This is a genomic window from Nocardia sp. FBN12, assembly GCF_050320175.1.
GTDB lineage: Bacteria > Actinomycetota > Actinomycetes > Mycobacteriales > Mycobacteriaceae > Nocardia.
The window spans coordinates 1,129,918-2,044,239 of record NZ_CP190048.1 but is presented as its reverse complement, the minus strand read 5'-3'; the positions used below and the strand labels follow the sequence as shown (position 1 = coordinate 2,044,239).

Genomic DNA, 914,322 nt, shown 5'->3' with positions numbered 1-914,322 from the left:
AGCTGTACGCGATCCTGTTCGCGCTGTTGAAGATCGGCGCGGTTCCGGTCGTCATCGATCCGGGCATGGGCGTGCGCCGCATGGTGCACTGCCTGCGCGCCGTCGAGGCGCAGGCATTCATCGGAATCCCGCAGGCGCATGCCCTGCGGGTCCTGTTCCCGCGCAGTTTCCGGCGGGTGCGCACCACTCTCACCGTGGGGCGGCGCTGGTTCTGGGGTGGACCGACGCTGGATTCCTGGGGCCGCGCCCCGGTCGACGCACTGCCCGAGCGTGCGCCCGCGGATTCGGACGAGTTGCTGATCATCGGCTTCACCACCGGCAGTACCGGTCCCGCCAAAGCCGTCGAACTGACCCACGGCAATCTCGCCGCCATGGTGGAGCAGGTGCACGCTGCCCGCGGGCACACGCCACCGGACACTTCTCTGGTGACACTGCCGCTGGTCGGCGTGCTCGACCTGCTCCTCGGGTCACGGTGTGTGCTGCCGCCGCTGATTCCGAGCGAGGTCGGCTCGACCGACCCGGCACACGTGGTCGACGCGATCCAGCGATTCGGCGTACGCACGATGTTCGCCTCGCCCGCGGTCCTCATTCCCCTGCTGAACCGATTGCGCGCACATCCGGTCGACCTGAACTCGCTGGCCAGCATCTTCTCCGGTGGCGCACCTGTTCCGCACTGGTGCGTGGCCGGGTTGCGCGACGTCTTGCGACCCGATGTCGAGATCTACGCCGGATACGGTTCGACCGAGGCGCTGCCCATGTCGACGATCGAATCGCGGGAATTGCTCGCCGGTCTGGTCGAGCGCGCCGAGAACGGCGAGGGCACCTGCATCGGTCGGCCCACCGATCGGGTGCTCGTCCGGCTGCTCGCCGTCACCGATGACCCGGTCACCACCTGGGACGACACCGAAGAGCTCGGCGCGCGCGAGGTCGGCGAGATCGTGGTCGCGGGCCCGAACGTGAGTACGCGTTATTACTGGCCCGCGCAGGCCAACACCGCGGGCAAGATCACCGACGGCGCGCGGATCTGGCATCGCACCGGCGATCTGGGATGGCTCGACGAGCAGGGTCGAATCTGGTTCTGCGGGCGCAAGAGCCAGCGGATCACGACCGCGCGTGGCCCGATGTTCACCGTGCAGATCGAGCAGGTCTTCACTGCGGTGACCGGTGTCTCGCGCACGGCGCTGGTCGGCGTCGGCGCCCCCGGTGCCCAGCGACCGGTCCTGTGCGTGGAGCTCGAGCCCGGCGCGGACGCGGTGGCCGCACTCACCCGATTGCGCACGCGCGCCGCCGAATTCGGCACACTGGTGCCGATCACCGAATTCCTCGTGCACCCGCGCTTCCCTGTCGATATCCGGCACAACGCCAAGATCGGCCGTGAACAACTCGCCCGCTGGGCCACGAAGAGACTGGACTCGCGACGATGAAGATCCTGGTCACCGGCGCGTCCGGATTCCTCGGCGGCGCCATCGTGCGGGCGCTGATCGCCGACGGCGGCCACGATGTCTCGATCCTGGTGCGGCGCACCAGCGTGCTCGACGATCTCGGTCCCGCCGTGGAACACGTCACGATCGTGTACGGCGATCTCGCCGACGCGGCATCACTGAGCCGGGCCACCAGCGGGATGGACGCGGTGATCCACAGCGCCGCACGGGTCGACGAACGCGGTACCAGGGACCGCTTCTGGACCGAGAACGTGCGCGCCACGGAGCTGCTGCTGGATGCGGCGCGACGCGGTGGCGCGAGCCGGTTCGTCTTCATCTCGAGTCCGAGTGCCCTGATGGAGCGAGACGGTGGCGATCAGGTCGACGTGAACGAGGCGCTGCCGTATCCGAGCCGCTACCTCAATCACTACTCCGAAACCAAAGCCGCGGCCGAGCGCGCCGTACTCGCCGCCGACACACCGGAATTCACGACGGTGGCGCTGCGTCCGCGGGCGATCTGGGGCGCGGGGGATCGATCGGGGCCGATCGTTCGGCTGCTCGACCGCACGGCCGCGGGCACACTGCCCGACCTGTCCTACGGCCGGACCGTCGAGGCCTCGCTGTGTCACGTGGACAATATCGTGCACGCCTGTCTGCTGGCGGTGCGCTCGAACACGGTCGGCGGCAAGGCCTACTTCATCGCCGATGCCGAGAAGACCGACGTCTGGGGCTTTCTCGGTGAGGTCGCGACGCGCCTGGGGTATCACCCGCCTACGCGCCGACCGAACCCACGGGTACTCGCCGCCGTGGTCGCGACGATCGAAACCGTATGGCGGATACCCGCGGTGGCGAATCGCTGGTCGCCTCCGCTGTCGCGCTATGCCGTCGCATTGATGACACGCACCGCCACCTACGACACCGGCGCGGCCCGCCGCGATCTCGGTTACACGCCCGTCGTGGACCGCGACACCGGCCTTGCCGGGTTCCTGGCGTGGCTCGACCAGCAGGGCGGCATCGAAGTGCTCGCCGAAACTCTTCGATAGGTCGCCCAGGAGGCAATCATGAACGGCAGCAAGGTCTTTCGTCGCCCGGTTACGACCACCGAGCGGATGTACTTCCCGATGCGCGATCTCGCCCCACCCTTCCTGATGCAACTCGTGGTTCCCGGTGAGGGCAACATCGACCCGGAGGCATTGCGCACAGCGGTAATCACCGCGGCGGCGGCCACCCCCGGTGCGCGTCTGCGACGGCACGGCGCCGAGTGGGTCGACAGCGAAATCCCCCCGGTCGTGCGCGTGGTGGACCACCGGCTGCGCTACCCCGCCCTCGAGGCCGATCCGGTCCTCACCAGCCCGATCGGGCCGACGCCCGACACCACCGTCGAGGTGCTACTGCTCACCGGCACGCAGGCAACGCTGATCTTCCGCGTCTTCCACGGCGTGATGGACGGCATCGGCATGGTGGCGTGGGCGACGAATGTGCTGCGGGCATTGCGTGGCGAGGATCCCGTTCCTCAACCGGACCCGATCGCCGACCAGGAACTCGTCGCGAAACTCGGCGCTCCCGGCAGGCCGACCCCGCTGATTCCGCGCTACCGCACCGCGATCGGCCGGGGCCGCGGGCGCCGCGATCTCGCGCCTCATCTGCTCCGTCACCGCCGCGTCGAGGCCGTCGTTCCCGGCGCGCTGGCCAGGGTCTGCGCCCTGCTGGCCGACGAAACCCCGGGCACCTCGCGCATCATGATGCCCGTCGACCTGCGCCGCCACGACCCCACGTTGCGTTCCACCGCCAACCTCGCGCTCCCTCTGTTCCTCGATATCGAACCCGGCCGCGACTGGACCGCGATCAAGGACCAGATCAAGGCGGGCCTGCGCGAACGTCGCGAACTGAATCAGCTGGCGAACACCCGGGTCGCACTGGTGCCCGACCCGGTCAATCGCGGTGTACTGCGCACTACGAACTGGCTCGGCGCCCGTTTCGGCCGCAACCTGGCCTCCGCCACGGTGTCGCACATGGGCCGCTTCACCGCCGAGGAGCTCGCCGTCCCCGGCTTCCGGCCGACCGGACTGTTCGTGCTCCCCCAGCACAGCGTCGCCATGCCGCTGCTGTTCGGCCTGACCGAATTCGACGGCCACACCGAGCTGACCGTCTCGGCCCGCAACGGTGTCGGCATCGAACCCCGGCTCGAAGCACTCCTGGACCGCATCGTCGCCATACTCGAGCTTCCCGAGTAGGCCCGAGCTGGGCACAAGCGACTCGGCGACACCCGCGACTATGGTGGAGCTGTGGGCATTATGGGTGAACTGTTTCCCGGTAAGAAGCTGCAGAACGAGGGCAGCGGCGACTCCAACGGCCAACCGCACCTCGATCTGGACCTCGACGCGGGCGTTGTCCGCCTGACCGGTACCACGACACCGCGCCCGGCCGACGACCGAGCGACCGATCCAGAGTAGCCCTTTCGCTCATACCTGGTGCGCGATCTCGCGTCCGCGCATGGTCGCGGTGGGCCCCCGGCCCGCCGCCGCTCAGCTGCTGAGTGGCAGCGGCGGCCGGGAAGCAGGTAGGTCGTCGAAGATGTGGCGTTCCACGATCGGGTCGGGGACGCGTAGCAGATCGGCGGCGCTCACCTCGTCCCAGTCGTATCGCTCGTTCTCACACTGCAATTCGACCAGTGACACCGCCGACACCGTGTCGTCGATGCTGAAATCGGTGAACCCGTCCTGTTCGAGCGCGTCGCTGATCTCGCGCACCGGCATCGGCGCAGTGGCATGCGCCAGCGCGAGATACGGCTGCAACGGCTCACCGAACTCCGGAATCCGCTCGCGAATCCACACCTCGCTCAGCGCGCTGGTCAAATCCTCGCGCACCCGCAGCAATTCCTCCGGCAACGCGATCGGCAGCCGCACCGAATCGTGGGCGACCACCGGGGGCCCGAATGTGATCTGGAACGGTGCGTGCCCGGCCAGCAGCCTGCGCGCCCCGGCGACCAACGCCGCCAGATGCACGCCCTTCACCCCGTCGACGAACCCGATGCCCTGCACCCCGATCCGCAGTCGCGCGGCGTCCACCTGCTCGAATCCCGGCAGGCTCGACAGCGTCGGCGCGAAGATCTCGACCAGCTTGTCGGCCACCGGCTGCGTCGGCACCACCTGCCAGTCGTAGAACGAACGACCCGGCGTCCACCCAGGGCGCCACCACCAACGGCTGGTAACGGTCATTTCGCTCGCGATCATGGTGCGCCACCTCCCGATCTCGGCCGACCCATCGGGTGAAACCCGGCAGGCCGGCCGTCCACCCGACACGATCGGCATCGATGCTTGCGATGCCAGCTACCTCACAGCGACGGTATTCCCGGTGAGATCGGCGGGCAACCTGGCGAGACCGTTCCGTTGTGTGTTCGACGCACTACACTGACGCCATGCCTGTTCGACGGCTGATCACGCTTTCCGCGTTCGCCCTCCTGCTTCCCCTTGCCGTTTCCGCGTGCACCATGACCGGACCCGGCACCACCTCCGAATGCAGCGTCAGCGGCTGCACCGTCACCTTCGACCGCGGGGTGAGCGCCAAGGCCTCGGTCCTCGGGATCGAGGCGGAACTTGTCGCCGTGAACGGTGACATGGTCACCCTGAGCATCGGCGGCCAGCAGATCACGGTGCCGGTCGGTCAGTCTCAGGCGAGCAACGGGATGGACGTGCGGGTCAGCGAAGTGACCGATGACAAGGTCGTCGTCGTTCTCGCGTCCGGCCTGAACCCGAACTGATCATCGGGGCACGGTCGACCCGGCTGCCGGTTCGCTGACCACCCAGGGCGCGTTCGGTTGATCGAGGATCCAACGCCAGGTTCCGTCGGGCTGCCTGCGCGCCACCTCGACGGATGCACCGGTGCCCCCTGGCAGGCGCGACGAGGTGAGCGCCAGATCGCCCGCACGCAGGACAGGCGCCTGATGCCCGGGCTGGAACAACGGTCGATCCGCGACCAGACGCGCATACGCCGCCCGTATCTCGTCGATCCCCGTCGCGACGACACCGTCCGGCAGCGCCAGCACCGCGTCGGACTCGTACAACTCGACGAGCCCGTCCACGTCTCCGGCGTTCAGCCGCTCGACCACCAACCGGCTCAGATCCTCCGGGCGCTGCGCACGTTCTCGCACATTCTCGGTCATCGCCACCCTCCTCGACTCGGGTTGTGCAGCAACGGTAACGCCGGGGTACGACACAAATCGGGTACGCGCACGAGTGCACTACTCGTGCGGCGTCACCCCGAGACCCATTGAACGGCGAAACCCCCGAAAGCCAACGGCCTTCAGGGGTTTCACGGATACAACGTGATGTCAGCCGATCACAGCGGCGGGAATCCCGACGATCCGGTCGCCATCCAGTTCCAGAACTCGGTGACGCGGTTGAGGACCAACGCCATGATGTCGAGGGCAGTGCTTCCCATTGTCTTCCTTCACATCCGAACGAACACTTCGCGCGTTCACCATAGCAACCGGCATCGAGTGCGCAACGTTGTGATAACGGACAGATGACGGGGCTCGTCCTGGTCCTCGGCGACGAATGCCCCGGACTCACCGGTCGCCATATTGCGAATGGCTTATATGAATTGCGCCAGATGAACACGAGGGAAACGCACTCGGACGGCCGCCCACCGGCGATGTGATGGTGCATACAAATATCGTTCCAGCCGGAATGAACAAAATATCGGCGGACAATCACGTACCCGATTGCGCCCCGGCGAACGCCGATGCAGGACAAGCGAACCCGATCCAATTTCGAGCAAATCCGCAGGCGGCAGAGTTTTGTTCAACGAAACCGTGATGCCCGTCACCACCGTGCTCTCAGCAGAATCACATATACGATCAATCTCGCCGAGGCTTCCCGGAAATGCATTGCCGCCGAAGTTCAACGCATCAGGTGACACAGTGCGGTGTTCTCCTTCCACCCCCTTCCACCGCTTCGGCATGCATTCGTCACGAGGTGAACCGGTCATGGAATACACCCACCTTTCCGAATTCGAAATCCGCCACGGCGCTTTGTCGATGTGGACGCCCGAGCTCGCCGCCGACGCATGGCAGCCCGACGATCGCCCGCTGACCAGCGTCCACGCCGGCTATTGCGCGAGCGTCGATCCCGCCGATCCGCTGCCCGGTCGCGGCCGCTGGATCGGCACCGTCTTCGAGATGGATGCCCCGCTCGACGGCGCCACCTGGCGGGAGACGCTGCGGCGCTGGCATGCCAGGCACGAGGGCCTGCGCACCACGGTGACCACCGACCCGGCGGGCGAACCACGCAGGCTCGTCGCCGCGCCGGCCGCCGTCGATGTCGCCGAACAGCCCATCGCCGGCCTCACCGAGGGCACCCGGATCAACGAATTCCTCAGCGGCACACTCGAAGAGCGGTTGTCGCCGCTGGTGTGGCCGCACTGCCTCGCGGCCACGGTCGAGCATGCGGACACCGGTGATTTCACGGTGCTCGTCGCCGCCGATCACTCCGTGCTCGACGCCTATTCCCAGGCCATTCTGATCCTCGAACTGCGCACCCTCTACCGCGAGGTCATGGTGGGTGAGAAGGCCCGCGAATCAGTCACTTTCGGCAGCGCGGCCGACTTCGCCGTGCTGGAACGAGCGAGCGCGGCCGAGCTGGATTCGGATTCCCCCGCGGTCGCGACGTGGCGCGCGTTCCTCGCCGACGGTGCGATGCCCCGGTTCGCACCGCATGCACAGCGGCCCGCTCGTGCGGACCTGCCGCAGCCGAGTGTGTCGCGGCGGCTGCTCGATCTCGCCGAACTCGAGGGCGTCGAGGCAGCCCTCGACCAGGTGCGGCACCGGATGTCGGTGGCCGTGTTCGCCGCGCTGGCCGTGGCCAATCAGCAGCGGTTCGGCGCGGACCGGATGCGCACCGCGATGCCGATCGCGACCCGTCCCGACCTGCGCTGGATGGAGTCGATGGGCTGGTTCGTCAATGTGGTTCCGGTCGATATCGCCCTGCCTCCCGGTGTCGGCATCGCCGGCGCCATGGATCAGGCGCGGGCCGCGCTGCGCCGGTCGCGGGCCGCCAACGACGCTTCGTGGTCGCGTGTCCTCTACCTGCTCGCCGTCACCGAGACACCGCGCTTCGGCATCTCCTTCCTCGATATCCGGGTGCTGCCCGGCTATGAATTGGTCGCCGACCTGCGCGGACGGACCTTGCGCGCGGAGTCGTACTCGCCCGACGAGGTATTCCTGTGGGTCGTGCGGGCGGCCGACGGGCTCTATGTGTCGACCCGGTACCCGGCGGGATTCCCCGCCGAAGTGATGGACGAGTTCCTGACCGCTTTCGGCCAGGCGCTGTCGTCGATCACCGCCGCGGTGCACGCGGGTCCGGCTGCCGACGGGCGAGGCGAGCCGCGCCCGTCCGTCGCGGCGGAAACGGCGATGCCCGCCGACGCACGGACACTGCGAACGAACACGCTGCGTGTCGCCGCGCAGGCGGGGTGAGCGGATGCGCCCACTGTTGGCCTTCACCGGCAGCCGGGGAGACGCCCAGCCCGGCATCCTGCTGGCTCGTGCGCTGCGCGAGCGCGGTCACGACGTGACAGTGGCGCTCGCGCCGAACCTCGTCGCCTTCGCCCATGACCACGGGATTCGCGCGGTGCCGTTCGGCCGCGACACCGCAGGCCTGCTCGCGGCGCAGCGCACCGACCACCGATTCGCCGGCCGTGATCCGCGCGCCCGGCTGCGTGCGCTGTTCGAGCTGCAACGCCGTGGAGTGCCCGAGCAGCTCGAGGACCTGCGCGCGCTCGCACCCGGACACGATGTGGTGGTCGCGGGGATGGCGGGCGAGGAAGCCGCCGAGTCGGTGGCGCGGGCGCTCGGACTGCCGTTCGCGGCGGTGCACTTCTTCCCGATCCAGCCGAACAGCGCGGTCCCGGTCGTGCCGGCACGGTGGGCGTCCCGACTGCCCGGGTTCGTGCACCGAGGGGGTTGGTCGGCGCTGGCCCGAGCACGTGCGGCCGCGTTGGCCCCCGTTCTGCCGACCAGGCCGCAGTCCGGTCGCGCGGCGACCGCGTCGTCGGTTGCGCCCGCCGGTACCGGGCCGGATCCGGCGACTACCCGAATCCAGGCCTATGACCCGGCACTGTTCCCCGGTGTGCGGCGGCAGTTGCCCGGGCCGTTCACGGGATTCCTGATCGATGTGGACGGATTCCTCACCGCTGCACAGAGTTCCGCGGACCCGACCCTCCCGTCGGCCGGTGATCAAACGACGGCTCTCGAGTCGTGGCTCGATTCGGGCACCGCACCGATCTATGTCGGATTCGGTTCCATGGATGTCGGGGATCCGGCCGCCTTCGTCGCGATGTTGCGCCAGGTGTGCGCCCGGCGAGGTCGTCGGCTGCTGCTCGCGTCGGGCTGGTCGACGGTCGCCGCGGGATTCGAGGACGCCGTCGCGATTGTCGGCCAGGTCGACCATGCCCGGGTGCTGCCTCGCTGTGTCGCGGCTGTGCACCACGGCGGTGCGGGCACGACGGCCGCCGCGTTGAGAGCCGGTGTCGCGCAGGTGATCTGCTCGGTCCAGGCCGACCAGCCCTACTGGGGCCAGGCGCTGCAGCGACTCGGCCTCGCGGTCACGATTCCCGCGAAGCAGCTCACCGGCGAACGCCTCGACGCACTACTCGATCGGGTCTCACGTCCCGAGGTTGTCCTGCGCGCGGCGAGCTACGCCACCACTGTCGCCACCGACGGTGTCGAGCGGGCCGCCGATGCCATCGAAGCACTGGCCGGCACACCGGCCACCGCAGATCTCCATTCCGCCGGGAGGCAGTCGTGAATACCGATATCGCTATCCGCACAACAGGTCTCGGCAAGTCCTACGGCGATTTCACCGCTGTCGGCGGCGTCGATCTCACCATCGCGGCGGGCACCGTCTTCGCGCTGCTCGGTCCCAACGGCGCAGGCAAAACCACCACCGTCCGCATGCTCGCGACCCTGGTCCGTCCCGATCGCGGCACCGCCGAGATCTTCGGCTACGACATCGCGCGCGACGCGACCGCCGTGCGCTCGATGATCGGCCTCACCGGTCAGTACGCCTCCGTCGACGAAACCCTCACCGCCGGTGAGAATTTGCGCCTGTTCGGTCGGCTCCTCGGCCTCTCCCGCCGTGCCGCCGCGCACCGCAGCGCCAAACTCCTGGAAGACTTCGAACTGTCGAAGGTCACCGATCGTCCGGTGAACCAGTTCTCGGGTGGCATGCGACGGCGGCTCGACCTGGCGGCAACGCTGATCACCGATCCGCCACTGATCTTCCTCGATGAGCCGACCACGGGGCTCGACCCGCACACCCGCGACAAGATGTGGGGCATCATCCGCAGGCTCGTCGCTCGTGGTGCGACCGTACTGCTCACCACGCAGTACCTCGAGGAAGCCGACGCTCTCGCAGATCGGATCGCCGTGATCGACCGCGGGACCATCGTCGCCGAGGGTACCGCCGCCGAACTGAAGGCCTCCATCGGCGACCAGGTGTTGCGCCTGGACCTGGTCGATGCCGCCCAGTCCGCCCGCGCCGAGTCCATCGTCGCCGAACTCACCGGCGAGGTCCCCGAGGGGTCGTCGGCGGGCACGCTGACCGTCGCGCTGACCGATACAGGCACCGCCGCCGACATCGTCGCCGCATGCCGCGCCGCGGGCATCGGGCTGCGCGGTTTCGCCGTCGACCGTCCCGATCTCAACGCCGTATTCCTCGCTCTGACCGGCACCGACCGCGTCGCCGCCTGATCCGAAAGACCGAGGCCATCATGACCGTCACCCATGCCGAGATCGCCGTCGAGCACCCCGCTCCCGCGACGATCGACCGCCACCCTCGCCTCACCCACGTGAGCCTGCGCGCCTCGCTGTTCCAGTCGCTGATGATGGCGTGGCGGGGTCTGCTCACCTTCCGGCACAGCCCACAACTGCTCTACGACGCGCTCCTGTTGCCCATCGTCGGGCCGCTGCTGTTCGGCAGTATCTTCGGCACGGCCATCGCGGGCAGCACAGCGGCGTATCTGCCGATTCTCATCCCGGGCGTGCTGGTGCAGATCGTGCTCACCTCCTCGGTCGCGACCGGTGTCCAGCTGTCGGAGGACATCCGGTCCGGGGTGTTCGATCGGTTCGTCGCTATGCCGATCGCCCGGTCGGCGCCGGTCGCGGGAGCGCTGCTGGCCGGGGCCACGCGATACGTGATCGCTGCGACCACGGTGGTGATCGTGGGGTTCGCGATGGGGTATCGGCCGGATCATCCGGTCGGGTTCGTCGCCGGAGCGGTACTGGTCGTGCTTGCGACCACCGCGATCAGCTGGCTGTTCGCCTTCATCGGCGTCACCGTGTCGAGACCCGCTGCGGTGCAAGGTATGTCGATGCTGGTTCTCACCTTCCTGAGTTTCGCGTCGAACGCGCTGGTACCCGAGTCGGCGATGCCGACCTGGCTCCGCTACGTCTCCGACTACAACCCGGTGTCCTACCTCGTGTCCGCGGTGCGCGGGCTCGCCGAGGACGGCGTCGTCGGCGCCGACGCTCTCTGGTCGGTGGTGGCTTCACTCGTGATCGCCGCCGTCTTCGCGCCCCTGACCGTCCGCACCCTGCGTGCTCGCTGAGGAGTTCTGATGACGCTCACCGCTCCGGCCATCGTCGCCGCACCCGCCGTCAACCGGCTCACCGCCGACGACGATCTGTTCCTGAAGCTGCACAATCTCTATGGCAACGCGCTGGTCAATCAACTCGCCTGGCGATTCGACGAGTCCCTCGACCCCGAGGTGCTCGTCCGCCTCCACGCGCAGCTGGCCCAGGGCTTCCTGGCCCGGCGGGTGCAACCCACCCGGGTACCGTTCGCCCGCCCCTACTGGCTACCCGCGACGGAATCGCTTCCGCTGGAATGGCATTCACGGCCGGTCGCCGACGACGAGATTCTCGACTGGTACTTCGCGCAGAGCCGCGCCGACTTCGATCCCGAGACCGGTCAGGTGTGGCGGCTGTCCGCGGCGCCGACCGCGGCGGGCGGGACGCTGGTATCGCTGGTGACCTCGCATGTGGCTTCCGATGGCGGCGCGGTGCTGTTCGCCGTCGGCGACGCGCTCGCCCGGCTCGACGAGAGTCCGGACATCGCCACGGGTTCGGGCCTGCTGGTCGGAACGCATCCACGGAACCCGTCGGTCGCGAACATCATCGATGCGGGTCGACAGCTACGCGCGGTAGCGAAAGGGATCCGGGCCGCACTCGCCACCCGCGGCGTCACCGAGCCGGACCGCAACCCGCGTCCCGTGGATCCCGAGCTTGCCTTCGTGGCGCAGTGGTCACCGGCTGACCTGGTGGTCCAGCTCGATCTCGCCGAGTGGAACACCGCCGCCGCCCGGCATTCCGGCACCACGAACGGCCTGCTGATCGCCGTGGGTGCGGGCCTGCTCGGCCGCAGCGGACGCGTCGGCGACACCGCCGACATCCGCGTCGACATCCCCCACTCGATGCGCACCGCCGACGACCCCCGCGCCAACGCCACCACCGGCCTACCGATCTCGGTCACCTACCGCACCGGCGAACGCGTAGACCTCGCCGCCATCCGCTCCGCCGTGAAGCGCGCCGCCACCGCCTACCGCGACCCTGCCACCACACCCGCCCTGCAACACCTGCAACCGTTGCAGATGATCCTGCCCCGCTTCGTCCTGCGCCATTTCGCCCGCACCGCCAAAGCCCCGGAGTGCCTGTGCACCAATCTCGGCGAAACCGCCAGTGGCGTAGCCGATTTCGGAGGTCACCGGGCCTCCGCGGTGCTCATGCGCCCGGTGGTCTGCGCCAACGACACCACCATGTTCCGCCGAGTGGAGGTCGGCGTGAATCTGTCCTTCTCCACCGACGGCCACACGGTCACCTTGGCCGTCACCGGCGCCGACCCCGACCGTTTCCCCACCCGCACCGAACTGCGTGAATTGTTGTCGGCGGAGTTCGAGTCGTGGGGCCTGACACCCAGCTTCTGGTAACCCCGTCGTGGTCGATCAACCGTGCGCGACCGCGCGTACGGCCGCCCGTGCAGCGACGAGGACGGGGTCCCACACCGGCGAAAACGGCGGTGCGTAGCCGAGATCGAGGGCCGTGACCTGTTCCACCGTCATCCGCGCGGTGAGTGCCACGGCGGCGATGTCGATCCGTTTAGCCGCACCTTGATGTCCGACGATCTGCACACCGAGCAGCCGCCCGGTGCGACGTTCGGCGAGCATCTTCACCGTCATGGGTTCCGCGCCGGGGAAATACCCGGCGCGACCGGTGGATTCGATCGTGACGGTATGGAACTGCAGTCCGGCACGCTGAGCGTCTTTCTCCCCCAGCCCGGTTCGCGCCACCTCGAGATCACAGACCTTGCTCATCGCTGTGCCGACCACGCCGGGAAAAGTGGCGTAGCCACCGCCGATGCCCGATCCGATCACTTGCCCGTGCTTGTTGGCGTGGGTGCCGAGCGGAATGTGGCGACGCGCGCCCGACACCAGATCCAGCACTTCCACGCAGTCACCACCGGCCCAGATGTCTTCATACCCGTGCACGCGCTGAGCCAGATCGGTGAGCAGACCACCGCTTTCCCCCAGCGGAAGGCCGGCGCGGCGGGCCAACTCGGTAGCCGGCTGCACGCCGATCCCCAGCACCACCACATCGGCCGGGTACTCCGTGTCGGCGGTCGTCACCGCACGGACTCTGCCCTGCGCCGACGTCCGCATGCCGGTCACCTCGGTACCACGAACGACCCGTATTCCCATCCCCACCATGGCTTTTCGCACCAGCGCACCCATATCGGGATCCAGTGTCGACATGGGTTCGGCGCCCCGAGTGATCATCGTGACCTCGAACCCCCGACGCACCAACGCCTCAGCCATCTCGACACCGATATACCCCGCACCCACCACGACAGCGTCCCGCCCGGTCACCGCCGCCAACCCGTCGATGAGCGCCTGCCCGTCGTCGAGTGTCTGCACCCCATAGATCCCCTCGGCGTCGATACCGGGCAGCGGCGGGCGCACCGGCGTCGCCCCGGTGGCCAACACGAGCTGGTCGTAGCCCGTCCACCCCTGCGTACCGGTATCGAGATCGCGCGAAAGCACGCGCCGTCCCACCGGATCGATCTCGGTCACTTCAGTCCGCATCCGCAGATCGATGTCACGCGCACGATGCTCGGTAACCGACCGCGCGATCAGATCATCGGCACAGGCCACATCCCCCGCGACCCAGTACGGAATCCCACACGCCGAATACGAGGAATGCGCCCCCTTCTCGAACACCACGATTTCGAGCTCACCAATCCCCCGCAACCGCCGCGCCTGCGACGCCGCAGCCATCCCGGTCGCATCCGCCCCGACAACGACCATCCGTTCGCCCATACCCACCACCGTACGAGACAGACCTCGCCCACGAGCGCCGCCGCCCGCACGCCGTCACCAGTCGTTACGATTCGCCGCACTGTAGGCAGCGCCATATTGGCGCCGACGCGCTCACACCCGGCGCGACGACATCCGGCCGTGCTGTCGCCCGGCCGGATGTCGTGTGGCACAGGTCAACTCAGCGCGGTGCCATCCGGATGGCGCCATCGAGGCGGATGGTCTCGCCGTTGAGCATCGGGTTCTCCACGATGTGGCGGGCCAACGCGGCGAATTCGCTGGGCTGCCCCAGCCGCGAGGGGTGCGGGACCTGCGCGCCGAGGGACTGCAGCGCCTCCTCGGGCAGCGTCTCGAACAGCGGGGTCCGGAACAGGCCGGGCGCGATCGTGACGACCCGGATCTTGAAGCTCGCCAGGTCGCGGGCGATCGGCAGGGTCAGGCCGACGATGCCACCCTTGGACGCGGCGTAGGCGGCCTGGCCGATCTGACCGTCGTAGGCGGCGACGGAGGCGGTGTTGATGATGACGCCGCGCTCCTCACCGACCGGGTCCGTGCCCGACATGCGTTCGGCTGCCAGCCGGATCACGTTGAACGTGCCGACGAGGTTGACGTTGATCACCTTGGTGAAATCGGCGAGCGGGAACGCGCCCTTCTTGCCGACCGTCTTGATCGCGTTGCCGATGCCGGCGCAGTTCACGGCGATCCGCAGCGGCGCCAGCGATTCGGCGACGTCGAGTGCCGCGATCACCGCCGATTCATCGGTCACGTCCGCGGCCGCGAAAGCCGCGCCATCGCCGAGTTCCTTGGCGATGGCCGCACCGTTGGACGAGGGGAGGTCGACGATGACGACTTTGGCGCCCTTGGCGTGCAGTTCCTGCACGGTCGCCAAGCCGAGACCCGACGCGCCGCCGGTGACGATCGCGGACGAGTTGACGAAATCCATACTGTTTCTCCTGTTTCGGTGAGGTCTCACCGATATTGACACACTTCGCCAAAACTGTTTGGCTTTCGCCGTGACCCAACCCCGCCGCCCCGGCCGCCCCTCCGTGCTGGACACCGGGGCCGTGTCCGTCGGCGCGCTGCGGCTGTGGACCGACCGCGGGTTCGCCACCACCGGCTGGAACGACCTCGCCGAGGCCACGGGAGTCAGCACGCGAACCCTGTTGCGGCACTTCTCGTCCCGATCCGACATCGCGTGGATCGGCGTCGCGCCCGCGACGGAACGGCTACGAGAGACGCTCGCGGGAGCCGCCGGCGAGGAATTGCCCGCGGTGGTGGTCAGGACCGCGATCGTCGAATCGGTGTCCCGCGACCCGCGGATCCAGGAGCTCGCACCGGCCTGGCTTCGGCTGATCTCCTCGGAGCCCGAGCTGGCCGCGACCGCTCCCCGGATCTATCAGCCGTGGATCGACACACTGTCGGGCTACCTCGTCGGCCGGCTCCCCGGTTCCCCCGTGGCCATCTGCCGCGCCATCGCGACCGCGTACCAGTCCGCTACCTTCGCCGCGCTGATCGAGTGGGCCGAGTCCGGCGCCCAGGGTGACTGCGCGGATTCGGTCGATCGGATGCTGCGCTGGATGGACCCGCACCTGCCGGAATCCGCGCCGGAGTGACGCGAATTCAGGATTCGCGGGCGGCGATCGCGGCCTGGATGCGGCGTAGTGTGCGCAGACCCTTCTTCGCGGCGACACTCACCATGCCGTCGAAGACTGTCGAGCCACGGTCGGTGGCCATCAGTCGTTCCAGGGTGGGCACTACGCGATCGTCGCCGGTCGAACCGAGTGCGACGGCTGCCCAGTAGCGCTTGTCGGGGTCCTCGCTCGAGGCCGCCTCGACCAGCCTCGGAATGATGTCCGGTGCGAATTCGGACAGTGCGCTGGCGATGTAGCCGATCCGGTAGTAGCGGCGGTTCTCGAATTCGTCCCAGAGGGCGGCCAGTGCCGCGTCGCCGCCGATCATGCCGAGAGCTTCAGCGGCCCGTTCGCGCATTCCGCTGATCGAGTCCCGCAGTAGGGGCGCGAGGTCCGGGACGACCGACTCGTCGCCGAGGGCGCCCAGCGCGATGACCGCCTGGTCGCGGGCGATGTCCTGTGAGTGGCCCAGCATCGCGACCAAGCCGGGGACGGCTTCGCGGAAGCCGAGAGCCGCGCAGCCCATCGCGGCCCATGCCTGGCAGTTGTAGCGGGTGTCGGCGAGGGACGCGAGCAGGGGTTCGCGCAGAGTGTCGTCGCCGAAGACCTCCGCCCGGTTCAGCGCCCGGCTGTAGAGCGACCGGTGGTAGTCGGGGTAGTCGCGCACGAGTGTGCGCAGTGTTTGCTTGGCCGACGTGTCGCCGTCCTCGGCCTGCAGGAGCAGTTGCCGCAGGTTTTCCTCGCGGGTCTCGAGGTCACCGTCTTTGAGGAGTCGCACGTCGGCTGGGTTCACCGCCCAACGGTACCTGGTGACGATCACCTCCCAAGACCGCCGTGATCGCCCGATCGGAGCTACTGGGCACGGCCGCACGTGAGCGGCGACCGCAAGCAGTCGGCACTACGCCGACGTGGATAGCGACAACATGATGTGGATCATCTGCGTTGCCGCCTTCCTCGCGTGCACGCTGGATATGCTGATGCTGCGCACCATCGACATCACCGCTGCTCGAGGCGGTCACGGTTCGCAGCCACACCAAACCGTTGACCCGGTCGCGGCCGAGATCATCCTGGCGCTGCAGACATTGGCGACCCGTCAGTTCGACGCGTTCGACCCCGTGATCATCTCCGTCACCCGGGTCGAAACGTCGACCGAGGCCACCAATGCCATCCCGCTCACCGTGCCCACCCCGATGATGGGCTCGCAAGACTTCGCTTTCGTCCTGGACCGAGTCCCCGGCACCTTCCTCGGGCTGCACACCACCCCGACCACATCGACCCGGCAACCGCCGAGTTCAACCACTCCCCCGGGTCGTGTTCGACGACGCGGTCCTACCGGATCAGGCGGCAGCTCTCGCGGTGCTCGCCCATTCCCGCCTACAACAGGCCACTCGCGATGAAACGCGGCGAGCTTTCCCCCACCGATCTCGTTCTTGCGCAATAGGCTCCGGCTGATCGTGTCGGCCGTGTTTCAGCTTGCGAGTCAGTCGTGCAGGATGGGCGTGCTGAACCGATACCAGTTCGGGGCGAAGGGCTCGTATACGTGACGGTAGGGCTGCGGTGGTCCGCCCGGCGCCGTTGTGCCAGGAGCGAAGTAGGCCACGCCGCCGTCGGTGGCGTAGATCGCGAACACGCATCCGCCGTCGGACCGATAGACATTGTCGACGTGCATGACACCGAACCAGGCACCACCGCCGTTCGGGCAATCCTGCGCGACCTGTGTGAACGATCCTTCGGAGAGCCACCAGGCAAGCCGGTCCGGCACTCCGGAATACACCGACCCGAGGCCGAGACCCACCACGATCGGAGCGGCAGCGACCGCCGGATACTCCCGATACTTGGCGCAGCCGGCCGCGGCGAGCACCATCCACGCCACCCCGGCAACGATCAGCACAGCGGCTGCCACCAGCAGAGCGAGCAAACTGTAATCAGTGACCACCTCGAACAAAAGCACCGCGATCCCGAGGCAAGCCGTCGCCGTTGTCGACCGCATCGCCTGTCGCCACCCTCGCGGCGTCGCGACCGCCCCCGACGTCCCCACCTTCGACATGATCAGCACCCTAGAACGACAAAGCCCGGAAGACCAGGACGACGCCGTCGTTCGCCGCGCGGTCGACGTCAATGGCGAAGTCATCGTTTCGCGAGGACACTGTGGGGGTAACGCCCGACTCGTCCCCAGGAGCACATGCGATGGCAGCGAACGGACCATTCGGCATCGATCCAGAAGATTTCGAACGTGCACTGCGCGGGGCAGAAACCGAACTCCGCGACCTGCTCGGAAAAGCCGGCGTGTACCTGGACCGCGTAGATCATGCCGGCGTCGGTTCACTGACATCGTTGGTCGGTCAGTTCTTCCAGCCGCAACGGCCGCGTCCACCGAAGCCCGAGGGCGAGACCGCCGGTGACACCGGCAGCGGGGTGTGGGCGATCTTCAGCGTCGACGACCTCGGCCAGGCTCATGTCGACCAGGTATTTCCGACCGAACTCGAGGCCCTACGCGCACATCGCGACAACACCGACGATCGCCGACGGGTGCGGTTTCTGCCCTACGGGGTCCCGGCAAGTGTGTTGGACGCGCCCTGAGGGAGCCGACACGCTTCACGGCGTTGCGCGACGCCGAGCAGCCCGAATTCGCAAGACGCCAATTCGGAGCCTGCGCGCAGGATCGCAGTACTGACGTGCGGAAGGCGCAGTGCCCGGTGGGTTCTCGTGGCCGACGGTCCACCCAGTATGGTGAGTCCTTCACCTGCGGGGACGGGTACGGACGAGGGGACTGACGACACATGAGCGACGCGCGGCAAATCCTCTCTCCCGGAGAAACCTGCTGGCAGATCGCCCGGGCAGATCGCCTGGCCTGCATCGTCGACGCGGCGGACTATTTCCGCTTTGCCAAAGCCGCGATGCTGCGGGCCCGCAAACGCATTGTGCTGATCGGCTGGGACTTCGACACCCGGATCAAGTTCGAACCGCAGGGCCAGACCCTCCAGGGGCCGGATCGGCTCGGCAAGTTCCTGTCCTGGCTGCCGAAACAACGTCCGGATCTCGAGATCTACCTGCTGAAATGGAATGTCGGTGCGTTCGCCGCGATCGGCCGGCGGATGACACCGATCTTCGTCGTCAATTGGATGACCGACCGACGCCTGCACTTCGAAATGGACGGCGCGCACCCCATCGGGTCAGCGCATCATCAGAAGATCATCGTGATCGATGACCAACTCGCGTTCTGCGGCGGCATCGATATGACCGTCGACCGCTGGGACACCAGCGACCACCGCGACGACAACACCTACCGAACCGCGCCGAACGGCAACCGTTACGGCCCTTGGCACGATGCGACCACCGCCGTGGACGGCGCCGCCGCGAAGGCGATCGGCGAACTGGCCCGCGCCAGATGGAAATCGGCCACGGGGCAAGAACTGCGCCCGGTCGACGAGATCGCCGGGGACGGGCCGTGGCCGCAAGACCTGGAGCCGACGATGCGGTCCGTCGACGTGGGGATCGCCCGTACCCTTCCCGAGCTCGCCGACCGCACCGAGGTCCGCGAGATCGAGGCGCTGTATCGCGCGGCGATCGCGGGCGCCGCCCGCTCGCTGTACATCGAGAGCCAATACCTGGCGTCGCGCACCCTCGCCGAGGCGATCGCCGCGCGCCTGCGCGAACCGAACGGCCCGGAGATCGTGCTGATACTCCCCCGCCACGCCGACGGCTGGCTCGAGCAAGCGGCGATGGACGGCGCCCGCCGACGGCTCCTGCACCTGCTGTGGAAAGCCGATGTCGGCAACCGGCTCGGCGTCTACTATCCGGTCACCGCCGCCGGTGCGCCCATCTATGTCCACGCCAAGGTGCTGGTGATGGACGACCGGCTCCTGCGGGTCGGATCATCGAACCTCAACAATCGATCAATGGGCTTCGACACCGAATGCGACCTCGCCGTCGAGGTCACCCCGGCGACCGCCGACGGCGAACTCCTGCGCGAAACCATTCTCGGCATCCGCCGCCGCCTGCTCTGCGAACACCTCGACGCCGACCCCGCGAAGTTCGACGCCACCCTCGCCGAAACATCCTCGCTCGTGCGCACCGTCGAAGCACTACGCGGCGACGGCCGATCCCTGATCCGATTCGACCCCGAAACCGTCGCGAACGAGGACAGCCTCTTGGCCGAAAACGACCTCATGGATCCCGAACGCACCCCGACAAGACTGTGGAACATCCTCTTTCCGAGTTGAGCCGTTCGGCCCCGTGGGGTCGACTCGATGAGCACTGCCGCCTCCTCCGCGGGGCAAGGTCAGCGCCACCGGGTCACCTGCCGCATCCGCGAGAACGAATCCCGTTCTGGCACAGTCGACGTCGTTGACACCGTCGGGATCGCCGCGTTGACTGGTGCCATCCGCAGTGGCCGCCGGCCGACTGTCGCCGCCCGGTGCCGGTGGGCGTTCGGCGGCGACGGATCGAGGAAGTAGTGCACCACCATGAGTATGAGCAAGAAGTTCGCGCACTCGGCCGAGGCCACCAAGGGCAGAGTGAAGAAGGTGATCGGTCGGGCGACCGGTAACCAGCGCCTCGTGGCCGAAGGCCGTGCCGACCAGGCCAGGGGCAACCTGAAATTGGCCGCTGCCAAGGTCAGAGACGCCTTCAAACGATAGCTCCGAACCGACCCCGCCCCCGCCGCTGGATCAGCGATCACCCGTGCGGTTGTCGACGAAATCTGAGCCCCGCAGTCGGTGCCGCGGCTGTGGTCGGCACCGACGGGGTGGCTGTCAGGGGACTTCTCAGTTCAGCCCACTGACTTCTCGGGCGATCACCGAGACCCGGGTTTGCGCGGCCGAAACGACACCCTGGCGCGTTTTGTGCGCTTCCTCGTAGGCGAGGATCATCCGGACTGCGGCGGGATCGGTGAGTTCCTTGATCGCGGCCACCGCCTGGGCGACATTCAAGTCTTCGTAGCCACTGATGGGCAGCTCGATGGGGTCGAGAAGGCCGGTGGTGGTGCGCAGTGAGTGCATTGTCTCGGCGGTGGAGTCCGCGCCTTCACGCCGCGAGACCTGCTCGGTGGATTCGAGAACAGCATCGCGCGAGGCCGCGAGGGATTTCACGGCGACATCGCCCACATGCGCGCTCCTGGCGAGCAACTCGCTCAGTGCCGGCGGTGCGGCGCGGAAGGTGTCCAACGCGCGGTCGATGCTGCGCGTAGACCACGTAACCGGGATGTTGATCAGCTTCACCGCGGTCCCCGCGACCGCCTGCATCGGTGTACGACGCAATGCCGCAGGCCCGCCGAGTGCGTCCTCGGCGAGGACGGTCGTCAACCATTCCACGGTGGCCGTATGGGCGGTGATCAACCGCTGCGCCACTGCCACTACATCGGTGTTCTCCACGGTGGTGGCGAGCGCTTTGACATAGCGGGCACGGTCGAGCAGCTGATGTTCGAGGACGAGGTCTCCGAGCAGGGCTTCGTCGAACGGTTGGGCTTGTTCGCCGATCGCCTTGACCGCAGCGGCAGCCCGTCCGATGAACGGACCCACCCGCTCCGGCGCGCCACCCAGCTCACGGATCGCGGCCTCGATGGCTTCTGCGCGGGCACGGGCGTTGTCGGCGTTCTCAGCCAGCTCACGACGTACAGCCTCAGTGCGAGCCTGTGCGATTCGAGTCTCGGCGATTCGGATTTCGGTATCCGTCAAATCGCGGATAACGCGCAGTTGCGCGAGCAAGGTCGTAGCGGTGTTGCGTGTGCTCATGAAATCGTTCCTTCGAGGTCGGCATCAGGGAGGCGCAACGCTGCACCACTATGTCGACTACCCCGCACTTGCGTTTCAAACATTGTGCCGCAATAGTTTCCGACCGTTCGCGGCGACAAACCACTGCCCTGTCCCGGTGCCGGGCGCGGGGCGAGGCTCACGCCGGGGCGGGTGGCGAGCCCGGTTTCGATGGTGCGGGGTATTCACTGTCGGGCCGACAGGATTTGAAACTGCGACCGCTCGGCTCGGGTTCCAGTTTCCCCGACCGTACCTATCAGTGCCCAATAGTGCTCAGCACCAAATAGTTTTGCGAAACTACACTTTTCATCTGTGACACTCGGTGGGCCGATCGTCCTACGTCGCGACCAAAGCCGCCATCAAAGGCTTCGCGATCGCCGCACGATACGAGCTGAAGCCCGACGGCGGCTCGCTGCTCAACCGGATGCGCCTGCTGCGTGAGCTGCTCGAGTACACCCTCGAGGAGTGCGCGGGCCGGGCAGCCGTCGCGTGCCGGATCACCGTGGAGGAGGAGATCGCCGGCGGCATCACGCGCGAGGATATCGAGGGCGTCCTGCGCGAGCTCGGCGAGCTGCCCGACCTGTGGGACTTCGCGATGGGCAGCTGGGAAGGTGACTCGGTGACGTCCCGGTTCGCTCCGGAGGGCAACCAGGAGGAGTTCGTCGCCGGTCTCAAGAAGCTGACCACCAAGCCGGTTGTCGGCGTAGGGCGCTTCACGTCACCGGACGCGATGGTCCGCCAGATCAAGGCCGGCATCCTCGACTTGATCGGCGCGGCCCGACCGTCGATCGCCGATCCCTTCCTGCCGAACAAGATACGCGACGGCCGGTTGAACTTGATCCGCGAGTGCATCGGCTGCAATATCTGTGTCTCCGGAGACCTCACCATGTCACCGATTCGCTGCACCCAGAACCCCAGCATGGGTGAGGAGTGGCGGCGTGGCTGGCATCCGGAGCGGATCCGGGCGAAGGGCAGCGACTCCCAGGTCCTCGTGGTCGGTGCCGGACCGTCGGGTCTGGAAGCGGCCCGTGCGCTCGGGATGCGCGGGTACGACGTCGCGCTCATCGAGGCGCGTCGAGATCTCGGCGGCCGGGTGCGCCAGGAGTCGCGACTGCCGGGCCTGTCGGCGTGGGGACGCGTCCAGGAGTACCGCGAGGCCGCGATCGCCGAACTGCCGAACGTCGAGGTCTTCCGAGAGAGCTCGATGACGGCCGCCGACATCATCGAGTTCGGTTTCCAGCACGTGCTGGTGGCCACCGGTGCGACGTGGCGCACGGACGGTGTCGCCCGCTTCCACACCACACCGCTTCCGATCGCCGAGGGTGCGCAGGTGCTCGGACCGGACGACCTGTTCGCGGGTCGACTCCCGGAGGGCAAGACGGTGGTCGTGTACGACGACGACCACTACTACCTCGGTGGAGTCGTCTCGGAACTTCTCGCCCTGCAGGGCTACGACGTCTCGATCGTCACCACACAGTCGCAGGTGTCCGCCTGGACGAACAACACCTTCGAGGTCAACCGCATCCAGCGCCGTCTCATCGAGAACGGCGTCACCCGGATCACCGACCACGCCGTGACTCGCGTCGGTGTCGGAGGGGTCGAGGTGACGGACGTGTACGCCGGCGCCGTCCGAGAGGTCGAGTGCGACGCCGTGGTCATGGTGACCGCCCGCCTGCCACGCGAAGAGCTCTACCTCGAACTCGAGGGGCTCCGTGCGCAGGGCGAGCTGCAGTCGGTACGCGGCATCGGCGACTCCTGGGCGCCCGCCACGATCGCCGCGGCCGTCTGGTCGGGCCGCCGCGCCGCCGAGGAGTTCGACGCCGAACTGCCGTCCAACGACGAGGTGCCCTTCCGCCGCGAGGTGACCCAAACTGGCCTGAGGCGTCGGCCGGTGATCTCCGGTGACGGCAGAGGCCCCGCCTCGGATTTCTCCGACGCGGGGCCTCAATCGAAAAGTGCTGCTACGAGCTACTTTTCAAGGAATCGACACCACTACTTCTGCGCGGCCTTGAACTCGCGGCGACGCCGGTGCAGGATCGGCTCGGTGTAGCCGTTGGGCTGCGTGGTGCCTTCCAGGACCAGTTCCTTGGCGGCCTGGAACGCGATGTTGTCATCGAAGTTCGGGGCCAGCGGGCGGTAGGTCTTGTCGTTCGCGTTCTGGCGGTCGACGACCGGGGCCATCCGCTCGAGGCTGGCGATCACGTCGGCCTCGGTGACGATGCCGTGGCGCAGCCAGTTGGCGACCAGCTGGCTCGAGATGCGCAGGGTGGCACGGTCTTCCATCAGGCCGATGTCGTTGATGTCGGGCACCTTGGAGCAGCCGACACCGTGATCGATCCAGCGGACCACGTAGCCCAGGATGCCCTGGGAGTTGTTGTCCAGTTCCTGACGCTTCTCCTCGTCGGTCCAGTCGGTGGACTGGGCCAGGGGGATCTCGAGGATCTGGTCGACGGTGGCGCGGGGGCCACCCTTGGCGATCTGCGACTGCTGCTTGAACACGTCCACCAGGTGGTAGTGGGTGGCGTGCAGGGTGGCGGCGGTCGGCGAGGGCACCCAGGCAGTGTTGGCGCCGGCCTTGGGGTGGCCGATCTTCTGCTCGAGCATGCCCGCCATCAGGTCGGGCATGGCCCACATGCCCTTGCCGATCTGCGCCTTGCCGGGCAGGCCCTTGGCCAGGCCGGTGTCGACGTTCCAGTCCTCGTAGGAGGTGATCCAGGTCTGGGCCTTCATCTCGGCCTTGCGGACCATCGGCCCGGCCACCATGGAGGTGTGGATCTCGTCGCCGGTGCGGTCGAGGAAGCCGGTGTTGATGAAGACAACGCGGTCCTTGGCGGCCTCGATCGATGCGGCGAGGTTGACCGTGGTGCGGCGCTCCTCGTCCATGATGCCGACCTTGAGGGTGTTGCGGGTCAGGCCGAGGACGTCCTCGATCCGGCCGAACAGCTCGTTGGTGAACGCGGCCTCGTCGGGGCCGTGCATCTTCGGCTTCACGATGTAGACCGAGCCGGTGCGCGAGTTGAGGCGAGTGTTGTCACCGTTGAGCGAGTGCACGGCGACCAGCGAGGTGATCAGGCCGTCCATGATGCCCTCGGGCACCTCGTAGCCCTCGGCGTCGATGATCGCGTCGGAGGTCATCAGGTGGCCCACGTTGCGCACGAACAGCAGCGAACGACCGTGCAGGACCAGCTCGGAACCGTCGAGCGCGGTGAACACGCGGTCGGGGTTCATGGTGCGGGTGAAGGTCTTGCCGCCCTTGGCGACTTCCTCGGCCAGGTCGCCCTTCATCAGGCCGAGCCAGTTGCGGTAACAGACGACCTTGTCGTCGGCGTCGACCGCGGCGACCGAGTCCTCGAAGTCCATGATCGTGGTGAGCGCGGACTCGAGCACGATGTCCTTGACACCGGCGGTGTCGGTGGAGCCGATCGGCGAGGTGGCGTCGACCTGGATCTCGATGTGCAGCCCGTTGTGCTTGAGCAGGATCGAGGTCGGAGCCTCGGGGTCGCCGAGGTAGCCGACGAGCTGCGACGGGTCGGCCAGGCCGATGTCGGTGCCGTCTTCCAGGCCGATCTCGAGCTCGCCGTCGACGATCTTGTAGTACGACGAACCGATGTGCGAACCGGTGATCAGGGTGACGGCGTCATCGAGGAAGTTGCGGCCCCACTCGATGACCTTGTCGCCGCGCACGCGGTTGTAGCCGCTGCCCTTCTCCGCGCCGTTGGCCTCGGGGATGGCGTCGGTGCCGTAGAGCGCGTCGTAGAGCGAACCCCAGCGCGCGTTTGCGGCGTTGATCGCGAAGCGCGCGTTCATCACCGGCACCACGAGCTGCGGGCCCGCGGTGGTGGCGATCTCGGTGTCGACGTTGCCGGTGCCGATCTGGAACGGCGCGGGCTCGGGCTTCAGGTAACCGATCTCGGTCAGGAACTGCTTGTAGGCGGCCTTGTCGTAGCCGGCGCCGGGGTTCTCGCCGTGCCAAGCGTCGAGCTTGCCCTGGAACTCGTCGCGCTCAGCGAGCAGAGCGCGGTTACGCGGGGCGAGGTCGTTGATGATCTGCTCGGCACCGGCCCAGAACGCGGCGGAATCTACGCCGGTACCGGGGAGCGCCTCGTTCTCGATGAAATCGTGAAGAACGCTCGCCACCTGGAGCCCGCCGACCTGAATCCGCTCTGTCATCTACTGCCTCACTTTGGTGAAAACCGGGTGGGATAAGTCGATGTCATGTTACCCGTGGGTAGAGGTGACACCTCGTGTGGGTGGAACGCCCTGCGGGCTCCACCCATTCCGCCACGCCGAGCCACCGAGGTCGGCAGCACGGGCGTGGCGGGTCACCCCTTGATTGTAGGGGCGCGGGCAATTAATGTACTGATCGGAACATTAAGTCGCGGACCGGACCGAACGGAGGCGCCGTGACACCCGAACCAGTAGCTCCCGTGCGCCGACGCGGACGTCCCCGCGCCACCGAGCGCGCGGATACGCGGGAGCGGATCAACAACGCGGCACTCGAGCTGTTCTCCGAACGCGGGTTCCACGCCACCGGCGTCGCCGAGATCGGCGCGAAAGCCGACGTCCAGCGGGGTGCGCTGTACTACCACATCGGCTCGAAGGAAGACCTGCTGTGGGCGATCCTGCGCGACTACACCCGGCTACTGCTCGCCGATGCCGAACGGATCGTCGAGGCCGAATCCGACCCCGTCGAAACCCTGCGCCAACTGGTTCGCAGCCACGTCGAACTGATCGTCGCGCATCGGCGCGCGGTGGCCGTGCACCTGCGTGACGCCGACGCGCTCACCCGCGAACACGCGGTCGTCCTGCAACAGCTCCGCGACCGGATCCAGCGTCTCTGGCAAGACGTCATCGACGCGGGCCACGCGGCCGGGCACCTGCGCACCGCCGACCACATCGTCACCAACGGCCTGCTCGGCATGCTCAATTCCCTCGGCTACTGGTACCGCGAGCGCGGCACCCACTCCCCCGCCGAGATCGCCGACATCCTCACCGACACCGTCCTGTCCGGGCTCCGCGCCACGGACGACAACACGAAAGGCTGACCATGGCTTGGGATTTCGAGACCGATCCGGAGTACCAGCGCAAACTCGACTGGGTGGCGGAGTTCGTTCGCACCGAGGTCGAGCCCCTGGATCTGCTCTACCCCAATCCCTACGACCGGACCGACCCCGAGATCCGGGCGCTGATGCGGCCGCTGCAACAGCAGGTCAAGGATCACGGTCTGTGGGCCTGCCATCTCGGCCCCGAGCTCGGCGGTCCCGGCTTCGGCCAGCTCAAGTTGGCGCTGCTCAACGAAGTGCTCGGCACCTCGATGTGGGCGCCGCTCGTCTTCGGTTGCCAGGCACCGGATTCCGGTAACGCCGAGATCCTGGCGCACTTCGGCACCGAGGAGCAGAAGGCGAAGTACCTGCAACCGTTGCTCGACGGCGAGATCGGCTCCTGCTACGCGATGACCGAACCCACCGGCGGCTCGGACCCCACCGCGTTCCGGACCACCGCGGTGCGCGACGGTGACGAGTGGGTCATCAACGGCGAGAAGTGGTTCAACTCCGCCGCCGAATTCGCCACCTTCCACATCGTGATGGTGGTGACCGACCCCGAAGCCGAACCGCACCAGCGGTTGTCGATGTTCATCGTGCCCGCCGACGCGCCGGGCCTCGAGCTGGTGCGCAACTTCACCGTGCCCGGGTTCAGCGAACACGAAGCGCATCTGCGATTCACCGATGTGCGAGTGCCCGCCGATCATCTGCTCGGCGCGGAAGGTGCGGGGTTCGTCGTCGCGCAGACCCGGCTCGGCGGCGGCCGCGTGCACCACGCGATGCGCACGGTCGCGTTGGTGCGCAAAGCCTTCGACATGATGTGCGAGCGCGCGGTGTCGCGCCCGGCCCGCAAGGGTGTGGTCGGCGGCTTCCAGATGACCCAGGAACGCATCGCCGACAGCTGGATCCAGATGGAACAGTTCCGCCTGCTCGTCCTGCGCACCGCCTGGCGCATCGACCAGGCCCAGGACTATCGCGCCGTCCGCAAGGACATCGCCGCCATCAAGATCGCGATGCCGACTGTCATGAACGACATCGCCCGCCGCGCACTGCATCTGCACGGCGCGATGGGCGTGAGCACCGATCTGCCTTTCCTCGACATGACCACCTACGCCGAAGTCATGGCAATCGCCGACGGTCCGACCGAGGTCCACAAGATCACCCTCGCCAAGGAAGTGCTCAAGAATTACGCGCCGGGCGATCCCGTGTATCCGAGCGGCTACCGGCCAGCGCTGCGCGAACAAGCCCGCGACCTGGTGGCGCGCCGACTCGAACACGAGGTCGGCAACCACTGATATCCCCGATCAGCGGGTAGGCACGAACTAGCCTGCCTCGCATGGGTGGTGTCAGCAATCCCGGGGACAACGGCACGCAACGATCACCGACCGGGACCGCGCACGGCGCGGTCCCGGCACATCCCGTAGCCGACCGGCGTTCGGTCAACAAGCCCGTGTTCCTCATCTCGGCGGGCGCGGTGCTCGCCTTCGGGATCTGGGCGCTGGCCTCGCCGTCGAGCGCCGAAACCATTGTCGGCGAGGTCAAGACCTTCATCTCCACCTGGTTCGGCTGGTGGTACTTCGTGCTCGCCACGCTGATCCTCGGCCTCGTCGTGTTCCTGGGCGCCAGCCGGTACGGCCGCTACCGGCTCGGGCCGGAGGAATCACGGCCGGAATACAGCCTCTTCTCCTGGACATCGATGCTGTTCGCGGCGGGTATCGGCATCGACCTGATGTTCTTCTCGGTCGCCGAACCCGTCTACAACTACCTGCACCCGCCGCTCGGCCCGCCCGAAACCAACGAGACCGCCCGCGACGCCGTCGCCTGGACGATCTTCCACTACGGCATCACCGGCTGGGCGATGTACGCGCTCATGGGCGGCGCGCTCGCCTACTTCGCGTTCCGGCACAACCTGCCGCTCACGATCCGCGCCGCGCTCTATCCGATCTTCGGCAAACGCGTGCACGGCCGGTGGGGCGACGCGATCGACGTGGCCGCGGTGCTGGGCACCATCTTCGGCATCGCCACCTCGCTCGGCATCGGCATCGTCCAGCTCAACTACGGACTGAACCAGCTGTTCGGGATCTCCCAGGGCAAGGCCGCCCAGATCGGGCTCATCGCGTTGTCGGTCGCCATCACCACGATCTCGGCCACCACCGGTGTCGACAAGGGCATCCGGCGATTGTCGGAACTCAACGTCATCATGGCGATCGCGCTGCTGATCTACGTCCTGGTCACCGGCAACACCGCTTTCCTGCTCAACGGCCTGGCTCAGAACGCGGGCGACTACCTCTCGACCTTCCCCGACCGGACCCTCGACACCTTCGCCTGGGAGCGCAATCCGGAGACGGCGAACGCGCCGTCGACCTGGCTCGACAGCTGGACGCTGTTCTTCTGGGCATGGTGGGTGGCCTGGGCGCCGTTCGTCGGCCTGTTCCTCGCGCGCATCTCGCGCGGACGCACGCTGCGCCAGTTCATCTTCGGCGTGCTCGTCGTACCGTTCAGCTTCACGCTGCTCTGGATCTCGGTCTTCGGCAACAGCGCGCTCGAGGTCGCCAGAGACGACAAGGACTTCGCCGAGCAGACCGCGGCCAGAGCCGAACTCGGCTTCTACTCGCTGCTCGAGCAATATCCCGGCGCCACCCTGTTGCTCGGCATCGCGACCGTCACCGGGTTGCTCTTCTACGTGACGAGCGCCGACTCGGGATCGCTGGTCATGGGCAATTTCACCTCGAAACTGCCTGACCCGATGGCTGATTGCGCGCGCAGCACCCGCATCTTCTGGTCCGCCGCGATCGGGCTGCTGACGCTGTCGATGTTGTTCGCCGGTTCGGGCGGCTCCATCACGACCCTGCAGAACGCCACCATCATCATGGGCCTGCCCTTCTCGTTCGTCCTCGCGCTGATCGGCATCGCGATGCTGCGCGCGGTGCGCAACGAGTCCTTCAAACTCGACAGCTACCGCGCCTCGCTGCCCAAGGCTTTCGCCGCGGGCCGTGGCCCGGCCGAACTCAGCAGCTGGCGGCGGCGGTTGCTCTCGACGATCAACTACCCGGGCGCCGCGGCGACGCGCAGGTTCATCACCGGCACCGTCGATCCGGCGATGCACGATGTGGCAGCGGAATTCGAGCACATGGGCGTGACGGCGACCATCGACGATTCCCAGTCCAACGAGGGTCTGCCGTCACCGCGCCTGCTGGTCGATCAAGCCAGTGAGCCCCGGTTCGAATACGGCATCTGGCCCGTCTCGGCACCGGCCCCGACCTACGCCGTGCTGGCCCAGCGGTCCGGCGATCGCTACTTCCGCTGCGAGGTCTACCTGGCCGAGGGCTCGCAGGGCTACTCCCTCAACGGCTACAGCCGCGAACAGATCATCGGCGACATTCTCGACCAGTACGAACGCCACCTCGGCTATCTGCACCTGCGCCGGGCGGCGACCGATCACCACGAACCCGAATCCAGCGACGTCGACAGCACCGACAGCGAACTGTGAAGGGATCCACCATGAGCGACACCCTCTATATCGACGGCTCCTGGCGCCCGTCAGCGTCCGGTAAGACTCGCGACATCCGTTGTCCGGCAGATGATTCCCTCGTCGGAGTCGTTGCCGAGGCCGACCGAGACGACACCGTCGCCGCGATCACCGCGGCCCGCCGGGCCTTCGACGACGGCCCGTGGCGACAGACCCGCGCCGCCGACCGCGGTGATCTGCTGCTGCGGATCGCCGACGCGATCGACGCCCGCCGCGACGAGTTCACGCGCGCCGAGACCCTCGACACCGGCAAGCGCCCGTACGAGTCCGACATCGACATGTCCGACATCGCGAACTGCTTCCGCTACTTCGGCAAGCTCGCCGCAGAGGACGCCGGCCGAGTCGTCGACGCGGGTTCGGCCGACGTGGACTCGCGGATCGTGTACGAACCGGTCGGCGTCTGCGGCCTGATCACGCCGTGGAACTACCCGCTGCTGCAGGCAGCGTGGAAGATCGCGCCCGCGCTGGCGGCGGGCAACACCTTCGTCCTCAAGCCGGCCGAGCTGACCCCGCACACGGCGATCCTGCTGATGACGGTCATTCACGACCTCGGGGTGCCGCCCGGCGTGGCCAACCTGGTGCTCGGCGCCGGTGCCACCGCGGGGGCGCCGCTGTCGTCGCATCCCGCCGTCGACCTGGTCTCCTTCACCGGCGGACTGGCCACCGGCAAGGTGATCGCGCGCGAGGCCGCGGCCACGGTGAAGAAGGTGGCCCTCGAACTGGGCGGCAAGAACCCGAACGTGATCTTCGCCGACGCCTGTGACACCGACGAGCGACTCGCCGCGGCAGTGGACAACGCGCTCAATGCCGCGTTCCTGCACTCCGGGCAGGTGTGTTCGGCCGGTGCGCGACTGGTGATCGAGGAATCAGCGCACGACCGTTTCGTCGACGAACTGGTGCGCCGCGCCGAACAGATCCGGCTCGGGCTGCCCTTCGCCGAGGGCACCGAGACCGGCCCGCTGATCTCGGCGGCCCACCGCGACAAGGTGCACGCCTATGTCGAGGCGGCCCGCGCCGACGGTGCTGTCATCCGCACCGGTGGCGAGTTCGCGACCGGTGATCAGGGCTCGGGATCACTCGACGGCGGCTGGTTCTATCCGCCGACCGTCATCGACGGCGCGACCCGCGCCATGGCGTGCGTGCACGATGAGGCCTTCGGGCCCACCGTCACCATCGAGACCTTCACCACCGAGGACGAGGCGGTCGCCATCGCCAACGACACCGAATACGGCCTGGCCGGCGGGGTGTGGTCCGGCGACGCGGCCCGCGCGCGCCGGATCGCGGCCCGGCTGCGGCACGGCACGGTGTGGGTCAACGACTTCGGGCCCTATCTGCCGCAGGCCGAGTGGGGCGGATTCGGGCATTCCGGGGTCGGCCGTGAGCTCGGACCATCCGGGCTGAACGAGTATCGCGAGCCCAAACACGTCTACGAGAACCTCCGGCCGGGCGTCACCGGCTGGTTCGCCGATCAGGAGGAACAGCGGTGAGCACATACGATTACGTGATTGTCGGCGGCGGTTCCGCGGGGGCGGCTGTCGCGTCACGGTTGTCCGAAGACCCGTCGGTGACGGTCTGTCTGCTCGAGGCGGGACCGTCCGATGTCGACGACCCGGCCATCCTGCACCTCGACCGCTGGATGGAACTCCTCGAATCCGGCTACGACTGGGACTACCCGATCGAACCGCAGGAGAACGGCAATTCGTTCATGCGCCACGCCCGCGCCAAAGTGCTCGGCGGCTGCTCCTCGCACAACAGCTGCATCGCGTTCTGGGCGCCGCGGGAGGACCTCGACTCGTGGGAGCGCGATCACGGTGCCGTGGGGTGGGGCGCCGATTCGGTGTATCGGCTGTATCCGCAGATCGAGACCAACGACGCTCCCGGCGAGCACCACGGCCGCGGCGGGCCGGTGCACATCATGACGGTGCCGCCGAACGATCCGTGCGGGGTGGCCCTGCTCGACGCCTGCGAGGCGGTCGGGATTCCGCGCGCGGAGTTCAATGCGGGTCGCACAGTTGTCAACGGCGCCAACTTCTTTCAGATCAACCGGCGTTCCGATGGCACGCGGTCGTCGTCGTCGGTCAGCTATCTGCACCCGAATCTCGACCGGCCGAACCTCACCGTGCGGACGGGGGCTTGGGCCAAGAAGATCGTGATCGAGAACGGCCGGGCCGTCGGGGTCGACATCACCGACAACGCGTTCGGGCGCACGACCCGGATCACCGCGCACCGGGAGGTGATCGTCTCCGCGGGCGCCATCGACTCGCCGAAGCTGCTCATGCTTTCGGGCATCGGACCTACGGTTCACCTGCGCGAGAACGGAATCGAGGTGCTCGTCGACTCGCCCGGCGTCGGCGCGAACCTGCAGGACCACCCGGAGGGCGTGATCGGATTCGAGACGACGCGACCGATGGTGGACAGTTCCACCCAGTGGTGGGAGGCCGGCATCTTCACCCCGACCGAGGACGGTCTCGACCGGCCGGATCTGATGATGCACTACGGCAGCGTCCCGTTCGACATGCACACGCTGCGACAGGGCTACCCGACCGCCGAGAACACCTTCTGTCTCACGCCGAACGTCACCCATGCCCGCTCACGCGGCACCGTGCGTTTGCGCTCACGCGACTTCCGGGACAAGCCGAAGGTCGACCCGCGCTACTTCACCGACCCCGAGGGCCACGATATGCGGGTGATGATCGCCGGCCTGCGCAAGGCTCGCGAGATCGCCGCGACCGCGCCGCTGGCGGACTGGGTGAAGCGCGAGTTGTATCCGGGGCCCGACGCGCAGACCGATGCCGAACTGGCCGACTATGTCCGCCGCACGCACAACACCGTCTACCACCCGGTCGGCACGGTCCGGATGGGTCCGCTCGACGACCAGATGAGCCCGCTCGACCCGGAACTGCGGGTCAAGGGCGTCGACGGTCTGCGCGTCGCCGATGCCTCGGTGTTCCCCGCGCACACCACGGTCAACCCGAACATCACCGTCATGCTGGTCGGCGAACGCTGCGCCGAACTCGTCGCCGCCGACCGAAGATGAACAGCGGCCCCGCTCGCCGCGCACGGTAGGCGACCGTCACCGCTCGAGGTCGCTCAGTCCACTCGTCGCACGTCGGTGGTCTCGGCAGTGACCCGCTCGCCGGACCGACTGCTCGGGTGTAGCGCGGCGAGGGGTCGGCCGTCACGGTCCACGAGCGCCGAGCGGGGCTCGTCGTCGGCGAAGGCGTGAGCCTCCCCCCACTGCCGCAGGGCCACGATGGTGGTGAACAGGTCCTGCCCGGCGGCGGTCAGCTCGTAGACGTGCCGTTTTCCGCTCGGGGTAGCGCTGGTGGCGAGGATGCCGCCCTCGACGAGTCGACGGAGACGGTCGGCGAGGATGTTGCGCGCGATCCCGAGCCGCTGCCGGAACTCAGTGAACGACGCGGGCCCGTCCATGGCGTCACGCACGATGAGCAGACTCCACCGGTCACCCACCAGGTCGACGGTTCTGGCGACCGGGCAGGTGGCATCCGTCCATTCGCGGTCGGCACTGGCCGCTGGGTTCATCAGCCACCTCCATGTTGGTTGCAATTCGAAACCATTATGCCTTACCGTCAATTGGTTTCAATTTGCTACTCTTTTGGAGGTCTGGTGGTGACAGGAATTACGCGAGCACAGCGGTTGATGCTGGCGACGGTGTGCGCCGTGGCAGTGTCGACGATCTATGCGATCCAGCCGGTCTTGGCAGTGGCGGGTACCGAGCTGGGATTGTCGCCGCAGTCGCTGGGTGTCCTGATCGCCGCGGGGCAGATCGGTTACTTCGCCGGGCTGATCCTGCTGGTCCCGCTCGGCGATCTGATGAACCGACGTCGGCTGATCGGCGCAATGCTCGCACTCACCGCGGCCGGGGCCGCGGTCACAGCCGCCGCGCCCAACGGTGTCGTCGCGGTGGTCGGACTCGCTTTCGCCGGGGTGTTCGCGGTCGTGGTGCAGGTGACAGTCGCCTATGTCGCCGCGGTGTCCGCGCCCGGTGAACGCGGCCGCAACATCGGCGCCGTCACCTCCGGTGTCGTGATCGGCATCCTCGGCGTCCGGGTCGTCGCCGGACTGCTGGGCGATACGTTCGGCTGGCGCGCGGTCTTTGCCCTGCTGGCCGTGCTGTGCGCGGGGCTCGCCGTCGTTACCCGAGGCGGCCTGACCCAGGATGTCAGAACCTCCGGTGATCGATACACGCGGATTCTGCGGTCGATGGGACGCCTCGTGACCACGGATCGACTGTTCCTGAGCCGGGGCCTGATCACGTTGTTCGTTTTCGCCTCTTTCGGATCACTCTGGAGTTGCCTCGCGCTCCCGCTCGGTGCGCAGCCCTGGTCTTTGGGCACCACCGAGATCGGATTGTTCGGGCTGGTGGGACTCGCGGGCGCCCTCGGCGCGGGCCGGGCAGGCAGGTGGGCCGATGCCGGCCACGCCCAGCTGATCACCGGTTGGTCGCTGCTGCTGCTCGCCGCGTCGTGGTTGCTGATCGCACGGACCGGGCCGACACTGGTGCTGCTCGTCGTCGGCATCGTGCTGCTCGACTTCGCCGTCCAAGCCGTGCACGTGAGCAGTCAGCATCTGCTGACCACCGCACACCCGGATCGCGCCGGCAGCGTCATCGGCGCCTACATGGCCTTCTACTCGCTGGGCTCCGCGCTCGGCGCGGTCTCGACGACGTGGGCGTACACCTCGTGGGGATGGTGGGCTTCTTGCCTGTTCGGTGCCCTCTACGCCATGGCCGGGTTCGCCGTGTGGTGGTCGGCCCAGCGCTGGCTGCGCGACCGTCGACCGAAAATAAATCAGCCGACATTTCGGACGCGATATGCCACCATGATTCCACGCAGGTGATTCGCATCGGGCGAGGAACCGACGAGCAGCATCGAGAGGAGGAGACGGCCGTGAAACAGCAAGCGCCACAGCGAGAATCGGATAAGACCTATCGCCGCGCACATTTGGCCCATGGCGCGATGAGCCTGGGTATCGATGGCTCCGGCCGTCTCCTGTTCGTGGCCTGACCGGGCCTTCTCCCTCCGCCGTTCGCTTCTCTCGAAACATGGTGATTCCCATGATGATTCGTCATGCCGTCAACTCGGCGGTGCCCGCGTCCGACACCTGGATACACCAGCGGGTGCTCGTGCTGAACGCCAGCTACGAGGCCCTCGACGAGATCACCGCCGATCGGGCCGTGACACTGCTGATCAGCGGTGCCGCGGAGACCGTCATCGAGCGGGTACCGCACTTCCCGATCCGGTCGCAGCGGCTGGTCATCGGGCTGCCCGAGACCATCCGATTGGTGCGATACGTGTTCCTGGCGCACGTCACGCCGATCGGTGACGACAGCCGCGCCACGCTGGCCGGGGTGTTGCGTCGTGACAAGCACCGGTGCGGCTACTGCGCCGACTGGGCACACACCGTCGACCACATCCGCCCGCGCTCCCGGGGCGGACCCAATACCTGGAGCAATCTCGTGGCCTGTTGCGTCCCGTGCAATTCGGGCAAGGCCGACCGCACCCCGGAAGAGGCGGGGATGCGGCTGTTGTGGGAGCCGAAGGCTCCCGACCCGCTCGCTCGCAAGCAGCGCCGGATCTGGAAGGAGTACGCGCCGTGACCACCACCGACCTCGCACTGACCGAACTGCTGACCCTGTCCGATTCGGGGCAATGGCACCGTGCCGCCTGCCGCGGTGACCCCAACCACGAGGCATGGTTTCCGTACCCGTCGCAGGACTTCGACTACGCCCGCGAGATCTGCGCCGGGTGCCCGTTGCTCGCGGGGTGCACCGAGTACGCGGCGCAGACGGGTCAGTCGGGGGTGTGGGGTGGTCGTGAATACGACCGCGGTCGCGTGATCCGTGCTTGACCGGCCGAGCCGGGTGTCCACTGGGGCACCCGGCTCGGCTGTTCGGCACACACTGCAGGATTGCGCCTACTGCCGACCGCGCGTACGGCGCGCTGTGACCTGCGGCAATGCGCACCGGTATGCGCTGTGCTGCGGTTGCGCGCGGTGTCCTTAAACTTGCCGCGTGGGTACGCATCGCAACGGGACCAGTTCTCGAAGTATCAGCAAGGGTCCGGTTATCGCGGCATCGGCACTCGTCCTGGTGATCGTCGCCGTCTTCGCGTGGTTCCAGCTCAGCGATCGCGCCGCGACCACCGATGTCGCGGCCGCCGCCGAGTGCGTCGAGGGGGCCGCGCAGCTCGATGTCACCGTCGATCCGGCGATCGCGGGACCGGTGCAGGCCGCAGCCGATCGTTTCAACGCGACCAAACCTCGGGTGCGCGACCACTGCGCGCAGGTGACGGTGTCGGCACGCCCGTCGAGCGCGCTCGCGGCCGGCCTCGCCGATACGGCGAAGTGGGATCCGGCCCTCGGCCCGCAACCGGGGCTGTGGATCGCCGATTCGAGCCGGTCGATCGAGCTGGTTCGGGTGCCCGGTCTGATCGAGGGCACGCCCGCCTCGATCGCCACCAGCCCGATCGTGCTGGCCGTGCCCGATGCCCTGCGCCAAGCGCTCGAACAGCACCAGATCGCCTGGGCCGACCTGCCGCGCCTGCAGCAGGGCTCGCTCGACGAGGTCGGCCTGTCCGGCTGGGGCGGGCTACGGATGGCGCTGCCCACCGGTGACGCCACGACCGCCGCCGCCGCGTCGATCGGTGCCGCGATCTCGGGGACCGAACCGTTGACCGAGCAGGCCGCGAGCTCCGGGCAGGTCGTCGCCGGGATCTCCGGACTCGCCGCGGGCGCCGAGACACCGGCCGACCTGATGACCGCGATGTCGAAGATCAGCGCGAATCCCACCGCCGACGACGTGCACGCGGTCGCCGCAACCCAGCAACAGCTCGGCACCGGTGGGCTCACCGCCTACCGGCCCGTCGGCACCGCGCCGCTGGCCGACTATCCCGCCGCGCTGCTGTCGGGTCCATGGGTCGACAAGACCCAGAATCTGATCGCCTCGCGGTTCATCGACTTCCTGCGCGCACCCGAGCAGGCGGGCGCGCTCGCCACCGAGGGCTTCGGTCCTGCCATCGGCTCGGCACCGGCGAATCCGGCGCGCGCGGCACTGGAGAAGGTCCAATCGACGCTCGCGAACCCGGTTCTCGGGGTGAACGGCACGGTCTTGCTCGATGTGTCGTCGTCGATGGGCACCGCGGAGGGATCGACCACCCGCCTGTCGAACGCGATCGCCGCCGTGGCCTCGACGCTGCAGGTGATGCCGCCCGACTTCGGGCTCGGCCTGTGGACGTTCGGCAAGAACCTCGACGGCACCACCCCGTACAAGGTGCAGGTCGACACCGAGCTGCTCACCGATACCCAGCGCAACGCGGTCGGCTCGGCGGTCACCGCGGTGAAACCGAGCCAGCTCACCGCGGATCAGGCCTACCCGAGTCTGCTCGCCGCCTACCGCGCCGCGGTGGCGGGCTACTCCCCCGGCCGAACGAATTCGATCCTGCTGATCACCGACGGCCCCGACGACGACTCGACGCTGACCGGTCCCGCGCTCGTCAGCGAGATCACCGCGGCGACCAAGTCGGACAAGCCGATCCGCATCGACATCGTCGTAGTCGGCGGCCAGGGCACCCAAACCCTGCAGACCCTCGCCGAGCAGACCGGCGGCACCTATACCCGCATGCCGACGAGCAACGACCTCGGCTTCGGTACCGCGGTGGTCAAGGCGCTCACTACGCCCTAGGCTCGGACAGCTACGCGCACAGCGGGATTCGTCGCGGTATCCGCGCCGTTACGGCCTGGATTCAGGATCGACCAGCCGGGACCGAGCAGCACAGAGCCAGGGTGGATGGTCACGACGGCGATACCTGCACCAGCGCACCGGATTCCATCGCCACCCAGATGAACCCGGCGGGGTCGACGGTGAGACCGTGTGGTTCGGCACCCGGTAGGTCGAGGTGGGTGATCTCACCGTCGAGGGTGATCCGGCCCAGCCGGCCGCCGGCCCACTCGGTGAACCACAGGGCGCCATCGGGACCGGCAACGATCGCGTGCGGGCGGGCACCGGTGTCCGGGAGCGCGAATTCGGTGACGGCGCCATCGAGGTCGATCCGCCCGATCGCACCCGCGCCGATCTCGGCGAACCACAACGCGTCGTCGGGACCCGCGGTGATTCCCACGGGACCAGCCGCAGGCGTGAGGAGCGGGTGGACCCGGAGCGCGAGGTCGGTGTCGACGCGGGCGATCGCGTTGCCCTGATTCACGGTAAGCCACAGTGCGCCATCGGGTCCCGGCGTGATCATCGACGGCATTCCGTCGACCTCGACGCGGGTGATGGTGCCGTCCACGGCGAGTCGGGCGACCCGACCCGCCTGCAACTCGGTAAGCCACAGGGCCCCATCCGATCCCACGCACGCACCGTAGGGACCGTCCATTCCCCTGCTGGTCACGGCCCCCTCGGTGGTGATCCGCCCGAGCCTGCCGCCGTTGAACTCGGTGAACCACAACGCGTCATCGGTACCGGCGACGATCACCGTCGGTTGCCCGTCGGCCTGTTCGAGCGGAAAGGTCCGGATATCCCCCGCCACGTATCGACCGACCGCACCCTGGGTGACCAGGGTGAACCACAGCGCCCCATCGGGCCCGACAGTGACCCCGTACGGTGCGCCGGGTACATCGACTACCTGCACGATTTCAGCCAAAGTTCTCAATTCCCTTCTGTACTCCACGGAAACGACGGCGCAACGCCCAATCGTGTGACACCACGACCACCGCACCGCGATACTCGTGCAGCGCCCGTTCCACCTCGTCGACCCGAGTGAGCGCGAGGTGGTTGGTCGGCTCGCAGCCTGCGCAACCGCTCGGCGGTAGTGCGCACTCGCGAGGCGACCGAGCTCTGCACCCGCCCGGCATTACGGTCGTAGGCCATCTTGTTGTTGTCGGTCATCGCCCGCCCCGGCGCGACCTGCTGGGCAGTGCTCGTAGCGAACTCCTCCAGACGCCCGATCTCGCCGCGCCACTGGGTGTATGCCTGTTCCCAGCGGATCCGCGCGGCCGCCTTCTCGGTCAGGAACCCGGTGTAGCCGCCGCCGAATCGGGTCAGCCCGCCGTCGGCGACGTCGATGATCACGGTGACCACCCGATCGAGGAAGATCCGGTCGTGCGAGACCAACACGGCGGTGCCCGCGTGCAAAGTCAGTTGAGTGGCCAAACAGTGCTCCAATCGCAACTCGTGTAGCTTTAACCTACAGAACCGTCCCCACTAACGCAACTGGAGTTGTTTTTTGGAACCACAACGACGCCCCGGCGGACGGAGTGCCCGGGTCAGAGAAGCTGTTCTCGACGCGACGACGACCGAACTCGCCGAGCACGGCTATCAGGGCCTGAACGTGGATGCCGTCGCCCAACGGGCCGGGGTCCACAAGACCACTGTCTACCGGCGGTGGCGCGGCCCTGAAGGGCTGGTCGCCGACGCGCTCGCGCGCGCCGCGGAACAACCGTGGCCGATCCCGGACACGGGCACCCTCACCGGTGATCTCCGGGCGCTCACCGAGCTGGTCCGCCAGGGCTTCGCCGATCCCGAAGCAGGCTCGGTGGCAACAGCTTTCGTCGCCGCGGGCATGCAGCACCCCGATGCCGCCGACGCGCTACGCGGCTTCTACGCCGCCCGCCACGACGAGGCGGCGGCGATCGTGGCCCGGGCCGTCGCGCGCGGCGAGCTCGCACCGGATGTCGACGCGGACGAGATCATCCGGCTCGCCATCGCACCGCTGTTCCACCGGCTCTTCATCACCCACGAACGGCTCACGGCCGAGCAGGCACGCCGAGCCGCCGATGTGGCGGCGACACTCGCCACAACAGTCCTCAGCACCTGAATTACCCGCTACGCCAACAGATCCCGCCCTATTCCGCCGGATCACGCCCGCACGGCGTACACCTCGTGCAGTTCGGTGCCTGCCAGTGCGGAGTCCTGGCGGGTGCGTGGAGTGAGGCCGTGAACAGTGAGGACCTCGCAGAATTCGGCGAGGCGCCCGTCGCGATCGTGCACTTCGGCGACGACGGCGCGTATTCGGGACCAGTCGGATTCGGTGATGCCGAGCAGCACATCGAATTCGGCCCGTTCGACGTCGATCTTCAGCACACCGATCTCGGCGGCCGGATCCTGCTCGGCCAGGATCGCCGACACCGTCGTGACCTCGACATCGATCTGCTCGCCGTCGTGCAGGCCGCGGGTGATGAGAGTGATCGCGTCCTCAGGCAGGCCGCTGTTGCGCAGGAAGGTTTTCGTCGCGTCGTCGTCGGCGTCGCGATCGGCGTACAGGCTCGAATTCGCGGTGGCGCGGGGATACCAGGTGAACGGCAGCACTCCGGGCGCCGCGCCCACCGCCACTTCGAGTGCGACGCCGCTCGGCACGTGGGCCGCCATATTGCGGTGCAGACAGTCGTAGATGGCAGGCGCAGGCTCGGCCGCGATCACCCGCACACCCGGGTGCGTTTCGGCGAACACCATCGCACTGAGTCCGATATTGGCGCCGATGTCGACGGCGAGGTCGCCGGGCCGCAGCGTAGCGGCCGCTTGGCGGTAGTACCCGTCGGCGATCATCTCGTTCCAGAGCATGCGCGCCTCGGCGGGGCTGGTGCAGGCGACGGTGCGGCCGTCGTCGAGGCGCAGTTGCTGCTGTGTCGTCGTCATCAGTTCATGAATCCTTCGAGGATCGGGCCGATAACGGCCAGCGCGGACGGGTGGGTCAGTTCGAGGTGGCAAACGTCGAGAACAGTGTTGTGGATACGGCCGGTGACATGCGGTTGCCACGTCTGCGCGATGGCATCGGTGTCGTCACGGTCCCTACCAGCGGTGAAGAAGATCAGGTCACCGTCGAAAGTCCGCGGCTGGTAATCCTCGGCGAGTTTGCCCGCGGTGGAGAAGCTCCCCATCACCCGGTCGACCTGGTCGGCGCTGAACAAGCCGGTGCCGGTGATCTGCTCGCGGATCACCTGCCAAGCCTGCTCGGTGGTGCTCGCGGTGACGGCATCGCCGAGATCGAACAGTTCCCGCCAGCCACCGAGCAGATCGGCCATCAGTTCGCCCGGCGCGGATCCGGTCTCGGGCGTGACCGGTGGCGCATCGACCGCGCTGTCCATCATCGCCAGCAACGCGACCTGATCGCCGCGCTCTTGCAGCTGTATCGCCACCGCATGGGCGATCTCGCCGCCCAGCGACCAGCCGAGCAGGTGGTACGGCCCGCTGGGCTGGGTCCGGCGGATCTCCTCGACGTAGCGCTGGGCGAGCTCGTCGATCGAGGTGGTGTCGGGCTCGTCGGCGACGACGTGCGGGTCCTGCAGGCCGAACACCGGTCGGTCGCCGCGCAGATGGCCGACGAGTCCGCCGTAGAACCAGGCCAGCCCGCCCGCCGGGTGGATCGCGAACAGTGGTGCGGCGTCGCCGGTGGGCCGCAGCGGCAGCAGCACCTGCATGCCCGATTCGGCCTCGGCCTCGTCGACCCTGCGGGCCAGCGCCCGCGGAGTCGCGTCGTCGAACATCCACGGCAGTTCGAGCGGGATGCCGCGGCCGTGGAGTTCGGCGACGGCCATGGTCGCCAGCAGCGAGTTGCCGCCGAGGTCGAAGAATCCGTCGCCGGCGCCGACTCCGGCCACGTTCAGGGTGTGCGCGAAGACCTCGGCGATCGCGATCTCGGCAGGTGTTCGCGGCGCGTCGTATTCGTCTGCTGTGCGTTCGAAGTCGGGTGCGGGCAAGCCTTTTCGGTCGAGTTTGCCGTTGACCGTCACCGGCAGCGCAGGCAGCACCACGATGGCGGAGGGCACCATGTAGCCGGTGAGCAGTTCGGCAGCAGTATCGCGAACCCGCGCCGGGTCGAGTGCGCGCCCGTCGACAGCAACGACGTAACCGATCAACTGATCGACATCCTTGGCGTGGCGATGCACCGTGGCAGCCGCCTGGGCGACGCCGGGATGGCCGAGCAGCGCCGATTCCACCTCGCCCAATTCGATACGGAACCCACGCAATTGGATCTGTGCGTCGGCGCGGCCGAGGTAGTCCAGTTCCAGCCCGTGCAAGCCGCGACGCCACCGGCCGACATCGCCGGTCCGGTACAGGCGGCTCCCTGGCGCACCGAACGGATCGGCGACGAATCGGCCGGCGGTGAGCGCGCCCGCACCGTGATAGCCGCGCGCGAGCTGTCCACCACCGACATAGAGATCACCGGCAACGCCGACCGGCACCGGCCGCAACCGCCTGTCGAGCACAGCGACTGCCATGCCGGGCAGGGCACGACCGATCCCGCCGTCGCCGACCTGATCGACCTCGGCGTAGCTGACGTGCACCGTCGTCTCGGTGATGCCGTACATGTTCACCAGTCGCGGCGAGCCCGCCGGATGCGCGAGGAACCATCCCGTCAGCCGAGACGGATCGAGTGCTTCGCCGCCGAACACGAGGTAACGCAAGGCGAGATCGTCGCCGCCCGCGCCACGGTAGCGGCGCTCGGCATCGACGAATCCGTAGAACGCCGAGGGCGTTTGACTGAGCACGGTGACCCGTTCGCGCGCCACGAGTTCGACGAAGGCGTCGGGCGTGCGCGTGGTGTCGTAGTCGACGACCACCAGCCGCCCGCCCGAGAGCAGCGCGCCCCACATCTCCCAGACCGCGAAATCGAAAGCATAGGAATGGAACAGCGTCCACACGTCGTCGGGACCCACGTCGAATTTCTCGGCGGTATTCGAGAGCAGCGTGACCACGTCACGGTGGGTGACCGCGACGCCCTTGGGCCTGCCGGTGGAACCCGAGGTGTAGATCATGTAGGCGATGTTGTCCGGCAGCGCCGCGGTATTCCGCGCACTCTCGACAGCGGGACCGTCCACCTGAATTGTCGGCCCGTCGAATTCGGGTACCGCCGATGCCATGGCCGAGGTGGTCAGCATGACCACGGGTCGTGCGTCGTCGAGTACGAAGCGCAGGCGTTCGGCCGGGTAGGCCACGTCCAGTGGCAGGTAGCCCGCACCCGACAGCACCACTGCCAGCAATCCGACCACCAGATCGGCCGAACGCGGCAACGCCACAGCCACCAGGGTTTCCGGGCCTGCACCGGACGCGATCAGCTGGGTGGCCACACTCTTGGCGCGCCGATCCAGTTCCGCGTAGGTCAGGACCGTCGCCCCATCGGTCACCGCCACCGCGTTCGGCGCGGCCTCGACCCGGCGTGCGAACAAACCACCGATCGTTTCCTCGGGAACCTGAACTCCCGCTACACCAGCGGCATCGAGAACCTCCTGGCGCTGCCCCGGTTCCAGGAACTCGATGTCGCCGACGACGGCGTGCGGGTCGGTCGTGACGGCCTCGAGAATGCGCAGATACCAGCGCGCGAACCGCTCCATCGACTCTTCTACGAAAAGGTCTGTGGCGTAGGTCAATCGGCCCATAGTGCCCAGCGGGTTACCGTCCACGTCGAATCGCTCGACCAGCTTCACATTGAGATCCGACTGCGCCTGCTCGACGAAGTCCTCGACCGGTTCCACCGTGATCCCGGGCAGATCGAGGACCACCTGGTCCAGATTCTGGTAGTCGATCGTCACCTGGTAGAGCGGTAGGTGCGCGGTCGAACGCGGCGGGTTCAGTGCCTCGACGACCTGTTCGAAGGAGACCTCGGCGTGCGCGAGTGCCGCGAGGTCGGCGGCCATGACGTCGGCGAGGAGCGCGTCGAAGGGCTTGTCCGAGGGGACGGCCGTGCGGAGGACGACGGTGTTGACGAACATGCCGATCAGGTCGTCCAGTTCGCGTTCGCCGCGCCCGGAAACCGGTGTGCCGACCGCAATGTCACCGGTGTCGGCAAGCCGCGCGAGCAAGACGGTCAGCGCGGCGTGTGCCACCATGAACGGCGTCGCGCCCGCTGCCCGCGCGACCGCGGCGATCCGCTCCTGCAACCCCGGCTCGATCGTGAAATCGACCATCCTCCCCCGCATCGACGCGACCGGCGGGCGTGGCATATCCGTGGGCAGTTCGAGAAGTTCCGGCAGCCCGGCGAGGGCGCCGCGCCAGTAGTCCAGCTGACGTGACAGCAGCGACTCCGGATCGTGCTCGTCGCCGAGCAGATCATGCTGCCACAGTGCGTAATCGGGGTACTGGACAGTGAGCGGCGGCCAGGCGGGCGCGCTCGCGGTGGTGACGGCGTGATAGGCAGCCGCGACGTCGCGGGCGAGTGGGATCATCGACAGCCCGTCCGCGCAGATGTGGTGCACGGCGATCACCAGCACGTGGGCGTCGGAGCCGAGAGCGAACAGTTCGGCCCGCACCGGCGGCGCCTCGGTGACCTGGAAGCTGGCCGAGAGAACCGCCGCGGCCGCCGTCGGCAGCACCGACTCCTCGATGACGACCGGGATCAGGTCCGGGACGACCTCGTCGGCATCGACGACGACCTGGTGCGGAATACCGTCCACCACCGGGAATTTCGTGCGCAGCGATTCGTGACGGTCGATCACCATCGCGCAGGCGGTGCGCAGCGCGGCGACGTCGAGCGCTCCGGTCAGCCGGATCACCAACGGCACGTTGTAGGCGCCGACCGAGGTGTCGAGCTGGTTGAGGAACCACATCCGGTGCTGGGCGGGTGAGAGAGGCACCGCGCCCCCGCCGGGCCGCTGGGTCAGGGCCGGGCGTTCGACCCGGTCACGGCCGGTGAGCCGAAGGGCGAGGTCGGCCATTCGCGGGTACTCGAACAGGTCGCGCACCGCCACTCGAATGCCGAGTGCGGAGCTCAGTCGAGCGGTCAGTCTCGTGGCGGTGAGGGAATTGCCGCCGAGGTCGAAGAAGTTGTCGCGCATGCCCACTCGGGGCAGGTCGAGCACTTCGGCGCAGATATCGGCGACCAGCTGCTCGGTCGAGCCGGTCGGGGCCAGGTACCCGACGGCGGCGAACGTCGGTGTCGGGAGGGCGGTCCGGTCGAGTTTCCCGGTGGTGGCCAGTGGAAGCTGGTGCAGCACAACGCAGATGTCGGGAACCATGTGGGCCGGTAGCCGGCGGCGGGCCGCGGCTCGCACCCGCTCTGGGTCGACGGCGTCGCCGACGAGATAGCCGACGAGATGGTCGGTGCCGTTGTCATCGGTGCGCAGCAGCGCCACCGCGTGGGCGACGGTGGGCTGGTCGACGAGGACGGCCTCGATCTCACCGAGTTCGATCCGCTGGCCGCGGATCTTGACCTGATGATCGGCGCGGCCCAGGTAGTCGAGTGTGTGCTCGGCGGTCCAGCGGACCCGGTCGCCCGTGCGGTACATGCGCGTGCCCGGATCGTAGGGGTTGGCGAGGAAGTTCGCGGCGGTGGCGGCAGATCGGCCGAGGTATCCGCGCGCCAGCTGGACGCCGCCGACGTACAGTTCGCCGGTCACACCGATCGGTACGGGCCGCAGGCGCGAGTCGAGCACCATCGCGGAGGTTCCGCGAATCGGGCCACCCAGGGTGATGGATTCCCCCGGTGTCAGCGGGTCGCTGATAGCGACCATGATCGTCGTCTCGGTGGGGCCGTAGCCGTTGAACAGACGGCGCCCGGGCGCCCAGACGGCCGCGAGTTCGGCCTGTACCGCCTCGCCACCGGCGACAAGTACCGCGAGGCTGTCGAGCCCGTCGGGTGACATGGTCGCGAGCACGGTCGGGGTGAGGAACGCGTGGGTGACCGCGTTGTCTCCGATGACAGCGGCCAGCTCGGTACCCGCGTAGGTATCGGGCGGCGAGATGACCAGCGTGGCGCCGTGCGGGTGGGCCATCAGGATCTCGAGCATGACGGCGTCGAATCCCGGTGCGGCACACTGCAGTACCCGTGAGTCGGGGGTGACGGAGTACCGCTCCCGTTGTTCGGCGGCGAAATTCGCCAGACCGGTCTGGGTGACCGCGACACCCTTCGGGGTACCGGTGGTGCCGGAGGTGAAGATGACGTAGGCCAGGTCGGTATCGAGGACATTCCGCCGCACCGGCACTCGGCCGGGATCGGCGGCGCGTATCGGCGCGGAGGCCGGATCGTCGACGACCAGCCGCACCCACTCCCCTTCCGGGACACCGCTACTCGTGTCCACGACGGTCAGCACGACGCGGGCCGCGCTGTCGGAGAGCATGAGCGCCAGCCGCTCCGCAGGGTTGCGTGGATCGAGCAGCGCGCAGGCGGCACCCACCTCGGCGAGCGCCCAGATCGTGGTGATCAGCTCGATCGAGCGCGGCATGACGACGCCGACGGTGTCGCCCACTTCGACGCCGTGGTCGAACAGCCAGTGCGCCAACCGATGTGCGCTGGCATCCAGCTCCGCGAAGCTCACCGTCTCGGAGCCGTAGATCACCGCCGGACCGTCAGGCCGCTCGGTCACGCCGTGCCGCAACAGGTCCGTCAATGCCTCGGGCGCCGCCTGCGCCGCACCTCTGGCCGGGACCAGTGTCGCGCGCTCTGCCGCAGACAACAGGTCGATGTCGCCGACCCGTCGTCCAGCGTCGGCCGCGACGGCGCGCAGGACCCGCTCGAGGCGATCGGCGAGCCCCTCGGCGGTCACGCTGTCGACGCGGGCAGCCTGGTAGCGCACGCGGATGTGCAGGGTGTCGGTGTGGTGGGCCTGCACGGTGATCGGGTAGTGCGCGGCATCGGTGCCGACCACCTCGGTGACCCGCACACCGTCGATATCGGCATCGCCGACTCCGCTGCTGTCGACCGGGTAGGACTCGAACGCCACCAGGGTGTCGAACAGTTGCCCGCCGCCGACGGCCGCCATGATGCCGGACAGTTCGATGTGGTGGTGATCGAGCAGCCGGGTCTTGTTCGCCTGCAACTGTCGCAGCGTGGCCACGATGGTCCGGTCGCCGCGCACGTGGACGGGGGCCGGCAGTGTGTTGATGAACAGCCCGATCATCGACTCGACGCCCGGCACCTCGGCGGGCCTGCCGGAGACGGTCTCGCCGAACACGATCCGGTCGCGGCCGAGCTGATCGGCCAGCACCGTCGCCCAGGCGAACTGCACGATCGTCGACATCGTGGCACCGCAGGTACGGGCGAGTTCGGTCAGGGCGGTGGTGATGTCGTCGTCGAGATCGATACTCAGGTCGGTCGGTACCTCGACAGTCGCCGCACCGCCTGTCTCGCCGATCAACGTAGGTTCGGTGAAGCCCGCCATGGTGTCGCGCCAGATCTCGACACCGGCGGCGTTGTCGCGCCGTGCCAACCAGCTCAGGTAGTCGCCGTAGGACGGCGCGGGCGGCAGGAGGCCCGAATCGGCGCCCGCCGCATACAGCCCGACCAGGTCGCGCAGCAGCAGTGGCAGTGACCATCCGTCGAGCAGCAGGTGGTGCGCGGTCAGGATCAACCGGCTTTCGGTGGGTGCGACGGCGACGAGGACGAAGCGCACCAGCGGCGGATCGGCGGGGTCGAAGGCCGTTTCGCGTTCGGCGGCGAGGATCTGTGGCAGTGCCGCCGCCGATGCTTCGACACTGCGCCAGTGCAGCGCGGATGCCCGCGGAACGACCTGCGCCACACCACCATCGGTCGTCCGGGTGAACGCGGCCCGCAGGTTCGGGTGCCGCGCCAGCAGATCCGCCGCGGCCTGCCGCAGACGGGCCGTGTCGAGCGGGCCGGTCAGCGTCATCTCCGATTGCGCCGTGTACACGTCGAGTTCGCCCGCGGCGAGCTCGGCATGGAACAGCAGTCCTGCCTGCAACGGCGCCATCGACCAGACGGTGTCGACCGGCCCATACCGTTCGGTGAAAATGTCGAGGTCTTGCTGGGTCAGGGCGACCAGCGGGGTGTCGGACGGGGAAAGCCCCCAGTCTTCTTCTCGGACTGCGGCTTCCGCGAGCTCGGCCAGCGTTGTCGCCCACTCGTCGAGGAGTTCGCGGACGTCGTCGCGATCGAGGATCCGGGCGGCGTAACCGACCTGCGCGACGAGGGTCGGACCGTCCGGTGTGTCGATGATGCTGGTGTCGATGGTCAGTGTGCCAGCCGCGGGCATCTTCGGATCGAAGGAGCCCTGGTGGTCGAATTCCTCGCCGGCGGGAATCCAGGCGAGCCCGGACAGTGCCGACAGATCGACACCTGCCCGGCCGAGGTTGTTGAAACTGATCTGGGGTTCGGGCAGCGCAGCGAGCAGGTCTGCGGTCTCCGGGTTCAGGTATCGCAGCATGCCGTAGCCGATGCCCTTGTCGGGCACGGCCCGCAACTGTTCCTTGACCGCCTTCACCGCGGCGCGCGGATCGGTGCCGTCGAGGTCGAGGTCGACCGGGTAGGCGCTGGTGAACCAGCCGACGGTGCGCGACAGGTCCGCGCCCGGTGCGAGTTGTTCTTCGCGGCCGTGGCTTTCGAGAAGGATTCGGGCACCGGAGTAGGTGACACCACGCCTCGCCCGCCAACGACCCAGCGCCAGCGCGAGGCTCGCGAGCAAGGCGTCGTCGGTGGTCGCGTGCGCTGCCCGTGGCACAGCGCCGAGCAGCGCGGTGGTCAGGTCGACGGACAGCGTCGAGGTCAGACGCTCGACGGTGGCGTGCACGTCGACGGCCGGGTCGAGGGCACCGCGTCCGAGCAACGGTTCGGAGCGCGAACCCATGCGCCGCCACAGCGGCACTTCGTCGATCCGGTTGCCTGCCGCGGTCGACACGGCCGCCGCCCATCTGCGCATCGAGGTGCCGACCTCGGGTAGTTCGACCGGGACGCCTTGCTCGATCCGCTGCCACGTGGCGACGAAGTCCGGGATCAGAATGCGCCAGGAGACGCCGTCGACGACCAGATGGTGGATCACGATCAGCGCGCGCCCTCGAGAGACCACGCCGGGCTCCGGTAGCAGGCACACGACCTGCACCATCACGGCATTCGCCGGGTCGAGCCTGGCCGAGGCACCCGCGAGGGCGTCCTCGACCAGGGTCGCGAACTCCGCACTGCCGGGGGCACTCTCGGCTCCGAACGTGCGGATCGACACCGAACGCTCGGCGTCCATGGTGCCGCGAGGCAGCACCTCGAGTGCGCTGGGGCCCAGTGGAACACCCAGGTCGCCGTGGCCCTCCCGCGACACATCGGGGTGTGTCACGCGTGCGCGCAGCATGTCGTGTCGATCCGCTACCGCTCGGACCGTGGCGATCACGTCTGCCGGACGTGCGTCGCCGGGCAACTCGACCAGCAGTGACTGTGCGAATCGGTCACCGGCGGGACGGTCCAGGTACCAGGACACGATCGGTGTCCGGGCTATGGCGCCGATACCGCCGCCGGGGAGTTCGTCGAGGGTCAGCCGGCCGGCGTCCTCGGCGACGGCGGCCAGCCCACGAACGGTCTTGTGCTCGAAGATGTCTCGTGCGGTGACGACCACGCCTGCGGTCTTCAATCGCGATGCCAGCTGGATCGACATGATCGAGTCACCACCGAGCGCGAAGAATGATTCGTCGATTCCCACCGAACCGACCCCGAGCACCTCGGCGAAGATGCCCCCGATGGTCATTTCCAGCTCGGTCGACGCGGTGCGCACCGCTGAATCCGTCAGCTCGGCAACGGGTTCGGGCAGCGCGTGCCGGTTCACCTTTCCGGTCGCCGACACCGGCATCTCGTCCAGAACCATGAGCACCCCGGGGACCATGTGCTCCGGCAGGGCGCCCGCGATCCGGTCGCGGATCGCGGCCGTGTCTATCGCGGCACCGTCGTCGGCCACGAGGTAGGCGGCAAGCACCGGTTGTCCGGCATGGCCGCGCCTGCTCACCGTGACCGCCGAGGCGACGTTCGGGCAGACGACCAGCGCCGCGTCGATCTCGCCGAGTTCCACCCGCTGACCACGGATCTTGACCTGGAAGTCGGCGCGACCCACGTATTCGATGGCCTGCTCGGCAGTCCAGCGCACCAGGTCGCCGGTGCGATACATCCGGGTCCCCGGCTCGCCGTACGGATCGGCGGCGAATGCGCTCGCGCTCGCCCCCGGCCGATTCAGATAACCGCGGGCCAGCGCGCTGCCTGCCACGTACAGCTCACCGACGACGCCGACCGGTACCGGCCGCAATCGACCGTCGAGCACGACGGCGCGCACCCCGCGGATCGGGGCACCGATGGTGATCGGGTCGCCCGGCCGCAACTCGGCGCTGACGCTCACCGCGACCGTGGCCTCGGTCGGCCCGTACACATTGTGGAAGCGGCGGCCCGGCGCCCAGGCGGCGACGAGTTCGGCGGAGAGCGCTTCACCACCAACGGTCAGCATCTGCAGCGTCTCCAGGCCGTCGGGTCGCAGCGTCGCGAGCACGCTCGGCGTGAGGAACGCATGCGAAACCTGGTGCCTACGAATCAGTTCGGTCAGTTCCGAACCGGCGAAAACCTCGGCAGGCGACACGACCAGCGTGGCACCTGCCGCGTAGGCCATCAGCGATTCCATGATCACCGCATCGAAAGCGGGCGCGGCGACCTGCAGGACCCGCGACATCCGATCCACCTGATAGTGCTGGTGCTTCTCCGCCGCGAAGGCCGACAGGCCGGCGTGTGTGACGACGACGCCCTTCGGCGTGCCGGTCGAGCCGGAGGTGTACACCAGATACGCGGCGTCATCCAGGCGCGCGGCGGGGAAGGCCGGATCGATTGTCGTGCTGGACAGTTCGGCGATCACATCACCGTTGCCGAGGTACACCCAATCGACCGTGTCCGGCAACGCCGAACGCGCAGCGCTCACTGTCACACCGAGCGTGACGCGGGAGTCCTCGACCATGTGCGCGAGCCGATCGGCCGGGTAGCGCAGATCCATCGGCATGAACGCCGCACCGGTTTTCGTGATCGCCCACAGCGCGACGTGAAACGCTACCGACCGCGGAACAGCCAGGGCAACAAACGTTCCCGGTGCCGCACCGGCTCGCGACAACAGTGCCGCCAGCTGGTCGGATCGCCGGTCGAGTTCGCCATAGGTCAGGGTTTCGTCGTCGCCGATCAGGGCAGTGGCCATCGGGTCGGCGGCAGCGACGGCGAGCAAGGCGGGCAATGTCTTCGGCACCACGGCTGTCTCGCGCCCGGCGGGGAGCAGCTGTGCGGTCTCCTCTGCGCTCAGCAGGTCGATGGCATCGATCGTTGTCTCCGGCTGCCTGGTGACCGTGTCGAGGACGCGCAGCAGGCGGTCGGCGAATCGGGTCGCGGTGGCGGCGGTGAACAGGTCGGTGGCGTAGACGATCTCGCCGTCGATTCCGCCGTCGGCCCGCTCGTTCAACAGCACCGTGAGATCGGTCTTGGCCTGTGACACACCGGGATCGAGCACTTCGACGCCGATGTCGTCGAGTTCGAATCGTGCGGGGTCGGCAGTGCGGAAGCCGAGCATCACCTGGTAGAGCGGCGAATAGGCGGTCGACCCCGCCCGGTCGAGGATCTCGACCAGCCGCTCGAACGGCACGTCGGCGTGGGCGAGGGCCGCCAGGTCCGTGCCGCGCACCTCGGCCAGGAACGCACGGAACGTCAGGTGCCCGGCGACGCGGGTTCGCAACACCACTGTGTTGACGAACATGCCGACCAGATCGTCGAGTTCGGGGCGTCCGCGGCCACTGACGGGCGTGCCGATCGTGATGTCGTCGCTGTGCGCGGTTCGCGAGAGCAGGATCGACAGGGCCGCGTGCAGAACCATGAACACCGTGACGCCCTCGCGGCGGGCGAGTTCGACGACAGCGTCGTGCAGCTCCGGCGCGACGGTGAAGCCGACGCTGCCACCGTCCATCGTCAGTACCGCGGGACGCGGGCGGTCGGTCGGGAGTGCGAGCAGCTCCGGCGCGTCGGCGAGAATCCGCTGCCAGTAGGCGATCTGCCGTCCGGACAGCGACGTGGGGTCGTCGTCGGCGCCGAGCAGCGTTCGCTGCCAGACCGCGTAGTCGGCGTAGTCGACCGGCAACGACGGCCACAGCGGTGTCGTGCCGGTGCGGCGAGAGCGGTAGGCGGCGAACACATCTCGGGCCAGCGGCGCCATCGACGCACCGTCCGCGGCGATGTGGTGCACCACCACGATCAAGATGTGTTCCTCGGTGCCTGTGCGATAGAGCCGGACGCGGACCGGCGTGTTCGTCGCGATGTCGAAGCCCGACTCCACGGCCTCGCGCATCCGGTCGGTCAGGAGCGTGTGATCGTCGAGCGTGGCGAGTTCGATATCCGCGACGCCGACCGTACTGTCCTGGACGAGCTGACGCGGTTGCCCGCCCACCGAGGGGTAGATCGTGCGCAGGGTTTCGTGGCGGGTGACCACATCGCCCATCGCCGCGCGCAGTGCCGCCACATCGAGCGGTCCGGTCAGCCGCGCCGCGAATCCGATGTTGTACGCCCCGGAACCGGGGTCGAGCTGGTTGAGGATCCAGATACGCCGCTGCGCCGCTGCCAGAGGGATCTCGGCGAGATCGTCGCGACGTTCCAGCGGTGCGCCGGCCTGCTCGTCCCGCGCGGCGATTCGTTCGGCCAACTCGGCGACGCTCGGCGCCTCGAAGACGTCACGCACTCTGACCCGCACACCTAGCGCGTCTTCTGCGCGGGCCGCGACCTGAGCGGCCGACAGCGAGTTGATGCCGATATCGAACATGTCGGCATGGACGCTGACCTGTTCGGTGCCGACGATCTCCGCGACAATCTTCGCCAGCACGGCCTCGCGATCGGTGCGGGCAGCGAATTCAGCCGCCATCTCGGCTCGATCCGCCGCGTTGTCGGCCGGGGACCCGACGGCGCCTTCGGCATCGCCGAACTCGACATGCGACAGAGCCGACCGGTCCAACTTTCCATTGGAGTTGTACGGCAGGGTGTCGAGCACCTGCACCATCGTCGGCACCAGATAGGACGGCAACAGCCTGGTGAGCTGCTTACGGACCTTCGACCCGTCGAGGGTCGTGCCGGGAAGCGGGCAAACATAGGCTGTGATCCGGTCGGCGGTCACTACCGCTGCCGCAGCCGAGACCATGTCGATCGAACGCAACGCCGCTTCGATATCCGCGGGCTCGACCCGCTGTCCGTGGAACTTGACCTGGAAGTCGCCGCGGCCGACGTATTCCAAGGTGCCCGCGGGTGTCCAGCGGGCCAGATCGCCGGTGCGGTAGAGGCGTTGCCCCGGCGCGCCGAACGGGTCGGCGAGGAAAGCACCGCACGTCAGATCTGAGCGGTTGTGGTAGCCGCGGGCCAGCTGAACGCCCGACACGTACAGCTCACCGACAACCCCGGCCGCAACCGGCCGTAGTCGCGCGTTCAGCACATACGCCGACATGCCCGAGACCGGGTATCCGATCGGAACACTGCGCGGCGCAACGGGATCCATCGTGCATCGATAGGCCGTCACGACTTCCGCTTCGGCGGGGCCATACCAGTTGACCACCTCGGCGGCGTCGAAAACCTGAAGGGCACGTTCGGCGGTGCGCTGGGCCAGCGCCTCGCCGGACGGGAAGACATAGCGGACCGACGGCAGTCGCGTCCTGCCCGGGCGCTCGAGCAGCACGTCCAGCATCGAGGGGACGAAATGCACGGTGGTCACCCGCTCGTCCGCGATGACCTCGGCCAGATAGGTGGGGTCGCGGTGACCACCAGGCTCGGCCACGACGATCCGCGCGCCGGTCTGCAACGGCCAGAACAACTCCCACACCGCGATGTCGAAGGTGATCGGGGTCTTGTGCAGCACCACATCCGACGACTCGTGCGGGAATTCGGCTTGGGCCCAGGCCAACTGGTGAACCGTGGCCGCGTGGGTGAGCGCCACACCCTTGGGTGCGCCGGTCGAACCGGAGGTGAACAGGATGTAGGCGGTGTTGTCGGCACGCAGCGGTGCGCGGCGCTCGAGGTTGCCGACAGGTCCGGCGGGCCGGGTGCTCAGATCCAGTTCGTCGAGCCGGATGCGCTCGATGTCGCCGGGGAGGGCGCTCTCGTCGCCGGAGGTGGTGACGACCAGCAGCGGCCCGGCCACCGTGAGGACATGCGCCAGCCGGGCAGTGGGGTGATCCGGGTCGAGCGGAACGAACGCGGCACCGGACTTCACGACCGCGTAGACGGCGGTGACGAGGTCGAGCGAGCGATGAATCGCCACGGCCACTGTGGTTTCCGGGCTCGCGCCGAGATCGATGAGGTGGCGGGCCAGTCGGTTGACATCTTCGTCGAATTCGCGGTAGGTGCGGGTGGGGCCGCCCGGGACTCGGATGGCGACGGCGTCCGGGGTGCGTGTGACCTGCTCGTCGAAGGCATCGACGAGCGTACGGTCACGGCTCACCGATGGCGCGTCCTGCGGGCGCAGCAGACGGCCGAGGGTCGCCTCGTCGACGAGATCGATCTCCCCGACGACAGTGCGCGCGTCGGTGCTGGCAGCGTCGAGTACGCGCACGAACTGTTCGGTGAACCGGCGCGCGGTGCCGTCGTCGAACAGGTCGGTGGCATAGGTCAGGCGCAGATTCAGGCCCGCGATCTCGTTGTGCGGGCCGCGGTCCTCGGTGACCATCAGCAGCAGGTCACAGATCGCGGCGTCGGCGCCGACATCGATACTGCCGACTTCGAGCCCCGGCAGCTCGAGCCGGGCGGGCGGCATGTTCTGATAGGCGAGCATCACCTGGAAGAGCGGCGAATGTGCGGTCGAGCGAGCCGGATTCAGCACTTCCACCAACTGTTCGAACGGCGCCGAGGCATGGTCGAACGCTTCGATGTCGGTGCGCCGGGTCAGCTCGATCAGGTCGTCGAATCGCTGTCCCGGGCGGACGCGGGTACGCAGGACGAGTGTGTTGACGAACATCCCGACGAGGCGGTCGAGGGATCGGTCACCGCGCCCCGCGTACGGGATGCCGATGGCGATGTCGTCGCTGCCCGACAACTGCGCGAGCAGGACGGCAAGCGCGGTGTGCGCCACCATGAACGGGGTCACGCCGTGGAGCCGGGCCAGCTCTGCCATCGCTTGCGCGATCGGCGCGGGAACTCGCGCGTGCACGGTCGCGCCGCGATGGGACTGTTCGAGCGGACGCGGCCGGTCGGTGGGCAGTGCGAGCACATCCGGGATCCCCGCGAGTCGGCTGCGCCAGTACAGCAGGTCGCGACCGAGCGCGGAGCCGGGGGTGGCGAGCAGTTCACGCTGCCACAGCGCGTAGTCGGCGAATTGCACTGGGAGCGGAGCCCATTCGGGTGCAGCACCGACCCGGCGGGCGCGATAGGCCTCGATGATGTCGGCAGCCAGGGGTGCCACCGAGTAGCCGTCGCAATTGATGTGGTGTACCGACAGTGCCAGTGCGTGCGTGGTTTCGGCGAGACGGAACAACGCCAGCCGCAGCGGAGCGCCCACCGAGACGTCGAAGCCGACGCCGAAGAACTGCGTCAACCGCGGGATCAGCTCATCCGCGGTTACCGGATACACGGCGAGATCGCAGGACGCGAGGACTTCCTCGGCGGTCAGCACAACCTGTGCGGGGGTGCCGTCGTGAGCCGGATAGGTGGTGCGCAGGATCTCGTGTCGTCTGATGACATCGTGCAGCGCGGCGGTCACGGCCTCGACGTCGAGTTCGCCGTCGAGGCTGATCGACAGTGGTACAACATAACTCGCCGCCTCGGGGTCGAGCTGGTTGAGCACCCACATCCGGCTCTGCGCGGGCGAGAGCGGAATACGCTCGGGCCGCGGACCCGCCACCGGACGCGCGACATCGCCCACCGCGCGCAGACGCTCGACCCATCCTGCCAATTCCCCCACGGTCGGGGCTTCGAAGATGGCGCGCACCGGAATCGTCACGCCGAGGATTTCGCCGATGCGGCTGAGCGCACGGGTCGCCAGCAGCGAGTTGCCACCGAGGGTGAAGAAGTTCTCGTCGGCGCCGACCCAGGGTGTCTGCACCAGTTCGCCGATCACACCGGCGATCGTCTCCTCGACGATCCCGCGTGGCGGGCGGTGCCGGGTCGCGACGGCGCGGGCGTCCGGCGTGAGGAGGGCGCGGTAGTCGATCTTGCCGTTGGGCGTGAGCGGGATCGAATCAATCCGGATCACCTGCGCGGGAACCATATACGCCGGTAGGCGGCCCAGCAGGAACGTCCGCAGGGAGTCGGCATCGATCGCCTCGTCGCTGACGGCGTAGGCCACGATGACCTGCTCGTCGGCCAGGGTGTGCACCCTGGCGACCGCGGCGCCGATCCGGTCGTGCGCGAGCAGTGCGGCTTCGACATCGCCGAGTTCGACACGCAGGCCGCGAATCTTCACCTGGGAATCACGGCGGCCGAGGTACCGCAGGATGCCGGCCGAGTCCCAGCGGACCAGGTCACCCGTGCGGTAGAGACGCGCACCCGGTGCCGCACCGAGCGGGTCGGCTACGAACGCGGCAGCGGTCAGGTCAGGGCGGGCGTGGTAGCCGCGGGCGAGTTGCACACCGCCGAGGTACAGCTCACCCGTGACACCCGAGGGCACCGGTCGCAGGCGCGCATCGAGAACGTGCGCAACGACATTCGCCTCGGGAACACCGATGGGCACGGTGGGTCCGTCGAGCTCACCGATCTCCCAGGCGGTGGCACTGACAGCCGCTTCCGTCGGGCCGTACAGATTATCGATCTGCGCCGCGCTCACCTCACGGAACCGGTGGACGGTCGCGGCGTCCAAAGCTTCACCGATGCACAACACTTGGCGCACCGTGGCCAGGTCGCCCGGCGTGACGATCTCGAGGAACGCCGACAGGAGCGAGGGCACGAAATCGGCCACCGTCACGCCGTGCCGGGCGATCAATCCGGCGATGGCGGCAGGGTCGGTGTGATCGTCCGATCCCGCGACCACGAGCGCCGCGCCCGAGGTGAGGGCGGTGAACAATTCCCACACCGACAGGTCGAAGGTAAACGGGGTGCGCAGGAGCAGCACATCCGGCGAACCGATCCCGTAATGACCGGTGAGCCAACGCAGTTGGTTCACGACGGCATCGTGGGTGACGGCAACGCCTTTGGGCACCCCGGTCGACCCAGAGGTGAAGATCACGTACGCCAGGTCGTCCGGTCGCAACGGGCGGAGGCGATCAGCATCGGTGACCAGCGAGGCATCGGTCGTGGGGGCAGTGAGGTCGGTCAGGCGCCACACCGACACCCCGGTCGGGACGTCGATGTCGTCGCGGATCAGCACGGCGTCCGGTCGCGCGGCGGTGAGCACGGCACGCAACCGATCGATGGGGTGATCGGGGTCGAGCGGGAGGTAGGCGCCACCGGCGGCGTGGACGGCGTAGATCGTGGTGAGCAGCTCGACCGAGCGGGGCATCGCCACCGCCACCACGCTTCCCGGCCCGATACCTCGACCGATCAGCGCTCGTGCCAGCACGGTCACCTCGGCGCCGAACGCGTCGTAGGTGAGTTCGGCCCCGCTGTCGGCGTCGACCACCGCGGTGCGCGTCGGCGTTGCCGCGACCTGCGCCGCGAACAGGTCGGCGATCGTCGCGTCACCGATCGGGGCGTCGGGGCCGGTTTCGCGCTGCGCCAGCTCGGCTAGTTCCCGCGGGCTGAGCAACGGCAGGTCACCCACCGCCATCCCGGGATCGGCGACGACTCCTCGCAGGACGGCGACGAACCGGTCGAAGATCGACGTGATGGTGGATTCGTCGAAAAGGTCTGTCGCGTAGCCGAATTCCACCCGCATGTCGCCGGGAGCACCGTTCGTGTCGACCAGCGTGAGGTGCAGGTCGTACTTCGCGACGCCCGGTTCGGCCAGGTCGGCTTCTACTGTCGAGCCACTGAGGGCCAGGGTCGGGATCTCGATGTTCTGGAACGAGAAACCGACCTGGGTCAGCGGCTCGTGTGCGGTGCTGCGCGGTGGATTGATGACCTCCACCAGCTGTTCGAACGGGATGGCGGCGTTGTCGAACGCGCCGAGATCGCATTCGCGGACGCGGTCGAGGATTTCGGTGAACGGGGCGGCGGGATCGACCCGCACCCGCAGCACCAGCGTGTTGACGAACATGCCGATCAGCGGGTCGAGCGCGGGTTCGCCGCGGCCCGCGACCGGGGTACCCACCGCGATGTCGCCGGTGCCCGACAGCCGCGCCAGCAGGACCGCGAACGCCGCATGGGTCACCATGAACAACGTCGTATCGTGCCTGCGCCCGAGGGCGATGATGTCGCGGTGCAGGTCGGCGGGAATCGTGGCGGACAGGGTCGCGCCGCGGAAGGACTGTCGCGCGGGTCGCGGACGGTCGGTGGGCAGATCGAGCATTTGCGGCAGATCGGCCAGGGCAGCGAGCCAGTACCGGATCTGACCGGCGGCCACGCTGCTCGGATCATCGTGCGCGCCGAGGAGCTTCCGTTGCCACAGTGTGTAATCGGCGTACTGGACAGACAGCGGTGCCCACCCGGGCTCCTCCCCAGCCACACGGGCCCGGTAGGCCACGGCCAGATCCGCCGCCAGCGGCGCGAGCGATGATCCGTCGATGGCGATGTGATGCACGGTGAGCACCACCGTCCACGCGTCGGACGCGGTGCGCAGCACCATGATCCGCAACGGAACTTCGACGCTCACGTCGAACCCGACGGCGGTCTCACTCGCGATCCGGTCCTGGAGCTCGGCTTCGGTGAGCGCGACCGAGGTGAGCGCCGGGACGGCGGTCTCGGTGGGCAGGATCTGCTGCCACGGCCCGCTGTCGCTGTCCGGGTATCGGGTGCGCAGTGATTCGTGCCGGTCGATCACGTCGGTGAGCGCCGACCGCAGTGCCTCGATGTCGAGTGCTCCGGTGATCCGCACGACGACGGGCACGTTGTAGACCGCCGCCGTGGTGTCGAACTGGTTGAGGAACCACATCCGAGCCTGCGCGGGCGAGAGCGGAACCCGATCCGGGCGCTCCTGTGGCACCAGCCGACTGTGCACGGTCCTCGGAACATCCTGCTGCCCAGCGGAATCCAGGCCCCGAGCAAGCGCGTCGACGGTCGGCGTCTCGAACAGTGCGCGCACCGGGAGATCGGTGCCGGACACGTCGGACAGCCGGGCCGCGACCTTGGTAGCGGTGAGCGAGTTGCCACCCAGGTCGAAGAAGTTGTCGAGTGCGCCGACGTGCGAGGCGCCGAGCACATCTCGGTAGACGTCGGCGACGAGTTGTTCGGTGGGCGTGCGTGGCGCGATATCGGTGACGGCGCGCGGGAACACCGGCTCGGGCAGGACAGCCCGATCGAGCTTGCCACTGGCGGTCAGCGGGAAGCGGTCGAGCACCATGCACACATCGGGCACCATGTGCGCCGGGAGCCGGTCGCGGGCGGCCGCCCGGACCTGCTCGGGGTCGACGCCCGCACCGACCAGATAGCCGACGAGCCGGTCGGCGCCCTCGCTGCCGCGGATCACGACCACGGCGTGGGTCACGGCGGGATGCTGCGCGAGTACCGCCTCGATCTCCCCGAGTTCGGTGCGCTGCCCGCGGATCTTCACCTGGTGGTCGGCGCGGCCCAGATACCGCAGGGTGTGTGCCGAGGTCCAGGTGACCAGGTCACCGGTGCGGTACATGCGGGTGCCGTCGCCGCAGGGGTCGGCCACGAAACTCGCCGCGGTCACAGTCGGCCTGCCGAGGTAGCCGCGGGCCAATTGCACACCGCCGATGTAGAGTTCGCCCGCCGTGCCGACCGGCACCGGCTGCATCCGGGCGTCGAGGACCTGCGCCGACATACCGCGAATGGGACCGCCGATGGTGATCGGGCCGTGTGCGGGAACCGGGTCGCTGATCGCGACCATGATCGTGGTCTCGGTGGGGCCGTAGCCGTTGAACAACCGACGTCCCGGTGCCCAGATGGCGCTGAGTTCCGGTGTCAGGGCCTCCCCACCGGAGACCAGCACCTGCAGGCACTCGAGGTCCTGCGGCGACATCGAGGCCAGGACGGTGGGCGTGAGGAAAGCATGGGTAACCTCTTGTACCCGAATGAGTTCCGCCAGTTCCGTGCCGGCGTAGACGTCGGGCGGGGACACGATCAGCGCCGCGCCACCAGGGTGGGCGAGCAGGATTTCCAGCATCACCGCGTCGAATCCGGGACCGGCGGCCTGCAGCACCCGCACAGTGGGCTTCACGTCGTAGCGGTCCTGCTGTTCGGTGGCGAAATTCGCCAACCCCTGGTTGGTGACCTCGACACCCTTCGGCACGCCGGTCGTTCCGGAGGTGTAGATCACGTACGCCACGTCGCCGGGGTGCACGGGCCTGCCGCGGTCGGTGTCGGTCAACGGCGCGGGCGAGTAGCCGGCGGTGACGCTACGCGAGACGGGGTCGGCGACCACGAGCAGCGACCACGGCCCGTCGGGGGCGACGCCCTCGACCTCGGCGCTGGTCAACACCACCCTGGGCGCGCTGTCGGCCAGCATCGAACCGACCCGGTCCAGCGGGTTGCGCGGGTCGATCAGCACCAGGGCCGCACCCGTTTTCGCGACCGCCCACACCGCCACCACGAAGTCGACCGAGCGCGGCAGGACCATCGCCACCACGTCGCCGGGCCGGGCTCCTTCGTCGAGCAGTCGCCGGGCGAACCGGTTCGACAACGCGTCCAGCTCCGCGAAATCCATGCGCTCCGCGCCGGAGACAACAGCCGGACCCTGCGGTGAGATCGCGACACCGCGGGCCAGCAATTCCGCCAGCGCTACGCCGGCTACCGCGTTCGCGCCTCGAACAGGGTGCAGCGCAGCACGTTCGGCGGCCGACAGCAGCTCCACATCGCCGACCGGCACGGAAGGAGTCGCCACCGCCGCGTCCAGGATCCGGCGCAGTCGTACGGCAAGGTGCTCGACGGTGGCGGGGTCGAACAGGTCGGTCGCGTAGTTGATGCGCAACGCCACGTCACCGGCGTGCGCGGCATTCGCGCCGACCGTGACGACGAGGTCCACCTTCGCGGGTTCGGCGCCCGGATCGAGGACGTCCACCGTGAGCCCGGGCAGGCTCAGCCGGGGCAGTTCGGTGTTGTCGAAGGCCAGATACACCTGGCACACGGGTGCGTAGGCTGCCGATCGTCGTGGATCGAGCTCTTCCACGATCCGGTCGAACGGCAGGTCGCCGTGTGCGAAAGCGTCGATGTCGATGTCCTTGACGCGTTCGAGGAGGGCGGTGAACGACTCGTCGCCGCGTATCGATGTGCGCAGTGCCACGGTGTTGACGAACATTCCCACCAGTGGCGCGAGGTCCGGTTCGCCGCGTCCGGCCAGTGGGGCGCCGATCACGATGTCGTCGGTCCCCGACAACCTCGCGAGCAGGAAGGCGAGCGCCGCGTGGATGACCATGAACGGGGTGACGTCCGCGGCGCGGGCAAGCCGCTCGATATCGGCGTAGGTCTCGGCCGGGATCCGCGAGGTGACGACCGCACCGCGCATCGAACGCCGCGCCGGTCGCGGTCGGTCGGCGGGCAGCTCGAGCACTGTCGGTACATCAGCCAATTGGGCTGTCCAGTAACGCAATTGGTCGGCGGCGACCGATTCCGGATCCGTTTCGTCGCCGAGCAGGCGGCGGTGCCAGTCGGCATAGTCGGCATACTGCACCCGCGGCGGCTGCTGATCCGGAGTGATCTCCTGTGTCCGGGCCGAGTAGGCGGCGGCGAAGTCGACGGCCAGGGGCGCCAGCGACACGCCGTCACAGCCGATGTGATGCAGGACGAGCACCAGTACGTGACTGTCGGGGCCGGTCGTCAGCAAGACCGCGCGCAGCGGCGGTCGAGCGCAGACATCGAAGCCGTCGGCGGTCACCTCGCGGATCCGGTCAGCGAGCTCGGCATCCTCGACTCGCTCGGGAACGCCGGCGAATTCGGGCAGCGCGGCCTCGGTCGACAGGATCTCCTGCGTGCCGTGGCCGTCGCGGGCGGGGTAGCGGGTGCGCAGCGATTCATGGCGATCGAGGACGTCGCCCAGCGCCGTGCGCAACGCGGCGGGGTCGAGCCGGCCGGTCAGGCGCAGCACCAGGGGAATGTTGTAGGCGGCGGATTCCGGATCGGTGCGGTTGATCAACCACATCCGGTGTTGCGCGGGAGCCAGCGGCAACAGTCCGTCCCGCGCGATCGGCGCAAGGGTGGGTCGCACCCGGCGCCGTGCCCGGCCGACACACTCGGCGAACCCGGCCACCGTCGGGTTGCCGAACAGATCACGCACCGACAGTTCGCATTCGGTGGCATCGGCGACCTGCGCGACGGCGCCCGCCGCCGTGAGCGAGTTGCCACCCACCTCGAAGAAGCTGTCGAACACGCCGATCCGATCCACACCGAGCACCTCGGCGAAGACGTGGGCGACAGTCTGTTCGGCCTCGGTCCGCGGCGCGACATAGCTCGCCGCGACCCCCGCCGCCGGTTCGGGCAGGGCGCGCAGATCGAGCTTGCCGTTGACAGTCAGTGGCAGTTCGTCGACGACCATCACGACATTAGGGACCATGTAATCCGGCAGCAGCGAACCCGCGTGTACGACAACGGCATCCACATCACAGCCGGCGCCTACCGGTACGACGTATCCCACCAGACGCGCCGCCTCGGTGTCGGCGCGCTGCACCACCACCGCGGCCGAGGCCACCGTCGGGTGCGCCAGCAGCGCCGCCCTGACCTCGTCGAGTTCGATGCGGAAACCGCGCAGTTGCACCTGCTGATCCGCACGCCCGCGGTATTCGAGGTCCCCGTCGTGATCGCGGCGGGCCACGTCCCCGCTTCGGTACATCCGCTTCCCCGGCGCACCCCACGGGTCGGCGACGAACCGGCCCGCGCTCAACGCGGGCTGACCGAGATAACCCCGAGCCAATTGCGTTCCCGCTACGTAGATTTCCCCCCACGCGCCCACCGGCACCGGCCGCAGGCGCCGATCCAGCACGTAGGTACGCAATCCGGGCAGTGCCGTTCCGATCACACTCGGCGCGCCGGGTACTGCCACGTCAGCACTCAGGCCGGTACGAGTGACGAACACGGTGGTCTCGGTGATCCCGAAGCTGTTGACGACGAGCGGCTCCCCGGGATTGTCCGCATACCAGGGCGCCAACGCCGCCGGATCCAGACCTTCGCCGGACAACACCACCACCCGCAGCCCCAGGTGCCCATCGGGTACGCCCGCCGCGAGGTAGCGCCGCTGCGCCGCGGCGAATTGATAGAACGCCGAGGGGGTTTGGCTGAACACGGTGACGCGTTCACGGGCGGCCAGGCGCACCAGTTCATCAGGTGCACGCGCGGTCAGCGCGTCGACGACTACGACGCGACCGCCGGTGACGAGCGGTCCGAAGACCTCCCAGATCGAGTAGTCGAAGGCCACCGAGTGCAGCCACGACCACACGTCGCCGGCCTGAACATCCAGGGCCGCGGTCGCGTTCGCCAGGTAGGTGACGACCGAACGGTGGCTGATCACCACACCTTTCGGCCGGCCGGTGGAGCCGGAGGTGAAGATGACGTACGCGGCGTCGTCGGGACGCAGCGGTGCGGTGCGCTCGTCATCCGTGATCGGATCCGTGGCACCGTCGAGGTCGTCACCCGGCTCGAGAACCAGCACCTCGCCGCCCAGCGGCCAACCGGCATCCTCGACGATGACGACCGCCGGATCGGCCTGGCCGACAACGTATTCCAGCCGCTCCGGCGGATGGGTGATATCCAACGGCAGATACCCGGCCCCGGACTTCAGGACCGCGAGCATCGCGACGATCAAGGGGATGCCACGCGGGAGGGCGATGGCGACCAGCGCTCCCGGACCGGCACCGCGGGCGATCAAGCGCCGAGCGAGTCGCGTGGAGCGTTCGTCGAGCTCCCGGTAGGTGATCGTCGCACCGGCGGCCGTGACAGCGTCGGCGAGCGGAGTCGAATCAGCCTGTCGGGCCAGCGAATCCACCAGGGTCCCGGCCGGTGCGACCCCCGCGATACCGGCCGCCTCGTCGATGATTCCGCGCTCTTGGGCGGACGAGACGAGCGGTAGTTCCACCACCCGCGCGCCGTCGTCGGCCTCGAGGAAGCGGTGCAGGAAGTCGATGAATCGGTCGGCGTGCGCCTCGATATCGCGTCGGCTGTAGAGATTGTCGTTGCCGTGCAGCTCGATGAGCAGCGGCGTATCCGGGCCGGTCCGGTAGAGGTTGATCTGCAGATCTTCGAGCGCGCCCGAGGTGAGCGCGTGATAGCGACCGATGGCCTCGCCCAGCCGGATCTCGGAGTCGAAGAACAAGATATTGAGGACGGGCCCGAAAGTGTTGGCGGAGTTGTCGATCGCGGCCGATTCGCGGCGCAGATCCTCGAAGCGGTAGCGCTGATGACGCAGCGCGGAGACCAGCTCGCTGACCGAGGCCCGCACCAGTTGCGCCACGGTGGTGCTGTCATCGACCGCGAAGCGGATCGGCACCATATTGGCCAGCATCGCCGCGGCGTTGCGCAGCTTGAGCGTGACCCTGGCACTCATCGGGACCGACAGCACCACCTCGTCGGCATCGGTCATCCGTGTGAAGAAGGCCGCGAACGCCGCGACGACGACCTGCGCGGCCGACGCGTCGAGCTCGGCCGAGCGTCGATCGAGCAATGCGCACAGCGCGCCCGGAAGTTCGCGCGCCGCAACCTCGTCCACGGTTCCTGCCCGCGCCGACCGACCGGACAGGCCGGCCGGTGCGGGCAGATCGGCGACCTTGTCCAGCCAGTACCGGCGATCGGTCTCGAACCGCGAGCTCGCCCGGTAGGTCTGCTCTTCCACGGCGATATCGCGTAGGTGAGCGGCCACCAGCCGAGCGGGCGGCCTGTCTTCCGACAGCGCGTTGTAGTACTCGGCGACCCTGCTCACCACGTTGAAGGCGCCGTACCCGTCGATGACGAGATGGTGCGCCCGCGCGTACCACAGGTGCAGGTTGTCGTTGATCCTGATCAGCCGGGTGACCGCGAGTTGATGCTGAGTGATGTCGACCGGTCGCGTGTAGTCGCGGCGCATCCAATCCATGGCCGCTGCGATCGGATCGCGGTGCGCGCCGAAGTCGAGCACGAGTTCGTTGAAGGTGATGCTGCGGTCGACGACCTGGTAGGGACGCCCTTCCACCTCGACCACTCGCACCATCATCGATTCGGTCTCTTCGGCCGCTTCGTGCACCGCTGTGTTGAACAGGGCGACGTCGAGCGGACCGTCGATCTCGACGTATTGCGCGATATTTGTCGCCGGTCCGCTGTGCGCACTATCCGCGAACCACATGCCGTATTGCGCGGAGGAAAGCGGAATCAGATCCCGATTACCGGCACAGCTTTCGACAGACTCCATGATTACCCGACCCCTCGCATGGCTATCGACCTAGCACGGACTTCTGGTACGGAGATCCGTGCGCTTTCCAACCCGCTTCCCCGCCTATCCACGTGTACCACATTCGCCGAATGCGGGTCCATTACTGCCGAGCAGCCATGCGTAATCCCCTTGCCGTTTTCAGGACCGATATCGGTCTCGGCGAACACCGATCCAAGATCCCGCGAGGTGCGGTACCCCGTTGATTCGTGCTCGAAACCTTTCGCTGACATTAGCCTGACAGCAAACACCTGGCACTCGATTTTCGGGGAGCGTCCTAGTAACAATTCAACTCAGGTCTACCGCGAATTCAGGCATTCCGCGCGAGACCAATACTTCGAAGACCGCCCAGGTTGCTGGATCAAGCACGCAATTTCGCACTGTCACCAGCGCAATCATATCTCCGCATGCCGCTTCCACACGTCGCCGACATAAGGCAGATTCCATGCATGAGCGGCTGATTCGGCAACCGTTCGGCATCAACTGATCAAGCGACCGAATCTCTGAAATTTAGGATACGCCGACCATCGACACTCGACGGATTACCAAGATCAGGCCGGGCATCGGGATTCGTGCTGAACATCCTGATGTCGCGCGTGTCGCGTAGGCGGATATCCGCATTAATTCCCACCAATTATGGGGGCTTGACTATTTCGCCGGAATGACCTTTCGGTCAGAAAATACCCGGCATGCACCGACCACTCCATGAACGAGACGTCCAGTATGTGACACGCCAACAATACGGGCGTCAAGAATTCGCTGTCGGCAACCCTGTCGCGATCGCAGCGTCACCTGGCGTCACAGGCCGGTACCGATAACGACGGGCCCCGCCGATCAGTTCGGCGGGGCCCGTCGTCAGGCTGCGGTGATCAGTCTTCGTACGCGTCCAACGGCGGGCACGAGCACACCAGGTTCCGGTCACCGAACGCACCGTCGATGCGCCGCACCGACGGCCACACCTTCGGGCGGGCGTGGCCGATGCCGCGCGGATACACCGCGGTCTCCCGGCTGTACGGGTGGTCCCATTCGGCGACCAGGCTGGCCGCGGTGTGCGGCGCTCCGCGCAGCGGATTGTCGGTCACCGGCCACACGCCCGCGCCGACCTGATCGATCTCGCCACGGATGGCGATCATGGCGGCGATGAACTCGTCGATCTCCTCGAGGTTCTCGCTCTCGGTGGGCTCCACCATCAGGGTCCCCGCCACCGGGAAGCTCATGGTCGGCGCGTGGAAGCCGTAGTCGGCCAAGCGCTTTGCCACATCGTCGACGGTGACGCCGGTCTGCTTGGTGATCTCGCGCAGATCCAGGATGCACTCGTGGGCGACCATGCCGTTCTCGCCGGTGTAGAGCACCGGGAAGTAGGCGTCGAGGCGGCGGGCGATGTAGTTGGCCGACGCGATCGCGGTCAGGGTCGCCGCGCGCAGGCCCTCGGCGCCCATCATGCGGATGTAGGCCCAGGTGATCGGCAGGATCGAGGCGGAACCGTAATTGGCCGCCGAGACCGCGTGCGAGCCGGCTTCGAGGGGGTCACCGGGCAGGTACTCGGCCAGGTGCGCGCCCACCGCGACCGGGCCGACGCCGGGACCGCCGCCGCCGTGCGGGATACAGAAGGTCTTGTGCAGGTTCAGGTGGCTCACGTCGCCGCCGAACCGGCCCGGACGGGCAAGGCCGACAAGGGCATTGAGGTTCGCGCCGTCGACGTACACCTGACCACCCGCGTCGTGCACGAGTGCGCACAGCTCGGCGACCTCGTGCTCGTAGACGCCGTGGGTGGACGGGTAGGTGATCATGATGCAGGCCAGGCGGTCGGCATGGTCGGCGATCTTGGCGCGCAGGTCGTCGAGGTCGACGTCACCGTTCGCGCGGCACTTCACCACCTCCACGCGCATGCCGACCATGGCCGCCGAGGCCGCGTTGGTGCCGTGCGCGCTGGAGGGGATCAGGCAGGTGTCGCGGTGGTCGTCGCCACGATCGAGGTGGTAGCGGCGAATGGCGAGCAGACCCGCGTACTCGCCCTGGCTACCGGCGTTGGGCTGCAGGCTCACCGCGTCGTAGCCGGTGATGTCGGCCAGCCAGCCCTCGAGGTCGGTGATCAGCTTGCGGATGCCCGGGGTGTCCTCGGTGGGCGCGAAAGGGTGCAGGCGGGCGAAGCCGGGCCAGGTGATGGGCTCCATCTCGGCGGTCGCGTTGAGCTTCATCGTGCACGAACCCAGCGGAATCATGCTGCGGTCCAGCGCGATGTCCTTGTCCGAGAGCGCGCGCAGGTAGCGCAGCATGGCGGTCTCGGTGTGGTGGCGGGTGAACGCCGGGTGGGTCAGGTAGTCGGAGGTGCGGGTCTCGATCGAGGTGGGCTCGGCGCCCGCGCCCGCGTCGGGAGTCAGTGCGGTGCCGAAGGATTCGACGACGGCGGCGACGTGGGCGTCGGTGGTGGCCTCGTCACAGGCGATGGCGACGTGGTCGGCGTCGACCAGGCGCAGGTTGATGCCCTGCGACTTCGCCTTGGCGACAACGGCTTCCGCACCACTGGGCACGTGCGCGAGCACGGTGTCGAAGAAGGTGCCGTGCACGACGGCCCCACCGAGACCGGACGCGACAGCGGCGGCGTGGGCGTGCACCCGGCGCGCGATGGCACGAAGCCCGTTGGCACCGTGGTAGCTCGCGTACATGGCGGCGACGATGGCCAGCAGGACCTGGGCGGTACAGATGTTGGAGGTGGCCTTCTCGCGGCGGATGTGCTGCTCACGGGTCTGCAGCGCGAGGCGGTAGGCGGGGGCACCGTCGGCGTCGACGGACACGCCGACCAGGCGGCCGGGCAGCTGGCGAGCGAAGGCGGTGCGCACGGCCAGGTACCCGGCGTGCGGGCCGCCGAAGCCCATCGGCACACCGAAGCGCTGGGTGGTGCCGAAGCAGACATCCGCGCCCTGTTCACCGGGCGGGGTGCTCAGCGTCATCGCGAGCAGATCGGCGCCGGCGGCGACCAGCGCGCCACGCTCATGGGCGGCCGCGAACAGCGAGGTCCAGTCGACGATGCGCCCCGACGCGCCCGGGGTCTGCACGATCACACCGAAGAACTCACCCTCGGGCAGCGCACCGGTGGACAGGTCGGTCTCGACGATCTCGATGCCGAGCGGCTCGGCCCTGGTGCCGATGATGGTCTTGGTCTGCGGGAACAGATCGGTGTCGATGAGCAGCCGGTTCGACTTGGACTTGCCCGCGCGGCGCAGCAGCGTCATCGCCTCGGCCGCGGCGGTGGCCTCGTCGAGCATGGAGGCGTTCGCGACGTCCATGCCGGTCAGGTCCGACACCATGGTCTGGAAGTTGAGCAGCGCCTCGAGCCTGCCCTGGCTGATCTCGGGCTGGTACGGGGTGTAGGCGGTGTACCAGGCGGGATTCTCGAGCAAGTTGCGCACCAGCACCGGCGGGGTGAGGGTGTCGTAGTAGCCGAGCCCGATCATCGAGGTGGCGACGGTGTTCGCCTGCGCCAGCGCGGCCAGTTCCTCCAGCACCTCGTGCTCGGAGGCGGGCGCGGGCAGGGCGCCGAGGCCGGACTCGTCGAGGATCGTGGCGGGCAGCGCCGTGGTCGCGAGTGCGTCGATGGACTCGACGCCGATGGTCGCGAGGATCCGGGCGAGTTCGCCGGAATCGGGTCCGATGTGGCGGTCGGCGAACGAACGGGTCACGGCAGCTCCAGGTCGGGCGGGTCGACCTCGTGGTCGACGGGTACCAGCCCTCCCCCTCTGTCTGTGCGCCTGAGAGATTCGGAAACCCGGTCGGTGGACCGTGCCCCTTTCCCCGTGGGCGGGCAGCCGGATGCCACCGCTTTCCAGAGGCGTCGAATCACCGTGCGGTCCCTGTTGCCTGAGAGATTGACGGGGAGGTGCTGCTCCTTCGGCGCCCCGATTCTCACGAACCGAGGACTCTCCCGCACGGCGGCGACGCGGTATCAAGTCTAGATCAGTCCCGCCTCCCCGCGAATTCAGGCCAGACTCTGGTGCGAGGCCGGTCCGCGACGCGGCCGCCGGTCATCCGCCAGTCGCGCTAGCTCGTCCCCGGCGAGTTACCCATGTCCGAACGAGATCACCTCACACCTATCCGGTCTTGCGGTTCTCCCTCACCTTTCGGCGGAAGGAGAGTTCGTCCTCCGGGCGGTCGGTGATCGCGGTGGCCCGCTCCGCCGGGAAATCGGCGATCGCGCCGGTGAGCTCACGCATGGCACCGCCGACGGCGATGCCGAAGACGCCCTGCCCGCCCTGCAGTAAATCGACTACCTCCTCGGGCGAGGTGCACTCGTACACCGAGGTTCCATCCGAGAACAGCGTGATCCCGGCCAGATCGCCCACGCCACGACTGCGCAGGTGATCGACGGCGATCCGGATGTTCTGTAAAGAGATGCCCGCGTCCAGCAGTCGCTTCACGATCTTGAGGACAAGGATGTCCTTGAACGAGTACAGCCGCTGACTGCCCGAACCCGCCGCACCACGGATCGACGGCACGACCAGCCCGGTGCGGGCCCAGTAGTCGAGCTGACGGTAGGTGATACCGGCGACCTGACACGCGCTCGGCACCCGGTAGCCGACCAGATCATCCGGAACCGAGTCGTCCGGGAACAAGCCAGGCTGTACGACATCCTGCGTTTGTTCTTCCACTGATCGCTCCTTCTGCCGACGTTCTCGGGTCGGAGTCACGACGGTTGTTGCCCGACTTTCGAGGTTACTCCTGCCATTGTCGGACCTGCGGTGTTGTCACACCAAGCACCTGGACCAGCGATTCCCTCGACCTCTACTTCAGGTTAAAACCTTGGCTCAGCTGTCGGTCGCCTTGAAGTCGTCAGGAGACACCGACTCGAGGAACTCCTTGAACTTCTCCACCTCGTCTTCGCGCTCGTCGGGCATCACCAGACCCGCCTCGGCGAGCACCGGTTCCTCCGCGTAGATCGGGCACCCGACGCGCAGGGCGATCGCCACCGAATCCGAGGGTCGGGCCGAGACCCGCAGGTCGCCGTCGAAGACCAGATCGGCATAGAAGGTGCCCTCCTGCAGATCCACGATCCGCACTTCCTTGAGAGTGTGTCCCAGATCGGTGATCAGAATCTTGATCAGATCGTGAGTGAGCGGACGGATCGGCGTGACCCCCTCCTGCTCGAGCACGATCGCGGTGGCCTCGGCCTGCCCGATCCAGATCGGCAGATACCGCTCCCCCGACGCCTCCCGCAGCAGCAGCACGGGCTGGTTCTGTGGCTGCTCGACACGGATGCCGATGACACGCATCTCGCTCATGAGTAAGTCCTGCCTCCCATACTCGGCCGCCGGCCGGCACGACAGCTGCACAGCTCGCCGTATCAACGAGTCTAGGCGAATTCTGGGGCGCGCAAGAGAGACGTTCGAGCCGAAATCGGTGTGTAGCCGGGGTGATACCTGATCATCGGGCCGGGTGTGTCAGCCGCCGAGGGCCGTGCGCACCGCGGCTTTCACCAGCGCGGCGTGCAGGTTCAGCGATAACGCCGCGAGTTCGCGGACGGTCTCCTCGGCGCGGGCGCGCGCATCGGCATCGCGGCTCTTCGCGATGGGCGCGGCGATCTGCGCGATCAGGGCCGCCTCGCGGTCGGCGGCGAGTTTGAAGGCACGTAGATGACGTGCCTCCAGGCCGAATTCGGCCATCGCCTTCGCGGCGTGGGCGAGCGTCACCGCGTCGGACTCGAAGAATCCGCCCGCACCGGCGACGATGAGTCCCGCACGCAGCAGATCATCGAGGAAACGGTCGTCGATATCAGCCTTGGCCAGCAGGTCTGCCCTGGTGAGCCGAACGCCGACGTCGACGCGCAGTTCCTCGGGCGTGATCGCACCGGGAACGACTCCGAGGCGGCGCGGTGGAGCCTGGCCCGCCTCGATGTCGGCGTCCCCGGAGCCGGACACAGTGTGCCCGGCCTCCGTGGACCCGTGGTGGGAGTGCGCGCGGGCGCGCGCTTCACGCACGCCCAGCGTCGCCGCACCACTGTCGATCGCTTCCAACTGCTCCTTGATCACCTTCAACGGCAGATACTGATCGCGTTGCGCGGTCAGCACGAAACGCAGCCGTTCGTAGTCGGCCACGGAGAACCGCCGGTATCCCGACGGTGTCCGTTCCGGCCGGATCAGGCCCTCGGATTCGAGGAACCGGATCTTGGAGATGGTGATGTCAGGAAAATCTGGTCGCAGCAGGTCGAGCACGGAGCCGATCGACATTCCTCCGCGCGCCCACTGCGCCGCCCCTGTCACAGCACTGCGTCCTTCGCGAGCATCAAGCCCTTCACGGACACCAGTACCGTTGGGGTCATCGCGACCCCGCGCCCGACGCCGACTCGTTCGCCTGCGTGCGCGGACCGGTCAGGAAGACCAGCCGGAACTTGCCGATCTGGACCTCGTCGCCGTTCTGCAGCTCCGAGGAGTCCACCGGCTCCCGGTTGACGTAGGTGCCGTTGAGGCTGCCCACATCGACGACCTGAAACGAGTCGTCGTCCTGACGGAACTCGGCATGCCGACGGCTGACGGTGACGTCGTCGAGAAAGATGTCACTGTCGGGGTGGCGGCCTGCCGACGTGGTCGGCTGATCCAGCAGGAAACGCGAGCCCGCGTTCGGGCCACGCTTGACCACCAGGAGGGCCGCGCCGGCAGGCAGGCCTTCAACGCCCTGAACCGGCTGTTCGCCGGTCGGCTCTGCGGAGCGCGACGCGTCGACCTCGTTGAGGAAGTCCGCGCGGAAGACCGACGTCGTCTCGGCCGCGGTTTCCCCGTAACCCGGGTCCCTGTTCTCGCTCACCGTTTCTCTCCTCCTCGAACCTGATTATCCATGCAAGCAGGTGCTGTATTCGGCGACACGACCGGCGCGATCACATCGCCAGGAAAAGATCCCGGCGTCGATTCCCCGACGTATCCGCTTGGCTTTGACCGTACCCTGCCGGGGCGTGCCCGTGCAGGGAGAACTGTGAAGGCTGAGTCAGCCCCCGATAACTCCTTGGTAACCCGCTGCATCCAGCAGTTCACCGAGGGCGGAATCCAGGGTTGCCTCGTCGTCGAACGCGAGCTCGAACAACCAGCCCGCGTCATACGGATCGGTGTTGAGGGTTTCCGGCGTTTGCACCAGATCCTCGTTCACCGCAACGACTTTGCCGCTGAGCGGAGCGTAGATGTCGGACACGCTCTTGGTCGACTCGACCTCGGCGATGCTGTCGCCGACGGTCACATCCTTGTCGACATCGGGCAGTTGGACGAACACGACGTCACCCAGCTGTGACTGGGCGTAATCGGTGATGCCGACACGGACCGCCGTGGGGCTGGTCCGCCGCACCCATTCGTGCTCTTCGGTGTAGCGCAGTTCCTCAGGGGTCCGGGTCACAGGACGTCCTTTCATCGTCGACGTTGCACGCAACAGTATCGACTAGCTCCCACGGTGCGGCACAGGCGGTATCGATCGCGCGACCGCGACCGCCAGCCCCGCGTAGAGCACCCCGGTCCAGACGTAGAGTGCAGTACCCCAGATCAGCAGTGCCCAGCCGAAGGCCCACCCGAAACTCGCCCCCGCCCAGTCCATCTCCCCGGTCAGCATCCACGGCAGCGCCGACATCAGCGCGAAGGTCGCGGCTTTGCCCAGGTAGATCACTTCCGGCGCGGGGAGATCGCGCCGCTTGTACACCGAGAGCGTCGCGGTGAGCACCAGATCGCGTGCGATCAAGATCACCGCGATCCACCACGGCAGCAGGCCGCGTGCGACGAACGCCACCAAGGTGGTGACGAGGTACAGCCGGTCGACGAGCGGGTCGAGCAGAGCGCCAAGACGCGAGGACTGGTCGAGCAACCTGGCGAGTTTGCCGTCGAGGAAATCAGTGAACCCGCTGGCGATCATCAGCGCGAACGCCCAGCCGTCGGCATGGCGGACCAGCAACAACCACAGGAACAGTGGGATACCGATCAGCCGGAGCAGACTCAAGACATTGGGCACGGTCAGGATGCGGTCGCTGAACACGCCACCGGTTTCGGTGTCGTGCGTGCCCGGCGTTCCCGATTCGGTTGCCACGCCCCTGCTTACCGCACCGACCCCGTCCGGCGCCATCCGGCCACGCCGAAACGCCGTCGATGCCGCTTCGTGTCGAGCGTGGCGTGCCCGACGCGCGGCGACCGGCTAACCTGGGCAGTTGTGTCCGACAGTGGTATTGATCTGCGCTCCTACATCTCCGCCGAGGATGCCCGCGAACGTGGCCGCGCCGCCAGGCAGCGGGTGCCTGTCACCGAGCGCGACCGTGCGGCGCAGAACCATGACCGGCCGACGGTGCGCGAGTTCATCGATGCCAGCAATCGTGGTCGGCTCGAGCACCTGATTCCGCTGCGGATCGGGCGGATGACCGCCTCGCCGTTCACCTTCTTCCGCGGCGCCGCGGGATTGATGGCGGCCGATCTCGCCGCCGGACCGGACAGCGGTCTGGCCGCGCAGATCTGCGGTGACGCGCACGCCGCCAACTTCGGCCTCTACGGCACACAACGTGGCGAAATCGTGATGGATATCAATGACTTCGACGAAACCGTCATGGGTCCCTGGGAGTGGGATCTGGAGCGGCTGGCGGCGAGTCTCGTGCTGGCCGGACGCGAAGGCGGCGTCGACTCCGACGATTGCCTGCGCGCCGCATGCGATGCCGCGCGTTCCTACCGCCGCACCGCCGCCGAACTGGCCGAGATGCCGTTCATGCAGTCCTGGACGGCATTGCCCGACGAGTCGATCCTGACCAGCGCGAAGGCCGAAGACCTCCTCGACGACTTCAAGAAGGCCGCGAAGAAGGCCCGCAAGAACACCAGCGCCAAGGTGGTGGCGAAGTGGACCGAGCACCTCGACGACCACGAGACCGATATCCGCAAGCACCGTTTCGTCAGCGACCCGCCCGTACTCACCTCGGTCGACGCGCCGATATCGGAAGCCGTGATCGACGGCCTGCAGCAGTACGCGAGCACCATCCGGGAGTCGCGGCGCAATCTCCTTTCCCGGTTCACGGTCTCCGATGTCGCGTTCCGCATCGTCGGCACCGGCAGCGTCGGCCTGCACAGTTACGTGGCGCTGCTGCACGGCAACGACGGCGAGGCGGTGGTGTTGCAGGTCAAGCAGGCACGCCCGTCCGCGCTCGCCCCGTTCCTGCCCCCGACCACGCCCCGCCACGAGGGCGAGCGGATCGTGGTCGGCGCCCGGACGGTGCAGTCCGAGACCGATATCCTGCTGGGCTGGACGACGATCGAACTCGACGAGTCGCTGCCGTTCATCGTGCGCCAGTTCCGCAATCTCAAGGGCAGTATCGACCCGGCGACCCTGTCCGCCGACGATCTCGACGACTACGGGCGGCTGGCCGGCGCGCTGCTGGCCCGGGCACACGCCCGCTCGCTCGACCCGCGCGCGCTGGCGGGCTATCTGGAAACCGACGACGACGACGACCGATTCGAGGAATCGGTGGCCGCCTTCGCCGTGCGCTACGCCGACCGCACCGAGGCCGATCACGCCGAACTGGTCGCCGCGGTGGACGCGGGCACGATCGCCGCTGAACGAGATTGATCGAGCTACGATGTACGCCAACGGTTCTCGGCACAGCTTGCGTTTGCCGGGCACCGCGCCAACGACCAACGAAGGGCGGTCTTCATGCTCGTGCGCGTGCAGAATGCGGCAGGCAGCGATGCCGAGGCGGCACTGATCGACTGGTTGCGCACCTGGAAGGACCCGGCGAGCCCGCACGGCGTCGCCACGATCAACTGCAGCCTGTTCCATCAGGATCGGCTGCACCAGTTCGACGCGGTGGTCTGGACCCCCACCAGTTGCGTGATCATCGAGGCCGAGACGTTCACCGCACCGCAGGACGGCGTGCTGGAGATCCCGCTCAACGGCCCGTGGATGGTCTCCGGTGAACTCGCCCAGTTCGCGGGTGCGGAGAAGTCGACGCCGCTCGAGCGCTCGCGCGACCACACCTTCGCCCTGCAGGACTATCTCGCCGCCCGTGGTCTCGGCCAGCGCGCGGTGCACGGTCTGGGCCTGATCGTGCCGATGCCCGGCGCCCAGATCGACGTGCACCAGGGCTGGAGCGACCCGAGTTTCGATGTGATCGTTACCGACGACCCGCACCGGCTCGAGATGTACTTCGAGTTGCTGGCCGAGAAGGAACACAATCTCTGGACGGCCAACGACATCGCCATCGCGTTCCGCGGTCTCGGTATCCTGCCGTATCTGCCCGCACCGCAGGACCTGCTCAACGAGGGTTTTCTCGGCCCGATCGACGTGACGCTGTGGCACGGCGGACCGACCCAGGCGGCCGCGGAGGCCTACGCCGAGGAACAGGCCAAGCTCGAGCGCGAAGCGAGCTCCCGTGGCATGGTCGCGCCGTGGTACAGCCCGTGGAAGCTGTATCCGCGGGTCGGTGGCGATCTCGATTTCGGCCGGGCGTTCCTGCGGATCACCCTGGCCCTCGGCATGATCGTGGCGATCGTGTGGGTGCTGTGGTTCCTGGTCACCGCGGTGCTCACCTACGGTCCGGCCTGAGCGAGGCCGGGCGGCTGCCGTGATCGAGCGTGTTCGCGGCACCACCGTCGCCCGGGTGACGGCGATCGGGGCCGGTGCCGCGCTGACCGCGGCGATTCCGTCGACGTTCGGCACCGACGGCGGCGCGAGCGAACTGGACGCCGTGGTCTCGGAGGACACCGTCTCCCCCGGTCTCGCGCACGTGCTGGTGGCGCCGAGCAACGCACCGGTGGTCGTGGCACTTCTGCTGGCCGCGTGCGCGTGGTTCGCCCTGCGTCACCAGTGGTGGCAGGCCGTGACCATGCTCGTGGTTCCCGAGATCGCGTTGTCGGTCAACACCTGGTTGCTGAAACCGCTGTGGGATCGGCAGCTGGACGACCATCTTGCCTACCCCAGCGGCCACACCGTCCATATGGTCGCTGTCGCAACAACTTTCGCGTGTTTGGTGGCCCAGCTCCGGACACGGATCGTGGTCGCGACGCTCACCGTGCTCGCCCTGATCGCGATCACTCCCGGCATGGCCGAATTGGGCTACCACCACCCCACCGATGTGCTCGGTGGGGCAGCGGCGGCCGCATCGATGTCGATCGCCCTGTGCTGGCTCTCCGATGCCCTACGTGCCCGTAGCGGCGCGTAATGCGGAGCTACGCCTGGCGACGGTCGAAAACGCTGGCGTCGTGCAGCATTTCGGCGCGCAGCATCGTCTCGGGCACACCCATCGCCTCCACCAGGGTCAGCGCGTCGGGACGCAACCGGTCGACGAGTTCGTTCACCCCGCGCCGCACCGCCTTGGCCCGCTCCACCGACATGAACCGGTGCATGATGAACCAGGCCAGGTTCTCCTCCAGCGCGGCGTAAACATAGAGGTCGCAGACGGTTTCAGCGAGCGCCTTCGCGTCCGGGTCCTCGATGGTGGCGATACCGTCGACGAATTCCTCGAGGACGAGCCGGTCGATGTGCGCGGCGCCGGCGGCCAGGATGTGGTCCTGGGCGTTGTTGAACGCCTCGAACGGGCCGGTGTCGGCGGCGCGGGCGCGCAGCCGGTGCGCGGCGGTGCGCAGCAGGTAGTCCTCGCGGTCGGCGAACAGCTGTAGCTGCACGTCGCGTTTGGACAGGTCGCCCTCGTCGACGGTCTCGTCGTTGCGGTCGCGCAGGGTCTGGATCAGCTGCCGCACACCGGAGCGTTTGCGCACCACGTCACCGGCCATGGTGGCGGCGAATCGCACCCAGCCGAGCGCGTCGAGGTCGCGAACCTCGTCGGAGTAGGCGGTGAGCAGTTCCTTGGCCACGAGCTGGGTCAGGACGACATTGTCGCCTTCGAAGGTGGTGAACACGTCGGTGTCGGCCTTCAGCGTCACCAGGCGGTTCTCGGTGAGATAGCCCGCGCCGCCACAGGCTTCGCGGCATTCCTGGATCGCCCGCGTGGCATGGCGGGTCTGGGCGACCTTCAGACCGGCGGCCCGCTTCTCCAGCGCCCGCTGTGAACTCGGTTCGGTGTCGCGCCCGCTCTGGATCAGATCCATCCGGCGCACGAGGTCGTTCTGGGCGAAGGCCAGCGCGAACGACTTCGCCACCAGGGGCAGCAGCCTGCGCTGATGGCTGCGGTAGTCCAGCAGCAGGGTCTCTTCGCCGGTGTCGGGGTCGGCGAACTGGCGGCGCGCCAGCGCGTACCGCACGGCGATACTCAGCGCCACGCGGGCGCCCGCGGCGGCCGCTCCGCCGACACTGACCCGGCCACGCACCAGCGTCCCGAGGGTCGTGAAGAAGCGGCGGCTCGGGTTCTCGATCTCCGAGCTGTACGTGCCGTCCGGGGAGACGTCGGCGTAGCGATTGAGCAGGTTCTCGCGGGGGATCCGCACGTGGTCGAAGACGATCCGGCCGTTGTCGACACCGGGCAGCCCGCCTTTGAGGCCGTCGTCGTAGGTGGTCACGCCGGGCAGGTCCGCGCCGAGTTCGTCGCGGATCGGCACCAACAGACAGTGCACGCCCTGGCTCTCACCGCCGACGATCAACTGGGCGAACACGGCGGCGATCCGCGCGTGGATCGCGGCGCCACCGATGTAATCCTTGCGCGCCGACGGGGTCGGGGTGTTGATGACGAATTCCTGGGTGGCCGGCTCGTAGGTCGCCGTGGTCTCCAGATCGGCGACATCGCTGCCGTGCCCCGACTCGGTCATCGCGAAACAGCCGAGCAGATCCAGCGAGATCAGGCGCTTGATGAAGTCGCGGTGGCGTTCGGTGCCCAGGTTCTCGACCGCGCCGCCGAAGAGTCCCCACTGCACACCGGACTTCACCCATAGCGACAGGTCGGTATAGGCCAGCATCTCCAGCCCGACGACCGCGCCGCCGGGGTCGCCGGTGCCGCCGTTCTCGGGCCGGAAGCCACGCTCGGGGTATCCCATCGTCGCGATCACGCGCATCTGGTCGAGCACGCGAGCCCTGGCCGCGTGGATGTCGAGTTCGGGATCGTCGGTGAATTCCTCGCCGGCGAGCTGTGTTCGCGCCTGTTCCCTGACCGTGCGCCACGGTCCGTCCAGCGCTGCGCGGAGATGTTCTGCCGTCGTCGATGTGCCGGTAGCCATGGCATCGACACTAGCCCGCGCACGAAGTCTCACCCCGGCTCGAAACTCGGTTCGGGCGAAAGTCTTGCCAACGTATTGAACGCGCGTTTAACATATTGAACATGCGTTCAGCCGACCTCAACACCGCCGCCAGGATTCGCGATGCCGCCATCGAATTGTTCGGTGAGCAGGGCTTCGGCGTCGGCGTCCGGGCGATCGCCGCCGCGGCCGGGGTATCGCCCGGGCTGGTGAACCATCACTTCGGCTCCAAGGACGGCCTGCGCGCGGTCTGCGACGAGCGTGTGCTCGAGATCATCCGCGACGAGAAGCTGCGCGCGCTCCAGGCGCCGGGTCCGGCGGGGATCTTGAACGCGATGGCCGAGATCGAGATGTACGCACCCCTGGTGGCCTACATGCTGCGCAGCTTCCAGGCCGGCGGCCCGCTGTCGGAGTCGTTGCTCGAGCACATGATCACCGACGCGGTGCAGTACATGCAGACCGGCGTCGACGAGGGCAAGGTCAAGCCGAGTCGCGACCACGCCGCACGCGCCCGCTACATCGTGCTCTGCCACGTCGGCGCGATGAACCTCTACCTCCAGATGCGCATGCAACGCGAAGGAAAACTCGACTACCGCAAGGCGATTCGTGAGCTGTCCGACGAGATCACCTTTCCGGCGCTCGAGCTCTACACCCAAGGATTACTCACCGATTCCACCATGCTCGACACCCTTTTCGAGGAGTAGACGATGCCCACCCCCACCGCTGATCGGGTCATCGATGTCGCGGGCCTGCGCAAAACGTTCGGCCGCTTCACCGCACTCGACGGACTCGACCTACACGTCAGTGCCGGCGAGATCCACGGCTTTCTCGGTCCCAACGGCGCAGGCAAGTCCACCACCATCCGAGTCCTGCTCGGCGTGCTGCGCGCGACCGGTGGCGACGCCGCGGTCTTCGGCCGCGATCCGTGGACCGATGCGGTCGACCTGCATCGCCGGATCGCTTATGTCCCCGGCGATGTCACGCTGTGGCCGTCGCTGTCGGGTGGCGAGACGATCGATCTGCTCGCCCGCATGCGCGGTGGATTGGATGCCACGCGGCGCGACGCGTTGATCGAACGATTCGAACTCGACCCCACCAAGAAGGCACGCACCTATTCCAAGGGCAACCGGCAGAAAGTCGCGCTGGTGTCGGCCTTTTCGGCGAACGCGGACCTGCTGATCCTCGACGAGCCGACCTCGGGTCTCGACCCGCTGATGGAGCAGGTCTTCCAGGACTGCGTGCACGACGCCGCCGCCCGCGGTGCGACGGTACTGCTGTCGAGCCACATTCTGTCCGAGGTCGAGCACCTGTGCGACCGCGTGACGATCATTCGCGCCGGCCGCACCGTCGAGTCCGGTTCACTGAACGATCTGCGCCACCTGAGCCGCACCGCCATCACTGCCGATCTGATCGGTGACCCGGGCGATCTGAGCACGATGCCCGGCGTCGGCGATGTCGAACGCGACGGTTCGACCCTGCGCTGCCAGGTCGACGCCGAGAACCTCGGCGCCCTGATCCGGGTACTCGGCGACGCGGGCGTCCGTAGCCTGACCAGCGCCCCACCGACGCTGGAGGATCTGTTCCTTCGCCACTACCACGTAGACACCGAGGCCGCGGAGAAGGTGCGGGCATGACCACGACAGTCGCTCTCCCCCATTTCACCGGAACATCGCGCACCGCGGGCGAATTCGCCGGCACCGGCCAGATGCTGCGCCTGTACCTGCGTCGCGACCGGGTGGTCGCCCCACTGTGGTCGTTGCTGATCGGGCTGATGCCCGCACTGCAGATCGTCTCGATCAAAGACATCTACGCCACCCAGGAACAGCTCGACCACTTCGCGACGACCACGGCGGCGAGCCCGGCGCTGATCGCCATGTACGGGCCGGTTTTCAGCTCGGCGCTGGGATCCATCGGCACCTGGAAGGCCGGAGCGATGTACGCGATGATCGCGATCGCGGCCGTCCTCACGGTGATCCGGCACACCAGGGTCGAGGAGGAGACCGGCCGCGCGGAACTGGTCAGCGCCACCAGCATCGGCCGGTTCGCCGGTCTCACCGGAGCGCTCCTGCTCACCTACGGCGCGTCGGTGCTGGCCGGAATCGCCTGCGCCGCTTCGCTGATGGCCACAGATCTGCCCGTCGGAGGTTCAGTTGCCTTCGGTGCGGCGCTCGCCGGATCCGGCATCGTGTGGGGTGCGGTCGCCGCGGTCGCCGCGCAGGTGAGCACCGGCGCCCGGCTCGCCCGCGGCATCGCCCTCGGCGCGCTGGGCGCGGCATTCGCGGTGCGCGCGGTCGGCGACGCGGGAAACGGTGTGCTGTCCTGGTTCTCGCCGCTCGGGTGGTGCCTGCAGATCCGCCCGTTCGCCGACGAGCGCTGGTGGGTCCTCGTTCCCCTGGCCGCCCTCGGCGCAGGCGCGACTCTGCTCGCGTATCGATTGCTGCGGACCCGAGATGTCGGTGCGGGCCTGCTGGCCGACCGTCCCGGACCGGCCGTCGCGGGCGCCGCGCTGTCGGACCCGGTGGGTCTGGCCTGGCGATTGCAGCGGGGCTCGCTGCTCGCCTGGACAACGGGCTTTGCCCTGTACGGGTTGCTCATCGGCGGTGCGGTGAACAGCATCGGCGGCATGCTCGACGACGGCGGCACCCTGCAGGACGTGGTCACCTCGCTGGGCGGGTCGGCGGATCTGGAGAAGTCGTTCATCGCCTACGCCGTCACGATGCTGGCCGCCGCGGCCGCCGCCTACTCCGTCTCGGCGGTGTTGCGGCTGCACGAGGAGGAGAACTCGGGCCGCGCCGAGACGGTCCTGGCGGCCGCGGTGGGGCGGGTGCGGTTCGCGTCGAGCCACCTGCTGTTCGCGATCGGTGGGCCCGCTGTGGCGCTGCTGGCGTCCGGGCTCGCGATCGGAATCGTCTGGGGCGCAACCGATGGCGATGTCCCCGGCAAGATCGGGGAGTCGTTGGGCGCGGTGGCGGTACAGCTTCCCGCGGTCTGGGTGGTCACCGCGATCGCGATGCTGCTGTTCGGTGCGCTCCCCAAATACGCGTCGCTGGCGTGGGCGGCGCTGAGCGCGATGATCGTGATCTTCCTGCTCGGCTCGCTCGGCAGCTTCCCGCAGTGGGTCCTCGATCTGGTCCCGTTCATCCACCCGCCGAAGCTGCCGGGTGCGGCGTTCGAGATCGCGCCGGTCGCCTACCTGCTCGCCGTCGCGGGCGTGGGAATCCTGCTGGGGCTCATCGCTTTCCGTCGCCGCGACCTGCGCTGACCGGCACCCGGTCCGGGGTGGTGAGCTCTCCTCGCCACCCCGGTTTCAGTATGCGCCGTCGCCGCGGGTGACCGCGCCGATGGTGCGCGCGATCAACGCCAGATCCAGCACCATCGACCAGTTCTCGACATAGGACAGGTCCAGCCGTACCGAGTCCTCCGGCGACAGATCCGAGCGCCCGCTCACCTGCCACAACCCGGTGACGCCCGGCTTCACCAGCAGCCGCCTGCGCATTTCCCCGTCGTAGCTGTCCACTTCACGCTGAACCTGTGGCCGCGGCCCGACGACGCTCATGTCGCCACGCAGCACGTTGAAGAACTGGGGCAGCTCGTCGAGGCTGTACTTGCGCAGGAACCGGCCGACGGCGGTCACTCGCGGATCGTCTTTGACCTTGAAGAACAACGGATTTCCACCGTGCCGCTCGATCAGCGCCTCCACCGCGCTGTCGGCATCGACGAGCATGCTGCGGAACTTGATCATCCGGAACGGAATGCCGTCGCGCCCGATCCGCTCCGACGAATAGAACACCGGCCCCGCGCTCGTCAGCTTCACAGCGACCGCGATCGCGGCCAGCATCGGCGCGATGAGCACCAACACGGTCGCGGCAAAACACAAGTCGAACAACGCTTTACCGCTCGACTTCGCTCGTCCGTACTGCGGTGGATCGATGTGCAACATCGGCATCCCGGCGACGATCCGGTTGGTCAACCGCGCCCCCGCGATGTCGACCACGCCGGGCGCCACGATCAAATCGACACCGAGTGGATCCAAGGCCCATGCCATCCGCCGCAATTCGGCGGGCCCGAGATGATCGGTCGCCGCCACGGCCACCGCATCGGCCCCGCTGCGGCGCACCGCCTCCAGCACCGAACGATCGTCACCGAGCACCGAAGGTCCGTCGGTCGTATCGAACTGCGCGCCCACCGATCCCGCGGGCACGCACACCCCGACAACCCGATAGCCGGACCCGGGATCGCCGGTGAACGCCGACGCCATCGCCTGCGCGGCCTCCGGTGACCCGACGACCAGCATCGCGGTATGGCACCGCCCCTGCGCGCGCCACCGGCGCAACCGCCACCGCCACGCCAGCCGCCCCGCGAGCAACGCGAACAGCCCGGCGGGCAAGGCGATGGCGAGATAGCCACGCGCGACCTCCACCCGGAACAGCAGCGCGAGGATCGCGAGCACCCCGAACAGGCGCAAGGTCGCCGACACCAGCCTGCGGAACTCCTCGCTGCCGGTCCCGACCACCTGCGGCGTCCGGCTACCGTACCCGTGCAGTAACGCCAGCCAGCCCGCGGCCAAGGCCAGCGACACCACGGAGTAACCGACCTCGTAGGGCAGCGGCCAGGCCAGCGGCGGCGCGGCGGGGCCGCCGAAACGGATGGCCTGGGCCGCCACGACCGCGCCGAACACCGCGATCACATCGGTCACGACCAGCCGCTGGACCAGCGCGCTCTGCCAGCTCTCGCGCTGCGTCCGGCGTAACGCCTGAACACCGTTGACAACATCGACGTCGCCACTACCGGTGAGCTCGTAGCTCATGAACCCACACCCTCCCCTTCGGGAGACGAATCGTTTCCCGATCCCCATCGACCGGAACGCGGCCGATGCGGCCGTCCTACTGCCCGTCGATTCGATACCCGCCCGCTGATTGTTACAGACCCCCAGGCGGACTCCCCGCCGAAGATTCAGCGCCACAACGGATTCCAGAAGTTAGCCACATCACAGGGCAATCGAACAGCTATCACCGAGCTGTTATCGCCTTTCCGGTATGTACGCAGGACAGTCACTTTCACCAGTGAATGGCGTCACAAGAGCGCGAGGAACGGTCGCCCTCGCCAGCGGTTTGCCGGTGCCGGATCGACCTGGTCGAACTCCGAAACATACCATGAAACTGTTTCTGCCCCCGGCCTTTCGGGGCGCCGGCGTCCCGCCCACCGCTGTAACGTCTGCGCTCCCCGATCCGACTTCCGGCATGACCGGCAGCAGCCGTGACAGCTTTGGTGAACGTGCAAGAAGGTGGGGGTTCCCCGTGCAATGTCGACTCTGCGATTCCGGACGGCTCACGAGCGTGCTCGACCTCGGCGCCACCCCTCCGTGCGAGAGCTTCCTGTCCGCGACCGAACTCGACCTGCCCGAATCGACATATCCACTGCACCTGCGGCTGTGTGAGGACTGTCTGCTGTTGCAGATCCCGGCGCTGATCACGCCCGAGGACACCTTCACCGAATACGCCTACTTCTCCTCGTTCTCCGACAGCTGGGTCCGCCACGCCGAAGAGTTCGTGAGCGCGGCCGCCGAGCGGCTCGACCTCGGTTCCGATTCGTTCGTCGTGGAGGTGGCCAGCAACGACGGCTACCTGCTGCGGCACGCGGTCGCCCGCGGTATCCGCTGCCTCGGCATCGAGCCGTCGGTCAATGTCGGTCGCGCGGCGCGCGAGATCGGTGTGCCGACGGAAACAGCGTTCCTCGAACCGGATTCGGCCGCACGTGTCCGCGCCGAGCACGGGCCGGCCGACCTCGTCGTCGCCAACAACGTCTACGCCCACATTCCGGACCTGCGCGGGTTCACCCACGCGCTGCGCACCCTGCTCAGCGACGACGGCTGGCTCAGCATCGAGGTGCACCACGCGCTGAACCTGGTCGAGCTCGGCCAGTTCGACACGATCTATCACGAGCATTTCCAGTACTACACCGTCCATTCCGCGCGGCGCGCGCTGGCGATCGCCGGCCTGACCGTCGTCGATGTGGAACTGCTCGATACCCACGGCGGCTCGATCCGGTTGTGGGCACGCCCCGACGCCGTCGCCGAGCCGACCGCGCGCGTCGCCGAGGTCCTCGACCTCGAACGCGCGGCGGGCCTGCACGAACCGGCCGGTTACACCGCACTCGGTGCCCGCGCCGAATCGGTTCGCCAGGAGCTGCTGCGCTTCCTGCTCGACTGCCGCGCGGCGGGCAAGCGGGTGGTGGGCTACGGCGCGCCGGGTAAGGGCAACACCCTGCTCAACTACTGCGGAATCCGGCCCGACCTGCTCGAGTACACCGTGGACCGCAACCCGTACAAGCACGGCCGCTACACGCCCGGCACCCGGATCCCGATCCATCCGCCGGAACGCATCGACGCCGACAAGCCCGATGTGGTGCTGGTCCTGCCGTGGAATCTCGAAACCGAGATCACCGCCCAACTCCGCCATGTCGGCGAGTGGGGTGGCGAACTGATCTATCCGCTGCCGGTGCTGCATCGCGGTACCCCGGCAGGCGAACCGGTCGCGGCCGGCGCACACTCCGAATGAAGGTGAACGAACCGATGAAGGTCGTGCTGTTCTGCGGCGGATACGGCATGCGCATGCGCGGCGGATCCGGCGACGTCGTCCCCAAGCCGATGCAGTTGGTCGGCCCGCGCCCGCTGCTGTGGCACGTGATGCGCTATTACGCGCACTACGGCCACAAGGAGTTCGTACTGTGTCTCGGTTACGGTGCCGAGCACATCAAGAACTTCTTCCTCACCTACCAGGAATCGGCGTCCAACGACTTCGTGATCCGCAACGGTCAGATGGAGCTGCTTGGCAGCGACATCAGCGACTGGTCGATCACCTTCGTCGACACCGGTGTCGAATCCGCGATCGGGGAGCGGCTGCGCCGCGTGCGCTCCCACCTCGACGGCGACGAGTACTTCCTGGCCAACTACGCCGACGTGCTCACCGACGCGCCGCTGGACACCATGATCGAACGCTTCCACGCCTCGGGTGCGGCCGCGTCGATGATGGTGGTGCCGCCGCAGTCCTCGTTCCACTGCGTGGACATCTCACCGACGGGCGAGGTGAAGGACATCGTGCCGGTGGCGCAGATGCCGCTGTGGGAGAACGGTGGCTACTTCGTGCTCAGCCAGGAGATCTTCGATCTGCTGCCGCCCGGTGGCGATCTGGTGGCCGACGCGTGCGGCACGCTCGCCGGGCAGGGCAGGCTCTTCGGCTACCAGCACCTGGGTTTCTGGAAGCCGGCCGACACCTTCAAGGAGCGCGCCGAACTCGACGACGCCTACCGCAACGGCACCCGGCCGTGGATGGTGTGGGACCAACCGTGATCGGGTTGTTCACCCAGCCGCCGCGCCGCATCGCGGTGCTCGGGGCGCATTGCGACGATATCGCGATCGGCATGGGCGCGACACTTCTCGCACTCACCGGTGCCGACCCCGATGTCGAGGTTCGGGCGCTCGTGCTGTCCGGCGGCGGCACCGCACGCGAGGACGAGGAACGCGCGGCGCTGACCGCCTTCTGCTCGGGCACCGAACCCGACCTGCGGGTCCTCGATGTGCCCGACGGCCGCGCACCCGCGCACTGGGATCGGATCAAAGACGCGCTCGCGGAGTTTCGTCGCGGCGGTGAACCCGAGGTGGTGTTCGCGCCGCATCGAGGCGACGCCCACCAGGACCACCGGCTGCTCGCCGAATTGGTACCGACCGAGTTCCGCGACCACCTGACCCTGGGTTACGAGATCCTCAAATGGGAGACCGACACCCCGGCTCCGACGCTCTACCACCCGCTGAGTCATACACTCGCGCAACAGAAATCGCAGCTACTCCACAAGCACTATCCATCGCAGACGGGCCGCGACTGGTTCGACGAACAGGCCTTCCTCGGGCTCGCCAGGATGCGTGGTGTGCAGTGCCACGCGCCGTACGCCGAGGCGTTCGTGCTCGACAAAGCGATCATCAGATGGGAACAGACGTGAACATGCGGGTACTGGTCACCGGGCACCAGGGCTATCTCGGCACCGTGATGGTGCCGGTGCTGCGGGCGGCCGGCCATCAGGTCACCGGGCTCGACATCGGCTACTTCGCCGACTGCGTGCTGGGCGAATTCGCCGGCGATCCCGCGGGTTTGACGGTGGACCTGCGTGCGGTCACCGTCGAGCAGCTGCGCGGTTTCGACGCGGTGATCCATCTGGCCGCGTTGTCGAACGACCCCCTCGGCGCGCTGGCGCCGGAGATCACCTACGACATCAACCATCACGCGTCGGTGCGCCTGGCCCGGCTCGCCAAGGAGGCCGGGGTCTCCCGGTTCCTCTACGCGTCGACCTGCTCGGTCTACGGTGCCGCGGGCGCCGACCTCGTCACCGAGGACGCTCCGCTGCGCCCGATCACCCCGTACGCCGAGAGCAAGGTACGGGTCGAAGACGACGTGGCCGCCCTCGCCGACGATGATTTCGTCCCGGTATTCCTGCGCAATGCCACAGCTTTCGGGTTCTCGCCGCGTCTGCGAGCCGATATCGTGCTCAACAATCTGGTCGGTTACGCGGTACTCACCGGCGAGGTGAAGGTGCTCTCCGACGGCACCCCGTGGCGGCCACTGGTGCACGCGCAGGACATCGCGACCGCGTTCGCCACCTGTCTCACCGCGCCCGCCGCCGACGTCTCGTGCCGGGCGTTCAATATCGGCACCGAGATCAACAACCTGACCGTCGCCGAGATCGCCGCCTCCGTGGTCGAGGCCGTGCCGGGTTCGACGCTGCTGATCACCGGCGAGAGCGGCGCCGACCCACGATCGTACCGGGTCGACTTCTCTTCCGCGCGTGAAGTTCTCGGCTTCGAGGCACAGTGGACGGTGCCCGCTGGTGCGGCCGAGCTGTGCACCGAGTACACCGCGCGCGGACTCACCTCGGACGCGTTCTTCCGTCGCTTCACCCGGTTGCCACACCTGCAGGGGCTGTGCGATTCCGGGGCGCTCGACGCGCAACTGCGCCGGATCAGTGCGTCGGCGTCAGCCTAGCCAGCAACGCGGCCCAGCTCCCGGCTCCCGCGTCCCGCGCGGAGACCGGGCCGACGGGCAGCGGCCAGTCGATGGCGAGCTCGGGGTCGTCATAGGCGACCCCGAGGTCTTCGGCCGGATCGTGTGGGCGGTCGATGCGGTAGCAGACGTCGGCGATCTCGGTCAGCGCCTGGAATCCGTGCAGGAAACCGGGCGGCACGTACAGGTGGTGGAACTGCTCGTCGTCGAGCCGAAACGCCTGGCGCGCACCGAACGTCGGCGACTCCGGGCGGATGTCGACCAGCACGTCGTGCACCGCACCGTGTGCGCACCGCACCAGCTTGGCCTCACCACGCCCACCGCGGCCGTGCATGCCACGGATCACCCCGCGCACCGACCGCGACTGCGAGTCCTGCACGAAGGCGGCCGCCGCGCCCGGCACCCCGAGGTGGGCGTCGAACTCGCCCGCGTCGAAGGTGCGGGTGAACAATCCACGCTCGTCCCGGAACGGTTCGGGAACGAGTACCACCACGTCGGCCAGTTCGGTCCGCTCGATACGCACGAGGACATCCTCCCATGACCCGCCGATGCCGCGGCTGCGCGAAGTCCGCACTCGTTCCCGTACTCGACCTGGGGTCGGTCCCGGCGGCGGACCACTTTCCGCCACGTGACGCTCCGGTCACCGACACCGAATCCGGCCATCCGCTGCGCATGGACCAGTGCACGACGTGCGGGCTCGCCCAGCTCGCCGACGACGACACCGTCACGGCCGAACCCCACGGCATCGAACCGCGGGCCCTGCGCGACCAGGCCGCCGAGGCGGTGGGTCTGGTGCGTTCCGCCGGACTGCTGCGCGGATCCACGGTCACCGAGTTCGGGAGCCCCCACGGCGGCACCTGGCTTCCCCTGCTCGCCGAGCACGGTTTCGCCGAAAGTGCCAGCGGACCAGCCGATGTAGTACTCGACTGCTTCGGCATCATGCATGAACCCGATCAGCGGGTGGCGTTCGCGGTCCGCGCCGCCGCGACGGCTCCTGATGGGGTGCTGCTGGTGCAGTACCACTCGCTGGCCACCATCGTCGCGCAGGGACAGTGGAATGCCCTGCGGCACGGGCACTTCGCGTATTACTCGCTGCGGGCCCTGCGCACACTGCTGCGGGGCGCGGGGATGAGCGTGGTCACCGCGTGGGAGTTCGAGCTCTACGGCGGCACCGTGCTCCTCGCTGTTCGCCACGGCGACCACGCTTCCGACATCTCAGTGGAAAGGCTGTTCGCCCGCGAGGCCCCTTCGCTGAGCGCCGTCGACGCGCTCCAGGAGACAGTCGACCACCACATCCGCACGCTGCACGCCTGGATGGAAACTGGTGCGGCACAAGGGCATCGGGTCTACGCCTACGGTGCCGCATCCCGAGCGGTAGCGCTGCTGAGCATGGCGGGCGCACACCGCGGCCTGCTCGCCGGTGTCGCCGACGCCTCACCCGGAAAGCAGGGCTGCCGGATGCCGGGCACCGACGTGCCCATCATCTCCCCCGCCGATCTGGTCGCCGCCGACCCCGATGTCGTACTGCTGACGCTGCCCGATCTGCTCGCCGAGGTCAGCGCCGGACTGCCCGAACTCGACGGCCGCTGGATGATCGACGACCCAGCGGGCCCACGCAAGCCATAGTCGCGTGCGCGGATTGTGGCATAGAAGACTTTATGTCGATCAGCGCATGATCAGCCGGCGTGGAATACTCGGAATGCCCAGCGCCGCACCATGATCGAGCCGCTGACCGCGGTCGAAAGCGGTCGCCGCCGGCCCACCGCAGTGTCGCGATGGCCGGTGCCCGGATCCTAGGGGGACAGCGGCGCCGAACGCATCGTTCGACGGGCGAGTTCGCAGGGGAAGAAATCATATGAGGGGAATCACCGTGCTCGCATCGCGCGCGCTGCGTTTCGCAGCGATGGTCTCGGCCGTCGCCGTCGGTCTCACCATGGGGGCAGGCGCCGCAGGCGCCGGAATCGACGCCAGCAGTACCGTTCTCGACGGCAAGGACCGCACCGTCGAAGCCATCCAGTCCGACACCAGGATCGACTTCGTCGCCCCGCTGGACGGCAATCCGCTCACCCGCGAGTGGTTCCACAGCGGCGCCGCCTCCTACCGGATCTCCGGTCCGGACGCCGAGGCCTGGTCGGGCCACATCATCATCGGCTACCAGGTCGGCTACCCCGCGACCCTCGACGGCAAGCTCAGGTTCGAGTGGTCGACGCCGAGCCTCGGTATCGAGATCGGCAGCGATCCCAGCGCGACGTTCGACGGGCTGATCCCGACGGCGGGCATCGAACTGACAGTCGGCTTCGGGCCGGGCATCCAGGAGGTCGAGGTCGCCGGTGGTGACATCGCCGGAACCGAAGGCGTCCTGCGCCTTTCGGGCTTCCATGGCACCGTCACCGGTGTTCTCGGCCAGACCAATGTCCGCCCGTTCGTGAAGATCGTCAGCTCGTCCGGCGACACCGTCGTCACCTACGGCAAGACCTTCTCGATCTGAGCCGAGTCGCCCCGGCGGGCGTGGTGTCGCCGGGGCGTTCGCCGACGTCAACCGCCGGGTCGCACCGCGCCGACCGCGCCCAGTGTCCGCACCCGCACCCGCTCCATGATCTGCCCGACCAGGCGCAGGTCACCGGTGAGGACATCGGCACGCGTAACCAATTCGGGGTGGTCGGCGACGAGTCTGTGATGGAAGCGATACATGTCGGTGAGCTTGGACCTGGTGGTGGTGCGGCTGCACAGGTTGAACGAGGAATTACGCCAGGCGGCGACGATGCGGTCCATGCCGACGAAGTGACCGCCGGTGGCGACGCGGGCGAAGAGGTCGACGTCCATCGGGAACACCAGGTCGGGGCGCAGGCCGCCGACGCGCTGGTAGTCGGCCAGGCGGAACATCGCCGCGGCTGTCGGCCCGAATTCGGCCGGTCCGCGTCGCACGATGACCTTGGCCAGTTCCCGTGGCGTGCGGCGGCCGAGCAGACCGGGCAGACCGAGGTCGGTCTCGAGCAGACCGCCCTGCTCGTCGATCACGTCGAAACGTCCCGCGCAGATCGCGACCGAGGGGTCGGCCATCAGCGCCCACTGTTCGGTCAGCGCGCCGGGGCGCAGAATGTCGTCGGCACACACCACTTTCACCAGGTCACCGGACGCGGCCCGGATCACCCGGTCCCAGTTGGCCCCGATCGGCAACACCGATTCGTTGCGCAGCACGCGCACCCGGGGGTCGCCGGTGGACCGGGCGATCTCGCCCGTGCGGTCGGCGCTGGCATTGTCGAGAACGAGCAGTTCGAACTCGGCGTCCTCGGCGAGCACCGATTCCAGCGTCACCGCGAGCGTCCGCTCGGCGTCGTAGGCAGGTACACACACCGTCAACGCGGAAACCATCGTCGCACTCCCTGTCACCGGGGAATGCCCTGTTGCACCCCCGCCTCCCCTTGTCCCGAATCTACCTCAGCCCGTTACTGCCTGCCGTCCGGTAAGCCCGAATCCGGTTGCTCCCCTAGACTGTGGGTTGATAGCGAATTCGCCGGTCGGGACGCACTTCGCGGGACACATGATGAAGGGTGCGGAGGTTGACGACTGCGACCGCAATGGCTCGTGTGCACATGACCGGATCGGAATGGTTCGGTGCCACACCGGGCGGACTCAACCGGTATTTCACCGATCTGTATCGAGCACTGGCGCGGCAACCCGACGTCGCGGTGACCGCGGCCGCGTTCGGTTCCGCCGACGACGCGGGCGCGCAATCATGGGGGCCGACAGGCGGTTCGACACTGCACCGCACCCGCACAGCGCTGCTCGCGCGCGCGGAACTCGCCCCCGGTACCGTTGTGGACCGGCACTTCTGCCTGTACGGACCCCTCGCCCGGACCGCGACGACGAAGCTGCCGCTGGTCGTCCACTTCCATGGTCCGTGGGCGCAGGAGAGCGCGATGGCGGGCGAATCCGCCCGTGCGGTGCGCGCGAAGTACCTGTTCGAGCGACTGCGCTACCGCGGCGCCGACCGATTCATCGTGCTGTCGGGCCACTTCCGTGATGTGCTCGAACGCGATTACCACGTGCCCGCCGACCGGATCTCGATCATTCCGCCCGGCGTCGACCTGGACCGATTCCGCGCCGCGCCGCTCGACACCACCACCGCGACCCGGACCGTGCTGTGTGTGCGCAGGCTCGAGCGGCGCATGGGCATCGACGTGCTGTTGCGGGCGTGGCCGCGGGTGCTGGCCGCGCATCCCGACGCGCGACTTGTCGTCGTCGGCACCGGCACCGCCGCAGCGGATCTGCGCGCCGAGGCGGCCGGGCTCGCCGACACTGTCGAGTTCACCGGCCGGGTCAGCGACGACCAGCTCACCCGGCTCTACGCCGAGGCCACCGTGTCGGTGGTGCCGACGGTCGCGCTGGAAGGTTTCGGCCTGATCGCCCTGGAGTCCCTGGCGGCGGGCCGGGCACCGATCGTCACCGACTGCGGCGGGTTGCCGGATGCGGTGCGCGGTCTCGATCCCACCCTCGTCGTCCCCGCGGGCGAACCCGACGCGCTCGCCGCTCGGCTCGTCACCGCCCTCGACGGCACCGTTCCCGACCCGGCCGCCTGCCGCGCGCACGCGCAGACCTTCACCTGGGAGGTCGCGGCGGCCCGGCACGCAGCCCTGTACCGGGACCTGCGATGACCCGAGCAGTCTTTCTCGCGCATACCGCGGCACCGTCCGGCGCCGAACTCGCCACCCTCCGAATGCTGGACGCGTTGCGCGCCACCGGCCGCTACCAGGTCACCATGCTCTACACCGAGGACGGCCCGATGGTGGCCCGAATGCGGGCACGCGACATCGAAACACGGGTTGTCACAGGACGATTCGACTCACGGGCCATGCGTATCGGCACCGGACTGCTCGGACTGATCACCGGTTTCATCGCCCTGCTGCGGTTGGGCTGGGCCGTCGGCGCGGTCGTGAACCAGACCCGCGCCGATGTTGTCGTCGCCGAGAGCACCAAGGCGCTGGTCCTCGGCGCCGTGGCCGCCCGCCGCGCGCGGGTTCCGCTGGTGTGGCAGGTCCACGACCGCGTCTCCCCCGACTACTTCGGCAAGATTCCCGCCCTGGCGATCCGCACACTGGCCCGGCTCCTGTGCCGCGGCCAGCTGGCCAACAGCCGCGCGACCGCCGCCACCCTGCCGACCGGCCTCCCGACCGCGATCGCCTACCCTGGCGTCGAACTGCCTGCGGCACAAGCCGATCCGCGCACCCGCCCGGCCGCCGACGCCGTGGTCGTCGTAGTCGGCAGGCTCAGCCCGTGGAAAGGCCAGGACGTCTTCCTGCGCGCGATCGCCGCGCTGCGGGTGCGGCCTGCCCGCGTCGTTCTGGTCGGCGGCACCTTCTTCGGCGAGGAGCCCTATCGCGCGCAGCTCGAGAAGCTCGCGGCCGAATTGGGTGTGGCCGCCGAATTCACCGGCCATGTCGACGATCCCGCCGAGTATCTCACCGCCGCGGACATTCTCGTGCACTGCTCGGTGCTGCCCGAACCGTTCGGGCAGGTTGTCGTCGAAGGCATGGCCGCCGGTTGCGCGGTGATCGCCGCGACACCGGGTGGTCCCGCCGAGATCATCCACAGCGGGGTCGACGGCTTACTCGTACCCGGCGGCGATGTCGCCGCGCTGGCCGCCGCGCTGGACACCCTCCTGCACGATCCCGCCCACCGCGCCCGCCTCGCCGAAGCGGGCCGGGATCGCGCGCGTGACTTCGACATCCATGCCAGTGCGCGCACCGTCGCCGACTTCCTCGACACTGTGGTGCCCCGCGGTGACTGAGCACGATCGCTACCTGGCCACCGTCACGACCGACGTTTTCCCGCACGTGCAGGCCGTCCCCCGCGACACCGGCGCGCATCGACAGCCCGACGACGACCGCGGATCCGGCGGTGGCGGCAAAGACAGCAAGTCCAGCCCGCTGGCCGTCCTGCGTGACATCGGGTTCGTCAGCTTCGGTAAGTACGGGCAGTACCTCGTCACCTTCATCACGGTGCCGCTGATCGCCCGGGTACTCGGCGCGCACGGTCTCGGGCTGCTCGCGATGGCGATGTCGGCCTATTTCATCGGCTCGCTGATCGTCGACCTCGGGATCACCTCGTTCATGGCCGCGCGAGTGCCCGACGCCGAGGAAGACCGCGGTGCCGGTGCGCGATTCGCGGCGATCAACCAGCTGCGCGGCGACTACCTCGCCGTGCGCCTGACCTTGTTGTTGCTCCTCGGACTCGCGCTCGGTGTCGGCCTGGTGTTCCGGATGCCCGAGCCGGTGCAGATGATCCTGCTCGGCCTGTTCGCTGGCGGGTTCTGGTCGATGTCGGAGGACTGGCTGCTGATCGGGCAGGGCCGTTTCGGCGCGTCGACGGTCTATCAGGGCATCGGGCGGCTCGGCTACCTCGCTCTGCTGGTCGGCGTGCTGCCACGCGTGCCGAGCGCCCAGGTGGCGGTGCTGTGCCTGCTGGTGTCGTCGGCGCCGACCGTCGTGGCCACCTGGATCGACACCTCCCGTCGATACGGCCTGCCGTCGCGGCCCCGCGATGTCGGTGAGCTGCTGCGCACGGGTGCGCCGGTGTTCGCCTCCCGCTTGTTGATCACCACCTACGGCCAGGGCGCCGCGGCGATCTACTCGGTGGTGCTGAACGCGGCCGCCCTCGGTCTGTACTCCGCGGGCGATCGCCTCGTGCGAGCCCTGCAATCGCTGCTCGACCCCATCGGTTTCGCCCTGCTGCCGCGGATGGCGCGGCGTAGCTCCGACGGCAACTTCTGGCGCGACAGTGTGCGAGTACTGGCGGCCTGCGTCGCACTGGCCGCGCTGGTGAGCGCGATGGTCTGGGTCACGGCACCGTTGTTGATCGAAGTGATCTTCGGCACCGAATTCCTCGGCGCGACATCACTGCTGCGGATCGAAATCCTGATCCTGCCCGCCACCACGGTCACCTCGTTCGTCACCACCGCGATCCTGCCCGTTCGCCAGGACACGTTCGGTGTGCTCACCGGCGCCGTGATCGGCACGGTGATCGCGGCCTGCGCGCTCGGGCTCACGTTCCACACCCGCTCGGTACACACCCTCGTCTACGGCAGCGTGCTGGTCGAATATGCCGTCGCTGCTTGGTATCTCGCGCGAGTCAGGATGCTGGTCCTGCGCGACCGGCGTAACAAGGACCACCACGCATGAAAATCCTCTTCATCGGCGACGACTGGATCGGCAGCAATGCCCGCTCATTGGCCGACGGCTTCCGGCAGGCCGGCCATGATGTGCTCGTCGTCGACTCGACCACGATCACGCTGCCGACCCGTTTGTCACCGCCCTGGATCTACGCCAAAGTGCGCGAGGAGCGGGCGCCGTGGCAGGTGCGCGCATTACACGAGCGAATCGAACGTAGCGCCGGGGCCTTCGATCCCGATATGGTCTTCGTGTTCAAGGGAATCCATCTCGACCAGCGCAGATTGCTCGATCTGCCTGCCGCGCTGCATGTGCACTACAGCGCCGACGATGTGGCGAACCCGGAAAATCTCACCTCCTCCTACCTCGCGCACGAAGCCGAATGGGACCTCGTGGTCACCACCAAGCGGCACAATGTGCCCGAATTGCGGGCGCGCGGCGCTCGGGCCGTCGGTTTCGTGCGCAGCGCCTACGATCCGGCCTGGCACCACCGCACCGCCCGGCGTGACGGCCGCGACTACCTCGTCGGCTTCATCGGCGTGTGCCGTCCCGACCGCCGCACGGCGATGGTCGAACTGGCCCGGCGCTACGGCGACCGCATGCTCGTCCGCGGTCCCGGCTGGCGGCGGGTACCCGAGCTGCGCGCCACCGGCGCCCACGTGGGCGGGGCCGTCTACGGCGCTCAGTATTCGGCGGCGGTCGCCCAGGTCGGCGCGAACCTGGTGCTGCTGAACTCCGGCAACCGCGACACCCATACCTGCCGCACCTTCGAAGTGCCTGCTGCCGGTGGGCTTTTCGTCGGCGAACGCACCGACGAGCACGCCGAACTCCTCGCTGATACCACCGAGTGCTTCCTGTTCTCCGACACCGACGAACTCCACGACATCCTCGATCGCTGTGCGGCCGAACCGGACAGGGTCGCGGCCGTGGCCGCAGCCGGGCACCGCCGGGTCGTGGCCGACGGGCACCGGTATGTGGATCGGGCACGCGAGATCGTCGCGCTGGCGCAGGAGGTCAGGTCCTGACCGGCTCCGCCACCGTCGCCGCCGTCGCCGCCGCGCTGCTCGTCATCGCGGTCGCTGCCCTCTGGGTGCCCGGCGTCGCCAGGGTGTTCCTCATCGCGCAGGCCGTGTTCTGGTCGCTGTCGTATGTGGCCCGCCCGCTGGTACTGCTCGCGGTGCGGCCCGAACCGCACTTCGGTGACAATGTGCCCGATCCGCGGCTGGCCGATCTCGGCTACGACCGCGGGATCGCGCTGGCCCTGCAGCATGTGGTGTTCGGGCTGTGGGTGTACGCGGCACTCGTTGTCGCCTACGCGATCTGGGCCCACCGCAGACCGCTGCGCCGCGCCGCCGCCCTCGACGATCCGGATTTCGTCCCCGCCCTGCTCGCGCTGTACACGCTCGGCATGCTCGGGCGGCTCGCGGGCAAGGCGTCCGGATCCGCGGGCACCGCCGGTGAAGTCGACAGCGCCAACCCGCTGCTGGCGTTTCTCGCCGTCCCGGCCTCGATCGCCGCGATCGGTCTGATCATCTTCCTGCGCCCGCCCGACCCGCGCCGCACCGCGATCATCCTCGCCGGGCTGCTGGCCGGTGAACTCTGGTGGTCGTCGGTGGTGCAGTCCAAGACTCCGATCCTGGGCGCCGCGCTGGCACTGGCCATCCGGTTCTCGATGATCGGCTGGAACCGGCGCACCGCCCTCGGTGTCGCGGGCATCGGCATAGTGGGGGTGATCGGCTTCGGATGGCTCCAGTCGTTCAAGTCCACTGGTACCGCGGCCCGCGACGCGGCCTCGGTCGACTCGATCTACCCGGCGAACGTGCAGCCGTTCCTGAGCATCCTGCGCCGGTTCGATCTCCTGGAAGCCGCGACCGACGCACTGTTCTACGGTCCCGGCGGCTGGCTGACACCGAGCGAAGTGGCCCAGCACGCGAGCCTGAGCCTCATCCCGGCGCCGCTGCTCGGGCTGGAGAAATTCCAGTCCGGGACCGCATGGGCGAACGAGGTGCGCGGCGCCTCGGTGGACATGAGCACCGTCACGGTCTCGCTCGCCGAGGGAAATTTCAACGAGGGCTACGTACTCGGCGGCTACACCGGGGTCGTCGTGTGCGCGGTGTTCACCTTCGCGCTCCTGCTGGCCTGGTCGTATTCGCTGTATTCGCGGTGGTTTCCGGTGATCGTGCTCGGTCTGGCGATCACCGGCGCCTCGACACTGTTCGAGCGCGGGATTCTCGGCAGCATGGAGAATCTCGGCAAATTCGCGCAGACCGCCGTGCTGGCGTGGCTGGTGTATCTGGTCGTCGAGGAATTCCGGCGCACCGAATCATGTGTGGTATCAGGGGAAATGGAGTCCCAGCGATGGGTTTGATCGATATCTGGCGCATCGTACGACAGCGATGGCTGTTGATCGTGGGGGTCGTGCTGGTGTGCACGGCGGCCGCGTGGGCTTACGCGCAAACGCTGCCGAACACCTATTCGGCGTCGAGTTCGATGTATGTGTCGATGGCGACCGGCACCTCGGTCAACGACTCGTATCAGGGTGGTCTGGCCGCGCAGCAACGTGTGCGGTCCTACCTCGATCTGGCGGCCTCGACGACGGTGGCGGCGCGGGTGGTCGACGAGAAGGGCCTGAAGGTCACGCCGGAGCAGATGCGCGCGCGGATCACGGCCAGTTCGCCGCCCGCGACCTCGGTGATCGTGATCTCGGTGGAGGATTCGACACCGACCGGTGCCCGCGATCTCACGGACGCGGCGGTGGCACAATTCCGCAAGCTCATCGACGAACTCGAGTCCATCCAGCGCGACGCGGCACCGGCCGCGCGGGTGGCCGTGGTCGACCGGGCGCAGGTGCCGAGCACGCCACTCGGCCCACCGCCGAGCCGGATCGTGCTGCTGGGTCTGATCGCCGGTCTCGCCCTCGGTGGCGGCGCGGCACTGCTGCGTGAGCGCACCGACCGTTCGCTGCGTACCCCGGATGCCGTGGGTGCCGCATTGCCCGTTCCGGTGCTGGGTGTGATCGATGCGGGCAGGCCCGGTGCCGCGGGTGAGACGCGGCGGTTGCGCAGCCGGTTGCTTCAGCGCGACCCGGCGAAGTCCGTGCAGTTGACGAGTCTGTCGCCGCGTTCGGAGCCGGATGTGGCGATGGCACTTGCCCGTTCGCTGTCCGACAGCGGACAGCACGTGGTGCTCGTCGACGCCGATACCAGTGGTGGCGGCAGTTCGGCGTTCATCACCAGCGACAGCCCGGGCCTGGCGGCGGTGCTGCGCGCCACCCTGCCCGCCACCAAGGCGCTGACGCCGTGGTCGGAGACCGGGATCGCCTTCCTCCCCCTCGGTGCGGCCGATCAGCAGACGCCGGACCTGCTCGTGTCCGCGCGGTTCGCCGACCTGCTCACCGACCTGACGTCGCGTTTCGACCATGTCATCGTGGAGACCGCGCCGGTCAGCGTCGCCGCGGACGCGATCGGCGTGGCACCGCTGTGCGATGCGACCGTCGGCATCGTCGAGCTCGGTGCGCTGTCCGGACCCGGATTGCGCGGCGCGCTGGCGACTCTGGGCGCCGCGAAACTCACCGGAGCGGTGGTGTACAGCAGACCGTCGGCTCCGCTGGCCCGTTTCCTGGAACGGCTGCCACTGTGACCGATGAGTCTGTCGGGCGGCGGCGTCTGCTCGCCGCCACCTTCGGCGCCGCAGCGGTGCTGCCGCTGGCCGCGGCGTGTGCCGCCGATCCGGAACCGAGTGCGGAGTTCCGGTCGCCGCACGTCAGCGATACGCCCGCGGCCCGCAATGTGCGCGACTTCGGGGCCGTCGGTGACGGTAAGGCCGACGATACGGCGGCGGTCGCGGCGGCCGCGGCGGCCAGGGACCGACCGGTGGTGCTGTATTTCCCCGCGGGCACCTATCGCGTTCGGTCGTGGCCCGACATGCCGGACTACGCAACGGTTCTCGGCGACGGTGGCGACTCCAGCGTGGTGTTCTGCGAGGACGACGTCACGCTGATCCGCTTGGAGAAGCGCAGCCGGGTTCGGTTCTCCCGCATCGGTTTCTATCTCACCGGACCGCGCGCCACCGCGTTCGTCCTGTCGGAATGCTTCCGCTGTTCCTTCGACGGTGTCGTGATCCGCGGAAATCACCTCAGCGACAACCACCCTCGCTTTCTCGCCCAGCGCGGCGTCGTGCTGGATCGCAATACCGGCGGCACCGCGTTCATCAACTGCGATATCAACAATTTCGGGGTCGGCCTCGAAACGCAGTGCATCCAGAACTACGTCACCTCGTCGAAATTCACCAGCAACTACGTCGGGGTGCTCGGCACCGGCAACGACCACAATGCCGGTTTGGCGCTGACCAATGTCGAGTTCGTCTCCGATCGCGATCCGCGCACCACTGACCGGCACCTGATGGTCGTCGGCGCGGCCAATGATTGGTGGCTCACCAATATCTGGTTCGAGGGCGCCGATATCGCGGTCTCGGTCGGGACGAAAGGCGAAGGCGGGCCCGCCCAGTTCGGCATGGTCAACTGCAAGGTGGCCGCCCGTTCGGTCGGGGTCGACCTCGTCTATTGCCGGCAGCCGTACCTGGCGAATGTGGTCTTCGATCAGGAGTCCGACCGGCCCGCCGTCGAATTGCGTATCGACCCCACCGACTGCGCCGAGGGCACGGCGATCAATCTGATCTCCGGTTCCGCCGACGATCTGCGGGCCGGCGTGTTTCCCGATGGGTGGCAAGTGATCGGGCGCAGCGGGATGCGCACGTCGCGGTTCACCGGCACGGTGATCACCAGGGCCGGGCACAGCGACGCCGATCTGTTCCAGGCGCAGGGCAACGACGGCGCGGTCCGCTCGGCCGTTTTGTCCAGTGGCGCTTGGTTATCCGATCACGCAGACGCCGGAGTCGTACTGAAGGATCCTTCGGGCAGCTACTGGCGGCTGGCCGTCGGCACCGACGGCGCGTTGCGCACCGTACCTATGGGCAAACAACGGCCACGACAATGAGCGCGTCGTACGCCTCGGTGGTGCTGGGTCCGGCGCACCTGCACGGCGTCACGGTGCTGCTGCGACCACCGGCTTTCGGCGATTTCGCCGAGTGGCGGCGGATTCGGCTGCGTGATCGCGACTGCCTCGAGCCGTACTGGTTCCATTCCCCGCTGACCTGGGAACAGCGGCACACGGCGACCCGCTGGGTGCGTGAATGTCTCACTGCCCGAGCCGAAGCCAGGGCAGGACGACGGGTGAGCACGGTGCTCGAGATCGACGGCCGCTTCGCCGGGCAGATCGAGCTGGTCAGCATCGACTCCGGCGCCGCCGAGCTCAGTGTGTGGGTCGACACCGAGGTCGCCCGGCGCGGTGCGGGCGGGCTGGCCGGGTCGCTGCTGCTCGACTTCGGTTTCACCACAGTCGGTCTGGAGCGGATCACCGCGCCGATCGCGGTCACCAATGCCGGTGCCCGGCGCGCGGTCGCGCAGCGATGGACGCGGGAAGCGGTGATGGCCGGGTATTTCGATGTCGGCAGCGGCCGCATCGACCACGAGTTGTGGGCGGTGACCAGCGATCGCGTACCCGCAGGTGGGTTCGCCGCCGATTGGCTGGACGGCTACCTCGCCGCGCACCCCACCTCGGACAGTCCGCGGACAGCCCAGACCACGGTGCCCGCGACCACGATATCGAGGTACACGATACTGCGGGCGCGGGCGCGCTACTGCCTCGGCACACTGCGACGTGCGGCCGCCTCACTGCGCGCAGCCCGCCCGGCCGCGGTGTCCGACGAGCACGGACCGGTGACGTTACGCCCCTGGCGCAGCGACGATTTCACGCCGCGCCGCGCCGCCCGGATTGCCGCGCGGCCACTGCTCGCACCCGTCAGTTCGCCCGATGATTGGGCGGGTCGCCATACCCGGCGCGAATGGTGGCGAGCCAGAGCTTCGGCTCGGAAGGGGCCGCGCGGGCGGCACGGCGCGGTCTTCGTCGTCGAGGAGGCCGGCCGTTACGTCGGTGAATGCCGCCTGTTCGATCAGGACATGTTCGATCGCAATGTCCGTGCGGCTCTGTGGGTTTCACCGCAGGCGAGCCCGGACACCGCGGCCGGCGCGTTACGCTTGCTGACCGCCCACGCCACCGAACGGCTCGGAATCTGGCGGCTGACGCTGGCCGTGCCGACCACCGACCGCGTCGGCGCGGCCGTCGCGCGCGCGGCCGGTCTGCGGCACGAGGGAACCATGCATCGCTACCGGGGTGTCGACGGCGAACTCACCGACCACGAACTATGGGCGTTCAGCACTGCTCACACGGTCCACCTGTCCGAGGCCGGAGGGGACATCACATGACAGAGCACCCGATCGCACAGGCCCCAAGCACCGAGCATCGCGGTTTCGATCGCAGCAACGAGCTGCAGGCACGCCTGCACGACCTGATCCCCGGCGGCGCGCACACCTACGCCCGCGGCGCCGACCAGTATCCGGAGCTCATGGCACCGATCCTGGTGCGCGGTAACGGCGCGCACGTCTGGGATGCCGATGGCAATCGCTATGTCGAGTACGGGATGGGCCTGCGCGCGGTCACTCTCGGCCACGCCTACACACCCGTGCTCGACGCGGTCTCGGGCACCATCGCCGACGGCGTCAGTTTCAGCAGGCCGACCGAACTGGAACTGCGTGCCGCACAGGATTTCCTGTCCCTCGTGCCCGGCGCCGACATGGTGAAGTTCGCCAAGAACGGCTCCGACGCCACCACCGCGGCGGTCCGCCTGGCCAGGGCCGTCACCGGTCGCAGCACGATCGCCGTCTGCGCTCAGCCGTTCTTCTCCGTCGACGACTGGTTCATCGGCACCACCGAGATGGCGGGCGGCATCCCCACCGTCGACACCGTGCAGTTCCCGTACAACGATCTCGACGCCCTCGAGACGACGCTGGCGGACGGCTCCGTGGCCGCGGTCTTCCTCGAGGCCGCGACCGCCATGGCCGAACCACTGCCCGGATATCTGGAAGGTGTTCGCGCGCTGTGTGATCGGTACGAAACCCTACTCGTCTTCGACGAGATGATCACCGGCTTCCGGTGGTCGACGGGTGGCGCCCAGGCCGTCTACGGCGTGACGCCGGACCTGTCGTGCTGGGGCAAGGCGATGGGCAACGGGTTCCCGATCTCCGCGCTGGCGGGCAAGCGCGAGTACATGGAGCGGGGCGGGCTACGCACCGATCAGGACCGGGTATTCCTGCTCTCGACGACGCACGGCCCGGAAACATCCGCACTGGCCGCGTTCCGTGCGGTGGTGCACGCCTACCGCACCGAGGATCCCGTCGCGCGCATGGAACAGGCAGGCCGCGCACTCGCCGAGGGGGTCAATGCGATCGCCGCCGACCTCGGCATCGCCGATTTCCTCCAGGTGCGCGGCAGATCGTCCTGCCTGATCTACCGCACCCTGGACGCGGAAGGCGCACCCTCGCAAGCCTTTCGAACCCTGTTCCTGCAGGAACTGCTGGTCCGCGGCGTACTCGGCCAGTCGTTCGTCACCTCCGCCGCCCACGACGCGGCCGCCATCACCACCACGATCGCCGCGTGCGCCGAGGCCGCCGAGGTCTATCGCCGGGCGATCGAGCGCGGCACCGTCGACGGGCTGCTGCGCGGCCGCCCTGTCGCTCCCGCACTGCGTCGCACCGCGGCGCCCCGACAGATCGAAGCGAGCACCCTCCGATGACCCGTGTCGCCATCGTCCACGAACGTTTCACCGAGTTCGGCGGCTCCGAGGCCGTCGTCGGCGAATTCGTCGAAACCTGGCCCGATGCCGAGGTTTTCGCGCCGATCGTCGCGCCGGGCGGCCTGCGCGAACCCGTGCGCGACGTGCACGACACCTGGCTCAGCACGGCGCACACCTACACCGGCCGCAGACACGCTCCCCTGCTGCCGCTGGTCCCGCGCGCGTTGCGTCGAATGCCGTTGCGCGACTTCGACGTTGTCGTGATCAGCCATCACGCGTTCGCCACCCAGGCCGCCCTGGCCACCGCCGCCCCCGTCGTCGCCTATATCCACTCCCCCGCCCGCTGGGCCTGGGATCGCGAGTTCCGCGCGCAGGAGGCCGGAGGGCGCGCCGGCCAGCTCGCGCTCGGCGCGCTGGGCACCCTGGCTCGACGCGGCGAGCTGCGCGCGGCACCGCGGCTGACGCACGTCATCGCCAATTCGCACGCGGTCGCCGAGCGCGTCACCGACTGGTGGGGCCTGCCCGCCTCGGTCGTCAACCCGCCCGTCCAGGTCAGCCGGTTCACCCCCGATCCGAGGGTGGCGCGCGAGGACTTCTTCCTCTGCGCGGGCAGGCTCGTGCCCTACAAGCGCACCGACCTCGCCATCCGCGCCGCACAGCGGGCCGGTGTCCGCCTCGTCGTCCTCGGCGAGGGCCGGTTCCGCGCCCAACTCGACGAGATCGCCGGATCGGAGACGACCTTCCTCGGCGCCACCTCCGGCGCGTTGCTGCAGGACATGTACCGACGCTGCCAGGCCCTGCTCATGCCCGGCATCGAGGACTTCGGGATCGTCCCGGTCGAGGCGATGGCCTGCGGTACGCCGGTGCTCGCGGTCGGCGCGGGCGGCGCCCTCGACACCGTACGGCCCGGCGTCACCGGCGAGTACGTCCCCGCCGGCTCCGATGCGGACGTCGTCGCGGCACTGGTCGAGCGCATGCGGGAATTCAGTTCGGCGACCTACGATCCCGCGAAAATCCGCGATCACGCCAGCACCTTCGCCCCCGAGGTCTTTCGCACGCGGATGGCGAGTACCGTCAGCGACGTACTGGCAGCGCGATAGCGACAAGTTGTCCGAAACTTCGAGTTACGGAAATCTCCTGTCACACATACCCTTTGACCTGCGACGACGGGTGACAATTCCCACACGGTCACAGACACCCGAAGACTTGCCCGGCAAGGTTACTGGCGAGTACGGTTAGTCCCAGCCGGGACGACGATGTGCCCGGTTTCTCTCCAGCCACTTTTACTGCTGGACCTCAACCGTTGATTTCGCATCCACCGCCGCATGCCGATCACTGTTGCGCGACACCGTGTTTCGAGATTCTCAGGAGGGGCGATGGTTTCCTACATCGTGACAGGCGGTACCGGATTTCTGGGTCGGCGAGTGGTGCGAGGGCTGCTCGCGGCCGACCCCACCGCGATCGTGCACGTGCTGGTGCGTGCCGAATCGCTGGCCAAGTTCACCGCGCACAATGCGCAACATCCCGACAGTGATCGCGTATTCGCGCTGGTCGGGGACCTGACCGCCGAAGGCCTCGGCCTCGGCGACGGTGCGCCGCGCGCCGATCACGTGCTGCACCTCGGCGCGGTCTACGACATGACGGCCGACGAGCAGACCGCGCACGCGGCCAATGTCTCGGGCACCCGCTCGGTGATCGAGCTGGCCCGCAGCCTCGACGCCACCCTGCACCACGTGTCGTCGGTGGCAGTCGCCGGCGATCATCGCGGCAAGTTCTTCGAGGAGGATTTCGACCTCGGCCAGAACCTGACCTCGCCGTATCACCGCACCAAGTTCGCCGCGGAGAAGCTCGTGCGCGAAGCTGACGACGTGCGCTGGCGGGTGTATCGCCCGGCGATCGTCGTCGGTGATTCACGCACCGGCGAGATGGACAAGATCGACGGCCCCTACTACTTTTTCTCGGCCATCTCGACGCTGGCCGGCCTGCCGTCCGAACTGCCGTTGCCGCTGCCCGATCTGGGCGCGACCAATGTGGTGCCGGTCGATTACGTCGCCGAGGCGATGGTTCGCCTCGTGCGGCGCGAGGGTCTCGACGGGCGCACGTTCCACCTGGTCAACCCGCGTCCGCAGCCGTTCGGGGAGATCTACCGTGCGCTGGCCACCGCCGCGGGCGGGCCTGTCGGTATCGGCACCGTGCCGGGCAGCGCGCGTGCGCTGAGCGGTCTCGGTCAGGTCCCGGGCGCGAACGCGGTGCGCGACTTCCTGTTCGAGCAGGCGGGTATTCCCGCCGAAGTCGCACCGCACGTCGCTTTCACCGCCGAGTTCGTCGGCGATTCCACGCAGGCGCAGCTCCCCGGACTCACCGCGCCCGCGTTCGATACCTACGCGGACCGGCTGTGGGACTTCTGGCGCGACAACCTCGACCCGACTCGGGGGCGTCAAGCCGCGAACGCGCCCCAGCTCTCCGGTCGCACCGTGCTGATCACCGGAGCGTCCTCGGGTATCGGCCTGGCCACCGCCCACGCCGTCGCCCGCCGTGGCGCGATCGTGCTGATGGTCGCTCGTGGTGCCGAAGACCTCACGGCCGCAGCGGAATCCGTGCGTGCCGAGGGTGGCACCGCCTTCGCCTACCCGTGCGATATCACCGATGCGGAAGGCGTCGAACTGCTGGTCAAGACGGTGCTCACCGAGCACGACCACGTCGACTACCTGATCAACAACGCGGGCCGCTCCATCCGCCGCTCGGTCGCCAACTCCGTGGACCGTATGCACGACTTCGAACGGACCATGGCGGTCAACTACTTCGGTGCTGTTCGCCTGATCCTCGCGTTGCTCCCGTCGATGCGCGAACGCCACTTCGGTCACATCGTCAATATCTCCTCCATCGCCGTGCAGACCAAGGCACCCCGCTTCGCCGCCTACGCGGCGAGCAAGTCCGCTCTGGACAACTTCAGCGAGATCGCCGCCGTCGAAAACCGTGGCGCCGGTGTCACTTTCACCTCTATCCGGATGCCCCTTGTCCGGACCCCGATGATCGCGCCGACCGAGGTCTACCGCTACCTCCCCCTGCCCGATCCGGAGCGAGCCGCCGACATCGTGATTCGTGCGCTGCTGGAACGACCCGACCGCATCGACACCCCCGTTGGCACGTTCTCCGAGGCGGTCGAGATGTTCTTGCCGTCGCTCAAGCGCACGATCATGCACACTGGATTCCGCCTGTTCGGGGAATCCACCGCGGCGCAACGGAAGCCGGGCGACGCTCCGGTCGTGGCCGAGCCTGTCGAAGCGGTCGAGCCGGCCGAGCCTGCGCGCAATGCCCTCACCGTGCTGGGCCCGGTGTTCGCTCCGCTCATGGTGATGCCCGGATCCGCTGCCCGGATGGGCCGGATGCTCCCCGGCGTGCATTGGTGAGCAACCGCTGAAACCCGGCCGGTCACGATGTTCGTTGTCGTGACCGGCCGGTTCTGTTCACTGCAGGTTGGTGCTCGCCCAGGCCGCGAGGGTCGTCGGCGTGGTGGTGAGCTGTGTGCGCGGGTCTTCGGCGACGTACCCGGAACTCAATCCCGCTGACATACCGGCGATTCCATCGACTTGCCCCTGCCCGAGACCTGCTGATCGCAGCATCTCCCGGAACTCGTCGTCGCCGAGGTGGATCGGGGTGACCTCGTGCCCCAGCTGCCGGCCGAGGGTCTCGGCGACCTCGGTGAACGTCAGATCCCGCGGCCCGTGCACCGCCTGCACAACACGCCCCGACCAGGCATCCGACAGCAGCCGGACCGCGGCCACCTCACCGATGTCGCGCGGGTCGACCCAGGCCATCGAGTGGTCCAACGGCCACGGCGTGGACAACGTGCCCGCCCTGATCTCGTCGAGCTGGGTCAGCAGGTTGGTGAAGAAGTAGCCACACCGCAGGTGCACCACGTTGGTCCCGGTCGCGTCGAGCAACTCCTCGGTGCGCGCCAACCCGTCGATCTCTCCTGCCCCACCCCGCTTCTCCGCACCCCCACTGCTGAGAAACACCGTCGCGTCGATCCCGTTCTCCGCCACCGCCCGCGCCGCCGAAGCCCCCATCCGCGCATACCCCGCCACCGGATCACCGTCCACCAGCGCAGGCGGATCGACCCAGAACAGCCGATCAGCCCCCACGGTGGCCCGCACCACCGCGTCCGAATCCCCCTGATCGACCTGCACGACATCGACGAACTCACGCACCGCGCCATCGAGCCGCCCCGGATCGCGCATCAGTACCGTCGGCCGAACCCCCGCCTGCACCAGCAACTGCACGACCCGGGCCCCCACATGCCCGACCGGCGTAGTGACAACTACCTTCTTTGCACCCTCTCGAAGTCCCATAACTCCACGCTAGGGGCCATCGCGGCCAATTTCTGGCCGCGACAGCCGAGAGATGTCGATGGCTTCTTCCCGGCCTACCATCAATCAGCGTGATCGAACGGGGTCGAGGGAAGCACTCGGTGACCACGGGTCTCCCGCGGCGATGAGGGTGCGGGTGGCACGGAGTTCTCTCGGTCTCGACATGGCGACGGCGCCGACCGGTCGGTCGTTGCGCAGGGCGATCGCGAGGAAGTCTCTGGAGTTGAGGGCGCCGTCGATGACCAGGTCGTCGTGGGGGTGGATCCAGCCGGCGAACTGCATCGACAGACCGTGTTGGTCGGTCCAGCCCCAGGGGATTTCGGCCGGGGTGGTGGGGTGGCCGAGGATGGCTTTCGCGGCCGCGGCGCCGTCGGACAGCGCGGTGTTCCAGTGTTGGCCGCGTTCGAATTCGCCACGGCGGGGGTTGAATACGGTGGTGGCGTCGCCTGCGGCGAACACGGCGGGTGCCGAGGTGCGGTAGTGCTGGTCGATGATGATGCCGTCGTTCACCGCGATGCCCGCGGATTCGGCCAGGGCGGTGTCGGGGACCGACCCGATGGCGACAAGAGCGGCTGCCGCGGTGACGGTGCGGCCGTCCGCGGTGACGGCGGTGACGCCGTCGGCGGTGTCGACGAGTTGCGTTGTGGTGACACTGTTCTCGACTACCACGCCGTGCTCGGTGTGAATTTCGCACACCAGCTCCGACACGGCCTGCGGCACGATCCGATCGAGCAACATCGGACCGGCGTTCAGTACGGTCACCTCGGCGCCGAGACCGCGGGCGGTGGCGGCGACTTCACAGCCGATCAGCCCGCCGCCGATGATCAGCAGCGAGCCGCCCGCATCGATCGCACCTCGCAGCGCTGCGATGTCGGACTGTGTCCGCAGGGTGTGCACGCGGTTCGACGCGGTATCGATGGTGCGCGCTCGCGCTCCGGTGGCGAGCAGCAGGCTGTCGTAGCCGAGTACCTCACCGGTGCTCAATCGCACTGTCGCGCTGTCGGTGTCGATCGCACGGACCCGCGTGGCCGGACGCAGATCGACCGCGTTGTCGGCCCAGAAATTCACCGGCTTCAGCACGGCCCGCTGGAACGGGGTGGTGCCCGCGAGCAGTTCCTTGGAGACCGCCGGTCGGCGATAGGGCAGGTCGGGTTCCGCGCCGACGAGCACGATCTCGCCGGCGTAGCCCTCCCGTCGCAAGGTCTGGGCGGCGGTGGCGCCGGCGACACCGGTGCCGACGATGACGATTCGTCCACTCATCCGCGGCTCACCTCCCGCATGTCGAAATCAGCTTTGGCGGCACCGCAGTCGGGGCAGGACCAGTCGTCGGGGATGTCGTCCCAGCGGGTGCCGGGTTCGATGCCGTCCTCGGGCCAGCCGAGCGCCTCGTCGTACTCGAAACCGCATTGGACGCACTGGAACAGTTTGTAGTCGCTCATCGTGACGCGCCTTCCTTCCGTTCGAAATCGACCTTCTCGCGGACACCGCAGTCGGGGCAGCACCAGTCGTCGGGGATCTCGGCCCACGCCGTACCGGGGGCGAAACCCTCACGCGGAGCGCCGAATCGCTCGTCGTAGACGTAGTCGCAGACAGGGCAGAGGTAAGCCATCAGTTCGCTCCGTACTTGGCCAGGACCTTCGTCCGCTTGCTCGGCTGGATGTTGACCCGGGTGATGTCGCCGCCGTAGTGCGCGAGGACGCGATGGTCCATCACCTTGCGCCACAACGGTGTCAGGTAAGCCAGGCCGATCAGGCTCGCGTAGCCGCTGGGCAGCTCCGGTGCACCGTCCATGTGCCGCAGAATCTGGTAGCGGCGGGTGGGATTGGCGTGATGGTCGCTGTGGCGCTGGAGGTGATAGAGGAAGATGTTGGTGACGATGTGGTCGGAGTTCCAGCTGTGCTCGGGGGTGCAGCGCTCGTAGCGGCCCGAAGCGGTCTTCTGCCGGAGCAGACCGTAGTGCTCGAGATAGTTCACCGTCTCCAGCAGGGAGAAACCGTAGATCGCCTGGATCACCAGGAACGGCAGGATCGACGGCCCGAACACCGCGACCAGCCCCGCCCACAGCACGACCGACATGAGCCAGGCGTTGAGCACGTCGTTGCGCAGCGAGAACGTGCTCTTGCCCAGCCGCTGCATGCGGGTGCGCTCCAGCTCCCACGAGGACATCAAACTGCCCCACACGCTGCGCGGCAGGAAGCTCCAGAACGATTCGGCGAAGCGCGCACTGGCCGGATCCTCCGGCGTCGCGACGCGCACGTGGTGGCCACGATTGTGCTCGATGTAGAAGTGGCCGTAGAAGGTCTGGGCGAGGGTGATCTTCGACAGCCAGCGCTCGAGTTCGTCCTTCTTGTGGCCGAGTTCGTGCGCGGTGTTGATCCCGACGCCGCCCATCGCGCCGATCGTGAAGGCCAGGCCGATCTTGGAGATCAGGCCGAGTCCGCCGTCGATCCCGAGCCAGGACAGGTTGTCCGCGGTCCACAGGTAGCAGGCGAACACCAGGCTGACCAGCTGTAGCGGAATATAGGCGTAGGTGCAGTAGCGGTAGTACTTGTCGTTCTCCAGCTGCTCCATCACCTCCTCGGGGGGATTCTTGCCATCGGGGCCGAAGAACCGGTCGAGGGTCGGCAGCAGCACGTACACCAGGATCGGCCCGAGCCACCACCACACAGGCGCCACAGCCTGCCAGCCGAATTGGTTGAAGGCCCACACGAAACCGGCCGCCAGCAGGGTCGCGCTGGGCGCGACGAGGCCGAACAGCCACAGGTATCGCTTGGGATCTCGCCAGCGCGGCGGTGCGGTCGATCCCGCGTGGTCACCGATTCGAGATGTCGTCATTGCCATTCTCCTGATCACCGAGACTTCGGACACCTACTCGCTCGAAGTCGCCTTCGTTTACACAATAGCCTGTGTTGTTCCGATTGGATACACAGTTGATCAGATTGTCAACGAACGAGCACATCGACTGGCACATGTAGGATGATCACGTGGCCGAACCACCGAACTTTCAGGCAGAAATGCGCCAGCTGCTGCGCGACCGGATGATCGACGCCGCGCGCACGATGGTCGTCAGCGAGGGCTGGGGCGCGGTCAACATGTCACGGGTGGCCAAGGAGGTCGGCATCAGCAGGCCGGTCCTCTACAAGGAGATCGGCACCAAGCAGGCGCTCGCGGACGCCCTGATCGAGCGTGAGACCGGCATCTACCTGACCGGCGTCGCCGAGACGCTGGCCCGGCATCCGGCCGACCCGCTCGCGGGCATGACCGCCGCCGCCGAGTACACGCTGCGCACCGCGGGCGACAACACCCTGATCAAGGCGGTGCTCTCAGCTCGCCATGACGGCGATACCGCGCTGCTGCCCGCCCTCGTGAGCGACCCGGAACCGGTACTCGGGCGGGCCGTCGCCGCGCTCAGCGGCACCGTCCGCGAGCAGTACGAATTCGCGTCCCTCACCGATGACGAGCTGACCGCGGTGGTCGAGATCATGGTCCGGCTGACGCTGAGTCATCTGTTCCAGCCGACAGGCAGCGTCGACCGCGCGGTGGCGCAGATCGGCGCTGTCCTCTCGGGGGTCATGCCCGACCTCTGAGCGGGCTCACAACCGCGCGCTCACCTGTCCGGCCGCGGCCGCGAACGCCCACTCGTAGCTGCCGTGCGCGGCCGGGAACACCCCGCCCGCGCACACCGGATCGCCTGCGGCGCAGTAGTTCGCGGTGCGGTCGGCGTACACCGGTGCGACAGTGCCGCCGACGAGCCGCAGTGGGTCACCGAACAGCAGCACCGACACGATCCGCGAGGACAGTTCGGGAGGTAGCACCCACGCGCCGGGGATGGCCGCGGAGCCAAGGACAGCATGGGTGACGACCGCGCCCTGGGAATAGCCGACGAGCACGAAGCGCTGGTCCGGGCAGGCGGCGGCCTGGTCGATCAGATGGCTCGTCATCGCCCTTGTGCCGTCGCTCATCGAGGTCGGCACCAGCAGATCGGCCGGGTACTCGACGCGGTGGGCGGTGGTGTCCACCGGCAGTTGCGCGCTCAGCACCGCGTACAGCGGGTCGCCGATGGCGGCTCCCAGATAGCCGGGTTCCACTGTGCCGCGGGCTATTACGACGTCGAGTGTGGCGCAATTCTGCGCCCACGCTGCCAGTCCATGGGACGTCGCTGTCCCGATTCCCGCGGCCAGTAGCAACACCGACAGCGCTCGCGCTGTATGCCTTGCGACAATACGAATTGCCTTCCGATAGGTCATCGTGCCCACCTGCTCACGCCGTTGTGAGGAATAGAGAAAGAGCTTGCGCTCAGTGGTGGAATACCCGTTGACCTGCATCGACATGGCGCGAACTCGGCATCGGCTGCGCCACGGTTACATCTCGGATCGCCTGCGGCACAACGCCGCTCGAGACGAACTCAGTGCTTCTTGGGCTTCTTCTTGTACTTCGGCTTGTCGTGGTCGGGCTCCCACTCATAGCCCGCGACACCCCGTTCGCAGTAGGAGTCGGCGACGTGGACATCGCCCTGATCGCGCTCGCACCAGCGCGTTTTCGAGCAGGAAGTGGCACCGAGGCCGGCCACCACGGCGAGCGTCAGGACGGCAGCGCCGGTACGGGTTCGGACGTTCATGAGCGTGTCGAGCCTTTCATCGAATGAAATGTCGCTGGTCAGGGCGTTTACAGGACTTGCCCCCGCCTGCCGACGAACCAATGCTACGTTCCAGGCATGTCGAGCACAGCGCCTGAGCCAACCCAAGATTTCACCCCCGACGCGATTGTCGTCGGTGCCGGACTGGCGGGCCTGGTCGCCGCGCACGAACTGGTCCTCGCCGGGCGCAAGGTGCTGGTGCTCGACCAGGAGAATCGCGCCAATCTCGGCGGGCAGGCGTTCTGGTCGCTGGGCGGGCTGTTCGTCGTCGACAGCCCGGAGCAGCGCCGGATGGGTATCAAGGATTCTTACGAACTCGCGCTGCAGGATTGGCTGGGTTCGGCCGGATTCGATCGCGACGACGAGGACCGGATGGGCCGCGAATGGGCGAAGGCCTACGTGCGGTTCGCGACCGACGAGAAGCGAGATTACCTACACGCCTTGGGTTTGCGCTTCACCCCGCTGGTCGGCTGGGCCGAGCGCGGTGGCGGTCTCGCGGACGGGCACGGCAACTCGGTGCCGCGCTTCCACCTCACCTGGGGCACCGGGCCCGAAGTGCTGCGGGTCTTCCTCGAACCGGTCCTGGCCGGTGAGGCGAAAGGGTTGGTTCGCTTCGCGTTCCGGCACCGCGTCGACGAGCTGATCGTCGAAGACGGCGCCGTGACCGGCGTCAGCGGCAGCGTGCTCGCGCCGTCGGACACCGATCGCGGCCAGGCGTCGAACCGGGATGTGGTGGGCGAGTTCACCTTCGGCGCCCCCGCGGTTCTGGTGAGTTCGGGCGGCATCGGTCACGCCCACGACCTCATCCGGCGCAACTGGCCCACCGAACGTCTCGGACCGTGCCCGCAGACCATGATCTCCGGTGTCCCCGCCTATGTCGACGGCCGGATGCTCGGCATCTCCGAAGCGGCCGGGGCGGCGCTGGTCAACCGCGACCGAATGTGGCACTACACCGAGGGCATCAACAACTGGGACCCGATCTGGCCCGATCACGCCATTCGCATCATCCCCGGCCCGTCGTCGCTGTGGTTCGACGCCAACGGAAAACGGATGCCCGCACCGTGTTTCCCCGGATTCGACACCAACGAGACCATGCGTCAGATCCTGTCGACCGGCTACGACTACTCCTGGTTCGTGCTGAACCAGTCGATCATCGAGAAGGAATTCGCGCTGTCGGGTTCGGAACAGAATCCCGACATCACCGGCAAGGACTTGAAGCTCACGGCACGGAGCAGGCTCGCCAAGGGCGCACCAGGGCCGGTGGAGGCGTTCAAGAAGCACGGCGTGGACTTCGTGGTCGCCGAATCGCTGACCGAGCTCGTCGACGGCATGAACGAGCTCGCCCGTGGGCCGAAGCTGGACGCGGCCGCCCTCGAACACCAGATCGTGGCCAGGGACCGCGAGGTCACCAACTCGTTCTCCAAGGACGCGCAGGTGACCGCGATCCACAGTGCGCGCAAGTTCCTCGGTGACAAGGTCCGCGTCGTCAAGCCGCACCGCATCCTCGATCCGGCGCACGGCCCGCTCATCGCGGTGCGCCTCAACGTGCTCACCCGCAAGACCCTCGGCGGACTGCAGACCGATCTCGATTCGCAGGTGCTGCGCCCGGACGGCACCGTGTTCCCCGGTCTGTATTCCGCCGGTGAGGTCGCCGGATTCGGCGGTGGCGGCGTGCACGGTTACAACGCGCTGGAGGGCACGTTCCTCGGCGGGTGCATCTTCTCGGGTCGAGCGGCCGGTCGGGCGATCGCGCGGCGCAAACCCTAGTGCGGGTGCCGGGGGGCCAGGGTGCGCGACGCTTCCTTGGCCACCTCGGCGAGCGCGCGCGCCAGCCGCGCGGTGTCGAGCGCGGTCCGCTCGCCCTTGACTGTGCCCGACAACGAGATCGCGGCCACCGCCACGCCGCGGCCACGGATCGGCACCGCCACGCAACCGACGCCCGGCATCGATTCCTCGGTGTCGACGGCCACGCCCTGACGGTTGCGGATGCGGGCGAGTTCGCGGAGCAGCTCGCCCCGATCGACGATCGTGCGCGCGGTCCGTGCCACCGTGTTGCCCCGCAGGGAGGCCTCCGCGATGCCGGGTTCGAGCGTGGCGAGCAACGCCTTGCCGACCGCGGTGGAGTGCGCGGGCAGCCTGCCCCCGACGCGAGTCGGGATGACCACCCGGCCGCGACCGCCCGAACGATCGAGGAACAACACCTCGCGCCCGTCCAGCACCGCGAGGTGGCCGACCAGTCCGGTGCGCTGGCTGAGTTCGTAGAGCAGCGGCCCCACCACCTCGCGCAGCTCGTTCTGCTCGGCCGCGAGCCCGCCGAGTTCGAGCACGCGCAGCCCAAGCCGGTAGCCGCCGGGGGTGTGCGCGAGCCAGCGCAGCCGGATCATCTGGTCGAGGATGCGATGCACGGTCGAGCGCGGCAGCCCGGTGCGTTCGGCGAGTCCGAGCAGCGTCAGCGTGGGGGTGGCGGCGTCGAACGCGTCGAGAATGAGCGTCATCCGCTCGATCATCGACGTCGGCGGTACCCCGGTCGCCCGGCCCGATCCGGTCCACAGGTTCTCCGGCGCCGGTTCGGTCACGATCTCGACCGTCATTGATCCAACCTCCACAGTGCGTAGCGGTAACAGACTAGAGCCGTTAGCTCCGCTTACGCACTATTTCGCGGTGATCTCAGGCCATCACAGGACTGATCGGCGTCACCGGCAGCCTGCGGCGCACGATCGGCGTGATGACCGCCGCGATCTCGCCGATGGCCACGGCGGGCGCGCAACCCGGGTCGGTGTGGACGAACGGAGCGCCCTCATCGCCTGCCGCGCAGACCGCCGGGTCGAACGGGATCCGGCCGATGACGGGGCAATAGGTGTCGAGCAGACCGCTCAAAGCACGGCTCACCGCGGTGGCGCCGCCGGCTCCGAACGGGGTCTGCCGGGTGCCGTCGAGGCTGTCGTACCAGGACATGTTCTCGATGATGCCCGCTACCCGCTGACCGGTCTGCGCGGCGACGGCGCCCGCGCGTTCGGCGATGCGAGCAGCGGTGCGTTGCGGCGTGGTGATGACGAGTAGTTGCGCGGTGGGTAGCAGCTGGGCGAGGGAGATGGCGATGTCGCCGGTGCCGGGCGGCATATCGATCAGCAGGATGTCCAGTTCGCCCCAGTAGACGTCGTTGACGAACTGCTGCAGCGCGCGGTGCAGCATCGGCCCCCGCCAGACCACGGGGGCGTTGTCGTCGACGAACATGCCGATCGATATGACGCGCACACCGAACGCTGTGGGCGGCATCATCATTCGCTCGACCAGGGTGGGCGTAGCGGTGATCCCGAGCATGGCGGGCACCGAATGACCGTGGACGTCGGCGTCCATGATGCCGACGCGCAAACCGCGCCGGGCCAGCGCGACCGCCAAGTTGACGGTGACGCTGGACTTTCCGACGCCACCTTTTCCCGAGACCACGCAGTACACCTGAGTCGGCGAATCCGGTTGTGCGAGCGGAGAACTGTTCTCGGTCCCACGCAGCTGAACGCGTAGGTCGCGACGCTGCTCCTCGCTCATAACGCCGAAGTCGACATCGATACCGGCCACGCCGGGCACTCCGATAACGGCAGCGTGGATGTCGCCACTGATCTTCGCCCGGAGTGGGCAGCCCGCGACAGTGAGCAGGATTCGCACGGTGACGCGGCCGTGTGCGCCGATGTCGATGGTGTCGACCATGTTCAATTCGGTGATGGGGCGGCCGATTTCGGGATCGTCGACACCCGCGAGCGCGGCCATGATCAGTTGTTCGGTCGGTGTTTGCATGAGCTGCTCCTCATTGGGACATGCTGGCGTGCAGCATGTCCGCGCGTTCGACGACCTTGATCCGCGCACGGCCTTCGGGTTCGCCCAGCGCGCGTTCGTGGGCGTCGAGTCGATACCAGCCCTCCCACGTGGTGAAGGGAATGCCCGCGGCGGTGAGATGTTCGGTCACGGCATCGGGGTGGGGTCGCGGTGCCGGTGCCAGCAGGGTGCGGTCGGCGAGCAAGCAGGCGACGGTTTCGTTGGCGTCACCTTTGGTGTGACCGATCAGGCCGACCGGGCCGCGTTTGATCCAACCGGTCACGTACACGCCGGTGAGGTACCGCGCACCCCCGCGTGCGCCCGGGTCGATCAGTACGCGCCCCGATTCGTTGGGGATGGTGGCGGAGCGGTCGTCGAACGGGAGGTCGGCGATATCGTCGGAGCGATAGCCGACAGCCCGATAGACCGCCTGCACATCCCACACCCGAAATTCGCCGGTGCCCTGCACATTTCCCGTTCCGTCGAGCTGGGTGCGTTCGGTCTGCAAACCGACGACCTTGCCGTCTTCGCCGAGGATCTCCGAGGGCGATTCGAAGAAGTGCAGGAACAGTTTGTGCGGGCGGTCGCCGTGGTCGCGGATGGCCCACTGCTCCAAGGTGTTGGCGACCATGTCGACCTGCTTGGAGTTGCGGCGCGCGGCTTCGGAGCCTTCGTCGTAGTCGATGTCTTCGGGGTTGACGATGACCTCGATGGTCGGCGAGTGGTCGAGTTCGCGCAGTTCCAAAGGCGTGAACTTGGCCTGGGCGGGGCCGCGACGTCCGAAGACGTGGACCTCGAGGGCCTTGTTGTTCTTCAGTCCTTCGTAGACGTTCGGCGGGATCTCGGTCGCCAGCAGCTCGTCGCCGGTCTTGGCGAGCACGCGCGCGACGTCGAGGGCGACGTTGCCGACGCCGAGGACGGCGACTTTCTCGGCGTCGAGGGGCCAGGAACGCGGGACGTCGGGGTGGCCGTCGTACCAGGACACGAAGTCGGCGGCACCGTAGGAGCCGTCGAGGTCGATGCCGGGGATCGCGAGGGCGCGGTCGGCGTTGGCGCCGGTGGAGAAGATGACGGCGTCGTAGAACTGGCGCAGGTCGTCGAGGGTGATGTCGGTGCCGTAGTCGATGTTGCCGAGCAGGCGGACCTGGTCTTTGTCGAGGACCTTGTGCAGGGCGGTGATGATGCCCTTGATGCGCGGGTGGTCGGGGGCGACGCCGTAGCGGATCAGGCCGAAGGGCGCGGGCATGCGCTCGTAGAGGTCGATGCTCACTCCCCCGTCCGAGCAGGCATCGGACTTCATCAACGCGTCGGCGGCGTAGATACCGGCGGGCCCGGCGCCGATGATCGCCACCCGCAGTGGGGTTCTCACTTCTCGTACCCCGCGACGAACGGCGTGTCCACGCCGAGGTCGCCCACCGCGCCCGCGCCGCCCGGCGAGCCCAGCGCCGTGTCGCGGCCGGGCAGCGCCATGGCGAAGAATTCCGCGTTCGTGGCGACGAAGCCTTCCTGGCCGGCCGGGATATCGTCGTCGAGATAGATCGCCTCGACGGGGCAGACCGGCTCGCAGGCACCGCAATCCACGCACTCGGTCGGGTGGATGTAGGCCATCCGGTCGCCGGTGTAGATGCAGTCGACGGGGCATTCCTCTACGCACGCGCGGTCCATCACGTCCACGCAGGCGGCTCCGATGACGAAGGTCATGGCTGTAGTTCCTTCTCGTTCGGCTCGCCGAGAGCGGCGAGGATTTCGTAACGCAGACGCGCGAATTCGGGTTCGAAGCGGGCGCCGGGTGCGCGCGGTGCGGCGATCTCGATGACCCGCTGGATGCGAGCGGGACGCGGACTGAGCAGCACGATCCGATCGGCCAGCAGGAGCGCCTCGTCGACGTCGTGGGTCACGAACAGCACCGTGGTCCGGCGCTGCTGCCACACCGAGATGAGCAGGCGCTGCATATCGGCGCGGGTCTGCGCGTCGAGGGCACCGAACGGTTCGTCCATCAGCAGCACTCGAGGTTGCGCGGCCAGTGTCCGCGCCAATTGCACGCGCTGGCGCATACCGCCCGACAGCGCACCGGGCAGGTGATCACCGAAGTCGGTGAGCCCCACCAGGTTCAGTAGTTCCTGGGCTTCGATGCGCCGGTCGCGCCGGGAGACCCCACGCAGTTTCAGCGCGAATTCGACGTTGCGCCGGGCGGTGCGCCACGGCAGCAGGGCATCCTCCTGGAACACCATCGAGCAGTGCTGGGCGCTGGGCCCACCGTCGACGGTGACCGTGCCGCCGATCGGCGGCAGCAAGCCGGCCATCGCCCGCAGCACCGTGGATTTGCCGCAGCCCGAGGGGCCGAGCAGCACCACGATCTGACCCGCGTCGACATCGAGATCCACTTCGGCGGCCAGACTTTCACCGTAGGCGATGCGCAAGCCGTCGAGCCGCACCGCGGCACCGGCGCTCATCGCTGTGCCCTCGGCAGCCACCGGTTCACCCGGCGCCCCGCCAGTTCGACCAGCCAGGCGGTGAACCAGCCGAGCAGCCCGATGGTGAGCATCCCGACGATCACCCCCGGATAGTCGAGGAGCCCGTAGGACTGCCAGGTGAAGTACCCGATGCCGAACTGGCCCGAGATCATCTCGGCGCTGATCACACAGATCCAGGCCACGCCCATCGCCACCGACAGCCCGGAGAAGATGCCGGGCAGCGCACCGGGCAGCGCGATCTGGAACAGGATGTCGCGTCGACGCGCACCGAGGGTGTGCGCCGCCTCCTCCCACACCTTGGGCAGCGCGTGCATGGCGTGGATGGTGCTCACCGCGACCGGGAAGAACGCGGCGAAGAAGGTGATGAAAACAATGCCCTGTTCCCCGGTCGGGAACAGCAGGATGGCCAGGGGCACCAGCGCGATCGCGGGGATCGGCCGGAACACCTCCAGTACCGGCCGCACAAGTGCGCTGACCACGGCCGAGCGACCGACCGCCATGCCGATCAGCACGCCCGACACGGTGGCCAGACCGAAGCCGATCAGGATGCGGCGGGTGCTGGAGAAGATGTCGCGGTAGTAGGTCGACGCACCGAGCTGGGTGCGGAAGGAATCGAATACTTGTGCGGGCGTGGGGATCTTGTCGAATCGCAACCAGAACACGACCTGGTTGGTGGTGAGCCAGTACCAGGCCAGTAGCAACGCGACCAGCGGCACGGCCGTCAGTACGGCCTTGCGTGCCTTCCGGGGAACGGTGAATCGGGTGATCGAACTCGGTGGCGTGGTGGTGATTTCGGGCTTCGCGACGGGCGCGGTGCGGGGTTGGGCGGAAACGGTCATGGTGAGCCTCCTGGTCTCACGTGACGGATCTAGCGAGCCTTCAGTGCTGCCTGGTAGTCGATCACCGTGACGCCCGGATGGGCGGCGGCGTAGTGCTGTGCGGCGGTACGGGTGGCGAAGGGAACCAGCCGATCGTCGGGTCCCGCGGCGGGATCGTCGACCCAGGTCGCGGTGGCGGCGAACAGCCGGGTACCGGTGCTGTGGTCGGGCACGTAGGCGGCACGGACGGTGGTGCCGGTGGCCGCGATCTGTCGCAGGAGACAGGTCGGGGTCTTGGCGACCGTGGTGGTCGGGGCGTCGGCGTACCACACCTCCGAGGCGGTGGCGAGACCGTCCACCACTCCCCCGCAGGTGGCATCGGCGCCGGTCAGTGGTGCGGGGGTGGCCACCGACGCACGGGCCGTGTCGTAGTCGGCGCCGTAGACGGTGCGCAGATAGCGGTCGTCGACGAACTCGCTGAGATCCAGATCCGACAGTGCGCCGAGGCTTTTCAGGAACGGCAACAGCGTGCCGAGCGCATCCACCTGTTGGGGCTTGATCGTCGGATCGAAGCTGACGAGTCCGTTCGGGCCGTTGTAGAGGTACACGACCTCGGCGGGCAGCCCGGTGATCTCGGCGACTCGTCGCGCGGCTTCGAGAGGGTTCTGGTTGAGATAGTCGGTGGTTTTGCGTACCGCGGTGAGGAACGCGGCGACGATGTCGGGATTGCCGGTGCCGAAGCGTTCGCTCGCGACGACAGCGTGGAAGGTCGGGATGCCCGCGCTACCACCGTCGTAGAGCAGTTTCGCCTTGCCGTCGTAGACGAGTTTCTGTGGCCACGGCACGAATTGGGCCAGCGCGGCCACCTGATCGCCCTGCAGGGCGGAGGCGCCGACGGCGGGATCCTGGCCGAGCAGCTTCACGTCGTCGAGGGTCATCCCGGCCGCCGACAGCCCGGTGGCGAGCATGCCGTGCGCGGCCGACCCGACACTGGTCGACACGATCTCACCGCGCAGGTCGGCGATCGTGGCGGCCGCCGAATCCGTCGGCACCACAATCTGATTCAGCGAACCGCGCAGGTTGTAGCCGGTGACAGCGATCAATTCGGACTTCACGTCGGCGTGATCGCGGGTCTTGGAGCCGTTGACCAGGATCGGCGCGTCACCCATCGACCCGATGTCGACCTGGCCCGCCAGCATCTGCGCGGTGAGCGGCGGGCCCGCGGCGAAGTCCTTCCACTCCACCTTGTAGGTGAGGCCCTTGGTCTTGCCGAGTTCGGCGAGTTCGGCCTCGAAGGTGCCGCGATCGCGCAGCAGCGTGCCCGCAGTGACGGTGTTGATCGTCTTGGACTGGTAGCCGATGTTCACGGTGACGGTCTTGCCGTCGTCGGCCGCCCCGCAGCCGGTGGCCAGGGAGGCCACCGCGGCGAAACCGAGCAGCAGCGCGGGAATTCGGGTGCTCATGGTCGGCTCTCTCAACGCAACAGGAACGGGATGTGCACGGTGACGGCGCCGACCGGGCACCGCGCGGCACACGGCCCGCAGTACCAGCATTCGTCGACGTGCATGTAGGCCTTGCCCGAATCCGGGTGGATGGCAAGGGAATCGAGCGGGCACATGTCCACGCAGAGGGTGCAGCCGTCGATACATTTCGCCTCGTCGACCGAGACCGGGACGTCGAGGCGGGCATTGACCTGGGCCATCAGAGTTCCTTTCCAGAGTTGGCGATGCCGATGCGGGCGAAGGCACGGACGTCGGCGTCCGGGTCGTCGAGGGCCGCTCGCAGCGCCGTGGTGATGTCGCGTCGCTCGGCGATCCGTTCGGCCAGTGCGCGCACTGCTGCCTTGCGGACGTCGAGGTTGGGATCGGAGACCGCCGACAGCAGTGGTGCCGCGGCGAGTTCGGGGTCGGCGGCGGCCAGGGCGATCGCTGCCGCCTGCCGGACCTGCCAGGCCGGGTCGGTCATCGCCGCGGCGGCCGTTGTGGCAGCTTGTTCGTCGCAGCCGGTGCCTGCCAGACTCGACAGAGCGGCGGCGCGGACAAGGGGCCGGGGGTCGGCAGCGAGGGCGAGCAGCGTCACCGCACCGCGCGGATCACCGATCGCCGCAATACCTTTCGCCACCCCGATCCGCACGTCCTCGTCTGCATCGCCGGCAGCGAGACCTAGTTCGTCGAGAGCGTCGACCGAGGTGAGCCCGCCCACGACGGTACGACGAACCGCCGCGTTCGAATCGCCCAGCCACCCGGCCAGCTCCGCCGCATCGGTCCTACGGTGCCGCCACAGCGCCTCGATCGCGGCCGAGCGCACCGCCGGTTCCGGCGCGGTGACGCAATTGCGCAGTGCCGCATCGAATTCCGAGCCGGGCACGAGTACCTCGAGGAGTTCTGTGAGCAAGCCGATGGCGGCGTGGCGCACGTCGACATCGGCATCGGCGAGTGCGGCGGCGAAAATCGGGGCAGCCTCGGCCCAGGCGTCAGTGGTCTCGCTGAGCACCGACAATGCCGTGCGGCGCACTTCCGGGTCGGGGTCGGTGATGAACGCGGTGAGTTCGCCGAGTTCAGGGCACTCATCGGCCAGATCCAGCAGGGCCAGCAGACGTGTGCTCATCGCGCACCCCACGCGCCGACGAGTTCGGGTGCGGAGACGTCGGCGACGCCGTCGGGCCGGACGAAGCCCGGCACCGGCACGATATAGGGGGCGACCGGCCTGGTGCGGAACTCCATCGCCCCGGTGACACCGCGATACAGGTTCAGATGACAGAACCATTCGGCATCGTTGCGTCCGGGCCAGTCGGCCCGCTGATGGTAGAGCCCCCACCGGCTTTCGGTGCGTCGCAGTGAGGCGCGGGCCGCCATCTCAGCACAGTCGCGAATGAAGGTGACCTCGGCGCAGCGCATCAATTCGTGCGGTGTGTGTCCACCCATGGCGGCGATCTCGGTGTTCATTCGTTCGAAGGCCTCGACGCCGAGGGCCAGATACGACTGCGCCTTCGGCGGCTGCAGATAGTCGTTGACGAAACGGCGCAGTTTGTATTCGACCTGCGGCTGGGGCGGGCCGTCGGGGTTGCGCAGGGGGCGGTAGATCAGCTCGTGCGCGGCCTCGATCTGATCGGCGGGTAGGTCGGGATGGGCTGCGCCGCGCGCGAATTCGCTCGCATGCGCACCGGCGATGTCGCCGTAGACGAACGCGCCGATCATGTAGTTGTGCGGCACCAGTGCCATGTCGCCCGCGGCGTAGAGGCCGGGCACGGTGGTGGCCGCGTGTTCGTCCACCCACACGCCCGAGGCGGAATGTCCACTGCACAAACCGATTTCGGAGATGTGCATCTCGATGTCGCCGGTGCGATAGTCGGTGCCACGGCCTTCGTGGAAGGTCCCACGGGTGGGGCGTTCGGTGGTGTGCAGGATCCCTTCGATCTCGCGGATCGTGGCGTCGGGCAGGTGGCTCAGTTTCAGATAGATCGGGCCACGCGCGCTGTCGAGTTCGGACTTGACCTCGGCCATCATCTGACCCGACCAGTAGTCGCAGTCGACGAAGCGATTGCCTTCGGAGTTGACCGTGTAGCCGCCGAACGGGTTGGCCACATACGCGCAGGCGGGCCCGTTGTAGTCCTTGATGAGCGGGTTGATCTGGAAGCATTCGATGCCGGAGAGTTCCGCGCCCGCGTGGTAGGCCATCGCGTAGCCGTCACCGGCGTTGGTGGGGTTCTCGTAGGTTCCGTACAGATAGCCCGAGGCGGGTAGGCCGAGTCGACCACACGCGCCGGCCGCCAGGATCACCGCGCCCGCCGAGATGGTGACGAATTCGCCGGTGCGCGTGTCGAATCCGACCGCGCCGACCGCGCGTCCGTCGACGGTGAGTACCCGTACCGGCATCACCCGGTTGCTGATGGTCACCTTGGATCGGACGTCGCGGGCGCGCAGGGTGCGGTAGAGCACCTTCTTCACGTCGCGCCCCTCCGGCATCGGCAGGACGTAGGAGCCGGAGCGGTGCACTTTGCGGACTGCGTATTCGCCGTGCTCGTCCTTCTCGAACTTGACGCCGTAGCCTTCGAGGCGCTGGACCATCTCGAAACCCCGTGTGGCGGTTTCGTAGACGGTGCGCTGGTTGACGATCCCGTCGTTGGCGACGGTGATGTCGGCGACGTAGTCCTCGGGGCTGGCTTTGCCGGGAACGACGGCGTTGTTGACACCGTCCATGCCCATGGCGAGCGCGCCGGAGTGCCGGACGTGGGCCTTCTCGAGCAGTAGCACGCTGGCGCCGTGCCGGGCGGCGGTGAGCGCGGCCATGGTGCCCGCGGTGCCGCCACCGACGATCAGGACGTCGCAGGTCAGTTCTCGCCGGTCGGTCAGCGGTGGAATCTGCATGGGGATCAACCCCTTTCGTGGTTGTCGCGGATGCGCCGCGGGGTCACCGGGACACGGTCGAGCCGCCCGGACAGGGAAAACCGGTCGCCGCGATAGCGGATGTATTCGAGATCGACGGGTCGGCCGGAGTCGGTGTAGGTGAGCCGTTCGAGGAACAGCAGCGGTGATCCCGCGCGGACCTGCAGCAGTCCGGCGACGGTGGGATCGGCGGCGACCGCCTCGATCGCGACCGCGGCCGAGCCAAGTGGCAGGCCGAGTTCGGCTTCGAGGAGGCCGAACACGTCGCAGCCGGTGAGGTCCTTGTCCAGCAGCGGAATGCCGACATCAGCGGTGAGGTAGCTGGCGTCGAGCGAGAGTGGGGCGCCGTCAAGGTAGCGCACCCGTTCCAGCGCGACGACCGGATCACCGGGCTGGAGCTCGAGCCGTTCGGCGACCAGCGGTGTGGCGGGCACGACCTCGGCGAGCAGGACCTGGTTCACCACCCGGTCGCTGCTGGTCTCGAAGGTTTCGGCGAGGCCGCGCAGGCGGTCGAGACCCTGTACGGCCTTGTCGGCGACGACGAAGGTGCCCGCACCGGGGACCCGGTCGATCAGGCCCTCGTCGCGCAGCAGGGTGAGCGCGTCGCGGACGATATTGCGGCTGGTGGCGAAGTCGGCGGCGAGCTGGGCTTCGGCGGGCAGTGCGCGTGTGCCGTAGACGCCGCTGCGAATGCGGGCACGCAGGATGTCGCGGATACGCCGGGCCGGTGCGCTGCGTCTGCCCGAACCCGGATCGGGAGGCCGTGGCCTCGCCGAGGAGGCTGGAGTGGCTGTCATGTGGCAAATGCTGCGAACGCCGCGTTACGAGGGACGTTTCGGGCAATTACCGGCTGGTTACGCCAGTTCCAGATCCCTGGCAAGAGCCGTGACCTGCGGTTATGTCAACGCTCGTATCAATCCCACCACTACCGGACGGGGAACCCGGTGCCCGGCGGACTCCTGCGCGATCAGTCAGCGCCGAGGTGGAGGCGGATCGTGTCACGAACCCAGCGCCTGTACCGGTCGAGCGACCAGCCTCGTTGGTTGACGAGATTCCCGTAGGTACCGGTGTTCACCAGACCCCACAGCATGTCGGCTACCGACTCGACGTCGATGTTCGGCGGTAGTGCGCCATCGCGCTCCAGTCGCCGCCCGAGCTCGAGCAGTTCTCCGTAGCGATCCGCCTCGCGCACCCGCAAGGTCTCCTCGACTTCCGGATGCTGGCGCCGAGCCACGACGAGCGCCTCGTGAATCCGCCACACCCTGGCCGCGACCTCGACATCGGCGGCGATTGTCGCGTCGAGCGCCTCCCACGCGGTCATCGTGTCCGTGATCGGGTGCCGTTCGAGTGCCGGAACGACATCGGTGTCGTAGATGTGCAGGTGCAGGGCGGTCAACAACTCGATCTTCGACGGGAAGTGGAGGTAGATCGCCTGACGCGATACCCCGGCTTCCTTCGCGACAGCTCCGAGGCCTGCGCCGTGATAGCCGTGCTCCTCGAACATCGCGCGCGCCGACTCGAGGATCTGGGTCCGGGTTTGGGGACGTCCGCCACTTGACACGCTGTAAACCATACCGTACTTTACAAGCTGTCAAGCAAATCCTCGAGGAGGAACGTCATGGCTCGCTACCTGATCACCACCTGGGACGGCGCGGGGAACCTCGTCCCGACTCTCGGCATCGCGCGTGCCCTGGTCGATCGCGGCCACGACGTGCGAATACTCGGCCACGAGACGATCGCGCGACGATGCGCCGATGTCGGCGCCCGCTTCGTCACCCTGACGCAGGGCGAGGGCTGGGACGCGATGGATACCCCGGACGACTCCGAAGCCGAGATCGCGCTCATGATCGAGCAGCTGTGCTTCAGTTCGTCCATCGCGAGCGACCTCGCGCGAGAGCTCGACCGCGAGCCCGCCGACGCGGTGATCGTCGATTGCCTGCTCTTCACCGCGATCGACGTCGCGCTGGCATCGGGCACGCCGACCGCGACGCTGTTCCACACGGCGTACACCATCTTCCGGGGCGGGCCGCTGGTCGAGATGTTCGCCCCGGGTATCGCGATCGCGAACGCGAGGCGCGCGGAACTCGGCCTGCCCACGATCGAGAGTCTCGCCGAGATCCACGACGCGTGTGCGCGGGCCCTCGTCGCGGTGCCGAAGGAGTTCGAGCCCGACGTGCCGGACGCGGCCAACGTGGTCCGCATCGGACCGGTGCTCGACGCGCCCGCCCTGTCGCGCGAGATCGACGAGGTCGATGTCGGCGACGGGTCGAAGCCGCTGGTCCTGGTCGCACTGAGCACCAGCGAGCAAGGTCAGGCAGATCTGCTGCAGCGGTGTGTCGACGCGGTCGCGCGGATGCCGGTGCGCGCCATCGTCACAACCGGAGCGGCGATCGACCCGGCGACTGTGCGAGCGGGCGCCGATACCCAAGTCGTGCGGTATGTGCCGCACGCCGACATCCTCCCGTCGGCCTCACTGGTGATCACCCATGCCGGACTCGGCACGACGATGGCCGCGCTCGGTCGCGGTGTGCCGTTGCTGTGCACCCCGATGGGCCGCGATCAGTTCTTCAACGCCGAACAGGTCCACACCCTCGGCGCGGGCCTGACACTGATGCCCGATGCGAGCAGTGAGGTGATCGCGCAGGCCGCCGCACAGATCCTCGGCGACAGCGGCTTCGCCTCGGCCGCGAAACAGCTGGCCGTCACGATCAGCGACTACGGCGGCGCGGCGCAGGCCGTTACCGTCATCGAGGCGCTCGGATAGGGCACCGCTCAACCGCGCACCTTCTCGAGCAGCGCGGCCCGCTCCACGAGCAGTTCGCCCGGCCCGGTCGGCGGCGTGTTGCGGCGCCAGATGGCCCGGAATTTGCGGGTCAGGCGGGCGGAATCAGCCGAGGGGACCTCCACCAGGGTGCCGGTGACGAGGTCAGGGGCGGCGATCAATCGGCTCAGGACCGCGGGGGCCATGCCGGTTCTGGCGGCTGCCACGATCGCGCCGGTCGAGCCGAGTTCGGCGGCCGGACCGGTGGGTGGGGCGGCGGTGGCCAGCAGGTCCCAGACAGTGTCGCGGGTGCCGGAGCCGGGTTCGCGCCACAGCAGGGCGGTACCTGCCAGTTCCTGGAGCGTGACCGGGGACTTGCGTTGCGCCCATGGATGATTCGGGGCCACGACCACGACGAGGTCGTCGGCGCCGAGTACCCGGCTGCCGAGTCCGGCCGGGGGGTGCGGGCCTTCCACGAAGCCGAGATCGGCGGTGCCGTCCCGGACGAGACCCGCGACCTGCGTGGAGTTCTCGACCTCGAGGGAGATCACGACTTCGGGGTGATCGGTACGCAGGGCGGCGAGCCAATGCGGAATACGGTGGTCGGCAATGGTTTTGGAGGCGGCGATGCGCAGGCGGGGGGCCTGGGCGGCCCGGAGCCGGGCGACGTCGTCCACGAGGTCGTGTACCGCGGCCAGGACGGTCCGGGCGTGGGCGACGACGGCGCGGCCCGCATCGGTGAGTTCGGAGCCGGTCGGACCGCGGTCGAGCAACTTCACGTGCATACGGCGTTCCAGCGCGGTGATCCGCATGCTCGCGGCGGGCTGGCTGACGCCGTGTCTGCGGGCGGCGGCGCCCAGGCTGCCCTCTTCGGCCACCGCCACGAGGAGAGCGAGAACCTCCAGGTCGGGTGTTCCGGGTGGCAGGGTCATCCGTTGATTATGGGTGATCACGAATCGTCGGCGCGGGTGTGGTGGAGCCTTTTGGCGACGCCGTACAGGGCGAAGACCGGTTTCAGCGGTAGCCACTCGCCGAAGCGATACTCGTTTCCGGGCGCCAGCCGGGCGGCCAGCTCCGGGCTCTGTTCGGCGAGATACTCCCGAGCGGACGCGGCGTGGGTGGGCAGCGAGACGATCTTGATCCGGTCGACGTCCTTCAGGAACGGAATCGCGAAAGCGATGTTCTCCCACGTGGATCGGCTCGACTCCTCCAACACGAGTTCACCCTGGTAACCGCGGGTTTGTGTCGCGTACTCAGCCATCAGCGCGGCCTCGGTCCGCGGGCCCGCACACGCTCCGCCGCACAGAACGAGGCGAGATTCGGGCGCCGTAGGATCGACTGATCGCAGGCCCGCGCGCACCCGCCACCGGTTCATCGCATTGGCATGGGTGCCGGCATTGCGATATCCGAGGACGACCACCGCTTCCGAGCCCCCGGTCGCCGCGCCCAGGCATCGGTGCGATGCACGCCAGTTGGCCCACTCGCCCCACAGCAGCACCCCGAGACCAGCAGCGACAGCGAACTGAGTTCGTTTCCGCACACATCCAGCAAACCATGAACCGTGGCAGGTTTCCCACCGGCTACTGATCATCAGCCCTCCGGGTCGGGCCGATCGGCCATAAACCAGACTTATGTCCCCCTCCTGATTCGGCCTCTACCTGGGAACCTGCCGCGAGGCGAAGGTGAAGAAGTGAACCGCGTACGCACCCTCGCCCCTGGTCTGGTCCTCGCCGCACTCCTGGCCACAGTGGCCACGCCGTTGGGCAAGGCGCTGCCGATGATCGGCGCACCGGTGCTCGCGCTGGGTGCGGGCGCCGCCGCCGGCGTCGTGCTGCGTCGACGTGACGTGACAGGCGAGACGTTCGGACCCGGGCTCGACGTCGCGCGGCAACGTTTGCTCGGACTGGCCATCGTGCTGCTCGGCCTCGGTTTGCCGCTCGGGTCGGTGATGGTTGTGGGGCGCGAGACAGCGGTCGTGCTGCTCGGGACGCTGCTCGCCGGCGGGGTGGCGGCGTTCTTCGTCGGACGGATGCTGGCGGTCGACAAGGAGTCGGCCACCCTGATCGCCGTCGGCACGACGATCTGCGGCGCCTCCGCCATCGCCGCCGCCACCGCGGTCCTGCGACCCGACAAACAACGGGTCGCCTACGCCCTCGGCACCATCTTCATCTTCAATGTGACCGCTGTGCTGGTGTATCCGCCGCTGGGGCGCGCGCTCGGCCTGTCGCAGGAAGCGTTCGGGCTGTGGGCGGGCACCGCGATCAACGACACCTCCTCGGTTCTGGCCGCAGGCGTCATCTTCGGTGCGGGCGCGGCCCAGTTCGCGGTGATCGTGAAAATGGTTCGCAGCCTCGCCATCATCCCGCTCTGTATCGGCCTGCACGTCGGTCGGCGTCACATCATCGACGAAACCGGTACGCCCCAGACTTCGCTCCTCAGAGCGGTCCCTCTCTTCGTTATCCTGTTCCTGGCCGCCTCCGTCCTCGCGGGCCTTGACATCCTCCCCACCGACCTGACCGCCCCGCTCGCCACTACCAGCAGCTGGCTGATCGCCGCCGTCCTCGCCGCCATCGGCACCTCGCTGAGCCTGGCCCGCCTCCGCAGCGCAGGCGTGCGCCCCTTGATCCTCGGCGGCACCCTCGGCCTGATCCTCGGCACCACCAGCCTCGGCCTGATGTATCTGACCGGATGGTGCTGAATCGCGGAGCCCGCTCTCGACAACGAGCACTAGAATCGCTGGACATCAGAAGCTCGCGCGGACAGGAGGATGTCATGAACAACGTTTTCCGGATCATCGCCACCGCAGGTGCCGCCGCGGCATTGACCCTGGCTACCGCTGGAATCGCGGCAGCCGAGGAAGTAGCGCCGCGCTCGTCACCACTGGTCGAGTACATCGAGTCGTGGCCGCCCGCCCCCGCGGGGTGCAACGAGGCCTGGGACCCGATCGAGGATGCGATCGAGGACTCGGTCCCGCCACAGTACGAGCCGGAGTTCGATGCGTTCGACGACTGGTGCGAGGGCGACGCGGACTGACTCGCCCCGGCGATGCGGGGCGGCCGCGAGTCCGACCGCCCCGCCTCGACCTATCCCGTCGCGTTGACGGCGTTCATCACCGCTTCCAGCGAGGCCGCCACGACCGAGGTGTCGCGGCCGAATGCCCAGCCGGTGCGCGCTGCCGCTCGGTATTCGACATAGCTCACGGCAGTGCTGCCCGCGCCCTTGTCCACGGAGTGCTGGGTCAGCCCGAGGATCTTGATGGGATAGCCCGCCCGGTCGAGTGCGGCGGTCAGGGCGGCGACGGGGCCGACCCCGTGGTGCACCGAGTGCCGTTCGCTGCCGCGTGCGTCGAGGATGATCTCGGTGGCGCCGTCGGCGATTCGCCACTGCACCAGCGTGATTCGCTGATCAGGGGAGGTGTACGCCTGCTCGAACAGCGTGAAGAGCTCCTTGCCGGCGATCTCCGCGCCGGTGCCGTCGGTGTGCACTTGTACGCGCTTCGCGAGATCGATCTGCAGCCGGCGCGGCAGGTCCAGACCGTATTCGGCGTGCAGCAGGTAGGCGATGCCGCCCTTTCCCGACTGTGAGTTGACCCGGATCACGGCGTCGTAGGAGCGGCCGAGGTCGGCGGGGTCGATCGGCAGATACGGCACCCGCCACTGCGATTCACGCTCGGCGATGCCCTGCGCCGCTGCCCGCTCGCGGTGCTCGGCCATGCCCTTGCGGATCGCGTCCTGGTGAGTGCCGGAGAAGGCGGTGTGGACGAGATCGCCGACGTAGGGATGTCTTTCGGGTACGGGCAGGCGGGTGCAGTGCTCGACGGTGCGGCGGATCTCGTCGATGTCGGAGAAGTCGATCATCGGGTCGACGCCTTGCGCGTGCAGGTTCAGTGCCAGGGTGGCGATGTCGACGTTGCCGGTGCGTTCACCGTTGCCGAAGACGCAGCCTTCCACGCGTTGGGCACCCGCCAGCACCGCCAGTTCGGCGCAGGCGATACCGGTCCCCCGGTCGTTGTGCGGGTGCACCGACAGGATCACGCCGTCGCGGCGAGCCAGATTGCGGTGCATGTACTCGATCTGGTCGGCGTAGATGTTCGGGGTCGCGACCTCCACTGTCGCAGGCAGATTCAGCGTCACCGGGCGTTGCGAGGTGGCCTGCCACAGCTCGGTGACGGCGTCGCAGATCTCGAGGGCGAAATTCGGTTCGGTCAGATTGAACACCTCGGGCGAGAACTGGAAGCGTACGTTCGGCCGGTCGCCCGCCAGTTCCAGGACATCGCGCGCACCGGCGACGATCAACTCGCGCAGTTGCGCACGGTCCTTGCCGAGGACCACGTCACGCCAGACCGGCGCGGTGGCTGTGTACAGGTGGATCACCACGTCGTTGGTGATGCCGCGCACCGACTCGACGGTCCGTTCGATCAGGTCGCGGCGTGCGGGGGTGAACACGACGATGGCCACGTCCGGCGGTGCGATCGGTGTTTCGGCCAGCAGGCGCACGAAATCGAAGTCGGTTTGCGAGGCGGACGGGTAGCCGACCTCGATCTCCTTGTAACCCATGGCGATCAGGAGTTCGAAGAACCGGCGTTTGCGGGCGGGGTCCATCGGTTCGGCCAGCGCCTGATTACCGTCACGCAGGTCGACGGGCACCCACAGCGGCGCGGTGGTCATCCGCGCGTTCGGCCAGTCGCGGTGTCCGACGGGAACATCCACGCGTCGATGGATATCGCGGTATCGATACGACGGCATCGCCGAGTGGCGCTGCCGATTCCACGCGGGCGCGCCGTCGGCGACGGCGCCCGAGGGGGTGGTCAGGGTGGGGAATTCGGTCATGACTTGTTCTGCTTCCCGGCCGCTACGGGCCACGAGACGACGGTGACCGGCCATGACGGAGCCCCACGGCGGGGCGGCCGGTCGGTCAGGCCCCGCCGTGGCGGCCGAGAAGAAGCGCGGTGTAGGTCATGATGGGTACACTTCTACCACAACTCCTCAGACAAGTAGAGAGGTCTGCCGGTGGTATCGCAGGTACGACGTCAGCCGCTGGCCGCGCAAGCGGCTGAGCTCCTGCTCGCGCGGGTTCGTGCGGGCGAGTGGCCGCTGGGTCATCGTTTGCCGGGTGAGACGCTGCTCGCCGCTCAGCTCGGTGTCGGCCGATCGACGCTGCGGGAGGCGATCCGGGAGCTCGCGGGCAAAGGTGTGCTCGACAGCAGGCAGGGCTCCGGGGTATTCGTCACCGCGCTCGACGTGGCCGAGGATTGGGATGTCGTGCTCCGTGGCGCCACCATCGCCGCGGTGATCGAGGCGCGCATCGCGATCGAGGCGGAGGCCGCCGCCCTCGCCGCGCAACGGCGCACCCCTGCCGATCTGCGGGCCATCCGGCGCGCGCTCGCGGGTCGCCGTGCCGAAGGCCAGACCGTCGCCGATCACGTCGACGCCGACATGGCATTCCATCGCGCGGTCATCGTGGCCGCGCACAACGACGTGCTCACCCAGCTGTTCGACAGCTTCCTCCCGCGCCTGCGCCTGGCCATGATCGACATGCTCGAGTTGCGCCCGGTCCGCTCCGAGGAGGCCGATCACCGCGCGCACGAGCAGCTCGCCCAGGCGATCGCCGACCGAACCCCCACTGCCGCAGCGGAATTCAGCCGCACCCACCTGTCAACTCTGAAGGAGGCCTTCTCGTGACCGGCGCCCCCGTGATCGAACTCGACGACGTGACCTTCCGCCGAGACGGCAAGAAGATCATCAATGGCATCTCACTGACGGTCCGCGCCGGTGAGCACTGGGCCCTGCTCGGTCCCAACGGCGCGGGCAAGAGCACCCTGCTCGGCTTCTGCGGCGCGGTCACCTTCCCCACCACCGGGGCCGTGCGCGTGCTCGGCGAACAGTTCGGCCGGGTGGAGTTGGCCCGGCTGCGGCGCTCGATCGGCCACGTGAACCCGCGCCATCCGCTGCGCTACGCCCTCACTGTGCGCGAGGTCGTCCTCACCGGGGTCACCGGCACGATCGATACGCCCATGCGCTGGTCGCCGACCCCCGACGACCTCGTCCGTGCCGACGCGATCATCGACACCCTCGGCCTGTCCGGCAAGACCGACGACATCTGGCCCACCCTGTCCCAGGGCGAACGCGGCCGCACCCTGATCGCCCGCGCCCTGATCAGCGACCCCGAAGTCCTGCTCCTTGACGAACCGTCCACCGGCCTCGACCTGGCCGCCCGCGAACAACTCCTCACCACCATCGACACCCTCGATCGCACCCACCCCGAGGTCGCCTCGATCCTGGTCACCCACCACCTCGAGGAACTCCCGAGCACCACCACCCACGCACTGCTGATCGCCGACGGCCACACCGTCGCCGCGGGCCCCGCCACCGATGTCATCACCACCGACCACGTCTCCACCGCCTTCGCCCACCCGATCGAGGTTCGCTACGACGGCCGCTGGAGTGCCCGAGCCCGCTGAACCCGACGTGCGCGTGCGCGTCCGTCGGTCGAGCCCATGACGACACCCACCGCTACCGCTCGTTTCCCGCCGATCGCTCGAATGCCCAGGCGGGCAGAGATTCGCACGCATCGAGCCACTCTCGCGGAACTCCGTGGACCGAGCCGCAGTCTCCGGCACCGGTGTGGGCTGCGACGATGCCGCCGACGATCGCGGCCGTGGTGTCGACGTCGCCACCGGCTTCGACACAAGCGGTGACGGCGCGTGGATAGTCCTCGAGATAGGTGGCGGCTACCCACAGCGTGAAGGGCGGTGAGCCCATCGACCAGGTACGGCTCGACAGCCTGCAGCAATTCGTCTGGCGTACAGCCCTTTTCACGGGTCTCCGTGGCATACGCGGCGGCAACCGCCGCAACACGAACTCCCGTCGGCTATACCAGCTCGACCTCGTCGAATCCAACGGTCAGCTTGTGCCGGCGCTCGCGCAGGACATTTCCCTCGCAGTGCACAGTCCCCTCCCCGAATTCGATCCGTAGCTCCGACCGCCGAGCGTCGACCTCTCGGACAACCCCGCAGACGCCGCTGAAAGGACCGGCCGGAAAGTACACGACGTCGCCCGGCCCGTATTCGGTAATCCCCACGGCGCCACTGTAATCCATGTCAGTGGGTGTCGGTGGCGCGCAGCGAAGGACGTACGGGTACATACAGATTTTCGGCCTGCCGCATGTCGAGATTCTCGAGGTCGAGAAAGTAGGCGGATTGCCATTTCTGGGACCTGTGCGCCTGCTTGTTCTCGGTCACCGACCACGGTGGATACAGACGAAATCCGCGTTTGCCGCCGCGGCCCGCGACCGACACGATCCCGTGTTCGACGAGTGCGTTTCGGGAGAACACGAATTGGCCGACACGTGGTTCTTCGCGGACTGTGATCACCAGTAGATCAACGCCGTCCTCGTCGGCGAAGGGCTGCGTCGAGCCGTCGTCGGCACGCTGCCACACGGAAACGAACAGGCCCACTTTCGCCGGAGTCCGCTTACCCACCCGGAACCGGACCGTGCCATGGCCGACCCTGGACACGAAGGCTCCGTACTCTGCATTCTCCACCTCGGGAACAGCAGCCGACATGTCCAGTCCCAGCAGGGTGATGAGGCTGCGCGCCGCGAGAACGTCAGGGTGCGGGGTCATCCGAGCCTTCGAAGTCGAGGTCGAAGTCGTTGAGGAGTTCGTCGGCTCGGGACAGGGCTTGGTCGAGTTCGTCGGTGACGGAGTCCATCAGGGATATGCCGTCGAGCATGTCGGACAGTTCGGTGTGGAGGGCATGGAGCTCGGCGATCGAAGGGTCGACAGTGGTCCAGACGACGGTGTCGGACCACCAGGTGTCGCGTTGGATCCACGACCACATGATGTCGCGGACCAGGAGTGCGTCGCTGGTGAACAGCTGGCGATGTTCGGAGCCGGTGGTGTGCTCGAGTTCGTAGGTGCCGTCGTCGAGGTAGCGCGCCTGGATGTGGTCCGTCGGGGTCCGCGTGAGGAGGAGGAAGGGATGCTCGGGGGCCGGATCGGTGGCCGCGGCGCCGGGGCGGGCGGGGTCGACGGGGTGCGGGGCATCGGAGCCGTCACCGACGTGGACTACGACTTCGGGCTGGTCGTCGCGCTGGTCACCCATCGGGCCAGTGTGCCGGATCGGCGATGACCTCGGACAACCGGACCGATGAATCGGTGACGTGTACAGCGAGCATGACGTCCTGGCCGGAACCGAGCCACTGAAATTCCGGCTGCGCCACATCATGACGGCGGGTAGCCTCGCCCCGATGACGTGGAAAGCGCCCGAGATCGAGCCGACCAGAACCCTGGTAGGTGCGGATGAACGACCGATGTTGCAGTCCTGGTTGGACTTTCACCGTCAGACCCTGCTCGGCAAATGCGGCGGCCTCGACGGCGAGCAGCTCGCCGCGCGCTCGGTGGAGCCGTCCTCGCTCTCGCTGCTCGGCCTCGTCCGGCACCTCACCGAGGTGGAGCGGGGCTGGTTCCGGTTGTCGGCCGCCGGCGAGGATGTCGAACCGGTCTACAGCACCGATGACGAGCCCGACGCCGACTTCGACGACCTCACGTCAGTGCCCGCCGAGGCGGTCTTCGCCACGTTCCACGCCGAGGTCGCCGCCTGTGACGCCGCCGTCGCCTCGCTCTCGCTCGACCACGTGTTCCACGTCCCGTGGCGTAGCGACGACTACACCCTGCGCTGGGTGTATCTGCACATGATCGAGGAATACGCCCGCCACAACGGCCATGCCGACCTGTTGCGCGAGCGGACCGACGGGGTCACCGGCAGCTTCTGAGTCAGCCGGTGATCACTTCGGGGGTGAGCTCGTGGAGATCGCCGATGACCGCGTCGGCCAGGGCGAGGGCGTCGGGGTGTGGCGGGAACTCCGGACGCGGCGCCGCGATCAGGCGCATTCCGGCGTTGTGCGCGGAGGTCAGCCCGTTGGTCGAATCCTCCACGGCCGTACAGTCTTTCGGTTCCACGCCGAGCCGCTGCGCGACGGTCAGATAAACATCGGGTGCCGGCTTGCCGCGACCGACCTCCTCGGTGGACAGCACCACACCGAAATAGTCGAGCAGCCCGGCCTTCGCGAGCACCAGATCGATCAGGGTGGCCGGTGAGGAGCTGGCCAGGCCGAGTTTCCAGGAACCCGCGCACCTTTGCACCGCCTCGACGGCGCCGGGCAGCAGCGGGACGTGGTGCGCGTATTTGTCGGCCATCAGATCGATGACGTCGGCGGCCACCTTTTCGGGGGGCTCAGCCACGCCCAGGTCGTCGGCCAGGTACGACGACCACTCGACGGTGTTCATCCCCATCATCTTCTTCTGCGAATCCGGTTGCCACCGGCCACCTTTGAGGATGACGTATTCGTTCCTGACCTGTTCCCAGATGGGCTCGGAATCGATCAGCACGCCGTCCATGTCGAACACAACCGCCGCGTTACCCATGTGCTCAGCCTTTCGCCACTCACCCGGAAACGGCACCACCGGCGGTGCGCCGACTCTCCGGAAACCTTGGAGACCTACTCGGTGATCGGCATCCACCCTAGTTGACCCGACACCGATCCCCGACGCGAACAACCAGCTCGGCAGCGATAACGTGTTACATATGGACGATACACAGGTCGGCAGCTCGCTCCCGGACGAGAAGCATCACGAAGGCGGATTCCGGCCGGTTGCCGAGCTGATCCAGGCGCGCAAAGACCGCGACGCCGACAACACGGTGGGCGGACCGCACTACGGCGAACTGATCGAACAGGTCCGCGAGCTGATGGATCGGGCGCGACTGGTCAACCCGTCCGACGAGCTCGCCAAGGAGGCCATCGCCACCCTCGAGCAGCTCAATGCCCGCCTCGACGAGGCGGTGGTGGACGAGTGGTCCTCGCCCAGCTGGACCCGCACCGACCTGCCCGCGCGCGGCAACATCACGTTGCCGCCGTACACGGTGGTCAGCGGCGACCGCGACGGCGTCACCGCGAAAGTCACCTTCCGCACCTTCCACCTGGGCGGCAACAACGCCGCACACGGCGGGCACATCGCGCTCGCCTTCGACGACATCATCGGTATGACCGCCGCGCTGTCCACGAAGTCCGTGACCCGCACGGCCTCGCTCACCCTGGACTACCGATCGATCACCCCGCTCAACCGCGAGCTCACCGTGCGCGCGTGGACCGAGCGCGTCGAGGGCCGCAAGGTGTATCTACGGGCGACTCTGCACGACGGCGACCGGTTATGCGCCGAGGCGAAGGGGTTGTTCATCGTGCTCAAGGCCGGCCAGCCCTGACCCACCGCCGACATTGCGATCGACGTGATCGCAATGTCGGCCGCACGGCCCGAGGTGGCGCAATAGCAGTTTCCGGTCGGATACGCGCAGGTCGCGCGAACCGCCACCCGGCGTAGAAACATCCCCTGAATTCGCACCCGAATCGCGGCGGGACGGGTGCCCCACAATCGCCGCTATCGTCGCTGTTCATGCAGGTCAGCGAGAAAACAGGGGCTCCGGAGCCCACCCCGATCCGGGGCCAGCGCGCCGATCGGGCGCGTCGGGTGGCCGATATCCTGCGCCACCAGATCCTGGCGGGCGCCGTGCGTGGCACCGTGCCCGGCGAGCAGGAGCTCGCCGCCGAGCACGGCACCTCCCGCAATACCGTGCGCGAAGCGCTGGCGCTGCTGCGCGACGAGGGACTCATCGATCGCGCCCCGAAACTCGGCACCCGGGTCGCCGCCCGCAAGTTCGACCACGGCCTGGACGCCCTACTCGGCCTACAGGAGACGCTCACCGGGCACGGCACCGTCCGCAACGAGGTCCGGGCCGCCACCACGATCACCGCTCCCCCGGCCGTCGCGCGCCGGCTCGCGCTGACGCCGGGCGACAAGGTCGTCTACATCGAACGGCTGCGGTTTCTCGCCGAGCTGCCGCTGAGCCTCGACCTCACCTATCTCGCGCCCGATGTCGGCGCCGAAGTGCTCGCCCACGATCTCGAGACCACCGACGTGTTCGTGCTGCTCGAACAGGTCACCGGCCGGTCGCTGGGCGCCGCCGACCTCGCGCTGGAAGCTGTCGCGGCCGACCCGCACACCGCGACCACCCTGGATACCCCGGCCGGTGCGCCGCTGCTGATGCTCGAACGCCTCACCCACCTCGACGACGGCCGTCCCGTCGACCTCGAATACATCCGCATGCGCGGTGACCGCATCACCATGCGCGGCCACCTCACCCGCAGCTCCCCCGAATGGAAGGTCCTGTAATGGCACTGGTCCCCCAGCGCGCCGACGTCCCGGTGACGATCGACGAATCACTGTGCATCACCGGCTGCACGCTCTGCGTCGACATGTGTCCACTCGATTCCCTTGCCATTCACGACGATTCGGGCAAGGCCTACATGCACGTCGACGAGTGCTGGTACTGCGGGCCGTGCGCGGCCCGCTGCCCCACCGGCGCCGTCACCGTCAACATGCCCTATCTGCTCCGCTGACACACGGGAACCCACGCATGAAGATCACTCGATTCGCCCCTGTCGCACTGGCTCTCGCGCTCACCGCGACGGGCTGCTCGCTCGAGAATTCCGACGCCGCGCCGTCGGGCACGGTCAAGCTCGTCATCGGCTATCAGTCCAAGACCATCAATACCGTCACCGCGGGCACGCTGCTGAAAGCGCAGGGATACCTGGAACAGCGGTTGCAGAAGATCACCGACGGTGGTGGCGCGAAATATCAGGTGGAATGGCAGGACTACGACACCGGCGCGCCGATCACCGCCCAGATGGTGGCCGAGAAGATCGATATCGGCTCGATGGGCGACTATCCGTTGCTGATCAACGGTTCTCGCACGCAGGCCAGCGAACGCGCACGCACCGAGCTGGTGTCGATCACCGGCTACAACCCCAAGGGCGCGCTGAACATGGTTGTGGTGCCCAATGATTCACCGGCCCGCTCGCTCACCGACCTCGCCGGGCAGAAGATCTCGGCCAGCGTGGGCTCAGCGGGGCACGGCACACTGGTACAGGCGCTGTCGCGGGCCGGCATCGATCCGGCCAAGGGTGTAGAGGTGCTCAACCAGCAGCCGCAGATCGGGGCGACGGCGCTGGAATCACATCAGGTGAGCGCGCTTTCGCAGTTCGTGGCGTGGCCCGGGCTGCTGGTGCAGCAGAACAAGGCCAAGCTGCTCTACGACGGCGCGGAGCTCGGTGTGCCGACTTTCCACGGGGTGGTCGCTCGCCGTGCCTACGCGGCTGATCATCCCGAGGTGTTGCAGGCGTTCCTGGCGGCGCAGTTGGATGCGACCACGTTCCTCAACGAGCGGCCCTTCGAGGCAGCGGATCTCGTCGCGAAGGGGTCCGGCCTGCCGCAGGAGGTCGTGTATCTCTACAACGGTCCGGGCGGCACCAGTTTCGACACCACGCTCAAGGCGAACCTGATCGCGGCGTTCCGCGATGATGTGAATTATCTGAAGTCGATCGGAGACTTCGCCGATCTCGACATCGACGCGTTCGTCCAGGACGGGCCGTTGCGCACCGCCTTCGCGGAGACCGGTCGTGGAGATTACGACGCCGCGCTGGCATCTGGGGTCAACCCGAGCAAGGTGACCGGTACCGATCCGATCTGCGCTGTGCCCGTCAGTGATTCGGCACTGGCCGGTGAAATCTGGGTCGAGGGCGCCGACAAGCCCCAGCCGGCCGCGAACCCCGGGTGCTTGTTGCGGGCGGTGCAGGCGGCGAAGGCGCAGGGCAAGACGATTCGCGCGGTGTATGTCCCCGATGCCGAGCTGGGGACTCGCTGGTTCGCCGACAAGGCCCTCTGGTTGCGCGAGGGCGCGCGGTATCTACCGTTCACCACCCAGGCCGCGGCCGATCGCTACCGCGCCACCCATCCCGGCGCCGCACCGATCTCCTACGAGCAGGCCGTCACGGAAGTCCGCGGATGAGCACAGTTTCCGGACCGGCCGCTCCGGCGGACACCGATCCCCATGCGCCCGAATTACACACTGCCACTTCCGATTCGACAAACAGTGTGAACAGCACAGTCCACCTCAGTTCGCATCCCGATACTTCCGCGCTCCACGTAGGCGACAGTGACTCCCGATCGGTCTGGGTGTCGCGAACGATCCGCGTCGCCTCGGTCGCGGCGGCGATCGGCCTGTGGCAGTTGCTCACCGCGGGCGATGTCCGCGCGGGCCTCCGGTTCGACACCCTGCCGACCGTGACCGAGATCGTCGCCGAGTTCGGTGAACATCTCGGGACCGGGCAGTACTACCTCGACGTGGCGCAATCGCTCATCCGGATCGTCACCGGATTCGGACTGGCCGCGGTCGTCGGTGTGCTGGCAGGCATCGGCCTCGGCCGGTCGCGGCTGCTGGCCGAGGTGTTCGGGTCGCTGGCCGAGCTGATCCGGCCGATTCCGGCGATCGCGCTGGTCCCGGTCGCGATCCTGCTGTTCCCCAGCGACGAATCCGGGATCGTGTTCATCACCTTCACCGCGTCGCTGTTCCCGGTGCTGGTGAGCACCCGGCATGCGACGCGGGCGCTGCCGACCATCTGGGAGGACGCGATCCGCACGCTGGGCGCGTCGCGGCGGGAAGTTCTGACGAGGGTTGTCGTGCCCGGCATCCTGCCCGGTGTGTTCAGTGGGCTGTCGGTCGGGATGGGTGTGGCCTGGATCTGCCTGATCTCGGCGGAGATGATCTCCGGGCGACTCGGCATCGGCTACCGCACCTGGCAGTCCTACACCATCGTCGACTACCCGGCCGTGTTCGTCGGGATGATCACCATCGGTGTGCTCGGTTTCCTCACCTCCGGAATCGTCGAACTGGCAGGCCGCCGGGTGACCCGCTGGCTGCCGCGAGAGGTTGCCTCATGACCACGACCACCGCCGCGCCCGCCGTCTCGGTCGGCATGCGCTTGGACCTCGAGTCCGTGCGGATCAGCTTCGGCCGCAAAACCGTGGTGCACGACCTGGATCTGACGGTCGCGGCCGGGGAGATCCTGGTCCTGGTCGGAAAATCCGGCTGCGGGAAGTCGACCCTGTTGCGCGCGATCGCCGGCCTGTGCAAGCCCGCCGCCGGGGTGATCCGCGCCGATGAGGACACCGTCACCGGTCCGTCGGCCGATCGCGCGCTGGTGTTCCAGGACGACGCGCTGCTGCCGTGGCGCACCGCTCGCGCCAATATCGATCTGGCGCTGCGCCTTCGGGGAGTCGCGCGCAGCGACCGTGCGGCGCGTTCGCAACGCTGGCTCGACGAGGTCGGGCTCAGCGGCTACGCCGACTATCTGCCGCGCGATCTGTCGGGCGGGATGCGTCAACGAGTTCAGCTCGCGCGCAGCCTGGCGGGTTCGCCGCGCGCGGTGCTCATGGACGAGCCGTTCGGCGCGCTCGACAGCCAGACCCGTGCCGAGATGCAGCGCTTGCTCGTCGACACCTGGCGGGGGCACCCGACCACGATCGTTTTCGTCACCCACGACCTCGACGAAGCCCTGCTGCTCGGCGACCGGATCGCCGTACTCGGCGCGGGTTCGCTGCGCGCGGTCGTCGAGGTGCCCGACCCGCGCGAACCGGTGGACCGGAGCGCCCTGCGGGCCCGAATCCTGGAGACTCTGTGAACATTCCCGAACTGTCCGACCGCGTTCGCCTCGACTGCGATGTGCTCGTCATCGGTGGCGGCACCGCGGGCACCATGGCCGCGCTCACCGCCGCCGAAGCCGGCGCGAACGTGCTACTGCTCGAGAAGGCGCACGTGCGCCATTCCGGTGCGCTCGCCATGGGGATGGACGGTGTGAACAACGCCGTCATCCCGGGCAAGGCCGAGCCGGAGGACTACGTCGCCGAGATCACCCGCGCCAACGACGGCATCGTCGACCAGCGCACCGTGTATCAAACGGCGACACGGGGTTTCGCGATGGTGCAGCGCCTCGAGCGGTACGGGGTGAAGTTCGAGAAGGACGAATACGGCGAGTACGCGGTGCGCCGGGTGCACCGGTCCGGTTCGTATGTGCTGCCGATGCCCGAGGGCAAGGACGTGAAGAAGGCGCTGTATCGCGTACTGCGGCAACGGAAGATGCGCGAGCGGATCCGCATCGAGAACCGGCTGATGCCGGTGCGGGTGCTCACCGCCGGCGGCCGCGCGGTGGGGGCGGCCGCGTTGAATACACGCACCGGTGAATTCGTCGAGGTGGCCGCGAAAGCGGTGATCCTGGCGACGGGACCCTGTGGTCGGCTCGGTCTGCCCGCGTCGGGGTATCTGTACGGCACCTACGAGAACCCCACCAACGCCGGTGACGGCTACTCGATGGCCTACCACGCCGGCGCGGAACTCTCCGGGATCGAGTGCTTCCAGATCAACCCGCTCATCAAGGACTACAACGGCCCCGCCTGCGCGTATGTGGCCAACCCGTTCGGTGGCTATCAGGTCAACGCCGAGGGTGAGCGTTTCGTCGATTCCGACTATTGGTCGGGCCAGATGATGGCCGAGGTGAAGCAGGAGATCGAATCCGCGCGTGGGCCCATCTATCTCAAGGTCTCACACCTGCCGGATGAGACGCTGTCGACGCTCGAATCGATTCTGCACACCACCGAGAGGCCGACGCGCGGAACCTTCCACGCCAATCGAGGCCACGACTACCGCACCCACGATATCGAGATGCACATCTCCGAGATCGGTTTGTGCGGTGGACATTCCGCCTCGGGAGTATGGGTGGACGAGCACGCGCGAACCACCCTGCCCGGCCTGTACGCGGCGGGCGACCTGGCGTGCGTGCCACACAACTACATGATCGGTGCCTTCGTGTACGGCGACCTGGCCGGTGCGCACGCGGCCTCGACCCTGACCGAGCTCGATCCGCCCGCCGAACTTCCCGAGGATCAGCTCGCCGAAGCACACGAGCTGATCTATCGGCCCTTGCGTCAGCCAGCGGGCCCGCCCCAACCGCAGGTCGAATACAAGCTGCGCCGGTTCGTGAACGATTATGTGGCGCCGCCGAAAACGGCCGCCAAGCTGTCGATCGCTGTCGAGACCTTCGAGCGGATGCGCGCCGAAGTCGACGGAATCGGCGCGCGGACACCCCACGAACTCATGCGTGCCGTGGAAGTGCAGTTCATTCGGGACTGCGCCGAAATGGCCTCGCGCAGTTCGCTGACCCGCACCGAGTCGCGGTGGGGGCTCTATCACGACCGTGCCGATCTGCCCGAGCGTGATGACGAGTCGTGGAATTTCCACCTGAACCTGCGCAAGACCGTCGACGGGGCGATGGAATTCGTCAAGCGTTCGGTAGCGCCCTACCTGGTTCCGGTTCCCGGTCTCGACGATGTGCCCTCGGCCGAGCCGATCGTCGAGGTGATCGCGCAGCCCGATCTGGTGGGGACACGAGCACCGCAGCGAGAGGCGCCCACGCGCGTCGAAGTCGCGCCGGTGTCACCGTCCTCACCTCGCCTGGTCACCCTGCTCGCCCTGGATTCACCTGCGGTCGAGGATCTTTCGAGCTATTTCTCCGATTTCGACCCGGTGGTGCGGGTCGCGGCGCTGTCGGTGCTCACCGAGCACACCCCCGACGGGTTCGCCGATGAGCTGGTGCGGGCGCTGGGTGATGAGGCTGCCTCGGTGCGCCGAGCAGCCACCGAGAGTCTGCGGGAACTCGTGGAAGTACTGGCGGGGCCAGGCGCTCTGGCCGAGCATCTCGGCTCCCCCGATCCCCTGGTTCGCGCGACCGTCATCGACCTGCTGCGCGCGCTGCGGGCGGGGTCGGCACTCGATTACCGTGCGGCACTGGGTGATACCGATCATCGAGTCAGGATCGAGGCGGTGCGCGCTCTGGTCTCGCTCGACGACGCCGATGCGGTGTCCTCGATCGCGAGCGATGTCAACCGCGAGGTGCGCATCGCGGTCGCGCACGGACTCGCCTCGATCGGGCACGGCGGCGTCGAGGTGATCCGTGTGCTCACGAACGACCCCGATCCGCTGGTCCGCGCTGCCGCACTCACCGCGTACGCGGCACTCGGCACGGCCGATGAGGATGTCGCCGAACTCGGTGCGGCACTGCGGCATTCCGCCTGGCAGGTCCGTGTCGGAGCTGCGCGCGGACTGGCAGGTTCGACCCCGGAGGCCGGCGTGGCGCCGTTGGGCGAGGCACTCGCCGACCGTCACCTCGACGTTCGCAAGGCCGCGGTACTGGCCCTGTCCACCTGGCCGAACAGCGCGGCCGCCCTCGACGCGCTGGAGTCGGCGGTCACCGATCCCGACGCCGACGTCCGCGCCTACGCGCGCCGCGCGGTGACTGCCGCGGGTCGCGCGCCGTCCGACGCTGCGCGCACCGATGCCACCCTGACGGAGGCCGGCGCGTGACCGGCGACTCGTCCGGGCGTCACCACCCGCCGGGGTCCGGTTCGCTCAGGATTATCACAGCTCACCGTCGGTAGGCTGGCCCGATGAGCGCACTTCCTGCCCCGCTGGTGACGGTCACCGACGACCTGGACGCGGTGACGACGATCGGCCACGAGGACGATCCGGCCGACGTCGGGTCCTCGCGTGCCGATGTCGAGGCGATCTGGGGCTCGGTGCGCGCGTGGTACGCGATGGGCACGACGCCCGCCATCCAGGTGTGTCTGCGGCGCAACGGCGGGATCGTCCTGAACCGGACGATCGGGCATGGATGGGGCAACGCACCGAGCGACGGACCGGACGCCGAGAAGATCCTGGCGACCCCGCAGACGCCGTTCTGCGGGTTCTCCACCGCGAAGGGCGTCGCCGCCACCGTGATGTTCATGCTCATCGAGCAGGGCGCCTTCGGACTGGACGACCGAGTGTCGGACCATATTCCCGAGTTCGCGGCCAACCGCAAGGGCGGCATCACCGTCGGCGACGTGCTGTCACATTCGGCGGGCATCCCGTTCATCACCGCACCGCACAGCGGAACCGCGGCCGTCCTCGACGAGGACCTGGCCGTGGCCGCTCTCACAGATCTGGTGCCGAGCTGGGCGCCCGGCCGCTTTCGCGTCTACCACGCGTTGACCAGCGGATTGATCCAGCGCCTGCTCGTGCAACGCGCGACCGGCAAGCGGATGCGTGAGCACCTGGCCGAGCAGGTGCTCACACCACTGGGCTTCCGCTGGAACAACTTCGGCGTCGATCCCGCCGACGTGGACCAGGTCGTGCCGAGCGTGAAGACCGGACCACCGCAGCCGCGCCTGGCCCGCTTCCTGGCGAACAAGGCCCTCGGCGGCCACCTGGACAAGGCGTCGAAGTCGACCAACGACGCGTTCCTCGCCGCCGAACTCCCCTCCGGCAACCTGGTCACCACCGCCTTCGAACTCTCCCGCTTCTACGAAATCCTCGCGCGCGGTGGCGAATTGGACGGCACGAGAATCATCGAGCCCGACACCCTGCGCACCGCGATCGCGCCCGCCGATCGCATGCCCGGCCTGGCCGGTCGGGTCAGCCGCGCCGGATTCGAACTGGGCGCCCGCCGATCCAAATTCGGCCGCGACACCGGATCGCACTTCGGCCGCAGCGGCCTCACCACCCAGTACGGCTGGGCCGACCCCGACCGAGGCCTGTCGGGCGCCATCCTGACCAACGGCAAGGCGACCACCGACCTCGATCGACCGTGGCGGTTGGTCGCCCAGATTTCCGGCAGTGTGCGCCCGCTGGCCCCGGTCGATCGGCTCTTCCGTCCCTGACGGTGCCTTCGCTCAGAAGAAGGTCCCGCTGAAAGGCAGCTCGGGGGTGACGAACAGGTTGTCGGCGGCATCGACGCCACCCGCACGATGCTCGACGACGCGTCCGGCCAGGGCGAGCTGGCGCCAGGTCGACCCGCCGAGGTAGACCGCACCGAGGGTGGCGACGTCAACGGTGACATCGGCGGGGTCGTCGACCCGGGTCACCTGATCCGCGCAGATCCGGTAGCGGCCGCTGTTGGCGGTGCGAATCGGATCGGCTACCTCGACGATCACCGGCGGCGCGTCCCGATAGGTGCGGCGGGCCAGTGCGGTGGGGACATCGACGAGCCGCAGCCAGGTTTCGTCGTGCACCGACGCGACGGCGACCGCGCGTTCGTCGGTGAACAGGTGCCGCAACGGCGCGTCCACCGGCGCGAACGCGAAGGTCACCTTGTCGACGAGATCGACCGAGAGCAGATGCCGGATCAGCCCGAGGTAGGCCTGCGGGGTGGTGGCGACGAGGTCGTCGACGACGATCGTGCGGTCGCGGCTGCTGAACCAGTTCGCGGTGTCGACCGGGTGATAGCGCGCGAAGCCGTCCTCGGCGCCGGTGGGGCCGTGCGTCACCGTGTACACCGGTTCGGCCGCGGTGCGTTCCTTGCCCTTCCACCAGTATTCGGGACGGTCGATCGCACCGGTCCAGGAGATCTCGGCGGTCGCGTAGATCTGGGAGAACAGCTTCCACGCGTCGGCCGGTTCGACGAACCGCACCGGGCCGGACGGCGGCACCGTGTCACGCAGGCGCGCTCGACCGCGCAGAAGATCCAGGCGCGCGAAAGCGCTCGCCACGCCGTAGCCGAAACGCTCGTAGATCGAGCCCTCGGACGCGCGCAGAGTTGCCATCACTTCACCCCGCTCGGCGATGTCGTCGAGCTGTCGGCGCAGCAGGGCGGTGAGCACTCCGCGCCGGGTATGGGTCGGCAGCACGCCGACATGTGTGACAGCGGCGTGTGGCAGGCGCGCACCACCGGGGACGACCAGCCAGCTGGTGTAGGAATCGGCGGTACCGACCAGGCGCCCGTCGATCCGCGCACCGAGCGTGCGGCCCGGTTCGGACAGGTGATCGCTCTGTGGCGGCAACGGCGGCAATCCCACCATCGCCGCCCGGAACAGCGCGCTCGCCGCGGACAGGTCGTCGTCGCCGCGCAGGGTTTCTACGTCAACAGCCATCCCCTCACTGTTCCCTATCCGGTGCGCGGCCACTACTCGATATCGGTGACCGCCACGACGCCGGTCGGCGCTTCGAGCAGGTCGATCGTCCGCGCGGCGGCGGTGTCGACGTGGATGCGGGGATGCGCCGGTGGGGTCGACTCGTAGTACGTTCCCGGACCGTAGAACTGGCCGTAACGCAGGACGACGCCGCCCGCGTCGAGGACGGCGGATTCGTGTGTCGCGATCGCGTCGCCGCGGCCCGCGGGCGGGGACCACGCGATGCTCTGGGCGAGAAAGCGTTTCGCCCCGGCGGCCGCGGCGGCGGCGAGCAGGTTGGCGGTGCCCTCGGTGCGGATACGGGAGTTCGCCGCGCCGGAGGTGGCCAGTCGCGCCATGTCGTCGGGGAGGTCGGTGAGCTGGTGCATGACCAGGTCAGGCGCGAAGTCGCGCACCGCGGTGGTGAGCCCGTCGGCGTCGTAGACGTCGTGGATCATCGCGATGGCTCCGGTCGCACGGACCGCCGCGACTTTGCCCGGGGAACGGGTCAGGCCGACCACCTCGTGACCGGCGCCGACCAGCAGTGGCAGCAACCGTGATCCGATGACGCCCGTGGCGCCCGCGAGAAAGATACGCACGCCCCCGACAGTAGCCGGGGGCGATGTTCAGGCCCCGATGACCGCGTTCATGATCGTGCCCGCGCTGGTGGCGACCGCGCCGCCCGCCATCGCGCTGGCGATCATCTTCGGCGATTGCAGGCCGCCGCCGTTCCACTTCTCCCAGGCGAAGCGGCCGCCGCCGTAGGTGATGGCGGTGACGCCGGACAGCAGGATCATCCAGGTGAAATACCGGCCCAGCTGCATCACCTTGTCGGCCATCGGCGGTGCCTCCGGCGTGGGGTTGCCCACCTGGGCGACAACGATGCCGTACGTGTCGTGCACTGCGGCCAGGATCATGCTCACGATCGGTGCTCCTTCGTCGGTTGTTCATGGTGAAGCCGATGTCGAGAACTCGTGACGCGGTAGAACCCAGATATGTTGAACATTCAACCTCATGGGCGGTTCGGTGACGTGGGTGACACTCCGCGTAAACCATGACTGCCGTCACAGCCGCAGGTCCGTGCCCGCGTCGCGCCGTGCCCCTAGTATCGAACGTGCGGGGCTCGTTCAGATTCGGCGCGACGAGGCGCTGACCACCACCTTCATCGCACGACTACCGTACCGCGAGGAGGGCACCATGGCTTTCCTGATTCCCTTGTTCGTCGCGTTTCTTCTGGTAACCGCGGCAGTAGTAGTAGCTTCCTACGCCACGGTCTCGCTGACCTATTGGTTTGAATCACGCCGGATTCGTCCGGAACAGTCCGACCCGCAACCTGCACGCTGAGCCCTGTTCCGACCCGATGTCCCGATACCTCCACGAGGTACCGGGACATCGTCGGTTTCGCCCCCGACCGCGGTCAGGGCAGATCGAGACCGGACTGCGACGCGATGACGGCGGCCTGGACGCGCGACTGCACCCCGAGTTTGCTCAGCACCCGGGAGACGTGCGTTTTCACCGTGGCCTCGCCGATGTGCAGGCGCGTGCCGATCTGGACGTTGGACAGCCCGGCGCCGAGACCGGCCAGGACCTGCCGTTCGCGGTCGGTGAGCGCGGACAGATCGGGCGGGGGCGGGGTGTCTGCCACGGGGGGCAACGCGGCGATCACCGCGCGCGTCACCTTCGGGTCGAGGACCGCGTCCCCTTCGGCGACCGCCAGGACGGCGCTGACCAGGTCGTCACCGCCGACGGACTTGAGCAGGAATCCGCTCGCACCGGCAGAGAGGGCGCCGAGGACGTATTCGTCGATGGCGAAAGTGGTGAGTACCAGCACTTTCGCGGTGGTCTCCGCGACGACGGCGGCGGTGGCTTCCAGACCGTCGACGCGTGGCATCCGCACGTCCATCAACACCACATCGGGGTTCAGCGCCCTGGCCTGCCGGACCGCGGCGGCGCCGTCGGCGGCTTCCCCGATCACCCGCACCTCGCCGGTCGCTTCGAGCAGCATCTTCAGGCCTGCGCGGATGGTGGCATGGTCGTCGGCCACCAGCACGGTCACTGTCACTTGTCCCCCAGTGGAATTCGCGCGCACACCCGCCAGGTGCCGTCGTGCGGGCCCGCGGTGATCGTGCCGTCCACCGATTCCGCGCGAAACATCATGTTGCGCAACCCATTTCCCTGTCCTTCGGCGATGCCAGGTGGAATCGGATTCGTCGCGGTCACCACCAATCGTGTCGCATCGCGGCGCAACTCGATGTCGAGGGGTGCGCCGGGCGCGTGTTTGGTCGCGTTCGTCAGGGTCTCGCTCAGGATCCGGGTGACGACGGCCTCGACCGCGGTGGGCATTTCGAGGTCGGCGGGCCGGCGAAGTGTCACCGCACCGCCCGCTACCTCTGCGGCGTCTATCAGGCCGTCCAAGGAGGCCAGTCGCGTCGTCACGACGGTGTCGTCAGGTGCGGTCAGCAGGTCGATGGTCGTGCGCATCTCCTCGAGTGCGGCCAGGCTGCTCGAACGGATCGTCTGCAGGACCGCGATGTCGCCGGGCTTGCGCTGCGCCACTTCGGCGAGGATCGCGACGGCGGAGACATGGCCCGCCACCGCGTCGTGCAGGTCGCGGGCCAACCGCCTGCGCTCCTCGCCGAGTGCGGCGGATCGTTCGGCGTCGCGTGCGGACAGTTCGGCGCGAGCCGCGGCACGTTCGGCGTCGACGGTGCGGCGCGAGGCGCGCACCGCCCGGGCGTAGCCGAGCGGCGACCAGGTGAGCGCGACACCGATCAGCCCGGCGTAGAAGGCCGCTCTGACACCGAGCACGGTCAGCGCCAGCAGCGCACCGCCCAGGGTCACCGCCAGCGAGAACCAGCCGACCACCGCGCCCAGTCGGTCCGAGCCGGTGCTGACGGCCAGGAAGATCACATCGGTCAGCGCGATCCACAGCGGCAGCGACGGACCGAACACGAAGTCACCGGCGAGGAGCGCGACCATCAGGCCGAAGGCGAGCGCGGGTCGGCGCTGCGCGGTCAGCTGGATCGCGAACGCCGCGCACAACAGCGCGGCCTTCGCCGGTGGTGGATACAGGTCGCGGTCGACCACGACCGCCCAGCCGCCCGCTGCCCACAGCAACAATCCCACCAGGAACACCCCGACGGCGGCCGAGGTCGAACTGTCGAAGATGTCCGCGAGCCGGCTCAGGAGCGTGCGGGACGTGGGCATGCCCCATTTCAGCACATCACTCACCCTCGTCGGGTCCCCCGAACGGTGGACGAGCGACAAGCCCTCAGCGGGACGACGGTGAAGCGATGTACCCGGCACAGTGAGGGAATGAACGAACTGAGCAACCCTGTACTACTGACCATCGCCGCGTGCGAGGTCGGTTTCTGGGTGCTGGTGGTCGGCGGATTGCTGCTGCGCTATGTGATCCGGCTGCCGCGCGCGAGCACCGTGACGCTGGCGCTGGTGCCCGTACTGGACGTAGTGCTGGTGGCCGCGGTGGCGATCGACCTCCATCGCGGCGGCGAGGTGACTTTCGCCCATCGCGTCGCCGGGATCTATCTCGGCTGCACGGTGATGTTCGGTGGGCGGATGATCCGATGGGCCGACGAGCGCTTCGCCCACCGCTTCGCCGGTGGGCCGGTCCCGGTGAAGGTCCCGAAGTACGGGCCCGAACGCACCCGCAAGGAGTGGGCCGACTTCTCCCGCTGGCTCGGCGCGGCCGCCATCGCGGGCGGGCTGACCTTGGTGTTGAGCTATACGGTCGCTGACGCTACGCAACGTGAGCAGTTGATGGGGGTGTTCGGCAGTCTCGGAGTGATCACCGTGATCTGGCTGCTGACCGGACCTGTGTGGGTCACCGGTTCACGGCAAGGTTGAGCGACCACTGCTGGGCGCGACCTGCATCATCGCGGTGCTTCGAGTTCTTCGCCGACACCCGACGGCCGCCACGCCGAGATCGCCGGGCGCGGCGGTGACGGCCGGCGGTCGTCGCGGTGACGCCGCGCACCGCGCCCGGGCCGCACAGATTTCCAGCGATGCTCCGGGCGACCGATCCGATTGCCCGGAGCATCATTGGTCGAGGTCTCAGACCGTAGCAGCGGACTGTGCGCCGATCACCGCGCCGATCCAGGGCAACACGGCCGACCGCACGTCGATCGTGCGCGAGAGCAGCCCGTTCGCAGCGAGCAGATCAGCGGCGCGCTGCTGCTCGTCGAGGAACTCCTCGCTCACCGGGTGTATGCCGAAGGGACGCCCGCGCAGCGCCGCCTCCCAGGCATCCAGATCGGCGGGGATGCCGCGCGCCCGCGCGTCGTCGACGAAGTACTGTGCGGCCGCGCGCGGGTTCGCGGCGATCCAGGCGTCGGACTCCTGCAGCGCGGCCAGCACCGCTTCTACCGCGGCGCGATTGTCTTCGGCCAGGTCGCGGCTGGTGAACCACAGTGAGGGGTGGCTGAACACCGAGGCGGTGTCGACCAGCGTGGTGAGCTCGATGGCCGCCTCGACTTCCTGAAGACCGGGGTAGGTGCCGACCCAGGCGTCGAGTTCACCGGCCAGCAGCGCACTACCGCCCCCGCGCACGTCGACATCGACCGGCTCGACATCCGCCCAGGTGAGGCCCACTCGGTCGAGTGCGAACAGCAGCAACGTCGTCTGCCACGAGCCGTGCGCGATGCCGACCCGCTTGCCCTTCAGGTCCGCGGCGGAGGTGATGCCGCTCGCCGCGGTCGCGACCAGCCTGCCGTTCTCCACGCGCGGGCCCGAGATGCCCAGGTAGACGATGTCGCGCTGGTTGGCGAGTGCGGTGAGCGGCGGGGTGAAGCCGGTGCCGATGATGTCGTAGCCACCCTCGGTGAACAACCAGTCCGAATGTTCGCCCGGCAGACCGGTTTTGGGGTCCACGCGGTCGGGTTGCGGTAGGGCGCGCAGGTCGATCCACTCGACCTCGGGCAGCAGTCGCTCCAAGATCCCACGATGACGCAGGACGAACAGCGAGTTGTTGTGCGGGAAGTAGCCCACCCGGATGCTCATCGCGCGTCTCCGATCAGGCCGAGACGACGGGCCTCGTCGGCCAGGCCGCTGCGCTGCCACTGCACCGCGAGGTTCGACGGATCGAATTCGACGGAGCCGCCGAGGGTTTCGGCGATCGCCTGGTACTGCGCGCCCTCCTCGAGCAGCACGACGAACTTCGCCAGCTCCAGCAGGCCGGCGCGGCCGATCACATTGGCGCCACCGTTGGCCTCGAAGATCGCGACCAGGTGCGGGTCGACCTCGAGGCGACCGAGGATGAAATCGCCCGCGCCGATCGTACGGTCGATGTGCGGCGGGATCTCCCGGGACAGGGTGAGTCGCTGCGAGGCGGCGTACCGGATCGGCAGGGTGCGGTGGGTCTGAGCCCAGCCGCCCAGCCACGGGGTGTGGATGTGGACGACGGAGGTGATCTCCGGATGCGCGCGGAACACCTTCGCGTAGCCGGTGACGAATCCGGCGGATCCTTTGCCGGACAGCACTTCTCCGTCGAAGGTGGCGACGACGGGTTCGACGGTACGGTCGGTGGCCCACGGGCCCGGCTCGTTCAGGGCGACGGCGATCTCCGCTCCTGGCACCCGTTCGACGAAGTTGACGGTCCCGTTCCCGGTGACGGTTCCGGTCTCCCGGAACACCCGGAACGCGGTGTCGGCGTCGCGGGTGGCCGCGTCGACGAAAGCTGTGACAGCCTCGGGCAGACGGGTTTCGGTGGTGGTCATCGAATGACTCCTGCGTTATCGGACCGTCGCGAGGACGGTGTCGGTGGACGGGGTGGTGAGCCGGGAACGGCCCAGCAGTGGGAGTACTTCCTCGCCGACCCGGTAGGCCTCCTCCAGGTGCGGGTTGCCCGCGAGGATGAAGGCGTCGACGCCGAGGTCGATCAGTTCGTCGAGCCGCTGCGCGACCTGCTCGTAGCTGCCGACCAGGCCGAAGGCCGGGCCGCCGCGGATCAGGCTGAATCCGCACCAGACGTTGGGCTGGACTTCCAGATCGCGGTAGCCGGTGATGGTTTCGGGCACCCAGCCCGTGATGCGGGCGGCCCCGACCGAGTCGCCTTGGGCGGCGCGGTTGGCGGCGTCGCGGTCGACGAAGGCCCAGCCCTTCTCGATCTCGGCCCACGCGGCTTCCTCGGTGTGACGGGCGACGATGTCGATGCGAACCGCGAACTTCGGTGCGCGGCCGGTGGTTTCGGCGTTGCGGCGGACGCCGTCGAACTTGGCGCGCAGGTCAGCAAAAGGCTCGAGCCAGGACAGGTAGTAGTCGGCGTGGCGGCCCGCCGCGGCGACGGCGGCGCCCGAGGAGCCGGAGAAGTACACCTCGGGGAAGGGCTGTCCGGCCAGACCGGGTGGCAGGGCGGCGCCCCCGGTCCGGAAGAAGCGGCCGTCGTGGTCGAAGGGCTCGCCGTCCCACACACCGCGCAGCACGTCGAGGAACTCGCTCGTTCGCGCGTAGCGGTCGTCATGGGAAACCTTGTCACCCCACCACAATTGGGCCGATCCGCCACCACCGCTGATGATGTTGTACACCAGCCGCCCGCCGGTGGCGCGCTGCAGGCTCGCCGACATCCTGGCCGCCTGCACCGGGTGCAGGAAGCCGGGCTGGAAGGCGACCATGAAGCGGTAAGTGGTCGTCTCGGCAGCCAGTGCGGCGGCCACGGCCCACGGGTCGTCGGTCACCGGAAACGAGGGCAGCAACCCGCCGAGGAAGCCCGCCGACTCCGAGGCTTTGGCGACCGCCGCGACGTGGTCGAGATAGCTGTACTGGTCGAGTGCGCCGTCGCGGACGGCCGGTGCGATATTGCCCGGCCCGTAGCCGCCCGCGTTGCCCCGGTTGTAGCGGCGCGGGGTACGCAGGGAGGCGTGGTCGCCTTCCATGCCGATGCGCCAGTAGACGTCGATGGTCATGCGGTGAGCTCCTGCACGGTGCGGCCGACCGGGTCGGCGAGGAACAGCAGGTGTTCGCCTGCCCGGTGGATTTCCTCGATATTCGGATGTCCGGCCAGCACGAAGGTCCGCACACCGGCGGCCTCGTACGCCGAAAGCTGGTGCGCCACCTGCTCGTAACTGCCGACCAAGCCGACGCGCTGGTCGTGGCCGAACGCGTCGAAGCCCGCCCAGCGCCCGTCACCGAGCGCGTGTTCGGCGGCGGTATCGGGGCGGTCGAGCTCGTCCCACTGGCGGTGGACCCTGGCCCATGCTTCGTCCTCGGTCTCTCTGGCGATGATCGGCAGCTCGAGACCGACCCGCACCAGACGACCTGCTTCGGTCGCCCGCTCCCCCAATTCGCTGACGGCCCTGCCGATTCCGTCCGGTTCCTCGGCGAACAGGTGGACGTCACCGTGCGCGGCCGACAGCGCCAGCGCGGCCGGCGAAGTACCGCTCAGGTGGACGTCCGGGAACGGCAGCCCGGACAGGATGCCGCGGAATCCCCCGTCGATGACGTCGTAGTACCGGCCCGCGTAGTCGAAGCCGGTGCCCGCGAATCCCGCTGCGCCGATCTCGTTCTCGTTCCAGACACCGCGCGCGACGGTGAGGAATTCCGCGGCACGGTCGTAGCGCTCGTCGCCGGTGACGCGGTCGCCGCGCGAGCGGGCCTCGGTGTCGTCGGTATCGACGGCCAGCCGCCAGTTCAGTCGGCCCGCCGAGTGCCGCTGCAGTGTCGCCGACACCTTGGCCGCGTATACCGGGGTGCCGAAAGCGGGCTGGAATTCGACCGTGACCCGCGTGTAGCGGGTGGCGCGCAGGGCCGCGGCCGCCACGATCCAGGATTCCTCGCCGAGCGCGTCGTAGGGCGCGAGCACTCCGTCGAAACCGGTCAATTCGGCGGCGTCGACGATCTGAGCGAGATCGTCGAACGGACCGAATCGGCCGGGACGCACGTCGGTGGTCTCCAGTGGCGGTGTCTGCGGGCCGAAACCACCGCGACCGCGCAGGCCCGGGTCGGCGCGCCTGCCGTCTCCGCGGCTTGGCAGCCGCCACAGGAACTCGGTCATGCGGGCACCCCGTCGGCAGCGACGATCTCCTGCGCGCGAGCCAACGGCTCAGGGGCGACCCAGGATTCGAGATCGAAGTCGGCGGCCAGGAAGCCATGGGTGTAGAGGAACTGCTTCTGCACGCCGAGCAGTTCGACGCGGTCGGCGGTGAGCGAAGGATGCAGCCCGCAATGGAACTCGGCACCGTAGGCGGCGACGACACCGTCCGGCCCGGACAGTGTTTCGCGCTGGAGCACCGCGCGGACGCCGTCGAGATCACCGGCGGCCCAGTCGGCGGCGCGCAGGCTCTGCGCGAGGAAGCCGACGACGACGTCGGGCCGGGATTCCAGAAGATCGGCGTGCACCGTGATCGGTCGCGGGGTGCCGTTGTTGACCCGCAGGTGCCTGGTGGCCGAGGCATCGAGGTCGACCGCGACCCGCAGGCCGTTCTCCGCGGCTACCTCTTTGGCCCGCGCGCCCTTGACATAGATCGCGTCGACCGTGCCGTCGAGGAGTTCCTCGACGCCCCAGGTCGTCGAGCGGCGTGCGCTCTGGATCTCGGTGCGTACCTGCGGGTCCCGCTCGACGGCGAGTTCGACGACGCGCACGTCGGACAGGGTCGACCCGGCCGGGCGCAGGGCGTTGGCGAAGCCGTGCAGTGCCATCGCGCGCGGGAAGCTGCGGGCCTGGTCCTGCGCCCAGGCGGGGACGCCGATGCGCAGCCCGGCCAGCCCCGCCGCGTCGGTGACCGGCGAATCAGGGCCGACCAGGATCGCCTGGGACTCGTCGATCCAGGTGAGACCGATCAGACGAGTCGGCGAACCCTGCGCGCGAGCGGCCAGCGCGGGCACATTGCCGCCCTCCCGGATCAGGCCGGGCAGGTCGTGCGAGAAGTGGTGGCCGGCGAGTTCCGGGCCCGCGTCCTGCAAGACGCCGAACTCGAGGCCCGCATCAGCCGCGGTCTCGCCGAGCCAGCCGAGGCTGTGCGCGAGACCGCTGGCGGTCGGCACGGGGCAGCGGGTGTACCACAGGGTTTCGGTCATGGCAGGCTCCTTGGGTGTGGTCCGACGCCGAGCTGGGCGAGGAATCGCGTTCGGTAACCGAGGGTTTCGGGCGCCGCGTGCTCACGCGGGTGGGGTAGGTCGATGACCTCGTCGACGGCGAAACGGCCGCGGTCGAGGATGATCACCCGGTCGGCGAGCCGAATCGCCTCGTCGACGTCGTGGGTGACCATGAGAACGGCGGGCCGGTGCCGGGCGACGAGATCGCCGACCAGGTCCTGCATCCGGAGCCTGGTCAGGGCGTCCAGTGCCGCGAACGGTTCGTCGAGCAGCAGCAGTTCCGGTTCCCGCACCAGCGCCCTGGCGAGTGCGGCGCGCTGGGCTTCGCCACCGGACAGCGTGGCGGGCCACTGGCCCGCTTTGCCGTCGAGGTGGACTTCGTTCAGTGCGCGCAGACCGGCTTCGCGCTGCGCCTTGCCGCGCCGCAGGCCCGCGATCACGTTGGCCAGCACCCGCTTCGACGGGATCAGCCGGGGTTCCTGATAGACGGTCGTGCGCCGGGCGGGCACCAGTACCTCGCCGGCATCGGGTGTTTCGAGCCCGGTGAGCAGGCGCAACAGGGTGGTCTTGCCGGTGCCGCTCGGGCCGAGCAGCACCACGAATTCGCCGCGGTGGATGGTGAGATCGACTCCGTCGAGCACCGTCTTCTCGCCGAATGCCTTGCGCAGTCCGGTGATCGACACCGCGACCGGCTCTTTCGCTACCTCGACCGGCGCGACTGCTGTTGTCGTCATCGGATCGCCACCTGCTTGCGCCAAGGCATCGCGTAGCGTTCCGCGAGCCGTACGAGTGCGTCGAACACCAGACCGAGCAGCGCGTAGAGGACAACGCACAGCACCATGTAGTCGGTGCGGTTGTATTCCTGGGCGAGGGTCACCAGATAACCGACGCCCTCCTGGGTGCCGACTTGTTCGGCCGCGATGAGCGCGGTGATGCTGATCGACAGGCACACCCGCAACGCCATCAGGATGCCGGGCAGCGCGGCGGGCACGATCACCTCGACGACGAGCCTGGTCCCGGTGAGCCCGAAACTGCGTGCCGCCTCGACCATCTTGCGGTCGACATTGCGTACACCGAGGTAGGTGTAGGCATACATCGGCGCGGTCGTCGCCACCGCGATGAGCAGCACCTTGTACAGCTCATCGATCCCGAACCAGGCGATGAACAGCGGCACCAGCGCCAGGAACGGCACCGCGCGCACGATCTGCATGGTCGAGTCGACCAGTTCCTCACCCAGGCTGGACAGGCCCGACAGCAGGCCGAGCACCAGCCCGACGCCGACACCTATCGCCACTCCGGCGGCCGCGCGCCAGAACGAGGCAAGCGCGAAGTCGATCAGCTGGCCGCTGTCGAGCAGTTCGATGAAGGCCGACCAGACCGCGCCTGGCCCCGCGATGACCCGCGGGGAGATGGCGCCGCTCGCCGAGCCTGCCCACCAGGCCAGCACGATCCCCGCGGGCAGGACGGCACGCAGGCTCAGCGACAGCCACCGTGGCCGCTGCCGGTCGACGCGCGCCCTTGGCGCGGCCAATGCGAGAGTGGCCATGTCACTTGCCCTTCAGCGCGGCGAGCTGGTCCGGGGTGAGCTTGGACTTCAGGTCGTAGAAGATGTCGGCGGCGGTGATCCGGCGGGAGATGACGCCGTTGTCGGCGAAGGTGTTCACCACATCGGCCAGGTCGGTGGCATCGGATTCGACCGGGAGCCGGGGCACCGTCGCCTCGCCGCCGACGCGCACCGCGTCGGCGAGCCGGTCACCGGTCAGCGCGCGCGGGCCGGACTTCTCGAAAACGTTCTCGAAGTCGGCGGGTGTGGCCTGCTGTTTCGCGGTAAGTCCTTGCAGCACTTCGAGATACTTCGCCGCGATATCGGGGCGTTGATCGAGGATCTCGGTGCGGAAGACGACAACGGAGTTGTCCTTCGAGCCGATCTGCTTCTCGGTGGCGATCTCGACCGCCCCTGCCGCCTTGGCTTCCTGGTAGGGCACCAGGAACGACGCCCACGCGTCGACCTTGCCGGTGGCGAACGCCGAGGCCGCGTCCTTCTGCTGCAGGGGAACCCGGGTCACCTTGTCGGCCGGAATGCCCGCCTGCGCAAGAGCTTTGAGCGTGATGTACTCGCCCTTGGCGGCGGGGTTCACCGCGATGCGCTCGCCGACGAGACCGGCCACGTTCGTCACCCCCGACTCCTTGCTGACGACGATGCCGCTCTGGTCCTGACCGGCTGGGTCGGCCACGGCCACGATCTTCACGCCGACGTCTTTGGACAGCGCGCCGACGACGGGACTGAAGGCGGCGCCGGAGACATCGAGCTCGCCGGTGTTGAACAGCTTCAACGTGGAGCTGAAACCCGGTGTGGTGCTGACCCATTGGATCTTCGCGCCCAGCGGAGCGAGGGCCGCGTCGAAGCTGCCGTCACGTTTGCCGACCGCGAGCGGACCACTGTTGCCGGGATCGGTGACTTTGAGAACGAACGGCGTGTTGCCCCCTTGTTCGGGCGTCGAGCCGGAGCCACACGCCGCGACGAGGGCAACGACGGGGACGATCGCGAGGGCGATTCGCGTGAAGGCCGGCAGCCTGCGAGACATCGGGGCTCCTGTTCGGGTCTGGGGGTTGATGCCTTCGCAGCGTAGGAGCGAGGACGGCGCCCGACGAGGTATGCCTTTCCATAGATCGGAAAGCTTGACACGGAACGACTTGCCGTAATATGGCTTTCGCGTGCCCATTACGAAGCCACCCTTCCACATAGCGGAACTCATGACCGGTTTCCGATCGATCGCCTGTGTTACCGTCGGTTCCGTGGAGACCTCCGGCGTGCAGACCGTGACCAGGGCCCTGTCGGTACTCGACTGCTTCCGCGGCGGCGAGGAGCGCGGGGTCTCGGAGGTCGCCCGCGCGCAAGGGCTGGCCGTGAGCACCACTCACCGCCTGCTGGGCGCGCTCGTGCAGGCCGGGTTCCTGGAGAAGGACGCCGAGTCCAGCCGCTACCGCATGGGCGGTGCGCTCGCCGAATACGGCCAGATCGCCTACCGCCAGCACCGGATCTACCTCGCCGAGCCCTATCTCGAACAGCTGGCCGCCACCACCGGTGCGACCGGATCGGTCGCGACCCGCCACGGCATCCACGCCGTGTTGCTCGGCACCAGCCGATGGCGCGAGAGCGACGGTCACAAGCTGCAGGGCGTCCGACTTCCCTTGCACGCCAGCGCACTCGGCAAAGCGCTGCTGGCCTGGACCGACGCGGGTGACGACGAACTGCGGTCGCTGCCGTACGAGGAGGGCACCGAACGTTCGGTGTCAGGACCGGCAGAGCTTCGCGCGGAACTGATCACCACGCGGGAGCGCGGCTACGCGTTCAACGACCGCGAACTGGATCCCGGATTTCGCACCATCGGTCTGCCGATCCTCGATCCGCACGGCCGCTGCCGGTTCGCGCTCGGCCTGCGCGGACCGGCGGCGTTGATGATCGACGAGCGCGTGCCGTTCTTCGTCGAACTGGCGAAGGTCACCGCGGCCGAGATCGCCGCGCGCTTCGCCCAGGGCTGAGACCACGGCGGCACCGATCGCGTCACACCCTGGGAAAATGGCGCGCGGGAACCACCCTGCGGCCGATACCGTCAACCGAGTGGTTAGTCGGAGCAACGAAAGGACCTCGGTGGCGACCGATACTGTGAGCCCGGCAGTCGGCCTGCGTTCCGAACGAGGTGCGATTCTCGCCTCGCTGATGCTTTCCACCGGGCTCGTCGCACTCGATTCGACCATCATCGCCACCGCGGTCCTCACCATCACCGACACCCTCGGCGGGTTCGCGATGTTCCCGTGGTTGTTCTCCATCTACCTTCTCGCGCAGGCCGTTACGGTGCCGATCTACGGCAAGATCGCCGATATGGTCGGGCGCAAGCCGGTGATCCTGTTCGGGATCGCGGCGTTCGCGGTGGGGTCACTGTTGTGCGGACTGGCCACGAGCATGGTGGCGCTCATCGCCTTTCGGGCGATCCAGGGTATCGGGGCGGGGGCGATCCAGCCGATGACGATGGTGATCGCCGGCGATCTGTACACCCTGGCCGAACGCGCCAAGGTGCAGGGCTATCTGGCCGGGGTGTGGGCGAGTTCGGCCGTGCTCGGTCCGCTGCTCGGTGGCCTGTTCGCCGATCATCTGAGCTGGCGGTGGATCTTCCTGATCAATCTGCCGCTGTGCGCGGTGGCGGGCTGGATGCTGGTGCGCCACTTCACCGAGTCGGCGGAGCGCAGCACGCAACGGATCGACTATCTCGGCGCGATTCTGCTCACCGTCGGGGCGGGGGCTTTGATTCTGGCCTTGCTCGAAGGTGGTCAGGACTGGGAGTGGACCTCGCCGGTCTCCCTCGCCCTGTTCGCGGGGAGCGTGGCGGTCTTGGCGCTGTTCGCGGTGGTCGAGTTGCGGACGGCGAATCCGATTCTGCCGCTGTGGATCTTCACCCGGCGCGTGGTGATCGCGAGCAGCACCGTCTCCCTGCTGGTCGGCGCCGTCGTACTCGGATTGACCTCGTATGTGCCGACTTTCGCTCAGGGCGTGCTCGGGACCACCGCGCTGGTGGCAGGACTCACCGTCGGCGGGCTCACGCTCGGCTGGCCGCTCGCCGCGACCCTGTCGGGAAGACTGTACCTGCGCTGGGGATTCCGGATCAGTGGCTTGATCGGCAGCACCATCACCGCGCTCGGCTGCGCGACCACCCTGCTCGTCGGCCCCCAGGCGAGCCCATGGCAGATCGCGGCCTCCTGCTTCCTGATCGGCGTCGGCATGGGCCTGGTCGCCTCCCCCACTCTCATCGCCGCCCAGGCCAGTGCCGAATGGCACGAACGCGGCGTCGTCACCTCCGCCAATATGTTCGCGCGCTCGCTGGGCAGCGCGCTGGGTGTCGCGGTTTTCGGCGCGATCGTCAACGCGGGCATCGACAACCCCGACCACCCCGCGCCCAGCGAACTCGCCCACGGCATCCACCTGGTGTTCATCGCCATGCTGGCCATGGCCGTCGTCATGCTCGTCGCCGCCGCGACCATGCCCGGTCGCACCCCTGCCACCTCGACGGTCAGCGCGCCGTGATCCACTGCGCGATATCGGCCACGACCTCGCCGTCGACATGCTGGGGCCGCGCGTAATCCGCGGGCACCGCTGGTGTGTCGCCGGGAAAGAACAGGTGGTCGCAGGCGGGGTACGTGCGGATGTCGACGTTCGCGCGGTCGCCGAGGCCTGCGATCCACACTGAAAAGCGCGCCGCCGCCACCATGCCCGGGCCGGCTCGCGACCACATGCCGGGCAGCGAACCTCAACCGAGGAGGTCGGGTCGCCGGTCGGGCACGTCGGAGGTATCCCGCCCGACGAACTCATGGCGGGTGGCCCTGAGCTCGACCAGGCGGCCGTCCAGATCAGCGTCGACGTCGGGTTCGATCCCGAGATCCTCCCGAATCGCCCGACGCAGGAGCCGGACAGCGAACCCCAGCGAGTCGTCCACGAAGTGATAAAGCGCCGCGACCGCCACGGCATCGCTCGCGTCGAGCTCGAGCGCCGCGCGATGACCGATATCGAGGCAACGATTCACCTCGGACGCGAAATCCAGCGCCCGGTCCGACACCACCATCTGCGCACGGGAGTAGCTGTCGCGCAGCGCCTCCCGAGCAACCTCGAACTTGGCGAGATCGGGCGTGCGCCCGCCACACTTCTCGTCGAGATAATGTCGAGTGGCCGCGCGGCAGGAATGCGCCGCGGTGTTGAGGCCCGCGTACACCGTCCGCCTCTCATCGGTGGCCTCTTTGCGGGTGAGCTCCCGCAATTCCTCCGCGCGATTGTCGCGCTGCACGTTCGCGTCGATTCGCTTACTCCGAATCGCGAAAGCCTGGGTCACGATGCCACCACCGAGCGTTCCGGCAACCGTGATCGAGGCAACCGCCACATTGGTCCAATCCATGGACACTGATCTTCCTGCACTCCAACACAATTCACTAGCCGCCCTGGCGACGTGGCGCCGGACCTTCCAGCGTCCGGGCCGCGCGGCCAGGATTCCCGGGGCCGAGGCGATGTCGCTAAGGGAGGCCCTCGCCCGACCTGCGCACCACGTCTACGACCTCGTCGGCGGCGAATTCGACGACGCGACGGACGCGGGAGTTGGCGACCGGTGCCAGGTCGACGACGATCGGTGCGCCTGCGGCGGATTGGGTGATCGCGGTGATGCGGTCCTGGAGGAAGCCGCCGTCCGGGACCGGGACGCGGATGATGTCGCCGACGGTGAGTGCTTCGGCGCGGATTCGGCCGCCGGTGGTGGTGGGATCGTGGGTGCCGCAGCGGGTGTGGCCGACGGTTGCGCCGAGCCCGCGTTCGGCGATGGTCCACCAGACCGAGGTGTCGGGCTCCGCTGGGCCGATTCGGTTGTGCCAGGACAGGATTCGGTCACGTTCGGCTTCGGCGTCGGCACGGGTCTCGTGCAGTGACAGCTGACGGCGGACCGGGGCGTTGCGGGGGCGGGTGGTGCCCGCGGCGCCGTCGACGACCAGGATCCAGCGGGCTCCGACAGCTTCGTCGCGGCGGGCGGTGACTCGTTTGGCCAAGGCGAGGCCCGGGGTGGCGCCGAGGCGGTCGGCGGCTTCCTCGATGCTCTCGACCAATCCCAGTGCGCGCAGCAACTCGGCGACCGACAGCTCGGAGGTGGCCAGTTCCTGGGCGAGCGCGGGCATAGGTGTCCGCCTGCGCCAGCCGATGCGGGCACAGTGCTCGTGCCGGGTGAACCACAAACCGCTGCGGGAGCGGCGGTGATGGTCGATCACCACCGCCCACCAGTCCCATTCCGGTTCGGCGACAAGGCGGGTGCGGACCCAGCGTTCCCGTTCGGCGGTCGGTACCCGCTCCTCCACCGGCACGAAATTGCGCAGTGCGGTGCGCACCGCGGATTCGGTGCGCCCGACTGTGAGCGCCGTGTGGGCCAGATCGGCGCCCGCGCGCAGATCGTCGGCCAGTATTCGGTATTCGGATTCACGCCAGGTGGTTCCGTGCTGGCGCGGCGGCCGCAGATCGCCGCTGTTCTCGTCACTCATCTCGTGTGCCCCCGTTCTCGCACCGCCCGAACCGCACTCGCGTCCGGACTGGTTGTGTGACACCTTCTACGATACGGCGGGGGTGTGACAGAAAACCGCTCTCTGCCAGCGGCTTTCCAGCAAACGGGCTACCCGGTGCGCACCGCGGGGCGGCGGACGAAGGCGTAGTAACCCGCGCAGACCAGCGCGGCCCAGACCGCGCCGACGACCAACGCGGTGCGTCCACCATCGGTCCACAGCAACAGCACCACGACCAGGCCGAGGAAACTCAGTGCGGCCCACGTGGTCACGGGAGCGCCGGGCAGTCGGTAGTCGCTGGCGGGCAACTCACCCGCACGCACCTTGGCCCGGTACTTGGTGTGGCACACCAGGATCACGCTCCACACGACGATGATGCCGACGGTGCTCACCGAGGTGATGTAGGCGAAGGCCTTGTCCGGCGAGATCGCGTTCACCAGCACGCCGATCACCATCGCACCCGCCGAAGCGCAGATACCGGTGAACGGCACCGACTGCTTGCTCAGGGTCGCGAACTGCGCGGGCGCTTCGTCGCGCAGCGCCAGGCTGCGCAGCATCCGGCCGGTGGAGTAGATCCCCGAGTTACATGAGGACAACGCCGCGGTGAGCAGCACGAAATTGATGATCCCGGCCGCGGCCGGAATACCGATCTGTTCGAAGACCTCGACGAACGGGCTACGGCCGGCGTGGAAGCTGCGCCAGCTCGCCACCGACATGATCACCACGAGCGCACCCACATAGAACAGGCCGATGCGGAACGGCAGGGTGTTGATCGCCTTGCGCAAGGTGGTCTTCGGGTCACGGGCCTCACCTGCCGTCACACCGACCAGTTCGACACCCACGTAGGCGAACACGACGATCTGCAGCACCAGCAGGGTCTGGCCGAAGCCGTGCGGGAACATGCCACCGTCGGCCCACAGGTTGGTCACCGTGGGGTCGGCGGCGTGGCCGAATCCGAAGACGAGCACGCCGATGCCGATCAGAATCATCGCCAGGATCGCGGTGACCTTGATCGCGGAGAACCAGAACTCGCCCTCACCGAAGAACCGCACCGAGATCAGATTCGCGGTGAACAGCACCGCGAGCACGACCAGCGCGGTCACCCACTGCGGGATGTCGAACCAGTATTGGACGTAATGGCCCGCGACGGTGATCTCGGCCATGCAGGTCGAGACCCACACCGCCCAATATGACCAGCCGGTCGCGAACCCGGCGAAACGGCCGAGGAATTCGTGGGCGTATTCGGCGAAGCTGCCGGAGACCGGACGGTAGGTGAGCAGTTCACCGAGTGCCCGCATGATGACGAAGATCGCCATACCCGCGGCGAGGTAAGCCAGGATCAGCGACGGACCTGCCTGCTCGATCGCCGCACCGGAGCCGTAGAACAGGCCGGTGCCGATCGCGCCGCCGATGGCGATCATCTGGATGGTGCGCGGGTTGAGGCCGCGCTCGTAACCCTCCGATCCAGCCGTCGAATCGGGCGCCTGGGCGGCATCGGTGGTGAGGCCGGGGCCATCAGCTGACATGGAACAGTCCTTCCGTCACGTCGATCAGTCGTGCACGCTACCGCCCGGCTACCGTGGCCGGTGTCACCCCCACCGGCACGCGGAAATACCGGCGGCCCGGCGCGGGTTGGCCTCCGTAGGGGCAATACACACTCGAGGAGGCTCATGAGCGCCGTCACGCTGTCGGTTCTGGATCTGGCACCGGTGCAATCCGATGCGACGGCGAGCGCGGGGTTGCACGCGACGACGCGCTTCGCCCAGCACGCCGAGGAGCAGGGCTTTCACCGATTCTGGGTGGCCGAGCACCACAACATGCCTGGCATCGCGAGCGCGGCGCCCGCGGTGGTGCTCGCGCATCTGGCGGCGTCCACCTCGCGGATCAGGGTCGGTTCCGGCGGGGTGATGCTGCCCAACCATCCGCCGCTGGTGGTGGCCGAACAGTTCGGCACGCTCGAGTCGCTGCATCCCGGACGGATCGATCTCGGGATCGGACGCGCACCCGGCACCGATCCAGTGACCGCGCGCGCACTGCGTCGCAGCGCCGAAGGACTCGGTGGGGACGCGTTTCCCCAGGAGCTCACCGCGCTGATCGGCTTCTTCCGCGGCGCCGACCCGAACGGGATCGTGGCCAGCCCCGGCCTCGGCGCCGAACCGGAGGTGTGGTTGCTCGGGTCGAGTGGTTACAGCGCGCAGGTGGCCGCGGTGCTCGGCTTGCCGTTCGCGTTCGCCCATCACATCGCGCCGAACAACACCGTCGCCGCGCTGAACCTCTATCGCGACAATTTCCGGCCGTCGCCGACGCTGAGCGAGCCGTACACGATCGTGGCCGCCTCGGTGATCTGCGCCGACACCGATGCCGAGGCCGATCGCCTCGCCGCACCGCGTGACCTCGCCTTCGCCAACTTGCGCTCGGGCCGTCCGCAGGCGCTGGCCACGCCCGAACAGGCCGCGGGATTTCCCGGTAACGAGGCCGAACGCCATTTCGCGGCGCAGCGCAAGGCCGGGCAGTTGCAGGGTTCGCCGGAGACCGTGCGCGCTCAGGCCGCGCAACTGCTCGACGCCACCTCCCCCGACGAACTCATGCTCAACACCCTGGTCTACGACCTCGACGCCCGCATCCGCTCGCTCGACTTGACGAAGAAGGCGATCAACGGCTGAGAAAACTCAGTGCAGCCGGAATGCCCTGGCGGCCAGGGACTCCCGCAGACGGTGGGCGCCGTCGCCGTCTGCGGTAAATCTCACCGTGAACCGAACCGCGATCCGGGTCGTCCGGTCGATACAGTGAATGCGGGGAGCCCGCCGAATGGCGGGACCGGAGAGAGTGCGTCATGGGCAAGGTGTTCGAGCGGATCGACGACAAGTTGCGGGCATTCATCACCGAACAGCCGATGTTCTTCATCGGCACCGCACCGTCGGAGGGGGGCCATGTCAATGTCTCCCCCAAGGGTTATCGCGATACCTTCGCCGTGATCGACGACCACACCGTCGCCTACCTCGATCTGTTCGGCAGCGGCTCGGAAACGATCGCGCACCTGCGTGACAACGGCCGGATCACCGTGATGTTCTGCTCGTTCACCCGCACCACCCGCATCCTGCGACTCTTCGGTGCCGGCCGCGTCGTTCGCCCCGACTCCGACGAATTCGACACACTGCGTGAGCATTTCGGCATCGGCCACACCGGCATCCGCTCGGTGGTGACGATCTCGGTGGACCGGATCGCCGACTCGTGTGGCTGGTCGGTGCCCAAATTCGAGCTCGTCGAGGAGCGCTCCATCCTCGACGAGGCGCACAGCCGCCGCACCGACGCCGACTTCGCCCGCCGCATCGCCGGCGACAACTCCACCAGCATCGACGGGCTGCCCGCCCTCGAACCGGACCATCCGGTGCCGTCCGCCGCTCGGCGCGGTCAGGTGGTCGGGACCGAGGTCACCGCGAGCGCGGGTTCGGACAGACTGCCGAGGTAGAGGGCGCCGTCGTGTTCGGCGACCGCGGTGACCAACGCGTAGTCGGTGCCGTCGCGCTGGAGGTCGTGCACGATGGTCCCGTCGAAGTCGAGCGCGAGCACCCAGACCGAGCGGACGGGCGCGGGTGTCAGGGCCTCTGGCAGCGCGTCGACAATGCGTCGCACGATGCCGGGGAGCGGGAAGAGCTTGTCCAGCAATGGGTTACGTGGCGAGACGATGCCGACCCAGACCAGGCCGTCGCTGCCGAGCAACATGTTGTCGGGTGAGCCGGGCAGGTTCTCGGCGAGGTAGTCCGTGGTGCCCGCGCGCGGACCGGTCAGCCAGTATCGGGTGATCCGGTAGGAACCGGTCTCGGCGACCAGCACGCAGGATCGGTCCGGGGCGAGCACCACGCCGTTGGCGAATTGGAGGCCGTCGACGAGTACTTCGAGGTGTCCGTCCGGATGGCGGCGGACCAGCTGGCCGCTGCCGGAATGTTCGAGGATGTCGGTCATCCACTCCTCGAACGGCCACCGCCGCGAGCTGATCGAGAAGTAGATGGTGCCGTCGTCGTCGCGAACTACATTGCTGGGGAACATGATTGGTTCCCCATCGATCTCACTGACGACGACCTCCAGTTCGGCGCCCGGCTCGGCCAGCCGCAGAATTCCTCGACCCGCCACGCAGATCAGCAGGGAACCGTCGGCATCGGCGTGCATGCCCAGCGCTCGGCCACCGGTGTCGGCGATCCGCTCGACGGTGCCGCTCGCCGGATCGACGCGCCAGATCGCGCCGTCGTCGGTGCCGGTGGCGATCCGTCCGTCGGGCAGCACCACGACGTCCTCCGGGCCCTTGCTCGGCAGCGGCAACAGTCGGATCGGCGGCATCGGCGGGTCGCTGTGGGTCTGGCGCGCACGAGCGGTGGGGCGCGGCGGAGTCCAGCGGTGAGGGCGCATCGGCATGCCCAATTGCTACCACGACCGGGACCGCAACGGGGACAGTGCGTGAATGCGCGGTGCGGTATCGAACACCTCACTCGCACAATGGAGATGCACGTGGACGATTCTGACCGGCCGCCACCGAGCGTCTCGCGGGTACGACCCGGCGCCCACCCGGCACAGGTTTCAACGCGGACCTCCGCGCTCGCCCGCGCACGGCTAAAGTGCGACGGTGAACACCGGATCCGCCAGCACGCTGCTCGACCGTCTCCTCGCTCCCCAGCCCGCACCCGCCTGGTGGTTGGTGCTCGCCACCGCGGCGGTGGCGTTGATCTTGGTCGGCTACCGGCCGTTATGGCGGCTGACCAGGGCAGCGGTCACGGTGGCACACGAGGGCGGGCATGCGCTGATCGCGCTGCTCACCGGGCGCAGGCTGCACGCGATCACCCTGCACACCGACACGTCGGGGCTGACCGTGTCGAGCGGCAAACCGACTGGTCCAGGCATGATCCTCACCGCGGCCGCCGGGTATCCGGCGCCCGCGCTGCTCGGGCTCGGCTACGCGGCACTGCTCGGGACGGGCCGGGTCACCGTGATGCTGTGGGCGACGCTGGTGATGCTGGCCGCGGTGCTGATCAAGGTGCGCAATATGTATGGCCTACTCACCGTGGTGGTGCTCGGTGCGCTGGTGTTCGGGGTGTCGTGGTTCGGCACGGATCTGCTGCAGGCCGCGTTCGCGTATCTGGCGGCTTGGTTTCTGCTGGCCGCCGCGGTGCGGCCGGTCTTCGAACTGCAGCGCGGCCGACGCAGGCAGCCGGGGCGCACGGATTCCGACGCCGATCAGCTCGCCCGGTTGACGCACCTGCCCGCGGTGCTCTGGGTGTTGTTCTTCACCGCCGTCTGCCTGGCGGCCCTTGTCGTGGGCGCGATGCTGATGCTGGCGCCGGTCGAAGAGCTGCATCCGCTGCTTCAGCGGTGATCGGCGATCCAGTAGTCGACGGCCTCGGTGACGAGCACACTCGGCGGCTGCAGCGCGTTGAGGGTGACGCCCGCTTCGTCGTCTTGTAGCGGTTCCAGGGTGTCGAGCTGGGAGTCCAGCAGGATCGTCGGCATGAAATGACCGAGTCGGCCGGTCATCCGGCGCAGTAGTTCCTCGCGGGTGGCGGCCAGGTGCACGAAGTAGGTATTCGGGGCCTTCGCTCGCAGTCGGTCCCGGTAGCCGCGCCGCAGCGCGGAACAGGTGGCTACCCCGCCGGTCTGATGCTCGGCGAGCCACTGCGCGACGGTGTCGAGCCAGGGCAGCCGGTCCTCGTCGGTGAGCGGAATACCCGCGGCCATCTTCTCGATATTGGCCAGCGGATGGAAGTCGTCACCTTCGGCGTACGGGACTTCGAGCCGGTCGGCGGTCAGGGCGCCGACGGTCGTCTTCCCGCAGCCCGACACCCCCATCACCACGATGACAGGTTCGACCACAGCGCCCTCCTCGTCCGAATCACAGCGTGCCTGCTCGATCGAGGGTAGCGGCGGCGGCAACGCACCCGACGACGATCACGGAATCGGGCGGTCGGTGGGCAGGTTGACGAAGCTCGGCGCCGCGGGATCGAGACGCACGTGCTGGGGCTCGAGGCCGCTGGCGTTCAGCATCGGCCGGAACGGCAACGCCTTGGGCGCGTTGCCCGCGAACACGTCGATGCGCAGGCGATGTCCCGGCACCAGCACCGCTTGGGTCGGGATCACCGCGACGTCGATGTCGATGGGCGCGCCGGGTTCCACCGGGAGCAGCCGGTCGACGGTGAGCGGGTTGAAGGGGGCGGTGAAGTCGCCGTTGATCGAGCGCGCGCTGCGGCGTTCGTCGACGGCTCGCATCGACGAGGTGAGCTGGCCGGTGGTGAGTACCGTCGAGGTCCCGTCGGGTGCGACATCGTTGACCGTGACGTTCCAGAACCCGTCGGTGGCGTCATGGATCGTGTTGAGCCGCACATTGATCGGGCCCGAGATCACGGTCTGCTCGGTCAGCGGTGCGCTGGTGAAGGTGAGGCCGTTGCGTTCGGCGATGCGGGAGTCCTTCGCGCAGGTATCGAGGGCGGCCGTCATGCCCGCCGAACCCTGTGCCGCGTCACGCGAGCAGACCTGGTTCAACCCCGGCGCGACGGTGAGTGTTTCGGTAGCGGTCGGCCCGGTGGCACTGAGCGATCCGTCGTGCAGGCTGTCCTCGGTGCTGCCGCTGGGCGCGGCGGACAGGTAGACGCGGCGATGCGTGACGCCCGGCTGCGGGAACTCACGCAGCGTCACCCAGCTGCCGCCTTGCTGTTTCACCGTGACCGGCCCGAATTCCTCGACGCCGCTGTCGATGTCCTTGAGCCACTTGTCGAACCACGCTCGCTGCAGCACGTCCAAACGCGGTGGCGCGCCCGGAACACCGGTTCCCGCACCGGGATTGGCGTGATAGGTGTCGCCGACGATGAGCTGTTTGCGCCCGGCGGGCAACGGGATCTGCTCGTAGAGCTTGGTGGCGCTGTTGGCGAAGATGTCGTGCCAGCCGCCGTAGACGAAGGTCGGCACCGTGACGTTCTCGGGATGGCCCATGATCGCCTCGCGGAACGCCGAAGTGTCGTCGAGCGCGCCGTCGAGCGCGGGCGGCATGTTCGACAGTGACGGCGTGAGCAGCGACTGGGCGAGGAGGTCGAAGTTGGTGGTCGGGTCGGCGAGCCGGTCGTTGAACCAGGTCCAGTCGAAGCTGCCGTCGACCATGGAGGCCACGTCGGGGACGAGTTTGAGCTGGTTGACCGAATTCAGCCAGAGCGGCAGGAAGGTGGTGCCGACGCCGCCGCCGGGGGCGACCACGTCACGCATGAGATCGCTGCCGGGCTCCACCGGAAAGATCGCCTGCAGCGCGGGCGGGGCGTTCTCGGCGGCGCGCAACTGGTTGATACCGGAGTAGGAGCCGCCGCTCATGCCGATCCGCCCGTTCGACCACGGTTGACGCGCCGCCCAGTCGATCACTTCGCGGGTGTCGAGTTGTTCACGCGCACCGAGGGTGTCCCATTTGCCTTGCGACAGTCCGGTTCCGCGCACGTCGGCCACGACGACGGTGTAGCCGGCGCTGACGAGTTTGCGGTCGACACCGAGCATCGTCTGGATCATGCCGCCGTCGAGTGCCTGCATGAGATCACCGAAACCGCTGATCGGGGTGGTGGACAGGTTCAGCCTGCGCACGATGTCGACGGCGGTGGACTGCAGGCCCGGAATCGCGGCGGCCGATTCGATCAGTCCGGTCATGAGTTTCGAATAGGGCGTCAGGCTCACGATCACCGGAAGCGGCTTCTGCTCGATCACGCCCGCGGCGTCGGCGGGGCGGTACACGTCGGCCTTGAGCACCACGCCGTCGCTCATCGTGAGCTCGACGCCGCGCTCCACCCGCACCTCGGGGTAGGCGCCCGGCCCGTCGTGCAGGGCGGTCCACTGCGCGGACGGTGCGTCCGGGGGCTCACCGCCTGCCGGACCACCGCCGCAGCCGAGCACGACGACCACCGCGAGGATCGTCACCAGGATCCGGACGAACCCGCGTTCCGAACTTCTTCCCACCATGAATCGCTCCCGACCGGTTCGTTCGTCTCCACAGTTGACCGAGCCACCGCACGATCGGCGCGGAAACCATAACAGGGGTAACGAGTTAGCCAGGCGAGCGTCGGCCAGCTCGGACTGTCGCTGTGAACACACGTTGTTCCAGTTCAGCGGGGTTCCGGTTGCTCGTTCTTGTCGGTGGCTGATGGTTGACTGGCTCCCACCGGCGCCGTTGGGGCCGGTCTTCATCCATCGCCGAGGAGGACGTTCGACAATGCCGACACGCGAGGAAGCTTGGCCGCAGGGAACTCCCTGCTGGATCGACTGTCAGGTGGACGACACCACCGCCGCCCGCGACTTCTACAGCGCGCTGTTCGGCTGGGAAGTCCAGGACGGTCCCGCCGAAGCCGGCGGGTATCTCATGGCCACGCTCGACGGCCGCCCGGCGGCGGGCATCGGCCCGAAACCCGAAGGCATGGGCGGGATGCCGTCGGTGTGGACCACCTACTTCGCCGCGGCGCGCGCCGACGAGATCGCCGAACGGGTGAGCAAGTCGGGCGGACAGGTGTTCATGCCACCGTTCGATGTGCTCGACGTGGGGCGGATGTTCATCGCCGCCGATCCGACGGGCGGCGTGTTCGGGGTGTGGGAAGCCAAGGCACACAACGGCTCCGGGATCTTCAACCAGCACGGCGCCTACTGCTGGAACGAACTGCACACCCCTGCCTACGACCGAGCGCACGAGTTCTACAACAAGGTGTTCGGCTGGCAGTACACCGAGATCGGCGACGGGGTGAACCTCATCTACTCCACCTTCGCGTCGGCCGATGACAGCAGCCACGAGGTCGGCGGCATGATGGACGCCTCGGCCCTGAACACCCCGCCCTATTGGCTCACCTGGATCCAGGTCGACGACGCCGACGCAGCCCTGACCACGGCAACCGAACTGGGCGCCTCGGTGATCATGGGCCCAGACGACAGCCCGTTCGGCCGGATGGGGATTCTGCAGGCGCCCCAGGGCGAGGTGTTCGGCGTGATCGACCCGGCCAAGGCCGTCGGCGAGGTACCGACCGGGACCTGACCGTCGTTACGGCGTGACGATGGCGAAGTTCGGGTCCGGCTTGTCGATCACGCCGGGCAGCTTCGTCAGTGCGGTGGCATCGCCGTCGATGGCGATGTCACCGTCGGTCACGCCCTTCTTCAGGTCGGCGCCGCCGACGAGGGTGCGGATCAGGACCTGGCGGGTCAGCGCGACGGTGGCGTCAGGAGCGGGCAGGTTGTCACCGGGGAATCGGTCGTAGTGCACGAGCACGCCGTTGCGGAGCTCGGTGCGATGAATGCGGTTGTTCTCGTTGCTGATCCGCCAGTCGACGGTCATCCGGACCTCCCACGCCTTGGGTCCGTCGATCCGCAGCGACACCGCGTCGAACACCTGGTCCACGCTCAGCGCGGCGGCCATCGCGGCGGAGTTCGCCGTCGTCGGCGTGCCGAAGGAACCGTTGCGCAGTTCATGGGCGCCGCTGAGGTAGAAATTGCGCCAGGTGGCGGTCTCCGCGCCGTAACCGAGTTGCTCGAAGGCACTGGCCTGCAAGTCTTTTGCGGTCTTGTTGGTCGGGTCGGCGAAGATCACGTAGTTCACCAGTTGCACAACCCAGCGGTAGTCGGCGGCGTCGTAGGCCTTTTGCGCCGTCTGCAGGGCCGCGTCGGCACCGCCCATCGCCTCGACGTGGCGGCGCGCGTTCTCCACCGGCGGGTGTTCCCACAGGTGCGCCGGGTTGCCGTCGAACCAGCCCATGTACCGCTGATAGACCGCCTTGACGTTGTGACTCACCGAGCCGTAGTACCCGTGCGTCGACCACGACGCCGTCAGCGCGGGCGGCATCTGCACCATCTCGGCGATCTCGGCGCCGACATACCCCTGATTCAGCAGACGTAGCGTCTGATCATTGAGGTAGCCGTACATGTCGCGCTGCAGCGACAGGAACTCCACGATCCGATCGGTGCCCCAGATCGGCCAGTGGTGCGACGAGAACACCAGATCGGACTTGCGGCCGTAGCGGTTGATCGAATCGGTGAGATATTTCGACCAGACATGCGGGTCGCGCACCAGCGCGCCGCGCAGGGTGACGATGTTGTGCATGGTGTGGGTCGCGTTCTCGGCCATGCACAGGATGCGGCGGTCGGGGAAGTAGAAGTTCATCTCCGCGGGCGCCTCGGTGCCCGGGGTCAGCTGGAAGACCATCCGCACGCCGTCGACGATCTCCTCCTGATCGGTGCGGGTGATGTCGAGGGTCGGCGGGATCAGGCTCACGGTACCGACCGAGGTGGTCGGGCCGAGACCCGCGCTCACCTGGCCTTTCGCCCCGCGAGGCAGTGCGGCCCCGTACATGTAGGCGGCGCGGCGTGCCATCGCGGTGCCGGTGTAGATGTTCTCCGCGACCGCGTGCTCGAGGAAACCCGACGGCGCGATCACCGGGCAGCGGCCTGCCGCCACATCCTGCGGGGTGATCACACCGGCGCTGCCACCGAAATGGTCGACGTGGGCGTGGGAGTAGATCAGGCCGGTGACCGGTCGATCGCCGCGATGCTTGCGGTACAGCGCGAGGCCGGCCGCCGCGGTTTCGGCCGAGATGAGTGGATCGATGACGATCACCCCGGTATCGCCCTCGATCAAGGTCATGTTCGACAGGTCGATACCGCGGACCTGATAGAAGCCGGGCGCGATCTCGTAGAGGCCCTGCTTGACGACGAGCTGGGCCTGCCGCCACAGGCTGGGGTTCACCGACTGCGGACAGGAGCCGGCGACGAAGTCGTAGGAGTCGCTGTCCCACACCACTTTCCCCGAGGGATCGGTCACCTTGCCCGGTTCGAGCGAGGCGATCCAGCCGCGGTCGGCATCGGCGAAGTCGGCGGTGTCGCCGAACGGCAAGGTGTCGGCCAGGGCGCGGTTGGCATCCAGGATGGCTTTCGTCGGCTCGGTCTGGGTGCCCGAGGGGTTGACTCCGCTCGGTTGGTCACCACAACCGGTGACGGTCGCACCGACCGCGACCGCCGCGGCCGCACCCACGCCGACACCCAGCATCCCGCGCCGCGACAGCCCGCCGCGACCTCCGCCTGAACTCTTCACCTTTGCTCCTTCACTCCACCACCGTCCACCTCGGACAGCTATTGCAGAGTAACTGCAATAGCTGTGTCAGTTCTGCGCAATCGAAATATTCGGCAGCGCGGCCAGCTGGATGTCGAGCAACAGCCGATCCTCGGGATCGCTCAGATCGATGCCGAGGACGGCCTCCACCCGCCGCAGCCGATAGCGCAGCGTGTTCGGATGCACGCGCAACGTGGCCGCGGCGACGCGCACCTCCCCGTGCGCGCGCAGATACGCCTGCACTGATATTCGCAGGTCAGCGGCGTGGGTTCGGTCGTAGGCAGCGAGCGCGGCCAGGCGTGGATCGTGCAGGCGCGGGCGCTCGCGGATCAGCTCGGTGATCTCGGCCAACAGCACCGCGGTCCTGGCATCGGCCAGCGTGGCGACCCGGCTGCCCGCAGGATCGGCGACCGGACTGTCCAGTACCCGGTCGACTTCCGCGCGCGCACCCGCGACCGCCGTGAGACCGGCCACCGGTGCGGCGATGGCAGCCCGCACCACCAGGGCGCGCGTCTGCTCGAGCTGGGCGACCAGCTTGCGCACCCACGAACCGACGCTGCGCTCGGAGTGGTAGCCGGGCAGCAGGACATAGACCCGCTCGCCGAGCGACTCGGTGACCGAATCCTCGCGGAAAGCACTGGCGTGCAAGCGGATCAAGCCGCTGGAGGCGGCCAGCTCGGCGGCGGGACCGACCGGCGCGAAACCGATCACCGCGGCGGGACCGGCCGTCGACAGGTTCAGCGCGGCGGCGACCGAGGGCACGTCGACGCCGTCACCGTGGGCGCCGAACAACCGGCGCACGAGCAACGCCTCGGTCGACGGCGCGTCCAGCCGTCGCGCGATGATCCGAGCCGCCACCGCCGACGCACCACGCAACACCTGCGCCGCGTCGGGTCGCAACGGCCCGGTGCCCTGCTGCAACCAGATGGTGCCGAGCATTCTGGACTGCGCGCCGTCGGCACCACGCCGGATGCCGACGACGAGCCGACGACGGATATCGAGCTCGGGGTGTTCCGGCACGTCGACGACCTCGTCGCTACACCGCACCCGATCGAACACACCCCATTCCCGCAGGATCCGCAGGTAGTCGCCCGGGCCCTCCCGGCCGAGAATGGACTGGATGCGCAATTGGTCGGCCGACGTGTCGGAGGCCGAGTAGGCCAGCACGCGTGACTGCGGGTCCTCGATGGAGACCATGCCGCCGGTTTCCTTGGCCAGCACCTGAGCCAGCCCGAACAGGTCGGTGTCGGGGGCGAGCAGGTCGTGCTCGTCGGACGCGGCGCGCTGGCCGGGCGAGCGGGCCAGCATCCGGCGGATCAGCGAGAACACCTGATCCCAGCGCGCCTGCCGGTGCACGTGCACCAGCGCGATGCCGACGGCGTGCGCGGCGGCTCGCACCGCGGGCGAGTCGTTGGCGCTCTTGGTCATCAGCACTCGCGGTCGCTGGGCCTGGTCGCGGTCGCCGATCCTGCGCAACCAGCGCGCGGTGGCCGCGGCATCGACTCCGACGAGCAGGTACACCTCGGGCAGCGTGCCTTCACTGTCGAGGTGTTCGGGCAGGTCAGCGGGCTCGGCCAGTGCCACCGTCCGCACCTCGACCTCGTGACCCGCAGGCGCGTCGACGAGCGTCGCGACGGTGTGGTCGAGGGCGGCGAGCAACTCGCGCAGCGTTGTGGCCCCGTCGGACATCGAACACCTCCGTTGTTGGTCGATCGGACAAAGCACTGCCCAGATCTTCATCCGATCAGATGATTATCGCTCGTGCGGATCGGAGTTGACTACGTCACATCCCGCTATCCGCCACGACGCAGGAGCCGCACTCATGGACGCCATCGCGACCACCCCGCCGCCGGTCAACGAACCGGTCGGCACCTTCGCTCCGGGCAGCCCGGAACGCAGTCGCCTGCAGACCGCGCTCGCCGAGCTGTCCGCCTCCCCCACCGAGATCAGCCACGTGATCGGCGGCCGCCATCTTCCCGGCGATGGCCCCGCCTTCGACGTGGTCCAACCGCACCGCCACGCCGCCGTCCTCGGCACCCTGCGCGACGCCGGTGCCGCCGAAACGGCCGCCGCGGTCGACGCCGCCAACGCCGCCGCACCTGCCTGGCGGGCCATGCCGTTCGACGATCGGGCCGCGATCTTCTTGCGCGCCGCCGACCTCCTCGCCGGTCCGTGGCGCGAGAAGATCGCCGCGGCGACGATGCTCGGGCAGTCGAAGTCGGCCTATCAGGCCGAGATCGACGCACCGTGCGAACTGATCGACTTCTGGCGGTTCAATGTCTCGTTCGCCCGCGAGATCCTCGCCGGGCAGCCGATCTCCTCGCCGGGTGTGTGGAATCGGATGCAGTACCGCTCGCTGGAGGGGTTCGTCTACGCGGTGACCCCGTTCAACTTCAGCGCGATCGCGGGCAACCTGCCCACCGCGCCCGCGCTGATGGGCAACACCGTGGTGTGGAAGCCGGCCAGGAGCCAGGCCGTGGCCGCCTATCTGACGATGCGGCTGCTCGAGACCGCCGGACTGCCGCCCGGGGTGATCAACCTGGTCAACGGAGCCGGCCCGGCGATCTCCGATGTCGTGCTCGCCGATTCGCGGCTGGCCGGCGTGCACTTCACCGGATCGACCGCCACGTTCCAGCACCTGTGGCGGGAGGTGGCGCAGCGACTGGACGGGTACCGCACCTATCCCCGGTTGGTCGGTGAGACCGGTGGCAAGGACTTCGTACTCGCGCACCCGTCCGCCGATCCGGCGGTGCTCACCACCGCGCTGGTGCGCGGCGCGTTCGACTATCAGGGCCAGAAGTGTTCGGCCGCCTCGCGTGCGTTCATTCCGCGCTCGGTGTGGGCGACCATGTCGGACGACCTGATCGAACGGACATCGAACCTGCGCTACGGCGATGTCACCGACTTCACGAATTTCGGTGGGGCAGTGATCGATCGACATGCCTTCGACCGCAATACCGCCGCACTCGAGCGCGCCAAGGCGACACCGAGCCTGACCGTGGTGGCAGGTGGACACAGCGACGACAGTGTCGGCTGGTTCGTCGACCCGACGATCGTGGTCGGTGACGATCCCCTCGATGAGGTTTTTCGCACCGAGTACTTCGGTCCGATCCTGGCGGTGCACGTCTACGACGACAGCACCCCGACCGCCTTCGCCGACGCCATGGACCTCGTCGACGGCGGCAGCCCGTACGGCCTCACCGGCTCGATCATCGCCCAGGATCGCACCGCGATCACCGAGGCGACCGATCGGCTCGCCTTCGCCGCGGGCAACTTCTACATCAACGACAAGCCGTCGGGGGCGGTCGTCGGCCAGCAGCCGTTCGGCGGCGCCCGCGCCTCCGGCACGAACGACAAGGCCGGTTCCCCACAGAACCTGCTGCGCTGGACCTCCGCGCGCACGATCAAGGAGACCTTCGTTCCGCCGACCGAACACAGCTACCCCCACCAGGCACCGGAGGCGAACTGATGCCCGCGCTGCTTCGCTCGGCCATGCTCGCCGCCGCGCGCTCGCCCCGGCTGGAACGCACCATCACCCGACTGCCCGTCAGCCGGGCGGTGGTGGCCCGCTTCGTCGCGGGCACGACCACCGAGCAGGCGGTGCGGGCCACCGAATCACTGTTGCGCTCAGGGCGTTTCGTCAGTATCGACTATCTGGGCGAGGACACCACCGACCTGGCAAGCGCCGCGGCGACCGTCGCGCAGTATCGGACCTTGATCACCGCGCTCGGCGCACTCCCCCAGTCCGACGTGGCGCCGGGCGCTGTTCGGCCACTGGAGGTTTCGGTAAAACTGTCCGCACTCGGACAGGCACTGCCGAGTGACGGTCACGCGATCGCCCGCGAGCACGCCCGCCAGATCTGCGCCGCCGCCGAAGCCGCAGGCGTGTGGGTCACCGTCGATGCCGAGGACCACACCACCACCGACTCGACGCTGTCGATCGTGCGCGAGCTGCGCGCCGACTACCCGTGGCTGGGCACCGTGTTGCAGGCCTACCTGCGCCGCACCGAGGACGACTGCCGCACCATGGCAGGCCCCGGGTCGCGAATCAGACTGTGCAAGGGCGCCTATGACGAACCCGAGTCGGTCGCCTTCCGCGACAGGGCCGAGGTCGATGCCTCGTATATGCGGTGTTTGGGCGTGCTCACCGCGGGCGCGGGGTATCCGATGATCGCCTCGCACGACCCGGCGGTGATCACCGCGGCCGGGGTGGGCGTGCAGGCGGCCCAACGCAAGACCGAGGAGTACGAGTATCAGATGCTGTTCGGCATTCGGGCCGATGAACAGCAGCGACTCGCCGCCGCGGGCAACCATGTTCGCGTCTACGTCCCTTACGGTGACCAGTGGTACGGCTATTTCATGCGTCGACTGGCCGAAAGACCGGCCAATGTCGGCTTCTTCCTGCGGGCGCTGCTCGGTGGACGCGGATGACGACCGGCTATCCGTTCGAGTAATACCGCAGAACAATATTCACTCTCGGCCTCCACACCACCGGCATGGCGGTGTACTCAGCAGAGCATGGCCTATACGGCTGGTGTGCGCATCGCTGTGCGGCGGTGTGCGCCGACGGAAGGAACGCGAATGTCTTTCGCAGAGTTGCGCACCCAGATGTTGCGCCGCAAACCGATGACCGAGGTCGACGACGAGATACCCAGTGACGAGCGATTGGCGAAATCGCTCGGTCTCTGGCAGCTCACCGCCATCGGCGTCGGCGGCATCATCGGCGCGGGCATCTTCACCCTGGCCGGCTCGGTCGCGCATTCGGTCACCGGTCCGGCGGTGCTGATCTCGTTTCTGATCGCCGGTGTGGCCAGCGCCGCGGCGGCGCTGTGTTATGCCGAATTCGCGGGCATGGTCCCGAAAGCGGGCTCGGCCTACACCTACGGCTACGTATCGCTTGGCGAACTCGCGGGCTGGTTCATCGGCTGGGATCTGCTGCTCGAATACATCGCGGTGGCGGCGGTGGTCGCGATCGGTGTCTCGGGGTACTTCGGGTTCCTCCTCGACCAGGTCGGGCTGACCCTGCCGGAGTGGATGCTCGGGGCGCCCGATACCGGCGACGGCCGCGTGGTCGATCTGTTCGCGGTGCTGTTCTGTCTTGGCACCGCGTGGGTGCTCTCGCGCGGTATCGGCAGTGTCGGCCGGTTCGAGACGGTCGCGGTCGGCATCAAGGTCGCCCTCGTCGTGCTCATCGTGGTGCTAGGCAGTGTCTCGAAGTCGTGAGGGCGGCCCGCAGGCCCGCTCTCACGAGTGCCTGAGCCACTGGTTGATCACCGCGATATGGATCGTGGCCTGGTAGCGGACAGCGAGTTTGTCGAACCTGGTAGCCACCGCACGATGCTGTTTGAGCTGATTGATACCCCGCTCGACAGCGTTGCGGTCACGGTAGAGCACCGCATCGAACGCCGGGGGCCGACCACCGGCTCTGCCACGACGGCGACGGTGCGCAACCTGATCGGCAGGGACCGGGATCGTTGCCCTGATCCCGTGACGGCGCAACCATTCCCGGTTACCTCGACTGGAATAGGCCTTGTCGGCCAACACCCGCTCAGGGCGGACTCGTGCCCGCCCGCCACCGAGTTTCGGCACCTCGATGCCATCGAGCACTGCGGTGAACTGCGGACTGTCACCGGCTTGACCTGCGGTGACCAGTACCGACAGCACACGGCAGCCCTGGTCACACGCCAGATGCAGTTTGCTGGTCCACCCGCCCCGCGAACGCCCCAGCCCGTGATCGGCCGGCTCGGATTCCCCTGGACCGGCCGGTGGTTCGGATTGCCCGCCGCTGTCGCGGCGGGCGCCAGCAGCATGCGGGTGAGCCCGCGCGATCGTGGAATCCACACTGATCTGCCAGTCGATCACTCCAGCTGCGTCGGCCTGGACCTGCAGCGATCGCATGATCGCGGCCCATGACCCGGCCCGCTGCCACCGGCGGAACAGTCCATACACCGCTTGCCAGGACCCGTATTCGGCCGGAACGTCTCGCCACGGCGACCCGACACGACACCGCCACCGGATCCCGTCGATGAGCTGGCGTTTCGTCCATTTCGGCGGGCGTCCCGCCTTCTTACCGCGGGGCAGCAACGGCTCCAGCCTCGCCCACTGGGCATCGGTCAGGTCCGCTCGCCCCGCCACCGCTAGGCTGGCCACGAGGTCTCCGGTGCTATTCAGATTTGCTTGGTCGCTAATCCGAATACCGGAGGCCTCACCTATATGCCAACGCGGGCAACAGCTTCGGTCGAACATGCTGATGGGGTGGCGCCGCTGCGCGGTGCCACCCCATCACTCATTTCGAGACAGAACCTAGGCGTGTTCCACATCGACAGCGCCAACTACGACCCCTATTTCCCGTACGGCACCGGTGCGGTGTGGACGGGCGCGGCGACAGTGTTCTTCGCGGTGTTCGGTTACGACGCGATGAGCACCGCGGCCGAGGAATCCATCGACGGGCGCAAGCATCTGCCCAAGGCGATCATCTACTCCCTCGCCATCGCCATGGTGCTCTATGTCCTGTGCACACTCGTGCTCACCGGCATGCAGAAGTACACCGAGATCAGCCCAACCAGTGGTTTCTCCACCGCGTTCGAGTCGGTCGGGATGCCGGGCGTCGCCAACATCATCGCGGTCGGCGCGATCGTCGGCATCATCACCGTGGTACTCACCTTCATGCTCGGCGTCACCCGGGTGTGGTTCGCGATGAGCCGCGACGGGCTGCTGCCCATCTGGTTCGCCAAGACCCACCCCACCCGCAAGGTGCCCACCAGGGTCACCTGGATCGTCGGGTTCGGCGCGGCGATCCTGGCCGGCGTGCTGCCGATCAACACCGTCGCCGAACTCACCAATATCGGCATCCTGATGGCCTTCATCGTCGTGTGTATCTCGGTGATCGTGTTGCGACGCACCAGGCCCGACGCCCCGCGCTCGTTCAAACTGCCGCTCATGCCGGTGATCCCGCTGATCGGAATCGGCTTCTCGGCCTACCTGATCTGGTCGCTGCCGTGGGAGACCTGGGCGCGGTTCGCCGGTTGGCTCGCCGTCGGCCTGATCGTGTATTTCGCCTATTCGCGCAAGCATTCGGTGATGAACCGGACCGCACCGGACCTGAGCAAGTAGGTCATCGGCGACCGGACTGTGCTGTGATGGTCCGATGAGATCGGGGCACGAGGCCGCAGCGGCGAGCGCGAGAGAGTCGCGCTCGCCGCGTCGGCGGGATCCGGCAAAAACCCGCGAAGCCATCATCGACGGACTGCTCGCGGCCATCACCGCGGGCGATTTCGCACCGACCGCGCGCACGATCGCCGCACGGGCAGGCAGTTCCGAACGCAGCGTTTTCGTGCATTTCCCCGACCGCGAGGCCTTGCTGGTGGCGGCGGCCGAACGCCAATCCGAGCTGGTCGAAGCGTGCCTTGTCACCCCGGATCCGTCGGTTGACCTGGCCGAACGGATCACGATCGCGGTCCGGCAGAGCGCCGCGATCTTCGCGTTGCAGCGCGTGCCACGGCTGCCCGGTCTGCAGGAATCCCGATCGATCACCGCGATCGACGCGCGGATGCGCCGCACCGACGAACGCATCCGCGCCGTGCTGGCCGCGCTGTTCGCACCCGAACTGTCCCGATCCGACGGTGTGCTCGACGACGAACTCCTCGATCTGGTCGACGGCGCCCTCGCCTGGCCTGCGCGCCACCATCTGCAGGATCGGCGGGGGCTGTCGGGCGAGCAGGCGTCGGCCAGGATCGCGCGCGCGGTGGGATTGCTACTCGCTCAGCGGTGACCCCGGCACGAGCACCCGTTTGAGGATCTTGCCGGTCTCCCCTCGTGGCAGCGCCGACAGGAATGTCACGTCGCGTGGAACGGAGAATCGGCTGAGGCGGTTGCGGATATAGGTCCGCACCATGTCCGAATCCAGGCCCGCCCCTTCGCGTTTCACCACGAACGCGGCCAGCCGCTGACCGAACTCCCGGTCGGGAACGCCGACGACGGCCACCTCGCTGATCTGCGGCAGATGCGCGAGGGCCTCCTCGACCGGGCGCGGGAAGACATTCTCACCACCGGAGATGATCATCTCGTCGTCGCGACCCGCCACGAACAGCCGGCCACCGGCGTCGAGGTATCCGAGGTCGCCGGTGTCGAGCATGCCGTCGGCCTCCTCCGGCGGCGCGGAGTTGACGTAGCCGTCGAAGAGCATGTGGTTGGCGACGAAGATGTGCCCGACGGAGCCGACCGGCACCGGACGTAGATCGGGGCCGAGCACCGCCACCCGGGTGCCAAGCGGGGGCCTGCCCGCGGTCGTGGGTGAGACCCGCAGGTCGTCGGGGGTGGCGACGCTGGCCCACGACACCTCGGTCGAGCCGTACACGTTGTAGAGCAGGTCGCCGTAGCTGTCCAGGAATCGCAGCACGGTGGCTCCGGCCAGCGGTGCCCCACAGCTGATCACGTAGCGCAGGCTCGTCAGATCCAAGCCCGCGCGGACCTCCGCCGGCACCTCGAGCAGGCGTTCCACCATCGTCGGAACCACGATCAACGTGGTGATCCGATGTTCGGCGACCGCGCGAAGGCAGTCCATCGCATCGAAACCGTCCGACAACACCACGGTGGCACGCAAGGCCGTACTGAGCTGCAACCCGGCCAGACCCCAGGTGTGGAACAGCGGCGCGGGGATGAGCATGACCTCCTCGACCCGCAGCGGGATTCGCGAGAGCAGCGCGGCGATGGTGCCGAAGCCCTTGGCGTGCGGGCGGCGCGCACCCTTGGGTGAACCGCTCGTGCCCGAGGTGAGCACGATCAGCCTGCCCGGATGGGCGGGGATCGGAAAGTCGTTGTGCGCCTGGGCGATCAGGTCGTCGATCGTCGTGCGATCCGGATCGGGCGGGCAGTCGTCGGTGGTGTAGCGCGGCACCTCGCTGTGCAGGTAGCGGATCAGCTTTTCCAGCGCACCGTCGACGAAGACCGCGCTCAGCCGGTGCCGCTGCACGATCTCTTCGATCCGGCGCCCCGACAGTCCGGCATTGAGCAGTGCCACGTCGACGCCGAGTTTGCCCGCGGCGACCATGGTTTCGACCATGCCCGCGTGATTGCGCGCCAGCAGGCCGATGGCGTCGCCTTTGCGTAGGCCGATCGAGTACATCGCGGCGGCCAGCGCCGTGGATCGAGCGTCGACCTCGGCGAAGGTGCGCCGCCCGAGCGCATCGATCAGCGCGGGCCGATCAGGTTCGTAGGCCGCACCCGCCGCGTAACCACCGGCCAGGTTGAAACCCCATTTCGACAGGGAACGAAGCTGTTTCACCATCGACACCGGTTCGGGCCGCATCAGCCCGGTGGCCGCGATGCTGCGCGCCACCCCGGCATTGCGGCGTACCACCGACCGTTCGGCATTGACCACCACCGAGGAACGAGTCCCCGCGATCGCGTCCGAGGTGCGGCGCAGCCCCGCCTTCACCCAGTCGGTGACCAGCGAGTTGCCGCCCTGCTCGACGAGCGGATGGACCCGCGCGACAGCGAAGAGGGTGATTTCGAGGCGGGTTCGCTCCTGGTCACCGCGCAACCGGATCGCGGCGAAGCTGCCGAGCACCGGGCTGCGCAGTTCGAAACTCTCGTACCAGCGGCCGATGACGAGAATGAACTCGTGCGTTCGCATTCCGCCGCTCGCCGAGCCGACCCGCACCTGCCAGTGGACCGCGCCGTCGGGGCGTTCCACCGGTTCGCAACTGCCGATCCCGGTGAACATTCTCGGGTAACTCTGGGGATCGAGCAGCACATCCCACAACGCTTGACGCGCGATGGTGAAATCCGCGCTGACATCGATGACGTCGGTGACCAAACTCCGTGCTCTACTTCCCGTCGGCCTGTTCGACCTGGTGGTCGGCGGGCAAAAATGGGCGCTGCGGTCGATACCACCTCGCGGGTCGCCACGCTACCCGGCTGCGGCGCCCCGTTATCAAGAATCCGACAAAACCGGTGGTTCGGGGCGGTTTCGCCCGGACTTTGTCTGGTGCGCCACACCGTCGGACGTCGGGGATGTGAAACTGTCCAATTGCTTGCACACCGTCCGAGGATGCCGAAGTATTGCTGGCAGTACCGACCCGATCTGCATGAGTCGCCGTGGGACACGGCGCGACGAGCGAAAAGGTGTGGACATGACAGCGAGCTGGGCGAGTTCCCGCGATCCCTTCGACGACATCTTCCAGCGGTTTTTCGGTTCCGGGATGTCATCGAAGCCGCCGGTACAACGGATCGATCTGGGCAAGCTGATGACCGACAACGCGAAGTTGCTGGTCGGTACCGCCCGCGAGGCGGCCCAGGAGTGGGGCAATCCCGACATCACTCCCGAACACCTGCTCTACGCCGCCACCGAAGCAGAGCCGGGGCGCAGCATCGTCGCCGAGCTCAGCCTCGATCCCGACCAGGTCGCCGAGCAGATGGAGGACTACCTCGACACCGGCGAACCCAGTGAGGGCGACCTCGCCGACATCACGCTCAGCCCGGCCACCAAGGTCGCATTGCGCGCGGCCCAACGGCAGGCCGCTCAGTCGGGCAGCAGCTACATCGGCCCCGAGCACATTCTGCTGGGCATCGCCTCGCTACCGGACAGCGTCGCGGCGCAGGCGCTGGTCGCGGGAATCGCGGCCACCCAGAGCGGGGGCGTGCCCGCGCCGGGAACCCCGATGGCGACCGCGCCCTCGAAGCGTCAGCAGCCGGAATCGGACACACCGACGCTCGACGAATACGGACGCGACCTCACCGCCGAAGCCCGCGAGGGCCTGATAGACCCGGTAGTCGGCCGGGCGGAGGAGATCGAGCAGACCATCGAGATCCTGTCACGGCGGCGCAAGAACAACCCGGTGCTGATCGGTGACCCCGGCGTCGGCAAGACCGCGATCGTGGAGGGGCTTGCGCAGCGGATCGTCAACGGGGACGTGCCCGTCACCCTCGCCGACCGCCGCGTCATCGCGCTCGATGTCGGCTCGCTGGTCGCGGGCAGCAAGTACCGGGGCGAATTCGAGGAGCGGCTCACCAAGATCCTCGACGAGGTCCGCGCCCACAAAGACGAGCTGATCGTCTTCATCGACGAGCTGCACACCATCGTCGGCGCCGGTGGCGGTGGCGAGGGCTCGATGGACGCGGGCAACCTGCTCAAGCCCGCGCTGGCTCGCGGCGATCTGCACGTGGTCGGCGCGACCACCATCGACGAGTACCGCAGGTATATCGAGAAGGACGCCGCGCTGGAGCGCCGGTTCCAGCCGGTGATGGTCTCGGAGCCCTCGGTGGAGGACACCATCGAGATCCTGCGCGGCCTTGCCGATGTGTACGAAGAACACCACCAGGTGCGCTACTCCGACGAGTCGCTGATCGCGGCCGCGCAGCTCTCGGATCGCTACCTCACCGACCGGTTCATGCCCGACAAGGCGATCGACCTGATCGATCAGGCGGGCGCGCGGATCCGATTGCGTTCGGGCACACCCGATCCGGAGGTGCGGGCCAGGGACGAGGCGATCGCCCGGCTGTACCGGGAGAAGGACGCCGCCGTCGACAACGAGGACTACGAGAAAGCCAAGGCGCTCAAGGCCGATATCGACGCCGCCGAGCAGGATTTGGCGGAGTCCGGTGCGACGTCCTCGGAGCCGATCGTCGATGTCGTCGATATCGCCGAGGTGATCTCGAAGCGCACCGGCATTCCGGTGGCCGATCTGACCGCCGAGGAGAAGCAGCGCCTGCTCCAGCTCGAAGATGTCCTGCACAAGCGGGTGATCGGGCAGAACGAGGCAATCGTGGCGATCGCCGAGGCGGTGCGCAGGGCACGGGCCGGACTCAAGGATCCGAACCGGCCGATCGGGTCGTTCCTGTTCCTCGGCCCCACCGGTGTCGGCAAGACCGAGCTGGCCAAGGCGCTCGCCGAAGCGGTGTTCGGCGACGAGGACCGGCTGATCCGGTTCGACATGAGCGAGTTCCAGGAAAAGCACACGGTCTCGCGGCTGGTCGGTGCACCGCCCGGATATGTCGGCTACGACGATGCCGCGCAGCTCACCGACAAGGTGCGGCGGCAGCCGTATTCGGTGATCCTGTTCGACGAGGTCGAGAAGGCGCACCCCGATGTGTTCAATGTGCTGCTGCAGCTGCTCGACGACGGGCGCGTCACCGATTCCAAGGGCCGCACCGTCGATTTCAAGAACACGATCGTGATCATGACGTCCAATATCGGTTCGCACGTGATCCTCGAGGCACCGCCCGGTGAGCTCGACTCGATCGTGCCGCAGCTCGAGGAGCTTCTGCGCCAGCACTTCCGGCCCGAGTTCCTCAACCGGATCGACGAACAGATCGTGTTCCACCGCCTCGACAAGGCGGAGCTCGAGCAGATCGTGGAACTGATCCTGGACCGCACGCGGCGCATGCTCGCCGCGCAGGACATCGAGCTCGAGATCAGCCAGTCCGCGGTGGACTGGCTGGGCGAGCGAGGTTTTCAACCGGAATTCGGTGCGCGGCCGTTGCGCCGGACGGTGCAGAAGGAGCTCGACAACCGGGTCTCGCGACTGCTGCTCGACGGTGGTCTCGAACCCGGCGACACGGTGAAGGTCGACACCACCGACGACGATCTGGTCGTCACCGCGGTGCGTCCCGGAGGTAAGGCCGACACCAATGGTTCGGCGCCGACGCCCGCACCGAAGAAGTCGGCGAAGAAGCCCGCCAAGAAGGCCGCGGGCAAGAAGGGCGACGGCAAGAAGCTCGCCTCGAAGTAGCGGATCGACGACTGTGGCCCGGTTCGCGCGAACCGGGCCACAGTGTTGTCGACGGGTCAGCCGCCGGTGACCACGCAGGATTCGCCGAAGAGGAATCCTCGTCCCACCGAAACGTTCGCGCTGCCGGCGATACCGTCCTGGACGGCTGTCAACGTGTGGGCGCCGGTGTACGACGGCACCCAGTCGTACATGGCGACGCCGTCGGTCGGGGCGACCACGGCCAGCAGTGCGCCGTTGTCGTAGAACGCGACAGGAACGATGCCGACGCTGAGCCTGGCCAGCAACTGGTGGGTGCATCCGGTGCCGAAGTTGGTTGCCGAACCGACGCTGAGGTTGGGCTTGACCGTCAACTGGGAGACACCGGCCGAGGCGGTCGGCGCGCCGAGAGTCGTTGCCAGCAATACTGTCCCGATGGCAGCGACGGTCAAGGCTGATTTCCTGTCACTCATATCTCACGTCCCTTGTGCTGCGGGGCCGACCGAACGCGAGGCCGGCGAGTCGGTCCCCATCCTCACCCCATCGTGGGATGGATGGTGGGAGAACACACGAAACGTTTCCGCTCGCCCGCCCGCAACGCTCGAGTTATATCCGCGACCAGAGTGCGGGCGTGTTCGGCGGCGTCCAGTTCGGATCGTGGACGGTGTGCGCCTGCCTGCAGCTGTAGGTGGCGCCCTGATAAGTCACCTTGTCGCCGATCGCATAGGTGGCGCCCTGACGCCACGCTGATCCGGCAGGAGCGGTGGTGGTCGGGTGTTCGTGGCCCGGGGTGGTCGTGACGGGCGGCTTCGTCGTCGCGGCCGGGGGTTTGGTGGTTGTCGACGGCGGTGTGGTGGGAGCCGGGGTGGTGGTGGCCGGCTGGGACGTGGTCGGTTTCGGGGTGGTCGTAGTCGGCGGTGTACCACCACCGATCTCGAGATCGACACAACTGTAGAAAGCGGCCGCGGTGTCACCGATATTCCAGACCGCACGCAATTTCTGCCGCCCGGAATAGTTCGACAAATCGACGGTATGCGTTACCTCCATGGCCGGCTGCGCATTCTGGCCGTCGAACACGGCAACCCGCGTATTGCCGATAAAATACTCCCAATTCAAGGTGCGATGGTTCGCGGTGTTCTTCCATGTGAATCTCGTACTACCGGAAACCTTCTGCGGGACCCAGCCGAGGCTGTCGTCATCGAGTTCGAGGTATTTGTTCGCACTGCAGTTGGTGAGCCCCTTCGGACCCTCTACGCTCTGCGGTTCATATTTCACCGCTCCGCAGGGCACGAGCCCACGGGCACATTGTTCCTGCCTGCTCGCCGGCCCGGTCACCCAGCCGTGGGCATTGACACTACCGACCGGCACCAGCGCAGTGACAAGAGGCGCCAACGCCATTGCGCCGGCGAAGAACAGAATTCGACTTCTCACTATCAATACTCCTTGGAAACGCATACGGAGGACGGCAGGGGCCGGCTTGCCGTCCGGGAAACATTTCGAGCGATGACACTGAACACTTCGATATCGAACTGTGATTCAGGACAGTAGAGCGGAGAAGATCAACCGTCAACCACTCCGGTAGCGAAAAATACCGCTACCGGCCGGTATTCACGCAAAGTTTCACAGGCGTGCGAACTCAGCGAATAGCAGCGATTCGAACCAACCGGTTTCTCTTCGCGGCAACCAAGGAGTTAATCCCCCAGCTGACACGGGTGTACAGATTTGCCAGCGGTCGGCAATAGGTAGCCATGTCGACAACAAGCCGCCTTACTGATCCAACGACGAGGCGGTCTGAAGTGGGCGTGGCGAACTTTGCGCGACTCCTCCAAAATCCACTGGAGGCCGTCTCGGTCAACCGAGGAACGCGAGGATTCCGGCCGTGATGAGCTCGGCGTAGCGGGCCCGCCCCGCCGGGGTCTCGATGAGCGCGGCGTCGGTCGCCGACCGCATATTGCCGCATTCGACCAGCGCGCTCGGCCGCTCGGCCAGGTTGAGCCCGGCCAGATCCGCCCGCGGGTCCAGCCCCGCCGAGCCCACATAGGTAGAGGGCACCGCGCCACCGGCGACCATGGCATCGCGCAGCGCGATCGCCAGTCGGGTCCCCGACTCGGCCTGGACCGGGTTCAGCGGAGGTTCGGCATAGGCGATGTGGAATCCGTGTGCGCCCGCGCCGGTATTGCCGTCGGCATGGATCGAGACGACCGCGTCGGCGCCGGACTGATTCGCGATCGCGGCACGCTGATCGACGCACGGACCGACGCCGGAGTCGTCGGCGCGAGTGAGGATCACCCGCACACCGCGCGCGGAAAGAGCGTCACGCACCCGCTGGGTGACATCCCAGGTGAATTCGTGCTCGGCGTACCCACTCGCGGCCGAGGTGCCGGTGGTGTTGCAGGGCTTGGTCCCGCCGCGCCCGTCGGGCACCGGCGCGTTGATCTGCGCGAGGTGCGTGGCGTTGCCCCCGTTGTGACCGGGATCGAGGACGACAGTGCGGTTGGCGGCGGGGAAAGTCGACGGCACGGGGCTCTCCGAGGATATGGCCGTCGCGGTCGACGTCGTCGGGTTCGCATCCGTGGTGGCGGACGCGCATCCGGCGAACAACGCTGTCGTCGCGAGCAGGCAGGCGGACAGGAACTGACGGGGACGCACCCCGACACCGTGCCACACCCCGCCCACAAGACAACGCCGTCCGTGCAAGGTGACGCTCGCGCCGCCTGCTGTCCACCGAGCCCGATCAGTTCAGCGCTGCTCGCCTCCCGGCGAAGGCGCCATTGCCCGCGAGACTACGAGTCCGGCCGTCGTGGACCGAACTCAGCGCCGAGCAATGCGCAGCGGAAGCGTCGCGTGGCGGCGGGCGAAAAGACTGGGCACCCAGCGTGGCGGCTCCGCATCGATCAGCGCGAACTGTTCAGTCCGTTCGAGGAGCAGTGTGATCGCGGCGGTCGCTTCGAGGCGGGCCAGGGCGGAACCGATGCAGAAATGGGCGCCCATACCGAACGCCGCGTTGGCACGTCCGCGGGGCCGGTCCAGGTCGACGACGTCCGGGTCCGGGTAAGCGGCGGGATCGCGATTGGCGGCTCCCCAGAGCAACAGCAGGTGGCTGCCCGCGGGTAGGTCGACGCCGGCGAGCTGCGTGTCGGCCACGACGTGGCGGTGGTGTCCGCGGAAGGGCGACTCCAGTCGCAGCACCTCGTCGAGCAAGGCGGGAACGAGCTCGAGACGTTCGCGCAGACGGGTCTGCAGTGCGAGATCGGTGGCGAGCAACCGGGCCGCCGACGCGATCAGGCCCGCGGTCGATTCCCCGCCCGCGCCGATCAGCTGCACCACGATCAGCACCGCCTGCTGCTCGTCGATCTTGCCCGCCGCCATCGCCTCGACGAGCACCTCGAGCAGTGTTCGCGGCGAATCCCGTTCGGCTACTGGTTCTTTCGCACCGCTGATCGCCAGGTACGCGTAGTGGGCGAGCTCGGCCGCCGAGGTGATCAGCGCGGTCATTCGCCCGTCGGCCACGACACCACCCAGCATCTCGGTGGAGTCGTAGGCCAGCGAGAGCAGTGTCGGCACGTCGGCCGCGGGCAGGCCGACGAGTTCGGCGATCAGCGCCAGGGGCAAGCGATCGGCGACCCCGGTGGCCCAGTCGATCCGATCACCGTCGAGTTCCTCCACCCAGAGCTGTTCGGTGAGTGCGGTGACGACCGGGCCCACAGTGCGGATCCTTTTGGCCAGCGCGGGTCCGACGATGCCGCGATGGGTGGCGTGGATGTCGTCGTCGGCCGTGGCGAGCACGTGCAGACCCTGCCCGGTCGCGTCGAGGTCGAAGGTCGTCGGCGCCGCACCCGGCTGGGCGACGAGCACTGCGGTCAGATGGGAGGAGAACGCCGCCGGGCGCCGGGTCGCCTCGGTGACCGCGGCCCACGAGGCGACGAGGAAGAAGTCGGTGCCGGGCACCCGGTAGACGGGCGCTTCCTCGCGCAGGGCGCGATACATCGGGTAGGGGTCGTCGAGCACCGCCGGGTCGAACAGGTCGATCGCTGCGAGGTCTGTGGTCATGGCCGCCGCCTTTCCTGGTCAGGCTGTCGGCGCTCACCGTGCATCGCCGAGAGGCACGCGGTCAACGACTGTCTCACACTGAGACAGCGGGGCGATGTCGTTGTCGTGCAACCCGCTGCGAACTTCTTCGAAAACAGTCCCTGCCTGGCTGGATTCGGATAGACAGATTTCATCGAACGTCTCGAGATGAGACAGTCAGCGTTGGAGGCTCGCCGATGACCGACCATGTGGACTGGCTGACCGGCGGCGACCGACGCACCATCGCGGTCGACCGCATCGAACGCGCGGCCCTCACACTGTTCCTCGAACACGGCATAGACAACGTCACCGCCGACGACATCGCCGCGGCCGCCGGTTGCTCACGCGCGACGCTGTATCGCCACGTCGGCGGCAAGGCACAACTGGTGCGGGCCGTGATGGTCCGGGCCGCGGGCTCCGTCGTCGCCCGCGTCGAGGCGGCCGTCGACTCCGTTCCGCCCGGCCGACGACCCGTCGAGGCCATCCTGGCCGCCGTCGCCGCCATCCGCGCCGACCCGGTGCTGCGCCAATGGCTGATCCGGCACCGCTCCCCCGATACCGACGAATTCCTTGCCGGCGCACCGGAACTCGGCCATATCGCGACGGCGCTCACCAGGATCGCACCCGACGACGAGGCCGCGGGCTGGGTCGTGCGCGTCGTCTTGTCGCTGCTCACCTGGCCGCTGCCCGACGCCACTGCGGAACGTCACCTGGTCGAACGATTCATCGGGCCCACCCTCCGTGCGGGCTGACTCCCCGTTCGATCACGGCGGGAACGCGGCTCAGCCGCGGTGGTGGCGACTCTCGTAGGCGACGCGCTCGGACTCGGCCCGGCGGCGTTCGGCCTCGTTCGCCAACTCGGGATCGAAGCCGTGACTGACCAGGCGGTGCCGCCGGTACACATAGACCAATGCCACGGTGAAGTAGACCAGCGGCAGGTAGAGCAGCGCCATCATCGACAGGCCGATCCACAGCGGGCCTGGGACCAGCAAGAACAGGCACAGCACCGGAAGCACAGGCAGCAGGAAGCGCATCAGGTATCGGCGGGTCGCGCCGGGACCGGTGAGGTCGGCGAGCACCCAGTCCGCCATCGCGGGCGGCAGGGTGCCGCCGGTGAGGTAGCGAAGGCGCTGCCAGAGATTCGGGGTCGAGTTGCTCATTACTGGTCCCTCACATCGGATGCGCGTCGCGCGGCCGCGTTCACCCGGCCGAGGACATCGCGCAATTCTTCCAGGTCCGCGAGGCTCACGCCGAGGCGTGCCACCACGGCGGGCGGGATCCGCTCGGCCTGTTCGCGCAGGTCACGGCCCGCCTCGGTGAGGTCGATGTGCAGCGTGCGCTCGTCGTGCGGATCGCGGCGGCGGGTGATGAGACCGGCGGATTCGAGCCGCTTGAGCAGCGGTGACAACGTCGCGGAGTCGAGCTGGATCGCCTCGGCGACAGCCTTCACCGACATCGGTGCCTCACCCCACAGTGCGAGCATCACCAGATACTGCGGATGCGTCAGGCCGAGCGGTTCGAGCAGCGGCCGGTAGACCGCCAGTACCGATCGATTGGCCACCGCCAGGGCGAAGCACACCTGCCGGTCGAGCCGCAACGGGTCGTCGAGCTCCTGCATCGTCCACCACCTTCCTTAGCCCACACACTATTACGCCACTAACAGTTAGTGCAATAACTATTAGTGGCGTCACAGCGGCGCGATGCGCGTCAGTCCTCGTCGACGAGCGGCTCACCGGCCGCGGCGCGGCGCACCTTCTCGCGGCCGTTGTCCTCCTCGGTCCGGCCCTGCCGCCAGTAGCCGGTGAAGGTGATGGCGCGCTTGTCGACGCCGCGGTCGCGGACCAGATTGCGCCGGGTGAGCTTGACCAACTCGGCCTCACCGGAGATCCACGCGTAGGGCGCGCCCACGGGAAAATCGGCGGCGCGGACCGCGTCGACCACCGCCTCGCCGTGCGGGCGATCGCCGCGATGCACCCACTCGATCCGCACATCGCCACGGGTCTCGAACCGCTGCTCGTCGGCCGGGCCGTCGACCTCGATGAATGCCCGCACCGGCGCACCCGCGTCGAGGCGTTCGATGATCGCGCCGATCGCGGGAATCGCGGTCTCGTCACCGACGACCAGCTGCCAATCAGGATCGGCGGGCGGCGTGTAGAGCGCGTGCGGCGGGCAGAGCAGGCCGATCTCGTCGCCCGGCGCCGCGGTCGAAGCCCAGTCCGAGGCGGGGCCCGCGTGCTCGGCGTGCAGGGCGAAGTCGATGTCGAGCTCGCCGAGCTCGGGCCGCTGCGCGCGGATCGTGTAGGTGCGCATCGGCGGGCGGATCTCGTCCGGCATCGCGAGATACTGCTGGTACCAACTCATTACGCTGCCGGGGTCCGCCAGCGGCGGCGGCACGACGGGCCGCGGCCTGCCCGGAAGCGGGAAGAAGAGCTTCGTGTACTGGTCAGGCCCGGTGTCGGCAAGGGCTGCCGGGTCCTGGCAACCGAGGGTGATCCGCACCATGCGCGGCGTCAGCCGCACCGCACGACGAACCATCACCGGCGCGTAGACCATAGTCGGTCGGTTCACAGTCCCAGTAGTCATTAGGCAAGGCTAACCTATTGACAGGCCATCCGACATGCGTCAGTCGACGGCCAGACCGGAAATGATCTGCTCGATCACCCCGCGGACGGCGACGATGTCCCCCGCCTCCGCGGAATTCGCCAGATATTGCGCCGCCTCGTCCAGCGCGCCCACCACCACCAGCGCCAGTGGCCGCACCGGCTGCTTCCTGATCCGTCCGGCGGCCATGGCCCCCGCCATCGCGTTCTCCACCAGGCCGATCGTGTGCCGCACTTCGATCTCGCGCCACCGACTCCACCCGAGTACCGCGGGCGCGTCGAGCAGCGCGATCCGCCGCACCTCGGTCGCGGTCGAGGCCTGCAACCACGCCAGGCAGCCCACGATCAGGCTCGCGATCGGATCCTCGGCCCTCGCCTCGGCAACGGCGGTGGCGATCACCTCGACCAGGCTGCGCTCGAGATCCTCGAACACCGCCTCGAACAGATCCCGCTTCTCACTGAACTGGTGATAGAGCGCGCCGCGACTGACCCCGGCTGCCTCGGCCACCGCGATCGTGCTCACCGCGCCATAGCCGAACTGCCCGAACAGTTCTCGCCCGGCGCGGATCACCGCGGCACGCGTCGAGGCCGAGCGTTCGGCTTGGGTCCGGCGATCAGGATTCATGGCGACGTCGAAGTCTAGGGCAGGACGACGGCCACGGCGGATCCGAGGCCCTTCGCCCCTTGACCGGCCGCACCCGATCCGGGAACATACAGTCACCCTGTTTGTATATTGGAAGGGCTTGGCTATGTCCGATGCCACCAAAGATCTGTTCGAGCGCTATCACGCCTGCTGGGCCGAGCGTGACCCCGACCGGATCGCCGCGCTGCACACGCCCGATTCGGTCTTCCACCTGCATTCCGGGAGCGCACCCGCGCACGGACGGGCGGAGATCCGCACGGCCGCGGCGCAGACCTTCGTCCTCGTCCCCGACCTGGTCTTCACCCAGCTCGACCTACGCGTCGGCGACGACTTCTGGGTGGTGCGATGGAAGCTGTCCGGCACCTCCGTCACCGGCGGCGCCGTCGACGTGGATATCGCGGACATGGTGACCGTCGAGGACGGCGCGGTCAAGGCGAAGCACACCTACGTCGACGGTGTGGCCATGCAGGCTGCGCTGACCGCTCCTTCCGCCTGACGCCACCACTGCCGGTGCCGCCCCGCGTGCGATTCAGGGCATCGGCAGTGGCGGTGTCTTCGGGAATCGCACGGGCAGCGCCGCGAGCGACCGATGGAACGGCCCTGGACGCCACACCAGGTCCTCGACGGGCACGGCGAGGGTCAATTCCGGGAGCGCGTCGAGCAATTGGTCGATCGCGTCCTGCACGATCAGGTACGCCACCGGCTTGGCCGGGCAACCGTGCGGGCCCGCGCTCCAGGCCAGGTGCGCCCGGCTGTCGACGACATCGCGCCCGGCGATGGCCGGATCGTTGTTGCAGGCCGACATGCTGATGACGACCGGTTCGTGCGCGGGCAGCCAGGTGTCCTCGATCAAGATCGGCTGACGCGGGTAGGTCATGCAGAAGTTGGCCAGTGGCGGATCGGTGAACAGCACTTCGTCGAGTGCGTCGCGGGTGGACAGACTGCCGCCGAGCACACTTCCCGCGAACCGGTCGTCGGTGAGCATCAGCCGCAAGGTGTTGACCACCAGGTTCAGCATCGGCTCGATGCCCGCGCCGTAGAGCACCAGCAGTTGGTGCACCATCTCCTCGTCGGTCAGGGCAGCGTGGTGCTGGAGCAGGCGGGTGGCGACGTCGTCACCGGGCTCGCGCTGGCGCAGCCCGACCAGGTCGGCCAGAGCCGCGGCGAGCAGGTTGTTGCCCGCCTCGGCGTCGTCACCTTCGAAGATCTGCGCCATCCCGGTGGCGACCTGCTGCCCGATCTCGGGCGTGCACCCGAGCATCGAGTTCAGCGCCTGGAACACCAACGGAAAAGCGTACTGGCTCAGCAGGTCCGCCGATCCGGTCGCGCAGAAGCTGTTGATCAGCGGAATGGCGAACTGTTCGACGGTGCTGTGCATCGCGTACAGATCCACCCCGGCGATCCCGGCGACATTGGCCTGCCGGTACCGGGCGTGCTCGGCGCCGGTGGTGCGCAGCGCGGCCGGCCGGAACTGCAGCATCGGCAGCACCGGACAGTCCTGCGGGATGTCGCGTTCCCACATGCGCGGGTCGGCCGGGAAGTGCTCCGGATCGTTGAGTATGCGCACCGCGGTGTGATAGCCGATCACCAGCGTGGCCCGGATTCCGGGCGAGAGTTCCACCGGCACCACCGCGCCGAATTCGGCCCGCATCCGCTGGTAGGCGGCTTGCGGATCGGCGGCGAATTCGGGTGCCCACATCGCCACCCGTTCGTCGGCGGCGATATCGACCGTCATGACGCTGTTGCTTCCTGCCTACGAAACAGATACTCCGCCAAGGTGATCAGCGCGCGCAGACCCTGATCACGGCGACGGGCGTCGAGCGCGATCACCGGCGTACCGGGGGCGAGGTCGAGTGCCTCACGCACTTCCTCGAGCGGATAACGCCGGAATCCCTCGAATTCGTTCACCGCGACCGCGTAGGGCACGCCACGTTGTTCCAGCGCCGAGAGCACGTCGTCGGCCTTCTCGATGCGCCGGGTGTCGACGAGCACCAGCGCGCCGAGGGCACCGCGAGCCAGTTCCTCCCACAGCGGGGCGAACCGTTCCTGACCGGGTGTGCCGAAAAGATACAGCGCCAGTTGGGGATTCAGGGTGATGCGGCCGAAATCCAGTGCGACCGTGGTCGATACCTTGCTACCCAACCCAGCCATGTCGTCGACACCGATGCTGGCCTCGGTGATCGTCTCCTCGGTGCGCAGCGGCCTGATCTCGGACACGCCGCACACGAAGGTGGTCTTGCCGACGCCGAAATTTCCTGCGACCAGGATCTTCACCGACCGTGTCACGGTTTCCGCGACGTAGTCGACCTCATCCCGCGATGGCGCGGAGGCCATGCAGCACCTCCTTGATCAGTGCGAGTTCCGGTTTCACCTGTGCCGGGGTCGGGCAGTGCAGGTGACCGCTGTCGAGCAGATCCGAGACGATGATCTTCACGACGGAGGCGGGTAGGTCCAGATAGGCCGACAGTTCGGCGATCGAGAGCGCGCCGCGGCGGCTGGTGAGTGCCAGCAGGCGACGCTCGTCGGGGCGGTGATCGGGACGTGCGTCGTCGACGGCACGGACCAGGGTCACCAGGTCGAGATCATGGGCGGCACGCACCCGCCCGCCGGTGCGCACATAGGACCGCACCAGGTCGGGATCGCGCCTGCCGCGGCTCAATTCCTCCCGCCTAGGCGGGGCGCGCTGCCGATCTCGTGGCCTACGCGCGAGGCCAGTTCGTTCATCCGATGCGCCACGAGCGCGACGTCGACATCGGCGGTGGTGGCGACGCCGAGCAGGGCGCCCGCACCGGCGGCGGTGATCATGATCATGCCCTCGTCGTACTCGGTCATGTTCTGACGCACCGCGTTCGACGAGCCGCCGCAGAATTCGCCGAGCGCCTTGCCGAGCGAGCGCAGGCCGGAGGCGGCCGCGGCGAACCGTTCGGCGTCGTCTTTGACCACGCCGCGGGAGTGGGCGATGCGCAGCCCGTCATCGGACAGCAACACCGCGAAGCGGACGCCGGGGATCTCCAGATCCTCGAGCAGCCATGCCAATCGGTTGGTGCTATCGGCTACCGGTGTGCTCATCGGCTGTTCCTTCCGTGGTTCGCTCGGCCGCAGCGGCACGACCGCTGCGGGATCCGCTGCGCCAGGCAGCGGCGAGGTCGGGGCGCGCCTGCCCCGACTCGGTCGTTACCCCCGCCGAATCCGGGGCAACAGGTCGGCGGCGGCGCTTGGGCAGCCCACCGCTGGTGATCTCGTGAACGTCGGCGCCGGGCGATTCGACCTCGGCCACCGGTACCGGAATATGGGCCGGCGCAGCGAGTTCGGGCTCGGGCAGCCGCGGCGCATCCCCGCTCACCAGCAGCGCCGACGGCACGTACACCATCGCGCGCATGCCACCGAAGATGTTGGGCCCGTCGACGTGCACGGAGAATCCGTAGCGCCGCGCGAGCGCCGCGATGCCGGGGAAGCCGACCTTCGGCGCGGGACCGAGGTCGTGGATGTCGACCGCGCGTTCGCCGGTGAGCACCAAGCGCGCGTCCTCGAGTTGCTCCGGGCTCATGCGCATGCCCGCGTCGTCGATGATCACGGTGACACCGTGATGGCCCTCCTGGAAACCGATCTCGACGAACGACGACGGCGGCGAATAGCGCAGTGCGTTGTCGAGCAGGGTCGCCATGGTGTGCACGAGTGGTTCGACCGCGCGGCTGATCACGATCCGGTCGGACTGCGACGCACGCACCCGCAGGAATTCCCTGACCCGGCCGGTCGCGCCGCCCGCCACATCGGTGAGCGACTGCTGTGGCCACCGGCGCCCGGGCAGACCGCCGGAGACGATCACATAGGACTGTGCCTGGCGGATCATCTGCTGCACGGTGTGGTCGATCCGGGTGAGTGTCTCGTAGATCGCGTCGTCGCGATGTTCGCGCAGCGCGGCGCTGACCACCTGGCCCAGGTCGGTGCCGAGGCTCACCACCGAGGTACCGAACGAACGCACCGCGGCGCTGGTGGCCGCTCGCGAGGACGCCGCGAGCTCATCGCGGGCCTGCTCCTGTGCGGCCGTGACCTCGTTGACGCGGCGCTGCTCGCCGTAGCGTTCGACCATCGCCCTGGTTTCCTCGACGACCACGCGCAGATCTTCGGCGTGACCGGTCGCGATCCACTGCAGGGCCTGGCCGAATTGCGAATCACCCAGTTCCACCGGCACATCCACCGCGATCGAGGGGATCTCGTGCCTGCGCACGGCCGCGGTGATCGCGGGCAGTGTGGTCTGCGCCAGCTGCATCAGGGCGTTCTCACAGGCGAGGCGTTCGCGGATGGCGGCGTCGGCCCGCTGCCGCTGTCGGCGCTCGTTACGCATGGCCAATACACTGACCGCGATCGCGAGCAGTAACAGCGGCGCACCGATGACAAGCAACAGCACCGCGATTCCTGAGTTCATCAGATCTTTCGTCGTCCTCGACCACACGACACCCTTGCCGGTGGCCCTCGCCGGCCGGCCCGCCGAGGCAGTCGCCTTCCACCCCGGGATGGAATCGGATATCCGATTCACACGCTCCGGATTCAGCGACCCGCACACATTAGCAGCACAGTGACAGATCGCGATGTGGATCATGCTGTCCGACACCATGATTCCCCGTGAAACGGGCCAGACTACTGGACGGTTGATCTATTATGGTTCACGATGCCCTGATCCGATCGTCGCGGAACCGCGGGTACCGGATACTATCCCGACGTGGCGAAACTGAAGCTCTCCGTCGATGTCCCCGTCCCGCCGGACCAGGCCTGGGCGCACGCGTCCGACCTCCCGCACCTCGGTGATTGGCTGACCATTCACGAGGCGTGGCGTGGCACGCTGCCCGAGGAGCTCACGCCGGGCACCGTCCTCGTCGGCATCGCCCGCGTGAAGGGTTTCCGCAACAAGGTCACCTGGACGGTGCGCACCGCCGAGCCGCCCCGCAAGCTCGCCCTCACCGGCACGGGCATCGGTGGCACCAAGTTCGGGCTCGGCCTGCTCGTCGAGCCGAGCGGCACCGGATCGAAGGTGAGTGTCGACATCGACCTGGGCGGCGCGCCGCTGTTCGGCCCGATCGGTTCCGCCGTCGCGAAGGCCTTGCGCGGCGATATCGAGCGCTCGCTGGAGATGTTCGTCAAGCTCTACGGCTGACCCCGCAACGCGAAAGCCCGGACGGAACACGATGTTGCGCCCGGGCTTTGCCGTCCGTGAGAGATCAGGCCAACGCCACCACTTCGGCGTCGATCGGAGCCTTCGGTTTGATCCGCGGCAGGAACAACGCCGGGATCAACGTCAGCGCCGCGAGCACCACCGTGACCCAGTAGGTATTACTGAACGCCGTCGCCGCCAGGTCGAGTCCCTGTTCGAGCACCGACGGTGGGATCTGCGCGGCGAGGTCGGGCCTGGCATTGGCGCCGATCGCGACCTTCGCCTCCGGATGATCGTTGAGCTGGGCGGCCAGCACGACCGACATCGTCGCCGTGCCGATCGACGCCGCGGTCTGGTTGATGATGTTCATCAAGGTCGACCCGCGCGCGACCTGGGCGTGCGAGAGCGTCTGGATCGCGGCGGTCATCACCGGCATCATGGTGCAGCCCATGCCGAGACCCATCACGAACAGCGCGCCGCCGATCCACAGGTAAGAGGTGTCGGCGCCCAGCTGGGTGAACCCGGCCAGGCCGATGGTGATGAAGGTGATGCCGAACATGACGATTTTGCCGGGGCCGATCTTGTCGACCAGGAAGCCCGCGATCGGCATCGTCAGCATGGCACCGATCCCCTGCGGCGCCATCAGCAGGCCGGTGTCGAAGGCCGTTTCACCGCGAACCTGCTGCAGGTAGTTGGGCAGCAGGAAACCGGCCCCGAAGAACGCGATCGCGAACAGTGACATCGTCAACACCGAGGAGCGCAGCGACGTGTTGGCGAACAAGCGCAGGTCGATGAGTGGGTGCTCGGTGCGCAGCGCGTGGAATACGAACGCCACCAACAGCACCACGCCGATGATCGCGGGAATCAGCACACGCGCGGCGAGCACGGTGCCCTTCTCCGGGATCGAGGACACGCCGAACAGGAACAGCGCCAGACCAGGGGAAGCCAGCAGCATGCCGAGGAAGTCGAACGATTCCGACGGCTTCGACTTGTCAGCGGCGAGCACGATGTAGGCCAGTACCAGCGCGACCAGGCCGAGCGGCAGGTTGATGCGGAAGATCCACTCCCACTCCCCGTCGGTGACGTCGATCAGCCAACCACCGAGGATCGGGCCACAGATCGGGCCGAGCAGCATCGGGATGCCGAGCACCGCCATCACTCGGCCGATCCGCTGCGGACCGGCGGCATGGGTCATGATCGTCATGCCGAGTGGCATCAACATGCCGCCGCCGACGCCTTGGACCACCCGGAACGCGATGAGCGATTCGATACTCCAGGCGATCGAACACAGCAGCGACCCGATGACGAAGAAGGTCAGCGCGGCCATATAGAGACGTTTGGTGCCGAACCGGTCGGCTGCCCAACCGGTCATCGGGATGACAGACGCCAGTGCCAGGGTGTAGGCGGTCATCGTCCACGCGACGACCTCGATCGAGGCGTTGAACGTCTCCATGAATGTCGGGATCGCCACGGTGACCACAGTGATGTCGAGAATCGACATCACCGCACCGAGGACGACGACGCCCGCCACCTTCAGAACGGCGGCATCCAGCTTGTCGGGAGTGCGATCGGGCGCGGCGGCACCGATATCCGGAGGTTTCGTCACCGGTTAACCCAAGCACTTTTCGGTGCCGTTGACCAGTGAAATCTATTGTTCGTGATCCATGCGGTGTCAGACCCGCGTGATCGTCGCCGCCTCGCTCGCCATGAGCGCCGCCCTGGTCGCGACGCTGGAGGCGGGCAGCATCGGCAGGCGAACGGCCGGGCTGGGGATCTGGCCGCGCTCGGCGAGCACCGCCTTGATGACGGTGGGGTTGGGCTCGGCGAACAGGGCCGCGCCGAGTGCGTCGAGACTGTTGCCGATGCTGCGCGCCCTGGTGACATCGCCGGTGCGCCAGGCGTCGATGAGGTCCGCGTACTCGCGAGGCGCGATATTGCCCGCGGCCAGAATGGCACCGTGCGCGCCGAGCGCGAGCAGCGCCGAGGCGAATCGGTCGTCGCCACTGAGCACGGTCGCCGGGGTACGCGCGGCCAGCAATTCGACACTGGCCGCGTCGATTCCGCCGACGGCGTGTTTGAAGCCGGCGATATTCGGTGTGTTCGCGAGCCGGATCAGCGTGGTGCCGCACAGCGGGCGGCCGGTGCGGTGCGGGACGTCGTAGACCAGCAGCGGCGCCGGACTGAGCGCCGCCAGCTGCGTGAAGTGCGCGATCACGCCCTCCTCGCTCGGGCGCACGTAGTACGGCACCACCGCCAGCACGGCCGCGACGGGATGCGCGAGTTCGGTGACAGCCCTGACCGATTCCGCGGTGGCATTGCCGCCCGCGCACGCGATCAGTGGCACGCCGCGTTCGGCGCACACGCCCGCGCAGATATCGAGAACCCGAGCCCGCTCGGCGGCGGTGAGAGTGGAGGGTTCGGCGGTGGTCCCGAGTGCGACGAGTCCGGTAGCGCCCGCGTCGAGGACGGCGTGCGCGTGGCGTTCCAGCGCCACGGGCTCGAGTGCCCCCTCGGCAGTGAACGGGGTGATCAGGGGGACGAAGAGGCCGTGTAGCGATGTCATATGTCTATCGTCGAGCCGGACCCACCATCAGGTCCAGTTCACATTCATGATGTCGACCGTAAGCTGAAATGATGCTCGATGTCCGCAAACTTCGCCTGCTCCGCGAACTCGCCCATCGCGGCACCATCGCCGCGGTGGCCGAGGCGCTCAGTTATACGCCCTCGGCGGTGTCCCAACAGCTCACCGCGCTCGAACGCGAAGCGGGTGTACCGCTGCTCGAACGTTCGGGCCGCCGCGTCACGCTCACGCCCGCCGCCCAGCTCCTGGTCGGTCACACCGAAACGATCCTGGCGGCACTCGAACACGCGGACGCCGAATTGGCCTGCACCCGTGACGAACTGGCGGGCACCCTGCGTATCGGCACCTTCCCCACCGCCGCCCGCACCCTGCTCTCCCCCGCTTTGGTCACCTTGAGCACCGACCATCCGCGCTTGGAACTCACGGTCACCGAAATCGACCCGGCCGACATCCCGAACGCCTTACGCGCGGGCACCTTGGACATCGCCCTCACCCACGACTACGACCTGGTCCCCGCCGACGCGGACCCTTCCCTGCAGACCGAACCCCTGCACACCGAAACCGTCTTCCTCGCCACCCGAACCCCCGTGTGCACCGAGGATTCCCTGGCAGCGCACCGTCGATCCCCCTGGATCGCGGGCACTCCCGGCACCCTGTGCCACACCCTCACGATCCGAGCCTGCCAGGCAACAGGATTCACCCCGCACATCCGCCATCACGCCGACGACTTCGACACCGTCCTCACCCTCGTCGCCGCAGGCGCGGGCACCGCCATCGTCCCAGCCCTGGCCCTCTACGCACCGCCGGAACAGATCACACTCACCGCGTTGCCGATCCGCCGCCACACCCACCTCGTCTACCGGAACGGCACCGGCCTACACCCCGCCATCCACGCCGCCCGCGTCGCCCTGCACGCCAGCGGATAGCAACACCAAGTACTTCAGGCGCTCTTGCCCCGCTGGCGGGTTCGGGTAGCCGACACGGGGTCGATGGGGGGCATGGACCACTTCGCGGAAAGGGCAAGGCTGGGTTCCCGGCCGGAAGCTACGTGGCGGTAAGCGATTTCGGCGGCAGCGTCGGGGTCGTTGGCCGCGATGGCGGCGTAGAGGGCTTCGTGTTCGTCGCATTGGGTGCCGGGGTCGCGTTCCTTGGTCAGGTGGAACAGCCAGCGGACTCGGGATTCCAACGGGCGCAACAACGATTGCAGCAGCGGGTTGCCGGAGACTTCGACGATGACGGCGTGGAAGCCGGCGTTGGCGGCGGCGATCGCGGGTTGGTCGCCGCGGGCGGTTGCCTGGCGAGCCGCGGTGAGCTGTGCGCGCAAGGCGGCGAGGTCGACCGCTTCGGCACGCTCGGCGGCCAGGCGGGCCGCGAGGACCTCGAGGCTCTCGCGAACATCGAAGAGGTCGCGCACGTCGGTCACCGTGAACGGGGCGACGATCGCGCCCTGCCGTGGCACGATCACGACCAGTCCTTCGCGTTCGAGCATCTGCAGCGCCTCGCGCAGCGGGATCCGCGAGATGGCCAGTTCGGTGGCGAGGTCGCGTTCCACCAGCCGCTGACCGGGACTCAAACGCAGATCGATGATCCGGTCCCGCAACTCCTCGTAGGCCTGATCCCGCAGCGACTTCTTCGCCGGTTCGTCTGCCACCGCACCATCCTCCTGCTCCCGCACGCCCACCACGGTAGCCCGCTCGTGGCCTGCGACCGTTTCTTACTTTTCCGTAATCTGCCCGTCATCTGCGAGCCCCAGGCTGACACTTAACGGTATACCGCTAAGTGAGCGGTTCGTTCGATCAAGGAGTACCCCGTGCACAAGTCCACTCGGCGCGCGATCGCCTTCGGCTCGGCCGCCCTCGCCGCCGCTGCCCTCCTGTCGGCCTGCGGTTCCGCCGACACCACAGCGTCGGGCGGCAAACTGAAGGTCGGCGTGTTCTTTCCCGGCTCGCTCTCCGATACCGGCTTCATGCAGTCGGGGTACCTCGGCTACCAGCGCATCGCCGACAAGCTCGGCGACACAGTGGAACTCAGCAAGGTCGAACAGGTCGCGGCGAGCGACTATCAGCAGGCACTGGTCCGTTTCGCCTCGACCAACGACCTGGTGATCTCCCTCGGCGGCCAGACCGACGCCGACGTGCGCAAAGTGGCGCCGCAGTTCCCGAACGTGAAGTTCGTCGAGATCGGCGGCCCGGCCGACGCGAAGCCTCTCGCCAACCTCGCCTACTACGACCCGCAGCAGGCCGAGGCCGAGTTCCTCAGCGGGGCGGTGTCGGCGGCGGGATCGAAGTCCGGCGTGGTGGCCTTCGTCGGCGGTGTCGAGCTGCCCGCGATCGTCAACGCCGCCAACGCTTTCAGCAACGGCGCCCGTTTCGCGAAGCCGGACGCGAAGGTACTGACCCCGCAGTACGTCGGCGATTTCAACGACCCGGCCAAGGCCAAGCAGGCCGCGCTGGCCGATTACGGCGCAGGCGCGGGCACGCTCGGGCAGATCGTGAACCTCGGTAAGGCGGGCATGGAGCAGGCCGCGACGCAGTCCGGCGCCACGATGGTCGGCGGTCCGATCCCGGGTGACTGCACCAACCCGGTGTACCTGGGCTACGTGCACACCGATATCGGCGCCGAGGTCGAGTTCGCCGTGAACGCCGCGCTCGACAACTCGTGGAAGGCCGAGAACGTGCGCTTCGGGCTGACCTCGCCCAACGACGGCACCGATTTCGTACTGTGCAGCAAGGACGCCGGGGTCGCCGACGCACTCGCGAAAGCGAAGACGGCCCTGTCCACCGGCGCGGTCAAGCCGTACTGACCCGCGATGAGCACTCCCGCATTGACCCTGCACGGGGTCGGTAAGCGCTTCGGCGACGTCCAGGCACTGCACGATGTGGACGTCACTGTCGAATCCGGCACTGTCCATTGCATTCTCGGCGAGAACGGCGCGGGCAAGTCCACGCTGTGCAATCTCGTCTTCGGCGGCTACCAACCCGACGCGGGGCGAATACAGCTGGGCGGCAAGGCTTTCCGGCCCGACTCCCCCGCCGCTGCGATGACAGCCGGCGTCGCCATGGTGCACCAGCACTTCAGTCTGGTGACCACCATGACCGTCGCGGAGAACCTGCTGCTCACCCAGCACGGACTCCGGCTACGCCGCAAGGACCTGACCGACCGGCTCGACGAGATCGCCCAGCGGTACCGCCTGCGCATCGATCTCGATCAGCACGTCGCGACGATGCCGGTGGGCGCAAGGCAGAAGGTCGAGATCGTCAAGGCATTGCTGCGCGATCCGGCGCTGATCCTGCTCGACGAACCGACGGGAGTGCTCGATCCGGCCGAGATCGACGCGCTGATCGACACCTGCCGCGCCATCGCCGCCGACGGCAAAGCCGTGGTGCTGGTGACGCACAAACTCGGGGAAGTGGCCAGAGTCGCCGACGCCGCGACCGTGCTGCGCCGCGGCACGGTCGCCGGCGGCGGACGGATGTCGACCACCACCATCGCGCAGCTGCTCACCGCGATGGTGGGGCGCACCGCCGCCGACCTCGACCCGACGGTCGCCGCGACCATCGGTCTGGATCCCACCGACGCGGCAGAGGTAGTCGACGTTCCCGCCACGATCGCCGAAATGGGCGCACCCTCACCGAGCCCGACACCCGCCATCGAGCCGGGCCCACCGAGCACCGGCCTCGAGTCAGCCGTCGAATCCGACTCCCCCACCCCGGTTCTCACCATCGACCGGGTGACCGTGCATCGCGCCGACGGCAGTACCGCACTCGACGATGCGCGTCTGGTCGTGCGGCCCGGCGAGATCGTCGGGATCGCCGGCGTCGAGGGCAACGGCCAGAGCGAGCTCGTCGCGGTTCTCGCAGGCGGTACACCGGTGAGCGGCGGCACTGTCACGCTCGCCGATACCGATATCACTACCGCGAACCCCGCCACCCGAACCCGGCTCGGTCTCGGCGTAGTGCCCGAGGACCGCCACCGCGACGCGATGGTCGCCGAGATGACCTTGGCGGAGAACCTCTTCCTCGGCCGACTCGGCCGCTTCCGGCGCTTCGGACTGCTCGACAAGCAGGCGATGGGCCGCGCCGCCCAGGCCGAACTCGACCGCTTCGACGTGCGCGCGGCCGGACCATGGGTGCCGATGGGCTCGCTCTCCGGTGGCAATCAGCAGAAGGTGGTGCTGGCCCGCGAACTCTCCGCCGCGAACCTGCGCTGTCTCGTCGCCGCCCAGCCGACGCGCGGATTGGACATCGGCGCAGTCGATTTCGTGCTCACCCGACTACGCCGCGCGGCCGCTGACGGCTGCGGAGTGCTGGTGGTATCGAGCGAAGTACCCGAGTTGCTGGCGTTGTGCGACCGGGTGTTCGTCGCCTATCGCGGTGCCCTCGCCGGACCGGTGGAGACCTCCGATCCCGCAGCGGCGCACCAGATCAGCGAATTGATGATGGGAGTCGCGGCATGAACAGTCTGCGTCAGTGGGCACACCACCCGATCGTCGTCGCCATCGCGGCGATGCTCGCGGCAGGGGTGATCGGGCTGATCCTGGCCGCCGTCGCGGGCGCGGCCCCCGGCGCCACGATGGCGGCGCTGTGGGAGGGCATGTTCGGCACCGACTACGCGATCGGCGCCTCGCTCAATGTCGCGGCCACGCTGATGCTGGTGGCCGTCGGCTTCACCATCGCCCACCGCGCCGGGCTGGTCAATGTCGGTGGCGAGGGCCAGATCTGCGCCGGTGGCATCGCCGCCACCGCGATCGGCACCACGCTCACCGGCACGCCCGCCGCGATCACACTGCCCGCGGTGCTGATCGGGGCGGCGGCCGCGGGCTGGCTGTGGGCCGCCGTCGCGGCGTATCTGCGGGTCGCCCGCGGCACCAGCGAGATCATCACCACGCTGCTGCTGAACTTCGTCGGCCTGGCACTGGTGCTGCTCGTCGTGCACGAGCCCGCGCTGCTGCGTCAGCCGGTGACCTCCTCGGAGACGCTGCCGCAATCCGAGCAGCTCACCGCGGCCGCGCATCTGCCGCTGCTCGGCATCGAACGCTCCCCCGCGACCATCGCCCTGTGGATCGCCGTGGTGGCCGCGTTCGGCACCGCGATCCTGGTGCGCCACACCGCGCTCGGTACCCGGCTGCGCGCGGTCGGGCTCAATCCCGACGCGGCGGCCCGGCTCGGCCTGCCGGTGCCGCGACTGCGTTTCCTGAGCCTCTCGGCGGCGGGCGCGTTCTCCGGCGTCGCGGGCGGATTGCTCGTGGCGACGGCGCCGTTCGTCCTCGCCGAAGGGTTCTCCTCCGGGTACGGGTTCTCCGGCCTGGTCGTCGGCCTGCTGGCGCGTGGCTCACTGTCAGCGGTCGTCGCGGTGTCGCTACTGCTCGGCTTTCTCGTCTCCGGCGGCATCAACTTGCAGCTGGCCGCGAATGTGCCCGCCTCCACCATCTCCGTCGTGGAATCTCTGATGATCGTGTTCATCGCGGGCGCCGCCGTCTGGACATACCGCCGGCGCAAAACCGAACCCGCTACCCCACCACCGGTTTCGGCAGTAGAGACCGCCGATCTGGCAGGAGCGTCCCGATGAGCCTCGACACGGTCACCGATATCGCCACCAGCGGAATCGGTTTCACCCTGCCCATCCTCGTCGCGGCGAGTGGCGAGCTGGTCAGCGAACGCGCGGGCGTGCTCAATCTGAGCCTGGAGGCGATGATGCTGACGGGCGCGTTCGCCGGTGTGCTCGGCGCCGTCACCACCGGTTCACCGGTGCTCGGCGCGGCGACCGCGGTACTCGCCGCCCTGATCTTCGGTGCGCTGCAGGCGATCTGGAGTATCGGCTTGCGTGCCGACCAGATCGTCGTCGGCATCGCGAGCAACGCCCTCGCGCTCGGCGCCACCACCTACGGTGCCCGTCTGCTGCTCGCCGACGGCAAAGGCCACAGCGTGCCCGGATTCGACGCACTGAAAATACCGGTACTGCACCATATCCCGATCATCGGCCCGGCCCTGTTCGGGCAGACCGCGCTCGGCTATCTGTGCATCGCGGTCGTCGCCGCCTTGGCGTTCGTGTTCTCTCGCCGCACCAAACTGGGCCTGGTGATCGACGCGATCGGCGAAGACGCCGTCGCCGCCGACCGCACCGGCCTGCCCGTGACGGCCGTCCGCTACGGCTGTGTGCTCCTCGCCTCGGTCGCCGCGGGCCTCGGCGGTGCGCAGTTGGCACTGTCAGAGGTCCATTCGTTCAGCGACAACATGACCGGCGGCATCGGCTACCTCGCTGTCGTCGCGGTGATCGCGGGCCGCTGGCGCGCGCTCGGCGTGATCTGGGCGTCGGTGTTCTTCGGCATCGCCCAGGCACTGCAGTTCGCGCTGCCCGCACTCGGTGTCGATGTGCCGTTCGCGCTGCTGGTGATGCTGCCGTATCTGATCGCGATCGTCGCCGTCAGCGGCTTGGTCGGCAACAGCCGCTCGCCGCGCGACCTCACCGTCGCCTTCGCCCGAACTTCCTGACCTGCCACTACTTTCGTAGGAGCCACCGTTGACTCTGATCCTGTCGCATTCCGATGTGACCGCTGTCCTCGACCGCGGTGAGGTGCTCGCCGCCGTCGAGAGCGCACACGCCGACCTGGCACTCGGCACCGCGTTCGTGCCCGCACCACCGGCGATGGCGCTGGGCGGCGCCGCCTTCGTGCCCATGGTCGCCGCGGCCGAGTCCGCCGGTGCCGCGGCCGTCAAACTGCTCGCCGACCTACCCGCCAACCGCGACCGCGGCCTGCCCGTACAGCGGTCGGTGATCATCGTGACCTCGGCGGCCGACGGTTCGTGCGAGGCGCTGATCGACGGCCGCCTCGTCACCGCCGTCCGCACGGCAGCCGCCAGCGCGGTCGCCACGAAATACCTTTCCCGACAAGACAGTTCAACTCTCGGATTGATCGGCGCGGGCAATCTGGCGATCGAGCACACCCGCGCGATCGCGGCGGTCCGCCGACCGGAGACCGTGGTGGTCTGGTCGCGCACGGCCGCCACGATCGACCGATTCCGTACCGCGATCAGCGATCTCGGTCTCGAAGTCCGTGGCCTCGAATCCCCGCAAGCCGTCACCCGCGCCGCCGACGTGCTGTGCACCCTCACCCCCTCGCGCGAACCGATCGTCCACGGCTCCTGGTTCGGCGACGGCCTGCACGTCAATGCCGTCGGCGCCCCGCCCCGTGCCGATCATCGCGAGGTCGACGGCGAAGCCATGCGCCGGTCCATCGTCGTCGTAGACTCGGTCGGCACCACGCTCACCAAATCCGGGGACACCCTCCTGGCTATCGCCGAGGGGGCGATCACCCAGGAAGCGGTGGGCACCGAACTGGGCGAGGTGATCACCGGCCGGGCACCCGGCCGTCGCGATGACCGCGACATCACCCTGTTCAATTCGGTGGGCATCGGCCTACAGGATCTGGCCGTCGCCCGCCTGCTCATCGACAAGGCCCGCACAGGCGGCATCGGAACGGAAGTGGATCTCACCTCATGAGCGAGCTGACCGATATCGACATCACCCACCTGCGTCGTGCCATCGGCCTGGCCGGGCACGCTCTCGCGCTCGGCGACCGGCCCTTCGGCGCGGTCGCGGTGGCAGGCGACGGCACGGTCCTCGCGGAGGGTGTGAACGCGGTGAACACCACCGGCGACGTCACCACCCACGCCGAACTGGTCGCGATCACCCTCGCGACCGCGGCGGGCCGCGCGACGGACCTGCGCGGCGCCACTGTCTACGCCAGCGGTGAACCGTGCCCGATGTGCGCCGCGGCGATGGTGTGGGCCGGGGTCGGCCGCATCGTCTTCGCCGCGGGCGCGGCCGAATTCGGACCGATCCTGCCCGCCGGCCCGAGCTTCCGGCTTACCTGCGCCGAGGTCGTGGCGAGCTCGAGCGTGCCGGTCGAGGTCAGCGGACCGCACCTCGGCGAGGAGGCCCTCGCCGTCTTCCGCGCCGCGGCGAAGAACTAGTCCGGACACACCGAGGGCGCGGCGCCCTCTCGACGCCGCGCCCTCGGTGTGCGGTTCACTTCACCGCGACGAACTCCTCGGGCTCGCCCAGCTCACGCTGTTCCTCGATCGCCTCGGGAGTGCCCGGCACCTGCGTGCCGCGCAGCGAGACACCCTTGGTCTCGATGAGGAAGAAGGACGCGATCAGGCCGACCGCGCACGCACCGAGCATGTAGTACGCCGGAACCATGTTGTCGCCGGTCGCGCTGATGATCGCCTCGTTGATCACCGGGGCCGTGCCGCCGAAGATCGAGGTGGCGACGTTGTAGCCGATCGCCACGCCGGCGAAACGCACGATCGTGGGGAACATCGCGGGGAACGTGGCCGAGATCGTCGCCAGCTGGGGTGCGTAGAGCAGGCCGAGGATCGCGAAGCCGACAATCGCGCCGGTGAGCGAGGAACCGATCAGATGGTAAACCGGGACCACCGCGATCATCATCGCCGCACACGAGAACATCCACATGGGCTTGCGCCCGATCCGGTCGGAGAGGGCACCGAGGAACGGCAAGGTGCACAGCATCGCGATCTGCCCGAGCAGCGGTACGAGCAGCGCATCGGACTTGTCCATACCAAGTGCGGAACCGAGGTAGGTCGGGGTGTAGCTGATCAACGAGTAGTTGACGACGTTCAGCGCGATCACCAGGCCGAACAGGGTCAGCACCGGGCGCAGGTACTTCGTCACCAGATCGCGGTAGACACCCGAGACTTCCTCGGTCTCGTCCTTGCTCTCGACCTCGCGGAACACGGGGGTGTCCTCCACCCGGCTACGCAGGTACATGCCGATCAGGCCGAGCGGACCGGCGATCATGAACGGGATCCGCCAGCCCCACGAGTTCATCGACGCGTCGTCGAGCACATTCACCAGCAACAGTGCGACCAGGTTGCCGAGCGTAAAGCCCGCGAGCGTGCCGACCTCGAGGAAACTGCCATAGAATCCGCGCTTGCGATCCGGCGCGTATTCGGCCATGAATGTCGCGGCGCCGCCGTATTCACCACCGGCGGACAGGCCCTGGATCATGCGCAGCACATACAACAGAATCGGGGCCGCGATGCCGATCATCTCGAAGCTCGGGATCAGGCCAACGGCGAGCGTCGATCCGGCCATCAGAATAATCGTGGCGGCGAGCACTCGCTTACGCCCGATACGGTCGCCGAGTGGGCCCCAGATCATGCCACCGACCGGCCGGATCAGGAACGATACGGCGAAACCGAGCAGCGTGTAGACCATCCCGGACTCACCGTCGCCGGGGAACAACGATTTCGCGATATAGGTCGCCAAATAGGCGTAGACACCGTAGTCGAACCATTCGACCGCATTGCCGATCGCCGATGCACCGATAGCCCGGTGCAGCACCGATTTCGATTCCTGTGACATCCACAAACCTCTCGTCGTCGCCATTTAGGGCTACCCGACCGGTTCGCGAACAAACGTTACGACCGTACGAACACGGCCCGCGCACACCCCTACACTGCGGATATGCGGACGCTCAGGCCAGCGCGGCGAGCTTCTTCGCGAGGACGTTCTTCTCGCGTTCGTTGCCGCATCGGCGGAGGGCTTCGGTCAGCTCCGCGCGTGCTTCGGTGGTGCGGCCGAGTCGGGTGAGCAGTTCGCCGCGCACGCTGGGTAGCAGGTGCGACGTGGACAGGGCGCCGGAGGCGGCGAGCTCGTCGACGATCGGCAGGGCCACGGCGGGGCCGTCGGCCATCGACACCGCCACCGCCCGGTTCAGGTCGACCACCGGTGAGGGCGCGAGCCTGCCCAGCGCCTCGTACAGCACCACCACCCGTTCCCACTCGGTCCGCTCGACCGACGGCGCGACGGCATGACATTCGGCGATCGCGGCCTGCAGTCCGTAGGCGCCGAGTCCGCGCCCGACCTCGCCGGCCTTGACCAGCGCGGCGCGGCCCCGCCGAATCGCCGAGCGATCCCATCGGCGGCGGTCCTGCTGCTCGAGCAGCACCGGCTCACCGTCGGGACCCGTTCGAGCGGGAAATCGCGCCGCGGTCAGTTCGAGCAGCGCGAGCAGGCCGTAGACCTCGGGTTCGGCGGGCATCAGTCGCGACAGCACACGGGCCAGCCGCTGCGCCTCCCCCGCGAGATCGAAACGGATGAGATTGTCGCCGGTGCTGGCCGAGGACCCCTCGGTGAAGATCAGGTAGATGACGCCGAGCACCGACCCGAGCCGCGCCCCTCGCTCGGCGGCGGGCGGCACCTCGAACGCGACCTCGGCAGCGCCGAGCGTCTTCTTCGCCCTGGTGATCCTCGCCTGCACGGTCGCGGTCGGCACCAGGCACGCCTTGGCGATCTCGTCGCTGGTCAGACCGCCGACAACGCGCAACGTCAAGGCCAATCGCGCCTCCCGCGACAGCACCGGGTGACACGAGATGAACATCAGCGCGAGCACGTCGTCGTCGATCTGATCGGGATCCCACAGCACATCCGGTGCCGCACGCACGGGATCGCCGCCGGTGAGCGCATCGCCCTCGCCGAGGTCGGCGGCGAGGGCGGAGTAACGGTCGTCGAGGGCGGCGCGCCGGCGGAACGCGTCGATCGCCCGGCGTCTGCCGACGGTGAGCAACCACCCGGCCGGCTGCCGCGGCACGCCTTCCCGCGGCCACGTCACCAACGCCTCCGCGAGTGCCTCCTGGGCGAGATCCTCGGCCATCGCGAAGTCGCGGGTGTAGCGGGCGAGCGCGCCGACGATGCGGGCCGATTCGATCCGCCAGACTGCGGCCACGGCCTCGCGGCCGGAGTGGTTGTCGCTCATCCTGATTCAGAGCTGGCCGGTGGCTTCACGCCAGGCGCGCTCCTTCATGATCCACTTGTTCTCCTGCGGGAATTCGTCGATGCTGGGGACCCGGCGGATCTCGGTCTTGGTACCGGGGGCGACGTAGGGCATGCGCTTGGCCCACTCGATCGCTTCCTCTTTGGAGGCCACATTGAGGATGTAGAACCCGCCGAAGAGTTCCTTCGTCTCGCCATAGGGGCCGTCGGTGACCACCGGTGTCTCCGACGAGTAGTCGACGACCACACCATCGGCCGCGTCGTCGAGCCCCTCGGCGGCGACGAGCACCCCGGCGCTGATCAACTCGTCGTTGAACTTGCCCATGGTCTCGAGCATGTCGTTGAAGTCGACATCGGCCATCGCGGCCCAGGCTTCGTCGGTGGCGCGCATGATCAGCATGTACTTCATGGTTTCGTCTCCTCGGATCGGTGTGGACCCGCCTGCCGGGCCCTGTGTTCATCCCTAGGTCGAACGGGCACCGCTGCGGATCGACACCCGGCCGGAAGATTCTTTTCGCAAGTGTTCGGCAGCCTACGACGAGTGCGGTATTCGCGCGACGACGACGGGCACGAATCCCCGATTCAGCTGCTCGAGATCGTCCGGCGTGCTACAGATCGAAAAGGTTTGTCATCCTGACAGCCACTAGCGAAGGAGTCACTCGTGAGCGCAGTCCTCGTCGAGCAACGCGAGCATGTGCTCGTCATCGTGCTGAATCGGCCCGAGGCCATGAACTCGGTCAACGCCGAAGTGAGCACGGGGGTCGGCGAGGCGCTCGAGCGAGCCGAGGCCGACCCGCAGATCCGCGCGGTGGTTCTCACCGGCGCGGGCGAGCGGGCATTCTGTGCGGGCGCGGACCTGAAGGCGCTGAGCCGCGGTGAGTCGATTCTCGCCCCCGGACATGAGGATTGGAACCTGGCCGGGTACGTCCGGCACCCGATCAGCAAGCCGACCATCGCCGCTGTGAACGGTTTCGCGCTCGGCGGCGGCACCGAGCTGGTCCTGGCCAGCGACCTCGCGGTCGCCGCCGAGACCGCCACCTTCGGCCTACCCGAGGTCGCCCGCGGCCTGTTCGCCGCGGCAGGCGGCGCGTTCCGCCTGCCCGAGCAGCTCCCCCGCAAGGTCGCGATGGAGATGATCCTCACCGGCGAGCCGATCACCGCGGCTCGCGCGCTGGAGCTGGGCCTGATCAACCGTGTCGTGCCCGCCGCGGAGGTACTCGACGCGGCGCTGGCGCTGGCCGACCGGGTCGCCGAGAACGCGCCGCTGGCGGTGCAGGCGAGCAAGCGGGTGGCACTCGGCATCCTCGACGGCAAGCTCGCCGACGACGCAGCCTGGGACCAGACCAACCGCGAGATCATGGCTGTCGCCGCGACCGAGGACATGCGCGAGGGCGCTATGGCGTTCGCGCAGAAGCGCAAGCCGAACTGGCAGGCACGCTGACCCGATGCGGATCCTGATCCTCGGCGCCTCCGGTTTCGTCGGCAGCGCGCTGCACGCGCGGTTCGCCGAGAACCACGAGGTCGTCGGGACCAGCCGGGGCGGGCATGGGCTCGTCCCGGTGGATCTCGCCGACACCGGCGCCGTCCGCGAACTTGTGGCGCAGCGGTTCGACCTGGTGGTCCACACCGCCGGTGTGGTGGATCTCGGTGCCGCACAACGCGATCCCGCCGCAGCCTATGCGGCCAATGTCGCGCCGATGGTGCCACTGCTCGATGCCATCGGCGAAACGGGCGCCAAACTCGTCTACTTGTCGACCGACAATGTCTTCGACGGAACGGCCGACCACTACGACGAAAACGCCACGCGCGCACCGATCAACGTCTACGGCGAGACCAAGGTCGCCGCCGAGGATCTGGTCCTCGCGCACGACCACCACCTGGTCGTCCGTCTGCCCCTCGTCTACGGGCGCAGCCCACTGTCGAACAAGTTCCTCGCCCGCTTCGCCTCCCGCGAGATCCCGGCGCGCACCGATATCGTCTGCAATCCGCTGCATCTGCCGAGCTTGGCGCCCATCCTCGAAGAGCTCACCGACGAGTCGGGCGTCGTGCACATCGCGGGCGCGGAAACCCTCAGCCGCTACGAACTCATGACCCGGGTCCGCGATCACCTCGCCGCACCGGCCCGCATCGTGCCGACCGATCGCCTGACCGCCGCGCAGGACTGCCCGCGGCCACTGCGCCTGGTCATGCGCAGTATCCGGCACACGCTGACCGGCCCGGATGTGGATACCGCCCTCGCCGATCTGCGCTGACCCCGGGTCAGGTGTTGACGCTTCTCCGAGAGTGAGTGTACAGTCACTCACATGACCAAGCGCGGTGCCACCCTCTCCACCTCGGACGTCCGGCGTGACGCTGTTGTCGACGCCGCGATCATCGAGTTCGCCAAGACCGGCTACCACGGCACTCCCATCAACACGGTCGCGGCCCGCGCCGAAATCTCCCCCGCCTACGTCTTCAAACTCTTCCCCGGCAAGGTCGCCCTGTTCGTCGCCGCGCTCGACCACTGCTTCGAACTCGTCGAGCGCGCGATGTCAACGGGCGCAGCCGATTCCACCGCCGAGGACCCCGCCGGGATCCTGTACGACATGGGCGGCGCGTACGCCCAACTCATCGCCGACAAGAGCCTGCTGATGCTCCAGGTGCACGCCCAATCCGCCACCGACATCCCCGAAATAGCCGACGCGCTGCGCCGCGGCCTGGCCAGGATCACCACGTTCGCGCAGCGCCGTTCCGGCGCCGCACCCGAGCAGATCCAGTACTTCATCGCCTACGGCCAGCTCTGCCACCTCGTCACCACCCTCGGCCTCGACGACAACGACAGCGACTGGGCCACCGCCCTGACCACCGGAATGCGCCACCCGAACGCCTACTGACCTTCGCGCTCCAGCCTTTTCAGGTTGGAGTTTTCTTTTCCACCAAGAGTGATTGACCAGTCACACACCATGGAAGGCACGCCCTGATGAACACCACCACCGCCACCGAAATCGTCCTGCCCGGCCGGGTAGACCCCCGCGGCCTGCTCGTCACTCATCGCGAACTCCCCGCCCCCGGCCCCGGCCGCGCACTGGTCCGGGTCGACGCGTCCGGAGTGTCCTTCGCCGAGCAGCAGATGCGCCGCGGCAAGTACTTCGATCAGCCACCGTTCCCGTTCGTCCCCGGCTACGACCTGGTCGGCACCGTTGTCGCGGCCGACGACGAGACCCTGGTCGGGCAGCGGGTCGCCGCGCTGACCAAGATCGGCGGCTGGAGCAGCCACGTCGACCTCGACGCCGCCGACCTGATCCCCGTGCCGGACACCCTTGACCCCGCCGAGGCGGAGACCTTTGTCGTGAACGGTATTACGGCGTGGCAGATGCTGCACCGGGTCGCCGACGTCGCACCGGGCGCGACGATCCTCGTCCTCGGCGCCAACGGTGGCGTCGGCTCGACGCTGGTCCAATTGGCCAGAGCCGCGGGCATTCACGTGATCGGCACCGCGTCCGCCCGCCATGCCGACGCCGTCACCGCGCTGGGCGCCACCTGGATCGACTACCGCGGTGATGTGCCGCACCAGGTTCGAGCCCTCGCACCCCACGGTGTCGACGCCGTGTTCGATCACGTCGGCGGGCCAGGCATCACCGATTCCTTCCACCTGCTCGCCGACGGCGGCACCCTGGTGTCCTACGGAACCGCCGCCACCAAGAACGACGAGGGCGACTCGCGGCTGCCCGTCCTGAAGCTGTTCGGCCGCCTGCTGTGGTGGAACATGCTGCCCAACAAGCGAAGTGCGCACTTCTTCAACCTGTGGGCGGGCAAGCGCAACATCACCCGGTTCCGCGCCCGCATCGCCGAAGACCTGGGCCGGGTGCTCGCGCTCGCCGCCGCGGGCACCGTGACCGCTCAGGTCGCGGCCCGCATCCCGCTCACCGAGGCCGCCCGAGCGCTGGAGCTCGCCGAATCCGGCACCGTCACCGGCAAAGTCGTCCTCGTCAGCGCCTGACCCCGCTCACACACTGGAGACAGACCATGCACATTTCCCAGCCCGTTCGCACCGTCCTCGACAATCGCCCGATCTATCTGAGCTTCGGCCTCGCCTGGCTCATCGGGCACGGCTCCTTCGCCCTGACCCACGGCCCGAATCCCCTGCTCGACCTGCCCGGTGTCGTACCGATCGCACTGCTCGGACTCGGCTTGCTGGCGGCCATGGTCATCACCACCGTCGTTTCCCTGCGAGCCCAACGAGGCGCGACGGGTCGTGAAGCGGTGGTGGGCAATCTACTCGGCGCATCGTGGCTGATCGGGTTCGCGGCCCTGTTCTTCCTGATCACCGCGCTGGGTTCGACGCTGAGTCCCGACACCGCCGCGACCCTCTGGCCGACCGGATCCGGACTGATCGTCGGGCTGCTCTACCTCGCGGGCGGCGCCGCCTACCGTGATGTTCTGCAATACACCCTCGGCGCATGGCTTGCCGTAAGCTCCACGGCCGCACTGTTTCTCGACGGCGCGTACCTGTACTGGGCGCTAGCACTGGCCGGCGGCGGCAGCTATCTGCTCGCCGCGGCGCTCGAACCGCGCAGGCTCGCCGCGGCGAGCTGAGCTGTCAGCCACCGTGCCCGTCCGGACTTCCGGGCGGGCACGCTCGGCGTTCAGTTGTTCTGCTGCGCGCCGATCGCCGATCCCATCCATCGGTGGAGATAGCGGCGCAGTTCGTCGTCGGAACGAGCCGGGTTGCCCGGCGACAGGAAGAACGACTGCATCGTACGCAGGACGTATTCGACGAGTTCGCGCAGCGCCGGCTCGTCGTAGCCGTAGGCGGCCCAGTCGACATCGAAACGACGGATCATGGTCATGCCGAAGGCCTGGGCCGCATCGGAGGTCATGCCCTCCGGGTGGGCATTGGAGTACGAGCTCGAGAGCAGAATGCCCAGGTGGGGAGTGCGGCGGACGTCGGTGAGGGTGAAGACCACCGCCTCCGTCATCGCTTCGACAGGGTCGCCGAGGCCGCCGACCTGGCGGGTGAGCCGATCGAGGAAATCGTCGACCGAGGCGATAGCCGAGGCGGTCATGAGCGCGTCGGCGCTGGGGAAGTACCGGTAGACCGTCTGACGGATGACGCCGAGCGATTCCGCCACATCGGCGATGCTGATCTCCGCGCCGGTCCGGCCGATCAGTTCGACCGCGGCAGCGATGATCCGGCGCGTCGCCTCCGCATCGTCACCCGGCGGACTACCGCCCCACCCACGTCTACGCGCCACCCGGTGGACGCTAGCACAACCCCAGGTCAGGGCGAATTCCGTAAAAGTGATCATACACTTGAAGACCTACTCGTATGATTGCTTTATTCAACAGTGGCCGAACAACGAGGTAACCCACCGTGACCGACCTTCATGTCCGCAAAATGGATTTCGCGTTCTCCGACTACGACGTGCCGTTTCTGTGGAATCCACAGAACCCGGCGTTCTCGTCGATGGCCAATGCCGTCTCGTTCCTGGCGATCGGCTTCGAGAAGATGATCGTGCAACTGATCACGCAGGCGAAACCGCAGATCACCGACCCCGAGGTGGCCGCAGAGGCCGACGCGTTCATGCGCCAGGAGGGCCAGCATTCGACGGCGCATCGTCAGCATGTGAAGGCCCTGATCCGGCGCTACCCCGGCCTGCAGCAGACCCTGGACGCGGTGATCGGCGAGTTCGACAAGCTCACCGCCGAAACCTCGGTGAAGTATCGCCTCGCCTACACCGCCGATCTCGAGGCGACGTTCACGCCGGTGTTCAAGTTGATGCTCGACAACGACAAGAACCTCTTCGCCCCCGGTGACGACCGCGTCGCCTCGCTGTTCATCTGGCATTTCGTCGAGGAAGTCGAGCATCGCAGTTCGGCGCTCATCATCTTCAACTCGGTGGTCGACAGCGAGCTGTACCGGATGCGGGTGGCGGCGTCGATCTTCCGGCACGTGCTGCAGGTGATCCGGGTGGCGTGCGAGGGCTTCAATGAGCATGTGCCGCTGGCGGATCGCCACGTCGACGCGCTGTCGATGTTCGCCAACTACCGCCGCGGGCAGACGCTGCGCAAGTGGCTGCCGTTCCTGCAGCCGGCCGACAACGGAACCATGCCGCGCGCGTTCGACGATCTCGGGCTGCGCGAACAGCTCGTCGCACTGGGCGGCATCATCCGCAGTCAGACGCCGGGACACAATCCGGCACACGAGAAGCTGCCCGCGCTCGCCGACGAATGGTTCCGCCGCTACGACGACGGCTACGACGTAACCCGCTGGTACACCGCCGATTCCGTCAGCTCGTAGAAGGAATTCCGATGGCCGAACACTGTTCCCCCACCTTCGCCGAGCTCACTCACGAACTCGGCTTCTCCTGCGAGGAGGCGGGCGGACTCGTCGAGTTCCGTAGCCCGTTCGCCCTCGAGAACTGGACCCTGCCGGTCCTCGAACTCACCATCGTCGTCGGCGCGATCCTTGCCCTCTGGTACGCGATCGTGCGCCTGCGCCGCCATGGCGACCCCACCAATCTCGTGCTGTGGTTCGGCGCCACCGCCTATCTTTTCGTCATCGAACCGCCGCTGTACTTCCCGGCCGCGTTCGGCATCGAAGACCATGTCGACACGATGTTCGCGCACAACGTGTTCACCGTCGACTTCCTCTGGGGCCGACTACCCATCTACATCATCGCGATCTATCCGCTGATGGCGACGATGGCGTTCGGCATCGTCCGGATGCTCGGCATCTTCCGTCGCTACGGCGTGTTGATCGGGGCCACCTGCGTGGGTTTCGTCCACCACGCCTTCTACGAGATCTTCGACCACCTCGGCCCCCAATTGCGTTGGTGGGAATGGTCGATCGACAACCCGATCAACCAGCCGATGTTCGATTCGGTCCCGATGGGCAGCGTCGTCGTCTTCGCGGCCCTGTGGCCGATGTCGCTGGCGTTCTGCGTCCAGTACTTCGTCGGCCGCCACGTCGACGACGGCAAGAACTTCTCCGGCATCGAATTGACGTGGCGCACCATCGTCATCGGCCTGCTGGCCTCGGTGGGTACCTTCCTGCTCCCGCTCCCCGCCACTGTCATCGGCATGATCGGCGACACCGTCCGCGGCACCGTCTACGCCTTGGAACTGGCAGCACTCGCGATAGTTGCCACTGTCGTGATGGTCCGCCAGTGGACCGAACTACGCCGCGGCACCGCGACACCCCCGCCGTACACAGACCCCTTCGTCCAACGCTTCAGCATCCTGTACCTGGTCGTCTTCGCCTTCCTCTGGATCGCCGCTCTCCCTGACTTCTTCGCCGCCGTCAACGGCGAGACCAGCAACGGCGACCCCATCGGAAACCTGTGGTACACCGCAGCCTGCTTCGCCGTCGCTATCTGCTCGGTCGCTGCCACCTTCACCGTGCCACGCGCACGGACAGGCTCAGCAGCCCCCGAGCCGGCGACTTCGAACGCCGGCTGATCCAGTCCCGTGGTGCCGCTGCCGGTCCGCTCGTCGACAACACGGGCGGACCGGTACGACATCATCACCTGCTACCGCCGATCAGCCGTCGTGCGATAGTTGCGCTCCGCCGGGGTCCTTGTCATTCGACATGTGCCCCAGCGCGGGCAGCGACCGGGGTGAACAGGTTGATCAGGTTGCCGTCGGGGTCGCGAAGCAGCAGCGACCGATTGCCCCACGGCATCGTTGTCGGCTCGTTGACGAAATCATCGACAGTGTCGCGCAGCCTCCGGTAGTCGGCGTCGACATCGGCGACCATGAACTCGATGATCGCCGTGTGGTTGTCGGCTGGGCGCGCGCTGCCGGCTCCGAACAGCGCTACCGTCCGGGTGCTGCCGATCGCGAGCGTGCCGACCGGAGTAACGATCTCGGCGAAATCCGGTGTAGCCCAATCGGCTTCGACATCGGTCACTTGCTGATAGAAGCCGACCAGTTGTTCGATGTCGTCGGTGATCAAGCGAATCGAGACCAGATTCATTGCGTGCTCCTGCTATCGCATCGGGCGGAGTTTCCGCCATCGATTCCCACGGTAGAAGCGATACCGGACAGTTTCCGCCCGGTATGGATGCGAGAATTTCCCGATGACGCGCCCCACTGCCCGCGTGCTGGCTTTGCTCGAACTGTTGCAGGCCGGAGGTACCCACACCGTCGGCGAACTCGCCGGACGGCTCGGCGTGGACGAACGCACGGTCCGGCGCTACGTCACCCATCTCATCGACCTGGACATCCCGGTCCGCTCGCTCCGCGGCCGCTACGGCGGATACCGGCTCGCCCCGGGGTACCGGATGCCACCACTGATGCTCACCGACGACGAAGCGGTGGCCGTGGCGCTCGGACTCCGCACCAGCCAATCGACTACGCACGCCGCCGACACCGCCACGGCCAAACTCCGCCGCGTCCTGCCCGCTCGCCTCCGTACCCGGCTGGACGCACTGCTGGAGACCGCCGAATTCACCGCGGACGCCGGCCCCGAAGTCCCCGTCGAGACCGCCGTACTCCTACCGATAGCCGAGGCCACGCGCGAATACCGACCAGTCGCGATCGAGTACACCGACCGCGACGGGCACCACAGTGAGCGAACCGTCCACCCCTATGGTCTCGTAGCCCACTCCGGCCGCTGGTACCTGACGGGCATGGACAGCAACAGCGACGATCTTCGGCGATTCCGGCTGGACCGCATCAGCAGGGTGACCACCCTCCCCGGAACCTTCGCTCCCCCTGCCGGTTTCGAGCCGACCACCCATCTGCTCTCGGCACTCGCCACGGCGCCCTATCAACACGAGGTCTCGATCCGAGTCCAGGGCACGCTCCCCCAGATCCGCGCACTACTCCCCGCCACGATCGCCACCGTGCACGACATCGATACCCCGCCGCCGCACGCCGACCCATGGACACGAGTCCTGATCCGGGCCGAACAACTCGACTGGATTCCGCTCGTACTCGCCGGCCTGAACCGCCCGTTCGTCATCGAACACCCCGCCGCGCTCAACGACGCCGTACGAGCCCTCGGCCGGCGACTGACCGCGGCCGCGGGCCTCGGCCCGAACCAAGGAGCCTAGGCGTGACTGCTCGCTGTCACCTGATCGTGCGGAAGCCCCTCGGCCGAGCGCTCGCGTCGATCTAATCAGGGTGCCGTCAGGCTACTGCTGAGGCTGGACGAGCCCATGCTCAGCAGTTGCAGGATGTTCTGGAAGAAGTCGCACCCGCCCGACTGCACCTGCCACGCATCCGCGGGCAGCGGGTGCAGGAACGACTCCGCCTCGATCGCCCGGGACGCGAGCACCGTGCCGTTGGCCGGCTCCGCGAGGTCGGCAGGCTCGGCGTAGAACGAATCCTGTTCCGGCAGTGGCGCTGCCGTAGCCCACCCTGCGCACGCCGCTACCAGCGCGAAAACCGCACCGACCACCGTCGCCCGCGATATCGCGATCTCGTTTGCCCGCATCGAACACTCCCGCCCCAAGAACCTGTTCTAGTTCGCCGCAAGCGTAGTGCGGTCGATGGTGCGATGGCAGCCGAATAGCGACCGATTCAGGCCATTAAGCGAACCGGGTCGTGAGCTCGGCCGCGATCTCGTAGTGGCGCACGAGGAACGAGCGTTCGTCGAGCTTCTTGCGCCGCAGCCAGCCAGTCACCTCGGCGTTGCACTTACTGGCGTTGCACGAACCGCACGCGGGCACGACGTTGCCGAGCGTGTAGCGGCCGCCGCGCGAGATGGCTTGCACGCAGTCCTTCTGCAGCGAGGCGATGGTGGAACCGCAGTAGGCACACCCGCCCCATGACGCTGCGAGCGCATCCCACTGCGCGTCGGTGAGGTCGTGGGTGACGTTCGCCATCCGCTTCTTGCGCTTGCGCGCGGCGCGAACCTGTTTGCTACCGCCAGTCGGCACGAAGGTGAGAATACCCCTGGTGCACGACTTCGCACTCGTCCCGATCTGCGGCGCGGCCTTCGGCTAGTCCTCAGGTGAGGCGCGGCGGTTGCGTTTGGTGACGCCGCGCCGCTTCTTCGCGGAAATACGACGTTCCTTCGCTCCGCGCGAGGGCTTGGTGGCCCGGCGAACAGGTGGTGGGGCGGCAGCGGCGGCACGCAGAATTGAGGCCAGGCGTTCGCGGGCGGCCGCGCGGTTCTGTAGCTGTGCGCGTTGCTCCGATGCGGCGATTGTGAGCACGCCGTTGACCAGTCGGGTGGCCAGGCGGTCGAGCATGCGAGTGCGCAGCCACTCCGGCACCGAGGGCGAGTTGGCGAGGTCGAACGACAGCTCTACCCGGCTTTCGGTGGTGTTGACGTGCTGTCCCCCTGGACCGGACGACCGTGAGAACCGCTCGCGCAACTCGGATGCCGGTATCACCAGCGCCCGAGTCACAGTCAGGTCCTCCGCCATGATCCGTCGCCGTTCTTTCCGATTCGCGAGTCTGGTCAACCTTGCCAACGCCGGAAAGGCATCCCGGCCGCGCACGCCGCCGACTGTGTTCCCCCAGAAGACTAACGCCTTCGAGGCAACGTCCCACTGTTCGGTGATGGGCCTGGCCTGCGTGCTGCACGTCGCCGCGGGACGACCGAGGCTACGTTACTAACCGTTGTTCGAGGTCGGGTCGATGTCGTCGATCGCGCGCGTCAGGCGTAGTGCTACCTCACCGTCGTCGTGAACAGACAGGGCCTGGTTGACGATCAGCCAATCCGGGATGTCGTCGCCGCGGACGTACTTGCGAAAACAGTTGTAGATCGCGTAATAGGCGAACTCGACCGGGTCGGGGAAGGCGAGATCGTCGTCTTGCAGCGCGGTGATGGGCTCGAGATAGCGGCTGCCGACCTCCGCAAGATCCACACCGGCCCGAGCGGCGCGAAGGGCATGGGCCGGAAGCTCGACATCTACGTGGTGCCACATCCCGACAACCGAGTCGCGGTAGCGGAGCCGGGCAGGCTCTTCCTGGACGAAACCGATCCAGGCTCGCAGGGCATCCGCGCACAGCGCGAGGTGGACCTGTCGTCGACGTTCAGCTCCCAGCTGGAAGAAGAGGTGCCTCGGCGTCATGAGCGATTCTAACCAAACACGGCCTTGCCCCACGCCAGGTCACATTCTCGGCAAAGAGGTCGTAGGCACGGTGATCGAGGCCGGGGCCGAGCACGTCGAGTACGGCTTTCGTTTCGCGAGCCATCAGTCCACCTTGCCGGAACAGCAAGATTGCGTGCCAGATCGTGCTGAGGCCGGAAACACTGGGGATACCTCGGCCAAATGACGAAGGAGATCGTCGTGCCCACCACCAAACGACGCCGCGACGCCACACCACCCCGGACAGGGAGCGGCGAAACCGCGACTCTGCGCGCATTCCTCGACTACCTCCGAGCCTCGATCGCCGCGAAGGTCGACGGCGCTCCGGAACCGCAGGTGCGAACAGCGGCGGTGCCGTCGGGCACGAACCTGCTCGGACTGCTGAATCACCTGACCTTCGTCGAACGCTCGATGTTCCTCGGGGCCGACGTGACCGACTGGCAGGCGACCTTCCGCGCGGCACCGGCCGACAGCGTGGCCGATGTCGTCACCCGCTACCGCGAGACGGTCGAGCGCGCGAACGAAGTTCTCGATCGGTACACCGATCTCGGCGAACCCGTGCCGCAGGCGAAACGCCCCGCCCCCAGCGTCCGCTGGGCACTGGTCCACATGATCGAGGAGACCGGCAGGCACGCTGGCCACGCCGACATTCTCCGCGAATTGATCGACGGCGCCACCGGGCGCTAACTCCCCCGGGCAAGAACACCGCTGTCGGCAACCGCGCACGGCGGCCGGATGCGACAGCCCGAACGTCAACGGCCCGAGGCGATCTCGGGCCGTCGACGTCGCGGTCGGCGGCGCACTACGCCTGGATGACTTCGATACCCACCATGGCGTTGAGTGAGTCACAGCTGGCCCAGGACTGGTTCTGCCCGTACTGCGCGGGACCGTACTTCCAGTAGACGAACGGCACGGGCCACGCAACGCAAGTGAGCTTCACTTGATGCCAGGTCGGTAGCTCACAGTTGGCCATCCCGCCGGTGTTGAAGATGTTGTAGACATGACAGTTGGCCTGCCACACCGGTACGTCGGCCTGGGCTACGCCGCCGATACCGACGAACGTAGCGGCAGCGGTGGCGGTGACAACAACGGCACTTGCGGCGAATCGCTTCGCAGAGAGCATGTCGAACCTCCTGAATCGATGTTGTCTGGAAGATCGCTGGGTGAGAGAGAATGTTACTCAGACCACACGTGACGCTTGCGCCGATACGGACATTCAGCGACGCCGGCCGGCGGGCGGACGGAGTCGGGTGATGGTCCGGGTTGCGATACCCGCGCCACGCATCAGCCATTTGAAGGCCGTGGTCGAGGGGCCCGGGACCATTCCGGCCAGCTGGACGCCGTCGAGCAGGTCGTAGAGCGTTTCGCCTTCGTACATCAGATGGTCGGCGTTGAAGTGATAGCGGTCGACGGCGGTGCATTGAATGAACGCGCCATTGCCCGGGATCGCGGGCGCGTCCGCACGATAGGGATGCAATTTCAGCGGCCCGACGAGGTGACCACTTCCGTAATAGCGCACGACCATCCTGACCTCACCATCCGGCGTCAGGTCGAGATAGCCCTGCCCGGGTATCGGGTCGTAGCGCCAGTCGGGGATGGCGTCGAAGAACGCGAAGTTGTAGGCCACGAATTCGTCGAGGCCGACCATGGTCGCGCCGAGAGTCGTCACATCCTTGTAGCGCAGGTCGTCGGTGTAGAGCTCGTGGTTGTGGCTCATGTCCCGGGTCTGCCAGCTCCACCAATACTTCTTCGCCCAGTCGAGGGTCCAGGCGATATCGAAGCCGTGGCCTGCGTAGAACTCGATCTTCTTCTCGTATTCGTCGAACCACGTCTGCGTCATGGCGGTCAGCGCGGCTTCATCGAGGACTGAGACCGGCACGGCGCGGTTCGTCAGCACTGTCGGGATCGGTTGCGCCAGGCGCGGCTGTCGCAGTGACAGCTGGAACTGCTCGTCGGTGAACATCACCCTCCTCCATCCGGAAGCAACTGCTTCCCGATAAATGATGGTTCTTGTAATGTGGTGCCGTGTCAAGGAGCTACGGCGGGCAGACCGCTGAGGATCGCGCTGCCGATCGGCGGGTGCGCCTGATCGATGTCGGTGTCGAAATGGTCGGCACACAAGGTGTTTCCGCTCTGGGCATGCGCTCTGTCTGCCGCGCGGCCGGCCTCAGTCAGAGGTTCTTCTACGAGAGCTTCGCCGATACGGACGCGCTGCTGCACTCGGTGTACAGAACGGCACTGTCTCGCCTGGAAGAAGCCGTCGCCCCCGCGGTGGCGGCCGGTGATCTGCACGCGGTGTTCGAGGCCGCCGCCCGCCTGATGGAGGCCGATCCTCGTATCTGCCGCATCCTGTTGGTCGAGCCGGTAGCGGACGCGCGACTACGACGCTATGTGCGAGAAACCATTCCGGCGTTCGCGATAGCCGCACTCGGCGATCGCATCGCCGGTTCGCCCGACGATCCCCGTGTTCGCATGCATTTTTCGGCGCTCTTCGGCGCGATGATCTCGCTGTTCGTCGAGTGGACAGAAGGCAACCTCGGCACCGACCGCCACGCCTTCGCCAGCCACGCGACCGCGGTCGCGACACAACTCATGAGTGATATCAGCGCCGCCGAACGAGATTGAGCCGCAGGACTACTACGCCGCCCGCCCCGCGACATGAGCACTCCCCGACTGCGCCGCTCCCGCGCGGTTGACCTGAACACTGGTTCAGGTAGCAGAGTTGGGCTCATGATCCTGATTACCGGTGCAACAGGCAAGGTCGGCCGCGCGGCCGTCGATCAACTACACGAGGCGGGTGTCGAGGTTCGCGCGCTGGTCCGTAGTCCGGAGACGGCGGATCTGCCGCCCGGCGTCGAGGTGGTACGCGGTGACCTGGCGGATCCGGGCAGCCTGGACGCCGCGCTCGACGGTGTGCACGCGGTGTTCCTGGTGTGGCCGACGCTGGCTGCTGACGCTGCCGCGCCGGTGGTGGTGCGGCGACTGGCCGAGCAGGCGCAGCACATCGTCTACCTTTCCGCTATCGGCGCCGACGAACGGGCCGGCGCGGTGCTCGGTTCGCACGGCTACCTCGAACGGCTCATCGACGAAACGGGAGTCGACCGGACCTTCGTGCGCGCGGGCGGATTCGCCGGTAACGACCTCGGCTGGGCGGAGTCCATTCGTACGGAAGGTGTTGTGCGCGAATACTATGACGCTTGGCGCAGGTCGGTCATCCACGAGCGCGACATCGCCGCAGTGGGCGTCCGCGCCTTGCTCGAGGGCCGGACCGGCACCACGTACGAGGTGACCGGCCCCGAGTCGCTGACCGCACCGCAGCGGGCGCGGATCATCGCCGAGGTGCTCGGAGCGCCAGTGCGGTTCGAGCAGATGTCGCGGGAGCAGATGCTCGCGGAAATGGCGACCTGGATGCCGATCGGCGAGGTGAACGACGCGCTGGCGGGGATGGACGAGATGACCGCACAGCCCGAGCCGGTCTTGCCCACCGTCGTCGAGGTCACCGGCGGGCCGGCGCGCACCTATCGAGAGTGGGTCGCCGACCACCTGGCCGATTTCCGTTGAGCATCGCCGATTTCGCCAATCCCGCCAGCTGCGACGCGCTGGCTGATCGAATCGCGGCGATGAGTTCGGCCGCGACGCTCCGTCTACTCCTGTGAACCAGAAATCGAACGAAAGGACGGAGTGCGCTCGAGGAGACCACAGGTCGCGACATCCTGGTCCTCAACAGCGCCAGCATCATTCAAGGTCTGCCAGGAGCAGGTCTCGTCGACGACCTCTACCTGACCATCGTCCCGAAAACGCTGGGCGGCGGTCTGCGACCGCTTCCCGACAACTACGCGTCGAGCTGGCCACGGCCACCGCATTTCCCGGCTCCAACACCATTTCCCTGCACTACTACCGGACCTGAGCCGAGCCTGCGAGGCAAGAGCTCTACGGGTTCGACTATGTACACCGCGTCGCAGGATCGGCGAATGTGGAAGGATTTGTGCCGTCGAGCCCTGTCTCGCGCCCCCACGACCCGGGCACGCACCAGCGACAGCGTGAGCCGGAATATATCGCTTGCGGCAGGCCCGAGGCTGCCGCACAATAGGCGGCCGAGGCCAGGACCTGCGGAAATCCGTAATCTGGGAGATGCGTTCGGGTCTGACGACCCGTATCGCGGCGATCTGGTCGGCGAGAATTCAGGCGAATGGGTGGTTCATGTTCGATGTGATCATTGCCGGGTGCGGGCCGACCGGTGCGATGCTGGCGGCTGAGCTGCGGTTGCACCGTGTGCGGGTGCTCGTTCTGGAGAAGGAATCCGAGCCCGTGTCGTCGTTGGTTCGGATAGTCAGTCTGCATGTGCGCAGTCTCGAGCTGATGGCGATGCGCGGACTGCTGGACCGCATTCTCGAACACGGACGACGGCGTCCGGTCGGTGGTGTCTTCGCCGCGATCCCCAAACCCGCGCCCGACGGCCTGGACTCCGCGTATGCCTATCAGCTGGGTATACCGCAGCCGGTCATCAATCGGCTGCTCGAAGACCATGCGATCGAACTGGGCGCGCAGGTCCGAAGTGGTTGTGCGGTAGAGGGTTTCGAGCAGGACGAGGAGGGCGTGACCGTCCGGTTGGTCGGCGGGGAGCGGCTGCGGGCGCGGTATCTGGTCGGCTGTGACGGTGCGCGCAGCACGGTGCGCAAGGTGCTGGGTGTCGGGTTCCCCGGTGAGCCCGCGCGGACCGAGACACTGATGGGCGAGATGGAAGTGGGTGTGCCGCAGGAAGAGGTCGTCGCCAAAGTCACCGAAATTCGTGAGACCAACGCGGTATTCAGTCTCAGGCCCTTCGGCGAAAGCGTGTACAGCGTTATTGTCCCCGCAGCGGATGTCCGCGAGGACCGGTCGGAACCGCCCACGCTCGAGGATTTCCAGCAGCAGTTGCGCGCGGTCGCCGGAACCGACTTCGGCGTGCACTCCCCGCGCTGGCTGTCCCGCTTCGGCGACGCCACCCGGTTGGTCGAGCGCTACCGGGTCGGTCGCGTGCTGTTGGCAGGCGATGCGGCGCACATCCACCCACCCGCCGGCGGTCAGGGTTTGAACCTGGGCGTTCAAGACGCGGTCAACCTCGGCTGGAAGCTGGCCGCACAGATCCGCGGCTGGGCCCCGGAAACACTGCTGGACACCTATCAGGCCGAACGCCATCCGGTCGCCGCGGACGTCCTGCACAACACCCGCGCCCAGGTAGCACTGACATCCACCGAACCGGGCCCACAGGCCGTGCGCAAGCTGCTCACCGAATTGATGGACTTCGACGAAGTGAACCGCTACCTGATCGAGAAGATCACCGCGACCGACATCCGCTACGACTTCGGCCATGGCCCCGACCTACTCGGCCGCCGCCTGCCCGACGTCGACCTGAAACAGGGCAAGCTCTACGACCAGCTCCGGCAAGGCCGCGCGCTGCTACTCGATCGCACCGAATCCCTGACCGTCGACGGCTGGTCCGACAGAGTAGATCTGATCACGGATCCCACTGCGGCACTGAACATTCCAGCCCTACTACTACGCCCCGACGGGCACGTCGCCTGGGCCGGAGAGCACCAACAAGACCTGAACGCCCACCTCCCCCGCTGGTTCGGCAAGCCCACCACCTGATTTCACCTAGAACTTGTCGTCGCGGCGGGCTGCAGACCCTCCACGTATTCCGCACCCCATCGGTTCAGCTCGGACACGAAGCCGCGCAGCGCTTTCCCTGTCGGCGTGAGCGAATACTCCACGCGGGGTGGGACTTCGGCGAAGGCGTGGCGACGGACGATGCCGTCTTGTTCCAGTTCGCGGAGTTGGCGGGTGAGTACCCGTGGGGTTACCTCGCCGACCTTGCGGCGTAGTTCGCCGTAGCGGAGGGGTTCGTCGAGGAGGTATTTGACGATGGTCATCTTCCAGGCGCCGCCGAGGACGGCGATGCTCACTTCGACGGGGCAGCTTCGCATCGCTCGGACGATCGGCGCTCGGACTTCATCCTCGGTGGCCATACGCTCGATGGTATCCATTTCGTCCATATGGACAAGATTGTGCATACTGTCGATTCTGATCGTTGGTTGATAGAAACGAGAGTAAGGACGTCGAGCAACGCGAAGGATTCCGGTGAGTATTTGCGAAGTCGAGCAGCGCACGATCCGGCGGGGACCCCGCTTTCACCCGGCGTGGACAATGGTGGCGGTGGCCGCTCTCGCGCTCGTCGCGGCGGGAAGTTTCGCCACCATCGCGGGTCTGATCACCGAACCACTGGTCGAGACGAAAGGGTGGAGCCGGACCGGGATCGGAGCCGCGGTGGCGGTGAACATGGTGCTCTACGGGATGGTCGGGCCGTTCGCCTCGGCCATGATGGACCGGTACGGGATCCGGCGGATCACGTCGTACGCATTGCTCGCGCTGATCGCGAGTTCCGTGTTGACCGCGATCTTCACCCCGTCGGTGTTCTGGTTCGTGCTGTGGTTCGGCTTCGCGATCGGGGTGGGGACCGGTTCGATCACCACGGTGTTCGCCGCGACGGTCGCGAACCGGTGGTTCGACCGCAGAATCGGTCTCGCCACCGGATTACTCACCGCGGCAGGCGTATTCGGTCAGTTCGCGATGCTGCCACTGCTGTCGGTGTTGCTCGAGCGGGCCGACTGGCGCGCGCCGGTGCTCGCCTGCGGGGCACTGGCGACGGTGGCGCTGCTCGGCGTGCTGCTGTTCCTCCGGGAAAGCCCCGCCGCGGTCGGCACGGTCCGCTACGGCGCGGATCCCGACTCCGCACCGACGCAGACGGATCGACACGTCAATCCGTTCGCCCGCACGATCACCGCCCTGCGCCGAGCCGTGCGCGACACCCGATTCTGGGTACTGGCCTCGATGTTCGCGCTGTGCGGGGCGACCACGAACGGCCTGATGTGGAGCCACTTCACGCCCGCCGCCCACGATCACGGAATGCCGGCCACCGCCGCGTCGGGTCTACTGGCCATCATCGGCGTCGCCAACATACTCGGCACCGTTTCCGCGGGCTGGCTCACCGACCGGATCGAGCCACGGCTGCTCCTGGCCGTGTTCTTCCTCGGCCGGGGTGTATCCCTGGCCCTCCTCCCGGTCCTGTTCACCAGCGGCTGGTCCCCCGACCTCGTCGTCTTCGCCATGGTGTTCGGCATTCTCGACGTCGCGACAGTCCCACCGACACTCACGTTGTGCCGCCACTACTTCGGCGCCGACAGCGCCCTCACCTTCGGCTGGATCAGCGTCTTCCACCAACTCGGCGCCGGCGCGATGGCGCTCACCGGCGGCCTGATCCGTGACATCAACGGCTCCTACACTCCCCTCTGGATCACCGCCGCCCTCGCCTGCCTCACCGCCGCCGCCCTCGGAACCACCGGCTCCCGAATCAGATGAGCGCCACGTTCAGCGGGAGTTCCGCGACCAGCCCGAGGAAGACCCGAGATGAAATACCCGCCTAGATGAGGGCCTTCTGTTTCCGGATGCGGCGGCGCACGTCGCGGATCATCGCGTGGGTGCCCGCGAATCGGATGAACCTGGGAATGAACCGGTTGACGAAGCCGACGAACAGGAACAGATGCTCGAAGCGGCGCTGGTCGGCATCGCTCCATTCGACGGCCATCTGGTCGCGGAAATGCGGCGGCAGGAAGCCCGCGGTGAGGAACTGCAGTAGTCCACCGCCCACTGTTCGCATGGGCCAGTTGATCATTCGCAGGTGGAGTAGATCGTCGATGTAGGCGCGGAATTCGTCGTCGCATACGACATGCCGGCAGGCATCGAGCCAGTACTCGTCGAACCCCGCGCGCGTTTTCGGCCACATGTCCGGGTGGACCTGAAGGGTGGTGCCGAAGGTGTCGGCGCCCTGGTAGAACGTCTCGAGTTCGCCGGTGGTCATCTTGCCGTGGAGCAGTTGGTGGGTGTCCTCGAAGCCGATGTAGATGGCAGCCGCCACATACATCTGGAGATCGCGGTCGAAGGCGTTGTACTTCACCTTCGACTCCGGTCGCGACCGGACCTGACGGTGCGCGACGTCGACGGCCGCACGCATCGCCTTCTTGTCCTCGTCGGTGCCGAGCACGGCGACGGCGAGGTAGGCCGAGGTGGTACGCAGGCGCTTCCACGGATGCACCATCAGCGCCCCGGATTCCACCTGGCTTTCCATCACGCCCGCCGCGACACCCTGGTGCGCGAATTGCATCGCGACGTTCGCCGCCGCGCCCGCGAACATCCAGAAGTCCAGGGCGTCGGCGAGTTGGGCGGGACGTTTGCGCGGGGATCGGTAGGTGTCGGGGATGTGGAGACGAACTTGGTCGAGAGTCAGGGTGTTCGTGGTCATCGTGATCACATCCGTTCGATGATGGTCGCGTTGGCCAATCCGCCCGCCTCGCACATGGTCTGGAGGCCGTAGCGACCGCCGGTCTGCTCGAGGTGGTTGACCATGGTGGCGAGCAGTCGCGTGCCGGAGGCGCCGAGCGGGTGACCGAGGGCGATCGCGCCGCCGCGCGGATTGACCCTGGCGGGATCGGCGTGGAGTTCGTGTTGCCAGACCAGCGGGACCGGCGCGAAAGCCTCGTTCACCTCGAAGGTATCGATGTCGTCCACCGTGAGCGACACCCGCTCGAGCGCCTTGCGGGTCGCCGGGACGACAGCGGTGAGCATGAGCGTGGGATCGTCGCCGACCACAGCGAAGGAGTGGAAGCGAGCGCGCGGGGTGAGGCCCAGCTTCGCCGCCATCTTCTCGCTCATGATCAGCGCCGCCGAGGCCCCATCGGTGAGCGGCGAGGAATTGCCCGCGGTCACCGACCAGTCGATCTCCGGAAACCTCTCCAGCACAGCGGGATCGGTGAAGGCGGGCCGCAGCCCGGCCAAGCCCTCGACAGTGCTGGCGGCGCGGATGGTCTCGTCGGCGGTGAGCTCCCCTGCCGCGGTCAACTCGGCGGCGAAACCGCCCGCTGCCGCGGTAGCCGCCGCGAGCCGGTGCGACCGGGCGGCGAACTCGTCCAGTGTCGCGCGATCCAACTTCCAGCGGGCAGCGAGGATTTCCGCGGCGATCCCCTGGCCGATCAGCCCGGCGGGGTAACGGGCAGCGAGCGGACCGCGCAGCGAATCCTTGCCCTGGGTGTTGGAGAACATCGGCGCGCGACTCATCGACTCGACACCACAGGCGATCGCCACGTCATAGGCGCCCGCGAGTACGCCCTGTGCGGCGAAGTGCACGGCCTGCTGGCTCGATCCACACTGCCGGTCGACCGTGGTAGCCGGCACCGATTCCGGGAATCCGGCGGCCAGCACGGCGGTCCGGCTGATGTTGTTGGCCTGCTCCCCGCTCTGGGTGACGCAGCCGCCGATCACATCGTCGACCAGGCCCGGGTCGATGCCGGTGCGTTCGACCAGCTCCGACAGCACCCCCGCCAGCAGCGTGGCCGGATGCACCGACGACAGACCGCCACCCGGCTTGCCCCGACCCGACGGCGTACGAACCACATCAACAATGACCGCGGACATCGGCGAACCTCCTGCACCGTCGCCGACCGTCGGCGACCTCTAGGCTAAGTTAATCACCATTCTCGCAACATCGACGAGAATTACTAGTAACTTATCACTGGCAAGCGGGGCGGCAGAGCGTCGATCACGGCGACGCGGTCCGGCATCTACGAAGAATAATCGGCAACATCATCGGATCGAAGAAGAATTGTCGGCAACATCGCTGGACCGTGGACGACATCGGCTACCAGCTTGCGTCACCGACCGGTTCATGAAGGAAGGAACAGCGGTATCGCCATGTTGCGACGGCTGGACAGGTTTCTCAGTTACGAGATGAAGGTGTCGGAATTCCTCGGCACCCTCATCATCATCGGCATCCCCTACGGTCTCGTCGGGATCATCTGGAGTCTCACCCATACGGGCCACCTCCGCGGTCTCCACGGCGTCGACCTGGTCATCTCCTTCCTCGGATCCATCGTGTGCTGGCCGGTGCTCACCTTCGCGAATGTGACGATGACCTGATGATGGCGGTGGTCTGGTTCATCGACATCGTGGTGATCGTCGTCAAGATCCTCGGCGGGCGCACGCGGGTCAATCCCGTTCTCCGCGTGGGCATGTGGGTCGTGGTGCTCTGCGCTGCCGTGCTCGGCGTCGCCGCGATCGGCGCGCTCCTCGTCCTACTCGAACATTGGCTGAGCGTATGACGCGACCCGCTGTCCAACCGTCGGAACTCGACAAGATCGTCGACAGCGCCACCGGGCTCTGGCGACGGCACCCACAACAGTCGATCGAAACGCTCGGCAGACAGGTTCTGCTCGCCAGGGCCACGATCGCGCAGCTGTTCCTCTCGCTCGTGCAGCGGCGATTCCCGTTCCAGGAGTTCATCAAGCAGTGCGCGTTCATGGCGAATGTGTCCGCACTCCCGACGGTCTTCGTCGCGATCCCGGTGGCGGTGGTGGTGTCGATCCAGGTCGGCGCGCTGGTGAATCAGGTCGGTGCGACCACCTTCATCGGGGCCGTCGCCGGGCTTGGCATCATCCGCCAGGGCGCCCCGCTGGTGACCTCGCTGATGATCGCGGGCGCGGTCGGTTCGGCCATCTGCGCCGACCTCGGTTCGCGCACCATCCGTGAGGAGATCGACGCGATGCGGGTGATGGGGGTGGATCCGGTGCGCAGGCTCGTCGCGCCGCGTCTGGCCGCCGCGGTGCTGGTGAGCATGCTGCTGTGTGGGTTCATCGTGTTCGTCGGCTTCGCGACGGCGTACCTGTTCAATGTCTACGCCCAGCACGGCACGCCGGGGTCGTTCATCGGCTCGTTCGCCTCGTTCGCGGTGGCCAACGATCTGATCGTCGCACTGGTCAAGGCCGCCATCTTCGGCGTGCTCACGGCGATCATCGCCTGCGACATCGGCTTGCACACCAAAGGCGGGCCGGGCGGGGTCGCGAACTCGGTGAACTCGGCGGTGGTGTCCTCGGCGCTGATGCTGTTCGCCACCAATATCATCGTGACCCAGCTGTACAACACCTTCTTCCCGTCGAAGGTGGTCTGAGATGGCAGCCGAGTACATCCCGCCCGTCATGCGGCCGGTACGCGTGGTCGGTGCGGCGGCGAAGGTGCCCGTGCGGGCCAACCAGCGCGTCGGGCATCAGGCCATCGTGTTCTTCCAGGCATTGTTCGCGATTCCGTTCGCGCTGCGGCACTACCGCAAGGAAGTCGCGAGGCTGGTCGCCGATGTCGGGTGGGGCAACGGCTCGCTGATCGTCGGCGGCGGCACGGTGGGGGTGGTCGTGGTGCTGTGCGCGTTCGGCGGCATCACCGTCGGCGTGGAGTCCTACACCGCGCTCAACCTGCTCACCATGGGCCCACTCACCGGGGCCATCTCCGGTTTCGCCACCACGCGCGAAATCGCGCCGATTCTCGGCACGCTCGCCTTCGCGATCCAGTCCGGCTGCCGGTTCACCGCCCAGCTCGGCTCGATGCGGATCTCGGAGGAGATCGACGCGCTCGAATCCATCGCGATCCGTCCGTTGCCCTACCTGGTGACCACCCGGATGATCGCGGCGACGCTGACCATTGTCCCGCTCTACACCCTCGGCCTCGCCGTCGCCTACGTGGCGACCAAGCTGTCGGTGCTGTTTCTCGGCGGCACCACCGCGGGCACCTACGACCACTACTTCTTCCAGTTCCTGCTGGGCGGCGACGTGTTCTTCTCGGTGCTCAAGGTCGTGATCTTCGTCCTGATCGCCACCTTCATCCAGTGCTACTACGGATACACTGCCAGCGGCGGTCCCGAAGGTGTCGGCGTCGCGGCCGGACGGGCGATCAAGATGGTCATCGTCGTCATGGTCTTCACCAATCTCTTTCTCACCCTTGCTATCTGGGGCATCGACCCCGGATTCCGGATCTCGGGATAGGTCGCCTCGATGATGCTCGATCCCAGTGGCCGCGGGCCCAAACCGCTCCAGCTCACCTTCGCCGGTCTAGCGGTCGCCCTCAGCTTCGCGCTCGCGCTGTATCTGCTCGGCATGCGCTACAACGGCGAATTCGAAGACAAAGTGGTGGTCGGCGCCGAGCTGACCAGCACCGGCGACGGCTTACCCCAGCGCGCCGACGTGAAGTACCGCGGAATGATCGTCGGCGCGGTCTCGGCCGTCGACATGGTCGCCAAAGGCAAGCTGCAGCACGCCACCCTGGAGCTGAAACCCGGTATCGCCGAGACGATTCCGGACACCGTCACCGCGCGGGTGATCCCGGACAACATCTTCGGTGTCACCTCGATCCAGTTGGTCGACAACGGCGCGGCCGCCACCACTCTGCGCGCAGGCGCCACCATCCGCGAGGACACCAGCTCGGCGACCGTCCAGCTGCAGACCACCCTGAACACCCTGCGCGATGTGCTCACCACCATCCAGCCGGAGAAACTCGGCCGGGTGCTGGCGACCCTGGCGGCCGCGCTCGACGGCGGTGCCCGGGTGCCCGGCTCCACCATCGAGCGCCTCGACACCTGGCTCACCGAGGTGCACCGGATTCCCGAGATCGGTGGCCTGCTGGGCAATCTCGGCCGTGCGTCGATGGCGCTGAGCGAGTCCGCGCCAGAACTGGTCGGCATGCTCGGCGATTCGCTGACCGCCGCGAACACGCTCAACGAGCACCGGACCCAACTGGTCGCGCTGCTCACCGAGGGCAACTCCACCGTCGAAGCGGTGAACACCCTGTTCGCCGCCAACCCGAATTCGGGCAAGGAACTGGTGTCGGGCCTGGACACGGTATTCGGCGCGCTGGCCAAGGATCCCGGCGCGCTGCAGTCGACCGCGGCCAACCTCAATGCCTCGCTGAACAAGCTGCAGCAGGTGTTCCACTTCGGACCGCGCAAGCAGATGGTGTGGAAGATGGACGTGTCGTTCACCCCGTTCCAGCAGTACACGGCGGCGGACTGCCCGCGCTACGGCGACATGGCCGGGCCGCGCTGTGGCGGGCCGACGGTGCCGGAAGTCGCTCCGCCACAGGAGTATCCGGTTCAGCAGCTCCCCCAGCGCCTCGACGCCGCCGGTCCGGCACCGACTGTGCCGGTCGTTCCAGCAGCGCCCACGCTCCCGGGCCTGCCCGCGATTCCGGGCCTGCCGTCGATTCCGGGCCTGCCCGCCATCCCCGGCATCACCGCGCCAGCCGCCGCCCCGCTGCCCGATGCCGGTGCGGCGAAACCGATCTCGCTGCGTGGCAGCGCCGCGGTGGCAGCACTGGTCGGCGGGCGCCCGACGGTAACCCAGCTCCTGCTGCTCGGTTCGATTCTCGGCAACGTGCCCATCGTCCCCGACACCGAAAGTGCCGCGTCATGAAATCGACGAAAGCGCTGATCGGGTTCAGCCTTTTCGTGACCCTCACGGTCGTGCTCACCTACACCGTCTGGTCGACGTTGCAGCGCAGCGTGCCCGGCGACACGAACAGCTACTCGGCGCTGTTCACCGATGTGCTCGGGCTACGCGAGGGCGATGACGTCCGGATGGCCGGTGTCCGCGTCGGCCGGATCGACAAGATCGATTTCACCGACGACTACACCGCCCGGGTCGACTTCCGGATCGAGGCGCGCCAGCACCTCACCGACACGACGAAAGCCCTTGTCCGCTACCAGAATCTGATCGGCCAGCGCTATATCGCCTTGGCCGCGGGCAAGGACGCCGGCATCCCGGTGCCGCCGGGCGCGCAGATTCCGCTCACCCGCACCGAGCCGTCCTTCGACGTGTCCTCGCTGCTGTCGGGCTTCGAGCCGCTGTTCGGCGTGCTGCAACCCGACCAGATCAATTCGCTGTCGGAGACTCTCATCCAGGCTCTGCAGGGCAACGAGATCTCGTTGTCGGCGTTGATCACCCAGGCCGCCGAGCTGGCGAACACCTTCGGCCAGCGCGATGAGATCCTCGGCGACGTCCTGGGCAACCTCAGCGCCGTGATGTCGGGTCTGGCCAATCGCAGCGGCGAACTGGAAACCCTGATCACCCAGACCCGCAGCCTGATGGACGGGCTCTACGCGGAAGGACAGACGTTGAAGAGCTCGGTCGACCGGGTGGCAGGTGCCACCGACTCGCTGGTCACGCTCATCGGCCAGGTGAAACCGGGCATGGGCGAGGCACAGCGCACCGCCACCCAGGGCGTGATGATGCTGCTCTACAACGGCGCCGCGCTCGACCGCGCCGCCGTGGAACTGCCCGACTTCCTCAATGGCGTCGCCCGATTCACCAGCTACGGCGCCTACGGCAACGCCTACATCTGCCGGCTCGATGTCTCGCTGTGGAACGTGGTGTTGCCGCCGGGGTTGTTCTCCCAGGTCGGCGGCGAATCGCAATCGGGGGTGTGCCGATGATGGCCAAGTTCGCCTTCCTGCGTCACAACCGCAACCTGCGCCTCGGCCTGATCGCGGTGCTCGCCGTGGCAGTGCTGCTCGGCGGCTCCAGCCTGCTCGCGCAGCTCCGCTTGGGCGACAAGACGATTCACGCCGAGTTCGCCCAGGCGGCCGGGTTGCGGGCGGGGGCCACCGTCGACATCTCCGGGATCGAGGTCGGGGCGGTACGTTCGGTCGACCTCGTCGACGATCGGGTCGACGTGACCTTGGCCGTGCGTCGCGACCTGCGCCTCGGCGCCGACGCCAAGGCGGCGATCAAGATGTCGACCATCCTCGGCAGGCTGCACATCGACCTGCAGCCGGGCAGGGGCGCTCCGCTCGCAGGCAATCGGATCACCGTCGAGAACACCTCGGTGCCCTACAACCTGAGCAAGGTCATCCAGGACCCGAAGTACACGTCGTCGTTCGAACGGATCGAGCGCCTCGACCCGAGTAAGTTGCGGACCGCGCTCGATCTGCTCGACAAACAGATGGGCGATTCCCCCGCAATGGCCGTGCAGGCCCTCGACAGCATCGGCGCGCTGGCCCAGGTGATCAACGCCCGCCGTGACGAAGTCGACCTGCTCCTGAAAAGCATGGATCAGGTTTCCCAGCTCGTGTCCGACAACCGCAACAGTGTGCTGGTGCTGCTCACCCGTGGTGAGGCGATCGGTGCCGCGGTGCAGACCAGGCAGACGCTGCTCACCCAGCTGCTCGACAATGTCGCCGCGCTCTCGAAACTATTGCAGGACATGGGTATCGAGAACAATGGTGAACTCGGACCGCTGATCGCGAACCTCGACACCATGGCCGACGGGCTCACCAAGAACAAAGAGAACCTGGACCGGCTCTACGAGATCGCTCCGGTCACGCTGCGCCAGTTCAACAACGTGGTCGGCAACGGACCCTACGGCGATGTCTGGGCCCCGTGGATCTTTCCCGACAACTGGCTGTGCTTCGCGCAGGCCGTACAGGGGTGCAACTGATGAGACGCAGAGCGAAACTGGCGGCGATGTGCCTGGCCGCGGTGGTGGCGTCGGGCTGTTCGCTGCTACCCGGCAGCGTGTCGAGCCTGGGCGACCGGTATTTCGGCGAGAACAAGCGCTTCAGTGCCGATTTCGAGAGCGTGGCCGGGCTCTATGTGGGCAACGAGGTCTCGGTGCTCGGCGTTCCGGTCGGGGTGGTCGAATCGGTGACGCCGCGCGGCAGTTACGTCGAGGTGGTGATGTCGGTCGAGGCCGATGTGCGAATCCCGGCCGACGCGATGGCCGCGCTGATCTCCCCGCAGCTGATCACCAACCGCCACGTCGAACTGGCACCCGCATACACCGGGTCCGGTCCCGAATTGGCCGACGGCGCGCATCTTCCCCTGTCCCGCACCAGAACTCCGGTCGAACTCGACCGCATTCTGGAGAACTTCGACCAGCTGGGCGCCGCGCTCAAAGGTGACAGCGAGGCGGGTCCGATGGCCAGCCGGGTGCTGTTCCCGCTGCTCGACGGCAACGGCGATCGACTGCGCGAAACCCTCGACTCGCTGTCGTCGGCCTTCGAGCTGACCTTGGCCAACAAGGATCAGATCGCGAACACGGTCGTGCGGCTCAACGAGATCACCCAGATCATCGCCGAGAACGACCAGACCGTCCGCGATTTCAGCGGCCGGATCACCGAACTGATCGCCCTGCTCAGTGCGCAGGCGCCCGGTTTGCAAGCCGTGCTTGCCCAGCTCGACGACTTCGTCACCAACACCTCGACGGTGGTCGGACAGAACCAGGATCAGCTGGCAGGCGCGCTCACCAAGTTCGTCGCCATCGCCACCCAGATGCGGGCCAACGCACGCGGACTCACCGAGATCATCGACGTCGGGCCGCTGTTCTTCGACAACATCGACAACGCCGTCAGCCGGGAACGCCAGGCATTGCGCCTGCACGGCCTGCTCGACAAGGCGGTACTCGACGGCGAAGCGCTGTCGCTGTTCTGCGAACGCGTCCAGCTGCGCTACGACGGCTGCCGCACCGGCAAGATCGCCGACTTCGGGCCCGACTTCGGGCTCACCGCCGCGCTGTTGGGAATCACCGAATGAACTTGCGCTCGAGTATCTGCGCCGCGGCGTGCGCCGCGGTCGTCGCGTCGGCGAGCACCGCGTGCTCGCTCACGGTGCGGGAGTTGCCGATGCCCGAACCCGGCATCGGCGGCCCCGGCTACACCCTGCACGCCACCTTCCGCGACGCGCTCAACCTGCCCGACCGCGCCCAGGTGAAGATCGGCGGCACCGATATCGGTGTGGTGACCGACATTTCGACCACGTCGTTCCTGGCCGATATCGAAATGCTGATCCGCGAGGACATCCAGCTGCCCCGCGGAACCACCGCGGAACTGCGTCAGGCGACCCCGCTCGGCGACATCTTCGTCGCGATGACCCTGCCCACCGAAGCGGAGGCGGGCGCACCGCTGCGCGCGGGCGAGACGATCGGCATCGACCACACCGGCACTGCCGCCTCGGTCGAACAACTGATGATGTCGATCTCGATGCTGATCAACGGTGGCGGGATAAACCAGGCCGCGCGGATCACCTCCGAACTGGATTCGATCTTCGCCGGGCACGCACCGCAACTGCGCCACCTGGTCACCGAGATGACCGACGTCATCGGCGCGCTCAACCAGCGCACCGGCGACCTCGACGCCACCCTGCACGGCCTGCAGGTACTCACCGCCGAACTCGCGGGCCGCAAGGCCGAACTCGGCGCCGTCGCCGACAGTTTCCCGCAGCTGATCGGTCTGGTCGCGGAGAACAACCAGTCGATCGTCGATCTGATCAGCAAAGTGGCGGTCACCATGGACGCGCTCGGCGATTTCAGCACGAGCAACGGGCCGCAGTTCGTGAGCCTGTTCCAGAGCGTGCAGAACCTGATGTCGGGATTCACCCGGATGGGCGACGACCTCACCGGCACCCTCGAGGGACTGCACACCCTCTACCCCTCGCTGATGGCCAGCTTGCAGGGCCCGACCCTGGCGGTTGCGGCGACGGTGTCCTACCTCGACATCGGCGCACTCACCGACCCGTCGGGCAGCCGCTGGCCCGAAGGGGGCGATGTGCCCGCGTTCATCGGCAGTCTGGCCGAGGTTCTCGCGAAGGTGTTCGGTCGCGTGACCAGCATCCCGCAACCCGCACCGCAGGAGGGTCCGCGATGAATTCACCGCTGTGGCAATGGCTGGTGCGCAAACGGGTCGCGGTCGCCAACGCCGGGCTCGTCGTCGTGCTCGTGCTCGGCTGCCTCTATCTGGGCGGTGCGGTGCTGCGGATCGATCCGAGCCGCTCGCAGTATGTAGTGACCGTGGAGTTGGCGACCTCCGGCGGGTTGTCGGTCGGTAGCGATGTCACTTTCCGTGGCTGGCGGGTCGGCCGGGTGAGTTCGGTCGGCGTGTCGGGTGACGGCGTCGCAGCCCGCGCCGAAATCGATGGGAGTACCAGGATTCCCGTCGGCGGCACCGTCGCCGTCAACCGGTTGTCCGCGGCCGGCGAGCAGTACCTGGACTTTCGTCCCGTCTCCGAGAGCGGGCCCTATCTGCGCGACGGCTCGGTCGTCGAGCGCGCGCAGACCTCCGTACCGGTACCGATGCAATCGGTACTGGCGAATATGAGCGGCCTGGTCGGCGGAATGAATCCCGAACGGCTCACGGTGATCGTCGACGAACTCGACAAAGCCCTCGCCGGGGGCCCGGACGGGTTGCGCAACATGATCTCCGGGATCAGCCAGGCGATGGCGGGACTCACCGATCTGCTGCCGCAGACGCTGCAGTTGATCCGCAATCTCGAGGTGATCGCCGAGACGACCTCGCACGCGCAACCAGACCTCACCACGCTCACCACCTCGGGCACCGCCCTGTTCCGGCAGTTCACCGCCGCCGACACCGAGCTGCGGCACCTGCTGGAACAGGGACCGGGGCACCTGGCGACGCTGGGCGGATTCGTCTCACGCACCCACGATCCGATCACCGATCTGGTGACGAACTTCGTCGCCATCACCAAGGCCGCCAAACTCCGGCAACCAGCGCTCGAGGCGTTGTTCCCGTCGCTGAGCCGCTTCGCCGACGCGGTCGGCGTCCCGGCACACGACGGCGGCTTCTTCACCCTCATCGACCCGTGGCCACGGCCGTCGTGCGAGTACGACACCGTCCCCGTGGTGCCGACCACCGAGACCACCGACACCAGGGTGCGCCTCTACAACTACTGCGTCACCACCAATCCGGCTCTGCAGGTACGTGGTTCGGCCAACGCGCCGCGGCCGCCCGGCCCCGACAACGGCGCGGGGCCACCGCCCGGCGTCACCGGCAACGAATTGTCCCAACCCGCCGTCCCCGCACCACGTTGAGGAGTTCCCGCATGAGCAAAGACGCCAAAGAACCGAGCAACGATTCCGACCCGGCTACGGCCGACGCGACGCCGACCGCCGAACCCAGGACGGAAACGGCCGCGGCCGACGATCGCGCGGATTCGTGGTTGCGCGGACGAACGGCCGCTGTCGCCGCGCGTGTCGGCGTGGCCGCGGTCCTGTGCGCGTCGCTGGCCACCTCGATGGTCTTGTTCGTCCAGAACCAGCACAACAAGGACCTGATGCGAGCCCAGGAACAGGCACGCGAGGCAGCCTGCCAGTACGGGCCGGTGCTGGCCGACTACGACAGCAAAAACCTCGACACGTACTTCAAGGGGGTGCTCGACGGCGCGACCGGCGACTGGAAGAAGCAGTTCGAGTCGACCAGCACCGAGTTGCGTGAGGTGCTGACCCAGGGCGAGGTCACCTCGGCGGTCACCGACACCCAGTGCGCGATCCGCACCGCCGACGAGGACTCGGCCGAGGCGATCGTGGTGATCCGCCAGACCATCACCAGCCTGGGCACCCAGCACAAGCCCAAGCCCGGCCAGCTCTCGATGGTGCTGAGCCTGCGCAACGACGACGGCCGCTGGCTGGTCGAGAAAGTGAACTCCCCGACCCCACCAGCGCAGGCGCAGTGAGCGAATCCGGTGAGCCGGCCCGCGGCGACCGGGCGATAGCATGAAAGACGAGATGGGCAGGACGACGAACGAGCACGCGGCACAATCGACAGCGGACGCGCCACCGCGGGTGGTCAAGCGCAGGCCGAAGAACCGGCGTGCGCAGATCGCGGCGGAATCGGCGGCGGCGTTCGGCGCGCACGGCTACCACGGTGTGAGCATGGACGACATCGCGCGCAGGCTCGAGATCAGTTCCACCGCCCTCTATCGCCATTTCCCGAGCAAATACGCGCTGTTCCGCGAGGAACTGCTGCGATTGTCCGGGCTGGCACTGACCGCGGTCGAACTCCCCGACGACGCTGCCGATTGGTCACCGCGCGAGCGCCTCGATCATGTCCTGGACGCCATCGTCGTGCTCACCATCAGCAACCGCCCGACCGTCGCACTGGCCCGGTGGGAGCGGCGCTACCTCGAGCCCGCCGACTTCACCGAGTTCACCGCACAGTTCACCACCGCGATCGCCACGGTGCGTGGCCTGATTCACGACGTGCGTCCCGAACTCGACGGCTACGACCGGGTGGTCCGCGCGGTGTCTCTGTTCGCGGTGATCAGCAGCATCGGTGACCACCACGCGACCGTCTCGGCGAAAGCGCTTGCCCCGCTGCTCAAAGCGACCAGCTGGGCATTGATCGATGCTGACCTGTCGGGTGAGCGCGGCGCCGCACTGATCCGGCGGGCCGCCGAACGGCCACAGCCGTTCAAACACGACCTCTTGCTGCGCAAGGCGGTGGAGCTGTTCCACGAGCGTGGCTATCCGAATGTCAGCATGGAGGACATCGCCGTCGCGGCGGATCTGTCGGCCGCCTCGGCGGTCTATCGCTACTACCGCAGCAAGAGTGATCTGCTGGCCGCGGCCTTCCGGCGCGCGGCCGACCGGGTGTCCGGGGCGATCACCCCCGCGGTGAGCGCCGCAGGCACCCCCGCCGAAGCGCTGGGCACGCTGATCGACCTCTACGTCACCGGGTCCTTCGACGAACGGGCGCTGACCTTCGTCTACTACGCCGAGTTCACCCACGTCGACCCGGCCGATCAGGTGACCCTGCGCCACCTGCAGCAGTTGATCATCACCGAATGGGCCAAACTCGTGGCGCAGGCCAGACCGGAACTGTCGATCGGCGAGGCCAGAATCCTCGTGCACGCGGCGTTCAGCCTCGTGGTCGACCTCGGCCGCACCTTCGGTGACGACGGAATCTGCCCGCAGGAAACCGTGATCCGGCTGCTGCAGACCATCGTCCTCGGCCGGCCGCTCCCCCGCTGAATTCGCGTTTGTTTCCCGATGTCGTGGCACCGCAATGTAACCGGACTACGCTGACCGCCATTGCCGCCCATCGAAGAATTGAGGGGATCAAGCGTGACCAGCAGCGAATTCGCGTACACCGGGTGCGACAACCTGGAGGCGATGACCGAAGCGGTCAATTACAACAAATTCCTGATCGACTGCGTTGACAAACATGTCACGTCGCCGGACCTGCGCATACTCGATTTCGGAGCGGGTAGAGGCACCTACGCCGACATGCTCGCCGAACGGCAGATCATCCCGGATTGTCTCGAGCCCGACGCCGATTTGCAGAAATTGCTGCTGTCGAAGGGCTACAAGGTCGTCGACTGCGAGGCCGAGCCGTCCGAATCCGAAATGTACGGTCTCATCTATTCTTTCAACGTTTTCGAGCACATCAAGAACGACCAGGAAGCCGCTGAACACCTCGCCTCGCTACTGCGGCCCGGCGGAACACTGGTGCTGTATGTGCCCGCGCTCGAGACGCTGTTCAGCTCGATGGACACCAAGGTCGGGCACTACCGGCGCTACCGCCGCACCCAGCTCAACCGCATCCTGCGCAACGCGGGTCTCGAGATCGTCGAGTCGCGTTACTGCGACCCGATCGGCTTCTTCGCCACCCTGGCCTACAAATTCGCCGGGAGCGACGACGGCACGATCAACACACGGGCGCTCAAGCTCTACGACCGCGTGGTGTTCCCGCTCAGCAAGCTTCTCCAGGTCGTCACCGGCAAGCTCTTCGGTAAGAACGTTCTCGTCGTCGCCACCAAGGCCTGAGCCCATGCGGACCTGACCTCCTCGTCCACGGCATCGTGGCCGAGGAGGTCAACTCGCGACGCGAACAGACGACGCCGACGCGCGTCAGTTGGTCCGGCTGCCGACCGACCGCGCCAGGAAAGGCCACGACGACCGCAGGTCATCCTCCCAGTAGCCCCAGGAATGTGTGCCGACGGGGCGTTCGTTCAGCGTGACGGGAATATTCAACTCGCGCAGCCGGTTCGCGAGGTTCATGGTGCAGAAATGCACTGCCGCTTCGATGGGCCCGCCGAAGGCGATCTGGACCGGGAGCGGGATCCTGCCGTCCTGGACACGCGCGTCAGCCGGGGTGTCGTGGGGTGCGCCGGGGATTCCGGTACCGGTGCTCAGATAGACCTCGGTGCCGCGCAGCCCTTCCGCGTTGACGAGCGGATCATTGGCTCGCCACAGGGGACCGTTGCGTGGTCCCCACATGTTCTCGATACTCTGTCCGCCACCCCAGTTCTCTACCGTGATCCGGACGAATTCCTGGCCGATAGGATCCGAGGTCTGCGCGCACCCGCTGTAGGACGCCACGCTGTTCCAGAAGCCGGGCTTGGCGATCGCCAGGTTCAGCACCGATGTACCGCTCATCGACACACCGACCACCGCGCGGTTGCCATCAGCCCGGAGGAATCCCTCGATCACCGACGGCAACTCCTCGTTGAGGAAGGTCTGCCATTTGTTGCGGCCGAGCACCGCGTCGTCGCGCACCCAGTCGGTGTAGTAGGAGCTGGCGCCGCCGACCGGGGTCACCACGTTGATGTCCTTGTCACGCAGGAAACTCACGGCATCGGTCTGCGCGTCCCAGCCGCTCTGATTCGGGCCGCCTTGGGAGCCGTTGAGCAGATACATCGTCGGCCGCGGGTTCTCGGTGTCCGCGGCACGGATCACCTGGATCGGGATCGGCTTGTCCATCGCGGGCGAGAAGACGGTCACCACCTGGCGCCTGCTGTCGATATCGACTGTCGAGACCACCCGGGCCGTCTCGGGTTGGGCGACAGCGACACTCGCGGGCAGCGCGAGCCCTGCCGAGGCCAGCGCGCTCACCAGCGCAGCGCGCGCTGCCGCCGTACGGATCGATCGCCGTGTTCTTCTCACTAGCGGGAACCTCTCGTCTACCGGATGCACTGATCGAGGCAGTGCGGGTCACCCCACGACAGACGTGAGGCATGCAGAGAGGTTCGGACTGCTCTTGCCCGCGGTTTGGTGAGCCGGCGGAAAAACTACGGGCACGCACGGCTCCTGCGTTCGCCCGGTGCGCGAACTCGCACACCGGGCGACCGTTCGTGCCCACGGGTCGTCAGAGTCCGAGGGTCCGGCCGATGATGTCGCGCTGGATTTCGCTGGTGCCGCCGAAGATGGTGGAGACCAGTGCGCCGCGGACGTGCTTTTCCATGTCGAATTCGCGGGCGTAGCCGTAGCCGCCCATCATCTGCATGCCTTCCAGCGCCACCTGCTTGCTGACTTCGGTGGCCTTGAGCTTGGCCATCGACGCCTCCCTGGCCAGCATCTTGTTCGGGTTGGCATCGGCCTCGCGCGCCACGCTGTAGATCAGCAGCTTGGTGCATTCGATCTCGGTGGCGAGGTCGGCCAGGCGGTGGCGCAGGGACTGGAAGGTGCCGACCGGGCGGCCGAATTGCTTACGCTGCGTGACGAATCCGATGGTGTCCTCGAAGGCGCGTTCGGCGGCACCCAAGCTCATCGCGGCGAGGATGAGTCGTTCGAAGTTGAGGCCGGTCATCAGTTGACGCCAGCCGTTTCCTTCCTCACCCACGACCGCGTCCTCGGGGAGCAAGCAGTCGGTGAAATAGAGGTCGTTGGTTTCCTTCTGGTTGCCCATCAGCTCGATCGGCGAGATCTGCAGACCGGGCGTGCCCGCGGGCACGTGGAACATGGTGAGCCCCTCGTGTTTTCCGCCGTCTTTCGAGGTGCGGGCAACGAGCAGGATGTTCTCGGAGATATGGGCGTTGGAGCACCAGGTCTTCTGGCCGTTGATCAGCCAGCCGTCAGCGGTCTTCACAGCCTTGGTCGACAGATTGCCCACATCCGAACCCGCCTCGGGCTCCGACATCGAAATCGATTGGGACGCACCACGAACGATGCCGCGCAGCACGGTGTCCTTCTGTGCTTCGGTGCCGAATTTGGCGTAGGCGCCGCCGGTGATGAGAGTCGGACCGATCGCCCCGATCGGCAGCATGCCGCGCAGTGATTCTTCCAGGAGAATGCACATGTCGACCATCGTGGCATCGGACCCGCCGTATTCCTCCGGCACCGTCAGACCGAGCCAGCCGAGCTCGGCCATTTTCGCGTAGACACCCGGATTGTGCTGTTCGGTGTCGTTGGCGGTCAGCGCGTCACGCTGTTCGCGGGTGCCCGCCTCGCGCTTGGCGAATGCGGCGACAGCCGCGGCGAAATCCTTGTGTTCGGAGCTGAATTCGACGCCCATACTGTTGTGTTCCTCGTCTTTCGTAGTGATGGATTGAGCTACTTTGCGCGCCCGAAGCGGCGGGCGGTGAGCTTTCGAACCGTCGACATGGTCGATTCCGTGCGCGCGAAGGACTGCAGGGCCATGCCTGGAATCGCGAAGCGCTGGCGTGCGATCGAATGTGGGCGGGTGAAACCGAGCAGTCCCGCGGCGCCGTGGATCCGGCCGACGCCGGACTCCCCCACCCCGCCGAACGGCAGTGCCGGAATCGCCGCATAGGAGGCGGGGCTGTTCACCGAGGTGGCGCCCGCCCGCAGCGCGCGGGCGATCTCCATGCCGCGCTTGCGGGAGAACACCGACGACGCCAGCCCATAGCGCGAGGCGTTGGTCAGCCGGATCGCTTCCTCGATATCGCGGACGCCACGCACGGTCAGCGTCGGCCCGAAAGTCTCCTCACGGACCGCGAGCGAGTCCTCGGGGGCGTCGAGCAACACGATCGGGCTCACGAACGGCGCCCTGATCGAGTCGGCCCCGCCGAAGACGGCCGTGGCACCATGTGCGATCGCGTCGTCGACATGTTCGGCGACCACGTCGACCTGGCTGGGCAGTGTCATGGGACCGTAGGACCGCCCCGGCGTGAGTTCGCGAACGCGCGCGGTGACCTCGGCCAGGAACTGCTCGAGGACGGAGTCGACGACATAGCAGCGCTCCGTGCCGACGCAGGTCTGACCGGAGTTCGCCATGGCCGACCACACGATCGCGTCCGCGGCGGCCGCGAGGTCGGCATCCTCGGCGACGATCGCCGCGTCCTTGCCGCCGCATTCCAGGACCACCGGCGTGAGCCGTTGCGCCGCGGCCGCCATGATCCGCTTGCCGGTGGCGGTCGATCCGGTGAACGCGATCATGTCGACACCGGACTCGACCAGCGCGCGGCCGGTATCGCCGGGACCGGTGACGACGCTCAGAACTCCCTGGGGCAGTCCCGGATTGGCCTTCGCGAACGCGTCGACGAACCAGTGCCCGATCCCGGTGGTGAGCTCGCTCGGCTTGAACACCACGGTGTTGCCCGCGGCCAGCGCGTAGGCGATCGACCCGTTGGGTGTGTACACCGGGTAGTTCCACGGGCCGATCACCCCGACCACCCCGTGCGGGCGCTGCTCGATCACCGCCTCGACATTGGCCATCATCAATCCCGGCCACACCGTCTTCGGCTTCAAGACTTTCTTCGCGTTCCCGGCCGCCCAGTTCAGGTGTTCGACAGCGGTGATCACCTCGAGGTAGGCGTCGTCGGCGGGTTTGCCGTTCTCGGCGCTGATCAGCGCACAGAACTCGTCGACATTGTTGATGATCTGCGCGGCCCACCGCCGTAATGCCCGTTTCCGCTCGGTGAACCCGAGTTCACCCCAGGTCCGCGCGGCCGTGCGAGCGCGCTCGACGGCCGCGGCGACAGCGGCGGCATCGTCGATCTGCCAGCTGCCGACCGGTTCGCCGGACACGGCGTCGACGGTGGTCAGCATTGTCGCAGAAACGGGTGCGGTGGTGGGCGTTTCGGTCATCTTCGACCATCCTTCGAGTAGCACGACGCGGACTTGCGCACACTGTTGACAGTCCACCTCAGCGGCCGTTAAGTTAATCCCAATTCTCACTAAGTTAATCATGATTCTCGCCGGATGCAAAGAGCCGTAGCCAGGTTCCGCGGCAGTCGTCGAGAACGTCGAAACCGGACGGAGGGCGCGATGCTGCGCACCCGATTCACCGAAGCCTTCGGTGTCGAGCACCCGATCGTGCAGGGCGGAATGATGTGGGTAGGCCGGGCCGAACTCGCGGCCGCGGTCTCGGAGGCAGGCGGCCTCGGCATCATCACCGGCCTCACCCAGCCCACTCCGCAGGCGTTGCGCGAGGAGATCGCCCGCGCCAGAGATCTCACCGACAAGCCGTTCGGCGTGAACCTGACGATCCTGCCGTCGATCACTCCGCCGCCGTACGCCGAATACCGCCAGGCGATCATCGACGGCGGCGTGCCGATCGTGGAGATCGCGGGCGGCAACCCGGCCACCCACCTGCCGTTTCTCAAGGACGCCGGGATCAAGGTGCTGCACAAGTGCACCAGCGTCAAACACGCGCTCAAGGCCCAGCAGGTCGGCGTCGACGCGGTGAGCATCGACGGGTTCGAGTGCGCCGGTCACCCGGGCGAGAACGACACACCGGGGCTGGTGCTGATTCCCGCCGCGGCCCGCGAGCTCGAGATCCCGATGCTCGCCTCCGGTGGCATCGCCGACGCGCGTGGCCTGGTCGCGGCGATGGCACTGGGTGCCGACGGGGTGAACATGGGCACCCGATTCCTGTGCACGGTCGAATCACCGATCGCGCACGTGGTGAAGGAACAGATCGTCGCCAATACCGAGCTCGACACCAAGCTGATCTTCCGGACGCTGAACAACACCGCGCGCGTCGCCGACAACGCCGTGAGCCGGCAAGTGGTCGAGATCGAGCGTGGCGGCGGCACGTTCGAGGATGTGCGCGAACTCGTGGCCGGGGCTCGTGGCCGCAAGGTCTACGAGGAAGGCGATCTGGACGCCGGCATCTGGAGTGTCGGCCAGTGTCAGGGCTTGATCCACGACATCCCCACCTGCGCCGAGCTGATCGAGTCGATGGTGCGCGAAGCCGAGGCCCTGATCGCCGGTCGGCTGGCCGGCTCGATCGTCGAGGCGGTGGCCCGATGAGCGAGAGCCTGCTGGTCCACGAAGAGCACGGAATCCTGCGGATCACGATCGACCGCCAAGCGCGGATGAACGCGATCGACCTCGAGACGATGAGCGAACTGGGCCAGCTCATCATCGCGGCCGAGAAGCGGCCCGAGGTTCGGGTGATCGTGCTGACCGGGGCGGGTAAGGCGTTCTGCACCGGCGCCGACCTGGCCGCGGCCGCCGCGGCGGGCGGCAACGAGGCGTCGCCGGAGCTGGTGATGGATCGTGCCAACGAGCTGGTGCGGGCGATCGTCGACTCTCCCCTGCCCGTGATCGCGCAGATCAACGGCCCGGCCGCCGGGGTCGGCGCCTCGATCGCGCTCGCCGCCGATCTCATCTATGCCGCCGATAGCGCGTACCTGCTGCTGCCGTTCACCTCCATCGGCCTCATGCCCGACGGGGGCGCGTCGGCGATCGTCGCCGCCGCGATGGGGCGCGCGCGGGCCGCCGAACTGGCGCTGCTCGGTGCCCGACTGCCCGCTACCGAGGCCGCCGCCGCGGGGCTGATCACCCGGGCGCTGCCCGCTGAACAACTGCCCGACCAGATCGACGCCGTCGCCGCTCAGCTCGCGGCGGGACCGCGGCGCGCGCTGCAACTGACAAAGGCGGCCATCAACGCCGCGACCCTCGCCCACCTCGATGGCGCGCTGGCTCAGGAGAAGGCCGGCCAAGTCGAACTGCTGACCTCGGCCGACTTCCTCGAAGGAATGACCGCGATGCTGACCCGTCGCGCACCGAACTTCGACGGCGCCGTCCATCCGATCACCGACCCGGCCTAGCCCTGTACCAGGAGACACCATGTCCACAGAACCTCTGCGCTCGCGCCGCAATCACTGGATGAACCAGATCGCGCTGCACGCCACCACCAGCCCGGACGGGCCCGCCCTCCGCTACCTCGGCAAGACCACCAGCTGGGGCGAGTTGCACTGGCGGGTCGAGCGCCTCGCCGACGCCCTCGCCCGGCGCGGGGTCGGCGACGGCGACCGCGTGATGATCTTGATGCTCAACAACACCGAGTACATCGAATCCGTCTTCGCGATCAACACGCTCGGCGCGATCGCCGTTCCGGTCAACTTCCGGCTGACGCCACCCGAGATCGCCTACCAGGTCGGCGACAGCGGGGCGACGGTGATCATCACCGATGCCGTGCTCGCGCCGCTGGTCGGTGCCGTGTCGACACTGACCGACGCGCTGGCCACCCGCATCGTGGTCGGCGCCCCGACCGGCGACGGCACGCTCGGCTACGAGGACCTGCTCGCCGAGGACGGCGCGCCGCACGAGCAGCGCGATATCGCCGAGGACAGCGCCGCGCTGATCATGTACACCTCCGGCACCACGGGTAATCCCAAGGGCGCGGTGCTCACCCACCTCAACATGAACTCCCAGGCTCTCACCTGTATCCGGGCGATGCACTACCGCACCGACGACGTCGCCTTCTGCGCGTCGCCGCTGTTCCATATCGCCGGATTGGGCAGTGTCGCAGCCTGTTTCCAGCTCGGCACCCTGACAGTGATCCACCCACTCAAGGCTTTCGATGTCACCGAGGTGCTCGATGCCTGGGAGCGCGAAGGCGCCACCTCGGTGTTCCTCGTACCCGCCCAGTGGCAGCTCGTCTGCGCCGATCCCACAGTGGCACAGCGTGATCTGCGACTGCGGGTGATCAGCTGGGGTGCCGCGCCCGCCTCGGACACGGTGTTGCACGCGATGGCCGAGACCTTCCCGAACGCACTCAATGTGGCCGTCTTCGGGCAGACCGAGATGTCACCGATCACCTGCGTGCTCGACGGCGAGGACGCGATTCGCAAGCTAGGCTCCGTCGGCAAGCCGATCCCCACCATCGCCACCCGCATCGTCGACGACGAGATGAACGATGTCGCGCCGGGCGAAATCGGCGAAATCGTCTATCGCGGACCGACGATGATGCGCGAGTACTGGAACAACCCGCGCGCGACCGCCGACGCGTTCGCCGGGGGCTGGTTCCACTCCGGCGATCTGGTGCGCCGTGACGAGGAAGGCTTCGTCTACGTGGTGGACCGCAAGAAGGACATGATCATCTCCGGCGGCGAGAACATCTACTGCGCCGAGGTCGAGAACGTGTTGTTCGCCCATCCCCGGATCCGTGAGGCGGCGGTGATCGGCCGGGCCGACGACCGCTGGGGCGAGGTGCCGGTCGCGGTGGTCGCCGTCGAGGACGGGGGCGAGATCGGCCTGGGCGATCTCGCGTCCCATCTCGACGCGCACCTCGCCCGCTACAAGCACCCCAAGGCACTCGTCGTCGTCGAAGCCCTGCCGCGCAATGCGGGTGGCAAGGTCGTCAAGCACGAATTGCGCGCCCAGCACGGGTCGACGGCCGTGGTCAGCGGCTGAGGAACTCCTCGATCGCGGGCCAGGTCGTGTCGGCGGCGGACACCATGCTCAGGTGGCCGCCGCTGACCTCGACGAACTTCACCTCGGCGTTCGGCAGGACGTCGAGGCCGCGGCGCACCGAGGCGGCGGGCACCACCACGTCGCTGCGACTGCCCGCGAGCAGTACCCGGCAGGTGACCTTCGACAGTTCGATCACCAGGTCCGACCGCAATCGGATCGAGCCGCTCGCGAGTTCGTTGCGCAGCACCAGACTGCGGTAGATCTGCCAGTAGGTCCGGCCGGGGTAGCCGGGCATGGTGGCCATGAACCGGTCGGTGGCCTCCATCCTGCCCAGCGCCTCGGTGTCGAAGGCGTTGCGGGCCAAGAACATCGGCTTGGCGAGCTCGCGGTCGAAGGCCTGGATCCGGAAGCCCAGCCGCACGAATTCCTGCGGGATGCCGCCCATCACCTTGGTGGCCAGGGCCATCTCGCGGCCACCGGTGACCTTGGCGACCAGGCGCAGCGGGATCAGGAACGCGGTGCGTGCCTGATCGATCGGTGCGGCCAGGCAGGTGATCGAGGCGATCGGCAGGTCGGCGTGCGAGGCCGCGGTGAGCAGCGCGAGCACACCGCCCAGCGACCAGCCGACGATATCGACGCCACGGCCCTCGTGTTCCTCCGACACCCGCGAGATGACCTCGGGCAGGATGTCGTCGGTCCAGTCCTCGAGGCCCAGATCGCGGTCGGCATAACCGAATTCGCCGTAGTCGACGACGTAGGGCTGCCTGCCCTGGTCGAGCAGATGGCGCACCAGGCTCTGATCAGGGCGCAGGTCGAAGCACGCCGTGGTCACCGCCAAGGGCGGCACCAGCAGCACCGGATTGCCCTGCGCGGGCGTGCTCCGGTCGTAGCGCTTCAGGTGCCGGTGCGCGCCCTCGTACACCGTCGTGGCCGGAGCGGGACGGTAGGACTCGAGTCCATCACCGAACGACACCGACCACACATTGCGCACCGCGCGTGGCAGCTCGGCAACGATCCCCATCGGTAAACCCCTTACCTCACCAGTTACTGCCGTCAGCAGACCCAATTCCCATATCTTACCAGTGAGTAAGTTATGCCTCCTACGCCGCTCGGCGAGCCTTCCCTGCCCCGCCGCGCCTGCGGTGACCGGTTGCCGAAGCGGTGATCGGACGCCCGAACAGCGCCTGGAACGCGGCGTGCGCGAGGGCGCCGAGCCCGCGACGGCCCGCGGGCAGCGCGAGCACACTGCGCACCGTGCGGGTTTCCGACGGTGTCACCACTACCCCGGCGAATCGGTCGTCGAGCCAGTTCAGGCTCAGCGGTGTCGACAGCGGCAGCAGGGAGAGGTGCTCGCTCGCGCGGTCACGCAGGTAGGTCACGTGCGCGCCGTGCTCGCGATAACGCCGCACGAGCGCGTCGATATCGTCGACCGCGATGATCTGGTCGTGTACCGCCTGGACGACCAGCAGCGGCACCGTGGGCGCCCGGTCACCCAGGGTGAGATCGGCGAAGACGGCCAGCATCGCCTCCATGGCGAGCAGCTCGGCGATCGGGGTGCCGCTGTGCCGGTCGACGTTGTAGCGCGCCAGCCGCATGACCGCGGCGGCGGTCGTCGACTGGGCGGCCTTGTCGAGCACCGCGCGACCTTCGTCGCTGAAATGGGTGGCGACGAGTTCCTCGAACGCCGGGTACACCCGGCGCAGCGCGGCGACGACGAGCGTCGGCAGTCCCGCGTGCAGGCCGCCGTTGAGTCGATGGAAGGTCGACACCAGGTCGCCCACCGGGGAGCCGAGCACGGCGCCGACGATGTCGAGCTCGGGCGCGTAGGTCGACGCCATCTCCGCGGCCCATGCCGTGGCAAGGCCGCCGCCCGAGTATCCCCAGAGGCCGACCTGCGCCGCCGGGTCGAGGCCGCCCGGCTCGAACGCCAGGGCCGCGCGGATGCCGTCGAGCGCGCGGTAGCCCGGTTCGCGCGGTGCGCCCCACGCACCGAGCATGCCTTCGTGGTCCGGGATCGAGATCGCCCAACCCCTGGTCAGCGCGTCGGCGAAACACAGGAGTTCGATGTGGGCGAAGGTGCCGATGGCACGGGAACCACGCTGCAGCGCATACGACGGAAACGACCGGGGCGAGATGGCGTCGATCGCGCACTGGAACGACAGCAGTGGCGCACCGGGCGCGACACCGCCGATCGGCGCCACCACGGTGGTGACCGATGCCTCGGGCACACCGTTGAGATCGGTCGTGCGATAGAGCAACTGCCAGGCCCGCACCTTCAACCCGATCATGCCGAACGCGGCGAGTTCGACCGGCCGCGAGCGCAGGATCGCGCCCTCCGGGAGGCCCTCGAATCCTGGCCGCGGCGCGTAGAAGGGGTCTTTGTCCGGTACTACGGCTCGCGTGGGCGCGGACCAGGTTTCGGCCCTCATGCGGCCCTGCGCGCGGGCTCGCTGCGGTAGCGCGACACCGGTCCGTCGATACCGAGAAAGCGCCACACCCGCTTGGCGAGCGGGTTCATCAGGCCGATGTCGGTGGCCAGGGCGCGCACATCGGTGAACACGTCACGCTTGATGTGCTGGGATCCGGGGCTGCGCCAGTACGCCTCGCGCATCACCTCGGCGGGAATGGCGAACTTGTCGACGAACTGCTTCGGCGGCGTCGCGATCATCGCCAGCATCACCCGCATCGTGATCGGAAACGCCACCGACAGCACGGTTTTCGAAACCGGGTTCATCGAGGGGACTTTACGGTGCAGGTACTCGTGCGCGAAGGAGATGTGCCTGGCCTCCTCGGCCACGTGGATCTCCATGATCCGGTGCACCATCGGGTGCAGATCGGTCCCACTGCGCAGCAACGCCTTCTGCAGATGATCGATCGGCTCCTCACCACCGAGGACCATCGTGAAGAAGAACCCGGGGAAATACTTCACCGCGGGCCAGATGATCATCGTGAGCTTGCGGTCGATGCTGCCCATGCCGACCACATCGCGGTAGCCGATGCGGTTGATCATCTCCTGGAACATCAGATTGTGGTTGCACTCTTCGGCGGCCTCGTGCGTGATGTAGCGGAACTCGGGGTCGCCGTTGGGCACCGAGGTCAGGTACTGCATGAGTCCGCGGATGAGCAGCTGCTCGAAGTCGATGCCGACCTTCGCGATGCCGGCTTGGCGCCACAGTCCCATCGCGATCTGCCGTTCGACCGGCTGCGCTTTGTACCAGGGGTGGCGGCCGAGCGGGTCCTCGTCGGGCATGATCCAGCGCGGGTCGTCGGAGTGCACGGCGAACTCGGGCGAGTCCCAGTCGATGTCGAGATAGGGATCGAAGTGTTTGGTCACCGAGCCTTCGGACAGGCCCTGCAGGGTTTCGTGGTAATTGGACAGCGTCATCGGTGTCTCCTCGGTACGGTTCCACTACCCAGTTTAGTGGTACCGGCGGTACCATACAAGGGTTAACGCTACCGAGTGTTACATCTAGTTCGCCGCGGTGAATTCCGCGATCGACGTCAGCGGGTCGAGCGTGACGCCGACTTCGCGCAGACTGGCGTCGATGATCGCCCAGATGGCGATCTGCAGGTAGGACGACAGCTCCTCGGCATCCATGGGCTGCATCGAGCGGCTCAGCCAGCGGTTCACACTGCCGTCGACGAAGCTGACCAGGCCGAAGGCCATCGGTTCGGCTACCGCCACCGGGGCGGATTGTGCGCGCAGCGCGCTTTCGAACACCTCGCGGACGGTGCCGGCGATGGCGATCTTGGTGCCGGAGACGATGGGTGAGTTGCGGTCTTTGCTGCCGCCGGATCCGGCGCCGAGGAAGTAGTGCAGGCGCGGGTTGGTGGCGATCCAGCCGACATAGGCGTCGACGGAGCGGGCGATGGCCTCGGTGACGGTGCCCTCGGGGTTCAGGGTGGGGGCCAGTGCGGCCATCAGGTCGTCGATGATGCGGGTGCGCAGTTGTTCGTCGAGGTCCTGCCGGTCTTTGAAGAGGCGGTAGAGGACCGATCGGGGGACGCCGGCGAGGTCGGCGATTTCTTGGACGCCGACCGAGGTGCCTTGTGATTGGACGGCCTCCAGCGCGGCGGCGAGGATCAGTTCGCGGCGGTCGGCTCGGTGGCGGTCCCAGCGGCTGGCTCTGCCGTCGGTACGTTGCGCGGTCACGTTTTCTCCTTTCACCGAGCCTGTCTTCGAACGCCGGCGCCCCTTCGGACCCCGCCCCTGGCAGAGACATTCCGACGACACGGTCCGGATCGGCGGCGTTTCGCGTTACTACGCACTGTAGTCCAGCGATTCCGCCGATCCGGATTCCGTGCGAGTGTCAGTTCACCGCAGCGTCTCGTGGTAGGCCGAGCATTCGTTCACCGATGACGTTGAGCTGGACTTCGGTGGTGCCGCCGTAGATGGTGGTGGCACGGCCCGCGATCAGCTGTTCCATCGCGTGGTCGCTGCGCTCGCCGGGTACCGACACCACACCGGCGATGCCGAGCTCGGCGACGACGTATTCCGAAATCGCCTGTCCGAGTGCCATTCCCAGCAGCTTTCCGACGCTGGACGTGGTGGACACGTCGATGCCGGACAGTTGCTTGAGCACCACCCGGGAACTGATCACATCGACCGCTCGGCTCTCGGCCATGAGTTCGCCGAGCCGGTAGCGCGCCACCGGCGAGAGGGTGCGGTCGGTGGCGAAACGGAGCAGGTCGGCGTCGGTGGCGTAGGCCTCCATCTTCTGGCTCAGGGCCACCCGTTCACCGGCCAGGGTGGTGCGGGCCACGTGCCAGCCTTCGTCCACCGCGCCGACCACGTTCTCGTCCGGAATGAACACGTCGTCGAGGAACACCTCGTTGAACAGTGCCGATCCGGTCATCTCCCGCAGGGGACGCACGGTGATGCCGGGCGAGGACATGTCGAGCACGAAGTAGGTGATGCCTTCGTGCTTGGGCTTGTCGGGGCTGGTGCGCGCGATCAGCATCGCCCAGTCCGAGAACTGCGCGACCGAGGTCCAGATCTTCTGACCACTGACCTGCCAGCCACCGTCGACCTTGGTGGCCTTGGTGGTCAGGCTCGCCAGGTCCGAGCCCGCGCCCGGTTCGCTGAACAGCTGACACCACACCAGTTCGCCGCGCAGCGTCGGCACGACCAGTTCTTGTTTCTGCCGGTCGTCACCGTGCGGCACGATCGCGCCGACCGCCCAGGTCCCCATCAGCAGCTGGGGCATCTGGATGCCGGAGGCCTTGATCTCCTGGGCGATCACGACCTGCTCGAGCGGCGAGGCCGAGCGACCGTAGGGGCGGGGCAGGTGTGGGAGGTTCCAGCCGCCGTCACCGAGGGCGACGAGCTGGTCGTCCTCGTCGTCGATCGCCGCGATCTCGGCGAGCTCGGCCCGGACCGCGGCGCGGATCTGTTCCGCCTCCGCGGGCAGCTCCAGTTCGCTGGACAGTGTCAGCCCGGACAAGACGTAACCGGCCACCGCTTCGGCCCGTTCGTCGCGCGCACCGAGCTGTCCGCGGACCGCCAGCGCGCGCCGGTAGTACAGGTGCGCGTCGTGCTCCCACGTGAAGCCGATGCCACCGTGCACCTGGATGCACTCCTGGGCGACCTGCACCGCGGCGTCCGGAATGATCAGCGCGGCGACGGCGGCCGCGTAATCGGCGGTATCGTCGTCGCGATCGAGGGCGAACGCGGCATCCCACAGCACGGCCCGCGCCTTCTCCAGCGCGATGCCCATCTGGGCGCACTTGTGTTTCACGCCCTGGAACTGGCCGATCGGCCGACCGAACTGCACGCGGGTCTTGGCGTATTCCGACGCGGTCGACACACACCACGACATCACACCGACCGCCTCGGCGCCGAGCACGACCGCGGCCAGCGAACGCACGCGCGCCGAACTCACCTCGAGCACCCGGTCGACCGGGACCTCGACCGAATCCGCCCGCAGCCGTGCGGAACCACGCAACACGTCGATGCCGTCCTGCGCGCTGATCGTCAGATCGATGTTCTCGAAGACGACCCATCGCTGCTCGCCCGCCACGGTGACCGGCGCGATGACGACATCGGCCGGCAACGCCCCGAGCACACCGTCGGCCGTTCCACTCACGGTCAACGCGGCCTCGGTCAGCGTGCCGGTCAGGTTCGACGCCAAAGCCACCGCGCCGGTGCGCGACCCGTCCGCCAATCCGGCGAGCCGAGCCGACTTGTCCTCGGCGCGTGTGCCGTACGCGGCGGCCAGCACCGCACCGGCGAGCACGGTCGGCACGAACGGACCGGTGTGCAAACCGCGGCCGAGCGGTTCGAGGGCGACGGCCAGCGTGAGCAGACCGGCGCCCTGACCGCCCAGTTCCTCGGCGATGTGCAAACTCAACAGGTCCTGGGCGACGAGGGCGTCCCAGTGCGGCAAGGCTTTGCCCGCGTCGGTGGACTCGACCGCGGCCCGGACGACCTCGGCGGTGATGGTCCGCTCGACGAAACCGGCGACCGCGTCCGCGAGGGCCAGGTGATCCTCGCTGACGCCGACGCCGAGCTCATAACTGTTGCGCGCCATGGCTAGTTGGTCTCTTTCAGCTGGGCGGCCACCTCATCGATGGTCCACGGACCATCGGTTTCGACCGTGCGCACGTCGTGCCAGCCCGCCAGTTCGACGATCGCACCGCCCTGCACCGCGAACACCTTGCCCGTGAGCGCGCAATCGGCCTCGGCGAGGTGGGCGACCAGCGGGGAGATGTTGGCCGGGGAGAACGCGTCGAACTCGCCCTCGGGCACCTCGGCCGCGAACAGCGCGCCCATGCCGGGGGTGGCCAGGGTCAGGCGGGTGCGCGCGATCGGGGCGATCGCGTTCACACGCACGCCGTAGCGTTCGAGTTCATCGGCGGCGACCAGTGTCAACGCGGCGATGCCCGCCTTCGCCGCACCGTAGTTGCCCTGACCGGCATTGGGCATGAACGTGCCAGAGGCCGAGGCGGTGTTGATCACCGACGCCGATACCGGAGTACCGGCCTTGGACTGCGCCTTCCAGTACGCCGCGGCGTGATGCAGGGTCGCGGCGTGGCCCTTGAGGTGCACCGCGATGACCGAATCCCACTGCGACTCGTCCATGCCCGCGATGAACGCGTCGCGCAGGATGCCCGCGTTGTTCACCACGATGTCCAGGGTGCCGTATGCGCTGATCGCCTGGTCGACCAGCGCTTTCGCGCCGTCCCAGGTGGCGATGTTGTCGGTGTTGGCGACCGCCGCCCCGCCTGCGGCGACGATCTCGTCGACCACCTGCTGGGCCGGGCCCGCGTCGGTGCCGGTGCCGTCGTTGGCGCCGCCTAGGTCATTGACCACGACCTTGGCACCTTCGCGGGCGAACAGCAGCGCGTGTTCGCGGCCGATGCCGCGACCGGCACCGGTGATGACCGCGACGCGACCCTCGAGTTTTCCCATGAGTGATGTCTCCTAGTTGATTTCGACGCGGCCGTCGGTGATCGCGATCTGGCCCGCGGCTTCGGTCTCGAAGGCGTAGGCCCGCACACCCGGATCAGCGGATTCGGTGGCCCAGAAGCTGGTGGTGATGTCCTGACCGGGCAGTACCGGCTTGGCGAAACGCACGGCCAACCTGCGCAGACGCGCGGTGTCGCCGCCGGCGAGTTCGGTCAGCGCGGCCCACGAGGTGAACGCCATGGTGCACAGGCCGTGGTTGATGATGCCGGGCAGCCCTGCCATGCGGGCGATCTCGTCGTCGAGGTGGATCGGCATCGGGTCGCCCGAGGCCGGTGAGTAGCGGAAGGTCTGGTCGTCGTCGATGTGCGCGGTGACCTTCGCGACCGGGTCGGACGCCCGATCCTCGTCGGTGATCCGGTGGGTGGGCGCGAGCTCGCCTTCACCCGGGCCCGCGTCGACCTTGCGGAAGAACGCGGTCATCCACTGCTCGTTGACGAGCTCGCCTGCCGCGTCGCGGGTTTCGGCGTAGATCACCACGGTCGAACCGTTCGGGCGGCCCACGTAGCCGATCGGCTTGGCCCGCACCACGAGTTCGTCACCGGCCCGGATCGGCCGGTGGAACAGGAAGTCCTGCTCACCGTGGACCAGCTTCATCAGCAGCTCCACCGGGGCGACCGACAGCGCGGCGGGCGCCATCGAGGTGAACACCGGCACCACCGCGAACACCGGCGGCGCGATCTCGCCCGACCGGTGCGCGGGCACCGGATCGTTGGTCGCCGCGGCGTATTCGGCGATCCGCTCCTTGGTGACCGAGAACCGTTCTTCGTCGGTCCACTCCCCCAGCGCGGAGCCGTCGAAAACGACCCCGGCCGATTCCGAGGTGGTCATGCGGCCGAACCGACCAGTTCGGTGAACTTCTCCATCGACTCCTTCAGATCGGCTTCGGCGTGCTTGGCCACGGCCTTGCCGATCGGGCCGACGATCATCGCGCCCTTGAAGCTCGCGTCGAACGCGGCCGAGGAGCCGGTATCGGTGGCCTCGACCTTCAGGGCGAATTCGATGGTGACACCGGCCATTCCGGCGCCGGTGATGCGCAGGAACGAGTTCGGGACGACCTCGGCGACGGTCCACTCGATCTTGTTGGCCATGTTCATCACCGACACGACCTCGGTGAAACGCGAGCCCGCGGTGAGCTCGGCGGGCAGATCGCCGCGCCAGCCCTGGTGGATGGTCAGCCATTCCTCCCAGTTGGCGAGATCGCTGAGACGGGCCCACGCCAGCTCGGGGGCGACGGGCAGGGCGGTGGAAACGGACACTGATGCCATGGGATTACTCCTGGTGTGATTCGGATTGGGGAAGGTCAGCGGTTCGCGGGACGGTAGGCGGTCACCACGACCGCGCCACCGAGACCGATGTTGTGCTGCAGGGCGATCTGCGCATCGGTGACCTGGCGGGCGTCGGCGTCGCCGCGCAGCTGCCAGGTGAGTTCGCTGCACTGGGCCAGACCGGTGGCGCCGAGGGGGTGGCCCTTGGAGATCAGGCCGCCCGACGGGTTGACGACCCACTGGCCTCCGAAGGTCGTGGCGTTGTCGTCGACGAGCCGACCGCCCTCACCCGGCGCGCACAGGCCGAGCGCCTCGTAGGTCAGCAGTTCGTTGGTGGAGAAGCAGTCGTGCAGTTCGATCACGTCGATGTCGTCGGGGCCGATCCCGGCCTGCTCGTAGACCTTCAGCGCGGCGGTGCGCGACATGGAGGAGCCGACCAGGTTGATCGCGGTCGGGTCGGTGAAGGTCGACGCGAGGTCGGTGACCATCGACTGTCCGACGATCTCCACGGCGCGATCGGCCAGATTGTGCCGATCGACGAAATCCTCGCTCGCGAGAATCACCGCGCCGGAGCCGTCGGAAGTCGGCGAGCACTGCAGCTTGGTGAGCGGGCCGTAGATCTGCTTGGCCTCGAGCACTTCCTCGAGGCTGTATTCCTTCTGGAACTGCGCGTACGGGTTGTTCACCGAGTGCTTGTGGTTCTTCACGCCGATCTTGGCGAACTGCTCGGCGGTGGTGCCGTAGAGCTCCATGTGCTCCTTGCCTGCGGCGCCGAACATGTACGGCGCGGGCGGCATGGCGAACTCCTGCAGTTCGGCCAGCGCCAGCAGGTGCTTCATCATCGGCTGCTCGCGGTCGTCGTAGGTCGAACCGAGCGAGCCCTTCTGCATCTTCTCGAAGCCCAGGGCCAGGGTGCACTCGGCCAGGCCGCCGCGAATCGCCTGTGCGGCGAGGTAGAGCGCGGTGGAGCCGGTGGAACAGTTGTTGTTGACGTTGACCACCGGAATGCCGGTGAGTCCCAGCTCGTAGACCGCGCGCTGGCCCGAGGTGGACTCGCCGTACACGTAGCCGACGTAGGCCTGCTCGACCTGGTCGTAGTCGATTCCCGCATCGGCGAGCGCCTTGGTGCCCGCCTCGCGGGCCATGTCCGGATAGTCCCACTCCAGCGCGCCCGGCTTCTCGAACTTCGTCATGCCGACGCCGACGACGAACACCTTCTGTGTCATGTACGCACTCCCGTGTGCCGTGTGTCCCAGGTATGTGAGACACGGTGTCCTTGTAATTTAGGTTGGACACGGCGTCCAGGTCAATACCCTGAGGAATACGGCTCGAAAACGAGAAAAGGGCCGCACCGAGAACGGTGCGGCCCTGACGGGTCGTGCTTACCGATTCAGCCCTGTTGGCCGAACCGGCGCGGCTTCTTCGTGCCCATGATGTCGGTCCACCACGACTGCAGTGGGCTCGGCTCGGGCCAGTGAACGGTCGGATCCTCTTCCTCGGGGTCGGCGGGAGTCATGTCGAAAGGGTCGTCGTCGAGATCGCTCGTCATGCAGGTTCTTCCTCGGATCGATCGACGGCGCCGCAGCGGGGAGACGAGAGAAGGAATAGCCGGTGACTCGGGGCCGAGTGCGGCGACGACGCGCTGGTCACCGCTGGTCCACGGCCGACCTGTATGGACTCAACCGTACACCGCGTGGATAAACCGACGGTATCAATTCACCGCCCGATACCACAATGCGAGTCACGTTCTGCAGCAACTCGTTTCGTGCACTCGGCGGTTCGCGCTGCTAACGTGTCCCCCGTCGCCGAAACGCCGGGCAACGAGCCCGGAATCGACCGAAATCACGCGCGCCGTGCCGAATTATGGTGCGGCGCAGCGCTTGTGAGTATCGGACGGCGGCGAGAAGTCTCGTCGGAGAGACCGGCGAGGACCCGGCCACCACGGCTCTTCGGTCGGCACACACGACAAAGGAACCGATGACTCCGACGCTCGCGGTCTTCTTGTTCTCGACAGCAACAGTGGTCCTGATCGGCGCGGTCGCCGTGGCAGTCCAGGCACTGCGCAACGAACGCCGGATCCGCGGTCACCTGGCGGTGGCCGAGCGCGAACTCCACGCCAAAGACCTGGCGATGGAGCAGATGTCGCTGGCCAACGCCGAGGATTTGCGGGCGCGCGAACACGAGGCGCTCGTGGCCGTGCAGGCCGCCGAGGAGCGCACAGCGGCGCAGCTAGAGGCGGCACAGGAGACGACGCGCGCCCAGGTCTCGGCCGACGCGCGCGCGGCCACCAGCAACGCGGTCCGCGCGTTCGGCACCACCGTGGTCAGCCTCGGCGCCGACGTCGGCCAGGTCGTGAGCAACGCGCTGCGGGAGAACCGCAACGACGAGGTGTACGCGACGCTCACCCGGATCGACCACACCGTCCAGCAGATGATCCGCCAGGCGCAGGCCTACGTGATCGTCTCGGGTGGGCTGCCCGGCAGGCGCTGGCCCCAGCAGACGGTCGGCGACGTGGTCGGCGGCGCCACCGGCCGGGTGCGCGACTATCTGCGCGTGCGGACGGGCCACTGCGAGCAGGTGGTGATCAGCCGGGCGGTCGAACCGCTGGTGCACACGGTCGCGACCCTGCTCGACAACGCGCTGCGCTACTCGCCGCCGTCGTCGTTCGTCGACATCTCCTACCAGCAGGGCCACCACGGCGTCACGGTGATCATCGACGACGCGGGCGTGCGGATGAGCCGGGAGCAGATGGAGGAGGCGCGCCAGGTGCTCTCGGGTGAGCGGGTCATCGACATCAACGCGCTCGGCCCGTCGCCGCGGGTCGGGTTCCCCGGTGTCGCCGCGCTGGCGCGCCGCTACGGCTTCGCCGCCTACGTCGACGGACCCAATATCTACGGCGGCACCAGGGCGATGGTGTTCGTTCCCGCGGCGCTGCTCGTCACGGCCACCGAGGTGCACCACCCCAAACATGCCGAGGTACCGGAACCGGTAGCACCACAACCTGTTCCCGAGGCCGCCGCGCCGGAGCCCGAGGCGGTCGAGCACGAGCGAACCACCGGCGGTCTGCCCAAGCGCACGCGCCGCGCCATCACCCCGGCCGACGCGCCCGCCGACACCGGCGGGCTGGCCCGCCCCGAGCTCGCCGCGGCCTGGCACAGCGGCTCCCGACACGGTCGCGCCGCGGCCGCGCGTTCCACGAAAGGGCACGACAGCTGATGAGTACTCCGATCGCGACCAGCACCAACCGCCTCGCGTGGCTGCTCGACGACCTGGCACTCGACGGCGTCCGGTTCGCGGTGTTGTTATCCGAGGACGGTCTACGGGTGGCGCACTCCGGCGACATCAGCACCGATGACGCGGAGCGTTTCGCGGCCGCCGCGTGCGGCCTGCGGTCGCTGGGCAAGGTCCTCGGCGAGTTCTGCGGTGGACTCGCGAACACGGTGCGCCAGAACATGACCGAATACGACGAGGGCATGGTCCTGATCACGGCCGCGGGCGCGGGCACGCTACTCGGCGTCGCGACAACCCCCGAGGTGGATCTCGCGCTGGTCGCCCATCGCATGAACGAGCTGGCCGCCAGGGTCGGCCACGAACTCGGCGCGTCGCCGAGACACCGATCGTCGACTCAGGAGTACATGCTGTGACACTGGATGTTTCGCCCGATTCGCGCAGTGGTCAGGATCGGGTGCCGCTGTACTCGGCCGAATTCGCGGCCGACCCGCAGAGCACCTACCGTGAGATGCGGCACCGCTTCGGTTCGCTGGTCCCGGTGGATTTGGTGCCCGGCGTTCCCGCCACCCTGGTGATCGGCTACCGCACCGCGGTGCAGATTCTCAACGATCCCGACCATTTCCCCGCCGACCCGCGGATGTGGGAGCGCGACATCCCCGGCGACTGCCCGATCCTGCCGATGATGCGCTATCGCCCCAACGCGATTCGCACCGCGGGCATGGAGCACACGCGCCACCGGCAGGTCACCGTCGCCGGCTTGGCGGGGGTGGACCTGTACCAGCTGCATCGCACCGTCGAGCAGATCGCGATGCCCGTGATCAACTCCTTCTGCGCCGACGGCAGCGCGGACCTGCTGAGCCAGTACGCCTTTCCCGTCATCTTCGCCACCATCAACGCGATGCTCGGTGTCCCCGATGGCATCGGTGGACGGGTCGCCACCGGGATGGGGCAGATGTTCGAGGGCGGCGAAACCGCGGCCGCAGGCACGCAGATGATGGAGGACGCACTGTACGACCTGGTGCGCCTCAAGCGCAGCGAACCCGGCGACGATGTGACGACCCGCTTGGTGCACCACTCGCAGCAGCTCACCGACGAGGAGCTGATGAACCAGGTGCTCACGATGTACGGCGCCGGCATCGAGCCGATGCTCAATCTGATCCTCAACACGGTCCGGCTGATGCTCACCGATCAGCGTTTCGCGGGCAGCCTGCTCGGTGGCAGCCTGTCCACCCGCGACGCACTCGACGAGGTGCTCTACACCGACCCGCCGATGGCCAACTTCTGCACCACCTACCCGCGTCAGCCGATCCTGGTCGACGATGTGTGGTTGCCCGCGCACCAGCCGGTCGTCATCAGCATGGCCGCGTGCAACAACGATCCCGCGATCGGGACCGGCGACTTCCTCGACAACCGCGCGCACTTGGCGTGGAGCACCGGCCCGCACGGCTGCCCGGCGAAATCGCCTGCCTACCTGATCGCCCAGGAGGCCATCGACCAGCTCCTGGACGCGCTGCCGGAACTCGAGCTCGCGGTACCCGCGGACGAACTGGTCTGGCGGCCAGGTCCTTTCCACCGGGCGCTGGCCGGGCTACCGGTGGTGTTCCCCAGCACTCCCCCGCTGGTGGTACCCGGCAATTGAGCCCGTGCCCGGCCGACCCGGTGGTCGGCCGGGCGAGCTCGCCGCTCAGGCCTCGCGCACGTAGGCGGGCAGGTGGTGGTGACCGTTGGAGATGAAACTGGGCACCGTACCGAGTTCGGTCGACGGAACGGCCAGCTTCAGATCGGGGAACCGTTCGAACAGGGCAGGCAGCGAAACCAGCGCCTCGAGCCGGGCCAGCGGCGCACCGAGGCAGTGGTGCGCCCCGTAACCGAAGGCCATGTGCGACTGATTCTTTCGGGTGGGATCGAACTCATCGGCGGTCTCGCCGTGCAGCTTGGGATCGCGGGCGGCCGCGGCGTAGCTGGCCAGAATCGGGTCACCCTTGCCGATGGACACACCGTCGATGTCGATGTCGTCCACCGCGAAACGCAGCGGCAGATGCGCGACCGGCGACTCGAACCGCAGTGTCTCCTCGATCAGGTCGGGCCAGGTGATCGCGCCGGCGCGCACCTGCTCGAGCACGTCGGGGCGGGTGAGCAGGGCGGTGATGGCCTGGTCGAGCAGATTCACGGTGGTCTCGTGCCCCGCCGAGATCACCAGCAGCAGGGTGCCGACCAGTTCTTCCTCGGTGAGCGCGCCCTCCTCGTCGTCGTGCTGGACGATCAGCAGGCTGGTGATGTCGTCGCCGGGCTGTTCGCGCCGCAGTGCCACGAGTTCACCGAGGATCCGGTACATCTCCATGTAGTTGGCCTGCGACTGCTCCGGGGTGAGCGTGGTGTCGAAGATGCCGTCCACGCACGTGCGCAGGCCCGGGTTCAGCGATTCCGGTACCCCCATCAGCTCCGAGATCACCTGAATCGGCAGCGGGTACGCGAACTGCTCCCGCAGATCTACCGGCTGACCCGCCGGGGTCTGCGCCAGCGCGTCGAGCAGTTCGGTGGTGATGCGCTCGACCCGTGCGCGCATGGCCTCGGTGCGGCGCGCGGTGAACGCGGGCGCGACCAACTTGCGCAGCCTGCGGTGATCGGTGCCGTACGCGGTGAACATGTTCGGCGCCGCGACCCACAGGTACAGCGGCCAATCCGCGGGAATCTCACCGGCGACGAAGGCGGGCCAGTGCTGGCTCGCGTCCTTGGAGACCCGGGGATCGACGAGTAGTTTCTCGAGCAGCGCGGCATCGGTGATCGACCACGCCTGCACTCCGCCCGGCAGTTCGACCCTGGTGGCGGGACCGTGTGCCCTGATCTCGACGTTCTCACCCTGAATGTCTTGCCCAGTCGGGTCCATTACCACCCGATTCGTCACCGTTTCCACTGTGAAACCTCTCGATCACCCGGTGCCCCGCGGACCTTTGACTCTCCGCGATCGCAACGAAATATCTTGCTGGACTAGACCTTACGGTCCGTTAGCGATGCTACCGGCCGAACGTGTCTGTCGCAGTGAACACTTGAAATGGGCGATACACAGTGAGATCGAACCAACGCGACGATCGAAGTGGATATCCACGGCCGCGCGACTTCACCCCCGTTCGGGCCGATGAGCGCAGCCTGGGCGTTCACAGATAGGCCCGCCCGACACGCCGTGAATCTTGTACTGTCGCAAACAGATCAGATGCTATGCCGCTGGTGGTTCTCCCCTGGGCGGGGCGCGCCACCGTCACAGTTGCAGAGGAGCAAGGCTCATGGCCGACGTGCAGACCCCCGTGATCAGGACCGACATCCCCCACTCCGCCCGAATCTGGAACTACTGGATGGGCGGTAAGGACCACTACGAGATCGACAAGATCGCCGGCGACGCCGGACTGGCGGTCGACCCGGATATTTCGACCATGGCCGTACAGTCCCGGCAGTTCCTCATCAGGGCGGTCCGCTTCCTGGCCAAGGAACGCGGCATCAAGCAGTTCCTCGACATCGGCACCGGGCTCCCCACGATGCAGAACACCCACGAGGTGGCCCAGGGCGTCACGCCCGAGGCCCGAGTGGTGTACGTGGACAACGACCCGCTGGTGCTCACGCACGCGCGCGCACTACTGACCAGCACCACCGACGAGGGTGTCACCACCTACATCGACTCCGACTTCCACGATCCGGAACAGATCGTCGCCGATGCCCGCAACGTACTGAACTTCAACGAGCCGATCGCCGTGATGTTCATGGGCGTGCTCGGTCACGCCAAGACCTACGACGACCTGCTGCGCATCGTGCGCACGGTCGTCGGCGCGGTGCCCTCGGGCAGCTACCTCATCATGTGGGACGGCACCGACGACAGCCAGGCCTACGTCACCCTGTGCGAGAACTACACCGGCACCGGCGGCACACCGTATGTACCGCGTCCACAGGCTCAGATCCGCGGTGTCTTCGACGGCCTCGAACTGGTCGAACCGGGCTTCACCTCGATCACCCAGTGGCGCGCGGAGACCACCGAGGTGGGCCAGGTCCTGCCGATCTCGGCCTACGGCGCGGTCGCCCGCAAGCCATGACCCGCGATGCCGCGCCCCTGCCTGTTGGGGCGCGGCGGTGCGCAACCGGTGGTCGACCTGCGGATTCGGTGTAATCTCAGTGAACAGATAAGGTGATACAGGGAGTTACAGTTAGTTTTCTCCCGTCGTCTCGACGTATCCGGAGAATTACATGGGCTCCCTCTCGGTTGCACTGCGCAACGTGGTCGCGCTCTTCAATGACGGCGTCGAGCCGTACGCACCCACGCCGTCGGACATCGTCTACGACCAACCGCACCGCACCTTGCTGCGCTACCGGCGCTCGAGCCCGGCGACCGGCGCTCCCGTCCTGCTGGTGCCACCTCTGGCAGTAACGATTTCCTGCTACGACATGCGGCCGAGCCAGAGCCTGGTGCGATTCCTCCTCGACCTCGGGCGCGAGGTCTATGTGCTCGACTACGGCGAGATCACCTACGCGGACCGCGATCTCGGGTTCGAGGAATGGGTCGACGACATCGTGCCGACCGCGATCGGCGCCGTCAGCGCGGACAGCGGGGACTCCCCTGTCGACCTGATCGGCTGGTCCTTCGGTGGGACCATCAGCGTGCTCACCGCGGCGGCGCACGCGGACCTGCCGATCGGTTCGGTCACCGCGGTCGGGACACCGTTCGACCAGCGGCGCAATGGGCAGATCTCCTTGGCTCGCAAATTCGGGCAGCTCACCGGCGGGCGGGTGGTCACGGCGGCGATACGGGTCGCCGGTGGGGTGCCGAAATATGGTGTGCGAGCCGGTTTTCGCATCCAGTCCATCGACCGCGAGCTCACCAAACCCTGGTTCATCGCGCGCAATATCGCCGATACCGAGGCGCTGGCCCGCATGCAGTCGGTGGATCGGTTCATGGACACCATGCCCGGCTACCCAGGGCGGTTCTATCGTCAGGCCTACCGGCAATTGATCATCCGCAACGAAATGCTCAGGGGCACAGTACATCTGGGACCCGATCGCGCGATCCAGCTGACCGGGCTCACCGCGCCGACCCAGCTGATCGGCGGCACCAAGGACGCGCTGGCATCGTCGGCGTCCGTCGCGGCGGGCATCGGGGTCCTCACCAGCGCGTCAGAGGTTCGCTTCACCGAGGTCCCGGGAAGTCATCTCGGCATCATCGCGGGGCCTGCCGCCCGCGATACCACCTGGGCGACGATCGCGGACTTCCTCGACAGCGTGCGGTTGTCCACCCGCACACCCGCACCCACGCGCTGACCGAACGGCCGGTACGGGCCCCGTTCACCGGGACGTACGACCTACGCCGCGGGCATCACGCGCTGCGCATGGCGCGATAGACGGCCGAGCCCATGAAGGCACCGAGGTCGTCGGGATTCCACTCGCTCTGGTGCGCGAACAGGGTTCGGACCGCGCTTTCCGCGGCCGAGACCCATAACTCCACCAGTGCGGGCAATTTGCGCTCGGCATCGTCGATCCCCCAGGCCTGCAAGGTCGGACGCAGCAACGCCGTGCAGCGCTCGACCGCCAGCCGTCGACCCCGGCCGAAGGAACCGGCGACCGCGGGGTCGGGGTTGCCGTAGATCAGTCGCCAGGCGTCGGGTCGCTCGGCCGCCTTGTGGAGCAAGGTGCGGAAACCCTCGACGAACACTGTCTCGTCGGCGTCGGTCGCGCGCGGCGGCAGTACGTCGAGGACACCGGAGATCAGAAAACTCTCCTCGCGCTGGATCAGCGCGTCGATCAGTTCGACCCGATCGGGGAAGCAGGCGTAGATCACCGGGCGGGTGACCTTCATATAGTCGGCGACCGCGCCCATCGTGACCGCGGCGACGCCGTCGTCGGCGGCGATCGCGAGCGCCGCGTCGAGCACCTGCGGCCTGCGCCGCTCGGGGCCGAGGTGCGCGGCCCGCCCTCGCCGCTGCACTGCCGTCTCGCTACCCATGAGCCCACAATAGCAACCCACCAGCTGTTCCTACATCATTGTACGAAAATGCTACAGTGGCGAATGAACCGTCCGACCGCGCTGGACGCCCGCAGGAGGAGCGAGATGCCCCAGGATTTCTTCAACCCGAACACCGCCGACTTCGCGCAGTTCGATCCGGCGACGCGCAGGCTGTTGCGCGCGACGGTCGACTGGTTCGAGACCCGCGGCAAGACCCAGCTGCTCGATGACGACCGGTCCCGCGTCTGGCCATCGGACTTCCTCGACTTCGTCAAGAAGGAACGCCTGTTCGCCACCTTCCTCACTCCGGCGGCCGAGGCGGGCGGTGACCCGGACAAGCGCTGGGACACCTCGCGCAACGCCATGCTGAGCCAGATCTTCGGCTTCTACGGCATGACCTACTGGTACATCTGGCAGGTCACCATCCTCGGCCTCGGCCCGATCTGGCAGAGCGACAACGCCGTGGCAAAGAAGAGGGCCGCCGCACAGCTCGAGGCAGGCGAGATCTTCGCGTTCGGCCTGTCGGAGAAGGAACACGGCGCCGACGTGTACTCCACCGACATGATCGTCGACCCGCAGCCCGACGGCGGTTACACCGCGACCGGCGGCAAGTACTACATCGGCAACGGCAACCTCGCCTCGATGGTCTCGGTGTTCGGGCGTCGTTCGGACAAGCCGATCATCGACAGCGCCGCGGCCTTGCGCCGCAAGCCGACGCAGGAGGACTACGAGGGGTATCTCTTCTTCGTCGCCGACTCCCAGCACGACGCGTACAAGCTCAAGAAGAACGTCGTGAACAACCAGATCTATGTCGCGGCTTTCGATCTCGAGAACTACCCGGTCGCCGAGGAGGACATCCTCCACCGCGGCGAGGACGCCTTCCATGCCGCGATGAACACCGTCAACGTGGGCAAGTTCAACCTCGGCTTCGGTGCGGTCGGCGCCTGTGAGCACTCCTTCTACGAGGCGATCGACCACGCCGAGAACCGGATCCTGTTCGGGCACAGGGTGACCGAGTTCCCGCAGGTCCGGGCGCTGATCACCGATACCTACGCGCGTATCGCCGCGATGAAGCTCTACAGCGCACGCGCGGTGGACTACATGCGCTCGGCCTCGCCGGACGACCGCCGCTACCTGCTGTTCAACGCCATCGAGAAGATGTCGGTGACCCGCCAGGGGCAGCGCGTGATCGAGGATCTGGCCGACGTGATCGCCGCGCGTGGGTTCGAGAACGACATGTACTTCCCGGTCGCGATGACGGCCATGTTCGGCCTGCCGCGGCTGGAAGGCACCGTCCACGTCAACATGGCGCTGTCGCTGAAGTTCATGGCCAACTACATGTTCCACCCCGCCGACGCCGGCTTGGCCGCGATGCAGTCGCTGCCTGGCGCCTCGGTGGCATCCACGGGAACCACCCGCGCGGTCGCCGGTGCGCTCACGTGGTCCAGTCGTAAGATCACTCCGCGTCTCGGCGCGGTCGTGAAGCCGCTGCGTGCCGAATTCACCAGTGCCGCTTACGCTCCGGTGCCCTCGCGCCACGACACCGCCGACGACGAGTTCCTGTTCCGGCAGGGCCCGAGCAGCGGCTTGGGCCGGATTCGCTTCGCCGACTGGCGCCCGGTCTTCGAGAGCTTCGGCAATGTGGCGAACGTGGCGGTGTTCCTCGAACAGGTGCTCGCGCTACAAGCGCTGCTCGCGGTCGCCGCGCCCACCTCGTCGCAGCAGCAGGATGTGGACTTCCTGTTCGCGTTCGGTGAGCTGTTCACCGCGGTGCCCTACGCGCAGCTGGTACTGGAACAGGCGCGCATCGACGGCACCGATCCGGCGGTGCTCGATCAGATCTTCGACGGGTTCGTGCGCACCTTCTCCGCGAACGCGCTCACCCTGCACAACAAGCCGACCGCCACCCCCACCCAGCAGCGCCGGGCTCTCGACCTGGTTCGTCGCCCGGTCTTCGACGGCTCCCGTTTCGAACAGGTTCTCGGTAGGGCCCGCGCACTGGCCGGTTCCTACGAGATGAAGGCCTGAGCCGGCAACACCGGGTGGGTGTCAGTCGAACGGCGGCGCGTTTTCGGTGATGGTGGCCAACGTCGCCGCCACCGACATGTCCGGCTTGATGACGACGCCCTTCTCGCGAAGAAAGCCGTCGAACAATTGGACGACGGCATTGGTCGTCCGATCGACGAACAGTGCCGTCGGTTCCGGCAGCGGAACCGGATCGGTGTCGAGCCACAGGTCGGTGACGGCCATGACGAAACCGACGATGCCACGCAGCAGATGATCGATACCGTCGGTATCGAGCGCGACCGAGGACAGCACGCTGCGGCTGCGCTCGGCCAGATCGTGCGAGAGCCGCCGACCGATGTCCAATGGCCGAGCAGACGGGTCGGTGCTGGACACGCTCTGGGTGAGGACGAGAAACCGGAAGACATCGGGATGCTCGGCGATGACCCCGGCATAGGCAGTGAGGAACCGATGAATCGTGGCCCGTGGCGGCTGCATGATCAACGAAAGATCCGGCGCGACGGCGGCGTAGACCCGCCCGACGAGCCAATCCGAGACCTCGCCGTCGAGTTCGGATTTGTCGGCGAACATGCGGTACAGGCGCGGTTTGGCGACGCCCATCTCCCGGGCGAGCGTTTCCATGCTCACTTGAGGTCCATCGCGGTCGATGCACCGCACCGCACCCGCGATGACTTGTTCGCGGGTGAGCAGCCGTACGGGCGACCGGCGAACCGGTCTGGACGATGTAGTCACTGTTCTCCCTGATCCACCTTTCGGGTACGGCCAGGATAACGGCGCCCGGCGGTGGATCGGCCACGGTGTCGCGGGCCGACTCGTCCGGGCTGTTGACAGCCGCGCCGTAGATCTTCAAGATATTTCCGGTACCACGCGTACCACCAATCGGTACCGACGGTACTATTGAATGCGCACGGAGCAACGTCGCCCCGTGCCGGAAGGAGTCTCGTATGACGCGCGAAACCGGCAGCCCCCGCCCCGGGGCAGCGTCATCCAGAACGCATCTGGTGCGCAACGGCGACATCTCGCTCGCTGTTTACGAATTCGGCCTGGAAGACGGTATTCCGGTGGTTCTCGTCCACGGTTGGCCTGATACCCATCACCTGTGGGACGGCGTCGTGCCCCTGCTGTCGGACAGATATCGCGTGATCTCCTACGACACTCGCGGGTACGGACAGTCCAGCGCCCCGACCCAGGTATCGGCCTACGAGCTGAACCGGCTCGCGACCGACTTCTTCGCCGTGGTGGAGGCCGTGAGCCCCACCGAACCGGTGCATGTCGTGGCCCACGACTGGGGCTCGGTCCAGGTCTGGGAGGCGGTGTGCGAGCCGGGTGCGGACCAGTACGTGGCGTCGTTCACCTCGATCTCGGGCCCCAACCTCGACCACCTGGCCACCTGGATGCGTCGCGGCGTGCGGTCGGGCACCCCGCGTGGGATCTGGGGCACGCTCAGCCAGTGCGTGTCCTCGGCCTACACCACCTTCTTCATGTTGCCGATCCTGCCGGGCCTGTTCTTCCGGCTCGTGGGCACCGAGAAGAGCTGGAAGTTGTTCCTTCGCGCGGTCGAGGGCACGCCCGCCGAGCAGATCTCGCTGGCGCCGACCCTGAAACAGGACATGATCTCGGGGCTGCGCTTCTACAAGGCCAACATCATCGCCCGCATGTTCGGGCCGCGGGAACGCCGCACCACCGTTCCGGTGCAGTTGCTCGTGAACACCCGTGACATCGCCGTGCGCCCCGCGGGCTACGACGACACCGCGAAGTGGGCTGATCAGGTCGTCCGCCACGACCTACCGCGCGGGCATTGGCTGCCCTATTCCGACCCCGCCGCGATCGCCGAATACGCCGACGCGTTCATCCAGGCTCAGCCCAAGTAACGACGAATGAGAGAAAAGCCCATGCTCGACTTCGACATCGTCATTACCGACGGTCTGTGGTTCGACGGCACCGGAGCCGCGTCCGCGCAGCGCACGATCGGCATCCGTGACGGCATCGTCGAGGCCGTGTCCGCGACCCCGCTGCCGATCGGCCCCGACACCGAAGTGATCGACGCCGCGGGCAAGTGGGTGCTGCCTGGCTTCGTCGACGTGCACACCCACTACGACGCCGAACTGCTGATCAAGCCCGAACTGTCGGAGTCGCTGCGCCACGGTGTCACCACCGTCGTCGTCGGCAACTGCTCGCTGTCGACGGTCCTGGCGTCCAACGCCGACTGCGCGGATCTGTTCAGTCGCGTCGAGGCCGTGCCCCGCGACGCGGTGCACGGAGCCCTCGACACACACCGCACCTGGTCGGACCCGGGCGAGTACGCCAAGGCACTCGACGCACTGCCGTTGGGCCCCAACGTCGCCGCGTTCCTCGGCCACTCCGACCTGCGCACGCATGTGCTCGGACTCGGCCGCGCCGTCACCCGCGACACCAAACCCACCGCCGCCGAAATCGAGCAGATGACCACCCTGCTCGACGCGGCGGTCGACGCCGGCTTCCTCGGTCTGTCGTCGATGACGAACAAGCTCGACAAGATCGATGGCGACGAATACCGCTCGCGGTCGCTGCCCTCGACCTATACCCGGGGCAGAGAGGTACGCGCGCTCAACAAAGTGCTGCGCAAGCGTGGCCGTGTCCTGCAGAGTGCCCCGACGGTCAGCCTGAACCCCAACATCGCCAAGTTCTTCCTCGCCAGCGCGGGCATCGGCCGCGCCAAGCTGCGCACCTCGCTGCTGTCGGCTGCCGACTCCAAGGCCTACCCGCCGCTGGTGTGGTTCATGCTCTACGCCGCGCCGCTGCTGAATCGCTTCGCCCGCACCGACTTCCGGTGGCAGCATCTGCCCGTGCCGTTCACCGTCTACGCCGACGGCATCGACCTGGTGGTGTTCGAGGAGTTCGGCGCCGGTGCCGCTGCCCTGCACCTCAAGGACCAGGTCGAACGCAACGAACTACTCCAGAGCGAGCCGTACCGCCGCTGGTTCCGCAAGCAGTACGACAACAAGTTCACTCCGCGCATCTGGCACCGCAATTTCTTCGACGCCGAGATCATCGCCTGCCCTGACGAATCGGTGGTCGGCAAGTCGATCGGGCAGGTCGGCAAGGACCGTGGCCTGCACCCCGTCGACGCCTACCTCGACATGGTTGTCGAATACGGCCCGGCCCTGCGGTGGCGCACGACCATCGCCAACGATCGCCCGGAGTACCTGAACAAGCTCGCCGCGAGCCCCGGCGTGCAGATGGGCTTCGGCGACGCGGGCGCGCACCTGCGCAACATGTCGTTCTACAACTACCCGCTGCGCCTGCTCGAAAGGGTGCTGCGCGCACAGGAATCCGGCAAGCCGTTCCTGAGCGTGGAGCACGCGATCCATCGCCTCACCGGTGAGCTCGCCGACTGGTACCGGATCGATGCGGGTCACCTGCGCGAAGGCAGCCGGGCCGATCTGGTCGTGATCGACCCCACCGGACTCGACGACGAGGTCCACCAGCTCCACGAGGCGCCGCTGCCCGAATTCGGACTCGATCGCATGGTCAATCGCAACGACCGCGCTGTCGTCGCCACCGTCGTCAACGGCCGCAAGGTCTTCGGCGCGGGCACCGTGGCGCCCGGTATCGGCGCGGACTGGGGAACCGGGCAGTTCCTGCGCGCAGGCCACGACAACTCCGCTCCCTTCGCACAGGAGACCCGATGAAGCGCCCCTTCCGTCGCGCCGCTCGTACCGCGCATGCCCCTGATGTCGCCCTGCAGGCCCGCAATGTGAAGTTCGACTGGACTTCGGCACCACTGCACTGGATGCCGAACGAGCCGATCGCCTCGCATGTGGTGAACTCGCTGAACTTGCTGCTGCCCGAGGGCGAGCGGATGTTCTGTGCCACCTACCGCGACGCGCTGCCCTACGTGCGCGATGCCAAGGTGCGCGAGGCCATGCTCGGATTCATCGGCCAGGAGTCGATGCACGCCGAAACCCATGCCAAGGTCCTGGATCAGGTTTTCGCCGCCCACCACATCGACACCGCGCCCTACACCCGCCAGATGGAGTACGTCTTCCGCAACTCGCTCGGCGCGCGCGAGGGCAGCCCGCAAGCGGCACAGACCCGACTGGTCGAACGGTTGACGTTCATCGCCAGCCTCGAGCACTTCTTCGCCTGGCTCGGCGACTGGATTCTCAACGCCGACTTGGAATCCCACGGTGCCGAACCACGCGTGCTCGACCTGTTCCGCTGGCACGGCGCCGAGGAAGTCGAACACCGCAGTGTCGCCCACGATGTCGCGATCTACTTCGGGGCCGGGTATGTGCGGCGTGCGGCAATCATGCTGCTCGCCATCCCGATCCTGCTCAGCCTGGTCGTACGCGGCACGAAGTTCCTCGTCAATCAGGATCCCGAACTGCCGAAGATGGGGTACCCCACGCTGATCTGGAAGATCCTCGGGGCGATGTGGCGGGGCGCGCTGCCGGGTATTCCGGCGCTGCTCATCAGCGCCGGGTCCACGTTCAACCCGCGCTACGACCCGGCGAATGTCGGCTCGACCGAACAGGCGATCGCCTATCTGGCCAAGTCTCCGGCAGCGAGGGCGGCGGACCGGTGACCGTATACCCCGCACCCAAGGTGATCCCGCCGGACCTGTACGGCAAACATGAGCACGACCCGACGACCAGAGTGCTCGACAAGGTCGCCGACCTGCGCGTGCGGTGGTCGACATTGATCAACCGCCGCCCGATCCGCACCAGGGCCGACGACGCCCGCTTCCCGGTGGTCGTCACCGACCGGGTACTGGTAGCCGAGGACCAAGCCGTCATCAATCTGGGGCTGCGCGCACCCGACGGTTCCGAACTGCCCCGGTGGGCGCCGGGCGCGCACATCGACATCGAACTCCTGTCCGGGCGGCTACGGCAGTACTCGCTGTGCGGCGACCCGGTCGACACCGGCGAGTACCGCATCGCAGTGCGGCGCATTCCCCACGGCGGCGGCGGGTCGATCGAGGTCCACGACGAACTGCCCGTCGGGACCGAGGTCGTGATCCGAGGACCACGCAACGCGTTCCCCTTCGCCCCGCCAGGGCGCGGCTCATCGGCCAAACGCCTGCACTTCGTCGCGGGCGGCATCGGCATCACCCCGATCCTGACGATGGCGCGTGCCGCCGACCGGCTGGGTATCGCCTGGACCCTGGTCTACTGCGGGCGAAGCCGCGACACCCTGCCGTTCCTCGACCAGCTCGCCGAACTGTCCGGACACGTGGTGGTGCGGACCGACGACGAGCACGGAACACCCGGTGCCACCGATCTTCTCGACGGTGTCGATCACGACACGGCGATCTACTGCTGCGGCCCCACCCCGATGACAGCCGCCCTCGTCGCCGCCGTGCGCACGATGCCGGGCATCGAGTTCCACTCCGAAAGGTTCTCTCCCGCACCGGTTGTCGACGGCACCGCGTTTGAGGTGGAGCTGGCGAGCACCGGCGAGATCGTGCCCGTCGCCGCCGACCAGACCATGCTCGATGCCCTGCTGAAGGTGCGCCCCGACCAGCCCTACTCGTGCCGCCAGGGCTTCTGTCGCACCTGCGTCGTCCACGTCACGAACGGCACCCCCGACCACCGCGACGGCGCACTGACCCCCGAGGAACACGCCGCCGGGGTCACGCTGGCCTGCGTCTCGCGCTGCGCGGGTAAGCGCCTGGTCCTCGACCTCTGAGCGCGAAAGCGGCCAGGGCATGTGGTTCGCCCTACCCGGCCGACGGCCGCGCGGCGCACCGAGACGCTCAGCCGGCCAACCCCTCCGGGTCGACCAGCAAGCGCTTGAGTACCTTGCCGGTCTCGCCGCGTGGCAGCGCGTTGAGGAACGTGACGTCACGCGGCACCGAGAAGCGGCTGAGCCGATTGCGGACGTAGGTGCGCACCATCTCCGGGTCGAGTCCGGAACCTTCGTGCTTGACGAGGAACGCGGCCAGTCGCTGACCGAATTCGCGATCCGGCACGCCGACCACCGCGACATCGGTGACCTGCGGCAGGTGTGCCAGCGCCTCTTCCACCGGGCGCGGGAAGACGTTCTCCCCGCCCGAGATGATCATCTCGTCGTCGCGGCCCGCCACGAACAGCCTGCCCTCGGCGTCGAGGTAGCCGAGATCGCCGGTGTCCATCATGCCGTCGGACTCCTCGGGCGGTGCGTCGCTGACGTAGCCGTCGAACAGCATGTGGTTGCCGACGAAGATCCGCCCCACCACCCCGATCGGCACCGCCCTGTGTTCGGCGTCGAGGATCGCGATCTTGGTTCCGAGGGGCGGGCGCCCGGCCGTCGTCGGCGCGGCGCGCAGGTCCGCTGGCCCGGCCACGCTGGCCCAGGAAACCTCCGTGGAACCGTAGAGGTTGTAGAGGACGTCGCCGTAGTCGTCGAGGAACCGGTCGACAGTGGCTGCCGCGAGCGGTGCGCCGCAGCTGATCACATGCCGAAGGCTGCTCAGGTCGTACCGGTTTCGCACCTGCTCGGGCAGGTCGACCAGGCGTTGCACCATCGTGGGCACCGCGATGAGCGTGTGCACCCCGTGTTCGGCGACGCGGCGCAGGCATTCCTCGGCGGCGAAGCCCTGGGCGAGCACCACGGTGGCCCGCACCGCGGTGCTCAATTGCAGTGCCGACAGCCCCCAGGTGTGGAACAGCGGCGCCGGGATCATCATGGTGCTACCCGCGTGGATCGGGATCAGCGACAGCAGCGCGACCAACGTGTCGAAGCCCTTCGGGTGCGGGCGACGCGCCCCCTTCGGGGTGCCGCTGGTGCCGGAGGTGAGCACGATCTGGCGTCCTGGCACCGTCGGGACGGGGAACTTCGTGTGCCGGATCGCGATGAGGTCCTCGATCGTGATCCGCGTCGGGTCGGCGGGCGCGTCGTCGGTGAAGAAGCGCGGCAGGTCGGTGTGCAGGTACTGCACGAGATGCGCCAGTTCGGTGTCGACGAACAACGCCGAGAGCCGATGCCGCTGCACGATGTCCTCGATCCGCCGCCCGGACAGTCCCGAGTTCAACAGCGCGACATCGACGCCGAGCTTGCCCGCCGCGACCATGGATTCGACCATCCCGCAATGATTTCCGGCCAGCAACCCCACCGCGTCCCCCGCGCGCAGCCCGACCTCGTACATCGCGCCCGCCAACGCCGTGGTGCGCTTGTCGGTTTCGGCGAAGGTGGCGGTGCTGCCGTCGTCGATCAACGCGACCTGGTCCGGGCTGTGCGCGGCGCCCGCGGCGTATCCGCCCGCGAGATTGAATCCCCACCGGTACAGCGACCGCAGCTGCCTCGCCGAGGTCAGCGGCGGCGAGACCTGACCCGAGTGCACCCACCAGCGCACGAGCTCGGATTTGCGCCGGATCGGTGCCCGGTTGCCGTTGGCCACGACCGAGGTACGCGCGCCGCTCACGACGTCGGCCGCGCGCCGCAGCCCGTCCTTGACCCAGCCGATGATCGCCGCGTTCGTCACCCCCGCCAGCGTCGGGTGCAGCCGCGGCGCCGCGAACACGGTCACGCTGACTCGGGTGCGCTGCTCGTCCCCGGTCAGCCGGACCAGGGCGAAACTGCCCGATTCGGGATTGTGCAGTTCGAAACTCTCGTACCAGCGCCCGATGGTCAGCGCCAGCCCTGTACGCCGTACGCCTACGCCCCGATCACCGATTCTGACCTCCCACACGGTGCTGCCGTCGGGGTTCAGCAGCCGGTCACAACCCCCGATCCCGGCCCACAACCGCGGATAACTCTGCGGTTCGAGCAGAACATCCCACAGGGCCCGGCGCGAGATCGAGAACTCCACGGACACATCGACGACATCACTCGGCATTGCTGCGCGCTTTCCTCAGCCCGGCCACGTTGCCGGGTAGTGCCCGCTCGCCTCGGCCCCCGTGCCGTGACGGTGCCCGTCGTCAGGCACTGCACCAGAAGTCATCCTCGGCCGGTCGGCCCGTGGGCAAACGAAATATCTACGGATTCTGTCGGCCGAACGAACACAACAGCCGGGAGCTGTGAGAGTTGCCAACGTGATGCCGCACGCACTGACGAGGTGTTCGCCCGAACAACGGCACAATGGAATCGATGAAACAGTGGCAGCGCGACCCCAGCACCGATGACGGCCCGCTCGGCGACGGCGACGGCGTGGGCATCGACGACCTGCGGGTGCTGCGGGAGCAGTTCGTCGACTTCATGCTCGGCTACAAGTTCGCGATCGACGAAGTGACGACCAAGATCAATATCTTGCGTGAGGACTTCAACAACACCCACGAGTACAACCCGATCGAGCACGTGGGTTCGCGGCTCAAGTCGCCCGAGAGCGTCCTCGAGAAGGTCCGCCGCAAGAACTACGCGATGAACCTGGCGGCCATCCGCGAGAACGTGCTCGATATCGCCGGGGTCAGGGTGGTGTGCAGCTTCATCTCCGATATCGGCACGATCAGGGACATGCTGGCCGGTCAGGAAGACATCACGGTCCTCGAGGAGCGCGATTACATCACCCACCGCAAGCCGAACGGCTACCAGAGCATGCACCTGATCGTGTCGATCCCGGTGTTCCGCTCCGACCGCACCGAACGGATTCCGGTGGAGATCCAGATCCGCACGATCGCGATGGACTTCTGGGCCAGCCTCGAACACAAGATCTACTACAAGTACCGCGGCGAGGTCCCGCCGAACCTGCGCAGCGATCTCGCCCAGGCGGCCGAGGTCGCCACCCAACTCGACGAGAAGATGGAAGCCCTCCACCGCCAGGTCGATCGCAGCGCGCAACCGAAGAAAGAGCCTGCCACCGACGCTCTGGACTTCAGCACCTTGTACAACAACCTCACCGGCGGCCACCCCGTCTACCTGCGCCCCACCGATCCACCGGCCTGACCCGAACGCCACCCGTCATCGTCGCAGGCCACGCGTAAGAACACGCGCACCACCGGCCGGAACCCGGACACGTCACCCGATCTGCGGCAGACTGACCCTGTGTCCGAGCAAAGAAGCCCGGTGTCGCTCTCACGTCGACGGTTCCTCGCCGCGGCCACCGTCGGCGGCACGCTCGCCGCGTTCGGCGTTCCCGCTGCCCGCGCCGACGAGCGCACTCTCGGTGTGGGCGAAGCGCAGTACCAGGCCCTCGCCGAGCGCGGCTACAACCGCCGGTTCCAAGCCCGACCAGCGAAGATCTATGTGCCGACGACGACCGAGGAAGTTCGCGGTGCTGTCGCGCGAGCGGTCGCCGAGGACGCGCGGATCGCGGTGCGCTCGGGCGGGCATTGCTTCGATGATTTCGTCGACAACGCCCAGACCCGTTCGATCATCGACCTCGGTCGACTCGGTGCGGTGTTCTGGGACGAGCACCACCGCGCCTTCTCCGTCGACGCGGGCGCCGACATCGGCACCGTCTACACCGCACTGCATCGGTGGGGCGTCACCGTGCCGGGTGGGATCTGTCTCGGCGTCGGGATGGGTGGTCATGTCAGCGGTGGTGGTTACGGTCCGCTGTCGCGGCGATTCGGGCTCGTCGCCGATCACCTGGCCGGGGTGGAAGTCGTCACCGTCGATGCCGATCGCACCGCGAAAGTCGTGGTTGCGACGAAAGACGGCCCCGATCGCGATCTGTGGTGGGCGCATACCGGTGGCGGTGGCGGCAATTTCGGTGTGGTGACCCGGTTCCTGCTCCGATCGCCCGGGTCCGACGGCTCGGATCCGGCGCTCGCGCTACCGAAACCGCCGCACAGCATGCTCAGCGCGCGATTGATCCTGCCCATCACGACAGAGGATTCGTTCGTCCGGTTGCTCGGCAACTACCTCGGATTCTTCGAACGCCACAGCGCGCCCGGCAATGAGTTCGCCGGTCTCTACGCACCACTGATGATCCGGACGACGGGCACCGGCGCGGCCGAGATGCTGATCCTGTTCGATGCCGAAACCCCTGACGCGCGCGCCCGTTTCGACGAATTCGTCGACACGGTGAGCGACGGCGTGTTCCCGCCGCCCATTCTCACCCCGGTCACCGGGCTGTCCTACCCGGACACGGTGAACCAGGTGTATTACGCGAAGGGCGCGAACACCACGCGCGTCAAGGTGAAAGCCGCCTATCTGCGCACGGCGTACTCCCCCGAGCAACTCCGAATCTTCTACCGCTATATCACCGATCTCCGTTTTCTCGGTGAGTCCCAGCTCGAATTCCTGCCGTTCGGCGGCGCGATCAATGCCGTCGCCGCCGATGCGACGGCGATGCCCGCACGGGATTCGTTCATGAAGATGCTGATCCACGCATCGTGGCGACTGCCGTTCGACGACGACCGGTATGTGCGCTGGGCGCGCGAGATGTACCGCGACGTCCATGCCGGGACCGGCGGCGTTCCGGTGCCGAACGAGGCCTACGGCGGCAGCTACATCAATTATCCTGACCCGGACCTGGCCGATGCCGAGTGGAACCGCTCAGGCCTGCCGTGGCACGCCTTCTACTACGGCGACAATTATCAGCGCCTGCTGCGAGTCAAGGCCGCCGCGGATCCGGGAAATGTTTTCCAGCACCGGCTTTCGATCGGCAGACCGGACTGGTGATGGCACCTCAGGTGAGTGCGAGCACCCGGCACGGTCCGCCGGTTCCGCCTGCGTGCTTCGGTGCGCCGACGATCACCGTGGCACCTTTCGCCGGTACGGCCGCGAGGTTGGCGAGCATCTCCACCCCGTAACGACCGGCACCGAGAAAAGCTGTGTGCGCACCGTATTCGGGATCGGCACCGCAATCCAGGCTGAGCGTATCGACACCGGCCCCGACGATTCCATGTTGCGCGACAAGGTATTCCGCGGCCTCGGCGGAGAATCCTGGCGCGTGCGGTGTTCCTCGGTCGTCGAGATTGAGGAAGGTCGACGGACGGTCTATCCGATGCTCCCAGCCGGAATACATCGCGACAAAAGCGCGCTCGGGGATATCCCCGTGCCGCGACCGCCAATGGTCGATATCGGCCACGGTCACCACCGCGTCGGCGTCGACGGCGGCTTTGGCACTGATATCGATCACGACGAGCGGCGCGACGAGGTCGTCCACCGCGAGCCCCTCGGTCGTAGTGGCGCCGGGAATCCGATGGGCGGGCGCGTCGATATGGGTTCCGGTGTGCTCCCAGTACCCGAGCGCGAACTGCCCGAACCCGCCCGACGCGTGCCAGGCCACCGGAACCATGACCATCGGCGGATTACCCGGCCAGACCGGCAATTGCGGCGTCAGTGTGTGGGTCAGGTCGACGACGCCGGAGCGCGGCGCGGCAACGGCGGGCGCGGGCGCCACCGCAGTCAGCGCGGCGAGACCCGCCAGGCCGAGCGCCGCCCGCCTGCTCGGCCGCGGCACACGCTCCTGGGCGAGGCGAACGATCTCAGGCGAACACACCGGACTCAAGATAGTCGAGTGAACCGGGTAAGGCGGCTGATCACGGCCGAGAAGCCCGGTGTCGTGTCGAGGCCGACACCGCGTGTTGCCTGGCTACTCGACGAAGTCCTTGTCGCGCTCCTGTCCGGCGACACAGCGGTCGCTGTCCCGCACATCGCCGGGACCTCGATGCAGGTTCGCGGGCCCGAGACCGCGGGACAAGCCGAGAATCATCGCGGCGCAGCCGAGTCCGGAGAGAACGAGGCCGGTGCCGAAGAGGGCGGGGTAGCCGGCCAGGTCACCGACGAGTCCCGCGGCCATGCCCGCCACGCCCTGGACCACCACAATGGCGCAGGCCATGAGGGTGTAGTCGCTGCCCGCGTGGTCGGGTTCGGACGCGTCCATCATCAAGGCGAAGACGGCGACAGTGGCGGCACCGCCGAAGACGTGCTCGGCCAGGCTCGCGGTGACGAGGAGTTCGAAACCGCCGACGCCGAGGGCGGTGAGCAGGTACAGCGCGATGCTCGCGGTCTGGGTGATGCCGCCGATCAGCAGCGCCTGGCGGCGACCGAAACGGTAGGCCAGCCAGCCACCGAGGGCCGCGCCCGCCAGCGCGCCCGCCGAGGAGAGGACGCCCTTGATCAGGGCGATCTCGCCGAGCTCGAGGCCCGCGTCGGTCATGAACGGGCCGGTGAGCGCCGCGGCCATCGAGTCACCGAACTTGAACGCGCCGATCAACGCGATGAATGCGAGAACGCCGGGGCGGCGCAGTCTGGTCCACCAGGCGCCGAGCAGTCGCGTGGGCCGCGTGCGCTCGGGTCGGTCGGCGACCGGCTCGCGCAGCAGCCACACCGGCACCGTGGTGAGCACGATCAGCACGGCCATCGCCAGGAACAGCGCCCGCCACCCGGCCAGCGCGTACAACCACAGTAGGGCGCCACCGCCGACGATCATCCCGACGCGATAGGCGCCGACCTGGACCCCATTGCCCAACCCGCGCTCACGCGAACCCAGCATGCGCACAGCCAAACCGTCGGTGGCCACGTCCTGGGTCGCCGAGAGCAGATTCACCACCACGATGCCCGCGAACAACCACCGCAGCGAGGACGACAGATCCAGGCAGGCCAACACCATCGCGACCGCGGCCGACAGCAGTTGCAGCATCAGCAGCCAGGTGCGCCGGGTGCCGTACCGGTCGACGTAGGGCGCCCACAAGAACTTCAGCGCCCACGGCAGGAACAGGACACCCGAGGCGCTGATCGCGGTCAGCGAATAGCCCGAATCGCGCAACACCACCGGCACCGCCTGGGTGAAGAAGCCGAACGGCAGTCCTTGCGCGAAATACAGCGACGACAACAGCAACAGCGTGCCCGCGGTGATCACACCCGGCCGGGTGGTGGTGCTCATGGGCACATCGTCGCAGAGAGCCCGGCCCGGCGCCGGGCGCGGGCTCACCGGGTGGGGTGCGCGCTGCGAATGTGCTCGAAGACCAAACTGGTCTCGGTCGACGCGAATTCGCGAGTCGCACTGAGCTCCTGGGTGACGAACTCACGCAACGCGTCCGGCGAGGCCGCCGACACCTGGATCAGGAAGTCGACGGTGCCGGCCAGGAAGTACACGTTCACCACCCCGGGTAGCGAGGCGAGCTTGGTGCTCAGCTCGCCGATGCGGGCCCTGGCCGCCGGTTGTACCTGGACCGAGATCATCGCTTGCAGCGGCAGCCCCAGCGCCTCCGGGGCGATATCGGCGTAGAAGCCGCGGATGGCACCGAGTTCGCGGAGTCTGCGCAGGCGCAGCGAGCAGGTCGACGCGGCGATGCCGACCCGCGCCGCCAGGACATTGTTGGGTACGCGGGCGTCCTCGGCGAGTTCGCCGAGCAGTCTGCGGTCGATGTCGTCGAGGTTCGACGGCGACCCGCGGAACGGCTGCACGGTTTGCGGGTGGTTTTGCTGTCGCGCGGACATGACCGCAGGATACTCAGCTTTTGCGCTGAATTCCGGTGATTGTGCAGGTCCTATAGCTGATAGCTAATTCTTCGCCGATGCTCGGGTCAGAACCCGATCATCTGCGAAGGAGCAGCAATCATGCGCATCGGTGTCCCCCAAGAAGTCAAGAACAACGAGTTTCGCGTCGCGATCACGCCGATCGGCGTGCACGAACTGGTGTCGAACGGTCACCAGGTGACCATCGAGGCCGGGGCCGGAGTGGGATCGTCGATTCCCGACTCCGAATACCTCGCCGCGGGCGCGCGGGTCCTGGCCGAGGCCGACGACGTCTGGGCAGGCGCGGACCTGGTGTTGAAGGTCAAAGAACCCGTCGAGCAGGAGTACCACCGCCTGCGCGACGGGCTGATCCTGTTCACCTACCTGCATCTGGCCGCGGATCGGCCGTTGACCGAACAGCTACTGGCGCACCGGGTTACGGCCATCGCCTACGAGACCGTGCAACTCCCCTCCGGCGGACTGCCGCTGCTGTATCCGATGTCGGAAGTCGCTGGTTGTCTGGCGCCACAGGTCGGCGCGCACGCGCTGATGAAGCCCTACGGCGGTCGCGGGGTGCTGCTCGGTGGCGTCGGCGGTGTCGACCAGGCCAAGGTGGTCATCATCGGGGCCGGCGTAGCGGGCCAGAACGCGGCCAATATCGCGCTGGGCATGGGCGCGGACGTGACGCTGCTCGACACCGACCTCGACAAACTGCGAATGTCGTTCTGGCGCTACAACAACCGCGTGCGGGGGCTGGCGTCGTCGAAGCTGGCGATCGCCGAGCAGGTCCGCGCGGCGGACATGGTGATCGGCGCGGTCCTGATCCCCGGCGCCGCCGCCCCGAAGCTGGTGAGCAACGACCTCGTCGCGCAGATGAAACCGGGATCGGTGCTGGTCGATATCGCGGTCGACCAGGGCGGCTGCTTCGAGGACACGCACCCGACCACCCACGCGGATCCGACGTATCAGGTTCATGACTCGACGTTCTATTGCGTGGCGAACATGCCCGGCTCCGTGCCGCACACCTCGACCTACGCGCTCACCAACGCCACCCTGCCCTATGTGGTTGCCCTGGCCGACAAGGGCTGGGAACGCGCCTGCGCGGAAGATCCCAGCCTGGCACTCGGCCTGAACACCCACGCCGGCCACGTCACCAACGCCCCGGTCGCCGCCGCCCACCAACTCGACGCCCTGCTCGCCAGCTGATTCTCAACGATCGAGCGGGTTCAGCGCGATAGCGATCGGCATGCCGGAGCGCCACAGCGTCGCCGCCGTCGAGCGTGGCCGGATTCGCGCTTCTTGCCGCATCGCGGCGGCGAACTCGCCGCCGAAGCCGTTCCTGCCGTGGCGCGCATGGATTTCGGCGAGCAAACCTGGATCCAGTTGATGGGCCCGCAGCCCGACCACGTCCAGGTGCGCGGCGTCGTGCAGCAACGCCGCTTCGGCGCCGCATCCGCGGGGAGTGCCCGGATCCATGTGCCGAGCAATGGCAATATGGACGCACTCCCCCAGCTCAGCGGTGGCGCCGCGGTCGACGATGAAGGTGCGGGCCCGGTGCGCACCGAGCAGGGCGAAACATCCTGTCGTCGCATCGGCTGGTGCACCCAAGCCGATGTCGTGCAGGACGCACGCGAGATACAGCGCCTCCGGATCGGGTGCGAGATCGTCCAACTTCGCCAGGGCGGTGCCGAATTCCCAGCATCGCAAGCTGTGCGCGAGCACCGCCGGAGTGAGGACCTCGGTGGCTTCTTCGAGCGCGTCCCGGCACAGGCGCGAGTCCGGCGGTACCGGGGCCGCGCCGACCGAACCGTTGCTGTTGCTGTTGCGACGCAACCCGCGAACGAGGTGCGGCAAGGCCGCTGTTTGCACACTCAAAGCCGCACTCGCAGTGCGGATCTGCTGCAACCTGCCGAGTTCACCGTCACGCTTCATCTTGACCACCTACATGCTCGAGCAGATCGGCTCGGGCGATGCCGAGCATGACATTCAGGGTCGCTTCGTCGACCATTCGGCGCTGGTACAGCGAATAGGCACCGTTCACCGCGGCCCACGAAATCAGTACCAGCGCACGGGATTCGACGTCACAGCCGGCTAGTTCCACTGCGGCGGAGAACGATTCGATCAGGCCACCGAGCACATCATCGATCTGTTTCTTGGCCCTCGCCGCCGATTCGGATTCACTGACATCGACGTCGGTCAACGCGAGGAGCCGCAACGCCAGGGGGTTCTCACGATGGAATGCGACATACCGATCGAACACCGCGGCCACCTCGCGCCGCGGCGCCGACCCCTCGATCGGTGCGGACATCGCCTCCGCATGACGGGTCGCGATGCGCCACGCGAGCGCCGCATACACGTCAGCCTTGCCCTCGACGAAATTGGCGTATATCGAACTCACCGCCACATCGGCCTCCCCGGCGAGCAGGTCGATTGTGGTGCGGCGGTAGCCCTCTCGAAGGAACAGAACCTGCGCGGCATCGAGAACCGCCGCGTGCGTCCGACGTTTGCGTCGGTCGGTCGGAGCTTCCAACGTCATAGCCATAACCGTAATCAGACTCCGATATCAGAGTCAACTTCCGATATTGGTACTGGTGACGGCATTCACGGAATCGGCTTAACCTCGACACATGGAGTCCCGCATCAGAGCTCTTCCCGTAGTGCTCGCCGTGGCGCTGGCCCCGCTGTGTGGGTGCGCGCCGAGCCCGAGCGGTGACTCCGGGGAGCCAGCCACCCGAACCGAATCAGCCGAGCGCAGCTCCACCGTCACCGATGAACTCGATGCCCCGTGGTCGATCGCCTTCCACGGCACTACGCCACTGGTGAGTGAGCGCGACAGTGCCCGTATCCTCGAAATCGGGGCCGATGGAACGCAATTCGAGGTGGGGGTCATCGACGGAGTCGAGCCGTCCGGCGAAGGGGGTCTGCTCGGCATCGCGGTGCGCGACCGGCACCTGTTCGCCTACTACACCGCCGCTCACGACAACCGGATCGAACGATTCGACCTCGGTGGACAGCCGGGCAATTTCTCGCTCGGCGGCCGGACGCCGATTCTCGCCGGGCTGCCTGCCGCTGCCAACCACAATGGCGGCCGGATCGCCTTCGGACCCGACGGGATGCTGTACGCCACGGTCGGCGACGCGGGCGAGCGCCGAACCGCCCAGGATCGCGCCGCTCTCGGCGGCAAGATCCTGCGCATGACACCGGATGGGCAAGCACCTGCCGACAACCCCACGCCGGGTTCGCTTGTCTACAGCTACGGTCACCGAAATCCGCAGGGCATCACCTGGACCGCGGACGGGCGGATGTTGGCCAGTGAGTTCGGCCAGAACACCTGGGACGAACTCAATCTCATCGAACCCGGCGGCAACTACGGCTGGCCCGAGGTCGAAGGCATCGCCGGGCGGGCGGGTTTCGTCGACCCTGTTCAGCAGTGGAAACCGTCCGAGGCCAGCCCCAGCGGGATGACGAATGTCGGCGGGTTCGTCTATCTCGCGAATCTGCGCGGCGAGCGACTTCGCCGAATCCCGCTCGACGAACTCACCCGATCGACCGAACTTCTGGTCGGCGAGTACGGGCGCCTCCGCGATGTCGCCGTCGCGCCGGACGGGTCGCTGTGGCTGCTGACGAACAACACCGACGGACGCGGCGACCCGGCCGCCGGGGACGACCGCATCGTTCGACTCGAACTCGAGCACTGACAGTCGGTGGTCACCGCTGCGGATGCAACACCAACACGGTGATCTCACTCGGCGCGAACACCCGCATCGGCGGGCCCCAGTAACCGGTGCCGCGGCTGGTGTAGAGCTGGGTGCCGTTCGCGTGCCTGCTCAGTCCCGCGACGACCGGCTGGTCGAGTCGGACCAGGTAGTGGAACGGCCAGATCTGACCACCGTGGGTGTGTCCGGAGATCTGCAGTTCCACGCCCGCCGCGGAACTGTCGGCGACCTGTTTGGGCTGGTGAGCCAACAGAACGACAGGCAGCGCGGGGTCGGCGCCCGCGAGCGCGGCGGGCAGGTCGGGGCCGTGGCCGGGCACATCAGCGGTGGGGTCGTCGATGCCTGCGACAACCAGCCGATCACCGTCACGATCGACAGTCCGATGGGCGTTGTGCAACGGCTGCCAGCCGAGGGAGGCCATGTAGTCGATCCAGCTCTGCGCATCATCGAGGTACTCGTGATTGCCGGTGATGTAGAACCGGCCGAGCGGGGCTTGCACGTCGGCCAGCGGGGCGACCTGATCGCGGCGCTTCTCCACCGAACCGTCGACGAGATCCCCGGCCAGACCCACGACATCGGGCCGCTGCGCATTGACGACGTCGACGACTTCGCGCGACCAGTCCTCCCGATCGAGCGCGGCGAAGTGGGTGTCGGTGAGCACCACCACGCGCAGCCCGTCGAGCCCGTCGGCCAATCCCGGAATCGCGACGTCGACCGTCCGAACCTGCGGCACCCGCCGCGCCTCGAACACCCCGTACGCGGTGAGCACCACCGACACCACCGCAACCGCCACGGCGACGCCACGGGTAGCGCGCACCCCCTTGACCCCGGCAACGCTCAGCCCGCCCCGAACAACCGAGCCGATCACCGACCAGACGAACACCACCCACAACACCCCGAGCAGAACGTCACCGACGATCGCCGCGGAGTCGAGCTGCGGCGGCCCGTGCCCGAAGAACATCGCCACGGGCAAACCCACGAAGCCGACAACACACACCCCCGTACCGACCCGATACAGCGTCCCGCTCCGCCCGGTCGGCGCGGCCACCAGCACCCACCACGGCACCGCGAACATCACCGCCGCAACCAGCACGATCACTATCAGAAGTACAGCGGCGCTCACGAGGTACCCATCCCAGACAAGGCCACCCGGCTCGGACGGCACGCCCCCAGATCATTTCAGGCCCGTTCCACCGCGATACTCTCGGCGCCACCCGACCCGAAGTCAGGTGACCGCGTTGTCGAGCCGCAGGCCGAGCCTGCTAGCGATGCGTCCGGTCCTGCCCGCTGCCATCGAGCGGGATGCGACGCGCAGGTTTCGCGTCGAAGGCACCAACCGGGCGGGATCCAGCATGATGGTGGGATGGCCGAGATGGTGAATGTATGCGCGCGCTGCTGATTCTGATCGTGGTGCTGGCGATTGCGCTGGTCGTGGGCGATCGGGTCGGAGTTGTGGTGGCGCAGAACGAGATCGGGCGCAAGGTTGCCGCAGAGTACAACCTGCCGAATCAACCGGGTGTCGAGATCGCCGGGTTTCCGTTTCTGACTCAGGCCGTCGACGGGACCTATCACGACATCGACATCCGGATCGGTGATTGGACCGGGCAGAACATCTCGGTGCACAACCTCGATGTCGCGCTGAGCGAGGTCGCCGCACCGCTGAGCGACGTGATCAGCAATCGCACTTCGAACCTCGTCGCGGCCACCGCGACCGCGACGGCCGTCGTCCCGTACGACGTCGTGCAGCGCTTCGCGCCGTCAGGAGTGGAATCGATCTCCCACAGTCCCGAAGGGCTGCGCGCGACCGGGACGTTCTCGGTGGCGGGTCTCTCGGTGCCGGCGACGGTCTTCGTCACCGTCGCACCGACGGAGGCGGGCATCGAGGTCACACCGGTCTCGGTCCAGGCCAGGGCCGGTGGACCGACGATCTCCCTGGCAGTGCTGCGCCAATCCCTGACCTTTGTCGTACCGCTCCAAGAGCTGCCGCTCGGTGCGCGCCTGACCGCCATCCAACCGAGCGACGATGGGCTGCATGCGACCGCGGTGGCCCATGACGTGCGTTTCGACGATCTGCCGTGAGCGTCCTTCTCGTCTCACACCGACGCCGTAGCCCCACCATCATCGAAGGGGTGCGCCGACGTGGTGCAGGTGTGTCAGCGCCTCGCGATACGAGGCGATCAGCCCGGTCTCGTGGTACGGCACGCCGATTTCGGCGCAGTAGTCGCGGACGATCGCCTGGGCGTGCCGCAGGTTCGGCGTCGGCATGCTTGGGAACAGGTGGTGCTCGATCTGATAGTTGAGCCCGCCGAGCGCGAGGTCGGTCACGGCACCACCACGCACATTGCGGGAGGTCAGTACCTGGCGACGGAGATAATCCGGGCGGTCACCACCGGTCAAGGTCGGCATGCCCTTGTGGTTCGGGGCGAAGATGCAACCCATGTACAGGCCGAACAGGCCCTGGTGGACGGCGAGGAACACCAGAGCTTTGTCGGCGGGCAGCACCGCGAACAGCGCGGTCAGGTAGACGGCGAAGTGACCGAACAGCAGCGCACCCTCCCAGCCGCGGTGTTTGACCGAACGATTCCTCAGCGCACGAACGCCGGCCACGTGCAGGTTGAGGCCCTCGAGCAGCAGGAGGGGGAAGAACAGGAACGCCTGCGCCCGACCGATCAGGCGGGGCAGACCGCGGCTGGACCTGGCCTGCTGTTGCGACCAGACCAGGATGTCGGGTGCGACGTCGGGGTCGAGTTCCTCGTGGTTCGGGTTGGCGTGGTGGCGGGTGTGCTTGTCCTGCCACCAGCCGTAGCCGAGGCCGATGCCCGCGTTGCCCGCGATTCTTCCCACGAGTTCCGTCGGCTGTCGTAGCCGGAAGACCTGCCGGTGCGCGACGTCGTGCATCACCAGCGCGACCTGCGCGAATGTCACGGCCATGAACGCCGCGACCAGCAACGTCCACCACGAATCGCCGACGAGGACGAACGCCGCCCAGCCGCCCGCGAACGCGAGCCCGACAAGGCCGAGTCGCACGGCGTAGTAGACGGGACGTCGGCGCATCAGCCCCGCGTCGGAGATTCGGCGCAGCAGCCGGGCGTAATCACCATCGGCGCCGCGCCGTGGTGACCGTGGAGATGACTCGGGGACCAGAGCGGGGGTCGTCATAGATTTCGAAGCTATCGGCCGTATTCTCGTCGGCCGTAATCCCTTGGTATGAGAGGGGATCGGACTGCGGGGTGATATTCGCGGCGATGATCAGAACCTCCGCCGTGGGGGCGATGCGCTGCCGGACGCGCTCGACAACATGAGCCCCGAGGCTGGGCGCGCTGGTCCGGTGCTCGAACCCGAGGGTTCAAACCTGATCCTTCTGGGTAAAAGATCTCTCGACACCGTTTGCGAATCCGGCGAACGGGACGCCTCAGCAGGCGTTTCACAGTGCGGAGAACAAGGTTGCTGAAACTGATAGAGCTCATCCGGAAACCGGCACCGTCGACGATCACGACCGTGCCCCCCACCTCGGCGGGTTCGCTGCGGGCAGGCGATATCGTGCTCACCGCCAAGCGCAGCTACCGGGTGGTCAGCACGAGCTTCGCCGATGACGCGCGCCGCGCGGGCCGTGTGGTCGCCGACACCGTCGACCTGGTCACGGGCCGCCTGCGGGTGCTCGATTTCCCCAGCGCCGACACGATGGTCACCGTCAAAACGGCGTAGTCCGTCGCATCGGCACAGCCGTCAGACCGGCCGGTGCCGGATGTCGGTGGGGCGCAGCCCGCGGGTAGCGGAATAGTCGCCGTCGGCGGGTACCTTTTCCTCGACCACGCGGCGCTGGTCTACGCCACGTGTGCGTTCGGCGAACGCGATATCTCGGGCACTGCGCACCGACAGACGTCCCAGCGAGCTCGCCGCGAAGAACAGGATCAGCGCGCCGAGTCCGTAGAAGAACGTCAACTGCAGCAGCGCGCGCTTCAGATCCGATGCCGCCACCGGCTCGCCGATGTCTCCGAGACGGAGCAGGTCGGCCAGGAACGGCCCGATCACGAACCACACGCCTGCCGCCACCGACAGCCAGCCACCGAAACTCGCGACCAGTCGGTTGCGGCTCATCAGCATGAGCAGCCCACCGACGATCGCGACGGCCCCGGGCAGGACCTGTAGCCAGCCGCGGGCCGAGGACCAGACCCACGCCTCGTCGGGGGTGTACGCGAAATCGAAATACGGCCCGATGAACGGGATGAGTGCGCCCCAGATTCCGAGGAGCAGCACCGCGAGCCCGCCCAGCGCGCCCCGGCTACGCGGGATCTGCAACCGTCCGCCGCCGGTCGACACTTTTTCGTCGACATCCACCATGACGCCTCCCATCATCGACAACACAAGCACGGTGCGCTTACCCCGACTGGGACCGAATACGCACCGGCGCCGAAATCACCGGATGCCCCCTCTCGCTCGTGTCTTTCCCGGTGACCCGAATTCCGGGGGCTACATCGCGGGTGCTTCCTGCATGGCGCAGAGTCAGCCGGCGGGATAGTTCTGTGCCCGCAGCAGGTCGGCGAGGTGGGCAGCGTTGCGGGCCAGGGTGCGGGTGGTCTCGCGGACCGCGTCGGGGGTTTCGTCGAGGTCGTTGTAGTCGATGCCGCCCATCGCCTCACCGTTCCAATAGGTGCAACCCTGGGCCGGGATGGTGAACCCGATGTCGTCGAGCGCTTGAAAGGTGTCGGCGGCGATCTTGTGCGCGCCGTCCTCGTTGCCGACGATCGCCGCGACGCCGACCTTGCCGAACATGGCGGGCCTGCCCGCGTCGTCGGTGTTCGACAGTTCGGCGTCGAGCCGTTCCAGCACGCGCTGCGCGACCGACGACAGGTGGCCCAGCCAGGTCGGGGTGGCGAGCACGACGATGTCGGCGTCGAGCACACGACGCCGGATCTGTGGCCACTGATCCCCCTCGCCTTCGTCGGCACCGACCCCGGGGCGGACGTCGAAGTCGGCGACCCGTACCGACTCACCTTCGACACCGTGCGAGGCCAGCGCGTCGAGTACTTGATCGGCGATGAGGGCACTGCTCGACGGGGCGGGCGATGGCTTGAGTGTGCAGACCAGGGCGAGAGCTTGCAGAGGTGCGCCCATCAGAGATCCTTTCGACGGTTCGGCTTGTCGCGCGCACGGCGGAAGACTCGGCGACATGGTCGCGGTACCTCGCTGTGGGTTTCCCAAACAGGCGCCCGCTCCGGGTCTTCCCTGACAACTCGGTGGGAGCCTCACCGTGTTGCTGACGATTCGGAGTCGCGGGACCGGGTAAGCGCCGGTGTGACCGAGCGGGACGAACCAGCCGAGGAGGCGATCCACGACATGGTCGAGGTGACGCGCACAATTCAGGCGCCGGTGGACGAGGTGTTCGCGGTGCTGGCCGACGGCTGGTCCTACGCGAGCTGGGTCGTCGGTGCCTCGCACATCCGCGGTGTGGACGACTCGTGGCCGGATGTGGGAGCTCGAATTCATCACAGTGTCGGGCCGTGGCCGTGCACCATCGGGGACACGACCGAGGTCCGCGCCCTCGATCCGCCGCACAGCATCGAACTCGACGCCAGGCTCTGGCCGATCGGCGGCGCGGTCGTCCGGGTGGAGCTACGCGCCATCGGCCTTACCTCGTGTGAGGTCGTGATGACCGAACAGGCCGTTCGCGGGCCGAGTCGATTGTTGCCGCACGCGGTCCAGTCGATGCTGCTCGTGCCACGGAACCGCGAATCGTTGTCGCGGCTCGCCGATCTCGCCGAGGGCGGGTACCCGGACGCGAGAGCCGACCGCGGGGACAAGTGATCGCGATGTCGGTGAGATGTCGAAAACTGTTGCCCGCGTAGGCAACCCGATTCCCACGAAGGAGTGCACGATGCCCCAGCGACCACTGACCGGAAAGCACGTCGCCATCCTGGCCACCGACGGAGTCGAACAGGTCGAACTCGTCCAGCCACGCGCAGCCGTCGAGGACGCGGGCGCCACGACCGCCCTGCTCTCCCTCCAGAGCGGCACCATCCAGGCCATGAATCACGACGTCGAGAAAGGCGACACCTTCACGGTGGACCGACGCGTCGCCGAATCCGCCGTCGACGACTTCGACGCGCTCCTGCTCCCCGGTGGCACCACCAACCCTGACAAGCTACGCCAGGACCCCGCGGCGGTCGCCTTCGTCAAGGAGTTCGCCGCCACCGGCAAACCGATCGGCGTCATCTGCCACGGACCGTGGACCCTCGTCGAAGCCGACGCCGTCCGCGGCCGCACCCTCACCGCCTACCCCAGCGTGCGCACCGACATCCGCAACGCGGGTGGCACCGTGGTCGACCAGGAAGTCGTGACCGACAACGGCCTCGTGTCGAGCCGAAACCCCACCGACCTGCCCGCCTTCTGCGCCGAGATCGTCAAGGAATTCGCCGAGGGCAGACACTGAACCGCGTGCTGTCGACCTGTGCGTCGTTTCGTTCGGCGTATCGGGGTATGCGGCCCGCATGACATCGTATTGGTTCGCAGAGACGCCGGCCCGCCCTCCGCTCGCCGGTGACATCGAGGTCGACACCGTGGTGATCGGCGCCGGGATCGTCGGACTGACCACCGCGTTTCTCCTGACCGAGCAGGGCCGCGAGGTCGCCGTCCTCGAGGCACGTCAGCTCGGCGCCGTCACGACCGGCGCATCCACCGCGAAGATCTCACTGCTGCAGGGAACTCGCGCACAGGCCATCGCCCGCCGGCACGGCATCGGCGTTCTGGCGCAGTATCTGGCCGCGAATCAGGCGGGCTTCGACTGGTTGCTCGAATTCTGTATCGACCACGGGATCGATACGCAGCGCGTTCCCGCGGTCACCTACGCGCAGAATGCCGACGAGTTCGCGGCGGTCCGCGCCGAGTACGAGGCCACCCGTGCGGTGGGCCTGCCCACCCAGCTGATCGACGAGTTCGAGGTCGGTTTCCCCACGCACGGCGGTGTCCAGCTCAGGGAGCAGGCGCAGGTCGATCCGGTCGCGGTTCTCACCGCGCTCGCGGGCGATATCGAGGCGCGCGGTAGCCGGATTTTCGAATCGACTCGCGCACAGCGACTTCGCCGGCGCGACGGTGGCGTCGTGATCGGCACCGACCAGGGCGAGGTCTCGGCGGCGAACGCCATCGTGGCGACCGGCTCGCCGGTGTTCGACCGGCTCGGCCTCGCGGCGCAACTCACGGCCCAGCGGTCCTATTTGGCCGCCTTCGAGGTTCCAGGGCCGATTCCGCACGAGATGTTCATCAGCGCGGGTCAGCCGATTCGTTCGCTGCGCTGGTGCCCCGCCGAAGCCGGCGATGTCCTGCTGGTCGGTGGTAGCGGCCACGACGTCGGCCGCGTGGGCTCCGAGGCCGATCAGGTCACGGAGTTGCTGGACTGGACGGATCGCTGGTTCCCCGGCGCGCGGCTACTCGATCGCTGGTCCGCGCAGGACTACCACCCGATCTCCGAACTGCCCTACGTCGGCGCGGTACAGCTGGGTGCCGACGAGGTGCAGTGCGCGACCGGATTCGCCAAGTGGGGCATCACCAACGGCGTCGCCGCCGCGCTGGTGTTGGCCGGCCGACTGACCGACCGCAGGCCCGCGTGGTCGCGAGCCTACGACGGCTGGCGTTCCGGTGCGGTGAAGACGCTGTTCGCCGGTGTGCAGGCCAATGCCGCAGTGGCGCGGCACCTGTCGACCGGATGGCTGCACCTGCTCGGCACCGACGCCGCGACGCCGCCGCTCGAAGGAGAGGGCAGGGTCGAACGTCATGGCCTGCACCCGAGGGCGCTGTGCACCGTCGCTGGTGAGACCCACACGGTGTCGGCGGTCTGCACGCACCTGCGCGGCATTCTCAACTGGAACGATGCCGAGAAGACCTGGGACTGTCCGCTGCACGGCTCCCGCTTCGCGCCGGACGGTGCGGTGCTGGAAGGCCCAGCGACCGCACCGCTGCCGCACTGATCTGCTCAGCGCGCGAAGAAGAGGGCGAGCACCGCGCGATCGTGTTGCCGAACTGCCCCTGCGAACCGATCAGGTCCGATCGTCGTCCGTGGTTCCGGTACGCCGACTGGATTCGTCGCGCTCGGGAGTCAAGGTCAGCGCGTCCTGCGCGTCGACGCCCGCTGCCTCGGACCACTCGCCACGCAACCGCTGTATCGCGGCCTCCTCGCCGCCGCCGTCGGCAAGCGCGATGTCCCGACGCCACTGAGCGATGATGTCCAGGGGATCCATGAACTTCTCCTCCTTCGACGATGTGTTGACCCGCTCGCGCGACCTACGGCCGCACCGTCGTGGTACCTCGAAATCCGCGTCCCAAACAGCCGCGCGCCGGAGCGGGGATTCGGCGACGCCTGATCGGCTGTGCCAGGGCGGGGTCCTACCCCGGTCGAGGCCTCGTCCTGTTCGTCACGAGCACGCCGCACGGCCGGCTCAAAGCGCGAACAGGATCGCCACCGCGCCGGCGACGAACAGCGCCACGATCAGCACTGTCACCACTACCGCGGCGACGCCGGTCGGCGGGAATCTGTGCCGAGTCCGGGGCTCCGGTGCCGACAGTCCCGAGGTCTGGGGCGTCTCCGGCGGCGTCGAGCCGGGTGGCACACCACCACCCGCCTCCAGATCAGGGATGCGAGCGGGATCAGGATCCATGGAAGCCATAGTTATACCTCCTCCATATCCCGCTCTACCCGCGCCTACGCCGCTCAATCACGGTAATCGGACGCGTCTCACTCGGTGAGGACGGGACCTTTGCCCTTGCCTTTGCCCTCGCCCTTTCCTTTCCCCTTGCCCTTCCCGTCGGAGTCGCTCTCCGGCTTGCCGCCTTCGTCGCTGTCGCCGATAGCCTCGACGGCGTGCCGGCCTCCCTCGGCGATTCCGTGCGGCGACTGTGTCGGGCCAAGTGCTCGGGGCTGAGCGGCCGTTGTTCCGGCACCCAGGAAAGCGATGACGACACCGATTGTCACGGTGGCCGCGATTCCGCGAGTCGACAACATGAATCCCCTTCTCGTCTCGGACGTGGTGCGTCGGTGATGAACCGATCCAGCCTATCGGCGGCAAGGGCGCTGACCAGGAATGCGGCGGCGGTGCGTTATCGTCGAAATGCCAGCTGCCCTGGCGATCCATGCTGACCTGACAATCAGGGAGGAATCGTGGACATCACCGAGCTGATCCTTGACGACCACCACGAGCAGCGCCGGCTGTTCGCGATCTTGGAACAGATCGATCGCACCGACACCGATGCGCTGTCGTCGATCTGGGACAGGCTCGCGGCCTTCCTCGAGCTACACGCGCAGGCCGAGGAGGAGATCTTCTACCCCGCGTTGCTCGAGACGGGCATCGCGGCCAGGCGCACGGGCGTGGTGGAGGACGAGACGCTCGACGCCATCCACGATCACAACGAGATCAGAGACGCGGTGGCCGACGTCGCGCACCACCAGGTCGGCACCGATGACTGGTACGCGGCCGTCGCGGCGGCCAACCTCGCCAACAGCGACCACATGGCCGAGGAAGAGCGCGAAGGCCTCACCGAATTCCGCCGGCTGGCCGCGGTACCGCAACGCCATCGACTGGCCGTCACCTTCGCAGCCTACGAAGCGCGCCACTACGCCGGTGTGCGGCCGGTCGACAAGGATCCCAGCAATTATGTCCACGCCGTGGAGAAGCAGGAGCCACTAGCGAACGGATCGCTCGCTGTCGGCAGTCTGAAACAGAACAGATCGTAGAGAGGCCGTGGTGGTCCTGTTTCGACCCGATGCGCTCGGGTATCGCGCGGTGTAGATCGACCCACCGACCGCCGCCGGGAACAGGATGGCCGAACTCCTGACCGGCGGGCGGGCGGTTGCCGGGGTCAGCGCGTCCCGTTCGGGCGCTGTCCCACACGACGGCCCCGGCAACCGCCAACCACCCGGCAGTGTGAATGCGACATCGTCGGCGGGGCTACGCTGCGATGGTGCCGGCCCCGATCGCCAGGTAGGCCGTCATCAGAATGAACAGAAACCAGCCGGCGCCCTGCCATGTCCGCCATGAGTAGCCGTCGCGCCACCGCTGGTAGGTCCGGACGAACGCGCCGATGCCCCCGAGCAGCAGAATGACGGAGGGACCGATCACGACGGCCGACTCGGCTGGGGTGTCACACAGGTGGGTATGCGCCTGCGCGCACGCGCCCCGGTTCGCCGCCCACACATTCACCGCCGCGAAGACAAGCGCCGCGACGCCGACCACACACACGACATACAGCGCGGCCCGCCGGTATTCCCCGTCGTCGGACCCACGCTTTTCGACGTCGTCGACCATCAGCAACGCCCCGAGGCAATCGACGCCTCAGAGTTCCTGGCCGGTTCGGTGGTCTCCGGCACTACGTCACCTTTCTGCTCGCGGTCTCCTACCGCGCTACCCGCGCGTGCACACCCGAAACAACGGGACCGCCACCCCGGTCACCTGCGAAGGCTGGATCTCCGCACCGACACCGAGCACCCACCGAAAACCTGGCGACACCGGTGACCATCCCAGCCACAATGGCCGACGTGGAAAAGGTCGAAGTCGTTGTCGCCCATCATGAGCGCGCGACAGTGCGCGTCGGCGACGTGTTCCTGAAGATCGACATCGATCAGAAGCACACCGATGTGGAGGTCGCCGCGATGGTCGGCGCACCGATTCCGACACCGGAGATCCTGTGGCACACACCGCCAGTACTCGCGCTCGCCGCACTGCCGGGTACAGCACTCGGCCGCCTCGGTCGGCCATCGACCGCGTCGTCGGCCGCATGGTCCGCGGCGGGGGCCACGGTCCGGCGGCTGCACGACGCGCCGCTACCACCCTGGCCCGGTCGCAACCTCGACGAGCTCACGCGCGAGCTCGACGGCGAATGCGAGTGGCTCATCACGAACGGCGTTCTCCCGACCGACGTGGTCACAACCAACCGCCGGATTGCCGAAGCCGCACTTCGGCCATGTGCGCCGGTGTTCATCCACGGCGACCTCCAAGCCGCCCATGTGTTCGTCGAGGGTGACGAGGTCACCGGTGTGATCGACTGGTCCGAGGCGGCTCGCGGCGATGCCATGTACGACCTCGCCACCCTCACGCTCGGGCATGAGGAACACCTCTGCGATGTCATCGCCGGGTACGGCACCGATATCGACCTCGATGTGATCCGGGCGTGGTGGTCGTTGCGAAGCCTGCTGGGAGTCCGCTGGTTGGTCGAGCACGGCTTCGACCCCACCTCGCCAGGCTGCGAGGTCGACGTGCTGAACACCCAGGCGATGCGAGACCGACCAGGCGATCAGCCCGCGTAGTTCTCGGGGATCTGTGTTTCCGCCCAGTCCGCGCGGCGGTGGCCGGACGCGGCGTCGCGTCGGCCACCGTCGCGCCTCACGGCTGGTAGTTCCGGACGAAGTTCGTGTCCGTGCCGAGGGGGCCGATCGTCGCGGCGCCGCCGGGTTGGCCAAGCGGCAGGGGGCGGCCGGGTAGGGGCTCGTCGAAGAATCGCCGGTTTTCGATGATGAACTGGTCTTGGCCGGCGGGGAGATCGTCTTCGTAGTGGATCGCCTCGACCGGGCAGACCGGTTCGCATGCGCCGCAGTCGATGCATTCGTCGGGCTGGATGTAGGCCATGCGATCGCCGATGAAGATGCAGTCGATCGGGCATTCCTCGATGCAGGCCCGGTCGAGGATGTCTACGCAGGCGGCGCCGATCACGAATGTCACGGTGTTCTCCTCGCTGTACTTCGTCCACCATGCGCGGACAGGGACAAGCCTGGTCGCCGGGTGCCTGCTCGGGTAGCGGTCGATATCCATCGCCTCGTAAGGTTTCCTTATGAGCTTGCCGAGGGGAACGCCCGACCTGGAGGTGCTCGACCTGCTGGTGTCGGTCGCGGAGTTGGGCAGCCTCGGCGCGGCCGCGCGCAGGCACGGAATCAGCCAACCTGCCGTCGGCATGCGAATCAGCGCGTTGGAGCGGCGATTACAGCTGCGTCTGCTCGATCGCGGGCCCACCGGTTCGGACCTGACCGACGCGGGCTACGACGTGGTCGAACTCGCCCGTCCGGTGCTGGCCGCCGGTGCCACGCTGATGGACGGCGTCGCGGAACTGCACCGCGCGCTGCACCCGAGTCTGCGCGTCATGGCCTCGAAAACCATTGCCGACCACCGTATTCCGCACTGGCTGTCGGCCCTGCGGAAGCTACGCCCCGAACTGGCGGTGGAACTGGACGTGGCGAACTCCCAGCAGGTGACGGCGGCGGTCCACGCACGCGAGGCCGAGCTCGGCTTCGTCGAGGGCCCCCACTCCCCCGCTGGACTGGGCAGCCGGGTCCTCGTGGCCGACGAACTCGCCGTGGTCGTCGCGCCGAATCACCCGTGGGCCACCCGGCGCCGCGCGGTGACACTGCGCGAACTCGCCAACACCCCACTGTTGTGGCGCGAGAAGGGTTCCGGCACCCGCGACACGGTCTGGGAGGCACTCGAGATCCACGGCACCCCCGCCCGGCCCGCAGCCGAACTCGGCTCGGCGGCGGCCATTCTCACCACCGCCCGCAGCGGTACCGCGCCCGCGGTGGTGAGCCGCCTGATAGTGGCGCACGAACTGCGCGCCGGCACCCTGCACGAGGTGCGACTGGCCGAGGGGATCACCCTGACCAGGAAGTTCCGGGCCATCTGGCACCGCAGAACCCCCCCTACCGGCCCGGCCGAGGACCTCGTCGAACTCGCCGCCCGGATCGAGTCGGCGCGGCCCAACAGGCGCTAGCGGGTGTAGCTGGCCACACCACCGACTCGGTGGACAGCTCGATCGAAATTCCGCGCCACGACGACAACCATGGAGCCATGACCGAGACACCAGCCGAGCCGACTGTCGTGGTCGACATCGCCGGCGAACCGACCGTTGCGCTCACCGCCACGCCGGACGAACCGCGCCGCCGGACCGGACCGCTGGCCGCGGTATTGCGCGCGCCGATCGAGGCCAGGACCTGGAAGGAGCTCGCCTATCTGGTCCTGTCGTTCGTCCTCGGCTGCGTGGCCGTGTGCTACCTGTTCTTCGGGTTCGGCGGCGGTCTGTACGCGTCGATCTTTCTCATCGGCATTCCGTTGCTGGCGACAATTCTGCTCGGCGGGCGGGTATGGGGCCGGATCTACCGGTTCCTCGGCCGCACACTGCTCGACACCTCGGTCGAACCGCCACCGGATTTCATCCGGGCGAGCGGGTTCTTCGGCTTCCTGAAGAGCGCGTTCACCGATCGACCGAGCTGGCGCGCGTTGCTGTTCCTGCTGGCGCAGTCCGTGCTCGGCGTCGCGGTGGGCTACGTCGTTCTCGTGGTGATCGCGATAGTCGGTTTCACGGCGATCTCGCCCATTCCCTGGGTGCTGTTCGATCCGGTCCAGGTGGACGGCAACGGCGTGGAGCGCCACAGCCTCGCCCAGTTCGGATCGTTCTACATCGACACCTGGCCACGCGCGCTCGCCCTGTCCGGTATCGGCATCGTGCTGTGCTTCGCGCTGCCGTGGCTGGTCCGTGGCGTGTGCTGGTTGCATCGGTTGCTGATCGTCCACCTGTTGGCGGCGACACCGCGCGACCGGCAACTGGTAGAACTGCGGGCCAGCAGGCGGGCCGCGGTGGACGACGCGACCGCCACCCTGAGCCGCGTCGAGCGCGACCTGCACGACGGCACGCAAGCCCGGCTGGTCACCATCGCCATGGCGCTGGGCCGGGCAGAAGAACGCCTGGCCGCCGGCGGCGATGCCCGTGACCTCATCGCCGAGGCACGTGCCAACTCCAAGGAGGCGCTGACCGAACTGCGCGAACTGGTCCGCGGCATCCATCCACCCGCGCTCGAGCTGGGCCTCGGCCCGGCGCTGGAGACCCTCACCGCTCGCTGCGCGGTGCCGGTCGACCTGCGCGTGCAGATACCACGGCGGCCGAGCCCGGCCATCGAGGCGATCGCCTACTTCTCCGTCGCCGAGCTACTCACCAATGTGGTCAAACACGCGCACGCGAACCGGGCCACCGTGACCGTGCTGCCCAACAGCCTGCGATCTATCGCGGTCACCGTGCGGGACAACGGAATCGGTGGTGCGCCCCGACCCGGCACGCACACCGTGACCGGCAGCGGATTGGCCGGGCTCGCCGCCCGTGCGCTCGCTGTCGACGGCACGCTCACCGTCGACAGCCCCGCCGGTGGGCCTACCGTGGTGACCATGATCCTGCCGAACGAGGGCCCGCAGTGACCACGGGCGGCGCACCCCTGCGGGTGGTGATCGCCGAGGACAGCGCCATCCTGCGCGACGGGTTGGCCGGGCTGCTCACCGAACGCGGACACCAGGTGGTGGCGATGGTCGGCGACGCGACGACGTTGAGCGTGGTCGTCGAAGCCCACCGGCCCGATGTCGCGGTGGTGGATGTGCGGATGCCGCCCACCTTCACCGACGAGGGCCTGCTCGCCGCCATCGAACTGCGCCGGAAATATCCGGACACCGGCGTGCTGGTGTTCTCGCAGTGGATCGAAACCCGGTACGCGACAGAACTTCTCGCCGCAGGCGCCAGTGGCGTCGGCTACCTGCTCAAGGACCGCGTCGCCGACGTCGGTGACTTCGTCGACGCACTGCACCGGGTCGCCACCGGCGGCACCGCACTCGACCCCGAGGTGGTGAGTCAGCTGATGGGCGCGTCCCGGCAACAGGATTCGCTCGCCCGGCTCACCCCGCGCGAACGGGAGGTCCTCGAACTGATGGCACAGGGACTCACCAACAACGCCATCGCCACCTCGCTCACCGTGACCGAGCGGGCCGTCGAGAAGCACATCGGCAACATCTTCACCAAACTCGATCTGCCACCGTCGGATACGCGCCACCGGCGGGTGCTGGCGGTGCTGCGACTCAAAGGGTGAGCCGCGCACCCGTCAGCACTCCGACAGTTCGGCACGATGGCCGGCGGTGGTGGGCGTGATCGCGGCCTGACCGATCTGCCTGCCGATCCGGGTCAGCAGTTCCCGGGTCAGTTCTGGGTCATCGGCGGTATTCCTGTCGGTGTAGTCGCCGAGCGAATGGATACCGGCGAATCCTGCCGGGCCCCATTGCGCTGGGGACAGCGTGCTCCGGCCGGCGACGGCGACGACCGGCACCGGGTGTGCGCGTCGGGCGAGCACCGTGGGCAGTTTGCCGTTGGCTGTCTGCTCATCGATACTTCCCTCCCCCGTGATCACCAGGTCGAAGCCCGGCAGGTGCCGATCGAACTCGAACAATTCGAGGAAGAACTCGGCACCGGACACGATGGTGCCGCCGAGCAGCAGCGCGGCGAAACCGATCCCGCCCGCGCTGCCGGCTCCTGCTGTGGCCGCGACAGTCATCGCGTCCGGGTAGCCACTACGGGCGAACGCCTCGACGAGCTTGGTCAGGCCCGCGTCGAGCAGTCGCACCTCGGCGGCGCTCGCCCCCTTCTGCGGTCCGTACACGGCCGCCGCACCGGCCGGTCCGAGCAAGGGGTTGGTGACATCGCTGGCGACCACGATCTCGACGCCGGTCAGATTCACCACCCGAGACGAGTCGACGGTGTGGACTCGAATCGAGTTCCGTCCGCACGCGCGCAGCTGTCTTCCCCTCGCGTCGGCGAAGGTGAAGCCCAGCGCCGCGAGGAGCCCCATGCCGCCGTCGGTGCTGGCACTGCCACCGAGAGCGAGGACCAGCCGGTGTGGCCGAAAGCGCAACGCTTGCGAAATAGCTTGTCCCATCCCGAGACTGCTCGTATCCAGCGGCAGCGCACGGCCGTTCGGCAAGGTGGTGAGGCCGCAGGTGTTGGCGACCTCCACCACCGCGGTGCCGTCGCCGACGGCGATCCGCCCGGAGCTCGGTGTTCCCGCCGCCCCGGCCACCAGCACCGGATGCGGCGCGAACCCGGCCGCTACCGCGGCGTCCACGCTCCCGTCACCGCCGTCGGCCAGCGGCATCCTGACACTGTCGACCCCCGCCACCGCCAAGCCCGCCGCCAGCCGGTCGGCCACCTCGGCCGCGGAGAGACTTCCTTTGAATTTGTCCGGCGCGACCAGAACCCTCACGCGGTTGACTTCCTCTCAGCGAGTCGACGGGGGTCGGCGATCAGTCCGCTTGTGCGACCGAGCCGAGCAGATCCCGGACCCGGTTGGCGACCGTGATGAATTCCGGCGTTTCCATCGTCGTGGCGTAATCCCGATGCGCGGGCAGGTCGACGTCGAGCAATTCGATGATCCGGCCCGGCCTCGGGCTCATCACGACCACCCGGTTGGCGAGGTAGACGGCCTCGGCCACCGAATGGGTGACCAGCAGCACCGTCGTGCCCGTCTCGCGCCAGATCCGATGCAGCTCGACGTTCATCCGTTCCCTGGTGAGCGCGTCGAGCGCGCCGAACGGCTCGTCCATCAGCAGCACTTCCGGTTCGTGCAGCAGGGCCCGGCACAGCGAAACCCGTTGCTGCATACCGCCGGAGAGTTCGTGCGGCAGGGCGTTCTCGAACCCGCTGAGTCCGGTCATCTCGATCAGACGCGCGCATTCGGCCGCGGCGGCGCGCTTGTTCATGCCGCGCATCTCGGCCTGGAGCAGGATGTTCTTGCGGACGGTTCGCCATTCCAGCAGTGCGGCGCGCTGGAAGACATAACCGATATTGCGCTGCGGCCCGCGCACGGGGGCGCCGCCGAGTTCTACGCTGCCCCCGCTCGCTTCGGTGAGACCGGCGACGACTTTCAGCAGCGTCGATTTGCCGCAGCCCGACGGGCCGACGATCGACACGAATTCGCCTGGGCGGACCCGTAGATCCACATTCCGCAGCGCGGTGACCTCGCCGCGTTTGGACGCGAACCGCACGGTCAGATCGTCCACCGCGACTGCGGTGTCGGTGCGGGCGATGGTGTTGGGTGGTGTGCTCATCTCGTCACTGCTCCGGTCACGGCGTGGGGGTTGGCGTGAACTTCGAGTCCCAGTACTTGGCCGGGTCCTCGGCTTTGTCGAGCAGCTTCGCGGTGCTCAGCACCTCGACGGTGGCACGCCAATTCGCCTCGGCGTTGGTTCCCGGCGCCTTGCCAACGGTGTCCGGGGTGCTGAGCAGCGGGATGGTCTGCTGCCACTGCTGGAGCAGCACCTGCTGCGGCGGCAGTTGCGGGTCCTTGCCTTCCATCGCGGCGACCGCTGCCTCCGGCTTCGCGACCGCGGCGGCGAAGGCCTCGCTCGTCGCGTCCACCATGGCCTGGACCAGTTTGGGCGAGGATTCGATGGTGGCCTGGTTGGCGATCAGGCCGTTGCTGAAGAAGTTCAGGCCCTGGTCCGAATACCGCAGGTAGCGAACCTCTTTGCCGCTCTTGTTCGCGATGGTGGGGCCCTGGTCGTGCGCGAATCCGATCAGCCCGTCGACGCGGCCCGAGAGCATCGCCGACATCTTGCCCGCCGAGTCGAGGCTCTGCTGGGTCACCTGATCTGCCGCGACGCCCGCCTTGTCGAGATAGACCGGGAAGGTGGTGGTCGGCGCGTCACCCGCGGAGACGGCAATGGTCTTACCCACCAGATCGGCCGGCGTCCGGATATTCGAATCGGCGAACACCTGCACCGCCGACGGCGTGGTCTGCAGGAAGACCCCGACGCTCTTGATCTTGACACCCTTGTCGATATTGCTGAGTACGGCCGGAGTGTCGGCCCAGCCGAAGTCGGTCTGCTTCGAGCCGGTGGCCTGCGCGGTCTTGGTGGAACCCTGTCCCGCCGAGATCTTCAGATCGATACCGTGTTTGGCGAAGATCCCTTCTTGCACCCCGTAATAGAACGGGGCGTGCTCGCCGTAGGGGTACCAGTTGAGCATCAGCGACACGGCGGTGGTCTTCCCATCGGTGCCGGGATCCTTCGTGTCGTCGCCGCCGCCTGCGCAGCCGGTCAATGCCAGGACCGAGGCCACCGCCGCGGCGCCGATCGTCGTGAGTGTGCGGTTTCGGAATTTCATGCGATTTCTCCAGCTGTGGCGCGAATACGGTTGTTCGACATGCTCATGCGGCACCGACGACCGAGGCCGTGGATCGACGGGAGGCGTGCCAGGGAATGAGGAACTGCTCGGCGATCTCGATGATCGCGAACAGGATGATGCCAAGCATGGACATGATGATCAGGGCGGCGAACAGCATTGCCGTGTCGATATTTCCGTTGGCTTGCAGGATCACGTAGCCGAGCCCCTCGTTGGCGCCGACGAATTCGCCGACCACGGCGCCGGTGACCGCGAGGGTGGCGGCGATCTTCAGTCCGGACATCAATTGCGGCAGTGATGCGGGAAAACGCACTTTCACGAACGTCTTCCAATTGCTCGCACCCATCGTGGAGGTGAGTTCGAGGATCTCTGGATCCACCGAGCGCAGCCCGGCCATACCGGAGATGACAATCGGGAAGAATGCCATCAGCACGGCCACGAGGATTTTCGGACTGGTGCCGAATCCGAGCCAGACGATGAACAGCGGCGCGATCGCGATTTTCGGAATGACCTGCGCGAAAAGGATGAGCGGGTACATCGTTCGCTCGACACCGCGGGAGTAGATCATCACCAGGGCGACGGCTTCGCCGATCAGTGCGGCGATGATGAAACCGACCACCGTCTCGTAGGCCGTGACCCAGGTGTTGTCGAGGAGATAGGCCGAATTGTCGACGGCGGTGCGCCAGGTATCCGCCGGCGACGGCAGAATGTAGGGCTCGACGAGCTCGAACTCGGTGACCGCCCACCAGGCGACGATGAGCACCGCCACCAGGGCGAGCGGCCGCCACACGGTCGACCACAGAGTGGATGGGGAGGGGAGCTTTGGGCGCCGGGCGCGAACGGGTTGCGTCGCTTTCGGTGCTGAGGAACTGGCCTCGACGGACGTGACTACCGCCATCTGGAGTCCTAAAGCTAGTAGTGGAGCGGGGTTCGAACTGCACCCGCTGGGAATGCGCTTTCCGACGCTGGAGCCGAGGCTAGTGTGACCGGCCCCACAGTGTCAAGGGTTTCGGATTATCGCAGGTCAGAGCTATCGAAAAATGGTGCTGTCGCGCAGGATCACCCGGCCGGGCACGAATTCGTGTGCCCGCGAGGCCGTCGCGGAATCGTCGAGCGCGAGCGCGACGGCGCGCTCGCCGATCTCGACCAGCGACAGCGCCACCGTCGACAGACCGGGCACATGGTCGCGCAGCGTCAAGATGTCGTCGAACCCGGCGACGCAGACATCGTCGGGCACCGCGAGGCCGAGCTCACGCCACGCCGCGATCGCCCCGATCGCCATCACATCGCTGACCGCGAAGACGCAGGGCACGATGTTGCCGACCTGCCCCGGATGCAGATCCAACGCGGCCGAGAGCCTGCGGGCGGCGCTGAAACCCCCGTCGCGGGAGAAGTCCCCCGCGATCTCCACCAGCGGTGTCACGCCCTGCGTCGCCAGCGCTTCGACGAAGCCGTTGCGCCGGTCGACGGCAGTCCTGATGTGGCCAGGCCCGCCGATGACGGCGAAATCCCGGTGACCCTGCGCGAGCAAGGCATGCGCCAATTGTGCTGATGCCACATAGTTTTCGGGCTCCACGGCGGCGCCGAAGGACAGCGGTTGGCCGATCACGACCACCTTGCCGCTGTTGTCCAGATACCGCGCGCATTCCTTCTCGAGATCGCGGTCGAGGTCTCCGCTCTGGCGAGAACCCGCCAGGATGATCGCGTCGGCGCGGTGCGAGATGAACGTGCTCACGGACTCGCGTTCGATATCGAAATCGCGTTGCGTACTCGCCAGCAACACGAGTTTGCCCGCTCTGCGCGCTGCTGCCTGGACGCCCTGCACGATCGAGGAGAAGTAGGGGTCGGCGATATCGTGCACGACGAGCCCGATGAGCCCGGTCGACGACCGCGCCAGCGCCTGGGCCTGGGCATTTGCCACATATCCCAATTCGGCGGCGGCGGCGCGAACCCGGTCGGCGACGCCCTCGCCGGGCACCCGTGACGATCCGTTGAGTACGCGTGACGCGGTTGCCTGGGAAACGCCCGCCCTGGTCGCTACGTCTTGCAATCTCACAGCCGCCATGGCTTCGTGCCTCGTTCTCTCAGTGCGCGTGGGGTTGACCGAAGTTCGTGACTAGCATAGCTTGGAAAGCGCATTCCGACGCTGACTTGTCCACTCGACGTATACGGGTCCCGCATACCGTCCACGACCCATTCTGCGGTCGTCAGCCACGCAAAATCAGAAGAGGCACACCAACAATGCCCGATTCCACTCCCCCGCGCACGCTCCGCATCGCCATGAACGGCGTCACCGGTCGCATGGGCTACCGCCAGCACCTGATGCGATCGATCCTGCCGATCCGCGACGGCGGCGGACTGCTGCTCCCCGATGGCAGCCGCGTCCAGGTCGAGCCGATCCTGGTCGGCCGCAATGCCGCCAAGCTCGCCGAACTCGCCGAAGAACACGGCATCGCCGAATGGAGCACCGACGCGGCCGCCGTCATCGCCGATCCGTCCATCGACATCTATTTCGACGCGCAAGTCACCTCGCGTCGCGCCGAGGCGCTCGCGGCGGCGATGAAAGCGGGCAAACACGTCTTCACCGAGAAGCCGACCGCCGAAACGCTGGCCGAGGCCGTCGAGCTCGCCCGGGTGGCCGCGAACGCCGGCGTCACCGCGGGAGTCGTGCACGACAAGCTCTACCTGCCGGGCCTGGTGAAGTTGCGCAGGCTCGTCGACGAAGGCTTCTTCGGCCGGATCCTCTCGCTGCGCGGCGAATTCGGTTACTGGGTCTTCGAAGGCGACGGCCAACCCGCCCAGCGACCCAGCTGGAACTACCGGGCCGAAGACGGTGGCGGCATCGTCGTCGACATGTTCTGTCACTGGAACTACGTGCTCGAGGGCCTGCTCGGCAAAGTCGAGGCGGTCACCGCGAAGGCGACCACCCACATCCCCACTCGATGGGACGAACAGAGCAAGCCCTATCCGGCCACCGCCGACGATGCCGCCTACGGGATCTTCGAGATGGAAAACGGCGTTGTCGCGCAGATCAATTCGTCGTGGGCGGTGCGCGTGTACCGCGATGAGCTCGTCGAGTTCCAGATCGACGGAACCCACGGCTCCGCGGTCGCAGGGTTGCGCAAGTGCGTCGCGCAGCATCGCTCGCATACGCCAAAGCCGGTCTGGAATCCCGATCTTCCGGTCACCGAGCCGTTCCGTGATCAGTGGCTGGAGGTGCCGGCGAACGCGGATCTGGACAACGGGTTCAAGTTGCAATGGGAGGAATTCCTGACCGATGTCGTGAACGAACGGCCGCACCGTTACGGGCTGTTGTCGGCCGCACGCGGGGTTCAACTGGCCGAACTGGGCCTGCGCAGCTCCGCTGAGGGCCGCCGGATCGAGATCCCGGAGGTCACGCTGTGACCACGACGTCCACGGGGCTGTCGGTCATGCTGCCCGTCGACGGCGGCCTCCACCCTTACGTTCTCGGTGCGCCGGGCACCTGGACGCGGCCGGCGCAGCCGATCACCTCGCGCGTGGCTTTCGCCGCCGCGCATGTGATTCCGTGCGCGACGGCCGACAACACACCGGGTGCGCCCGCGACTGTCGACTGGGACGCGACGCTGGCCTACCGGCACGAGCTGTGGTCCTACGGGCTCGGGGTCGCCGACGCCATGGACACCGCACAGCGCGGCATGGGCCTCGACTGGCGGGCGACCGCGGAATTGATCCGGCGATCCGGCGCCGAGGCGGCCTCGGCAGGCGGCAGGCTCGCCTGCGGAGCCGGGACCGATCAGCTCGACCTCGCCGGAATCCCCGCCGGGTCGGCCGGACTCGCCAGGATCGTCGATGCCTATCGCGAGCAGATCGACGTGGTGACAGAGGCGGGCGCGCAGGTGATCCTGATGGCCTCGCGCGCACTCGTCCAGGTCGCCCGTTCGGCCGCCGACTATGTGTACGTCTACGAGAAACTGCTGGGCAGTGTCGATCGACCGGTGATCCTGCACTGGCTGGGCACCATGTTCGACCCTGCGCTGCAGGGATATTGGGGCAGCGCCGATGTCGATACCGCCACCGAGACGTTCCGCGCACTCATCGAGAACAACAGATCGAAGATCGACGGGGTCAAGGTCTCACTGCTCGACGCGGCACACGAGATCGCACTTCGACGCGCGCTACCCGACGGGGTTCGGCTGTACACCGGCGACGACTTCAACTATCCCGAGCTGATCATCGGTGACGCGCAAGGACATTCGGATGCGCTGCTCGGCGTCTTCGCGGCGATCTACCCGGCCGCGTCCACCGCGTTGCAGGAAATCGACAACGGCAATGTGGCGCGTGCGTCGGAGATCCTCAGCTCCACCCAGGAGCTCGGTCGCCACATCTTCGCGGCACCGACGTACTACTACAAGACCGGTATCGCCTTCTTGTCGTGGCTCAACGGCAAGCAAGCGGGCTTCTCGATGGTGGCAGGACTGTCCACGGGGCGATCTGTGCCGCATACGGCCGAATTGTTCCGGCTCGCGGACAAGGCCGGACTGCTGTCGGACCCGGAACTGGCCGCGCACCGCATGCGGGTCTACCTCGAACTGAACGGATTCCGATCATGACATCGGTTGCGGCACAGCACATGCCATTCGATCTGGCCGACCCGTACCGGTCGCTGTCGTTGAACACGGCGACGACGAAGAAGTGGACCCTGGCCGAGGCGGTGGACGGGGCCGCCCGCGCGGGGCTCGGCGCGATCGGGCTGTGGCGCGATCGGGTCGACGAGGTCGGTGCCGCCACCGCCGCGAAGATCGTCACCGATGCGGGGTTGCGCGTATCCAGCCTGTGCCGCGGCGGCTTCCTGACCGCATCGAACGACGAACAGGCGGCACTCGACGACAACCGCCGTGCCATCGACGACGCGGCGACGCTGGCCACGCGGGAACTGGTGATGGTGATGGGCGGAATGCCGGACCGCGACCTCGCGGGCGCGCGGGCGCGGGTCGAGGAGCGGCTCGCCGTGCTGGTCCCGTACGCGGCCGAGCGCGGTGTCCGCCTTGCCCTCGAACCGTTGCATCCGATGTTCTGCGCCGACCGCGCGGTGATTTCCACCCTGGCGCAGGCATTGTCGATGGCGCGACCGCATCCGGCGCAGACCGTGGGTGTCGTGGTCGACACCTTCCATCTCTGGTGGGATCCGACCCTGGCCGAACAGATCGCGCAAGCCGGCGCAGCCGAGCGGATCAGTTCCTATCAGGTGTGCGACTGGCTGAACCCGATGACCGCCGATCCGCTGCTGTCGCGGGGCATGATGGGCGACGGCGTCATCGACTTCACGACTATCGGTCGGTGGGTTCGCGACGCCGGGTACCGCGGCGACGTCGAGATCGAGATCTTCAACGCCGAAGTGTGGTCCAGCGACGGCCATGCCGTGATCGAGACGATGAAACAGCGCTACCGAGATCTGGTCCTTCCGTCCCTCGTGGACTGACGGCACATCGCGGCCCGGCCCAGGGATGAACTGTCCTGGGCCGGGCCTACGCGATTTCCTTGTGACTACCCTCGTTCGTCTCCGAGTGAGTCGGATTCTCCGGAACGGTCGCGGATGTCGGTGATGATGGCGGAGAAGTCCCGCCCGGCGTCGGTCTGGTTGAACCGCGCGTAGATCGCGGCCGCGAGTTCGCCGAGCTGACCGTCGATCCCGTTGGCCTGCAACGCGTTCGCGGCCAGGGTGAGGTCTTTCGACATCAGCGCGGTGGCGAAGCCCGGCAGGTAGTCGTTGTTGGCCGGACTGGCAGGCACGGGTCCGGGCACCGGGCAGTAGCTGGTCAGTGCCCAGCTCTGGCCGGATGCGGTGGAGACCACGTCGAAGAACGACTGGTGGCTCAGGCCGAGCCGTTCACCGAGCACCAGTGCCTCCGACAGCCCGATCATGGAGATCCCGAGCAGCATGTTGTTGCAGATCTTCGCTGCCTGACCGACCCCGGCGTCACCGCAGTGCACCACCTTGCCGCCCATCACGCCCAGGACATCGCCCGCGTCGGCGAAATCGGCGGCCGCGCCACCCACCATGAAGGTGAGGGTGCCCGCGGTCGCCCCGGCGACGCCACCGGAGACCGGCGCGTCCAGCGGGCGGTGACCGGCCGTGACAGCCAGTGCCGCAGCTGCTTTCGCGTCGGCGACGTCGATGGTGGAACAGTCGATGAACAGCGTGCCCGGCGTAGCGGCGGGCAGCAGTTCGGCGTAGACGTCGAGGACGAGTTTGCCGTTGGGCAGCATGGTGATCACCACGTCACGGTCAGCGGCAGCCGCGGCGGCGGTGTCCACTACGGTCGCGCCGTCGGCGCGCGCCTGCTCCTGCGCGGCGGGCACCGGGTCGTAGGCGAGCACGTCGTAGCCCGCGCGCACCAGGTTCGCCGCCATCGGGCCGCCCATGTGGCCGAGCCCGAGGAAACCGATCTTCTTCGTCATCGCCGAGCCTCCGCTGCCATCGAATCCAGTTCCGCCGCACCCAGATCGGCGAAGTAGGCCGCCACCTGATCGTCGGTCACCTCGGCGAGGGTCGCGGGTCGCCACTGGGGATTGCGGTCCTTGTCGATCACCTGGGCGCGAATGCCCTCGACCAGGTCGTGTGAGCCGAGCGCGGCGACCGAGACCCGGTATTCCTGGTCGAGTACTGCCTCGAGGCTCGGCAGGTCCTGCGCCGCTCGCAGCGCGCGCAGCGTGACCTTGAGCGCGACAGGCGATTTCGCGAGCAGGTCACCGGCCGCCGCGACCGCCTGTGGCGCTTGGTCTGCCTGCAGTCGCGCCGCGATCTCCTCGACGGTGTCGGCGCTGTAGCAGGCGTCGATCCAGCCTCGCTGCGCGAGCAGGTCCGACGACGGTGCGGCCTCGGCGAACTTCGCGATCGCCGCCTCCACACCCACGGTGCCCAGCGCGTCGAGCAGCTCGGGCAGTGCGTCGGAGGGCACGTAGTAGTCGGCGAATCCGGTCGCGATAGCGTCGCCCGCGGTCATCCGCGCAGTGGTGAGCGCGACGTGGGTGCCGATCTCGCCCGGTGCCCGCGAGAGCAGGTAGGTGCCGCCGACGTCGGGGACGAAACCGATGCCGACCTCGGGCATCCCGATCTTCGAGCGCTCGGTGACGATGCGGTGGCTGCCGTGCCCGGCCAGGCCGACCCCGCCGCCCATCACGATGCCGTCCATGATCACCACGTACGGCTTGGGGTAGCTGCCGATCAGCGCGTTGAGGTGGTACTCGTCGCGCCAGAACCGCCCGGTCGGCGAATCGGCGCCCGCCGTACCGGCTTTCGCGTCGGCGTGGATGGCGACGATGTCGCCGCCCGCGCAGAGTCCACGCTCACCCGCGCCGGTCACCACGACGGCGCGCACCGCGTCGTCGTCGGCCCAGGACCGCAACGCGTCGGTGATGGCCAGTGTCATCGCGTGATTGAGGGCGTTGATGGCCTTGGGCCGGTTCAGGGTGATCAGACCCAGACCGTCACGGACGGCGATCAGGACTTCGTCGGTCATGCTGCTCCGATCAGCGAGCGGGCGACAACCACCCGCATGATTTCGTTGGTGCCCTCGAGGATCTGGTGCACCCGCAGGTCGCGCACGATCTTCTCCAGGCCGTATTCGTGCAGGTAGCCATAGCCGCCGTGCAATTGCAGCGCCTTGTTGGCCACCTCGAAGCCGGTGTCGGTGGCGAAACGCTTCGCCATCGCGCACAGCGATACCTTGTCCCGGGCGTCGTCGTCGAGCGCGGCCGCGGCCCGCCACAGCAGGGTCCGCGCCGCCTCCAGTTCGGTGGCCATATCGGCCAGCTCGAACTGCAGTGCCTCGTTGCGCACCAAGGGTTTTCCGAAGGCGTGCCGTTCGGACAGGTAGCGGACCGTCTTGTCGAGCGCGGCCTGCGCACCGCCGATCGAGCACGCGGCGATGTTGAGCCGGCCACCGTTGAGGCCGTTCATCGCGATCGAGAAGCCGTCGCCCTCCGCGCCGAGACGGTTGGCGACCGGCACCCGCGCACCGTCGAGGATCACCTGCCGGGTCGGCTGCGCGTTCCAGCCCATCTTCCGTTCGTTCGGTCCCACCGTCAGACCCGGCGTGTCGGCCGGGACGATCAGCGCCGAGATGCCGCGCGGGCCATCCCCGCCGGTGCGGACCATCATCACGTACACGTCGTTGGCGCCCGCGCCGGAGATGAACTGCTTCGCGCCGGTGAGGATGTAGTCCTCGCCGTCGCGAACGGCCTTGGTACTCAAGGCCGCCGCGTCGGACCCGACACCCGGTTCGGTGAGCGCGTAACTGCCGAGCAGCTCCAGCGACGCCATCGGTGGCACCCACCGGTGCCGCTGCTGCTCGGTGCCATAGGCATCGATCATCCAGGTCGCCATGTTGTGGATCGAGATGTAGGCCGCCACCGAGGGACACCCGGTCGAGAGCTGTTCGAAGATCCGCACCGCGTCGAGCCTGCGCAGTTCGGAGCCGCCGACATCGGCGCGCACCGAGATGCCGCCGAGCCCGAGCGGGCCCGCCTTGTGCAGCACGTCGACCGGGAAGTGTTTGCGCTCATCCCAATCCAGCGCGTTCGGTGCCAGGAACTCGTCGGCGAACTGGCGCGCGGTCTCGCCGATCGCGCGTTCGTCCGCATCGAGGGTGAACATCGCCGCTCAGTCCATCGTCGGGATGACGAACGCGTTGGACTCCTTGAGCCCGGCAGGCCAACGCTGGGTCACCGTCTTGGTCTTGGTGTAGAACCGGATCGAATCCGGGCCGTGCTGGTTGAGATCACCGAAGCCCGAGCCCTTCCAGCCACCGAAGGTGAAGTACGCGATCGGCACCGGAATCGGCACATTCACGCCGACCATGCCGACCTGCACGCGGGCGGAGAAATCGCGCGCGGTGTCACCGTCGCGGGTGAAAATGGCTACGCCGTTGCCGTATTCGTGCTCGTCGACCAACCGCAGCGCCTCCTCGTAGTCGCTCGCGCGCACCACGGTGAGTACCGGGCCGAAGATCTCTTCTTTGTAGATCCGCATGTCGGCGGTGACGTTGTCGAACAGGCTCGCGCCGACGAAGAAGCCGTTCTCGGCACCCTCGACGCTCAGGCCGCGGCCGTCGACAACCAGGTCGGCGCCCTCGTCGACACCGATCCGGACGTAGTCGTTGACCCGGTCCACCCCGTCGAGCCCGACCAGCGGCCCGAAGTCGGCGCCCGCGTCGTCGGAGCGGCCGACATTGAGCTTGTGCACCCGCTCGGTCAGTTTCGCGACCAGCCGATCCGCGGTCTCGGCCCCCACCGGCACGGCCACCGACAGCGCCATACAACGCTCACCCGCGGACCCGTACGCCGCGCCGATCAGCTGATCGGCGACGTCGTCGAGATCGGCATCGGGCATCACGACAGCGTGGTTCTTCGCGCCGCCGAAACACTGCGCACGCTTGCCGTTGGCCGTCGCGGTCTCGTAGATGTACTGCGCGATCGGGGTCGAACCGACGAAGCCGACCGCCTTGATCCGACGATCATGCAGGATCGCGTCGACGGCTTCCTTACCGCCGTTGACCACGTTGAACACCCCCGCAGGCAGACCCGCCTCGAGGAACAGCTCGGCCAGACGCAGCGGCACCGACGGATCACGCTCGGAAGGCTTGAGCACGAACGCGTTACCGCAGGCCAGCGCCGGACCCGCCTTCCACAACGGGATCATCGCCGGGAAGTTGAACGGCGTGATACCGGCGACGACACCCAGCGGCTGACGCATCGAGTACACGTCGATACCGGTGCCCGCGCTGTCGCTGTACTCACCCTTGAGCAGGTGCGGAATACCGATGGCGAACTCGATGACCTCGAGCCCGCGCTGGATATCGCCCTTGGCGTCGGCGATGGTCTTGCCGTGCTCGGACGAGAGCAGCGCGGCCAGGCTGTCCATCTCGTCGTTGACCAGGTTCACGAACTTCATCAGCACCCTGGCGCGCTTCTGCGGGTTGAACGCCGCCCACACCGGCTGCGCCGCGGCCGCGTTGTCGATCACCGCGGTCACCTCTGCGGCGCTGGCCAGCGGAACCCTGGCCTGCACCTGCCCGAGATTCGGATCGAAGACGTCGCCGAAAGCGCCGGAAGTGCCGGTGACGTGCTTGCCGCCGATGAAGTGCGTGAGTTCGCGAACCATGCCAGTCCTACTCCGTTGATGTCGGTCGCGCGGGGTGCGCAGTTGGAGGGTTTCCAATAGTTGGATGTCCAAGTAATTGGTACTTTCGCAGGACCGTGCGGCGTTTGTCAATTCCCGACCTCGACTATTGGCATTTCGCCAACAGGTGTCCGCTCTATTGCCGGACCACCGATCAGCGGTGATCGGCCGGTGCATCCAGCTGCACGGCGGATACGGCTGCATGGAGGGGTACCCGATCGCGCGCATGCGGGCCGACGGCCGCATCTCGCGCATCTACGCCGGCGCGAACGAGGTCGTTCGCCCGCTCCCCCGGACGCGCAGGCCCGCGCCTAGGCCCCGGTCACAAGGATCGGGACCACGTAGGCGCGGGCGAAGGCCGCCAGGGCCTGCTCCGAGCCGGTGTCGATGGTGCCGACCGGCTGCAGAATCAGCGAGTGCACCACCCGGCAGACCACTTCGACCCGGGCGCCGAGATCGGGAATGTCGGGGAATCTGTTGTCCTCGAGCACCTTTCGGATGATCTCGGTGGACGTGGCGACCGAGAGCAGGAAGAACGACGCTCCGTCGACGGTGAGCTGCGGCAGCAGCCGATCAGCCTCCAGCGTGAGCAGTCGCTCGACCAGCGGGTGCGCGCGCCAGCGGGTGATCACGGTGGTGAAGACGTCGACGACGATGTCGTCGAAGGCGTCGTGGCGCGCCGGGATCTCGCCCAGGTCGGCGAGCAGCCTGCGCACCTCCCGCTCGAAGGCCGCGCGCACGACGTCGTCACGCGATCCGATGCGCCGGTAGACGGTGGCACGGTCGACGTCGGCCGCCTTGGCGATGTCCTCGATCGTCGTCTTGCGCACGCCCACCCGCTCGAACTGCACGAGGGCGGCATCGAGAATTCGTTCTTCGACGGAGTCGGCGGTGGGCGAATTTCCCGAGGTCGCGGCGGTGGAGAGCACGCTTCGACGGTATCAGGCGCGACGAGCTCCGATCACAACCGCGGATCAGATCCGTCTGCAACATTGCGATACTATTTGTTGCACTGTACGGTTCGGATATGGCTGATAACGGTGCAACGGCGCGCTCCTATCAGGAACAAGCGCACGCAATTCACGCGCGGGATGTGCACTTCGACTTCTCGTCGGTGCCCCTGCACTACATCCCGGGCGAAGTACTCGCGACACATGTCACCAACGTGATGCATCTCGTCCTTCCCGAGGGCGAACGAGCGATGGCCACCTGCCTCGCCGAGGCCCTGCCCTACATCGAGGACGAGCGGCTGCGCGAGGAAGTCACCGGATTCATCGGCCAGGAGTCGATGCACGCCAGCAGCCACGAAGGCGCGCGGCGGCATCTGCAGTCGATCGGGCTCGATGTCGAGTCCTATGTCGCCAAGATCGCCTGGCTGGTCGACCGGATCCTCGGCGATCAGGGGCTCACCGGCCGCGCCAAGGAGGAATGGCTCAAGGAACGTCTCGGCTTGTTCGCCGGGATGGAGCATTTCACCGCGGTCATCGGCGAGTGGTTGCTGGAATCGGAGGTGCTGGCCGAGCTCGGGATGGACCCGACCATGCTCGATCTGGTGCGCTGGCACGGGGCCGAAGAGGTCGAGCACCGCAGCGTGGTGTTCGACGCCTATATGCACGTCGACGGCGGTTACGCGCGACGACTGCGCACCGGGCTGCTCGCCAGCGGCACGCTGCTGCCGCTGTTCGTCGTCTCGACCGCGTACTTGTATCGCCAGGATCCGAGCAAGGACAAGGGACGCTCCTGGGCCAGGCAGTTCGTGAGTGCGACGGTGCGCGGGGTGATCCCGAGTTTCACCACTTTCGTCACCGAGATGCCGCGCTACCTGCGGCCGGGTTTCCATCCCTCCCAGCTGGGTTCGATGGACAACGCCCTGCGGTACCTGGCCCACTCGCCGGCGGCGCGCGCGTGAACCCTTCCGCGGATGTCGCGACACCGAGCCTGCGCACCATCGGCGCCGCCGTCGACCTCTACAAGAAGGTGTTCACCCAGCCCGCACTGTCGCCACCACATCCGGTGCGACACAACGGCTTCGATCTCGATCTCCGGGTAGAGGCGGTGCACGCGGAGACCACCGACGTGGTGAGCCTGACCTTGGCAGGCGCCGAGGGCGAGTTCCTGCCGTCGTGGCGGCCGGGGTGCCATATCGACGTCTTCCTCGCCTCTGGTCGCCAACGCCAGTACTCCCTGTGCGGTGATCCGCGCGACCGGCGTCGCTACCGGATCGCGGTGCGCCGCATCGACAACGGCGACGGCGGATCACGGGAGATGCACACCCTGCGCGCAGGTGCCGGGCTGCGCATCCGCGGGCCACGCAACGCCTTCACCTTCGTCGAGACCGCACCGTCGTACCTGTTCATCGCCGCGGGCATCGGGATCACCCCGATCCTGCCGATGGCGCGTGCGGCCGGTGCCCGCGGGCGACTGGTCTATCTGGGCCGATCGCGCGACTCCATGCCGTTTCTCGGCGAACTCCCGGCAGGCACCGAGCTCCGGCCCGACGACGAAACCGGCACACCCGACCTTCCCGCACTGCTCGCCACCGCCGCCCCCGGCGCCGCGGTCTACGTGTGCGGTCCTCCCCCGGTGCTCGACGCCGCCCAGCGCACCCTGTTCGCGCTGAATCCCACCGCCTCGCTGCACACCGAACTGTTCTCAGCGCGGCCGGTGACCGATGGCAAGGCATTCGACATCACCCTCGCGCGCAGCGGGGAGACGGTGCGCGTCGACAGCACCGAGACCGCGCTCGACGCGATCCGCCGGGTGCGACCCGATATCGCGTATTCCTGCCGACAGGGTTTCTGCGGCACCTGCAAGACCAAGGTCCTCGCGGGCGCGATCGATCACCGCGACCGACTGCTCCCACCGGGCGAGCGCGCCGATCACCTCCTCACCTGCGTGTCCCGTTCCGCCGGTGGCGCACTCACGCTGGACCTCTGATCGCGAAAGGCACGCCTCCCATGACCACCTCACTAAGCTTCGACGTCCACAGTCCCGCGACCGGCGCCCTGGTCGCCTCCTACCCCAGCCACGACGAGAGCGCCGTCGAGGCCACCGTCGAGCGCGCCCACGGCGCCGCGATCTGGTGGCGCACAGCCGGTTTCGATGAACGTGCGCGCCGCCTCGACCGCTGGCGCGCCGAGATCACCCGCGGCCGCGACGAACTCGCTCGCCTCATGAGCCAGGAGATGGGCAAGCCGCACTCCGACGCCGCGCTCGAGATCGTGATGGCGCTCGAACACCTGAAATGGGCCGCGCACAACGCGAAAGCCGTGCTCGGGCCGCGATCGGTCGCGCCGAGTCTGTTGACCGTCAACCAGGCCTGCCGGGTCGAGTACCGGCCCTTCGGCGTGGTCGGGGTGATCGGCCCGTGGAACTACCCGGTGTTCACCCCGCTCGGCTCGATCTCGTTCGCGCTGGCCGCGGGCAACGCCGTGGTGTTCAAACCCAGTGAGTACACCCCGGGAGTCGGCGTCTGGCTCGCCGAGGCGTTCGCCCGCGTCGTCCCCGAACAGCCTGTCCTGCAGGTGATCACCGGTGGTGGTGCGACCGGGGCCGCGCTGTGCCGCAGCCGGGTCGGCAAGATCGGGTTCACCGGTTCCACCGAGACGGGCAAGCGGGTGATGGCGGCCTGCGCGCAGCGGCTCACGCCGGTGCTCATGGAGTGCGGGGGCAAGGACGCGCTCGTCGTCGACGCGGACGCTGATCTCGGTGCCGCGGCCGACGCCGCGCTGTGGGGTGGCATGGCCAATGCCGGGCAGACCTGCCTCGGCGTGGAACGGGTCTACGTACACACCGATGTCTACGACGCGTTCCTCACCGAATTGCTCGATCGCGCAGGCCAACTGCGCGCCGGAGCGGGCACGGCGAAGATCGGCCCGATCACCATGCCCAAGCAGCTCGCGGTGATTCGCCACCACATCGAGGACGTGCTCGCCCGGGGCGGCCGGGCACTGCTGGGTGGGCTCGACGCCATCGACGGCCAGTTCGTGCAGCCGACGATCCTGGTCGACGTACCGCACGACAGCGCGGCGGTCACCGAGGAGACCTTCGGCCCCACGCTGGTCGTCACCCGGGTCACGTCCATGGACGAGGCGATCGAGCGGGTCAACGACTCCGAATACGGACTCGGCGCCACCGTCTTCGCCCGCCGCGACGGCGACGCCATCGCCGACCGGATCGACGCGGGCGCCACCTCGATCAACGCGTTCGTCGCGCACGCCACCATCCCCGCGCTGCCGCTGGGCGGGGTCGGCGCCTCCGGCTTCGGCCGGGTGCACGGACCCGACGGCCTGCGCGAGTTCACCTACGCCAAAGCGACTACACGCCAGCGGTTCTCCTCACCGCTGGCGCTCACGACATTCACCCGCAGCACCCGGATCGACACCGTCATCGATCGCCTGGTGTCGGTGCTGCACGGAAGGATCGGCTGACCCATGCCCGCAGAACACACGCACATCGTCGTGCTCGGCGCCGGATTCGGCGGGATCGGGCTCACGATCAAACTCCGCGAAGCCGGCTTCGACGACATCGTCGTGCTGGAACGCGCCGACGACCTCGGCGGCACCTGGCAGGCCAACACCTACCCCGGCTGCGCCTGCGATGTCCCCTCCCAGCTCTACAGTTACTCCTTCGCGCCCAACCCGGAGTGGTCGCGCACCTACGGCAAGCAGCCCGAGATCCTCGACTACCTGCGCACCGTCGCCGAGTCCAACGACGTTATCCGGCACGTGCGGTTCGGCACCGAACTCCTGGGCGCGCGCTGGGACGACGAGCAGTCACGGTGGCGGATCGAGACCTCCCGTGGCACGCTGACCGCGGACTACTTCCTTTCCGCCGCGGGCATTTTCGCCGAGGCCAAGTATCCGTCGCTGCCGGGCCTGGAGACCTTCGAGGGCACGGCCTTCCACTCCCTGCACTGGGACCACGACCACGACCTGACCGGCCGGCGCGTGGCGGTGATCGGCACCGGTGCCTCCGCGGTCCAGTTCGTGCCGGAGATCCAGCCGAAGGTCGCCGCGCTGACGGTGTTCCAGCGTTCGGCGCCGTGGATCGTGCCGCGGATGGACCGTCCGACGCTCGGGCTCGAGCGTCGGCTGCTGCGTCAGATCCCGTTGGCGCAGAAGGCTGTTCGTGGCACCTGGTACTCGCTGATCGAGGGATTCGGCCTGGTCGGGTTCGTCGACAACAGGTTCCGTCATCCCTTCGAACTGCTGGGCCGAATCCAGCTGCGCCGCCAGATCCGCGACCCGAAGCTGCGGGCCACGCTGACTCCGGACTACATGATCGGCTGCAAGCGGGCGATCTTCTCCGATGCCTATCTCCCCGCCCTCGACAAGGACAATGTCGAGGTCGTGACCGACGGCATCGCCGAAGTACGCGCGCATTCCATCGTCACCCGCGCCGGCGTCGAGATCCCCGTGGACACCATCATCTACGGCACCGGATTCACCTCGACGCCCAGTGTTTTCGACCGCATCATCGGTCACGACGGGCGCTCGATCGCCCAGCTCTTCCAGCAACGGCCGCAGACCTATCTCGGCGCGGCGGTGGCCGGGTTCCCGAACTTCTTCTGCACCCTTGGTCCGTTCGGTGCGGCGGGCAACCAATCGGCGGTCTTCATGATCGAGTCGCAGATCGCCTACATCGTCGACGCGCTGAGCACGCTGCGCGCTCGCGGCGGAACACGGGTCGAGGTCCGTTCGCAGGTGCAGCGCGATTTCGTCGAGGAGATGGGCAAGCGCAGCGCCGACACCGTCTGGCTCACCGGTGGCTGCGAGAGCTACTACACCACCGCCGAGGGCGGCAATGCCGGGCTGTATCCGAACTGGAGCTTCGAATACCGCCGCCGCACACGTCGATTCGACATCGAGTCCTACGAGGTGTCGGCATGATCCGGCTACTCGCGCCGACCGACTGGTTCGGGCGCTCCTACGAGGTGGCGGGCAAGGTCGTCGTGATCACCGGCGCCGGTCAGGGCATCGGCCGGGAACTGGCCCGGATCCTGTACCGCCGCGGCGCGCAGGTCGTCGTGATCGACGTCGACGCGGTCGCGGCCCGACGCGCCGCCGACGAGTTGGGCCTCGACACCCACGCCATCGGCGCCGATGTCGCCGACCGGGCGCAGATGACCGCGGCGATCGACGAGGTGGTGCGACGATTCGGCAAGCTCGACGTGGTGGTGGCCAACGCGGGCGTGACGCCCGTGCCCGCCACCGTGCGCACGATGGACCCGGCGGACTTCGACCGGGTGATCGGAATCAACCTCACCGGTGTGTTCAACACCGTCCATCCGGCGCTGGACCACATCGTGTCCACGCGCGGCCATGTCGTGGTGGTGTCGTCCTGCGCGGCGTTCGCGCCGGGGATGGGCGGTTCGCCGTACATGGTGAGCAAGGCCGCGGTGGAACAGCTGGGGCGGGCGCTGCGCGTGGAACTCGCCGCGAGCGGGGCCAGCGCGGGCGTCGCGTACTTCGGCATCGTCGACACCGCGATGACCCACGACATGCTCGACACCGACGACCTCGGCGCAGAACTCGACGCGATGCTGCCGTGGCCACTCGATGTGCGGATCAGCGCCGAGCACGCGGCCCGCACGATCGCCGACGGCATCGCCCGCCGCGCACCGCGCACCATCGCACCGAGCGGCTGGGAACCCTACGCGCTGTTGCGCGGTGCGATCAACGTCGTCCTCGATCACCGCCTCGCCGCCGACACCACGGTGCACGAGCTGATCCGGGCGATCGAGCGCCGCCGCTGAGCGCCTCGCCGCGGGCCCGCACAGGCCGATATCGGCCGCGGACCTTCCGGACAATGCCCATCAGCGTTCTCATCGCGGCACCGCACCTGCCGTCACCAACCAGAAAGTTCCTTTCTCCGTGAGCATTCCTCGTTTCGACACCCTGCCCGCAGCGTTCCAGCACACTGCCTCGATCGCTCCCGAGGCGGTCGCGTTGCGTACGCCAGGCGACACCCAGACCATCACCTGGGCCAAGTACGCGGCCCAGGTCCGCGCGGTCGCCACCGGACTGGCAGGCCTCGGCGTGCGCCGTGGCGACACCGTCGCGCTGATGATGAGCAACCGGGTGGAGTTCTATCCCCTCGAAGTCGGTGCGCAGCATCTGGGCGCCACCTCGTTCTCGGTGTACAACACCCTCTCCCCCGAACAGCTCGCCTATGTGCTCGGCAATGCCGGAGCGCGGGTGGTGATCTGCGAGCCGCAGTACGCGAAGCTGATCGCGTCCGCCGGTGTCGAACTCGACCACATCGTCTGCGTCGACGAGGCACCCGAGAGCACTCTGTCGGTGGCCGAACTACTCGCGGCGGGTCGTGCCGATTTCGACTTCGACGCCGCCTGGCGTGCGGTGCGCGGCGAGGACGTCGCGACGCTCATCTACACCTCGGGCACCACCGGCGCGCCCAAGGGCGTCGAAACCACCCATGCCGCACTGCTTTTCCAGGTGTATGGCATCGCCGATATCCTCGGCATCGAATTCGGTGACACCATCACCTCGTTCATGCCGACCGCCCACATCGCCGACCGCCTGACCGCGCTCTACGTGCAGGAGGTGCTCGGCACCCAGGTGACCAGTGTCGGCGACCCCAAGCAGATCGCCGCCGCCCTCGCCGATCTGCATCCCACGATCTGGGGCGCAGTCCCGCGGGTGTGGGAAAAGCTCAAGGCCGCTATCGAATTCAAGGTCGCGGCCGAACCCGACGAGACCCGCCGCCATGGCATGGCGTGGGCGATGTCGGTCGCCGCGGCCCGCAGCGCCCATCAGCTGGCAGGCGAATCGGTGCCCGCCGAGCTCGCCGCCGAGTGGGCGCGGGCCGACGAGCTGGTGCTGAGCAAGCTGGGTGCCGCCCTCGGTCTGGACCGGGTGCGGTGGGCCATGTCCGGCGCCGCCCCGATCCCGCCCCAGACCCTGGCCTTCTTCGCTGGTCTCGGCATCCCGATCGCCGAGATCTGGGGCATGTCGGAGCTGGCGTGCATCTGCAGCGTCAGCCATCCCCGCGACGCCGTGCTCGGTGCGGTCGGAAAGCTGTTGCCCGGCATGGAATCACGCCTGTCCGACGACGGGGAACTGCACGTGCGCGGACCACTGGTGATGAAAGGCTACCGCGGCAGGCCCGAGCAGACCGCCGAGGCGATCGACACCGACGGCTGGCTGCACACCGGTGACATCGTCAGCATCGACGACGAGGGCTACCTGCGCGTCGTCGACCGCAAGAAGGAGATGATCATCAACGCGGCGGGAAAGAACATGTCCCCCACCAACATCGAGAACGCGATCAAGGCGGCCACCCCGCTGATCGGCGCGATGGCCGTCATCGGCGACGGCCGGTCCTACAACACCGCACTGATCGTGCTCGACGCCGAATCCGTCGAGCCGTACGCCCGCGAGCACGCGCTCCCCGACGCCTCCGCCGCCGCGCTGGCCGTGGACGCGACGGTCCGCGCCGCGCTCGAAGCCGGTGTGGCACTGGGCAACAGCACGCTCTCCCGCGTGGAGCAGATCAAGCGCTTCCGCATCCTGCCCACCTTCTGGGAAGCGGGCGGCGACGAGGTCACCCTCACCTTGAAACTCAAGCGCAAGGTCATCGCCGAGAAGTACGCGGCGCAGATCGACGAGCTCTACGCACCGAACCCGCCCGCCGAGGTCGTCAACGCCGGGTAGCCCGATGTCAGCGTTGCCGCACGGCGTCATAGGCCTGCGGCAACGCCTCGCCGGAGTTGATCGCCAGCAGCGCTCGATGCAAGCTCGCGCGCTCATCCTGATCCAGACCGTCGAAGAGGTCGTCGTTCAGCGTGCGGACTAGTTCGTCGGCCTGCTCGACGGCGCGCATCCCCTGCTCGGTGATCTCGACGAGAAAACGCCGGCGGTCACGGTGATCACGAATTCTTGCGGCGAGCCCCTCGGATTCCAGATGGTCGATCGCGGCAACCATCGTGGTCGAGTCGATGCGTAGCCGGGTTCCCAGTTCGAGCTGAGAACTGGCCTGGTCGCCCGCCAGCACCTTCAAGATCATGAAGTGCCTCGTCCGCAGCCCCAGCGCGGCGAGCCGATCCTCGCTCACGCGGAACATCACCTGCCCGAGCTTGATCAGCAGGCAGCTGGTGTGGTCGGCGACCATATCCGGGACCAACGGTTCGGTCACTGGCGGAACCTCGATTTCTGGGCTGGACAGCAGAGACGATCGTAGTCGGCGCCACACCCACATCCGTCATCGGCAACCCTCGCCACGGATAATCGTGACAGATAATAGTTCGTACTACTGATAGTCTGTCCGGCATGGAGTCAGAATTCATCCAGAAGATCGACCTGACCGACAAGGTCGTCGTCGTCGCGGGCGGCACCAGCGGCATCAATCTCGGCGTGGCCGAGGACTTCGCGCGGGCCGGTGCTCGTGTCGCGGTACTGAGTCGCTCCGCCGACAAGGTCGACGCGGCCGTCGAACGCCTGCGCGCGCTCGGTGCCGAAGCGTTCGGCGGGAGCGCCGACGTCCGCGACTACAGCGCGACCGAGGCCGTCCTGCAATCGGTGCACCAGGAGTTCGGCGACTTCGACGTGATGATCTCCGGTGCGGCGGGCAACTTCCCCGCCGCCGCCGTCGGCATGTCCGCCAACGGGTTCAAGTCGGTGGTCGACATCGATCTGCTCGGCACCTACAACGTCCTGCGCGCGAGCTACCAGTTCCTGCGCAAGCCCGGCGCCTCCGTCATCAACATCTCGGCACCGCAGTCGGAATTGCCGACGATCACCCAAGCGCATGTCTGTGCCGCCAAGGCCGGCGTCGACATGCTCACCAAGGTCCTGGCGATGGAATGGGGCCCGCTCGGGATCCGCGTCAACGGCGTGATCCCCGGCCCGATCGATGGCACCGAGGGCATGGCCCGGTTGGCCCCGACCGAGCAGGATCGGGCCCTGGTCACCGGCAGCGTGCCGCTGCGCCGATACGGCACGCCCCGCGACGTCGCCAACGTGTGCCGATTCCTCGCCTCCCCGCTCGCCGACTTCGTCTCCGGCGTTGTGCTGCCGGCCGACGGCGGGTGGGTTCTCGGTGGTGCGTCGCACGCGATGGGTGTGATCGGCCAGCCGCTTCTCGATGCCGCACATTAGGGCCAGTAGGTTCGAGTCCATGAGCCGCACCACGACCGTCTTCGACAGCATCGACATCGCTGCCGATCCGGTGTTCGTCTATCAGCAGGTCAGCGATCCGACACTGATGGGCCGGTGGAGCCCGGAGAACCGCGGTGCGAAGGTTGCCCAGCCGCGCGAGTCCACCTACGTGGGAATGGAATTCGAAGGGCTGAACAAGCGCGGCGGTGCCCGCTGGGTGACTCGCTGCGTGGTGATCGCGGCCGAGCCGGGGCAGCGGTTCGCGTTCCGGGTCGAGGCGATCGGCGTCCGGCGGCCATGGATCCGGGCGGGTATCGCGACCTGGGAATACCGATTCGAGCCGGACAACGGTGGCACCCGGGTCACCGAGACCTGGCACGACGATCGCCGGTCATGGCCGAATGCGGCGGTTCAGGTCTTCGACCGGATCGTCACCGGTGGAGATACTTTCGTGGAATTCCAGCGCAAGAACATCCACCGCACGCTGCGCAACCTCAAGCAGCAACTCGAGTCGGCGGACTGAACGCGGGCGCCTTCGCGAGAGCACAGTCGGTAACCTCGTCGCCGGAGGAGGGACCGATGTTGCGTTCGGGAGAAGTTTTCGCCGGGTATGTGATCGAACGGCTGCTGGGTGCCGGTGGGATGGGCGAGGTCTACGCGGCCAGGCATCCGCGGTTGCCGCGCTCGGACGCGGTGAAGGTACTGGCGGCAGAGTTCGCGCTGGATCCGCGGTATCGAGTCCGGTTCGAGCGGGAGGCCGATCTCGCGGCGGGCCTGTCACATCCGGCGATCGTGAAGGTCTACGACCGCGGCGAGTGCGACGGCCGGTTGTGGATCGCGATGGAACTGGTCGAGGGTGTCGATCTGGCGCAGCGGCTGTCCGCGACCGGGCAGTTCGCCGCCGACGAGGTGGCCCGGATCGCGGAACCGGTTGCCGCAGCATTGGATCGCGCGAGCGCGCAGGGTCTGGTGCATCGGGATGTGAAGCCGGCGAACATCCTGATGAGCCGGACCGGCGATATTCTCCTGACCGATTTCGGGATCGCGCGACACGCCTCGGACAACTCGGATCTGACCGGCACGGGCGTCATGATCGGCACGCTGAACTATGCCTCGCCCGAACAGTTGCACGGCTTGCCGCTGGACGGGCGCAGTGATCAATACTCCTTGGCCTGCAGTGTCTTTCACCTCCTGACGGGTGCGGCCCCGTTCACGGACGCGAACCCCGCGGTGGTGGTCACACGGCACGCCACCGCCGCGCCGCCGAGCGTGCGCATCGCGCGCCCCGAGCTGGGTCCGGAGGTGGATTCGGTGCTCGCGCGGGCGATGTCGAAGCGGCCCGCGGACCGGTTCGCGACATCGTCGGAATTCGCGGCGGCGCTGGGTTCGGCGCTGCGGCGGTCCCTCGTCGGGTCGCAGGCTGCGCGGACACCTCCCGGCGGCGGGACACAGGCCGCCATCGTGACGGTGATCCGGGACAGCGCCGCGTCGCCACCGCCCCGGCGTGGCATCTGGGCGGGAGCCGGTGCGGCCGCCATGGTCGTCGTCGCGGTCGTGATCGCGTTCGCCCTGTGGCCGAGCGGACCAGAGGAGATCGGGCCGACCGAGGCCGCTCGCGCGATGCCCCGGATCTCGGTCACCGCACAGAGTCCCGACCTCGGCAGCCGGCCCACAGCGCAGCGGTGGCGGCAGCCCGCGGTGCCCGGCTCCGAATACCCGGTCGGGGGCAACGACAAGGTCGTGCTCTACAACCGGGCCGAGCGGACGAACTATCTGGACATCCTCGACGCGGAGACCGGGGCGGTGCTGCGCAGTATCGATGTGGGTCGGGGCGATTTCGGCGACTGCGTGTTCACCCGCTCCGGACGTTACGCGGGATGCCGCGCGCAATACGCCGAAGCAGCGGCGGGAACCACCGACGTCGACTCGGACTCCTACGCGACGAAGATCATCGATGTCCAGGCGGGCGTCGTCTCCGGCAGGCTCGGCGCGGCAACCGAAATCGTCACGGCGGGAGAAGTATTCGCGCTCTTCGAACCGGAACGCAAAAGTAGTCGATTCGGTTCGGTCACCGTCGCGGACAGCGCGGGCACCGTGCGGTGGCAGGCCGACGGGGTTCGCGTCGGCCTCGTGCGCGGCGCGGGCGTGTTGTCGCTCGAGAACGACGGGGTGTCGGGTGATCCGTTCTCGAAGCCGAGCTTCGAGTTGCGCGATATCGAGACCGGCACGGTCGTATATCGGATGACACCCGACAAGCCCGTGGGCAATACCGTCTGGGCTCCGGACTGGGCCGCCTTCCCCGGCGGGTTCGCCGTCGGCCGGGACTTCTACGCGCTCGACGGTACGAAACGATCGAGCGCGGGCGCTGACTGGCGCATCATCCCGAGTGCCGGCTACTCCACCCAGGGCGACGACCCCTCGCCGAACGGCGGTGCGCGACAGTACGCGGAGCCCACTACCGCGGCGGCCCTGCCTGTGCTGATGAACAAGCGGGCCGAGGTGATCGGCGCATTCGATCCGGCGACAGGTTCGGTCCTCTGGTCGAGGGAGGTACCGAAGGAAGCGGGCTACAGCAACAATCCGGCCGTGGCGGGCATCGGCGGCAAAATACTCTTTCGCTGGGATGCCACCGGCAAATCCCAGTTCGCCAACGCGACCAACGCCGCGGCGTACGCATGGTTCGACGCGTACACCGCCGACGGCGGACTTCTTCCGGACGAGCAGATCCCCTGGGCGACCGACGGCACCCGGGTCGTCACCGTCCCACGCAGCGGCAAGGGGACGGTGACCGTGGTGCCGTCGGGTGAGCACCCGAGCCCACTGTGGTCACTCGACTTCACCAGCCCGATTCGGACTTTCGAGGGTCGGGTGTACGTGGGCAACCGACGCGTGGTGTGAGGACTGGCCGCCTGCGACTACACCTCTGATCAGCGGCGAGTCCTCACGGCATCTGCGGTGAATACGCCGGATGCCGGTGTCAGCTCAGCGTTTTCAGCGCTGCCGCGTCGTAGGGCTTCAGTTCGCCGGTTCGTCCTGCCAGGACCTTGGATGCCCAGTCCGGGTCCTGGAGAAGCGCGCGGCCGACGGCGACCATGTCGAATTCGTCGCGTTCCATGCGGTCGAGGAGGTTGTCGAGGTTGCCGAGCTCGGCGCCCTGACCCCGGAACGCATGGAGGAAGTCGCCGTCGAGGCCGACCGAACCCACGGTGATGGTCGGCTTGCCGGTGAGCTTCTTGGTCCAGCCCGCGAGGTTCAGGTCCGACCCGTCGAACTCCGAGATCCAGTAGCGGCGGGTGGAGGCGTGGAAGGCGTCGACGCCTGCGGCGGCCAGCGGTGCCAGGATGGCCTCGAGTTCCTGCGGGGTCTCGGCGAGGCGGCCGTCGTAGGCGTCCTGCTTCCACTGCGAGTAGCGGAAGATCACCGGGAATTCCGGCGAGACGACGGCGCGGACCGCGGCCACGATCTCGGCGGCGAACCGCGTGCGCTCCACCGCGTCGCCGCCGTAGCCGTCGTCACGACGGTTGGTCCGCGCCCACAGGAACTGGTCGAGGAGATAGCCGTGCGCGCCGTGCAGTTCGACGCCGTCGAAGCCGATCCGCTCGGCGTCCGCGGCGGCGTCGGCGAAGGCGCCGATGACATCGTCGAGGTCGCCCTGGGTCATGGCCTTGCCGGTGCCCTCGGTGCCGTCGACACGAATGCCGGAGGGGCCGACCGCGGGGGCGTCGGGGTAGGGCGCCTCGCCCTGCTTGCGGACCATGCCGATGTGCCACAGCTGCGGCACGATCGTGCCGCCCGCCGCGTGCACGTCCGCGGCGACCTTCGCCCACCCGGCCAACTGCTCGTCGCCGTGGAAGCGCGGCACCCGGTCACTCTGCCCGGCCGACTCGTGGCCGACGTAGGTGCCCTCGGTGACGATCAGGCCGACGCCCGCGGCGGCGCGGCGGGCGTAGTAGGAGCGCACGTCGTCGCCGGGAATGCCGTCCGGGGAGAACATGCGCGTCATCGGTGCCATCGCGATGCGGTTCGGGACGGTCAGGCCGTTCAGCGTGACGGGCCGGGACAGGATCTCGGCCGTGCGGGCAGCCTCGGACGCGGTGACGATCACTGGATACTCCTCGTAGCTACTTGACTATGTCGAAGGTTGAGTACTTCAAGCAATGCCCCACGGTAGAGACAGATATTTGAGATAGTCAAGTTTCTGCGCATAAACTGGCACTCATGACAGCAGCTCCCCGCGTCGACACGGCTCATCTGATGGAGCTGCTCTCGATGTCACTCGGCGCCTACTACGGGGATTTCACCGCGGCGGCGGCGAGTGAGAATCTCACCGCGAGCCAGGGCAAGGCGCTGACCGTGCTCCGCCGGGGCCCGGTCGCGATGCGCGCGCTGGCCAACAGATTGGGCTGCGACGCCTCCAACGTGACCGGGATCATCAACCGGCTGGAGAAGCGCGGCCTCGTGCAGCGCGAGGCAAGCCCCTCCGACCGGCGGGTCACCAATCTCGTCATCACGCCAGAGGGCGAGCGCGTCACCGATGCGATCCGAGCACGGATGCACACCACCGAGCAGGGCCTGAACGGGCTCAGCGATCAGGACCGCGCGCACCTGTCCGACCTGCTCGAACGGGTCTTCCCCGGCCGCTCCCCTGGTCCGTGCGAGGGCAGGGCAGACGCGGCGGAGTAGCGCGCACGCCGGCCGCGGCGCGGATGAACGGCCGATGGCCACCGGCCACGGCACTACGCACCCGGCGATCGATCGTGTCAGACTGGCGACGTGAGCGGGCAGGGGAAAGAACCCAGTGGGGTACAACCGAAACCGACGCGTGAGCGCGGCGACGTCATCGGGGGCGGGCTGCTGTGGCTGGCGAAATGGTCACTGTGCATCGTGGCGATCGCGGCGGGGGCGTGGGTGCTCGGTTCCGTCGCCGCCCGCCTGTGGGTGGTGCTGCTGCCCATCGCGCTGGCGATCGTGGTGACCACGGTCCTCTGGCCGCTGACCCACTGGCTGACCCGGCACAGGTGGCCGCCCGCGCTGGCCGCGTCGGCAACCCTGCTGGGATTCGTCGCGGTGCTCGCCGGGGTCATCGCGCTGATCGTGCCCTCGGTGGCCGATCAGGCACCCGAACTCGCCGACAAGGCCACCGACGGTGTCAACCAGGTCCGCGACTGGATCCAGGGACCGCCGCTCAACATCCGTGACGAGCAACTCGATTCCGCGGTCGAGGCCATCGTCGGCCGGCTGCAATCCAGCGGCGCGCAGATCGCCGGCGGCGTGTTCACCGGCGTATCGACGGCCACCTCGGTCCTGATCACCGTGTTCCTGGTGTTGGTGATGGTGTTCTTCTTCCTGAAGGACGGCTCGCGTTTTCTGCCCTGGATGCACGTGGTGTTCGGCAATCGCAGCGGCCATCACGTCGAAGCCGTGCTGGAACGCGTCTGGGCGACTCTGGGTGGGTTCATCCGCACTCAGGCGATCGTCAGCATGGTCGACGCGATCTGCATCGGCGCGGCCCTGTTCATTCTCGATGTTCCGCTGGCGATGGTCCTGACGGTGATCACTTTCATCGGCGGATTCATCCCGATGGTCGGCGCGTTCGTCGCCGGCGCCCTCGCCGTCCTGGTCGCACTGGTCGGCAACGGGCTCACCACGGCGCTGATCGTGCTCGGCATCGTCATCGCGGTGCAGCAATTGGAAGGCAATGTGCTGCAACCGGTGCTGCAGAGCCGGAGCATGGAACTGCACGCGGTCATCGTGCTGCTCGCCGTCACCGCGGGTGGCTCGCTCTACGGCATCACCGGCGCGTTTCTCGCGGTGCCGGTGGTCGCGATGGTCGCGGTGGTCATCCGCTACATCGGCGAGCAGGTCGACGCGGCCACCGGATCGGGGCCGCCGGAGGTCGATGACGGCGACGCCGCGGTGACCCCCGCAGCCGCCGACGCGTAATCCACGAAGTAATGCCGGACAGCGAACTGTCCGGCATTACTGGTTTCTAGTCAGCCACGGGTGCCGGCCGTGGCAGGAAAGACCGCTGTCGAGCCGTGAACTTCTCGTGCAGGAAGAAGTACAACTTCACGTACTGCCCGACAAGGATCGCGTTGATGATCGTGCCTTCACGAATGAAGTGCGGTGCGCCGAGGAACAGCAGGCCGATGCCCGCCGACAGGGCCAGCAGCGTGCAGTCGAACACCGTCTTGATGTTTCCCCACTTGCGGCCCGTCTTCTGCTGGATGGTGTTGACGAACAGATCGATGGGCATCAATATCAGGTTCGCGCGGATCATCAGGAACAATCCGAATGCCAGCATCGCATCGGCGAAAACCAGCAGCACGAAATTGGCCGCGTACGGCTCGAGATGAATTCCCTTGGTGATCATCAGGTTGAAGTCGAGGAGCAGCGCCAGCACCAGCGCCGGAATCATCGACAGCAGATAGCTCGCCTTGAATGCCTTCGGCCGGACCAGGAAGGTCAGGCCGAGCATGATGACCTCGAGGATGAGGTTGTAATTGCCCTGACTCAGTGGCGTGAACACCAGGGTCATCGTGCGGGTGAGGCTGCTCTGCGGGGAGATGCCGATCCCGGCCCTGATGGCCAAACTGAGGCCGAGGGTGAGGATATAGATCCCGGCGATGTAGACGATCCAGCGACGCACCTTGTTTCCGTTGTCGATGACTGCCGTGTCTTTGTCGTGCTGCATGACGGTATTCCTTGCTCTGTCGGCCGAGGCTATTTCATGAAGCCGAAGCGGTCGAGCGAAATGAACAGCGTCAGCAGCTTGTTGACGACCGGTTCACCTTCGTTGCGGTTGCCCAGCTTCGCGAGGGCGTCGTCGATCGAGCGGGTCGCGTCGACGAGTTCGGTCAGGTTCATGTCGGCCATCACGCCGTAGAAGTCCAGCGGCAGCACGGCCTTCGTCTGCCCGTCCTCGGTCACGACGCAGCCGCCGACGAGACCGTCCAACTGCCCGAGGTTGTCGAACATCTCCGCGCTGTCGGTGCCGACCACCACGAAATAGGCCGACGGTGCCGGCCAGAACGTGGAGACCGCGCCATGGTCCAGCGAGACGCCCTTGAACAGCGCGTTGACCGTGTGGCGCGCACCGTCGGCGTAGCGCTGCACGACCGAGATCCGGTTGAGCCGCACACCGTCGAGTTCGGGGACGACCACGCCGTCGCGGAACGGAACCCACACCTCCTGCGCGAACTTGAGATGCCCGCGGCCGTACACGTCGAACAGCAGCACCTTCGCCTGCGTGCCGTCCTCGGAGACCTCGATCGGCGCGAGATCGAGCTGCTCGGCGCGCAGGTCACCGAGGCCGGGCCGAGGTTGTTTGGCCAGGATCGAGTAGTCGATGCCGACCGGCTCCAGCAGCCGGCGGTCCGCGGCGACGAGCTTGCCGCCCTTGAAGACGTAGCGGGGGTTGATCTTGGAGAGGCTGTCGGTCAAGACGATGTCGGCGAAGCGCCCCGGGCTCAGCGAGCCGAGGTCGCGGTCCTTGTGGAAGGAGCGTGCGGCATACAGCGTGCCCATCTTGATCGCCTGGATCGGCGCCATTCCCATCTCGACAGCGAGGGAGATGACCCAGTCGATGTGGCCGTGCCGCAGCACCCTGTCCACCGAGATATTGTCGGCACAGAGCTGGAAGTTCTCGGCGGGCCAGCGACGTTTCACGATGGCGCGCAACATCGTTCGAATGACCTCGGGGCTACCGACCCCGAATTTGATCTGGGTGTTGAGGCCGTAGCGGATACTCTTTTCGATATCGTCTTCGTTCCAGACGTCATGGTTGTTGTCGACGCCGATCGCGGGCATGTAATTGAGCATCATGTCCGACAGCGACGTGACGCCCCAGTGGCAGTTCACGAATCCCGCGTTCGCTCGTCCGAGCGCGGACTTACGGAAATCGTCGGCGTTGCCGGTCATGTAGGACAGGTGGGCCAACTCCCCCAGACCGATCACCGGATCCATTTCCAGCATCGCCTCGGTGACGTCGGGTGAGCTCTTCTTTCCCGGCGCGAAGGCATAGAGCCGGTACGGCAGCTTGTCGTGATCGGCGAACAGCGCTTTGGCCGCGTCGACCGCCTCGGCACCCGCGGCGCTGGCGAAATCGAGCGTCTCGCCGAAGACCGTGGTGGTGCCGCTCGGCACGATCGCCTCGCCGAACGCCGCCGGGTGCGCGAGCTGGGATTCGAAGTGCAGGTGCGAGTCGATCAGGCCCGGAATCGCGTAAAGGCCCTGACCGTCGAAGGATTCGCGGAACCGCACGATCGATTCGTCCGGGTTCAGCGCGATGATGCGCTGCCCGTGGACCAGCAGCGATCCGGGATAGACGCTCTCGCTGTGCACATCCAGGATGTACAGGTTGCGCAGCAGCAGATCGGCTTCCTGTTCACCTTCCAGGATGCCGAAGATCGTCCGGACGTGATCGTCCTGGGCGGCAACGTCTGTCGAGCCCGGGGCCTCGGTTGTCGAATTGTGGTCCTGCATGGCGGTCCTCACGTCGAAATTCATTTCTGTGCATTGATTGGACGTGATCAGCACTGTTGCCCACAAGCATTCGTTTTCGCACGATGTGTACTAATATTTCGCACACGAGCCGAAGGAGGTGCGTGGTGCTCCATTCACGATTGCTGCAGTACATCGACGAGGTGGCGCGGCTGGGCTCCATTCGCGCCGCCGGTGCCCGGCTGCACGTCGCGCCCTCGGCGATCAACCGGCAGATCTTGCTGCTCGAAGCCGAACTCGATCAACCGCTGTTCGAGCGGTTACCGCGCGGCATGCGTCTCACCCCGGCGGGCGAAGCGCTGGTCGCGCATATCCGGCAGACACTGCTGCAATACCGCGAGACGGTGGCCGACATCCGCGATCTGCGCGCCCTCGGCAGCGGTGAGGTCGTGATCGCCACGATGACCGGCCTGGCCAGCAGCGTCGTCGCCACCGCCGCGGCGACGTTTCGCGCCCGTCATCCGCAGGTCCGGATATCGATCCGCACCATGTCGACCCTCGATATCGTGGCCGCGGTCGAGAACAGCGAGGCCGATCTCGGTCTCGGCTTCAACATCCCGTCATCGACGCAGCTCGAGATCTACTGGCAGATCAACACCCGGCTCGGAGTTGTTGTCTCCCCCCATCATCCGCTGGCCGCGATGGACACGATTCCGCTCGCGCACTGCACGCCGTACCCGCTGATCTTCGCCGACCGCTCGATGGTGATTCACGGGATCGTCGCCGAGGCCTTCACCAAAGCCGACCTCGATATCCAACCCGCGTTTCACACCAACTCGATCGAGACGATGAAACGGCTCGCGACCACCGGCGAAGCCATCGCCTTCCTCAGCGAATTCGACATCGCCGACGAACTGCGCGACGGCCGCCTGGCTTTTCGGCCCGTTCGAGATGCCTTCAGCGACAACATCATCGCGCTGGTGCGCCGGGAAAAGCACGGCCACGGTCTGGCCGGGCTCCTGCTCGCCGACGAGATCGTCGGGGCATTGCGGCCCGGCGAGACGCGAGCGGCACCAGTCGCTCCGACGAGCGACCAGGACCGCTGATCGTCGAGCCGTACCTTTTGGTAGGTTTGACTGTACGGCTGAGTACGGTTCGCCGCCCGCGACACCCGAAGGAAAGTGGCCATGACCGAGAAATCGCGACCACCGGCTCCGGTGTCCAAACGCAAAGCGGCAGCGGCGCGGGGTGCGGCACGCAGGCTCGGCGTCGAGGACTGGACGGCCGCGACTCTGCGCATCCTGCTGCGCGACGGCGTCGCCGCGATCACCATCGCCAAGGTGTGCGACGAGCTCGGGGTGACCAAAGGCAGCTTCTACTGGCATTTCGACGGCATCGACCAACTGCTCGAGACCACGGCGCAGTTCTGGTGCGCCGACCACAATGACGCAGCCCGCGGATTCCAGGATCTCGACGATCTGCCGCCGCGGCAACGCCTGGACCGGATGGGCGAACTGCTCACCGGGGAGCGGGTGTGGCAGGTCGAACTGGCGGTCCGGGACTGGGCGCGCACCAACACCAAGGTGGCCGAGGCGGTGAAGGCACTGGATCAGCGGATCTTTCACAGCCTGTCCGACACCCTTGTCGACATGGGGTTCTCGGCCGAACAGGCGCAGATGCGCGCGGGGCTGATGTGCTTCGCCGGCATCGGTTTCGTCCACGGAAATCAGAATCTGCCCGTGCCGACCGAGGATCAGCGCCGCGAGTTCTTCCGCTTCGTCACCAGCACCGAATCGCCCCGGTGATCAGCTGACCTGCGCTGCGCCACAAGGAGTTCCGCGGGGGTCAGGTCAGCGCGACCAGTTCGTGCAGCGTGGTCCCACTGCGCCGCCGCGGTCCGCTGTCGGCGTGCACCGTCAGGTCGAAACTCGACTCGAACCGGAAGTAGCCCGGGTGCCCGACCAGCCGATGCACCAGCGGTTTGATCAGCCGTGCCCGCACCACCGGCAGGTCATCCAGTAGATCGTGGGCGTGGATCACCCGCGTCACGTCCAGGCGTAGTTCGACTTTCCCGGGGACGCGCAACTCGATCCACTCGGGATAGGCGCGGCCCGCGGTGGCGTCGAAACGCGCCGGTCCCTCGGTGAGCACCGTTTCGCCGGTGGACAACACGATGTCGGCGTGGTGCGCGAGCATCAGCGGGTTGATCTCGTGTCCGCCCCGGCGCTGCTGGGTCAGCACCGAGGCGTACAGCAGGGAATAGTCCTCGACATACAGTCGGCCCCAATGCCAGCGCTCGATGATCTTCTTCATGTCGCCGACGCCCCAGTTGTGGTCGTGATACCCACGTCCGGTGACGTCGTGGCGCACGCCGTCGAGTTCGATCGACCCGGTCACCTCGGCGCGCGGGGCACCGACCATCCAGCCGAAGGAATCCGCTGTGCCGAAACGGGTTTCGCCCTTGCCCGGCATCCAGCTCGGCACCTCGTTGTGGAACCGCAGGTCGAACGCGATGCCGCCCTCGGCCATTCGCAGGTGATGGGTGGGCGGCCCGTCGTCGCGGAACTCGGTGCGCGCGGTGTTGTCGCCGATGCGGACATCGCAGGCATCGGAGGAGAACGAGGCCGCCGACTGTGGGTAGCGCCGCGACACCTGGCGGCGGGTGCCGTCCGGGGCGTAGACGATCATCTCCACCCAGGGGCGGGCCAACGGCAGGTCTTCGGGCCTGCGCTTGGTCAGGAAGCCGATCACCACGTGGCCGGTGTCGAGGTGGGCGTCGAAATACCAGTGCTCGAAGGCGAGTTTGCTCGGCGACGGATGAAAGCCGTTGTGGCGCGGTTCGACCGGGGTCAGTACCGCGTCGCGGCGGCCCGGACCGTTCCATACTTCGACGATGTCTGCGGTGGTCATGGCTGCTTTCGGTGGGGTCATCGGCGCAGTGCGCCGCTGGCGTCGAAGGCCGCTTCGCGACCTCGCATCTGGGCTCGGTACCAGTTCTCACGGTGGGCGAGCATGAGTTTCTCGTGCGCCCGCGCGAACGGCGGGCAGATCCGGCGCGCGAGTTCCATCGCCGTGATCAGCGGAAAACGCAGGAGCGGGAGCAGTATCCACGGGAAGGCGGGCGGCATGGTGTAGCGACGCCGGGTGCCGGGTGCCATGTACATCGCGGAGTACACGGAATTGATGCGGTAGTTGTACTTTTCGCGCAGGCGCGTCAGACCGCTATGGCCGTCGCGGGGAGCGAAAGCCGCGGGGTAGGACTCGATCAGCTCGGTGCCGTGCTGACCGGAGTCGTAGGACCGCGACGCGATGGTCATCGCCAGAACCCGCAGCCCGTCCGAGACCGTCTCCGGGTACCAGCGCAGCCGCACGCCCAGCAGATGGCCCATGTACTTCTGGAAGTGCAGCAGCGCACGGATTTCCGAGGGTGTCGTCTGATAACCCAGCGCCCACAAGCCGAGACCGGGCGTCACACTGCCCGCGAGCAGGGTCAGCATCTGGTAGGTCTGGCTGATCGGCAGGCCCCATCGGTCGATGTCCCATTCGGGATGCCCGGCCACCTTGGCGCGTACCGAGACATGCATGACCCGGACCTTCAGCGCGGTCGCCCGGCCCGCCGATCCCGGGGTGAGCAACGCGTCGCGCGCCGAGACATCCATCCAGAACCGGGTGGTCTCCAGGAATCGGCGCAGCGCGCTGTCGCCCGCGTAGCCACCGGCCAGTGACAGCGGCGTCGCGACCGCCGCCTCGGTGTACATCTCGAGCGTCTCGGCCCCGGCGAAGCTGAAAAGCATTGTCCCCCAGCGCCGCCAGATCGCCGCACCCTGCTCCACCAGTTCGGGCACCACCCAGTCGGGCACCGTCTCGAATTCGGCGAACAGCGCGCGCATGGATTCCGGTGCGTCGGGCACCGCGTCGATGCCCTCGGTCAGCGCCGTCTCCAACATCCGGCGTCCGGCTTTCGGCCCGATCTCGCCGTGCATCACCTCGGCGACGAAGCGTTCGGCGACCGGGTCACCGGTGAACAGGTCCTCGCACAGGGCGACCGCCTGCTCGTCGGTGGGGAACAGCCGCTGCCTGGTCACCGTCGTGAACACGCGTTCGATGCGCTGCACTGCCGGAGTACTGCGAGCTTCCCAGTAGCGAAAGGCGGTGGGGCACTTCACCGGTGGCCTCCTGTTGTTCGAGGCTCCGACCGAGCCCGAAACGACCGTACTACTTCACACAGTTTTCCATACCTTAAAGTACGGAAAGAGCCTCGTCGTTTGCCACACCGCACGAAAAAGTAGGTAGTGTCAGCAAGCGGCCAACTATGAGGAGACAGCGGCGATGCCGAAAATCGTATTGTTCGGGGCCACCGGGTACACCGGACGCCTGACGGCCGAGGCGCTCATCGCACGCGGCGCTTCGCCCGTGCTGGCGGGACGCAACGGGGCCGCCGTCGAGAAGCTCGCCGCCGACCTCGGCGGCGCGCGGACTGCGGTCGCCGACGTCACCGACCCCGATTCCGTGCGGGCCCTACTCGACCGCGGCGATGTGCTGGTCACGACGGTCGGCCCGTTCTTGCGCCATGGCCGTCCCGCGCTGGACGCGGCGATCGCCGCCGGAGCGCACTACGTCGACTCCACGGGCGAAGGCCCCTTCATTCGCACCGTGTTCGAGCTCGACGACGAGGCCCGCGCCGCCGGGGCGGGCCTGCTGACCGCGTTCGGGTTCGACTACGTGCCGGGCAACCTGGCCGCCGGACTCGCCTTGCGTGAAGCGCCGACCGCTACCCGTGCCGAGATCGGCTACTTCGTACAAAGCCCCGGCACCAGCGGCGGAACCCGTGCCTCCATGGCCGGAATGCTGTTCGAATCCGGCTTCGCCCTGCGCTCCGGGCGGGTTGTCGCCGAGCGCACCGGCGCGCGTCTGCGCACCTTCGATGTCGCCGGAAAGAGCCGCACGGGCACCTCGATCCCCGGATCCGAGCATTTCGCGCTGACGCGCTCCTATCCGAATCTGCGTGCGGTCGACGTCTTCCTCGGCCTGCCTCCGCTCGCGGCACAGGGATTGCACCTCGGCTCGCGACTGACAGCCGTCGTCGCGCAGGTGCCCGCGCTCAAGCGTGGTCTCGATGAAGCCCTGGCTCGAACCGTCAAGGGGTCGACCGGTGGTCCCGACGCCGACGCTCGCGGCCGCACCCGTTCCTGGGTGGTCGCCGAAGCGCGCGATGACGCCGGCAAGACGTTGGCGAGCGTCACGCTGGCGGGCGGCGATCCCTACGATTTCACCGCGGCGATCATGGCCTGGGCCGCCGAGACCGCACTGGGCGGTGGACTACTCGACGCCGGTTCGCTTGGCCCGGTCGACGCGTTCGGGCTCGACGCACTCCATACCGCCGCTGTCCGCGCGGGCTGGAACCGACACCCCGCATGATGTCGGCCGAGCTGCGAGCTGAACGGCTCGGTGCCGTGGCCGGCGTTTCACAGAACCGCGGACAGCGCCGCGGCCCCCGCTCGGATCGTTGCCAGGTAGTGCGCGCGATCGCCGCGGCTGACCGCGGCCTGTAGAGGACCGATCTGTACCTCGTATGGTGCCGCGGAGCCGTCGAACACCGGTGCTGACAGGTAGCTCACGGGCAGTGGTTCCGCGCTGTCGAGGTCGGCTTCGCGATAGGGGCGGGCGGTGAGGCGCGAGAGTTGGCGCAGTACCCGAGTGCGTAGCTCCGGCTGTACCACTTCGGCACCGACCGCGCCGAGAAGTTCCGCGAGCACATCGACCAGACCGGCGTCGTCGGAGTCGGGGCGAAATACCGCGCACCCGTGGGTGGTGACGAATCGCAGCAGCGCGGGCGCGTTCCGCCGCGCCGGACCGGTCGCGCTCGCCGACCAGGCTTTGCGCTCGGCCTCTTGCCGCCACGGCATCACCGCGGCACCGGCCGGATAGCCGAGCGGAATGGATTGTCCCACAGCGAGTCCGGGCAGAATCCGGGCGCCGAGCGCGTACTCCTTCGCGACCACGGTGAGTCGGCCGTCGGCGATCCGGCTCAGTGTCACGCCGCAGTGCGCGGACGCGGCCAGCGCCTTCAGCTCGGCGCTCACCGCCGCGCTCGGGATCTCGGTGTCGACCGGGCGCAGGACAGCCAGCGCCGGACCTGGACCGAAACGGCGCGCACGGTCGCGGCGCACCCAGCCCGCGTCGGTGAGTTCGGTGAGCACCGCGGTGACGGTGGCACGGGCGAGACCGAGCGCCGAGGCGACTTCCGAGGCGGTCAGCGCTCGCTCGGCGCGGGTCAGCAACTCCATCACCTCGATGACCCGGCGGGTCGGCGGCGACGCGGATTCCGGCATGGCACCCCTTGTTCACGGGCGCTGCCCGCCCTACACTGCCTCGACTATTCGTCGCATATTAGTCGACTATTCGACACGAGGTGGGATCATGATTCTCGACCAATTCCGTCTGGACGACCGGGTCGCCGTCGTCACCGGTGCGGGGCGCGGGCTCGGCGCCGCGGTCGCCGTCGGCTTCGCGCAGGCGGGCGCCGACCTGGTGATCGCCGCGCGCACCGAGTCCGACCTGCGGCAGATCGCCGAAGAGGTAGCGGCGGCCGGTCGACGCGCACATGTCGTGGTCGCCGACCTCGCCGATCCGGAGACGGTCGCCGGACTCGCCGAGATCGCGGTGGAGCAGTTCGGCCGTTTGGACATCGTCGTCAACAATGTGGGCGGGGCCATGCCGAAGCCGTTGCTCGACACCTCCCCCGGCGATCTCGCCGACGCCTTCAGCTTCAATGTCGGCACCGCGCATGCCCTGGTACGGGCCGCTGTTCCGCGAATGCTCGCGACCACGGGCACCGGATCGATCATCAACATCACCTCGACCATGGGCAGGCTCCCCGGCCGCGCGTTCGCCGCGTACGCGACCGCCAAGGCCGCGCTGGCGCATTACACCCGCAGTGCTGCCCTGGATCTGAGCCCCCGCATCCGGGTCAATGCCATCGCACCGGGCTCGATACTGACCTCGGCCCTCGCCGTCGTCGCGGGCAACGACGAGATGCGAACCCAGATGGAGCAGGCCACACCGCTGAAGCGACTCGGTGAGCCGACCGATATCGCCGCGGCCGCGGTGTTTCTCGCCTCGCCTGCCGGATCGTTCCTCACCGGCAAAGTCCTCGAGGTCGACGGCGGTCTCATCGCCCCCAATCTGACCATCCCCCTTCCCGATCTGTGAGGACGACCATGACTCATCGTGTAGTGCACTGGGGCACAGGCAATGTCGGACGGCACGCGCTGGGAGGCGTGCTGGCCGATCCCCGGCTCGAATTGGTCGGCGTGCACGTCTCCGGGCCCGACAAGGCGGGCCGCGACGCAGGCGAGCTCGCCGGAGCCGCGACCGCCACGGGCATTCACGCCACCACCGATACCGCGCAGATCCTGGCGCTGCGGCCCGACTGTGTGGTCTATACGGCCATGACCGACAACCGGCTGATGGAGGCGCTTGCCGACCTGCGGATGTTGCTGTCGGCCGGCATCAACGTCGTGGCCAGCGCGCCGGTGTTCCTCCAGTACCCCTGGGACGTACTGCCCGCGAACCTGCTCGAGCCCGTGGAACAAGCTGCGGCACAAGGTAATTCGTCACTGTTCGTCAACGGCATCGACCCCGGCTTCGCCAACGATCTGTTGCCGCTGGCGCTGGTGAGCACCTGCCGTGCGGTCGAACAGGTGCGCTGTCTCGAGATCGTCGACTATTCGACCTACGACAATCCCGCGGTCATGTTCGACATCATGGGCTTCGGCCGCCCGATAACGGAGACGCCACTGCTGTTGCAGCCGGGCGTGCTGTCGCTGGCCTGGGGCAGCGTGGTGCGTCAGCTCGCCGCGGGCCTCGGCATCGAACTCGACACCGTCACAGAGAATTTCGAGCGACTGCCCGCACCGGAAACCTTCGACATCGCGTCGGGCACCATCCCCGCGGGCACCGCCGCCGCCCTGCGCTTCGAAGTCCGCGGCATGGTCGGCGACCGCGTGGTGACCGTGCTCGAGCACGTCACTCGTCTGCGCGCCGACCTCGCCCCCGACTGGCCACAGCCCGCCCGCGCAGGCGGTTCCTACCGCGTCGAGATCACCGGCGAACCGCACTACACCCTCGACCTCGCCATGTTCAGCGACCACGGCGACCACAACCACGCCAGCCTCGTCGGCACCGCCATGCGCCTGGTCAACGCCATCCCCGCCGTAGTCGCCGCGCCCCCCGGCATCCGCACCACCCTCGACCTCCCCTTCATCACCGGCACCGGCCTGGCGGACCCGGATCGGAGGTACTGACCGCATCAGTCACCGGATTGGCATGTGTGCTCGCCGGGGGTGGCCGGGATGACGCACCTGACGGCCGACACGTCCTATGTTGTCGGAGTGGCAACGAAAGGAGTATTTCCATGCAGACCGTCACCCTCAACAACGGCGTCGACATGCCGATCCTGGGATTCGGGGTCTTCCAGATTCCCGACGACGAAACCGAGAAAGTCGTCATCGAAGCGCTCGAAGCCGGATACCGCCACCTCGACACCGCCGCCAGTTACGGCAACGAAGAAGCGGTCGGCCGCGCGATCAAAGCCAGCGGCATTCCCCGCGAACAGTTGTGGGTTACCACCAAACTGTGGGTGCAGCCCGCCGGGGAGGACAATACGAAACGTGCTTTCGAACGCTCGCTGCGCCGCCTCGGACTGGACTACCTCGACCTCTATTTGATCCATCAGCCCTTCGGCGACTACTACAGCGAATGGCGCGCGATGGAAGCGCTGCACAAGAAAGGCCTGGCCCGGGCCATCGGTGTCTCCAATTTCTACCCCGACCGGCTCGTCGACCTGATCGACCACAACGAGATCACCCCCGCGGTCAACCAGATCGAAACCCACCCGTTCTTCCAACGCCAGGACTACCAGAAGCAGATGGCCGAGCTGGGAGTGCAGATCGAATCGTGGGGTCCGTTCGCCGAGGGCCGCAACAACCTGTTCACCGACCCCACTCTCACCGCCATCGCCGCGGCCCACGACAAATCCGTCGGCCAGGTGGTGTTGCGCTGGCTCACCGAACGCGGCGTCGTCGCCATCCCGAAATCGGTTCGCCCGGAGCGCATGGCCGAGAATTTCGACATCTTCGATTTCACCCTCACCGCCGAGGAAATGGCGCAGATCGCCGCTCTCGACACCGGCGCGTCCCTGTTCTTCGACCATCGCGACCCGACGATGGTGCACCAGCTCGGCACCCGCTCGATCGACTGACCGACCTCCATCAGCCGGCATCAGCAATGACGAACTCGACGCCCGAGGAACTCGACTGCCTCGGCAACGCCGAAGAACTACCCGCGGGACCGCTGTTTAGGAATCGGTATCCGCGGTACGACCACACTGGGCGGTCGAGGACGCCGACCGCCGGAACGGATATCCCGCAGTCGAAGGAGGACCATGGTTTCGCGCGACATCATCGCTCAATTGCGACAGGACATCACCACGGCCACTGACGCCGGAGACGAAGCGACCGCCCAGCGACTTCGCGACGAATTGGCGAAGGCATCGGAGCAGTCCGACGATCGACCCGCCGAGTAGGCAGCCGGAGGAGGGGAACCATGCCGATGCAGGTCGCGGACTTCGTCCTCCAGCGGTTACGGGAGTGGCACATCGGGCAGGTGTTCGGATACCCCGGTGACGGCATCAACGGTCTGATCGCCGCGTTCGGGCGTGCCGAGAACTCCCCCCGCTTCGTGCAGAGCAGGCACGAGGAGATGTCCGCGTTCCAGGCCACCGGGTACGCGAAGTTCAGCGGCGAGGTCGGCGTGTGCGCGGCCACCTCGGGACCGGGCGCGATCCACCTGCTCAACGGCCTCTACGACGCCAAGCTCGACCATGTGCCGGTGGTGGCCATCGTCGGCCAGACCGCCCGCAGCGCGATGGGCGGCAGCTACCAGCAGGAGGTGGACCTGCAGGCGCTGTTCAAGGATGTGGCTTCGGACTATCTCGTCGAGGTGAATGTCGCCAACCAGCTGCCCAACGCGCTGGACCGGGCGATCCGCACCGCCGTGGCCCGCCGCGCGCCGACCGCGGTGATCATTCCGGCGGACCTGCAGGAGGAGCCGTACGAGCCACCCGCGCACGCGTTCAAGCAGGTGCCGTCCAGCCCGCCGGGCATGTCGCGCAGCATCTCGGTGCCGACGGGGCCGGAGGTGGAGCGAGCGGCGGATGTGCTCAACGCCGGAACCAAGCTCGCCGTGCTCATCGGCCAGGGCGCGCGCGACGCGGTCGACGAGATACTCGAGGTCGCCGAGCTGACCGGCGCGGGCATCGCCAAGGCACTGCTCGGCAAGGACGTGCTGTCCGATGACCTCCCGTTCGTCACCGGCTCGATCGGCCTGTTGGGCACCCGCGCGAGCTATGAGCTGATGCGCGACTGCGACACTCTGCTGATCGTCGGCTCGAACTTCCCCTACAGCCAGTTCCTGCCCGAACTGGATCAGGCCCGGGCCGTGCAGATCGATGCCGACGGCGCGTCGATCGGGATGCGCTACCCCACCGAGGTGAACCTCGTCGGAGACGCGAAAGCCACACTGCGCGAAGTGATTCCGCTGCTGAAACGCCAGCAGGACCGCTCCTGGCGCGACACCGTCGAGGAGAACGTACGGCACTGGTGGCAGACGCTCGAACGCCAATCCATGCTCGACGCCGACCCCGCCAACCCGATGCGGGTGGTGTGGGAACTGTCGCAGTGTGTTCCGGACAATGCGATCATCACCGCGGATTCGGGCTCGTCCACCAACTGGTACGCCCGTTGTCTGCGCATGCGTGGCACCATGCGCGGCTCGTTGTCGGGCACGTTGGCCAGCATGGGTGCCGGTGTCCCCTATGCCATCGGCGCCAAGTTCGCGCACCCGGACCGCCCGGTGATCGCGCTGGTCGGTGACGGTGCGATGCAGATGAACGGCCTCAACGAACTGATCACCATCCAGCGCTACCAGCATCTGTGGACCGATCGACGTCTGATCGTCTGCGTCTTCCACAACAACGACCTCAATCAGGTCACCTGGGAGTTGCGCGGCATGGGCGGAGCGCCGAAATTCGAAGAGTCGCAGACACTTCCGGACATCTCCTACGCCGAGATCGCTCGTTGCACCGGCATCGAGGCAATCGCCGTCGACACCTCCGACGGCATCCGGCCCGCGTGGGATCGCGCGTTGGCCGCGGCGGGCCCCGTACTGCTCGACATCCGCTGCGACCCCGAGATGCCGCCCATCCCGCCGCACGCGACCGCCGAGCAGATCAAGGACCTCGGTCGCGCCGTACTCCAGGGCGACCCGGGTGCGTGGCATCTGCTGGTCCAAGGTGTGAAGAGCAAGGCTCAGGAATTTCGGCCCTGATGGTGACGACCGCGCACCAGCTGGCCGACCTCGCCGAACAACGCGGGCTGACAGTAGCTGTCGCCGAATCGCTGACGGCGGGCAACGTCGCCGCGGCCCTCGGCGCCGCGCCGGATTCGGCGGTGTGGTTTCGAGGCGGAATCGTCGCCTATGCCACCGAAGTCAAACGGCGCGTGCTGGATGTTCCCGATGTGCCGGTGGTGTCCGAGGCCGCGGCGACGGCGATGGCGCGGGGAGTGCGAGCGCTGATGGACGCGGATATCGCCGTCGCCACCACCGGCGCAGGCGGCCCCGACCCGCAGGACGGGGAGCCCGCCGGTTCGGTGTGGTTCTGCGTGGTGTCGCGCGGCGATGCCAGGGCAAGTCACCGCCGATTCGACGGCGATCCCACCGAAGTTGTCGAGCAATCGACGCAGTACGCGATCGAATTGCTGCTGTCGATGGCCAGCGAGCGAACGTGAGCGGCCCGGTGTCGGCCTTCGGCAACCGGGTATAGCCAGTTATGGCACACTTCCGCCGCTGGGGAGCTGTCTACGTGCTGCTGTTGCTGTTCCTCGGCTCATGGGCCGCACAGTTCGTCACCCAGCTGATCGAGTACCGCAATACCCAACACCAGCTCGGCCAGCCGTTCCAGTGGTCCGGATACTGGCCGGAATTTCTCGCCAGCACCTTCGAGAACTGGCAGAGCGAATGGTTCCAGCTGGTCTTTCAGGCCGTGCTGCTTCTCGGCGCCAAGCATTGGATCTTCCGGGTCGACGCCGAGAACACCGAGCGCATCGAATCAAAGGTCGACGATCTGCGCAATTACCTTGTCCCGCTGGACCGGCAGTCGCCGACGCCCAGCGACTGACCCACAGCGGGCGTCTTCGCCGCCTGACCTGGACGCTTCGTCACACGCCGAGGGCGGCGGTGGCGATGGCGGACAGCGGCGCGCTCAGGTTGGAGGTGGCGGTGAAGGCGGGGTCCCGGGCGATGTCGTTCATCGCCATGAGGGTGGCTTGAACGGTCACCAGGGCTTGTTCCGGCGTGAGGGTGGGGCGGGCGGTGCGGCACAGTCTGACCCATTCGCTGACGTAGTCGCGCTGGGCTTGGAGCAGCGGTTCGGCTTGGGCGCCGAGGCTGCGCATTTCGGTGATCAGGATGTCGACGAGGGCGGGGTGGCGCAGGGTGAAGTCGGCGTAGACGGTGACCAGTGCGCGCAGGGCGGCGGCTTCGTCGGGTGCGACGAGCAATGCGTCATCGAGGGTGATCTGGAGGTAGCCGTTGCCGCGGTGCAACGCCACCTCGAGGATCTCCTGTTTGCTGGCGAAGTGGTTGTAGACGCTCGAGGTGGACAGGCCGACGGCCTCGCCGATCGCCTCCATGCCGGTGCTCGCGTAGGTCTGGTCGGCGAAGATGCGCAGCGCCGCACGCAGGACCTGTTCGCGTTTGCTGCCGCGCGAGAGCCCCTCGGGTATTGGAGCCCGGTGTGGCTCAGGCACGTCCACAGCAGCACTCAGGATCGCCCCGGCGATCTCGACGAGGGTGGAGCGGAATTGATCGGGTGGCACGGTGGTGCCATGGAAGGCGGGGCTGAGCAGCGCGGCCAACGCCATTCTCGCGCGCAACCGCGCGCCGAGGTCGGCGGTGTCGCCGATCGCCGCCCGGGTGAACAACTCGCGCAACTGCTCGAGGCGGGCCGCGAGATCCAGGCGTTGTGGGCGCGGGAGATGGCGGGCCTCCCGCACCCACAGCAGGGGCGCAGTGCGCTGGGTGACCGCGAAATTGGCCACCCCGCCCACCACGTCGTCACCGTTCAGCGTCGCCGCGAACCGTTCCAGGGTCTGCTCGATCACTGCGCGCAGCAGATCGTCCTTGCCGCCGAAATGCCGGTAGAGCGCCGACGGCCCGACCCCGACGGCCGCGGCGACATCGCTCATCGCGACGTTCTCGAAACCACTGGTCGCGAACAGCGAGGCCGCCGCGTCGACGATCTGGTCGCGGCGGTCGGCCGGCCGCTTGCGGCGCGCGGCGAGAGGCTGGTCGGACACCACGCGGACTCTACCGCTCACCCGAGCCACAGCGATCGACCGATGATCTCGGTGCCGATCCGGGCGATCTCGACCTCCTCAGACCGTGAATCCGCCGCCGCAGACCACTGTCTGGGCGCTGATGTAGTCCGACTCAGGCCTGCACAGCAGGTAGACCGCGCCCGCTGCCTCCGCCGGAGTTCCCGCGCGTCCGAGCGGGATCTGCTTGGCCATGGCGTCGAGCAGATCCGGGTTCACCCCGACTTTCAGCTCGCGACCCGCCACGTCGATCGTGGCGCTGCCGCCGGCGGGCGCTTCGGTGAGCCGGGTGGTGATCAGACCGAAGGCCACCGTGTTGACGGTGACATTGAGTCGTCCCCATTCCTTGGCGAGGGTCTTGGTCAGCCCGGTGATGCCCGCCTTGGCAGCGGCGTAGTTCACCTGGCCCGCGTTGCCGCCGAGCCCGGCGATCGAGGAGATGTTCACGACCTTGCGGCACGGCACCGGCTCGCCCGCCGCCTTGGCCTGCTTGACCGCCGCCGAGATGATCGGCTGGGCGGCGCGCAGAATGCGGAACGGCGCCTTGAGGTGGACGTCGAGGATCGCGTCCCACTGCTCGTCGGTCATCTTCTGGATCACGGTGTCCCAGGTGTAGCCGGCATTGTTGACGATGATGTCGATGCCGCCGAATTCGTCGACCGCGGTCGCCACGAAGCGCTCGGCGAAGTCGTCGTCGGTGACGCTGCCCGCGCAGGCGACCGCCGTGCCGCCCGCGGCGCGGATGTCGGCCACGGTCTGCTCGGCCGGGTCCTTGTCGAGGTCGTTCACGACCACCGACGCGCCGTCGGCAGCGAATTTGAGCGCGATCTCACGGCCGATGCCACGACCGGATCCGGTGACGATGGCTACTTTGCCGTCGAGTGTTCCCATGATGTGCTCCTGCTCAGTTCTCGCTCGACACGGCGACGACCGCGGTGCCGAGCAGGGTGGAGGTGCCGTCGGCGAGAGTGACGGCGAGGTCGAGGGTGGCCAGTCCGTTGTCGACGGCGGTGACCGTGGCCGTGCAGGTCGGCTGCGCGTGGACGGGCGTGATCGCCGTGAATCGCACTGCCAAGGAACGGATGTCGCGTTGGGGTACCCAGTTGGTGAGTAGTCGGCCGAGGTAGGCCATCGAGAGCATGCCCTGAGCGAAGACATCGTCGAAACCGGCGGAGTGGGCGTTGTCGATGTCGAGGTGGATCGGGTTGTGGTCACCGCTGGCCCCGGCGAACAACGCCAGCGTGGTGCGTGAGATCGGCGGCAGGACAAGGGGCGGCAGCGTAGTGCCGACAGTCGGTGTGATCATGCGGCGACCTCGGGATTTCGGACAACGGCCACGTTGGTGGCCGTGGCGAGCAGTTCTGTGCCGCACCGGAATTCGGTCTGCTTGGTCAGCAGTTCCAGTGCGCCACCGCGTTTCACGGTGACATCGACGATGCGTTCACTGATCGCGATGGTGTCGCCCGCGTAGGCCATGGCGGTGTAGTCGAACCGCTGCTCGCCGTGCAGGACACGACGCAGGTCGATGTCGAGAGCGTCGAAAGAGGCGAAGGGGGCGGCTGATTCGAGGGTCAGGCTGAACAAGAACGTCGGCGGGACCGGGAGATCGCGATGGCCCGCGGCTCGCGCGGCATCCACGTCGGTGAAGATCGGGTCGGTCTCGCCGATGACGCGGGCGAACAGCCGCAACCGGCCCCGCTCGACGTCGACGGTGAAACCGGGCAGGGTCAGCGCCAGCGCGCGGTCGATGTCGATGGCCATCAGCCGACCTTCTCGTAGAGGGTGACGACCGCGGCCCCGCCGAGGCCGATGTTGTGCTGCAGCGCCAGCGTCACTCCGTCGACCTGCCTGTCCTGCGCCTGTCCGCGCAATTGCCACGTGAGCTCGGCGCATTGGGCCAGACCGGTCGCGCCGAGTGGATGGCCTTTCGACAGCAGCCCGCCCGAGGGGTTGGTGACCACGCGGCCGCCGTAGGTGTTGTCACCGTCGCGGATGAACTTCTCCGCGGTGCCCTCGGGGGTCAACCGCAACGCCTCGTAGCTGAGCAGCTCGTTGGCGGTGAAGCAGTCGTGCAGCTCGACGACCCGGATGTCGGCGGGGTCGACGCCCGCGGCTTCGTAGACCTGATCGGCCGCGCGCTGGGCCATGTCGTAGCCGACCAGTTTCGGCAGATCGTCGAAGGTGTTCGGGGTGTCGGTGGTCATCGCCTGCGCGGTGATCGCGACATCGGTGCGCAGGCCGTGACGGCGCGCGAAGTCCTCGCTGGTGATGATGGCGGCCGCCGCGCCGCAGGTGGGCGGACAGCACTGCAGGCGGGTCAGCGGCCCGAAGATCTGCGGCGACGCGAGCACCTCGTCGACGGTCACCTCGTCCCGGAATACCGCGAACGGGTTGTTGCGCGCGTGCTTTCGCGCCTTCACCGAGATCATGGCGAAGGTGGCCGGATCGGTGCCGTACCGCTGCGCGTAGGCGGCACCGGCGCCGCCGAACAGCTGTGCGGCGAAGGGCGCGTCACTGGCTCCGTTGTGCTCGTTGGCCACTGCCATGAAGTCGATGAACGGGCTCGGCCGGTCCGGCCACTTCATGGCGAGCGCACCGCGCTCCATCTGCTCGAACCCGAAGGCGAGCACGCATTCCGCGGCGCCACTGGCGACCGCTTGGCGGGCCAGCCACAACGCCGACGAGCCGGTCGAGCAGTTGTTGTTGACATTCACTACCGGGATCCCGGTCATCCCCACGCCGTAGAGCGCGCGCTGGCCACTGGTGGAGTCGCCGTAGACGTACCCCGCGTAGGCCTGCTGCACCTGTTCGATGCCGATACCCGCGTCGAGCAGGGCGTTGCGGACCGCACCCGCGGCCAGCACGTCGTAGGGCTCGCTCCTGCTCGGCGTCGAGAACGGCACCATCCCGACTCCGGCGACCTGCACTCGCTGCATCACACACCACTTCCTTGGCACGAATCGATATTCACTTCATGGTTACACAACCCTTGACAATCCAGCAATACCCGGCAAAATGTTGTGCAGGTCACACGGATGAAGATTCACTATTGAGGAGTTGGCCGTGCACATCACGCAATCCCTGCATTCGGCGCTGCAACGCGATCCCGGCCGGATCGCCACCATCTTCGGCCCCCGCAGGCGCACGGTCGCCGAATCGGTCGATCGCATCGCGCGGCTGGCGGGGGCACTGCGTGAACTCGGCGTCGAGGCCGGTGATCGCGTGGGGATCTACTCGCTCAACAGCGACCGCTACCACGAACTGCTGATGGCGGTGCCGTGGGCGGACGCGGTGGTCAATCCGGTGAATGTCCGGTGGAGTGTGGCCGAGGTCGCGTACTCGCTCAACGACTGCGGCACCGATGTCCTCGTGGTCGACGACGCGTTCGCCGGTTCTGTCGACGCCCTGCGCGCCGAGGTGACGAACCTGCGCACGGTCATCTTCGCCGGCGACGGGCCGACACCCGACGGCATGCTCGCCTACGAGGAACTCGTGGCCGATACCGCCCCGATCCCCGACGCTCGGCGCGGTGACGACGCGCTCTACGGCGTCTTCTACACCGGCGGGACCACCGGTTTCCCCAAGGGCGTGATGCTGTCGCACCAGGCCTGTCTCACCTCGGCCATGGGCAGTCTGGTGACCACCGATATTCTCACCAGGGGCGGCGTGCTGCTGCATGTCGCGCCGATGTTCCATCTGGCCGATATCGCGGCGTGGAACATCGGCAATCTCACGGGCGCAACCCATGTCATCGTGGGGTCCTTCACTCCCGCCGCGACGCTCGACGCCATGGTCACCCACCGGGTGACCGATGTTCTGCTGGTGCCGACGATGATCCAGCTGCTGGTCGACTGCCCCGGCGCCGCCGACGCCGACCTGGCAAGTCTGCAACGCGTGATGTACGGGGCGTCACCGATTTCCGAGACGGTGATGGCCAAGGCACGCACGGTGTTCGGCAACGCCCGGTTCACGCAGGCCTACGGGATGACCGAGGTAGCGCCGGTCGCCACCCTGCTCACCGCCCACGATCACGACAACCCCGCACTCGCCAGATCGTGTGGACGCGCGGCGGTCCACGCCGAGATCCGCGTCGTCGACGCGGACGATCGAGAACTCGCACGCGGCGAAGTCGGCGAGATCGTGGTGCGCGGCGACCATCTGATGTCGGGCTACTGGAACATGGCCGAAGAGACCGCACGAGCACTGCGCGGCGGCTGGATGCATACCGGCGACGCCGGGTACATGGACGACGCCGGCTACGTTTTCGTGGTCGACCGGCTCAAGGACATGATCGTCACCGGCGGCGAGAACGTCTATTCGGTCGAGGTCGAGAACGCGGTGGCCAAACACCCGGCGGTGGCGCAGGTCGCCGTGATCGGTGTGCCCGACCACGACTGGGGTGAGCGCGTGCACGCGGTGATCGTGCTCGCCACCGACCGGACCGCGACGGAGGCTGAGATCCGGGAGTTCTGCCGCGAACACATCGCCAACTACAAACTGCCACGCAGTGTCGAATTCATCGACGCCCTACCGGTTTCCGGGGCAGGCAAGATCCTCAAGCGCGAACTGCGCACCGCGCACTGGGACGGGGCCGACCGCGCGATCCACTAGGCATTCGGAGATCGCGCGGCCGTGGTTATCCCGTCGGCCTGCCGCACTGCGGAATTCGGCGGCTCGGCTACGCGACAATCCGCAGTGGGTTTTCGAGGAGCTCCTTCAGGGTTGCCAGGAACTGGGCTGCCACCGCGCCGTCGATGGCGCGGTGATCCGCGGACAAGGTGACGCGCAGGATCTTGCGGGCGACGACTTCGCCGTTGTCGAGGCGTAGTTCGTCGGCTGCCGCGCCGACCGCCAGGATCGCGGATTCGGGCGAGTTGATGACCGCGGTGAACTGCTCGATGCCGAACATGCCGAGATTGGAGATGGTGAAGGTGCCGCCCGACATCTCCTCGGCGCGCAGCTTGCGCTCGCGAGCGCGGGTGGCCTTGTCGCGGCTCTCGGTCGCGATCTCGGACACGCTCTTGCGGTCCGCGTCGCGGAGCACCGGAACGAGCAGCCCGATCGGCGTCGCCACCGCGACACCGATATGGATTCCCTTGTGCCGCAACAGCTTGTCACCCGCGAAGCTGACATTGATCGAGCCGTCCTTGCGCAGCGCGACGGCGACGGCCTTGACGAGCAGATCGTTCACACTGACCTTGCTGCCGCCCGCAGCGTCCAGCGTCGCGTTGATCTGCGCCCGGAAGGCGAACAAATCGGTCACGTCGATCGCGCTGGTGACGTAGAAGTGCGGTGCCTGCTGCTTGCTTTCGGTGAGTCGAGCTGCCGAGACGCGCTGAATGTTCGTCAGTGCGACTTCCTCGTATTCCTCCGAGGCTGGAACAGGCTGCGCAACAGGCGCACTCGTGTCACGTGACGGCACCGCGAGGTCAGCGGGCTCGGCGCTGTGCGCCGCCTCCACATCGCGTTTCGTGACTCGTCCGCCCGGCCCGGTGCCGACGACAGCGTCGATATCGACCTGCAATTCGCGCGCGATCTTGCGGGCCAACGGCGAGGACTTGACCACCCCGGTGCGGCGCGGGCCGGTGTGCGATCCCGATAGCGCGGCGGCCGGGACCGTCGCGACGACCTCTGCCGTGGGCGGCGGCGCCGCACTGGTCGAATTCGCCGGTGCCGCAACCGCTCCGGTGCCATCGCCGACGGTCGCGATCGGTTCGCCGATCGCGACGCGAACGCCCGGCTCGGCCAGAATCTTCTCGAGGATCCCGTCCTCGTAGGCCTCGAGCTCCATCAGCGCTTTGTCGGTCTCGATCTCGGCGACGATCTCACCACGGGTGATCTGGTCACCCACCTGCTTGAGCCAGACGGAGACAACGCCGTCTTCCATGGTGTCGGAGAGCCGGGGCATGACGATGTCAGGCATTGCTGGTTTCCTTACCGACGGCGGCGAGGGTTTCCTTCACCGCGGTGTAGAGCGATTCCGCGGACGGCAGGGCGAGCTTCTCCAGTGGCTTGGCATACGGCAGCGGGACCTCGGCCATCGCGACGCGGCGAACAGGGGCGTCGAGATAGTCGAACGCGCCGTCGGAGATCGATGCCGCGATCTCGGCGCCGATACCGTAGGTGAGCCAGTCGTCTTCGCCGACGACCGCGCAGCCGGTCTTGCGGACGGAGGCGATGATGGTGTCGCGGTCCAGCGGACGCAGGCTGCGCAGATCGATCACCTCGACCGAAATGCCCTCGTCGGCAAGGCGTTGCGCGACCTGAGTGGCGAGGGTGGCCATGCGGGAGTAGCCGATCACGGTGATATCGGTGCCTTCCCGGGTGACCGCCGCTTTGCCGATCTGGGCGGGCGGAAGGTCTTCCGGCACTTCACCTTTGGTGTTGTAGAGCGACAGATTCTCCAGGAACAGCACCGGATCGTCGTCGGAGATCGCAGCCTTGAGCAGGGCCCGCGCATCGGCGGGAGTGCTGGGCGCCACGACTTTCAGACCGGGTACGAAGGCGTAGTACAACTCGATATTCTGTGAATGCGTCGCCCCGAGTTGCTGGCCGCCACCACCGGGAGTCCGGATCACCATGGGCACATTGGTCTGCCCGCCGAACATGCCGTAGATCTTCGCGGCATGGTTGACGATCTGATCCAGCGCCAGCAGCGAGAAGTTGATCGTCATGATCTCCACGACCGGGCGCAGACCGAGCATCGCGGCACCGATCGCCGCCCCGACGAAGCCCTCCTCGGCGATCGGAGTGTCGCGCACCCGCTTCTCGCCGAACTCCTCGAGCAGACCGGCGGTGATCTTGTAGGAGCCTTCGAAGACGCCGATCTCCTCACCGATCAGGAAAACGTCGTCGTCGCGTCGCATCTCTTCGCGCAGGGTTTCGCGCAGCGCTTCGCGATAGGTCATGACAGGCACAGTGGAATCCTCAGTGGGTGAAGAGCGGATCGGCGGGCAGACGACGGGAATCGCCCGGCACGGGAGTGGCGTAGGTGTAGTCGAACAGGCTCGACGGCTCCGGATGCGGGCTCGCGTCGGCGAACTCGACGGCGGCGGCGACACCGTCGGCCACCTCGCGCTCGAGCTCGGCCAGCGCCTGTTCGGTCAGCGCACCGGCGGCCAGCAAGCGCTGCTGCCACAGCACGATCGGATCGTGCTCTCGCACCGTCGCCACCGTGTCGGTGCTGCGGTATTTCGCCGGGTCGACCACCGAATGGCCCTTGAGCCGGTAGCTCACCGCTTCGAGCAGTGCGGGTTTGCCGTCGCGGCGAGCATCTTCGATGAGCTCGCTCGCCATGTCACGGACGGCGAGGACATCGGTTCCGTCCACCCGCTCGCCACGCATGCGATAGGCGGCGGCGCGTTTCCACAGATCTGGCTCCGCCGAGGACTTCTCGACCGTGGTACCCATGCCGGTCTGGTTGTTGATCACCAGGAACACCACCGGCAGCCGCCACAGTGCCGCGATGTTGAGCGACTCGTGGAACGCGCCGATATTGGTGGTGCCCTCCCCCATCTGGCACACCACGACGTCGTCGCCGTCGCGGTAGTCGATGGCCAGCGCCGCGCCGATCGCCAGGGGAACCTGTCCGCCCACGATGGCGTAGCCACCGAGCAGCCGGGTCGCGGTGTCGTACATGTGCATCGAGCCGCCCCAGCCCTTCGAGGTGCCGGTCGATCGGCCGTAGAGCTCGGCCATCACGCGACCCGGTTCGATGCCCTTGGCCAGCGCGTATCCGTGTTCGCGGTAGTTGGTGAACAGGTAGTCGGTGGGGCGCATCGCGGCGCCGAGACCGACAACGGTCGCTTCCTCGCCGAGGTTGAGATGGCAGTAGCCACCGATCTTGGCCTGCTGGTAGCTCTGCGCGGTGCGCTCCTCGAAGCGGCGGATGAACAGCATGTCGCGGTAGAGATCGCGCAGGGTCTGCGGATCTTCCGCCGCCACAGCGGCTTCGAGGTCCGACAGGGCCGCCGGTGTTCGATCGGTTTTCGTCGGCTTACCGGCGGGCTTGCGTCGCGCGGTGGTCGTGGTCATGTCGAGCTCCTCAACGCTTGCGTGGCGCGATGTGTACCGGCAGCCCGAGGCCGGCCATGGCCGCCTCCATGCCGATCTCGCCGAGAGTGGGGTGGGCGTGGATAGTGTCGGCCAGCTCGTCGAGCGTGGCTTCCAATGACATCGCGAGTGCGCCCTCGGCGATCAGATCGCTGGCGGACGGGCCGATGATGTGCACGCCGAGTACTTCCTGATGCGCTTGCCCCGCAACGATTTTGACGAACCCCTCGGTCTCGCCGAAGGTCTTGGCCCGGCCGAGTGCCGCGAACGGGAACTTGGCGGTGATCACCTCGTGGCCCGCCGCGCGGGCAGCGTCTTCGGTGAGGCCGACGATGGCGATCTCCGGGTGGGTGAACGTCGCGGCCGGGATCACCGCGTAGTCGATGTGGGCGTCGTGCCCGGCGATCACCTCGGCCGCGGTGATGCCCTGATGTGAGGCGACGTGGGCGAGCAGGGCCCGCCCGGTCACGTCACCGATGGCGTACACGTGCTCGACACCGGTGCGCAGCCGGTCGTCGACCTCGATGAAACCGCGGGCGTCCGTGGCGATTCCGGCCACCTCGAGGCCGAGTTCGGCGGTGTTGGGGCGGCGGCCGACGCCGACCAGCACCACGTCCGCGTCCAGGTCTCGCACCGCCGGACCACCGACCGACACCCGCAACGCGTCGCTCTCGGTGATGGCGGTGACCGTGGCGCCGGTGAGGACGGTGATGCCGCGCTTGCGGAACGACCGGCCGAGCGCGTCGCCGATCTCCTTGTCCTCCAACGGAACCAGGCGATCCTGCATCTCCACGACCGTGACCTGGCTACCGAACGTGGCGAACAGGCTGGCCCATTCCGCACCGACCGCGCTGCCACCGATGATCACCAATCGACGCGGCACCTCGGTCAGGCCGAACGCGCCATCGGAGGTGACGACGCCGGGCAGGTCCGCGCCCGGGATCGGCAGCCGCGCGGGCACCGAACCGGTCGCGACGATCACGTCGCGCGCGCTCACCCGGCGGATCGCCGCGCCCGCGGGGGCGGCGTAGCGGGGGCCACCGTCGAAGATCGGCGAAGCGCCGGTCTCGTGGACCTCCACGACAGTCGGCTCGACGAACCGCGCATGGCCCTCGATCACCGTGACCCCGTTGGCCTTCAGCAGGCCCGCGACACCGTCGGTCAGCTCTTTGACGATGCCGTCTTTGCGTTGCCGTATCGCAGCGAAGTCGAAGCGCACGTTATCGGCATGTACTCCGAATTCCGCTGCGGTGGTGAGAGTCTGGAAGACCTCGGCCGAGCGCAGCATCGCCTTGGTCGGGATGCAGCCCCAGTTCAGGCACACGCCGCCAGGACGCTCCTTCTCCACAACGCAGACCTGCAGGCCGCGTTGCGCGGCGCGGATGGCGGCTACGTACCCGCCCGGTCCACCACCGATCACCAATAGATCGAATTCCGGCACTCGTGGTGCTCCTCAGCTCGACGATCAACCCCGTCACGGTCGTGACTTGGGTCATCCGTCGAGTCTCACCGTCCACAAATGCACAAACAACTGACCGACAGCCCAGAATTCGAGCCCCCGAAATGGGCGCAGCGCCCAATCAGGCACATCGCGCCGGGGACCGAGCTATGCGCCGTTGTCACCGTCGCGCAGGGAATGGATCATGCCCCGCAGGATCCGGAACGCGCCCGACTGCTCAGCCTCGGTCAGGCCGGCCAGCATTCTGACCTCGACGGACCTGACCGCGACGGTCGCCTGCTCGAGGCTCCGCCGCCCGCGCGGGGTGAGCCGCGTGGGCAGCACCTTTCCGACGGGTGCCGCGGCGGGCCTGGTCACGTAGCCGTCTCGTTCCAAAGCCTGGAGCAGCACGTTCATCGTCTGCCGGGTCACGAACGCACCCCGCGCGAGCTCAGAGTTCGACAAGCCGGGCCGTTGCGCCAGCAGCTCGAGGCAGGAGTAGTGCGTCACGCTCATCCCGAGCGGCCGCAGCACCTCCTCCATGGACACACGCAGGGCACTCGATGCCTCTTTGAGCAGATAGCCCAGTGACGTCTCCAGATCGACCCCATCTTGACTCATGTCAGTATTCTGACATACGTTGTTTCGTGTCAGGAACCTGACATGAAACGAAGGAGCTCACCATGCCCGCTACCGGACCCGACTTCCTCTCGCTCCAAGCCAGCGACCTCGCCGCTTCGCAGGCGTTCTACGAGCAGTACCTCGGACTCGTCCGCTCACCGGCCGGACCGCCGCACGCCGTCGTCTTCGAGACGAAGCCGATCGCGTTCGCACTCCGCGACGTCCTCCCCGGCACCGATCTCGCCTCCGTTGCCCAGCCCGGCATCGGCGCCGCGATCTGGCTGCACGCCACAGACGTCCAGGCCGTTCACGACGCTCTCGTCGCCGACGGTCACACCATCGTCGCCGCACCGATCGACGGCCCCTTCGGCCGGACATTCACCTTCGCCGACCCCGACGGCTACCAGATCACGCTCCACGACCGCGCCTGATCGCCACGGGCTCAGGCGGGTTTGTTCACGCCCATCTCCAGGGCGGCCAAGGCGAGGGAGAGTTCCAGGTAGGACCGCTGCCCTTCCAGGCGTCTACCCAGCAGGGTGGAGATTCGCTGGAGGCGGTTGATCACGGTGTTGCGGTGGCAGTGCAGGCGCGGTGCGGCGTTCGCGGCCGAGCAGTTCTCCTCCAGCCAGATCGCCAGCGTGTGCAGCAGGACCTCGTGTTCCTTCGGCGGCAGTTCCAGCACCGGGCCGAGGGTGCGGGTGACCAGCAGGGCGGTCAGGTCGGGCGAGCGCAACAGCAGGGCTTCTGGGTAGCGCTGCTCCAACGACACCAGACCCGGTGCTGCCGCGGGCACGGTCTCCAGGGCCAGCATCGCCAGCGCATGGCCCGTCTCGATCTGCGCCAACCCCTGGACGACGGGTGACGCCGCCGCCCGGCCCCGGATTCGATCGCGCACCTGGTCCAGCACCGCGGAACTGTCCCGCTGCTCGAGCGAGACCAGCCCCACCATGGTGTCGACGCGGTCGTGCCAGACCGACCGGATACCCAAGGCCGCCAATGCTGTTTCGGTGCCGATCTCCACGTGCGGACGGTCGCCGCGCACCGCGACCACCAGGTATCCGCCGTGCGCGGGCAGGTTCAGCTCGCGCGCCGCCCGCGCGGCGAATGTCGCGTCGCGGGCGCTGCCGGCCAGCAGGTCCTCGATCAGGCCGTGCCGACGGCGCTCGTCGCGCCGGACCTGCTCCAATTCGGTGCTGCGATAGGAGGTGACCAGCGACGACGACATGCCGTCGATGGCCGACCAGGTGGCCACCCCGATCTTGCGGACTTCGCCGGGCGGGAGTTCGCCCGCCTTGTCCAGCAGTGCCTCCCACACGATCTGACCACCGAGCCGGAACGTCCGCAGCATGACCTCGAGTGGCACACCCTGCGCCGCGCGATTGCGGCCGATGGCGGCGGCGACATCGTCGCGGTCCGGTCCGGTCACCTCGCCGGCCACAAGATCGAGGACCCTGGTCAGATAGCGGCTACACGCGTCGTGCAGGTCTTCCCGGCTGACCGGCGAGTAGTCCGTCCACTCCGGGATATCGGTGAAGATCGCGGCGATCAGCTGCCGGGTCAGCACCGGAATCTCGGTTCGGCACGCGGCCACCAACTCCCTCGTACCCACCGAAGGGAGGGTGTGCTTGGTTCTCGCGGCCATATCGCTAGACGCTACGCCCGGCCGTTGCCGCCACCGATCGGGATCTCGCATCCAGGAATCGAACGGATCGCGCCGCGTCGTTGCCACCGCAGCGGCGCGACACGGGCCATAGTGGTCGGATGGGTAACCCGGCCACGATCGCTGCCGCGTTCGAACCTCTGCTGCGAGCCTCCTTGGGACCACACCCCGCGGTGGGATTCGAATTCTGGGACGGCAGCACGATCCACCCCGATGGTGGGAGCGCGGGCACGATGCGTGTGCGCTCCGAGGATGCGCTACGCCATCTGATCTGGGCGCCAGGCGAACTCGGCCTGGCGCGTGCCTACGTGTCCGGCGCCGTCGATCTCGATGGTGACATCTTCACGATGCTGCGCGCGCTCCAGTCGACCGCGCCGAACGACGCGCGCCTCGGTCTCGGCGCTACGTGGCAGGCCCTCGGCGCGGCACGGCAGCTCGGGGCGCTGGGCCGGCGCCCGCGACGGCCACCGGAGGAAGCGCGGCCGCAGCGCGGACCGCTGCACACCAAGCGTCGCGACGCGGCGGCGATCAGTCATCACTACGACGTCAGCAACGACTTCTACCGGCTGGTGCTCGGACCGAGCATGACCTACTCCTGTGCGCGGTTCGTGCCGGACGACGACGGCTCACTGGAGAGCGCCCAGCAGGCCAAACACGACCTGATCTGCCGCAAACTGGGCTTGGCCGAGCAGTCGGGTATGCGCCTGCTCGACGTGGGGTGCGGGTGGGGTTCGATGGCGATGCACGCGGCGTCGACCTATGGGGCGCGGGTCGTCGGCGTCACCATCAGTAGTGCGCAGGTCGAGCTCGCCCGCAAGCGAGTCGCCGAGGCCGGGCTGTCGGCCAGTGTCGAGATCAGGCTTGCCGATTACCGGGATCTGCGCGGCGAACAGTTCGACGCCATCTCCTCGATCGGCATGTTCGAACACGTCGGCTCCGGACGCGCCGCCGAGTACTTCGACACCCTGCGCGCCCTGCTCGGCCCACACGGACGACTGCTCAACCACGCCATCTCGTCACCGGGCGGCTCCGTCATGGCCAAACGTTCCTTCATCGGGCGCTATGTCTTCCCGGACGGTGAACTCGTCGACGTGGGCGAAGTCGTCCTTGCCATGGAACGCGCCGGGTTCGAGGTTCGGGACGTCGAGGCCTTGCGCGAGCACTACGCGCGCACCCTTCGCCACTGGGTCGCGAATCTCGAAAGTGCTGGGGAACAGGCAGTTTCACTCGTCGGCGAAGGGCGAGCTCGTATCTGGCGGCTCTATATGGCCGCCTCCGCGCTGGGCTTCGAGGACGGCGGGCTCGGGATTCACCAGGTGCTCGGCGTGGTGCCGGAAGCGTCGGGGAACGCCGACATGCCCGCGACCCGGCGCGCTTGGGGATAGTCGCTCAGTGCCGCAGGTCCGGGTCCCAGCGATTCGCGAGCAGCGTGAAGCTCGGCGTGTCCTTCAACGAGGTCCGCTCCTCGTAGATGCGCTCGTACCCGGTGCTCGCGATCCGCCACTTCCCGTCGGAGTCCCTGCGGTATTCGTCGAAGTAGTAGCCGCCGCCCTGGATTCGCATGCCGTAGTCCGGCACGATCACCGTGTCCTCGAAAGCCCACGAGCCGCGTGCCACCGTACCGTCCACGTCGATCTCCGGGTGGTTGGCGATGTGCACGGTGATAATTCCCGGTCCGAGATTCTCGGACATGAATGTCACGACGTCGTCGCGGCTGTCGTAATGCAGTGGCTCTTTCATCGCCTGGGTGCCGTACCGAGCCTGGATGTCTTCGGCAAGGCAGTCGCCGAATTCGTCCCATTGCTTGAGGTCCAGCGTGCGGAAGTAGCGGTATTTGAGGCGCTTGATTTCCTCGACAGCGATGAGATCCATTCCGTAATTCTAGAACGCGTTCTAGGTGCTATGAAGGGTTTTCAACCACCCGTGCGAACGCTGAATTCTTCGCGAGGACGGGCGCGAAGCATCGCGGCGATCAGCGCCGCGGCGAGCCCCACAATGGCGGCGGCAATGGTGAGTGCGTAGGAAAACCCTTCGATGTCACCGCGTCGCGTCGCGAGCGTCACCAGGATCGCCAAGCCCAGTGCGCCGCCCAGTTGCTGGACCGAACTGAGGACAGCGGAGCCGATCCCCGCATTGTCCTCGGTGGTGCCGGTGAGTGCGGTGACTGTCAGGGCGGGCAGGCTCATCCCGCAGCCGAGGCTGGTGACGAGCAATGCGGGCAGCACCCCGAAGACGTACCCGTCATGGCCGTCGATGCCCGACATCAGCAACAGACCAGCCGCGCTGATCAGCAATCCGATTATCAACGCGGCACGAATACCGAGCCGGTGTACAGCCCGCGACGACAGCCACATCCCGACCAGGATCCCCGCCCCGAAAGGCAGATACGCCAGACCCGCGGTGAAAGGTCGGTAGCCGAGCACGGTCTGGAGCTGCAACATCAACAGGAAAGCCATGGCGTAGAACGCTGCGGAGAACAGCAGCGTCGCCCCATTGGCCACCGCACGTGGCCGAAAGGCCAGAAACGACAACGGGACCAGCGGTTCGCCGGTGCGCCGCTCCACGATCACGAACACGACCGCCAGCAGTGCGGCACCGACCATCGCCATCGTGGAACCGACTTCACCCCAACCAGTTTCGGACGCCCGCAGCAGACCATAGACCAGCAGAACCGGCGCGCCGGTGATGAGCGCCGCCCCGGCGATATCGACCCGCACGCGAGGTCCACTCCGGCTTTCCCCGACCAGCCGTGGCAGCAACACCAAGGCCAGGACAACCACCGGAACATTGATCAGGAAGACCCACCGCCACGAGGCGAACCCCGTCAGCGCGCCGGAGATCACCAGTCCCGAGGTGGCACCCACCGCGGCTGTCGCACCCCAGATGCCGATCGCCGCAGCGCGTTCGCGTGCACTCGGATAGAGCAGGGTGAGCAGCGCCAGCGCGGCCGGACTCGCCATCGCCGCACCTGTTCCTTGCACGAATCGTCCCGCAACCAACTGCCACGGTTCCTGCGCGAGTCCGCACAACACACTCGCCACACCGAAAAGCGCTACGCCGCCGAGAAATACCCGGCGCCTGCCGAGCAGGTCAGCGACCCGGCCGAACAACAGCAGGAACCCGCCGAACGCGAGGATGTAGCCGTTCACGACCCACGCGAGGCCGGCGGTGGTGAATCCGAGATCGGCCCGCACGGTGGGCAGCGCCACGCTGACCACATTGTCGTCCAGATTCAGCATGAACTGGACGAGACAGAGCACGATCAGCACCGTGCGACGGCGAGCCGTACCTGGATCCGCCGTAGAAATCGAAGTCATGCACCGACGGTAGGCAACGAGCACCGATGGCCGCTATCCGTCACCAGGCCAAGAGATAGCGCATTGAGGACATAGACTCGGGACATGCCCGCACCCGCCTTCGAACCCGCGCCACCCGGCGTCGGCACAATTGTGGTCGGCAGCTTTCCGCTCACCGCCGGGCAGTGGACTAACGAGCACTACCACCCGCAGCACCAGCTGGCCTGGACCCGCAGCGGTGTGCTCGGTATCGCTGTGGGACAAGCACATTGGATCGTGCCACCGACTCGCGCGCTGTGGCTGCCCGCGGGTGTCGTACACAAGACCGGCGCAAGCCGCGATGCCGTTCTACACAGTCTCTATTTCGAACCGGACCGCTGCGACGTTGCCTGGGCCGAGCCCACCCCGGTCCGGGTCGACGGTCTGCTGGCGCACCTGATCGTCCATCTCGCCCAGCAGAACTTGGCCGACGATCAGCGGCTGCGCGCCGAGGCGGTAGTCCTCGACCTGCTGCAACCGCTGCCCGCGACACCGATCGACGTGCCGCGCCCCGTCGACGAACGAGTACGCGCGGTCGCCGATGCCCTACTGGACAACCCGGCCGATCAACGCAGCCTGGAAGCTCATGCCCGGACCATCGGCGTGAGCCGCCGCACGCTCACCCGGTTGTTCGTACAGGACACCGGGATGAGCTTCGACCGCTGGCGCACCCACGCGCGAATCCAGGCCTCGCTGCCACTGCTCGCCGACGGCCAGCCCGTCTTCCGCGTCGCGCACACCGTCGGATATGCCACGGCCAGTGCGTTTCTCGCGGCGTTCCGGCGAACGGTCGGCACCTCGCCGCGACGGTATCTGGGTGGCGATTCGTTCGACTGACCTACCGGTTTCGATGGGACCGAATTCCGTTGTCGACATGATGAATCCGGGCAACCGGTGCCGCTGCCCCGCAGTCGACCGCGATCAGGAGATGACGACCGGACCCGCGATCGGGGCCGGGTCGTCGGCCCAGCGGTGGCCCGTGTCGCGCGGGGTGACGCCGTGGTCGGTCCACGCCGCCAGCAATTGGGTGACCTTGGTGTGCATGATGGTGCGGAGGCGGTCGAACGAAGTGTCGGGGATGTCGTCGACCTGGCCGAGCAGCAGCCACCACGCCCAGGCCACGGCCCCGGCGTTCGCGACGAAGTCCGGCAGTACCGGGATACCGCGCGCGGCCAGCATCGCCTCGGCCTCCGGCGTGGTCGCCGCGTTCGCGGCCTCGACGACGATCCTGGCCCGGACGTCGTAGGAGTTGTCGGGGGTAATCGCGTACGAGATCGCCGCCGGGACAAGGATATCGACGTCGGCGGCGATCACCGCGGTGCGCGGCAGCTGCTCGATGCCGTCGGGCAGCCGGGTGCGGTCGATCTCGCCGTAGCCGTCGCGCAGGTCGAGCAGTGCCGGAATATCCAGTCCGCCAGCACAATACAGCGTTCCCGCCGCATCGGCCACGGTGGTGACCTTCATCCCCGCCTCGTACAGGTAGTAGGCCGCCGCCCCACCCATGGTGCCGACACCCTGGATCGCGACGGTCGTCGCGGCGGGTGCCCGGCCCCACCAGACCGCGGCGGCGAGACAGGCGTGCGCCACCCCGTACCCACCGATCACGTCGCCGAGCAGGAATCCGCCCTCGACCGCGGCGTTCAGCCCGTTGCGGACCCGCACCAGGGTCGCGGCCGGGTCGTCGGCGCGACGGATCGCGGCGTGGTAGCTCTGCCCGAGGCCGAGCTTGTCGAAGACCTCGTCGATCAGATGCTGCGGAACACCGAGGTCCTCCGCGGTCACCCAGTGCTGGTCGATCCACGGGCGCATGGCCTCGCAGAATCGCTCCAGCACCTCGACCGCGCGTGGGTCCTTGGGGTCGAAGTCGATCCCGCCCTTGGCGCCGCCGACCGGCAGGTCGAAGGTGGCGGTCTTGTCGGCCATGCCGCGGGCGAGATCCTCGACCTCGCTCAGGGTGCAGCCTGCCCGCATCCGGGTGCCGCCGGTGGCCAGGCCGCCGCGCAGGGTATGCACGACCAGGTAGCCGACCGCGCCGGTCACCGAATCCGTCCACAGCAGGCGCAGATACGGCTCGCTGCGGCGGGTGGCGGGTGCGGGGGCGACGGCTCGCGGAATCGGCGGAAGGGTTTGCGCGGTCACCTGCGGGGTATCACCAGGGTTCTGGATCATCGTCATAGCGCACCACCTACTCGTCGTTCTCGCCGTCGACACCGAATTCACCGAGCGCCGTTCCGGACCACGTCGTCCCGGCCGATCACGCGCGCCCGGTGTAGTCCAGCGTGCGGTCCCACCTGCCACCGCGTCTATTTACAGTTCGTTCACGGCGGTGTTCACTGTTGCTGCACAGCGCATAGGGTCGTGTCATGGATCTGTCGTTGACCCGCCTGCGCATGTTGCGTGAGCTGCATCGGCGCGGCACGATCACCGCGGCCGCGGCCGCCCTGCACTACACCGCGTCGGCGGTGTCCCAGCAGCTCGCCCAACTGGAGCGCGATACCGGCACCCGGCTGATCGAACGGCGGGGGCGGCGGGTGCAGCTCACCGACCTGGGGGTCGTGCTCGCCGAGCACGCCGAGGAAATCCTCGCCTCGGTCGAGCGCGCGACCCAGGCCCTGGAAGGGGCGGGCGAGTCGCTCACGGCGAAGATCACCGCGGGAGTGTGGGCGTCGGTGGCCTCGGGCCTGCTCCCCGACGCGCTCACCACCCTCGCCCGCACCCATCCGGGCATCCTGGTGCGCACGCGCGAACTCGCGCCGGAGGCGACGGCGGCCGCGGTCCGTGACGGTGCGCTCGATCTGTCGTTCGTCCTCGATTACTCGAACTATCCGATGCCGTGGGACGGGGGGCTCGAGCGCACGGTGATCGCGGTCGAGCGCCTCTACGCCGCCGTCCCCGCCGGCGCGGTGCCGCGCGGCGATGTGACACTCGCCGAACTGGCCGAGCACCCGTGGATCCTGTCCCCCGCCCGGTCGCATTTCGGGCAGGCGGCGCGGTTGGCGTTCCAGTCCGTCGGGATCGTGCCACGGATCGACCACGAGGTGGAGGAGCAGGCGACCGCGATGGCGATGACGGCGGCCGGGCTCGGTGTGACGCTGGTGTCGGACCTGGGTCTGGCCCTGCGACCGCCGGGCGTCGACGTCGTCGCGCTCGGCGACGCCCTCACCCGGACGGTGTCGCTGGCCTATCGCACCAATACAGCGCGGCGTGCCGCGTTGCTGCTCGTCGTGGACGCGATCCGCACCGCGGCAGCCGAGAAGGGCCTCGGCGTCGACACCCCACCCCCCGCCGCCACGAGCTGACCCTGCGGCGCTGTCGACGGTGGCGCGGAGAACTGGCAGCGGCCGAGCGGACGCGGGCACGTCCGCCGGAACGACAAAGAAGACGTGGGCGGGCGACGACCATTCGTGGCGCAACGGCCCGATCTGAACCGCATCTTCAGGGAACCGCCGGTGGGCGGTCGGGGGCCAGGAGGGTGGCGATTTCTGTGCCGATGCTGACGGCGTTGTTCTGGTCGGAGTCGGAGGTGGGGCCGAGGGTGGCGTAGACGACGACGGTCGTCTTCGTTTTCGTGTCGTAGAACGCGACGCCGTCGTAGCCGCCGTAGGACGGGTTCATGTACAGCCAGTCGGCGAGGTGGACCACGCCGAAGGCGAAGTATTTCTCGGTGGTGAAGGGGCCGAGGCCCGCGGTGGACGGGCCCATCATCTGCTGGAACTGGTCGGGGGTGAGTCGTTCGCCGGTGCCGAGGGCGCGGACCCAGCGGCCGACGTCGGCGACGGTGGAGTTCATGTTGCCGCTGTGCAGGAAGGCGGTGGGGTTCCAGAAAGTGGAGTCTTCGAAGAAGTTTCGTTCGTTGGTGTAGCCGTGCAGGACCGGTTCGTCGATCTGCGGGTCGAGCACTACTTCGCTGTCGTGCATGCCCAGTGGCTCGGTGATGTGTTCGGCGATCAGCTCGCCCAGGGGCTTGCCCGCTGCCTTCTGGAGGACTTCGCCGAGGACGACCAGGTCGCTGTGGGCGTAGCCGAAGTCGGTGCCCGGCTCGAACAGGGGCGGGCGGGCGTTGGCGCGTTCGAGAAGTTGCGGTGCGGTCCATTCGCGGATCGGGTTCTCGCCGAAGATCTTCAGGAACTCCGGTTCGGTCACATAGTCGGAGATCCCGGAGGTGCTGTCGGCGAGCATCCGCGGGGTGATCTTGTCCGCGCGGGGAAAGTCGGGCAGCCAGCGGGCGATGGGTTCGTCGAGTTTCAGCACGCCCTGTCCGTCGAGCCGCCACAGGACCGTGGACAGCATGGGCTCCATGGGCTGGCCGACCCGCACGCGCATATCCGCTGTCGCGGGCACACCGAGAGGTGATCCGCCCAGCGCGCCGAGGGCGATCTGCTCCTCGCCCCGCCATGCGCCGTAGACCGCGGAACTGAGGTCGAGTTCGGTCATCTTGCCGCGAACGATGTCGGTGATCTTCGCCGCTTCGGGGCTCTCGACCGGCGAGGACTGCGAGCCGGTGGATTTCTCCTCCGCGGTGCAGCCGCCCGCGGCGATGGCGAGCACGACCGTGAGCACCGCACCTGCTCTCCGGTATCGGCGATGCCGGGGCGACTTGCTCATGACAGCGATCCCTTCGTCGAGGAACACTCACGATCAGCAGCACTGCCGAATCTACGCGCCGACAGAGCGCACCCGGTTCAGACTCGCGAGGTGTTCGGCGCCCCGCGTCCTCGTCATCCCGGGAAGGTCGCGGCCGGGATGACGAGGGGCCTCAGCGGAGACGACGCAGCGATCAGCGGACTTCGGCGGTGAGCGGGAGTGCGGATACCGAGGTGCCGACGTGCAGGGTGAACGGGCCCGGTTCGACGGCCCAGCCCTGTTCGGTCCAGTGTTCGAAGGAGCGCTGCGGCAAGGCGATCGTGGCGGTGACGGTTTCGCCCGCCCCGGCCTCGACCACGGCGAAGCCCGCGAGCCACCGCACCGGGCGGTCCACGGCGCTGTCCTCGCGGGACAGATACGCCTGCACCACCTGACGGCCCGAGCGCTCGCCGATATTGCGGACAGTGACGGTGGCGGTGCGACCGCGCACGGCCAGATCCACCAGTTCCCAGCTGGTGTAGCCGAGGCCGTGACCGAACGGATAGGCCGGGGCCACACCGGATTTCAGCCAGGCGCGGTAGCCGATATGAATGCCCTCGGGGTAGGGCAGGGCGTTGTCGGCGGCGGGCTTGGTGTCCAGGACCGGCACGTCGGCCATGACCTTGGGCCAGGTGGTGGGCAGCCGGCCGCCGGGTTCGGTCGCACCGGTGAGCACATCGGCGAGCGCATCGCCGAATTCCTGGCCAGGAAACCACGAGAGCAGAACGGCGGCGACCTCGTCACGCCACGGCATCTCCACCGGCGCACCCGAATTGACGACCACGATCGTGCGCGGGTTCACCGCGGCGACCGCCGACACCAGCTCGTTCTGGCGACCGGGCAGCGACAGATCCTTGCGGTCGTAGCCCTCGGATTCGATCGCTTCGGTGGTGCCGACCACCACCACGGCGATCTCGGCCGTGCGCGCCAATTCCACTGCGGCGGCGAACTCTTCGTCGGCGGAGCGGCGCGGGCGGCCGACGCCGAAGGTGATGCCCATGGCGGGCAGGCCCTTGTCGAGGGCGGGCGCCAGTTCGATCAGCACATCGATCTCCTCACCCTCGGCGAGGGTGCGGGTGACCCAGCGCTGCGGCGGGTTCAGCAGCATCTCGACGGGATCGCCGCCCTCGGGGAAGACGGTCTCGCTGAGCACGGTGGCACCGTCGAGTGCCAAACGCAGCGTGCCGACGCCGGCGTAGCCGATCCGCCACTCCCCCGCCACATCGGCGCGCAGCCGACCATGAAGCTGAAAGGACTTGGCCCGCATCGCGAACGGGGTACCGAAGAGCATCAGATTGCCCGCGGTGCGGTGTTCGGATTCCAGGACGGTCTCACCGTCGAGGTAGCGCAGGTGCACGCCCGGCGTGCCGGTCTCGGGGTCGGTGACCAGATCCAGCGGCACCGGGATCATGTTCTCGTTGAGGTGAACGCCCGGCGTGTACACCACCGGCAGCACCTCCCGCAGGCCTTGCAGCGGCGAAGTCGTATGCGAGGGAACGACTGTCGCACTGCCACCGCCACCGAAGCGGGGCTGCGCGGCGGCCGCGCCGAGGAGGGCGACCCGGGCGGGCGCGCCGAGCGGCAGCACACCGTCATTGGTGGCGAGCACCATGGCCTTGGCGGCGGCGTCGCGCACGCGCCGACGCGCGGTCTCCTCGGTGAAAGCCGGTGGCTGGTGCGGGGTTCCGTGCAGCGCACCCACGCGCTGGGCGAATCGCAGGATGCGACGGACCTTTTCGTCGATGGCGGACTCGGGCACCGCACCGGCGCGGACCGTCTCGAGCAGCGGGGCGGCCCAGAGTTCCCACGGGCCGGGCATGGCCAGGTCGGTGCCCTTGGCGGCGCCTTCGGTGGAGCGCACGGCGGTCCAGTCCGAGACCACCACGCCGTCGAAGCCCCACTCGCCTTTCAACGGCTCGTCCAGCAGCGGGTTTTCGGTCATGGTGACACCGTTGACGGAGTTGTAGCCGTCCATGATCATCCACGCGCCCGCCTCCACCGACCGCTCGAACGGGTACAGGTACAGCTCGCGCAGGGTGCGGTCGTCGACGATCACATCGGCGGTGAAGCGCTCGGTTTCGGAGTCGTTGGCCACGTAGTGCTTCGGACAGGCGCTGACGCCGTGCGCCTGGACGCCGGCCACATAGGCGGCGGCCATCTCACCGGTGAGCATCGGATCTTCGGCGAAGCATTCGAAATGCCGTCCGCCGAGCGGGGATCGGTGCAGGTTGATGGTCGGGCCGAGCACCGCGTAGACGTTCTTGCGGCGCGCTTCGGCGGCGATGAGCCCGCCGATCTCGGCGATCAGGTCGCGATCCCAGGTGGCGGCCAGCGCCGAGCCCGACGGCAGGCTCACCGAGGGGTCACGCTCGTCCCACGTCTCGCCGCGCACACCTGAGGGGCCGTCGGAGACGGGCATCTCGGCCAGACCGATGCTCTCGTCGCCGGCGAAACGGAAGATGTCGGCTCCGGAGATGAGCCGGATCTTGGCCTCCAGGTCCAGCTCGGACAGGAGGTCGTCGATGTTGTCGGTCATGCCAACCCTTTTCAGAAGTCCACCAAATCGGCCGTTACCTGCGGAGACATCCTCGTTCGGCGCCTGACCGATACCGGAGACACCGTCCCTGTACGGCTGGCACGAGTGTGCCAGTGAACAGCCAGCCTACCGAGTGGTCACTCGGTAGAGTTATCTGTTTGTTATCTGACGGAATTTTGCCGGTCCGGCGGGCGGACTACTCTCGCTCTTCATGACGCCGCAACGCCGAAGACGGGGCGCGGACCGCCGCGAGCAGATCATCGACCAGGCGCTCGCCAGCTTCGCCGACAACGGCTATCACAATTCCTCGATCGCCGAGATCGCGACGCGCTGCGGACTCTCCCAGACCGGCCTGCTGCACTACTTCCCGAACAAGGCGGCCCTGCTCGCCGCGGTCCTGGAGTACCGCGATCGACTCGACTACGACCGACTCGGCATGAACCGGCAACTGCGCGGCAAGGACGCGTTGCAGCAACTGGTCCAGCTGGTCGAGCACAACATGCACGTCCCCGGCCTTGTCCAGCTCTTCACCGTCGTCACCAGCGAAGCGGTCACCAGCGACCACCCCGCCCGCGCCTGGGTGGTCGATCGCTATCGAATCCTGGAAAACTATTTGGCCGGCGCCCTCGACGGCGGCGTCACGGACGGAACCTTCCGTCCCGACCTCGACACCCGGGCCGTCGCCCGCCAGATCTCCGCCATGATGGACGGCCTGCAACTGCAATGGCTCCTCGACCCCGAGCATGTCGACATGGCCGCACTCTTCCGCACCTACATCGACGACCTGACCACCCGACTGTCGACCTGATCAGGCCGAGTTCGCCACCCTGGCACCTACGATGAAAACAGCGGAATCATCTGCACCCGACATGCCGTCGCAGGAGGAGATCCGGAGGCCAGCGATGACGACACATCAGTTCACCACGCAGATCGAACTCGGCGGCAAGACCGCCACCGGTTTCCGGGTACCCGCGGATGTCGTCGAAGCGCTCGGTCAAGGGAAACGACCAAAGGTTGTCGTGACCATCGGGCCCCACACCTTCCGCAGCACGGTGGCCGTCTACGACGGTGAGTTCATGCTGCCGCTCAACGCGTCGAACCGGGCCGCCGCGGGTGTCAGCGCCGGAGAAACGACAGACGTCACCGTCGAACTCGATCGCGAAGAACGCACGATCGAGGTTCCCGACGATCTCGCCAAGGCACTGGCGCACCACCCCGGCTCGGCGGCAACGTTCGCCGCGCTCTCCTACAGCAAGCAACGCGAACGCGTGCAGTCCGTCATCACGGCCAAGCGTCCCGAGACCCGTGCGAACCGCATCGCCAAGATCGTGGCCGAGCTCACCGCCTCCGCAGGATCGACCGGCTGAGTTCGCCGGGATGCCGCCTCGTGGGCGCGCACGAGATGGCATCGTCACCGGGCGCCGCTCGCTGATCCCTCAGTGCTGCTGTCGCAGTGCTCGTTCGGCCGCGTTGGCGCCGCACATGCCGTGGGCGCCGGGGCCGGGTGGGGTCGCCGCTGAGCAGAGGCAGTGGCCGGGGAGCCCGGTGTCGTAGGGCCGCAGGGTTTTTCGGGGCCGAAGACGAGTTGGGGGATGTTCTTGGCACCGCGCGCCGTCGCATTGACCAGACGAGAGCACGGACTCACCGTCTATTCCGAGGTAGCGCTGACGCCCCTGTTCGCCGATCAGGTGTCGACCTGTCGGCCGAGTCGCCGGAGCCAGGTGAGGTAGGTCGACGTCGCTGCCCGAAGGTCCTCGACCGGCCAGTTGTCGGGCAGCAACACCGCGGGCAGCGCGGGGTCGGTGGTGAGCAGGTCCAGCGCCGCGGATACGGCGGCGAATTTCGCTGCCGGGTCAGGGTTTTCGATCGCGTCGAGCAGGGCGTGGGCGCGCGCCGTCCAGTCCGCCAGCGGCCACAGCGCGGCGGCGAGGCCGGTGGGGTCCTCGACGGGGCGCAGCCGGAACCGGAGGGTGGCGGCGGCGAGGTCGGCAGGCAGGGCGCGGACGAGGTTGGCCGGGCGCAACCAGACCCCTTCGCGGAGTTCAGCCAGGCGAAGCGAGAGCAGCCTGGCGCGCAGGGCCGCGCGCTCGGCCGACGGACGGCCCGCGGCAGTGACGACGACCTGCTCCCAGTCCCCGTCCCAGGGGCGAACGGGCGGTGCGGCGAGCTCCGTCCGACGCGCGCGCAACGCGGGATCGAGCGTATAGGCGCGGTGTTCGCGAACCAGCTCGCCCGCGGCCATCATTCGCGACACCGCGACCCGCACCGTCGTTTCCGGATACCCGACAGCGGTGGTGGCGGCGCAGATCTCGCTCGAGGTCATCGTCGGTGACTCGGCCGCGATCAGAATCCGGACCACCGCCGAACGGGCCGACACCGGCCGGACCTGCGCGTCGAAGCCGGGAGCAGCGGATTTCACGACAACGAGTCTACATATTTCACTATTGCCGCGACTGTCAGAAAACTGTAACGTCGCGAGGCATGACCACCACCTCGTTCCCACTGGCCGGACGCACCATGATCATGTCGGGCGGCAGCCGCGGCATCGGGCTGGCGATCGCCGTCGCCGCCGCCCGCGAAGGCGCCAACATCGTGCTGCTCGCCAAGACCGATACTCCCGACCCCCGGCTGCCGGGCACCATCCACACCGCCGCCGCCGAGATCGAGGCCGCGGGCGGGCAGGCACTCGCCGTGGTCGGCGACGTGCGCGACGAGACTTCGGTCGCCGACGCCGTTGCTCGCGCCGTCGAGCGATTCGGTGGCATCGACTACTGCGTGAACAACGCTTCGGCGATCGCCCTCGCCCCCACCGAGGAACTGCCGATCAAGCGATTCGACCTGATGCAACAGATCCAGCTGCGCGGCACCTACCTGCTCTCCAGCGCCTGCCTGCCGCACCTGCGCCGCAGCGACAACGCCCACATCCTGAGCCTGTCACCGCCGCTCAACATGGCACCCGAGTGGCTCGGCGCCCACCCCGCCTACATGCTCGCCAAATACGGGATGTCGCTGCTGACACTGGGCTGGGCCGGCGAATACGCCGAACACGGCGTCGCGGGCAACTGCCTGTGGCCCGAGACCCTGATCGCCACCGCCGCGGTACAGAACCTGCTCGGCGGCGACGACGCGATCGCCAAGGCCCGGACCCCGCAGATCATGGCCGATGCCGCCGTGGCGATCTTGCGCAAGGACGCGCGGGCGGTCACCGGAAACACCTTCCTCGACGTGGATGTGCTTCGCGCCGAAGGCATTACCGATCTCTCGCCCTACGGCGGCGCGGGCGATCTGGAATACGACATCTTCGTCGACCCGCCCCACCGTCGCGCCTGAGCCGCTTCGCCGGCCGAAACGCGTCTGACGTCGTCGAACACGGTCAGTTCCGGGGCTATCCTCGGTAGTGGGCGGGCGCACCAGCGCACCGCCACCGGGCCGCACCGAATCGAGCCGAGATGGCCGACAACTCGCCGACGCAACGCAACTCGGCCACCGGGGTCGCGGCGGAACTGACCGCCGAGGGCTTCGAGGACGCCGAGGAGATCGGGCGCGGCGGTTTCGGCGTGGTCTACCGCTGCGCCCAGCCCGATCTCGACCGTGTCGTCGCCGTGAAGGTGCTGACCGCCGAGCTCGACCCCGACGGCCTGCAACGCTTCGTGCGCGAACAGCAGGCGATGGGCAGACTCTCCGGCCACCCCCACATCGTCGCGGTCTTCCAAGCGGGCACCACCCACGGCGGTCACCCCTACCTGGTGATGCCCTATCACGCGCGTGGCTCGCTGGAACAACGCATCCACACCGTCGGCCCGCTGGACTGGACGGCGACACTGCGCCTCGGCGTGAAGATGGCGGGCGCGCTCGAGACCGCGCACCGGGCCGACATCCTGCATCGCGACGTGAAACCGTCCAACATCCTGCTCAGCGACTACAACGAACCCGAACTCACCGATTTCGGCATCGCCCGAATCCACGGCGGGTTCCACACGACCACCGGAATAGTCACCGGCTCCCCCGCTTTCGCCGCGCCGGAAGTACTGCGCGGCGCGCAGGCCACCGCCGCCGCCGACGTGTACGGCCTCGGCGCCACCCTGTTCTGCGCGCTCACCGGCCATGTCGCCTACGAGCGGCGCGTGGGCGAGCAGGTGCTGTCGCAGTTCCTGCGGGTCTCCGCGCAACCGGGGCCCGGTCTCACCGACCACGATGTGCCTGACGAGGTCAGGGCCGTCATCGAGCACGCGATGGCGACCGAACCCGCCGACCGGCCGAACAGCGCCGCCGCGCTCGGCGCGGAACTGGTTGCGGCCCAGCACAGTACCGGCAGCCCGGTCGACGTCCTGCGAGTCCCCGACACCCAGCGCCCGATCGCGGTGCCGATCGCACCGACCGCGCGGGCCCGCGAACGCACCACCGCACCACCCACACCCGCCACGAAATACCGCCCACCGACCCCGGCGCGGGCAACCCTCGCCAGAAAACGCCTGCTCGAGCACCTGCGCACCACCGAACGCACCCGGCTCACCGCCATCAACGCGCCCAGCGGATTCGGCAAGACCACGGTGGCCGCCCAGTGGCACGACGAGCTGGTCGAGCACGGCGCCGCGGTCGCGTGGCTGACCGTCGACGAGGACGACGACAACGTCGCCTGGTTCCTCGACCACCTCGCCGAGGCGATCCGACCCGCCGTCCCCACGCTCGCCGACAACCTCGATCGGCTGCTGGAGGCCGACGACCCGACCCGCGCCGTGCTCACCGCCTTGATCGACGGCCTGCACACCAGCGACCAGCGGGTGACGCTGATCCTCGACGACTGGCAACGGGTCACCGCCCCCGCCTCGGTAGCCGTCGTCCGGTTCCTGCTCGAACACGGCTGCCACCATCTGCCCCTCGTCGTCACGAGCACCACGCGGCTCGACCTGCCCTTGAGCAGGTTGCGCATCCACGGTGAACTCACCGAAATCGACGCCGCGACACTGCGTTTCAATGCCGACGAAGTCCACGCGTTCCTCGCCGAAGCGGGCGGTGTGCACCTGGCCGCCGGCGAGGTGGCCGCGCTGGCCCGCGCCACCGACGGCTGGGTCGCGGCACTGCAGCTCACGGTGCTGTCGCTGCGCGCCGGCGAGGACCCGGCACATCTGCTCGACAGCCTCGCCGCGCACCCCGACATCGGCGCGTTCCTGGCCGAGAACGTGCTCAGCGCACTGGATCCGGACACCCTCGATTTCCTCATGACGACCTCGATCTGCGAGCGGATCTGCGGCGGGCTGGCCACCGCCCTGACCGGCCGCGCCGATGCCACCGACCTCCTCGCCGACATCGCCGACCGCGGACTGTTCCTGCTGCCCGCGGGCCCCGACCACGACTGGTACCGCTACCACCAGTTGTTCGCCGGATACCTGTGCCATCGGCTCGCCCACAACCGCCCCGCCGAGATCGCGGGGCTGCGGCTGCGGGCCGCCGACTGGTTCGCGCACCATCACCTGCTCAATGACGCGGTCGAACACGCACTGGCCGCCCACGATCCCGGCCACGCGGCCGATCTCGTCGAACAGGGCGCCGGTTACCTGCTGGAGCGATCGAGAATGGTGATGCTGCAAGGCATTCTGGTGAAACTGCCCGCCGGGGTCTGCCGGGCCAGACCCCGGATCCAGCTGTTCGGCGTCTGGGTCAACCTGGTGCTGCGCAGACCCGCGGCCACCGCGTCCTCCCTCGCCCGCTTCGAGACCGCGCTGGCCGCGGCCCCACCCGCCGAGCCCGAACGCACCGATCTGCGCGCGGAAGCCGATGTGGCGATCAGCGTCGGGGAGATGTTCGCCGACCGGGTATCGGAGCTGGACGGGCTGATCGGTGACGCGCTGGCCCGGCCCGAGGTCTTCTCCCCGCGCATCCCCGGGGTGGCGGCCAATATCGCCACCTTCGCGGCGATCCAGCGCTTCGATTTCGACGAGGCGCGCCGGTGGCAGCTGTGGGCGGCGCCGTATCACGAGGCGACCGGCCCGTTCCTGTCGGTGTACGGGCGCTGTTTCGCGGGGGTGGCCGCCCGCGAACAGCTCGACATCACCGGCGCCGACGACCTGTTCACGACCGCACTCGATACCGCACGCACCACCATGGGCGCCGCCGCCCACGCGACTCGCCTCGCGTGCGCGCTACTGGGCGAATTACGCTATGAGACAGGCGATTTCGAGACAGCGGCGGATCTATTGGCGCAGAGCAGGGAGCTCTCCGCCGAAGGCGGCGGCGGGGTGGACTTCATGCTGGCCACCTACGCGACCGGCGCGCGGGTACGCGCCCTGCGCGGCGACCGCGACGGCGCGCTGGAACTCCTCGACGAGGGCATGTCCCACGCCGAACGCCTTGACCTGCCACGTCTGGCCGCCCGGATCCGCAACGAGCGGGTGCGTCTCGGCGTCGAACTCGATCCCCTCGCGATAGCGGAATTGACGCGCACGCGCACGATCCGGCGCGGCGACGGAATAGCCACCGCCATCGATGAATTCGACGAGGACTCCGCGATCCGGTTGCTGCTGGCGACGGATCGGCACCGGGCGGCGATCGAGCGCGCCGAGAAGTCGGTCGCCGGAACAGACGCGCAGCGCAGGCCGCTGGCCGCACTGCGCGCCGGGTTCCTGCTCGGCAGCGCATTGCGCCGGGGAGACCGCACGGCCGAGGCCGATCGGATCCTCGCACCGCTGATCCGGCGCTGCGATCGCCTCGGCCTGGTCCGGCTGCCCGCCGACTCGATCGCGACCTAGCGCTGGCGTCCTGCTGTCTCAGTAGCACTCAGTAATGCTCCTGCAGTCGAAAGGAGTTGCCACGGACAACTTGACGGAAATGCTGAAAGGAACGCTCGAAGGCTGCGTCCTCGAGATCATCGACGGAGCGGAGACATACGGCTACGCCATCACGCGCCGGCTGAACGAACTCGGTTTCGCGGATGTCATCAAAGGGACTTGTACACCATTCTGCTGCGGCTGGAGAAGAACGGATTGGTAATGTTTCGAAACGACCTTCCGAAGTCGGGCCGCCGCGCAATTTCAAGGTCGGGCCGGTCGAACTGACCGAAGGAGGTCTACTGCCGGGGATTCTCGACTTCTTCGAGGAAGGAGCCGCGAACGGCACCGGAGTCATCGAACTCATCGGCGATGATGTCGCGGCCTTCTGCGACGACCTCGTGAAACACTCACGGACCTACGCCGACACCTATCAGGAGTCCGTCAGCACCGAGCTCGGCAACCGTCAGCACCGAGCTCGGCAAAGGAACGACGTAGCTCGAGGTCAGGAGCGGAAATCGGCGAGCGCCGTGGCGCACTACCCGCCCGCTTCGGGGACGAGCTTGCTGAGGATGGCCTGCAAGGCGGCGCGCTCATGGTCGGTGAGTCGTCCGAAGAACTCGTCGGCGTCCTTCGTCCGGGCGGCGGTCAGAGTCTCGAGTGTCCGCATGCCCCGCGCGGTGACCGTCACGAGAATCGCGCGGCGGTCGGTGGGGTCGGGCCGCCGCGTCACCAGGTCGGCCTCCTCGAGCGCGTCCACCACTTCCGTGGCCGACCGGGCGCTGATCCGCAACGCGTCGGCGATGGCCGACAGCCGGAGACCGTCGTGCTCGCCTGCCACCCGAAGCGCACGAGCCTGGTGCGGGGTCAGCCCGATCGGCGCGTACGCCGCTGACCAGCGCCGACGGAGTGTCCTGGCCACCTGCATCAGGAGGTCGCTCTCGTTGTCGGGCATAAACGCGCCTCTCGACTTGTTTTCACTACCGGATAGTGAGGTAACCTCAGCATAACAGCACAACCCAAGGGGGTTGCACATGAAGAACCAAGACTCCGTCGGCGGCCGCACCCGCCGCGCCGACCCGGCCGACCGCGCACAATTGCGTGAGTCGCCCGTTTCCCTGCGCCGGATCGCGGCGCTCTTCGGCCCGTACCGCCTTCAGCTCACCCTGCTGAGCGTCTTCATCGTGGCGGGTTCGACGATCAGCCTCGCCTCGCCGTTCCTGCTGCGCCTGGTGATCGATGACGCGCTGCCGCACCAGAACGTCTCGCTCCTGCTCTGGGCCGTGGGCGGCATGCTCGCCGTCACCGTGCTCACCGCCGTCCTCGGTGTCGGCCAGACACTCGTCTCCACCACCGTCGGGCAGCAGGTCATGCACGTCCTGCGCGCGGACGTGTTCCGCCACCTGCAGCGGCAGTCGCTGGCGTTCTTCACCCGCACTCGTGGCGGCGAGGTCCAGTCCCGCCTGATCAACGACGTCGGCGGCATGCAGTCCGTGGTCACCAGCACCGCGACTTCCATCGCGAGCAACGTCACCACCGTGGCCGGCACCGCCGTGGCGATGGCCGTGCTGTCGTGGCGGTTGTCGCTGCTGTCGCTGGTGGTGCTGCCGCCGGCGATCTGGCTGACCCGACGCGTCGCTCTGCTGCGCCGCGACATCACCGCCCAGCGCCAACGTCACCTCGCCGACCTGCACGGCCAAGTCGAGGAGGGACTTTCGGTGAGCGGCGTGCAATTGGGCAAAACACTCGGTACCGGGCCGCTCGCCTCCGCCCATTTCGAGGAGACTTCGCACGACCTGGTCGGCCTCGAAGTGCGCGCACAGCTCGCGGGCCGCTGGCGGATGGCCACCATGAGCATCGTTTTCGCGGCCATCCCCGCCCTGCTCTACCTCGCCGCCGGTCTTCCGGCGACCAGCAGCGGCATGACGATCGGCACGCTGGTCGCCTTCACCACGCTGCAGGCCGGACTCTTCAGGCCGCTGATGGCGTTGCTCAACGTGGGTGTCGAAGTCACCAGCTCGATGGCGTTGTTCAGCCGGATCTTCGGTTACCTCGACCTTCCGGTCGAGATCGACGAGCCCGCCCAGCCGGTCGACCTCGACCCGCGCGATGTCGTGGGCGAGGTCCGATTCGACGATGTCAGCTTCCGCTACGACGCCACGGGCCCCGACGTGCTCGATGGCGTCTCGCTCGTCGTGCCGCCTGGGTCGACACTCGCACTCGTCGGCGAGACCGGTTCCGGCAAGACCACTCTCGCCTCGCTCGTCGCACGACTGCACGACGCGACCGGCGGCCGGGTGCGCATCGACGGCGTCGATGTCCGCGATCTGGAATTGGGCACCCTCGCGCGAATCGTCGGTGTGGTGTCGCAGGAGTCCTACCTGCTGCACACGACCATTCGCGAGAACCTGCGCTACGCCGCGCCCAGCGCCACCGACGCCGAGATCGAGCGCGCGGCCCGCGCCGCCCAGATCCACGAGGTGATCGCGTCACTCCCCCAGGGCTACGACACCGTGGTCGGGTCGCGCGGTCACCGGTTCTCCGGCGGCGAGAAGCAACGCATCGCCCTGGCCCGCACCCTGTTGCGCGACCCGCGCGTGCTGGTACTCGACGAGGCGACGAGCGCCCTCGACAACGAGACCGAGCGCGCGGTGCAGGCCGCCATCGACGTGGTGGCCCAGGGCCGCACGGTCATCACCATCGCGCACCGGCTCAGCACCATCCGCGACGCCGACCAGATCGCCGTCCTCGACCACGGCCGGGTCGTGGAGCTGGGCGACCACACGACACTGCTCGACGACGGCGGCCGCTACGCCCGTCTCAACGGCGCCGCCGAGGCCGTGGCGGCCTGATCGCCTGCACGCGCGCGGCAGCACGCCCACCAGCCGCACGAGATCGGCCATGTCGGTGAGCCTCGGAACGCTTGTGCCGCTTGACCACTCGATCTGGCCACACCAGAAGTGCCCGGCGCGTATTCTGACAACCGGCTGTGTTCATCTGGTCCGGCGATCGGTATCGAGCGGTGTGGAGTGAGAATCGGTGAGTCCTACGGTATCCGAGGCGGAGTTCGAGGAAATGTCGCGGCGGGCCGAGATCGACGGCACCGCACCCAGAGTCGGTGCGATCATCGATCGTGACGGACAGGTACTACTCCTGGAGCGCCGCGACAGCGGCCCGATCAAAGCCACCCTGAAGCTTCCCGGCGCCACTGTGCTGCCTCGGGAATCCCTCGCCGACGCGGTCGCCCGGGGGGTGTACGAGGAAACAGGGCTGGTCGTCACCGGAATCCGCCATCACGTCGGGGATTTCGATTACTTGTCCCCTGACGCCCGCCCGGTTCGCCGTTTGCACTTCGCAGTGGACGTGGCGACAACCGATCGCATCCAGCTCACCGCGCACGCCCGGTACGTCTGGGCATCACTCGATGATGAAATGCCGGTGACATCCTCGATCCGCCGCATCCTCGATACCTACCGCGACCTCGTTCGCGGTTGACACGGTCAGCCATTTGTCACGAATCGACCCAGCAGGGGCACCGCCTCGCCGGGGTGCTTGGCCTGGAAGCCCTCACCGAGGGCCTGCAGCTGCCAATCTCCGTCGCCGCGGAAGACCTTCGCCATCGCCATGGCGGTGCACCGCATCCCGCCGGTCAGCGAGTATCGGGCCAGTTCGGTGTCGGTGGTGTTGTCGACGAGACGGCAGAACGCGTTGACGATCTTCTCGAAAGTGTGTCCCTGATAGGAGGTTACGACGAACAGCAACGTGCTGACGTGGGCCGGGACGCGGGTCAGGTCGACCAGGATCACCTCGTCGTCGCCCTCACCCTCGCCGGTGAGGTTGTCGCCCTGGTGCCGGATCGATCCGTCCTTGGACGCGAGCTGACCGTAGTAGGCGACGTCGACCAGGTTCCGGTCGGCGAACATCGCCACCCAGGCATCGAGGTCGATCTCGATCGCACGCCTCCCGAACAGCCCGCCGCGCCTGATCGGGTCCCAGCCCAACCCCATGCGAATGAAGGTCAACGCGACGCCGCCGTCTTTGCGCAGGGTGACCCGTTGCCCTTTCGCCAGGCTGACGGGTCGATCCTTCGACAGTCGGACCTGACCGGCCGAGGCCGGTGACGGCGCAGTCGAGGGTGACGCGTGACCGGCAGTCGAAGGAAGCGGCGGTGGATAGCTCGGGTGCGGTGGTGTGGCGGGGTAGGCCGGGTTCGAAGCGACGGCCGGTGGCGCAGCGTCGTCGACAGTGATGCCGTGATCGGTGACCAAGGCGGCGAACCCACCCGCGTACCCCGCTCCGACCGCGCGCACTTTCCAGCTGCCCTGGCGGCGATAGAGCTCTATCGCGATCACGATGGACTCGCTCGTCAAACCGTCGATTCGATACTCGTACAACCGATTACCCGCGCTGTCGGCGATGGACACCGACGGTGCCGCGATCCGGCCGAAGGTGGCGCGCGCGTCATCGAGGGTGATCACCGCCCGGATCTGGGCGACGTCGGCCGGGACCTGATCCAGTGACGCCGCCAACCCCGAGGGTCGCCCCGCTGAAGTCGGTTGCAGGCGAACGCCGGGACCCGTCGGCTGGTTGTAGAAGACGAAGTCCGCGTCCGAGCGGACCTTGCCCGCGTCGGTGACCAGGAGCGCCGACAGTTCCGCGGGCGCATCGATCTGCACGGTAACCACGACATCGTGGACCGTCAGCGGGCCGTTCTGTCCTTTCGACAACATCGTCGACATATTCGGCCCTCTCACCCCCGACGAATACCTCGTTCCACTGTACGAGAAACCGTTTCGCGCCAACGGCGAAAGCTCAACGCCCGCAACGTGGCCGAGGAGTCGATCGATCGCGGTTAGCTACGGCCAAGGGTGATCTGGGGACAGGGTTCGGTATCGGTGACTTCACCGCATGGATGTCACCGTTCGCCGACGACTGGAACTCGCCGCGGTGGCATGGCAGCGTCGCGGCGTCGAACTGCGCGAACAACTGGCCGTTTTGCGCGAACGACGCATGCGCGCCTGGGATTCGGCGTTCCGCTCGCCCTCGTCTTTCTGATCCCGTTCGTGTTCCGCAGACGGCGAAGTACCCGAATCCGGCGCCCGATCCTGCGGGCGCCGGATTTCCGCGTTCTCAGTCCGCGGCTACCTCGCTGCGGTCGCCGCTCCACAGCGTGTGGAATTTGCCGTCGGCGTCGATGCGCTCGTAGGTGTGCGCGCCGAAGAAATCGCGCTGGCCCTGGGTCAGTGCGGCAGGCAGGCGCTCAGCGCGCAGTGCGTCGTAATACGACAGCGACGACGCGAAAGCCGGGACCGGGATACCGAGCAGGGTGGCGGTGGACACCACGCGCCGCCAGCTGTCGATCGCCGTCTCGATCGCCTCGCGGAAATACGGTGCGAGGATCAGGCTCGGCAGCGCGGGGTCCTGCTCGTAGGCGTCCTTGATCCGGTTCAGGAACCGCGCCCGGATGATGCAACCGCCGCGCCAGATCGTCGCCAGGTCGCCGGGGTGCAGATCCCAGTCGTATTCGGCGCTGCCCGCGGCGATCTGGTCGAAGCCCTGTGCGTAGGCGACGACCTTGGACGCGTACAGCGCCTGCCGGATGTCCTCGGTGAACTGTGCGACATCGGTGGGCTTGTCGGCGAGGGTGCCCGACGCGAGACCCACGGCGGCTTTGCGCTGGGCACGGGACCCGGACAGTGCCCTGGCGAAGACCGCCTCCGCGATTCCGGTCACCGGCACACCGAGATCGAGCGCGGACTTGACCGTCCAGCGGCCGGTGCCCTTCTGCTCGGCGGCGTCGACGATGACGTCTACCAGTGGCTTACCGGTCTTCGCGTCGACCTGGGCGAGCACCTGCGCGGTGATCTCGACCAGGTAGCTCTCCAGGTCGCCGGAGTTCCACTGCGTGAACACGTCCGCGATCTGCCCGGCGTCGAAACCGAGCGCGTCCCGGAACAGGTGGTAGGCCTCGCCGATCAACTGCATATCGGCGTATTCGATGCCGTTGTGCACCATCTTGACGAAGTGCCCGGAACCGTCGGGACCGATGTGGGTGCAGCACGGGGTGCCGTCGACCTGCGCCGCGATCGACTCCAGCAGCGGGCCGAGCGACTCGTAGGACTCCTTCGGCCCGCCCGGCATGATCGCGGGACCGTTGAGCGCGCCCTCCTCGCCGCCCGAGATGCCCGCCCCGACGAAGTTGAGGCCACGTTCAGCCATGGCGGCCTCGCGGCGGATCGTGTCAGTGTAGAGCGCGTTGCCGCCGTCGATGATGATGTCGCCCGGCTCCATCGCGGCGGCCAGCTCCTCGATGACGGTGTCGGTCGCCGCGCCCGCCTTGACCATGATCAACACCCGCCGCGGCTTCTCCAGCGCCGCGACGAACTCCTCGACGGTCTCGGTGCGGACGAAATCGCCGTCACCGCCGTGCTCGGCGAGCAGCGCGTCGGTCTTGGCCACGGAGCGGTTGTGCAACGCGACGGTGTAACCGTGCTTGGCGAAGTTGCGGGCGATATTGCTGCCCATCACGGCCAGACCGGTGACACCGATGTGTGCACGCGCGGTAGAGGTCGACATTGATCAGCTCTCTTCGTTCGGCGGATTCGACGGGTGCAAAAAGCACGGACTCCTTGGCAGGCAAGTTACCGGTTGCCGGGCCGGGGACGAACACCTACCACCGTGACCGCGGTCTCGCCCAGAACCGGGCGTGGACCGCGTGTCGGTGGTCGCTGCTAATGTCGGTCGAGTTCTGACACGGGGTGTCTCGCGACCGCGAGGCTGAGAACAGACCCGCTGAACCTGCTCAGGTAATGCTGACGAAGGGATGTCATGGTGTCGCACGCCCACACCACAAATACCGGCCTGTTCACCGATCACCTCTGGGACCGGACCAAAGTCCTGCGCAGTGCGATCGACGACTTGGAGTTCCTGCGGCACCTCGGCGAGGGCACCCTGCCGCTCGAGGTGTTTCGCACCTACATCGAACAGGATTCGCTGTATCTCACCGGATACTCGAAGGCGCTGGCGATCCTCGCCGCGAAGTCGCCGGACCCGCAGACCGCGGCCTTCTGGGCAACCTCGGCCGCGAACGCCGCCGCTGTCGAGTCGGCCATGCACGACCAGATGCTCACCGGTGGCGCGCTGCCGCCACGGCAGGGTGAGCCGGAACATTCGCAGACCTGCCTTGCCTATGTCTCCTACCTGATCGCCGCCGCCGCGACCGAGTCCTACGCCGTCGCCGCGGCGGCCGCGCTCCCCTGCTTCTGGATCTACGCCGAGGTGGGACGCGACCTGGCCGAGAGCGCCGCGAAGGTGATCGCCGCCGATTCCGCCCATCCGTACGCCCAGTGGGTCACCACCTACGGCGCCGAGGAATTCCAGCAGTCCGCGGCGACGGCTCGAGCGCTGGTCGACGCCGCCGCCGAGTCGGCGGGCGAACAGGAGCGGACGGCGATGGAGAAGGCCTTCATCCTCGCCGTGCGCTACGAGTTGATGTTCTGGGACACCGCCCTGCATCCGCAGCCATGGCCTGCTGCATGAGCGGGCGTCTGCGCCGCGCGCTCGCGGTCATGGCAGCCATCGTCGCGACCCTGTCGCTGCTCACTGCGTGCGGTTCGGGCGGCAGTTCTGATCACACCATCCGGTTCGCGCTGGACTGGACGCCGAATACCAACCACGCCGGGCTCTATGTCGCGTTGCAGCGCGGCTACTTCGCCGACGCCGGCCTGGATGTGCAGGTCCTGCCGTACAACAACACCTCGGTCGACACGATGATCGACGCCGGAAACGCGGAATTCGGGATCAGCACCCACAATTCGTCGACCTTCGCCCGCGCGTCGGGGGCACAGGTCAAGTCGGTGCTCGCCCCACTGCAGCACTGGGCGACGGGCATCGGCGTGCGTGCCGATCGCGCCGACCTCGCGAGCCCGAAGGACCTCGACGGCAAGACCTACGCCGGTTTCGGCGATCCGGGCGAGAAGGAAGCACTCCAGCAGGTCATCCGCAACGATGGTGGCACCGGCGATTTCACCTCGGTGATGCTGGGTTCGTCGGCCTACGAAGCGGTCTACTCCGGCAAGGCGGACTTCACCGTCTCCTATCTGGCGTGGGAAGGCATCGAGGCCGAACACCACGGCACCCCGATGCGGTACTTCCGATACACCGATTTCGGTTTCCCGGATTCCTACGCGATCGTGATCGATGCCAACGAGGGCTGGCTGGCCGAGAACCCGGACCGCGCCGCGAAATTCGTGCAGGCACTGCAGCGCGGCTACCAGTTCGCCGCCGACAACCCGGACGCGGCGGCACAGGATCTCATCACTGCTAATCCAGGCGCGTTCAACGACGAGGCGCTGGTCTTCGAGAGCCAGCGCATGCTGGCCGCGCAGTTCATGAAGGACGCCGAGGGCAAGGTGGGCACCCAGACCGCGCAGCAGTGGTCGGCGAATTCCGGCTTCCTGTACCGGGGCGGTCTGCTGACCGGCCCCGACGGAAAGCCGCTGGCCACCGAACCCGACTGGTCGACATATTTCACCAATGAGTACCTCGCCGACCGGTGAGCTGTCCGTAGCCGCGTCGCCGCGGGTTCCCAGCGGCGACGACGGCGGGACGGCTCGCTTGGCCGGGATCCGGTGGGCGGTACCGTCGTTCGTCACGGTGGCGGTGCTCGTCGTGATCTGGCAGGTCTACGTCACGAGCAGTGGTGTCCGTCCGCAGGTGCTGCCGTCTCCGCTGCGAGTCGTCCAGCAGGGGTGGGCACACCGGGACGAGATCAGTACCCATGCGGCCGCCACCTTGCAGGTGACGCTGGTCGGGTTCGCGGTGTCGCTGAGTCTGGCGTGGGTGCTGGCGGTGGTCGTGGACTTCTCGCCGTGGCTGCGGCGTGCGTTGGTGCCGCTGTTCGTCGCGTCGCAGACCGTGCCGATCGTCGCGATCGCACCGTTGATGATCATCTGGTTCGGCTTCGGTCTGTTGCCGAAGATCCTGGTGGTGGCGCTGGCCACCTTCTTCCCGATGGCCATCGGCCTGATCGAAGGGTTCGCCGCGGCCGACCGTGACGCGGGCGCGCTGCTGCGCAGCATGGGCGCCTCCCGCGTGCAGGTGTTCCGGTATGTGCGGCTGCCGTCCGCGCTGCCACGATTCTTCACCTCGTTGCGGATCGGGATCACCTACGCGGTCGTCGGTGCCGTGTTCGCCGAATATGTCGGCGCCAGTGTCGGTCTCGGCATCTACATGAGCCTGCAGAAGAATTCGTTCCGCACTGATCTGGTGCTGGCCGCGATTGTGGTGACCGCCCTGCTGAGTATCGCGCTCTACCTGACGACGTTCGCGGTCGAGCGCCTCGTCGCGCCGTGGGCGAGCACGGAGAACAGGAGCAGGCGTGACTGACGCCGAAGGCGATCGGATCGTCGTCGACCAGCTCACCAAGTCGTTCCCGCAGCCGGGCCGGCGCAGCCCCGAGCTCGCGGTGCTCGGTGGGGTGTCGTTCACGGTCCGATCGGGCGAGTTCGTCACGGTGATCGGCCCCAGCGGCTGCGGCAAGAGCACCGTGTTCAACATGCTGGCCGGACTCGAATCCCCCGATTCCGGCAGCGTCGGCTTCCGCGCGGCCGACGGCGAGGACACCGCATCGCACTGCGCCTACATGCCGCAGAAGGACCTGCTGTTCCCCTGGCGGACCATCCTCGACAACACCATCCTCGGCTTGCGTGTCCAGGGTGTCCCGAAAACGGAGGCCCGGCGCCGCGCCCGCGAACTGTTCCCGGTATTCGGCCTTTCCGGTTTCGAAGACGCCCGCCCATCCCAATTGTCGGGTGGGATGCGCCAGCGGGCCGCACTGCTGCGGACCGTCGTCCAGGAACGCGAACTGCTGCTCCTCGACGAACCTTTCGGCGCGCTCGACTCACTGACGCGCACCGAGATGCAGTCGTGGTTACAGCAGGTCTGGCAGCGCTACCGCTGGATGGTCCTGATGATCACCCACGATGTCCGTGAGGCGGTATACCTGTCGGACCGCGTGATCGTCCTGTCGGCGCGCCCGGCCACCGTGCGCCACGAACTGCGCATCGACCTGCCGCGCCCGCGCGAGTTGTCCACGATCACCGCCCCCGAATTCGTCGCGCTGGAAGAGGAACTGCTCGCGATCCTGCACGAGGAATCCCGTCGGGCGTTCACGGAACAGCGGTAGCTCGACCGGTCGGTCGGCGGCGGGCACGAAACCGGCGCCGCGTGGTCGGTCTACCGGTATCCGGTGCGGCCTCCCAGATGCCGGGCGAAATGTTGTTCGACGGCCCGATAGAACCGGATCTGGTTCTCCGGGTTGGCGAAACCGTGTCCCTCGTCGTCGGCGACGAGATATTCGACCGGGATGTCGCGCTCGCGCAGGGAGGCGACGATCCTGTCTGATTCGGCCCGCACCACACGAACGTCGTTGGCCCCCTGCGCGACCAGCAGCGGAGTGCGAATCCGGTCGGCCATGAAGAGGGGTGAGCGGGCGCGCATATCGGCTTCCTGGGCGGGGTCCTCGGGGTCGCCGACGTAGCGATACCAGCTGTTGACGTTGTAGGGCCGGGTGAACGGAGGAAGTGTCCGCAGGAAGTTCGCCAGGTCGGAGACACCCACGTAGTCGACCGCGGCCGCAAAATAGCCGGGGGTCACGGTGACGCCGACGAGGGCGGCGTAGCCACCGTAGGAACCGCCCATGATGCCGATCCGCGCCGGGTCGGCCAACCCTTGGGTCACCGCCCACTCGGCGGCGTCGATGAGGTCGTCGTGCATGGCGCCGGCGAATTCGCCGATCGCGGCGGTGATGTGGCGTTTCCCGTAGCCGGTCGAGCCGCGGAAGTTGACCTGCAGCACCGCGTAGCCACGGTTGGCGAGAAACTGCGCCAGCGGGTCGTAGCCCCACGTGTCGTGCGACCACGGCCCGCCGTGGACCAGCAGCACCAGCGGCAGATTTCGGGGTTCGATCCCGACCGGCAGGGTGCGCAAGGCGTGTAACGGCAACCCGTCGCGCGCCGGGAATTCGATGGCGGTCATCGGCGCCAGTGCGGCCGGGTCCAGGCTCGGGTAGGCACGGAACAGCTGGCGGCTCTCCCCCGTCGTGTGATCGTAGAACCAGGCCACCGCCGGGTCACGGTCGTGGATGAAGGTCGCCACCCAGCGTTGCTCGGACTCGTCCGACGACAACGTGCCGAGCACGCCGTCGGAGAGCCGCGCGAGACCGGCGTAGACCTCGACGAAGTGCGGGTCCACCACCTCGATCCGGGGCCGGTCGCTGACGAAACGCGCCGCGAGGACCTCGCCGGTCCGCCGGCTGACGAACACGGTGGGCGGCAGCACGTCGGGAGCCATCGTGCCGGTGATGTCGAGGCTGTGTCCGGGCACGGCAGCGACTACGGTCTGCTCACCGGTCTCGCGGTCGATCCGGATCAGTCGCAGATCGTCGGAGTCCTGATAGGAGCCGACCAGCAGACCTTTCCCGTCGGGCGTCACCAGCTGTGGCTGCGTACCCATCGGATGCTCCGCGCCTCCGATGCGGTGCAGAAGGTGCTGCTCCCCGGTGCCAGGGTCGATCGTGAAGAACTCGAGGACACCGTCTTCGGCCAGCTGCGCTGCGAAGGCCGGCTGATCGCGGCGGTCCAGCAGTACGGTGTCACCCGGTTCGGTCTGTTCCAGATGCGGCGTTGTCGCCCCACTGGCGACATCGATGCGGAACGCGTCGATGAACATCGGCCGCTGGTTCATCCACACCAGCACGGTTCCCGGGATCTCCGCGGACGGTTGGGCACCGAACACGCGCGAGCCGGGAGCCATGGGTGTCAGGTCAACGGCCGGCTCGTCCGGTGCTTCGAGGTCCACCCGGTACAGATGCCAATCTTCGTTGCCGTCGGTGTCCTGCAGGTACAGCAGCCAGCGCGGATCGTCGGTCCAGTAGTAGGTGGTGATGCCGCGCCGCGCGTCGTGGGTGACGCATACCGCGTCCTCGTGGTCCTCTTCGATTCCGCGCACCCACACATTCCGCCTGCCGTGCGCGGGGGCGCGGTAGGCGATGCGGGTGCCGTCCGGGGAGATCGACGCGCCGGAGAACTCCGGGTCGGCGAAGAACTCCTCGACGCCGATCAGCTCGGGCGGTGCTTCGCTTTTCGATGTCGTCATGTGCGGCTCCTCCAGGTCATCAGCGACGGATCCGATTCGGACAGGCCACGGTGGAACCATGCCCTCAGGACACAGTCAACTCTGCCGGGAGATGCTGCCGATCCGAGCGGCTGATCGTCACGGCCGCGACGATGACGCCGATCGTGACGCCGATCAACGTATCCACGATCCGGCTGACCCCGATCTCGGGCGAGATGTGTGCCCCGAGGCCGACCACAAGCAATGCCATCGGCGTGACCGCGAGCGAGGTGAGTGCGTAGTTGCGGGCGGCCATCAGTTCGGCGCTCACCTGCAGCACCACGATCGCGACCACCGTGGACCAGTAGCCGAGACCCGCAGCGATCAGCAGCGCCCCGATAACCGCGCCGCCGACGTTGCCGAGCAGTCGCTGAATCCCCCGTTGCACGGTCAGCGCATACGACACGCCCTGTATCGCGGCCATCGCACCCATCGACGCCCACAGCGGATGGTCGAGTCCGGCCGCGGCGGCGAACCACCCCGCGCAGGCCGCGGCGAGAGCGATGCGGGCCGCGTTGCCGAGAACCACGCGCGAGCGCAGGCCGGACAGCCCCGTCGCCACGAAACTCGCCGGCCGTGGCAGCGCCGAAACCTCGACCTCGGCGCCGACGTCGAACAATGCGCTGCGCCGCTTGACCTTGCGCAGTTCGGCCTCGTGCCTGGCCACCTCGCGCAGTCGTGTCGGGTCGCCCGCCGCCCACTCGTCGACCGCGGTGTCCGCCTCGTCGACCAGCGCGATCAGGTCACGGTGGTGCCGCGAGTCGTTACCACGAACACCGCTGAGCGCCAGCTTCTCCCGAGCCTGCGCGAGCGCGGCGCGGGCCGTTTCGACAGATCCGCCACGATCGAGGGCAGCGACGGCCGCCAGCGCCCGGGCGACGGCCAGTCGCGCCGGACCGAGCGGCAGGACCAACAAGGGCGTCGCCAGCGCCAACAACCCCACCCCGGCACCGATCGCCGCCGCCAGGCACGTGCGGCCGACATCGCCGGTCGTGGTGACATAACCGACGGCCGCGGTGGCCGCGAAGACAAGGATCACCGGACCGGGACCGGTGATCCGGAAGGCGGACACCGACGCTGCCGCGACCGCGGCACCGACCGCCATCAACGCGACCTCTGCCCAGATCGGCACGTGCGCGAGCGCGAGTAATCCGCCTCCCGCGACGAAGGCGACGAGCAATCCCCCGACAAGCGTCACTGTGGCGGTGACCCGGACCATCGGCTCGTGCCGCGCGAACGCCGACGCCAAGGCGCCGAGCATCGCGAAGCCGGCGTACTGCCGCAGGTCGAGGAGACCGCAGCCGACGAACACCAGCGCGGCGGCGGCGCCGACACGCATCGAGGCCGCTACGGTCGCGTCGGCAGACCGCATTTCGAGCGCCCGCCGCCACGTGGCCGCGGAGACCGAGTGCGCGAGCGCGCCGCCGGAGTGCCGCAGCCGCGAACGGGTGGCACCAGATGGGTTCGGAAGGACGGGAGTTGCGGTAGGCACGCTGTCATCCTAAAGTATTTTACTTATAAACTATATCTGAAATAGTGTGAAACCGGTCGCCTAGGATGAGTGCATGGGCGACACCTCCCCCGACTTCGTCGACGGCGTTCGAGCCGAATGGGCCCGAACCTATCCTCAGCTCGACACCTCGACGATCGACGTGCTCGGACGCATCAACCGCATCAGCACGCTGTCGCTGCACCAACTCGACCAGGCGCTCACCCCCAGGGGTGTCACCCGCGGCGAGTTCGAGTTCCTGTGCGCCCTCGCCCGCGCCGACCGGCCCCTGCGCGCCAGCGAGGTCACCGCGAGAACCATGACCAGCGGCGCCTCGACCACCAAACACGCCGACCGGCTGACGAAGACGGGACTGATCGAACGCCTGCCGTTCGCACGGGACGGCCGGGTGGTGTTGCTGCAGCTGACCGCGGCCGGACGCGAACTCGTCGACGCCGAACTTCCCAGCCGCGTCGAACGAGACCGCCGGCTGCTGGAGGGACTCGACGAGCAGGAGCGGCAGACGCTCGTAGCCCTGCTGCGGCGGGTTTCGCGGAACACCGACGCGGCCGCCTGGCCCGCCGCGGGCCACTGAATGCCACGTCGTGCTCGATGATCACGACGGTGTCGCCCTGGTCGACCAGGCGGTCCCGGATGCGCGGGACAGGCTGTTCGCACCCTCCTATCGGTTCCTCGCCGTATGGCTGACCGAGCGCGCCGCGCAAGAAGGTCTGCCGGAGCGGGACCTGGAGGCGACGACGATCTGGCTCGGCGCGATCGAGAACTACTGGGTGATGACGAACGTGTACCCGACGGCGCGACCCGGGCACTGATCTGATCAGCCTGTTGGTCACCGGCGAGGGCGAGGAAGCCCTGACGAGCGCCGAAATGGTCAGCTTCTACGTATTGCTCCTCGTCGCAGGTCATGAGACGAGGACGAACCTCATCAGCAGCGCCATGCTCGCGCTCTTCGACCGGCCCGCCGTGCGTCAGCAGGTCCGCGATAATCCGGCCGCGACCGCCGCGGTCACCGCGGAGGCGCTGCGCTTCGACGGCCCCGGCCAAGGCCTGCTGCGCATCGCGACTCCACGATGTCGAAATCGGCGGCACGATGATTCCGGTCGGCGCACTCGTCCTATCGCTGATCGGATCCGCGAACCGCGACCCCGAGCACTGGTCCGACCCCGACGACTTCCAGCTGAACCGCCCGAATATCGGGGACCACTTGGCCTTCGGCTCCGGTATCCATTACTGCATCGGCAATGCGCTGGCGCGCATGGAAGCCACCGCAGCCATCGAGGAGATCATGCGCCGCCTGCCCGACCTCGCCCCGGCGGGCGTTCCCGAACGCATCGCCAGCCCGGTCCTGCGGGGCCTGCGCACCCAGCCGGTCACCATCACCCGAACAGCGTCGGCCACCGGACCCTCGATCCGTTGACAAGGACAGCACCGGGCCATACCACCTAGAAGTTACTTGCTGTTCTTAAGACATGCAGGCGCACAATGACACACCTTTCATCCCGCAAGAGCTGAGCATTAAGGCCGATCAACGTATTCAGCGAACCACAGACAGGTCAAGGTCGAGTTTGATAAGTTACTAGTCATTCTCGTTCTGAGTGGACAGGGAGCGAGGCTGTAGACCGCACGATCGGGTTCGCGGGCTCCATTCAGGAGCGACGTTGCGGACAAACCCCGACCGGCGCGAAAGGAGTCCACGATGACGATCGACCTGGACAGCTCGTCGACGCGGTGGCCGTTACCTGATTCGGCGAGCCTCACCGGTCAGCTCATCAGCCACTTCATCGACAATGTATCCACCTGCGATACCCAGCTGGGCGACGCGATCTCCGGCGACATCAGCACGGTGACGAGGAAGTGTCTGGAAATCGGCGACGGCGTCACCGCAGGCCGCAATGTGTCCGGGCAGCTGCGCTGGTTCTCGGCGGCCGCGGCGGGATGGGCCCGCGACGGTGTACCGATCGATACCGTCTTGCGCGCCTTCTACGAAGCGCTGCGAGCGAGCGTGGACGTGATGTGCGCCCCCGACGCGGCCTACGACCGCGACGCACTGATCGACAGACTCCGCATGACCATGGCGATTTCGAACCTCATGTCCACCACGATGATCACTGCCTATCTGCGCGAGTATCGCGGGGTGGTCAGCGAACACCTCACCGCGGCGCGCGCCCTGACCACGGCCCTCCTGACGGGCCGAACCACCGCGCCCATGGCGCGCGACTACGGCATCACTGTCGCCGACACCTATAGCGTGTTGGCACTGTCGATCCCCGGAGCCGATCACGATCGGCCTTTGGACACGGCGATCGTCGTACGGCGAAGGCTCCGAAGAGTTCTCACCGCACTCGCACAGCATCGCGACGACGCTCTCGCCATGCTGTCGATCGGCGGCGGGACGGTCCTGATCCCCGGCGACACTACCGATGACACCCGACCCGACCGTCTGATCGAGGTGCTCTCACGCGCCGCCCGCGTCGACATCTCAGCGACCCTGATCACCGCGGCCACCGACGATATTCCGGATGCCGCGCAGCGCGCTCATGAACTTCTCGACGTCGTCGGGCGGCTCGGCTACGCCCCGCGACTCTATCGATTCGAAGACCTGGCGCTCGAATACCAGCTCACCCGGCCCGGACCCGGCCTGACCGAGCTCGGCGAGCAACTCACGCCGCTGGATCCCCATCCCGATCTACACCGGACACTGCAGGTCCTCATCGCCAATGACATGAACCGCCGGCGCACCGCCCGGATCCTGCACATCCACGCGAACACGGTCAGCTACCGGCTCCACCGAATCGCCGACTTGACCGGACTCGATGCCACGCACGCCGCGGATATGTGGCAACTGAAGTCAGCCGTGATCGCACGGGCATTCACGACGGCGGCAAGTTCGGCAATCACCGCGGTGCCCGTGCCGCAGCGCCGGTAGGGCGGCCGGCTCCCGGTAACGGTCTCCGCTTACCGCAGGCCTCGGCACGGCCGCTGCCGCGCCGATCAGCAAGCCCGCGCGGCGGGTGCGGTCTGATCAGGTTCGCCGCTGTCCGCCGAATCCCGCTCGCTGACACCGGCCATGCGGGCCACGAGCGCCGAACGCAGGCGCCAGATCCCGTCCGAGTGCGTCGGGTCGAACCCGGTGATCTCCGCGATCTTGGTCAGCCGATAGTCGACAGTGTTGGGGTGAACGTGCAGAAGGTGCGCTGTGCGCAGGCGCGTACAGCGGGTCGCGAGATAGGTCTTCAACGTCTCCAGCAGAATCGGATGCGGCTCGAGCGGGTCCAACATCGCGGCCAGATGGCGGCCCGCCGCGCCCGGCCTGGACAGTTGATACTCCAGCGACAGGTCCTCGAAGCGCTCCAGCCCGTCGCGGCGCAGGCGACCCATGAGGTCGAGTACCGCGTGCACGCGCTCGACCGCTTCGGGAATTCCGGCGCCTCGCGCCGACACGAAGGTGGCGCGAACCCGGGTCCGCGCCGCGGCGACAAGGTGCTCGACGAACCGTTGCGCCCCTGCGGGATCGAAGTGATCCGGTGGAATCAGCAGGGTCGCCGTGCCGGCTCCCATCTGCATCAACGCATGATCACCGCACCGGTGCGACACCTCGGCTCTGACCCGGCGAACTGTTCGAGGGGAGACGATCTGGCGCGACTCCCCCTCGGCATGGTGCGGCACGAACGCCACGGCGAAGACGAAGTACTTCTCGGCCAGCCGCACCCCGCAGGCACGGGCCATGGCCGGTGTCGCCTTCCCTGCCATCAGGGCCGCGGCCAGAGCGTCGGCGCCCGCCGCGCGCGTTTCACTCGAGTACGCCTGCGCGATCACGGTGGCGAGCCTGCTGGTCAGCTCGAAGAACGCTCGCGTCACTTCGGCCACGGCCACGCGGTCCGCGGCGGACTCGGCCCGCGCGAGGAGATGGTCGAACACCATCCGCGTGCCGGCGCGCACCGCCTTGTGCATCGAGTCGACGGGGACGCCCTCGCGTGCCCATTCCGTCACGCCGAAGCGCACATCGGCCAGCGGCTTCGTGGTGTCCGCGCCCGTGAGCAGTCCGGCGGTCAAATCCAGGCATGCCTTCACCAGCACGGTGACATCGCGACGCAGGTCGGCTAGCGGGACGCGGCCGGACAGTTCGCTGTCGACGATGAATCGGCTCATAATCCTGCCCGAAATCGTTGACGCCGCAGGGAGATCGCCGACCATCGGCCGACCTGGCATCGTCACGATCGGGGCCGGCAGGACGCTGTTCGGCATGCGCGAATACCCACTTTCCGGTGTTTTGCGCTCTATCGTGCGTTCTCAGCACCTCGCGTTCCAATGGCGTTTCGCACCCGAATGGAAGTTTCGCTGTGCAATGTGCACCAGCGGCCGTCCGCCAGGCGCGTCACCTGTACACCGAAATTCGGCGCGAGCGAGGCCGTGACTCCGGCGGACGCGGGCCCGGCACCTCCGCTCAGATCCGCGTCGAGGCTGGAGGGTAGCGCCATTTCGGCTGGACCTCGGCCTCGAACGACGAAGTAGGCACAGTCCGCCGACAGCAACGAGGCACCTCGCCGCACGATCACCAATCCGCATGCACCGAAACATACCGCTCGGAATTCGGGTGAACGACTGTGTACTATTTTGCCGTGAACAGCTCGGGCGCGCAGCCGCTACAGGGTTCGACCAGCTACGCTACTCCGCCGGGGTTCCTCCGGTGACCACCGTCGTGATCACCGTGCTCGCGATCATCGCCGCCGGTGAAGCCATCGGCCTGATCACCCTGTCGATCCTGTTGGTGCGCAGTCGGCGTAAACGGCGAGCACCGCTGCGGGCGACGACCACACAGCGGTTGATGGTGGGCGGCCGCGAAGCGGTGCGAACCGCGTGGCAGGCCGCGGATCTGGTGCGTGCCAAAGGTTTTCGCGCTGCGGTGCTGACCTCCATCGAAGACCTCGCGGGCTGGGCGCGGGTCGAGCGTCCCGATCTGGCCAGGCTGGCACCGGACGGCAACGTCGTGATCATGTTCTCCGACATCGAACAATCGACCGCGCTCAACGAACACCTGGGCGACCGTGCCTGGGTCAAACTACTCGACCGCCACCACCGCCTGGTCGAGCGATGCGTGCAGGCCCACAGCGGCCATGTGGTGAAGAACCAGGGCGACGGCTACATGATCGCCTTCGCCGCGCCGGAGCGGGCGGTCGACTGCGGCCTCGCCATCCAGGCAGCACTACGCAAGGACGCCGAATCATCGCGGGACGGAACAGATTTCAAGGTCCGGATCGGCATCCACATGGGGACCTCCGTCCGCCGGGGTGACGATCTGTTCGGACGCAATGTCGCCATGGCCGCGCGCGTCACCGCGCAGGCCGAGGGTGGCGAAGTCCTGCTCAGCGAGCAGGTGCTGGAGTCGATCGGAAGCCCGGCGAATCTCACCATCGGGACCGGTCGCGACGCGACCCTCAAGGGCCTGCGCGGCACTCACCGCCTCACCCCGGTCTGCGCTGCGCGGTAATTCGCTCACGTCGGCCGCGGTGCGCTCTGCCGCCAGAACAGTGCGTCCAGCGCGACGGCGATGTGCACGCTGTTCTCCGCCAGCGGGCGGGGCAGCAGCTCGTCGGCGCGGGCCAGCCTGCGCAAGATCGTATTCCGGTGGGTGAACAGGCGCGCCGCAGCGCGCGTGGCGTTGCACTGCTCGTTGATGTAGGCGAGCACCGATTCCCGCAGTTCGCTGTCGGCGTGTTCCAGCTCGCCGAGCGTGTATTTGATGAAACGGTCTGCCTGAGCGCCGTTTTCGGTGATCAGCGAGGTCAATTGCACTTCGCTGAAAGTGACCGTCCGCCGGGTGCTGTGCGGGCGGGCGAGGATTCGGTGCGCGGCCTGGGCGTCGAGGTGACTCGTCCGGAAACCCGCGAGGTTTCGGCCAGTCGAACCGATGGCGATCCGCACGCCGGGGATATGGTCCAAAGCTTCGGCCAGCGCCGCGGTGTCGGGCGGGGTGGGGCCGGGCACCCAGACCCACAGGGTAGCCGCGCTGGCGAGCAGACTCAGCGCCGTCGCCGCACCGGCGGCCTGGGCGAGCGCCCTGGTCACCCGGTGCGGTTCCTCGAGTTCGGCACCGGGAACGTCACTCCAGGCGATGGCGGCGGTATGGGTCGTGTCGAGCCGATATCCGAGCTGGGCCGCCGCACGCTCGATATTGATGGGTTCGCCCTCGAGAATGAGCGAGATCATTTCCCGCCGTTCGGCATACGAGCCGTGGGCGAGCTCGTCGCGCTCGTGTTCGATGACCTCGGTGATCGCCTCGATGGTGCCGTCGACGAATCCGGCGATCGAGGCGGCGGTGACCTCGAAGACCTCTTGCAGCTCGAACGGGTCGGGCGTCAGGATGAAGATGATCGTCATCCACCGCCGCCATACGACGTCTTGACCCACGCGGTAGGCCTGCAGCGCGGCCTCGTTCATGCCGCGGCGGACCAGGTCGCGCACGATGGCGATCTGGTCGGCGCCGAGGTTGATCGGCACCGGCATGCCCGGATCGGCCACGTTGGCCGAGGCCCAGTGCAGCAGGTTGCCCCGATTGACGCGCCGCACCGCCTCCGCCAGCAACGGATCCCCGGCGATGGCACGCAGGCTGGTTTTCCGGAGCGTGGCGTCATAGAGCTCGTCGAGCCACTCCTCCGGCGCGTTCATCGCGATCTCGGCACCTTGGCGGATCACTTCACGCGCGCGGTCGGACAGGCGTCGATCGAACAGACCATCACCAGCATGCACCGCCTGATTATGCAACCTTCGATCTGAGTCCCATGCCGAGTTGGCGGTCAACCGACAGTGGAGGCGCGCTCGACCAGGTGGGGGCGGTAGCAAATGTGTTCCGACGCCCCCTTCCCGGCTTCCGCAGCCCCGATCAGCAGGTCGACGGCGGCGGCGCCGATCTCGGCACGCTGGGGAGCGGGCGGTGGTCTGCCTCGACACCGGACATAGTGATCTGGTCAACAGCGACCGACTTCCGATCGGGCCGGTCAGCGGGTGCTGACGCAGACCACGTAGCGGCGCTGGTCGTAGACGACACCGCGGTCGCCGATCGTGCAGACGTTCACATCCGTGGTGTCGTGCCGGACCTCGAGGACGCGGACCCGACCTGGGACGTCGGCGGCGCAGTCGACGTGTCCGACCGCGTCACCCGCCAGGTCGAGGCATTCACCGACGGTCCAGTCGATATCCAGGCAGACGGTCTCGTCCACGCCGCCCGGCAGTGTCCGATGGTGCGCGAGGTCGACGTCGCTCGGGCACTGACTGCCCACCGACGCCAATTCCGTCACCTTGTAGCGGGAGTTGACGTCGCCGCACGCGACCTGCCGAATATCGGCCGCATGCACATCCACACAATCGCCCGCACTCAGTTCCACCCACGGAATCTGCGTCGCGGACTTTGTCAATGTGGACGCGACACCGCCGGAAAGCTCGGTAATAGTTCCCAGCGGTTGAGTAGTCGAAACCTCGGTCGGCAAAGTTCTTGCGGCAGAGGCGTTATCGGGCCCGCCGGGCTCGCGCTCCGCGAACCCCACAAAGACGGAAAGCGCTAGGTAGAACGCGCCTGCCAGGGCGAACACCGCTCCCGTCGCCACGCCGACCACAGCTAGAGTTCTCCGACGCACCATCTGTTGTCCTACTCATCCGCTGGACATCCCCGACCGGCGTCCCACTCGCCTGACAGTTCTTACACGGCCGCACACGAATGTGTCGAATTGTGAATCCGCGCATTTTAACAATGAGAAATACTGGTCTGCCGCCCAATTCGGGACGGTTCACCGACAACCGGAAAAGGGTGCTATTGTCTGCCCGATCTCACTGGCGGACAACATGGTTCGTGCCCGAGCAAAGGCACGCCGTTCGGCCGCGCAATTGTTCGTGATGCGTAAAGGAAATACCTGATGAAACTCGGTTACCTCCCTGCTGCCACGCTCCTCGTCGGCGCCACCGTCTGGATCACCGCGGGAACCGCCACCGCACAGCCGGTCGCACCGACCCCCGAGGCCACCACGTCCGGGGTCGACCAGTCCGTGCGCTACGAGGCCACCCTCACCGAGTTCTCCCGGGTGCTGACCACCACCGTCGCCGGCGGCACCTTCACCACCACCGACGACAACACCGCGGTGACCCTCGTCGCCGACTCCGGCGCCGTCGTCACCCGTATCCCGCTCGTCTACCAGATCTCCGGCAAGGAGATGCGGGTAGCGCAAACGATTTCCGACAACGGCCACCACCTCGTCCTCGCCCCGCAGCCGAGCGCCACCGCGGTCGGCGAGATGCAGGCCATCAGCCCGATGTCTCAGCTGACCAACGAGATCAACCGCAACGTGGTCGGCGTCGTCGCGGGCGGCCTGCTCGGCGGCCTCATCGGGACAGTCCTCGGCTTCGGTTTCCTCAGCATCATCACCGGCCCCGTCGGCCTGGTCCTCGGCGCGATCGCCGGCGGCTACGCCATGGGTGGCCAGCCCTTCCTCGACGCCGTCACCGCCGCCGTCAGTGGCCGGCCCTGACGTTCCCGTCCTCGCGGCTCGCGGGGACGGGAGCAGCTGCTATCCGTTCACCGGAAGGAAGCGGTTGTCGATCAGAGTCGCGTAGTCCGGCAGCGGGGTACCGGCCTTGATCTTGCCTTGGCTTTCGGCCCATCGCCCGAGCTCATCGAGCTTGCCCGGCAGCGCGGGCGGCAATTGCAGGGTGAAGTCGAACTGCGGAAGCACGGTACGCAGCAGGTCGGGGCGCAGCTGGGTGGCAGTGGAGACCGCCTCGACAGCGGGATCGGCGAGGGCTTTCAATTGCTCGCTCGCCTCGGCGAGTGCCGCGAAGAAGGCGGTCAGCGCACCCGCTTTCCGGGTGGCAGCGTCTTGCGTCGCGAGGTAGAGGCTGTGCTGGTTGTAGCTGCCGCCGGACAGTTCGACCGCGTCGGCGCCGAGCGCCGCGACAACCTGGGCCTGGTAGGGCTGGAAGATCGACACCGCGTCCACGTCGCCCCGGGTGGCCGCGGTGACCGTCGCCGAGGGTGCCACCTGAACGAGGTTCGCCTCGATATTGTTGTGCGACAACGTATTCGCGGCGAAGTAGGCAGCGCTCGTACCCAGCGGTGTGCCGATGGATTTGCCTGCCAGATCCGCGACATCGTTGATGCCTGCGCTGCGCCGGGCGATGATGCGCGAGCCCTCCCAGCGGGAGCCGTCACCGACGATGCGCAGCGACGGCGACCGGGTGAGCACCGCCGAGGTGGGCACGTCGGCGGCGGTGGCGATGTCGACCTGTCCGGCGGCGACTGCCTGCAGCGCTTCGACGCCGGAGGGAAAGTTGACGACTTCGACGTTGACGTTGTGCTTGTCGAACAACCCCACCCGGTCGGCGACGGGTATCTGAGCCCAGGACGGGTCGACGACGAAACCAACGGTGAGCGTGTCGGGATCGGCGCTGCCCGCTTCGCCGCAAGCGGTAGCGACCGAGAGGGCGAGAGCGGCAAGGGCCGCGGCGGCAGTGCGTCGGAGAGAGTTCTTCACGTGGGGTCCTAGCTCGAAAAGGTGGGGTCAGGCAATGGCGTGATCGATGCCGAGCTCGTGATGCAAAAGCTTGCGGATCTGGCTGTAGCCGGGCTGTTCGGCCAGTGCGTCCGAATGACGCGGCCGGGTCAAGGGATTGGCGATGTGGTCGACTAGGTGGCCGTCACGCAGCACGCTGACGGTGTCGGACAGCCGGATCGCTTCGTCGATGTCGTGGGTGACGAACACGACGGTGCGGTGGTATCTGGTCCACAGGTCGATGAGCAGGTCCTGCATCTTCAGCCGGGTCAGCGCGTCCAGTGCCGCGAACGGTTCGTCCATCAGCATCACGGTGGGCTCCCCGGCGAGCATGCGGGCGATGCTCACCCGCTGACGCATGCCGCCGGACAATTCGCTGGGGCGGCGTGCGCCGACGCCGTCGGGCAGCCCGACGACATCGAGGAGTTCGGCGACTCGCGCCGGTCGCGCCCTGGCTCGAACGCCCCGAGCGCGGAGGGTGAACTCGATGTTGTCGGCCACCGACATCCACGGAAACAGCACGTCACGCTGAAAAGCCATGCCGCGGCGTGGATCCGGTGCCAGTACCGGGGTGTCGTTGTCGGTCACCGTCCCGGCGGTGGGGGTGATGAGACCGGCAAGGCAGTGCAGCAGGGTCGACTTGCCGCTGCCCGAGGCGCCGACCAGCACGGTGAACGAGCCGTCGGGGATCGACATGCTGATCCCGTCGAGTGTCGGGGCGGGCTGTCCGGGGTAGTGAACGACGAGGTCGTTGGTGTGGATCGCCATCTCAGTGCTCCTTTTCCGACCATGTCGTCAGCGGCGCGGTGAGCGAGGCGATCGCCAGGTCGCAGACGGCGCCGATGATGCCGAGAACGATCAGGCACGCGATCACCCGGTCGGCTTGGGAGAACATCTGCGACTGATAGATGCGATAGCCGATTCCCTCGGTCGTTCCGGTCATTTCGGCGACGACGATGAGGACGAACGACATCGCGGCACCGACCCGCAGACCGGAGACGATGTCGGGAGCCGCCTCCGGCAACACGATCCTGAGCAGCGTCTGACGCCGCCCCGCGCCCAGGCACCGCGCCGCTTGCAGGTAGTCCTCAGGGGTGCCCGACAAGCCCGTGTGGCTGTTGATCCATACCGGCACGAAAACGCCGAGCGCGATCACCAGCGCCTTGCTGTCCTCGCCGAGCCCGAACCACAGGATCGCCAGCGGGACGAGTCCGATCGTGGGAATGGGCGAGAGCAATCGCAGGACCGGCTGCAGCAGTGCGCGACCGGTCGCGGTGTTCGCGGTCAGCACCGCGGCGGCGATGCCTGCCAGCGCGCCGATGACGAATCCCGTTGCGGCACGGCGCAAGCTGGCGGTGATGTCGTCGGCCAACATGCCGTCGAGCCACATGCTGCGCCCAGCTCGCCCGATCTCGGGCAGTGCCGGAAACAGCTCATCGGGGAACTGCCCGCCCGCCGCTACCAGCGACCACACCAGGGCGGCCAGACCGAGGCCGGCGATGGTGAACGTCAGTGCCTTCGCGCGCGCGATCCAGGCTGCTGCGCCGGGGTGGCGTGGACGCCGTGCGTTGCGTTTCGAGGTTGCCGGTGGATCGGGTGCTGTTTTGGTTCCCACGCTGGTTGTCACGTCGTCGTCCTTCCTTCGGTTCCATGTCGGTGTGAGCGGGCCACGGCGCCGCCCGCACCGACGGCGACGCGGTTCGGTCAGCTGGTGGTGGTGTCGGCCGGGACCCAGTCGAAGGGCACCGCCTGAGCCCGATACACCAACGGGGTCAACGTGAGTCGGTCGACTCCGGGCACGCGCGGTTCGCGAACCTCGGGCTCACCGGCGACTCCGTAGCCCTCGTACGGACTGTGGTATTCCCACACCACCGCGCCATCCGGCGTCACCTGGAAGAGCCGGCCCCGCATTCCCTCGGTGATGAGGGTGTTGCCGTTGGGCAGTCGCTGAGCGTTGCTGACGAAGGAACTGAAGAACGTCCACGACGGCCGCTCGGAGTCCTCGGCGGTGTACTGCCAGACGATCTGTTCGGTGGTCGGATCGATCTCGAGCACCCGCGATCCCGCGTAGATACCCAGCGGCGCAGGCGGATAGCCTGCACCGCCCTGATTGTCGAAGACCAGGATGTTGCCCGCGCCCGGCAGGCCGGGCGCGATCATGTGCGGATTGTGCTGGCCCGAGATCTGGTCGAGCGGGCGTGGCACCTTGTGGGCGTTGATGCGCTGATGCTGGGCGCCGGGGACAGCGTCGAAGTACGGGCCGAGCTTCCAGACGATCGCGCCGGATGCCTTGTCGACCAGGGCGACGATGTTGGCTTTGCGGAAGCTGACAACGATGTTGTCGGGTTGGAAGACCGTGTCGGGGTCCTCGGTGTGCCAGTGGTTGGGTCCCAGCGATTTCGCGCTGTTCATCTCCAGATAGCCCCACGGGTCTTCGGGGTCGCGGGCCGCGGTGGCGCGCAGTGCCTGCCACCCGAGTTCGGTGAAGCCGAACTCGTGCAGGTGATCACCGGCGAGCCACTGCCACACGATCGCACCGTCGGGATCGACCTCGAACAGTCCTTGATCGCCGACGGTGGCCGCGCCCAGATCGGGCACCACCCGCGCCACGGTGACCAGCAGCAGCCGGTTGCCGTTGGGCAGTAGCTCCCAGTCGTGATTCTGGCGTGCGGCGCCGCCGGGCGCCTCGCTCCCCCATTCCCACACCGTGTCCCCCGCCCAATTCAGTTGGCCGACAGTCCCGTTGGCGTAGATGCCGCCGCGGACGTCGCCGCTCTCGCTCAGCTGGACTCCGATATCGCCGATGCGACCGCCGTTGAGCGCCGGGTCGATGATCCGGGGCGGAACCCCCGGATGCGGCCATTCCCGAACAACGGTGCCCGCGAGGTCGATCAGGCGGGTGATCGAGTCGGCACCGGTGAACAGGACGTAGCTGTCGTAGGCGTTGCCGGGTTCGTGATGGGTGACTCCGCTGAGTCGTGCGTAGGACATGTCGTCTACTTCACCTGTCATATGTTGCGGCGCTGGGTCACGCTTGTAACGTGTCTAATCGATTAGCGTAATCAGGATTCGAGTGCCGGATAGGGTAGGAATCTGCATGAACGAAACCCGGACAACCTCGGATTCGGGCTGCGACACTGGAGCGAATGTGACCACGAAACGGCCCACTCTCGCTGACGTCGCGACGCTCGCCGGCGTCTCGACCGCCGCGGTGAGCTATGTCCTCAACGACGGGCCACGCCCGGTGTCGGATGCGTTGCGTACCAAGGTCCTCGCCGCCGCCGACGAGCTGCGCTATCGACCCGACCGCAACGCCCGAGCGCTGCGACGGCCGCGCAAGTGGCGTCAGCTCGGCATGCTGGTTCCCGACCTCACCTTGCCGTTGTACGCGGCACTCGCGGGGCGGCTCGAGATCGAGGCGCGCGCCCGCGATCACCTGACCATGATCGGCAACACCGGGTACGACCCCGACCGCGAACTCGAGTTCACCGCGGCGTTCACCGATGTCGGCATCGACGGACTGATCGTCGTCGGCGCGGTCAACACTCCCGAGATCAGCAAGGCCTGCCGCCGTGCCCGCGTGCCCGTCGCCTGGGTACACAGCCGACGAGGAACGGTCGACGCCCCGATGCCGCTCGTCTGCGCCGACCACGTCGCGGCGGGCGCGATCGCCACCGCCCACCTCGCCGAGGTCCACCACTGCCGTGACATCGCCTTCGTCGGCGGATTCACCGCGGCCGACGTCGAATACGGCGACCGGGAAACCGTCGCGCAGCGCCACGAGGGCTTCGCCTCGATCACCACCGCCGGCACCCTCATCCGCACAGACCTCACTCCCGAAGGCGCCTACCGGGCCGTCCGCGCGCATCTCAGCGCGGACGCCCCGGCACCGCACGGCATGGTCGTCGGCACGAACGCGCAGGCCGCGGCGACCATGCGAGCCGTCACCGACGCCGGACTGCGCGTTCCCGGCGACATCCGCATCGTCGGCTTCGACGGCGGCACAGCCCAGAATTTCGGACAGATCACCCTGACTTCGGCCCAGCAACCCATCGATACCATCGCCCACCGCGCGATCGGCGACGTTCTCGATCCAACACTCGATTCCGCGGCACACACCCCGATGCCGGTCACCCTCCACCGAGGCGAGTCCTGTGGGTGCCGCCCCGACAACGCCACCTAGCCGACGGCACCGCGCGTAACGCTTCAGGGAAAGCGATAGACCCGGCGTATGCCGGTTACCCACACGTCTCGCCCCCCGGCCGGTGATCTGAAATGAAACTGTGTCTGAAATTGTCGGCGAAACCGTCGCCGAGTGGCGAGAATTGGCCACGACGGTTCGGCGCGATTCAACAGCTGTCGCATCGTCACGAATCCCCTTCGGCAACAGAGGAATTGGACGATGAGCAGGTTGTCGAGATCCGCCGCGGCGATGTTGGTCGCCGCCGTCGTGGTAGTCGGGACTGCGGCGGCAGGCGTCGCGCGGGCGGAAATGCCTGGCGCGCGGCCCTGCACCCCCTATACGGCGATTTTCGCGCCGGGAACGTGGGAGACCACGCTGGACGCCGATCCGGGGGTGCCCGTCGGGATGCTCCGGCCCGTCGGCGATGGCCTGCGACAGGAGTTCGGCCGTGACATCACGGTTCTCTACGTCCCCTATGCCGCAAGCGCTTTCGACCTCGGTCTGAGCTACGCGGAGTCCCTGAACACCCTGGAATCCCGCTTGCACCACATGCTGCGTGGCCTGTGCAGCTCGACACGGGTCGTCCTCGCCGGCTACAGCCAGGGGGCGGATGGCATCGGCGATCTCGCCACCGAGATCGGCAACGGCGACGGTCCCATCGGTGCCGATCGAGTGGTCGGTGTCGGACTACTGGCCGATCCGCATCGCGATCCGAATACCACGCTCTCCCTGGGCAATCCGCAGCCCGGCCACGGTATAGCCGGAACGCGGAGCCAGGATTTCGGTGCGTTGACCGAGCGGGTGCGCACGCTGTGTGCCGACGGCGACCTGTACTGCTCCCTCGATGCCGCCACCTCTCCGTTTCTCGCCGTGCTGGGGCGGGTCCTGAGCGGTGATCCCGAACCGATCGCCAACGTCATCCCCGCCACGGTCGATCCCAGCAGCTTGATCGCTCAAGCCGTCACCATGGGCGCCGGCTGGACCGCCACCGCGGCGAACCTGCCTACCATTCTCGACAACCTGACCCGCCTCCCGGAATTCTTGGCGGCAGGTGACATTCGCGGTGCGCACCGGACCGCGAATGCCCTGAACGTTGCCCTGGCCCCCTTGGTCCAAGCCGCCGCGGGTGTAGACCGAGTCCTGGTCGCCCAGGTCATCCGCGCGGCCGCCGCCGTCGACCCCTCCGGTCGGACCGCAGGCGTCAGCGTGATCGCCGACGCCCTCATCGACATCGATCTTCTGAGCATCGCCGACAGGGTCGGCCGACTGCAGGAGATCCTGTGGCGTGCAGTCGAGTCCCTCGATCGCAACGACCCCATCGCCGCCGCCGCCGACCTGGCGACCTTCGCCGCCACCGGCGCCGACCTCACCGGCTCCGTGTTCGGCCCCATCGCCGCCGGCATCGGAGCCGATCTCCACGCCACCACCCGAACCCTGCTCAGCATCACCGACCCCGCTACCGTCGATGAGCTCGTCCAACTGGCCCGCCAAGGCGTTGACATGGCCAGCTTCTACGCCTCCGACGCGCACATCGACTACGGCGACGACGCCCACATTCTGCTGAGTTACCTGAGCTCCCAGGTCGTTTCGTAGCCTCGGGCGGCTCGGCGGACACTCGCCGTTGCGTCGGCTCGGTCTGGATCGCGCCGACGCAACGGCATTCAGCTCAGCACGACACCGCGTCGCCCACCGAGTTGTCGAGACGCACCCCTAGAACCCTCGACAATTCGCCGACATTGCCGGCGCTGGGTGTCACCACATCACGTTCCCAACGGCTGATCTGATTTCCGTCCGCAATTCCGATCCAGTCGGCCAACTCGGCCTGCGTGAATCCGGAGGCCATCCGCGCCGCCCGAATAGCTTTGCCGATCCTCGTGGACATGGTCTCCCCTCTCTGTCGATGCCCTCGGCACGGACCGCATCGGCGCGGTCGCCCGTCGGCGAACACTCCTGCTCCTGATGCGGTCTCGCGCAACCACATTCGAAAGATATCGGTGAATCGGCCCTCGAAGGAGGCTGTGACTGCACGGCAACTGACTGTGCACGCACAAACGTGCGTGCATTCGAGCGCGGAACCCCGGCTACTTCGGTGGGTTGGCCGCATCGGTGGCGCTGCGGCGCCAGTCACGTGGCGTCATACCGAATGCTTCGCGGAATCGCCGGGCGAAGTGGGCGGCGTCGCGGAAACCCACGGCACCGGCCACAGCGGCGACGGACCGGTGAGCGTAGCCCCGGTCGACCAGCATGTCGCGGGCCCGGACCAGGCGTTGTTCGATGATCCACTGCTCGAGACTGATACCCGACTGCGCGCACACCTTGTACAGGTGCCGGACCGAGATGTTGTTGGCGGCGGCGATAGCGGGCATCTTCAAGGTCGAGTCGGACAGGTGTGTCCGGACATACCCGAGGATCTGCTCGATCAGCAGTTGCTCCGGGATGGCCGCGCCGTCACCCGGCCCGCGCCCGGCCGCCGAGATCAGTAGTGCCCGAACCATTTCCAGGCACGACTCGCCCACGGAGGCGGCGGCCGGATCGGCTTCGAGCTGGTCGGCGATCCGGACGAGATGCTGGATCTGCGCCGTGACCATCGGATACAGCGGCGACGCCGCCAATCGCCCGTGCGCCGCGACGATCGTTTCCGCGGAAATGCCGAGGCGCTCTCTGGACAGCTGCAGGCACAGCGTTCCGCCGAGACCGTGCCAGCCGGAGGCGAATGTGGTGGCCAGGTCGATCACTTCGCAGGCACCTGGTTCGATCAGCGTTTGCGCACCGAACTGTTCGTGCCTGCGGACCTGTCCGTTCTGCACGGTCACCGTCAGAGTGTCGCTTGGCGTGGATCGCTCATGGCGGCTGGTGCGGCAGACCTGGTGACCGGATACCTCCGAGCGGGTGAGCGCGATCGGGCCGAGCATCCAGGCCTGGTGCCGACTGACCACTTCCGCCGGCGAGTCCCACATCTGCAGGTTCGCCCCGATATCGGCTTCCTGCAGGATTGCGGTGACCGCCTCCCGCCGGTCCGCCGGCGTGAAGTAGTCGGAGTCGATCAGCACTGCCATTGGTGATCTCCACTTCGGATCTCGCCGGCGGTGGAGTCCCTCCCGTCGCCGGCCACTGCGCGTTTCGGGTGGTGGCAATTCAGGCAAAGGTGATTACGTGGGGCCTGTAGTCGGCGATGCTATCGCGCCGTGGCCCGCCTGGAGCCCGATTCGGGAGGGTTGCCCACCGACTTCACCGACCTGCGGTGGCGTGTTCCCTTGCCGCAGTAGGCCGCAACGCGAGGACTCGACGTTCGGCAGCTGTCGCCGTCGCCGCCCATTCCGGCTGCACAGCCGCGTAGGTGCACACGTCGCGCCACCTGCCCTGGGTTCGGTACAGCTGTCGCAGCCGTGCCTCCGGCGTCAAGCCCACTCCCGACATCACTGTGTCCATCACCGGATGATCGTGCCGATGCCCCGCCCATACCCGGTGAATCCCGAGCGGCCCGAAGGCGAATGCCGCCATGAGCCGTCCCGCCTCGATACCACCCGCCCGCAGCGCCCCCTCCGGAACCACGACCAGACCGCCGATCATCGCGTTGCTGCCGAAATCCTCCACCAGCAGGCCGATGGTGCCGACCATGGTGTCGTCATCCGGTGCTGTGATCGCCAGCGTGAACTTGCGCCGCGGACTCTCGTCGCGCGAGCGCAGCGCGGCGTCGAACGACGCCGCGGCCGCCCGGACGCCCATGCTGTCGGTACCCATGAATCGGGTCAAGCGCGGGTCGGTGAAGATCCGCTGGTAGACGTCCAGATCACCGGCACGCAGATCACGCAACCGCAGCCGCGTGCCGACCAGTTCCACATTGCGCAGGTCGATCGTCAACGGACTTCCTCCATCGCCCGCACGAATTCCGGAGCCATTCGTGGACCCAGCGCGGGTATGAGTTCGTCGAGGTCGATATAGGTTCGCCCCGACGGGATCAGCTCGCCGAGCAGGATCCGGCGAGCCGTGTCCGCCACCAATGCGCCACCGAGCATCACCCCGGAGGCGAGTTGCGGCCAGCTGGACAGGCTCCGGCCGACCTCACCGAGGGCGTCGCGCATCGCCGGGCTCAACCGCGGCTCATCGACGACTGCCAGCAGAAGCGACAGCAGCTCACCCCGGTTCATCCTCGCGACATCGGGCGAGCTCGACCCGCCGGTGCGGCCGTGGAACAGCGGGCGATGGGGTTCGAGATCGAAACGCTCCACATCCAGTAGGCCGCGATCGTTGGCGTCCATCAGTACCGGAATCCCTCGGCGCCGCGCGAACTCACGGGCAGCGACTTTCGCCCACATCGTGTCGCATTCCTCCACCAGTAGATCCAGCGGCCGGGTGCCGCCCACCCCATCGAAGAACGGCCCGATCGACTCCTCGGTCAACCCGTCCAGGAACACCTCGATGTCGAGATAGGGGTCGATCTCGAACATCTGACGCGCCGCCAGCACAGCTTTGGAGACCCCGAGATCACCCATCCCCGCCCGCAGCCGGTTCAGATTCGACAGCCCGACGGTGTCGAAATCGGCCAATCGGAACGATCCGCCGACCCCTTCCATCGCCAGCGTCACAGCCGCACTGTTGCCCACCGACAGCCCGACCACACCGATCCGCCGCTCGCGCAGGTCTCGCTGCTGCGCCCGGTCGATCTTGTTACGATTGCGATCGGTTCGCACCCGCTGAAAATGCTCGCGCGCCAGCACATGCACCAACCGGCCGTTCCACGGATAGAAGACCCAGGTTCCCCATCGCCACAACGGAGTCTCGCCACAGATCCGACGACGCGACGCTGCCAGCGAATCCGCCGAATGCGGGACGGCGGGGTCCTCGCAGCGGATCAGTTCGTCGAGCTGTTCTTCGATGGTGTCGTGCACCGCACTGACAGAGCTCGACGCTGCCAGCGCTTCCAGATCACCCAGTCCTTCCGGTCTCGATGCATCGAGCAGCACGGGACGGAAATCCGATGTTGCAGCGCCGGGCGTGAGTACCGCCGGACGCGGAACCGAGCGATGCGAAACCATGTGTGCGCAAACCTCCGAACCTCATGGGGCGAACGGACACCGCTCGCCCCCGTCGACCAGGACGCGCAAAGGATACAGACAGCACACCTTCAGCAAACTCACCTCCGGTCCACCGGCATGGCGTAACCAAACCTCCGCCAAACTGGGACTATGCCAACGCGAGTCGGCGTTACAGCAGACCCGTTCTATGCCGTATTCCCAGTCTCGCAATAATTCCGCAAGCACTGCTTACCGGGAGTGCACCGACGCGGGCGGCAAGCTCGAGTAGCCCACCGTCACGACGTGCCGAGGTCGGTGGCTACTCCGCATCGCCCTGCTGCTCCTCACAACCTGATCAGCCTCGCGGTAGCGCTTGCATGATCCGCGTGATCCGCGACCCGGCGTCACACACCTTTTCGATCATCTCGGCCAGGGCGTCCCCTTCGAACTCCTCGGCCCGGCCCCCGACGCTGATGGACGCGACAACCGATCCGTCCTTCCCCAGGATCGGCGCTCCCACCGCCGCGACCCCGGGCAGGTAGTCGGAATTGCTCAGCGAATAGCCGGCCTTCTCGATCCCGTCCAGGTGCTCGACGAGTCGGGCCACATCCGTGATGGTCCGGTCGGTGATCGCGGGCAGATCCGCCGTGATCCACCTGTCCCGCAACATCTTCGAGTGAGCGAGCATGACAACCGGCCCCGCCGCGGCGTGGTACGGCATCACCGAGCCGATATTGATCCCGGCGACGACCAGGGAGTTGCGTCCTTCGAGCAGATCGATGCAGACCGCACCCTGTTCCGCGGGCACCATCAGGTAGGCCGTGTTCCCGAAGGCGTCGGCCAACTCGGCCATGAACGGCCTTGCCGCAGAACGGATATCGAGTTTCGACAGCGCGGCGGAACCGATTTCGAACACCGGCATCGCGATTCGGTAAGCACCTTCCGCGGTGCGATCCACCCAGCCCGCGTGGATCAGCGTGGCCATCAGGCGATACACCGTCGTCTTGTTCATCCCGCTGGCCGAAGTGAGTTCGTTCAAAGTCCAGACGGGCCGATCCGCACCGAATTTCTCGAGCAGGGCGCAGGCCTTGAGGACGGCGCCGACGACGTCGCGACCTCCTGCTGCTTCGGGCTCGATGGGCACAGCCACTGCTACTCACTCACTTTCGTTGGTCCGGCGATCGGCGTTGCCACCATATGAGCACATCCACCGACCGGGGTTGACTTTGTGACCCGCACCACCTTACCGTACATATCGTCATGTGAAACACATTCCGCATCGCGAAACGGAGGGTGGACTGTGCGCAGCCCGAACCTGAAAGACCTCACGACCCGCGGCCTCGTCTACGCACCCGGCGTCTGGGATGGCCTGACCGCCCGCCTCGCCGAGCAGGCGGGCTTCAGCGCACTGTGCGCCTCGGGATTCGCCGTCTCGGCAGCACTCGGCCTCCCCGATGCCGAGCTCTACACTCAGACCGAGAACCTGCAGGCGGTCCGCACGATCCGGGAGTCGTCGAAGCTGCCGCTCGTCGCCGATATCGACACCGGTTACGGCAACGCCGTCAACGCCGCGCGCACCGCCGCGAAATTCGCCGACGCGGGTGTCGGCGGCATGTTCATGGAGGATCAGGTCTCCCCCAAGTCCTGCCCCATCTGCGTGGGCGAGCCCGTCGACCTGATCACCGTCGCCGAGGCGACCGGCAAGATCCGCGCCGTCCGCGACTCCATCCCCGATGATGTGCTGCTGATCGCGCGCACCGACGCGCGGGGCGACGAGGCGATCCGCCGCGCGCGGGCCTACGTCGAGGCGGGCGCGGACATGATCATGCCGGTCACCAAGACCTTCGACACCGTCGAACAGTGGCAGCGCTGCCACGAGGAAGTCGGGGTTCCGCTCATGGCCACCCTCACCGCGTCGACCTGGACCGAACGCGATTTCACCCCCGAGGTCCTCGACCAGATCGGCGTCCGCCTCGCCCTGCTGCCCACCCAGGTCCTGATGGCCGTGGCCGGAGCCGCCCGCGAGACATTGCGGCGGCTGGCCGCGGGCGAGGCCCCGGCCCAGGTGAGCGCCGACGCGCTCCAGCATCACGAATTCGTGGAACTGATCGGCTTCCCCGAGGTCGAGGCCATGCAGAACAAGTACCTGCCGGCCAAGGAGCAGTGATCGCTGTGGGTTACACGATGACAGAGAAGATCCTCGGCCGCGCCACGGATCAGCAAACGGTCCGGGCCGGCGAGAACCACCCGGTGCGGCCCGCGCGCATGATCGCCTATGACTTCCCCGGCTACACCGACGTGATGTTCCGCCAGATGCGCGAGGACTTCGCGATCACCGAGCTCGAGGACCCCGGCCGCTACATCGTCTTCATCGACCACATGCTCACCAAGCGCAACGACAAGGAAACCGAAGTCCACCAGGTCACCCGCGACTGGTGCGAGTTCTACGGCATCGAACTGCACGAGGGCCGCGGTATCGGCCACCAGCTCACCGCTGAGCTCGGCCTCGCCATCCCGGGCGAGTTCCTCGTCCACTTCGACGGCCATATCAGCGGAATCGGTGCCTTCGGTGCCCTCGGCTGGGGCATCCGGCGCGACCTCATCGAAGCCTGGGTCACCGGTCAGGTCTTCGTCGACATCCCCGCCACCACCCGCTTCGACCTCGTCGGCGAGTTCCCCTCTGGCGTCGACAGCCGCGACCTCGTGCACACCATCATCGATCTGGTCGGCGCCGACGGCTGCGCGCATCAGGTGATGGAATTCGGCGGCCCCGGCGCCCGTTCCATGGCCATCGACCATCGCCAGGGCCTGTGCGGAATGGCCATGTTCACCGGTGCTGTCTCGGCGATCTTCGAACCAGACGAGATGTCGCTGGCCTACGCCGACGAGGTCGCCCGCCGCGCCTTCGACCCGGTGTATCCGGATGCCGACGCCACCTACGCCGCCCGCCACACCATCGACCTCGCCACCCTCACCCCGCGCGTGGTGCTGCCCGGGTCGGCCCGCGCCGTCAACACCAAGACGGTCCGGGAACTCGCAGGCACCCCGATCACGAAGGCCTTCATCGGCTCCTGCGCCAGTGGTCGTATCGAGGATCTGCGGGCCGCCGCCCTGGTTCTCGACGGCCGCAAGGTGGCACCCGGTGTGGAACTCAATGTCGTCCCGACCTCCCAGCAGGTGTACGAGCAAGCCGAGCGAGAAGGCATTCTCGACGTGCTCCGCACCGCGGGTGCGCATATCAACATATCGAGTTGTGACTTCTGCTTCGGCTACCAGAAGCCGTTGCAGCCCGGCGAGAACTGCATCTCCACCGGTGTCCTGAACATCTCCGGCCGGATGGGCAGCCCCGACGCCAACATCTACATGGGCTCCCCCTACACGGTGGCCGCCAGTGCCCTCACCGGCACCATCCAGGAGTCGAACCAGTGAGCGCCTATCCCCCACCCGCGGATCTCATCGAAGGCAGGGTCGCCTGGATCTTCGGCGACGATTTCGATATCGACCTCGTCGTCGGTGTCGCCAATATCAAGTCCTACGACCCCGACCACCTGCGATCGGTCTGTATGCGGGTCTACGACCCCACCTTCACCGACCGCGTCCGTCCCGGCGATATCATCGTCGGCGGCCGTAACTTCGGCTACGGCCATCCGCATTACCCGCCCATGGTCGCCCTCCGCAACGCGGGCATCGCCGCCATCGTCGCGGAATCCTTCTCGCCCGGCTTCTGGCGCGGCGAGACCTTCAACGGCATGCCGTTGATCACGATCCCCGGCGTATCGACCGCGGTACAGGTCGACGACGCGGTGGCCCTCGACTGGCGCGCCGCCGCCCTGCGCCTGTCCGACGGAACCCACCTGGTCGGCAACCCACCGAGTCCGCGGACCGTCCAGGTCATCGAAGCCGGTGGCTCCTATGAACTCCTGCTCGCCGAGCACGCACGCGAAAGACAGGCTCAATGACGAACACAGAATCTCGCGTCGGGTCCGATCACCTGCACCCCACCGGACCACGGCCGGCGACAGCCGCGAAGAAATCGAACTCCGTGGCCCGCCGCGCCGCCATCGCCGGCGGCGTCGGCACCCTCATCGAGTACTACGACTTCGCGGTCTACGGCTTCCTCGCCGTCACCATCGCACCCCTGTTCTTCCCCTCGGAGAATTCCGGGGTGTCGATTCTGTCGACGCTCGCTGTTTTCGGTGTCGCCTATGTCGCCCGTCCCCTCGGCGGCATCTTCTTCGGCCGCCTCGGCGACCGCCGCGGCCGCCGCTCCGCCCTCGTGATGACGGTGGTGAGCATGGGCGTGGCCTGCGGCATCCTCGGCTTGCTGCCCACCCATTCGGCTGTCGGTGTGCTCGCCCCGATCCTGCTGGTGCTGGTCCGTCTCGCCCAAGGGTTCTCGGCCGGCGGCGAAGTCGGTGGCGCGGCCACCTATATCGCCGAGTCGGCGCCACCGCGCAAACGCGGCTTCTTCGGGTCCTTCACCCCGGTCGGCTCCACTCTCGGTTTCGCCGTGGCCGCCGCCGTGGTGGGCGTGGTGTCGCTCGCCACCACCGACGAGCAGATGCAATCGTGGGGCTGGCGCATCCCGTTCCTGCTCGCGCTGCCGCTGGCTTACGTCTGCCTGCGCGTCCGGATGAAGCTGGAGGACACCCCCGAATTCGAGGAGATGGCGGAGAAGGAGCAGGTCGCCAAGAGCCCGCTGCTCGACACTGTCACCAAGAGCCCGTGGTCTGTCCTGCGGGTCGTCGGGATCGCCATCGCGATGAACGGCTCCGGTTATATCGGGCTGACCTACTTCAGCGTCTATCTGATCAATGACCTCGGCTTCTCCAAGGACTCCGTCTACTGGACCTCGGCGGTCGCCATCGCGCTGGCCTGCGCCACCTTCCCGCTCAGCGGCATGCTCACCGACAGGTGGGGACGCAAACCGGTGCTCATCGGCGGCTATCTCGGCTACGTCGTGCTCGCGCTGCCCGCCTTCATGATCATGGGCGCGACGTCGAGCATCCTGGTCATCGGCATCGTCTACTTCGTGTACATGGTTCTCAACGGCGTGGTGCAGGTCCCCGCGTTCCCCCTGTTCACCGAGCTCTTCCCCCGCACGGTCCGCTACACCGGTGTCTCCCTCGGTTTCAATATCGGCACTATCGCCGCAGGCGGAACCGCCCCCTATGTCGCCGCCCAGCTCGTGGAATCGACCGGCAACGCGATGTCACCCGCCTACTGGGTGATGGGTGTCTGCGCCATCGGCCTCCTCACCGTCGCGACCATCCGCGAAACCGGACACAAGGAACTCCCCGCGTGAGCGCCGGTGACACCGGGACAGCACCCGAAGCCGACCCGAACTTCGACACCCTCGTGCGGGCATGGCACGACCGGGTCCAGCACGAGCCCGACGCCCCGGCCCTCGTGTACTTCGACACCACACTGACCGTGCGCGCAGCGGACGACCTCGCCAACGCACTCGCGGCCGCACTGGCCGACCGCGGGGTCGGACACGGTGAGCGGGTGGGCATCCACCTGCAGAACATTCCGCACTACGCACTCGTCCTGCTGGCCCTGTGGAAGCTCGGCGCGGTCGCCCTGCTGCTCAACCCGATGTATCGCGGCCGGGAACTGCGCGAGCTGGTCAGTGACGCGGAGCCGGTCGGGGTCATCACCACCGATCGCGATGTGCAGCAGGTCCGAGACGATGTCGAGGGCACCACGGTCGCGTGGGTGCTGGGTACCGCGGAGTCAGACCTGCAGTCCCGCAACGATTCCCGGGTGTTCGAGGTCGACGCTGCGGCAGGAGGCCGCCGTACCGACCCGCCGCCCAGCGACCTGCTCGCTGTGGCCGACGCCTACATCGGCAGGAAACCCCCGCAGGTCCAGGTGCGCGGCGACGACATGGCGTTTCTCGCCTACACCTCCGGCACCACCGGCCCGCCCAAGGGCGCGATGAACTCACACGCCAATGTCCGCGCGGTGACCACCCGGTTCGCCGAACTCGCGAGCATCACCCCCGGCGATGTCGTCTTCGCCCTGGCCCCGCTGTTCCATATCACCGGAGCCGTCGTCATCGGCGCCCTCGCGCTCACCGAACGAACCGCACTGGTTTTCACCGGCCGATTCGACACCGACGTCGCCGTCGACGCGCTCAGCGAACACCGCGTCACCTACACGATCGGTTCGATCACCGCGTTCAACGCGATGATGAACTCCGAATACGCCACCGCCGCGCACTTCTCCACCATCAAGACGCTGTTCAGCGGGGGTGCCCCGGTCCCGCCGAGTACGATCGCCCGATTCCGCGAACGGTTCGGCCATTACATCCACAACGCCTACGGCATGACCGAAACCTCGTCGGCTGTCACCGCCGTACCACCCGGAACGAGTGCCCCGGTCGACCCGGACAGTGGCACCTTGTCCATCGGCCGACCGCTGCCGGGAGTGACCCTCGAGGTCGTCGACGCTGAAGGCGGCACCCTTCCACCCGGCAGCCAGGGCGAACTCGTCGTCACCGGCCCACAGGTCATTCGCGGATACTGGCGTAAACCCGAGGAATCCGCGGCCGCCCTGCCCGGCGGCCGTCTCCGCACCGGCGACAGCGCGATCGTCGACGAACGGGGCTGGGTCTACCTGGTCGACCGGATCAAAGATCAGATCAATGTCTCCGGGTACAAGGTGTGGCCGCGTGAGGTCGAGGACGTCCTGTACGAGCATCCGGCCGTGCTCGAAGCAGCCGTCGTCGGCCGACCCGACGAGTATCGAGGTGAGTCGGTTGCCGCCTATGTTTCGCTCAAGGCCGGACACGACGTCCGGGCTGACGAGCTGATCTCGTTCGCCCGAGAGCGCCTCGCGCCCTACAAGCGACCGAGGGAACTCGAGATCATCGCGGAACTGCCCAAAACACACACCGGCAAGATCCGTCGGCGCGCGCTTCGGCCACCACACGCCGACAACCGAACCACCCAGTGAGAGCGCCGACCCGCGTCGATGCGCCACCCGCACAACGGCTTCGGCGGCGACGGTGCGCGGCGTCGTCGAGCAATGCGCGAAAGCTCGTCCGGCTGCCGCGTCGATGACCGCAGCGATCGACGGGAGCGGCCGGGTCAGTGCAATGCGCCCGGTAGGAGATCGTCGATCGCGGCGGCGCTGCGCGTGAGCATGGTGTGGAACATCTGGTCGCCGCGCGGAGTGGGAGCGGCCGCACCGCAACCGAATACGACGATCAGCGGAGCGTGGATCAGGGACGACACGTAGTCGGCCCAACATTGCTCCGGGCGGTAGCCGGTGACACCGTGCCGGGTGAGCGCTCGGTGGTAGTCGGCGATGATGGCGCGCTCGTGCCGGCGGCGGTCCTCGATCGTGAGGCTCGTCGAGAGCAGGAAGGCGATATCGCGCAGCGGTTGCCCAGGGGTGATCGTCTGCCAGTCCAGCAGCGTCACGGTGCCGTCCGGCGCGAACATCACATTGTCGACGCGAAGATCACCGTGCAGCAGCGCGAAATGCCGCAGCGGGGCGATCAGCCACTCCCCGGCGGACGCGACGAGCCACCTGACGGCGGCCCGCTCGAGGTCGGTGAGCCGATCATCGAAACGCTCGACGAAGGCGTCGGCCATCGGCCCGAGCACCGAGTCCATCAGGTCCCGATCCTCGGCAGTGGGCAGCGACAGGCCCGGCACCTGGAACAACGTGTCGTCACACCAGCGCGGGGCGTGCAGGCCGGCGGCGGCGACGGCGACCGCGCGCGCCTGTTCGGCGGTACAGCCGGCGATCTGGTCGCCCTGCACCGCCGGCGCGAGATCATCGAGTAGCAGCACGAATTCGCTGCCGGATTCCGAGACGACGCCCGCGTGACAGCCCGGCACCGGGGCCCGCAGCGTCGGCGCCAGATCGCGATAGAAGCGCACCTCGTTGCGGAAGGCGCCAGCGCCGAACCGGCGATGCTCCTCGGAACCGATGGCGAGTTTGGCGATCATGCTGACCGGCAAGCTGGCGCTGTCGCGATAGCGCAGCAGCAGCCGGTACGAGCCGGCCATCTGACCCGAACCCACCGGCGTGACGGTCACGCTGTCGACCTCGACAGGGTGACCGTGTGCCCGTAGTGCCGCGGTGATCCAGGCGGGGGTGAGCGAGCCCGGATCGGTCGGGATGCCCTCCGAAACTGTTCTGGGAGAAGCATCTTCGGCTTCGGGCAGTTGTGGCGGGAGATGTACACCCGATGACATCGGCAGGCACCTCCGGTGCGGCGATCTGTCAGTGGTCGAGCGTGATTCGCATCGCCAGAGGAACCCAATTTAGAACACGTTATCGCCAGAGCATGCGGATTCGAATCATTTGTCCAGGCCCCTGAGCGGGAGTTCAGCTCCGCCGAAAGCAGGCAGCTACACCCGGCATCCCCGCGGGCGCCGACTCGCGTTCCAGTCCGCTGGGGCCGGGAGCCGGCCATCGCTACGCGGCCCGCTCTCGGCGTCAGTCGCCGAGCCATCTCTCATGCCACCTCGATGACGACTTTGCCTGCGGCGTGGCCGTTTTCGACGGTGGCGAGGGCGGCCGGTGCGTCGGAGAGCTGATGGACCGCCGTGATCACGGGGGCGAGGACGCCGTCCAGTGCCAGCCGAGCGGACCGCTCGAGACTCTCGCGGTCGAGGCGACGTTCGACGAAACGTCCACCGAGATCGGACACCGACGCATCGCCAACGGCGATGATGTCTCGGGCGTTCCTGGCCAGCGGAGCGACTGTCCGCAGCACGGCGCCTCCCACCAGATCGACGATCCCGGCGACGTTGACCCGGATCAGGACCTCACCGCGCCCCGGAACAGGGTCGGGGCGATCGAAGAACTCCTGCACCTCGGGCCCGCCGTACTTACCGAAACCCCATGCCTGCCCCATTTTTTGCCGCCTCTCGTCTGACCGGCCCGGTGGGTTCCGGGCGCTGCGGCAATCCTCATCACTCACATGGATGTCAGGGGCAACGGAGTGAGAGGCGGATCACCGCATCGGAGGAGGCTATGCGACCGTTTCCGAGGTGGTGGAGTGCTCCGCTCGGACTCACGCCCGTGCGCTCGGACAGCTCACCAATCCGCATCCTGAGACCCTACGAAGCCGCGACATCCGACACAGTACCGAGCACAAGTCTCCGGCTGCCGGAGGAGTCATCCGGTGCGGTTCATCCCCGCGCGATGATGTTGCGGGGCAAGGTGAGTGGCAGATCGTTATAGGTCGCGATACCTGGTGCTGCCGCGACGACCGCGGGTATCGCGTGGATGGGCGGCATGGCGGTCATGATATGGCCGAGGACCATGAAATCGGCGATCGTCTCGGCGTGGAAATCGGGCGGGGGGAGGAAGCCGACGGTCATGTTCACGGTCGGCCTGCCCGCGACGGTGATCTTCCAGCCGTCGCCGTCGATCTTCCAGTCCGGATCCAGCGTCTGGCCCTTACGCCAGCGGACATTGATGTCGATGATGACCCGATCGCCGACACGGCCCTGCCAGCTGACGGCCACACCGGCCACGCAGCCCTTGGCAATAGTCCATGACCCGAGGTCCAGATCGTCGGTGGTTTGCGCGTATTCGGCCTGGCAGACGATCTCGTCGAGTTCGATATTCAGCGAATCCGCCACCAGCCGAACGGCTTCAGCGAACACCGCGGTGCCCTGGGCGGCCATACCGGGCAGGTCAAGATCGTCGATCGGGGTGCCGAAGCCCACCGGCCGTTCGGTGGCCGGCGAGTCGTAGAAGGTGGTGTCGGCGGACTCGGCGATAGTCACCTTGTCGACCCGGTCGCACGCGTTCGCCGCGACGATCGCAAGCAATTGGGCGAAGCCGGGACTGACCCCGGAGCCGAATATCGTCGACCCGCCGCGCCGGCACGCCGCTTCCAGCCGTTCGCGCTCATCACCCAGATTGTGGCCGGTGATGAACGACGCGGTGGTCACCATGTTCGCTCCCGAGGACAGGATGCGCACTGCTTCCTCGACGTCGAACCACATGGGGTTGTAGATCACGCAATCGGGTTTCAGGGCGAGCAGCGATTCGATGTTGTCGGTGGCGGTCACACCGAGTGGCGCCCCGCCTGCCAGCTCACCGATATCGCGCCCGACTTTGTCGGGTGACCATGCGAAGCATCCGACCAGATCGATGGCGGGATCGGCGGCGAGGGCCCGCACGGAACTCATTCCTACGTTCCCGGTGGTCCACTGGACGACGCGGTATTCGGCAGCTGACATCGGTACCTCTTCCCTGCTGCGAGCGATGGTGCCCAGCGACTCCGACGCGACTGGGAACGACGACCGTGGGCTTCTTCCGCACGGCTCGCACCGGTCTTGTCTACCCGCGCGAGCGCCCGCACGGGGGCGTTTTGCCCACTTTTTCCCTGGAGCAGAAAAATACATTCTCGAATCAGAGATCACTCCTCTCGCCTGGCATGCCGGGAGGACGCGGAGCCGAAGGTTTCGCCGAGGTCTCTAGGCTGAGACGGTGAGCGGACAGAAGTTCGGCGGGCCCGATACGCATGCGGAATCCGGGCGGACGCGCGGTCGTGGCCGACCGCAGAAGATCAGCCGTGAACAGATCATCTGCGCCGCTCGGAGTGTGGCGCCCGAAGTGCTGACGATGCAGGCCGTCGCCGACGTGCTCGGAGTCGATCCCACCTCCCTCAACTATCACGTGGGCGGAAAAGCGGGCTTGCGCGAACTGGTCGCCCGGGATGTCTTCGAGTCCGAGCTCCGTCGCGTGGTACTGCCTGCCGAGGGTGATTGGCGCCAGGTCCTGACGCTCTTCGCGACAGCGTTGCGCGATGCCGTCGTCGTCGTGGGGACCTTGGTCCCCTATCTGCGACCCTCCCACGCAGGCGGTTCGGCCACGTTGGCTTCGGTGGAGCGCGTCCTGCGAGCATTGGTGGAGGCGGGCTTCGGGATCGAAGAAGCCCGGGGCGCACTGATGCTCGTCACCGATGCCGCCGCTTCGGCTGGGCGCGACGCCCTCACCGCCCAACGGGGCGGAGATCCCGATGTGGCGGAATTGGCAGCAGCGTTGAGCGTGGTCCCCGAGACGAATTTTCCGATGCTTCGCGACGTGGTCGCCATCAGCCAGCGGCCACGTCGAGACGCCGAGGAAGATCGGCTCTCCTTCGATCTCACGGTGATCATCGCTGGATTGCAGCACAGACTCACTACCAACAGGCGCTGAGCGCGACCGCCTTCTCGTCACCGTGCCGCATGAGCGCCTACACCGAGTACAGGTGCGCCCGTAGTCAGGAGGCCGGGCCGCTCAGCAGACCGACCGCCGGCACGGTGACGTCGACGGTGCGGTCATGGTGTCTTGACGGTGGTGTCATAGGCGTCGATGTCGAACTCTCGCACCAATCGCCGGTATCGGAAGCTGAAGTCCGGCCACAGCGCCGAGTTGTTGCCGTGTTTGTCGAGGAACCAGCTGGTGCAGCCGCCGTGCACCCAGACGGTCCGGGCCATCTTCGGCTGGAGCCGCTTGTTGTATTCGACCTGCGCGTCCAAGCGGACCTCGAACGATTGCAGGTTGCGCTGCTCCATAGTGGTGAGCGCGTCGACGATGTAGTTGATCTGCGATTCCATGGTGTAGATCAGCGAGGTGTAGTTCAACCCGGAGTTGGCGCCGAGCATGAAGAAGATGTTCGGGAAGTTGGCGACCGTGGTGCCCTTGTACATGTGGTAGCCCTCGGCATCGGCTGCCTCGGACAGAGTCCGGCCGTCGCGACCGGTGTACAGGTTGAAGGTCGGCGAATCGGCGACGTGGAAGCCGGTGGCCAGCACGATGGCGTCCACCTCCCGCTCGGTGCCGTCCTCGGCCACGATCGAACCGCTGCGGATCTCGGCGATGCCGTCGGTGACGACGTCGACGTTGTCACGATCGAGCGCACCGTAGAACTTGTTCGACACGAGCATGCGCTTGCAGCCGATCCGGTGCTGAGGCATCACTTTTCGACGAAGTTCCGGGTCACGGATCTCGAAACGCATCTTGAATCGCCCGACCGTCTCGAGCACGATGCCGGTCCACGGATACTTCACTTGCGTGATCACGTACAGCTCGCGGGCGAGGTAGATCAGCGCCCGGATCGACCGTTGCAGGCCCGGAATGTGCTTGAACGCGAAGCGTTCCAGTCCGGAGTAGGGCCGCAAGATCTGTGGCATCACCCAGGTGGCGGTGCGCTGGTAGACATCGAGGTGCGCCACCTCGGGCACGATCGACGGGACGATCTGCACCGCCGAGGAACCGGTGCCGATGACCGCGACCTTCTTACCGGCCAGGGTGGCGTCGTGGTTCCACCGCGCGGAGTGGAAGATCTCCCCCTCGAAGCTCGAGATGCCTTTGATATCAGGAAGATTCGGCTCGGCCAGCACACCGGCCGCCGAGATGATGAAGTCCGCGGTGAAGGTGTCCTTACTGGTCTCGATGTCCCACCTGCGGTCGGCGTCGTTCCAGCGGGCCGCGGTCAGCGCGCAGTCGAAAATGTGTTTGTCGCGTACGCCGTAGCGTTCGGAAACGGTGCGCAGGTACCGCTCGATCTCAGGCTGTGGTGAGAACGACCGGGACCAGTCGGGATTGAGCGCGAACGAGTACGAGTACAGATGTGAGGGCACGTCGCAGCCCGCACCGGGATAGGTGTTGTCGCGCCAGGTTCCGCCGACATCGGGACCGCGTTCGATGACCACGAAGTCGGAAAGGCCACGTTGGCTGAGCCTGATGGCGGCGCCGAGGCCGGAGAGCCCGCTGCCCACGATCATGACCTGGACGTGGCGGGTGTCGTTACTGCTCATGGGTGTCCTCAGCGGGATTCGTAGATGCGTTTGTGACCGGAGACGGCGGCCAGCCGGAACGGGCGCCGCGTTTCCTCGGCCATGGCGTGGTAGGCGCCGTCACTGGGCGAGGTGGCCTCGTGCAGTTCACGATAGTGCTCGTAACCCAGCAGCTCACGGGAGCTGATCGCCGCCTGGTTCGCCTCGGTGCGCAGGTGCGCGCGGTAGCCGGGTTGTACTGTGCCGCTGAAGAACTCGGCGACACTGCCCGACCCGTAGCTGATCATCGCCAGTGCCTTGCCGGTGAGATCACCGGCATGATCGAGCAGCGAGGCCAAACCCAGGTAGAGCGAGGCGGTGTAGCTGTTGCCCACCGTGCGGTTGTAGGTCGTCGTCGTGCCGATCGCGGCCTCGATCGCGGCGGCGTCGGCGGTGTGGCCCTGGCTTTCGAGCAGGTGGCGGTGGGCCTTGTAGGCCATCTTGGTGAAGGGCTGGTGGTAGCAGAACGCGGCGAACTCACCGAGCTCTCGCCCGCCCTGGCGGCGGTAGTCGGTCCATGCCTCCTGGGCAGCCTTCTGATAGGCGTTGACCGAGGTCTTGCCGTCGACGATGGCTTCGGTGCGGTAGTTCGGGCGCCAGAAGTCCATGATGTCGGCGCTGTAGAGACCCGAGATCGGATCCAGCGCCAGGATCGCCGGGTCCGCGGTGACCAGCATCGCGACCGCGGCGGCGCCCTGGGTCGGCTCCCCCGGGGTGTCGAGTTCGTACTTCGCGATGTCGGCGGCGATCACCAGCACGCGCTGCGACGGGTCGCGCGCGATCAGCCCGGCCGCGAACTGCAGCCCGGCGGTACCGCCGTAGCAGGCCTGCTTGAGCTCGACGACGCGGGCGGCGTTGGGCAGCCCGATCAGCGAATGCAGGTACAGCGCAGCGGCTTTGGACTGGTCGACACCGGTCTCGGTGGCCAGCAGCACCGTACGGATGTTGTCGGTGCCGTGCCGCTCGAGGATGGGCTGGGCGGCAGCCGCGGCGATGGTGACGATGTCCTCGTCGGCGGCGGCGACGCTCATCTTCTCCTGGCCGATGCCGAGGTAGAACTTGTCGCGATCCACCCCGAGTCGTTCGGCGAGGACGGCGTGATCGAGGGCGTAGTGGGTGGTGGCAAACGTTAGGTCGTGGATACCGACCGGCGTAGTTGTCATCGTGGGCTTCCGTTGCTCGTGGTGGACCGCTCGAATTGGGTATGGGCACGCATCAATTCACCGCGATTGGTCTGTGCCGCCATCAGCGACAGCTCCCCGCACAACACGGTGGCTGCCCCGATCACCGCGAGGCGCCGGGCGTTCTCGCCGGGCTGCCGGTCTTCGCGGCAACCGAGGCGTTCGAGGTTCTCGTCGACGAAACTCGCGTGCTTGCCGTTGCCGACCGTGCCCACGATCAGGTTGGGCAGGGTGCACGAGAAGTAGAGGTCGCCGTCACGATCCTCGGCGTGGGTGATGCCCTGGGATCCTTCGACGATATTGGCGGCGTCCTGACCGGTCGCCAGGTAGTACGCCAGCAGCATGTTGGCGTAATGCGCGTTGGCGGAACGGATTCCGCCTGCCAGGAGGGTGCCGATCAGGTTCTTGCGGATGTTGAGTTGCACCACCTGCGCGGCGGTGGTGTGCAGACGCTGGGAGACCACCTCGTGCGGGATGAGCAGTTCGGTGATCACGTTCTTACCGCGTCCGAGAATGCCGTTGACCGCGGTGGCCTTCTTGTCGGTGCAGTAGTTGCCCGAGATCGAGCCGTAGCGCACACCGGGCATGGTCGACAGGATGTGATCCATCAGGTGGTCGCTGGCCAGAGTCGCCATGTTGTGGCCCGACGCGTCACCGGTGGTGAATTCGAAGCGCAGGAACAGCAGGTTGCCTGCGATCTGGTGGTGCAGGTCGATCAGCCGGGCGAAACGACTACTGCCCGAGACCACCTCCTGGAGCTCGGCCATGCGGCCTTCCAACTGCTGGACCGTGGTGTATGCGGTGTAGGCGTCGTCGGCTTCCAGCAGGATCGAGCGCGTCATCCGCTCGTCGATCAGCGTCGCGACGATGCCCTTCTCGGCCAGGGTGCTGATCCGCGCGCCGCGCCCGACCGAGGGCCACAGCGGGGTTTCGTAGGTTGCCAGCGGGACGTCGACGGCATCGTCGACGACATTTCCGGTAATGCGCACAGGGCCCACCCACTGCAGCGGCACCGCCGCGTACGACATGTCATTCATGGGTGACTCCTTCTCGAGGTTTCCGATTCGCGCCACCAGGGGCTCCGGTGGGCAAGTGCTGCGATGTCGATGCCGCGCAGCCGGCAAAAGGTCGCGACATCGCCGGTGATGAGCAGGTCGGCGCCGACCAGATCCGCTGGGGTGCGGGCGCCGAGGACGGTGAGGATGGTGCGCAGTTGGTCGAGCCAGGTCCCGATCTTGGCGACCAGGGCGTCGGTGTCGTGGCTCACCAGGGTTTCCAGGAACGCCCCGGCGACACCGGTCGCGTTGGCGCCCAACGCGAGTGCGCGCGCGATGTCCAGTGGCGAGCGGATACCACCGGAGGCGGCGATATCGATGCCCGGGATGTCGGCGCAGTCGAGCAGGCAGTTCGGGGTGGACTGGCCCCAGCTCTCGATGAACGCGAAGTCGCCGCCTGCGCGCCGATCGTTCTCGATACGGGCGAAATTGGTGCCGCCGCGGCCACCGACATCGGCGACGGACACGCCCGCGTCGCGCAACCAGGTGACGGTCTGCCTGCTCAGGCCGAACCCGACTTCCTTGACGAAGACCGGTACGGCGGTATCGGCGACGATGCGTTCGATCTGGCGAGGCCAGGCACCGAACGAGCGGTCGCCTTCGGGCATGACCACTTCCTGCACGGCGTTGAGGTGGATCTGCAGTGCGTCGGCTTCGAGGAGATCGATGGCGCTGCGCACCTGGTCGACGGTGGCGTTCGCGTTGACGTTGGCCAGTACGAAGCCGTGCGGATTCTCTTGCCGCAGTACCCGATAGGTGCCCGCGACCGAGCGATCACGGAAGTAGGCACTCATCGAGCCCGACGCGATCGGGATGCCGGTCTCGCGTGCGGCGATGGCGAGCTGACGGTTGATCTCGCCGGTCTTGGTGCTGCCGCCGGTCATCGCGTTGACGTAAAGTGGTGTGTCCCACTGTTTTCCGGCGACATCGACGGCCAGGGACACCTCATCGGCATCGATGCCCGCTAGCGCGTGGTGGACGAAAGTGACCGAGTCGAAGTCACTGATACCGGTGGCCTGGCGTTGGTGGTTCACCGCGTGGCGAACGTGGTCGTCCTTGCGATCGGCGATCATCGGTGGTCCCCTTCGGCTGGGTGGGTCCGCAGGGGCAGCGGGCGGATTCCGGCGGTGATCCAGCGGCCGGTGAGTTCGGCGATCGCGGCGGGGCGGGTGCGTTCGATGAGCGCGATGCCACAGTCGCCGCCACCGGCGCCCGAGGGCTTGGCGGCGGCGCCGACTGCCGCGCCCGCCGCACACAAATCATGCAGGCGTGGCGTCATGATGCCGAGGCCCGACCTGGCGTCGAGGTCGACGAGCAGTGTTCGCGCGCTGTCGATTTCGGCGCGCACGGCCTGGGAATCGTCGGCCTCGACGGCGGCGACGAGTCGTTCGACGCAGTCGTTGCTGCGCGCCCGGAAGGTGGTTCGGTCACCGTCGAGGCCGGCGACCAGCGCCGGTGTGGAGGCGGGGTTTCCGGTCCAGCCGACCTGCAGGGCGAGCTCGGCCGGGGTGGGTAGCGGGCGTACCGACAGGCCCGGCCACGGTGCGCGCAGGGTGGCGGCGACGCCGTCGCGGGCGAGCGAGCCTGCCACGTGGGCGCGGTCCGGAGATCGGTAGGCGAGCCACCCGCCCCAGGTGCTCGCCGCCACATCGCCGCCGGAAGCGCGGGGGTTGACCGCGATCGTGGCGAGCATGGCCAGCCGGTAGCGGTCCATGAGATCGAGCTCGAGGGCGAAGTACTGTCCGAGCGCGGCGACGGTCGCCACCGTGACGGCCGCGCTGGAACCCAAGCCGAACTTGCGGCCGTCGGCGTCGCCGAGGTCGGCGGTCGTGGTCAGCCGGAAGGACGAGGCGGGGATGTCGCGTTCCACGAGCAGGCGGTGAACTACTGAAACGGCGGCGAAGACATACGAAAATGCCGCGGGCACACCAGCATCGGAGGCGGGTGCCAATTCGTCACCGTGACGCGTGCAGGGCAGCGTGCGGCCGTCGTCCAGATCCGAATGCAGGATGATGTCTTCGCCGGGATTCGCCGGGATCACCGTGGCGGTCGCGTAGCGGTCGACCGCCGTGAGCACCGCGAGGTGTCCCGGTTCGACCACGGCATATTCACCGGCGATGAAGAGTTTTCCGGGCGCGCGACAACTGATCATCGATCGCCACCCGCCGCGAGTTGCGCACCGAGCGTCGTCGGTGTCGCGCCCGATGTCGTCAGCGATGCGCCGGGGCCGATGTGCGCGGTCCGAGTGGTGACGAAATCGCCGAGGCCGACCAGTGTGGCGTTGACTCGCGGTGCGTCGCCGCGGGTGCACAGGACCTTGACATTCGGCCCGGCATCGATCGTGGCGTACGCCATGATCCCGTCGGCGCGCAGCGCGAGCACCGCGTCGAGGATGGCGATCGAATGCGGTGACAGGTACCGGATTCCGGGGCGAGCGGTGAGCATGGTGGCGTGCATGCCGAGGGCGTTGCGCTCGGCGATCTCCCCGATCGCGGGAAGATCCCGGCGGGCAACAGCTTTGCGCATTTCGGCCAGGTCGAGCACCGAAGATTCCGCCCACGGGCGATAGAACGGTGACGTGGCCGTGGTCTCGCGCATGGCGACCCGGCTCGAGACCGCCTTCGCGCCCTGATTCACCACGGCGACCACCAGGGCGGGGTCCAATTCGTCGCCGCCGATCGGCTCCGCGTACGAACTCTCGTCTCCCGCAACACCTTCCCCCTCCCCCGCATGCCACACGACGAAACCACCGAAGATGGACCGGGAAGCCGAACCGGAGCCGCGCCGGGCCAGGCGCGACAAGGCGCGAGGGTCCAGATCGAGCTCGTAAGCGGCTGCGGCGGCGGTGGCCAGTGCCGCGAAGCCACTCGCCGACGAGGCCAGACCGGCGCCGGTCGGCCCGGCATTGGAGGTCACTACCCGCGCACGGTCGGACCGACCGGCCTTGGCGCGCACCAGATCCAGAAACGTTTCGATGCGGGCCAGCGCGGCACCGGTCGCGGCGACGCCGTTGAACTCGACGACATCCCTGCGACCGTCGATCACGCGCACCGACGTGGTGGTCGGGAAGATATCGAGGGTCATCGACAGACTGCCGGTGACGGGCAGGAACAGCTCTTCGTCCCGCTTACCCCAGTACTTGACCAGGGCGATGTTCGGATAGGCGACCGCCGTCGGCCCCTCCTCGGTCGGCCCGGTTGCGGTGTCACCGACCGTGCCTGCGATTGATGCTGAGCTGAAAGTCATTGGTTGGCACCGTGTTCCGATGTCGAGACGGATAGGGACTGCACGCGTGAACGCAGGCTGCGCGTGGGGACGGTCCAGGTCTGCGTGGCGCCGGCGCGACGCAAGGCGGCGCTGACCGTGCGCGCGTCGCCGGGTCGAGTGAGCGCGAGCACGCAGCCGCCGAGACCGGCGCCGGTGAGTTTGGCACCGTAGGCGCCCGCATCGAGCGCCGCGGCGACCAGGGTGTCGATGTGCGGGGTGCTGACGCCGAGTTCGGCCAGCAGGTCCTGGAATTCGAGCATCGCCCGGCCCAGGGATTGCGCCTGCCCGGCCGAAAGGTCTACCGCCGCACCGCTGATCAGCTCTTCCGCCCTGGCCAATACCCGCCGCGCCGTCCGTTGGTCCCGTTCGAGTGTGCGGCGCACCCCGGCGACCGCGTGCTGCGTGGACCCCGGCACCCCGGTATCGGCGATCACCAGGGCGGCGTCGAGACCGATATCGAGTGCGGTGGCGGTGCCCTCGTGGAACCGGATCGGGCCGTCGGCCAGCACCGCGCTCGCATCGATGCCGCTGGCTCTGCCGTGCGCCACCTGTTCACCGCACTGCACGAGTTCGTAGAGCGTGGCGGCATCGACGGTCCGGCCGTGCAGGTCGGCGACCGCGCGCACCGCCGCACCGGCGCAGGCCGCACTCGATCCGAGCCCACGAGCGAGCGGAATGTCGCACTCCATCACCACATCCGCGATATGACCGGTCAGGCCCCAGCGCCGCAACGCCTCCTCGACCGCGACGCGCGGCCCGGACAACGCGTTCTCCACGGCGTTCGGGTCGCCCGCGACGAACCCGAAGTGCCCTTCGGGAACCTCGATGACACCACCCGGCGTGCCGGGACGCGCGATCGCCCGCACCGACAGGGTCGGCAGCGGTAACGCGATGGCGGGCGTCCCGTGCACCACGGTGTGCTCACCCAGCAGGATCGCCTTGGCGTGGGCCCGACCGACACCACGGACCGGGCCGGTCGCCGCGCAGCTGTGCTCAGCGCGTTCTCGAACGGGACTGTTCACATCGATTCCTCTCCAGACTCGCACCCGGTGCGTGCCGGTTACCGAGACGATCGGCCGAAAACGGCGCGCACGGACGGGAAGAACGCGGGCACCTGCGCGGCGTACGCGCGATAGGACGCACCGAACCGGGCGATGAGATCGCGCTCCTCCAGATAGGTTCCGAGCAGGATGTACCCCGTCAGCCCGAGCGCCCACACCAGGTGCCCGGCAGTGAACTCACTGGCGAACCAGAACGACACCAGCAGGCCGGTCATCAACGGATGACGAACCAGTTTGTAGACGCCGTTCACCTGCAGCCGGTCGACCGTCGCGTCCGGTACCTGGATCACGTACTGGCGATAGGCCTGACTGATGCCGAGCAGGTGGAAGTGGTTCAGCAGCAGGGTCGCCGCGTAGACCAGCACGAAACCGATCCAGAACCCGGTGTCGAGCACCACCCCGAGCGCGCCGTCGGCCGACCACAGCACGTGCGGTACCGGCTGCCACGCCAGCATGATCACCCACATCACCAGGCAGACGCCGATGATGTAGACAGTGCGCTCGAGCGCCTCCGGCACCCAGCGGGTGAGGAACGCCTTGAACGAGGGCCGGGCCATCCCCGAGTGCTGCAGCGCGAACAGCGCGAGCAGCATCAGGTCGATCGCGATCGCGGGAACCGCCGACAGGTGTGGTCCCTTGTCCACCGTCTTCGGCAGCCACCAGCCGCCGGCGAACAGCAGCATCAGCGGCACCGTGATGCCGGCGAAACCGTAGACGGCGAAGGAGAACAGGAACGGGACGAGCCGCGAGGGGCTCGTCACCACGCCCCGAACCTGTTGCGGTGACATCAGATCCATGCGAACCACGGCAGGTAGCGTGAGCGAACGGTGCCCGCTTCCAGACGCGACTCGAGGCGCGCCTTCCACTTGTTGCCGTACCCCTCGTTGAGGAAGCCGCCGGGCACGACCAGACGCCAACCCGACTGCGCCACCATCCAATACGGCACGATGACGCCCGGGTTCACGTCACGCATGTAGTCGAGCTTGTCGGGGATCTGGCTCCAGTGGATGCCGGGGTAGCGGTGGTGCACGCTGTGGTAGCCCTGGTTGAAGATCAGGAAGTTGAGGATGTTGCCCGCGTTGTTCAGCGAGGTGCTCGGCTCATCGGTGAATCCGCGCGCGGGTGCATGGCTCAGCCAGGCGAAGTAGCCGGCGTTGACCTGGGTGATCAGGAACGGCACCCAGTAGAACAGCACGAACTTCTCGAAGCCGGCGACGTACCAGACGGAGCCGATCACGACGACGTACACCGCGAGATCGAGCATGAACTGGTGACGCGTCCTGCGACGACGCGGCGCCGGGTTCGCGGCGAAAACCGTACGCACCGTGTGGATCTTGACGACCATGCCGTAGCGCACCCAGTACCAGATGGCGCCGATGCCCTTGTCCATGCCGGTGGTCGCGGTGACGTCACCCGGGCCGTCGTTGAACCGGTGATGGTTGAGGACGTGCACCTCGCGCATCTCGGCCGCGGTCAGGTTGCCAGGCAGGCAGCACAGGATGTCGACCATCCGGTTGGGGAACTTGGACACGAACAGCGGGCGGTGGGTGTGCATGTGCATCACGCCGATGGTCAGCGAGAGGTTCAGCAGCGAGAGCACGATGATCAGCGGCACCGCGATCCACCAGGTGGAGGTGCCTGGCACGAACAACGCGGCCGACGTCATGCCGATCCACAGCACGATGTGAAGCAGCGGACCGACGTTGGATGCGTGCTCGAGTTTGAGCACGCGCCGGCTGAACGGCGGTTTCTCTGTGGGCGCGACGGGCGTTCCGGTGCTCATAGGAGAGCTCCTTCGCTAGTAGTGACGATCATCGAGGAGGTGTTCCTCGACTACTGGTGGCTGCTGTTGTCGAGAGCGGCGAGCTGCAGCCGGGTGGCCAGCGCCCGGAGCGCGTCGGGTTCGTGGCTCGGCACCCGCTCCATGGCACCGAAGGCCAGGTGATCGGCGATCATCATGGTGCGGATCGCCGAGTCGCAGAGTTCGCCGGTCAGGCGGCCTTCCGGCAGCGTGTGCACCAGCGCGAAGGTGGTGTCGACGATCAGCGGCATCAACGAGGTTTCCGTCGAGGCGAGGTCGCCCGCACCGAGCACCTGCGACGCCGACGCCGAGCCGGTGGTGAAATCCGGTGAGGCGTCGAGCATTTGATGGATCGCGAGATCGCCGCTGCGGCGTACACGCTCGAGCATCTTCGTCCAGTACACCGGCGAAACGGCGGCCAGCGTGGCCGCGGCGACCGGGCGCCGGAACGGCGACGGCGCGTCGACGGCGCCGCACAGGAATGCCGAGGTCGTAATCGTCATATACGCCATCGCCGCTCGCGCGCCCACGCTCGGCGTGCCGGGACCGAGCTTGGCCAGTAGCGCGAAACCACCGAGGGCGGGGGTGAGCTGACGCAGCATCACCATCCGGGTGAGCTCCGCACGGTCGGCGGCACCGTAGATCGCGAGTTCGTTGTCGCGCAGGTCGTTGGCCGACTGGGCGATCACCGCGACACAACCGGTCAGTTCCCGCAGATCCGCTTCGGGCAGCACATCTTCGGCGACCAGGGCGCACGCGTAGTGAGTGATCCGGCCGAGCACGCCCTCGCTGTAGGCGACACGGGTCAGGGGTGCGTCGATATTGCGGGCCATGACCCGGCCGACATCGGTGAGCACGTGTCCGACCCGCTCGCGCCCCTGCTCGGAGAGTGCCGTGAGCAGTGCCCTGATGTCGGCGATGCGCTCGGCGAGCACCCGGTCGACGGCTTCGCTGTCGCGGATCCTGCCCTCGAGCGCGGGCAGCGGCGGCGGGAGGGTATCGCTGGTGGCGTTGAGGTAGTCCACCGCCGCCAGCACAGCACTGCTCGCTACCGCGCGGTCGCTGAGATCTTCGAAGGCGTCGAGCACGCGACAGGCGAGCAGCGCGGCAGTGGCCTCGGCGCGCAAGGTCGCGGGCAGCAGACCGACGGCGATGCCCAGGTTACGGCCTGCGGGGATCAGGGCGAGCGCGGCCAGTTCCGCTGGTGACCGCGCGGCGCGCAGCGCGTCCAGATCCGGGGCGCGACGGAGATTGCGCAGTCCGCGGATCAGCAGGGGAAGTCGTGCTGTGCTCATCGGGAGATCACCTGCTCGAGGAGTTCGCGCAGGTCGTCACGCGCGAGGGAAGGACCGAAGACGTCCAGGGCGCGAGTGGCCTTCTCGGTGGCATCCATCGCGACCAGCCGGGCGGTTTTCGTCGCGCCGCTCTCGACCAGGTCTTCCCGCAAGGTCGCGCTGGAAATCTCCGCGTCCAGCCACATTTCACGGGCGCCCGGTCGCGAGCCGAGCCATTCGATGACCGGCCAGGTCGGCACCCGGCGTTCGAGGTCACCGCCGGCGTCCTTGCCGAGACCGGGTCCGCCCTCGATGTCGCGGACGTCATCCATGATCTGGAAGGCGAGCGCGAGCTGGTCGGCGTATTCCATCAGGGCGTGGAGCCGGTCGCGATCGACTCCGCCCGCGGTGCCGCCGTACGCGCACGACAGCCGGAACAGGGTGCCGGTCTTGGCGCCGGCCACGAGTTGGTAGTGACGGCGCAGCGCGACCTCGTCGATCGAGGGCGGCAGGGTCTCGATGAGCTGACCGTAGGACAGATCGGAGAGCCGGTCGGCGTAGGTGATGCCGGGTGCGTCGCCGACCCGCGCGAACACCTCGGGGTTGTCGGTCAGCACCCGGGCGACGACCTGCATCGACGCGCCCGCCAGGTGAAATCCGGCGCGGGCACTGGTGCGCACGCCGAACGCGGCGGGCACCGACGGTGCGTCGCGGCGCAGCAGTGAGCCGTCACAGATGTCGTCGTGGACCAGCGAGGACTCGTGCAGCATCTCCATCGCACAGGCCAGGTCGACGGCGTCGTCCAGCGGGGCCGCGGTGTCGACGGCATCGGGGAGCAACCCAGCGCAGGCCAGGACGAGCCGGGCCCGTACGCGCTTGCCGGGAGCGGCCAGGATATGGGTGTAGATCGCGTCGAAATCCTCACCGGTGATGAGCAGTTCGCGCAGTCGTGCGGTGACCAGCGCCAGTTGCTCGACCGGTCCGGCCGGTCTGGGCATGACCACCACCTGGTCGCCCGAGCGCTGGTCGTCCAAGTGCTGTGCTGCGGGTAGCGCGGGATTATCCATAGCGCTGAGCTCCTTTGGTGTGGTCACGATGCGGAGAGGGTCACCGGCGACTGCCGGACACGGGTTCATGGATTTCCGGCGGGGCAGTCGTAGCAAGTCACCTCTCGCAGCCAACGGGTTCGAGCGCCCCGTTCGCAGGCTACCGACGGGTAGTTTTGTCCAGGAACATCGAGATGTCAAGCCTCACAACATGTTTCAAGTTGGTGTAGGTATTCATGGTGCAGGCCAACGATTTACAGCCCTACCTGTCGACGCGCACAGCAGCGGTGACCGTCTGCCGATCACAGCGGTGCAGCGTAATCGCCTGCACTACAAAGGATTCCGCGTGTCTCGCGAGATTCAGACACGTACCCGCGAGCGGCCGGTACGCCCGAGGGAACACCGCGGGGGTCATCCGGCGATGCGTAGGGGTCGACCGTCACACGGTCGAGTCGAGACCACAACATCAATGTTGTTGGCACACAGACTATTCAGGAACCAGAGTGAGCGAACCGTCAGATCGTCAGCAGCTCCGGTGACGGGTGCAGTTCTGTCCCAACCATACAATCCGAATCGCGTTACCGCGAGCCGAGTTCCGCTCAGGAACTGAACAGACGGCCGCCACCGCGATCCACTTTCACATGCGCTGCAACGATGAAACATCCTGCTGCGCAGTTAGTTTCGCTATCAAGGCAAGGAGCAGCGGAGCGGCGAAGTGAAAAGATGCCGACCCTCACTTGCGGCGGAAAGCCTTGTTGCTGCGACGCGACAGCGCCAGGGACAGTTCGTGGGCGTGGCGGAGCAACAGCGCGCCCAGCGCATCGTGACGCTCGGCGCGGAATCGACTCTCGACCCCGGTCAGGCTCAAAGCCCACCGCGGTTCGTCTCGGCGATCGAACACCGCCGCGGCCATCCCCCAGCTCCCCTCGACAAGCAGTCCCGGGTTCACACACCACCCGGTTTCCCGTGCCGCGGCAATGCGCCGCGCGAGCTCGTCACGCGCATGGTGCGCGCCCCACTGCGCACTCAGGTCGGTGCGGGACAAATAGTCGTCGATGTCGCGGTCGGGGAGGTGCGCGAGGATCGCCAGGCCCGCGGAGGCGACACCGAGCGGGAAGCGGATGCCGACATGGAGCACGTGTGAGCGCAGTGGAAAGCTGCCCTCCTCGCTCACCAGGCATACGGTCTCGTCACCACGCCGGGCGGACAGGAACGCACTCTCCCCGGTTTCGCGGGCGAGTTCACGCAGCACTGGACGAGCTACATCGGCGACGTCGTAGCGCTCGGCCGCGAGGGAGCCCATGAGGAACAGTTCCGGTCCGAGGAACCACAGACCAGAGCCCGCGTCGCGGTCGAGAAAGCCCTCATCGGCCAGTGAGCAGAGCAGCCGATGTGCGGTAGGCCTGGCGAGATCGGTCCGCCGTGCCAGCTCGCTTGTCGTGATTCCCACGTCTCCCCCAGCGGCAACCGCGCGCAGCAGCGACGCCGCGCGCCCGAGGACAGATGGATTCAGCTCTCCACTCACGCTCGCATCTTACGTCCATTCAATGGACGACTTGCATCTACCTGTCCACGTGCCGAGCAATCTTCTCGCTCCCGCCCCTCCATCTTGCCAGGATCAGCGGCTGGAGTGTTCTGTTGACGCGATCAGTATCGGTGTCCGATCAATGAACGGTCAGATGAAAGGCAGGCACGGATGAACGCGAAAGTGGTGGATACGGCAGTCGCCGCCGTATCCGATATCGGCACGGGGGCGACGTTGGCCGTCGGCGGGTTCGGGTTGTGCGGTGTCCCGGACGCCCTGATCGCGGCGATCACCGAGGGTGCGGCAACCGACTTCGCAGTGTTCTCCAACAACTGCGGCGTCGACGACTACGGCCTGGGGATCTTGTTGTCGGCCGGGCGGATCGCACGAGTGACCGCCTCGTATGTGGGTGAGAACAAGGAGTTCGCGCGCCAGTACCTCGGCGGTGAGCTCGAGGTGGAACTGATCCCGCAGGGAACCCTCGCCGAGCGACTTCGGGCCGGCGGAGCGGGCATCCCCGCCTTCTACACCCCGGCCGGCGTCGGGACCCCGATCAGCGACGGCGGCCTCCCGTGGCGCTACGCACCGGACGGGTCGGTGGCGCTGGCCTCACCACCGAAGGAAGTCCGGGAGTTCGGACACCGCCGCTACGTCCTCGAAGAGAGCATCGTCGCCGATTTCGCGCTCGTGCACGCCGCCGTCGGCGACACCGAGGGAAACCTCGTTTTCGAGAAGTCGGCCATGAACTTCAACCCTCTGGTCGCGATGGCCGGTCGGATCACCATCGCCCAGGTCGAGCGGCTCGTCCCGGCCGGTGAACTCGACCCAGCACACGTTCATCTGCCGGGGGTGTTCGTCCAGCGCGTCGTGCGCACCGGCGCCCAGGACAAACGCATCGAGAAGCGGACCGTTCGACAGGAGGCCACCCGATGAGCTGGACCCGCACAGAAATGGCCGCCCGCGCGGCACAGGAGCTCTCGCCCGGGGAGTACGTCAACCTCGGCATCGGTCTGCCCACCCTGATCCCGAATCATCTGCCCGACGGCGTAGATGTGGTGCTGCACAGCGAGAACGGCATCCTCGGCACCGGCCCCTACCCGGCGGAGGGCGACGTCGACGCCGATCTGATCAACGCGGGCAAAGAGACCGTGACGGTCGAACCCGGTGCTTCGTTCTTCGACTCGGCGCTCTCGTTCGGCATGATCCGGGGCGGACATATCGACACCGCGGTACTGGGCGGAATGCAGGTCTCGCGAACCGGTGATCTGGCGAACTGGATGGTGCCCGGCGCGATGGTCAAAGGCATGGGCGGCGCGATGGACCTCGTCCACGGCGCCCGCCGGGTGATCGTGCTGATGGAGCACACCACCCGCGACGGCGCACCCAAGATCGTCGAGGCCTGCACCCTGCCCCTCACCGGCCAGGCCGTTGTGCAGCGGGTGATCACCGACCTCGCTGTCCTCGATATCGCCGAAGGCCAGGTGATTCTGCGCGAGACCGCGCCCGGTGTGAGCGTCGAGCAGGTGCGCCGCGCCACCGGAACACCACTGACCATCGGTACAGTCCGCAGCTGAGGACTGTACCGACGCCACCAGGAGGTAGCAGTGTCGTTTCCCGATAGCTCCCGGCACGGATCCGTTTCGTGGGAGGCGGGCATGTCGGTCCGCCGGGAGGTGATGGGCGATTCGTTCGTCGACCAGGCGCTGGCCCGTACCGAGGGAACAGAATCGGCCGAACTGCAGCGGTTCGTCACAGAACATGTCTGGGGTGCGGTGTGGACTCGTCCCGGTCTGGACCGACGCAGCCGCAGTTTGCTCAATCTCGGGATGCTGACTGCGCTGCGAGCGCACGAGGAGCTCGCCGGCCATGTGCGTGGCGCACTCGCCAATGGCCTCACACGTGAAGAGATCGTTGAGGCGGTCATCCACACCGCTGGGTATTGCGGTGCCCCGGCAGCACTTTCTGCCATGCGTATCGTGCAGGAGACTTTTGACGCACTTCCCGAGTAGGCGAACCATCAGGGCATTACCGCCAGCATAGGAAAGGGGGACTGCCCCCGGTTCGGTTGACTCCTGACCTGTGAGGACTCGCTCCTCACTGGAAGGATCACCACCATGCCGAATGGGTCGTTCCAGTCGTAGATCGAGCTGCCGAGTCCGAACAGCACGTCGCGTTCGCGCAGGTTGGTCAGGATTTCGCCGGCCTCCGCCATGTTGCGTGCGAACCGGTCGAACTTCGTCGTGGTCAGGACTACCTGCCGATCGGCGACCGCCGCGGCCGCTGAGGTGACCGCGGCGAGTGCGTTGTCCAGTCCGGTGCGGTTCTTGCAGGTGGTGCCGGAGAATCCTTTGTCGATGAAGATCCGCAGGTAGGAGATGTCGCTGTGGGTGTTTGTTTAACGGATCTCTGCCGAGGTTGCGATTCGTGTCTTGATCGCGTGCGGCCAGGATTGGGTGTCGTGGCGCGTGTGCTGGATGAGGACGAGCTGATCGGACGTGTTCCTGCGGATCGCCGAAGAGGACGTTCCGATGCCCGAGCCCTTGGGGCAGTCTCATCACCAATCTGATCGCCCAGCGCCGCAACATGGGGACAGGAGCCAAACCCGACATCACCTTGGCTGCTCCCTGGGCAGCGGCCGAACCGGCCGATCAGCACGGCCCGACTTCGGGAACGACTTCGTCGGCTGGGCATCACCGGCACCGGTCGGGTCGGGGCGTTCAACGAACTGCTGCGTGAGATCCCCACACCGGTCCTCGCGGACCTCGTCGGCTGCAACCCGAATTCGCCGCCGAACGCGCCTCGCGGCCGACTGGGCCAACTACGCCGCCATCCGAGCCCTTCCCGCGCCCGCAAGTCGGTGACTTCCAGGGGGCATACGAGCACCTCGAATATGGGATGGCACCGACAGCGACTCCTCTACCGTGACTTTCGCAGATCCGGACCACCATGCCGAATGGACCTCGGCGTTCCGGATCCAGCAACGACTGGCCTCGCACTACCGGCGCGGCCCGACCCTGTTGGCCGGCGACGCTGCCCACATCCACAGTCGCGCAGGCGGGCAAGGTTTGAACAACGGTATCGGCGATGCGGAAAATCTGGCGTGGAAGCTGGTCCTGGTCTGCAAAGGGCTCGCCGACAATCAAATGCTGGACAGTTATCACAGCGAGGGGCGACCGATCGCGCGAGGTGTGCTCGCCCGCACGACCGCGATCACCAAGTGGGGACTCAGCGGCAACCCCGTCGTCTGTGTACGTCGGGTATCCGTTTCCGGTTGGTGCGGAACACCGGTTGCCCGGAGTGGATGGTCGCCGCCTGATCCGGATAACGGGAGTGCCTGGCGGCTCCTATCGTTCCGGTGAAATCGGCGCTCAGGAGTTGGATATGAACAAGTTTCGCGGTATGCGGTCGGCCATGATCGTGGGCGCGGGTGTCGCCGGGCTGACTGCGGCCTCTGCCCTGGCCCGCACGGGCTGGCAGGTCGAGATCGCCGAAGCCAGTCCGGACCGTGCGACCGCTGGATGGGGGCTGTGCCTGACCGGTCCGTCGCTGCGCGCTCTCGATGCGCTGGGCTTGGCGGACGCGTGTCTGGCCGAGGGTTACGGGATGAGGGTGATCACCCATGTGGACGTTGACGGCATACCGAGCGACCAGGTGGAGCTACCGCGGCTCATCGGCGCGCGGCGTCCGGCGATGGTCGGCATCGCTCGTCCGCAGCTGCACCGCATCTTGCACGCGGAGGCCGAGCGGTGCGGGGTGGTGGTACACCACGGCTTGACCGTCACTTCGGTTGACCCGCAACAGGATCTGGTCGACGTGCGACTGTCGGACGGCACCGCCCGGCGGGTCGCCATGCTGGTGGGCGCGGATGGTATCCGCTCGTCGGTGCGGGGCCTGCTGGGCTTCGAGACGCCGGTCGATTACCTCGGGCAGATGGTGTGGCGGGCCCTGGTGCCGCGCCCCGGGTGGGCCACGGGTATTCACCAGTTCGCCGGCGAGGTCAACACGGCTGGGCTCGTGCCTATCTCGCGCAGCCGCGCCTATGTGTTCTTGACCGAGAACGGGGTGCAGCCGGGCATGCTCCCCGATTCCGAGCTCGCCGCGCGGCTGGCCGACCTGCTGACGGTCTTCCCGGGCCGGGTAGAAGAACTCAGCCCGCTGACGTCCGCCTCCGACTCGGTGGTGCGTCGGCCGGTCCAGACCGCCTTTCTGACCGGCGCCTGGAACCGCGGAAACTGCGTCGTCATCGGCGATGCCGCACACGCACCGGCGCCTCAGATGGCCAGCGGCGCGGCCTTGGCCATCGAGGACGGGCTCGTACTGGCCGAGGAACTGGAGCGCCACTCGACCGTCGAGCGCGGCGCCGAGGCGTTCGTCGCCCGTCGCGCACAACGGTGCCGCACGCTCGTGCAGACCTCGGTGAGGATCTCCGGCCTGGAACAGGCGCAACGCCACAGCGAGGCATATCGGCTGGTGGATACCTGCCATCGGCAGATGGCCGAACCCGCGTAACCATCCCGCACGCCGCAGCACCGGTAGCCGGTCGTTCACGTATGAGAAGGAGACACAGATGTCCGTCACAACCACCCGAACTCTGCCCGAGGCGCAGCAGTGGCTGCGCGAACACCTCGAGCAACGCAGAAACCCTTTCAATGCCATCGATCACGATGCCGCCGCGCGGCACATCGAAACGCTCCCTGGCACTGACCCCGAGTCCTGGGCCGGGCACTGGCTGGCAGGAGCGGAGGAATTCGCGACCCGGGCAGAGCACGCCGAGGCAAGCGACGATCGCGAGCAAGCGCTGGAGAACTGGTGGCAGGCATACCAATTCGCGTTCCTGGGCCGCTATCCCTCCCCGCTGCACCCGGCCAAGCTCCATGCGTACGACCGGGCCGTGGAGTACTTCGGGCGGGTGTCCGCGCTGGAGCACACACCTGTCCAGCACGTCGAGTTGCCCTTCGACGGGCGTCCCGGAGAAGGCGATGCGGTGCGGTTCTTCGTGGCGCGTCCGCCCGGGGCAGCGGTGCGCCCGCCGGTGGTCCTGATGTGGGGCGGGATCGATGTGTGGAAGGAGGAAACCTACGCGCGCGGCCGGATGCTGCGTGAGCGCGGGTTCGCGACCCTGCACATCGACAAACCGGGGGTGGGGCAGTCGCCGGTGCTCGCGGGCCGCGACGCCGAGCGACAGTGGGATCCGGTCTTCGCCTGGCTGCGCGAGCAGCCGGACCTGAACTCCGAACGGGTTGCGGCACTGGGTCTTTCGTTCGGCGGTTACTGGGCGATGAAGCTCGCCCACACTCATCGCGAACAGCTGGCCGCCGCCGTCAACTGGGGCGGCGGCATCCATTTGACGTTCCAGCCAGAATGGCAGGAGCGCAGCCGCAATGCCTCGTCCTACCTGATGGACCTCATGCCTGCGCGGGCACGCATCTTCGGCGGCAACAGCTTCGAGGACTACGTCGCCCGCTGCCCGGAGCTGTCCCTGCTCGACCTAGGGGTGCTCGACCGACCGTCGTGCCCGCTGCTGCTGGTCAACGGCAAGGACGATCAGCAAAACGCCTCGGCGGACCTGTATTTGGCGCTCGAGCACGGGGATCCGAAAACGGCCCGCATGTTCCCGGGCGGCCACATGGGTCGGGGCCCTGTGCTCGAGACTGTCGTCGACTGGCTGACCGAGCGACTCAACTGACCAACGATCGAGGAGTGCACCGTGAGCAACACCAGCTTGATTACACATCTGCGGCACGTCGATATCGCGATGCCGAACTTCACCGAACAGCGACGGTTCTACACCGAGCTGTGGGGTTTGACCGAAACTGCCAGTGACACAGGCGTTTCTTTCCTGGCGGCCGAGGGCTCGCCGGAGCAATACGTGGTGCGGCTGCGCCAGGATGCCCAGAAGCGCACCGATCTCCTAGCCTTCGGTGCCGCGGCCGCTGCCGATGTCGACACCCTCACCGAGCAGTTGATCGCGCAGGGTGTGCGGCTGGTGCACGAACCGAAACTGCTGGATACCCCTGGGGGCGGCTACGCGGTCCGCTTCTTCGACAACGAGGGGCGCGTCGTAGAGGTCTCCGCCGATGTCACCCCGCGGCGGCACCGCAAGATCGAGGCCCGCGAACCCGTTCCGGTCCGACTGTCTCATGTGCTGATGAACTCGCCCACCCCCGAGGCCACGGTGGCCTGGTACATCGAACACCTGGGGTTCCGGCTTTCGGACACCATGTGCCTGGGAGCCGACCGCGAGATCATGTGGTTTCTGCGGTGCAACAATTTCCACCACAGCTTCGGCATTGTGCGCGGACCGCATGCGGCGTTCCACCACGCCTCCTTCGAGATGCGTGGCATCGATGAGTACATGCGGGGGACGGGACGGATGCGGCGCCGGGGTATCGAGCGCCTGTGGGGACCGGGTCGTCACCGCGCCGGTGACAACTCCTTCAGTTACTACCTGGATCGGGCCGGTAACACCGTGGAATACACCACCGAGCTGGAGATCCTGGACGAGGACACCTGGCACCCGCACATCTACGACCTGCGTGACCCCGCTAACGCGGACCAGTGGGGCACGGCCAACGAGATGGACGAGTTCATTGCGGCCAAGTCCCACAACGACATCGACCGTGGGCTGTTTCTCGCCCCACCGATGTGACCGCGAACGAAAGGAACGTTTCATGACGCGCCTGCACACCCGGCTGGTCGGCAGCTGGCAGTTGGCCGACTGGAAGGTGTTCACCCCGGCCGGGCCCACCGATCCGCCGCTCGGGCCGGCCGAGCACTGCACCGGATTGCTCATCTACACCCCGGAGGGGACGATGAGCGCCCACCTCACGCTGCGGGACCGCGCGCATTTCGCCGACGCCTCGCTCGACGGTGGGACTGTCCGAGAGAAGGCCGATGCCTACAGCTCGATCATTTCCTATTCCGGCTCCTGGGACGTCGACGAGCCGACCGATACGGTCATCCACCACGTTCGGATCGCGACCTTCCCGAACTTCGTGGGTACGGACCTGAAGCGCCTATGTGTCTTCGAGAACGACGACACCCTGAAGCTGGATACTCCACCCATGGCCATGGGTGGTACGGCACGGCCCAGTTACATCGTGTGGCAGCGCCACATTCGGAAGGACACCTGATGCGCCCCGTTCGCCGAATTGTCACCGGCCATGACGACTCGGGTCGTCCGGTCATCGCCGAGGACGCCGATTGCCCGCACATCCAGACCACGGCGGGCGCGCAGGTGATCAACCTGTGGCTGCACGACGGGACGCCGCGCAACGACACCGCCTACGCCGATCCGGTCGGCCCCGACGTGCCGCTGCCGCCCCCCGACGGCGGCGGGCTGCTGCGCGTAGTCGAATTCGGGCCGCACGGGCAGGGTACGGCGCCGCACCTGCATCGGACCCGCTCTCTCGACTACGCCTACGTCATCGCCGGGGAGATCGTGGCCGTCGTCGGCACGGACGAGACCGTGCTGCGCGCCGGTGACGCGCTGATCCAGCGCGGCACAACCCACGCCTGGGACAACCGTTCCGATCTGCCCTGCACGATCCTGTTCGTCCTGCTGGACGCCGAACCGCTGGTCGACGCGGAGACGGCCGTGCGGTGACATACTGACACCAGCGCCGCCCGCCACGCGCCGCGAAAGTCCGTGGCGGGCGACCACCAAGGGAGGTGAATGCCGTGACGGCGCCGCTGCACAACTTCCTCATCACCAAGTCGCAGAACCCGGTCGATCTGCTCAACGCGGCCACCCGGCTATTCGGCGGCTCGATCACCACCTCGCCCTTGGACGGGCTGTGCGATGGCGATCATGAGCTGCGCGGGGTCAGCGCGCACGATTTCGCGGCCGGGTACTTCGCCTCCCCACTCGATGTGCGCGTGGTCTCGGCGGCCGGCCGCCGGTCCTACTTCGTGAATATCGGGGTGGCAGGCACGATCGAGGCGATCAGGGGGAGCCTGCGGGCGACCCTCGACTCGATGACTGCCGGGGTCGTCAACCCTGGAGATACTCAAGAGCTCAGGCCGTTGGGTGCCGGAACACGGTTCCTTGGGCTGCGGATCGACGCCGCTCTGGTCGATCAAGAATTCGCCGCACTGACGGGGCACCCCCCGGTGTCGACGGTGCGCTTCGACTTCGCTCTCGACCTCGGCAAACCCAAGGGCCGTGCCGTGCGGCTACTGGTGCGTTCCCTGGTGGAGCAACTGGACTCCGACGACCCGCTGTTCCAGCGCGCGGAGCTGCTACGCAGCCAGCTCCGATGCATCGTCACCGCCCTGCTACTGGCCCAGCCGCACTCACACACCGATGAACTGCGTGACGGTCCGCAACCCGGCTACCCGCGCTCCTTGCGTGCAGCCCTCGCGTTCATCGACGCGAACCTCACCGAGCACATCGGTCTCGGCGACATCGCCGCGGCCGCCGACTGCAGCCCGCGGACCCTCAGTTCCGCATTCCGCGACCGGCTCGGCCTGTCACCGATGTCCTACATCCGCAACCTGCGGCTCGAGCGGATCCGTACCGACATCCTCGGCTCCACCGACCAGGTCGGCACGATCGCCTATCGGTGGGGCATAACCCATCTGGGCCGCTTCGCCCGCGAATACCACGACCGCTTCGACGAACTACCCTCCGACACCGCGGCCCGCAGATAACAGCCAGCCTCCTGCCCGCTGCGCTCGCGCGCAGGTGCGGGTATCGCCCCAGCTGCGCACCGAGCTGCCGACTACGAGCTTCGTCGCCTGCCGCCCCTGCGTGTCCGGATCCTCGTGGCGCCCAATTCCATCCAGCAACCATTCGTCAGGTTGGGAAGCGCATCGAGAAGATGCTGCAGAACATCGCCGGCCGTACGAGCAGTCGCCTCCAGACAGCAATCGGACAATTCCCTGCTGTGAAGGTGATGCGATGACCTCCCTGCTATTTCGACGGCAGGGCGCTGTCGAGACCACCGACATCGGTGATCTTCCAGTCGTTGTTGCGGTCGACGGTGACACTGTAGGTAATCGTCATCTGGCTGCCCTCCGGTGTCTGCGCGCTGGTGGAGTTGACGGTGAGGAAGACATTGACCTTGTCGATTCCGTTGGTCGTCGACATCACCTCGGCGGCGATCGGTGCAGCGGTGGAGGTCCATTTCAGCGGGACCAGGATCTCCTGCAGCTTGGGTGCGGTGGCGTCGAATTTCGCGGTGAGTTGAGGGGTCGTGTTGGCCTTCAACTTCGCCACCCAGGCGTTGACGTCCTGGTAGTTGATGTTCGACGCGCCCAGGGCGTACTCGGTGGCGATCTGCTCGAAGCGTTGCTCGTCGGCGGCACTCGCGCGCAACCGCGTCAATTCGCCGCGCGCCGATAGCCACAACCCACCGGCGGTGAGAACTGCGGCGATGAGCGCAACGACCGTCGCGAGGCGGACGGCAGTCGAGACGTTGACCGATATGACGTGCTCGGGTCGCGGCACGACGGCGGCGGGGCTCGCATCCGCGGTGGATTCATCATCGCGGCGAGCGGACACGATTTCGGTTGACCCGACGGCGGCACCGTCTTGCGAATTGTCGACTTCCCGCCGGCGGAGGCCGAATCCGCGCCCGACATGCACCGAACCGCGTCGCTGGACTACGCCTACGTCATCGAGGGCGAGATCTACGCCGTCCTGGACGACGACTCGACATTGATGCAGGCCGGAGACGTCCTGATCCAGCGGGGGAACCAATCACGGATGGGTGAATCGCTCGGACCGCCCGTGCCGAGTGCTGTTCGTGCTCTCGGACGCCGAACCGATCTCGTGTGCAACCTAAAACCGCGCCATCGACAGGAGATAGCCTCTGGGTCGACTCGCACTTCTTATCCCGACTACCCGGGGCCGACCTCCGCCGAATTCGGTTCATCCAGTGCACAACTGATCAGCAGTTGTGCGGTGTGTGCGATGTGATCGCGCAAAAGTTCCTGTGCGAGGTCGGCCTGGCGGGCCAAGGCCGCGTCCAGCAGTGCGCGGTGCTCGCCCGCCAGGTCGCGGTCCGGTTCGTTGCCGAAGGACACCGACCATTGCAGGTAGAGCTCGGCCTCTTGACGCAACGCTTGCGCGGTGTCGAGCAACCGGCGGTTGCCACAGCCGGCCAAGAGGGCATTGTGGAATGCGACGTGCGCTGTCGACCACTCATCGGTCGGATGGTTCGGGTCAGCAGGGTCTCGGAACTGCGCTCGTTCCAGAAGGTGGTGCGCCGCAAGGGCATCCGCCTCCCAGCGCATGTCGCCGTCGAGCACCGACAGCTTCAGCACCAGGGATTCGATCTCGACGCGAGCAGTGGTCAGATCGGCCAGATCCTGATGCGACAGCGGCCGTACGAGGTAACCCTGATGCGCCTTCGTCGTTACCAATCCTTCGGCCGCCAGTTTCGTCAGTGCCTCGCGCGTGGCACCCACGCTCGCCTTGTAGCGCTCCGACAGCTCCGGAAACTTCAGCCGCGCCCCAGGAATCAGCCGCCCACCGAGAATGTCGGCCCGCAGCGCCTGGTAGACGCCGTCTGTGCGAGTCGTTCCGCTGCTCTTCACCATGCGACCACGGTAGCACCATACGAAACACCATTAAGGTATCGAAACTTGATCGATAGTTTCGAAAGTCACCAGCCGCATCCCCCGCGCCGAGCGAACATGGAGACCCAGGGTTATCCGCAACCCCGCGGCAACACCTGTCATTTTTACGAAAGCCACTTGAACTATCGAAACAAGGTTGCTACTTTCGAAAGTGACTCAAGGCACAACAACGCGCGGGGAGGGCATCGCCCACCCCCTGACCCAGGGAGCACGCATCGTGCGATTCGCCAACATCTCCGACCGACTATCACTGGTTACGGCATCCGACGCCGTCGTGGATATCGCACAGGCGAGCTCGGACCGGTTCGGTCCGACGATGCAGGACGCCTATGGCCGCTGGGACGAGCTGGTCACCTTCTGCTCCACAGTCACCGACACCGGTCGACCGCTCGCCGATATCCCCTCGTCAGCGTTCGGCAATCCGGTGCCACAGCCGCGGCAGATCTTCGCGATCGGACTGAACTATGCCGATCACGCAGCCGAGTCATCGTTCGCTGTGCCCGAAGAACCACCGGTCTTCACCAAGTTCGTGACCTCACTCGCCGGCCCCTACGGCACCATCGAGCTCCCCAAGGGGAAAGTCGACTGGGAAGTCGAGCTCGTGGTCGTGATCGGCCGCGAGGCACATCGTGTCCCAGCCGAAAACGCCTGGCGCTACGTAGCGGGCGTGTCGGTGGGACAGGACCTTTCGGAGCGTGACCGCCAGCGCGTGGGCCCGTCCCCGCAGTTCAGCATGGGCAAATCACATCCGGGGTTCGGTCCGATCGGACCGCTGCTGGTCACCCCGGACGAATTCGACAACCCCGACGACCTCGAATTGGGCTGCCTGATCAACGGCGAGCAGATGCAGAAGGGCAAGACCTCCGACATGGTCTTCCCGGTGCCGGAACTGATCGCACGACTGTCGGCGATCACGCCGCTGCTGCCCGGTGATGTCATCTTCACCGGCACTCCCGCCGGCGTCGGTCTCGGGCGCACTCCCCAACGGTTTCTCGCACCGAACGACGAATTGACCAGCTATGTCCGCGGCGTCGGCGAGATGCGGCACCTCCTGGTCGCCGGTCACTGACCGCACAACGTTTCGAAGGAGCAGGCAATGGCGCTGCATCGACTGTCCTCAGTCACCATCGGGGTTCCAGACCCGACGACTACTCGGGACTACTACACCGAATTCGGCCTCGCCCCCGCCGACGACGGCTGGCTGGCGACCCGAGACGCCGGTGACCAGCTTCGGCTCGTCACCGCGCCCAGCCGCCGCCTGGTCGAGATCGTGATCGGTGCCGACGATTCCGACGATATCGCCGCAGCCGCGACCCGATTGCGGAGGCTCGGGCTGCCGGTGGACCTGACTAGCGGATCTGTCACCGCACTGGAACCGGTCGCTGGCTTCCGGGCAGTTATTCGAGTCGACGATCGGCTGGTTCAGCCGGCACAACCTGCCACCGCCTACAACGGACCCGGCCGGATCGAACGCGGCAACCTCCGCGCCTCTGGTGTCCTGCGGGAAGATCCGGTACGTCCGCGCAAACTCGGCCATGTCGTGATCGGCACGATCGACTTCGACGCCACCCGCCGATTCTTCACCGACGGACTCGGGTTCAAGCTCTCCGACGAGATCAAGGGCCACGGGGCGTTTCTGCGGTGCTCGACCGACCACCACAACGTGCTCGTCTTGAAGGCACCGGTCAACTTCTTGCACCACACCTCCTGGCAAGTCGACGACATCGACGACGTCGGGCGGGGCGCGACCGCGATGCTGGAAGGCAATCCCGAACGTCACGTGTGGGGCCTCGGTCGCCACCACGCGGGGTCGAACTTCTTCTGGTACCTGAAAGATCCAGCGGGCAACTTCGCCGAGTACTACTCCGACATGGACTGCATCGTCGATGACCAACTGTGGATCCCGCAAGCCTTCGAAGGCGCCAAGGGCTTGTTCAACTGGGGACCGCCACCGCCGCCGTCGTTTCTGCACCCCGAAGACCTCGCCGCGCTGATGACCGGCGCCCACCACGCCGGCTGACCCAGATTCATTCCATTCAGGAGACGATGATGTCCCAGCAAGAGATTCACGACTTCGTACAGGTCGGTTATGGTCCGGTCGGCCAGACCATGGCCGGGTTGCTCGGTAAGGCCGGGTACTCGGTGGCAGTGTTCGAGCGCTGGCCCACGCTGTACGGGCGTGCCAGGGCGGGGCACATCGACCACGAAATCATGCGGGTCTTCCAATCGCTCGGCATCGCCGAACGCTTGGAGGAGGGCATGTTCCGCGCGACCAAGTACGTCTTCCGCAATGCCGCGGGCGAAACGCTGATCACCTTCGATTGGGACCGTGACGGCATCTCCGGTTGGCCGTCGGATTACATCATGTACCAGCCGCTGATCGAGGATGCACTCGATGACGCCGTACGGGCACTCCCTACGGTCAGTATCCATCAGGGATGGGAGGCCGTCGCGCTGGTCCGCCACGCCGACCACGTCGAGGTGGAGTTCCGTTCGGTGCGCCTCGGCGCCGAGGGCGAGAAGGTCTTGGGTGACGATGTCCGGATCGTTCGAGGGCGATATCTGATCGGGGCGGACGGCGCCAACAGCTTCGTCCGAGGCCAGATCGGTACGGGGCAGCAGGATTTCGGCTTCCGTGAGACCTGGCTGGTCTGCGATCTGGAGCCGCTCGAGCCCCTCGATTTCGGCTTCGACAACGGCCAGATCTGCGATCCGGCACGCCCGCATTGCCTGTTCCAGTTGGGTAAGAACCATCGACGCTTCGAATTCGCCCTGCTGCCGGGAGAAACCGCCGCCCAGATGGAAAGCCCCGAAGTGGCGTGGGAGTTGATGGCGCCCTACGGCGTCACCGAGAAGAACGCGAAACTCGTTCGACAGGCGATCTACACCTTCGGGTCCAAGCTCGCCGATCGCTGGCACGACGGACGGATCTTCCTCGTCGGCGACGCGGCGCACGTCATGCCCCCGTTCATGGGGCAGGGCATGTGCTCCGGAGTACGCGACGCCAATGCCCTCGCGTGGCGCCTCGATCTCGCCTTGCGTGGCATAGGCGGCACCGATGTGCTGGACTCCTACCGCACCGAGCGCGCACCCCACGTGGCTACTTTGATCGGGATGTCCATCGAGGCAGGGCGAGTCTCCTGCACCTTCGATCCAGAAACAGCGGCCGCACGAGACGAAGCCTTCCGCCGGGGCGATGTACCGCCCCCGCCGCCCTTCCCACATATCGAGTCGGGGCTGCTCGGCACCGACGCCGGTACGGATATCGCGGGAACCCTTGCCCCGCAAGGCCGCATCGCCATCGGAGACATCATCGGGCGATTCGACGACGTGCTCGGCACGGGTTGGGTACTACTGCTGGCGCCGGGCAGTGACGTCGACATCGACGCCCATCGCACCGCGGTGCTGGAACATCTCGGCGGCAAGGTAGTGACGCTGTCGGCGCCCGGATCCGGTGGCGCGGTCGTCGATATCGACGGCTACTACGCCGACTACTTTGCCGAACACCGAGTCGTCGCCATCCTGTACCGGCCCGACTTCTACATCTTCGCGGCCACCGATGAACTCGCGGCGATCGCCTCGCTCGTCGATCAACTCGAGACGAGCCTCGGCGCGGTCGTTCCCGCACAGGTCGCTCGATGACCGAGCCTGCGTGGCGCGCCGAGGCCCAGGCGCACAAACGCGCTATGCCCTTGCAACGACTCACCGGCAATGGCATGGACTACGCCGATGTCGTCGACCTGTACGCCCGCGTCGACGCCGGGCAGCCGTGGGCGGAAGCCGCGGCTGAACTCGGCGCGATCAACGGTCAGCGCGCCAGGGTGGCTCAGTCCCGGGGACATACCAAGAGTGCGCGGCAGTGGCACCTGCTTTCCTCTGCTTGTTATCGGGTCGGCCAGGTTCCACTGCCCGACAATGATCCGCGCAAGTCGGCCATGTATCGATTGCTGATCGAGCACTTCGCACACGCGGGCGCGCTCAGCGAGCCGATGGTCGAGCATGTCGAGATCCCGTACCGCGACGGCGCGGTGTGTGGCTGGCTGCTGCGACCACCGGATGTCCCCGCCCCACCGGTCGTCATCGTCACCGGTGGATTCGACGGCTGGCGCGAGGAGTACCGCGTCGGCGCGCAATACCTGCTCGATCGCAACATCGCGGTGTTCCTGGCGGACGGGCCGGGCCAAGGCGAAACTCGCCTGTTCCACGGCTTGTACATGGATTCTGATGTCGCCCAAGCATATTCGACGATGATCGACCATCTGCTCGACGACCGGCGCCTCGCCGGAACAGTGGGCATCTGGGGCAACAGCATGGGTGGTTACCTGGCCGCGCTGACAGCAGCCACCGATGACCGGGTCGCCGCGTGCTGTGTCAACGGTGGCACCGTGCGACCTGCCGAAATCCTGGACCGCTACCGCCGCTTCATCACCAAGATCACCGCGGTCACCGGGATCGACGATCCCGAGAAAGCCCGCGAGGCAATGGAGGAGTTCCGGCTGACACCGGCTCTGCTCGAAAACCTCACCTGCCCATTGCTGGTGCTGCACGGCACCCCGGACCAAGTGTTCCTGATCGGGAACGCACGCGCGCTGTACGACGGCGCCGCAAGTGTCGACAAACGGTTCGACGAGTGGGCCGACGGCGATCACTGCCTCTACAACCACTCGCACGAAAAGCATGTCATCGTCGCCGACTGGTTCGCGGATCGACTCTACGACACCTGATCGCCCCACGCCGCGTCAGCTCGTTGACCCGGCGCCTGTCAACGAACATATCCAACGATGTCGAGCACTGCTGTCCGGGTGCACGACTCGTCTCTAGGGAGACACCATGACCGACAATGACGTCGACGTGATCGTGGTCGGCGGCGGGCCCTCCGGGCTGACCGTCGCCGCGGAGATCGCGGCCACCGGCGCGCAGGTTCTCGTCCTCGAAAAGCGCAACAGCGACCCGGTGTCGCGGGCGGGCACACTGCTGCCGCGACCGCTGGAACTGTTCGACGCCCGCGGCATCGCCGACCGCTTCATCCGCCGGACCTGCGAGATCAATCCGCACCCCTTTCAAAGCTGGCACATCTGGGGCGGCATGCACCCCATCGACTGGACGACCCGCGACTCACGGTTCCAGTTCACCCTGTTCCTCCCGCAACACGAGACCGAACTGATCCTGCGCGACTGGGCCACCGACACAGGGGTCGACATCCGATTCCACCAGGAAGTCGTCGACCTGAAGTACGACGCGGACAGGGTTCTGGTCACCTCCCTCGACTCCGACGGGCAACCCTGCCAGTCCAGTGCGCGTTACGTCGTCGGCGCGGACGGTGGGCACAGCGCGGTCCGCAAACTGACGAACATCGACTTCGAGGGCCGCGATGCCACGTTCACCGGTGTCATCGCCGATGCCGAAATGGCCTTCCCCTGGCCGGGCGGACTTCGTGTCGGGCACAACGAATACGGTTGGCTCACCACCTTTCCCTTCGGTCCCGGACTCACGCGGTTCGTGATGGTCCACCGTGACGACCGTGCCGAACCCAAGTCCGCCCCCGTCACCCTCGCCGGCCTGACCGAATGCGTAAGCGAGATCCTCGGCGAAACCGTGCGTATCCCCGGATTGCGGGCGTCCTCCCGCTACACCGACGCGCAGCGGATCGCGTCCCGATTCCGCAGCGAGCGAGTGTTCCTGGTCGGAGAATCCGCCCGAATTCACTACCCCGCCAGCGGAATGGGCATGAACTATTGCCTGCAGGACGCGTTCAATCTGGGCTGGAAGCTCGGCGCCGTACTCCAAGGCCATGCCGATGAGGCACTCCTGGACACCTACGAGACAGAGCGCCGTCCGATCAGCGTCGATCTGCTGCGCAGCGTCGATGCGCAGGTAGCGATCCAGTTCGATTTCAGCCCCGAGGGCCTCACGCTCTCGGGCGCCCTGCAACAGAAGTTCCTGCCGATACCGGCCGTCAACTCCCAGCTTCAGCTCGAGCTGAACGGCCTCGAAACCCCGTATCCCGCAGAGCAGCCCAGCCACCCCTCGGTCGGGCACCCCGTGCCCGACTTCGAACTGCTCCGCAACGATGGATCCACCGTCCGCCTGTACGAACTGCTGCGCGATGGACGATTCGTGTTGCTCGATCTCAGCGGCACCGGGGTACTCGGCGACCTCGACTCCCCCGCGGTCAGCCTGGTGCAAGCCCACCCCGCGAGGCTGCCCGCCGCGTTGGACCAGGCCACCTGCCTGCTCGTCCGCCCTGACGCCTACCTCGCCTGGGCGACCGAACTTCCGCCCGACCCGGCCGACGTGCTGAGCCGGCTCGGCCAGTGGCTGAACGTTCGAAACACATTCTCACTCAGCACAATCTCGTGAACGGACAACCCCGATGACCGAACGCAGCTTCACCCGCGCACGCACTGACGACCGAGCGCTCATCCACGCAGTAGTCCACCGCTACGCGCACACCGCGCGCGACAAAATGGACTTCGCCGACATGCTGGCACTGTTCACCGCCGACGCCGTGCTCGTCCTGCCCGACGGAACCCCCATCCCACCGTCCGAACTCGGCAAAGTCGTCCGCGACGGCGAAGCCGCCTACATTCGCCACCACATCACCACGGTCGACATCTGCTTCGCCGGACCCACCGAAGCACAGGTGGACACCTTCTTCTTCGCCATCACCGATGAAGCGGCCCCCGACCATTGGGGCGTGTGGCGTGACACCTTCCGCAAGCAGGCCGACACCAGCTGGCTCATTCGGGAACGCGCCATTGTCGTCGAGGGATCGGCACCCAGTGGTTGGTTCCATCGCACCTACGTTGCCCAGGACTGAACACGTGGACACCGACGAACTGAGCCCACAGCAGCGGCAGGTGTACGACGCGATCGTGAACGGACCGAGAGGATCTGGGCCGCAACACTTTCCACTCGTCGATGCGGCCGGTCACCTCCAGGGCCCTTTCGGCCTCATGGTCGAATTCCCCGAGATCGGCGGACCGCTGCAGGCCCTTGGTTCGGCCCTGCGCTACCGAACCGCCCTCACCGATCGAGAGCGCGAAATCGCCATCCTCACCGTCGCCCGCTGTACCGCGAGTCCATTCGAACGGTATGCACACGAAGCTGCCGGTCGCGCGGCCGGATTGGACGAGTCGGAACTCTCCCGACTACACGCCGGAACTTTCGTCACGACCGACGCCCGAGAGGCGGCCGTCGCGATGCTGACCGCATGGGCGGTGGATCAGCCGACACTCACCGGGATCGACCGTGTCACGGCACAGCCGCTCGACCGGACAGCGATCGCCGAGGTGACCGCATTGGTCGGCTACTACCGCCTCCTCGCTCAGCTCATGGGGTTGTTCGATATCGGAGCGCCCGCCGGTCCCAACTGAGCCGATCCCGTCAATCACCAATCTAAGGAAGAACCATGAACGTGGACGTAGTGGTCGTCGGTGGCGGCCCATCCGGACTGATGACGGCCGCCGAACTGGCCGCGGCCGGTGTCGATGTCGTTGTCCTGGAACGCCGGATCGAACCCGTGGGATCGAGGGCGGGCACCATCTTGCCGCGCGTGCTCGAACTGTTCGACACCAGGAATCTGGCACAGACCTTCATCGATCGAGCACGGGCGATCCGGGACAACCCGCTGGTCCCGTTCCATATCTGGGCCGGGCTCCAGCCGCTGGACTGGGGCCATCTCGAATCACGGTTCGGCTACCGGCTCATCCTGCCGCAGAACATCACCGAGGAGCTGCTCGCCGCACACGCATCCGCGCAGGGAGTGCGCATCGTGCGCGGGGCGGTCGTCGAGACCGTCGAGCAGTTCGACGCGGGCGTCGCTGTTCGAGCGCGACTGACCGACGGCACCGAACAGGCCTACTCCGCCCGATACGTCGTCGGAGCCGACGGTGCCCGCAGCATCGTCCGACAGGCGGCGGGTATCGAATTCGACGGTCACGACGCCACATTCACCGGCATGGTGGCCGATGTCGTGCTCGACTTCCCGTGGGACGCACCGCGCGCGAACGGGCACAACGAGCACGGCTGGGCCGCGGCCTTCCCCTTCGACGAGACCGGTCACATCACCCGGTTCAACATCGTGCACGAGCAACGCCGTCACGCCGACAAGTCCGAGGCGGTCACCGTCGCCGAGGTGCACCAGTGCGTGCGCGAGATCTTCGGAGAATCCCTTGATTTCACCGAACTGCGTTGGGGTTCGCGCTACACCGACGAAACCCGTACCGCCTCGCGCTTCCGGGACCGCAGAATCGTGCTGGTCGGTGAGAGCACCCGGGTCCACTACCCCGCCAGCGGTGTCGGCATGAACTTCTGCCTGCAGGACGCGTTCAATCTGGGCTGGAAGCTGGCCGCGGTGATCAACGGCGTCGCCGAGGAATCGCTGCTCGACACCTACGAGGCCGAGCGCCGACCGGTGACCGAAGCGCTGCTGGAAAGCGTTGCCGCACAGTGCGCTATGCAATTCGACTTCAGCCCCGAGGGACTCGCCTACCGCCGCTTCTTCGAACAGCGCCTCTTCCCCCTGCCCGAGGTGGGCCGGACGCTGGTTCGCGATCTGAACGGCCTCAGTTTTCCCTATCCGCGCGAGGCCACCGATCATCCGTTCGTCGGCGAGCGCGCACCCGACCTCGTATTGCAGACCCGCGACGGCCTCGTCCGGGCCGGCGAATTGCTCCGCGGCCACGAGTTCCTGCTCATCGATTGCACGGGTGAAAACCACTACGACGCACTGAAATTCGGTCGGGCACCGGTCCGCGTCGTATCCGGGGTTCTGGCTCCCGCACCGGCCGGCCTGCACGATGTGCGGAGTCTGTTGTTGCGCCCCGACAGCTATGTCGCCTGGGCTGATACCGCCGTGCCGACCCCCGAACGGGCCGCGGCGCAGATCGAGCGATGGCTGAAGGTCGAGCAGTGACCGGGCGGCTGCTCCTGCGCGGAGCGCAGATCGTCAGCATGGACGACGACATCGGCGACTTGGTCGGCGACATCCTCATCGAGGGCACCCGGATCTCGGCCGTCGCCGAGCGCCTGGACGGCACCGACGCCGAGGTGATCGACGGCACCGGAATGATCGCCATCCCAGGGATGATCGACACCCATCGCCACACCTGGCAGAGCGCGGTGCGCCACAGCTACGCCGACATGGATCCGGCACGCTATTTCGCCGAGATGCTGGTCGGCATCGGTGCCTCCTACCAGCCCGATGACGTCCATATCGGCAACAAGCTCGGCGCCGCGGCCGCCGTGAGCGCCGGAACAACCACCCTGGTGGACTGGTCCCACATCCAGAACACCCCGGCCCACTCCGATGCCGCCATCGCAGGTCTGAAGGAAGCCGGTATCCGCGCGGTGTTCGCCCACGGCTGGCCACTGCTGACCGATGACCGTTGGACCAATCGCAGCGAACTCGGCCACCCTGACGATATTCGTCGCTTGCGCAGCGAGTACTTCGCCAGCGACGACCAGTTGCTGACGCTGGCAATGGCGGCTCGCGGCCCCGAGATGGCAGCCCAGGACACCTGGGTCGCGGATCTGCGGCTCGCACGGGACCTCGGCATCCGGACAACAGTGCACGTCGGCGCCTACCCTCACAACGCTCCCCACCGCGCCGTCGCCCAGTACGCCGGCCTCGGCCTGCTCGGCGACGACATGACCTTCGTGCACTGCAGCCGCAGCCACGACGACGAGTTCGCCATGATCGCCGACGCCGGGGCCACCGTATCGCTGGGCGTACACTGCGAACTCAATTCCCAAGGCATGGGCGACATCCCGCTCGACAAGCTCCTCGCCCGCGGCATCCGGCCCAGCCTCAGCGGCGACACCGAAACCAAATGCAGCGGTGACATGTTCACCCAGATGCGCATGCTGTACGCCTACCACCGCTCCTGGATGGGTGGCGGACACTCCGCGGTGGACGGTGTGCCCGAGTTGCGGGTGCGTGATCTCCTCGAGTTCGCCACGGTCCAAGGGGCTAGGGCGATCGGGATGAGCGACAAGATCGGGTCCCTCACACCGGGTAAGCAAGCCGACATCGTCCTGCTCCGCGCCGGCGACCTGAATCTCGGACCGGTGACCAACCCGGTCTACTCGATCGTGCTCGCCGCACACGAGGGCAATGTCGACACGGTGTTCGTGGCAGGCCGGGTCGTCAAGCGCGACGGCCATCTCACCGATATCGTCCCCGCGGCCTTGATGGATTCGGCTCGCCGATCCCAGCAGCAGATCCTCGCCCGCAACCGGCCACCGGCTCGGCAACGCGCGTAGCGCCTCGAGTACAGCCACACGCACGCCCTCTGGAGGACCACCATGCTCGAACCCAAACGTTCCACAACAGATATCGTCACAATCTCCCCGGCACCGAGTCCGTCGTTGATCGCTGCCCGGATCGACCGAATTCCGTTCGGCCGCTTCCATACCCGGCTGATGAGTCAACTGGGTGCCGGCACCTTCTTCGACGGTTTCGACGCGATGACCATCGCCGTCGTTCTGCCGCTGATCGTGAAGTCCTTCGGCATCAGCCTCGCCGAAGCAGGCCTGATCATCAGCGCCGGCTACGTCGGACAGTGGATCGGAATGCTGTTGGCCGGTGCCCTCGCCGACCGGGTCGGCAGACGCCGGCCATTCATCATTTCCCTCGTGCTCTTCGGCGGTATGTCACTCGCATGCGCCTTCGCGTGGAACGAAACAAGCCTGCTGGTCTTTCGTTTGGTGCAGGGACTCGGCCTCGGCGCAGAGATCCCGATCGCCGCGATCCTGCTGAGCGAGTATCTCGGACGACACGGGCGCGGTCGCTCGTTCGGGATCTACCAGTCCCTGTTCGCCTGGGGAATCTTCTTCGCACCGCTGACCGCGCTCGCCGCGACCAGTGCGTTCGGACCGGAAACCGGGTGGCGAGTGCTGCTCGCGATCGGCGCGCTCCCCTTGGTCATCGCGGCTTGGGCCTACTTCGCACTGCCCGAGTCCGCGCGCTGGCTGGCAGTCACAGGCCGTGGCGCCGAGGCCGACAGCCATGTGCGGGTCATGGAAGACGACGCCGCCAGGCACGGCATCGAGCTCATGAAACCTGAGGAAACCTCGACGCAGACCGGGGAGACATTCAGATTCAGTGAACTGCTCTCCCCCGCATACCGCGCTCGCACGCTGATGTTGGCCGTGGTCTGGTTCGCCACCTTCTTCGTCAATTATGGGTGTCTCAGCTGGTTGCCGACCATGTATGTCCAGGTCGGCCGGTTGCCTCAATCACAATCACTCCTGCTTGCCATTGTGACCAGCGGATTGCAGCTGGTCGTCATCTACATCGTGGTCTTCCTGATCGACCGCGTCGGACGAAGGCCACTATTGATCGCGGGTCTCGCGGTGGCAGCGATCGGCGCCCTCTACGGCTTCATCGCGATCGGGCTCCTCGGCCACACCACCTGGCCGGTCATGTTCGTCAGCGGCTGCACCATGGTCGTCGGAACCACCGTGCCCGCGGTGTTCCTCTACCTCTACACCAGCGAGCTCTACCCGACCCGCATGCGCGGCTGGGCCACCTCGGCCACCGCGAGCCTCAACAAACTCGCATCGATCATCGCCCCGACGATCTTCGGGTTCATGCTCTCGGGGCACGGCGGCACCCCCGCGGTTTTCACCGCGCTCGGCGTCGCCGCCGTAATAGCACTTGCCGCTGTCGCTTTCGGCGCCATCGAAACCCGCAACCGATCGCTCGAGGAAACCTCCGCGTGAGGCGCCTCGGCATCGACCAACCCGTCAGGACAACCATGCGCCCCAGCACCATCGAGTACGACATTCCCTACGCAGTGGTCGACGAGACGACGCTGGCATTGGATCTGTATCGACCGCAGTCGGATACCGATGTTCCGGTCGTGGTCTACCTCCACGGCGGGGGCTGGAAAGCCGGTGACAAACGCGACAACTCCGAGGACAGGTTGGCAGCGGTGGCACGGACGGGAATCGCCGTCGCCTCGGTGAACTATCGGCTCGCACCCGAAGCGCCCTACCCCGCGCCGGTTCACGATGTGAAAGCCGCGGTGCGCTGGCTGCGCGCACGTGGAGCCGATTATGGACTCGCCGTGCAGAACATCGGGCTGTGGGGAGCTTCGGCGGGCGGCTGTCTGGCAGCGATGGTCGCACTCAGTGCCGACGATCCAGATCTCGACGGTCACGTCGGTGATCACCCACAGGAGCTGAGTTCGGTACAGGCTGTGACCACCTGGTTCGCTCCGACGGACCTGATAGCCAACAGCCGGCGCTCATGGCTCGAACAGCTCATCCTCGAACCGCCCGTCGAGAACGCGCTCTTCGGGCACGGGCCGATCGCCGCCGATGACGAGCGGGTCAGAGCGGCAAGCCCGGTGCACCGAGTACACCCCCACGCACCGCCGTTTCTCATCGCACACGGCGACCGCGACCGGATTGTTCCCGAGGCGCACGGACGATACCTACACGACGCGTTGACCCGGGCAGGAGTTCCGTCGACGCTCTGTGTACTCGGAAACGCCGGGCACGAAAGCCACGAATTCGATACCAGATCCAATATCGAGATCACCGCGGCGTGGTTGAAGGCACATTTATCGTGACATTCGCACCATGGCAGTCTTCGAGGGCGTCGGTGCTGCCGGCGGTCAGGTCGATGAGCGCCTGGCAGAGCCAATTGTGGGTGCTGCTGTCGCCGTCGGCGAAGCAGGCCCCGAACAGGACGACCGCCGATGTTCAGCGCGGTCTTCGAGCGGCCGTGATCAGGCCATCGTCGTCTTGCTACCGTGGTGCGCAGTTGTCGTACGCACCCGGCCCCCGCGGTCCACTGACAGCGTCGTCGTCGAATGCTTCGGAGTGTGTCATGCCAACCCAGATCACCGCGCTCGCGGTCAGCAAGTCTTTCGACGGCAATCCCGTTCTCTCGGACGTGACCTGTTCACTCGACGTCGGCGAGCGCACCGGGATCATCGGCGAGAACGGCTCCGGCAAGACCACCCTGCTGCGTTTGTTCGCCGGGCGGGTTCAGCCCGATCGCGGGGAGATCGTCGTCCAGGCCGACGGTGGCGTCGGCTACCTCGCGCAAGACGAGCGACTCCCCCAGCACCTCACTGTGCAGCAGCTCATCGACCAAGCCCTCGCCGAGCTGCGGGCGGTCGAAGCCCAGATGCGCCGCCTCGAGCTCGCGATGGCCGACGGCGACGAGTCCGGCATCGACGAATACGGTGAGCTGACACTACTTTTCGAACAACACGGCGGCTACGACGCCGACGCGCGCGTGGAACAGGCTTTCCACGGCCTGGGATTGGGCCTGGTAGGTCGGGACCGCACGATCGGCGAGCTGTCGGGCGGCGAGCAGGTCCGACTGCGCCTGGCCGCGGTACTGGCGGCAGCTCCGGAACTGCTGTTACTGGACGAACCGACCAACCACCTCGACGACGTCGCCCTGACCTGGCTCGAAGACCACCTGCTCACCCGGCGCGGCACAACAGTGGCGGTCTCCCACGACCGGGCCTTCCTCGAACGGGTGACAACCAGCCTGTTGGAGGTCGACGCGGACCGCCAGCGCGTCGTCCGCTACAACGACGGTTACCCAGGATTCCTGGCGGAAAAGGCGGCCGAACGAGCGCGATGGGTGCAGGCGCACGCGCAATGGCTGGCCGACACCGCCCGATTCCGCGAGGCCGCCGACACCACCGCCCGCAGGGTCGCACCGGGCCGGGCGATGGCCGACAACAACAAGATGGCCTACGGCCGAGCGGGTGGCCGGGTGCAGCAATCCGTGTCGAGCCGGGTCCGCAATGCGCAGGAACGGCTGCGGCGCCTGCTCGCCGACCCGGTGCCTGCACCTCCGCGACCCCTGCGATTCGCGCCCGCCCTGACGACCGCCGGCGCGCACGGGCCTGGGCTGGAGGCCACCGACATCTCCGTCGCGGGCAGACTCGAGCCGACCAGCGTGACGCTCGCCGCCGGCGACCGACTACTGGTCACCGGCCCGAACGGCGCGGGAAAGACCACCCTGCTGCGGGTGCTGGCCGGTCAGCTCGCCCCCGACACCGGCGCCGTCATCCGACACGGCAAGGTCGGCTATCTCGCGCAGGAACCACCACCCGCCGTGCGCGGCCGCATGATGTTCGTCGCCTACGCGCGCGATCGCGCGGGCGATCCGGAATTCCACGGCGACCAACTGCTCTCGCTCGGCCTGTTCGACGTCTCCCAGTTCACTACGCGGGTCGAGGACCTGTCCACGGGCCAGCGCCAGCGGCTCGCGTTGGCGCGATTGGTCACCGAACCGGTTGATGTGCTCCTGCTCGACGAGCCGACCAACCATCTCTCGCCAGGGCTAGTCGAGGAGCTGGAAACCGCACTCGCCGATTTCCCGGGAGCCATCGTGGTCGTCAGCCACGACCGGCGACTGCGCAGCCGCTGGGAAGGCACCCACCTCGCCTTACAGGCGTCGGCCTCGGTGTGAACCGCGTAGATATGTCGTGGCCCGCCACGGCCGGGACAACACGCGCCTAGGCGAATCCACCGGCTCGGACCATCCGCGCGTAGAGGTCGTCGGCGCGCATCAACTCGTCGTGCGTCCCGACCGCCCGCACGCTGCCCTCGTCCATCACCACGATCCGATCGGCGTGCCGCACGGTCGACAAGCGGTGAGCGATCGTGACGACGGCGTGGGTGCGCGCCCGCACGGCGATCGCTTCGACGATCGATGCCTCGGTCAGGGTGTCGATCTGCGACGTCGCCTCGTCGAGAAGCAGCACGTCGGCGTCACCGAGCATCGCGCGTGCCATCGCGATCCGTTGCCGCTGCCCGCCCGAAAGGTCGGTGTCGCGAACGTGAGTGTCCAGGCCTTTCGGCTGGGCCGCGACGATCGAGTCGAGGCGGAGCAGGCGAAGAACCTCGGCCACCTCGTCGTCGGTGGCACCGGCCCGCAGGAACCGCAGGTTGTCGCTCAATGTGCCCGGCACCAAAGGGGATTCCTGCTCGACGTAGGCGATACGCGCGCGAACTTCCGACATCGTCAGGTTCCGGTACGCCACGCCGCCCACCGAGATGCTCCCGGTGTCGGGTTCGACGAATCGCAGGATCGTCGAGAACACCGTTGTCTTGCCCGCGCCCGACGGGCCGACGATGGCGGTATGGCCGGTCGCCGGAATCCTCAGTGTCAATCCCTGCAACGCGTGCGGTGCGTCAGGTGCGTAGCGGACCGTGACGTCGTCGAAACGCAAGGCCGCGTCGGGCTCCGCGGACGCCACCGGTGCGGGCTCGTGCGCCACGTCGGCTTCGGAGTGCAGCGTCTCCATCTCCCGGATACGCATGGCCGCCGCGATGCCCGACTGCATGGCCGTGATGTGCGTGGTCAGTTCTTGGATCGGTCCCATCAACGTGAACGCGTACAGCAGGAACGCGATCAGCGTCGAGACGGTCAGCGAACCGTTGTCGACGCGCCAGGCACCGATGGCCAGGATCGCGATGATGGCGCCCTGCACGCCGGTCCACGCGACGGTCCATGCCGTCGCCGAGACGCGCACCGACTCGATCGCGTGTGCCCGGGCCTCGCGTGCGTCGGCGCCGATCAACGTGGCGATGCGATGCTCGGCGCGTGCCGCCTTGACGGTGCGCACCGAACGCAGGCTGCCTTCCAGCACACCGCCGAGTCGGCCGAGGGATTCCTGAGTTTGCGCGTCCGCCTTGGCAATTCGCGGCATGAGCGTGCCGAACAGCATGCCGACCACGACGATGGCCAGCACGGTGACGCCGAGCAACATCATGTCGAGCACACCCATGAGGATCACGGTGCCCACCGTCAGGAAGGTGGCGTTGATGATGCCGATCACCGCCGACGACGCGGCCTCCTTCAGCAGCAAGGTGTCGGCCGTGACGCGCGTGACCAGCTCGCCGGTGGGACGCGACTGCACCGACGGAACCGTCGCGCCGAGCAGTCGTCGAACGAGCATCGCGCGCGCGTCGAAGACGATGTTCTCGGCGACGGTCCCGAGCAGGATCCAGTAGCCCCACCCGAGCGCGGCGCCGATGACGAGCAGCACCAACAGGGCACCGGTCGGACCCATGATCGACGCGCCGGTGCCGAGAGCGTCGAGGATCGATTTGGTCACCATGGGGGTAGCCATCACCGTCGCGGAGCTGCCGAGGGCGAGTACGAGCCCGAGCAGCAGGGTGCGTGTGTGCGGTCGGGCGTAGCCGATCAGGACACCCAGGTTCGACATGGTCATCGGCGGAGTGGTTTCGATGAGAGGCGCAATCGTCGTCACCCCTCCATGGAACAGCAATGTTCCATTTTAGTAAAGCGAGTATCCAGGATGGATCTCGTTTATGCTGCCCCTGTGGAGGATGTCGAACAGACCAGTGCCCGCGAACGCACCCGTCGCGCGATTCTCGACGCGGCCGTGGCGACGTTCGCGAAATCGCCCAACGCGTCGCTGACGGAGGTCGCCGAAAAGGCGCGCGTCGGGCGTACGACGCTGCACCGCTACTTTCCCGAACGAACCGACCTCATCACCGCCGTCGGGCGGCTTACCGAACAGGCCGTGGCCGACGCCTCGAAGCGGGCCCGCCTGGGAGAGGGAACAGGACTCGACGCGGTCCTGCGGCTGTGTCAGGAATACTTCGAACTCAGCGATGTTCTCACGGTCATCTTCTTCACGTCAGGCGTCTACGACGAGGTCACGTCGGGCCTGTCCGACGACGACGCGATGGCGGCCATAGAACGTGGGCACGAAGACAGCTCGATCGACACGGCGCTCGACGCCTCGTGGATCCTGAACATGATGTGGGCACTGTTGTATGCCGCCGTCGACCACGTCAACCGCGGGCCGGCCGGCCGCCTGCAGGCGCAGACACAGGCGCTGACGAGTCTGCGCAAAGCGATACGTTCGCCGGAGTGACCGGTACAACCCTGGCGCACGACCGAACCCGTTGGCAGATGGGCCATCACGCCCCACTGACGGCCTTCGTTAGTGTGTAACGCATGGCCGAATCACACCCCGACGACGACCTGCGGGTCGGCAACCCGGAGCGTGAACGCGCCATCACATTGCTCAGCGACGCGTTCTCGGCGGGGTATCTGGAGATCTCCGAGTTCGAGGAGCGGTCGGTGGTTGCGTACAGCGCACGGACCCGTGGTGAGCTGCGCGCGGTGCTGGCACAGCTTCCCGCTGCCGGGCAGTTGTTTCCCGATGTGGTGGCGCGGTCGACCGGGGCGGTGCCCATTCCGCTCGGCGCGCAGCCGATGAAGATCGCGGCCGATTGGACGACGGTCCGGCGCAAGGGTGTCTGGCAGGTGCCGGCGCGGCTGCTGGTCACCGGTTCGTGGGGGACGATCGACCTGAACTTGGTCAAAGCCGAGTTCCTCGCGCCGAGCGTCGATATCGAACTCCAGGTGTCGGTGTCGACGGTCAAGCTGACGCTGGGCCCCGATCATGAGATCGACTACAGCGGTGTCGACGTGATCGGCTGGTCAAGCGTGAAGGACAAGGCGGGGTCGCCGAAACATCCTGGTGGGCAGGTGATCCGGTTGGCCGGGGCGATCTCGGGGATGAGCGGAATCGTCATCCGGCGGCGTTGACGCCGAGCTCGGCGCCGCACACCGTGGTCATGGCGCATCCTCGCGCCGCATGCGAAACGCACTGTGCGGGTGCGGATTCAGAACGTCCGAGAAATGCTCAGCGCGGGTCGTCGAGAGGTGTCACAACTCGACGGTGCACTACGCGGAGACTCGGCCCGGGGTTTCACTGGATTCCGCCCCGCCCATCAGGTGTTCGCGACCCCAAGATTCCAAGGGGAGCAGCGCGTTGTTGAGCAGCTCGCCCAGCGGGCTCAGCGAGTACTCGACACGTGGCGGCACCTCGTCGTACACCGTGCGGTGGACGATCCCGTCGGCCTCCAATTCGCGCAGTTGCGTGGTGAGGACCTTCTCGGTAACGCCCTTCACTTCGCGGCGCAACTCGCCGAACCGGTGGGGCCGTTCGCTCAGCGGCCACAAGATCATCATCTTCCACTTGCCGTTGAGTACCGACAGTGTCGCGTCGAGCCCGCATGTGTATTCGCCCGGTCTGCGTGAAATCGGCACGCCGCCCCTTCCCTCTACCTGTTCGCTATCCCGCAAGTGCGTACCCACTTCACTGTGCGTACTCGACCGCACCGGATACCGCGTCAACACTAACCACCATGTCCGACAACTCGAATGAAGCGCTCACCGTCCTCGGCCTCGGCGACATGGGCTCGGCACTGGCCCGCTCGTGGGTCGCCGCCGGATACACCGTCACGGTGTGGAACCGCAGCGCCCGCCAGGCTCCGGAAGGAGTGGCGATCGCCGCCACCGCCGCGGCAGCCGTCGCCGCGAACACTCTCGTCGTGGTGTGCCTCCTCGACGACGCGTCAGTCCGCGCGACCCTCGACGGCATCGACCTGACCGGTCGCGATGTCGTCAACTTGACCACAAGTACCCCCGCCGAGGCTCGGTCGCTGTCCGACTGGATCACCACACGCGGCGGAAGTTTCTTGGACGGCGGGATCATGGCCGTCCCGTCCATGATCGGAGCCGCCGACTCCGGCGCCTACGTCTTCTACAGCGGTTCGGCACGGCTGCACAAGACCCACGCCGACGCTTTGGCCGTACCCGCCGGCGTCACCTACGTCGGCGCGGACGCCGGCTTCGCCGCCCTCTCGACATCGCCCTCCTCAGCGCGATGTGGGGCATGTTCGCAGGCGCCACACACGCGTTCGCGCTGACCGCCGGCGAGAACATCTCACCGGTGGAATTCGCGCCGCTCATGGTCGCCTACCAGCAAGCTATGGCGGGGTACGCCTACGGCACCGCCGCGCAGCTGGCCTGCGGCGACTACGCCGAAGGTGTGGAGTCGAACCTGGCGATGATGTCCACCACGAATGGAACGTTGCGTCGTACCGCCGCAGAACAAGGCGTCAGCAACGCACTCCTCGAGCCGTTCATGGCACTGATGGAACGCCGCGTCGCCGAGGGCGGCGGAAACGAGTCGACTACCGGTGTGGTGGAACTCCTGCGCCGACAAGGAACCTCCGAGTCCGTCATCAGCTGAGCGAACTGAGGCGCCACGTCCCGATTTCGACCCGTTCACGTTCCATCCAGCGGGAGGGAGCCCGGGTGATCGTCGATCCGGCTGGTTCAGTGAACGTGACGCAGACCACGCTCCTGGCGTGGTTCCGACGACGGATGGAGTGGATGGTGGGTCTGAGTTCGGATCGAATCGTGGTGGTCACCGGGGCGAGCCGCGGCGCCGGGAAGGGAATCGCCTTGGCGCTCGGCGCGACCGGGGCCACGGTCTATGTCACGGGACGCACCCGGACGGAGGGCGACGCGCCCCTTCCCGGGACAGTGTTCGCGACCGCGGAAGAAATCACCCGCCGTGGCGGAACCGGTGTGCCGGTAGTCCTGGACCACAGCGACGACACACAGGTCGAAGCGTTCTTCGCCGAGCTGCGGGAAAAGCAGGGCCGCCTCGACATTCTCGTCAACAACGCGCTCACCGTCCCCGACGGACTCACCAGGAAGGGTCCGTTCTGGGAGAAGCCGCTGTCGCTGCTCGAGGTGCTCGACGTCGGAATGCGCTCGAGCTACATCTCCAGCTACTACGCGGCTCCGCTGCTGGCCGCCAATGGCGAAGGGCTCGTCGTGAACACCTCGTCGTTCGGCGGAACCTGCTATATGCACGGCCCGGCCTACGGCTCCGGCAAAGCGGCGGTGGACAAGATGGCGCACGACATGGCCGTCGACTTCCGTCCGCACAACGTCGCGGTCGTCTCGATCTGGATGGGTCTGCTGAAGACCGAACGCACCCTCGCGGGCCTGGCCGAAAACCCTGACGCCTACGCGGATCTGACCGCGACCGCGGAGTCGCCCGAGTTCACCGGCCGGGTCATCGACGCCCTCGCCCGCGATCCGGAGCTGATGAAACGCAGTGGCCGGGTGCTCATCGGTGCCGAGGTCGCCGAGGAGTTGGGGGTCGAGGACATCGATGGCCGTCAGCCACCGTCCCATCGCCCGTTCCTCGGTGATCCGCCGACGTTCTCCGACGCGGTCATCGACTGATCCGGCGACGAGATGAGGAACTGGACCCACCGCCACGAGCGGATCAATGGCCTGGACATGCACTATGTGGAGCAGGGCAGCGGTCCGCTGGTCGTTCTCCTGCACGGGTTTCCGCACACCTGGTTCAGCTGGCGGCATCAGCTCGGCGCCCTGGCCGCGGCCGGCTATCGGGCTGTCGCCCCGGACCTGCGCGGCATGGGGCAGACCACCGCCCCCACCGACGTCGAGGACTACCGGGCCGACCGGATCGTCGCCGACCTCACCGCGCTGCTCGACCATCTCGGCGAGCGCCAGGCGGTGTTCACCGGCCTGGACTTCGGGCTGTTCGCCGCCTACGACCTGGCGCTCGAACATCCGGAGCGGGTGCGCGGACTCATCGGACTGCAGAACCCGTTCTTCGCCGCCTACGACCGGGTCCCGTCGGAGGTGGAAAGCGAACGCGGACGCGAGCACTTCAACCACATGTCGTACTACAACGACGATCCCGACCACGCGTGCGCCGACTACGCGGCGAATCCACGGGAGATCCTCGCCAAGATCTTTCACATCCTCTCCGGGCGAGCCGATTTCACCGATGTCTGGGCGCACCCACCCGGCACGTCCTATCGCCAGGCGCTGCCCGAACCGCCGGAACTGCCGTGGCCGTGGCTGAGCGAGTGGGAGCTGGAAACCTACGTCAACGACTACGCGCGCAGCGGTTTCCACGGCGGCGTCAGCTGGTACCGCGCCATCGACCTCAACTGGGAGTACCGCAGGCAGCGGCCCCAGACCCGCACCCGGGTTCCGTTCTACTTCCTCGGCTCCGACGCCGATGTCGACCTCGCGCACTGGCACGGCGACGACCCGATCGAGCAGTTGCGCGAACACCACGACGATGTCCGGATGGTGCGCACGGTATCGACCGGTGGTCATCTGATCGCGATGGAGAACCCGGACGACGTCAACCGCGTGTTCGTGGAGTTCCTCCGCGACCTCGACCGCACGAACCCGCAGTAGCCGAGAGGGAGCAACCAGTGAACGACACACAGCGCACCGGCGGTGCGGCCCCATTGAAGTTCGGGCTCTCGCTGTTCACCAGCGACCGCGGAATCACCCCCGCCGACGCCGCCCTGGCGGCCGAGGAGCGCGGATTCGACACCTTCTACGTGCCCGAGCACACCCACATCCCGGTGGTGCGGACCTCCGATCACCCCGCCACCGGCGACGACACCCTGCCCGACGACCGCTACCCACGCACCCTCGACCCCTGGGTGGCGCTGGGCACGGCGGCGGCCGTGACCACACGGATCGGGCTCGGCACCTCGGTCGCGCTCCCCGCGGCGCACGACCCCATCGCCCTCGCCAAGACCATCGCCACCGTCGATCACCTCTCCGGTGGCCGCGTCGTCCTCGGCGTCGGATACGGCTGGAACCTCGAAGAACTCGCCGACCACGGGGTGCCGTCTAACCGGCGACGCACCGTCCTTCGCGAATACCTCGAGGCGATGACCGCCCTGTGGACTCAGGAGGAGGCCGCCTACGAAGGCACCTACGTTTGCTTCGGTGCCAGCTGGGCATGGCCCAAACCGGTGCAGCAGCCGCGCCCGCCGATCCTGGTCGGTGCCGGCGGCACCGAGAAGAACTTCGCGTGGATCGTCCGTTCGGCCGACGGGTGGATAACCACCCCCATCGAAACGAACATCGACGGCGGTGTCGAACAACTGCGGAAGATGTGGCGCGAAGCCGGACGTGCGGGCACTCCGCACGTCGCGGTCCTCGCCGATGATCCGGACCGCGAGACCCTGGACCATTGGCGGGAAATCGGCGTCACAGAGGTGGTGTACTCCCTGCCGGATGCCGACACCGCTGCGGTCCGCACCTTCATCGATCGACTGGGCGACCAGCTCGGTATCCAGCCCTGAGCTGCGGCCACGGCTACTCCGGCGGCCGGTCCGATCTCGGCAGCGGATTTTCTCCCTACCAGCGGGATAGATAACGGGCATCGGGGCTGCACGTTGATAGCCTGGCGTCCCTTCCTGCCCCCTCCGAGAGGAATCTGTTGAGCACCTATGTCATCACCGGAGCAGCATCCGGGATCGGCGCCGCCACCAAGGCGCGCCTCGAGGCCGATGGTCACCGCGTGATCGGTGTCGACCTACGCGAAGCCGACATCACAGTCGATCTGAGCACCGCCGAGGGCCGGGCCGAGGCGATATCCCAGGCCACCGCCCTGCTCGACGGCAGCCTCGACGGGTTCGTCCCCTTCGCCGGTCTCGCCGCCACAACCGGCAGGTCCGCCTCGCAAATGATCGGGGTCAACTACTTCGGCGCCATCGACCTCCTGGAAGGTCTACGGCCGTTGCTCGCTGCCGGCGAGAATCCCTCCGTTGTGTTGGTCAGTTCGAATTCGACAACCACACAACCGAATTGGCCCGTCGCGCTCGCCGACGCATGTCTTGATCACGACGAGGCGAGAGCGAACGAGATCGCCGCGTCATTCGGTGAGATCGCAGCCATCCAGGCATACCCCGCCACCAAGGCGGCGCTGGCCTACTACGCGCGGACACAGTCGGCGAACTACATCAGCGAGGGCATTCGCCTCAACGCGGTCGCACCGGGAATCATCGACACCCCGATGACGCAGGAAGGCCGCAAGGACCCGCTCATCGGCGCAGCCATGGAAGGGTTCCTGGCCACAGTGCCGGCTGGGCGGGGCGGCACCGCGCAGGAGGTCGCTGCACTTGTCGCGTTCCTGCTCGGACCGGAATCCTCCTATTTCGTCGGGTCCGTGGTGTTCGTCGACGGAGGCGTCGACGCGGCGTTGCGAGGGCGCGATTGGCCGTCAGCCTGGGAGATTTCCAGCTGAACCGCCGGACCGATTTGCCTCTCCGGCAAGCACTCGGTCCGGCGAACGGCTGTCGAATCGCCGCACCACCGCTTTCCAAATGCCCCTATTGCCGAGGTATGAGACGACATGGTCCGCGGCCGACACTGTCGGCAGCGGACCATGTCGCGGCACCTCGTATGGCGTCCGGTCAATTGCCCATCAACTCACCTGCCGCCGCAGACCGCGGCGGGCGCAACGAGTGGCGGATCAGCCGGCGGAATGGCCGTCCCACGAGACGAGCTTCCAGCCCTTCGCCGGGGTGCCCTTCACGACCACCCGGCCGGTGTTGTGCAGCGGATCGGTCTGCAGCTTGCTCATGTCAGGGTTGGAGACGGACATGAGTGCCCAGAACATGATGGCGCCGCCATGGGAGAAGATCACCGCGCGCTTGCTGCCGCGGTCCTGGATGTCCTGGATGGATTCGGACTCCCTAGCGGATATCAGTTGGATCACACTGGAGCATCCCAGTGGTCGGAGTCACACTAGAATCGCCCCGCCGGACTCCCCTGAGACTTTCCCGGTGGACGGGAGCCTTCGACCACTTTCTCCCCGGCCACCCCCTGCGGGCCGTTGGTCGCGAATCTCGGCATCAGTTCGGCGGCTTGCAGCTAAATTCTGGTCGCGAAATCGAACACCGCTCGGCCGGCGAGTAGGTCCTTGCGGCGAAATTGCTCCGCGGTTTGAGCCATGATCGTCTTCCTCCCCGCCAGACCTTCTCATCTTGACTGCTCACCGCGGCTGATCGGTCGGCCGAACGCGAATGACGCGCGACAGCACCAGCCAGTGATGGCGCTCCATCCGCCGAGGCGGGTGTCGCTTCACCGACCTCGACAGTTACTCACTTGCAGCCGAAGAGCTTGTGACTGTTCGCATTCCAGCGGCGGGTGGAGGTTCAGCTTTTCGGCTCGGGTGTGGGCAAGTCGGTAGGAATCGGTGCCGGTTTCGACGATGTGCCCGCCGAAAGTGGGCCGGTCGACGATCGCCGCGCAAAAGCCGCGGCTCCTCGCATTCGGTCAGGACCTGGAACAGCGGCGCGGTGACGTGCCGGGTCCTCGACATCGCGCACCAACCGCATTACCGGTGGCTCGCCGATCCGGTCACCAATGCTGAACTCGCGCAGGCCTATCGGACCAACGCGGTGTTCGACACTCACCGTGACGGCCCGGAGTTCGGGTCCTGATTCCTCGCTGACGACCGCCGCTCACAGCAGACGGGCTCTCGCCGGCCTCACGCACCCTGTCGATCCATGGCGCACATCGAGGAGTGTCGCCGAGCGAACGGGCGGTACCTCGTCGTTCCGCACGGTCAAGCCCTGGCCAGCGGCGTGTTCCAGGCGTCGTACTCATACACCCAGTCACCGTTGCCCGCAGCTTTCAGCCATTCGTTCGACCTGGAGCCACGCTGGATCCGTGCGGCCCGGTCCATCCGGGTGTTCGCGTATCCGGCCAGGGCATCGGCCGCGCCGGCGTAGCTGTCGGATCCGAGGCAGCGCGCCAGCACCACTGCGTCCTCGATCGCCTGACCTGCCCCCTGCGCCATGAACGGCATCATCGGATGGCACGCGTCGCCGAGAAGTGCGACCGTGCCTTCGGTCCACGACGGCAGCGGATCACGCACGTACAGAGCAGATTTCAGCACGTCGCCGCAGGCGTCGAGCAAGGCGCGCGCCTCCGGATGGAAGTCCCGGTACAACTCGCGCAGTTCGTCGGCGCTGCCGGGGGTCGTCCACGACTCCTCGGTCCACCTGTGCTGCGCACACGTGGCGAAGATGAAGATGTCCTTGCCCTGGCTCAGCGGGAACGTCACGATCTGCGTCGCGGCGTCCGGCCCCCACCATTTGGTGAAACTGTCCAGATTCGGCACCGCGGCGACCGCCGAAGCCGGGACCACCGCGCGAAATGCCACGACACCGGTGAACGTGGGGTGCTCCTGACCGAACAACGCGGTGCGCACGGCCGAATGGATACCGTCCGCACCGATGATCACGTCGGCCCGATGCGTTCCGCCGTCGGCGAAATGGATCGCCCCGTCGCCGACGTCGACGACCTGCCTGCCCAAAGAGACGTTTTCCCCTGGCAGCGCCGCCTCGAGGGCGGACATGAGGTCACCGCGGTGCAGGGTGAGCTGCGGTGACCCGTAACGTGCCTCCGCGGACGAGCCCATCTCGAGCCGCGAGGTCTCCGCGCCCGTATCCCAGGTCCGGCTGATCCTGAACTGCGGCCGGGCAGCCGAATCCCGCAGCGCTGCACCCAGACCGAGACCATCCAGGGCCCGCACGGCATTCGGGGTCAGGTTGATATCTGCGCCGACCCGGGCGAATCGGCGGGTCCGCTCGAAAACCTGCGCGTCGATACCGATCTTTCGGAGCGCGAGGGCCGCGGTGAGACCGCCGATGCCCGCCCCACACACAGCCACACTCAGTGCCTTGCTCATGATCCCTTTCAACCTTTCGAGAGTGCCGATCCGATCCGGACCGGCGGTGGGTCAGGTGCGGTTGTGTGATCCGACGACCCCATGGGCCTCGATCTCCACTTTCAGGCCGGGCTCGACGAGTGCCGACACCTCGACGAGCGTCGAGCACGGGAAGTCGCCGGCGAACACCTCGGAGCGTGCCCTGCCGACCAGTGCGCGATCGGCGATATCGGTCAGATAGATGCGCAAGACCAGGATGTCGTCCACCGCGGCCCCGCAGGCCTCGGTGAGCGCCCGTACCCGCCGAAATGCCTCTTTGGCTTGCGCGTAGGCGTCGGCGCCGCCCACGGGTCCGTCGGGGCCGCCGGCGTGCATCCCGGACAGGAAGAACTGATCGCCGTGGACCCTGGCGTTGCTGAACATGCCAGGCCGCGGCGGTTCCGGAACCGTCTGCGCCGCAACCCTGGTCATGCGCTGCGCCGCTCGCCGGATTCGCGGGCAAGCCGCTCGCGTACCGGCACGAAATCGTAGGTCGGGTAGAAGTCGGTGTGGAACACACCCCACGCCCGCCGTTCCAGCTCCACGTTGACGGCGGCGAGCAACGCCGCCGGTAGCCGCAGCGTCACGATCTGTCCCACGCCCATCGCGACAACCCAGGAGACCACCTCGCAGCCGGCCGGCGGAAAGTGCTGCCACCAGCCGGCGTCGTCGAGCCTGCTCTGAAGCTGTTCCAGGTTCTGTGACTGGTCGTGCCGGAGGAACACGGTCAGCATCATGCTTTCGGCGGGGTCCGCCCGGGTCGCGCTCATACCGGCTCGCCCGCCAGGATCGCCGCCTGCTTCTTCGCATCCGCCCGGTAGATGCGACGGATCCGCGAGACACCCAAGTCGTGCTGATACAGGTGTTCCTCGTGATCGGCGTCGGCGGCCAGCGCCTCGAGCACCTCGCGGTCCTGTTCGAGTACCTCCCAGTGCCGGGCCTCGAGCCGGGTGCGATACAGGAAGCGCCACACTTCACGCTCCCAACCGGCTACTCGGCGGGTGCGCCAGTGGAAGATCGCGGAGTTGCCCGCGTCGATCGGTGTGGCCATGCCGACGATGCCGAAAACCCCGCCGGGGCCTGCGGTCGGGCCGTACGGGATCTCCAGGTCGACGTAGTCCATGGATCCGCGCACGTACTCGACCCAGTCGAAGTTCACGCCGACCTGATCGGTTTTCTCGAAGAAGAAGCCGCGGTCGGTCTCCCGGATCCGGAAGCGAGCCGACGTGTCACCGCCGAACATCGAATGCGAATCGCGGTGCAGGAACGCACCATGCATCGGATCGAGGACATTGTCCATATAGAAGCGCCAGGGTCCGGCCCACTCCGCGAAGTTCGGAAACCAGGAGACTGCCTCGTCGGTGAGCCGGTCGGGCAGGACGAACGGCGTCGGCTCGGATTCCTTGGTCAGCGGAACGAACGCGAAGATGGTGTCGGCGGCCTCGACGACCCGCAACGACACCGTCGCCTGTTTACCTTCGAGCGCGCAGCCTGGCATACCTGGCACGGACACGACGGTGCCCGTGCCGTCCACTTGGACGCCGTGGTACTTGCAGGCGAGCCGGTCGCCGAGGTGCTGACCGACCGACAGCGGAGCGCTGCGGTGCGGGCAGCGGTCCTCGAGCATATGAACGGTGCCCCGCGAGTCTCGGAACAGCACCCAGTCGACGGACAGACGGGTGACCTTCTTGGACTCACCGGGCTTCACCATGCGCGAGGGCAGAATCGGATACCACCGGTCGCGCAGCCCGTCAGCGGCGATATCGGCCGCGGTCATCTCTCTCCGGACGCCGACCGCGCGTTTCTTCGGACCGCCGGTCGCGGTCGGGACGGATGTGGTCACGGTGTTCATCTCAGTCTCCCAGTCGTCGCATCTCAGCGCGGAAATTGTCCTCGCTCCAGTCCTGCCCGTCGGGGGCGTGCAGCCCCAGATCGTTCAGTCCCGCGATCAGTCCGGGCAGATCGTGGACGCCCCGGCCGAAGATCTCCATGATCGAACCGGACAGCTTGGTCTCGTAAGGGCTGATCGGCTCGGGGTGGGTCTGTTCGGGTTCGAGGTAGTGCGCGGCTTTCTCAGGCATTGGCTTTCTCCTGTCGTTCCGATGCCATGGCATCGAGACCTTCGGCGATGATGGTGAACGCGGTGACCCATTCGTTGAACGAACTGGCACGGTTGCGGTGGGCCGGGATCGTGGCACCGTCGATGACGACGAACACACCGTTGTCGATCCCACCGGCGATGCTCTGTGCGCGAGCGATGTCGGTGTGCTCGTCTGGGACCGAGGCGATCACCAGGCTCGGGGCGGTCACGCGCGCCAGGAGTTCGCCGTAGCCGGGAATGTCCGGCTCGACCTCCGGATCGCCGAGCACGAGGCTGGTGACGAGCGCGGGGCGGCAGGCGGCGAAAGCGATGGCGCTGTATGCCGTGGCGCCCGTGGCCAGGAGGTGCACGCGGTCGTGGCCGAGGGCTGTCACGGCGGACGCGACCTCGTTCACCCAGGCGTCGACGGACTCGGGGTCGGCCGAGTCCAGCGCGCGGCATCGGTGGGCGATCGCGCCGAGTGCCGCGACCTGATCGGCGAACCAGCGCGCCGGCTCCGGTCCGGCGTGGAGACACACCAGCGCGTGCGCCGGACTGTCGTCGTCCCATTCGTCAGTGGTCATCGGTTCAGCCCTCTCGAACCGGGATGTGCACAGGTGGGGTGAACGGGCCGGGTGTCGGTTCGACCGCCGCGACATCGACCTCGACGATCGCCGGACCACGCTGCGCCACCGCGTCCGCGAACGCCCGCTCGAAACGTCCTTGGCCCTGGACCAGGGTGTAGGGAATATCGAGCGCGGCCGCGAGCAGATCGAACCGAGGCGTGAACAGGTCGACACCGGATCGGTCGAAACCGTTGGCCTCCTGCATATTCCGCAGTACGCCGTACCCGCCGTCGTTGAAGATCACCACGACGCACCAGGCGCCGCTGCCTGCGAGCGAGGCGAGTTCGCCGAGGTGCACGGCGAGACCGCCATCGCCGGCGATCACGGCGGTCGGCACCTCGGGACGGCCGAGCGCGGCGCCGATCCCCATGGCAAGCCCCTGACCGATACCACCGCCGAGGGGGAAGATATTGGTCTCGCGTTCGTAGAAGGGCAGCAATCGGTTGCCCCATTGGCTGGACGGGATGGTCACATCGCGTGCCACCACAGATTCGCGCGGCAGGACCGACCGCAACCCTTCGCAGATCTCGGCGTAACCGCCGATATAGTCCGTGAGCGCGGCACGGACCGCCACCCTGGTGCCGGTGACCCGATCGGACCAGCCCGGATCCACCGATGTGCTCGTCAGGCCGTCGTTGATCGCGGCGAGGGTGGCCGCGGCATCCCCCACGATGCCGACCTTCGCTGGATAGACACGGCCGATGGCCGCCGGATCCACATCGATCTGGATCTGCGTGACAGGTAACCGCAGGTGGTAGCTCTTGGTCTCGTTGGAGCGGAAGTGGGTACCGATCGACAGCAACAGATCGGCATCCGCGAGCAGTGGCGCGACCTCCGGCGCCGTCGCGAAGTTCCCGATCACCAGCGCATCGTCCTCGGGCACGATCGCCCGCCCGGAATTGCTGGTCAGCAGGCCCGCCCCGAGGGTGTGCAGCAGCGCGGCCAGTTCGTCCTTCGCGCCGGCCGCGCCCCCGCCCACCCAGAGCAGGGGACGTTCGGCCGCCGACAGCAACGCGACGGCCTCGGCGATCGCGGCGCTGTCCGGTACCGGCGCGTGGAGAGTCGGCGGCTCGTATCCGCGCTGATCGGCCGGACGCGCCAGATACTGCAGGTCCGATGGCCATTCGACGCTGGCAGGGCCCTGCGGAACGGCCAGGATATGGGCGATGGCGGTTTCCAGATCCGCTTCGACGTCCTGCGCGCGTTCGATGGTCGCCGCATAGCGGGAGACGGCATCGAGCATCTGCAGTTGTTTGGGCACCTCGTGGATGACGCCCCGCGTCGACCCGCCGGAGCCGAGGTACTCGCTCTCGATCTGGCCGGTCACGTGCAGCACCCTGCTCCCCGCGGTCAGCGCTTCGAGCATGGACCCGGCGGCGTTGCCTGCGCCGGTCCCCGTGCTGGTGATCGCGACACCGATCTTTCCGGTCGCGCGCGCGTAACCGTCGGCGGCGTTGACCGCCGCTGCCTCGTGGCGCACCGCCACGAACTTCAGCTCCCGCGCCACCGCTTCGACCAGGGGCAGATTGTGGATGCTGAGCACGCCGAACGCGGTGTCGATGCCGTGCCTGCGCATGACAGCGACGAGCACATCGCCCCCGGTGGGCCCCTTCGCGCCGGGGCTGTCGGTGGTCGTCATGGTGTGTCCTCCGAAAGAGTTCTGGGAACGGCGGATACGCCGGGCCGGGCTGATGGTCAGATGTAGCGGCCGACGCCGCCGCCGACGTCGATGCTGGTGCCGGTGGTGTAGCCGCTCAGCGGCGACAGCAGGGTGACGATCTGGAACGCGACCTCCTCGGCGGTGCCGAACCGGCCAAGCGCTATTCCGCTGTCGGCGGCGATCTCCGCGCTCCACGCGTCGTAGTCGAGGGCGGTGCCCGAGTCCTCGAAACGGCGGCGCCACTGGCCGGTGTCGACGAGCCCGAGCAGCACCGAGTTCACCCGGGTGCCGTCCGCGGCGAGGTCCTCGGCCATGGAGTGGGTGAGGTTGAGCAGAGCCGCACGCGCGGCCGAGGTGACGGCCAGGCGGGGCTCCGGCTGACGCGCCAGGATCGCGTTGACGGTGACGACGGAGCCGCGGTCCGCGGCCGCGAGCGGGCCGCGGGCCGCGCGCACCAGATTCCAGGCGCCGAAGATTTTCAGGTCGAATTCCGCGCGGATCTGCTCGTCGGTGGTCTGCGACAGTGGCGCCATGAGCGAGCGTCCGGCATTGCACACCAGTCCTTCGATACCGCCGAAGTGCGCGTCAGCGGCGCCGACGAAGGATTCGACCTCGTCGCGGTCGGTGACATCGCAGGCGGCGAGGTAGACCCTGGCGGGATCGACCCCGTCGATCGAGTCGATCGCGGCGCGTAGCCGATCCAGGTCGCGAGCGCAGGCGGCGATCCGGGCGCCCTCGGCGAGCAGCATCCGTGTCGTCGCGAGCCCCACACCGGAGCTCGCGCCGGTGACGACCACGGTGCGGTCGGTGAGTTGCAGATCCATCGAAGGTCGGTCTCCTTGTGCGGGGAAGGTGTTCCGGATAGCCGGGGACAACGGTCAGTTCATGACGAATCCACCGTCGACCACCAGGGTCTGACCGGTCAGGTAGCTCGCCGCGTCCGAGAGCAGGAACTGCACCGTGCCCGCGACATCGCCGGGGGTCTGTTCGCGAGCCAGAACCTGGTTGTCGGCGTAGAGCTGATATCTCGACGCCGGCACCGTGGCCGTCGCCTCCACCCGGGTCAAGCCGGGTGCGACGGCATTGACCCGCAGCCCGTGCGGGCCGCCGTCTCGCGCCATCGTGCGGGTCATCGCCATGACCGCGCCCTTGGATCCGACATAGTGCACCAGGCGCGGCGAGCCGTACAGGGCGGCGTCGGAGGCGATGTTCACGATGGCGCCGTTGCCACCGCGGACCAACTGGGGGAACAGGTGCTTGCTGACCAGCCAGGTCCCGAACGCGTTGACGGTCATCACCTTCTGGAACAACTCCTCATCGAGTTCCCAGAAGGCGTCACCGCCCACACCGTCAGCGAGCGCCGCGTTGTTGACCAGCGCGTCCGCTCCACCCAGTGCCTCCACCCGGCTCGCGAGGGCCACCACCGAATCACGATCGGCGATATCGGTGACCACCGAGGTGACGTCGTACCCCTTGTCCCGCAACGACTTCTGGGCACCTTCGGCCAGCTCGGCACGCATCTCCGCGATGACGACCCGGTCGCCCGCGGCGGCCAGCTGTTCGGCGATCGCGAAACCAAGTCCACGGCCCGCGCCGGTGACCACGATCAGTCTGCTCATCGGTCCAGTTCCTTCCAGAGCCGCAGGATGTGCGCGGCCGTCTCGGCCGGCTTCTCCTGTATTGCCGCATGGCCCGCACCCAGGATCAGCCCGAAGCGCGCCCCGGGAATCGCGTCGGCGAGCAACCGGGATTCGTCGACGCCCGTGACGATGTCGTCCGCTCCGACCAGCACCAGCGTGGGTGCCGCCACGCCGGCCAGACTCGGCCCGGTGTCGGTGCGGGCCATGAATTCGGCGGCAGCGGTGTAGCCGCACAGACGGACTCGTGCCATCTCCGATTCCACCGCGCGCGCGATCTCGTCGTCACAGGCAGGCGAGACCAGCCGCCGCGCCCGGGCTGCCGCGAACGCCGGGCCGCCGAGCTCACGCAGTTCGCCGATTCGTGCACGCATGCCCCGCGCCCGATCGGTGTTCACGCCCGAGCCGCGGGTGCTGTCGGCCAGCACGAGCGAGCGGACCGACGCCGGATTCGCGATCGCGACCGCGGTCGCGATCACCCCGCCCCACGACGTGCCGATCAGATGGATCGGCTCGCTACCGAGCTCGGTGATCAGTTCCGCGACCGCCGCTGCGTGGTCGTAGCGCTCGGCCGGTCCGTCCGCGCTCGGCGCCGGATCGGCGGACCGCCCGTATCCCGGCGCGTCCCAGCAGTAGGTGCGATAGCCACGCGCGCTCAGCACTTCGGCCAATGGACCGCAGGCCGTGGCGCTGCCGCCGATGCCGTGCAGGAGCAGCACCGGATCACCCGTGCCACGCACCTCGAGCGAGATCCCCCGCGCCGAAACCCACCGGGTCACCCGGGCGTGCGACTCGGCCGTGCCGGTCACGGCTGCATCTCCCGCATGTCACTGTCCGCCGTAGAAGTAGTCGTCGATGCCCGCGGCGACCCGGCCGCGGTGCCCGAGATCGGGTACTCCGGCCATCGCCGCCCGGACCGTAGTCGTCGGCGGACCCGCCGTCCCCCACTGGTCGGAGAGTTCGGGGGTGCGCTTCCAGGTCCGGCACAGCCATCTGTCTTCGTCGATCTGTGCCACCTCGGAGGTGTACTCGCACACCAGCCCGGCCGGATCGGTGAAGTAGGAGAAGGTGTTGTCACCCGGTCCGTGCCGGCCGGGACCCCACTGCGGGTCGATACCGCTGCGCTTGAGGCTGCCGAGCCCGCGCATGAAATGGTCGAGGCTCTCCATCTCGTAGGCCACATGATTGATGGACGGGAAGGCGGCTTGGTTGAGGGCGATGACGTGGTGGTCGGAATTGCACCGTAGAAAGGTCATCTGATGTTCGGACCAGTCCGAGATCCGCATACCGAGCACCTGGGTGTAGAAGTCCGCGGTGCGATCGATATCGCTGGTGTTGAGCACGATGTGCGCGAGTTTTCGGGGAATTGCCCGGCGACCTGCCGGTTCCTGCGCGGAGACGGCGAACGTATCGGCGGACAGTTCGAGGCAGCGTCCCTCGGGATCGATGAGTTGCAAGCCGTAGCCGCCGCCGGCGTCGTCGAGTCGGCCGGGCTCGCGTAGCAGGGGGATTCCGAGCTTCTGCAGTGCGCCGGCCGCGTCGTCGACCTCGCGCGGAGTTCCGACCGCGAACGAGATCCGGTCCAGTGCGTTGCCGACACCGGCGCGCAGTTGCAGGACGTGGTGCTCGCTGCCGGTGGCACGTAGCCAGAAGGTGTCACCGTCTTCGTCGACGGTGCTCAAGCCCCAGGCTTCGTGGTAGAAGTCGCGCGAGCGGGCCGGATCGGACACCGTGACCGACACCGACCGCAACGCCCGGAGAGTACAGACCGGTGTTTCGGTGAATCGCATGATCGACCTTTCTGTCGAGGGTGGCCGGTTACAGGTCGAGGACGAGTTCGGCGGAGCGGCAGCGGGAAACGCAGACGAACATGGTGTCGCCCGTCTGCTGTTCCTCGGGCGAGAGCAGGAAGTCACGGTGCTCGACGTCGCCTTTGACGACGCTGACCTCGCATGTACCGCAGATACCCTCCGTACACGAGCTCTCCACCGGCACACCGGCGTTCTGCAGGGCACTCAGGACCGAGATGTCCGGGGCGACCGGGATCCGCCGGCCACTGTTGGCGAGGATCACATCGAAGGCGGTGTCCGCGCCGGTGGTGATCGGTTCGGGTGCCTTGAATCGTTCGATACGCAACTGCCCGGGATCGGTCAGCGCGTCGGAGCATGCGGTCATCAACGACTCGGGACCGCAGCAGTAGGCGACCACATCGCCGTCGATATCCCCGAGCAGCCCGGCGAGATCGGGGTATCGACCCGCTGCCGCGTCGTCCGCGTGGATCGTCACGCGATCGGCGGGCAGGGAGTCGAGCTCGTCGAGAAACGCCATCGTCGACCGGGATCGTCCGGTGTAGAGCAGCGTCCAGTTCGCGTCCTCGCGGTGCAGACTCCGCACCATCGACAGAATCGGCGTGATACCGATTCCGCCCGCGACCAGGATGTGGCGGCTCGCGGTGTCGATCGCGAAGTTCTGGCGGGGGCCCTCGACCTCGAGGAGCCCGCCGACCGGCAGGAGGTCGTGGATATAGGTGCTGCCTCCGCGCGAATCCGACTTGCGCAGCACCGCTACCGTCCACCGGGACCGATCGGCGGGATCCGAGCAGAGCGAGTACTCCCGAACGAGCCCGTTCGGCAGGTGCAGCGCGAGGTGCGCACCTGGTTCCCAGGCCGACAGCTCGGCACCGGACGGGTCGGTCAGCGTCACGCTGATGACACCGTCGGCTTCCCAGGTCTTCTGCTGGACGCGCAGCGTCCGCCTCATCGGCTCGTCCATCGGGGCTCCTCGTACTTGTTCCGGTACTCGATCAGCGAGTGACGCCGAACATTTCGGAGCTGGGCGGGTAGGTGGGCAGTTGCGGCTTGGGGGTGCCGATGATGACGCAGAACAGCGCGTCGGCGTCGGAGACGTTCGCGAGGCTGCGCGGCACCCCGGCGGGTACGCGGATCAGATCGCGGTAGCCGAGGGTGCGCACCGCCTTCTTCGTCCCGTCCTCGACATCGTGAACGGCGACCTCGATCTCACCTTCGAGAACGTAGAACACCTCTTCGACGTCGTGGTGGGTGTGCTCGGGGCCGACCGCACCCGCGGGCAGACGCATATTGGAGAAGGTGAAGTGATCGGCCTTGATGATGTTGTTGTCGGTGTCGTGGTTGCCGGTGGCACCCGAGCCGATATAGCGGATCTGTGCCCGCTTGAACCGGTCACCGCCCTGGGCCGCCTGGAACCCGAGCGTGTCCCAGTCCTCGTAGCGGGTTTCGGCGGCGGCGATGCAGGAGTCGATCAGGGCGTCGAGGTCGACGCCGGTCTTTTCGGTGCTGGACATGATGTGTGCCTTCCTTAAGAGGTGATCCGTGTTGTGCGGGTGCGTTACCCGCGGTGGGCGATGGCCTCGATCTCGACCGTCGCGCCGTAGGGCAGCGCAGCGACCTCGACGAACGACCGGGCCGGACGCGGTTCGGCGAACACCGCCTCGTAGTGCCGGTTCGCCTCGTCGCGCAGGGCGACGTCGGTGACGAAGTAGGTGGTCTTCACGACGTTCTCGAGCGTCATATCGATGGTCGAGAGTCGTTCGCTCAGCCGGGCCATCGCGGCTTCGAGAGCCGCCCGGCGGCCGGGGACCGCGATACCGTCCGCGTCGACCGACAGTGCGCCGGAGACGAATCCGAAGCCCGCGACACCGAAGGCCGGGCTGTAGGGATGAGCGCTCATGGTGCTCCCTTCTCACAGACCTGCCCAGGGCAGCGGCTGCCCGGACACGTCGAGGTAGATGCTCTTCTGGTTCATGTAGGACCGGATTCCGTCGCGGCCCTTCTCGGTGCCGATCCCGCTGTCCTTCAGCCCGCTGAACGGAGTCGAGATACTGAACTGCTTATAGGTGTTGATCCACACTGTTCCGGCCTGCACGGCGCGGGCCGTCCGCCAGGCGCGCCGGTAGTCCGCGGTCCAGATCCCACAGGCCAGGCCGAACACCGTGTCGTCGGCCTGCGCGAGGACGTCGGCTTCGTCCTCGAACGGGAGCACGACGGCTACGGGCCCGAAGATCTCCTCCTGGCAGACCGTCGCGCTGTTCGGGACGCCGGTGAGCACGGTGGGCAGGTAGTACGCGCCGTCGGCGAGTTCTGGATCCGTGGGGACCGTGCCGCCGCACAGCACCGTGGCGCCCGCGCGTACCGCATCGTCGACCATCGCCGCGACCCCGTCCCGATGCTCGCGGGTGACCATGGGCGCCACCTGGGTTCGTGGATCGGTGCCCGGTCCCACTCGCAGTGCAGTGGTCGCCGCGACCAGGCGGTCGACGAATTCGTCGTACACCGCGCGCTGCACGAAGATCCGGGATCCCGCGATACAACTCTGGCCCGACGAGGAGAAGATTCCGAACATGACCCCGGCGAGCGCCTGATCGAGGTCGGCGTCGGCGAAGACGATGGTGGGTGATTTACCGCCGAGTTCGAGAGTGATCGGCATCAGCTTCTCCGCGGCGACATGTGCCAGCGCGCGACCGGTCGTGGTGCCACCGGTGAACGAGATCTTGCCGATTCCTGGGTGCCGGATGAGCGCGTCGCCGACACTGCGCCCCGGGCCGGGCAGGACCGACAACAGGCCGGCGGGCAGGCCCGCCTCCTCCGCCAGCCGGGCCAGCAGCAGGGTCACCCACGGCGCCCATACCGGCGGTTTGGCGACCACCGCGTTGCCCGCCGCGAGGGCCGGGGCGATCTTCTGCGCGTCCGAGGCGATCGGCGAGTTCCACGGGGTGATGGCGCCGACGACGCCCATCGGCTCGTAGGTCGCGAAGGTGAGGAACGGGCCGCGTCGGGGCGTGATCGCGTCCTCCATTGTCTCGAGGGCCGCCGCCATGAACCGGAAGGTGCCGGCGGCACTGCGCGCGAGTGCACCGGTCTCGACCAGTGTCTTTCCGGTGTCAGCGGTTTGCAGTGCGGCGATGCGGTCGATATTGGCCTCGATCGCGGTACCGATTCGGTACAGGACGGCCGCACGCTCGTGCGGTAGCAGCTCGGCCCAGCCGGAACTCGCGACGGCCCGCCGCCCGCCGTCGACGGCCAGGTCGACGTCGCTCTCGACGGCGCCGTGCAGACGGGCGAAGACGCGGCCTGTCGCCGGATCGACCGACTCGATGACCGCGCCCGACCCGCGGACCCACCGGCCGGCGACGAAGATCTCGTCGGTCGTATCCGGAACCGGTGCGGCTACCAGCGTCCGATCGAGACCCGCGGCGTCGGCGGGCACGGTCCGGGCTTGCGGCCCGAAGGTGGAGATCCCCCTTGCCGCCTGCTGCGAACGAGTGCTCGTGCTGCCTTGTAAGTCCATCGGAGTCTTCATCCGTTCTCTGTCGCAGACTGTCCGGGGCCCTATGAGCTCCGAATGCCTTCTTGAAAAGAGTCTGAGCTAAAAGATACTTGGCGTCAAGATATATGCGTCATTTCGTCGAAACGGGCACCGGCCGGGGCCTTTTGGGGTGCTCGCCGTAGCGTCGCGCGGGTCGGTCAGGCGATGAGATTCGGATGACCGGTCAGGTGGGCCAGCGTCCGCAGGATGGAGTACGGCACCACCGCGCTGGTGCGCGGATTGTCCGCACTCGGCAGATTCTCGATCTTGATCGAGTATCTGCCGATCGGGCCCGAGGCCTCTATCTCGTGACAGGTCAGGTCCGCGTCCGGATCGGCGTACAACTCGACCGCTACCGTCTCCCAGTCGCGCACCGCGAAACTCACCGCGGCAGCGACATTGAGCGATTTCGGAAACAGTCGCGCCGCTTCGGCCGGGCTGCCCGCGAAAACGCGCAGCCGCGTCGCCGTGGTGCTGATCCGGTGCCGCTGCGCCGCATCCATCCACGGCTGTAGCAGTGATCCCGGCGATTTCGTCGACCGGACGAGCACTCGTTCGAACGGCGCCGCGTCGCGTGCGGCGGCGAGCAGGTCCAGGCCGCCGACCGCGCCGTGTGTGCACACGACCCGCCCAGGCCCGCTACCCGCGATCCGCTGCGCGAACGCAGGGTCCGACAGTGCCCCGACCGACGACACCAGCAGGTCCCGCCCCGCGTCGACCACTTGCTGGGCGACCTCCCATACCGCCTCCTGCGACGCACATTCGACCACCACATCCGCGACTTCGAGCGCCTGCGCAAGCAAGAGCGCGGGCGCCGGGAGATTCGCGACCGGTGACCGATTGACGATCCCGACGAGTTCTGCACCGGGCACATCCCCTCGGCGGAGCCGGTCGGCCACGACCGCGCCGATACTCCCGTAACCGAGCACACACACCCGCACCGGATTCCGCCCGCAGACCGCTGCGGCGGCGGGGTGTGTGCCACTGTGCGTCAACGACACCGCGGCACCTCCGCACTGCGCGCGGCGATCGCCTCGTAGACCCGTTGCGGTGACAGCGGCAGTTCGGTGATCTGCGCGCCCACCGCGTCGGCGACTGCCTGGGCGATTGCGCTCGCTACGGGCAGCATCCCGCCCTCCCCCATGCCCTTGCTGCCGAACGGCCCCGCGCCGTGGCCCTGTTCCTGGGTGATCGAGACGAACCGTTCGGGGATATCCTCGGCGAGCGGTACCCGGTACAGCAGCGCCTCGGCGTTGAGCAGTTCACCGTCCGGGTCGTACCGGAGTTCCTCGAACAACGCCTGCCCCAGCCCGAACACCGAGGCCCCTTCGTCCTGACCGCGGCACGCGATCTTGTTGATCACCTTGCCTGCGTCACCGCTGACCGCCAGTTGCAGCACGGTGATCCGGCCCGTCTCGGGGTCGACCTCCACTTCAGCGGCCGCCCAGCCGATCTCCCAGAAAACACACGGCGCCTCGAGCGGAGCGCGGTGATCGTTACGCGCCTTGTAGAAACCGTCGGCGGAGAACTCGAATCCGGTGTTCCCGAAGACCTCCATGATCATCGGAAACAGGTCGTGCACCGCCCCGTCGGCGGTGTGCACACGCCAGTCCACGAGCTCGAGTCCGGCGGGATCGATGGCGAGTTGCGCACCGGCCCAGTCGAGTACCTGATCTCGAAGCTTCTCGGCCGCCGTCCGCACCGCCTGCCCCATCACCACCACTCCCGAGGAGGCATTGGTGCCCTGGTCGAACGGGGTGTTGTCGGTGTCGATACGTGCGTAGGCCACCCGGGCGGGATTGCAGTGCAGCACCTCGGCGACGAGTTGCGCCATCGCGGAGTGCCCGCCCTGCCCCATCTCGGTGAGTGCGCAGTTGAGCAGGACGTCGCCCCGGGTGGTGACCTTGACCCGTGCCATGGCCGGCTTGTTGATACCGCCGCCGTCCTTGACCCCGACCGAAACGCCCATACCCCGGTTCCCGGTACGGGCGCGCTCGTGGTAGCCGATCGCGTCGGCGACCACCCGCATCCCCGCCACCAGATCGGAGTCGATACCGGACTCGCCCGGAACGAATTCCTCGCCGAGTGCCTTGAGGTTGCGCACCCGCAATTCGTATGGATCGAGTCCGAGGCGGTCGGCGATCAAGTCGACCTGCCGCTCACTGGCCCACGTCGCCTGCGTGCCACCGAATCCACGGTAGGCGCCGGCCGGGACGGTGTTGGTGGTGACGACCCTGCACACCGAATCGATATGCTGCCATCGGTAGGCGCCGGGCATCCGGTAGCCGGCCTTCTCCGCGACCGCGGGGCTGTGCTCGGCGTAGGCACCGCCGTTGAGCAGCACCGTCGACTGCCGCGCGACGAACGTACCGTCGGCCCGCACACCCGATTTCACGATGAGGGTCGCCGCGTGCTGCGATACCGTGAGGAACACTTCCTCGGTGGTCATACAGAACCGGACCGGCCGCCCGCCGCTGAGCTGCGAGAGCCGGATCGCGACCGGATCGGCCTTGGGCCCGTTCTTCGCGCCGAAGCCGCCGCCGAGCAACGGCACATGGACGCGGATCCGGTTCTCCGGCAGCCCGAAAACACGCGAGAGCTCCTTGCGCAGGTTGAACGGCGCCTGCGTCGAGGTCCACACCTCGATCTCGTCGGCGCTCGCCTCCGCGACGGTGACGAACGGTTCGAGATGCATATGGTTCATCCGCGAGAACTGGAAGGTGTCCTCGAAAACGTGGTCACAACTGTCCCAGACCAAGGGCGAGCCAGTGCTGTACCGGAACTCGTAGCTCACGTTCGGTGCACTGCGCAGCGACGCCGACGCGCCTTGCCCGTACTTCGGGATCACCCCGAACGGCTCGTCCGGATGGATGACCGGCGCCGAATCCGCGAGTGCCTCGTCGACGGTGAACACCGCGGGCAGCACCTCGTACTCGACCCGGATCAGATCCAGTGCCGCGAGCGCGGTGCGCTCATCGGCGGCGGCGACCGCGGCCACCACGTCGCCGACGTACCGAACGACGCCGGTCGCGACCACCGGCTGGTCCTTGACCATCGTCCCGTAACACTGCAGCCCGTCGATCTCGTCCTGGGTGACGACCGCGGTGACGCCGGCAAGCGCCCGCGCGGCCGAGGCGTCGATGGAGAGGATGCGGGCGTGCGCGTGCGGGCTCCGCAGCACTTTCGCGTGCAGCATGCCCGGGCGCACGATATCGGCGCCGTACACGGCCCTTCCGGTGACCTTGGCCGTCGCGTCCGCACGTGGGCCGTCCCGCCCGACCACCCGGTGTTGCGGCGGCGCCGTCGGCAGTTCCCGGATTCGGTACCCGCCGATCACCCGGTCGTCCACCACGTGGGTACGGGCCTCGACCCGTTGGCCGCGGCCACTCGGCCGATCCGCTACCGCGGTCATTCGTGCTCCCCGTCCGGCGCGGCAGTCAGTGCCGCCGCGCGTTCGACGGATTCCATGATCATCTCGTAACCGGTGCACCGGCAGGTGTTGGAACTGATCCACTCGCGGATGGTGCCGCGATCGGGCCGGGGTTCCCGGCGTAGCAGACCGGTCGTCAGCATCAGCATGCCGGAGGTGCAGAAACCACACTGGTAGCCACCGCATTCCGCGAAGGCCTGCTGCTGCGGCGAGAGAGTTCCGTCTGGAGCCGCCAGTCCTTCGACGGTCTCCACGGAAGCTCCCTCGACCGCGAACGCGAACGTCGAACAGGAGGCGACCGGGATATCGTCGACGAGTACCGTGCAGGCCCCACAGACGCCGCGTTCACACGAACGCCGCACGCCCCGGCAGCCGAAGTCCTCGCGGAGAATGTCGAGCAGGACCGCGCTGGAATCTATTGTGCAGTTCTGCTTTTCGCCGTTCAGACTGAACTCTATCGAGATGTCGAGCGCACCCGGCGGCACGTCCGCGCCGGCCGCGTTCGTCTCGGAGTCGGGATCACACATGCGGTTCGTCCTCACGATGATGGGTGGCGGTGGCCGCCTCGCGGAGCAACCTGCGGGTCAGTACCGCGACAAGGTGCCTGCGGTACTCGGCGGACCCGGTGTAATCGGCGACACCGTCCGGGAGTTGGGCGGCGAGCACTGCGGCGGTCGACACCGCGTCGATATCGGCGACCGAGGTAGCGGCGGTGTCGGCGCGCAGCGAGACGCCCTTGCGGTACTCCGACCCCGCAGTGGCATGGACGGACAGGGCGGCATCGGCACCACGGCGGATCGCCATGGCGACCGTCGTGGTGGGGCGCATCGAACGCTCGTATCCGAACCACACCAGATCCACGGTGGACACCCCGATACCGGTGAGCAGCGCGGTGGTGTCGTCGGTCCATAGGTCCCCGGGGACGAGGGTGCGGCGGTCCGAGATCGACAACTGGGCATCGAGTGCACCCAGTATCAAAGGCATCTCGTAGCGGTATCGCCGCGCCATGAGGTTCCCACCGACCGTACCGGTGTACCGGATCCGGACAGTGGCGATCCGCGACCACGCCGCCGCGAGTCCGGGGATCGCCGCGGCGACCGTCGCACTGGTCGCGCCCTTGTGATGGGTGACCATCGACCCCAGGCGCAGCACACCGCCGTCGTGCGTAATCGCCGTCAAACCCGCCACTTTCCGCAGCGATACCAGGGCACCGGGCGCACAGCCCTCACGGATCCTGGCTACCAGGTCGCTGCAGCCGGCCGCGAGCACCGCCTCCGGGTCTGCCGCGAGCACCGCCTTCACCTCGGCGATCGACTCGGGGCGGTACAACCGGAACGGCGCGAGAGCCGATTGACTCTGCGCGACGATTCCGGATCCGTCGACCGTGGCCCGCATCAGTGCGCCTTGCTCACAACCGGGTGACTCGGGTCGTCGGCCGCCACGCCGTCACCGCGCAACAGTTTCGTCACGTGTGATCTGATCTCGACGAATCTCGGGTCCGTTTTGGTGGTGATGTGATCGCGCGGGCGCGGCAGGTCGACCTCGATCGTCTCGGCCACGATGCTCGGCGGCCTGGACAACACGATGATGTGATCGGCCAGGTAGACGCTCTCGTCGATATCGTGGGTGACGACCAGGACGGTGATCCCGAGCCGCGCCTGGATCGTCAGGAGCAGATCCTCGAGTTCGGCGCGGGTCTGGGCGTCGACCGACGCGTACGGCTCGTCCATGAGCAGCAGCTTCGGGTGGCTGGCCAGCGCCCGGGCGATGGCAACACGCTGTTGCATACCGCCCGACATCTGCCACGGGTAGAGCTTCTCCTTGCCCGACAGGCCGACCGCGTCGATGGCTTCCTGTACCCGGGCGGTGCGCGCGGCGCGCGGAAGGTGCGCGAGCGGGAACGCGATGTTCTTGTCCACCCGCATCCACGGGAACAGCGAGCGCGCGTAGTCCTGGAAAACCATGGCCAGGCCGTCGGGTACGCCGGATACCAGTCGCCCGTCGAAGGTGGCCGCACCGGTCGTCGGCACATCGAGTCCGCTGATAATCCGCAGGAGGGTCGACTTGCCGCAACCGGAGGGTCCGACGATAACGCTGACCTTGCCCGCGGGTGCGACAGCAGTGATATCGCGGACTGCCAGGTTGGTTCCGTACGACTTCGAGATGCCGGTGAGGACCAGCTCCGCGGACGTGGTCGCCACATCTGTCCTAGTCATTTTGCTGAGTCACTCCTCGGTGCCAGGCCAACGCCCGCCGTTCGACGAACACGAAGATGAAGTTGAGTGCGACGCCGAGCGCGGCCAACACGATCAGAACGGACCAGAATCCGGTGTAGTCGAAGTTGCGCTGGGTCTGGATCAGCAGATACCCGAGACCGTTCTCGGCTTTCTGCAGTTCGGAGATGATCATGATGATGAGCGACAATGACATCGCGGTCCGCACGCCGGCGAAGATCTTCGGCCCTGCTCCGGGCAGAATCACGTGCGTCAGCACATTCCAGCGCGAGATCTTGAACACCGCGGCGGTCTGCATCCGGCCTGTTCCGACGCTCTGGACACCGTCGATCGTGTTGAACAGGATCGGCCAGACCACGGAGAACGCGATGAGAAAGATCTTCGGGCTGTCCCCTGTTCCGAACAGGAAGAAGAACACCCCGAGCAGCGCCGGGCTCGGCAGCGATCGTCCGAGGTGGATGAGCGGCTGGAACAGCGCCGTCAGCACCGGAACGATGCCGAGCGCGACACCCAGCACGACCCCGACCACGACGGCAAGCAGCAGTCCCACCATCGCGCGGTAGACGCTGGGGAAGAAGTGGTCGAAGGTCGCGTCGCCGAGGAACAGACGGCCGGCGTCGAGGCTGAAGAAATCGGTGAAGACCCGCTCGAATGCCGCGAACGGCTCAGCGACGATCAGCGAACCGATCTCCGACTGCGACAGCGCCCACCACGCGGCGAGGATCAGCACCGGAACCAGCAGCCGGATGCCCGTGTTGCCCAACACCAGCGACAGGGAGCCGCGTGTGCGCGCGGCCGAACCGACGGCGCGAGGTTTCGTATCCGGTCGAACCGCAGGCGCGGCGACCCCGCTCTCGTCGGTCGATGCGACCATCACTGGGCCAGCCCCTTCTTCCATGCGAACACCTTGTTGTCCAGGGCGGTGAAGGCCGTGCTCACCGCCAGGCCGAGAACACCCGCCACCAGCGTCGCGGCGTAGACGGTGTCGAGGTTGGTCGCGTTCGCGCTGTTGAGCAGGATGTAGCCACCGATGCCCTGACCGTTGCCGATCAGCAGTTCCGCGCTGACGGCGACGATGAGTCCGATCGACGCCGCGATCCGGATCCCGGTGAACGCGAACGGAAGTGCGCTGGGAATCTTGATCCGCCGCAGGATCGCGATCCCCGAGAGACCGAAGGTGCGGGCCGTCTGCACGGCGGTGGCGTCGGTGGCTCGGACTCCGTACAGCGTGTTCAGCAGGATCGGCCACATGCACGCGAGCGCCACCGTGATCGAGAGCGGCAACATTCCCGAACCCAGCAGCAACACCAGGACCGGGCCCAACGCGACCGACGGCAGGACCCGGAAGACCTCGACCGGGAGTTCGAAGGCCAGGAACACCTTCGCGAAGGCGCCCATCAGGCCACCGAGCAGCATCCCGGCCGCGGTGGCGATCAGCAGGCCAAGCATCCATTCCCGAAGGGTGAAACCGACTTCCTGCCAGAAGATTTGATCTCGGAACAGTGCGCCGGTCTCCGCCAGTACCCGGCTCGGAACGGGCAGACCGGGGGTGGAGATCAATCCGGTTCGGATAACCACTTCGGTCACAGCGGCCGTCCCGAGCACGCCCACGATTCCGTAGGCGATCCGCTGATTCCGGCCGAGTGGCTCACTGAGGAGATTCATCTCAGTCCTCGAGCGTGACGAGACGCGAAGTGACGTCGAAGCCTTCGGGGATCCGCCCCTGGGCGCCGAGCATATCGGCGACGGCCTGCATCTTCGCCGGATCCATACTCGACGCGAAGATCGGCAGCGACATCGTCCGGGCCACTTCCGCGGGGACTTTCGCGACACCGGGCAGCCAAGTGCGGAAATCGGCCTCGTGAGCGGAGATATCGGCCCCGGCCGCGTAGATCGCGCGGGCGAACGCCTCGGTGGTGTCCGGGTTCGCGTCCACGAAATTGTCACCCGCGACGAAGATCGACGCCGGCAGTGCGTTGTTGACGCCTGTCGTGAGGTCCGCGATCTCCCGCATACCGGCGCCGCGCGCGGCTGAGGAGAACGGCTCGGGGGCATACCCGACGTCGATCGACCCGGCCTGCACCCCGGGCAGCATTTCGGGGAACGGCACCTCGACATACCGCGGCTCGATCTGGACGCCTTCTCCGGCCGCGAGGTTGGCGATGGTGACATCGCCGATGTTGTTGGTGGTGTTCACGCCGACGGTCTTCCCGTCGATATCAGCGAGCGATTTGATCGGCGACTCCGGCTCGACATACAGAATTCCGCTGCGATCGCCGAGCGAGGACGTATGCGCGACGGTCGTGATCGGTGTCTTGCGGGACTGCGCGATGGCCGCGGAGATCGAGTTGGCGATGCTGAAATCGAGTTCCCCCGAGGCGACCTTCTGGATGCCGATGGGCCCGCCCTGGATCGGCTCGAGCGTCACGGTGAGCCCTTCCCTCTCGAAGAAGCCCTTCTCGTCCGCCCAGTACACCGCCGCATAGTCGGCCAGCGGAAGTACACCCACCGAGACCTCGGTCTGCTCGAGTGTGCCGTCGGTCGCCGCGGCATTGCGCTCGCCCGAGCCGCTGCACGAGCTCAGAATCAAGGCAGAACCGGCCAGCAGAGCTGCGGCGGCGAAGCGGATTGTCGTCATGGAACGTCTCCTGTCGGGACGATGGTGGCGACCGGGCTGGAGTTCACACCGCGGTTGCCGAACATCTTGGCTGCAAGAGATTTCTACTTCCTTACCGCTAAGAGGTCAACGGCGGATGAGCACGAATTCGACGATTAACAGCCGGTTAACCCCACCGGAATCTGCCGCTCCGAATGGAGAGATGCAGGTCACATGCCTGATCGAGCGTGTGAGGTGCCTCACAGAATGCACTGAAGAGATTTCGCGAAGTCGCCCGAAAAAGACGAACGCTCCCAGATCGTGAGATCCGGGAGCGCGTAGAACCAGATGTTCAGGAGGTGCGGTCGGCCGTGGCGCCCTCCCCCAGCGACAGCGCGGTCATCCGTAGCGATCCCTCGAGCACCGTGAGGAGCCCCGCCAGCTGAGCTTTCTGCCCGGGATCCAGACCCACCAGCATCCGCGCGAGTTCGGCGAAGTGCTCATCGGCGACACGGTCCACCAGGTCACGCCCCGCATCGGACAGGGTCACGTAGACGACCCGGGCGTCCTCGGCGTCGCGCTCCCGGAGAACCAGCCCTGCCTCCTCCAGTCGGTTGACCCGCAAAGTCAGGCCGCCCGTCGTGATGAGCGTCTGCTTCGCCAGCTCACCCGCCGTGCGCCGGAACTCCGGTTCCGCGCGGCGCAGACACGCGAGCACGTCGAATCCCGCCTCATTGGTGCCGAACTGCTCGAACACACCGTTGATCCGTGCGCGATAGAGCAGGAAACTGCGGTGCATTCGCCCGAAGATCTCCAACGCGGAGACATCGAGTTCGGGCCGCGACTGGGCCCATTGCCGGATGATCTCACCGACACCGTCCAAGTTTTCCGTCACTGCCTCTGCCACAACCCATCTCTCGTCGCCGCACTTGCCTTTGCGCAAAGGTACTGTACGATCTTTTCTACCACCCCACCGGCGCGGAACTCCGGCGATCATCTCGCCGGGACAGCTCGGCCGCGCCGACGACGTGCACGCCGACGGCGGCCACCGGCAGCGAGAGCCGCGTGCCGACCGCGGCAGTGCGGCCGGTACACGGACCGGCAAGACAAGGCAGAGGGTAGTCCGGATGCACGAGGCGCTGAACACCGTGGCCCAATGGCAGGCGGCCGGAATCGACTGCGCCCTGGTCACTATCGTCCGATCGGCGGGCTCGATTCCACGGCCCGTCGGCACCGTCATGGCCGTCGCGCGCGGCGGGACCGTTGTCGGCAGCATCTCAGGCGGCTGCATCGAGAGCGATGTCTTCCATATCGCCACCGAGGTGCTGGACACCGGGAAAGCGACCCTCCGCCGATACACGATCGACGACGACGCCGGATCCGTCGCACTGATGTGCGGCGGCTCGATGGAAGTCCTCGTCCAGCGCGCGGGGCCGCAGGATCTCCCCGGCCTCGCGCTGGTCGCTGACAGCGTCGCGGCGGGGCAGCCGGTCGCCACGGCAACCGTCGTCTCCGAGTGCGCCCACCTGGGCAGGTCGATCGTCGTGACCGGCGCCTCGTCGGCCGGCACCTGCGGCGATCCGCTCCTGGATGCAGCAGTCCTCGCCCGGGCCACCCGTCACCTCGAGGCCGGCACGGTGACGACCGTACAGCTGGGTGAGACCGGGAACTGCGCCGAAGCCGCACTGTCGGTGCTGATCTCGTCGATCGCCCAGCCGCCGAGCATGCTGGTGTTCGGCGCGGTCGACTTCGCCCACGCGCTCGTCCGAACAGCGAAGCTCCTGGGGTACTCGGTGACACTGTGCGACGCCCGACCGGCTTTCGCGACACCCGAACGTTTCCCGGAAGCCGACGACGTGGTCGTCATGTGGCCTCAGGACTTCCTGAGGCAGGCTGTGATGACGCCGTCCACCGTCATCTGCGTTCTCACCCACGATCCGCGCTTCGACGTTCCGGCAATCGAGATCGCCCTGCGGTCCGAAGCGCGCTACGTGGGTGCCATGGGCAGCCGACGGACGCACACCGACCGCATGGAACGCCTCCGCGCCGCTGGCGTCACCGAATCCGAGCTGAGCCGCCTGTCCTCCCCGATCGGTCTCGATCTGGGCGCCGCAACTCCGGAGGAGACCGCCATCTCCATCCTCGCGGAGGTCATCGCGCTGCGCCGCGGCGGTAGCGGAATGCGGCTCGGCGGGTTGGCCGGTCCGATCCACCCACCGACCCCGACCAGCCCCACTGGGTCATATCCGCGCACGTCGACACCACCCACGACCAAGAAGGAACCGGACCGAACACACGATCACTTGCGGCGCAGAGGTGTTTCCCAGACGAGCGCAGCAACGGGCGCTGACCGGTGACGGACCCAGGGATCGACCGGCGTACTTCGCCGATGCCCAGGTCATCGAGTGCGGTGCGGTAATCAGCGCCCCTGCTTCGAGGCAACCGCTCCACGGGGTTCCGGTGCGCAGCAACGACTTCGCCGTATTTAGCCGCAGGCCATCACGGGCAGAATCCGACCAGTAGTCGGTCGGCACCGACAAGGCGATCACATCAACCATCGGTAAGCAATGCTTATCGACGGCCATGCCACGCCGGCCCGGACATACTGCTGAGCGGAACGTGGTCGTCACGTGGCAGAAGCTAAGTAGGCGGCCGATAGGTAACGTCTCTGGCTATCGCCTCGTCGATCTGCTCGGGACTCAAAAGACCCACTGTGTGCGACACAGCCGCACCGGCAGCCGCCGTGCGAATCGCGAGCGCTGCGGCCGAGACATCGTCCGGGACGTCACCGATGACGAATAAGTCGTCCTCGCCGAATGCGAAATAGCAGGCTTCTACCCGACCACCCACGCTCTCCACCATTTCCGTGATAGCCGCGCGGCGCGCACTGCCGCCCTGCGCCAAGAGGCCCTGCGCCCCCTCTTGGAGATAGCTGACTCGCCACAAGTACTTGGGCATACCTACCAGCCTCCTCTGCTCCGGGCTATCTCGGCGAGACCGACCCTACGGGCCCGCTCCCCCACAAACCATCCTGGACGAACGCCGTCGTCGCAATGATGCGGCAACGTAACTGTGGCGATATCGGAAATCCGGAGCGCGACCGGGTGCGGCAGGAGATCGTGCCGGCGCGATTCGATCCGACATGCGAAATCTGGTTCAGCCCCGCAGAATCCACAGCCCGCTCAGGCTGAGCAGTACGACGCTCACGGCGAGTAGAGCCCCACAGCCGGTGGAAGGCGAGACTGAACCGTCCGCGAATCGCGTCATGCGCAGTGGTCGTGAGCGGCACTCGTGGAGCGCGACGCCGGCGACGAGCGTTCCGGCAACGGCGGGACCGAGCAGGGCCGCAGGATCGGCGGATGGAAGCCAGCGCAGAGAGGCCGCGACAACCGCGAGGATCGACAATTCGGTTCGGACGAATGACAGCGAGGTGCGTTCGGGCTGTAATCCAGGGTCGGTCGAATGGGAAACGGCCACTCAGGAATTCACCACTGCGATGGTCAGCACTGCCGCACAGACGAAGAGGACCCCTCCGACAACTGGCGCCATCACCGGGGTCGGCAGGCGGCGGCCGGTCCGCAATGCACGTTCGGCGCCGATCCAATGCGCGAACGAAGCAACGGCGATGACGCCTCCTACCACCAGCAGGAGAGCGGCCAGCGACGAGCGAACCACCGGGGCGAGCAGATTGCCGCTGAATGCCTCCAGTCCGAGCCCGGCGGCGACCAGAGCCGTCGCCGTCCGGATCCAGGCCAGATAGGTGCGTTCGTTCGCGAGTGTGAAACGTGGATCGGGGTCCTCTCCGGACCGCAGCAATGCCCAGTTCAGGAGCGACCGGCCGGTCCTTTCGGAAAGCCGGTTCTCCTCGTCCTGCGTCGCGACTTTCTGGGTCACAACGCCGCCGAGTAGGTTCGCGCGTAGTCGAGTCGCAGCTGCTTCTTGTCGAGCTTCCCGACGCTGGTGCGGGGCAAGGCATCTACGTAGAAGACCGTGTCTGGGAGCTGCCATTTGGCGAACGAATCCGCCAGCAAGGCATGGATCTCCTCGATCAGCAGCGGCTCGCCGTCGACGGTGACCACGAGTGCGACCGGTCGCTCCTGCCATTTCGGATGCGCGACACCGACGACGGCGGCTTCGGCGACGCGCGGGTGACCGACGATCGCATTCTCCATGTCGATCGAGGAGATCCACTCGCCGCCGCTCTTGATGACATCCTTGAGGCGGTCGGTCAGCTTGAGATAACCATTCGGTGAGATCGTCCCGACGTCCCCGCTGCGCCAATAGCCGTCGATGAACCCGTCGGAGGTGTCGTCGCGGCCGTGATAGCTCTCGGTGATCCACGGACCACGCAGCAGGATTTCGCCTTGACTGGTTCCATCGTGTGGCACCTCGTTGCCGTCGGCATCGACGATGCGGATGTCGACTCCATTCATCGGAAGCCCCTGACACCGCTTGAGATTCCAATACTCGTCATCGGAGAGCTTGCCCCGGAGCGAGAACTTGATTCCCCTGTTGAGCACGGCGGTCGGCGTGGTCTCGGTGGCTCCGTAGCCGTGGATGATGTCCGCGCCGGTGAGCTCGTAGAAACCACGCATCAACGACATCGCCGGCTCGGTGGAACCCGACAGCAGCCGGGCACGACTGAAATCCGGTTTCGGATCGAGCTTTTCGAGGTAGCCGAGCATCGGACCGAAGATCGCAGGCGCGCCGTTCGCGACCGTCACATCCTCGGCGATCATCGCGTCCACCAACATCCCGACCTCACCCGCCGCGTACGCACCGGGCAAAACGATCCTCGCCGCACTGTAGACCGCGGACTGCGGGAGTCCCCAGCTCTGTGCGTGGAACATCGGCGTGATCATCATGACCGAGTCCTGCGCGCACATCCCCAGCGCGGAAGCCTGCGCCATGGTGTGCAGATAGATCCCCCGGTGGGAGTAGTACACGCCTTTCGGACGACCCGTGGTGCCCGTGGTGTAACAGGCGCTGTAGGCCGAGCGCTCGTCGATCACCGGCCAGTCGTATGTCGGCGAGGCGGCCGCCAGCAGGTCCTCGTAGTGGCACACGTTGGGCAGCGACGTGCTGATCTCGGCCGACGGTCGATCCGACATCACCACCCACATCCGCACGCCGGGTGCGTGCGGCGCGATCGCCTCGGCCACCGACAGCAGCGATTCGTCGACGAGAACGACCGAGGCGCCGCTGTGCGCGGCGACGTATCCCAGGTCTTCGGTGGCCAGCCGCAGGTTCATCTGGAGCATCACGGCCCCGAGGCCGGGGATCGCCCAGTACAACTCGAAGTGCCGTCTGCTGTTCCAGTCCAGGATGCCGACTACATCGCCGGCATCGACACCCAACGCCCGCAACAGATGTGCGCCGCGCTGTACACGGGTGTAAGCGTCCGCGTAGGTGTACCGGTTCCACGTCCCCTCGGCATCGCGGAAGACGATCTCCTGCTCGGGGTATGTCCGTGCCGAATGACGCAGGAGCGTTGTGGTGTTGAGCTGGTAGCTGTCGCCGTGGGTCGCCGCGAATCCGCTGATGACGTTCATAGGGGTTCTCTTTCTCAGGTTGGTTCAGGAATCGGAAGCGACCAGCGCCAGGCGCCGGGCATCTCGCTCCGGGTCCGCGAACAGGAGTACGCACAGGCCGGCGACCGTGAGCAGACCGGCGCCGATCAGGAACACGGTGTGGTAACCCGCCGCCGCGCCGTCTGCCGCCTGCACCAGCCGTCCGGTGAGAAACGGCGCGATAACACCCGCTGCTCCGAAGAATCCGAAGAGGGCCCCGAATACCTTGCCGCGCTGCGCAATCGGCGCAATTTGTGCGACGGCGGCGCTCGATGCGGCGTAGCTCGCCGCGAACAGCGCGAATCCGGGAAGCATGAGCGCCAGCTGCAGCGGGCCACTGGTGAACACGAAGGCAACGAGACAGGCGCCCGCAACGAGCACCGCCGATCCGGCCACCCCCGCGCGGGCCCGTCGGGTCGAGACACCCCGCCCGATCAGGTATCCGGAGATCACGCCCTGTCCGAAGATCGCCAGCGCTCCGGCACCGGCCACCGCAGCGATCAGGTTTCCGGTCGTGATGGTGCTCATTCCCTGGATGGACTCCAGGTAGGTCGGTAGCCAGGTTGTCAGCAGAGCGGTGACGAAATAGCAGGCGAATCCCGCGAACGCGAAGCACAGCCAGGTCGGTGTGGCGAACACGCGCCAGTACGAGACCTCGGGTTCGGTACCGACGACGCCGACATCAGGCGCGTCCACCATCGGCACCGGAGGTTTCGAGTGCTCGGGCTTCTTGTCGAAGGGCCCCTCCCGACCGATGCAGAGCCACAGCACAGCCCACACCAGACCGGCGATGCCCATGACGCCGAAGCACCACCGCCAGCCCCAGGCCTCCTGCACCAGCGACAGCAGCGGAGCCGCCACGACCAGCCCGACCCCCGAGGCCGCCAGCACAAGGGAACTGGGAATGTCGCGCTTCTCATCGGGGAACCACTTCATCACCGCGTGCAGCGCGACGGGCGTGGAAGGTCCCTCGGCCAAGCCGAGGACGACCCGCGAAACCACGAGCACCGTGAACGACGCGCCCCCGAGCATCGGAAACTGCACGATCGACCAGACGAGAGCCATCGCGAGCAGCACCCACCGGGTTTTGATGCGGTCGACGAGGACACCGCCCGCCACCGTCCCGATCGCGAACAGAAAGAAGAACGAGCTGGCCGCGAAACCGTACTGGGACGGCGTGAGTCCCAGGTCTTCCATGAGCGCTCCGGCGGTGAGGCCGAGCACCGCCTTGTCACCCCAGTTCACGATGACGAACAGGGTGAGCGCGGCGGTGATCAGCCAGGCCCTCCGGGTCGAGTACTCGGGGTGCTGTTCCGGCTCGGCAGGTACGGGTGCGGCCGCGATCTCTTTGAGTGTCATGTAGCTGTTCCTCCACGGGCGAACATGCGGGGTTTGTCGATCCGGGGAACGACTTCGCCCGGGTATAGATATCGAGATCAGTGCGAGAAGTAGGTGAATTGCCTCAGGCAGGCGGCAGGTAGGTGGTTCGCGGCTGCAGACACGCCGCGAGCCCTTCCGGACCCAGCTCGCGGCCGAGGCCACTTGCCTTGATTCCGCCGAACGGAGCGACGGGATCGAGCATGTAGTAGTTGATCCCGAAGGTCCCCGAGTCCACGGCGTGGGCGATTTCGTGTGCGGCGGCGAGGTCCGCGGTCCAGATCGTGCCTGCCAGGCCGTAACTGGTGTCATTCGCTATCCGCACCGCATCCGCGACGGACTCGTACGGCATCACCGACAGGACCGGTCCGAAGATCTCCTCCTGCGCGATCACGCTGCCCGGATCGACATCGGCGAACAGCGTCGGCTCGACGAACCACCCGTGCTCCCGGTCCATGGGCCGCCCGCCGCCGGCGACCAGCCGTGCGCCGTCGGCGACACCACGGGCGATGTAGTGCTCCACCCGCTGCCTGTGCTTGTCCGACACCAACGGCCCGATCTGCGTCTCCGGCAGCAGCGGATCACCCACCCGCGCACCTTTGACCATCTCGGCAAAAAAGTCGACGACCTCGTCGTATCGGCTCCTCGGAGCCAGGATTCGGGTGTTTGCGACGCAGGTCTGGCCGTTGTTCAGCAGAGTGGCCTGGAACAGGCCCTCGGCGTGGAGTGCGAGATCGGCATCCTCGAGAATGATCGCGGCCGACTTGCCGCCCAGCTCCAGTGTCACCGGGCGCAGCAGCTCACCGCAGCGGGCGCCGATTTCCCGGCCCACCGCTGTCGAACCGGTGAAGGTCACCTTGTCCACGCCCGGGTGCGACACCAGGTAGCGGCCGATATCGGCGCCGCCCGTGACGATGTTGATCACCCCGGCGGGCACCCCGGCCTGCTGGACTGCCTCCGCGAACAGGTAGGTGTCGAGTGTCGTCTCAGGGCTCGGCTTCAGGACGACGGCGCAGCCGGCAGCGAGTGCCGGGGCGACTTTGAAAGCGGTCAGCAGGTTCGGGTAGTTCCACGGAATGATCGCGCCGACCACGCCGACGGGTACCCGGCGCACGTGCGCCTCGCCACCGAGCACCCCCGGGCGGAGTTCCTCGAACTCCGTGTTTCGCACGAGGGCGGCGTAATACCTGAACACGGCCACCGGGATCGCGGCCTCGATGGCGAGGGCGGTCGAGATCGGCATCCCGTTCTGCTGCGCTACCCGCGCGGCGATCTCCTCGCCGCGCGCCTCGAGTTCGCTCGCGAGCCGGTCGAGCACATCGGCACGCTGCGCGGGTGACCATCCGCCCCATCCGCCGCGGTCGGACAGGGCCCGGCCGGCGGCGGCGACCGCGGCGTCGACATCGGCCTCGGAAGCCGCGGGGACAGATCCGATGACCTGCCCCGTCGACGCCGAGCGGACGGTGATCGAGTTCGCCGACAACGGCGCGGCCTGGACGCCGCCGACGAACAGGGTGCGGTATTCGAGCATGGTGAATTCTCCGGATTGTTCGATGGGTTCCGATGGCATGGACTGACCGCGCCCGCTCTTCGGTGGCGCGGTCGCCGTCAGAACGGCTGGTCGCCGACGACGGTGACCCGCTCCATGACGCGACGCTGCGGGTAGTAGTCGTTGATCGCATAGTGCTGGGTCGAGCGGTTGTCCCAGATCGCCACCGATCCCGGCTCCCAGCGGAACCTGACCTGGTACTCGGGCACCCGCGCCTGGAACATCAGGTAATCCAGCAGCCGGTCCCCCTCGTCGCCGGGCAACTCGACGATCTCGCTGGTGAACGGCTCGTTGACGTAGAGCAGCTCGCGGCCCGTTTCCGGGTGGATACGGACGACCGGGTGCGCTGTCGGCGGGTGCAGTTTCTCCATGGCCTCGACCTGTTCGGGTTCCATCACCAGCCCCCAGGATTTGGTGAAGGTGTGCATCGCCGTCAGGTCGTCGATCTGCGTCTTCACCGAGTCGGGAAGGTTGTCGTAGGCCGCGTACATGTCCGCCCACATCGTCTCGCCACCGGTGTCCGGCACTTCGATCGCACGCAGGATCGACGCCATCGAGGGGTCGCGACGGAACGAGGTGTCGCTGTGCCAGGTGTTCTCCTGACCCACCGCCATGGCACCCTTCGCCAGCCGCGAGATCTCCTGTACGTCCCCGTTGGGGAAGAAGTCGTTGACTTCGACGTCCCCCCACTGCTTCGCCAACGCGATGTGCTCTGGCCCATCCAGCTGCTGATCGCGGAAGAACAGAACCTTCCACTCCAGCAGTGCGCGATGGAGCTCTGCATGCAGGGCATCGTCGACGTGCCGCAGGTCGACACCCTCGATGTAGGCCCCGATCAACGGCGTCGCGGGCCGCAGCGAGAGCAGCTCGTAGCTCTCGGGTCGTGACGCGAATTCCGACTGTCTGCGCAGTTCACGCGCGCCGAAGTGCAGGCGAGGATAACCTTGCGCACCGACGTTGGGGATCTGCATGAAGGGGCTTTTCGTAGTGGTCGACTCCATGAGAGAAGTGTGCTGCCGATCACAAGACGATCGGCTGTGTATGACCCCAAAGATTGATGAGGTGAATGTGCTACAGCACAATTCGGCGATGATTCACTACGGCTCGCTGATGGATGACGATCGAGAACCACCCGCGGGTGTTTCCGACATCTTGGATGGAATCAGCAGCCGCATCGCCGTTCTCGCCCATCGAACCGCTCACACGAACGTGACCACGCAGAACCTGCCGAGGGAAGTTCGCGACTCCGAGCTCCCGTCCATGGGACAGCGTTACTTTCCGCTTGTTCTTCGCAGCCTGCGCCAGGGGCGGCCACCAGGCGACGGCGACCTCCGAATGCTGCGCTCACGAGCTGCGCAACGTGCCCGCGAGGGTGTGCCTCTCCCGTTGCTGCTGCACCTGTGGCAGAAGGGTTTCCAAGAGTTCTTCGCCGAGTGCCGCCGCCTCGCCTCGACCATCGATGCGTCACCGGAAGCACTCGGCTGTATCGGATCCATGAGCCTGCGCCTGCAGGAGATCTTCACGGCCGAACTGGTGAACGCCTACCAGCACGAGCAGGCCATTCTCTCGAGCGAACAGACGGGCGCAACCCAGCTTGTCGCTCGCCTGCTGCTGCTCGACCAAGACGCGCGAGCCGACGCGGAGCGGCTCGGCGTACTGCTCGCCGAGCGCTACCACGTGCTGGCGCTCAGGTTCGGATTCACCCCCGACGAACTCGCCTCCGAGAACAGCAGCCGGGTCGTCGCGGGACGGCGCAAACTTCACCGGATGCTGCGGCTGCTGATGCCCGGCGGCGGGCCTGCGGTACTCCCGCATCTCGACCGGACGGGCGGTCATGTCCTCATCCCGTGCACCGGCAGCACAACTGTGGCAAGCCCGGATCACACCACCAGGCTGGTCGCCGCCATGCAGTCGGCGGCGGGTGCGCCCGTGATCGCGGCGATCGTCGAGCGAGCGCGGGTCGGCTTGCTCCAGGAGGCGGTGGACGAGGCAGACGACGTGCTGCGACTCTCCCTCGCCTTGCACCGATCCCCCGGGCTCTATCGACTTGCCGATGTCGCGGTGGCCTACCAACTCAGCCGCCCCGGCCCGGCAGCCGAGCAGCTGCGCGAATCACTCGCACCGATACGCAGTCAGCCCGAACTGCTGCACACGCTGCAGACCTACTTCGACTGCGATCTGGACCGCCAGCGCACCGCGCGCACGCTCGCCGTTCACCCCAACACCGTCAACAACCGGCTCAACCGCGTTGCGGAGATATCGCCACACAACCCCTTCACCGTCAACGGAATCACCGCACTGCACGCCGCGCTCACCGCATACACACTCGAAGAGGCCACCCAGTGAGCCCGCACCTCGTATGGCGAGGAAGCGGCCGCTGCCATCCGGTCACGCGTGGCCGCTCGCATCGCGTCCCGTATCTTGGCGGGGCAATTCTGCGGCAAACCGACGAAAGCCGAGGAACCACATGCAGGGGCCGGAACTTCTCGCGACCTGGCTGCGGGAATTCGCGCAGGAGCAGTCGGAGGCCGGCTGCGTACAGGCGTTCGTGGACACTGTCGACAACTCCATCAGGTCGCAGATGCCGATCTTCGACACCGACCCTGTCCTGACCGAGGACCTGCACCGCAGCACGCGATACCAATGGCTGGCGTTCCTGTCGGTCCTCCAGCAACGCGAGCACCAGATCCTGCTGCCGCCGCAGGCGCACGACCTGGCAAGGACTCTCGCTCGCCGCGGCCACGAGCTCGGCGTCCTCCTGAAGGTCTATCGCTCCGCGCACAACGGGGTGTTCGAGTACTGCACCGCGGTCGTGGAATCGCTCGACGACCAGGCACCACCACGTGAAGAGGTACTGAAGCACCTGTGGAACCGAGTCGACCGCTGGCTCAACGACGCGATCGAAGTGCTGATCGAAACGTTCTACGAGGAGCGTCAGGAACGCCACGAGGGTGCCTTGGCTCGGCGAGCCGAGGTGGTGGAAACGCTGCTGGCCGGCGACCCGATCAGCGTCGACGAGGCGACGGATGTCCTCGGACATCCACTGCTCCAGTGGCAGCTCGGTTGTGTGCTGTGGGCATCCGAAGCCGGAGCGGACTCCGCCGCCGCCGTGTTGCAGACGGCAAACGATCTCGCGAAGTCACTCGGCGCCGCCAGGCCGTTGTTCCGCGTTGCGGGCAGCCGCGATATGTGGGTCTGGGTCGCCACCCCCGCACAGCCGGACCTCACGGCCATCCGCCATCTCGAGCCCCGACTGGCCGAATTGAAGGTGCACCTTTCGCTGGGTGTGCCCGCGCCCGGCGTCGAGGGATTTCGTTCGAGTCACGCTGAGGCTCGCGCGGCGCAAAACCTGTGTATGACGGTCGCGACGTCGCCGACGATCGTCGACTATCGCGCGGTCGAATTGCTGTGTCTGGCCGCCACGAGCGGCGTCCTGATGGAACGGATGGTTCGACGCGAGATCGGGGCCCTGCGCGGAGTCGACAAGAACCTCGCCCAGCTGCGCCAGACGACCCTGGCCTTCTTCACGAACCAGATGAATATCGAGGCGACGGCCGCGAAGTTGTTCGTGCACAAGAACACCGTCCGGTACCGGCTCGCGCGAGCAGAGGAGCTCCTCGGCCACCCGCTCGTGGAGCGCACCGCGCTCGTCGAACTGGCGCTGCGGTACGTCGAGTTCTTCGATCCATCAGGGAATCTCTGACTCCAGGAGTGGCCGTACCGCCGGGTGTCGGCTCAGGCGTCTCGAACTCCTGCCAGAAGGCGGCTGAAGCCTCGTCCAAACGTCGCAACCGGGCTTGTATTTCTGTACAAGCGCCACAGCGGAAAAATTGCGACATTGGTCTCATTGCTGCCAGAGGGAGGTGCACGTCACATGAGTTCCTATGACTACATCGTTGTCGGTTCCGGTTCAGCGGGAGCGGTCGTCGCAGGCCGTCTGAGCGAGGACCCGAACAATTCGGTGCTGCTGGTCGAAGCCGGCGGCTCCCACCGGACCATGAACGTCCAGATCCCGGCGGCGTTCGCCAAGCAGTTCAAAACCGAGCTGGACTGGGACATCACCACAGAGCCCGAGCCCCACCTCGGCGGCCGGCGGATCTACCATCCGCGCGGCAAGATGCTCGGTGGGTGCACCTCGATGAACGCGATGATGTACATCCGCGGCAATCGGCACGACTACGACGACTGGGCCAAGGGCGGCGCCACCGGCTGGTCCTACGATGAGGTGCTGCCGCTGTTCCTCCGCTCGGAGAACAACAGCCGCGGAAGCAGTGAATACCACGCGACCGGTGGACCGCTACACATCAACGATCAGCGCTCCCCGAACAGCTTGGGCGATTCCATCATCGAAGCGATGGTCCAGGCCGGCATCCCGCGCAACGACGACTTCAACGGCGCCGAACAGGTCGGTGCCGGCTTCGCTCAGGTGACTCAGCACAAGGGACGCCGCTGGACCACGGCCGACGCCTTCCTGGTTCCCGCCCGCAAGCGCAAGAACCTGACCGTCCTCACGAAGGCCCAGACGCGCAAGCTTCGGATCGCGGGTGACCGCGTGGTGGGGATCGAGGTCGAGCGCGGTGGACGCCGGGAGATCTACGAGGCCACCCGCGAGGTCATCCTCTCCGCCGGTGCGTTCAACACCCCTCAGCTGTTGATGCTCTCGGGCATCGGTCCGGCCGATCACCTGCGCGAGCACGGCATCGACGTCGTCGTCGACAACCCCAACGTGGGCGAACACCTGATGGACCACCCGCTCTATCTGAACAACTTCGAGACCACCGCCACCGGCACCTTGGCCGAGGCTGAGTCGCCCAAGCAGCTGTTCAAGTTCTTCACCCAGGGCCGCGGCCTGCTCACCTCCAACGTGGCCGAGATCGGCGCCTTCTTCCACACCCGCGACGGCGAGGCCGCCCCCGACATCGAGATGATCGCCGGCCCGGTGTACTTCTGGGACAACGGCTTCGCCGAGCACGACAAGCCGGCGTACGTGCTGGCCCTCTCGCTGGTGGGTTCTCAGAGTCGTGGACGAGTTCGGCTGCGGGACGGCAACCCGCTGTCGAAGGTCGCGCCGACCTTCAACTATCTCGCCGAGCAGGCCGACATGGACTCTCTGGTCGCCGGTGTGGAGCGGACCCGTCAGATCGCGGCCTCGCCCGCGCTCGAGGGTGTCACCACCAAGGAGCTGCACCCCGGACCCCAGGCACGTACCCGCGCGCAGATCGAGGCGAAGATCCGCGAGGGCGTGATCCACACCTATCACCCCTCGTGCACCGCCCGGATCGGCACCGAGGCCGACGGAGTGGTGGACCCGCAGCTCAAGGTCCACGGCATCCAGGGCCTCCGCGTGGCCGACGCATCGGTCTTCCCGACGATCCCGCACGGCAACACCCACGCGCCGACCGTGATGGTCGGCGAGAAGGCCGCCGAGCTGATCCGTACGGGCAACTGAACCCGCCACCACCGAACGAGGAGAACAGCGCATGACAGACACCGTTCAGGTGACCAGCCGCTCCGAGGCGGACCGCATCGTCGAACGACTCCAGGGAGGCGAAGCGGCGTGGGCACGCACCTCCCTCGCCCAGCGGCGCGCGATGCTCCAGCAGGTCGTCGCCCTGGTCGCGGAGAGCGCCGAGGAATGGGTCGACATCGCCGTGGGGATCAAGGGCGTCGACCCAGCCTCGCAGACCGTCGGCGAGGAGTGGATCAGTGGGCCGTGGGCCACCCTCGGCTACCTCGGTGCCTTGGCCAACACCTTGCAGGTGATGGAGAACGGTGGCGACGTGCTCGCCGGCGTGGACGTACGCCGCACCGCCTCGGGTCAGCTCGCACTGCAGGTGCTCCCGCACGGCACGTTCGACAAGCTGCTGCTCAACGGATTCTCCGCCGAGGTCTGGATGCAACCGGGTGTCGACGAGGCGCAGCTGCGGCGTGAGGTCGGTCTGGGCCAGCGGGTCCCGCACGAGACCGGCGGGATCGCACTGGTGCTTGGCGCGGGCAACATCACCTCGATCGTGCCGCTGGATGTGCTCTACGTCCTCTTCGCCGACAACCGGGTCACCGCGGTCAAGCTCAATCCGATCAGCGACCCGCTGCTGGAGATCTACCGTCGGATCTTCAAGCCGTTCATCGACCTGGGTGCGGTGGAGATCATCACCGGCGGGGTCGAGATCGGGACCGCCCTGGCCCAGCACGACTCGGTGGCCGCCGTCCACATGACCGGCAGCGAGCAGACCCATGACGCGGTCGTGTGGGGAGCCGGCGCCGAGGGCTCGGCCAACAAGAAGGCCGGGACCCCCGTGCTCACGAAGCCGATCACCAGCGAGCTCGGTGGCACCGCACCCGTGATCGTCGTACCGGGCAACTGGTCGAAGGCTGACCTGAAGTTTCAGGCCCAGCACATCGCGACGCTGCGGCTGCACAACAGCGGCTGCAACTGCATCGCCGCCCAGATCGTTGTCCTCAGCTCGGACTGGAAGCAGAAAGACGAGTTCCTGCGGGAGCTGCGCCGGGCGCTCGCCGAGGCACCCGTACGCCCCGCCTGGTACCCGGGTTGTGACGTCCGGGTGGCCGACGCCCGGCGCCTGCATCCCGACGCCGAGGCCGTCGGCGGAACTCCCGAGCGCACACTGATCACCGGCCTGGACCTGGCGGACGACAAGGAGACCGCGTTCCAGCTCGAGTACTTCGGTCCCGTCCTCGGTGTGGCAGAACTTCCGGGCGACCCCGCCGCCTTCCTGGCCGCGGCGGTCACGGCCGCCAACGATCGACTGCGGGGCACCCTCGGCGCCAACGTCATCGTCCATCCCGCGACGCTGCGCGCACTCGGTACGAGCTTCGAAGACGAACTCACCCGGCTGCGCTACGGCACCATCGGGGTCAACGCGTGGAGTGGTGTCGGCTACCTCGCCGCACACGCCACCTGGGGTGCCTTCCCCGGACACCCCCTGGAGGACATCGAGAGCGGGCGCGGGGTCGTGCACAACGCGTTCCTGCTCGCCGACACCGAGCGGACCGTGGTCCGCGGACCGTTCCGTCCGGCACCGCGATCGCTGCTGCACGGGGAGTGGACCCTCGCGCCGAAGCCGCCGTGGTTCGTGAACAACAAGACCGCAGCGGTGACGGGTCGCCGCCTCACCGCATTCGCCGCCCGGCCCGGTTGGGGTCGCTTGCCGGCGATCTTCGCCTCCGCCTTGCGCGGCTGATCCGTTCCGATACATCTGAGAAGAGACTGAACCATGCAGAGCACGATGATGGACTCGCCGCTGACCACCACCGCGGTGATGCGCCACGGCGCGAGCGTCCACGGCACCTCCCGGGTGCGCACCTTGATGGCGGACGGTTCGGCCCGGGTCGGCACCTACGCCGAGGTCGCGGCCCGTGCCGCTCAGCTCGCGCACGCCCTGCGGGGCATCGGCATCACCGGGGACCAGCGGGTCGCCACCTTCATGTGGAACAACCAGGAACACGTCGAGGCCTACTGCGCGGTCCCGTCGATGGGCGCGGTGCTGCACACCCTCAATCTGCGACTGACCGCCGACCAACTGGTCTACATCGCCGAGCACGCCGACGACCAGGTCGTCATCGTGGACGGCTCCCTGATCCCGCTCTTCGCCCCGGTGCTGCCGCGGCTGTCGACGGTGCACACTGTGGTCGTCACCGGCGGCGTCGACCGCAGCGCGCTCGAGGGCCACGGCAAGACGGTCGTGGACTACGAGGAGTTCCTCATCGCCCACCCGAGCACCTTCGAATGGCCCGAACTGGACGAGCGCGACGCGGCGTTCATGTGCTACACCTCCGGCACGACCGGCAATCCCAAGGGCGTCGCGTACAGCCACCGGTCCACGTACCTGCACTCCATGGCGGTGCTGACGAAGGACGGCATGGCTGTCGGCGCCGACGACTCGCTGCTGGCTGTCGTCCCGCAGTTCCACGCCAACGCGTGGGGCCTGATCTTCGCGGCGCTGATGGCGGGCGCGGACCTGGTGATGCCCGACCGCTTCCTCCAGGCCGAGCCGCTGGTCAAGCTCATCCACGCCGAGCGCCCGACCATCGCCGGTGCCGTCCCGACGATCTGGAACGACGTCCTGCAGTACCTCGAGGCCCACCCCGAGTACGACGTGTCGTCGCTGGACTTCGTCGCTTGCGGTGGATCCGCGGTGCCACGGCACCTGATGGAGGTCTTCGAGGACAAGTACGGCGTCCAGATCGTCCAGGCGTGGGGGATGACCGAGACCTCTCCCCTCGCCTCGATTGCGCGGCCCGCTGTGGCGCTCACCGGCGAAGACCACTGGGCCCTGCGGGCCACCGCCGGTCGGCCGGTCTGCGGAGTCGAGGCACGCATCGTCGACGACGAGGGCCAGACGCTGCCCAATGACGGCGAATCGGTGGGTGAGCTGCAGGTCCGCGGCCCGTGGATCACCGGCTCCTACTACCGCGACAACGACGAGGGGAAGTTCGCGGGCGGCTGGCTGCGCACGGGCGACGTGGGCCGGATGGACGCCGGTTCCTACATCACGCTCACCGACCGCGCCAAGGACGTCATCAAGTCCGGCGGGGAGTGGATCTCCTCCGTCGAGCTGGAGCTCCTGATCGCCGGCCACCCGTCGGTCCTCGAGGCAGCCGTGATCGGGGTACCCGACGAGAAGTGGCAGGAGCGCCCCCTTGCCGCTGTCGTCGTCAAGGATGGCCGGCAGGTCACGCCGCAGGAGCTGCGCGAGTTCCTGAGCGACAAGGTCGCCAAGTGGTGGCTGCCGGAGCGTTGGACCTTCATCGACCAGGTCCCGCGGACCTCGGTGGGCAAGTTCGACAAGAAGGTGCTGCGCGCCCAGCACCGCGACGGCGGCCTCGAGGTCGTCGAGTCCTGACCGTTCGCGTCGGCACGAGGCCCTGCGGGTCCCCCGGCAGGCGGCGTGTAGAACTGGACATATGCCGCATACAAGTCCTGTCACCGCTTGGAAGACCCTCCGCGACGGAAACGACCGCTTCGTCGACGGCACGCTGCAGCACCCCAACCAGGGCGCTGCCGATCGGGCCGAACTCGTAGCCGGACAGCATCCCTCGGCGATTCTGTTCGGTTGCGGTGACTCCCGGGTGGCCGCCGAGATCATCTTCGATCGTGGACTCGGCGACATGTTCGTCGTCCGCACCGCGGGTCACGTCGTCGACGGTTCCGTTCTCGGATCGATCGAATACGGCGTCGAGGTGCTCGGCATTCCTCTGATTGTCGTTCTCGGACACGACAGTTGTGGTGCCGTCCGCGCGACGATCGACGCGCTGGATTCCGGCGCGGTTCCCGGCGGATTCATTCGTAGCGTCGTCGAACGGGTCACTCCGTCGATCCTGCTGGGTCGCCGGGAAGGACTCGACTCCGTCGACGAGCTCGAGGCACGGCATGTGCAGGAGACCGCTGTGCTCCTGTCCCAGCGCTCGACGATGATCGCCGAGCGAATCGCGGCGGGCAAGCTCGCCATCGCGTGCGTCACCTACAAGCTGACCGACGGCCGAGCTGAACTGCACCACGTCATCGGCAATATCGGCGAGCTCGAATAGGTAGCAGCGGGTCGATCCTGGTGTGCGGTGGCATCCTCGGCAAATCAGAAGGATGCCACCACGTCGCGATCGTTGGTGTCACAAAATAGCACCGCACTCAACGGAACGTCACGGACAATGCGTCGGTACACTCAAAACCGATGTGATCTAGTGCAGTTAGCCGAGCGAATGCTGATGTCGAATCGTCGAATTCTGTGGAGGCCGAAGTGCTGACTACCGATATTCCCACGCGTAGCGAACTCAAATCACTCGCCACTGTCGTCGACAACTGGTGCGTTTCGATCTACACCCCGACCGAGTCCGATACCGCGAATCCCGACCAGAATCGGATCGCGTTCTCCAATCAGGCTCGGCGTGTGCTCGACCTCGTCACCGATCCCGACGCGCGCACCGCGTTGCAAGAGGAGTTCGATGTTCTGATCGAGGACTCCGAGTTCTGGCGGTACCAGGCGAAGACTCTGGTTGTGCTCGCCACCCCTCGGCGCATCCGCACCTATCGGTTACCCAACCAGCTCAGCGCCACGGAAACTGTCGGTGACCGGTTCTACCTCAAACGACTGCTACGGACGGTGACCTTTCCGCAGTCCGCGTTCGTGCTCGCGCTCGCCGAAGGTGGGGTGCGCCTGGTCGAGGTGAGCGCTGATCGACCGGCCCGCACGGTTCATATTCCTGGCCTGCCCACCAGTGCGGCCGACTACGCGGGTAAGGCGAGCCTCGGCGATCGCGCGCCGAAGGGGCGCGTCCAGGGCGATGAGGGCCGCAAGATGCGTGTGCGTCAGTACGCCCGAGCGATCGACACCGAACTACGTGACCTTTTGGCCGGCCGCGACATCCCGCTGATCCTGGCCGCCACAGAACCCAGCGATTCCCTGTATCGCTCGGTGAGCACCTACGACGGCCTGCTCGCGGAAAGCATCCCTGGCAATCCCGAGCACCTCTCCGATCAGGACCTCGCCGACCGCTCACGGGAGATCTTGGATCGCTACTACGCGACGCAGCTGACCGATTGGGCCGACTTGATGGACAAGCGACGCAGCGAAGGTCGAGCGAGCACCGACATCTCCGATCTGGCACGGGCAGCGACCGCCGGGGCGGTCGACAGCGTGCTGGTCGACATCGACGCGTCGGTTCCCGGCAGCATCTCGCCGGAGGGCGCGGTCGTCTTCGCCGACTCGACCGACGGCGAAGCTCCCGGTGTGCTGGACGAGATCAGCCGTCGCGTTCTACTCACCGGCGGCGAGGTTTTCGCCGTGCGCGCAGCCGACATTCCTGACGGAGCCAACATCGCGGGCGTCCTGCGATACGCGCCGTAGACAACGGTTCAGAAGGTCCAGATCAGTGGAACCGCGAGCACGGTGACGGCCAGGAACCAGGCCAGCATCGGCAGACCGAGTTTCCAGTAATCGCCGAATCGGTAATCCCCCGGGGCCATGATCATCATGTTCGCCGGGGTCGCGACCGGGGTGAGAAATGATGCTGCCGCGGCGACCGCGACAGTCATCAGGAGCGGCAGCGGTGATACCGCGATTTCGTCAGCGATGGCGACGGCGATCGGTATGACGATCAGCGCGGTCGCGGTGTTGCTGATCAGCTGACCGAGGACAACCGTGACGGCGAACAACCCGATCAAGAGCAGGTGCCGATCGAGATCGCCGAAGACGGACAGGAAGATCGAGGCCAGCTGGTCGGCGGCGCCGGTGTCGCGGATAGCGGTGGACAGCGGGATCATGCCGCCGACCAGAATGAGGGTGGTCCAAGAAATCGAGCGGTGCGCTTGGTCGACGGTCAGAACGCGGCACACGACGATCGCGCAGGCGGCCAGGAGCGCCGCGACCGCTGCGGGCACCAGCCCGGAGGCCAGCAGCGCGATCATCACCGCGACGATTGCCAGGGCAGGTTTGGCGCCCGGCCCCATCGGCACTGTTTGGCGTCGGATCAGATCGGGCTCGTGGACCACGCGAACTTCGGGATCGGCGATGTGTTCGACCAGCGCGTTCCAGGAACCACGCACCAGCAGGGTGTCACCGGCCCGCAAGGTGGCTGGTTTCGGTCCGAGGTCTTCACCTGAGCGTTGCGCCGACAGCAATATCAGGTCGCCGCCGGCGGTCATCATGCCGGGAAAGATCGTGTGCCCGATGAACTCCGAGCGAGGCGGGATCATCACTTCGGCGACGCCGTACTCGATGCCGATCAGTTTGTCCGGACTGGTGTCGACGCGGCCACACGGCGTCAGTGCGTACTCGTCGACGAACGCGGCCACGCTGTTTTCGGCCGAGATGACCAGGGTGTCTCCGGCGCTGATCGGGCCTTCGATGCGTGCCTGGCCCGCTCGGGCGACCCCACGCAGGGCTGCGCCTTCGGGAAGCAGAGTCGCGAGGGTTTCCGAGTCGGTGCCGATGAGCTCGGATCGTCCGCTCACGCGCAGCTGGATCAGGTCATTGTGCAGGGCGTATTGCCGGGTCAATGTCTTGGCCAAGATACTCAGGTCCGGCGGCATGGTCGCCGGACTGGTGGTGGGCAGCAGGCGCGCGCCCAACGCGACGGCAATCACGATGGTGCCGACCAGCAGCGGCACACCGACGAGAGCGAATTCGAAGTAGCCGATCGCGCCGGCGCCCGCGTCGGCGGCCGCCTCGGAGACGATGATGTTGACCGGCGTACCGGTCAACACCAGCAGCGAACCAGCGTGCGCGGCGAAGGCCAACGGCATCAGCAGTTGCGATGGCGGTCGTCCGAGCCGGACCGCGAGGATCACGATCATCGGAATCAACGCTGCGACAGCACCATTGACACTGATCAACGCGGTCAGCACCGCGCAGGCGATCATCATCGACACCAGCAGCCTGGTGCGGCTCTTGCCCACTCGAGCGATCAGCTGCTGTCCTGCCCAGGCGGTGACCCCGGTCGCGTCCAGGGCCTCGCTGATGACGAACAGCGCGGCGATGAACGCGACGGTCGGGTCACCGAATCCGGCCAGGGCCTGGTCGAGGGACAGCACCCCGGTGGCGTAGAGCGCCAGGGCGACGCTGATCGCGACAACGCCGACCGGTAGGCGGTTCCAGACGAACAGCACCACCGCCGCGGCGAGCACGAGGTAGGTGATATCGGCGGGATCCACGTCAGTCCACGACGGCGGCCACCGCGAGAACCACGCAGACGATGACGAAGTTGACGGCGATCAGGGGCCAGATGAAGCGCAGATACTTGTCGTAGCCGACTTTGGCCATCGCCAATCCGCCGACGACAACCACATTGGTCGGTGCGACGAGCATGGTGAGTCCGTGGCCCATCTGGAACGCGGTGATCACCAGCGCCCGGCTGACGCCGGCGAAGTCGCCCAGCGGCGCCAGCAGCGGCATCGCCAGCGTGGCGTGCCCTGACGAGGACGGGATCAGCACCGCCAGCGGGATGTTCACGATCATGACCAGGATCGCGAAAATCCCGGCCGCGGCGCCGTCGACGAGTTGCTCCATGGCGTTGAGCACGGTGTCGAGGGTTTGGGTGTTGGTCATGATGACCGAGACGCCACGCGCCAGCAGGATGACGATCGCGGGCCCGACCATGTCGCCCGCGCCGCGGGTGATGAGCGAGACTGTCTGCTTCTCCCCCATCCTGGCGACCACGCCGACGATGACCGCGGCGATGACGAACAGCATCGCCAGCTGCGGGAACCACCAGTTGAGCTCGAACCAGTAAGGCTCGGTGAGGGTTTCGTGATACTGATCGTATTCGGCGGGACCGGTCGTTGCCCCGAAGATCGCCGACCACGGGATCACGGAGAAGATCATCAGCGCGAAGGTGAACCCGGTGATGGCCAGCACCCATTTCTGGGTGGTGCTGAGCTGCTCGTCCAGGGCGCTGTCGGCTTCGACGTCGGGATCGGGCTCCTCGTCGAACCCGACGACCGAGGTCGCCGGGTCTCGTCGGACCCGCGCGGCGTAGCGCAGCACGAACGCGACGGCGACCGCGGTCAGGACGACCCACAGGATGAACCGCAGCACGATGCCGTCACCGATCGAGACGCCCGCCTCCCCGGAGGCGACGCCGATCGAGAACGGGTTGACCGTCGAGGCCATATTGCCGACGAGCGCGCCGACGATGATGGTCGCCGCGGCGACCATCCGGTCGTAACCAAGGGCCAGCATCAGCGGAATCACCAACGCGTAGAAGCCGAAGGTCTCCACCGAAAAGCCCATTGTCGTGCCGAGCACCGAGAACAGCACCATGATGACCGCGATCAGCAGCCATGCCTTGTCACGCAGTCGCGCACCCAGCCGACCGACGGCGACCTCGAGGCTGCGGGTGGCGAAGCTGACGGAGATGAACGCGCCGAGTGCCATGATGAACAGCACGACACCGACCGAGCCGAAGAGCCGGCCCAGGTTGTCGGGGTCGACGAAACCCGTTGTCAGGTCCTGGACTCCGTACAGTCCGTTGACCGGGGCAAGGATCAGTTGCTGGATCCGTTCCCACCACGACAGTGGTGCGGAGACCTCCTCGAATGTTCCCGGGATGGGCGCACCGTCGGCGTCGGTCCCGAATCTGCCTGCCGGAATGAACAGGGCCGCGATCCAGACCAGCACCATGACGATCGCCAATACGGTGACGGCACCGGGGAATTCGAATTTCTTGCGTGGCTGAACTTCCGGCGTCGGTTCAGCGGTTGTGTCAGTACTCATCGACCCGCTCCGTTTCGTGCCGCGGCGAAGTTCTCACCGTATTCACGCAGGAACAACGCCTTGGCCAGCGTTGCTTTGGCCACTTCGTCGAGCAGGACACGTTCGTTCGGGCCGTGAATGTTGGCGTAGCCGTCGGTCGCACCGAACAGCAACTTCTCGGCCCCGGGGACCGCGGTGTGCAGCGCCATGACCAACGGGATCGAGCCGCCGCCTGCCATCTGCCCGGCTTCGGCGCCCCACGCCTGCCCCAGCGCGGACACGGCCGCGTCGAAGGCAGGACCGCCCGTCGGCGCGGCGAAACCGTTGCCGACTTCTCCGGCGGTGACAGTGAGTTCGATCCCGAACGGTCGCAGCGCCCGCAGATGGTCGATCACCGCGGCTTGCGCTTGGGCGGCGTCCTGCTCGGGATGTACTCGCACGTTCAGCACCGCTCGCGCCGATCCGGCGACCGCGTTGACCGAGGCATCGGGGGCGGGCGCGTCGAATCCGATCACCGTGATCGCCGGGCCCGACCAGATCCGTTCACCGATCCCGCCGGTGCCCATCAACGGCGTGCCGTCCAGCACTTCGGCCAGTTCACGGAACTCGTCGTCGGTGTAGGAGTTGCCGGTCCACGGCTCGCGGCGAAGCCCGTCCACCGCGACATCGCCCGCATCGTCGTGGAGCGAGGCCAGTGCACGGATCAACGCCAACCGCGCATCCGGGGCGGCACCGCCGTAGAGCCCACTGTGCTTGTCCGCGTCCAGAGTTCGCGCTTCGACCGTGACCTGCGCGGACCCGCGCAACGCCACCGTCAAGGTCGGTACGCCCGGCCGGACACTGCCGACGTCGGCGATGATCATCGCGTCGGCCAGGAAGGGGCCGGGATTCTCGACCGGATAGAAGTCGAACGGGCTACCGAACTCCTCCTGTCCTTCCAGCACGAGCTTGACGGTGACCGGCGGTTTGCCGCCGAAGGCGCGCAGGGCCCCGATGATGCTGATGATGTTGGCCTTGGAGTCCGCGGTGCCGCGCCCGTAGATGGCACCGTCGCGTTCCACCGGGTCGAACGGTGGGGTGTCCCACAGCTCGACATCCTCGGCGGGGACGACGTCGTAGTGGGTGTACATGAGCACGGTCGGTGCGTCCTGTGGTCCCGGGACCGTCGCCATGATGACCGGCGCGGTTTTCCCGTCGATCCGTAGATCCTCGATCTGTTCGATTCCGCTGTCTCTCAACAACTCCACCACGAGGTCGTGTGCCTGGAACAGCGGTTCCGGGGGGTACCCCTCGGTGGCGATCGACGGAATCCGAACCAACCGGATCAGCTCGGAGTACAGGTCGGGAAACAACGCACTGACGGCCTGTTCGACCTTTGCATCGGATGTCGGTGTGGACACAGCAATCCCTCACTTCTGCTAGTCGAGCACTGTCATTTCTGGGAGCGACGAGTGGTGAGAACTCCGGCGGCCACCGCGGTAGTGCGGCGACCGCGAGGCCGAGGCCGCATCCGGTTCCTTTGCGTCCCCTCCGATGGGCGTCGCCTGGTCCGTCACGTAACGGCGCAGCCGCCCTCTTCGAGGAGCGCGCCTCGCGACGGTCTCGACAGCTCGACGTCGGAGATGTCCACGCGTGGAATTCATTTGTTCCCCTGTGATTCGACCAACGATCCACCGGTGCAACGGATTTCACTGCCGAATCCATGGCAGCTCCGCATCCTGCCAGAATCCGAGTTTCCACTCTGAAAGTTCTTGCGGCCAAGGGCGATCAGAGCGTTACTCGATACGATTCGTTCAGTAGCGTGAACTATACGACCCGGTGCCACCATCATCGGAGTTTCAGGCGACCGACACGACAATGTCGGCGAAACGCAGGTCGACTCGGTAGCCCCTTTCGGTGTAACCACTGGACAGAGTAAATCCCGAGGATGCGGCGGTATAGCCTGCGACCTTCGCCGCGGCACTTCGGCGCCATGATGATGCTGATCCACCGCGAAATCTCTTTTCACAGAAATCACCGTCATACCGCAGGGCGACATGGCGGTGTTTTCCTGTCAGGGCCGGTTATCCGGGTGATTCAGACGCCCGCCGTACGGCTGAGTCCATGCGCACGCAGCCAACTGGCCAGCGCCTCTCCGATGGCGTCGGGTTGATCCTCCGGGGAATGGTGACCGCCGGGACCGACCCCGACAACCTCGACCGACGTGACATTGTCGCGGATCCACGCCCGCTCGGGGGCAGACTCGCCCTCGTCATCGGTTTGCAGGATCAGCTTCGACACCTCCGGTGTCGCGGCGAGCCAGGTGTCGTACTGCAGGACCCGATCGACGACGTCGGCGGGTTCGCCCTCGACGGGGATCTCACGCGGCCACATCAGCAAGGGTCGCCGCGATTCCGGGTCCGGATACGGCGCCCGGAACACAGCCATGTCGTCCTCGGTGAGACTGGGCGTCGTCTGCCGCAGGACACCCTCGATGAACATGTTGTCCTTCAGTATCATCTGTTCACCCTCCGGACCACGGAACTTGCGGAACAAGCCGGCAACCGGCTCCAAGTCCGCCCAGGTGATCGGATGCAGAAACGCCTGCAGGAACGCGATCCCGCGGACCCTGCCCGGATGCCTGCGCGCCCAGTCCGCGCCCAGCGGGCCGCCCCAGTCGTGCCCGACGATGACGATCTCGTCCAGCTCCATCGCGTCGAACCAGGCGTCGAGATAGCGGGCGTGATCGTCGAAGCGGTATCCGATATCCGGCTTACCGGAGTCACCCATCCCGATCAGATCGGGAGCCAGCGCGCGGACCTGATCGGCGACATGAGGAATGACATTGCGCCACATATACGACGAGGTCGGATTTCCGTGCAGGAAAACCACCGGAGTCCCCTCGCCGGTATCGGTATATGTCATGAACGAGTCGAGCACATCAATCTTCGGCATCACTGACCTCCTGAGCGCGCACAGCGCGGTTGTGGGTCGTTCGCGATCGGCATCTACTCGTGTGTCGGGTTCGTCGTGCCGACAGCGACGACGAACCCGCACGATGTTACCGTTTCCGGGACGTGGCAGGTCCCGACCCGCGACCGTTGTGGATTCACTTTCGAATGGATTCCGGAATCCGGAGATCACCCTGCCGAGCCGGGAGGTTCGCACAGCTCCTGCGTAATCCGCGATGCCAGCAATTCCGGCGCTTCCAGCGATGGCCAGTGGCCGACATCAGGCAAAATGACCACCCGCGTCTGCGGGCGCAACTCGCGCAACCGTTCGGGCATCGCGATGGTCGCGATGGGATCGTGCGCGCCCCAGACCAGTGTCAGCGGACCCGCGAATTCGACGAGCCCACCCGTCCACCGGTCTTGGAATTCGCGTCGTTCGAGCAGATATCGGTTCTGCCGTGGCAACAGACAGGCGCCGCCGCCCCGCTGGATCAGTCCTACCAGCGATTCGATCGCTCCGGGCGGTGCTGGAGCGGCCGGGGCGAAGCTCTGCTCCAGCGCCCGCGACAGCAGCCGTGCGGGCAACGGGAACGGCAGCGCTGTGGCGGGCAACCGCAACATGGCGCGCTGGCCGAGGGTCAGCTGCGCGAGGTCGATGAATATCGATCCGTTGGTCAGAATCACCTGTTCCGGAACGAATCCGAGCACGCCGGTATTGTGGCGATGCAATAGCTCTGCCACTACCGTGTCGCCCATGTCGTGTGCCAGTAACGCACACCGGTGAATACCTCGCTGTGACAACACCGATTCGATCAGGTCTGCCTGTTCGAACAGCGAATACCGTGCCGTGCGTGGCTTGTCGGAGAATCCGAATCCGAGCAGATCGATCAGCAGTACCCGTCGATCCGGCGACAGGTGGTGCGCCACCGCGGCGAAATCGTGCGACGACCCAGGAAATCCGTGGATGATCACCAGCGGCGGCCCCGCGGCGGAACCCAGTTCCACGACGAACACCTGATGGGACCCGACCGTCAGATGACGACCACTGGCGCGCCAATCACGAACGGATTCATTCATTCTCGACATAGAGCACCTTCTTTCGGAACCGAACGGTTACGCACCGGAACGAATTCGGATAATCAGATCGAGTCGACCAGCGCACGGGAGCGCTGCCACGCGTGTTCGCGCAGTTCGGTGTCACGCAGCGCGCGGCTGGGCAGGCGCCGCAGCAGGGGCGTGTTGGTGAAGAAGGCGCCATTGGTCGTGGCGAGCGAGGCATCCAGCGCTAGCCGCACCCCGAGGGTTGCTCCACGGTGCGCTGATCCGACCACACCGAGTGCTGCGCCGGCGCGCATCACCTTCGCGATGGCTCGTCCCCCGCCCAGCACACCGGTATCGCTGACACCGGGGCAGAAGCAGTTGGCGGTCTGGCCGAGGCCGCGCTCGGCGAAGTAGTGCGCCAACTGCTGGGTGAACAGAATGTTGAGCAGCTTGGTTTGCCCGTACCACTTCTGCGATGTCAGCAGCCCGTAATCGTGGGGTGCACCGAGCCGATCGAAGTCGACCCGCCCGGCCAGACGATGCCCTTCGGACGCGGTGACGACCACGCGTGCCGCGTCGGTGAGCCGATCCAGCAGCAGGTTGGTCAACAGGAACGGACCGAGATGATTGGTGGCCATCATCATGTCCAGCCCCTCGGCGGTGACCGCGGGTGCGGTCAAATTCACCCCGGCGTTGGCGACCAGCAGGTCGATGCCGCCGAGCTCGGTTCGGATCTCATCGGCCGCGCGGCGCACCGACGCGAGGTCGGCCATGTCGCACAGCACGATCCGTGGCGTCGACGTCGCGCCCGGCTCGGCGCCGAGTTCGTTCGCGACCTTTCGTGCCTTGGTCGCGTCGCGGGCCAGAATGGTCAGTACGGCGCCACGGCGGGCAAGTTCGCGAGCCATTTCTTTGCCGATGCCGTTGGTGGCGCCGGTGATCACGACGGTGCTGCCGTCGACTGATACTTCCTCGAAACTCATGTGCACTCTCCTGAGCTTGTCCACGGCTACCAGTTCGCTCGGCCGTCGGTGGGAATGTTGATCCAGCTGGGTTGCGCCGGGTCGAGATTCAGGTGCTGCGGCCGCAACTCGCTCTCGATCCGGAACGGTCCCAGCGGGAGGCCTCGGGGAAAATTGAACGAGTAGACGTCGACTCGAAGCCGGTGCCCGGGTTGCAGTAGTGCGTCGGTAGCGGTGAGACCGATGTCGACTGTGGTGGGTTCCCCCGGCACGATCGGTTGGCGTGAGTCCAGGGAAAGCGCCGGATAGGGATCGGTGTAGTCCCCATTGGCAGACCGAGTGGCCTTGGCTTCATCCACTGCCCGCAGCGATGCCTGCAACTGGCCGCTGGTCAGCACGGTCGATGTGCCGTCGGGCGCGACGTCGTTGACCGTCGCCGCCCAGAACCCGTCGGTGGCGTCGAGCACGGTGTTCAGGTGCAGATTGATCGGTCCGGATATCTGGGTCGGGCCGGTGACCGGTGCGCTGGTGAAAGTCAGCGCGGTGGTTTCGCTGATCCGGGAATCCTTGCCGCACACATCCAGGAGCGCGAGAGCACCACCGGTGCCGGTGGCCCCGTCGCGCGAGCACAGGGTCGCGAGTCCGGGCGCGACAGTGAGACGAGCCGACGCCCCGGGGTCTGCGGTCAAGCTGCCGTCGTGCACGCTGGTCGCCGTGGTTCCCGACGGTGCCGCGTTCAAGTACATGCGGCGGTGGCCCATCCCCGCTCCCGGGAGCTGCGCGGTGCTGACCCAGCCGTTGCCTTGCTGCCACGAGGTGACCTGATCGAACCGATCGATCCCGTTGTCGATGCCTTTGAGCCACTTGTCGAACCAGGCCCGCTGCAACACATCCAGGCGGGGCGGCCCGCCCGGCAAGCCGAGACCGCTGCCGGTCGTGAAGTGATAGGTATCGCCCATGATCAGCTTCTTCTTGGCTGCCGGGACATCGATCGCGTCGTAGATCCGCGGCGAGGAGTAGGCGAATATGTCGTGCCAGCCGCCGTAGACGAACGTCGGAATATTCACTCGCTCAGGATGTCCCAGCCAAGCCTGCCGCAGCGTCCCGTCACCGTCGAGCACGGTGGCGAGTTCGGGGTTGGTCAGGTCAGGTGTGGCGAGCGCGTTCAAGAGCACGTTGAAGAAGGTGAACGGGTCCGCGAGCCGGTCGGCCAGCCACTGCGGGTCGATGCCGCGGAACAGCGCGTCCGGGCTCGGGGCGAGTTTCGAGCTGTTGATCCCGGTCACCCAGGGCAGGATGAAGCCGACCCCCAGTCCGCCACCGGGGGCGGCGACATCGCGAATCAAGTCACTGCCAGGAACGATCGGGAAGATCGCCTTCAGCGCGTCGGGGCGTCGTTCCGCGGTCTGCATCTGGTTGATCGCCGAGTAGGAGATCCCGTTCATGCCGACCTTGCCGTCCGACCAGGGCTGCGCTGCGGCCCAATCGATGACCTCCACCCCGTCTTGCTGCTCACGCTCACCGAAGACCTGCCAGGTGCCCTGCGAGTAGCCGGTGCCACGAACGTCCACCACGACCTGGGTGTAGCCGCTCTGGACAAGGCGGCGATCCACCGCGAATGCCCGCAAGACGCCCGCGGGCAGTGCCTTCGTGAGGTCGGTGACACCCCCGAGACCGATATCGGACAGGTCGAAGGTGCGGAAGAAGTCGATCACCGCGTCGGAGAGCACCGGAACGTTGAGCATGGCGTCGAGCACCGGCGTCGCGGTCTTCGAATAGGGAGTCAGGTTCACGATCACCGGCGTTGTCTCGGCGATCGGTTGTCCGCTCGAATCCGCGGGACGGTAGACGTTCGCCTTGAGGACGGTGCCGTCGCTCATGGTGATCGGTACATCGGAGTCGGTATGAACTCGCGGATGGGCCGGTGCGCTGTCCTGCGTTTCGGTCCAGCGTGCGGCCGAGTCTGCCCCGCCGGCCTGCGCCATCGCGGGCGGGAACGTCATCGGGGCGACAGCGATTGCCACCGCGGTGAACGCGGCGGCGGCCGCGGCAATCGGATTGGGTGATCTGAACATGGATTCCTAAGTTTGTCCGGCACCCAGTAGGGCGACCCGGGCGCTCGATACATGTCGAGCCGGGCGCACAGTCGGGAGCCATCGGCCAACGACCAATAGTCGACTGCGATCCACCAAGCACCAGCATTTTGCAGGTTTCAGCTGGATCCAACCCTCCTGACGCAGGAATCGATCAGAGTCGATTGAGCGCGAGTCGACCGCGCGGGGGCCGCCTACACAGACGTCATGGCGACAACGGTGGGGTCGACCGCCAACACATCACCCATCACACGGGCCTTCCGATGCCGATCAGAGGATCTCGTAGAGGTGCATGAAAGAGGCTATATTTCACGGCATGATGCAGGAATCCAGCGCTCTGGATCAACGAGACCTGGAACTCGTCCATGCTTTGCAGATCAATCCACGGGCGTCCTGGCAACTCGTCGGGTCGGTGCTCGGGATGGATCCCGCGACCGCGGGCCGCCGGTGGGCTCGCCTCGTCGAGCACGGATGGGCATGGGTGAGTACCTCGCCTACTCCGCTGCTGGCCGGTCCGATGTGTGTCGCGCTGGTGGAGCTCGACTGCGCACCTGGCGGTATCCGGGAATCGGCAGAGATGATCAGCCGGGACAGCGAAGCGCTGACCATCGAACACATCGCCGGCGGTTGCGATCTGCTGGTCGTCGTAGTGACCACGGACCTCGCGCAGATGTCGGAATACATTCACGGTCGCCTCGGCCGAATGCGCGGAGTCACCGGTGTCCGCAGCAATATCGTCACCCACCTACTCGCCGAAGGCGGCGGCTGGCACCTCGACGTCCTCGCCCCCGCCCAACAGAGTCGGCTTCTGCGAGAAATGCGTAACCCGGAGCCACGGGTCAAACCGCTGACCTCGACCGACTACAGCTTGCTTCGGGCGCTGAACACCACCGGCCGGGCGACCACCGCAGAGCTGGCCGAACAATTATCGATCAGCCCGGCCACCGTACGCCGCCGTATCGATACGCTCACCGTCGCCGGATACCTGGCCCTGCGCTGCGAATTCGCCCGCTCCCAGGTGGGATGGCCGGCGACCGCGATCTACTGGGGCACCGCTCCCGCGGCCGACCTTGCCGGCATCGGCGCGCAACTACGGCGGCGGCCGGAGACCCGCACATGCCTGGCACTGGCGGGCCCGCGCAACGTCTGGCTGGTCAGCTACCTGCACTCCATCGCCGACTCCCCACGCCTGGAAGCCGAACTGAGTCAGACGATCCCGGAACTGGTCATCAACGACCGCGCGATCGTCTACCACACCATCAAGCAATACGGCCACGTCCTCGATACCGAGGGCCGAAGAGTCACCACGATCCCCATCGCAGGGATGCTCGGATGAAACCATCGGTGGCAATTCCACTCTGCAATCCGCCAGATCCGGCCGGAAACGTCACCTGGCGGGGCCTGGTCGACCTGTTCGAAGCAGCCGTTGGACGAAGCAGAGCCCGGGGTGCGCGCTCGTAGGCCGTGCACGGTGATTCGGCGGAGTCGGTCACCGGAGACGGTCGAGGCCAGTATGTTGTGCCTGCGGAATCGGTGGTCATGGCGATGCCGAAGCGGTGAGATGGAATGGGGCGATGGTGAAAGGCCTGGGAGCGCTCGAGAACCAGGTGATGGCAGTGCTGTGGGAGGTTCCCGACGCGCTGTCGGTGCACGATCTGGTCGATCGGATCGGGCGGGAGCAACGGACTCCGGCGTACACCACGGTACTGACGGTGGTGACACACCTTTGGGAAAAGGGCTGGGTTCGCCGGGAGAAGATCGGTCGGCGCTATCGGTATCGCCCCAGTCGTTCCCGAGCAGAAGCGACCACCGACCTGCTGCGTGAAATCCTCGACGCCAGCCCGGATGCGCCCGGCGCACTGTTGCACCTGGCGCGCACCGCCAGTGCGCGAGAGATCCAGGCATTACGGCAGGGACTATCCGCCGACGAGGACGGACCATGATCCTGCTCATCGCGCTGGTGGCAGCTGGAGCAGTGCTTGCCCTGGTCGCGCCCGCGGTCCTGATTCGCATCGATTTCGGCGGCGCGCCGGTTGTCGGGATCGCGGCCTGGATGGGTGCGGTGTCCGCGACGATCGGGGTCGGCGTGCTGGGGGTGGTCGCGTTGGCATGGCCAGGTGACCCACCCGGTAATTCGCGGGTGGCCGCGGTGGCGCAAAGCCTGGCCGAGGTCGAGCCGATGATCATCACTTGGACGGCGGACCTGATCATGCCGGTCGCGATAGCCGGCATGATCGTGCCGGCCGGACTGGTGGCTCGAGTCGCCGTCGTCCACCGGCGGCGCGCGTCGGCGCTGCGCCGACGGCACTCCGAGCTGATCGGGGTGCTCGGTCGCACCGATCCCAGCAGCGCGGGATTGGTGTGGCTCGACCATCCGGTGCCGCTGGCCTACAGCGTCGCTGGGCACGGCGGGTACGTCGTGGTCACCGACGGGCTCGCACGCTGCCTGACCCAGGCTCAGTGGCATGCGGTGCTCGCCCATGAGCACGCGCATCTGCGGGGCAGACACCATCACATCCTCGGCGTCTGCCAAGTGCTCGCCGGTGCCTTTCCTCGTATTCCGTTGTTCGCCGCCGCCCCGTCGGCACTGACCACCCTGGTCGAACTGGCCGCCGATCGAGCTGCCGCGACCCGCACCGATCCGCAGTCGCTGGGTTCGGCGTTGCGCGCGGTGGCAGTACACGGTGCCCTGGTGTCGATGTCGGCGATCGAGCCGACACAGGATTCGCTGGCTGTGCGCTTGGCCTGCCTTGGTGCCGCACCGAAGTTCCGTTCGGTGTCTCGGCGCAGGGCGGCATGGGCGCTGACGGGGATGATGATTCTGGTAGCGGTCACCGCGGTGCTCGCGGTCGGGCTCGGCTCCGTGGCAGCGTCGTTGGCCATGATCTGAAACCGCCACAAAAAACTATGCGCCATAGTATTTTGGCGACGGGCGCGCGTCGGCGGTAACCGTCAGCGCCACGAGCATCGGCTGCGCCAAAAGTGAAGTGTCATTATTTCAGAAACGAGAAGTCTTGCGTTCCACCATCATCCGCACGATGCACCAGAGGTGGCGGCTCCCGCTATCGGTCCTCACCGCCGCCGCTCTGGTCGCCGCCGGGCTCGCCGCGTCCAGCGCGATGCCCGTCGCCGCAGACCCTGGACAGACCCGCTATTCCCTGGTCAACGGCTGCTTCCGGATCGACATGCCGACGGGCCCGCTTGTTCCGGCCGCGGGCCCGTACCGGCTGCGCGCAACCGCCCTCGGTGAGTACCTGCTCTACGGGCGCAATCACGAGGTTCTGGAAGCCTCGGCTCAGTCGATCCGACCGGCCGAGAATCCCTCCGATGCCGCCGTATGGCGCGTGGACGGTTCCGGCACCAGCGGATTCACGATCACCAATGCCGCCACCGGAACAGCGGTGCCCGCCACCTTCACCCCGGACACCGGCTGCGCGGAATTCCCCGAGGCACAGTCAGGCGCCGTCGGCACACCCGGCCCCGGCGTTACCGCGGATGGATCGATCCAGGGCACCATCGACGCGCACGCGCACATCACCGCCTACGAATTCATGGGCGGAAACTTCCATTGCGGACGTCCGTGGCATCCCTACGGGGTGAAATACGCGCTGCCCGACTGTGCTTCGTACCGGACCGGCACCAACGGCCTGATCGCGAGCTTCCTCGACCACGGCGAGCCGTTCCACCCTTCCGACACCGGCGGCTGGCCCACCTTCCGTGACTGGCCCAAGCCGTCGATGCTCACCACCGAAGGTGCCTACTGGACCAGTATCGAACGGTCATGGAAGGCGGGACTGCGCGTGATGACCGTAGACCTCGTGGACAACGAATCGTTGTGCACCATGATGACCGACCGGCGAAACCCGTGCGACGACATGGCCTCGGTGCGTCTCCAGGCGGCAGGCCTGCGCGCGCTGCAGGACTACATCGACGCTCAAGCCGGTGGGCCGGGCCAGGGCTTCTTCCGCATCGCAACCGACCCGGCCGAAGCGCGCCGGATCGCCGAGTCCGGCAAACTCGCCGTGGTCCTCGGCATGGAACTATCCGACCCGATGGGGTGTGGAGTTTTTCTCGGGCAGCCGGAATGCACGCGGGCCGACGTCGATCGCTGGTTGGCCGAACTCCGAAACATCGGTGTCAGCAGCTTCTTCCCGGTTCACAAGTTCGACAACGCGTTCGGCGGCACGAAAATGGATCACGACGTGACCGGACTGCTGGTCAACGCGGGAAATTTCATGCAAACCGGAACATTCTGGAACGTGCAGGCGTGTCCGGGACCTGAACACGACAGCACCCAGCCCTCGATACCGATCGCCGGGCATATCAATCAGTTCCTCGCAAACCTCACCGGACCGCTGATCGGCGGTGCCCCGCTACCGCTGTATCCGGCTGGGCCGCATTGCAACGCGCGCGGATTGACCGAACTCGGTGGCTATCTGATCAACAAGATGATCGACCACGGATTCCTCATCGAGGTGGATCACCTGAGCGAAGCGACCGCCGACGAAGTCATGTCCATCATCGAAAAGCGCGGCTATTCCGGCGTCGTGTCCTCCCACGGCTGGGACTCGGAAAAGACCACGGCGCGAGTCTATGCCGCGGGCGGATTCGCCGTGCCCTACGCCAGCGAACCCGCGACCTTCGTTCGGGCATGGCGCGATGCCGGCGCCATGCCCCGCCCAGGGGGTGAGTTCGGATTCGGATTCGGCTCCGATATGAACGGCATCGCAGGTCAGGGCGCTGCTCCCGGGCCGGGCACGATCCGGTATCCGTTCACCTCGCATGACGGTCGGGTGAGTTTCGACCGGGAACGATGGGGCGAGCGCACATTCGACTTCAACACCGACGGTACCGCCACCTACGGTTCCTACGCCGACTGGCTCGAGGCGGTCCGGGTTCTCGGTGGCCCGGATGTCATGACCGACGTTTTCCACGGCGCAGAAATCTACCTGCGGATGTGGGACGAAGTCAGGTGACAGATCACCGCGCGCACTAAGGTGGGCCAGATGGTCACCAGCGGTGGCGTCGGCGTCGCGGGCACCGTGGGCGTCAGCAACGAAATGCCCGGCCTCACGGCCTGTTTCACCGCGCGTAACGCCAACGCGGGCGAGACCGTGATCGGCAGCCTCGGCGACAACGGGCTCGGTTCCGATGATGGCCAGCTGAGCTCCACCGGCTCGCTGAGCGACATCATCTCCGACGTGCTGGGCGATCTGATCGGTAGCTGATCTCCCAGCACCCCACTCCCGGGACGCGTCGTATCGTGCTGTCCCGGGAGTGGACCCGCGCGGCTGCGGCGTCACCGGTCGCGGCACTGTGCGGATGCCCGCTTCGGCGATGCAGGTCGTGACCAGCGCAATGATCGCGTTCGGGATCGCCGAGCGCGCTTACTCGATAGGGTCGGTGCAAAGATCGAGCGGGAGGTGAGCGTGGGAATCAAACAACGGGCCACGGTGCAGATGAGCGCGGACGAGATCGCGCAGTTCCTCGACCGCAGCCGGGTACTCACCTTGGCAACCCTCGATGCCGAGGGAAAACCGCATCTGACAGCGATGTGGTTCGGCTACCTCGACGGCAAGATCTACTTCGAGACCAAGATGAAGTCGCAGAAGGCGGCCAACCTGCGCCGCAACCCGACCCTCACCTGCATGGCCGAGGCGGGCGACACCTACGACCAGTTGCGCGGCGTTTCGATCGAAGGAACAGCCCATCTGATCGAGGACCCCGCGGACGAGGAATACTGGGCTGCCGGAATCGACGTCTTCCGCCGCTACGTCGGTCCCTACACCGAGCAGGCGCGACCGCTGGTCGAGTCCATGATGCACAAACGCATCGTCGTTCGGGTCGAGCCGACGCGCATCCGCTCTTGGGACCACCGCAAACTGGGCCTGCCCGCCATGCCACTCGGCGGCAGCACAGCTGACGTTCAACCCTGATCGGCGATCCTCTCCCGCCATGACGGGATCGCCTGGTCCTGAATCCGCTGCGTTACGGGCCTGCCTGCGCGGCCCGGTCCGCGCGACGAGACAGCTCGGCGAAGGCGTCGCGCAGCGCTTGCGGGGCCACGACCTCGATCTCGGTGTCGAAGCGTGCCAGCGCCGCGGCCAGCGCCGCCCATGACCACGAACCGATCAGCAGTCGGGTGCGTTCTCGGTCGATGGCCTCGACGACTCCGTCGCCGGCGAACGCAGCGACCCGGGTGGCGGGCAGAGACAGAATCACCTCGCCTCTGCACGGCCAGACGTCAACGCTGTCGGAACCTTTGAAGCGGGCGGCGAGGAAGGCCGCGACATCGCCACCCGGCACTTCCCTGGGTACGAAACGTGGGCCGTTGGGGATGCGGAGAGTCATTCTGTCGGCGCGGTAGGTTCGCCAGTCCACACGCTCGGGGTCCCAACCGATCAGATACTAACGTCCGTTGCGAACGACCAGGTGATGGGGTTGGACCCGGCGAGGTGGTGGTGTGCTGTCCGAGTCGGTCGGCCCCTGATAGTCGAACCGTATTTCCTCCGTGGAACGAATCGCGGTGCTCAGGTCCACCAGGATCCGGGTATCGGTTTGCCCGCCTGCCCCGGCCACGTCGATCTCGAGTGCGTCGACTCGCTGCCGCAATCGGGAAGGCAGGACCTGTCGAACGGTCGCGAGGGCGCGCGCGGCGCTCTCTTCGATACCCGCCCCGCTCGCTACCGCGATCCGCAATGCCACGGCGAGCGCGACAGCCTGCTCGTCGTCGAACAACAGCGGCGGAAGTTCACTGCCTGCCTCCAGTCGGTAACCGCCCTCGGGGCCCTTGATCGCCTGGATGGGATAGCCGAGTTCGCGCAGGCGATCGACGTCGCGGCGCACCGTGCGGCCGCTGACATCGAGCCGCTCAGCGAGCAGACCCCCTGGCCAGTCCCGGCGAACCTGCAGCAGAGACAGCAGTGCGAGCAAGCGGCGCGAGGTCGCAGTGGAGGTCGATATCGGCATGGCTTTCAGATTGCCACGAGTAGCGGACAATCCCTGTCCTCTACCGATGACAGGGTGGAATTCGTCGCCCTCCGGCGGCGAATAATCACCGGAAGGAACCACTATGTCGGTCAACGCTGTTGCTCACCTGAATTTCCACGGTCAGGCCCGCGCGGCCCTGGAGTTCTATCAGTCGGTGTTCGGGGGTCAGCTCACCCTGGCCACCTACGCGGACTTCGGGATGCCCGCCGAACTGCCCGGCGCGGGCAATGTGGTGTTCGGTCAGATCGTCGCCGACAACGGGTTCCGGGTCATGGCTTACGACGTGCCCGGCCAGGAAACGCCGACCACCCCGGCCGCGCCGACCACCCGCCGGGAAAACGGCACCACCATCACCGAGGAGCGGTTCTTCCTTTCGGTGCGCGGCGAGACCGTCGAGGAGGTCGGCGCACTGTGGGAACGCCTCGCCGACGGCGCGACGGTGATCGAGGCCTTCGGCCCAGCTCAATGGGCGCCCGCTTTCGGGATGCTCAGTGATCGCTTCGGTGTCACCTGGATCCTCGACGTCGCAGCCGAATACGTCCCGGCCTAGCGCTCTTTCGGGGTGCGACCGGACCCGGTCGCCCCCGAAGGCCCTGATCGCGGCCCGTCGCGGGCGCACGATGATTCGGCAAACCGTTCGGGGCGGCTCTCGGCCTCTTCCAGCTTGCGGCGTCAGTCAGTCTCCGGTTCTGTCTGTCGATGTCTAATCGTGCAGGTCGCGGTGGGTGTAGCCGAGCAGGCCCAGAGCTGTTGTCGCGGCGGCGATCACGGTCAGGATGACGCTGGCCAGCAGGTTCGGCCCGGTGTCCGGAACGGCGGCCAGATGTGCGAACGGGGAGATCTCGCGTAACCAGGTGGGCGCGTCGGTGCTGGCGGCGATGACGTCGAGCAGAAATCCGCCGACGACAGGGACCGCACCGATCGCGGCCACCGCGTGTGGGTACCAGCCCAGGCCCAACGTTGCCGCGCCGAGCGCCAGCAGCACCACCGGCACCAGGTTGAAAGCGCCAGCGAAAGCATCGCGCAATCCCAGAGGGGCGCCGGTACTCACCGCGCCGATCCACATGGCCGAGGCCGCAGTGGTCAGCAAACCCGCCACGCCCAGTGCGATGACGGCGATTTCGGCTCCCGCGAGTTGATATCGCGACAGCGGGAGCGCGTGTAATGGTGTCCAGCGGCGAGCCTTCTCATCCGCGGCCATGGCAGCGATGCGGGTGGCGGCATAGAGCCCGACGGGGATAGCCAGGAGAGCGAATAACGCGGCCGCGAACCCGGTTACCGAGCCGAGGCCGCCGAAACCAGCAGTGGCCGCAAGATCTGCGAAGCGCGGGTTCTGTTCGAGGAATGACACGATCGTCGAAGTCAGTGCGCCGATCAGCACGAAGTACGCGGCGATCCCCACCGCCCATCCCATTGTGGGCGCGAGCGCGCGCCGAACCGCGAAGGCGGGAACCGAACCCAGCAGACGAGTTCGCGGCGCGCGGGTATCCGACCGCACGAAGACCGCACCACCGAGGTCACGGCGACGGGCGACAATCAGCGCGGCGACGGCGGGTGCGATCGCCAGGCCCGCCAGCGCCAGCACCGGTGTCACCCGATTTTCGGCGTAGGGCGCAGCGCGGGCGGCCAAGCCGAACGGGGTGAACCACGCCGTCCACGCCAACGCGGACACACCATCGGCGAGCATCCGCAGCAACAAACTCAGCCCGACGACCGCGCAAGCCGCGCCGGTGGCCGCTGAGCGGGAGCCCAGCAGCTGTGCGGCGAGCACACCCACACCCGCGAACGTCACCGTCGAACCCAGTACACACAGGCCGTGCATGACCGCGCCGCTGGCGTCGGTGCCGGTGGCGATCAAGGCAGCGCCGATTCCGACCGCGCTCAGGAGGGCTGCCACGGTGAGTATGGCGGTGCACCACGCGACCATGTCCACGATGCGGACGCGGCCGCCGAGCACCAAATCCCAGCGCCCGCTTTCCTCCTCGCCGCGGGTGAGCCGGGTGGCGCTCGTCAACGCCCACACCCCGCACAGCACCAGCGCAGGGGTGCCGGTGCGCCAGACGGTGAACCCGCCGGGATCATCGAGCGCGCGCGGCTCGCCGAACAGGACTCGGACAGCGGGATTCTCGGCGAGCGCACGCAATGCGCCGGGGTCGAGTGTGTCGGCGAAGGTCGTCTGATATTGCACAGCGACCATGGCGGACAGTCCGGTCACGATGGCGGCCACCAGTGCCGCGCCGCGCCAGACCTGACGGTAGGTGAGCCAGGCCAACGCCGGCCCGATGGCCGAAGGGATCGCTGGGTGCGGTTGCACCGTGGCGGCGGTCATCGCTGCGTCCCGTAGTAGTCGAGGAAGATTTCCTCGAGGGTGGGCTCTCGCAGCGACAACGCCGTGACCTGCGCCTGCGCGAGAGCGCGCAGGGCAGGCGCGGGTGGCCCGGTGAGGGTGAACCGCACCCGGTGCCCGTCGAGTGCTTCGACGGCCAGTACACCGGGCACATCGTCCAGATTCGGGGGCTCGCCGTGGTAGGAGACCTCCACGATGGTGCGGTGGAGTCGGCGCAGGTCGGCCAGGGTCGCGATCTCGACCAGGCGACCCTCACGCAGGATCGCGACCCGATCGCACAGTGCTTCGACTTCTCCGAGATGGTGCGAGCTCAAGAACACTGTCTGCCCGCGCCGGCGTGCTTCGGCGACGCATCGGCGAAACTCGTGTTCCATCAACGGATCCAGTCCGCTGGTCGGTTCGTCGAGGACGAGCAGCGGTGCGCGGGTGGCGAACGCGGCGACCAGGGCGACCTTCTGTCGATTTCCGGTCGAATAGTTTTTGGCGGATTTGTCGAGGTCGAGCGCCAAACGCTCGACCAATTCGGCGCGGTAGGCCACGTCGATGCCCGGACCGACCCGAGCGACCAGCTCGAGGATCTCGGCACCGGTCAGCATGGGCCACAACGCCACGTCGGCGGGGACGTAGGCGAGGTGGCGGTGAGCCCGACGGACATCGCGCGCGTCGTGGCCGAACACCCGTACCGCACCGGTGGTCGGTCGGATCAGACCGAGAAGTAGCCGGATCGTGGTCGACTTGCCCGCACCGTTGGGCCCGAGGAATCCGAACACCTCCCCGGCCGCGACCGACAGCGTGAGGTCCTCGACGGCGAGGGTGCGACCGAACCGTTTCGACAGACGATCGATGGCGATGGCGGTATCAGATGTGGCGGCGTGCGTGGACAGCACGGCAGGTGCGGACATCGGAGCCCTTTCGAATCGGCGGATACGAATTGCCGACCAGACTTCCCGGCGCACCTGCGAACGATGCTACTCGCGCCGGGCTGCCGGCGCGGTGATTGCGGCGCCGAACGTCGAGGCGAGCGGCGCCTTCTGGGTCACAGCCATGACGAGTTGTTCCTCGGCGGGGAAGGTCCTGAAAGGGCAGAATGCCCGCTCGACAGCCGGTCCACGACATAGTCTGGACTGATGACACGGCTGCCGGAAAGTAGGGCCGAACTGGTTCTGGGTCCGTTGCTGCGTCACGTCGGCGAATGCGACGCCACCGTCTGGGTCGAGACGTCCGCACCGTGCACTGTCGAGGTTCTCGGCCACCACGAACACACCTGGACCATCGCCGGACACCACTACGCTCTCGTCCTGATCACGGGACTGGCAGCCGGTTCCGTCACGCGGTACGAGGTCGGTCTCGATGGGAATCGTGTCTGGCCGCTGCCCGACGCCCCGTACCCGTCCGTCATTCGCACGCTCAGCGGCGACGCCGATCTGACTCTCGCCTTCGGCTCGTGCCGATTCAGCACACCAACTGCGACGCAGGACGACGACCACTTCGACGCCGACGCTCTCGACACCTATGCGCGGCGAGTCATGGAACGCCCACCCGAAGATCTGCCCGACGCATTGTTGCTGCTCGGCGACCAGGTTTACGCCGATGAGCTGCTGTCCCCGGAGATCCTGCACCGCATCGACGAGTTGCACGACCTCGACCAACCGCCGGGCGCCCAGATCCGCAACTTCGAGGAGTACACGTGGCTCTATTCGGAGTCATGGTCCGACCCGCAGGTGCGCTGGCTGCTGTCCACGGTTCCGTCGTCGATGATCTTCGACGACCACGACGTCATCGACGACTGGAACACCTCGAAAGCGTGGCGTGACGAGCTCGAGGCCACCGACTGGTGGGAGGAACGCATCGTGGGCGCGTTGTCGTCGTACTGGATCTACCAGCACCTGGGCAACCTCTCGCCCGCAGCCCTGGCCGACGACGAGCTCTACCAGCGGATCCGATCCGAGGGCGGCGACTGCGCGGAGTTGCTCCGCGAGTTCGCCTCCGCAGCGGACGAAGAAGCCGACGGCGCCAAGGGAGCGCAATGGTCGTATCGCCGCGATCTCGGCACCACCCGGCTGCTCGTCATCGATTCACGGTGCGGACGCATACTCGGCGGCGGCACGCGGTCGATGGTCTCCGAGCCCGAGTTCTCGTGGATCGAACGACAGACCGAGGGCGACTACGACCACCTGCTGGTGGGGAGCTCGCTCCCGTGGCTGCTGCCGCGCGCCCTCCACGACCTGGAGTCGTGGAATGAGCGCATGGCCTCAGGGGTGCGCGGCCGACGTGTGACCGGGTGGGCCGAAAGAATGCGGCGCTCAGCCGATCTGGAACATTGGGCCGCCTTCCGAGATTCGTTCGACCGGCTCGCCCGGCTCGTCGCCAGCGTCGGGCGTGGACAGTGCAGCGGCCCGGGAGGACGGGCGCCCGCCACGATCTGCGTGCTGTCCGGCGACGTTCACCACGCCTATGCCGCGCACGCGCAGTTCCCCGACGCCGTGCGGTCCCGGGTCTACCAGCTGACCTGTTCGCCGATGCACAACCGCGTTCCGACCGCCATGAAGATGATTTTCCGGGTCTCGTGGAGTCGGGCCGCCGAACGGGTGACCCGTTTCCTCCTGAACCGGGTGTCCACCGTTCCCTCCGTGTCGGTCGAGTGGAGCCGGGTCACCGGCCCCTTCTTCGGCAACCAGATAGCGACGCTGCATCTGCGTGGTCGGACCAGCCGCCTCGTGCTGGAGCAGGTGAGCACCGCCGGCGGCCGTCCACGTTTGACGACGGTCGCGGACGTGGTGCTGTCGACCGAGACGGACGGCTCGCACCGAAGCGGCGTCCGCCGAGATCCATGAATTCGCATTGATTCCGGCTGAGAATTCGGAGTTTCCGTGGGGCGCTTCCCGCTCACTCCCCCACCCCGGCCGCGCGGCCACTGACATGGGACTCGCAGGAATCATCGACGCCTCACCGGCCCGGGTTCAGGACTGTTTGCGGCGTTAGAATCGAGGGGGGTGCGAGGAGTAGAACGATGAGTACCACCAGTGTGATTGTGATCATCGTCGTCGCGGTCGTTGTTGTCATCGCGCTCGTGGCCGGCGCTGTGGTGTCGATGCGTAAACGGCGTGCGCACCAGCAGGTAGAGGCCGAGGGCATTCGCGCCCGCGCGACGGAACAGGAGTTCGAGGTCGGTCAGCGAGAGGCGCGGGCCGACGAGATCGCCGCCCGCAGCCGCGCCGCCAAGGCCGAAGCCGAGGCCAAGTCCGCGCAGGCCGAACAGCTTGCGCAGCAGGCACACGTGCATCGCGGTGATGCCGCGGATTCGCGAGCCGACCTGGACAAGGAATGGGAGCGTGCGGACAAGGTCGATCCGGACACGAAGCCGGGTCAGGCATCCGAGTGATCCGGACCGGCCGGGGCTGTCAGTGTTGCGCGCCGCAGCCCGTCGGCTGCGGCAGCTCTTCGTAGACCTCCCCGACCTCGCCGCCCAGCAGTCGGTCGGTCATCTCCTGTTTCAGCACGGTCAGCCGTTCGTCGTCGGCCGGAGTGCGGTCGCTACGGGCTCCGAGCTCGATGAATTCGTCGGTGACGAATCCCGCGTCGCGCAACCGCACCAGCACGGTCCGGTCGCGATAGCGAAATTCCCAGACGTAGCGGGCCAGAGTGACGCCGCGGTCGGTCGCAGCGAGTTCGGGCACGACGGCGAAACGATCGCCGGTGACCGCGCGCAAGGCCATTTCGATCGCGTCGCGTCCACCGGGGCCGGGGAACGCGGTGCGGACGGTGACCTCACGGCGCTCGACGGGACCGAGCACCGCGACGGCGTGGCGCATCGCGCAGTACGCGTGCGCCACCCCGCCGGGAAAGTGTGGCCCGTGGTACTTCATCAGATCGGTGAACGAGATATCGATCGGCGTACCCGATTCGAGGACTGTCAGCATGTTTTCCTCCGGTCAGCGGTGGCCCAGTACAACGCCGAGTAGAGCAATTGCGTTGCGCCGGGCATGAATCCGGACCCGTGGTGGTACACCGGGTCCATGGTGGTGACCAGTAGACGACCGGGCGTCGACTGCTCGTCGAGATAGAGGATCGAACCGTCGCGGGCACCGTCCTCGGTGTGCAGATCGACCAGGCTCACCGCGCCGGGCGGGGGTTCGAGCACACCGTGGTAGTGCCAGATCACCGCGCGGTCGGCGAAGAAGTCCCAGGCTGGATGGTCTGGGACGCGTGTGCGGAGCCTGTGGTCTTCGCCGGTTCGCCACCACCAGAACACGGTGGGACGGCTCTGTTGCCGGACGCCGGGCACCCAGCCCTCCACGGAATTCTCGCCGAAGACCAAGACGGTGACGCCCCGGTCGAGGGCAGCGAGAATGCCTGAGGTCCAGTGCCGCAACAGATCCGGGCGGAGCCGGTCGGACACCACGAGCACGTCGATGTCGGTGAGTTCCTCGGGAGCCCCGGTCCGCACATGGATCGGACGGAGCCGGTACGGCGCCAGCGCGGGGTCGGCCAGGGTGGCCAGTTGCGCGTGGCTGCCGCCGTGTAGCAAGGCGATCGAGCAGGTGGCGCGAACACGGTCAGTCATCGCGGCCCTCCAGCCATCGGACGAGCTGGGTGCGCATTCGCTGCGTGCCGCGAGCGGCGGTGGCGAACTGCAGCAGATCGTTGCCGCCGTGCACCAGGACCCGGCCCGCGCCGAGCGGGTAGTCGTAGTCGACCGGGGCGTTGGTCGTCCCGAGGGTGTGCACCACGCGGGAGTCGTCGGGCAGGTCCGCATACCAGCCACGCCCGTAGAAGCCGGCGACGCCGATCCGGGCCAGTTCTTCGAACGGCACAGGTCCCGGCGTTCCGGTGTTGTACAGGAAGGACTTCGGATCGGTGCCTGCCCACACGGGATGCTCGTTCACGCGCGTCAACGCGAGATCACGCGGGTTGCGGAAGTCGAGCTTTCGCCAGGTACTCAGGCCGTGCAGGAAGAGTCGCTGCACATGCCCGTTGATGACGACACGTCCGCCGCGTGTGACAAAGGAATCCAGAAACGGTCGCTGTTGGAGCAAGTACTCTTGATCGACATCGCCGGTCAGATGCACACCGGTGACCGAGTCGTCGCATTCTTCCTGCAGGTCGTAGACATCGATTTCTCGCATGCCGTCGATCACTTGCCGGTCGCGCGGGGCCATGAGGGCGTGCAGAACCGTCACGAGATTCCCCTGCCGAAATCGGGAACGGTCAGTCGCCTTATCGCACTCGGCGTTTCGACGTCGGCGGTGACGATCGGCACCCCGTACATCTGGGAAAGCAGTGTGCTGGTGAGCAACTCGCGTGTCGGGCCGATCCGCTGGTCGTCGGCGCTCACCATCAGCATCGACCGTTCGGCCACGTGCAGTGCGTGATCGGGATGGTGTGTGGTCATCACGACCGCCATTCCTTCGTCGGCGAGCGCGCGGAGCACAGTCAGCACCTGGGCCTGGTTGCGCAGGTCGAGGGCGGCGGCGGGTTCGTCGAGCACGATGGTGTCGCAGTCGGAGACCAACGCCCGGGCGATGAGCACCAATTGACGCTCTCCACCACTGAGTCCGGCGTAGTCACGGTCCGCGAGATGCGAAACGCCGACCCGGTGCAGCGCGTCCCGCGCGGCCTCGCGGTCGGTGGCGGTAGGAGTGCTGTAGATCTTCACCGTCCTTGCCCGGCCCATGAGCACGATATCGAGCACCGAGAACGAGAACACCACCGAATGGCTCTGTGGGACGTAACCCACGCCTCCGGTTGCCACGACGGAACCCGCCACCGGGTGCGTGATTCCGGCCAGACACTTGAGCATCGTGGTCTTGCCGCGTGCGTTCGGTCCGAGCACCGCCAATACCTGACCCGCCGCGGCGCGTACCGAGACATCGCGAAAGATCCACGGCCCCTTGGCCGAATAGCGGAACGACAACAAGCTCGCCTCAAGCATCCGAACCCCACAGGCGGGTTCGGTTGCGGATCAGCAGCGCTACGAAGAAGGGAGCGCCGATGATCGCGGTGAGGATGCCGATCGGGATCTCGGCGGTGCTGATCGTGCGTGAGAGGGTGTCGATCAGGGTCAGGTAGCTGGCGCCGAGTAATGCGCTGACCGGCAGCACCATCCGGTTGTCGGTGCCGACCATCATCCGCACCAGGTGCGGGACGACCAGTCCCACCCAGCCGATCACCCCGGCGACCGACACCGATCCCGCGGTGATCAGCGCGACGCACACCAGCAGAAGGTTGCGCAGCCGCTGGGGCGCCAGCCCCAGCGCGGTGGCGTCCTCGTCGCCCATCGCGAGGATATTCAGTCGCCACCGCAGCGCGAGCACCACCAGTCCCGCCGCGACGATCGGGATCGCCGCGGTCAGCACCTTGGGGTAGCCGGCCGTCGCGAGTGAACCCATGAGCCAGAAGACGATCGAGGGAAGTTCGCTGTAGGGGTCGGCGATATAGGTGATGAACGAGACCATTGCCCCGAACATCGCGCCGACCACGGTCCCGCCGAGGATGATCATCAACAGTGGCGCCCCCGGCACGGCCCGAGCGATCGCGATGACCAGCGCCAATGCCGCCACGCCGCCGAGGAACGCGCCGCCAACCAGTGCGGCGCCGCTGAATCCGGCGAGCAGGATCAGCACGCCACCGAATGAGGCACCCGATGACACACCGAGTACCTGGGCGCTGGCGAGCGGGTTGCGGAACACTGCCTGCATCACCGCACCGGTGAGCGCGAGCCCCGCCCCCAACAGGATCGACAACAGGACGCGGGGAAGTCGCACATCGAGCACCACCGTGGCTTCCTGCGGGTACCAGGTCTGCTCGATCGGCAAGAACTGCCCCAACAGGATTCGAACGATCTCGTTCGGCGGGACGGTGTAGCGGCCGACGGCCAGTGCGCCGACCGCCACGACGATCAACAGCAGGAAGAACCCCGGAACGGCCAGCATCCGTCGATCGAACCGCGCCCGGAGCGGCGCCGGATCCATCGGCGCCGCTACCGCATCAACGGAGGAACTGGTCATAACCGGCAGCGTCTTTGTTGAGATCCAGACGGAGCACCTGGTCGATCTCGTCGTCGGTGATCTGGTAGGCGAACAGATTGTCGAACCCGGCGCGGATGTCCTCGCGCAGTTGCCCATCGCGCGTGCCCGGGTACAGGATCTGGTGCATCCACAGCCACATCAGTGGTGATTCCGCGCCCGGTACCTGCCACCGATATCCACCGAGTGGGGTCTTGTAGACGCGCTTGTTCTGCACAGCGCTCACATTCGCCAGCCGCGGGTCGGCGTAGATGTCAGCAGGAGTGCTCTGGTCGAATCCACTGAGCATGATGACCTCGGGGTTCCAGGCCAGGATCTGTTCCGGACCCACCTGTCCGGAGTCGGAGACGAAGCCCTTGGTGACCAGATCCCCGCCGACCAGGTCGAACTGGAATCCGTCGTAGCCCTTGGCGCTGGTGGTGCTGTAGGTGTCACCAGTGCGCGACAGGATCATCGCCCGCGGCCGTTGGCCCTGCGTCGAGGCCACCGCGGCGCGCATCTCGGATTGCTCGGCACGCTGCCAGTCGACCAGTTGCTGCCCACGTTCCGGCTTACCCGCGATCTGCGAGAACAGCGTGATCCACTGTTCGAGATCGTCCTGGGTTCCGTACTTCAGTCCGACCACCGGGAAGCCCGCCGACTCGATCGGCGCGATCACGTCGTTGCCCCGATCACCCCACTGGACAACGACATCGGGATCGAGCTGCAGCAGAGTCTCGACATTCGGCACGAAATCGTTGCCCGCGACAACCGCGGAGCTGGCCGAGGCGGGGAACATGGTCGCGAACATGCCACCCCGATTAGCGACCAGCGTCGACTGGTTGAGGCCGACGATGCGGTCGTAGCTGCGGTCCACCGCGGCGAAGATCGAGGGTGCGGGCATCACGGTGAACGCCACCTTGTCCGCGGGTCCATCCAGTGTGACGGTTCGGCCACGCTGGTCGATGATCGTCAGCGCTCCCGCGCCGACCGAGTTGCCTGCCTGAGCTTCTCGGCTCGAGCACCCAGCGGTCAGAGCGAGGGCTCCGATCATGCCGACGGCCATCCATCGCCGGGGCCGGAGGCTCCGCTCCCGCTGCGTCTTCGCCATGCGCTTACCGTCCCACTCTGAAACCATCATCCAATAAGTCAAGTTAGCCTAACCTATGTTGACGGGTTGCTGGGATGTCCCGCACAGGCGCCAGCCCCACGCCGGCGTGGGGCTGGCCCTCGGCAAAGTGATGGTCGAGATCCGCTGATAGTGGATGCTTTGCGTGGCAACCGATCTGGCTCATCCGCTGCACGACGCGTCCGTTTCGGTCAGCGCGCGCAGTGGCATCGGGCAAGCATCCTCAGGGGATCGGGTGGGTGGTCGATGAACCGGGCAGATGGCGCGGCCATCCCGGATCTCCGGTGTGCGCGAAAGTTCCCCATCGGCTACGGGTCGGGCCGCCGAGCGCACGAATGTCGGCCCGGCTCAACGGTCGCACCATCGCCGCGTCCCACCAGGCGTTGTCGTCGCCGAACAGCAGGGGCAGTTCGAGGCAGTGACAGGGACCGAACGGGTTGCTCGGATGCAGTTCACGAACCCGATAGCGGTAGACGTCGGCGTCGTGGGTGGCGAGCAGATCCGCGAATGCGGCGGCGCCGTCCTCGAATGCCTTGCGTCCGACCAGTTGCTGGATCTCGGACGCGATCCGTGGACCGAACGGCAGTCGGCGGATCCGGGAGAACACCGGATGCGGGCCACCGTAGAACGCGCCCATCTCGTCGGCCGTTGTCCCGATGATCACCTGCAGGTCGCCGGCTCGCCGCACGACCTCACGACGCCACAGGGATTCGTCCGGCAGCGGATCGACATCGGCAATCGGCGCGAACGGCGGCGCGGAGTTCAGCCCGCCCGGGCCGGCCAGCGCGCGCACGGCCGCACCCTGCGCGGCGAGTATCTCGGCGGTTGACGCGTCTCGAGGATCGCTACCGAGCGCGGCGAGGAAGCGCTGTGCCGCGCGCTTCGCCTGCGCCGCACTCTGAAATCCGATTCCGAACGGTGCGCTCTGCACGATGGCGCGCCGGAACAGCCCTCGGGTGGCTTCGATGCCGAGCATCGCGACGATGGAATGCGCCCCGGCGGACTGGCCCGCGACGGTGACCTGGGTGGGATCGCCGCTGAACTCCCCGATGTGCTCGCGAACCCACGTCAGCGCGGCGATCTGGTCGAGCAGGCCGAGATTGCCCGGTGCGACGCCCGGAGGTAGCCGAGCACACCGAGGCGATAGTTGATCGAGACGACGACGATGCCGGTCTCCCGGACCAGCTCGGTCGGGTCGTACAGATTCCAGGCGCCGCCCCCGGCCAGATACGCCCCGCCGTGAATCCACACCAGCACGGGACGCCCGACAGTATCCGGCGTCGCCGCGGGCGCGGTGACCGACAGCTCGAGACAGTCCTCCGACTGCGGCAGCGGCACCGGCGCACCCATTACCCGTTCCAGCCGGCCTGGCAGCTGCGGCGCAGTGACCGGTTGCCGCCCGCGCTCTGGTTCGCCGAGGTAGGGCACCGGTTCGGGCCTGCCCCACCGGTCCGCCCTGGCGAATCGGATGCCGCGGACCACCACGACGTCACTGTCGTTCATGTCGCTCCTCCTGCGATCTATCGCAAGTCAACTTGCGATAACCGCCACGCTAAGCCCGGGAGCCACACAACGCAAGAGGACTTGCAATAATGGCCGAATGGCTCCGTCTGTCGAGCACACCCCGCAAATCCGCGGCGCGCGACTGCGGCGCGCCGTCCTGGACGCGACCCTCGCCCGCGTCGAGACCGTCGGCATCGAGGCGGTGCGCATCGCCGATATCGCTGCCGCCGCGGGCGTGCACGAGACCTCGATCTACCGACGCTGGAAAACGCTGCCTCGGCTGCTGGTCGACGCACTGCTCTCCCGGATGGAGTCACAGATCCCCATCCCCGACACCGGATCGGTACGCGCCGACCTACTCGAATTCATGACGACGCTCATCCGCTTCGCCCGCACCCCCTCCGGCGCGGCGCTGATCCGCTCCACGGTCATCACCGAAGTCGATGCCGACACCGACGCGGCCCGCCGCGAATTCTGGGCCGTGCGACTCGCGGCGTCCGAGGAAATCGTCCGTCGCGGTATCGAGCGCGGCGAAGTCACCGCCGGCGCGGACCCTCAGCTGACCATGCTGACCCTGGGCGGGCTCGTGCACATGTATGCGACGCAGTTCAACAGCGACATACCCGACGGCTTGGCCGAACGATCGGTCGACCTGCTACTGACCGGGCTCGATCCGCGCTGATCCCCCGCTTCATGTGCGGCCGAACCGCCGGTGCGGATGCGTCCCGCACCGACGGCCGGGCCCTCTACTTGCGAGGCACCGTTTTACGGACGGGTTCGCTCGCGTTGGACAGCAGCACCAGCGCAAGAACGGTGCTGGCGACCGCGAGTGGTGGCAGTGCGCCCGAACCCCACCGGTTCAGGGTGAGACCGCCGAGCAGACCGCCGAGGGAGACACCCAGATATGTGCCGGAGGTGTTGAGCGCCAGCGCCTGTGGGGCCAGAGGGCCGGACAGTGTGGCAAGCCGGGCTTGGATCGCGGGTGAGTTCCAGAAGGCGGCCGCACCCCACACGGCGAGTACAGGCAGCACGGCCGTCATCGGGACCGGGCGCATGCCCCACAGCAGCCACAGGCCGGCCATGGACCCGGCGATGGCGCTCATACCGATCAGCAGGGCACGGTCCGGGCCGTGCCGGTCGGTCATCACGCCGCCACCCCACATGCCGAGGGTGCCCGCGATACCAGCCAGACCGAAGGAGAGGGCGCGGGCGTCGACGGCCGCCCCGGCGACATCGGCGAGGAACAGCGCGAGGTAGGTGAGCATCATCATCGATCCGGTCATCAGCGACATATTCGCCAGCAGACCGAAGGTCACCGGCCGCCGCCCCAGGCTGCGCACCTGGGCCCGCCAGTCGGGCGCGGGACCGCCGACCATGCCGCGCGGCACCGTGATCAGCAGACCGGCGAGGGCGAGCAGGCCGCACACCGCCATGGTGGCGAATACCGCGCGCCAGCCGAACGCACCACCGATCCAGGTGCCGATCGGCACCCCGACCGCTATCGACCCGGTGACGCCCAGCGCTACCACCGCGACATAGCGGCCGACCTTCGCGGCGGGCGCCCGCTGGACCGCGGTGGCGAACAGCGCCGGCGTCGCGACCGCGGCAGCCGCGGCAGCAACGACGCGCAGGATCACCAGCACGGTGAACGACGACGCGCCCGCCGCGGCCGCATTGGCAGCGACGAACGCGCACAGGCTCGCCACCAGCAGCACGCGTCGAGGCGCGCGGGCCAGGACGACGGCGGCGACCGGCGCCACCAGGGCGACGGTCACGGCGAACACGGTGATGAGCTGACCGGCGGCGGCCTGGCTCACGCCCAGATCGCGGGCGATCTCGGGCAGGACACCGGCGATCACATAGTCGTCGGTATAGAACACGAACGAGGCGGCGAACAGCGCCGCCAACCACTTGGGCATAGGGGTACTCCCACTGAGTGCGAAGCGGACGGCGCATCCGAGGAAAGGGGATGGCCGCGCGGACGACAGCGGGTCCGGCCGGTGGACTTCAGAGCAGCGAAAACTACCGCGCCGTCAGGGCGCGGTGTCGCCGACTCCGGGCAGCCACCGAGGGACCGGTGGCTAGAGTCTGTCCGCCTGTGTCGCAGTGGTCACGAATCACACCCTATCGCAGTGACATTCGACGTGAGCAGGGCATTCCGACGGCGATGTCGGCGGGTGGCCGGGCACGGCACCGGCCGACATCGCCGCGGTGTTCAGCCGACGGCGCTCGCCGTCGGCTGGTCTGCCCCCAGTTCGGCGAAGGTCTCGGTCACCCAGTCGGCGATATAGGTGCTGACCAGGGGGAAGTTGTCCAGTCCGATATGTTCGGCGCCGCCCTCGCGGGCGGTGAAGACCCGCAGCTGCCGTTTCGGGCTGGCCGTGGCCTGTTCGTAGGACCGGTGCGCGTATTCCAGGGGGATCTGGCGGTCGTTCTCACCGTGCACGATGAGGAAGGGCACGGTGATCTGTTCGACGACGCCGTCGAGGTTGACGCCGTCGGCGTTGTTCAGGAAAGTGTCGAGGTCCTTCTCGCCCCAGACCCACTGCACGTGGTTCCAGTAGTGCGGTACCGGACGTTCACCTTCGCGCTCGATCCGGCGACGCTGCACCTTGCCCCAGTCGTGGTTGGCGCCCCACGCCACGCACAGCGCCAGCCGCTTCTCGAAGGCCGCCGCGCGGGGTGCGTAGTAGCCGCCCAGCGACCAGCCGACCAGACCGATACGCGCGGGGTCGACGTAGTCGACGGTTTCGAGGTAGTCGACACAGGCGGCCGCCCATTCCTCGGTCTCGATCTGGGCGGTGAGTCCTTGCAGGCGCAGTGCCTCACCGCTGCCCGGGCAGTCGACCATGAGGGTGGCGATCCCGCGCTCGGCGAGCTCGTGGGCGAACCCGGACAAGTACATATGCTCTTTGGTGCTGTCCAGGCCGTTCCACACGATCATGCAGGGCACCGGACCCGCTACGTCGGGGCGGGTGAAGTAGGCCGGAAGTGTGGTGTCGCGGAAGGGAATCGAGACCCGCACGGTATTCGGATCGACCAGGTCGAAGGACTGCTGCATCAAGTCGAGCACCCGGCGATAGATCGCGTTGCGATCCGGCGTCTGTGGGCTCTGCATACGCTCGGCGTGGATCAGGTAGTTCGCGGCACGAGCGTAGGCGCGGCCCGCCGACCGGGTGCGCCCGATCGCCCGATCGCTGCCCGCGGCCTCGACCAGGTCGTCGACGACCGCTGTCCAGGACGCGAGGAACTCCTCGGTGCCCGCGTCCTCACCACGGGTGGCCGCGTCTCGGATGGGACGGCAGGCCCGATCGACTTCGTCGATGTAGCCGCCGCTGTTCAGCGCCGCGACCACCCCGAGGTTCCAGACGTAATTTCCGGGAAAGTATTCGAACATCAGTATCTTCCTTTCGTACAACAGGTTTCAGAACGTGGCGACGATCCGCACTCGGCGCAGATCTCGTCCGGTGCTCAGACGACCGCGATCGGGTTGACCGGTGCACCGACAGCGCCGGTGACCGGGATCGGCGCGGCGACGAGGAAGAACTCGTAGTTGCCGACGCGGGCGCAGTGTTCGGCGAGCGCGTCCAGGTCCCACATCTCGCCGAGGAACAGCCCGATGTGCGGGATGGCGACCTGGTGCAGGGGTTGGAAGGCGTCGTCGAACTCGTTGGGCCGTACCTCGAAACCCCAGGTGTCGGTGGCGATGGCGGCGATCTCGGTGCGGTGCAACCAGTCCGCGGTGGTGAATGACAGGCCGGGTGCCGCGCCGCCCGCGTAGTCGTTCCATCCCTCGCGGCGGGCGCGGGTGAGCTGGCCGGTGCGCACGGTCACGATGTCGCCGCGACCGACCGCCGAGGACGCTCCCTGCGTGCGGATCGTCTCCTCGAGATGGGCTGTGGTGATGGCGAATCCGTCCGGCAGTTCCGTAGCCGTCCCGTACACGCGCCCGACGTCGAGCAGCACGCCGCGACCCACGATCCGATCCGCCACGGTTTCGATGCCGGTGACCTGATCGCCCTGCGAGGTCACCACCTCGCCCGCGCGACGCCCGTTCCAGGCCCGGCCGTGGTCGAAAATGTGGCCGAGGCCGTCCCATTGCGTCGAACACTGCAGCGGCATCGACACCACGTCGTCGGCACCGCCGAGACCGTGCGGAAAGCCCTGTATCCCGGCTTCGGCGTCGGTACCCGTGTCGAGCATGGTGTGCACGGGATTCGAGCGACGCCGCCAGCCACGCTGCGGCCCGTTCGTATCGAAGCTCTGCGACAGACTGAAGCTGCGGCCGTGCCGAATCAATGCCCCGGCTTCGGCCCGCTTGGCGTCATCGAGGAAGTTCAGGGTGCCGTGCACATCGTCATCACCCCACCGCGCCCAGTTCGAGCAGCGCCGGGCGGCGGCGGCGATCGCGGACTCCGGGTCACTGCGATCGAGTTCCGTTGCGGCAGTTTCTGTTCCGGTCATCTGTGCTCCTGTGGTTCGGGTCGTAGCGCATCCGAGATCGACTTCACGCCGCCGTGCGAGCTCGCTCCGCCGTCGACGGTGATCTCGCCGCCGGTCATGTAGGTGGAATCCGGGCCGAGGAGGAAGGCCACCGCGCCGGCGACCTCGGCGGCGGTCCCCGCACGCGCCAGCGCGGTCTCACCGATCGACGCCGACCGGAACGGGCCGGGTGCCGATTCCGTCATGGGGGTATCGATGAAACCCGGGTGAACGATATTGATCCGAATTCCGCGTTCCCCCAAGCCGAGTGCGGCGGTGTGGGTCAGACCGCGCAGTGCCCATTTGCTGGTGGTGTAGGCCACGGGGTAGTGGCCGGTGAGCGCCGCGATCGACCCGATGTTGACGATTGCCGAGCCGGCGCTCATCAGGGGTGTCAGCGCCTGGATCGCCAGCAGCGGTGCCAGCACGTTGACCGCGTAGGTGTCGGTCATGTCGGCCACTGTCACCTCGCCGAGGCGTGCGCGGCGAGTGATGCCGGCGCAGTTGACCAGTCCGTGCACGGGTGCGTCGAGGGTGGCTGCCAATTCTCGCCATTGTCGCTCGTCGGTGACATCGAACGCGCGGACGCGATCACTGCCGTGGCGATCGAGTGCGACGACCTGGTAGCCGTCGTCGGTGAGTCGTTCGGCGACGACGCGGCCGATGCCCCCGGCAGCGCCGGTGACAACCACTGTCGCCGTGGCGTCGGTTGTCACCGCGCGATCACCTCGGCTCGGTGGTCGGCGCGGTCGCGGAGGCGGGGTGCAGGCACGGGGTGTGGCGCGGTGGTGCGTTCGCCGATCGTGTTGACCAGGGTGCCGATGCCTTCCACGGTGAGTTCGACCGTGTCGCCGGTGTTCAGCGGTGGCGGGTCGAGGCGGCCGCGTCGGCCCCACAGTTCGGCCAGGCAGCCGCCGTTGCCGACGGTGCCAGAGCCGAGTACGTCGCCCGGGGCGAGCGCGGCGTCGCGGGAGGCGTAGGCCAGCAGCGCGGGGAAGGTCCAGCCCATGTTGGACAGGACGTCGCGGCCCACTTCGGTCCCGTTGACCCTTGCGGTGCAGTGCAGTTCGAGGAATCCGTCGGTGTCGAGGAACGGCACCATTTCGTCGGCAGTCACCAGCACCGGGCCGAGTGTGTTGGCGAAGTCCTTGCCCTTCGCCGGACCGAGGCCGACCTGCATTTCCAGACGCTGCAGATCACGTGCCGACCAATCGTTGAGGATCGTGTAGCCGAAAATATGGTCGGCGGCCTGTTCGACGGTCAGGTCGTGACCGGCGCGGCCGACGACCGCCGCGACCTCGAGTTCGAAGTCCAGTTCCGCGCAGTGGTGCGGTGCCCGGATCTCGCTGTGCGGACCGTTCACCGTATGCGGGTTGGTGAAGTAGAAATGCGGTGCGGCATACCAGGCCTCCGGAACACCGCCGCGCCCTTGGACACTCGCGCGGACCCCTTCGACGTGTTCTTCGAAGGTCACGAAGTCACGGATCGTCGGCGGTGCCAGCGGAGCGTCGAAGCCGACCTCGCCGACCGGAATCGGCGTGGTGATCGCGCGGATCTGGTTGCCCATCTCCAGTGCGGCGGTCAGCCCGGCCCCGACGAGTTCGAGCACGGTGGTGCCGTCCGGGAACGGGTACACGGTGTCGCCGTCGACGACAGCGGCGACAGCTGCCGCGTCGTCACGGCGAATCATGGCGAAACGCATGGTGGATAACCCCTTTCAGACCGGCGGCGCGATGAACAGACCCTTGTCGGGGTCGTTGAACGACTTCGCGGCGACGAATTCGTCCATCGCGTTGGCGGTCCCCCACTGGTCGCTGACCTCGGGCTGGGAGAAGTCGTAGAGATGCGGGTGCCAGGTGTCCTCATCGAGGGACTCGAGTTCGGTCGTGTACTCCATCGTGTTGCCGTTGGGGTCGAGGAAGTACGAGAAGGTGTTGTTGCCCGCGAGGTGCCGGCCGGGGCCCCAGATCTTCTCGACGCCCGACCTCAGCATCCGTCCCGTGCCACGCATGTACTCGTCGAGACCGCGCAATTCGAACGACGCGTGGTGCAGCGCGGGATGGGGGCCGCGCGCGATGGCCAGCGAATGGTGCCACCGGTTGGTGCGCAGGAACCACATCATCTTGCCCATACGCGGATGCATGAGAATGTCGGAAACCTGGAAACCGAAATGCTTCTCGTAGAACGCCACGGTGGCTTCCGGATCCGAGGAATTCACCACCACGTGCGACAGCCGCACCGGAATCGCCTCGCCCACTTCCACTTTGCGATGTTCACGAGCGGCGACATCGGCGGACACCTCGATCGTGCGTCCTTCGTTGTCGAAGAACCGGAACCCGTATCCCCCACCGGGCGTCTGCAATCGGCCCGGTTCGGTGACCAGGGTCGCACCGCCGCGACCGAGCTTTTCGGCGACGGTGTCGACGGCCGCGCTGTCGGTGACGCCGAAGGAGATCAGGTCGAGACGTTTGTCCGCGGCGCGGCGGATGCGCACCACGTACTGCTCGGGCGAGCCCTCCGCGGCCAGATAGGTGACATCGCCGTCGGTCGCGGTCACCGACAGGCCCCAGTGGTTGGTGTAGAAGTCGAGCTGCTTGTCGAAGTCGGGCACGGCCAGTGCCGTGTGCCGCAAGTGGGTGAAGACATGATCGGTCATGAGCAGGCTCCGAGAATGAGTAGTAGAGGTCGGCGGGTAGTCAGGCCGGTGTCACGACGAGTTCGGCGATGCGGCGCATCAAGCCGGGGACGTCGGCGTCGGGATCGTGGTCGAGCATCCATCGGCCGAGCTGCACCGAGGCCTCGACCACGGCTTTCGCCCGCGGCAGCCGGCGCTCGGTGAAGCTCTGCCACAGCTGCGGTCCGACCGGTTCGGCGATGAGGAGTTCACTCAGCACCGCCGCGTCCTCGAGTGCCTGCGCGCCGCCTTGGGCGAGGGTGGGCGGGCACGCGTGCGCGGCGTCGCCGATCAGCACGATCCGTCCGCGATTCCACGGCCCGTCGATCACGTGTTGTTCGAACCTGGTGTAGTTGACGGCATCGGGATCGGTCAGCAGCGCACGGACCTCGTCCCACGGGCCGTGGTACTCGGCGGCCAGTGCGCGCATCACCTCGAGCTGCTCGGCTTTCGACAGCGCCGAATGATCCCTGGTGTCCTCGACGATGTAGGCGTACATCGAGTCCGGTCCGGTCGGGCAGTATCCGGCGATGTGCGCGGCACCGCCGTAGTAGAGGTCGGTGCGGGTGATCGATGCCGGACGCGAACACACCAACCGCCAGATGCCCATGCCGGTGGGCTGCGGCTCGGACTCGATGCCGAGCGCGCGACGCGTCGGTGAACGGACGCCGTCGGCCCCGATCACCACGTCGTATCGGCGGCCACCGCCGTCGTCGAACACGACATCGACACCGGTGTCGTCGGCGTCGAATCCGGTGGCCCGCACGCCGAAACGCAGTCGCGCACCGGCCTTCTCGGCGGCGTCGTGCAGCATCGCCGCCAGCACCGGCCGCTCCATCCCGACCGCGGCCGGGAGGTCGGGGCCGCCGGTCTTGACATCGGGGATCTCAGCGAGCAGGGTGCCGGCGGCATCGGTCGCGCGGATGCCGAGGGTGTCGAAACCCCAGCTCTCGCGACTGATGGCCGTCCACAGGCCGAGATCACGCAGCACGCGTAACGCGTTGCCCTGCAGGGTGATACCGGAACCGACGGCGTGGCCGCGGCCGCGCGCCTCGACCAGTTCGACGTCGAGACCGGCGCGGGCGAGAAAGACCGCGGCCGCCGACCCGGCGAGACCGCCGCCGAGTACGAGGACGGTGCGGGCGGTGTGAGGGTGCATCGAATCACTTCCCTGGGACAGAGCACGTTGTGGTGACTCACTCCACTTTGAGACCCGCATCACCATCAGGGAAGGCGTGTTTTCTGATGTTCTGTATAAATGGGAGTTATGCAGCAGCCTGCTCGCCCGTTGGCCAATCTCGACCTCAATCTGCTCGTCACGCTGGAGGCCGTGGTGCAGAACGAGAGTGTGACCAGGGCCGCCGAGCATCTCGGCGTCACCCAACCGGCCGTCTCGGCGGCCTTGGCTCGGCTGCGCCGCCATTTCGACGACGACATCCTCGAGCGGGTCGGCAACAGGTACCGGTTGACGCCCTTCGGCGTAGGACTGCGTCAGCGCACCAGGGCCGCGCTGACGGGCGTCGAGCGGGTGTTCTCCGCGCGCGGCACCTTCGACGCCACCGACACCAGCCGCGAATACTCGGTGGTGACCAGCGACTACACCACAGCATTGCTCGGCCAACGTCTGGCCGAACTGCTCACGGCGGCCGCACCCCACGCACGCCTGCGTATTCTCCCCTCCTCACCTGAACTCGTCGCCCGAGCCGAGCACACCCTCACCACCTACGACGTCATGCTCGTGCCGCACGGTTTCGTCACCGATCTACCCAATGAGACGGTCTTCCATGATGATTGGATGGTCGTGACGGATCGGGACCACGAACCGGCCAGCGGCGAACTGACCGCCGAGGACCTGCAGCGGCGTCCCTGGGTTCTCGTCTATCACTCGCAGACCGCGTCCACCCCGGCCGCGCGCCGGTTGCGCATGCTAGGCATCGAACCGACCCGCCAGATCGTCACCGAGAACTTCATGACCGTCCCGTGCCTGATCACCGGCAGCGACCGCATCGCACTCGTCCCGCGCCGTTTGCTCGCGGTCCCCGGGATGAGCGAGGGTCTCACGGCCTATCCGTGCCCGGTCGACCTCGGCGAGCTGACCCAGGCAATGTGGTGGCACCCGGTGTTCACCGACGATCCAGAGCACCGCTTCCTGCGCCATCTGATCCTGGAAGCGGCACAAAGCAGCTGCGTGACACCGTAATCGTCGCGCTGCTCATTGAATGAGCGCGTACTTGTCGTCGTCGCGCCGGGACACCCATGCTCTGCCCATGAATACTCCACTGCGTGACCGCATCGACGCGGGCCCCATGTCTTCTTATCAATGGCCGGCGATCGGACTGTGCGTTCTGCTCAAAGGCTCTGACCCACCCACCCGACTGCAGCGGCCGCATCCCCGGTGGATGCGGCCGCTGTGGTCGTTACCGGTGTTCGGGCCAGCCGGTGTAGGCCTCGGCGAGGAAGGTGGAGCCGGCCGTCGAGCCGGTCACCGACGCCAATTCCCCTTCCTGCCTGCGCAGGTCGAACGGGGTGACGTCGGGCAGCGTGTGCAGCATCGTGGTCATCCAGTAGGAGAAGTGCTGAGCCTTCCAGACTCGGCGCAGCGCCCGCTCGCTGTAGGTCGCCAAGGGTGCGAGGCTGCCCGCCGCGAGCGCGCGTTCCAATTCCTCGGCGAGCACCCGCACATCGGCCATCGCCAGATTGAGTCCTTTCGCGCCCGTAGGCGGGACAGTATGCGCGGCGTCGCCGGCGAGGACCAACCTGCCGTAGTGCATGGGCTCCTGCACGAAACTGCGGAACGGCAGTACGGACTTGGCGGTGATCGGGCCTTGGGCGAGGGTGTAGCCGTTGGCGCCGACGCGGGCTTGCAGTTCGGTCCAGATCCGGTCGTCGGACCAGTCCTCGACGTTCTCCGTCGGGTCACACTGGAAGTACATGCGCTGCAACGTTTCTGTGCGCTGGCTGATCAGCGCGAAACCGCGCGGGGAGTGGTTGTAGATGAGCTCCGGCGCGCTCGGTGGAGCTTCGGCGAGAATCCCGAACCACGCGAAGGGATACTCGCGGAAATACTGGCTGCGCCGGTCGGCGGGCACCTCACGGCGGCACAGGCTGCGGGAGCCGTCCGCGCCGACGAGAAAATCGGCGCGGACCTCATGAGCGGTGCCGTCAGCGTCGGTGAACCGCAGGACCGGGGAATCGGTGGTCAGATCGCCGACCGCGACGTCGGTGACGCCGAACCGGACATCTCCCCCGTCGCGCTGCCTGGCGTCGGCGAGGTCGATGAAGACGTCGGTCTGCGGGTAGAGCTGGGTCGACGCGCCGACCAGACCGTGGAAATCGATCCGGTGACTGCCACCCCCGAAGGCAAGCTCGATCCCGTCGTGGCGATAACCGTCGCGGTGCACCCGGCCGGAGACGCCGCTGTCGACGAGCAGGTCCACCGAGTCCTGTTCGAGAATGCCTGCCCGGTGGGTCTGTTCGATCTCACGGCGGCCGCGCACATCCACTGCGACCGAGTCGATCCCGGCATGGGCGAGCAGGTGCGAAAGCAGGAGACCGGCAGGGCCCGCGCCGACGATGGCGATCTGGGTCCGACTCTGGGTGCGTGAGGACATGGCCGAGATTCTGGGTCCGCACCACTATCGCAGCTATGCCCGGCTTCCGCTCAGTGAAAGCGTGGTCAGTCGATGATCGGCCCCGGCACACTCCGACCGATGCCGCGTGCCGCGACCTGTAATGCGCTGACCAGTCGTGCCTGGTCGCGCTCGAGACTCGGCACGACGACACCCAGCGCTGCCACCACCTCGCCTCCCGCACGGATCGGAACGGCCACCGAGCAGGCGCCGAGGCTCATCTCTTCGACGGTGGTGGCGAAGTCGTTCTCTCGCACCCGTTCGAGCTGGCGGCGCAGTGCCCCCGGCTGATTCACCGTGTACCGGGTGATCCTGGACAGATCACCGAACACCGCAGACTGGATCTCCGACGGAGCGTGCGCCAACAGCACCTTGCCGACCGCAGTCGCATGCAGCGGCAGGCGGGAGCCGATGGTGCTGACCACCGGGACCGAGGCATGGCCCGACAGCCGATCGATATAGAGCACCTGCACACCGTCGCGTACCGCGAGGTGCACCGTCGCCAGCGTCGCACCGTACAGATCGTGCAGATAGGGCGAGGCGATATGGCGTAGCCCCGACTGCACCGGGGCGAGCAACCCGATATCCCACAGCCTGCGCCCGATCACGTAGTTCCCGGACTCGGTTCGGCTCAACGCACCCCACGTGACCAGCTCCCCGACCAGCCGGTGCGCGGTCGGCAACGGCAACTCGGCACGAGCCGCGAGCTCGGTGAGCGTGAGGCGCCGATGTCGCTCGTCGAACGCGGCCAGGATCGCCAGCGCGCGGCTGGTCACCGAAAGGCCCGGCCGGTTGGTATTACCTGCCATCCGAACAGCCTTCCGCTCAGCGGAAGTAGACGCAAGTCAAGACCCGAGGTCCGAACATATGGTTCGGCCGTGACCCAGACCCAGCAGCCGCCCCTCGCGCCGCTGACCGGCCCGGATTCGGCGTCGGCGAGCCAAGCCGAGATCAGTGCCGAGATGGCCTCGATCAGCGCGAACTACACCGGGGCCATCGAAACCCAGCCACGACTGGACTATTCGCCCTACCGCAGCAGCCTGCTGCGGCACCCGACGAAAGACCCCCACCACGTCGACCCGGAACTCATCGAGCTGTTCGCCCCGGTGTTCGGCCACCGCGATGTCGCCCGGCTGGAGTCGGATCTGACCATCCAGGACGGCGGCGAACCCCTCGGCGAACGGATCGTGGTGACCGGCCGGGTGCTCGACGGCGATGGCCGTCCAGTGCGCAACCAGCTCGTGGAGATCTGGCAGGCCAACGCCGCAGGCCGCTACATCCACCAACGCGACCAGCATCCGGCACCGCTGGACCCGAACTTCACCGGCGTCGGCCGCACCCTCACCGACGACCAGGGCAACTACACCTTCACCACCATCAAGCCCGGCCCCTACCCCTGGAAGAACCACCACAACGCCTGGCGTCCCGCCCACATCCATTTCTCGCTGTTCGGCACCGATTTCACCCAGCGCCTCATCACCCAGATGTACTTCCCCGGCGACCCGCTGTTCTCGCTCGACCCGATCTTCCAATCGATCGTGGATCCGGCCGCGCGCGCCCGCCTGGTCGCCACCTATGACCACGACGTAACCCGCCACGAGTGGGCCACCGGCTACCGCTGGGACATCGTGCTCACCGGCAGCCACCGCACCCCGACGGAGGACTGACAAATGACCACTCTCGCGCCCACTCCGGGCCAGACCGTCGGCCCGTTCTTCGGCTATGCCCTGCCGTTCGACGGCGGCGCCGAACTGGTCCCCGTCGGCTGTCCCGGGGCAATTCGGCTGCACGGCACCGTATTCGACGGGGCCGGGATCCCGGTCCCCGACGCCATCATCGAATTGTGGCAGGCCGACGCGAACGGGTCGGTGCCGCAGGTCGAGGGCTCGTTGGCTCGCGACGGCTGGACCTTCACCGGCTTCGGTCGCACTCCCGTCGACGACACCGGCCACTACAGCTTCACCACCCTGCGGCCCGGCCCGGCCGAGCCGCACCGCGCGCCGTTCTTCGCGATCACCGTCTTCGCGCGCGGGTTGATGCACCGCCTGTTCACTCGGGCCTACCTCCCGCTCGACCACGACGCCGCCGCCAACGATCCGCTGCTGTCGACGGTGCCCGAGGAGCGGCGCGCCACGCTCATCGCCCGGCCCGACGAACACGGCTTCGTTTTCGATATCACCCTGCAGGGTTCCGGCGAGACCGTCTTCATCGAATACGGAGCGCGCTGATGCCCGCGCTCCTCTGGCCGGGCGACGATCGTGCGGGCGAGCACCTGTCCGACTCGGCGGTGATCCGCGCAATGGTCCAGGTCGAAACCGCATGGCTGGCAACACTGGTCGAGGCGGGCATCGCTCCTGCCGAGGCGGCGATCGACCTCGCCGATTCGGTCGGCACGATCGATCCGGACGCCGTGGCGCTGGCGGCCGAAGCGGGCGGCAACCCGGTGATCCCGCTCGTCACCCTGCTGCGCGCGCGTCTGGCCGATTCCCACCCGCAGGCCGCGCGCTGGGTGCACCGCGGCCTGACCAGCCAGGACATTCTCGACACCGCGCTCGTCCTCGGCCTACGCGACACTGCCGACGCCGTTCTGGCGCGGATCGAAACCCAGATCCACACGCTGGCCACCCTCGCCGACCGGCACCGCGCCGACCCGATGGCCGGGCGCACCCTCACCCAGCACGCGGTCCCGGTCACCTTCGGGCTCACCGCGGCCCACTGGCTCCACGGTGTCCTCGAAGCCCGTGACGACCTGCGCGACGCGCGCGACCGACTCCCGGTCCAGATCGGCAGTGCGGCAGGCACTCTCGCCGCGCCGGCTGAACTTCTGCGGCTGACCGGCGGGCAGGGCGACGCGATCACCCTCGCCCACAGCGCGGCCACCCGGCTCGGTCTGCCCTGGTCACCGCCCTGGCACACCGTCCGGGCACCGCTCACGCGCCTCGCCGACGCCCTCACCCGGGCGCTGGACGCGTGGGGCCACATCGCGGGCGACGTGCTGGTCCGTGCCCGCCCCGAGATCGCCGAACTCGCCGAACCCGCCGCACCCGGTCGTGGCGGCTCCTCGACCATGCCCCACAAAGCCAATCCGATTCTGTCGGTGCTGATTCGCCGTGCCGCCCTGACCGCTCCCGGCCTCGCTGCCCAACTCCACCTCGCCGCCGCGACCACGGTCGACGAGCGCCCCGACGGGGCATGGCACACCGAGTGGACGCCACTGGTCGAGCTCGCCCGGCACGCACTCACCGCCGCCGATCAAACCGCGGAACTGCTCGCGGGTCTGCACGTCGACACCGGCCGGATGGCTCGGCTCGTGCGGTCCGCGGGCTCCGGGCTCCTCGCCGAACAGCACAACCTCGCCCATCTCGTCGACGATGCCGCCGACACGGACTTCGACCCGAGCCACTACCTGGGCAGTGCCGACGCGCTGATCGACAGCGTTCTCGACCGCGCCCGAACGCAGGAACCCACCCCCACCGGAGGTCGACGATGACGATCCCAACCGTGACCGGCGTGCAACTGGGCGGCTCCCCTGCCCTGCCACTGCTGGTCTGCGGCCCATCCCTCGGCACGTCCGCGGTCGCGCTCTGGTCAGCCGCCGCCGGTCTGCTGGGCAAGCGATTCCACGTCGTGGCCTGGGATCTGCCCGGCCACGGGCACAATCGCGCCGCAGTAGCGGAGGGCTTCACAATCGCCGAACTCGCTACCGGTGTCCAGACTTTCGTCGACGGCGTGCTGACCGAGCGCGGCGAGACCGGTGGCAACTTCGTCTACGCGGGTGTCTCGGTCGGCGGCGCGGTCGGCTTGCAACTACTGCTCGACTGGCCGGGCCGGATCACCACCGCCGTCCTCGCTTGTACAGCGGCGCGCATCGGCGACGAACAGCTGTGGCGGGACCGGGCCGAGCTGGTCCGGTCGGGTGGAACCTCGGTCTTGGTCGAGGGATCAGCCCGACGCTGGTTCGCACCCGGTTTCGTCGACCAACAGCCCGAAGTCACTGCGGCACTATTGCATTCACTTTCCGACACCGACGTTGCCGGATACGCGGCAGTCTGCGACGCACTGGCGAGCTTCGATGTTCGTGGCGATCTCTCGCGCATCGACACACCGATCGTCGCTCTCGCGGGCGCCTATGATCCGGTCACCACAGTCGCCGCCATGGCCGAGTTAGCACACGAGGTCGGCCACGGTCGGCTCCTCGTCCTCGATCGAGTCGCACACCTCGCCCCCGCCGAAGCACCCGCCGATGTCGCCCAGATCATCACCCAGGCAGCGGGATTCGCCGACGCCCTCACTGCCGAGGCCGATCCCTGCCTCCCGGGCAGGGTCGGCCCGCCAGCCACGAAGGAAGGCCTCGCGAGCGCCGGATACAGCTCGCCACCAGCCGGGGGCACCGGTTCACCGACCGGATCCGGACCGGCCACCGCATCACCGCTCTCGACCGACGACGCAGCGCCAAGGGAAGTGACGCTGACCGATCGGCGGGCTGCCGGAATGGCTGTACGCCGCGCCGTTCTCGGCGACTCCCACGTCGACCGGGCCATCGCCAACACCACCGACCTGACCCGCGAGTTCCAAGAATTGATCACCGACTACGCCTGGGGCGGTATCTGGACAAGGTCGGGCCTGGACCGTCGCAGCCGGTCGATGATCGTGCTCACCGCCCTCATCGCCCGTGGCCATCACGAGGAACTGGCGATGCACCTGCGCGCGGCCCGCACCAACGGCCTCACCGACGACGAGATCAAAGAGGTCATCCTGCAGTCCGCGATCTATTGCGGTGTACCGGACGCCAACACCGCATTCCGCATCGCGCAGGAAACGCTGACCACCCAACCCGAAGGAAGCACCGCTCGATGACAGGCACCCTGGCCGAACTGCGGACATCGTTCCGCGAGCCCGGCACGATCACCGCGGGCAACGCCTCACCACTGAGCGACGGCGCTTCCGCAGTGCTGCCCGGTTCGGCCGCTGCCGCAGACCGTCTCGGCCGCACCCCTTTGACGCGCATCGCCAGCCGCGGCGCGCACGCGGTCGAACCGCACCGCTTCGGCTACGCACCGGTCGAGGCCGCCGAGAAGGCCCTGGTGCGGGCCGGTATCCGCTGGGGTGTGGCCGCCATCTGCATCGGCGTCGGCCAGGGACTGGCTGCCGTACTGGAGAACGAGGAGACAGCGTGAGCATCACCCACGGCACTGACCCGGACGCCGCTGTGGCCGACATCCCCGACGGAGCAACAGTATTGATCGGCGGTTTCGGCACCGCCGGACAACCGATGGAACTCATCGATGCCCTGCGCCGACTCGGCGCGAAAGACCTCACCGTGGTCAACAACAACGCAGGCAACGGCGACCAAGGACTGGCGGCACTGCTGGCCACCGGCAATGTCCAAAAGATCATCTGTTCCTTTCCCCGCCAACACGATTCGTGGATCTTCGACAACCTCTACCGCAGCGGCCGCATCGAACTCGAGGTGGTACCGCAAGGCAACCTCGCCGAGCGGCTGCGCGCCGCGGGCGCCGGTATCGGCGCGTTCTTCAGCCCGACCGGCGTCGGCACCACCCTGGCCGAAGGCAAGGAACAGCGCACCATCAACGGCCGCGACTACGTCCTCGAATACCCCATCCGCGGCGACTTCGCGCTCATCAAGGCATCCAAGGCCGATCGCATGGGAAACCTGTTGTACCGCAAAACAGCTCGCAACTTCGGTCCCGTGATGGCCACCGCCGCGAGCACCACCATCGTCGAGGTCGGCGAGGTCGTGGAGACCGGTGCGCTGGATCCGGAGAACATCATCACGCCCGCCATCTTCGTGGACCGGGTGGTACACGTGGCCGAACCGACTCGAGAAGGAGTGCCGGGATGAACCGCACGCCGACAACCGTCGAATACCCCGACCGCGCGCCGCTCGGCAAACACGAGATCGCCGCGCTGATCGCCGCCGACATCCCCGCGGGCGCGTACCTCAACCTCGGCATCGGCCAGCCGACAACGGTAGCCGACCACCTCACACCGGAGCAGAATGTCGTCTTGCACACCGAGAACGGCATGCTCGGCATGGGTCGCGCCGCGATCGACGACGAGATCGACCCGGACCTGATCAACGCCGGCAAGATCCCCGTCGTCGAAACCCCCGGCGCCTCCTATTTCCACCACGCCGATTCCTTCGCCATGATGCGCGGCGGCCACCTCGACGTGTGCGTGCTCGGCGCCTTTCAAGTCTCCACCTCCGGCGACCTCGCCAACTGGCACACCGGCGGCCCCGACGCCATCCCCGCGGTCGGCGGCGCGATGGACCTGGCCATCGGCGCCAAACAGGTCTTCGTCATGATGTCGCTGTTCACCCGCGACGGCGTGTCCAAGCTGGTGCGGGAGTGCACCTACCCCTTGACCGGTCGTCGCTGCGTCAGCCGGATCTACAGCGACTACGCGATTTTCGAGCTCGGCACCGAACAGGTACGGGTGCGTTCGACCTACGGGATCTCGCTCGAGGCATTGGCCGACAGGACAGGGCTCGACCTGACGTCCTGAGAGCTGGGAGGTGCCTGCGCCGACGGCGTCCAGCCGTCGGCGCCCAGGCGTCTGATTCTCGGCCGATAAGACGAACCGAATACCGGAGACTCGTGATCAGCGCTGCGGCCACCAGGGACATCGTCTGGGATCTGCCGCATCGACGGACCTCGCTCGCGCTACCGCAGCGAACCCGCGCAGTCCGCCCACTGAAGAAGCCTGCCCCGCATTACCCGCCCGCACCCCGTTGCGGCGGCGGGCCGACGACCTCGAGGTCGAGTTCGGCGCGGGCACGGGCGAAACCCTCGACCGGAAAGGTCTCATCGCCACCCTCGATGTGCACGTGGGCCTGGGTGGGTGTGTTCATGTATTCGAAGAATTTCTCGAACACGTCGGTGGTCAGCAGTCCGAGCATCTGGGTGTTGTGACTGTCGAACGCGAAACTGTGAATGGTGCCTGCCGGGGCGTGGAGGAAATCACCCTTGGTCAGCAGGATTTCTTTTCCGTTCGCGTGCAGCAGGATTCGCCCTTCCAGGCAGAGGAAGTTCTCGGTGTGCTGCCGGTGGAAATGCCGCGGGATATAGGAACTCTTGCCGCCGATGGTGTGCATGGCGAAGTAGGTTCCGCCGGTATTGCGGGAACGCGCCAGGTAGGAATTGAGTTGACCCATGCTTGCCCATCGGTCACCCTCGCCGGCCTCGAGGACATAGGGCGTCTGATCCAACGGCAGCTCGGCACCGGTGCGCGGGGACAGATCACGCTTGTCCAGGTCGTGGATCCGGACGCCGAACCGCGCCGCCAGTTCCGACTGCCGCATCGGCGAAATCGGTTGCTCCGCATCGATATCGAACACGTGTGACGAGGTTTCGTAGCCGCTCGCCTGCGCGAACCGGTGGCCGTCACCGATCGTGAGCCAGCTCAGGAACCGCGTACGGTGCGAGAGCATCCGGTAGGCGTAGGGAACGCCGGGTGGAATCGCGACGGATCCGCCGGGCGCGAGGACCTGCGTTTCGCCCGGTAACCACACCTGCAATTCTCCGTCGGTGACATACAGAAAGCGGTGCTCGTGCTCGTGGGAGATGAACGGTGTCTCGATACCCTTGCCGCCGTAGATATATGCGGCACCGAATTGCCCGCCGGTGTCTTCGGCACGAGCGATCACGGTGATCAGCTGTCCACCGATTTCGTGGCGTTCACCCTCGCCGGCGGCCATGTAGTAGGGGGCGCAGCGCCCGGGCAGGGTGTCGATGGCTGGAGCGAGGGAATGGACCTCGTCGATAGTCGGAATGTCGAAGGCCGTCATGATCGGCACTGACCTGCTTTCAGTGTTCGGGCGAAGAAATCCGCGATGGCGGAAAAGGACGCACACGGATGTCGTTCGGCGAGGTCGGCGCCCGCCTCGGTGGTGGTGCGGATCTGTGCGCGCGCCGTGGGCTCGCGTTCGAGACGGCCCTGGTCGAGATGCTGGTCCGGGCCGAGCTCGAGCACATCGCCGGGATTGAGGAATCCGTGCCCGAAACCTTCGATGAGGTAGAGGGTCGCGTCGTTCCCGTGTGCCGCGAGAGCGTTGTACATGGCCACGCTTTGGCTGGGCGGCACCAAGTTGTCGGCGAGTCCGTGCATGATGAGAAACGGTGGTGTGCCGCCGTTCACCTGCCGTGCCGGGCTCGCCGACACCGCGGAATCCAGTTTGTCCCGGATCGCGCCGCCGAGCAGACCGGCCTCGGGAGAATCGTGGTCCCGGGGCGCCTGCTGTCCCGTGAGATCGACCATGGCGGGCAGGTCGGCGGCCCCGTAGCCATCCATCACCGCGGCTACCGCACTGCTGACCGAAACCTCTTCTTCGCCGGGCAATCGGAGCACGCCGGAATGCACTCCGGTGAGGGCCGCCAGGTGGCCACCCGCCGACGAGCCCCACACCCCGATCCGGTCGGGGTCGATGCCGTATTCGGCACCGTTGACGCGTAACCACCGCACCGCACGACGAATATCGAAAAGCTGGCCGGGATGGGTCGTCGTCGGCGCCAACCGATAGTCCACACTGACCATGACGAAGTCATGTGAAGCGTAATGCCGCACCAGATCTGGGCAGGCAGTTCTGTCTTGTAGCCGCCATCCACCACCATGTAGCCATACGATCGCAGCCAAAGGTCGCCGCGTCGAATGCCATGGGCGCACGATATCGAGCAGCAAACCAGGTGCGTACTCGGTGGTGGAACGGACTACGGGCGAAGCCGTGTCCAAGGGAGGAACTCCTTCGAGCGGAGAGACTGGGCCTGGGTCGCCGCCGCAGCGGTTGTAAGGCCTCACCGTGGGTCTCTGCCTGAGTAGATACTCTATCAGCGCGCGCTCGCGCGGCGCCGCTTCATCGCCGCGAACGGCGCTGTTCGTCCAGGAGCACATTCTTCTGCACCTTGCCCATCGCGTTGCGCGGCAGCGCGTCCACGATGCGGATCTCGCGTGGCCGTTTGTGGATCGACAAGGTGCCCGCGACGAAGTCGATGAGCGATTTCTCCTCGGGTACGGCACCGACCACATAGGCGACGATCCGTTGACCGAGGTCGGTGTCGGGGACGCCGATGACCGCGGCCTCCTCGACCGCGGGGTGGGCCAGCAGGGCCTGCTCCACCTCGCCCGCCCCGATGCGGTAGCCGCCGGACTTGATCAGGTCGACCGAGGCGCGGCCCACGATGCGGTGGAAGCCGCCCGCATCGATGACGGCGATATCGCCGGTGCGGAACCAACCGTCGCCGGTCAGCGCCTCGGCGGTCTTGGCCGGATTGTTCAGGTACCCGTCGAAGAGGGAGGGGCTGTGGATCTCCAACTGCCCCAGTGTTTCTCCGTCGTGTGCGGCCAGGTCGCCGGACTCGGTGCGCAGGCGGGTCCGCACCCCGGCCAAGGGTAAGCCCACCCAACCCGGTCTCCGCTCACCGTCGGCGCGGGTGCTCACGGTGATCGCCGTTTCGGTCATGCCGTAGCGCTCGACGGGGGCCGCTCCGGTCAGTGCGGTGAGCTCGTCGAATACGGGCACCGGCAGCGGGGCGCTGCCGGAGACGAGCAGGCGGGCGGCCGACAGTGCCCGCGCCGAGGAGGGGTCGGCGCACACCCGCGACCACACGGTCGGCACCCCGAAATAAAGGGTCCCCCCGGCCGCCGCGTACCGCTGCGGCGTCGGGCGGCCGGTGTGGATCAACGGTGATCCGATGCGCAGCGCACCGAGCACGCCGAGGATGAGACCGTGGATGTGGAACAGCGGAAGTCCGTGTACCAGAACATCTTCCGAGCTCCACTGCCAGGCCTGCGCGAGGCCGTCGACGCTCGCCGCGATCGCCCGGCCCGACAGCACCACGCCCTTCGGGGCTCCGGTGGTGCCGGAGGTATAGATGATGACGGCCGGCACCGCGGGGTCGACCTGCGGGTAGCTCGACGACGACCGCGCGCCCGGATCCACCGTGATCGTCGGCACCCCGACATCCGCTCGGGGCTCGCCGAGCCACAGTTGCGCACCCGAGTCGGCGAGGATGTGCTGCCGCTCGACCGCACCGGCGTCGGCGGGCACCGGAACCGCCGCCACCCCGGCAAGCAGGCAGCCGACGACGGCGACGACCGTCTCGAGTTCGGGTCGCGCGTCGACGGCGACCGCCCTCGCGCCCGCGACCTTGTCGGCGACAGCGGCGGCCGCGGCCAGCAGTTCCTCCCTCGACAGGGACCGGCCGTCGACGGTTACCAGGGGGTCGGCCCCGTCGGTCGCGCGATACAGGGAGCTCAGCAGTGGTACTGGCATCGTGGTTTCCTCACAGGAGTTGGCAGGAGGGTCTCATTCGAGACCGGGATCGGATTCCGCGCTCGACACCGAACGGCTGCCGAGATGTGCTGTTCCCCAAGACCTGTCACGGTTGGCTTGTGCATCGAGCAGTCCGTGTGCGAAGTCGTTGTCGAAGTCGCGCAGCACGGTGTGCAGATGATTTCCGCCACCGACGGCATTGACCGCTTCGATGAGGTGGTGGCGAGTCTGCACCCGGAAATAGTGTGGCTTTCCCCGGGTCGGCGCACCGGCCCAGGCGAAGTGGATTTCCCCGATACCCGCCGCTCGCAATGCCTTTCGGTGTGCGTCGGCGGCTTCGCCGGGCAACCTGTCCAGGTAGCAATCGACAAGGCGCCACAGCAGGTGCTGCCCGGCCGCGTCGAGTGTGTCCCCGGCGATGCCCGCGGGATTGTCGCGGACGAACTTCAGTGCCACCCGGTCGGAATCGGTGATCGTGTAGTCGGGCATACCGAGGTCATAGTGATCCGGATATTCGTAGGCGCCGATGCGTGGCACCTGCCTGGTGACGAAATCAGCGGGCGCGACATCGTGGATCACAGCCTCGGCACGCTGGTCGTCGTCCAATCCGGCCAGCAGTTCGAAACCGAGGCCCTCGTCGTCGGCCAGTGGATGCAGCACGCCGTCGTATTCGGTGGGCTGCTGACCCAGCGCCACCGGCGTCGCGGCGATCCACCGCTGTTCGACGACGGTGATGTTGAGGCACACGTGGTGACCGAGGAACCGCATCGTCCAGGTGTCTTCGAATCCGGGGCGGCCGAAGAAGGTCAGGAAGTACGAATCCGAGGTACGCCACGCGGGCAGCGCGGGGCCGAGGAAGTCGTATTCGTAGTCGCGCAGCACATGTTCGAGTTGGGGTATCGCCAGCACCTTGGTGAAGGTGCGCAGGGGTACGGCCAGCCGGATCAGGTCCCACATCAGCACCTTCTGGTGCCGGTCGAGGCGGTGCAGCGGGAGGCCGGTGCGGTCCGGGCGCGGGATGATGTCCCAGTCGAGCCTGCGCGGGTCGGTGAAGTCGGCGACGACCGCTTCGGCGCGCTGGTCTCGGTCGAAAGTGTCGATCAGGCCCATGGCCGTGACCACCAGTTTGGTCGCGGTCTGTGGCGCTTCGTACAGAGCGGACATGCTGAGCTCCTGTTCTCGGCTCGGGGGGAGGGAGGGCGTCATGCGGACACCCCGAGTTCGCGGTAGCGGTGGCGTCTGCGGGTGTATCGGTCGGCCGGATTCGTGGTCGCGAGTGCGCGCAAGGCATGTTCGACGGCGGCGCCGACGCGCAGGCACACCTGGGTCGGATCGCCGTGTTCGCTGATGATCTCGTCGACTATTCCGTTGCGTGACAAGGCATTCGCGTGGATGCCCTGCTCGCGGGCCAGCTGCGCGGCGTGGTCGACGTCGTGGTGGACGACGGCGCTGGCACCCTCGGGTGGGAGCGGGCTCAGCCACGCGTGCTGGGTGGCGATGACCCGGTCGGCGGGCAGCCAGGCCAGTGCCGCCCCACCGGTGCCCTGTCCGAGCAGGATCGACACGGTCGTTGTCTCGAGGGTGATCAGATCCGCGAGGCAGCGCGCGATCTGACCGGCGATCCCCTGTTCCTCGGCGGCCGTGCTCAATTCCGCTCCCCCGGTATCGATGACGGTCACCACCGGCAGCGACAGTTCGGCGGCGAGCCGAATCGCGCGCCGGGCTGTGCGCAGGGCGCCATCGGTCAGCGTCGCGGCGGCGCCGGGGCCCGGCTGTCGGCTGTGCCCGAGGAAGACACAGGGCGCGCCGCCGATCCGCGCGATCGCGGCCAGCACGCCGGGTGCGGCATCGCCCTCGGCGCTGCCGTGCAGCGACACGTGGTCGGGCCAGAGGGCGAGCAGGTCCGCTGCGGCGACGCGATCGGGCAGGCGCGTGCGGAGCACCGATTCCCACGGGTCGGTGGGTGATCCCGCGCCGGGGATGGCCCGCGGCGGCAGCGCGGACACTTCGGTGGTCGTTTCGCCGCCCCGATCCGCACCGGCGTGCGCTGCGCCGTCGTCCGGTTGCCCACCCAGGTCCAGGGTGCCGGGCCCGGCTTCGGCGACATCGGGTATGCCTGCCTGGTGTCCGATGCCCGGTTCGCCGACGCGATCGAGTACCGCCAGCGCCCGCGACAGCCACCCCCCAAGCGCCTCCGGTGACACCACGGCGTCGACGAGTCCGTGCGCGAGCAGGTTCTCGCTGCGCTGCACGCCCTCGGGCAGGGGTGCACCGAGCGCCGCGTAGACCCGAGGACCGAGAAATCCGACCAGCGCGCCCGGCTCGGCGAGGGTGAGGTGTCCCATCGAGGCCCAGGACGCGAAGACCCCGCCGGTGGTGGGGTGGCGCAGATAGACCAGATATGGCAACCCGGCCCGCTTGTGATCGGCGACGGCCGCGGCGATCTTGACCATCTGCACGAAAGCGACTGTGCCCTCCTGCATGCGGGTGCCGCCGGAGCAGGGCAGCGCCAGCAGCGGCAACCCTTTGCTGGTGGCGCGCTCGATGGCAGTCACCAGCCGGTGCGCGGCGGCGACACCGATCGACCCGCCGAGAAACCCGAATTCACCTGCCAGCACCGCGATCCGGCGCCCACCCAGCCGAGCCTCACCCACGACGACGGCTTCGTCGAGCCCGGTTCGCGCACGGGCAGCGCCCAACTGCCGTGCGTACCCGGCATCGGGGCCGACATCGACGAGCCGGTCCGGCCAGGGCCGGAACCCGCCCGGATCGACCAGCCCGGCGAGCAGCGCGAGTACCGGCGCCCGGTCTGCCACGATCGCGAGCCGGTCGGTGCGCCCGGCGGGCGAGCGCTCACCAGCCGGCGACGACATCGACGGCCTTCTCCGCGACAGCCGGATCATTACCCCGCCACGCCACGTGTTGATCGGGACGAACCAGGAGCAGGCGAGCACCGAAGATCTCGTGCGGGGATCGCCCGTCCTCAGTGTCGGCGGCCGAGAGCGACCGCACCGTCACTCGAACGCGCAACTCCTCGGCCCGCGCCAGAATCGGGGCGATATCGGGTGCGGGCGCGTCGTCGACGAGCACGAGCAGGGTGAATTCCGGGCCGAGCACGTCATACAGTGACCGGCCCTCGCGCAGCCACACGTGCGGCAGTAGTGCGCCGGGGCAGGCGGAAGGCACATACTCGATCGGATCCTGCGGCGGTGGCGCGGATCCGTCGGAAACAATGACGGCCGAGTTGCCGTAGTGATAGCCCAATACCAGTCCGAGCGAATGGAATTCGCTCTTCTTCACCGCGAGCGCGGTCGCGGTCCTGCTGCGCGCGAGATCGGCCGGCGGGCCCGCTTCCCCGATCTCGACCGTCGAGAAGTGGTGTGCCAGCGCTGTTTCCTGAGCGCCCGCGTCGGCGATCGTGCGCGCGGCGACCGGACGGCGTTCGGCCGCGTAGCTGTCGAGCAGCGCCGGGCCGCCCCAGCCGTGCACGGTCGCGGCGATCTTCCAGGCGATGTTCACCGCGTCGCCGATGCAGGTGTTGTACCCGTGCCCACCCCAAGGCGGGTTGAGGTGCGCGGCGTCCCCGACCAGGAAGATCCGATCCCGGCGGTACTTGTCGGACAGCAGTTTTCGCGCCACCCACGGATCGGTCGCGATCACCTCCACCGGCGCCCGATCCCCGATCAGCGCATGCAGCAACGCCTCCGGATCGACAATCCCCGTCCGCACGTCGACGCCCTGCACGATGGCCCACCAGGTGTCCGCGCGATCGAGCCGCCCCACGATCCCGGCCGCGCCAGGCGCCATCACCCAGTAGTGGACGGCATTGGCGAACCGCACCCGCTCGGCGAGGCCGGGTGCGCGGAACAGAATGCTGAGGTTGGGCCGTTCGCCCGAGGAACCTTCGAACTGCGCGCCGATGCTCTCGCGCACGATGCTCCCACCACCGTCACAGCCGAGCACGTACTGCGCGTCGATGGTGGTGCTCGCGCCCGCCTCGTCTTCGACGATCGCGCGGACGGTGCCGTCGGGCAACTCGTCGAGCGCTGTGACGCGGGCACCCAGGCGCAGCTGGACGTACTGGTCGCGTTCGACGGCGCCGCGCAGGACGAGCTCCACCACCGGTTGCGGCGCCTGCTGCCCCGGTTCCGGTGCCCATTCCGGCCGGTCGACCTCGAGCTGGAAGCCGTTGGCGAATCGGGTGATCTCATAGCCGAGCAGCGTCGAACAGAACACGATGTCCTGGGCCCATTCCACGGAAAGCGGTGCGGCCGCGCGCAATTCGTCGGCGAGCCCCCACCTGCGCAGATGGGTCATGGTCCGCGCGTTGGTCGTTTTCGCCCTCGGGCGGGTGGTGTCGACCTCGACACGCGGTTCGATGACGATGCTGCGCACCCGGTGCCGCGCCAGCTCCAGGGCGGCGGCCAGCCCGGAGGGTCCACCGCCGACGATCAGCACCGGATCCGCCGTGGTGTCGGTCATGCCCCTTTCCTTCCGCTCGCATCGACGATCGGCGTGCGCAGTACACCGAGTTTGTCGATCTCGACCTCGACGATGTCACCGGGCCCCAGCAGCCACGGCGGATTGCGCACGTAGCCGACACCTTCGGGGGTGCCGGTGGCGATGATGTCACCGGGATGCAGGGTGAAGGTTTCGCTGATCAGCGCGATGATGTCGCCGAGCGGGAAGATGAAGTCGCGGGTGTTGCCGTCCTGAACGAGGGTGCCGTTGACCCTGGTGCGCACGCGCAGCCCCTCGGACAGGTCCCCGACCTCGTGCGCCGGAACCAGCGGCCCCAGCGGCCCCGACCGGTCGCCGTTCTTGCCGAGTGTCCATTGCGCGGTGAGTTTCTGCGCCTTGCGCGAGGTGAGGTCGTTGAAGCAGGCGTAACCGGCGACGCCCGCGACTCCCGTTGCCGGATCCACACTTTCGAGCCTGGTGCCGATGAACGCGGCGACCTCGCCCTCCCAATCCAGGCCCGCTTCGTTGGCAGGCACCGGCGCGGACACATCGCCGACGGTGAGCGATGCGGGCCAGCGGCCGAACAGGGTCGGATATTCGGGCGGGATGAAGCCACCCTCCGCGGCGTGTGCGCGATAGTTGAGCCCGACGCAGATCACCCGAGCCGAAGCCGGAACGGGCGCGACGACATTGACCAGGGCCACGTCGATTCCCGGTGTTTCGATCTGCTGCGCGCGGTCGATCCAGGTGAAGGCGTCGCTCCAGAATTCGTCGAGTGGGGCGAGCGGGCGGATGGTCTCGCCGTCGAGCACACCGACCGAGATCGGGTCCTGTTCGCTGGTGCGGTAGCCGATGAGTTTCATCGAGTCACTTTCCTCAGGGTGTGGCCGGCAGTGAAGCGGCATCGTGGTCTACGGGAGTTGTGGTTTCGCTGGTGCGTGGCCGGCGCGGGAGGGTGGCCATCAGCACGCCGCCGATCAGGGCGGGCGCGGCGAACGCGAGCGAACTGACGATCACCGCGCCGCCGCCTGCGACGAAAGCGGCGCCGTAGGTCGGTCCGGCGATCGCGCCCACCCGCCCGATACCCAGCGCCCAGCCGAGGCCGGTCGCCCGGATCCGGGCCGGGTAGAAGCAGGCGATGTGGTCGTTGAGCATGTTCTGGGTACCAAGGCCGCCGAACCCGGCCACCGCGACCAGCAGCATCAGCACGGCCGTCGGCGGATGCGTGCCGAGCAGCGCCAGCGCCACCGCGGCGGTCGCGAAACCGGTGAGCACCAACGGTTTCGGGCCGAATTGCTCGGCCAGCGCCGCGGCGATAAGAGTGCCCGCGATGGCGCCGGCGCTGTAGATCAGCAGGAAGGTGACCGCCGATCCGATGGGATAGCCGGCGTTGCGCATGATCTGCGGCAACCACGTGGTCACCCCGAACATCGTCAGCATGCTGCACACGGCGACGAACCAGATACCCACCGTCGCCCTGGTCATCCCCGCGCCGAAGAGCTCGGCCACCGGGGACTTCACCGACCGGCCGTCGTCGGCTTTCACCACGGCGAAAACCCGTGATTCGGGCAGCTTCGCGAAGGCGATGGGCAGCAAGGTGACCAGCGGAATCGCGCCGAGGGCATACACCGGACGGAACCCGAAGTCCTCGAGCAGCACCAGCGACGCCGTCGAGGCGAGGACACCGCCGAACGCGGGCCCGGTCAGCACCATGCCGAGCACTCGGGACCGGTATTCGGGTGCGGCGAATTCGGCGGCCATGGCGATCGCCGTCGGCAGCAAGCCGCCGATGCCGAGTCCTGCGGCCAGCCGGGTCGCGGCGAACACCTCGAAGGTGGGCGAGAAGGCCGTCACAAATGTCGCCGCCGAGAACAGGGTCAAGCAGGCCAGGAAAAGTCGTCGCCTGCCGAGCAGGTCGGTGAGCGTACCGGCGGTCAGCGAGCCGATCAGCACACCGACCAGTGCCGCGCTGCCGACGAAGCCCGCCGCCGCGGCGGTGATGTGCCACGGTTCGTGGCCGATCAGAGCGGGCAGCGTCGCGCCGTAGACGAACAGGTCATAGCCGTCGCTCAGTAGCGCGGCCCAGCACAGAATCGGAACGAGCACAGCGCCGCGACCCACCCGGGTCGAAGTCGTTGGGAGTGTCATGCGGTACCTCTGGTCAAAGGATGGTGGAGGCCAGACCTCCAGAAACGGTTATAACCGTTATGTGTGATGGTAGCCACAAACCGGGGGGTGGTGTCAACCATTCGGCTCGATTAGACGCCCATCACACCAAATATGAGAGCGAAAGAGCTGGTCAGCGGGACATGGATCCCGAAATTCAGTGCCGTGCGTGCTCGGCGGCAGCCGCACGAGCACGGGCCGGATCGCCGGATTCGATGGCGGCTACCAGTTCCTCGTGGACGGCGGTGCGGCGGGCGAAGTACTCGGAATTGCCCCCATCACGGGCTCGACTGGCCCTGGTGGCGTGCTGCTCGATGTACTCCTCGAGCCCCAGATAGGTGCCGCGCAGCACACGATTCGGGACGATCGCGACAATCCGGCGATGCAATCCCCACACGGCGCGGATGAATCCCTCCGGGTCACCGGCGGCATCGCGGACGGTGTCGAGCAGTCGGCGCAGCTCCGCGAGATCGGCGGGACTGCGGTGCCTGGCCGCCAATTCGGCGACCAATGGCTCGAGTTCCTCGCGGACGGCGATCGCCTCCGCCACCCCACCTGGGTCGTTGTCGACGGTCAGCAGGGTGCGGCCGAGACGGACGATCGAGGACCGCTCCGCGACGAACAACCCGCCGCCGGGACCGGGGCGCACGGTGATGACGCCACGATCCTGCAGCAGCCGAACTGCCTCGATGACGGTCCCCCGCGCCATCCCCGACTCTTCCTGCAGCTGCTGGCGGGTGCCCAGCTTGTCGCCCGCCCGCAACTCCCCCGCCGCGATCCGATCTTGGATATGCGACACCAGGGACTCAGCCCGCGTGAGTGACCCCTGGATCGCCATGCCGTCAGTGTAGAGCGCGCCGCATCGAGACCTTCTCGGTCCGTGGACGATTCCGGACGCGCTCGCCCACAGGTCGGGGACCCTGCCCGCGCGCGGGGCGCCCGAAGCCGGCGTCGGGGGAAGTTCGGGCAGCGGTTCCTGGCCGATGCGCGCGGCGATGCGGTTGACCCGGCCGAGTACGTCCCGCCGTCCGCCGGTGAGCAGGTAATCCACCGATTCCGGTAGCAACAGCGCCAGCAACATCAGCGCCAGACCGGTGAGCACGGCGCCGCACACGAACACCGCCCGCCAGCCGTATTCGTCGCGCAGGAACACCGCGGCCAGGCCGCCGAGTGTCGCGCCGAGCCCGTAGCCCGCGGTGTAGAGACCGATGGGCAACCCGCGCCAGCGCGTGGAGGAGTACTCGCTGGCGATCACGTTGGTGCAGTCCAGAATTCCGCCGACACCGAGCCCGGTGAGATGGATAGCCCTCATCCCGAACTGTTCGACATCCGCTGCCATACAGTGGTTTTCGCTCACAACACCGATGCACTGGGGGATTCATGACCACAGGTGACCCGTTTCCCACACCGGATCCGAACCCTCCCCCAGCGACAGACCCCGCGCCACCCCCGCTCACTCGGCGACAGCAGATCGCGCGCCTGATCCATCAAGCCTTCACCTGGTCGGGTTGGTCCACACTCACAACGTTGACCACAGCAGTCGCCGCAGTCGCGGCACTGTATTTCACTGGACAAACTCTGCGCGCAACGAATGCCCAGAATTCAACCACACGGGAATCTGCCATCACCGACCGGCTCGCAAAAGCTACCGAGCAACTGAGCTCCGAGAAAATAAATTCGCAACTGGCAGGCATTTACCTTCTTGAACGTTTAGCAAACGACTCTCCTACCGACCGAGGCACCACCGTGGAGCTTTTGTCCGCGTACGTGCGCAACGAAGCTCCGGCATCCAAGTGCACAGTTCCCGCCATGAATGCGGGACCAGGGATACGACTCGCTGCGAATATCCAGGCAGCCATAACAGTGCTAGGTAGGATGCCACACGGTGGCACCGTAGTCGACCTGTCGTACGCATGCCTGGTTGGCGCCGATATGAAACGCGGCAATTTCAGCAATACATTGTTCAACGACTCCGTTCTAGCGCGCGCAAACTTCGTGGAAACCAATCTCTCAGGATCACTATTTCGGGATGCGAATTTTCAGCTGGGAAACTTTAACCGATCCAACCTGTCTTACACCTTCTGGGGAGGAGCAAACGCCACTTCTGCCGTTTTCGTGTCAACTGACGTGACAGGCGCCGAGTTCTTGGACGTCGACATATCAGGTGCCGACCTTTCGAGAATCGACGGACTAACGCTAGAACATTTCATTTTGGCGCTGGACAAGCCGTACACAATCGCCGATGCGATTGTCCACTGCGATCAAGTCACGGATTGGCCTGAGGGGTTCACTCCACCGAGGTGTAGCCCGTAATACTCCAGCATTTCTTAGCGATGCTGTTGGGTAGCATAGGGTTTCGTGCTGTTGGCGGGGAAAACGGTGGGACCTTGGCCTAAGCCGCGGGCGATTTGACGCCGAACGGGATGCAGCGCTGCTGAACAAGGCCGCGTGCGACGTCGACGGAGTCCGTGACGACGCGCGTAAATCTGTTGGGGTGCAACAGCAACACTCGGGAACGGGCGGTCGGGTGGAGAATTGTCAGCTCGGCGTGTTCTGTGCGTAGACGACTGTGAAGGGTCGCACCGGTGAACCGTCCCCGTGCCGAACTCGGCACGGGGACGACATGGACTGCGACCGGCCTATGGGTTCAACACCACGTAAGCGTCGCGGACTGCCTGGTTGCCGGCTCCGTTCAAGACGCTGAAATGCGCTGTGCTGGTGCCGTCGGGTTGGGTGTCCACGGTGTGGAGCGTGGGCTGGATGGTGGATGGAACTGGAACGACCGCGCGGAAGGAGGCCCCGACCCGGCGTACCTGCTCCGGGCTGCGGCCGAGGGCGGCCAACACCCAATCGACTCCGTGTGCCAGGGTGGCCGAGCCGTGCAGGATCACGCTGGGCAGCCCCGCAGCGCGGGCGACGGCAAGATCGGTGTGGATGGGGTTCCAGAGGCGGCCACATTCGCCGTAGACGTGCGGGGCCCAGGTTTCGATCCGGACCGCTCCGCTGCGGGATTGCGTGGATTGCGGCGGCGGTCCGGGACGTTCAGGTGCAGCGTCGGCCACTTGATCGGCTCCGTCGACGTCGACATCCCGGTAGAGGGAGTCCATCCAGGTTGTCCACAGGGGGCCGTCGCCGTCGGCGCCCTCCAATCGCATGGCGATCAGCGCGCCGGCGGAGGTGCGCCGGATACCGGTGACTTCAGCGCAGACCGTCACCGTGGCATCGGCGGGAATGGTGCGGTGGAGATGCAGGTCGTGGCCGGCGTGCACGCCGCGGTGGGTTTCGGCGCGGGTGAGCCCGAGGGCTGCCATTCCGGAGTCGGGGTCGGTGAGCAGGTCCCATTCCGGTGACAGCGGGAACAGGGGGTGGTTGATGATGCCGGTGGGGCGGGTGGTGTCGAAGTAGAGGTCGTCGGTGTGGCCGAGGCCGGCGGCATAGGCCATCAGCCGTCGGGCATCGATCGTGGTGGTCCACGGTTTCAGGGTCAGTCCGACGGCGGAAGCGTTGAGAGGCAATTCAAGTCCTGAGTATTCCGTTGAGTACGAGGTCGACCCAGTCGGCCGAGAGTTGGCGCAGGTCGCGAGATTCGTCGCGCTGTAGTTCGGGGTCGGCCAGTTTGGTGGCCGCTGTTTCCCAGACCGCGGCGAGCAGTTCGGTGTTGATCGGGCGGAAGATTCCGAGTTCGATACCGTGATCGAGAATGGTGCGCAGAACCTCGACGTAGTAATGCGAGTAGCTCGCGACGAGGCCGCGAATGGCGTTGTGCGCGTTGACATCGAGCCAGAACACGCGCGAGGTCCGTCCCACACCCTCGACACCGAAATCGGTCCACACCTGCATCCGGGCAATCGGGTCGTGCGCCGAATGCAGGCGCTGAACGGCGGCGTCTATCGCGCGCTGATACCAGCGTTCGATCACCAAGGCGACGAGCTCGTCCTTGCTCGGTGCGAGTTGGTACAGGGTGGCGTAGGACGTGCTCAGGTCCTTGGTGACGTTGGTGAGGCGCAGGGAGCGGAAGCCGTCGGCGAGAATGGCGCGTTGCAGTCCGTCGAGGATCTCCTCCTGCCGGGTAGAGAAGTGCGGGATGCGTGCCAGTGGCCGGGGCGGAACCTGGAAGATCTCCGTCGTGTTGGTCATGGTCGCGCTCCCCTGGGTCGGCAGTCCGGTTCGTCTTCCGAGTGTAGAAGAACGGACTGCCGGTTACAGTTTGCCCCACTGACGCCCCGGATTCTCCGCCCGGCGTTCGTCGGTTACGGCGAATGTGTCGGCCGACCTGGTCCTTCGGCGTCGGTCCCGGTCATGTCGGCGTTCGGCCGAGCCTTGGCCATCAGGTCGGCGACCGCCTGCCCGATATCCTCGGCTTCGCCGACCGCGCCGGTGGTCGGCCCCCGATGCCAGCCTTCGGAGATCGACAGCGCCTGGCCGGATACGTCGAATACCCGGCCGGTGACGTTGCGGGATTCGGGCGAGGCGAGCCAGGTGACCAGGGGCGCGATCCAGCGGGGGTCGAGCTGGGCGGCGATTTCCGCGTCGACGCTGACCAGGTTCTCGGTCATCCGTGTCAGTGCTGCCGGGGCGATGGCATTGGCGGTGACGTTGTAGCGGTACAACTCCTCGGCGACGATCGTGGTGAACGCCGCGATCCCCGCCTTGGCGGCGCCGTAGTTGGCCTGCCCGATATTGCCGTACAGGCCGGAGGGCGAGCTGGTGTTGATGATGCGGCCGTCGACCGATGCACCGGCTTTGTGCTGGTCGCGCCAGTACTCGGCGGCATGCCGGGTGACGTTGAAGGTACCGCGCAGGTGAACGGCGATCACCGCGTCCCATTCGTCCGGGGACATGTTCACCAGCATCCGGTCGCGCAGTATTCCGGCATTGTTGACGACGATATCGAGGGTGCCGAATTCGTCGATCGCGCGCTGGACCATGGCGCGGGCATCGTCCCAGTCGGCGACATTGCCGGCGTCGGTGACGGCGCGGCCACCGAGAGCGGTGATTTCGTCCACCACCGATTGCGCCGGGCTGGTGTCGCTGCCGTCGCCGGTCACCGCACCACCGAGATCGTTGACCACGACAGCGGCGCCGTGCCGGGCCAGCGAGAGTGCGTGTTCGCGGCCGATTCCCCGGCCGGCGCCGGTGACCAAGGCCACGCGGCCTTCACAGAGAGGGGACACAGAGTTTCTCCTTTGGGTGTCGAGTGAATTTCAGGAACCGGCGACGATTTCGTCGTACTTGCTCTGGACCTCGTAGAAGCTGTCCGGCAGGGCGAGGTCGCGGGGGTGGTAGCGCGGGGAGAACACCCGCAAGGTCCGCGGGAAGGTCCGCAGCAGCAGGGTGCGGCGCAGCTTGTTACGCCGCTTCTTCTCGGCTTTGCCGATCGGCTGTTTCATGATCTCGGGCGCCGCCTTGGCCATGGCGCCGGCTAGCTTGAAAGACCAGCGCAGGTAGTGCATCAGGCAACGGGTCCCGACGAGGACCCGGTACCAATAGCTGGGTTCGACCGCTTCGAGGGCTTCGTAGGCGACCGTGCGATGTTCGAGTTCCTCCATCACATGCCAGGCGAAAAGGTCGCCGAGCGGAGCGACCATATTGTCGAAGATCCGCATCTCGAACTGGGTGATGGCGCCAGCGGTCGTGAACGATTCGAAGGCCTCGGCGTAGGCCAGATTCCAGCGCAGCGATTTGGTTTCGGTGAACCGCTCGTACTCGGCACGCAGTTCTTCCTCGAGCTCCTTCATCACCACGAACTGGGGGTGCGCAGCCCGGATGACATCGTTTGCCTTGGCGTGCTCGCGGAAATGCACGCCTTCCTGCGCACAGAAGAGTTTGATCCGCTCGGCGAGCGCGGCATCGGTGATCTCGTCGGCGGCGCGCCGGACGTTCTTGATCAGATAGGGCTCCAGATATGGCAGCGACATCCAGGAGCCGAGGAAGTAGATGGACAGGTCGGGATCGTTCTCGAGGAAGACGAGTTCCATGTCTTCGGGGAATTCGAAGGTCATCTTGCGGACACTGATGCTGTCCATGGCGGACTCCTCAGATGGGGTGAAGGGTGTGTGGGCCGGGCAGCCGGTGATCGGCCTGGGTCAGCTGCGGTCGGCGGCGAGTGCCGCGCGGCGGACCTTGAACATTTCGCTGCGCGGCATCTGGTCGACGAACTCGAAGGTCTTGGGGACCTTGTAGGCGGTGAGGCGGGATTTCGCGAAGGCCCTGAGTTCGTCTGCCGCCGGGCGGGTATGCCCGCGTTCGACTTCCACGAGGGCGTGGACGCGGTGGCCCCAGTCCTCGTCGGGGATTCCGATGACGACGACATCCGCGATGTCGGGGTGCTCGCCGAGCGCGGCTTCCACCTCGGCCGGGACGACATTCGCGCCGCCGGTGATGATGAGATCGCCCTTGCGGTCGGCGGAGTAGACGTAGCCCTGCTCATCGACCCGTCCGAGATCACCGACGGAGACATAGCCGCCTTCGATGACTTTGGGCCGGTCCTTGCCGAGGTAGTCGAACAGAGGTGCGTCGACCCCTGCCAACCGCAGATAGATCTCCCCGACCTCACCGGTGTCTACCTCCCGTAGGTCGTCGTCGAGGATCCGCAGTTCGGTGCCCGGTGCGGGCCGCCCGATGGTTCCTGGCCGGGTGAGCCATTCGTCGCCGCGCACGATGATCGAGCCGACGAGTTCGCTGGAGGCGAAGATCTCCCACAGCAGTTCGCCGCCGACCAGCTCGATCCATCGGTGTTTGAGCCACCCCGGGCAGGGCGCGGTGCCGTGCAGAATCGTGTGGAAGCAGGACCAGTCGACGGCGTCGATACCGGGGGTGTCGAGCAGGCGGCGCATCATCGTCGGGACCAGGGTCATGAACTGCGGACGGTGCTCGGCGATGATTCGAATGAAGGCCGGTCCGTCGAATTTCTCCATCAGCAGGATCTGCTGGCCTTCGAACAGCCCGCCGTGCGCCATCATCAGCGGGTTGCCGTGATACAGCGGGCCCATGATCAGGTGCCGGTCGATAGGGGCCATCCCGAACATGGCGTAGGTGGCGGCGAACACCGTCCCCGGGACCATTGCGCCCGGAACCGGCAGGACCACGGCTTTCGAAGCGCCGGTCGATCCGCCGGTCGGGATCGCCATCGCGTGAGTGGGGGTGCTGATCCCGATCTGCCGCGGAGTGAGTTGCGCGGCGCGGGCCACGTCGACGATGTGGATACCCGAGGTGGTTACCTCGTCGTGGTCGGACACGATCACGGCCGGCTCGGTGACGTCGAGCAGCCGGTCGCGTTCCCACGCCGGGACATCCCAGCGCATGGTGACGATTCCTGCGCCGATCTTCCACGCCCCGAGCGCAGCGACCAAGTGCTCGGGCGAATTGCGCAAACCGATGGCCACCCGCTGACCCGCCCGCACACCGAAATCGGCCAGCAGTGTGGCGACCTGATCGGAGCGTCGGTCGAGTTCTGCGGTGGTGAGGTCCTGCTGGGGGCCGGCGACGGGAAAGAATCGCAGTGCGATCCGGTCCGGGTCGTGCTGTGCCAGTTCGCGGATGCGCTCGCCCAGGGATACAGGGCCGGCAATTCCGGCGATGCCGCTGGTCATGAGAGGCGTTCGACGATCATGGCCATGCCCTGGCCGCCCCCGATGCACATCGATTCCATGCCGAAGGTCTTGTCGCGCCGGATGAGTGAGTGCACCAGGGTGGTCATGATGCGCGCGCCGGTCATACCGAACGGGTGCCCGAGTGCGATACCGCCGCCGTTGACGTTGAGCCTGTCCCAGCCGATCCCGAGTTGTTCGGCCGACGGGATCACCTGGGCGGCGAAGGCTTCGTTGATTTCGAGCAGGTCGATATCGGAGGCGGCCAGGCCAGCGGATTTCATCGCTCGCAGGCATGCTTCGACCGGTCCGAGTCCCATGATCTCTGGGTCGAGGCCGGAGACCGCCGACGCGACGATCCGCGCGAGCGGCGTCAGGCCCAGCGCCTTCGCCTTGTCCGCGCTCATTACCACGACCGCGGCCGCACCGTCGTTGAGCGGGCAGGCATTACCGGCAGTGACCCGGCCGTTTTCCCGGAACCGAGCCGGCAGCGCCGCCAGTTTTTCCACCGTGGTGCCCGGGCGCGGACCGTCATCGGAATCCACAACAACACCAGACGGCGTGGTGACCGGGATGATCTCCTCGGCCCAGAACCCGGACTCGCGCGCGGCGATGGCCCGCTGATGGCTCTGGACGGCGAACTCGTCCATCACCTGCCGGGATACGTTGCACAGGTCGGCGACGTTCTCGGCGGTGTCGCCCATATCGATGTAGAGATCGGGCAGGCCGTCGGTGGCCGGTGTCCAGCCGCCCGCGGACTTTATTTCGGCGGTGCGGGCCTTCGCCTCGTCGAATTTCGGGTTGTCGGTGGCCGGGCGGAACGCGTCCGCGGAGCCGTGGACGTAGCGGCTGACCGTTTCGACTCCGCCGGCGACGAAAACCTTTCCTTCACCGGCTTTCACGGCATGGGCGGCCATCCGGATCGCCTGCAGCGAGGAGGCGCAGAACCGGTTCACGGTGGTCCCGGGTGTGCTGTTCCAGCCGAGCAGCACGTTGACGACCCGGGCGAGGTTGAAGCCCTGCTCGCCGCCGGGCAGCCCACAGCCGAGGATGACGTCGTCGATCGTTTCCGGTGTGAGACCGATGCTGTCTACCACCGACCCGATGATGTGAGCCGCGAGATCGTCGGGCCGTATGTCGACCAGCGAGCCTTTCTGAGCACGTCCGATGGGGCTGCGCCCCGTGGCGACGATTACTGCTTCCGGCATGGGAATTCCTTTCCGATAAGTCCGCGAGTGCGGCGTCGTCACTGCTCGACGTAGACGTTGGGTTCGCCGCGGCCCTGCTGTTGGCACAGCGCCCGGTAGACCGCGAGCATCGTGCCCGCGTCGAGGACGCTTTCGATATTTCCGCCGGCGTCGAGGTTGAGATTGGCGCCGTAGATCGCGAACCACACATCGGCGGGGCCGTCGCTGTCCTCGGGAACCTTCAGGGTGTGGATGGAGCCGGCGGGCTCGAACAGATACGAACCGGGCCGGTTCATCTCCTCGGCCGATTCGAGGTAGTGCCAGGAACCGGACATGGTGAACGCGAACACCGGGCCGGTGTGTCGGTGCGTCTGGACCTGGGTGCCGGGTTGCATCCGGTTGCGCACCACCCACAGCCCCTCTTTCAAGTTGACGTGGGCGACCTTGGTCTCCACCTCGGGGGTGAGGTCTACCCAGGGCAGCTCCTCGTCGGACCGATGGGTGGTACCCAGCGGCTCTGGAATTTCGAGCGTGAACGGCATAGACATGGTTGACCTTTCAGAAGAGATGGCAACTGGGGTTCAGGTCCGGTTCGGGGTGACGAGCACTTTGCATTCGGTGGTGGGCCGCATCAGCGCCTCGAAGCGAGCCGGCAGCTCGTCCAGGCCGATCACGTCGGTGATGAGGGCGGCGGGGTCGAGGCGGCCGGCGGCCAGGTGCGCGATGGTCATCTCGAAATCGCGGGGGCGGTAGTAGAGGACGAACTGGAAATTCAGTTCCTTGGCCATCGCGGTGGTCGGGGTGAAGGTGTCGGGCACGGTGCAGGCACCGACGATGGTGATCTGTGCGTCTGGGGCCGCCACGTCGGCGGCGTGCTGGATCAGTCCGGGCACGCCCACGCATTCGATGACTGTCGCCGGCGCCGAACCGGTGAGCTCGGCGAAAGCCTCGCCGACGTCCTGGGCGGTGGGGTCGACGGTGCGGGCGCCGACCGCCTCGGCCAGCGTGCGGCGGGCGGGGACCGGATCGCTCACCAGGACCTCGCTGGCCCCGAACAGCCGCGCGTACAGGGCCACGGCCAGCCCGACCGGTCCCGCGCCCAGGATCAGCACCGGCGCCCCGGGTTCGCGCGAGGTCCTTTCGAGCGCGTGGTGCGCGACGGCCAGCGGTTCCACCAAGGCTCCACTGCGTGCCCCGACCTCGGCCGGCAAGACGAACAGATCCTGTGTGTCGACGGCGACGAACTCGGCGAAGGCTCCTGGTCGCTGTACCCCGGTCAGCTCCGCGCTCACGCAGCGGGCGGGGTTGGCCGAGCGGCAATTCACACAGTCGTGGCAGCCGACCAGCGGAAAGCCGACGGCGAGCTTCGATTCCAGCCGCGGATCGACATCATTGCCGCGGGCGACGACCCGGCCGCTGAACTCGTGCCCGAAGACAATGCCCGGATAGCTCTTCAGTAGCGGCGCCAGATGAAGATCGGAACCGCAGATCCCGGCCGCCTCGACCTCGAGTATCACCTGCCCCGGGCCGGGCGCCGGATCGGGGATATCCCGGATCTCCAGCGACGGAGTCGAATCCGTCAGTACCGCTGCCTTCATGTCCACTCCTTTGGTGACTGGCATCACGTTCATGTGTAGAATAGAGCAGAATTATTTACACCGCAACCTCTAGTTCGGAGAGTGGCACCTATGCCGACATCACGCCTTCTCGGATTCCGCCGGCCCCGGGGCATGCTGAAACAGCCGGCGCCCCCCACCCCAGCAGTCGTTGCGCCGCAGCGACAGACAGTGGTTGTGCAGCACAAACAGCCGATCGCCGAGGACGTCGTCGCTCTCCGTCTGAAAACCATTGGGGGAAGCTCGCTCCCGCCGTGGACGGCCGGCGCGCATGTCGACCTCCACCTACCCGGAGGTAAGGTCCGCCAGTACTCGCTGTGCGGCGACCCCGCCGATCGCCACGGCTACGACCTGGCCGTACTGCGCGAACCGGAGGGGCGGGGTGGATCGGCCTTCATCCACGACCAGTTACAGATCGGCGACACCCTCGCTATTTCGCCGCCGCGCAATAATTTCGCTCTCGTCCCAGCGACGCGCTATTTGTTCATCGTCGGCGGAATCGGGATCACCCCGATCCTGCCCATGATCAACGAGGCCGACCGGCTCGGGACACCGTGGACACTGCACTACGGAGGCCGGACCGCGGCCGGTATGGCCTTCACGGAAACCCTGGCCACCTGCGGCGACCGAGTGAACCTGGTCACGGAGGACACCTCCGGATTTCTCGACCTCGACCGAATCCTCACGGCGAGCGCACCAGGCACACTGGTCTATGCCTGCGGGCCAGAGGGTTTGCTGCAAGCCCTCGATTCGCTCACCGACCGCCTGCCTCCAGGCGCCATCCACACCGAACGATTCCGGGCGGCACCGGCCGCCGAACCCGCAAGCTCTGCGGCCGAACTGACAGTGCACTGCGCGAAATCCGGTATCGAGGTAACAGTCGAGCCCGACCACAGCATCCTGGAGTCCCTCGAACGAGCCGGTATCGCGGTAGCCAGTTCCTGCCGCGACGGCATCTGCGGAACCTGCGAGACCAGCGTTCTCGACGGCGTTCCCGACCATCGCGACTCGGTGCTCTCCACGGCCGAACGAAACGCCGGCAACCGCATGCTGATCTGCGTATCACGCGCCGTGACCGGCCACCTGACCCTCGACATCTGACGTACGCGGCTGCGACTACTACCCGAATGGAAACCACATGACCACACAACATTCGATCGATCTGCCAGACCTCACTATGAGCTACCTCGAAGCCGGACCGGCCGACGGACCGCTGGCGATGGTCCTGCACGGCTTCCCCGACAGCCCCGCTTCGTGGAGCGATACGCTCGACGCGCTCGGTGACCTGGGCTACCGGGCTGTGGCACCGTGGCTGCGGGGCTACGCCCCCACCCAGATACCCGCGGACGGGCTATATCAAGGCGGCGCCTACGTTCGCGATATCGACCGACTCCATCGGGCCCTGGTCGGAGATCAGCGGGCGGTGCTGATCGGCCACGATATCGGCGCCGCGATCGCCTACGGTGCGGCCGCGTTCGATCCCGCGAAATGGGAACGCGTGGTGACGATCTCCGTGCCACCCGCCGCCGTTCTCGCGCAGATGATGGGCAGCTACACCCAACTACGACGGTCCTGGTACACCTTCCTGTTCCAGCACCCCGCCGCCGAGGCAATCATCGGCGTGGACGACGGCGCGTTCCTCGACCGGCTGTGGGAGGAATGGTCACCGGGATTCGCCCACCCAGCCGCCGTCGCCGCCGCGAAGGAGGCGCTACCCGATCCGGCGCACCTCACCGCCGCGCTCGGCTGGTACCGAGCCGGCTTCCACCCCGAACTCCACGATCCCGGCCTCACCACCGAGCAGCAGGCACTGACCGCCACACCCAGGCAACCCTGGCTGTACCTGCACGGCGAACACGACCAGTGTGTGGGGATCGAAGCCGCTGAGGCGACCGCACACAGCGCAGCCATCAGCGGCGCCGGACATTTCCCGCATCTCGAGCAGCCCGAGGACTTTCGCCGGCGTGTCAGCGAGTTCCTGAGCGCGGGCTCCGCCGCACCGTAGGCCGAACCACCGCTAACTGTGCACACCAGGTGTCGCCGAGTCGGCTGACCGCCGAAAATCCGGCGAGGCGTTCCCGACGCCACCTCTTCCACTCAGCCCGGCCGCATGGCGGGGTCGAGAACTATTTGACGGCCCCGCCGGTCTTCTGCTGAAACATCTCGTACGCCTCGGGTGCCGACGCGAGCGGAGCCGGTGGGTGGCAAAGCTTTCCACGCCGAGTGGGTGGTCGTCGCCCAGCAGCGCCATGATGTCTTCGGCCCATCGCTTGACGTCGGCCTGACCCATCCGGAGTTGGATCTGCTTGTCGAATTGGCAGTTCCCAGCGCGAAAGGGAATGAGCAGAGTCCGTCGACCGCTACTTGTGCCGGGTGCTCGCCAATCTCCGCAGCTCACAGCCAATGCCGCCACTTGAACACACCCCATAAACCGACCCCCAAACCGACCATGAGCGCGAGGGCGAACGGATAGCCCCACATCCAGTGCAGTTCGGGCATGTGGTCGAAGTTCATGCCATAGGTAGAGGCCACCAGTGTCGGGGTGAACAGAATCGCTGCCCAGGAGGAGATCTTCTTGACCTCCTCGCCCTGCTCGAAGGTGGCGTTCGACAAGCGTCGCATGGCATCGTTCTGTTCCAACGACACCAGCGTGGAATGAACGGTGAGCGCGTTGTTGAGCAGTGCCCGGCAGGACTCGACCCGTTCCGAAACCCGGATGGTGTGGTCGAGGACGTTGCGGAGCCGGTTCTGCACCTCGTTGTCGGTGCCGAACTTCTCGGCACCAGAGAGCAATCCACGCACGATAGCGGGCAGTGGTCCGATCGCCCGTTGAAAGGCGATCACCTGCTCGAGGAGCCGGTAGATCCGCTCCGACAATGCCGGATCGACATCGCCGTCGCTGAACAGGCTGTCCTCGACCTCGTCGATATCGGCTTCCACACCGGCGACGACCGGGGTGTCGCCGTCGACGATCTCGTCGAGGAACGCCGTCAGCATCGCTTCGGGCCCGATACTGAGGAACTGCGAGTCCGCTTCCAACGCGTCGCGGACCGTCGTCAGGTCCAGGCGTGCCTCGTGTCGCACGGTGATGACGAAGTTCGGCCCGACGAACAGATGCACCTCGCCGAACTCGACCCGTTCCTCGCCGTCGTCGTACCAAGCCGGTCGCAGCACCACGAACAACGTGTCGCCATACCGTTCGAGCTTGGCACGCTGATGCCCCTTCCGGGCGTCCTCGACCGCGAGCGGGTGCAACCCGAATGTCGCCGCGACCGACTCGAGATCGACCGGATCAGGATCGGTCAGGCCGATCCAACCCACCGCGCCCGATTGCCGCATCGCCTCGACGGCATCCTGAAGATCGCATGGATTCCCGATGCGGCGTCCGTCGAGGTAGATACGACCATCGATCGCCGTCATCGGCGGACACTCCTTCAACGTGGCGGTCAGCGGGATCCGTGACGCTCGGCGCTCTCGGGTGCGCCGAGCGTGACGGGGTTTCAGTATCAGCGTGCGCGAGTGTGGGAGCGGTGATGACGCACCGCAGCATCGGCGATCCCCGTCCGGTCTCAGGCGCGGTCGATGGGCAGTTGTAGGTAGGAAGGGTGTTCGCCGCCGGTGTGGATGACGTGCACACCGGTGTTGGCGCCGGTGTATTCGCCGATCGCCGGCATCAGTGTGCCCAGAAGGTTTCGCGAGCTGATGACGAAGCGGAGTTGTTCGCCGGGGTGGAACGCGAGGCCGATCGGGAACAGGTCGATCTCGATGTCGACGATCTGGCCGTCCGAGAGCTTCTCGACGCGGTCGAAGCTGTGCGCGGGTACCTGCTCGGTCGACAGATCCTCGTCGAGGTGACGAGCCGACACTCGCAGCCGCCCGTCGGAGCCCTTGTACCGCAAGATCGTGGCACCGTGATCGGTGAGGTCATGGATGCGCGCGCTCTGATTCGGCACGGTGAACTGCTGCAGCGGCGTGCCATAGGCGTCGAGCTTCTGGACGAGCACGAACAAGTCCATGTCGTCGGAGCCACGCGCCTCGACCCGCAGGTGAGCCTTTGGGTAACCGACCAGCACGGTCTCCTGGTCGAAGCGGGTGATGAACGAGACAGCGTTCGGATTGGATTCGACGTCGTAGCTGACCGCCAGCTCCTCGGCCGGAGCATCGGTGGTCAAGCTCCGCGAGCGGCCGTCGAGGTAGTACTTCGTCGAGCTGACACCGCTCGGCGGGAATTCGTCTGCGGGGATGTTGATTCGGTCGCCACCGGCGAGGTCGAGGATCGAGTAGCGGACCCGCGGCGTAGCTTCCCAGCCGTTGTCCTCGCCCCTGAGGTAGTGGTCGAAGAAGCGTCGCAGGTCGTCTCGGTTCGCTTCGTCGTAGTAGTCGGGCCACTCCTGACTGTTGTGGATGCGCAGCCACTTCTGTTCGGACGCGATCCGGCGCCAGGCGCGGAATGTGCCCGCGGTGTGCAAGGTATTGGAGTAGCTGGCCACGATGTAGGCGGGCACCGTGATCTGGTCGAAGTCCGGGATCTTGTTCTCCCACAACGGGTTCATCAGCGGGTAGCGCTCGGCTTCGCCGATGATGTCCTCTTTCTGGTTGTTGCCGAAGAAGCTGCCTTCCTGGAGTTGGCGGGCGAATCCGGTGTCGGGCATGCCGCCGCGCATCACCAGGTCGCGGTAGACATCGCTGACGCCTTCCCAGGGGTTGATCGCGGCCAGGTGCGGAGGCTGCTCGGCGGCGGTGAACCACTGCGATACCGCGAGGTAGGAGGTGCCGCTCATCCCCACTTTGCCTGTGCACCAATCCTGTTCGGCCAGCCACTCGATCAGGTCGTAGCAGTCACGGCCCTCCTGGCGATCCCACAGCACGCTGTCGCCCTCGGAGTCGACGATTCCGCGGATGTCGGGGTTGCAGATGGCGTAGCCCTGCGCGCACCAGTAGGCCGGGTCCGGGCCTTCGAACTTCGCGAGCCCGGAGACGATCCCGTTGTCGAGGCCGACCAGTCCGAAGACTCCCATCACGCTCAACGAGGTGCCCTGCCCCTTGCCGTACGGGCTCCACGCCACGATCACCGGTACCTGCTCCGCACCAGCGGGACGGAACACGTCGACGTGGATGGTGACGCCGTCGCGGAGCTGTACGGCGACGTCCTTGTCGAGCACGACATCGACCGGCAGGGCGCAGAACTGGGGCGCGATCTGGAAGCCCGCGTTCAAGGTTCGGGTGCCGGGCTCGAAGTCGGTCAGCACGCCTCGTCGGGGGGCGGGTAGCGGGTGGGACGGGATGTACATCTTCAGGTCTTCGCTCATTGTGTGTGCCTCTCACCTGCGGGGATGGAGAGATCCGGATGGGGTCTCGATTTCCGAGCGTACGACCGCTACGATAAAAACTCAACAGGCGTTTATAAAAAACCGAGGTGACATCAGGAACATGGCAGTGGACAAGGACTCGACGGACAAGGACTCAACCCACAAGGCGCGCCGCGGCCGACGGCCGGGGACCGGCAGCACGCGCCGAACCGTGCTCGACGCCGCGCGCGCCCGATTCGCCAGTGACGGGTTCGCATCGACCACGATCCGGAGCATCGCCGCCGATGCCGGGGTCGATGCGTCGCAGGTGATGCAGTTCTTCCGTTCCAAGGACGAGCTCTTCGCCGCCGTCATGGCCGTCCCGCCGTCGGCTCTCGAGCGGTTCGACACAGCCTTCGAAGGCCCTGACGAGCACCTCGGCGAGCGAGTCGTGCGCGCCTACCTGCAGGCATGGGAGGCACCGGCCGAGGAATCCGAGCCTCTGATGGCAATGCTGCGCAGCGCGATCGTCAACGAACAAGCCAAAGAGCAACTACGTGACTTCATCCAGTTCCGGCTCGTGGAAGGCACCAGCGCCCACAACGATCCAGACGCCGCGCTGCGAGCTGGTCTGGCGGCATCGATGCTCGTCGGCATCGTCACCAGCCGTCAAATCATCGGCGTACCGACGTTGGTCGCCGAAGACATCGAAAGCCTCGTCAAAGTCGTTGCCCCAGCAATTCAATTGATCCTGACGTCGACATAGCTGTTCGCGTCGCCTCGGGCCGGTCGATCCTGTTCGAGATGCTCAGCAATCCGCGTTGCAGAACCCGCGCGGTCGGGCTCGTCATCAGGCGGGCGCGAGCATTGCAACGCACGAACTCCCCTGGGCAGCGCATCTGGCTCAAACCGCGGGCGCCATACCCCGACCAAGTTCGAGGTATGGCTTTGGTGCCGCCGATTCGGCGGAGTTCAATGCGGCGGTGTCGGGATGACGGCGGCGGCGAGGAGTGCGGAAATGTCGTCGAGATTTTCGAGTTCATCGACGAGTTTGATCAAATGAGGTCCCCGGCTTTCCGGGATTGCCCGGCGGGTGTTGTCGAGGAACTTGGTGATGACCGCGGTGTCGGACAGAGGGTTCTGGGACGTCCCCAGACTATCGGTGATGGCGTGGTGCAGGACTCGTCCGTCGGTCAGGTGTGCGGTGACAGCGCCGGAGAAGTGGGCCGGGAAGTCGGTGTTGCTGTCGGGAATACAGCGGATCTTGTTCGCGATGGCCAGTGTGAGCGGTTCATCGAGAGGCAGGTCGTAGAAGGTGGTGAGGTCGACGGATCGCCCGGCCAAGACGGAAGCGACAACGTACTGAACGCTGAACAGTGCGTCGTAGATAGTTGTGGGGGCGATTTTGCGTTCGTGGGGTTCAGCGACGAGCGGAATCAGAGCCGGGGCGATCGGGCAGTCGATGTGATCGATCTGCTCGGGTGAGATGCGGTCGGAGCCGAGTTCATCGAGCAGTGCGAGGGCGGCGTCGGCGAATGCGTGGGTGAAGTGGCAGCAGGGATAGGGTTTCAACGCGATGTCGAGGGTCATCCATCGGGCGCCGAGGTCGTGCAAACCCAGCGCTTGGGCGTCGACAGTTTCGCCGAGATGGCTTGCGAACAGCCCCCCTGCGCCTTCGAAGACGGTCGCCGGGCCACGGAAGCCTGCCTCTGCGAGTGTTACGGCGATGATGCCGGAGTGCGCAGCCCATCCGGGGTGCATGCGTTTGAGCCAGGATTCGTGGAGCTCGAGGATCCCGGCGGCCTGACTTCCGCACAGTCCCAGGGCGTTGGTCAACGTCTCCGCGGAGGCGCCGCGGAGTTTGGCCGCGACGCACGCTGCGGCGAAGGTGCCTGCGATGCCGGTGGGGTGGAATCCTCGGGCATGGAATTTGCCCGCGCCCGCGGCGGCGATCCGGCAACCGACTTCGAGACCGATGATGTAGGCGAGCAGGAACGATTCACCGTCGGCTCGTTCAGCATCGCCGACTGCCAGCGCAGCTGCCAGCGCGGGCGCGGTCGGGTGGTAGATCGCTCCGATATGGGTGTCATCGAAGTCCAGGCCATGGATGAGGGTGCCGTTGGCCAGGGCAGCGGAGGCGGCCGGCAGCGGAGTGCCGAAGCCCAGCACTCGGCTTTCATCGCCCGCGCCGAGACGTGTGGCGGCCTGGTGAACTGCGTGTCCGTAGTCCATGCCGGTGGAGGCCAACGCCAGCCCCAGCGCGTCGAGCAGGTGGGTTTTGGCTGTCGATCGGACGGATTCGGGGATGTCGCCGAATCGCAATCCGATCACGGCGGCGGCCAGTTGTGGTGCGAGCGCCTGTGCGGCGTTTTCGTCGGTGGTCATTCTGTCCTCTGAGGTGGTGTGGCGGTTGTGGCTACGGTGAATTGGTGTTCATGGCGCTGACTGTGTCGGCGAGTTGGAGTAGGTCAGGGGCGAAATCGGCGAGCGGGCGTGCTTGGCCGGAGGCGTCTGCGAGGGTGAGCCCGAGGGAGACCTGTCCGTTGACCGTGAACGTTGGCGCCCACAGACTCACGACATTGGGCTGGCGTTCATCGCGACGGTTCACGGCTACGGATTGAACGAAATGCATGGGGTCGATGCCGAGGTGTCTGAGGCCGTCGCGGTCTTGTGCGGACGGTTCCTCACCGGGGCCAGGCCGGTGGTTGATCAGTGTTTCGACTTGCGAGTGCACCCAGTCCAGTCCGAGGCAGTACCGCTGCTCGCGGATCAGTTCCAGCGCTTGGCGATAGCGGTCCTTCTGCTGCGGTGATTCGACATCGCTGAGCCATGTCTCGATACGGTCCGGTGCGGCGAAAGCCATCCACCAGATTCCGATGGGGGCGCTGACCGGCAGTCGCTGCCCGACGGCAGCGGGAGTGGACCGCGGATCGGTGAATGTTCCGGCCGTGGCGAGAACGGTGAGTTCGGCGCCGTCGCAGTATGCTGCGCCGACCTGGAGGCCGCGACGGTGGGCAAGCTCCTCCATGAGCGGGCGCGCCCGGTCGACCAACTGCAGTTGGGTGGCGAATCTGACATCGCGCAGTGCCAGCGATTGGGAGGCGAAACGGCCATAGCCACCTTGGAAGAACAGCAGCGGCAGGCTGTGACGTTCGCTGTGCAGGTCGCGAACCCGGCCGACGACGATGAGGTGATCACCGGCTTCGTATTCGGTGTCGAGATCGCAGTCGATCCAGGCCAGCGCGTCGTCGAGGATCGGTGCGCCCGAGGACGCCGGGCGCCAGCTCAGCCCAGCGAATTTGTCGGCGGCGGTCGTCGCGAACGACCTGCAGATGTGTTCTTGGTCGGCGGCGAGGACATTGACGCAGAACCGCCCGGTTTCCCTGATTTTGGGCCAGCTTTGCGATGTCGAGGCCGGCATGAACGCCACCAGCGGTGGGTCCAAGGAGACAGAGGTGAACGAACCCACGGCTAGTCCCACGGTGGAACCGTCGGTAGCGATCCCGGTCACCACCGACACACCGGTCGGGTATTGGCCGAGGACGCGGCGGAACTCGCGTGTATCGAGGGCGCGATTGGTCTCGGCCGGTGGTAGTGCTGTCGGGGTGTGATCAGGCATGAGCGAAATCTCCGGGGAGGGGCATGGGTGTCACCGTGATCGGAGTTGACACGCGCTGTCGGGACTGAGTGTTCGGATGAATCTCGACCGGCGGATGACTAACGATCCGCAACCCGTGCTCGGCCAGAGCACGGGTTGCGTCAGTGCTGGTTGACAGCAACCACACAGCTGTCACCTGGAGATCGGACAAGATGTGGGCTGCATTGAAGTAGTCGAAGCGGTCCGTCAGGTCGCCCGAAGCCGGGCAGCCATCGATCGCATCGCGTGTGCCGGTGCCCGGGTCCGTCTGGTCGTTGAGTCGGCGTTGGTGCGCGCGCAGGTATATCACTGCGCCGCGTCCGTGTTCGGCGATGGTGGACATGGCGTCGTGCAGTTGTTCGGCACAGCCACACCGCCGCGATCCGAAGACGTCACCGGTGACACATTCGGCATGCACGTGTACCGGCACCGCGGCTGCGGTGGACAGATCGCCGAGGACAAAGGCGACGTGCTCGGCGTGGTTGGCGAGGTCGCGGTAGCCGATCGCGGTGAATTCGCCATGCGGGGTCGGGATTCGGGCTGCTGCCTCGCGACCGATGTTGGGCTCGGTTCGTCGACGGTGCGCGATGATGTCGGCGATGGCGATCACCGCCAGGTCGTGCTCGCGCGCAAAGTCGCCTACGGCGGGCCCGCATGTCAGGCCGGCATCGTCGTCATCGACGAGTTCACACAACACCCCGACCGGCTCCAAACCGGCAAGGCGGCACAAATCGCTGGCCGCGGCTGGCGGTTCCGGTCGGTCGAGGACACCTCCGCTCGAAACACGCACCGGCTGGACATGACCGGGGCGAGTCAGTTGGTGGGCGGTGAGGGCCGGATCGGCGAGCGCCGCGAGCGTGCCTGCTCGATCGTGCGCCGATATCCCGGTCCCGGTCTGAGCTGCGAGATCACAGGTCACGGTGAATGCCGCGGCGAAGGACGCGGCGGGGCCGTCCGGTGCCATCGCGGGCAGGTCGAGAAGGTCGGCACGGTCCTGGGTCAACGCTGCGCATACCAGTCCGCTGGTATGCCGGATCATGAATGCCAGCGCCTCAGGGGTTGCGAACTGCGCAGCCAGGACCAAGGTCGCCCGGGTGCGGCGGTCGTTGTCGTCGACCACCAGAACCGTTCGGCCGCGTCGCAGTTCGGCACATGCCGTCGAGACCGTGCTACTTGGGACTGCGTCGCTGGTGCTCATCGGGCGTCCGCCGCATGCTGAACGTCTGCACCGCCGCGCCGACTGGTCGGGATCGCCAGAGCCAGCAGCGGCGCGTGTTGTTGGGCGCCGAAGGTGTCGGATTCGTCCACACTGCCCTGATATCCGCTGCGCACGATGGTGAGTTTGAATGCGAGCGCGGGTTCGAAGAACGCGCAGTAGGTGATCGCGGTTTCGTCGATCCCGTACAGTTCAGCCATCCGAGCCGGGGTCAGGACACCGCTGTCACGTACCAGCGCGTAAGTGGCCGCTTCGGAGAACATCACGTCGAAAGTCAATTCGAACGGCCCGGCATTCTTGCTTCGGATGACTTGCGCGAGATCCTTCAGTGCCGTCGTTGCTGCGGATGCGTCCGTGGGGTGAACCGGCATGGGGGCGTTCATGATGCACCTATCGTCGATCGGGTCACGGGAAAAAGGTCCAAACCCCGGGCCTGCATCACGTGGTAGACGCTGAACTGACTGACCGGTCCGATCGAGTTGTCCATCGGATTCAGCGGCAGTGCCAGATTTCCCGCGGTGGCCAATTGCCCGGGATACGGCAGATGCAGGACCCCGATGCGAGCCAGCGTGCAGATGGTTTTCGCCAACTCTGCGGTAGGGGCGGTCACCTCGCCGAGAATCCCGACTTCGTGCGGGATCTGGGTGGCCGTTTCCAGATCTCCCATCACCGCGTCTCGGCCGTACACGTGAAAACTCAACCGGGCTTCGCCGGAGACGAGTTCGGGATGCATAGCACCGAGATAGCTCTTCACCTTGGCAAGAAGAGTGTCGAGCTGCCCGATCAGGATCGGGTCGCGGACCCCACCGATGAACACCGCGCGCTCACCAACGACCTTGGCGCCTTCCAGTTTGAGACTGGGCTGTTCAGCGTCGATATGGCGGCTTCCGGTGACCCGGACGGTCCGCTCGTCCACGGCCGTATAGCGGCAATCGCGGACATCGAGAACACCGTCCGGCCCGGGAAGCAGGTCCGGACGGCTCTTCTCATACAGGGTGTGCGCGGCGACCGACAACGGCGTGCATGCCTGGTTGGGGCTCATCGGGGTCAGTTCGAACGCGTCCTCGTACAGGGTGGCGAGCACACCACCACCCTTCGGTTCCGCGCACGCTCCGCCACACTCCAGGATTTTGCCGCTGTGCCAAGCGATTCCGGGCTGCCCGCCGCGGCTCATGCTCCACGCCGCGTGCGGGGCCGGATCGTAGGCCCGTCCGGCGATGATCACGTCGAACGGCTCGTCCCCGGTGATCACCGTGGTGAACGGATCGGCGCCCATCTGGGCGACCAGCGCGACGGTGGCGTCGATGTCGCCGGGGGTGGGCATCTCACCGCGGACGTTGGCGGCTACCTGGTTGTCGGCCAGTCGCTGCGTCAGCACATCTTTTCCGATGTCGGCGTAGATCACGGCCAACCGCAACTGGAAACCTTCTTCGGCCACGATTGCCTTGACGAGCTCGACCATGGAGTCGACCTGGGCGTTGGTGCCCGCACCCCCGGCGGAGCTGATGATCAGCGGAACGCGGTAACGGTGAACAGCTTGTAGCAGCGGGCGCAGATCTCGCAGGTAGGCGGCATCGGGCACCAGTGTGGCCCCGGTGCCGAGCAGATAGGGACCTGGATCGGTGGACCCGGAATCCACGACGATCGCATCGACGCCGTGTTCGAGGCAGTCCCAGAAGTCCTGTTCAGGAAAGCCGTATCCCAACATCCCGGTGGGAGTGAGGATCCGGGTCAACGGTGTCATGCCGACACCTGCGCGGGGCGGCCGGTTGCCGATTCCGAGGTTCGGCGAGTGGGGATGGACAGCCCCAGATTCTCGCGGAGTGTTGCCCCGGCGTAGTCACGCTTGACCAAGCCGCGGCGCTGAAGCACCGGAACTACCAGTCTCGCGAAATCCTCATACGAACCAGGGACCTCCCCCGCAGCGAGAACGAAACCATCGCAACAGGTGTCGAACCATTCTTCCATCTGATCGGCAACTTGCTCGGGGGTGCCGATGAACATTCCGCCCTCGTCGAGGGTGCCGCGTCCGGAGTATCGAACGAAGTCGGCCACGCTCGGGTTCGGTGTGCCGCTGGCGGTGAGTACGCGGTCGCGCAGGCCCTGCCAGGACATCTTGGCGAGCTCGTCGTCGGTGAAGGGTTGGTCCACCGGTCGGTCGCCGAAGTCGACATTGAGCGTCTCGCAGAGCAACGCCAAGCCGTCGGCTTGCGTCGCCAACCCGCGCAGCACACGTTCCTTCTCCGCGACCTGTTCCGGTGTCTCCGCGACGATGACGCCAACTGCTGGGGTGACCGACACCTGTCCGGGATCGCGTCCGGCATCGGCGACGGCTTGCTTGATCTTCCGGTACTGCGCAGCACCGAGGTCCTTGTTCTTGAACGCCGTGAACACCACGTCTGCCCATCGACCGGCGAAGGACATTCCGCGACCGCTCGAACCCGCTTGTAGTAGCACGGGGTGTCCCTGCGGGGATTGCGGGACGGTGAAAGTGCCATCGACGGTGAAGAACTCACCGGAATAGTCGGTGCGGTGGACCTTGGCAGGGTCGGCGAATCGGCCGGTGCTCTTATCCATGATGAGCGCGTCGTGCTCCCACGCGGTCCACATCTGGGTGACGATCTCCAGGAATTCGTCGGCACGGTCGTAGCGTTCGTCGTGCCCTAAATGCGTGGCTCGACCGAAATTGGCCGCTTCGGAGTCATTGAGGGAGGTCACAATGTTCCACGCGACTCGCCCGCGGCTCATCTGATCGAGCGTGGCGAACAGTCGGGCGACGTGAAACGGCTCGTAGTAGGTCGTGGAGTATGTCGCTCCCAACCCCAGATGGGTCGTCGCCATGGCCATTGCCATCAGGACGACCGTCGGATCCATTTTCACCGAACGAATGCCGTTGCACACCGCGAGATCCGGGCTTCGGCCATAGATCTCAGGCATTGCCAACCGATCATCGAAGAAGGCCATGTCGAAACGCGCAGCCTCCAACGTGCGAGCGATCCGCTGAAAATAGTCGGGCGTCAGAAAGTCGCTCATCGAGCGCGGATGACGCCATGACCCGACATAGTTCGAGCAATTCTGCGCCTGCAGGAACGCAATGAGACTCATTGACCTGGAGATAGAGGACACCATTGTCTGCCTTCACTATTGTGTGACGCGATCGATCGATCACCGATCGCTATGAGGACTGTCACCAACTACACTCGAACCCGAAAACACCTGCAAGCTAACTTGCAGCATTTGAAAGTAAGGACTCGATGCCAGCGTGCCGTCCGCCACGGCACTTTGCCCCACCGATCCCGGTGCGGCGACCCAGAGAGGCCTCCGCACCGGGATCGTGGGTACACCGGTGCTGCAGCCCTATTTGGCCGGCTTCGGAGCAGGCTGGTTGATGGTGGTGAAGTACTGCGCCGCGGCTGCGATCGCAATCGGAACGGACACCAGCAGCGTTCCCGCGATCGTGCCGAGAGGCGCGAGGGCTACGATTCCGCCGATGCAGCCGATCGCGGCGGCCGGGATGAATGCCCCGAACAGCCCGATGATCGCCGCGGAGGCGACGGTCGCTCCGGCGATACCACCGAGCACACATCCCACGGCGGCGCCGCCGAGCGCTCCCGCCGCGGCGCCGATGGTCCCACCCATCTGCATGGTGGTGACCATCCTGCTCCAGGCAGCTTGCTCGCGCTCGTATTCGCTCTTCCACGGCGCTTGGTTCTCGAAGGGCAGCGCGACCGGGGCGTAGACAGCGTTCTCACGATCGAACTTCGGGGTGAGGGTCGCTGTGCGTGAATTGATGTCGGCGGCGATGGGGAAGACGAAGTCGTCGACCCGGAAGGACAACTCGGTGCCTGCCAGAACTGTGCCGTCGGGCGCCTTGATTTTGAAAATATCATCCTCCACCGCCAACGACCCAGCGTCGGTGGTAATAATTGTTGACGATTCCGTCGTGCGACTTGTATAGCCGACACGCGCCGGTTCAGGAGCCGCATTCGCCGTCACGGCCGTCATTCCCAAGGCGGACACGAGCAGCGCGCCAACAACGGTGATATTCTTCATAGAATTTCCTTCAGATTGTGTTTTCTACGGTTCCGAGGCTGCTCGACTGCATCCTCGATGGTCGATGGAGTCATTAGTTCAGCGACTAATCGAATATTCCAGCTTTCGATAGAATTAGGCGATCGACCTCGCCACAACTGTTGCCGGTCCTGGACCAGGTTTCTATTCCATTGCCTTGACGGGTACGCCGGCATGTGGGCGGCCATCCTGCGCGGCCGAGGGAGCGATTTCCTCGAGTGCGCGGCCTTTCGTGTTCTCGCCGAACAATCCGAAAGCGGCACCGCTGATAATCGCAAAGAGGGCTGTGGCTACCAATACGGCTTGGAACCCCAGGCCCGCGAGAAGTGCGGCAACCACCATTCCTCCACCAATGCCGGCCAGTCGGCCGATCCCGTTCGCCATTCCCGCGCCGATACCTCGCAGCGACGTCGGGAAAATCTCAGGAAGGTAGGTGTACAACGTTGCGGTACTTGTTTGCAGGAACATTGTGACAACGAATCCCGCGGCGATGAGCACTGCGCCGGAGTCGGTGTAGGCAAATGTCAGCATTCCGGCCGCGATGACGACACTCAAGAGTGCGCCGATGTATTTCCGTTCGAAGCGATCGATGAACGGCACCGCGGCCAGCGCGCCCAGAATGGGCGCCAGAGACAAGATCGAGGTGACCCCGAGTGCACTCTTCGTCGAATACCCGTGCTCGGTCAGCAGAGTCGGCACCCAGGAGTTGAAGCCGAACAGACTCAGGATCCCGAAGGACATCACCACCGATGCCACCACCACTGCCCGGCGAGAGTAGCTGTCCTTGAGCAGATCACTCAGACCGCGTTGCGGCTCGGCTGGGAACTCCACCGGTTCCGGCAGGACCGTGCCGGAACGACGAATCGCTTCGTCCTCGAGGCGGCGAACCAGTCCCTCGGCCTCCGAACCGCGGCCGTTCAGCTCGAGCCAGCGAACAGACTCGGGAAGAAGAAATTGCGCAAAAACCGCAGAGATTACACCCAGGACGGGCAACAGAAGGAGCCATCGCCACGCAGACTCGTCGAGGGGAACGATAAACCGGGCAGCCCAGGCCATGACCGGCACACCCAGAAGACCGACAGCCAACAACAGAGATTGGTTTCGTCCCCGCGACGCTTTGGGGAACATCTCGGTGACATAAACAATCAGCGCACCTGTCAGCGCTTGCAGCCCGACCCCGGTCAACAGGCGGCACAGGCCCAGAGTGGCGAAGTTCGGTGCGATCGCGCATCCCACAGTGAAAACCGAATACAGCACTGTGGCGCCGATGATCATCTTCTTGCGACCGATACGATCCGAAATCCTCCCCCCCACCAGTGCACCGATGAACATTCCGAGGAAGGAGATACTCGTCAGGACACCCACATCAGAGATCGACAAACCCCACTCTTTGCGAATAGCCGGCGCCGCGTAAGCGAGGACATGGACATCAGCAACATCCCAAAGAAAAAGAGAGCCCAGGATTACCATCCAGATCTTATGTGATCGCGTCGAAGCGGGAAGCCGGTCGAGCCGACTTGAGAGCGACGGAGATGTATCCGAGCCATCTGGCGACGCGAGGCCATCGCTATGGTTCATGTGATCGAAACCTTCTCTTTATCGTCGACCACGGCACAAACAGCGCTGGAAGCAGTCGTTACCGACGCGGCCAACCGCCACATTCGAAGTGCCGGACTCGAGACGAATTCCGGGCGCCGCAGCGCGAGGAAGTTCGTATGCGGTTCACCGGCTAGGACTAGATTGGCCGGCTGAGAGCCACTATGGACAGCGGTGACGCGAACCACAATGGCGAGTAACATCATATGAAACCAACAGCGCAGAAATATGGGGTGAGCAGCATGAATGCCGGCGAAGACGTGGCAACCGAGAACGCCGCGCGAGTGCTGCATGTGCTGGAGACCCTGGCCGGCATGGAGCAACCGGCAAGCCTGCTCGCGATCGCCGGAGCGTGTGATCTTCCGAAGATGAAGACCTTCCGAGCCCTCCAAGCTCTTCAGCACCGCGGATACATCGATCACACCGGGCGCAGCGGCTACCGAATCGGAACTCGCTCAGTGGCATTGGGATCGCTGATCGGCCCACGCCCCGCTCTTCAGCAATACGCCCGCCCGGTTCTCAAGCGGCTGGCCACGGCGACCGGAGAGCCGGTAGCGCTCCACCTGAGAAGCGGATCGCACAGAGTGCTGATTCTGGCCGTGACCCCACGCGGCGAGATACCGGCCGGGTTTCCAGTGATTGTGCCCCTCGGGGAACGATCACCGCTGACTTCCGGATGCAGCGGCACTGCTATCCTCGCGTACCTACCCGCCGCTGAGGCCGAACACATCATCGAATCCAGGTCACGTGGGACCAGGCGACCAACCGTGAGGCAGTTGGACCGGGTGAGGGCCGACGGATTCGCTATGTCATTCGAAGAAAACCATCAGGGAATGAACGGGATCGGCGCCCCGGTCTTGGACCCACTGGATAGTTCGCCCCTCGGCTCGCTCACTGTCGCCGGTTCCGCGACCCATCTGAATGAGCGAGTGTTACGAAGTTTCGCGCCAGATCTTATCCGTGCCTGTGCCGACTTGGCGCCTCAAATGGCGCGCTTACTCGGCCCGAACGCGTCCGCGCCCTACCCAGCGCTCAATGTATCGGTTCAGCATCTCCTCGATGACGTGTAAAGCTCAGTGCGACTACCAACGCCTGCAGCGGTCCCGAGTCGTCGATCGTCACCGTGGCGGGCGGGCTGTCGGTGCGGGATTTGGCATGGGTGTTCGACCAGCTCGCACCGGCTTCGACACCTACGAAACCGAGTTCGCGTGGTCATCGTCTTGGCGGACGCGCAGTCCAAGACTTCCAGTGCAATGGGCCTCCCTTACACGCTCCGCCAAAGAGGTACCAGGACCGGGCCTCTGGCGAGGCAACGGATGGACTTCCTGCTGTTGTTCAGCGATCGTCAGCGCGTTGTGATCGAGCTCGACGGCCGCCAGCATTATGCCGATGACCGCGGCCTAGCTGACCCGATACATCGTTCACTGGATGACGACGACAAGTTGATTGTCGTACCCGCCGATAGGGAGCACGTGGACGACGCGGTGATCGCAGCCGCCGTCGCCTTTCAGGAAATCGAAGGTCGGTATCGCATCGTCCGGGAATAGGGACCTGCCCGGCCTGCTCGGAGCCTCATCGGGAGTCGTCCCAGTTGCGTCGCGGAGACGTCCTCTACCCGGACACCGCGCAACCCGAAGGGCAGTTGCCTGTTCGGTCACCGGCAAGCGGTGGGAATCGCTGCGACAGCTTGCTGCACGTCCCGCTCGAGGAGGAAGTGGTTCAGCGCGATACCGGCTTTCGTCCCGGCGCCTGCGGCATTGATCAATTGGGCAGGTGGACCGACGAATGCGACCGCTCTCGGAACGATCTGGCCGTCTGCAAGTTCGATACCGTGTAGCTGGTGGTCCTGCACTACCAGGCCGGCGATCTCGCCTTCGGCGATGCGGATCCCTCGGGCGGTCAACCTGGTGCGTTCCTCGACGGCCAAGGTAATCCGGTTCGGGAAGAAGACCACGTCCGAGGACCACTGCCGCACCAGCGAAGCCTGGTGAATCGTGAATGGCCGGTTGTCGCCGCCGAGCACCGCGAGTGGCATGTCACGCACCTCGTACCCGTGGCAGTACGGACAGTGCAGGACATCGACGCCCCATCGCTCCCGCAGGCCAGAGACCTCGGGCAACTCGTCGCGCAACCCTGTCGCCACGACAACGCCACGGGCTGTGAGATCGGGGCTGCCATCGCACCGGACGACGAATCCTCGGTTCCCGAGTTGCTCGATCGCTGTCGCCCGAGCCTGTACTACCCGCCCGCCATACCGGATTACCTCGTCCCTGCCGATCGCGAGCATCTGCGCTGGGGTCATTCCGTCCCGAGTTGATTCGCGTTGATTCCGGTCAAAAGTGTGGGGTTTCTGTGTGGCGCTTTCCGAGCCCGCACCCATGGCGCGGCATGGACTCGTCGATGTTCAGGCGTGCGCTGGGTCCGCCCGGATCGGTATTCACCCAACCCGGTGCTATGAGCAGCAACGTGCGCGGGTCGTCGCCGTGCCGCGCGGCGAAGCTGAGCATCAGCTGGTTCAGGGCGGACTTGCTGGCCCCGTGCTCCCTGGTCGGGAAGGCCACCACGGAAGATCTGGCGGGGCGGCCGGCGAGGGGCTCAAGCCGAACGGGCTCTTCGCGGTACTCGTGCAGCGTCGGTTCGCCGACCCCACCCTGCCGGTACCACCCCGAATCGCGGACCCGCGGTGAGGCTTTCGGGGACCGGCCTTCCGGTCGCCAGCGGTGACATCTCGATGATCGCACCCCGGCAGCTGCGTCGCCCGCTCGGATCGGGGTATTCCACGGAGTGAAGGGCGGTGACGCCGGGTCGCTGTGCACCGTGGCATCACGATCGTCGGTCCGCTCATCGGCTCGACTCGCACGCGGCCAGCGGGCGGGCGGCACCACACGTATACCGGTGTAACCGGATTCGGAGACTGTCATGATTGTTTTCCTCGGCCTGGTCCTGCTCATCGCCGCGGTGGTGATCGGCACGGCGGGCGTGCTGAGCAACAGCGGACCCGCCCACACGCTCAGCGACGACTTCAGCCTGCTCGGCTACCACATCACCGCAACGTCGGGCACGTTGTTCCTGTGGGCAGTCGTGCTCGGAGCCCTCGGCATGCTCGGCCTTGTCCTACTCACCGCCGGCGCGCACCGTTCGTCGCAGCGCCTGCGACAGACCAAGGCCGATCTTCGGCTCGCCCGTCGCACCGGCACGAGCGGGCGGACCTTCCGTTCTTCGGCCGAACCGAAGGAGAAGGGGACCGTGCTCGCGAAGACACCGCGTAGTGCGAGCGCACGCCGCACCTGGCGACATCCCTTCGGTGACCGCTCCGCCGACGCCGTGACGCACTGACCCGACCGCACGGAATCGTCCTCGGCACCCACCGACACATTGCCTACGTGGCCAACCGCGAGACCGGTAGCGTCCACGCGATCGACATCCGTTCCCGGACACTGACAGCCACCGTGAAGCTAGAACCGGTCAGATCCGCGCGCCCTTCTCGAGATTGCATCGACGGCACAAGATTTGGAGGTTTCCGACGCTCGTTGCGCCACCTCGACTAAGTGGGATGACGTGATCGAATTCGAGGTAGTGGGCATCGCCGCATTGACAACACCGACCGCCGTCTCGTTGCCAAACCTCGGATTTCACATCCGGCGGTATAGATCGGGTATCACGTTGTCCAGGAGCGAGAACCAGTCGCTTCGCGATCCGCAACGCTCCTTCCAACACCGCTGCAACAGTGCTGGGTCGCGTTGTAGAACACGAAATCGTCGTTCGTCCGGATCTTTCCGTTCTCGGCCAGGAGAAGCGCTTGCGGATCGACGTCGTACTGGGATTCCCACGTCAGGGTCACCGCCACCGTCGATGCGGTGACCGCAGCGTTTTCACCTCTGGAGAGCTTCACGCCGTGCACACCGTTCTTGCAGCGAATTCCGTTACGCACAACGCCTTCCCGGAGCGGATGTGGCTACAACTCAGTCAGCCTGCCCGCCGCGTTACTTCAGCAGTCGAACTCAGGAGCGTAGGGCCTCTTGAGCGATGGGTGGTGTTCCTCCCCGCCGACGAGGAACAGACGGCGATACGCGTGCTCTACCGTGGCGTGAAGTTGCGTCCCGTTCATGCGTTCCCGTTCATGCGGCCAGTACCCACGGACTGACGATGCCGGATGCCCTGGGCAGTAACGGGATACGCAGACTACGGAAGAAGCCCGTCGAGCGCGGCCTGATACTGCGGAATCAAGGTCTCGTCGATCGGGCTCGGCCCATCACGCTTGAAGCGCAGCACGATCGAGCCGTTCCTGTAAATCAGAGAGGATTTCGACATGACGGTTGCGTACTTCTCCGCAGCCGCTTCGCCACCGAACTGGTACACCGAAACCGGATCAATCGCAATCATCTGCGAACACCCCAGATCTGCGCATCCAGCTACCTTGGTGCGGTCCGCGCGCCCCGTAGCAGGAAGGCCCGCAGCCTCCATCGCATCGACCACAGCAGCAGCGGTAGTGGCTGCGGGCGGAAGCGAGGATCTCACCACAGACGTCGTTGATGCCCCAGCGGACACCACCACCGAAGGAGTTACAAACACGCCGTCTTGACCGGCGCCACTGCATGCACCCAACCCAGCCGCCAAAGCTGCGATGCATCCAGCAACAGCTACGCGCCTCACAACTGTTCTCCTAGCATGGCCGGTCTTCTGAACGGTGCCCTGGTCGACGAATAGTACCGTCCTGCAAAGCATTCCGACCTTGTCGAACTCGGACTCCTCCAGGAGTGATGCATGAGGTAGGCATCGTTCGTTCCGTGACCCCGCGAGCACCCTCGCCCCTGTCTCGTCCCGAGTTCGTTCAGATCCGCCAGTACTTGTCGGGCCGTCTCGCTAATGTCACGCTCATGGACGCGGTGCAGGTACAGAAGAAGCTCGAGCTCTCTCCCGATGAGGACTTCATCCTCACCGCGTGGCAGTACCAGATGATGCAGCGCGACATCGCCGCGTCGAAGGGCAAGCACCTTCCGTCCAAGCGCGAAATCCGTAACTCCTTTCGCGACAATGCCGTTGCGGCCATCGTGGCGCGCGACCAGGACGACTGGTCGCCCGCTGTCGCAGAAGTCGTTCACCAGATCGCCGCGGATGGTGAGTCTCCGAATCTCGAGGCACTCGAGTCAGCTGGGCCCCAGATCTCCTCGGTCGTGGCGAGACGGTCACGGGCTCTGCTTCTGCTGATCGATCTGTATGGGTTCGAGCCGTGGGTGGAGGGCAAGTGGGACAAGGCTGTCCGCGCCGAAGCTCTCGCCGCCGCCCATCGGTCGATGGATCAACTCCATCCCGAAGACCTCCCTGCTGTGGAAAACGCATACAAGGACGCGATCAAGAAGCTGTCGAAGGCAAGTAACTGGACCAAGTACGCGCTCTTGGCTGGAGCCGGTCTCGGACTCGGTGTCCTGACCGGCGGCCTCGCCGCACCAGCAATCGCCGGCGCGTACGGAGCGCTTGTTCTCGGATATTCGGGCGCGGTGGCCACTTCGGCGGGCCTGGCCGCGATCGGCGGCGGTTCCATCGCTGCCGGTGGTCTCGGCATGGCCGGTGGTGCCGCCCTCATCACCGGCTTCAGCGGCGCCGCAGGAGTCGGGGCAGTCACGCTCGCGGGTAAGGCTGCCGGGTTCACGGCCGCTCGCATCGCCGCCGACGCCATCCGAATCCACGTCGTGACCCAGCTCGTGCTGCGCGATGTCGACGGCAACGAAGAGGCAGCCAAGGCTGTCATTGTCAGTCTCCGCGAGCGCGTGACAAGCCTGGGCAAGACCGTCGTGACTCTCGCCGAGCGAATCGAAATCCTTCGTGCGCAGCTCGAGACAAAGCAGGCAGAGTTGAACGCGGAGCGGGATCGACGCCAGGCGGCCGAAGATCGCGTCGCTCGCTTCCGGATCGTCGCTGACCGGCTCAAGGAGCGTGTCACCGGACCGGAGAATGATGAACTTCAGGCCTTGCTTGCCGAACTCGAGGATCTGGAGGGTGAGAAGAAGACCGTGGAGACCCTTGCTCAGGGGGTATCTGTCCTCGCTGACGACCTCGAGGAAGCAGCGTGAGCGCCAAAGGCGGCAATTCGAGCGACCGGGTCTCGCCGATCGATGACGACTATGTCGGCAACTTGGACGCGCTCACACGCGACCTCGATGCCATTGAATCGATTGCTGCATCGGCACTTTCGGACAAACAAATAGACCACACGGCCACGCAGCGCGTCGTGAGCACCTCGACTGGCCTCACCTATTCCGAACTCACTGCCCACCATCGGCAGCGTCGCGAAGTCGAGGGATGGGGTGAGGCCGACATCGCCGACATCCTCGACCCGATCGCACTGCACCAACTCGATGGGTGGCGGGCGGCCCAAAGGGTTCCGTGGGAACGCGGCGACCTGGTCGTCGTGGGTGTCTCAGGGCTCATCGGCGCACTCGGAAACCTCTACGACAGCCAGGTAGACGCCGCGGTACTCAGCGGCCTGTCCTTATTGAAGAAGACTGACCTGCTGCGCCGGTGGGAGAGGCAGACCGCCCGACTGCCCATCGATTACACCGGCCCGAAATTCGGCGGTCCGGCACATCGCGTTCGGTCGGCCGGCCACGACATAGGGCGGTTCTTCGCCGCCCTCAATCAGATCCGCACGGGAACCTTCGAAGGCACGTGGTGGGAAGACGGACAGCGGATGGTCGAGAAGGTTGCGACAACTCGCTCCGGTCTACCGTTCGCGCAAGCGCCCGAGCGCCACCTCGCAGTCGCGCTTCTGTTGAAACACTGGGCCGCCGATTTTGTCACCCCGATGAACTTGCCGCTGGCGGGCTGGACACTTCTCGGCGAGATGTCCAACCCTGACCTGCGAAAATTCGCCAACGACGCGTACGCCGGAACGAACTCCGGCGACGGATTGAACCTTCGCTCCGGAATGCTGACCCCGGGCCTAGGGATGCTCGCGACCGAGGTCGTCATCCGAACCCACACCCACCTCGGGGCCTACCGTTGCACGGGCTCGGCACGGCTGGCGACTTCCGCAGCGGCCAAACACACAGAGATGCTGCTCGCCGCGCACGCCGCAGCCGGAGCGATCAGTCTGTCGAAGACCACCGCAGCCGCGATTGCTGGTGAAACCGTCGTCGCCGCTCGACATCTCAACATTCCTGTCCTCATGCGGATCGGCATGCTCGCGCTGAAAGTCCGCTCCGACGCCGCGGCCCGTGCAGAAGCTGGAGCACCGTCGTGGGAACAGTTGCTCGCTGACGAAGCGGCGACTTGGACCCTGCCCGAGGCGCTCACCATCGCGGATCTTTTGGCAAACTCGGTTGGTCCGTCGGCCGCCGACGAATCAGTGGAAGTGTATGGCCAGGCTCGGCCGAGTGGTCAGCACGATCCAGGAGTCGACCTGCGTTCGGCGGGCTGGCCAAGGCCGATTCTCTAGCCGTTGGCGTCGCATCCGATGCCATCGCCATCCCTGTCGAGCCGATGCGGATCTCCGGGCGCAACAGCGACAGGCCCCGGATAGTCGCTGCAGTCGGTATCGGGGCCCATTCGCTGATTCGGAAGACCAGTCTGCGCAGGTGGCTGCCAAGAAGGCTTCGGCGGCGGTGGCAGCGGCGTCGTCAGTGGCGGTGGCGGCGGCGGCGGCGCATTCTGCGGGGCTGGTGTCGGCGGCTGAGTGGTCACCATCTCCTGTGCACGGTCTCCGAATGCCGGGCATGTCCCCCACCCGCCTGCGTTCGTTGCTCGCGCGGTCGGCTCCGCAGCGCTGATCAGCGACCAGTGTTTGTCGTTTGGTTGGTACAGGACCGCCTCGGCATGACCGGACTGCACCAGCGACAGGTTGACGAACTCGCCTCGGGGATCCCACATGTACAGCAAGTATCGGCCGTACCGATCACGCAACTCCTGATCGCGTTGCACCCACACCGTTGACCCGACCGGTGCGAGGCGAGTGAGTTCCGCGGTCGCTTCCGGGCCGAAACACTGGACCGGCGTGTTCGGATCCTTTGTCTCCGGCGCGTTGATCTCGAGCAGTCGAACGTCGACCGTGCTGGTGGAATCCAATGCCGGGCCCGCTGTCACGGCGGCTACCGCGAGCGTATCGCCATCGACAATGCGCCGAACCACGGCCCGCTGCGCGTCAGCCGGCACCCCCGTCGGTGCGATGGCAATACCTTCATTCGACTGTCCGGAGGTGGTGCTCGCATCGTCGGATTCGACTGTGGGAGAGACGAACTGTGCTGATGGAGTGACGGTCGTAACCGGCGCAAAGCTGGTGCTCTCGGAAACCGACGAACGCTCCTGGTCCGGGGCCAGCCCGATGCCGATACCTGCCAGCGCGGCCACACCCGCGACAGCGAGGACCGTCTTCGCGGTGCCCGTCATCGGACTTTCCTCGGCCTGTTCGGAAGCGGTTGCCGACCGTGTCGACCGGCTGGTACCCCGCTGGATTCCTGCTGGGCTTGGTCTTGGTCGCGATCGCGGCGGATGAGCCACCAGCCGCACCACCCAGCCAAGACACCGAACAGCAGGAAAATCCCGATCTCGGCGTCGACGGCGGCGGCGGACGCGAACAAGGTTCCCAGGGCCAGACCGGCCCATGCGAACATAGTCAGGTGCCGACGAGGCGCATGCTCGACACGTCTACCGGTCCCCGCGCGCTCAGTGCCGCGGACCGTCTCGGGGCCGGGTCTGTAGCTCGGGGTCGCAGTGATGTGTTCGGTCCACGCCCGACCGTCCCACCAGCGCAGGAACCCCGGGTTAGCGGGGTCCGGGTACCAGCTCGCCAGTGCAGCAACAGATACTGAGACCGCCTTCGCGGACTCGTGCGAGGTGTGCCGAACCGGTGTGGTCCCGGTGGTGCGGCTGTCGGCGAGCGCTTTCAATAGCGCCGCATACAGCGGCTCGAAATCTTTGGCCATCTGCTTTGTCGCCAGAACAGCGTAGGGATTGGCCCCGCCCGCCGTGATCTTGCCGTGGAAACGCTGCTCGCCACCGACCACGAATTCCAGATACCCATTGACCAGCATCGACGGGCGCTTCCACACGACTTGCTCGACACGGCTGATCGGGAAACACTTCGACTCGAAGGCGTTGATCTTCGCCGCGACCCTGGCGAGGCCGCCGGTGCGTTGTATTTCGATCCACCAGCCATCAAAGGTGACGGTGCCGTTGTGGCCTTTGACGGCGATCGGCCGCTCGAGCGGTGCCAGCGGGCTCTGTCCGGGCCGTAGCGGGCCCGGTTCCACCTCCGCCGGGTTTGCCCTCGAGGTCGGGGGCACAGCGGCACCGGTCTGCCCGCCTCCTTCGTTTTCCTGGTCGTCCACCGGTCGCTCACCTCGCTCGGTATACAAATGCAAAATCGCAGTACAGAGCCAGTTTGTTACGCAGGCTTTGGTCGGCTCGCGCCCAACTGATCGAAGAACTGGCTAGAACGCCGGGTCTTTCTGACGAGGTGGGTGCGGCCACCAGGACATCCCCTCCGGTAAGGAGGCGTCCTAGGTTGACGGTGTCGATCTGGAGGTCATTTAGCTTGTCGACGCATGCTGCCCAAGCGTCGAGCACAACCGCTGGAAGGCCGTGACCTCGCGGGCTAGAGAGCTCACGAGTCACCGGAGCAAGAACGGATGACGGAAACTGGGTCGAGTAGAGTGCCCAGTGCCGGTGAAGACAGGTCATGCCAGCTCCCCGCCTACCTGACCCTCGGATCCTATTCGGCAGCAACGGGTCCCGGATGCATCCGCCTTGACCTCCCGAGCGACGAATGCCAGAAGGTCATACAAGCGAACCTGCTCGCTGCCCCCGCCGCTGCGCCCATAGGTCCGCAGCAGGTGATGACTGAGCAGTCCATATCCCGAGGTGTGGGTCCTCCCACGCCTCTTGCTCGCCGGTCGCCGCCGCGAGAATCAGCGTCAGGTTCCCGCCATACGCTCCAACATTGGGGCGGGCTGACCGACGGCGGCGGACTCATGGAACCCTTCCGCGTGAGGTGAAAGCGAGTCACGCTGAACTCGCCGACGGCGCCGCGAGGGTGGCTACTCCCGCGTCTTCGGCAGGCCGTGGAGTTCAAAAACGTGGGGTTTCTGTGGGAATTGACCAAAAACGTCAAGTCTCCGAAAAAGAGAAACACCCTCCAACCCAGACCAGAGGGGGTTTTCACTGTCGGGCTGACAGGATTTGAACCTGCGACCACCTGGCGCGGGTTCCAATTGTCCAGAACCTACCCATCAGTTCCCAATAGTGCTCAGCACCAGGCCTTTTCACGAAACGACCGTTCGCAACGATTCCCGTTGATTCCGGTCAAAAGTGTGCGGTTTCTGTGTGGCGCTTTCCGAGCCCGCGCCCATGGCGTGGCATGGACTCGTCGATGTTCAGGCGTGCGCTGGGGCCGCCCGGGTCGGTCTTCACCCAACCCGGTGCTATGAGCAGCAACGTGCGCGGGTCGTCGCCGTGCCGCGCGGCGAAGCCGAGCATCAGCTGGTTCAGGGCGGACTTGCTGGCCCGGTGCTCCCTGGCGGCGTGGCCGTAGAGCCGGCCTTACATCCTGAATGTGCTTGGTACAGCCGCCGTGCGTGCGTGATGCTGGCCGGACACGTCGACCGCTACAACCCCTCCGGCGGCAGCCCACTCAACCGGTGCGGTGATCCGCTGTGTCGTTGCCGGTTCTGGGCCTCTGCCGAAGACAACGACGCCGCACCAAGCCGTGAGGGCAAACCCGCCGAAGCCTGGTACGAGGCCTGGATCCGGTTCGAGGACTACCGCATATTCACCGTGCCCGCCGACGAATCCGGTCCCGCCGCAACCGGAATCGCGCTTCGCGGGGTGCCGCTGCTGCGGCTGCGCAAGGTCCGCGACCCCGCACCCGACGGCGGCGAACCCGCTGACCACAATCCCTGATCCCCGACCGATCCGGCGTTGCGCCGGTCGCCGTCCGGCGTTGCTGTGACCGGTCCGGTCGGTGCCTGGGCGGAACGATCGGAAGCTTCGGGCACACGACCAACGTAGTCAGGCCAACCCCTCCACGTCTGGGCATGTACCCGACGGCCATGACCATCCACCACCGACGGTCGTGATCCGGCATTCGCTGCGACCAGGTTCGGGGCCGGATCAATTGGCCCACAGCCGCTCGCCGGTACCCGCGGCCACCCACCCAAAGTCGTAGACCGAGACGGGCCCCGCAGTCGGCTCGCTCACGAAAGCGGGTGCGCTATACCCCCGACCGATCCGGCGTTGCGCCGGTCGCCGTCCGGCGTTGCTGTGACCGGTCCGGTCGGTGCCTGGGCGGAACGATCGGAAGCTTCGGGCACACGACCAACGTAGTCAGGCCAACCCCTCCACGTCTGGGCATGTACCCGACGGCCATGACCATCCACCACCGACGGTCGTGATCCGGCATTCGCTGCGACCAGGTTCGGGGCCGGATCAATTGGCCCACAGCCGCTCGCCGGTACCCGCGGCCACCCACCCAAAGTCGTAGACCGAGACGGGCCCCGCAGTCGGCTCGCTCACGAAAGCGGGTGCGCTATACCTGCGGCGCAATGTGTTCCGGGTGTAGCGGGGACAGATACGTAGGACGTTGTTCGTCGGCGGATCGTGCGTTGTCGGCGAGCAACCTCGAGAGTGCTTGACGGCGGCCTTGTTCGGCCGCCACATAACTGGGCGCGTCGGTGATGTCCACGTCGTCGGCGATGCCGAGGGCACGGGCTACGGCAGCCAGGACGGCGCGGGCATGGTGGTGGCCGAGCCCGGGCAGGACAGCTTGGAGGTTGACCGGCGTTCCGTGCGCGATGCTGACGGCCAGCGGCACCAGGCGGTCGTAGATACTGCCGAAAGGTCCCGTTTGCTGGAAACGGGGCAGCGTGGACCACTTGATCCACGCGATGGTGGTTGAGTGCCCTTGCCTGTCGGTAATCGTGGCGACTTCGATGTGGGCACGAACTTCGGGGTGGTCCAGTAGCCCGGTGTCGTCGAGCAGATCGATGGCCGCACGGTGGAATTGATTGCTTGCTCTCGCACACCAGGTCCGGAGCTGGCGGCGCAAGGCGTCCGGGGTGGGCTCGGTCATAGGGTTGCCTCCGGTTGTCGTGGTGGGCTGTCGCCGACGGAACCAACTGTGAGGGCTTTCGCCTGCCGTCCGAAGGTCGGAGACTGAGAACGGGTCGCCATCAGCGGGTGTGAGGTCGAATCTGGCCATAAGCAGCGAGGAACAGGTCAATCGCCGCGTCGACGGTGTCGGTGGTCGTTGCGGCGGCATCGAGCATCCGCGCGTTCAAGGGTGCCCCCACGACCAGCCACGTGAGCTGTTCCGCGGCCGACTGAGGGTCCGGGATCCGCAGCATGGCGCGGGCGTCGAGCATCTGGAGTGCCGTCGCGAGGTCGCCGATGTTGCTGATCCAGCTCTTGTGCAGATAGTTTTTCCCGACCTCGGGGTGACGGGCCGCCTCCGCGGTGACCAGCCGGCGCATCTCGACCACGGTCGGCGAGAGAACTCCTGCCCGAAGCGTTTGCGCCCACACGAGGAGGCCCTTGCGGACATCCTCGGTAGCTTCGAGCCTCGCGAGGGCAGGTCGTAGCGCGTGACGGCCGGCTGTTGTCCAGTCCTGCACGACCGCGGCGAACAACCCGGCCTTCGACGGGTGCTCCCGATAGAGCGAGGCTTTGGAAATCCCTGCGCGCGCGGCGATCTCGTCCATCGACGTTCCCGCGAACCCGAACTCCAGAAATACCTCACGGGCCACGACCAGCAGTTCGGCACCAGACTTTCCTGGCGGCCGGCCACGACGTCCACTTGCAGAGCTCATGTCTCCCACTTTAGTACTTGACAGTACCGGGACGGCTTCCTACATTTAGTACCACCAAGTACTTAAGGAGCTGACCATGGTTGTCGCAATTGGTGTGGTGGTCGCGGCGGTGGTCTCGTTCGCCATCAGCGCGGTGCTGTACGCGTCGCCCCCCGTCGCCGCGCTGGTGTCGCGGACGAGCGCCCCACGTCCCGGGATCGGCCTGCCTGCGCAGATGGCGTTCGTGATGCTGCGTGGCCTGCTGGCAGCCGCGGTGCTGGCGGTGCTGCTGCTCGCCGGCGACCGACAAGGACCCGGCGCAGGGGCGGCGCTGGGCGCTGTCGTCGCGATCCTTCCGGTGACCATCCTCAGTGGCGCCGTCGTCCACGAAAACGTTCCGATCCCGACCGCTCTGATCCACATGACCGACTGGATCCTGAAGCTGGTCATCAGTGGTGTCGTGCTCGGACTGTTCATCTGATCCTCGACCGACGACCCCGCGCCGGATCCCGTCACGGCACTACTTTTCGCCGACGCGATGACTTTTCCGGCGTAGGCACGTCTGCATTGAGGGAAGGGAGACTCTAGTGCGCAAACTGATCGTGCAACAGTTCGTTTCGTTGGATGGCGTGGTCCAGGGGCCGGGATCGCCGGAGGAAGACCGCGAACACGGTTTCGAGGGCGGCGGCTGGACCGCCCGATATGCGGGCGACCTGGTCAACGACACATTCCTCGCATGGACGGCCGACGACGACGCGCTGTTGCTGGGACGAAAGACCTACGACATCTTCTTCGCATACTGGCCCACAACCGGAGACCACCCGATCAACAAGCGCCTGGAGGCGATGGACAAATACGTCGCTTCACGCAGCGTCAGGTCCGCGGAGTGGGTGAACACCACCGTGGTCGACGGTGATGTGGCCGCCGCTGTCGAAGCACTCAAAGAGGAGGCGGGGGGACCGATCTGGGTGTCCGGCTCCGGCAACCTGACTCATACACTCATGCGCCACGGCTTGGTCGACGAGTATCGGCTCCTCATCTTCCCGGTGGTCGTCGGGTCCGGCAAGCGTCTCTTCGTAAACGGCGCGATCCCCACCGACTTCGATCTGACTTCGTCACGCACGGTCGCCAACGTCATCATCGCCACCTACCAACGCCGCGACTGACTCCCTCGGTCCAACGTTCCAGCAGAGATTGCGAGCCAAGTGCTACCTGCACCGAAAACCCGCACGACCGATGGCTTCGGCCGATCAGGGCTCGCCCGCGACGTCAACACACACTGGGACTCGAGCTATTCATCGACACATATGGTCGGTGCATCGAAAATCCCATACGCACCGGCAACACGGTGCGCCTTTTGACTCGGCGCATTGAACGAGCCTGCCCGCACACGTCAGCGGTGGTGGCCACGAAAGTTGCTGTGAGCAAATGAGAGCGAGGGTATGACGATGATGACGTCGGCGGATAACTTGGATGCGGGTGTGCGGTGAGGCAGTCACCTACGCGCCCGATGCGATCGGTTCAGAACCACAGTGTGGGGTTCGCTCTGCTGCGCTACGCCGCCATCGGACTGGTCCTGGGTGGATGCCTCGCAACCGTCCTCGGCGTCATCTTGACGGTCCCCGTTCTGGGAGGCCCTTCCTGCCAGTCGTTTTGCGAGGTCCGTCAGTCAGGCAGCCATGCCGAGGATCGCGAGGAAGATGTGCCTTCGCGTACGAGCTGAAACTCACGCCACCGATCGCACGGGAATCGGCAGATCAGTACGTCAGTGCGTTCAGAACCGCATGGCCGCGATGGTCAAGTGGGCAGGCCAGCTCGAGGATGGGCACGTCTTCGAGTAACTGCATGTCGTCGACGTAAACCAGTTCCAGCAGAGCATCATTCACGCTGCGACGGAGCCCGGTCAGTTCCGGTGTGGGTAGTACACGTTCGGTCTCAGCAGTGATGGGAACGATCACCAGCAGATCGAGGGAGGCCAGTGCGGTGCGTATGGCGGTTTCGTCGATCCCAGCTTCCGCGTCGACGCCGATGGCTGCCAGATATGTGAGGAAGTCGAGGGGTGTCCTGTCGTATACCGCAGCGGGTGCGGGATCACCGAGTAGGCGCATCGCGTAGCGCAACTGTGCCCAATAGTCGGCGGCCACGGGCGGATACGCGAATTCGTATCCTTCCTCTTCGAGTAGTACGTACGGTTCCTGGATTGCTGTGTGCCCGCGCTCCAGTCGCGCACAGAGCTCTTCGACCAAACTTGTCTTGCCGGTTCCATGCGGTCCGGAAACCCCGATGCGCAACTCTGCCCCTTCCAATGTCTGGTCACTAGTCTGCGTCCTGCAAGGAATTGTGCGGAAATCAGGTGTGGAGTCCAGGGTGTCGGGATGCCCAGGCTGGAGACCGCTGCCCTCTCCTTTGAGGCGATCGCGCCGAAATTTAGCTGTCTGCAACCATTTCCGGATGAGGAGCCCGAGTAACACGGCCACCGCCTCGTCGTCGGTCAGCGTCAGCGGTGGCGTTCGGTATCCGGGAGCGAGCCGGTATGCGCCGTAGCGGCCCCGCACCGATCGGACGGGGATGTCCAGTGGCTGGCCAGTTTCTATCAGTACGTGACCGGCGTCGAAGCCGACTGGGCTACACCGCATTTCGCCGATATCGTCACACCGGTCGGCACCCTCGCGATCGGAAGCGCCCGCACCGTGGCGCTGTTCGCAGCGGGCAGCGCGCGCCCAGTCGACAATCACACCGCGATCATCGAATTCCGGGTCCCCGACGTCGATGCCGATTACCGGCAGTTGACCCATCCCAAAATACCCCAAGATTTCGGAATGACTGCGCGTGATCGAAAATGGACGCCAATGTTTTACGTTTCGCTATATCCGCAGGTAGGTCGCGCGTGGTGACTGCCAGTGATCAGCCGTGACCACAGGAACAACCCGAACGAACAACGGCACGTTTGGGGTTCAAGTAACCACCGACGTTGCACACCCGCGCCCTCAACCTATGGCGAAATCGGCTTCGACCACCAATCGATCCAAACAAATTCCCAGGTCAGCTACGTTCCCATCTTGGATGTGCCCCGCCGTGGGCACCTCGAAGATGGGAACAGGACCGCCCCAAACCGGCGGCCCGGGCATAGTTAGATCGAATAAGAATCGGCGATGACCAGGCGTTTTCCGGTTGCCCATGTTTGTGTGTACTGCCGGGGGCGCAAGACCGTCTCTGACCTGCGAGCAGCGGGTCAGAGACCGGGTGGCCGACAAGCACATGGCCAGTACGTTCTCCACGACCGGCGCAGACCGAAACCGTCGCGCCACCCTGGGCGGCGTGAGGTCCGGGTCGCCGAGCATCTGCACGATACGAGTTCGGTGACCCGTGATGGCGTCGCTCGATCCCGCGGCCACTCAGCCCCAGGCACGAATATGAGCGCGAATCGATGGTCGGCGCTCACGGCCGCTGACACCAGAAGCGTGGCGCGGCCGAGAACGGTCGACACGTCGCCGCGTGGTTCGCGAGACCCGTCGCTGCCGAGGGAAGCACGGCGTCGGAGTTTGTCGGAGTTTGTCGGCGTTTGTCAGAGTTTGTTGGCGAGGACGTACGGCGCCAACGGTGGAGTCGGCTCCACGCTCACGGCGCCGGTTGCCGGGCGCGGACCAGCTCTCCGGCACCGAGCTGCACCAGTACCCCGGCAATCGGTTCCGCCGGCCAACCCCACCGCGTGGGGCACCGAATCGGTGGTGGCGTCGATACCGGGTCGGTCCGGAAAGTGTGTTGTTGATCTTGGGCCCGTACCAGCGGATCTCGCGGTAGATCGTCGACGGTGCCCGCCCCCGCTGCCGCGGCGGCGGTGGTCGACAATCCCTCACCGATACCCACCCAGAACTGGGCAACGACCGCCCTCCGCTGTGGCACACCATGCAACACTCCCGTCTCGATCGAGACCGTTGCATTCACCCCTCGAGCCCAAGCGAGTACTGTCCGCCACCACGTCCGCCGAGGTCATGCGGAGTTCGCGGTCAGTCTTTGGAGTGTCGACCCCCGCCAGGGACGGGCGGCTCACCGGCTTCACGGAATGTCAAGCGCGGCGGCTTGTAAATGCGGGATACGTACGCGTAGCGCATATCTCGTCCGCCCGGACGGGACACGACTCCGTATTTGGCCGGGTCACCGGCGAACCAGATCTCGCGAGTGGCGTGATTCACCAGTTTTCCCCGGTTCCACGCCCACGTGCTGAGCAGGAGTGTGCCCACTGTTTCGCCGTGCGGGCCGAGCAGGTCCACCCACTCATAGCGGGTACCGGACAGGTACCGGATCCGCCACACGGTCCACGGGTGCCGCAGGGCCTTGCGGCGGCGTCGATTGATCCACAGGAAGCACCCACCGAACATCGTCCCGAAGATGAAGTACTGCGAGACCAAGACCGCCACGCCACTGTCTTTGCTGATCAATACGACGGTCAGTGGTCCGGTGGCCAGCGCGGTGAGTAGCAACGGCCACCGATTCCACCAGTTGCGGCGCAACGCTCGCCTGGTCGGTGGAAACTGCCGAGCCGGTCCGGGCGGCGGCGGAACGTCCATCGCGGGTGGCCGGTTCACAGGTCGAGACTCGTGGTCGTCGAGGAGGATACGAATTCGAGGCTCGCCGCCATTCCGAATAGCATGGGGCCGAATTCCGGCCCTCGATCGACTTCGGCGGTAGCCACCTCGACCACCGCGACGGTGGTGCCGTCCGGTGAAGGAATCACCGCTTCCATCTGGTAGGCGTGCGCGGCATCGTCGGATTCCCGCAGCGCGGGCAGGTCCGGGTAGGGGTAGTGGCCGATGCCCTCGCTGAACAGCAGTGGTCGCTCGCCGACATCGACACCTTCTACCCGCCAGCCGATCTCGTCGCGGGTCTTGTGCTGCGCGATATCGGCCAGGGTGAGGCGAGGATTGCGGGGTGCACCTGCGTCGAGGCACGAGATTGTCAGCCAGGACACCACCGGATGCCCGTCGGCACTTCGGTGCGTGCCGATACCGCAGTACACGGCATTGCGCTCGGCCAGCACCTCCAGCATGAATTCGAGTGTGCCGAGAGTTTTCGGCACACTCTCGCGCAGCGTTCCTGTGGTCTGCTGCGACAGCAGTGGGTCGGCGGCCGAGATCGCGGTGGCGATACCGGTCAGCGGGAGTTCGTGGTAGCCGGGCGGGATTTCCACAGCCACGGCGTAGCGCGGCGGTCGCGCCGGATTGTTCGTCATTGTTCGATACCCTCGATCGCTCAGTCCCCGAAGATGCTTCCCAGGGCCACGCCGGCCACTGATCCGACCGCGCCCTCTGTCCGCTTCAGTACCGTGAGCGCCACAGCGGGATCGGCCACACTGTGCGCGCCCTCCACGCCGGTGACTTGCAGCAGCCGGTTGACCCCGTTGGTAACGCCGGTATTGGCCATGATGTCCGTTACGCCCCCGACGTTGTGGTCGGTCATGAACTTGTTGACCAGCCCGGGATTGTGAGCTGCCTCCGACCATGCGCGTGCCATGCCCTCGAAACGGCCGACATCGCCCGCCGCGTCACCGAGCATGGCTACTTTGCCGACCTTGCCGAGTGCTCCGACACCGGGAATCAGCCCGAGCGCGTCGCCCGAGAGCTGCATGCCTGCGCTGAATTTCTCGCTCAGACTGCCGTGCAGCAGGTCGTCGCGTAGTTCGTCGTCGGTGAGGCTCAGGCCGAGTGCTCCGACGCCGGCCACCAGGGAAACGCCCAGTGCGATTGCGCTGATCGGGGGTGGGGTGATCACCGCCAGTAGACCAGCGACGGCCGCGGTGGTGGAGAGGATGTTGTGTAGGAGTTCGCGATTCTCCTCGATCCAGTCGCCGAGCGCGTTCACCGCGTCGACGATCTTGTCCCAGAGGCTCTCGTCGGGCTTGCTCGGCGCGTTCTTGGCGGCGTCTACGAGTGCTGCGGCGATGCGCGCGGCGAGGGCGTTGTGCACACCCTCGAGGTCGGTTGCGCGCCGGATGATCGCATCCAGCTTGGTTTGACAATCCGACACCGCCGTCACCGCCGCGTTCACCCGCGCGACCGCCGCGTCGAGGCGGGACTGGGCCGCCCTCAATTCGTCGGCATCGGAGAACCGCGCATTGGCCAGGCCGAGGTCGGGATGTGTGCGCGCCTGTGTGAGTGTGGTGTTCGCGGTGGCGAGCTCGGCACGCGCCGCGGCCGCCTCCTGTTCGAGTCCCTGCGCGGTGTCCTGGAAATCGACCAGGTTGGTGTGCCATTCGACGACGAGATCGACGGCCGATTCCAGCGACGTCTGGGCCAAGCCCAGGTCGGTGGACAGCGTGGCGTCGAAATTCGCCCGGAAGGCGTCTCCCGCCTCGCCTCTCCACACATCACCGCTGTCGAGTAGGCGGTTGAGCAGCGTCCTGGTCTCCGTCACGCCCTGGCGTGCCGCATCGATACGCTGCCGGAGGTTCGCCACTTCGGCTGTACTGCCGACAACTGGGTTGAACCCCAGGTTGGGGTAGGGGTCGGCGCTCACCGTTGTACCCCCGTGGCGTTGCCATCGGCTGTACCCTGCGCGTCGATCACCTGTGTGGCCTGATCCAACGCCCTAGCGAACGCGGAGTCGGCGGACACGTAGGCGTCATGGCATTGCGAGACACCTTCGGCAGTGGTGATCGCGGCCTCGATGATCCGTTCGATACCGAATTTCCAGCTGCGCTGAAAATTCGCGGCGGCGTCGTTCAGGCCGGTGGTGCCTATATCACCGTCGCCCGCGCTCTCCAAGGCCTTCATTGCATCACCAAGTACCTGTTCGGAGTTCTTCAGTGATTGCACCGTGCTCGCGAGCACGTCGATATCCACCTGGAAGTATCCGGCCATTTCTCTCCTCCCCCGTCCGATCTCTCACAGCACGATATAGACGGTCCGAGAGCCCGGCAAACCTCCAGCCCGGCACCTGCCTCCGCTCGCCCGTGCCTATGCGGGCGCCCGGTTTCGCCGCGCTGTGGGCACATCCGCGCAACATCACCGACGACCAGGCCCGCGCCTGCGCCGCGACCGGTGGCGTGATCGGCATCAACGGCGTCGGAATCTTCCTGGGCCACAACGCCCCGAGGCCCGCGTCGAACGCCTCACCGCCACGGCCGATCACATCCGCTACGGCGTTGACGTGGTCGGCATCGACCACATCGGCATCGGCTCCGGCTACTTCTTCGACGGCGCCCAGTTCAATGCCGAGATCCGCGACAACCCCGCCGCCTTCTCGGCGGACTACACCGCCTGGGGACCTTGCAGCGGCCCCCACCCGAAGACCTCCTCGTCGACCGCGGCTTCACCCCCACCGAACGCGCCGGTTGCTCGGCATTGCCAGCAGAGCTTGAGTTCATTCGGACTCCATCCGGTCCCGCTATCGTCTCTTCACATGACGCGGTGCCGGGTTGGTGCCGCCGATTCGATCAGTGACGCCGCAATCGAGTGTGATCACCTCCGGCACCGCCGAGGTGCTCGAGCGCGTCGACAGCTTCGAGATCGAGGTCGGACCTCTGGCCGGTTCCTCGGGAGCGGTCCGCTTCTCGGTGACGCCTTGGTCATCGATCTGGCAGCTCGCCACGATTCTGCGTTCTCAACCTGTGAACGTCGCCGCGGGCACCGCGTCAAAACCTATCTCTCACTTCCGCCCCCACGTTGGGATCGGTTACAGCAATCGGCGTCAAGAGGCCGCGCCTATCGTCGAGCGAATCTCACAGTTACGCAGCATGGTTCCCGTCCCGGTCATGGTGAAGCAGGTTAAGCTCGTCCGCCTCTGGCGATCCCGAGATTCCTACGAATGGGACGACGCCGCCACTATCGCCCTTCGATAAGGCGACCGCCCGCCGAGACAACGCTCGCCGACGATGACCATTCCTCGAGTTCGCTCAGGTAGGTGCCAACGATGCGACGGAACGGGTCGTGGGTGATCAGGGCTCCGAAGAACGGGCGAGCGTTGCCGATCACCGTTGCGCTGACTCTCGTCGACGGTAAAAAAAGGATTCGGCGCCGACCTCGACCGAGCCCCCGAATCGCTCGATCCCGTCGCACGCCTGCGCCTGGTCGGTGTCATCGACCGATCGCCGGACCGCGGCGCACGAATCCGATTTCGGCCCAACAGCGGAGAGCCCGGTAGTCTATCGAAAGGCCGCCGGTGCTTATGACTAACTGCAGACCATCCCCCTGAGGAGTACTCGTGAAAAGGACTGCTGTCATCGTCGGCGCCACCGGGGCAATCGGACGTGAGCTCGTGAGCACACTGCTCGCCGATCCCGACTGGCAGCGGGTACACGTTCTGGTCCGACGCCCGCTTGACATGGAGAACCCCCGGCTGAGTGAGCACATCGTCGACTTCGACGACCTCGAAGGAACCGCGGATCTACTGACCGACGCCGATGTGTTCTGTTGCCTTGGAACAACGAAGGAGAAGGCGGGTTCCAGCAAAGCTTTCCGCAAGGTTGATCACGATTACGTCGTAGCAGTCGCCGAACAGGCGGCCACGGCGCACGCTCGACAGTTCCTCATGGTTTCCGCGATCGGCGCCAGTCGCTCGTCGCCCAGTGAATACAACCGGGTAAAAGGCGAAACCGAAACGGATGTCTCGGCGCTAACGCTGCCGGCAGTGCATATCTTCCGGCCGTCGCTGTTACTCGGCGAACGGTCCGAAAGCAGGCCGGCCGAGGACATCGCCAAGCGGCTGGCTCCGATCGTGTCTCCACTGCTGCGGGGCCGCCTGTCGAAATACCGGCCGGTGCATCCGTCCGAGGTCGCTCACCGGATGGTGGAGGCCGCACGAATCCCTTCATCAGGAGTCCAGATCCACTACCTGGCAACGTAATTCGCGCGATCATGTCCGAATCAGCGCAGGTCAGGATTGCCCATGTGTCGTGGAACCGGAACCGGCCTCGTCGGGGTTGGTCCTGGAAAGTGATGATGTCGTTGCCGAGCTGTTCGGACAACTCTGCCAGCCGCACCGCCTCAAATGCCGGTGTGTTCGTCGGGATGATGAGGCATCACGGCACCAATGATCGCGGTGTTCTTCCGTGGGTCGTTCTACGTCAGCGGACCTCGGGCCGACCGCGCCGGACTCCGCGTCAATACCGTCGGCCGTCTACCTGCAACAGCTGCACAACCCGAGGTCCTCGTGCCAGGAACCCACCGCGGCCACTTTCCGACCGCAACACCCGACTACCGGCTGGTGAGAAGGTCGAAGGGGGGCGCTGCAGACCAAGGTTCACCCGCAGCGATGATCGGCCTGACCGCGCGGAGCTCCCGCGGCCTGGCCATTGCCACGGCGCCGACGGGGCGGCCGTCGCGGAGGGCCACCGCGAGGAAGTCTCGGGATTCGAGGTCGCCGTCGATGACCAGTTCGTCGTGAGGGTGGATCCAGCCTGCGAATTGCAGGGAGACGCCGTGCTGGTCGGTCCAGCCCCAGGGGATTTCGGCGGGGGTAGCGGGGTGGCCGAGGATTGCCTTGGCCGCTGCGGCACCGGCGGTCATGGCGCTGTTCCAGTGCTGGCCGCGGTCGAATTCGCCGCGATACGGACTGAATTCGGTGGTGGCATCGCCTGCGGCGAAGACTCCTGGCGCGGAGGTTCGGTACTGCTCGTCGATGACAATGCCATCGTTGATGACCAGGCCGGCGGCTTCGGCGAGAGCAGTGTCGGGGATCGAGCCGATGGCGATCAGAGCGGCGGCGGCCGTCCAGGTCCGGCCGTCCGCGGTGGTGGCGGTGACGCCGTCGTTGGTATCGACGAGCTGGGTTGTCGCGGAACGGGTTTCGACCTTGACTCCGTGCTCGAGATGGAGGCGGTGCACCAATTCCGACACGCTCTCCGGTACCACCCGGTCGAGAAGGGCCGGGCCCGCGTGCAACAGCGTCACTTCGGCGCCGAGTCCGCGGGCGGTGGCGGCGACTTCACAGCCGATCAGCCCACCGCCGATGATGAGCAGCGGACCGCCGGTGCCGATCGCTGACTGCAGCGCCGCGACATCGGACAGCGTCCGCAAGGTGTGTGCCCGGGTGGACGCGGTGTCGATATCGCGCGCCCGGGCGCCGGTGGCAAGTAGCACGCTGTCGTAGCCGAGTTCCTCACCCGTGCTCAATCGCACTGTCGCACGGTCGATGTCGATGAATTCAACCCGCGTCGCCGGGCGCAGGTCGATCTTGTTGTCGGCCCAGAACTTCATCGGTTTCAGCATCGCCCGGTCCAAAGACGCAGTGCCGGCGAGCAGTTCCTTCGACACCGCGGGGCGTCGATACGGCAGGTTGGGCTCCGCGCCGACGAGCACGATCTCGCCGGTATACCCCTCGCGGCGCAAGGTCTGCGCCGCGGTGGCACCGGCCACGCCGGTGCCGACGATGACGATTCGCTCGCTCATCCGCGGCTCACCTCGCGCATGTCGAAATCGGCCTTGGCGGCACCGCAATCGGGACACGACCAGTCGTCTGGGATGTCGTCCCAGCGGGTGCCGGGTTCGATGCCATCCTCTGGCCAACCGAGCGCCTCGTCGTACTCGAAGCCGCATTGGACGCACTGGAACACTTTGAAGTCGTTCATTGCGACGCACCCTCTTTCAGCTCGAAATCGACTTTCTCGCGGACCCCACAGTCGGGGCAGCACCAGTCGTCGGGAATCGCCGTCCACACGGTTCCCGGCGCGAAACCCTCGCGGGGAGCGCCGAAGCGCTCGTCGTAGACGTAGTCGCATACGGGGCAGATGTAGGCGGCCATCAGTTCGCTCCGTACTGCGCCAGGACCTTGGCGCGCTTGCTCGGCTGGATGTTCACCCGGGTGATGTCACCGTTGTAGTGCGCGAGAACTCGGCGATCCATCACCTTGCGCCACAACGGAGTCACATAGGCAAGGCCGATCAGGCTGGCGTACCCGCTGGGCAGCTCCGGTGCACCGTCCATGTGCCGCAGGGTCTGGTAGCGGCGGGTGGGGTTGGCGTGGTGGTCGCTGTGCCGTTGCAGGTGGTAAAGGAAGATGTTGGTGACGATGTGATCGGAGTTCCAGCTGTGCTCGGGGGTGCAGCGCTCGTACCGTCCCGAAGCGGTCTTCTGTCGCAGCAGACCGTAGTGCTCGAGGTAGTTCACCGTCTCCAGCAACGAGAAACCGAAGACCGCCTGGATCACTAGGAACGGCAGGATCGACGGACCGAACACCGCGACCAGCCCCAACCACAACACCACCGACATCAGCCAGGCGTTGAGCACGTCGTTGCGCAGCGAGAACGGGCTCTTGTCCAGGCGCCGCATGCGCGTCGCTTCCAGTTCCCACGAGGACTTCAGGCTGCCCCAGACACTGCGCGGCAAGAAGCTCCAGAACGATTCGCCGAACCGGGCACTGGCCGGGTCCTCTGGTGTCGCGACACGGACGTGGTGGCCACGGTTGTGCTCGATGTAGAAATGCCCGTAGAAGGTCTGGGCGAGGGTGATCTTCGACAGCCAGCGCTCGAGTTCGTCCTTCTTGTGGCCGAGTTCGTGCGCGGTGTTGATGCCGATGCCGCCCATCGTGCCGATGGAGAAGGCCAGGCCGATCTTGGAGATCAGGCCGAGTCCGCCGTCGATGCCGAGCCAGGACAGGTTGTCCGCGGTCCACAGGTAGCAGGCGAATACCAGGCTGACCAGCTGCAGTGGGATGTAGGCGTAGGTGCAGTAGCGGTAGTACTTGTCGTTCTCCAGCTGCTCCATCACCTCCTCGGGCGGATTGTTGCCGTCGGGCCCGAAGAACCGGTCGAGAGTGGGCAGCAGGACATACAGCAGGATCGGTCCGATCCACCACCACACAGGCGCGACAGCCTGCCAGCCGAGCTGGTTGAACGCCCAGACGAAACCGGTGGCCAGCAGCGCCGCACTGGGGGCGACCAGGCCGAACAACCACAGGTAGCGCTTGGGATCGCGCCAGTGCGCGACCGCGGCCGGCTCTTCGTAACTTCGAGATGTCGTCATCGTCATTCTCCTGATCACCGAGACACAAGCTCAGATATTGCCGAGTTCGTTACAACTGAGCTCACCGTGTTGTTAGTAAATACACATCACCGCAACTTGTCAATGACGCAGCAAACGTACTAGCACATGTAATATGAGCGAGTGGCCGAATCGCCGAACTTCCAATCCGAGATGCGTCAGCTGTTGCGCGACCGCATGCTCGACGTCGCCCGAACCATGGTCGTCACCGACGGGTGGGGGGCGGTCAACATGTCACGGGTGGCCAAGGAAGTCGGCATCAGCAGGCCGGTCCTCTACAAGGAAATCGGCACCAAACAGGCGCTCGCGGACGCGCTCATCGAGCGTGAGACCGGCATCTACCTCACCGGGATCGCCGAGACACTCGCTCAACACCCGACGGACCCGATCGCCGGGATCACCGCCGCCGCCGAGTACACCCTGCGTACCGCGGGCGACAACACCCTGATCAAGGCCGTCCTGTCGGCCCGGCACGGGGGCGACACAGCGCTGCTGCCCGCCCTGGTGAGCGACCCGGAGCCGGTGCTCGGCCGCGCCGTCGCCGCGCTCACCACCTCGGTTCGCGACCGCTACCAGCTGACCGAATTGTCCGACGACGAGCTCACCTCGATCGTCGAGATCATGGTTCGGCTGACCCTGAGTCACCTGTTCCAGCCGACAAGCAGTGTCGACCGCACGGTGGCGCAGATCGGCGCTGTCCTGTCCGGAGTGTTCCTGGCCGCCTGAACGCGCAAGCCCACAACCCCGCGGTCACCTGAGCAGCCGCGGAAGCGAACAGCTACCGTTCGCGGTCGGAACACCCGCGACACGGGAATCGCCTGCGGTGCAATAGTTTGCGCATCATCTTCCGACCGCACAGCCGGGGCCGGTGCTGCCCGCTGCCGCCGAGGCCGGGAAGCCCGTGCACCCCCTTTCGAGTGCGGGTCGCGAAATCTGCGCCGCTTTCCGTTGAGCACCAGCCGATTCCGCCGACAACCCAGAGTTGCGACGCGTGCTGGATGCCCGAATCGACGCCAGCGAACACACCATGGTGCTGCTGACGGTATTGCCCGGCAAGACGAGCGCCTGGCGGGCGATGTCCTGTACTGCCGCGGAGCACAGAGCACCCGGGTGTGAAATCCCTGCGACTCCGACACGGATCGCAGATTACATCTTGTTGCTATTTGTTCAGATATTGACAAATACGATACAAATGTATGCAATTGATACACGCAAGTGCTGACTGTCTACGTGGACGTGACTTCCGAAGACCTCCAGCTCTTTTCGCGCGGGGCCTGTTGGCGGAGACCACCACTCAGGAAGGTTCGAGATGACAACGAAGGACCCCACACCCCCGCAGCACGCGACGCCCGCAGATCCGGGCGGCGGGGACCCGATCTCGCGATTCATCGCCCGAAGGGTGGCCGCGGCGACGACATCCGACGGACCGAACCCGACATTCATGCGAATGTTTCAAAGACCGGTGTGGGACATGTTGTGCGACCACTACTTCCGGCTCGAGATCGACGGTTGGGACCGCCTTCCCGATGAACCGTCGCTGATCGTCGGGGTCCATTCCGGTGGCTCACTGACGATGGACGCCTGGACATTGGTGCACGCCTGGAACCGGCGTTTCGAGGGAAAACGCATCCTCCATGGCACCGCGCATGACGTGTTGATGGCCGCACCGATCCTCGGCGACTACTTCAAGGTGACCGGCGTCATCCCCGCTTCCCGCCACGGTGTCACTGCAGCGTTGGATGCGGGTCACGACGTTGTCGTGTGGCCCGGTGGCGAACAGGACGCGATGAGGAACTGGCGCAAACGCGATAGGGCAACCCTCGCCGGGCGGAAAGGATTTGTCCGACAGGCGATCCGGTCGGGAGTGCCGATCGTTCCGGTGGCCACGGTCGGCGGGCACGACACCGTGTTCGTCCTCTCGGAGGGGCGCTTCCTTGCACGATGGACCGGACTTGGCAAGCGGCTGCGCGGTGCGACCATGCCGATCATTGCCGGTTTCCCCTTCCCACTGGCAATCGAGATTCTCCCGGCCCACATCCCGCTACCCGCGAAGATCCGCACAGAGTTCCTCGATCCGATCAACGTATCGACCGACCCGGCACGCGTGGACGACACCGTTTACGTCGACAAGATCTACCAGCAGGTCGAAACCTCGATCCAGGACGGAATGAACCGGCTGTCCAGTCGTCGCCGCTTCCCACTGTTCGGCTGAGCAGTTCAAGCAAAGCGACGCCGCCAGCACTGTGATCGACCTGCTGCAGCTGCGGAGGGAGACCGACTTCACGTAACCCCAAATTAGTTTGTTCAACAACTGAGTTGCGATACATACAATCTGGAGTAGGGTTGTTGCTGCGGCAAGCAGCGGACCTGGGTGCCCCCAGCCACGGGGCTGTGACCTGGGTTGATCGATCGCCGAAGCTGCTGTACAGCAAACCGGAACATTGTCCACGGCCGCACCTGCAGCGGGCACGAGATGCGGCCGCAGGGCCGCGGCGAAGGATCAGACGCCCTACGCGTCGGACGAGGTGATCGCACAACGAACCACGCGCAACCGCGACGTCCTGGGCCTTCGACAGCCCGCTGGCCACTTCCACGGTCGGGACGAACGAAGTGAGCGCTCGGAGAATTCGGTTCCACAACTGGATGAAAGGAGGACGGGGAGACGGGCGTACACCGGCACCGTGTCCCTGACAACCGATGACGATTCCGAATTTCACACTCAATAACGACGTAGTGATGCCTGCCGTTGGGTTCGGCGTTTACCAGGCCGCACCGGAGGACACGATCGCGGCCGTCCAGGAGGCGCTGCGGGTCGGCTATCGCCACATCGACACGGCGGGCCGCCTACGGCAACGAGCGCGAGGTCGGTGAGGCGGTCCGACGATCGGGCCTCGGCCGGGAGGAGGTGTTCCTGGAGACCAAGGTCTGGATAACCGATTTCGGCCATGCCCAGACGCTGCACGCGTTCGACAAAGCCGTCGGCAAGCTCGGCGTCGAACAGCTCGACCTGCTGATCCTGCACCAAGCTCTGCCGGGCGAGTTCGGCCTGACCATCGAGGCATACCGGGCGCTGGAGAAGCTCTACGCCGGCGGGAAGGTCCGAGCGATCGGCGTGTCGAACTTCATGCCGAAGCATCTCGACCGACTGCTGGGCGAAACCGAGGTAGTGCCCGCGGTCAACCAGATCGAGGTGCACCCGTACTTCCGCCAGTCCGAGTTGTTGGCCTACGACACCGCGCACGGCATCCTCAACCAAGCGTGGTCGCCGATCGGTGGCGTCACCTTCTACCGTGACGGGTCGAAGGGCTCGACGCTGCAGGACCCGGTGATCGGCAAGATCGCGGCCGCGCATGCCAAAACGCCTGCGCAGGTCATGCTGCGCTGGCATGTGCAGCAGGGACGCCAGGTGATCCCTAAGTCGGTCACCCCCGCGCGCATCGCGGAGAACCTCGACATTGCCGATTTCGAGCTCACCGTCGATCAGCTCGCGGCGATCGACGCCCTGGACACCGGGATCCGCGGCGGTCCAGAACCCGAGGACGTCACCCGCGGGAACTTCGGCATCAACATCCCCGAAGCCTGACGAGGCACCGACCTGGACAAACGCATGCTCGGCGCGACGACTCCCCCAGTATCGAGCGTGACCGGTCCGGCACCCGCCAGGTCGAGTCAGCGAGGGGTCGCCCATTGATGCGTTAGCGAAACGGCCTGCATCTATACCGCAGCCGAGTTGTCGAGCATGCTGATTGAGAGTAGTTATCGGTCGCATGGCAGGAAATAACGCAGGAGATCGCTCCAACGACGAGGTGGACTGTGATCTGGGCTGGTCGATCGGGATGTTGATGCGCCACTACCAGGTGCAGGTACAGGCATGTGTCGCTGATCTGCCACGTGGTGCGCGCGGGTATCAGCTGCTCTACACCGTGATGTACAAGGACCTGCCCAATCAGCTGCAGATGGCGGAGTACTTGGGAATCGATCGCTCGGTGCTGCCCTATGTGATCGATGATCTGGTCGAAGCAGGCCTGGTGGAACGCCGGCCTGATCAGGCCGACCGCCGCGCACGCAAAGTGGTGGTCACCCCGCTCGGTGCCGAGACTTTCGAGCGGTTACAGGCGCGGGTCACTGCGGCCGAAGATGCGGTGCTGGCCGCTCTCGAACCGACCGAACAAACACAGTTTCGGTCGGTGCTATCCCGACTTGCCCGCCAAGCGCGCGACGCGACCGCGCCCGGCGGCCGACCGGCCGCCGAGGAAGAACTCTGATCCAACAACGAAAGTAGGTTCACGAGATGTCGCCCGATACAAGCACTCTGAGCAAGAATCCGACACCGGATGAGGCCGAGGACAACGCGTTCTTCCCCTCCCCGTACTCACTGAGTCAGTACACCGCGCCGAAGACGGACTTCGATGGTGTGGAGCACAAAGGCGAATACACCGGTGGCAAATGGAAGATCCTGATGATCGCCACCGAGGAACGCTACGTTCTGCTGGAAAACGGCAAATTCTTCTCCACCGGTAACCATCCCGTCGAGATGCTGCTCCCGTTGCATCATCTCATCGAGGCCGGTTTCGAGGTCGATGTCGCGACCATCGGTGGCAACCCGGTCAAGCTCGAATTGTGGGCCATGCCGAGCGAGGACGAGGCGGTCTTGGGCACCTACGAGGCGCTGAAGCCGAAGCTGAAGCAACCCAAGAAACTCACCGAAGTGGTCGCCGACGATCTCGGGGCAGATTCCGATTACCTCGCAGTATTCATCCCCGGTGGACACGGGGCGGTCACCGGCCTGCCGGCGAGCGAGGCAGTGGAACAGACGCTGGACTGGGCCCTGACGAACGACAAGTTCATCATCACCCTGTGTCACGGCCCGGCCGCACTGCTTGCCGCCGCACTGGGTAAAACGGAGTCGCCGTTCAAGGGCTACTCGGTCTGTGTGTTCCCCGATGCACTCGACCTGGGCGCGAACCTCGACATCGGCTACCTGCCGGGCCACCTCCAGTGGCTCGTCGCTGACCTCTTGAGTAAGCAGGGACTGACGATCCTCAACGACAAGATGACCGGCATGACCCACCGAGATCGCAAATTGCTCACCGGCGACAGCCCACTCGCCTCGAACGAACTGGGCAAGCTCGCAGCCGACGCCCTCCTCGAGGAAGTCCGAACAACGGCGTAGCGCAACCCGACCATCAGATACCGCGCCGCTGGGAACCGACAAACATCCGGCCCCCAGCGGCGCGGGTTCCCTGCCAACTCCGCGTTCGGTAACCGGAAACAGGAGATATTGATGTCGAATTCAGAACCGGTGTGGTTCGTCACCGGCGCGTCCAAGGGCATAGGACTCGAGACCGCGCGTGCCGCGCTCGACGCGGGCGCACGGCTCGTGGCGACCTCGCGTGACGCCGACCGATTACGGTCGCAGATCGGCGCACCCGAGGATCGCTTCCTCGCGGTGTCGATGTCGCTGACCGACCCGGCCGACATATCCCGGGCAGTGTCCACAGCAGTCGAGGCCTTCGGTCGGATCGACGTTCTGGTCAACAACGCCGGCTACTCGATGCTCGGTGCCGTCGAAGAGTTCAACCGTGACGAGATCCGGCAGAACTTCGACGTCAACGTGTTCGGCCTGCTCGAAGTGACCCAGCAGGTCCTGCCACACATGCGGCGCCAGGGTAGCGGGCACGTCATCAACATCGCCTCGATTTCGGCTGATGTCACCGGCCCCGCCACGGGGCTGTACAGCGCCACCAAAGCCGCGGTGCTGATGCTCACCGAAGCTCTCGCTGCCGAAACCGCCCCGCTGGGAATCCACGCCACCGCGGTCTGTCCCGGTGGTGTGCGCACCGACTTCCTCGATTCGAGCTCCTCACGCCAACCCGCCGAAGAGATCGCCGAATACGCCATCGTGCGCACAGCATTGCACCGCTACGCTGAGCTGAATCATCAGCAAGGCGGCGATCCGCGTTTGGTCGCACAAGCGTTGATCACCTTGAGCCAGATGCAGCAGCCACCGACCCGGCTCTACCTCGGCAAGGACGCGCTGTACGCCATCGACCACAAGGCCCGCTCCGTGCTCGACGATGCTCGACGCCATCAGGCCCTCAGCGCCAGCATCGACCGGTGACCGACCCTCGACGAGGAAGGCGCTCATGAGTACACCAACCACTGGTTCAGCTGACGACCAGGATGAGGATTACGACTTCGTGATCGTCGGCTCCGGTGCCGGCGGCGGACCGCTCGCCGCCAATCTGGCGCTGGCCGGGCACTCAGTGCTCTTGTTGGAAGCCGGCGACGACCACCACTGCCCGTACTACTCGATCCCGATCATGCAGGGCTACGCCAGCGAAGACGCTGACATGCGCTGGGACTTCTTCGTCCGGCACTGGGACAACGACGAGGTGCAAACCAACGACGACAAGTACGTCGGCGGCCGCGGCGGTGTCCTCTACCCCCGCGGCAGCACCCTCGGTGGCAGCACCGCCATCAGCGCACTGGTCACGATCTACCCGCACCCCAGCGATTGGGACCACCTGGCCGAGCTGACCGGCGACCCGTCCTGGGGTGCGGGCCCGATGCGTGAGCTGTTCCGGCGGCTCGAAGCCTGGCGCGGCGTCGACGCCAAGCCGCTGCCGAGCGACACCGAGACTCAACGCGACCAGAAGGCCGGACACGGACGCGACGGTTGGCTCAGCACCACCCGGGCAAATCCTGCTGTCGGTGGCCGGGAGCCGATGTTCCTCGACATCATCGGCGCCATCGAGCAGACCAGCCGGGATCGGTACGGCATCGCCGAGGAGGTTTCCCTCCCCCGGGACCCGAATGCTGCTGACACCCCGCCCGACTACCAGGGCATGGCGTTCATTCCCGTGGCAGTGGCAGACGGTCATCGCAACGGCAGCCGCGAGCGATTGCAGGATGTGGCGGCACAGGTGCCCGATAAGCTGACGATCCGGCTCAACGCCCTGGCGACGAAGGTCGTCTTCGACAAGTCCCGCGCGGTCGGCGTGGAGTACCTCGACGGGCACCGCCTCTACCGGGCATCCGCCCCGGCAGACCAAACAGCACCCGGGCACGATCGGCCGCAGCAACCGACGCCGACCTCACCGCGGATCGCGAGAGCACGCAAGGAAGTGATCCTTTCCGGTGGCGCGTACAACACCCCACAACTGCTGAAGCTCTCCGGAATCGGTCCACGCGCCGAACTCGAGCGACACGGCATCGACGTGCTCGTCGACGCGCCAGGGGTGGGGCGCAACCTCCACGACCGATACGAGGTATCGGTGGTCAGCGAACTCGATCACGACTACCCGATCTTCAACGATTCACCGCTGGACGTTCCCGACGACCTCGACGCGGGTGACGCGCTGTTCGCCGAATGGCGCGATCAACGCGACGGCCCCTACACCACCAACGGTTCCCTCGCGGCCATCATCGCCAAATCCAGTGTCGCCAAGGCAGACTCGGACCTGATCGTCTTCGCGCTCCCGATCGACTTCCACGGCTACTACCCCGGCTATTCGCGCGACTCCGTCCGCCACCACAACCGCCTATCGGTGCTGGTACTCAAAGCCCACACCAACAACCGGGCCGGATCGGTCACGCTGCGCTCCCCCGACCCCAGAGACGTCCCCGACATCGGTTTCCGGTACTTCGAGGAGGGTTCGGCGGGCTACGAGGACGATGTGAACGGTGTCATCGACGGCATCGAGATCGCCCGCGACATCGTCGACCACGTCCAGACCGCGGTGACCGGTGAACTCATCCCCGGCCGCGACGTTGCCGAACGTGCCGATCTGGCCACCTTCGTCCGCGAGCAAGCGTGGGGCCACCACGCGTGCGGGACCGCGAAGATCGGAACCGACTCCGACCCGCAGGCGGTGCTGGACAAGGACTTCCGTGTGCGCGGAGTATCACGACTGCGCGTCGTGGACGCGTCGGTGTTTCCCGATATCCCAGGATTCTTCATCGCGTCCGCGGTCTACATGATCAGCGAAAAGGCCAGCCAGGTCATCCTCGAGCAACATCGCACCGCCGAGTAGACCCCGGCGAGGAGATCATGAAGATCGGTATGCCGCAGGGCCGCCATCGTCAGGTGTCACCGCTCGAGCTGTTCTTCGACCTGGTGTTCGTGCTGGCCATCAGTCAGCTGACGCACCATCTCGTGGCACATCTGACCTGGCGCGGTGCCACCGAGACGCTGGTGATGGCGATCGCGGTGTCCGGTGTCTGGGCATTCACCACATTCGAGGTCACCATGCTCGACATCGCACGCTCCGCGACCCGGGCAATCGTGATCTCGGTGATGGCACTGGGGCTGTTCATGAACGCGGGCATCGCAAACGCGTTCGGCGACAGCCCCTGGCTGTTCGTCGTTCCGATGCTGATCGCCTTGACCGGCCCCAGCGTTTACGCGGCAGCGACCGCCCCTACCGCGCTACTTCGCCGACACTTCCGCCACGTGCTGACCTGGTTCGCGGTCTCCGCACCTGCCTGGGTGGTCGGCTCGACGCTCGATCCCGACTCCCGCCTCTGGTGGTGGGCCGTGGCCGCATTCGTCGACCTGATCGGCGTGTGGACCGCGCACCCGATACCGGGCGTATCGATGAATACCCAACGGCGACCCTTCGACTCCGCGCACATGCTCGAACGGGTGCGATTGTTTCTGATCATCCTGCTCGGCGAGACCGTGATGACCCTGGGACGTTCGATCTCCGAACACCACTCCGACGAACTCACGCTCTTGCTGGCACTGGGCTGCTTCATCGCCCTGGTCTGCCTGTGGGTGGTCTACTTCGGACGGGCCGAACAGCTCGTGGAGGAGCGTATATCCGACGACGAAGACCCGATCAGGTCCGTGCACATCGGCATCAACATCACCTACGGCGTCGTCACCGGTCTCGTGATGTTCGCCGCGGGCATCGAGATACTGCTCGCCCATGTCCACGATCCTCGATCGGGCATCGCGGGGATCCTCATGTTCGCCGGTCCCGCGATCTACCTGCTGTCACATGCGATCTACTTCCATCGCGACATAGGTGTCGGCTGGCTCCCCCGGCTGGTCGGCGCAACCGTGCTCGCTGTCGCGGCCGCGACAGCATTCTGGCTCCCCGCCTACATCGTCGTGACACTGCTCGTCGCAATACTGGTCACTCTCGCCGGCTGGTTCTCGCGAACCATGGCGCATTGGGAGTCAGGGAGCCAGGATCCCGCTGGATCCGGATCGAACCAAGTGCTCGGCCGGTAGCCTCGCCTGCTGCTACGAACCACCTGCGTCATCGGGTCGCTCACGATGTTGCCCCCACCGACCCCAATGGGTTACTTCCTGCACAGGCTTACGCTTCGGTTCCGACCAGCGCCCACGCGCGGGATAGCCCAGCGGGATCAGCGCCATCGTCCGCGCGTTCTCCGGCAACCCGAGAAGCGCCGCGACTTCGCTCTCGTGGAAGGCGTGCAGCGAGGTCAACGTCGAGCCGATCCCATACGCTCGGGCCGCCAGCATGAGGTGCTGCACCGCGCCATAGATCGAGGCACCCGCCAGCGGGGACTCGGATACCTCGGTCAAGACCGGAAAGACGAAGACCGGGGCTTCTTGCAAATGTGCCGCCAGGTACTCCGCGCTACCGTGCACCGACGCTGTCAGCCCGGAATCGGCGGACTGGGCGGTAGGAACTGCGTTCCCGTAGACACGTTCCCAGCCATCTCGGTACCAGTCCGCGATGGTTTGCTTGACTTGCGGATCGGTCACGACCACCCAGCCCCAGCCCTGCGAGTTACCGCCGGACGGGCCTCTGATCGCAGCATCGAGCAGATCCCACAGCACCGACTCGTCAATCGGGTCCGGCTCGAGGTAGCGCCGTGCGGGGGTGGAATGTAGAGCGTCGAACAGATCGAGAGCCGGGCGTTCGGGCATGCAACCTCCAGTGATCGTTCGGTGACCCTTTGCGGCTGCTGACGCCGCGACGGGAAACCATGTCCTGTACCCGTTTCCGGCGAAAATACCGGTCAGACGGATAGGTGATGGTGGCCCCGCGAGGTGAAGCAACTTCACCCTACGGGGCGGCCACACCCACCGCGAACCGCCGCGCCTTGAACGAACCCGCAATAATCCAGGATGACACGCGCCGTGCAGAAAGCACTTGCTCGGTCTTTGAATACTCTTGCTGTCACTGCCTTTTCGTCTTCTACGGCCGCGGTGTGGGACAGGACCACCACTGCTTCCGCGAGACATTCGCAATCGTCGAAAACCTCGGCCTTGGCCTCAGCGACGGCACCGATGCGCCTCGCACCAGCGACGCCATCGTCAACGAGACCCGTTCCGCCCTCAGGACTTTGGGATTGCACGGCGGATCCGGAATGGGAATCCGCGCACTACGACGCGATCAGCAATCCGTCGATCCAACAGGTCACGGTGCTCGACGGGCACCACTATCTGTTCCACGCTGTGCCGCCCGATCCCGCCCTAGGCGGATCACACCTGGCCTGCCGGTGGAGATTGATGCCCACGGTCCCGTCGAGCTCCCGTGTCACTTGCAGCCTTCTGGGTATAGCAGTGAAGCGATGCGATAGCTCCCTGACGTATCAGGGCATAACGATGCGGAGAACTGATGGCCACAAACAAGATTCTGATCATCGTTACCAATGCCGACCAGTTCGAGAAAGTCGGCTTCCGAACCGGGCTGTGGCTCAGCGAGCTGACGCACTTCTGGGACGTCGCGGAAGAGGCGGGCTACCTGCTGGACATCGCCAGCCCCTCGGGCGGCAAGGTCCCGCTCGATCCAGAGAGCCTGCTCTTCACAGAGCTCGGCGATGCCGTCGGATTGAAGGGCAAAGTCGCCAAACGATATGAAGACAGGGACTTCATGAACCTCCTGGACACGACGCGGAACGTGTCCGATGTCGACAGCGCCTCCTACGATGCGATCTATCTGACGGGCGGGCACGGGGTGATGTTCGACTTCACCGACTGCCCCGCGCTCGCTGACCTGATCGCCCGGTTCTATGAATCCGGGAAGGTTGTCTCAGCGGTGTGTCACGGCCCGAGTGGGTTGCTCGATGTGCGGCTGCCCTCGGGCGAGCTCCTGGTGAAAGGCAAGGCGCTCACCGGATTTTCATGGCCGGAGGAGAAGGTCGCGAAGCGAGATCAGGCTGTTCCGTTCGACCTGGAAGAGGAGCTGAAGAAGCGCGACGCCGCGTACAGCAAGGGTCTGGTTCCTTTCAGGCCCCATCTGGTCGAGGATGGGAATCTGATTACCGGCCAGAATCCGAAGAGCGCCAAAGTGGTGGCCGAAGCAGTGGTGAAGAAACTCAGGCAGGTCCGCGACAGCCGGCCATGATCTGCCACAGACCGGGCATCAACGAACCGACTGCCCGGGGTCCGGCTGTGCATACAGCAAGCTGGTGATCACGCGACGAATCTGCCCGACCGCATCTTCGATCGAGCCTCGCGGCTGGTAAAGGTGACTGAGGGTCAGCCGGACCAGGACTTCGACGGAGTCTTCCCGTACCGAGTCACCGACTACCTCTGCCGAGTACTGTTCACGCACCACAGCATCGATCACGCTCACGGCGCGGGCGAGCACCGTCTCGGGATCCGCCACCAGAAACGGGAGTAATCCGCCGTCCTGCCCCTCGCGTTCGATGAGAATTGCCTTGAGCAGCGCGTTATCCGAGCCGAACTGCAGAGCGAACTCGGCGGCCTGGACCATGCCCGCCACCGCATCGTCTGCATGCGCGCGAAGACCATCGACGACACCCGCCAGGAACACATCGGCTTCGCGGGCGACCAGCGCTTCCCCGAACGCCTGTTTCGACCCGAACTCCTTATAGAGTGCCGGACGATTGATCCCGACCTCCTTGGCAATGCTCGATATCTTCACCGCAGACCACCCATCGGAGCACACAATCCGGCGCGCCACATCGAGTGATCGCTCCCGCAGGAGTTGCCGCATCTCAGCCTGGAAACTCACCGTCTCAGCCACCCGGCCATCGTACATCCTTGGCCAAGAATGTCTGAATTTCAACAAACTTCATCCTGATGTATTCAATCAATGCATCTCGACTAGCAGTGTCTTGAGCCTCGCCGACCGGATACAGATCCGGTGCCCGCGAAGAGAGGTCCCGGAGAACCGGGGAAGTTCAGTGATCGCCGCTCTTGTTTGCGTTCTGGTCGAGAAGTGCCGCGACTGCCTGGGTCAGTTGTGACACCTGGTCGCGCAGTTCTCGTATCTCGGCTTCTTGCCGCTCCACATGCCCCGCGGATCCATCAGCTTTCGCGCCTGCATCGCTGTCAACGTCAGCGACGGACGAGGACCCGGCGCGGTCAGCACCGCTCTTGCCGGAGGTTGACGATGCCGAGGCCTCACCGGCTTCAGGATTCACGTCGAGGGCCGACACACCATCCAACAGCGACTTCGCAACGCCCGTTGAAGTGCGTAGCAAGTCCGCGAGAAGATTTGACCTGCCTCCCGGTGCACTCCGCGCCTGCCGACTCAGTACCTGCGCGAGCACTTCCTCAGTGCGATCGACGCCCGTGTCGTGGTCGAGTACCACAACTTCGACGCCACCCTCCACCAGCTCTGCGACTTGATCCAGGGTGGTGAACTTACCTCGAACCGTGTCGTAGAGCTTTCGATTCGAATACCGTTTGATCAGGTACTTGCCGCTCCCGGCATCACCCAGATGATCTCCTTTAGACATACACCACTCCCTCGCCGCACCGTTTACACAAAGCATAGTCGTGCGTAAACGGCGCCTCAACGAGCCATCGCCCGGCGGAGATGTCATATCCTCCGCTCGGGCGTGGCGCGATTCAGGCTACGGGCCTACTTGCGAATACGGGCGAGTTCCTCGACCTGCTCGGTCAGGCTACGCACGTGCTTGCGCAGCGATTCGATGTCCTCGTCACCGGGGGTGACCTTCTCGCGCGCCGTCTCGACACGATTGCGCGCATCCTTCTCGACCCGGCCGGCCGTGTCGAGCAGGTCGTCGACCAAGCCCTTTGTCGAATCGACCACCGACGAGAGGAAGCTGGTGAGGTGCGCCTGGGTGTTCTCGACCTTCTCCGAGGACCCTTCACTACCGGACTTGGTGGAATTGGTTGCCATGGTGGTTCGCTCCTTGAGTGAATGATTCGCGATTGCGTAAAACCGAGTTTACGCATCGCGTCATAATTACGCAACGCGTTGTGACACAGGGCATAGCTAATGGACCAGGTTCTCCATGACGACTACCTGCAGGTCGCCCACGAGGAAGCCGAGGACTGCCCCGACGAGGATGAGGGTCCTCTCGTCTGCTTGGAACGCGGGCCGCAGCACTCCCTCGAACTCCTCGGGCGTCATCGCGACCATCTTCTCGACCATCAGCTCGCGAATCCCCAGAGCGCGGTCAAGATACTCTTCGGCTGGACCATCGAGCAGCTTCGGCAAAGCCTCTACCAGCTCGGTGGCCGCAGCATGAGACATCGGCGCGATCTGCATCGCATCAAGGCCGACGCCGGTGATGGCGCGCAATGGGGCGCTCACCGGACGAGCCGCCGCGCCCAGCAACTTGCCGATTCCGAGTTTGCCGAACCCCAAATCGCCGAGGATTTGCAACTCGTTCACCTGAGTCGCAACAAATCTGTCGAGGTCACCAAGCTCAGTGCGCACCGCGTCTTCTACGACCGTGGCCACCAAACCGACAAGCTCGCGCTGATGTGGCCCGTTGAACAAGCCTCGCACCAGTCGGTCAGCGGTGAGTACGCGACTCGCGATCAGAACGGCGTACTCCTGAGACACCGGAATACGGTTCTTGAGGAACAAGCCATGCCATTTGATGACACCGAGGTACTTTTTCGGCTCTTTCGGGTTGAAGATCAACCGCAGCGCAGCCCAATCGGTGAACCAACCCGTGAACAGGCCGAACAGAGGCATCATCACCGGGCTACGGAAGATCAGCCACACCATGACTTGTACCAGGCCGATCGCGAAGCCGAACACCAGGCCACTGCGCCGGATGAACGCAAACTCACGCCGACCCACTTCCAAGAACATCTTTTCCAGCGTGTCGGGGTCGGAGAGAAATTCTCTGGTGACCATCGTCTGCAGGTCGAAGACCTCGTCGATATGGTCGGTCAAAGATTCGGTCAGCGCAACAACCGCGTCGAGTGCGGCCCGCTGCGCTTGTTCGACTACCAGGTCCCGTGCGGGCGCCGGCAGTAGATTCCATGCAGCCGGCTGATAGTCGGCAGCGACGCCTTTGATGATGCGAGCAACCTCGATGCGTAACGGCCGCTCGATCAGAGCCGCGAGTTCGGCACCGTCGACTCGGTCGATGATCTCCTGGGCGGAGATCAAACGTCCGGTAAGGGTAGAACAGAGGACCTCGACCATCTCCGGCGCTCGTTTCGGAACGATGCCTTGCCACCCGAACGCACCGAAACCGATGAACTTGTGCGGCCGAAACATCATCTTGATGGCGACGATCTTGGTACCGTAGCCGATCAATGCCGCGATCAGCGGCATCGTGGAGTAGATCCACCAGTGCTCGGCGAAGTCATCGACCATCTCGGGCAATGACTGCACATTCACCGAAAAGAAGCTGGACCACTGCACTCGTCTCTCCCGCCTCACAACACGACCCGTAACCGGAATCGACAGATCGATCATAACGTCGGATGGGCTCTCGCGGATTCGAACTAGAATTACGCTCAGGCTCTTCTGCGCCTCTGTATAGACCGTCTATCTGAGTCGCAAATTAGCACCATTTCACTAAAGCGAAAAAGACCCCGACCGGACTCGCAATGGAAAGTCGCCACATTCCACTCGCACGGCGTTTCCAGGGCTCGTCCGTGCGCGGAAACTCGCTCAGCCATTGATCTAGCCGTGCGGAACCGTCTCGAGCGTTTCGGTGGGCTGGCCGCTGCCGGCGTAGTTCGCCATCACCTGAGTGTCGTCGGAGGAATCCAGCGATTCGCGGATCGCCACCTGCGCCGCGTGCGGCAGCGTGTGGATGATCTCGCGCACGCGCGCCTGACGGCGGAACACGGCCTGGCGGGCCGGCATGCCGGGCTCGGCCTTCATCTGCGGGATGATGCCGTCGATCTCCTCGGCGCCACCGTGGTGGTGACCGGCGTCGACGAGGGCCTGCTCGCGCGCCATCTGCGCCTCGTCCTTCTCCTCCGACATACCGATCGGGCCGATCATGCGGCCGTTGAGGAACTGCTTGACCACCGGCTCCTCGCTGGTGAGCAGCACCTCACGGGGGCCGAACATCACCAGCTGACGGCGGAAGAGCATGCCGATGTTGTCCGGCACGGTGCGGGCCAGGTTGATGTTGTGCGTCACGATCAGGATCGTGGCGTCGATCTGCGCGTTGATGTTGAGCAGCAGCTGCGCCAGGTACGAGGTACGCACCGGGTCCAGGCCCGAGTCGGGCTCGTCGACGAGGATGATCTGCGGGTCGAGGACCAGCGCGCGGGCCAGCCCGGCGCGCTTGCGCATACCGCCGGAGATCTCGCCGGGCAGCTTGCCCTCGGCGCCGAGCAGACCGGTCAGCTCGAGCTTCTCCATGACCACGCGGCGGATCTCGGATTCCGTCTTCTTCGTGTGCTCACGAAGCGGGAAAGCGATGTTGTCGTACAAATTCATCGAGCCGAACAGCGCACCGTCCTGGAAAAGGACGCCGAACAGTTTGCGGATCTCGTAGAGCTCCTTGTTGGAGCAGGTCATGATGTCGGTGCCATCGATGAAGATGGACCCGCGCTCGGGCCGCAGCAGACCGATGAGCGACTTCAGGAACACCGACTTACCCGTACCCGAAGGGCCGAGCAACGCACTGACCTCACCCGAAGGGAGCGTGATCGACACGTCCTGCCAAATTCGCTGGGAACCGAAGGATTTAGTTACACCCTCGGTCCTGACCTCGACGCCCATCAGTAATCCTCACTCACACCGGTGTGATATCGGAGATCAACCACTGATCGCCGGACTCGATCATGGTCACCCGTACGCGACTGCCGTCGAGGCGCGGGCCCGGCATGCTGGCGCTCTTCGTAGTCTGATTCAGGAACATCAGCACGGTCACTTCGTTCTCGTCTGCCTTGACGACCGCGGCCTCTGCGACGGCAGCCTCGGTCGTGATCGAATCCTTGTGCGCAGCCGGGATGATCACGGCAGTGCCGAGCTCGGCGAAATCGTTCTTGAACGTCCCGGTCAGGTTTTCGGCGCGCTTACGGAATTCCGTGTCGATGGTGTTGAAGTCGTAGGACAACACCAGCGGAATGCGATTCTTGGCTGAATCCATTGCTGCCAGTGACGATGTTTCGACGGATTGGACGTTATTCATCCGCACGGCCAGAATAGCGACAGTTACTGCAGCGGTCACTGTCAACGCGAAAACGATCGCGACGCTCGATACGAGCACCTTTGCGGGCCAGCCCGCTATGTGCCCGATCACCCCGGATGGCCATACCTTCAGCCGAACGAAGAAACCGCGCGGTGCGGCGGTATTTTCCGCCGAATCGGTGATGATACTCATGCAACGAACTCCACGTTTGATACGAGCCACTCGGACCCGTTCTTTTCCAGGGTCATTTTCATTCTGTATACCCGCATTTGCCCTTCGGGCACCTCGGTATTCTTGACCGTCGATGTGACGGCGGCGATGATCACGGCGCGATCGTCGCCGACCGATACGATTCCCGCTTCCTTCACTTCACCGGACGATTCGACCTGCCCTTGCGTGAGGACCGAGGAGAATGTTCCCGATACCTTGTCGAATTGATCGCGAAACGACCCGGTGGAATTCGCCGCGATGGTGTCGAGATTCTCTTTCGCCGACGTGTGATTGAGGGAGACCAGCTCCGCCGCCACCCTGCGTCCCGTATCCAGAACGATCCGGTCGCGTTCGCTCGCCTGTTCGGATGCGCGGACATCGGTGAACAGTTTCACCGCCCCGCCGAGCGCGGCGAACATCGCCACTGTGAGGACGATCAACGCCGCGGCGACTCGACGCCGACGTTGACCACCGATCTCGTGTGCGGCAGTGTCGACCTCCGAACCTGCTGTGGCCGTGGTCGAATCGTCGATCGAACGATCGTCGACCTCGTCTACTTGATCAACAGCGATTGCCATCTCATGACTTCCTTTCCAGATACTGATGGTGCGTTGCCGAGGACGTAGGTGATCCCGTCCGGGCCTCGGAATATCCCGCTGAGCTCGGCGTACGGTACGGCTGCTGGGTTGTCCGCGGAGAGCACCGGGTCGGCTGCCGCCGTGGGTGCCGCCTGCGGTTGCGCAGGTGGGGCCGGCTCGACCACACCGGGACGCTGCGGCATGTCGGACCACGTCGACGGCAGCCCGCGCGGGCAGTTCGCTACGTCAGCGGTACGAACCGTCGGATCGGTGGCGCAGGGCAGGTTGCGGGCACCGCGGGCGACTTTCGGGTTCTCGGGGAGGACGTCGCAGTGCTGATTCGGCGTGACCTCGAGCGGAGCTGTGTCGGAGGGGTCACGCCGTTGGGTGCCCTGATAGCCCTCGGTGCATGGGGGTGGATTGAGCGTGTTACCGAGTTTGATGTCGAGCGGCAGCGGCAACTGGGGATCGGAGTTGTCGGAGTACCCGACAGCGCTGTTGTTGACGACGGCACTCAGAGCTGGGTAGACGACCATGATCTGGCGCAGTTGCGGAAGATTTACCCGCAACACCTGCCCCACTGTCTGCAGATCTGTGAGCAGTAGCGGCAACGGTTCGCTCAGATCGGCGAAGGTACCGCCGACAGTATCGGCGGCGGGCGGCCCTTCATCGAGGATGCCCCGTATCTGGGTGTCGTTGAGGACGAGTTGCTGACTGAACGACGCAAGATCGTGCGTGAACGAGCGAATATCGCTTCCGACCACGTTCCCTGTCGTCAACAGCGACTCTGCATCATTGATCAGCTGGACCGTCGGCCCCAGATCTGCCTGCGCGAGGCGAATAAGATCTGCTGAGGATTCGATGAGCCCCGACAATGCGGGACCGGTTCCGTCGAGTGCGGCCGCCACCTCGTCGATCGTGTTGTTCAGGCTCTCGGTCCGGATATCGGTCAGCAGGGTCTGGAGATTGCCGAGCACCTGCCCGGTCGGCACCGGGACGGCTGTTCGATTCTTCGCGATGCGGGAACCGTCGGCCAGGTACGGCTGCGAGTTCGTATCCGGTTGCAGGTCGAGGTATTGCTCGCCCACCGCCGACATGCTCTTGATGGTTGCCGTCGTCGACGCAGGCACCCGGTAGTCGGACTCGAGCTGGAGCCGTACTTCAACGGTGGTGCCGTTGAGTTCGATTCCGGTGACCCGACCGATATCGAGGCCGCGATAAGTGACGAGTGCGTCTTCATAGATCCCGCCCGCCTCGGTGAATTCCGCGGTGACCGTATACGTGCCGATACCGGTCAATCGCTGGATGCTCACATAGTGCACGAGACCGTACACGAGGCTGGCCACGGCCAGGACGGCGAAAACGATCAATTGTCCTCGGACAAGTCTGGTTCTCATCATCGACCCCAAGTCTCCGGTGCGTGGGTGGGTTCTGTCGGCGCGGTCATCGGGTTCACCAAACGGCCGGGGTCACCGGGCAGCAGATCGCGCAGTGGAATGCTGCCGAGCATTTTGTTCTGGATCGCTTCGAGGCTGAGGTCCACGGTGAGGAACAGATTCAGATAGTCGCCGCGAAGTCCGTCCATCGCGGTCACGGGGAACGGGACGCTCGCAGCGAGCAACAGGCTTTCGGGAAGATCCTTTCCCGAATTGGCCAGCTCGGTCAGGACCGGCTGCAGGCTTTGCAGGTTGGCGGCCAGATCGGCGCGGCTGCTGCGCAACACCTCAGCAGCTTGTGCGCCGAACCGGCCGACACTGTCGAGCATCGTGACCAGCTGTCCGCGCTGCTCTTCGAGCACTGCCAACGCCGGTTGGATCTGTTCGATGCCGGCGACAAGTGTCGCGTTCTGCTCGGCCAGCGACTGTGCGAGGCCGTCCAGGCTGTCGATAGCTCTGACGATGTTGTCGCGTTGGGCATCCAGACCGCCGACGAAGGTCTCGATGCGGCCAACCGCACTGTTGACGGACTCCTCCCGGCCCCCGACGGCCTGGTTGAGTTCACTCATGATCGTCCGGACCTGTTGCAGGCCACTACCGTTGAGCAGCAGCGACAGCGCCGCGAGGACCTCTTCAGTGGCGGGGTACTCGTAGCTGTCGCCGAGCGCGATGGTGTCACCGTCGGCGAGTCGCCCGGTTGCAGATGCCGTCGGCGGGGTGGTCAGCTCCAAATACTGCGAGCCGAGCACACTGGTCTGCGCGAGCTGCGCGGTGACGTTTCTCGACAGCGTTACCGATTCGTCGATGTCGACAGTCGCGATGGCTGTGTAGCCGTCGACCTCGATACGCCGGATAATTCCGACCGTCACGTTGTCGGCTTTGACAATCGAATTGCCGACGAGGTTCTGCACATCTCGCAGTTCTACGCGAACGGTGTAGCTTTCGTCGCCGATGGCGTTGTTGGGCAATGGAATCGAGTTAGGACCATCGAACCGGCAACCGGAAATCAAGATGGACGAAACAAGAGCCGTTACCAGGATCGTCGATGCATGACGGATTCTCAACGTCCACCTCCCAGACCTGGAATGAGGAGCCCGGGCAGAAGATTCGCTGGGGCGGGAGCCGGTGCCACCGGTTGGGGTTGGGCAGCGCGTACCGCAGCACCGAACAGATCGCCGAACTTGTCGCTCGCGCGCGAGCATTCCTGCTGTGGCGCATTCGCGGTCGTCAGTAAGGCACAGATGAACGACATCGGCTCGGGGAAGTCGGCGACTGACACAGCAGCGGTCAGCGTCCGGGAGTCGGGGTCGTAGATGTTGTACAGGTCCGCGAGCGCGGTAGGTGCGGTGTGCAGAATCTGGGCGAGGTCGTCCTGCCGAGTGGCCAGCAGGCCGGAGATCCGCTGCAATTCGGCGACATCGTGCTGCAGCGCCGAACGGTTGTCGTGCACATAGGTTTGGATCTCGGGCAACATCGCATGCAGTGCCTGGAGTGCGGCGTCGAGTTGAGTGCGGTTGTCGTCGAGGAGACCGGATACGTCGGCGAGCTGCCCGGTGAACAGCCGGATCTGCTGGTCGCTCGCGGCCAGTGCGGAGACTACGGTCTGCAGATTCCGGACGGTCGAGAACAGGTCGGGCGCACCTTGGTCGATGGTCTGCAAGGCCGCGGACAGGTTCAGCAGGGTCTGTTTCAGGGTGGCACCGTTGCCCGACAAGGCCGCCGAGGTCGCCTCGGTGAATCTGCTGAGCGAGCCGTCGGCGCCTGGCCGATCCGGGCCGACTTCCGTGGCGAGCTGGTCGAGCTGGCGCTTGACCTGGTCGTACTCCACGGGTGCCGCTGTACGTTCCATCGGGATTTCGGCTCCGTTAGCGAGAGCCTGCCCGTCGGCGACACGATCGGTGGTGAGCTGGATGTAGCGACCGGAAACCAAGGTCGGTGCCACGATGACGGCATGGGTGTCGCTGGGGATGAATGTTTCCGCGTCGTAGGTGAATTCGACTCGAACCTTGTCGCCGATCGGCTCGATCCGGTAGATGGTTCCGATCGGGACGCCGCGGACGGTGACGTTGTCTCCGACATACATGCCGGCGGTGTTGGTGAAATAGGCCGTGGCGTGCTTGGTACTTTGACGGTCGACGACAGTCGCGATGACAATGACCAGTGCGGCCACTGCCACTGCGACGCCCAATATGCGTCCGGGCAGCGGAATCCGCCGGTCCGACGTTCGTTTGCGTATCATCGTCCTCCTCCAAGACTGCCCGGGCCCTGGCCGTGCAGGTTGACCGGAGTGATGTTCTGCAGCAGCACGTTGAAGAACGGTCCGCTGCCCACGACCTCCCCCAGTTGGATTGCGTACGGGCGCAGACCACTGATCGCGTCGTTGATATTGGTGTGGTTCTCGTTCAACAGCGCGATCAACTTTTCGAGTTCAGCCAGCGTGGGGGGTGTTGTCGCCGTGTTGTCCGCGACCAAGCCACGGAGCTCGTTGCTCACCTGGGTAACGGTGTAAAGCAAGCTTCTGATCGTCGCGGCTCGGTCGTTCAGCGCTGCGAACAACGTCCCACCGTCACTGATGAGCGCGGTCAGGTTCTGGTTGCGATCAGCGAGAATCCCGGAGACCGCGCTCGTTTCGGTGAACAGATCACGCACGGCCTGGTCACGATCGGCCACTGTGGCAGAAGCGCGCGAGATTCCGTCGAATGCCGACTGGAGGTTCTTCGGCAGATGTTCGGTCACAGTCGAGATGCTGTCGAGGGCATCGGACAACTTCTTCTTGTCGGTGCCCTCGAGCTTGCCGGTCAGTTGCGAGAGCGAATCGGTGATGTCGTAGCCAGAAGTGGTGCGGCTGAACGGAATCCGGTCGCCGAGCTCACCTCCCCCGTCGGGGCGAAGTTCGACGAATCGGCGCCCGAGCACCGTCTCGACCTTGATCGCCGCACCTGTGCGGTCGCCGAGACGACGGTCGCGGGTATCGGCGTCTACCTCTACATCGACGTGATCGCCGACCAACTGAATGGAGGTGACTTTGCCTACGGTGATCCCGGTGATCTGAACAGTGTCGCCCGGTTGAAGTCCGCTGGCGTCGGTGAATTCGACGACATAACTGCTCGATCCGGGCCATCCGGGAATCGATTGGTAATTGAAAACCAGCACGAGCAGCGCAACCAGTACCCCGGTTCCGATCCAGCCGAGCCGGATCGGGTCACGATCGAAGAAGGACTTCATCTCTCACTTACACCTATCTGCCGGCACCGTGAACATCGGCGTGGTCGAATGGCCGCCGCCGATCGCCGGGTAGCGAATGGCCACACCGCACAGAAAGAAGTTCACAAAACTGCCGTAGCCGCTGGCTCTGCCACCACGCCGATAGACCTCGGGCAGGTTGGTGAGCAGGAGCTGGAGCGTTTCGGAACTCGCGTTGAGGTTGCCCGCGGTGCGGCCCAACTGCTCGATATCGGCGGCGATGGACGGCCGGTTCTCCTCTAGCACTTGCGCTGTCTGCCCGCTCAGATCGTCGATCCCGACCAGTGCGCTGGTCAAGGTGTCGCGGTCGCTGTTGAGCCCGCTGACCAACTGCTGCAGGTTGGTCACCAGCGCACCGAATTGGTCTTCGCGGCCACTGACCGTACGCAATACCAGGTTGAGGTTGTCGATCAGCCTGCCGATCACCGCCTCCCGGTCGGCGATGGAATTACCGAGGGACCCAAGCTGTTCGACGATGGCCGAAATGCTCTGTTCACGCCCGTTGAGGACCGCGACCAACGATGCCGACAATTTGTTTGTTTCGTCCGGGTCGATTCCCTGCAGCAGCGGACGGAATCCGTTGACCAGTGCGTCGAGATCGAGCGCCGGGCTTGTTTGGGAGTCCGGGATCGTCTCGTTCTCCGGCCGCACCCCCGAACCATCAGCACGCACAGTCAGCTCGAGGTACCGGTCCCCGATGAGATTCTTGTATTTGATTGCGGCAGTGGCGGACCGCAGGAGCGCGACGTTGTCGTCCACCGTGAATTCCACCTCGACCAGGTCAGCCGACCCGAAGCCGATGTCTTCCACTTTCCCGACCACGACGCCGGCGAGTTTGACGTCCTCGCCCGTCCGAAGTCCCGACGCGCTGGAGAACAGCGCACGGTAAGTGTGGTGGGCGACGAAACGCAGATCACCGACCACGACGAACAGCGCCCCCGTGATCAAGGAGGTGACCACGACGAATGCCAGGAGTTTGAGGCCTTGCCGCCGGGGGGTCATCGGGTGAGTCCGTACAGCATCGCGGCGAACGGGTTTCCGAGCACATCCAGTGGTTCGCGGACCGGTCGGTAGGCATGCGAGCCGTCGTTGAAATCGATGTGTGGCGGCGGAGGTCCGCCCGGCCCCGCGGCGTAGTCATAGCAGGCGGGCGTCGAGTCCGCACCGTTGACGGGCAGATCGGCCGAGTTCCGATACGGCGGGTCACCCATCAAGAGCGTGCCGACGATGTTGAGGCCCGGTCGGCCACCGAGTGCCCGCTCGAGGACCCTGCGTGATTGGTTGAGGCTCGAGAGGAAGCATTGATAGGTGGGAGCGCGTTCGGCGAGTAGCCCGGTCGTCGGTTCCAGAGCGTCGAGTGCGCTGACCAAAGGGGTTCCTGCCTTGTCCAGTAGAGCCGATCCGTTGTTGCCGAAGGAGGTGAAGCTGAGCAGGAATGCGCTCAGGGCTGCTTGTCGGTCGACGACCGTCTGGCTCGTCGTCGTCAGGTTCGACACCGTGGTCATGAGGTCGGGCGTGACCGCTGCCAGCGTGTCCGCGTTGTCTGCGAGTAGCGGGATGTCGCGTTGCAGCGTCGGAATACTGTTGTTGAATTCGCCGAGGTAGCGGTCGATGTCGACGAGCAGATCGCCCAAGCGATCGCCACGTCCGTCGAGCGCGGTCGCGGCGGCGGTCAAGGTGGAGTTGACCTTTTGTGGATCGACGACGCGCAGGATTGCCAGCAGTGCTTTGAAGGTGTCGTTCACTTCGACCGTCACGGTTGCCGCATCGATCACCGACCCCATTTCGAGCGTCCTCACGGCGGGGTCGCTCGGCATGGTGAGAGCGACGAACTTGCGGCCGAACAAGGTCGTCGGCTCGATATACGCACCCACGTTGACGGGAAGCTTCGCGGCTTCGTCGGGATCCAGTTCCAAAGCGAGGACAGCGTGTTCGGCGTCCAGCTCGACCGCGCCGACCCGACCGATGACCACCCCGCTCACCTTGACATCCGACCCGGGCGCCATGAGCAGCCCCGCACGTTCAGCGTGCACGTACACGCGGACAGTAGGGATGAAGGTCCCGTTGTAGGAGGCAACCGCGAGCAGCGCCGCCACCACGAGAAAGGTCACCGAAAGCGCGCCAAGGGTCAGAGATTTGGTGCGCGAAGTCGCGGCGATCATCCGGACACCCGCACGGTGGAGTGGACGCCGCCGTATACGGCGACTCCGACGAGCAGATCGATGATCATGATGGCGATCAGGGATGTGCGAACAGCACGCCCGACCGCGACCCCGACCCCGGCCGGACCGCCTGACGCGTTATATCCGTGGTAACAGTGCACGCACATCACCACGACGGCGATGATCGTCACCTTCAGCAGTGACCACAGCACATCCTCGGGCACCAGAAAGAGGTTGAAGTAGTGCTCATACGTACCGGGTGACTGGTCGGAGAGAACCACACTGACGAATTCGGTCGAGGCGTACCCCATGAACAACGCGATCGCGTAGAGCGGTCCGACCGCGATGAGACCGGCCAGAATCCGGGTGGTGACGAGGTATGGCATGGATGGCACTGACATCACCTCGAGCGCGTCGATCTCCTCGCTCACCCGCATGGCACCCAGTTGGGCGGTGAATCCGGCGCCGACAGTGGCTGTCAAAGCGACTCCGGCGATCACCGGGATGGCTTCGCGGGTATTGAAGAAGGCTGAAATGAAGCCGGCCATCGCTTCCACACCCACTCGACCGAGCGAGCTGGTGCTCTGCTGGCCTACTTCGTAACCCGCTGCCGCAGTGAGGAATCCGACGACTACGACGGTGCCACCGATCACGGCCAGCGCACCGGTACCGAGACTGACTTCGGCCACAAGGCGGACAACTTCACGGCGGTAGCGCTTGAGTACCCGCGGGGTCCACGCAAGACTGCTGAGGTAGAACGACATCTGCTGTCCGATGCCCGATACTCCGTCCACCGGCGCTTTGGCGCCTTTGACGATTTTTCGAGCCATCGGCTTGGTACTGAGCGCGTCGGAGACGCTGTACGTTGAATTTTCGGTCATCTCGTCTTCCGATCAGTGCAGGGAGAGGGTGGTGATGATCGCGTTGGCGAAGAACAGCAAAACGAAGCTGAAGACCACTGTCTGGTTGACCGCGTCTCCCACGCCTTTCGGCCCACCCTTGACATTGAGGCCGAGGTGACAGGCGACCAGCCCGGCGAGCAGGCCGAAGATTGCGGCCTTGAGCTCGCTGATCAACAGGTCCGGAATGCCGGTCAGAATCGGTACGGCGGTAATGAACTGACCGGGAGTCGCGCCCTGGAGGTACACCGCGTACAAGTAGCCACCGGTCAAACCGACGGCTGTGACCAGGCCGTTGAGGAATAGCGCCACCGTTGTCGAGGCGAGGACCCGCGGGACGACCAGGCGCTGGATGGGGTCGATGCCGAGCACGCGCATCGCATCGATCTCTTCTCGAATCGTGCGTGATCCGAGGTCGGCGCAGATGGCGGTGGCCCCCGCGCCCGCTACTACCAAGACGGTGACAATCGGCCCGATCTCACGGATAACCGCCACGCCTGCCCCTGCACCGGACAGATCGATGGCGCCGATCTCGTTCAGCAACACATTGATCTGGAAAACGACCATGACGCAGAACGGAATTGCCATCAGCAGCGTCGGCACGATCGATACACCTGCGATGAACCATGCCTGCGCGATGAACTCCCGTAGCTGGAACGGACGGCTGGGTAGATGCCGGAAGGTTTCCAGCGCGGTCGCGTAGAACTCGCCAAGGACGCGCGGCGCGATGCGCGCATTCGCGGTTGCCGCCGCGGCCGCGCGCGACACCCTTGTCTCGGTTGGTGACATGTCGAACTCCATCCAAATCCGCCAGCCGGCAGTGACGACGGCCTTCCTCTGCTGAACCAGGTGGCCGCAATGACCAGGACATGCTCGCGACGTCGCCCGGACGACGCCCCGCCTCGTGAGCAAGTCATCACTGGGCTGGAGAGCCTGCGGACTGATGCCCGCTCGGAAGATCAGTGTCGTGAATCACAGGGACACTACCTCGAACGACGTCGCGATTGCAACATGATCTTCGGTGTTGATATTTTCGCTACAAAACTCATTCTTTTGTAGCGAGCTCGGTGGCGCACCGCAACACGATGTTGTACCGGCTACGCAAAACCGCGACCTCACCGGCCGCGACTGCGAGGATCCGGCCCACGCTGCCGAGCTGTACATCGCCTTGCTGGCCACACGGCTTCTGTGATCGAGTCCACCGAACGTCGGTCTGGTTTGGCATCACGGCCCGCGTTCCGGCATCATTGCCATACTCTGAATATCACAGTAACCACATTTGGGTTCGCGTACGAGGCCACGCGGACGGGAAGGACGACGATCAGTGGCCAGGATCGAGTCGGCAACAGGACGCTATGCCGGAAAACCGGCAGCCGAAAGACGCGCCGAGCGGCGTACCCGACTGCGGGAGGCAGCTCTCGAGGCGTTCGGCGCCGGCCCCGGGTACCGGAACACCCGGCTGATTGATCTGTGCCTTGCCGCTGGTTTGTCCACCCGGCAGTTCTATGAGGAGTACGACACACTCGAAGATGTCCTCACTGAGCTGCAGCTGCACATCAACACCGCCATCGAACAGCGCGTCGTAGACGAGACCAGCCGGGTCGAAGACTTGCCCCTTGCCGACCGGGCCGCCGCGATGATCCGCGCCTTCCTCTCGGGCATCACCCGCGATACCCGGTGCGCCCGCATCCTTTTCGTCGAGGTCGTCGGCGTGAGCGAGCGCATGGACGCCCAGCGTCTGCGGCAGCGGTCACGCTGGCTCGACCTTCTGCGCGAGCTTTTCGGTAGTTTCGCAACCCGCGGAGAGATTTCGCGTCGGGATTTCGATCTTCCCGCCGCCACGTTCGTCGGATTGATCAACGGGCTGATGCACGACTGGACCCTCGGCTGGGTAGACGCGACCGACGACCAGCTCGGCGAGGAACTGCTGCGCATGCTCGTGGGCAGCCTCGGTGCCGCAGCCGACGTCACCGCGCGGCCGAAAGCTGCGGCGCGATCTGAAGTACAACGTCGGCCGCGAAACCGCCGTGCGACGATCCTGCGAGCGGCCGACGTCGCCTTCGCTGAACGCGGCTATCACCGCACCTCGATGGCCGATATCGCCTCCGCGGTGGGAATCACCCCCGCAGCGCTGTATCGCCACTTTCGCACCAAACAGGAGCTGCTCGGCTCTTGTTTGCGCGAAGGACTCGACGTGATTCTGGCCAGGGTCGGGGCCGCGGCGGGCGCGGAGACCGCGAACGGCACACTGTCAGAGCTGGTACGTGTCGCGCTGGAGACCCGCGGGCTCGCCCGTCTGTGGCAGCTGGAGTTTCGAAACCTGACCGAGTCCGACCGGGTCGGCGTGCTGGCCAGGTCTGTTCGCCTGACCAACTATATCGGCGCCGGCATCGAGCGCAGGCGCCCCGATCTGACCTCCAACGAGCGCGAACTGCTGAGCTGGATCGTCCTCTCTGTGGTGACAAGCCCGTCCAACCACCGCACCCAGTTGCCACCGGACCTGTTCACCCGAGTACTCGACGGCATCGTCGCGGCGGTGATCGAAACCAGCATCCCAGAGGGCGAGCCACGGCTCAGCGATAGCGCAACCTCCGAAACAGCCCATGGCAAGCCAGATCCCCAGCTCCGCGTCGAACAGATGATCGTGGCCGCGGCCCGGCTGTTCAACGAGCGCGGTTTCGGAGCGGTGAGCATGGAGGACATCGGCGCTTCGGTAGGTGTACGCGGCCCAGCGCTCTATCACCATTTCGCCAGCAAAGCGGACCTCCTCGACGAGATCGTCGAACGCAACAACCGATGTGTCCAGCTCTGCGCCGAGCGGGCCCGCACCGAGGCCGACGACGCGCGCACGTCACTGCAACTGGTGCTGCGCTACTACATCGACTTCGCCGTAGGGCAGCCAGACCTGATCGGCACCGCCGTCGGCGAACTCGGTCACCTGTCCGACGATGCCGCCGCCCGCTATCGCCGCACCCATCGCGACGGCGTCATGGGCTGGGCTCGGTTGTTGCAGACGGTCCGTCCGGAGCTGACGCCGGCGACCGCTCGCGTATTGATCCACGCCGTCGCGACCGTGATCAACGACGCCATCCGCAATCCCCGACTCACCCGCCGCGTCGACCTCGTCGATCTGCTGTGCGTGGTTTGCGAGCGCATCGCCCTCGCCGACATCGAGCCACGCCCACCACAACACCTTATCGACTAGCGACTTACCGGCAATAGATTCTCGTTCTTGCAGTTCAACGCTACTTAACAGTCACAATATGACTTATCGGCCATTTACTTAGTGTTGCAAGCTTCGGCTCTCTAGGACATCATGGGTCCGCGGGCGCACATCGCGCCTAGTCATGGTCTGCCCCTTCGAGGCGGGCACGGTCGAGAGGTGAGGTCCGGTGGGCCACTACAAGAGCAACGTTCGTGACCTGGAATTCAACCTGTTCGAGGTGTTCGGTCTCGGTGCTGTCTTCGACACCGGCGCCTTCGGTGATCTCGACGAAGACACCGTACGAACGATGCTGGCCGAAGCGGCACGCCTGGCCGAGGGTCCAGTCGCCGCACCCTATGCCGAAACCGACCGCAATCCACCGGTTTTCACTCCCGACACCCACTCGGTGCAGTTGCCTGTTCCGTTCAAGAACGCGGTGCGAGCGTGGCGCGACGGCGAATGGTGGCGGTTGGCCAAGAGCGAGCTCGTTGGTGGGGTACCCGCGCCGTCGATGCTCGGGTGGGCGATCAACGAATTCGTGCTCGGTGCCCAGCCCGCCGCCTACATGTACCTCACCGGCCCCCTGATCGCCGATGTGCTCGGCACCATCGGCACCGAACAGCAGAAGCATTGGGCCACAACAGCTGTCGAGCGTAACTGGGGTGCGACCATGGTACTGACCGAACCAGACGCGGGTTCGGATGTCGGCGCCGGCCGCACCAAGGCTGTCGAACAAGAAGACGGCTCCTGGCATATCGAGGGGGTCAAGCGGTTCATCACCTCCGCCGATTCCGACGACCTGTTCGAGAACATCATCCATTTGGTCCTGGCCCGCCCCCAAGGCGCTGGACCGGGAACCAAGGGCTTGAGCCTGTTCGTTGTGCCCAAATTCCTCTTCGACCACCAATCTTGCGAGCCCGGAGAACGCAACGGCGCCTTTGTCACCAACGTGGAACACAAGATGGGCCTCAAGGCATCGGCTACCTGCGAGCTGACCTTCGGCGGCCACGGCACGCCTGCGGTCGGATACCTGGTCGGCGACGTTCACGACGGCATCGCCCAAATGTTCAAGGTGATCGAGGAAGCCAGAATGATGGTCGGAACCAAGGCCATCGCCACCCTGTCCACCGGCTACCTGAATGCGCTGGAATACGCGAAGTCCCGCGTGCAGGGCGCGGATCTCACCCGAGCCTCCGACAGGACAGCCCCGAAGGTCGCCATCATCAACCATGCCGACGTCCGCCGGTCGCTGATGATGCAGAAGGCATACGCCGAAGGCCTGCGGTCGATCTACCTCTACACCGCAGGTCACCAGGATCCCACAGTCGCCCAGCACATTTCCGGCGCCGACGAAGACCTCGCCGCGCGCGTCAACGATCTCTTGTTGCCCATCGTCAAAGGCGTCGGCTCCGAACGCGCCTACCAGTACCTCACCGAGTCCCTGCAGACTTTCGGCGGATCGGGCTTTCTGCAGGACTATCCGATCGAGCAGTACATCCGTGACGCCAAGATCGATTCCCTCTACGAGGGAACCACCGCCATCCAGGCGCAGGACTTCTTCTTCCGCAAGATCGCTCGAGACCACGGGGTCGCCCTGACTCATGTGCTCGACCGCGTCCGGGCCACCGCCCGGTCCGATGTCGACGGCGGGCACCTCAAAGCCGAGAAGATCCTGCTCGCGCATGCACTCGAAGACGTGCAGGAAATTGCGGGCACCCTCACTACGCATCTGCTGGCCGCGGCCGAGCAGCCAGCCGAGCTCTACAAGGTCGGCCTCAACGCCGTCCGGTTCCTCCTCGTGGTCGGAGACCTGCTCGTGGCCTGGCGCCTGATCGTCGGCGCTGAAATCGCCTTGGCTGCCGTCGATTCCGCGGAAGATGTCGCGTTCTACCGAGGCAAGATCGCGGTGGCCTCGTTCTTCGCCAACACCGTTCTGCCGCATCTCACCGCCGAACGAGCCGTCCTCTCCGGCACCGACCTGTCGGTGATGGAACTCGACGAAGGCGGATTCTGATTCCCCGAGGAACTGCGGTGCCGCAGCACGCATCTGGGACCTCCCGAAAGACAGCTCCAGCTCTCACCTCCGTCCGGCAAGTGCGTCGTAATCAGCTCATCGACGCCGCCCGGGTAGCCTTCACCACCCACGGCTACCACGGCACAACCATGGCGACGGTTGGCGACTGCGCGAATGTGAGCAAACCTGTTCTGTACCAACACTTTTCGAATAAGCTTGACCTCTACCTCACGGTATTGCAGCAGGAGCTCGACAACCTGACCACCGTTCTGGATGATGCGATTGCATCGGCCGACAACGAACTCGACAGCATCCGCGGCACGGTCTGCGCGATCTTCGACTTAGCCGACCGCAACGCGCCCTCCGCCCATGATCTCGTGTCGACAGTTGTCCCCGACGAGCCATCCGTCCAATGGCGGATCAGGAACGCTATGGCTGAATGCGCCACGATCGTCGCCCGGGGTATGCATCCGGATGACCGGGAACCGGCTCGCTCCCGGCTACTGGCTTTCGCGTTGCTCGGCGCATGCCTCACCGCCTCCCGCGACTGGCGTCAAGCAGGCCGCCCGCTCCCCAAACACCAAGCCGCAGAAACGGCCACCGAATGGTACTGGGCCGGGCTGCGTAGATGGGACGGCCGCACGGATCGGCGAAGACGCGACCTGCCGAGCGGGCCGACCGTCTCGCCGAGCTGAAGAACTGGTCGACCTCATCACGCCCCAGTGCCGCATCTCGCGCCGCCCAACCTGCATGCTCGGTTTCGAATCGAGTCCGCCGGTGCCGCCCCGGCAGCCATCAAGGGGGCTCGGGGGCGGCAGGTGACATCCGGTTCGGCTTGCGGTGATGGTGGGGTCTGGAAGGATGTTGTTGCACCCCAACCGCATACGAGTTCCGTGATGACGTTGTGCGGGCCACCCTGTATTCGTGAGTACAGGGTGGCCCCGGCGCAGATCGCCCGGGACCTCAGCGATGACACAGCAGGGTACCGCGATGAACAGAGTGGGACCCAGGTGGCGCTGCGACCGCACCCTGCTTCGATCATGGGACGTGACGGGTACCTGTGACTGTCGATTTGGGTAGGCGTCCGGCACGGGAGTGACCTTGCATGGTGTCGCCGGTGATGACGACGTCGAAGTCGAGGTTCAATCGCATGGGCTTGGTGATCGATTGTCGCCACGTGACGTGCTCTCCATGTGGCGTGACCTCACTGTGCAGGTCGTGCAACCGCACAGTCTCGGCCTTTCCGGCAGCGGTACCGGTGAGGACTCCATCGGAGTCGGTGAAGGTCATGTCGGCGTGGATACTGCCGATCGGAGTGCGCATGGTCAGCGCCCAAATGCCGGGGAGGGTGGTCATGAAGGTTCGTCTCGCTGCGAAGTGGGTTGTGTCTGTGTGATCACCGTCAGGCGGCGAGGGGTTCGGGTCCCCGGTCGTGCCAGACGGTGCCGCGGCGTTCGTACTGGAAAAGCTGCTCGACAGCGTGGGCGATGCGTGGACCATACAGCCGTTCGAGCAGGTAGAGAGCCAGATCTAGGCCCGAGGTCACGCCGCCGGCGGTGACAAGGTCGCCGTCATCGACCACCCTGGCGTCGACGACACGGACGCCGGTGGCTTCGAGCACGTCGTTGCCGAGCCGGTGCGTCACGGCGGTGCGGCCTTCGAGCAGTCCAGCCATCGCCAGTGCGAGCGATCCACCGCAGACAGTCGCCACCAGCGTCCGGGGTGCGGCGAACGCGCGACGCATCAGGTCTGGTAATGCGGTGTCGCCGAGTCGTGCGATCAGCACGGGGATCGTGTCGACCTCGTCCGGATCGCCGTGAATGGGGCCGGATGCTCCGGGCACGATGATCACTCCGGGTGCTTCCGGGTCGAGGATGTGGGTGGCTTCCAGCCGGAGCCCGCGCGTGCCGCCGGTGACCGGTCCGGAGTTGTCCATGGCAACGAGACGTACGTCGAGAGCACCGCCGAGCGCATCCGAGCCCGCGCTGAGCACTTCGAAGGGCGCAATGACGTCGAGAGGGTCGAAGCCGTCGAAGAGAACGATTTGAGCGAGCAAAGGTACTGCCTTCCTGGTGAGCCGACACCTCCACGGTAGAAAGGGGCGACAGGAAAGACGAGTGGCCGATGTGACGTTATGCGCAACGATTCCGCCATCGGTCGGATTATGCTGGCGATGTGCACTCGATTGCTGTCCTCGCCGTCGATGGGGTGATCGCCTTTGATCTCGCGACGCCCCTGGAGGTCTTCGGGAGGTGCTGCCGCGACGATGGGTCACCCCTCTACGACGTCGTGGTCGCCGGGCCGCGTCGGCAGGCTCGCGCAGGCGCGACGGCCCTCACCGTGCCGCATCCGCTGGCCCGGCTCGCCGAGGCCGACACGGTGATCATCCCGGGGCGGACCGAGGGCAGCGCACCGCTGAGCCCTCGCACCATCGGCGCCATCCGCGATGCCTCCGCGCACGGTGCGCGCATCGCATCGATCTGCGTCGGAGCGCTCGACCTCGCTGCCACGGGACTGCTGGACGGTCTGCGAGCCACCACGCATTGGCGGGCGGCGGACCTGCTCGCCGCCCGGTACCCGGCCATTGACGTCACCCCCGCGGCCCTGTTCGTCGACAACGGGCAGATCCTGACCTCGGCCGGCGCGTCGGCCGGCATCGACCTCTGCCTACACATGATCGCCGGCGACCACGGCAGCGCGGTCGCCGCGGATGCCGCCCGCACCGCCGTAATGCCCCTCACACGCGATGCCGGACAGGCCCAGTACGTGCGCGATGACGCCCTCGGCGCCAGCGGCCTGGAGTCGACGCTGCGCTGGATCGAGCAGCACGCCTCCGAGGCCATCAGCGTCGCAGACATCGCCCGCTTCGCCGCGGTCAGCACGCGCACCCTCAACCGCCGCTTCGCCGACGAACTCGGCGTCACCCCCAGCATGTGGCTTACCCGCGCGCGAGTACGCCTCGCTCAACGCCTGCTCGAGTCGACCGACCATTCAGTCGACCGTGTGGCCGCCGCATCCGGTCTCGGGACGGCCGCAAACCTCCGAGCCCGGTTCGCCGACATCGTCGGTACCAGCCCCACCCACTACCGCACCGCACTCACCGTCGCCAAACAGCAAGAACCTGCCACCGAATAATGCGAGAGCGCCCACTAAGCGCAGTGTTCACGAAATCCATTGGGAGGGCATCGAGCTCACCGCCACACTGCGACCGTGCTGCTGCAGCACCCGGCGGCGTACTTTTCTCATGACTCTGCTCGCTCGAGCGACAGCGTCGGCCTCAGTCCGGCCGACAGCCTCGGTCCAGTCGACCGGCAGAATGCGGACGTTCTTGATCGCCTCGGCATGTGCAGTCTATTTGGTGTCGGGGACCGCCGCCCTCGCATCGCTCGATTCCGTCGCGCGCCCGCGCCTGGTCGGTGTCATCGACACGATTCCGCTCACGCAGTGGGCATCGGCCGATCACCGGGCCGCTGCGCACGAATCCGATTTCGGCGCAGCACCGGAAAGGCCGGTAGCCTATCGAACGGCTGCCGGTGCTTAAGACCTGTTGACCCAAGCGGCTCCAACTGCAGACCATCTCTCTGAGGAGTACTCATGAAAAGGACTGCTGTCATCGTCGGCGCCACCGGGGCAATCGGACATGAGCTCGTGAGCACACTGCTCGCCGATCCCGCCTGGGAGCGGGTGCACGTTCTGGTCCGACGCCCGCTCGACACGGAGAACCCCCGACTGAGTGAGCACATCGTCGACTTCGACGACCTCGAAGGAACCGCGGATCTACTGACCGACGCCGATGTGTTCTGTTGCCTTGGAACAACAAGGGAGAAGGCGGGTTCCAGTGAAGCTTTCCGCAAGGTTGATCACGACTACGTCCTAGCAGTCGCCGAACGAGCGGCCACGGCGCAGGCTCGACAGTTCCTCATGGTTTCCGCGATCGGCGCCAGTCGCTCGTCGCCCAGCGAATACAACCGGGTAAAAGCCGAAACCGAAACCGATGTCTCGGCGCTGACGCTGCCGGCAGTGCATATCTTCCGGCCCTCGCTGCTACTCGGCGAACGGTCCGAAAGCAGGCCGGCCGAGGACATCGCCAAGCGGCTGGCTCCGATCGTGTCTCCACTGCTGCGGGGCCGCCTGTCGAAATACCGGCCAGTGCATCCGTCCGAGGTCGCTCACCGGATGGTGGAGGCCGCACGAATCCCTTCATCAGGGGTCCAGATCCACTACCTGGCAACGTAATTCGCGCGACCGTGCCCGAATCAGCGCAGAGCCGAGGGCATCGACGGCGAGCCGAGCCTTCATTCTCGAGTCGATCGAGCAGCCCACGATCCGGTTCGAGAACACGTCTTTGATCGCACACGAATACAGCTTGCCGTCACCGGTGTGATGCTCGGTAATATCGGTGAGCCACAACCGATTTGGTGCATCCGCGGTGACCGAGTCAGCGAGCCACCGATAGTACGGTTGGCGCGCGATTTTCAGGACCCGGTACGTCACCGCGACGGGGATCTCGTCAGCGGCTAGGTTCTGTCTCGAAATGAGTGATGGGGTGGCACCGCGCAGCGGCGCCACCCCATCAGCATGTTCGACCGAAGCTGTTGCCCGCGTTGGCATATAGGTGAGGCCTCCGGTATTCGGATTAGCGACCAAGCAAATCTGAATAGCACCGGAGACCTCGTGGCCAGCCTAGCGGTGGCGGGGCGAGCGGACCTGACCGATGCCCAGTGGGCGAGGCTGGAGCCGTTGCTGCCCCGCGGTAAGAAGGCGGGACGCCCGCCGAAATGGACGAAACGCCAGCTCATCGACGGGATCCGGTGGCGGTGTCGTGTCGGGTCGCCGTGGCGAGACGTTCCGGCCGAATACGGGTCCTGGCAAGCGGTGTATGGACTGTTCCGCCGGTGGCAGCGGGCCGGGTCATGGGCCGCGATCATGCGATCGCTGCAGGTCCAGGCCGACGCAGCTGGAGTGATCGACTGGCAGATCAGTGTGGATTCCACGATCGCGCGGGCTCACCCGCATGCTGCTGGCGCCCGCCGCGACAGCGGCGGGCAATCCGAACCACCGGCCGGTCCAGGGGAATCCGAGCCGGCCGATCACGGGCTGGGGCGTTCGCGGGGCGGGTGGACCAGCAAACTGCATCTGGCGTGTGACCAGGGCTGCCGTGTGCTGTCGGTACTGGTCACCGCAGGTCAAGCCGGTGACAGTCCGCAGTTCACCGCAGTGCTCGATGGCATCGAGGTGCCGAAACTCGGTGGCGGGCGGGCACGAGTCCGCCCTGAGCGGGTGTTGGCCGACAAGGCCTATTCCAGTCGAGGTAACCGGGAATGGTTGCGCCGTCACGGGATCAGGGCAACGATCCCGGTCCCTGCCGATCAGGTTGCGCACCGTCGCCGTCGTGGCAGAGCCGGTGGTCGGCCCCCGGCGTTCGATGCGGTGCTCTACCGTGACCGCAACGCTGTCGAGCGGGGTATCAATCAGCTCAAACAGCATCGTGCGGTGGCTACCAGGTTCGACAAACTCGCTGTCCGCTACCAGGCCACGATCCATATCGCGGTGATCAACCAGTGGCTCAGGCACTCGTGAGAGCGGGCCTGCGGGCCGCCCTCACGACTTCGAGACACTGCCTAGGAGCCTCGGTGTAGGCAAGCCGCGAGAAGCCGTCGACTGCGGAGTGTAGGTAGACGTAGCCAGCTTTGGCGCCACGCTTCTTGGCGGTTTCGGCGACCTTGGCCTGTGCGGAGCCGCGGCCGTGCGCTCGCCAGCCACCACCGTCGGGAATGCGCCCGACCTTCTTCACATCGACATGGACCATGTGCCCAGGCCGCTGGGCCACGATCTGGCGTGGTACCCGATTGTTCTCACCGGTCGGGTCGATGAACCGGCGTCGGTTCAGGCCCCGGTTCTGCAAATGCCTGGTCACGGTCCTGACCGCGATATCGACACTGTCACAACATAGTTCGTGCGTGATTCGTCGGGCCGACCATTTCTTGTCCCGGCGCATCTTCTCGATCCGGTTGATCACCTCGGCTGATGTGGCCCTCGGTTGATGATGCGGCGTGCTGGAACGGTCCGCCAGGCCCAACTCGCCGAACCGGCGGTGCCGGTTGACCCATTTCGAGGCGCATTGACGTGAAATGCCCATCTCGGCAGCGACGTGAGCGATCGGACGGGTCTGGCAGCGCTGCACCAAGCGGCGGCGGCCTTCGGTGGACAGCGGGGCATTACGGTGGGTCACGGACGGGTCTTCCCGGTCGAGCGGACGGAGGATGTGGTGTTTTCCATCCTGCCGCCGGGAGGCCCGTCCCCTCAGCTCACCCCTGCCCGGGCGTCAACAACCTCATGACCTACAACAGCTAGCCGATCGGGCGAGCAGGCCGACCGATCGTCCCATCAATGCGGGATGCCTCAGCTCGCAAGCAGACCTTCGGGGGCGAACACGGGGTCCAGAGACCCACGGAGCGGTTCCTCGAAGCAATTAATGTGCAATAAGTGCGTATATCGGGCCAGAACACGTCAAATCTCGGGACACAAGAAAACCCCCTCCGACCGAGGTCAGAGGGGGTTTTCACTGTCGGGCTGACAGGATTTGAACCTGCGACCACTTGACCCCCAGTCAAGTGCGCTACCAAGCTGCGCCACAGCCCGTTCTTGCCCCCGTCTCCGGGTGCTCGAAAAGATTACCTCACCTCCTGGCGTAGGGACTAATCGGCTGGTAGATGCATGTTTTTTGCCAGATTGGCGGTGATCGACAGCGACGCGGTGGAGCGTCGAGTTGGTCGGTGGCGCACTCGGTTCCGTGGGGTTGCGCGGACGCGATGCGCGGGATCGGCGATGTGGCACACTGGCATCAGGCGCCATCGAGCTCTTCGAGGCGCGCCCTGTCTCGGCTGCGGTGTAGATCGACCCGCATCGCTTCCTCAGCGCCGATTCCGCGACAGGCATTCAGATACCCCTCCCCTGGTAAATCTCCGGCACCGGACGCGCAGTGATCTACTCGCGATCAGTTGCCGGAGCCTGCCGCGCACCCGTACGAAACAAGTGAATGGAGTGAAAGTCCTTGACTACCAACATCATTACCACCGGTACCGAGCGAGTGCTCATCGAGAGCGCGCTCGATCGAAGCCGTGAGGCGCTCATCGCGACCGTCCGCGGCCTGTCCGACGCCGATGCCCGTCGTCGGCTCGTCGTGTCGCTGACGACGCCGATCTCGTTGATCAAACATGCCGCCGCGGCGGAGCGGATCTGGTTCCAGCGGTTCTGGGCGGGGCTCGGCGAGTCCGAATGCGACGGGTACTCGGAGCGGGACGAGGGCACCTTCGCCGTGGCCGACCACGAGTCGCTGGCGGACGTGATCGCCGAATTCGAGCGTGCGAGCAGTCGGTCACGGGCGATCGCCGCGCGCTTCGGCTTGGACGACACCAAACACAATCCGCGCGAAGGGACTGTCAGCATGCGCTGGACGTTGCTAGCCATGATCGAGGAATTCGCCCGTCATGCAGGTCACGGCGATATTCTCCGCGAACAGATCGACCAGGCTCCCGCGACACTCTGACAACAGCAAATATCACTCGCACGGCTAGTACTTAGCTAGCTTGCTGGGGTGCGCACAACTCCAGACGACTCCAGGATGCACGATCCGCCCGCTGATTCGGTCGCGCCCTCAACGACCGTCGGGCAGTCCTATCGAAGCAGCGACTGCTATGTCGTCGGGCGCGAGAAGATCCGCGAGTTCGCCCGCGCGGTCCAGGACGACCATCCTGTTCATCGGTCCGAGGACGCGGCACACGACCATGGTTACAGCGGACTCGTCGCGCCATTGACCTTCGTCTCGGTCCCCGCGTTCCTGGCGCAGATCGAGATGTTCGATCGGGTCGCCCAGGCTTATGATCTCAGCCAGATCATGCAGACCGACCATTCCCTCGTCTTTCACCGGCCGATCCTCGCGGGTGACGCGTTGCGCTTCGAGGTCGAACTCGAATCGGCGCGAAAAGCATTCGGGGGCGACATCTTCTGCTTCAAATGCTCGGTCACCGATCAGCACGGCGACGAAGTGGTCACCACCCGCACGTCGTTCGTCGGGAGGCCGGAGGTGAACCTCGCCGCGGCGCGGATCTGCGACGGACTGTTGATGCAGAACTTCCGGCATGGCAGCTCGATACCGCGACAATCCCACGCACCGGCACCGCCTCGGCGGCAGGCAGCGGAATCGGGCCGAAATACGTTGCCGTTCACTGCGATAGCCGTTGGTGACGAACTACCGCCGAGAAGTGTGACCGTGAAACTCGGTGACCTGGTCAACTACGCGGGCATGGCAGGCGACCCCAACCCCATTCACTGGAGCACTGCGGCCGCGGCCTCGGTGAACCTGGAATCGCCTGTCGCACAGGGGATGCTGATGGTCGGGATCGGCGCCGGGTTCATAACCTCGTGGGCAGGCGATCCCGGCGCGGTGACCGAGTACGCGGTGCGGCTGACCAGCCCGGTCTACGTCAGCGATCACGGCGCCACCGTCGAATACCGGGGCAAGATAAAGGCCGTTGATCCGGAACGCAAGACCGCGACGATTGCCGTCACCGCCACTCAGAACGGCAGGAAGATCTTCGGACGAGCCGTCGCGGTGATCCAGTGCGCGGATCGGTAGCGGCCAGGTCAGCTATCGAGGTACACGGCAAGCAATCCGTCACTGACACGCAGACGCTCTGCCATCGCGACGAGAATGTCCATGGCGTCGCTGGACAGTCCGACGGCGCGCAGCAGTAACGCGCGCGGTTCTGCGAGTTCGAGCTCCTGGATGAGCGTGTGATCGTCGTCTTCCGAACGGTCCGCCGTGAGGAAGAAGTAGTCGGGTGTGACCTGGAAGTACTCGGCCAGCGCCGCAACAGTTTTCGCCGACGGATTATCGCGATTTCCGGATCGCAGCTGTGACAGATACGGCGCCGAAATGCGGTGACCGGCGGCCTGCAGCATGCGTGCGACGTGGCGGTTTGTGCACTGACGCACGTCCGGACTCGATGGGTTGTCGAAAAGATCGTTGAGGCGGGCGGCGAAGTGCGTCACAGCGGTTCCTCGGCGTCAAATTGGTCAGAAGACCATCATGAGTCGCGGACTGTGTTTCTGGCAATAGGCCGAGCGATCTTGCCGCTCTGGTCACAGAAACTCAGCGCGCGACCTGTTAGCGATGAGGACCGCAGGTCGCGGGACGGCGGGGCCGCACCCGCTCGGCAGGAAGTCGGTTCGGCCGGATTCCGGCAAGTCCGAGCCGCTTTCCTGTTCTATGCAATACTGCATAGTATGCGCCACACCAGCACGGCCACCGATGGCAACGCGGCGACGCCCGAGGCCGCGGGGTGGCAGAAGACGGCCTGCATTCTCTGTGAGTGCAATTGCGGCCTCGAGATCCAGACCGATGATCGCCACCTGGTGAAGATCCGGGGCGACAAGCAGCATCCCGGGTCGGCGGGCTACACGTGCGAGAAGCCGCTGCGGCTGGACAAGTACCAGTCCGGCGCGCACCGCATCGACACCCCGCTGCGGCGCACCGCGGACGGCACGTACGAGCCGATCGACTGGGATACCGCCCTCGACGAGATCGCCGCCGGGCTGGCCGCGGTTCGTGACGAGCACGGTGGCGAATCCATCTTCTTCTACGGCGGTGGCGGGCAGGGCAATCACCTCGGTGGCGCCTACGGCCGGGCGCTGTATCACGCGGTCGGTGGCCGGTATATGTCGAATGCGCTGGCGCAGGAGAAGACCGGCGAATCCTGGGTCGACTCCCAGCTCTACGGCAATCACACCACCGGCGATTTCCAGCACAGCGAAGTCGCGATCTTCGTCGGGAAGAATCCCTGGCAGTCGCACGGCATCGCCCAGGCGCGGCCGGTGCTGCGCGAGATCGCGCGGGACCCGAACCGGACGATGATCGTCATCGATCCGCGCGTCAGCGAGACCGCGGCGCTGGCCGACTATCACCTGCGGGTCAAGCCGGGCACCGACGCTTGGTGCGTGTCGGCGATCGCGGCCACGCTGGTGCAGGAGAACTTGCACGACACCGCGTGGTTGGCCGAACACGCGACCGGCGTCGAACCGATGCTGCGGGCGCTGCGGGCGGTCGACATCACCGCGAACGCGCGCCGCTGCGGAGTCGACGAGACGCTGATTCGCACTGTCGCGCGCCGGATCGCCGCCGCGAAGAGTGCCGCCACCTATGAAGACCTCGGCGTGCAGCAGTCACCCAACAGCACACTGGTGGCCTATCTGAACAAGATGCTGTGGATTCTGACCGGCAATTTCGCCAAACCCGGTGGGGTGAACATTCATTCGTGGATGTTTCCACTCGCCGGACGCTGGCACGCCATCCCCAAGGAGACGGGCACGACACAGCCCGTGCGACGCGGCCTCGCGACGGTGGCGATGCGCTATGGCGCCACTGGTGCGCGCCGATTGATCGCCGCGACCGCGCGGCACGGCACGATCACACAGAAGGTGGCAGGGCTGGCGGCGAGCACCACGCTCGATGTCTTCTTCGACGCTGTCGCGGTGCCGATCGCCCGCACGATCGCCGACAAGCTGAGCATGGCCGACAGTCCCACGCGCACACCGGTTTCCGGCGCCCGAATTCTCAACGGCCTGATCCCGTGCAACTCGATCGCCGACGAGATCCTCACCGACCACCCCGACCGGTTGCGGGCGATGTGGATCGATTCGTCGAATCCCGCGCACTCGCTGGCGGATTCGGCGCGATTCGTGGCCGCGATGCGGTCGCTGAAGCTGTCGGTGGTTGTCGATGTCGCGATGACCGAGACCGCTCGCCAGGCCGACTATGTGCTGCCCGCCGCGAGTCAGTTCGAGAAATACGAGGCTTCGCTGTTCACGCTGCACTTCCCGCACAACAGCTTTCAGGTGCGCGCGCCGTTGATGGCGCCGTTACCGGGTACCCGGCCCGAACCCGAGATCTACGGTGCGGTGATCGACCGTCTCGGCGTGGTCGAGCCCCGGCTGCTCGAGGAGCTGACCGCGGCGGCGCGGGTGAGCCGCGAGGCGTTCGCGCTCGCGCTGTTCTCCACGCTGAAAGCGCGACCGGAGCTGGCCGGACTGACGCCGTACCTGCTGTACCGCACCCTGGGTGCCTGCCTGCCCGAGGGCGAGTCCGCGCTGGCGCTGGCATGGGGATTCGCGCTGCTGTGCGTGATCTCCCAGCCCGACGCCGTCGCGCGGGCGGGGTTCACCAGCTCCGGGTTCGCCCAGGCCGAGGAGTTGTTCGAGGCCTTGCGCGCGCATCCGGAAGGAGTGCTGTTCTCCGATGACCGCTACGAGGACGCGTGGCGCTACATCCAGCACGCCGACGGCAAGATCCACGCCGCCATCCCGGAAATGCTCGACGAACTGCGCGCGGTCTGCACGGTCGACCCCGACTACACCAGCGCGGAGTTCCCGTTCACCTTGTCCGCCGGTGAACGGCGCGCGTTCACGGCGAACGTGATCATCCGCAATCCGGATTGGCGACGCCGCGATCGTGCGGGCGCGTTGCGGATCGCGGTGGCCGATGCCGAGCGGCTCGAGCTCACCACTGGCGATATGGTGCGGGTGGTCACCGAATCCGGTTCTGCGACAACGACGATCGAGATCAGCGAGATGATGCAGGCGGGACACATCTCGCTACCCAACGGCATGGGAGTCGCCTATCCGGGCGATGACGCTGTCGTCGGTGTCGCGCTCAATACACTGACCTCGACCGCACGACGCGACAAGTTCTTCGGCAGCCCCTGGCACAAGAACGTGCCCGCCCGAATCGAGGTGCTCGCAGCACCGGTGCAGGAGGCCTGACGTGGGCGCTCGTACCAACACCCGGCAGAAGATGCTGGGCAGTGCGATCGAACTGCTGCGGGAACGCGGCGCGGCGGGCGTGACCGTCGACGCGGTGCTCGCCCGCAGTGGCGCACCGCGAGGGTCGGTCTACCACCACTTCCCCGGCGGACGCGCCCAGATCATGACCGAATCACTCACTCTCGCAGGCGATACCATCAGCGCCCTCATTGCCGAAGCGGCGAATCGGGGCGCCGCCGGTGTGCTGGCCGGGATCGCCGAGTTCTGGACGGCGATCCTGGTGACGTCCGATTTCGAGGCGGGCTGTCCGGTGGTGTCGGTGGCGGTGGGCGGGTCCCCCGAGGACCGTCACCTGCAACCCGAGGTGGCCGACATCCTGCACCGGTGGCACGACACGCTGACCGTCGCGATCACCGCGGAAGGCGTCGCACCGGCACGCGCCGAACGCTTGGCCACGATGGCCGTCGCGAGCGTCGAAGGGGCGGTGATCCTGTGCCGCGTCAACCGCTCCACCACCGCCCTCGACGCGGTCGTCGAAGAATTGCGCGTACTGCTCGCCACCGCCGTCGACAAGTAGGTCAGTACGTCGGCCACGGCCCCACCCCGGACCGTGAGCGTCAGGCGGAGCGCAGGATACGCAGCGCGGCGCGCTCGATGCGGTCGGCGATTTCGGAGTAGGACTCGTAGCCCATGCCTGCCCGCACCAGCGCGCCGGCGTAGATGATCTCGAGCAATTCGACGATCTCGTTGTCGGCGTCGGGGCCGAGTGCGCGCGCGAGCCTGCCCCGGATCTCGATCCCGATGCGGGTGCGCAGGTGCTCGACGTCCGGGTCCGAGCCCAGCAGTGCGCCGGTGACCGCCCCGGACAACTCCTGCTCCTCGGCCACCAGCAGCGCGATGTTGCGCAGCTCCGCGAGGACCCGCACGGTCGGGTCGGGGTCCTCGCTCGCGGGTGAGCCCGAGGCAAGCAGGCGACGCCAGAAGATCTCGGCGATCAGGTGCTCCTTGGAGGAGAAGTAGGTGTAGGCGGTCGCGGTGGCGACGCCCGCCTCCGCGGCGACCAGGCGGATCGTCATGCCGGAGAAGCCATCTCGGGTCAGCACCACCAGTGCGGCCCTGGTCAGCCGATCGACGGTGTCGGCCTGCTTTCCGGTCAATCGACGCCGGGTCGCTTCGAGACTGATGGAATCGCTTTCAGACATGCGTCCGGATGTTACTCGCCGGTCCGCTCGATTCGACGAACCGCATCGCGTCGGCGCGTGCGGCTGGGTTGATTCGTAATCTTGTCCAGAATACAATCTGGACACATGTCTGATGTATCGAAAGCCAGGTCGGCCACCGGCAGGATTGTCGTCATCACCGGCGGTGCGCGCGGCATCGGACGTGCGGTCGCGAGTGAACTCGTGGGAGCAGGCGCGGTCGTCGCCCTCGGCGACATCGACGCAGGCACAGCCGAGCGCACCGGGACCGAGATCGGCGCGACCATGGCGCGACACCTCGATGTCACCGACGCCGCGTCCTTCGCGAACTTCCTCGCCGAGGTCGAAAAGACCTGCGGCCCTGTCGATGTGCTGATCAACAACGCGGGTATCATGCCGGTCGGCCGGTTCGCCGAGGAGACCGACGAGATCACCCGCCGGATTCTCGACATCAATGTCTACGGCGTCCTGCTCGGCACCAAGCTCGCCCTGCCGGGAATGCTCGCCCGCGGTCACGGCCACATCGTGAACATGGCCTCGATGGCTGGGGAGAATCCGACACCGGGCATGGCCACCTACTGCGCGAGCAAGCAGGCCGTGCTCAGCTTCACCGAGACGATGCGACTGGAACACCGTGGCACCGGCGTGCGATTCTCGGCGGTGCTACCGACATTCACCCGCACCGAGATGATCACCGGAACTCGTGCGCCGCGTGCGTTGCTCGCCGAACCGGTCGACGTCGCCGCCGCGGTCGCCGCCCTGATCGCCCGCCCACGCCGCCGCGTCTCCGTCACCCGCACCGCGGGCGTGCTCGCCGCCTTCAACAAGCTGACCCCGCGCCCGCTCGGCGAGTTCATGGCTCGCCGGTTGGGCGTGCACCGCACCTTCATCGACGTCGACCGCGATGCCCGCCGCGCCTACGACGACCGGCTCGCGGCCGACTGAGCAATCAGGTGCGCGACAGGATCACCACGGGGATCTCGCGTTCGGTCCACGACTGGTAGGCGTCGAAATCGGCGTAGAGCCCGGTCAGCAAGGGCCACAGGCGTCGACGCTCATCGGCATCGGCCACCCGGGCCAGCACCGGGTAGTGCTCGGCGCGGATCCGAACGTGGGCGTTCGGATCCGCGAGCAGATTCAGATACCACTGCGGATGATTCGCGAGGCCGCCTTGGGAGCCGACGATGACCAGGTCCTCGCCGTCGACGAGGTAGAGCAGCGGCGCGGCGAAGGTCTTGCCGGACTTGCGACCTCGATGTTCGAGCACCAGCGTCGGCACCGGGTTGCGGAACCCGGCGCCGATCCGCCAGGTGCCGCCGACGCGGCCGTTGGTGCGGCGGTAGACCCACGCTTGCGCGCGCGACCCGTATCGGATGATCCGGGTCGTCATCGGCGAGTTCAGCCCTTTCGGCTGATTCTTCGGCATAACCATCGTCCGCACGCTACAGCGGACGCGGATCGGCAACGGTGGTGTCGGTCATTTCTTGCGACGCTCCTGCGCGATCACCTTGCCGACGATGCCGTCGAGCTTGGTCCCGGCGGGCCAGCCGACGTAGTGGCACAGGAACAGGGCGATCTCGCGCAACTGCTCCTCGGACAGCTCCCCGTTGCGCAGGGCGGCGCCGATCTGGATCTCGGCGACGTCGACATTGCCCTGCGCGGTGAGCGCACCGAGCAGCAGCAGGCGCCGCTCGCGCACGGTCAGCGCCGGACGCGACCAGATGTCGGCGAACAGGTGGTCGGCGGTGACGGCGAAGTGCTCGCCGGGACCGTCCTCGAATTCCCAGCCGTAGACCTCGGTCATCTTGGCCAGGCCGCGCTTGCGGACGTCGGCGGGGGTTTCTCCGTTGGTGGTCATGAGGTCTCCTTGTCGAGCGCGGATTCGGCGACGCCGAGTCCGTCGGCCAGGCGGGCGAGGGCCAGTTGTGCCAGTGGCAGGTCGACCGCGAGTCGGTCACCGAGTTCGAGCGCGAGCGAGAGGTCCTTCTCGCCGAGATCGCGCACGTGACCGAGGATGGGGAACCAGAAGTCGTCGGGGTCGATGGGCGCGGTGGTGTCGCGCAGCATGATCGCGCCCGGCCCACCGGTCACCGCGTCGGAGTGGCGGACCACCTTGCCGAGTGCGGTGAGACTGAGCCCGGCGGCCTCGGCGAGGCGCTGCGCCTCGGTGGCGGCGGTGAACGAGATGAAGTGAAGCAGGTTGCGCGCCAACTTCATTCGTGTGCCCGCACCGACCGAACCGGCGTGCACGATGAGGTCGGAGAAGCACCCGAACGGCGGCCTGATCCGATCCACCGCTTCGGCACTGCCGCCGACCATCACGGCCAGGCTCCCCCGGGTCGCGCCGGGTGCGCCGCCACTGACGGGCGCGTCGACGAATTCGACCTCGTGCTCGGCGCACCGGTCGGCCAGCTCCTGCGCCGTCCGGTCACTGATGGTGGAGTGCACGGCGACGACCGTGCCCGGTGCCGCCGTACTCAGAATCCCGGCGACAACCTCGGTCACCTGCGCGTCGTCGACGACCGTCACACAGATGATCCGCGCATGCTTCGCGACTTCCGCGGGGTCGGCGACCGCACGCGCACCCGCGGCGACGAACGGCTCGGCGACCTCGGGCCTGACATCACAGACCGTGAGCCCGCCGGGCCAGTCGAGTAGTCGCCGGGCGATCGGCGCGCCCATATTGCCCAGTCCGACGAATCCGACCGGGACACTGGTGAATTCGGTCGTCATCGGATGATCTGCCCGCCGTCGACATTGAGAATCTGGCCGGTCACCCAGCTCGCCTCGTCCGACAGCAGGTACAGGCAGGCGCCGACCAGGTCCTGCGGGGTGCCCATCCGCTTGATCGGGATGCGCTTCACCATGTCCTTCACCATGTTCCCCGGCGTGACCGTCTGGGTGGCCTCGGTGTCGATCGGGCCCGGCGCGATGGCGTTGACCCTGATCTTCGAACCACCCAGCTCGGTGGCGAGCTGCTGGGTGAGACCGTTGATACCGACCTTGGCCAGCCCGTAGAACCCGGAGTACAGCCAGGCGGCGGTGGATGATTGGTTGACGATCGACCCGCCGCCCGCCGCGATCATCGGCTGCCAGACCGCGCGCGTCACATTGAGCGCACCGTCGAAGTTCACGCCCATGAACTTCTTGTAGTAGTCCCACGGCACGGTGAGCAGCAGGTCGAGCTTCATCTCGCCGTAGATGGCCGCGTTGTTGACCAGGTGGTTGATCGCGCCGAACTCGGCGACGGTGAATTCCGCCAGTGCGACAGCGGATTCCGGATCGGCGACATCGACGCGACGGAAGGCCGCTACCCCGCCGTCGGCGACGATCTGCTTGGCCACCTCCTCGCCGCGCTCCGCGTTGAGGTCGGCGACAACGACATTGGCGCCTTCGGCGGCCAGCGCGCCTGCGTAGACCGCGCCGATGCCCTGCGCGGCGCCGGTGACGATCGCGGTGCGACCGGTGAAACGTGCCATGGTGTTCAGCTCCTGAGTAACGATGAGGTGGGTGAGATCAGGCGGGGGTGGCGATCAGCTTGGTTTCGAGGTATTCCTCGAAGCCGGCGACGCCCATCTCGCGGCCGATGCCGGACTGCTTGTAGCCGCCGAACGGCGCGTCGGCGTGGTACCAGAGGCCGCCGTTCACGCTCAAGGTCCCGGTTCGTACTCCCGAGACCACGCGCTCGATCCGGTCCGGATCGGTACCCCACACCGAACCGGACAGGCCGTAGGGCGATTCGTTGGCCAGCCGGATCGCGTCGCTGTCGCCGTCGTGGGGGATCACGACGAGCACGGGCCCGAAGATCTCCTCCTGCGCGACGGTCGCGGTGTTGTCGAGCCCGCTGATCAGCGTCGGTTCGATGAAGTACCCGCGTTCGGAGCCCGCGGGCCTGCCGCCGCCGACCTCGATGCGCCCGCCTTCGCTGCGCGCGATCTCGAGGTAGCGCTCCACGCGCGCTCGCTGGCGTTCGGAAATCAGTGGGCCGCAGACGGTTCCGGGATCGGTCGGGTCACCGGCCGCGAGGCCGCGCAGCGCACCGGCCGCGGCGGTGACCGCGGCGGCGTAGGACTCGCGCGGCACCAGCAGCCGGGTGGTGAGCGCGCAACCCTGGCCCGCGTGCACGGCGACGGTGAACGCGGTGTAGCTCGCGGCCGCCGCGATATCGGCGTCGTCGAGCACGATGGCGGCGGATTTGCCGCCCAGCTCGAGGAAGGTGCGCTTGAGGGTGGCCGATGCGCCGACCATCACCGAGCGGCCGGTCTGGGTCGAGCCGGTGAAGGTGATCATGTCGACCCGCGGATCGACGACCAGTTGGGCGCCGATGCCGTGATCGGACGAGGTGACGATATTGATCACCCCGGCCGGGATGTCGGTGCGCCCGGCGATCAGCGGTCCGAGCACCGCCGCGCACCAGGGGGTGTCGGGCGCGGGCTTGAGCACCACGGTGTTGCCCGCGGCCAGCGCCGGCCCGATCTTGGCCAGGTTGATCTGATGCGGGAAGTTCCACGGCGTGATGGCACCGACGACACCCACCGCCTCGCGCCGGATCACCCGGCGACTGGCGATACCCATCAGGTCCCTGGTACCGAGATCGGTTTCCCACGTGTAGCTTTCGGCCAGGTCGGCAGCGTAGGACAGGTCCGCGATCGGCCCTTCCAGCTGCGGCCCGCTGGTGAGCATGACCGGCGCGCCGACCTCGGCGATCGTGAGTTCCCGCAGTTCTTCGAGGTGCTCGCCCAGCACGTCACGCAATTGGCGCAGGCAGTGCGCGCGAAACTTCGGATCGCGCGACCACGTCGTCTCGTCGAAGGCGGTGCGCGCCGCCGCGATGGCCGCGTCCATATCGGCGCCCGAGGCGTCGGCGGCGTAGCCGAGCACTTCCTCGGTGGCGGGGTTGATGGTCGCGAAGACGCCGGAGCTACCCGGAATCAACTTGCCGCCGATCAACAGTGGTGTGCCTTCGGCGGGGACGAGACCGTTCATAGCAAAGCTCCGATACGTGTCTGGACAGGTGTACGGAATATAGTTCGGTTCATCGATCAGACGCAAGACCATTCGGCGCCATTGGTCCGTACACCCGACTGTAGTAGCATCCAGACACATGTCCGAAATCGCGCCTACCGGCATCGAAGCAACTCGACGACGCTTGACCGAAAAGCAGGCCGATACCGTGGACCGCCTGACCGTCGCGGCCGTCGACGTCCTGTCACGCGAGGGCTATTCGGGGACAACGATCCGGCTCGTCGCCGCGTCGGCGGGCGTCGGTACCGCCACCGCCTACACCTACTTCTCCTCCAAGGAGCATCTGATCTCCGAGGTGTTCTGGCGGCGCCTGGTCGCGTTACCCCCCTTGTCGACCGGCAACGCGGACCAGACCGCGCGCGTGGTCGCGGTCCTTCGCCAGGTCTCGATGCTGGTGGCCGATGAACCCGCTCTGGCCGGGGCGGTCAGCAGCGCCCTGCTCGGCGACGATCCCGACGTGCAGCACCTGCGGGTGCGGATCGGACTGGAGATCCGCCATCGACTCGGTGAGGCGCTCGGCACCAAGGATCCGGAGAGCCTGGCGGCGCTCGAGTTGCTCTACTCCGGCGCGCTGCTCCAGGGCGGGATGGGCCTGCTGTCGTACGCGCAAGTGGCCGATCTGCTCGAGATCTGCGCGCGCCGACTGCTCGCCGTCAGCGACTAGCGCACTCGGCCACCCGATTCGGTCCGAACCTTGGCGCGCACCAGCATACCGTAGTACTGTCCAGACATATGTCCATAACGTGTTTGGACAGTATTCCGGGAAGGACTTTCCAATGACGCTGGTCAAACCGCGGCGCGTGTCCGGAGGCGCGGACGAACACGGGCACCTGGCCGAGTTCCGCACCGATCCGATCGCGCTGATGCGCCGCGTTCGCGCCGAGTGCGGCGATGTCGGCGCCTTCGAGCTCGCCGGACGCGATGTCGTCCTGCTGTCGGGCGCCGAGGCCAATGAATTCTTCTTCCGGGCCGGCGACGACGACCTCGACCAGGGCGCCGCCTACCCGTTCATGAAGCCGATCTTCGGCGAGGGCGTCGTCTTCGACGCGCCCCCCGAGCGCCGCAAGGAGATGCTGCACAATCAGGCGCTGCGCGCGGACCACATGCGCGGGCACGCGGGCACCATCGCCCACGAAGTGGATCAGATGGTCGCGCAGTGGGACGACGAGGGCGAGATCGATCTGCTCGAGTTCTTCGCCGAGCTGACCATCTACACCTCCTCCGCCTGTCTGATCGGGGTGAAGTTCCGCAATCAGCTCGACGGCCGTTTCGCGCATCTCTATCACGAGCTCGAACAGGGCACCGACGCCCTGGCCTACGTGGATCCCTACGCACCGATCGAGAGTTTCGTCCGGCGGGACGCGGCGCGCGTAGCGCTGGTCGAGCTGGTGCAGGCGATCATGGATCAGCGGGAGGCGAATCCGCCTACCAGCAAAGACGATCGCGACATGCTCGATGTCCTCATCTCGGTGAAGGACGAGAACGGTGCGCTGCGATTCTCGGCCAGCGAGATCACCGGCATCTTCATCTCGATGATGTTCGCCGGCCACCACACCACCTCGGGCACGGCGGCCTGGACGATCATCGAACTGCTGCGCCACCCCGAGACGCTGGCCGGTGTGGTCACCGAGCTCGACGACCTCTACGCCGACGGCGCCGACGTGAGTCACCATGCGCTGCGCCAGATCCCGAATCTGGAGGCCGCGCTCAAGGAGACGCTGCGGCTGCACCCGCCGCTGATCATCCTCATGCGCCTGGCGCGCGGCGAGTTCGAGGTGTGCGGGCATCGGATCGAACCGGGCGACATGGTGGCGGCCACCCCCGCCATCTCCAATCGCATCCCGGAGGACTTTCCCGACCCGGACGCCTTCGATCCCGCGCGCTACCTCGACCCGCGTCAGGACGACATCCTCAACCGCTGGACCTGGATCCCCTTCGGGGCGGGGAGGCACCGCTGTGTCGGTGCGCCGTTCGCGCTCATGCAGCTGAAGGCGATCTTCTCGATTCTGTTGCGCGACTGGGAGTTCGAGCTCGCGCAGCCCTCGGACACCTACCGCAACGATCACTCGAAGATGGTGGTGCAGTTGCAGCAGCCCTGCCGTGTGCGGTACCGCCGCAGGCAGCGCTGAGCGCGGGCGGAGGTCACTGTGTCAGCGACGTCCATTCCCGCCGGATTCGATTTCACCGATCCGGCCCTGTGGGAATCCCGCAATCCCGTCCAGGAGTTCGCCGAGCTCCGCCGGACCGCCCCGGTGTGGTGGAATGCGCAGACCGACGCGCAGTCGGGCGGCTTCCGCGACGGCGGCTACTGGGTGATCAGCAAACATGAGGACATCAAAGAGGTTTCGCGCAATCCGGAGCTGTTCTCCTCCGAACGGAAGGGCTCGGTCATCCGCCTGCCCGGCGAGGTGACACCCGAGCAGATCGAGCTCACCGGCGCGCTGCTGTTGAACATGGATCCGCCCAAGCACACCAAGATCCGGCGCATCATCGCCAAAGGGTTCACGCCGCGCGCAGTCGAGGGGTTGCGCGCGGCGCTGGCCGACCGGGCGGCCGCGATCGTGGCCGCGGCGCGCGCGCTGGGCGGTGGTGACTTCGTCGAACAGGTGGCGTGCGAGCTTCCGTTGCAGGCCATCGCCGAACTCGTCGGTGTCCCCCAGCAGGACCGCCGCAAGCTGTTCGACTGGTCGAATCAGATGCTCAACTACGACGACCCGGAGTACGGCGACGCGACGACCACCGACGCTTCGTCGACCGCGGCGATGGAGATTCTCGGCTACGCGTGGAACATGGCCGAGCAGCGGCGCACCGCACCCACCGATGACATCGTCAGCAGGCTCGTGCACGCCGACCTCGACGGGGAGTCGCTCGGCTCCGACGAGTTCGGGTTCTTCGTGATCCTGCTCGCGGTGGCGGGCAACGAGACCACCCGCAATGCCATCACGCACGGCATGAAGGCGTTCGTCGACAATCCGGACCAGTGGGAGCTCTACAAGCAGCAGCGGCCACGCACCGCCCCCGACGAGATCGTGCGCTGGGCGACACCGGTCACGGTGTTCCAGCGCACCGCCACCGCCGATACCGAGCTCGGCGGGCAGCGGATCCGCGCCGGTCAGCGTGTCGGATTGTTCTACAGCTCAGCCAATTTCGACGAGGACGCCTTCGCGGACCCGTTCCGCTTCGACATCCGGCGCGACCCCAATCCGCATCTGGGGTTCGGTGGCACCGGGGCGCACTTCTGCGTCGGGGCGAACCTGGCTCGGCTCGAGATCGAGTTGATCTTCAATGCCATCGCCGACGTGATGCCCGATTTGTCGCAGGTTTCGGAGCCACAGCGGCTGCGGTCGGGTTGGATCAACGGCATCAAACACTGGCAGGTCAACTACGAGTCGGGAACGGTGCACTGATGCGGATCGCGCTGCTGTCCTATCGAAGCAAAGCGCACTGTGGTGGGCAGGGTGTCTACGTTCGGTACCTGAGTCAGGGGCTCGTCGACCTCGGTCACGAGGTCGACGTGTTCTCCGGCCAGCCCTATCCCGAGGATCTCGACCCGCGGGTGCGGCTGACCGAGGTGCCGAGCCTCGACCTGTACCGCGACGAGAACCCGTTCCGCACACCGCATCCCCGCGAGATCCGTGACCGTATCGATCTGCTCGAGCTCGCCACCATGTGGACGGCCGGCTTCCCCGAGCCACGCACGTTCAGCCTGCGCGCGGCCAAGCTGCTGGCCGCGCGCGCCGCGGATTTCGATGTGGTGCACGACAATCAGTGCCTGGGCTACGGCCTCCTCGATATCGCCGAGCGGTTCCCGCTGGTGGCGACCGTCCACCATCCGATCACCCGCGACCGTGCGGTGGATCTGGCGGCGACGCCGTGGCGGCGCAAGCTGTTCGTGCGCCGCTGGTACGGCTTCCTGGGTATGCAACAGCAGGTGGCGCGCCGGATTCCGGACCTGATCACCGTGTCCTCGTCCTCGGCCGCTGATATCGCCGAGGACTTCGGGGTGACACCGGACCACCTGCACACCGTCCCGCTCGGCGTGGACACCGAGCTGTTCCGGCCGCGCGCGGCACCACGGGTCCGTGGGCGGATCGTGGCCGTCGCCAGTGCCGACAAGCCGCTCAAGGGCATCGCGCATCTGTTGAAAGCCGTTGCCCGGCTGCGTCATACCCACGAAGTCGAACTCCGGCTCGTCGCGAAGCTGGAGCCCAACGGCCCGACCGAGAAGCTCATCGCCGAACTCGGCATCGCCGATATCGTCACCCCGGTGAGCGGAGTCGGCGACGAGCAGCTGGCCGAACTGCTCGCCTCGGCCGAGATCGCCTGCATCCCGTCGATGTATGAAGGGTTCTCACTCCCCGCGGTCGAGGCGATGGCGAGTGGAACACCCCTCGTGGCCAGTCGGGCCGGTGCGCTGCCCGAGGTCGTCGGTACGTGCGCCGAACTGGTCACGCCCGGCGACGTGGACGCCCTGACCCAGGTGCTCGGCGAACTGCTCACCGAACCCGACCGGCGCGGCCGCATGAGCGTGGCCGGGCGTGAACGCGCCCTCGCGCTGTACAGCTGGTCGGCCGTCGCCGCGCAGACCGTCGCGATCTACGAACAGGCGATCACCCGCCGTTCCCCGACGTCGCCGGGCACTCCGGGATGACGACCCCTTTCGACCCCTGCCAGGAGGCACCGTGTTGACCGTCGATTTCGACCGCTTGGGCGTCGGCCCCGGTTCACGGGTGATCGACATCGGCTGTGGCGCGGGCAGACACGCCTTCGAGGCATACCGACGCGGCGCCGATGTCGTCGCGTTCGACCAGAATGCCGCCGACCTGGCCGACGTGGCCATCATGTTCGAGGCCATGGCCGCGGCAGGCGAAGCACCGGAGTACGCGAAGGCCGAGACCGTGCGTGGCGACGCGCTCGATCTGCCCTACGGCAACGACGAATTCGATGTGGTCATCGCCTCGGAGATCCTCGAGCACGTCCCGCAGGACAGCCAGGCGATCGCCGAACTGGCGCGGGTGGTCAAACCCGGTGGCGCCCTTGCGGTGACGGTGCCGCGCTGGCTGCCCGAGCGCGTCTGCTGGGCGCTGTCGGACGAGTACCACGCCAACGAGGGCGGCCACGTGCGGATCTATCGCGCCGACGAACTGCGCGACAAGATCACCGCGCACGGGCTACGCTACCACCACCAGGACTTCGCGCACGCCCTGCACGCACCCTTCTGGTGGCTCAAATGCGCTGTCGGAGTGCGCGACGACGACCATCCGCTGGTGCGTGCCTATCATCGAATGCTGGTGTGGGACATGATGTCCGCGCCCGCGCTGACGCGCACGGCCGAGCGCTTGCTGAACCCGCTGGTCGGCAAGTCCGTCGCCCTCTACTTCACGAAACCGGCGGTGCGCAGTGACAAGTGCTGATCTCCCCGCCGTTGCGGGGGTAGTCTCCGCCCGCGATATCCGGCGCACCTGCGAATCCATCGCCGCCGCACAGGAACCCGACGGCGCGATCCCCTGGTTCCGCGGCGGCCACACCGATCCGTGGGATCACATCGAATCCGCGATGGCGCTGACCGTCGGCGGGCTGTGGGACGAGGCCCGCGAGGCCTACATCTGGTCGGCGAAATCGCAGCGCTCCGACGGCTCGTGGCCCATGCAGGTGCGCGCGGGCGTGATCGAGAACCACGACGCCGACACCAATTTCTGCGCGTATCTGGCCACCGGTGTGCTGCATGCGCTCGACGTCACCGGCGATACCGGGTTCGCCGCGGAGATGTGGCCGACGGTCCGCGCGGGCATCGACTTCGTCCTCGGCCTGCAATTGGGCGCCCACGGCGAGATCCATTGGTCGGCCGACGAATCCGGGTCGTCCGGGGAAGCGCTACTGACCGGCTGTTCCAGCATCTTCCACAGCCTCGGCTGCGCGGTGACCCTCGCCGAACGGGTGGGCGATCCGCGACCGGACTGGGCGGCGGCCCGCGACCGGCTCGGCAACGCCCTGCGCCATCATCCGGAAGCGTTCCTCGACAAGAGCCGCTACTCCATGGACTGGTACTACCCGGTCCTCGGCGGGGCGGTGCGCGGCGTGGCGGCCACGGACCGGATCGCGCGGCACTGGAACGAGTTCGTGGTCGCCGATCTCGGCATTCGGTGCGTGTCCGACGCACCGTGGGTCACCGGCGCCGAGACCTGCGAACTGGTGCTCGCGCTGGATGCCATCGGCGACACCGCTGCCGCGAGCACGCTGTTGCGCGCGATGCAGCATCTGCGTGAGCCGGACGGATCCTATTGGACCGGACTGGTTTTCACCGACGGCAAGCGCTGGCCCGAGGAGCGCACCACCTGGACCGCGGCGGCGGTCGTGCTCGCCGCGGACGCCCTCAGCCGCACCACCGCGGGCAACGGCATCTTCCGCGACGCACTCCCCCGCTGAGCCGGGCTCAGTTGCAGGCGGCGGTTCGCTGCAGGATGCGCAGCGAACCGGTGACCGAGAGCTCGCGGAACTTGCCGCTGTCGAGGGCGCGGCGATAGATGTTGAACGGCGCGCGACCGCCGTCGGCGGGATCGGGGAACACATCGTGGATGGCGAGCAATCCGCCGCCCGCCACCCAGTGCACCCAGTTGTCGTAGTCGCGCTGGGCGGCTTCCTCGGTGTGGCCGCCGTCGACGAACAGCATGCGCAGCGGGGTGCGCCACACGCGCGCGGCGGCGGTGGAGGAGCCGATGATCGCGGTCACCGTGTCGGTGAGGCCCGCGCGAATCATGGTGCGCCGGAACGTGGTCAGGGTGTCGAAGACGCCGGTCTCCTCGTCGACCAGGCTGGTGTCGTGGTACTCCCAGCCCGGCTGGTGTTCCTCGGAACCGCGATGGTGGTCGACGGTGTACACGGCCGCACCCGTCTCGCGGGCGGCGGCGCCGAGGTAGACGGTCGACTTGCCGCAGTAGGTGCCGATCTCCATGATGATTCCGTCGCCCGCATAGCCACGGGCGGCGTCGTAGAGCGCGCGACCCTCCTCCGGTGGCATGAATCCAACGGCCTGTTCGGCGAGTGCGAACAGGCCGCTGGTACCGGCGGAAATCTCGTCTACAGCTCCCATGCGGGCCACGCTAACATACGACTGGAATACAATCCGGACTACTGTCCAGCAAGGAGAGAACAGTGAAGACTCGCCTCAATTGCCCGTGCGGTTTCAGCATCAAGGGCACCGACGAAGACGACCTGATCAAGCAGACCCAGGCACACCTGGCCGAGAACCACCCCGGCCACGACTACACCCCCGACGAGATCCTCTTCATCGCCTACTGAGCTATTTGGTCGGCAGCGTGTTCTGCAGGCCACCCACCTCGGTGATCTGCCAGCCGGCGGCCCGGTCGACCGTGAGCGAGTAGGTGACGGTGGTCCGCGTTCCGCCGGGTGTCTGCGCGCTGGTGGACACGACATCGAGGTAGGCGTTGACCTTGTAGATGCCGCCTGCCTCGGAGGTGACGGTCGCCGAGAGCGGTGTCGCCGTCGACGTCCATTGCAGCGGCAGCAGGATCTGCTCCAATTGCGGTGCGGTGGCGTCGAATTTCGCGGCCAGTTGCGGCGTGGTGCCGGTCTTCAGCCGGCTGAACCACGCCCGCACATCCCGGTAGTCGATCGTGGACGCGCCCACGCCGTAGTCCGCGGCGATCTTCTCGACGTGCCTGGCGTCGGCGTCGCGCGCATCGCGTTCGGCGATCTTCGCGTCGGCGGAGAAGTACAGCGTCGCGAAGGTGACGACCGCGGTGACGAGGACCCCGATCGTGCCGGTGATCAGCACGGTCGAGAGCCGGATGGACAGGGTGCGCGGCTGCTGTTCGCCGGCCTCGGTGGTGGTGGCTTCGTCGATCGCTGTACTCATGGTCTTCCTTGTCCGAACTATTTGATGCCGAGGCGCAAGTGCACTGTGCCGTCGGCGTCCACGCTCTGGAGGGCTTGGTCGATCAGGGTGCTGATGTCGATGGCGGGGGTCCGGTGCACCGCGTCGGTGACCACCGGTCCCAGGATCTGCCCCAGCGGGGCGACACTCGGCCCGATCTCGGTGATCAGGGCGGTGAGGTTGTCGAGGAAAGGAACCAGGCCGTCGCCGGTGAAGAAGGCGGGCACCGGCCGACTGTCGACGAGTTCCGCTCCGGATTCGACGATCGCGTTCAGCGTGACACCGAACTCGCCGAACAGCGGGCCCGCCGTACCCAGCGACGGCCCCAGCCACGCCATGTCACCGCCGAGGGCTTGCACGTCGGCGAACAGTTGCCGAAGGGCGTCGGTGCGGCTGAGCAGGGTGGCCGCGAGCAGGGTCGAGGACCGCTGCAAGGTCCGCATCGCGGCGTCGGTGCCTGCCAGCGCGCGATCGAAGGTGTCGACCAGGCGCGCGATCGCCTCCGGCTGGATCTGGTCGAGCAGCTCGACCAATCGGGCCGACAGTGCGGTGATGGTCATCGGCCGGTGGATCCGGTCGGCCGCGACGACCTGGCCGTCTTCGAGATACGGGCCCGCACCGGAAACCGGCGCGAAGGCGATGTAGGGCTCGCCCAGCGCCGACAGCTGCTCGATCCGGACCTCGCTGGACACCGGGATTCGGTAGCGGCTGTCGATCCGCAGCCGGACGAGCACGCCGCCCGCCTGTTTGCGCACCGATTCCGTCCGGCCCACCTGGACACCGGCGAGCAGGATCGGCGAATTCGGTCCGAGCCCGCCCGAATTGTCGAGCCGCATGTCGGCGGTGAAATAACTGATTCGCGGATCCAGCCGGAGCACACCGAGCGACATGTACCCGACTCCGAACACCAGGACCGCCGCGATCGCGGAAAGTGACACTGCCGCACGAGTATTCATCGCACCAGACCGATCATTCGCAGGGAGTCGACGATGCGGGCAGTGTGTTCTTCGTGCGTGATCGCCAGCTCGACCTTCGGCCCGTTGGCGGCGAACGGAACGAGCTCGAGGTTGATGAGGTCGACGAGTGCCTTCATGTTCGAGGGCGAGTCGGCGTCGAGCGGTCGGCTGCCGAGCAGCATCGGGACCAGGGCGCGGGTGGTGTCGTCCAGGGAGGACAGCAGCGGGCCGAGCCACTGCGCGCTCGGCGCGACCGGTCCCAGCGCAGTCAGCACGAAGATGACGCCGATCTGGGCGTTCACCGCATCGGTGGTGTGGTCGACACCGTAGGGGGTGAGCAGTACGTCCAGAATCGGCACATTGCGCTGCAATCCCTCCTCGACCATCGCTTCCATGCCGTCGAGCAGGGCGTCGACCGAGCCGAGGTGGGTGCCGAGGTCGGCGATGTCGGCGCCGAGAATGCCTGCGATCCTGGCGGTTTCGCGCGGATCCGCCGGCATGATGCCGTTCGTCGTGCGGACGATGCTCTGGAAGTCGGCCACTGCTCCGCTGCCGATGAAGGTGGAAAGGCCGGCCAGGATGTCCTCGATCGGCGGCGACTGGGTGGTGTGTTCGAGGGGGATGGTCGCGCCCGGTGTCAGCTCGCCCGCTGTCGCGTCGACCGGTTCGGTCAGCGCGATGTGCACGTCGCCGAGCGGGGTCTCCTGGCGCAGTTCGGCGGTGGTCCCGACCGGCAGCCGCACCGACTGCTGGATGACGACATCGGCTACGGCATAGCCCGACACGGCGGCCCGGTCTCCGGTGGCGGGGACGGGGTCGACGAGGGTCACCCCGGTGAGGCCGCCGACGCGGACACCGCCCGCGATCACCTTGGCGCCCTGCGGGAGATTGAGCACGTCGGCGAACTCGATCCGCAGCGCATAGGTGGGCCCGTCGACACCGGAACCCGGGACGGGCAGGTCGGCAGGTTGGAAGCCGCAGCCGGTCACGGCGAGCAGTACGGCGAAGGCGAGGAGGACGGCGCGTCTCATCGGGCGCTCACCGCCCCCAGCAGGAAGGGCAGGGCCGGAATCGTCATCGCACCACTTTCGGCGGCCTGGCAAAGCTGTCCGGTGAGGATCTGGAGGGCGGCGCACACCTGGGCCGTGTCCTGTTGGGCGAGTGCGAGTTCGGGAGGCGCGTACCCGATCGTGAGTGCTCCGCTGACCGGGTCGACCGCGCCGGCGAAGCCGCTCGCGACGGCAGGCGTCATCGCGATGATGTCGGCCAGCGAGCCGACGCCCGCCGCGATCATCCGCGACAGCTCCGGCACGGAGCCGACCGCGCGCAGAGCAGGCGACCCGAACATCACGATCACATCGTTGAGCTGGGGCAGCAGATCGGCGAGGGTGTCGACGATCTCGATGATCGGCGGGAAGGCGATCGTGACGATGTCGTCGAATGTCTGGGGCAGTCCGGTCACCGTGGTCTCCACCTGCGACCAGCCGCCGCGGGCTCGGTGCGCGAGTTCGGTGAGCGCGTCCAGGAGCTGGCCCAGGTGGCCGATGGCGGCATCCGGTGCGGCCAATGCCCGGCTCAGCGCGACGATGATGTCGTTGATCTCGTCACCGGTTCCCGCGGTAGCGCGATCGAGGGCCACGATCCCCGCACCGACGGCGGTGCCCTGCGCGGGATCGTCCGCACCGTTGAGCTGATCGGCTAGCGCCGCGAGTGCGTCGAAGGTCTGCGTCAGACTCTTGGGCGTCAGCGTCTTGCTGATGCAGTCGCTCGAATTCCAGCCCGGGCCAGGGGGTTCGGCGCCGATGAGGGCGAGCCGCCGATCCGCGATCAAGGTGTCGCTGAGGGTCACCGCCCTGACGTCGAGTGGCAGCTTGCGGTCGGCACGCACGGTGAATTCGACGCGCGCCGACGCGCCGTCGATGCTGATTCCGGTGACGCGCCCGACCTGGACCCCCATGACCGTGACCGCACTGCCTTCGTAAAGGCCGATGCTGTCGGGCATTTCGGCACAGTAGGCGCGCATCGGCGGGTTCGGCGTGCTCAGCCGCAGCCCGATCGCACCGGCGAGGACGAGCGTGAGGACCACCAGGGCCGACATGAACCCGCGCGAACCAAGGAACTGTTTCCACATCAACAGCCACCTCCCGGCAAGGGCACGCACACCGCGGGAAGTGGGATCGTCGCGCCGGACTGGTCGACGCTCACCCCACCTTCGGCGGGCAGCAGCGGCTGCAGCCGTTCCTGCAGCGCGCGTATCGAATTCAGCAGGGTGCCCAGGCGCGCGCCCAGCTCTTCGAGCGCCGGGATCGCGTCGGCGAGCGGCTGGACGCGCTCCTTGATCGAGGCGTCCCACGCCCGCCCGAGCGGGGTGAGATCGCCCAGGATCGCCGCCATGTCGAGCAGGGAATCGGCGACCTGCACCTTGTTGGTCTGGATGATCTGCTCGAGCGTGCCCAGCGTGACGAGCAGGTCTCTCAGCACGTCGGCGTTGGCGTCGAGCGCGGTCAGGTATTCGTCGGCGATGGACAGGGTGCGGGAGATGTCGGCGTTCTGCTGGTCGAGGATCGCGACCACGTCACCGGCGGCCCGCACTGTCGAGCGCACCGCCTCCGGGCTGTTGTCGATCGCGGTGGACAGCGCGGCGAGATCCTGCCGGAACACGCTCCCGTCGATCGCGCGCACCGGCTGCACCGCGTCCTGGAAGGCCTTGGTCAGGTTGTAGGGCACGATGACACGCTCCGCGGGAATCACCGTGGCGCCGAGCGGTTTCGTGCCGGCCGGGAGAACGGCCACGTAGTAGCCGCCGACGAAGGTCAGCATCCGAATGTCGAGGGTGGTCTGGTCGCCGAGGAAGGCGTCGTCGGCGACGGTGAATTCCATGCGCACCCGGTCGGGCAGCAGGGTCAGCGCGCTCACCTTCCCGACGGGGATGCCCGCCAGTCGCACGTCGTCGCCGATACGGACCGACCCGGCCTGGGTCATCTCGGCGGAATACGTTCTCTCCGAATCGGTTCCGGTGACATACACCGCGCCGATCGCCATCAGCAGTAGGACGGCGGCGCAGATTCCCGCGATCCCCCAGCGCAACTCGCCTGCCCGCGGATCGTGGGGGTCGCCTCGGCCCGTTATCGGTGACACAGCACGATCCCCTGTCCGGCGATGAGTACTTGCAGCGGGGCGGGCGCGGTGGCGTCGCCGTGCGTGCAGGTGAGGTCGGGCCCGGTCGCCGGAATCGCCTGTGTCAACGCCTGGATGAGGCCGGGCAGGTTGTCGAACGCGGCCACCGCGTCGTACGGATCGGGGAACGCGTTGCGCAGCGCGGTGTCGAGATCGCCGCCGGTTTCGCCGGTGACCCCGAACACGTCGAGCATGCTCCGAAGTGGCTTCAGCACACCGGGAATCCCGTTGGCGAAGTCGACGAGCCCTGGCAGTTTCTCGGTGATGGTGATGAACAGGTTGGTCAGGTTGGTCAGCAGTCTCATCGCATTGCCCGACTTGCTGCCGAGATGGTCGGCGACCTGGGCGAGATTGCGCACCAGCGTCGACAGCACCGCCTGCCGGTCGGAGGCGTAGCGGCTCAGCGCGTCGATGGCGCCCAGCGCCTGCCCGAGACCCGTTCCGTCGCCCTGGATCACGGCCAAGATACTGGTCGCGAACTGATTGAGATCCTGGGGTGCCAGTTCGGCCAGCACCGGCTGCAAACCCTTGAACAATCGGGTGATGTCGAAGTCGGGCACCGTCTCATCGGTGCCGAACACCGCATCCGGATCACGGTGTCCCCCTGGCTGTTCGGGTTGCTCGACGTCCAGATACCGGAAGCCGGTGAGGTTCTGGTAGCGGATGGCGATCACGGTGTTGGTGAACAGCGCACGGTCGGTGGTGACGGTGAAACTGACCCGGGCCAGCGCACCGTCCAGTTCGACCGCACGCACCTTGCCGACCTGCACGCCGTAGAGGCGCACATCGTCGCCGGCGCGCAGGCCGTTGGCATCGGTGAACAGCGCTGTGTAGGCATCGGTCTCGCCGTCCACAGGTCGCTCGATCACCCGCAGCACACCCACCAGCACCAGGCCCATCAGCAGCACCGCGGTGGCTACCCGGATCAGCAGCGAACGTGTCGGCATCAGCGACCGCCCCCGAGCATCGAGGCCAGCGGCGCCGCCACCCCGGGCACCCCCGCCAATTCGACCTCCGCGCTGAGCACCGGGCCGTGGGGTGAGTCGCGAAAGGCGTTGCCCAGCCGGGTGATCAGTTCGCTCAGCTGCTCGGCCGAACGGTCGGGCGTGCTGACCGACGCGGCGAGGCGGTCGAGGACGAGGCTGATCATGGGCAGGATCTCACCGAAATACGTTCTGGACGTACTGAGTAGTTCGGTGACCGTCGGCAGCAATTCGTATTGGATGCTTTTGAACATCTGACTGAATCGCTGGAGCTGGTCGGGGACGGCCAGGTACTTGTTCGTGTACTCCGCGTTCAGCAGGGTCAACCCGCCGGTCAGCATCGGCGGCAGGCCGGTCAGTGCCGAACCGAACTGCTCGAACAGCACCGACGGCGGGAGTTGCCGGGTCTCGGCGTAGGAGCGGGCGGTCGTGCCGATGGCCTGCAGCAGTGGTTCGAAGGCCGTGAGATCGCGCGAGACGGTACTGAGCAATTCGACGAGTTTCGGCGTGAGTACCTCGTCGGTGAGCTGCCCGGTCGACTTCAGCAGGGCCGACAGCGTGGCATCGTGCACGCGATCGCTCGCTCGCTCGGTCAGGTCGACGATCGATTCATCGGCCAGCACCGTGCCGCCCGTCATCGAGTGCAGCTCGACGGCGCTGATGCCGAACAGATTGCCCGGCGCGTAATCGATGGTCAGCGCGTCCGTCAGGCCGAACAGCTGAGAACCGCTCAGCGTCAGCGTGATTCGCTGACGGCTCCGGCCCACGGAGTCGATCCCGCTGACCGAGCCGACGCGCACGCCGTCGAGCCGAACGTCGGTTCCCTCCCCCACGCCCTCGCCGACCTCGGCGACCAGCAGTGCGACCCGCATCTGATCGTCGGGCACACTGTCGGGCAGGATGCGCCAGATCAGTGCGGCGAGCAGCGCGAGCACGACGGCGAGCACACCGAGCACGCGAGCGCGCAGCGGTCCGACCTCGGTTCCGGGCAGAGCGTAAGCAGGCATGGCATCACCCGGTGAACGTGACGGGGGATTGGAATCCCCAGAGCAGGATGGTGGCGACCATGTCGAGCGCGATGATCGCCACCAGGCTCGCCCGAATGGCGCGCCCGGATCCGATGCCGACGCCCTCGGGGCCGCCCGTGGCGAAATAGCCCTGGTAGCAATGGATCAGCACGACCGCGACGGCGAACACCATCACCTTGACGGTCGCGGCGAAGACATCCCAGCCGACCACGAACTGATCGAAGTAATGGTTGTACGTTCCGGTCGGCGTCCCGTGGATGGTCGTCACGATCAGGGCGCAGGAGGCGTAGCTGAGGATCAGCGCGACCACGAAAGCCGGTGCGACGGCGATGATCCCGGCGATGACCCGGGTCGTGACGACGAACGGCACCGACCGGATGCCGAGCGATTCGAGTGCGTCGATCTCCTCGGAGATGCGCATGGAACCGATCTCCGCGGTCATCCGGCACCCGGCCTGCGCCGCGAAGCCGATTCCCGCCGCGATCGGCGCGAGCTCACGGGTCACCCCGAAGGCCGAGATGAGCCCGCTGAGCTGACCGAGCGACAACAGGTTCAGCGCGCTGAACGCCTCGATCCCGATGGACGCGCCCATGGCCGCCCCGAGCAACAGCATCAGGGGCACCACGCCGCCGCCGATGATGACCGAACCGCGGCCCCAGGTCATGTCCGTCACCATCGTGATCGTCTGGCGCCGGTAGTGCACGAGCGCGTAGGGCACCGACGAGAGCACCTGCCAGCCGAAGCCGATCACGAAACCGATCGACTCGATCGGGCCGAGCGGATGAAGGCGGCGGCGCCGGAGCCGGCCCACCCACCGCAGCCCGACGGGATAGTAGGGAGCAGCGCTCATCAGGCCATCCTCACGGGGAAGAACATCGTGACCACCTGCGTGATCACGGTATTCAGCACGACGGCCGCGGCGATCGACATCACCACGGCCGCATTGACCCCGTCGGCGACACCGCGCGGCCCACCCTTGGCCTCCAACCCGCGCTGACAGGCGATGACGACGACGAGAAAGCCGAACATCAACGCTTTGACCAGCGAGACCCACACATCGATCGAGGTGGTGAAGGCGCCGAAGGACTGCCAGTAGCTGCCCGGGGTGACGTTCAACGCCGACACCGCGACCACGAACCCGGAGCTGACGCCGACGAAGATGATCAGGATATTGAGCAGCGGCGCCACCAGCATCATGGCCGCGATCCGCGGCACGACCAGGCGTTGCACCGGGTCGATGCCCATCACCCGCAGCGCGTCGACCTCTTCGCGAATGGTCCGCGCTCCCAGGTCGGCGGCGATGGCGGCGGCGCCCGCACCGCCGAGCAACATCGCCGTGGCCATCGGCGCGCCCTGTTTGATCACGCCGAGCCCACCGGCGGCACCGATCATCGAATCGGCGCCGAGTTCGGACACGATATTGCCGACTTGAGCGGAAACGATGACACCGAACGGAATGGCCATCAAAATGCTCGGCACCGCGGTGACTCTGATCAGAAACCAGGCCTGCGTGAGAGTTTCGTGTATCTGGAATCGCCCGCGAATGGCGTCGTTCGCACCGATGTACACGGCCACGGCGCCGATGCGCAATGCCCGGCCAAGCGTCGCCACGCTCGAAAGGACGGTATCGGAGAAGTTGCGTCGAATTATCCGGCCCGCACTCGCCCGTTCCGCCTCCGGTACATCCGGGTCACTCGTGCCCGCCACACCGACCGCAGCCGGTGCGACTTCGCCGTCTACCCCTGCCATGGCGGTGACCGTACCATATGATTTGGACCACATTCCAGACACTGGTCCAGATTTCTGACCAGCTTCGAAATCGGACGACATCGGCCGGTAGAGGGCCTCCCCTGCGGTCGAAAGCGTTGTGCTGAACTTGTGTCGATGGTACCGTCCAGACACATGTCCAGCTACCTGTCTCCCCCGGGGCGATCGACCCCTGCTTCCGACCGAGACGACCCTTCGAAACCGGGGTGTTCACTATGACGAGCGCTGCTGTGGAGCCCGTGACTTTCGATCCGTACGACTACGGATTCCACGATGATCCGTATCCGACTTACCACCGTTTGCGCACCGAGGCACCGCTTTATCACAATCCCGATCTCGATTTCTGGGCACTTTCCCGGCATGCCGATGTGATCGCGGCATTTCGGGACAGCAACCGGCTCTCCAGTGCTAATGGCGTCTCGCTCGATCCGGCGGCCTGGGGGCCGCACGCGCATCGGGTGATGTCGTTCCTGGCGATGGACGATCCACGGCATATGCGGATGCGCAGACTCGTTTTCAAGGGATTCACGCCGAAACGTGTGGCCGAGATGGAAGTTCGCATCCGCGAGATCACCCTCGAGCATCTCGAGCCCGCGCTCGCGCGGGGCAGCTTCGACTGGATCGACGATGTCGCGGGCAAGCTGCCGATGGACGTCATCTCCGAACTGATGGGGGTCCCGGAAGCCGATCGCGCCGAGATCCGCCGGTTGGCCGATCTGGTGGTGCACCGCGAAGAGGGCGTGCTCGATGTGCCGGTCGACGCGATCGACGCCTCGATCCGGCTGTTCGGCTACTACACCGACATGGTCGCCCAGCGTCGCGCCGCGCCCGCCGACGACCTCACCTCGGCGCTGCTCGATGCCGAGATCGACGACGACAGCCTCACCGACGAGGAGATCATCGGCTTCCTGTTCCTGATGGTCGTCGCCGGAAACGAGACCACCACCAAGCTTTTGGGCAACGCCCTCTACTGGGCCGCCACCAATCCCGCGGAATACGCCAAGGTCGTCGCCGAGCCGGAACTGGTCAGCGACTGGGTGGAGGAGACGCTGCGCTACGACACCTCGAGCCAGATCGTGGCCCGCACCGCGGCGGTCGACCTCGACTACCACGGCGGCACCATCCCGGCGGGCGCGAAAGTGCTGCTGCTGATCGGCTCGGCCAACCGCGATCCGGCGGCGTTCGACGACGGCGACAGCTATGTCATCGACCGCACCAGCGGCTCCGCGCTCGCCAGTTTCGGTGCGGGCGTGCACTTCTGCCTCGGCGCGCACCTGGCCCGGCTGGAGGCCACCATCGTGCTCGGCGAATTCGCCTCGCGGGTCGCGGCTTTCGATGTCGACGCCGACGGAATCTCGCGCGTGCATTCCACGAATGTCCGCGGCTTCGCCAAACTCCCCATCACAGTAGAGGTCAGCTAGTGCCCCGATTCGAACCCCATCCCGACCGCAGGCCCGCGCTGATCGCCGGCGCGTCCTCCGGTATCGGCGCCGCGACGGCGGTCGCGCTGGCCGAACTCGGCCATCCGGTGGCACTCGGCGCGCGCCGCGTCGAACTGTGCGAGGAGCTCGCCGCCAAGATCCGCGCGGACGGCGGCGAGGCGTACGCCCATCGACTCGACGTCACCGACGGCGCCTCCGTCGACGAGTTCGTGACGGCCGCCGAACGCACCATCGGCCCCACCGAGATCCTCGTCTCCGGCGCGGGCGACATCGAATTCTCGCTCGTCGGCGAGATGGACCCGGAACGCTTCCTGTTCCAGGTGCAGGTCCACCTCGTCGGCGCGCAGCGTCTGGTCCATCGGGTGCTGCCCGGGATGACGGCGCGCAGGCGCGGCGATCTCGTGGTGATCAGCTCCGACTGCGCCGACAACCCACGGCCACGGTCGGGTGCCTACAGCGCCGCGAAGAACGGACTGGAAGCGATGGTCGGCCAATTGCGTATGGAGCTGGAGGGCACCGGAATTCGCGCCTCGCTGGTCCGTCCCGGTCCGACGCTGACCGGGATGGGCATGGATTCGACGCCGGAGATCGTCGGACCGGTGCTCCAGGACTGGAAGCACTGGGGCTTGGCCCGCCACCCCTACATGCTGCGGCCGCAACACCTCGCCGCCGCGGTCACGACGGTGGTCTCGATGCCGCGTGGGGCCCACATGGTGCTGGTCGAGGTACAGCCGGAGGCGCCGCTGCGGCCGGTGCCGGACGGGGGTGCGTCATGAGAATCGTGGTCGACCCCGATCTGTGTCAGGGACACGGTGTCTGCCAGGACGAGGCGCCCGCGGTCTTCACCGTGCCCAAGCGCGGCACGGTCCAGATCACCGATCCCACCCCCGGCGACGCGCAACGCCACGCCGTCGAGGCCGCGATCCGCTACTGCCCGACCCGGGCGCTGTCGATCGCCGACGACGAATCCTCCGCGAAAGGCACTGACTGATGGCGAGTCTCGACCCGATGAGCAGCTACGCCGGCTTGTCCAGAGATCAGCTGGCGGTGCTGGTTCCCGAGTTGCTGCTGTGCGGTCACCTCATCGACCGGTCCGGGATGGCACACACCATCGGCGCTTTCGGCCGTGAGGGGATGACGGCGGTCGCGATCGAGGAGTGGCAGCTGGCCAGTCCGATCTACACCCGTCGAATGCAGCGGGCCCTGCGCTTCAGCGGCGACAGCGTCGAGACCATCTTCAAGGGGCTGCAACTCGATATCGGCGCGCCGCCGCAGTTCATGGACTTCCGGTTCCGCGTCGACGACCACGATCACGGCGAGTTCTGGCTCGACCACTGTGGGGCGCTGGCCGATGTGGAGCCGATGGGCGAGGAGTTCGTGGTGGCGATGTGCCACGACATCGAGGACCCCACCTTCGACGCGACGGCGCTGGCCACCAATCCGCACGCCCAGGTGCGGCCGATCCACCGTCCTCCGCGCAAGCCCGCCGACCGGACCCCGGTGTGCGCGTGGACCGTCGTCATCGACCCCGCGCACGTGCCTCCAGCGATTCCCCGCAATGCCGCGCTCGTCGCGAATTCCGTTGCCGCCGGCCTGGAGCTGGCCGAGATCGACCCGGGCGAAGAAGGCAAGGCCGACTACACCGGTCCGCTGCTGAGTGATCTGCGGTTCGCCGATTTCTCCCACGCGGCGTTGCGGCGGATGGCCGACGAGATCTGCCTGCAACAGCATCTGCTGACGCTCGGTTTCATGGTCGCCATCAGAGAGCGTTCCGATGCGGCCACCGCGCTCGGCATCGGGCGCAAGCAGTTCGCCGGGATCGCCGGACTGACCTCCGAGCGCCTGCGCAAGTGCCTCGACCTCGGCCACGATCCGCACGCGCTCGCCACGGTCCTGCGTCTGCATCCGGCACTGAACCCGTTGAGCTACACGGGGATCGAGATCGCGCTCGCGAACTCCGCTGTGCGTCTACGTTTTCCGCATACCAGTGGGGCGCAGACCGATGGCGCGTGGCCGTCGATGCTGACCGCCGATGACCTTCGCCCGCTCGATGCCCTGGTCCGCGGCGTCGACCCGCGGTTCGTCACCCGTCTCGCCGGCACCGACCAGCACGGTTGGACCGTCGAGATCGACCAGGCCGACCACCCCTTCCGGGAAGCGTCCGAAGTCGCGGTGACCCGTTTCAGCACCGGTGCGGGCTTCTCCTTCACCGACCGGGGAAAGCCCCTGCCGCTCACCGTCGTGTGAGAGATCGCCGAGAGAGATTGACATGGCCAACAACTTCGCCGACCTGTTCGAACACTCCGTCGACGCCATGCCCGATCGGATCGCGCTGATACAGCGCGACCGTCGAGTGTCGTTCCGGGAGCTGGATATTCGCGCCAACCAGCTCGCGAACCAGCTGGCCGGGTCGGGCGTTGGACACGGCACGCACGTCGGATTCCAGATGCACAACAGCATCGAAACCATGGAGACATTGATCGCCTGCTTCAAGCTGGCCGCTGTCCCGATCAATATCAACTACCGATACAGCCCGACCGAGCTGGCCTATGTCTACGACAACGCCGACCTCGAAGTCCTGGTCTATCACGCCTGTTACGAAGAGACGGTCCGCGCGGCCCTCGCACTCGTGCCGACGGTGCGCCGGTCGATCTGCGTCGACGACGACCGCGATATCGGCGCAGCGGGCACCGGAGCGATCCGGTACGACCAACTCGTCGCCGCCGGAAAGCCGTCCCGCCCGCAGGTCACTCGCACCGCGGACGACCTGTTCATGATGTACACCGGTGGTACCACCGGCATGCCCAAAGGCGTCATGTGGCGCCAGGAGGACATGTGGCGCGTCCTCGGCGGCGGCATCGACTTCTACACCGGCGAACCGGTGCGCGATGAATTCCAGCAGTCGGCGACCGGTGCGCAGGGGGTGCCGAGCATCTGGTTCGTGCTCCCGCCGCTGATCCACGCCGCGGCGATGATGCCGACCTTCAACGCCCTGTGGTCGGGTAACGCCGTGCTGTTCGAGCCGCGGTTCGACCCGGCGCAGATCTGGCAGTCGGTCGCCACCCATCGACCGCATGTCATGGTCATCACCGGCGACGCCATGGCTCGCCCGCTCATCGATGCCTTCGATACGGAGCCGGTCGACGCCGCCTCGCTGCTCGTGATCGCCTCGGGGGCGGCGCTGCTGTCCCAGCCGGTGAAGAACGCGCTGCTGGAGAAGTTTCCGACGTCGATGGTGTCGGACTCGATCGGCTCGTCCGAAACCGGTTTCGGCGGTATCGGTTTCGCACAGAAGGACGACGATCCGGCGCGCGGTCCCCGGGTGCAGACCGGACGCGGCGCGGTGGTCGTCGACGAGGACGGCAAGCCGGTCGGGCCCGGCGAGGAGGGCTGGCTGGCCAAGACGGGCGCGGTCCCGCTCGGCTACTACAACGACCCCGAGCGCACGGCCCGGCTGTTCAAGACGGTGGACGGCGCCCGCATCGTCGTCACCGACGACCGGGCCCGCGCCGAGGCCGACGGCTCGATCACCCTGATCGGCCGCGGCAACATGGTGATCAACACCGGTGGCGAGAAAGTGTTCCCCGAGGAGGTCGAGGCCGTCGTGAAGTCGCACGACGCGATCTACGACGCGGTGGTCATCGGCGTCCCGCACGAACGGTGGGGTCAGCAGGTCGCCGCGATCATCTCGATCGCTCCCGACCACACCCTGGACGTCGACGCCGTCCACACCCATGTGCGTCCGCACCTGGCCGGATACAAGATCCCCAAACTCCTCTGGATCGCCGACACGATCTCCCGCTCCCCCAGTGGCAAACCCGACTACCGCTGGGCCAAGGACTACGTCACCGACCGGGACCCCGACCATCGGTCCGAGTGAGCGGGCTACCTGCGTCGGGAGTCAGCTTCCGGCGCAGGGCTTTTCGGATCATTGGGCGGTGCCGGTGCACTCGAATCGCCTGTTGCGCCAATGGCCACGGTTGACTACGCAGGCCGGCTGAAGGCTGCCAGGCCCGCGCTCGTCAGATGATCTTGGCGTCGATCAGCAGTTTCCAGATCTCGCCCTGGTCGACGACCTCGACGCCGAGCTTCTCGGCCTTGGCGAGTTTGCTGTCACCGACGCCCGCGCCGGTGATGAGCATGTCGGTATTCGCCGAGACCGAGGATGCCGCCGTGGCTCCCGCCTGCTCGCACAGACGCTGGAACGTCGGCCGGGCGACCTTCTCGCCGGAGCGTGGGTCGCTGATCGCGCCGGTGATCACCACGGTTTTGCCCTCGAGGGGTGCGCCGGCCGCGATCACCGGCGGCAGGTCCTCCTCGCGCACGTCAAGGGAGACACCGAGTTCGCGCAGGCGGTCCAGTTCTGGACGCAGCCGCGTCAGGTGGGCGACCAGGGAGGCGGCGACCTTGGGGCCGATGTCCTCCACCCCGACGAGTCGTTCCTCGCCCGCGTCGGCGACCTCTTCCAAGGAGCCGAAGCCCGAGCGGGCCAGCCGCGCGGCGGTGCCGTCGGAGGCCATCGGGATCGCGAGGCCGATCAGGGCGCGGCGCAGGCCGACCTGGCGGCTGGCGTCGATCGTATCGATCATCCGCGCGGCGGAGATCTCGCCGATGCGATCGAATTCGAGCAGCCGCTCCTTGGTGAGCGTGTAGAAGTCCGACGGGCTTTCGAGAATTCCGGCCTCGGCGAGGCGCTCGATCCACACTCCGCCGATGGCATCGATGTCGGCGGCCGCGCGCGAGGCCCAGTGGATCAGCCTGCGCACCGTTTGGGCGGGACAGGAAACGTTGGTGCAGAACAGTTCTCGACTGTTTCCCTGCTCGGTGACGGGCTGTCCACACGACGGACAGGCGGTGGGCGAGACGATCTCGAGCTCCTCGCCCGTGCGCTTGGCGGCGTCGAGCACACCGGCCACGAACGGGATCACATCACCCGCGCGGCGCACCAGCACCGTGTCGCCGATCTTGATATCGCGGGCCCTGATCACCTCTTGGTTGGCGAGGGTGGCCTTCGTGACCGTCGTGCCGCCCACGAACACCGGCTCCAGCCACGCGACGGGAACGATCTTGCCGGTCTTGCCGACGTCCCAGATCACCTCGCGCAGCAGGGTGGTCTTCTCCTCGGCGGCGAACTTGAACGCCAGCGCGCCACGCGGGGAATTCGACCGGGTTCCGGCCGCCGCGTAGGCATCTCGGTCGGCCAGCCGCAGCACCGCGCCGTCGATGTCGTAGTCCAGATCATTGCGGCCCTGCTCGATCTCGGTGATCGCCGCCTGCGCCTGCGCGGCGTCGGCGCACAACCGCATCTGCGCACCCGCGACCCCGATCGCGCGCAGGCCCTCGCCCAGGTCGTGCGCGGCGTCGTCGGCCGAGGTGTCGAGGTCGAAGCCGAAGAATAGCAGGCGCCGCTCCGACACGGTGGCCGGGTCCTTGGCCCGCAGCGTGCCCGCGGCGGCGTTACGTGGATTGATCAGCGGCTTGTCCGGGTGCGCGGTGTTGTAGGCGAGGAAGGTCGAGCGCAACATCACCGCCTCGCCACGCACTTCGACGCGGCCGGGTAGCTCGATGCGCTCGGGAGCTCCGTCGACGAGGGCCCGGACCAGCGGGGTCACGTCGTCGCCGGTGGTGCCGTCGCCGCGGGTCACCGCACGCGCCAGCCGCCCGTTCTCGTAGACGAGCGACAGCGACAACCCGTCGAGCTTGGGCATCACGACCACCGACTGGCCGGGGAAACGATCGAAGAACGCCGCGACCTGTTCCGGTTTGGTCGACTTCTCCAGCGAGAGCATCGGCCGCGCGTGCCGGACCGGGGCGTGCAGCACCGCGGGCGCACCGACCTGGTCCAGGGGGTTGGGATCCGGCGCGAGGTCGGGATGCGCCGCGATCAGGGCACGCAGTTCGTCTTCGATCGCGTCGAATTCCGCGTCGGCGACCAGCGGCGCACCCTGGTAGTAGGCATCGCGCAGCACGACCATCCGGTCGGCGAGTTCTTGGATTCGTTCCCCTGTTTCCACGGACAAGACGCTACCGATACCCACCGACATCTACGGTCCCGACATTCGCGATCGGTTCGGTGCGGCAGCAGGTCGCCACCTCTTTCCCTGCATCGGCCGCCTCGCGCAGCCCCTTGCCGGTGCGCTGTGGTGTGCTCACGCGCGCAGGTGCCGGTCGAGCAGAGCGCTGAATTCGCTGGGATGGGTGAGATAGCCGAGATGGCCGCCGGGGAACTCGGTGACTCGGTGGTGCAGCCGCGTAGCGAGTGCTGTTGTCGCGCGGCGCGGCAGTTGGTCACCGCTGTCCGCGCCGACGCCGAACAGCACCCGGGTGTCGGCTGCCCGCAGCGCCGGGAGATCGGGGTAGTAGCGGGGGGTGTGGGGCAGCATGCGGGTGAGGAAGTAGTCGCCATCGGGGTCGGCGTTCTCATCGGGTCGGGAGTCGGGTGTGTCGTCGTCGCCGTCGGACGAGGTGGGCATGCCCGTGACACTGAGAAACTGAGCCCAGGCGGCTGGGGCTCCGGCGGTGTGGAACGCCGTGACGACCTCGTCGATTCGGGTACGGATCTCGGCTGCGTCCGGCAGAGCGGTGATGACCGGGGGTTCGTGGGCTACCAGTGTCCGCACGCGGCCGGGGCTCGCGGTGACGAGGGCGATACCTGTCAGTGCTCCGCCGCTGCTGCCGAAGAGGTCGACCGGTTCGTCGGTGACGGCTGCCAGGAGGTGGGACAGATCGGACGCGCGCAGTTCGGGAGTGTCGTCGTAGGCGTCGGACTCGCTGGTGCTGCGGTGAGTTCCTCGCGGGTCGTAGGTGAGCACCGTGCGTTCGGTGGCGAGGAGTTCGGCTAACTCTGCGTAAGCGTCGGTACCGAGCGGGGTGCCGAGCAACGCGAGCAGCGGTCCTGTCCCGCGTGTCTCGTAGTACAGCCTCGCCCCCGGCGCGTGGCGAGTCGGTGGAACCAGCGTGTGGAAACCGAGCGCGCTGCGTGACCGTGCCATGGCAGCTCCTTTTCATTGCGCGTGCATTGCGAACCGAGCGATCCCAGCGTCGAACAACGTGCTCGAATCAGCATCCACCCTGGGGAGACTTCGCGGTAGACCAGCACCGGCACCGCGGGCTCGATCGCCCGGGACGCGAGCACTGTCCCGTCGGCCGGGTCCGCGAGACCGCCAGGCTCGGCGTAGAACGAATCCCGTTCCGAACGGCGGCACTGCCGTAGCGGCCCGCGGTCTACTTGGCGTCGCCGTAGCACTGGACCACCGCCGTGGTAAACGGGAACCGGACCGGGGTCTGTCCGAAGGCGATCCGCCCCGCGGTGTTCGCGGCGGTGGCGATCGCCGCGGCGACGGTGGCGGCTTCCTCGGTCGGACAGTGCACGATCACCTCGTCGTGCTGGAAGAAGACGAGTTCCGCGCGGAGGTCGCGGATCGCGTGCCGGATGCCCGCCAGCACCAGCAGTGCCCAATCGGCGGCACTGCCCTGCACCACGAAGTTCCGGGTGAAGCGGCCGCGGGCGCGGGCGGCGGAATCGGCGCGGGTGGCTTGCGGTGTGTCTGTGTCGTCGGGCGCGACCGACAGCGGTGTGCAGGTGCGGCCCAGCCAGGTGCGCACGAGGCGGCCCTCCTCGCCTGCCCGCGCCGCGTCGTCGACGTAGGCCACGGCGGCCGGGTATCGCCGGCGCAGGCCCGCCATGTGGGTCAGGGCGTCGCCGGAGGTCTGGCCGTAGATGGCGCCGAGCATTGCGAGCTTGGCTTGGTCCCGGTCGCCGCCGAATCCACGGGCCGCCAGGTCCGCGTACAGGTCTTCGCCGCGGCCCGCCACGTCCATCAAGCCAGGGTCACGCGAGATCGCCGCGAGCACCCTCGGTTCCATCTGGTCGGCGTCGGCGACCACCAGCGACCAGCCGGGGTCGGCGCGGATCGCTTGCCGGATCACTTTCGGAATCTGTAGTGCGCCACCGCCATTGGTAGTCCAGCGGCCCGAGACGGTGCCGCCCGGCAGGTACTCGGGCCGGAAGCGGCCGCCGTGCACCCACTGTTCGAGCCAGGACCAGCCGTGCGCCGTGTACAGGCGGTACAGCGATTTGTAGGCCAAGAGCGGGGCGACGGCCGGGTGGTCGATCTGCTGGAGTTCCCATTTCCTGGTGGAGGACAGGAGGATCCCGGCGCGACCGAAGGCTCTGATGATGTCGGCGGGGAGGTCGGGCCGCACGCGCACTCCGGTCCCGAACGCCCGCGACACCTCGTCGGCGAGCTCGGCCATCCGGCGTGGTTCCGAGCCGCCCGCAAAGCGTTCTCCCAGCATCGAATCCAGCAATTCGCGATGCACATCGGCACGCCACGGGATTCCGAGCCCGCCCATCTCGACGGCGACGAGCATGCCCGCCGATTCGGCCGCGAGCAGCAGCCGCATCCGGTCCGGATGCTCGGTCGCGGCGGTGCGGGCGACCTGTGCGGCATAGACCGCGAGCAGGGCGGCGAACTCGTCGATTCCGGGCGGTAACGGTGCGGGGCCCGACTCGAACAATGACGGCTGGGTCTGCGCGGCCCGCAACGGCGCATCCGGTGGGACGGGCAAATTGTGTAGCCGCGCCCAGGCCGCCGCCAGCGACCGCGCCTGGCCCGACTGCCCTTCCTCGTACCCGATCAGCAGCGCCTCCGCCGCCTGCGCGTCATAACAACGCTCGACGCGCACGCCCGCCGCCAACAGCGTCCGGTAGATCTCCGCGGTGGATCGCCACACCCACCGCTCGACCTCGGGACGCGACCGCACCGCCTCGACGAGCGAGGCCTCATCGACCACCGGTCCCGCGGGTCGACCATCCTGATCGAGCGGACACAACCGGGCGCCACCATCGCCCGTCTCCGCAATCGCCCACCTCACCTGCCAGAGTCTGGCAGCCTGGTCCGACACAAACGCTGGTCGACGCTAGCCGCGGCCTGTCACAGCGGCATGAGCAACGCCCGCCGCGGCCCGTTCCCGCCGCTCGCGCGACGGCATCGCCAACGTCAGGCCGGCGAGAACGAAGGCGACCACAGCGATCGCACCCATCATCATGATGCTGCCGCCGAGGCTGTGCGAACGGAAGAACACCGTGGTCAACACCGCGAGGCCGACCGCGTTCCCGACCTGCTCGACGGTCGGCAACACACCCGAGGCCTCCGCCATCCGATCGGCGTCCAACCCGGACAGCATCATCGGTTGCAGTTGCACACCGAAGACCCCGACCCCGAATCCGGCCGCGAACACCGGTCCCGCGCAAAGCAGCGCGCTCGCCACCCCGTCAACCAGGTGCAGGTACACCCCACCCGCGCCGATACATCCGCCGAACAGCGCGATCCCGGCAGCCAGCGCCCGGATATCCCAGCGGGGAACCAGAATCAGCGAACCGATGGCGCCCGCGCCGGCGCCAAGCGCGAACAGGGTCATCACCATGCCGGTGCGCAGCGGCGAATAGCCGAGCACATCCTGCATGGTGATCGAGGCGGCGAACACGAACGCGGTGAACAGTCCGAAGAAGGCGCCGACCAGCACCGAACCGATCCGGAAACCGTGGTTGCCGAACAGGTCGAGGCGCACGAGCGGGTTGTCGCCACGCGCGGTCCGGCCGCGCTGGTGCGCGAGGAACACCCCGATCAGGACGAGCCCGGCGCCGGTGACGGCGACGAGGTCGAGCCGCCACCCGTACTGCTGGATCTGCGCAATCCCGGCGATCAGGGCGAACAGGCCGACCCCGGACAGCGCGGCACCGACCAGGTCGAGTCGATGGCGACCTTCCGGACGTGCGCGGTCAAGGAACTTCCAGGCCAGCGCGAACGCGAACAGCCCGATCGGCAGATTGATCAAGAAGACCGACCGCCACCCCCACCCACCGATGTCGATGGTGAGCAGTACGCCGCCGACAATCGGCCCGAGCATCCCGGCGAACCCGGCCACTCCCCCGTACAGCGCGAACACCAACGGATGCCGTGCACGCGGAAAACCGGCCGTGAGAATCGCGATCGTCTGGGCTGCCATACCGGCCCCCGCCGCCCCTTGAACAACCCGGGCGATCACCAATTCGGTCGCGCCGCCGGCCAACCCGCACCACACCGAGGCGGCGGTGAAGGCCGCCACCGACACCAGGAACATCTGCCGCCGACCGACCATCGCGCCGATCCGCGCGGCGGTGAGCAGGGTGCACGCGAATGCGAGCGCATAGCCCGAAATCACCAGCAGCTGAGCCGATCTCGACGCACCGAGGTCGGCGGTCAGATTCGGCAGCGCGGTATTCACGATCGTCACATCGATCATCTGCATGAACACCGCGATCAGGCACGCACCGAAGGCCAGCCACGCACCGAGCTCGGGCACCGCCACCTTCGCGGCCCCGGCGTGGTCGCTCATGACACGAGCTCCATCGTCGCGCGCGGGGCCGACATCGACATCTGGGTCGGGAAATTCAGCTGCACCATTCGATGCGGTGCCGCCACCTCGAACAGCGCGATGAACGGCGGCACGACAGAGCCGACCATCTTGTCCAGCATGCCGTTCACCTGGTCGAAGCCGGGCCGCAACCGCACCTGCCAGCACGGGAAGACCCCGGCGGGTCCCGCGAAGACGACCTGTTTCTCCACCCGGACGAGCAGTGGCCAGTGCACCGCCGACGCGAGCCACACATCGACCGATTCGACCAGCCCCTCGGCGAATTCCAGTCCACGCAGCATCGTCAGACCCCCGGCGATCGGCATCACATTCGGGGGGAACGGCCCGGGCAGGCCACCGAACTGCAGATGCACGGTGTCGACGAAATTCACCTCCTCACGCGACACCACCGTCGAGCCCGACCGGGTCTGCGCGCGATAGGTTTCCGCGTGCAGTCGCCCCTCGATGCGCCCGATGCGCTGCTCGACGGTCATGACCAGTTCACGGTCGCTGTTGCCCTCAGGACTCGCCTCGAGTGTCGTGCGATACCCGCCCCGGTCGTGCACGACGACATGGCAGACCTCGAAGCCGCCCGGCTCACCGGCGATGCCGACGTGGTAGCGCGATTTCTCGCCGTCGGGAATGCCCGGGTCACGAAAGATGGTCGGTACGAACTCTTCTCGGATCATGGGTGCTCCGCGGCGCTGTCGATGATGGCTCCGAATACGGATTTCATGGTGTCCAGGTAGCGACCCACCGACTCCTGCGCGATCGCGGTATCGGGGAAGATGACGCTCAGCGAGGTCCGGCCAGGCAGCCGGTTGATCCAGATGAGCGCCTCCTCCGAGGCGGCGCGGTTGGCGAACACGCCGGCGTTCATGCTGTCGAACAGTTCGTTGCCGAGGAAGTCCCTCGCGTCGATGAACGAGATCATCGGGGTGACCCAGCCCGGTTCGACCTTGATCTCGGAATCCGCGGGCAGGAGGTCGAGAACGCGGTGAAAAGAGGTGCCTGCCAACAGCAGTCCGCTGTCGTAGGCGCGCTGGGCGGTCTTGAGCGCACGGGCGATCGTGGTGCGGTCGCTGAGCGGGAAGGCGACCGGAACCAGCGTCACGTACCAGCCCACCGAATTGTTCTCGGCCGCGGAGGTTCTCGTGCTGACCGGAGTCATCCCGAAGTAGTAGTCCGAGCCGACGAGTTCGCGTTCGGCCAACGCGGCCGCCGCGAACACACCGCCGGCGAAATCGGCGCCGTTGGCCCGGCACACTTCTTCGAATCGGCCGGCCTGCTCGTCGTCGAGCAGCACGATGGCGCGGTGCGCGCTGCGGTGATAGCCGTCGGTCTTCGCGCCCAAGTCCAGCGGGAAGCTCGGCAGCTTGTTGTCGTTGCCGCCCAGCAGGGCGAGCCACTTCTTCACGCCCGGCGAGCTCAGGCTCTGCTGATCGCTGAAGAACCGTTCGTTGCGGCAGTAGTCGAGGTAGCTCGCCGCGGGGGCGAGCGGTTCGGCCTCGTCCCACAGTTCGGCGGCGTAGAGCTGGGCGAAGTCGGCCGCCGACAGGTACTGCCCGAGGCCGTCGGTGTGCAGATGGTCGACGGCCAGGTACACGGTGGTGGAATCTTCGTGCTCGATGGTGCCGAAGGTGAAGCAATCCCAGTGGAACGGGCCGGGCGTGGTCTTCTCGACGTGCCGGCAGATCGCCTCTGGGTCGTCGACGAAACCGTAGTCGACCGGGACGAACTCGACATCGGCCTCGGGCACCAGGTGACGGCGCACCGTGCCACCGTGTTCGACAGCGAACCAGGTGCGAAAGGTGTCGTGGCGCATCAGGAAGGCGTGGATCACGCGGGTGATCGCATCGCGGTCGAGGTCACCGGTGGGGATCTCGGCGGTGACCAGGCACAGCCCCGAGAACCGGAAGTCCGCCTCGGCGTGCCGGTCGGCCAGGCGCAGGTATTGCTCCTGCTGTAACGACGGCGGTGCCGGGTGGGCGGGCGCCCGCGCCGCCCGCGCGACCGAGTCCGCCGAGGCGAACCAGGTCACGAGCCGGCCGGGTGTCGGCCGCCATTCGTCGATCAAGCCGAAGTCGACCATCAGTGCGATCCCGCCATCGAGGCCGCCACCGGTTGATCGACAGTCCACTGTTCGGGCACCACCGCCTCCTGCGGCGCGGTGTCACCCGAAGCTGACGGAAGTGGCGGTGTGACAGCGGGTTCGGACGCCAGAATCAGTTCCGCGACCTTTGGTCCGGCCTGTTCCAGACTGAACGAGCGGCCCATCTGCATCGACATCAGGTCGATGCCGAGTGTCTTGGTGACCCGGGCGCCCAATTCGACGGCCATCAACGAGTCCAGCCCCAGTTCCGGTACCGGCACCGTCATATCGATCGACTCGACCGGAACCCCCATCACCACGGCGAGTTCGTCGGCCATCTTGCGGGCGATGGCGGGCCCACGCTTGGCTTCCTCCATCGCGGCCAATTCCGCACGGAGCCTGGCCAGTTCGGAGGTGTCCTTCGCCGACGACCGCGCCAGCGCGGCGGTGCGGCCGGTGCGCACCAACTGCGGGAAGGTTCCGGTGAGTTTCGCCCAATCGGTGGGGATGATCGCCGCGTTCGTCGCGCCGAGACACAAGGTCTGTTCGAGGTAGGCGGTGGCGTCGGCCATGTCGATCGGACCGAATCCGACCAGGTCCAAGTATTTTTCGGCGGTTTCGTCCGAAGCCATGCCGCCCGAGGCACCCGAGAGGTGGCCCCAGCCGACACACAGCGCGCGCTCACCGTCCGCGGCCCACCGCCGTGCCAGAGCTTCGACGGCGACATTGGCGGCGCAGTAGTTGTACTGACCGTAGATCCCATACATCGAGCCGCCCGAGGAGCACAGCACGAACATGTCAAGGGCGATGCCCGCGTCGGCGACCGCCTGGTGGATCGCCTGCGCACCATGGACTTTCGGGCGATAGACGCGGTCGAGTTCACCGAACTCCATCTTGGCGAGCCGGTTGTCGGCCACCGCGCCGGCGGCGTGGAAGACCCCGCGCAGCGGGTGTTCGTCGCGATGCGCGCGCGCCACGATCGCGGCGACGGCGTCGGCGTCGGTGACGTCGGCCTGTTCCTCGATCACCTCGATACCGAGTGCCCGCCAGGCCTCGAGCTGGCGCCGCGCGGTCTCGGTGGCCGCCCCGCCACGCCCGACCAGCACCAGCCTGCGCGCGCCACGCAACGCCAGCCAACGCCCGATCGCCAATCCGAAGCCGCCGAACCCGCCGGTGACGAGATAGCTTGCGGTGCCATCGATATCGAGTGCGGGCAGGTAAGGCCGGACGGGTGGCTGTGGGTCGTCCATCCGCAGAGCGACTCGACCCACCCGCGAGGACCGCAGTGTCTCCTCGAACGCCTTGCTCACCTCGTGCGTCTCGAACATCTGGTAGGGCAACGGGGTGTAGGTGCCTTCGGTGACCTTCTCGAACACTCGTTCCAGCAGGCGCGACAGTCGCTGCGGGCGCACCGCGACCAAGCGGTCGAGGTCCATCGAGTAGTAGGCGAGATTCTTGTCGAAGTTGGCCAGTTCCAGCAGACCACCGGTGTAGATATCGGCCTTGCCGACTTCGACGATGCGACCGAATTCGGCGGCGGCATTGAAGTTCTGACGCAGGATCTCGCCAGGGGCGCTGCTGATGATCACATCGGCACCGGCGCCGCCGGTCAAGGCGAGCACGTCGTCGACGAAGTTGAGCGAGCGCGAGTTCACCGCGTAGTCCGCGCCCATCGCGAGCACGTGCTCGCGTCGTTCCGGCGAGCTGGCGGTACCGATGATGCGTGCGCCGATCGCTTTGGCCACCTGGATCGCCGCGGTTCCGACACCGCCCGCGGCGCCGTGGATCAGCACGGTCTCGCCCGGTTCGAGCCGGGCCAGGTCGTGCAGGGCATACTCGGCCGTGCCGAAGGCGATGGTGCTGGTGCAGTAGCCGGGATCGGTGTCGGCGGGCACGATCACCGCCAGCGCCCGATCGACGACGGCGAACCGGCGCATCATCCCCTTGGATGCCACCGCGACCTTGTCCCCGATCGCGACATCGGTGACATCGGCACCGACCCGCACCACGGTGCCGATGCCCTCCATGCCGGGCACCGTCCCGAAATACGTCGGCGCCAGTTCGCGTTCGCCGAGCAGGCCGATGACCTTGAGCGGGTCCTTGTAGTTCAGTCCGATCACGGCCATCGCGACCTCGACTTCCCCCGCTGCGGGTTGTGGGCGCGGGCACTCCCGCCACGCCACCTGCGACAGCAGCCGGGTCCGCGGCATATCCAGCTCGAAGTTCGCCTCGGGGTCGGCCAGCGGGTGCGAGGTTTCCAGTTCTTCGATGCGCTCCGGCAGCGGTTTCGTCACCACCGGCGCCCAGCGCAGGCCCTCGCGCAGCAGGACCTCGTCGGCGTTGTCGAGCGAAAAAGCGCCCGGCACACCGAGTTCGGTGACCAGATCGGCGATCGACGTGCTCGGCTCGGTGTCGACGAGCCGCCAGCGCAGCGGGGTCTGCTCGTTGAGCAGCACCCGGCGAGCACCGGCGAGCGCGGCCTGGCGCGGGTCGGGCGCGACCTCGGCGCCGGGCGCGGTGAAGGCGGATTCGGTGACCAGGGTGGCATGGACAGCGCCGTCACCGAAGTGGATCTGCGGTGCGGCGCCTTCCACAGTCGGGGTCACGTATTCCGACACCGCGACCGCGATGCGCTTGAGCGTCCACAGGTCGGCGACGTCGTCGGTACCGGCGCCGACCACCACGCAGACGTGCAACCGCTGTGTCCCTTCGGCTTTCGCCGCCGTCAGGTTCGCGACCAGATCCGCTTCCAACGAGTCCCCGACCGGGTCGGCGAAATACACCCGCGCACCCGGAATCGCGGCGGCGAGCGCACCGGTCCGCGCGCTGCCACCGAGCGCGACCATCACCGTGGACACCGATCCGGCCTCGGCGAGCGCCACGGGGTCGAGGGGATCGCACTGTTCCATCGTTTCGGTGTAGTAGAAATCGGCCATCCGGTGCAGGGGGTCGTCGCCGGGTTTGAGCGCGCCGATCTGCAATCCGGTCAAGCGCGCGACCAGCTTTCGGTCCTGGTCGAGCAGATCGACATCGGCGCGCAGGCGCGCGTTGGGATCGCGACGGGCGACCACGGTGATCGCGGCAGGCAGGTCGGCGAGCAGACGCACGGCGCTCACCCCGACAGGCACCATGACGCCCTCGTTGATCCGTTCGTCGGTGAAAAGCATGGCCGCGCACTGCATCGCGGCATCGACCACGGCCGGGTGCGCCAGGTGCCGGGAGTTCGCGGCGATGCTGCCGTCGACCGTAGCGAGCACCACATCGCGTCCTACCCGGACCGAGGTCACCCGCTGGAACGACGGACCGTACTGCAGGCCGGCCGATGCCAAGCCCGCGTAGAACATCGCGGGGTCGACCTCGACACCCACCTCGATGACCGGCAGCTCGACCTGCGTCTGCTCGTGGCTCCCGGTCAAGGTGCGACCCGTCGAGTGCACCGTCCACGCGGTACCGGTGGCGCTGCGCGATCTGATCAGGAAGCGACCGCTGGCCTCCTCGACACTCATCGCGACCAGTGGCACATCAGGGGCACCCATGATCAGCGGTGCGACGAACCGAACACCTTCCAGCGCAACCTGTTTACTTCCGATCCGCTGCGCGGTCGCACTCAATGCCGCATCCAGGTACGCCGCACCCGGCATGATCTTGACACCGTTGACGACGTGATCCGCCAGCCACGGCAGCAGTTCGGTCCCCACCTGCAACAACCACTCCGGACGACCCTCCACATCGGGATCGCCGAGCATCGCGTAACCGTCGGGCGTGCCGAGGCGGGCCTGTTCGAACAGGGGCAGCGCCGAGTGCAGGCGGGTGCGCTGCCAGGGATAGCGCGGCAGCGGCACGTGCGCGGTGGCGCCGCGCTCGGCCGGGAACAGCAGTTCACGGTCGAGGACACCGGCGGCGTGCAGCCCGATCAGGGTGCGCCGGACGCTGTGCGAATCGGACTGCTCACGGTCCAGAGTGGGCACGGTGGTCCCGTGCACATCCGCGTCGACCAGCGCCTCGCGGATATTGCCCGACAGCACCGGGTGCGGGCCGACCTCGAGGAAGATCCGGCTACCCGCGGCGATCAGGCTGCCGATCGCGGCGAAGAACCGCACGGGCTGACGGACATTGGACCACCAGTACTCGGCGTTCCAATCGCCTTCGGTGACGAGTTCCCCGGTCACCGAGGAGTACAGCGGCACCACCGGCGGCTTCGGCGCCAGATCCGCCAGCGCCGTGCGCAGTTCGTCGCGGATCGGGTCCATCAGCCGACTGTGATACGGCACTTCGACTCGGAGCCGGCGCGCGAATATGCCGTCCTCCGTGAGCTTTTCGGCGATCTCGTCGAGCCGGTCGACGTCGCCGGACAGGGTCGAGGAGGTGGGGCTGTTGATGGCGGCGATGTCGACGCGGGGGTCGTCGGCGATGAGCGCGTCGGCCTGCTCCCTGGTCATCGCGACGGCGAGCATCCCGCCGGTTCCCGCGGTGGTGGCCTGCAGGCGCGCCCGGTGATAAGCCACGCGCACCGCCTCGCGCAGGGACAACATGCCGCTGACATACGCGGCCGACACCTCACCCACGCTGTGCCCGACGATGGCCGCGGGGACGATGCCGTATTCGGCCAGCTCGCGCACAAGGCCCACTTGGACAAGGAAATTGGCAGGCTGGGCGACCTCGGTACTGGTGACCCGTGACTCGTCCTCTGGCTTGCGCAATTCCTCGATGATCGACCAGCCCGCGATCGCGCGGAACTGCGCGTCGATCTCCTCGGCGGTGTCGGCGAACGCGCCCCCGGCCGCGAGCAGCCCGCGCGCCATCTGCCAGTGCTGTGGTCCCATCCCCGAGAACACGAAGACCGGCTCCGCGGCACCGGAGGAGACCGTGCGGCCGGCGTCGCGGCCGGTGCCCGACGCGTATTCGTGCAGCTCACGAACCACCTCGTCGGCGGAGCCGTCCAGCAGCACACCGGTACGGAACGGGTGGTGCGCCATCCGGGTCCACGCCGCTTCGGCCAGCCGATCCGGGTCGGCCCCCGCGGTGATCAGCTCGGCGAACCGGCCCGCCAGCGCACGCGCGGCACCGGTGCTGCGGGCGGAGATGGGCAGGATGCCGAGGTGGCGGGCCGGTGCGGTCGACAATGCGGGCGCCCGGAACTCCTGCAGGATCGCGTGGGCGTTGGTCCCGCCGTAGCCGAATCCGTTGACCGCCACCGACATCGGCACGCCGTCGGCGGGCAGCGGCCGCGCCTCGGTCTGGACGTGCAGGCCGAGCTCGTCGAACGGGATGTCGGGGTTCGGATTGTCGAGCCAGCCCTGCGGCGGCACCGTGCGATGCCGCAGCGCCAGCGCGGCCTTGATCACGCTGGCCACACCCGCGGCGGCTTCGGTATGGCCGATCGTCGCCTTCACCGAGCCGACGCCGATAGTGCCGGTGCGCCCGGATGGGGAGCCGAAAACCCTGCCGAGCGCGCGCAATTCGACCGGATCGCCGACCAGCGTTCCGGTGCCGTGCGCCTCCAGGTAGGTGATCTCGCCGGGAGCGAGGCCAGAGCGCTCACACACCGTGCGCGCCAACGCCTCCTGCGAGTCGACATTGGGCACGGTGATCGCGGTCGTGCGGCCGTCCTGGTTCGACCCCGTCGCCTTGATCACCGCGTAGACGCGATCACCGTCGCGCACAGCGTCGTCGAGCTTCTTCAGCACCACCATCCCGGCGCCTTCACCGCGGCCGTAGCCGTCGGCCGAGGCGTCGAAGGACTTGCAGCGACCGTCCGTGGCCAGGAACCCGCCCTTGCACATGAGGACGAAGGTTTCCGGCTGCAGCATCACGTTGACGCCGCCGGCCACGGCCACCCGGCAGTCGTCGTTGTCGAGAGCCTGGCAGGCCAGGTGCAGCGCGACCAGCGACGACGAGCAGGCGGTATCGACCGTGATCGCCGGGCCGACCAGGTTCAGCGCGTAGGCGATGCGATTGGACAGCATCGTGTACGAGGCACTGGCCGGGGTGTGCATATCGGTATGGAACAGCGCGGGGCCGACCACACCGATGACCGATTGGTCGACGACGAAGCCGCCCACGTAGACGCCGATCTGCGCGCCTGCCGAGCGCCCCGCGATCCCGGCGTCGTCGAGGGCCTCCCAGGTGACCTCGAGCATCAGCCGCTGCTGCGGGTCGAGCACCGTCGCCTCACGCGGCGAGATCCCGAAGAAGTCGGGATCGAATGCCCACGGATCACCGGTCATGAAGGCACCGTGTTTGGTGTAGCTGCGCCCCGGCGTCCGCGGCTCCGGGTCGTAGTAGCGACGCCAATCCCAGCGATCGGCGGGCATCTCGACGACACCGTCGCGCTTGTCGACGATAAAGTCCCAGAACGATTCCGGGGAATCGATTCCGCCCGCGAACCGACATCCGATTCCGACAATGGCAATATCCGACACGCGATTTCCTCCGGTTCGACCGGCCTGTGGCATTTGACCGTTGGTGTCAACGTAGAAGCCCGCCGCCGTCGCGATCGTGACGATTACCGACGTCTGGAATTTCGGACGGGTGATAGCGAGGTCCGCTGTGATCGGACCCATATCGCGAAGTTATGGCTCACAACAGTATTCCGAGAAGCATTGTGACCGACCGCAACATTGCGCGGTAGCGACCGAAAAGACCACCGACTCCTGACAAGTTCGACCCATCGCGAGCAGTTGGGAGGCGAATGTGTTCGCCGAGTTGAACCAGTGGGCAGACACCGTCGTGCGGCGGCGATATCTGGTGATCATGGTGATGGTGACCGGATTGCTGGCGCTCGGCGCCTACGGACTCGGCCTCGGTGCGGATCTGAGTGCGAAGGGGTTCGACGATCCGTCGTCGGAATCGGTGCGCGCGGCGCACGTGCGCGACAACGCGTTCGGCCGCGACCACAGCAGTGATGTGATCCTGCTGGTCCGGGCACCCGAGGGCACCACCATCGACGATCCGGCGTTCGCCGGGACCGTCGTGGCGGGCCTGAACAGCCTGCCCCAGCGGTTCCCGGACCAGATCGACCGCGTCAACGGCGCGTACTGGCCGACCGATACCGGCGTGGCGCTTCCTGATGTCTTCGGCTCGCCCGCGAAGGATTACGCGTTCGCCTCGGTCGCGATCAGCGGCCTCGATCCCACCGAACAGGGCCGCAACTACCGCGAGATCGCCGAGGAGTTCGTGATCCCCGGCGTCGAGGTCGAGCTCGCGGGCGGGCAACCGGTGGCACTCGCGTTGAACGACACCATGGTTCAGGATCAGCGGCGGGTGGAGCTGTTCGCCGTTCCCGCTGTCGCGGTGCTGCTGTTCTTCCTGTTCGGTGGCGTCGTCGCCGCGGCGCTACCGCTGATCGTCGGCGGGCTCACCATGCTCGGCGCGTGGGGGCTGTTGCGCTGTCTCACCGCGGTTACCGAGGTGAACTCCTTTGTCTCGCCCGTGGTTTCGATGATCGGGCTCGGCCTGGCGATCGACTACGGACTGTTCGTGCTCAGCCGATTCCGCGAGGAACTCGCCGACGGCCGCACGGTCGAGGACGCGGTCCGGCGTTCGGTGACCACGGCGGGACGCACGGTGTTGTTCTCGGCCTTGATCGTCGTGGTCGCGGCGGCCGGGATTCTCGTGTTCCCGCAGGGCTTCCTGCGATCGTTCGCCTACGGCGCCATGATCACCGTCTCGCTGGCCGCGCTCACCTCGATCACCCTGCTGCCCGCGATGCTGGCGGTGCTGGGCAGGCGAGTCGACTGGCTCGGCGTCGACTGGTTCCGCGCACCGGTCGCGAATGTGCCCGGCAACAGATGGGGCCGGTTCGCCGCAGCGGTCATGAAACGTCCGCTGGCGGTGGCGATTCCGATCTGTCTCGGATTGCTGCTGCTCATCCTCCCGATCCAGCATCTTGCCTTCGGCTCCATCAACGAACGCTTCCTCCCGCCCGACCATCCGACGCGCCTGGCCCAGCAGCATTTCGACGAGCTGTTCCCGCTACGCCAGATCGACCCGATCGACCTGGTCATCGTCACTTTCGACCCCGAAACCGCCGATACCGTCCGCGCCGACGCCAACCACGCCCCCGGCCTGGCCGCGCCGTTCGCCGAACCGATGCAGTCGCCGTTCCAGCCCCAGGTCCTCACCACCCAGTCCGTGCTCGCCGGGTCCGGCGACGCCGAGGCGACCATCGACTATCTGCGGTCGATGCCGCTGCCGCCGGGCACGACACTGATGGTCGGCGGGCAGCCCGCCGTGGAGAAGGACAGCATCGACGCCCTGGTCGAGCGGATGCCGCTGATGATCCTGTTCGTCTTCCTGGCCAGCACACTGCTGATGGCGCTGACATTCGGCTCGCTGGTGCTGCCACTCAAGGCCGCCGTGCTGAACCTGCTCGGCCTCGGTGCCACGCTGGGTGTGCTCACCTGGGTGTTCATCGACGGGCACGGCGCGGGGTTGTTCGGCTTCACCCCGCAACCGATCATGTCGCTGGTCCTGGTGGTGATCGTGTCGGTGGTCTACGGGCTGTCGACCGATTACGAGGTCTTCCTGCTGTCGCGCGTCGTCGAAGCCAGGGCCGCGGGTGCTTCCACCACCGAGGCGGTGCAGGCGGGGATCGCCCGCACCGGCCGCATCATCACCGCGGCCGCACTGATCCTGCTGGTGGTCACCGGCGCGTTCGCGCTGTCGGATCTGCTGATGATGCAGTACATCGCCTTCGGCATGGTCACCGCGCTGTTCATCGACGCCACCATCCTGCGGATGCTGCTGGTGCCTGCGTCCATGCGGCTGCTCGGGGACGCCTGCTGGTGGGCGCCCGCGTGGTTGAAACGCCTGCAGCCCGCACCGGAACACGAAATCCCCTCCCCCTCGACACCTTCCGGAGCTGCTCCGACGCCAGTCCGCGGCGACCGGGACTGAACCTGCGGAGTACCACCATGAACGTCCGGACCGGCACCGTCGACGTGCCCGCCGCCCCCACCGCCGCGCTTCCCGCCTTCGCGTGGCGCGAGGTGTCGATCGTCGCCGCCGTGGCCGCGACACTGTTTCTGGCCAGGATCGATCGCTACCGCATCGGTGGTGACGAACTGTATTTCCTTGCCGCAGGACGACATCCGTCGGTGAGCTACGCCGATCAGGGCCCGCTGGTGCCGCTGCTGGCGGCACTGTCGGACTTCCTCGCGCCGGGATCCACGGTCGCGCTGCGGTTGCCCGCGTTGGTGTTCACAGTGCTAGCCATCGTGCTCAGCGCGGTGATGGCCAGGGAGTTCGGCGGTGGCAGGCTCCCCCAGACCATCGCCGCACTCGCCTACGCGACCACGCCGATGGCGGTCATGCAATCGGCGATGCTGAGCACCTTCGCCCTCGACATCACCTTGACGGCGGTGCTCGCGTGGTTGCTGATCCGCTGGGTGCGCACCCGCGACGACTACCTGTTGGTCGCGGCGGGGTTCGTCGCCGCGGTCGACTTCCAGGTCAAATGGCTGATCCCGATCATCTGGGCGGTGCTCGCACTCGGTGTGGCCGTGTTCGGGCCGCGGGAGATGCTGCGTCGGCCCGCCTGGTGGCTCGGCTCGGGACTGCTCGCCGGATCGGCTGTCCCGATTCTGTGGTGGCAGCACAGCAATGGCTGGCCGCAGCTGGCGATGGGCGCCATCGTGCGCGACGAGCAACTCGCCACCGCCGGGCTGTTCGCGGTGCCGTGGACGCTGATCCAGGTCACCGGGGCGGGCGGGCTGCTGTTGCTCGTCGGCATGTGGGCGGGCTTGCGCGCCGAGCGATTTCGCCCGTACTACTTCCTGATCCCGATGATCGCGCTCGGTCTCGGCGCGGTCGTTGTCTTCGGATTGCGCCCGTACTTCGTCGCCGGCGCGTTCCCCGGCCTGTTCGCGGCGGGTGCGGTGTATCTGGCCGCCCGTGGGTTCGGTCGGCGCGGTGCGATCATCGGCGGTTGCGTCGGCGGACTCACGACCGCGATCTGCGTCGCGCTCGTCGTCGTCCTGCCGCTGCCCGCGTCCGCCCTGCGACAGTCCACCGACGACTATTCGCAGATCCATTCGCGCAGTGTCCTTTTCGGCCCGAGCGGTTGGGACGACCTGGTCACCACCGTCGCCGAGACCTACCACCGGATACCGCCGCGGCAGCGCGACGGTCTGGTGATCGTGACCCAGAACTATTGGCAGGCAGCGGCACTCGACGATTTCGGGGCTGCCGCAGGACTGCCCGAGGTGTTCAGCCCGAACCGTGGTTACGGCTACTTCGGCACACCACCCGACGAGGCGACCACGGTGCTCTACGTCGGCGTCGACGATCCCGGCGGCGCGCTGCGCACCCGCTTCACACAGACGACCCTGCTGACCCACATCGACGAACCACTCGGCTTTCCCGGTGTGAATCGTGGTGTCGCCGTGTGGCTGTGCAGCGGGCCCACCGAACCGTGGTCGGCCCTGTGGCCCGATGCCAAGCAATTGCGGCTCGTCGACGGGACCAGCCGACATGGGAAGTAGCGATGCGCGAGTGAACGGAGACAAGGCAGTGGTCAATTCGATGGTGCGGCGGCTGGCGCTCACGGTGGCGGTCGCCGCCGCGGGTCTGCCCGTCGTCGCGACGGCGCACGCGGCCCCGGACCTGGTCGCCGCGCGCGCCATGGCGGCGGCCCTGCCCGCGCCGAACGGGTCCTACGCGGTGGCGGCCGCGGCGAACGGACCGGGCAAGGTCATCGACTTGACCGTGCACTCCGCGGCGATGAACCGCCCGGTCACCGTCGCGGTCATCCCCGCCGCCGATCCCACGGCGCCCGCGGGCTCGCTGTATCTGATCAACGGAGTCGACGGTGGCACCGACACCCCGAACTGGCGGGAGGGCAGCAACTGGTTCACCAAGACCGACGCCGTCGAGTTCTTCGCCGAGAAGCAGGCGAACATCGTCATGCCGATCGGCGGTGCGGGCACCTTCTACACCGATTGGCAGCTCGACGATCCCGGCACCGGACGCAACCGCTGGCTGACCTTCCTCACCACCGAACTGCCGCCGATCATCGACTCCGCCTTCCGCGGCACCGGCCGCGACGCGGTCGCCGGACTGTCGATGGCCAGCTCGGCGGTATTCCGCATGGCACAGCAAGCGCCACAACGCTTTCGGATGGTCGGCTCGTTCAGCGGCTGCATCCAGACCAGCAACCCGGCAGGCCAGGCGATGGTGGCCTCGATCGTCACCGCGCGGCGCGGCAACCCGCTGAACATGTGGGGACCGCCCACCGATCCGGCCTGGATCGCCAACGACGCGGCCCTCAATGCCGAAAAGCTGCGCGGGGTCCAGGTTTACGTGAGCACCGGCAACGGCCTGCCCGGCCCGCTGGACACCTTGACCGGCCCCGGCATCGCGAACAGCCCGATGAAACTGCTCGACCAGATGATCATCGGTGGCGTTCTCGACGGCATCACCGTGGTGTGCACCGCGTTGCTGCGCGACCGCCTCGCGGCGCTGAACATCCCGGCGACCTTCGACTTCCGCCCGGCCGGCACGCATTCCTGGGGTTACTGGGAGCAGGACATGCACACCTACTGGGCGCGGGCCGCCGCGCTGCTCGTCCCCTAGAAACCCGAAAATCGGGTACATCGCGGCCAAGCCGTGCCGCGATGTACCCGATTCGTGTCCTCGCCTACAGGGAACCGCCACCCCCGATCAGCCACGGGTTGAAGGTGCAGGTCAGGTTCGGATTCTGGACCGGGTCGAGCGCCCGCAGTGCGATCGACAGGGCACGCGGGGAGTACATCATCGTCAGGTGATCGGAGATATCCTGCTCGCAACCGTCCTGCAGCACCACGTTGTCGACTGTCGAGCCGGGGCCCTGGTCGAGGAACGTCAGCTCGTACGGGTTCGTCACTTCGTCGTAGCGCGTGCCGACAACGGTGTAATCGACACCGGGAACGGTGTCACCGTCGGCGTTGAGCGTCTTGACGAAATCCGAGCCGACGGTCTGCTGGATACCGGCGTGGCCGACGAAGATCTCGATCGGACCGAGCACATCGATGCCCAGGTTGTTGACCATGCGGCCCAGCGCACCGATGCCGTCGAGACTGGTGCCGTGGTGGGTGGCACCGAAGGTGATCAGGTTCTTCACCTTGGCCGCGCCGCCCTCGAACTTGGTGTACCAGTTCGCCATCGACCCACCTTGCGAGTGCGCGATGATGTCGACTTCGTTCGAGCCGGTGGCCGCGAGGACCCGGTCGACGAACGCCGCGGTCTGCTTGGCCGAATCCTGGATGTAGCCGGTGCCCATGACACCGGGCAGGAACGAACCGAGCCCGCCACCTTCCATCATGTTCGAGCGGCCGTAGTTGAACGCGAACGTGCAGTATCCGGCGTCCTTGATCGGCTGACCCATGTAGGCGTAGCCGTTGTAGGCGTTCATCCAGGTGCCGTGCAGCAGCACGACCGGACGAGGGTGCTCGGCGGTCGGCTTGCAGTTCCAGTCGTTGGTGCCGGGGGCACCCGCGTCGGGGTTGAGCAGGCCGTAGCCGAACGCGGGCAGGAACGCCGTCGACGCGGGGCCGATAGCACCCGGGTCGGAGGAATAGCCGCCCGAGGAGCCCGAGCTGGAACCGGAGCCACCGAGGCAGTCGCCGGAGCCGTTACCCGAGCCCGCACCGCTACCGGAGGTACAGGCCGAACCCGTGCCACCGAGCCCGCCGTCGGTTCCCCAGGCCACGTCGCGGCCCTCGTAGATGATCTCGGCCAGCTGCTGTTCGGTGGGGCCGGAGGCCGGGTCAGCCGCCGCCCCCGCCCCGGACAGGGCGACAGCAACGACGCTGACGCCCATCAGTATTGCCGCACGCACCGAGCGTGTGCGGCCACGAGTAGTGGTCATGCAAGGTCTGCCTTTCCGAATGCGAAAAAGGAATCGGCTCGTAAGCCGCCCCGAACGTATGCCGGAATAACCGGCACGGAAATCGCTTCCGGCCAGGTGTGTGCACCTCACCAATCGACTGTTGTGGACCCCATGGCCGCACACAGGAAATATTATTCCTCGCAATATCGACCAGCATTCGGAATATTTCCATGAGAATCATTGCAGCCGAAAGGAACACTGATGCCAGCGAAACCCGTCGACCGGCGGATCCGACCGAAGCAGGAGCGGGCGAAGGCGACCCGGGAACACATCCTCGACACCGCCGCCAGATTGTTCGGTGAGCGGGGAATTTCCAATACTTCCACCAATGCCATCGCGGCGGAGGCGCGGATCAGCATCGGCACGCTCTACCGGTATTTCCCGGAGCGGTCCGTTCTCGTCGACGAACTCCTCGATCGGCTCATCGCCGTCGCCGAGCAGGAGTTCTCCCAGCGCGTATTCAGTTTGCCCGTCGTGAATACGCCCAAGAGCAGCGACGAGTACATCACGATCGCCGCCGAGATTCTCGAGGTCTTCGCCGAGGTGCTGGTCGACAAGTCGGATCTGGTTCGCGCGCTGGTCGGCAGCGTGCAGTTCTACAGCAGCGGTTTGCCCGAATTCGAACCGCGATTGCGAATGCTGGTGAAGCTCATTGTGATCCAGTTCATCGGGCCAGGAAGCGACCGTGATCACGAGATGATGTCCTGGGTGCTGGTCAACACCGGTTTCGCCGCGGTCTTGCGCGCCTCGGCCGACGACGTGGCCGACGGCGACCGCGCCGAGGCCATCGCCATGACCGCGCGGATGATCGGCACGTGGCTGTACGGCGAGATGCGGCGCCGCAAATAGTCCGGTCGCGGAACGGGTTACACGGGCACCTCGTCGCGGGCCTGGAGGTCGGCGAGGACCAGTCGCAGAAGTTGTTCGGCGCGGATGCGCTGCCAGCCCAACATCGCGTGCGGGCTGAACCTGGCCTCCTCGAACAGTGCGACCAGTTCGTGGGCGCCGTCGTCGTGCAGCACGCCACTGTCGAATGCCCGCTCCAGTACTTCCTTGGGGGTATCCGAAATCAACGGTGCCGCAGCACGATCCGCGGCCAGCCCGGCTTCCATCGCCACATAGCAGGCGATCACCGCGGTGCGCGGATCCTGACCCGGCGCGTTCATCGCCGCCAGGCCCATCTCGGCGGCCCTGGTCAACGAGTCGACCGCATTCGAGACTTCCTCCTCGGTCAGTTCCACCCCGTCGACCCGGGGTGCCCGCCGACCGGCCACGGTGGCGCCGACGAGGCCGGTCACCGCGATGCCGATCAGCACGATCGCCAGCCCCACCGCTCCCAGCAGCGCCATCCCACTCAGACGCGACGAGTCGACCGCCGAATCGACCACCCGCACGTCGACCGCGTCCGGCACCGGCGGCCGCCCCTCGTCGACCCGAGCCGGCTGACGTCGCGCACCGGGCAACACGAACAGCATGGTGATGCCGACCGCGAAGGTCAGCGCGACTGCACTCAGGGCCACCGGAGCCAGCACCGCGAACCGCTTGAACGACAAGCGAATCCGGCGATCATGCTCGAGGGCGGGCATCGCCAACGGCAGCCGGTGCTGACTGACGATGACCCCCGCCAGCAAGATCACCACCGACACCAGCAACAACACCGGCATCAATGCGACAGCCATCGGCGAAGTCCCGCCGGTTTCATCGGGAACAACGGTCCCAGGTAAACGCCCGTGCAGCGCGATAATCGCCGCGACAATCAAGGCGATCGCCGCGACGAGCCGACCTATTGACGCCGATATCTTTCCCACAGACCTACCGCCGAACCCCTTCGAAGCCACCCGAAACGCCCACATAGTGGCATTTCGGATGGCCGCGGAGAACCGGCCACACAATGATTTGGTCGAACTCCCTCAGCGCCTACTGATTCCTTGTACCTCGCAACATCTCCTTTCCCGGAGCAAGGAAAAGTGGCCTCGTCGGTCAGTCGGCGAGAAAGCGGGCGGCGTTGGCGCGCGCCCAGTGTCCGAAGGTGGTGGCGGGGTGGCCGGTGATGTCTTCGACGCTGGTGGTCGGCAGCGATTGCGGGGGTGGGGCGAAGTCGAGCAGGACATTGTCGACGTACCAGGTGGTGTTGTCGCCCATGGCGGGTTCCAGGGCGGTGATGGTCTCCGCACGCGTCGAGGTCCGGAAGGTGATGTCGCGGTCGAGGGCGTCGGCGAGGTGGGCGACCAGGTCTGCGCGGGTGAGGATCTCCGGGCCCGCGAGTGCGTGCGCGCGGCCCACGTGGCCGTCGGTCAGCAGTGCGGTCGCGGCGACGGCCGCGATGTCGTTCATGGCGATGGGCGCACTCGCGGTGTCGGGGTTCGGTTCCCGGATGACACCGGATTCGCGGATCTGCTGCGACCACGTGAGCGTGTTCTCCATGAAGTCCGCGGGCCACAGATGAGTCCAGTCGAGCCCACTGCCTTCGACCGCGTTACACACACTGCCCCACCAGCTTTCGGGCTCACCGGACAGATCGACGACGTGGCGCACCCCGGCCGCCCGCGCCGCCGCCAGCACCTCGCCGACAGTGCCCGGCGACGGTGCCAGATACATTCGATCAACACCCTCGAACGCCGCGGCCAGGCTTTCGGGCCGTCCCAGATGCCCCTTGGCCACCTGAACCCCGTCGGGCAGCGCGGCCTTGCCCGGATTGATAGTCAGCGCACGAACATCGGTCGCGCCGCGCGCGAGCAGCTGGTCGACGACCATCCGCCCGATGTTCGCCGTCGCCCCGGTAACCAGAATTGTCATGACCCGATCCTGCCAACGAAATCCGACCGGCGCACATGGCGATTTTCGCGTGAGCGGAGCACCTTCGGCGACCGTATCGAAATCTATGGTGTGGCACAGGTAATTCAATATTCACCGCGAAGTGGTGATGTTTTTACGGTATTACCACTGGTGGGTTCCCCGTGATCGTCGGCGATGCGAAAATGTCCTCGGACCGAGATCCGGTCCGGCAGAGGATGTTCCGCCGGACCAGGCGGGCAGACTGGAGGGGCAGGATGCAATTCTCACGATTCGGCGTGATCGCCGTTCTCGCAGCAGGAACAGTCGGTTTCGCGGCCACCACCACCGCGCAGGCCGCACCATCAGCCGCGGTTCCGGCCGTGCAGGGCGTCGACAACGGCGTGACGTTCACCGCGAGCCCGCTGGCCGATGGCTCCGGGCTCACAGTGTCGGCTCTCGATGGCAGGTTCGGTATCACCGGCGGAGCAGTCACCTTGACCGATGCGGCGAGCCGGGTGGTCACCACCCTGCCGACCCGCATCCTCACCGGCGCAGGCGATTTCGACCTGGCCGCCGCCGTCTCCGCCGACGGCCGGTCGGTGACACTGAGTCCCACCGCCGCACCGGCCGTCGTCAACGCCAACATGGCCGCGTTCATCGACCAGGCCGCTGACACCCAGGCCCGCAAGCAGCACAACGCGGGCATCGGCGCCCTGATCGGCGCGGGCATCGGCGCGGTGCTCGGCTTCTTCCTCGGCGGAGTCGGCGCCCTGGTCACCATCCCGATCGGTGCGGGCATCGGCGCCCTCATCGGCTACTCGACGCCGTAACGGCACCCGCCGGTGGCCGACCCGAGCAAGGTCGGCCACCGCGCTCGGCGTCAGCTCAGGTGATGCCCCTGCTACTCGGGCCATCACCGCTACCCGCGTCACTGTTCTCCGCGCGGTCGAGCGTCACCTCAGTGGGCCCGCCATGACAGATGTCATGCCGCACCCGTGCCGCTGTCACGCCAAACGATGTTGTCACGCACTGTTTTTCGGCAGTCAGAGCGACGAACGTTGTCATCGCTACTCGCACAACATCCTGTTCGCGCGACATCTTGGAGAACACCATGCCTCAGCCCGAATCCCAGCGCACACTCGGCGATATCGAACAGACGGCCCCGTCGGCCGATCCGGCACAGCAGCTGATCGATCAGCTCGGCGGTCCGACCGGCATGATCTACACGGCCATCCCGATCATCGTGTTCGTCACGGCGAACGCGCTGGTGGCGCTGCCGATCGCCATCGGCTCAGCGGTCACCGTCGCCCTGGTGATCATGGGACTTCGGATCGCACGTGGTGAGCCCGGCGTCCAGGCGAGCGGCGGGCTCGCCGGTGTCGTCGTAGCCGGTGCGGTCGCAGCGTGGACCGGGTCGGCCGGCGGATTCTTCCTGATCGGCATCTGGGCCAGTCTGGCCGGTGCCGTCGTGGCGCTGCTCTCGCTGCTGACCCGTCGGCCGCTGACCGGATTGCTGTGGAACGCCGTGCACGGCAACAAGTTCGCCTGGCGACAAGACCGCCCGTCGCTGCGCGCGCACGACATCGCCACGCTCGCCCTCGCCACCATGTTCGCCAGCCGCTACGTCGTCCAGGACTGGCTCTACGACACCGGAGCGGCAGGCTGGCTGGCCACCGCGAAGATCGTCATGGGCACCCCACTGCTGGCGCTGGCGCTACTGGTGGTCGTCTGGGCATTTCGTCGCTCGACGAAGCGCCTGGCCTGACGGTCCTGTGTGGTGGCCGGCCCCGCGAGCTCGGCCACCACGCGCCTGTCAGCTCAGGTGATGAACTTCCTGCTGTCCGAAGACCGGGGTCGGAATCCCTTCGAAGCGGGCTTTGAGCTGGAGCGCGAGATACAGCGAATAGTGGCGCGACTGATGCAGATTGCCGCCGTGGAACCACAGACCCGGCTGTTTGGTCGGCTTCCACATATTGCGCAGCTCGCCTTCCCACGGCCCCGGATCCTTCGTCGTCCCGGAACCGAACCCCCAGCACTTGCCCACCGCATCGGCGACGTCCTGACCGATGAGGTCGGCCGCCCAGCCGTTCATCGAACCGTAGCCGGTGGCATACACGACCAGGTCGGCGGGCAATTCTGTGCCGTCAACGAGGATCACGCTGTCCTCGGTCAGCTCGCGCACCTGCCCGTGCGCCAACCCGATGGCACCGTCGGCGACGAGTTCGGCGGCCCCGACATCGATGTAGTAGCCCGAGCCACGGCGCAGGTATTTCATGAACAGCCCGGAATGGTCGTCGCCCCAGTCGAGCTGGAATCCGGCGCGCTCGAGTCGCGCGTAGAAGTCGGCGTCTCGTTCACGGATTGCCTGGTAGATCGGGATCTGGAATTCGTGCATGATCCGGTAGGGCAGCGAGGCGAACGTGAGATCGGCTTTCTGCGTGGTCATTCCGGCAGCAAGGGCACGTTCGGAGTAGAGGTCGCCGAGCCCGAGTTCCATCAGCGAGTCCGACTTGACGATGTGTGTCGAGGAACGCTGCACCATGGTGACATCGGCGCCCGCCTCCCAGAGGGCGGCGCAGATATCGTGTGCGGAGTTGTTCGCGCCGATCACCACCGCTCGTTTGCCGGCGTACCGGTCCGGTCCCGAGTGCTGACTGGAATGGTGCTGATCGCCTCGAAAGCGCTCCATGCCAGGGAAATTCGGGACATTCGGTTTGCCCGACATCCCCGTCGCCAGCACCAGATGCCGCGGCCGCAGCACCACGGGCTCGCCGTCCCGCTCGACCTCGACGATCCACTCCCCCGCGGACTCGTCGTAGCGCGCCGAGGTGCAGGTGGTCTTGGACCAGTACGGCACCTCCATCACCTTCGTGTACATCTCGAGCCAGTCGCCGACCTTGTCCTTGGGCGCGAACACCGGCCAGTTGTCGGGAAAGGGCAGATACGGCAGGTGGTCGTACCAGACCGGGTCGTGCAGGCACAGCGATTTGTACCGGTTGCGCCACTGGTCACCGGGCCGCTCGTGCTTGTCGACGACGAGCGCGGGCACGCCGAGTTGCCGCAGCCGCGCACCGAGCGCGATGCCGCCCTGTCCGCCACCGACCACGAGCACGAACGGCTGCCGGGTGTAGCCGAGTTCGGCCGCTTCGCGCTCACGCTGTTCGGTCCAGGTGACTCGATCGGGGTCGGCGCCGTGCCGCACACCCTTCGGTCGCCGGACGCCCTTACCTTCTTCGTGGCCTTTCAGCTCCTGCAGGGCGGTCAGCATGGTCCACGCGCCCTCGTCGGTGAGCCGCAGATGGCCGACGCCACGACCGGCGCCGGTGTCGAATCCGATCCAGGCGCTGATCACCCCGTCGGCCTCGGTCGGCGGTTCGGTGGTGTGGAATCCGGACGGATCTGTGTCGGCGAGCTGCGCGCGGAGCAACTCGGCGACGCCCGCGGGCCCCTCGACGGTTTTGATGTTCCAGGTGAACGCGACCAGGTCGCGCCAGAAACTGTCGAGGGCGAACATGCTCGCCGCGGCCTCGGCATCACGCGCGGCCAGCGCTGCCTCGAATGCTGTCAGCCAGGCGTCCACCCGCTGCTGGGGCCCGGTCGCGTCCGACCCGCTCACCGCGGGGTCGAGTGTCTGGGTCATCGAATCCTCCTCGAACTATCTGTGACCTAGAGCACACGACATCGGGTGGCGGTGGCACAATCGTTGCAGCACGTTGCAACGGGATGGAGGGCTTCGATCGTGGGCGATTTCAACGCGGTCGCACCCGGCACCGACCTGTCCGGCTATGCGCGCGAGCTGATCCGGATGCACGATGCGGTGATCGGCGGTGGGCAGTCGCCGTTGCGGCCGCGCCCGCTCGTCGCCCGGTCGTGGTCGCGGGCCATGGCGGCGGGTCTGACGCCCGATCGGATCGGCGCCCGCGCGACGCTGAGTCCCGACGAGATCGAACGCCGCCGGCGCGAGTCCGCGCTGAGCTCGGTGATCGACGAGCTGACCCAGGCGGTGTCGAGCCTGGCCGACACCTCGTCGCAGCTGATGCTCGTCGTCACCGATGCCGAGGGCGTGGTGCTGTGGCGGTACGGCTCGGCGAAGGTCCGCCATCGCGCGGATTCGCTCGGTTTCCGGGAAGGGGCGTGGTGGACCGAGGACGCGGTCGGGACCAATGCCATCGGGACCGCGCTCACCGAGGCCAGCCCGGTACAACTGTTCTCGGGTGAGCATTTCGAACAGTTCCAGCATCCGTGGTACTGCACCGCGGCCCCGATCCACGACCCACGCACCGGCGAACTTCTCGGCATCGTCGATCTCAGCGGGCCCGCGCTGACCCTGCATCCTGCCGTCACCGCACTGGTCGCCACCGGTGTCCGGCTCGCGGAGTCGCAACTGTGGCGTCAGCACGAAGGCCGACTGGCCCGTCTACGCTCGGCCGCTGGTCCCGCCCTCGCCGCGCTGACGGGTCCGGCGGTGCTGGTGGACGAGCACGGCTGGGTCGCCCACGCCATGGGCATCACCGCCAGTCGGGTCGCCGTTCCCCGGGCGGATCGCGCGATCACCGTTCCCGGCCTCGGCCAGTGTGTCGCCGAGCAGCTCGCCGGCGGCTGGTTGATCCGGCCCGATACCGGCGCTCGCGTCGTGCGGCTGGAGCTCGACCTGTCGGGTCCGCCGGCAGTACGGGTCTACGGCGCCGAAACCGGTTGGGGTAGTCCGCTTTCCGCCCGGCACGCGGAGATCCTCCTGCTGCTGCACCTGCGCAACGGTATGACCGTGCACCAGCTCAGCAACGCGCTGTTCGGCGACCCCGACCATGCGGTCGCGGTCCGCGCGGAAGTGTCACGGTTGCGCCGCGTACTCGGTGCCGTCGTAGCCAGCCGACCCTACCGGTTGGCCGAATCCGTCCGGCTGACAATCGAACTCGGCAACACCGACCGCCTGGCCGACTGCGATTTCGTCCGCCACGCCACCGCCCCCGGCCTGCGTGCCCTGTCCGAGCGGAGCCTCTAGGGTCGTCTGGCACGGACGAATCCGAGGAGGCAGCGATCATGAACGCGTCGAACGAACGCACACGCAGCGGGTGGGAAGACATTGTCGCCGCTGATCCGACGCATTCGAGCCGGTACGTGGAGCGATTTCGGGATCTGGCCGCGCAGGGGACCGACATCGTGGGTGAGGCCCGGCTGATCGATGCGATGGTCGAGCGCGGTAGCCGGGTTCTCGACGCGGGATGCGGGGCGGGGCGGACCGGTGGTTATCTGCACGAGGCGGGACACACGGTGGTGGGCGTCGATGTGGATCCGGTGCTCATCGAGGCGGCGCGGGTGGACTACCCGGGTCCGACGTGGGTGGTCGGCGACCTCGCGGAGCTGGATCTGCCGGTTGCCGACTTCGACGTCGTCGTGTGCGCGGGCAACGTGGTGACATTTCTCGCTCCGTCCACCCGATCGGCGGTGCTGCGGGGTTTCGCCCGGCAGCTGGCTCCGCGCGGACGCGCTGTCATCGGATTCGGGGCGAACCGCGGCTACGAGTTCGCCGAATTCCTGGCTGACGCCGAATCGGCCGGTCTCACGGTCGACCTGCTGCTCTCGACCTGGGACCTGCGGCCCTTCACCGAGGACTCCGACTTCCTGGTCGCGGTGTTCTCGCGCACCGGCGCCGACGCCCGAACCCGACCCGGCGCATGACGGTCATGGAGGAGCACGAGAACCAGCGGGCGCGGGTGGACGAGAACGCCTAGCACCGGCGGCCGTCACCCCCGCGGAGTTGGTCGCCCATCGACGGCCGATCACCGTTAGCGTGTCACCATGGCTCAGCGTGTGAACGAGATAGCTGATCGGTTCGTCGAGGAGTACGCGGCCGCGGATCCGGTCACGGCGACCATGTTCGGCATCGCCGGACACGACAACCGTCTCACCGACTATTCGCCTGCGGGCCATGCGGCGCGGGCGGAGATCGCGCGAAACGCGCTGCGCGCCATGCAGGACGCGCACCCGGTCGACCACGGCGAGCGCTCGGCGAAAGCCGTATTCACCGAACGCGTCGGGCTGGAAGTACAGATCCACGACGCCGGGCTCCCCCTCGCCTCGCTCAATGTGATCGAAAGCCCGGTGCAGAACATCCGGATGGTGTTCGACGTGATGGCCGCCGAGACCGCCGCGGACTGGGCGGTGATCGCCGAGCGTCTCGTGGGGGTACCGGAGGCGCTGGCCGGTGTCCGTGCCTCGCTGCTGGTCGCGGCGGAGCGCGGGCAGGTGAGTGCGCTACGGCAGGTCGTCAAGGTTGCCGAGCAGGCGGACGCCTGGGCGGGTTCGGGCGCCAAGACCGGGTTCTTCACCAGTTTCGTCGCCGCCGCGGACGGTGTCGACGGTGCGCCACTGGCGCGATTGCGGCAGGCCGCGCACGCAGCCGAGCAGGCCTATGGTGCCCTCGCCGAGTTCCTGCGCGCCGACCTCATGCCGAAATCGCCTGCCAAGGACGCGGTCGGCGAGCACACCTACCGCCTCTGGTCGCGCTATTTCACCGGCGCCGACCTCGACCTGCGCGAAGCCTATGAGTGGGGCTGGGCGGAGTTCGCCAGGCTGGAGGCCGAGATGTTGGCCGTTGCCGCCCGTATCGCACCGGGCGCCTGCCTCACCGAGACGGCAGCAGCGCTCGACGCCCACCCGAAGTACCGGGTGCGCGGGCAGGCCGAACTCCGGGCCTGGCTGCAGAAGGTGTCCGACGAAGCCCTGGAATCACTGCGCGACAGGCACTTCGAGATCCCCGACGAACTCATGGAGCTGGAGTGCACCATCGCACCGCCGGGCGGGGTGGTCGGCGCGTACTACATCGGCCCGACCGCGGACTTCAGCCGTCCCGGGCGCATGACCTGGTCGGTGGAGCCCGGCAAAGAGGATTTCGCTACCTGGCGTGAGGTCAGCACGGTCTATCACGAGGGGGTGCCCGGCCATCACCTCCAGATCGCGACGGCGGTGCGCGAGGCGGATTCACTGAACATCTACCAGCGATTGATGTCGTTCACGTCCGGACACGGCGAGGGGTGGGCACTCTACGCCGAACGCCTCATGCAGGAACTCGGCTACCTCGACGACGACGGCGACCTGTTCGGCATGCTCTCCCAGCAACTGTTCCGCGCCGCCCGCGTGGTCGTGGACATCGGGATGCACCTCGAATGGGAGATTCCGGCGGGCACCGACTTCCACGAGGGCGAGCGGTGGACACCCGATCTCGGCCTGGAATTCCTGCTGACACGGACCCTCGCCGACGCGGCCACCGCGCGTGACGAGATCGACCGCTATCTGGGCTGGCCCGGACAAGCACCCGCGTACAAGATCGGCGAACGCCTGTGGCTGACAGCGCGCGACGAGGCGCGTGCGCGCGCGGGAGCCTCGTTCGACGTGAAGGACTTCCACACGCGCGCTTTACGATTGGGCGGCATGGGCCTGGACACGATGCGCGAACAACTCGCCGCGATGGCGTGAGGGCTGATCAGAAGAGACTGGTTTGCGCGGGCTGCGCGACGGCCGTGATCGCAGGGTCGAGCTCGATGCGGCGCCCGACGAGGCGGGTGTCGTTGACCAGCACGAGTTCACTCGCGCCGCCGGCATCGCGGCACGCGATCGTATGGCCGTGCGCCGTCACCGCGTCGATGACGTATTCGCCTGGCTCCCCGGCGATTTCGGTCGCCACCGGGAATCGTCCGTGCGCGAGGACGGTGGCGTAGAAATCCCGCCCACCCGACCAGGCAGTGTCGGTGCGGGTGATGTCGGCGGGCAGGGCGCTGGCGGCGTGCTCGGCCGCGTCGGCGACAGCTGATTCCAGGACCGCCCATGGGCGCAGCGGTTTCGTCAGGGCGCGGGTCTTCGTGACCCCGGCGACCGACTGCCCGATCCCGGCCCGCTCGGTCACGGTCCGTTCGAGATCTCGAACATGCAGCCCGTCAGGGGAATCGGTGATGAAGCGAGCGACCAGCGCACCCTGCTCGAACAGACGGCGGTGGCGCCGCGCCGCCGACGCCGTACCGACCTTGGTCATCCCGTCACCGAAGTAGGCGATGTAGAGATGATGCGGCTGCGACAGATAGTCGCGAACCTGTTCGGGCAATGCCGTGAGCGGACCGCGATGGCTGTGCACCACCGACCATCCCTCGGTGATCCGGCACTGCTCGCACTGGCGACCGGCGTCGACCCGGGCGCGGCGCGGGCAGGCCAGCCGCCCGCGACGGCCGTTTCCGAACCCGTGGTAGCCCAGGCAGAATCGCCCGGAATCGGCAATCCGGAACGCCAGCCGCGTGCCGACACCGGGCATCAGCTCGGTGGTCCCGTCGTCGCCGAGCAACTCGTAGCTCCATCGACCCTGCTCGTCCCAGCGAGTGCCGCAGTAGAGGGCCGTGGAGGTCATGCGTCGAACTTACCCCGGTCAATCGGTGCGAATCACAAGACGGCGGCCCGAACGTATCCGAACGCCCAGTAACATCCGCACGATTTCCCCCACCGCGATCGCCTCACCTACGTTGAGCGCAACCGCAGGGGCGCGAAACTGGTAAGGGGAAAACAATGGACGATCTCGAGTTGCTTCTCGATACGGGATTCACTGTGACATCGGCCGCACAGATGGATTGCCTGACACAACAGTTGAAGGTCGCCGTCGAATCCTGCTCGCGCAACGGTATTCCCTTTCCCCGGATATGGGACGAGGTCGAGGACGCACTCGATCTGGTGCCGGCGGACATCCCCGTCGAGTGGCGCACCGAATTGCGCTTATACCTCAGTGATCACGTGCTTTCCGCGTTCATGAACGTGCCACCTGACGCGAAGCCGTCACAGCTCGCCCAGTAGGTCTTCGCCGTGGATGGGCACATGGCGAACGCGGACGCCGGTGGCATGGTAGATCGCGTTGCCAACGGCGGCTGCCGAGCCGACGATGCCGATCTCGCCGATTCCCTTGCTGCCCATCGGGTTCAGCCGCGGGTCGTGTTCGTCGATCCAGCTGACGTCGATCTCGCCGATATCGGCGTTGACCGCGAGGTGGTACCCGGCGAGGTCGTGGTTGACCACCATCCCGAGGCGTGGATCGAATTCGCTCTGTTCGAACAGCGCCATCGACAGCCCCATGGTGACGGCGCCGATGAATTGGGAACGGGCCGTGCGTGGATTGATGATCCGGCCCGCGCCGAAAACACTGACCACGCGGGGAACCCGGATCTCGGCGGTGTCGACGTTCACCCGGACCTCGACGAAATGCGCACCGAAGGCATGGGTCGAGAAGTTCTCGCGGCCGGGGAATTCGGGCGCTTGCACCGTGATCTCGGCGCCGTCGGCGGGATCCGGCCCGAATCGGTCACGGAACGCGCCTGCGGCCGCCACCACGGCCGAGCCCCAGGACGCCATCCCGGCCGAACCGCCCGCGACCGTCCCCTTGGGTAGGTCGGAATCGCCGATCCGCAGGTCGATGCGATCGTGGTCGACCTCGAGTGCGTCGGCGGCGATCTGACCGAGGGTGGTCCAGGTACCGGTGCCGATATCCACGGCGTCGATGGCGACCTCGTAGCGGTCGCCGGTGCGGCGCACGCGGGCACTGTTGCCCGCCGAGGTGTCGGCCGGGTAGGTGGCCGCCGCGACCCCCGATCCGATCAGCCATCGGCCTTCGCGCCGCGATCTCGGTGCCGGGTCGCGCTCGGCCCACCCGAAGCGCTGCGCCCCGGAACGCAGGCACTCGACCAGCCCGCGCGTGGAGAACGGGTGTCCCGATTCCGGGTCGACTTCGGGTTCGTTGTGAACACGCAGAGCGATCGGATCCATGCCGAGGGTCACGGCGAGTTCGTCCATCGCCGTCTCCGCCGCGAACATCCCCGGGCAGTGTCCTGGCGCCCGCATCCACGACGAAACCCCGACATCCAACGCGACGAACCGGTGGGAGGTCGATCGGTGGGCGGCCGAGTACATCATGCGGGTGACGATCGCGGTCGGTTCGGCGAATTCCTTCACCGTGGAGGCCTGCGCGATCGCGTCGTGGGCGATCGCGGTCAGGGTGCCGTCGGGGTGCGCGCCGAGCCGCACCCGCTGGCTGGTCGGTGTGCGGTAACCCGCGAGGGCGAACAATTGCTGCCTGGTCAGCGGCAGCTTCACCGGTCGCCCGCCGGACAGTGTCGCCGCCATCGCCGCGAGCACGATATTGGCATGCGGTTCACCCTTGGACCCGAAGCCACCGCCGACGAACGGGGCGATCACCCGCACCTGCTCGGGGTCGAGACCGAACAGCGGCGCGATCTTCGCCCGCACCACGTGGGGGCCCTGGGTGGAGTCGAACAGCACCAGGGAGTCGTCGGTCCAGTGCGCGATGGTGGCGTGCGGTTCCATCGGATTGTTGTGGACCATCGCGGTCGTGTAGGTGTGGTCGATCGTGACCGGGGCGATGGCCATGGCCGCCTCCACATCACCGATCGAGGTACCGGCCGGGAACCCGCCGCTCACCTCGTCCGGGGTGTAGAGGTCGGGATGGTCTGCGCTGAACTCGGCGTCGGCGGGCCGTTCGTCATAGGTCACCCGCACCCGGTCGACGGCTTCGCAGGCCACCTCGAGGCTCGTCGCGACGACGGCGCCGATCACCTGCCCGCGGAAGGCGATCTCGTCGTTCTGCAGGATGAACAGTTCGTTGTCGTCGTCGACGGCGAGGCGGGGCGCGTTGTGGTGGGTGAGCACCGCGACGACGCCGTCGATCCGCTCGGCCACCGCGGTGTCGATCTCGCGGATCCGGCCTCGGCTGATCGTCGACTGAATCGCGAAGGCGTACAGGGGATCCCGCTGCGGATGCTCCATCGCGTAGGGCGCGGCACCGCGGAGCTTGGCCGGTCCGTCGACGCGGGTGGGTGAGCTGCCGATCGCCGGTGCCTTCATCGGGCCTCGCTCAGCTCGCGCAGGGTCGCGACCAGGACATTGCGTGCCAGCGGGATCTTGAAACCGTTCTGGCGCTGTGGGCGTGCCGCGGCGAGTTCGGCATCCGCCGCGGCGGCGAAGTTCGCCTCGGTAGCGGCTCGCCCGCGCAGGGCGATCTCGGCGGACTGCGCTCGCCACGGTTTCGGCGCGACACCGCCGAAGGCGATCCGCGCATCCCGCACGACGCCGTCGGCGATGTCGACGGCGGCCGCCACCGAGACCAGCGCGAACGCGAAGGACGCGCGATCGCGGACCTTGCGATAGGTAGAGGTGGTGGCCCAGTCGAGGGCGGGCAGGTCGACGGCGACGATCAGGTCGCCGTGATCGAGGACGGTGTCGCGTTCGGGGTCGTCGCCGGGTAGCCGATACAGGTCGAGCAGCGGGATCTCGCGCTCACCGACCGCGCCGAGAACCCGCACTACCGCGCCCAAGGCCACCATGGCCACCGCCATGTCGGAAGGGTGGGTGGCGATGCACTGATCGGACGCGCCGAGGATGGCCTGGTCGCGGTCGAACCCGCCGATCGCTGAGCAGCCGCTCCCCGCCGCGCGCTTGTTGCACGGCACGGTCGAATCCTGGAAGTAGGGACATCTGGTGCGCTGCAACAGGTTTCCGCCGGTGGTGGCGAGGTTGCGGAGTTGGGCGGACGCGCCGGCCAACAGCGCGGCCGACAGCATCGGATAGCGCGCCCGGATCGCCGGATGCGCGGCGAGATCGGCATTGCGCACGGCCGCGCCGATGCGCACGCCACCGCCGGGAAGCTGGGTCACCTGGTCCAACGGCAGGTCGCTGACATCCACCAGCTTGCCGGGCGCGATGATCCCGAGTTTGAGGTGATCGACGAGATTGGTTCCGGCACCGAGGAATACAGCGCCGGGCTCGGCGAGCACGGCGGCAACCGCCGCCCCCGCGTCGGTGGCGCGTTCGTAGGCGAACTCTCTCATCGAGCGACCTCCTGAATCGCCGCGACGATATTGGGATATGCCCCGCAGCGACACAGATTGCCGCTCATGCGTTCGCGGATCTCCTCGACGCTCAGTTCGACTTCGGCCATCAGGTCCGCGGTGACATGGCTCGGCGCACCGGCCTTCACCTCGTCGAGCATGCCGACCGCCGAACAGATCTGACCGGGCGTGCAGTACCCGCACTGGAAGCCGTCGTGTTCGAGGAAGGCCTGCTGGACCGGATGCAGATCGTCGCCGTCGGCGAGGCCGTCGGCGGTGACGATCGTCGCCCCGTCGTGGGCGACGGCCAACGCGAGGCACAGTGTCGCCCGCCGTCCGTCCAGCAGGACCGTGCACGACCCGCACTGCCCGCGATCGCACCCCTTCTTGGGGCTGGTGATGCCCAACCGCTCCCGCAGGACGTCCAACAGGGTCGTCCGGGTGTCGACGTCGACCACCCGGGCCTGCCCGTCAACAGTCACACTGATCTGCGCACGCATCGAACGGCCTCTCGTCGCGGGATCCGGACTCCACACCGACTAGCGCAGCCGACCCGGCCGGGCCCGCTACCAGCACCTACGCAACCGCTGTGCGCACGCGCACGTCCGCCACGCTACCAATCCCACCGCCCGCCTGTCGTGCTCGATGGCGGTTCGAACTCTCGGTGATTCGAACAGACAGGCCGACACCGCACCGATCCGCGACCGATGAGTTTTCGGGGCCACCGACGTCCTATCGGTAGGACTGATGTGGGTAGCGAAGGAGAGCGGGAATATGAGTACGGCTACGTCGAAAGACGGTACGGAGCTCGCCTATGACGTTTCCGGAAGTGGGCAGGCGCTGGTCTATATCACCGGTGCGACGTGTTTCCGGCGATTCCGGCCGATCGTCGCCGACGTCAAGGTGTTCGCCACGGAATTCACCGTCTACAACTATGACCGGCGCGGGCGTGGGGACAGTGGGAACACGCTGCCCTATGCGATCGAGCGGGAGGTCGACGACATCGAGGCGATCGTCGACGCCGCGGGTGGGCGGGCGATTCTCTACGGACACTCGTCGGGTGCCGCGCTGGCGCTCGAAGCGGCGGCCCGGATGCCGGAGAAGATCGACAGGGTCGTCATCTACGACGCGTCGTATGTGCACGACGAAGCCGAGCAGGTCTCCTACGCGCGGTTGGCGGAGGAAGTACGCGGCCTCCTCGCGAAGGACGAGAACGCCCGGGCATTGAAGACCTTTCTGCGGGGAATCGGCATGCCACGAGCTTTCATCGCGCTGCTTCCGCTTTTTCCCGGCTGGAAAACCATGAAAGCCCTTGCGCCGACACTGATGTACGACATCGCAATCACCGGAACCCTCCCGCCGGTGGAACGGTTCGCGGGCATCGAGGTACCGGTGCGGGTGGTGGTCGGCGACAAGAGTCCGTCCGAGCTACATCAGGTGGCGCGGGCGCTGGCCGCCGCCGTGCCGCATTCGACCCTTCGGATGCTCGCCGGGCAGGACCACATGGTCAGCGCCAAGGTGTTGCTGCCGATACTGACCGATGCCGCGAACGGTTGAGCGTGGGACCGGCGGCCATCGCTTCGGTGCGGCTGGCGTAGACGGGCAGCCATTCGGTGAGGCCGGCGGCGGTGATGATGCGGTTGGTGACCGACTGTTCGGGATTCACGACCCGCATACGAACGGTGCCCTGCTGGGCGCGGGTGGCCATGTCGAGGATCGCCCGGCAGGACATGAAGGTGACGGCTCTGATGTCGATCACCAGATTGCCCGACTCCCCCTCCGCCGCGATGGCATCGTCGAGAACGGTGCGCCACCGCGGCAGGTTGGCGGCGTCGATTTCGCCGCGCACATGCAGGACAGTCGCCGTGTGATGGAGGGTGACCTCGGCGTGGAGCGCCGGGGCGGGCTGGTCGACCCTAGCCGTTTCGTCACCGTGGCTGGAATGGGTGTTCACGAGTACTCGATCCCTCGAGACCGGCAGGAATACGCACTGCCCAGGCCGATCCAGGTGGCTCGAGATCGGCTGGTGATCCCATTTCAGCACGCCGAATCGGCGCTGTCACCGATTGTGATGGATCTGATGCGCACAGGTGCCGTGGTCAGCGGCATCCGTCGAGAGTGGCGTCGGCGAGTTCGTTGATCACATCGGCTATCTCGCGTCGCCGGTGCATCGCCGCCACCTGCCTGCGCGCGCCGTTTCCGCGCTCGCCGACGGCTTTGACGGCATCGTTGACGAACGAGTGGTCACCGCAGCGGTGCAGTGCCGGTGCGATGTCGTCGACGAGCTCGGCGAGCAGGTCCTGATGGGGGACGACGCGACCCGCGACGAGGTCGAGGCCATCGCCGTCCAGACCGGCGCGCGCGGCGTTCCAATAGGCGGCGCGCAGGACTTCGCCGGACACCGCGGGGGCGGGGATGTCCTGTGCGATCGCGTCGAGTGCGGTGCTGACGATTCCCCGGATGAGCGCGGCCAGCAGGGCGGATTCGGTCGCGGTCGCCGGAACATCGCTGACCCGGATCTCCACGGTCGGAAAAGTTTCCGACGGGCGAATATCCCAATACACCATCTTTTTGTCGAGAATGCTGCCGCTGGACCGCATCATCGCCACGATCGATTCGTAGTCGCGCAGCGAGGCGAAATACGGCGGTGGGCCCGCACTGGGCCACCGACGCCACAGAATGCTGCGCCAACTCGCGTAACCGGTTTCGCTGCCGCGATAGATCGCCGAATTCGCGGTCAAGGCCAGCAAGAGCGGCAGCCGCGGACGCACATGATTGCTGACGAGGATCGCGGTTTCGCGGTCGGGCACCGCCACGTGCACGTGGCACCCGCACAGCCCCTGCTCGTGGGCGATCATGCCGAAGGTATGCGCGATGCGCTGATAGCGCGGGGTATCGGTGACCGGATATCCCTGCGGCACGGTCGGCGGAACCGCCACCGCGAGCAAGCGGGTGTGGTGCTCGGCCGCGCATTCGGCCACCCGGCGCCGCGAGGTCCGCAATTCCGCCAGCAAGGCGCCGATCTCGGAATGTACCGCGCTGCTCGTCTCGACCTGGCAACTCGTCAATTCCAGCTGCAGATCGAGCCCCGCCTCTTTCGCCGTGTCGGCGACCAGCGTGTTCTTCGGCGCGGGCGCGCCGGACTCGGGATCGGTCAGCAGAAATTCCTCTTCGACGCCGACCGTCGGAACATCCGCGGACACTTCTCCCACCTCCAGCACCTCCTGAAACGGAGCGCGCGGGTCATCGGCCCGTGACGGACCGATGACCCGGGCGAAGTGTGGCAGGTCAGTCGCGGAACGCGTCCTTGACCTTCTCGCCTGCGTCCTTCAGGTTCGACTTGGCCTGCTCGCCGCGACCCTCGTTCTCGAGGTCACGGTCGTCGGTGGCGCGACCGGTGGCTTCCTTGGCCTTGCCCGCCAGTTCTTCGGCCTTGTTCTTCGCCTTGTCAGCGATGCTCATGGTCTTCCTTTCAGACGTTCGTCGGCCGGATCAGCGGCCGTGGGCCGTCCTGGGGACCCATCAACGGCCTACCCGGGCTCGCGAGGGACAAACAGGATTCGCACGGGGGTGAATAATCAGTTCATGACCGAACGGGACGACGTATCCATGACAGAGCGCGCTCTGGTCGAGCGCGTGATCGGAGTGGGTGACCCGTTGACGGTCGGCCGTTTCCGGTTCCAGTCCGCCACCCGGCGATGGGAATGGTCCGACGAGGTCGCGCGGATGCACGGATACCCGCCCGGCACGGTACCGACCACCGAAATGTTGTTGTCGCACAAGCATCCTGAGGATCGCGACCGGGTCGCGGCGATGATCACCTCGGTCGAGGACAGCGGCGCGTTCTCCAGCCATCACCGCATCATCGACACCCGTGGACGAGTGCGCGACGTGCTGGTGGTGTCGGAACCGCTCACCGACGCGGACGGGACGGTGATCGGCACCGAGGGCTACTACATCGATCTGTCCGACACCGCCGCCGAGTACCGGCGCGAGGCGCTCGACAGCACCCTGCCCGGACTGCTGGAGGCGCGGGTAACGATCGAGCAGGCCAAGGGCGCGTTGATGCTCGCCTATGGTGTCAGCGCCGATCAGGCGTTCCGGGTGCTGCGGTGGCGGTCACAGGAGACCAACGTCAAATTGCGCGCGATCGCGGAGCGGGTCGTAGCCGCGTTGCCGACCGTCGCCGGTGACGAAGTGCGCTTGCGCACCCGACTCGACCACGTGTTGCTGACCGCGCACGAGGGCGTGCGGGCCGACCCCGTCGGCTAGCCGTTCAGCGGGTGGCGACGACCCGGATGGTGTCGAGCCGCGGATCGTCGGCGTCGGGGATGTTCATGCCCGCGGCGATGCCCGTGCGCAGATAGTCCACGACCGCCGCGTCGATCCGTTCGCCCGGCACGATCACCGGGATACCCGGCGGATACGGGGTGAGTTGTTCGGCCGCGATCCGGCCGACCGATTGCGCGGCGGGCACGGCTTCGGTACGGGCGAAGAACGCGTCGCGGGGCAGCAGCACCGTATCCAGTTGCAGGTCTTCGGGTTTCGGTAGGTCGATGTCGTGCGGCGCCGGGTCGCCCAGCCCGGCGCTCCACAGGGCCAGCCCGTCGACGAGGGCGTCCACGCTCGTGGAGTCGTCCGCGGGCGACAGGGTCGCCAGCACGCGGCGATGGTCACTGAGCCCCAGGTCGAGGCGACGGTGGGTGCGCAACCAATCCGCTGCCTGGTACCCGCTCGCACCGGTGGCCGAGACATCGACGAGGACTTGCAGCAAGTCCAGGTCGTGGGAGGCTTCGATGCCGAGCAGGTCGTCGTGCATCACCTCGAGTCCGCTGATCTGGTCGATATCGGCGCGGGCTCGCCGGGCCAGGGACAAGGCGCCGCCGAGCAAGTCGTGGCCGAATTCGACCATTTGACGTCGCCAGCCGTCCAATGCCGCGTAGATCAAGACATTGGGGCTGGTGGTCATCAGCAGATCGGCGCAGCGGCTCAGTCGCTTCGGGTCGACCAGATCGCCCTGCACGTGGAACACCGAGCCCTGCTCGAAACCCATGCCCATCTTGTGCACGCTCACCACGCACACGTCGGCGCCGACATCCATTGCCCAGGTGGGCAGGTCGGGATGGAAGGGCAGATGTGCGCCCCACGCCTCGTCGACGATCAGCGGCTTGCCCCGCGCATGGCATACCTCGGCGATTCCCCTGATGTCGGCGCAGGTGCCATAGGGACTGGGGCTGACGATCAAAGCGCCTGCGGCATGCGGGTTTTCGCGCCACGCCTGCTCGACCTGGGCGGGCGAGGGCGGGTGGGAGAAGTGCCGCTCGGCGTCCCAGCGCGGCGTGATCCAGTGCGGGCGGACACCGGAGAAGATCAACCCGGCCACGATCGATTTGTGTGAATCCCTCGCCACCAGCAGACCGCCGTCGTCACCGCCCGCGACCGCCATCATCGCCGCCTTGACCGACAGCGAACTGCCGCAGGTCGAGAAGAACGCCGACTCGGCACCGACCGCGTCGGCCATGAGCTCTTCGGCCTCGCCCAGCTGGCCGCCGCGCGCTAGCCGGTCGTCGAGGCCGGGCGAGGCGAGGATGTCGGCGGCGAACGCGTCGGTGCCGAGCGCGGTGAGGACCCGGGTGTCGGTACCGCGGCCCTGGCGATGTCCCGGTGGAGTGAAGCCGTAGCGGCCGAGTGCGTGGTATTCGGCGACCGCGGCGACGAGCGGGGCGGTGCTGTGGTCCATGGGTCGGCCTCCTCGATCGCCGCGTCGCGGTGGCAGCTAGGGCGCGAGTCCGGGAGCCGTCAGCACTCGGTGACCGCGAAGGATGGGCGGCGGCGGCACCGGATCCGGACCGGGAGGGGCGGGCGGCTCGCCGGGACCCGGCGGCGACGGCGGTGTGGGCACCGGATCGGGGCCGGGCGGGATCGGCGGCGGTGGCACCGGATCCGGACCGGGCGGCGAGGGTGGTGTGGGCACCGGATCGCCGGGACCCGGCGGAAACGGGTCCGGTGCGGGGCCCGGCGGCGCGGGCTCCGGCGGTACGGGCACCGGGCTCGGCTCGGTGAGTTCGATCGCGAACATCATCGCCTCCTCGTCGGCGGGGTTGCCGGCGCTGCGCGTCCGCAGCAACCGCGATGCGGGCCGGGCGCCCATCGCGACGACGTCGTTGGCGTCGCGATGGTGCGCTCGACCAGCTACTCCGGTGTCGACACCGTCTAGCGAAAAGCGTGGCCCGGCCGGGTTTTCGGCGCCGTTTCTGCTCCTCGGCCGATCGCCACACTGGTGGAATGCCCGGGCCGGTCGACTCGAAACCGGGTCAGTGCTCGGCTTCGATGCGGGCCCACGCACGATGCTCGCCCAAGCCGGTGAGCAGTCCGCTTGTCGCCGCCACGGCGTCGGCGACGGTGACGCCCGGGGCATCGGAGTCGATGCTGTTGCGCTGCAACGCCGCTGCGGCGGTGCCGATGGCGGCGATCGCCTTGCCGTGTCGCCACATCTCCTCGACGAGCAGGTCGACCCGCGGATCGGTCGGGCCAGCCAGCAGCAGCGCACCGTCGAACTCCACCGACCGCATCGTGGCGAAAGTCCGTGCCACCGGCACACCGCCGACGGAACCGCCGCGCGCCGCGACCATCATCGGCCTGACCTTCGCCGCTTCCAGGGCCGACGAAACCTCCCGCACCGCGTCGGCCGAGGTGGTGTCGTCCACCAGCACGGCCACCGTGCGCCCGTCCACCGGGAAACTGCCGTGTCGCTGTGACAACGCGGGACTCGGCGCGAGATCAACGGGTTCGCCGGTCGGAGCGGGCTTGTCGAGTCCGAGTTGGCCCGCGACGTAGTCGGCCAGCCCGTCGTCGACATTGACCAGCATCTGCAGACCGCGTTGCTGGACGGTCTCGGACTGGCACTTGCCCAGTTCGAACGCGAACGCGTCGGCCAGGTGCTGCTGCTCGCCGCTGGTCAGGCTGCGATAGAACATGCGCGGCTGCGAGTAGTGGTCGGCGAACGACACCGAGCCCGCACTGTCGGCGGACGTCCGCAGTTTCGCGGCCGGCGGCGGAATGGGTGTCGGCGATTCGACATAGGCGTCCGCGGCGAAACTCGCCGCGTAGGGACAACCACCGCCCAGCGAATTCGGTTTGTAGGCAGCGACGCCGGGGTGCACCGCGCCCTGGTGCATGCCGTCCCGGAAGAGGTCGTTGACATCGGCGTGCGGTGTATTGATCGGCAACTGCGTGAAGTTCGGGCCGCCGAGGCGGCTGATCTGGGTGTCGAGGTAAGAGAACAGCCTGCCCTGCAGCAGCGGATCGTCGGTGACCTCGATACCGGGGACCAGGTGCGTCGGACAGAACGCGACCTGCTCGGTTTCGGCGAAGAAGTTCTCCGGATTCGCGGTGAGCCGCAGCGTGCCGATCGTCTGCACCGGCGCGAGTTCCTCGGGAACGATCTTGGTCGGGTCGAGCAGGTCGATGCCCTCGAAGAGGTGTTCGGGTGTATCGGGGAATACCTGCACACCGAAATCCCATTCCGGTTGCATGCCCGCCGCGATCGTGTCGGCCAGATCCCGGCGATGGAAATCGGGATCGAACCCGGCCGTCAGCTGCGTTTCCTCCCACAGCATCGAATGCACGCCCAGCCGCGGCTTCCAGTGGAATTTCACCAGGCTCGTCGTGCCGTCTTCGGCGACCAGCCGGAAGGTGTGGATACCGAATCCCTCCATCATTCGCAAGGAACGCGGTAGCGCTCGATCCGACATATTCCAGAAGGTGTGCGCCGTCGCCTCGGTATGCAGCGTGACGAAATCCCAGAAGGTATCGTGCGCGGACTGTGCCTGCGGGATCTCGCGGTCCGGCTCCGGTTTACCGGCGTGGATCACATCGGGGAATTTGATCGCTTCCTGGATGAAGAACACCGGGATGTTGTTGCCGACCAGGTCATAGACGCCTTCGTCGGTGTAGAACTTCACCGCGAAACCACGGGTGTCGCGGACCGTGTCGGCCGATCCCCGTGACCCGAGCACGGTGGAGAACCGGACGAAAACCGGCGTACGGGCATCGGCGGCCAGGAACTTCGCCCTGGTCAGCGACGCAGCGGCGCCATTGGCGACGAATACGCCGTGCGCGGCGGTGCCGCGCGCGTGCACGACCCGCTCGGGGATGCGCTCGTGATCGAAGTGGGTGATCTTCTCGCGCAGGTGGAAGTCCTGCAGCAGCGTCGGGCCACGCGGACCCGCCTTGAGCGCGTGATCGGTGTCGGCAACGCCCGCGCCCTGCGGAGTGGTGAGCCGAGGGCCCTGCTGCGCGCGCTGGGTCGCGTCGCCGGGAATCGGTGCGCCGGTGGGACTGCGCAGCGCGGGCCCTTCCTGGTCGGGTGCGGGGCCTGCCTGTTCGCACGGCGTCGCCGGGTCTTCGTCGGGCGGAGTCGGCGGACGGGTGAACTCGGACGGAATATCGTGGGCGGTCATGGTATTTCGTCGTCCCTTCGTCGCACTCGGTTCGCAAGCAGCGTCCTCGGGGGACTACCGCGTTCTTCGGGCGGTAAACAATGGTTCAGGGTCGATTCGTGGGGTACGCGGCATCCATGGAGATACTTGCGATCGTGGCATTGGTCGCCCTCGTCGCCGTGGTTCTCGTGATGCGCAAGAACCGGGGCAGGCGGCCGGGGGAACCGGAATCGACGGGTAACGATCCGAAATGAGTCTGAGGCGTGACCGGATGGTTACGGGGTAACCTCCGGTCAACGGTGGTGGACGAGGGGAGGTGGCGTGCGAGCTCGAGATCGCGATATCGCTCCCCGCTCACGGACCGTCGGCTTCCAGGTGCCCGCCGAGCTCGACCAGCTCAGCATGGTGCACGCGCTCGCGGAAACCGTGCTGCTCGTCGGTGGGTTCGCGCTCGACGAGGTCACCGACCTGCTCCTGGCGCTCGACGAAGTCGCCACCGCGTTGATGCTGGTCGCGACGCCGGATACCCAGCTCGATTGCTCGTTCACCGGTGGCGACGGCGCGCTCGGCGCCCGGGTGAGCGCGCTCGCCCGTGAGCCCGCCGCCGTCGATGAGCAGTCCTTCGGCTGGCACGTCGTCGCGACCCTGACCGACGCGCTTCGCACCGACTACGCCGGCTTCGACCCGGTCAGGGACGGCTATCCGACCACCGTCGAGTTCGGCTGGATTCGGCGATTGCACGGACCGTCCGAGTCGTGACCATAGAGCGCTAGCCTCATAGGTAGGGCATAGCCCCGGGTCCCGGTGGGTACCCCATGAACACATCTGCAACCGCCTGGAAGTGAGGCAAGTAGCGATGACATGGGAATCAACGACAGCAGCCGAACATCCGACCGCCCGGCGATCCCACTCGCGCGGCGACAGCTACGACAACATCGAACCGTGGTTCGAGAAGCTGCGCGCACTGCAACCGGGCGACGAGCACCACGACGCGCTGCGCGGGCAGGTCATCGAACTGTGCCTGCCGCTCGCCGATCACATCGCGCGCAAGTTCAACGGCCGGGGCGAGCAATTCGACGACCTCGAGCAGACCGCCAGGGTCGGGCTGGTGCTGGCCGTCGATCGCTACGACGTCACCCGCGGCTCCTCCTTCCTGTCCTTCGCGATCCCGACCATCATGGGCGAGGTGCGCAGGCACTTCCGTGATCGCACGTGGGCGGTGCGGGTACCGCGACGGCTCAAGGAGATCCAGCTCAGGATCGGCCCCGCCACCGAGGAGCTGTCGCAGCGGCTCGGCAGGCTGCCCAACGCACGCGAACTCGCCGACGAGCTCGAGGTGGACCTGGTCGAGGTCACTCGCACGCTGGTGGCGGGCAACGGCTACCAGACCAACTCCATCGACGGTGTCACCCATGACGGCCGCGACAACTCCACCCAGGCGATCACCGACACGCTCGGCTCGGACGAACCGTGCTACCAGCTCACCGAGGACGCGATGGCGGTGCGCCCGCTGATCGCCGCGCTGCCCGCCGAGGAACGGCGGGTTTTGATCATGCGCTTCTACGAGTCCAAGACCCAGGGCGAGATCGCCGGCGAGCTCGGCGTCTCGCAGATGCAGGTCTCGCGGATCCTGTCGCGGACCCTGGCGTTGCTGCGTGAGCAGGCACTCGCCGAGCCGACGCCGACGCAGTGACAGCAGCGCCGCCACGTGCCAGAATTGTCCTAGGTTGAGACCTCCAGCCGACCCCGGTTCTCGTGCACCGCACATTGCCTGTCGGCCACTGGCCTTCGGTAGTGCGAACCGGAAAAGCCCTGTCGCACAGGAGGTCTGAATGTCTGTCGTCATGGATCGTCGGCACTCGAGCCGGCTGCGCTGGTATCGCGGGTCCTCCGCACACGCCGCAGCCGAGTTGGCGCTGCGCGACCCCGGACGACCCGGCTGCTGGGTACTGCACGCCGGAATCGAACTCGACGCGGCACGGATGCCCCGATTCCGCGCGCTGCTCGACCGCTCGGTGCATTCCGGGGCGCGGGTGGTCATCCTCGATCTGCGCGATACCGAGTTCCTGAGCATCCGGGTCGCGGCGATGCTCGGCACCGCCAAGGCTGACGCGTGGGCACGCAGGGTCGATATCCGCCTGCTCACCGGCCCCCGCGAAGTGGAGCGGGCCTTGGATCTGGTCGGCGTGCGGCCGCTGTTCCGGTACTACCTGTCCATCGACGAGGCCTCCGGATCGCAACCCTGCCACTGACCTGTTTCGCTCCCCCCGATCGTGGGTAAGCGCTCGATGAAGCCCACTCCAGCGCACGCCAGGGAGGAGGACATCGTGGATTCGAGCGACCGGATCATCACCGACTCCGAACACGCGACAGCGATCCACATCCAGATCGACGCCGACCTGGGACAGATCGTCATGCTCCGCGCTGTCGCCGAAACCGTCGCCCTGATCGCGGGTTTCACGGTCGACGAAGTGGCCGACACCCGAGTCGCGCTCGACGAAGCGGCAACCTGCCTGGTCCTCGGCGCGGTGCCCGATTCCCAGCTCCATTGCGACGTGAACGCCGACGGATTCCGGATCCGGATCAGCGTGCGCGGCGTCTGCGGCGACACCGAACCGATCGATACGACGGGGTTCGGCTGGAATGTGATGGGTTCGATCACCGATCACCTTGTCACCGACCACGATCCCTACGACCGCGGACAGGGCGGCTACCCGGTTGCCATCACCTTCACGCAGGTGCGGCGAGTGCACTGATCGGCTCGCGCAGTGAACCGCGGTTCTCGTTCCAGCACCGCAGGACGTGCTCGGCGAAACGATCTTCCAGCAGGTTCGTCGCCTGGATGCCGAACACGATCGACCGGGCTCGGTCAGATTCGCCAGCCAGCAGACCTGCGATGACATCGCGGCGCATCACCTGTTCGTGGACGGCGTCGGCTTCGACGTGCTCGGTGTAGAAGTGCGCGCACGCGGGGTGCGGGAGCAGTGTGCGCGCGAGTTCGGCCAGGCGGCGCGACGCCGGGGACGAGGTGATCTCGGCGGTGGCGAAATGCCCGACCAGCGCGCCGCGCAGGCCGCGGTGCAGGCCGAACAGCGACATCATGTCCACCAGCGCGAGCATCGGTACGGGCACTACGTCGAGGTAGTGCAGATATCGCGGATCGAGGTCGGCGCCGGAAAGCAGATCGGCGAACAGCTGTGCGTGCACGCGTTCGCCGCGGCCACCGCCGAACTCGTCGAATTCCACGGCGACCAGCGACGCCTTCGCCTGTCCGCGCAGGCGCGGGATCACCCAGGCATAGGGGTCGGCCTCGATGTGGTGGTAGATCGAACGGTGGACGAAGTACTCGCGCAGCTGGTCGGGGGTCCCCCGCTCGGCCAGGAAGCCGGCGACGCCGTCGGCGTCGCTGGTGGGTTCGAGCAAGCGGTCGAGTTCTTCGTCGACGTCGTCGCCGCCCGCGACGTCGGCGTGCAGGGCCGCGCGGAACTGGTTTTCCAGATCGCGGCGTAGGCGCAGCAAGTCCGGATCCCATTCCCAGTTCTCGTCGATACCCGCGAAACCCTGGTAGTGGAGTTCGTAGCAGGTGTGCAGAGCGAGCTGGAGATCCTCGCCATAAGGGTCGAGTTCGGGAGCAGCGGGCACCACCGAACCTGGTGAGCGCGTGAGCGATTCGATGACCGCGGCGGACAGTTCGCCACGCGGTTGCGGCAATGGTCGAAGCGGCATCAGTCGGCACTCCGCACACGATGTCGGCGCCGGTGGCTGGTGTCGCACAGTGGATAGGTGCTCGAACGGCGGCACAGACACAGCGCCACCACGAAGCGGTCGCAGTGCAGAACCGCACCGTCGGCGGTGACCAATTCGACAGGACCGTCGATGAGCGCGGGTCCATCCTCGGTCAGGACGACGCGACGCGGCTCAGGCCGCGTCGGCCCGGGTCGGGCCGGCTCAGGCAGGGTCGGCGACGACGGGAGACGATGTTCGGTCGACACGGATCACCACCAGTTCCTCATCGCACTGACCGGCCCTGATGAAGCCGTTCGCGGCGAGCCATCCGGCACGGGCCCGCATCACCGGCCCGAACGGCACCGTTCCGGTTGCCACCACCTGCGCATTCGCTCCGAGCCCGCGCAACTGGCTCAAGCTGCGCTGTGGATCGCTGACCGCCGAATGCACGATCAACCCGACGCCACGTTCGGTGAGGAGGTCCGGCAGCATCGCGCACAGCCGATCGAGCACGCTGCGACCATCCGGGCCCGCGTCCCACGCCAGCGCGGCACCGCGCCCGGCCACTTGCTCGGCGGGAACGTACGGCGGATTCGCGACCACCACATCGAAACGCGGCAACCGTAGCGCCGACGCGAAATCGCCGTGCAGCAATTCCACCGCGATCCCCCGCAGCCGACAGTTCATCCAGGTCGACATCAACGCCGACCAGGACAGATCGACCGCGGTCAGGCTGCCCGCGCCCGCCGTGGCCGCGGCCACGGTGAGCGCGCCGGAACCCGCGCAGACGTCGAGTACCCGGCCGCCACGCAGCGCCGGCACCTCGTGCAGCGCACGGGCCAGCAGCCAGGTATCGGACTGCGGCCGGTAGACGCGCGGTGCCCGGATGACCACCACGTCAGTGCCCCCGCGGGTCGCCGAGGGCCAGATCCTCCTGCGCCTTCACCCGCCGGTGCTCCGCGATCACGAGCCCGATGCCGACCACCAGGCACACGCCGCAGGCCACACCCGCGATCACGGCCCAGCCCGCGAAGCCGTAACCGGCTGCGGTGAGGGTGAGGCCGACCAGCACCAACCCGACCCCGACAAGGATCAATCCGGGCCAGTTCCGGGTGTCTCTGATCGACTCCCCCGCATGGGATCGAGTGGTCCGAGCGTCATCGGGAAACTGCTTCTCTGACTGATTCATCGCGCACGCTCCTTTCGACGGACGTCATCGCCCTGTCGTGGACATGCCCGCAAACCGGCGAGGCAATCAGTCGATGACCTCGCCCACCGGCCGGCGCGGGGTGGATTCCAGCGGCGCCGCGGCATGGGGCATGACCCCGAGCCTGATCATGACGTGGGGAAAAGCACACTCCTGCAGGACCGTGGTGCGGATCTGCTCGCGCAGGTCGAGCATTCCCAGCGGTTCGGATTGCAGGCTGGTCGCCAGGCCGAGGTAGGTGGCCTGCAGCAGCATCGCGCTCGTCGCCTGGCCCGCGCCGAGCTGGGAGAGCTCATTGTCGTTCGGGGTACACACGACGAGCCAGTGCGCCGAGTCGGGTTCGTCGGTGTATTCGGCCAGTTCCGCGTCGGCGAAGACCCGCACCGGCAGTTCGTCCGAGGACCGAGCGGCAGGCGCGTTGCGGGCGGGCACCCCGTTCGGTGCGCCGTGGCAGCCGCTCCACTGCTCCAGTTCCGCCAGATAGCGGGTATCGGTCGCATGCCTGGCGGCGGCGCGGCGCATGGGGGCAGCCAGGTGCGAGAGCATGCGGTCGGGGACGTGGCGCGCAGCGGCCCCGAACCGGGAGGCGCACCGTGACACCGCGCGCAGATCCCGCGCGGGTACCGGCACGCCGGGATAGCGGCGCCGATCGGATTGCCGCAGGTGGATGGCGGCCGCCAGCCGGATGTCGAGATCCGACGGCGGACGCGGCGTGAACCGCACCGTCGCGAGATGGTCGGGGCGTTGCGGATCGGGCAGCCGATCGATGTGGGCCTGCCAGCCCAGCATGGCGAACGCCACTTCGAGGTGATGCAGCGCGGCGCCGCAACTCACCAGCAGGGCGCGCGCCTTGGGGTCGGTCTCGGTGACCTGACGGCCGAAGTCGGCGAACAGGTCGACCCGGCCCGGCTGGATCCGCCATCGCCACGGTTGGGTGTTGTGGACCGAGGGGGCGCGCACTGCCAATTCCAGCGCGTCTCGGCATATTGCGATGCTCGGCATGTCCGACCGGTCTCCCTTCCCGTGCAGGTCGCCAACTCTGCGGATGTGATGCGACGCTTCCAGGGTATATGCGCGGCCGCTGTGAGCGGGAACACCCTGACCTGGGGCTTTGATCCCGACAGACAGCAGAACGGGCCCGGCGAAGTCGCCGGGCCCGGTCCGTGGGGGTCGTGATTACGCGGGCAGTCGAGCCTCGATCGCGGCGATGATCCGCGGACGCAGATCCGCGACGCTGACGATGGCGTCCACCGAACCGACCTCGACGGCGCGCTGGATGTTGTGGACACGGTCGAACTCCGCGGCCACGTCGCCCAGCTTCTCCGCACGCACCGACGAGCGCGTCTCGTCGAGTTCGGCGCTCAACGTGGCGCGGTCGGTGCCGACCGCGTTCGCCACCCGGCTCTCCAGTTCGCGCACGCGCGGATCGGCGGCGGTCCTCGACTTCACCTCACCGGCGAACACCACCGCGGCGGCAGGCGCGCCACCGAGCACCGAGGCGAACGAACCTTCCAGCGCGAGCACCGTCATGTTCGGGTTCAACGCCTTCGAGAACACCACGAACGCACCACCGTGGTAGCGCGAGATCACGCAGAACACAATGGGGCCGTCGAAATTCACGATGGCGCGGCCGATTTCGGCGCCGTACTCGAGCTGCAGCTTGCGCATCGACTCGGGCGAGCCGTCGAAGCCGGACAGGTTGGCCAACACCACCAGCGGCCGGTTGCCGCTGGCCGCGTTGATGGCCCGCGCGGCCTTCTTCGACGAACGCGGGAACAGCGTGCCCGCGGTGTAGGTGTCGGGTCCGTCGGTGGACGGGAAACCGCGCCGGGCCACATTGCGTGACTCGATGCCCAACAGGCACACCGGGATTCCGCCGAGGTGCGCGTCGTGCACGACCGCGGTCTCGGCATCGGCCATGCCCGCCCACCGTTCCAGGACGGCGTGGTCCTGGTCGGCGAGCGAGTGCATCACGGTGCGAATATCGAAGGGCTTCTTGCGATCCGGGTTGGCGGCCGCGGAGAAGATCTCACCGACGGTGGCAAAGGTGCTGTCCGCCAACACATGCGGGAAGCTGGAGATATCGCGGTCGACGGGGTCGGTGGTCTCCGCGCGACGCGGCGCCAGCTCACCGGGGGCGATGTAGGTGTGCTCGTAATGCGCCATGAGGACGTCGCGCGCGGCGGTCAGGTTCGGCGCCCAGTACTGCGCCTGACCGTTCGGGCCCATCACCCGGTCGTAGCCGCCGATGCCGAAGTTGTCCTCGGCCGAGACACCACCGGAGAAGTCCAGCGACTGCTTTCCGGTCAGCACCATGGCCGAATCCGGGGTCATCACCAGCACGCCCTTGGTGTGCATGAGCATCGTGGCCTCGGCATTCCAGTACGGCTGCGCGCCGACATTGATGCCCGCGACGACGATGTTGATCTCGCCACCACCCTGGGTGAATTCGACGATCCGCTTGAGCGCGGCCGCGACCCAGTCCATGTTCTCGGTACCCGACGCCATCGAGATCCGCGCGCCCGAGGACAGCGCGTACCACTCGAGCGGCACCCGCAGGCTCTCGGCCAGATCCAGCGCGGCGATCACGCGACGGCATTCCGGCTCCGAGAGCGCGCCGAGGGACTTGGTGGGATCACCGAGCAGCAGCACACGGGTGACACCCTGCGGATGCTGCACGGTCGGCGTGGTCACCACACCGGCGACGATCGCCGCCTTGTTGTGCCCCTTCGGCCGCTCGACCGGCACCAGCGCATGCTCGGCATCGAGGTCGTACTCGGCGAAATCACCGAGGAGAGCGGTCAATTCGTACGGGTACACGGTGTTGCGAGCCGCGGCGCGCAGCACTTTCTGCCGGTATTCGTCCAACGGCTCGACGGGTTCGTCGGTCCGTTCGCCGACCGTCACATCGGATCCACCGTCGGGGCGGAACGTGATGCGCACGCCGACCTTGGTCAGCTCGCCGGTCTCGGGATCACGCTGACGTGCGATGAGCAGAATCTCCTCGAGCCCCGCACCCGCGGCCGTCGGCAGCACGTGGCCCCCGATGGTCTCGAGCTCCGCGCGAGTGACGTCCATGTGCGGCCAGATGTACATCACGATGCGGTTGGTGTTGAGCCGCTTGGCCGAGGGGAACCGCGACTGGGCTCGACGGATCGAGTCGACGCAGGTGGCGATGGCGCTCTCGGCGGTGGGCAGCGCCACCAGGCGGCCGTCGTGGTCGCGCAGCGCCGCGAGGTCACGGACCTGGGCGAAGGCGATGAGACGCTCGTCGGACGGGTTCTCCTTGGCCACGCCGCGGAACAGGTAGACCTCTTCGTCCGAGGACGGCAAGCGGGTGAGGTCGAACTTGCGCAACCGTTCCAGCTGCATCCGCTGCGCGATGTAGGGGTGCAGACCGCGGATCAAGCGCTCCTCGGCCATCCCGGTCACCGACGGACGGAAGGTGAAGTGGTGGTGCATGACCGAGCCGCCGCTGCCGGCGACGGTGGCGGTGATCCGGTGCACCTGCTTCGGCACCGGATGCGCGCCGAGCACATCCTGCAGCGCCGCGGCCATCGCGTCGAAGTCCTCGGGCTGCGCTTCCCAGCTGAGGTAGATGTCGGCGTCGATGGAGACCGCGCCGGTGGCCAATTCGGCCAGACCGTCGAGTGCGGAATCGAGCTTGTCGAAACTCACGGCGGTCGACACCAGCGTCGAACCGTAGCGTTCGGCGACGACGAAGGTGGTGTCACCGACCTGTTCGGTGCGGACACCGGTGAGGCCCTTGTTGCCGTAGTAGCGCCGCGTCAGCACCTCGAGCATCGGGGTGTGGTCGGGCTTGTCACGCTCGAGCCGCTGGCCGAGCAGCCGCACCAGCGGTTCGGTGCTGCGCACCATCTCGGCGATCCGCGCGCCGCGATCGTCGGCCTGCGGGTTCGCGTCCAGGTAGCTCAGGTGCTTGCGGACGTTGGTGTACACGCGAGCGCGGTTGCGACGCAGCAGCGGCTGGCCGTACCAGGCGTAGACCAGGCCGCGGGCGAGGTCGGCGATCACCGGGAAACGCACCTGCGTCGCCGCGACGAGGCGCTCGAGCGCCAGACCGACGGGTTCGCGCAGCACCTGGTCGGGCATCGGCTCGGTCAGCCATTCGCGCAGCAGCGCGGCGACGACGGTGACGGTGTCGGTGGGACGCTGCTGCGCGAGGAAGATCCGGAAGACCGCCGCTTCGAGGTCGGGCGTCCGGTCCAGCTCGGTGATCCCGTAGTGGCGCAGCGCGGTACCGAGTTTGGCCTGGTACGACTCAGGCAGCCCGGCCCGTTCGACGTCGAGACTCTGCAGGTAGGTGTGGAAGTACTCGCGGGCGCTGTGGACGTGTCCTTGGCCGTGATCGTCGTCGGCCGACCGGTTGTGGCTCAGTTCGGCGAGGTCGGCGAACATCTGCACCAGTTCGAGCTCTTCGGCGAGCGGGCGCAGGCTGTCAGCTACGGCTTCCCGGCGGGCCGCGAGGTAGTCGTCGAGGACGCGACGTTCGTCGTGCGGGTCGACGTCGAAGCCGAGCAGCAGGCTACTCAGGTCCTGCAGGCCGCGGGTCACCCGCTCGTGTGCGCCCAAAGGTGTTGCCGCGTTGGGCAGATCGAGTTCGACGGTGCCGCTGGTCACGGTTTCGGCGGCTTCGTCGTCGTCGGCGAGCGGCTCGAGCCGCAGCAGCGGCGCGCCCGCCTCGACCTGGGTGCCGACGGAGACCGCGCATTCCTTCAGCCTGGCCCGGAAGGGTGCGCGCAGCACCGTTTCCATCTTCATGCTCTCGAGCACGAGTACCGGCGCACCGGCCTCGACCTCGGCGCCGACCTCGAGGGGCGTGCCGACGACCAGCGCGGGTGCGGGCGAGCGGACGACGCCGCCTTCGTCGCGGCTGATCCGGTGGGTCACCCCGTCCACGTCGACCACGTGGGTGGGTCCGTGCGTGCCGGTGATCAGGCGGTAGCGGGTGCCGTTGACGATGATCTGGCCGGTGTGGTCGTCGAAACGCTCGAGGTCGACATCGGCGGTACGCAGGTCGCCACCGGCCTCGATACCCACGCGGAACCGGTGCGCACCGATCCTGGCGACGCGCACGCGATACCCCGCGCCGCGCAGTTTCAGGTCGAGGGGCCGCCCCGATTCGTGCTGCACCTGCGGGCGTCCGCCGGACGCGGTCGACAGCAGTCGATGCCGTTCGACCCGCTCGTCTTCCTCGTAGGCGTCGATCGCGGCCACGGCGAGCGCGATGGTGGAGTGACGATGGGTCACCAGGCGGCCTTCGCCGCGCACCCGGTCGATCCAGCCGGTATCGGCGCTGGCGTCGATGACCTCGGGCTGGTCGAGGAGGTCGAGCACGAAGCTCTTGTTCGTCGCACCGCCCGCGATGACGACCCGGGTCTGGGCCATGGCCCGGCGCAGTCGCCCGAGCGCTTCGTCGCGGTCGTGGCCGTAGGCGATGATCTTGGCGATCATCGAGTCGAAGTCGGCGGGGATCGTGTCGCCCTCGCTGACGCCGGTGTCGACGCGGATGCCGGGGCCCGCGGGCAGGTCGAGGCGCACGATGCGGCCGGGGGCGGGCGCGAAGTCGCGATCGGGGTCTTCGGCGTTGAGGCGGGCTTCGATGGCGTGTCCGCGCTCGGCGGGCGGCTCACCTTCGAGCTTGTGACCCGACGCCACCCGCAGCTGCGCGTGCACCAGGTCGAAACCGGTGGTGAGCTCGGTGATCGGGTGCTCGACCTGCAGCCGGGTGTTGACCTCGAGGAACGCGAACAGCTGGTCACCGGGGTGGTAGAGGAACTCCACGGTCGCCGCGCCGCAGTACCCGACGGCGATCGCCAGGCGCTCGGCGGAACCCTTGAGTTCGGCGGTCTGCTCGGCACTCAGCACGGGAGAGGAGGATTCCTCGATCACCTTCTGATTGCGTCGCTGCACCGAGCAGTCGCGTACGCCCAGCGCCCACGCGGTGCCCTGACCGTCGGCGATGACCTGGACCTCGACGTGCCGGGCGCCCGTGACCAGACGCTCCAGGAACACGACGCCGCTGCCGAAGGCGCGGGCGGCTTCCTGCTTGGTGCGCTCGTAGGCGTCGACGAGTTCGGCTTCGTCGGTGATCACGCGGATGCCGCGACCGCCACCACCGGCGGTGGCCTTGAGCATCAGCGGGTAGCCGATCCGGGTGGCCGCTTCGATGGCGTCTTCGACGGTGTCGACCGCGCCCCGGCTCCACGGTGCGACCGGCACGCCGACTTCCTCGGCGATCAGCTTGGCGCCGATCTTGTCACCGAGCTTGCGCATGGCCTCGGCGCTCGGCCCGACGAACGTGACGCCGATGTGGTCGCACAGCTCCGCGAACGCGGGATCCTCGGCGACGAAGCCCCAGCCGACCCAGGCCGCGTCGGCCTTGGTGGTGACGAGGGCCTTCTCGAGCGCCTTGAGATCCAGGTACGGGCGTGCCGACGCCGGACCGAGGTCGTAGGCGATATCGGCTTCCCGGACGAAGGTGGCATTCCGGTCGACGTCGGTGTGCAAGGCGACCGTTTCGATCGGTAGCCCGGTCGCCGCCGCCAGATCACGGACGGCGTGGATGAGGCGCATGGCGGCCTCGCCCCGATTCACGATGGCGATACGGCTGAACACTCGCCGACTCCTTCCATTTACCCAGGACATCGTCCTGCGGGTGAGGTTTGCAACTCCCGGTCCGTGCGCAGTCTGCACCCCCGTGCCCCATATACAAGCACCGTGCGCGGGTTACCGGCACGTAGCCAAGTCACGAGCGGCCGCCGAGCACCATACAACCCGACGAACACGAGCGGTGGAAGACGCCGAGATGTCCAGCGGCCGGCGTCGCGATGCCTCGCGGTTGAACGATCACATTCCCCCAAGCGAGTGGACGGCCAAGGTCTGCGGTCCCGGACCATCCACTCACTTCGAGATCCTACCAATCATGTTGACCTACAACATATTCGAGGTCATCTCACGCTCTTCCCACCGACCGATCAGCAGCCGTCCGCAGCGTTGCTCGGCGCGATCGGATCGAAGGGGGCCGCCGGGGGTACGTCCGGATCACCGGGCAGGACTTGCGGCGGGTTGGCGTCCACTGTCATCGGTGCCATAACTTCGCGCCCGAAATCGTGAGTTCCGCCAGTGGGCGCGCCGAACGGGTCGCTTCGGCATGCGGGCTTCTACCGTCGGGGCCGTGTCAGAAGATTCCCCCGCCGCCTGCGACTACGACGTCCTCATCGTCGGGTCCGGGTTCGGTGGCAGTGTCACTGCCCTGCGCCTGGTCGAAAAGGGGTACACCGTCGGTGTCCTGGAGGCCGGTCGCCGGTTCGCGGACGCGGATTTCGCCGCGACCAACTGGGATCTGCGCCGGTACCTGTGGGCGCCGCGGCTGGGGTGCTACGGGATCCAGCGCATCCATCGTCTGCGCGACTGCTTCATCCTGGCAGGCGCCGGGGTCGGAGGCGGTTCGCTGAACTACGCCAACACCCTCTACAAACCGGGCGCGGCGTTCTTCGGCGATCGCCAGTGGGCGGGCATCACCGACTGGGACGCCGAGCTCAGCCCGCACTACGACCAGGCGCGGCGGATGCTCGGCGTCGTCCGCAATCCGCACATGACCCCGGCCGACACCATCATCGAGTCGGTGGCACGGGAGATGGGAGTCGGTGACACGTTCGTGCCGACCCCGGTCGGTGTCTACTTCGGCGAGCCGGGCCGGACTGTCGCCGACCCGTATTTCGGCGGCGCCGGACCGGAGCGCACCGGGTGCATCGAGTGCGGCGAGTGCATGACCGGCTGCCGTCACGGCGCCAAGAACACCCTCGTCAAGAACTATCTCGGATTGGCGGAGCAGGCGGGGGCGGTGGTCACACCGATGACCACTGTCACCGCGATCCGGCCGCGGTCCGACGGCAGCTGGCTGGTCGACACCGAACGCACCGGAAGCTGGGTCCGTAAACACCGCGCCACTGTGTCGGCACGGCATGTCGTCCTGGCCGCAGGCACCTGGGGAACCCAGCACCTGCTGTTCCGGATGCGTGACACCGCGGTACTTCCCGACATCTCGCCGCGGCTGGGGGTGCTCACGCGCACCAACTCCGAAGCCATCCTCGGCGCCGGGCGCACCGAGGTCGACCCTGCCGTCGACATCACCAAGGGCGTCGCGATCACGTCCTCGTTCCATCCCACACCGAACACCCATGTCGAACCAGTGCGCTACGGCAAGGGTTCCAATGCCATGGGATTGCTCAACACCTACCTCGTCGACGGTGATCAGCGACTGCCGCGATGGTCGCGGGTCCTGCTGATCGCCGGGCGCCACCCGGTACAGACCGTGCGACTGTTGCGCACCAGCCGCTGGAGCGAGCGCACGCTGGTCCTGCTGGTGATGCAGAGCCTCGACAATTCGATCACCACCTACACCCGGCGCGGACTGTTCGGCCGCCGGTTCACCAGCAAGCAGGGATTCGGCGAACCCAACCCGTCCTGGATTCCGCCCGGCCACGAGGCGACCCGTCACGTCGCCGCGAAACTCGGTGCGACACCGGGCAGTACGTGGCCGGACGTTTTCAACGTGCCGATGACCGCGCACTTCATCGGCGGCTGCGTCATCGGTCCTGACGCGAGTACGGGCGTCATCGACCCTTACCACCGGGTCCACAGCTACCCCGGTCTCAGCGTCGTCGACGGTTCGGCGATCTCGGCCAACCTCGGTGTCAATCCGTCACTGACGATCGCCGCCCAGGCCGAACGCGCCGCCGCGCTGTGGCCGAACAAGGGCGAACCGGATCCGCGCCCGGCGATGGGCGCTGCGTACGAGCGGATCGCCGCGGTGGCGCCGAACGATCCCGTCGTCCCCGCCACCGCGACCGCCGCCCTTCGCTTGCCGATCTGGCCGGTCACCGCGTCCACCGACGAGGACCGTTGAGCTCGGTGTAGAGAATGCGATGAGATAGCCGACCGAGACTTTGTGACCTCTCCCGCCTCCCCCGCTTATCGCGCTGCCACACGGTGATTCGACTACCGTCGCGCACAGCATTTGAGTTGGTTGGAAGGTGGCAGTAAGCGTGGTAACTACCAAGGCGAAGCTCGACGGGCTGGCCGATATTCTGGCGATCGCCGCGGAACCAGCAGGTGAGGCCGCCGTGGCCAAGCGGGCGAAGAAGGGCATTCCGAGCGTTCGCGAGCGGATGAACATGCTGCTCGATCCCGGAACATTCATCGAGATCGGCGCCTTGGTGCGTCAGCCGGACCAGCCCGACGCCCTCTACGGTGACGGATTGGTCACCGGTCGCGGGTTGATCGGTGGCCGGACGGTGGTGGTGATCGCGCACGATCAGACCGTGTACGGCGGCTCGGTCGGTGTCGCGGCGGCGCGAAAGTTCATGCGGGCCTTGAAACTCGCGTTCGACAACGCCTGTCCGGTGGTGACGATCAACGATTCCGGCGGCGCGCGCGTGCAGGACGCGGTCGGCTCGATCGCCTCGTTCGGCGATATGACCCGGGTGCTGGAGAAGCTGTCGGGGTACGTACCGCAGGTGTCGATCATTCTCGGCAAGTGCGCCGCGGGTTCGGTGTACGGGCCGATCAATACCGACGTGCTCATCGGCACCAAGGACTCCTACATGTTCGTCACCGGGCCGGACGTGATCAAGGCCGTCAACGGTGAGGATGTCAGTGCGGAGGCGCTCGGCGGCGCCGAGGTGCAGGCCAAGCGCGGCACGCTGCATCATGTCGCCGAGACCGAGCAGGACGCCTTCGACTGGGCCCGCAACTACCTCAGCTACATGCCGTCGAGTTGCCTGGAACAGCCGCCGGTCGTCAACCCCGGGATGGAACCCGACATCACCGCCTACGACCTGGAACTCGACACGATCATCCCGGATTCCGACCGCACGGGCTACGACATGCACGACATCTTGCTCCGGCTGTTCGACGACGGTGAATTCCATGAGATCCGAGCGACGTTCGCCCCGAACCTGATCACCGGGTTCGCCAGAGTCGACGGTTATCCGGTCGGCGTGATCGCCAACCAGCCGCTGGTGCTCGGCGGTTCCATCGACGCCGCCTGCTCCGATAAGTCGACCTATTTCATCCGGCTCTGCGACGCCTTCAACATCCCGCTGATCTTCGTCGTCGACACCCCCGGCGTGCTGCCCGGACTCGACCAGGAGGACGCGGGCGTGATCATCCGTGGTGGCCGGGTTCCGCGCGCGATCATCGAGGCGACGGTGCCGATCATCAACCTCGTGGTGCGCAAGTCCTACGGCGGCGCCTACGGCATGATGGGTTGCCGTCAGGTCGGCGCCGACGTGAGCTTCGCCTGGCCGACCGCCCGGATCGCGGTGATCGGCGCCGAGAGCGCGGTCGATCTCGCCGGCAAACGCCAATTGGCCGCTATCGCCGAGGAACACCGCGCCGCGGCGCGCGACTGGATGATCAACCAGTACAACGAGACCGTCGCGACACCGTGGATCGCCGCCGAACGTGGCTACATCGACGCCGTCATCGAACCCGCGCGTACCCGCCTGGAGATCCGGCACGCGCTGCGCCTGCTGCGCGACAAGCCGCCGGTCACCCCGGAATTCAACCCGCGCAAGCACTCGGTCTATCCCATGTGATCAGCCTGCGCGCGAACTGGTTTCGCTCTGGCTTCGATAGAGCTCTGTTGATCCGGACCCACGGTGGGCCCGGATCAACAGCGCGGCGCGCAGATGGCATAGACCGGACACATCATTGAGGTCGAACCCGGTCATCTGGCCGATCCGTTTCAATCGGTAATCGACGGTGTTCGTGTGGATGAACATGGTGCGGGCAGTCCTGGCACGCTGCATATTCGTGGACAGATACACCTCGAGCGTGCGCAACAGTTCCGGATGCGCTTCGAGGGAATCGACAATGGAACTCAGATAATCGCGCGCGGGACCCGGACGCGTCAGCTGATATTCGAAGGCCAATTCGTGCGGGCGATACACCTTGCTCGGACCGCCGAACCGATGTGCGATTTCGACCAGCTCATGGACTTGTTCGGCGGCACGTGGGATTTCGCTCGGTATCGCCGTTGTCGCCACCGCACGCACCGGGACCTGCGCGGCCGCGGACAGGTGCACGATCAACTCGTCCAGCTCGGCTTCGGAGAATTCCGGGACCGGGAGCAGCAATGTGCCGCCGTCCACGCTCAACAGCGAGAGCACTTTTCCGTCGCACCGGTCCGCCAGTTCGGCCTGAACCCGGCGCAGTTTGCGTCGAGCGACGACTTTCGCATCGAGGGACGGGTCGAATTCCTCCGGGTGCGGCGGAAGTTCCAGTGCCATCACGTGATAACGCTCGGCGACCTCGATTCCGCATTCGCGTGCCATCGTCGAGGTGTTCTGGCCGCCGAGTAGGGCCGAGGTCAGCGTGTGCACCGCGGTGTGGTGCTCGCTGTCCACCGAGCGCAATTCGCGAACGTAGGCCACCGAGACCGCCGAGGTGATCATGTTCTGGGCGTCCATCAGCCGGCGCGCCACCCCGACGACGGTGTCGTAGTCGTGGTTGGTCACATTGGTGATGACGAGATCGAAGCCGAGTTTGAAGCCCTCGTGTACGGCGTCGTGAATGGTGTCGATCGGGATTCCCTCGCGTGCCCAGTCGGCGGCGGCGGCCTGTACCCGCTCCACCCGCCCCGGGATATCGCGGCCGTCGAGCATGCTCCTGGTCAGTTCCAGACAGACGCGCGTCACCGTGGTGACGTCTCCGTCGAGCGCTTCGCCGGGCAGCGTGCCACACGGCACGACATTCTCGATGAAATGCACCACCATCTGGCGGGATATCGTCCGCACATCTTTCAAGGGGTTCGATACCGGCCGCCCCGAAACGGTCAGGAACGGCTCGATGGAAGTAGCGCCAGCCATGATGAATCCTTCCCACCCAGGTCACTGGGCAAGCCCCCAAACTACCGTGAACGACAATCCCCCGTCCAACCTTCGCTTGTGACAAGGAGCAAGAGAACGCTGGATCAATGATGCTTTCCGACAAAGAAGCCCGCGGGCCTGCGGGTCGAGGGCAGTGCGGCGGTGGCGCTCGGCGAACCGGAGCCGCGCACATCTTCACTCCGGGAACGATGATCGCCACCGCCGCAAAATAGCCGTGTTAGCCGGTTACAGACAGAAGCTGACCTCGAGCAGCGGAAGGGGAAGCGGCACACACACTTCCACCGAACCCGAGACGGGCGCCGGGGCCGCGGCGGAAGCGGGACCGGCGACGATCGCACCGGCGGACAGCGCGATGGCGGCAACGGCGAGCGGACGGGTAATTCTGGAGTTCATACGGTCATCCTTATTCGTACTCTGTGAAGCATCCCAGATTCGGGACATCTCGATCAGATCACGGTCGCCACGCCGATCGCTATCATCGCGCGCAGTTTTTGACCTTCCAATTCCCATTCCCTGGAATTGTCATGGATTTCCACAACAATTTCCGTCGCGAACTTCTCGCCTTTCGCCGCGCCGTCAGGTATCGCGTGGCCGTCTGCCGCGGGGGTGATTCGGGATCGGTTGCGGCACTTGGCGCATGAGCCATCTCCGCGGGCCACCACCGGGAAGGTCGATCACCCCGGTGGTCTCGAATCCGAGGCGTTCGTAGAAGGAGAGGTTGCTCGGGTTCGTGGTTTCCAAGTGCACGGGGACGCCGTCGGCGGCCGCTCGATACATGCCCGCCGCGACCAGGTCCCGCCCGTGTCCACGTCCGCGGGCCGCCGCGGCGACCCCCACTGCCAACAGGTGCCAGTGCTGTTCCTGCACGCCCGCCGCGTAGGTCGCGCGCGCACCCGTGCGCGCACGTGCGGCCTGCGAACCGTAGGTGTGAAGCGCTTTCAGCTGACGACCCATCGTCGCGCGCGGCAGGACATGAAAGGTGGCCAGCCACACCGCGACGCCGACGATCGATCCGGTGCCATCGAGCGCGAGATCTACGCCGTCGCTGCAATCGCGGGAATCATCGAGCGAGGTTCGAAACGCGCGGGTGAGCCGGGTTCTGCGGGTGGATTCTTTCGGGTGCAGCCACCGTGTCGCGGGGTCGTCGGCCATGGACGCTGCCAGCAGTCCGGCTGCTACACCGAAGTCCTTCCTGTTGCCAGGGCGAATCCGCCGAGCATCGTCGCCTGTAACCGCATCTCCCACGGGCGGAATGATAATGGCGAATCGCCCGTCGGGCCGCTCGAGCGGGACAGTCAGACCGGAACGGTTCGGTCGCGCAAGTAGGCGATGGCGTTGTCGGCTCCCGGCTGGTCCAGGTCCGCGACGGATAATCGGAACTGGGTCACCGCGTCGTCCAGGCGCGGTCCGGGGCCGTGCTCGGCGAGCAGCACCACGATCGCTTCCAGGGTGGCGGGCTGTGGATTCGGGTCCGCCAGTAGTTCGTCGAGATAGGCGTCCGGTTCGAGCAGGCGCAGTGCCCGGCGTGCGTAGGCGTGGACGCGCGCCGGCAAGTCGGCGCGAACGGTGTCGACGTCGGCTTGTAGCGCGGGGCGTGCGCGGTGGGCCGGGTCGACCCGCAGTGACCACCACTGGGTCAACTCCTCGCCCATGCCGTGCTCGTCGATGAGCCCCGGCCCGGTGGCCTGTTCCGGCGCGGCCGGTTCCAGACCTCGCACCCCGTTGCGCCAGTTGCAGAATTCCCACCACGCCGTCGGCGTCGCGCTGAGTTCCAGACCGAAGGAGAGCACTTGCTGACCGTCTGTCCAGGTTCGCTGGGTGCGGGTGCGGCGAATCGAGGCGACACCGCCTGCGGTGACCTGCGTCCAGGCGGCATCTGTCCCGTGAAAGCCGTATGGCCGCAACAACTTTCCCGCCTCGCGTGTCAAGCGGCGTAGCGCAGAGTCCGGTCCGTCCATGTGAGCAGACTAGAGGTGCGCACCGACAAGTTCGGTGCACCGACGAACAGCGCCCGCTGTGGCCGCATGTCGCCGGCTAGGAATCGGCCACCCGCGTGCCCGTCGTCGCGGCGAGCACCGCGGCGGTGAACTGATCGGGCGCCTCGACCATCACCAGATGACCCGCACCGTCGACAACTATCGACCGCGACGGCTTCAGCGTGCGGTTCAGCGCGGCTCCGGCATGGGCGCACAGCACTCGATTACGACTCCCCCACACCGTGGTGACGGGCGGAAAGCCGGCGGGCGGTGCGAAGCTGTCCAGCTCGCCGAGCAGCGGGATCTCCCGGGAGATCGCGGCCGTGACCATCAGGCGCCGGGGTTCGGTCCAGCTCTCGCGCAGATGCGCGACGATCTGCGCCGCATGCGGCGCCCGTTCGCAACCGAGCTGCTCCGCCACGATCAGCCCGGCCACGGGGCCGGGAACGCGGACACGTGCGAGCAGCGCGTCGATGCGCAGCCGCCGACCGAGCCATGCCGCCCATCCCGTTCTGGTCGGTCGCAAGGTAGCCGGGGTCAGCGGGCTGCTGAGTACCAGCGACCGCAGCCGCTCGGGATGACGCTGCGCGTAGAGCAGTGACAACGCGCTGCCGAAACAGTGGCCGACCAACGTCACATCGCGCAGATCGTGCTCCTCGAAGAACGCGCTGACCATGGCCAGATAGTTCTCGACCGTGTACCCGGCGTCGGGAGCGTCCGATTCGCCGTAGCCGATGAGGTCGATCGCGAAAACCCGGTGGTTGTGCCGCAACGCGTCGAATTGCGCCCGCCAGATGTGCCGATCGCCGCCGAGGTTGTGCAGGAAGACGATCGGTGGACCCGCACCCGCTTCGTCGTAGGCGATCGAGGTTCCGCGAAAGTCGAAATGCCGCATCCCCGGGCTTCCTTCCAGTGGCAGCCACGTGACCACGTCGTCGTGGTCGATCCACGGTAACCGCCGATACCGGCACCCCACGGAAGAACGCACCGTTCGCCGATCGACACCGAACGACTACCGGGTTCCTCCGGCTCCGGCCGGAGAAATGACGCTCAGTCCAGACAGAACTCGTTTCCCTCCGGGTCCGCCAGCACGATCCATCCGGCACTCATCGGAGGTTCGGGCTCGAAGCGCTCGACCCGCGTTGCCCCGAGCGCGACCAGCCGCTCACACTCTGCCTCGAGGGCGGCCATCCGCTCGTCGCCCTGGAGCCCGGGCGCCGCGCGAACATCGAGGTGCACCCGGTTCTTCGCGACCTTGTCCTCCGGCACTCGCTGAAAGAAGACCCGTGGACCGTGCCCCTCCGGATCCTCGATGGCCGACTTCGAGTTCCGTTCTTCGGCGGGCACACCGAGGCGCGCGAGAAACTGATCCCACACCGCCAGCGGATCGACACCGGCGGGCACCTCGACACCGGGCGGCCCCGGGTGCACATAGCCCAGCGCATCGCGCCAGAAGGTCGACAGCGCGGCCGGGTCGTGCGCGTCGAAGGTGATCTGGATATGGCGACTCATCTTTGCTCCGTCCATGGCAGGTCCTTTTCGTCACCGTAGGCCACGCCTCCGACAACTCGGCGCAACCACCGCGGTCGAGCCCGCGCCACTGCGTGCGTCACGAGGCCGGCGAGTGGGGCGAGACAGCCGGGCCCGACGACCGCGTGCGCTGATCGGCACCGACCTCGCGCAGCGCGGCGATCAGGAAGTCGTCCACCGCTTCGGTTCGTTCGAGGTGCACGAGATGCCCCGCACCCGGAACTTCCACTACCGCACGGAGATCGGTGACATTGGCCCGCAGCGTGGCCAGCGGGTCGCGACCACTGAAGCCCTCCATGTCGGGGTCGTTCTCGCCGTAGAGGAAATAGGTGGGGACCTGGATCCGGGCGTCGGCGAAGGGCTCGGCGAGTTCCCAGTTGCGATCCAGGTTGCGGTACCAGTTCAACCCGCCGGTGAAGCCCGTTCGTTCGAATTCTGTGGCAATGGTGTCGAATTCGTCGTCGGTGAGCCACGGCCACGGCAGCGCGGGCGCCGCGGGCAGCACATCCAGGTAGCCGAGGCCCGGCGGGTTCTTCCAGGTGTCGAGGTAGTGGTAGTCGCCGGAGAGGGAGAAGTAGACGCGGGACAGGAAATCCCGCGGCCGCGCGGCCAATTCGGCGTCGGCAACGCCCGGCTCCTGAAAGTAGGACAGGTGCAGGAAGTGGCGCTGGGCGGCCTTGGTCCAGAAGGCCGAGGGCGCGCGGGGCGGGCGTGGCGAGTACGGATTGTTCAGCACCACAATGGCTTCCACGCGCTCAGGAGCGCGCAGCGATAGTTCCCACACCAGTTGGGCACCGAAATCGAGACCGACGAACACCGCCTTCTCGGCGCCGATGTCGTCGAGCAGCGCCAGCAGATCACCGATCACCGCCACGTTGGTGTAGGCGTCGACGTCGGCGGGCGCGTCGGTGCGGCCGTAGCCGCGCAGGTCGGGTGCGATGGCCCGGAATCCCGCCTCGGCCACGGCCTTCACCTGCCGGTGCCAGATGAAGCCCGTATGCGGGAAGCCGTGACAGAACACGACCGGGTAGCCCTGCCCCTGCTCGGTGACATGCATCCTGACGCCGCCGGTATCGAGGAATCTCTGCTCCACTGCCGCCTCCATTTTCTAGAACGTGTTCTGATTTGACGGTAGTGTCCGGAGGTCATGAGCGGAACACCCAATATTCTGGCCGGGCGCGTCGCGGTGGTGACCGGGGCAAGTCGCGGCATCGGCAAAGGCATCGCCCTCGAATTGGGCGCGGCCGGTGCGACCGTGTACGTCACCGGACGCACCGCCGAGCCAGGGAAGCTGCCCGGCACCGTGCACGACACCGCCGCGATGATCACCGAACTCGGCGGACACGGCGTCGCGGCAGTCTGCGATCACCGCGACGACGACGCGGTCGAGACCCTCTTCACCCGGATCCGGGAGGAGCAGGGCCGCCTCGACGTGCTCGTCAACAACGTCTACAACTCCCCCGCCGCCGCCCGCTGGCTCGGCCGCAAGTTCTGGGACGTGCCCGCCAAAGCCTGGGACGAGACCTTCGACATCGGCGTTCGATCCCATTACGTGGCCAGCGTCTTCGCGGCTCCGCTCCTGATCGAATCGGCCGGGCTCATCGTCAACGTGTCCTCCCCCGGCGCCCGGCGCTACATGCACAATGCCGTCTACGGCGTCGGCAAGACCGCACTTGACCGCCTCACCGCCGACCTCGCCCACGACCTGAACGGCACCGGCGCGGCGGCGGTCTCGATCTGGCCCGGCATCGTGAATACCGAACTGCTGCAACTGGTTCCGGCCGACGAGCACGGCCGCCGTCAGGTCACGCTGCCCGGCGAGGGCACCTTCGACCTCGACGCCGCCGAGACTCCGCGTTTCGCCGGGCGCGCGGTGGTCGCCCTGGCGGCCGACCCCGGCCGGTCGACGCGCTCCGGACAGGCCTGGAAAGTCGCCGATCTCGCCGAGGATTACGGGTTCACCGACGTCGACGGACGCATCCCGCGCGCCGACTGAGCACCCCTAGAAATACCTGGAACAGTGCGTTACATTTACATTGAGGATCAGCCGCTCGATGGCTGTCCAGGTGACAACGGAGAGAAACAATGACGTTCTCGAAGACCGCGGCTGCCGAGTACGCCGAGACCCTGCACACCCTCTCGGCCGGGTCGGTCCATCGCCGGTTCGACCCCTACCTCGACATCGATTGGGACGCACCGGAACTCGCGATCGACCGCAACGACCCACGCTGGGTGCTCTCCCCCGAACTCGACCCACTCGGCGCGACGAGCTGGTACCAGAACCTGCCGCTGGAACGCCGGATCGAGATCGGGCGGTGGCGTCAGGCCAACGCGGCCAAGGTCGGGCTGGCCTTCGAATCCATCCTGATCCGCGGGATGATGCAGTACGCGATGACCCTGCCCAACGGCTCGCCGGAATTCCGGTACTGCCTCCACGAGATGACCGAGGAGTGCAACCACATCCAGATGTTCCAGGAACTGGTCAACCGCATCGGTGACGATGTGCCCGGCATGCGACCGATGTTCCGGGCGATGTCACCGTTCATCGGCGTCGCGGGCGGTTACTTCTGGGCCATTCTGTTCATCGGCATCCTCGGCGGCGAGGAACCGATCGACCACTATCAGAAGGCATTGATCCGCTCCGACCAGCAGACCCAGCCCGCGTTGCTGCGGATCATGCAGATCCACATCGCCGAAGAGGCGCGCCACATCTCGTTCGCCCACGAGTTCCTGCGCACCCACATCGCCCGGATGGGTCCGGTGCGCACCACGGTCTGCGCGGTGGCGTTCCCGATCGCGATGCGCTGGCTCGCCGACGAACTGGTGAAGCCGTCGAAATCCTTCGCCACCAAGTTCGACATCCCCGACGAGGTTTTCGCGGACGCGTTCTGGCGCAGCCCCGCCTCCCGCCAGATCCTGCGCGGATTCTTCGGCGACATCCGCACCCTCGTCGACGAACTCGGCATGATGAACCCGGTGACCCGGCAGCTGTGGAAGGTACTGAAAGTCGACGGCGGCTACACACGCTATCGCGGTGAACCCCAACGCCGCGCGAGCTGAACGCCACGGACTAAGATCGGCCACGGTAATTCTCGGCACCCGAACGAACAGGACTCCCATGGCGCGTAAAGTCGTTGTCACACTTGTCGATGATTTCGATGGCACGTCTGCTGCCGATGCGACTGTCACCTTCGGAATCGACGGGGCCGCCTACGAAATCGATCTGTCCGATGCCAACGCGGCAGAGTTGCGTGAGGTATTCGAACAGTGGGTTCCGTACGCGCGCCGCACCGGTCGGGCGAAGGCGGGCTCCGCACGGCGCCTCGGCGCGGCACCGGCAGCCGAATCCACCCGCCGCAACGATCTGACCGAGATCCGCGCGTGGGCTTCGCAGAACGGGCACACGGTCTCCAGCCGTGGCCGGATCTCGGCGGAAGTCATCTCGGCCTATGAGCAGGCCTCGGCGTAAAGCTTCGGTTCGTCAACAGCACGGCGCGCATTCCCTCCGCGCGCCGTGCTGTTCTCGTCTCAGTTGGGCAGTGGGATATCGGCTTTGAATCGGTCTCCCGGCGGCAGACCGCGCAGCACCGCGCTGGTCCAGGCGACCGCGGGCGGCCAGCCCGCGACGGCGTTGACGAGGTGTTCAGGGAGCGGCATCGTGTAGAACCGCAGATCCGCGCCGCGGTCCCAGTAATCGTTCACCGTTGGCAGTACCGCCGACGTCGGGATCAGTTCGTCCCAGATTCCGTGCCACCAGAAGATCGGGCTGTCCGGAATATGGTGCCCCAGACTCTGATCCGCGAGAACATCCATCACACCCAGCGCCGTTTCGAGTGACTTCCCCGGCTGGAAATAGGCACTGATCGGCCGGTACGCGCCTGCGGCCGCGATCGTGTAAACGCAGCGACCGCGCATATCCGCCACGATCGCCTGTCCTTCGGGGGTCAGCAATTCCTTCGCGTCGAACTGGTCGGGGAATTCCCGTGACAACGCGGCGAAGCCGAGCCACATGGTGAAATTACTGGCGCCGGTAAGGCCCGGCTGCTGGGCGATCGCGTAACGCGCCTGCGCGCGCAGGTCGGCCGGGAATCCACCCACCGCGGTACCGAGCAACCGCACATCGGGGGCGTAACTCGCGCGCAGTTCGGCCGCGCGGATCGAACCTGAGCCGCCACCGGAGTAACCGTAGAGCGCGATACCGGAGTCCGTCAGACCCAGCGCCGAGTTCTTCATGGCGCGCAGACTGTCGAGCACCATCTTGCCTTCGTCATAGGTGTTGAAGGTATTGAACTTGCCGTCGAAGTCGGCGACGTTGATCGCGAACCCCTGCGCGAGCCAATACACCGCCAGCGCGGCCTCCTTCATCGTGCCCGTCTGCAGGGTGTAGGACGGGTTACACGAGGAGTCGGTCGAATCGATGGCCTCCTGGAACGACACGACCGGCCGCGGACTGCCCGACCACGGAATGCCGGGGACGATCACCGAGGTGGCCGTGGCGATCGGGTTGTCGTGCACGTCGTTGCTGCGATACAGCAACTGTTCGGTGTGCACCGGAAACGGCAGGCCGAGCAGGCGTGTCTGCACCGTGCGGGAGCGGATGATCTGGCCCGGCGCATAGGAACTCAGGTCCGCGGGGTCGTCGTACCACCGATCTTCGGCGGGCACCGGGATCGGCAGCATGTCGTAGAGCTGGGGTTCGGCGGGCAGCTGCGGGAGCTGGTTCTGGTCCGGTGGAAAACTCGGATACGGATCGCCGGTGGCGTAGCCCGCGCTCGATATCGCGAGACAGATCGCGGCCAAAGGCGCTGCCACCCGCCCCACAAGCAGGCTGCGCGCGGCCAGGCGACGCGGGCGGACGGTAGCGGCCGTGCTGCACTGCATGGCATCTCCTTCAATGGGTGACGCCGATTACAGCACTTTGTCTTGTTTCTAACAAGAGTGCTTGTTCACAATGCCGTCACGGCCAACCCGTTGAACCTCACGCCATCGGCCCGGTTCGCGGATTGCCCCACCAGACCGGCCAGCGAGATGCCCGCACGCGGTCCGTGAATTGCGTTGTGCCAGTGGGCGAACAAGCTGGGTACGATCGCGTCGCGGTAGAGTGCGCCTGGATCTTTGCTGGGGTGCGAGCACAATCTTCGGGGGAATACGATGGATCAGATACTGGCCCTGATCGGCCTGGGTGGCCTGTTTCCGACGATTGTCGCGGCCGTGTCGGCCTGGTGGTCGACGACGTTCAGCCGCCGCGTCAACAAGCGGGCAATCGAAGTGACCATCGCCGGCGACCCGAACCCGACAGCGGCGGCGGGGCATCGGGCGGATGCGGCGATCGACAATGCCCCGGCGATCCGTCATCGAACGGAGGAATACCTGCGCCAGGTGCGCACTGCGATGGCGCAGAGCACGGCGTTCTTCTGGGCGTACATGATCAGTGGCTGTTGCGGGGTTGTCGTGGTGCTAGCCGCGGCGTCGATGGTGGCGTTCGGGAATCGGGACGCGGCGGCCGCGACGTCGATCATGGGAGCGGTGCCGGTCGGGATCACCGCGTTGTTCTACAAGCGGTCCACCGATCTCGACAAGATGGTGAGTGAGAACCTCACCCGCCTTGGCAAAGCGTACGAGATCGCTGAGGCCAACCGCGCGGCCCATGATGTGGTGTCACGGATGGGAGTTGGTGCCGATCAGGATCGACTGCTGGCCATGATCGGTGTGCGACAACTGTTTCCGGCCGCGACGCCATCGGAAGTCGCTGAACTCCTTCGTGCCGTACCCGTCGAATCCGGAACCGATCGGTAGCGATCCGGCGAGCGCCTGCTCGCCCACACCGACCAGCTGTCTTTTCCGGGGAAACTAATTGCCGAACTGAACGGTTTCGGGGCGCTCGATCAGGAGAACATGGGCGACCTCGTCCACGACCGGTCGGTGCCGAACTCCCTTGGGCACTACGAACAATTCACCCGGACGCAGGATCACCGGCTCCCGGTCTGCCAGTTCGAGGCGAATGGTGCCGTCCCAGCAGAGGAAGAGTTCGTCTTCGTCGTGGTGGTGCCAGGGGAACGCGCCCGCCAGCTGGGCGACGCGGACAACGGTGTCGTCGACCCTCGCCAACTCGCGTTGCTGGAACGGACCGGGCAGGGCGGCGATAGCTGCGGTGATCGACACGGAACCGGTGGCGCTCGAGGCTGTCATGGTGACCATCGTCGATCGGCTCGGCGCGCCGATCCAGCGCCAATCGAGCATAATTGGTTTGGCTATGGAACCAATCAATGTGACAGATCGACTCGGGCGCTGGTCGGCGGGGCGTGGGCCGCTGTACGCCCTGCTCGCGGCGGGGTTGCGCGGGCTGATCGACGACGGTGAACTGCCGCCCGGTGCGCTGCTGCCACCGGATCGGACGCTCGCCGTCGCGCTGTCGGTCGGGCGGAGCACCGTCGTCGCGGCCTACGACCTGCTCCACGACGAAGGACGGATCGTGCGGCGTCAGGGCAGCGGCACCCGGGTCGCGGGGACGCCGCGCGACGATCCGCCGGATACCACCGGTGAGCCGATGTTTCTCGACCTGCTCGAGCCACGGTCCGACGTGATCTCGCTGGCGTGCGCGGCACCGGACCGACCACCTGTCGAAGTGGCCGAGTCCTACGCGGCGATGCTGCCGGCCTTGGCCGCGACGACCGACGACATCGGCTATTACCCCTCGGGTCATCCGGTGCTGCGGGCGGCGGTCGCCGAGCATTACCGAGGGCGCGGGCTACCGACCGAGCCGGCCCAGATACTCGCCACAACCGGTGGGCAACAAGCACTTTCGTTACTTGCGCAGGCCTACCTCCGGCCCGGCGATCGAGTTCTCGTCGAAGCTCCGACCTACCCCGGTGCGCTGGAAGCGTTTCGCGCGCAAGCGGCGGTCGTGACCGGATTGCCGCCGGGGCTGGATGGTTTCGCGCGTGCGCTCCGCGATCACCGCCCGGCGCTCGCCTACGTGATTCCCACCTACCAGAACCCGACCGGTTCGGTACTGCCCACGCTCGTGCGGCGCACACTCGCGGAAGCTTCAGCAGCGGCGGGGATTGCGCTCATCGACGACGAGGTGCTTGCCCAGCTCGGCTTCACCGGTTGCGAAACTCCGCAGCCCCTGGCCGTTTTCGCCGACACGGTGATCACCATCGGCTCGCTGAGCAAGAGCGTCTGGGGCGGCCTGCGCGTCGGCTGGATACGCGCCGCACCACCCGTCATCAGCAAATTGGCCAGACTGCGCGCGGTGCACGACCTCGGCGGCAACCTGCCTGCCCAACTGGCCGCGGCCGAGCTACTCCCCCGCCTCGACGGCCTGCTCCGCGCACAAGCCACCGAACGCGCGCGACGCCACGCCCACCTGCGCGCCGAACTCGCTCGCCAGATCCCCGAATGGGACGTGCCCCCGGTCGAGGGCGGGCAGACGCTCTGGATCCGGTTGCCCTACGGCGACGGCGCCTGCTTCGCGCAAGCCGCACTGCGCCAGCGCGTTTCGATCCTGGCGGGCAGCGGGCTGGATCCGACCGGCGGCAGCGAACGTTATCTGCGGCTCCATTTCCTGCATCCCACGGAGACGCTCACCGCGGCGGTCGCCCGCCTCGCGCAGGCCTGGCGCGCGTATCGCCCGCCGGCCACACCGACCACCGCGGCACCCCCACTCGCCCTCTAGGGTTGACCTTGACGCTGCGTCAGGGTTGCAACCTTGTCGCATGACGAACGACACCCCTGCCCCGACACGACACGCACCGCCGGTCGGCGGATTCACCGAGATCGACGGCAACCAGCTTTTCGTCCACCGATCGGGCAGCGGCGGACCTGCCGTCGTGTTCCTGCCCGGCGCCAGCGCGGTCGGTCTCGACTATTTCGGTGTGCAGCAGCAGGTTTCGCGATTCACCACCGCCGTGGTGTACGACCGCGCCGGCACCGGCTACAGCGACCCACATCCGCTGCCGCGCACCGCCACCGCGGTCGCCACCGAAATGCACCAGCTACTCCGCGCCGAAAACATCACCGGCCCTTACATTCTCGCCGCACATTCGCTCGGCTGCCTCTACGCCCACCGGTACACCCAGCTGTATCCGCGGGAGGTGGCCGGGCTGGTCTGGCTGGACGGCCTGCACCGCGACTGGGACGTCTTCATGCCACCGGCGATGAGCCTTGCCGCGGCCGCGGCGCCTGCCCCTGATGTCGAGCAACTCGAAACGATCCGCACGGCTCTGCGCGCTGTGCACGCCGAGTTGCTGGCGCACTACCCGGAGCGCGTGCGACACGCGCTGACTGAGGCCAAGGCGAGTGCGGAATGGATCCGTGCGGGCTTCGCCGAGCGCAACGGCTTGCCCGAACTGGCCATCGAACTACGCGCCGGACCGGATCTTCCCGAAGTTCCGCTGGTGGCGCTCAGCGTTCTCGGCGCCGACCCCAACCAGCCGGTCGAGGTCATGGCGGAGATTCACGACGGCCGACGGCGAATGGACAAAGCCCTGGTGAGCGGCGTTGCGCAGGCCGAACAGCGCATCCTCACCGACACCGCACACCACCGACTCTGCTTCGACCGTCCCGATGCCGTTGTCCAGGCGATCCGCGATGTCGTCGCTCGGGTTCGTCGCCACTAGAATCGGCGCGGTGCTCACCATCGGCCAGCTCGCGGCAACCGCGGGCGTAACCGTGCGCACGGTACGCCACTACCACCAGGTCGGCCTGCTGCCCGAACCCGAGCGCGACGACTCCGGCTACCGCCGCTACACCGCACAGGCGGCGGTGGCTCTCATCCGCATCAGAACCCTCGCCGACGCCGGCGTCCCACTGTCTCGGATCGACGCGCTCCTACACGCGCAACCACCCGAATTCGCCGCGGCCATCAGCGATATCGACGCCGAGCTCCAGCGCAAGATGGACCGACTCGCCGAGTATCGCCACCGGATAGCGCAACTGGCAACCGGCGAAAGCCTTTTCCTCCCAGCCGAAGTGGTCACCCTTCTTGACCGCATGCGCAACCTCGGCGTCAGCGAACAGCGGATCCAGCTCGAGCGCGACGCGTGGATCCTGCTGCAAGCCATGAACGCCGACGCCATACCGCAACGAATCCGCGAAAAGAACGCCGAATTCGACGACCCCGAAACCACCCGCCACTATCTGGCGGTAGACGCGTCGTTTCATTGGCACCCCCACGATCCACGCCTCGACCGCCTCATCGACGACCTGGATGCCTGGGAAATCGCCCATGAGCGCGACACCGGCCAGTCGGCGAAACTGGTCGCTTCCCGAATCGCCGAGTCATCTCCCGCCTGGCAGCGCATCGTCGGTGCCCTGCGATACCGCGCCGAACAACGCGCCGCCAACCCCGACAGCTGACCTCCCGCAGGCCCGGCGCTGTGCTGAGGTGTCGGATGCGTATTCGTCGAAGTCGGCGGGAAGCTCCGGCGGATGGCGCTCTTCGACACCGGTCATTTCGCGCTGGAGCAGAATCTTCCCGAAATCGCCCCGCTCATCAGTGATTTCGTCGATCGCCTCCATGCCTAGCCGATGAAGATCGCCGTCGTCAGCGCTGAACCAGGTCGCGAAGGGCCGCGGCGACGGCCAGGGGGTCCTCTTCGGCCATGAAGTGGCCCGCGTCGACGGTGCGGTGGTCGAGGTTCGGTGCCCAACTCGACCACAGTGCCGCCGCTTCGTAGCCGAGTGCGGCACCCCAGTCCTGCTGCATGACGGTGACGGGCATCGACAGCCGGGTGCCTGCCGCGCGGTCGGCGCGATCGTGGTCGATGTCGATGGTCGCCGAGGCGCGATAGTCGGCCACGATCGAGGGGACTGCGTCGCGGCAGGCATCCAGATACGCGGCGCGCACAGCCGCGGGAATCGCGGCGGGATCTTTGACCCACTGGTCGAGGAAGTAGGCGAAGAAGGCGTCGGCGCTGGCGGCGATCATCTGTTCGGGCAGCCCGGGCGGCTGCGCCATCAAGTACAGGTGGAATCCGACAGCGGCGGTGGCGCCGTGCAGCACCTCCCACATGTCGAGGGTGGGTAGTACGTCCAAGCACGCGAGGTGGGTGACCGCGTCGGGGTGGTCGAGACCGGCGCGCAAGGCCACCAGGGCGCCGCGGTCGTGGCCGGCCAACGCGAAGCGGTCGTGGCCGAAAGTCTGTGCCAGGGTGACGATGTCGGCGGCCATCGTGCGTTTGGAATAGACGTCGGGATGCACTGCCGCCGGTTTGTCACTGTCGCCGTAACCACGGAGATCGGGGACGATCACGGTGTGTTCGGCGGCCAGGTCGGCAGCGACGTGCCGCCACATCAGGTGGGTCTGCGGGAACCCGTGCAGCAGCACGATCGGGGTTCCCGAACCGGCGACGGCGGCGGTGAGCGCCACCTCGTCGGCGACAGGAACACGGTGGTAGTCGAAACCGGGAATGGTGCGGGTCATCGCGTTGGCTCTCTCGTTCGAAGGCTGTTCCGCGGGGACTGTGCGGATCGGTTCGAGCGTGCGGTGTCGCGATTAGCAGGCGATGAACGCGCACTACATTGGCCTGATGCGGTTTCAGGTGCTCGGATCGATCGCCGCCAACGACAACCTGGGCGGACCGGTCGTACTGCGCGGTCCGCGCTACCGCGAGGTGCTCGCACGGCTGATCCTCGCCCGCCGGCGGGTCGTTCCGGTCGGCCGGCTGGTCGAGGATCTGTGGGACGAGCCGCCCGCGAACGCGGTGGGCGCGATCCGTACCTTCGTCGCCGGGCTGCGGCGCGCGCTCGAGCCCGACCGCCCACCGCGCACCCCGCCGCGCCTGCTGGTCACCGAGGGACTCGGCTACGCGCTGCGGGCCGAACCCGATGCCGTCGACGCGTGGCGATTCGACGACGCTGTCCGTGCGGCCTCGACGCTGCCCGCGGGGCAGGCCTTCTCCTTGCTCACCGAGGCTTTGCGCTGGTGGCAGGGACCGGCGTACGCCGACTTCGCCGACGCGGGGTGGGCACAGGCCGAGCGCGCACGGCTCGCCGAGCAGCGTCTGCTGGCGGTCGAGCGTCGCGCCGAAGCCCAATTGACGCTGGGTGCCGCCGCCGCGGCGGTGCCCGACCTCGACGCGCACGTCACCGAGCACCCGTGGCGCGAGGACGCGTGGGGACTGCTGGCCACCGCGCTGTACCGCTCGGGTCGCCAAGCCGACGCGCTCGCCGTCCTCGCCCGTGCCCGGCGGATGCTGGCCGACGATCTCGGCATCGACCCCGGACCGGCACTGCGCCGCCTCGAACACGACCTGCTGCGCCAAGCCGAACACCTCGACCCGATCGCGACCGATCCCAGCGTGCGGGTCTGGGAACAGGCACGCGCCGCCTACGACAGCACGGTCCCACCGGGCACCGGCACGCGACTCGAATCGACCGCGGGCCTGATGCGTGACCTCGCGGTGACGGGCGGTGGCGGGTTGGCAGCAGCACGCGCACATCGGATTTCAGCTGTCGTCGCCGCCGACCAACTCGGTGACGCCGAACTGACCGCACGGGTGATCGGCATCTACGACGTTCCCGCGATCTGGACCCGCTCGGACGATCCGGCGCAGGCCGGCCGGCTCGTGGACATCGCCGAGAAGACACTGCTGCGGCTCCCCGTCCACGACGATGCCGATCGAGCCAGACTGCTCGCGACCATCGCCGTCGAATCGCGCGGTGGTCTCCCGCCGGACCAGCCGACCGAGGCCGGATTGCGGCCACTGCGCGCCGCCCGCCAGGCCGAAGAGATCGCGCGGCGGCTACACGACCCAGCACTGCTCGCATTCGCACTCAACGGGGTGTTCATGCAGAGTTTCCAGCGCGCAGGCATGGCACTGCGGCGCGACGCCGTCGGCAGCGAGATCGTCGCGGTAGCGGCCACGAGCAGCTCGGCCACCTACGAGGTGCTCGGTCATCTGATCCTCATCCAAACACGGTGCGCCCTGGCCGATTACCCCGGCGCCGACCAGCACGCCGACGCGGTGGACGCCCTCGCTCGGCGTTACCAACTGCCGCTGGTCGAGGTGTTCACCACCTGGTATCGCGCCCTCCGTACCAGTGCGACAACAGATCTCGACACCGCCGAAGCGGCGTACCAGGCAGCTGCCGTATCTCTGGTCGGCGCCGGGATGCCCGGACTCGAGCGCGGTCTCTTACCGCTGGCCGAGCTGAGCCTGTATCTGCGGCATCACGATACCGGCCGGATCGCCGCGATCGCTCCCGACACGGACTGGGGGCCGTACAAGCCCTGGATCGAACCCACCCTGCTCGTCGCGCGAGGTGACCTCGACGCCGCGCGAACCGCCTTGCGCAACATCGCCTCCCCGCCGCGCGACCTGCTGTTCGAGGCACTCTGGGCCATCGTGGCACACGCGGCCATCGCCGTCGGAGACGTCGAGACCATGCACCGTGCCCGGACTCAGCTCTCCCCCGCGGCAGCCGAAACCACCGCGCAGAGTGGGCTTCTCAGTGTAGGTCCGGTTCGCACCTACCTCGACGACATCGAATCGGCGATGCGACGCAGGGGAACACCCGGGTCGTAGGGAGCCCCGGTGACACTTCGCGCCTGCTAAGAGAAGACGTAGTCGGTCAGCGGGAAGTGTCCACTGCGCCAAGCGGATTCGAGGGTGGAGGTGGGGCGAAGGGGTACGTCGCCGTGCTTGTCGAAGTAATAGCTGTTGGCGACGGCGCAACTCTGGTCCCAGAACACCTGGCCGCCCCGGCGGGCGAGCATTTCGCGGAAGTAGCGGTCGTTGGCCTCTTCGGTGACCTCGATCCGGTCCGCGGCGTTGGTGCGGGCGTGGTGCAGGCAGCGCAGGATGTGGCGGGTCTGGTTCTCGATCAGGGTGAAGTAGGAGGCGCCGTTGTAGCCGTAGGGGCCGATGATGGAGAAGAAGTTCGGGAAGCCGGGGACGCTGACGCCCTCGTAGGCCTGCAGCCGGTTCTCGTCCCACCAGGTCTCCAGGTCGCGGCCACCGACCCCGTGCAGGTCGTAGGTCGGCATGTTGCCGGACTCCATGACTTTGAAGCCGGTGGCGAGGATCAGGACGTCGGCGGCATGCTCGGTGGTGCTGTGCACGCCGGTGGGGGTGATCTCGCTGATCGCGGCCGTTTCGAGGGTCACGTTCGCGCGGTTGAAGGTCGACAGATAGTCGTTGGAGAAGCTCGGTCGTTTGCACCCGAGGGCGTACTTCGGGGTCAGCGCGGCCCGGGTGACGGGGTCCTTCACCTGGCGCCGCAGGTGAGCCAAGCCAGCGCGTTCGCCGATCGCGGCGGTGGGCAGCGAGCGGTGGTAATGGGCGGCGAGTGGGAAGGTGAACTCGACGTAGGTCTGGCTCACCAGCCGGGTCACGGTGCGTCCGCCGGGGATCTTCAGGGCAAGGCGAGCAGGCAGGGGCAGCGGCAGATCAGGGCGGGGCAGGCACCAGATCGGCGTGCGCTGGAACACTGTCAGCTGTTCCACCTGCGCGGCGATCTCCGGGATCACCTGGACCGCGGAGGCGCCGGTACCGATGATCGCCACCCGCTTACCGCGCAGATCCTGGCGGTGATCCCAGCGCGAGGTGTGCATGGTCGCGCCCGCGAAACTCTCGATGCCGGGGATGTCGGGCAGTTTGGGTCGGGTGAGTACGCCGGTCGCGCTGATCACGAACCGCGCGGTGAGTTCACCGTCGGTGGTGTGCAGTACCCAGCGATCGGCGTTTTCGTCGAAGTCCGCGCCGACCACGGTGGTGCCGAAGCGAATTCGCGATCGCAGCTCGTATTTGTCCACGCACGATTCGGCGTAGGCCTTGAGTTCGCGGCCGGGCGCGTACACCCGCGACCAGTCGGTGCGCTGTTCGAAGGAGAACTGGTAGCTGAACGACGGGATATCCACGGCGACACCGGGATAGGTGTTCCAGTGCCAGGTCCCGCCCACGCCGTCGGCCTCGTCGATGATCAGGAAGTCGTCGAACCCGGCCTTGCGCAACTCGATCGCCACGCCGATCCCGGAGAATCCGGCACCCACGATCAGGATCTCGTGGTCGATTCCGTTGGTACTGCTCATGCGATCTCCTTCACGAGTGCCGCCGACGGATGCAGGCGGCCCGGCCGGGCGATGGAACGGACGACGTGGCCCGCGTCGTCGGCGTAGACGATGCTGTCCACCCGGTGCTCGATGCCGTCGACGGTGCGCACGCCCAACGGCACCAGCCGGGCGATCGGCCAGGTCACCAGGGTGCAGTGCGGTTGCCGCAGGGTGCGGTAGTAGCTGTCGTGTACCGCAACGCCCGCGGTGTCGTCCGGGGTCAGCCGGTGGCGCAGCCAGGAATCACGCACCTGGACACGCAGATTCGCGCGAGCGACGAATCGGACCAGTCGCTCCGGCGCTGCGCGCAGGGTCATCGCCGCGCGCGGGAGGACCCAGACCGCCTCGGTCTGGAACACCGTCACCCGGGCGGCCTCCGCGGCGATGCCGGGCAGCAGCCGCGCGGCTGCCGCCCCGCTGCCGATGATCGCGACACGCTGACCGGTGAATTCATGCCGTGGTGAGAACGCCGTGGCGTGCAGTTGGTGGCCCGCGAAGGTATCGGCGAAACGGGGCGTCGTCATTTCGCCACCGGTTCATAGGTGAGCTCGTCCGACCAGGACGGCCTGCGGCCGAGGACCCGGATCGGGAACCGATCGATACAGGCGTTGGACACGTCGGCCAGCAACTGGAACGGCTGACGGCGATGAATGGTGGCCTTCCCGTGCATCTTCACCACGTGATACAGCGGAACCCGGCGAATGGCCGCGCTGCGCTCCCCCACGTTCTCGTAGCGGCGCACCGCCTGCCACAGCTTCTCCTCGTCGAGACCGAGCGCGATGATGTCGGTCGACATCCGCGACAGCAGTGGCGCGTACAGCAGTGCGCCAAGCACGAACGACGGGCGCACCGCGAAACCCGCTGTCTCGATGACGATCCGGCGCAGCGGACCCGCACCGAGCTGCTCGAGCACCTGGAAACCGACTGCCAGATGGCGGGATTCGTCGCTGTTGATGTGGCGGAACACCTCGTGGCACACCGGGTCGTCGACCTCGTCGAGCAGGAACTTCACCAGTGCGCCGTCGAGCGCGGTCTCCAGCGACGGGATGACGGTCCCGAGCACGGGCAGGGTCAGCTGGTCGGCGTAGCGGTCGAGCCAGCTGATCACGAGACGAATGTTCTTGTTGGGCACCGGCATCGCGTCGCCCTCGGCGAGCATGCCCCACCGGCGCATCAGCGCGAGTTCGGCATTCGCGTGCTTCTGTTCCTCGGCGTGGAAGTACCGATAGATCTCCCGCAGCGGGCCGGGTGGCGCCTGGTGGGTCAGGGCGGCGAAGCCCCGCGCGCCTACGTGTTCGATCCACACCAGATCGGCCATGAAGGTGGCGAGGCGCGGGCGCTGCTCCTCGGTGATCGTATCGGAACCCGGTGCGTCCCAGTCGATATCGGCCAGCGCCCACTGCTTGGCGCGAATCGTGGCGAGCATGTCGGGGTAGGCGAACGTCATTGTTCGATCTCCTTCGGTGTGAATCAGCGCACGACCCGCTCCAACAGGCCTGCCGAACGGGTGTAGGTCGCGGGTAGCCAGCGCTTGGCTTGCCAGAGAACTTTGGCCTCGAGCTGCGGCACCACATACAGGTCGCCGCGGTCCACTGCGTCCAGCGTGGTGCCTGCGATCGCGGCCGGCGCGCGGCCGGTCCAGCGCAGCAGCAGCCCGCCGAGGCGCTCGGCGGTATCGTCCATCGGCGAATCCGCGGCCATGATATTGGTTTTCACGCCGGTCGGGCACAGCACCGTCACCCGGACACCGGTGCCCGCCAACTCGGCCGACATCGTCTCCGACAGCGCCAGCACGCCCGCCTTGCTCACGTTGTACGCGGCCATCCGTGGCGCCGCGCCGAACGCGGCCGCCGAGGCGACGTTCACCAGCGACCCGCGACCGGCCGCGCGCAGCATCGGCGCGAAGACGTGGCAGCCGTGGATGACGCCCCAGAGATTCACCCCGAGCGTGCGCTGCCAGTCGTCGAGGGCGAACTCACCGACCACCGGCCCGCCCGCGCCGATCCCCGCGTTGTTCACGACGACGGTCGGCGGGCCGCCGAACCAGTCCTGGGCGGTGGCGGCCAACTGTTCGACCTCGTCGATCACGGTGACGTCGCAGCGGGTGGCTATCGCCTTCCCGCCCGCCGCCTCGACCAGTTCGGCGGTATCGGCCGCACGGCCGGGGTCGATATCGGAGCATACGACGCGCCCGCCTCGACGACCGAGCTCGACGGCGAACGCACGCCCGATTCCGCTACCCGCGCCGGTCACCACGGCATCGGCCGCGGTGGTCCGGCGGTGTCCGCCGAAGGGGAACAATCGCATGGCAACTCCCGGGGTCGACCCGGTGCTGCTCTAACTGGTGGCATCTGCCACCATTGGCCGCACCTGACACCAATTAGGCGCGCGGAGGAGTACTTTGTCAACCATGGATGTGCGCGCACCGGCACGGACCTGGGGCGGGCGGACCGCCGAGGAGCGCAGGGCGCGACGGCGGGTCGGCCTGGTCGAGGCCGCCCTCGATATCTGGCTCGACAGCGGATGGGCCGCGGTGACCATGCGCGGTGTCTGCCAGCGGGCCGCGCTCAACGATCGCTACTTCTACGAGCATTTCGCCGACCGCGACGAGCTGCTCGCCGCGGTCTGGGACGAGGTGTGCACCGGGGTGTTCGCCGAACTGGCGAGCGTTGTCGCCGAAAACGCCGACCGGACGCCCCTCGAGATCACCCGCGCGGCGATCGCCCGTGCCGTCGGATTACAGACCGATCTCCGCGGGCGCGCCCGGATCCTGCTGGCCGATCACGCGGGCAGTGCCGTGCTCGAACAGCGCCGCAAGACAATGCTCACCGACGCGACCGACCTGCTCATCGCCGCCGCGTGGCCCTATCTGCGACCCGACGTCGATGAGACCGCCATGCGGATGAGCACCTTGGCCGGCATCGGCGGCTTCATCGAACTGCTGTCCGCGTGGCGTTCGGGCGTGCTCGACGTGGAGGCCGAGCGCATCGTCGACCACACCAGCGCGATCGCGGCGCAGCTCGGCGCGATGTTCCTGCCCGCGGAGATCATCGGATAACGCCGACAGCGTGGCGAGAGGTACTACGCGGATCCTCGCAGCGCGCGCAGGCCGGCCGCCATGAATTCCGGGGTGGCCTCGGCAGCCCGGTCGGCGGCGGAGCCGGTGTCGGAGCCCTGGTGGGCGCGGTGCGTGATGCCCTCGCCGATGATGCCGAGCTTGAAATTGGCCAGGGCCAGGTAGAAGCCCCAGTTGTCGAGCTCGCGCCCGGACGCGGTGGCGTAGGCCTGCGCGAGGGTGTCCGGGCTCGGCAAGCGGGGGCTGGTCCACGCGGCGCGGGTCCCGAGGATCACATCGAAGATCGGCGACCGGTAGACGCACATCAGGGCGACGTCGGTGAGCGGGTCACCCAGGGTGGACAGTTCCCAATCAACCACGGCACGGACGGTTTTCGGGTCAGCGCTGTCGAGGATCGTGTTGTCGATCCGGAAGTCGCCGTGCACGATCGAGGCCGCTGTCTCCGGCGGGATCGCGGCGGACAGCGCGGCGTGCAGGGTCGCCACGTCCGGGAGCTCGCGCGTCTTGACTCGCTCCCATTGCGAAGCCCAGAGGTTGACCTGCCGGGTGACGAAACCCGTTGGCCGCCCGAAGGTTTCGAGGCCTACCGCGACCGGGTCCACCGCATGCAGATCCGCGAGGACGCGGACCAGTTCGCGCACACTCGCATGTACCTGCGCATCGGTGAGCGCGGCCAGATCGTCCTGGTCCCGAAACACCGTCCCGTCCACGAACTCGACGACGGTCATCGGCGCGCCCAGCGCGGATCCGGTCGCATCGAACGCGATCGTTTTCGCCACCGGCACAGCGGATGACTGCAACGCGCTGGTGACGGTGTATTCGCGGGCCATATCGTGCGCGGACGGGGTGAGCCCGGCGACCGGTGGGCGGCGCACCACCCAGCGCGAGACGTCATCGGCCGCGGCGAAGGTCAGGTTCGACCGGCCCCCACTGATCAGTTCGACGCGCAGCTCGCCCCGCACCTCGACGCCGTTGGCGCGCAGGAACTGTTCGAGTGCGGCGATGTCCATGCCCGGCAGTGTCATTCGGAGTCTCGCTTCGCACGCTTGGCGGCGCTCACCGCGCGTTTGGCGATGGCCCAGCGATGAACTTCGGAGGGGCCGTCGTAGATCCGGAACGGGCGCACCTCGCGGGCGAGACGGGCCAGCGGCAGGTCGGCGGAGACGCCGAGGCCACCGCACATCTGCATACTCCGGTCGACGATGCGGAAAATCGCCTCGGCGGCATAGGTTTTCGCGATGGAGGTGGCGTTCGCGGCGGGTTCGCCACGGTCGAGTTCCCAGCAGGCGTGGGTCAACAGAGCGCGGGTGGCGGCGATGTCGATCTCGTTGTCGGCGATCATCTTCTGGATCATGCCGAGGTCGCCGAGGCGCGACCCGAAGCCCTCGCGTTGCGCCACCTGCGCGACCGCGACATCGTGGCCGCGGCGCGCCGCACCGAGCCAGCGCATCACATGGGTCATGCGGGCCGGGCCCAACCGCACCTGGGCGTATTCGAAGCCGCGGTCGACCTCGCCGAGCACCGCCGACTCCGGAACGAGCAGGTCGTCGAAGAAGACCTCGCAGTGGCCACCGATCATCGACTTGTCGAGCGTGTCGATGTGACGGCCGACGCGAATGCCGGGGCTGTCGGCCGGGGCCAGGAACATCGTGGCGCCGCCGCGCTGGCCCGGCTCACCCGAGGTACGGGCCATGATGATGAAGAAACCCGCGCCATCGGCACCCGTGATGAACCACTTGTGCCCGTTGATGCGCCAACCACCGTCAGCACGGACCGCGCGGGTGGTCAACGCGGACGGATCCGAACCCGCACCGGGGGCCGGTTCGGTCATCGCGAAGGCCGAACGCACCTCACCGCGCGCGAGCGGAGCGAGGAACTGCTGTTTCTGTTCCGGATCGGCGATGTGGGCGAGCATGTGCACGTTGCCCTCGTCGGGGGCGGCGATATTGAGGGCCGTCGGGCCGAACAATGAGTAGCCCGCCTCCTCGAACACCGGGGCGCGGTTGGACATATCGAGGCCGTGGCCGCCGTATTCGACCGGCGCGTGCGGGGCGAAGACACCGGCGTCGCGGGCAGCCTGCTGGAGTTCGACGCGCAGTTTCTCACCGCCCGCCGCGGCGATGTCGCCGTCGTGCGCGTCCTCGATCGGGAGCACGTGTTCGCGGACGAACGCGCGGGTGCGGTCGGCCAGGCTCTGCACCTCGGACGGATAGGACAGGTCGATCGGCACAGGCCCACTCCTCGGCTCGGTTTGCCGAACGGTCGCTCGGCACATTGACTGCCACGACAGTGGCATGCGCGGATTCACGCTGTCAACAGGCCTGGTCGAGGCAATAGGCATGTTCAGTTATTCTGAACAATATGGAGTCGACGGCAGCCCAACAGCATGCGGTGGGGGCGCGAGTGCGCCAGGCGAGGACTGCGGCAGGGTTGTCACTGCGGGCGACCGCGCAGCGGATCGGCGTCAGCGCGGCCACACTGAGCGCCATCGAGACCGGCAAAACCGGCGCCTCGGTTCCGCGCCTGCGATGCCTCGCCGCCGAGTTGGGCGCCACGGTGCCCTGGTTGATCGGCGACGAGCCCACCACCGGCGCCGACCACAGGCCTGCTCCCGAGCCGCGCGCGGTCGACCCCGTGGAGTCCACAGCGCGCGCATCTCACCCCACCGAGCACAGCACGAGCGACGAAACCGGCTCACACACCGCGCCGGATTCCTGGCGGGAGTTCCTACCCCTCGGCATCGATCCCGTGCTCGCCGCCGCGATCGATTCCTTCGTCGAAACCGGCTACCACGGAGCCACGATGCGCTCGATCGCCGCGCGTGCGGGCATGAGCGTGCCCGGCGTCTACCACCACTACCGCGACAAACAAGACCTGCTGGTCCGCGCACTCGATCTGACCATGGACGAATTGCACCAGCGGGTGCGCGCCGCACGCCTCGACGGCGCGAGCGGACGAGAACGGGTGATCCGCGTCGTCGAAGCACTTGCCCTCTTCCACACCCATCGCCGCGGGCTCGCCTTCATCGGCGCCAGCGAGATGCGCAGCCTCGATCCGGCCGATCGCGATCGAATCACCGCATCCCGCAACGAGATCCAGTACCTCCTCGACGCCGACATCGATGCCGCGCTCACCGAGGCACACCGGCCGACAACGCACGCGCGCGATGCGGGCCGCGCCATCGCGACGATGTGTACCGCACTCCCCCAGTGGTTCCGGCTCGACGGCCCGTCCTCTCCCGAACAGATCGCCGTCGCCTACGCGGATTTCGCCCTCGGTCTGCTCGGACTGGCGGTCGAACACCCAGACGCGTGACAACCGGGGCGCTAGCGCCGATAGAACAGCGGCTGGACCACCCACAGCCCGAGAAACAGCAGGGCCGCGACAACTCCCGCGACGACACCTGCGACAGTGCCCGCGACCATATCGAAAATCAGCACCGTCATGCCGGTCAGCGCGACACCGAGCAGCGCGATCCCGGCGAGGGCCAGCCGGTGTGAGCCGGTCACGAGGACATCGACTCGGTGGCGACGGAACAGCAGGCGATGGATGGCCACGGGGGCGACCAGCAGCGCAGTCGCGGCGACAGCGGCGGAAACGACGACGAGATAGACGACGCGGAGTTGGGTACTCAGGGTGTCGAATCTGGAGTGGAAGGGCAATGTCAGCAGGAAGCCGGTCAGGACCTGCACACCGGTTTGGAGCACGCGCAATTCCTGCAGTAGTGACGACCAATTCCGGTCGAGGCGCTGCGTGGTGTTCTCACCACGCACCCGTTCGTTCCATGCGGCGTCTTTACCGTCCATCGCCGCTCCTCGCCACCGCGAATAACTGCCGACTTCCTGCCATCTTACTGCGTGTATTCCGGATCTCGCCCGGCCGATCGGCGTGCGAGACCTCCGGCGCGCGGGAGACAGCCCGCGCGTCCGCCGCGGCGCCGAACCTCAGTTCACCGCGTACGGATACGCGTCGGCGCGGCCCTGGAACGACAGGATCCGCGGGTTCTGCACCCGACCGCCGCGAATTTCGATGGCCCGGCGAATCGTTTCGCTCCCATCCCACGCTTCGGGCCCGCCGAGCACGACCGGCAGGTACTCGAGCAGGGCTTCGGAGTTCTCCCACGTGGCCGAGTCCCAGAGGAACGAGGGGCTGTGATCGACGCCGTAGTAGTGCAGGTCGTCACCGACGGTGAACATCGGATCGGTGAACGAGGTCGGGCGCGCGAACTCGAAACCCATGCCTTCGTCGCAGGACACATCGACGAAAAGCGTTCCGCGCGTGAACAGTTCGAGGTCGTCGTTCATGACGAAGCTCAGCGGGTCCTCGGTGTCCTGGAACATGCAGTTCACGACCACGTCGTAGTTGGCCAGCATCTCCGCCAGCGGCCCCGGCTCCGGTGCCTTCAGTGCGAGGGTGCGGCCGGGCAATCCCGGATCACGCTGGAAATGCTGCATCCGCACCGACGCGAACGGCGAGGCCACCGCCGACACACTGCGCTGGGTCAGCACCGTCACATCGCTGATCCCCAGCGCCGACAACGCCCGGACCGCGCCACGCGCGGTGGCACCGAAGCTGATCACCGCCGCACGCATCCGGCGACCGTAATCACCACTGACACCACGCAATTGGAGGGCGTGCATGACCGAGCAGTACCCGGCCAGTTCGTTGTTCTTGTGGAACACGTGGACGCTGAACGCACCCGACTTCGTCCAGTGGTTCATCGCTTCCCAGGCGATCAGCGTCAGATCGCGATCCACCGCCAGCTGGGTTATCCGCGCGTCCTGCACGCAGTGCGGCCAGCCCCAGACGATCGTGCCGGGACGCATCTGCGCGAGGTCTTCGGCCAGCGGCTTGGCCAGCAAGAGCACATCGCACTCGGCGAAGAGTTCTTCGCGAGTGCGATGACCCGCGACCAGCGGGGCGAGAACGTCGTCGGGATAACCGAAGCGGTTCCCGTATCCGTGTTCGAGATAGATCTGACCGCGCAGTCCGGGATCGATGCGGTCGAGGTGAGCCGGGTGGATGGCCAGCCGGTGTTCGTTTTCCTTGCGAGAGGTCGCGACGACGCCGACGGTCAGGTTTTTCACAGTTGCTTCACCTGGTCAGCCTACCCGCAGGCTGGTCAGCTCTCCGCTTCGTTGGTGATGTCGTCGAGGGACTCGCCCATGGTCTCGGGCACCCGGCGATAGCAGAACGCCAGCGCGACCGCGGAGATCACCGCGAAGAGGAAGAACATCGTCGACGCGCCCCACAGCTCGCCCAGGGGCGGGAACACCAGCGAGACCACGAAATTGCCCATCCAGATGAGGAAGGTGCAGATGCTCATGGCGGTGGCGCGGATCGGCGCGGGGAAGATCTCCGAGATCAGCAGCCAGGTGGGCACACCGACGCCGAGCTGGAAGGCGCAGACGTACACGATCATCAGCGCCAGCAATACGTAGCCGGTGGCAGTGCTCTGCGTGAGCCGTTCGATCAGACCCATACCGACCAGTGCGACGATCATGATCGCCAAACCGAGGAACATCGGTGGCCGCCTGCCGATCTTGTCGACCAGGCTCATGCCGAGCATCACACCGATCACCGCGCCGATGCCGATGCCGATCGACGAGGTGACCGCCGCGTTATTACCCATGCCCGCCTGGGTGAGGGTGGACGGTGCGTAGTAGATGACGGTATTGACGCCGACGAATTGCTGAATCAATGCCAATCCGACACCGGTGTAGAACAGCGCGCGTACCTTCGGTTTGCGCAACTGGTCACTCAAACTGTCCTTGACCGCTTCGTCGGCCGCTTCGGACTGGGTGATCTCGGCAATCGTCGGCTCGACATTCTCGGGGTAATAGGACTGCTGCAGCACCTTCTTCGCATCGGCTTCGCGGCCCTGTTTCAGATACCACCGCGGCGAATCCGGCATGAAATACATACCGATCACGAGTGCCGCGGCGGGAATGGCCGCCATCGCGAGCATGAGCCGCCAGTTCCCGGTCGGTGCGAGCAGCGCGTTGACGATGTAGGCGAGCAACTGCCCGCTGGCGATCATCAGCGAGTTCATCGAGACGAGGCGCCCACGATAGGTCGGCGGCGAGATCTCGGAGACGTACATGGGAACCACCAGCGAGGCGGTGCCGACGGCGACGCCGAGGACCAGCCGGGTGATGATCATGACCGTGGCATCGGGCGCCAGCGCCTGGGCGATCGCACCGACGAAGAACAGCACGCCCGCGAACAGCAGCGTCATTCGCCTGCCCCACCGGTCGGCCATCCAGCCGCCGGTGATCGAGCCGATCGCGGCGCCGATGAGCAGCGAACTCGTGATGACACCGACCTGGGTCTGGCTCAGCGCGAAGTCGGGCGTGAGGTAGACCAGCACACCGGAGATGACGCCGGTGTCGTAGCCGAACAGCGCGCCGCCGAGCGCGGCGATGACCACGACGGTGAGCACGAACTTCTTGATCCTCGCCCGCATCGCGACCCGCTCTGGCGAGTCGGAGTGCGCCTGGATCGGCCGTTCGGTGACGGGGGACACCATCAACTTCCCGAGGTCACGGCGCTCTGATTTCCTATCGGTGGATCCACGAGAGGAATCGGGCATGTCCACACCTCCGCCGTTGCAGTAGGTCGATTCCTGCACCTCGATCGAACCCGGAAGCCGCGCGATAGGCCGCCGCCGTTCGGCCTATCGCCGATGCAGCGACCAGACGGTCACGGCACCCCACAGTGCCAGGCTCGTCGCCGCGGCCATATAGAGGAAGTAGGCCAGCACGACCAGGACGGGCCCGTAATCGCCGGACCAGTCGCCGAGGCGCAACAACCCGACCATGCCGAGGCCGAGCAGGAGCATGCCGAGGATCAGCCCCGGCATCGCCAGCGGAGCGATGGGCGATTCGGGGGCCGAGGTCGCGGTGACGCGGCGACCCAGCTCGGTAACTGATGGGTTGCTGTTCGATTCGAAGTAGATGCTGCTCATCACAATGCGGTCCCTTCCGGACAGCCGCCCCACCGCGGCCGATCAGCGATCCAAGCTGGATCTCTCTGGTACCGTCGCGCCGCGGCGGACATGCGGGGCGTTCATGACCGCGGATCCGCGTCGACCCGGTCGATGATCACGAACGGTTAACGTTCAGCAATTACGAGCTTGCCAGCTCGGTCAACCAGAGAACAGATGGTGTGATCTGCATCACATAGAACGGGTGTGCGACACAACTCGATAACGCACGTGACGTTTTCCCGGAACACCCACTGGAACTGGCAGAATTCCCACCCGACTGGACGTTTGCTCGAGAAACCGACATCTGTGTCATTTATCGAACCGTTACTGCTCTGACGTGGGAAAACGTGCCCGGAAGCACACTGCGATCCAGTTGGTATCTCCGCGGCTGTTCGACACGACACCGTGACGGAAGCAGCTCAGTGAGCCCTCCCCCTCGCACGAAACCTCCACCGCGAATGGGATCGACCGATCCAAGCCGAGCATCGCCCGGGTCTGCGACTACTCCTCGACGGCACGGACGACGACGGAAACTTTTCCGGCCGCGACATCCTGTGCGATCGATGTGGGGGATCGCGTCACGTTCGGCTACTGTCCTTCTAGTTTTCGATGCTGCTGGATCGTTCGTGTCGCTTCGCCGCAAGCACGTGCCGTGAGATCCACGCCTCGTGCTTCGGCGACCCTCTGAAACGAAGGACGCCGGTCACCATGCCCGCACCCGTTATCCTCCACGGCCGCATCGCACGGCTGGAACCTCTTGCACCCCATCACGTTCCCGGTTTGATCGCCGCGGCCGCCGCGCTCGACGGCTCCGGGTTCACCGTCGTCCCGCACGGCGAACAGGAGGCCCGCACCTACGTCTTCCAGGCCGAAGCGGCACAACTGGCAGGCACGGCGCTGGCCTTCGCGATCGTCACCGTCGCCGACGAGTGCGTGGTCGGGGCCACCCGATTCACCCGGCTCGACTACTGGCAGGGGCCGCTGACCTGGCCGTTGTCGGCCGAACCGGTCACCGCGCTGCCGGGCGGTGCGATCCCCGACGCGGTGGAGATCGGCAATACCTGGCTCACCCCCGCGGTGCGGGGCGGCCAGGTGAATCTCGACTCCAAGCTGATGCTGCTGTCTCACGCCTTCGACAGCTGGGGTGTGCGGCGGGTCACCTTGCGCGCCGACGCCCGCAACCTGCGCTCGAGGGCGGCGATCGAACGTCTCGGCGCGGTGAGTGACGGTGTGCGGCGGGCACATTCGCGAGGGCTCGACGGCGCGGTGCGCGACACCGCGTTCTATTCGATCCTGCACGACGAGTGGCCGGGGGTGTGCGGGCGGATCCACGAGCAGCTGGCGGCCAGGGCCGCGTTTCGGCGCGCACCGTTGATCCCGGCCACCGTGGAAGCGTGGCGACCGTTGGCTTCTTCGCCGATCGGGTGAGTCGTCAGCCCCGCAACGACTCGATGCGTTCAGCGACCAGCACGGCGAGTTCATCCGGGCGCTCCTCCGGGAGCCAGTGCGAGCCGTCGAGCACAGCAAGGCGGTAATCTCCGGTGACGAATTCGCCGGCCAGTTCGGCGCCACGGCGGGTCAGCGCCGTGTCGCCGGTGCTCCACACGTGCGTCACCGGCACGGTGACGCGCTCTGTCACCGCACGGGGTGTGATCAACGCCAAGGCGCGATACCAGTTCAGCGCGGTGGTGAGCGCGCCGGTGTCGATGATCTCGGTGTGGACGCGGGCGATCGCGTCCGCGGTCATGCCGGTCTTGGCCAGCATCCGGTCGAGCACGCCGGCCCGCGTGCGCATGACGCGCTCCGGCAGCACCGGCAGCTGGAACAGCGCCATATAGAACGAGCGAAGCACCTGATCGCTGCTGATCATCGAGCGGGCGAAGGCGCCGGGATGCGGCACCGACACGGTCACCAGCGTGCGGACGAGTTCGGGACGCGCCGCGGCCAGCGACCAGGCGACCATCGCACCCCAGTCGTGCCCGACCAGGTGCACCGGCCCACGGTCGATGTCGTCGATCAGCGCGACCACGTCGTCGACGAGTTCGGGCACCCGATAGGCAAAGCGGCCCGGCGGCCTGGCACCCGGTGAATAGCCGCGCTGGTTCGGGGCGATGGTGCGGTAGCCGCGGGCATTGAGCAATGCCGTCAGTGGTTGCAGCGAGGTGGCGGTTTGCGGAAAGCCGTGCAGCGCAACGATGACGGGACCGTCGGGCGGACCGGAGTCGACGACGTCGAACTCGAGTCCCGCCCTGGTGAACGAGGTCAACCGGGTGTTCATGAACCCTCCGTTTCGCCCAACTTACTTATCAGTAAGTTACTCCCGCACCCGGCGCGGGTCAATCATCGGCCGGTCCCACCGTGCACGATGGCTACCGTCGCACCGCCGAGGTCGAAGGCCCGATGCAGGATGCGTACGGCTTCGTCGAGGTCGGTATCGCGGACCAGCACCGAGATCCGGATCTCGGAGGTGGCGATCAGGTCGAGGTTGATGTTCGCCGCGGCCAGCGCCTCGCAGAAAGTAGCGGTGACGCCCGGATTGTCGCGCATACCCGCACCGATCAGCGAGACCTTGCCGACACGGTCGTCGTAGCGGACGTCGGCGAAGCCGATCTCGGCGCGGCGATCACGCAGCAGGGCGACCGCACGCGCGCCGTCCGCGGCCGGCAGGGTGAAGGTGATGTCGGTGCGGCCGGTGCCGGTGTTCTGCACGACCATGTCGATGCCGATCTCGGCGTCGGCGACCGCGCGGAACACCTTGGCCGCGTAGCCGGGTTCGTCGGGCAGGCCGACGACGGTCACCTTGGCCTCGTCGCAATCGTGTGCCACGCCGGTGAGTACGGCCTGGCCGGCCGGGATGTCGGTCATCGAGCCGAAGACGGTGGTCCCGATCGCGTCGGTATAGGACGAGCGCACGTGCACGGGCACCTGGTAGCGCCGCGCGTATTCGACACAGCGCAGCATGAGCACCTTCGAACCGCAGGCCGCCATTTCCAGCATTTCCTCGTAGGAGATCTGGTCGAGCTTCTGGGCGTCGGTCACGATGCGCGGGTCGGCGGTGAAGATGCCGTCGACGTCGGTGTAGATCTCGCAGACATCGGCATGCAGTGCCGCGGCGAGTGCGACGGCGGTGGTGTCGGAGCCGCCGCGACCGAGGGTGGTGACGTCGTTGTTGTCCTGGCTGACGCCCTGGAACCCGGCGACCAGCACCACTTCGCCGTCGTCGAGAGCGCGGCGCACCCGGCCCGGATCCACTTCGATGATCTTGGCGCGGCCGTGGGCGCCGGTGGTGATCACGCCCGCCTGCGATCCCGTCAACGATCGCGCTTCCGCACCGAGCGAATGAATTGCCATGGCTACCAAGGCATTCGAAATCCTCTCACCGGAAGTGAGCAGCATGTCCAGCTCACGCGGTTCCGGCGCCGAGGCGATCTGCCCCGCCAATTCGAGGAGCTCATCGGTGGTGTCGCCCATTGCCGAGCAGACCACCACCACATCGTGCCCCTGCTTCTTCGTCTCCACGATCCGCTCGGCGACCCGCCGGATCCGCTCCGCGGTGGCGACCGACGAGCCGCCGAATTTCTGCACAACAAGGGCCATCCCGAGTCCTCTCACCCGCTCCCCCGCACGCGATCCGCGGGTGACCCCTTCGAGTATCCAGGCAATCCGGGCACGGCCGTACCAATTCGGCCACGAAAACGACTGCGGCCGAACCGTTTCGGGCTGCCCCGGTCAGCGCCCCGCCGACCGGGGCAGTTGCTCGGTTACCCCTGTTCGGTGGGGACGACGACGAGTTCGGCGATGTTGACTCGGCGTGGTGCCGAGACGGCATAGGCGATCGCGTCGGCGATGTCTTCGGGGACCAGGATTTCCAGTCCGTCCCGCCATTCGCCGAGTTCGGCGCGGCGGGTGTCGTCGCGCATTCCGGCGCCGAGTTCAGTGCCGACGAATCCGGGTTCGACGTTCTTGACCCGAACGCCGCGCGGGCCGAACTCGGCGCGCAGGTTGCGGGTCAGGTGCGCTACCGCCGCCTTGGTAGCGCAATAGACGCCGTAGTTCGGGAACGCGACGTGGCCGCCGATGGAACCGACGAGCACCAGGTCAGCAGTGCGGCCCGCGGCCGCGGTGGCGAGCAGGTCGTCGATGAATGCTCTTCCGGTGTAGAGCAATCCGTTGAGATTGGTCCCGACCATCTGATCCCATTCGTCGATCTCGGCCTGTTCGAACGGTGCGCCGAGCATGGCACCCGCGTTCGCGACGACCAGATCCACGGAGCCGAACTCGGCACGCACCTGGGATGCGGCATCCAGGACCGACTGCCGCACGCTCACGTCGACGGTCACCGCGAGGGCGTTCGCGCCGATACTCTGCGCGAGTTCTTCGAGCCGATCCTTGCGCCGCCCGAGCAGCGCTACCCGCATGCCGTCCGCCGCCAGCCGACGCGCGGTGGCAGCGCCGATCCCGCTGGATGCTCCGGTGACGACGGCGATCCGGCCTTCGATGTTGGTGTTTGTCATGGCCACAACGTTCGTCGCGGTTCTCGACGCCTGCCAGGTCGGAAACTTCCTGGTAGTGGCAGGGCCACCCAGCCGCCGCGAGGTCGGCATACCCTCGAAGGCATGGATTCCGACAGCAGTCTCGGTGCGTTCCTGCGCGCTCGACGCCAGCAGGTGCGTCCCGAGGAGTTCGGGATGGCCGGTGGCGGTCAACGCCGGGTGGCCGGACTGCGGCGCGAGGAAGTGGCCATGCTGGCCGGGATGAGCGCCGATTACTACATCCGGCTCGAACAGGGCCGTGACAAGCATCCGTCCGATCAGATCGTAGCGGCGCTGGCCCGGGTGTTCTCGCTCGACGACGACGGCATCGCACACCTGCGGGAACTGGCGCGCCCGGCACCCCGACGCACCCGCGCACCGCGACGGCCGGAACGAGTCACACCGAGCCTGCTGCGCCTGATGCGCACCTGGTCGGACACGCCGGCGCTGGTGTACGGCCGGCACATGGATGTCCTGGCCGCGACACCGCTGGCCGTCGCGCTCAATTCCTGTTCGGCGCCGGGAGTCAATCAGGTCAGAATGGTGTTCCTGGATCCCGAAGCACGCAACGTTTTTCCGGATTGGCCGAGAATCGCAGCGGAGACCGTGGCCGGTCTGCGGGCCGGCGCGGGCACCGATCTCGATGACCCACGTCTGACCGAGCTGGTGGGCGAACTGTCGTTGAAGAGCGAAGATTTCCGCCGCCTCTGGGCCAAGCACGACGTCCGCGCGAAAACCGCCGGGGAGAAACGTTTCGTCCATCCCCTGGTCGGCGAGATCGGCTTGTCCTACGAGACATTCACGGTCAACGGCGCGCCGGGCCAGACACTTGTCGTCTACCACGCCGAGCCGGGCTCCGACGCCGAACAGTCACTGGCCCTGCTGGCGGGCCTCACCGTCGACGCCGCGCCCGCGCGCTCACCGGCAGCGGACCGGCCCGTCGGCAGCACCACCTCGACTACAGACTGAAGGCGACCGCCCGCAAGATCAGGACGGCGATGAACACGGCCGTGAAGGCCAGGTCAAGGGAGAAGTCGCCGATCCGGATCGGCTTCAGCACTGTGCGGACCGGGGCGATCACCGGTTCGGTCGCGGCATGGGTCACTTCCCGCGCCTTGCGCGCCCATTGCGGACCGTTGCCCAGCGCCTCGATCCAGTCCACCACCATCCGGGCGATCAGCAGCAGCAAGAAGATGGTCAACGCGTAGCCGACCAGGGTTCCGATAAGACTCATGACGCACTCCCTCGCGGAGGCCACAGCGGACCTCTTACCGCTTTCAACGTGCCCGACATTGCCAAGGTGTCCACCACCCGGTTGTTCTCAGTCGATTATCAGGCCTGCGGTCGTGATCGTCGTCGTGATCGCGCGCGCGGCGTGGTGGCACCTGGACGGCAATGTCGAGTCGCGGCAGGCGTCGACTACTCGCTGTGCCGGGCGTCAGTCGGCTCGTACCGGCGGGTGAAGTCGAGAATTCGGGCCGTCACCAGCTTCGGAATCTCATGGAAGATGCCGTGCCCGGCGCCGGGGAAGATCTCGACTTCGCAGGTACGCACGTTGTCGAGCAGCCGCTGCCGCGCCAGTTGGTTGTCGACAACCTGTGACTCCGACCCGAACAGCGCCGCGGTCGGCGTCGTGATCATCGCCAACCGCTCGTCGGTGAACATCTTCGGGTAACCGATCGCGGGGGCATAGCCCAGTGATGCCTTCACACCATCGAATTCCGCGTCGGTCAGCGTGACACCAGGATTGAGTTTCGCGTTCATCTTGCGCAGGTTCTTGTCGGTCGGGTGCGCGCCGATACGGATCATCGTCCACAGCAGGCTCCATTTGATCTTGGTCAGCGTGCCGCCGGGCTCGATCACGGTCAGGCTCGCCAACCGTCGCTGCTGCGTGGTGGCGATGACCAGCGCCTGCCAACCACCCTGCGAGTAGCCGACCAGATGGACTCGGTTCACGCCGAGACCGTCGAGGAGTTCGCCGAACCAGGTGCCGAAACCGGCTTCGTCGATCGGCGCGGTCTGCTCGCTGAGACCGGGAGCGCCGATCATTTCGGGCATGTAGACGACGTGATCGCGGGCGAAGTCCTCGATCACATGGTTCCAGGCCAGGCTGTTGGCGCCGAGTGAGTGCATCAGCACGATCGGCACACCGTCGCCCGCACCGGCTTCGCGGACGCGAGTGGATCCGAAGGAGGTGGGAATGTCGACCACGGTCGACGGAATCGGCCACTGCTTTTCCAGTTCCCGATAGGTCCGCAGGTACTCCTCGCGCGCCTTGTCGTTCTTGAATCGCCCGATCTTGGCCATAACCACCCCTGTTTCTCGTTGGTGATATCACCGTACCACAAAGATGGTATGGGCGTACCATGAAAACCTGCCGGGACAGAAGGAGGCGGAATGCCGCGTTTGGCCGATCACGAAGAACGGCGCAGATCGATCACCGGTGCTGCGCGGCAGGTCATCGCCCGAGGCGGGCTCGACGCAGCGACATTCCAGTCCGTCGCCGCGGAAGCCGGGGTCTCGGTGCGGTCGGTGCAGTACTACTTCGGCACCAAGCGGGAGTTCCTGCTCGCCACCCACCGTGCGGTCGTCGAGGATTCCGGCGCGCGGTTGGCGCAGGGGTTCACGACCCTGGGCCCCGGTGCCGGCCCTCGCGATATCGTTCGCACGATCCTGCTCGCGCTACTCCCTCTCGACGAACCGAGCAGGCAGAACGCGGTCATTCTCGGCATTTTCCACGCGGCGGCACTCACCGGCACCGACATCGACTCCGCGGACACCGCAGGGGCGCCCAACTACATCGTCGATGCGGTCGCGGGCCAACTGCGCCAGTTGCGCGGGCCCGAGGCCGACGAGCAAGCGCTCATCGCTGATGCCGAGGTGATCCTGCTCGCGCTCGGCGGGCTGGCACAGGGCATGCTCACCAACGACGACTACGCCTCGCGCGCAACAGAATTGGTCGACCACCTGCTGGACCGCGTGCTCGACGCCTGAAACACGTAGAGCCCCGGCGATATTCGCCGGGGCTCTACTCGTGCACGCGCGAATTACTTCTTGCGTTCCTTCTTCTCGCGCACACGCACCGAGATGCGCACCGGCGAACCGTCGAAGCCGAACTCCTCACGCAGGCGGCGCTCCAGGAAGCGGCGGTAGCCTGCCTCGAGGAAGCCGGTGGTGAACAGCACGAACGTCGGCGGGCGGGTGCTCGCCTGGGTGGCGAACATGACGCGGGGCTGACGGCCGCCACGCATCGGCGGCGGAGTGGCCGCGATGACTTCCTTGAGCCAGGTGTTGAGGCGGCCGGTGGAGATGCGCTTGTCCCAGGACTCGAGCGCGGTCTCCATCTGCGGCACCAGTTTCGCCACGGCACGACCGGTATGGGCGGAGATGTTGACCCGCTGGGCCCACGGCACCCGCACCAGATCGCGATCGATCTCACGCTCGAGCATGTAGCGGCGGTCCTCGTCGACCAGGTCCCACTTGTTGAACGCCAGCACCAGCGCGCGACCGGAGTCGGCGACCAGGCTGATCACGCGCAGGTCCTGTTCGGTGATCGGCACCGAGGCGTCGATCAGCATGATCGCGACCTCGGAGGCCTCCAGCGCCGACTTCGTCCGCAGCGAGGCGTAGAACTCGGTGCCGGTGGCATTGGAGACCTTGCGGCGCAGACCGCCGGTGTCGACGAACTTCCAGGTCTTGCCGCCCAGCTCGACCAGCGAGTCGACCGGGTCGACGGTGGTGCCCGCGACATCGTGGACCACCGAACGCTCATCGCCTGCCAGCTTGTTGAGCAGGCTGGACTTGCCGACGTTCGGCTTGCCGACCAGGGCCACGCGACGCGGTCCCGCGACAGCGGTGCCTTCGCGCGGGGTCTCGGGCAACGCGCTGAGCACGTCGTCGAGGAGGTCACCGGTGCCACGACCGTGCGCGGCCGAGACCATACGCGGCTCGCCCAGACCCAGCGACCACAGCGACGCAGCCTCGAGTTCGACCTTCTGGTCGTCGACCTTGTTGGCCACCAGGATCACCGGGATCTTGGAGCGGCGCAGCTTGCGCACCGCGGCCTCGTCGGTCGTGGTCGCGCCGACGGTGGCGTCGACGACGAGCAGGATCGCGTCGGCGGTCTCCATCGCCACCTCGGCCTGGCGTGCGACGTGCTGCTGCAGACCCTTGGCGTCGGGTTCCCAACCGCCGGTGTCCTGCACCATGAAACGGCGCCCGGCCCAGTTGGCCTCGTACGAAATACGGTCACGGGTCACACCCGGAACGTCTTCGACCACCGCTTCGCGGCGGCCGAGAATGCGGTTGACCAGGGTCGATTTGCCCACATTCGGGCGCCCGACCACGGCCAGCGTCGGCATCGCGACGTGCTGTTCACCTTCGCCGTCGGAGTCGATGTCGAGGACATCCCATTCGGACTCGTCGGTCCAGGTTCCGTCGCCTACGAGAATCTCTTCGATCATCGCGGACCTCCTGTCGTGGCCGAAAGCTGCTGAGCCACCACGCGATACAGCTCCTCGATGGTCTGTGCCATCGACAGGTCGCTGGTGTCGACGAGCACCGCGTCGGCGGCGGGGCGCAACGGCGACACTGTGCGGGTGGAGTCGAGGGTGTCGCGACGCTGCACGTCGGCCAGCACGGCCGCGTAATCGTCGCCGCGGCCCTCGCGGATGTTCTGTGCGTTACGCCGCTCGGCGCGTGCCTGCGCGGAGGCGGTGAGATAGATCTTGGCGTCGGCGCCGGTGAGCACGACGGTGCCGATATCGCGGCCTTCGACCACGATGCGCCCGGCCGTCGCCGCGATCTCCTGCTGCAGGGCCACGAGCTGCTCGCGCACCTGCGCCACCGCGGAGACGGCGGAGACCGCCTTGGTGACGGCGTCGCCGCGGATCTCGGCCGAGACGTCCTCGCCGTCGAGTTCGATGACCTCGTGGCTGGGGTCGGTGCCGATCGAAAGCGGCATTCCCGCAACGGTTTCGGTGATCGCGACCGCATCGGTCAGCTCGACGCCCGCACGCAGCACGCACAGGGTCGCGACCCGGTACATGGCGCCGGTGTCGAGGTAGCGGGCGCCGAGGCGCGCCGCGAGGCGACGCGACACACTGGACTTGCCGGTGCCGGAGGGCCCGTCCATCGCGACGACGAGCGTCGAATCATCGGTCATCCGGCCGCCGGCGAATTCCAGGGGAAAGTCCACACCGTTCACAGCTGCACCGCCTCGTAGAGTTTGCCGATCTCGTCGCGGCCGAGCACCCGCAGCGTGCCGGGACGCTGGTCACCCAGTGCCACCGGGCCGAGGTGGGTGCGCACCAGCCGGATCACCGGGTGGCCGACCTCGTCGAGCAGCCTACGCACGATGTGCTTGCGGCCCTCGTGCAACACGAGCTTCACCAGCGACCGGCCCTGGTAGGCCTCGAGCACCATGAACTTGTCGACCTTGGCGGGCCCGTCCTCGAGCTCGACGCCTTCGCGCAAGCGCTTACCGACCAGGCGGTAGTTCACCTCGCCGTCGACGGTGGCCAAGTAGGTCTTGGGAACTTCGAACGAGGGGTGCATCAGGCGATGCGCCATCTCGCCGTCATTGGTGACCAGCAGCAGGCCCTCGGTGTCGGCATCCAGACGGCCGACGTGGAACAGGCGCTGACCGGCGGCGATCCGCTCGGCGATGATATCGCCGACGCAGGGGCGCCCCAGATCGTCGGACATGGTGCACTGCCAGCCCTTGGGCTTGTTCATCACCAGGTGCACCAGTTCGTCGCGCACCACGACACGGGTGCCGTCGACGCGCACGACCGCGTTCTCGGCGTCGATGCGCAGACCCTGCTCACGCACGATCTTGCCGTCGACCTCGACGCGACCGGCGGCGATCATCTCCTCGGCGGCGCGGCGCGAAGCCACACCCGCCTTGGCGAGGACCTTCTGCAGACGTTCGCCTTCGCCCCACGGGAGCTTCTTGGGACCCTCGGTGACGTCGGAGTGCTGGTGACGCGCGGGCTTGGCGTTGTTCAGGATCGTCGGAGCGACAACCTTCTTCTGCGGCTTCGTGCTCTTCTTGCGAGCCGCGAAGGCCTGCGTTCCGGCCGACGCGCCGCTGCGCTGACCAGCCGTGCCACCACGCTGCACGTCACCACGCGGGTAGCCGCCACCGCTGGAAGCACCGGTGCCGCGACGGTCGTCACGCTGACCTGCGCCCGCGGAGCCGCCACGCTGGTAACCACCGGCGGCAGGGCCACGACGGTCGCCACCGGCGGGGGTGCCGCGACCGGCAGGGGCACTGCGTCGATCGTCACGCTGGTACCCACCGGGCGCACTGCCACGACGGTCACCACCGGTGGACGCACCACGACGGTCATCACGCTGGTACCCACCACCGGTGGACCCACGACGACCGCCGGATTCGGCGTCACGCTGGAAGCTGCCGGCGGACCGGGCTGCTGTCTGATTGCCGCGCTGGAAGCCACCCGCGCCGGTGCCGCGGCGGGCGGGAGCCGCCCCGCGGGAGCCACCCTGCCCGGTGCGCGCACTGTCGCCACGGTTACCCGCGGTTCGATTCGCGCCACTTCGGGGCTGGTCGCTGCGATTTCTTCGATCCGGTGTGCCATCTCGGCGAGCGGAATTATTCATCTGTCCTGTCAATCGTCGGTGCCGAGATCCATGTCGGACTCGGCGGGTTTCTTCAGCCTGGTGAACCGGGGATCGGTTTCCAGGCTCTCGCTGATCTCGTCGATCAGATCGACGCCGGGAAGCAGCGGCGCCAGCAGTGGCAGGTCGCCGAGAGAGGCGAGCCCGATCCGTTCGAGGAACAACTCGGTGGTGCGGTACAGCGTGCCGTTGGTTTCGGGGTCCTGACCCGCTTCCGCGATCAAGCCTCTGGCCAGCAGCGTGCGCATCACTCCGTCGACGTTCACCCCTCGGACCGCGCTGACCCGCATGCGGGTCACCGGCTGGCGGTAGGCGACCACCGCCAAGGTTTCCAAGGCGGCCCGAGTGAGTTTCGTCCGGGCCCCGTCGAGCAGTACCCGCTCGACATAGGGCGCGTACTCCTGTCGAGTATAGAAGCGCCATCCGTCACCGACGAAACGCAGGTCGATGCCGCTGCCCCGTTCGGTCAGTTCCGCCGCCATCGCGCGCAGCACGGGTTCGACGCGCTCGGTGGTGTCGTCCAGGGCCGCTGCCAGCTGTTCTGTAGGCGCCGGGGCGTCGACGACGAGCAGCATCGCCTCCAGTGCCGACCGCAGTTCGAGGTCGTCGAGTGGCTCGGAGGTGAATTCCGCCACTGCTTCGGTCATGTTGTCCCTTTCTGACGGGGCTCGTCCGGTCGAATGGCAAGGAAAACCAGTTCCGCCAGGGCCAGCGGGTACATCGGCCCCACCTTCTTACATTCTGATGCAGTATTGTGTGAGCATGGCGAAGGTGGTGAAGCGGGCATACAAGTTCCGCATCTACCCGTCCACCATTCAAGCGTCGGAGCTGTTGCGCACCTTCGGGTGCGTTCGTACAGTCTGGAACATGGCACTGGATGCCAGGCAGCGGCGCTATGCCATCGAGTCCAGGTCCACGACTTATGTGCAGGCTTCCGCAGAGCTGACAGAGTGGAAGAAGACCGCAGAGCTCACCTTCCTGAACGAGGTGTCGTCCGTGCCGTTGCAACAAACGTTGCGGCATCAGCAGACGGCGTTCGCCGCGTTCTTCGCCAAGCGCGCTCGATACCCCAGGTTCAAGTCCCGTAAGAAGTCCCGGGCATCGGCGGAGTACACCCGGTCCGGATTTCGGTGGCGAGACGGGCAGCTCACCCTGGCGAAGATGGCCGAACCCCTCGATATTCGATGGTCGCGCCCCTTGCCCGCCGGTGCCACACCGTCGACGGTGACAGTCTCTCGCGACAGTGCTGGACGGTGGTTTGCCTCCCTGCTCGTTGAGGAACGGATCGCCGAGCTGACGTCCACGGACAACAACGTAGGCGTGGACGTCGGCCTCACATCGCTGGCTACGCTGTCCACTGGGGAGAAGATCGCCAATCCGCGTCACGAGCGGGCCGACCGAGCCAAGCTGGCGAAGGCACAGCGCAACCTGTCCCGCAAAGTCAAGGGTTCGAACAACCGGAAGAAGGCTCGGCAGAAGGTCGGTCGTATTCACGCGCGGATCACCGACCGCCGCACCGATTTCCTTCACAAACTGTCTACGAGGCTGATCCGCGAGAACCAAACGGTCGCTATCGAAGACTTGACGGTGCGTAACATGGTCGCCAACCACGCGTTTGCCCGAGCAATCTCGGATGCAAGCTGGCGGCAACTGCGCTTCATGCTCGAGTACAAGGCGGACTGGTACGGCCGCGAAGTGCTGGTGGTGGATCGTTGGTATCCGTCTACCCGGGTGTGTTCGCACTGTGGCGCCTTGGGCGACAAGCTGCCGTTGAACGTTCGAAAGTGGAAGTGCCGCCCCTGTGGCACGGCCCATGATCGCGACGTTAACGCTGCCCGCAACATCCTCGCTGCCGGGCTGGCAGAGAGATGAAACGCCTGTGGAGTCGGTGTAAGTCCGCAAAGGAGTTCTCCTTTCCGGCATCTGACGGTGAAGCAGGAACTCCCCGTCCTCGCGGGCGGGGAGGAAGTCAACCGTAGTCCTCCTCGAAGGTCAATGCCGCTGCTTCCGCGTCAGGGTCGAGCTCGCCCAGCCAGCTGACAGCCAACGGCCCGAGTGGATCGGGTTGGTCGAAGGCGATGGTCTTACCGCGGTACAGCTCCAACAACGCCAGGAACCGCGCCACGATTTCCACCGGGACTGTGCAGTCGACCACCAATTCGGCGAAGGTCGTCCAGCCGCCCGGACCGCGTTCCTTCAACAGAGCGAGCACCAACTCGGCCTGCTCGGCGACCGAGATGGTGTGCATGTGCAGATGCCCGAGCCCTACCTCGGGGATCGGGCGTGGCCGGAAAGCCGCCGCCGCGATCTCGGCGAACGCGGCGATGTCCACCCCGAGGGTGACCTCGGGCAGCAGCCCTTCGAACTGCTCCTCGAGCGCCACCGAGCGCGGATACCGGCGCAGGGCCGCGGCTTCCAGCTCGGCGAGCAGTTCGGCCACCTGCTTGAACGCGCGGTATTGCAGCAGGCGCGCGAACAGCAGGTCGCGCGCGTCGAGGAGTTCGAGATCGTCGGCGTCGGTCATCTCACCCGAGGGCAGCAGCCGAGCCGCTTTGAGATCCAGCAAAGTGGCGGCGACGACGAGGAATTCGGTGGTCTGATCGAGAATCTTGTCCGCGCGCAGCTTGGTGTTCTCGGCCAGCTCGGCGGTCAATGCCTTGGTGTAGGCGATGAATTCGTCGGTGACCTGGTGCAGCGCGACTTCGGTGACATCGAGTTTGCGCGAGCTGATCAACGTCAGCAACAGATCGAACGGCCCCTCGAAATTGGTGAGCCGCAAGTGAAATACAGAGTCTTTGGCGGCTGGCGCCGCGGGTTCTCGGCCCTGAGGCCTCGATTCTTCCCTCCCGCCGGGCACTCCTTCGTCGCACCCTCTGGTCAGTCCAGAATCAAGGCGGCCGAGAACTGGGGATTCAGGGGCGGAGTCAGAGTCTTCGGGTACTGCTTGCACCGCAGGTGTAGCTCCGATCACCGGCCAGACCGGTGGATGACTTCACGTGCCATCGCTCGATAGGACTCGGCGCCGCCCGATTTCGGCGACCAGGTGGTGATCGGCTCACCGGCGACGCTGGCGTCGGGGAAGCGCACGGTGCGCGAGATGGCGGTGTCGTAGACCAGATCGCCGAACACCTCGACCACGCGCGACATCACCTGACGCGAATGCAGCAGCCGTGCATCGAACATGGTGACCACGATGCCGTAGAGGCTCAGCCGCGGGTTGAGGCGGTCGCGCACCTTCTCGACGGTGTCGTTGAGCAGGGCGAGCCCGCGCAGCGAGAAATACTCGCATTCCATCGGAATGATCACGCCGTCGGAACAGGCCAGCGCGTTCACCGTGAGCAGGCCGAGCGAGGGCTGGCAGTCGATGAGGATGTAGTCATAGCGATCGCGCACGCCGTGCAGGGCGCGACCCAGCGACTGTTCGCGGCCGACCTCGTTGACCAGCTGGATCTCGGCCGCCGATAGGTCGATGTTGCTGGGTAACAGGTCCATGCCGTCGACCTTGGTGGTCTGCAGCACGTCGTCGACCTTCGCCTTACCGCCGATCAGCAGGTCGTGCACGGTGAGATCGAGATCGTGGTGTGCCACACCGAGTCCGGCCGAGAGCGCACCCTGCGGGTCGAGGTCGACCAGCAGCACGCGACGACCGTATTCGGCCAGTGCCGCACCGAGATTGATGGTCGAGGTGGTTTTTCCGACCCCGCCCTTCTGATTGCACATGGCGACAACGAGCGCGTCGCCGTGCCGCTGGACCTGCGGTGGATCTGGGACCAGTCGCAGCGGCCGGCCGGTCGGGCCCATCTCGACGGGCTCGGTGACCTGTTCCGGTCCACCGTCCCACGGTGTTTCCGCTGTCGTCACGATCCGCTGCTCCTTATACGTTTTCCTTGCCGGTAACCCCTGTCGAGGGTAGCGAGGCCGATCCGCCGACCGGTTCGCTTTCGTACGGTCCAACTCTGGGTAGACGCTACCGCTCGGACCGGTGAGGTACAGCATGGCAACGCCGGGCGTGTTCGCACGATACCTGTTCAGCGCATATCGGGGGTGCCGGTTCACGTGGCGCGCGGATGGGCCGTGGCCCACACTTCGCGCAAGGTACTCACCGTTACAAGGGTGTAGATCTGGGTCGTGGTCACCGAGGCATGGCCGAGCAGTTCCTGCACCACCCGCACATCGGCGCCACCGTCGAGCAGGTGGGTGGCGAAGGAATGGCGCAGGGTGTGCGGCGACACCGTCGCCCCGATTCCGGCACGTTCGGCGGCGGTCTGCAATACCTGCCACGCGCTCTGCCGGGACAGTCTGCCGCCACGGGCGTTGAGGAAAAGCGCTCCGCCGGAACCTTTTCCGCTCGCGGCCAGGGTGGGTCGACCGCGCACCAGATACGCGTCGACGGCCGCGAGAGCCGGGCGGCCGATCGGGACGAGGCGCTGTTTTCCGCCCTTGCCGTGCAGCACCACACAGCGTTGCTCGGCGTCGATGTCGTCGACGTCGAGCCCGACCATCTCCGAAATGCGCGCGCCCGTGGAATAGAGCAGCTCCAGCAGTGCCCGGTCGCGCAGTCCACGCGGTCCACCGCCGGAATCCTCCGGTTCGCCGCCCGCCGATTCGAGCAGTCGCAGAACCTGGTCGTAGGGCAGCGCTTTGGGCAACCGGCGACCCGGCGCGGGCGGTTTCACCGCGTGCGCCACATCGGTGTCGGTGATGCCCTCGGCGGCGGCGAACCGGTGCAGCCCGCGTACCGCGATCAATGCCCTCGCCACCGAACCCGCGGCCAGCGCAGGATGATCGGCGCCGCCAGAACGCAACGCCATCGTGAATTCGGCGACATCACCTTGGACCACCGCGCTCAAGCTGTCGACCCCGCGACCGGTGAGGAAATTCCGGTAGCGGGCCAGGTCGCGGCGGTAGGCGCCGAGGGTGTTGCGCGCGGCTCCGCGTTCGACCGTCAAGTGGTCGAGGTAGGCGTCGATCTCCCGCTCGAGCACGCTCGCCCGCCTAGTCCCCGCCGACCGAGACGGCGGAATCGGGGGTCGAAACGTGGGCCGTGGTCACGCGTGGTTACCGCGAGACGGCGCCTCGGCGGCCTTACGCCGCAGGAACGTCGTCGGCTGACCGGGCCACGGCGCGTCGGGCGCGCGCAACGCCACCCCACTCGCCTCGGCCGCGGCGTAGGCGAGCACCCCGGCGACCGCGGTCGCGTTCACGATCTCCCCGGCCAGCGCGGCCCGCACCGCCTCGTCAAGTGGCATCCGCACCAGCTCGAGATCGGCTTCCTCATGCTCGGGGTCGGGCCGGTCGGTGACGCTGAGACCGGTCGCGAAGAACACCCGAAGCGCCTCGTCGGTGAAACCCGGCGACAACGCCACATCCACCAGCACCGACCATTGCGCGGCGGCGAGCCCCGTCTCCTCGGCCAGCTCACGCTTGGCCGCGGTGAGCGGGTCCTCACCGTCGATGTCGAGCAGCCCGGCGGGCAGTTCCAGCAGCCGGGTACCGATCGGATGCCGGTACTGACGGATCAACACGACATTGCCGTCGTCGTCGAGCGCGAGCACCGCGACAGCACCGTGGTGCTCGATCACCTCGCGCTCGGCGACCCGCCCGTCCGGCATCCTGACCTGATCCTGGCGCAGGGCCAGGATCGCGCCGCTGTAGAGCACCCGGCTCGACACCGTCTCGAAGTCGTGACTACCGGGCTCGCTCATGCGTTCCTATCGCCGAATTTCCTACGCTTGCGCGGGCTGCTCCGCGAGCTCTTCCTCCGGGAAGTCTACGGGAAGCCGTTCGGCCAGTTTGTATTTCAACGCGGCGTAGATCAGCGCCGCGAACAGCGGATGCGGCCGGGTCGGACGGCTCTTGAGCTCCGGATGCGCCTGGGTGGCGACGAAGAACGGATGCACCGAAGCCGGATACTCGACGAACTCCACCAGGTGCCCGTCGGGCGAGGTGCCGGAGAACACCAGCCCACTCTTGGCGATGGCGTCACGGTAGGAGTTGTTCACCTCGAACCGGTGCCGGTGCCGCTCGGACACGTTCTCGGTGCCGTACGCCTGCGCGACGACCGAGCCCTTCTTCAACGTGGCGGGGTAGGCGCCCAGTCGCATTGTGCCGCCCAGATCGGCTTCACCGGCGACAACGTCTTCCTGGTCGGCCATGGTCGAGATGACCGGGTTCTTGGTGTCGGGCTCGAACTCGGCCGAGTTCGCGTCGGCGATACCGACCGAACGCGCAGCCTCGATGACCACACACTGCAGACCCAGGCACAGCCCGAGCAGCGGGATACCGCGGTGGCGGGCGTAGCCGATCGCGCCGAGCTTGCCCTCGATACCGCGAATACCGAACCCACCGGGAATCAGCACGGCGTCGACATCACGCAGCGCCGCCTGCGCGCCGACCTCGGTCTCGCATTCGTCCGACGGCACCCAGCGGATGTTCACCTTGGCGCGATGCGCGAAACCGCCCGCCCGCAGCGCCTCGGTCACCGACAGGTAGGCATCCGGGAGATCGACGTACTTGCCGACCAGCGCCACCTCGACGGTCTCGCGCGGGGAATGCACGCGATCGAGCAGATCGCCCCACACCTTCCAGTCCACATCGCGGAACGGCAGCCCGAGCTTGCGCACCACGTAGGCATCGAGACCCTCGCTGTGCAGCACCTTCGGGATGTCGTAGATCGACGGCGCGTCCGGCGTGGAGATGCACGCCTCCACGTCGACGTCGCACATCAGCGCGATCTTGTTCTTGAGCCCCTGCGGCACCTCACGGTCGCAACGCAGGATCAGCGCGTCGGGCTGGATACCGATATTGCGCAGCGCGGCCACCGAATGCTGCGTCGGCTTGGTCTTGAGCTCACCCGAGGGCGCCAGATACGGCACCAGCGACACATGCAGGAAGAACACGTTGTCGCGACCCACATCGTGACGGATCTGGCGGGCCGCCTCGAGGAACGGCTGCGACTCGATGTCACCGACGGTGCCACCGATCTCGGTGATCACCACATCCGGCACATGCCCCTCGAGATCGGGACCCTGCATCGCGAGGATGCGACTCTTGATCTCGTCGGTGATATGCGGGATGACCTGCACCGTATCGCCCAGATACTCGCCGCGGCGTTCCTTGGCGATCACGGTCGAATAGATCTGACCGGTGGTCACGTTCGCGTCCATCGTGAGATCGCGATCGAGGAAACGCTCGTAATGGCCCACGTCCAGGTCGGTCTCGGCGCCGTCTTCGGTGACGAACACCTCGCCGTGCTGGAACGGGTTCATGGTGCCCGGATCGACATTGAGATACGGGTCGAGCTTCTGCATCGTCACCCGCATACCGCGCGCGGTCAGGAGCTGACCGAGGCTGGAAGCGGTGAGACCCTTACCCAATGAGGAGGCGACGCCACCGCTCACGAAGATGTGCTTGGTGGCACTTTTAGCCTGATTCCGTTGATGACCCACGGACCACCACTGTACCGCTAGTCCGCCTCTCCGCGTATTTTGCCGGTCGTTTGCGGGCGGCGTGTTGGGTTCGCGGACCGGCGGAGAGGCGCTGAGCGGCCTCTGGGCGTGCCCGGTGAGTTACCCATGTACTCGCGAGATCGGGAGTTACGTCGGTGCGCGAGTCGCGGGATCTTGCCTTGGGTTAGTGGTGGGGTTCTCAATCAGCGGGGCATTGCTACCAGGGTCAGTGACGTTGCTGATGTTCCTGTTCCGTAGCGGCCGGCGCCGCCGGTCAGTTGTTCTGTCAGGGCGAGTGTTGTTGTTACTCGGCCTATTTCGCGGTCGATGTTGTCGACTGTGGTGACTGTTGTCGCGAGGGGGGCTTGGGCTCGGACGTTGGCTATCGCGGCGTTGCCCTCGGCGGCGCCTTGGCGGCCTGCGAGGACTGTGCCTGCGGCTCTTGCTCTGAGGGCGGCGGTGAAGCGGGCGATAGTCGCGCCCTGGCCGGTGTCGGATTCGACACCGTTGCCGGTGATGACTACCGCGAGTTGCGCTGGTCTCGTCGGGGGGTCGGTGTAGGTGAGGAAGTTGCCGCCTCGGAGGGTTTCGAGGATCAGGGACAGTTCCTCGGGGGTGCTGCGGGGGTGGTTGGTCGCGGGGTCCTGGAGTAGAGCGAGGCCGAGGAGGTCGCCTGCGAGGCTGCCCTGGTCTACGGCGCCGGTGTTGAGCTGGGCGCCGGCGGGGACGATGTTGGTCAGGGTGGAGCGCATGCGATCGCCCTCCCCCGCGTCGACGAAGGACTCGGTCAGGGCGACGCGGCCGGTCACCGTGGCGCCTGCGGTGCGCAGGGAGTTGCTCACGCCGTCGATGTCGGCGGGGTCGGCGTCGGGGGTGGTGAGGACGACGACGGTGCGGTCGGCCAGGGTGCCGTTCAGGATGCGGGGCGCCGAGCCCGCGATGAACTGGTCGGCGGCGTCGAGGCGGGCGGTGAGCTGCGCGTTCTGGGCGGTCAGCTCGTCCACCTGAGTGTTCAGGTCGGTCTTGTCCGAGCGCAGGCCCGAGATCATGTCGCCGGCGAGGGTGTGCGAACCGAGCACCACACCGACCGCCAGCGCCAGGAAGATCGCCGCGATCGAGATGGCGTGTTGACGCAGCGAGATCACAGCAGACCACGCACCCACAGGACGAAGCTGTTCCAGTATTCGATCGACCGGTCCAGCATCTCGGAACCATTGTGCGAAGCCAGGATCACCACCACGATCGCTACCAGCGCGGCCAGCACCACGAGCGCGACCGCGGCACCGGTGGAACGGTGCCGGTACAGGGTCGACACCGCGTTGGCGTCGACCAGCTTCGCACCGACCTTCAATCGGGTCAGGAAGGTGGCCGGATTGCTGTCGCGCCGGCCGCGGTCGAAGAAGTCTTCGAGCGAGGCGTGGGCGCCTGCCAGCACGATCAGGGACGCACCGTGATGGTCGGCCAGCATCAACGCGAGATCGGTCGGCGAGCCCGAGGACGGGAACGTGGTGGCGCCGATACCGAGGTCCTGGATGCGTTCGAGGCCTTTGGCGTGGCCGTCGGTGTCGGCGGGCAGGATCATCTCGGCGCCGGATTTCAGTGTCTCCGTGCTGATCTCGTCGGGATCGCCGACGATCAGGTCAGGCGTGTACTTGAGCTTGCGCAAAGTATCGGCGCCGCTGCCGACACCGATCAGAATCGGCGCGTACTCCTTGATGAACGGCTTGAGCCGCTGCAATTCCGCGAGATGGCCCGAGCCGTCGGCGATCACGACCACGTGCCGGTCGCGCATGTCCAGCTCGATATCGGGCACGCCGACGCCGTCGATCAGCAGCGCGCTCTCGGTGCGCACGAATTCGGTGGTGTTGCCCGCGAACGCGTCGAGGTGATCGGCGAGGCCGTTGCGCGCCTCGATCATCCGGTCGGCGATGGTCGACTCGTCGAACTCGATGCCCTCGACCAGGACCTCGGGTTCCTTCTTGGTCAACCGGTCGGCGTAGACGATGCCGCCGTCGATGCGAACCTTGGAACCGTCCTTGATCTTGCCGAACGCGTCGGAGGACACCGTGTCCATCAGCACGATCCCGTTGGCCACCAACACTTCCGGGCCCAGATTAGGATAGCGACCGGAAATCGAGGGCGAGGTGTTGATCACCGCGAGCACACCCGCCTCGACCAGCCGGTCGGCCGTGTGGCGGTCCAGGTCGGTCTCGTCGAGGACGACCACGTCCCCGGGACCGACCCGCCGCAGCAATCGGCCGGTATCGCGATCCACCCGGGCGATCCCGGCGACACCGGGCAGCGTTTCCGTGTTCCGTGACAACAGCGCCGGCATCTTCATGAGGCCGATGATGAAGCCAAACCCTCAACCTTTGGTGGAGGCGCGCCGGTCGGAGCCCGGGTCGCGACTACCCGTATGCTCCGGGTCACAGACATTTCGGACAGGAGACACATCCATGCCACGTAGCACCGTCGAGACGGTTTTCGACGCACCTCGCGACATCGTCTACCGCCTCTTCACCGAGCGTGAAGCGGTCAGCCCGTACCTGCCGATCCAGGTCAAGCTCGTCAAGGCGGGCGACCCGGCCACCGGCGTCGGCGCCCAGCACATCCTCGGTTTCGGCAAGGTGGGCGTCACCGAGGAGATCACCGCGCTGGTTCCCGGCGAGCGGATGGAGTACAAGATCGTGAAGGGTGCGCCGGTCAAGCGGCACGTCGGCACGATCGACTTCGCCGATACCGCCGAGGGCGGCACCCGGGTGGTGTACACGATGGAGTCCGAGTCGTCGCTGCCCGTGCCCGCGCCGGTGCTGGAGTTCGGGTTGCGTCAGCTGACCAACCAGCTTCTCGGTGGCGTGCGTAAAGCTCTGCGCTGATCGAAGCCGACGTCGCCTGGCCGTTGTGGCAGGCGACGTCGTTGTTTTTCAGGCGGGCAAGCGCTCGGCTCGGGCGGTTTCGAGTAGTTCTTCGGCGTGGGCGCGGCCTGTCTCGGTGTCGTCGAGGCCGGCGAGCATGCGGGCCAGTTCGACTACCCGTTCGTCGTCGGTCAGGGTGCGAACGCCGCTGTCCACCTTGCCTTTTCCGTCGTCGGACTTGTTCACCACCAGGTGGGTGTCGGCGAAGGCCGCTACCTGGGGTAAGTGGGTGACGACGATGACCTGATGGGTGCGGGCCAGGCGGGCAAGGCGCTTGCCGATCTCGACCGCGGCCCGGCCGCCGACGCCGGCGTCGACTTCGTCGAACACCATGGTCGCGCCGTGATCGGATCCGGCCAGCACCACTTCCAGTGCCAGCATCACTCGCGAGAGTTCGCCGCCGGAAGCACTTTTGCTCAACGGCAGCGATTGCGCGCCGGAATGGGCGGAGAGCCGGAATTCGACTTCGTCGCAGCCGTTGGACCCGGCGTGCAGGAGCGCGCCGTCGACGTCGAGCGGCGCCGAATCCTGCTGGCTCGCCTGCAGCGGGCGGACCTGGACTTCGAGTCGCGCCTTGCCCATCGCGAGCCCACCGAGCTCGGTGCTCACCGCGCTCGCCAGCTTGCCCGCCGACTTGGCGCGGGCGGCGCTGAGTTTGCGGGCCGCCTCGCGCACCTTGCCCGCGGCCGTCTCGACCTCACCGGCCAGCTTGGCCAGCGCGTCCTCGGACACATCGAGCGAGTCGAGGCGCGAACGCGACTCGTCGGCCCACGCGATCACACCGTCGATATCGGGTGCGTATTTGCGGGTCAGCGATTTGAGTTCGGCTTGACGGTTGAGCATCGAGTCCAGCGCGCTGGGATCGGACGGCAATTCCGAGAGGTAGCTGCTGAGTTCGGTGGTCACGTCGACCACCACCGCGATCGCCTCGCCGAGTCGCGGGGCCAGGGCGGCCAGCGCCGGGTCGTCGGCAGAATCGAGGCGGGCGCGGGCCCCACCGAGCAGATCGAGCACGCCACCGCCGTCGGCCGGTGCGTCGGTCGGGCCCGACAGTGACTCGTGCGCGGCGACGCCCGCCTCGCGCAGCGAATCGAGGTCGCTGAGCCTGCGGATCTCGGCGACCAGGCGGGTGTCCTCACCGGGCTCGGGGGCGATGCCGTCGATTTCGGTGAGCGAATGCTTGAGCCGGTCGGCTTCGAGCGCCAATTCCCTACTGCGCGCGGTGCGTTCGAGCAGCTCGGTGCGCGCGTCCAGCCAGGACCGACGATGCACCTGGTACTTGCGCAGCAGTCCGGCGACGCTGTCGCCGGCGAACTGGTCCAGCGCCGACAGTTGCTGTTCGGGCCGCTGCAACCGCAATTGGTCGTTTTGCCCGTGCACGGTGAGCAGCCGAGAGGTGAACTCGCCCAACACCGCGGCGGGCACCCCACGTCCGCCGAGATGCGCGCGCGAGCGTCCGTCGCTGTTGACGGTGCGGACCGCGATCACGCTGCCGTCCTCATCTGCCTCGGCACCCGCCGATTCCAGCACTTCCCCGACCGCCGCGCGCGCCGCGTCGTTGACGTCGTCGACGACGAAACGGCCCTCCACCACGGCTTTCGCCGCACCGAGACGTACCCGCCCCGCGTCGGCGCGCGCACCGCTGAGCAGGTGCAGGCTGGTGACCACCATGGTCTTGCCCGCACCGGTCTCGCCGGTGAGCACGGTCAGGCCGGCATGGAACTGCGCGGTGGCCGTCGAGATGACACCGAGTCCGTCAATCCTGATCTCTGTCAGCATCAGTGCTCTTCCGTTCGCTGTCTGCCCCGCCAGCCGGTGACCGGCAGCTGGAACTTGCGCACCATCCGGTCGGCGAAGGGCGCCGAATCGAGCCGCACCCAGCGCACCGGGCGTTCGCCACGCACCACTTCGGCGCGGCCACCACGCGGCAACGCGAGGGTGCGTCTGCCGTCCAGGAAAACGATCGCATCGTGTCCGGTCGCCACGGTCTCCACCGCGATGAGCGACTCCGGGCTGGTCACCAGTGGCCGCGCGAACAACGCGTGCGCGTTGCTCGGGATCACCAGCATCGCCTCCAGTTCGGGCCACACCACCGGCCCGCCCGCGGAGAACGCGTAGGCGGTCGACCCGGTGGGGGTCGAGATGAGGATGCCGTCGCAGCCGAACGCCGAGACCGGCCGCCCGTCCACTTCGAGTACCACCTCCAGCACACCCATGCGCTGGGCGTTCTCGAGGCTGGCCTCGTTGAGCGCCCAGCCGCGTTCGACGACCGTATCGTCGACGCGCACGGTGACGTCGATGGTCATCCGGTTTTCCACCTGGTAATCGCGATCGACCACCTGCGAGAGCGCCTCATCGAGGTTCTCGGCCTCGGCTTCGGTCAGAAAACCGATGCGGCCCAAGTTGATTCCGAGCACGGGCACACCGGCGGGCCTGCCGAGTTCGGCCGCGCGCAGGAACGTGCCGTCGCCACCGAGGGCGAGCACCATCTCACAGCCCTGCGCCGCGGAGGGACTGTGCGGCACCACCCGCACCGGGTATCCGGCCTCGTCTTCGAACCGGGTGCTGTCGGCCTCGTCGGCCAGCACTCGAAGGCAGATGCCCGCCTCGGCGAAGATCTTCGCCACCCGGTGCGCGGTCTCGATGATCTCGGCGCGGCCGGGATGGGCGACGAGCAGGATCTCCCTGCCGCCCGCTTGCGTACTCACTGCGGCCCCTCCTCGACAGCCTGTGCGACCAGCGCGCGCACCTTGTCGGCGTCGTACTCGAACGGGCCGACCTTGCGCAGCCACAGGAAGTACTCGACGTTGCCCGACGGACCGGGCAGTGGGCTGGCGACCACACCCAGGGTGCGCAGTCCGAGCGCGGCGGCGGCGGTCGCGACATCACACACCACTTCGGTGCGCAGCGCGGGATCACGCACCACGCCGCCCGAACCGACCCGATCCTTGCCGACCTCGAACTGCGGCTTCACCATCGGCAGTAGATCGGCGCCGTCGGCGGCGCAGGCCGCCAGTGCCGGGAGAACGAGTCCGAGCGAAATGAACGACAAGTCCCCGACAACGACTTCGACTGTGCCGCTGATGGATTCGGGGGTGATGTTGCGCACGTTGGTGCGGTCGAACACCCGGACCCGATCGTCGTTCTGCAGCCGCCAGATCAACTGGCCGTAGCCGACGTCGACCGCGACCACCTCGGTCGCGCCCTTGTTCAGCAGCACATCGGTGAACCCGCCGGTCGACGCACCCGCGTCCAGGCACCGCTTACCCGTGAGGCTGAGCCCCTCGGGCTCGAACGCCTCGAGCGCGCCGAGCAGTTTATGCGCGCCACGTGAGGCCCACGACACCTCGTCGGGTTCTTCCCGCACGATCAGCGGGGTCCCCGTCTCCACAGCCGTCGCCGGTTTCACGGCGACGGTGCCGGCAATCAGGACGCGGCCCGCGCTGATCAGTTCGACCGCGTGTTCTCGCGATCGCGCCAATCCGCGGCGAACCAGTTCGGCGTCCACCCGCGCTCGCCTGGCCACCTCAGATCTTGTCCACTGTCGCCAGCGCGTCGACCAGTACGTCGTGCGCTTGCTCGAGGATGCGCGCACGGCGGGTGATGTCGGCGCCGGTCTCGGTGTTCTCCGCCGGACTCACGGCGGCACGTGGGCCGAGTTCGGTGAGCAGGGCGTCGACATCGGCCTTGATCCGGTTCGGATCGGCTGGCTCCTGATGTGCCGGAGCACCGGGCAGGTGAGCGCCCGGCACCGGAATCCCGGGGCGGGGTGGCTGTGACGCGCCGTTCGGCGGTGAACTCGCAGTACTCATCGTGGCGTCAACGCTATCGGATTTCCGAATCGGTTGCGCGCACCCGTACCGCCCGGCCGGGGTGCTGTCGCAACAGCTCCGCGATGTCCGCTGGTGCGGCGGCTTCTGCCAGCGCGGCGTCGTTGAGGGCATCGAGGGTGGCGGCGATATAGGTGGGAATCCGGGCAGCCGATGCGCCGATCACCTCGTCGATGGTGCTGACTCCGGTCAGCACCAGCAGCGAGTCGAGACCGAGACCGTTGGCACCCTCGATATCGGTGTCGAGGCGGTCACCGACGACCAAGGCGCGGCGGGTGCCCGCTCGCTCGATCGCGTCTTCCATCAGCGGCGCGTACGGCTTGCCCGCGACGAGGGGCGCACGATCGGATGCGGTGGCCAGGGCTGCGACCATCGAGCCGTTGCCAGGGGCGAGGCCGCGCTCGTTGGGCAAGGTGCGGTCGGTATTGGCGGCGATCCACAGCGCGCCCGCGCGCAAGGCGTAGGCGGCTTCGGCGAGGTCGGGCCACGCGGTCGTCGGCGAGTGTCCTTGCACGACCGCCGCGGGTGGGGTGTCGTCGAACCGGCGGACGGGATCGAGGCCGACGGCCTTCACCTCGGCGGCCAGATCGTCGGTGCCGACGACGAGCACCTTGTCGCCGGGGCTCAGCCGTTCGGACAGCATGCGGGCCGCGGCTTGCGCACTGGTCACCACATCGTCGGCGGTGGCCGGGTAGCCGAGCTCGTCGAGGTGGTGTGCCACGGCACCGGGCCCACGCGCGGCATTGTTGGTGACGTAGACAAGACGCTGTACCGAATCACCGTTCGGGACAAGCGCTTTGGGCGCACCCTCGATTACTTCGGGTCCGCGGTACAGCGTTCCGTCCAGGTCGAGCAGCAATGCCTCGTATCGATCACGTAGCCGGTCCATCCACCCTCACTCCGTCGTCTCCACCGGGTCGAACACATCTGCGACCCTAAGCCAGGCCACCGACAGCTTCGGTCCTCTCGGCTGCCGAACAGCACTCGCACCCTTCATGATCGAGCATGTGCCACGGGTTTGTGCGCGATGTCGCCTGTTGCGTATTTCTCACTGACACGCGAAAAAGGCCGCAGGCCGGGGACCTGTGTGGTCCCGGCCTGCGGCCTTTCTGGTTCTACTGTGCGTCGCCGGTGAGTTCGGTTGCCCGTTCCTCGGCGTCGGTTTCGTCGTCGAGGTCGGCGGCCGCGGCGTTGAGGAACCACTGCAGTCCGTCATCGGTGCGGCCTGCCGCCACCAGCGCGTCGGCGTAGGCGTAGAACAGGCGCGCGGCGGCCGAACCCGTGCGAGACGGGTCCAGATCGGAGGCCTGCAGCGTCACGACGGCCTGGTCGAATTGACCCAGATCCATCCGGGCGCCCGCGACGACCATCCGCAGCTCGGCGGCTTCGTCACCGGTGAGCGTCTGCGCTTCCTCGCTGCGACCGAGCTCGATGGCCCGTTCCGGCCTGCCGAGACCGCGCTCGCAGTCCGCCATCACCGCCAGCAGCCCGGCACCACCCGACATGCGTCGCGCGGTCCGCAGCTCCGACAGCGCCTCGGCCCACTCCTCGGCGTGGTACGCCACCACACCGGCGGTCTCACGCACCACCGCGATGCGCCCCGCACGCTGCCGGGCGGCCCTGGCGTGTGCCAGTGCCAGGCGCGGGTCGTCGTCGAGCAGCTCGACGGCCATCACCATGTGCCGGGCCACCGAATCGGCGTTGTTCTTGTCCAGGCTCAGCAGATCGCGGCGCACGGCCGGATCCAGATCGGAGGCCTGCACGTCCTCGGGCAGATCGGGCTCCTCGGGACGAGCCGCCCGCCGATCGTCCGGCCGCCCACCGGTCGTCCGAGCACCTTCGCCGCCACGGCGGCGATCGTCACCGTAGTCACCCGACCGGGCCGGACCACCGGAAGCCGAGCCACTGCGCGAACGGTCGTCACGGTCCGAACGAACACCACGATCGGCGAATCCGCGCCGCTCGCCACGATCGTCGCCGCTACGAGCCCGATCGTCACGATCCGAGCCGCCGGAACGGTCGGCCGCACGCGAGCGGTCGTCACGATCCGAGCCGCCGGAACGGTCGGCCGCACGCGAGCGGTCGTCACGATTCGAACCGCTGGAACGGTCGGCCGAGCGCGAGCGGTCGTCACGATCCGACTCACCTCGGGGAGAGGTGTCGCGATCGGCGCCGCGTGGGCTCTCGTCGAAGCCGGCGTTGTCGCGCAGGTCGCCACGGGCCGGGGCGGGCTCGTCACCTACGGCACGCGCCTGTTCGTCACGATCCGACCCACCACGCGAACGGTCGTCGAGATCTGCGGCACCAGCGCGGTCGTCGGCATCCGGATCGACGGACTCGTCACCTGCGCGAGCACGGCGATCCGTGCCGCGGGGGCGGTCATCGTCGGTCGCGGCGTCGGCTACTCGTGCCGCGCCCGGCTCAGGCCGCTCGGGTGCTGTGTCCTCAGACTGCCCAGTGGACGCCGCCGACTCGTCGGTCGCGGGCTTGTCGCTCGCTGCCGCGGAGACGCTGTCCGACGCACCGGCCGAAGCCGTGCTGTCGTCGTCGGTGATCGACTCGTCGACATCGGAGACAGCCGGCGAGACAACGCCGAGCACATCGCTGTCACGCTCACGGCGCTTCTCGCGGTAGGTGCCGTCGAGCGGCTTACCGTCTTCGCCGACGAACTTGCCCTGGCTGCCACCGGAGCGCGCGTCACGCTTGAAGCCGCCGCGACCGCGATCGTCATCGCGCTTGGGACCGCGATCATTGTCGTCGCGACGCGGGTATCCACCCTTGCCGCTGTCGTCGCGACGCGGGTATCCGCCCTTGTCGTCACGCTTCTGGTAGCCGCCACGATCGGAACCACCGCGCGACTGATCGTCACTGTCGTTGCGACGGAACCCGCCACCCGGACGGTCGCCACCGCCCTCGTTGCGACGGAACCCACCGCGATCAGAGCTGCCACCACGGTCACTGCCGCGATCGGAGCTGCCGCGCGAACGGTCGTCGCCTTCGTTGCGACGGAACCCGCCACCCGAACCACCGCGGGGACGGTCGTCATTGTTGCCGCGGTATCCGCCACGGTCGCCGCCGCGATCGAAACCGCCTGTGGGACGGTCACTTCCGCCCTCATTACGCTTGAACCCACCACGACCGGCGTCGTCACGGCGCTGGTAGCCGCCGCGGTCGCCACTGTCGCCGCGCTTGAACCCACCGCGATCGTTGTCATCGCGCTTTCCTTGGTAACCGCCGCGATCGTTGTCATCGCGTTTCTGGTAACCACCGCGGCCCGCATCGTCACGCTTGGGGTAGCCACTCTTGTTGTCGTCGCGACGCTGATAGCCACCGCGATCCGACGAGCCGCCGCGATCCGAACCACCACGGTATCCGCCACGGTCGCCACCGCGATCGAAACCGCCTGTGGGACGGTCACTTCCGCCCTCATTACGCTTGAACCCACCACGGTCACCGGAGCCGCCACGACCGGCGTCGTCACGGCGCTGGTAGCCACCGCGGTCGCCACTGTCGCCACGCTTCTGGTAGCCACCGCGATCGTTGTCGTCGCGCTTCTGGTAGCCACCGCGATCGTTGTCGTCGCGCCTTCCTTGGTAGCCACCGCGGCCCGCGTCGTCGCGCTTGGGGTAGCCGCCCTTAGCTGTGTCGTCGCGGCGCTGGTAGCCGCCACGGTCCGAACCACCACGGGGGCGGTCGTCGTTGTTGCCGCGGTATCCACCACGGTCACCGCCGCGATCGAAACCACCGCGGTCGCTGGAGCCACCTCGACCGGCGTCGTCACGGCGCTGGTAGCCGCCGCGGTCGCCACTGTCGCCGCGCTTGAAGCCGCCACGGTCAGAGCTGGCGCCGCGGTCGTCGCGGTTGTATCCGCCACGCTGGCCCTCGGGACGGCCGGAGCCGCGACTGTCCTCGTTGCGCTTGAATCCACCCCGATCGGAGCTGCCACGATCGGAGCTGCCACGATCGGAGCCGCCGCGACCGGCGCTGCTGCCTCGGCCGGCGTCGTCTCGGCGGAATCCGCCGCCTTCGCCACGGCCCGAACCGCGATTGTCACCGTGTCCGCCGCGGGGGCGATCGGTCGGTTCGCCGCGCCGGCCGAAACCGGGGGCGTCTCCGTCCCGGCGGAAAGGCTTCCGTCCGTCGTTGTGTTCCGACACGGCGATCCCTCTCTAGGTTCCCCGGCCTCCGGGGAGTGTTGTCAATGGCCCCGCCACTAAGAATTCAACCACGGACGAAGGACGGGGCATCGTCCGCCTGGCGTACCGGACTCGTATCGAGCCCACAAACGCCGATAGGGGACCCAAATAAGGGTCCCCTATCGCGAAGGATGTTCCGGCAGTGTCCTACTCTCCCACACCCTGTCGAGTGCAGTACCATCGGCGCAGGTGGCCTTAGCTTCCGGGTTCGGAATGGGACCGGGCGTTTCCCCACCGCTATAACTACCGTAACTCTATGAAACTAGACAGCGCTCCCCACACAACAACCCAAAAAAGGTCTGTGTGAGTGTGCTGCAGTGTCTGTTGTTTCAGAAACCGCACAGTGGACGCGTAACACCTTCGTAGTAAGCCCTCGGCCTATTAGTACCAGTCACCTACACCAGTTACCTGGCTTCCAATTCTGGCCTATCAACCCCATGGTCTGTAGGGGGCCTTAACCCATCAAGTGGGAGAGAAACCTCATCTTGGAACAGGCTTCCCGCTTAGATGCTTTCAGCGGTTATCCCTTCCGAACGTAGCCAACCAGCAGTGCTCCTGGCGGAACAACTGGCACACCAGAGGTTCGTCCGTCCCGGTCCTCTCGTACTAGGGACAGCCTTCCTCAAGTTTCTTACGCGCGCGGCGGATAGAGACCGAACTGTCTCACGACGTTCTAAACCCAGCTCGCGTGCCGCTTTAATGGGCGAACAGCCCAACCCTTGGGACCTACTCCAGCCCCAGGATGCGACGAGCCGACATCGAGGTGCCAAACCATCCCGTCGATATGGACTCTTGGGGAAGATCAGCCTGTTATCCCCGGGGTACCTTTTATCCGTTGAGCGACACCGCTTCCACTTGCCGGTGCCGGATCACTAGTCCCGACTTTCGTCCCTGCTCGACCTGTCAGTCTCACAGTCAAGCTCCCTTGTGCACTTGCACTCAACACCTGATTGCCAACCAGGCTGAGGGAACCTTTGGGCGCCTCCGTTACATTTTGGGAGGCAACCGCCCCAGTTAAACTACCCACCAGGCACTGTCCCTGAACCAGATCATGGTCCGAGGTTAGAAGTCCAATACGATCAGAGTGGTATTTCAACGACGACTCCCACAACACTAGCGTGCCGCTTTCACAGTCTCCCACCTATCCTACACAAACCGTACCGAACACCAATACCAAGCTATAGTGAAGGTCCCGGGGTCTTTTCGTCCTGCCGCGCGTAACGAGCATCTTTACTCGTAATGCAATTTCGCCGAGTCTGTGGTTGAGACAGCAGAGAAGTCGTTACGCCATTCGTGCAGGTCGGAACTTACCCGACAAGGAATTTCGCTACCTTAGGATGGTTATAGTTACCACCGCCGTTTACCGGGGCTTAAATTCTCAGCTTCGCGGACAAAGTCCGCTAACCGGTCCTCTTAACCTTCCGGCACCGGGCAGGCGTCAGTCCGTATACATCGTCTTACGACTTCGCACGGACCTGTGTTTTTAGTAAACAGTCGCTTCTCTCTGGTCTCTGCGACCCCACCCAGCTCCAAGAGTAAATCTCTTCACCGGGCGTGGTCCCCCTTCTCCCGAAGTTACGGGGGCATTTTGCCGAGTTCCTTAACCACAGTTCTCTCGATCGCCTTAGTATTCTCTACCTGACCACCTGTGTCGGTTTGGGGTACGGGCCGTGTACCAGCTCGCTAGAGGCTTTTCTCGGCAGCATAGGATCACTGAATTCCCCTCAACGGGTACGCATCACGTCTCAGGCTACATGTTGTGCGGATTTGCCTACACAACGCCCTACACGCTTACACCAGGTATTCCATCACCTGGCCCAGCTACCTTCCTGCGTCACCCCATCGCTTACCTACTACAACCGGGGTCCTGTGCAGCAATCATCCCTCTCACCCGAAGGCTCGATAAGACAACATTTGGACAGTTAGCACAACTGATTCAGCATTGGGCGCGGATACACGGGTACGGGAATATCAACCCGTTGTCCATCGACTACGCCTGTCGGCCTCGCCTTAGGTCCCGACTCACCCTGGGCGGATTAACCTGGCCCAGGAACCCTTGGTCATTCGGCGGACGAGTTTCTCACTCGTCTTTCGCTACTCATGCCTGCATTCTCACTCCCGTGGCCTCCACAGCTAGTTCACACTGCTGCTTCCACGGCCACAGGACGCTCCCCTACCCATCCACACACCTGGCCCTGCACGAATGCAGGACGGGTTATTGTGTGAATGCCGCGGCTTCGGCGGTGTACTTGAGCCCCGCTACATTGTCGGCGCAGGATCACTTGACCAGTGAGCTATTACGCACTCTTTCAAGGGTGGCTGCTTCTAAGCCAACCTCCTGGTTGTCTAAGCGACCCCACATCCTTTTCCACTTAGTACACGCTTAGGGGCCTTAGCCGGCGATCTGGGCTGTTTCCCTCTCGACTACGAAGCTTATCCCCCGCAGTCTCACTGCCACGCTCTCACACACCGGCATTCGGAGTTTGGCTGACTTCGGTAAGCTTGTAGGCCCCCTAGGCCATCCAGTAGCTCTACCTCCGATGTGAAACACGTGACGCTGCACCTAAATGCATTTCGGGGAGAACCAGCTATCACGGAGTTTGATTGGCCTTTCACCCCTACCCACAGCTCATCCCCTCAGTTTTCAACCTAAGTGGGTTCGGGCCTCCACGACGTCTTACCGTCGCTTCACCCTGGCCATGGGTAGATCACTCCGCTTCGGGTCCATAATGTGCGACTCGTTCGCCCTATTCAGACTCGCTTTCGCTACGGCTACCCCTCAACGGGTTAACCTCGCCACACACCGATGACTCGCAGGCTCATTCTTCAAAAGGCACGCCATCACCCCACACACTCGAAAGTGGAGGGCTTTGACGGATTGTAAGCGCACGGTTTCAGGTACTATTTCACTCCCCTCCCGGGGTACTTTTCACCTTTCCCTCACGGTACTAGTCCGCTATCGGTCACCAGGGAGTATTCAGGCTTACCGGGTGGTCCCGGCAGATTCACAGCAGATTTCACGGGCCCGCTGCTACTCGGGAGACATCCACAACAGCCAAGAAGTTTTCGTTTACCGGACTATCACCGTCTATGGCAGGCCGTTCCAGACCACTTCAACTAACCACTTGGTTTCTTACTGTTGCTCGACTCGGCAGAGTCGAGAAGAATGTTCCCACTACCCCAACCAGACAACGACTGCCGTCTATCACATCTGATTGGTTTAGCCTCATCCGCTTTCGCTCGCCACTACTCACGGAATCACTGTTGTTTTCTCTTCCTGTGGGTACTGAGATGTTTCACTTCCCCACGTTCCCTCCACACACCCTATATATTCAGATGCGGGTAACACGACATCACTCGTGCTGGGTTTCCCCATTCGGAAATCCTCGGATCTCAGCTCGGTTGACAGCTCCCCGAGGCTTATCGCAGCCTCCTACGTCCTTCATCGGCTCCTGGTGCCAAGGCATCCACCGTACGCTCTTAAACACTTACTAACAAAGATGCTCGCGTCCACTGTGCAGTTCTCAAACAACACACCCGCACCGGATTGATTTCCTGACCTACTCACCAACCCGAAGGTTGCCGGCGGTTTCGAAGGAGATCCGAGCGGATCGTTTGTTTTGCCTTGAAAAAACACTTTCGCGTGTTCTTTCAGGACCCAATAGTGTGTCGGTATACCCATCGCGACCCCGGACTGAGCCGGTGTCGTATGCGATGAAATTTGTCAGTGTTCCACCCATGAGCTCCAGCCGGACCACGAATGGGTCCGAAACTGTCTCTGCCAGCAGCGATCTCGACTCTTCGAGACGCTCACTGGAGAAGTGCTCCTTAGAAAGGAGGTGATCCAGCCGCACCTTCCGGTACGGCTACCTTGTTACGACTTCGTCCCAATCGCCGATCCCACCTTCGACGGCTCCCTCCACAAGGGTTAGGCCACCGGCTTCGGGTGTTACCGACTTTCATGACGTGACGGGCGGTGTGTACAAGGCCCGGGAACGTATTCACCGCAGCGTTGCTGATCTGCGATTACTAGCGACTCCAACTTCACGGGGTCGAGTTGCAGACCCCGATCCGAACTGAGACCGGCTTTAAGGGATTCGCTCCACCTCGCGGTATCGCAGCCCTCTGTACCGGCCATTGTAGCATGTGTGAAGCCCTGGACATAAGGGGCATGATGACTTGACGTCGTCCCCACCTTCCTCCGAGTTGACCCCGGCAGTCTCTCACGAGTCCCCGCCATTACGCGCTGGCAACATAAGATAAGGGTTGCGCTCGTTGCGGGACTTAACCCAACATCTCACGACACGAGCTGACGACAGCCATGCACCACCTGTACACCGACCACAAGGGGGCCTACATCTCTGCAGGTTTCCGGTGTATGTCAAACCCAGGTAAGGTTCTTCGCGTTGCATCGAATTAATCCACATGCTCCGCCGCTTGTGCGGGCCCCCGTCAATTCCTTTGAGTTTTAGCCTTGCGGCCGTACTCCCCAGGCGGGGTACTTAATGCGTTAGCTACGGCACGGATCCCGTGGAAGGAAACCCACACCTAGTACCCACCGTTTACGGCATGGACTACCAGGGTATCTAATCCTGTTTGCTACCCATGCTTTCGCTTCTCAGCGTCAGTTACTTCCCAGAGACCCGCCTTCGCCACCGGTGTTCCTCCTGATATCTGCGCATTTCACCGCTACACCAGGAATTCCAGTCTCCCCTGAAGTACTCTAGTCTGCCCGTATCCCCTGCAAGCTTAAGGTTGAGCCCCAAGTTTTCACAGAAGACGCGACAGACCGCCTACAAGCTCTTTACGCCCAGTAATTCCGGACAACGCTCGCACCCTACGTATTACCGCGGCTGCTGGCACGTAGTTGGCCGGTGCTTCTTCTACAGGTACCGTCACTTGCGCTTCGTCCCTGTCGAAAGGGGTTTACAACCCGAAGGCCGTCATCCCCCACGCGGCGTCGCTGCATCAGGCTTTCGCCCATTGTGCAATATTCCCCACTGCTGCCTCCCGTAGGAGTCTGGGCCGTGTCTCAGTCCCAGTGTGGCCGGTCACCCTCTCAGGTCGGCTACCCGTCGTCGCCTTGGTAGGCCGTTACCCCACCAACAAGCTGATAGGCCGCGGGCCCATCCTGTACCGATAAATCTTTCCACCACCGACCATGCGATCGGTGGTCATATCCGGTATTAGACCCAGTTTCCCAGGCTTATCCCGAAGTACAGGGCAGATCACCCACGTGTTACTCACCCGTTCGCCGCTCGTGTACCCCGAAGGGCCTTACCGCTCGACTTGCATGTGTTAAGCACGCCGCCAGCGTTCGTCCTGAGCCAGGATCAAACTCTCCGTTGAAGACTCTTAACTCATGTCCGAAGACACAAATCAGAAATATCTAACTAGAGTCCGAAAACCTAGCAAAGCCAAACACCAGCAAAAAAGATTCGCTGTTGTTTATGTCCAACCTCCCACGACCGGGGGGTACGCGAAGGTTGGAACCAATAATAAATATTGGCACTGACATTCATCGACACACTATTGAGTTCTCAAAGAACACACGCACCAGCAGATCACTGAATCTCTTCAGATCTTCCGCTGGGCAACTGTTCCAGCCTAACCTCACTCCCAGGCGATGTCAATCGTTACCCTGGTCACTTGATCTTGGCCTGTCAGGCGCTCCCCGGTTTGTGTCCGTGTCGCTCTGACTTCCAATAAGTTACGCGCCGGATAACGCCGCGTCAAATCGCCTGAACAACACCGCATTCCCGCAGGTCACGGCGGTGCGCTCAGCCGCTGCGCCGGCCTGAATCACACGCATGTGACTCAGGCCTCCGCAACGTTGTCAGGCTATCCGATGTACGCCCGCCATGTTCTTCTTTCCGCGTCGCAGCACCAGCCACTCACCGTGCAGGTAGTCGGCATCGGACGGAGTCCATTCGACGTCGCTGACCCGCTCGTTGTTCACCGACGCACCGCCTTCGTTGACTACTCGACGGGCCGCGCCCTTGCTCTCGCACAGGCCCGACGCGACGAGCAAGTCGACGATCGTGTTCGGTTCACCCGGCACCACCTCGGCGACCTTGCCGTCGACCGCGGCTTCGCGCAGCGCGGCGCCGAGCGTGGACAACGGAAGTTCGCCGAGCTCACCGCGACCGAACAGGGCATGGCTGGCCAGTTCCGCCGCGCGGGTCTCGGCCTCACCGTGCACCAGCGTGGTCATCTCCGCGGCCAGGCGCTTCTGTGCCTCGCGCGCGAACGGACGCTCCACCGTCGCCTGCTCGAGCTCGTCGAGTTCTTCGCGGCTCAGGAAGGTGAACCAGCGCAGGTAGCGCACGACATCGGCGTCGGCGGTGTTCACGAAGTACTGGTACCAGGCGTAGGGGCTGGTCAGTTCGGGGTCGAGCCACAGGCTGCCGCCGCCGGTGGACTTGCCGAACTTCTTGCCGTCGGCCGAGGTCACCAGCGGCACGGTGAGCGCGTGCACGTGCGCGCCGTCGACGCGCCGGTTCAGTTCGACGCCTGCGATGATGTTGCCCCACTGATCGGAGCCACCGACCTGCAGCGTGCAGCCGTGCGCGCGCCGCAGCTGCACGTAGTCGTTGGCCTGCAGCAGCATATAGCTGAATTCGGTGTAGGAGATGCCGTCGCCTTCGAGCCGCCGTTTGACGGTGTCGCGAGCGAGCATGACGTTCACCGAGAAGTGCTTGCCGACATCGCGCAGGAAGTCGACAGTCGACAGCGGGCCGGTCCAGTCCATGTTGTTGACGATGACCGCACCGGTCGGCGACTCGTCGAGATCGACGAACCGCTCGAGCTGGCCCCGGATGCGCTGTGCCCACTCGGCGACGGTGTCGGTCGAGTTCATGGTGCGTTCACCCACGTCACGTGGGTCGCCGATCATGCCGGTCGCGCCGCCGGCGAGCACGATCGGCCGATGCCCGGCCAGCTGGAAGCGCTTGAGCGCGAGCAGCGGGACGAGGTGGCCGGCGTGCAGGCTGGCGGCGGTCGGGTCGAAGCCGGCATAGAGCGTCAGGGGCGCGGCGGCCGCGGCGGCGCGCAGCTCGTCCAGGTCGGTGGACTGCGCGATCAGGCCGCGCCAGGTCAGTTCGTCGAAGATGTCGCCGGTCACGCTGACCCATCTTTCCGCATGCGGTCGGTCAGTCGTGTGCGCGGGTTATCCAGGCGAGCAGATCGGCTTCGACCTCGTCCCGATTGGTTTCGTTCAGCACTTCGTGGCGGGCGTCCGCGTAGACCTGGTAGGTCAGGTCGTTCAGGCCCGCGTCGCGATAGCGCCGCACGAGCAGGTCGGACAGGCGGAGCTTGTCGTTGAGCGGGTCTTTGTCGCCGACCATCACGTAGATCGGCAGGTCGGCGCGCACGGTGCTCGGATCGGACAGCCGCGTCTGGGCGTTGGCGGCGAGCAGGCCCATGTTGGCGTCGTCGATGGCGAAACCGCACCAGGGGTCAGCGTTGTAGGCGTCGACCTGGGCTTCGTCGCGGCTGATCCAGTCGGCGTCGGTGCGGGTGGGCTGGAATTCGGCGTTGAAGAAGCCGATCAGGTCACCGCCCGCGGCCGCGATCTCGCCGAACAGGCCGTCGACAGCGGTGGTGCCACTCAGGACGACCTGGTCGACGAGGCCGGAGTGGTCGAGCAGGTACTGCTGCACGGCGAACGAGCCGAGGCTGTGGCCGATCAGGGTGACGGGCAAGCCGGGATGACGTTCGCGCAGGATCTCGGTCAGGGCGACTTCGTCGGCGACGAGCAGGTTCCAGCCGTCGGGGCCGAGGTCACCCGGCACGGGACCCATGCTGAGTCCGTGACCACGGTGGTCGTCGGCATAGACCGCGAACCCGAGGCCCGCGAGCCGTTCGGCGAGGTGACCGTAGCGGTTGGAATGTTCGCCCATGCCGTGCGCGATCTGCACGACGCCGCGCGGCTCGGTCTCGGTGGGGAGCCAGCTCCGCACGTGGATCGTGCTGCCGTCGCTGCTGGGGAAAGTGAACACGGGCGCTCCTGCTCATACGGGCTAGACGTGGTCTTCGATCGTCGCACCTCGGAGGGATTCGCCCTATTGGATTCGCAGACGAGATCGGCTGGATGATCTTGGCTCCGCAGCCGAACACCGCGCACCGATCGACCATCTCGGCACGCCGATGATCGCCGGAACCCTCGGGGCTCCGGCGATCGTCAGCGTGTCGAGTCGTGGCTCATCGCACCAGCGCGGCGATGGTGGCGCGGCGTTCGTAGGCGATCCAGGCGAAGATCGCGGCCAGCACCAGCGGGAAGATCGCCATCGCGGGCTTGTCGGCGATGAAGGCCTGCGTCGCGGCGGCGAGCACGGTGAGCACGGAAAGGCCGACGGCGGCCAGGCCGGACAGGCGCGGCACCATCAGGCCGATACCGCCCGCCACCTCCACGACTCCGATGAAGATGAGCAGCGCGAGGGGGATGGTCAGGTTCGCGGGGGCGTTGTCCATCAGGGTGTTCGGGATGACGAGTTTCGGTCCGCCCGAAGCGATGACGAAGAACAGGCCGAGCACGACCTGCAGGGTCCACAGGACGCGGTTGCGGATCTTGCCGGGGCGGTAGGTGGCGGTGCCGGAGAAGTGTGCGGTGTGGGTCGCGGTGGTCATGGTTTCGTCCTTCGGTCGGTCGCACTGGGTCGGTAGCGCGTTCAACAGATAGGACGGCGCCTCGCCCGCGAACTCATCGCTGTCGGCGAGGTCATTTCGCAAAAGCGGTGCTACGCCGTCGGCTCGGCCGCTCGGGGGCTGCGACGGTAGACCGAGACGGCGGGCGAGGCCGGTAGCCAGAAACGCCAGGGGATCTCGGCGGCGAGGCTGACGCCGACTCGCGGGCCCGCGGCGATCTCGGACGGTGCAACGGGCGGATTCAGTTCCAGGCGCAGCGCGGAGAAGGGGTCGAAGAGTTCGGTTCCGTAGTCGGACAGGCTGATACCGAGTGCGCTGCCGACATTGCCCGGTCCTCGCGCGAGGTCGACGTCCTTGCGGGCGGCGGGCCTGCGTTCGCGCGCGATGTCGATGCCATCGACTACTTCCGCCGCGCGAACGAGCACCGCACCGGCCTCACCGTCGTAACCACCGGTCACGTTGACACACAGGTGGATTCCGTAGGAGCGATAGACGTAGAGGCGTCCGGCCGGGCCGAACATCACCGCGTTGCGGGCCGTCGGGCCTGGCCACGAGTGCGCGGCCGGATCAGGCCATGGGCCGCCGGGGTCGCTGCCGTATGCCTCGACTTCCACGATGCGCAGCGCCACCGGGCCCGACCACAGGATCGCGCCGAGCAGTCTGCGCGCGGCGCTCGGCGGATCGACGGCCAATTCCTGGGCGGACACAGTCGCCATTGTCTCCTACTGGCGCGGGCGATTGCGGGACCGGCCTCGGCGCGCTCGCCGCCACCGAGTTCGAGCGCGGTCCGGTAGCCGATGGCCGCTCAGCCGAGCAGGCCAGTGCCCTGGTGGAGCCCCGCCAGTTTGGCCGGGTTCACCTGGAATCGCAGGTTCTGGATGTAGCCGTCGACCAGATCGAAAGTGAAGGCGGCGCCGGGGTTTCCGGCGAAGGACGCCAGTGCGCCGAGCTCGCCGTTGATGTCGGCGGCGCTGAGTTCGAAACCCGCCGACGACGGTTTGGCCAGGACGCCGAGGATCCAGCGGGCGACATGGTCGGGGCCGTGCAGGGGACGGCGCGCGGCGGTGACCACGCCGCCGCCGTCGGACCAGCACGTGACGTCAGGGGCGAGCAGGTCCATCAGGGCGTTGAGGTCTCCGCCCGCGCATGCGGCCATGAACTGGGCGGTGACCTGGGCACGAGCGGATTTGTCGGTGTCGAATCGTGGACGGCGGGACTGGACGTGGTTCTTCGCGCGACGCGCGATCTGACGCACACTCGCCTCGGGGCGGTCGAGGGCTTCGGCGATCTCGGCATGCGAGTAGCCGAACACTTCACGCAGCAGGAACACCGCGCGTTCGACGGGCGTGAGGGTTTCCAGCACGACGAGCATGGCGGTGGAGACGGTGTCGGCCAATTCGGTGTCCTCGGCGATGTCGGGCGAGGTCAGCACCGGCTCGGGCAGCCAAGGGCCGACATAGCTTTCGCGGGTCGCGCGGGCGGAGGTGAGACGGTTGAGCGAGAGATTGGTGACGGTGCGGACCAGGTAGGCCTTGGGATGGGTCACCGTGGCATGGTCGGTGTCGTTCCACCTCAGCCAGGTGTCCTGCAGGACGTCCTCGGCGTCGGTGACCGTACCGAGCATGCGGTAGGCGGTCGCGAACAGCAGGCGACGATGTTCGAGGAACGGATCCTGATCGGGCCGAGGACCTACCATGTCGCACGCTCCGTCACTGTGGCGAATCGGTGGGAGCCGAGGTGGACCGGCGCCCGCTCGGCGGCGAATCACTCACGCGACAGCGCGAGTGACCTTGCCACCCTTGGACAATTGCACGTTCATTGTCATCTTCTTGCTGGCCTTGAAGGTCGGAACCGGGCTGCTGCTGACCAGCTCCTTGTAGATGCGCGCGGCCCAGCCGGTGAGGTAGAGGCGGCGCGGGGTGTCGTCGGCGTCGGTGAACTGGATGACGCCGTCGCGGCGGCCGAGGCTGACGGGCTGGTGGAAGTACCCGAAGCGGAACGGCCGCACCTTCTTGCCGCGTAGTTCGGCGGCGATCGCGTCGGCGGTGTAGGCGGCGGTGGGTAGGCCACTCTGGCAGGTGCCGTGCACCTGACCCCACGCCTGGCGGACGGCGGCCGCGTCACCGATGGCGTGAATCATGGGGTGCGACACCGACTTCAGCGTCGGATCGACGACGATGAGGCCACGTGCGTCGGTCTCGATACCCGCCTCGGCGGCCAGCGGCGAGACCCGCACGCCGGTCGTCCACAGGGTCAGGTCGGCGCCGATCACCTTGCCGTCGGCAAGTTCGACCGCGCCGGGCCGCACGGTGGCGACGCGCACACCGAGCTCGCGAACGATGCCGAGCCGGTCCAGTGCCTTGTTCAGGTGCGCGCGGGCCTTGTCACCCATCATCGCGCCGGGCTCCCCCGAGCTGATCAAGGTGACGCGCAGACCGGGGTGGCTTTCCGCGATCTCGGTCGCGGCTTCGATGCCGGTGAGGCCACCACCGCAGATCGCAACGCAAGCACCCTGGGCGGCGAAAGTGGCCAATTCACTGGCGAATTCGTGGGCGAGGCGCGGGTCGTCGAGCGTGTGGGCATGTTCGGCTACGCCGGGAACCAGGGTGGTCTCGGCGGTACTGCCGAGGGCGTAGATCAGTTCGTCGTAGGCGAGTTCGCCGGCACCGGCTACGTGGACGCGCTGAGCGGCGGTGTCGATCGCGGTGACCCAGCCCTGCACGAATTCGACGCCGGTGCCGTCGAGGATTTGCGGGATGTCGTGGTGGGCGAGTTCCTGACCGGCGGCGATCTGGTGCATCCGCAGCCGCTCGGTGAAGCGGGCCGACGGGTTGACCAGGGTGATCGCCACATCCAGCTTCCTGGTGCGCCGGGCGAGGCGGATCGCGGCCAGCATGCCGGTGTAGCCGGCGCCGAGGACGACGATGCGGTGCGTGGTGGTGGTCATTGCGGCACTCCTTGTCGGTGGGATGTTCATGGGACAAAGCAGCCCGCCGAAACGTGACAACTCGAATGGTGATCCACATCACGCCTTGCCGACCTGGGGGAAACCCTGAAATCCACGACCAGGAATCAGGGGCGAACCGGGAACGCTCCCCGATGTGACGCGTCATTCGCGTCCCTACCGTCGAGGCATGGCTTCTCCCCTGCGTCGGCTGCGTCGCATTCTGCTCGGCGCGTGCGTCCTCGTCGTCACCCTTGTCATCGCGATCGCGGGCAGTGTGGCGTGGACATGGACCAGCGCCGATGTCTCCACGGTCGGCACCACGGAATTCACTCAGCCACTGCGCATTCCGCCCGTCGCCGATTCGACGGTCGATGCCACCGGCACCCGGGTGTTCTCGCTTGATATGCGGACCGGGACAACGGAGTTCGAGCCCGGGCGGGCCACCGAGACCTGGGGTTTCAACGGCAGCTATCTCGGGCCCACCGTGCGCGCGGCCCGTGGCGAACGCGTGCGGGTCCAGGTGCGCAACCAACTCCCCGAGGCGTCGACGGTGCACTGGCACGGCATGCACCTGCCCGCCGCCATGGACGGCGGACCACACCAGATGGTCGACCCCGGCGCGTCGTGGACGCCGGAATGGACTGTGGCCCAACCGGCTTCGACCCTCTGGTATCACCCCCATCCACACGGTGCGACCGAGGACCACGTGCGGCGCGGCCTGGCGGGCATGTTCCTGATCGACGACGCGCCGAGCGCGCGACTGCCGCTGCCGCACACCTACGGCGTGGACGACATTCCGGTGATCGTGCAGGACATGCGCTTGCGCGACAGCCGCCTCGACGGCACGCACGCGATCTTCCGCGATATCGGCTTCCTCGGCGACCGCACCATGGTCAACGGCACCCGGTCCCCCTACCAGGAGGTCGGTGACGAACTGATGCGGTTGCGCCTGCTCAACGCCTCGACCGCACGGATCTACACCTTCGCCTTCGACGACGCCCGTCCGTTCGCGATGATCGGTTCCGACGGCGGCCTGCTCGAACGCCCCACCACCCTCGATCGCGTCCGGCTCTCACCCGGCGAGCGCGCGGAGATCGTGGTGCGGATGAAGCCCGGTGAGCGCACCGTGCTGCGCAGCGAGAAGCTCGAGGCGGGGCTCGACTTCTGGTCCGGCCGGTTCTCGGGCGCTGACGACACGTTCGATGTGCTCGAACTGCGCGCCGCGCCGACGCTGCGCCCGTCCGCCGCACTGCCGCAAACCCTTGTGCCGCCGTCGATTCCCGACGGCACCGACTCGGTCGCCGAGCGCCGGTTCGACCTGACCCTGGCCGGTATCAACGGCAAGCGTATGGACATGAGCCGCATCGACACCACCGTCACCCGAGGCACCACCGAGACCTGGGTTGTGCGCAACGTCGACGGCATGCCGCACAACTTTCATGTCCACGATGTGCAGTTCCGGGTGCTCGACTACGACGGTGCCCCGCCCCCGCCCGAGCTCACCAGCGCCAAGGACACCATCTTCCTCCCACCGAATACGGCGGCGACGCTGGCCCTGCGCTTCGACGGGCCCGCCGATCCGACGACGCCGTACATGTATCACTGCCACCTGCTGTGGCACGAGGATGTCGGGATGATGGGCCAGTTCACCGTCGTCGAACCAGGTCAGCAGGCCGCGACACCCCCGGGACACGCCCACTGGCCTTGCCACATCGACGCTATCGCGCTAAATTCATCACGTAGTGAATTCAACACTCGATGAATTGAGGCGACCATGTCGCACACCGCACCGCCGCCGATCGCCGTCCAGGTCGCGGACCTGACCGTCAAGCGCGGCAAACGCACCGTCCTGCACGGCCTCACCCTGGACATCCCGCGCGGCTCGATCACCGGCCTGCTCGGCCCGTCGGGCTGCGGGAAGACCACCCTGCTGCGCAGCATCGTGGGCACCCAGCTGGTGGAATCGGGCACCGTCACCGTCCTAGGGCAGCCGGCGGGGAGCGCCGGGCTGCGCCGGCGGGTCGGCTACGTCACCCAGGCGCCGAGCATCTACGCCGATATCAGCGTCCGCGACAATGTGGCCTACTACGCCGCGCTCTACGGACGCGACCGTGACGACACCGAATCCGCGCTCGTCGCAGTCGGTTTGGCCGATCACGCGGATCAGCTCGGCGATCAGCTCTCGGGTGGGCAGAAGACCAGGGCATCGCTTGCCTGCGCGCTCGTCGGCAAGCCGGAACTCCTGGTGCTCGACGAACCGACGGTCGGCCTGGACCCGGTGTTGCGGGTGGAGTTGTGGAAGCAGTTCCGCGAATTGGCCGCGGCGGGAACGACTTTGCTGGTGTCGAGTCACGTGATGGACGAGGCCGAACACTGCGACAAGCTGCTGCTGATGCGCGAGGGCAACCTGCTCGCCCAGCTCAGCCCCGACGAACTGCGCGAGCGCACCGACGAACAGAACCTCGAGGCCGCTTTCCTGACCTTGATCACGATGGGAGAGCACGCATGACCACTCTGCGTCCCTATACCGCCACTACCGGCCGGATCCTTCGCCAACTGCGCAACGATCACCGCACCGTCGCGATGATCCTGGTGGTGCCCGCCCTGCTGATGACGTTGCTGTACTTCATCTATCAGGACGCACCGCGCCCGCCGCACGCCCCGCTGACAATGTTCGACCGGGTCGGCATCACGATGCTCGGGATCCTGCCGTTCATCGTGATGTTCCTGATCACCGCGATCGCGATGCAGCGCGAACGCACCTCGGGAACCCTCGAACGGCTGCTCACCACGCCGCTGAGCAAGCTCGATCTGCTCGCCGGGTACGGCAGTGCGTTCTCCCTCGCCGCCGCCGCGCAAGCCGCGGTCGCGTGCGTGGTCGCGTTTTGGCTGCTCGGGTTGAGCGCCGCGGGCAGTCCGGGCTGGGTCATGCTGATCGCGATGGTCGACGCGGTGTGCGGCGTCGGGCTCGGCCTGCTGGCCAGCGCGTTCGCGCGCACCGAGTTCCAGGCCGTGCAGTTCATGCCGGTGATCGTGGCACCGCAGATCTTCCTGTGCGGGCTGCTGGTTCCCCGCGACCGGCTGCCCGGCTGGCTCGAGGCGATCAGCAATGTGATGCCGTTGAGTTACGCGGTGGACGCGCTGCAGCAGGTGTCGATCCACGCGGAGCCGACGGGCACGATGTGGCGCGATATCGCCGTCGTCGCCGGATTCGCGGTAGTGGCGCTCGGCCTGGCGGCGGCTACTCTGCGTCGACGCACACCGTAGTACCAAGGAGAGGATCGAAGATGAGTGACGGCGAATCCGGTTCCGGCGCAGCGAAATCCGGGCGCACCGGGCGCAGGCCGGGCAATGCCGACACCAAGCTGGCGATCCTCGACGCCGCGCGGGTCCGCTTCGCCGGCGCCGGGTTCGACAAGACCTCGATCCGCGCGATCGCGGCCGATGCCGATGTCGACCCGGCGCTGGTGCACCACTATTTCGGCAACAAACAGCAGCTGTTCGCGGCCGCGGTGGACTTCCCGGTCGACCCGGACGCCACCCTGGGCGCCGTCGACGCCGCCCCGCTCGACCAGCTCGGGCAGACCATCGTGCGCGCGGTCGTCACGGTATGGGACTCCCCCGCCGGACCCGGCATCGTGGCCATGGTTCGCAGCATCTTCGCGGGCGGCGATCAGAATCTCGCGCGCTCGTTCCTGCTTCAGGTCGTACTGGAGCGGGTCCGCGTGCGCATCGCCACCGCGGAGGACGACGGTCGGGCCAGGGTCGCGCTGGCCGCGTCCCAGATGGTCGGGGTACTGACAGCCCGCAAGATCATCGCGCTGGAACCGCTGGCCTCGATGCCGATCGATGCCGTGGTCGATGCCGTGGGTCCGGCCGTCCAGCGCTATCTGACCGGTGACATCGATACCGGCAGTTGGTGATTCAGCGCGACGTCACCCGCGCGATGGCCGGTGGCACATCGCGCAGGAACGCCAGTGGACCACGTGGGCCGATCAGGATTCGGCGACGAAGAATTCGTGTTCGGCGTCGCTGACGTCGCGGGCCTCGTCGATCAACAGCACCGGGATGCCGTTGTCGATCGGGTAGGCGCGCCGCAGACGCGGGTTGTAGAGCACGCTCACATCGGCTTCGGTGCGCACCAGCTGCAGCGGGCCCTTGTCCTGGGGGCAGGCCAGCAGGCTGAGCAGGGTTGCGTCGATGGTGGATTCGTGCGCCATGTGCCTAACCTACCCGCGCCCGCCGGAACGAGATGTAGCGGTGTCCGAAGAAGCTGAGCACCGCGACCAGACCCATGACGATCACCGAGGTGGGCGTGGCGGGGAATCCGAGGACGGTGACCGCGAGTTCCACCAGGATCACGTTGAGCACCATGCCGCCCGCGTTGACCCCGCAGAACGCGAGGAAGTCGCGTAGGAGGTGGCCGTGGACCCGGAACACCAGCGTGCGATGCAGCACGAACGCGACCACCGTGCTCACCGCGTAGGCGGCGACAACAGCCAAGCCGGGCCTGCCGTCGCCGAGCACATGCAGCCAGAACACGACCAGCGCCATGCCGAGCAGCGTGTTGAAACCGCCGACGATCGCGAACGCCAGCTCCTGACGTTTCACGATCCGCAGCAGCGGACCTGGGGTCTCGAGCACACCGCCGACCGCCTCGGTCGTCATCGCACCGCGTCCGCGAGCGCGGCGTCGTCATCGGCGATCGACTCCGCCGCCGGCGCGTCGCGCTCCTCGTCATCGGGCTTGCGTCCGCGCACGTACAGCCACTGGAACACTGCGAGTCCGAGCAGTCCGAGGCCGATCGCGGCGCCACCGATCTTCCAGCCCGGCGGCCGCCAGGTCAGCTCGAGATCGCCGTTCTTCGTCCCCGCCGGAATGTCGACGGCGACGAAACTCTTCGCGACGACCTTGAACGGGATGTCCTTGCCGTCCAGACTTACCCGGTAACCCGGCCAGCCCAGCCGCGCGAACACCACGCTGCCACCGGCCTCGGAGCTCACGGTGACCCGGCTCGTCGTATCGCTCTCGGCGGTCGAGACCGCGGTCGCGTCCTTGACCGCCGAGATCCGGCCGTTGCGGGTGGAGATCAGCCCGTCCTCGCGTTCGAGGACCGAGATGTAGTTCTCGTGGCCGGGGTAGTCGACCCATTTCCACCCCGCGGGCGCGGGCTCGGTACGGGCGGCGGGGTAGAGCGCGCGTTGCAGGACCACCCGGTCGATGTTCATCAGGTCGACGACGGTTTTGCCCGTCGACGGCTCGACCGCGAACGCGCGGCGGTAGGCGTCCGGGCACACGCTGGTGTCCCAGCGCATGCAGAGCATGTCGCCGAACCAGAAATGGCCGTTCGGGGTGTAGCCGCTGACATAGGTGCGCTCGATGTCCTTGGCGTAGTTGCCGAACACCAGCGAGCCGTAGGCGCCGTCGAGGGTGCGCTCCCCCGGCTGGATGAGTGCGCGATCGCCGAGCTGCAGCGTGGTCCCCGCGAACTCCGGGAACGCCGCGCGCGCCGCGGCCCGGTCGCTGGGCAGATTCCAGCTCATCGGCGTCGGCTGCGCCCGCTCCACCTGCACATAGGCGATCGGGGACACCGCGATGATCGCCAGCGCGACCGCCGCCGAGATCCCCTTGTTCACCGCCAGCCACACCAGCGCGGCCCCGAGCGCCGCGATGGCCAGCGCGGCGATCACATGCGCGATCCAGTTGTGCGGGTCGGCCGAGAACGACCGCACCCACAGCAGTCCGATCAGCACCGCCGCCGCGATCCCCCGCGCACGCCAGTCCTTGAAGGTCGCGAACCGCCCGAGCAGCACACACACCAGCAGCAGCAGGCCGAGCGCCACCATCGGCAGCACCCGGGCGGGCCAGCGCAGCGGGCCGATCGTGCCGGGACCGGCCGTCCACATCAGCGCCGCGATCGCGAACAGGCCGATCCCGCTGAGCTCGCGCCAGGCCGCGCGCGCTTTGCCCCAGTCGATGAACGCCAGGGCCGGAATCAGGAACCAGGCGATGTAGACCACCGGCAGCGGCTGCACGTAACCCCACCACGAGGTGAAGGCGGGCAGGGTCGAGGGCAGGCTCGCGTTCAGCGATTCCGACCACGGCACGGTGAGGAACATGTCGTTGTTGATCTGGGCGGTGCCACGCCAGGTGACCTTCGCCGACAGCATGCTCGGCAGGTAGGTCGCCGCGCCTGCCAGCGCCGCCAAGCCGGCGACCATCAGCAGTTTCAGTGACGGGCGCCAGGTCCGCTGGTAGATCAGCTCACCGACCGCGACCGCACCGATCATCAGACCGGCCTCCACCGCCGGGAAAATGTACTGCACCGAAATCGCCAGGTAGAGATACACGAACACCGGGATCGGCCCGCCGCGACCACGCGAGTAACGAACGCCCGAAGCCCACGCGTGCACCATCCACGCGGTGCCGGTGAAGGCAGTCATCCAGCTGGCCTCGTCGAAGAACAGCAGCCAACCGGTGAACGGGATCGAGACACCGGCCAGCGCAGCCCACTGCACGCGCGAGCCGTAGGCCAGGCAGATCCGATACACGCCGAGGCCGAGGATGATCGCGAAGATCAGCTTCACCACGGTCGCGTACAACACCAGGTTGTCCACCGAGGGTGCGATCAGATCGATCAGCAGCTGCGGCGGATTCAGCAGGCCCGCTTCCTCGATCGCGTAGTTTCCGGCCATCCAGTGCTCGGGCACCATCACCGGCAGATCACCGTTGCGCAGCCGGTTACCGAGCATCACCCACAGTGGGACGTACTGGGATTCGGTGTCGTCGGTATAGAAATGCCGCACGTTGGCGAGGAGAACCGCACCATAGCCCGCGATCACTCCGAGGGAGGTGATCAAGCCCCAGATATAGACGGAACGACGGGACGGGGTTCTACTTTCCACCACGAGGAACAGACCCTACAGGCACAAGCCCCGACTGGCACCGTCGCACAGCGGGATCGCTACCACCGACGTGTCACGGCCCGGTGTTAAAGTGCGCACACTGTTGGATCAATACCTTCGATATACCGAAAGTGTCCGCCGATGCCGATACCGTCCGCACCTCTGTCCAGGCCCGGCACTGTCGTGCGTGCGGGCGCGCCCGAGCGCAACGGGTCGAGCCCGGTGCATTCGGTGTCGGTGGTCGTCCCGGTGTATCGGGGCGAGGAAACGATCACGGCGCTGGTCGCCGAGCTGGACCGGTTGACGGGCCCGAGCACGACGGTGGCGGGCGCCCGATTCGCGGTCGAGGAGATCATCCTCGTGCACGACAACGGTCCCGACCGCTCCGACGTTGTCCTGCAGGAGTTGGAAGGCTCCTTCCCGCAGGTGCGCGCAGTCTGGTTGAGCCGCAACTTCGGTCAGGACGCGGCCACTATCGCCGGGATGGCTGCGGCACAGGGCGACTGGATCGTCACGATGGACGAGGACGGTCAGCACGACCCCGCGTTCATCGCCGATTTCCTCGACGCGGCGCTGGCCTCGCGCGCGGACCTGGTCTATTCGAAACCGTCCAACACCCGACCGCACGGCTTCCTGCGCAATCTCACCTCACGCGGCGCCAAGATCGTGCTCGCGACGGTGTTCGCGTTCCCGGATTCGACCCGCTTCGAGAGCTTCCGGCTGATCCGCGGTGACATCGGCCGTCAGCTCGCCGAGGTCGCGGCCAACGGCGTGTACCTGGACGTGGCGCTCACCTGGGTGGTCGGCAACGCGGTGTCGGTGCCGGTGGTGCTGCGCGCGGAGGGGCGCGAGGAGTCCGGCTACAACTATCGCCGCCTGTTCTCGCTGTTCTGGAAGATGGTGCTGTGCAGCGGCACTCGCGGTCTGCGGCTGGTGAGCATGCTCGGGGTCACCCTCGCGCTGGCCGGGGTGATCATGGCCGCGGTCGTCATCGTGCAGGCTTTGACGCAGGACAATCATGATCCCGAGGGCTGGGCGTCGATCATCGTCGTCATGCTGCTGTGCTCGGGCGCGATGCTGTTCTCGCTCGGTCTGATCGCCGAGTATCTCGGTGTCGCACTGCATATCCTGGTCGGCAAGCCGCTCTACCTCACCGTGCAGACCCCCACACCGCGCCCGGATACGATGCATGCGCCGGCCGTGAACCATCGAGTCGACGCCGCGGTACCGGCAGCCGCGACGGAGAAGGGCCATCGCGCGTGAGCGACCGCATCATCTTCAGCAGGCCGTTCCGCGCTGCCGCTGAACGCCCCAATCTGATGACCGTGCTCGATTCCGATCACAGTCACGGCGACGGTCAGTTCACCAAGTCGGCGACAGCGAAGATCAAGGCCATCACCGGCGCCGATCACGCGCTGCTCACCACCTCCTGCACACACGCACTCGAATTGGGCGCGCTGCTACTGGAATTGGGGCCTGACGACGAGGTGATCGTCCCCAGCTTCGCGTTCACCTCCGCGGCCACCTCGATGGCCTTGCGTGGCTCGACCTGTGTGTTCGTCGACATCGACGAGTCCACCGGCAATATCGACCCCGCCGCCGCGGCCGCCGCGATCACCGACCGCACCAAGGCGATCGTGGTGATGCACTACGGCGGTGTGGCTGCCGACATGGAGCCGCTGCTGGAACTCGCGGCTCAGCACGGTGTGGCGATCATCGAGGACAACGCGCACGGCCTCGGTGGCACCTGGCGCGGCAGGCAGCTCGGCACGATCGGCACCCTCGGCACGCAGAGTTTCCACGACACCAAGAACGTGCACTGCGGTGAAGGTGGCGCGCTGCTGCTCTCGGACGAGATCCTGATGGGTCGCGCCGAGATCATGCGGGAGAAAGGCACCGACCGCGCTCGCTTCCTGCGCGGCCAGGTGGACAAGTACTCCTGGCAGGACATCGGTTCCAGCTACCTGCCCAGCGAACTCAACGCCGCCGTGCTCGACGCGCAGCTGGCCGAATTCGACACCATCCAGGCCAACCGCCACCGTGTGTGGGACACCTACGCGGCCGCGCTACCCGCTTGGGCCGCGCGCAACGACGTGCGTCCGATGACGGTGCCCGCCGACTCGGGCCACACCGCGCACCTGTTCTACCTGCGCATGCCCACCGAGGACAGCCGCGACGGCATCATCGCCCACCTCGCCGAACGCGGCATCGTCGCGCCGTTCCACTACATTCCGCTGGATTCGAGCCCAGCGGGCCTCAAGTACGGCCGCACCCCGGTGCCGTGCACGCGCTCGGCGAACTTCTCGGCGACGATCGTGCGCCTGCCACTGTGGCCGTTGCTCAGCGAGGCTCAGCTCGGCCGTGTCGTCGACGCGGTCACCGAATACCAGGTGTAACAGCGCTGCCACTACCTCGGCCGCCGACCATCGCTTCGCGGAGCCTCAGCCCTTCGAACGAAAGTCGCTGCGGTGCAGGCGCGGCGGAACCGGCGGTCTCGTGCGAAAAAGGCCGCCCGGTTTCGCCGGGCGGCCTTTTTCGCGCGATGAGCCGCGGCTGAGTCGGCCGCGGGTCAGCTCCCGCCGAACAACGTCGCCGCTGCCGCGTCCGAGAGCACCTCGTAGGTCTCGGTTTCCCGGTTGTAGATCCAGGTGCCCGGCCCCGCCTTGGGCAGACCCGCGGCCTGCACCGCCGACGCCGAGGGGCGGAAGCTGGAACTGCGCGGGATCTCGTCGACGACGTACACCAGGTCCGGGCGCTGGCCGCGCTCCAGCCCGCGCATCGCCTCGGTGACATCGCCTGGTTCGATCCGGAACCCGCGGCGCACGCTCAGCGCGGCCGCGGCGATGATGCCCGCGGGCGTCTTCAGCCCGAACGCGACCTCCATGTCGACCGGCGTGATGTCGTTGAGGACGTCCACGATCGGCTGGGTGAACACCGGCCCGCGTGCCGTGCGGATCACCGTGTCACGGCGGTCGACCAACCAGTAGTCACCGTCGCTGTCACGCCGGAACAGGTTCTCCGTCGGCCACCAGGCGTCGCCGGCCCGGAACACACCGCGCAACCCGCCGTCGGAGATGTCGCCACCGTCGACGGCCTTGCCGAGCAGCAGCCCGGGTTCGTTGTCGGCGCAGCGGCGGGCGAACCCGTCGTCGCCGACGAGGATCTGCTCGCTGACCGGGTCGTAGGCGACCAGTTCGACGCGCGCGGTGCCGGGCACCGGCCTGCCCTTCGACCCGATCTTGGCGCCGGTGACATTGGCCAGCACCACGTCACCGTCGATCGAGGCGTAGAACTCGAGCACCCTGGCCGGGTCGAACTGTTCGACGGTGCGCCGCCACAGACCGGCGGGCATCCCGGAACCGATGAACAGCCGGATCGGATGGTTGTGGCCCGCGGGGAAGACCTGTGAGTCGAGCAGGTCGCGCAGCATGGTCCAGGTGTAGGTGACGACGGTGACGCCGTAACGGTGCACCTCTTCGGCGAAGCGGCCCGGGTCCATGTCCCTCGGCCTGGCCAGTGCGATCCGGCTGCCGCCCGCGATCGCCCCGCCGAGGCTCACCAGTAGCCCGGACGAGTGATGCAGTGGCGCAAGGCAGTACACGGTGTCGCGACGATCGAGGTCGGCCGCGCTCGCGGTGCCGAACGCCGACAGCGCCCAGCGATGGTTGGTGATGTACTTCGCCTCCAGGCGCTCACCGGAGCCGAGGACGAGCACGAACGCGAGTTCACGCGCCAGACCCGGGTTCGGCCGGTACCACGCGGGCACCCGAACTGTCGCCGGGTCGATCTGCTCGAGGTCGATCACCCGATCACTGGCAGGCACGGCGAGCCGGCGCGCAACGCCGCCACCGAGTACGAGCACTCTGGCGGCGGTCGCGGCGGCCGCGCGCAGGTTCTCCGGGTCGGTGATCAGCGTCTGCACGCCGGTCAGGTCGATGGCCCGGTCGAGTTCGGCGCCCGGTGCGAGCAGCACCGCGACGGCACCGATCCGCGAGAGGGCGGCGACCGAAGCCAGGGCACTCGGACGCGTCTCCATCATGATCCCGACGCGCATGGCGGGCCGGATACCGACGGAGATCAGGCCGCGCACCACATTGTCGACGCGTTCCTCGACGGCGGCATTGGTGTGTACCCGGTCGTCGAACAGGACCAGATCCTTCTGCGGCGCGCGGCTCGCGTGCTCACTGAGCAGTTTGCCGAGCGAGATGCGGGTGTGCGGCTGGATCATCCCGAGCCGGGTCAGCCGGGGCAGCGCCCGCGCGGCCTCGCCTGCCATTTCGAGCGAACCGCGAATCGTGTTGCCCGCGATGCCTTCCAGTGCCTTGCCCACGCCCGCGCCCGCCTCGGCCAGCCCGGCCGCGGTGTGCACCATCCGGGTGGCGGCGGTGCGCGGCGCGTTGCTCGCGACGTGTTCCTGCATGGGCACGATCTGCTCGGGCAGCGTGCCGTTGCCGTCCATCCAGGCGATCCAGTCGCACACCATCGGCCAGGTGTGGTTGGTAGCCGTCGAACCGGCGACGAGCCCGAAATGGCCTGCCACCAAACTCGCTTCGTACACCTCGGCATTGGGCGCGGCTCGCACGATGCCACGCACCGCGGCGGGCTGACCGATATCGTCGACCTCGCCGACGAACGCCAGGATTGGGCACTTCAGCTCGGCCAGCGACACCGGGTGGTCGCGAATCACGAAGCCGCCGAGCATCATCCGGTTGTGGGCGACGAACTGCTTGAGCAGATCGGCCACCGCGGGACCCGAATACCCCACCCAGCCTTCGCTGTTGAGGAAGCGGCGCTGACGTTCCTTGGGCAGCAACGCTTCCCGGTCGTGCAATTGCAGCAGGAAGTCGATGCGCGACTTGGCGGTCTTCACCGGGTCGAGCATCTGGAAGCCGATGCGCACCATCGACTCGGTGATCGGCAGCCGGTGCATCACATGGTCGGCCAGGAAGTCGGCGACCTCGGAGACCACGCCGTAGGGCAGCCCGAACGGCATACCGTTGACGATGTCGACGGGACTGCCGAAGGTGACGATGGAGGCCACGCCTTTGCCGTAGCGGTAAGCGGTGGTCTGGTAGGCGAACATGCCGCCCTGCGAGTACCCCATCAGGTGCAGCTGGGCGCCGGTGGTCTCACAGACGGTGTCGATGGCCGAGTTCACCGCCAACACGTGGTCGGCCAGATCGCGCTCCCAGCCGCCTTCTTCCGTCGCGGGGGAGCCGAAATCGATGACCCAGCAGTCGATTCCGCTGGCGTGCAGGATGCCGACCGCGCCGCCCGCCGCGTTCACGTCCCAGATGTCGGCGTTCACCATCAGCGGCGGTACCAGCAGCGCCACCGGACGACCTGGCGTCGTGTCGTCGGGGAAGTAGTGCCGTAGCCGATACATGCGCCGACGCTCGACGACCTCGAAGGGCGAGGACTCGACATCGTGTGACAACCCGCCGAAGCGGATCACCTCCAGCCCGTTCTGCGCGGTAGCCAGCAACCGCTGCACCGAACCGACCACACCTTTTGGACTGATATCCACCGTTCCCACCTGGCCCTACCTGCTCAAAGTGACACACCTCACACACCCCGATGTGCTCATATGAGCTTGCCACACCGGACCTCCATTATGTGTCGGCTGTGACAGGCCGCATGTTGCGGCGATTCACCTCACATCGGGCGATTGGTCGATGGTGGCGGCGTGCACCGCCGCGATGAGGCCGAGCAGCAGTCCGTCGACGATAACGGCCTCCGCCTGTTCGCGGTGTCGATCCACGGACCATCTCCGGACACCGCTGTGTCCGCAATCGCCTCCCGCACAACGGTTCTCCCGGTCATCGCCATGTTTTCCCGAATGTGTGGCGCGCGGCCACCGTGACCCCCTACCATCATGGGAGTCCGGAACGTACTGACGCACATCAAGTTTCGTGTAACACCGTTTCACACGCCCGGTTATTCGGCGCAGGACCATTCGCTTCGCACTGTTACCCACCCCCAAGCCTGTCGCGCACTGTCGCGCCACACAGGTCGATCGGCCGTGCCGATTTCCGTCCCGAGGTGAGGACATATGCCATGACCATCGAAATGCCATTGCCCACAGACAATTCCGTGCGCAAGAGCCTGAGCACCACGGCCGCGCAAAAGCTGACACACACCACCAAGTCCGAACCGCAGATGCAGGGCATCAGCTCGCGCTGGCTGTCCCGCGCCCTGCCATGGGTCCAGGTCGCGGGCGGTATCTACCGGGTCAACCGCAGGCTCACCCATACCGTCGGCAACGGCGAAGTCGAATTCGTCGTCGACGGATCGAGGGCCAGGGTGATTCCCCAGGAATTGCGCGAACTCCCGCCGCTGCGCGATATCGACGACGACCAGCTCCTGCGACCACTCGCGGACAATTTCGTGCAATACGACCTCGATCCGGGCACGGTCGTCGCCGAATTCGGCAATCCGATGGATCAGGTGATCCTGGTCGTCCACGGGAAACTCGCCCGGCTCGGCTCCGGTGAGTACGGCGAGTCCACCAAACTCGGCATGTTGTCCGGCGGTGACTACTACGGCGAGGAAATGCTCACCGACCCCTCGGCGATCTGGCCGGACACGGTGAAGACTGTCACCAGAACCACCATTCTCTGCCTGCCGAGACAACAATTCGAACAATTCCTCGAGCAGAATCCGGAGCTGGAACAGATCCGCGCCGAAGCGGCCCAGCTGTCGAGCCGGATCAAGAACTCCAAGGGCGAAGCCGATATCGAGATCTCCTCCGGGCACTCCGGCGAACCCCTGCTCGAGGGCACCTTCGTCGACTACGACGCCAGCCCGCGCGAGTACGAACTCAGCCTGGCCCAGAGCGTGCTGCGGATCCACACTCGCGTCGCGGACCTGTTCAACGATCCGATGAACCAGGTCGAACAGCAGTTGCGGCTCACCGTCGAAGCCCTCTACGAGCGGCGCGAATACGACCTGGTGAACAACCCCGAATTCGGTCTGCTGCACAACTGCGATCTCAAGCAGCGCATCACCACCGAGGCCGGAGCGCCGACCCCCGACGACATGGACGAACTGCTCAGCATGCGGCGCGGCACCAAGTTCCTCCTCGCACACCCGAAAGCGATCGCCGCGTTCGGCCGCGAATGTTCGCGCCGCGGACTGTATCCCGATCCCGTGGAGTACCAGGGCCATCGCGTGCCCGCCTGGCGGGGAGTGCCGCTGCTGCCGTGCGGCAAGATTCCGGTCAGCGACACCCAGACCACCTCGATCATGGCGATGCGCATCGGCGAGAAGGATCAGGGCGTCGTCGGCCTGCACCAGACGGGCATTCCCGACGAATACGAGCCGAGCCTCAATGTCCGGTTCAAGCAGATCGACGACCAGTCGATCATGTCGTACCTGGTGAGCTGCTACTACTCCGCGGCTGTCCTCGTTCCCGACGCACTCGGCGTGCTCGACGACGTGCTCGTCGCGCGCCGGGCCGACTGATCGGCGCGGATCGTGTCCATCCTCACCAGGGCGGGCGCCCCGATCGCGGCCGGCGATCTGGCCGTGGCGGTGGCGGCCCTGTTGCACGGCGCCACCGCCCCGGCTGACTTGTTCGCCGGCACCGTGACGCTCCCCCGCCGGACCTCGGCGCTCTTGTCGCCACCTCGACCCGCCGTACCGAAATCATCGCTCACGCAACGGACTTCACCCACCGCACCCGATTCGGGCACTCGCATTCCACACCGGGTCGGCAGCGTCTCGCCACGCCACTTACTCGGTCCGACGGGGATGGGCACTTCGGGCCTGCGACCGTTCCCGACGCGGCAGCCCGCCACCGCACAGCCCGCCGGATCGGCGAATTCCGGTGGACCACAGGTAATTCCCACCCTCTACTGTCCACCTCCCGAGCGTGACGACCCGGCTCTGGCCGAAGCGGTCAATGCGGGTCTGCTCGCCTGGGCCGCCGAAATCGGGCTCTACGAGGGCCGTCTCGACGAACTCGGCAAGGCCGACTTCGGCCGGCTGATCATGCTCGCCCATCCCGATTGCGACGACCCGGACCTGCTACTGGCCGCCGCGCGCTGCGCGGTAGCGGAATGGTCGGTCGACGACTACTACTGCGAGGAGGACGCCCCTGGTGACACCGCACCCGACGGAACTCCGTCCAGCGCGGCCGCCGAACTCGGGCCACGGCTCGAATTAGCCGCCGCGGCGATGGATCCGGCTCATCTGCCCGCGCAGTACGCGCCCAGGCTCGAACAGGCCATGCAGGCCGACCCGATTCTGCGCGCGTTCCGCACCTCGTTCGCGCACCTGGCGGGGTACGCGAGCCCAGCGCAACTGGCCCGGTTACGCACCGAGATCGCGGGATGGTTCATCGCACTCGGCGCCGAGGCCGGCTGGCGCGCCGCGGACCGGATGCCGCCGGTCTGGGAGTACCTGACCAATCGACAGCCACACAGTTTCCTGCCGTGCATGGCACCGATCGACGTGGTCGGCGGCTACGAACTCACCGCCGCCGACTACGCCGACCCGGCAGTCCGACGGGTGACCACCACCGCCGCGCTGGCCGCCCAGATGGTGAACGACCTGTATTCGATGGCGCGCGAGGATCTTTCGGGCGGCAGGGAGTTCAACCTGCCGACGGTCCTTGCCGCCGAGGAGGGCTGTAGCCGGACCGAGGCTGTGCAGCGAACCGCCCAGATCCACGACGAACTGATGCACCGCTTCGAACGGGAGGCGGCCCCACTCGCCGCCGCGGGCTCACCCCAACTGCGCCGCTTCCTGGCCGGGCTGTGGGCCTGGATGGGCGGCAACCGCGCCTGGCACGCGGGCAGCCGTCGCTACCACGACATCACCCCAGGAGAGGACGACAGATGACCATCGTCAACACCCCCGACCGCTCGGTCCTGCGCACCACCTACCAGCGTTCGGTCGCGGCGTACTGGAACAACAATCCCAACGACGACCGGGTCAACACCGAGCTCGGCAAGGTCGACGGCCTCTACCACCACCACTACGGCATCGGCGAACCCGACTGGTCGGTGCTCGAAGGCCCCGAACAGACCCGCCAGGATCGGATCGTGCGCGAACTGCACCGCCTCGAGACCGCCCAGGCCGACTATCTGCTCGACAATCTCGGCGGCATCACTCCCGACGACCGGCTCATCGACGGTGGCTCGGGCCGCGGCGGCACCAGCTTCATGGCCGCGGACCGCTTCGGCTGCCACGTCGACGGCGTCAGCATCTCCGAGTATCAGGTCGGCTTCGCCAACGAGCAGGCCAAGACCCGCGGCGTGACCGAACGGGTCGGGTTCCACTTCCGCAATATGCTCGACACCGGCTTCGCCGACGAGTCGGCGCGCGCCATCTGGACCAACGAAACCACCATGTACGTAGACCTTTTCGATCTGTACGACGAATTCGCCCGCGTGCTCGAGCCGGGCGGCCGCTATGTGTGCATCACCGGCTGCTCCAACGATGTCACCGGCGGCCGATCCGCCTCGGTCAGCTGGATCGACGCGCACTACGGCTGCATGATCCATCCGCGCAGCGAGTACTTCCGCGCCATGTCCGACAGCGGCCTTGTCCCCACCACGGTCGTCGACCTCACCCCCGACACCATCCCGTACTGGGAACTGCGCACCCATTCCGAGCTCGCCACCGGCGTCGAGCAGCCATTCCTCACCGCCTACCGCGAGGGGAGCTTCCAATACCTGCTGATCGTCGCCGATAAGGTGGCCAGGTGACCGAGAAGCTCGCCGACCCGTCGACCGACCGCGAAACCATGCTTGTCGAGCTGGTCGACGACGCAGGCGCAGCGATCGGAGCGTGCTCGGTGGCCGATGCCCATCGGCCCCCGGGCACGCTCCACCGCGCCTTCTCCGTGCTGCTGTTCGACCGGCGCGGTGACGTCCTGCTCCAGCAGCGCGCCGCGGTGAAAACTCGCTTCCCCCTGCAGTGGGCCAATACCTGCTGTGGACATCCGGCACCCGGTCAGGCGGTCACCGAGGCCGCCGCGATCCGGTTGCGCGAGGAATTCGGAATGGCGGCCGACCTCACCGAGGTGGACACGTTCACCTACCGTGCGGGCGACGACGCGACCGGCCGGGTCGAACACGAATACGACCACGTCTTGATCGGTGCGGTAGGTGACCTGCCGCCCAGGCCGGACCCCGCCGAAATCGGCTCCTGGGCGTGGACCTCCCCCCAGGCCCTGCGTGCCGATATGACGGCGAACCCCGGCAAGTACACGCCATGGCTGGCCGAGGTACTCGAGATCGCCACCCACGCGTACCGCCCCTGACCTCCGCGTCCTTGTGATCTTTCTCCGTTCGGTCCCCATTGAAAGGGCTCGCGATAGATGCGCATATCTATATTTGCCGATGTTTCTGAGTTCCTTGGGGAACTCACAGGCTCACCACAGTCCGCGACCAGGCCACCCGGCCAAGCTGGATATCGAACGGTTCGCACGACGGCGAGTGAGGGTGATAGCGATGGTCGAGGTCGAGATCAACGACGACACGGTGACGGTCAATGTGCTCGGTGGGCATCGCCTACTCGCTCTGCGCCAGCAGGTCGTGATCGACCGTGCCGCGATCACCGAGATCGCCACCGCGGAGGTGGACCTGCGCCCGCCGTGGGTCCGTGCCCCCGGCACCTTCATCCCCGGTGTGATCGCCGCCGGTGTCTACCGTGGCAAGGGACGGAAAGAGTTCTGGGACACCACGTTCGGTGGCAGCGCCGTCCGGATCGATCTGGACGGGCCCGACTTCACCCGGCTGGTCGTCGACGTCGACGATCTCCATGCCGTGCTGAACGCACTGAGCACCCAGGCCGCCGGCGTCTGACCGGCACTCACGAACCGAAGGATTCCAGCAGACCGAGATAGGTCTTCGGCGGCGGCGTCGCGAACTCTCCCCTCCCCGACTTGCGCAGACCCATCGTCAGCAGCGACTGCACGGTCAGCGTCGCCGCCGCGACACCGTCGATCACCGGCACCCCGATCTCGTCACGAATGTGCGCGCACAGCTCGGCCATGCCCGCACAACCCAGTACCACCGCGTCGGACCCGTCCTGCGCGACAGCCGCCCGGCACGCCTCGGTGACGATCTTGCGCGCGTCCGGATCGGTATCGAGCGCGAGCACCGGTATCTCACACGCGTGAATCCCCCGGCAGAACCGTTGCATCCCATAGTGTTCCGCCAGATCCGCAGCCCGCCCGATGGTGCGCCCGAGCGTAGTGACAACACTGAATCCGCGACCGAGATGGCTCGCGGTGCGCATTGCCGCCTCCGCGATCCCGATCACCGGGCCGACCGCGAGTTCGCGCGCCGCGTCCAATCCCGGATCACCGAAGCAGGCGACGACATACCCGTCCACACCGTCGGCTTCTCCCTGCCGGATCGCGGCGAGCAGCCCCGGCACGCTCATCGCCTCGTCGTAATGACTCTCGATCGAGGCGGGCCCGATCTCGGAGGTGACCGCGTCGAGCAGTGTGCCCGGGCCTGCGACGGCCAGCGCACACTGCTCGATCGTGTCGGTCATCGCCCGCGTGGTATTCGGGTTGACGACCCGGATGCGCATCAAGCACCGACCTCCTCGGCCGCTGCCGTGCGCCGGGCACCGGTCAGCAGGTAGTAGAGAACAAAACCCACGCCGCACCCGATGAACCAGCTGTACTTGGCGGCGGTGTGCATGCCGGGCAGGCTGTTGGCCAGCACCGGGAACACCGCGATCGCGGCGGCGACGGCGGTCGCGATGACCGCGGCCGGGTGATAGCCCTTCGTGTAGTAATAGGTTCCCTGCTCCGACATCGTGAACAGATCGTCGACGACCACCTTCTGCTTACGCACCAGGTAGTAATCGCAGATCAGCACCCCGAACAACGGTCCGATAAAGGCGCCGAGCACCTCGAGGGTGTAGTGGATCACGTCGGGATTGTTGTACAGATTCCATGGCGTGATCAGCACCGAACCGACCGCCGCGATCATGCCGCCCGCCCGCCAGCTGATCCGCTGCGGACTCACGTTCGAGAAATCGAAAGCCGGCGAGATGAAGTTGGCGACGATATTGATGCCGATGGTGGCGATGGTGAAGGTGAGTGCGCCGAGCACGATCGCGAACGTGGAATCGATCTTGGCGACGGTGGCGACCGGATCGGTGATGAGTTCGCCATACACCGGCAAGGTCAGCGAGGCCGTGACCACGACCAGCACCGAGAAGACCAGGAAGTTCACCGGAAGTCCGAGGAAGTTCCCTTTCTTCACCGCGGCGAAACTCTTGCCGTAGCGGGAGAAGTCACCGAAATTGAGCATCGGGCCCGAGAAATACGACACCACGAGCGCGATCGCGCCGAGCATGACCGGCACCGAAGCCCAGCCGGTGTATCGCACATCGCCCAGTTTCAGGTCGATGGCACTCCACCCGGCCTTCGCGATGAGATAGCCGCACAGCACGAACATGACCACATAAACAGCGGGACCGCAGAAGTCGATGAACTTGCGGATCGATTCCATGCCGCGCCAGAACACACACGCCTGCAGCACCCACAACAGCAAGAAGCTGCCCCAGCCGAGCGCCGAGAGTCCCAAGAACCCGTAATCGGCGGTGACGGCATAGGGCGCCAGTCCCGGAAACAGTTTCACCAGAACGACATCCAGTGCCGCCGAGGCGAGAAACGTCTGAATGCCGTACCAGGCCACCGCGATCAAACCGCGGATGATCGCCGGAATGTTCGCGCCGAGCACGCCGAACGCGCTGCGGCAGATCACCGGATAGGGCACCCCGGTGATCTGACTCGGTTTCGCCACCAGATTGCAGAAAAAATACACGATAGTGATGCCGATGAGTAGTGCGACGAGCACCTGCCAGCTGGCCAGTCCGAGCGCGAAAAGGCTTCCCGCCGTGACATATCCGCCGACGCTGTGCACGTCCGACATCCAGAAGGCGAAGATATTGTAAGTGCCCCAACTCTGCTTGCGCAGCGGTGCCAAGTCCTCATTCGTGAGCCGCGGATCATAGGTGGGTGGTTCACCGGCGGGAACCGCCGAGGACGTAAGGGTGTCGGTCATGATCGTTCCCGTCCGAAGGGGTACATCTGCTGAACTGACGGTAAGTATCAGCGGTTGCCCAGCGGTTTCCCGGGAATTTCACCCCTATTGCACCGAAGATATATCTTCCGGCGCGAGCAGTCCGGTATCGGTCGGCAGGGTGGCGACCACCGTTTCCAACCTGCGGTGGTGCTCTTCGGCGGTCACGAGCAGGCGGTCGACATCGCGGGCGAGAAACGCGTCGAGCATGGCGATGTGGTCGATGTGCAGGCGCTCGCGGTCGAGCCGGTCGATATGAACCATCGACTGCACCGGTTCGGTGACATTCCACGCGGATTCGAGCATGTGTAGCAGCCGGAACATCCTCGACGGCCTGGTCAGCGCCACATGGAAGCTGCGGGACTGGCGCTGGTAGGCCTCGGGGTCGTCGTCGAGGATGGCGCGTTCGAGTAAGTCGTTCACCGCGAGCAGGTGCGCGCGTTCGGCCTCGTCGGCGTGTGTCGCGGCCGCGGCGAGCGAGGCCGTCTCCAAAGTGTCACGCACGATGTACATTTCGCGCAGTTCACGGGCCGTGAGCTGGGCCACCTGGTAGCCGCGCTGCTGGCGGTGGGTGACCAGGCCCTCCCCGATCAGCGTTTTGAGCGCCTCGCGGACGGGGATGTGACTCACGCCGAACAGCTCGGCGACTTCCCGCAGCGGGATCACGGTGCACGGCGGTACGGCACCGTCGAGGATCACCCGGCGCAGTTCGCCCAGAATCACCTGCGGTCGGCCTGGCTCATCGACCACAAGCCCTGCGAGCAGCGCCGATCGTCGTCTCGGGGGCATACACACATGCTATGGACGGTTTATTGCGCGCGGACTGTTCGATGTGACAGTTAGGAAACGATCACCGTACCGACCGGTCCCCAGTGCGTGATGGCATGCTCGAACGATGGGAGTTTCGACAGCGCAGTCGGTGGATCGCCGTTTCGTCCGCTTGGTCACCGTGTTCGACCACCTGTTCCGCAAGCCCTCGCACGGCGGTGGCGCCCTGTGCGTGTACCTGCACGGCGAACCGGTGGTCGATGTGTGGGCCGGATACGCGAGTCCGGGTGTGCCGTGGACAGCCGATTCGGTGGCATTGGGCTTCTCCACCGGAAAAGGCGTGGCCTCCACGGTGATTCACCAGTTGGCCGATCGTGGGCAACTCGACTACGACAGCCCGGTCGCCGAGTACTGGCCGGAGTTCGCCGCGGCGGGCAAGGCCGGCATCACCGTGCGCGATGTGCTCACCCACCGCGCCGGCCTGCACCGGCTGCGCGGTCTGCTGCCCGGCCCGATCGAGAGTTTCCTCGACGACAAGGCCGTCACCGCCGCGCTGGCCGCGGCCACACCCGACCCCCGGCACCTGATCACCAGCGGCTATCACGGAATCAGCTACGGGCACTTGGCCGCCGAGATCGTGCAGCGGGTCACCGGCCGCGAGTTCGTCGATGTCGTGCGCACCGAACTCGCCGAACCCCTTGCTGCCGAGGAACTCTGGTTCCGGGTACCGCACGACCAGCGCCATCGCATCGCCGCCACCTTCCCGCGTCTGCGGGCCGCGGGCATGAACTGGGACACCGGCTCCGATCTGCTGACCCGCACCCGCTTCGCCGCCGCCGCGGAGACCACTCCGCGCGGTTTCGCCGAGCTGATCGTCGATGAGCGCGTGCACGATTCGGTGATGCCCGGCGTGAACGGCGTCTTCTCCGCCCGCGCTCTCGCCCGTGTCTATGCCGCCCTGGCCAATGGCGGCGAACTCGGCGGCACCCGCATCCTCTCCCCTGACTCGATCCCCCGCTTCGCCACCCGCCAGGTCTTCACCCCCGACTATGTCCTGGCATTTCGCATCCCCTGGGCCATGGGCTTCCATGGCGTCCCGATGAAGCCGTCCAAGGCCGACCCGATCTCCGCCTTCGGCCACTTCGGTCTCGGCGGCTCGGGCGCCTTCGCCGATCCCGAGACCGGCCTCTCCCTCGCCTTCGTCACCAATCGGCTCGGCGGCAAACTCACCCCGCTCGGCGACGCTCGCCTCACCCGTCTCGGCACCATCGCCCACAACATCGCGAAGGCGTCGCCACTGTCATGAGCTACTCGCTGGGCGGTTGATCACTGCACAATATGGACGCAACACCTGGATACCCGACTCGCGATGCCGAACCTGGCACTATGTGGCCGATGGAGACCGTGGGACTGGAGCGGATCGAGGCGGCTGCGCGACTGCTGGCGCCGGTGATTCGGCGGACGCCGATCGTGGGGTCGCGGGTGTTGTCGGAGCGGGCGGGCACACAGGTGCAGCTCAAATGCGAGAACTTGCAGCGAACCGGGTCGTTCAAGCCGCGCGGGGCCTATAACCGGATCGCGAATCTACCCGCGGCGGATCGGGCGCGGGGTGTGGTGGCGGCCAGCGCCGGTAATCACGCGCAGGGGGTGGCGTGGGCGGCAAGTGAGCTCGGGATCGCTTCGACGGTGTTCATGCCGGTCGGCGAGTCGCTGCCGAAACTGGTCGCTACGCGCGCCTACGGTGCCGACGTGCATCTGGTGGGTGACACGATCGACGAATCCTTGGTCGCCGCACAGGAATTCGCCGAACGGACCGGCGCGACGCTGATCCATCCGTTCGACCATCCCGATATCGTCGCCGGTCAGGCGACGGTCGCGCTGGAGATCCTCGAACAGGTTCCCGGGGTGGGCACGGTCGTCGTGCCGACCGGTGGCGGTGGGCTGCTCGCGGGTGTCGCGGTGGCATTGCACGCGTTGGCACCGCATGTCCGGGTGATCGGCGTGCAGGCGGCTGAGGCCGCGGCGTGGCCGGATTCGCTGGCGGCGGGCAGACCGGTGAGGGTGCCGCGGATGTCGACGATGGCCGACGGGATCGCGGTCGGGTTGCCCGGCGCGGTGCCATTCGCCCACGTCGCCGAGCTGGTGTCCGAGATCGTCACCGTCGACGAGGACGCCCTGTCGAAGGCCCTGTTGCTCTGCCTCGAACGGGCCAAACTCGTCGTCGAGCCCGCGGGTGCGGCGGGCGTCGCGGCCCTGCTCACCTCCGCTCTGCCGGAGCTGCCCGGCCCGGTGGTGACCATCTTGTCGGGCGGAAATATCGACCCGCTGCTACTCACCCGCGTGATCGGCCACGGGCTCAGCGCCGCGGGCCGCTACCTGGCCATGCACGTCACGATCGACGACCGTCCGGGCGCCCTGTCGGCGCTGCTGGCCGTGGTCGGGCGCGCGGGCGCGAGCGTGGTCGACGTCGTGCACTCACGGACGGGCCCGTGGCTGGCGGTCGACGAGGTCGAGGTGTCGCTCACCGTGGAAACCCGCGGCTCCGCGCACCGCGACGACGTCCTGGACGCACTGCGTGAGGCGGGTTTCCGCGTCCACGCCGAACTCTAGAAACCCGCGCACCCGAGGTTCACCACGTCAGTGCGCCATTTTGAGCCCGACCACACCGGCCACGATCATCACCAGGAACACGGCCTTCACGACCGAGAAGGCTTCCGCGCCGGTGACCATGGCGTAGACGACGGTCAGGACGGCGCCGATGCCCACCCAGACCGCGTACGCGGTGCCGACCGGGAGATCGCGCATCGCGAGCGCCAGTCCGGTCATGCTGGCCGCCAGGGCTACGCCGAACACCACGGTCGGGACGAGTCGGCTGAAGCCTTCGGTCCGACCGAGCGCGGTGGCCCACACTGCTTCCAGCACACCGGAGATGACGAGCAGAATCCATGACATGACGAGCCTCCTGTGGCCGTCTTGTCGCGTTCCGGGTACGGCTACCCTCGTCCGGGAGCCCCGTTCGGGCTCACTTCCAAATTGTCACAGTGGCAACTGGTTGGCAAGCAGGTGGTGGGTGAAGTCACCACGTGGCCGATCAGCTCAACCAGGCGCGGGCAGCGTCGGCGGTCTTGCGGACTTCGCCGAGTTGCTCGGCCACGCGCACACCGGCGGTGCCGCCGCGAGCGTTGCGCGAGGCGATCGATCCCTCGACGGTGAGGACTTCGCGCACACCGGCGGTGAGTGCCGGGTCGACGGCGGCGAATTCGGCGTCGGTCAGTTCGCCGAGGCCGACGCCACGCGCTTCCGCTGCCCGCACACACGCACCGGCCGCCTCGTGGGCAACGCGGAACGGAACACCTTGGCGCACCATCCATTCCGCGATGTCGGTGGCGAGAGTGAAACCGGCGGGGGCCAATTCGGCCATCCGGTCGGTGTGGAAGGTGAGGGTGCCGACCAGGCCCGCGATGGCGGGGAGCAACAGTTCGAGCTGGGCGACCGAGTCGAACAGGGGCTCCTTGTCTTCCTGGAGGTCCCGGTTGTACGCCAGCGGTTGGGCTTTCAGTGTGGCGAGCAGGCCGGTCAGGTTGCCGATCAGACGGCCTGCCTTGCCGCGGGTCAGCTCCGAGACGTCGGGGTTTTTCTTCTGCGGCATGATCGACGAGCCGGTCGACCAGGCGTCGGCCAGGGTGACGTAGCCGAATTCCGGTGTGCTCCAGACGATGACCTCTTCGGCCATCCGGCTGAGGTCGACGCCGATCATGGCCAGTACGAACGCGGCCTCGGCGGCGAAGTCACGCGAGGAGGTGGCGTCGATCGAATTGGCCGCGGACGCATCGAAATTCAGCTCGGCGGCGATCTGCTCGGGGTCAAGGCCCAGCGAGGAACCGGCCAGCGCGCCCGAACCGTACGGTGAGACGGCGGCGCGCTTGTCGAAGTCGCGCAGGCGTTCGAGGTCGCGCAGCAGCGGGTGCGCGTGGGCGAGCAGGTGGTGCGAGAGCAGCACCGGCTGGGCGGCTTGCAGGTGGGTCTTGCCCGGCATCACCGCGTCCGGGTGCGCGGCAGCCTGCGCGACAAGCGCGTCGACCACATCGAGCACACCGGCGGCGACCCGGCGCACACCGTCACGCAGCCACATCCGGAACAGTGTCGCCACCTGGTCGTTACGCGAACGACCGGCCCGCAGCCGCCCGCCGAGCTCGGTCCCGACCCGCTCGATCAGCCCCCGCTCGAGCGCACCGTGCACATCCTCGTCGGACTCGGCGGGACCGTAGGCACCCGACGCGACATCGGCGGCCAGCGCGTCCAGCCCGGCCAGCATGGCGGGCAGATCGTCGTCGGCGAGCAGCCCGGCCTTGTGCAGCACCCGAGCATGCGCCTTGGACGCGCGAATGTCATAGGGCGCCAGCACCCAGTCGAAATGCGTCGACTTACTCAACGCCGCCATCGCCTCGGCGGGCCCGGACGCGAATCGCCCACCCCAGAGCGCACCTTCGTTGGTTCCAACGTGGGTCATCAGTGCCCTCTCTCGGGTTGGCTTATCGAGCGTACGTTTGGTGCTGACTGATCTCGCAAGTACATGGGTAACTCACCGGGTACGGGCTGAAACGCCCCGCCTCTAGAGCTGGCCGCCTTTCCCGACTTTCCCCGCACCTGAGTCCGGCCAAAGTTCGCGGGGAGGCGGGCGAGCAACTCACCGGGCACGCCCAGGACATCCGTACATCCAAAGGAGTGCCCGGCAAGTCACGCAACCACCACCCCACGACCGGCAAAAGTCGCGGAGAGGCGGAACAGTTAGCTCAGGTCGCGGCGGGCGGCGACCTTGGAGGACAGGCCGTGGATCTGGACGAAGCCCTTGGCCAGGGACTGGTCGAAGGTGTCGCCCTCGTCGTAGGTGGCGAGGTTGAAGTCGTAGAGCGACTGGTCCGAGCGCCGGCCGTTGACCACCGCGGAACCGCCGTGCAGCACCATCCGGATCTCGCCGGTCACGGTCTGCTGGGTGTCGGAGATGAACGCGTCGAGCGCGCGCTTGAGCGGGGAGTACCACAGGCCGTCGTAGGCCAGCTCGCCCCAGCGCTGCTCGACCTGCCGCTTGTAGCGGGCCAGTTCACGCTCGACGGTGACGGCTTCGAGGGCCTGGTGCGCGGTGATCAGCGCGATGGCGCCCGGTGCCTCGTAGATCTCGCGGCTCTTGATGCCGACCAGACGGTCCTCGACCATGTCGAGGCGGCCGACACCCTGCCGACCGGCGCGGGTGTTCATCTCCTCGATGGCCTGCAGCACGGAGACGGGCCTGCCGTCGATGGCGACCGGCACACCCTTCTCGAAGGTGATGATGACTTCGTCGGGCGCCTCGAAGTTCACCGTCGGGTCGGCGGTGTAGTCGTAGACGTCCTTGGTCGGCGCGTTCCACAGGTCCTCGAGGAACCCGGTCTCGACCGCGCGGCCCCACACGTTCTGGTCGATGGAGAACGGCGACTTCTTGGTGACGTTGATCGGGAGCTTGTTCTCCTCGGCGAACGCGATGGCCTTCTCGCGGGTCCAGGCGTAGTCGCGGACCGGGGCGATGACCTCGAGGTCGGGCGCGAGCGCGCCGATGCCGACCTCGAAGCGGACCTGGTCGTTACCCTTGCCGGTGCAGCCGTGCGAGACGGTGGTGGCGTTGTGGAACTTCGCGGCCTCGACGAGGTGCTTGACGATCAGCGGGCGGCTGATGGCCGAGACGAGCGGGTACTGGCCCTGGTACATGGCGTTGGCCTGGATGGTGGGCAGGCAGTACTCGTCGGCGAACTCGTCGCGCGCGTCGACCACGATGGCCTCCACGGCGCCGCAGTCGAGGGCGCGCTGTCGGATCGCACTCATGTCCTCGCCGCCCTGGCCCAGGTCGATGGCCACGGCCACCACCTCGGAACCGGTCTCCTTCGCGATCCAGCTGATGGCGACGGAGGTGTCAAGCCCACCGGAGTAGGCGAGTACGACGCGATCGGACATGTTTGTTGTGCTCCTCGAAGTGGGGTCTTCCTTCGGCTCACGCCGTTGCTACAAATGATTATGCATGATGATGCAATCTCATTCATAACCGGGGGTGCGGGCTCGGACCGGCAACGACCGAAATGGTTGATTACCTGGGACGATACCGGTTTGCGCCTTGGCGAGTACCCTCAGCTGTGAGACGCTGGTCACAGTAGATAGCCATTGGGTCGGGACCGAAGGAGCCATCATGCAGTCGCTACGTGATTTCGCCGAGGCCAACTACGACCTGATCGGCACGGTCGTCATCGGACTCGGGAACCTGGGCCTGACGGTGGCCAAGGCAGTCATCGATCTCGGCACTCCCCTGCTCCAGGGATTCTTCGCCTGACTCATCTCGATCGAAGGAGCACACCATGGATGAAGCCTTGCAGCTACTCTCCGACAATTACGAGGCCATCGCCGGTCTCGGGCTCTATGTCTTGCAAACGGGATTCGAGATCACCGCCCCACTGACCTTGCTGATCCTGAACTTCCTCAACTCCTGATCCCTCGCGTGTGGCACGCTGGGAGAGCACTATTCGGCTCGCCGCACGGGAGGACGAACAAGATGCTCCACTACATCGCCCAGGAATTCTCGACGCTGGGCAACGGTGTTCTCGATGTCGGCAGGGCCGTCGTCGAACTGGTCCAGGACATCATCGACATCGCCACGCCGAACAACGGCGGCGGCGCAGGTGGCGGGCAGTACCCGTTCAACTGAGCCCGACTTCGGCGCGGGTTGCCGCCGATGACCGAGGGCCGCCACTAGTGTGCGGAACATGACCGACGATGTGCGGCTCGAGGCAGGCTCCGCGGCGCTCACGATCGCCCCTGACGACGGCGGCGCGATCCACAGTCTCACCGTCGACGGCACCGAACTGCTCCGGCAGGACCCCGGCACCGGCTGTTTCGTGATGGCGCCGTGGGCCGGTCGGCTCGGCAAAGGTGAACTGACCGTCGGTGACCGGACCTATCAGCTGCCGATCAACAATCCCCCGCACAGCATCCACGGCACCGCCCGTGACGGCGCGTGGGACGTGGTCGCGGCGTCGCCGTCCGAGGCGACGATCCGGCATCGCCTCGGTGACCCGTGGCCGTTCGCGGGCACCGTCACCCAGACGTTCACCCTCACCGACACCGGCCTCGTCCTCGCGATGCGCATCGCCACCGATCACTACGCCTTCCCCGCCCAAGGTGGTTGGCACCCGTGGTTCCTGCGCGAGATCCCGCCCGCGACGGGACCGGTTCGACTCGACTTCGACCCGGCGTGGCAGTGCGAACGCGGCGACGACTATCTGCCGACCGGCCGCCGGATCGCGCCGACCCCACCCCCGTGGGATGACTGCTTCGGCATGCCCAACGGCGTCCTCGCCCGCCTGACCTGGCCTGGTTTCCTCGAATTCACGATCACCAGCGCCGTCCACGATGTCGTCGTCTGGACGCTGCCCGAGGAATCACTGTCGGTGGAAGCGCAATCCGGCCCACCCAACGGACTGAACACCGAACCCCGAATGGTCACCCCGGACTCGCCACTCGACGTCCGCGTCGACTGGACGTGGCAGCGGTTGTCCCAGGACCGAACACAGTCGAAGCCTGAGTAGCCCCGCACCGCAGCCGATTACGGTGAAACGGTGCCGATCACGTTCGCCCATCCGATTGCGGTTCTGCCCTTCGCTCGATACCTCCCCCTTGCCGCCCTCGTCGCGGGATCCATCGCCCCCGATGTCGTCTACTACCTGCCTGGCCCCCTCTCCGGCACGACAACCCACTCGGTCGTCGGCGTCCTGTGCTGGGACCTGCTGATCGGCCTCGGGCTGCTTCTCGCCTTCCGGCTTTCGGTCGGCCCGGCCTCGACTCTTCTCCGCCTCGCGCCTGCCGCCACCGCCGATTCCGGATCGGCCCGGTTCCAGGTGGTTGCGACGGTCGCCGCCATCGTGCTCGGTGCGACAACACACGTGATCTGGGATTCCTTCACTCAGACATCAGGTTTCGCGGTCCAGCACTGGGATCTGTTGCGGACTTCGGCCATCGAGCCGCACAAGACCTACAACGTCCTCGGCTATGTCTCCTCTCTCGCCGGCACAGCGACCCTCGCCTACCTGCTGGTGCGCCGCACCCGCCGCCCCGTCTGCGCTCCCACCTGGTCGCACCGGGCCGTCGTCGCCGTCCTGCTCGCCGCGCCCGTCATCGGTGCGGCACTCGCCGTCGACGACCCGATCACCCGGGTCAGCACCTACGACCTGATCCGGCACACGATCGTCGGTGCGGCCCAGGCGACGGTCGCCGCCTGGACGACCTACGCCGTGCTCTGGCATGTCGGCGCCGGTCGAACACGTTCAGCTCGGGCAGCGAACGCTGCGAGAGGTAAGAGCGACGAGGAAGCACGGTAGCGCTCACGTCATCCACGGACGCGTCCGATCCCCGCTGCGAAATCATCGAGGGCCGTGAGAATTCCGTCGGCCTGCCAGACTCGGTTCCTGGCGCGCTGCGACACCTCACGCAGCACGCCGGACTGGACGAGCCGATCGATCGCCCGCTGCGCCGCGACCCCACTGGTGCCGAAAGTTCCGGCAACGTAAGCGCTGTTCACGACCGGCTGCGCGATGAGACTGTCGATCATCTTCCAGACAACGGAATCGGCGCGAGCGGTGGTCTGTTCGCGGTAGTTAAGTAACAGGTGGTCAGGCCAGGTCTTCGATTTTCGCGGCCAGTTCGGCGCCGGTGAGGGGTTCTCGGGCGATGACGGCGATGGTGTCGTCGCCGGCGATGGTGCCGACGATGAAGGGCAGGGCGGCGCGGTCGAGGGCGCTGGCCAGGAAGTGGGCGGCGCCGGGTGGGGTGCGCAGGACGGCGAGGTTGCCGCTGGCGTCGGTGGAGACGAGCAGGTCGCCGAGGAGTTTGGACAGGCGGGCGGTGCCGCCGGTGACGCCGCGGACGGGGTTGCCGTCCTCGGGGACGATGTAGACGCCCGCGCCGCCGTCGGCCGCGCGCAGTTTCACCGCGCCGAGTTCGTCGAGGTCACGTGACAGGGTGGCCTGGGTGGTCTCGATGCCCTCGGCCGAGAGCAGCGCGGCGAGTTCGGTCTGGCTGCGGACCGAATGCGAGGTCAACAGGTCGATGATGCGCGACTGGCGGCCGGCGCGGGTGCGGGCGATCGCGGGCGAACCCTTCTCCGGTGCGCTCATCGCCCGACCCCGGCGCCGGCCTCGGTTCGCGGTCTCACGCGGCGGCTTTCGCGAGCAGCCACACCAGCAGCGCCTTCTGCGCGTGCAGCCGGTTCTCGGCTTCGTCCCACACCACGCTGTGCCCACCGTCGAGGATCTCGTCGGTGATCTCCTCGCCGCGGTGGGCCGGAAGGCAATGCAGCACAATCGCGGCCGGATCGGCGTAGGCGAGCAGCTCGGAGTTGAGCTGGAACGGGCGGAAGGGGCCGACCCGGTCGAGACCGTCGTTCTCCTGGCCCATGGAGGTCCAGGTGTCGGTGACGAGCACGTCCGCGCCGGTCGCGCCGACCACCGGGTCACCGGTAACCGACACTGTCGCACCGGTTTCCGCGGCACGCTTGGCGGCGGCGTCCAAGATCCACGGCAGCGGTTCGAAGCCCGCGGGTGCGGCCACGGTCACGTTCATGCCGGCAGTCACGCCACCGAGCAGCAGCGAGTGCGCCATGTTGTTGGCACCGTCACCGAAGTACGTGAGGTTCAGTCCCGCGAGGGAACCCTTGCGCTCGCTGATCGTCTGCAGATCGGCGAGCACCTGGCACGGATGGAACTCGTTGGACAGCGCGTTCACCACGGGAACCGTTGCGGTGACAGCCATTTCGTCGAGACGGGACTGCTCGAAGGTCCGCCAGACGATGGCGTCGACATAGCGCGAGAGCACGCTGCCGGTGTCGCCGAGGGTCTCCTCACGACCCAGTTGGGTGTCGCGACCGTCGACGACCACCGCGTGCCCGCCGAGCTGCGCGATACCCAGCTCGAAGGAGAAACGGGTGCGGGTGGAGTTCTTCTCGAAGATCACCCCGACCCCGCGCGGGCCGTCGAGCGGCCGGTGCAGGAAGGGGTTCTTCTTCACTTCGGCGGCGATGGCCAGGATTTCGGCCTGTTCGGCCTGGGTCACATCGTCGTCACGCAAGAAATGACGCAGGGTCACTTGGTCGCTCCCTTAGCATCGGCGGCGGCCTTGTCGAGGATCTCGGGCAGGTCGGCGACGAAATTGTCGGCCTGGGTCTCGGTGAGTACCAGGGGTGGCGCCAACCGGATCACGTTGGGCTTGGCGGGGTTGAGCAGGTAGCCGGCCTCGCGCGCGCGTTCGTCGACATAGGCGGAGATGTCGTTCTTCAGCACGATGCCGATGAGCAGACCCGCACCACGCACGTGGTCGATCTCCGGATGCTCGAGCAACGCGATGCCGTCGCTGAGCTTCTTGCCCACCCACTCCACGTGGGTCAGCAGGTTATCGGAGTCGATCGTGCGCAGCACGGCCAAAGCCGCTGCCGCGCAGACGGGATTGCCGCCGAAGGTGGTGCCGTGCAGACCCGGCGTGAGCAGTTCGGCGGCGCGGCCCTGGGCCAGCACCGCGCCGATCGGCAGGCCACCACCGAGCCCCTTGGCCAGGGTGATCGCGTCGGGCACGATGCCCGCCGCCTGGTGCGCGAAAAATGTTCCGGTGCGCCCGATTCCGGTCTGGACCTCATCGAGGATCAGCAGCGCCCCAGCCCTCGATGTGATCTCCCGCGCCTTGGCGAGGTAGTCGAACGGCGGGACGACCACACCGCTCTCTCCCATCATCGGTTCGAGGAACACCGCGGCGGTGTCGGAGTCGACCACCGCTTCGAGCGCGGCGGCGTCACCGTAGGGCACGTGCACGACACCGGGCGGCATCGGCTCGAACGGCGTGCGCTTGGCAGCCTGGCCGGTCAGCGCGAGCGCGCCCATCGTCCGGCCGTGGAAAGCCTCCTCGGCGGCAACGATTTTCGACCGGCCGGTCAGCCGTGCGATCTTGAACGCCGCTTCGTTGGCCTCGGTGCCGGAGTTGCAGAAGAACGCCTTGCCCTCACCGTCGCCAAAATGAGCGAGCAGCTTCTCGGCCAGCTCGATCACGGGCTCGCTGGCGTACAGGTTCGACACGTGGCCGAGCGTGCCAAGCTGCTGGGTGACCGCTTCCAGGATGGCGGGGTGGGCGTGGCCGAGGCTGTTGACCGCGATACCGCCGAGGAAGTCGATATAGCGCTTGCCGTCGGCGTCGTAGAGCACCGCACCGGCGCCGCGCACCAGCGCGACCTTCGGGGTGCCGTAGTTGTCCATCATCGCGGCCGACCACCGCTGCTGCAGCTTCTCTACTTCGCTCATGATTGCGTTCCATCCGACGACCCGGCGGGGGTCACCATGGTTCCGATTCCTTCTCCGGTGAACAGCTCCAGTAGTACCGAATGCGGGACGCGCCCGTCGATCACGTGGGCACTGGGGACCCCGCCGAGCACGGCGCGCAGACACGCTTCCATCTTCGGCACCATGCCCGCATCCAGGCGCGGCAGCAACTTCGCCAACGCGTCGGCGTCGATCCGGCTGGTCAGCGAGGAGCGGTCGGGCCAGTCGGTGTAGAGGCCCTCGACGTCGGTGAGCACGACGAGTTTCTCCGCGCCGATGCCCTCGGCGAGTGCGGCGGCGGCGGTGTCGGCGTTGATGTTGTGCACCACGCCGTCGGCGTCGGGGGCGATGGTGGAGACCACCGGGATGCGGCCCGCGTCGATCAGGTCGAGCACGGCGCCGGGGTTGACCTCGGTGACGTCGCCGACCAGGCCGATATCGGTGGCGACACCCTCGACCGCCACGGTGCGCCGGGTGGCGGTGAAGAGATGCGCGTCCTCGCCGGAGATGCCGACCGCGTACGGGCCGTGCGCGTTGATCAGCCCGACGAGCTCACGGCCCACCTGACCGAACAGCACCATCCGCACCACATCCATCACCTCGGGGGTGGTGACGCGGAAGCCGCCGCGGAATTCGCCTGCCATACCGAGCCTTTTCAGCATGGCGTTGATCTGCGGGCCACCGCCGTGCACGACCACGGGGTGCACACCCACGGTGCGCAGGAACGCCATGTCGGCGGCGAAGGCCGACTTGAGTTCGTCGTCGATCATGGCGTTGCCGCCGTACTTCACGACGACGATCTTGTCGCGGAACTTCTGCAGCCACGGCAGCGCGTCGGCGAGCACGTGCGCTTTGTCCAGCGCCGACAGGCTGTGCACGACGCTCATGAGCTGTACGCCGAGTTCTCTTCGACGTAGGCGTGCGAGAGGTCGGTGGTGCGCACCATCGCGGTACCGTCACCGACGTTGAGCTCGATCAGCACCTCGATGTCCGCGCCGGACAGGTCGACATCGCGGGCGCCGGGCGCGCCGACACTGTCGACGCAGACCGGATTTCCGTTGAACGACACCGCGATCCGGTTCGGGTCGAGGGTCACCGGCGCGATGCCGACGGCGGCGAGCACGCGACCCCAGTTCGGATCGGAACCGAACAGCGCGGTCTTGACCAGACTGTCGCGGGCGACCGCGCGGGCGGCGGTCAGCGCCTCATCCTCGGAGACCGCGCCCGCGACGGTGACCTGGACCCGTTTGGTGACGCCCTCGGCATCAGCCATCAACTGCGCGGCCAGGTCGTCGCACACGGTGAACACCGCGGCGTCGAGATCCTCCTGCGAGGGTGCGACGCCGCTGGCACCGTTGGCCAGGAGCAGCACGGTGTCGTTGGTCGAGCACGAACCGTCGACATCGAGCCGGTCGAAGGTGTATTTCGTGGCCTTGCGCAGCGCGGAGTCGAGCTGATCGGGCGTGGCGACGACGTCGGTGGTGAGCACGACGAGCATGGTGGCCAGCGACGGCGCGAGCATGCCCGCGCCCTTGGCCATGCCGCCGACGTTCCACTTGTCCTCGCTGTGGAACGCCGACTCCTTCGGGACGGTGTCGGTGGTCATGATGGCGTGGGCGGCGTCGGAGCCACCCGACATGCCGCCGCCCATCTCGTGCACGATCTCGGTGATCCCCGGGATCAGCTTGTCCATCGGCAGGCGGTCACCGATGAGACCGGTGGAGCAGACCGCGATCTCGCCGGCGCCGGTCTCGGTGCCCCAATTGCTCAGTGCCGCGGCGAGTTCCTCGGCGGTCTTGTGGGTGTCCTGGAAGCCACCGTGGCCGGTGCAGGCGTTGGCGCCGCCGGAGTTCAGGATCACCGCGCGCAGATGACCGGTCTTCAGCACCTGCTGCGACCACAGCACCGGCGCGGCCTTGACCTGGTTGCTGGTGAAGACACCGGCCGCCGAGTATTCGGGGCCCTCGTTGAGCACCAGGGCGAGGTCGGGCTTGCCGCTGGCCTTGATGCCGGCCGCGATGCCCGCCGCGCGGAAACCCAGCGGCGCGGTGACGCCCTGGGTGTGGATCAGTTTGCCGTGGTCCGGGGTCTGCGGATCAGGGGTCGTCACGGTGCCACTCCTACGGTGGAAAGTCCTGCGGTCTCGTCGAATCCGACGGCCAGATTCATCGATTGCACCGCGGCGCCCGCGGTGCCCTTGGTCAAGTTGTCGATCGCGCCGATCACCACCAGCAGACCCGCGTCGGCATCGACAGCGACCTGCAGCGTGATGGCGTTGGAGCCGAGCACCGAACCAGTCTGCGGCAGTACACCTTCGGGCAATAGGTGCACGAACGGTTCATCGGCATACGCCTTTTCGTAGACCGCGCGTGCCTGCGCGGCGTCGACCTTCACCGGGGCGGTGCAGGTGGCGAGGATGCCACGCGGCATCGGGGCGAGCACCGGCGTGAACGACACCGAGACATCGACGCCGCCCGCGGCTTTCAGGTTCTGCGCGATCTCGGGGGTGTGCCGGTGCGCGCCCGCGATGCTGTAGGCCCGGACACTGCCCATCACCTCGGAACCGAGCAGACCGACATCGAGCTTGCGGCCCGCGCCCGAAGTACCGGTCACCGCAACGACATTCACCGTCGGCTCGATGATCCCGGCGGCGATCGCCGGGGCCAGCGCCACGCTCGACACGGTCGGGTAGCAGCCGGGCACGGCGATCCGCCGGGCACCGGTCAGCTTCGCCCGCGCACCGGGCAATTCGGGCAGGCCGTAGGGCCAGCTGCCCGCGTGGGAACTGCCGTAGTACTTCTCCCAGGCGGCGGCGTCGGTGAGCCGGTAGTCGGCGCCGCAATCGATGATGATCGTCTCGTCGGGCAGGGCGGCCGCGATCGCGCCGGACTGACCGTGCGGGAGGCCGAGGAACACGATGTCGTGACCAGCCAGGATGTCGGGGGTGGTCTCCTCGAGGATCCGGTCTGCCAGGGGCAGCAGATGCGGCTGCAACGCGCCGAGGGCGGTACCCGCGTTGGAACCGGCGGTCAGCGCCCCGATCTCGAGGCGCCCCGCTCGGTATTCGGGATGCCCGAGCAGTAGACGCAACACTTCGCCACCGGCGTATCCACTCGCACCGGCAACCGCCACCCGCAACACGGGTCCTCCCGACGTATCGACCATGTGATGATTATGCACGACTATGCAAGCTCATTCATGAGCGGGTGTGACCGACTTCGCCTCCGACGCCCCGATCAGACGCGCGACCAGCGGAAACACCAGGACGGTCGTCGCGCCCGCCGCCACCAGGATCGAGGCGACATCGGCGGTCAGCAGGCCGGTCTGGGTGGCCACCTGCGTCACCGCGACGATGATCGGCAGGCCCGTCGCGGCATAGAGCGCCAATTCGACGCGCTCGCGTTCGGTCGGCAGATTGTCCCCGCGCGGCACGAAACGCTCGCTCAACCAGACCGGCAATCCGCGCGCGACGGCGATGGTGACCACGAACCACAACCACAGCGCCGGATTGCGCCCGACCGCCGCCACGTCGATTCCCATCCCCGACACCACGAAGAACACCGGGATCAGCAACCCGTACCCGATGGCCTCGAGCGACGAGTCCACATCCGGGTGTCCCGCCGCGATGAGCCGCCGCAGGATCATGCCCGCGGCGAACGCGCCGAGCACCACATCCAGATCGAAGACCTCGGCGAGCACCATCAGCACCAGAAGCAGCAGCACCGCTCCGCGCACCGGCAATTGCGAGGTACCGCCACCCAGCCTCGCCAGCCCGGCGCCCAGATCAGGCATGCGATCGAACATCCGCACCGGCACGAACCCCACGACCACGGCCGCCACCACGAACATCAAGACGATCACCACCGCGCTGCCCGCGTCACGACTGGTGAGCAGCACCGACATCGCCACAATCGGCCCCAGCTCGCCCACCGCGCCGTGCGTCATCACCGCCCGGCCCAGTGGTGAGTCGACGATCCCCGCCTGCTTCAGGATCGGCAGCAGGGTGCCGAGCGCGGTGGAGGTCAACGCGATGGCGACCGCGACGCGTGTGCCGTTGGACGTCTCCGTCGCCACCATGACGATCACGAAAGCGAACAGCAGGCACACGATCCACACCACCCACGCCGTCCGCCCCGATCGGCCGCGCAGCAATCGCGGATCGAGCTCGTAGCCCGCCAGCAGGAACAGCATCCCCAGTCCCAGCTCGCTGACCAGGTCGACCCCTCCCGCGCTGCTCGCCCACCCGAGCACATGCGGCCCGACCACCGCCCCGGCCACCAGCAGGATCACCACATCCGGCAGATACCCGCGCACCAGCCGCGACAGCAGCGGCGCGACCACCGCGATGAGGGCGATCCAGAACAGCGAGACGATCGGCGACGCATCGCCGGCACCCTCGGAAGCGAGCAGATCCATGCAGGTCATCGTGGCACAGCGGCACACCTGATCCCCGAAACGCGCGGGCGAGCTGTCACGTCGGCGGCAGCGGCACGCGGTCGTCGACGGTGCCCGGTTCCGGCAGGAGATGGGCAAGGAGAAGTTTGATCAGCAGGACGGGTCCGAACCAGAGCAAGAACGTCGGAACCGCGAGCACGGCGGTGGTGATCGCGGTCCCGAAGACGGTGGCAGCGAAGGCGATCGGAGTGCGGAGGTGATTCGGCGCCGAGGTCACCACCACGGCAGCCGCGACGACGAGCCCATAGATCGCGGCCGCCGTCCACCCACCGAACCCGGGCACCACCAGTGCCAGCAGGAACGGCTGGACGTGGACCGCCACGAACGTGAGGTGATGGCGGGCATGGCGGCCGGGCCGATGGAACCAGCGTTTCGCCGATGCGGTCGCGTTCACGACCGCGCCACCGAACAGGTCGAAGCCGACCAGTGCGACCACGACGATCATCAATACGGACGAGCCCCTGGCGAGCAGACCGGCGGTCACCGCGCCGATGACCGCCGCCGAATAGCACAGGGCGGCTTCGCTTCTCGTCGCGTTCGGGGCGATCAGACGGTCGGTGATCGTCATCGCCGGATGCCTTCCACGCACACGGCCACGATGGGTTCGGCCAGGTCGGCGAGCCGGACCTGATCGTCGGCGAGCCACTGCACCAGGCAGCCTTCGATCGCCCCCACGATCACCGCCGCGTGCCCCGGTCCGATTCCCGCCCGTAGCTGCCCGTCGGTGCCCGCCTCACGCAGCAGGTCGGCGATCGCCGCGCGGTACTCCGCGTACACGGCGCCCATATCTATCGGAGTGCGGGCGGCCCACACATCGAGCAGCACGCGCGCGTGGTCGGGCTGCGCCGCCAGCATCGCGACCGTCGCCCGGATCAGCTCGGCCAGTCGATCCAGCGCCGAACCGGTCGCGGGAAGCGCGAGCTGTTCCCGCGCGCGAGCACGGTACTGGTCGAACGCCGCGGTCAGCAGCTCCTCCCTGCTGCTGACCGCAAGGTAAACACTGCCTTTCGCGACACCGGCCTCGGCCGCGACATCCTCGATACGGGATGCGGCGAAACCTTTCCGCGCGAAGACCCGAACGGCGGCATCCAGGATTTCGGTCCGCCGGGCACTGACATCTATTCTTTTCGGCACGGTCCGATTATGACTGACCGGACAGTCATTATCAAGGACACGGCGCCGCGGATGCGGCTGTCGAACAGCTCTATCGGAGGCCTTCCGGAGCGAGGCCGAGGGTTGGCGACCGAGAGAGAAATCCGTACCTGATGGCCTGGTCGACCAGGTGACTCACTCCTTGCGGACGACAGTTTCGCCGGCGCCGGGTTTCCAAACAGTGATGTCGAGGCGGTCGTCGTTCGTTTCGACGGTGGAGGCGCCGGTGAGATCGGCGACGTAGAAGTGGTCGAATTTCTGGCCGCGGATATCGAAACCGCTGTCGTCGAACAGCTTTTGGGCGAAGCGGGCATGGACGGCTTCGTCCTGCAGGTCGGTGACGGTGCCGAAGAGTTTGGCGTCGCCCTCGGAGACCATGGTGTCGACGGTGGCGGTGTGCAGGCAGAAGCGCGGGTCGCGGGCGAGGTCGTCGAATTTTCGGGTGTTCGGCATGCCGGCCAGGACGAGCATGCCGTCGAAGATCATCGGTTCGATCGGGCTGATGCGTGGTGATCCATCAGCGCGCAGGGTGCCGAGCATGCACAGGTTGCCGGTGGCCTGGTGCCTGCGCTGGAACAAGGCCGCGATGCTCGGTGCTTCTTCGGTGAACTGGCTCCACGTGGTCATATCTCGTACGGTACGACGCAACCTTGCCATCTTGTGTCAGGTTTTGCGGCTAGTCTCGAGGATATGCGAGCGAGCAGGCTGGTGCAGCTGCTGCTCCTGTTGCAAGCGGGCGGCGGCGCGACCGCGAGCCAGCTGGCGCGGGAGCTGGAGGTGTCGGTGCGCACGGTGTACCGCGACGTCGAAGCGCTGTCGGAGGCGGGCGTTCCGGTGTACAGCGAACCGGGGCGCGGCGGGGGCGTGCGGTTGATCGACGGCTATCGAACCCGCCTCACCGGCCTCACCTCCGACGAAGCCGACGCCGTGCTGCTCGCGGGCCTCCCCGGTGCCGCCGCCGACCTGGGGCTCGGCACGGTCCTGGCCACCGCCCAGCTGAAGATGCTCGCCGCCCTGCCGCCCGAATTACGCGGCCGCGCAACCCGAATCGCCGAACGCGTGCACATCGACATGCCCGGCTGGTTCCAGCGCCCCGACGAAACCCCCACCCTCGCAACGGTTGCCGACGCCCTCTGGCACGACCGCTGCCTCGCGATCACCTACCGCCGCCGCGATCGCGCGGTAGAACGCACCCTCGACCCACTGGGCCTGGTGATGAAAGCAGGCACCTGGTATCTGATCGCCCGCGACCACTCCGACATCCGCTCCTACCGAGCCGGCCGCATCACCACAGCCGAACCCACCGGCGAATCCTTCACCCGCCCTACTGATTTCGACCTCGCCGACCACTGGAAATCCGCAGCCGAGGGATTCGCACGATCCATGCTGCGAGTCAGCGCCCACTGCCGGATCTCCACCGCCCACCTGAGTCTGCTGCGCCTGATGAACGACCCGGCCGCGGTGCGCGAGGCCCTCTCATCCACGGGAACACCCGACGCCGACGGCTGGACCGACATCACCATCCCCGCCGAGTCCTACGAAGTCCTGGCGCACGCCCTCCTCCCCCTGGGCGAACACGTCGAAGTCCTCACCCCACCCGAACTCCGCGCGACCATGACCGCCACAGCCGCAGCCATGCTCGCGCGCTACCACCGATCGACGGACGACTAGCCGTCACCGCTGTCACATCGACGCGAAACCCCCGTGCTGTGCCTCATGGATGAGCCGGCCGACTGAACTCGACGCAGTCCGGGCACTCGTCGACGATCGGGTGGGTGCAGCGCAGCACGTGGGCGAGGAAGTCGATGGTTCGGGTGAGATCGTCGACGCGAGCTTGTAGCTCGGCTTGTTTGTCCGCGAAGGGTGCCACGGTATTCGGCACATCTGCGTCGACGTCTACGACCAGGCGGTGCTCGAGCTCCCCGGATCCTGAGGCTCGCCGTGACGCCACCCGAGGACGTCATCGACATCCGTGAGTCGTTGCAGCGCAGTGGGATCGACGCGAGCACGATCGACTTCGCGCTACCCACGCACCTGCACTGGGACCACATCGCCGGCCTCCTCGATCTCCCCGGCTTGCCTCTGCGGCTGCACCCGCCCGAGCACAGCTGGGCGATGGAAGGACGGGGGCACCGGTCGACGGCGTGCGACGCGCTGTTCGTGAACGACCGCTCGATTTCTACGACCTCGACGGTCCGCCCGTTCTCGCCTTCGACCGCAGCCATGACCTGTTCGGCGACGGCGCGGTGGTCCTCGTCGACCTGTCCGGTCACACCCCGGGCAGCGTCGGCTTGCTCTTACGGACCGACCGGGGCCCGGTCCTGCTCGCGGGCGACGCGATCTGGCACAACCTCCAGGTCGAGGAATTGCGGCAGAAGTCGGGCTACCCGGGCATGCTGGCCGACAACGACCGCACCGAGACCTGGCGAACCGTCCACCGCCTGCACGCGGTCCGCGGCGCTGTCCGCGTCATTCCCAGTCACGACCATCGGGCGGCGTGCGCGTGGAAGGAGGACCCGCACGCGCCCCGGTCGAGGGAGGTCAGACCCCGCTCGCAGCACCGCGACAGCTGATCGCCGGGCTTCGCGGCCGTGCAGGAACGCCGGACCTCGTCTCAACAGGTCCCGTCGAGGATCTCCGCCATGGAACGGAGCTGGATCGAGGTGGGGGTAAGGCGCAATGCCGTGTTGCGGAGAGCAACCAGCGGCCGGGCGGACAATTGGGCGACGGTGCCGATCCGGGCGGAACGTTCGGTGATCATCTGGGTGCGAGGGCGGCGCTCTCGGTCGTATCGGGCGAGTCCGCCGGGTTCGGCTGCCAGCCGGCCGAGGACTACGGCGTCTTCTAGTGCTTGGCAGCCACCCTGGCCGAGGTTCGGTGTCATCGCGTGGGCGGCGTCGCCGAGCAGGGCGATGCGGCCCGCGGTGAAGGTGGGCAGGGCGGGTAGGTCGTAGATATCGTTGTGCAGCACCGCGTTCGGGTCCGTGGCGGCGAGAAGGTCGGGGATCGGCTGATGCCAGTTCCCGAAGAGATCGCGGACTTCGGCGAATTCGCCGTCGGTGTTCTCCGGGGCGTCGTAGACGGCGAAGCAGTAGACGCGACCATCGACGAGCGGGGCGATGCCGAAACGGGCACCGCGACCCCAGGTTTCGCCGAAGTCGGTGAGCTGCTTTTCGCTGTCGACCACCATGCGCCAGGCGGTATAGCCGGCGTAGCGCGGTGCGACTTCGCCGCAGACCGCACGTCGGACGACACTGCGAATTCCGTCGGCTCCGACAATGAGATCGGCGGTGGAAGTACCCGCGTCGTGCACCACCGCCCCGTCGACGGTCACCTCGCGCACCGCCACACCGGTGCGGATAACACCCTCGGGAAGCGCCGCGCGCAGGATGTCCAACAGCCGCGCACGGTGGATCACGACCGGAGCGCCGAACCGCTCACGGAGCGTCGTCACGTCCGTGCGGGAGATCCAGCGCCCGCGGTCGTCCCGAATTCCGGCCGATATCTCGGCCATGCCCTGCCCACGGACCGCGTCGCCGACGCCGAGGGCATCCAGTGCGCGTAAGGCATTGGACCACAGGGAGATCCCCGAACCGACCTCGGTGACCTCCGGAACGCGCTCGAGCACCTGAACCGACCAGCCCCGTCCGACCAGCGCGAGCGCCGCGGCCATTCCGCCGATTCCGCCACCGACGACGATTGCTGTAGACATCGCACACTCCCTCGTTTCCGGTACCACCTGAGCCTACTACGACTGTAGTGTCTAGCACTACGGGCGTAGTATCGGAACGTGCCTACCAAACGCGAACAGGTCCTCGACGCCGCTATCGAGGTGCTGGGCACCGGCGGGTCGCGTGCGCTGACTCACCGCGCGGTCGACCGGTCCGCCGATCTGCCGCCGGGTTCGACGTCGAACTATTTCCGTACTCGCGAGGCGCTGCTCTGCGGTGTCGCCGAACGGCTCGAACACCGCGATCGCGCCGATTGGGAGACACTGAACCGCGCACTCGGCCCCGCTACCGTCGAGCACCTCATCGATGGCCTCGCCCTGTTCCTCACCCATGCGACAACGACCGACCGCATCCGCACGCAGGCACGCCTGGCCCTGTTCGGCGAGTCGCAGACGATGCCCGCGCTCTCCGAGTCACTGCGTCGCGGGCACCAGCGGCTGCGGGCGTGGGCAGCCGAGATGGCCGCTGCTGTCGGTATGGCCGCGACCGATACCGGCATCCTGGTCGACTATCTCGACGGCGCGGTCGTACACCGGCTGACCGGCGCGGAAGACGGCAAGGACCCCCGCGAAGCGCTCGCCCGGCTGACGCGCGCGCTCCTCGAGTGATCGACGCCGACCGGTCGATCTCGCCCGGCATTTCCCGACTTTCGTCTAGGCGGATGGTCGCCGTTCGTCGGATTCGATCCCGGCGCATCGTTTCTAACGTTTCGGCTATGCATCGTGTACTGATCACGGCCGTCCTGCTGCTCGGACTGGTCGTTGCATCGAGCGCCGCGGCCGCGCCCGCACCGCCCGAGTTCTCTCCTGCTGCGATCGACGCCTATCTGGCGGAGGCGATGGATTCGACCGGGCTGCCGGGAGTCTCCGTGGTGGTCACCCATGGCGACACCGTCGTGCACGCCACCGGCGCCGGTCGGGATTCGCGCGGGGAGCCGATCACCGCGGACTCGCCGATGCGGATCGCTTCGCTGAGCAAGTCGATCACCGCGACCGCGGTGATGATGCTGGTCGACGACGGGCGGCTCGCGCTGGACGCGCCGGTGGTCGAGCAGTTGCCCGAGTTCCGGATGGCCGACGCGCGGGCGGAGCGGATCACCGTGCGGCACCTGCTGAATCAGACCTCGGGACTGTCGGATCGGACGGTGGACATCGGCGCCGCCGACGCGGCGGGGTCACTGACCGATTACGTCGCGACCTTGCGCACCGGCGAACTGGGGGCCGAGCCGGGCAGCCGGTGGGCCTACTGCAATGTCAACTACGACATCGCGGCACGACTGGTGGAAGTGGCGAGCGGTCGCAGCTTCGGCGGCTTTCTGCGCGAGCGCGTCTTCGGCCCGCTCGGCATGACCGCCAGCGGCACCGACGCCGACCTCCCCGCACCGCCTGACGGATTCAATTCACTGTTCGGGCAGTGGATTTCACGGCCGGATCTCGTCGGATTCGAAGGTGGCGGAGCGGGCTCGGTCATCACGACGGCAGCGGATATGGGCCGCTGGCTGATCAGCAACACCGGCAACGGCCCGCGACTCGTCACCGCGCAGAGCCTGACCACGATGCACACGCCGGTTCTGCACCGGTACGGAATGGGTTGGGGCACAGAGGAAGAAGGCGATCTTCTCGTCCATTCCGGAAACCTCTTCACCTACAACGCCGCGCAGGCGATCGACCCGGACACCGGATACGGCTTCGCGGTGATGACCAACAGCGCCGGACTCGCCGAGGACACCTACCCGATCATGCTCGGCCTGGCCGCGATGAGCCGTGGCGAGACGCCCGCAGTGCCCGGGCACACCCGACTGTGGACCGAGTTCGCGCTCGCGGCGACCGCGGTGGCCGCGCTCGGGCTCGGTGTACTCGGCGCGGTCCGGGCGCGACGGTGGGCGCGCGCCAGGCTGGCGACATCGATCTGGTCGACCGGTGCACGGCTATTGCCCGCACTGGCTCCGGTCCTGCTGTTCGCCGGTTTCCCCGTGGTCATCTCGATCATCATGAGCGGGCGAACGGTCACCTGGGCGCAACTGAGCTACTACGCGCCGCTTCCGATCGCGGCAGGCGTCGCCGCGGTGGCCGGGCTGGTCACCGCGGTGGCTCGGCTGTATCAGCTGCGATCGGTAAGGTCGGGCGAATGAGGAACGGGGTCGCGTTGGTGCTGCTCGCGGCAGCAGCGCAGATCAACGGACTGTTCCTCGATGATCTTCCGATGTGGCGACAGGCGCTGTATCCGGCGCTCGGCGTGCTCGCGTATCTGCACGGACGACGGCTGCCGTTCCCGCGCGAATGGACGGTGCTCGCCGCGCTGGCGGTGCCGGCAGTCGTGTCGACGCTGGTCGATTTCTCGATCGGCAGTGGTGTGCTCGGGTCGTTCGTTCTCGCGTGTGAGCTGCCGTGGTCGGCGGGCCGGTTCCGGCGCCAGCAGGCCGAACTGCTGGCGGCGAGCGCCGAGCGCGTGACCCATCTCGAACACGAGCAGCGGCTGATCGCCGAGCGGGCCGAACTGCGCGAACGCACCCGGATCGCCGCGGACATCCATGACAGCCTCGGCCATGATCTGGCACTGATCGCACTGCGGGCCGGTGCGCTCGAACTGGCGGGCGATCTGTCCGAGCAGAACCGGCAAGCGGCCGCCGAGCTCCGTGCCGCCGCGGCGACGGCCACCGATCGGCTCCGGAGCACGATCGGGGTGCTGCGGCAGGCAGGCCCGATCGACCCGCACATCGAGCACGTGACCACTGTTGTCGACAGTGCCCGCAGCGCCGGAATGGTCGTCACCACACACGGTTTCGATGGACCGCCGATGCCTGCGCACATCGAGCGGACCATGTCCTACATCGTGCGCGAGTCGTTGACGAATGCCGCGCGCCATGCCCCCGGCGCCGCAGTCGCGATCCGCGTGGAGCGCACACCGACGCTGGTCGTCGTGACGATCGACAACCCACGGATCGACACGCCGAGCGCGGCAACAGACTCTGCGCTGGGAACCGGCAACGGCCTCACGGGCCTTCGTGACCGAGTTCGCCTGTTGGACGGCACCCTGCACGCGAACGCCGAGAACGGCCGTTTCGTCGTCCGCGCCCAGATCCCACTCGACCGAAACGAGAGAAGCCGATGACGATCCGGGTGCTGCTCGCCGATGACGAACCGTTGATCCGCGCCGGAGTCAAGGCCATCCTGGCGACCGACCCGGAGATCGACGTGATCGCCGAGGCAGGCGACGGGCGCGAGGCCGTCGAGCTGGCCCGCCACCACCGTCCCGATATCGCGCTGCTCGACATCCGGATGCCACGATCGGACGGACTGGGCGCCGCCGCAGAACTACGTACCACCCTGCCCGCGACGAAGGTGGTCCTGCTGACCACCTTCGACGAGGACGACTACGTCGACGCCGCCATGACGCACGGCGTCGACGGTTTCCTGCTCAAGGCCGCCGACCCTCGCGAACTTCTCCTCGGCATCCGGGCCGTGGCGGGCGGCGCGGCCTACCTGTCCCCGCGCATCGCGCAGAAGGTCATCGCCCGCTCCGGTCACGCCGCGCCCACCGTCGCCGCGGCGCGTCGTCGCGTCGAGACGCTGACCGACCGTGAACGAGACGTGCTCGCTCTGCTCGGGCGTGGGCTGTCGAACGCCGACATCGGCCGCGCGCTGTTCCTCGCCGAGGCGACGGTGAAATTCCACGTGAGCGCGATCCTGCGGCGGCTCCAGGTGGACAACCGGGTGCAGGCCGCGATCCTGGCATACGAAGCCGGACTGTCCCGTGGGGACAGCCCGGCGCGGTAAGACCGTCGTCAGACGATCGAGAACAGCAAGGCCGCGACCGCGAAACTCACCACCGACAGGATGGTTTCGAGCACCGTCCAGGTTTGCAGCGTCTGCTTCACCGTCATGTTGAAGTACTTCGCGATGATCCAGAAACCGCCGTCGTTGACGTGGCTGAGAATGATCGAGCCCGCCGCGATCGCCATGGCGATCAACGCGATCGACATCTGCGAGTAGCCCTGCTCGGCGACCAACGGGGCGACGATGCCGCCGGTGGTGACGATGGCGACCGTCGCCGAACCCTGCGCGATGCGCAGTCCGCAGCTGATCAGGTACGCCAGCACGATGATCGGCAGACCCGCCGCCGACATCGTGTCGGCCAGTGCCGAGCCGATGCCGGTGGCCGAGATGACCTTGCCGAAGAAGGCGCCCGCGCCGACCACCAGCAGCACCATGCCGACCGGCTTGAGCGATTCGGCGGTGATGGTGCTCAGTTCCTGCACGGTCGAACCGCGCCGGATCCCGAGCAGATAGAACGCGACGAGCACGGTGATGAGCAACGCGACCGCGGGGGTGCCGAAGAAGGTGAGCACCTGCAGCAGCGCCGAATCCTTGTCGAGGAGTTGGTAACCGAAGGTGGCGCCGAGGATCAGCACCAGCGGAATCGCGATGATCGCCCCGATCAAGGCCACCGAGGGCGGCGACTTGGTGAGCACGGCGGTCGCACCGGAGCCGTCGGGATCGCCGGAATCGTCGGAGGGTTCCGGTTCCAGCGGCACGAACTCCTCGGGCACCGAAACCATCACGCGCTTACCGATATAGCTGCCCCAGACGATGCCCGCGGCGATGAAACCCGGTATGCCGCAGACGAATCCCATCACGATCAACCAACCGAGGCTCACCCCGAGCAGGCCACCGAGCGCGACGGGACCGGGGTGCGGCGGCAGGAACGCGTGCGTCATCGACAGACCGGCCAGCATCGGCATCGCATAGAGCACCAGCGAACGCCCACCGCGCTTGGCGGCGACATAGATCAGCGGCGCGAGCACGAAGATGCCGATGTCGAAGAACACCGGGATGCCGAAGATGAGACCGAGCAGGCCCATCGCGACGGGAGCGCCCTTCTCGCCGAACATCTTCAGCAACTTGTCGGTGAGAACGTCGGCGCCACCGGATCTTTCGAGGATGGCGCCGAGTACGGTGCCCAAGCCGATGATCACCGCGATATGGCCGAGGATGCCACCGAATCCTGTTTCCAGTAGTGACTCACCGGCTTTCAGCGGTGTGCCCACGATCTGGGCGATCGGCAGCCCGGCGGCCAGCGCCAAGAGAAGCCCGGTCAGCAGCAGCGCGACGAACGGCTCCAGTTTGACCTTGATAATGGCGATGAGTAGTACAGCGATCGCGAGACCGCACAGCACCAGCAACCCGGGGGTGGTGGTGCGCAACCAGTCGATGGTGGCGCCCATGGAAAACCTCTCAATCAAGCGAATGGACGAAGTGCGCGGCTTTGGAGCCGATGTGGGACCAGCGCGCGGCCTCGACGTCGGTCGGGGCGACCACTTCGGTGCCCGCGGTGACGGCGATCGCGCCCGCTCGGAGAAAATCGCGGGCGTTGTGCGAATTCACGCCGCCGGAGGGGATCAGGAACATGTGCGGGAACGGCCCGAGCAGATCCTTGAAGTACTGCGGGCCGAGCGCGCGCGCCGGGAAGATCTTGACCGCCGCGGCCCCCATCTCCGCCGCGGCGAGGACTTCCGACGGGGTGAAGGCGCCCATGATCACCGGAACACTGTGTGCCGCAGCGACTTCGGCGACCTCTGGGCGCAGCGCGGGTGTCACCAGGAACCGGGCGCCGACCTCGATGGCGGCTTCGGCCTGCTCGCGGGTGGTGACGGTGCCGACGCCGATCACAGCATCGGTGGCAGCGGTCGCCTTGCTGATCGCGTCGAGCACACCGAGGGTGGTGAAGGTCAGTTCGACCGCCCGCAGACCGGCGCCCGCGAGCGCCGAGGCCAGCGCGGCCGGGTCGGGGATCGCGGGGGCGCGGACCACCGTGAGGGCGCGGTCCGCGCGAATCACGTCCATGGCCTCCGACGACGAGCTGAGCATCGGGTTCATCGGGTTTGCTCCTTCGTGGTGTCCAAGCGCAGGGCGCGACCGGCGCGCGCTCCGGTCGCGGTGCCGTCCTCCAGCGCGAATTCGCCGTTGACCAGCACGTGCTGGATGCCACGGGCCTGCTGTTGGGGGTGGTCGAATGTTGCCGTGTCGTGGATCGTCGTCGGATCGAAGACGACGAGGTCGGCGGCGTAGCCGGGCCGGATCAGGCCACGTTCGGCCAGTCGCAGCCGGGCGGCCGGACGGCCGGTGAGGTGGTGCACGCAGTCCTCCAGTTCGAGAACGCCCAGCTCCCGGACATAGCGCGCGAGGTAGCGCGGGAAGGTGCCCCAGGCACGCGGGTGCGGTCGGGCGCCCACGAGCAGACCGTCGCTGCCGCCCATGTGGCCGGGGTCGACCATGATGGCGCGCACGTTCTCCTCGTGGCCGACGTGCTGCAGGATCGTGGTGGCGAGCTGATCGCGGCGCAGCAGGTCGAAGAACACTTCCGCCGGGGCGATGCCGCGTTCGGCGGCGAGCTCGGCCACCGTGCGGCCCACCGTGTCCGACAGCGCGTCGTCGCCGACCCCGCTGATCTGGATGGTCTCCCATTCGACGGTGACGCCGTGGCAGCCGTCGGACCCGTTGACGTCGACATCTTCGGTGATCCTGGCGCGCTCGGCCGGATCGTCGAGGCGGGCCAGTGCGGCGTCGGGACCGCCCGACATCGCCCAACTGGGCAGCAGCGCGGACAGGGTGGTCGAGCCGGGTAGGTACGGGTAGGTGTCGAGGGTGATGTCGCAACCGTCGGTCCGGGCCTGGGCGATCATCGCGAGGAATTCGGGTGCGCGGCCGCGGTTCACGCCGAAGTTCATGGTGGCGTGGGTCAGGTGCAGTGCGCACCCGGTGGCCTTCGCCAGACCGATCATCTCCGCGTAGGCCTCGAGCGCGCCTGCACCATAGGAGCGGGTGTGCGGTGCGTAGAAGCCGCCATAGGACGCGACCACGGCGCACAGCGCGGCGAGTTCGCCGGTGTCGGCGTACATTCCGGGCGTGTAGGTGAGACCGCTCGACATGCCGACGGCGCCCTGTTCGAACCCCTCCGACAGCAGCGCGCACATCCGGTCGATCTCGGCGGCGGTGGCCACCCGCTGCTCGCTGCCGACGACGAGCATGCGCAGGGTGCCCTGCGGTACCAGGTAGGCGGCATTGGGCGTGATGCCCTGGTCGAGGCGGTCAAGGTATTGCGCGACGGTGCGCCAGCTGAAGTCGAAGTCGGCCGGGTTGCCGTTCCAGCCCGCGATCTGCTTGCGCACCACCGCGAGGGCGGCGTCGTCGATGGGTGCGTAGGACAGGCCGTCCTGGCCGATCACCTCGGTGGTGACACCCTGGGTGATCTTCGGGAAATGGTCGGGGTGGGTGAGCAGGTAGAGGTCGGAGTGCGCGTGCATGTCGATGAACCCGGGCGTGAGGACCGACCCCGGTTGCACCGCAACGACTCTCGCGTCGGACTCGACGGTGCCTGGAGGTGCGATCTCGGTGATGCGGCCGTCGCGGACCACGACGTCGCCGCGGGTTCGTGGGGCGCCGGTGCCGTCGATGATATCGATGTCACGAAAGAGCAAGTGCGTCATGGTCATCCGTCAGAAGTAGGTGCGGATCAGGTCGACCACGCGCGGGTCGGTCGCGTCGGCGCTGTCGATCACGGGGATGCGGCGCCACTTGTCGAACGCGGTGCAGGGATGGGAGAGACCGAGGCGCACGACCGAGCCGACCGGGAGATCGCCTGCATCGGCACCGGGCATCCGCAGGAAGGTGTGCTGGTCGTTCAGCGCGGTGACCACGGCGTTCGGCGGGAGCGCGCCACCGAGGGCGAGTTGGGGTACCGGCAGACCTTCGTCGAAGGGGAAGTCGCGTTTGCCGCCGTCGAGCAGGGCGAGTTCCGGCTCGGGCCGGGAGACCACCCGGGCCCAGCCGTGCATGGCCGAACGAAGGCCGGGATCCTTCGCGGGCGCGGCGAGCGGGGAAATGCCCGCGTAGAAGCCGTCGTCGTGGACGACGTAGGCGCCGCTGCGCAGCACCACGGTGGTCGCCACACTGCTGGAACCAGCAAGTCCGGCGAGTTCCTCGACGACGAGTTCGGGATAGGCGCTGCCACCCGCGGTGAGGACCGCCGGACCCGAATAGGCGCCCGCCGCACCGAGTTCGGTGTGCAACGCGGCCAATTCACCGAGGTAGCCGCGCACCGCCGCGACACCCTCGGTGCTGCGATCGTGAGCCAGTGCGCCCTCGTACCCCGCGACACCGGCCAGGCTCAGACGCTCACTCGCGCCGATCGCCGCGGCGACCGCATGCGCTTCGGTACGGGTGCGGGCGCCGGTCCGGCCGTGCGGTCCACCCAGCTCGACCAGCACTCGCACCCGCGGACCCGCGGCGGTCTCGCGCAGGATCTTGTCCATCAGTTCCACGGTGGCGACGCCGTCGGCCCAGCAGTAGAACTCGAAGTCGGCGCCGCGCGCCGATTCCGCCGCGGCCCACGCCAATCCGACCGGATCGACCAGGGTGTTGGCGAGCATGATCCGGCCGACCCCGAACGAGCGCGCGAGCTGCGCCTGCCACGCGGTGGCCAGGGTGATCCCCCACGACCCGGCTACGAGCTGCTCGCGCCACAGCTGCGGTGCCATTGTCGTCTTGCCGTGCGGGGCGAGCGCGACACCCGCCGCGGCGGTCCACTCGGCCATGAGGTCACGGTTCGCGTCGAGCCTGCCGCGATCGAGGGTGAGCAACGGCGTCTGCCACTGATCGAGTCGCGGTGCGCCGGCGAGATATTCGCGCACGGTGCTCCCCCACGCCGCGGGCGGCGCGCTCTTGTCACGGGGTCCGAGCAACTCGTCGGCGAGGGCGTCCACGACGTCGTTGTCGATGATCACAGCATCCCTTTCTTCTCGACCGAACCCGGATTGGCGGGCCGATCAGTTATATCGACTAAACATTGCACGATATGCAACGGCGGTTGCGCTGAATGTTTCTGCTCGTTATTGTGCATCCAGAAGGCAGTGACCGCAAGCACGAAAGGGCGAATAAGGTGACCCAGGCAACAACCACTCAGCCCAGGGCGGTCACCGTGGGCGAGGGATTGGCCGTGCTGATCGCGGGCGCGGGGCCGCTGGAACAGTCCGCGCAGTTCGATCGCGGGGCGGGCGGCGCGGAGGCCAATGTGGCCGTGGTGCTCGCCCAACTCGGCGTCTCGGCGGCCTGGCTGTCACGGGTCGGCGACGACGGATTCGGGCGGTACCTGGTCGCCGAACTCAGCGCGCAGGGGGTCGATGTCACAGCAGTCGCGGTCGATCCGGCGCGGCCCACCGGCCTCTACGTCAAGGAGCGTGGCGCGGGCTCCGGCGCGGCCAACGACCTGGGTGCCGAGACCAGCCGCATGCACTACTACCGCACGGGTTCGGCGGCCAGCGCGCTGTCCCCGGCCGACCTCGGGGCACAAGCCGCCTTGCTCGACGGCGCCGATCTCGTGCACTTCACCGGTATCACCCCGGCACTCTCGGGATCGGCGAGCGAACTCACCCGCGCGCTGCTCGCGCGGCCACGGCACGGGATGGTCAGCTTCGACCTGAATTACCGTCCGGCAGTGTGGGGTTCGCGCATCGACGAGGCCGCCGACCAGCTCGACGCACATATCCGGAGCGCGGATGTGGTGTTCCTCGGCGCCGACGAGGCCGAGGAGATCTTCGGCACCGGCGACCCGGCCGCCTTGCGCGCCTTGTTCCCCGAGCCCGCTCAGCTGATCGTCAAGAACGACAAGCACACGGTCACCGGCTTCGAGGGCGCGTCCTCGATCGACGTGCCCGCGCTGACCCTCGAGATCACCGAACGCATCGGCGCCGGTGACGCCTTCGCCGGCGGTTACCTCGCCGCCCTCCTGCACGGCGCCGACCTGCGCACCAGGCTCAGATACGGCCACTTGTGCGCCGCGGCGGCGCTGACCGCCACCGGCGATTCGGCGAAACTGCCGCCGCCCCAGGATATTCAACGCCTCGCGATGCTCGCGGACGCAACCTGGGCCACTCTGCGCTACCCGGCGGCGCTGGATGAAACGATCAGCGCATGAGTCAAAGCGTGTCGCGGGCCCTGTCCATTCTCATCGCCCTCGGCGAGAACTCGCAGTCGCTCGACGAGCTCGCCGTCCGGCTCGGCGTCCACAAGTCGACGGTGCTGCGCCTGCTGCAGACCATGCAGGCCGATCGGTTTGTCGTGCGCGACAACGCGCACCGCTATTCGCTGGGCACCCGGATGTTCGAATTGGCAAGTCGCGCACTGGAGAACCGTGATGTACGCACCGTCGCCCGCCCGCACCTGAGCGCGCTGGGCGCGGCCACCGGGCAGACCGTACACCTGGCCGCCTACGAATCCGGCGACGCCGTCTACATCGACAAGGTCGACGCCGAGCAGGCCGTGCGGATGTACTCGCGCATCGGCAGGCCGGCACCGCTGCACTGCACCGCGGTCGGCAAGGTGCTCGTCGCCGCCCTGCCACGCGGCGAATGGGCCGCGGTGGCAGCACGATTGGACTACCACCCCTTCACCACCCGCACCCTGCGCACCCCCGAGCAGTACCTGGCCGAGTTGAAACTCGTTGCCGCGCAGGGTTTCGCCGAAGACCACGAGGAACACGAGAGCTTCGTCAACTGCATCGGCGTCGGCGTGCGCGACGGAATCGGTTCCGTGGTCGCCGCCGTGTCGGTCTCGGTTCCCGATGTACTGCTCGACCATGATCAGGTGCTGGCACTGTTGCCGCAGGTCAGGGCGACGGCCGACGCTATCTCCACCGAACTCGGCTGGGACCCCCGCCGAGACGTCACCGCGAGGAAAGGCTGAACCACATGTCCGACAAGACCGCCGTGCGCACCTCCGACGCCCCGGCGCCCGCCCACACCTTCTCCCAGGGCGTGCGCAAGGGCCCGTTCGTCCAGGTTTCCGGCCAGGGCCCGGTGGATCCCGAGACCAGCGAGTACCTGCACCAGGGCGATGTCGCCGCCCAGACCACCCGCACCCTGATGAACGTCAAGGCGATCATCGACGCCTCCGGCGCCACCTTCGACGATGTGATGATGCTGCGCGTCTACCTCACCAAGCGCGAGGACTTCGCGATCATGAACGAGGCGTACGGCGAGTTCGTCACCAAGCACACCAGCAACGGCGTGCTGCCCGCACGCACCACCGTATTCACCGGCCTGCCGCGCGCGGAGATGCTGGTGGAGATCGACGCGATCGCCGTCGTCACCGCCTGAACCCGCACGATTCCCGCCATGTCGTAGACGTCGTCGGCCCGTGCGTGTTGAGATGGGGACACCCCCGCACGGGGGTGTTCGCCCCGTCCTACCCGAGGATCAGCCTATGTTCGCCACGTTCGCCCGCCCGCTCGCCGTCGCCGCCCTCGCCCTTTCCGTGACCGCGATCGGCGCCGGAACCGCATCGGCCGCCCCCGCGCAGCCGGTCGTCGGCTCGGTGTCGATCTGCACCGGCATCCCGATCGGGCCGTTCACCGTCAGCGTCTGCCTGTAGCCGGCGACTCGAGTTCGCCCGGCCGGCGGTGAGGATCCGCCACGTGTCGCGGCGCGACTCGAACCCGGCCGCACCGGTCGGCACATCGGGGATGCGGGTGTTGGCGTTGTACACGATCCGGCGGACCCGGCCGCGGCTGCGGCCGCGGCCACGTTCGCCGCGAACTCAGCGACCGCGGAGGTGTAGTCCAACGGAGCGGTGTACACGACGACATCGGCGCCTTGCTGCCCGACCGGTCGCCCGGTGCGTCCGGGGTACTCACGCTCGGTGACGCCACGGCGAACCCGGTGGGTCGAATGCTGTGCGCGGGTCTGGATTACGACCCCACCGCAGAACAACTCCTGTACCGGCTACTGCCCGATGTCCTGATCGTGCGAGCGCATCAGCTGGCAGGCCAGCAGTTGCTCCAGCACCTCCTCGCGGGAATTCTCGACGAATCCGACAGCCCGGGAGCCGGCGCAGAGACAGTGCGACTGCGCGCTTTCGAGCTGGCCTCCGTGCTCGGGCTGCGACTTGCGCTCGCCACCACCGACACCGGGCTCGGGCGGGCGATCCGCAATCCCAGACTGGCCCCGGCCCTGGTGGCGATCAACACTCACTTCGAGCAGTCATGGACCGTGCCGACACTCGCCGGCCTGAGCGGCATGTCCGAATCGACGTTTCACCCGCGAGTTCACCGCCACGGTAGGCACTAGCCCCGCGGCCTATCTGCGCGCCCGCAGACTGCTGGAACCAAGCGCCTCCTGGCGGAGACGACGCTGCCGCTCGAGCAGATATCGGAGGCTGTCGGCTACAGCAGTACCGTCGGCCTGCATCAGGCTTTCGTTCGCGAATGCCGGGTGACGCCGGGCGCGACTGCGGTCGGCGCGGTGACCGTGCGGGCGAGCTAGCCCGAGTTACGCAAGGCGGTGGCCAGGCCGTTCATGGTGAGCAGGATGCCCCGTTTCACCAGTTCGGCATCGTCACCGCCGCGCAGCCGGGCCAGCAGGTCGACCTGGAGCTGGTTCAGCGGCTCCAGGTAGGGGAAGCGGTTGTGGATCGACTCGGCCAGTGACGGGTTGTCGCTGAGGAGTTCGGTGTGGCCGGTGACTGCCAGGTACATGCGGATGGTGCGGGCGTGTTCGTCGGCGATCATGGCGAAGATGTTCGCGCGCAGGGTTTCGTCGGTGACGAGTTCGGCGTAGCGGGCGGCGATGTCGAGGTCGCTCTTGGCCATCACCTGAGCCAGGTTCGACAGCACGGTGTTGAAGAACGGCCAGCGCTGGTAGAGGTCGGTGAGACGGGCGAGGCGGGCCGGGTCGTCGCCGACCCAGTCTTCGAGTGCGGTGCCGGTGCCGTACCAACCGGGCAGCATGACTCTGGCCTGGCTCCAGGCCATCACCCAGGGGATGGCGCGCAGGTCAGAGACCGAATTGGTGGGTTTGCGGGAGGCGGGGCGGCTGCCGATATTGAGGTCGCCGACCTCGGCGACCGGGGTGGATTCGCGGAAGTACTCGACGAAGCCGGGGGTGTCGTGCACCAGGTTCGCGTAGGCGGCGCGAGCGCGGGCGGCGAGGTCGTCGAGAAGTTCATACGCCGGTTCGGCGTCGTCGCCGAGGCCCTCCACGTCGAGTAGCGTCGATTCCAGCGTGCCCGCGATCAGCGATTCCAGATTGCGATGTGCCGCACCGGATTCGGAGTACTTCGCGGCGATCACCTCGCCCTGCTCGGTCAGCCGCAGCGAACCTCGCACCGCGCCCGCGGGCTGGGCCAGGATGGCGTCGTAGCTGCGGCCGCCGCCGCGACCGACGGTGCCGCCGCGACCGTGGAACAGCCGCAACCGGATGCCCGCTTTCCCGGCCACCTCCACCAGATCGAGTTCCGCGCGGTAGAGCGCCCAGTTCGCGGCGAGATACCCGCCGTCCTTGTTGGAATCGGAGTAGCCGAGCATGACTTCCTGGCGCATGCCCGCCGCCTCGACCAGCTCGCGATACACCGGAACCTCCAGTACCGCGGCCAGAGTCGACGCACCGGCGCTCAGATCCTCGATGGTTTCGAACAGCGGGACGATGCCGACGGGACAGCTCGGCGCGGTGTCGGCGGTGCCGGGGTCGAGGATGCCTGCTTCCTTCAGCAGCAAGGCCGCTTCGAGCATGTCACTGACCGACGTGCACATGCTGATGATGTAGTTCGGGATGGCGGCCGCGCCGAAGGTATCGATGACCTCCTTGGCGGCACCGAGGACGCCGAGTTCCTTGGTCGCGAGCTCGCTCAGCTGGGCGTTGGGGCCGAGAAGTGGTCGGCGCGTGCGCAATTCAGCGGCGAGCAACTCGACACGTCCGGCTTCGGACAAGCTCGGGTAGTCGGCGTGCACACCCGACCACGCCAGCAGTTCGGTGACCACCTGTTCGTGTACCTCGGAGTTCTGGCGCATATCCAGGCCCTGGAGGTGGAAGCCGAAGGTTTCGATGGCGTGGCGCAGGGCGGCCAGGCGGTCGTCGGCGAGCAGTCCGTCGCCGCTGGCGCGCATGGATTCGTCGAGCGCGTCGAGGTCGTCCAGGACGGATTGGGGTGTCGGATACGGGGCGGCTTCGTCATCGAGGCCGTGCTCGGGCAGTTCGCCGAGTGCGAGCTCGGCGGTGGCGCTGAGGCGGGCCCGAATCGCGTGCAGCGCACGGCGGTACGGCTCATCGGCGAACAGGCCGGGGTCGGGATAACCGGCTGCCGCGAGCTCCGCGACCCGGGGCGTCACCTGCACCAGTCGAGCCGATTGCGACAGGGTCTTCTCGAGTTCGACCAGCTCTTCGAGGTACCGGCCGAAGGCGTACGCGGCGGCCTGTTCGGCGGCGGTGTGCACGACTTCCGCGGTGACGAACGGGTTTCCGTCGCGATCGCCGCCGATCCACGAGCCGGGGCGCAGAATCGGGCGCGGCAGGAGATCTTCGGCGGGCCAGCGGGCCCGCAGCGCCGCACGCACCTGCGCGTTGATCGCGGGGATCACGTCGTAGAGAGTGAGGTCGTAGTAGCGCAGGCCGACGGAGATCTCGTCCTGGATCCGCAAGCGCGCCAACCGGATCAGCGCCGTGCGCCACAGCGTGAGCACTTCGCGGCGGATCCGCAGTTCGGATTCGTCGAGGCCGGGCTCGCCGGGTTCGAGGCGGCGGCGCACCCGCATCAGCTCGGTGATCTTGGACTGCACGTCGAAGACGGTGCGTCTGCGGGTCTCGGTCGGGTGCGCGGTGATCACCGGGGACACGAGTGCGTCGGTGAGCAGATCGGCCACCGTCGAGCCGTCGAGACCGGCCGCGTCGAGCTTGTCGTAGGTGGCCTCCAAGGAGGAGTCCTGTGGTGGCTCGCCCGCCGCCACGTGCACCGCACGGCGTCGATCGCGCTGGATGTCCTCGGCCAGATTGGCCAGCAGCACGAAGTAGCTGAACGCCCGGATCAGCGGAATCGCGACCTCGGTGGGGGTGCCGTCGAGCATGTCGGCGACGGCGCTGCGCTCAACCTCCTCGCGGCGCACCCGGAACGCCTCGATGCGGACGCGCTCGATCAGATCGAACACCTCGGGACCCTCGTGGTCGCGGATGGTGTCGCCCAGGATGCCGCCGAGGAAGCGGATGTCCTCGCGCAGCGGCCTGGTTGCTTCGGGTTCCATCTCGATTCGCGATTCGCCCATGGTCAGACAGTATGGCCGCGGACCCGCGGGCGCGACCCGACACCGCGCCCCGCATGTCGCACGCGACCTAGAGTTGCCTGATCACCCGCGCCGGATTGCCCGCCGCGAAGACCCGATCCGGCAGATCACGGGTCACCACACTGCCCGCGCCGACCACCACGTCGTCCCCGATGGTCACGCCGGGGCACACGATCACGCCGCCGCCGAACCAGGCGTTGTTCCCGATCCGGATCGGTGCGGCGGATTCCCAACGCTGCCTGCGCTTTTCGTGATCGTCCATCGGATGCAGCGCGGTGAGCAGCTGACACCGGGGCCCGATCGAACAATCGTCCCCGATGGTGATCGACGCGCAGTCGAGCAGGATCGCGTCGTAGTTGAGAAAACTGTTGGCACCGATCTCGATCAGATACCCGTAATCGCACTGGAAGCGCGGCATGATCCACGACCCCTCCCCCAGTTTGCCGAGGAGATCACCGAGCACCTCGGTCCGCCGACCGGTCTCGTCGGGCCCGGTGCGATTGAACTCATCGCACAACCGTTGCGCCCGTTGCCGTTCGGCCACGAGCTCTGGATCGTTGTCCTTGTACAGCTCCCCCGCCAGCATCCGCTGCTTCTGTTCGCCCATCTCGCCGAGTGTAGGGCCGCCGACCGGAGTCGCGCGTTCGCTGCTGTCCGCCCGCCTCGCCGAGGATGGGGGCGGGCGAACAGGCAGCGGTCGGCCTACTTCGCCGGGTCGACCTGGAAGGTCTTGGCGATGTCGTCGAGGACCGAGTGGGCGCCGGTGAGGCCGACGGAGGTCAGCCAGACCAGGTCGTCGACCGGAGTTACCTTGCCGCGCAGCTGGTTCCACAGCGGGTTGGCCTCGGCGGCCGCCTTGCGCTGGGTGGCGGCGTCTTCACCGTTGCTGGTGAGGAAGACGTAGTCGGCGTCGGCGTCGAGGAGACGCTCGGGGCTCAGCGTGATCGAGAAGTCGTTCTTCGGGTCGGTGGACTTGTCCGGCTGGTTCAGGCCGGTGTCGGCGAAGATGTCGCCGACGAAGCTCACCCGCTGCATCAGCCGGTCTTCCTTGGGCAGGAAGCGCAGCAGCGACACGGTGGGCGCGGTGCCGCCGTTCTTCTCCTTGATCGCCGCGCCGATCTTGGCGGCGCGGTCCTGGTACGCGGCGAGCTTGGCCTTGGCGAGATTCTCCTTGTCGACCGCCTTGGCGAGCAGCAGGAGGTTTTCCTTCCAGGTGGCGCCGGTGGTCTGACTGAACACGACCGGGACCGTGCCTGAACCGAGCTTGATGCCCTTGAACTGCTCGTACTGCTTCTCGTGGCGCACCTTCGCCGACACGATCAGGTCCGGGCGAGCGCCGGCCAGCTTCTCGATATCGGGGGTCTGCAGGTTGCCGATGTTCACCGCGCGGCCCCCGCAGGTCTGGGCCGAGGCACCGAGGAACGCGGGCAGCTTCTCGCCCATGGACTGGTACGTCGTGTACGCGACCAGTTCGGTGTTCAGCACCAGGGCGGCGTCGACGAACGTCTGGTCCAGGGCCGCGACCCGGACCGGGCGGGTGGTGATGGTTGCCGGGTCGACCACGGTGCCGACATCGGTACCCGCCGCGTCCTTGACCGCGCCCTTCTCGATGGTGCGCGGGTAGGCACCGCCGTCGAGGTTGCTCGCGGTATCGCAATCGCTGCCCGCGGCGCCGGTGGTTGCCCGGTCCTGGCCACACGCGGACAGACTCAGTACGGCTGCGGCGACTACCGCGGCGGCGGCGAGCCGGCGGCTCAGAGGGGTATTCATCGACGTCTCCCGAGTGATTCAGATGTTCGTAGGGTTGCTAACCTAGCGAAGCCTTACCTAATTACCAACTACGAAGAGGGATAGTGACCGCACCGCCGCCCGGAGCCGTGTTCGCCAACACGCGGTCTCGCCGGTTGCTACTCATCGCCGGATTATCGGCCGCGATGCTCGCAGCCGTCCTGCTCAGCTTGGCCATCGGCTCCAAATTCATTGCCCCCCTAGATGTTTTGCAGGCGCTCGGCGGCACGACCGACACCGAGACCGGCGCGATCGTCAACGGTCTCCGTCTGCCGCGCACCCTGCTGGGGATCCTCGCCGGGCTCGCGCTCGGCGTCGCGGGGGCCGTGATCCAGGGTCACACCAGAAACCCGCTCGCGGACCCGGCACTGCTCGGCATCACCCAGGGCGCGGCACTCGGCATCGTCCTGGCGGTGATGGTCGGCGGCATCTCCAGCCTGTTCGGCTATGTGTGGTTCGGCTTCGCCGGTGCGCTGATCGCCACCATCACCGTGTTCGTCATCGGCACGACAGGGCGCGGCGGTCCCACCCCGGTGACCCTGGCCCTGGCCGGCGCCGCCGTCAGCTACCTGCTGCAGGGCCTGATCTCGGCGGTGGTGCTGTTCGACACCGATGTCACCGACATCTACCGCTTCTGGAAGGCCGGTTCGCTGGTCGGGTCCAATCTCGATCTGCTCGGCAAGGCGGCACCGTTCGTCGCGGTCGGGATCGCGCTCGCCCTGGCCAATACCTCCGCGCTCAACGCGCTCAGCCTCGGCGAGGACACTGCCCGCGCACTCGGTCATCGCGTGACCCTGGCTCGCACCGTCGGCATCGGCTCGATCGTGCTGCTCACCGGTGCGGTCGTGGCGATCGCCGGACCGCTTGGCTTCGTCGGCCTCGTCGTTCCGCACCTGGCGCGCGGCATCACCGGACCCGATTACCGCTGGCTCGTCCCCGTCGCCGGACTGCTCGGTGTGGTCATGGTGCTGGTCGCCGACATCGCGGGCCGGCTGGTGCTGGACAAGGGCGAACTGCCCGCGGGCATCATGCTCGCCTTCGTCGGCGTCCCGTTCTTCATCGTGTTGGTCCGCCGCCGGAAGCTGGTGAGCATATGAGTACCGTCCGGGCGGTCCGGCTGGGGCCGGTGTCCTGGCAGCTGCGCATGCGCACGACGGCGGTCCTGTTGCTCGGCGTCGCGATCCTCGGCGCCACGAGTTGTGTCGCGCTGGCGCTGGGCACCTACACGATGCCCGACGGCGGCGCGGTCACGCCGTTCGACGTGCTCGCGGTGCTCACCGGTGGTGGTGACGACGGTCTCGCCTACGTGGTGTGGGATCTGCGGCTGCCCCGGATTCTCACCGGCGCGCTGGTCGGCGCGGCCCTCGCGCTGTCCGGCGCGATCACCCAGGGCATCGCGCGAAACCCGCTGTCCAGTCCCGATATTCTCGGCGTCACCGCCGGGTCGAGCGTCGCCGCTGTCGCGGTGATCGCCCTGTCCGGCAGCCGCGGCCAGATCAGTGGCGCCGTGGCCGAGATCGGGGTGCCCGTCGCGTCCATGCTCGGCGGATTGCTCGCGGCGCTCGGCGTTTTCGTGCTGGCCTGGCGCGGCGGGATCGAAGGCTATCGACTCGTACTCGTCGGCCTCGGCGCCGGTTCACTGCTCTCCAGCGTGACCTTCTGGCTACTCAGCGTCGGCGAGGTCGATATCGCGACGCGGGCGGTGACCTGGCTGACCGGCAGCCTCAACGGCAGCGGCTGGATCCAGGTGACACCGGTGGCGATCGCCCTCGCCGTCCTGGTTCCGGTGGTCCTCGCGGGCACCCATCTACTCGGCGCCCTGCACTTCGGTGACGACACCGCCCGCTCGCTCGGCGTGCGCCTCAACGCCGCCCGCCTGACACTGCTGGTACTGGCCGTGCTGCTCGCCGGCGTCGCCACGGCCTCGGCGGGCGCCATCATCTTCATCGCGCTCGCGGTACCGCAGGTGGCGCTGCGGCTCACCGGTTCGGCGCAACCACCGCTGCTCACCTCGGCGATGCTCGGCGCGGCCTTCACCGTCACCGCCGATCTCGTCGCCCGCACGCTGCTCCCCGCGGGCGAACTCCCCGTCGGGGTGATCACCGCCGTGCTCGGCGCGCCCTATCTGATCTATCTGTTGATGCGGCGCAATCGTGCCGGGAAAGCGGGCGTGTGATGACCGTTCGGCTGCAAGCCAGCGACTTGACCCTCGGCTACGGACCGACCACTGTCGTGGACGGGCTCGACCTGGACGTCACCGGCGGCACCATCACCGCGGTGATCGGACCCAACGGGTGCGGAAAATCCACGCTGCTGCGCGCGATGGCCCGGCTGATGCGCCCCGCGGGCGGTCATGTCCACCTCGACGGCAAACGCATCGACCGGATGTCGACCAAGGAAGTGGCGCGCGTGCTCGGCATCCTGCCCCAATCACCGCTCGCCCCCGAAGGTCTCACCGTCAGCGATCTGGTCGCCCGCGGGAGGCACCCGCACCAGCGCTGGTACCGCCAGTGGTCACAGGACGACGAGTCCGCCATCACCGAGGCACTGACCTGGACCGACATGGTCGAGTTCGCCGACCGCTCGCTCGACGAACTGTCCGGCGGGCAACGCCAGCGCGCCTGGATCTCGATGGCGCTGGCCCAGAACACCGACTTGCTCCTGCTCGACGAACCCACCACCTTCCTCGATCTCGCGCACCAGATCGAGGTGCTCGACCTGGTCCGGCGCCTCCACGCCGAAGCGGACCGGACGGTGGTGATGGTGCTGCACGATCTGAACCTCGCCGCGCGCTACGCCCATCGACTGGTCGCGATGCGAGCGGGCCGCGTGGTTGCCGCCGGAACGCCCGCCGAAGTCCTCACCGAAGACGTGGTGGCGGAGGTGTTCGGGCTACGCGCGAAGGTGATCGAGGACCCGGTCACCGGCACCCCGCTGGTGGTCCCGATCGGACCCGTGGACGCCACGACCTCGTAGGGTCATGGGGTGACATCTGCACGGACCCGACACAACTACACCGGCACCTCGGTCGCCGAGCGACAGGTCGAGCGCCGGGCACTGTTCATCGACGCGGGGCTGACCGTTTTCGCGGAGAAATCCTATGCCAACAGTTCGCTGACCGACGTGTGCGCGGCGGCGGGGTTGTCGCGCAGGCAGTTCTACGAGCAGTTCGCCGGGCGCGAGGAATTGCTCGTCGCGGTGTACGACTTCGTGCAGGACAAAGCCGGGGCTGCGGTGGCCGCGGCGCTGGCGGCGGCGGAGTCCGACGAGCTGCGCACGCTCATCGATGCGGCAGTGCGGGCCTATGCGAAGGCGATCACCGACGACATCCGGTGTGCCAAAGTCGCGTTCGTCGACATCGTCGGCGTGAGTCCCGAGATCGAGGCGTACCGGGCGCAGGTCAGGGACCGGTGGGGCGAGGTGGTCACCGCGATCGCCGCCGGGCGCGACGGCGTGCGGATGCCGCCCGGCGGCTGGCGGGTACCGATGGCGGCGTTCATCGGCGCCGTGAACGGTGCGGTGCACCAGTGGAGCCTCGACGACCCGCGTCCGCCCGTCGACGAGCTGGTAGAGGTCTTCTCCACCATCCTGAACGCCCTGATTTCGGCGGGAACTCCCGCCGGGTGATTGCGATCCACACCACACCCGTGTCATAGTTGCCGCTATTGAGACGAAGGAGTCTCAATTCATGTGAGGACTGTGCGCGATGAGATCTCCCTTCGTTCGACGATGGCTCGCCCTTGCCACCGGTTTGCTCGCGGCCGCGACGGTTGTGACAGCCGGGCCCGCTCCGGCCGAGCCGGCGGCGCCCGCACCCGCACCGGTGATTCCGTTGCCACCGGAACTGGATCCGGGCTTCTACCTGCCACCCGCCGACGTGGTGGCGGCGACGGAGCCGGGTGCGATCATCGCGGTCCGGCAGGTTCGGGTCGCCGATTTCGGGCTGCTGCCGATCGATGTGGACGCGTGGCAGGTGTCGTATCGCTCCAACAACAGCCGCGACGAGGCGATCCCCGCGGTCGCCACCGTGATCAAGCCGCGCGGGCAGGCGCCGTCGCCGCGCAAACTGCTGTCGGTGCAGCTGGCCGAGGACTCGACCGCCGGGTACTGCGCGCCTTCTTATGCGCTACAGCACCTTTCGGTCGCCCCGTTGGCGGGCCAGATCGTGGTGCCCGCCGAATTCCTGTTCGCACAGGCCGCGTTGTCGCAGGGTTGGGCCGTGGTGGTCCCGGATCATCAGGGTCCGTATTCGGCCTACGCGGCCGGGCCGTTGGCGGGCCGGATCACCCTGGACGGCATTCGCGCGGCCACCGGGTTCGCACCGCTCGAGGTGGGCGCGAACGGGCCGGTCGGGCTCTACGGCTACTCCGGCGGTTCCATCGCGACCGGCCACGCCGCCGAACTGCACGCCTCCTACGCACCCGAACTGAACATCGTGGGTGCCGCCGAAGGTGGCGTCGGTGCGGATCTCGGTGCGGCACTGCAGATGTCGAACAATCAGCTCACCTCCGGTCTCGTGTTCGCCGCCGTCCTCGGACTCACCCGCGAGTACCCCGATTTCGCCGCCTACCTCGATCAGCGGCTCGACCCGCTCGGCAAGGCGCTGTTCGCGATCAAATCGCCGCTGTGCGTGCAGTATCAGTCGGCGCTGCTGCCCTTCCTCAACCTGACCGGCATGATCGGCTCCGACGGCAATCCCCTGGATGATCCGCCGGTCGCCACCATGATCGCCGACACCCGCATGGGCAAGTCGGTACCCGGCATGCCGTTGTTCGTCTGGCATTCCGCGTGGGACGAGATCCTGCCCCTCGCCGCCACCGACACCCTGGTCGACACCTACTGCCGCGATCCGAACACCTCACTCACCTACACCCGCGACCACGCCAGCGAGCACATCGTCGCGGAAGTGGTCGGCGGCCCGGCCGCCCTGCTCTGGCTGCGCGACCGCCTCGACGGCGTCCCGGCCCCCGCCGGCTGCACCATCTCCGACGCGGGCACCATGGCCGCCACCCCGGGCGCCCTCGGCTTCCTCGGCGACGCACTCTCCGCGAAGTTCGCGTCCCTCTTCGGAATGCCGCTCGGCAGCCGCTGACGATTGCCCAGCGGTAGAACGAGACCGCGGCCCGCGCGAACGCTGCGCGCGGGCACCGGGGACGGTCAGCTCACCTCCCGGTGACGGGGTTGGACGCGGTGCAGCAGGACCTGTTCGAGGAGGGCGACCAGGACGTCGCGGACGGAGTCGCGGTTGCGGGCGTCGCAGTCCAGGACCGGGATCCAGTCGTCGAGGCCGAGGGCTTCACGAACTTCACCGAGGTCGAAGTGGGTAGCGTCGGCGAAGCGGTTGACCACTACGACGAAGGGGGTGTGGTGTTCTTCGAAGTAGTCCAGGACGGGGTAGCAGTCCTCGACGCGGCCGGTGTCGACGACGATGACCGCGCCGAGGGCGCCGTCGACCAGGTCGTCCCAGAGGAACACGAAGCGGTCCTGGCCGGGGGTGCCGAAGAGGTAGAGGATCAGGGATTGGTCGAGGGTGATCCGGCCGAAGTCCAAAGCCACTGTGGTGGCGGTCTTTTCGGCGCGGCGGCCGGGGTCGTCGATGCCGATGGAGACTTCGGTCATCGAGGCCTCGGTGACCAGCGGTTCGATTTCGGAGATGGCGCCGATGAAGGTGGTCTTACCGACGCCGAAGCCGCCGCTGACCACGATCTTCACCGAGGACGGCATAGCTGGTGCCTCACAGTGCGCGGACAAGGTCGCGGATCCTCTCGATGGCGGCGGTCGACAGTTCCGGCGCGTCACGGACGGTGACATGCCCCGCCGCTGCCAGATCGCTGACGATCACCTTGGCGATACCGATCGGAACCCGCAGGGCGGCACCGATTTCGGCGATGGAGTGCGGTGTCAGGCACAGCTGGACAACGGTGCGCTCCTCGAACCGCAGCGGTGCCGACAGCGCGGAAGGCGGTGCCTGGACGAGGGTTTCCATGCGCAGGCCGTCCAGAACCGGAACGGTGCGGCCCGCGGTGACCACGAACGGACGAACGAAACGGTCGGCGGCATCGTCGTGGCCGGAAAGGGTCACCGGAATCGGCGGGACGGGACCACGCCATCCCGTCGGCTGGTTCATCGGGATCATGCGCGGGTCGGGCAACCGTGGGAGATCGGGATCTCTCATCTGCGCAACGACTCTCGCAGTTCGCTGATCAGCAACGGGTCGAGCAGCGACCCGGCACGTTCGGCGAGGATGGCCATCTCGTAGCCGACCAGACCGACATCGCAGCCACCGTCGGCGATCACACCGAGGCAGCTGCCGTCGCCCAGCGCCGAGACAAGCAGGAACCCGCGCTTCATCTCGATCATGATCAGCTCGAGACCGTCGAAATCGTAACTGCGCGAAGCACTCCGGGCGAGACTGGACAGCCCCGACACCATCGCGGCGAGCCGGTCGGCGCCGGCGCGGTCGAGCCCGTCCGACATCGCGATCAGGAGCCCATCGGAGGAGACGGCGACGGTGTCGCGCACGCCGTCGGTATTGCGGACGAAATTGCCGAGCAGCCAGTTGAAGGTGTGCGGATCGGCGGTCGGAAGGTGGGTGGTCACCGGGTCTCCTGGTGTCTTGTCCGATCGGTCAGCGGGTGGGATCAATAGGTGTGGAAGTGGATTCGGTCTCGCCGCGCTGGTGGCCGGTGCGGAACGAGGCGAGCATGCTTCGGGTCTGGTCGGGGGTCCGTTCGACGATCGCGGGCCGGTCCTGCCGCAGGGCCGGATCGCGACGTGGCCGCTCCGGCGCACCGGTGATCTTGGTGCGCTTGCTGCGTTTGACGAGGCCGTTGCGGGTGCGTTCGACGGCGGGGGTGCCGAGGGATTCCACGGCGGGTAGTTCACGTGATCGCGGTACCCGCGAGCCGTTGTGGCCTCGCGCCGCTCCACCGGAGCGTTCCGGGTTTGCCGCGCCGTGGTGTTCCTCGGCCGATGTACCGTCGCGGACCGCACCGTTGCGCGGCGGGTACACGGAATCGGTTGTGCTGCTGAGGAACTGCGCGTAGGCCGAGCCGTTCACCGACACCTGACCACTGCCGTCAGGGTGGGAATCGCCGTCAGTGCCCCTGCTCGAGCCGGATTCCGCACTTCGGGTGTGCCGGGATCGACCATCGGCATCGGCCGGCCGCGGTGTGCCGCCGCCGCGGATGGACGAGCCGACCGGCCGACTGCCTGCCCACTCCGAACCTGGCTCGACCCCGTCATGTCGCGGCATCTCCGGCCCGACCGTGGCGCCGTTGCGCGCAGGCACGAGCGAGTAGTCCACGACGGCGGCGCCGTCGTGCGCGAGGGAAGCCGAGGCCGGACTCACGTCGTCCCCGGAGCCGCGGACCCCAACGTTTCTCGAATCCGTTGCCTGCCTGGACTTTTCGTCAGCGAGGAGCGCCGGCGGAAGGAGCAGGCGGGCCACGATGCCACTGACCGGTGACGTGTTCAGTTCCACGTCGATGCCCAGACGGCCCGCCAACCGACCGACCACATAGTGGCCCAGGTAGCGGGTGGAGGCCACGATGAAGTCCTGTTCGCCGCGCAGCCGGGCGTTGGCTTCGGCGAGTTGCTCGGCGGGCATACCGACGCCGTGGTCGACGACAGCGAGCAGGTAGCCACCCGCGACCTTGCGGCCGTACACCTCGACCTCGAGATCGGGCGGGGAGAAAGCCAGCCCGTTCTCGATGAGTTCGGCCAGGATGTGCGCGATTTCGCTGACGACGGCGCCGGTCACCGCGATGTCGTCGATCCGGCGTAGCACCACCCGCCGATAGTCGTCGACCTCGGACAGCCCGGCCCGGATCACGTCGGTGAGCGCGATCGGCTCGGCCCACCGGCGCGGGCTCGCCTCGCCGACGAGCACCAGCAGACTTTCGGCGTTTCGCCGCATGCGGGTGGCGAGATGGTCGAGTTCGAACAGATTCGACAGCGCCTTCGGGTCGAGTTCCTCCCGCTCGAACTCGCTGATCAATCCCAGCTGACGGCGCACCAGGTTCTGATTGCGCCGCGCCAGGTTCGCCATCGATTCGGTGGTGTTGCGCCGCACCAGCGCCTGTTCGGAGGCGAGGTCGAACGCGGTGGTCTGCACGCGATCCAAAGCACCTGCGACAGCGGCGATCTCGACACTGGCGCCGGACGGGGTACGAACCGGGGCGGGCGGATCGGGTTGGGCGTCGGCGCCACTGTGCCAGGCCGCGATCACCTCGGGCAGGCGGGTGGAGGCGACGTCGTCGGCCTCGGTGGCCAGGCGCGCCAGCGGGCGGACGATGGCCCTGATGCTGGCGATGACCAGCGCGAATTCGGCGGCGATCGCGAGCAGCGCGGCCAGCGCGAATCCGGCAAGTAGCAGCGCGGCGTCGCGGCGGAGTTTCTCGGCGCGCGCGCCGACATCGTCGCCGATCACCTGCTGCACGACGCGCTGCTCGTCGATGACGGCGGTCATCTGCGCCCACCACACGGCCGGGTCGACCGGCGCGACCAGCGGTCCCAGCGTCGAGGCGATCGCGACGTTCTCCGATGCGGTCGCCCGCGTGGCATTCTCGCTCGCCAGCACCGCGTCGAGTCGAGCCTGCTGGGCGGGGGTCGCGTCGTGGCCGAACGCGGTGAGCGCGGCATTGCGGGCGGCGCGGATGTCGAGGAACTGCACGTACTCCCCCGGCGCGAACTCCCCGGCGGCGAAGACACCGTTGAGGAAGCCGCGCTCGCGGGCGGCGAATTCCTTCGCGTCGCCGAGGGCGTAGAGCGCTTGCAGGCCGTGCCGGACGGCCGGGTCGCGGGCCTGGTCGAGACCGAGTGAGAGACGGTTCAGCGCGTCGATGCCGTCGGTGTAGAACTGGAACGCCGCCTGCCGGGTGACATTGCGATTGTCGATCTGCGAGCGGATCGCGGGCATCCCCGCCAGATGACCCAGCGCCGACCGCACCTCGTCGGCACCGGGCGGACCACCTGCGACCGCGTTCACCAGCGCGCGCAGGGCGGCGTCGGCGTCCGCGCGCTGGTCGGTGACGGGCTGACGCAGACGTTGATCACCGCCGAGCAGTCCGTTGCTCAGGCCGCGCTCGCGCTGCACCTGCTGCACGAGGTCTTGCGCGGCCAGTGCGACCGCCACGGCGTCCACGGTCTCACCGCTGCGGTGGTAGGCGCCGACCTGTGTCGACATGGTCAGCCCCAGCAGCGCGAGCACCAGAACCAGCGACACCACCAAGATCCTGGCGAGCTGCCCGGAAATGGTGCGCGGCCGGATCAACCCGGCGCCGGCCACCCCGTGGTCGGTTCGGGTTCCGGTCGGGTTCGGCCGGGAACGTGCACGCACACCTGCTCCTTTGCAATGCCACCGCAACGTCATTCGCGGTGACCCACGGAAAGTCAGGTGCAAACTTGCACGCCGCGCGCGACGCGGTCAATTCGGAACGGTGTAAAGCAGCTATTCGTGCGCTGATCTAAACATGCCGGAAATGCAACAGGCTTTGTGTAGCCGAATGCTCACACCCGAACCGGCCGCGAGTTGGCCAGCCGGTTCACTGCCGGATACATACCGCCGCTCAGAGAGCGTGACCTGCAACACATTTGATGCGGGCGATCAGCAGCCGCTATTCGAATGCTCGACATCACTACCGGTCGAGTCCATGTCGCGCACATCGAGAAAGGAATTCGTGTCGATCAATTCGCATTACCGAACGAATTCGCGCAATTACTCGCCGCCGAGAATTCCCAGCACCTGATCCGAGTAGAAGAAGGGTTCGAGGCGTTCCCGGATCAGCCCGGCCAGCACACCGTTGCGCTTGGCCGACTCGATGACCGCGGGGCCGTAGCGCAGGATCTCGGTGCTGACGTCGTCGGCGTCGAGGCCGAGCTCGGGCAGCATCGCCGAGAGCGTGTGGTCGCTGTACTTCGCGTAGAACACCTCGACGCACTCGCGCACGAGCAGGCCGAAGTACTCCTTCTCCCTGGTCGTCACCGCGATCTCGTAGCAGATCTGGACCAGCTCGTTGAGGTCTTTCTGGGTGAGGTATTCGCGCAGGCCCGCGACGGGTTCGTCGGCGTGCAGGTCCCAGAATTCCATCGCCGCCGAGTGCACCGGCGCGTCGCGCAGCATGTCGCGGATGGCGTTGTTGGTGCGCTTGAGCGCGAACAACGCGCCCTTGCCCGCGAGATCACCGACGAAGGTACTGTCGGCCGCGACCTTCTTGGCCCGGTTGGCCGCGGACTGCCCCAGCGACATCAGCGAGGACACGCCCGGAATCTTCTCGGCGCGTTCACGATTGGCCTGCATGAAGTCGCCGATCAGCTTGTCGACGAAACGCGAGGCGACCGTCGCGACGAGCGGGCTCTCGGTGAGTCGATCCAGGATCCGCTCCTGGGCCTGGTGCATGCCGAAGATCTTCTCCAGCAACGCTTCCACCGGTTCCCGGTCGACGACGTCGCCGAGGGTGTACTCGGTGTTGGCCGCGATGTGGTCGTAGATGGCGTCGGAGAAGATGCCGACGGTATCGGCGATCACCGGCGCACCGCCGATACGATCGAACACCGTGGCCACCGTCTGTTCGCCCTGTTCCAGGGAGACCACGTCACCGAACCGGATCGTCTCACCGACGGCGAGTACAGCGGCCACGTCGCGCGCGATCACCTCGGCGAACCGTTCACCGGTCACCTCGGCGAGCAGGAATTCCACCTGCGCGTCGAGCAGTCGGTCGGCGATCTGGCGCGCCTGCGTCATCTTCTGTGTCCACCCATCACGGTCGTTGCCCGAAGGGAGGACGCGGGGCTAGGTGTCGCCGGGATCGTTGCCCTGCACCGATTTCCGGATCTGGTCCAGCCGCTCCCGCGCGGCTTTCTCCCGCGCCTCCCATTGTTCGTCGACGCTGCGACCCGCGGGAGTCTGCCGGTCGAGCTCGTCCATTCCCTGCGCGGTGCCGAAACGCTGCTCGACCTTATCCCGAACCGAGTCGAATGTCGGCACTCCGGAAGTGGAATAGCCGCCGGTGGCGGTGGGTGCGCCGGTTCCCGGCAGCCCTGACGGTACCGGCGGTACCGGGATCGAGCCTCCGACCTGCCCCGATGCGACGGGCACCACATCCGCGTCGATGACGTTCGTGTCCAGAGTCACAGGTGTGCCGGTTTCGGCATTACCGAAGTCGACCTGGGCCAGTGCGGCGGCGACCGCGCCGAGCCCGGGGCGTCCGGCGACCGCGGCGCGCAGCACCCCAACCAGCTCGTCGTCGGGCAGCGCAGCCAGGCGGCCGAGGAGTTCGCTCGTTTCGCTCATACCGCCAGGCTACGCAGAATCGGCGAGGGTCGAGGTGGCCGTTATCGGTCGGCCCAGTCAGCGATGATCTTCGCCCACTCGGCGCCGAGGGTGTCGATCACGTCGTTGTGGCCCGCGCCGGGGACCACGATGAGCTGTTTCGGATCGTGTGCTGCCGCGTACAGGCGTTCGGCATGGCGCAGCGGGAGGAGTTCGTCGCGGTCGCCGTGCATCATCAGGACGGGGACGCGCAGGTTCTTGATGTGGCGCAGGCTCGGATACGCGTTCGGGATCAGCGGGGCGGGCAGGAACGGGTAGACCGAGCGGGCGGCGGCGCGCATGCCGCTGAACGTCGACATCAGGATCATGCCCTGTGGCGGATGCTGCGCGGCCAGCTCCAGCAGTACCCCACCGCCGAGGGATTTGCCCAGGTAGTAGACCCGATCGGGGTCGACTTCGGGCTGCTCGAGCAGGGCCAGGCGGGCGGCTCTGGCGTCGAGGTAGGTGCCCTGTTCGCTCGGCGTGCCCGCGCTGTGGCCGAAGCCGCGGTAGTCGAAGGCGAGCACGTCGAAACCGGCTTCGACCAGCAGGGCGATGATCGCGACACGGTCGCCGATGGTGCCCGCGTTACCGTGCGCGTACAGGATGTGGCCGCGGGGGCGCTCGGCGCGCACGAACCAGCCGTGCACGTCCACGCCGTCGGCGGTGCGCATGGTCAGCTCGCGGTAGTCCAGACCCAGCGCCGCCGGGGTTCGGGCGAGGTGCTTGTCGGGGTGATAGACCAGCGCGTTCAGCACGCGCGTCGCGGGGTGCCGGATCACTTGCCGCGGCCCGACTGGAAGCCGAAGTCCCAGTTGTAGAGGCGGGCGATCTCCACCACGCCACCACCTGGCTGACCGGCGGGCGGACGGACGAAGGCGCCCTCGCGGCGCACCACGAACTCGCCGTTGACGTTCTCCAACGCGAACAGCACCGCGTCGCGGGAGTTGTCGGAGCAGCCGTCGAGGGTCATCTCGATGGGCGCGGAGTTCGCCGTTTGCAGGGTGACGGTGGCGTGGACATTGCGGAAATCGCTGGCACCGTCATAGATCGAGGCGAACACCAGGATCCGGCGGATGAACTGCGTGCAGTCGAGGTTGACCGACAAGTTCTCGCCGGTGATGCTCGCGCCCGTGCGGTCGTCCTGGTCGAGATGGATGAACGGCGGTTCGTACAGGGCGCCGAAGCGGCGGTCCAAGGCTCGCACGGAACCGATTGCGCCGTTGACCAATTCGAAGAAGCAGCACAGGTCGAGGTCGATGTTCTTGCCGCGGAGCTTGCCGAAGAGACGGCCGGTGGCGGCCATCGAGGTCCAGTTGAGGTTCACCCGCATGACGCCGCCGGTGGCGCCGTGTTTCGTCAGGGAGACGGACGGGGCCTCCTTGGTGAGCGACACCTTGGCGAGGTTGACCGGAGGTGATGCGGGCGGGGCAAATGGGGGGTTGCGCTGGGGCGCAGGAATGAACGGCTGAGCCGGCGGAATGTGGGACTGTGTCTGACTCGGCTGCCCCGGCGGCGGAGGCGGCGGCGGGGCTATGGGAGCAGCGGGGGCGTCGTCGACCGAGATGCCGAAATCGGTAGCGAGCCCGGCCAATCCGCTGTCGTACCCCTGGCCCACGGCGCGGAACTTCCACGCGCCCTGGCGGCGGTACAGCTCACCGAGCACGAACGCGGTTTCGGTGGTCGCCCCCGTGCTGTCGAACCGCGCGACCTCGACACCGTTCGCCACATCGATCACCCGAATGTAGAGCCCCCGGAACTGCCCGAACGTCCCTCCATCCGCTGAAGCGGCCAGCACGATCGTCTCGATCTGCGCCTCGACCTGCCCGAGATTCACCGACAGCGCATCGACAACGGTCTGCCCCTGCTGCTTGCCCTCGTACCGAACCGCCCCCGAGGGATGCACAGCCTGGTTGTAGAACACGAAGTCGTCGTCGGAGCGCACCTTCGCCCCCGCGAGCAACAGGGCGGAAGCATCAGCATCAGGCACCCCCGACCCCGCCTGCCAACCCAATTCGACCCGGACAACGGCAGCGGGCACCGCAACGTTGGCGCCTTTCATCATCGACACATCGTCCAACCTATCCCGCCGCCACACCCAGCGCCCCCACTCCCCGCTGAACACCGAAGGCCGCCCGGTGGAAACCGGACGGCCTTCGGGGGTCGAGCGAGGATCAGCCGCGCAGTTCGGCGCCGACCGCGGTGGTGGCCGAGGCGACGGCGGCGTCGCGGGCGGCGCTGGCCTCGTCTTCGGTGAGGGTGCGGTCGGGGGCACGGAAGCGCAGGGCGTAGGTGAGGGATTTGCGGCCCTCGCCTGCCTGGGCGCCTTCGTAGACGTCGAACAGGGTGATGCTCTCGAGGAGGTCGCCGCCGCCGGTGCGCAGTGCCGTTTCCACCTGGGCGGCGGGCACGGCCTTCTCGACGCTGATCGACACGTCCTGCAGGACGGCCGGGAACGCCGAAATCGTCGGCGCGGGCAGGGATACGTTCAGCGGCAGGGCGTCGAGGTCGACTTCCAGCGCGCAGGTGCGCGGGGGCAGGCCCGCGCGCTCCAGAACGGCGGGGTGCAGTTCGCCCGCGTGGCCGACGACCACACCGTCGACGAGCAGTTCCGCGCAGCGACCGGGGTGCCACGGGAGGTAGGCGGCGGACCGGCGTTCGATGGTGACGCCCGCCGCGTCGGCGAGGTCGTCGACCAGCGCGAAGGCGTCGGCGGCCTCGGCCGGACGGCCCGGCCCCCACGGCCCGCGTGGATCGTGCTTGCCGCTGAGTACCGCGGCCACGTGCACCGGCTGCGCGGGCAGCGACGCGTTCAGTTCGGCGATCTGCTCGTCGGTGGGACGCCGGTCCACCGGCAGTGCCTCGACCGCGTGGGTCTCGGAACCGGGCTGGACCACCTGGGCGATGCCATAGATGGTGAGGTCGCGCGCACCGCGAGAGATGTTGCGGGCGGCCACTTCCAGCAGACCCGGCAGCAACGTGGTCGGCAGTTCCGGTCGGTCGCTGTCGAGGGGATTCAGCACCCGGGTGGTGTTGCGGCGCGGGTCGTCGGCATCCAGACCCCACACCTCGAACACACCGCCGGGCAGGAACGCGGGCGGCGGCACCTCGACGGCACCGGCGAAGGCCAGCGCCCGGCTCACCGCACGGCGACGCTGCTGCAGCGCGGTCAGGCCACGGCCACCGGGCGCGGTCGGCAGGATGGACGGGATCTGCTCGAGACCTTCCAGCCGCAGGACCTCTTCGACCAGGTCAGCGGGCTGCGAAAGGTCGGGCCGCCAGCTCGGCGGGGTGACGAGCAGCTGGGTCTTGCCCGCGTCGTTGACCTCGATCTCGACGCCAGCGCCGATCTGGGCGAGCCTGCGCACCGAGGTACCGGCGGGGTAGGTGACACCGGCGACGCGATCGGGCAGGTCGATGTCCATCGCGATCGGCGCGACCGGTTCCGATGGCACCCGGATATCGGTGAGCGCGGATTCGATGGTGCCGCCGGTGATGTCGGCGAGCAGGGTCGCGGCGCGGTCGAGCGCGGCGATATTGATCTCGGGATCGACGACGCGTTCGTAGCGCTTGCCCGCTTCCGAGGAGAGCTTGTGCCGGCGCGCGGTCCGGTACACCCGCAGCGGGTTCCAGACGGCGGCTTCCAGGACCACATCGGTGGTCTCGGCGCCGACCTCGGTGCTCGCGCCACCCATGACACCGGCGAGGGAGATGACGCCGGAATCATCGGCGATCACCACGTCCTCGGCGTCGAGGGTGCGCTCGGTGTCGTCGAGGGTGCGCAGGGTCTCACCCTTGTGCGCCGAGCGAACCACCAAGCCGCCGTGCAACTTCGCGGCATCGAAGGCGTGTAGTGGCTGACCGAGTTCGAGCATCACGTAGTTGGTGACGTCGACCGCCGGGGAGATCGGGCGCATCCCCGACAGCATCAGCCTGCGCTGCAACCACAGCGGGCTCACCGCGTTCGGGTTCATCCCGGTGACACGGCGCACGCCGAAGCGGGTGCACTCGGAATCGTCTTCCAACCGCACCGGCCAGGCCTGCGCGTCGGCCTCGGGCAGCGTGCGCACGGCGGGGTCGGCGTATTCGAGGTCGAAGCCGCAGGCCAGCTCGCGAGCCAGACCGCGCACCGAGAAGCAGTAGCCACGATCGGGGGTGATGTTGAGTTCGATGATCGTGTCATCGGTGCCCAACAGCACATTCGCGTCGTCGCCGGGCTGCGCCGAACCGGGCTCGAGCACCAGGATGCCGTCATGATCCTTGCCGATGCCGAGTTCGGCGACCGAGCAGATCATGCCGTTGGAGGTGTGGCCGTAGGTCTTGCGCGAGGAGATCTTGAACCCGCCGGGCAGCTCACCACCGGGCAGCACGACCACCACGAGGTCGTCCACGGCGAAATTACGTGCGCCGCAGACGATTTCCTGCAATTCGGGGTTGCCGACGTCGACCTTGCAGAAGCGGATCGGCTTCTTGAACTCGGTCAGCTCGGTGATCTCGGCGACGCGGCCGACGACCAGCGGCTTGTCGATACTGCCGCCGATCGGCTCGAGCTTGTCGACCTCTTCGACTTCCAGACCCACCCGGACGAAGCCCGCGTCGAGTTCTTCCGCCGACACCGACCACTCGGGGGTGGTGCGCTGCAGGATCTCGGTCAGCCAGGACTGCGCTACTCGCACTTGACGTTTCGCTCTCTCTTAAGACCGGATACCGAAGGGCAGGGTGAACCGCACGTCACCCTCGACGATGTCGCGCATGTCGGGGATGGTGGTCTGGAACTGCAGGGTGCGCTCCATGCCCATGCCGAACGCGAACCCGGAATACACCTCGGGATCGATGCCGCTGGCGATCAGGACCTTCGGGTTGACCATGCCGCAGCCGCCCCACTCGATCCAGCCCGCGCCGCCCTTCTTGTTCGGGAACCACACGTCGACCTCGGCCGAGGGTTCGGTGAAGGGGAAGTAGTTGGGGCGCATACGAGTTCGGGTCTCGGGGCCGAACATGGCGCGCGCGAACGCGTCAAGGGTGCCGCGCAGGTGCGCCATGGTGAGACCCTTGTCGACCGCCAGGCCCTCCACTTGCGAGAACACCGGGGTGTGGGTGGCGTCGAGCTCGTCGGTGCGGAAGGTGCGGCCGGGGCACGCGATGTAGATCGGCACGTCGCGGGTGAGCATGGTCCGCACCTGGACCGGGGAGGTGTGCGTGCGCAGCACCTGGCGCGAACCCTCCGGGGCGATGTGGAAGGTGTCCTGCATGGTGCGCGCGGGGTGATCGGGCAGGAAGTTCAGCGCGTCGAAGTTGTAGTGCTCGGTCTCCACCTCGGGGCCCTCGGCGACCTCCCAGCCCATGCCGATGAAGAAGTCGGCGATCTGCTCGGAGATGACGGTGATCGGGTGCCGGGCGCCGACCGGCTGACGGCGCGCGGGCAGCGTGACGTCGATCTTCTCGGAGATGAGCACCGCCTGGTCACGCTCCGCCAGGAGCGCGGCACGGCGTGCCTCGAACGCGTCGGAGACCCGCTTGCGCGCGACGTTGACCCGCTTACCGGCCTCGGCCTTCTCTTCCTTGGGCACACTGCCCAGCCCACGCTGCGCGAGCGCGATCGGCGACTTACCGCCGATGTAGTCGGTCTTGGCAACCGCCAGCGCATCCAGGTCGCCCGCCGCCGCGAACGCCTTCTCGGCCTCGGCCGCCGCTGCCGCGAGTGCCTCCTCGGTCAGCGAGGCGCTCTGCTCGACTCCACTATTGTCGTCGGCCACGATTGTTCGACTCTCCCCTGGGGATCGGTTCGCGGGCGCGTCATTGCCATCCCGCATCGGTGCTGCGTAAATCCTATGGGATGGTGCTGACGCGATTCATCCGGATTACTAGCGACACGATCAGCGCAGGTCGACAGGGGTCGGGTGGTGGACCGATCAGCGCACATGCGCCGACCTCACACCCGGCGCCTATGAGGTCTGTGTCGGCGGCATCCACGCCGGCGCGCCGGTCACGACCGTCACCCGCATAACCCTCGTACGGGATCCCGCGATCGCGGACTGCCCGATCAGGTCGGGGGTCGCGGCGCGGCTACTCGTCGTATCGCGGCAGGCACGCAGTGTCGAGGGACAACCCCAGGGGTTCGGGAGGCTGACCTGGTCGAGCCAGTGATCAACCGGCTCATCGCGGTGACCTGGCAAGCACCGGCGGTTTCGGGCCGACTCCCGGGATCAGATCCACGACGAGCAGCTCTCGACCGAGTCGGCGGTGTAGCCGGAACCCCTGCACGGAGCTCCATGGCAGCAAGATCGAGTCGGGTGCGGTGTCGAGGCGCCGTACCGCGCGATACCGGATCTGTGCGCGGCATCGGTGTTGTGCCCGAAATCGGCTGTTTCTCAGGGGAATCGGAAACTTTCTGAATTCGAGGGAACCGAATGGGTTCGGGGTGCGTCCAACTGAGCAAATACACCGGCGTGTTCGACTCGAGAACAGGATGACTCGATGGCTGAACAGACTTGCGATCCGACCTCGCCGCAGGGGCGACGTGGTCGGGTTACCGCGGCGGGGAGCGGGCTTGCGTTGTGTGGCTTCGGGATTCGACCGGTGGGGCGGCGGCCGTTTCCGCGTGCAGCGGGGTTGTGCGCGAACCGGCCCGAACAGCAGGCGCAGGGGCAGCATCCGGACGGTGTCGGATGACGGGGCTCGGTGACCGTCGGGTCGTGTCGGCCGGTGCACTCTCGTTTGTTCGATTCCAGGCTGCCCAGCCCCATCGACACGGACGGTATCCGGGCGTGTTCGGCCTGGTGAACGGGTTGTGGGCGGCCGGGCAGTTGAGTGCTCGGGAGGTGCGGTTCCGCCGGACCGGCAATGATTGGTTCAGCGAGAATCTGACGAATCCGAGCGATGTGGATCCACGGGTGTACGACCGGGCACTGAATCCGGGTGCGGCCTCGTGGTTCAAGGCGGGTGCGGTGTCGATGATCGAGCGGGTCGAGGGGTATCTCGCGATTCTCGATGCGCACGGGGTCGCGTGGGCGCGGTTGGATTCCGAGGCGCCGGGAGACATCATCTACGACGACAACGAGCAGGTGGTTGTCGTGCCCTTCGGCGACAACCACCTGCTCCGGGAACCTGCGGCAGGCAGCTATTCCGCGGGGTGGTTGTGCCGGGGCAGGAACGCGGCCACTACCGCGGCACAGGCGACCAGCGCGGCGCCCACCCAGACCGCGGGCACCAGGCCGTCCACGTAGGCCTGCGGGTCGGTGTAGGAGCCGTAGGAGGCGAAGACCGAGGCCAGGACGGCGATGCCCATGGCGACGCCGACTTCGCGGACGGTGCTGCTGATTCCCGACGCCATGCCCTGGTCAGCGGGGGAAGCGCTGGCCATGACGATGGTGGAGGACGGGGCGAAGGTGAGGCCCATGCCGATACCGCCGAGCACGAAGGGGGCGACGAAGGCGAGGTAGGGGACGTCTGCGGTGGTGATCATCGCCATCCACGCCAGGGAGACCGCCAGGCACAGTTGACCGATCGCGATGAGAGTACGAGCGCCGACGCGGTCGACGATCAGGCCGGCCAGCGGGGCGACGACCATCGGGACCATCGTCCACGGCATCGTGCGGATGCCGGATTCCAGCGGCGAATAGCCCTGGACCACCTGGAAGAACTGAGCGAGCAGGAAGATCGAGCCGAAGACACCGGACGAGAAGCCGAAGGACACGATGAAGCTGAGGCTCAGGCCGCGGGAGGTGAACATGCGTAGCGGGAGCATCGGGTCGGCGACGTAGCTTTCCCAGGCGACGAACGCGACAAGCAGCGCGGCGCCACCGATCAGCGCGGTGAGAACCTGCGGTGCGGTCCAGCCGTCGTCGGCACCGTGGATGACACCCCACACCAGCGCGAGCACGCCACCGGCCGAGAGCAGCACGCCCAGGTAGTCGAGTTTCCTCGCGGTGCCCCGTGATTCAACGAGCATGCGCGCGGCGAAGGGCAGTGCCAGCAGGCCGATGGGGACATTGAGCCAGAAGATCCACTGCCAATTCAGTCCGTCGACCACCGCGCCGCCGACCACCGGGCCGACCGCGACACCCAGGCCGGCGATGCCACCCCAGATGCCGATCGCGGCGCTGCGCATCTTGGCGGGCACCGCGGCGGCGAGCAGCGTGAGCGACAACGGCATCACCGCCGCACCGCCGACGCCTTGCACCGCACGGGCAGCGATCAGCTGCCACGGTTCAGTGGCCAGCGCGCACGCCGCCGAGGCGACGACGAAGATGCCGATGCCCGCCAGGAACACCCGGCGACGGCCGATCCGGTCACCCAGGGCCGAGGCCGACAGCAAGAGCGCGGCGAAGGACAGCGTGTAGGCGTTGATGAACCACTGCAGATCCGAAAGCGAAGCTCCCAGTTCGGCTTTGATCACCGGAAGGGCGTTCGTCACGACCAGGTTGTCCAACGTCACCATGAACATCGGAATGCCGACGGCGGCGATGACCGCACCGAGCGGCTTGGGCTTCACCCCGGAATTCAGTGGCGTCACGGCGGCTCGCGCGTCGCCGGATTCGAGTGTTTGCGTCATGCCGAGCCCTTAGTTGTTATTGACTGATAACTTCTCCGTTCATGTTTATGCATCGACTGATAACATGTCAAGAGGCAATCGACGAGGAGGCAGCGCCGCCATGACCAGAACCCGGATGACCGCGTCGGAGCGCAGCGCCCAGGTGCTCGAAGCGGCGATCCGCGCGTTTGCCGAATCTGGTTACGCCGCAACGAAAACCGATGAGATCGCGCGGCTGGCGGGAGTTTCGCAGCCCTATGTGATCCGGCTGTTCGGGACCAAGCAGCAGTTGTTCATCGCCTGCCTGCTCGAGGTGTGCACCCGCATCGAGCAGGTGTTCCGCGACGCGGAGATCGCCCCCGGCGCCGATGCCGCGGCAGCATTGCGCGCCCTCGGCCAGGGCTACGACGTCTTCCTGGCCGAGCGTGAACTGCCCCTCGTCCTGCTGCACGGCGCCGCCGCCAGCGCGGATCCGGTGATCGGCGACCACATGCGGGAGCGGTTCGGACGGATGTATCGCCTGATCGGCGAACTCACCGGCGCCGACACCCTCGAATCACGCCGCTTTGTCGCGACCGGCATGCTGCTGACAATCATGACCGCGATGCAAGTCGCGGGCAGCGATGCCATCGAACTCCCCTGGGCCACTGAAATCCTCACCGACCTGCGCAGCGCCACCACGCCCGAGTGCTGAGACCGCTCAGCGGGCGAGCAGCGCGGGCCAGTTCTGCGCGCGGGCCCAGTCGGCGAACGAGTGCCAGGCGACGTCCGGATAGTCGCGGCGCAGGCCACTGACGTCGACATCGAGTCCGACGGTGGCGAAGTATTCGAACATGGCGGCCAGATCTTCGGAGTGGCGGCGGACAACGAAGAGCGGGACTTCGTGGTGGGCGATCGGGCGATCGATGGCGACGGCCAGTGCGGCAGCCAGTCGGGCCGGGGTGAGTTCGTCGGCGGCGAGATCGATGCGGCGGTCCGCGAATTCGGCCCGGCGATCGAGGGTGAGCGCGGCGAAGGCCCCGATGTCCTCGGCGCAGATGAGGGTGAGCGACCGGTCGGCGGGCATCGGCCAGGCGAAGGTGCCGTCGCGCAGAGCGTCGAGGGTCCAGCCGGTGGCGTAATTGTCCATGAACGCGGCGGGCGCGATGACGGTCCACGCGACGCCGCTCGCCCGCAAGTGCTCTTCGATCGCGAATTTGCTGTCGTAGTGCGGGATTCCGGTGGCGCGGTCGGCGTGCGCGGCGGAGGTGAAGACGATGTGGCCGACGCGCGCGGCGACGGCGGCGTCGACCACGGTGACCCCCTGGCGGGTTTCGACCACGGTGTCGGTGCCGAACGGCGTGGTCACGAGGAAGAGCGAATCGACAGCGACCAGGGCGACGTCGAGGGATTCACGGTCGTCGAAGTCGGCGTAATGGACCTCGGCGCCGAGCTCGCACAACGCCACGGCGGCGGGACTGTCGGGAAATCGGGTGAGCGCGCGGATGCGGTGACCCATGGCGAGCAGGGCGCGAGCGGTGGCGCCGCCCTGTGCGCCGGTGGCGCCGGTAACGGCGATGGTGAGCACGATGTACCTCCGGTATGATTTGCTGTGCGGCGCATTAACTGCGCCATGCAGTAATCTAACCGTCTTAACTGCGTCGCGCAGCTAATTAGGAGTGTGATCCGAATTACAGAGCAGAGTAGATCGGCCCGCTACGCGGAGTTGTCGCGCGTCTCGCGGCAGTACATGGCCTCGTATGTCCTGTTCAACCAGGCTGTCGCCGACCATCTGGGCTTGCACCCCACCGATCTGCAGTGCCTGAGCCTGCTCACCGCCGAGCCGAGGCCACTCACCGTCAAACAGATCGCCGACATGACCGGACTCACCACCGGCTCCGCCACCCGCTTGGTCGACCGGCTCGAGCGCGACGGCTATGTGGTGCGCGAACCCGACGCCGACGACCGCCGTCGGGTCCTGGTCTCCCCCGTGCCCGAGCGCGTCGCGCGCGTCACCGCCGTATGGGACGACCTCGGCGCAGGCTGGGAGGCGCTACTCGACACCCACACCGAGGACGAGCTCGCGGTGATCACCGAGCACATGCGCAGGGCCGAACAGCTCAGCCATACCCAGATCGACCATCTCCGTGGCCGGAGCGCACCGTCGTGAGGACTACGTCGCGTGCTGCACGCGGGCGCTCGCGTAGAGGCAGATAGCCGCTGCCGCAGCCAGATTCAGGCTCTCGGCGCGGCCGTGGATGGGGATGCGGATGCGGTGGTCGGCGCGCGCCGCGACGGCGGGATCCAACCCGTGCGCCTCGTTGCCGAAGAGCCAGGCAACCGGGCCGCTGAGGATCTCGTCGGCGGAATCGAGATCCACTTCGCCGGTGGCGGCGGTCGCGAGGATCGTCACGCCCGCGGCGGAGATCGCGTCGAGCGTGGCGGTGATGTCGCGGCTGCGGGCGATCGGGACGTGGAACAGCGAGCCCGCGCTGGCACGAACGCATTTGCCGTTGTGCGGGTCGACGGTGTCGCCCGCGAGGACCACGCCGTCGGCGCCGACCGCGTCGGCGACCCGGATCAGGGTGCCCGCGTTGCCGGGTTCGGCGATTTCGACGGGGACGGCGAGCATGCGTGGGCCGCCGTCGAGGATCTCGCCCAGCGGCACGTCGATCAGTTCGCACACGGCGACGAGGCCGGGCGCGGTGACGGTTTCGCCGAGATGTTCGGCGGCGCGATCGCTGACCAAGGTGGTGCGGACGCCGTCGGCGGTGGCACCGGCGATCAGCGCGTTGTCACGACCAGCGGCGGCAAGGGAGTAGAAGATCTCGCGGACGCGGCCGGTCTCCAGAGCAGCGGAGACGGCGTTGGCGCCCTCGGCGAGGAACAGGCCGGACTTGCGGCGCTGGGCCGCGCGCTGGAACTTGACAGCGGAAACGACCCGCGGATTGCGCTCGGAGAGCGCGTCCACGGGTCGTTCCGACAGATCGCTGTGTGTCGTCAAGCTCAGGCAGCGGTGGCCGGGGCGTTGACGTCGGCAGGCAGCGCGGCCTTGGCGACGGCCACCAGGCCGGCGAAGGCCTCGGCGTCCGAGACGGCGAGCTCGGCGAGGATCTTGCGGTCCACCTCGACACCAGCGGCCTTGAGGCCCTGGATGAAGCGGTTGTAGGTGATGTCGTTCAGACGCGCGGCGGCGTTGATACGAGCAATCCACAGCTTGCGGAAGTCACCCTTGCGCGCCTTGCGGTCGCGGTAGGCGTAGGTCAGCGAGTGGAGCTGCTGTTCCTTGGCCTTGCGGTACAGGCGCGAACGCTGGCCCCGGTAGCCCTTGGAGGCCTCGAGGATGGAACGGCGCTTCTTCTGAGCGTTGACGGCCCTTTTGACGCGTGCCACTTTGGTAGTCCTTGATCATCGGGGGGCGCGGCGGCGCCCGAATTCGGTAGTTGTCGGCGTCCGGTTATCCCGGCCGCGGAATCGTCGGGTTGCGACGGTCGAGCTGACCGGAAAGGTCAGGCGAGACCGAGCAGCCGCTTCACGCGGGGGACGTCGACGGAAGCGACGGACTCCGTGCCTTCCAGACGACGAGTCCGGCGAGAGGACTTGTGCTCCAGGAGGTGGCGACGGTTCGCCTGCTCGCGAAGCAGCTTGCCCCGGCCGGTCACCTTGAATCGCTTCTTGGCGCCGCTGTGGGTCTTGTTCTTCGGCATGGATTCCTCTATCTAGTCGTTGAAATCGTTTACTGCGGGTCGGCCGGCGCAGCCTGCTCGGCAGGCGCGGCCTGCTCGACCGGTGCGGCCGACTCGACGGGCGCGGCCGGTTCGGCACTCGCGGGACCGGTCGGCTGGCGAACTGCTGCCGGGGCCGAAGAGTCCTGCTGGGCCTTCACCCGCGTCTTCGCACCCTTGTGGGGCGCGAGGACCATGGTCATGTTGCGGCCGTCCTGCTTGGCCGAGGTCTCGACGAAACCGAGATCGGCCACGTCGGAGCCCAGACGCTGGAGCAACCGGAAGCCGAGTTCGGGACGCGACTGCTCACGACCGCGGAACATGATCGTGACCTTGACCTTCGACCCGGCTTCGAGGAAGCGAACGACGTTGCGCTTCTTGGTCTCGTAGTCGTGGTCGTCGATCTTCGGACGGAGCTTCTGCTCCTTGATCACGGTCTGGACCTGGTTCTTACGGGACTCGCGCGCCTTCTGCGCGGTCTCGTACTTGAACTTGCCGTAGTCCATGATCTTGCAGACCGGCGGACGGGCATCGGGTGCTACCTCGACGAGGTCGAGGTCGGCTTCGAGCGCGACGCGTAGTGCATCTTCAACACGCACGATCCCAACCTGTTCGCCGCCGGGTCCGATGAGTCGAACCTCGGGAACACGGATGCGATCGTTGATGCGGGTCTCAGTGCTGATGGGGCCTCCTAGGTCAAGCGGTGTCGTCTTAACGACCGCACGCAATAACTGCAACCCCTGTTTCAACACGAAAGCCCCGCTGCGGTATTTCTCCGCGACGGGGCCCGATGTCGACCGATCGCCCACAGCCGATGCCCTCACGAGCTCGGTTGTCGACCCCCGCATGCCGAGGCACACGGGAAACCCATCACAATGAACGGGTGACCGGGACCGTTGATCCGAACGATTGCTCGCCGGTAACGGTGGGAGTCGGGCTCCACTTATCTGCCCCACAGATGCATGACACATCCAGGGGCGGTCGTCAGCGGAAAGTCTAGCATGGCGTTGGGCTATCACCGAATCGGCCGGGCCCGATCATCGACGATCGGGCTCGCTATAGCCTGATCAGCATGACTGACGAGCTCGATCCTCCTGTGCGCGACCTGGCCGACATCCCCGCTGTCGAGGTGATCAGCCGGGCCGCCGTGATGCTGATGAGTTCGGCGGCGGAGAAGCTGGGCCTGGCCGGGGAGAACCCGAATTCGGGCGCGGGGGTCGATCTCGACGAGGCGCGCCGGGTGATCACCGCGCTGGCCGGGCTGGTCACGTCGTCGGTGGAGTACCTCGGCCCGCACGCGGGCCCGATCCGCGAGGGCTTGCAGGCGCTGCAGCGCGCGTTCCGCGAGGCGTCCTCGGTGCCGGACGCGCCGGGGATGGGCCCGGGCGAGAAGTACACAGGTCCGGTGCACTGACAGTTCCACCGATGAAAAGATCCGCCGGCGCTAGTGCGCCGGCGGATCTTTTTTCGTCTGCTGCGAACTGGAGCCGCGACTCAGACAGTGGGGGTCGGAGTGGGGCCGCCCGGGGTGACCGACACGGCCGAGCCAGTGGCGAGCATGTTGGCGAGGGCGGTGAACAGCGCCGCGCTTCCGGTATCCATGACAGGTGTTCCTTTCGATACTTCCAGGTCAGGCGGTCGGCTTGGTGGGCTCGTAAGCCAACGACGACCCGCCTGCGAGGAAACCGAGAATCTGGGCGATGAGCGCCGTGGTGGCTTCATCCATGAGGACGTTCCTTTCGAACTACACGACGATCGAGCCGCCGACAAACCGCTACTACCCGGTGGTCCGGGGACGGTGAGGCGAATGTTACCTACGGCTGTTTCACTTCGTGGAGGTTTCGGAAAGTCCCTGCCGCGATCTCGAAGGAAAGGTATCCGGACTCAGCGCAGCGCGGCCGCCTTTCGCGCCAACCGCTTGGCCGCCGGTGTTTCCGCCGGTGCCTTCTTCGCCGCGGGGGCGGCTTTCTTGGCTGCCCTCTTCGCGGCGGGCTTCTTCGGCGCGGGTGCCGCCAGCACCTCCTTGAGGAACTGTCCGGTGTAGCTGTCCGACACCCCGGCGATGTCTTCCGGGGTGCCGGTGGCGACCACGGTGCCGCCGCCGGAACCGCCCTCGGGGCCCATGTCGATGACCCAGTCGGCGGTCTTGATGACATCGAGGTTGTGCTCGATCACGATCACCGTGTTGCCCTTGTCGACCAGGCCGTTGATCACCTTGAGCAGCTTGCGGATGTCCTCGAAGTGCAGACCGGTGGTCGGCTCGTCGAGGATGTAGACCGTCCGGCCCATGGATCGCTTCTGCAGTTCGGCGGCCAGTTTCACGCGCTGGGCCTCACCACCGGACAATGTCGGGGCGCTCTGGCCGAGACGCACGTAACCCAGGCCGACCTCGACGAGCGTCTTGAGGTAGCGGTGGATCGAGGTGATCGCCTCGAAGAAATCCGCGGCCTCGTCGATCGGCATGTCGAGGACTTCGGCGATGGTCTTGCCCTTGTAGTGCACCTCGAGGGTTTCCCGGTTGTAGCGAGCGCCGTGGCAGACCTCGCAGGGGACGTACACATCGGGCAGGAAGTTCATCTCGATCTTGAGCGTGCCGTCGCCCGAGCAGGCTTCGCAGCGGCCGCCCTTGACGTTGAAGGAGAACCGCCCGGGTTGGTAGCCGCGCACTTTGGCCTCGGTGGTGGAGGCGAACAGGGTGCGGATCTTGTCGAAGACGCCGGTGTAGGTGGCCGGATTCGAGCGGGGGGTGCGGCCGATCGGCGACTGGTCGACCTGCACCAGTTTGTCGAGGTTGTCGAGACCGTTGATCCTGGTGTGCCTGCCCGGCACCTGGCGGGCGCCGTTGAGCTTGTTCGCGAGAACGGTGGCCAGGATGTCGTTGACCAGGGTGGACTTGCCCGAACCCGAGACACCGGTGATCGCGGTGAGCACACCCAGCGGGAACGCCACGTCGACGTTCTGCAGATTGTGTTCGGTGGCCCCGACGACGGTGAGCTTGCGCTTCTTGTCGATCGCCCGCCGCACCAGCGGCAGCTCGATCTGCTCCCGGCCGGAAAGGTAAGCGCCGGTGAGGGATTCGGGCTCGGTGAGCAGCTCCTCGTAGGGGCCGCTGTGTACCACGCGGCCGCCGTGCTCGCCGGCGAGGGGGCCGATGTCGACCACCCAGTCCGAGGCGCGGATGGTGTCCTCGTCGTGCTCGACGACGATCAACGTGTTGCCCAGTTTCTTCAACCGCAGCAGCGTCTCGATGAGCCTGCGGTTGTCGCGCTGGTGCAGACCGATCGACGGCTCGTCGAGAACATAGAGGACACCGACCAGACCCGAACCGATCTGCGTGGCCAATCGGATGCGCTGGGCCTCACCACCGGACAGGGTCGCGGCGGCGCGCGAGAGCGTCAGGTACTCCAGGCCCACGTCGAGCAGGAACCCGAGCCTGGCCTGAATCTCCTTGAGCACCTGGCCGGCGATCGCGGTCTCGCGCTCCCCCAGCGTGAGCGAGTTCAGGAAGTGCGCGCAGTCGCCGATGGACAGCTCGCTGACCTCGGCGATCGACTTGTCGGTGCCGTCGGAGGCAAGGGTGACGGCCAGGATCTCCGGGCGCAGCCGCGAGCCGTTGCAGACCGGGCAGGCCACATCGCGCATGTAGCCGTCGTAGTGCTCCTTCATCTGCTCGGACTCGGTGTTGTCCATGCGCCGCTGCAGGAACGGCATCACGCCTTCGAAATCGGCGTAGTAGGAGCGCTTGCGGCCGTAGCGGTTGGTATAGGACACATGGACCTGGTCGGAGCTGCCTTCCAGCACCGCCTTGCGCGCCTTCGCGGGCAAGTCGCGCCACGCGGTGTCCATCGAGAAGCCGACCGCCTCGGCCAGGCCCGAGAGCAGCCGGTTGAAGTATTCGGCGGTCTGCCCGCGCGACCACGGTGCGATCGCACCCTCGGCCAGGCTCAGGTCCGGATCGGGCACCACCAGTTCCGGGTCGACCTCCTTGCGGATGCCGAGGCCGGTGCAGTCAGGGCAGGCGCCGTAGGGCGAGTTGAAGGAGAACGAGCGGGGCTCGAGGTCTTCGATGTCGAGGGGGTGGCCGTTGGGGCAAGCCAGCCGCTCGGAGAAGCGGCGCTCACGATCGTGGGCGTGCTCGTCGCGGTCGACGAAATCGAGCACGACGATGCCGTCGGCCAGGCGCAGCGCGGTCTCGATCGAGTCGGTGAGGCGCTGTTTGGAGGCGGCCTTGACCGACAGGCGGTCGACGACCACCTCGACGTCGTGCTTCTCCTGTTTCTTCAGCTTCGGCGGATCGGTGAGCGGATACACCACGCCGTCGACCCGCACACGCGAGTAACCCTGGGTCTTGAGCTGGTCGAACAGGTCGACGAACTCGCCCTTGCGGGTGCGCACCACCGGCGCGAGCACCTGGAACTTGAGACCGTCGTCCATGGCCAGCACCTGATCGACGATCTGCTGCGGACTCTGCTTTTCGATCAGCTCATGGCAGACCGGGCAGTGCGGCGTGCCCGCGCGGGCGTAGAGCAGGCGCAGGTAGTCGTAGACCTCGGTGATGGTGCCGACCGTGGACCGCGGGTTGCGGTTGGTCGACTTCTGGTCGATCGACACCGCGGGCGAGAGACCCTCGATGAAGTCGACATCCGGCTTGTCCATCTGCCCGAGGAACTGTCGCGCGTAGGCCGACAGCGATTCGACGTAGCGGCGCTGCCCCTCGGCGAAGATCGTGTCGAACGCCAGGCTCGACTTCCCGGAACCGGACAGACCGGTGAACACGATCAGGCTGTCGCGCGGCAAATCCAGGTCTACACCTTTCAGGTTGTGTTCCCGAGCTCCGCGCACAGTGAGGCGTTCCGCCACCTGGTGAATCCCTTCTCCATCGTCATCCGCCGACCGGACATATTCCCCCGTCGTCAATGCTAGGCGGGGGGTCCGACAAGTTTCGGTGCGCGGCCGCGATGCCCCCTCGACCGTGCGCGCTGCACAGGGGGCGTGACACTTCTGGTTCACCGACCCGCCCCACAACCGAGATGCGCGGATTATGTTGGACCACAAGGGTGGATCGTTCGACATGATGAAGGAGCCGACGTGCTCGAGGTGTTCCTGGTCGACGACCACGAGATCGTCCGGCGCGGGTTGATCGACCTCCTGGAAGGTGATCCAGAACTCACTGTGATCGGTCAGGCAGGCGGCGTCGCCGAGGCGATGGTGCGCATCCGCGAGGCCCGCCCCGATGTCGCGGTGCTCGATGTGCGGTTACCCGACGGCAACGGCATCGAACTGTGCCGAAACCTGCTCGCCGAGTTCGACGACCTGCACTGCCTGATCCTGACCTCGTTCTCCGACGAGCACGCCATGCTCGACGCCATCCTGGCCGGAGCCAGCGGGTATGTCGTCAAGAACATCGACGGGATGAAGCTGGCGGACGCGATCAAACAGGTCGGCGCGGGCCACTCGCTGCTCGACACCCGCGCCGCCGACGCCTTGCGCGCCCGGCTGCGCCGCAGCGCCGAACCGTCGGGACCACTGGCCGGGCTCACCGACCAGGAACGCCGGCTACTCGAACTGCTCGGTGAGGGCCTGACCAACCGGCAGATCGCCGCGCGCATGTTCCTCGCGGAGAAGACGGTCAAGAACTACGTGTCGCGGCTACTCGCGAAACTCGGTGTCGAACGTCGCACCCAGGCCGCCGTCCTGGCGACCAAACTTCGCGAGCCGTGACCGTTCAGGACGGGACGACGATGGTGAGATCCCCGTCATAGCGACGGTAGAGCAGGTTCCCGCGGCCGGTGTGGCTGTCGGTGAAGAACAGGTAGGGCAGCCCGGCGGCGCACAGCGCGTCGGAGGCTTCGTCCTCGGCGAAGACCGGAGCCGCGTCCTGCACCACCCGCACCGGCATCGCGCTCGCGGTGAGCGGCAGCTCGGCCGACGCACCCGCCGCGGCGGTGCGCCGCTGCCTGGCCAGCGCGACACCGTGCGGATCGGCCCAGGTGACGATGGCGTCCTCGCCGGTGTCGGCGTCGGTGAACAGGTAGGCGTCGTAGTCCATCGCGTCCAGCACCGTGCTGGCTTCCAGCGGGGTGCCGGTCATCAGGGCGCAGTCCTTGCGGCGGATGATCGGCCGCGTCTCGGTGATCTGGGCCAGCGGACGACGGGCCGGATCGGGCCACGCGCCGCGCGCTTCCTTACCCGCACGGCGGGCGAGCTGACGGTCGAGCCGCTCGGCGGCGAAGGTGACGGCGAAACCGCCGGGGCCGGTGACCTGGACTCGGGTGAAGGTGTCGTTGGTCCGGATGTTGGCCTGCACCAGCGTCGGCTCGTCGAAACCCTGCGGCGCGGTGACACGCACCCTGGCCGGACTGTCGAGGTGATGCCTGCGCATCACGCGCGTGATGGCCCGGACAGCGCGGGTGACGTCCTGGGCCGGCACTTCGCCACGCGTGGTCACGGCAAGCTCCGGGTCCGCGGCGGTCGTCCAGTGCTGGGTGCTCGACAACGAATTCATCATGTGCCCCACTTCTCGATCCCAATTCCCGGTGCCCAATGCCACCACTACCGCCGGTGCGAGTGAAGGGCCGAAAGTCCCCTCATTGCGGACTAGACTTTGTTGCGACTCACTCGAGGAGCTGCGAAGACGGGATACTGCGATGGCGAATGACGGTCGGGGCGGCCGCTATTCGGCTGACCAGACGGCATCGCGGCAGATGTTGCGCAGCCTGCTCGGCGAGGTCGCCGATCGGGTCGAGGTGATGATCGGCTCGCGTGATCGGATGGACGGTCTCGTCGAGGCCATGCTCACGGTCACCGCAGGTCTCGACCTTGACGAAACCCTGCGCACCATCGTGCGCACCGCGATGAATCTCGTCGACGCCCGCTACGGAGCGCTGGCGGTGCGCGGCCACGATCAGCAGGTCGCGCAGTTCATCGACGAGGGTATGCCGGATCAGATCCGCGACCGGATCGCGCGATTACCCGCGGGCCACGGCGTCCTCGGCGCGGTGTTCGCGCACAAGGCGCCGCTGCGGCTGGCCGATCTCACCCAGCACGAATCCTCGATCGGTTTTCCGGCGGGACATCCGCCGATGCACACGTTTCTCGGTGTGCCCGTCCGCATCCGGGACGAGGTGTTCGGCAGCCTCTACCTGACCGAGAAGTCCGACGGTCAGCCGTTCACCGAGGAAGACGAAGTCCTGGTCCTCGCGCTGGCGGCCGCGGCGGGGATCGCGGTCGACAACGCGCGACTCTACGAGCAGGCACGCACCAGGCAGGCCTGGATCGAGGCCACCCGCGATATCGCGACGGAATTCCTGGCCGGTACCGAATCCGACAGGGTGCTCGGCCATGTGGTCGATCACGCGCGCGGGCTGACCGGATCGCATCAGGCGTTCCTCGCCTCGGTGCCGGTGCCCGACGAATTGCCGGGCGAAATCAGCGAATTGGTGGTCACGCAGTGGACCGGCCCCGACGCGGGCCAGGACTGGCAGACCATTCCGATCGCGGGCACGGTGGTGGGTGACGCGTTCAGCAGACGGACACCACTGCGCTTCGACGATGTGTCGAAGGTGACCCTCGGCGTGGAGTTCCCCGTGGCCGAACTGCCCGGTGCCGGACCGGCTCTCGTGCTGCCGCTGTGCACACCCGATGCCACCCTCGGCGTCCTGGTGACCTTCCGGCCGCCGGGTTTCGCACCGTATTCCGACGAGATGCTCGAACTCACGGCGGCCTTCTGTGATCAGGCCGCGCTGGCGGTGCGACTGGCCGACGCGCAGCAGCGGATGCGCGAACTCGACCTCGTCGCCGACCGCGATCGGATCGCCCGTGATCTGCACGATCATGTGATCCAGCGGCTGTTCGCGATCGGCCTCACGGTGCAGGCGACCTTACCCAAAGCCGTGGTTCCCGAAGTGCGGCAACGCCTTTCGACAGTGATCATGGATCTGCAGGAGGTGGTGCAGGAGATTCGCACCTCCATCTTCGACCTGCACGCCAGCGGCTCGGGCCACAGCGAGGGCCTGCAGCAGCGCCTCGAGCTGGCGATCCGGCGCCAGACCGCCGACATCGCCCTGCGTGCGACGATCCAGGTGTCGGGCCCGCTGTCGGTGCTCGATCCGCAGCTGGCCGACCATGCCGAGGCGGTGGTGCGCGAGGCGGTGAGCAACGCGGTCCGCCATTCCGGCGCCGACACGGTCGCCATCGTGATCGAGGTGGCCGACGATCTGGTGATCACGGTGTCCGACAACGGCTGGGGCATTCCGAACCACGTGATCCGCAGCGGGCTGCGCAATCTCGAACAACGCGCGCAGGAGGCGGGCGGGCACTTCGAGATCGGCCCGGCCAAGCGCCCCGACGCCGACGGCAACCACCCCGAGATGCCGGGCACGCAGCTGCGCTGGGCGGTGCCGCTGCCCCAGGACGCGCCGACGACCGGCGGTTTCGCCCTGGCGGGCGGGCCAGAAACCGGCGAGGACTGACCTCAGACCTGGGCCAGGATCACCGCGGCGTTGTTGCCCCCCATACCCATTGACAATTTCAGGGTCGGCCCGTCGATCATCGGAGTCGGGCCGTTGAGCAGTCGCGGATGCGCGGGCGCGACGATCGGCGCCGAGGCGGCGATCCCGCGCTCATAGGACAGGGCGACCGCGGCGACTTCGATTGCGGCGGAAGCGCCTTGGCAGTGCCCGACGAGCGGTTTGAGTGCGGTGACGGCGGGGCGGTCGTCGAAGACGGTGGTCAGCACATCACGTTCGGCGGCGTCACACTGCCGGGTGCCGGTGCCGTGTGCGTTGAAATACGCCACCTCGGCGGCATCGATGCCTGCGTTCGTCAGCGCGCGCTCGGCGCAGGCGATGATCTGGGCGTGGGTGGGGTCCACCGAGACCACGTGGAACGCGTCGTTGGTCATCGCGCCGCCGAGGACGCGCGCGTACGGCGACGCGACGGCGTCGGTCAGCAGCAGCGCCACCGACGCCTCGGCCATGGTGAAACCGAGCGTGTTCTCCTGGAAGGGCCTGCACGCGGTGAACGGGTCCTCGTCGCCGACCGCGGCGCCCATGTTGACGAAATGTTCGAGCATGTCGGGCGTCGCCGAGACGTCGGTCGTGATGCACAGCACATCGTCGACCAAGCCCGCGGCACGCCACATCGCCGCGGTCAACAGGCCGACATTGCCCGAACTGCAGGCCGCCGAAACGTTCATCGCGGGTCCGTGGAAACCGAATTCCTGCATCACCACCGAGATGGGCGTCGACGGCAACAGCCGCAGGTAGTCGCGGGACCGGCGGTGGCCGCCGTCGCGCAGGTAGAAATCTCGCCAGTCGGCGACATCGCCCAGGGTGAACGCGTGGACGAGGCCGACGGTGCGACCCTCCCGGCGCCACCCGCGCGCCTGCGCGTCGGCGATCGCCTCGGTGGCCGCGACGTGCACGGCACGCCCGAACAGGCCGGTTCCGTCCGCCGGGTCACCACCGTCGGCAATCCGTCCGACCCAGGCGTGCTCATCGCGTCCAGGCCCGTAACCGGGGTACAAACGGGCGGCCGGTTTGCCCCCCATCAGGCCCTGCCACAAGAATTCGCGCCCCCACCCGTAACCGGAGACGACACCGATGCCGGCGATCGACATAGAATCGAGGGGGTGGGCCATGCCGCCCGTGAGCACGTCCGGTGTCACATCGCTCCTCGCGGATCTTCATGAAGGATCACCAGACTAGTCCGGGATGCCGTTCGCAGACCAGGCCGAGATCGGGGGTTTCGCAGTGGGAGAAGGAAGGACCGACGCGGCGAGCGCCGAGCAGCTCGCGCAGCGCTACCGATCGCTGGTCGAACACACCCCCGACGCCATCTGTGTGCACGAGGCCGGGACCATCGTCTACGTCAATCCGGCGATGGTGCGACTGCTCGGCGCCCGCTCGGCCGACGACCTGCTCGGCTTGTCGATCACCGTGTTCGTCCATCCCGATTCCGTCGGGCCGATGCTGGAGCGGATCAACCAGCTGACCGCCGAGGGTTCGGCCTCGCCGCCCACCGCGATGGATCTCGTCCGGGTGGACGGGCGCACGGTGCCGGTGCAGACCGTCTCGGTCCTCACGGCGTGGCAGGAGAAACTGGCGTTCCAGGTGGTCGTGCACGACCTCACCGCACAGCGCGCCGCCGAGGCGTCGGCCCGTCGGGCGGAAGCGTATTTCACGACCGTGGTGTCGCAATTGGAAGAAGGGGTGCTCGTCGTCGATCGGCGCGGTCGCCTGGAATCGATCAACCCCGCGGGCAAACGCATACTCGGCATCGACGAGGCGGAGCCGGTGCTCGGCGTCCACATCAACGATCTGCCCGCGAGGATGATCGACCGCGACGGTCAGCCGCTCGCGCCGACCAGGCATCCGATGGCACACACCCTCGCGACGGGCGAGTCGGTGACCCAGTTCGTCTTCGGTGTCGAGCGCGCCGACGGTCGGCAGGTGTGGTTGTCGTGCAATTGCCGGTTGCTCAATCCGGACAACCCGGATTCGGCGGGGGTGTCGTCCTTCGCCGACATCACCGAGTACCGGGCGAGCAGACGTGAGCTCGAGTACCAGGCCACCCACGACGCGCTGACCGGGCTGGCGAATCGTTCGCTGATCCTGTCGCAACTGTCGGCGGCGCTCGCCGACAAGGGCGGCACCCTGGTGACCACCGTGCTGTTCATCGACCTCGACGGATTCAAGGCGATCAACGACACACTCGGGCACGCCATCGGCGACACCGTGTTGCAGATCGTCGCCCAGCGACTGCAGCAGGCCTTGCGCAGCGAAGACCTGGTCGGACGACTCGGTGGCGACGAGTTCCTGGTGCTGCTGGCCGGTCATCCGCAGCGCGCCGACCTGCCCGCGCTGGTGGAGCGGCTGCGCGTCACGATGTCGGAACCGATCATCGCCAGCGGTCATCGTCTCGAGGTGAGCGCCTCGGTCGGCATCACCGAACTCGGCCCGCACGAACACCGCACCCCCGAGGCCGTGCTGCACGACGCCGACCTGGCGATGTACCGCGACAAGCCGTCGGCCCATCGTGACCTCGGTCTCGGTCAGAATCGACGCTCGAACAACACCCACGCCTCCTGACAGACTGGTCGACGTGATTGTCGAGCACGTGCTGCTGCCCGTTCGCCCCGGTGCCGCCGCCGCTTTCGAAGCCGCCTTCGCGCAGGCGTATCCGATCATCGCCGCGATGCCGGGGTTCGGCGGGTTGTCGCTGTCACGCTGCGTCGAGCGGCCCGACGCCTATCTGCTGCTGGTGCGCTGGGAGCGGCTGGCCGACCACACCGTGGGATTTCGTGAGTCACCGGAATATCAGCGCTGGCGTGCGCTGTTGCACCACTTCTATGAGCCGTTCCCGGTGGTCGAACACTTCACCCCGGTTCACGGCGACGAAGTCTTCCCGGTCGCGGCGGCCCTGCCCGCGGACACGTAGACTCGACAACCTTGTTCTCAACGCGGTGACAAAGGAGTCCTGTTTTGCCCGACCGCCTCGCCGACGCCTCCCCGGCCGCGCACAACCGCGAGATCGAACAGGAGCAGAAGTACCTCTCGGTGCTCTACGACCGGCTCGACGGCATGCGCGAGTACGCGCAGAACCGGCTCAAGACCGTGCTGCTCGAGGCCGATGGCACACCGCAGGCGCGCAGTGAGCGCGAGTCGTTCACCCAGCTCTACAGCGAGGACCTGTCCAAGTACGACGCCGCCGAGCACGGTCTGTGCTTCGGCCGGATCGACCTCGACGGCACCGAGGAACAGGCGCGCTACATCGGCCGGCTCGGCATCCTCGACGAGGACAACGATTACGAGCCGCTGCTGCTCGACTGGCGCGCCCCGCTGGCTCGCCCGTTCTACCTGGCCACCACCGCCAATCCCGAGGACGTCACCCGCCGCAGGCACATCCGCTCGCGCAACCGCGCGGTGACCGCGATCAACGACGAATACCTCGACCTCGACGCCGCCCGACGCGACGGTGTGGTCGGCACCGACGACGGTGTCGGTGGCGAGAGCGCGCTGCTGGCGGCGCTCAACGCCGCCCGTACCGGGCACATGAACGACATCGTCGAGACGATCCAGAGCGAGCAGGACGCGATCATCCGCTCCGAGCACAAGAGCGTGCTCGTGGTGCAGGGTGGGCCGGGCACCGGCAAGACCGCGGTCGCGCTGCACCGCGCGGCGTTCCTGCTCTACACCTACCGTCAGCAGCTGGCCAAGAGCGGCGTGCTGATCATCGGCCCGAACGCCACCTTCCTCGACTACATCGGCCAGGTGCTCCCCTCGCTCGGCGAGACCGGTGTGCTGCTCTCGACCATCGGCGACCTGTATCCGGGTGTGAAGGCGGTGCGCGAGGATTCGCTGCGCGCGGGCGAGATCAAAGGCTCGCTGGAGATGCTCGAGGTGCTCAAGCAGGCGGTGCGCGATCGCCAGGAGGTGCCGTCCGAGCCGGTCCGCCTCGCTTTCGACGGCTATCCGGTGACCCTGGATCGTAAGATCGCGACCCGGGCGCGCGGCCGGGCCCGGTCCTCGCGGCGCCCGCACAACCTGGCCCGGCCGATCTTCGCGTCGTCGGTGATCGACGCGCTCACCGATCAGCTCGCCGCGACGATGGGCGCCGACCTGTCCGGCGGCACGAGTCTGCTCAGCTCCGCCGACCTCAGCGAGATCGGCGACGAGATGCGCGCCGACCCGCAGGTACAGGCGGCGATCAGCGCGCTGTGGCCGGTGCTCTCGCCCCAGGACGTGCTCGCCGACCTCCTCGCCGACCCGGCCCGCCTCGACCGTGCCGCCAAGCACCTGAGCGCCGGCGATCGCGCCGAACTGGTTCGCTCCGACGACGGCAACTTCAGTGCCGCCGACGCCCCGCTGCTCGACGAGCTGGCCGAACTGCTCGGCGTCGACGACACCGAGGAACGCGAACGATCGCGACGTCGCTGGCGGGCCCAGATCGAGGAGGCGCAGGACGCCCTCGACATTCTCACCGGCTCCGCACCGCAGGACATCGAAGACGAACTCGACCCCGAGATCCTGATGGCCTACGACCTGATCGACGCCTCCCAGCTGGCCCAGCGACAGGAATTCGGCAACCGCCAGACCACCGCCGAACGCGCCGCGGGCGACCGTACCTGGACCTACGGTCACGTGATCGTCGATGAGGCACAAGAGCTTTCGGAAATGGCCTGGCGAATGGTGATGCGGCGCATCCCGAATCGCTGGATCACCGTCGTCGGCGATGTGGCCCAGACCGGCGACCCGGCGGGCGCGTCGTCCTGGCAGCGCGTGCTGGAACCGTATGTGGCACAACGCTGGAAGCTCACCGAGCTCACGGTGAACTACCGCACCCCCGCCGAGATCATGGCGGTCGCGGCCGAGGTTCTCGCGGCGATCGATCCGGGAACCAAGGTGCCGCGTTCGGTCCGTGAGACCGGCAATCCGCCACCCGCCCACCGGGTGGCGCCCGCCGACGTCGCGGGCGAGGTGGCACGATTGCTCGACGCCGAGAACGGCCCTGGCACCTCCGCGGTACTCGCGCCCGCGGCCCTTGTGCCCGAATTGTCTTCGCTGGCAGGTGAATCCGTTCAGGTACTCACCGTCCACGACGCGAAGGGCCTCGAGTTCGACCGCGTGTATCTCGTCGAGCCACAGGCGATCCTGGACGAGTCCCCGCGCGGCCTCAACGACCTCTACGTCGCGCTGACCCGTGCCACCCAGCGGCTGGCCGTGGTGCACACCGAGGAGCTTCCCGAGGTGCTGTCCTCGCTCGAACCGGCCTGAAACGCGACGAAGGCCCCTGACCACGGTCGGTCAGGGGCCTTCGTTGTGTCGAACTAGCGCACCGTGTGCACGATCAGGACGTCCGAGCGGGACTTGCGGGCAACGTCCGAGGGAACGGAGCCGAGCAGGCGGCCGGTGAGGGTGTTGAGGCCTCGGTTGCCGACGACGAGCAGGTCGGCGTCCACCTCGTTGACGAGGTCGAGCAGCGAATCGACGGGCTCGCCGACGATGGCGCGGTCGACGATGTTCTTCGCGCCGGCCGCGGTGGCCTTCTCCCGCGCGATGTGCAGGATCTCGTTGGTCGGGGCCGAGCCACGGACCTGGTAGGCCTCGTCCTTGAGCACATCGGCGGCGGCGGCGACGTCGCGGTCGTCGGTCGGGAAGTAGGCGCAGGCCAGCACGAGAGTTGCCTCCGCGTCCCCGGCGAGCGCCGCGGCCTTCTCCACCGCCACGTACGACGAATCCGAGCCATCAGTACCGACGACAATGGTCCGGTAGGCGGTCATCTCTCCTCCAACTTGGTCGGTGCCAGCACCGAATCACTCGGGAATCGAGCGTCAGCGCGGCAATTGGCTCGACCCTAACGCCAAATCAGGCCGATTTATCGACAATTCGCAATAGATCACACCGGGAGTGTTGGCGCGGGTATCCGCTTTCACGGTGGCCTTCGCGACAGTCGATAACATCCACCTGCGTCGATAAGATCGCAGGTCGAGGAATTTGTGGCCTATCACAACATCATCAACGGTGCTGGGCGACTGGGACTTTGCTCACATCGACACTTATCTCGGATCCACGCGCTCGAGCTTGGTCCAGCCTGCCCAACCCCGCTGCTTCAGTAACTCGATCAGCCGACGGGCAGGCGGCGCGGTATCGAAGGCCAGCGCGTCGAGCAGTTCGGCCAAAGACGGCTCGATATCGCCGCCGACGTAATCGGCTCCCCGCTCGTCAGCCAGCTTCGAGAGATAGACGGCCATCTTGTCGACCAGCTCGATCAGCATCGGGTCCTTGTCGGTCCGGTCGAGGGCGCGGCCGAGGGTGAGATAGAAGTCCACGAGCTGCGGATGGGCGATTTCCTCCCATTTGCGTGCCATCAGCTCCGAGACTCGCTCGGGTGAGTGCGCGGCCAGCGGGATCCAGCCGTCGCGTTCGACCCGGACGATTCGCTCGTCGACACCCAACGCCCGCAGGTGGTCGAGAAACTCGACCACCTGCGGTGGCAGGGCCAAACTGTCGCCCGCAGTGAGGCGGGCGATCTGCTCGCGGTGCCGCTGCCGCTGCCAGATCTCCGCCCGTAGCCGCTCGTTGATGTCCGCGACCGCCGTAGCGAACTCCTGTGCGTCTGCCTGGAGCAACTCCCGCACGCGCGCCAACGGGACCCCGGCTGCGGCGAGGGTCCGGATCTTTATCAGCTCGACCACGGCGCCCGGGTCGTACCTGCGATAGCCGGAGTGGTCGCGCTCCGGCTCGGGCAGCAGCCCTTTGGCGTGATAATGCCGCACTGCCCGCACCGTGACGCCGGCATACCGCGCGAGCTCGCCGATTGTCAGCATCGGACCAGTCTCCTCAGCATGGAGTGGTTCAGGAAGTCGCACGGTCGGCGGGAGTCTGCGCACGGCGGATGATCTGGGCGATTTCCGGGGCGTGGGTGACGACCAGTGCGTGAGTGGCGTCGAGCCAGGAGATCGAGAGGCCGGGCCGCTCGTGGATCAGCCGATCGATGCCGGCACGCCAGAGCCGATTGTGCCGCGGCGCCCGCCCTTCACCGCTGTCGCCGGCCATCGAGGTCGACATGATCATGTGGATCGGATGGTCGATCCCGCGGTACCGGTCGAGGATTCCGGCCCCGACAACATCGAGCTCGAGATCGATCCCGGATCGGAGCACATCGAGCTCGAGATTGAGGTCGAGGATTTGCCGGCCGGTGAGCCGCACCTGGCGCGCAATG

Annotated in this window: 844 protein-coding genes, 2 tRNA genes, 3 rRNA genes, 16 pseudogenes and 3 riboswitches (2 of these 868 cut by a window edge); of the genes and pseudogenes, 381 read left to right on the top strand and 484 right to left on the bottom strand. The window is 67.1% G+C overall.

Features of this window, described 5'->3' with window-relative positions:
- The 4 genes in view from ACQHI0_RS09990 to ACQHI0_RS09975 are tightly spaced (at most 51 nt apart) and all read left to right on the top strand, a layout consistent with a single transcriptional unit that may run on beyond the window.
- Positions 1-1,424, top strand: the 3' portion of a protein-coding gene (locus tag ACQHI0_RS09990; protein ID WP_427907648.1) for a fatty acid CoA ligase family protein. The gene continues 235 nt to the left of window position 1, outside the view; the window shows 1,424 of its 1,659 coding nt (coding positions 236-1,659); its start codon lies off the left edge, out of view; its stop codon occupies positions 1,422-1,424.
- Positions 1,421-2,464, top strand: a complete 1,044-nt coding sequence (locus ACQHI0_RS09985; RefSeq protein ID WP_427907647.1) for an NAD-dependent epimerase/dehydratase family protein — start codon at positions 1,421-1,423, stop codon at positions 2,462-2,464. The genes ACQHI0_RS09990 and ACQHI0_RS09985 overlap by 4 nt, the downstream gene beginning before the upstream one ends.
- A gap of 18 nt (positions 2,465-2,482) precedes the next feature.
- Positions 2,483-3,655 (top strand): peptide synthetase, encoded by a 1,173-nt coding sequence (locus ACQHI0_RS09980; protein ID WP_427907646.1) that lies wholly within the window; start codon positions 2,483-2,485, stop codon positions 3,653-3,655.
- A gap of 51 nt (positions 3,656-3,706) precedes the next feature.
- A complete protein-coding gene (locus ACQHI0_RS09975; protein ID WP_427909399.1) occupies positions 3,707-3,874 on the top strand; it encodes a hypothetical protein in 168 nt (55 codons plus the stop codon).
- Positions 3,875-3,946: 72 nt separating this feature from the next.
- On the opposite strand, the gene ACQHI0_RS09970 is transcribed toward ACQHI0_RS09975, so the two are convergent.
- Positions 3,947-4,654 carry a hypothetical protein gene (locus ACQHI0_RS09970; protein ID WP_427907645.1) on the bottom strand — a complete coding sequence of 236 codons (708 nt, stop codon included), beginning with the start codon at positions 4,652-4,654 and terminating at the stop codon, positions 3,947-3,949.
- A 185-nt stretch (positions 4,655-4,839) separates the two neighbouring features.
- On the opposite strand from ACQHI0_RS09970, the gene ACQHI0_RS09965 reads away from it, so the two are divergent.
- Positions 4,840-5,181, top strand: a complete 342-nt coding sequence (locus ACQHI0_RS09965) for a hypothetical protein (RefSeq protein WP_427907644.1) — start codon at positions 4,840-4,842, stop codon at positions 5,179-5,181.
- Here the strand turns inward: ACQHI0_RS09965 and ACQHI0_RS09960 are convergent, their stop codons facing one another.
- Positions 5,182-5,583 (bottom strand): YybH family protein, encoded by a 402-nt coding sequence (locus tag ACQHI0_RS09960; RefSeq protein ID WP_427907643.1) that lies wholly within the window; start codon positions 5,581-5,583, stop codon positions 5,182-5,184. It abuts the gene before it with no gap.
- Between the two features lie 825 nt (positions 5,584-6,408).
- On the opposite strand from ACQHI0_RS09960, the gene ACQHI0_RS09955 reads away from it, so the two are divergent.
- The 5 genes from ACQHI0_RS09955 to ACQHI0_RS09935 are packed head-to-tail and all read left to right on the top strand — an operon-like array spanning position 6,409 to position 12,404.
- The gene (locus ACQHI0_RS09955) at positions 6,409-7,896 is read left to right on the top strand and encodes a condensation domain-containing protein (RefSeq protein ID WP_427907642.1); all 1,488 of its coding nucleotides are present in this window, start codon (positions 6,409-6,411) and stop codon (positions 7,894-7,896) included.
- A gap of 4 nt (positions 7,897-7,900) precedes the next feature.
- Positions 7,901-9,226 carry a glycosyltransferase gene (locus tag ACQHI0_RS09950; RefSeq protein ID WP_427907641.1) on the top strand — a complete coding sequence of 442 codons (1,326 nt, stop codon included), beginning with the start codon at positions 7,901-7,903 and terminating at the stop codon, positions 9,224-9,226.
- Positions 9,223-10,170, top strand: coding sequence for an ATP-binding cassette domain-containing protein (locus ACQHI0_RS09945; protein WP_427907640.1), 948 nt, complete (start codon positions 9,223-9,225; stop codon positions 10,168-10,170). Before ACQHI0_RS09950 ends, ACQHI0_RS09945 begins: the two co-directional genes overlap by 4 nt.
- A 20-nt stretch (positions 10,171-10,190) precedes the next feature.
- Positions 10,191-11,027 carry an ABC transporter permease gene (locus ACQHI0_RS09940; RefSeq protein ID WP_427907639.1) on the top strand — a complete coding sequence of 279 codons (837 nt, stop codon included), beginning with the start codon at positions 10,191-10,193 and terminating at the stop codon, positions 11,025-11,027.
- 9 nt (positions 11,028-11,036) lie between these two features.
- Positions 11,037-12,404, top strand: a complete 1,368-nt coding sequence (locus tag ACQHI0_RS09935; protein ID WP_427907638.1) for a hypothetical protein — start codon at positions 11,037-11,039, stop codon at positions 12,402-12,404.
- Between the two features lie 15 nt (positions 12,405-12,419).
- Here ACQHI0_RS09935 and ACQHI0_RS09930 read toward each other — a convergent pair whose 3' ends face one another.
- Positions 12,420-13,790: an FAD-dependent oxidoreductase gene (locus ACQHI0_RS09930; protein ID WP_427907637.1), complete on the bottom strand. Its 1,371-nt coding sequence runs from the start codon at positions 13,788-13,790 to the stop codon at positions 12,420-12,422.
- A gap of 178 nt (positions 13,791-13,968) precedes the next feature.
- The gene (locus ACQHI0_RS09925; protein ID WP_427907636.1) at positions 13,969-14,730 is read right to left on the bottom strand and encodes a 3-hydroxyacyl-CoA dehydrogenase; all 762 of its coding nucleotides are present in this window, start codon (positions 14,728-14,730) and stop codon (positions 13,969-13,971) included.
- A gap of 70 nt (positions 14,731-14,800) precedes the next feature.
- On the opposite strand from ACQHI0_RS09925, the gene ACQHI0_RS09920 reads away from it, so the two are divergent.
- Complete coding sequence (locus ACQHI0_RS09920) at positions 14,801-15,400, top strand: TetR/AcrR family transcriptional regulator (RefSeq protein ID WP_427907635.1); 600 nt, start codon at positions 14,801-14,803, stop codon at positions 15,398-15,400.
- 7 nt (positions 15,401-15,407) lie between these two features.
- Here the strand turns inward: ACQHI0_RS09920 and ACQHI0_RS09915 are convergent, their stop codons facing one another.
- Complete coding sequence (locus ACQHI0_RS09915; protein ID WP_427907634.1) at positions 15,408-16,211, bottom strand: HEAT repeat domain-containing protein; 804 nt, start codon at positions 16,209-16,211, stop codon at positions 15,408-15,410.
- 115 nt (positions 16,212-16,326) lie between these two features.
- Here ACQHI0_RS09915 and ACQHI0_RS09910 point away from each other — a divergent pair, with 115 nt between their 5' ends.
- Positions 16,327-16,815 (top strand): hypothetical protein, encoded by a 489-nt coding sequence (locus ACQHI0_RS09910; protein ID WP_427907633.1) that lies wholly within the window; start codon positions 16,327-16,329, stop codon positions 16,813-16,815.
- An 83-nt stretch (positions 16,816-16,898) separates the two neighbouring features.
- On the opposite strand, the gene ACQHI0_RS09905 is transcribed toward ACQHI0_RS09910, so the two are convergent.
- Positions 16,899-17,465, bottom strand: coding sequence for a hypothetical protein (locus ACQHI0_RS09905; RefSeq protein ID WP_427907632.1), 567 nt, complete (start codon positions 17,463-17,465; stop codon positions 16,899-16,901).
- A gap of 140 nt (positions 17,466-17,605) precedes the next feature.
- Between ACQHI0_RS09905 and ACQHI0_RS09900 the strand changes: the two genes are divergently transcribed.
- The 3 genes from ACQHI0_RS09900 (at position 17,606) to ACQHI0_RS09890 (ending at position 20,058) form a co-directional block, all read left to right on the top strand.
- The gene (locus tag ACQHI0_RS09900) at positions 17,606-17,998 is read left to right on the top strand and encodes a hypothetical protein (protein ID WP_427907631.1); all 393 of its coding nucleotides are present in this window, start codon (positions 17,606-17,608) and stop codon (positions 17,996-17,998) included.
- Positions 17,999-18,198: 200 nt separating this feature from the next.
- Positions 18,199-19,641: a phospholipase D-like domain-containing protein gene (locus ACQHI0_RS09895; protein WP_427907630.1), complete on the top strand. Its 1,443-nt coding sequence runs from the start codon at positions 18,199-18,201 to the stop codon at positions 19,639-19,641.
- Between the two features lie 249 nt (positions 19,642-19,890).
- A complete protein-coding gene (locus ACQHI0_RS09890; RefSeq protein ID WP_427907629.1) occupies positions 19,891-20,058 on the top strand; it encodes a CsbD family protein in 168 nt (55 codons plus the stop codon).
- Between the two features lie 126 nt (positions 20,059-20,184).
- On the opposite strand, the gene ACQHI0_RS09885 is transcribed toward ACQHI0_RS09890, so the two are convergent.
- Complete coding sequence (locus ACQHI0_RS09885; protein WP_427907628.1) at positions 20,185-21,150, bottom strand: ferritin-like domain-containing protein; 966 nt, start codon at positions 21,148-21,150, stop codon at positions 20,185-20,187.
- Between the two features lie 340 nt (positions 21,151-21,490).
- On the opposite strand from ACQHI0_RS09885, the gene ACQHI0_RS09880 reads away from it, so the two are divergent.
- Positions 21,491-23,218 carry an FAD-dependent oxidoreductase gene (locus ACQHI0_RS09880; RefSeq protein WP_427907627.1) on the top strand — a complete coding sequence of 576 codons (1,728 nt, stop codon included), beginning with the start codon at positions 21,491-21,493 and terminating at the stop codon, positions 23,216-23,218.
- Here ACQHI0_RS09880 and ACQHI0_RS09875 read toward each other — a convergent pair.
- A complete protein-coding gene (locus ACQHI0_RS09875) occupies positions 23,161-25,338 on the bottom strand; it encodes a malate synthase G (protein ID WP_427907626.1) in 2,178 nt (725 codons plus the stop codon). The two genes, ACQHI0_RS09880 and ACQHI0_RS09875, sit on opposite strands and share 58 nt — an antisense overlap.
- A gap of 233 nt (positions 25,339-25,571) precedes the next feature.
- Between ACQHI0_RS09875 and ACQHI0_RS09870 the strand changes: the two genes are divergently transcribed.
- Genes ACQHI0_RS09870 through ACQHI0_RS09850 form a run of 5 tightly spaced genes read left to right on the top strand, consistent with a single transcriptional unit; the run spans position 25,572 to position 32,776 of the window.
- Entirely contained in the window at positions 25,572-26,213 is a 642-nt protein-coding gene (locus ACQHI0_RS09870) for a TetR/AcrR family transcriptional regulator (RefSeq protein WP_427907625.1), read from the top strand.
- A gap of 2 nt (positions 26,214-26,215) precedes the next feature.
- A complete protein-coding gene (locus tag ACQHI0_RS09865; protein ID WP_427907624.1) occupies positions 26,216-27,505 on the top strand; it encodes an acyl-CoA dehydrogenase family protein in 1,290 nt (429 codons plus the stop codon).
- Between the two features lie 41 nt (positions 27,506-27,546).
- Positions 27,547-29,700: a choline BCCT transporter BetT gene (betT, locus tag ACQHI0_RS09860; RefSeq protein ID WP_427907623.1), complete on the top strand. Its 2,154-nt coding sequence runs from the start codon at positions 27,547-27,549 to the stop codon at positions 29,698-29,700.
- An 11-nt stretch (positions 29,701-29,711) separates the two neighbouring features.
- Entirely contained in the window at positions 29,712-31,226 is a 1,515-nt protein-coding gene (locus ACQHI0_RS09855; RefSeq protein ID WP_427907622.1) for an aldehyde dehydrogenase family protein, read from the top strand.
- Positions 31,223-32,776 (top strand): GMC family oxidoreductase, encoded by a 1,554-nt coding sequence (locus tag ACQHI0_RS09850; RefSeq protein ID WP_427907621.1) that lies wholly within the window; start codon positions 31,223-31,225, stop codon positions 32,774-32,776. The genes ACQHI0_RS09855 and ACQHI0_RS09850 overlap by 4 nt, the downstream gene beginning before the upstream one ends.
- A gap of 53 nt (positions 32,777-32,829) precedes the next feature.
- Here ACQHI0_RS09850 and ACQHI0_RS09845 read toward each other — a convergent pair whose 3' ends face one another.
- Positions 32,830-33,282, bottom strand: a complete 453-nt coding sequence (locus ACQHI0_RS09845; RefSeq protein ID WP_427907620.1) for a winged helix-turn-helix transcriptional regulator — start codon at positions 33,280-33,282, stop codon at positions 32,830-32,832.
- Between the two features lie 84 nt (positions 33,283-33,366).
- On the opposite strand from ACQHI0_RS09845, the gene ACQHI0_RS09840 reads away from it, so the two are divergent.
- The 4 genes from ACQHI0_RS09840 to ACQHI0_RS09825 all read left to right on the top strand — a co-directional run bounded on the left by ACQHI0_RS09840 (position 33,367) and on the right by ACQHI0_RS09825 (position 37,441).
- Positions 33,367-34,599: an MFS transporter gene (locus tag ACQHI0_RS09840; protein WP_427907619.1), complete on the top strand. Its 1,233-nt coding sequence runs from the start codon at positions 33,367-33,369 to the stop codon at positions 34,597-34,599.
- A gap of 217 nt (positions 34,600-34,816) precedes the next feature.
- Complete coding sequence (locus ACQHI0_RS09835; RefSeq protein WP_427907618.1) at positions 34,817-35,359, top strand: HNH endonuclease; 543 nt, start codon at positions 34,817-34,819, stop codon at positions 35,357-35,359.
- Entirely contained in the window at positions 35,356-35,610 is a 255-nt protein-coding gene (locus tag ACQHI0_RS09830) for a WhiB family transcriptional regulator (protein WP_427907617.1), read from the top strand. The genes ACQHI0_RS09835 and ACQHI0_RS09830 overlap by 4 nt, the downstream gene beginning before the upstream one ends.
- 163 nt (positions 35,611-35,773) lie before the next feature.
- Complete coding sequence (locus ACQHI0_RS09825) at positions 35,774-37,441, top strand: VWA domain-containing protein (protein WP_427907616.1); 1,668 nt, start codon at positions 35,774-35,776, stop codon at positions 37,439-37,441.
- Between the two features lie 109 nt (positions 37,442-37,550).
- On the opposite strand, the gene ACQHI0_RS09820 is transcribed toward ACQHI0_RS09825, so the two are convergent.
- Both ACQHI0_RS09820 and ACQHI0_RS09815 read right to left on the bottom strand, forming a co-directional pair.
- Positions 37,551-38,408, bottom strand: a complete 858-nt coding sequence (locus tag ACQHI0_RS09820) for a virginiamycin B lyase family protein (protein WP_427907615.1) — start codon at positions 38,406-38,408, stop codon at positions 37,551-37,553.
- On the bottom strand, positions 38,405-38,908 hold the full coding sequence (locus ACQHI0_RS09815) for a hypothetical protein (RefSeq protein WP_427907614.1): 504 nt from the start codon (positions 38,906-38,908) through the stop codon (positions 38,405-38,407). The genes ACQHI0_RS09820 and ACQHI0_RS09815 overlap by 4 nt, the downstream gene beginning before the upstream one ends.
- Before the next feature lie 73 nt (positions 38,909-38,981).
- On the opposite strand from ACQHI0_RS09815, the gene ACQHI0_RS09810 reads away from it, so the two are divergent.
- Positions 38,982-39,572, top strand: coding sequence for a TetR/AcrR family transcriptional regulator (locus tag ACQHI0_RS09810; protein WP_427907613.1), 591 nt, complete (start codon positions 38,982-38,984; stop codon positions 39,570-39,572).
- 41 nt (positions 39,573-39,613) lie between these two features.
- Here ACQHI0_RS09810 and ACQHI0_RS09805 read toward each other — a convergent pair whose 3' ends face one another.
- From ACQHI0_RS09805 to ACQHI0_RS09765, 9 genes are all read right to left on the bottom strand, one after another.
- Positions 39,614-40,390: an FkbM family methyltransferase gene (locus ACQHI0_RS09805; protein WP_427907612.1), complete on the bottom strand. Its 777-nt coding sequence runs from the start codon at positions 40,388-40,390 to the stop codon at positions 39,614-39,616.
- Entirely contained in the window at positions 40,390-64,803 is a 24,414-nt protein-coding gene (locus tag ACQHI0_RS09800; RefSeq protein WP_427907611.1) for a non-ribosomal peptide synthase/polyketide synthase, read from the bottom strand. Before ACQHI0_RS09800 ends, ACQHI0_RS09805 begins: the two co-directional genes overlap by 1 nt.
- Before the next feature lie 887 nt (positions 64,804-65,690).
- A complete protein-coding gene (gcvP, locus tag ACQHI0_RS09795; RefSeq protein ID WP_427907610.1) occupies positions 65,691-68,501 on the bottom strand; it encodes an aminomethyl-transferring glycine dehydrogenase in 2,811 nt (936 codons plus the stop codon).
- Positions 68,502-68,656: 155 nt separating this feature from the next.
- Positions 68,657-68,756: riboswitch (glycine riboswitch) on the bottom strand.
- Positions 68,757-68,909: 153 nt separating this feature from the next.
- Positions 68,910-69,467 carry a MerR family transcriptional regulator gene (locus ACQHI0_RS09790; RefSeq protein ID WP_131816826.1) on the bottom strand — a complete coding sequence of 186 codons (558 nt, stop codon included), beginning with the start codon at positions 69,465-69,467 and terminating at the stop codon, positions 68,910-68,912.
- Between the two features lie 156 nt (positions 69,468-69,623).
- Positions 69,624-70,097 (bottom strand): bifunctional nuclease family protein, encoded by a 474-nt coding sequence (locus ACQHI0_RS09785; protein ID WP_056817654.1) that lies wholly within the window; start codon positions 70,095-70,097, stop codon positions 69,624-69,626.
- 159 nt (positions 70,098-70,256) lie between these two features.
- Positions 70,257-71,042 (bottom strand): MerR family transcriptional regulator, encoded by a 786-nt coding sequence (locus tag ACQHI0_RS09780; RefSeq protein WP_427907609.1) that lies wholly within the window; start codon positions 71,040-71,042, stop codon positions 70,257-70,259.
- 88 nt (positions 71,043-71,130) lie between these two features.
- Positions 71,131-71,616: an oxoglutarate dehydrogenase inhibitor Odhl gene (gene odhI / locus ACQHI0_RS09775; RefSeq protein WP_101462719.1), complete on the bottom strand. Its 486-nt coding sequence runs from the start codon at positions 71,614-71,616 to the stop codon at positions 71,131-71,133.
- A gap of 177 nt (positions 71,617-71,793) precedes the next feature.
- A complete protein-coding gene (gene gcvH, locus ACQHI0_RS09770) occupies positions 71,794-72,207 on the bottom strand; it encodes a glycine cleavage system protein GcvH (RefSeq protein WP_427907608.1) in 414 nt (137 codons plus the stop codon).
- A gap of 27 nt (positions 72,208-72,234) precedes the next feature.
- Complete coding sequence (locus tag ACQHI0_RS09765) at positions 72,235-72,870, bottom strand: CDP-alcohol phosphatidyltransferase family protein (protein ID WP_427907607.1); 636 nt, start codon at positions 72,868-72,870, stop codon at positions 72,235-72,237.
- Positions 72,871-72,990: 120 nt separating this feature from the next.
- On the opposite strand from ACQHI0_RS09765, the gene ACQHI0_RS09760 reads away from it, so the two are divergent.
- From ACQHI0_RS09760 to ACQHI0_RS09750, 3 genes are all read left to right on the top strand, one after another.
- Complete coding sequence (locus tag ACQHI0_RS09760; RefSeq protein ID WP_427907606.1) at positions 72,991-74,385, top strand: DUF2252 domain-containing protein; 1,395 nt, start codon at positions 72,991-72,993, stop codon at positions 74,383-74,385.
- Positions 74,386-74,481: 96 nt separating this feature from the next.
- Positions 74,482-75,360 (top strand): nuclease-related domain-containing protein, encoded by an 879-nt coding sequence (locus ACQHI0_RS09755; RefSeq protein ID WP_427907605.1) that lies wholly within the window; start codon positions 74,482-74,484, stop codon positions 75,358-75,360.
- 19 nt (positions 75,361-75,379) lie between these two features.
- A complete protein-coding gene (locus ACQHI0_RS09750) occupies positions 75,380-75,976 on the top strand; it encodes a phosphatase PAP2 family protein (protein WP_427907604.1) in 597 nt (198 codons plus the stop codon).
- Positions 75,977-75,983: 7 nt separating this feature from the next.
- Here the strand turns inward: ACQHI0_RS09750 and ACQHI0_RS09745 are convergent, their stop codons facing one another.
- Positions 75,984-77,921 carry an acyl-CoA dehydrogenase gene (locus ACQHI0_RS09745; RefSeq protein ID WP_427907603.1) on the bottom strand — a complete coding sequence of 646 codons (1,938 nt, stop codon included), beginning with the start codon at positions 77,919-77,921 and terminating at the stop codon, positions 75,984-75,986.
- Positions 77,922-78,022: 101 nt separating this feature from the next.
- On the opposite strand from ACQHI0_RS09745, the gene ACQHI0_RS09740 reads away from it, so the two are divergent.
- From ACQHI0_RS09740 to ACQHI0_RS09730, 3 genes are read left to right on the top strand one after another with little or no spacing between them, the layout of a single operon-like run.
- Positions 78,023-78,643 (top strand): TetR family transcriptional regulator, encoded by a 621-nt coding sequence (locus ACQHI0_RS09740; RefSeq protein WP_427907602.1) that lies wholly within the window; start codon positions 78,023-78,025, stop codon positions 78,641-78,643.
- 3 nt (positions 78,644-78,646) lie between these two features.
- A complete protein-coding gene (locus tag ACQHI0_RS09735) occupies positions 78,647-79,573 on the top strand; it encodes an ATP-binding cassette domain-containing protein (RefSeq protein ID WP_427907601.1) in 927 nt (308 codons plus the stop codon).
- Complete coding sequence (locus ACQHI0_RS09730) at positions 79,570-81,201, top strand: ABC transporter permease (RefSeq protein ID WP_427907600.1); 1,632 nt, start codon at positions 79,570-79,572, stop codon at positions 81,199-81,201. The genes ACQHI0_RS09735 and ACQHI0_RS09730 overlap by 4 nt, the downstream gene beginning before the upstream one ends.
- A gap of 45 nt (positions 81,202-81,246) precedes the next feature.
- Here the strand turns inward: ACQHI0_RS09730 and ACQHI0_RS09725 are convergent, their stop codons facing one another.
- Positions 81,247-82,746, bottom strand: a complete 1,500-nt coding sequence (locus ACQHI0_RS09725; RefSeq protein WP_427907599.1) for a sugar transferase — start codon at positions 82,744-82,746, stop codon at positions 81,247-81,249.
- Between the two features lie 490 nt (positions 82,747-83,236).
- Between ACQHI0_RS09725 and ACQHI0_RS09720 the strand changes: the two genes are divergently transcribed.
- The 4 genes from ACQHI0_RS09720 to ACQHI0_RS09705 are packed head-to-tail and all read left to right on the top strand — an operon-like array spanning position 83,237 to position 86,971.
- Positions 83,237-84,496, top strand: a complete 1,260-nt coding sequence (locus ACQHI0_RS09720) for a methyltransferase domain-containing protein (RefSeq protein ID WP_427907598.1) — start codon at positions 83,237-83,239, stop codon at positions 84,494-84,496.
- A gap of 14 nt (positions 84,497-84,510) precedes the next feature.
- On the top strand, positions 84,511-85,287 hold the full coding sequence (locus tag ACQHI0_RS09715) for a glucose-1-phosphate cytidylyltransferase (protein WP_427909126.1): 777 nt from the start codon (positions 84,511-84,513) through the stop codon (positions 85,285-85,287).
- Positions 85,284-85,934, top strand: a complete 651-nt coding sequence (locus ACQHI0_RS09710; RefSeq protein WP_427907597.1) for a PIG-L deacetylase family protein — start codon at positions 85,284-85,286, stop codon at positions 85,932-85,934. The genes ACQHI0_RS09715 and ACQHI0_RS09710 overlap by 4 nt, the downstream gene beginning before the upstream one ends.
- Before the next feature lie 2 nt (positions 85,935-85,936).
- Positions 85,937-86,971, top strand: a complete 1,035-nt coding sequence (locus ACQHI0_RS09705; protein ID WP_427909125.1) for an NAD-dependent epimerase/dehydratase family protein — start codon at positions 85,937-85,939, stop codon at positions 86,969-86,971.
- On the opposite strand, the gene ACQHI0_RS09700 is transcribed toward ACQHI0_RS09705, so the two are convergent.
- Complete coding sequence (locus ACQHI0_RS09700) at positions 86,949-87,512, bottom strand: dTDP-4-dehydrorhamnose 3,5-epimerase family protein (protein ID WP_427907596.1); 564 nt, start codon at positions 87,510-87,512, stop codon at positions 86,949-86,951. The genes ACQHI0_RS09705 and ACQHI0_RS09700 overlap by 23 nt on opposite strands.
- A 14-nt stretch (positions 87,513-87,526) precedes the next feature.
- Here ACQHI0_RS09700 and ACQHI0_RS09695 point away from each other — a divergent pair, with 14 nt between their 5' ends.
- Complete coding sequence (locus ACQHI0_RS09695) at positions 87,527-88,615, top strand: class I SAM-dependent methyltransferase (RefSeq protein WP_427907595.1); 1,089 nt, start codon at positions 87,527-87,529, stop codon at positions 88,613-88,615.
- Between the two features lie 229 nt (positions 88,616-88,844).
- Positions 88,845-89,477 carry an MspA family porin gene (locus tag ACQHI0_RS09690; RefSeq protein WP_427907594.1) on the top strand — a complete coding sequence of 211 codons (633 nt, stop codon included), beginning with the start codon at positions 88,845-88,847 and terminating at the stop codon, positions 89,475-89,477.
- A gap of 47 nt (positions 89,478-89,524) precedes the next feature.
- On the opposite strand, the gene ACQHI0_RS09685 is transcribed toward ACQHI0_RS09690, so the two are convergent.
- Positions 89,525-90,361, bottom strand: a complete 837-nt coding sequence (locus ACQHI0_RS09685) for a glycosyltransferase family 2 protein (protein WP_427907593.1) — start codon at positions 90,359-90,361, stop codon at positions 89,525-89,527.
- Positions 90,362-90,582: 221 nt separating this feature from the next.
- Here ACQHI0_RS09685 and ACQHI0_RS09680 point away from each other — a divergent pair, with 221 nt between their 5' ends.
- From ACQHI0_RS09680 to ACQHI0_RS09630, 11 genes are all read left to right on the top strand, one after another.
- The gene (locus ACQHI0_RS09680) at positions 90,583-91,644 is read left to right on the top strand and encodes a glycosyltransferase family 4 protein (RefSeq protein ID WP_427907592.1); all 1,062 of its coding nucleotides are present in this window, start codon (positions 90,583-90,585) and stop codon (positions 91,642-91,644) included.
- A complete protein-coding gene (locus ACQHI0_RS09675; protein WP_427907591.1) occupies positions 91,641-92,777 on the top strand; it encodes a glycosyltransferase family 4 protein in 1,137 nt (378 codons plus the stop codon). The genes ACQHI0_RS09680 and ACQHI0_RS09675 overlap by 4 nt, the downstream gene beginning before the upstream one ends.
- Before the next feature lie 139 nt (positions 92,778-92,916).
- Positions 92,917-94,167, top strand: coding sequence for an oligosaccharide flippase family protein (locus ACQHI0_RS09670; RefSeq protein WP_427909124.1), 1,251 nt, complete (start codon positions 92,917-92,919; stop codon positions 94,165-94,167).
- A complete protein-coding gene (locus tag ACQHI0_RS09665) occupies positions 94,164-95,180 on the top strand; it encodes a CgeB family protein (protein WP_427907590.1) in 1,017 nt (338 codons plus the stop codon). Before ACQHI0_RS09670 ends, ACQHI0_RS09665 begins: the two co-directional genes overlap by 4 nt.
- Positions 95,177-96,523 carry a hypothetical protein gene (locus ACQHI0_RS09660; protein WP_427909123.1) on the top strand — a complete coding sequence of 449 codons (1,347 nt, stop codon included), beginning with the start codon at positions 95,177-95,179 and terminating at the stop codon, positions 96,521-96,523. Before ACQHI0_RS09665 ends, ACQHI0_RS09660 begins: the two co-directional genes overlap by 4 nt.
- On the top strand, positions 96,514-97,794 hold the full coding sequence (locus tag ACQHI0_RS09655) for a Wzz/FepE/Etk N-terminal domain-containing protein (protein WP_427907589.1): 1,281 nt from the start codon (positions 96,514-96,516) through the stop codon (positions 97,792-97,794). The genes ACQHI0_RS09660 and ACQHI0_RS09655 overlap by 10 nt, the downstream gene beginning before the upstream one ends.
- Entirely contained in the window at positions 97,791-99,149 is a 1,359-nt protein-coding gene (locus tag ACQHI0_RS09650; RefSeq protein WP_427907588.1) for a glycosyl hydrolase family 28-related protein, read from the top strand. The genes ACQHI0_RS09655 and ACQHI0_RS09650 overlap by 4 nt, the downstream gene beginning before the upstream one ends.
- The gene (locus tag ACQHI0_RS09645) at positions 99,146-100,477 is read left to right on the top strand and encodes a GNAT family N-acetyltransferase (protein ID WP_427907587.1); all 1,332 of its coding nucleotides are present in this window, start codon (positions 99,146-99,148) and stop codon (positions 100,475-100,477) included. The genes ACQHI0_RS09650 and ACQHI0_RS09645 overlap by 4 nt, the downstream gene beginning before the upstream one ends.
- Positions 100,474-101,844 carry a glutamate-1-semialdehyde 2,1-aminomutase gene (locus ACQHI0_RS09640; RefSeq protein WP_427907586.1) on the top strand — a complete coding sequence of 457 codons (1,371 nt, stop codon included), beginning with the start codon at positions 100,474-100,476 and terminating at the stop codon, positions 101,842-101,844. Before ACQHI0_RS09645 ends, ACQHI0_RS09640 begins: the two co-directional genes overlap by 4 nt.
- Positions 101,841-102,944: a glycosyltransferase gene (locus tag ACQHI0_RS09635; RefSeq protein ID WP_427907585.1), complete on the top strand. Its 1,104-nt coding sequence runs from the start codon at positions 101,841-101,843 to the stop codon at positions 102,942-102,944. The genes ACQHI0_RS09640 and ACQHI0_RS09635 overlap by 4 nt, the downstream gene beginning before the upstream one ends.
- Before the next feature lie 276 nt (positions 102,945-103,220).
- Positions 103,221-105,254: an SDR family oxidoreductase gene (locus ACQHI0_RS09630; protein WP_427907584.1), complete on the top strand. Its 2,034-nt coding sequence runs from the start codon at positions 103,221-103,223 to the stop codon at positions 105,252-105,254.
- A 57-nt stretch (positions 105,255-105,311) separates the two neighbouring features.
- Here ACQHI0_RS09630 and ACQHI0_RS09625 read toward each other — a convergent pair whose 3' ends face one another.
- The 5 genes from ACQHI0_RS09625 to ACQHI0_RS09605 form a co-directional block, all read right to left on the bottom strand.
- Entirely contained in the window at positions 105,312-106,196 is an 885-nt protein-coding gene (locus ACQHI0_RS09625; RefSeq protein ID WP_427907583.1) for an NAD(P)H-binding protein, read from the bottom strand.
- Between the two features lie 84 nt (positions 106,197-106,280).
- Entirely contained in the window at positions 106,281-107,474 is a 1,194-nt protein-coding gene (locus ACQHI0_RS09620) for an NAD(P)/FAD-dependent oxidoreductase (RefSeq protein WP_427907582.1), read from the bottom strand.
- A complete protein-coding gene (locus tag ACQHI0_RS09615; protein ID WP_379219407.1) occupies positions 107,471-107,653 on the bottom strand; it encodes a rubredoxin in 183 nt (60 codons plus the stop codon). Before ACQHI0_RS09615 ends, ACQHI0_RS09620 begins: the two co-directional genes overlap by 4 nt.
- On the bottom strand, positions 107,650-107,823 hold the full coding sequence (locus tag ACQHI0_RS09610) for a rubredoxin (RefSeq protein WP_427907581.1): 174 nt from the start codon (positions 107,821-107,823) through the stop codon (positions 107,650-107,652). Before ACQHI0_RS09610 ends, ACQHI0_RS09615 begins: the two co-directional genes overlap by 4 nt.
- The gene (locus ACQHI0_RS09605; protein ID WP_427907580.1) at positions 107,823-109,049 is read right to left on the bottom strand and encodes an alkane 1-monooxygenase; all 1,227 of its coding nucleotides are present in this window, start codon (positions 109,047-109,049) and stop codon (positions 107,823-107,825) included. The genes ACQHI0_RS09610 and ACQHI0_RS09605 overlap by 1 nt, the downstream gene beginning before the upstream one ends.
- A 149-nt stretch (positions 109,050-109,198) precedes the next feature.
- Between ACQHI0_RS09605 and ACQHI0_RS09600 the strand changes: the two genes are divergently transcribed.
- Complete coding sequence (locus ACQHI0_RS09600; protein WP_427907579.1) at positions 109,199-109,801, top strand: TetR family transcriptional regulator; 603 nt, start codon at positions 109,199-109,201, stop codon at positions 109,799-109,801.
- 6 nt (positions 109,802-109,807) lie between these two features.
- On the opposite strand, the gene ACQHI0_RS09595 is transcribed toward ACQHI0_RS09600, so the two are convergent.
- Entirely contained in the window at positions 109,808-110,461 is a 654-nt protein-coding gene (locus ACQHI0_RS09595; RefSeq protein ID WP_427907578.1) for a cutinase family protein, read from the bottom strand.
- A gap of 158 nt (positions 110,462-110,619) precedes the next feature.
- Positions 110,620-110,832 (bottom strand): hypothetical protein, encoded by a 213-nt coding sequence (locus tag ACQHI0_RS09590; protein ID WP_194827624.1) that lies wholly within the window; start codon positions 110,830-110,832, stop codon positions 110,620-110,622.
- Between the two features lie 96 nt (positions 110,833-110,928).
- Here ACQHI0_RS09590 and ACQHI0_RS09585 point away from each other — a divergent pair, with 96 nt between their 5' ends.
- On the top strand, positions 110,929-112,617 hold the full coding sequence (locus ACQHI0_RS09585) for an FAD-binding dehydrogenase (protein WP_427907577.1): 1,689 nt from the start codon (positions 110,929-110,931) through the stop codon (positions 112,615-112,617).
- On the opposite strand, the gene ACQHI0_RS09580 is transcribed toward ACQHI0_RS09585, so the two are convergent.
- The 11 genes and pseudogenes from ACQHI0_RS09580 to ACQHI0_RS09530 form a co-directional block, all read right to left on the bottom strand.
- Positions 112,614-113,441 carry an IclR family transcriptional regulator gene (locus tag ACQHI0_RS09580; RefSeq protein WP_427907576.1) on the bottom strand — a complete coding sequence of 276 codons (828 nt, stop codon included), beginning with the start codon at positions 113,439-113,441 and terminating at the stop codon, positions 112,614-112,616. The two genes, ACQHI0_RS09585 and ACQHI0_RS09580, sit on opposite strands and share 4 nt — an antisense overlap.
- A 76-nt stretch (positions 113,442-113,517) precedes the next feature.
- Positions 113,518-114,642, bottom strand: a complete 1,125-nt coding sequence (locus tag ACQHI0_RS09575; protein ID WP_427907575.1) for an Mrp/NBP35 family ATP-binding protein — start codon at positions 114,640-114,642, stop codon at positions 113,518-113,520.
- A 10-nt stretch (positions 114,643-114,652) separates the two neighbouring features.
- Entirely contained in the window at positions 114,653-116,029 is a 1,377-nt protein-coding gene (locus tag ACQHI0_RS09570; protein ID WP_427907574.1) for an FAD-dependent oxidoreductase, read from the bottom strand.
- Positions 116,026-116,361 (bottom strand): ferredoxin, encoded by a 336-nt coding sequence (gene fdxA, locus ACQHI0_RS09565; RefSeq protein WP_427907573.1) that lies wholly within the window; start codon positions 116,359-116,361, stop codon positions 116,026-116,028. The genes ACQHI0_RS09570 and fdxA (ACQHI0_RS09565) overlap by 4 nt, the downstream gene beginning before the upstream one ends.
- Positions 116,358-117,113, bottom strand: a complete 756-nt coding sequence (locus ACQHI0_RS09560) for an ABC transporter ATP-binding protein (RefSeq protein WP_427907572.1) — start codon at positions 117,111-117,113, stop codon at positions 116,358-116,360. Before ACQHI0_RS09560 ends, fdxA (ACQHI0_RS09565) begins: the two co-directional genes overlap by 4 nt.
- The gene (locus tag ACQHI0_RS09555) at positions 117,110-117,973 is read right to left on the bottom strand and encodes an ABC transporter permease (RefSeq protein WP_427907571.1); all 864 of its coding nucleotides are present in this window, start codon (positions 117,971-117,973) and stop codon (positions 117,110-117,112) included. Before ACQHI0_RS09555 ends, ACQHI0_RS09560 begins: the two co-directional genes overlap by 4 nt.
- A gap of 29 nt (positions 117,974-118,002) precedes the next feature.
- The gene (locus tag ACQHI0_RS09550) at positions 118,003-119,415 is read right to left on the bottom strand and encodes an ABC transporter substrate-binding protein (RefSeq protein ID WP_427907570.1); all 1,413 of its coding nucleotides are present in this window, start codon (positions 119,413-119,415) and stop codon (positions 118,003-118,005) included.
- A gap of 11 nt (positions 119,416-119,426) precedes the next feature.
- Positions 119,427-119,654 (bottom strand): 4Fe-4S dicluster domain-containing protein, encoded by a 228-nt coding sequence (locus tag ACQHI0_RS09545; protein ID WP_427907569.1) that lies wholly within the window; start codon positions 119,652-119,654, stop codon positions 119,427-119,429.
- Positions 119,654-122,319, bottom strand: a pseudogene (locus ACQHI0_RS09540) (fumarate reductase/succinate dehydrogenase flavoprotein subunit). Before ACQHI0_RS09540 ends, ACQHI0_RS09545 begins: the two are co-directional and overlap by 1 nt.
- 5 nt (positions 122,320-122,324) lie before the next feature.
- On the bottom strand, positions 122,325-123,134 hold the full coding sequence (locus ACQHI0_RS09535) for a GntR family transcriptional regulator (RefSeq protein WP_427907568.1): 810 nt from the start codon (positions 123,132-123,134) through the stop codon (positions 122,325-122,327).
- Between the two features lie 170 nt (positions 123,135-123,304).
- Positions 123,305-123,898, bottom strand: coding sequence for a TetR/AcrR family transcriptional regulator (locus tag ACQHI0_RS09530; RefSeq protein ID WP_427907567.1), 594 nt, complete (start codon positions 123,896-123,898; stop codon positions 123,305-123,307).
- A gap of 57 nt (positions 123,899-123,955) precedes the next feature.
- On the opposite strand from ACQHI0_RS09530, the gene ACQHI0_RS09525 reads away from it, so the two are divergent.
- Positions 123,956-125,101 carry a glycosyltransferase gene (locus ACQHI0_RS09525; protein ID WP_427907566.1) on the top strand — a complete coding sequence of 382 codons (1,146 nt, stop codon included), beginning with the start codon at positions 123,956-123,958 and terminating at the stop codon, positions 125,099-125,101.
- Positions 125,102-125,109: 8 nt separating this feature from the next.
- On the opposite strand, the gene ACQHI0_RS09520 is transcribed toward ACQHI0_RS09525, so the two are convergent.
- Both ACQHI0_RS09520 and ACQHI0_RS09515 read right to left on the bottom strand, forming a co-directional pair.
- The gene (locus tag ACQHI0_RS09520) at positions 125,110-126,030 is read right to left on the bottom strand and encodes a LysR family transcriptional regulator (protein ID WP_427907565.1); all 921 of its coding nucleotides are present in this window, start codon (positions 126,028-126,030) and stop codon (positions 125,110-125,112) included.
- Between the two features lie 17 nt (positions 126,031-126,047).
- Positions 126,048-126,638: a YdcF family protein gene (locus tag ACQHI0_RS09515; protein ID WP_427907564.1), complete on the bottom strand. Its 591-nt coding sequence runs from the start codon at positions 126,636-126,638 to the stop codon at positions 126,048-126,050.
- 150 nt (positions 126,639-126,788) lie between these two features.
- Here ACQHI0_RS09515 and ACQHI0_RS09510 point away from each other — a divergent pair, with 150 nt between their 5' ends.
- Positions 126,789-127,796, top strand: coding sequence for a YeiH family protein (locus ACQHI0_RS09510; protein ID WP_427907563.1), 1,008 nt, complete (start codon positions 126,789-126,791; stop codon positions 127,794-127,796).
- Positions 127,797-127,870: 74 nt separating this feature from the next.
- Positions 127,871-128,131 carry a hypothetical protein gene (locus ACQHI0_RS09505; RefSeq protein WP_427907562.1) on the top strand — a complete coding sequence of 87 codons (261 nt, stop codon included), beginning with the start codon at positions 127,871-127,873 and terminating at the stop codon, positions 128,129-128,131.
- A gap of 50 nt (positions 128,132-128,181) precedes the next feature.
- On the opposite strand, the gene ACQHI0_RS09500 is transcribed toward ACQHI0_RS09505, so the two are convergent.
- Positions 128,182-129,927: a 2-isopropylmalate synthase gene (locus ACQHI0_RS09500; RefSeq protein ID WP_427907561.1), complete on the bottom strand. Its 1,746-nt coding sequence runs from the start codon at positions 129,925-129,927 to the stop codon at positions 128,182-128,184.
- A gap of 180 nt (positions 129,928-130,107) precedes the next feature.
- Here ACQHI0_RS09500 and ACQHI0_RS09495 point away from each other — a divergent pair, with 180 nt between their 5' ends.
- Both ACQHI0_RS09495 and ACQHI0_RS09490 read left to right on the top strand, forming a co-directional pair.
- On the top strand, positions 130,108-130,779 hold the full coding sequence (locus tag ACQHI0_RS09495; RefSeq protein ID WP_427907560.1) for a FadR/GntR family transcriptional regulator: 672 nt from the start codon (positions 130,108-130,110) through the stop codon (positions 130,777-130,779).
- Entirely contained in the window at positions 130,776-131,558 is a 783-nt protein-coding gene (locus tag ACQHI0_RS09490; protein WP_427907559.1) for an ABC transporter ATP-binding protein, read from the top strand. The genes ACQHI0_RS09495 and ACQHI0_RS09490 overlap by 4 nt, the downstream gene beginning before the upstream one ends.
- A gap of 52 nt (positions 131,559-131,610) precedes the next feature.
- Here the strand turns inward: ACQHI0_RS09490 and ACQHI0_RS09485 are convergent, their stop codons facing one another.
- From ACQHI0_RS09485 to ACQHI0_RS09470, 4 genes are read right to left on the bottom strand one after another with little or no spacing between them, the layout of a single operon-like run.
- Positions 131,611-131,916, bottom strand: coding sequence for an ADP-ribosylglycohydrolase family protein (locus tag ACQHI0_RS09485; RefSeq protein WP_427907558.1), 306 nt, complete (start codon positions 131,914-131,916; stop codon positions 131,611-131,613).
- A 52-nt stretch (positions 131,917-131,968) separates the two neighbouring features.
- Positions 131,969-132,178, bottom strand: a complete 210-nt coding sequence (locus ACQHI0_RS09480; RefSeq protein WP_427907557.1) for a hypothetical protein — start codon at positions 132,176-132,178, stop codon at positions 131,969-131,971.
- Positions 132,179-132,197: 19 nt separating this feature from the next.
- Positions 132,198-132,722, bottom strand: coding sequence for a MepB family protein (locus ACQHI0_RS09475; protein WP_427907556.1), 525 nt, complete (start codon positions 132,720-132,722; stop codon positions 132,198-132,200).
- A complete protein-coding gene (locus ACQHI0_RS09470; protein WP_427907555.1) occupies positions 132,706-133,203 on the bottom strand; it encodes a hypothetical protein in 498 nt (165 codons plus the stop codon). The genes ACQHI0_RS09475 and ACQHI0_RS09470 overlap by 17 nt, the downstream gene beginning before the upstream one ends.
- A gap of 58 nt (positions 133,204-133,261) precedes the next feature.
- Between ACQHI0_RS09470 and ACQHI0_RS09465 the strand changes: the two genes are divergently transcribed.
- Positions 133,262-133,873: a DinB family protein gene (locus tag ACQHI0_RS09465; protein WP_427907554.1), complete on the top strand. Its 612-nt coding sequence runs from the start codon at positions 133,262-133,264 to the stop codon at positions 133,871-133,873.
- A 1-nt stretch (position 133,874) separates the two neighbouring features.
- Here ACQHI0_RS09465 and ACQHI0_RS09460 read toward each other — a convergent pair whose 3' ends face one another.
- Positions 133,875-134,525, bottom strand: coding sequence for an HAD family hydrolase (locus ACQHI0_RS09460; protein ID WP_427907553.1), 651 nt, complete (start codon positions 134,523-134,525; stop codon positions 133,875-133,877).
- Between the two features lie 160 nt (positions 134,526-134,685).
- Between ACQHI0_RS09460 and ACQHI0_RS09455 the strand changes: the two genes are divergently transcribed.
- From ACQHI0_RS09455 to ACQHI0_RS09425, 7 genes are all read left to right on the top strand, one after another.
- Positions 134,686-135,360, top strand: coding sequence for a PaaI family thioesterase (locus ACQHI0_RS09455; RefSeq protein ID WP_427907552.1), 675 nt, complete (start codon positions 134,686-134,688; stop codon positions 135,358-135,360).
- A gap of 188 nt (positions 135,361-135,548) precedes the next feature.
- Complete coding sequence (locus tag ACQHI0_RS09450) at positions 135,549-136,325, top strand: GntR family transcriptional regulator (protein WP_427907551.1); 777 nt, start codon at positions 135,549-135,551, stop codon at positions 136,323-136,325.
- On the top strand, positions 136,325-136,552 hold the full coding sequence (locus ACQHI0_RS09445) for a 4Fe-4S dicluster domain-containing protein (RefSeq protein WP_056816936.1): 228 nt from the start codon (positions 136,325-136,327) through the stop codon (positions 136,550-136,552). The genes ACQHI0_RS09450 and ACQHI0_RS09445 overlap by 1 nt, the downstream gene beginning before the upstream one ends.
- Positions 136,553-136,569: 17 nt before the next feature.
- On the top strand, positions 136,570-138,000 hold the full coding sequence (locus tag ACQHI0_RS09440; RefSeq protein ID WP_427907550.1) for an ABC transporter substrate-binding protein: 1,431 nt from the start codon (positions 136,570-136,572) through the stop codon (positions 137,998-138,000).
- Positions 137,997-138,932, top strand: coding sequence for an ABC transporter permease (locus ACQHI0_RS09435; RefSeq protein WP_427907549.1), 936 nt, complete (start codon positions 137,997-137,999; stop codon positions 138,930-138,932). The genes ACQHI0_RS09440 and ACQHI0_RS09435 overlap by 4 nt, the downstream gene beginning before the upstream one ends.
- Positions 138,929-139,672 (top strand): ABC transporter ATP-binding protein, encoded by a 744-nt coding sequence (locus tag ACQHI0_RS09430; RefSeq protein ID WP_427907548.1) that lies wholly within the window; start codon positions 138,929-138,931, stop codon positions 139,670-139,672. The genes ACQHI0_RS09435 and ACQHI0_RS09430 overlap by 4 nt, the downstream gene beginning before the upstream one ends.
- Positions 139,669-142,407, top strand: coding sequence for a fumarate reductase/succinate dehydrogenase flavoprotein subunit (locus tag ACQHI0_RS09425; RefSeq protein WP_427907547.1), 2,739 nt, complete (start codon positions 139,669-139,671; stop codon positions 142,405-142,407). The genes ACQHI0_RS09430 and ACQHI0_RS09425 overlap by 4 nt, the downstream gene beginning before the upstream one ends.
- 61 nt (positions 142,408-142,468) lie before the next feature.
- On the opposite strand, the gene ACQHI0_RS09420 is transcribed toward ACQHI0_RS09425, so the two are convergent.
- The 6 genes from ACQHI0_RS09420 to ACQHI0_RS09395 all read right to left on the bottom strand — a co-directional run bounded on the left by ACQHI0_RS09420 (position 142,469) and on the right by ACQHI0_RS09395 (position 145,885).
- Entirely contained in the window at positions 142,469-142,834 is a 366-nt protein-coding gene (locus ACQHI0_RS09420; protein ID WP_427907546.1) for a hypothetical protein, read from the bottom strand.
- Between the two features lie 97 nt (positions 142,835-142,931).
- Positions 142,932-143,288, bottom strand: a complete 357-nt coding sequence (locus ACQHI0_RS09415) for a hypothetical protein (protein WP_427907545.1) — start codon at positions 143,286-143,288, stop codon at positions 142,932-142,934.
- A gap of 208 nt (positions 143,289-143,496) precedes the next feature.
- Positions 143,497-143,569 (bottom strand) — tRNA-Gln (locus tag ACQHI0_RS09410).
- A 184-nt stretch (positions 143,570-143,753) separates the two neighbouring features.
- A complete protein-coding gene (locus tag ACQHI0_RS09405) occupies positions 143,754-144,950 on the bottom strand; it encodes a GNAT family N-acetyltransferase (protein WP_427907544.1) in 1,197 nt (398 codons plus the stop codon).
- 32 nt (positions 144,951-144,982) lie between these two features.
- Positions 144,983-145,567: an NAD-dependent epimerase/dehydratase family protein gene (locus tag ACQHI0_RS09400; RefSeq protein WP_427907543.1), complete on the bottom strand. Its 585-nt coding sequence runs from the start codon at positions 145,565-145,567 to the stop codon at positions 144,983-144,985.
- 27 nt (positions 145,568-145,594) lie between these two features.
- Positions 145,595-145,885, bottom strand: coding sequence for a hypothetical protein (locus ACQHI0_RS09395; protein ID WP_174555379.1), 291 nt, complete (start codon positions 145,883-145,885; stop codon positions 145,595-145,597).
- A gap of 280 nt (positions 145,886-146,165) precedes the next feature.
- On the opposite strand from ACQHI0_RS09395, the gene ACQHI0_RS09390 reads away from it, so the two are divergent.
- Positions 146,166-146,312: a hypothetical protein gene (locus ACQHI0_RS09390; RefSeq protein ID WP_379219465.1), complete on the top strand. Its 147-nt coding sequence runs from the start codon at positions 146,166-146,168 to the stop codon at positions 146,310-146,312.
- Positions 146,313-146,385: 73 nt separating this feature from the next.
- Here ACQHI0_RS09390 and ACQHI0_RS09385 read toward each other — a convergent pair whose 3' ends face one another.
- Both ACQHI0_RS09385 and ACQHI0_RS09380 read right to left on the bottom strand, forming a co-directional pair.
- On the bottom strand, positions 146,386-147,030 hold the full coding sequence (locus ACQHI0_RS09385) for a response regulator (protein WP_427907542.1): 645 nt from the start codon (positions 147,028-147,030) through the stop codon (positions 146,386-146,388).
- Positions 147,027-148,199 (bottom strand): sensor histidine kinase, encoded by a 1,173-nt coding sequence (locus ACQHI0_RS09380; RefSeq protein WP_427907541.1) that lies wholly within the window; start codon positions 148,197-148,199, stop codon positions 147,027-147,029. Before ACQHI0_RS09380 ends, ACQHI0_RS09385 begins: the two co-directional genes overlap by 4 nt.
- A gap of 84 nt (positions 148,200-148,283) precedes the next feature.
- Between ACQHI0_RS09380 and ACQHI0_RS09375 the strand changes: the two genes are divergently transcribed.
- A complete protein-coding gene (locus ACQHI0_RS09375) occupies positions 148,284-148,832 on the top strand; it encodes a hypothetical protein (RefSeq protein WP_427907540.1) in 549 nt (182 codons plus the stop codon).
- 207 nt (positions 148,833-149,039) lie between these two features.
- Here ACQHI0_RS09375 and ACQHI0_RS09370 read toward each other — a convergent pair whose 3' ends face one another.
- Genes ACQHI0_RS09370 through ACQHI0_RS09335 form a run of 8 tightly spaced genes read right to left on the bottom strand, consistent with a single transcriptional unit; the run spans position 149,040 to position 156,598 of the window.
- On the bottom strand, positions 149,040-149,984 hold the full coding sequence (locus ACQHI0_RS09370; RefSeq protein ID WP_427907539.1) for an ABC transporter substrate-binding protein: 945 nt from the start codon (positions 149,982-149,984) through the stop codon (positions 149,040-149,042).
- On the bottom strand, positions 149,981-150,700 hold the full coding sequence (locus tag ACQHI0_RS09365) for a class II aldolase/adducin family protein (protein WP_427907538.1): 720 nt from the start codon (positions 150,698-150,700) through the stop codon (positions 149,981-149,983). Before ACQHI0_RS09365 ends, ACQHI0_RS09370 begins: the two co-directional genes overlap by 4 nt.
- Before the next feature lie 15 nt (positions 150,701-150,715).
- Entirely contained in the window at positions 150,716-151,885 is a 1,170-nt protein-coding gene (locus ACQHI0_RS09360; RefSeq protein ID WP_427907537.1) for an LLM class flavin-dependent oxidoreductase, read from the bottom strand.
- On the bottom strand, positions 151,882-152,973 hold the full coding sequence (locus ACQHI0_RS09355; RefSeq protein ID WP_427907536.1) for an LLM class flavin-dependent oxidoreductase: 1,092 nt from the start codon (positions 152,971-152,973) through the stop codon (positions 151,882-151,884). The genes ACQHI0_RS09360 and ACQHI0_RS09355 overlap by 4 nt, the downstream gene beginning before the upstream one ends.
- Positions 152,970-153,995 (bottom strand): ABC transporter substrate-binding protein, encoded by a 1,026-nt coding sequence (locus ACQHI0_RS09350; RefSeq protein ID WP_427907535.1) that lies wholly within the window; start codon positions 153,993-153,995, stop codon positions 152,970-152,972. Before ACQHI0_RS09350 ends, ACQHI0_RS09355 begins: the two co-directional genes overlap by 4 nt.
- Positions 153,992-154,747 carry an ABC transporter ATP-binding protein gene (locus tag ACQHI0_RS09345; RefSeq protein ID WP_427907534.1) on the bottom strand — a complete coding sequence of 252 codons (756 nt, stop codon included), beginning with the start codon at positions 154,745-154,747 and terminating at the stop codon, positions 153,992-153,994. Before ACQHI0_RS09345 ends, ACQHI0_RS09350 begins: the two co-directional genes overlap by 4 nt.
- Entirely contained in the window at positions 154,744-155,559 is an 816-nt protein-coding gene (locus ACQHI0_RS09340; RefSeq protein ID WP_427907533.1) for an ABC transporter permease, read from the bottom strand. Before ACQHI0_RS09340 ends, ACQHI0_RS09345 begins: the two co-directional genes overlap by 4 nt.
- Before the next feature lies 1 nt (position 155,560).
- Complete coding sequence (locus ACQHI0_RS09335; protein WP_427907532.1) at positions 155,561-156,598, bottom strand: NrtA/SsuA/CpmA family ABC transporter substrate-binding protein; 1,038 nt, start codon at positions 156,596-156,598, stop codon at positions 155,561-155,563.
- A gap of 211 nt (positions 156,599-156,809) precedes the next feature.
- On the opposite strand from ACQHI0_RS09335, the gene ACQHI0_RS09330 reads away from it, so the two are divergent.
- Positions 156,810-157,556: an IclR family transcriptional regulator gene (locus ACQHI0_RS09330; protein ID WP_427907531.1), complete on the top strand. Its 747-nt coding sequence runs from the start codon at positions 156,810-156,812 to the stop codon at positions 157,554-157,556.
- A gap of 109 nt (positions 157,557-157,665) precedes the next feature.
- Positions 157,666-159,093 carry an MDR family MFS transporter gene (locus ACQHI0_RS09325; RefSeq protein WP_427907530.1) on the top strand — a complete coding sequence of 476 codons (1,428 nt, stop codon included), beginning with the start codon at positions 157,666-157,668 and terminating at the stop codon, positions 159,091-159,093.
- On the opposite strand, the gene ACQHI0_RS09320 is transcribed toward ACQHI0_RS09325, so the two are convergent.
- The 4 genes from ACQHI0_RS09320 to ACQHI0_RS09305 all read right to left on the bottom strand — a co-directional run bounded on the left by ACQHI0_RS09320 (position 159,080) and on the right by ACQHI0_RS09305 (position 162,619).
- Positions 159,080-159,301, bottom strand: coding sequence for a hypothetical protein (locus ACQHI0_RS09320; protein WP_427907529.1), 222 nt, complete (start codon positions 159,299-159,301; stop codon positions 159,080-159,082). The two genes, ACQHI0_RS09325 and ACQHI0_RS09320, sit on opposite strands and share 14 nt — an antisense overlap.
- A gap of 15 nt (positions 159,302-159,316) precedes the next feature.
- A complete protein-coding gene (locus ACQHI0_RS09315; protein WP_427907528.1) occupies positions 159,317-159,955 on the bottom strand; it encodes a hypothetical protein in 639 nt (212 codons plus the stop codon).
- Between the two features lie 115 nt (positions 159,956-160,070).
- Entirely contained in the window at positions 160,071-161,075 is a 1,005-nt protein-coding gene (locus ACQHI0_RS09310; RefSeq protein WP_427907527.1) for a hypothetical protein, read from the bottom strand.
- Between the two features lie 128 nt (positions 161,076-161,203).
- The gene (locus ACQHI0_RS09305; RefSeq protein WP_427907526.1) at positions 161,204-162,619 is read right to left on the bottom strand and encodes an amino acid permease; all 1,416 of its coding nucleotides are present in this window, start codon (positions 162,617-162,619) and stop codon (positions 161,204-161,206) included.
- A gap of 144 nt (positions 162,620-162,763) precedes the next feature.
- On the opposite strand from ACQHI0_RS09305, the gene ACQHI0_RS09300 reads away from it, so the two are divergent.
- On the top strand, positions 162,764-163,756 hold the full coding sequence (locus tag ACQHI0_RS09300) for an LLM class flavin-dependent oxidoreductase (RefSeq protein WP_427907525.1): 993 nt from the start codon (positions 162,764-162,766) through the stop codon (positions 163,754-163,756).
- Between the two features lie 170 nt (positions 163,757-163,926).
- Positions 163,927-164,562, top strand: a complete 636-nt coding sequence (locus ACQHI0_RS09295; RefSeq protein WP_427907524.1) for a pyridoxamine 5'-phosphate oxidase family protein — start codon at positions 163,927-163,929, stop codon at positions 164,560-164,562.
- Here ACQHI0_RS09295 and ACQHI0_RS09290 read toward each other — a convergent pair.
- Complete coding sequence (locus ACQHI0_RS09290; RefSeq protein WP_427907523.1) at positions 164,505-165,503, bottom strand: SMP-30/gluconolactonase/LRE family protein; 999 nt, start codon at positions 165,501-165,503, stop codon at positions 164,505-164,507. The genes ACQHI0_RS09295 and ACQHI0_RS09290 overlap by 58 nt on opposite strands.
- Before the next feature lie 208 nt (positions 165,504-165,711).
- On the opposite strand from ACQHI0_RS09290, the gene ACQHI0_RS09285 reads away from it, so the two are divergent.
- The gene (locus ACQHI0_RS09285; RefSeq protein ID WP_427907522.1) at positions 165,712-166,458 is read left to right on the top strand and encodes a M50 family metallopeptidase; all 747 of its coding nucleotides are present in this window, start codon (positions 165,712-165,714) and stop codon (positions 166,456-166,458) included.
- Here the strand turns inward: ACQHI0_RS09285 and ACQHI0_RS09280 are convergent.
- Together ACQHI0_RS09280 and ACQHI0_RS09275 are read right to left on the bottom strand one after the other, a co-directional pair.
- On the bottom strand, positions 166,449-166,928 hold the full coding sequence (locus tag ACQHI0_RS09280) for a gluconokinase (protein WP_427909122.1): 480 nt from the start codon (positions 166,926-166,928) through the stop codon (positions 166,449-166,451). The two genes, ACQHI0_RS09285 and ACQHI0_RS09280, sit on opposite strands and share 10 nt — an antisense overlap.
- A gap of 99 nt (positions 166,929-167,027) precedes the next feature.
- Positions 167,028-169,067: a CocE/NonD family hydrolase gene (locus ACQHI0_RS09275; protein ID WP_427907521.1), complete on the bottom strand. Its 2,040-nt coding sequence runs from the start codon at positions 169,065-169,067 to the stop codon at positions 167,028-167,030.
- 307 nt (positions 169,068-169,374) lie between these two features.
- On the opposite strand from ACQHI0_RS09275, the gene ACQHI0_RS09270 reads away from it, so the two are divergent.
- Entirely contained in the window at positions 169,375-170,124 is a 750-nt protein-coding gene (locus tag ACQHI0_RS09270) for a VOC family protein (protein ID WP_427907520.1), read from the top strand.
- A gap of 6 nt (positions 170,125-170,130) precedes the next feature.
- Here the strand turns inward: ACQHI0_RS09270 and ACQHI0_RS09265 are convergent, their stop codons facing one another.
- Positions 170,131-172,125 (bottom strand): alkyl/aryl-sulfatase, encoded by a 1,995-nt coding sequence (locus ACQHI0_RS09265; RefSeq protein ID WP_427909121.1) that lies wholly within the window; start codon positions 172,123-172,125, stop codon positions 170,131-170,133.
- A gap of 111 nt (positions 172,126-172,236) precedes the next feature.
- Entirely contained in the window at positions 172,237-173,877 is a 1,641-nt protein-coding gene (locus tag ACQHI0_RS09260; protein WP_427907519.1) for a PucR family transcriptional regulator, read from the bottom strand.
- A 133-nt stretch (positions 173,878-174,010) separates the two neighbouring features.
- On the opposite strand from ACQHI0_RS09260, the gene pruA reads away from it, so the two are divergent.
- The 3 genes and pseudogenes from pruA to ACQHI0_RS09245 form a co-directional block, all read left to right on the top strand.
- The gene (pruA, locus tag ACQHI0_RS09255; RefSeq protein WP_427907518.1) at positions 174,011-175,657 is read left to right on the top strand and encodes an L-glutamate gamma-semialdehyde dehydrogenase; all 1,647 of its coding nucleotides are present in this window, start codon (positions 174,011-174,013) and stop codon (positions 175,655-175,657) included.
- The gene (locus ACQHI0_RS09250; RefSeq protein WP_427907517.1) at positions 175,657-176,619 is read left to right on the top strand and encodes a proline dehydrogenase family protein; all 963 of its coding nucleotides are present in this window, start codon (positions 175,657-175,659) and stop codon (positions 176,617-176,619) included. The genes pruA and ACQHI0_RS09250 overlap by 1 nt, the downstream gene beginning before the upstream one ends.
- Positions 176,620-176,769: 150 nt before the next feature.
- A pseudogene (locus ACQHI0_RS09245) lies at positions 176,770-177,393 on the top strand (amino acid permease); the annotation flags it as partial.
- Between the two features lie 39 nt (positions 177,394-177,432).
- On the opposite strand, the gene ACQHI0_RS09240 reads toward ACQHI0_RS09245, so the two are convergent.
- Positions 177,433-178,338, bottom strand: coding sequence for an IS5 family transposase (locus tag ACQHI0_RS09240; protein WP_427903100.1), 906 nt, complete (start codon positions 178,336-178,338; stop codon positions 177,433-177,435).
- Positions 178,339-178,491: 153 nt separating this feature from the next.
- Between ACQHI0_RS09240 and ACQHI0_RS09235 the strand changes: the two are divergent.
- Both ACQHI0_RS09235 and ACQHI0_RS09230 read left to right on the top strand, forming a co-directional pair.
- Positions 178,492-179,301, top strand: a pseudogene (locus tag ACQHI0_RS09235) (amino acid permease); the annotation flags it as partial.
- Between the two features lie 34 nt (positions 179,302-179,335).
- The gene (locus ACQHI0_RS09230) at positions 179,336-179,959 is read left to right on the top strand and encodes a TetR/AcrR family transcriptional regulator (RefSeq protein WP_427907516.1); all 624 of its coding nucleotides are present in this window, start codon (positions 179,336-179,338) and stop codon (positions 179,957-179,959) included.
- Here the strand turns inward: ACQHI0_RS09230 and ACQHI0_RS09225 are convergent.
- A complete protein-coding gene (locus ACQHI0_RS09225; RefSeq protein WP_427907515.1) occupies positions 179,942-182,005 on the bottom strand; it encodes an AMP-binding protein in 2,064 nt (687 codons plus the stop codon). The two genes, ACQHI0_RS09230 and ACQHI0_RS09225, sit on opposite strands and share 18 nt — an antisense overlap.
- 316 nt (positions 182,006-182,321) lie before the next feature.
- Here ACQHI0_RS09225 and ACQHI0_RS09220 point away from each other — a divergent pair, with 316 nt between their 5' ends.
- On the top strand, positions 182,322-184,919 hold the full coding sequence (locus tag ACQHI0_RS09220; protein ID WP_427907514.1) for an ATP-dependent Clp protease ATP-binding subunit: 2,598 nt from the start codon (positions 182,322-182,324) through the stop codon (positions 184,917-184,919).
- A 56-nt stretch (positions 184,920-184,975) separates the two neighbouring features.
- On the opposite strand, the gene ACQHI0_RS09215 is transcribed toward ACQHI0_RS09220, so the two are convergent.
- The 4 genes from ACQHI0_RS09215 to ACQHI0_RS09200 all read right to left on the bottom strand — a co-directional run bounded on the left by ACQHI0_RS09215 (position 184,976) and on the right by ACQHI0_RS09200 (position 188,945).
- Complete coding sequence (locus tag ACQHI0_RS09215; protein ID WP_427907513.1) at positions 184,976-185,368, bottom strand: hypothetical protein; 393 nt, start codon at positions 185,366-185,368, stop codon at positions 184,976-184,978.
- A gap of 133 nt (positions 185,369-185,501) precedes the next feature.
- On the bottom strand, positions 185,502-186,350 hold the full coding sequence (locus ACQHI0_RS09210; RefSeq protein WP_427907512.1) for a carbohydrate-binding protein: 849 nt from the start codon (positions 186,348-186,350) through the stop codon (positions 185,502-185,504).
- Positions 186,351-186,746: 396 nt separating this feature from the next.
- Positions 186,747-187,544, bottom strand: a complete 798-nt coding sequence (locus ACQHI0_RS09205; RefSeq protein ID WP_427907511.1) for an N-acetylmuramoyl-L-alanine amidase — start codon at positions 187,542-187,544, stop codon at positions 186,747-186,749.
- Positions 187,545-187,706: 162 nt separating this feature from the next.
- A complete protein-coding gene (locus ACQHI0_RS09200; protein WP_427907510.1) occupies positions 187,707-188,945 on the bottom strand; it encodes a cytochrome P450 in 1,239 nt (412 codons plus the stop codon).
- 215 nt (positions 188,946-189,160) lie between these two features.
- Between ACQHI0_RS09200 and ACQHI0_RS09195 the strand changes: the two genes are divergently transcribed.
- Positions 189,161-189,715 carry a TetR/AcrR family transcriptional regulator gene (locus ACQHI0_RS09195; RefSeq protein ID WP_427907509.1) on the top strand — a complete coding sequence of 185 codons (555 nt, stop codon included), beginning with the start codon at positions 189,161-189,163 and terminating at the stop codon, positions 189,713-189,715.
- Positions 189,716-189,745: 30 nt separating this feature from the next.
- Here ACQHI0_RS09195 and ACQHI0_RS09190 read toward each other — a convergent pair whose 3' ends face one another.
- The 4 genes from ACQHI0_RS09190 to ACQHI0_RS09175 form a co-directional block, all read right to left on the bottom strand.
- Positions 189,746-190,123, bottom strand: coding sequence for a DUF5313 family protein (locus ACQHI0_RS09190; RefSeq protein WP_427907508.1), 378 nt, complete (start codon positions 190,121-190,123; stop codon positions 189,746-189,748).
- Positions 190,123-190,581 carry a MarR family winged helix-turn-helix transcriptional regulator gene (locus tag ACQHI0_RS09185; protein WP_427907507.1) on the bottom strand — a complete coding sequence of 153 codons (459 nt, stop codon included), beginning with the start codon at positions 190,579-190,581 and terminating at the stop codon, positions 190,123-190,125. Before ACQHI0_RS09185 ends, ACQHI0_RS09190 begins: the two co-directional genes overlap by 1 nt.
- 89 nt (positions 190,582-190,670) lie before the next feature.
- A complete protein-coding gene (locus tag ACQHI0_RS09180; protein WP_427907506.1) occupies positions 190,671-191,546 on the bottom strand; it encodes a siderophore-interacting protein in 876 nt (291 codons plus the stop codon).
- Between the two features lie 39 nt (positions 191,547-191,585).
- Positions 191,586-192,188 carry a TetR/AcrR family transcriptional regulator gene (locus ACQHI0_RS09175; RefSeq protein ID WP_427907505.1) on the bottom strand — a complete coding sequence of 201 codons (603 nt, stop codon included), beginning with the start codon at positions 192,186-192,188 and terminating at the stop codon, positions 191,586-191,588.
- A gap of 124 nt (positions 192,189-192,312) precedes the next feature.
- Here ACQHI0_RS09175 and ACQHI0_RS09170 point away from each other — a divergent pair, with 124 nt between their 5' ends.
- Positions 192,313-192,702: a nuclear transport factor 2 family protein gene (locus tag ACQHI0_RS09170; protein WP_427907504.1), complete on the top strand. Its 390-nt coding sequence runs from the start codon at positions 192,313-192,315 to the stop codon at positions 192,700-192,702.
- A 33-nt stretch (positions 192,703-192,735) separates the two neighbouring features.
- Here ACQHI0_RS09170 and ACQHI0_RS09165 read toward each other — a convergent pair whose 3' ends face one another.
- Genes ACQHI0_RS09165 through ACQHI0_RS09145 form a run of 5 tightly spaced genes read right to left on the bottom strand, consistent with a single transcriptional unit; the run spans position 192,736 to position 196,632 of the window.
- Entirely contained in the window at positions 192,736-193,941 is a 1,206-nt protein-coding gene (locus ACQHI0_RS09165; RefSeq protein WP_427907503.1) for a cytochrome P450, read from the bottom strand.
- Positions 193,938-194,540, bottom strand: a complete 603-nt coding sequence (locus ACQHI0_RS09160; protein WP_410875655.1) for a GTP-binding protein — start codon at positions 194,538-194,540, stop codon at positions 193,938-193,940. Before ACQHI0_RS09160 ends, ACQHI0_RS09165 begins: the two co-directional genes overlap by 4 nt.
- Positions 194,515-194,865 (bottom strand): DUF742 domain-containing protein, encoded by a 351-nt coding sequence (locus ACQHI0_RS09155; RefSeq protein WP_194827562.1) that lies wholly within the window; start codon positions 194,863-194,865, stop codon positions 194,515-194,517. Before ACQHI0_RS09155 ends, ACQHI0_RS09160 begins: the two co-directional genes overlap by 26 nt.
- Positions 194,862-195,275 (bottom strand): roadblock/LC7 domain-containing protein, encoded by a 414-nt coding sequence (locus ACQHI0_RS09150; RefSeq protein WP_427907502.1) that lies wholly within the window; start codon positions 195,273-195,275, stop codon positions 194,862-194,864. Before ACQHI0_RS09150 ends, ACQHI0_RS09155 begins: the two co-directional genes overlap by 4 nt.
- A complete protein-coding gene (locus ACQHI0_RS09145; RefSeq protein ID WP_427907501.1) occupies positions 195,253-196,632 on the bottom strand; it encodes a sensor histidine kinase in 1,380 nt (459 codons plus the stop codon). Before ACQHI0_RS09145 ends, ACQHI0_RS09150 begins: the two co-directional genes overlap by 23 nt.
- Before the next feature lie 294 nt (positions 196,633-196,926).
- On the opposite strand from ACQHI0_RS09145, the gene ACQHI0_RS09140 reads away from it, so the two are divergent.
- Positions 196,927-197,358, top strand: a complete 432-nt coding sequence (locus tag ACQHI0_RS09140; protein WP_194827560.1) for a type II toxin-antitoxin system Rv0910 family toxin — start codon at positions 196,927-196,929, stop codon at positions 197,356-197,358.
- A 64-nt stretch (positions 197,359-197,422) separates the two neighbouring features.
- Here ACQHI0_RS09140 and ACQHI0_RS09135 read toward each other — a convergent pair whose 3' ends face one another.
- Together ACQHI0_RS09135 and dapA are read right to left on the bottom strand one after the other, a co-directional pair.
- The gene (locus tag ACQHI0_RS09135) at positions 197,423-198,961 is read right to left on the bottom strand and encodes a DHA2 family efflux MFS transporter permease subunit (RefSeq protein ID WP_427907500.1); all 1,539 of its coding nucleotides are present in this window, start codon (positions 198,959-198,961) and stop codon (positions 197,423-197,425) included.
- A 66-nt stretch (positions 198,962-199,027) separates the two neighbouring features.
- Positions 199,028-199,918 carry a 4-hydroxy-tetrahydrodipicolinate synthase gene (gene dapA / locus ACQHI0_RS09130; RefSeq protein ID WP_427907499.1) on the bottom strand — a complete coding sequence of 297 codons (891 nt, stop codon included), beginning with the start codon at positions 199,916-199,918 and terminating at the stop codon, positions 199,028-199,030.
- Positions 199,919-199,989: 71 nt separating this feature from the next.
- On the opposite strand from dapA, the gene ACQHI0_RS09125 reads away from it, so the two are divergent.
- Positions 199,990-200,862, top strand: a complete 873-nt coding sequence (locus ACQHI0_RS09125) for a LysR family transcriptional regulator (RefSeq protein WP_427909120.1) — start codon at positions 199,990-199,992, stop codon at positions 200,860-200,862.
- 14 nt (positions 200,863-200,876) lie between these two features.
- On the opposite strand, the gene ACQHI0_RS09120 is transcribed toward ACQHI0_RS09125, so the two are convergent.
- The gene (locus ACQHI0_RS09120; RefSeq protein WP_427907498.1) at positions 200,877-201,611 is read right to left on the bottom strand and encodes a GntR family transcriptional regulator; all 735 of its coding nucleotides are present in this window, start codon (positions 201,609-201,611) and stop codon (positions 200,877-200,879) included.
- 135 nt (positions 201,612-201,746) lie between these two features.
- On the opposite strand from ACQHI0_RS09120, the gene ACQHI0_RS09115 reads away from it, so the two are divergent.
- From ACQHI0_RS09115 to ACQHI0_RS09090, 6 genes are read left to right on the top strand one after another with little or no spacing between them, the layout of a single operon-like run.
- Positions 201,747-202,739, top strand: a complete 993-nt coding sequence (locus ACQHI0_RS09115; RefSeq protein ID WP_427907497.1) for a BMP family protein — start codon at positions 201,747-201,749, stop codon at positions 202,737-202,739.
- Between the two features lie 6 nt (positions 202,740-202,745).
- On the top strand, positions 202,746-204,392 hold the full coding sequence (locus tag ACQHI0_RS09110) for an ABC transporter ATP-binding protein (protein WP_427907496.1): 1,647 nt from the start codon (positions 202,746-202,748) through the stop codon (positions 204,390-204,392).
- Positions 204,389-205,504, top strand: coding sequence for an ABC transporter permease (locus ACQHI0_RS09105; protein ID WP_427907495.1), 1,116 nt, complete (start codon positions 204,389-204,391; stop codon positions 205,502-205,504). The genes ACQHI0_RS09110 and ACQHI0_RS09105 overlap by 4 nt, the downstream gene beginning before the upstream one ends.
- Entirely contained in the window at positions 205,501-206,427 is a 927-nt protein-coding gene (locus ACQHI0_RS09100) for an ABC transporter permease (RefSeq protein WP_427907494.1), read from the top strand. The genes ACQHI0_RS09105 and ACQHI0_RS09100 overlap by 4 nt, the downstream gene beginning before the upstream one ends.
- 28 nt (positions 206,428-206,455) lie before the next feature.
- Entirely contained in the window at positions 206,456-207,436 is a 981-nt protein-coding gene (locus ACQHI0_RS09095; RefSeq protein WP_427907493.1) for an ornithine cyclodeaminase family protein, read from the top strand.
- Positions 207,433-207,909 carry a nucleoside deaminase gene (locus ACQHI0_RS09090; RefSeq protein ID WP_427907492.1) on the top strand — a complete coding sequence of 159 codons (477 nt, stop codon included), beginning with the start codon at positions 207,433-207,435 and terminating at the stop codon, positions 207,907-207,909. The genes ACQHI0_RS09095 and ACQHI0_RS09090 overlap by 4 nt, the downstream gene beginning before the upstream one ends.
- A gap of 55 nt (positions 207,910-207,964) precedes the next feature.
- Here ACQHI0_RS09090 and ACQHI0_RS09085 read toward each other — a convergent pair whose 3' ends face one another.
- The 3 genes from ACQHI0_RS09085 to ACQHI0_RS09075 form a co-directional block, all read right to left on the bottom strand.
- On the bottom strand, positions 207,965-209,323 hold the full coding sequence (locus ACQHI0_RS09085) for an MFS transporter (protein WP_427907491.1): 1,359 nt from the start codon (positions 209,321-209,323) through the stop codon (positions 207,965-207,967).
- A gap of 112 nt (positions 209,324-209,435) precedes the next feature.
- The gene (locus ACQHI0_RS09080) at positions 209,436-210,716 is read right to left on the bottom strand and encodes an RNA polymerase sigma factor (RefSeq protein ID WP_427907490.1); all 1,281 of its coding nucleotides are present in this window, start codon (positions 210,714-210,716) and stop codon (positions 209,436-209,438) included.
- Between the two features lie 6 nt (positions 210,717-210,722).
- Positions 210,723-211,142, bottom strand: a complete 420-nt coding sequence (locus ACQHI0_RS09075; protein WP_427907489.1) for a YciI family protein — start codon at positions 211,140-211,142, stop codon at positions 210,723-210,725.
- A gap of 252 nt (positions 211,143-211,394) precedes the next feature.
- Between ACQHI0_RS09075 and ACQHI0_RS09070 the strand changes: the two genes are divergently transcribed.
- The 5 genes from ACQHI0_RS09070 (at position 211,395) to ACQHI0_RS09050 (ending at position 215,308) form a co-directional block, all read left to right on the top strand.
- Positions 211,395-212,174, top strand: a complete 780-nt coding sequence (locus ACQHI0_RS09070; RefSeq protein ID WP_427907488.1) for a crotonase/enoyl-CoA hydratase family protein — start codon at positions 211,395-211,397, stop codon at positions 212,172-212,174.
- A gap of 4 nt (positions 212,175-212,178) precedes the next feature.
- On the top strand, positions 212,179-212,985 hold the full coding sequence (locus ACQHI0_RS09065; protein ID WP_427907487.1) for an SDR family oxidoreductase: 807 nt from the start codon (positions 212,179-212,181) through the stop codon (positions 212,983-212,985).
- Positions 212,986-213,036: 51 nt separating this feature from the next.
- Positions 213,037-213,606: a TetR/AcrR family transcriptional regulator gene (locus ACQHI0_RS09060; protein ID WP_427907486.1), complete on the top strand. Its 570-nt coding sequence runs from the start codon at positions 213,037-213,039 to the stop codon at positions 213,604-213,606.
- Positions 213,607-213,692: 86 nt separating this feature from the next.
- Positions 213,693-214,712 carry a medium chain dehydrogenase/reductase family protein gene (locus ACQHI0_RS09055; RefSeq protein WP_427907485.1) on the top strand — a complete coding sequence of 340 codons (1,020 nt, stop codon included), beginning with the start codon at positions 213,693-213,695 and terminating at the stop codon, positions 214,710-214,712.
- A gap of 26 nt (positions 214,713-214,738) precedes the next feature.
- A complete protein-coding gene (locus tag ACQHI0_RS09050; protein WP_427907484.1) occupies positions 214,739-215,308 on the top strand; it encodes an ABC transporter permease in 570 nt (189 codons plus the stop codon).
- Between the two features lie 50 nt (positions 215,309-215,358).
- Here ACQHI0_RS09050 and ACQHI0_RS09045 read toward each other — a convergent pair whose 3' ends face one another.
- Positions 215,359-215,967 (bottom strand): TetR/AcrR family transcriptional regulator, encoded by a 609-nt coding sequence (locus tag ACQHI0_RS09045; protein WP_427907483.1) that lies wholly within the window; start codon positions 215,965-215,967, stop codon positions 215,359-215,361.
- A 119-nt stretch (positions 215,968-216,086) separates the two neighbouring features.
- On the opposite strand from ACQHI0_RS09045, the gene ACQHI0_RS09040 reads away from it, so the two are divergent.
- The gene (locus ACQHI0_RS09040; protein ID WP_427907482.1) at positions 216,087-217,013 is read left to right on the top strand and encodes a metal-dependent hydrolase; all 927 of its coding nucleotides are present in this window, start codon (positions 216,087-216,089) and stop codon (positions 217,011-217,013) included.
- An 11-nt stretch (positions 217,014-217,024) separates the two neighbouring features.
- A complete protein-coding gene (locus ACQHI0_RS09035; RefSeq protein WP_427907481.1) occupies positions 217,025-218,173 on the top strand; it encodes a hypothetical protein in 1,149 nt (382 codons plus the stop codon).
- A gap of 121 nt (positions 218,174-218,294) precedes the next feature.
- Here ACQHI0_RS09035 and ACQHI0_RS09030 read toward each other — a convergent pair whose 3' ends face one another.
- Positions 218,295-218,690 carry a VOC family protein gene (locus ACQHI0_RS09030; protein WP_427907480.1) on the bottom strand — a complete coding sequence of 132 codons (396 nt, stop codon included), beginning with the start codon at positions 218,688-218,690 and terminating at the stop codon, positions 218,295-218,297.
- Positions 218,691-218,793: 103 nt separating this feature from the next.
- On the opposite strand from ACQHI0_RS09030, the gene ACQHI0_RS09025 reads away from it, so the two are divergent.
- Complete coding sequence (locus tag ACQHI0_RS09025; protein WP_427907479.1) at positions 218,794-219,771, top strand: helix-turn-helix transcriptional regulator; 978 nt, start codon at positions 218,794-218,796, stop codon at positions 219,769-219,771.
- A gap of 65 nt (positions 219,772-219,836) precedes the next feature.
- On the opposite strand, the gene ACQHI0_RS09020 is transcribed toward ACQHI0_RS09025, so the two are convergent.
- The 4 genes from ACQHI0_RS09020 to ACQHI0_RS09005 form a co-directional block, all read right to left on the bottom strand.
- Positions 219,837-220,154, bottom strand: coding sequence for a hypothetical protein (locus ACQHI0_RS09020; protein WP_427907478.1), 318 nt, complete (start codon positions 220,152-220,154; stop codon positions 219,837-219,839).
- Between the two features lie 94 nt (positions 220,155-220,248).
- Positions 220,249-220,599: an HNH endonuclease gene (locus ACQHI0_RS09015; RefSeq protein WP_427907477.1), complete on the bottom strand. Its 351-nt coding sequence runs from the start codon at positions 220,597-220,599 to the stop codon at positions 220,249-220,251.
- 63 nt (positions 220,600-220,662) lie between these two features.
- Positions 220,663-221,091 carry an alternative ribosome rescue aminoacyl-tRNA hydrolase ArfB gene (gene arfB, locus ACQHI0_RS09010; RefSeq protein WP_427907476.1) on the bottom strand — a complete coding sequence of 143 codons (429 nt, stop codon included), beginning with the start codon at positions 221,089-221,091 and terminating at the stop codon, positions 220,663-220,665.
- 189 nt (positions 221,092-221,280) lie between these two features.
- Positions 221,281-221,742: a hypothetical protein gene (locus tag ACQHI0_RS09005; protein WP_427907475.1), complete on the bottom strand. Its 462-nt coding sequence runs from the start codon at positions 221,740-221,742 to the stop codon at positions 221,281-221,283.
- Here ACQHI0_RS09005 and ACQHI0_RS09000 point away from each other — a divergent pair.
- Complete coding sequence (locus tag ACQHI0_RS09000; RefSeq protein WP_427907474.1) at positions 221,741-221,947, top strand: hypothetical protein; 207 nt, start codon at positions 221,741-221,743, stop codon at positions 221,945-221,947. The two genes, ACQHI0_RS09005 and ACQHI0_RS09000, sit on opposite strands and share 2 nt — an antisense overlap.
- A 14-nt stretch (positions 221,948-221,961) precedes the next feature.
- Entirely contained in the window at positions 221,962-222,447 is a 486-nt protein-coding gene (locus ACQHI0_RS08995; protein ID WP_427907473.1) for a DinB family protein, read from the top strand.
- 115 nt (positions 222,448-222,562) lie between these two features.
- Here the strand turns inward: ACQHI0_RS08995 and ACQHI0_RS08990 are convergent, their stop codons facing one another.
- Together ACQHI0_RS08990 and ACQHI0_RS08985 are read right to left on the bottom strand one after the other, a co-directional pair.
- Positions 222,563-222,883 (bottom strand): hypothetical protein, encoded by a 321-nt coding sequence (locus tag ACQHI0_RS08990; RefSeq protein WP_427907472.1) that lies wholly within the window; start codon positions 222,881-222,883, stop codon positions 222,563-222,565.
- Positions 222,884-222,976: 93 nt separating this feature from the next.
- Complete coding sequence (locus tag ACQHI0_RS08985; protein WP_427907471.1) at positions 222,977-223,723, bottom strand: nuclear transport factor 2 family protein; 747 nt, start codon at positions 223,721-223,723, stop codon at positions 222,977-222,979.
- A 116-nt stretch (positions 223,724-223,839) separates the two neighbouring features.
- On the opposite strand from ACQHI0_RS08985, the gene ACQHI0_RS08980 reads away from it, so the two are divergent.
- The 4 genes and pseudogenes from ACQHI0_RS08980 to ACQHI0_RS08965 all read left to right on the top strand — a co-directional run bounded on the left by ACQHI0_RS08980 (position 223,840) and on the right by ACQHI0_RS08965 (position 227,391).
- Complete coding sequence (locus tag ACQHI0_RS08980; RefSeq protein WP_427907470.1) at positions 223,840-224,385, top strand: TetR/AcrR family transcriptional regulator; 546 nt, start codon at positions 223,840-223,842, stop codon at positions 224,383-224,385.
- 105 nt (positions 224,386-224,490) lie between these two features.
- On the top strand, positions 224,491-225,321 hold the full coding sequence (locus ACQHI0_RS08975; RefSeq protein WP_427907469.1) for an SDR family oxidoreductase: 831 nt from the start codon (positions 224,491-224,493) through the stop codon (positions 225,319-225,321).
- A 134-nt stretch (positions 225,322-225,455) separates the two neighbouring features.
- A pseudogene (locus tag ACQHI0_RS08970) lies at positions 225,456-226,016 on the top strand (dihydrofolate reductase family protein); the annotation flags it as partial.
- Positions 225,961-227,391, top strand: coding sequence for an FAD-dependent monooxygenase (locus tag ACQHI0_RS08965; protein WP_427907468.1), 1,431 nt, complete (start codon positions 225,961-225,963; stop codon positions 227,389-227,391). The pseudogene ACQHI0_RS08970 and the gene ACQHI0_RS08965, both read left to right, overlap by 56 nt.
- Positions 227,392-227,393: 2 nt before the next feature.
- On the opposite strand, the gene ACQHI0_RS08960 is transcribed toward ACQHI0_RS08965, so the two are convergent.
- Positions 227,394-227,768 carry a winged helix-turn-helix transcriptional regulator gene (locus tag ACQHI0_RS08960; protein WP_427907467.1) on the bottom strand — a complete coding sequence of 125 codons (375 nt, stop codon included), beginning with the start codon at positions 227,766-227,768 and terminating at the stop codon, positions 227,394-227,396.
- 112 nt (positions 227,769-227,880) lie between these two features.
- Here ACQHI0_RS08960 and ACQHI0_RS08955 point away from each other — a divergent pair, with 112 nt between their 5' ends.
- Complete coding sequence (locus tag ACQHI0_RS08955; protein ID WP_427907466.1) at positions 227,881-229,158, top strand: MFS transporter; 1,278 nt, start codon at positions 227,881-227,883, stop codon at positions 229,156-229,158.
- A gap of 61 nt (positions 229,159-229,219) precedes the next feature.
- Here ACQHI0_RS08955 and ACQHI0_RS08950 read toward each other — a convergent pair whose 3' ends face one another.
- Both ACQHI0_RS08950 and ACQHI0_RS08945 read right to left on the bottom strand, forming a co-directional pair.
- Positions 229,220-230,098, bottom strand: a complete 879-nt coding sequence (locus ACQHI0_RS08950; protein ID WP_427907465.1) for an oxygenase MpaB family protein — start codon at positions 230,096-230,098, stop codon at positions 229,220-229,222.
- Positions 230,099-230,103: 5 nt separating this feature from the next.
- Positions 230,104-231,267 (bottom strand): thiolase family protein, encoded by a 1,164-nt coding sequence (locus tag ACQHI0_RS08945; RefSeq protein ID WP_427907464.1) that lies wholly within the window; start codon positions 231,265-231,267, stop codon positions 230,104-230,106.
- Positions 231,268-231,543: 276 nt separating this feature from the next.
- On the opposite strand from ACQHI0_RS08945, the gene ACQHI0_RS08940 reads away from it, so the two are divergent.
- From ACQHI0_RS08940 to ACQHI0_RS08880, 13 genes are all read left to right on the top strand, one after another.
- Positions 231,544-231,768 carry a hypothetical protein gene (locus ACQHI0_RS08940; RefSeq protein ID WP_427907463.1) on the top strand — a complete coding sequence of 75 codons (225 nt, stop codon included), beginning with the start codon at positions 231,544-231,546 and terminating at the stop codon, positions 231,766-231,768.
- A complete protein-coding gene (locus ACQHI0_RS08935; RefSeq protein ID WP_427907462.1) occupies positions 231,768-231,950 on the top strand; it encodes a hypothetical protein in 183 nt (60 codons plus the stop codon). The genes ACQHI0_RS08940 and ACQHI0_RS08935 overlap by 1 nt, the downstream gene beginning before the upstream one ends.
- A complete protein-coding gene (locus ACQHI0_RS08930; RefSeq protein WP_427907461.1) occupies positions 231,947-232,795 on the top strand; it encodes an MlaE family ABC transporter permease in 849 nt (282 codons plus the stop codon). The genes ACQHI0_RS08935 and ACQHI0_RS08930 overlap by 4 nt, the downstream gene beginning before the upstream one ends.
- A 1-nt stretch (position 232,796) precedes the next feature.
- Complete coding sequence (locus ACQHI0_RS08925) at positions 232,797-233,660, top strand: ABC transporter permease (RefSeq protein ID WP_427907460.1); 864 nt, start codon at positions 232,797-232,799, stop codon at positions 233,658-233,660.
- A 9-nt stretch (positions 233,661-233,669) separates the two neighbouring features.
- Complete coding sequence (locus ACQHI0_RS08920; protein WP_427907459.1) at positions 233,670-235,082, top strand: MCE family protein; 1,413 nt, start codon at positions 233,670-233,672, stop codon at positions 235,080-235,082.
- Positions 235,079-236,101 (top strand): MlaD family protein, encoded by a 1,023-nt coding sequence (locus ACQHI0_RS08915; RefSeq protein WP_427907458.1) that lies wholly within the window; start codon positions 235,079-235,081, stop codon positions 236,099-236,101. The genes ACQHI0_RS08920 and ACQHI0_RS08915 overlap by 4 nt, the downstream gene beginning before the upstream one ends.
- Positions 236,098-237,105, top strand: coding sequence for an MCE family protein (locus ACQHI0_RS08910; RefSeq protein ID WP_427907457.1), 1,008 nt, complete (start codon positions 236,098-236,100; stop codon positions 237,103-237,105). The genes ACQHI0_RS08915 and ACQHI0_RS08910 overlap by 4 nt, the downstream gene beginning before the upstream one ends.
- Positions 237,105-238,199, top strand: a complete 1,095-nt coding sequence (locus ACQHI0_RS08905) for an MCE family protein (RefSeq protein ID WP_427907456.1) — start codon at positions 237,105-237,107, stop codon at positions 238,197-238,199. The genes ACQHI0_RS08910 and ACQHI0_RS08905 overlap by 1 nt, the downstream gene beginning before the upstream one ends.
- On the top strand, positions 238,196-239,308 hold the full coding sequence (locus ACQHI0_RS08900; RefSeq protein WP_427907455.1) for an MCE family protein: 1,113 nt from the start codon (positions 238,196-238,198) through the stop codon (positions 239,306-239,308). Before ACQHI0_RS08905 ends, ACQHI0_RS08900 begins: the two co-directional genes overlap by 4 nt.
- Complete coding sequence (locus tag ACQHI0_RS08895) at positions 239,305-240,489, top strand: MCE family protein (RefSeq protein ID WP_427907454.1); 1,185 nt, start codon at positions 239,305-239,307, stop codon at positions 240,487-240,489. The genes ACQHI0_RS08900 and ACQHI0_RS08895 overlap by 4 nt, the downstream gene beginning before the upstream one ends.
- An 11-nt stretch (positions 240,490-240,500) precedes the next feature.
- Positions 240,501-241,130 carry a hypothetical protein gene (locus ACQHI0_RS08890; protein ID WP_427907453.1) on the top strand — a complete coding sequence of 210 codons (630 nt, stop codon included), beginning with the start codon at positions 240,501-240,503 and terminating at the stop codon, positions 241,128-241,130.
- Positions 241,131-241,182: 52 nt separating this feature from the next.
- Positions 241,183-242,427, top strand: coding sequence for a TetR/AcrR family transcriptional regulator (locus ACQHI0_RS08885; RefSeq protein WP_427907452.1), 1,245 nt, complete (start codon positions 241,183-241,185; stop codon positions 242,425-242,427).
- Positions 242,428-242,520: 93 nt separating this feature from the next.
- Positions 242,521-243,222, top strand: a complete 702-nt coding sequence (locus ACQHI0_RS08880; protein WP_427907451.1) for a methyltransferase domain-containing protein — start codon at positions 242,521-242,523, stop codon at positions 243,220-243,222.
- 84 nt (positions 243,223-243,306) lie between these two features.
- On the opposite strand, the gene ACQHI0_RS08875 is transcribed toward ACQHI0_RS08880, so the two are convergent.
- The 3 genes from ACQHI0_RS08875 to ACQHI0_RS08865 form a co-directional block, all read right to left on the bottom strand.
- Positions 243,307-244,341: an alpha/beta hydrolase gene (locus ACQHI0_RS08875; protein WP_427907450.1), complete on the bottom strand. Its 1,035-nt coding sequence runs from the start codon at positions 244,339-244,341 to the stop codon at positions 243,307-243,309.
- Positions 244,342-244,543: 202 nt separating this feature from the next.
- On the bottom strand, positions 244,544-245,689 hold the full coding sequence (locus ACQHI0_RS08870) for an acyl-CoA dehydrogenase family protein (protein ID WP_427907449.1): 1,146 nt from the start codon (positions 245,687-245,689) through the stop codon (positions 244,544-244,546).
- A gap of 38 nt (positions 245,690-245,727) precedes the next feature.
- Entirely contained in the window at positions 245,728-247,224 is a 1,497-nt protein-coding gene (locus ACQHI0_RS08865) for an aldehyde dehydrogenase family protein (RefSeq protein WP_427907448.1), read from the bottom strand.
- Between the two features lie 180 nt (positions 247,225-247,404).
- On the opposite strand from ACQHI0_RS08865, the gene ACQHI0_RS08860 reads away from it, so the two are divergent.
- From ACQHI0_RS08860 to fadD5, 3 genes are read left to right on the top strand one after another with little or no spacing between them, the layout of a single operon-like run.
- A complete protein-coding gene (locus tag ACQHI0_RS08860; RefSeq protein WP_427907447.1) occupies positions 247,405-248,391 on the top strand; it encodes an NAD(P)H-dependent flavin oxidoreductase in 987 nt (328 codons plus the stop codon).
- Positions 248,388-249,194 carry an enoyl-CoA hydratase-related protein gene (locus tag ACQHI0_RS08855; protein WP_427907446.1) on the top strand — a complete coding sequence of 269 codons (807 nt, stop codon included), beginning with the start codon at positions 248,388-248,390 and terminating at the stop codon, positions 249,192-249,194. Before ACQHI0_RS08860 ends, ACQHI0_RS08855 begins: the two co-directional genes overlap by 4 nt.
- A gap of 19 nt (positions 249,195-249,213) precedes the next feature.
- A complete protein-coding gene (gene fadD5, locus ACQHI0_RS08850; protein ID WP_427907445.1) occupies positions 249,214-250,782 on the top strand; it encodes a fatty-acid--CoA ligase FadD5 in 1,569 nt (522 codons plus the stop codon).
- Here the strand turns inward: fadD5 and ACQHI0_RS08845 are convergent.
- From ACQHI0_RS08845 to ACQHI0_RS08800, 10 genes are all read right to left on the bottom strand, one after another.
- Positions 250,772-251,803 (bottom strand): alpha/beta fold hydrolase, encoded by a 1,032-nt coding sequence (locus tag ACQHI0_RS08845; protein ID WP_427907444.1) that lies wholly within the window; start codon positions 251,801-251,803, stop codon positions 250,772-250,774. The genes fadD5 and ACQHI0_RS08845 overlap by 11 nt on opposite strands.
- 79 nt (positions 251,804-251,882) lie before the next feature.
- Entirely contained in the window at positions 251,883-253,211 is a 1,329-nt protein-coding gene (locus ACQHI0_RS08840; RefSeq protein ID WP_427907443.1) for a lipase family protein, read from the bottom strand.
- On the bottom strand, positions 253,208-254,167 hold the full coding sequence (locus ACQHI0_RS08835) for an AurF N-oxygenase family protein (RefSeq protein WP_427907442.1): 960 nt from the start codon (positions 254,165-254,167) through the stop codon (positions 253,208-253,210). Before ACQHI0_RS08835 ends, ACQHI0_RS08840 begins: the two co-directional genes overlap by 4 nt.
- Before the next feature lie 84 nt (positions 254,168-254,251).
- Complete coding sequence (locus ACQHI0_RS08830) at positions 254,252-254,935, bottom strand: TetR/AcrR family transcriptional regulator (RefSeq protein WP_427907441.1); 684 nt, start codon at positions 254,933-254,935, stop codon at positions 254,252-254,254.
- A 157-nt stretch (positions 254,936-255,092) separates the two neighbouring features.
- Complete coding sequence (locus ACQHI0_RS08825) at positions 255,093-257,312, bottom strand: acyl-CoA dehydrogenase (RefSeq protein ID WP_427907440.1); 2,220 nt, start codon at positions 257,310-257,312, stop codon at positions 255,093-255,095.
- Between the two features lie 2 nt (positions 257,313-257,314).
- Positions 257,315-258,193, bottom strand: coding sequence for an SDR family oxidoreductase (locus ACQHI0_RS08820; RefSeq protein WP_427907439.1), 879 nt, complete (start codon positions 258,191-258,193; stop codon positions 257,315-257,317).
- Between the two features lie 12 nt (positions 258,194-258,205).
- The gene (locus ACQHI0_RS08815; protein ID WP_427907438.1) at positions 258,206-259,078 is read right to left on the bottom strand and encodes a MaoC/PaaZ C-terminal domain-containing protein; all 873 of its coding nucleotides are present in this window, start codon (positions 259,076-259,078) and stop codon (positions 258,206-258,208) included.
- Complete coding sequence (locus ACQHI0_RS08810; RefSeq protein WP_427907437.1) at positions 259,075-259,515, bottom strand: type II toxin-antitoxin system Rv0910 family toxin; 441 nt, start codon at positions 259,513-259,515, stop codon at positions 259,075-259,077. Before ACQHI0_RS08810 ends, ACQHI0_RS08815 begins: the two co-directional genes overlap by 4 nt.
- A 35-nt stretch (positions 259,516-259,550) precedes the next feature.
- Positions 259,551-260,741 carry a lipid-transfer protein gene (locus ACQHI0_RS08805; RefSeq protein ID WP_427907436.1) on the bottom strand — a complete coding sequence of 397 codons (1,191 nt, stop codon included), beginning with the start codon at positions 260,739-260,741 and terminating at the stop codon, positions 259,551-259,553.
- 164 nt (positions 260,742-260,905) lie between these two features.
- Positions 260,906-261,064: a hypothetical protein gene (locus ACQHI0_RS08800; protein WP_427907435.1), complete on the bottom strand. Its 159-nt coding sequence runs from the start codon at positions 261,062-261,064 to the stop codon at positions 260,906-260,908.
- A gap of 428 nt (positions 261,065-261,492) precedes the next feature.
- On the opposite strand from ACQHI0_RS08800, the gene ACQHI0_RS08795 reads away from it, so the two are divergent.
- Genes ACQHI0_RS08795 through ACQHI0_RS08785 form a run of 3 tightly spaced genes read left to right on the top strand, consistent with a single transcriptional unit; the run spans position 261,493 to position 264,385 of the window.
- Positions 261,493-262,731 carry a sensor histidine kinase gene (locus tag ACQHI0_RS08795; protein WP_427907434.1) on the top strand — a complete coding sequence of 413 codons (1,239 nt, stop codon included), beginning with the start codon at positions 261,493-261,495 and terminating at the stop codon, positions 262,729-262,731.
- A complete protein-coding gene (locus ACQHI0_RS08790; protein WP_427907433.1) occupies positions 262,731-263,159 on the top strand; it encodes a roadblock/LC7 domain-containing protein in 429 nt (142 codons plus the stop codon). Before ACQHI0_RS08795 ends, ACQHI0_RS08790 begins: the two co-directional genes overlap by 1 nt.
- A gap of 2 nt (positions 263,160-263,161) precedes the next feature.
- Positions 263,162-264,385, top strand: coding sequence for a cytochrome P450 (locus ACQHI0_RS08785; protein WP_427909119.1), 1,224 nt, complete (start codon positions 263,162-263,164; stop codon positions 264,383-264,385).
- A gap of 45 nt (positions 264,386-264,430) precedes the next feature.
- Here the strand turns inward: ACQHI0_RS08785 and ACQHI0_RS08780 are convergent, their stop codons facing one another.
- Positions 264,431-265,633, bottom strand: coding sequence for a cytochrome P450 family protein (locus tag ACQHI0_RS08780; RefSeq protein WP_427909118.1), 1,203 nt, complete (start codon positions 265,631-265,633; stop codon positions 264,431-264,433).
- A 394-nt stretch (positions 265,634-266,027) separates the two neighbouring features.
- Between ACQHI0_RS08780 and ACQHI0_RS08775 the strand changes: the two genes are divergently transcribed.
- Together ACQHI0_RS08775 and ACQHI0_RS08770 are read left to right on the top strand one after the other, a co-directional pair.
- Entirely contained in the window at positions 266,028-266,825 is a 798-nt protein-coding gene (locus ACQHI0_RS08775; RefSeq protein ID WP_427907432.1) for an SAM-dependent methyltransferase, read from the top strand.
- Between the two features lie 151 nt (positions 266,826-266,976).
- The gene (locus ACQHI0_RS08770; RefSeq protein ID WP_427907431.1) at positions 266,977-268,044 is read left to right on the top strand and encodes an alpha/beta hydrolase; all 1,068 of its coding nucleotides are present in this window, start codon (positions 266,977-266,979) and stop codon (positions 268,042-268,044) included.
- 55 nt (positions 268,045-268,099) lie between these two features.
- Here ACQHI0_RS08770 and ACQHI0_RS08765 read toward each other — a convergent pair whose 3' ends face one another.
- Complete coding sequence (locus ACQHI0_RS08765) at positions 268,100-268,726, bottom strand: TetR/AcrR family transcriptional regulator (protein ID WP_427907430.1); 627 nt, start codon at positions 268,724-268,726, stop codon at positions 268,100-268,102.
- A gap of 105 nt (positions 268,727-268,831) precedes the next feature.
- Here ACQHI0_RS08765 and ACQHI0_RS08760 point away from each other — a divergent pair, with 105 nt between their 5' ends.
- Complete coding sequence (locus ACQHI0_RS08760) at positions 268,832-270,754, top strand: acyl-CoA dehydrogenase family protein (protein WP_427907429.1); 1,923 nt, start codon at positions 268,832-268,834, stop codon at positions 270,752-270,754.
- Positions 270,755-270,775: 21 nt separating this feature from the next.
- Here ACQHI0_RS08760 and ACQHI0_RS08755 read toward each other — a convergent pair whose 3' ends face one another.
- Positions 270,776-271,408 (bottom strand): TetR/AcrR family transcriptional regulator, encoded by a 633-nt coding sequence (locus tag ACQHI0_RS08755; RefSeq protein WP_427909117.1) that lies wholly within the window; start codon positions 271,406-271,408, stop codon positions 270,776-270,778.
- A 287-nt stretch (positions 271,409-271,695) separates the two neighbouring features.
- On the opposite strand from ACQHI0_RS08755, the gene ACQHI0_RS08750 reads away from it, so the two are divergent.
- Genes ACQHI0_RS08750 through ACQHI0_RS08735 form a run of 4 tightly spaced genes read left to right on the top strand, consistent with a single transcriptional unit; the run spans position 271,696 to position 276,421 of the window.
- Positions 271,696-272,622, top strand: coding sequence for an alpha/beta fold hydrolase (locus ACQHI0_RS08750; protein ID WP_427907428.1), 927 nt, complete (start codon positions 271,696-271,698; stop codon positions 272,620-272,622).
- A 21-nt stretch (positions 272,623-272,643) separates the two neighbouring features.
- Positions 272,644-274,422: an N-acyl-D-amino-acid deacylase family protein gene (locus tag ACQHI0_RS08745; protein WP_427909116.1), complete on the top strand. Its 1,779-nt coding sequence runs from the start codon at positions 272,644-272,646 to the stop codon at positions 274,420-274,422.
- The gene (locus tag ACQHI0_RS08740; RefSeq protein WP_427907427.1) at positions 274,419-275,318 is read left to right on the top strand and encodes a metal-dependent hydrolase; all 900 of its coding nucleotides are present in this window, start codon (positions 274,419-274,421) and stop codon (positions 275,316-275,318) included. The genes ACQHI0_RS08745 and ACQHI0_RS08740 overlap by 4 nt, the downstream gene beginning before the upstream one ends.
- The gene (locus ACQHI0_RS08735) at positions 275,315-276,421 is read left to right on the top strand and encodes a PDR/VanB family oxidoreductase (RefSeq protein WP_427907426.1); all 1,107 of its coding nucleotides are present in this window, start codon (positions 275,315-275,317) and stop codon (positions 276,419-276,421) included. The genes ACQHI0_RS08740 and ACQHI0_RS08735 overlap by 4 nt, the downstream gene beginning before the upstream one ends.
- A 67-nt stretch (positions 276,422-276,488) precedes the next feature.
- Here ACQHI0_RS08735 and ACQHI0_RS08730 read toward each other — a convergent pair whose 3' ends face one another.
- A complete protein-coding gene (locus ACQHI0_RS08730; protein WP_427907425.1) occupies positions 276,489-278,549 on the bottom strand; it encodes an AMP-binding protein in 2,061 nt (686 codons plus the stop codon).
- 251 nt (positions 278,550-278,800) lie between these two features.
- Between ACQHI0_RS08730 and ACQHI0_RS08725 the strand changes: the two genes are divergently transcribed.
- Both ACQHI0_RS08725 and ACQHI0_RS08720 read left to right on the top strand, forming a co-directional pair.
- Positions 278,801-279,592 (top strand): GTP pyrophosphokinase, encoded by a 792-nt coding sequence (locus ACQHI0_RS08725; RefSeq protein ID WP_427907424.1) that lies wholly within the window; start codon positions 278,801-278,803, stop codon positions 279,590-279,592.
- A 99-nt stretch (positions 279,593-279,691) separates the two neighbouring features.
- On the top strand, positions 279,692-281,275 hold the full coding sequence (locus ACQHI0_RS08720) for an FAD-binding oxidoreductase (protein WP_427907423.1): 1,584 nt from the start codon (positions 279,692-279,694) through the stop codon (positions 281,273-281,275).
- Between the two features lie 7 nt (positions 281,276-281,282).
- On the opposite strand, the gene ACQHI0_RS08715 is transcribed toward ACQHI0_RS08720, so the two are convergent.
- The 3 genes from ACQHI0_RS08715 to ACQHI0_RS08705 form a co-directional block, all read right to left on the bottom strand.
- Entirely contained in the window at positions 281,283-282,098 is an 816-nt protein-coding gene (locus ACQHI0_RS08715; RefSeq protein WP_427907422.1) for a cyclase family protein, read from the bottom strand.
- Positions 282,099-282,191: 93 nt separating this feature from the next.
- On the bottom strand, positions 282,192-283,484 hold the full coding sequence (locus tag ACQHI0_RS08710) for an MFS transporter (protein WP_427907421.1): 1,293 nt from the start codon (positions 283,482-283,484) through the stop codon (positions 282,192-282,194).
- Between the two features lie 44 nt (positions 283,485-283,528).
- Entirely contained in the window at positions 283,529-284,041 is a 513-nt protein-coding gene (locus tag ACQHI0_RS08705) for an Lrp/AsnC family transcriptional regulator (protein ID WP_427907420.1), read from the bottom strand.
- A gap of 120 nt (positions 284,042-284,161) precedes the next feature.
- Between ACQHI0_RS08705 and ald the strand changes: the two genes are divergently transcribed.
- Positions 284,162-285,265, top strand: a complete 1,104-nt coding sequence (gene ald / locus ACQHI0_RS08700; RefSeq protein ID WP_427907419.1) for an alanine dehydrogenase — start codon at positions 284,162-284,164, stop codon at positions 285,263-285,265.
- A 3-nt stretch (positions 285,266-285,268) separates the two neighbouring features.
- Here the strand turns inward: ald and ACQHI0_RS08695 are convergent, their stop codons facing one another.
- Both ACQHI0_RS08695 and ACQHI0_RS08690 read right to left on the bottom strand, forming a co-directional pair.
- Positions 285,269-285,991 (bottom strand): HD domain-containing protein, encoded by a 723-nt coding sequence (locus ACQHI0_RS08695; RefSeq protein ID WP_427907418.1) that lies wholly within the window; start codon positions 285,989-285,991, stop codon positions 285,269-285,271.
- Positions 285,981-286,595, bottom strand: a complete 615-nt coding sequence (locus tag ACQHI0_RS08690; protein ID WP_427907417.1) for a TetR/AcrR family transcriptional regulator — start codon at positions 286,593-286,595, stop codon at positions 285,981-285,983. Before ACQHI0_RS08690 ends, ACQHI0_RS08695 begins: the two co-directional genes overlap by 11 nt.
- A gap of 91 nt (positions 286,596-286,686) precedes the next feature.
- Here ACQHI0_RS08690 and ACQHI0_RS08685 point away from each other — a divergent pair, with 91 nt between their 5' ends.
- The gene (locus tag ACQHI0_RS08685; RefSeq protein ID WP_427907416.1) at positions 286,687-287,757 is read left to right on the top strand and encodes a PQQ-dependent sugar dehydrogenase; all 1,071 of its coding nucleotides are present in this window, start codon (positions 286,687-286,689) and stop codon (positions 287,755-287,757) included.
- Between the two features lie 10 nt (positions 287,758-287,767).
- On the opposite strand, the gene ACQHI0_RS08680 is transcribed toward ACQHI0_RS08685, so the two are convergent.
- A complete protein-coding gene (locus tag ACQHI0_RS08680; protein ID WP_427907415.1) occupies positions 287,768-288,874 on the bottom strand; it encodes a metallophosphoesterase in 1,107 nt (368 codons plus the stop codon).
- Positions 288,875-289,158: 284 nt separating this feature from the next.
- Here ACQHI0_RS08680 and ACQHI0_RS08675 point away from each other — a divergent pair, with 284 nt between their 5' ends.
- Positions 289,159-289,854 (top strand): LmeA family phospholipid-binding protein, encoded by a 696-nt coding sequence (locus ACQHI0_RS08675; RefSeq protein WP_427907414.1) that lies wholly within the window; start codon positions 289,159-289,161, stop codon positions 289,852-289,854.
- A 39-nt stretch (positions 289,855-289,893) separates the two neighbouring features.
- Here the strand turns inward: ACQHI0_RS08675 and ACQHI0_RS08670 are convergent, their stop codons facing one another.
- A complete protein-coding gene (locus tag ACQHI0_RS08670; protein WP_427907413.1) occupies positions 289,894-290,934 on the bottom strand; it encodes a fatty acid desaturase family protein in 1,041 nt (346 codons plus the stop codon).
- 339 nt (positions 290,935-291,273) lie between these two features.
- On the opposite strand from ACQHI0_RS08670, the gene ACQHI0_RS08665 reads away from it, so the two are divergent.
- A complete protein-coding gene (locus ACQHI0_RS08665) occupies positions 291,274-291,480 on the top strand; it encodes a hypothetical protein (protein WP_427907412.1) in 207 nt (68 codons plus the stop codon).
- A gap of 21 nt (positions 291,481-291,501) precedes the next feature.
- On the opposite strand, the gene ACQHI0_RS08660 is transcribed toward ACQHI0_RS08665, so the two are convergent.
- Both ACQHI0_RS08660 and ACQHI0_RS08655 read right to left on the bottom strand, forming a co-directional pair.
- Positions 291,502-292,116, bottom strand: coding sequence for a hypothetical protein (locus tag ACQHI0_RS08660; RefSeq protein WP_427907411.1), 615 nt, complete (start codon positions 292,114-292,116; stop codon positions 291,502-291,504).
- Between the two features lie 162 nt (positions 292,117-292,278).
- Positions 292,279-292,890 (bottom strand): flavodoxin family protein, encoded by a 612-nt coding sequence (locus ACQHI0_RS08655; RefSeq protein WP_427907410.1) that lies wholly within the window; start codon positions 292,888-292,890, stop codon positions 292,279-292,281.
- Between the two features lie 180 nt (positions 292,891-293,070).
- Between ACQHI0_RS08655 and ACQHI0_RS08650 the strand changes: the two genes are divergently transcribed.
- From ACQHI0_RS08650 to ACQHI0_RS08640, 3 genes are all read left to right on the top strand, one after another.
- Positions 293,071-293,580, top strand: a complete 510-nt coding sequence (locus tag ACQHI0_RS08650) for an SRPBCC family protein (protein ID WP_427907409.1) — start codon at positions 293,071-293,073, stop codon at positions 293,578-293,580.
- A gap of 70 nt (positions 293,581-293,650) precedes the next feature.
- On the top strand, positions 293,651-294,205 hold the full coding sequence (locus ACQHI0_RS08645) for a type 1 glutamine amidotransferase domain-containing protein (protein ID WP_427907408.1): 555 nt from the start codon (positions 293,651-293,653) through the stop codon (positions 294,203-294,205).
- A gap of 58 nt (positions 294,206-294,263) precedes the next feature.
- Positions 294,264-295,736 carry an FAD-dependent oxidoreductase gene (locus ACQHI0_RS08640; RefSeq protein ID WP_427907407.1) on the top strand — a complete coding sequence of 491 codons (1,473 nt, stop codon included), beginning with the start codon at positions 294,264-294,266 and terminating at the stop codon, positions 295,734-295,736.
- A 69-nt stretch (positions 295,737-295,805) separates the two neighbouring features.
- Here ACQHI0_RS08640 and ACQHI0_RS08635 read toward each other — a convergent pair whose 3' ends face one another.
- From ACQHI0_RS08635 to ACQHI0_RS08625, 3 genes are all read right to left on the bottom strand, one after another.
- Positions 295,806-296,006 carry a hypothetical protein gene (locus ACQHI0_RS08635; RefSeq protein WP_427907406.1) on the bottom strand — a complete coding sequence of 67 codons (201 nt, stop codon included), beginning with the start codon at positions 296,004-296,006 and terminating at the stop codon, positions 295,806-295,808.
- Between the two features lie 198 nt (positions 296,007-296,204).
- Positions 296,205-296,432, bottom strand: coding sequence for a DUF6480 family protein (locus ACQHI0_RS08630; protein ID WP_427907405.1), 228 nt, complete (start codon positions 296,430-296,432; stop codon positions 296,205-296,207).
- A 68-nt stretch (positions 296,433-296,500) separates the two neighbouring features.
- Positions 296,501-296,767 (bottom strand): hypothetical protein, encoded by a 267-nt coding sequence (locus tag ACQHI0_RS08625; RefSeq protein WP_427907404.1) that lies wholly within the window; start codon positions 296,765-296,767, stop codon positions 296,501-296,503.
- 156 nt (positions 296,768-296,923) lie between these two features.
- On the opposite strand from ACQHI0_RS08625, the gene ACQHI0_RS08620 reads away from it, so the two are divergent.
- A complete protein-coding gene (locus ACQHI0_RS08620) occupies positions 296,924-297,496 on the top strand; it encodes a hemerythrin domain-containing protein (RefSeq protein ID WP_427907403.1) in 573 nt (190 codons plus the stop codon).
- Between the two features lie 214 nt (positions 297,497-297,710).
- On the opposite strand, the gene ACQHI0_RS08615 is transcribed toward ACQHI0_RS08620, so the two are convergent.
- Complete coding sequence (locus ACQHI0_RS08615) at positions 297,711-298,067, bottom strand: hypothetical protein (protein ID WP_427907402.1); 357 nt, start codon at positions 298,065-298,067, stop codon at positions 297,711-297,713.
- A 221-nt stretch (positions 298,068-298,288) separates the two neighbouring features.
- Here ACQHI0_RS08615 and ACQHI0_RS08610 point away from each other — a divergent pair, with 221 nt between their 5' ends.
- Entirely contained in the window at positions 298,289-299,065 is a 777-nt protein-coding gene (locus ACQHI0_RS08610) for a phosphotransferase family protein (protein WP_427909115.1), read from the top strand.
- Positions 299,066-299,141: 76 nt separating this feature from the next.
- On the opposite strand, the gene fdxA (ACQHI0_RS08605) is transcribed toward ACQHI0_RS08610, so the two are convergent.
- On the bottom strand, positions 299,142-299,477 hold the full coding sequence (gene fdxA, locus ACQHI0_RS08605) for a ferredoxin (protein WP_427907401.1): 336 nt from the start codon (positions 299,475-299,477) through the stop codon (positions 299,142-299,144).
- 109 nt (positions 299,478-299,586) lie between these two features.
- Here fdxA (ACQHI0_RS08605) and ACQHI0_RS08600 point away from each other — a divergent pair, with 109 nt between their 5' ends.
- The 3 genes from ACQHI0_RS08600 (at position 299,587) to ACQHI0_RS08590 (ending at position 302,650) form a co-directional block, all read left to right on the top strand.
- A complete protein-coding gene (locus tag ACQHI0_RS08600; RefSeq protein ID WP_427907400.1) occupies positions 299,587-300,516 on the top strand; it encodes a LysR family transcriptional regulator in 930 nt (309 codons plus the stop codon).
- Positions 300,517-300,593: 77 nt separating this feature from the next.
- Positions 300,594-301,991: a sensor histidine kinase gene (locus ACQHI0_RS08595; RefSeq protein WP_427907399.1), complete on the top strand. Its 1,398-nt coding sequence runs from the start codon at positions 300,594-300,596 to the stop codon at positions 301,989-301,991.
- A 17-nt stretch (positions 301,992-302,008) separates the two neighbouring features.
- Positions 302,009-302,650, top strand: a complete 642-nt coding sequence (locus ACQHI0_RS08590; protein ID WP_427909114.1) for a LuxR C-terminal-related transcriptional regulator — start codon at positions 302,009-302,011, stop codon at positions 302,648-302,650.
- 12 nt (positions 302,651-302,662) lie between these two features.
- On the opposite strand, the gene ACQHI0_RS08585 is transcribed toward ACQHI0_RS08590, so the two are convergent.
- From ACQHI0_RS08585 to ACQHI0_RS08565, 5 genes are all read right to left on the bottom strand, one after another.
- Positions 302,663-303,814 carry a glycerate kinase gene (locus tag ACQHI0_RS08585; protein ID WP_427907398.1) on the bottom strand — a complete coding sequence of 384 codons (1,152 nt, stop codon included), beginning with the start codon at positions 303,812-303,814 and terminating at the stop codon, positions 302,663-302,665.
- A gap of 40 nt (positions 303,815-303,854) precedes the next feature.
- The gene (locus tag ACQHI0_RS08580; RefSeq protein WP_427907397.1) at positions 303,855-304,658 is read right to left on the bottom strand and encodes an ABC transporter ATP-binding protein; all 804 of its coding nucleotides are present in this window, start codon (positions 304,656-304,658) and stop codon (positions 303,855-303,857) included.
- Positions 304,659-304,674: 16 nt separating this feature from the next.
- Entirely contained in the window at positions 304,675-305,715 is a 1,041-nt protein-coding gene (locus ACQHI0_RS08575; RefSeq protein WP_427907396.1) for an ABC transporter substrate-binding protein, read from the bottom strand.
- A 43-nt stretch (positions 305,716-305,758) separates the two neighbouring features.
- Positions 305,759-306,523: an ABC transporter permease gene (locus ACQHI0_RS08570; protein ID WP_427907395.1), complete on the bottom strand. Its 765-nt coding sequence runs from the start codon at positions 306,521-306,523 to the stop codon at positions 305,759-305,761.
- A gap of 240 nt (positions 306,524-306,763) precedes the next feature.
- A complete protein-coding gene (locus tag ACQHI0_RS08565) occupies positions 306,764-307,798 on the bottom strand; it encodes a LacI family DNA-binding transcriptional regulator (protein ID WP_427907394.1) in 1,035 nt (344 codons plus the stop codon).
- Positions 307,799-307,974: 176 nt separating this feature from the next.
- On the opposite strand from ACQHI0_RS08565, the gene ACQHI0_RS08560 reads away from it, so the two are divergent.
- From ACQHI0_RS08560 to ACQHI0_RS08550, 3 genes are read left to right on the top strand one after another with little or no spacing between them, the layout of a single operon-like run.
- Positions 307,975-309,138 (top strand): Gfo/Idh/MocA family protein, encoded by a 1,164-nt coding sequence (locus ACQHI0_RS08560; RefSeq protein ID WP_427907393.1) that lies wholly within the window; start codon positions 307,975-307,977, stop codon positions 309,136-309,138.
- Positions 309,135-310,325 carry a dihydrodipicolinate synthase family protein gene (locus ACQHI0_RS08555; RefSeq protein WP_427907392.1) on the top strand — a complete coding sequence of 397 codons (1,191 nt, stop codon included), beginning with the start codon at positions 309,135-309,137 and terminating at the stop codon, positions 310,323-310,325. The genes ACQHI0_RS08560 and ACQHI0_RS08555 overlap by 4 nt, the downstream gene beginning before the upstream one ends.
- Positions 310,322-311,194, top strand: coding sequence for a sugar phosphate isomerase/epimerase family protein (locus ACQHI0_RS08550; protein ID WP_427907391.1), 873 nt, complete (start codon positions 310,322-310,324; stop codon positions 311,192-311,194). Before ACQHI0_RS08555 ends, ACQHI0_RS08550 begins: the two co-directional genes overlap by 4 nt.
- Positions 311,195-311,259: 65 nt before the next feature.
- Here the strand turns inward: ACQHI0_RS08550 and mmsB are convergent, their stop codons facing one another.
- From mmsB to ACQHI0_RS08530, 4 genes are read right to left on the bottom strand one after another with little or no spacing between them, the layout of a single operon-like run.
- Positions 311,260-312,174 (bottom strand): 3-hydroxyisobutyrate dehydrogenase, encoded by a 915-nt coding sequence (mmsB, locus tag ACQHI0_RS08545; RefSeq protein WP_427907390.1) that lies wholly within the window; start codon positions 312,172-312,174, stop codon positions 311,260-311,262.
- Positions 312,171-313,235: an enoyl-CoA hydratase/isomerase family protein gene (locus tag ACQHI0_RS08540; RefSeq protein WP_427907389.1), complete on the bottom strand. Its 1,065-nt coding sequence runs from the start codon at positions 313,233-313,235 to the stop codon at positions 312,171-312,173. Before ACQHI0_RS08540 ends, mmsB begins: the two co-directional genes overlap by 4 nt.
- A complete protein-coding gene (locus ACQHI0_RS08535) occupies positions 313,232-314,371 on the bottom strand; it encodes an acyl-CoA dehydrogenase family protein (RefSeq protein WP_427907388.1) in 1,140 nt (379 codons plus the stop codon). Before ACQHI0_RS08535 ends, ACQHI0_RS08540 begins: the two co-directional genes overlap by 4 nt.
- Before the next feature lie 6 nt (positions 314,372-314,377).
- A complete protein-coding gene (locus tag ACQHI0_RS08530; protein WP_427907387.1) occupies positions 314,378-315,877 on the bottom strand; it encodes a CoA-acylating methylmalonate-semialdehyde dehydrogenase in 1,500 nt (499 codons plus the stop codon).
- 175 nt (positions 315,878-316,052) lie between these two features.
- On the opposite strand from ACQHI0_RS08530, the pseudogene ACQHI0_RS08525 reads away from it, so the two are divergent.
- A pseudogene (locus tag ACQHI0_RS08525) lies at positions 316,053-316,184 on the top strand (acyl-CoA dehydrogenase family protein); the annotation flags it as partial.
- A 22-nt stretch (positions 316,185-316,206) separates the two neighbouring features.
- On the opposite strand, the gene ACQHI0_RS08520 reads toward ACQHI0_RS08525, so the two are convergent.
- Entirely contained in the window at positions 316,207-316,824 is a 618-nt protein-coding gene (locus ACQHI0_RS08520) for a TetR/AcrR family transcriptional regulator (RefSeq protein ID WP_427907386.1), read from the bottom strand.
- A gap of 98 nt (positions 316,825-316,922) precedes the next feature.
- Here ACQHI0_RS08520 and ACQHI0_RS08515 point away from each other — a divergent pair, with 98 nt between their 5' ends.
- The 6 genes from ACQHI0_RS08515 to fadD11 all read left to right on the top strand — a co-directional run bounded on the left by ACQHI0_RS08515 (position 316,923) and on the right by fadD11 (position 324,570).
- Positions 316,923-317,804 (top strand): metal-dependent hydrolase, encoded by an 882-nt coding sequence (locus tag ACQHI0_RS08515; protein WP_427907385.1) that lies wholly within the window; start codon positions 316,923-316,925, stop codon positions 317,802-317,804.
- Positions 317,801-318,832, top strand: a complete 1,032-nt coding sequence (locus tag ACQHI0_RS08510; RefSeq protein ID WP_427907384.1) for a PDR/VanB family oxidoreductase — start codon at positions 317,801-317,803, stop codon at positions 318,830-318,832. The genes ACQHI0_RS08515 and ACQHI0_RS08510 overlap by 4 nt, the downstream gene beginning before the upstream one ends.
- Before the next feature lie 20 nt (positions 318,833-318,852).
- Positions 318,853-320,325 carry an aldehyde dehydrogenase family protein gene (locus tag ACQHI0_RS08505; RefSeq protein ID WP_427907383.1) on the top strand — a complete coding sequence of 491 codons (1,473 nt, stop codon included), beginning with the start codon at positions 318,853-318,855 and terminating at the stop codon, positions 320,323-320,325.
- Between the two features lie 3 nt (positions 320,326-320,328).
- Complete coding sequence (locus ACQHI0_RS08500; RefSeq protein WP_427907382.1) at positions 320,329-321,786, top strand: flavin-containing monooxygenase; 1,458 nt, start codon at positions 320,329-320,331, stop codon at positions 321,784-321,786.
- A complete protein-coding gene (locus ACQHI0_RS08495; protein WP_427907381.1) occupies positions 321,783-322,652 on the top strand; it encodes a short-chain dehydrogenase/reductase in 870 nt (289 codons plus the stop codon). The genes ACQHI0_RS08500 and ACQHI0_RS08495 overlap by 4 nt, the downstream gene beginning before the upstream one ends.
- Positions 322,653-322,770: 118 nt before the next feature.
- Entirely contained in the window at positions 322,771-324,570 is a 1,800-nt protein-coding gene (fadD11, locus tag ACQHI0_RS08490) for a fatty acid--CoA ligase FadD11 (protein WP_427907380.1), read from the top strand.
- A gap of 7 nt (positions 324,571-324,577) precedes the next feature.
- Here the strand turns inward: fadD11 and ACQHI0_RS08485 are convergent, their stop codons facing one another.
- Positions 324,578-325,051 carry a MarR family winged helix-turn-helix transcriptional regulator gene (locus ACQHI0_RS08485; RefSeq protein WP_427907379.1) on the bottom strand — a complete coding sequence of 158 codons (474 nt, stop codon included), beginning with the start codon at positions 325,049-325,051 and terminating at the stop codon, positions 324,578-324,580.
- Positions 325,052-325,185: 134 nt separating this feature from the next.
- On the opposite strand from ACQHI0_RS08485, the gene ACQHI0_RS08480 reads away from it, so the two are divergent.
- Genes ACQHI0_RS08480 through ACQHI0_RS08470 form a run of 3 tightly spaced genes read left to right on the top strand, consistent with a single transcriptional unit; the run spans position 325,186 to position 328,911 of the window.
- On the top strand, positions 325,186-326,013 hold the full coding sequence (locus ACQHI0_RS08480; RefSeq protein WP_427907378.1) for an SDR family oxidoreductase: 828 nt from the start codon (positions 325,186-325,188) through the stop codon (positions 326,011-326,013).
- 19 nt (positions 326,014-326,032) lie between these two features.
- Positions 326,033-326,536: an SRPBCC family protein gene (locus ACQHI0_RS08475; protein WP_427907377.1), complete on the top strand. Its 504-nt coding sequence runs from the start codon at positions 326,033-326,035 to the stop codon at positions 326,534-326,536.
- A gap of 56 nt (positions 326,537-326,592) precedes the next feature.
- Positions 326,593-328,911: a protein kinase domain-containing protein gene (locus tag ACQHI0_RS08470; protein WP_427907376.1), complete on the top strand. Its 2,319-nt coding sequence runs from the start codon at positions 326,593-326,595 to the stop codon at positions 328,909-328,911.
- Positions 328,912-328,990: 79 nt separating this feature from the next.
- Here the strand turns inward: ACQHI0_RS08470 and ACQHI0_RS08465 are convergent, their stop codons facing one another.
- Positions 328,991-330,118, bottom strand: coding sequence for an NADH:flavin oxidoreductase (locus ACQHI0_RS08465; protein ID WP_427907375.1), 1,128 nt, complete (start codon positions 330,116-330,118; stop codon positions 328,991-328,993).
- A 113-nt stretch (positions 330,119-330,231) separates the two neighbouring features.
- On the opposite strand from ACQHI0_RS08465, the gene ACQHI0_RS08460 reads away from it, so the two are divergent.
- Both ACQHI0_RS08460 and ACQHI0_RS08455 read left to right on the top strand, forming a co-directional pair.
- On the top strand, positions 330,232-330,696 hold the full coding sequence (locus ACQHI0_RS08460; protein ID WP_427907374.1) for a MarR family winged helix-turn-helix transcriptional regulator: 465 nt from the start codon (positions 330,232-330,234) through the stop codon (positions 330,694-330,696).
- Positions 330,697-330,786: 90 nt separating this feature from the next.
- On the top strand, positions 330,787-331,956 hold the full coding sequence (locus ACQHI0_RS08455; RefSeq protein WP_427907373.1) for an AI-2E family transporter: 1,170 nt from the start codon (positions 330,787-330,789) through the stop codon (positions 331,954-331,956).
- 46 nt (positions 331,957-332,002) lie between these two features.
- On the opposite strand, the gene ACQHI0_RS08450 is transcribed toward ACQHI0_RS08455, so the two are convergent.
- Together ACQHI0_RS08450 and ACQHI0_RS08445 are read right to left on the bottom strand one after the other, a co-directional pair.
- Entirely contained in the window at positions 332,003-332,707 is a 705-nt protein-coding gene (locus ACQHI0_RS08450; RefSeq protein ID WP_427907372.1) for a YczE/YyaS/YitT family protein, read from the bottom strand.
- Positions 332,708-332,736: 29 nt separating this feature from the next.
- Entirely contained in the window at positions 332,737-334,509 is a 1,773-nt protein-coding gene (locus tag ACQHI0_RS08445) for an adenine deaminase C-terminal domain-containing protein (RefSeq protein ID WP_427907371.1), read from the bottom strand.
- Positions 334,510-334,622: 113 nt separating this feature from the next.
- Between ACQHI0_RS08445 and ACQHI0_RS08440 the strand changes: the two genes are divergently transcribed.
- Both ACQHI0_RS08440 and ACQHI0_RS08435 read left to right on the top strand, forming a co-directional pair.
- On the top strand, positions 334,623-335,561 hold the full coding sequence (locus ACQHI0_RS08440) for a LysR family transcriptional regulator (protein ID WP_427907370.1): 939 nt from the start codon (positions 334,623-334,625) through the stop codon (positions 335,559-335,561).
- Between the two features lie 81 nt (positions 335,562-335,642).
- On the top strand, positions 335,643-336,260 hold the full coding sequence (locus ACQHI0_RS08435; protein WP_427907369.1) for a TetR/AcrR family transcriptional regulator: 618 nt from the start codon (positions 335,643-335,645) through the stop codon (positions 336,258-336,260).
- 40 nt (positions 336,261-336,300) lie between these two features.
- Here ACQHI0_RS08435 and ACQHI0_RS08430 read toward each other — a convergent pair whose 3' ends face one another.
- Both ACQHI0_RS08430 and ACQHI0_RS08425 read right to left on the bottom strand, forming a co-directional pair.
- Positions 336,301-337,365, bottom strand: a complete 1,065-nt coding sequence (locus ACQHI0_RS08430; protein WP_427907368.1) for a lipocalin-like domain-containing protein — start codon at positions 337,363-337,365, stop codon at positions 336,301-336,303.
- 17 nt (positions 337,366-337,382) lie between these two features.
- Entirely contained in the window at positions 337,383-338,621 is a 1,239-nt protein-coding gene (locus tag ACQHI0_RS08425) for an oxygenase MpaB family protein (protein WP_427907367.1), read from the bottom strand.
- A gap of 163 nt (positions 338,622-338,784) precedes the next feature.
- Between ACQHI0_RS08425 and ACQHI0_RS08420 the strand changes: the two genes are divergently transcribed.
- Positions 338,785-339,873 carry a saccharopine dehydrogenase family protein gene (locus ACQHI0_RS08420; RefSeq protein WP_427907366.1) on the top strand — a complete coding sequence of 363 codons (1,089 nt, stop codon included), beginning with the start codon at positions 338,785-338,787 and terminating at the stop codon, positions 339,871-339,873.
- A 47-nt stretch (positions 339,874-339,920) separates the two neighbouring features.
- On the opposite strand, the gene ACQHI0_RS08415 is transcribed toward ACQHI0_RS08420, so the two are convergent.
- A complete protein-coding gene (locus tag ACQHI0_RS08415) occupies positions 339,921-340,787 on the bottom strand; it encodes a helix-turn-helix domain-containing protein (protein WP_427907365.1) in 867 nt (288 codons plus the stop codon).
- A gap of 88 nt (positions 340,788-340,875) precedes the next feature.
- Between ACQHI0_RS08415 and ACQHI0_RS08410 the strand changes: the two genes are divergently transcribed.
- From ACQHI0_RS08410 to ACQHI0_RS08380, 7 genes are all read left to right on the top strand, one after another.
- Entirely contained in the window at positions 340,876-341,667 is a 792-nt protein-coding gene (locus ACQHI0_RS08410) for an SDR family oxidoreductase (RefSeq protein WP_427907364.1), read from the top strand.
- 8 nt (positions 341,668-341,675) lie between these two features.
- Positions 341,676-342,761: a diacylglycerol kinase gene (locus ACQHI0_RS08405; RefSeq protein ID WP_427907363.1), complete on the top strand. Its 1,086-nt coding sequence runs from the start codon at positions 341,676-341,678 to the stop codon at positions 342,759-342,761.
- A gap of 110 nt (positions 342,762-342,871) precedes the next feature.
- Positions 342,872-343,717 (top strand): aldo/keto reductase, encoded by an 846-nt coding sequence (locus ACQHI0_RS08400; protein WP_427907362.1) that lies wholly within the window; start codon positions 342,872-342,874, stop codon positions 343,715-343,717.
- 183 nt (positions 343,718-343,900) lie between these two features.
- Positions 343,901-344,041, top strand: coding sequence for a hypothetical protein (locus ACQHI0_RS08395; RefSeq protein ID WP_427907361.1), 141 nt, complete (start codon positions 343,901-343,903; stop codon positions 344,039-344,041).
- Between the two features lie 20 nt (positions 344,042-344,061).
- A complete protein-coding gene (locus tag ACQHI0_RS08390; RefSeq protein WP_427907360.1) occupies positions 344,062-345,843 on the top strand; it encodes a thiamine pyrophosphate-requiring protein in 1,782 nt (593 codons plus the stop codon).
- Positions 345,843-346,304, top strand: a complete 462-nt coding sequence (locus ACQHI0_RS08385) for a CinA family protein (protein WP_427907359.1) — start codon at positions 345,843-345,845, stop codon at positions 346,302-346,304. The genes ACQHI0_RS08390 and ACQHI0_RS08385 overlap by 1 nt, the downstream gene beginning before the upstream one ends.
- A gap of 41 nt (positions 346,305-346,345) precedes the next feature.
- Positions 346,346-346,693: a DUF6766 family protein gene (locus tag ACQHI0_RS08380; RefSeq protein ID WP_427907358.1), complete on the top strand. Its 348-nt coding sequence runs from the start codon at positions 346,346-346,348 to the stop codon at positions 346,691-346,693.
- Positions 346,694-346,733: 40 nt separating this feature from the next.
- Here the strand turns inward: ACQHI0_RS08380 and ACQHI0_RS08375 are convergent, their stop codons facing one another.
- The 5 genes from ACQHI0_RS08375 to ACQHI0_RS08355 all read right to left on the bottom strand — a co-directional run bounded on the left by ACQHI0_RS08375 (position 346,734) and on the right by ACQHI0_RS08355 (position 350,827).
- The gene (locus tag ACQHI0_RS08375; RefSeq protein WP_427907357.1) at positions 346,734-347,873 is read right to left on the bottom strand and encodes a TetR/AcrR family transcriptional regulator; all 1,140 of its coding nucleotides are present in this window, start codon (positions 347,871-347,873) and stop codon (positions 346,734-346,736) included.
- 78 nt (positions 347,874-347,951) lie between these two features.
- Positions 347,952-348,782: an SDR family NAD(P)-dependent oxidoreductase gene (locus ACQHI0_RS08370; protein WP_427907356.1), complete on the bottom strand. Its 831-nt coding sequence runs from the start codon at positions 348,780-348,782 to the stop codon at positions 347,952-347,954.
- A 13-nt stretch (positions 348,783-348,795) separates the two neighbouring features.
- Positions 348,796-349,197, bottom strand: a complete 402-nt coding sequence (locus tag ACQHI0_RS08365) for a MaoC/PaaZ C-terminal domain-containing protein (protein ID WP_427907355.1) — start codon at positions 349,195-349,197, stop codon at positions 348,796-348,798.
- Positions 349,194-349,652, bottom strand: a complete 459-nt coding sequence (locus ACQHI0_RS08360) for a MaoC family dehydratase N-terminal domain-containing protein (RefSeq protein ID WP_427907354.1) — start codon at positions 349,650-349,652, stop codon at positions 349,194-349,196. Before ACQHI0_RS08360 ends, ACQHI0_RS08365 begins: the two co-directional genes overlap by 4 nt.
- Entirely contained in the window at positions 349,652-350,827 is a 1,176-nt protein-coding gene (locus ACQHI0_RS08355; protein ID WP_427909113.1) for a lipid-transfer protein, read from the bottom strand. Before ACQHI0_RS08355 ends, ACQHI0_RS08360 begins: the two co-directional genes overlap by 1 nt.
- Positions 350,828-350,954: 127 nt before the next feature.
- On the opposite strand from ACQHI0_RS08355, the gene ACQHI0_RS08350 reads away from it, so the two are divergent.
- Positions 350,955-352,502 (top strand): long-chain-fatty-acid--CoA ligase, encoded by a 1,548-nt coding sequence (locus tag ACQHI0_RS08350; RefSeq protein WP_427907353.1) that lies wholly within the window; start codon positions 350,955-350,957, stop codon positions 352,500-352,502.
- Positions 352,503-352,569: 67 nt separating this feature from the next.
- Here the strand turns inward: ACQHI0_RS08350 and ACQHI0_RS08345 are convergent, their stop codons facing one another.
- The 5 genes from ACQHI0_RS08345 to ACQHI0_RS08325 form a co-directional block, all read right to left on the bottom strand.
- Positions 352,570-353,814 carry a dihydrolipoamide acetyltransferase family protein gene (locus ACQHI0_RS08345; protein ID WP_427907352.1) on the bottom strand — a complete coding sequence of 415 codons (1,245 nt, stop codon included), beginning with the start codon at positions 353,812-353,814 and terminating at the stop codon, positions 352,570-352,572.
- On the bottom strand, positions 353,807-354,799 hold the full coding sequence (locus ACQHI0_RS08340; RefSeq protein WP_427907351.1) for an alpha-ketoacid dehydrogenase subunit beta: 993 nt from the start codon (positions 354,797-354,799) through the stop codon (positions 353,807-353,809). The genes ACQHI0_RS08345 and ACQHI0_RS08340 overlap by 8 nt, the downstream gene beginning before the upstream one ends.
- A gap of 19 nt (positions 354,800-354,818) precedes the next feature.
- Entirely contained in the window at positions 354,819-355,925 is a 1,107-nt protein-coding gene (gene pdhA, locus ACQHI0_RS08335) for a pyruvate dehydrogenase (acetyl-transferring) E1 component subunit alpha (protein WP_427907350.1), read from the bottom strand.
- Between the two features lie 10 nt (positions 355,926-355,935).
- A complete protein-coding gene (lpdA, locus tag ACQHI0_RS08330) occupies positions 355,936-357,384 on the bottom strand; it encodes a dihydrolipoyl dehydrogenase (RefSeq protein WP_427907349.1) in 1,449 nt (482 codons plus the stop codon).
- 165 nt (positions 357,385-357,549) lie between these two features.
- Positions 357,550-358,002 (bottom strand): MarR family winged helix-turn-helix transcriptional regulator, encoded by a 453-nt coding sequence (locus ACQHI0_RS08325; protein WP_427907348.1) that lies wholly within the window; start codon positions 358,000-358,002, stop codon positions 357,550-357,552.
- 62 nt (positions 358,003-358,064) lie between these two features.
- Here ACQHI0_RS08325 and ACQHI0_RS08320 point away from each other — a divergent pair, with 62 nt between their 5' ends.
- On the top strand, positions 358,065-358,433 hold the full coding sequence (locus tag ACQHI0_RS08320) for a VOC family protein (RefSeq protein WP_427907347.1): 369 nt from the start codon (positions 358,065-358,067) through the stop codon (positions 358,431-358,433).
- Positions 358,434-358,444: 11 nt separating this feature from the next.
- Here the strand turns inward: ACQHI0_RS08320 and ACQHI0_RS08315 are convergent, their stop codons facing one another.
- Complete coding sequence (locus ACQHI0_RS08315) at positions 358,445-359,611, bottom strand: PucR family transcriptional regulator (RefSeq protein WP_427907346.1); 1,167 nt, start codon at positions 359,609-359,611, stop codon at positions 358,445-358,447.
- A gap of 152 nt (positions 359,612-359,763) precedes the next feature.
- On the opposite strand from ACQHI0_RS08315, the gene ACQHI0_RS08310 reads away from it, so the two are divergent.
- The gene (locus ACQHI0_RS08310) at positions 359,764-361,047 is read left to right on the top strand and encodes a class I SAM-dependent methyltransferase (RefSeq protein WP_427907345.1); all 1,284 of its coding nucleotides are present in this window, start codon (positions 359,764-359,766) and stop codon (positions 361,045-361,047) included.
- A gap of 4 nt (positions 361,048-361,051) precedes the next feature.
- On the opposite strand, the gene ACQHI0_RS08305 is transcribed toward ACQHI0_RS08310, so the two are convergent.
- Positions 361,052-361,534, bottom strand: coding sequence for a nuclear transport factor 2 family protein (locus ACQHI0_RS08305; protein ID WP_427907344.1), 483 nt, complete (start codon positions 361,532-361,534; stop codon positions 361,052-361,054).
- A 41-nt stretch (positions 361,535-361,575) separates the two neighbouring features.
- Entirely contained in the window at positions 361,576-362,979 is a 1,404-nt protein-coding gene (locus tag ACQHI0_RS08300; protein WP_427907343.1) for an MFS transporter, read from the bottom strand.
- An 84-nt stretch (positions 362,980-363,063) separates the two neighbouring features.
- Between ACQHI0_RS08300 and ACQHI0_RS08295 the strand changes: the two genes are divergently transcribed.
- Complete coding sequence (locus ACQHI0_RS08295) at positions 363,064-363,834, top strand: AraC family transcriptional regulator (RefSeq protein WP_427907342.1); 771 nt, start codon at positions 363,064-363,066, stop codon at positions 363,832-363,834.
- 84 nt (positions 363,835-363,918) lie between these two features.
- Here the strand turns inward: ACQHI0_RS08295 and ACQHI0_RS08290 are convergent, their stop codons facing one another.
- The gene (locus ACQHI0_RS08290) at positions 363,919-365,172 is read right to left on the bottom strand and encodes a Glu/Leu/Phe/Val dehydrogenase dimerization domain-containing protein (protein WP_427907341.1); all 1,254 of its coding nucleotides are present in this window, start codon (positions 365,170-365,172) and stop codon (positions 363,919-363,921) included.
- 188 nt (positions 365,173-365,360) lie between these two features.
- Here ACQHI0_RS08290 and ACQHI0_RS08285 point away from each other — a divergent pair, with 188 nt between their 5' ends.
- Positions 365,361-366,296 carry a LysR substrate-binding domain-containing protein gene (locus tag ACQHI0_RS08285; RefSeq protein ID WP_427907340.1) on the top strand — a complete coding sequence of 312 codons (936 nt, stop codon included), beginning with the start codon at positions 365,361-365,363 and terminating at the stop codon, positions 366,294-366,296.
- Positions 366,297-366,432: 136 nt separating this feature from the next.
- Here ACQHI0_RS08285 and ACQHI0_RS08280 read toward each other — a convergent pair whose 3' ends face one another.
- Together ACQHI0_RS08280 and ACQHI0_RS08275 are read right to left on the bottom strand one after the other, a co-directional pair.
- A complete protein-coding gene (locus tag ACQHI0_RS08280; RefSeq protein WP_427907339.1) occupies positions 366,433-367,602 on the bottom strand; it encodes a serine hydrolase domain-containing protein in 1,170 nt (389 codons plus the stop codon).
- Positions 367,603-367,774: 172 nt separating this feature from the next.
- Positions 367,775-370,156 (bottom strand): beta-glucosidase family protein, encoded by a 2,382-nt coding sequence (locus ACQHI0_RS08275; protein WP_427907338.1) that lies wholly within the window; start codon positions 370,154-370,156, stop codon positions 367,775-367,777.
- Between the two features lie 211 nt (positions 370,157-370,367).
- Here ACQHI0_RS08275 and ACQHI0_RS08270 point away from each other — a divergent pair, with 211 nt between their 5' ends.
- Together ACQHI0_RS08270 and ACQHI0_RS08265 are read left to right on the top strand one after the other, a co-directional pair.
- A complete protein-coding gene (locus tag ACQHI0_RS08270) occupies positions 370,368-370,964 on the top strand; it encodes a TetR/AcrR family transcriptional regulator (RefSeq protein ID WP_427907337.1) in 597 nt (198 codons plus the stop codon).
- 94 nt (positions 370,965-371,058) lie between these two features.
- A complete protein-coding gene (locus ACQHI0_RS08265; protein WP_427907336.1) occupies positions 371,059-371,523 on the top strand; it encodes a YdeI/OmpD-associated family protein in 465 nt (154 codons plus the stop codon).
- A gap of 69 nt (positions 371,524-371,592) precedes the next feature.
- On the opposite strand, the pseudogene ACQHI0_RS08260 reads toward ACQHI0_RS08265, so the two are convergent.
- Together ACQHI0_RS08260 and ACQHI0_RS08255 are read right to left on the bottom strand one after the other, a co-directional pair.
- Positions 371,593-371,762: pseudogene (locus ACQHI0_RS08260) on the bottom strand (FAD-dependent oxidoreductase); the annotation flags it as partial.
- Positions 371,763-371,840: 78 nt separating this feature from the next.
- Positions 371,841-372,575, bottom strand: coding sequence for a PaaX family transcriptional regulator C-terminal domain-containing protein (locus ACQHI0_RS08255; protein WP_427907335.1), 735 nt, complete (start codon positions 372,573-372,575; stop codon positions 371,841-371,843).
- Between the two features lie 62 nt (positions 372,576-372,637).
- Between ACQHI0_RS08255 and ACQHI0_RS08250 the strand changes: the two genes are divergently transcribed.
- The 3 genes and pseudogenes from ACQHI0_RS08250 to ACQHI0_RS08240 all read left to right on the top strand — a co-directional run.
- On the top strand, positions 372,638-373,486 hold the full coding sequence (locus ACQHI0_RS08250) for an SDR family oxidoreductase (RefSeq protein ID WP_427907334.1): 849 nt from the start codon (positions 372,638-372,640) through the stop codon (positions 373,484-373,486).
- A gap of 119 nt (positions 373,487-373,605) precedes the next feature.
- A complete protein-coding gene (locus ACQHI0_RS08245) occupies positions 373,606-376,902 on the top strand; it encodes a protein kinase domain-containing protein (RefSeq protein ID WP_427907333.1) in 3,297 nt (1,098 codons plus the stop codon).
- Positions 376,903-377,084: 182 nt separating this feature from the next.
- A pseudogene (locus tag ACQHI0_RS08240) lies at positions 377,085-377,315 on the top strand (DUF1048 domain-containing protein); the annotation flags it as partial.
- A gap of 143 nt (positions 377,316-377,458) precedes the next feature.
- On the opposite strand, the gene ACQHI0_RS08235 reads toward ACQHI0_RS08240, so the two are convergent.
- Positions 377,459-377,875 (bottom strand): MarR family winged helix-turn-helix transcriptional regulator, encoded by a 417-nt coding sequence (locus tag ACQHI0_RS08235; RefSeq protein ID WP_427907332.1) that lies wholly within the window; start codon positions 377,873-377,875, stop codon positions 377,459-377,461.
- Positions 377,876-377,954: 79 nt separating this feature from the next.
- On the opposite strand from ACQHI0_RS08235, the gene ACQHI0_RS08230 reads away from it, so the two are divergent.
- Both ACQHI0_RS08230 and ACQHI0_RS08225 read left to right on the top strand, forming a co-directional pair.
- Positions 377,955-379,772, top strand: coding sequence for an ABC transporter ATP-binding protein (locus tag ACQHI0_RS08230; protein WP_427907331.1), 1,818 nt, complete (start codon positions 377,955-377,957; stop codon positions 379,770-379,772).
- A gap of 187 nt (positions 379,773-379,959) precedes the next feature.
- Positions 379,960-380,415, top strand: a complete 456-nt coding sequence (locus ACQHI0_RS08225) for an NUDIX hydrolase (protein WP_427907330.1) — start codon at positions 379,960-379,962, stop codon at positions 380,413-380,415.
- Between the two features lie 5 nt (positions 380,416-380,420).
- Here ACQHI0_RS08225 and ACQHI0_RS08220 read toward each other — a convergent pair whose 3' ends face one another.
- Positions 380,421-381,659, bottom strand: a complete 1,239-nt coding sequence (locus ACQHI0_RS08220; RefSeq protein WP_427907329.1) for a TerD family protein — start codon at positions 381,657-381,659, stop codon at positions 380,421-380,423.
- A gap of 169 nt (positions 381,660-381,828) precedes the next feature.
- On the opposite strand from ACQHI0_RS08220, the gene ACQHI0_RS08215 reads away from it, so the two are divergent.
- On the top strand, positions 381,829-381,975 hold the full coding sequence (locus ACQHI0_RS08215) for a hypothetical protein (RefSeq protein WP_427907328.1): 147 nt from the start codon (positions 381,829-381,831) through the stop codon (positions 381,973-381,975).
- A 75-nt stretch (positions 381,976-382,050) separates the two neighbouring features.
- Here ACQHI0_RS08215 and gndA read toward each other — a convergent pair whose 3' ends face one another.
- Positions 382,051-383,496 carry an NADP-dependent phosphogluconate dehydrogenase gene (gndA, locus tag ACQHI0_RS08210; protein ID WP_427907327.1) on the bottom strand — a complete coding sequence of 482 codons (1,446 nt, stop codon included), beginning with the start codon at positions 383,494-383,496 and terminating at the stop codon, positions 382,051-382,053.
- A gap of 168 nt (positions 383,497-383,664) precedes the next feature.
- Positions 383,665-383,761, top strand: a riboswitch (TPP riboswitch).
- Between gndA and ACQHI0_RS08205 the strand changes: the two genes are divergently transcribed.
- The 4 genes from ACQHI0_RS08205 (at position 383,749) to ACQHI0_RS08190 (ending at position 387,106) form a co-directional block, all read left to right on the top strand.
- Entirely contained in the window at positions 383,749-384,459 is a 711-nt protein-coding gene (locus ACQHI0_RS08205) for a TenA family protein (RefSeq protein WP_427907326.1), read from the top strand. It overlaps the preceding riboswitch by 13 nt.
- Positions 384,456-385,478, top strand: a complete 1,023-nt coding sequence (locus ACQHI0_RS08200) for an ABC transporter substrate-binding protein (RefSeq protein ID WP_427907325.1) — start codon at positions 384,456-384,458, stop codon at positions 385,476-385,478. Before ACQHI0_RS08205 ends, ACQHI0_RS08200 begins: the two co-directional genes overlap by 4 nt.
- Positions 385,456-386,307 carry an ABC transporter permease gene (locus tag ACQHI0_RS08195; RefSeq protein ID WP_427907324.1) on the top strand — a complete coding sequence of 284 codons (852 nt, stop codon included), beginning with the start codon at positions 385,456-385,458 and terminating at the stop codon, positions 386,305-386,307. Before ACQHI0_RS08200 ends, ACQHI0_RS08195 begins: the two co-directional genes overlap by 23 nt.
- On the top strand, positions 386,300-387,106 hold the full coding sequence (locus tag ACQHI0_RS08190) for an ABC transporter ATP-binding protein (RefSeq protein WP_427907323.1): 807 nt from the start codon (positions 386,300-386,302) through the stop codon (positions 387,104-387,106). The genes ACQHI0_RS08195 and ACQHI0_RS08190 overlap by 8 nt, the downstream gene beginning before the upstream one ends.
- Before the next feature lie 50 nt (positions 387,107-387,156).
- On the opposite strand, the gene ACQHI0_RS08185 is transcribed toward ACQHI0_RS08190, so the two are convergent.
- Positions 387,157-389,076, bottom strand: a complete 1,920-nt coding sequence (locus ACQHI0_RS08185) for an alpha/beta fold hydrolase (protein WP_427907322.1) — start codon at positions 389,074-389,076, stop codon at positions 387,157-387,159.
- Positions 389,077-389,140: 64 nt separating this feature from the next.
- Complete coding sequence (locus tag ACQHI0_RS08180; protein ID WP_427907321.1) at positions 389,141-390,586, bottom strand: FUSC family protein; 1,446 nt, start codon at positions 390,584-390,586, stop codon at positions 389,141-389,143.
- 73 nt (positions 390,587-390,659) lie between these two features.
- Between ACQHI0_RS08180 and ACQHI0_RS08175 the strand changes: the two genes are divergently transcribed.
- From ACQHI0_RS08175 to ACQHI0_RS08160, 4 genes are all read left to right on the top strand, one after another.
- Positions 390,660-391,178 (top strand): MarR family winged helix-turn-helix transcriptional regulator, encoded by a 519-nt coding sequence (locus ACQHI0_RS08175; RefSeq protein ID WP_427907320.1) that lies wholly within the window; start codon positions 390,660-390,662, stop codon positions 391,176-391,178.
- 10 nt (positions 391,179-391,188) lie between these two features.
- Entirely contained in the window at positions 391,189-391,416 is a 228-nt protein-coding gene (locus tag ACQHI0_RS08170) for a hypothetical protein (protein WP_427907319.1), read from the top strand.
- 92 nt (positions 391,417-391,508) lie between these two features.
- Positions 391,509-392,021 (top strand): cytochrome P450, encoded by a 513-nt coding sequence (locus ACQHI0_RS08165; protein ID WP_427907318.1) that lies wholly within the window; start codon positions 391,509-391,511, stop codon positions 392,019-392,021.
- Between the two features lie 279 nt (positions 392,022-392,300).
- Positions 392,301-393,530 (top strand): PucR family transcriptional regulator, encoded by a 1,230-nt coding sequence (locus ACQHI0_RS08160; protein WP_427907317.1) that lies wholly within the window; start codon positions 392,301-392,303, stop codon positions 393,528-393,530.
- A gap of 65 nt (positions 393,531-393,595) precedes the next feature.
- Here the strand turns inward: ACQHI0_RS08160 and ACQHI0_RS08155 are convergent, their stop codons facing one another.
- The gene (locus tag ACQHI0_RS08155; RefSeq protein ID WP_427907316.1) at positions 393,596-394,753 is read right to left on the bottom strand and encodes a PucR family transcriptional regulator; all 1,158 of its coding nucleotides are present in this window, start codon (positions 394,751-394,753) and stop codon (positions 393,596-393,598) included.
- Between the two features lie 538 nt (positions 394,754-395,291).
- On the opposite strand from ACQHI0_RS08155, the gene ACQHI0_RS08150 reads away from it, so the two are divergent.
- Positions 395,292-396,092, top strand: a complete 801-nt coding sequence (locus tag ACQHI0_RS08150; RefSeq protein ID WP_427909112.1) for an adenylate/guanylate cyclase domain-containing protein — start codon at positions 395,292-395,294, stop codon at positions 396,090-396,092.
- A gap of 5 nt (positions 396,093-396,097) precedes the next feature.
- On the opposite strand, the gene ACQHI0_RS08145 is transcribed toward ACQHI0_RS08150, so the two are convergent.
- A complete protein-coding gene (locus ACQHI0_RS08145; protein ID WP_427907315.1) occupies positions 396,098-397,351 on the bottom strand; it encodes a PucR family transcriptional regulator in 1,254 nt (417 codons plus the stop codon).
- A 248-nt stretch (positions 397,352-397,599) separates the two neighbouring features.
- Entirely contained in the window at positions 397,600-398,214 is a 615-nt protein-coding gene (locus tag ACQHI0_RS08140; protein WP_427907314.1) for an LppU/SCO3897 family protein, read from the bottom strand.
- A gap of 297 nt (positions 398,215-398,511) precedes the next feature.
- Between ACQHI0_RS08140 and ACQHI0_RS08135 the strand changes: the two genes are divergently transcribed.
- Positions 398,512-399,120, top strand: coding sequence for a hypothetical protein (locus tag ACQHI0_RS08135; RefSeq protein ID WP_427907313.1), 609 nt, complete (start codon positions 398,512-398,514; stop codon positions 399,118-399,120).
- 39 nt (positions 399,121-399,159) lie between these two features.
- Here ACQHI0_RS08135 and ACQHI0_RS08130 read toward each other — a convergent pair whose 3' ends face one another.
- From ACQHI0_RS08130 to ACQHI0_RS08115, 4 genes are all read right to left on the bottom strand, one after another.
- Positions 399,160-400,122, bottom strand: coding sequence for an ABC transporter substrate-binding protein (locus tag ACQHI0_RS08130; protein ID WP_427907312.1), 963 nt, complete (start codon positions 400,120-400,122; stop codon positions 399,160-399,162).
- Between the two features lie 27 nt (positions 400,123-400,149).
- Positions 400,150-400,908, bottom strand: a complete 759-nt coding sequence (locus tag ACQHI0_RS08125) for an ABC transporter ATP-binding protein (RefSeq protein ID WP_427907311.1) — start codon at positions 400,906-400,908, stop codon at positions 400,150-400,152.
- 1 nt (position 400,909) lies between these two features.
- On the bottom strand, positions 400,910-401,767 hold the full coding sequence (locus tag ACQHI0_RS08120) for an ABC transporter permease (RefSeq protein ID WP_427907310.1): 858 nt from the start codon (positions 401,765-401,767) through the stop codon (positions 400,910-400,912).
- Positions 401,768-401,844: 77 nt separating this feature from the next.
- Complete coding sequence (locus ACQHI0_RS08115; protein ID WP_427907309.1) at positions 401,845-403,131, bottom strand: aryl-sulfate sulfotransferase; 1,287 nt, start codon at positions 403,129-403,131, stop codon at positions 401,845-401,847.
- 157 nt (positions 403,132-403,288) lie between these two features.
- Here ACQHI0_RS08115 and ACQHI0_RS08110 point away from each other — a divergent pair, with 157 nt between their 5' ends.
- Both ACQHI0_RS08110 and ACQHI0_RS08105 read left to right on the top strand, forming a co-directional pair.
- Positions 403,289-404,323, top strand: a complete 1,035-nt coding sequence (locus tag ACQHI0_RS08110; protein WP_427907308.1) for a LacI family DNA-binding transcriptional regulator — start codon at positions 403,289-403,291, stop codon at positions 404,321-404,323.
- A gap of 219 nt (positions 404,324-404,542) precedes the next feature.
- Complete coding sequence (locus ACQHI0_RS08105) at positions 404,543-405,916, top strand: cutinase family protein (RefSeq protein WP_427907307.1); 1,374 nt, start codon at positions 404,543-404,545, stop codon at positions 405,914-405,916.
- 73 nt (positions 405,917-405,989) lie between these two features.
- Here the strand turns inward: ACQHI0_RS08105 and ACQHI0_RS08100 are convergent, their stop codons facing one another.
- From ACQHI0_RS08100 to ACQHI0_RS08080, 5 genes are all read right to left on the bottom strand, one after another.
- Positions 405,990-406,205 (bottom strand): helix-turn-helix domain-containing protein, encoded by a 216-nt coding sequence (locus ACQHI0_RS08100; protein WP_427907306.1) that lies wholly within the window; start codon positions 406,203-406,205, stop codon positions 405,990-405,992.
- Between the two features lie 199 nt (positions 406,206-406,404).
- Positions 406,405-407,379 (bottom strand): helix-turn-helix domain-containing protein, encoded by a 975-nt coding sequence (locus ACQHI0_RS08095; RefSeq protein WP_427907305.1) that lies wholly within the window; start codon positions 407,377-407,379, stop codon positions 406,405-406,407.
- 172 nt (positions 407,380-407,551) lie between these two features.
- A complete protein-coding gene (locus tag ACQHI0_RS08090; RefSeq protein ID WP_427907304.1) occupies positions 407,552-408,184 on the bottom strand; it encodes a GNAT family N-acetyltransferase in 633 nt (210 codons plus the stop codon).
- Positions 408,181-409,359: a ThiF family adenylyltransferase gene (locus ACQHI0_RS08085; RefSeq protein WP_427907303.1), complete on the bottom strand. Its 1,179-nt coding sequence runs from the start codon at positions 409,357-409,359 to the stop codon at positions 408,181-408,183. Before ACQHI0_RS08085 ends, ACQHI0_RS08090 begins: the two co-directional genes overlap by 4 nt.
- Before the next feature lie 334 nt (positions 409,360-409,693).
- Positions 409,694-410,488 carry an IclR family transcriptional regulator gene (locus ACQHI0_RS08080; protein ID WP_427907302.1) on the bottom strand — a complete coding sequence of 265 codons (795 nt, stop codon included), beginning with the start codon at positions 410,486-410,488 and terminating at the stop codon, positions 409,694-409,696.
- A 150-nt stretch (positions 410,489-410,638) separates the two neighbouring features.
- On the opposite strand from ACQHI0_RS08080, the gene ACQHI0_RS08075 reads away from it, so the two are divergent.
- From ACQHI0_RS08075 to ACQHI0_RS08055, 5 genes are read left to right on the top strand one after another with little or no spacing between them, the layout of a single operon-like run.
- Positions 410,639-411,505: an isocitrate lyase/PEP mutase family protein gene (locus ACQHI0_RS08075; RefSeq protein WP_427907301.1), complete on the top strand. Its 867-nt coding sequence runs from the start codon at positions 410,639-410,641 to the stop codon at positions 411,503-411,505.
- Between the two features lie 17 nt (positions 411,506-411,522).
- Positions 411,523-412,767 (top strand): 3-isopropylmalate dehydratase large subunit, encoded by a 1,245-nt coding sequence (locus ACQHI0_RS08070; protein ID WP_427907300.1) that lies wholly within the window; start codon positions 411,523-411,525, stop codon positions 412,765-412,767.
- Positions 412,764-413,297 carry a 3-isopropylmalate dehydratase gene (locus tag ACQHI0_RS08065; protein WP_427907299.1) on the top strand — a complete coding sequence of 178 codons (534 nt, stop codon included), beginning with the start codon at positions 412,764-412,766 and terminating at the stop codon, positions 413,295-413,297. The genes ACQHI0_RS08070 and ACQHI0_RS08065 overlap by 4 nt, the downstream gene beginning before the upstream one ends.
- Entirely contained in the window at positions 413,294-414,643 is a 1,350-nt protein-coding gene (locus ACQHI0_RS08060) for an MFS transporter (protein WP_427907298.1), read from the top strand. The genes ACQHI0_RS08065 and ACQHI0_RS08060 overlap by 4 nt, the downstream gene beginning before the upstream one ends.
- Positions 414,640-416,298, top strand: a complete 1,659-nt coding sequence (locus tag ACQHI0_RS08055; protein ID WP_427907297.1) for a class I adenylate-forming enzyme family protein — start codon at positions 414,640-414,642, stop codon at positions 416,296-416,298. The genes ACQHI0_RS08060 and ACQHI0_RS08055 overlap by 4 nt, the downstream gene beginning before the upstream one ends.
- 134 nt (positions 416,299-416,432) lie before the next feature.
- Here the strand turns inward: ACQHI0_RS08055 and ACQHI0_RS08050 are convergent, their stop codons facing one another.
- The 3 genes from ACQHI0_RS08050 to ACQHI0_RS08040 all read right to left on the bottom strand — a co-directional run bounded on the left by ACQHI0_RS08050 (position 416,433) and on the right by ACQHI0_RS08040 (position 419,555).
- The gene (locus ACQHI0_RS08050; RefSeq protein ID WP_427907296.1) at positions 416,433-417,551 is read right to left on the bottom strand and encodes a phosphotransferase; all 1,119 of its coding nucleotides are present in this window, start codon (positions 417,549-417,551) and stop codon (positions 416,433-416,435) included.
- Positions 417,552-417,814: 263 nt separating this feature from the next.
- Positions 417,815-418,216 (bottom strand): zinc-binding dehydrogenase, encoded by a 402-nt coding sequence (locus tag ACQHI0_RS08045; RefSeq protein WP_427907295.1) that lies wholly within the window; start codon positions 418,214-418,216, stop codon positions 417,815-417,817.
- 277 nt (positions 418,217-418,493) lie between these two features.
- Positions 418,494-419,555 carry a dihydrodipicolinate reductase gene (locus ACQHI0_RS08040; RefSeq protein WP_427907294.1) on the bottom strand — a complete coding sequence of 354 codons (1,062 nt, stop codon included), beginning with the start codon at positions 419,553-419,555 and terminating at the stop codon, positions 418,494-418,496.
- Between the two features lie 250 nt (positions 419,556-419,805).
- On the opposite strand from ACQHI0_RS08040, the gene ACQHI0_RS08035 reads away from it, so the two are divergent.
- On the top strand, positions 419,806-420,516 hold the full coding sequence (locus tag ACQHI0_RS08035; RefSeq protein ID WP_427907293.1) for a TetR/AcrR family transcriptional regulator C-terminal domain-containing protein: 711 nt from the start codon (positions 419,806-419,808) through the stop codon (positions 420,514-420,516).
- A 122-nt stretch (positions 420,517-420,638) separates the two neighbouring features.
- On the opposite strand, the gene ACQHI0_RS08030 is transcribed toward ACQHI0_RS08035, so the two are convergent.
- The 12 genes from ACQHI0_RS08030 to ACQHI0_RS07975 all read right to left on the bottom strand — a co-directional run bounded on the left by ACQHI0_RS08030 (position 420,639) and on the right by ACQHI0_RS07975 (position 434,348).
- Positions 420,639-422,120, bottom strand: a complete 1,482-nt coding sequence (locus tag ACQHI0_RS08030; protein ID WP_427907292.1) for a flavin-containing monooxygenase — start codon at positions 422,118-422,120, stop codon at positions 420,639-420,641.
- Between the two features lie 8 nt (positions 422,121-422,128).
- Complete coding sequence (locus ACQHI0_RS08025; RefSeq protein WP_427907291.1) at positions 422,129-423,301, bottom strand: hydroxymethylglutaryl-CoA synthase; 1,173 nt, start codon at positions 423,299-423,301, stop codon at positions 422,129-422,131.
- Positions 423,298-424,356, bottom strand: a complete 1,059-nt coding sequence (locus ACQHI0_RS08020) for a hydroxymethylglutaryl-CoA reductase (protein ID WP_427907290.1) — start codon at positions 424,354-424,356, stop codon at positions 423,298-423,300. The genes ACQHI0_RS08025 and ACQHI0_RS08020 overlap by 4 nt, the downstream gene beginning before the upstream one ends.
- On the bottom strand, positions 424,353-425,447 hold the full coding sequence (gene fni / locus ACQHI0_RS08015; RefSeq protein WP_427907289.1) for a type 2 isopentenyl-diphosphate Delta-isomerase: 1,095 nt from the start codon (positions 425,445-425,447) through the stop codon (positions 424,353-424,355). Before fni ends, ACQHI0_RS08020 begins: the two co-directional genes overlap by 4 nt.
- On the bottom strand, positions 425,444-426,526 hold the full coding sequence (locus ACQHI0_RS08010) for a phosphomevalonate kinase (protein ID WP_427907288.1): 1,083 nt from the start codon (positions 426,524-426,526) through the stop codon (positions 425,444-425,446). Before ACQHI0_RS08010 ends, fni begins: the two co-directional genes overlap by 4 nt.
- Entirely contained in the window at positions 426,523-427,620 is a 1,098-nt protein-coding gene (gene mvaD / locus ACQHI0_RS08005) for a diphosphomevalonate decarboxylase (RefSeq protein ID WP_427907287.1), read from the bottom strand. Before mvaD ends, ACQHI0_RS08010 begins: the two co-directional genes overlap by 4 nt.
- Complete coding sequence (mvk, locus tag ACQHI0_RS08000) at positions 427,617-428,663, bottom strand: mevalonate kinase (RefSeq protein ID WP_427907286.1); 1,047 nt, start codon at positions 428,661-428,663, stop codon at positions 427,617-427,619. Before mvk ends, mvaD begins: the two co-directional genes overlap by 4 nt.
- Positions 428,664-428,701: 38 nt before the next feature.
- Positions 428,702-429,499 carry a methyltransferase family protein gene (locus tag ACQHI0_RS07995; RefSeq protein ID WP_427907285.1) on the bottom strand — a complete coding sequence of 266 codons (798 nt, stop codon included), beginning with the start codon at positions 429,497-429,499 and terminating at the stop codon, positions 428,702-428,704.
- Positions 429,490-430,485: a fatty acid desaturase gene (locus ACQHI0_RS07990; RefSeq protein WP_427907284.1), complete on the bottom strand. Its 996-nt coding sequence runs from the start codon at positions 430,483-430,485 to the stop codon at positions 429,490-429,492. Before ACQHI0_RS07990 ends, ACQHI0_RS07995 begins: the two co-directional genes overlap by 10 nt.
- Positions 430,486-430,535: 50 nt before the next feature.
- Positions 430,536-431,798 (bottom strand): hypothetical protein, encoded by a 1,263-nt coding sequence (locus tag ACQHI0_RS07985; protein ID WP_427907283.1) that lies wholly within the window; start codon positions 431,796-431,798, stop codon positions 430,536-430,538.
- Complete coding sequence (locus tag ACQHI0_RS07980; protein WP_427907282.1) at positions 431,795-432,844, bottom strand: polyprenyl synthetase family protein; 1,050 nt, start codon at positions 432,842-432,844, stop codon at positions 431,795-431,797. Before ACQHI0_RS07980 ends, ACQHI0_RS07985 begins: the two co-directional genes overlap by 4 nt.
- Before the next feature lie 712 nt (positions 432,845-433,556).
- Entirely contained in the window at positions 433,557-434,348 is a 792-nt protein-coding gene (locus ACQHI0_RS07975) for an IclR family transcriptional regulator (protein WP_427907281.1), read from the bottom strand.
- Between the two features lie 171 nt (positions 434,349-434,519).
- On the opposite strand from ACQHI0_RS07975, the gene ACQHI0_RS07970 reads away from it, so the two are divergent.
- The 3 genes from ACQHI0_RS07970 to ACQHI0_RS07960 all read left to right on the top strand — a co-directional run bounded on the left by ACQHI0_RS07970 (position 434,520) and on the right by ACQHI0_RS07960 (position 436,357).
- A complete protein-coding gene (locus tag ACQHI0_RS07970) occupies positions 434,520-435,281 on the top strand; it encodes a CoA transferase subunit A (protein WP_427907280.1) in 762 nt (253 codons plus the stop codon).
- Complete coding sequence (locus tag ACQHI0_RS07965) at positions 435,278-435,922, top strand: CoA transferase subunit B (protein WP_427907279.1); 645 nt, start codon at positions 435,278-435,280, stop codon at positions 435,920-435,922. The genes ACQHI0_RS07970 and ACQHI0_RS07965 overlap by 4 nt, the downstream gene beginning before the upstream one ends.
- 81 nt (positions 435,923-436,003) lie before the next feature.
- Positions 436,004-436,357, top strand: coding sequence for a carboxymuconolactone decarboxylase family protein (locus ACQHI0_RS07960; RefSeq protein WP_427909111.1), 354 nt, complete (start codon positions 436,004-436,006; stop codon positions 436,355-436,357).
- Between the two features lie 8 nt (positions 436,358-436,365).
- Here the strand turns inward: ACQHI0_RS07960 and ACQHI0_RS07955 are convergent, their stop codons facing one another.
- Positions 436,366-436,704, bottom strand: a complete 339-nt coding sequence (locus tag ACQHI0_RS07955) for a recombinase family protein (protein WP_427909110.1) — start codon at positions 436,702-436,704, stop codon at positions 436,366-436,368.
- Positions 436,705-437,269: 565 nt separating this feature from the next.
- On the opposite strand from ACQHI0_RS07955, the gene ACQHI0_RS07950 reads away from it, so the two are divergent.
- The 7 genes from ACQHI0_RS07950 (at position 437,270) to ACQHI0_RS07920 (ending at position 443,000) form a co-directional block, all read left to right on the top strand.
- Positions 437,270-437,707, top strand: coding sequence for an FAD-dependent monooxygenase (locus ACQHI0_RS07950; protein WP_427907278.1), 438 nt, complete (start codon positions 437,270-437,272; stop codon positions 437,705-437,707).
- A 22-nt stretch (positions 437,708-437,729) separates the two neighbouring features.
- Complete coding sequence (locus tag ACQHI0_RS07945; protein ID WP_427907277.1) at positions 437,730-438,857, top strand: FAD-dependent monooxygenase; 1,128 nt, start codon at positions 437,730-437,732, stop codon at positions 438,855-438,857.
- A 58-nt stretch (positions 438,858-438,915) separates the two neighbouring features.
- Positions 438,916-440,034 carry an alpha/beta hydrolase family protein gene (locus tag ACQHI0_RS07940; protein ID WP_427907276.1) on the top strand — a complete coding sequence of 373 codons (1,119 nt, stop codon included), beginning with the start codon at positions 438,916-438,918 and terminating at the stop codon, positions 440,032-440,034.
- A gap of 21 nt (positions 440,035-440,055) precedes the next feature.
- On the top strand, positions 440,056-440,997 hold the full coding sequence (locus ACQHI0_RS07935; RefSeq protein WP_427907275.1) for a VOC family protein: 942 nt from the start codon (positions 440,056-440,058) through the stop codon (positions 440,995-440,997).
- Positions 440,998-441,019: 22 nt separating this feature from the next.
- A complete protein-coding gene (locus ACQHI0_RS07930) occupies positions 441,020-441,481 on the top strand; it encodes a lipocalin-like domain-containing protein (protein WP_427907274.1) in 462 nt (153 codons plus the stop codon).
- Positions 441,481-441,954 (top strand): cupin domain-containing protein, encoded by a 474-nt coding sequence (locus ACQHI0_RS07925; protein ID WP_427907273.1) that lies wholly within the window; start codon positions 441,481-441,483, stop codon positions 441,952-441,954. The genes ACQHI0_RS07930 and ACQHI0_RS07925 overlap by 1 nt, the downstream gene beginning before the upstream one ends.
- Positions 441,955-442,028: 74 nt before the next feature.
- Complete coding sequence (locus tag ACQHI0_RS07920; RefSeq protein ID WP_427907272.1) at positions 442,029-443,000, top strand: AraC family transcriptional regulator; 972 nt, start codon at positions 442,029-442,031, stop codon at positions 442,998-443,000.
- A gap of 262 nt (positions 443,001-443,262) precedes the next feature.
- Here ACQHI0_RS07920 and ACQHI0_RS07915 read toward each other — a convergent pair whose 3' ends face one another.
- Both ACQHI0_RS07915 and ACQHI0_RS07910 read right to left on the bottom strand, forming a co-directional pair.
- Positions 443,263-444,051, bottom strand: coding sequence for a hypothetical protein (locus tag ACQHI0_RS07915; protein WP_427907271.1), 789 nt, complete (start codon positions 444,049-444,051; stop codon positions 443,263-443,265).
- Positions 444,052-444,191: 140 nt separating this feature from the next.
- A complete protein-coding gene (locus ACQHI0_RS07910) occupies positions 444,192-444,893 on the bottom strand; it encodes a GntR family transcriptional regulator (protein WP_427907270.1) in 702 nt (233 codons plus the stop codon).
- 256 nt (positions 444,894-445,149) lie between these two features.
- Between ACQHI0_RS07910 and ACQHI0_RS07905 the strand changes: the two genes are divergently transcribed.
- The 12 genes from ACQHI0_RS07905 (at position 445,150) to ACQHI0_RS07850 (ending at position 459,381) form a co-directional block, all read left to right on the top strand.
- Positions 445,150-446,001, top strand: a complete 852-nt coding sequence (locus tag ACQHI0_RS07905) for a fumarylacetoacetate hydrolase family protein (protein ID WP_427907269.1) — start codon at positions 445,150-445,152, stop codon at positions 445,999-446,001.
- Positions 446,002-446,028: 27 nt separating this feature from the next.
- Positions 446,029-446,952 (top strand): VOC family protein, encoded by a 924-nt coding sequence (locus ACQHI0_RS07900; RefSeq protein ID WP_427907268.1) that lies wholly within the window; start codon positions 446,029-446,031, stop codon positions 446,950-446,952.
- A 29-nt stretch (positions 446,953-446,981) separates the two neighbouring features.
- Complete coding sequence (locus ACQHI0_RS07895) at positions 446,982-448,574, top strand: bifunctional 3-(3-hydroxy-phenyl)propionate/3-hydroxycinnamic acid hydroxylase (protein WP_427907267.1); 1,593 nt, start codon at positions 446,982-446,984, stop codon at positions 448,572-448,574.
- Positions 448,571-449,656 carry an alpha/beta hydrolase family protein gene (locus ACQHI0_RS07890; protein WP_427907266.1) on the top strand — a complete coding sequence of 362 codons (1,086 nt, stop codon included), beginning with the start codon at positions 448,571-448,573 and terminating at the stop codon, positions 449,654-449,656. Before ACQHI0_RS07895 ends, ACQHI0_RS07890 begins: the two co-directional genes overlap by 4 nt.
- A 106-nt stretch (positions 449,657-449,762) precedes the next feature.
- Positions 449,763-451,292 carry an FAD-dependent monooxygenase gene (locus tag ACQHI0_RS07885; protein ID WP_427907265.1) on the top strand — a complete coding sequence of 510 codons (1,530 nt, stop codon included), beginning with the start codon at positions 449,763-449,765 and terminating at the stop codon, positions 451,290-451,292.
- 13 nt (positions 451,293-451,305) lie between these two features.
- The gene (locus ACQHI0_RS07880) at positions 451,306-451,752 is read left to right on the top strand and encodes a nuclear transport factor 2 family protein (protein WP_427907264.1); all 447 of its coding nucleotides are present in this window, start codon (positions 451,306-451,308) and stop codon (positions 451,750-451,752) included.
- Positions 451,753-451,756: 4 nt separating this feature from the next.
- On the top strand, positions 451,757-452,308 hold the full coding sequence (locus ACQHI0_RS07875; RefSeq protein ID WP_427907263.1) for a carboxymuconolactone decarboxylase family protein: 552 nt from the start codon (positions 451,757-451,759) through the stop codon (positions 452,306-452,308).
- A gap of 35 nt (positions 452,309-452,343) precedes the next feature.
- Positions 452,344-453,849, top strand: a complete 1,506-nt coding sequence (locus ACQHI0_RS07870; RefSeq protein WP_427907262.1) for an FAD-dependent oxidoreductase — start codon at positions 452,344-452,346, stop codon at positions 453,847-453,849.
- Positions 453,846-455,198 carry an amidohydrolase family protein gene (locus ACQHI0_RS07865; protein WP_427907261.1) on the top strand — a complete coding sequence of 451 codons (1,353 nt, stop codon included), beginning with the start codon at positions 453,846-453,848 and terminating at the stop codon, positions 455,196-455,198. The genes ACQHI0_RS07870 and ACQHI0_RS07865 overlap by 4 nt, the downstream gene beginning before the upstream one ends.
- Before the next feature lie 42 nt (positions 455,199-455,240).
- The gene (locus tag ACQHI0_RS07860; protein ID WP_427907260.1) at positions 455,241-456,659 is read left to right on the top strand and encodes an MFS transporter; all 1,419 of its coding nucleotides are present in this window, start codon (positions 455,241-455,243) and stop codon (positions 456,657-456,659) included.
- A gap of 35 nt (positions 456,660-456,694) precedes the next feature.
- Positions 456,695-457,513 carry an alpha/beta hydrolase fold domain-containing protein gene (locus tag ACQHI0_RS07855; RefSeq protein ID WP_427907259.1) on the top strand — a complete coding sequence of 273 codons (819 nt, stop codon included), beginning with the start codon at positions 456,695-456,697 and terminating at the stop codon, positions 457,511-457,513.
- 260 nt (positions 457,514-457,773) lie between these two features.
- On the top strand, positions 457,774-459,381 hold the full coding sequence (locus ACQHI0_RS07850; RefSeq protein ID WP_427907258.1) for an ABC-F family ATP-binding cassette domain-containing protein: 1,608 nt from the start codon (positions 457,774-457,776) through the stop codon (positions 459,379-459,381).
- A 46-nt stretch (positions 459,382-459,427) separates the two neighbouring features.
- On the opposite strand, the gene ACQHI0_RS07845 is transcribed toward ACQHI0_RS07850, so the two are convergent.
- Positions 459,428-461,188 (bottom strand): ABC transporter ATP-binding protein, encoded by a 1,761-nt coding sequence (locus tag ACQHI0_RS07845; protein ID WP_427907257.1) that lies wholly within the window; start codon positions 461,186-461,188, stop codon positions 459,428-459,430.
- 6 nt (positions 461,189-461,194) lie between these two features.
- Here ACQHI0_RS07845 and ACQHI0_RS07840 point away from each other — a divergent pair, with 6 nt between their 5' ends.
- Together ACQHI0_RS07840 and ACQHI0_RS07835 are read left to right on the top strand one after the other, a co-directional pair.
- Positions 461,195-461,821 carry a TetR/AcrR family transcriptional regulator gene (locus ACQHI0_RS07840; protein ID WP_427907256.1) on the top strand — a complete coding sequence of 209 codons (627 nt, stop codon included), beginning with the start codon at positions 461,195-461,197 and terminating at the stop codon, positions 461,819-461,821.
- Positions 461,822-461,904: 83 nt separating this feature from the next.
- Positions 461,905-462,501 (top strand): DUF1707 SHOCT-like domain-containing protein, encoded by a 597-nt coding sequence (locus tag ACQHI0_RS07835; protein WP_427907255.1) that lies wholly within the window; start codon positions 461,905-461,907, stop codon positions 462,499-462,501.
- Positions 462,502-462,639: 138 nt separating this feature from the next.
- Here the strand turns inward: ACQHI0_RS07835 and ACQHI0_RS07830 are convergent, their stop codons facing one another.
- A complete protein-coding gene (locus ACQHI0_RS07830; protein ID WP_427907254.1) occupies positions 462,640-463,005 on the bottom strand; it encodes a winged helix-turn-helix transcriptional regulator in 366 nt (121 codons plus the stop codon).
- Between the two features lie 98 nt (positions 463,006-463,103).
- Between ACQHI0_RS07830 and ACQHI0_RS07825 the strand changes: the two genes are divergently transcribed.
- The 6 genes from ACQHI0_RS07825 to ACQHI0_RS07800 all read left to right on the top strand — a co-directional run bounded on the left by ACQHI0_RS07825 (position 463,104) and on the right by ACQHI0_RS07800 (position 467,848).
- Positions 463,104-463,667 (top strand): NAD(P)-binding domain-containing protein, encoded by a 564-nt coding sequence (locus ACQHI0_RS07825; RefSeq protein ID WP_427907253.1) that lies wholly within the window; start codon positions 463,104-463,106, stop codon positions 463,665-463,667.
- Complete coding sequence (locus tag ACQHI0_RS07820; RefSeq protein ID WP_427907252.1) at positions 463,634-463,993, top strand: hypothetical protein; 360 nt, start codon at positions 463,634-463,636, stop codon at positions 463,991-463,993. Before ACQHI0_RS07825 ends, ACQHI0_RS07820 begins: the two co-directional genes overlap by 34 nt.
- Positions 463,994-464,127: 134 nt before the next feature.
- The gene (locus ACQHI0_RS07815; RefSeq protein ID WP_427909109.1) at positions 464,128-465,003 is read left to right on the top strand and encodes an SDR family NAD(P)-dependent oxidoreductase; all 876 of its coding nucleotides are present in this window, start codon (positions 464,128-464,130) and stop codon (positions 465,001-465,003) included.
- A gap of 12 nt (positions 465,004-465,015) precedes the next feature.
- A complete protein-coding gene (locus ACQHI0_RS07810; protein ID WP_427907251.1) occupies positions 465,016-465,999 on the top strand; it encodes an alpha/beta fold hydrolase in 984 nt (327 codons plus the stop codon).
- A gap of 53 nt (positions 466,000-466,052) precedes the next feature.
- Entirely contained in the window at positions 466,053-466,904 is an 852-nt protein-coding gene (locus tag ACQHI0_RS07805; RefSeq protein ID WP_427909108.1) for an LLM class F420-dependent oxidoreductase, read from the top strand.
- Between the two features lie 137 nt (positions 466,905-467,041).
- Positions 467,042-467,848 (top strand): SDR family oxidoreductase, encoded by an 807-nt coding sequence (locus tag ACQHI0_RS07800; protein WP_427907250.1) that lies wholly within the window; start codon positions 467,042-467,044, stop codon positions 467,846-467,848.
- 228 nt (positions 467,849-468,076) lie between these two features.
- On the opposite strand, the gene ACQHI0_RS07795 is transcribed toward ACQHI0_RS07800, so the two are convergent.
- Both ACQHI0_RS07795 and ACQHI0_RS07790 read right to left on the bottom strand, forming a co-directional pair.
- Positions 468,077-468,322, bottom strand: a complete 246-nt coding sequence (locus ACQHI0_RS07795; RefSeq protein ID WP_427907249.1) for a hypothetical protein — start codon at positions 468,320-468,322, stop codon at positions 468,077-468,079.
- Between the two features lie 365 nt (positions 468,323-468,687).
- A pseudogene (locus ACQHI0_RS07790) lies at positions 468,688-468,898 on the bottom strand (hypothetical protein); the annotation flags it as partial.
- A 7-nt stretch (positions 468,899-468,905) separates the two neighbouring features.
- Between ACQHI0_RS07790 and ACQHI0_RS07785 the strand changes: the two are divergent.
- A complete protein-coding gene (locus ACQHI0_RS07785; RefSeq protein WP_427909398.1) occupies positions 468,906-469,049 on the top strand; it encodes a hypothetical protein in 144 nt (47 codons plus the stop codon).
- 125 nt (positions 469,050-469,174) lie between these two features.
- On the opposite strand, the gene ACQHI0_RS07780 is transcribed toward ACQHI0_RS07785, so the two are convergent.
- From ACQHI0_RS07780 to ACQHI0_RS07665, 24 genes are all read right to left on the bottom strand, one after another.
- Complete coding sequence (locus tag ACQHI0_RS07780; RefSeq protein ID WP_427907248.1) at positions 469,175-470,302, bottom strand: FAD-dependent monooxygenase; 1,128 nt, start codon at positions 470,300-470,302, stop codon at positions 469,175-469,177.
- A 51-nt stretch (positions 470,303-470,353) separates the two neighbouring features.
- Positions 470,354-470,752: a RidA family protein gene (locus ACQHI0_RS07775; protein WP_427907247.1), complete on the bottom strand. Its 399-nt coding sequence runs from the start codon at positions 470,750-470,752 to the stop codon at positions 470,354-470,356.
- Positions 470,749-471,090, bottom strand: a complete 342-nt coding sequence (locus ACQHI0_RS07770; protein ID WP_427907246.1) for a hypothetical protein — start codon at positions 471,088-471,090, stop codon at positions 470,749-470,751. Before ACQHI0_RS07770 ends, ACQHI0_RS07775 begins: the two co-directional genes overlap by 4 nt.
- Entirely contained in the window at positions 471,087-472,172 is a 1,086-nt protein-coding gene (locus tag ACQHI0_RS07765) for a Rieske 2Fe-2S domain-containing protein (RefSeq protein ID WP_427907245.1), read from the bottom strand. Before ACQHI0_RS07765 ends, ACQHI0_RS07770 begins: the two co-directional genes overlap by 4 nt.
- A gap of 1 nt (position 472,173) precedes the next feature.
- Positions 472,174-472,401, bottom strand: a complete 228-nt coding sequence (locus ACQHI0_RS07760) for a recombinase-like helix-turn-helix domain-containing protein (protein ID WP_427907244.1) — start codon at positions 472,399-472,401, stop codon at positions 472,174-472,176.
- Positions 472,394-472,984: an alpha/beta fold hydrolase gene (locus ACQHI0_RS07755; protein ID WP_427907243.1), complete on the bottom strand. Its 591-nt coding sequence runs from the start codon at positions 472,982-472,984 to the stop codon at positions 472,394-472,396. Before ACQHI0_RS07755 ends, ACQHI0_RS07760 begins: the two co-directional genes overlap by 8 nt.
- 4 nt (positions 472,985-472,988) lie before the next feature.
- Complete coding sequence (locus tag ACQHI0_RS07750) at positions 472,989-474,665, bottom strand: thiamine pyrophosphate-binding protein (RefSeq protein ID WP_427907242.1); 1,677 nt, start codon at positions 474,663-474,665, stop codon at positions 472,989-472,991.
- A 56-nt stretch (positions 474,666-474,721) separates the two neighbouring features.
- Positions 474,722-475,510, bottom strand: a complete 789-nt coding sequence (locus ACQHI0_RS07745) for an SDR family oxidoreductase (RefSeq protein ID WP_427907241.1) — start codon at positions 475,508-475,510, stop codon at positions 474,722-474,724.
- A gap of 54 nt (positions 475,511-475,564) precedes the next feature.
- Positions 475,565-476,305 (bottom strand): SDR family oxidoreductase, encoded by a 741-nt coding sequence (locus ACQHI0_RS07740; RefSeq protein ID WP_427907240.1) that lies wholly within the window; start codon positions 476,303-476,305, stop codon positions 475,565-475,567.
- On the bottom strand, positions 476,302-477,132 hold the full coding sequence (locus tag ACQHI0_RS07735) for an alpha/beta fold hydrolase (protein ID WP_427907239.1): 831 nt from the start codon (positions 477,130-477,132) through the stop codon (positions 476,302-476,304). Before ACQHI0_RS07735 ends, ACQHI0_RS07740 begins: the two co-directional genes overlap by 4 nt.
- 18 nt (positions 477,133-477,150) lie before the next feature.
- Positions 477,151-478,113: a VOC family protein gene (locus ACQHI0_RS07730; RefSeq protein WP_427907238.1), complete on the bottom strand. Its 963-nt coding sequence runs from the start codon at positions 478,111-478,113 to the stop codon at positions 477,151-477,153.
- A 28-nt stretch (positions 478,114-478,141) separates the two neighbouring features.
- The gene (locus tag ACQHI0_RS07725; protein WP_427907237.1) at positions 478,142-479,095 is read right to left on the bottom strand and encodes a PDR/VanB family oxidoreductase; all 954 of its coding nucleotides are present in this window, start codon (positions 479,093-479,095) and stop codon (positions 478,142-478,144) included.
- 31 nt (positions 479,096-479,126) lie between these two features.
- The gene (locus tag ACQHI0_RS07720) at positions 479,127-479,645 is read right to left on the bottom strand and encodes a cupin domain-containing protein (protein WP_427907236.1); all 519 of its coding nucleotides are present in this window, start codon (positions 479,643-479,645) and stop codon (positions 479,127-479,129) included.
- Positions 479,646-479,689: 44 nt separating this feature from the next.
- Positions 479,690-480,031, bottom strand: coding sequence for a RidA family protein (locus ACQHI0_RS07715; RefSeq protein WP_427907235.1), 342 nt, complete (start codon positions 480,029-480,031; stop codon positions 479,690-479,692).
- Positions 480,032-480,043: 12 nt separating this feature from the next.
- Positions 480,044-481,660 carry an aldehyde dehydrogenase gene (locus ACQHI0_RS07710; RefSeq protein ID WP_427907234.1) on the bottom strand — a complete coding sequence of 539 codons (1,617 nt, stop codon included), beginning with the start codon at positions 481,658-481,660 and terminating at the stop codon, positions 480,044-480,046.
- 164 nt (positions 481,661-481,824) lie between these two features.
- Positions 481,825-482,667: an aspartate dehydrogenase domain-containing protein gene (locus tag ACQHI0_RS07705; protein WP_427907233.1), complete on the bottom strand. Its 843-nt coding sequence runs from the start codon at positions 482,665-482,667 to the stop codon at positions 481,825-481,827.
- Positions 482,658-485,078, bottom strand: coding sequence for a xanthine dehydrogenase family protein molybdopterin-binding subunit (locus tag ACQHI0_RS07700; RefSeq protein ID WP_427907232.1), 2,421 nt, complete (start codon positions 485,076-485,078; stop codon positions 482,658-482,660). Before ACQHI0_RS07700 ends, ACQHI0_RS07705 begins: the two co-directional genes overlap by 10 nt.
- A complete protein-coding gene (locus ACQHI0_RS07695; RefSeq protein ID WP_427907231.1) occupies positions 485,075-485,623 on the bottom strand; it encodes a (2Fe-2S)-binding protein in 549 nt (182 codons plus the stop codon). The genes ACQHI0_RS07700 and ACQHI0_RS07695 overlap by 4 nt, the downstream gene beginning before the upstream one ends.
- Positions 485,616-486,491: an FAD binding domain-containing protein gene (locus tag ACQHI0_RS07690; RefSeq protein WP_427907230.1), complete on the bottom strand. Its 876-nt coding sequence runs from the start codon at positions 486,489-486,491 to the stop codon at positions 485,616-485,618. Before ACQHI0_RS07690 ends, ACQHI0_RS07695 begins: the two co-directional genes overlap by 8 nt.
- Positions 486,491-487,312, bottom strand: coding sequence for an ABC transporter ATP-binding protein (locus tag ACQHI0_RS07685; RefSeq protein WP_427907229.1), 822 nt, complete (start codon positions 487,310-487,312; stop codon positions 486,491-486,493). The genes ACQHI0_RS07690 and ACQHI0_RS07685 overlap by 1 nt, the downstream gene beginning before the upstream one ends.
- Positions 487,305-488,228, bottom strand: a complete 924-nt coding sequence (locus ACQHI0_RS07680; protein ID WP_427907228.1) for an ABC transporter permease — start codon at positions 488,226-488,228, stop codon at positions 487,305-487,307. Before ACQHI0_RS07680 ends, ACQHI0_RS07685 begins: the two co-directional genes overlap by 8 nt.
- Positions 488,204-488,995: an ABC transporter permease gene (locus ACQHI0_RS07675; RefSeq protein WP_427907227.1), complete on the bottom strand. Its 792-nt coding sequence runs from the start codon at positions 488,993-488,995 to the stop codon at positions 488,204-488,206. Before ACQHI0_RS07675 ends, ACQHI0_RS07680 begins: the two co-directional genes overlap by 25 nt.
- 1 nt (position 488,996) lies before the next feature.
- The gene (locus ACQHI0_RS07670; protein ID WP_427907226.1) at positions 488,997-489,968 is read right to left on the bottom strand and encodes an ABC transporter substrate-binding protein; all 972 of its coding nucleotides are present in this window, start codon (positions 489,966-489,968) and stop codon (positions 488,997-488,999) included.
- A 310-nt stretch (positions 489,969-490,278) separates the two neighbouring features.
- Positions 490,279-490,821 (bottom strand): MarR family winged helix-turn-helix transcriptional regulator, encoded by a 543-nt coding sequence (locus ACQHI0_RS07665; RefSeq protein WP_427907225.1) that lies wholly within the window; start codon positions 490,819-490,821, stop codon positions 490,279-490,281.
- Positions 490,822-491,053: 232 nt separating this feature from the next.
- Here ACQHI0_RS07665 and ACQHI0_RS07660 point away from each other — a divergent pair, with 232 nt between their 5' ends.
- Positions 491,054-492,283 (top strand): XdhC family protein, encoded by a 1,230-nt coding sequence (locus tag ACQHI0_RS07660; RefSeq protein ID WP_427907224.1) that lies wholly within the window; start codon positions 491,054-491,056, stop codon positions 492,281-492,283.
- Positions 492,284-492,566: 283 nt separating this feature from the next.
- Here the strand turns inward: ACQHI0_RS07660 and ACQHI0_RS07655 are convergent, their stop codons facing one another.
- From ACQHI0_RS07655 to ACQHI0_RS07625, 7 genes are all read right to left on the bottom strand, one after another.
- Entirely contained in the window at positions 492,567-492,884 is a 318-nt protein-coding gene (locus tag ACQHI0_RS07655; protein ID WP_378627985.1) for a GYD domain-containing protein, read from the bottom strand.
- Positions 492,885-493,082: 198 nt separating this feature from the next.
- Positions 493,083-493,403, bottom strand: coding sequence for a DUF202 domain-containing protein (locus ACQHI0_RS07650; RefSeq protein WP_427907223.1), 321 nt, complete (start codon positions 493,401-493,403; stop codon positions 493,083-493,085).
- A complete protein-coding gene (locus ACQHI0_RS07645) occupies positions 493,404-493,820 on the bottom strand; it encodes a YidH family protein (RefSeq protein WP_427907222.1) in 417 nt (138 codons plus the stop codon).
- Positions 493,817-495,478, bottom strand: a complete 1,662-nt coding sequence (locus ACQHI0_RS07640) for a long-chain-fatty-acid--CoA ligase (RefSeq protein WP_427907221.1) — start codon at positions 495,476-495,478, stop codon at positions 493,817-493,819. The genes ACQHI0_RS07645 and ACQHI0_RS07640 overlap by 4 nt, the downstream gene beginning before the upstream one ends.
- Positions 495,479-495,502: 24 nt before the next feature.
- Positions 495,503-496,855: an MFS transporter gene (locus ACQHI0_RS07635; protein ID WP_427907220.1), complete on the bottom strand. Its 1,353-nt coding sequence runs from the start codon at positions 496,853-496,855 to the stop codon at positions 495,503-495,505.
- Positions 496,856-496,958: 103 nt separating this feature from the next.
- Positions 496,959-498,443, bottom strand: a complete 1,485-nt coding sequence (locus ACQHI0_RS07630) for an aldehyde dehydrogenase (RefSeq protein WP_427907219.1) — start codon at positions 498,441-498,443, stop codon at positions 496,959-496,961.
- Positions 498,444-498,481: 38 nt separating this feature from the next.
- Positions 498,482-499,423 (bottom strand): TauD/TfdA dioxygenase family protein, encoded by a 942-nt coding sequence (locus ACQHI0_RS07625; protein ID WP_427907218.1) that lies wholly within the window; start codon positions 499,421-499,423, stop codon positions 498,482-498,484.
- An 88-nt stretch (positions 499,424-499,511) separates the two neighbouring features.
- On the opposite strand from ACQHI0_RS07625, the gene ACQHI0_RS07620 reads away from it, so the two are divergent.
- From ACQHI0_RS07620 to ACQHI0_RS07590, 7 genes are all read left to right on the top strand, one after another.
- Positions 499,512-500,768: a PucR family transcriptional regulator gene (locus ACQHI0_RS07620; RefSeq protein ID WP_427907217.1), complete on the top strand. Its 1,257-nt coding sequence runs from the start codon at positions 499,512-499,514 to the stop codon at positions 500,766-500,768.
- Positions 500,769-500,889: 121 nt separating this feature from the next.
- The gene (locus ACQHI0_RS07615; protein WP_427907216.1) at positions 500,890-502,125 is read left to right on the top strand and encodes a PucR family transcriptional regulator; all 1,236 of its coding nucleotides are present in this window, start codon (positions 500,890-500,892) and stop codon (positions 502,123-502,125) included.
- A 171-nt stretch (positions 502,126-502,296) separates the two neighbouring features.
- A complete protein-coding gene (locus ACQHI0_RS07610) occupies positions 502,297-503,871 on the top strand; it encodes a GMC family oxidoreductase (protein WP_427907215.1) in 1,575 nt (524 codons plus the stop codon).
- Positions 503,872-503,902: 31 nt separating this feature from the next.
- Positions 503,903-505,624 carry an aldehyde dehydrogenase family protein gene (locus ACQHI0_RS07605; RefSeq protein WP_427907214.1) on the top strand — a complete coding sequence of 574 codons (1,722 nt, stop codon included), beginning with the start codon at positions 503,903-503,905 and terminating at the stop codon, positions 505,622-505,624.
- 33 nt (positions 505,625-505,657) lie between these two features.
- A complete protein-coding gene (locus ACQHI0_RS07600; protein WP_427907213.1) occupies positions 505,658-507,286 on the top strand; it encodes a fatty acid--CoA ligase in 1,629 nt (542 codons plus the stop codon).
- 61 nt (positions 507,287-507,347) lie between these two features.
- Positions 507,348-507,971 (top strand): carbonic anhydrase, encoded by a 624-nt coding sequence (locus ACQHI0_RS07595; protein WP_427907212.1) that lies wholly within the window; start codon positions 507,348-507,350, stop codon positions 507,969-507,971.
- A gap of 206 nt (positions 507,972-508,177) precedes the next feature.
- Positions 508,178-509,284 (top strand): hypothetical protein, encoded by a 1,107-nt coding sequence (locus ACQHI0_RS07590; protein ID WP_427907211.1) that lies wholly within the window; start codon positions 508,178-508,180, stop codon positions 509,282-509,284.
- 8 nt (positions 509,285-509,292) lie between these two features.
- Here ACQHI0_RS07590 and ACQHI0_RS07585 read toward each other — a convergent pair whose 3' ends face one another.
- The 7 genes from ACQHI0_RS07585 to ACQHI0_RS07555 form a co-directional block, all read right to left on the bottom strand.
- Positions 509,293-511,089 (bottom strand): SLC13 family permease, encoded by a 1,797-nt coding sequence (locus ACQHI0_RS07585; RefSeq protein ID WP_427907210.1) that lies wholly within the window; start codon positions 511,087-511,089, stop codon positions 509,293-509,295.
- Position 511,090: 1 nt separating this feature from the next.
- Complete coding sequence (locus tag ACQHI0_RS07580; RefSeq protein WP_427907209.1) at positions 511,091-512,650, bottom strand: YfcC family protein; 1,560 nt, start codon at positions 512,648-512,650, stop codon at positions 511,091-511,093.
- The gene (locus tag ACQHI0_RS07575) at positions 512,647-514,029 is read right to left on the bottom strand and encodes a M20/M25/M40 family metallo-hydrolase (protein ID WP_427907208.1); all 1,383 of its coding nucleotides are present in this window, start codon (positions 514,027-514,029) and stop codon (positions 512,647-512,649) included. The genes ACQHI0_RS07580 and ACQHI0_RS07575 overlap by 4 nt, the downstream gene beginning before the upstream one ends.
- Positions 514,030-514,705: 676 nt before the next feature.
- Entirely contained in the window at positions 514,706-515,563 is an 858-nt protein-coding gene (locus tag ACQHI0_RS07570) for a haloalkane dehalogenase (protein WP_427907207.1), read from the bottom strand.
- A gap of 185 nt (positions 515,564-515,748) precedes the next feature.
- The gene (locus ACQHI0_RS07565; RefSeq protein ID WP_427907206.1) at positions 515,749-516,645 is read right to left on the bottom strand and encodes an alpha/beta fold hydrolase; all 897 of its coding nucleotides are present in this window, start codon (positions 516,643-516,645) and stop codon (positions 515,749-515,751) included.
- Positions 516,646-516,698: 53 nt separating this feature from the next.
- Positions 516,699-517,583, bottom strand: a complete 885-nt coding sequence (locus ACQHI0_RS07560; protein ID WP_427907205.1) for an SDR family NAD(P)-dependent oxidoreductase — start codon at positions 517,581-517,583, stop codon at positions 516,699-516,701.
- A gap of 26 nt (positions 517,584-517,609) precedes the next feature.
- Entirely contained in the window at positions 517,610-519,637 is a 2,028-nt protein-coding gene (locus tag ACQHI0_RS07555; RefSeq protein WP_427907204.1) for a CocE/NonD family hydrolase, read from the bottom strand.
- A gap of 334 nt (positions 519,638-519,971) precedes the next feature.
- Here ACQHI0_RS07555 and ACQHI0_RS07550 point away from each other — a divergent pair, with 334 nt between their 5' ends.
- The 6 genes from ACQHI0_RS07550 to ACQHI0_RS07525 all read left to right on the top strand — a co-directional run bounded on the left by ACQHI0_RS07550 (position 519,972) and on the right by ACQHI0_RS07525 (position 525,591).
- Positions 519,972-520,991, top strand: coding sequence for an Lrp/AsnC family transcriptional regulator (locus tag ACQHI0_RS07550; RefSeq protein ID WP_427907203.1), 1,020 nt, complete (start codon positions 519,972-519,974; stop codon positions 520,989-520,991).
- A gap of 241 nt (positions 520,992-521,232) precedes the next feature.
- Positions 521,233-521,598: a BlaI/MecI/CopY family transcriptional regulator gene (locus ACQHI0_RS07545; protein WP_427909107.1), complete on the top strand. Its 366-nt coding sequence runs from the start codon at positions 521,233-521,235 to the stop codon at positions 521,596-521,598.
- Positions 521,595-522,545 (top strand): M56 family metallopeptidase, encoded by a 951-nt coding sequence (locus ACQHI0_RS07540; protein WP_427907202.1) that lies wholly within the window; start codon positions 521,595-521,597, stop codon positions 522,543-522,545. The genes ACQHI0_RS07545 and ACQHI0_RS07540 overlap by 4 nt, the downstream gene beginning before the upstream one ends.
- 124 nt (positions 522,546-522,669) lie before the next feature.
- Positions 522,670-524,631, top strand: a complete 1,962-nt coding sequence (locus ACQHI0_RS07535; RefSeq protein WP_427907201.1) for a peptidase — start codon at positions 522,670-522,672, stop codon at positions 524,629-524,631.
- 30 nt (positions 524,632-524,661) lie between these two features.
- Entirely contained in the window at positions 524,662-524,883 is a 222-nt protein-coding gene (locus ACQHI0_RS07530; RefSeq protein WP_427907200.1) for a hypothetical protein, read from the top strand.
- A gap of 201 nt (positions 524,884-525,084) precedes the next feature.
- On the top strand, positions 525,085-525,591 hold the full coding sequence (locus tag ACQHI0_RS07525; RefSeq protein ID WP_427907199.1) for a pyridoxamine 5'-phosphate oxidase family protein: 507 nt from the start codon (positions 525,085-525,087) through the stop codon (positions 525,589-525,591).
- A 52-nt stretch (positions 525,592-525,643) separates the two neighbouring features.
- Here the strand turns inward: ACQHI0_RS07525 and ACQHI0_RS07520 are convergent, their stop codons facing one another.
- Both ACQHI0_RS07520 and ACQHI0_RS07515 read right to left on the bottom strand, forming a co-directional pair.
- Positions 525,644-526,057, bottom strand: a complete 414-nt coding sequence (locus tag ACQHI0_RS07520) for a WYL domain-containing protein (protein ID WP_427909106.1) — start codon at positions 526,055-526,057, stop codon at positions 525,644-525,646.
- Between the two features lie 6 nt (positions 526,058-526,063).
- Complete coding sequence (locus ACQHI0_RS07515; protein WP_427907198.1) at positions 526,064-526,624, bottom strand: helix-turn-helix transcriptional regulator; 561 nt, start codon at positions 526,622-526,624, stop codon at positions 526,064-526,066.
- 103 nt (positions 526,625-526,727) lie between these two features.
- On the opposite strand from ACQHI0_RS07515, the gene ACQHI0_RS07510 reads away from it, so the two are divergent.
- Positions 526,728-527,195 (top strand): VOC family protein, encoded by a 468-nt coding sequence (locus ACQHI0_RS07510; RefSeq protein ID WP_427907197.1) that lies wholly within the window; start codon positions 526,728-526,730, stop codon positions 527,193-527,195.
- Positions 527,196-527,348: 153 nt separating this feature from the next.
- On the opposite strand, the gene ACQHI0_RS07505 is transcribed toward ACQHI0_RS07510, so the two are convergent.
- The 3 genes and pseudogenes from ACQHI0_RS07505 to ACQHI0_RS07495 all read right to left on the bottom strand — a co-directional run.
- Complete coding sequence (locus ACQHI0_RS07505; protein WP_427907196.1) at positions 527,349-528,974, bottom strand: ABC transporter permease; 1,626 nt, start codon at positions 528,972-528,974, stop codon at positions 527,349-527,351.
- Positions 528,971-529,894 (bottom strand): ATP-binding cassette domain-containing protein, encoded by a 924-nt coding sequence (locus tag ACQHI0_RS07500; protein WP_427907195.1) that lies wholly within the window; start codon positions 529,892-529,894, stop codon positions 528,971-528,973. Before ACQHI0_RS07500 ends, ACQHI0_RS07505 begins: the two co-directional genes overlap by 4 nt.
- Before the next feature lie 69 nt (positions 529,895-529,963).
- A pseudogene (locus ACQHI0_RS07495) lies at positions 529,964-530,059 on the bottom strand (alpha/beta hydrolase); the annotation flags it as partial.
- 60 nt (positions 530,060-530,119) lie between these two features.
- Between ACQHI0_RS07495 and ACQHI0_RS07490 the strand changes: the two are divergent.
- On the top strand, positions 530,120-531,826 hold the full coding sequence (locus ACQHI0_RS07490; RefSeq protein ID WP_427907194.1) for an alkaline phosphatase D family protein: 1,707 nt from the start codon (positions 530,120-530,122) through the stop codon (positions 531,824-531,826).
- Between the two features lie 176 nt (positions 531,827-532,002).
- A complete protein-coding gene (locus ACQHI0_RS07485; protein ID WP_427907193.1) occupies positions 532,003-532,374 on the top strand; it encodes a hypothetical protein in 372 nt (123 codons plus the stop codon).
- Positions 532,375-532,393: 19 nt separating this feature from the next.
- Here the strand turns inward: ACQHI0_RS07485 and ACQHI0_RS07480 are convergent, their stop codons facing one another.
- From ACQHI0_RS07480 to ACQHI0_RS07450, 7 genes and pseudogenes are all read right to left on the bottom strand, one after another.
- Positions 532,394-532,912: a hypothetical protein gene (locus ACQHI0_RS07480; protein ID WP_427907192.1), complete on the bottom strand. Its 519-nt coding sequence runs from the start codon at positions 532,910-532,912 to the stop codon at positions 532,394-532,396.
- On the bottom strand, positions 532,906-533,556 hold the full coding sequence (locus ACQHI0_RS07475) for a hypothetical protein (protein WP_427907191.1): 651 nt from the start codon (positions 533,554-533,556) through the stop codon (positions 532,906-532,908). Before ACQHI0_RS07475 ends, ACQHI0_RS07480 begins: the two co-directional genes overlap by 7 nt.
- A complete protein-coding gene (locus tag ACQHI0_RS07470; RefSeq protein WP_427907190.1) occupies positions 533,549-534,172 on the bottom strand; it encodes a hypothetical protein in 624 nt (207 codons plus the stop codon). Before ACQHI0_RS07470 ends, ACQHI0_RS07475 begins: the two co-directional genes overlap by 8 nt.
- On the bottom strand, positions 534,169-534,924 hold the full coding sequence (locus ACQHI0_RS07465) for an ABC transporter ATP-binding protein (protein WP_427907189.1): 756 nt from the start codon (positions 534,922-534,924) through the stop codon (positions 534,169-534,171). Before ACQHI0_RS07465 ends, ACQHI0_RS07470 begins: the two co-directional genes overlap by 4 nt.
- Positions 534,917-535,999 carry a FecCD family ABC transporter permease gene (locus ACQHI0_RS07460; protein WP_427907188.1) on the bottom strand — a complete coding sequence of 361 codons (1,083 nt, stop codon included), beginning with the start codon at positions 535,997-535,999 and terminating at the stop codon, positions 534,917-534,919. Before ACQHI0_RS07460 ends, ACQHI0_RS07465 begins: the two co-directional genes overlap by 8 nt.
- The gene (locus ACQHI0_RS07455; protein WP_427907187.1) at positions 535,980-537,137 is read right to left on the bottom strand and encodes an ABC transporter substrate-binding protein; all 1,158 of its coding nucleotides are present in this window, start codon (positions 537,135-537,137) and stop codon (positions 535,980-535,982) included. Before ACQHI0_RS07455 ends, ACQHI0_RS07460 begins: the two co-directional genes overlap by 20 nt.
- Before the next feature lie 211 nt (positions 537,138-537,348).
- Positions 537,349-538,628, bottom strand: a pseudogene (locus tag ACQHI0_RS07450) (carboxylesterase family protein).
- A 97-nt stretch (positions 538,629-538,725) separates the two neighbouring features.
- On the opposite strand from ACQHI0_RS07450, the gene ACQHI0_RS07445 reads away from it, so the two are divergent.
- On the top strand, positions 538,726-539,310 hold the full coding sequence (locus ACQHI0_RS07445) for a TetR/AcrR family transcriptional regulator C-terminal ligand-binding domain-containing protein (RefSeq protein WP_427907186.1): 585 nt from the start codon (positions 538,726-538,728) through the stop codon (positions 539,308-539,310).
- A 64-nt stretch (positions 539,311-539,374) separates the two neighbouring features.
- On the opposite strand, the gene ACQHI0_RS07440 is transcribed toward ACQHI0_RS07445, so the two are convergent.
- The 7 genes from ACQHI0_RS07440 to ACQHI0_RS07410 all read right to left on the bottom strand — a co-directional run bounded on the left by ACQHI0_RS07440 (position 539,375) and on the right by ACQHI0_RS07410 (position 546,943).
- The gene (locus ACQHI0_RS07440; RefSeq protein ID WP_427907185.1) at positions 539,375-540,547 is read right to left on the bottom strand and encodes an MFS transporter; all 1,173 of its coding nucleotides are present in this window, start codon (positions 540,545-540,547) and stop codon (positions 539,375-539,377) included.
- Between the two features lie 296 nt (positions 540,548-540,843).
- Positions 540,844-542,025 (bottom strand): alpha/beta hydrolase family protein, encoded by a 1,182-nt coding sequence (locus tag ACQHI0_RS07435; protein WP_427907184.1) that lies wholly within the window; start codon positions 542,023-542,025, stop codon positions 540,844-540,846.
- Between the two features lie 74 nt (positions 542,026-542,099).
- Positions 542,100-543,092: a cyclase family protein gene (locus tag ACQHI0_RS07430; protein ID WP_427907183.1), complete on the bottom strand. Its 993-nt coding sequence runs from the start codon at positions 543,090-543,092 to the stop codon at positions 542,100-542,102.
- Positions 543,089-543,826 (bottom strand): SDR family NAD(P)-dependent oxidoreductase, encoded by a 738-nt coding sequence (locus tag ACQHI0_RS07425; RefSeq protein ID WP_427907182.1) that lies wholly within the window; start codon positions 543,824-543,826, stop codon positions 543,089-543,091. Before ACQHI0_RS07425 ends, ACQHI0_RS07430 begins: the two co-directional genes overlap by 4 nt.
- Positions 543,823-544,812: a fumarylacetoacetate hydrolase family protein gene (locus tag ACQHI0_RS07420; protein ID WP_427907181.1), complete on the bottom strand. Its 990-nt coding sequence runs from the start codon at positions 544,810-544,812 to the stop codon at positions 543,823-543,825. Before ACQHI0_RS07420 ends, ACQHI0_RS07425 begins: the two co-directional genes overlap by 4 nt.
- A 15-nt stretch (positions 544,813-544,827) precedes the next feature.
- Positions 544,828-545,766 carry a VOC family protein gene (locus tag ACQHI0_RS07415; RefSeq protein ID WP_427907180.1) on the bottom strand — a complete coding sequence of 313 codons (939 nt, stop codon included), beginning with the start codon at positions 545,764-545,766 and terminating at the stop codon, positions 544,828-544,830.
- A 40-nt stretch (positions 545,767-545,806) separates the two neighbouring features.
- Positions 545,807-546,943 carry an FAD-dependent monooxygenase gene (locus tag ACQHI0_RS07410; RefSeq protein WP_427907179.1) on the bottom strand — a complete coding sequence of 379 codons (1,137 nt, stop codon included), beginning with the start codon at positions 546,941-546,943 and terminating at the stop codon, positions 545,807-545,809.
- 108 nt (positions 546,944-547,051) lie between these two features.
- Here ACQHI0_RS07410 and ACQHI0_RS07405 point away from each other — a divergent pair, with 108 nt between their 5' ends.
- A complete protein-coding gene (locus tag ACQHI0_RS07405; protein WP_427907178.1) occupies positions 547,052-547,984 on the top strand; it encodes a LysR family transcriptional regulator in 933 nt (310 codons plus the stop codon).
- Between the two features lie 217 nt (positions 547,985-548,201).
- Here ACQHI0_RS07405 and ACQHI0_RS07400 read toward each other — a convergent pair whose 3' ends face one another.
- Both ACQHI0_RS07400 and ACQHI0_RS07395 read right to left on the bottom strand, forming a co-directional pair.
- Complete coding sequence (locus ACQHI0_RS07400; protein ID WP_427907177.1) at positions 548,202-549,395, bottom strand: 4-hydroxybenzoate 3-monooxygenase; 1,194 nt, start codon at positions 549,393-549,395, stop codon at positions 548,202-548,204.
- Positions 549,396-549,460: 65 nt separating this feature from the next.
- Positions 549,461-550,222, bottom strand: coding sequence for an IclR family transcriptional regulator (locus ACQHI0_RS07395; protein ID WP_427907176.1), 762 nt, complete (start codon positions 550,220-550,222; stop codon positions 549,461-549,463).
- A 153-nt stretch (positions 550,223-550,375) separates the two neighbouring features.
- On the opposite strand from ACQHI0_RS07395, the gene pcaH reads away from it, so the two are divergent.
- The 7 genes from pcaH to ACQHI0_RS07360 are packed head-to-tail and all read left to right on the top strand — an operon-like array spanning position 550,376 to position 555,941.
- Positions 550,376-551,080 (top strand): protocatechuate 3,4-dioxygenase subunit beta, encoded by a 705-nt coding sequence (gene pcaH / locus ACQHI0_RS07390; RefSeq protein WP_427909105.1) that lies wholly within the window; start codon positions 550,376-550,378, stop codon positions 551,078-551,080.
- A 3-nt stretch (positions 551,081-551,083) separates the two neighbouring features.
- Positions 551,084-551,641: a protocatechuate 3,4-dioxygenase subunit alpha gene (gene pcaG, locus ACQHI0_RS07385; protein ID WP_427907175.1), complete on the top strand. Its 558-nt coding sequence runs from the start codon at positions 551,084-551,086 to the stop codon at positions 551,639-551,641.
- Entirely contained in the window at positions 551,641-552,903 is a 1,263-nt protein-coding gene (locus ACQHI0_RS07380) for a lyase family protein (RefSeq protein WP_427907174.1), read from the top strand. The genes pcaG and ACQHI0_RS07380 overlap by 1 nt, the downstream gene beginning before the upstream one ends.
- Complete coding sequence (gene pcaC / locus ACQHI0_RS07375) at positions 552,900-554,270, top strand: 4-carboxymuconolactone decarboxylase (RefSeq protein WP_427907173.1); 1,371 nt, start codon at positions 552,900-552,902, stop codon at positions 554,268-554,270. Before ACQHI0_RS07380 ends, pcaC begins: the two co-directional genes overlap by 4 nt.
- On the top strand, positions 554,267-554,590 hold the full coding sequence (locus ACQHI0_RS07370) for a hypothetical protein (protein ID WP_427907172.1): 324 nt from the start codon (positions 554,267-554,269) through the stop codon (positions 554,588-554,590). Before pcaC ends, ACQHI0_RS07370 begins: the two co-directional genes overlap by 4 nt.
- On the top strand, positions 554,587-555,276 hold the full coding sequence (locus ACQHI0_RS07365) for a 3-oxoacid CoA-transferase subunit A (protein ID WP_427907171.1): 690 nt from the start codon (positions 554,587-554,589) through the stop codon (positions 555,274-555,276). Before ACQHI0_RS07370 ends, ACQHI0_RS07365 begins: the two co-directional genes overlap by 4 nt.
- Positions 555,273-555,941 carry a 3-oxoacid CoA-transferase subunit B gene (locus ACQHI0_RS07360; RefSeq protein WP_427907170.1) on the top strand — a complete coding sequence of 223 codons (669 nt, stop codon included), beginning with the start codon at positions 555,273-555,275 and terminating at the stop codon, positions 555,939-555,941. Before ACQHI0_RS07365 ends, ACQHI0_RS07360 begins: the two co-directional genes overlap by 4 nt.
- Positions 555,942-556,149: 208 nt before the next feature.
- On the opposite strand, the gene ACQHI0_RS07355 is transcribed toward ACQHI0_RS07360, so the two are convergent.
- From ACQHI0_RS07355 to ACQHI0_RS07315, 9 genes are all read right to left on the bottom strand, one after another.
- Positions 556,150-557,223 (bottom strand): quercetin 2,3-dioxygenase, encoded by a 1,074-nt coding sequence (locus ACQHI0_RS07355; protein ID WP_427907169.1) that lies wholly within the window; start codon positions 557,221-557,223, stop codon positions 556,150-556,152.
- Complete coding sequence (locus ACQHI0_RS07350; RefSeq protein WP_427907168.1) at positions 557,220-558,323, bottom strand: alpha/beta hydrolase fold domain-containing protein; 1,104 nt, start codon at positions 558,321-558,323, stop codon at positions 557,220-557,222. The genes ACQHI0_RS07355 and ACQHI0_RS07350 overlap by 4 nt, the downstream gene beginning before the upstream one ends.
- Entirely contained in the window at positions 558,286-559,704 is a 1,419-nt protein-coding gene (locus tag ACQHI0_RS07345) for an acyl-CoA synthetase (RefSeq protein ID WP_427907167.1), read from the bottom strand. The genes ACQHI0_RS07350 and ACQHI0_RS07345 overlap by 38 nt, the downstream gene beginning before the upstream one ends.
- A gap of 33 nt (positions 559,705-559,737) precedes the next feature.
- A complete protein-coding gene (locus tag ACQHI0_RS07340; RefSeq protein ID WP_427907166.1) occupies positions 559,738-560,868 on the bottom strand; it encodes a DUF3500 domain-containing protein in 1,131 nt (376 codons plus the stop codon).
- A 38-nt stretch (positions 560,869-560,906) separates the two neighbouring features.
- Complete coding sequence (locus ACQHI0_RS07335) at positions 560,907-562,577, bottom strand: carboxyl transferase domain-containing protein (protein ID WP_427907165.1); 1,671 nt, start codon at positions 562,575-562,577, stop codon at positions 560,907-560,909.
- Entirely contained in the window at positions 562,558-564,186 is a 1,629-nt protein-coding gene (locus ACQHI0_RS07330; RefSeq protein ID WP_427907164.1) for an FAD-dependent monooxygenase, read from the bottom strand. The genes ACQHI0_RS07335 and ACQHI0_RS07330 overlap by 20 nt, the downstream gene beginning before the upstream one ends.
- Positions 564,183-565,028: a fumarylacetoacetate hydrolase family protein gene (locus ACQHI0_RS07325; protein ID WP_427907163.1), complete on the bottom strand. Its 846-nt coding sequence runs from the start codon at positions 565,026-565,028 to the stop codon at positions 564,183-564,185. Before ACQHI0_RS07325 ends, ACQHI0_RS07330 begins: the two co-directional genes overlap by 4 nt.
- A 13-nt stretch (positions 565,029-565,041) precedes the next feature.
- Positions 565,042-566,313, bottom strand: a complete 1,272-nt coding sequence (locus tag ACQHI0_RS07320; RefSeq protein WP_427907162.1) for an MFS transporter — start codon at positions 566,311-566,313, stop codon at positions 565,042-565,044.
- Positions 566,314-566,488: 175 nt separating this feature from the next.
- Complete coding sequence (locus tag ACQHI0_RS07315) at positions 566,489-567,670, bottom strand: MFS transporter (protein WP_427907161.1); 1,182 nt, start codon at positions 567,668-567,670, stop codon at positions 566,489-566,491.
- A gap of 188 nt (positions 567,671-567,858) precedes the next feature.
- Here ACQHI0_RS07315 and ACQHI0_RS07310 point away from each other — a divergent pair, with 188 nt between their 5' ends.
- A complete protein-coding gene (locus ACQHI0_RS07310; RefSeq protein WP_427907160.1) occupies positions 567,859-568,644 on the top strand; it encodes a pentapeptide repeat-containing protein in 786 nt (261 codons plus the stop codon).
- Positions 568,645-568,694: 50 nt separating this feature from the next.
- A pseudogene (locus ACQHI0_RS07305) lies at positions 568,695-568,891 on the top strand (IS701 family transposase); the annotation flags it as partial.
- Positions 568,892-568,970: 79 nt separating this feature from the next.
- Here ACQHI0_RS07305 and ACQHI0_RS07300 read toward each other — a convergent pair.
- The 8 genes from ACQHI0_RS07300 to ACQHI0_RS07265 all read right to left on the bottom strand — a co-directional run bounded on the left by ACQHI0_RS07300 (position 568,971) and on the right by ACQHI0_RS07265 (position 576,705).
- Complete coding sequence (locus ACQHI0_RS07300) at positions 568,971-569,846, bottom strand: MaoC/PaaZ C-terminal domain-containing protein (RefSeq protein WP_427907159.1); 876 nt, start codon at positions 569,844-569,846, stop codon at positions 568,971-568,973.
- Between the two features lies 1 nt (position 569,847).
- The gene (locus ACQHI0_RS07295; protein WP_427907158.1) at positions 569,848-570,468 is read right to left on the bottom strand and encodes a TetR/AcrR family transcriptional regulator; all 621 of its coding nucleotides are present in this window, start codon (positions 570,466-570,468) and stop codon (positions 569,848-569,850) included.
- Between the two features lie 113 nt (positions 570,469-570,581).
- Complete coding sequence (locus tag ACQHI0_RS07290) at positions 570,582-571,505, bottom strand: SDR family oxidoreductase (protein ID WP_427907157.1); 924 nt, start codon at positions 571,503-571,505, stop codon at positions 570,582-570,584.
- Between the two features lie 30 nt (positions 571,506-571,535).
- Entirely contained in the window at positions 571,536-572,357 is an 822-nt protein-coding gene (locus ACQHI0_RS07285) for a metal-dependent hydrolase (protein WP_427907156.1), read from the bottom strand.
- 60 nt (positions 572,358-572,417) lie between these two features.
- Positions 572,418-573,923 (bottom strand): class I adenylate-forming enzyme family protein, encoded by a 1,506-nt coding sequence (locus ACQHI0_RS07280; RefSeq protein ID WP_427907155.1) that lies wholly within the window; start codon positions 573,921-573,923, stop codon positions 572,418-572,420.
- Positions 573,920-575,128: an acetyl-CoA C-acetyltransferase gene (locus ACQHI0_RS07275; protein WP_427907154.1), complete on the bottom strand. Its 1,209-nt coding sequence runs from the start codon at positions 575,126-575,128 to the stop codon at positions 573,920-573,922. Before ACQHI0_RS07275 ends, ACQHI0_RS07280 begins: the two co-directional genes overlap by 4 nt.
- A gap of 38 nt (positions 575,129-575,166) precedes the next feature.
- Entirely contained in the window at positions 575,167-575,649 is a 483-nt protein-coding gene (locus tag ACQHI0_RS07270; protein WP_427907153.1) for a 2,4'-dihydroxyacetophenone dioxygenase family protein, read from the bottom strand.
- A 39-nt stretch (positions 575,650-575,688) separates the two neighbouring features.
- Positions 575,689-576,705 carry a zinc-binding dehydrogenase gene (locus tag ACQHI0_RS07265; protein ID WP_427907152.1) on the bottom strand — a complete coding sequence of 339 codons (1,017 nt, stop codon included), beginning with the start codon at positions 576,703-576,705 and terminating at the stop codon, positions 575,689-575,691.
- A 189-nt stretch (positions 576,706-576,894) separates the two neighbouring features.
- Here ACQHI0_RS07265 and ACQHI0_RS07260 point away from each other — a divergent pair, with 189 nt between their 5' ends.
- Positions 576,895-577,824 carry a PDR/VanB family oxidoreductase gene (locus ACQHI0_RS07260; RefSeq protein ID WP_427907151.1) on the top strand — a complete coding sequence of 310 codons (930 nt, stop codon included), beginning with the start codon at positions 576,895-576,897 and terminating at the stop codon, positions 577,822-577,824.
- 37 nt (positions 577,825-577,861) lie between these two features.
- Positions 577,862-578,728 carry an alpha/beta fold hydrolase gene (locus tag ACQHI0_RS07255; protein ID WP_427907150.1) on the top strand — a complete coding sequence of 289 codons (867 nt, stop codon included), beginning with the start codon at positions 577,862-577,864 and terminating at the stop codon, positions 578,726-578,728.
- Between the two features lie 121 nt (positions 578,729-578,849).
- Here ACQHI0_RS07255 and ACQHI0_RS07250 read toward each other — a convergent pair.
- The 3 genes and pseudogenes from ACQHI0_RS07250 to ACQHI0_RS07240 form a co-directional block, all read right to left on the bottom strand.
- A pseudogene (locus ACQHI0_RS07250) lies at positions 578,850-579,037 on the bottom strand (glutathione-dependent formaldehyde dehydrogenase); the annotation flags it as partial.
- An 80-nt stretch (positions 579,038-579,117) separates the two neighbouring features.
- Positions 579,118-580,143, bottom strand: a complete 1,026-nt coding sequence (locus ACQHI0_RS07245) for a magnesium and cobalt transport protein CorA (RefSeq protein ID WP_427907149.1) — start codon at positions 580,141-580,143, stop codon at positions 579,118-579,120.
- Positions 580,144-580,292: 149 nt separating this feature from the next.
- Positions 580,293-582,032 carry a CocE/NonD family hydrolase gene (locus ACQHI0_RS07240; protein ID WP_427907148.1) on the bottom strand — a complete coding sequence of 580 codons (1,740 nt, stop codon included), beginning with the start codon at positions 582,030-582,032 and terminating at the stop codon, positions 580,293-580,295.
- Positions 582,033-582,153: 121 nt separating this feature from the next.
- On the opposite strand from ACQHI0_RS07240, the gene ACQHI0_RS07235 reads away from it, so the two are divergent.
- Positions 582,154-582,777 (top strand): TetR family transcriptional regulator, encoded by a 624-nt coding sequence (locus ACQHI0_RS07235; protein WP_427907147.1) that lies wholly within the window; start codon positions 582,154-582,156, stop codon positions 582,775-582,777.
- Between the two features lie 206 nt (positions 582,778-582,983).
- Here ACQHI0_RS07235 and ACQHI0_RS07230 read toward each other — a convergent pair whose 3' ends face one another.
- From ACQHI0_RS07230 to ACQHI0_RS07195, 8 genes are all read right to left on the bottom strand, one after another.
- Positions 582,984-584,396 carry an MmgE/PrpD family protein gene (locus tag ACQHI0_RS07230; protein ID WP_427907146.1) on the bottom strand — a complete coding sequence of 471 codons (1,413 nt, stop codon included), beginning with the start codon at positions 584,394-584,396 and terminating at the stop codon, positions 582,984-582,986.
- Between the two features lie 31 nt (positions 584,397-584,427).
- Positions 584,428-585,630, bottom strand: a complete 1,203-nt coding sequence (locus tag ACQHI0_RS07225; RefSeq protein ID WP_427907145.1) for a flavin reductase — start codon at positions 585,628-585,630, stop codon at positions 584,428-584,430.
- The gene (locus ACQHI0_RS07220; RefSeq protein ID WP_427907144.1) at positions 585,623-586,846 is read right to left on the bottom strand and encodes a 3,4-dihydroxy-2-butanone-4-phosphate synthase; all 1,224 of its coding nucleotides are present in this window, start codon (positions 586,844-586,846) and stop codon (positions 585,623-585,625) included. Before ACQHI0_RS07220 ends, ACQHI0_RS07225 begins: the two co-directional genes overlap by 8 nt.
- Entirely contained in the window at positions 586,843-587,247 is a 405-nt protein-coding gene (locus ACQHI0_RS07215) for a DUF4387 domain-containing protein (protein ID WP_427907143.1), read from the bottom strand. Before ACQHI0_RS07215 ends, ACQHI0_RS07220 begins: the two co-directional genes overlap by 4 nt.
- Positions 587,244-588,608, bottom strand: coding sequence for an acyclic terpene utilization AtuA family protein (locus ACQHI0_RS07210; RefSeq protein ID WP_427907142.1), 1,365 nt, complete (start codon positions 588,606-588,608; stop codon positions 587,244-587,246). The genes ACQHI0_RS07215 and ACQHI0_RS07210 overlap by 4 nt, the downstream gene beginning before the upstream one ends.
- Positions 588,605-589,993: an LLM class flavin-dependent oxidoreductase gene (locus ACQHI0_RS07205; RefSeq protein ID WP_427907141.1), complete on the bottom strand. Its 1,389-nt coding sequence runs from the start codon at positions 589,991-589,993 to the stop codon at positions 588,605-588,607. The genes ACQHI0_RS07210 and ACQHI0_RS07205 overlap by 4 nt, the downstream gene beginning before the upstream one ends.
- 228 nt (positions 589,994-590,221) lie before the next feature.
- Positions 590,222-590,917, bottom strand: a complete 696-nt coding sequence (locus tag ACQHI0_RS07200; protein WP_427907140.1) for a hypothetical protein — start codon at positions 590,915-590,917, stop codon at positions 590,222-590,224.
- A gap of 162 nt (positions 590,918-591,079) precedes the next feature.
- Positions 591,080-592,513 (bottom strand): MFS transporter, encoded by a 1,434-nt coding sequence (locus ACQHI0_RS07195; protein ID WP_427907139.1) that lies wholly within the window; start codon positions 592,511-592,513, stop codon positions 591,080-591,082.
- A 260-nt stretch (positions 592,514-592,773) separates the two neighbouring features.
- Between ACQHI0_RS07195 and ACQHI0_RS07190 the strand changes: the two genes are divergently transcribed.
- Both ACQHI0_RS07190 and ACQHI0_RS07185 read left to right on the top strand, forming a co-directional pair.
- Positions 592,774-593,601 carry an IclR family transcriptional regulator gene (locus ACQHI0_RS07190; protein ID WP_427909104.1) on the top strand — a complete coding sequence of 276 codons (828 nt, stop codon included), beginning with the start codon at positions 592,774-592,776 and terminating at the stop codon, positions 593,599-593,601.
- A gap of 246 nt (positions 593,602-593,847) precedes the next feature.
- Complete coding sequence (locus tag ACQHI0_RS07185) at positions 593,848-594,078, top strand: hypothetical protein (protein ID WP_427907138.1); 231 nt, start codon at positions 593,848-593,850, stop codon at positions 594,076-594,078.
- A gap of 107 nt (positions 594,079-594,185) precedes the next feature.
- Here ACQHI0_RS07185 and ACQHI0_RS07180 read toward each other — a convergent pair whose 3' ends face one another.
- On the bottom strand, positions 594,186-594,674 hold the full coding sequence (locus ACQHI0_RS07180) for an NAD(P)/FAD-dependent oxidoreductase (RefSeq protein WP_427907137.1): 489 nt from the start codon (positions 594,672-594,674) through the stop codon (positions 594,186-594,188).
- Between the two features lie 776 nt (positions 594,675-595,450).
- Here ACQHI0_RS07180 and ACQHI0_RS07175 point away from each other — a divergent pair.
- On the top strand, positions 595,451-595,867 hold the full coding sequence (locus tag ACQHI0_RS07175) for a hypothetical protein (RefSeq protein WP_427907136.1): 417 nt from the start codon (positions 595,451-595,453) through the stop codon (positions 595,865-595,867).
- A 129-nt stretch (positions 595,868-595,996) separates the two neighbouring features.
- On the opposite strand, the gene ACQHI0_RS07170 is transcribed toward ACQHI0_RS07175, so the two are convergent.
- From ACQHI0_RS07170 to ACQHI0_RS07160, 3 genes are all read right to left on the bottom strand, one after another.
- Positions 595,997-596,167 (bottom strand): HNH endonuclease, encoded by a 171-nt coding sequence (locus tag ACQHI0_RS07170; protein WP_427907135.1) that lies wholly within the window; start codon positions 596,165-596,167, stop codon positions 595,997-595,999.
- A 22-nt stretch (positions 596,168-596,189) separates the two neighbouring features.
- Positions 596,190-596,462, bottom strand: a complete 273-nt coding sequence (locus tag ACQHI0_RS07165) for a TerD family protein (protein WP_427907134.1) — start codon at positions 596,460-596,462, stop codon at positions 596,190-596,192.
- A 251-nt stretch (positions 596,463-596,713) separates the two neighbouring features.
- Complete coding sequence (locus ACQHI0_RS07160) at positions 596,714-597,007, bottom strand: hypothetical protein (protein WP_427907133.1); 294 nt, start codon at positions 597,005-597,007, stop codon at positions 596,714-596,716.
- A 401-nt stretch (positions 597,008-597,408) separates the two neighbouring features.
- Between ACQHI0_RS07160 and ACQHI0_RS07155 the strand changes: the two genes are divergently transcribed.
- Positions 597,409-598,602 (top strand): hypothetical protein, encoded by a 1,194-nt coding sequence (locus ACQHI0_RS07155; protein WP_427907132.1) that lies wholly within the window; start codon positions 597,409-597,411, stop codon positions 598,600-598,602.
- Entirely contained in the window at positions 598,599-599,966 is a 1,368-nt protein-coding gene (locus ACQHI0_RS07150; RefSeq protein ID WP_427907131.1) for a hypothetical protein, read from the top strand. Before ACQHI0_RS07155 ends, ACQHI0_RS07150 begins: the two co-directional genes overlap by 4 nt.
- Here the strand turns inward: ACQHI0_RS07150 and ACQHI0_RS07145 are convergent.
- A complete protein-coding gene (locus ACQHI0_RS07145) occupies positions 599,963-600,874 on the bottom strand; it encodes a thermonuclease family protein (RefSeq protein WP_427907130.1) in 912 nt (303 codons plus the stop codon). The genes ACQHI0_RS07150 and ACQHI0_RS07145 overlap by 4 nt on opposite strands.
- Positions 600,875-600,909: 35 nt before the next feature.
- Positions 600,910-601,854, bottom strand: a complete 945-nt coding sequence (locus ACQHI0_RS07140; RefSeq protein WP_427907129.1) for a DUF2510 domain-containing protein — start codon at positions 601,852-601,854, stop codon at positions 600,910-600,912.
- Between the two features lie 1,249 nt (positions 601,855-603,103).
- On the opposite strand from ACQHI0_RS07140, the gene ACQHI0_RS07135 reads away from it, so the two are divergent.
- Entirely contained in the window at positions 603,104-603,424 is a 321-nt protein-coding gene (locus ACQHI0_RS07135) for a hypothetical protein (protein ID WP_427907128.1), read from the top strand.
- Between the two features lie 625 nt (positions 603,425-604,049).
- Here ACQHI0_RS07135 and ACQHI0_RS07130 read toward each other — a convergent pair.
- The gene (locus tag ACQHI0_RS07130) at positions 604,050-604,592 is read right to left on the bottom strand and encodes a hypothetical protein (RefSeq protein WP_427907127.1); all 543 of its coding nucleotides are present in this window, start codon (positions 604,590-604,592) and stop codon (positions 604,050-604,052) included.
- 100 nt (positions 604,593-604,692) lie between these two features.
- Positions 604,693-605,328 (bottom strand): TetR/AcrR family transcriptional regulator, encoded by a 636-nt coding sequence (locus ACQHI0_RS07125; RefSeq protein ID WP_427907126.1) that lies wholly within the window; start codon positions 605,326-605,328, stop codon positions 604,693-604,695.
- A gap of 76 nt (positions 605,329-605,404) precedes the next feature.
- On the opposite strand from ACQHI0_RS07125, the gene ACQHI0_RS07120 reads away from it, so the two are divergent.
- Both ACQHI0_RS07120 and ACQHI0_RS07115 read left to right on the top strand, forming a co-directional pair.
- A complete protein-coding gene (locus tag ACQHI0_RS07120; RefSeq protein ID WP_427907125.1) occupies positions 605,405-605,788 on the top strand; it encodes a DUF1761 family protein in 384 nt (127 codons plus the stop codon).
- Positions 605,789-605,894: 106 nt separating this feature from the next.
- Complete coding sequence (locus tag ACQHI0_RS07115) at positions 605,895-606,473, top strand: dihydrofolate reductase family protein (RefSeq protein WP_427907124.1); 579 nt, start codon at positions 605,895-605,897, stop codon at positions 606,471-606,473.
- Positions 606,474-607,064: 591 nt separating this feature from the next.
- Here ACQHI0_RS07115 and ACQHI0_RS07110 read toward each other — a convergent pair.
- The 5 genes from ACQHI0_RS07110 to ACQHI0_RS07090 form a co-directional block, all read right to left on the bottom strand.
- Complete coding sequence (locus ACQHI0_RS07110) at positions 607,065-608,102, bottom strand: hypothetical protein (protein ID WP_427907123.1); 1,038 nt, start codon at positions 608,100-608,102, stop codon at positions 607,065-607,067.
- A gap of 1,212 nt (positions 608,103-609,314) precedes the next feature.
- Complete coding sequence (locus ACQHI0_RS07105; protein WP_427907122.1) at positions 609,315-609,893, bottom strand: hypothetical protein; 579 nt, start codon at positions 609,891-609,893, stop codon at positions 609,315-609,317.
- Positions 609,890-610,537, bottom strand: a complete 648-nt coding sequence (locus ACQHI0_RS07100; RefSeq protein WP_427907121.1) for a hypothetical protein — start codon at positions 610,535-610,537, stop codon at positions 609,890-609,892. The genes ACQHI0_RS07105 and ACQHI0_RS07100 overlap by 4 nt, the downstream gene beginning before the upstream one ends.
- A gap of 20 nt (positions 610,538-610,557) precedes the next feature.
- Positions 610,558-611,820, bottom strand: a complete 1,263-nt coding sequence (locus ACQHI0_RS07095; RefSeq protein ID WP_427907120.1) for a hypothetical protein — start codon at positions 611,818-611,820, stop codon at positions 610,558-610,560.
- On the bottom strand, positions 611,817-612,164 hold the full coding sequence (locus ACQHI0_RS07090) for a hypothetical protein (protein ID WP_378563952.1): 348 nt from the start codon (positions 612,162-612,164) through the stop codon (positions 611,817-611,819). The genes ACQHI0_RS07095 and ACQHI0_RS07090 overlap by 4 nt, the downstream gene beginning before the upstream one ends.
- A gap of 98 nt (positions 612,165-612,262) precedes the next feature.
- Here ACQHI0_RS07090 and ACQHI0_RS07085 point away from each other — a divergent pair, with 98 nt between their 5' ends.
- The 3 genes from ACQHI0_RS07085 (at position 612,263) to ACQHI0_RS07075 (ending at position 614,148) form a co-directional block, all read left to right on the top strand.
- Positions 612,263-612,664 carry a membrane dipeptidase gene (locus ACQHI0_RS07085; RefSeq protein WP_427907119.1) on the top strand — a complete coding sequence of 134 codons (402 nt, stop codon included), beginning with the start codon at positions 612,263-612,265 and terminating at the stop codon, positions 612,662-612,664.
- A gap of 78 nt (positions 612,665-612,742) precedes the next feature.
- Positions 612,743-613,144 (top strand): 2'-5' RNA ligase family protein, encoded by a 402-nt coding sequence (locus ACQHI0_RS07080; protein WP_427907118.1) that lies wholly within the window; start codon positions 612,743-612,745, stop codon positions 613,142-613,144.
- 362 nt (positions 613,145-613,506) lie between these two features.
- Positions 613,507-614,148, top strand: a complete 642-nt coding sequence (locus ACQHI0_RS07075; RefSeq protein ID WP_427907117.1) for an NAD(P)H-binding protein — start codon at positions 613,507-613,509, stop codon at positions 614,146-614,148.
- 350 nt (positions 614,149-614,498) lie between these two features.
- On the opposite strand, the gene ACQHI0_RS07070 is transcribed toward ACQHI0_RS07075, so the two are convergent.
- From ACQHI0_RS07070 to ACQHI0_RS07055, 4 genes are read right to left on the bottom strand one after another with little or no spacing between them, the layout of a single operon-like run.
- A complete protein-coding gene (locus tag ACQHI0_RS07070) occupies positions 614,499-615,692 on the bottom strand; it encodes an NAD(P)/FAD-dependent oxidoreductase (protein ID WP_427907116.1) in 1,194 nt (397 codons plus the stop codon).
- Complete coding sequence (locus ACQHI0_RS07065) at positions 615,689-615,871, bottom strand: rubredoxin (RefSeq protein ID WP_427907115.1); 183 nt, start codon at positions 615,869-615,871, stop codon at positions 615,689-615,691. Before ACQHI0_RS07065 ends, ACQHI0_RS07070 begins: the two co-directional genes overlap by 4 nt.
- Positions 615,868-616,044 carry a rubredoxin gene (locus tag ACQHI0_RS07060; RefSeq protein ID WP_427907114.1) on the bottom strand — a complete coding sequence of 59 codons (177 nt, stop codon included), beginning with the start codon at positions 616,042-616,044 and terminating at the stop codon, positions 615,868-615,870. The genes ACQHI0_RS07065 and ACQHI0_RS07060 overlap by 4 nt, the downstream gene beginning before the upstream one ends.
- A complete protein-coding gene (locus ACQHI0_RS07055) occupies positions 616,044-617,264 on the bottom strand; it encodes an alkane 1-monooxygenase (RefSeq protein WP_427907113.1) in 1,221 nt (406 codons plus the stop codon). Before ACQHI0_RS07055 ends, ACQHI0_RS07060 begins: the two co-directional genes overlap by 1 nt.
- A 141-nt stretch (positions 617,265-617,405) precedes the next feature.
- On the opposite strand from ACQHI0_RS07055, the gene ACQHI0_RS07050 reads away from it, so the two are divergent.
- From ACQHI0_RS07050 to ACQHI0_RS07015, 8 genes and pseudogenes are all read left to right on the top strand, one after another.
- Positions 617,406-618,008 carry a TetR family transcriptional regulator gene (locus ACQHI0_RS07050; protein ID WP_427907112.1) on the top strand — a complete coding sequence of 201 codons (603 nt, stop codon included), beginning with the start codon at positions 617,406-617,408 and terminating at the stop codon, positions 618,006-618,008.
- A gap of 721 nt (positions 618,009-618,729) precedes the next feature.
- On the top strand, positions 618,730-619,494 hold the full coding sequence (locus tag ACQHI0_RS07045; protein ID WP_427907111.1) for a lysophospholipid acyltransferase family protein: 765 nt from the start codon (positions 618,730-618,732) through the stop codon (positions 619,492-619,494).
- A 485-nt stretch (positions 619,495-619,979) separates the two neighbouring features.
- Positions 619,980-620,865 (top strand): annotated as a pseudogene (locus tag ACQHI0_RS07040) (aldo/keto reductase).
- A gap of 184 nt (positions 620,866-621,049) precedes the next feature.
- Positions 621,050-621,547 (top strand): MarR family winged helix-turn-helix transcriptional regulator, encoded by a 498-nt coding sequence (locus ACQHI0_RS07035; protein ID WP_427907110.1) that lies wholly within the window; start codon positions 621,050-621,052, stop codon positions 621,545-621,547.
- Between the two features lie 26 nt (positions 621,548-621,573).
- Entirely contained in the window at positions 621,574-622,455 is an 882-nt protein-coding gene (gene hchA, locus ACQHI0_RS07030) for a glyoxalase III HchA (protein ID WP_427907109.1), read from the top strand.
- Positions 622,456-622,566: 111 nt separating this feature from the next.
- Positions 622,567-623,403, top strand: coding sequence for an SDR family oxidoreductase (locus ACQHI0_RS07025; protein ID WP_427907108.1), 837 nt, complete (start codon positions 622,567-622,569; stop codon positions 623,401-623,403).
- Between the two features lie 25 nt (positions 623,404-623,428).
- Positions 623,429-625,318: a GMC family oxidoreductase gene (locus ACQHI0_RS07020; protein WP_427907107.1), complete on the top strand. Its 1,890-nt coding sequence runs from the start codon at positions 623,429-623,431 to the stop codon at positions 625,316-625,318.
- 17 nt (positions 625,319-625,335) lie between these two features.
- Positions 625,336-626,523 (top strand): low temperature requirement protein A, encoded by a 1,188-nt coding sequence (locus ACQHI0_RS07015; RefSeq protein WP_427907106.1) that lies wholly within the window; start codon positions 625,336-625,338, stop codon positions 626,521-626,523.
- A 12-nt stretch (positions 626,524-626,535) separates the two neighbouring features.
- On the opposite strand, the gene ACQHI0_RS07010 is transcribed toward ACQHI0_RS07015, so the two are convergent.
- The gene (locus ACQHI0_RS07010) at positions 626,536-627,189 is read right to left on the bottom strand and encodes a nitroreductase family protein (RefSeq protein WP_427907105.1); all 654 of its coding nucleotides are present in this window, start codon (positions 627,187-627,189) and stop codon (positions 626,536-626,538) included.
- Between the two features lie 694 nt (positions 627,190-627,883).
- On the opposite strand from ACQHI0_RS07010, the gene ACQHI0_RS07005 reads away from it, so the two are divergent.
- Complete coding sequence (locus ACQHI0_RS07005) at positions 627,884-628,612, top strand: type 1 glutamine amidotransferase domain-containing protein (protein ID WP_427907104.1); 729 nt, start codon at positions 627,884-627,886, stop codon at positions 628,610-628,612.
- Between the two features lie 18 nt (positions 628,613-628,630).
- Here ACQHI0_RS07005 and ACQHI0_RS07000 read toward each other — a convergent pair whose 3' ends face one another.
- From ACQHI0_RS07000 to ACQHI0_RS06930, 15 genes are all read right to left on the bottom strand, one after another.
- Complete coding sequence (locus ACQHI0_RS07000; RefSeq protein ID WP_427907103.1) at positions 628,631-629,257, bottom strand: TetR family transcriptional regulator; 627 nt, start codon at positions 629,255-629,257, stop codon at positions 628,631-628,633.
- Positions 629,258-629,414: 157 nt separating this feature from the next.
- A complete protein-coding gene (locus ACQHI0_RS06995; RefSeq protein WP_427907102.1) occupies positions 629,415-629,975 on the bottom strand; it encodes a polyhydroxyalkanoate synthesis regulator DNA-binding domain-containing protein in 561 nt (186 codons plus the stop codon).
- Positions 629,976-630,100: 125 nt separating this feature from the next.
- Entirely contained in the window at positions 630,101-630,382 is a 282-nt protein-coding gene (locus tag ACQHI0_RS06990) for a hypothetical protein (protein ID WP_427907101.1), read from the bottom strand.
- Positions 630,383-630,478: 96 nt separating this feature from the next.
- The gene (locus ACQHI0_RS06985; protein ID WP_427907100.1) at positions 630,479-631,870 is read right to left on the bottom strand and encodes a DUF445 domain-containing protein; all 1,392 of its coding nucleotides are present in this window, start codon (positions 631,868-631,870) and stop codon (positions 630,479-630,481) included.
- 264 nt (positions 631,871-632,134) lie between these two features.
- The gene (locus ACQHI0_RS06980) at positions 632,135-633,190 is read right to left on the bottom strand and encodes an ABC transporter ATP-binding protein (RefSeq protein WP_427907099.1); all 1,056 of its coding nucleotides are present in this window, start codon (positions 633,188-633,190) and stop codon (positions 632,135-632,137) included.
- Between the two features lie 13 nt (positions 633,191-633,203).
- Entirely contained in the window at positions 633,204-633,824 is a 621-nt protein-coding gene (locus tag ACQHI0_RS06975; protein WP_427907098.1) for a hypothetical protein, read from the bottom strand.
- The gene (locus ACQHI0_RS06970) at positions 633,791-634,390 is read right to left on the bottom strand and encodes a hypothetical protein (RefSeq protein WP_427907097.1); all 600 of its coding nucleotides are present in this window, start codon (positions 634,388-634,390) and stop codon (positions 633,791-633,793) included. Before ACQHI0_RS06970 ends, ACQHI0_RS06975 begins: the two co-directional genes overlap by 34 nt.
- Positions 634,366-635,790, bottom strand: coding sequence for an MCE family protein (locus ACQHI0_RS06965; protein ID WP_427907096.1), 1,425 nt, complete (start codon positions 635,788-635,790; stop codon positions 634,366-634,368). Before ACQHI0_RS06965 ends, ACQHI0_RS06970 begins: the two co-directional genes overlap by 25 nt.
- Positions 635,787-636,890, bottom strand: coding sequence for an MCE family protein (locus ACQHI0_RS06960; RefSeq protein WP_427909103.1), 1,104 nt, complete (start codon positions 636,888-636,890; stop codon positions 635,787-635,789). Before ACQHI0_RS06960 ends, ACQHI0_RS06965 begins: the two co-directional genes overlap by 4 nt.
- Entirely contained in the window at positions 636,887-638,065 is a 1,179-nt protein-coding gene (locus ACQHI0_RS06955) for an MCE family protein (RefSeq protein ID WP_427907095.1), read from the bottom strand. The genes ACQHI0_RS06960 and ACQHI0_RS06955 overlap by 4 nt, the downstream gene beginning before the upstream one ends.
- Positions 638,062-639,051: an MCE family protein gene (locus ACQHI0_RS06950; protein WP_427907094.1), complete on the bottom strand. Its 990-nt coding sequence runs from the start codon at positions 639,049-639,051 to the stop codon at positions 638,062-638,064. Before ACQHI0_RS06950 ends, ACQHI0_RS06955 begins: the two co-directional genes overlap by 4 nt.
- A 3-nt stretch (positions 639,052-639,054) precedes the next feature.
- The gene (locus ACQHI0_RS06945) at positions 639,055-640,071 is read right to left on the bottom strand and encodes an MCE family protein (RefSeq protein WP_427907093.1); all 1,017 of its coding nucleotides are present in this window, start codon (positions 640,069-640,071) and stop codon (positions 639,055-639,057) included.
- Complete coding sequence (locus tag ACQHI0_RS06940) at positions 640,068-641,231, bottom strand: MCE family protein (protein ID WP_427907092.1); 1,164 nt, start codon at positions 641,229-641,231, stop codon at positions 640,068-640,070. Before ACQHI0_RS06940 ends, ACQHI0_RS06945 begins: the two co-directional genes overlap by 4 nt.
- Positions 641,228-642,112, bottom strand: coding sequence for an MlaE family ABC transporter permease (locus ACQHI0_RS06935; protein WP_427907091.1), 885 nt, complete (start codon positions 642,110-642,112; stop codon positions 641,228-641,230). Before ACQHI0_RS06935 ends, ACQHI0_RS06940 begins: the two co-directional genes overlap by 4 nt.
- Positions 642,113-642,124: 12 nt before the next feature.
- Entirely contained in the window at positions 642,125-642,919 is a 795-nt protein-coding gene (locus ACQHI0_RS06930; RefSeq protein WP_427907090.1) for an MlaE family ABC transporter permease, read from the bottom strand.
- 535 nt (positions 642,920-643,454) lie between these two features.
- Between ACQHI0_RS06930 and ACQHI0_RS06925 the strand changes: the two genes are divergently transcribed.
- From ACQHI0_RS06925 to ACQHI0_RS06915, 3 genes are all read left to right on the top strand, one after another.
- Positions 643,455-645,335 carry a TetR/AcrR family transcriptional regulator gene (locus tag ACQHI0_RS06925; protein ID WP_427907089.1) on the top strand — a complete coding sequence of 627 codons (1,881 nt, stop codon included), beginning with the start codon at positions 643,455-643,457 and terminating at the stop codon, positions 645,333-645,335.
- A 187-nt stretch (positions 645,336-645,522) separates the two neighbouring features.
- Positions 645,523-647,349, top strand: a complete 1,827-nt coding sequence (locus tag ACQHI0_RS06920) for an acyl-CoA dehydrogenase (RefSeq protein ID WP_427907088.1) — start codon at positions 645,523-645,525, stop codon at positions 647,347-647,349.
- An 80-nt stretch (positions 647,350-647,429) separates the two neighbouring features.
- Entirely contained in the window at positions 647,430-648,044 is a 615-nt protein-coding gene (locus ACQHI0_RS06915; RefSeq protein ID WP_427907087.1) for a TetR/AcrR family transcriptional regulator, read from the top strand.
- 343 nt (positions 648,045-648,387) lie between these two features.
- Here ACQHI0_RS06915 and ACQHI0_RS06910 read toward each other — a convergent pair whose 3' ends face one another.
- Positions 648,388-648,705 carry a hypothetical protein gene (locus ACQHI0_RS06910; protein WP_427907086.1) on the bottom strand — a complete coding sequence of 106 codons (318 nt, stop codon included), beginning with the start codon at positions 648,703-648,705 and terminating at the stop codon, positions 648,388-648,390.
- Positions 648,706-648,751: 46 nt separating this feature from the next.
- A complete protein-coding gene (locus ACQHI0_RS06905; protein WP_427907085.1) occupies positions 648,752-649,405 on the bottom strand; it encodes a DJ-1/PfpI family protein in 654 nt (217 codons plus the stop codon).
- 119 nt (positions 649,406-649,524) lie between these two features.
- Between ACQHI0_RS06905 and ACQHI0_RS06900 the strand changes: the two genes are divergently transcribed.
- Together ACQHI0_RS06900 and ACQHI0_RS06895 are read left to right on the top strand one after the other, a co-directional pair.
- Positions 649,525-650,484 (top strand): GlxA family transcriptional regulator, encoded by a 960-nt coding sequence (locus ACQHI0_RS06900; protein ID WP_427907084.1) that lies wholly within the window; start codon positions 649,525-649,527, stop codon positions 650,482-650,484.
- 459 nt (positions 650,485-650,943) lie between these two features.
- Positions 650,944-651,585: an NAD(P)H-binding protein gene (locus ACQHI0_RS06895; protein ID WP_427907083.1), complete on the top strand. Its 642-nt coding sequence runs from the start codon at positions 650,944-650,946 to the stop codon at positions 651,583-651,585.
- A gap of 21 nt (positions 651,586-651,606) precedes the next feature.
- On the opposite strand, the pseudogene ACQHI0_RS06890 reads toward ACQHI0_RS06895, so the two are convergent.
- Positions 651,607-651,780 (bottom strand): annotated as a pseudogene (locus ACQHI0_RS06890) (DDE-type integrase/transposase/recombinase); the annotation flags it as partial.
- A 243-nt stretch (positions 651,781-652,023) separates the two neighbouring features.
- Between ACQHI0_RS06890 and ACQHI0_RS06885 the strand changes: the two are divergent.
- Entirely contained in the window at positions 652,024-652,929 is a 906-nt protein-coding gene (locus ACQHI0_RS06885) for an IS5 family transposase (protein WP_427903100.1), read from the top strand.
- Positions 652,930-652,975: 46 nt separating this feature from the next.
- Here ACQHI0_RS06885 and ACQHI0_RS06880 read toward each other — a convergent pair.
- Together ACQHI0_RS06880 and ACQHI0_RS06875 are read right to left on the bottom strand one after the other, a co-directional pair.
- Positions 652,976-653,581 (bottom strand): annotated as a pseudogene (locus ACQHI0_RS06880) (helix-turn-helix domain-containing protein); the annotation flags it as partial.
- Between the two features lie 336 nt (positions 653,582-653,917).
- Positions 653,918-653,991, bottom strand: a tRNA-Pro gene (locus ACQHI0_RS06875).
- 412 nt (positions 653,992-654,403) lie between these two features.
- Between ACQHI0_RS06875 and ACQHI0_RS06870 the strand changes: the two genes are divergently transcribed.
- Both ACQHI0_RS06870 and ACQHI0_RS06865 read left to right on the top strand, forming a co-directional pair.
- Positions 654,404-654,898: a DinB family protein gene (locus tag ACQHI0_RS06870; protein ID WP_427907082.1), complete on the top strand. Its 495-nt coding sequence runs from the start codon at positions 654,404-654,406 to the stop codon at positions 654,896-654,898.
- Between the two features lie 48 nt (positions 654,899-654,946).
- Positions 654,947-655,987, top strand: a complete 1,041-nt coding sequence (locus ACQHI0_RS06865; protein ID WP_427907081.1) for a fused (3R)-hydroxyacyl-ACP dehydratase subunits HadA/HadB — start codon at positions 654,947-654,949, stop codon at positions 655,985-655,987.
- Positions 655,988-655,995: 8 nt separating this feature from the next.
- Here the strand turns inward: ACQHI0_RS06865 and ACQHI0_RS06860 are convergent, their stop codons facing one another.
- The gene (locus ACQHI0_RS06860) at positions 655,996-656,403 is read right to left on the bottom strand and encodes a helix-turn-helix domain-containing protein (RefSeq protein WP_427907080.1); all 408 of its coding nucleotides are present in this window, start codon (positions 656,401-656,403) and stop codon (positions 655,996-655,998) included.
- A 234-nt stretch (positions 656,404-656,637) separates the two neighbouring features.
- Here ACQHI0_RS06860 and ACQHI0_RS06855 point away from each other — a divergent pair, with 234 nt between their 5' ends.
- Together ACQHI0_RS06855 and ACQHI0_RS06850 are read left to right on the top strand one after the other, a co-directional pair.
- Positions 656,638-659,169 carry a molybdopterin-dependent oxidoreductase gene (locus ACQHI0_RS06855; protein ID WP_427907079.1) on the top strand — a complete coding sequence of 844 codons (2,532 nt, stop codon included), beginning with the start codon at positions 656,638-656,640 and terminating at the stop codon, positions 659,167-659,169.
- Between the two features lies 1 nt (position 659,170).
- Positions 659,171-659,746, top strand: a complete 576-nt coding sequence (locus ACQHI0_RS06850; RefSeq protein WP_427907078.1) for a TetR/AcrR family transcriptional regulator — start codon at positions 659,171-659,173, stop codon at positions 659,744-659,746.
- 40 nt (positions 659,747-659,786) lie between these two features.
- Here ACQHI0_RS06850 and ACQHI0_RS06845 read toward each other — a convergent pair whose 3' ends face one another.
- The gene (locus ACQHI0_RS06845) at positions 659,787-660,371 is read right to left on the bottom strand and encodes a TetR/AcrR family transcriptional regulator (RefSeq protein WP_427907077.1); all 585 of its coding nucleotides are present in this window, start codon (positions 660,369-660,371) and stop codon (positions 659,787-659,789) included.
- Between the two features lie 105 nt (positions 660,372-660,476).
- Here ACQHI0_RS06845 and ACQHI0_RS06840 point away from each other — a divergent pair, with 105 nt between their 5' ends.
- Positions 660,477-661,313, top strand: coding sequence for an SDR family oxidoreductase (locus ACQHI0_RS06840; protein ID WP_427907076.1), 837 nt, complete (start codon positions 660,477-660,479; stop codon positions 661,311-661,313).
- Positions 661,314-661,317: 4 nt separating this feature from the next.
- On the opposite strand, the gene ACQHI0_RS06835 is transcribed toward ACQHI0_RS06840, so the two are convergent.
- The 5 genes from ACQHI0_RS06835 to ACQHI0_RS06815 are packed head-to-tail and all read right to left on the bottom strand — an operon-like array spanning position 661,318 to position 665,354.
- The gene (locus ACQHI0_RS06835) at positions 661,318-661,794 is read right to left on the bottom strand and encodes a nitroreductase family deazaflavin-dependent oxidoreductase (protein ID WP_427909102.1); all 477 of its coding nucleotides are present in this window, start codon (positions 661,792-661,794) and stop codon (positions 661,318-661,320) included.
- Positions 661,795-661,845: 51 nt separating this feature from the next.
- Positions 661,846-662,226 (bottom strand): carboxymuconolactone decarboxylase family protein, encoded by a 381-nt coding sequence (locus tag ACQHI0_RS06830; RefSeq protein WP_427907075.1) that lies wholly within the window; start codon positions 662,224-662,226, stop codon positions 661,846-661,848.
- Positions 662,223-663,101 (bottom strand): NAD(P)-dependent oxidoreductase, encoded by an 879-nt coding sequence (locus ACQHI0_RS06825; protein ID WP_427907074.1) that lies wholly within the window; start codon positions 663,099-663,101, stop codon positions 662,223-662,225. The genes ACQHI0_RS06830 and ACQHI0_RS06825 overlap by 4 nt, the downstream gene beginning before the upstream one ends.
- A complete protein-coding gene (locus ACQHI0_RS06820; RefSeq protein ID WP_427907073.1) occupies positions 663,098-663,847 on the bottom strand; it encodes an SDR family oxidoreductase in 750 nt (249 codons plus the stop codon). Before ACQHI0_RS06820 ends, ACQHI0_RS06825 begins: the two co-directional genes overlap by 4 nt.
- A gap of 37 nt (positions 663,848-663,884) precedes the next feature.
- Positions 663,885-665,354: an aldehyde dehydrogenase gene (locus tag ACQHI0_RS06815; RefSeq protein WP_427907072.1), complete on the bottom strand. Its 1,470-nt coding sequence runs from the start codon at positions 665,352-665,354 to the stop codon at positions 663,885-663,887.
- A gap of 118 nt (positions 665,355-665,472) precedes the next feature.
- Between ACQHI0_RS06815 and ACQHI0_RS06810 the strand changes: the two genes are divergently transcribed.
- The 6 genes from ACQHI0_RS06810 to ACQHI0_RS06785 all read left to right on the top strand — a co-directional run bounded on the left by ACQHI0_RS06810 (position 665,473) and on the right by ACQHI0_RS06785 (position 671,819).
- Complete coding sequence (locus tag ACQHI0_RS06810; RefSeq protein ID WP_427907071.1) at positions 665,473-666,057, top strand: TetR/AcrR family transcriptional regulator; 585 nt, start codon at positions 665,473-665,475, stop codon at positions 666,055-666,057.
- A gap of 112 nt (positions 666,058-666,169) precedes the next feature.
- Entirely contained in the window at positions 666,170-667,522 is a 1,353-nt protein-coding gene (locus ACQHI0_RS06805) for a cytochrome P450 (protein WP_427907070.1), read from the top strand.
- 18 nt (positions 667,523-667,540) lie between these two features.
- Positions 667,541-668,800 carry a cytochrome P450 gene (locus ACQHI0_RS06800; protein WP_427907069.1) on the top strand — a complete coding sequence of 420 codons (1,260 nt, stop codon included), beginning with the start codon at positions 667,541-667,543 and terminating at the stop codon, positions 668,798-668,800.
- Positions 668,800-670,044, top strand: a complete 1,245-nt coding sequence (locus ACQHI0_RS06795) for a glycosyltransferase family 4 protein (protein ID WP_427907068.1) — start codon at positions 668,800-668,802, stop codon at positions 670,042-670,044. Before ACQHI0_RS06800 ends, ACQHI0_RS06795 begins: the two co-directional genes overlap by 1 nt.
- 31 nt (positions 670,045-670,075) lie before the next feature.
- Entirely contained in the window at positions 670,076-670,807 is a 732-nt protein-coding gene (locus tag ACQHI0_RS06790; protein ID WP_427907067.1) for a class I SAM-dependent methyltransferase, read from the top strand.
- Positions 670,794-671,819, top strand: coding sequence for a prenyltransferase (locus ACQHI0_RS06785; RefSeq protein ID WP_427907066.1), 1,026 nt, complete (start codon positions 670,794-670,796; stop codon positions 671,817-671,819). Before ACQHI0_RS06790 ends, ACQHI0_RS06785 begins: the two co-directional genes overlap by 14 nt.
- Positions 671,820-671,826: 7 nt before the next feature.
- Here the strand turns inward: ACQHI0_RS06785 and ACQHI0_RS06780 are convergent, their stop codons facing one another.
- Positions 671,827-672,483 carry a class I SAM-dependent methyltransferase gene (locus ACQHI0_RS06780; protein WP_427907065.1) on the bottom strand — a complete coding sequence of 219 codons (657 nt, stop codon included), beginning with the start codon at positions 672,481-672,483 and terminating at the stop codon, positions 671,827-671,829.
- Positions 672,484-672,545: 62 nt separating this feature from the next.
- Between ACQHI0_RS06780 and ACQHI0_RS06775 the strand changes: the two genes are divergently transcribed.
- Positions 672,546-672,692 carry a DUF1059 domain-containing protein gene (locus ACQHI0_RS06775; protein WP_427907064.1) on the top strand — a complete coding sequence of 49 codons (147 nt, stop codon included), beginning with the start codon at positions 672,546-672,548 and terminating at the stop codon, positions 672,690-672,692.
- Position 672,693: 1 nt separating this feature from the next.
- Here the strand turns inward: ACQHI0_RS06775 and ACQHI0_RS06770 are convergent, their stop codons facing one another.
- Genes ACQHI0_RS06770 through ACQHI0_RS06730 form a run of 9 tightly spaced genes read right to left on the bottom strand, consistent with a single transcriptional unit; the run spans position 672,694 to position 681,213 of the window.
- Positions 672,694-673,269: a hypothetical protein gene (locus tag ACQHI0_RS06770; RefSeq protein WP_427907063.1), complete on the bottom strand. Its 576-nt coding sequence runs from the start codon at positions 673,267-673,269 to the stop codon at positions 672,694-672,696.
- Positions 673,270-673,286: 17 nt separating this feature from the next.
- Positions 673,287-674,225: an MlaD family protein gene (locus ACQHI0_RS06765; protein ID WP_427907062.1), complete on the bottom strand. Its 939-nt coding sequence runs from the start codon at positions 674,223-674,225 to the stop codon at positions 673,287-673,289.
- A 14-nt stretch (positions 674,226-674,239) separates the two neighbouring features.
- Complete coding sequence (locus tag ACQHI0_RS06760) at positions 674,240-675,274, bottom strand: MlaD family protein (RefSeq protein WP_427907061.1); 1,035 nt, start codon at positions 675,272-675,274, stop codon at positions 674,240-674,242.
- Positions 675,271-676,374, bottom strand: coding sequence for an MlaD family protein (locus ACQHI0_RS06755; RefSeq protein WP_427907060.1), 1,104 nt, complete (start codon positions 676,372-676,374; stop codon positions 675,271-675,273). The genes ACQHI0_RS06760 and ACQHI0_RS06755 overlap by 4 nt, the downstream gene beginning before the upstream one ends.
- Positions 676,374-677,381, bottom strand: a complete 1,008-nt coding sequence (locus tag ACQHI0_RS06750) for an MlaD family protein (protein ID WP_427907059.1) — start codon at positions 677,379-677,381, stop codon at positions 676,374-676,376. The genes ACQHI0_RS06755 and ACQHI0_RS06750 overlap by 1 nt, the downstream gene beginning before the upstream one ends.
- Positions 677,369-678,367 carry an MlaD family protein gene (locus ACQHI0_RS06745; RefSeq protein WP_427907058.1) on the bottom strand — a complete coding sequence of 333 codons (999 nt, stop codon included), beginning with the start codon at positions 678,365-678,367 and terminating at the stop codon, positions 677,369-677,371. The genes ACQHI0_RS06750 and ACQHI0_RS06745 overlap by 13 nt, the downstream gene beginning before the upstream one ends.
- On the bottom strand, positions 678,367-679,410 hold the full coding sequence (locus ACQHI0_RS06740; protein WP_427907057.1) for a hypothetical protein: 1,044 nt from the start codon (positions 679,408-679,410) through the stop codon (positions 678,367-678,369). The genes ACQHI0_RS06745 and ACQHI0_RS06740 overlap by 1 nt, the downstream gene beginning before the upstream one ends.
- A gap of 4 nt (positions 679,411-679,414) precedes the next feature.
- A complete protein-coding gene (locus tag ACQHI0_RS06735) occupies positions 679,415-680,281 on the bottom strand; it encodes an ABC transporter permease (protein WP_427907056.1) in 867 nt (288 codons plus the stop codon).
- The gene (locus ACQHI0_RS06730) at positions 680,281-681,213 is read right to left on the bottom strand and encodes an ABC transporter permease (RefSeq protein ID WP_427909101.1); all 933 of its coding nucleotides are present in this window, start codon (positions 681,211-681,213) and stop codon (positions 680,281-680,283) included. Before ACQHI0_RS06730 ends, ACQHI0_RS06735 begins: the two co-directional genes overlap by 1 nt.
- A 200-nt stretch (positions 681,214-681,413) precedes the next feature.
- On the opposite strand from ACQHI0_RS06730, the gene ACQHI0_RS06725 reads away from it, so the two are divergent.
- The 5 genes from ACQHI0_RS06725 to ACQHI0_RS06705 are packed head-to-tail and all read left to right on the top strand — an operon-like array spanning position 681,414 to position 686,520.
- The gene (locus tag ACQHI0_RS06725; RefSeq protein ID WP_427907055.1) at positions 681,414-682,619 is read left to right on the top strand and encodes a cytochrome P450; all 1,206 of its coding nucleotides are present in this window, start codon (positions 681,414-681,416) and stop codon (positions 682,617-682,619) included.
- Positions 682,619-683,416, top strand: a complete 798-nt coding sequence (locus ACQHI0_RS06720; protein ID WP_427907054.1) for an SDR family oxidoreductase — start codon at positions 682,619-682,621, stop codon at positions 683,414-683,416. The genes ACQHI0_RS06725 and ACQHI0_RS06720 overlap by 1 nt, the downstream gene beginning before the upstream one ends.
- Complete coding sequence (locus ACQHI0_RS06715; protein ID WP_427907053.1) at positions 683,413-683,631, top strand: ferredoxin; 219 nt, start codon at positions 683,413-683,415, stop codon at positions 683,629-683,631. The genes ACQHI0_RS06720 and ACQHI0_RS06715 overlap by 4 nt, the downstream gene beginning before the upstream one ends.
- Positions 683,632-683,648: 17 nt before the next feature.
- Positions 683,649-684,887, top strand: a complete 1,239-nt coding sequence (locus ACQHI0_RS06710) for a hypothetical protein (protein WP_427907052.1) — start codon at positions 683,649-683,651, stop codon at positions 684,885-684,887.
- Positions 684,888-684,909: 22 nt separating this feature from the next.
- Complete coding sequence (locus tag ACQHI0_RS06705; RefSeq protein ID WP_427907051.1) at positions 684,910-686,520, top strand: acyl-CoA synthetase; 1,611 nt, start codon at positions 684,910-684,912, stop codon at positions 686,518-686,520.
- A gap of 142 nt (positions 686,521-686,662) precedes the next feature.
- On the opposite strand, the gene ligA is transcribed toward ACQHI0_RS06705, so the two are convergent.
- The 7 genes from ligA to ACQHI0_RS06670 all read right to left on the bottom strand — a co-directional run bounded on the left by ligA (position 686,663) and on the right by ACQHI0_RS06670 (position 701,552).
- Entirely contained in the window at positions 686,663-688,654 is a 1,992-nt protein-coding gene (ligA, locus tag ACQHI0_RS06700) for an NAD-dependent DNA ligase LigA (RefSeq protein WP_427907050.1), read from the bottom strand.
- A gap of 135 nt (positions 688,655-688,789) precedes the next feature.
- Positions 688,790-689,632: an alpha/beta fold hydrolase gene (locus tag ACQHI0_RS06695; RefSeq protein WP_427907049.1), complete on the bottom strand. Its 843-nt coding sequence runs from the start codon at positions 689,630-689,632 to the stop codon at positions 688,790-688,792.
- A gap of 232 nt (positions 689,633-689,864) precedes the next feature.
- Positions 689,865-691,517 (bottom strand): bifunctional 3'-5' exonuclease/DNA polymerase, encoded by a 1,653-nt coding sequence (locus tag ACQHI0_RS06690; protein WP_427907048.1) that lies wholly within the window; start codon positions 691,515-691,517, stop codon positions 689,865-689,867.
- A gap of 45 nt (positions 691,518-691,562) precedes the next feature.
- Positions 691,563-693,020, bottom strand: coding sequence for an MFS transporter (locus ACQHI0_RS06685; RefSeq protein WP_427907047.1), 1,458 nt, complete (start codon positions 693,018-693,020; stop codon positions 691,563-691,565).
- Complete coding sequence (locus ACQHI0_RS06680) at positions 693,017-693,727, bottom strand: hypothetical protein (protein ID WP_427907046.1); 711 nt, start codon at positions 693,725-693,727, stop codon at positions 693,017-693,019. The genes ACQHI0_RS06685 and ACQHI0_RS06680 overlap by 4 nt, the downstream gene beginning before the upstream one ends.
- A complete protein-coding gene (locus ACQHI0_RS06675; RefSeq protein ID WP_427907045.1) occupies positions 693,724-695,130 on the bottom strand; it encodes a condensation domain-containing protein in 1,407 nt (468 codons plus the stop codon). The genes ACQHI0_RS06680 and ACQHI0_RS06675 overlap by 4 nt, the downstream gene beginning before the upstream one ends.
- Complete coding sequence (locus ACQHI0_RS06670; protein WP_427907044.1) at positions 695,130-701,552, bottom strand: type I polyketide synthase; 6,423 nt, start codon at positions 701,550-701,552, stop codon at positions 695,130-695,132. The genes ACQHI0_RS06675 and ACQHI0_RS06670 overlap by 1 nt, the downstream gene beginning before the upstream one ends.
- Positions 701,553-701,823: 271 nt before the next feature.
- Between ACQHI0_RS06670 and ACQHI0_RS06665 the strand changes: the two genes are divergently transcribed.
- The 3 genes from ACQHI0_RS06665 to ACQHI0_RS06655 are packed head-to-tail and all read left to right on the top strand — an operon-like array spanning position 701,824 to position 706,704.
- Complete coding sequence (locus ACQHI0_RS06665) at positions 701,824-704,028, top strand: MMPL family transporter (protein WP_427907043.1); 2,205 nt, start codon at positions 701,824-701,826, stop codon at positions 704,026-704,028.
- 17 nt (positions 704,029-704,045) lie between these two features.
- Complete coding sequence (locus ACQHI0_RS06660) at positions 704,046-705,614, top strand: ArnT family glycosyltransferase (RefSeq protein WP_427907042.1); 1,569 nt, start codon at positions 704,046-704,048, stop codon at positions 705,612-705,614.
- Positions 705,615-705,624: 10 nt separating this feature from the next.
- Positions 705,625-706,704, top strand: a complete 1,080-nt coding sequence (locus tag ACQHI0_RS06655) for an alpha/beta hydrolase (protein WP_427907041.1) — start codon at positions 705,625-705,627, stop codon at positions 706,702-706,704.
- Between the two features lie 64 nt (positions 706,705-706,768).
- On the opposite strand, the gene ACQHI0_RS06650 is transcribed toward ACQHI0_RS06655, so the two are convergent.
- A complete protein-coding gene (locus ACQHI0_RS06650; protein WP_427907040.1) occupies positions 706,769-707,977 on the bottom strand; it encodes an esterase/lipase family protein in 1,209 nt (402 codons plus the stop codon).
- Between the two features lie 222 nt (positions 707,978-708,199).
- Between ACQHI0_RS06650 and ACQHI0_RS06645 the strand changes: the two genes are divergently transcribed.
- A complete protein-coding gene (locus ACQHI0_RS06645; RefSeq protein ID WP_427907039.1) occupies positions 708,200-708,847 on the top strand; it encodes a TetR/AcrR family transcriptional regulator in 648 nt (215 codons plus the stop codon).
- Between the two features lie 17 nt (positions 708,848-708,864).
- Here the strand turns inward: ACQHI0_RS06645 and ACQHI0_RS06640 are convergent, their stop codons facing one another.
- Together ACQHI0_RS06640 and ACQHI0_RS06635 are read right to left on the bottom strand one after the other, a co-directional pair.
- Complete coding sequence (locus tag ACQHI0_RS06640) at positions 708,865-709,677, bottom strand: DUF4129 domain-containing protein (protein WP_427907038.1); 813 nt, start codon at positions 709,675-709,677, stop codon at positions 708,865-708,867.
- A gap of 301 nt (positions 709,678-709,978) precedes the next feature.
- Complete coding sequence (locus ACQHI0_RS06635) at positions 709,979-710,794, bottom strand: NAD(P)H-binding protein (RefSeq protein WP_427907037.1); 816 nt, start codon at positions 710,792-710,794, stop codon at positions 709,979-709,981.
- Between the two features lie 254 nt (positions 710,795-711,048).
- On the opposite strand from ACQHI0_RS06635, the gene ACQHI0_RS06630 reads away from it, so the two are divergent.
- Both ACQHI0_RS06630 and ACQHI0_RS06625 read left to right on the top strand, forming a co-directional pair.
- Positions 711,049-711,603: a hypothetical protein gene (locus ACQHI0_RS06630; RefSeq protein ID WP_427907036.1), complete on the top strand. Its 555-nt coding sequence runs from the start codon at positions 711,049-711,051 to the stop codon at positions 711,601-711,603.
- A 281-nt stretch (positions 711,604-711,884) separates the two neighbouring features.
- Positions 711,885-712,538: a DUF3159 domain-containing protein gene (locus ACQHI0_RS06625; protein ID WP_427907035.1), complete on the top strand. Its 654-nt coding sequence runs from the start codon at positions 711,885-711,887 to the stop codon at positions 712,536-712,538.
- A gap of 48 nt (positions 712,539-712,586) precedes the next feature.
- Here ACQHI0_RS06625 and ACQHI0_RS06620 read toward each other — a convergent pair whose 3' ends face one another.
- Entirely contained in the window at positions 712,587-714,413 is a 1,827-nt protein-coding gene (locus ACQHI0_RS06620; RefSeq protein ID WP_427907034.1) for a flavin-containing monooxygenase, read from the bottom strand.
- A 99-nt stretch (positions 714,414-714,512) separates the two neighbouring features.
- Between ACQHI0_RS06620 and ACQHI0_RS06615 the strand changes: the two genes are divergently transcribed.
- The 3 genes from ACQHI0_RS06615 to ACQHI0_RS06605 all read left to right on the top strand — a co-directional run bounded on the left by ACQHI0_RS06615 (position 714,513) and on the right by ACQHI0_RS06605 (position 718,249).
- On the top strand, positions 714,513-715,775 hold the full coding sequence (locus tag ACQHI0_RS06615; protein WP_427907033.1) for a transcriptional regulator: 1,263 nt from the start codon (positions 714,513-714,515) through the stop codon (positions 715,773-715,775).
- Between the two features lie 38 nt (positions 715,776-715,813).
- Positions 715,814-716,452, top strand: coding sequence for a class I SAM-dependent methyltransferase (locus ACQHI0_RS06610; protein ID WP_427907032.1), 639 nt, complete (start codon positions 715,814-715,816; stop codon positions 716,450-716,452).
- Between the two features lie 120 nt (positions 716,453-716,572).
- Positions 716,573-718,249: a DUF885 domain-containing protein gene (locus tag ACQHI0_RS06605; RefSeq protein WP_427907031.1), complete on the top strand. Its 1,677-nt coding sequence runs from the start codon at positions 716,573-716,575 to the stop codon at positions 718,247-718,249.
- A 7-nt stretch (positions 718,250-718,256) separates the two neighbouring features.
- On the opposite strand, the gene ACQHI0_RS06600 is transcribed toward ACQHI0_RS06605, so the two are convergent.
- Positions 718,257-719,168, bottom strand: coding sequence for a hypothetical protein (locus ACQHI0_RS06600; RefSeq protein ID WP_427907030.1), 912 nt, complete (start codon positions 719,166-719,168; stop codon positions 718,257-718,259).
- A 155-nt stretch (positions 719,169-719,323) separates the two neighbouring features.
- On the opposite strand from ACQHI0_RS06600, the gene ACQHI0_RS06595 reads away from it, so the two are divergent.
- Positions 719,324-719,605 carry a hypothetical protein gene (locus tag ACQHI0_RS06595; protein WP_427907029.1) on the top strand — a complete coding sequence of 94 codons (282 nt, stop codon included), beginning with the start codon at positions 719,324-719,326 and terminating at the stop codon, positions 719,603-719,605.
- Here the strand turns inward: ACQHI0_RS06595 and ACQHI0_RS06590 are convergent.
- The 3 genes from ACQHI0_RS06590 to ACQHI0_RS06580 are packed head-to-tail and all read right to left on the bottom strand — an operon-like array spanning position 719,588 to position 723,146.
- Positions 719,588-721,663: a xanthine dehydrogenase family protein molybdopterin-binding subunit gene (locus ACQHI0_RS06590; RefSeq protein ID WP_427907028.1), complete on the bottom strand. Its 2,076-nt coding sequence runs from the start codon at positions 721,661-721,663 to the stop codon at positions 719,588-719,590. The genes ACQHI0_RS06595 and ACQHI0_RS06590 overlap by 18 nt on opposite strands.
- On the bottom strand, positions 721,660-722,646 hold the full coding sequence (locus tag ACQHI0_RS06585; RefSeq protein ID WP_427907027.1) for an FAD binding domain-containing protein: 987 nt from the start codon (positions 722,644-722,646) through the stop codon (positions 721,660-721,662). The genes ACQHI0_RS06590 and ACQHI0_RS06585 overlap by 4 nt, the downstream gene beginning before the upstream one ends.
- On the bottom strand, positions 722,643-723,146 hold the full coding sequence (locus ACQHI0_RS06580) for a 2Fe-2S iron-sulfur cluster-binding protein (protein ID WP_427907026.1): 504 nt from the start codon (positions 723,144-723,146) through the stop codon (positions 722,643-722,645). Before ACQHI0_RS06580 ends, ACQHI0_RS06585 begins: the two co-directional genes overlap by 4 nt.
- A gap of 274 nt (positions 723,147-723,420) precedes the next feature.
- Here ACQHI0_RS06580 and ACQHI0_RS06575 point away from each other — a divergent pair, with 274 nt between their 5' ends.
- On the top strand, positions 723,421-724,203 hold the full coding sequence (locus tag ACQHI0_RS06575) for an alpha/beta fold hydrolase (protein WP_427907025.1): 783 nt from the start codon (positions 723,421-723,423) through the stop codon (positions 724,201-724,203).
- On the opposite strand, the gene ACQHI0_RS06570 is transcribed toward ACQHI0_RS06575, so the two are convergent.
- The 3 genes from ACQHI0_RS06570 to ACQHI0_RS06560 form a co-directional block, all read right to left on the bottom strand.
- The gene (locus ACQHI0_RS06570; protein ID WP_427907024.1) at positions 724,154-724,600 is read right to left on the bottom strand and encodes an anti-sigma factor antagonist; all 447 of its coding nucleotides are present in this window, start codon (positions 724,598-724,600) and stop codon (positions 724,154-724,156) included. The two genes, ACQHI0_RS06575 and ACQHI0_RS06570, sit on opposite strands and share 50 nt — an antisense overlap.
- Before the next feature lie 145 nt (positions 724,601-724,745).
- Entirely contained in the window at positions 724,746-725,849 is a 1,104-nt protein-coding gene (locus ACQHI0_RS06565; RefSeq protein WP_427907023.1) for a glutamate--cysteine ligase, read from the bottom strand.
- 85 nt (positions 725,850-725,934) lie between these two features.
- Entirely contained in the window at positions 725,935-726,108 is a 174-nt protein-coding gene (locus ACQHI0_RS06560; protein WP_379328614.1) for a CsbD family protein, read from the bottom strand.
- Between the two features lie 123 nt (positions 726,109-726,231).
- Between ACQHI0_RS06560 and ACQHI0_RS06555 the strand changes: the two genes are divergently transcribed.
- Positions 726,232-726,918: a PAS and ANTAR domain-containing protein gene (locus ACQHI0_RS06555; RefSeq protein ID WP_427907022.1), complete on the top strand. Its 687-nt coding sequence runs from the start codon at positions 726,232-726,234 to the stop codon at positions 726,916-726,918.
- Positions 726,919-726,922: 4 nt separating this feature from the next.
- Here ACQHI0_RS06555 and ACQHI0_RS06550 read toward each other — a convergent pair whose 3' ends face one another.
- The 3 genes from ACQHI0_RS06550 to ACQHI0_RS06540 form a co-directional block, all read right to left on the bottom strand.
- Complete coding sequence (locus ACQHI0_RS06550) at positions 726,923-728,386, bottom strand: aminotransferase class I/II-fold pyridoxal phosphate-dependent enzyme (protein WP_427907021.1); 1,464 nt, start codon at positions 728,384-728,386, stop codon at positions 726,923-726,925.
- A 36-nt stretch (positions 728,387-728,422) separates the two neighbouring features.
- Positions 728,423-728,797: a hypothetical protein gene (locus tag ACQHI0_RS06545; RefSeq protein ID WP_427907020.1), complete on the bottom strand. Its 375-nt coding sequence runs from the start codon at positions 728,795-728,797 to the stop codon at positions 728,423-728,425.
- A 163-nt stretch (positions 728,798-728,960) separates the two neighbouring features.
- The gene (locus tag ACQHI0_RS06540) at positions 728,961-731,108 is read right to left on the bottom strand and encodes a catalase (protein WP_427907019.1); all 2,148 of its coding nucleotides are present in this window, start codon (positions 731,106-731,108) and stop codon (positions 728,961-728,963) included.
- Positions 731,109-731,408: 300 nt separating this feature from the next.
- Here ACQHI0_RS06540 and ACQHI0_RS06535 point away from each other — a divergent pair, with 300 nt between their 5' ends.
- From ACQHI0_RS06535 to ACQHI0_RS06520, 4 genes are all read left to right on the top strand, one after another.
- Positions 731,409-731,846, top strand: a complete 438-nt coding sequence (locus ACQHI0_RS06535; protein ID WP_427907018.1) for an anti-sigma factor — start codon at positions 731,409-731,411, stop codon at positions 731,844-731,846.
- Positions 731,847-731,943: 97 nt separating this feature from the next.
- On the top strand, positions 731,944-732,780 hold the full coding sequence (locus tag ACQHI0_RS06530) for an RNA polymerase sigma factor SigF (protein ID WP_427907017.1): 837 nt from the start codon (positions 731,944-731,946) through the stop codon (positions 732,778-732,780).
- Between the two features lie 139 nt (positions 732,781-732,919).
- Positions 732,920-733,339, top strand: coding sequence for an STAS domain-containing protein (locus ACQHI0_RS06525; protein WP_427907016.1), 420 nt, complete (start codon positions 732,920-732,922; stop codon positions 733,337-733,339).
- A gap of 75 nt (positions 733,340-733,414) precedes the next feature.
- A complete protein-coding gene (locus tag ACQHI0_RS06520) occupies positions 733,415-733,843 on the top strand; it encodes an anti-sigma factor (RefSeq protein ID WP_427907015.1) in 429 nt (142 codons plus the stop codon).
- Here ACQHI0_RS06520 and ACQHI0_RS06515 read toward each other — a convergent pair.
- The 6 genes from ACQHI0_RS06515 to ACQHI0_RS06490 form a co-directional block, all read right to left on the bottom strand.
- Entirely contained in the window at positions 733,818-734,813 is a 996-nt protein-coding gene (locus tag ACQHI0_RS06515; RefSeq protein WP_427907014.1) for an iron-containing redox enzyme family protein, read from the bottom strand. The genes ACQHI0_RS06520 and ACQHI0_RS06515 overlap by 26 nt on opposite strands.
- Positions 734,813-735,079, bottom strand: coding sequence for a CDGSH iron-sulfur domain-containing protein (locus ACQHI0_RS06510; RefSeq protein WP_427907013.1), 267 nt, complete (start codon positions 735,077-735,079; stop codon positions 734,813-734,815). Before ACQHI0_RS06510 ends, ACQHI0_RS06515 begins: the two co-directional genes overlap by 1 nt.
- A complete protein-coding gene (locus ACQHI0_RS06505) occupies positions 735,036-735,710 on the bottom strand; it encodes a HemK2/MTQ2 family protein methyltransferase (protein ID WP_427907012.1) in 675 nt (224 codons plus the stop codon). Before ACQHI0_RS06505 ends, ACQHI0_RS06510 begins: the two co-directional genes overlap by 44 nt.
- A 1-nt stretch (position 735,711) precedes the next feature.
- Entirely contained in the window at positions 735,712-736,002 is a 291-nt protein-coding gene (locus ACQHI0_RS06500; RefSeq protein WP_427907011.1) for a hypothetical protein, read from the bottom strand.
- A 66-nt stretch (positions 736,003-736,068) separates the two neighbouring features.
- Positions 736,069-737,022, bottom strand: coding sequence for an Acg family FMN-binding oxidoreductase (locus ACQHI0_RS06495; protein WP_427907010.1), 954 nt, complete (start codon positions 737,020-737,022; stop codon positions 736,069-736,071).
- A 174-nt stretch (positions 737,023-737,196) separates the two neighbouring features.
- Positions 737,197-742,659: a carboxyl transferase domain-containing protein gene (locus tag ACQHI0_RS06490; protein WP_427907009.1), complete on the bottom strand. Its 5,463-nt coding sequence runs from the start codon at positions 742,657-742,659 to the stop codon at positions 737,197-737,199.
- A 535-nt stretch (positions 742,660-743,194) separates the two neighbouring features.
- On the opposite strand from ACQHI0_RS06490, the gene ACQHI0_RS06485 reads away from it, so the two are divergent.
- Both ACQHI0_RS06485 and ACQHI0_RS06480 read left to right on the top strand, forming a co-directional pair.
- Positions 743,195-744,952: an FAD-dependent oxidoreductase gene (locus tag ACQHI0_RS06485; RefSeq protein ID WP_427907008.1), complete on the top strand. Its 1,758-nt coding sequence runs from the start codon at positions 743,195-743,197 to the stop codon at positions 744,950-744,952.
- A gap of 139 nt (positions 744,953-745,091) precedes the next feature.
- Entirely contained in the window at positions 745,092-746,645 is a 1,554-nt protein-coding gene (locus ACQHI0_RS06480) for an acyl-CoA carboxylase subunit beta (protein ID WP_427907007.1), read from the top strand.
- On the opposite strand, the gene ACQHI0_RS06475 is transcribed toward ACQHI0_RS06480, so the two are convergent.
- The 7 genes from ACQHI0_RS06475 to ACQHI0_RS06445 all read right to left on the bottom strand — a co-directional run bounded on the left by ACQHI0_RS06475 (position 746,646) and on the right by ACQHI0_RS06445 (position 752,549).
- Positions 746,646-747,917 carry a PucR family transcriptional regulator gene (locus ACQHI0_RS06475; protein ID WP_427907006.1) on the bottom strand — a complete coding sequence of 424 codons (1,272 nt, stop codon included), beginning with the start codon at positions 747,915-747,917 and terminating at the stop codon, positions 746,646-746,648.
- A gap of 246 nt (positions 747,918-748,163) precedes the next feature.
- Complete coding sequence (locus ACQHI0_RS06470) at positions 748,164-748,331, bottom strand: hypothetical protein (RefSeq protein WP_427907005.1); 168 nt, start codon at positions 748,329-748,331, stop codon at positions 748,164-748,166.
- Positions 748,332-748,514: 183 nt separating this feature from the next.
- Positions 748,515-749,183, bottom strand: a complete 669-nt coding sequence (locus ACQHI0_RS06465) for a GNAT family N-acetyltransferase (RefSeq protein WP_427907004.1) — start codon at positions 749,181-749,183, stop codon at positions 748,515-748,517.
- A gap of 50 nt (positions 749,184-749,233) precedes the next feature.
- Positions 749,234-749,896 carry a hypothetical protein gene (locus ACQHI0_RS06460; protein ID WP_427907003.1) on the bottom strand — a complete coding sequence of 221 codons (663 nt, stop codon included), beginning with the start codon at positions 749,894-749,896 and terminating at the stop codon, positions 749,234-749,236.
- 76 nt (positions 749,897-749,972) lie between these two features.
- Positions 749,973-750,809: an alpha/beta fold hydrolase gene (locus ACQHI0_RS06455; protein WP_427907002.1), complete on the bottom strand. Its 837-nt coding sequence runs from the start codon at positions 750,807-750,809 to the stop codon at positions 749,973-749,975.
- Positions 750,810-750,964: 155 nt separating this feature from the next.
- Positions 750,965-751,426, bottom strand: a complete 462-nt coding sequence (locus ACQHI0_RS06450; RefSeq protein WP_427907001.1) for a VOC family protein — start codon at positions 751,424-751,426, stop codon at positions 750,965-750,967.
- A 97-nt stretch (positions 751,427-751,523) separates the two neighbouring features.
- Entirely contained in the window at positions 751,524-752,549 is a 1,026-nt protein-coding gene (locus tag ACQHI0_RS06445) for an alpha/beta fold hydrolase (RefSeq protein ID WP_427907000.1), read from the bottom strand.
- Between the two features lie 42 nt (positions 752,550-752,591).
- Here ACQHI0_RS06445 and ACQHI0_RS06440 point away from each other — a divergent pair, with 42 nt between their 5' ends.
- The 3 genes from ACQHI0_RS06440 (at position 752,592) to ACQHI0_RS06430 (ending at position 754,913) form a co-directional block, all read left to right on the top strand.
- Positions 752,592-753,440 (top strand): SDR family NAD(P)-dependent oxidoreductase, encoded by an 849-nt coding sequence (locus tag ACQHI0_RS06440; protein ID WP_427906999.1) that lies wholly within the window; start codon positions 752,592-752,594, stop codon positions 753,438-753,440.
- An 89-nt stretch (positions 753,441-753,529) separates the two neighbouring features.
- Complete coding sequence (locus ACQHI0_RS06435; RefSeq protein ID WP_427906998.1) at positions 753,530-754,504, top strand: AurF N-oxygenase family protein; 975 nt, start codon at positions 753,530-753,532, stop codon at positions 754,502-754,504.
- Positions 754,505-754,562: 58 nt separating this feature from the next.
- Complete coding sequence (locus ACQHI0_RS06430) at positions 754,563-754,913, top strand: histone-like nucleoid-structuring protein Lsr2 (protein ID WP_427906997.1); 351 nt, start codon at positions 754,563-754,565, stop codon at positions 754,911-754,913.
- Positions 754,914-754,972: 59 nt separating this feature from the next.
- Here the strand turns inward: ACQHI0_RS06430 and ACQHI0_RS06425 are convergent, their stop codons facing one another.
- Positions 754,973-756,325, bottom strand: a complete 1,353-nt coding sequence (locus ACQHI0_RS06425; RefSeq protein ID WP_427906996.1) for a lipase family protein — start codon at positions 756,323-756,325, stop codon at positions 754,973-754,975.
- 270 nt (positions 756,326-756,595) lie between these two features.
- Here ACQHI0_RS06425 and ACQHI0_RS06420 point away from each other — a divergent pair, with 270 nt between their 5' ends.
- Positions 756,596-757,240 carry a TRADD-N-associated membrane domain-containing protein gene (locus ACQHI0_RS06420; RefSeq protein ID WP_427906995.1) on the top strand — a complete coding sequence of 215 codons (645 nt, stop codon included), beginning with the start codon at positions 756,596-756,598 and terminating at the stop codon, positions 757,238-757,240.
- A gap of 54 nt (positions 757,241-757,294) precedes the next feature.
- Here the strand turns inward: ACQHI0_RS06420 and ACQHI0_RS06415 are convergent, their stop codons facing one another.
- On the bottom strand, positions 757,295-757,633 hold the full coding sequence (locus ACQHI0_RS06415) for a cupin domain-containing protein (RefSeq protein WP_427906994.1): 339 nt from the start codon (positions 757,631-757,633) through the stop codon (positions 757,295-757,297).
- Positions 757,634-757,712: 79 nt separating this feature from the next.
- On the opposite strand from ACQHI0_RS06415, the gene ACQHI0_RS06410 reads away from it, so the two are divergent.
- The 3 genes from ACQHI0_RS06410 to ACQHI0_RS06400 are packed head-to-tail and all read left to right on the top strand — an operon-like array spanning position 757,713 to position 760,804.
- A complete protein-coding gene (locus ACQHI0_RS06410) occupies positions 757,713-759,122 on the top strand; it encodes a PLP-dependent aminotransferase family protein (protein WP_427906993.1) in 1,410 nt (469 codons plus the stop codon).
- 40 nt (positions 759,123-759,162) lie between these two features.
- Positions 759,163-760,065, top strand: a complete 903-nt coding sequence (locus ACQHI0_RS06405; protein ID WP_427906992.1) for an alpha/beta fold hydrolase — start codon at positions 759,163-759,165, stop codon at positions 760,063-760,065.
- Entirely contained in the window at positions 760,037-760,804 is a 768-nt protein-coding gene (locus ACQHI0_RS06400; RefSeq protein ID WP_427906991.1) for a MerR family transcriptional regulator, read from the top strand. The genes ACQHI0_RS06405 and ACQHI0_RS06400 overlap by 29 nt, the downstream gene beginning before the upstream one ends.
- A gap of 187 nt (positions 760,805-760,991) precedes the next feature.
- Here the strand turns inward: ACQHI0_RS06400 and ACQHI0_RS06395 are convergent, their stop codons facing one another.
- Entirely contained in the window at positions 760,992-761,870 is an 879-nt protein-coding gene (locus ACQHI0_RS06395; protein ID WP_427906990.1) for an alpha/beta fold hydrolase, read from the bottom strand.
- A 106-nt stretch (positions 761,871-761,976) separates the two neighbouring features.
- On the opposite strand from ACQHI0_RS06395, the gene ACQHI0_RS06390 reads away from it, so the two are divergent.
- Positions 761,977-763,974 carry an AfsR/SARP family transcriptional regulator gene (locus ACQHI0_RS06390; RefSeq protein WP_427906989.1) on the top strand — a complete coding sequence of 666 codons (1,998 nt, stop codon included), beginning with the start codon at positions 761,977-761,979 and terminating at the stop codon, positions 763,972-763,974.
- Positions 763,975-764,000: 26 nt separating this feature from the next.
- Here ACQHI0_RS06390 and ACQHI0_RS06385 read toward each other — a convergent pair whose 3' ends face one another.
- The 4 genes from ACQHI0_RS06385 to ACQHI0_RS06370 are packed head-to-tail and all read right to left on the bottom strand — an operon-like array spanning position 764,001 to position 767,807.
- Complete coding sequence (locus ACQHI0_RS06385) at positions 764,001-765,479, bottom strand: flavin-containing monooxygenase (protein WP_427906988.1); 1,479 nt, start codon at positions 765,477-765,479, stop codon at positions 764,001-764,003.
- The gene (locus tag ACQHI0_RS06380) at positions 765,476-766,024 is read right to left on the bottom strand and encodes an NAD(P)/FAD-dependent oxidoreductase (protein ID WP_427906987.1); all 549 of its coding nucleotides are present in this window, start codon (positions 766,022-766,024) and stop codon (positions 765,476-765,478) included. The genes ACQHI0_RS06385 and ACQHI0_RS06380 overlap by 4 nt, the downstream gene beginning before the upstream one ends.
- Positions 766,021-766,947: a ferritin-like domain-containing protein gene (locus ACQHI0_RS06375; protein WP_427906986.1), complete on the bottom strand. Its 927-nt coding sequence runs from the start codon at positions 766,945-766,947 to the stop codon at positions 766,021-766,023. Before ACQHI0_RS06375 ends, ACQHI0_RS06380 begins: the two co-directional genes overlap by 4 nt.
- 23 nt (positions 766,948-766,970) lie before the next feature.
- A complete protein-coding gene (locus ACQHI0_RS06370; RefSeq protein WP_427906985.1) occupies positions 766,971-767,807 on the bottom strand; it encodes an SDR family NAD(P)-dependent oxidoreductase in 837 nt (278 codons plus the stop codon).
- 109 nt (positions 767,808-767,916) lie between these two features.
- Between ACQHI0_RS06370 and ACQHI0_RS06365 the strand changes: the two genes are divergently transcribed.
- Positions 767,917-768,558, top strand: a complete 642-nt coding sequence (locus ACQHI0_RS06365; RefSeq protein WP_427909100.1) for a TetR/AcrR family transcriptional regulator — start codon at positions 767,917-767,919, stop codon at positions 768,556-768,558.
- A 23-nt stretch (positions 768,559-768,581) separates the two neighbouring features.
- Here ACQHI0_RS06365 and ACQHI0_RS06360 read toward each other — a convergent pair whose 3' ends face one another.
- Positions 768,582-769,586, bottom strand: a complete 1,005-nt coding sequence (locus ACQHI0_RS06360) for a phosphotransferase family protein (protein WP_427906984.1) — start codon at positions 769,584-769,586, stop codon at positions 768,582-768,584.
- 11 nt (positions 769,587-769,597) lie between these two features.
- Positions 769,598-770,806: an acyl-CoA dehydrogenase family protein gene (locus ACQHI0_RS06355; protein WP_427906983.1), complete on the bottom strand. Its 1,209-nt coding sequence runs from the start codon at positions 770,804-770,806 to the stop codon at positions 769,598-769,600.
- Positions 770,807-770,937: 131 nt separating this feature from the next.
- Here ACQHI0_RS06355 and ACQHI0_RS06350 point away from each other — a divergent pair, with 131 nt between their 5' ends.
- Positions 770,938-771,891 carry a TetR family transcriptional regulator gene (locus ACQHI0_RS06350; RefSeq protein WP_427906982.1) on the top strand — a complete coding sequence of 318 codons (954 nt, stop codon included), beginning with the start codon at positions 770,938-770,940 and terminating at the stop codon, positions 771,889-771,891.
- An 11-nt stretch (positions 771,892-771,902) separates the two neighbouring features.
- On the opposite strand, the gene ACQHI0_RS06345 is transcribed toward ACQHI0_RS06350, so the two are convergent.
- The 4 genes from ACQHI0_RS06345 to ACQHI0_RS06330 all read right to left on the bottom strand — a co-directional run bounded on the left by ACQHI0_RS06345 (position 771,903) and on the right by ACQHI0_RS06330 (position 775,543).
- Positions 771,903-772,382, bottom strand: coding sequence for a DUF6328 family protein (locus ACQHI0_RS06345; RefSeq protein WP_427906981.1), 480 nt, complete (start codon positions 772,380-772,382; stop codon positions 771,903-771,905).
- Between the two features lie 138 nt (positions 772,383-772,520).
- Complete coding sequence (locus tag ACQHI0_RS06340) at positions 772,521-773,663, bottom strand: N(5)-(carboxyethyl)ornithine synthase (RefSeq protein ID WP_427906980.1); 1,143 nt, start codon at positions 773,661-773,663, stop codon at positions 772,521-772,523.
- A 35-nt stretch (positions 773,664-773,698) separates the two neighbouring features.
- Complete coding sequence (locus tag ACQHI0_RS06335; protein ID WP_427906979.1) at positions 773,699-775,168, bottom strand: sugar porter family MFS transporter; 1,470 nt, start codon at positions 775,166-775,168, stop codon at positions 773,699-773,701.
- Positions 775,169-775,252: 84 nt separating this feature from the next.
- Positions 775,253-775,543 (bottom strand): hypothetical protein, encoded by a 291-nt coding sequence (locus ACQHI0_RS06330; protein ID WP_427906978.1) that lies wholly within the window; start codon positions 775,541-775,543, stop codon positions 775,253-775,255.
- Positions 775,544-776,272: 729 nt separating this feature from the next.
- On the opposite strand from ACQHI0_RS06330, the gene ACQHI0_RS06325 reads away from it, so the two are divergent.
- Positions 776,273-776,992 carry a GNAT family N-acetyltransferase gene (locus tag ACQHI0_RS06325; protein WP_427906977.1) on the top strand — a complete coding sequence of 240 codons (720 nt, stop codon included), beginning with the start codon at positions 776,273-776,275 and terminating at the stop codon, positions 776,990-776,992.
- Between the two features lie 4 nt (positions 776,993-776,996).
- Here ACQHI0_RS06325 and ACQHI0_RS06320 read toward each other — a convergent pair whose 3' ends face one another.
- From ACQHI0_RS06320 to ACQHI0_RS06310, 3 genes are all read right to left on the bottom strand, one after another.
- Entirely contained in the window at positions 776,997-777,842 is an 846-nt protein-coding gene (locus tag ACQHI0_RS06320) for an alpha/beta fold hydrolase (RefSeq protein ID WP_427906976.1), read from the bottom strand.
- A 62-nt stretch (positions 777,843-777,904) separates the two neighbouring features.
- A complete protein-coding gene (locus tag ACQHI0_RS06315) occupies positions 777,905-779,161 on the bottom strand; it encodes an aspartate kinase (protein WP_427906975.1) in 1,257 nt (418 codons plus the stop codon).
- Positions 779,162-779,325: 164 nt separating this feature from the next.
- Positions 779,326-780,078 carry an SDR family oxidoreductase gene (locus tag ACQHI0_RS06310; protein ID WP_427906974.1) on the bottom strand — a complete coding sequence of 251 codons (753 nt, stop codon included), beginning with the start codon at positions 780,076-780,078 and terminating at the stop codon, positions 779,326-779,328.
- A gap of 102 nt (positions 780,079-780,180) precedes the next feature.
- Between ACQHI0_RS06310 and ACQHI0_RS06305 the strand changes: the two genes are divergently transcribed.
- Complete coding sequence (locus ACQHI0_RS06305; protein WP_427906973.1) at positions 780,181-781,065, top strand: helix-turn-helix transcriptional regulator; 885 nt, start codon at positions 780,181-780,183, stop codon at positions 781,063-781,065.
- On the opposite strand, the gene ACQHI0_RS06300 is transcribed toward ACQHI0_RS06305, so the two are convergent.
- Both ACQHI0_RS06300 and ACQHI0_RS06295 read right to left on the bottom strand, forming a co-directional pair.
- Positions 781,055-781,330 (bottom strand): YggT family protein, encoded by a 276-nt coding sequence (locus tag ACQHI0_RS06300; protein ID WP_427906972.1) that lies wholly within the window; start codon positions 781,328-781,330, stop codon positions 781,055-781,057. The two genes, ACQHI0_RS06305 and ACQHI0_RS06300, sit on opposite strands and share 11 nt — an antisense overlap.
- Positions 781,331-781,515: 185 nt before the next feature.
- Positions 781,516-782,403 carry an alpha/beta fold hydrolase gene (locus ACQHI0_RS06295; protein WP_427906971.1) on the bottom strand — a complete coding sequence of 296 codons (888 nt, stop codon included), beginning with the start codon at positions 782,401-782,403 and terminating at the stop codon, positions 781,516-781,518.
- A gap of 90 nt (positions 782,404-782,493) precedes the next feature.
- Between ACQHI0_RS06295 and ACQHI0_RS06290 the strand changes: the two genes are divergently transcribed.
- Positions 782,494-783,090: a TetR/AcrR family transcriptional regulator gene (locus ACQHI0_RS06290; RefSeq protein WP_427906970.1), complete on the top strand. Its 597-nt coding sequence runs from the start codon at positions 782,494-782,496 to the stop codon at positions 783,088-783,090.
- A 53-nt stretch (positions 783,091-783,143) separates the two neighbouring features.
- Here ACQHI0_RS06290 and der read toward each other — a convergent pair whose 3' ends face one another.
- From der to scpB, 4 genes are read right to left on the bottom strand one after another with little or no spacing between them, the layout of a single operon-like run.
- Positions 783,144-784,559, bottom strand: a complete 1,416-nt coding sequence (gene der, locus ACQHI0_RS06285; RefSeq protein ID WP_427906969.1) for a ribosome biogenesis GTPase Der — start codon at positions 784,557-784,559, stop codon at positions 783,144-783,146.
- On the bottom strand, positions 784,556-785,260 hold the full coding sequence (gene cmk / locus ACQHI0_RS06280) for a (d)CMP kinase (protein WP_427909099.1): 705 nt from the start codon (positions 785,258-785,260) through the stop codon (positions 784,556-784,558). The genes der and cmk overlap by 4 nt, the downstream gene beginning before the upstream one ends.
- Positions 785,261-785,298: 38 nt before the next feature.
- A complete protein-coding gene (locus ACQHI0_RS06275) occupies positions 785,299-786,720 on the bottom strand; it encodes a pseudouridine synthase (protein ID WP_427906968.1) in 1,422 nt (473 codons plus the stop codon).
- Between the two features lie 8 nt (positions 786,721-786,728).
- Positions 786,729-787,385 carry an SMC-Scp complex subunit ScpB gene (gene scpB, locus ACQHI0_RS06270; protein WP_427906967.1) on the bottom strand — a complete coding sequence of 219 codons (657 nt, stop codon included), beginning with the start codon at positions 787,383-787,385 and terminating at the stop codon, positions 786,729-786,731.
- A 115-nt stretch (positions 787,386-787,500) separates the two neighbouring features.
- On the opposite strand from scpB, the gene ACQHI0_RS06265 reads away from it, so the two are divergent.
- Complete coding sequence (locus ACQHI0_RS06265; protein ID WP_427906966.1) at positions 787,501-788,610, top strand: RNA-guided endonuclease InsQ/TnpB family protein; 1,110 nt, start codon at positions 787,501-787,503, stop codon at positions 788,608-788,610.
- A 97-nt stretch (positions 788,611-788,707) separates the two neighbouring features.
- On the opposite strand, the gene ACQHI0_RS06260 is transcribed toward ACQHI0_RS06265, so the two are convergent.
- The 7 genes from ACQHI0_RS06260 to steA form a co-directional block, all read right to left on the bottom strand.
- Positions 788,708-789,517, bottom strand: coding sequence for a segregation and condensation protein A (locus tag ACQHI0_RS06260; protein ID WP_427906965.1), 810 nt, complete (start codon positions 789,515-789,517; stop codon positions 788,708-788,710).
- Between the two features lie 188 nt (positions 789,518-789,705).
- Positions 789,706-790,539 carry a ParA family protein gene (locus tag ACQHI0_RS06255; protein WP_228538008.1) on the bottom strand — a complete coding sequence of 278 codons (834 nt, stop codon included), beginning with the start codon at positions 790,537-790,539 and terminating at the stop codon, positions 789,706-789,708.
- Between the two features lie 251 nt (positions 790,540-790,790).
- The gene (xerD, locus tag ACQHI0_RS06250) at positions 790,791-791,723 is read right to left on the bottom strand and encodes a site-specific tyrosine recombinase XerD (RefSeq protein WP_427906964.1); all 933 of its coding nucleotides are present in this window, start codon (positions 791,721-791,723) and stop codon (positions 790,791-790,793) included.
- Between the two features lie 63 nt (positions 791,724-791,786).
- Positions 791,787-792,443: an NUDIX domain-containing protein gene (locus ACQHI0_RS06245; protein ID WP_427906963.1), complete on the bottom strand. Its 657-nt coding sequence runs from the start codon at positions 792,441-792,443 to the stop codon at positions 791,787-791,789.
- Between the two features lie 21 nt (positions 792,444-792,464).
- Positions 792,465-794,186: a CTP synthase gene (locus ACQHI0_RS06240; RefSeq protein WP_427906962.1), complete on the bottom strand. Its 1,722-nt coding sequence runs from the start codon at positions 794,184-794,186 to the stop codon at positions 792,465-792,467.
- A gap of 203 nt (positions 794,187-794,389) precedes the next feature.
- The gene (locus tag ACQHI0_RS06235; RefSeq protein WP_427909098.1) at positions 794,390-795,331 is read right to left on the bottom strand and encodes a copper transporter; all 942 of its coding nucleotides are present in this window, start codon (positions 795,329-795,331) and stop codon (positions 794,390-794,392) included.
- Positions 795,328-796,527 carry a putative cytokinetic ring protein SteA gene (gene steA / locus ACQHI0_RS06230; protein WP_427906961.1) on the bottom strand — a complete coding sequence of 400 codons (1,200 nt, stop codon included), beginning with the start codon at positions 796,525-796,527 and terminating at the stop codon, positions 795,328-795,330. The genes ACQHI0_RS06235 and steA overlap by 4 nt, the downstream gene beginning before the upstream one ends.
- Before the next feature lie 115 nt (positions 796,528-796,642).
- On the opposite strand from steA, the gene ACQHI0_RS06225 reads away from it, so the two are divergent.
- Positions 796,643-797,062, top strand: a complete 420-nt coding sequence (locus tag ACQHI0_RS06225) for an SRPBCC family protein (protein ID WP_427906960.1) — start codon at positions 796,643-796,645, stop codon at positions 797,060-797,062.
- A 48-nt stretch (positions 797,063-797,110) separates the two neighbouring features.
- On the opposite strand, the gene recN is transcribed toward ACQHI0_RS06225, so the two are convergent.
- The 15 genes from recN to ACQHI0_RS06150 form a co-directional block, all read right to left on the bottom strand.
- A complete protein-coding gene (recN, locus tag ACQHI0_RS06220) occupies positions 797,111-798,880 on the bottom strand; it encodes a DNA repair protein RecN (RefSeq protein WP_427906959.1) in 1,770 nt (589 codons plus the stop codon).
- Positions 798,880-799,809, bottom strand: a complete 930-nt coding sequence (locus ACQHI0_RS06215; protein WP_427906958.1) for an NAD kinase — start codon at positions 799,807-799,809, stop codon at positions 798,880-798,882. Before ACQHI0_RS06215 ends, recN begins: the two co-directional genes overlap by 1 nt.
- Positions 799,806-800,627 (bottom strand): TlyA family RNA methyltransferase, encoded by an 822-nt coding sequence (locus tag ACQHI0_RS06210; RefSeq protein ID WP_427906957.1) that lies wholly within the window; start codon positions 800,625-800,627, stop codon positions 799,806-799,808. The genes ACQHI0_RS06215 and ACQHI0_RS06210 overlap by 4 nt, the downstream gene beginning before the upstream one ends.
- Position 800,628: 1 nt before the next feature.
- A complete protein-coding gene (locus ACQHI0_RS06205; RefSeq protein WP_427906956.1) occupies positions 800,629-800,913 on the bottom strand; it encodes a hypothetical protein in 285 nt (94 codons plus the stop codon).
- 13 nt (positions 800,914-800,926) lie between these two features.
- Entirely contained in the window at positions 800,927-801,820 is an 894-nt protein-coding gene (locus tag ACQHI0_RS06200) for an HAD-IIA family hydrolase (protein WP_427906955.1), read from the bottom strand.
- 226 nt (positions 801,821-802,046) lie between these two features.
- On the bottom strand, positions 802,047-803,141 hold the full coding sequence (locus ACQHI0_RS06195; RefSeq protein ID WP_427909097.1) for a hypothetical protein: 1,095 nt from the start codon (positions 803,139-803,141) through the stop codon (positions 802,047-802,049).
- 2,120 nt (positions 803,142-805,261) lie between these two features.
- Positions 805,262-805,378, bottom strand: a 5S ribosomal RNA gene (rrf, locus tag ACQHI0_RS06190).
- Positions 805,379-805,488: 110 nt separating this feature from the next.
- Positions 805,489-808,621, bottom strand: a 23S ribosomal RNA gene (locus tag ACQHI0_RS06185).
- A gap of 338 nt (positions 808,622-808,959) precedes the next feature.
- Positions 808,960-810,476: ribosomal RNA gene (locus tag ACQHI0_RS06180) — 16S ribosomal RNA — on the bottom strand.
- The 16S, 23S and 5S rRNA genes sit together here, the layout of an rRNA operon.
- A 487-nt stretch (positions 810,477-810,963) precedes the next feature.
- Positions 810,964-812,250 (bottom strand): tyrosine--tRNA ligase, encoded by a 1,287-nt coding sequence (gene tyrS / locus ACQHI0_RS06175; protein WP_427906954.1) that lies wholly within the window; start codon positions 812,248-812,250, stop codon positions 810,964-810,966.
- A 28-nt stretch (positions 812,251-812,278) separates the two neighbouring features.
- Positions 812,279-813,127 carry a lysophospholipase gene (locus ACQHI0_RS06170; protein ID WP_427906953.1) on the bottom strand — a complete coding sequence of 283 codons (849 nt, stop codon included), beginning with the start codon at positions 813,125-813,127 and terminating at the stop codon, positions 812,279-812,281.
- A 202-nt stretch (positions 813,128-813,329) separates the two neighbouring features.
- Positions 813,330-813,755 (bottom strand): DoxX family protein, encoded by a 426-nt coding sequence (locus ACQHI0_RS06165; protein WP_427906952.1) that lies wholly within the window; start codon positions 813,753-813,755, stop codon positions 813,330-813,332.
- A 110-nt stretch (positions 813,756-813,865) separates the two neighbouring features.
- Positions 813,866-814,489, bottom strand: coding sequence for a DNA-3-methyladenine glycosylase (locus tag ACQHI0_RS06160; protein WP_427906951.1), 624 nt, complete (start codon positions 814,487-814,489; stop codon positions 813,866-813,868).
- A gap of 89 nt (positions 814,490-814,578) precedes the next feature.
- Positions 814,579-815,469 carry an RNA polymerase sigma-70 factor gene (locus tag ACQHI0_RS06155; protein WP_427906950.1) on the bottom strand — a complete coding sequence of 297 codons (891 nt, stop codon included), beginning with the start codon at positions 815,467-815,469 and terminating at the stop codon, positions 814,579-814,581.
- 72 nt (positions 815,470-815,541) lie between these two features.
- Positions 815,542-816,720, bottom strand: coding sequence for an NAD(P)/FAD-dependent oxidoreductase (locus ACQHI0_RS06150; protein WP_427906949.1), 1,179 nt, complete (start codon positions 816,718-816,720; stop codon positions 815,542-815,544).
- A 187-nt stretch (positions 816,721-816,907) separates the two neighbouring features.
- Between ACQHI0_RS06150 and ACQHI0_RS06145 the strand changes: the two genes are divergently transcribed.
- From ACQHI0_RS06145 to ACQHI0_RS06130, 4 genes are read left to right on the top strand one after another with little or no spacing between them, the layout of a single operon-like run.
- Positions 816,908-818,482: a multicopper oxidase family protein gene (locus tag ACQHI0_RS06145; RefSeq protein ID WP_427906948.1), complete on the top strand. Its 1,575-nt coding sequence runs from the start codon at positions 816,908-816,910 to the stop codon at positions 818,480-818,482.
- 12 nt (positions 818,483-818,494) lie between these two features.
- Positions 818,495-819,229, top strand: a complete 735-nt coding sequence (locus ACQHI0_RS06140; RefSeq protein ID WP_427906947.1) for an ABC transporter ATP-binding protein — start codon at positions 818,495-818,497, stop codon at positions 819,227-819,229.
- A complete protein-coding gene (locus ACQHI0_RS06135) occupies positions 819,226-819,987 on the top strand; it encodes an ABC transporter permease (RefSeq protein WP_427906946.1) in 762 nt (253 codons plus the stop codon). The genes ACQHI0_RS06140 and ACQHI0_RS06135 overlap by 4 nt, the downstream gene beginning before the upstream one ends.
- Before the next feature lie 20 nt (positions 819,988-820,007).
- Complete coding sequence (locus ACQHI0_RS06130; protein WP_427906945.1) at positions 820,008-820,643, top strand: TetR family transcriptional regulator; 636 nt, start codon at positions 820,008-820,010, stop codon at positions 820,641-820,643.
- A 72-nt stretch (positions 820,644-820,715) separates the two neighbouring features.
- Here the strand turns inward: ACQHI0_RS06130 and ACQHI0_RS06125 are convergent, their stop codons facing one another.
- Genes ACQHI0_RS06125 through ACQHI0_RS06115 form a run of 3 tightly spaced genes read right to left on the bottom strand, consistent with a single transcriptional unit; the run spans position 820,716 to position 823,625 of the window.
- On the bottom strand, positions 820,716-820,940 hold the full coding sequence (locus ACQHI0_RS06125) for a Trm112 family protein (RefSeq protein WP_427906944.1): 225 nt from the start codon (positions 820,938-820,940) through the stop codon (positions 820,716-820,718).
- Positions 820,941-820,944: 4 nt separating this feature from the next.
- A complete protein-coding gene (locus ACQHI0_RS06120; RefSeq protein WP_427906943.1) occupies positions 820,945-821,388 on the bottom strand; it encodes a GtrA family protein in 444 nt (147 codons plus the stop codon).
- A complete protein-coding gene (locus tag ACQHI0_RS06115; RefSeq protein WP_427909096.1) occupies positions 821,385-823,625 on the bottom strand; it encodes a hypothetical protein in 2,241 nt (746 codons plus the stop codon). The genes ACQHI0_RS06120 and ACQHI0_RS06115 overlap by 4 nt, the downstream gene beginning before the upstream one ends.
- Positions 823,626-823,847: 222 nt before the next feature.
- On the opposite strand from ACQHI0_RS06115, the gene ACQHI0_RS06110 reads away from it, so the two are divergent.
- Positions 823,848-824,888 (top strand): glycosyltransferase, encoded by a 1,041-nt coding sequence (locus ACQHI0_RS06110; protein WP_427909095.1) that lies wholly within the window; start codon positions 823,848-823,850, stop codon positions 824,886-824,888.
- The gene (gene rffA / locus ACQHI0_RS06105) at positions 824,885-826,021 is read left to right on the top strand and encodes a dTDP-4-amino-4,6-dideoxygalactose transaminase (protein WP_427906942.1); all 1,137 of its coding nucleotides are present in this window, start codon (positions 824,885-824,887) and stop codon (positions 826,019-826,021) included. The genes ACQHI0_RS06110 and rffA overlap by 4 nt, the downstream gene beginning before the upstream one ends.
- A 173-nt stretch (positions 826,022-826,194) precedes the next feature.
- Here the strand turns inward: rffA and ACQHI0_RS06100 are convergent, their stop codons facing one another.
- Complete coding sequence (locus ACQHI0_RS06100) at positions 826,195-829,152, bottom strand: AMP-binding protein (RefSeq protein WP_427906941.1); 2,958 nt, start codon at positions 829,150-829,152, stop codon at positions 826,195-826,197.
- A gap of 530 nt (positions 829,153-829,682) precedes the next feature.
- On the opposite strand from ACQHI0_RS06100, the gene ACQHI0_RS06095 reads away from it, so the two are divergent.
- From ACQHI0_RS06095 to ACQHI0_RS06075, 5 genes are all read left to right on the top strand, one after another.
- Positions 829,683-831,089 carry a family 2B encapsulin nanocompartment shell protein gene (locus ACQHI0_RS06095; protein ID WP_427906940.1) on the top strand — a complete coding sequence of 469 codons (1,407 nt, stop codon included), beginning with the start codon at positions 829,683-829,685 and terminating at the stop codon, positions 831,087-831,089.
- 12 nt (positions 831,090-831,101) lie between these two features.
- The gene (locus ACQHI0_RS06090; protein ID WP_427906939.1) at positions 831,102-832,469 is read left to right on the top strand and encodes a family 2 encapsulin nanocompartment cargo protein terpene cyclase; all 1,368 of its coding nucleotides are present in this window, start codon (positions 831,102-831,104) and stop codon (positions 832,467-832,469) included.
- Positions 832,466-833,338 (top strand): geranyl diphosphate 2-C-methyltransferase, encoded by an 873-nt coding sequence (locus tag ACQHI0_RS06085; RefSeq protein WP_427906938.1) that lies wholly within the window; start codon positions 832,466-832,468, stop codon positions 833,336-833,338. Before ACQHI0_RS06090 ends, ACQHI0_RS06085 begins: the two co-directional genes overlap by 4 nt.
- On the top strand, positions 833,335-833,895 hold the full coding sequence (idi, locus tag ACQHI0_RS06080) for an isopentenyl-diphosphate Delta-isomerase (RefSeq protein ID WP_427906937.1): 561 nt from the start codon (positions 833,335-833,337) through the stop codon (positions 833,893-833,895). Before ACQHI0_RS06085 ends, idi begins: the two co-directional genes overlap by 4 nt.
- A 190-nt stretch (positions 833,896-834,085) precedes the next feature.
- A complete protein-coding gene (locus ACQHI0_RS06075) occupies positions 834,086-834,439 on the top strand; it encodes a hypothetical protein (protein WP_427906936.1) in 354 nt (117 codons plus the stop codon).
- 7 nt (positions 834,440-834,446) lie between these two features.
- On the opposite strand, the gene ACQHI0_RS06070 is transcribed toward ACQHI0_RS06075, so the two are convergent.
- From ACQHI0_RS06070 to ACQHI0_RS06060, 3 genes are all read right to left on the bottom strand, one after another.
- Complete coding sequence (locus tag ACQHI0_RS06070) at positions 834,447-835,175, bottom strand: aspartate/glutamate racemase family protein (RefSeq protein WP_427906935.1); 729 nt, start codon at positions 835,173-835,175, stop codon at positions 834,447-834,449.
- A complete protein-coding gene (locus ACQHI0_RS06065) occupies positions 835,175-836,662 on the bottom strand; it encodes an NCS1 family nucleobase:cation symporter-1 (protein ID WP_427906934.1) in 1,488 nt (495 codons plus the stop codon). The genes ACQHI0_RS06070 and ACQHI0_RS06065 overlap by 1 nt, the downstream gene beginning before the upstream one ends.
- An 84-nt stretch (positions 836,663-836,746) precedes the next feature.
- Positions 836,747-837,469, bottom strand: a complete 723-nt coding sequence (locus ACQHI0_RS06060; RefSeq protein WP_427906933.1) for a GntR family transcriptional regulator — start codon at positions 837,467-837,469, stop codon at positions 836,747-836,749.
- A gap of 106 nt (positions 837,470-837,575) precedes the next feature.
- Between ACQHI0_RS06060 and ACQHI0_RS06055 the strand changes: the two genes are divergently transcribed.
- Together ACQHI0_RS06055 and ilvA are read left to right on the top strand one after the other, a co-directional pair.
- A complete protein-coding gene (locus tag ACQHI0_RS06055) occupies positions 837,576-838,754 on the top strand; it encodes a serine hydrolase domain-containing protein (protein WP_427906932.1) in 1,179 nt (392 codons plus the stop codon).
- A gap of 80 nt (positions 838,755-838,834) precedes the next feature.
- The gene (gene ilvA, locus ACQHI0_RS06050; RefSeq protein WP_427909094.1) at positions 838,835-840,058 is read left to right on the top strand and encodes a threonine ammonia-lyase; all 1,224 of its coding nucleotides are present in this window, start codon (positions 838,835-838,837) and stop codon (positions 840,056-840,058) included.
- A gap of 27 nt (positions 840,059-840,085) precedes the next feature.
- Here the strand turns inward: ilvA and ACQHI0_RS06045 are convergent, their stop codons facing one another.
- From ACQHI0_RS06045 to ACQHI0_RS06035, 3 genes are all read right to left on the bottom strand, one after another.
- A complete protein-coding gene (locus ACQHI0_RS06045; RefSeq protein WP_427906931.1) occupies positions 840,086-840,400 on the bottom strand; it encodes a DMT family transporter in 315 nt (104 codons plus the stop codon).
- 10 nt (positions 840,401-840,410) lie between these two features.
- Positions 840,411-840,475, bottom strand: a riboswitch (guanidine-III (ykkC-III) riboswitch).
- A 64-nt stretch (positions 840,476-840,539) separates the two neighbouring features.
- Positions 840,540-841,958, bottom strand: a complete 1,419-nt coding sequence (gene argH / locus ACQHI0_RS06040) for an argininosuccinate lyase (protein WP_427906930.1) — start codon at positions 841,956-841,958, stop codon at positions 840,540-840,542.
- Positions 841,959-842,236: 278 nt separating this feature from the next.
- Positions 842,237-843,433: an argininosuccinate synthase gene (locus ACQHI0_RS06035; protein ID WP_427906929.1), complete on the bottom strand. Its 1,197-nt coding sequence runs from the start codon at positions 843,431-843,433 to the stop codon at positions 842,237-842,239.
- A 229-nt stretch (positions 843,434-843,662) separates the two neighbouring features.
- Between ACQHI0_RS06035 and ACQHI0_RS06030 the strand changes: the two genes are divergently transcribed.
- From ACQHI0_RS06030 to ACQHI0_RS06010, 5 genes are all read left to right on the top strand, one after another.
- On the top strand, positions 843,663-843,803 hold the full coding sequence (locus tag ACQHI0_RS06030) for a hypothetical protein (RefSeq protein WP_165610251.1): 141 nt from the start codon (positions 843,663-843,665) through the stop codon (positions 843,801-843,803).
- 25 nt (positions 843,804-843,828) lie between these two features.
- A complete protein-coding gene (locus ACQHI0_RS06025; protein WP_427906928.1) occupies positions 843,829-843,960 on the top strand; it encodes a hypothetical protein in 132 nt (43 codons plus the stop codon).
- Positions 843,961-844,022: 62 nt separating this feature from the next.
- Complete coding sequence (locus ACQHI0_RS06020; RefSeq protein WP_427906927.1) at positions 844,023-844,175, top strand: hypothetical protein; 153 nt, start codon at positions 844,023-844,025, stop codon at positions 844,173-844,175.
- A 58-nt stretch (positions 844,176-844,233) separates the two neighbouring features.
- A complete protein-coding gene (locus ACQHI0_RS06015; protein WP_427906926.1) occupies positions 844,234-845,055 on the top strand; it encodes an aldose 1-epimerase in 822 nt (273 codons plus the stop codon).
- A gap of 30 nt (positions 845,056-845,085) precedes the next feature.
- On the top strand, positions 845,086-845,844 hold the full coding sequence (locus tag ACQHI0_RS06010; RefSeq protein WP_427906925.1) for a DUF4184 family protein: 759 nt from the start codon (positions 845,086-845,088) through the stop codon (positions 845,842-845,844).
- Between the two features lie 8 nt (positions 845,845-845,852).
- Here the strand turns inward: ACQHI0_RS06010 and ACQHI0_RS06005 are convergent, their stop codons facing one another.
- From ACQHI0_RS06005 to ACQHI0_RS05955, 11 genes are all read right to left on the bottom strand, one after another.
- Entirely contained in the window at positions 845,853-846,074 is a 222-nt protein-coding gene (locus ACQHI0_RS06005; RefSeq protein WP_427906924.1) for a hypothetical protein, read from the bottom strand.
- A 61-nt stretch (positions 846,075-846,135) separates the two neighbouring features.
- On the bottom strand, positions 846,136-846,639 hold the full coding sequence (locus ACQHI0_RS06000; protein ID WP_427906923.1) for an arginine repressor: 504 nt from the start codon (positions 846,637-846,639) through the stop codon (positions 846,136-846,138).
- Positions 846,640-846,673: 34 nt separating this feature from the next.
- On the bottom strand, positions 846,674-847,606 hold the full coding sequence (gene argF / locus ACQHI0_RS05995; protein WP_427906922.1) for an ornithine carbamoyltransferase: 933 nt from the start codon (positions 847,604-847,606) through the stop codon (positions 846,674-846,676).
- The gene (locus ACQHI0_RS05990) at positions 847,603-848,805 is read right to left on the bottom strand and encodes an acetylornithine transaminase (RefSeq protein ID WP_427906921.1); all 1,203 of its coding nucleotides are present in this window, start codon (positions 848,803-848,805) and stop codon (positions 847,603-847,605) included. The genes argF and ACQHI0_RS05990 overlap by 4 nt, the downstream gene beginning before the upstream one ends.
- Entirely contained in the window at positions 848,802-849,710 is a 909-nt protein-coding gene (gene argB / locus ACQHI0_RS05985) for an acetylglutamate kinase (protein ID WP_427906920.1), read from the bottom strand. The genes ACQHI0_RS05990 and argB overlap by 4 nt, the downstream gene beginning before the upstream one ends.
- On the bottom strand, positions 849,707-850,933 hold the full coding sequence (gene argJ, locus ACQHI0_RS05980; protein WP_427906919.1) for a bifunctional glutamate N-acetyltransferase/amino-acid acetyltransferase ArgJ: 1,227 nt from the start codon (positions 850,931-850,933) through the stop codon (positions 849,707-849,709). Before argJ ends, argB begins: the two co-directional genes overlap by 4 nt.
- Positions 850,930-851,988, bottom strand: a complete 1,059-nt coding sequence (argC, locus tag ACQHI0_RS05975) for an N-acetyl-gamma-glutamyl-phosphate reductase (RefSeq protein WP_427906918.1) — start codon at positions 851,986-851,988, stop codon at positions 850,930-850,932. The genes argJ and argC overlap by 4 nt, the downstream gene beginning before the upstream one ends.
- A 27-nt stretch (positions 851,989-852,015) precedes the next feature.
- Entirely contained in the window at positions 852,016-853,239 is a 1,224-nt protein-coding gene (locus ACQHI0_RS05970) for a cation:proton antiporter (protein WP_427906917.1), read from the bottom strand.
- Positions 853,240-853,294: 55 nt separating this feature from the next.
- Positions 853,295-853,846, bottom strand: coding sequence for a hypothetical protein (locus ACQHI0_RS05965; protein ID WP_427906916.1), 552 nt, complete (start codon positions 853,844-853,846; stop codon positions 853,295-853,297).
- A complete protein-coding gene (locus ACQHI0_RS05960; RefSeq protein ID WP_427906915.1) occupies positions 853,843-854,412 on the bottom strand; it encodes a TetR/AcrR family transcriptional regulator in 570 nt (189 codons plus the stop codon). Before ACQHI0_RS05960 ends, ACQHI0_RS05965 begins: the two co-directional genes overlap by 4 nt.
- A 153-nt stretch (positions 854,413-854,565) precedes the next feature.
- Positions 854,566-855,057 carry a pyridoxamine 5'-phosphate oxidase family protein gene (locus ACQHI0_RS05955; protein ID WP_427906914.1) on the bottom strand — a complete coding sequence of 164 codons (492 nt, stop codon included), beginning with the start codon at positions 855,055-855,057 and terminating at the stop codon, positions 854,566-854,568.
- Between the two features lie 63 nt (positions 855,058-855,120).
- On the opposite strand from ACQHI0_RS05955, the gene ACQHI0_RS05950 reads away from it, so the two are divergent.
- On the top strand, positions 855,121-856,101 hold the full coding sequence (locus tag ACQHI0_RS05950; RefSeq protein ID WP_427906913.1) for a helix-turn-helix transcriptional regulator: 981 nt from the start codon (positions 855,121-855,123) through the stop codon (positions 856,099-856,101).
- 43 nt (positions 856,102-856,144) lie between these two features.
- Here the strand turns inward: ACQHI0_RS05950 and ACQHI0_RS05945 are convergent, their stop codons facing one another.
- Positions 856,145-856,300: a hypothetical protein gene (locus ACQHI0_RS05945; protein ID WP_427906912.1), complete on the bottom strand. Its 156-nt coding sequence runs from the start codon at positions 856,298-856,300 to the stop codon at positions 856,145-856,147.
- Between ACQHI0_RS05945 and ACQHI0_RS05940 the strand changes: the two are divergent.
- Together ACQHI0_RS05940 and ACQHI0_RS05935 are read left to right on the top strand one after the other, a co-directional pair.
- A pseudogene (locus ACQHI0_RS05940) lies at positions 856,294-856,452 on the top strand (hypothetical protein); the annotation flags it as partial. The gene ACQHI0_RS05945 and the pseudogene ACQHI0_RS05940 sit on opposite strands and share 7 nt — an antisense overlap.
- A gap of 122 nt (positions 856,453-856,574) precedes the next feature.
- Positions 856,575-857,003, top strand: coding sequence for a hypothetical protein (locus ACQHI0_RS05935; protein WP_427909397.1), 429 nt, complete (start codon positions 856,575-856,577; stop codon positions 857,001-857,003).
- A 41-nt stretch (positions 857,004-857,044) separates the two neighbouring features.
- On the opposite strand, the gene ACQHI0_RS05930 is transcribed toward ACQHI0_RS05935, so the two are convergent.
- Positions 857,045-858,142 (bottom strand): FAD-dependent monooxygenase, encoded by a 1,098-nt coding sequence (locus ACQHI0_RS05930; RefSeq protein ID WP_427906911.1) that lies wholly within the window; start codon positions 858,140-858,142, stop codon positions 857,045-857,047.
- 78 nt (positions 858,143-858,220) lie between these two features.
- Here ACQHI0_RS05930 and ACQHI0_RS05925 point away from each other — a divergent pair, with 78 nt between their 5' ends.
- From ACQHI0_RS05925 to ACQHI0_RS05910, 4 genes are all read left to right on the top strand, one after another.
- On the top strand, positions 858,221-858,769 hold the full coding sequence (locus ACQHI0_RS05925) for a TetR/AcrR family transcriptional regulator (protein ID WP_427906910.1): 549 nt from the start codon (positions 858,221-858,223) through the stop codon (positions 858,767-858,769).
- 107 nt (positions 858,770-858,876) lie between these two features.
- The gene (locus ACQHI0_RS05920; protein ID WP_427906909.1) at positions 858,877-860,292 is read left to right on the top strand and encodes a serine hydrolase domain-containing protein; all 1,416 of its coding nucleotides are present in this window, start codon (positions 858,877-858,879) and stop codon (positions 860,290-860,292) included.
- Positions 860,289-861,272 (top strand): sensor histidine kinase, encoded by a 984-nt coding sequence (locus ACQHI0_RS05915; protein ID WP_427906908.1) that lies wholly within the window; start codon positions 860,289-860,291, stop codon positions 861,270-861,272. The genes ACQHI0_RS05920 and ACQHI0_RS05915 overlap by 4 nt, the downstream gene beginning before the upstream one ends.
- Positions 861,269-861,937: a response regulator gene (locus ACQHI0_RS05910; protein WP_427906907.1), complete on the top strand. Its 669-nt coding sequence runs from the start codon at positions 861,269-861,271 to the stop codon at positions 861,935-861,937. The genes ACQHI0_RS05915 and ACQHI0_RS05910 overlap by 4 nt, the downstream gene beginning before the upstream one ends.
- An 8-nt stretch (positions 861,938-861,945) precedes the next feature.
- Here the strand turns inward: ACQHI0_RS05910 and ACQHI0_RS05905 are convergent, their stop codons facing one another.
- The 4 genes from ACQHI0_RS05905 to ACQHI0_RS05890 are packed head-to-tail and all read right to left on the bottom strand — an operon-like array spanning position 861,946 to position 866,940.
- Complete coding sequence (locus ACQHI0_RS05905; RefSeq protein ID WP_427906906.1) at positions 861,946-863,385, bottom strand: GntP family permease; 1,440 nt, start codon at positions 863,383-863,385, stop codon at positions 861,946-861,948.
- 10 nt (positions 863,386-863,395) lie between these two features.
- Complete coding sequence (locus tag ACQHI0_RS05900) at positions 863,396-864,037, bottom strand: bifunctional 4-hydroxy-2-oxoglutarate aldolase/2-dehydro-3-deoxy-phosphogluconate aldolase (protein ID WP_427906905.1); 642 nt, start codon at positions 864,035-864,037, stop codon at positions 863,396-863,398.
- Entirely contained in the window at positions 864,034-865,647 is a 1,614-nt protein-coding gene (locus ACQHI0_RS05895; RefSeq protein ID WP_427906904.1) for an N-acyl-D-amino-acid deacylase family protein, read from the bottom strand. Before ACQHI0_RS05895 ends, ACQHI0_RS05900 begins: the two co-directional genes overlap by 4 nt.
- A 9-nt stretch (positions 865,648-865,656) precedes the next feature.
- Entirely contained in the window at positions 865,657-866,940 is a 1,284-nt protein-coding gene (locus ACQHI0_RS05890) for an amino acid deaminase (protein WP_427909093.1), read from the bottom strand.
- A 158-nt stretch (positions 866,941-867,098) separates the two neighbouring features.
- Here ACQHI0_RS05890 and ACQHI0_RS05885 point away from each other — a divergent pair, with 158 nt between their 5' ends.
- The 5 genes from ACQHI0_RS05885 (at position 867,099) to ACQHI0_RS05865 (ending at position 870,282) form a co-directional block, all read left to right on the top strand.
- Positions 867,099-868,133, top strand: a complete 1,035-nt coding sequence (locus ACQHI0_RS05885) for a sugar kinase (RefSeq protein ID WP_427906903.1) — start codon at positions 867,099-867,101, stop codon at positions 868,131-868,133.
- Positions 868,130-868,900 (top strand): IclR family transcriptional regulator, encoded by a 771-nt coding sequence (locus tag ACQHI0_RS05880; protein ID WP_427906902.1) that lies wholly within the window; start codon positions 868,130-868,132, stop codon positions 868,898-868,900. The genes ACQHI0_RS05885 and ACQHI0_RS05880 overlap by 4 nt, the downstream gene beginning before the upstream one ends.
- Before the next feature lie 5 nt (positions 868,901-868,905).
- A complete protein-coding gene (locus ACQHI0_RS05875) occupies positions 868,906-869,313 on the top strand; it encodes a RidA family protein (protein ID WP_427906901.1) in 408 nt (135 codons plus the stop codon).
- A gap of 106 nt (positions 869,314-869,419) precedes the next feature.
- Positions 869,420-869,587, top strand: coding sequence for a hypothetical protein (locus tag ACQHI0_RS05870; protein WP_427906900.1), 168 nt, complete (start codon positions 869,420-869,422; stop codon positions 869,585-869,587).
- A gap of 221 nt (positions 869,588-869,808) precedes the next feature.
- Positions 869,809-870,282, top strand: coding sequence for a cupin domain-containing protein (locus tag ACQHI0_RS05865; protein WP_427906899.1), 474 nt, complete (start codon positions 869,809-869,811; stop codon positions 870,280-870,282).
- Positions 870,283-870,473: 191 nt separating this feature from the next.
- Here ACQHI0_RS05865 and ppc read toward each other — a convergent pair whose 3' ends face one another.
- The 3 genes from ppc to ACQHI0_RS05850 all read right to left on the bottom strand — a co-directional run bounded on the left by ppc (position 870,474) and on the right by ACQHI0_RS05850 (position 875,033).
- Positions 870,474-873,245 carry a phosphoenolpyruvate carboxylase gene (gene ppc / locus ACQHI0_RS05860; RefSeq protein WP_427906898.1) on the bottom strand — a complete coding sequence of 924 codons (2,772 nt, stop codon included), beginning with the start codon at positions 873,243-873,245 and terminating at the stop codon, positions 870,474-870,476.
- A gap of 67 nt (positions 873,246-873,312) precedes the next feature.
- The gene (locus ACQHI0_RS05855; RefSeq protein ID WP_427906897.1) at positions 873,313-873,870 is read right to left on the bottom strand and encodes a sugar O-acetyltransferase; all 558 of its coding nucleotides are present in this window, start codon (positions 873,868-873,870) and stop codon (positions 873,313-873,315) included.
- Positions 873,871-873,965: 95 nt separating this feature from the next.
- A complete protein-coding gene (locus ACQHI0_RS05850) occupies positions 873,966-875,033 on the bottom strand; it encodes an ABC transporter substrate-binding protein (protein ID WP_427906896.1) in 1,068 nt (355 codons plus the stop codon).
- Between the two features lie 83 nt (positions 875,034-875,116).
- Here ACQHI0_RS05850 and ACQHI0_RS05845 point away from each other — a divergent pair, with 83 nt between their 5' ends.
- The 5 genes from ACQHI0_RS05845 (at position 875,117) to ACQHI0_RS05825 (ending at position 880,143) form a co-directional block, all read left to right on the top strand.
- On the top strand, positions 875,117-876,148 hold the full coding sequence (locus tag ACQHI0_RS05845) for a FecCD family ABC transporter permease (RefSeq protein ID WP_427906895.1): 1,032 nt from the start codon (positions 875,117-875,119) through the stop codon (positions 876,146-876,148).
- Positions 876,145-877,227, top strand: a complete 1,083-nt coding sequence (locus ACQHI0_RS05840; RefSeq protein ID WP_427906894.1) for a FecCD family ABC transporter permease — start codon at positions 876,145-876,147, stop codon at positions 877,225-877,227. Before ACQHI0_RS05845 ends, ACQHI0_RS05840 begins: the two co-directional genes overlap by 4 nt.
- Positions 877,227-878,027: an ABC transporter ATP-binding protein gene (locus ACQHI0_RS05835; protein WP_427906893.1), complete on the top strand. Its 801-nt coding sequence runs from the start codon at positions 877,227-877,229 to the stop codon at positions 878,025-878,027. Before ACQHI0_RS05840 ends, ACQHI0_RS05835 begins: the two co-directional genes overlap by 1 nt.
- 9 nt (positions 878,028-878,036) lie before the next feature.
- The gene (locus ACQHI0_RS05830; protein WP_427906892.1) at positions 878,037-878,678 is read left to right on the top strand and encodes a TetR/AcrR family transcriptional regulator; all 642 of its coding nucleotides are present in this window, start codon (positions 878,037-878,039) and stop codon (positions 878,676-878,678) included.
- Between the two features lie 79 nt (positions 878,679-878,757).
- Complete coding sequence (locus ACQHI0_RS05825) at positions 878,758-880,143, top strand: lipase family protein (protein WP_427906891.1); 1,386 nt, start codon at positions 878,758-878,760, stop codon at positions 880,141-880,143.
- A gap of 65 nt (positions 880,144-880,208) precedes the next feature.
- Here the strand turns inward: ACQHI0_RS05825 and ACQHI0_RS05820 are convergent, their stop codons facing one another.
- From ACQHI0_RS05820 to pheS, 10 genes are all read right to left on the bottom strand, one after another.
- Positions 880,209-880,775 carry a GTP-binding protein gene (locus ACQHI0_RS05820; protein ID WP_427906890.1) on the bottom strand — a complete coding sequence of 189 codons (567 nt, stop codon included), beginning with the start codon at positions 880,773-880,775 and terminating at the stop codon, positions 880,209-880,211.
- Between the two features lie 10 nt (positions 880,776-880,785).
- Complete coding sequence (locus tag ACQHI0_RS05815) at positions 880,786-881,226, bottom strand: DUF742 domain-containing protein (RefSeq protein ID WP_427906889.1); 441 nt, start codon at positions 881,224-881,226, stop codon at positions 880,786-880,788.
- A complete protein-coding gene (locus tag ACQHI0_RS05810; protein ID WP_427906888.1) occupies positions 881,223-881,651 on the bottom strand; it encodes a roadblock/LC7 domain-containing protein in 429 nt (142 codons plus the stop codon). The genes ACQHI0_RS05815 and ACQHI0_RS05810 overlap by 4 nt, the downstream gene beginning before the upstream one ends.
- Positions 881,652-881,679: 28 nt before the next feature.
- On the bottom strand, positions 881,680-884,391 hold the full coding sequence (locus ACQHI0_RS05805) for a sensor histidine kinase (RefSeq protein ID WP_427906887.1): 2,712 nt from the start codon (positions 884,389-884,391) through the stop codon (positions 881,680-881,682).
- A gap of 378 nt (positions 884,392-884,769) precedes the next feature.
- A complete protein-coding gene (locus ACQHI0_RS05800) occupies positions 884,770-885,795 on the bottom strand; it encodes a hypothetical protein (RefSeq protein ID WP_427906886.1) in 1,026 nt (341 codons plus the stop codon).
- A gap of 48 nt (positions 885,796-885,843) precedes the next feature.
- Positions 885,844-886,344 (bottom strand): hypothetical protein, encoded by a 501-nt coding sequence (locus ACQHI0_RS05795; protein WP_427906885.1) that lies wholly within the window; start codon positions 886,342-886,344, stop codon positions 885,844-885,846.
- Positions 886,345-886,385: 41 nt separating this feature from the next.
- Positions 886,386-887,144: an alpha/beta hydrolase gene (locus ACQHI0_RS05790; protein WP_427906884.1), complete on the bottom strand. Its 759-nt coding sequence runs from the start codon at positions 887,142-887,144 to the stop codon at positions 886,386-886,388.
- Positions 887,141-888,427 (bottom strand): TerD family protein, encoded by a 1,287-nt coding sequence (locus ACQHI0_RS05785; protein ID WP_427906883.1) that lies wholly within the window; start codon positions 888,425-888,427, stop codon positions 887,141-887,143. Before ACQHI0_RS05785 ends, ACQHI0_RS05790 begins: the two co-directional genes overlap by 4 nt.
- A 109-nt stretch (positions 888,428-888,536) precedes the next feature.
- Positions 888,537-891,038: a phenylalanine--tRNA ligase subunit beta gene (gene pheT, locus ACQHI0_RS05780; RefSeq protein WP_427906882.1), complete on the bottom strand. Its 2,502-nt coding sequence runs from the start codon at positions 891,036-891,038 to the stop codon at positions 888,537-888,539.
- A gap of 18 nt (positions 891,039-891,056) precedes the next feature.
- Positions 891,057-892,118 (bottom strand): phenylalanine--tRNA ligase subunit alpha, encoded by a 1,062-nt coding sequence (pheS, locus tag ACQHI0_RS05775; protein ID WP_427906881.1) that lies wholly within the window; start codon positions 892,116-892,118, stop codon positions 891,057-891,059.
- A 939-nt stretch (positions 892,119-893,057) separates the two neighbouring features.
- Here pheS and ACQHI0_RS05770 point away from each other — a divergent pair.
- A complete protein-coding gene (locus ACQHI0_RS05770) occupies positions 893,058-893,588 on the top strand; it encodes a hypothetical protein (protein WP_427906880.1) in 531 nt (176 codons plus the stop codon).
- Here ACQHI0_RS05770 and ACQHI0_RS05765 read toward each other — a convergent pair.
- Positions 893,483-894,916, bottom strand: coding sequence for a DHA2 family efflux MFS transporter permease subunit (locus ACQHI0_RS05765; RefSeq protein ID WP_427906879.1), 1,434 nt, complete (start codon positions 894,914-894,916; stop codon positions 893,483-893,485). The two genes, ACQHI0_RS05770 and ACQHI0_RS05765, sit on opposite strands and share 106 nt — an antisense overlap.
- Positions 894,917-895,016: 100 nt before the next feature.
- Here ACQHI0_RS05765 and ACQHI0_RS05760 point away from each other — a divergent pair, with 100 nt between their 5' ends.
- A complete protein-coding gene (locus ACQHI0_RS05760) occupies positions 895,017-895,589 on the top strand; it encodes a TetR/AcrR family transcriptional regulator (protein WP_427906878.1) in 573 nt (190 codons plus the stop codon).
- 6 nt (positions 895,590-895,595) lie between these two features.
- On the opposite strand, the gene ACQHI0_RS05755 is transcribed toward ACQHI0_RS05760, so the two are convergent.
- Positions 895,596-896,462: an NmrA/HSCARG family protein gene (locus ACQHI0_RS05755; RefSeq protein WP_427906877.1), complete on the bottom strand. Its 867-nt coding sequence runs from the start codon at positions 896,460-896,462 to the stop codon at positions 895,596-895,598.
- A 93-nt stretch (positions 896,463-896,555) separates the two neighbouring features.
- Here ACQHI0_RS05755 and ACQHI0_RS05750 point away from each other — a divergent pair, with 93 nt between their 5' ends.
- Positions 896,556-897,044 (top strand): MarR family winged helix-turn-helix transcriptional regulator, encoded by a 489-nt coding sequence (locus tag ACQHI0_RS05750; protein ID WP_427906876.1) that lies wholly within the window; start codon positions 896,556-896,558, stop codon positions 897,042-897,044.
- Positions 897,045-897,047: 3 nt separating this feature from the next.
- On the opposite strand, the gene ACQHI0_RS05745 is transcribed toward ACQHI0_RS05750, so the two are convergent.
- The 4 genes from ACQHI0_RS05745 to infC form a co-directional block, all read right to left on the bottom strand.
- Positions 897,048-897,845 (bottom strand): TrmH family RNA methyltransferase, encoded by a 798-nt coding sequence (locus ACQHI0_RS05745; RefSeq protein WP_427906875.1) that lies wholly within the window; start codon positions 897,843-897,845, stop codon positions 897,048-897,050.
- A gap of 35 nt (positions 897,846-897,880) precedes the next feature.
- The gene (gene rplT, locus ACQHI0_RS05740; RefSeq protein WP_019046423.1) at positions 897,881-898,267 is read right to left on the bottom strand and encodes a 50S ribosomal protein L20; all 387 of its coding nucleotides are present in this window, start codon (positions 898,265-898,267) and stop codon (positions 897,881-897,883) included.
- Positions 898,268-898,383: 116 nt separating this feature from the next.
- Complete coding sequence (gene rpmI / locus ACQHI0_RS05735) at positions 898,384-898,581, bottom strand: 50S ribosomal protein L35 (RefSeq protein WP_056824456.1); 198 nt, start codon at positions 898,579-898,581, stop codon at positions 898,384-898,386.
- Positions 898,582-898,610: 29 nt separating this feature from the next.
- Positions 898,611-899,336 (bottom strand): translation initiation factor IF-3, encoded by a 726-nt coding sequence (gene infC / locus ACQHI0_RS05730; protein WP_378909025.1) that lies wholly within the window; start codon positions 899,334-899,336, stop codon positions 898,611-898,613.
- Positions 899,337-899,671: 335 nt separating this feature from the next.
- Between infC and ACQHI0_RS05725 the strand changes: the two genes are divergently transcribed.
- The gene (locus tag ACQHI0_RS05725; protein WP_266287438.1) at positions 899,672-900,013 is read left to right on the top strand and encodes a DUF1844 domain-containing protein; all 342 of its coding nucleotides are present in this window, start codon (positions 899,672-899,674) and stop codon (positions 900,011-900,013) included.
- Positions 900,014-900,483: 470 nt separating this feature from the next.
- On the opposite strand, the gene uvrA is transcribed toward ACQHI0_RS05725, so the two are convergent.
- A complete protein-coding gene (gene uvrA / locus ACQHI0_RS05720) occupies positions 900,484-903,459 on the bottom strand; it encodes an excinuclease ABC subunit UvrA (protein ID WP_427906874.1) in 2,976 nt (991 codons plus the stop codon).
- A 228-nt stretch (positions 903,460-903,687) separates the two neighbouring features.
- Here uvrA and ACQHI0_RS05715 point away from each other — a divergent pair, with 228 nt between their 5' ends.
- Positions 903,688-904,320: a response regulator transcription factor gene (locus ACQHI0_RS05715; RefSeq protein WP_056824462.1), complete on the top strand. Its 633-nt coding sequence runs from the start codon at positions 903,688-903,690 to the stop codon at positions 904,318-904,320.
- A 4-nt stretch (positions 904,321-904,324) separates the two neighbouring features.
- Here the strand turns inward: ACQHI0_RS05715 and ACQHI0_RS05710 are convergent, their stop codons facing one another.
- Entirely contained in the window at positions 904,325-905,107 is a 783-nt protein-coding gene (locus ACQHI0_RS05710) for a sigma 54 modulation/S30EA ribosomal C-terminal domain-containing protein (RefSeq protein ID WP_427906873.1), read from the bottom strand.
- A gap of 139 nt (positions 905,108-905,246) precedes the next feature.
- Between ACQHI0_RS05710 and ACQHI0_RS05705 the strand changes: the two genes are divergently transcribed.
- The gene (locus ACQHI0_RS05705) at positions 905,247-907,070 is read left to right on the top strand and encodes a GAF domain-containing protein (protein WP_427906872.1); all 1,824 of its coding nucleotides are present in this window, start codon (positions 905,247-905,249) and stop codon (positions 907,068-907,070) included.
- Between the two features lie 2 nt (positions 907,071-907,072).
- On the opposite strand, the gene ACQHI0_RS05700 is transcribed toward ACQHI0_RS05705, so the two are convergent.
- Positions 907,073-908,266, bottom strand: a complete 1,194-nt coding sequence (locus tag ACQHI0_RS05700) for a beta-ketoacyl synthase N-terminal-like domain-containing protein (protein ID WP_427906871.1) — start codon at positions 908,264-908,266, stop codon at positions 907,073-907,075.
- A 46-nt stretch (positions 908,267-908,312) separates the two neighbouring features.
- Here ACQHI0_RS05700 and ACQHI0_RS05695 point away from each other — a divergent pair, with 46 nt between their 5' ends.
- From ACQHI0_RS05695 to ACQHI0_RS05685, 3 genes are read left to right on the top strand one after another with little or no spacing between them, the layout of a single operon-like run.
- Positions 908,313-909,689, top strand: a complete 1,377-nt coding sequence (locus tag ACQHI0_RS05695; protein ID WP_427906870.1) for a diguanylate cyclase domain-containing protein — start codon at positions 908,313-908,315, stop codon at positions 909,687-909,689.
- A 13-nt stretch (positions 909,690-909,702) separates the two neighbouring features.
- Positions 909,703-910,038, top strand: a complete 336-nt coding sequence (locus ACQHI0_RS05690) for an antibiotic biosynthesis monooxygenase family protein (RefSeq protein ID WP_427906869.1) — start codon at positions 909,703-909,705, stop codon at positions 910,036-910,038.
- Between the two features lie 44 nt (positions 910,039-910,082).
- On the top strand, positions 910,083-912,374 hold the full coding sequence (locus ACQHI0_RS05685) for a HelD family protein (protein WP_427906868.1): 2,292 nt from the start codon (positions 910,083-910,085) through the stop codon (positions 912,372-912,374).
- A gap of 53 nt (positions 912,375-912,427) precedes the next feature.
- Here the strand turns inward: ACQHI0_RS05685 and ACQHI0_RS05680 are convergent, their stop codons facing one another.
- The 3 genes from ACQHI0_RS05680 to ACQHI0_RS05670 form a co-directional block, all read right to left on the bottom strand.
- Positions 912,428-912,880: a universal stress protein gene (locus ACQHI0_RS05680; RefSeq protein WP_427906867.1), complete on the bottom strand. Its 453-nt coding sequence runs from the start codon at positions 912,878-912,880 to the stop codon at positions 912,428-912,430.
- Between the two features lie 276 nt (positions 912,881-913,156).
- The gene (locus ACQHI0_RS05675) at positions 913,157-913,927 is read right to left on the bottom strand and encodes a MerR family transcriptional regulator (RefSeq protein ID WP_427906866.1); all 771 of its coding nucleotides are present in this window, start codon (positions 913,925-913,927) and stop codon (positions 913,157-913,159) included.
- A 28-nt stretch (positions 913,928-913,955) separates the two neighbouring features.
- Positions 913,956-914,322, bottom strand: partial view of an alpha/beta fold hydrolase gene (locus ACQHI0_RS05670; RefSeq protein ID WP_427906865.1) — the 3' portion only. It continues 467 nt past the right edge of the window; the window shows 367 of its 834 coding nt (coding positions 468-834); its start codon lies beyond the right edge, outside the window; its stop codon occupies positions 913,956-913,958.

Bases quoted from the DNA above. Each gene is read 5' to 3' on its own strand.
- ACQHI0_RS09985 (WP_427907647.1), top strand. From the start codon at position 1,421: ATGAAGATCCTGGTCACCGGCGCGTCCGGATTCCTCGGCGGCGCCATC.
- ACQHI0_RS09980 (WP_427907646.1), top strand. From the start codon at position 2,483: ATGAACGGCAGCAAGGTCTTTCGTCGCCCGGTTACGACCACCGAGCGG.
- ACQHI0_RS09970 (WP_427907645.1), bottom strand. From the start codon at position 4,654: ATGATCGCGAGCGAAATGACCGTTACCAGCCGTTGGTGGTGGCGCCCT.
- ACQHI0_RS09965 (WP_427907644.1), top strand. From the start codon at position 4,840: ATGCCTGTTCGACGGCTGATCACGCTTTCCGCGTTCGCCCTCCTGCTT.
- ACQHI0_RS09960 (WP_427907643.1), bottom strand. From the start codon at position 5,583: ATGACCGAGAATGTGCGAGAACGTGCGCAGCGCCCGGAGGATCTGAGC.
- ACQHI0_RS09955 (WP_427907642.1), top strand. From the start codon at position 6,409: ATGGAATACACCCACCTTTCCGAATTCGAAATCCGCCACGGCGCTTTG.
- ACQHI0_RS09950 (WP_427907641.1), top strand. From the start codon at position 7,901: ATGCGCCCACTGTTGGCCTTCACCGGCAGCCGGGGAGACGCCCAGCCC.
- ACQHI0_RS09940 (WP_427907639.1), top strand. From the start codon at position 10,191: ATGACCGTCACCCATGCCGAGATCGCCGTCGAGCACCCCGCTCCCGCG.
- ACQHI0_RS09935 (WP_427907638.1), top strand. From the start codon at position 11,037: ATGACGCTCACCGCTCCGGCCATCGTCGCCGCACCCGCCGTCAACCGG.
- ACQHI0_RS09930 (WP_427907637.1), bottom strand. From the start codon at position 13,790: ATGGGCGAACGGATGGTCGTTGTCGGGGCGGATGCGACCGGGATGGCT.
- ACQHI0_RS09925 (WP_427907636.1), bottom strand. From the start codon at position 14,730: ATGGATTTCGTCAACTCGTCCGCGATCGTCACCGGCGGCGCGTCGGGT.
- ACQHI0_RS09905 (WP_427907632.1), bottom strand. From the start codon at position 17,465: ATGTCGAAGGTGGGGACGTCGGGGGCGGTCGCGACGCCGCGAGGGTGG.
- ACQHI0_RS09900 (WP_427907631.1), top strand. From the start codon at position 17,606: ATGGCAGCGAACGGACCATTCGGCATCGATCCAGAAGATTTCGAACGT.
- ACQHI0_RS09895 (WP_427907630.1), top strand. From the start codon at position 18,199: ATGAGCGACGCGCGGCAAATCCTCTCTCCCGGAGAAACCTGCTGGCAG.
- ACQHI0_RS09890 (WP_427907629.1), top strand. From the start codon at position 19,891: ATGAGCAAGAAGTTCGCGCACTCGGCCGAGGCCACCAAGGGCAGAGTG.
- ACQHI0_RS09885 (WP_427907628.1), bottom strand. From the start codon at position 21,150: ATGAGCACACGCAACACCGCTACGACCTTGCTCGCGCAACTGCGCGTT.
- ACQHI0_RS09875 (WP_427907626.1), bottom strand. From the start codon at position 25,338: ATGACAGAGCGGATTCAGGTCGGCGGGCTCCAGGTGGCGAGCGTTCTT.
- ACQHI0_RS09865 (WP_427907624.1), top strand. From the start codon at position 26,216: ATGGCTTGGGATTTCGAGACCGATCCGGAGTACCAGCGCAAACTCGAC.
- betT (WP_427907623.1), top strand. From the start codon at position 27,547: ATGGGTGGTGTCAGCAATCCCGGGGACAACGGCACGCAACGATCACCG.
- ACQHI0_RS09855 (WP_427907622.1), top strand. From the start codon at position 29,712: ATGAGCGACACCCTCTATATCGACGGCTCCTGGCGCCCGTCAGCGTCC.
- ACQHI0_RS09845 (WP_427907620.1), bottom strand. From the start codon at position 33,282: ATGAACCCAGCGGCCAGTGCCGACCGCGAATGGACGGATGCCACCTGC.
- ACQHI0_RS09835 (WP_427907618.1), top strand. From the start codon at position 34,817: ATGATGATTCGTCATGCCGTCAACTCGGCGGTGCCCGCGTCCGACACC.
- ACQHI0_RS09805 (WP_427907612.1), bottom strand. From the start codon at position 40,390: ATGACGACGACACAGCAGCAACTGCGCCTCGACGACGGCCGCACCGTC.
- ACQHI0_RS09800 (WP_427907611.1), bottom strand. From the start codon at position 64,803: ATGGAGTCTGTCGAAAGCTGTGCCGGTAATCGGGATCTGATTCCGCTT.
- ACQHI0_RS09785 (WP_056817654.1), bottom strand. From the start codon at position 70,097: ATGAGCGAGATGCGTGTCATCGGCATCCGTGTCGAGCAGCCACAGAAC.
- ACQHI0_RS09780 (WP_427907609.1), bottom strand. From the start codon at position 71,042: ATGTCGATCGGCTCCGTGCTCGACCTGCTGCGACCAGATTTTCCTGAC.
- gcvH (WP_427907608.1), bottom strand. From the start codon at position 72,207: ATGAAAGGACGTCCTGTGACCCGGACCCCTGAGGAACTGCGCTACACC.
- ACQHI0_RS09745 (WP_427907603.1), bottom strand. From the start codon at position 77,921: ATGGCTACCGGCACATCGACGACGGCAGAACATCTCCGCGCAGCGCTG.
- ACQHI0_RS09740 (WP_427907602.1), top strand. From the start codon at position 78,023: ATGCGTTCAGCCGACCTCAACACCGCCGCCAGGATTCGCGATGCCGCC.
- ACQHI0_RS09735 (WP_427907601.1), top strand. From the start codon at position 78,647: ATGCCCACCCCCACCGCTGATCGGGTCATCGATGTCGCGGGCCTGCGC.
- ACQHI0_RS09730 (WP_427907600.1), top strand. From the start codon at position 79,570: ATGACCACGACAGTCGCTCTCCCCCATTTCACCGGAACATCGCGCACC.
- ACQHI0_RS09725 (WP_427907599.1), bottom strand. From the start codon at position 82,746: ATGAGCTACGAGCTCACCGGTAGTGGCGACGTCGATGTTGTCAACGGT.
- ACQHI0_RS09715 (WP_427909126.1), top strand. From the start codon at position 84,511: ATGAAGGTCGTGCTGTTCTGCGGCGGATACGGCATGCGCATGCGCGGC.
- ACQHI0_RS09705 (WP_427909125.1), top strand. From the start codon at position 85,937: ATGCGGGTACTGGTCACCGGGCACCAGGGCTATCTCGGCACCGTGATG.
- ACQHI0_RS09695 (WP_427907595.1), top strand. From the start codon at position 87,527: ATGACCCGCCGATGCCGCGGCTGCGCGAAGTCCGCACTCGTTCCCGTA.
- ACQHI0_RS09690 (WP_427907594.1), top strand. From the start codon at position 88,845: ATGAGGGGAATCACCGTGCTCGCATCGCGCGCGCTGCGTTTCGCAGCG.
- ACQHI0_RS09685 (WP_427907593.1), bottom strand. From the start codon at position 90,361: ATGGTTTCCGCGTTGACGGTGTGTGTACCTGCCTACGACGCCGAGCGG.
- ACQHI0_RS09680 (WP_427907592.1), top strand. From the start codon at position 90,583: ATGACCGGATCGGAATGGTTCGGTGCCACACCGGGCGGACTCAACCGG.
- ACQHI0_RS09675 (WP_427907591.1), top strand. From the start codon at position 91,641: ATGACCCGAGCAGTCTTTCTCGCGCATACCGCGGCACCGTCCGGCGCC.
- ACQHI0_RS09665 (WP_427907590.1), top strand. From the start codon at position 94,164: ATGAAAATCCTCTTCATCGGCGACGACTGGATCGGCAGCAATGCCCGC.
- ACQHI0_RS09655 (WP_427907589.1), top strand. From the start codon at position 96,514: ATGGGTTTGATCGATATCTGGCGCATCGTACGACAGCGATGGCTGTTG.
- ACQHI0_RS09645 (WP_427907587.1), top strand. From the start codon at position 99,146: ATGAGCGCGTCGTACGCCTCGGTGGTGCTGGGTCCGGCGCACCTGCAC.
- ACQHI0_RS09640 (WP_427907586.1), top strand. From the start codon at position 100,474: ATGACAGAGCACCCGATCGCACAGGCCCCAAGCACCGAGCATCGCGGT.
- ACQHI0_RS09635 (WP_427907585.1), top strand. From the start codon at position 101,841: ATGACCCGTGTCGCCATCGTCCACGAACGTTTCACCGAGTTCGGCGGC.
- ACQHI0_RS09630 (WP_427907584.1), top strand. From the start codon at position 103,221: ATGGTTTCCTACATCGTGACAGGCGGTACCGGATTTCTGGGTCGGCGA.
- ACQHI0_RS09625 (WP_427907583.1), bottom strand. From the start codon at position 106,196: ATGGGACTTCGAGAGGGTGCAAAGAAGGTAGTTGTCACTACGCCGGTC.
- ACQHI0_RS09620 (WP_427907582.1), bottom strand. From the start codon at position 107,474: ATGAGTGGACGAATCGTCATCGTCGGCACCGGTGTCGCCGGCGCCACC.
- ACQHI0_RS09615 (WP_379219407.1), bottom strand. From the start codon at position 107,653: ATGAGCGACTACAAACTGTTCCAGTGCGTCCAATGCGGTTTCGAGTAC.
- ACQHI0_RS09610 (WP_427907581.1), bottom strand. From the start codon at position 107,823: ATGGCTTACCTCTGCCCTGTCTGCGACTACGTCTACGACGAGCGATTC.
- ACQHI0_RS09605 (WP_427907580.1), bottom strand. From the start codon at position 109,049: ATGACGACATCTCGAATCGGTGACCACGCGGGATCGACCGCACCGCCG.
- ACQHI0_RS09595 (WP_427907578.1), bottom strand. From the start codon at position 110,461: ATGACCTATCGGAAGGCAATTCGTATTGTCGCAAGGCATACAGCGCGA.
- ACQHI0_RS09590 (WP_194827624.1), bottom strand. From the start codon at position 110,832: ATGAACGTCCGAACCCGTACCGGCGCTGCCGTCCTGACGCTCGCCGTG.
- ACQHI0_RS09585 (WP_427907577.1), top strand. From the start codon at position 110,929: ATGTCGAGCACAGCGCCTGAGCCAACCCAAGATTTCACCCCCGACGCG.
- ACQHI0_RS09580 (WP_427907576.1), bottom strand. From the start codon at position 113,441: ATGACGGTCGAGATCGTGACCGAACCGGCGCCGGAGAACCTGTGGACC.
- ACQHI0_RS09575 (WP_427907575.1), bottom strand. From the start codon at position 114,642: ATGCAAACACCGACCGAACAACTGATCATGGCCGCGCTCGCGGGTGTC.
- fdxA (WP_427907573.1), bottom strand. From the start codon at position 116,361: ATGACCTTCGTCATCGGAGCCGCCTGCGTGGACGTGATGGACCGCGCG.
- ACQHI0_RS09560 (WP_427907572.1), bottom strand. From the start codon at position 117,113: ATGAGCGCCGGTGCCGCGGTGCGGCTCGACGGCTTGCGCATCGCCTAC.
- ACQHI0_RS09555 (WP_427907571.1), bottom strand. From the start codon at position 117,973: ATGACCGTTTCCGCCCAACCCCGCACCGCGCCCGTCGCGAAGCCCGAA.
- ACQHI0_RS09550 (WP_427907570.1), bottom strand. From the start codon at position 119,415: ATGAGCACCCGAATTCCCGCGCTGCTGCTCGGTTTCGCCGCGGTGGCC.
- ACQHI0_RS09545 (WP_427907569.1), bottom strand. From the start codon at position 119,654: ATGGCCCAGGTCAATGCCCGCCTCGACGTCCCGGTCTCGGTCGACGAG.
- ACQHI0_RS09535 (WP_427907568.1), bottom strand. From the start codon at position 123,134: ATGACAGCCACTCCAGCCTCCTCGGCGAGGCCACGGCCTCCCGATCCG.
- ACQHI0_RS09525 (WP_427907566.1), top strand. From the start codon at position 123,956: ATGGCTCGCTACCTGATCACCACCTGGGACGGCGCGGGGAACCTCGTC.
- ACQHI0_RS09520 (WP_427907565.1), bottom strand. From the start codon at position 126,030: ATGACCCTGCCACCCGGAACACCCGACCTGGAGGTTCTCGCTCTCCTC.
- ACQHI0_RS09505 (WP_427907562.1), top strand. From the start codon at position 127,871: ATGAACAACGTTTTCCGGATCATCGCCACCGCAGGTGCCGCCGCGGCA.
- ACQHI0_RS09500 (WP_427907561.1), bottom strand. From the start codon at position 129,927: ATGACCGAATTCCCCACCCTGACCACCCCCTCGGGCGCCGTCGCCGAC.
- ACQHI0_RS09475 (WP_427907556.1), bottom strand. From the start codon at position 132,722: ATGACCCCGCACCCTGACGTTCTCGCGGCGCGCAGCCTCATCACCCTG.
- ACQHI0_RS09470 (WP_427907555.1), bottom strand. From the start codon at position 133,203: ATGGGTGACCAGCGCGACGACCAGCCCGAAGTCGTAGTCCACGTCGGT.
- ACQHI0_RS09460 (WP_427907553.1), bottom strand. From the start codon at position 134,525: ATGGGTAACGCGGCGGTTGTGTTCGACATGGACGGCGTGCTGATCGAT.
- ACQHI0_RS09455 (WP_427907552.1), top strand. From the start codon at position 134,686: ATGGACGATACACAGGTCGGCAGCTCGCTCCCGGACGAGAAGCATCAC.
- ACQHI0_RS09450 (WP_427907551.1), top strand. From the start codon at position 135,549: ATGCAGGTCAGCGAGAAAACAGGGGCTCCGGAGCCCACCCCGATCCGG.
- ACQHI0_RS09445 (WP_056816936.1), top strand. From the start codon at position 136,325: ATGGCACTGGTCCCCCAGCGCGCCGACGTCCCGGTGACGATCGACGAA.
- ACQHI0_RS09440 (WP_427907550.1), top strand. From the start codon at position 136,570: ATGAAGATCACTCGATTCGCCCCTGTCGCACTGGCTCTCGCGCTCACC.
- ACQHI0_RS09435 (WP_427907549.1), top strand. From the start codon at position 137,997: ATGAGCACAGTTTCCGGACCGGCCGCTCCGGCGGACACCGATCCCCAT.
- ACQHI0_RS09430 (WP_427907548.1), top strand. From the start codon at position 138,929: ATGACCACGACCACCGCCGCGCCCGCCGTCTCGGTCGGCATGCGCTTG.
- ACQHI0_RS09420 (WP_427907546.1), bottom strand. From the start codon at position 142,834: ATGAGCATGAACATCACGGTGGCGGCGACGCCCTTCGCGGTGGAGAAC.
- ACQHI0_RS09405 (WP_427907544.1), bottom strand. From the start codon at position 144,950: ATGGCTGTTGACGTAGAAACCCTGCGCGGCGACGACGACCTGTCCGCG.
- ACQHI0_RS09395 (WP_174555379.1), bottom strand. From the start codon at position 145,885: ATGATCCTGGCCGCAGTGCACGACACGTACGGCATCGTTGTCGCCCAG.
- ACQHI0_RS09390 (WP_379219465.1), top strand. From the start codon at position 146,166: ATGGCTTTCCTGATTCCCTTGTTCGTCGCGTTTCTTCTGGTAACCGCG.
- ACQHI0_RS09375 (WP_427907540.1), top strand. From the start codon at position 148,284: ATGAACGAACTGAGCAACCCTGTACTACTGACCATCGCCGCGTGCGAG.
- ACQHI0_RS09370 (WP_427907539.1), bottom strand. From the start codon at position 149,984: ATGAGCATCCGGGTGGGCTACTTCCCGCACAACAACTCGCTGTTCGTC.
- ACQHI0_RS09365 (WP_427907538.1), bottom strand. From the start codon at position 150,700: ATGACCACCACCGAAACCCGTCTGCCCGAGGCTGTCACAGCTTTCGTC.
- ACQHI0_RS09360 (WP_427907537.1), bottom strand. From the start codon at position 151,885: ATGACCATCGACGTCTACTGGCGCATCGGCATGGAAGGCGACCACGCC.
- ACQHI0_RS09355 (WP_427907536.1), bottom strand. From the start codon at position 152,973: ATGACCGAGTTCCTGTGGCGGCTGCCAAGCCGCGGAGACGGCAGGCGC.
- ACQHI0_RS09350 (WP_427907535.1), bottom strand. From the start codon at position 153,995: ATGACCGAAACCCTGTGGTACACCCGCTGCCCCGTGCCGACCGCCAGC.
- ACQHI0_RS09345 (WP_427907534.1), bottom strand. From the start codon at position 154,747: ATGACGACAACAGCAGTCGCGCCGGTCGAGGTAGCGAAAGAGCCGGTC.
- ACQHI0_RS09340 (WP_427907533.1), bottom strand. From the start codon at position 155,559: ATGGCCACTCTCGCATTGGCCGCGCCAAGGGCGCGCGTCGACCGGCAG.
- ACQHI0_RS09335 (WP_427907532.1), bottom strand. From the start codon at position 156,598: ATGTCTCGCAGGCTGCCGGCCTTCACGCGAATCGCCCTCGCGATCGTC.
- ACQHI0_RS09320 (WP_427907529.1), bottom strand. From the start codon at position 159,301: ATGTGGTCGCGAGCCGGCCCGGGCATGGTGGCGGCGGCGCGCTTTTCA.
- ACQHI0_RS09315 (WP_427907528.1), bottom strand. From the start codon at position 159,955: ATGGATTGGACCAATGTGGCGGTTGCCTCGATCACGGTTGCCGGAACG.
- ACQHI0_RS09310 (WP_427907527.1), bottom strand. From the start codon at position 161,075: ATGAGTGACGAGAACAGCGGCGATCTGCGGCCGCCGCGCCAGCACGGA.
- ACQHI0_RS09305 (WP_427907526.1), bottom strand. From the start codon at position 162,619: ATGTCAGCTGATGGCCCCGGCCTCACCACCGATGCCGCCCAGGCGCCC.
- ACQHI0_RS09300 (WP_427907525.1), top strand. From the start codon at position 162,764: ATGAGCGCCGTCACGCTGTCGGTTCTGGATCTGGCACCGGTGCAATCC.
- ACQHI0_RS09295 (WP_427907524.1), top strand. From the start codon at position 163,927: ATGGGCAAGGTGTTCGAGCGGATCGACGACAAGTTGCGGGCATTCATC.
- ACQHI0_RS09290 (WP_427907523.1), bottom strand. From the start codon at position 165,503: ATGCCGATGCGCCCTCACCGCTGGACTCCGCCGCGCCCCACCGCTCGT.
- ACQHI0_RS09280 (WP_427909122.1), bottom strand. From the start codon at position 166,928: ATGGGGGTGTCGGGCTGCGGGAAGACGACCGTCGGCGCCCTGACCGCC.
- ACQHI0_RS09275 (WP_427907521.1), bottom strand. From the start codon at position 169,067: ATGGTGGGAAGAAGTTCGGAACGCGGGTTCGTCCGGATCCTGGTGACG.
- ACQHI0_RS09265 (WP_427909121.1), bottom strand. From the start codon at position 172,125: ATGCTGGGTGTCGGCGTGGGTGCGGCCGCGGCGGTCGCGGTCGGTGCG.
- ACQHI0_RS09260 (WP_427907519.1), bottom strand. From the start codon at position 173,877: ATGTCCGACGGGGCCACAACGCTGCGCGAGTTGCTCGCCGCCCTCGAC.
- pruA (WP_427907518.1), top strand. From the start codon at position 174,011: ATGGACGCCATCGCGACCACCCCGCCGCCGGTCAACGAACCGGTCGGC.
- ACQHI0_RS09250 (WP_427907517.1), top strand. From the start codon at position 175,657: ATGCCCGCGCTGCTTCGCTCGGCCATGCTCGCCGCCGCGCGCTCGCCC.
- ACQHI0_RS09230 (WP_427907516.1), top strand. From the start codon at position 179,336: ATGAGATCGGGGCACGAGGCCGCAGCGGCGAGCGCGAGAGAGTCGCGC.
- ACQHI0_RS09220 (WP_427907514.1), top strand. From the start codon at position 182,322: ATGACAGCGAGCTGGGCGAGTTCCCGCGATCCCTTCGACGACATCTTC.
- ACQHI0_RS09215 (WP_427907513.1), bottom strand. From the start codon at position 185,368: ATGAGTGACAGGAAATCAGCCTTGACCGTCGCTGCCATCGGGACAGTA.
- ACQHI0_RS09210 (WP_427907512.1), bottom strand. From the start codon at position 186,350: ATGCGTTTCCAAGGAGTATTGATAGTGAGAAGTCGAATTCTGTTCTTC.
- ACQHI0_RS09200 (WP_427907510.1), bottom strand. From the start codon at position 188,945: ATGACCACAGACCTCGCAGCGATCGACCTGTTCGACCCGGCGGTGCTC.
- ACQHI0_RS09195 (WP_427907509.1), top strand. From the start codon at position 189,161: ATGACCGACCATGTGGACTGGCTGACCGGCGGCGACCGACGCACCATC.
- ACQHI0_RS09190 (WP_427907508.1), bottom strand. From the start codon at position 190,123: ATGAGCAACTCGACCCCGAATCTCTGGCAGCGCCTTCGCTACCTCACC.
- ACQHI0_RS09185 (WP_427907507.1), bottom strand. From the start codon at position 190,581: ATGCAGGAGCTCGACGACCCGTTGCGGCTCGACCGGCAGGTGTGCTTC.
- ACQHI0_RS09180 (WP_427907506.1), bottom strand. From the start codon at position 191,546: ATGACTACTGGGACTGTGAACCGACCGACTATGGTCTACGCGCCGGTG.
- ACQHI0_RS09175 (WP_427907505.1), bottom strand. From the start codon at position 192,188: ATGAATCCTGATCGCCGGACCCAAGCCGAACGCTCGGCCTCGACGCGT.
- ACQHI0_RS09170 (WP_427907504.1), top strand. From the start codon at position 192,313: ATGTCCGATGCCACCAAAGATCTGTTCGAGCGCTATCACGCCTGCTGG.
- ACQHI0_RS09165 (WP_427907503.1), bottom strand. From the start codon at position 193,941: ATGACGGTCGATATCGCCGCCGACGAACGGGTGGCGATGTGGGCACCC.
- ACQHI0_RS09160 (WP_410875655.1), bottom strand. From the start codon at position 194,540: ATGGCCTCCGCGCCATCGCGGGATGAGGTCGACTACGTCGCGGAAACC.
- ACQHI0_RS09150 (WP_427907502.1), bottom strand. From the start codon at position 195,275: ATGAGCACACCGGTAGCCGATAGCACCAACCGATTGGCATGGCTGCTC.
- ACQHI0_RS09145 (WP_427907501.1), bottom strand. From the start codon at position 196,632: ATGAACTCAGGAATCGCGGTGCTGTTGCTTGTCATCGGTGCGCCGCTG.
- dapA (WP_427907499.1), bottom strand. From the start codon at position 199,918: ATGACATCGCTACACGGCCTCTTCGTCCCCCTGATCACCCCGTTCACT.
- ACQHI0_RS09125 (WP_427909120.1), top strand. From the start codon at position 199,990: ATGCTCGATGTCCGCAAACTTCGCCTGCTCCGCGAACTCGCCCATCGC.
- ACQHI0_RS09110 (WP_427907496.1), top strand. From the start codon at position 202,746: ATGAGCACTCCCGCATTGACCCTGCACGGGGTCGGTAAGCGCTTCGGC.
- ACQHI0_RS09105 (WP_427907495.1), top strand. From the start codon at position 204,389: ATGAACAGTCTGCGTCAGTGGGCACACCACCCGATCGTCGTCGCCATC.
- ACQHI0_RS09100 (WP_427907494.1), top strand. From the start codon at position 205,501: ATGAGCCTCGACACGGTCACCGATATCGCCACCAGCGGAATCGGTTTC.
- ACQHI0_RS09090 (WP_427907492.1), top strand. From the start codon at position 207,433: ATGAGCGAGCTGACCGATATCGACATCACCCACCTGCGTCGTGCCATC.
- ACQHI0_RS09085 (WP_427907491.1), bottom strand. From the start codon at position 209,323: ATGTCACAGGAATCGAAATCGGTGCTGCACCGGGCTATCGGTGCATCG.
- ACQHI0_RS09080 (WP_427907490.1), bottom strand. From the start codon at position 210,716: ATGAGCGACAACCACTCCGGCCGCGAGGCCGTGGCCGCAGTCTGGCGG.
- ACQHI0_RS09075 (WP_427907489.1), bottom strand. From the start codon at position 211,142: ATGAAGTACATGCTGATCATGCGCGCCACCGACGAAGCCTGGGCCGCG.
- ACQHI0_RS09065 (WP_427907487.1), top strand. From the start codon at position 212,179: ATGCGGATCCTGATCCTCGGCGCCTCCGGTTTCGTCGGCAGCGCGCTG.
- ACQHI0_RS09060 (WP_427907486.1), top strand. From the start codon at position 213,037: ATGACCAAGCGCGGTGCCACCCTCTCCACCTCGGACGTCCGGCGTGAC.
- ACQHI0_RS09055 (WP_427907485.1), top strand. From the start codon at position 213,693: ATGAACACCACCACCGCCACCGAAATCGTCCTGCCCGGCCGGGTAGAC.
- ACQHI0_RS09050 (WP_427907484.1), top strand. From the start codon at position 214,739: ATGCACATTTCCCAGCCCGTTCGCACCGTCCTCGACAATCGCCCGATC.
- ACQHI0_RS09035 (WP_427907481.1), top strand. From the start codon at position 217,025: ATGGCCGAACACTGTTCCCCCACCTTCGCCGAGCTCACTCACGAACTC.
- ACQHI0_RS09030 (WP_427907480.1), bottom strand. From the start codon at position 218,690: ATGAATCTGGTCTCGATTCGCTTGATCACCGACGACATCGAACAACTG.
- ACQHI0_RS09025 (WP_427907479.1), top strand. From the start codon at position 218,794: ATGACGCGCCCCACTGCCCGCGTGCTGGCTTTGCTCGAACTGTTGCAG.
- ACQHI0_RS09020 (WP_427907478.1), bottom strand. From the start codon at position 220,154: ATGCGGGCAAACGAGATCGCGATATCGCGGGCGACGGTGGTCGGTGCG.
- arfB (WP_427907476.1), bottom strand. From the start codon at position 221,091: ATGGCGGAGGACCTGACTGTGACTCGGGCGCTGGTGATACCGGCATCC.
- ACQHI0_RS09000 (WP_427907474.1), top strand. From the start codon at position 221,741: ATGAGCGATTCTAACCAAACACGGCCTTGCCCCACGCCAGGTCACATT.
- ACQHI0_RS09005 (WP_427907475.1), bottom strand. From the start codon at position 221,742: ATGACGCCGAGGCACCTCTTCTTCCAGCTGGGAGCTGAACGTCGACGA.
- ACQHI0_RS08990 (WP_427907472.1), bottom strand. From the start codon at position 222,883: ATGCTCTCTGCGAAGCGATTCGCCGCAAGTGCCGTTGTTGTCACCGCC.
- ACQHI0_RS08985 (WP_427907471.1), bottom strand. From the start codon at position 223,723: ATGTTCACCGACGAGCAGTTCCAGCTGTCACTGCGACAGCCGCGCCTG.
- ACQHI0_RS08975 (WP_427907469.1), top strand. From the start codon at position 224,491: ATGATCCTGATTACCGGTGCAACAGGCAAGGTCGGCCGCGCGGCCGTC.
- ACQHI0_RS08965 (WP_427907468.1), top strand. From the start codon at position 225,961: ATGTTCGATGTGATCATTGCCGGGTGCGGGCCGACCGGTGCGATGCTG.
- ACQHI0_RS08960 (WP_427907467.1), bottom strand. From the start codon at position 227,768: ATGGCCACCGAGGATGAAGTCCGAGCGCCGATCGTCCGAGCGATGCGA.
- ACQHI0_RS08950 (WP_427907465.1), bottom strand. From the start codon at position 230,098: ATGACCACGAACACCCTGACTCTCGACCAAGTTCGTCTCCACATCCCC.
- ACQHI0_RS08945 (WP_427907464.1), bottom strand. From the start codon at position 231,267: ATGTCCGCGGTCATTGTTGATGTGGTTCGTACGCCGTCGGGTCGGGGC.
- ACQHI0_RS08940 (WP_427907463.1), top strand. From the start codon at position 231,544: ATGTTGCGACGGCTGGACAGGTTTCTCAGTTACGAGATGAAGGTGTCG.
- ACQHI0_RS08935 (WP_427907462.1), top strand. From the start codon at position 231,768: ATGATGGCGGTGGTCTGGTTCATCGACATCGTGGTGATCGTCGTCAAG.
- ACQHI0_RS08930 (WP_427907461.1), top strand. From the start codon at position 231,947: ATGACGCGACCCGCTGTCCAACCGTCGGAACTCGACAAGATCGTCGAC.
- ACQHI0_RS08925 (WP_427907460.1), top strand. From the start codon at position 232,797: ATGGCAGCCGAGTACATCCCGCCCGTCATGCGGCCGGTACGCGTGGTC.
- ACQHI0_RS08920 (WP_427907459.1), top strand. From the start codon at position 233,670: ATGATGCTCGATCCCAGTGGCCGCGGGCCCAAACCGCTCCAGCTCACC.
- ACQHI0_RS08915 (WP_427907458.1), top strand. From the start codon at position 235,079: ATGAAATCGACGAAAGCGCTGATCGGGTTCAGCCTTTTCGTGACCCTC.
- ACQHI0_RS08910 (WP_427907457.1), top strand. From the start codon at position 236,098: ATGATGGCCAAGTTCGCCTTCCTGCGTCACAACCGCAACCTGCGCCTC.
- ACQHI0_RS08905 (WP_427907456.1), top strand. From the start codon at position 237,105: ATGAGACGCAGAGCGAAACTGGCGGCGATGTGCCTGGCCGCGGTGGTG.
- ACQHI0_RS08900 (WP_427907455.1), top strand. From the start codon at position 238,196: ATGAACTTGCGCTCGAGTATCTGCGCCGCGGCGTGCGCCGCGGTCGTC.
- ACQHI0_RS08895 (WP_427907454.1), top strand. From the start codon at position 239,305: ATGAATTCACCGCTGTGGCAATGGCTGGTGCGCAAACGGGTCGCGGTC.
- ACQHI0_RS08890 (WP_427907453.1), top strand. From the start codon at position 240,501: ATGAGCAAAGACGCCAAAGAACCGAGCAACGATTCCGACCCGGCTACG.
- ACQHI0_RS08885 (WP_427907452.1), top strand. From the start codon at position 241,183: ATGGGCAGGACGACGAACGAGCACGCGGCACAATCGACAGCGGACGCG.
- ACQHI0_RS08870 (WP_427907449.1), bottom strand. From the start codon at position 245,689: ATGGGCGTCGAATTCAGCTCCGAACACAAGGATTTCGCCGCGGCTGTC.
- ACQHI0_RS08865 (WP_427907448.1), bottom strand. From the start codon at position 247,224: ATGACCGAAACGCCCACCACCGCACCCGTTTCTGCGACAATGCTGACC.
- ACQHI0_RS08860 (WP_427907447.1), top strand. From the start codon at position 247,405: ATGCTGCGCACCCGATTCACCGAAGCCTTCGGTGTCGAGCACCCGATC.
- ACQHI0_RS08855 (WP_427907446.1), top strand. From the start codon at position 248,388: ATGAGCGAGAGCCTGCTGGTCCACGAAGAGCACGGAATCCTGCGGATC.
- fadD5 (WP_427907445.1), top strand. From the start codon at position 249,214: ATGTCCACAGAACCTCTGCGCTCGCGCCGCAATCACTGGATGAACCAG.
- ACQHI0_RS08845 (WP_427907444.1), bottom strand. From the start codon at position 251,803: ATGGGGATCGTTGCCGAGCTGCCACGCGCGGTGCGCAATGTGTGGTCG.
- ACQHI0_RS08840 (WP_427907443.1), bottom strand. From the start codon at position 253,211: ATGAGGGCCGAAACCTGGTCCGCGCCCACGCGAGCCGTAGTACCGGAC.
- ACQHI0_RS08835 (WP_427907442.1), bottom strand. From the start codon at position 254,167: ATGACGCTGTCCAATTACCACGAAACCCTGCAGGGCCTGTCCGAAGGC.
- ACQHI0_RS08825 (WP_427907440.1), bottom strand. From the start codon at position 257,312: ATGGCGCGCAACAGTTATGAGCTCGGCGTCGGCGTCAGCGAGGATCAC.
- ACQHI0_RS08820 (WP_427907439.1), bottom strand. From the start codon at position 258,193: ATGGGAAAACTCGAGGGTCGCGTCGCGGTCATCACCGGTGCCGGTCGC.
- ACQHI0_RS08815 (WP_427907438.1), bottom strand. From the start codon at position 259,078: ATGACCACCTCGGAATCGGCCGGGGTCGTTTTCGACGGCTCCGCGCTG.
- ACQHI0_RS08810 (WP_427907437.1), bottom strand. From the start codon at position 259,515: ATGGCATCAGTGTCCGTTTCCACCGCCCTGCCCGTCGCCCCCGAGCTG.
- ACQHI0_RS08805 (WP_427907436.1), bottom strand. From the start codon at position 260,741: ATGACACAGAAGGTGTTCGTCGTCGGCGTCGGCATGACGAAGTTCGAG.
- ACQHI0_RS08800 (WP_427907435.1), bottom strand. From the start codon at position 261,064: ATGACGAGCGATCTCGACGACGACCCTTTCGACATGACTCCCGCCGAC.
- ACQHI0_RS08795 (WP_427907434.1), top strand. From the start codon at position 261,493: ATGACTCCGACGCTCGCGGTCTTCTTGTTCTCGACAGCAACAGTGGTC.
- ACQHI0_RS08790 (WP_427907433.1), top strand. From the start codon at position 262,731: ATGAGTACTCCGATCGCGACCAGCACCAACCGCCTCGCGTGGCTGCTC.
- ACQHI0_RS08780 (WP_427909118.1), bottom strand. From the start codon at position 265,633: ATGGACCCGACTGGGCAAGACATTCAGGGTGAGAACGTCGAGATCAGG.
- ACQHI0_RS08775 (WP_427907432.1), top strand. From the start codon at position 266,028: ATGGCCGACGTGCAGACCCCCGTGATCAGGACCGACATCCCCCACTCC.
- ACQHI0_RS08770 (WP_427907431.1), top strand. From the start codon at position 266,977: ATGGGCTCCCTCTCGGTTGCACTGCGCAACGTGGTCGCGCTCTTCAAT.
- ACQHI0_RS08765 (WP_427907430.1), bottom strand. From the start codon at position 268,726: ATGGGTAGCGAGACGGCAGTGCAGCGGCGAGGGCGGGCCGCGCACCTC.
- ACQHI0_RS08760 (WP_427907429.1), top strand. From the start codon at position 268,832: ATGCCCCAGGATTTCTTCAACCCGAACACCGCCGACTTCGCGCAGTTC.
- ACQHI0_RS08750 (WP_427907428.1), top strand. From the start codon at position 271,696: ATGACGCGCGAAACCGGCAGCCCCCGCCCCGGGGCAGCGTCATCCAGA.
- ACQHI0_RS08745 (WP_427909116.1), top strand. From the start codon at position 272,644: ATGCTCGACTTCGACATCGTCATTACCGACGGTCTGTGGTTCGACGGC.
- ACQHI0_RS08740 (WP_427907427.1), top strand. From the start codon at position 274,419: ATGAAGCGCCCCTTCCGTCGCGCCGCTCGTACCGCGCATGCCCCTGAT.
- ACQHI0_RS08730 (WP_427907425.1), bottom strand. From the start codon at position 278,549: ATGCCGAGTGATGTCGTCGATGTGTCCGTGGAGTTCTCGATCTCGCGC.
- ACQHI0_RS08725 (WP_427907424.1), top strand. From the start codon at position 278,801: ATGAAACAGTGGCAGCGCGACCCCAGCACCGATGACGGCCCGCTCGGC.
- ACQHI0_RS08710 (WP_427907421.1), bottom strand. From the start codon at position 283,484: ATGAGCACCACCACCCGGCCGGGTGTGATCACCGCGGGCACGCTGTTG.
- ACQHI0_RS08705 (WP_427907420.1), bottom strand. From the start codon at position 284,041: ATGTCCGCGCGACAGCAAAACCACCCGCAAACCGTGCAGCCGTTCCGC.
- ald (WP_427907419.1), top strand. From the start codon at position 284,162: ATGCGCATCGGTGTCCCCCAAGAAGTCAAGAACAACGAGTTTCGCGTC.
- ACQHI0_RS08695 (WP_427907418.1), bottom strand. From the start codon at position 285,991: ATGAAGCGTGACGGTGAACTCGGCAGGTTGCAGCAGATCCGCACTGCG.
- ACQHI0_RS08690 (WP_427907417.1), bottom strand. From the start codon at position 286,595: ATGACGTTGGAAGCTCCGACCGACCGACGCAAACGTCGGACGCACGCG.
- ACQHI0_RS08685 (WP_427907416.1), top strand. From the start codon at position 286,687: ATGGAGTCCCGCATCAGAGCTCTTCCCGTAGTGCTCGCCGTGGCGCTG.
- ACQHI0_RS08675 (WP_427907414.1), top strand. From the start codon at position 289,159: ATGCGCGCGCTGCTGATTCTGATCGTGGTGCTGGCGATTGCGCTGGTC.
- ACQHI0_RS08670 (WP_427907413.1), bottom strand. From the start codon at position 290,934: ATGACGACCCCCGCTCTGGTCCCCGAGTCATCTCCACGGTCACCACGG.
- ACQHI0_RS08660 (WP_427907411.1), bottom strand. From the start codon at position 292,116: ATGGTGGATGTCGACGAAAAAGTGTCGACCGGCGGCGGACGGTTGCAG.
- ACQHI0_RS08655 (WP_427907410.1), bottom strand. From the start codon at position 292,890: ATGGGCGCACCTCTGCAAGCTCTCGCCCTGGTCTGCACACTCAAGCCA.
- ACQHI0_RS08645 (WP_427907408.1), top strand. From the start codon at position 293,651: ATGCCCCAGCGACCACTGACCGGAAAGCACGTCGCCATCCTGGCCACC.
- ACQHI0_RS08640 (WP_427907407.1), top strand. From the start codon at position 294,264: ATGACATCGTATTGGTTCGCAGAGACGCCGGCCCGCCCTCCGCTCGCC.
- ACQHI0_RS08635 (WP_427907406.1), bottom strand. From the start codon at position 296,006: ATGGATCCCCTGGACATCATCGCTCAGTGGCGTCGGGACATCGCGCTT.
- ACQHI0_RS08630 (WP_427907405.1), bottom strand. From the start codon at position 296,432: ATGGCTTCCATGGATCCTGATCCCGCTCGCATCCCTGATCTGGAGGCG.
- ACQHI0_RS08625 (WP_427907404.1), bottom strand. From the start codon at position 296,767: ATGTTGTCGACTCGCGGAATCGCGGCCACCGTGACAATCGGTGTCGTC.
- ACQHI0_RS08615 (WP_427907402.1), bottom strand. From the start codon at position 298,067: ATGGTCGACGACGTCGAAAAGCGTGGGTCCGACGACGGGGAATACCGG.
- ACQHI0_RS08610 (WP_427909115.1), top strand. From the start codon at position 298,289: ATGGCCGACGTGGAAAAGGTCGAAGTCGTTGTCGCCCATCATGAGCGC.
- ACQHI0_RS08600 (WP_427907400.1), top strand. From the start codon at position 299,587: ATGAGCTTGCCGAGGGGAACGCCCGACCTGGAGGTGCTCGACCTGCTG.
- ACQHI0_RS08595 (WP_427907399.1), top strand. From the start codon at position 300,594: ATGACCGAGACACCAGCCGAGCCGACTGTCGTGGTCGACATCGCCGGC.
- ACQHI0_RS08580 (WP_427907397.1), bottom strand. From the start codon at position 304,658: ATGAGCACACCACCCAACACCATCGCCCGCACCGACACCGCAGTCGCG.
- ACQHI0_RS08575 (WP_427907396.1), bottom strand. From the start codon at position 305,715: ATGAAATTCCGAAACCGCACACTCACGACGATCGGCGCCGCGGCGGTG.
- ACQHI0_RS08565 (WP_427907394.1), bottom strand. From the start codon at position 307,798: ATGGCGGCTGTGAGATTGCAAGACGTAGCGACCAGGGCGGGCGTTTCC.
- ACQHI0_RS08560 (WP_427907393.1), top strand. From the start codon at position 307,975: ATGCCCGATTCCACTCCCCCGCGCACGCTCCGCATCGCCATGAACGGC.
- ACQHI0_RS08550 (WP_427907391.1), top strand. From the start codon at position 310,322: ATGACATCGGTTGCGGCACAGCACATGCCATTCGATCTGGCCGACCCG.
- mmsB (WP_427907390.1), bottom strand. From the start codon at position 312,174: ATGACGAAGAAGATCGGTTTCCTCGGGCTCGGCCACATGGGCGGCCCG.
- ACQHI0_RS08540 (WP_427907389.1), bottom strand. From the start codon at position 313,235: ATGACCGACGAAGTCCTGATCGCCGTCCGTGACGGTCTGGGTCTGATC.
- ACQHI0_RS08535 (WP_427907388.1), bottom strand. From the start codon at position 314,371: ATGTTCACCCTCGATGCGGACGAACGCGCGATCGGCGAGACCGCGCGC.
- ACQHI0_RS08530 (WP_427907387.1), bottom strand. From the start codon at position 315,877: ATGGTTCGCGAACTCACGCACTTCATCGGCGGCAAGCACGTCACCGGC.
- ACQHI0_RS08515 (WP_427907385.1), top strand. From the start codon at position 316,923: ATGGCTGATAACGGTGCAACGGCGCGCTCCTATCAGGAACAAGCGCAC.
- ACQHI0_RS08505 (WP_427907383.1), top strand. From the start codon at position 318,853: ATGACCACCTCACTAAGCTTCGACGTCCACAGTCCCGCGACCGGCGCC.
- ACQHI0_RS08500 (WP_427907382.1), top strand. From the start codon at position 320,329: ATGCCCGCAGAACACACGCACATCGTCGTGCTCGGCGCCGGATTCGGC.
- ACQHI0_RS08495 (WP_427907381.1), top strand. From the start codon at position 321,783: ATGATCCGGCTACTCGCGCCGACCGACTGGTTCGGGCGCTCCTACGAG.
- ACQHI0_RS08480 (WP_427907378.1), top strand. From the start codon at position 325,186: ATGGAGTCAGAATTCATCCAGAAGATCGACCTGACCGACAAGGTCGTC.
- ACQHI0_RS08475 (WP_427907377.1), top strand. From the start codon at position 326,033: ATGAGCCGCACCACGACCGTCTTCGACAGCATCGACATCGCTGCCGAT.
- ACQHI0_RS08470 (WP_427907376.1), top strand. From the start codon at position 326,593: ATGTTGCGTTCGGGAGAAGTTTTCGCCGGGTATGTGATCGAACGGCTG.
- ACQHI0_RS08460 (WP_427907374.1), top strand. From the start codon at position 330,232: ATGACAGCAGCTCCCCGCGTCGACACGGCTCATCTGATGGAGCTGCTC.
- ACQHI0_RS08450 (WP_427907372.1), bottom strand. From the start codon at position 332,707: ATGCAGCACGACAAAGACACGGCAGTCATCGACAACGGAAACAAGGTG.
- ACQHI0_RS08435 (WP_427907369.1), top strand. From the start codon at position 335,643: ATGACCGAGAAATCGCGACCACCGGCTCCGGTGTCCAAACGCAAAGCG.
- ACQHI0_RS08430 (WP_427907368.1), bottom strand. From the start codon at position 337,365: ATGACCACCGCAGACATCGTCGAAGTATGGAACGGTCCGGGCCGCCGC.
- ACQHI0_RS08420 (WP_427907366.1), top strand. From the start codon at position 338,785: ATGCCGAAAATCGTATTGTTCGGGGCCACCGGGTACACCGGACGCCTG.
- ACQHI0_RS08415 (WP_427907365.1), bottom strand. From the start codon at position 340,787: ATGCCGGAATCCGCGTCGCCGCCGACCCGCCGGGTCATCGAGGTGATG.
- ACQHI0_RS08410 (WP_427907364.1), top strand. From the start codon at position 340,876: ATGATTCTCGACCAATTCCGTCTGGACGACCGGGTCGCCGTCGTCACC.
- ACQHI0_RS08405 (WP_427907363.1), top strand. From the start codon at position 341,676: ATGACTCATCGTGTAGTGCACTGGGGCACAGGCAATGTCGGACGGCAC.
- ACQHI0_RS08400 (WP_427907362.1), top strand. From the start codon at position 342,872: ATGCAGACCGTCACCCTCAACAACGGCGTCGACATGCCGATCCTGGGA.
- ACQHI0_RS08395 (WP_427907361.1), top strand. From the start codon at position 343,901: ATGGTTTCGCGCGACATCATCGCTCAATTGCGACAGGACATCACCACG.
- ACQHI0_RS08390 (WP_427907360.1), top strand. From the start codon at position 344,062: ATGCCGATGCAGGTCGCGGACTTCGTCCTCCAGCGGTTACGGGAGTGG.
- ACQHI0_RS08385 (WP_427907359.1), top strand. From the start codon at position 345,843: ATGGTGACGACCGCGCACCAGCTGGCCGACCTCGCCGAACAACGCGGG.
- ACQHI0_RS08380 (WP_427907358.1), top strand. From the start codon at position 346,346: ATGGCACACTTCCGCCGCTGGGGAGCTGTCTACGTGCTGCTGTTGCTG.
- ACQHI0_RS08370 (WP_427907356.1), bottom strand. From the start codon at position 348,782: ATGGGAACACTCGACGGCAAAGTAGCCATCGTCACCGGATCCGGTCGT.
- ACQHI0_RS08365 (WP_427907355.1), bottom strand. From the start codon at position 349,197: ATGATCACACCGACTGTCGGCACTACGCTGCCGCCCCTTGTCCTGCCG.
- ACQHI0_RS08360 (WP_427907354.1), bottom strand. From the start codon at position 349,652: ATGGCCATCGACATCGACCGCGCGCTGGCGCTGACCCTGCCCGGTTTC.
- ACQHI0_RS08355 (WP_427909113.1), bottom strand. From the start codon at position 350,827: ATGCAGCGAGTGCAGGTCGCCGGAGTCGGGATGGTGCCGTTCTCGACG.
- ACQHI0_RS08345 (WP_427907352.1), bottom strand. From the start codon at position 353,814: ATGCCTGACATCGTCATGCCCCGGCTCTCCGACACCATGGAAGACGGC.
- ACQHI0_RS08340 (WP_427907351.1), bottom strand. From the start codon at position 354,799: ATGACCTATCGCGAAGCGCTGCGCGAAACCCTGCGCGAAGAGATGCGA.
- pdhA (WP_427907350.1), bottom strand. From the start codon at position 355,925: ATGACCACGACCACCGCGCGACGCAAGCCCGCCGGTAAGCCGACGAAA.
- ACQHI0_RS08325 (WP_427907348.1), bottom strand. From the start codon at position 358,002: ATGAGTCAAGATGGGGTCGATCTGGAGACGTCACTGGGCTATCTGCTC.
- ACQHI0_RS08320 (WP_427907347.1), top strand. From the start codon at position 358,065: ATGCCCGCTACCGGACCCGACTTCCTCTCGCTCCAAGCCAGCGACCTC.
- ACQHI0_RS08310 (WP_427907345.1), top strand. From the start codon at position 359,764: ATGGGTAACCCGGCCACGATCGCTGCCGCGTTCGAACCTCTGCTGCGA.
- ACQHI0_RS08305 (WP_427907344.1), bottom strand. From the start codon at position 361,534: ATGGATCTCATCGCTGTCGAGGAAATCAAGCGCCTCAAATACCGCTAC.
- ACQHI0_RS08300 (WP_427907343.1), bottom strand. From the start codon at position 362,979: ATGACTTCGATTTCTACGGCGGATCCAGGTACGGCTCGCCGTCGCACG.
- ACQHI0_RS08295 (WP_427907342.1), top strand. From the start codon at position 363,064: ATGCCCGCACCCGCCTTCGAACCCGCGCCACCCGGCGTCGGCACAATT.
- ACQHI0_RS08290 (WP_427907341.1), bottom strand. From the start codon at position 365,172: ATGACGATGATCCAGAACCCTGGTGATACCCCGCAGGTGACCGCGCAA.
- ACQHI0_RS08285 (WP_427907340.1), top strand. From the start codon at position 365,361: ATGGATCTGTCGTTGACCCGCCTGCGCATGTTGCGTGAGCTGCATCGG.
- ACQHI0_RS08280 (WP_427907339.1), bottom strand. From the start codon at position 367,602: ATGAGCAAGTCGCCCCGGCATCGCCGATACCGGAGAGCAGGTGCGGTG.
- ACQHI0_RS08275 (WP_427907338.1), bottom strand. From the start codon at position 370,156: ATGACCGACAACATCGACGACCTCCTGTCCGAGCTGGACCTGGAGGCC.
- ACQHI0_RS08270 (WP_427907337.1), top strand. From the start codon at position 370,368: ATGACGCCGCAACGCCGAAGACGGGGCGCGGACCGCCGCGAGCAGATC.
- ACQHI0_RS08265 (WP_427907336.1), top strand. From the start codon at position 371,059: ATGACGACACATCAGTTCACCACGCAGATCGAACTCGGCGGCAAGACC.
- ACQHI0_RS08250 (WP_427907334.1), top strand. From the start codon at position 372,638: ATGACCACCACCTCGTTCCCACTGGCCGGACGCACCATGATCATGTCG.
- ACQHI0_RS08245 (WP_427907333.1), top strand. From the start codon at position 373,606: ATGGCCGACAACTCGCCGACGCAACGCAACTCGGCCACCGGGGTCGCG.
- ACQHI0_RS08235 (WP_427907332.1), bottom strand. From the start codon at position 377,875: ATGCCCGACAACGAGAGCGACCTCCTGATGCAGGTGGCCAGGACACTC.
- ACQHI0_RS08230 (WP_427907331.1), top strand. From the start codon at position 377,955: ATGAAGAACCAAGACTCCGTCGGCGGCCGCACCCGCCGCGCCGACCCG.
- ACQHI0_RS08220 (WP_427907329.1), bottom strand. From the start codon at position 381,659: ATGTCGACGATGTTGTCGAAAGGACAGAACGGCCCGCTGACGGTCCAC.
- ACQHI0_RS08215 (WP_427907328.1), top strand. From the start codon at position 381,829: ATGGATGTCACCGTTCGCCGACGACTGGAACTCGCCGCGGTGGCATGG.
- gndA (WP_427907327.1), bottom strand. From the start codon at position 383,496: ATGTCGACCTCTACCGCGCGTGCACACATCGGTGTCACCGGTCTGGCC.
- ACQHI0_RS08205 (WP_427907326.1), top strand. From the start codon at position 383,749: ATGGTGTCGCACGCCCACACCACAAATACCGGCCTGTTCACCGATCAC.
- ACQHI0_RS08200 (WP_427907325.1), top strand. From the start codon at position 384,456: ATGAGCGGGCGTCTGCGCCGCGCGCTCGCGGTCATGGCAGCCATCGTC.
- ACQHI0_RS08195 (WP_427907324.1), top strand. From the start codon at position 385,456: ATGAGTACCTCGCCGACCGGTGAGCTGTCCGTAGCCGCGTCGCCGCGG.
- ACQHI0_RS08185 (WP_427907322.1), bottom strand. From the start codon at position 389,076: ATGACGACATCGAAAAGCGAAGCACCGCCCGAGCTGATCGGCGTCGAG.
- ACQHI0_RS08175 (WP_427907320.1), top strand. From the start codon at position 390,660: ATGGGCGACACCTCCCCCGACTTCGTCGACGGCGTTCGAGCCGAATGG.
- ACQHI0_RS08165 (WP_427907318.1), top strand. From the start codon at position 391,509: ATGAGACGAGGACGAACCTCATCAGCAGCGCCATGCTCGCGCTCTTCG.
- ACQHI0_RS08160 (WP_427907317.1), top strand. From the start codon at position 392,301: ATGACGATCGACCTGGACAGCTCGTCGACGCGGTGGCCGTTACCTGAT.
- ACQHI0_RS08155 (WP_427907316.1), bottom strand. From the start codon at position 394,753: ATGAGCCGATTCATCGTCGACAGCGAACTGTCCGGCCGCGTCCCGCTA.
- ACQHI0_RS08135 (WP_427907313.1), top strand. From the start codon at position 398,512: ATGAAACTCGGTTACCTCCCTGCTGCCACGCTCCTCGTCGGCGCCACC.
- ACQHI0_RS08125 (WP_427907311.1), bottom strand. From the start codon at position 400,908: ATGGCGATCCACACCAACGACCTCGTCGTTCACTACCCCGGACAGCCC.
- ACQHI0_RS08115 (WP_427907309.1), bottom strand. From the start codon at position 403,131: ATGTCCTACGCACGACTCAGCGGAGTCACCCATCACGAACCCGGCAAC.
- ACQHI0_RS08105 (WP_427907307.1), top strand. From the start codon at position 404,543: ATGAGCAGGTTGTCGAGATCCGCCGCGGCGATGTTGGTCGCCGCCGTC.
- ACQHI0_RS08100 (WP_427907306.1), bottom strand. From the start codon at position 406,205: ATGTCCACGAGGATCGGCAAAGCTATTCGGGCGGCGCGGATGGCCTCC.
- ACQHI0_RS08095 (WP_427907305.1), bottom strand. From the start codon at position 407,379: ATGGCAGTGCTGATCGACTCCGACTACTTCACGCCGGCGGACCGGCGG.
- ACQHI0_RS08085 (WP_427907303.1), bottom strand. From the start codon at position 409,359: ATGGTTTCGCATCGCTCGGTTCCGCGTCCGGCGGTACTCACGCCCGGC.
- ACQHI0_RS08070 (WP_427907300.1), top strand. From the start codon at position 411,523: ATGACAGAGAAGATCCTCGGCCGCGCCACGGATCAGCAAACGGTCCGG.
- ACQHI0_RS08060 (WP_427907298.1), top strand. From the start codon at position 413,294: ATGACGAACACAGAATCTCGCGTCGGGTCCGATCACCTGCACCCCACC.
- ACQHI0_RS08050 (WP_427907296.1), bottom strand. From the start codon at position 417,551: ATGTCATCGGGTGTACATCTCCCGCCACAACTGCCCGAAGCCGAAGAT.
- ACQHI0_RS08045 (WP_427907295.1), bottom strand. From the start codon at position 418,216: ATGGGGCAGGCATGGGGTTTCGGTAAGTACGGCGGGCCCGAGGTGCAG.
- ACQHI0_RS08040 (WP_427907294.1), bottom strand. From the start codon at position 419,555: ATGTCAGCTGCCGAATACCGCGTCGTCCAGTGGACCACCGGGAACGTA.
- ACQHI0_RS08030 (WP_427907292.1), bottom strand. From the start codon at position 422,120: ATGAGCAGTAACGACACCCGCCACGTCCAGGTCATGATCGTGGGCAGC.
- ACQHI0_RS08025 (WP_427907291.1), bottom strand. From the start codon at position 423,301: ATGACAACTACGCCGGTCGGTATCCACGACCTAACGTTTGCCACCACC.
- ACQHI0_RS08020 (WP_427907290.1), bottom strand. From the start codon at position 424,356: ATGAATGACATGTCGTACGCGGCGGTGCCGCTGCAGTGGGTGGGCCCT.
- fni (WP_427907289.1), bottom strand. From the start codon at position 425,447: ATGATCGCCGATCGCAAGGACGACCACGTTCGCCACGCGGTGAACCAC.
- ACQHI0_RS08010 (WP_427907288.1), bottom strand. From the start codon at position 426,526: ATGATCAGTTGTCGCGCGCCCGGAAAACTCTTCATCGCCGGTGAATAT.
- mvaD (WP_427907287.1), bottom strand. From the start codon at position 427,620: ATGACTTTCAGCTCAGCATCAATCGCAGGCACGGTCGGTGACACCGCA.
- ACQHI0_RS07995 (WP_427907285.1), bottom strand. From the start codon at position 429,499: ATGGATCTGATGTCACCGCAACAGGTTCGGGGCGTGGTGACGAGCCCC.
- ACQHI0_RS07990 (WP_427907284.1), bottom strand. From the start codon at position 430,485: ATGAGCACCGGAACGCCCGTCGCGCCCACAGAGAAACCGCCGTTCAGC.
- ACQHI0_RS07985 (WP_427907283.1), bottom strand. From the start codon at position 431,798: ATGAGCACAGCACGACTTCCCCTGCTGATCCGCGGACTGCGCAATCTC.
- ACQHI0_RS07980 (WP_427907282.1), bottom strand. From the start codon at position 432,844: ATGGATAATCCCGCGCTACCCGCAGCACAGCACTTGGACGACCAGCGC.
- ACQHI0_RS07970 (WP_427907280.1), top strand. From the start codon at position 434,520: ATGAACGCGAAAGTGGTGGATACGGCAGTCGCCGCCGTATCCGATATC.
- ACQHI0_RS07965 (WP_427907279.1), top strand. From the start codon at position 435,278: ATGAGCTGGACCCGCACAGAAATGGCCGCCCGCGCGGCACAGGAGCTC.
- ACQHI0_RS07960 (WP_427909111.1), top strand. From the start codon at position 436,004: ATGTCGGTCCGCCGGGAGGTGATGGGCGATTCGTTCGTCGACCAGGCG.
- ACQHI0_RS07945 (WP_427907277.1), top strand. From the start codon at position 437,730: ATGAACAAGTTTCGCGGTATGCGGTCGGCCATGATCGTGGGCGCGGGT.
- ACQHI0_RS07940 (WP_427907276.1), top strand. From the start codon at position 438,916: ATGTCCGTCACAACCACCCGAACTCTGCCCGAGGCGCAGCAGTGGCTG.
- ACQHI0_RS07930 (WP_427907274.1), top strand. From the start codon at position 441,020: ATGACGCGCCTGCACACCCGGCTGGTCGGCAGCTGGCAGTTGGCCGAC.
- ACQHI0_RS07925 (WP_427907273.1), top strand. From the start codon at position 441,481: ATGCGCCCCGTTCGCCGAATTGTCACCGGCCATGACGACTCGGGTCGT.
- ACQHI0_RS07910 (WP_427907270.1), bottom strand. From the start codon at position 444,893: ATGGTGAAGAGCAGCGGAACGACTCGCACAGACGGCGTCTACCAGGCG.
- ACQHI0_RS07900 (WP_427907268.1), top strand. From the start codon at position 446,029: ATGGCGCTGCATCGACTGTCCTCAGTCACCATCGGGGTTCCAGACCCG.
- ACQHI0_RS07895 (WP_427907267.1), top strand. From the start codon at position 446,982: ATGTCCCAGCAAGAGATTCACGACTTCGTACAGGTCGGTTATGGTCCG.
- ACQHI0_RS07890 (WP_427907266.1), top strand. From the start codon at position 448,571: ATGACCGAGCCTGCGTGGCGCGCCGAGGCCCAGGCGCACAAACGCGCT.
- ACQHI0_RS07885 (WP_427907265.1), top strand. From the start codon at position 449,763: ATGACCGACAATGACGTCGACGTGATCGTGGTCGGCGGCGGGCCCTCC.
- ACQHI0_RS07880 (WP_427907264.1), top strand. From the start codon at position 451,306: ATGACCGAACGCAGCTTCACCCGCGCACGCACTGACGACCGAGCGCTC.
- ACQHI0_RS07870 (WP_427907262.1), top strand. From the start codon at position 452,344: ATGAACGTGGACGTAGTGGTCGTCGGTGGCGGCCCATCCGGACTGATG.
- ACQHI0_RS07860 (WP_427907260.1), top strand. From the start codon at position 455,241: ATGCTCGAACCCAAACGTTCCACAACAGATATCGTCACAATCTCCCCG.
- ACQHI0_RS07855 (WP_427907259.1), top strand. From the start codon at position 456,695: ATGCGCCCCAGCACCATCGAGTACGACATTCCCTACGCAGTGGTCGAC.
- ACQHI0_RS07850 (WP_427907258.1), top strand. From the start codon at position 457,774: ATGCCAACCCAGATCACCGCGCTCGCGGTCAGCAAGTCTTTCGACGGC.
- ACQHI0_RS07840 (WP_427907256.1), top strand. From the start codon at position 461,195: ATGGAACAGCAATGTTCCATTTTAGTAAAGCGAGTATCCAGGATGGAT.
- ACQHI0_RS07835 (WP_427907255.1), top strand. From the start codon at position 461,905: ATGGCCGAATCACACCCCGACGACGACCTGCGGGTCGGCAACCCGGAG.
- ACQHI0_RS07825 (WP_427907253.1), top strand. From the start codon at position 463,104: ATGTCCGACAACTCGAATGAAGCGCTCACCGTCCTCGGCCTCGGCGAC.
- ACQHI0_RS07820 (WP_427907252.1), top strand. From the start codon at position 463,634: ATGTTCGCAGGCGCCACACACGCGTTCGCGCTGACCGCCGGCGAGAAC.
- ACQHI0_RS07815 (WP_427909109.1), top strand. From the start codon at position 464,128: ATGGAGTGGATGGTGGGTCTGAGTTCGGATCGAATCGTGGTGGTCACC.
- ACQHI0_RS07810 (WP_427907251.1), top strand. From the start codon at position 465,016: ATGAGGAACTGGACCCACCGCCACGAGCGGATCAATGGCCTGGACATG.
- ACQHI0_RS07780 (WP_427907248.1), bottom strand. From the start codon at position 470,302: ATGAGCAAGGCACTGAGTGTGGCTGTGTGTGGGGCGGGCATCGGCGGT.
- ACQHI0_RS07775 (WP_427907247.1), bottom strand. From the start codon at position 470,752: ATGACCAGGGTTGCGGCGCAGACGGTTCCGGAACCGCCGCGGCCTGGC.
- ACQHI0_RS07770 (WP_427907246.1), bottom strand. From the start codon at position 471,090: ATGAGCGCGACCCGGGCGGACCCCGCCGAAAGCATGATGCTGACCGTG.
- ACQHI0_RS07765 (WP_427907245.1), bottom strand. From the start codon at position 472,172: ATGAACACCGTGACCACATCCGTCCCGACCGCGACCGGCGGTCCGAAG.
- ACQHI0_RS07760 (WP_427907244.1), bottom strand. From the start codon at position 472,401: ATGCCTGAGAAAGCCGCGCACTACCTCGAACCCGAACAGACCCACCCC.
- ACQHI0_RS07755 (WP_427907243.1), bottom strand. From the start codon at position 472,984: ATGACCACTGACGAATGGGACGACGACAGTCCGGCGCACGCGCTGGTG.
- ACQHI0_RS07750 (WP_427907242.1), bottom strand. From the start codon at position 474,665: ATGACGACCACCGACAGCCCCGGCGCGAAGGGGCCCACCGGGGGCGAT.
- ACQHI0_RS07745 (WP_427907241.1), bottom strand. From the start codon at position 475,510: ATGGATCTGCAACTCACCGACCGCACCGTGGTCGTCACCGGCGCGAGC.
- ACQHI0_RS07740 (WP_427907240.1), bottom strand. From the start codon at position 476,305: ATGAGCAGACTGATCGTGGTCACCGGCGCGGGCCGTGGACTTGGTTTC.
- ACQHI0_RS07730 (WP_427907238.1), bottom strand. From the start codon at position 478,113: ATGCGATTCACCGAAACACCGGTCTGTACTCTCCGGGCGTTGCGGTCG.
- ACQHI0_RS07725 (WP_427907237.1), bottom strand. From the start codon at position 479,095: ATGGACGAGCCGATGAGGCGGACGCTGCGCGTCCAGCAGAAGACCTGG.
- ACQHI0_RS07720 (WP_427907236.1), bottom strand. From the start codon at position 479,645: ATGTCCAGCACCGAAAAGACCGGCGTCGACCTCGACGCCCTGATCGAC.
- ACQHI0_RS07715 (WP_427907235.1), bottom strand. From the start codon at position 480,031: ATGAGCGCTCATCCCTACAGCCCGGCCTTCGGTGTCGCGGGCTTCGGA.
- ACQHI0_RS07710 (WP_427907234.1), bottom strand. From the start codon at position 481,660: ATGAAGACTCCGATGGACTTACAAGGCAGCACGAGCACTCGTTCGCAG.
- ACQHI0_RS07700 (WP_427907232.1), bottom strand. From the start codon at position 485,078: ATGACCGCGGTAGCGGATCGGCCGAGTGGCCGCGGCCAACGGGTCGAG.
- ACQHI0_RS07695 (WP_427907231.1), bottom strand. From the start codon at position 485,623: ATGTGTGATCCCGACTCCGAGACGAACGCGGCCGGCGCGGACGTGCCG.
- ACQHI0_RS07690 (WP_427907230.1), bottom strand. From the start codon at position 486,491: ATGCGGGCCACGGTCGACGGATCCGGAATCGTCGCGCAGAGTCAATCG.
- ACQHI0_RS07685 (WP_427907229.1), bottom strand. From the start codon at position 487,312: ATGACTAGGACAGATGTGGCGACCACGTCCGCGGAGCTGGTCCTCACC.
- ACQHI0_RS07680 (WP_427907228.1), bottom strand. From the start codon at position 488,228: ATGGAAGAAGGGGCTGGCCCAGTGATGGTCGCATCGACCGACGAGAGC.
- ACQHI0_RS07675 (WP_427907227.1), bottom strand. From the start codon at position 488,995: ATGAATCTCCTCAGTGAGCCACTCGGCCGGAATCAGCGGATCGCCTAC.
- ACQHI0_RS07670 (WP_427907226.1), bottom strand. From the start codon at position 489,968: ATGACGACAATCCGCTTCGCCGCCGCAGCTCTGCTGGCCGGTTCTGCC.
- ACQHI0_RS07660 (WP_427907224.1), top strand. From the start codon at position 491,054: ATGCACGAGGCGCTGAACACCGTGGCCCAATGGCAGGCGGCCGGAATC.
- ACQHI0_RS07655 (WP_378627985.1), bottom strand. From the start codon at position 492,884: ATGCCCAAGTACTTGTGGCGAGTCAGCTATCTCCAAGAGGGGGCGCAG.
- ACQHI0_RS07640 (WP_427907221.1), bottom strand. From the start codon at position 495,478: ATGAACGTCATCAGCGGATTCGCGGCGACCCACGGCGACAGCTACCAG.
- ACQHI0_RS07635 (WP_427907220.1), bottom strand. From the start codon at position 496,855: ATGACACTCAAAGAGATCGCGGCCGCACCCGTACCTGCCGAGCCGGAA.
- ACQHI0_RS07630 (WP_427907219.1), bottom strand. From the start codon at position 498,443: ATGCCATCGGAACCCATCGAACAATCCGGAGAATTCACCATGCTCGAA.
- ACQHI0_RS07625 (WP_427907218.1), bottom strand. From the start codon at position 499,423: ATGGAGTCGACCACTACGAAAAGCCCCTTCATGCAGATCCCCAACGTC.
- ACQHI0_RS07620 (WP_427907217.1), top strand. From the start codon at position 499,512: ATGATTCACTACGGCTCGCTGATGGATGACGATCGAGAACCACCCGCG.
- ACQHI0_RS07615 (WP_427907216.1), top strand. From the start codon at position 500,890: ATGCAGGGGCCGGAACTTCTCGCGACCTGGCTGCGGGAATTCGCGCAG.
- ACQHI0_RS07610 (WP_427907215.1), top strand. From the start codon at position 502,297: ATGAGTTCCTATGACTACATCGTTGTCGGTTCCGGTTCAGCGGGAGCG.
- ACQHI0_RS07605 (WP_427907214.1), top strand. From the start codon at position 503,903: ATGACAGACACCGTTCAGGTGACCAGCCGCTCCGAGGCGGACCGCATC.
- ACQHI0_RS07600 (WP_427907213.1), top strand. From the start codon at position 505,658: ATGCAGAGCACGATGATGGACTCGCCGCTGACCACCACCGCGGTGATG.
- ACQHI0_RS07595 (WP_427907212.1), top strand. From the start codon at position 507,348: ATGCCGCATACAAGTCCTGTCACCGCTTGGAAGACCCTCCGCGACGGA.
- ACQHI0_RS07580 (WP_427907209.1), bottom strand. From the start codon at position 512,650: ATGAGTACTGACACAACCGCTGAACCGACGCCGGAAGTTCAGCCACGC.
- ACQHI0_RS07570 (WP_427907207.1), bottom strand. From the start codon at position 515,563: ATGCCGAAGATTGATGTGCTCGACTCGTTCATGACATATACCGATACC.
- ACQHI0_RS07565 (WP_427907206.1), bottom strand. From the start codon at position 516,645: ATGTCGAGAATGAATGAATCCGTTCGTGATTGGCGCGCCAGTGGTCGT.
- ACQHI0_RS07560 (WP_427907205.1), bottom strand. From the start codon at position 517,583: ATGAGTTTCGAGGAAGTATCAGTCGACGGCAGCACCGTCGTGATCACC.
- ACQHI0_RS07555 (WP_427907204.1), bottom strand. From the start codon at position 519,637: ATGTTCAGATCACCCAATCCGATTGCCGCGGCCGCCGCCGCGTTCACC.
- ACQHI0_RS07550 (WP_427907203.1), top strand. From the start codon at position 519,972: ATGATGCAGGAATCCAGCGCTCTGGATCAACGAGACCTGGAACTCGTC.
- ACQHI0_RS07540 (WP_427907202.1), top strand. From the start codon at position 521,595: ATGATCCTGCTCATCGCGCTGGTGGCAGCTGGAGCAGTGCTTGCCCTG.
- ACQHI0_RS07530 (WP_427907200.1), top strand. From the start codon at position 524,662: ATGGTCACCAGCGGTGGCGTCGGCGTCGCGGGCACCGTGGGCGTCAGC.
- ACQHI0_RS07515 (WP_427907198.1), bottom strand. From the start codon at position 526,624: ATGCCGATATCGACCTCCACTGCGACCTCGCGCCGCTTGCTCGCACTG.
- ACQHI0_RS07510 (WP_427907197.1), top strand. From the start codon at position 526,728: ATGTCGGTCAACGCTGTTGCTCACCTGAATTTCCACGGTCAGGCCCGC.
- ACQHI0_RS07505 (WP_427907196.1), bottom strand. From the start codon at position 528,974: ATGACCGCCGCCACGGTGCAACCGCACCCAGCGATCCCTTCGGCCATC.
- ACQHI0_RS07500 (WP_427907195.1), bottom strand. From the start codon at position 529,894: ATGTCCGCACCTGCCGTGCTGTCCACGCACGCCGCCACATCTGATACC.
- ACQHI0_RS07490 (WP_427907194.1), top strand. From the start codon at position 530,120: ATGACACGGCTGCCGGAAAGTAGGGCCGAACTGGTTCTGGGTCCGTTG.
- ACQHI0_RS07485 (WP_427907193.1), top strand. From the start codon at position 532,003: ATGAGTACCACCAGTGTGATTGTGATCATCGTCGTCGCGGTCGTTGTT.
- ACQHI0_RS07480 (WP_427907192.1), bottom strand. From the start codon at position 532,912: ATGCTGACAGTCCTCGAATCGGGTACGCCGATCGATATCTCGTTCACC.
- ACQHI0_RS07475 (WP_427907191.1), bottom strand. From the start codon at position 533,556: ATGACTGACCGTGTTCGCGCCACCTGCTCGATCGCCTTGCTACACGGC.
- ACQHI0_RS07465 (WP_427907189.1), bottom strand. From the start codon at position 534,924: ATGCTTGAGGCGAGCTTGTTGTCGTTCCGCTATTCGGCCAAGGGGCCG.
- ACQHI0_RS07460 (WP_427907188.1), bottom strand. From the start codon at position 535,999: ATGACCAGTTCCTCCGTTGATGCGGTAGCGGCGCCGATGGATCCGGCG.
- ACQHI0_RS07455 (WP_427907187.1), bottom strand. From the start codon at position 537,137: ATGATGGTTTCAGAGTGGGACGGTAAGCGCATGGCGAAGACGCAGCGG.
- ACQHI0_RS07445 (WP_427907186.1), top strand. From the start codon at position 538,726: ATGGCTCCGTCTGTCGAGCACACCCCGCAAATCCGCGGCGCGCGACTG.
- ACQHI0_RS07440 (WP_427907185.1), bottom strand. From the start codon at position 540,547: ATGCCCAAGTGGTTGGCGGCGCTGTTCGCCGCCTCGTTCGTGTTCTAT.
- ACQHI0_RS07435 (WP_427907184.1), bottom strand. From the start codon at position 542,025: ATGTTCGAATACTTTCCCGGAAATTACGTCTGGAACCTCGGGGTGGTC.
- ACQHI0_RS07430 (WP_427907183.1), bottom strand. From the start codon at position 543,092: ATGACCGGAACAGAAACTGCCGCAACGGAACTCGATCGCAGTGACCCG.
- ACQHI0_RS07420 (WP_427907181.1), bottom strand. From the start codon at position 544,812: ATGCGTTTCGCCATGATTCGCCGTGACGACGCGGCAGCTGTCGCCGCT.
- ACQHI0_RS07415 (WP_427907180.1), bottom strand. From the start codon at position 545,766: ATGACCGATCATGTCTTCACCCACTTGCGGCACACGGCACTGGCCGTG.
- ACQHI0_RS07410 (WP_427907179.1), bottom strand. From the start codon at position 546,943: ATGCACCCTCACACCGCCCGCACCGTCCTCGTACTCGGCGGCGGTCTC.
- ACQHI0_RS07405 (WP_427907178.1), top strand. From the start codon at position 547,052: ATGCAGCAGCCTGCTCGCCCGTTGGCCAATCTCGACCTCAATCTGCTC.
- ACQHI0_RS07400 (WP_427907177.1), bottom strand. From the start codon at position 549,395: ATGTCCTCACGCACCCAGAGTCGGACCCAGATCGCCATCGTCGGCGCG.
- ACQHI0_RS07395 (WP_427907176.1), bottom strand. From the start codon at position 550,222: ATGGCAGGTAATACCAACCGGCCGGGCCTTTCGGTGACCAGCCGCGCG.
- pcaH (WP_427909105.1), top strand. From the start codon at position 550,376: ATGGCCTCGATCAGCGCGAACTACACCGGGGCCATCGAAACCCAGCCA.
- pcaG (WP_427907175.1), top strand. From the start codon at position 551,084: ATGACCACTCTCGCGCCCACTCCGGGCCAGACCGTCGGCCCGTTCTTC.
- ACQHI0_RS07380 (WP_427907174.1), top strand. From the start codon at position 551,641: ATGCCCGCGCTCCTCTGGCCGGGCGACGATCGTGCGGGCGAGCACCTG.
- pcaC (WP_427907173.1), top strand. From the start codon at position 552,900: ATGACGATCCCAACCGTGACCGGCGTGCAACTGGGCGGCTCCCCTGCC.
- ACQHI0_RS07370 (WP_427907172.1), top strand. From the start codon at position 554,267: ATGACAGGCACCCTGGCCGAACTGCGGACATCGTTCCGCGAGCCCGGC.
- ACQHI0_RS07360 (WP_427907170.1), top strand. From the start codon at position 555,273: ATGAACCGCACGCCGACAACCGTCGAATACCCCGACCGCGCGCCGCTC.
- ACQHI0_RS07355 (WP_427907169.1), bottom strand. From the start codon at position 557,223: ATGACGGCCTTCGACATTCCGACTATCGACGAGGTCCATTCCCTCGCT.
- ACQHI0_RS07350 (WP_427907168.1), bottom strand. From the start codon at position 558,323: ATGTGCTCCTGGACGAACAGCGCCGTTCGCGGCGATGAAGCGGCGCCG.
- ACQHI0_RS07345 (WP_427907167.1), bottom strand. From the start codon at position 559,704: ATGCCAGTACCACTGCTGAGCTCCCTGTATCGCGCGACCGACGGGGCC.
- ACQHI0_RS07340 (WP_427907166.1), bottom strand. From the start codon at position 560,868: ATGTCCGCTCTGTACGAAGCGCCACAGACCGCGACCAAACTGGTGGTC.
- ACQHI0_RS07335 (WP_427907165.1), bottom strand. From the start codon at position 562,577: ATGTCGTCGCCGGCTGGTGAGCGCTCGCCCGCCGGGCGCACCGACCGG.
- ACQHI0_RS07330 (WP_427907164.1), bottom strand. From the start codon at position 564,186: ATGACCGACACCACGGCGGATCCGGTGCTGATCGTCGGCGGTGGACCC.
- ACQHI0_RS07325 (WP_427907163.1), bottom strand. From the start codon at position 565,028: ATGAAACTCATCGGCTACCGCACCAGCGAACAGGACCCGATCTCGGTC.
- ACQHI0_RS07320 (WP_427907162.1), bottom strand. From the start codon at position 566,313: ATGACACTCCCAACGACTTCGACCCGGGTGGGTCGCGGCGCTGTGCTC.
- ACQHI0_RS07315 (WP_427907161.1), bottom strand. From the start codon at position 567,670: ATGGCAGCGGATGTCGAACAGTTCGGGATGAGGGCTATCCATCTCACC.
- ACQHI0_RS07295 (WP_427907158.1), bottom strand. From the start codon at position 570,468: ATGACCAACACGACGGAGATCTTCCAGGTTCCGCCCCGGCCACTGGCA.
- ACQHI0_RS07285 (WP_427907156.1), bottom strand. From the start codon at position 572,357: ATGGACAGCATCAGTGTCCGCAAGATGACCTTCGAATTCCCCGAAGAC.
- ACQHI0_RS07280 (WP_427907155.1), bottom strand. From the start codon at position 573,923: ATGACCAGCGGCATCGCCGGAATTGCCGGCCCTGTATCCCTGGGCGAG.
- ACQHI0_RS07275 (WP_427907154.1), bottom strand. From the start codon at position 575,128: ATGCCGGAAGCAGTAATCGTCGCCACGGGGCGCAGCCCCATCGGACGT.
- ACQHI0_RS07270 (WP_427907153.1), bottom strand. From the start codon at position 575,649: ATGCCGTTCACGCTCGAAATTCCAGAGCCGCTGGGTACCACCCATCGG.
- ACQHI0_RS07265 (WP_427907152.1), bottom strand. From the start codon at position 576,705: ATGAAGGCAGCGGTACTGACGGATTCGACTCCGTCGCTGGAGATCCGG.
- ACQHI0_RS07255 (WP_427907150.1), top strand. From the start codon at position 577,862: ATGACCACACAACATTCGATCGATCTGCCAGACCTCACTATGAGCTAC.
- ACQHI0_RS07245 (WP_427907149.1), bottom strand. From the start codon at position 580,143: ATGACGGCGATCGATGGTCGTATCTACCTCGACGGACGCCGCATCGGG.
- ACQHI0_RS07240 (WP_427907148.1), bottom strand. From the start codon at position 582,032: ATGAGCGAAGACCTGAAGATGTACATCCCGTCCCACCCGCTACCCGCC.
- ACQHI0_RS07235 (WP_427907147.1), top strand. From the start codon at position 582,154: ATGGCAGTGGACAAGGACTCGACGGACAAGGACTCAACCCACAAGGCG.
- ACQHI0_RS07230 (WP_427907146.1), bottom strand. From the start codon at position 584,396: ATGACCACCGACGAAAACGCCGCACAGGCGCTCGCACCACAACTGGCC.
- ACQHI0_RS07225 (WP_427907145.1), bottom strand. From the start codon at position 585,630: ATGCCTGATCACACCCCGACAGCACTACCACCGGCCGAGACCAATCGC.
- ACQHI0_RS07220 (WP_427907144.1), bottom strand. From the start codon at position 586,846: ATGAGCACCAGCGACGCAGTCCCAAGTAGCACGGTCTCGACGGCATGT.
- ACQHI0_RS07215 (WP_427907143.1), bottom strand. From the start codon at position 587,247: ATGAACGCCCCCATGCCGGTTCACCCCACGGACGCATCCGCAGCAACG.
- ACQHI0_RS07210 (WP_427907142.1), bottom strand. From the start codon at position 588,608: ATGACACCGTTGACCCGGATCCTCACTCCCACCGGGATGTTGGGATAC.
- ACQHI0_RS07205 (WP_427907141.1), bottom strand. From the start codon at position 589,993: ATGGTGTCCTCTATCTCCAGGTCAATGAGTCTCATTGCGTTCCTGCAG.
- ACQHI0_RS07200 (WP_427907140.1), bottom strand. From the start codon at position 590,917: ATGAAGAATATCACCGTTGTTGGCGCGCTGCTCGTGTCCGCCTTGGGA.
- ACQHI0_RS07195 (WP_427907139.1), bottom strand. From the start codon at position 592,513: ATGAACCATAGCGATGGCCTCGCGTCGCCAGATGGCTCGGATACATCT.
- ACQHI0_RS07190 (WP_427909104.1), top strand. From the start codon at position 592,774: ATGAATGCCGGCGAAGACGTGGCAACCGAGAACGCCGCGCGAGTGCTG.
- ACQHI0_RS07185 (WP_427907138.1), top strand. From the start codon at position 593,848: ATGGACTTCCTGCTGTTGTTCAGCGATCGTCAGCGCGTTGTGATCGAG.
- ACQHI0_RS07175 (WP_427907136.1), top strand. From the start codon at position 595,451: ATGATTGTTTTCCTCGGCCTGGTCCTGCTCATCGCCGCGGTGGTGATC.
- ACQHI0_RS07155 (WP_427907132.1), top strand. From the start codon at position 597,409: ATGGACGCGGTGCAGGTACAGAAGAAGCTCGAGCTCTCTCCCGATGAG.
- ACQHI0_RS07130 (WP_427907127.1), bottom strand. From the start codon at position 604,592: ATGACCGAGCCCACCCCGGACGCCTTGCGCCGCCAGCTCCGGACCTGG.
- ACQHI0_RS07125 (WP_427907126.1), bottom strand. From the start codon at position 605,328: ATGAGCTCTGCAAGTGGACGTCGTGGCCGGCCGCCAGGAAAGTCTGGT.
- ACQHI0_RS07120 (WP_427907125.1), top strand. From the start codon at position 605,405: ATGGTTGTCGCAATTGGTGTGGTGGTCGCGGCGGTGGTCTCGTTCGCC.
- ACQHI0_RS07110 (WP_427907123.1), bottom strand. From the start codon at position 608,102: ATGGGTCAACTGCCGGTAATCGGCATCGACGTCGGGGACCCGGAATTC.
- ACQHI0_RS07100 (WP_427907121.1), bottom strand. From the start codon at position 610,537: ATGACGAACAATCCGGCGCGACCGCCGCGCTACGCCGTGGCTGTGGAA.
- ACQHI0_RS07090 (WP_378563952.1), bottom strand. From the start codon at position 612,164: ATGGCCGGATACTTCCAGGTGGATATCGACGTGCTCGCGAGCACGGTG.
- ACQHI0_RS07085 (WP_427907119.1), top strand. From the start codon at position 612,263: ATGCGGGCGCCCGGTTTCGCCGCGCTGTGGGCACATCCGCGCAACATC.
- ACQHI0_RS07070 (WP_427907116.1), bottom strand. From the start codon at position 615,692: ATGAGCGAGCGAATCGTCATCGTCGGCACCGGCGTGGCCGGTGCCACC.
- ACQHI0_RS07065 (WP_427907115.1), bottom strand. From the start codon at position 615,871: ATGAACGACTTCAAAGTGTTCCAGTGCGTCCAATGCGGCTTCGAGTAC.
- ACQHI0_RS07060 (WP_427907114.1), bottom strand. From the start codon at position 616,044: ATGGCCGCCTACATCTGCCCCGTATGCGACTACGTCTACGACGAGCGC.
- ACQHI0_RS07055 (WP_427907113.1), bottom strand. From the start codon at position 617,264: ATGACGACATCTCGAAGTTACGAAGAGCCGGCCGCGGTCGCGCACTGG.
- ACQHI0_RS07045 (WP_427907111.1), top strand. From the start codon at position 618,730: ATGTTTCAAAGACCGGTGTGGGACATGTTGTGCGACCACTACTTCCGG.
- ACQHI0_RS07035 (WP_427907110.1), top strand. From the start codon at position 621,050: ATGGCAGGAAATAACGCAGGAGATCGCTCCAACGACGAGGTGGACTGT.
- hchA (WP_427907109.1), top strand. From the start codon at position 621,574: ATGTCGCCCGATACAAGCACTCTGAGCAAGAATCCGACACCGGATGAG.
- ACQHI0_RS07025 (WP_427907108.1), top strand. From the start codon at position 622,567: ATGTCGAATTCAGAACCGGTGTGGTTCGTCACCGGCGCGTCCAAGGGC.
- ACQHI0_RS07020 (WP_427907107.1), top strand. From the start codon at position 623,429: ATGAGTACACCAACCACTGGTTCAGCTGACGACCAGGATGAGGATTAC.
- ACQHI0_RS07015 (WP_427907106.1), top strand. From the start codon at position 625,336: ATGAAGATCGGTATGCCGCAGGGCCGCCATCGTCAGGTGTCACCGCTC.
- ACQHI0_RS07010 (WP_427907105.1), bottom strand. From the start codon at position 627,189: ATGCCCGAACGCCCGGCTCTCGATCTGTTCGACGCTCTACATTCCACC.
- ACQHI0_RS07005 (WP_427907104.1), top strand. From the start codon at position 627,884: ATGGCCACAAACAAGATTCTGATCATCGTTACCAATGCCGACCAGTTC.
- ACQHI0_RS06995 (WP_427907102.1), bottom strand. From the start codon at position 629,975: ATGTCTAAAGGAGATCATCTGGGTGATGCCGGGAGCGGCAAGTACCTG.
- ACQHI0_RS06990 (WP_427907101.1), bottom strand. From the start codon at position 630,382: ATGGCAACCAATTCCACCAAGTCCGGTAGTGAAGGGTCCTCGGAGAAG.
- ACQHI0_RS06980 (WP_427907099.1), bottom strand. From the start codon at position 633,190: ATGGGCGTCGAGGTCAGGACCGAGGGTGTAACTAAATCCTTCGGTTCC.
- ACQHI0_RS06970 (WP_427907097.1), bottom strand. From the start codon at position 634,390: ATGGCAATCGCTGTTGATCAAGTAGACGAGGTCGACGATCGTTCGATC.
- ACQHI0_RS06965 (WP_427907096.1), bottom strand. From the start codon at position 635,790: ATGATGAGAACCAGACTTGTCCGAGGACAATTGATCGTTTTCGCCGTC.
- ACQHI0_RS06955 (WP_427907095.1), bottom strand. From the start codon at position 638,065: ATGATACGCAAACGAACGTCGGACCGGCGGATTCCGCTGCCCGGACGC.
- ACQHI0_RS06950 (WP_427907094.1), bottom strand. From the start codon at position 639,051: ATGAAGTCCTTCTTCGATCGTGACCCGATCCGGCTCGGCTGGATCGGA.
- ACQHI0_RS06945 (WP_427907093.1), bottom strand. From the start codon at position 640,071: ATGACCCCCCGGCGGCAAGGCCTCAAACTCCTGGCATTCGTCGTGGTC.
- ACQHI0_RS06940 (WP_427907092.1), bottom strand. From the start codon at position 641,231: ATGATCGCCGCGACTTCGCGCACCAAATCTCTGACCCTTGGCGCGCTT.
- ACQHI0_RS06935 (WP_427907091.1), bottom strand. From the start codon at position 642,112: ATGACCGAAAATTCAACGTACAGCGTCTCCGACGCGCTCAGTACCAAG.
- ACQHI0_RS06930 (WP_427907090.1), bottom strand. From the start codon at position 642,919: ATGTCACCAACCGAGACAAGGGTGTCGCGCGCGGCCGCGGCGGCAACC.
- ACQHI0_RS06910 (WP_427907086.1), bottom strand. From the start codon at position 648,705: ATGACCACCCTCCCCGGCATTTGGGCGCTGACCATGCGCACTCCGATC.
- ACQHI0_RS06895 (WP_427907083.1), top strand. From the start codon at position 650,944: ATGAAAAGGACTGCTGTCATCGTCGGCGCCACCGGGGCAATCGGACAT.
- ACQHI0_RS06855 (WP_427907079.1), top strand. From the start codon at position 656,638: ATGCGCCACACCAGCACGGCCACCGATGGCAACGCGGCGACGCCCGAG.
- ACQHI0_RS06845 (WP_427907077.1), bottom strand. From the start codon at position 660,371: ATGTCTGAAAGCGATTCCATCAGTCTCGAAGCGACCCGGCGTCGATTG.
- ACQHI0_RS06840 (WP_427907076.1), top strand. From the start codon at position 660,477: ATGTCTGATGTATCGAAAGCCAGGTCGGCCACCGGCAGGATTGTCGTC.
- ACQHI0_RS06835 (WP_427909102.1), bottom strand. From the start codon at position 661,794: ATGCCGAAGAATCAGCCGAAAGGGCTGAACTCGCCGATGACGACCCGG.
- ACQHI0_RS06830 (WP_427907075.1), bottom strand. From the start codon at position 662,226: ATGACCACCAACGGAGAAACCCCCGCCGACGTCCGCAAGCGCGGCCTG.
- ACQHI0_RS06825 (WP_427907074.1), bottom strand. From the start codon at position 663,101: ATGACGACCGAATTCACCAGTGTCCCGGTCGGATTCGTCGGACTGGGC.
- ACQHI0_RS06820 (WP_427907073.1), bottom strand. From the start codon at position 663,847: ATGGCACGTTTCACCGGTCGCACCGCGATCGTCACCGGCGCCGCGCAG.
- ACQHI0_RS06815 (WP_427907072.1), bottom strand. From the start codon at position 665,354: ATGAACGGTCTCGTCCCCGCCGAAGGCACACCACTGTTGATCGGCGGC.
- ACQHI0_RS06810 (WP_427907071.1), top strand. From the start codon at position 665,473: ATGTCCGAAATCGCGCCTACCGGCATCGAAGCAACTCGACGACGCTTG.
- ACQHI0_RS06805 (WP_427907070.1), top strand. From the start codon at position 666,170: ATGACGCTGGTCAAACCGCGGCGCGTGTCCGGAGGCGCGGACGAACAC.
- ACQHI0_RS06795 (WP_427907068.1), top strand. From the start codon at position 668,800: ATGCGGATCGCGCTGCTGTCCTATCGAAGCAAAGCGCACTGTGGTGGG.
- ACQHI0_RS06780 (WP_427907065.1), bottom strand. From the start codon at position 672,483: ATGGGAGCTGTAGACGAGATTTCCGCCGGTACCAGCGGCCTGTTCGCA.
- ACQHI0_RS06770 (WP_427907063.1), bottom strand. From the start codon at position 673,269: ATGAGTACAGCGATCGACGAAGCCACCACCACCGAGGCCGGCGAACAG.
- ACQHI0_RS06760 (WP_427907061.1), bottom strand. From the start codon at position 675,274: ATGAGACGCGCCGTCCTCCTCGCCTTCGCCGTACTGCTCGCCGTGACC.
- ACQHI0_RS06755 (WP_427907060.1), bottom strand. From the start codon at position 676,374: ATGTGGAAACAGTTCCTTGGTTCGCGCGGGTTCATGTCGGCCCTGGTG.
- ACQHI0_RS06745 (WP_427907058.1), bottom strand. From the start codon at position 678,367: ATGCCGACACGTTCGCTGCTGATCCGGGTAGCCACCGCGGTGCTGCTG.
- ACQHI0_RS06740 (WP_427907057.1), bottom strand. From the start codon at position 679,410: ATGCCTGCTTACGCTCTGCCCGGAACCGAGGTCGGACCGCTGCGCGCT.
- ACQHI0_RS06735 (WP_427907056.1), bottom strand. From the start codon at position 680,281: ATGAGCGCTGCTCCCTACTATCCCGTCGGGCTGCGGTGGGTGGGCCGG.
- ACQHI0_RS06730 (WP_427909101.1), bottom strand. From the start codon at position 681,213: ATGTGGTCCAAATCATATGGTACGGTCACCGCCATGGCAGGGGTAGAC.
- ACQHI0_RS06725 (WP_427907055.1), top strand. From the start codon at position 681,414: ATGACGAGCGCTGCTGTGGAGCCCGTGACTTTCGATCCGTACGACTAC.
- ACQHI0_RS06715 (WP_427907053.1), top strand. From the start codon at position 683,413: ATGAGAATCGTGGTCGACCCCGATCTGTGTCAGGGACACGGTGTCTGC.
- ACQHI0_RS06710 (WP_427907052.1), top strand. From the start codon at position 683,649: ATGAGCAGCTACGCCGGCTTGTCCAGAGATCAGCTGGCGGTGCTGGTT.
- ACQHI0_RS06705 (WP_427907051.1), top strand. From the start codon at position 684,910: ATGGCCAACAACTTCGCCGACCTGTTCGAACACTCCGTCGACGCCATG.
- ACQHI0_RS06695 (WP_427907049.1), bottom strand. From the start codon at position 689,632: ATGGCACGGTCACGCAGCGCGCTCGGTTTCCACACGCTGGTTCCACCG.
- ACQHI0_RS06685 (WP_427907047.1), bottom strand. From the start codon at position 693,020: ATGAGCGACCACGCCGGGGCCGCGAAGGTGGCGGTGCCCGAGCTCGGT.
- ACQHI0_RS06680 (WP_427907046.1), bottom strand. From the start codon at position 693,727: ATGATCCGAGAAGAGTTCGTACCGACCATCTTTCGTGACCCGGGCATT.
- ACQHI0_RS06675 (WP_427907045.1), bottom strand. From the start codon at position 695,130: ATGGTCGACTTCGGCTTGATCGACGAATGGCGGCCGACACCCGGCCGG.
- ACQHI0_RS06660 (WP_427907042.1), top strand. From the start codon at position 704,046: ATGAACGTCCGGACCGGCACCGTCGACGTGCCCGCCGCCCCCACCGCC.
- ACQHI0_RS06650 (WP_427907040.1), bottom strand. From the start codon at position 707,977: ATGACCACTACTCGTGGCCGCACACGCTCGGTGCGTGCGGCAATACTG.
- ACQHI0_RS06645 (WP_427907039.1), top strand. From the start codon at position 708,200: ATGCCAGCGAAACCCGTCGACCGGCGGATCCGACCGAAGCAGGAGCGG.
- ACQHI0_RS06640 (WP_427907038.1), bottom strand. From the start codon at position 709,677: ATGGCTGTCGCATTGATGCCGGTGTTGTTGCTGGTGTCGGTGGTGATC.
- ACQHI0_RS06635 (WP_427907037.1), bottom strand. From the start codon at position 710,794: ATGACAATTCTGGTTACCGGGGCGACGGCGAACATCGGGCGGATGGTC.
- ACQHI0_RS06630 (WP_427907036.1), top strand. From the start codon at position 711,049: ATGCAATTCTCACGATTCGGCGTGATCGCCGTTCTCGCAGCAGGAACA.
- ACQHI0_RS06625 (WP_427907035.1), top strand. From the start codon at position 711,885: ATGCCTCAGCCCGAATCCCAGCGCACACTCGGCGATATCGAACAGACG.
- ACQHI0_RS06620 (WP_427907034.1), bottom strand. From the start codon at position 714,413: ATGACCCAGACACTCGACCCCGCGGTGAGCGGGTCGGACGCGACCGGG.
- ACQHI0_RS06610 (WP_427907032.1), top strand. From the start codon at position 715,814: ATGAACGCGTCGAACGAACGCACACGCAGCGGGTGGGAAGACATTGTC.
- ACQHI0_RS06605 (WP_427907031.1), top strand. From the start codon at position 716,573: ATGGCTCAGCGTGTGAACGAGATAGCTGATCGGTTCGTCGAGGAGTAC.
- ACQHI0_RS06600 (WP_427907030.1), bottom strand. From the start codon at position 719,168: ATGACCTCCACGGCCCTCTACTGCGGCACTCGCTGGGACGAGCAGGGT.
- ACQHI0_RS06595 (WP_427907029.1), top strand. From the start codon at position 719,324: ATGGACGATCTCGAGTTGCTTCTCGATACGGGATTCACTGTGACATCG.
- ACQHI0_RS06590 (WP_427907028.1), bottom strand. From the start codon at position 721,663: ATGAAGGCACCGGCGATCGGCAGCTCACCCACCCGCGTCGACGGACCG.
- ACQHI0_RS06585 (WP_427907027.1), bottom strand. From the start codon at position 722,646: ATGAGAGAGTTCGCCTACGAACGCGCCACCGACGCGGGGGCGGCGGTT.
- ACQHI0_RS06580 (WP_427907026.1), bottom strand. From the start codon at position 723,146: ATGCGTGCGCAGATCAGTGTGACTGTTGACGGGCAGGCCCGGGTGGTC.
- ACQHI0_RS06575 (WP_427907025.1), top strand. From the start codon at position 723,421: ATGAGTACGGCTACGTCGAAAGACGGTACGGAGCTCGCCTATGACGTT.
- ACQHI0_RS06560 (WP_379328614.1), bottom strand. From the start codon at position 726,108: ATGAGCATCGCTGACAAGGCGAAGAACAAGGCCGAAGAACTGGCGGGC.
- ACQHI0_RS06555 (WP_427907022.1), top strand. From the start codon at position 726,232: ATGACCGAACGGGACGACGTATCCATGACAGAGCGCGCTCTGGTCGAG.
- ACQHI0_RS06550 (WP_427907021.1), bottom strand. From the start codon at position 728,386: ATGGACCACAGCACCGCCCCGCTCGTCGCCGCGGTCGCCGAATACCAC.
- ACQHI0_RS06545 (WP_427907020.1), bottom strand. From the start codon at position 728,797: ATGGGCGCCCGGCCCGCATCGCGGTTGCTGCGGACGCGCAGCGCCGGC.
- ACQHI0_RS06540 (WP_427907019.1), bottom strand. From the start codon at position 731,108: ATGACCGCCCACGATATTCCGTCCGAGTTCACCCGTCCGCCGACTCCG.
- ACQHI0_RS06530 (WP_427907017.1), top strand. From the start codon at position 731,944: ATGACATGGGAATCAACGACAGCAGCCGAACATCCGACCGCCCGGCGA.
- ACQHI0_RS06525 (WP_427907016.1), top strand. From the start codon at position 732,920: ATGTCTGTCGTCATGGATCGTCGGCACTCGAGCCGGCTGCGCTGGTAT.
- ACQHI0_RS06515 (WP_427907014.1), bottom strand. From the start codon at position 734,813: ATGCCGCTTCGACCATTGCCGCAACCGCGTGGCGAACTGTCCGCCGCG.
- ACQHI0_RS06500 (WP_427907011.1), bottom strand. From the start codon at position 736,002: ATGAATCAGTCAGAGAAGCAGTTTCCCGATGACGCTCGGACCACTCGA.
- ACQHI0_RS06495 (WP_427907010.1), bottom strand. From the start codon at position 737,022: ATGCCGAGCATCGCAATATGCCGAGACGCGCTGGAATTGGCAGTGCGC.
- ACQHI0_RS06485 (WP_427907008.1), top strand. From the start codon at position 743,195: ATGCGGGCTTCTACCGTCGGGGCCGTGTCAGAAGATTCCCCCGCCGCC.
- ACQHI0_RS06475 (WP_427907006.1), bottom strand. From the start codon at position 747,917: ATGGCTGGCGCTACTTCCATCGAGCCGTTCCTGACCGTTTCGGGGCGG.
- ACQHI0_RS06470 (WP_427907005.1), bottom strand. From the start codon at position 748,331: ATGAACTCCAGAATTACCCGTCCGCTCGCCGTTGCCGCCATCGCGCTG.
- ACQHI0_RS06460 (WP_427907003.1), bottom strand. From the start codon at position 749,896: ATGGACGGACCGGACTCTGCGCTACGCCGCTTGACACGCGAGGCGGGA.
- ACQHI0_RS06455 (WP_427907002.1), bottom strand. From the start codon at position 750,809: ATGCGGCATTTCGACTTTCGCGGAACCTCGATCGCCTACGACGAAGCG.
- ACQHI0_RS06450 (WP_427907001.1), bottom strand. From the start codon at position 751,426: ATGAGTCGCCATATCCAGATCACCTTCGACGCGCACGACCCGGCCGCG.
- ACQHI0_RS06445 (WP_427907000.1), bottom strand. From the start codon at position 752,549: ATGGAGGCGGCAGTGGAGCAGAGATTCCTCGATACCGGCGGCGTCAGG.
- ACQHI0_RS06440 (WP_427906999.1), top strand. From the start codon at position 752,592: ATGAGCGGAACACCCAATATTCTGGCCGGGCGCGTCGCGGTGGTGACC.
- ACQHI0_RS06435 (WP_427906998.1), top strand. From the start codon at position 753,530: ATGACGTTCTCGAAGACCGCGGCTGCCGAGTACGCCGAGACCCTGCAC.
- ACQHI0_RS06430 (WP_427906997.1), top strand. From the start codon at position 754,563: ATGGCGCGTAAAGTCGTTGTCACACTTGTCGATGATTTCGATGGCACG.
- ACQHI0_RS06425 (WP_427906996.1), bottom strand. From the start codon at position 756,325: ATGCAGTGCAGCACGGCCGCTACCGTCCGCCCGCGTCGCCTGGCCGCG.
- ACQHI0_RS06420 (WP_427906995.1), top strand. From the start codon at position 756,596: ATGGATCAGATACTGGCCCTGATCGGCCTGGGTGGCCTGTTTCCGACG.
- ACQHI0_RS06415 (WP_427906994.1), bottom strand. From the start codon at position 757,633: ATGACAGCCTCGAGCGCCACCGGTTCCGTGTCGATCACCGCAGCTATC.
- ACQHI0_RS06405 (WP_427906992.1), top strand. From the start codon at position 759,163: ATGACGAACGACACCCCTGCCCCGACACGACACGCACCGCCGGTCGGC.
- ACQHI0_RS06400 (WP_427906991.1), top strand. From the start codon at position 760,037: ATGTCGTCGCTCGGGTTCGTCGCCACTAGAATCGGCGCGGTGCTCACC.
- ACQHI0_RS06395 (WP_427906990.1), bottom strand. From the start codon at position 761,870: ATGACCCGCACCATTCCCGGTTTCGACTACCACCGTGTTCCTGTCGCC.
- ACQHI0_RS06390 (WP_427906989.1), top strand. From the start codon at position 761,977: ATGCGGTTTCAGGTGCTCGGATCGATCGCCGCCAACGACAACCTGGGC.
- ACQHI0_RS06385 (WP_427906988.1), bottom strand. From the start codon at position 765,479: ATGAGCAGTACCAACGGAATCGACCACGAGATCCTGATCGTGGGTGCC.
- ACQHI0_RS06380 (WP_427906987.1), bottom strand. From the start codon at position 766,024: ATGACGACGCCCCGTTTCGCCGATACCTTCGCGGGCCACCAACTGCAC.
- ACQHI0_RS06375 (WP_427906986.1), bottom strand. From the start codon at position 766,947: ATGACGTTCGCCTACCCCGACATGCTCGCCACGATTCGCGCCAAGCAG.
- ACQHI0_RS06370 (WP_427906985.1), bottom strand. From the start codon at position 767,807: ATGCGATTGTTCCCCTTCGGCGGACACCGCCGGACCACCGCGGCCGAT.
- ACQHI0_RS06360 (WP_427906984.1), bottom strand. From the start codon at position 769,586: ATGGACATCGCCGCACTCGAACAGTTCCTGCGCGCCAACGGCGTCGAG.
- ACQHI0_RS06350 (WP_427906982.1), top strand. From the start codon at position 770,938: ATGGAGTCGACGGCAGCCCAACAGCATGCGGTGGGGGCGCGAGTGCGC.
- ACQHI0_RS06345 (WP_427906981.1), bottom strand. From the start codon at position 772,382: ATGGACGGTAAAGACGCCGCATGGAACGAACGGGTGCGTGGTGAGAAC.
- ACQHI0_RS06335 (WP_427906979.1), bottom strand. From the start codon at position 775,168: ATGCCCGATTCCTCTCGTGGATCCACCGATAGGAAATCAGAGCGCCGT.
- ACQHI0_RS06330 (WP_427906978.1), bottom strand. From the start codon at position 775,543: ATGAGCAGCATCTACTTCGAATCGAACAGCAACCCATCAGTTACCGAG.
- ACQHI0_RS06325 (WP_427906977.1), top strand. From the start codon at position 776,273: ATGCCCGCACCCGTTATCCTCCACGGCCGCATCGCACGGCTGGAACCT.
- ACQHI0_RS06320 (WP_427906976.1), bottom strand. From the start codon at position 777,842: ATGAACACCCGGTTGACCTCGTTCACCAGGGCGGGACTCGAGTTCGAC.
- ACQHI0_RS06315 (WP_427906975.1), bottom strand. From the start codon at position 779,161: ATGGCCCTTGTTGTGCAGAAATTCGGCGGCTCGTCGGTCGCCACCGCG.
- ACQHI0_RS06310 (WP_427906974.1), bottom strand. From the start codon at position 780,078: ATGACAAACACCAACATCGAAGGCCGGATCGCCGTCGTCACCGGAGCA.
- ACQHI0_RS06305 (WP_427906973.1), top strand. From the start codon at position 780,181: ATGGATTCCGACAGCAGTCTCGGTGCGTTCCTGCGCGCTCGACGCCAG.
- ACQHI0_RS06300 (WP_427906972.1), bottom strand. From the start codon at position 781,330: ATGAGTCTTATCGGAACCCTGGTCGGCTACGCGTTGACCATCTTCTTG.
- ACQHI0_RS06295 (WP_427906971.1), bottom strand. From the start codon at position 782,403: ATGGCCAAGATCGGGCGATTCAAGAACGACAAGGCGCGCGAGGAGTAC.
- ACQHI0_RS06290 (WP_427906970.1), top strand. From the start codon at position 782,494: ATGCCGCGTTTGGCCGATCACGAAGAACGGCGCAGATCGATCACCGGT.
- der (WP_427906969.1), bottom strand. From the start codon at position 784,559: ATGATCGAAGAGATTCTCGTAGGCGACGGAACCTGGACCGACGAGTCC.
- cmk (WP_427909099.1), bottom strand. From the start codon at position 785,260: ATGACCGATGATTCGACGCTCGTCGTCGCGATGGACGGGCCCTCCGGC.
- ACQHI0_RS06275 (WP_427906968.1), bottom strand. From the start codon at position 786,720: ATGAATAATTCCGCTCGCCGAGATGGCACACCGGATCGAAGAAATCGC.
- scpB (WP_427906967.1), bottom strand. From the start codon at position 787,385: ATGACCGAAGCAGTGGCGGAATTCACCTCCGAGCCACTCGACGACCTC.
- ACQHI0_RS06265 (WP_427906966.1), top strand. From the start codon at position 787,501: ATGGCGAAGGTGGTGAAGCGGGCATACAAGTTCCGCATCTACCCGTCC.
- ACQHI0_RS06255 (WP_228538008.1), bottom strand. From the start codon at position 790,539: ATGGGCCCGACCGGCCGGCCGCTGCGACTGGTCCCAGATCCACCGCAG.
- ACQHI0_RS06245 (WP_427906963.1), bottom strand. From the start codon at position 792,443: ATGAGCGAGCCCGGTAGTCACGACTTCGAGACGGTGTCGAGCCGGGTG.
- steA (WP_427906961.1), bottom strand. From the start codon at position 796,527: ATGAAGATGCCGGCGCTGTTGTCACGGAACACGGAAACGCTGCCCGGT.
- ACQHI0_RS06225 (WP_427906960.1), top strand. From the start codon at position 796,643: ATGCCACGTAGCACCGTCGAGACGGTTTTCGACGCACCTCGCGACATC.
- recN (WP_427906959.1), bottom strand. From the start codon at position 798,880: ATGCTGACAGAGATCAGGATTGACGGACTCGGTGTCATCTCGACGGCC.
- ACQHI0_RS06205 (WP_427906956.1), bottom strand. From the start codon at position 800,913: ATGAGTACTGCGAGTTCACCGCCGAACGGCGCGTCACAGCCACCCCGC.
- ACQHI0_RS06200 (WP_427906955.1), bottom strand. From the start codon at position 801,820: ATGGACCGGCTACGTGATCGATACGAGGCATTGCTGCTCGACCTGGAC.
- ACQHI0_RS06165 (WP_427906952.1), bottom strand. From the start codon at position 813,755: ATGACCACCGCGACCCACACCGCACACTTCTCCGGCACCGCCACCTAC.
- ACQHI0_RS06160 (WP_427906951.1), bottom strand. From the start codon at position 814,489: ATGGCGACTGTGTCCGCCCAGGAATTGGCCGTCGATCCGCCGAGCGCC.
- ACQHI0_RS06155 (WP_427906950.1), bottom strand. From the start codon at position 815,469: ATGGTAGGTCCTCGGCCCGATCAGGATCCGTTCCTCGAACATCGTCGC.
- ACQHI0_RS06150 (WP_427906949.1), bottom strand. From the start codon at position 816,720: ATGACCACCACCACGCACCGCATCGTCGTCCTCGGCGCCGGCTACACC.
- ACQHI0_RS06145 (WP_427906948.1), top strand. From the start codon at position 816,908: ATGGCTTCTCCCCTGCGTCGGCTGCGTCGCATTCTGCTCGGCGCGTGC.
- ACQHI0_RS06140 (WP_427906947.1), top strand. From the start codon at position 818,495: ATGTCGCACACCGCACCGCCGCCGATCGCCGTCCAGGTCGCGGACCTG.
- ACQHI0_RS06135 (WP_427906946.1), top strand. From the start codon at position 819,226: ATGACCACTCTGCGTCCCTATACCGCCACTACCGGCCGGATCCTTCGC.
- ACQHI0_RS06130 (WP_427906945.1), top strand. From the start codon at position 820,008: ATGAGTGACGGCGAATCCGGTTCCGGCGCAGCGAAATCCGGGCGCACC.
- ACQHI0_RS06125 (WP_427906944.1), bottom strand. From the start codon at position 820,940: ATGGCGCACGAATCCACCATCGACGCAACCCTGCTCAGCCTGCTGGCC.
- ACQHI0_RS06120 (WP_427906943.1), bottom strand. From the start codon at position 821,388: ATGACGACCGAGGCGGTCGGCGGTGTGCTCGAGACCCCAGGTCCGCTG.
- ACQHI0_RS06095 (WP_427906940.1), top strand. From the start codon at position 829,683: ATGACCATCGAAATGCCATTGCCCACAGACAATTCCGTGCGCAAGAGC.
- ACQHI0_RS06085 (WP_427906938.1), top strand. From the start codon at position 832,466: ATGACCATCGTCAACACCCCCGACCGCTCGGTCCTGCGCACCACCTAC.
- ACQHI0_RS06075 (WP_427906936.1), top strand. From the start codon at position 834,086: ATGGTCGAGGTCGAGATCAACGACGACACGGTGACGGTCAATGTGCTC.
- ACQHI0_RS06070 (WP_427906935.1), bottom strand. From the start codon at position 835,175: ATGCGCATCCGGGTCGTCAACCCGAATACCACGCGGGCGATGACCGAC.
- ACQHI0_RS06065 (WP_427906934.1), bottom strand. From the start codon at position 836,662: ATGACCGACACCCTTACGTCCTCGGCGGTTCCCGCCGGTGAACCACCC.
- ACQHI0_RS06060 (WP_427906933.1), bottom strand. From the start codon at position 837,469: ATGCCCCCGAGACGACGATCGGCGCTGCTCGCAGGGCTTGTGGTCGAT.
- ACQHI0_RS06055 (WP_427906932.1), top strand. From the start codon at position 837,576: ATGGGAGTTTCGACAGCGCAGTCGGTGGATCGCCGTTTCGTCCGCTTG.
- ilvA (WP_427909094.1), top strand. From the start codon at position 838,835: ATGTGGCCGATGGAGACCGTGGGACTGGAGCGGATCGAGGCGGCTGCG.
- ACQHI0_RS06045 (WP_427906931.1), bottom strand. From the start codon at position 840,400: ATGTCATGGATTCTGCTCGTCATCTCCGGTGTGCTGGAAGCAGTGTGG.
- argH (WP_427906930.1), bottom strand. From the start codon at position 841,958: ATGACCCACGTTGGAACCAACGAAGGTGCGCTCTGGGGTGGGCGATTC.
- ACQHI0_RS06035 (WP_427906929.1), bottom strand. From the start codon at position 843,433: ATGTCCGATCGCGTCGTACTCGCCTACTCCGGTGGGCTTGACACCTCC.
- ACQHI0_RS06030 (WP_165610251.1), top strand. From the start codon at position 843,663: ATGCAGTCGCTACGTGATTTCGCCGAGGCCAACTACGACCTGATCGGC.
- ACQHI0_RS06025 (WP_427906928.1), top strand. From the start codon at position 843,829: ATGGATGAAGCCTTGCAGCTACTCTCCGACAATTACGAGGCCATCGCC.
- ACQHI0_RS06020 (WP_427906927.1), top strand. From the start codon at position 844,023: ATGCTCCACTACATCGCCCAGGAATTCTCGACGCTGGGCAACGGTGTT.
- ACQHI0_RS06015 (WP_427906926.1), top strand. From the start codon at position 844,234: ATGACCGACGATGTGCGGCTCGAGGCAGGCTCCGCGGCGCTCACGATC.
- ACQHI0_RS06005 (WP_427906924.1), bottom strand. From the start codon at position 846,074: ATGATCGACAGTCTCATCGCGCAGCCGGTCGTGAACAGCGCTTACGTT.
- ACQHI0_RS06000 (WP_427906923.1), bottom strand. From the start codon at position 846,639: ATGAGCGCACCGGAGAAGGGTTCGCCCGCGATCGCCCGCACCCGCGCC.
- ACQHI0_RS05990 (WP_427906921.1), bottom strand. From the start codon at position 848,805: ATGAGCGAAGTAGAGAAGCTGCAGCAGCGGTGGTCGGCCGCGATGATG.
- argB (WP_427906920.1), bottom strand. From the start codon at position 849,710: ATGAGCGTCGTGCACAGCCTGTCGGCGCTGGACAAAGCGCACGTGCTC.
- argC (WP_427906918.1), bottom strand. From the start codon at position 851,988: ATGGTCGATACGTCGGGAGGACCCGTGTTGCGGGTGGCGGTTGCCGGT.
- ACQHI0_RS05970 (WP_427906917.1), bottom strand. From the start codon at position 853,239: ATGGATCTGCTCGCTTCCGAGGGTGCCGGCGATGCGTCGCCGATCGTC.
- ACQHI0_RS05965 (WP_427906916.1), bottom strand. From the start codon at position 853,846: ATGACGATCACCGACCGTCTGATCGCCCCGAACGCGACGAGAAGCGAA.
- ACQHI0_RS05955 (WP_427906914.1), bottom strand. From the start codon at position 855,057: ATGACCACGTGGAGCCAGTTCACCGAAGAAGCACCGAGCATCGCGGCC.
- ACQHI0_RS05950 (WP_427906913.1), top strand. From the start codon at position 855,121: ATGCGAGCGAGCAGGCTGGTGCAGCTGCTGCTCCTGTTGCAAGCGGGC.
- ACQHI0_RS05930 (WP_427906911.1), bottom strand. From the start codon at position 858,142: ATGTCTACAGCAATCGTCGTCGGTGGCGGAATCGGCGGAATGGCCGCG.
- ACQHI0_RS05920 (WP_427906909.1), top strand. From the start codon at position 858,877: ATGCATCGTGTACTGATCACGGCCGTCCTGCTGCTCGGACTGGTCGTT.
- ACQHI0_RS05915 (WP_427906908.1), top strand. From the start codon at position 860,289: ATGAGGAACGGGGTCGCGTTGGTGCTGCTCGCGGCAGCAGCGCAGATC.
- ACQHI0_RS05910 (WP_427906907.1), top strand. From the start codon at position 861,269: ATGACGATCCGGGTGCTGCTCGCCGATGACGAACCGTTGATCCGCGCC.
- ACQHI0_RS05905 (WP_427906906.1), bottom strand. From the start codon at position 863,385: ATGGGCGCCACCATCGACTGGTTGCGCACCACCACCCCCGGGTTGCTG.
- ACQHI0_RS05900 (WP_427906905.1), bottom strand. From the start codon at position 864,037: ATGAACCCGATGCTCAGCTCGTCGTCGGAGGCCATGGACGTGATTCGC.
- ACQHI0_RS05895 (WP_427906904.1), bottom strand. From the start codon at position 865,647: ATGACGCACTTGCTCTTTCGTGACATCGATATCATCGACGGCACCGGC.
- ACQHI0_RS05880 (WP_427906902.1), top strand. From the start codon at position 868,130: ATGAGTCAAAGCGTGTCGCGGGCCCTGTCCATTCTCATCGCCCTCGGC.
- ACQHI0_RS05875 (WP_427906901.1), top strand. From the start codon at position 868,906: ATGTCCGACAAGACCGCCGTGCGCACCTCCGACGCCCCGGCGCCCGCC.
- ACQHI0_RS05870 (WP_427906900.1), top strand. From the start codon at position 869,420: ATGTTCGCCACGTTCGCCCGCCCGCTCGCCGTCGCCGCCCTCGCCCTT.
- ppc (WP_427906898.1), bottom strand. From the start codon at position 873,245: ATGGGCGAATCGCGAATCGAGATGGAACCCGAAGCAACCAGGCCGCTG.
- ACQHI0_RS05855 (WP_427906897.1), bottom strand. From the start codon at position 873,870: ATGGGCGAACAGAAGCAGCGGATGCTGGCGGGGGAGCTGTACAAGGAC.
- ACQHI0_RS05850 (WP_427906896.1), bottom strand. From the start codon at position 875,033: ATGAATACCCCTCTGAGCCGCCGGCTCGCCGCCGCCGCGGTAGTCGCC.
- ACQHI0_RS05840 (WP_427906894.1), top strand. From the start codon at position 876,145: ATGAGTACCGTCCGGGCGGTCCGGCTGGGGCCGGTGTCCTGGCAGCTG.
- ACQHI0_RS05835 (WP_427906893.1), top strand. From the start codon at position 877,227: ATGACCGTTCGGCTGCAAGCCAGCGACTTGACCCTCGGCTACGGACCG.
- ACQHI0_RS05825 (WP_427906891.1), top strand. From the start codon at position 878,758: ATGAGATCTCCCTTCGTTCGACGATGGCTCGCCCTTGCCACCGGTTTG.
- ACQHI0_RS05820 (WP_427906890.1), bottom strand. From the start codon at position 880,775: ATGCCGTCCTCGGTGAAGATCGTGGTCAGCGGCGGCTTCGGCGTCGGT.
- ACQHI0_RS05815 (WP_427906889.1), bottom strand. From the start codon at position 881,226: ATGAGAGATCCCGATCTCCCACGGTTGCCCGACCCGCGCATGATCCCG.
- ACQHI0_RS05800 (WP_427906886.1), bottom strand. From the start codon at position 885,795: ATGACGCAGGCGCGCCAGATCGCCGACCGACTGCTCGACGCGCAGGTG.
- ACQHI0_RS05795 (WP_427906885.1), bottom strand. From the start codon at position 886,344: ATGAGCGAAACGAGCGAACTCCTCGGCCGCCTGGCTGCGCTGCCCGAC.
- ACQHI0_RS05785 (WP_427906883.1), bottom strand. From the start codon at position 888,427: ATGATGAAAGGCGCCAACGTTGCGGTGCCCGCTGCCGTTGTCCGGGTC.
- ACQHI0_RS05765 (WP_427906879.1), bottom strand. From the start codon at position 894,916: ATGACGCAAACACTCGAATCCGGCGACGCGCGAGCCGCCGTGACGCCA.
- ACQHI0_RS05760 (WP_427906878.1), top strand. From the start codon at position 895,017: ATGACCAGAACCCGGATGACCGCGTCGGAGCGCAGCGCCCAGGTGCTC.
- rpmI (WP_056824456.1), bottom strand. From the start codon at position 898,581: ATGCCGAAGAACAAGACCCACAGCGGCGCCAAGAAGCGATTCAAGGTG.
- ACQHI0_RS05725 (WP_266287438.1), top strand. From the start codon at position 899,672: ATGACTGACGAGCTCGATCCTCCTGTGCGCGACCTGGCCGACATCCCC.
- ACQHI0_RS05710 (WP_427906873.1), bottom strand. From the start codon at position 905,107: ATGATGAATTCGTTGTCGAGCACCCAGCACTGGACGACCGCCGCGGAC.
- ACQHI0_RS05705 (WP_427906872.1), top strand. From the start codon at position 905,247: ATGGCGAATGACGGTCGGGGCGGCCGCTATTCGGCTGACCAGACGGCA.
- ACQHI0_RS05695 (WP_427906870.1), top strand. From the start codon at position 908,313: ATGCCGTTCGCAGACCAGGCCGAGATCGGGGGTTTCGCAGTGGGAGAA.
- ACQHI0_RS05680 (WP_427906867.1), bottom strand. From the start codon at position 912,880: ATGACCGCCTACCGGACCATTGTCGTCGGTACTGATGGCTCGGATTCG.
- ACQHI0_RS05675 (WP_427906866.1), bottom strand. From the start codon at position 913,927: ATGCTGACAATCGGCGAGCTCGCGCGGTATGCCGGCGTCACGGTGCGG.